General features: G+C 60.3%; 584 protein-coding genes, 4 tRNA genes, 1 rRNA gene and 7 pseudogenes (1 of these 596 cut by a window edge). 270 read left to right on the top strand and 326 right to left on the bottom strand.

Annotated features, from left to right (window positions below):
• Nucleotides 1–223 precede the first annotated feature (223 nt).
• The 3 genes from rrf (at nt 224) to CAF80_RS09565 (ending at nt 3,793) form a co-directional block, all read left to right on the top strand.
• Nucleotides 224–339: ribosomal RNA gene (rrf, locus tag CAF80_RS09575) — 5S ribosomal RNA — on the top strand.
• Between the two features lie 214 nt (nt 340–553).
• A complete protein-coding gene (locus CAF80_RS09570) occupies nt 554–2,098 on the top strand; it encodes a class I SAM-dependent methyltransferase (RefSeq protein ID WP_074690700.1) in 1,545 nt (514 codons plus the stop codon).
• A 162-nt stretch (nt 2,099–2,260) separates the two neighbouring features.
• Nucleotides 2,261–3,793, top strand: coding sequence for a sensor domain-containing diguanylate cyclase (locus CAF80_RS09565; RefSeq protein WP_085667248.1), 1,533 nt, complete (start codon nt 2,261–2,263; stop codon nt 3,791–3,793).
• Here the strand turns inward: CAF80_RS09565 and CAF80_RS09560 are convergent.
• Both CAF80_RS09560 and CAF80_RS09555 read right to left on the bottom strand, forming a co-directional pair.
• Nucleotides 3,772–4,896 carry an alkene reductase gene (locus tag CAF80_RS09560; RefSeq protein ID WP_085667247.1) on the bottom strand — a complete coding sequence of 375 codons (1,125 nt, stop codon included), beginning with the start codon at nt 4,894–4,896 and terminating at the stop codon, nt 3,772–3,774. The two genes, CAF80_RS09565 and CAF80_RS09560, sit on opposite strands and share 22 nt — an antisense overlap.
• Before the next feature lie 118 nt (nt 4,897–5,014).
• Complete coding sequence (locus tag CAF80_RS09555) at nt 5,015–5,692, bottom strand: type 1 glutamine amidotransferase domain-containing protein (protein ID WP_085667246.1); 678 nt, start codon at nt 5,690–5,692, stop codon at nt 5,015–5,017.
• Nucleotides 5,693–5,902: 210 nt separating this feature from the next.
• Here CAF80_RS09555 and CAF80_RS09550 point away from each other — a divergent pair, with 210 nt between their 5' ends.
• Nucleotides 5,903–6,487: a TetR/AcrR family transcriptional regulator gene (locus CAF80_RS09550; RefSeq protein WP_039770995.1), complete on the top strand. Its 585-nt coding sequence runs from the start codon at nt 5,903–5,905 to the stop codon at nt 6,485–6,487.
• Nucleotides 6,488–6,632: 145 nt separating this feature from the next.
• Nucleotides 6,633–8,759 carry a TonB-dependent siderophore receptor gene (locus CAF80_RS09545; protein WP_085667245.1) on the top strand — a complete coding sequence of 709 codons (2,127 nt, stop codon included), beginning with the start codon at nt 6,633–6,635 and terminating at the stop codon, nt 8,757–8,759.
• 52 nt (nt 8,760–8,811) lie between these two features.
• Here CAF80_RS09545 and CAF80_RS09540 read toward each other — a convergent pair whose 3' ends face one another.
• The 4 genes from CAF80_RS09540 to CAF80_RS09525 form a co-directional block, all read right to left on the bottom strand.
• The gene (locus CAF80_RS09540) at nt 8,812–9,768 is read right to left on the bottom strand and encodes a 2-hydroxyacid dehydrogenase (RefSeq protein WP_011333660.1); all 957 of its coding nucleotides are present in this window, start codon (nt 9,766–9,768) and stop codon (nt 8,812–8,814) included.
• 32 nt (nt 9,769–9,800) lie between these two features.
• On the bottom strand, nt 9,801–10,565 hold the full coding sequence (locus CAF80_RS09535) for an SDR family oxidoreductase (RefSeq protein WP_039771000.1): 765 nt from the start codon (nt 10,563–10,565) through the stop codon (nt 9,801–9,803).
• A gap of 39 nt (nt 10,566–10,604) precedes the next feature.
• Complete coding sequence (locus CAF80_RS09530) at nt 10,605–11,297, bottom strand: fumarylacetoacetate hydrolase family protein (protein WP_039771001.1); 693 nt, start codon at nt 11,295–11,297, stop codon at nt 10,605–10,607.
• A gap of 99 nt (nt 11,298–11,396) precedes the next feature.
• Entirely contained in the window at nt 11,397–12,746 is a 1,350-nt protein-coding gene (locus tag CAF80_RS09525; RefSeq protein WP_064595597.1) for an MFS transporter, read from the bottom strand.
• 586 nt (nt 12,747–13,332) lie between these two features.
• On the opposite strand from CAF80_RS09525, the gene CAF80_RS09520 reads away from it, so the two are divergent.
• Nucleotides 13,333–14,265 carry an AraC family transcriptional regulator gene (locus CAF80_RS09520; RefSeq protein ID WP_085667244.1) on the top strand — a complete coding sequence of 311 codons (933 nt, stop codon included), beginning with the start codon at nt 13,333–13,335 and terminating at the stop codon, nt 14,263–14,265.
• A 4-nt stretch (nt 14,266–14,269) separates the two neighbouring features.
• Here CAF80_RS09520 and CAF80_RS09515 read toward each other — a convergent pair whose 3' ends face one another.
• Complete coding sequence (locus CAF80_RS09515; protein WP_085667243.1) at nt 14,270–15,208, bottom strand: AraC family transcriptional regulator; 939 nt, start codon at nt 15,206–15,208, stop codon at nt 14,270–14,272.
• Nucleotides 15,209–15,229: 21 nt separating this feature from the next.
• Entirely contained in the window at nt 15,230–16,063 is an 834-nt protein-coding gene (locus tag CAF80_RS09510; protein ID WP_085667242.1) for an oxidoreductase, read from the bottom strand.
• A gap of 212 nt (nt 16,064–16,275) precedes the next feature.
• Between CAF80_RS09510 and CAF80_RS09505 the strand changes: the two genes are divergently transcribed.
• Nucleotides 16,276–17,244 carry an alpha/beta hydrolase gene (locus CAF80_RS09505; RefSeq protein WP_085667263.1) on the top strand — a complete coding sequence of 323 codons (969 nt, stop codon included), beginning with the start codon at nt 16,276–16,278 and terminating at the stop codon, nt 17,242–17,244.
• Between the two features lie 11 nt (nt 17,245–17,255).
• On the opposite strand, the gene CAF80_RS09500 is transcribed toward CAF80_RS09505, so the two are convergent.
• Nucleotides 17,256–18,134, bottom strand: coding sequence for a LysR substrate-binding domain-containing protein (locus CAF80_RS09500; RefSeq protein WP_039771013.1), 879 nt, complete (start codon nt 18,132–18,134; stop codon nt 17,256–17,258).
• Between the two features lie 104 nt (nt 18,135–18,238).
• Here CAF80_RS09500 and CAF80_RS09495 point away from each other — a divergent pair, with 104 nt between their 5' ends.
• From CAF80_RS09495 to CAF80_RS09480, 4 genes are all read left to right on the top strand, one after another.
• On the top strand, nt 18,239–18,664 hold the full coding sequence (locus CAF80_RS09495; RefSeq protein WP_039771195.1) for a VOC family protein: 426 nt from the start codon (nt 18,239–18,241) through the stop codon (nt 18,662–18,664).
• Between the two features lie 113 nt (nt 18,665–18,777).
• Nucleotides 18,778–20,037 carry a cation:dicarboxylate symporter family transporter gene (locus CAF80_RS09490; RefSeq protein WP_039771015.1) on the top strand — a complete coding sequence of 420 codons (1,260 nt, stop codon included), beginning with the start codon at nt 18,778–18,780 and terminating at the stop codon, nt 20,035–20,037.
• 109 nt (nt 20,038–20,146) lie between these two features.
• Complete coding sequence (locus CAF80_RS09485; protein ID WP_085667241.1) at nt 20,147–21,250, top strand: alkene reductase; 1,104 nt, start codon at nt 20,147–20,149, stop codon at nt 21,248–21,250.
• A gap of 73 nt (nt 21,251–21,323) precedes the next feature.
• Nucleotides 21,324–21,704 (top strand): nuclear transport factor 2 family protein, encoded by a 381-nt coding sequence (locus tag CAF80_RS09480; protein ID WP_011333671.1) that lies wholly within the window; start codon nt 21,324–21,326, stop codon nt 21,702–21,704.
• A 40-nt stretch (nt 21,705–21,744) separates the two neighbouring features.
• On the opposite strand, the gene CAF80_RS09475 is transcribed toward CAF80_RS09480, so the two are convergent.
• Nucleotides 21,745–23,604: an ABC transporter ATP-binding protein gene (locus CAF80_RS09475; RefSeq protein WP_074690712.1), complete on the bottom strand. Its 1,860-nt coding sequence runs from the start codon at nt 23,602–23,604 to the stop codon at nt 21,745–21,747.
• A 164-nt stretch (nt 23,605–23,768) separates the two neighbouring features.
• On the opposite strand from CAF80_RS09475, the gene hchA reads away from it, so the two are divergent.
• The 3 genes from hchA (at nt 23,769) to CAF80_RS09460 (ending at nt 28,367) form a co-directional block, all read left to right on the top strand.
• Nucleotides 23,769–24,647, top strand: a complete 879-nt coding sequence (hchA, locus tag CAF80_RS09470) for a glyoxalase III HchA (RefSeq protein WP_074690713.1) — start codon at nt 23,769–23,771, stop codon at nt 24,645–24,647.
• Nucleotides 24,644–25,363, top strand: a complete 720-nt coding sequence (locus tag CAF80_RS09465; RefSeq protein ID WP_039771025.1) for a PA1136 family autoinducer-binding transcriptional regulator — start codon at nt 24,644–24,646, stop codon at nt 25,361–25,363. The genes hchA and CAF80_RS09465 overlap by 4 nt, the downstream gene beginning before the upstream one ends.
• Nucleotides 25,364–25,484: 121 nt before the next feature.
• Nucleotides 25,485–28,367, top strand: a complete 2,883-nt coding sequence (locus CAF80_RS09460) for a winged helix-turn-helix domain-containing protein (protein WP_074690714.1) — start codon at nt 25,485–25,487, stop codon at nt 28,365–28,367.
• Here CAF80_RS09460 and CAF80_RS09455 read toward each other — a convergent pair.
• The 3 genes from CAF80_RS09455 to CAF80_RS09445 all read right to left on the bottom strand — a co-directional run bounded on the left by CAF80_RS09455 (nt 28,354) and on the right by CAF80_RS09445 (nt 31,379).
• Nucleotides 28,354–28,968 (bottom strand): response regulator transcription factor, encoded by a 615-nt coding sequence (locus tag CAF80_RS09455; RefSeq protein ID WP_064595622.1) that lies wholly within the window; start codon nt 28,966–28,968, stop codon nt 28,354–28,356. The genes CAF80_RS09460 and CAF80_RS09455 overlap by 14 nt on opposite strands.
• 78 nt (nt 28,969–29,046) lie before the next feature.
• A complete protein-coding gene (locus CAF80_RS09450) occupies nt 29,047–29,418 on the bottom strand; it encodes a response regulator (RefSeq protein ID WP_039771030.1) in 372 nt (123 codons plus the stop codon).
• Nucleotides 29,418–31,379, bottom strand: a complete 1,962-nt coding sequence (locus tag CAF80_RS09445; RefSeq protein ID WP_254778439.1) for a PAS domain-containing sensor histidine kinase — start codon at nt 31,377–31,379, stop codon at nt 29,418–29,420. Before CAF80_RS09445 ends, CAF80_RS09450 begins: the two co-directional genes overlap by 1 nt.
• Before the next feature lie 338 nt (nt 31,380–31,717).
• Here CAF80_RS09445 and CAF80_RS09440 point away from each other — a divergent pair, with 338 nt between their 5' ends.
• Nucleotides 31,718–32,683: a quinone oxidoreductase gene (locus CAF80_RS09440; RefSeq protein WP_074690958.1), complete on the top strand. Its 966-nt coding sequence runs from the start codon at nt 31,718–31,720 to the stop codon at nt 32,681–32,683.
• Here CAF80_RS09440 and CAF80_RS09435 read toward each other — a convergent pair.
• Entirely contained in the window at nt 32,670–33,899 is a 1,230-nt protein-coding gene (locus CAF80_RS09435) for an MFS transporter (protein WP_074690716.1), read from the bottom strand. The genes CAF80_RS09440 and CAF80_RS09435 overlap by 14 nt on opposite strands.
• Before the next feature lie 216 nt (nt 33,900–34,115).
• On the opposite strand from CAF80_RS09435, the gene CAF80_RS09430 reads away from it, so the two are divergent.
• The 4 genes from CAF80_RS09430 to CAF80_RS09415 all read left to right on the top strand — a co-directional run bounded on the left by CAF80_RS09430 (nt 34,116) and on the right by CAF80_RS09415 (nt 37,927).
• Complete coding sequence (locus CAF80_RS09430) at nt 34,116–35,462, top strand: epoxide hydrolase family protein (RefSeq protein ID WP_074690717.1); 1,347 nt, start codon at nt 34,116–34,118, stop codon at nt 35,460–35,462.
• Nucleotides 35,463–35,548: 86 nt separating this feature from the next.
• Nucleotides 35,549–36,592: an alpha/beta fold hydrolase gene (locus tag CAF80_RS09425; protein WP_074690718.1), complete on the top strand. Its 1,044-nt coding sequence runs from the start codon at nt 35,549–35,551 to the stop codon at nt 36,590–36,592.
• Nucleotides 36,593–36,616: 24 nt separating this feature from the next.
• Entirely contained in the window at nt 36,617–37,126 is a 510-nt protein-coding gene (locus tag CAF80_RS09420) for a cytochrome P460 family protein (RefSeq protein WP_074690959.1), read from the top strand.
• Between the two features lie 24 nt (nt 37,127–37,150).
• The gene (locus CAF80_RS09415; protein ID WP_074690719.1) at nt 37,151–37,927 is read left to right on the top strand and encodes an alpha/beta fold hydrolase; all 777 of its coding nucleotides are present in this window, start codon (nt 37,151–37,153) and stop codon (nt 37,925–37,927) included.
• Nucleotides 37,928–37,973: 46 nt separating this feature from the next.
• On the opposite strand, the gene CAF80_RS09410 is transcribed toward CAF80_RS09415, so the two are convergent.
• A complete protein-coding gene (locus CAF80_RS09410; RefSeq protein WP_074690720.1) occupies nt 37,974–39,188 on the bottom strand; it encodes a CynX/NimT family MFS transporter in 1,215 nt (404 codons plus the stop codon).
• 133 nt (nt 39,189–39,321) lie between these two features.
• Between CAF80_RS09410 and CAF80_RS09405 the strand changes: the two genes are divergently transcribed.
• From CAF80_RS09405 to CAF80_RS09395, 3 genes are all read left to right on the top strand, one after another.
• Nucleotides 39,322–40,137 (top strand): helix-turn-helix transcriptional regulator, encoded by an 816-nt coding sequence (locus CAF80_RS09405; RefSeq protein ID WP_039771046.1) that lies wholly within the window; start codon nt 39,322–39,324, stop codon nt 40,135–40,137.
• A gap of 134 nt (nt 40,138–40,271) precedes the next feature.
• Entirely contained in the window at nt 40,272–41,021 is a 750-nt protein-coding gene (locus tag CAF80_RS09400; protein ID WP_064595644.1) for a creatininase family protein, read from the top strand.
• A gap of 65 nt (nt 41,022–41,086) precedes the next feature.
• Nucleotides 41,087–42,505, top strand: coding sequence for an aldehyde dehydrogenase family protein (locus tag CAF80_RS09395; RefSeq protein WP_085667240.1), 1,419 nt, complete (start codon nt 41,087–41,089; stop codon nt 42,503–42,505).
• Nucleotides 42,506–42,571: 66 nt separating this feature from the next.
• Here the strand turns inward: CAF80_RS09395 and CAF80_RS09390 are convergent, their stop codons facing one another.
• The 3 genes from CAF80_RS09390 to CAF80_RS09380 form a co-directional block, all read right to left on the bottom strand.
• Entirely contained in the window at nt 42,572–44,005 is a 1,434-nt protein-coding gene (locus CAF80_RS09390) for a catalase (RefSeq protein WP_074690722.1), read from the bottom strand.
• A gap of 136 nt (nt 44,006–44,141) precedes the next feature.
• Nucleotides 44,142–44,558: an organic hydroperoxide resistance protein gene (locus CAF80_RS09385; RefSeq protein ID WP_074690723.1), complete on the bottom strand. Its 417-nt coding sequence runs from the start codon at nt 44,556–44,558 to the stop codon at nt 44,142–44,144.
• Between the two features lie 40 nt (nt 44,559–44,598).
• The gene (locus CAF80_RS09380) at nt 44,599–45,003 is read right to left on the bottom strand and encodes a hypothetical protein (RefSeq protein WP_074690724.1); all 405 of its coding nucleotides are present in this window, start codon (nt 45,001–45,003) and stop codon (nt 44,599–44,601) included.
• An 812-nt stretch (nt 45,004–45,815) separates the two neighbouring features.
• Here CAF80_RS09380 and CAF80_RS09375 point away from each other — a divergent pair.
• From CAF80_RS09375 to CAF80_RS09350, 6 genes are read left to right on the top strand one after another with little or no spacing between them, the layout of a single operon-like run.
• Nucleotides 45,816–54,824 carry a non-ribosomal peptide synthetase gene (locus CAF80_RS09375; RefSeq protein WP_085667239.1) on the top strand — a complete coding sequence of 3,003 codons (9,009 nt, stop codon included), beginning with the start codon at nt 45,816–45,818 and terminating at the stop codon, nt 54,822–54,824.
• Nucleotides 54,821–58,933, top strand: a complete 4,113-nt coding sequence (locus CAF80_RS09370) for a non-ribosomal peptide synthetase (RefSeq protein ID WP_085667238.1) — start codon at nt 54,821–54,823, stop codon at nt 58,931–58,933. Before CAF80_RS09375 ends, CAF80_RS09370 begins: the two co-directional genes overlap by 4 nt.
• Complete coding sequence (locus tag CAF80_RS09365; protein ID WP_371916407.1) at nt 58,933–68,028, top strand: amino acid adenylation domain-containing protein; 9,096 nt, start codon at nt 58,933–58,935, stop codon at nt 68,026–68,028. The genes CAF80_RS09370 and CAF80_RS09365 overlap by 1 nt, the downstream gene beginning before the upstream one ends.
• Complete coding sequence (locus tag CAF80_RS09360; protein ID WP_081353136.1) at nt 68,025–68,708, top strand: hypothetical protein; 684 nt, start codon at nt 68,025–68,027, stop codon at nt 68,706–68,708. Before CAF80_RS09365 ends, CAF80_RS09360 begins: the two co-directional genes overlap by 4 nt.
• A complete protein-coding gene (locus tag CAF80_RS09355; protein WP_074690728.1) occupies nt 68,701–68,907 on the top strand; it encodes an MbtH family NRPS accessory protein in 207 nt (68 codons plus the stop codon). Before CAF80_RS09360 ends, CAF80_RS09355 begins: the two co-directional genes overlap by 8 nt.
• A 15-nt stretch (nt 68,908–68,922) precedes the next feature.
• Nucleotides 68,923–69,792 carry a TauD/TfdA family dioxygenase gene (locus tag CAF80_RS09350; protein WP_039771066.1) on the top strand — a complete coding sequence of 290 codons (870 nt, stop codon included), beginning with the start codon at nt 68,923–68,925 and terminating at the stop codon, nt 69,790–69,792.
• A gap of 43 nt (nt 69,793–69,835) precedes the next feature.
• Here CAF80_RS09350 and CAF80_RS09345 read toward each other — a convergent pair whose 3' ends face one another.
• From CAF80_RS09345 to CAF80_RS09325, 5 genes are all read right to left on the bottom strand, one after another.
• Nucleotides 69,836–70,525, bottom strand: coding sequence for a hypothetical protein (locus CAF80_RS09345; protein WP_074690729.1), 690 nt, complete (start codon nt 70,523–70,525; stop codon nt 69,836–69,838).
• Complete coding sequence (locus CAF80_RS09340; RefSeq protein ID WP_074690730.1) at nt 70,494–71,534, bottom strand: GSCFA domain-containing protein; 1,041 nt, start codon at nt 71,532–71,534, stop codon at nt 70,494–70,496. The genes CAF80_RS09345 and CAF80_RS09340 overlap by 32 nt, the downstream gene beginning before the upstream one ends.
• A 37-nt stretch (nt 71,535–71,571) precedes the next feature.
• Nucleotides 71,572–72,087 carry a GNAT family N-acetyltransferase gene (locus CAF80_RS09335; RefSeq protein WP_039771072.1) on the bottom strand — a complete coding sequence of 172 codons (516 nt, stop codon included), beginning with the start codon at nt 72,085–72,087 and terminating at the stop codon, nt 71,572–71,574.
• Nucleotides 72,088–72,253: 166 nt separating this feature from the next.
• Entirely contained in the window at nt 72,254–72,667 is a 414-nt protein-coding gene (locus CAF80_RS09330) for a cupin domain-containing protein (protein WP_074690731.1), read from the bottom strand.
• Between the two features lie 30 nt (nt 72,668–72,697).
• Entirely contained in the window at nt 72,698–73,453 is a 756-nt protein-coding gene (locus CAF80_RS09325) for an SDR family oxidoreductase (RefSeq protein WP_074690732.1), read from the bottom strand.
• A gap of 251 nt (nt 73,454–73,704) precedes the next feature.
• Between CAF80_RS09325 and CAF80_RS09320 the strand changes: the two genes are divergently transcribed.
• Nucleotides 73,705–75,273, top strand: a complete 1,569-nt coding sequence (locus CAF80_RS09320) for a winged helix-turn-helix domain-containing protein (RefSeq protein WP_074690733.1) — start codon at nt 73,705–73,707, stop codon at nt 75,271–75,273.
• 16 nt (nt 75,274–75,289) lie between these two features.
• On the opposite strand, the gene CAF80_RS09315 is transcribed toward CAF80_RS09320, so the two are convergent.
• The 4 genes from CAF80_RS09315 to CAF80_RS09300 all read right to left on the bottom strand — a co-directional run bounded on the left by CAF80_RS09315 (nt 75,290) and on the right by CAF80_RS09300 (nt 79,244).
• Nucleotides 75,290–75,712 (bottom strand): phage infection protein, encoded by a 423-nt coding sequence (locus tag CAF80_RS09315; RefSeq protein WP_371916409.1) that lies wholly within the window; start codon nt 75,710–75,712, stop codon nt 75,290–75,292.
• 292 nt (nt 75,713–76,004) lie between these two features.
• A complete protein-coding gene (locus tag CAF80_RS09310; RefSeq protein WP_074690735.1) occupies nt 76,005–76,259 on the bottom strand; it encodes a transmembrane sensor/regulator PpyR in 255 nt (84 codons plus the stop codon).
• A gap of 225 nt (nt 76,260–76,484) precedes the next feature.
• Nucleotides 76,485–77,123 carry a response regulator transcription factor gene (locus CAF80_RS09305; RefSeq protein WP_074690961.1) on the bottom strand — a complete coding sequence of 213 codons (639 nt, stop codon included), beginning with the start codon at nt 77,121–77,123 and terminating at the stop codon, nt 76,485–76,487.
• Nucleotides 77,124–77,276: 153 nt separating this feature from the next.
• Nucleotides 77,277–79,244, bottom strand: a complete 1,968-nt coding sequence (locus tag CAF80_RS09300; RefSeq protein ID WP_074690736.1) for an alkyl/aryl-sulfatase — start codon at nt 79,242–79,244, stop codon at nt 77,277–77,279.
• Nucleotides 79,245–79,349: 105 nt separating this feature from the next.
• Here CAF80_RS09300 and CAF80_RS09295 point away from each other — a divergent pair, with 105 nt between their 5' ends.
• From CAF80_RS09295 to CAF80_RS28530, 4 genes are all read left to right on the top strand, one after another.
• Nucleotides 79,350–80,273, top strand: coding sequence for a LysR family transcriptional regulator (locus tag CAF80_RS09295; RefSeq protein WP_074690737.1), 924 nt, complete (start codon nt 79,350–79,352; stop codon nt 80,271–80,273).
• Nucleotides 80,274–80,553: 280 nt separating this feature from the next.
• Nucleotides 80,554–81,717 carry an N-methyl-L-tryptophan oxidase gene (solA, locus tag CAF80_RS09290; protein ID WP_170844936.1) on the top strand — a complete coding sequence of 388 codons (1,164 nt, stop codon included), beginning with the start codon at nt 80,554–80,556 and terminating at the stop codon, nt 81,715–81,717.
• Between the two features lie 182 nt (nt 81,718–81,899).
• A complete protein-coding gene (locus tag CAF80_RS28535) occupies nt 81,900–82,340 on the top strand; it encodes a hypothetical protein (protein WP_074690738.1) in 441 nt (146 codons plus the stop codon).
• The gene (locus tag CAF80_RS28530) at nt 82,324–82,719 is read left to right on the top strand and encodes a TIR domain-containing protein (protein ID WP_139184878.1); all 396 of its coding nucleotides are present in this window, start codon (nt 82,324–82,326) and stop codon (nt 82,717–82,719) included. The genes CAF80_RS28535 and CAF80_RS28530 overlap by 17 nt, the downstream gene beginning before the upstream one ends.
• Before the next feature lie 247 nt (nt 82,720–82,966).
• Here the strand turns inward: CAF80_RS28530 and CAF80_RS09285 are convergent, their stop codons facing one another.
• From CAF80_RS09285 to CAF80_RS09270, 4 genes and pseudogenes are all read right to left on the bottom strand, one after another.
• A complete protein-coding gene (locus CAF80_RS09285; RefSeq protein WP_074690740.1) occupies nt 82,967–84,421 on the bottom strand; it encodes an ATP-dependent endonuclease in 1,455 nt (484 codons plus the stop codon).
• 203 nt (nt 84,422–84,624) lie between these two features.
• Nucleotides 84,625–85,131 (bottom strand): DUF3916 domain-containing protein, encoded by a 507-nt coding sequence (locus CAF80_RS09280; protein WP_256574569.1) that lies wholly within the window; start codon nt 85,129–85,131, stop codon nt 84,625–84,627.
• Between the two features lie 125 nt (nt 85,132–85,256).
• A pseudogene (locus CAF80_RS09275) lies at nt 85,257–85,706 on the bottom strand (GNAT family acetyltransferase); the annotation flags it as partial.
• Between the two features lie 168 nt (nt 85,707–85,874).
• A complete protein-coding gene (locus tag CAF80_RS09270) occupies nt 85,875–86,237 on the bottom strand; it encodes a DUF6124 family protein (RefSeq protein WP_074690741.1) in 363 nt (120 codons plus the stop codon).
• Between the two features lie 570 nt (nt 86,238–86,807).
• Here CAF80_RS09270 and CAF80_RS09265 point away from each other — a divergent pair.
• Together CAF80_RS09265 and gabP are read left to right on the top strand one after the other, a co-directional pair.
• Nucleotides 86,808–88,022, top strand: a complete 1,215-nt coding sequence (locus CAF80_RS09265) for an aldose 1-epimerase family protein (RefSeq protein ID WP_074690742.1) — start codon at nt 86,808–86,810, stop codon at nt 88,020–88,022.
• A gap of 438 nt (nt 88,023–88,460) precedes the next feature.
• Complete coding sequence (gabP, locus tag CAF80_RS09260) at nt 88,461–89,867, top strand: GABA permease (protein ID WP_074690743.1); 1,407 nt, start codon at nt 88,461–88,463, stop codon at nt 89,865–89,867.
• 58 nt (nt 89,868–89,925) lie between these two features.
• Here the strand turns inward: gabP and CAF80_RS09255 are convergent, their stop codons facing one another.
• Genes CAF80_RS09255 through msrA (CAF80_RS09245) form a run of 3 tightly spaced genes read right to left on the bottom strand, consistent with a single transcriptional unit; the run spans nt 89,926 to nt 91,523 of the window.
• The gene (locus CAF80_RS09255) at nt 89,926–90,552 is read right to left on the bottom strand and encodes a DUF4157 domain-containing protein (protein ID WP_254778444.1); all 627 of its coding nucleotides are present in this window, start codon (nt 90,550–90,552) and stop codon (nt 89,926–89,928) included.
• Nucleotides 90,553–90,599: 47 nt separating this feature from the next.
• Nucleotides 90,600–91,001, bottom strand: coding sequence for a hypothetical protein (locus CAF80_RS09250; protein WP_039771092.1), 402 nt, complete (start codon nt 90,999–91,001; stop codon nt 90,600–90,602).
• Between the two features lie 15 nt (nt 91,002–91,016).
• Entirely contained in the window at nt 91,017–91,523 is a 507-nt protein-coding gene (msrA, locus tag CAF80_RS09245; protein WP_011333723.1) for a peptide-methionine (S)-S-oxide reductase MsrA, read from the bottom strand.
• An 88-nt stretch (nt 91,524–91,611) separates the two neighbouring features.
• On the opposite strand from msrA (CAF80_RS09245), the gene CAF80_RS28860 reads away from it, so the two are divergent.
• Nucleotides 91,612–91,938 (top strand): hypothetical protein, encoded by a 327-nt coding sequence (locus tag CAF80_RS28860; RefSeq protein WP_170928276.1) that lies wholly within the window; start codon nt 91,612–91,614, stop codon nt 91,936–91,938.
• Nucleotides 91,939–91,945: 7 nt separating this feature from the next.
• Here the strand turns inward: CAF80_RS28860 and CAF80_RS09240 are convergent, their stop codons facing one another.
• Both CAF80_RS09240 and CAF80_RS09235 read right to left on the bottom strand, forming a co-directional pair.
• Nucleotides 91,946–92,482: a hypothetical protein gene (locus CAF80_RS09240; RefSeq protein WP_039771094.1), complete on the bottom strand. Its 537-nt coding sequence runs from the start codon at nt 92,480–92,482 to the stop codon at nt 91,946–91,948.
• Between the two features lie 138 nt (nt 92,483–92,620).
• A complete protein-coding gene (locus tag CAF80_RS09235; protein WP_064595722.1) occupies nt 92,621–94,222 on the bottom strand; it encodes a sensor domain-containing diguanylate cyclase in 1,602 nt (533 codons plus the stop codon).
• A gap of 219 nt (nt 94,223–94,441) precedes the next feature.
• Here CAF80_RS09235 and ycaC point away from each other — a divergent pair, with 219 nt between their 5' ends.
• Nucleotides 94,442–95,074 (top strand): isochorismate family cysteine hydrolase YcaC, encoded by a 633-nt coding sequence (ycaC, locus tag CAF80_RS09230; RefSeq protein WP_007958138.1) that lies wholly within the window; start codon nt 94,442–94,444, stop codon nt 95,072–95,074.
• Between the two features lie 89 nt (nt 95,075–95,163).
• On the opposite strand, the gene CAF80_RS09225 is transcribed toward ycaC, so the two are convergent.
• Nucleotides 95,164–96,153: a zinc-dependent alcohol dehydrogenase family protein gene (locus tag CAF80_RS09225; RefSeq protein ID WP_085667236.1), complete on the bottom strand. Its 990-nt coding sequence runs from the start codon at nt 96,151–96,153 to the stop codon at nt 95,164–95,166.
• Nucleotides 96,154–96,279: 126 nt separating this feature from the next.
• Between CAF80_RS09225 and CAF80_RS09220 the strand changes: the two genes are divergently transcribed.
• From CAF80_RS09220 to CAF80_RS09210, 3 genes are all read left to right on the top strand, one after another.
• A complete protein-coding gene (locus CAF80_RS09220; RefSeq protein ID WP_085667235.1) occupies nt 96,280–97,161 on the top strand; it encodes a LysR family transcriptional regulator in 882 nt (293 codons plus the stop codon).
• 107 nt (nt 97,162–97,268) lie between these two features.
• Nucleotides 97,269–97,343, top strand: a tRNA-Arg gene (locus CAF80_RS09215).
• Between the two features lie 24 nt (nt 97,344–97,367).
• Nucleotides 97,368–99,644, top strand: coding sequence for a hypothetical protein (locus tag CAF80_RS09210; RefSeq protein WP_085667234.1), 2,277 nt, complete (start codon nt 97,368–97,370; stop codon nt 99,642–99,644).
• A gap of 77 nt (nt 99,645–99,721) precedes the next feature.
• Here CAF80_RS09210 and CAF80_RS09205 read toward each other — a convergent pair whose 3' ends face one another.
• The 4 genes from CAF80_RS09205 to xylA form a co-directional block, all read right to left on the bottom strand.
• Nucleotides 99,722–100,858, bottom strand: a complete 1,137-nt coding sequence (locus CAF80_RS09205; protein ID WP_085667233.1) for a sugar ABC transporter permease — start codon at nt 100,856–100,858, stop codon at nt 99,722–99,724.
• Nucleotides 100,859–102,415 (bottom strand): D-xylose ABC transporter ATP-binding protein, encoded by a 1,557-nt coding sequence (xylG, locus tag CAF80_RS09200; protein ID WP_085667232.1) that lies wholly within the window; start codon nt 102,413–102,415, stop codon nt 100,859–100,861. It abuts the gene before it with no gap.
• 79 nt (nt 102,416–102,494) lie between these two features.
• Nucleotides 102,495–103,496 carry a D-xylose ABC transporter substrate-binding protein gene (gene xylF / locus CAF80_RS09195; protein WP_085667231.1) on the bottom strand — a complete coding sequence of 334 codons (1,002 nt, stop codon included), beginning with the start codon at nt 103,494–103,496 and terminating at the stop codon, nt 102,495–102,497.
• Nucleotides 103,497–103,638: 142 nt separating this feature from the next.
• Nucleotides 103,639–104,955 carry a xylose isomerase gene (gene xylA, locus CAF80_RS09190; RefSeq protein WP_085667230.1) on the bottom strand — a complete coding sequence of 439 codons (1,317 nt, stop codon included), beginning with the start codon at nt 104,953–104,955 and terminating at the stop codon, nt 103,639–103,641.
• Between the two features lie 202 nt (nt 104,956–105,157).
• On the opposite strand from xylA, the gene CAF80_RS09185 reads away from it, so the two are divergent.
• Entirely contained in the window at nt 105,158–106,333 is a 1,176-nt protein-coding gene (locus tag CAF80_RS09185; RefSeq protein ID WP_085667229.1) for a XylR family transcriptional regulator, read from the top strand.
• An 8-nt stretch (nt 106,334–106,341) separates the two neighbouring features.
• Here the strand turns inward: CAF80_RS09185 and CAF80_RS09180 are convergent, their stop codons facing one another.
• The 5 genes from CAF80_RS09180 to CAF80_RS09160 form a co-directional block, all read right to left on the bottom strand.
• Nucleotides 106,342–107,604, bottom strand: a complete 1,263-nt coding sequence (locus CAF80_RS09180; protein ID WP_085667228.1) for an FAD-binding oxidoreductase — start codon at nt 107,602–107,604, stop codon at nt 106,342–106,344.
• The gene (locus CAF80_RS09175; protein ID WP_085667227.1) at nt 107,594–109,186 is read right to left on the bottom strand and encodes an aldehyde dehydrogenase (NADP(+)); all 1,593 of its coding nucleotides are present in this window, start codon (nt 109,184–109,186) and stop codon (nt 107,594–107,596) included. Before CAF80_RS09175 ends, CAF80_RS09180 begins: the two co-directional genes overlap by 11 nt.
• Before the next feature lie 80 nt (nt 109,187–109,266).
• Nucleotides 109,267–110,214, bottom strand: a complete 948-nt coding sequence (locus CAF80_RS09170; protein WP_085667226.1) for a dihydrodipicolinate synthase family protein — start codon at nt 110,212–110,214, stop codon at nt 109,267–109,269.
• Between the two features lie 54 nt (nt 110,215–110,268).
• Nucleotides 110,269–111,195, bottom strand: coding sequence for a 4-hydroxyproline epimerase (locus CAF80_RS09165; RefSeq protein ID WP_085667225.1), 927 nt, complete (start codon nt 111,193–111,195; stop codon nt 110,269–110,271).
• A gap of 22 nt (nt 111,196–111,217) precedes the next feature.
• The gene (locus tag CAF80_RS09160; RefSeq protein WP_085667224.1) at nt 111,218–112,849 is read right to left on the bottom strand and encodes an APC family permease; all 1,632 of its coding nucleotides are present in this window, start codon (nt 112,847–112,849) and stop codon (nt 111,218–111,220) included.
• 223 nt (nt 112,850–113,072) lie between these two features.
• Here CAF80_RS09160 and CAF80_RS09155 point away from each other — a divergent pair, with 223 nt between their 5' ends.
• Both CAF80_RS09155 and CAF80_RS09150 read left to right on the top strand, forming a co-directional pair.
• The gene (locus CAF80_RS09155) at nt 113,073–113,840 is read left to right on the top strand and encodes an AraC family transcriptional regulator (protein ID WP_085667223.1); all 768 of its coding nucleotides are present in this window, start codon (nt 113,073–113,075) and stop codon (nt 113,838–113,840) included.
• Nucleotides 113,841–113,907: 67 nt separating this feature from the next.
• Nucleotides 113,908–114,180: a hypothetical protein gene (locus tag CAF80_RS09150; protein WP_039771120.1), complete on the top strand. Its 273-nt coding sequence runs from the start codon at nt 113,908–113,910 to the stop codon at nt 114,178–114,180.
• A 56-nt stretch (nt 114,181–114,236) separates the two neighbouring features.
• On the opposite strand, the gene CAF80_RS09145 is transcribed toward CAF80_RS09150, so the two are convergent.
• Nucleotides 114,237–114,665, bottom strand: coding sequence for a hypothetical protein (locus tag CAF80_RS09145; RefSeq protein WP_039771122.1), 429 nt, complete (start codon nt 114,663–114,665; stop codon nt 114,237–114,239).
• 143 nt (nt 114,666–114,808) lie between these two features.
• Between CAF80_RS09145 and CAF80_RS09140 the strand changes: the two genes are divergently transcribed.
• Nucleotides 114,809–116,935, top strand: a complete 2,127-nt coding sequence (locus tag CAF80_RS09140; RefSeq protein ID WP_085667222.1) for a TonB-dependent receptor domain-containing protein — start codon at nt 114,809–114,811, stop codon at nt 116,933–116,935.
• A 42-nt stretch (nt 116,936–116,977) separates the two neighbouring features.
• Complete coding sequence (locus CAF80_RS09135) at nt 116,978–117,505, top strand: hypothetical protein (RefSeq protein ID WP_085667221.1); 528 nt, start codon at nt 116,978–116,980, stop codon at nt 117,503–117,505.
• A 40-nt stretch (nt 117,506–117,545) separates the two neighbouring features.
• On the opposite strand, the gene CAF80_RS09130 is transcribed toward CAF80_RS09135, so the two are convergent.
• The 12 genes from CAF80_RS09130 to CAF80_RS09075 form a co-directional block, all read right to left on the bottom strand.
• On the bottom strand, nt 117,546–118,301 hold the full coding sequence (locus CAF80_RS09130; protein WP_039771128.1) for an ABC transporter ATP-binding protein: 756 nt from the start codon (nt 118,299–118,301) through the stop codon (nt 117,546–117,548).
• A complete protein-coding gene (locus tag CAF80_RS09125) occupies nt 118,295–119,356 on the bottom strand; it encodes an iron ABC transporter permease (protein WP_085667220.1) in 1,062 nt (353 codons plus the stop codon). Before CAF80_RS09125 ends, CAF80_RS09130 begins: the two co-directional genes overlap by 7 nt.
• Complete coding sequence (locus CAF80_RS09120; protein ID WP_085667219.1) at nt 119,353–120,540, bottom strand: ABC transporter substrate-binding protein; 1,188 nt, start codon at nt 120,538–120,540, stop codon at nt 119,353–119,355. Before CAF80_RS09120 ends, CAF80_RS09125 begins: the two co-directional genes overlap by 4 nt.
• A gap of 64 nt (nt 120,541–120,604) precedes the next feature.
• Entirely contained in the window at nt 120,605–123,019 is a 2,415-nt protein-coding gene (locus CAF80_RS09115; RefSeq protein WP_085667218.1) for a TonB-dependent receptor, read from the bottom strand.
• 93 nt (nt 123,020–123,112) lie between these two features.
• Nucleotides 123,113–124,090 carry a FecR domain-containing protein gene (locus tag CAF80_RS09110; RefSeq protein WP_085667217.1) on the bottom strand — a complete coding sequence of 326 codons (978 nt, stop codon included), beginning with the start codon at nt 124,088–124,090 and terminating at the stop codon, nt 123,113–123,115.
• Nucleotides 124,091–124,606 (bottom strand): sigma-70 family RNA polymerase sigma factor, encoded by a 516-nt coding sequence (locus CAF80_RS09105; protein WP_039771138.1) that lies wholly within the window; start codon nt 124,604–124,606, stop codon nt 124,091–124,093.
• A gap of 82 nt (nt 124,607–124,688) precedes the next feature.
• Nucleotides 124,689–125,873: an aminotransferase class V-fold PLP-dependent enzyme gene (locus CAF80_RS09100; protein ID WP_085667216.1), complete on the bottom strand. Its 1,185-nt coding sequence runs from the start codon at nt 125,871–125,873 to the stop codon at nt 124,689–124,691.
• A gap of 14 nt (nt 125,874–125,887) precedes the next feature.
• Nucleotides 125,888–127,132, bottom strand: a complete 1,245-nt coding sequence (locus CAF80_RS09095) for an MFS transporter (RefSeq protein WP_074690762.1) — start codon at nt 127,130–127,132, stop codon at nt 125,888–125,890.
• 13 nt (nt 127,133–127,145) lie between these two features.
• Complete coding sequence (locus CAF80_RS09090) at nt 127,146–128,999, bottom strand: IucA/IucC family siderophore biosynthesis protein (RefSeq protein ID WP_074690763.1); 1,854 nt, start codon at nt 128,997–128,999, stop codon at nt 127,146–127,148.
• A gap of 45 nt (nt 129,000–129,044) precedes the next feature.
• Nucleotides 129,045–130,193, bottom strand: a complete 1,149-nt coding sequence (locus CAF80_RS09085; protein ID WP_085667215.1) for an NAD/NADP-dependent octopine/nopaline dehydrogenase family protein — start codon at nt 130,191–130,193, stop codon at nt 129,045–129,047.
• Between the two features lie 28 nt (nt 130,194–130,221).
• The gene (locus tag CAF80_RS09080; protein ID WP_039771145.1) at nt 130,222–131,265 is read right to left on the bottom strand and encodes a PLP-dependent cysteine synthase family protein; all 1,044 of its coding nucleotides are present in this window, start codon (nt 131,263–131,265) and stop codon (nt 130,222–130,224) included.
• Nucleotides 131,266–131,279: 14 nt separating this feature from the next.
• A complete protein-coding gene (locus tag CAF80_RS09075) occupies nt 131,280–132,674 on the bottom strand; it encodes a Y4yA family PLP-dependent enzyme (protein ID WP_085667214.1) in 1,395 nt (464 codons plus the stop codon).
• Nucleotides 132,675–133,262: 588 nt separating this feature from the next.
• Here CAF80_RS09075 and CAF80_RS09070 point away from each other — a divergent pair.
• From CAF80_RS09070 to CAF80_RS08940, 27 genes are all read left to right on the top strand, one after another.
• Complete coding sequence (locus tag CAF80_RS09070) at nt 133,263–134,150, top strand: CoA ester lyase (protein WP_052266598.1); 888 nt, start codon at nt 133,263–133,265, stop codon at nt 134,148–134,150.
• A 15-nt stretch (nt 134,151–134,165) separates the two neighbouring features.
• Nucleotides 134,166–134,567 (top strand): ParB N-terminal domain-containing protein, encoded by a 402-nt coding sequence (locus CAF80_RS09065; RefSeq protein ID WP_085667213.1) that lies wholly within the window; start codon nt 134,166–134,168, stop codon nt 134,565–134,567.
• A 160-nt stretch (nt 134,568–134,727) separates the two neighbouring features.
• The gene (locus CAF80_RS09060; RefSeq protein WP_074690767.1) at nt 134,728–136,932 is read left to right on the top strand and encodes a TonB-dependent siderophore receptor; all 2,205 of its coding nucleotides are present in this window, start codon (nt 134,728–134,730) and stop codon (nt 136,930–136,932) included.
• Nucleotides 136,933–137,022: 90 nt separating this feature from the next.
• On the top strand, nt 137,023–137,394 hold the full coding sequence (locus CAF80_RS09055; RefSeq protein ID WP_074690768.1) for a fe2+ zn2+ uptake regulation protein: 372 nt from the start codon (nt 137,023–137,025) through the stop codon (nt 137,392–137,394).
• Between the two features lie 206 nt (nt 137,395–137,600).
• Nucleotides 137,601–138,557 carry an AraC family transcriptional regulator gene (locus CAF80_RS09050; RefSeq protein ID WP_085667212.1) on the top strand — a complete coding sequence of 319 codons (957 nt, stop codon included), beginning with the start codon at nt 137,601–137,603 and terminating at the stop codon, nt 138,555–138,557.
• A gap of 141 nt (nt 138,558–138,698) precedes the next feature.
• Entirely contained in the window at nt 138,699–140,054 is a 1,356-nt protein-coding gene (benA, locus tag CAF80_RS09045; RefSeq protein WP_085667211.1) for a benzoate 1,2-dioxygenase large subunit, read from the top strand.
• Nucleotides 140,054–140,542, top strand: coding sequence for a benzoate 1,2-dioxygenase small subunit (benB, locus tag CAF80_RS09040; RefSeq protein WP_011333747.1), 489 nt, complete (start codon nt 140,054–140,056; stop codon nt 140,540–140,542). The genes benA and benB overlap by 1 nt, the downstream gene beginning before the upstream one ends.
• 46 nt (nt 140,543–140,588) lie before the next feature.
• Nucleotides 140,589–141,596, top strand: a complete 1,008-nt coding sequence (gene benC, locus CAF80_RS09035; protein WP_039771159.1) for a benzoate 1,2-dioxygenase electron transfer component BenC — start codon at nt 140,589–140,591, stop codon at nt 141,594–141,596.
• Nucleotides 141,597–141,623: 27 nt separating this feature from the next.
• A complete protein-coding gene (locus tag CAF80_RS09030) occupies nt 141,624–142,385 on the top strand; it encodes a 1,6-dihydroxycyclohexa-2,4-diene-1-carboxylate dehydrogenase (RefSeq protein WP_085667210.1) in 762 nt (253 codons plus the stop codon).
• Nucleotides 142,386–142,407: 22 nt separating this feature from the next.
• Nucleotides 142,408–143,529, top strand: a complete 1,122-nt coding sequence (locus tag CAF80_RS09025) for a muconate cycloisomerase family protein (RefSeq protein WP_085667209.1) — start codon at nt 142,408–142,410, stop codon at nt 143,527–143,529.
• Between the two features lie 18 nt (nt 143,530–143,547).
• Nucleotides 143,548–143,838: a muconolactone Delta-isomerase gene (gene catC, locus CAF80_RS09020; protein WP_039771165.1), complete on the top strand. Its 291-nt coding sequence runs from the start codon at nt 143,548–143,550 to the stop codon at nt 143,836–143,838.
• Between the two features lie 41 nt (nt 143,839–143,879).
• Nucleotides 143,880–144,794, top strand: a complete 915-nt coding sequence (gene catA / locus CAF80_RS09015; protein WP_085667208.1) for a catechol 1,2-dioxygenase — start codon at nt 143,880–143,882, stop codon at nt 144,792–144,794.
• A 321-nt stretch (nt 144,795–145,115) separates the two neighbouring features.
• Nucleotides 145,116–145,631 carry an Hcp family type VI secretion system effector gene (locus CAF80_RS09010; protein WP_007949952.1) on the top strand — a complete coding sequence of 172 codons (516 nt, stop codon included), beginning with the start codon at nt 145,116–145,118 and terminating at the stop codon, nt 145,629–145,631.
• 124 nt (nt 145,632–145,755) lie between these two features.
• Nucleotides 145,756–148,662: a type VI secretion system tip protein VgrG gene (locus CAF80_RS09005; protein ID WP_085667207.1), complete on the top strand. Its 2,907-nt coding sequence runs from the start codon at nt 145,756–145,758 to the stop codon at nt 148,660–148,662.
• Nucleotides 148,659–153,380 carry an RHS repeat-associated core domain-containing protein gene (locus CAF80_RS09000; RefSeq protein ID WP_085667206.1) on the top strand — a complete coding sequence of 1,574 codons (4,722 nt, stop codon included), beginning with the start codon at nt 148,659–148,661 and terminating at the stop codon, nt 153,378–153,380. Before CAF80_RS09005 ends, CAF80_RS09000 begins: the two co-directional genes overlap by 4 nt.
• An 8-nt stretch (nt 153,381–153,388) precedes the next feature.
• Nucleotides 153,389–153,829, top strand: a complete 441-nt coding sequence (locus CAF80_RS08995) for a hypothetical protein (protein WP_074690776.1) — start codon at nt 153,389–153,391, stop codon at nt 153,827–153,829.
• Between the two features lie 86 nt (nt 153,830–153,915).
• Nucleotides 153,916–154,179 carry a PAAR domain-containing protein gene (locus tag CAF80_RS08990; protein WP_039771176.1) on the top strand — a complete coding sequence of 88 codons (264 nt, stop codon included), beginning with the start codon at nt 153,916–153,918 and terminating at the stop codon, nt 154,177–154,179.
• 183 nt (nt 154,180–154,362) lie between these two features.
• Nucleotides 154,363–155,415: an isopenicillin N synthase family oxygenase gene (locus CAF80_RS08985; protein ID WP_085667205.1), complete on the top strand. Its 1,053-nt coding sequence runs from the start codon at nt 154,363–154,365 to the stop codon at nt 155,413–155,415.
• 27 nt (nt 155,416–155,442) lie between these two features.
• Nucleotides 155,443–156,252, top strand: coding sequence for a MetQ/NlpA family ABC transporter substrate-binding protein (locus tag CAF80_RS08980; RefSeq protein ID WP_074690779.1), 810 nt, complete (start codon nt 155,443–155,445; stop codon nt 156,250–156,252).
• Nucleotides 156,249–157,049 carry a methionine ABC transporter ATP-binding protein gene (locus CAF80_RS08975; protein ID WP_085667204.1) on the top strand — a complete coding sequence of 267 codons (801 nt, stop codon included), beginning with the start codon at nt 156,249–156,251 and terminating at the stop codon, nt 157,047–157,049. The genes CAF80_RS08980 and CAF80_RS08975 overlap by 4 nt, the downstream gene beginning before the upstream one ends.
• On the top strand, nt 157,046–157,717 hold the full coding sequence (locus CAF80_RS08970; protein WP_074690781.1) for a methionine ABC transporter permease: 672 nt from the start codon (nt 157,046–157,048) through the stop codon (nt 157,715–157,717). Before CAF80_RS08975 ends, CAF80_RS08970 begins: the two co-directional genes overlap by 4 nt.
• An 8-nt stretch (nt 157,718–157,725) precedes the next feature.
• A complete protein-coding gene (locus tag CAF80_RS08965; RefSeq protein ID WP_085667203.1) occupies nt 157,726–159,282 on the top strand; it encodes a sugar ABC transporter ATP-binding protein in 1,557 nt (518 codons plus the stop codon).
• Nucleotides 159,275–160,300: an ABC transporter permease gene (locus CAF80_RS08960; RefSeq protein WP_085667202.1), complete on the top strand. Its 1,026-nt coding sequence runs from the start codon at nt 159,275–159,277 to the stop codon at nt 160,298–160,300. Before CAF80_RS08965 ends, CAF80_RS08960 begins: the two co-directional genes overlap by 8 nt.
• A 31-nt stretch (nt 160,301–160,331) precedes the next feature.
• Nucleotides 160,332–161,387, top strand: coding sequence for a substrate-binding domain-containing protein (locus CAF80_RS08955; RefSeq protein WP_074690784.1), 1,056 nt, complete (start codon nt 160,332–160,334; stop codon nt 161,385–161,387).
• Between the two features lie 9 nt (nt 161,388–161,396).
• Complete coding sequence (locus CAF80_RS08950) at nt 161,397–162,062, top strand: sulfite oxidase-like oxidoreductase (RefSeq protein WP_085667201.1); 666 nt, start codon at nt 161,397–161,399, stop codon at nt 162,060–162,062.
• A gap of 387 nt (nt 162,063–162,449) precedes the next feature.
• A complete protein-coding gene (locus tag CAF80_RS08945) occupies nt 162,450–164,837 on the top strand; it encodes a TonB-dependent siderophore receptor (RefSeq protein ID WP_085667200.1) in 2,388 nt (795 codons plus the stop codon).
• Nucleotides 164,838–164,879: 42 nt separating this feature from the next.
• Nucleotides 164,880–166,307, top strand: coding sequence for an APC family permease (locus tag CAF80_RS08940; RefSeq protein ID WP_256578124.1), 1,428 nt, complete (start codon nt 164,880–164,882; stop codon nt 166,305–166,307).
• On the opposite strand, the gene CAF80_RS08935 is transcribed toward CAF80_RS08940, so the two are convergent.
• Nucleotides 166,241–166,702 carry a DUF3574 domain-containing protein gene (locus CAF80_RS08935; protein WP_085667199.1) on the bottom strand — a complete coding sequence of 154 codons (462 nt, stop codon included), beginning with the start codon at nt 166,700–166,702 and terminating at the stop codon, nt 166,241–166,243. The genes CAF80_RS08940 and CAF80_RS08935 overlap by 67 nt on opposite strands.
• A gap of 390 nt (nt 166,703–167,092) precedes the next feature.
• Between CAF80_RS08935 and CAF80_RS29065 the strand changes: the two genes are divergently transcribed.
• Nucleotides 167,093–167,602: a hypothetical protein gene (locus tag CAF80_RS29065; protein ID WP_085667198.1), complete on the top strand. Its 510-nt coding sequence runs from the start codon at nt 167,093–167,095 to the stop codon at nt 167,600–167,602.
• A 69-nt stretch (nt 167,603–167,671) separates the two neighbouring features.
• Here the strand turns inward: CAF80_RS29065 and CAF80_RS08925 are convergent, their stop codons facing one another.
• From CAF80_RS08925 to CAF80_RS08915, 4 genes are all read right to left on the bottom strand, one after another.
• Complete coding sequence (locus CAF80_RS08925) at nt 167,672–168,262, bottom strand: helix-turn-helix domain-containing protein (protein ID WP_165369529.1); 591 nt, start codon at nt 168,260–168,262, stop codon at nt 167,672–167,674.
• Nucleotides 168,263–168,315: 53 nt separating this feature from the next.
• Nucleotides 168,316–168,477, bottom strand: coding sequence for a hypothetical protein (locus tag CAF80_RS28850; protein WP_170928274.1), 162 nt, complete (start codon nt 168,475–168,477; stop codon nt 168,316–168,318).
• A 145-nt stretch (nt 168,478–168,622) separates the two neighbouring features.
• Nucleotides 168,623–169,654 (bottom strand): NAD(P)-dependent alcohol dehydrogenase, encoded by a 1,032-nt coding sequence (locus tag CAF80_RS08920; RefSeq protein ID WP_085667197.1) that lies wholly within the window; start codon nt 169,652–169,654, stop codon nt 168,623–168,625.
• A 51-nt stretch (nt 169,655–169,705) separates the two neighbouring features.
• Nucleotides 169,706–169,951 carry a hypothetical protein gene (locus tag CAF80_RS08915; protein WP_039773074.1) on the bottom strand — a complete coding sequence of 82 codons (246 nt, stop codon included), beginning with the start codon at nt 169,949–169,951 and terminating at the stop codon, nt 169,706–169,708.
• Nucleotides 169,952–170,114: 163 nt separating this feature from the next.
• Here CAF80_RS08915 and CAF80_RS08910 point away from each other — a divergent pair, with 163 nt between their 5' ends.
• From CAF80_RS08910 to CAF80_RS08900, 3 genes are all read left to right on the top strand, one after another.
• Nucleotides 170,115–170,762, top strand: coding sequence for a hypothetical protein (locus CAF80_RS08910; protein ID WP_039773075.1), 648 nt, complete (start codon nt 170,115–170,117; stop codon nt 170,760–170,762).
• 86 nt (nt 170,763–170,848) lie between these two features.
• Nucleotides 170,849–171,190, top strand: a complete 342-nt coding sequence (locus CAF80_RS08905; protein WP_039773076.1) for a hypothetical protein — start codon at nt 170,849–170,851, stop codon at nt 171,188–171,190.
• A gap of 153 nt (nt 171,191–171,343) precedes the next feature.
• Nucleotides 171,344–171,736, top strand: coding sequence for a DUF1801 domain-containing protein (locus CAF80_RS08900; protein WP_085611866.1), 393 nt, complete (start codon nt 171,344–171,346; stop codon nt 171,734–171,736).
• Between the two features lie 51 nt (nt 171,737–171,787).
• On the opposite strand, the gene CAF80_RS08895 is transcribed toward CAF80_RS08900, so the two are convergent.
• Together CAF80_RS08895 and CAF80_RS08890 are read right to left on the bottom strand one after the other, a co-directional pair.
• Nucleotides 171,788–171,862: transfer RNA gene (locus tag CAF80_RS08895), tRNA-Gln, on the bottom strand.
• Between the two features lie 229 nt (nt 171,863–172,091).
• The gene (locus tag CAF80_RS08890; protein ID WP_039773079.1) at nt 172,092–172,298 is read right to left on the bottom strand and encodes a hypothetical protein; all 207 of its coding nucleotides are present in this window, start codon (nt 172,296–172,298) and stop codon (nt 172,092–172,094) included.
• 153 nt (nt 172,299–172,451) lie between these two features.
• Between CAF80_RS08890 and CAF80_RS08885 the strand changes: the two genes are divergently transcribed.
• Nucleotides 172,452–173,369 carry a LysR substrate-binding domain-containing protein gene (locus tag CAF80_RS08885; RefSeq protein WP_039773187.1) on the top strand — a complete coding sequence of 306 codons (918 nt, stop codon included), beginning with the start codon at nt 172,452–172,454 and terminating at the stop codon, nt 173,367–173,369.
• 37 nt (nt 173,370–173,406) lie between these two features.
• Here the strand turns inward: CAF80_RS08885 and leuD are convergent, their stop codons facing one another.
• From leuD to CAF80_RS08870, 3 genes are all read right to left on the bottom strand, one after another.
• Nucleotides 173,407–174,015, bottom strand: a complete 609-nt coding sequence (leuD, locus tag CAF80_RS08880; RefSeq protein ID WP_039773080.1) for a 3-isopropylmalate dehydratase small subunit — start codon at nt 174,013–174,015, stop codon at nt 173,407–173,409.
• A gap of 3 nt (nt 174,016–174,018) precedes the next feature.
• Nucleotides 174,019–175,440, bottom strand: a complete 1,422-nt coding sequence (gene leuC, locus CAF80_RS08875) for a 3-isopropylmalate dehydratase large subunit (RefSeq protein WP_085667196.1) — start codon at nt 175,438–175,440, stop codon at nt 174,019–174,021.
• 122 nt (nt 175,441–175,562) lie between these two features.
• Complete coding sequence (locus tag CAF80_RS08870) at nt 175,563–175,979, bottom strand: RidA family protein (RefSeq protein ID WP_074690794.1); 417 nt, start codon at nt 175,977–175,979, stop codon at nt 175,563–175,565.
• A gap of 134 nt (nt 175,980–176,113) precedes the next feature.
• On the opposite strand from CAF80_RS08870, the gene CAF80_RS08865 reads away from it, so the two are divergent.
• Both CAF80_RS08865 and CAF80_RS08860 read left to right on the top strand, forming a co-directional pair.
• On the top strand, nt 176,114–177,061 hold the full coding sequence (locus tag CAF80_RS08865) for a LysR family transcriptional regulator (RefSeq protein ID WP_085667195.1): 948 nt from the start codon (nt 176,114–176,116) through the stop codon (nt 177,059–177,061).
• A gap of 69 nt (nt 177,062–177,130) precedes the next feature.
• On the top strand, nt 177,131–178,291 hold the full coding sequence (locus CAF80_RS08860; RefSeq protein ID WP_074690795.1) for a radical SAM protein: 1,161 nt from the start codon (nt 177,131–177,133) through the stop codon (nt 178,289–178,291).
• On the opposite strand, the gene CAF80_RS08855 is transcribed toward CAF80_RS08860, so the two are convergent.
• Nucleotides 178,273–179,160, bottom strand: a complete 888-nt coding sequence (locus tag CAF80_RS08855) for a LysR substrate-binding domain-containing protein (protein ID WP_039773090.1) — start codon at nt 179,158–179,160, stop codon at nt 178,273–178,275. The two genes, CAF80_RS08860 and CAF80_RS08855, sit on opposite strands and share 19 nt — an antisense overlap.
• Nucleotides 179,161–179,297: 137 nt before the next feature.
• On the opposite strand from CAF80_RS08855, the gene CAF80_RS08850 reads away from it, so the two are divergent.
• The 4 genes from CAF80_RS08850 to CAF80_RS08835 are packed head-to-tail and all read left to right on the top strand — an operon-like array spanning nt 179,298 to nt 183,533.
• Nucleotides 179,298–180,350 carry an agmatine/peptidylarginine deiminase gene (locus tag CAF80_RS08850; RefSeq protein ID WP_085667194.1) on the top strand — a complete coding sequence of 351 codons (1,053 nt, stop codon included), beginning with the start codon at nt 179,298–179,300 and terminating at the stop codon, nt 180,348–180,350.
• A 3-nt stretch (nt 180,351–180,353) separates the two neighbouring features.
• Nucleotides 180,354–181,262: an N-carbamoylputrescine amidase gene (gene aguB / locus CAF80_RS08845; protein WP_085667193.1), complete on the top strand. Its 909-nt coding sequence runs from the start codon at nt 180,354–180,356 to the stop codon at nt 181,260–181,262.
• Nucleotide 181,263: 1 nt separating this feature from the next.
• Nucleotides 181,264–182,367 (top strand): extracellular solute-binding protein, encoded by a 1,104-nt coding sequence (locus tag CAF80_RS08840; protein WP_039773096.1) that lies wholly within the window; start codon nt 181,264–181,266, stop codon nt 182,365–182,367.
• A 47-nt stretch (nt 182,368–182,414) separates the two neighbouring features.
• Nucleotides 182,415–183,533 carry an agmatine/peptidylarginine deiminase gene (locus CAF80_RS08835; protein ID WP_039773098.1) on the top strand — a complete coding sequence of 373 codons (1,119 nt, stop codon included), beginning with the start codon at nt 182,415–182,417 and terminating at the stop codon, nt 183,531–183,533.
• A gap of 3 nt (nt 183,534–183,536) precedes the next feature.
• Here CAF80_RS08835 and CAF80_RS08830 read toward each other — a convergent pair whose 3' ends face one another.
• From CAF80_RS08830 to CAF80_RS08820, 3 genes are read right to left on the bottom strand one after another with little or no spacing between them, the layout of a single operon-like run.
• The gene (locus CAF80_RS08830; RefSeq protein WP_039773100.1) at nt 183,537–183,932 is read right to left on the bottom strand and encodes a RidA family protein; all 396 of its coding nucleotides are present in this window, start codon (nt 183,930–183,932) and stop codon (nt 183,537–183,539) included.
• 24 nt (nt 183,933–183,956) lie between these two features.
• Nucleotides 183,957–184,451, bottom strand: coding sequence for a PaaI family thioesterase (locus tag CAF80_RS08825; RefSeq protein ID WP_085667192.1), 495 nt, complete (start codon nt 184,449–184,451; stop codon nt 183,957–183,959).
• 55 nt (nt 184,452–184,506) lie between these two features.
• Nucleotides 184,507–184,761, bottom strand: a complete 255-nt coding sequence (locus CAF80_RS08820) for a DUF4880 domain-containing protein (RefSeq protein WP_085667191.1) — start codon at nt 184,759–184,761, stop codon at nt 184,507–184,509.
• Between the two features lie 224 nt (nt 184,762–184,985).
• Between CAF80_RS08820 and CAF80_RS08815 the strand changes: the two genes are divergently transcribed.
• Nucleotides 184,986–186,896, top strand: a complete 1,911-nt coding sequence (locus tag CAF80_RS08815; RefSeq protein ID WP_085667190.1) for a tyrosine-protein phosphatase — start codon at nt 184,986–184,988, stop codon at nt 186,894–186,896.
• A gap of 29 nt (nt 186,897–186,925) precedes the next feature.
• On the opposite strand, the gene CAF80_RS08810 is transcribed toward CAF80_RS08815, so the two are convergent.
• Both CAF80_RS08810 and CAF80_RS08805 read right to left on the bottom strand, forming a co-directional pair.
• Nucleotides 186,926–187,894, bottom strand: a complete 969-nt coding sequence (locus tag CAF80_RS08810; RefSeq protein ID WP_085667189.1) for an AraC family transcriptional regulator — start codon at nt 187,892–187,894, stop codon at nt 186,926–186,928.
• 124 nt (nt 187,895–188,018) lie between these two features.
• Nucleotides 188,019–189,695: an MFS transporter gene (locus CAF80_RS08805; RefSeq protein WP_085667188.1), complete on the bottom strand. Its 1,677-nt coding sequence runs from the start codon at nt 189,693–189,695 to the stop codon at nt 188,019–188,021.
• Nucleotides 189,696–190,618: 923 nt separating this feature from the next.
• Here CAF80_RS08805 and CAF80_RS08800 point away from each other — a divergent pair.
• Both CAF80_RS08800 and CAF80_RS28520 read left to right on the top strand, forming a co-directional pair.
• A complete protein-coding gene (locus tag CAF80_RS08800; protein WP_039773112.1) occupies nt 190,619–190,849 on the top strand; it encodes a hypothetical protein in 231 nt (76 codons plus the stop codon).
• 559 nt (nt 190,850–191,408) lie between these two features.
• Complete coding sequence (locus tag CAF80_RS28520) at nt 191,409–191,633, top strand: hypothetical protein (RefSeq protein ID WP_139831664.1); 225 nt, start codon at nt 191,409–191,411, stop codon at nt 191,631–191,633.
• Between the two features lie 78 nt (nt 191,634–191,711).
• Here CAF80_RS28520 and CAF80_RS08795 read toward each other — a convergent pair whose 3' ends face one another.
• A complete protein-coding gene (locus CAF80_RS08795; RefSeq protein WP_085667187.1) occupies nt 191,712–192,095 on the bottom strand; it encodes a DUF6124 family protein in 384 nt (127 codons plus the stop codon).
• 457 nt (nt 192,096–192,552) lie between these two features.
• Here CAF80_RS08795 and CAF80_RS08790 point away from each other — a divergent pair, with 457 nt between their 5' ends.
• From CAF80_RS08790 to CAF80_RS08775, 4 genes are all read left to right on the top strand, one after another.
• On the top strand, nt 192,553–192,984 hold the full coding sequence (locus tag CAF80_RS08790) for a DNA methylase (RefSeq protein WP_085667186.1): 432 nt from the start codon (nt 192,553–192,555) through the stop codon (nt 192,982–192,984).
• Entirely contained in the window at nt 192,981–193,712 is a 732-nt protein-coding gene (locus CAF80_RS08785; RefSeq protein ID WP_085667185.1) for a DUF72 domain-containing protein, read from the top strand. The genes CAF80_RS08790 and CAF80_RS08785 overlap by 4 nt, the downstream gene beginning before the upstream one ends.
• A 101-nt stretch (nt 193,713–193,813) precedes the next feature.
• Nucleotides 193,814–194,194 (top strand): RidA family protein, encoded by a 381-nt coding sequence (locus tag CAF80_RS08780; RefSeq protein WP_039773120.1) that lies wholly within the window; start codon nt 193,814–193,816, stop codon nt 194,192–194,194.
• Nucleotides 194,195–194,567: 373 nt separating this feature from the next.
• Nucleotides 194,568–196,556, top strand: a complete 1,989-nt coding sequence (locus tag CAF80_RS08775; RefSeq protein WP_085667184.1) for a U32 family peptidase — start codon at nt 194,568–194,570, stop codon at nt 196,554–196,556.
• Between the two features lie 74 nt (nt 196,557–196,630).
• Here the strand turns inward: CAF80_RS08775 and CAF80_RS08770 are convergent, their stop codons facing one another.
• Nucleotides 196,631–197,941, bottom strand: a complete 1,311-nt coding sequence (locus CAF80_RS08770; protein ID WP_085649078.1) for an MFS transporter — start codon at nt 197,939–197,941, stop codon at nt 196,631–196,633.
• A 490-nt stretch (nt 197,942–198,431) separates the two neighbouring features.
• Between CAF80_RS08770 and CAF80_RS08765 the strand changes: the two genes are divergently transcribed.
• Nucleotides 198,432–199,457 (top strand): GlxA family transcriptional regulator, encoded by a 1,026-nt coding sequence (locus CAF80_RS08765; RefSeq protein WP_085667262.1) that lies wholly within the window; start codon nt 198,432–198,434, stop codon nt 199,455–199,457.
• A 21-nt stretch (nt 199,458–199,478) separates the two neighbouring features.
• Here the strand turns inward: CAF80_RS08765 and CAF80_RS08760 are convergent, their stop codons facing one another.
• Both CAF80_RS08760 and CAF80_RS08755 read right to left on the bottom strand, forming a co-directional pair.
• Nucleotides 199,479–200,543, bottom strand: a complete 1,065-nt coding sequence (locus CAF80_RS08760; RefSeq protein ID WP_085667183.1) for an alpha/beta fold hydrolase — start codon at nt 200,541–200,543, stop codon at nt 199,479–199,481.
• A gap of 210 nt (nt 200,544–200,753) precedes the next feature.
• The gene (locus CAF80_RS08755; RefSeq protein WP_041475233.1) at nt 200,754–200,948 is read right to left on the bottom strand and encodes a PLDc N-terminal domain-containing protein; all 195 of its coding nucleotides are present in this window, start codon (nt 200,946–200,948) and stop codon (nt 200,754–200,756) included.
• 167 nt (nt 200,949–201,115) lie between these two features.
• On the opposite strand from CAF80_RS08755, the gene CAF80_RS08750 reads away from it, so the two are divergent.
• From CAF80_RS08750 to CAF80_RS08735, 4 genes are all read left to right on the top strand, one after another.
• Complete coding sequence (locus CAF80_RS08750) at nt 201,116–201,952, top strand: AraC family transcriptional regulator (protein WP_085667182.1); 837 nt, start codon at nt 201,116–201,118, stop codon at nt 201,950–201,952.
• A 52-nt stretch (nt 201,953–202,004) separates the two neighbouring features.
• The gene (locus CAF80_RS08745; RefSeq protein ID WP_074690811.1) at nt 202,005–202,601 is read left to right on the top strand and encodes a LysE family translocator; all 597 of its coding nucleotides are present in this window, start codon (nt 202,005–202,007) and stop codon (nt 202,599–202,601) included.
• 108 nt (nt 202,602–202,709) lie between these two features.
• Nucleotides 202,710–203,417 carry a class I SAM-dependent methyltransferase gene (locus CAF80_RS08740; RefSeq protein ID WP_074690812.1) on the top strand — a complete coding sequence of 236 codons (708 nt, stop codon included), beginning with the start codon at nt 202,710–202,712 and terminating at the stop codon, nt 203,415–203,417.
• Between the two features lie 116 nt (nt 203,418–203,533).
• A complete protein-coding gene (locus CAF80_RS08735) occupies nt 203,534–204,229 on the top strand; it encodes a tRNA (adenine(22)-N(1))-methyltransferase TrmK (RefSeq protein ID WP_074690813.1) in 696 nt (231 codons plus the stop codon).
• Nucleotides 204,230–204,237: 8 nt separating this feature from the next.
• On the opposite strand, the gene CAF80_RS08730 is transcribed toward CAF80_RS08735, so the two are convergent.
• Nucleotides 204,238–205,134 (bottom strand): AraC family transcriptional regulator, encoded by an 897-nt coding sequence (locus CAF80_RS08730; RefSeq protein ID WP_074690814.1) that lies wholly within the window; start codon nt 205,132–205,134, stop codon nt 204,238–204,240.
• A 138-nt stretch (nt 205,135–205,272) separates the two neighbouring features.
• On the opposite strand from CAF80_RS08730, the gene CAF80_RS08725 reads away from it, so the two are divergent.
• The 5 genes from CAF80_RS08725 (at nt 205,273) to CAF80_RS08705 (ending at nt 208,218) form a co-directional block, all read left to right on the top strand.
• On the top strand, nt 205,273–206,016 hold the full coding sequence (locus CAF80_RS08725; protein WP_039773129.1) for an SDR family NAD(P)-dependent oxidoreductase: 744 nt from the start codon (nt 205,273–205,275) through the stop codon (nt 206,014–206,016).
• A 15-nt stretch (nt 206,017–206,031) separates the two neighbouring features.
• Nucleotides 206,032–206,433 carry a VOC family protein gene (locus tag CAF80_RS08720; RefSeq protein WP_039773131.1) on the top strand — a complete coding sequence of 134 codons (402 nt, stop codon included), beginning with the start codon at nt 206,032–206,034 and terminating at the stop codon, nt 206,431–206,433.
• Nucleotides 206,430–207,407 (top strand): trans-acting enoyl reductase family protein, encoded by a 978-nt coding sequence (locus CAF80_RS08715; RefSeq protein ID WP_085667181.1) that lies wholly within the window; start codon nt 206,430–206,432, stop codon nt 207,405–207,407. Before CAF80_RS08720 ends, CAF80_RS08715 begins: the two co-directional genes overlap by 4 nt.
• A 67-nt stretch (nt 207,408–207,474) precedes the next feature.
• Nucleotides 207,475–207,939: a nuclear transport factor 2 family protein gene (locus CAF80_RS08710; RefSeq protein WP_039773134.1), complete on the top strand. Its 465-nt coding sequence runs from the start codon at nt 207,475–207,477 to the stop codon at nt 207,937–207,939.
• Nucleotides 207,940–208,053: 114 nt separating this feature from the next.
• Nucleotides 208,054–208,218, top strand: coding sequence for a DUF2986 domain-containing protein (locus tag CAF80_RS08705; protein WP_074690817.1), 165 nt, complete (start codon nt 208,054–208,056; stop codon nt 208,216–208,218).
• 28 nt (nt 208,219–208,246) lie between these two features.
• Here CAF80_RS08705 and CAF80_RS08700 read toward each other — a convergent pair whose 3' ends face one another.
• Nucleotides 208,247–210,631 carry a DUF3772 domain-containing protein gene (locus CAF80_RS08700; RefSeq protein ID WP_085667180.1) on the bottom strand — a complete coding sequence of 795 codons (2,385 nt, stop codon included), beginning with the start codon at nt 210,629–210,631 and terminating at the stop codon, nt 208,247–208,249.
• Nucleotides 210,632–210,789: 158 nt separating this feature from the next.
• Here CAF80_RS08700 and CAF80_RS08695 point away from each other — a divergent pair, with 158 nt between their 5' ends.
• The 4 genes from CAF80_RS08695 to CAF80_RS08680 all read left to right on the top strand — a co-directional run bounded on the left by CAF80_RS08695 (nt 210,790) and on the right by CAF80_RS08680 (nt 216,898).
• Nucleotides 210,790–211,131: a hypothetical protein gene (locus CAF80_RS08695; RefSeq protein WP_039773137.1), complete on the top strand. Its 342-nt coding sequence runs from the start codon at nt 210,790–210,792 to the stop codon at nt 211,129–211,131.
• 99 nt (nt 211,132–211,230) lie between these two features.
• Complete coding sequence (locus CAF80_RS08690) at nt 211,231–212,487, top strand: TolC family protein (RefSeq protein WP_085667179.1); 1,257 nt, start codon at nt 211,231–211,233, stop codon at nt 212,485–212,487.
• Nucleotides 212,484–213,731 (top strand): efflux RND transporter periplasmic adaptor subunit, encoded by a 1,248-nt coding sequence (locus CAF80_RS08685; protein WP_085667178.1) that lies wholly within the window; start codon nt 212,484–212,486, stop codon nt 213,729–213,731. Before CAF80_RS08690 ends, CAF80_RS08685 begins: the two co-directional genes overlap by 4 nt.
• Nucleotides 213,728–216,898, top strand: coding sequence for an efflux RND transporter permease subunit (locus tag CAF80_RS08680; RefSeq protein ID WP_085667177.1), 3,171 nt, complete (start codon nt 213,728–213,730; stop codon nt 216,896–216,898). The genes CAF80_RS08685 and CAF80_RS08680 overlap by 4 nt, the downstream gene beginning before the upstream one ends.
• Before the next feature lie 62 nt (nt 216,899–216,960).
• Here CAF80_RS08680 and arsH read toward each other — a convergent pair whose 3' ends face one another.
• The 6 genes from arsH to CAF80_RS08650 form a co-directional block, all read right to left on the bottom strand.
• Nucleotides 216,961–217,650 carry an arsenical resistance protein ArsH gene (arsH, locus tag CAF80_RS08675; protein WP_085667176.1) on the bottom strand — a complete coding sequence of 230 codons (690 nt, stop codon included), beginning with the start codon at nt 217,648–217,650 and terminating at the stop codon, nt 216,961–216,963.
• 11 nt (nt 217,651–217,661) lie between these two features.
• Nucleotides 217,662–218,132, bottom strand: coding sequence for an arsenate reductase ArsC (locus CAF80_RS08670; protein ID WP_085667175.1), 471 nt, complete (start codon nt 218,130–218,132; stop codon nt 217,662–217,664).
• Between the two features lie 9 nt (nt 218,133–218,141).
• Complete coding sequence (locus tag CAF80_RS08665; protein WP_085667174.1) at nt 218,142–218,489, bottom strand: metalloregulator ArsR/SmtB family transcription factor; 348 nt, start codon at nt 218,487–218,489, stop codon at nt 218,142–218,144.
• 117 nt (nt 218,490–218,606) lie between these two features.
• A complete protein-coding gene (locus CAF80_RS08660) occupies nt 218,607–219,227 on the bottom strand; it encodes a LysE family translocator (protein WP_064595875.1) in 621 nt (206 codons plus the stop codon).
• Nucleotides 219,228–219,270: 43 nt separating this feature from the next.
• Nucleotides 219,271–219,738, bottom strand: coding sequence for a metallophosphoesterase family protein (locus tag CAF80_RS08655; RefSeq protein ID WP_074690822.1), 468 nt, complete (start codon nt 219,736–219,738; stop codon nt 219,271–219,273).
• A gap of 197 nt (nt 219,739–219,935) precedes the next feature.
• Entirely contained in the window at nt 219,936–220,457 is a 522-nt protein-coding gene (locus CAF80_RS08650) for an AraC family transcriptional regulator (protein ID WP_371916408.1), read from the bottom strand.
• Between the two features lie 85 nt (nt 220,458–220,542).
• Here CAF80_RS08650 and CAF80_RS08645 point away from each other — a divergent pair, with 85 nt between their 5' ends.
• On the top strand, nt 220,543–221,004 hold the full coding sequence (locus tag CAF80_RS08645) for a Rid family hydrolase (RefSeq protein ID WP_074690968.1): 462 nt from the start codon (nt 220,543–220,545) through the stop codon (nt 221,002–221,004).
• Here CAF80_RS08645 and CAF80_RS08640 read toward each other — a convergent pair.
• The 6 genes from CAF80_RS08640 to CAF80_RS08615 form a co-directional block, all read right to left on the bottom strand.
• Nucleotides 221,001–222,008 carry a LysR family transcriptional regulator gene (locus CAF80_RS08640; protein ID WP_039773153.1) on the bottom strand — a complete coding sequence of 336 codons (1,008 nt, stop codon included), beginning with the start codon at nt 222,006–222,008 and terminating at the stop codon, nt 221,001–221,003. The genes CAF80_RS08645 and CAF80_RS08640 overlap by 4 nt on opposite strands.
• A 311-nt stretch (nt 222,009–222,319) precedes the next feature.
• Nucleotides 222,320–222,682: a DUF6124 family protein gene (locus tag CAF80_RS08635; RefSeq protein ID WP_074690824.1), complete on the bottom strand. Its 363-nt coding sequence runs from the start codon at nt 222,680–222,682 to the stop codon at nt 222,320–222,322.
• Nucleotides 222,683–223,124: 442 nt separating this feature from the next.
• Nucleotides 223,125–224,042: an AraC family transcriptional regulator gene (locus tag CAF80_RS08630; RefSeq protein WP_074690825.1), complete on the bottom strand. Its 918-nt coding sequence runs from the start codon at nt 224,040–224,042 to the stop codon at nt 223,125–223,127.
• Nucleotides 224,043–224,123: 81 nt separating this feature from the next.
• Nucleotides 224,124–224,381, bottom strand: a complete 258-nt coding sequence (locus tag CAF80_RS08625; RefSeq protein ID WP_074690826.1) for an Atu4866 domain-containing protein — start codon at nt 224,379–224,381, stop codon at nt 224,124–224,126.
• A gap of 19 nt (nt 224,382–224,400) precedes the next feature.
• Nucleotides 224,401–224,775: a hypothetical protein gene (locus CAF80_RS08620; protein ID WP_074690827.1), complete on the bottom strand. Its 375-nt coding sequence runs from the start codon at nt 224,773–224,775 to the stop codon at nt 224,401–224,403.
• Nucleotides 224,776–224,952: 177 nt separating this feature from the next.
• The gene (locus CAF80_RS08615) at nt 224,953–225,717 is read right to left on the bottom strand and encodes an SDR family NAD(P)-dependent oxidoreductase (RefSeq protein ID WP_039773162.1); all 765 of its coding nucleotides are present in this window, start codon (nt 225,715–225,717) and stop codon (nt 224,953–224,955) included.
• A gap of 285 nt (nt 225,718–226,002) precedes the next feature.
• Here CAF80_RS08615 and CAF80_RS08610 point away from each other — a divergent pair, with 285 nt between their 5' ends.
• Both CAF80_RS08610 and CAF80_RS08605 read left to right on the top strand, forming a co-directional pair.
• Nucleotides 226,003–226,947, top strand: a complete 945-nt coding sequence (locus tag CAF80_RS08610) for an AraC family transcriptional regulator (RefSeq protein WP_074690828.1) — start codon at nt 226,003–226,005, stop codon at nt 226,945–226,947.
• A gap of 180 nt (nt 226,948–227,127) precedes the next feature.
• Nucleotides 227,128–227,862 carry an SDR family oxidoreductase gene (locus CAF80_RS08605; RefSeq protein ID WP_074690829.1) on the top strand — a complete coding sequence of 245 codons (735 nt, stop codon included), beginning with the start codon at nt 227,128–227,130 and terminating at the stop codon, nt 227,860–227,862.
• A 69-nt stretch (nt 227,863–227,931) separates the two neighbouring features.
• Here the strand turns inward: CAF80_RS08605 and CAF80_RS08600 are convergent, their stop codons facing one another.
• Nucleotides 227,932–228,849, bottom strand: coding sequence for a helix-turn-helix domain-containing GNAT family N-acetyltransferase (locus tag CAF80_RS08600; protein WP_074690830.1), 918 nt, complete (start codon nt 228,847–228,849; stop codon nt 227,932–227,934).
• Nucleotides 228,850–229,100: 251 nt separating this feature from the next.
• Here CAF80_RS08600 and CAF80_RS08595 point away from each other — a divergent pair, with 251 nt between their 5' ends.
• Nucleotides 229,101–229,547 carry an anti-virulence regulator CigR family protein gene (locus CAF80_RS08595; protein WP_064595936.1) on the top strand — a complete coding sequence of 149 codons (447 nt, stop codon included), beginning with the start codon at nt 229,101–229,103 and terminating at the stop codon, nt 229,545–229,547.
• A gap of 79 nt (nt 229,548–229,626) precedes the next feature.
• On the opposite strand, the gene CAF80_RS08590 is transcribed toward CAF80_RS08595, so the two are convergent.
• The 11 genes from CAF80_RS08590 to CAF80_RS08535 form a co-directional block, all read right to left on the bottom strand.
• Nucleotides 229,627–229,887: a hypothetical protein gene (locus tag CAF80_RS08590; protein ID WP_085655332.1), complete on the bottom strand. Its 261-nt coding sequence runs from the start codon at nt 229,885–229,887 to the stop codon at nt 229,627–229,629.
• A gap of 138 nt (nt 229,888–230,025) precedes the next feature.
• On the bottom strand, nt 230,026–231,078 hold the full coding sequence (locus CAF80_RS08585; RefSeq protein ID WP_085667173.1) for an FAD-binding oxidoreductase: 1,053 nt from the start codon (nt 231,076–231,078) through the stop codon (nt 230,026–230,028).
• Nucleotides 231,079–231,195: 117 nt separating this feature from the next.
• Complete coding sequence (locus CAF80_RS08580; protein ID WP_085667172.1) at nt 231,196–231,954, bottom strand: sulfite exporter TauE/SafE family protein; 759 nt, start codon at nt 231,952–231,954, stop codon at nt 231,196–231,198.
• Between the two features lie 250 nt (nt 231,955–232,204).
• Nucleotides 232,205–233,395, bottom strand: a complete 1,191-nt coding sequence (locus CAF80_RS08575) for an MFS transporter (protein ID WP_256578123.1) — start codon at nt 233,393–233,395, stop codon at nt 232,205–232,207.
• 138 nt (nt 233,396–233,533) lie between these two features.
• Entirely contained in the window at nt 233,534–233,893 is a 360-nt protein-coding gene (locus CAF80_RS08570; RefSeq protein WP_039773174.1) for a hypothetical protein, read from the bottom strand.
• Between the two features lie 550 nt (nt 233,894–234,443).
• Entirely contained in the window at nt 234,444–235,076 is a 633-nt protein-coding gene (gene yfcF, locus CAF80_RS08560; RefSeq protein ID WP_074690835.1) for a glutathione transferase, read from the bottom strand.
• A 134-nt stretch (nt 235,077–235,210) separates the two neighbouring features.
• Entirely contained in the window at nt 235,211–236,140 is a 930-nt protein-coding gene (locus CAF80_RS08555) for a LysR family transcriptional regulator (protein ID WP_085667170.1), read from the bottom strand.
• Between the two features lie 36 nt (nt 236,141–236,176).
• Entirely contained in the window at nt 236,177–237,151 is a 975-nt protein-coding gene (locus CAF80_RS08550; protein WP_085667169.1) for a quinone oxidoreductase, read from the bottom strand.
• Nucleotides 237,152–237,457: 306 nt separating this feature from the next.
• Nucleotides 237,458–237,817 carry a DUF6124 family protein gene (locus CAF80_RS08545; RefSeq protein WP_039773181.1) on the bottom strand — a complete coding sequence of 120 codons (360 nt, stop codon included), beginning with the start codon at nt 237,815–237,817 and terminating at the stop codon, nt 237,458–237,460.
• Nucleotides 237,818–238,172: 355 nt separating this feature from the next.
• Entirely contained in the window at nt 238,173–238,529 is a 357-nt protein-coding gene (locus CAF80_RS08540) for a hypothetical protein (protein ID WP_085667168.1), read from the bottom strand.
• Between the two features lie 222 nt (nt 238,530–238,751).
• A complete protein-coding gene (locus CAF80_RS08535) occupies nt 238,752–238,970 on the bottom strand; it encodes a hypothetical protein (protein ID WP_011333849.1) in 219 nt (72 codons plus the stop codon).
• A gap of 379 nt (nt 238,971–239,349) precedes the next feature.
• Here CAF80_RS08535 and CAF80_RS08530 point away from each other — a divergent pair, with 379 nt between their 5' ends.
• Both CAF80_RS08530 and CAF80_RS08525 read left to right on the top strand, forming a co-directional pair.
• Nucleotides 239,350–241,437, top strand: a complete 2,088-nt coding sequence (locus tag CAF80_RS08530; RefSeq protein WP_085667261.1) for an ATP-dependent endonuclease — start codon at nt 239,350–239,352, stop codon at nt 241,435–241,437.
• Entirely contained in the window at nt 241,422–243,338 is a 1,917-nt protein-coding gene (locus CAF80_RS08525) for a UvrD-helicase domain-containing protein (protein ID WP_085667167.1), read from the top strand. The genes CAF80_RS08530 and CAF80_RS08525 overlap by 16 nt, the downstream gene beginning before the upstream one ends.
• 129 nt (nt 243,339–243,467) lie before the next feature.
• On the opposite strand, the gene phnE is transcribed toward CAF80_RS08525, so the two are convergent.
• The 5 genes from phnE to CAF80_RS08500 all read right to left on the bottom strand — a co-directional run bounded on the left by phnE (nt 243,468) and on the right by CAF80_RS08500 (nt 247,647).
• On the bottom strand, nt 243,468–244,235 hold the full coding sequence (phnE, locus tag CAF80_RS08520; protein WP_085667166.1) for a phosphonate ABC transporter, permease protein PhnE: 768 nt from the start codon (nt 244,233–244,235) through the stop codon (nt 243,468–243,470).
• Nucleotides 244,232–245,059 carry an ABC transporter permease gene (locus CAF80_RS08515; RefSeq protein ID WP_085667165.1) on the bottom strand — a complete coding sequence of 276 codons (828 nt, stop codon included), beginning with the start codon at nt 245,057–245,059 and terminating at the stop codon, nt 244,232–244,234. The genes phnE and CAF80_RS08515 overlap by 4 nt, the downstream gene beginning before the upstream one ends.
• Complete coding sequence (locus tag CAF80_RS08510) at nt 245,053–245,850, bottom strand: phosphonate ABC transporter ATP-binding protein (RefSeq protein ID WP_085667164.1); 798 nt, start codon at nt 245,848–245,850, stop codon at nt 245,053–245,055. Before CAF80_RS08510 ends, CAF80_RS08515 begins: the two co-directional genes overlap by 7 nt.
• Nucleotides 245,847–246,698, bottom strand: coding sequence for a putative selenate ABC transporter substrate-binding protein (locus tag CAF80_RS08505; protein WP_085667163.1), 852 nt, complete (start codon nt 246,696–246,698; stop codon nt 245,847–245,849). The genes CAF80_RS08510 and CAF80_RS08505 overlap by 4 nt, the downstream gene beginning before the upstream one ends.
• A 109-nt stretch (nt 246,699–246,807) precedes the next feature.
• Nucleotides 246,808–247,647: a type 1 glutamine amidotransferase domain-containing protein gene (locus CAF80_RS08500; protein WP_085667162.1), complete on the bottom strand. Its 840-nt coding sequence runs from the start codon at nt 247,645–247,647 to the stop codon at nt 246,808–246,810.
• 101 nt (nt 247,648–247,748) lie between these two features.
• On the opposite strand from CAF80_RS08500, the gene CAF80_RS08495 reads away from it, so the two are divergent.
• The gene (locus CAF80_RS08495) at nt 247,749–248,675 is read left to right on the top strand and encodes a LysR family transcriptional regulator (protein WP_085667161.1); all 927 of its coding nucleotides are present in this window, start codon (nt 247,749–247,751) and stop codon (nt 248,673–248,675) included.
• A 6-nt stretch (nt 248,676–248,681) separates the two neighbouring features.
• Here CAF80_RS08495 and CAF80_RS08490 read toward each other — a convergent pair whose 3' ends face one another.
• Both CAF80_RS08490 and CAF80_RS08485 read right to left on the bottom strand, forming a co-directional pair.
• A complete protein-coding gene (locus CAF80_RS08490; protein WP_085667160.1) occupies nt 248,682–249,674 on the bottom strand; it encodes a zinc-binding dehydrogenase in 993 nt (330 codons plus the stop codon).
• 116 nt (nt 249,675–249,790) lie between these two features.
• Nucleotides 249,791–250,687 carry a LysR family transcriptional regulator gene (locus tag CAF80_RS08485; protein WP_085667159.1) on the bottom strand — a complete coding sequence of 299 codons (897 nt, stop codon included), beginning with the start codon at nt 250,685–250,687 and terminating at the stop codon, nt 249,791–249,793.
• Nucleotides 250,688–250,851: 164 nt separating this feature from the next.
• On the opposite strand from CAF80_RS08485, the gene CAF80_RS08480 reads away from it, so the two are divergent.
• Nucleotides 250,852–251,601 (top strand): SDR family NAD(P)-dependent oxidoreductase, encoded by a 750-nt coding sequence (locus tag CAF80_RS08480; RefSeq protein WP_011333861.1) that lies wholly within the window; start codon nt 250,852–250,854, stop codon nt 251,599–251,601.
• Nucleotides 251,602–251,607: 6 nt separating this feature from the next.
• On the opposite strand, the gene CAF80_RS08475 is transcribed toward CAF80_RS08480, so the two are convergent.
• Entirely contained in the window at nt 251,608–252,279 is a 672-nt protein-coding gene (locus CAF80_RS08475; protein ID WP_039772131.1) for a paraquat-inducible protein A, read from the bottom strand.
• Nucleotides 252,276–252,872 (bottom strand): paraquat-inducible protein A, encoded by a 597-nt coding sequence (locus CAF80_RS08470; RefSeq protein WP_085667158.1) that lies wholly within the window; start codon nt 252,870–252,872, stop codon nt 252,276–252,278. Before CAF80_RS08470 ends, CAF80_RS08475 begins: the two co-directional genes overlap by 4 nt.
• Nucleotides 252,873–253,030: 158 nt before the next feature.
• Here CAF80_RS08470 and CAF80_RS29055 point away from each other — a divergent pair.
• A pseudogene (locus CAF80_RS29055) lies at nt 253,031–253,222 on the top strand (hypothetical protein); the annotation flags it as partial.
• Between the two features lie 155 nt (nt 253,223–253,377).
• Here the strand turns inward: CAF80_RS29055 and gstA are convergent.
• Entirely contained in the window at nt 253,378–253,992 is a 615-nt protein-coding gene (gstA, locus tag CAF80_RS08460; RefSeq protein WP_085667156.1) for a glutathione transferase GstA, read from the bottom strand.
• A 108-nt stretch (nt 253,993–254,100) separates the two neighbouring features.
• Between gstA and CAF80_RS08455 the strand changes: the two genes are divergently transcribed.
• Together CAF80_RS08455 and CAF80_RS08450 are read left to right on the top strand one after the other, a co-directional pair.
• Nucleotides 254,101–255,003: a transcriptional regulator GcvA gene (locus CAF80_RS08455; RefSeq protein WP_085646398.1), complete on the top strand. Its 903-nt coding sequence runs from the start codon at nt 254,101–254,103 to the stop codon at nt 255,001–255,003.
• Nucleotides 255,004–255,126: 123 nt separating this feature from the next.
• The gene (locus CAF80_RS08450) at nt 255,127–255,552 is read left to right on the top strand and encodes a cupin domain-containing protein (protein WP_085646399.1); all 426 of its coding nucleotides are present in this window, start codon (nt 255,127–255,129) and stop codon (nt 255,550–255,552) included.
• A gap of 93 nt (nt 255,553–255,645) precedes the next feature.
• Here the strand turns inward: CAF80_RS08450 and CAF80_RS08445 are convergent, their stop codons facing one another.
• Together CAF80_RS08445 and CAF80_RS08440 are read right to left on the bottom strand one after the other, a co-directional pair.
• Nucleotides 255,646–256,050 carry a response regulator transcription factor gene (locus CAF80_RS08445; protein WP_085667155.1) on the bottom strand — a complete coding sequence of 135 codons (405 nt, stop codon included), beginning with the start codon at nt 256,048–256,050 and terminating at the stop codon, nt 255,646–255,648.
• On the bottom strand, nt 256,047–257,039 hold the full coding sequence (locus CAF80_RS08440; protein ID WP_074690853.1) for a response regulator: 993 nt from the start codon (nt 257,037–257,039) through the stop codon (nt 256,047–256,049). The genes CAF80_RS08445 and CAF80_RS08440 overlap by 4 nt, the downstream gene beginning before the upstream one ends.
• A gap of 261 nt (nt 257,040–257,300) precedes the next feature.
• Between CAF80_RS08440 and CAF80_RS08435 the strand changes: the two genes are divergently transcribed.
• Nucleotides 257,301–262,442, top strand: coding sequence for an ATP-binding sensor histidine kinase (locus tag CAF80_RS08435; RefSeq protein ID WP_256578121.1), 5,142 nt, complete (start codon nt 257,301–257,303; stop codon nt 262,440–262,442).
• Nucleotides 262,443–262,499: 57 nt separating this feature from the next.
• On the opposite strand, the gene CAF80_RS08430 is transcribed toward CAF80_RS08435, so the two are convergent.
• From CAF80_RS08430 to CAF80_RS08410, 5 genes are all read right to left on the bottom strand, one after another.
• On the bottom strand, nt 262,500–262,979 hold the full coding sequence (locus CAF80_RS08430; RefSeq protein WP_039772141.1) for a helix-turn-helix domain-containing protein: 480 nt from the start codon (nt 262,977–262,979) through the stop codon (nt 262,500–262,502).
• 111 nt (nt 262,980–263,090) lie between these two features.
• Nucleotides 263,091–264,203, bottom strand: a complete 1,113-nt coding sequence (locus tag CAF80_RS08425) for an alkene reductase (protein ID WP_074690854.1) — start codon at nt 264,201–264,203, stop codon at nt 263,091–263,093.
• A gap of 148 nt (nt 264,204–264,351) precedes the next feature.
• The gene (locus tag CAF80_RS08420) at nt 264,352–266,589 is read right to left on the bottom strand and encodes a molybdopterin cofactor-binding domain-containing protein (protein ID WP_074690855.1); all 2,238 of its coding nucleotides are present in this window, start codon (nt 266,587–266,589) and stop codon (nt 264,352–264,354) included.
• A complete protein-coding gene (locus CAF80_RS08415; RefSeq protein ID WP_074690856.1) occupies nt 266,586–267,059 on the bottom strand; it encodes a (2Fe-2S)-binding protein in 474 nt (157 codons plus the stop codon). The genes CAF80_RS08420 and CAF80_RS08415 overlap by 4 nt, the downstream gene beginning before the upstream one ends.
• Nucleotides 267,056–268,315, bottom strand: a complete 1,260-nt coding sequence (locus CAF80_RS08410; protein ID WP_074690857.1) for a cytochrome c — start codon at nt 268,313–268,315, stop codon at nt 267,056–267,058. The genes CAF80_RS08415 and CAF80_RS08410 overlap by 4 nt, the downstream gene beginning before the upstream one ends.
• 308 nt (nt 268,316–268,623) lie before the next feature.
• Between CAF80_RS08410 and CAF80_RS08405 the strand changes: the two genes are divergently transcribed.
• The gene (locus CAF80_RS08405) at nt 268,624–269,823 is read left to right on the top strand and encodes an MFS transporter (protein WP_074690858.1); all 1,200 of its coding nucleotides are present in this window, start codon (nt 268,624–268,626) and stop codon (nt 269,821–269,823) included.
• A 100-nt stretch (nt 269,824–269,923) separates the two neighbouring features.
• Entirely contained in the window at nt 269,924–270,841 is a 918-nt protein-coding gene (locus CAF80_RS08400; protein ID WP_085667154.1) for a LysR family transcriptional regulator, read from the top strand.
• Nucleotides 270,842–270,959: 118 nt separating this feature from the next.
• Here the strand turns inward: CAF80_RS08400 and CAF80_RS08395 are convergent, their stop codons facing one another.
• From CAF80_RS08395 to CAF80_RS08385, 3 genes are all read right to left on the bottom strand, one after another.
• Entirely contained in the window at nt 270,960–272,162 is a 1,203-nt protein-coding gene (locus CAF80_RS08395; protein WP_085667153.1) for an NAD(P)/FAD-dependent oxidoreductase, read from the bottom strand.
• Between the two features lie 223 nt (nt 272,163–272,385).
• Nucleotides 272,386–272,760, bottom strand: coding sequence for a response regulator transcription factor (locus CAF80_RS08390; RefSeq protein WP_039772152.1), 375 nt, complete (start codon nt 272,758–272,760; stop codon nt 272,386–272,388).
• 147 nt (nt 272,761–272,907) lie between these two features.
• Nucleotides 272,908–273,927, bottom strand: coding sequence for a GlxA family transcriptional regulator (locus tag CAF80_RS08385; RefSeq protein ID WP_039772153.1), 1,020 nt, complete (start codon nt 273,925–273,927; stop codon nt 272,908–272,910).
• A 275-nt stretch (nt 273,928–274,202) separates the two neighbouring features.
• On the opposite strand from CAF80_RS08385, the gene CAF80_RS08380 reads away from it, so the two are divergent.
• Nucleotides 274,203–275,162 (top strand): MBL fold metallo-hydrolase, encoded by a 960-nt coding sequence (locus CAF80_RS08380; protein ID WP_085667152.1) that lies wholly within the window; start codon nt 274,203–274,205, stop codon nt 275,160–275,162.
• A 129-nt stretch (nt 275,163–275,291) separates the two neighbouring features.
• Here the strand turns inward: CAF80_RS08380 and CAF80_RS08375 are convergent, their stop codons facing one another.
• The 5 genes from CAF80_RS08375 to CAF80_RS08355 all read right to left on the bottom strand — a co-directional run bounded on the left by CAF80_RS08375 (nt 275,292) and on the right by CAF80_RS08355 (nt 279,198).
• On the bottom strand, nt 275,292–275,666 hold the full coding sequence (locus tag CAF80_RS08375) for a response regulator (protein WP_064596040.1): 375 nt from the start codon (nt 275,664–275,666) through the stop codon (nt 275,292–275,294).
• A 127-nt stretch (nt 275,667–275,793) separates the two neighbouring features.
• The gene (locus CAF80_RS08370) at nt 275,794–276,318 is read right to left on the bottom strand and encodes a hypothetical protein (RefSeq protein ID WP_085667151.1); all 525 of its coding nucleotides are present in this window, start codon (nt 276,316–276,318) and stop codon (nt 275,794–275,796) included.
• A gap of 15 nt (nt 276,319–276,333) precedes the next feature.
• Complete coding sequence (locus CAF80_RS08365) at nt 276,334–276,633, bottom strand: hypothetical protein (RefSeq protein WP_305955797.1); 300 nt, start codon at nt 276,631–276,633, stop codon at nt 276,334–276,336.
• A 116-nt stretch (nt 276,634–276,749) separates the two neighbouring features.
• A complete protein-coding gene (locus CAF80_RS08360; protein WP_074690861.1) occupies nt 276,750–278,204 on the bottom strand; it encodes a sensor histidine kinase in 1,455 nt (484 codons plus the stop codon).
• 346 nt (nt 278,205–278,550) lie between these two features.
• Nucleotides 278,551–279,198, bottom strand: coding sequence for a response regulator transcription factor (locus tag CAF80_RS08355; protein WP_074690862.1), 648 nt, complete (start codon nt 279,196–279,198; stop codon nt 278,551–278,553).
• 401 nt (nt 279,199–279,599) lie between these two features.
• Between CAF80_RS08355 and CAF80_RS08350 the strand changes: the two genes are divergently transcribed.
• Complete coding sequence (locus CAF80_RS08350) at nt 279,600–280,574, top strand: LysR family transcriptional regulator (RefSeq protein ID WP_074690970.1); 975 nt, start codon at nt 279,600–279,602, stop codon at nt 280,572–280,574.
• 111 nt (nt 280,575–280,685) lie between these two features.
• Here CAF80_RS08350 and CAF80_RS08345 read toward each other — a convergent pair whose 3' ends face one another.
• Nucleotides 280,686–281,504 carry an alpha/beta fold hydrolase gene (locus tag CAF80_RS08345; RefSeq protein WP_217634498.1) on the bottom strand — a complete coding sequence of 273 codons (819 nt, stop codon included), beginning with the start codon at nt 281,502–281,504 and terminating at the stop codon, nt 280,686–280,688.
• Nucleotides 281,505–281,849: 345 nt separating this feature from the next.
• The gene (locus CAF80_RS08340; RefSeq protein WP_074690864.1) at nt 281,850–284,024 is read right to left on the bottom strand and encodes a TonB-dependent siderophore receptor; all 2,175 of its coding nucleotides are present in this window, start codon (nt 284,022–284,024) and stop codon (nt 281,850–281,852) included.
• A gap of 403 nt (nt 284,025–284,427) precedes the next feature.
• On the opposite strand from CAF80_RS08340, the gene CAF80_RS08335 reads away from it, so the two are divergent.
• Complete coding sequence (locus tag CAF80_RS08335) at nt 284,428–284,868, top strand: hypothetical protein (protein ID WP_064596053.1); 441 nt, start codon at nt 284,428–284,430, stop codon at nt 284,866–284,868.
• A 122-nt stretch (nt 284,869–284,990) separates the two neighbouring features.
• Here CAF80_RS08335 and CAF80_RS08330 read toward each other — a convergent pair whose 3' ends face one another.
• The gene (locus CAF80_RS08330; RefSeq protein ID WP_039772166.1) at nt 284,991–285,410 is read right to left on the bottom strand and encodes an organic hydroperoxide resistance protein; all 420 of its coding nucleotides are present in this window, start codon (nt 285,408–285,410) and stop codon (nt 284,991–284,993) included.
• A gap of 263 nt (nt 285,411–285,673) precedes the next feature.
• Between CAF80_RS08330 and CAF80_RS08325 the strand changes: the two genes are divergently transcribed.
• The 3 genes and pseudogenes from CAF80_RS08325 to CAF80_RS08315 all read left to right on the top strand — a co-directional run bounded on the left by CAF80_RS08325 (nt 285,674) and on the right by CAF80_RS08315 (nt 288,295).
• The gene (locus tag CAF80_RS08325) at nt 285,674–287,464 is read left to right on the top strand and encodes a thiamine pyrophosphate-requiring protein (protein ID WP_074690865.1); all 1,791 of its coding nucleotides are present in this window, start codon (nt 285,674–285,676) and stop codon (nt 287,462–287,464) included.
• Between the two features lie 18 nt (nt 287,465–287,482).
• Nucleotides 287,483–288,004 (top strand): annotated as a pseudogene (locus CAF80_RS08320) (cytochrome ubiquinol oxidase subunit I).
• Between the two features lie 36 nt (nt 288,005–288,040).
• Complete coding sequence (locus tag CAF80_RS08315) at nt 288,041–288,295, top strand: hypothetical protein (RefSeq protein ID WP_074690866.1); 255 nt, start codon at nt 288,041–288,043, stop codon at nt 288,293–288,295.
• Nucleotides 288,296–288,541: 246 nt separating this feature from the next.
• Here CAF80_RS08315 and CAF80_RS28845 read toward each other — a convergent pair whose 3' ends face one another.
• The 5 genes from CAF80_RS28845 to CAF80_RS08295 all read right to left on the bottom strand — a co-directional run bounded on the left by CAF80_RS28845 (nt 288,542) and on the right by CAF80_RS08295 (nt 293,945).
• The gene (locus tag CAF80_RS28845) at nt 288,542–288,703 is read right to left on the bottom strand and encodes a hypothetical protein (RefSeq protein ID WP_170928273.1); all 162 of its coding nucleotides are present in this window, start codon (nt 288,701–288,703) and stop codon (nt 288,542–288,544) included.
• A 157-nt stretch (nt 288,704–288,860) separates the two neighbouring features.
• On the bottom strand, nt 288,861–290,213 hold the full coding sequence (locus CAF80_RS08310) for a cytochrome c (RefSeq protein ID WP_085667150.1): 1,353 nt from the start codon (nt 290,211–290,213) through the stop codon (nt 288,861–288,863).
• A gap of 17 nt (nt 290,214–290,230) precedes the next feature.
• Nucleotides 290,231–292,480, bottom strand: a complete 2,250-nt coding sequence (locus tag CAF80_RS08305; RefSeq protein WP_085667149.1) for a molybdopterin cofactor-binding domain-containing protein — start codon at nt 292,478–292,480, stop codon at nt 290,231–290,233.
• Nucleotides 292,480–292,935 (bottom strand): (2Fe-2S)-binding protein, encoded by a 456-nt coding sequence (locus CAF80_RS08300; RefSeq protein WP_085611777.1) that lies wholly within the window; start codon nt 292,933–292,935, stop codon nt 292,480–292,482. Before CAF80_RS08300 ends, CAF80_RS08305 begins: the two co-directional genes overlap by 1 nt.
• A gap of 77 nt (nt 292,936–293,012) precedes the next feature.
• Complete coding sequence (locus CAF80_RS08295) at nt 293,013–293,945, bottom strand: AraC family transcriptional regulator (protein WP_085667148.1); 933 nt, start codon at nt 293,943–293,945, stop codon at nt 293,013–293,015.
• Nucleotides 293,946–294,174: 229 nt separating this feature from the next.
• On the opposite strand from CAF80_RS08295, the gene CAF80_RS08290 reads away from it, so the two are divergent.
• Nucleotides 294,175–295,383, top strand: a complete 1,209-nt coding sequence (locus CAF80_RS08290) for an MFS transporter (RefSeq protein WP_085667147.1) — start codon at nt 294,175–294,177, stop codon at nt 295,381–295,383.
• A 193-nt stretch (nt 295,384–295,576) separates the two neighbouring features.
• Here the strand turns inward: CAF80_RS08290 and CAF80_RS08285 are convergent, their stop codons facing one another.
• The 4 genes from CAF80_RS08285 to CAF80_RS08270 all read right to left on the bottom strand — a co-directional run bounded on the left by CAF80_RS08285 (nt 295,577) and on the right by CAF80_RS08270 (nt 299,523).
• Nucleotides 295,577–296,575, bottom strand: coding sequence for an NADP-dependent oxidoreductase (locus CAF80_RS08285; protein ID WP_085667146.1), 999 nt, complete (start codon nt 296,573–296,575; stop codon nt 295,577–295,579).
• A gap of 67 nt (nt 296,576–296,642) precedes the next feature.
• A complete protein-coding gene (locus CAF80_RS08280; RefSeq protein WP_085667145.1) occupies nt 296,643–297,512 on the bottom strand; it encodes an alpha/beta fold hydrolase in 870 nt (289 codons plus the stop codon).
• 82 nt (nt 297,513–297,594) lie between these two features.
• The gene (locus CAF80_RS08275) at nt 297,595–298,383 is read right to left on the bottom strand and encodes an SDR family oxidoreductase (RefSeq protein ID WP_085667144.1); all 789 of its coding nucleotides are present in this window, start codon (nt 298,381–298,383) and stop codon (nt 297,595–297,597) included.
• Nucleotides 298,384–298,422: 39 nt separating this feature from the next.
• On the bottom strand, nt 298,423–299,523 hold the full coding sequence (locus CAF80_RS08270; protein WP_074690872.1) for an alkene reductase: 1,101 nt from the start codon (nt 299,521–299,523) through the stop codon (nt 298,423–298,425).
• 148 nt (nt 299,524–299,671) lie between these two features.
• Between CAF80_RS08270 and CAF80_RS08265 the strand changes: the two genes are divergently transcribed.
• Nucleotides 299,672–300,268, top strand: a complete 597-nt coding sequence (locus CAF80_RS08265) for a TetR/AcrR family transcriptional regulator (RefSeq protein ID WP_170844938.1) — start codon at nt 299,672–299,674, stop codon at nt 300,266–300,268.
• Between the two features lie 126 nt (nt 300,269–300,394).
• Nucleotides 300,395–301,015, top strand: a complete 621-nt coding sequence (locus tag CAF80_RS08260; protein ID WP_085667143.1) for a TetR/AcrR family transcriptional regulator — start codon at nt 300,395–300,397, stop codon at nt 301,013–301,015.
• Nucleotides 301,016–301,040: 25 nt separating this feature from the next.
• On the opposite strand, the gene CAF80_RS08255 is transcribed toward CAF80_RS08260, so the two are convergent.
• On the bottom strand, nt 301,041–302,501 hold the full coding sequence (locus CAF80_RS08255; protein ID WP_085667142.1) for an efflux transporter outer membrane subunit: 1,461 nt from the start codon (nt 302,499–302,501) through the stop codon (nt 301,041–301,043).
• 190 nt (nt 302,502–302,691) lie between these two features.
• On the opposite strand from CAF80_RS08255, the gene CAF80_RS08250 reads away from it, so the two are divergent.
• Together CAF80_RS08250 and CAF80_RS08245 are read left to right on the top strand one after the other, a co-directional pair.
• Nucleotides 302,692–303,801: an efflux RND transporter periplasmic adaptor subunit gene (locus CAF80_RS08250; protein WP_085667141.1), complete on the top strand. Its 1,110-nt coding sequence runs from the start codon at nt 302,692–302,694 to the stop codon at nt 303,799–303,801.
• Nucleotides 303,798–306,887, top strand: coding sequence for an efflux RND transporter permease subunit (locus CAF80_RS08245; protein WP_085667140.1), 3,090 nt, complete (start codon nt 303,798–303,800; stop codon nt 306,885–306,887). The genes CAF80_RS08250 and CAF80_RS08245 overlap by 4 nt, the downstream gene beginning before the upstream one ends.
• 127 nt (nt 306,888–307,014) lie before the next feature.
• Here the strand turns inward: CAF80_RS08245 and CAF80_RS08240 are convergent, their stop codons facing one another.
• The 4 genes from CAF80_RS08240 to CAF80_RS08225 form a co-directional block, all read right to left on the bottom strand.
• Entirely contained in the window at nt 307,015–307,482 is a 468-nt protein-coding gene (locus CAF80_RS08240; RefSeq protein ID WP_039772200.1) for a hypothetical protein, read from the bottom strand.
• Between the two features lie 107 nt (nt 307,483–307,589).
• Entirely contained in the window at nt 307,590–308,591 is a 1,002-nt protein-coding gene (locus tag CAF80_RS08235; RefSeq protein ID WP_085667139.1) for an NAD(P)H-quinone oxidoreductase, read from the bottom strand.
• Nucleotides 308,592–308,924, bottom strand: coding sequence for a carboxymuconolactone decarboxylase family protein (locus CAF80_RS08230; protein WP_074690879.1), 333 nt, complete (start codon nt 308,922–308,924; stop codon nt 308,592–308,594).
• 11 nt (nt 308,925–308,935) lie between these two features.
• Complete coding sequence (locus CAF80_RS08225; protein WP_085667138.1) at nt 308,936–310,372, bottom strand: NAD-dependent succinate-semialdehyde dehydrogenase; 1,437 nt, start codon at nt 310,370–310,372, stop codon at nt 308,936–308,938.
• A 238-nt stretch (nt 310,373–310,610) separates the two neighbouring features.
• Here CAF80_RS08225 and CAF80_RS08220 point away from each other — a divergent pair, with 238 nt between their 5' ends.
• Nucleotides 310,611–311,537 carry a LysR family transcriptional regulator gene (locus CAF80_RS08220; protein WP_085667137.1) on the top strand — a complete coding sequence of 309 codons (927 nt, stop codon included), beginning with the start codon at nt 310,611–310,613 and terminating at the stop codon, nt 311,535–311,537.
• Nucleotides 311,538–311,613: 76 nt separating this feature from the next.
• Here the strand turns inward: CAF80_RS08220 and CAF80_RS08215 are convergent, their stop codons facing one another.
• Nucleotides 311,614–311,865 carry a DUF2790 domain-containing protein gene (locus tag CAF80_RS08215; protein WP_074690881.1) on the bottom strand — a complete coding sequence of 84 codons (252 nt, stop codon included), beginning with the start codon at nt 311,863–311,865 and terminating at the stop codon, nt 311,614–311,616.
• A 374-nt stretch (nt 311,866–312,239) separates the two neighbouring features.
• A tRNA-Ser gene (locus CAF80_RS08210) sits at nt 312,240–312,327 on the bottom strand.
• 122 nt (nt 312,328–312,449) lie between these two features.
• Here CAF80_RS08210 and CAF80_RS08205 point away from each other — a divergent pair.
• Entirely contained in the window at nt 312,450–313,121 is a 672-nt protein-coding gene (locus CAF80_RS08205; RefSeq protein ID WP_007955123.1) for a Bax inhibitor-1/YccA family protein, read from the top strand.
• 72 nt (nt 313,122–313,193) lie between these two features.
• Here the strand turns inward: CAF80_RS08205 and CAF80_RS08200 are convergent, their stop codons facing one another.
• Both CAF80_RS08200 and CAF80_RS08195 read right to left on the bottom strand, forming a co-directional pair.
• The gene (locus CAF80_RS08200; RefSeq protein ID WP_074690882.1) at nt 313,194–313,520 is read right to left on the bottom strand and encodes a YceK/YidQ family lipoprotein; all 327 of its coding nucleotides are present in this window, start codon (nt 313,518–313,520) and stop codon (nt 313,194–313,196) included.
• 40 nt (nt 313,521–313,560) lie between these two features.
• On the bottom strand, nt 313,561–313,998 hold the full coding sequence (locus CAF80_RS08195; protein WP_064381847.1) for an Lrp/AsnC family transcriptional regulator: 438 nt from the start codon (nt 313,996–313,998) through the stop codon (nt 313,561–313,563).
• Between the two features lie 139 nt (nt 313,999–314,137).
• On the opposite strand from CAF80_RS08195, the gene CAF80_RS08190 reads away from it, so the two are divergent.
• Nucleotides 314,138–315,031: a DMT family transporter gene (locus CAF80_RS08190; protein WP_085667136.1), complete on the top strand. Its 894-nt coding sequence runs from the start codon at nt 314,138–314,140 to the stop codon at nt 315,029–315,031.
• Nucleotide 315,032: 1 nt separating this feature from the next.
• Here the strand turns inward: CAF80_RS08190 and CAF80_RS08185 are convergent, their stop codons facing one another.
• The 3 genes from CAF80_RS08185 to CAF80_RS08175 all read right to left on the bottom strand — a co-directional run bounded on the left by CAF80_RS08185 (nt 315,033) and on the right by CAF80_RS08175 (nt 319,711).
• Nucleotides 315,033–316,925 carry an acyltransferase family protein gene (locus CAF80_RS08185; RefSeq protein WP_085667135.1) on the bottom strand — a complete coding sequence of 631 codons (1,893 nt, stop codon included), beginning with the start codon at nt 316,923–316,925 and terminating at the stop codon, nt 315,033–315,035.
• Nucleotides 316,926–316,998: 73 nt separating this feature from the next.
• A complete protein-coding gene (locus CAF80_RS08180; protein ID WP_170928280.1) occupies nt 316,999–318,039 on the bottom strand; it encodes an FUSC family protein in 1,041 nt (346 codons plus the stop codon).
• Between the two features lie 46 nt (nt 318,040–318,085).
• Nucleotides 318,086–319,711: an NADP-dependent glyceraldehyde-3-phosphate dehydrogenase gene (locus CAF80_RS08175; protein WP_085667133.1), complete on the bottom strand. Its 1,626-nt coding sequence runs from the start codon at nt 319,709–319,711 to the stop codon at nt 318,086–318,088.
• 353 nt (nt 319,712–320,064) lie between these two features.
• Between CAF80_RS08175 and CAF80_RS08170 the strand changes: the two genes are divergently transcribed.
• From CAF80_RS08170 to CAF80_RS08110, 13 genes are all read left to right on the top strand, one after another.
• The gene (locus CAF80_RS08170; protein WP_039772345.1) at nt 320,065–320,418 is read left to right on the top strand and encodes a cytochrome c5 family protein; all 354 of its coding nucleotides are present in this window, start codon (nt 320,065–320,067) and stop codon (nt 320,416–320,418) included.
• Nucleotides 320,419–320,494: 76 nt separating this feature from the next.
• Nucleotides 320,495–321,823 carry a D-arabinono-1,4-lactone oxidase gene (locus tag CAF80_RS08165; RefSeq protein WP_170928279.1) on the top strand — a complete coding sequence of 443 codons (1,329 nt, stop codon included), beginning with the start codon at nt 320,495–320,497 and terminating at the stop codon, nt 321,821–321,823.
• 74 nt (nt 321,824–321,897) lie between these two features.
• Nucleotides 321,898–323,106 (top strand): DSD1 family PLP-dependent enzyme, encoded by a 1,209-nt coding sequence (locus CAF80_RS08160; RefSeq protein ID WP_170928278.1) that lies wholly within the window; start codon nt 321,898–321,900, stop codon nt 323,104–323,106.
• Between the two features lie 289 nt (nt 323,107–323,395).
• Nucleotides 323,396–324,007, top strand: a complete 612-nt coding sequence (locus CAF80_RS08155; protein ID WP_080770658.1) for a transposase — start codon at nt 323,396–323,398, stop codon at nt 324,005–324,007.
• Between the two features lie 71 nt (nt 324,008–324,078).
• Complete coding sequence (locus CAF80_RS08150; RefSeq protein ID WP_085667130.1) at nt 324,079–325,674, top strand: ShlB/FhaC/HecB family hemolysin secretion/activation protein; 1,596 nt, start codon at nt 324,079–324,081, stop codon at nt 325,672–325,674.
• A 14-nt stretch (nt 325,675–325,688) separates the two neighbouring features.
• Nucleotides 325,689–327,488 carry a DUF2341 domain-containing protein gene (locus CAF80_RS08145; RefSeq protein WP_085667129.1) on the top strand — a complete coding sequence of 600 codons (1,800 nt, stop codon included), beginning with the start codon at nt 325,689–325,691 and terminating at the stop codon, nt 327,486–327,488.
• Nucleotides 327,489–327,499: 11 nt separating this feature from the next.
• Nucleotides 327,500–327,925, top strand: coding sequence for a biopolymer transporter ExbD (locus CAF80_RS08140; protein WP_007955109.1), 426 nt, complete (start codon nt 327,500–327,502; stop codon nt 327,923–327,925).
• 3 nt (nt 327,926–327,928) lie between these two features.
• Nucleotides 327,929–328,633 carry an energy transducer TonB gene (locus CAF80_RS08135; RefSeq protein ID WP_085667128.1) on the top strand — a complete coding sequence of 235 codons (705 nt, stop codon included), beginning with the start codon at nt 327,929–327,931 and terminating at the stop codon, nt 328,631–328,633.
• Between the two features lie 39 nt (nt 328,634–328,672).
• Nucleotides 328,673–330,370 carry a putative porin gene (locus CAF80_RS08130; protein ID WP_039772353.1) on the top strand — a complete coding sequence of 566 codons (1,698 nt, stop codon included), beginning with the start codon at nt 328,673–328,675 and terminating at the stop codon, nt 330,368–330,370.
• Between the two features lie 16 nt (nt 330,371–330,386).
• Nucleotides 330,387–331,016, top strand: coding sequence for a DNA repair protein (locus tag CAF80_RS08125; RefSeq protein WP_085667127.1), 630 nt, complete (start codon nt 330,387–330,389; stop codon nt 331,014–331,016).
• Between the two features lie 29 nt (nt 331,017–331,045).
• Nucleotides 331,046–331,513: a YbjN domain-containing protein gene (locus CAF80_RS08120; protein WP_039772356.1), complete on the top strand. Its 468-nt coding sequence runs from the start codon at nt 331,046–331,048 to the stop codon at nt 331,511–331,513.
• Nucleotides 331,510–332,457 (top strand): peptidylprolyl isomerase, encoded by a 948-nt coding sequence (locus CAF80_RS08115; protein ID WP_085667126.1) that lies wholly within the window; start codon nt 331,510–331,512, stop codon nt 332,455–332,457. Before CAF80_RS08120 ends, CAF80_RS08115 begins: the two co-directional genes overlap by 4 nt.
• 39 nt (nt 332,458–332,496) lie before the next feature.
• Nucleotides 332,497–333,474: a LysR family transcriptional regulator gene (locus CAF80_RS08110; protein WP_085667125.1), complete on the top strand. Its 978-nt coding sequence runs from the start codon at nt 332,497–332,499 to the stop codon at nt 333,472–333,474.
• A 147-nt stretch (nt 333,475–333,621) separates the two neighbouring features.
• Here CAF80_RS08110 and CAF80_RS08105 read toward each other — a convergent pair whose 3' ends face one another.
• Nucleotides 333,622–333,993: a DUF6124 family protein gene (locus CAF80_RS08105; protein ID WP_039772362.1), complete on the bottom strand. Its 372-nt coding sequence runs from the start codon at nt 333,991–333,993 to the stop codon at nt 333,622–333,624.
• Between the two features lie 410 nt (nt 333,994–334,403).
• Here CAF80_RS08105 and CAF80_RS08100 point away from each other — a divergent pair, with 410 nt between their 5' ends.
• The gene (locus CAF80_RS08100; RefSeq protein WP_074690896.1) at nt 334,404–334,913 is read left to right on the top strand and encodes a GNAT family N-acetyltransferase; all 510 of its coding nucleotides are present in this window, start codon (nt 334,404–334,406) and stop codon (nt 334,911–334,913) included.
• A gap of 116 nt (nt 334,914–335,029) precedes the next feature.
• Nucleotides 335,030–335,521, top strand: a complete 492-nt coding sequence (locus CAF80_RS08095) for a hypothetical protein (protein WP_074690897.1) — start codon at nt 335,030–335,032, stop codon at nt 335,519–335,521.
• Nucleotides 335,522–335,653: 132 nt separating this feature from the next.
• On the opposite strand, the gene CAF80_RS08090 is transcribed toward CAF80_RS08095, so the two are convergent.
• Together CAF80_RS08090 and ccoN are read right to left on the bottom strand one after the other, a co-directional pair.
• Complete coding sequence (locus CAF80_RS08090; protein WP_074690898.1) at nt 335,654–335,875, bottom strand: hypothetical protein; 222 nt, start codon at nt 335,873–335,875, stop codon at nt 335,654–335,656.
• A gap of 15 nt (nt 335,876–335,890) precedes the next feature.
• Nucleotides 335,891–337,318 (bottom strand): cytochrome-c oxidase, cbb3-type subunit I, encoded by a 1,428-nt coding sequence (ccoN, locus tag CAF80_RS08085; RefSeq protein ID WP_085667259.1) that lies wholly within the window; start codon nt 337,316–337,318, stop codon nt 335,891–335,893.
• 352 nt (nt 337,319–337,670) lie between these two features.
• Between ccoN and CAF80_RS08075 the strand changes: the two genes are divergently transcribed.
• From CAF80_RS08075 to CAF80_RS08060, 4 genes are all read left to right on the top strand, one after another.
• Nucleotides 337,671–339,344, top strand: a complete 1,674-nt coding sequence (locus tag CAF80_RS08075; RefSeq protein WP_085667124.1) for a nitrite/sulfite reductase — start codon at nt 337,671–337,673, stop codon at nt 339,342–339,344.
• On the top strand, nt 339,341–339,820 hold the full coding sequence (locus tag CAF80_RS08070) for a DUF934 domain-containing protein (protein ID WP_085667123.1): 480 nt from the start codon (nt 339,341–339,343) through the stop codon (nt 339,818–339,820). Before CAF80_RS08075 ends, CAF80_RS08070 begins: the two co-directional genes overlap by 4 nt.
• Before the next feature lie 129 nt (nt 339,821–339,949).
• A complete protein-coding gene (locus CAF80_RS08065; protein WP_064381826.1) occupies nt 339,950–340,924 on the top strand; it encodes a hypothetical protein in 975 nt (324 codons plus the stop codon).
• Between the two features lie 156 nt (nt 340,925–341,080).
• Nucleotides 341,081–341,752 (top strand): DUF3313 domain-containing protein, encoded by a 672-nt coding sequence (locus tag CAF80_RS08060; RefSeq protein ID WP_085667122.1) that lies wholly within the window; start codon nt 341,081–341,083, stop codon nt 341,750–341,752.
• Nucleotides 341,753–341,801: 49 nt separating this feature from the next.
• Here CAF80_RS08060 and CAF80_RS08055 read toward each other — a convergent pair whose 3' ends face one another.
• From CAF80_RS08055 to CAF80_RS08045, 3 genes are all read right to left on the bottom strand, one after another.
• Entirely contained in the window at nt 341,802–342,797 is a 996-nt protein-coding gene (locus CAF80_RS08055; protein ID WP_085667121.1) for a DUF3829 domain-containing protein, read from the bottom strand.
• Nucleotides 342,794–344,434: a J domain-containing protein gene (locus CAF80_RS08050; protein WP_085667120.1), complete on the bottom strand. Its 1,641-nt coding sequence runs from the start codon at nt 344,432–344,434 to the stop codon at nt 342,794–342,796. The genes CAF80_RS08055 and CAF80_RS08050 overlap by 4 nt, the downstream gene beginning before the upstream one ends.
• Before the next feature lie 149 nt (nt 344,435–344,583).
• A complete protein-coding gene (locus CAF80_RS08045) occupies nt 344,584–345,009 on the bottom strand; it encodes a YciI family protein (RefSeq protein WP_074690904.1) in 426 nt (141 codons plus the stop codon).
• A 270-nt stretch (nt 345,010–345,279) separates the two neighbouring features.
• Here CAF80_RS08045 and tpx point away from each other — a divergent pair, with 270 nt between their 5' ends.
• The 7 genes from tpx (at nt 345,280) to CAF80_RS08010 (ending at nt 358,375) form a co-directional block, all read left to right on the top strand.
• Nucleotides 345,280–345,780, top strand: coding sequence for a thiol peroxidase (gene tpx / locus CAF80_RS08040; protein ID WP_074690905.1), 501 nt, complete (start codon nt 345,280–345,282; stop codon nt 345,778–345,780).
• 175 nt (nt 345,781–345,955) lie between these two features.
• On the top strand, nt 345,956–347,263 hold the full coding sequence (locus tag CAF80_RS08035; protein ID WP_039772384.1) for an MdtA/MuxA family multidrug efflux RND transporter periplasmic adaptor subunit: 1,308 nt from the start codon (nt 345,956–345,958) through the stop codon (nt 347,261–347,263).
• Nucleotides 347,260–350,352 (top strand): MdtB/MuxB family multidrug efflux RND transporter permease subunit, encoded by a 3,093-nt coding sequence (locus CAF80_RS08030; protein ID WP_085667119.1) that lies wholly within the window; start codon nt 347,260–347,262, stop codon nt 350,350–350,352. The genes CAF80_RS08035 and CAF80_RS08030 overlap by 4 nt, the downstream gene beginning before the upstream one ends.
• Before the next feature lie 112 nt (nt 350,353–350,464).
• The gene (locus CAF80_RS08025; RefSeq protein ID WP_085667118.1) at nt 350,465–353,572 is read left to right on the top strand and encodes an efflux RND transporter permease subunit; all 3,108 of its coding nucleotides are present in this window, start codon (nt 350,465–350,467) and stop codon (nt 353,570–353,572) included.
• On the top strand, nt 353,569–355,038 hold the full coding sequence (locus CAF80_RS08020; RefSeq protein WP_085667117.1) for an efflux transporter outer membrane subunit: 1,470 nt from the start codon (nt 353,569–353,571) through the stop codon (nt 355,036–355,038). Before CAF80_RS08025 ends, CAF80_RS08020 begins: the two co-directional genes overlap by 4 nt.
• A 423-nt stretch (nt 355,039–355,461) precedes the next feature.
• On the top strand, nt 355,462–357,543 hold the full coding sequence (locus CAF80_RS08015; protein ID WP_039772391.1) for a bifunctional diguanylate cyclase/phosphodiesterase: 2,082 nt from the start codon (nt 355,462–355,464) through the stop codon (nt 357,541–357,543).
• 85 nt (nt 357,544–357,628) lie between these two features.
• Nucleotides 357,629–358,375, top strand: a complete 747-nt coding sequence (locus CAF80_RS08010; protein ID WP_039772394.1) for an SDR family oxidoreductase — start codon at nt 357,629–357,631, stop codon at nt 358,373–358,375.
• A gap of 144 nt (nt 358,376–358,519) precedes the next feature.
• Here the strand turns inward: CAF80_RS08010 and mapR are convergent, their stop codons facing one another.
• From mapR to CAF80_RS07995, 3 genes are all read right to left on the bottom strand, one after another.
• Nucleotides 358,520–359,929 (bottom strand): GntR family transcriptional regulator MpaR, encoded by a 1,410-nt coding sequence (gene mapR / locus CAF80_RS08005; protein WP_085667116.1) that lies wholly within the window; start codon nt 359,927–359,929, stop codon nt 358,520–358,522.
• A gap of 221 nt (nt 359,930–360,150) precedes the next feature.
• A complete protein-coding gene (ccoG, locus tag CAF80_RS08000; RefSeq protein WP_085667115.1) occupies nt 360,151–361,581 on the bottom strand; it encodes a cytochrome c oxidase accessory protein CcoG in 1,431 nt (476 codons plus the stop codon).
• A gap of 195 nt (nt 361,582–361,776) precedes the next feature.
• Nucleotides 361,777–362,025, bottom strand: a complete 249-nt coding sequence (locus CAF80_RS07995; RefSeq protein ID WP_085667114.1) for a DUF3203 family protein — start codon at nt 362,023–362,025, stop codon at nt 361,777–361,779.
• A gap of 123 nt (nt 362,026–362,148) precedes the next feature.
• On the opposite strand from CAF80_RS07995, the gene CAF80_RS07990 reads away from it, so the two are divergent.
• On the top strand, nt 362,149–362,685 hold the full coding sequence (locus tag CAF80_RS07990) for an MgtC/SapB family protein (protein WP_039768121.1): 537 nt from the start codon (nt 362,149–362,151) through the stop codon (nt 362,683–362,685).
• On the opposite strand, the gene CAF80_RS28840 is transcribed toward CAF80_RS07990, so the two are convergent.
• Nucleotides 362,686–362,844 carry a hypothetical protein gene (locus CAF80_RS28840; RefSeq protein WP_165369575.1) on the bottom strand — a complete coding sequence of 53 codons (159 nt, stop codon included), beginning with the start codon at nt 362,842–362,844 and terminating at the stop codon, nt 362,686–362,688.
• Nucleotides 362,845–363,060: 216 nt separating this feature from the next.
• Here CAF80_RS28840 and CAF80_RS07985 point away from each other — a divergent pair, with 216 nt between their 5' ends.
• The 3 genes from CAF80_RS07985 (at nt 363,061) to glgB (ending at nt 370,808) form a co-directional block, all read left to right on the top strand.
• On the top strand, nt 363,061–365,058 hold the full coding sequence (locus CAF80_RS07985) for an alpha-1,4-glucan--maltose-1-phosphate maltosyltransferase (RefSeq protein WP_085667113.1): 1,998 nt from the start codon (nt 363,061–363,063) through the stop codon (nt 365,056–365,058).
• Nucleotides 365,059–365,223: 165 nt separating this feature from the next.
• Nucleotides 365,224–368,565 carry a maltose alpha-D-glucosyltransferase gene (treS, locus tag CAF80_RS07980; RefSeq protein WP_064596283.1) on the top strand — a complete coding sequence of 1,114 codons (3,342 nt, stop codon included), beginning with the start codon at nt 365,224–365,226 and terminating at the stop codon, nt 368,563–368,565.
• A gap of 2 nt (nt 368,566–368,567) precedes the next feature.
• Nucleotides 368,568–370,808, top strand: coding sequence for a 1,4-alpha-glucan branching protein GlgB (glgB, locus tag CAF80_RS07975; RefSeq protein ID WP_085667112.1), 2,241 nt, complete (start codon nt 368,568–368,570; stop codon nt 370,806–370,808).
• Nucleotides 370,809–370,942: 134 nt separating this feature from the next.
• On the opposite strand, the gene CAF80_RS07970 is transcribed toward glgB, so the two are convergent.
• The 19 genes and pseudogenes from CAF80_RS07970 to CAF80_RS29200 form a co-directional block, all read right to left on the bottom strand.
• A complete protein-coding gene (locus CAF80_RS07970; RefSeq protein WP_085667111.1) occupies nt 370,943–372,013 on the bottom strand; it encodes an autotransporter outer membrane beta-barrel domain-containing protein in 1,071 nt (356 codons plus the stop codon).
• A gap of 390 nt (nt 372,014–372,403) precedes the next feature.
• A complete protein-coding gene (locus CAF80_RS07965) occupies nt 372,404–373,201 on the bottom strand; it encodes an endonuclease/exonuclease/phosphatase family protein (protein WP_085667258.1) in 798 nt (265 codons plus the stop codon).
• A 91-nt stretch (nt 373,202–373,292) separates the two neighbouring features.
• A complete protein-coding gene (locus CAF80_RS07960) occupies nt 373,293–374,054 on the bottom strand; it encodes a PIG-L deacetylase family protein (protein ID WP_039768126.1) in 762 nt (253 codons plus the stop codon).
• A gap of 183 nt (nt 374,055–374,237) precedes the next feature.
• Complete coding sequence (locus CAF80_RS07955; protein ID WP_074690916.1) at nt 374,238–374,897, bottom strand: glycosyltransferase family 2 protein; 660 nt, start codon at nt 374,895–374,897, stop codon at nt 374,238–374,240.
• Entirely contained in the window at nt 374,894–375,493 is a 600-nt protein-coding gene (locus CAF80_RS07950; RefSeq protein ID WP_085667110.1) for a class I SAM-dependent methyltransferase, read from the bottom strand. The genes CAF80_RS07955 and CAF80_RS07950 overlap by 4 nt, the downstream gene beginning before the upstream one ends.
• Nucleotides 375,490–376,248, bottom strand: a complete 759-nt coding sequence (locus CAF80_RS07945; RefSeq protein WP_064596297.1) for a PIG-L deacetylase family protein — start codon at nt 376,246–376,248, stop codon at nt 375,490–375,492. Before CAF80_RS07945 ends, CAF80_RS07950 begins: the two co-directional genes overlap by 4 nt.
• A complete protein-coding gene (locus CAF80_RS07940; protein WP_085667109.1) occupies nt 376,245–377,243 on the bottom strand; it encodes an acyl-CoA dehydrogenase family protein in 999 nt (332 codons plus the stop codon). The genes CAF80_RS07945 and CAF80_RS07940 overlap by 4 nt, the downstream gene beginning before the upstream one ends.
• A gap of 1 nt (nt 377,244) precedes the next feature.
• On the bottom strand, nt 377,245–379,404 hold the full coding sequence (glgX, locus tag CAF80_RS07935; RefSeq protein ID WP_039768131.1) for a glycogen debranching protein GlgX: 2,160 nt from the start codon (nt 379,402–379,404) through the stop codon (nt 377,245–377,247).
• A 107-nt stretch (nt 379,405–379,511) separates the two neighbouring features.
• Nucleotides 379,512–379,844: a DUF2934 domain-containing protein gene (locus CAF80_RS07930; protein WP_085667108.1), complete on the bottom strand. Its 333-nt coding sequence runs from the start codon at nt 379,842–379,844 to the stop codon at nt 379,512–379,514.
• Nucleotides 379,845–379,873: 29 nt separating this feature from the next.
• On the bottom strand, nt 379,874–382,651 hold the full coding sequence (locus CAF80_RS07925; RefSeq protein ID WP_085667107.1) for a malto-oligosyltrehalose synthase: 2,778 nt from the start codon (nt 382,649–382,651) through the stop codon (nt 379,874–379,876).
• Nucleotides 382,648–384,726, bottom strand: a complete 2,079-nt coding sequence (malQ, locus tag CAF80_RS07920; RefSeq protein WP_085667106.1) for a 4-alpha-glucanotransferase — start codon at nt 384,724–384,726, stop codon at nt 382,648–382,650. The genes CAF80_RS07925 and malQ overlap by 4 nt, the downstream gene beginning before the upstream one ends.
• Entirely contained in the window at nt 384,723–386,525 is a 1,803-nt protein-coding gene (treZ, locus tag CAF80_RS07915; RefSeq protein ID WP_039768135.1) for a malto-oligosyltrehalose trehalohydrolase, read from the bottom strand. Before treZ ends, malQ begins: the two co-directional genes overlap by 4 nt.
• An 18-nt stretch (nt 386,526–386,543) precedes the next feature.
• On the bottom strand, nt 386,544–388,130 hold the full coding sequence (gene glgA, locus CAF80_RS07910) for a glycogen synthase GlgA (RefSeq protein ID WP_039768136.1): 1,587 nt from the start codon (nt 388,128–388,130) through the stop codon (nt 386,544–386,546).
• 529 nt (nt 388,131–388,659) lie between these two features.
• Nucleotides 388,660–389,613 carry a D-2-hydroxyacid dehydrogenase family protein gene (locus CAF80_RS07905; RefSeq protein WP_074690925.1) on the bottom strand — a complete coding sequence of 318 codons (954 nt, stop codon included), beginning with the start codon at nt 389,611–389,613 and terminating at the stop codon, nt 388,660–388,662.
• 13 nt (nt 389,614–389,626) lie between these two features.
• On the bottom strand, nt 389,627–390,652 hold the full coding sequence (locus CAF80_RS07900) for an alpha/beta fold hydrolase (protein ID WP_085611706.1): 1,026 nt from the start codon (nt 390,650–390,652) through the stop codon (nt 389,627–389,629).
• Nucleotides 390,653–390,737: 85 nt separating this feature from the next.
• Entirely contained in the window at nt 390,738–391,172 is a 435-nt protein-coding gene (locus CAF80_RS07895) for a YqaA family protein (protein WP_085667105.1), read from the bottom strand.
• Entirely contained in the window at nt 391,172–391,618 is a 447-nt protein-coding gene (locus CAF80_RS07890) for a DUF411 domain-containing protein (RefSeq protein ID WP_007957572.1), read from the bottom strand. The genes CAF80_RS07895 and CAF80_RS07890 overlap by 1 nt, the downstream gene beginning before the upstream one ends.
• Before the next feature lie 164 nt (nt 391,619–391,782).
• Nucleotides 391,783–392,310: pseudogene (locus tag CAF80_RS29205) on the bottom strand (methyl-accepting chemotaxis protein); the annotation flags it as partial.
• Between the two features lie 333 nt (nt 392,311–392,643).
• Nucleotides 392,644–393,774: pseudogene (locus tag CAF80_RS29200) on the bottom strand (cache and HAMP domain-containing protein); the annotation flags it as partial.
• A 382-nt stretch (nt 393,775–394,156) separates the two neighbouring features.
• On the opposite strand from CAF80_RS29200, the gene CAF80_RS07880 reads away from it, so the two are divergent.
• Nucleotides 394,157–394,690: a hypothetical protein gene (locus CAF80_RS07880; protein WP_039768142.1), complete on the top strand. Its 534-nt coding sequence runs from the start codon at nt 394,157–394,159 to the stop codon at nt 394,688–394,690.
• Nucleotides 394,691–394,730: 40 nt separating this feature from the next.
• Here CAF80_RS07880 and CAF80_RS07875 read toward each other — a convergent pair whose 3' ends face one another.
• Genes CAF80_RS07875 through CAF80_RS07855 form a run of 5 tightly spaced genes read right to left on the bottom strand, consistent with a single transcriptional unit; the run spans nt 394,731 to nt 401,762 of the window.
• A complete protein-coding gene (locus CAF80_RS07875; RefSeq protein ID WP_085667103.1) occupies nt 394,731–395,648 on the bottom strand; it encodes a GNAT family N-acetyltransferase in 918 nt (305 codons plus the stop codon).
• Complete coding sequence (locus CAF80_RS07870; protein WP_039768144.1) at nt 395,648–396,937, bottom strand: phenylacetate--CoA ligase family protein; 1,290 nt, start codon at nt 396,935–396,937, stop codon at nt 395,648–395,650. The genes CAF80_RS07875 and CAF80_RS07870 overlap by 1 nt, the downstream gene beginning before the upstream one ends.
• Nucleotides 396,921–399,371 carry an aldehyde dehydrogenase family protein gene (locus CAF80_RS07865; RefSeq protein ID WP_085667102.1) on the bottom strand — a complete coding sequence of 817 codons (2,451 nt, stop codon included), beginning with the start codon at nt 399,369–399,371 and terminating at the stop codon, nt 396,921–396,923. The genes CAF80_RS07870 and CAF80_RS07865 overlap by 17 nt, the downstream gene beginning before the upstream one ends.
• A 1-nt stretch (nt 399,372) precedes the next feature.
• Nucleotides 399,373–400,503: an acyl-protein synthase gene (locus CAF80_RS07860; RefSeq protein WP_085667101.1), complete on the bottom strand. Its 1,131-nt coding sequence runs from the start codon at nt 400,501–400,503 to the stop codon at nt 399,373–399,375.
• Nucleotides 400,503–401,762, bottom strand: coding sequence for an MFS transporter (locus tag CAF80_RS07855; protein ID WP_085667100.1), 1,260 nt, complete (start codon nt 401,760–401,762; stop codon nt 400,503–400,505). Before CAF80_RS07855 ends, CAF80_RS07860 begins: the two co-directional genes overlap by 1 nt.
• A gap of 61 nt (nt 401,763–401,823) precedes the next feature.
• On the opposite strand from CAF80_RS07855, the gene CAF80_RS28835 reads away from it, so the two are divergent.
• Complete coding sequence (locus CAF80_RS28835; RefSeq protein WP_170928272.1) at nt 401,824–402,186, top strand: hypothetical protein; 363 nt, start codon at nt 401,824–401,826, stop codon at nt 402,184–402,186.
• A gap of 136 nt (nt 402,187–402,322) precedes the next feature.
• Nucleotides 402,323–402,511 (top strand): hypothetical protein, encoded by a 189-nt coding sequence (locus tag CAF80_RS07850; protein WP_039768149.1) that lies wholly within the window; start codon nt 402,323–402,325, stop codon nt 402,509–402,511.
• Nucleotides 402,512–402,529: 18 nt separating this feature from the next.
• On the opposite strand, the gene CAF80_RS07845 is transcribed toward CAF80_RS07850, so the two are convergent.
• Nucleotides 402,530–402,907 (bottom strand): fe2+ zn2+ uptake regulation protein, encoded by a 378-nt coding sequence (locus tag CAF80_RS07845; protein ID WP_074690934.1) that lies wholly within the window; start codon nt 402,905–402,907, stop codon nt 402,530–402,532.
• Nucleotides 402,908–403,201: 294 nt separating this feature from the next.
• Between CAF80_RS07845 and CAF80_RS07840 the strand changes: the two genes are divergently transcribed.
• Nucleotides 403,202–405,538, top strand: a complete 2,337-nt coding sequence (locus CAF80_RS07840; protein WP_085667099.1) for an acylase — start codon at nt 403,202–403,204, stop codon at nt 405,536–405,538.
• Nucleotides 405,539–405,600: 62 nt separating this feature from the next.
• Here CAF80_RS07840 and CAF80_RS07835 read toward each other — a convergent pair whose 3' ends face one another.
• The gene (locus CAF80_RS07835) at nt 405,601–406,602 is read right to left on the bottom strand and encodes a FecR family protein (RefSeq protein ID WP_039768155.1); all 1,002 of its coding nucleotides are present in this window, start codon (nt 406,600–406,602) and stop codon (nt 405,601–405,603) included.
• Nucleotides 406,603–406,756: 154 nt separating this feature from the next.
• Between CAF80_RS07835 and CAF80_RS07830 the strand changes: the two genes are divergently transcribed.
• Nucleotides 406,757–407,026, top strand: coding sequence for a PepSY domain-containing protein (locus CAF80_RS07830; protein WP_039768157.1), 270 nt, complete (start codon nt 406,757–406,759; stop codon nt 407,024–407,026).
• A gap of 48 nt (nt 407,027–407,074) precedes the next feature.
• On the opposite strand, the gene CAF80_RS07825 is transcribed toward CAF80_RS07830, so the two are convergent.
• On the bottom strand, nt 407,075–411,862 hold the full coding sequence (locus CAF80_RS07825; protein ID WP_085667098.1) for a dermonecrotic toxin domain-containing protein: 4,788 nt from the start codon (nt 411,860–411,862) through the stop codon (nt 407,075–407,077).
• Between the two features lie 207 nt (nt 411,863–412,069).
• On the opposite strand from CAF80_RS07825, the gene CAF80_RS07820 reads away from it, so the two are divergent.
• Nucleotides 412,070–413,101, top strand: a complete 1,032-nt coding sequence (locus CAF80_RS07820) for an Ldh family oxidoreductase (RefSeq protein WP_039768160.1) — start codon at nt 412,070–412,072, stop codon at nt 413,099–413,101.
• A gap of 56 nt (nt 413,102–413,157) precedes the next feature.
• On the opposite strand, the gene CAF80_RS07815 is transcribed toward CAF80_RS07820, so the two are convergent.
• The gene (locus tag CAF80_RS07815; RefSeq protein ID WP_007957537.1) at nt 413,158–413,475 is read right to left on the bottom strand and encodes a YqjD family protein; all 318 of its coding nucleotides are present in this window, start codon (nt 413,473–413,475) and stop codon (nt 413,158–413,160) included.
• A 153-nt stretch (nt 413,476–413,628) separates the two neighbouring features.
• On the opposite strand from CAF80_RS07815, the gene CAF80_RS07810 reads away from it, so the two are divergent.
• A complete protein-coding gene (locus CAF80_RS07810; protein ID WP_007957535.1) occupies nt 413,629–413,883 on the top strand; it encodes a hypothetical protein in 255 nt (84 codons plus the stop codon).
• On the opposite strand, the gene CAF80_RS07805 is transcribed toward CAF80_RS07810, so the two are convergent.
• On the bottom strand, nt 413,884–414,798 hold the full coding sequence (locus tag CAF80_RS07805; protein ID WP_039768161.1) for a LysR family transcriptional regulator: 915 nt from the start codon (nt 414,796–414,798) through the stop codon (nt 413,884–413,886).
• An 84-nt stretch (nt 414,799–414,882) separates the two neighbouring features.
• Between CAF80_RS07805 and CAF80_RS07800 the strand changes: the two genes are divergently transcribed.
• Entirely contained in the window at nt 414,883–415,806 is a 924-nt protein-coding gene (locus tag CAF80_RS07800; protein WP_085667097.1) for a carbon-nitrogen hydrolase family protein, read from the top strand.
• 142 nt (nt 415,807–415,948) lie between these two features.
• Here CAF80_RS07800 and CAF80_RS07795 read toward each other — a convergent pair whose 3' ends face one another.
• From CAF80_RS07795 to CAF80_RS07785, 3 genes are all read right to left on the bottom strand, one after another.
• A complete protein-coding gene (locus CAF80_RS07795; protein ID WP_039768163.1) occupies nt 415,949–416,422 on the bottom strand; it encodes an LEA type 2 family protein in 474 nt (157 codons plus the stop codon).
• A gap of 70 nt (nt 416,423–416,492) precedes the next feature.
• Nucleotides 416,493–417,959 (bottom strand): nucleobase:cation symporter-2 family protein, encoded by a 1,467-nt coding sequence (locus tag CAF80_RS07790; RefSeq protein WP_085667096.1) that lies wholly within the window; start codon nt 417,957–417,959, stop codon nt 416,493–416,495.
• 142 nt (nt 417,960–418,101) lie between these two features.
• Nucleotides 418,102–419,001 carry a LysR family transcriptional regulator gene (locus tag CAF80_RS07785; protein WP_085667095.1) on the bottom strand — a complete coding sequence of 300 codons (900 nt, stop codon included), beginning with the start codon at nt 418,999–419,001 and terminating at the stop codon, nt 418,102–418,104.
• 99 nt (nt 419,002–419,100) lie between these two features.
• Here CAF80_RS07785 and CAF80_RS07780 point away from each other — a divergent pair, with 99 nt between their 5' ends.
• The 7 genes from CAF80_RS07780 (at nt 419,101) to CAF80_RS07750 (ending at nt 424,714) form a co-directional block, all read left to right on the top strand.
• On the top strand, nt 419,101–420,192 hold the full coding sequence (locus CAF80_RS07780) for a polyamine ABC transporter substrate-binding protein (protein WP_085667257.1): 1,092 nt from the start codon (nt 419,101–419,103) through the stop codon (nt 420,190–420,192).
• Between the two features lie 26 nt (nt 420,193–420,218).
• Nucleotides 420,219–421,178, top strand: a complete 960-nt coding sequence (gene speB, locus CAF80_RS07775; RefSeq protein ID WP_085667094.1) for an agmatinase — start codon at nt 420,219–420,221, stop codon at nt 421,176–421,178.
• A gap of 89 nt (nt 421,179–421,267) precedes the next feature.
• Nucleotides 421,268–421,984, top strand: coding sequence for a YafY family protein (locus CAF80_RS07770; RefSeq protein WP_085667093.1), 717 nt, complete (start codon nt 421,268–421,270; stop codon nt 421,982–421,984).
• A gap of 51 nt (nt 421,985–422,035) precedes the next feature.
• On the top strand, nt 422,036–422,377 hold the full coding sequence (locus CAF80_RS07765; RefSeq protein ID WP_007957516.1) for a nuclear transport factor 2 family protein: 342 nt from the start codon (nt 422,036–422,038) through the stop codon (nt 422,375–422,377).
• Nucleotides 422,378–422,399: 22 nt separating this feature from the next.
• The gene (gene zapE / locus CAF80_RS07760; protein ID WP_085667092.1) at nt 422,400–423,518 is read left to right on the top strand and encodes a cell division protein ZapE; all 1,119 of its coding nucleotides are present in this window, start codon (nt 422,400–422,402) and stop codon (nt 423,516–423,518) included.
• Between the two features lie 18 nt (nt 423,519–423,536).
• The gene (locus CAF80_RS07755) at nt 423,537–424,118 is read left to right on the top strand and encodes a DinB family protein (protein ID WP_085667091.1); all 582 of its coding nucleotides are present in this window, start codon (nt 423,537–423,539) and stop codon (nt 424,116–424,118) included.
• A 98-nt stretch (nt 424,119–424,216) separates the two neighbouring features.
• Nucleotides 424,217–424,714 (top strand): GNAT family N-acetyltransferase, encoded by a 498-nt coding sequence (locus CAF80_RS07750; protein WP_039768172.1) that lies wholly within the window; start codon nt 424,217–424,219, stop codon nt 424,712–424,714.
• 83 nt (nt 424,715–424,797) lie between these two features.
• On the opposite strand, the gene CAF80_RS07745 is transcribed toward CAF80_RS07750, so the two are convergent.
• From CAF80_RS07745 to CAF80_RS07735, 3 genes are all read right to left on the bottom strand, one after another.
• Complete coding sequence (locus CAF80_RS07745; RefSeq protein WP_085667090.1) at nt 424,798–425,004, bottom strand: hypothetical protein; 207 nt, start codon at nt 425,002–425,004, stop codon at nt 424,798–424,800.
• Nucleotides 425,005–425,234: 230 nt separating this feature from the next.
• Nucleotides 425,235–426,986 carry a phosphoethanolamine transferase CptA gene (locus CAF80_RS07740; protein ID WP_085667089.1) on the bottom strand — a complete coding sequence of 584 codons (1,752 nt, stop codon included), beginning with the start codon at nt 426,984–426,986 and terminating at the stop codon, nt 425,235–425,237.
• Nucleotides 426,987–427,196: 210 nt separating this feature from the next.
• Nucleotides 427,197–427,379 carry a DUF6026 family protein gene (locus CAF80_RS07735; RefSeq protein ID WP_007957508.1) on the bottom strand — a complete coding sequence of 61 codons (183 nt, stop codon included), beginning with the start codon at nt 427,377–427,379 and terminating at the stop codon, nt 427,197–427,199.
• Nucleotides 427,380–427,652: 273 nt separating this feature from the next.
• Here CAF80_RS07735 and gnd point away from each other — a divergent pair, with 273 nt between their 5' ends.
• Genes gnd through CAF80_RS07720 form a run of 3 tightly spaced genes read left to right on the top strand, consistent with a single transcriptional unit; the run spans nt 427,653 to nt 430,959 of the window.
• Nucleotides 427,653–428,633, top strand: a complete 981-nt coding sequence (gene gnd, locus CAF80_RS07730) for a phosphogluconate dehydrogenase (NAD(+)-dependent, decarboxylating) (protein WP_039768174.1) — start codon at nt 427,653–427,655, stop codon at nt 428,631–428,633.
• The gene (gene zwf / locus CAF80_RS07725; protein WP_085667088.1) at nt 428,630–430,153 is read left to right on the top strand and encodes a glucose-6-phosphate dehydrogenase; all 1,524 of its coding nucleotides are present in this window, start codon (nt 428,630–428,632) and stop codon (nt 430,151–430,153) included. Before gnd ends, zwf begins: the two co-directional genes overlap by 4 nt.
• A complete protein-coding gene (locus CAF80_RS07720; RefSeq protein WP_074690947.1) occupies nt 430,150–430,959 on the top strand; it encodes a Cof-type HAD-IIB family hydrolase in 810 nt (269 codons plus the stop codon). The genes zwf and CAF80_RS07720 overlap by 4 nt, the downstream gene beginning before the upstream one ends.
• 45 nt (nt 430,960–431,004) lie before the next feature.
• Here CAF80_RS07720 and nhaB read toward each other — a convergent pair whose 3' ends face one another.
• From nhaB to CAF80_RS07705, 3 genes are all read right to left on the bottom strand, one after another.
• A complete protein-coding gene (gene nhaB, locus CAF80_RS07715; RefSeq protein WP_074690948.1) occupies nt 431,005–432,507 on the bottom strand; it encodes a sodium/proton antiporter NhaB in 1,503 nt (500 codons plus the stop codon).
• Between the two features lie 74 nt (nt 432,508–432,581).
• Nucleotides 432,582–433,871, bottom strand: coding sequence for a hypothetical protein (locus tag CAF80_RS07710; RefSeq protein ID WP_085667087.1), 1,290 nt, complete (start codon nt 433,869–433,871; stop codon nt 432,582–432,584).
• Nucleotides 433,872–434,156: 285 nt separating this feature from the next.
• A complete protein-coding gene (locus CAF80_RS07705) occupies nt 434,157–434,423 on the bottom strand; it encodes a hypothetical protein (RefSeq protein ID WP_039768183.1) in 267 nt (88 codons plus the stop codon).
• Between the two features lie 346 nt (nt 434,424–434,769).
• Between CAF80_RS07705 and CAF80_RS07700 the strand changes: the two genes are divergently transcribed.
• The gene (locus CAF80_RS07700) at nt 434,770–436,095 is read left to right on the top strand and encodes a sigma-54 dependent transcriptional regulator (RefSeq protein WP_039768186.1); all 1,326 of its coding nucleotides are present in this window, start codon (nt 434,770–434,772) and stop codon (nt 436,093–436,095) included.
• A gap of 80 nt (nt 436,096–436,175) precedes the next feature.
• On the opposite strand, the gene CAF80_RS07695 is transcribed toward CAF80_RS07700, so the two are convergent.
• The 9 genes from CAF80_RS07695 to CAF80_RS07655 all read right to left on the bottom strand — a co-directional run bounded on the left by CAF80_RS07695 (nt 436,176) and on the right by CAF80_RS07655 (nt 444,311).
• Nucleotides 436,176–437,480 (bottom strand): transporter, encoded by a 1,305-nt coding sequence (locus CAF80_RS07695; protein WP_085603928.1) that lies wholly within the window; start codon nt 437,478–437,480, stop codon nt 436,176–436,178.
• Nucleotides 437,481–437,525: 45 nt separating this feature from the next.
• Nucleotides 437,526–438,272 (bottom strand): hypothetical protein, encoded by a 747-nt coding sequence (locus CAF80_RS07690; RefSeq protein ID WP_085667086.1) that lies wholly within the window; start codon nt 438,270–438,272, stop codon nt 437,526–437,528.
• A 43-nt stretch (nt 438,273–438,315) separates the two neighbouring features.
• Nucleotides 438,316–438,996 (bottom strand): C39 family peptidase, encoded by a 681-nt coding sequence (locus tag CAF80_RS07685; RefSeq protein ID WP_039768191.1) that lies wholly within the window; start codon nt 438,994–438,996, stop codon nt 438,316–438,318.
• Between the two features lie 63 nt (nt 438,997–439,059).
• Nucleotides 439,060–440,058, bottom strand: coding sequence for a heme utilization protein (locus tag CAF80_RS07680; RefSeq protein WP_085667085.1), 999 nt, complete (start codon nt 440,056–440,058; stop codon nt 439,060–439,062).
• Nucleotides 440,059–440,128: 70 nt separating this feature from the next.
• Complete coding sequence (locus CAF80_RS07675) at nt 440,129–440,701, bottom strand: adhesin (protein ID WP_085667084.1); 573 nt, start codon at nt 440,699–440,701, stop codon at nt 440,129–440,131.
• A gap of 1 nt (nt 440,702) precedes the next feature.
• Nucleotides 440,703–441,152 carry a hypothetical protein gene (locus tag CAF80_RS07670; RefSeq protein ID WP_039768195.1) on the bottom strand — a complete coding sequence of 150 codons (450 nt, stop codon included), beginning with the start codon at nt 441,150–441,152 and terminating at the stop codon, nt 440,703–440,705.
• Nucleotides 441,153–441,509: 357 nt separating this feature from the next.
• Nucleotides 441,510–442,034 carry an AAA family ATPase gene (locus tag CAF80_RS07665; RefSeq protein ID WP_039768196.1) on the bottom strand — a complete coding sequence of 175 codons (525 nt, stop codon included), beginning with the start codon at nt 442,032–442,034 and terminating at the stop codon, nt 441,510–441,512.
• Nucleotides 442,031–442,594 (bottom strand): nicotinamide riboside transporter PnuC, encoded by a 564-nt coding sequence (gene pnuC, locus CAF80_RS07660; RefSeq protein ID WP_007957471.1) that lies wholly within the window; start codon nt 442,592–442,594, stop codon nt 442,031–442,033. The genes CAF80_RS07665 and pnuC overlap by 4 nt, the downstream gene beginning before the upstream one ends.
• A gap of 82 nt (nt 442,595–442,676) precedes the next feature.
• A complete protein-coding gene (locus tag CAF80_RS07655) occupies nt 442,677–444,311 on the bottom strand; it encodes a methyl-accepting chemotaxis protein (protein ID WP_039768198.1) in 1,635 nt (544 codons plus the stop codon).
• 303 nt (nt 444,312–444,614) lie between these two features.
• On the opposite strand from CAF80_RS07655, the gene CAF80_RS07650 reads away from it, so the two are divergent.
• Both CAF80_RS07650 and CAF80_RS07645 read left to right on the top strand, forming a co-directional pair.
• Nucleotides 444,615–445,445, top strand: coding sequence for an undecaprenyl-diphosphate phosphatase (locus tag CAF80_RS07650; RefSeq protein WP_085667083.1), 831 nt, complete (start codon nt 444,615–444,617; stop codon nt 445,443–445,445).
• Nucleotides 445,442–445,870: a DUF1294 domain-containing protein gene (locus tag CAF80_RS07645; RefSeq protein ID WP_039768201.1), complete on the top strand. Its 429-nt coding sequence runs from the start codon at nt 445,442–445,444 to the stop codon at nt 445,868–445,870. The genes CAF80_RS07650 and CAF80_RS07645 overlap by 4 nt, the downstream gene beginning before the upstream one ends.
• On the opposite strand, the gene CAF80_RS07640 is transcribed toward CAF80_RS07645, so the two are convergent.
• Nucleotides 445,867–446,226: an MmcQ/YjbR family DNA-binding protein gene (locus CAF80_RS07640; RefSeq protein WP_039768203.1), complete on the bottom strand. Its 360-nt coding sequence runs from the start codon at nt 446,224–446,226 to the stop codon at nt 445,867–445,869. The genes CAF80_RS07645 and CAF80_RS07640 overlap by 4 nt on opposite strands.
• Nucleotides 446,223–447,131, bottom strand: a complete 909-nt coding sequence (locus CAF80_RS07635) for a LysR substrate-binding domain-containing protein (protein WP_064596388.1) — start codon at nt 447,129–447,131, stop codon at nt 446,223–446,225. The genes CAF80_RS07640 and CAF80_RS07635 overlap by 4 nt, the downstream gene beginning before the upstream one ends.
• Before the next feature lie 127 nt (nt 447,132–447,258).
• On the opposite strand from CAF80_RS07635, the gene CAF80_RS07630 reads away from it, so the two are divergent.
• Together CAF80_RS07630 and CAF80_RS07625 are read left to right on the top strand one after the other, a co-directional pair.
• Nucleotides 447,259–447,870 (top strand): FMN-dependent NADH-azoreductase, encoded by a 612-nt coding sequence (locus CAF80_RS07630; RefSeq protein ID WP_085667082.1) that lies wholly within the window; start codon nt 447,259–447,261, stop codon nt 447,868–447,870.
• A 227-nt stretch (nt 447,871–448,097) separates the two neighbouring features.
• A complete protein-coding gene (locus CAF80_RS07625) occupies nt 448,098–449,135 on the top strand; it encodes a dienelactone hydrolase (RefSeq protein ID WP_085667081.1) in 1,038 nt (345 codons plus the stop codon).
• Between the two features lie 4 nt (nt 449,136–449,139).
• Here the strand turns inward: CAF80_RS07625 and CAF80_RS07620 are convergent, their stop codons facing one another.
• Nucleotides 449,140–450,327, bottom strand: a complete 1,188-nt coding sequence (locus CAF80_RS07620; RefSeq protein WP_039768208.1) for an MFS transporter — start codon at nt 450,325–450,327, stop codon at nt 449,140–449,142.
• Between the two features lie 534 nt (nt 450,328–450,861).
• Between CAF80_RS07620 and CAF80_RS07615 the strand changes: the two genes are divergently transcribed.
• Both CAF80_RS07615 and CAF80_RS07610 read left to right on the top strand, forming a co-directional pair.
• Nucleotides 450,862–451,833, top strand: a complete 972-nt coding sequence (locus CAF80_RS07615; RefSeq protein ID WP_052266545.1) for a zeta toxin family protein — start codon at nt 450,862–450,864, stop codon at nt 451,831–451,833.
• A gap of 217 nt (nt 451,834–452,050) precedes the next feature.
• Nucleotides 452,051–453,276, top strand: a protein-coding gene (locus tag CAF80_RS07610) for an IS3 family transposase (RefSeq protein WP_371916406.1) whose coding sequence is annotated in 2 segments (ribosomal slippage) — nt 452,051–452,402 and nt 452,402–453,276 — 1,227 coding nt in all. Because the reading frame shifts where the segments join, the coding sequence is not laid out codon by codon here.
• Between the two features lie 36 nt (nt 453,277–453,312).
• Here CAF80_RS07610 and CAF80_RS07605 read toward each other — a convergent pair.
• Complete coding sequence (locus CAF80_RS07605) at nt 453,313–454,899, bottom strand: ABC-F family ATPase (protein ID WP_039768209.1); 1,587 nt, start codon at nt 454,897–454,899, stop codon at nt 453,313–453,315.
• Nucleotides 454,900–455,290: 391 nt separating this feature from the next.
• Here CAF80_RS07605 and lpxO point away from each other — a divergent pair, with 391 nt between their 5' ends.
• On the top strand, nt 455,291–456,190 hold the full coding sequence (lpxO, locus tag CAF80_RS07600) for a lipid A hydroxylase LpxO (RefSeq protein WP_039768931.1): 900 nt from the start codon (nt 455,291–455,293) through the stop codon (nt 456,188–456,190).
• Between the two features lie 41 nt (nt 456,191–456,231).
• On the opposite strand, the gene CAF80_RS07595 is transcribed toward lpxO, so the two are convergent.
• Nucleotides 456,232–457,092: a Ku protein gene (locus CAF80_RS07595; RefSeq protein ID WP_039768210.1), complete on the bottom strand. Its 861-nt coding sequence runs from the start codon at nt 457,090–457,092 to the stop codon at nt 456,232–456,234.
• Nucleotides 457,093–457,283: 191 nt separating this feature from the next.
• Between CAF80_RS07595 and CAF80_RS07590 the strand changes: the two genes are divergently transcribed.
• Nucleotides 457,284–457,625: a hypothetical protein gene (locus CAF80_RS07590; RefSeq protein WP_039768211.1), complete on the top strand. Its 342-nt coding sequence runs from the start codon at nt 457,284–457,286 to the stop codon at nt 457,623–457,625.
• A gap of 50 nt (nt 457,626–457,675) precedes the next feature.
• Nucleotides 457,676–458,821 carry a PQQ-dependent sugar dehydrogenase gene (locus CAF80_RS07585; RefSeq protein WP_074690673.1) on the top strand — a complete coding sequence of 382 codons (1,146 nt, stop codon included), beginning with the start codon at nt 457,676–457,678 and terminating at the stop codon, nt 458,819–458,821.
• A 5-nt stretch (nt 458,822–458,826) separates the two neighbouring features.
• On the opposite strand, the gene CAF80_RS07580 is transcribed toward CAF80_RS07585, so the two are convergent.
• Nucleotides 458,827–459,930, bottom strand: a complete 1,104-nt coding sequence (locus tag CAF80_RS07580) for a GNAT family N-acetyltransferase/peptidase C39 family protein (RefSeq protein WP_039768214.1) — start codon at nt 459,928–459,930, stop codon at nt 458,827–458,829.
• Nucleotides 459,931–460,022: 92 nt separating this feature from the next.
• On the opposite strand from CAF80_RS07580, the gene CAF80_RS07575 reads away from it, so the two are divergent.
• Nucleotides 460,023–461,597 (top strand): RimK family protein, encoded by a 1,575-nt coding sequence (locus CAF80_RS07575; RefSeq protein ID WP_074690672.1) that lies wholly within the window; start codon nt 460,023–460,025, stop codon nt 461,595–461,597.
• Between the two features lie 7 nt (nt 461,598–461,604).
• Entirely contained in the window at nt 461,605–462,528 is a 924-nt protein-coding gene (locus CAF80_RS07570) for a magnesium transporter CorA family protein (RefSeq protein WP_039768216.1), read from the top strand.
• On the opposite strand, the gene CAF80_RS07565 is transcribed toward CAF80_RS07570, so the two are convergent.
• The 3 genes from CAF80_RS07565 to eco form a co-directional block, all read right to left on the bottom strand.
• Nucleotides 462,509–462,847 (bottom strand): DUF2834 domain-containing protein, encoded by a 339-nt coding sequence (locus CAF80_RS07565; protein WP_074690698.1) that lies wholly within the window; start codon nt 462,845–462,847, stop codon nt 462,509–462,511. The genes CAF80_RS07570 and CAF80_RS07565 overlap by 20 nt on opposite strands.
• A gap of 83 nt (nt 462,848–462,930) precedes the next feature.
• On the bottom strand, nt 462,931–463,236 hold the full coding sequence (locus tag CAF80_RS07560; RefSeq protein WP_039768220.1) for an NIPSNAP family protein: 306 nt from the start codon (nt 463,234–463,236) through the stop codon (nt 462,931–462,933).
• Nucleotides 463,237–463,256: 20 nt separating this feature from the next.
• Nucleotides 463,257–463,742 carry a serine protease inhibitor ecotin gene (gene eco, locus CAF80_RS07555; RefSeq protein ID WP_039768221.1) on the bottom strand — a complete coding sequence of 162 codons (486 nt, stop codon included), beginning with the start codon at nt 463,740–463,742 and terminating at the stop codon, nt 463,257–463,259.
• A 372-nt stretch (nt 463,743–464,114) separates the two neighbouring features.
• On the opposite strand from eco, the gene CAF80_RS07550 reads away from it, so the two are divergent.
• Nucleotides 464,115–464,384 carry a DUF1652 domain-containing protein gene (locus CAF80_RS07550; protein ID WP_039768222.1) on the top strand — a complete coding sequence of 90 codons (270 nt, stop codon included), beginning with the start codon at nt 464,115–464,117 and terminating at the stop codon, nt 464,382–464,384.
• Here CAF80_RS07550 and CAF80_RS07545 read toward each other — a convergent pair.
• Entirely contained in the window at nt 464,381–464,779 is a 399-nt protein-coding gene (locus tag CAF80_RS07545; RefSeq protein WP_074690671.1) for a hypothetical protein, read from the bottom strand. The genes CAF80_RS07550 and CAF80_RS07545 overlap by 4 nt on opposite strands.
• A gap of 90 nt (nt 464,780–464,869) precedes the next feature.
• On the bottom strand, nt 464,870–465,130 hold the full coding sequence (locus CAF80_RS07540; protein ID WP_011334038.1) for a DUF2790 domain-containing protein: 261 nt from the start codon (nt 465,128–465,130) through the stop codon (nt 464,870–464,872).
• Between the two features lie 492 nt (nt 465,131–465,622).
• On the opposite strand from CAF80_RS07540, the gene CAF80_RS07530 reads away from it, so the two are divergent.
• Nucleotides 465,623–465,919: a hypothetical protein gene (locus CAF80_RS07530; RefSeq protein WP_025109577.1), complete on the top strand. Its 297-nt coding sequence runs from the start codon at nt 465,623–465,625 to the stop codon at nt 465,917–465,919.
• Between the two features lie 187 nt (nt 465,920–466,106).
• On the opposite strand, the gene CAF80_RS07525 is transcribed toward CAF80_RS07530, so the two are convergent.
• From CAF80_RS07525 to CAF80_RS07510, 4 genes are read right to left on the bottom strand one after another with little or no spacing between them, the layout of a single operon-like run.
• Entirely contained in the window at nt 466,107–467,921 is a 1,815-nt protein-coding gene (locus tag CAF80_RS07525) for a DUF2235 domain-containing protein (RefSeq protein ID WP_074690669.1), read from the bottom strand.
• The gene (locus CAF80_RS07520; RefSeq protein WP_085667080.1) at nt 467,918–468,397 is read right to left on the bottom strand and encodes a DUF3304 domain-containing protein; all 480 of its coding nucleotides are present in this window, start codon (nt 468,395–468,397) and stop codon (nt 467,918–467,920) included. The genes CAF80_RS07525 and CAF80_RS07520 overlap by 4 nt, the downstream gene beginning before the upstream one ends.
• 55 nt (nt 468,398–468,452) lie before the next feature.
• On the bottom strand, nt 468,453–469,346 hold the full coding sequence (locus tag CAF80_RS07515) for a DUF4123 domain-containing protein (protein ID WP_134333781.1): 894 nt from the start codon (nt 469,344–469,346) through the stop codon (nt 468,453–468,455).
• On the bottom strand, nt 469,292–471,385 hold the full coding sequence (locus CAF80_RS07510; RefSeq protein ID WP_085667078.1) for a type VI secretion system tip protein VgrG: 2,094 nt from the start codon (nt 471,383–471,385) through the stop codon (nt 469,292–469,294). Before CAF80_RS07510 ends, CAF80_RS07515 begins: the two co-directional genes overlap by 55 nt.
• Nucleotides 471,386–471,747: 362 nt before the next feature.
• Between CAF80_RS07510 and CAF80_RS07505 the strand changes: the two genes are divergently transcribed.
• Nucleotides 471,748–473,049 carry an OprD family porin gene (locus CAF80_RS07505; RefSeq protein ID WP_085667077.1) on the top strand — a complete coding sequence of 434 codons (1,302 nt, stop codon included), beginning with the start codon at nt 471,748–471,750 and terminating at the stop codon, nt 473,047–473,049.
• Nucleotides 473,050–473,123: 74 nt separating this feature from the next.
• On the opposite strand, the gene CAF80_RS07500 is transcribed toward CAF80_RS07505, so the two are convergent.
• From CAF80_RS07500 to CAF80_RS07445, 12 genes are all read right to left on the bottom strand, one after another.
• Nucleotides 473,124–473,744, bottom strand: a complete 621-nt coding sequence (locus CAF80_RS07500; protein WP_039768240.1) for a lipoprotein — start codon at nt 473,742–473,744, stop codon at nt 473,124–473,126.
• A gap of 44 nt (nt 473,745–473,788) precedes the next feature.
• Complete coding sequence (locus CAF80_RS07495) at nt 473,789–474,727, bottom strand: carbohydrate kinase (RefSeq protein WP_085667076.1); 939 nt, start codon at nt 474,725–474,727, stop codon at nt 473,789–473,791.
• Nucleotides 474,728–474,740: 13 nt separating this feature from the next.
• On the bottom strand, nt 474,741–476,237 hold the full coding sequence (gene xylB, locus CAF80_RS07490; RefSeq protein WP_085667075.1) for a xylulokinase: 1,497 nt from the start codon (nt 476,235–476,237) through the stop codon (nt 474,741–474,743).
• A gap of 123 nt (nt 476,238–476,360) precedes the next feature.
• Complete coding sequence (locus tag CAF80_RS07485; RefSeq protein WP_085667074.1) at nt 476,361–477,836, bottom strand: mannitol dehydrogenase family protein; 1,476 nt, start codon at nt 477,834–477,836, stop codon at nt 476,361–476,363.
• A 16-nt stretch (nt 477,837–477,852) separates the two neighbouring features.
• Nucleotides 477,853–478,956 carry an ABC transporter ATP-binding protein gene (locus CAF80_RS07480; protein WP_085667073.1) on the bottom strand — a complete coding sequence of 368 codons (1,104 nt, stop codon included), beginning with the start codon at nt 478,954–478,956 and terminating at the stop codon, nt 477,853–477,855.
• 23 nt (nt 478,957–478,979) lie between these two features.
• Nucleotides 478,980–479,810 (bottom strand): carbohydrate ABC transporter permease, encoded by an 831-nt coding sequence (locus CAF80_RS07475; protein WP_007957423.1) that lies wholly within the window; start codon nt 479,808–479,810, stop codon nt 478,980–478,982.
• Nucleotides 479,811–479,818: 8 nt separating this feature from the next.
• Entirely contained in the window at nt 479,819–480,745 is a 927-nt protein-coding gene (locus CAF80_RS07470; RefSeq protein ID WP_039768250.1) for a carbohydrate ABC transporter permease, read from the bottom strand.
• Between the two features lie 145 nt (nt 480,746–480,890).
• Entirely contained in the window at nt 480,891–482,201 is a 1,311-nt protein-coding gene (locus CAF80_RS07465) for a sugar ABC transporter substrate-binding protein (protein WP_085667072.1), read from the bottom strand.
• Between the two features lie 226 nt (nt 482,202–482,427).
• Nucleotides 482,428–483,333 (bottom strand): AraC family transcriptional regulator, encoded by a 906-nt coding sequence (locus CAF80_RS07460; protein ID WP_039768255.1) that lies wholly within the window; start codon nt 483,331–483,333, stop codon nt 482,428–482,430.
• A gap of 99 nt (nt 483,334–483,432) precedes the next feature.
• Entirely contained in the window at nt 483,433–484,296 is an 864-nt protein-coding gene (locus CAF80_RS07455; RefSeq protein ID WP_085667071.1) for a phospholipase, read from the bottom strand.
• A gap of 146 nt (nt 484,297–484,442) precedes the next feature.
• Complete coding sequence (locus tag CAF80_RS07450) at nt 484,443–485,732, bottom strand: glycosyltransferase (RefSeq protein WP_085667070.1); 1,290 nt, start codon at nt 485,730–485,732, stop codon at nt 484,443–484,445.
• 166 nt (nt 485,733–485,898) lie between these two features.
• A complete protein-coding gene (locus tag CAF80_RS07445; protein WP_039768263.1) occupies nt 485,899–486,264 on the bottom strand; it encodes a response regulator in 366 nt (121 codons plus the stop codon).
• A 264-nt stretch (nt 486,265–486,528) separates the two neighbouring features.
• On the opposite strand from CAF80_RS07445, the gene CAF80_RS07440 reads away from it, so the two are divergent.
• The 5 genes from CAF80_RS07440 to CAF80_RS07420 are packed head-to-tail and all read left to right on the top strand — an operon-like array spanning nt 486,529 to nt 493,073.
• Nucleotides 486,529–490,020 (top strand): response regulator, encoded by a 3,492-nt coding sequence (locus CAF80_RS07440; protein WP_085667069.1) that lies wholly within the window; start codon nt 486,529–486,531, stop codon nt 490,018–490,020.
• Complete coding sequence (locus CAF80_RS07435; RefSeq protein ID WP_074690657.1) at nt 490,020–490,853, top strand: protein-glutamate O-methyltransferase CheR; 834 nt, start codon at nt 490,020–490,022, stop codon at nt 490,851–490,853. Before CAF80_RS07440 ends, CAF80_RS07435 begins: the two co-directional genes overlap by 1 nt.
• Complete coding sequence (locus CAF80_RS07430; protein ID WP_039768269.1) at nt 490,850–491,443, top strand: chemotaxis protein CheB; 594 nt, start codon at nt 490,850–490,852, stop codon at nt 491,441–491,443. The genes CAF80_RS07435 and CAF80_RS07430 overlap by 4 nt, the downstream gene beginning before the upstream one ends.
• Nucleotides 491,437–492,651 carry a hybrid sensor histidine kinase/response regulator gene (locus CAF80_RS07425; RefSeq protein ID WP_039768271.1) on the top strand — a complete coding sequence of 405 codons (1,215 nt, stop codon included), beginning with the start codon at nt 491,437–491,439 and terminating at the stop codon, nt 492,649–492,651. The genes CAF80_RS07430 and CAF80_RS07425 overlap by 7 nt, the downstream gene beginning before the upstream one ends.
• 44 nt (nt 492,652–492,695) lie before the next feature.
• Nucleotides 492,696–493,073: a response regulator gene (locus tag CAF80_RS07420; protein ID WP_007954537.1), complete on the top strand. Its 378-nt coding sequence runs from the start codon at nt 492,696–492,698 to the stop codon at nt 493,071–493,073.
• A 13-nt stretch (nt 493,074–493,086) separates the two neighbouring features.
• Here the strand turns inward: CAF80_RS07420 and CAF80_RS07415 are convergent, their stop codons facing one another.
• The 3 genes from CAF80_RS07415 to CAF80_RS07405 form a co-directional block, all read right to left on the bottom strand.
• On the bottom strand, nt 493,087–494,757 hold the full coding sequence (locus CAF80_RS07415; RefSeq protein WP_039768273.1) for an ATP-binding protein: 1,671 nt from the start codon (nt 494,755–494,757) through the stop codon (nt 493,087–493,089).
• A complete protein-coding gene (locus CAF80_RS07410; protein ID WP_039768275.1) occupies nt 494,754–496,256 on the bottom strand; it encodes an ATPase domain-containing protein in 1,503 nt (500 codons plus the stop codon). The genes CAF80_RS07415 and CAF80_RS07410 overlap by 4 nt, the downstream gene beginning before the upstream one ends.
• A gap of 129 nt (nt 496,257–496,385) precedes the next feature.
• Nucleotides 496,386–497,441, bottom strand: coding sequence for a tetratricopeptide repeat protein (locus CAF80_RS07405; protein WP_039768276.1), 1,056 nt, complete (start codon nt 497,439–497,441; stop codon nt 496,386–496,388).
• A gap of 192 nt (nt 497,442–497,633) precedes the next feature.
• On the opposite strand from CAF80_RS07405, the gene CAF80_RS07400 reads away from it, so the two are divergent.
• Genes CAF80_RS07400 through CAF80_RS07390 form a run of 3 tightly spaced genes read left to right on the top strand, consistent with a single transcriptional unit; the run spans nt 497,634 to nt 500,944 of the window.
• On the top strand, nt 497,634–499,769 hold the full coding sequence (locus tag CAF80_RS07400; RefSeq protein WP_074690655.1) for an FUSC family protein: 2,136 nt from the start codon (nt 497,634–497,636) through the stop codon (nt 499,767–499,769).
• Nucleotides 499,759–499,959, top strand: a complete 201-nt coding sequence (locus CAF80_RS07395; protein ID WP_039768281.1) for a DUF1656 domain-containing protein — start codon at nt 499,759–499,761, stop codon at nt 499,957–499,959. The genes CAF80_RS07400 and CAF80_RS07395 overlap by 11 nt, the downstream gene beginning before the upstream one ends.
• Before the next feature lie 4 nt (nt 499,960–499,963).
• Nucleotides 499,964–500,944 carry an HlyD family secretion protein gene (locus CAF80_RS07390; protein WP_074690654.1) on the top strand — a complete coding sequence of 327 codons (981 nt, stop codon included), beginning with the start codon at nt 499,964–499,966 and terminating at the stop codon, nt 500,942–500,944.
• A 59-nt stretch (nt 500,945–501,003) separates the two neighbouring features.
• Here the strand turns inward: CAF80_RS07390 and CAF80_RS07385 are convergent, their stop codons facing one another.
• From CAF80_RS07385 to mexE, 3 genes are read right to left on the bottom strand one after another with little or no spacing between them, the layout of a single operon-like run.
• A complete protein-coding gene (locus CAF80_RS07385) occupies nt 501,004–502,425 on the bottom strand; it encodes an efflux transporter outer membrane subunit (RefSeq protein WP_085667068.1) in 1,422 nt (473 codons plus the stop codon).
• On the bottom strand, nt 502,422–505,613 hold the full coding sequence (locus CAF80_RS07380) for an efflux RND transporter permease subunit (RefSeq protein WP_074690653.1): 3,192 nt from the start codon (nt 505,611–505,613) through the stop codon (nt 502,422–502,424). The genes CAF80_RS07385 and CAF80_RS07380 overlap by 4 nt, the downstream gene beginning before the upstream one ends.
• A 15-nt stretch (nt 505,614–505,628) precedes the next feature.
• On the bottom strand, nt 505,629–506,882 hold the full coding sequence (mexE, locus tag CAF80_RS07375; RefSeq protein WP_085667067.1) for a multidrug efflux RND transporter periplasmic adaptor subunit MexE: 1,254 nt from the start codon (nt 506,880–506,882) through the stop codon (nt 505,629–505,631).
• 430 nt (nt 506,883–507,312) lie between these two features.
• Here mexE and gcvA point away from each other — a divergent pair, with 430 nt between their 5' ends.
• The 3 genes from gcvA (at nt 507,313) to CAF80_RS07360 (ending at nt 509,914) form a co-directional block, all read left to right on the top strand.
• Complete coding sequence (gene gcvA, locus CAF80_RS07370) at nt 507,313–508,218, top strand: transcriptional regulator GcvA (RefSeq protein ID WP_074690651.1); 906 nt, start codon at nt 507,313–507,315, stop codon at nt 508,216–508,218.
• Nucleotides 508,219–508,294: 76 nt separating this feature from the next.
• Nucleotides 508,295–509,122, top strand: coding sequence for an EamA family transporter (locus tag CAF80_RS07365; protein WP_039768292.1), 828 nt, complete (start codon nt 508,295–508,297; stop codon nt 509,120–509,122).
• 30 nt (nt 509,123–509,152) lie between these two features.
• The gene (locus CAF80_RS07360; RefSeq protein WP_074690650.1) at nt 509,153–509,914 is read left to right on the top strand and encodes an SDR family oxidoreductase; all 762 of its coding nucleotides are present in this window, start codon (nt 509,153–509,155) and stop codon (nt 509,912–509,914) included.
• Between the two features lie 37 nt (nt 509,915–509,951).
• On the opposite strand, the gene CAF80_RS07355 is transcribed toward CAF80_RS07360, so the two are convergent.
• Nucleotides 509,952–510,920 carry an AraC family transcriptional regulator gene (locus CAF80_RS07355; protein ID WP_074690649.1) on the bottom strand — a complete coding sequence of 323 codons (969 nt, stop codon included), beginning with the start codon at nt 510,918–510,920 and terminating at the stop codon, nt 509,952–509,954.
• Between the two features lie 101 nt (nt 510,921–511,021).
• On the opposite strand from CAF80_RS07355, the gene CAF80_RS07350 reads away from it, so the two are divergent.
• Nucleotides 511,022–512,272: an MFS transporter gene (locus CAF80_RS07350; RefSeq protein ID WP_074690648.1), complete on the top strand. Its 1,251-nt coding sequence runs from the start codon at nt 511,022–511,024 to the stop codon at nt 512,270–512,272.
• Nucleotides 512,273–512,405: 133 nt separating this feature from the next.
• Here CAF80_RS07350 and CAF80_RS07345 read toward each other — a convergent pair whose 3' ends face one another.
• Nucleotides 512,406–513,320, bottom strand: coding sequence for a LysR family transcriptional regulator (locus CAF80_RS07345; protein ID WP_074690647.1), 915 nt, complete (start codon nt 513,318–513,320; stop codon nt 512,406–512,408).
• Nucleotides 513,321–513,590: 270 nt separating this feature from the next.
• Here CAF80_RS07345 and CAF80_RS07340 point away from each other — a divergent pair, with 270 nt between their 5' ends.
• The 4 genes from CAF80_RS07340 to pgm all read left to right on the top strand — a co-directional run bounded on the left by CAF80_RS07340 (nt 513,591) and on the right by pgm (nt 519,814).
• Nucleotides 513,591–514,613: a zinc-dependent alcohol dehydrogenase family protein gene (locus tag CAF80_RS07340; RefSeq protein ID WP_039768299.1), complete on the top strand. Its 1,023-nt coding sequence runs from the start codon at nt 513,591–513,593 to the stop codon at nt 514,611–514,613.
• A gap of 546 nt (nt 514,614–515,159) precedes the next feature.
• Nucleotides 515,160–516,611: a hypothetical protein gene (locus tag CAF80_RS07335; RefSeq protein ID WP_039768300.1), complete on the top strand. Its 1,452-nt coding sequence runs from the start codon at nt 515,160–515,162 to the stop codon at nt 516,609–516,611.
• 49 nt (nt 516,612–516,660) lie between these two features.
• The gene (locus CAF80_RS07330) at nt 516,661–518,091 is read left to right on the top strand and encodes a PLP-dependent aminotransferase family protein (RefSeq protein WP_074690646.1); all 1,431 of its coding nucleotides are present in this window, start codon (nt 516,661–516,663) and stop codon (nt 518,089–518,091) included.
• Nucleotides 518,092–518,167: 76 nt separating this feature from the next.
• Nucleotides 518,168–519,814, top strand: coding sequence for a phosphoglucomutase (alpha-D-glucose-1,6-bisphosphate-dependent) (gene pgm / locus CAF80_RS07325; protein WP_074690645.1), 1,647 nt, complete (start codon nt 518,168–518,170; stop codon nt 519,812–519,814).
• A 61-nt stretch (nt 519,815–519,875) separates the two neighbouring features.
• Here pgm and CAF80_RS07320 read toward each other — a convergent pair whose 3' ends face one another.
• Nucleotides 519,876–520,571 (bottom strand): pirin family protein, encoded by a 696-nt coding sequence (locus CAF80_RS07320; protein ID WP_085667066.1) that lies wholly within the window; start codon nt 520,569–520,571, stop codon nt 519,876–519,878.
• 278 nt (nt 520,572–520,849) lie between these two features.
• Between CAF80_RS07320 and CAF80_RS07315 the strand changes: the two genes are divergently transcribed.
• Complete coding sequence (locus CAF80_RS07315; RefSeq protein WP_085667065.1) at nt 520,850–523,324, top strand: UvrD-helicase domain-containing protein; 2,475 nt, start codon at nt 520,850–520,852, stop codon at nt 523,322–523,324.
• 57 nt (nt 523,325–523,381) lie between these two features.
• Here CAF80_RS07315 and CAF80_RS07310 read toward each other — a convergent pair whose 3' ends face one another.
• The gene (locus tag CAF80_RS07310; protein ID WP_039768310.1) at nt 523,382–523,654 is read right to left on the bottom strand and encodes a DUF1652 domain-containing protein; all 273 of its coding nucleotides are present in this window, start codon (nt 523,652–523,654) and stop codon (nt 523,382–523,384) included.
• Nucleotides 523,655–523,917: 263 nt separating this feature from the next.
• Between CAF80_RS07310 and CAF80_RS07305 the strand changes: the two genes are divergently transcribed.
• The 13 genes from CAF80_RS07305 to CAF80_RS07245 all read left to right on the top strand — a co-directional run bounded on the left by CAF80_RS07305 (nt 523,918) and on the right by CAF80_RS07245 (nt 544,868).
• A complete protein-coding gene (locus tag CAF80_RS07305) occupies nt 523,918–524,733 on the top strand; it encodes an AraC family transcriptional regulator (RefSeq protein WP_085667064.1) in 816 nt (271 codons plus the stop codon).
• Nucleotides 524,734–524,784: 51 nt separating this feature from the next.
• Nucleotides 524,785–526,191 carry an FAD-binding oxidoreductase gene (locus CAF80_RS07300; protein WP_039768312.1) on the top strand — a complete coding sequence of 469 codons (1,407 nt, stop codon included), beginning with the start codon at nt 524,785–524,787 and terminating at the stop codon, nt 526,189–526,191.
• Nucleotides 526,192–526,220: 29 nt separating this feature from the next.
• Complete coding sequence (locus CAF80_RS07295; protein ID WP_039768313.1) at nt 526,221–526,565, top strand: cupin domain-containing protein; 345 nt, start codon at nt 526,221–526,223, stop codon at nt 526,563–526,565.
• 56 nt (nt 526,566–526,621) lie between these two features.
• Nucleotides 526,622–527,707, top strand: a complete 1,086-nt coding sequence (locus tag CAF80_RS07290) for a polyamine ABC transporter substrate-binding protein (protein ID WP_039768314.1) — start codon at nt 526,622–526,624, stop codon at nt 527,705–527,707.
• Between the two features lie 388 nt (nt 527,708–528,095).
• Nucleotides 528,096–529,562: a serralysin family metalloprotease gene (locus tag CAF80_RS07285; RefSeq protein ID WP_085667063.1), complete on the top strand. Its 1,467-nt coding sequence runs from the start codon at nt 528,096–528,098 to the stop codon at nt 529,560–529,562.
• A 93-nt stretch (nt 529,563–529,655) separates the two neighbouring features.
• On the top strand, nt 529,656–530,078 hold the full coding sequence (locus CAF80_RS07280) for an AprI/Inh family metalloprotease inhibitor (protein ID WP_170928271.1): 423 nt from the start codon (nt 529,656–529,658) through the stop codon (nt 530,076–530,078).
• A gap of 158 nt (nt 530,079–530,236) precedes the next feature.
• Entirely contained in the window at nt 530,237–532,024 is a 1,788-nt protein-coding gene (locus tag CAF80_RS07275) for a type I secretion system permease/ATPase (protein WP_039768317.1), read from the top strand.
• Nucleotides 532,021–533,370, top strand: coding sequence for an HlyD family type I secretion periplasmic adaptor subunit (locus CAF80_RS07270; protein WP_085667061.1), 1,350 nt, complete (start codon nt 532,021–532,023; stop codon nt 533,368–533,370). Before CAF80_RS07275 ends, CAF80_RS07270 begins: the two co-directional genes overlap by 4 nt.
• Nucleotides 533,371–533,372: 2 nt before the next feature.
• Nucleotides 533,373–534,734: a TolC family outer membrane protein gene (locus tag CAF80_RS07265; RefSeq protein ID WP_085667060.1), complete on the top strand. Its 1,362-nt coding sequence runs from the start codon at nt 533,373–533,375 to the stop codon at nt 534,732–534,734.
• 265 nt (nt 534,735–534,999) lie between these two features.
• Nucleotides 535,000–537,951: an autotransporter serine protease gene (locus CAF80_RS07260; protein WP_085667059.1), complete on the top strand. Its 2,952-nt coding sequence runs from the start codon at nt 535,000–535,002 to the stop codon at nt 537,949–537,951.
• Between the two features lie 130 nt (nt 537,952–538,081).
• The gene (locus CAF80_RS07255; RefSeq protein ID WP_085667058.1) at nt 538,082–541,168 is read left to right on the top strand and encodes an autotransporter serine protease; all 3,087 of its coding nucleotides are present in this window, start codon (nt 538,082–538,084) and stop codon (nt 541,166–541,168) included.
• 57 nt (nt 541,169–541,225) lie between these two features.
• Complete coding sequence (locus tag CAF80_RS07250; protein ID WP_085667057.1) at nt 541,226–542,914, top strand: polyurethanase; 1,689 nt, start codon at nt 541,226–541,228, stop codon at nt 542,912–542,914.
• 100 nt (nt 542,915–543,014) lie between these two features.
• On the top strand, nt 543,015–544,868 hold the full coding sequence (locus tag CAF80_RS07245) for a polyurethanase (RefSeq protein ID WP_085667056.1): 1,854 nt from the start codon (nt 543,015–543,017) through the stop codon (nt 544,866–544,868).
• An 85-nt stretch (nt 544,869–544,953) separates the two neighbouring features.
• On the opposite strand, the gene CAF80_RS07240 is transcribed toward CAF80_RS07245, so the two are convergent.
• The 16 genes from CAF80_RS07240 to tssB all read right to left on the bottom strand — a co-directional run bounded on the left by CAF80_RS07240 (nt 544,954) and on the right by tssB (nt 563,583).
• Nucleotides 544,954–545,571, bottom strand: coding sequence for a DUF6708 domain-containing protein (locus tag CAF80_RS07240; protein ID WP_254778429.1), 618 nt, complete (start codon nt 545,569–545,571; stop codon nt 544,954–544,956).
• Nucleotides 545,572–545,797: 226 nt separating this feature from the next.
• The gene (locus CAF80_RS07235; protein ID WP_134333768.1) at nt 545,798–546,841 is read right to left on the bottom strand and encodes a DUF6708 domain-containing protein; all 1,044 of its coding nucleotides are present in this window, start codon (nt 546,839–546,841) and stop codon (nt 545,798–545,800) included.
• Complete coding sequence (locus CAF80_RS07230) at nt 546,841–547,305, bottom strand: DUF6708 domain-containing protein (protein WP_074690632.1); 465 nt, start codon at nt 547,303–547,305, stop codon at nt 546,841–546,843. The genes CAF80_RS07235 and CAF80_RS07230 overlap by 1 nt, the downstream gene beginning before the upstream one ends.
• Nucleotides 547,306–547,663: 358 nt before the next feature.
• Nucleotides 547,664–550,930, bottom strand: coding sequence for a T6SS effector BTH_I2691 family protein (locus CAF80_RS07225; RefSeq protein ID WP_074690631.1), 3,267 nt, complete (start codon nt 550,928–550,930; stop codon nt 547,664–547,666).
• On the bottom strand, nt 550,927–551,865 hold the full coding sequence (locus tag CAF80_RS07220) for a hypothetical protein (RefSeq protein ID WP_081353132.1): 939 nt from the start codon (nt 551,863–551,865) through the stop codon (nt 550,927–550,929). The genes CAF80_RS07225 and CAF80_RS07220 overlap by 4 nt, the downstream gene beginning before the upstream one ends.
• A complete protein-coding gene (locus CAF80_RS07215) occupies nt 551,862–553,892 on the bottom strand; it encodes a type VI secretion system Vgr family protein (RefSeq protein WP_074690630.1) in 2,031 nt (676 codons plus the stop codon). Before CAF80_RS07215 ends, CAF80_RS07220 begins: the two co-directional genes overlap by 4 nt.
• Before the next feature lie 27 nt (nt 553,893–553,919).
• Nucleotides 553,920–554,177, bottom strand: coding sequence for a PAAR domain-containing protein (locus tag CAF80_RS07210; RefSeq protein ID WP_074690629.1), 258 nt, complete (start codon nt 554,175–554,177; stop codon nt 553,920–553,922).
• 67 nt (nt 554,178–554,244) lie between these two features.
• Nucleotides 554,245–554,757 carry an Hcp family type VI secretion system effector gene (locus tag CAF80_RS07205; RefSeq protein ID WP_039768332.1) on the bottom strand — a complete coding sequence of 171 codons (513 nt, stop codon included), beginning with the start codon at nt 554,755–554,757 and terminating at the stop codon, nt 554,245–554,247.
• 106 nt (nt 554,758–554,863) lie between these two features.
• Nucleotides 554,864–555,559: a type IVB secretion system protein IcmH/DotU gene (gene icmH / locus CAF80_RS07200; protein ID WP_085667256.1), complete on the bottom strand. Its 696-nt coding sequence runs from the start codon at nt 555,557–555,559 to the stop codon at nt 554,864–554,866.
• 109 nt (nt 555,560–555,668) lie between these two features.
• On the bottom strand, nt 555,669–557,015 hold the full coding sequence (gene tssK, locus CAF80_RS07195; RefSeq protein WP_074690627.1) for a type VI secretion system baseplate subunit TssK: 1,347 nt from the start codon (nt 557,013–557,015) through the stop codon (nt 555,669–555,671).
• 37 nt (nt 557,016–557,052) lie between these two features.
• Nucleotides 557,053–558,402, bottom strand: coding sequence for a type VI secretion system lipoprotein TssJ (tssJ, locus tag CAF80_RS07190; RefSeq protein WP_074690626.1), 1,350 nt, complete (start codon nt 558,400–558,402; stop codon nt 557,053–557,055).
• Nucleotides 558,399–559,418, bottom strand: coding sequence for a type VI secretion system baseplate subunit TssG (gene tssG, locus CAF80_RS07185; protein WP_085667055.1), 1,020 nt, complete (start codon nt 559,416–559,418; stop codon nt 558,399–558,401). The genes tssJ and tssG overlap by 4 nt, the downstream gene beginning before the upstream one ends.
• Nucleotides 559,382–561,148 (bottom strand): type VI secretion system baseplate subunit TssF, encoded by a 1,767-nt coding sequence (tssF, locus tag CAF80_RS07180; RefSeq protein ID WP_039768337.1) that lies wholly within the window; start codon nt 561,146–561,148, stop codon nt 559,382–559,384. The genes tssG and tssF (CAF80_RS07180) overlap by 37 nt, the downstream gene beginning before the upstream one ends.
• A 7-nt stretch (nt 561,149–561,155) precedes the next feature.
• Entirely contained in the window at nt 561,156–561,569 is a 414-nt protein-coding gene (tssE, locus tag CAF80_RS07175; RefSeq protein ID WP_039768339.1) for a type VI secretion system baseplate subunit TssE, read from the bottom strand.
• Entirely contained in the window at nt 561,570–563,042 is a 1,473-nt protein-coding gene (gene tssC / locus CAF80_RS07170) for a type VI secretion system contractile sheath large subunit (protein ID WP_074690622.1), read from the bottom strand.
• A 37-nt stretch (nt 563,043–563,079) separates the two neighbouring features.
• Entirely contained in the window at nt 563,080–563,583 is a 504-nt protein-coding gene (tssB, locus tag CAF80_RS07165; protein WP_074690621.1) for a type VI secretion system contractile sheath small subunit, read from the bottom strand.
• Between the two features lie 460 nt (nt 563,584–564,043).
• Here tssB and CAF80_RS07160 point away from each other — a divergent pair, with 460 nt between their 5' ends.
• The 3 genes from CAF80_RS07160 to tssM (CAF80_RS07150) are packed head-to-tail and all read left to right on the top strand — an operon-like array spanning nt 564,044 to nt 569,655.
• Complete coding sequence (locus tag CAF80_RS07160) at nt 564,044–564,577, top strand: type VI secretion system-associated protein TagO (RefSeq protein WP_235375881.1); 534 nt, start codon at nt 564,044–564,046, stop codon at nt 564,575–564,577.
• Nucleotides 564,565–566,001 (top strand): type VI secretion system protein TssA, encoded by a 1,437-nt coding sequence (gene tssA, locus CAF80_RS07155; protein ID WP_074690619.1) that lies wholly within the window; start codon nt 564,565–564,567, stop codon nt 565,999–566,001. The genes CAF80_RS07160 and tssA overlap by 13 nt, the downstream gene beginning before the upstream one ends.
• Before the next feature lie 9 nt (nt 566,002–566,010).
• Nucleotides 566,011–569,655, top strand: coding sequence for a type VI secretion system membrane subunit TssM (tssM, locus tag CAF80_RS07150; protein WP_085667054.1), 3,645 nt, complete (start codon nt 566,011–566,013; stop codon nt 569,653–569,655).
• A 298-nt stretch (nt 569,656–569,953) separates the two neighbouring features.
• On the opposite strand, the gene CAF80_RS07145 is transcribed toward tssM (CAF80_RS07150), so the two are convergent.
• From CAF80_RS07145 to tssF (CAF80_RS07115), 7 genes are all read right to left on the bottom strand, one after another.
• On the bottom strand, nt 569,954–572,536 hold the full coding sequence (locus CAF80_RS07145; RefSeq protein WP_085667053.1) for an AAA family ATPase: 2,583 nt from the start codon (nt 572,534–572,536) through the stop codon (nt 569,954–569,956).
• Between the two features lie 68 nt (nt 572,537–572,604).
• Nucleotides 572,605–572,868, bottom strand: a complete 264-nt coding sequence (locus CAF80_RS07140; RefSeq protein WP_074692353.1) for a PAAR domain-containing protein — start codon at nt 572,866–572,868, stop codon at nt 572,605–572,607.
• Between the two features lie 40 nt (nt 572,869–572,908).
• Entirely contained in the window at nt 572,909–573,211 is a 303-nt protein-coding gene (locus CAF80_RS07135) for a hypothetical protein (protein WP_134333767.1), read from the bottom strand.
• 58 nt (nt 573,212–573,269) lie between these two features.
• Nucleotides 573,270–577,838, bottom strand: a complete 4,569-nt coding sequence (locus tag CAF80_RS07130; protein WP_074692348.1) for an RHS repeat-associated core domain-containing protein — start codon at nt 577,836–577,838, stop codon at nt 573,270–573,272.
• The gene (locus CAF80_RS07125; protein WP_074692345.1) at nt 577,835–580,615 is read right to left on the bottom strand and encodes a type VI secretion system Vgr family protein; all 2,781 of its coding nucleotides are present in this window, start codon (nt 580,613–580,615) and stop codon (nt 577,835–577,837) included. Before CAF80_RS07125 ends, CAF80_RS07130 begins: the two co-directional genes overlap by 4 nt.
• 191 nt (nt 580,616–580,806) lie before the next feature.
• Nucleotides 580,807–581,604: a type IVB secretion system protein IcmH/DotU gene (gene icmH / locus CAF80_RS07120; protein ID WP_081353144.1), complete on the bottom strand. Its 798-nt coding sequence runs from the start codon at nt 581,602–581,604 to the stop codon at nt 580,807–580,809.
• A gap of 14 nt (nt 581,605–581,618) precedes the next feature.
• Nucleotides 581,619–583,385 (bottom strand): type VI secretion system baseplate subunit TssF, encoded by a 1,767-nt coding sequence (gene tssF / locus CAF80_RS07115; protein ID WP_074692342.1) that lies wholly within the window; start codon nt 583,383–583,385, stop codon nt 581,619–581,621.
• A gap of 311 nt (nt 583,386–583,696) precedes the next feature.
• On the opposite strand from tssF (CAF80_RS07115), the gene tssM (CAF80_RS07110) reads away from it, so the two are divergent.
• On the top strand, nt 583,697–587,395 hold the full coding sequence (gene tssM, locus CAF80_RS07110; RefSeq protein ID WP_085667052.1) for a type VI secretion system membrane subunit TssM: 3,699 nt from the start codon (nt 583,697–583,699) through the stop codon (nt 587,393–587,395).
• Nucleotides 587,396–587,507: 112 nt separating this feature from the next.
• Entirely contained in the window at nt 587,508–587,882 is a 375-nt protein-coding gene (locus CAF80_RS07105) for a hypothetical protein (RefSeq protein ID WP_074690617.1), read from the top strand.
• A 58-nt stretch (nt 587,883–587,940) separates the two neighbouring features.
• Here the strand turns inward: CAF80_RS07105 and CAF80_RS07100 are convergent, their stop codons facing one another.
• Nucleotides 587,941–588,165, bottom strand: a complete 225-nt coding sequence (locus CAF80_RS07100; protein ID WP_074690616.1) for a YgdI/YgdR family lipoprotein — start codon at nt 588,163–588,165, stop codon at nt 587,941–587,943.
• Between the two features lie 198 nt (nt 588,166–588,363).
• Here CAF80_RS07100 and CAF80_RS07095 point away from each other — a divergent pair, with 198 nt between their 5' ends.
• From CAF80_RS07095 to CAF80_RS07075, 5 genes are all read left to right on the top strand, one after another.
• Complete coding sequence (locus CAF80_RS07095; RefSeq protein WP_074690694.1) at nt 588,364–590,016, top strand: VRR-NUC domain-containing protein; 1,653 nt, start codon at nt 588,364–588,366, stop codon at nt 590,014–590,016.
• A complete protein-coding gene (locus tag CAF80_RS07090) occupies nt 590,013–592,298 on the top strand; it encodes an ATP-dependent DNA helicase (RefSeq protein WP_074690615.1) in 2,286 nt (761 codons plus the stop codon). The genes CAF80_RS07095 and CAF80_RS07090 overlap by 4 nt, the downstream gene beginning before the upstream one ends.
• A 165-nt stretch (nt 592,299–592,463) precedes the next feature.
• Nucleotides 592,464–593,372, top strand: a complete 909-nt coding sequence (locus CAF80_RS07085; RefSeq protein ID WP_039768351.1) for a zeta toxin family protein — start codon at nt 592,464–592,466, stop codon at nt 593,370–593,372.
• A gap of 98 nt (nt 593,373–593,470) precedes the next feature.
• Entirely contained in the window at nt 593,471–595,411 is a 1,941-nt protein-coding gene (locus CAF80_RS07080; protein ID WP_085667051.1) for a PAS domain-containing sensor histidine kinase, read from the top strand.
• Between the two features lie 54 nt (nt 595,412–595,465).
• A complete protein-coding gene (locus CAF80_RS07075) occupies nt 595,466–596,002 on the top strand; it encodes a hypothetical protein (RefSeq protein ID WP_074690613.1) in 537 nt (178 codons plus the stop codon).
• Nucleotides 596,003–596,013: 11 nt separating this feature from the next.
• Here CAF80_RS07075 and CAF80_RS07070 read toward each other — a convergent pair whose 3' ends face one another.
• From CAF80_RS07070 to CAF80_RS07055, 4 genes are all read right to left on the bottom strand, one after another.
• On the bottom strand, nt 596,014–597,390 hold the full coding sequence (locus CAF80_RS07070) for a sodium:proton antiporter (protein ID WP_085667050.1): 1,377 nt from the start codon (nt 597,388–597,390) through the stop codon (nt 596,014–596,016).
• A 48-nt stretch (nt 597,391–597,438) separates the two neighbouring features.
• The gene (locus CAF80_RS07065) at nt 597,439–598,050 is read right to left on the bottom strand and encodes a Yip1 family protein (RefSeq protein WP_074690611.1); all 612 of its coding nucleotides are present in this window, start codon (nt 598,048–598,050) and stop codon (nt 597,439–597,441) included.
• Between the two features lie 90 nt (nt 598,051–598,140).
• A complete protein-coding gene (locus tag CAF80_RS07060; RefSeq protein ID WP_039768357.1) occupies nt 598,141–598,998 on the bottom strand; it encodes an SDR family oxidoreductase in 858 nt (285 codons plus the stop codon).
• 95 nt (nt 598,999–599,093) lie between these two features.
• Complete coding sequence (locus CAF80_RS07055) at nt 599,094–600,242, bottom strand: MalY/PatB family protein (RefSeq protein WP_039768358.1); 1,149 nt, start codon at nt 600,240–600,242, stop codon at nt 599,094–599,096.
• A 233-nt stretch (nt 600,243–600,475) separates the two neighbouring features.
• On the opposite strand from CAF80_RS07055, the gene fdnG reads away from it, so the two are divergent.
• From fdnG to fdhE, 4 genes are read left to right on the top strand one after another with little or no spacing between them, the layout of a single operon-like run.
• A complete protein-coding gene (gene fdnG, locus CAF80_RS07045) occupies nt 600,476–603,541 on the top strand; it encodes a formate dehydrogenase-N subunit alpha (protein ID WP_139831663.1) in 3,066 nt (1,021 codons plus the stop codon).
• 14 nt (nt 603,542–603,555) lie between these two features.
• Nucleotides 603,556–604,491 (top strand): formate dehydrogenase subunit beta, encoded by a 936-nt coding sequence (gene fdxH, locus CAF80_RS07040; protein WP_085667048.1) that lies wholly within the window; start codon nt 603,556–603,558, stop codon nt 604,489–604,491.
• Nucleotides 604,488–605,141 carry a formate dehydrogenase subunit gamma gene (locus tag CAF80_RS07035; RefSeq protein WP_039768364.1) on the top strand — a complete coding sequence of 218 codons (654 nt, stop codon included), beginning with the start codon at nt 604,488–604,490 and terminating at the stop codon, nt 605,139–605,141. Before fdxH ends, CAF80_RS07035 begins: the two co-directional genes overlap by 4 nt.
• A gap of 3 nt (nt 605,142–605,144) precedes the next feature.
• The gene (gene fdhE / locus CAF80_RS07030) at nt 605,145–606,071 is read left to right on the top strand and encodes a formate dehydrogenase accessory protein FdhE (RefSeq protein WP_085667047.1); all 927 of its coding nucleotides are present in this window, start codon (nt 605,145–605,147) and stop codon (nt 606,069–606,071) included.
• A gap of 3 nt (nt 606,072–606,074) precedes the next feature.
• Here fdhE and CAF80_RS07025 read toward each other — a convergent pair whose 3' ends face one another.
• Entirely contained in the window at nt 606,075–607,406 is a 1,332-nt protein-coding gene (locus CAF80_RS07025; RefSeq protein WP_085667046.1) for an ATP-binding protein, read from the bottom strand.
• Nucleotides 607,403–608,128 (bottom strand): response regulator, encoded by a 726-nt coding sequence (locus CAF80_RS07020; protein WP_074690605.1) that lies wholly within the window; start codon nt 608,126–608,128, stop codon nt 607,403–607,405. The genes CAF80_RS07025 and CAF80_RS07020 overlap by 4 nt, the downstream gene beginning before the upstream one ends.
• A 149-nt stretch (nt 608,129–608,277) precedes the next feature.
• On the opposite strand from CAF80_RS07020, the gene CAF80_RS07015 reads away from it, so the two are divergent.
• From CAF80_RS07015 to CAF80_RS06995, 5 genes are all read left to right on the top strand, one after another.
• Nucleotides 608,278–608,589: a hypothetical protein gene (locus tag CAF80_RS07015; protein WP_074690604.1), complete on the top strand. Its 312-nt coding sequence runs from the start codon at nt 608,278–608,280 to the stop codon at nt 608,587–608,589.
• Between the two features lie 17 nt (nt 608,590–608,606).
• Nucleotides 608,607–609,287, top strand: coding sequence for a DUF3313 domain-containing protein (locus CAF80_RS07010; RefSeq protein ID WP_085667045.1), 681 nt, complete (start codon nt 608,607–608,609; stop codon nt 609,285–609,287).
• A gap of 51 nt (nt 609,288–609,338) precedes the next feature.
• The gene (selA, locus tag CAF80_RS07005) at nt 609,339–610,745 is read left to right on the top strand and encodes an L-seryl-tRNA(Sec) selenium transferase (protein WP_085667044.1); all 1,407 of its coding nucleotides are present in this window, start codon (nt 609,339–609,341) and stop codon (nt 610,743–610,745) included.
• The gene (gene selB, locus CAF80_RS07000; RefSeq protein ID WP_085667043.1) at nt 610,742–612,652 is read left to right on the top strand and encodes a selenocysteine-specific translation elongation factor; all 1,911 of its coding nucleotides are present in this window, start codon (nt 610,742–610,744) and stop codon (nt 612,650–612,652) included. Before selA ends, selB begins: the two co-directional genes overlap by 4 nt.
• A 6-nt stretch (nt 612,653–612,658) precedes the next feature.
• Nucleotides 612,659–612,754: transfer RNA gene (locus tag CAF80_RS06995), tRNA-Sec, on the top strand.
• A 9-nt stretch (nt 612,755–612,763) separates the two neighbouring features.
• Here CAF80_RS06995 and CAF80_RS06990 read toward each other — a convergent pair.
• On the bottom strand, nt 612,764–614,047 hold the full coding sequence (locus CAF80_RS06990; RefSeq protein WP_256578106.1) for an OprD family porin: 1,284 nt from the start codon (nt 614,045–614,047) through the stop codon (nt 612,764–612,766).
• Nucleotides 614,048–614,146: 99 nt separating this feature from the next.
• Complete coding sequence (locus CAF80_RS06985; protein WP_085667041.1) at nt 614,147–616,768, bottom strand: EAL domain-containing protein; 2,622 nt, start codon at nt 616,766–616,768, stop codon at nt 614,147–614,149.
• A 178-nt stretch (nt 616,769–616,946) separates the two neighbouring features.
• Between CAF80_RS06985 and CAF80_RS06980 the strand changes: the two genes are divergently transcribed.
• A complete protein-coding gene (locus CAF80_RS06980; protein ID WP_085667040.1) occupies nt 616,947–619,142 on the top strand; it encodes an OsmC domain/YcaO domain-containing protein in 2,196 nt (731 codons plus the stop codon).
• A gap of 67 nt (nt 619,143–619,209) precedes the next feature.
• On the opposite strand, the gene CAF80_RS06975 is transcribed toward CAF80_RS06980, so the two are convergent.
• Both CAF80_RS06975 and CAF80_RS06970 read right to left on the bottom strand, forming a co-directional pair.
• Nucleotides 619,210–620,508 carry a carbohydrate porin gene (locus tag CAF80_RS06975; protein WP_041475272.1) on the bottom strand — a complete coding sequence of 433 codons (1,299 nt, stop codon included), beginning with the start codon at nt 620,506–620,508 and terminating at the stop codon, nt 619,210–619,212.
• Nucleotides 620,509–620,592: 84 nt separating this feature from the next.
• The gene (locus CAF80_RS06970; protein WP_074690597.1) at nt 620,593–622,998 is read right to left on the bottom strand and encodes a glucose/quinate/shikimate family membrane-bound PQQ-dependent dehydrogenase; all 2,406 of its coding nucleotides are present in this window, start codon (nt 622,996–622,998) and stop codon (nt 620,593–620,595) included.
• Between the two features lie 284 nt (nt 622,999–623,282).
• Between CAF80_RS06970 and CAF80_RS06960 the strand changes: the two genes are divergently transcribed.
• Nucleotides 623,283–624,254 carry a LysR family transcriptional regulator gene (locus CAF80_RS06960; RefSeq protein ID WP_170844928.1) on the top strand — a complete coding sequence of 324 codons (972 nt, stop codon included), beginning with the start codon at nt 623,283–623,285 and terminating at the stop codon, nt 624,252–624,254.
• A gap of 72 nt (nt 624,255–624,326) precedes the next feature.
• Here CAF80_RS06960 and CAF80_RS06955 read toward each other — a convergent pair whose 3' ends face one another.
• From CAF80_RS06955 to CAF80_RS06945, 3 genes are all read right to left on the bottom strand, one after another.
• The gene (locus CAF80_RS06955; protein WP_092163879.1) at nt 624,327–625,478 is read right to left on the bottom strand and encodes an L-dopachrome tautomerase-related protein; all 1,152 of its coding nucleotides are present in this window, start codon (nt 625,476–625,478) and stop codon (nt 624,327–624,329) included.
• A gap of 212 nt (nt 625,479–625,690) precedes the next feature.
• The gene (locus tag CAF80_RS06950) at nt 625,691–626,455 is read right to left on the bottom strand and encodes an SDR family oxidoreductase (RefSeq protein WP_011334128.1); all 765 of its coding nucleotides are present in this window, start codon (nt 626,453–626,455) and stop codon (nt 625,691–625,693) included.
• A 23-nt stretch (nt 626,456–626,478) separates the two neighbouring features.
• Nucleotides 626,479–627,276, bottom strand: a complete 798-nt coding sequence (locus CAF80_RS06945) for an SDR family oxidoreductase (protein WP_039768382.1) — start codon at nt 627,274–627,276, stop codon at nt 626,479–626,481.
• Nucleotides 627,277–627,381: 105 nt separating this feature from the next.
• On the opposite strand from CAF80_RS06945, the gene CAF80_RS06940 reads away from it, so the two are divergent.
• Nucleotides 627,382–628,359: a GlxA family transcriptional regulator gene (locus CAF80_RS06940; protein ID WP_074690595.1), complete on the top strand. Its 978-nt coding sequence runs from the start codon at nt 627,382–627,384 to the stop codon at nt 628,357–628,359.
• A 20-nt stretch (nt 628,360–628,379) separates the two neighbouring features.
• On the opposite strand, the gene CAF80_RS06935 is transcribed toward CAF80_RS06940, so the two are convergent.
• The 4 genes from CAF80_RS06935 to CAF80_RS06920 form a co-directional block, all read right to left on the bottom strand.
• On the bottom strand, nt 628,380–629,402 hold the full coding sequence (locus CAF80_RS06935; RefSeq protein WP_011334131.1) for a transketolase family protein: 1,023 nt from the start codon (nt 629,400–629,402) through the stop codon (nt 628,380–628,382).
• Entirely contained in the window at nt 629,399–630,247 is an 849-nt protein-coding gene (locus CAF80_RS06930; RefSeq protein WP_011334132.1) for a transketolase, read from the bottom strand. The genes CAF80_RS06935 and CAF80_RS06930 overlap by 4 nt, the downstream gene beginning before the upstream one ends.
• Nucleotides 630,248–630,265: 18 nt before the next feature.
• Nucleotides 630,266–631,564, bottom strand: a complete 1,299-nt coding sequence (locus CAF80_RS06925) for an MFS transporter (RefSeq protein ID WP_039768386.1) — start codon at nt 631,562–631,564, stop codon at nt 630,266–630,268.
• A 97-nt stretch (nt 631,565–631,661) separates the two neighbouring features.
• Nucleotides 631,662–632,411 (bottom strand): SDR family NAD(P)-dependent oxidoreductase, encoded by a 750-nt coding sequence (locus CAF80_RS06920; RefSeq protein ID WP_085667039.1) that lies wholly within the window; start codon nt 632,409–632,411, stop codon nt 631,662–631,664.
• A 198-nt stretch (nt 632,412–632,609) separates the two neighbouring features.
• On the opposite strand from CAF80_RS06920, the gene CAF80_RS06915 reads away from it, so the two are divergent.
• Nucleotides 632,610–633,524, top strand: a complete 915-nt coding sequence (locus CAF80_RS06915; RefSeq protein ID WP_011334135.1) for a LysR substrate-binding domain-containing protein — start codon at nt 632,610–632,612, stop codon at nt 633,522–633,524.
• On the opposite strand, the gene CAF80_RS06910 is transcribed toward CAF80_RS06915, so the two are convergent.
• Nucleotides 633,518–634,318, bottom strand: coding sequence for a DUF1206 domain-containing protein (locus tag CAF80_RS06910; RefSeq protein ID WP_085667038.1), 801 nt, complete (start codon nt 634,316–634,318; stop codon nt 633,518–633,520). The two genes, CAF80_RS06915 and CAF80_RS06910, sit on opposite strands and share 7 nt — an antisense overlap.
• Nucleotides 634,319–634,600: 282 nt before the next feature.
• Between CAF80_RS06910 and CAF80_RS06905 the strand changes: the two genes are divergently transcribed.
• A complete protein-coding gene (locus CAF80_RS06905; protein ID WP_011334137.1) occupies nt 634,601–634,831 on the top strand; it encodes a hypothetical protein in 231 nt (76 codons plus the stop codon).
• A gap of 93 nt (nt 634,832–634,924) precedes the next feature.
• Nucleotides 634,925–635,776 (top strand): LysR family transcriptional regulator, encoded by an 852-nt coding sequence (locus CAF80_RS06900; RefSeq protein WP_085667255.1) that lies wholly within the window; start codon nt 634,925–634,927, stop codon nt 635,774–635,776.
• A gap of 6 nt (nt 635,777–635,782) precedes the next feature.
• Here the strand turns inward: CAF80_RS06900 and CAF80_RS06895 are convergent, their stop codons facing one another.
• The gene (locus CAF80_RS06895; RefSeq protein ID WP_085667037.1) at nt 635,783–637,237 is read right to left on the bottom strand and encodes an MFS transporter; all 1,455 of its coding nucleotides are present in this window, start codon (nt 637,235–637,237) and stop codon (nt 635,783–635,785) included.
• 229 nt (nt 637,238–637,466) lie between these two features.
• Here CAF80_RS06895 and CAF80_RS06890 point away from each other — a divergent pair, with 229 nt between their 5' ends.
• On the top strand, nt 637,467–638,225 hold the full coding sequence (locus CAF80_RS06890) for an SDR family NAD(P)-dependent oxidoreductase (protein WP_039768390.1): 759 nt from the start codon (nt 637,467–637,469) through the stop codon (nt 638,223–638,225).
• A 60-nt stretch (nt 638,226–638,285) separates the two neighbouring features.
• Here the strand turns inward: CAF80_RS06890 and CAF80_RS06885 are convergent, their stop codons facing one another.
• Complete coding sequence (locus tag CAF80_RS06885) at nt 638,286–639,200, bottom strand: LysR family transcriptional regulator (protein WP_085667036.1); 915 nt, start codon at nt 639,198–639,200, stop codon at nt 638,286–638,288.
• A gap of 214 nt (nt 639,201–639,414) precedes the next feature.
• On the opposite strand from CAF80_RS06885, the gene CAF80_RS06880 reads away from it, so the two are divergent.
• The 3 genes from CAF80_RS06880 to CAF80_RS06870 all read left to right on the top strand — a co-directional run bounded on the left by CAF80_RS06880 (nt 639,415) and on the right by CAF80_RS06870 (nt 642,089).
• Nucleotides 639,415–640,755 carry a nucleobase:cation symporter-2 family protein gene (locus tag CAF80_RS06880; protein ID WP_074690591.1) on the top strand — a complete coding sequence of 447 codons (1,341 nt, stop codon included), beginning with the start codon at nt 639,415–639,417 and terminating at the stop codon, nt 640,753–640,755.
• 30 nt (nt 640,756–640,785) lie between these two features.
• A complete protein-coding gene (locus tag CAF80_RS06875) occupies nt 640,786–641,295 on the top strand; it encodes a nucleoside deaminase (protein ID WP_039768393.1) in 510 nt (169 codons plus the stop codon).
• 134 nt (nt 641,296–641,429) lie between these two features.
• Nucleotides 641,430–642,089, top strand: coding sequence for a carbonic anhydrase (locus tag CAF80_RS06870; protein ID WP_011334144.1), 660 nt, complete (start codon nt 641,430–641,432; stop codon nt 642,087–642,089).
• A gap of 124 nt (nt 642,090–642,213) precedes the next feature.
• Here CAF80_RS06870 and CAF80_RS06865 read toward each other — a convergent pair whose 3' ends face one another.
• Nucleotides 642,214–643,437, bottom strand: a complete 1,224-nt coding sequence (locus tag CAF80_RS06865; RefSeq protein WP_074690590.1) for a zinc-dependent alcohol dehydrogenase — start codon at nt 643,435–643,437, stop codon at nt 642,214–642,216.
• A gap of 278 nt (nt 643,438–643,715) precedes the next feature.
• Between CAF80_RS06865 and CAF80_RS28510 the strand changes: the two genes are divergently transcribed.
• Complete coding sequence (locus CAF80_RS28510; RefSeq protein ID WP_139184871.1) at nt 643,716–644,192, top strand: hypothetical protein; 477 nt, start codon at nt 643,716–643,718, stop codon at nt 644,190–644,192.
• A 42-nt stretch (nt 644,193–644,234) separates the two neighbouring features.
• Here CAF80_RS28510 and CAF80_RS06860 read toward each other — a convergent pair whose 3' ends face one another.
• On the bottom strand, nt 644,235–644,750 hold the full coding sequence (locus CAF80_RS06860; RefSeq protein WP_039768470.1) for a cupin domain-containing protein: 516 nt from the start codon (nt 644,748–644,750) through the stop codon (nt 644,235–644,237).
• Between the two features lie 513 nt (nt 644,751–645,263).
• Nucleotides 645,264–645,977: a winged helix-turn-helix domain-containing protein gene (locus CAF80_RS06855; RefSeq protein ID WP_011334147.1), complete on the bottom strand. Its 714-nt coding sequence runs from the start codon at nt 645,975–645,977 to the stop codon at nt 645,264–645,266.
• 220 nt (nt 645,978–646,197) lie between these two features.
• On the opposite strand from CAF80_RS06855, the gene CAF80_RS06850 reads away from it, so the two are divergent.
• The 5 genes from CAF80_RS06850 (at nt 646,198) to CAF80_RS06830 (ending at nt 650,536) form a co-directional block, all read left to right on the top strand.
• Nucleotides 646,198–647,031 carry a phytanoyl-CoA dioxygenase family protein gene (locus CAF80_RS06850; RefSeq protein ID WP_085667035.1) on the top strand — a complete coding sequence of 278 codons (834 nt, stop codon included), beginning with the start codon at nt 646,198–646,200 and terminating at the stop codon, nt 647,029–647,031.
• A gap of 13 nt (nt 647,032–647,044) precedes the next feature.
• Nucleotides 647,045–647,461 (top strand): RidA family protein, encoded by a 417-nt coding sequence (locus CAF80_RS06845; RefSeq protein WP_074690588.1) that lies wholly within the window; start codon nt 647,045–647,047, stop codon nt 647,459–647,461.
• 90 nt (nt 647,462–647,551) lie between these two features.
• Nucleotides 647,552–648,214 (top strand): TetR/AcrR family transcriptional regulator, encoded by a 663-nt coding sequence (locus CAF80_RS06840; RefSeq protein WP_011334150.1) that lies wholly within the window; start codon nt 647,552–647,554, stop codon nt 648,212–648,214.
• Between the two features lie 181 nt (nt 648,215–648,395).
• Nucleotides 648,396–649,880 (top strand): FAD-dependent oxidoreductase, encoded by a 1,485-nt coding sequence (locus CAF80_RS06835; protein ID WP_085667034.1) that lies wholly within the window; start codon nt 648,396–648,398, stop codon nt 649,878–649,880.
• Complete coding sequence (locus CAF80_RS06830; protein WP_085667033.1) at nt 649,880–650,536, top strand: c-type cytochrome; 657 nt, start codon at nt 649,880–649,882, stop codon at nt 650,534–650,536. Before CAF80_RS06835 ends, CAF80_RS06830 begins: the two co-directional genes overlap by 1 nt.
• Nucleotides 650,537–650,626: 90 nt before the next feature.
• On the opposite strand, the gene CAF80_RS06825 is transcribed toward CAF80_RS06830, so the two are convergent.
• The 12 genes from CAF80_RS06825 to CAF80_RS06770 form a co-directional block, all read right to left on the bottom strand.
• Nucleotides 650,627–651,289 carry a hypothetical protein gene (locus tag CAF80_RS06825; protein WP_011334153.1) on the bottom strand — a complete coding sequence of 221 codons (663 nt, stop codon included), beginning with the start codon at nt 651,287–651,289 and terminating at the stop codon, nt 650,627–650,629.
• Nucleotides 651,290–651,328: 39 nt separating this feature from the next.
• Nucleotides 651,329–651,985 (bottom strand): c-type cytochrome, encoded by a 657-nt coding sequence (locus CAF80_RS06820; RefSeq protein WP_085667032.1) that lies wholly within the window; start codon nt 651,983–651,985, stop codon nt 651,329–651,331.
• 9 nt (nt 651,986–651,994) lie between these two features.
• Nucleotides 651,995–653,467: an FAD-dependent oxidoreductase gene (locus CAF80_RS06815; RefSeq protein ID WP_085667031.1), complete on the bottom strand. Its 1,473-nt coding sequence runs from the start codon at nt 653,465–653,467 to the stop codon at nt 651,995–651,997.
• Between the two features lie 191 nt (nt 653,468–653,658).
• Nucleotides 653,659–655,026 carry an FAD-binding oxidoreductase gene (locus CAF80_RS06810; RefSeq protein ID WP_085667030.1) on the bottom strand — a complete coding sequence of 456 codons (1,368 nt, stop codon included), beginning with the start codon at nt 655,024–655,026 and terminating at the stop codon, nt 653,659–653,661.
• An 11-nt stretch (nt 655,027–655,037) separates the two neighbouring features.
• Nucleotides 655,038–656,276: a thiolase family protein gene (locus CAF80_RS06805; RefSeq protein WP_011334157.1), complete on the bottom strand. Its 1,239-nt coding sequence runs from the start codon at nt 656,274–656,276 to the stop codon at nt 655,038–655,040.
• A 13-nt stretch (nt 656,277–656,289) separates the two neighbouring features.
• On the bottom strand, nt 656,290–657,849 hold the full coding sequence (locus tag CAF80_RS06800; protein WP_039768480.1) for an AMP-binding protein: 1,560 nt from the start codon (nt 657,847–657,849) through the stop codon (nt 656,290–656,292).
• Nucleotides 657,850–657,859: 10 nt separating this feature from the next.
• Nucleotides 657,860–658,993, bottom strand: a complete 1,134-nt coding sequence (locus CAF80_RS06795; RefSeq protein WP_011334159.1) for a trans-acting enoyl reductase family protein — start codon at nt 658,991–658,993, stop codon at nt 657,860–657,862.
• A 56-nt stretch (nt 658,994–659,049) separates the two neighbouring features.
• The gene (locus tag CAF80_RS06790) at nt 659,050–660,333 is read right to left on the bottom strand and encodes an acyl-CoA dehydrogenase family protein (RefSeq protein ID WP_011334160.1); all 1,284 of its coding nucleotides are present in this window, start codon (nt 660,331–660,333) and stop codon (nt 659,050–659,052) included.
• 244 nt (nt 660,334–660,577) lie between these two features.
• Nucleotides 660,578–661,522 carry a YCF48-related protein gene (locus tag CAF80_RS06785; RefSeq protein ID WP_085667029.1) on the bottom strand — a complete coding sequence of 315 codons (945 nt, stop codon included), beginning with the start codon at nt 661,520–661,522 and terminating at the stop codon, nt 660,578–660,580.
• 10 nt (nt 661,523–661,532) lie between these two features.
• A complete protein-coding gene (locus CAF80_RS06780; protein ID WP_085667028.1) occupies nt 661,533–663,935 on the bottom strand; it encodes an RND family transporter in 2,403 nt (800 codons plus the stop codon).
• An 8-nt stretch (nt 663,936–663,943) separates the two neighbouring features.
• Nucleotides 663,944–665,590, bottom strand: coding sequence for a DUF1302 domain-containing protein (locus CAF80_RS06775; protein ID WP_039768483.1), 1,647 nt, complete (start codon nt 665,588–665,590; stop codon nt 663,944–663,946).
• 21 nt (nt 665,591–665,611) lie between these two features.
• The gene (locus CAF80_RS06770) at nt 665,612–667,036 is read right to left on the bottom strand and encodes a DUF1329 domain-containing protein (RefSeq protein WP_085667027.1); all 1,425 of its coding nucleotides are present in this window, start codon (nt 667,034–667,036) and stop codon (nt 665,612–665,614) included.
• Between the two features lie 403 nt (nt 667,037–667,439).
• On the opposite strand from CAF80_RS06770, the gene CAF80_RS06765 reads away from it, so the two are divergent.
• A complete protein-coding gene (locus CAF80_RS06765) occupies nt 667,440–668,021 on the top strand; it encodes a TetR/AcrR family transcriptional regulator (RefSeq protein WP_011334165.1) in 582 nt (193 codons plus the stop codon).
• Nucleotides 668,022–668,026: 5 nt separating this feature from the next.
• On the opposite strand, the gene CAF80_RS06760 is transcribed toward CAF80_RS06765, so the two are convergent.
• The gene (locus tag CAF80_RS06760) at nt 668,027–668,809 is read right to left on the bottom strand and encodes an SDR family NAD(P)-dependent oxidoreductase (RefSeq protein WP_011334166.1); all 783 of its coding nucleotides are present in this window, start codon (nt 668,807–668,809) and stop codon (nt 668,027–668,029) included.
• 130 nt (nt 668,810–668,939) lie between these two features.
• A complete protein-coding gene (locus CAF80_RS06755) occupies nt 668,940–671,051 on the bottom strand; it encodes a 3-hydroxyacyl-CoA dehydrogenase NAD-binding domain-containing protein (protein WP_074690579.1) in 2,112 nt (703 codons plus the stop codon).
• Between the two features lie 531 nt (nt 671,052–671,582).
• On the opposite strand from CAF80_RS06755, the gene CAF80_RS06745 reads away from it, so the two are divergent.
• Nucleotides 671,583–672,146, top strand: a complete 564-nt coding sequence (locus CAF80_RS06745; protein WP_011334168.1) for a TetR/AcrR family transcriptional regulator — start codon at nt 671,583–671,585, stop codon at nt 672,144–672,146.
• Between the two features lie 95 nt (nt 672,147–672,241).
• Here the strand turns inward: CAF80_RS06745 and CAF80_RS06740 are convergent, their stop codons facing one another.
• The 3 genes from CAF80_RS06740 to CAF80_RS06730 are packed head-to-tail and all read right to left on the bottom strand — an operon-like array spanning nt 672,242 to nt 677,971.
• A complete protein-coding gene (locus CAF80_RS06740; protein WP_074690578.1) occupies nt 672,242–673,651 on the bottom strand; it encodes an efflux transporter outer membrane subunit in 1,410 nt (469 codons plus the stop codon).
• A gap of 3 nt (nt 673,652–673,654) precedes the next feature.
• The gene (locus CAF80_RS06735) at nt 673,655–676,786 is read right to left on the bottom strand and encodes an efflux RND transporter permease subunit (RefSeq protein ID WP_011334170.1); all 3,132 of its coding nucleotides are present in this window, start codon (nt 676,784–676,786) and stop codon (nt 673,655–673,657) included.
• A 27-nt stretch (nt 676,787–676,813) separates the two neighbouring features.
• Complete coding sequence (locus tag CAF80_RS06730) at nt 676,814–677,971, bottom strand: MexC family multidrug efflux RND transporter periplasmic adaptor subunit (RefSeq protein ID WP_039768489.1); 1,158 nt, start codon at nt 677,969–677,971, stop codon at nt 676,814–676,816.
• Between the two features lie 119 nt (nt 677,972–678,090).
• Here CAF80_RS06730 and CAF80_RS06725 point away from each other — a divergent pair, with 119 nt between their 5' ends.
• Nucleotides 678,091–678,687, top strand: a complete 597-nt coding sequence (locus CAF80_RS06725; protein ID WP_074690577.1) for a TetR/AcrR family transcriptional regulator — start codon at nt 678,091–678,093, stop codon at nt 678,685–678,687.
• A 3-nt stretch (nt 678,688–678,690) separates the two neighbouring features.
• On the opposite strand, the gene CAF80_RS28830 is transcribed toward CAF80_RS06725, so the two are convergent.
• A complete protein-coding gene (locus CAF80_RS28830) occupies nt 678,691–678,837 on the bottom strand; it encodes a hypothetical protein (protein ID WP_164872147.1) in 147 nt (48 codons plus the stop codon).
• A gap of 169 nt (nt 678,838–679,006) precedes the next feature.
• Between CAF80_RS28830 and CAF80_RS06720 the strand changes: the two genes are divergently transcribed.
• The 3 genes from CAF80_RS06720 to CAF80_RS29050 all read left to right on the top strand — a co-directional run bounded on the left by CAF80_RS06720 (nt 679,007) and on the right by CAF80_RS29050 (nt 681,808).
• A complete protein-coding gene (locus CAF80_RS06720) occupies nt 679,007–680,005 on the top strand; it encodes an AraC family transcriptional regulator (protein WP_074690576.1) in 999 nt (332 codons plus the stop codon).
• A gap of 6 nt (nt 680,006–680,011) precedes the next feature.
• Entirely contained in the window at nt 680,012–681,064 is a 1,053-nt protein-coding gene (locus CAF80_RS06715) for an AraC family transcriptional regulator (RefSeq protein WP_074690575.1), read from the top strand.
• Nucleotides 681,065–681,340: 276 nt separating this feature from the next.
• A complete protein-coding gene (locus CAF80_RS29050; protein ID WP_235375889.1) occupies nt 681,341–681,808 on the top strand; it encodes a hypothetical protein in 468 nt (155 codons plus the stop codon).
• Between the two features lie 391 nt (nt 681,809–682,199).
• Here the strand turns inward: CAF80_RS29050 and CAF80_RS06705 are convergent, their stop codons facing one another.
• From CAF80_RS06705 to CAF80_RS06660, 9 genes and pseudogenes are all read right to left on the bottom strand, one after another.
• Complete coding sequence (locus CAF80_RS06705) at nt 682,200–682,568, bottom strand: hypothetical protein (RefSeq protein WP_074690574.1); 369 nt, start codon at nt 682,566–682,568, stop codon at nt 682,200–682,202.
• A 164-nt stretch (nt 682,569–682,732) separates the two neighbouring features.
• The gene (locus CAF80_RS06700) at nt 682,733–683,266 is read right to left on the bottom strand and encodes a hypothetical protein (protein ID WP_139184870.1); all 534 of its coding nucleotides are present in this window, start codon (nt 683,264–683,266) and stop codon (nt 682,733–682,735) included.
• A 295-nt stretch (nt 683,267–683,561) separates the two neighbouring features.
• The gene (locus CAF80_RS06695) at nt 683,562–687,110 is read right to left on the bottom strand and encodes a hypothetical protein (RefSeq protein ID WP_256578104.1); all 3,549 of its coding nucleotides are present in this window, start codon (nt 687,108–687,110) and stop codon (nt 683,562–683,564) included.
• 307 nt (nt 687,111–687,417) lie between these two features.
• A pseudogene (locus CAF80_RS29045) lies at nt 687,418–688,440 on the bottom strand (plasmid replication region).
• Nucleotides 688,441–688,709: 269 nt separating this feature from the next.
• Complete coding sequence (msrA, locus tag CAF80_RS06680; protein WP_085667026.1) at nt 688,710–689,177, bottom strand: peptide-methionine (S)-S-oxide reductase MsrA; 468 nt, start codon at nt 689,175–689,177, stop codon at nt 688,710–688,712.
• Nucleotides 689,170–690,096 carry a homocysteine S-methyltransferase family protein gene (locus CAF80_RS06675; RefSeq protein WP_039768500.1) on the bottom strand — a complete coding sequence of 309 codons (927 nt, stop codon included), beginning with the start codon at nt 690,094–690,096 and terminating at the stop codon, nt 689,170–689,172. The genes msrA (CAF80_RS06680) and CAF80_RS06675 overlap by 8 nt, the downstream gene beginning before the upstream one ends.
• On the bottom strand, nt 690,093–691,070 hold the full coding sequence (locus CAF80_RS06670) for a glycine betaine ABC transporter substrate-binding protein (protein ID WP_305955798.1): 978 nt from the start codon (nt 691,068–691,070) through the stop codon (nt 690,093–690,095). The genes CAF80_RS06675 and CAF80_RS06670 overlap by 4 nt, the downstream gene beginning before the upstream one ends.
• An 87-nt stretch (nt 691,071–691,157) precedes the next feature.
• Nucleotides 691,158–693,218, bottom strand: a complete 2,061-nt coding sequence (locus tag CAF80_RS06665; protein WP_085667254.1) for an ATP-binding cassette domain-containing protein — start codon at nt 693,216–693,218, stop codon at nt 691,158–691,160.
• A 388-nt stretch (nt 693,219–693,606) separates the two neighbouring features.
• A pseudogene (locus CAF80_RS06660) lies at nt 693,607–694,537 on the bottom strand (LysR family transcriptional regulator).
• Nucleotides 694,538–694,682: 145 nt separating this feature from the next.
• Here CAF80_RS06660 and CAF80_RS06655 point away from each other — a divergent pair.
• The 3 genes from CAF80_RS06655 to CAF80_RS06645 all read left to right on the top strand — a co-directional run bounded on the left by CAF80_RS06655 (nt 694,683) and on the right by CAF80_RS06645 (nt 698,174).
• Nucleotides 694,683–695,729, top strand: a complete 1,047-nt coding sequence (locus CAF80_RS06655) for an SDR family oxidoreductase (RefSeq protein ID WP_085667025.1) — start codon at nt 694,683–694,685, stop codon at nt 695,727–695,729.
• A 58-nt stretch (nt 695,730–695,787) separates the two neighbouring features.
• The gene (locus CAF80_RS06650; RefSeq protein WP_085667024.1) at nt 695,788–697,098 is read left to right on the top strand and encodes an NTP/NDP exchange transporter; all 1,311 of its coding nucleotides are present in this window, start codon (nt 695,788–695,790) and stop codon (nt 697,096–697,098) included.
• Between the two features lie 173 nt (nt 697,099–697,271).
• Nucleotides 697,272–698,174 (top strand): bestrophin family protein, encoded by a 903-nt coding sequence (locus CAF80_RS06645; protein WP_039768508.1) that lies wholly within the window; start codon nt 697,272–697,274, stop codon nt 698,172–698,174.
• A 106-nt stretch (nt 698,175–698,280) separates the two neighbouring features.
• Here CAF80_RS06645 and CAF80_RS06640 read toward each other — a convergent pair whose 3' ends face one another.
• On the bottom strand, nt 698,281–699,081 hold the full coding sequence (locus CAF80_RS06640) for an alpha/beta fold hydrolase (protein WP_085667023.1): 801 nt from the start codon (nt 699,079–699,081) through the stop codon (nt 698,281–698,283).
• A 229-nt stretch (nt 699,082–699,310) separates the two neighbouring features.
• Between CAF80_RS06640 and CAF80_RS06635 the strand changes: the two genes are divergently transcribed.
• Nucleotides 699,311–700,201 carry an alpha/beta fold hydrolase gene (locus tag CAF80_RS06635; protein ID WP_239065509.1) on the top strand — a complete coding sequence of 297 codons (891 nt, stop codon included), beginning with the start codon at nt 699,311–699,313 and terminating at the stop codon, nt 700,199–700,201.
• 65 nt (nt 700,202–700,266) lie between these two features.
• Here the strand turns inward: CAF80_RS06635 and CAF80_RS06630 are convergent, their stop codons facing one another.
• The 3 genes from CAF80_RS06630 to CAF80_RS06620 all read right to left on the bottom strand — a co-directional run.
• Nucleotides 700,267–700,770 carry a ferritin-like domain-containing protein gene (locus CAF80_RS06630; RefSeq protein WP_039768511.1) on the bottom strand — a complete coding sequence of 168 codons (504 nt, stop codon included), beginning with the start codon at nt 700,768–700,770 and terminating at the stop codon, nt 700,267–700,269.
• Between the two features lie 151 nt (nt 700,771–700,921).
• A complete protein-coding gene (locus tag CAF80_RS06625; protein ID WP_085667022.1) occupies nt 700,922–701,851 on the bottom strand; it encodes a ZIP family metal transporter in 930 nt (309 codons plus the stop codon).
• A gap of 61 nt (nt 701,852–701,912) precedes the next feature.
• A protein-coding gene (locus CAF80_RS06620; protein ID WP_064596678.1) for a manganese catalase family protein crosses the window boundary here: on the bottom strand, nt 701,913–702,703 show its 3' portion. Its footprint extends 94 nt past the window's final position; 791 of the gene's 885 nt are visible here — the last part of the coding sequence; the start codon falls outside the window, past its right edge — the gene reads right to left on this strand; the stop codon is at nt 701,913–701,915.

Below are 702,703 nucleotides of genomic sequence, written 5' to 3'. Positions count from 1 at the left end.
GTTGGGTGTGTAAGCGCTGTGAGGCGTTGAGCTAACCAATACTAATTGCCCGTGAGGCTTGACCATATAACACCCAAGCAATCTGTAGACTCGAAAGAGCATCAGATTGCGGTGTGTGAAGACGCAATGAACCGAAAGTTCGACGTTCACAAAACACCGACAGCTGTCACATACCCAATTTGCTGAAGCGAGGCCATCCGGTCACGAGTCAGTACCCGAATTTCTTGACGACCATAGAGCGTTGGAACCACCTGATCCCATCCCGAACTCAGAAGTGAAACGATGCATCGCCGATGGTAGTGTGGGGTTTCCCCATGTGAGAGTAGGTCATCGTCAAGATTAAATTCCGAAACCCCAATTGCGAAAGCAGTTGGGGTTTTGTTTTGCCTGCAGGAAAAGGCTCGGCCATTTCTCGATTTAGATTCTTGAGGAGGCGACGCTGCAGGTGTTTATCCAGTAGGGCGTTTGCCTGATCACTTTCCTCTTGTGATACGCCATGGCTACCCCGTATAAGAGCGACTTTCACTTCCGATATAAGAAAAAGGGTGCACGCATGAGCAATGCCTGGAACGAGGGATATTTCACGGACGAAGGCTACACCTACAGTTATAGCCGGGAAATCAATCCGGTTTTCCAGCGTTATTGTCTGCTGTTGCGCGGATTCGCCACGCTGGAGAGTAGCGACGGCTACCACTGTGAGCTTGGTTTTGGTCAGGGTGTTTCGATCAACATCCATGCGGCGGGTAATCCGGGCTCTTATGTCGGCACCGACTTTCACCCAGGTCAGGCGTCCCATGCCATTGCTCTGGCCAGCGACTGGGGCAGCGATGCGCGACTGTATGACGACAGCTTCGAGCAGTTGCTGGCCCGTCATGATTTGCCTCAGTTCGACAGTATCAGCCTGCATGGCATCTGGACCTGGGTCAGCCGCGATAACCACAAGTTGATCGTTGAATTCGCCCGTCGTCATCTCAATCCTGGTGGTCTGCTGTACGTCAGCTACAACTGCTTCCCGGGCTGGTCGCCCCAGGCACCCTTGCGCCAACTGTTCAGCCTGCACGACCGTTTCGCCAGTCAGGCCTCTGCACGTCCTGATCAACGTATCGACGCTGCGCTGCAGTTTTCAGAAGCGCTGCTGGCTGCAAATCCCAAATATGCCAACTCGGCGCCAGGGTTGGACGCCAAGCTGCAGAGCATCAAGGGCCAGGATCGCCAGTACGTCGCCCATGAGTATTTCAACCGCGATTGGAACTGCATGTATTTCACCGACGTGGTTGATGCCCTGGCGCCCGCCAAACTCGATTACGCCACGACAGCCGTGCCGCTGGACTCCGTCGATCCGCTCAACCTGACCGCCGAAGGCATGGACTTTCTGGAAGGCATTGAGCACCCGGTCATGCGTGAGCAGGCGCGCGACTATTTTGTGAACCAGAGTTTCCGCCGGGATCTTTATGTGCGCGGCGCCAACAGACTATCTGCTACCGAGCACCGCGAGCGTATGCTCAGCACGCGCTTCGTCCTGTTGCAGGCAGCCGACAGCGTGCCGGCCAACGTCACCGGTCCGGCAGGCGCAGCTACGCTGCAGGCAGAGATTTACGGCCCGGTACTCGCAGCACTGGCGGATGACGCCTATGTGCCGAAGACCTTGCGGCATTTGCTGGATCTTTTGCCCTCGCTGGCCTATGGCGATGTGGAACAGGCCCTCAACGTGTTGATCGGCATGGGGGCCGTGGCGCCCTGTCAGAGCGAAGCAGCCGAAAAACTGGTGCAGGCCCGCTGCAATACCCTCAACCTGCAGCTTTGCAAGCGTTCGTTGTATGGCCACAAGATACAGACCCTGGCGAGTCCGGTGACCGGAGGTGGGGTGACGGTCAGTCGCTTCCAGCAGTTGTTCCTGATATCGATCAAACAAGGCAAAAAACACCCGGCTGAATGGGCACAACTGGCATGGGGCATCATCGGCGGCCAGGGCGAAGGTCTCCTCAAGGACGGCAAGGCCCTGACCACCGCGGAAGAAAACCTTGCCGAATTGACCGCGCAGGCTCAAGCGTTTGCCGAGAGTACGCTGGTGATTCTCAAGGCTTTGAAAATCGTCTAGTCGAGAGAGGGACGGCAGGATGCCCTCGCGTCGCCTGCCGTCGACCGGACACTTCGGATTCTTGCGCAAAACCAGAACAGCACCGCGGCGGACGCGCGGTCGATGTAATGCCCCGATCAAATAATAGCGGTGACGGAAACCGGACTTTCCATAGGTACTGAAGTGAAGCGTGATACTCACCTTGTAATGCTCTTGCTGTTGGTAATCGGCTGTTCCCTGGCGTCGCTGACCATCTGGAAGATACTGGGCTCTCGGGATCGAGCACTGGATGAAGTCAATGTCCACGGGTTGAACCTGACGCAGGCACTTGCGACGTATTCCGAAGGCATTGTCCGGCAGAGCTCGCTGCTTCTGCTCGGACTCGTCGAACGTCTGGAAACCGAAGGCAGTGGCCCAGCGCAAATCGAACGGCTCAAGACTTTGATCAACCGGCAGCGACCGCTGATGCCGCAGCTCAGTGGCATCACTATCTACGACAACAAAGGTCACTGGTTGATGTCATCCAACCGACCGATTCCTGTCGGTGCCAACAGCAGTGACCGTGCCTACTTCATTCATCACCGTGACGATCCATCTCGCGAACCCTTCATCGGCCCGCCCATCCGCAGTCGCTCGAATCAGGAGTGGGTGATCACGATCAGCCGGCGTTTCAATGACGATCGCGGAGAGTTTGCCGGTGTGGTGTCGGTCACCCTGGGGGTGGAAAACTTTCTGCGTCTGTTCGGCCAGCTCGATATTGGGCAGGAGGGCGCCATTGGCTTGTCCTACACCGATGGCACGCTGCTGGTCCGTTACCCTTTCCGTGAACAGGACATGGGGCGCAACTTCTCCAATTCGCCGATCTATGCGAAGTACCTGGTGGACAAATCGGTTGGCACTGCATCCTTCACGTCCAGTCTCGACGGCGTGGAACGGCTCTATGCCTTTCGCAAGAGTGAAACGCTGCCGCTGATCACTACGGTTGCGCTCGGTAAGCGCGAAGCCCTGGCGGCGTGGCGGTTTGAAGCGTTGTTGTCGATCGGTGTGGTTACCACATTGCTGGGGCTCACCGGCGTCATTGGCTGGTTCCTGATCCTGGATATTCGTCGCCGGACGCAGGTAGAAGGAGAGTTGCGCGATACCCAACAACAGTTGCTCGGCACGAACCGGCAACTTGAACTGTTGGCAATGAAGGATGCGCTGACAGGCCTGGCCAATCGGCGATGTTTCGATCAGACCCTGGCGATGGAAGCGCGCCGGGCGAAGCGTGACGCAACTTCGTTGGCGTTGCTGATGATTGATCTCGACTATTTCAAACTGTTCAACGACGCCGAAGGGCACATTGCCGGCGACGCTTGTCTGCAGCAGGTGGCCAAGGTGCTTGAGACCTGCGTGCGCAGGCCATCGGACCTGGTGGCGCGTTACGGAGGGGAAGAAATGGCGGTGATCATGCCCGATACCGACAGTGACGGCGCAGCGGTCGTGGCGCAAATGATTCTGAAACGATTGGCGCAAGAGCCTATCGCTCACCGGACCAGTCCATTCGGCCGAGTGAGTGTGAGTATCGGCATCGCGGCCGCCACCGGGTCGCAACTGGACACGGTACAAGGCCTGATCGCTGCGGCAGATCAGGCGCTGTATCAAGCCAAAGGGGCGGGCCGCAATCAGCTCGCCAACAGTGTCGCCAGCGAAAGCTACTCTCCGTACACCGGGTAATCCACATAGCCTTCGGCATGGCCGCCATACACCGTGGCCGGGTTCAGCGAGTTCAGCGGCCAGCCATTGGCGATCCGCGCGGGCAGATCCGGGTTGGCCATGAACGGGCGACCGAAAGCCACGAGGTCCGCCAGTCCGGATTCAAGCAACCGCGCACCGCTTTCGGCGTTGTAGCGGCCCGCGTAGATGATCGCGCCGCTGAAGGTGTCGCGTACCGCTCGACGGAAGGTTTCCGGCATCACTGGCGCGTTGTCCCAGTCGGCTTCGGCGATGGACAGGTAGGCAATGCCGACGTCCTGCAGCACCTTGATCGCTTCGATGTAGGTGGTGTGCGGGTCATCCTCGACCATGCCCAGATAAGTCCGCGCTTCATCGGTGGTGGAGAACAGCGGCGCGAAGCGCACGCCGACCTTTTCCTTGCCGATGCATTCGGCGACGCCGCCCACCACTTCGCGCAGAAAGCGCAGACGGTTATGCAGCGAACCGCCGTATTGATCGGTGCGCAGATTGCTGTGGGCTGAGATGAACTGGTTCACCAGATAACCATTGGCACAATGCAGTTCGATACCGTCGAAACCGGCGTCCATGGCATTGCGCGCCGCCTGGATGTAGAGCTGAACCAGTTCCTGGACTTCCTCGGTGGTCAGTGCGCGCGGTGTGGATGGCGGAACCAGAGCGCCCACACCGGGCGCGGTTTCGATGAACACACTGACCCGGTCGGTGGCGATGGCGGAGGCCGACACCGGGGCGTCACCATTGGGTTGCAGGGCAGTATGGGAGACGCGACCGACATGCCATAGCTGCGCGAAAATCACGCCGTCACTGGCGTGGACAGCCTCGGTGACCTTGCGCCACCCGGCGATTTGTTCGGGAGTATGAATGCCTGGAGTCCAGGCGTAACCCTGGCCACGGGGTTCGATCTGGGTGCCTTCAGTCACCAGCAAACCGGCACCGGCACGTTGCTGGTAATACTTGGCCATCAATTCATTGGCGACATTGCCCGGTTGAGTGCTGCGCTGACGAGTCAGGGGTGGCAGGACGATGCGGTTTTTCAGGGTGTGGCGGCCCAAGGTGACGGGTGTAAAGAAACAGCTGTGGTTCATGGAAATACCTTGTTCATGGCCTAATTAGACCAGTCGACTATTCTAGTGACGAAAAAAGAACACCGTGCAACGCACACACGGTGTCCGGATCAGTTGTTCGAGGATGTAGCGGAAAGCTTCAGCCCAGCAGCTTCAGCAGTTTTTCGGCGACAGCTGCCGAGCTGGCAGGATTCTGGCCGGTCACCAGTTTTCCATCAGTCACTACATGAACCTGCCAGTCGGCAACTTTGGAATAGCGACCGCCAAGACGCTGGAACTCGTCTTCGATCAGGAACGGCACTACGTCCGTCAAACCGACGGCTGCTTCTTCGGAATTGCTGAAACCGGTCACTTCGCGATGCTGGATCAGCGGTTTACCGTCCGTATCGACCACATGACGCAGTACCCCCGGCGCATGGCAGACGAAGCCATGGGGCTTGTTGCTGCGCGCGAAGGCTTCGATCAGGGCAATCGAATGCTTGTCTTCTGCCAAGTCCCAGAGCGGGCCATGGCCACCTGGATAAAACACCGCATCGAAATCTTCGGCGCGGACGTCGGCCAGGCGACCGGTGTTCGCCAGTGCCTGCTGCGCGGTGGGGTCCTGGCGGAAACGGTCGGTTTCAGCCGTCTGAGCATCGGGCTCGTCGCTCTTCGGATCCAGCGGTGGCTGACCGCCGGCGGGCGAAACCAGGGTGACGTCGGCGCCGGCGTCCTTGAAGGCGTAGTAGGGGGCGGCGAACTCTTCGAGCCAGAAGCCGGTTTTCTTGCCGGTGTTGCCGAGTTGATCGTGGGAAGTCAAAACCATCAAGATTTTCATAGAGCACCCTGGGTTGGTCTGGCAGCGTTCATGAGCAAGGGATTCGCACAGGATCGGCACCGGGAAAAAGTTTGTCGGGGCGCAGCATAGTTTCCAATTAGACCAGTCGTCTAGTAATTTTTTTCTCTGAAGCTTTTTCATGGGCAGGTGTGGCAAACTCGCGTTCCTTTGAGATAAACGACTGGTCTATTGCCTGGTAATTCGTGCCCCATGAAACCGACCTACGACGACACCCGCCAACATTTGCTCGACACCGGCCACCGGATGATGGCCGAGAAAGGCTTCACCAGTGTCGGCCTGAACGAGATCCTGCAGACCGCCGGCGTGCCCAAGGGTTCGTTCTATCACTACTTCAAATCCAAGGAACTGTACGGCCAGGCCTTGCTCGAGGATTACTTCGTCGACTATCTGGCGGACATGGAGCGACGCTTGACGCTGCCCGGCCTGAGCGCCCATGAGCGGCTGATGGATTACTGGCAGGGCTGGCAGGATCGCTGCACTCTGGAAGGCCATGGCGACGAATGCTTGGTGGTGAAACTCAGTGCCGAGGTGGCTGACCTTTCCGAAACCATGCGCCTGACCTTGCGTGATGGTGCAGAGCGAGTGGTGGCGCGCATCAGCGAGTGCATCGAACAGGGCCAGGTCGAAAAAAGCTTGCCTGAGGGCGATGCTCGGCAACTGGCTGAAACCCTGTATCAGCTTTGGCTGGGGGCCAGTCTGCTGAACAAACTGCAACGCACGGGGCAATCGTTGGGTACGTCGATGGCGACCACGAAGCGCCTTCTGAGCGTGTGAGAAAGCAGTAGACGCAAGCGGTCGAGAGTCAGCCGCACAAACGAATGGGAATGCCTATCAATTGCGCGGCGGGTGGTATACCATCCGCCGCGTTTTGCTGGCAGTTATCCCCTTCGTTCTGGCCTATCTGTAAGGTTCTCCCCCCATGCGTCGAACTCTGCTGTCCATCTGTGTGTTGCAAACGTTGTCTCCCTTTGCGTGGGCCGAGCCATCCGATTCAACGGCGTCAGTGCTGGAGCTGGAGGCAACCGATGTGGTCGGTACCGCGGATTACGAAAGGGCAGACAGCCCGGTACACGGATATCGCGCGACCCGTTCGGCCAGCGCCACCCGAACCGATACCTCGATCCATGAAACCCCGCAGTCGATCAGCGTCGTCACCAAAGATGCGGTCGAAGACATCGGCGCCACTCGGCTGCAGGATGCACTGGATTATGCGGGCGGAGTAGGGCGAGCCAACAATTTCGGCGGCCAGGGACTGACCACGTTCACCGTGCGCGGATTTACCACCGGCGAGTTCTACCGTAATGGTTTCCCGATCAACCGCGGCTATCCGAACATGCCGGATGCCAACACCATCGAGCGTCTGGAAGTCCTGCGCGGGCCGGCGACCATGCTCTACGGTCGTGGCGATCCGGGCGGTACTTTCAATGTCGTATCCAAACAACCGTTGCCCGAGCGCACGGTCACACTCGGCAGCCAGTTGAATGACCAAGGCATGCGGCGGGGTACGCTGGATGCTTCCGGCCCGCTTGATGAAGAGGGGCGTCTGGCCTATCGCCTGAACGTGGTGGGCGAGGGCGGCGATACCTTCCGCGATCACGTCGAAACCGAACGCTACGGCGTGACCCCGGTACTGACCTGGCAAGCCAGCGATGACACCCGAGTGATCTTCGAGGGCGACTTCATGCGCAACAACCATCCGCTGGACCGGGGTGCGACGCGTTATCCCCGGCAGATCGGCACCGCCTCCCGCGACACCTTCTTCGGTGAACCGGACGCCGGCAAGTTGCACAACGACAACAACATGGCGCAATTGCGCTTCGAGCATGTGCTCAATGAAGACTGGACGCTTGGCGGTGGCTTCCAGTGGCTCGACGGAACCTTGCAGGGCAATGCCATTGAAGCCAACGGCATTGCCGCCGACGGCCGGACCCTGGGACGAAATTTCAACTACCGCAAGCTGGAGTGGACGGACAAGGACACCCAACTCAACCTGACCGGTCACTTCTCCACCGGCGGCCTGCAGCACACATTGCTGACCGGTATCGAATACGAAGATTACGACTACCAGTCGATCATCCAGCGCTCCAGCGGCGCGGTGAGTGCCTATCCGATCGATATCTTCAATCCGGTGTATGGGCAGCCCCGTCCGGCACTGACGCGCACCCCGACCCACGACAAGGAAAATCTCAAGACCTACGCCGCGTTCGTACAGGATCAGGTGGCCCTGACCGATCGGCTGAAAGTCCTGGCCGGCGCACGTTTCGAACGCTTCGAACACGACTACGAAACCTACGTGCCCGGCGGCAAAAACTGGCAGGCCAGCGACAATGCCGTCACGCCCCGCGTCGGTGTGACCTACGACCTGACCGACACCCTCGCGGTCTACGCGGACACCGCGCGTTCATTCAAGCCCAATACCGGCGCGAGCCGACAGGGCGGGGGTTTTGAACCGGAGAAAGGCAAGTCCTGGGAGATGGGCATCAAATGGGAAGCGCTGGATCATCAGTTGAGCGTTGACGCGGCGATCTATCAGATTGAAAAGCGCAATGTCCTGACCACTGACCCGGTGGACTCGACTTTCAGCGTGGCTGCCGGGGAAGTGCGCAGCCGAGGGTTTGACCTCAATGTCGCCGGCAACCTGACCCCCGAGTGGCGTGTCATCGGGGGGTACGCCTACGTCGATGCCGAGGTGACCAAGGACAACGTGATCCGCTCCGGCACGCGACTGATGAACATCCCGAAAAACAGCTTCAGCCTGCTCAATGTCTATGAGTTCCAGGACGGTGCCCTCAGTGGTCTGGGTCTGGGAACAGGCCTCAAATATGTCGATGAGCGCGCCGGTCAAACGGCGAACACCGCGTTTTCGATGGGGAGCTACACCGTTGTCGACCTGCTCAGCTACTACAAGGTCAATGACAAGTTACGTCTCAATCTCGACCTGAAGAACCTGTTTGACCGGGACTACGACGAGGGTGCATTCGGTAACGTCTACGCCTATCCGGGGGCACCAAGAACGGTGCAGGTCGGTATTTCTTACACGTTGTAGTCGGGGTCTGGAATCTGTCAGCGGGGGCTGCGGCCCCCGATGACTGTGAGGCTCAGCCGGTCACACATCCTTGCGGAGTCTTTCCGGCAAAACTGTCCACCAGGCTCGCCACAACCATCTCGCCCATGCGGGTGCGGGTCTGCAGGGTCGCGCTGGCGCGGTGTGGTTGCAGCACCACCTGTTCCTGGGCAAACAAGGCTTCAGGTACATTGGGCTCATCGACGAAAACATCCAGCGCCGCACCCGCGATCTCACCGGCCGTCAGGGCCGCCACCAGATCGGTTTCGTTGACCAGTTTGCCGCGCGCCACGTTGATCAGGTAGCCGCCCTTGCCCAGGGCCTGCAACACGGAGGCATCGATGATGGCCTCGGCCTTGTCGGCCGCCGCCGCGAGAATCAGGGCATCACTGTCGCGGGCCAGTTGCTTGAGGTCGGCGATGAAGGTATGGCTGACATCGCTCATCGGTTGCAGGTCGGTGTAACTGATCGGACAGCCAAACGCGGCTGCCCGGGTGGCGACCGCTCGGCCGACCCGGCCCATGCCCACGATGCCGATCCGCATGCCGGACACTTGCCGCGCCAAAGGCAGCGGTGCCAGTGGCGTCGGGCTTTGCGGCCACTGGCCCGAGCGAACGTAACGGTCACTGGTACACAGCCCACGACACACGGCGATCAGCAAACCGATGGCCAGGTCGGCCACGTCTTCGGTCAGTGCGCCGATGGTCGCCGTCACGCGAATTCCGCGATCCCGGGCGTAGGCCAGATCAACCGCATCGGTGCCGACACCGTTGACCGCCACCACTTCCAGTTTGGGCAGTTGCGCCATCAGCGCCTGGCTGATGCCCGTGTGGCCACCGGTGATCACGCCGCGAATGTTGGCGCCGTGTTCCTGCAAATACGCCGCTTTGTCGGCCTGCTCGAAATAACGCCTGATTGTGAACAGTTCGCCGAGACGGGCATTGATTTGCGGAATCAGGATCGGGCTGAGCTGCAAGACTTCTGGCTTCATGTAAACCTCACTTACGCAATAAAAAAGCCGGCTCAACCACGGCCGGCAAACGGCATGGCAGTCGCCATGACGGTCATGTTCAGGACGTTGGCCGACAGGGGCAGACCGGCGATGTAGCGCACGGCGTCGGCGACATGCTTGACGTCGACCATCGGCTCCACGGCGATGCTGCCGTTGGCCTGGCGCACGCCTTTGGTCATGCGCACCGACATTTCGGTCAAGGCATTGCCGATATCGATCTGACTGCAGGCGATATTGAATTCCCGACCATCCAGCGCCAGGGACTTGGTCAGCCCCAGCACCGCGTGTTTGCTGGCGGTGTACGCGCTGCTGAAAGGACGCGGGGTGTGGGCCGAAATCGAACCGTTATTGATGATGCGGCCACCCTGTGGCTGCTGCCGGCGCATGAGCCCGAACGCGCCACGGGCACAGAGAAATACACCGTTGAGGTTGGTGTCGATCACGTTTCGCCACTGCTCGAACGTCAGCTCATCCAGCGGCACGGCGGGGGCGTTGACCCCGGCGTTGTTGAAGACCACGTCCAGGCGTCCGTAGACTTCGGCAATGGTTGCAAACAGCTGATCGACACTGGCGGGGTCGCGTACATCGGTAGGCACCGCCATCGCTTCGCGGCCTTCGCCGGCCGCCAGATCGACCAACGCCTGCAAGGGTTCGGGCCGGCGTCCGGCCAGCACCAGGGTGTATCCGTCGGCCAGCAGGCCCAGGGCTACGGAACGGCCGATCCCGCTGCCGGCGCCGGTCACCAGGGCCACTTTCAAGGATTGAGTGTCAGACATCTTGTTGTTCTCCTTTTTTCCAATCACTTAAGGACAGACTCAAGGCCGTGGGCCGACGCGCATTTCGAGTTGGCCGATGCCGTCGATCCCGGCGCTGATGACGTCGCCGGGTTGCAAGACATCGACGCCGGCGGGGCTGCCGGTCATGATCAGGTCACCGGCCTTGAGTGTTACGGATTGCGAGATGCGGCTGATGACTTCACTCACCGACCAGATCTGGCTGTCGAGACGATCGCGCTGGCGTTCTTCACCGTTCACGCTCAACCATAATTCCCCTTCGAGCCGACCGGTCCGAGTGACCGGCACAATGGCGGTCATCGGTGCGGCGCCGTCAAACACCTTGGCACCTTCCCATGGCAAACCGTCGCGCTTGGCCAGGCGCTGTACGTCACGACGGGTCAGATCCAGGCCGGCGGCGTAGCCCCAGACATAGGCCAGCGCCTGGCTCTCGGGGATCTGCGCGCCGCCTTCGCCGATGGCCACGACCAGCTCGATTTCATGGGCGAACTCTTCGGTCAGCGACGGGAAGATCACTTCGCCGGCAGCGTCGACGACACTGCTGGCCGGTTTCATGAAGAACACCGGTGGCTGGCGCGGCTGGCCCAGGGTGTCCGGCCACGGGTAGTTGCGGCCGACGCAAAAGACGCGTCCGACGGGAAAGCGTTGCTCGCTGCCGACAATTGGCAAGGTCACTGGCAGATCCGGGGTAAAGACGTATTCGGTCATGTTCATCCTGCTGGAAGTCCTGTGTGAGAGTGCAGCGTACGGCGGCAATCGCTGGCGAAGTTGGACGAAAGCCGCCTCCAATTGGAGAAAACAGTTGTTCTGGCTTCAGCGCGTTTTCAACTCGATGCGGTACAGGCGACCGAGCAGCAATGAGTAGGAGAGGGTGCCGATCAGCGCCACGGCGCCAATGAACCAGAACGCCCAGGCGAACGAGCCGGTGGCGTGGACGATGGCGCCAATCACGATCGGGGTGACGATCCCGCCAATGTTGGCGGCCAGGCTGGTGATCCCGCCGGTCAGCCCGATCAGTTCCTTGGGCGCCACCTCCGACACCGCCGCCCACGAGGACGACGCGATGCCCTGAGCGAAAAAGGCAATGGTCAGCACGGCGATGCAGATGACGTTCGAGTCGGTGAAGTTCACCAGCACGATCGACATGCCCAGCATCGACCCGACTACCAGCGGCAATTTCCGGGCGAAAGACATTGAATAACCACGACGGATCAACAAGTCGGAGACGATGCCGGCGAGCAGGATGCCGACCGTTGCGCCCACAAAGGGCATCACGGCAAAGATCCCGGCCTTGATCGTGGTCAGATGGCGTTCTTCAATCAGATAGGTCGGGAACCAAGTGAGGAAGAAGTACAGCGCCGAGGTGCTGGCGAACTTGCCGATGCAAATGGCCCAGACCTGACGGTAACTGAACAGCTCGGCGATCTGCCGCCAGTTGAAACGAGTACGTTCCTGGCTGCTCTTGACCAGCCCGCCGCCGGCCTCGATGTATTTCAACTCTTCTTTGCTGACCTTCTTGCAGTTCAGCGGATCGCGATACAGATACAGCCACAGCACACCAAAGACGATGCCAAGCGCGCCGGTGCTGTAGAAGACATGGCGCCAGTCAAAGGTTGTGGCCAGCCACAGCAGGGCGCCGGTAAACAGTGCCGTGCCCAGGTACTGCCCGCAGACGTAAATACTGCTGGCAAGGCCCCGTTCCCGCGCCGGGAACCACACGGTCACCGCACGGCTGTTGGCCGGAAATGCCGGCGCTTCCATCGCCCCGACGGCCAGACGCAAGCCGAACAGCGAAGCGAATCCCGTGGCGAAGCCTTGAAACACCGTGACGGTCGACCAACTGATCAGTGAAACCCCATAGGTGAAGCGTGAGCCGAAGCGGTCGGCGATAAATCCGGCTGGCACCAGAGCGAGTGCGTAGGTCCAGGCAAAGGCAGAGAAGATCAGCCCCATTTCAATCTTGTCCAGGCCCAGGTCCTTGGCCATGAACGGGGCGGCGATCGAGATGTTCACCCGGTCGATGTAATTGATGATCGTCGCAATCAGCAGCAGCGAGAGCATGAACCAGCGTCGCCGCGTCGGCAGTCGTCGGGATGAAACGGCGTCCCTGTCGGCGGCAATCAAAGGGGGCGCGGTGGTTTGAGAGGTGTGCGAATTCGACATGAGTGGACCTCGTTATTGTTAGAAGTGTCGAGTTGTTTGCGGACAGCCGACGCCGTTGCCCTCTGTCCGGGGGCAAGGCAATCGCAGTTGAAACCAATGGCACAAACGGCCAGGGTCAGACGTTCAGGGACGTCTCCCGGCTGGCATCGTCGGTAAAGGCTGGGGAGGAGCGGCGGGGAGCAATAGCGGATTCATGACGTGCGCACCTTCTGTTGTTTTTGAAAGAGGTTGGGCGTGAGAAATACAGTGGTCGTACAACCTCTCGAAATCAATCAAGGTGTTAGAACATTTTTTCCGGAGAAGGGTGCGTCGGATAAAACTGTCCAAAAAAATCCACACCGTGAATTTTCCAGATGCTCGCTGGTTTACTTTCTATCTGATTGTTTTTAAACGTAAAAAATAATGACTTTGCAGTCGCTATTTTTGGACAGTGATCATTAGCGGCGGCGGTGTAGAAAAAACACTGACCTAGTTGTCATCGTATGACTGCTTGAAGGGGCGGCGACGAACCTTCAAGATGAGCCACGCCGATTACTCGGCAACGCCAGGAAAACCTGCCCGAGTACCTGTCGAGGATTTTCAAGAAATGACGTCACAATGTCGTGTGCCCACCTACGTCATGCAGCAACGCAGCGAGATGATGGATTTCTATATTCGTGACAAAAAAGGTCGCCGCGCCGAGACCAGCCCGCATCGACACGAATACTTCCAGATCCAGATCAACCTCGGCGGCGACACGGTGCAGCACATTGGCAACGCGGTTCGTCCGTTTCCGCGTAACGCACTGGCATTCATCCTGCCGCACCGCGTGCACGTGATCCCGCATCCGGCGGACAGCAATTTCATGGTGATCAACTTTTCCCAGACCTTTCTGTTGCCGCATTTGCAGTGCGACCCGATGGATCTGGAGGAGGTATCGATTCTCCTGGCGCCCGAACTGTCGCCGTTCCGCTTTCAGGAACATCTGGATTTCATTCTGGGGAATGAGGATTTCAACGAGGTCTGTGGCCTGATCGAACAGATGCGCAGCCTGGACGAGAATCGTCAGTTCGGTACACGCGAAGTGCTCAAGGGATTGCTGCTGCAACTGGTGGGCAAGGTGTGCGTCCTGTATGCCGAACCGCTCAAGCGCCTGGCGGAAGAAAACGCAGCACAGGCCAGTCGACGGGATGCACTGAGCCGGATGTTCGAGTATCTGCGCAAGAACATTGCCGACCCCGATCTCAATCTGATCAAGGTCGCGGCGGCGACCTATCTGTCACCGACCTATCTCACGCACTGGCTGCGCAAGGAAATCGGCAAGACCTTCACCGAGCTGGTACTGGAGCGCAGAATGCACGCGGCACGCAATTACCTGCTCAATGGAACCCGGCCAGTGGGCGAGGTGGCGAGGCTGTGTGGTTTTGCGGATGAAGCTTATTTCTCCCGACGTTTTCGCCAGATCCACGGCCAGCCACCTGGACAGTTTCGCCGTCGGCAACTGGACCCCGACACCCCGCAGTCACCTGTGGAGGCCTGATCGGCTAATGCGACGAAACATAATCCGAGGACGACGTCGGCGCAGGCAACGCGTACGTTGCCTTCATCCACTCGATCTCCGCTTGCGGCGTTCGGCCGAAGAAGCGTTTGAACTCGCGACTGAACTGCGAAGCGCTTTCATAGCCGACACTGAACGCCGCCGCTGACGCAGTCATGGCGTGGCGCAACATCAAAAGTCGCGCCTGATGCAGACGTGTCGACTTCAGGTATTGCATGGGCGAGGCGTCCGTCACGCTGCGAAAATGCAGGTGAAAACTGGGCACGCTCATGCTCGCTTCGCGGGCCAGTTGCTCGACGTCAAGACGCTCCTGATAGCTGCTGTGGATCTTGCGGATCGCCCGCGTCACCTTGCCGAAGTGGCCCTGTCGATTGAGTGCGGCGCGCATCGAGCCGCCTTGTTCGCCGGTCAGGATGCGGTAGTAGATTTCCCGCAACAGCGACGGCCCCAATATCTGAGCCTCACCCGGAACGCTCATGGCTTCGAGAAAGCGCAGTGTCGATAGGCGCAGGCGGTCGTCCATCGGCGAGGCGAACATGCCCTTGGGTGGCGCATCACTCGGGCCGTGAACCTCATCCACTTGCTGCATCAACTCGCTGGCCACCTGGAAATCGAGCTGCATGTAGATCGCGAGCATTGGCTCGTCTTCAGAGGCATCGGTCTCCATGGTGAAGGGGATCGGAACCGATACCACCAGGTAATGCTGGGCGTCATAGACGTAGACGTCATCGCCCAGATACCCGCGTTTGCGGCCCTGACAGAGAATCACGATGCCGGGGTCGTACAGCACCGGCGTGCGGGTCAGTGGTCGGTTCGAGCGCAGGAAGCGCACGCCCTCCAACGCACTGAGGTTATAGCCCTCGACCGGAGCCAGCGTCTCCATGAGCTGCACCATGCGCGACGTGCCTGGGTCGGCCTGTTTCATCGGATTCTCTCTGTGGGCCGTTCAATGGTCGGTGGAACGGCTCAGCGCTTCCCATTGATCGATCTCGCTGGCGGCGCGTTTCAGCTTGTCGCGCACCAGGTTCAATGCATCGCTGCCCAGCAACAGATGCGCTGGCGGAGCAGGGCTGGCGATGATCTGCAACATCGCCTGCGCCGCTTTGCGCGGATCGCCGAGCTGCTTGCCGCTCTTGTCTTCGCGGGCCTTGCGCACCGGATCGAAGCTGGCGTCATAGTCGGCGATGCTGCGCGGTGTGCGCTGCATCGAGCGACCGGCCCAGTCGGTCCGAAATGAACCTGGTGCGACGGCGGTCACGAAGATATTGAATGGCGCCAGCTCCTTGCTCAGGGTATCGGAGATGCCTTCGAGCGCAAACTTGCTGCCGCAGTAGTACGCGATACCCGGCATGGTGATTGTGCCGCCCATCGACGTGATATTGAGAATATGACCCGCCCGCCGCTGGCGAAAGAACGGCACAAACGCCTTGGTCACCGCGACCGCGCCGAACACATTCACGTCGAACTGGCGGCGCATGTCCTCCAGCGGCGACTCTTCGAAAATGCCTTCGTGGCCGTAGCCGGCGTTGTTGACCAGCACATCGACCGGACCGTGGGTCGCTTCCACGGTCGCCACGACGCCTTCGATGCGGTCGAAGTCCGTGACATCCAGCAGCACGCCGTACGCGTTGCCGCTGGACAGCGCCTGAAAGGCTTGCAGGTCGGCTTCGTTGCGCACGGTGCCGATGACGCGGTGGCCGGCAGCCAGCGCTTCCTTGGCCAGCGCGTGGCCGAAGCCGCTGCTGACGCCGGTGATGAAGAGGGTTCTGGTGGTGGTCATGACGGGCTCCCGTTAATGCTGTTTCAGCTCATGGTATCCATCGAAGAAACACTCACCTATGTCGGTTTGTCTTTGATCATTGCCTATTCCTATCAACGGGGCGACAAACGGCCAAAGAGTTTTTTGCGTTGCTCCGGGCATTCAGGCAGCAACAGATCCAATGTGCTGATATTTTTCCATTCTGCGCAACGCTCGCGAATAAAGAGGACGAAATGAAGAAATCAATGGACTGGCCCGCAGACGCTAACGAGTTGGAGCAATTGCGCGCGTTCAACCGCAAGCTTGCCCGGCTGCCGCGCTTTCGCATCCGCAATCGCATCACGCCACGGGCGATTCAGTTGCTGTTGCGGCTAAGCCAATTGGGCGGCGCAAGAAAGTTGCTCAAGCACGGGCTCGAGGCTGAACGAAAAGTGGTGGGTGTCGACGGCGCATCAGTGCCGGTGCGGATTATTCGGCCAAAGACAAAGGCCAAAGGCGTGGTGCTGGATTTTCATGGTGGCGGCTGGGTCATCGGCAACGCGCAGATGAACGACCCCCTCAACGTTGCCATGGTGAAAGCCTGCGACGTAGCAGTGATCTCGGTCGACTATCGGCTTGTGGTCTCGACTCCGATCGAGGGCACCATGCAGGACTGCCTCACGGCGGCCCGCTGGCTGCTGAGCGATGACTGCCGCGAGTTTGCGAACCTGCCCGTCATCGTCGTGGGCGAGTCGGCAGGCGGCCACCTCGCCGCCGCGACCCTGCTGCAACTCAAACAGTGGCCGGACCTGCTCGAACGGGTGAGCGGGGCGCTGCTGTATTACGGCGTCTACGACCTTACCGGAACCCCCAGCGTACGCAGCGCCGGGCCCGATACCTTGCTGCTGGACGGGCCGGGGATGGTTGAAGCGCTGCAAATGCTCACTCCGGGATTGAACGAGGAAGAACGCCGGCAGGCGCCGTTGTCACCGCTGTACGGTGACTTCACCGGTTTTCCGCCAGCGTTGATGTTCGCTGCGGAACTGGATCCGCTCAGGGATGACACGCTTGAGTTGGCTGAACGTTGGGGCAGAGCGGCGGAAGTGGAGGTGCACCTGTTGCCGGAAACCGCACATGGTGTGATTCATTTTCCGCTGGGGTTGGCGGGGAGGGTGCTCGGGTATAGTCGTGCGTGGGTTGCGGGGCGGCTTGTTGAGGGGTGAGCCATCGACCCTCACTCAGCCGCCACCTTGAATTGCTCGAGAATAAGTTCAGCCAAAGTCCGTACAGGTTCGGTGAAACTTCGCCGAGGCCTGTGCACCAGTCCGATATCACGATGGAAAGTATGCTGGCCCAGATCGAGCGCCCGCACCCCTGACGGCCATTGCTGATGGGTGGCCGTCTGCGGCACGAGCGCGACCCCTACGCCATTCTCCACCAGCCTGATGATGGCCTCCAGCTCATCCAGCTCAGAGACTTCACGCAAAGTGAAATGCATCTGTCGCAGGAAACGATCGACCTGCCTGCCGCCGAATGAAGAGCGGTCATACCGAATGAACGGCAGGCTTGAGAGCAGTTCGATCCAGTCTTCTCCCGGTACGTCCTTGGGCACGATCAGACGGTAGGGTTCAAGCGCCAGTGTGGTCCAGCGCAGATCGCTTTGAAGCGAGAAGGGCGGCCGAATGATCGCCGCCATGTCGATTTCGCCAGTATCCACCAGGTTCACCAGCTCCATGGAAAGACCGGGCACGACACGCGTTCGGCATTCCGGGCACTGCTGGTGAAACCTGGCGAGTGCGTCCGGGAGAAACGATCGCTGGACTGAGGCGATTGCGCCGACGTTGACCAGAATGCGGGTGGAAAGACCAACGGTGGTCGATCCCAGGTTGTCGTAAAGACGAAGCAGCTCCTGCGCCTGAAGCAGGACTTGCTGGCCCATCCTGTTGAGGTGGGCCGAGCGTCCTTTTCTGTCGAATATTTCAAAGCCAAGTTCGGCTTCCAGACGTTGAATCTGGGCGCTCACCGCTGCCTGGGTGAGGCCGATCCGGTTGCCGGCCGCAGCGAAAGTGCCTTCCCGGGCGACGGCAATAAGGGTCTTGAGTTCTTTGATCATTCACAAATATTAGTTGTGTTTCTGAGAAATATATATTGATTTTTTTGCTGTCAGTGTCGCCCTACGATGTGCTCATCAACCACAAAAAACGTATCGGAGTCCTGATGAGCCTTTCACCCTTTCACCTCGCCATCCCCGTTTACAACCTGGCCGCAGCCCGCACTTTTTACGGTGAAGTCTTCGGCCTGGAAGAGGGGCGTTCCAGCAACCAGTGGGTCGACTTCAACTTTTACGGGCACCAACTGGTGATTCACGAGCACCCGAAAACCGCGTCTCAGGAAAGCGTTCACAGCAACCCGGTCGACGGGCACGACGTTCCTGTTCCTCACTTCGGCATCATCCTGGGATGGGAAGAGTGGGAAGCGCTGGCAGAGCGCCTCAAGTCTTTCGGTACCGAATTTGTGATCAAACCTTACATTCGATTCAAAGGACAGGTTGGCGAGCAAGCCACCATGTTCCTGTTCGACCCTTGCGGCAATGCCCTCGAATTCAAGGCCTTCAAGGATATGAGTCAGCTCTTCGCCAAGTAAGAAACGCAATGGCACAACGGCGTTGTGCCATTTGATCTCAAGTGAGCTGGAAGCTCATGACTCTAGCAACTGCCGATTGATGCAGTCCTTTCATTCCAACAAGAAGGCTAGACATGAAACGTATTCCCCTGGTGTGGCAAATCGTTGCCGGGCTGTTGCTTGGCGTGCTCGTTGGTTGGTACTTCAATACCCATCCGCAGTATCAGTCGTGGGTCAGCACGGAGATCCTGAAACCGCTTGGCGATATCTTCATCAAGATGATGAAGATGGTGGTCGTGCCCATCGTGTTCTGTTGCATGATCCTGGGTATCGCCGGAGGCGGGGATAACAAGTCGTTCGGCCGGATGGGCATCAAGTCGCTGGGCTATTTCTTTGCGATCACCGGCCTGGCCATCGTGATCGGCCTGTGTTTCGCGAACCTCTTCGAACCCGGTACGGGCACCGATATTTCGGGCATCGCACACGGTGCTGCCGCCATCACGATGGAGCCTTCGAAGGGCGCGCTCGTGATTGTGCAAAACATCGTTCCGGATAACGTTCTTGTGGCGATGTCCGAGGCGAAGTTGCTTTCTGTGCTGTTCTTCGCGGTGTTGTTCGGTGTCGCGCTCAACGCATTGCCCAGGGAGAAAAGTGCACCTGTGGTTGCGCTGGTCCAAGGCATTTCAGATGCGATGTTCAGGATCGTCTCGATCGTCATGGCCTATGCCCCGATAGGGGTGTTCGGCATGATCGGTGCGACCGTCGCTACCTTCGGTTTTGCCTCGTTGTTGCCCCTGCTCAAGTTGATTGGTGTGGTTTATCTGGCGCTGATCGTCTTCGCATTGGTAGTGCTCGGAGGAATCAGTTACCTGATCGGCGAGAACATCTTCAAGTTGATCAGGTATTTCCGCGACGAGTTGATTCTTGCGTTCTCCAGTGCTGCCTCTGCAGCGGTCATGCCGCAGTTGATGAGCAAGCTGGAGAACTACGGCGTACCACGGCGCATTGTCAGTTTTGTGGTGCCAGTGGGGTACGCGTTCAACCTCGATGGCGCGTCGATCTTCCTCGGCGTGGCGACAATTTTCATCGCCCAGCTTTATGGAATCGATCTGTCGCTTTCTCAGGAAATCCTGCTGGTGGTGACCATGGTGCTGACCTCCAAAGGTGCTGCCGGGGTGCCTGGATTCGCCATCGTCATCCTGTCGGCCACGTTGGCGTCTGCCGGTCTCCCGCTGGAGGGCGTGGCACTGATCGCCGGTATCTTCAGGATTATCGACAGCGGCACCACCACCCTGAATGTGTTGGGCAATGCGATTGCGCCCCTGGTGATCGCCAAGTGGGAGAGGGTGACTCTTGAGCCTTCGCGTACCCGCCCGGACGTACAAAAGGCCTGACGATCATAAGGAGCGCTGGCGGCGCTGCACGAGTAAACGCCTGCTGATGTACAGGCGATTTTTTTCATCAAGTTACTAGACGACCGGTCTGATATTGAAGGTATGCAACATGATTGATAACAGTCGCAACACGGATCTTTTTTCTCCCATGCAAATGGGCGCCCTGCAATTGGCCAACCGGATTGTCATGGCGCCCGTGACCCGCAGCCGGATGGCTGAAGACGGCGTTCCGAACGAGTTGCACGCTACTTACTACGCACAGCGCGCGAGTGCCGGCTTGATCATTGCCGAAGCGACAAACATTTCGGCGCAGGGGCGTGGCTACGCCATGACGCCGGGGATCTGGTCGGACGCGCAGGTGGCGGGCTGGAGAAAAGTCACGGACGCCGTCCATGCCGCAGGTGGCAGGATTGTCAGCCAGTTGTGGCACGTGGGGCGTTTTTCCAGCGTCGAGTTGCAGCCCGACCGCGCCGCTCCCGTTGCGCCGTCGGCGATCAAGGCAGAAGGCAGCACCTACACCGAGAACGGCTTTGTCGAAGTGTCGATGCCCCGAGCGCTGGAGACATCGGAGATTCCCGGCATCATCGAGCAATACAAGCGCGCCGCTGAAAATGCCAGGCGTGCCGGTTTCGATGGCGTGGAGGTTCATTCGGCGAACAGCTATCTGCTCGACCAGTTTCTGCGTGACTCGACCAATCAGCGCACTGACCGGTATGGCGGCACCATTGAGAACCGCGCCCGACTGACGCTTGAAGTCACTGAAGCGGTGATTTCGATCTGGGGCAGTGACCGCGTCGGCATTCGTCTTTCGCCGGTCACGCCCGATGCCGGAAACACACCTCCCGACAGCAATGTCATGGCGACCTACGGTTATCTGATTCAGCAGCTCAACCGACTCAATCTGGCCTATCTGCACTTCGTCGAAGGCGCCACCGCGACCTCGCGTACGGTTCCTGATGGCGTTGATCTGGATGCATTGAGCGCGCAGTTCGAAGGCCCCTTCATCGGCAATAACAACTACGACCTCGAGATGGCACTGGAGCGCCGGGCGCAGGGCCGGATTGACGCGGTGGCGTTCGGGCGCCTGTTCATTTCCAACCCCGACCTCGTGGAGCGCCTGCGTCGGGGCACCGAACTGACCATCGCGCCACGCGAGAGCTACTACGGCGGCGGCGCCAAGGGCTACACCGACTGGCCAGCGGCTGACCATTGATTTGTGCGCCCTGCACCGGATCGGCGCAGGGCGGCTTGATTGAAAGAACATTCACAGCAAACAGGAGTTCATCATGAGCCATCCAACTTACGTGCAGGAATACAACGCAATCGTCGAAGTGCTAAGCCAGTACAACGAAGGTGGAGCAAAGGCTGACAGCGCCTTGATGAAGCCCGCGTTCAATGCGCAGGCGACCATGTTCGGGGTTGACGACGGCAAGCTCGTCGGCGGCGCGATCCAGAATCTGTATGACGTCATCGACAGCGCGTTTCGTCCATCCCCCGAAGCCGAAGCCGCCATCGTCCGCATCGACATCGTCGGCACGGCCGCGAGTGCCCGGGTCGATACCGACAACGTGTCGGGGTTCCGTTTCACCGACTTCTTCAACCTGCTGAAGGTAGACGGCAAGTGGACGATCGTCAGCAAGATCTACCACACCCACCCGAGCGTCTGAGCCTTCGTAGTCTGCCCCGGCAGCACCGGGGCAGCGCTGCTCACGCCTGATCCATCGCCTCGGTCAGCCCCTGATCCTCACCCAGAAACCCGCCACTCTGATGCTGCCAAAGCCGCGCATAGGTGCCGTTCTTGGCCAGCAGTTCGGTGTGGGTGCCTTGCTCGATGATGCGCCCTTCATCCATGACAATCAGTCGATCCATCGCCGCAATCGTCGACAGTCGATGCGCAATCGCGATCACGGTTTTACCCTGCATCATTTCATCGAGGCTTTCCTGGATGGCGACTTCGACTTCCGAGTCCAGGGCGCTTGTCGCTTCGTCCAGTAGAAGGATCGGCGCGTTTTTGAGCATCACCCGGGCAATGGCAATGCGTTGGCGCTGGCCACCGGAAAGCTTGATGCCGCGCTCGCCCACCAGCGTGTCATAGCCGGTGTGGCCCTGACGGTCGCTGAGCTGGTTGATGAAGCCGTCGGCTTGGGCATTGGCCGCCGCGCGCTGGATCTGTTCGTCGGTGGCGTCCGGTCGGCCGTAGGCGATGTTGTCGCGAATCGAGCGGTGCAGCAGGGAGGTGTCCTGAGTGACCATGCCGATCGCGCTGCGCAGGCTGTCCTGCGTCACCTTTGCGATGTTTTGACCGTCGATGCGAATCTCGCCGCGATCGACGTCATAGAAGCGCAGCAGCAGGTTGATCAGCGTGGATTTACCGGCACCGGAACGTCCCACCAGACCGATCTTCTCGCCCGGCTGGATACTCAGGCTCAAGCCGTCGAGCACCTGGCGTTCGCCGTTGTAGTTGAAGCTGACGTTGTCGAATTCCACGGCGCCGCCGGAAGGCACCAGCACGCCGGCGTCCGGCGCGTCCTGCACCTTGGGGCCTCGGGTCAGGGTGTCCATGCCGTCCTGCACCGTGCCAATGTTCTCGAACAGCGACGTCATCTGCCACATGATCCAGTGCGACATGCCGTTGATGCGCAGCGCCATGGCCGTGATCGCCGCCACGGCCCCGGTGCCGACTTCGCCCTGATGCCACAGCCACAAGGCGTAGCCGCCGGCGCCCATGATCAGCCCGACCACCAGCGCCTGATTGACGATCTCGAACTGGCTGACCAGACGCATCTGACGGAAGCCGGTCTGTTTGAAATCCTCCATCGCCGCCCGTGCAAAGTGCGCTTCACGTTTGGAGTGGGAGAACAGTTTGACGGTGGTGATGTTGGTGTAGGCGTCCGACACCCGCCCCGTCATTGATGATCGCGCGTGGGCCTGTTCCTGGCCGACCTGGCCCAGACGGGGCACGAAGTACAGCATCGCCAGCCCGAACAGCGCGACCCAGGCAATGAACGGCAGCATGAGTTTCAGGGCGAAACCGCCGGCCAGGGCGATGATCGCAATGAAATAGACGCCAATGCCCGGTGCGATCTCGATGACGGTGAACAGCACTTCGCGCACGGCCAGTGCGGTCTGCATCACCTTGGTCGTGACCCGGCCGGAAAACTCGTCGGAAAAGAATGAAAGGCTCTGCCGCAGCATCAGCCGATGAAAATCCCAGCGCAGGCGCAACGGCAAATTGATCGCCAAGACCTGATGCTGAACCATGGTGCGCAGCGCCACCAGCCCGACACTGGTCAGCAGCACGAGGCCGATGCCCCACAGCACGCGGCTCTCCTGGCCGTTCACATCGCCGCCAGCCTGCCAGGCCGAAAGCAGGTCCACGACCTGACCCAGAAAGGAAAACAACCAGGCCTCGTAGATCGACACACCGGCACTGAGCAGCGCCAGCGCGAGGATATAACCGCGAGCGCCACGGGTGCAGGCCCACAGGAACCGCGCCAGACCGACCGGCGGTGGCGGCGCTTCGTCGGGCGGGAAGGGGTCGAGCCGTTGTTCAAACAGGCGAAGCATTGGGGGTCTCCGAATTCATCAGTTGCGGGGATTCTGCCACTTATCGATCACATTGAGGGGCTGCAGGTTCAGTGCATGATCTTTTGAGGGAAAACCCTCATTGTTGTAACGCTGACGCCTTACTAGCATGAACTCCGACGTTGACCCACTCGATGGAGAGCACCATGGCTACCACGCAGACTGACGACAAGCGCCCAACCCCCGATCCGGCTGAGGACAACGCGTTTTTCCCCTCGCCGTATTCCCTCAGCCAGTTCACTTCGCCCAAATCCGATCTCAGTGATGCCGAGTACCCCAACCGTTACAAGGGCGGGCGCTGGAAGGTCCTGATGATCGGCGCGGACGAGCGCTATCTATTGACCGACAACGGCACCATGTTTTCCACGGGCAATCACCCGGTTGAAACCCTGCTGCCGATGTATCACCTGGACAAGGCCGGTTTCGGCTTCGACGTCGCGACGCTGTCGGGCAATCCGGTCAAGTTCGAATTCTGGGCCATGCCCTCCGAAGACGCCGAAGTGAAGGGCTTCTATGAGCAATATCGTGATCAGTTCAAGCGTCCGCTCAAGCTGTCCCAAGTGATCGAAGAAGCGCTGGGCGAGGACTCGGATTACATCGGCGTGTTCATTCCCGGCGGCCACGGTGCGCTGATCGGCCTGCCGGAAAGCGAGGACGTGAAGAAAGTCCTGCAATGGGCCGTCGCCAAGGACAAATTCGTCATTACTCTGTGCCACGGCCCGGCGGCGCTGCTGGCGGCCGGCCTCGGTGAAACAAAAGATTCATGCATCTTCAATGGCTACCGGATTTGCGCCTTTCCCGATGTCCTGGACGCGACAACCCCCGACATCGGTTACATGCCCGGCCACCTGACCTGGAAGTTCGGCGAGCAGTTGCAGGCGCTCGGTGTGGAAATCACTAACCAGGACATTTCCGGGGCCACGCTTCAGGATCGCAAACTGCTGACCGGTGACAGTCCGCTGGCGGGCAACGCGCTGGGCAAACTGGCGGCGGCCGCGCTCCTCAAAGAGGTCACGTCGGGGTGAGCTCCGGACCTGCCGAGGCACTCTTGCGCGCCGCCCTCGACATCGAGGCGGCGCCCACGCTAGTGGCGATCCAGAAGGCCGTTCGCGGTTTCGCCGGGGCCTATGGTTACGATCGATTCGTCCTGTTCTCCGCCACCTCGGCGTCGGAGGACGTGGTCGAGCGCATTTACTGGGTGGAGGGCGACTGGTTTGGTGATGGCACTGGCGTCGACGCCGAAACCTACGTTCAGCGCTGCCCAGTAACTCGCCACCTGTTGGACGCCCGCGAATCGTTCTTCTGGAGCAAGGTGCAGGAGGAGAGCGGCGAACTTTATCGGCTGGTTCGCGTGCCCAGTGGCCCGGGCGTGCATGGATTGCAGATTCCGGTCTTCGGCCCGCAAGGGCTTGAAGGCGCCATGAGCCTGGGAGGCGAACAGATCGATGCCTCGGCGCGGGTTCGTCTGGCGTTGGGCATGCTCGCCACGGTGGCGTTTCACTCGGCACGACGCTTGCTCGAAGCGCCGCTGGACGAGACAGCCGGGAAACTCTCGACCCGTGAGCGCGAAGTGCTGGCGTGGGTCGCCGCCGGTCGGCGACAGGCCGACATTGCTGCCACGCTCGGCTTGTCCGGCCGTACAGTGGAAAATCACCTGCGTTCGGCCCGTCGGCATCTCGGCGTGGCCACCACCGCTCAGGCCATCAAAATTGCCATTCGCAAAGGGGAAATAAAGGGGTGAGGTTCTCTCTCTGCCGGTGCCGTGCTTGAACGACCATGCAAAACTCCTATCATGCAAAGGGCCTGCGCCGGCTGTCTGTAACCGGCGCCGCCCCCTACGTTTTTTAGAGAGATCGATCCTCGTGGAGTCTTTTCCGGACGCATTGCACGAATCCCTCACGACCCAATTCATTTTCGGTCCGTTCTGTGTCGTTCCAGGCAAACGGCTGCTGACCCGCAACGGGGTGGCGGTCGAGATCGGCGGGCGGGCGCTGGATCTGCTAATCGCCTTGCTCGAGCAACCGGGGCGCGTGCTGTCCAAATACGACCTGATCGACAAGGTTTGGCCCGACAGCGTGGTGGCCGAAGGCAGCCTGCGTTTTCACATGACCGGCCTGCGGCGGATTCTCGGGGATGGCGAGGAACAGGCGCGTTACATCGCGACCCAGGTCGGCGTGGGTTATGCCTTCGTCGCGCCGCTGGAAAGAAAACAGACCGCTGTTCAACCGGCGCCCATCGCGCCCCGAGCCACTGATGGCGTTTGCAGTCTGCCGCCACGGGCAAAATTGATCGGCCGCGAGACCGATCTGCAACTGGTCATCGACCACATGCAGCAACCGAGGCTGTTTACCATCGTCGGCCCCGGCGGCGTCGGCAAGACCAGCCTGGCCATCGAAGTGGCGCACCGCATCGCCGCCCAGGGTTATGAGCGCGTCAGTTTCGTCGATTTGGCGCAAGTGGAAGACTGCGCGCTGGTGCCGTCGGCGCTGGCCCGATCGCTGGACATCCCGGTGCAGGCGGAAGACCCGATGTTTGTACTGCTCGCGCATTTGCGTGAGCAGCGGCTGATGCTGGTGATCGACAACTGCGAACACCTTATCGACGCGGTGTCGACGCTCCTGGAGCAGATCAGCGACACCGCGCCGCAGGTCGGGGTTCTGGCCACCAGTCGCGAGCCGCTGCGGGTGCGTGGCGAATACGTGCACTGGCTCAATCCGCTGGAGTTTCCCCGTGAGCCGCAACACCTCTCGGTTGCGGAGTTGCTGGCATTTCCGGCCATCAAGCTGTTTGTCGAACGCGCGTCGTCGAGCAATGCCGCGCTGTTGCTGGAAGCGGGCGGAGGGCAAATGATTGCGGACATTTGCCAGCGGCTGGAGGGCATGGCGCTGCCGATCGAACTGGCGGCGATGCGGGTCGCGAGCCACGGATTGAAGGCCACCCACGCGCTGCTCGGCGAGCGTTTTTCGCTGGGCTGGTCGGGGCGCAGAACTGCCGTGCCACGGCATCAGACCCTGCGCGCCATGCTCGACTGGAGCTATGACCTGCTGTCGCAGCAAGAGCGCCTGGCGCTGGAGCGGTTTTCGGTCTTCGTCGGGCCGTTCTCCCAGGAAGCCGCCGCTCAGGTGGTGGCCGAGTCGCAACACGAAAGCGCCACGGCGGCGGCGATCCTTGATGATCTGGTGTGCAAGGGGCTGGTCACGGTCGATCACAGCGACTCGACGGATTCGTATCGCTTGCTCGAGATGACGCGTGCCTACGCCCGGGAAAAACTGGCGGCGCGGGGAGAAGCCGAGGTCAATGCGCTGGCGTTCCGGCACGCGGCGTTTTACATGGATCTGCTCGGCCATCTGGGGACTGCGCCCGACGAAATTTTCCGCCACTCGGCGCGTCTGGCCAGCCAGTTGGGCAACGTTCGCGGTGCGCTGGAATGGAGCTTCGGGCCCCACGGTGATCCGGGACTGGCGTTGCCGCTGGCGGCTGCGAGCGCGCCGTTGTTCCTGCATTTTTCCTTGCTGGTCGAGTGCCGCACCTGGTGCTCCCGGGCGGTGGAACTGCTGGAACTGGGGTACTACGGCACGCCCACCGAAATGGAACTGCAAGCCGCGCTCGGTCTGGTCCTGATGTTCACCCGAGGCAACAGTGAAGCCGCCGAAAAAGCCTTGCTCCGAGCCCAAGACATTGCCGTCGCGCTGAACGACTACGGATCTCAGCTGAGGTTGCTGGGCCGCTTGCAGATATTCTACGAGCGCATCGGTGATTTCCCGTCGTCGCTGGCCTGGGCGGAGCAGGCCGCGGTGGTCGGCAACATCCTCAACGAGCCCGCCGCCATCGCGATTGCCGCATCGCTGACCGGCATCTCCCATCATCTGCTCGGCAATCAGCGTCTGGCCCGCCAGGAACTGGAAAGCTCGCTGCGCAACAGCTTGCCATCCCATCCCAGCAACACGATTTACTACGGCTTCGATCACCGCAATCGCACGGGCCTGGCGCTGGCGCGGTCACTCTGGCTGCAGGGCTATCCCGATCAGGCCCGGCGCTTGGCCGAGCAGATCGAGGCCGAAGCATTCGCGCTGCAGCATCCGGTCACTTACTGCATCGCCATGGTCTGGATCTTGTGCATCTATATCTGGACCGGTGATCTGGCGAAGGCCACCGCGAGCCTCGAGCGGTTCAGCGCCATCGCCGAAACCAACGCACTCGGCCCTTACATTGCCGCCTGCCACGGGTTGCGCGCGGCGATCGCCATCCGCGCCGAGGAACCCGGCGAAGCAGTTGCCATGCTGGAGGAAAGTCTGGCGCGGTTGCGGGGCATGCGTTACGAACTGCTCACGACCTCATTCGAAATCGCACTGGCCGAAGGCCTGATGCTGGTGGGTCAACACCCAAAGGCACTGACCCTGGTCGACAGCACCATCGATCACTGCCGCCGAAGCGGTGATGCCTTTGCGCTGCCGGAATTACTGCGAATCAAGGCCGGTATTCTTAAGGTTATCCAGGCCGATGATGAGCAGGCCATATTGGCGGTTCTTGAGGATTCCATTGCGCTGAGCCGCGAGCAGGGCGCGTGGGCGTGGGAGTTGCGGTCATCGATGGATCTGGCCCGTTTCTGGCTTGAACAGGGTCAGCCGGATCAGGCCCGGACGTTGCTCGGCGCCTGTCGCGAGCGGGCTTCGGAAGGCTTCGACAGCCTTGATCTGCGTCGGCTGGAAAGCTTCTGGCAGAGCCTGCCCGCTACTCCGGCGTAATCAGGGCGGCCATTTTCACCAGGTCCGCCAGCGAACGGGCCTTCATCTTGCGCATCACCTTGCCGCGATGGGCCTTGACGGTGATTTCGCTGATGTTGAGATCGGCGGCAATCAGCTTGTTCAGCCGTCCGCTGACCACCGAGGCCATGATTTCCTGCTCGCGCGGCGTCAGGGTCTTGTAGGCCTCGAGCAGTGCGCGCAGATTCTTTTCCCCCTCAAGCGCCACGCGACTGCTTTGCAGCGCATCGGCCATGGCGCTGAGGATCACCTCGTCGTTGAACGGTTTGGTCAGAAACTCCACCGCGCCGGCCTTCAGGGCCCGCACCGTGCGCGGAATATCGCCGTAGCCGGTGATGAAGATGATCGGCATGTTGTGGCGCTCATCGGCCAGGGCGGTCTGCAGATCCAGGCCGTTCAGGTCGGGCAGGTTGATGTCCAGCACCAGACAACTGGGCACCAGCGCCCGGGGCGCGTCGAGAAAGTCCTGCGCGGACTCGAACAGCCGTGGCTGCCATCCGGCGAAGCGGATCATCAGCTCCAGCGACTCGCGCACGGAAATGTCGTCATCGACAACGAATACGACGGGCGTGACATCACTCATCGGTAATGCTCCACGGGAAGGGGCGATTGCGTTGTTCGCGTTCAACATGTCGATTCCTTGTTCTGTTCGGCTTCACGCTCAATCGAGGGGCAGGGCGGCGCTCAGGGCCTTGAGCAATTGGGCTTCGCTGAACGGTTTGAACAGGCACTCCACGGCGCCACTGTTCAGCAGCTTCGCCTGTTCGCTGGCGTCGCCGTGCGCGGTGATGAAAATCACCGGAATGCGATAGTCACGCCGAAGCAGCTCCCGTTGCAGATCAGGTCCCGACATGCCGGGCATGGCAACGTCGAGAATCAGGCAATGGGTCAGGTCCAGATAGGGCGATGCCAGAAACGCCTGCGCCGAGGCAAACGCCTGGACGGCGAAGCCGAACTCCTTGATCAGGTCAGGCAGTGATTCACGAACCGATTCGTCGTCATCGACCACCGATACGAGCAAATGCGTACCCATCAATCATTCTCCACGGTGCGATCGGCGAGGTCGCGGTTATCGGTTTGCGGCAAGTCCGTCGAATGCGGGATGGCAAAGGTAAACGTCGTACCCGGGCCGTCGTTGGCGCTGGCCCACAGCTTCCCATCGTGGCGCTCGATGATCGAGCGACTGATGGACAGACCGACGCCCATGCCCGAGCTTTTGGTGGTGTAGAAAGCGTTGAAAATGCGTTCGATGTCCTGTGGATCGACGCCGTTGCCGCTGTCCTTCACCGCCAGGTAAACGCTCTCGTCCGAGCCCAGACCGGTGCTGACGATCAATTGTCGGGGCCGGTCGTGGATCGCGCTCATGGCCTCGGCGGCATTCATGATCAGGTTGAGGATCACCTGTTGAAGCTGAACCCGGTCGCCCCTGACCAGCGGCAGCGCTTCGGCAAATTGCGGATGCAGCACCACGCCGTTGCGTTGCAGCTCGCCCAGCAGCATGGCGATGACTTCCCGTGCCGCGTCATTCAGATTGACGTTTTCAAGGGTGATGCTTTTCTTCGAGAACAGCGCCCGCAGTCGATTGATCACATCGGCCGCGCGGTTGCCGTCGCGAATGGTGCGGCGCGCGGTTTCCCTGGCGCCATCGACATTCGGCGGGTCGGCGCCGAGCATGCGCAGGCAGGTGCTGGCGTTAGTGATGATGCCGGCCAGCGGTTGATTGACCTCGTGGGCAATCGACGCCGTGACCGCGCCAAGGCTGGCGACCCTGGCCAGGTGCGTCAGTTCCGAGCGCGCCTTGCTCAAGACCTCTTCGGCGAGCCGGCGCTGGGTGATGTCCTGCAGGGCGGCGATGTATTCGAAGCCATCGGGCGCATGGGCGATCGAGTGCGCCACCAGCCGCACGTATTTCACCGTGCCGTCGGGCATCAGCAGCCGGTGCTCGTGTTCGAAGTCGCGCCCCTTGCGGCGTTGGCGCTTGATCATTTCCCGATGGCTGGAGATGTCGTCCGGATGCACGCGGCGATAGATCGCCTCGAAGCCGGGCGGCGTGTCCGGGTCCAGTTCAAGGATGCGGTAGACCTCGTCCGACCAGGTGATCTCGTCGGTGCTCACCCGCCAGGAAAACGTACCGGTGGCGCTCAGGCGTTGGGCCTTGGCCAGAAAGACTTCCGCCCGTTTGCGGTCTTCGATATCGGTGTTCTCGCCGTACCAGCGCACGATCCGCCCCGTGTCATCACGCTGGGGCACGGCGCGGATCAGGAACCAGCGGTAAACGCCGTCGAAGCGTCTCAGTCGGGCCTCGTATTCACCGGCGTTGCCCGATTGCAGAATCCCTTGCCAATAAACCGCCAGGCCCGGTGCGTCGTCGGGGTGGATGGACGCCGTCCAGCCGTCACCGCAGGCTTGTTCGACGGACATGCCGGTGTAGTCGCACCAGCGCTGATTGACGAAGCCGACGTTGCCTTCCGGCGAGGCGCTCCAGACAAAACCGGGAACGGCGTCGATGATCCCGCGCAGACGTTCTTCCGACGCGCTGACTTCGGCCAGGGCACTGGCGATCAAGGCCTTGTCCCGCCGGCGCTCATCGATATCGACCTGCAGCACGCACCAGCGGGTGATGGTGCCTGCACTGTCTCTGATCGGCAGGCCGCGCACATGGAACCAGCGATAGACACCGTCGGCGCGGCGAATCCGGTGCTCGTTTTCATAGGGCGTGCCGGTACTGACCGAGTGCATCCAGGCAGCGATGACCGAGGGCAGGTCGTCCGGGTGCACGGTCTCGCTGGCCTGCCAGTTTTTCAGTTCATGCAGCGGGGCGCCGATGTACTCCATGATTTGCCGGTTCACCTGTTCCAGCTCACCGGACGGCGTCATGAAGGCGACCATGGCCGGGATGCTGTCGATGATCGAGTCGATCCCCGGCGCCGGCATGACCGCGTCACCCGCGCGGCCTGGACCGTCCTCGATGACGCGCTCCTGCTCGTTCGTCATACCGATTCTCATTGTGTGCAGTCACCGTTGAACAAAGATGCGCCTTCGGATGGCACTCGCCCATCATACTTTGGTGTCGCCCGTGGCGAATATCGGCCGACATTGCACACTGCGATGGGCATCACAGTGGCGCTTTTGTAAGCCACTGTATCTACCGCCCCTCTAGCCATACAAGCATGCACAGCGCCGGGTTGGCGAAACCGCCGGGATACATCCGCCGCGCAGCCTTGGCCCTGGTTTCAACGTCCTTCGACGTTGAGTGAAAGCAACGTGACGTCCGCGCTCCTGCCACCCGAAAGGCAGCAGGACCGGTCGTCCCGATGACAGGGCAGAACATGATGAAAGCAGTGGTTATCCAGGCCTTTGGCGGGCCCGAAGTGTTGACGGTGCAGGACATTCAACTGGCAGAACCGGGGCCCGGGCAAGTCCTGGTCAAGGTCATGGCGGCGGGTATCAATTTCATGGACACCGGTGCCCGACGCGGGCTCGGCGCTGCCTGGGAACTGCCGCTGACGCTGGGTGCAGAAGGCGCCGGCGTCGTCCTGGCCAGCGGCCCGCAGGTGACGGAGTTCGCTGTCGGTGACCGCGTGGCCTGGCATTACGTGCCGGGCAGCTACGCCGAACAGGTGATCGCCCCGGTCAGCCAGTTGGTGCCGTTGCCCGATGAGATCGACTTCGCCACCGCCGCCAGCCTGATGATGCAGGGCCTGACCGCCAGCAATCTGGTGGACAAGGTGCACGCGATCCAGCCGGGCGACGTAGCCTTGGTGCATGCGGCGGCGGGGGGCGTGGGGCTGATGCTGACCCAGTTGATCAAGCTGCTGGGCGGCAAGGTCATAGGCCGGGTTTCTCATGCCGACAAGGTCGAGGCGGTGCTCGCGGCGGGGGCGGACTATGTGGTGATCGGGCGAGCGCAAAACATTGCCGCCCAGGTCATGCGCCTGACCGACGGGCAGCGGGTGAATGTGGTGTACGACGGCACCGGCGCGGAAGGGTTCGCCGATTCGCTGGAGATGCTGGATTATTTCGGCACCCTGGCCTTGTACGGACCGTTCATGAACCCGATCCCGCCGATCGATATCTTCAGCATGCCGCGCAGCATCAAGCTGACGTATCCCTCGGTCATGCACTACGTGCGCAACCGCGAGGTGCTGCTGGAAAAATCCCGGCAACTGTTCGCGTGGGTCAGTGCCGGCAAACTGAAAGCCGTGATCGGCAAGCGTTATTCACTGGATGATGCGCAACAGGCCCATCGCGATATCGAGTCGCGCAACACGACGGGCAAGCTGATCATCGTCCCTTGACGCCACGCCAGATCAGCAGGGCCGCCAACACCTGGCTACCGGCGAAAAACGTGAACAGGTGTTGTGCGGTCCATCCGGCATCCAGCAGAAACCCGGCGACCACCGGCGAAATGATCGCCCCCAGACGCCCCGTCGCCAGCACCACTCCGACGCCGGTCGTGCGGACCGACGTGCAGAACGCTTGAGGGGCCAGCACATACAGAGCCGCGACTGCACCATTGAGCATCAGCCCCAGCGTGACCGCCACGAGTGTCGCCAGACCGGGGACGCGAGTGGCCGGCAGCATCAATGGCAGCAGGGCGGCGTTGAGCAGCAGAAAACCCGACAGCAAACGTCGGCAGCCGTAACGATTGGCCGCCAGTCCCAGCAGCAGGGCGCCGAGCATGCCACCCAGCGCCAACAGCATCCCGATCCGGGCGCCTTGTTGGTCGGTAAAGCCATTGTCGACCAACAGGGCCGGCGTCCAGCTCATCACGAAGTAAAAGCAGAACATCAACAGAAAGAGTGCCAGTGCCAGCGATAGAGTCTGTTGCCATTGACCGGGCGAAAACGGCCGGCTGACGTCGTCAGGCGACAGTGGAGGAATAGGCGCGCGGTGTTCAAGTGCCAGAAATGACGGCGATTCTCGCAGCCAGAAGACACCGACCAATGCCGCCGCCAGCGTGATGCAACCCCCGGCCAGAAAGACATACCGCCAGCCCATCAAATCATTCAATACATGGGCCAGCACACCGCCCAGACTGGCGCCCATCGCAAAGGCGAGGGATTGCAGTGCGATCGCCAGATTGCGTCGCTGCGGACCGGCGTGTTCGAACGTCAGCACGTTCGCCCCCACCAGCACTGCCCCCGTGCCGATGCCGGTCAGCAAACGCAGGAACATCAACACGTGATGATCCGGGCTCCAGAACGACAGCAACATGCTCAGGCCGCTGAGCAGCAGGCCGGCGAGCAACAAAGGCCTGCGCCCGAAGCGGTCGGCCCTGGGCGCGGCCAGCAGCGAACCGAGCGCCATCCCGACCAGACTTGCGCTCAACAACAGGCCCAGTTGCGCGCCGCTCAACGCCCACTCCGCCGCAACCCGGCTGGCGGTGAAGGCCATGGCCATCACGTCGAGTCCGTCGATCACGTTGAACAGCATGCACAGCCCGATCACCCACCACGGAGAAGTGGTCGATGGCGTACTGCTCAGGCGTTCGAGCGCTGTTTCCCCACGCATCCGCAATCCTTGTTCAGGTCTGTCATTCAATTGGGCCGTTTCCCCGCCGCATTCTGCCCGTTAACCGCTGCTGAGTTCGAGCGCGTTTTTGCGCGCCGGGCCAGCGCGTCATACCAAGGTATCGACCGACACCATCGTGTAATCGCCCCGGTGCCAGCGCAGTGGTCTGATCCGATTGGCGATGCCTTTCGAATAATGACTACAAGGAGATCCATCATGGTTGCGGTTTCGTCCGGTCTTACCTGGCGCCATTGCCTGGCGTCATCCATCAGGGGCGGCGCGCTCGGCGTTGCCGTACTCGCTGGCAGCAGCGGCGTCTGGGCCGCGACCCCGGCAGCGGATCCGGCGCAAGCCATTCGCCCGTACACCATCCATGTGGACGAAGCGAAATTGAGCGACCTGCGCAAACGCATCGCCGACACTCGCTGGCCGGATAAGGAAACGGTCGGCGACGTGTCCCAGGGAGTGCAACTGGCGCAGGTCCAGGCGTTGGTGAAGTATTGGGGCGACGGCTATGACTGGCGCAAGGCTGAAGCGAAGCTCAACGCCTTGCCGGAGTTTGTGACCACCATCGACGGCGTCGACATCCAGTTCATCCACGTGCGTTCGCGCAATCCCAATGCGATGCCGCTGATCCTCACCCACGGCTGGCCGGGTTCGCAGTTCGAATTTCTCAAGACCATCGGCCCGCTGACCGATCCCGTGGCCTATGGCGGCAAGGTCGAGGACTCGTTCGATGTGGTGATCCCGTCGATTCCCGGCCATGGTTTTTCCGGCAAACCGACCGAGCTCGGCTGGGGGCCTGACCGGGTGGCGAAGGCCTGGGATGTGTTGATGAAACGTCTGGGCTACAGCCATTACGTGTCCCAGGGCGGCGATCACGGCTCGGTGATTTCCGATGCGCTGGGTCGCCTGGCGCCGCCCGGTTTGCTGGGTATCCACCTGAACATGCCGGCCACCGTGCCGCCGGAACTGGTCAAGCCGATCAACAGCGGCGATCCGGCCCCGGCAGGGCTGACCGCGCCGGAGGTGACGGCCTTCAATTCGCTCAGCCAGTTCTTCGGTCGCAACGCCGCCTACGGCGCAATGATGGTGACCCGACCGCAGACCATCGGTTATCTGCTGGCCGATTCGCCTGCCGGCACGGCAGCGTGGATGTATGAAAAATTCGCCGCGTGGACCGATAGCGACGGTCAGCCCGAGAAAGTCCTGAGCCGCGATGAAATGCTCGATGACATCAGCCTCTACTGGCTGACCGACAGCGGGGCGTCGTCCTCCCGTTTCTACTGGGAGAACAACAACAATAACTTCAGCGCCGCCGCGCAGAAGACTGCCGACATCAAGGTGCCGGTGGCGATCACCGTGTTCCCACACGAAATCTACCGCGCGCCGAAAGTCTGGTCGCAGCGCGCCTATCCGTCGCTGGCCTACTTCAGCGAAGTCAGCAAGGGCGGTCACTTCGCGGCATGGGAGCAACCGCAACTGTTCAGCGAAGAACTGCGCGAAGCCTTCCGGCCACTGCGCGCGGCTGCGCAGAAAACCGCTGCGCAGGCAGCCCGCTGACCCTTCAATCCGCAAGCCCTTCAACCCTAAGCCCTTGACCACAAAGCCCGGAACCGCCGCCCGGCGGTTCACGAGGGAGACTCGGCATGACTGACTTTAACGCTGTAACCCCATCCCGGCGCGTGCTCGCCGGTTCGATCCTGGCGCTTGCGCTGGGCATCGCTTCGGCATACGCCAGCGCCGCCGGAGTGCCCGCCGGCAAGATTGACGCCATTACCGCCGGCACGAATGTTTCGTTCGGCGCGCTGAAACACGTCAAGGCCGGACTGCTGGACGTTTCCTACGCCGAAGTCGGTCCGGCCGACGGTCCGGTGGTCATCCTGCTGCACGGCTGGCCCTACGATATTCACAGCTACACCGACGTGGCGCCGGCACTGGCGCAGAAAGGCTATCGGGTGCTGATTCCCTACGCGCGCGGCTATGGCGACACGCGTTTCCTGTCCGCCAAAACCGTGCGCAACGGCCAGCCGGCGGCGCTGGCCAAAGATCTGATCGACTTCATGGACGCCCTGAAGATCAAACAGGCCGTGCTTGGCGGCTATGACTGGGGCGCGCGCACCGCCGACATCGTCGCCGCGCTCTGGCCCGAGCGGGTGAAGGCGTTGGTGGCGGTGAGCGGTTACCTGATCGGCAGCCAGGAAGCGGGCAAGACGCCGCTGCCGCCGGCGGCGGAGTTGCAGTGGTGGTATCAGTTTTACTTTGCGACCGAACGCGGTCGTCTGGGCTACGAAAAGAACACCCACGACTTCGCCAAACTGATCTGGCAGCTGGCCTCGCCGAAGTGGAACTTCGACGACGCGACTTACGAGCGCAGCGCCGCCGCGTTGCAGAACCCGGATCACGTCGCCGTGTCGATCTTCAACTACCGCTGGCGCCTGGGGCTGATCAAAGGGGAAGCGCAATACGATCCGCTGGAGAAAAAACTGGCGGCATTCCCCTCGATCAGCGTGCCGACCATCACCCTCGAAGGCGACGCCAATGGTGCGCCGCACCCACCGGCCGAGGCCTACGCCAAACGCTTTACCGGCAAGTACGAGTACCGGCTGATCAGCGGCGGCATCGGCCACAACCTGCCGCAGGAAGCGCCGCAAGCGTTCGCCCAGGCGGTGATCGATGCCGATCATCTCTGATTGCCGGCCGAAGGGGATCCGACCATGAAATTCAACCATTGGGCCGTGCTGCCAGCGGCCATTGCGCTCGCGGCACTGGCGGCCACCGGTGTCGCGTTGGGCGAGGCCGATGACGGCGATGCCTCGCCGATCTACGGCGTGAAGCTGCCGAAAAACTATCGGCAGTGGACGCTGATTGCCCCGGCCCAGGAAGCCGCGCCGCTGGATGAACTGCGTGCGGTGCTGGGCAATGACCGGGCGATCAAGGCTTACCAGAGCGCGACGTTGCCGTTTCCCGACGGCACGGTGCTGGTGAAGCTGGCGTGGAAACACGTGCAGTCGCCGGAATTCGAACCGGCCTCGATTCCAGGGGCGGCCACCACCGTTCAGGTGATGGTCAAGGACTCGCGCAAATACGCCTCGACCGGTGGCTGGGGATTCGGCCGTTTCATCAACGGCAAACCCGCCGACGAAGCCCAGCACCAGACCTGCTTTGCCTGCCATCAGGCGCGGGTGCAGAACCACGATTTTGTCTTCACCCGATACGCCCCCTGAATCCGTCATACGAGGAACATCCAGATGAAAAAAACACTGATTGCACTGAGCATCGCTGCGGGCCTGTGCCTGGGCGCCAATGCCTTCGCCCAAACCGCCAAACCCACGGTCGTGCTGGTGCACGGCGCATTTGCCGACGCGTCGAGCTGGAACGGCGTGGCGAAGATTCTCGAGAAGGACGGCTACACGGTGATCGCCGCCGCCAATCCGCTGCGCGGCGTCAAGAGCGATGGCGCAGCGGTATCGGCGTTGCTCAGCAGCATCCAGTCGCCGGTGGTGCTGGTCGGTCATTCCTATGGCGGCAACGTCATCAGTGATGCGGCCAACGATCATGCCAATATCAAAGCGCTGGTCTACGTCAGCGCGTTTGCCCCAGAGGCCGGTGAAACCGTTGCCGGGCTGGCCGGCAAGTTTCCCGGCAGCACCCTCGGACCAACGCTGGCACCACCCGTTGCGCTGGCCGACGGCGGCAAGGACCTGTACATCCAGCAGAGCAAGTTCCACGATCAATTCGCCGCCGACGTCCCGGCTGCACAAGCGGCGCTGATGGCGGCTACTCAACGTCCGGTCACCGAAGCGGCGCTGAACGAGCAGGCCGGAACACCTGCCTGGAAGCACATTCCGTCGTGGTACATCTACGGCGACAAGGACAAGAACATCCCGCCCCAGGCGATGGCGTTCATGGCCAAGCGTGCAGATGCCAAGGCCGTTGAGGTGGTGAAGGGCGCCTCGCACGTGGTGATGGTGTCGAATCCGGCACCGGTGGCGCGGCTGATTGAAAAAGCCGCGGCCGCCAACTGAAACCCTGCGACGTGCCGAGGCGCGTCGCAGGTCTGTCACCCCCCGCTCAGGCAACGGACACCTGCGGCGAAGTTGCCGGTGCCAGTCTGAGCAGGGGCGTGATGCCGAGCATCAACAGCAGTACCGCGAACAGCAAGGTGTACGCCGGGCCATAGTGTCCGGCGTATTCGCGCAGGGCACCGAACAGCAACGGCCCGAGCGCGGCGATCAGGTAACCGATGAACAACATGAACACCGTCCACAATCCGGCCTGTTCGCTGGTGCGGGCGTGATCCAGCGGCAAGGTCATGGCCACGGTGAAGCCCATGCCCAGGCCGATGGCCGCGAGCACCACATACAGCATCGGCCAGTACGCCGGCAGGAACGCCATCCCGCCCACCCCGAGCAGGGCCAGCAACGCCGACAACCCGAGCAAACCGCGCCGGTCGTGGGCCTTGCCCGGAATCAGCCCCGCACCCACGCTGGCCACAGCGAACACTGCAGTAAAAATGCCCAGCAGGACGCCCGGGGAAACACTCGATGTGGCCGCTTCCACCGAGGCGGGCGCCATCCAGGCGAAGAGGGCGTAGACCACGAATTGCCCGGCACCGAAATTCAACGCGATCAGCCAGGCCTGCGGATTGCCCCAGGGCAGGCGTTTGCTCGGGCTCGATGGCGATTTCACGGTGGGCGCCGGTGTCGCAAAACGCCGTGCCATCCACACCCAACTGGCGATGGCGGTGAGGCACAGCACGCTCCAGACTCCGGCGCTGACTCGCCAGTCTTGCGCCAGCTCGGCAATCGGTGCGCTGAGCACCGCCGCGAGGGTCGCGCCCAGACTCAAGCCGCCGGCATAGATGCCCATGAACAGCGCCGGGCGTTGCGCAAAGTGAGTCTTGATCCACGCGCCGGTCATCGCGCCGGCAACCGCAATGCCGATGCTGGCGAAGAACGTACTGCCGAGCAGGAAGAATGCATTCGGCGAGATCGCCCGCAACAAGGTCGAGGCGCCCAACAACGTCAGGGCGACAACCACACTGCGATCGATCCCGAAGCGCCGGGCCAGGCTCGGAACCACCAGCGCGAACACGCCCATGCAGACGTCGGGAATCGAGGTCAGCAGCGCGGCCTGGGTGTAGCTCAACTGGAAGTGCTGCTGGATCAACAGCAGAATCGGCCCCACCGAAATGATCGGCGGCCGCAGGGCGATGGACAGGATCAGCAGGCCGATCACCGCCGTGACGCTCTGCTGGTGGCCGGAGAGATTGCGGGTGATTGCCATGGGAAAGGCCTCATTGATGAACAATGAGCGCAAGGCTAACAATGGACCGGCCATGGCAAATGCCAGGGTTTGTCGCCAAAGTGACAATCGCCGCTTTAACACGATCAAGGTCTGTTTTCAGGAGACTCCAGCGATGAAGCAGGAGGTGCGCAAGATCATCGCCCAGCGTGATTCCGCGCCGCGCAGCGAACGTTATCCCGATTATCAGGACGTGCCGCGAGTGATGACCGTGCTGGTGCGTGATCAGGCCACCGGCGAATACAACGAGCCGCACGTGCATCGGCACGGGCAGTTGCTGTATGCCTCGAACGGCGTGATGCGGGTGGCCACCGAGCGCGGCTTGTGGATCCTGCCGCCGAAACGGGCGCTGTGGATTCCGCCCGGAATGATCCACGACCAGTTGATGCTGAGCGCGGTCAAGATGCGCTCGATCTACATCGAGCCGCAAGCCTGCGCAGAGCTGGGCCATCACTGCAAAGTACTGGAGATCCCCGGACTGCTGCGCGAGTTGATTCTGGCCCTGGCCGAGCAACCGATCGAATACCCGCAGGAGGGCCGTAACGCACACATCGTGGCCCTGATACTCAGTGAGTTGCAGGCGGCGCGGACGTTGCCGATCGAAGTGCCGTGGCCGCTCGACCGGCGTCTGGTCACTGTGTGCGAGGCGATTCTGCAAGACCCCGGTCAAGACCATTCGATCGGTTACTGGGCTGACCGGGTCGGCGCCAGTTCGCGCACGCTGATACGCCTGTTCGTCAATGAAACCGGTCTGAATTTCCGCCACTGGCTGCAGCAGGTACGGCTGGCGACCGCTATCGATCGGCTCGACAAGGGGCAATCCGTCGGGGTGATTGCCCGGGATCTGGGCTACGCCAGCCAGAGTGCCTTCAGTGCGATGTTCAGGCGAGTGATGGGCGAATCGCCTCGTGAATTTCTCGTTCGCGATTAGCGCGTTTCGGCGATTCCGATACCTTCGTATTCTGTCGTCGAAGGGAGGCGGGTGGTATCAATGACACTGCTGTTGCAGGTGCACTGAACACCCAGCCTCGTTCCGCGAGGAACCTTCGAAGAGTGAGAATCCTGATGCTTTTATACCTATCGACCTGGTCCGAAATCGCCCAATTCCTCGAACGCAGCCGCACCATCGTCATCCCGATCGGTTCCAACGAACAGCACGGGCCGACCGGCCTGCTGGGCACCGACTGGATGTGCCCGGAAATCATCGCCCATGAAGCGCAGAAAAACGCCGATATCCTGATTGCCCCGACCTTCAACATCGGCATGGCGCAACATCACCTCGGCTTCCCCGGCACCATCTCGCTCAGGCCCTCGACGTTCATCGCCGCCATCGCCGACTGGACCCGTTCGCTGGCCGCCCATGGCTTTGAAAAGATCTTTTTCCTCAATGGCCACGGCGGCAACATCGCGTCAATCGAAGCGGCGTTTTCGGAGCTGTACGCCGAAGCGAGTTTCGCCCGACGCAAGGCCGGGTTTGCCCTGAAGCTTTGCAACTGGTGGGACCTGGAAGGGGTCAACGAGTTGGCGCGCGAGCAGTTCCCGACCGGCCACGGCATTCACGCTACCCCTTCGGAAATCGCCGTGACCCAATGGGCCTACCCCGATTCCATCAAGTCGGCCGATTATTCGCCGCAGATCGCCAACTGGGGCCCGATCCGTGAAGCGGCGGATTTCCGCGCCCGTCACCCGGACGGCCGCATGGGTTCGGACCCGGCCCAGGCTTCGCCGGAAAAGGGTCGGCAGTTGGTGGAAATGGCCGCTCGCGGTCTGGTGCAGGAGGTGCAGGCCTTCAGCCGCGAGTCATTACCCGACTGAACCGTCGTCCTGATCAACGCCCGGATGTTCCGGGCGTTGCTGTTTCAACCCTTGGGAAAATCGCCATGTGGACTATCAAGCACAGCTACATCGATGGTGCGTTCGTGCCCGTTCAGGGCCGCGAAACGATCGAATGCATCAACCCGGCGACGGAGTCCGTCATCGGAACGGTCACCCTGGCCAATCGCGAGGATGCCAGGCAAGCCATCGCCGCCGCCCAGCGTGCGCAAGTCACGATGGGCCGCACCTCGAAAGCCGAGCGCATCGACATGCTCAAGCGCCTGCAGGCGGCGGTGCTGGAGAGCACCGAAGAGATACGCGACACCGCTATCGAGGAATACGGCGCACCGTTGGCCCGTGCGCAATGGGTCAGCCAGTACGCCTCGCAATCCTTCGCCAACGCGGCGCAGATTCTCGAAAACTACGAGCTGGTGCGGCCTGTGGGCCGGGCAATGGTCGTGATGGAACCGGTTGGGGTATCGGCATTGTTCGCGCCCTGGAACAGCACCGCCGGTACGGTGTGCAGCAAACTGGCGGCGGCGATTGCCGGCGGCTGCGCCTCGGTCATCAAGCCGAGCGAACTCAGCCCGTTGCAGACCCAGGTGCTCGCGCTCGCCTTGCATCGTGCGGAACTGCCCAACGGGGTGATCAATATTGTCTCGGGCCGTGGCGGCGAAGTGGGCGACGAGATCAGCACCAGCCCGCACATCGCGAAGATTTCGTTCACCGGTTCCACCGCCACCGGAAAACTCATTGCCCGCGCGGGTATCGAGACCATGAAGCGGGTGAGCCTGTCGCTCACCGGCAAGTCGGCGTCCATTGTGCTCGACGACGCGGATCTCGAGGCGGCCATCCCCATGGCCCTGAATGCCGCCTTCATGAACAACGGTCAGGCCTGTGTCGCCGGCACGCGGCTGTTGGTGCCGCGCGCGCTCCTGCCGCAGGTGATCGAACGGGTAAGAGGCTTGGTCGACGCCATAGTGGTCGGTAATCCCCATGATCCGGCGACGGCCATCGGCCCGTTGGTCAACCAGGCGCAGTTTGATCGCGTGCAGGGTTTTATCCGGCGCGGGCTGGAGCAGGGCGCGCGATTGATCGTCGGCGGGGAGGGCCGGCCTTCCGGGCTGAGCCAGGGCTATTTCGTCAAGCCCACGGTGTTTGCCGACGTCAGCAACGACATGGATATTGCCCGGGAAGAGATCTTCGGCCCGGTGCTGTCGATCATCGCTTATGACGATGAAGAACACGCCATTCGCATCGCCAATGCCAGCGTCTACGGTTTGCAGGCCTATGTGTTTACCCGCGAGGCGGAACGGGGTCGACGCATCGCTGCGCGTCTGGAGGCCGGTTCGGTGTTGATCAACCGGATCGCACCGGAGCTGCTCGCGCCGTTTGGCGGGGTCAAGCAGTCGGGGATCGGCAGGGAATTTGGCGTGTCCGGGCTGGAGGCGTTTCTTGAAGCGAAAAGCATCGTAGAGGACTGACCACGGCAGCAGGGCAAACAGGATCAATCCTGCTTGTCCTGCTTGCCTTGCTTACGCCATTGCGGATCAGCCCAGTGCTTCGATGGCCTGTGCAACACCCGCACCGTATGCCGGATCGGCCTGGGTGCAGTTATCGATGTGGCGTTGCCGGGTCTGGGCGCTGGCGCCATGGATCGAGCGCGCGGTGTTCTCGAACAAGACCTGTTGCTGGGCGGGGGACATGGCCCGGAACAGTGCGCCCGGTTGCGAGAAGTAGTCGTCGTCCTCGCGGTGATTCCAGTGCCCGGCGCTGCCTTTGAGGGCCAGCGGCGGTTCGCTGAAATCCGGTTGCTCGGCCCACTCGCCATAGCTGTTGGGCTCGTAGCCGATTGTGCTTCCCGCGTTCGCATCGGTGCGCATCTGGCCGTCCCGGTGATAGCTGTTGACCCGGCAGCGCGGCGCGTTCACCGGGATCTGATGATGGTTGACGCCGACGCGATAGCGCTGGGCATCGCCATAGGAGAACAGCCGGGCCTGAAGCATTTTGTCCGGTGAGAAGCTGATGCCGGGCACCACGTTGGCCGGGTTGAAGGCCGCCTGTTCGACGTCGGCGAAGTAGTTGTCCGGGTTGCGGTTGAGCTCGAGCACGCCGACTTCGATCAACGGGTAATCCGCGTGGGGCCAGACTTTGGTCAGGTCGAACGGGTTGATTGGGTAGGTCTCGGCGTCCAGCTCCGGCATCACTTGTACGTAGAGCTTCCATTGCGGGAAGTGGCCTTCCTCGATGGCGTTGTACAGGTCGCGCTGGGCGCTTTCGCGGTCATCGCCGATCAGTGTCGCGGCTTGTTGATCGGTCAGGTTCTCGATGCCTTGTTGAGTCTTCCAGGTGAACTTCACCCAGAAACGTTCGTTCGCCGGGCTGATGAAACTGAAGGTGTGGCTGCCGAAACCGTGCATGTGGCGGTAGGTGCGCGGCAGGCCACGATCGCTCATGACAATCGTGACCTGATGCAGCGCTTCCGGCAGTAAGGTCCAGAAATCCCAGTTGTTGCGCGCGCTGCGCATGTTGGTGCGCGGGTCGCGTTTGACCGCATGGTTGAGGTCGGGGAATTTCAACGGGTCGCGCAGAAAGAACACCGGCGTGTTGTTGCCCACCAGATCCCAGTTGCCTTGTTCGGTGTAGAACTTGATGGCGAATCCACGGATATCGCGCTCGGCATCCGCCGCGCCACGTTCACCGGCCACGGTCGAGAAACGGACGAACACATCGGTGGTCTTGCCCACGCTGGAAAACAGCCTGGCCTTGGTGAAGCGGCTGATGTCATGGGTGACGGTGAAGGTGCCGAACGCACCGGAACCCTTGGCGTGCATGCGCCGCTCCGGAATGACCTCCCGATCGAAGTGCGCCAGTTTTTCCAGCAACCATACGTCCTGCAACAGCATCGGGCCCCTGGGGCCGGCGGTCTGTACGTTGTTGTTATCAACCACGGGCGCGCCCGCGGCAGTCGTCAGCTTGTTCATGCGCAACTCCTGGCTTTTGTCGGTTTCCCGCCATCACATCAAAAGCCTTGGGCGCGATCTATTGCACCTTGGTGTCGCCGGATAGTACGAAGGTGTGGTTGGAAGATTGGGCGTTTTGCTGTCGGCAAAAGACGGATCAGGCGAGGGTGATGCTGACCTTGATGTTGTTGCGCGTGGCCTTGGAGTAGGGGCAGTTCTGGTGCGCTGCGTCGATCAGCTGGAGCGCCACTTGCGGTTCGATATCCGGCAGTGACACAGCCAGTTGAGCCTTAAGGAAAAAACCTTGTTCCCCGTGGACCAGGTCGATTTGAGCATCCACCCCGGCCATGGCCGGAAAAACGATCTTGCGCGCATTGCAGGCGTGGCGCAGTGAGCCGAGGAAACAGGCCGACCAGCACACGGCGAACAATTGCTCGGGGTTGGTTCCGGAGCCGGGCGCACCCGGGGGCGACAGCTTGAGATCCAGTCGGCCATCGTCACTGCGTCCTGTGCCCTCGCGGCCGCCTGTGGTGCAGGTATGTGCGGAGTAGAGGGTTTTTTCGATATCGATCATGGGCATTCCCTGAAAAGCATTTCACAGCGTGGAGGGCGGTTCATGTGGCCCGCGTGGGTTCATGACATTCCCGTGCAGATGCACCCGCCAGCGCGTCGGCCGTGGCCACGGCATCAGCGCCGCGATGGCCAAGATTGTCGAGCAGGGTCGAGCGGGCGATTTCGATCAGCCAGGCGCGAAACGGAAAGCTCGGGTCATGGGCGGCCTGTTCCTGGTAGAGCGCCCTGAAGGCTTGCTGGACGAGGCTGCCGGTGTCTTCGCGACGGATCCGCCCAGCCTGCACCTGACCTTCGTAGAAGGCGATGAGCAACGGTGTCACCGTCGCGAACAGCTGTTGCGCCTCACCCCGGCCATGCCGGACGGCGCCCGCGACCAAGGCATACAATTCGTCGTTGCCGAGCCGGTCTGACTCGCACAGGCAAGTGTTGCGATAACCTTCAGCCATGGTCGAATCCCTCGCAAAACCATCGTTCGACTGAGCGCGGCTGCCGGAAAGATTTGCAGGTGGCCCGGCGTTCAGCGGTGAGATTCAAGCCTGCCTTCACAGCCGAATGACTGCCAGTTATGCGTTGTTAGCGCTTGTTAGCGCCCGGCTATCGAGGTAGGTCGCGCGGTGACTTTTTCGCTGGCCACTCAAGACGCTGCAGCGGTTTTCGATGCCCTTGGCCTGCAGGAAACGGCGGTACGGTGTACGAGCATTTTTGACATCCCTGTCCCTTTGCCATCGTCACAACCATGTAGGAAACGTCCGATATTTATTTAGCAAATTTCCTACATTTTGTTTGCCTCCCTAACAAAAAACGTGGTTATTATCCGCCGGCGCTTCGGGTCACAAACCCGGCGCCAGAAGATTGCCGTGTGTCTACAGACCCGGCAGTCGCAGCCGATCGGGACCACCCTGGCGCTGTCATCCCCGCGCAGGTTGTTCCTCGTCGTTGACCCTCAAATGGAAGTCGAGGTTTCAATTGGTCACGCGGTTTGCAATCGTCGATGCAATGAACGGGGCGACGTCTGTCGCCAATGATCCGGCCCACTTTCCAGTTGCCTGCGCCGACCGCGCGGCGGCGTTTTTCTCCAGCCTGTCTCCCCCCGAATTTCTCCGTGTGCCCGCGTTCAACGCGAGTCTGCACGCGCGCGCCGCGCCATCCTCCTGAATTCGAATGACCGTGCCGGCATCTGATGCCGGGGCCTGACTGGCGGGGCATTTTTGTCCCGGCCTGATCACAAAAATAAAGTAGTCATGGACGGTAGCCTCCGATGCTCGATAACACTTCCTTGCGTGGGACGAATCCCGCGCAGCCCGACGTTTGCTCCTTGAAACCGTTCGATGCAGACCTGTGCGTGCACGGCCTGTTTGAAGCGCAGGTGCGGCGCAACCCCGAGGCCATCGCCGTACGCTGGCAGCAGGAGGCGCTCAGTTATCGTGAACTGAACACCCGCGCCAACCGGTTGGCCCATCACCTGCGCAAGCTCGGGGTCGGGCCGGACGTGCCGGTCGGACTGTGTCTGGAGCGTTCGCTGGAGATGTTGGTCGGCGTACTCGCGGTGCTCAAGGCCGGCGGCGCCTATGTGCCGCTGGACCCGGCGTATCCGCAGGCGCGGCTGGCGCACATGCTGGCCGACAGCGCACCGCCGGTGGTACTGACCCACGGCCACGCGCGCGATGTTTTGCGGGCGGCGCTCCAACAGTCGGCGACCACCCCGACGCTGCTGGATCTGGCCGACGCCAGTGATTGGGCTTCGCTCCCGGCAGACAACCCCGATCCTCACACGATCGGCCTGACACCCCGGCACCTGGCTTACGTGATCTACACCTCCGGCTCCACCGGCACCCCGAAAGGCGTGATGGTCGAGCACCGCGGACTGGTTGCGGTGAGCGCTGACTGGGCGCAACTCTATGAGTTGGGCGAGCCGATCAAACACCTGCAAATGGCCGGTTTTTCCTTCGACGTGTTCAGCGCCGACCTGATCCGTGCGCTGGGTTTTGGCGGCACGCTGGTGCTCTGCCCACGGGACACTCTGATGGATCCGCCGGCTCTGTATCGGCTGATGCGCGAGTCGCAGATTGGCTTTGCCGACTTCGTGCCGGCGCTGCTCAATCCACTGTTGGCGTGGGTCGAAGAGACCGGCCACGACCTGTCGTTCCTGCGCACCGTGGTCTGCGGCTCCGACATCTGGACCGCCCACAGCGCGCGGCAATTGCGCAGGCTGTGCGGTGATCGCGTGCAGATCGTCCAGGCCTACGGCGTGACTGAAGCGAGCATCGACAGCACCTGTTTCGAGCTCACCGAAAACAGCCAGATCGACCCAGTGCTGCCCATCGGCCGGGCACTGCCCAACACCCGGATTTACCTGCTCGACGTTGACGGCGCACCGGTTGCCGAGGGTGTCGCGGGCGAGCTGTACATCGGTGGCGTCGGCGTGGCGCGCGGTTATTTGAACCTGCCGCAACTGACCGCCGAGCGTTTCATCGACAGCCCGTTCGTGGCGGGCGAGCGTCTGTATCGCACCGGCGATCTGGCGCGTTACCGGGCCGACGGCCAACTGGAATTCCTCGGCCGCAACGATTCCCAGGCCAAATTGCGCGGCCTGCGTCTGGAACTGGGGGAAATCGAAACCCGGTTGGCGGACATTCCGGGCGTGCGCGAATGCGTGGTGTTGCTGCGCCAGGACAGTCCCGGTGAACCGCGATTGGTCGCCTACTACTGCGAAAAACCAGACTCAACGCTGAGCCCGCGCTCACTGCGCGAACAACTGCAAATCAGCCTGCCGGACTACATGGTGCCAACCGCCTTCGTGCGTCTCGATGCACTGCCGCTGACCGCCAACGGCAAGGTCGATCGGCCAAATCTGCCGGCGCCGGACGTTGAGGCGTTCGATCAGCAGGAGTACCAGGCACCACAAGGCCCGCTGGAAACCGCGCTCGCCGCAATCTGGGCCGACGTGCTCGGCGTCGAGCGGGTGGGGCGTCAGGATCAGTTCTTCGCCCTCGGTGGTCACTCGCTGCTGGTGATGCGCGTGCTGGCGCAGGTTCGTCATGCGCTGGGGCTGGAAGTGGCGCCTTCGACGCTGTTTGCCGCACCGGTTCTGGCGGCGTTCGCCGAACGGCTGCAAGCCAGTCAGGCCGCGGCTCGCCCGGCCATCACAGCCCTTGAACGCACGGGCGCGCAAACGTTGTCGTCTGCTCAGCAGCGCCTGTGGTTTCTGGCACAGATGGAGGGGGGCAATGCGGCGTATCACATGCCGCTGAACCTGCGTTTGCGCGGTTCGCTGAACGTGCCGGCACTGGAACGCAGCTTCAATCAACTGGTGGCGCGCCATGCGGCGTTACGCACGACGTTCATCGCCGTTGAAGGGGAAGGGCGGCAATGGGTTGCGCCGCCTGCGCACAGTGTCCGGCTGACGGTGACTGACGTGCAGGGGCTCGATGCGCAAGAACGCCTGAGCCGCTTGATCGACGAGGAAGGCGCCAGACCCTTCGACCTGAGCCGGGGCCCGCTGATGCGGGTCAGCCTGCTGCGGCTGGCGGCGGATGACCATGTGTTGCTGCTGACCCAGCATCACATCATTTCTGACGGCTGGTCGATGGGTGTGCTCACCCGCGAGCTCGGTCAGCTGTACGCAGCGGCGTTGCAGGATCGCGACGATCCGCTGCCGCCCTTGCCGGTGCAGTACGTGGATTACGCGGTGTGGCAAAAGCAATGGCTGTCCGGCGACGTGCTGGAGCAGCAAAGCCGCTACTGGCGCGAAACCCTCAGCGGCGCGCCGGTGCTGCTGGAGTTGCCGACCGATCACAAGCGCCCGCCCGTGCAGGATTACCTCGGCGGCTTTGTTCCGCTGGTCTTCGATGCCGCCCTGACCGCACGCCTGAAAGCATTGGGCATGCAGCAAGGCACCACGCTGTTCATGAATCTGCTGGCCGGTTTTTCGCTGCTGCTGTTGCGCCTGTCGGGGCAGGGCGATGTGGTGATCGGCGTACCATCGGCCAACCGTCCGCAGCAGGAACTGGAAGGGCTGATCGGTTTCTTCGTCAACACCCTCGCGCTGCGCATGACCCAATCGGGTACGCCGTCGGTGGCGCAATGGCTGCAACAGGCACGGCGAGTGGCGCTGGAGGCTCAGGAACATCAGGATCTGCCGTTCGAGCAAGTGGTGGAATTGCTCAACCCGCCGCGCAGTCTGGCCCACAGTCCGCTGTTCCAGGTGCTGTTTGCCTGGGAACAGGATCAGGATTCCGACCTGCTGCTGACCGGGCTCGACGTTACGCCGGTCGAGAGCAGCCATCACGTGGCCAAGTTCGATCTGCAACTGGCGCTCCATGAGCGCGACGGGCAGATCGTCGGCGGTCTGGAATATGCCTCGGGCCTGTTCGAGCGCGGCACCGTCGAGCAGTTCGGCGAGTATCTGCGCCGGGTGCTGACGCAGATGGTCGAGGACAGCGAGCAGTCGCTGGCCGCGATCAAGCTGCTGAACGCCGAGCAGCACCAGCAAATCGTTCATGACTGGAACCGCACCGCGTGGGATACCGTGTCGTTGCCCGGTTGCGTGGCGCGTTTTGAAACCCTTGCCCGGCAGGCGCCCGACGCCGTGGCGCTGCTCGCCGACCGTGAGCAAATGAGTTACGGCGAACTGAATCGCGCGGCCAACCGCCTAGCGCATTACCTGATCGAACAAGGTGTCGGCCCCGAACATCGCGTCGGCCTGTGCCTGGAACGCTCGCCGCACATGGTCATCGGCCTGCTGGCGATCCTCAAGGCCGGTGCGGCGTACGTGCCGTTTGACCCGGCTTACCCGAGCGAGCGTCTGGCATTCATGTTCAGCGATGCGGCGCCGACCCTGCTGCTGACCCAGTCGAGCCTGATGACCGGGCTGCCGGCCAACGAGGCGAAAGTCTGCTGCCTGGACACAGACGCAGCGCAATGGGCACAACACCCGACGGATGATCCGCAAGTCACGGTGAGCCCGGAAAACCTCGGCTACGTGCTCTACACCTCCGGCTCCACCGGACGCCCGAAAGGCGTGGCCCACAGCCGTCGTGCGCTGGACAACCTGATTGGCTGGCAGCTCGATCAAGCCACGGCACCGCAGCGCGTCCTGCAATTCGCCTCGCTGAACTTCGACGTCTCCTTCCAGGAAATCTGCAGCACGCTGTGTCAGGGCGGCAGCCTGTTGCTGATGACCGAAGACAGCCGCAAGGACCTCGCCGCGCTGCGCCCGACTCTGGTGGCCGAAGGCGTGCAGCGGGCGTTCCTGCCGTTCGCCGTGTTGCAGCAACTCGCCGGCCTGACCGAGGCCGATGCACCGATGCCGCTTGGTGGGTGCGAAATCATCACCGCCGGTGAAGCCCTGCAAATCAACGACGAGCTGCGCGGTTTTGTCCGTGGGCTCGGTGGCGCGCAGTTGCACAACCAGTACGGGCCGACCGAAACCCATGTGGTCAGCCAGTTCAGCCTTGACTGCAACGAGGCCGAGTTCTGGCCGGACGCGCCGCCCATTGGCCGTCCCATCGCCAACGCGCGGCTGTACGTGCTGGACGAGCACTTGAATCCGGTCCCGGTCGGTGTGGCGGGCGAGTTGTACATCGCTGGCGCCTGCCTGGCCCGAGGGTATCTGAACCGTCCGGACCTGACCGCCGAACGTTTCCTGCCGGATCCGTTCAGCGCCGAGCCGGGCGCACGGATGTACCGCAGCGGCGACCTCGCGAAATTCCAGGCCGATGGCAACGTGCAGTACCTGGGACGCATCGACCAACAGGTGAAATTGCGCGGCTTCCGCATCGAACTCGGCGAGATCGACAGCCTGTTGCATCAACAACCCGGTGTGCAGGAAGCCGCCGTGTTGCTGCGCGAAGACGTGGTCGGGGACAAGCGTCTGGTGGCCTATGTGGTCGGCACCGCGACCCCTGAATGCCTGCGTGCCGAACTGCAACGCCAGTTGCCCGAACACATGATCCCGAGTGCCTGGGTTCGCCTGTCGCAATTGCCGCTGACCCGCAACGGCAAGCTCGACCGCCAGGCGCTGCCGGCACCGGAACGCAGCGCCGGGGCGACCTACGAGGCGCCGCGCAATGACACCGAACGGCAAATGGCCGAGATCTGGGCCGAAGTGCTCAAGTGCGAGCGGGTCGGGATCCACGACAACTTCTTCGACCTCGGCGGCCACTCGCTGCTGGCGACGCGGATGATCTACGCGATCAACCAGCGCATGGGCGCGCAACTGTCCCTGAGCAGTCTGTTCCAGACCCCGGTGTTGCTGGATCTGGCGGCGCAGGTGTCGCGTGAAGAGCAAAGCGTTGAACCGGCATTCCTCCAGATCGAGCCGGATCGCAGTAATCGGCATGAACCATTCCCTCTGACCGATATCCAGCAAGCCTACTGGTTCGGTCGTGAGGCCACGGTCAGCCTCGGCGGCGTCAGTGCCCACGGTTACGAAGAACTGCGCATTCCCGAGTTCGACGCCGAGCGTTTCGAACAAGCCTTGAACCGCATGATCCTGCGCCACGACATGCTGCGCGTGGTGTTCCTCAGCGACGGCACGCAACAGGTGCTGGCGCAGGTGCCGACCTATCGCATGCCGCGCAGCGATCTGCGCGGGTTGCCCGCCGATGTGGCGCAGCGCACGCTGGAAGCGACCCGCGAACGTCAGTCCCATCAGGTGCTGGACGCCAGTCGCTGGCCGCTGTTCGAGTTCAGCCTGTCGTTACTCGATGACGGCATCACCCATTTGCACATCAGCCTCGACGCGCTGATCGTCGACGCCGCGAGCACGCAGATTCTCGCCCGCGAACTCATGGCGTTCTACGTCGATCCGAACCTGGAGCTGGCGGAACCGGGCCTGACCTTCCGCGACTATGTGCTGGCCGAACAGCAGCTGCGTAATGGCCGCCGCTACGAGCAGGCGCTGGGCTACTGGCGTGAGCGGGTGACCACGTTGGCCCCGGCGCCGGACCTGCCGCTGGTACGCCAGCCGGAAAGCATCGCCAACCCGCACTTCACCCGCCGCGACCGCGACATGTCGGCGGCGCAGTGGACGCAGCTCAAAGCCGTGGCCAAACAGTTTGCCGTGACGCCATCGGTGATGCTGCTGACCGCGTTCAGCGAAGTGCTGGCGCTGTGGAGCCGCACCCCACGTTTCACCCTGAGCCTGCCGCTGTTCAACCGCATGCCGCTGCACAGCGATGTCGACGAAATCATTGGCGACTTCACCTCGCTGGTGCTGCTGGAAGTCGGTATCGACGGTTCGCAGAGCTTCACCGACAAGGCCCGCGCGGTGCAGGCGCAACTGTGGCGCGACATCGACCATTCGGTGGTCAGCGGCGTGCGGGTACTGCGCGAATTGTCCCAGGCCCGGGGCGTGCAGCAGACGGCGATGCCGATCGTGTTCAACAGCACGCTCTCGGAAGCGGCGCCGGAACTGGCCGAATTCAACCTCGCCGACGCGTTGAACGCGCGGCACATGCACAGCATCACCCAGACCCCGCAAGTGTGGCTCGACCACACGTTGCTGGAGCTGGAAGGGCGGCTGCTGTTCAACTGGGACAGCATCGACGAACTGTTCCCGCAAGGCATGATCGAGCAGATGTTCGTCGCCTATAACACCCTGCTCGACAGCCTTTGCGAGCCGGCAGCCTGGGGCGCGAATACGCCACAACTGCTGCCGCAGGCACGCTTGCCGGCACCGGTCGACCGTCAGCAAACGCTGCCATTGATGCACGAACTGTTCGAACGTCAGGCCCGCGCCACACCGGATGCCCTGGCGGTGATCGGTACGCGGCAACTGACGTACGCCCAGCTTCGCTTTGAGGCCCGGCAACTCGGCGCCCGACTGCAAGCGCAGGGTGTCCTGCCGAACCGCTTGGTGGCGGTGGTGATGGAGCGCGGTTGGGAGCAAGTGGTCGCAACGCTGGCGATTCTGTATGCCGGCGGCGCTTACCTGCCGATCGAACCGACTCAGCCGGCGGAACGGCTGCGGCATATTCTGGAACGGGCGGAGGCGAGTCTGGCCCTGACCCAACCGGCGCTGCTCGACAAAATCGAATGGCCGGCGCAGGTGACGGCCATCGCGGTGGCCGATGAAATCTCGAACGATGAACTGCCACTGCAACCGGTGCAGGTGAACGAAAGCGACCTCGCCTACGTGATCTACACCTCCGGCTCCACCGGTCAGCCGAAAGGCGTGGTGATCGACCATCGCGGCGCGGTCAACACCTTGCTCGACATCAACCGGCGCTTTGCCGTCGGCCCGACTGACCGCGTATTGGCGATCTCGTCGCTGAGCTTCGACCTGTCGGTCTATGACTTCTTCGGCACCCTCGCCGTGGGCGCGGCGGTGGTCATCCTCGAACCGCAACTGTCACTCGATCCGGTGCACTGGCTGGCGTTGATCGAACGTCATCGGGTCAGCCTGTGGAACTCGGTGCCGGCGCTGCTCGGCATGCTGGTCGAGTACGTAGAGGGCGAGGGCGGCACGTTGCCCGCCAGCCTGCGGGTGGCGATGCTGTCCGGTGACTGGATTCCCCTTACCTTGCCCGCGCGGGCCTGGGCTTTGCAGCCGGAGTTGCAGTTGATCAGCCTGGGCGGCGCCACCGAAGCGTCGATCTGGTCGATCTATTATCCGGTGAAGCACGTCGACCCGACTTGGCGCAGCATCCCCTACGGCAAGGCCCTCGATCATCAGCGTTTCTACGTGCTGGACGAAGCATTGCAGGTTCGCCCAACTTGGGTCGCGGGTCAGCTGTACATCGGCGGCATCGGTCTGGCCAAAGGTTACTGGCGCGATGAAAAACTCAGCGCGGGCAGTTTCTTCGATCATCCACTGACCGGCGAACGGCTGTATCGCACGGGCGACCTGGGACGCTTGCTGCCGGACGGCAACATCGAATTCCTCGGTCGCGAAGACAATCAGGTCAAGGTCCAGGGCTATCGCATCGAGCTGGGCGAGATCGAAGCCGCGCTCAATCGCCATCCCGGCGTGCAGAGCGCGGTGGTGCGGATTCTCGGCAGCACGCTGGGCGAGAAGCGTCTGGCGGGTTACGTGCTCAAGGCCGATCCGGCGTTGCAGGCCAGCGATTTCAGCGCGTACCTGAGCGACAAGCTGCCGGCCTACATGATTCCGCCGTCGTTCACCTTTGTTGAAGCCTGGCCGTTGTCGTCCAACGGCAAGGTCGACAAGAAACGCCTGCCGGAACCGGAGCAGATCGAGGAACAAGGGCCGGCGCTCGAAGTCGAGGGCCCGCAGGAGCAACGGCTGGTGGAAATCGTGCAGGACGTGCTCAAGCGCGATTCCATTGCCGCCAACGCCAATCTGCTGAACCTCGGCGCAACGTCGATCGATATCGTCAGGATCAGCAACGCCTTGTCCGGCGCCTTGCAGTTCCGCCCGCACGTGGCGCAATTGCTGGCCCAACCGACGCTGCTGCATCTGCTTGGCATGTACCGCCAGAACCGGGCGCGGCAGGATCTGCTCGGCAACGTGCAGCAGGCCTCGGAGCCCGTGCAGGACATCATCGAAGATCCCCAGCAGCGGGCGCAGTTCAAGGCCGAACAGCGTGGACGCCGCGACTTCGCTCAAGCCTTGCCGGCAGTGGCACTGGATCTGCCGCAAGACCCGGCCTTCGCCCGGCGTTTGAGCGATTACCGCTCGGTGCGTCAATACGATCTTCAACCGATCGCCACCCAGGCCTTTGCCCATGTGTTGGCGGCACTGGCCCAGGGGCAACTCGACGGCGAGGTGAAATACCAGTTCCCGTCGGCGGGCGGGCTGTACCCGATTCAGGCGTACCTCTACGTCAAGCCGGATCGCGTGCTTGGCGTGCCCGGTGGCGCGTATTACTACGATCCCCGCCAGCATCGTCTGCTGGCGCTCCAGAGCGGAGCGCTCGACCCGGACACCTACGACTATTTCGTCAACCGTCCGGTGTATGAGAACGCCGCGTTCTCGCTGTTTTTCATCGCCGACATGGCGGCGATTCGCCCGCTGTATGGCGAGCGCAGCCGCGACTTCTGCCACATCGAAAGCGGCGCCATGGCCCAGTTGCTGAGCATGACTGCCGTCGAGCACGGTCTGGGCCTTTGCGGTATCGGCTCGGTCGAGGAGCAGCAACTGACGACGCTGTTCGATCTCGGGCCGAGCCATGAATTGATCTACTCGATGATCGGCGGCCTGCGCACGGCCGATGAACAACACCGCGCGCCAGTCGAGGTGTTTGCCAGCGAGCCTGTGACCGCCAGCCTGGACGATGAAGACATGGAGGAGTTCGAAGTATGAATGCCGATCAATTGCTGGCGTTGTTCGCTCGCCATGGTGTGGTGCTCGAAGTGGACGGTGACAGGCTGCGCTGCAAGGCGCCGCGCGGTTTTCTCACCGAAGAACTGACCCTGGCGCTCAAACGTCACAAACAGGAACTGATCGCCTTGCTCGGCGGGCACGATGACGCGGCGATTCCCCGCCGATCCGGCACGCACACGTCCTGGCCGTTGTCCTTCTCGCAGCGGCAACTGTGGTTTCTCGATCAACTGGAACCCGGCAACCCGTTCTACAACGTGCCGACGGCGGTAACGCTGAAAGGGCAGTTGGACGTCGCGCAGCTGGAGCGGGCGCTCAACCAACTGGTGGCCCGCCACGAAATCCTGCGCACGACGTTTCGCAGCGTCGACGGCGAACCGCGTCAGGTGGTGCATCCGTCGATGCCGCTGTCGTTGTCGGTGACGGATCTGCGCCAATTGCCTGCCGAAGAGCGCGAGCAGCACGTGCGATCCGCCGTCGAGCAGGACGCCCGGGCGCCATTCGATCTGGCCAGCGGGCCGTTGCTGCGGGCGTCGTTACTGCGCGTGGCCGACGATGAATACCTGTGGCTGTACAGCGTGCATCACATCATCGCCGACGGCTGGTCGATGGGCGTGATCCTGCACGAAGTCGCCACGCTGTACGGCGATTATCTGCGTGGTGAAACCCCGACGCTTGCGCCGTTGCCGGTGCAATACGCCGACTACGCCTGCTGGCAGCAACAGCGAGTGGGCGGCGCCGCGCTGGACGCACAGCTCGATTACTGGCGGCGCACCCTGGACGACGCGCCGCTGGTATCGACGTTGCCCGCCGACCGGCCGCGCCCGTTGGTGCAGCGCTATGTCGGGGCCACGTTCAGTTCCTCCGTCGATGGCGGCACCTTGCGCGAACTCACGGCGCTGGCCCGGCAGACTCAGGGCACGCTGTTCAACGTGCTGCTGGGCGCATTGGCGGTGCTGCTGTGGCGCCACAGCGGTCAGCAGGATCTGTGCATCGGCACACCGTTCGCCAACCGCAATCGCCCGGAAGTCGAGCCGCTGATCGGCCATTTCGTCAACACGCTGGTGCTGCGTCAGCGCCTGAATCCACAGCAGACCTTCGCCGAACTGCTGCGCGAGGTGCGTGGCCAGATGCTCGACGTCCACGCCCATCAGGACGTGCCGTTCGACCGCGTGGTCGAAGCCGTCAACCCGCCGCGCGATCCCGGTCATTCGCCGTTGTTCCAGGTGATGCTGGTGTTGCAGAACACACCGGGCAACGCGGTGCAGATGCCCGGCCTGGAACTCGCGCCGTACGGCACCAGCAGCGCCACGGCCAAGTTCGATCTGGCGTTCGAATGGGTCGAGCGGGCAGGGCGGCTGGACTTGCTGGTGGAATACAACACCGACCTCTACGACATCGCGACCATCCAACGCCTGAGCGGGCACTACCGACATCTGCTCGAACAGATCGCCGCCGACGCCAAGCAACCGATCAATGCCTTGCCATTGATGAACGAAGCGGAGCGTCAGCAGGTGCTGGTGGACTTCAACCGCGCCGCGCCACTCACGCAAACGGCGCCCTGCGTGCATCAACTGGTTGAAGCGCAGGCCGCGAGCAACCCTCAGGCCTGCGCAGTGGTCTTCGAGGGCGAATCCCTGAGCTACGCCGAACTCAATGCCCGGGCCAATCGGCTGGCGCGGCACTTGCGCACCTTGGGCGTCGGCCCTGATGTGCGCGTGGCGGTGTGCATCGAGCGTTCGCTGGAGTTGCCGGTGGCGCTGCTGGCGGTGCTCAAGGCCGGTGGCGCTTACGTGCCGCTGGATCCGGATTATCCGTTGGGTCGTCTGAGTCATATGCTCGGCGACAGCACGCCGGCGGTGCTGCTGACCCTTGGTTCGGCGCACGGGATTTTGCGCCAAGCCGTGCAAGGCTCGACCTGGGAAGCGCCGATCCTCGACCTCGAACAAGATGCCGCGAGCTGGGCGTCGTTGCCGGCGGACAATCTTGATCCGCGCCATGTCGGCGTCACCCCGGACCATCTCGCCTACGTGATCTACACCTCCGGCACCACCGGGTTGCCCAAGGGCGCGATGGTCGCCCACCGTGGCTTGAGCAATCTGCTGCTGTGGTGTTTGCAGGTCTGCGGCGAAGCAGGGGCGATGCTGCACAAGATCCCGTTCGGTTTCGATGCTTCGGCCTGGGAGACCTTCTGGCCGTTGGCAACCGGCGGGCGATTGGTTATTGCGCGACCCGGCGGGCATTACGAACCAGCCTATCTGGCGCGCGAGGTGCGCGAACGGAAGGTCACGGCGCTGGTGTTCGTGCCGGCGATGTTGCAGCTGTTTCTGGAAGTCGACGAGGTCAGCCAGTGTGTGTCGCTGACCGATGTGTTCAGCGGCGGCGGTGAACTGCCGCCAGCCCTGGCGCGGCGCTTTCAGGAACGTCTGCCCCATGCGCGGCTGCACAACGTCTACGGTCCGACCGAAACCACGGTGATCAATAGCATCTGGACCCTGGAGCCCGGCGCCGAGGTGCCGGCCCGGCAACTGCCGATCGGCCGGCCGATTGCCAACAACCGCTTTTATGTTCTTGATGACCGCGACCAGCCGGTGCCGGTGGGCGTGACCGGGCATCTGCACATTGGCGGCGTTGGCGTGGCCCGGGGTTATCTGGGGCTGGCGCAGCTCAGTGCCGAGCGCTTTATCGACAATCCTTTCGTCGTGGGGGATCGGCTCTATCGCAGCGGCGATCTGGCGCGTTATCGCCCGGACGGTCAGCTGGAATTTCTGGGTCGCAACGACTTTCAGGTCAAGTTGCGCGGCGTGCGCCTGGAGCTGGGCGAGATCGAAGCCCGGCTCGAAGCGTTTCCCGGCATCCGCAGCGCCGTGGTGCTGATGGTCGGCGAAGCGGCGCAGGACCAGCGACTGGTGGCCTGCTGCGTGGTGGCCGAGACCGTGGACGAAGCAGCGGTGCACGTCCATCTGGCGACGATACTGCCCAGAGCGGTGATCCCCGGCAGCTATCTGTGGCTCGACGCGCTGCCGCTGACCGCCAATGGCAAAGTCGATCGCGCCGCGCTGACGGCAATGGCGGATGAAGAGATGGTCAACCGTCAGGTCAACCTGAGCAGCCCGCGCGATCACATCGAACTGGCGCTGTACCAGATCTGGAAAAGCCTGTTGCTGGCGCCGCAGATCGGCATTCGTGACAACTTCTTCAACGTCGGCGGCACCTCGATCGCCGCGATCAAGATGGCTCATGAAATCAGCCAGCAGTTCGCGGTCGAAGTGCCGGTGCGCGTGGTGCTCAGCTACCCGACCATCGAGGCGCTGGGCGGCTGGCTGCGGGTCGGGGCCAACCCGGCGTTGGCCCAGAGCAACCTGATCGAATTCCGTCGCGGCAGCGGCCAGCACAACGTGGTGTGCATTCACCCGGCGGGCGGTACGGCGTTCTGTTACCTGTCGCTGGCCAAGGTGCTGCCGGATGAAACCGGCGTGTACGGGGTGCAATCGCCGGGACTGAATCCGGGGGAGAGCACCGAGCCGACGGTCGAAGCGATGGCAGAGGCTTACTTGCGCCAGATCGAACCGCTGACGGAGCAACCGCTGATCCTCACCGGGCTGTCGTTCGGCGGCCTGGTGGCCTATGAAATGGCGCGGCGGTTGACGGCGGCGGGGCATCGTCAGGTGACGGTGGTGCTGCTCGACACCCAGGGCAGTGACGACCCCGGTTTCCGCGAGCAGATCGGCACCGTGGACATGGCCGAGTTTCGCGACAAACTGGTGCGTTTCAACGGCATGTACCCCGGCATCGAAGACGCGCAGGTCGAGCGCTACTTCAACATCTACAACCATAACCGCCTGGCCATGGCCGCCTATGAGTGCGCGCCGCGCGCCGGCCGCGTGGTGCTGATCCAGGCGCGGGAAGATTTCAGCCGCCATCAGTTGCATGAACTGCGCGGCTTCTGGCGTCGCCGCGCGAGCAGCGGTTATCTGGCGAAACTGGTCAGCGGCGGGCACTGGGACATGCTTGAAAGCGCGGAAATCCACCGGGTCTCGCAAATCATCCGTCAGGAGCTGCAACGCTTCGACGCGCAGGAGGCGAAATGATGAGTGCGTCCAAAGACATGCCGTTGCTAGTGCGTTTCGCCGAGCAAGTGCGGCGTAATCCGCAAGCGCCGGCGGTGATTGATCAGTCGGTCACGCTGACTTACGCGGAACTGGCCAGCGCGAGCGAACGTATCGCCCGAGGATTGCTGGCGCGCGGTGTCGAACCCGGCCAGTCGCTGGCGTTGTGCATGCCGCGTTGCTGGCAATGGTTGGCGGCGATTCTCGGCGCCCTGAAAGTCGGCGCGGTGGTGGTGCCGCTGGATCGCGCCAGCCCACGCAAACGCCGGGAACTGATGCTGGCGGATGCGGCGTGTGTCGGCCTGATTACCCTGGACGAAGAACCGCTGTGGTCGCCGTCACTGTGGCAAACCAGCGTCGAGGCCTTGCTCGATCAGCCGGACGCTCCGCCGCAAACACTGGCCGAAGACTTTGCCGAGGTGATGTTCCTGTTCTACACCTCGGGCACCACCGGCACGCCAAAAGCGGTCGAGGTTGGCGAACGCGGCCTGCTGCGGCTGGCGCACAGCGACGGCTATATCGAGATCCGCCCGACGGACCGGTTTGCCTGCCTGTCCAACCCTGCGTTCGATGCGTGCAGTTTCGAACTGTGGGCGCCGCTGCTCAACGGCGGCTGCTGCGTGATGATCGCCGACGAGGACGTGCTGGATGCGCGTCGACTGGCCGAGGTGCTGGAGCGCACCCAGGTCGACAATCTGTTCATGACCGTGTCGCTGTTCAACACGTTGATTGCCGAGTGGCCGTCGTGCTTTTCCAGCATGCGTCAGGTACTGATCGGCGGTGAGCAGATCAGCGCTGCCGCCGTGCGCGGCTGGTATCGGGCCAATCCTGAGAGCCGTTGCCGGATCTTCAACGTCTACGGCCCCACCGAATGCACCACGTTTGCCCTGTGCTGGCCGATCAGCCGCGATTTTGCCGGTGACTCGGCGCCCATTGGCCGACCGTTGCCGGATACCGGCGTGCAGGTGCTGGATGAGCAGCAACGCCCGGTGCCGGCGGGCGAGGTCGGCGAGCTGTATTTGAGTGGCAGCGGTGTCGCCCGTGGCTACCGCAACCGGCGCGAAGAAACTGCTCGCCAGTTCGTCCGTTTGCCCGACCTCGACGGTGGCGCGCAGGTGCATTACCGCACCGGCGATCTGGTGCGGCGCAATGCCGAGGGCTTGATCGAGTACCTGGGGCGGGTCGACCGGCAGGTGAAGATTCGCGGCTTCCGGATCGAACCGGGGGAGGTGGAGCAACGGATCCTGGAGCATCCGGGCGTGGCGCAGGTGTACGTCTGCACCCGGCGTCAGGCGGCTGAAGATCATCAGTTGCTGGCGTTCATCGTGCCGCGCGGGGATCTGGACTATCAGGAATTCGAAAACCATCTGCGGGCACAACTGGCGCCGTATATGCGGCCGCATCAGCTGTTCCTGCTGGAGCGCCTGCCGCTGACGGCCAATGGCAAGATCGATCGTGATGGCTTGCTGGCCCAAGGGTTGAGTCCGTGGCATCCAGTCCTGGCGGCTACGGATAACGAAAACGCTTCACCGGCCCTGGACTGGTTGCTGAGTCAGGCCCGCTCGCTGCTCGGCCAACCGGCTCTGAGCGCGCAGGACGACTGGCTGGGCAGTGGCGGCGATTCGCTCAAGGCGCTGCGCCTGCGTTCGGCGATCCGTGTCCGCTGGCAGCGCGAGATCGCCATCGATACGTTGCTCAACGAGCCTTTCTCGTCATTGGCCGCACAACTGAGCGGTGAAACGAACGGCGAGTCGATTTACCCACCCGCGCCTCCGATCAGCAGCGCCAAACGCCTGCCGGCCACCGCCGAACAGCGCCGGCTGTGGCTGTTGCAACAACGCTCGCCGACCTCGACCGCCTACAGCGTGCCGCTGATTCTGCATCTGGCGGCAGGTGTAGAAATTGCGGCACTGGCCGAGGCTTTGGGGCGTCTGGTGCAGCGTCATGCGGGGTTGCGCACGGCATTCGCGGCGGGTGCCGACGGACTGGATCAGGTAATCGCCGAGCAGGGCTCGACCTGCCGCACCTTCGCGGTCGGGCATTTCACCGAGAACAACTGGCAGGCCTTCGCCGAGCTGGTGTTCGCCGCGCCGTTCGATCTGACCACCCCGAAGCTGTTTCAGGCCTGGCTGTTGCCGTTCGCCGATGGCAGCTGCCGGCTGTTGCTGAACCTGCATCACATCATCGTCGATGGCTGGTCGGTGAACCTGTTGTTCGATGACCTGACGCAGCTTTACGCTGATGCCCTGCAAGGCCGCGATAGTCTGCAACCGGCCGCACGACTGACGACGCTGGAGTTTGGCCAGTGGCAGCGCCAGTGGAGCGTCGATCCGCATTATCGCGACCAGCGCCGCGCCCTCGCCGAATTGCATCGCCGTCAGGAAGAACCGTCGCCTGCATTGATGCCAATGCGCGAAATCAGCCCCGACGCCCGGTTGCACCGGGAACCCTTGGGCACCCTGCGCAGCGCCGCCCTCGAGCGCTTTTGCACCCAACAACGGCTGACCCGTTTCGAAGTGCTGTTCAGCGTCTTCGCTTGGAGCCTGTACGCCCTGACCGGGTGCGAGCGGCCACGGATCGCCAGCCCGGTGGCCAACCGGCCACTGGCGGAGTTCGAAGACACCGTCGGCATGTTTGCCAACACCGTGCTGATCCCCACCGCCGTTGAAAACGCATTGCCCCTGAGCGAGCAGTTACGCAAACAGACCGCCACCGTGCGTGAAGTGCTGGCGTTGCAGGACGTGGCGCTGGCGGATCTGGTGGAAGACCTGCGGCTGTCGTCGAGCCCCTCGTTGTTCGACTTCATGTTCGTGCTGGAAAACACTGACTACGCCGCACTGGCCGACTCGAACCTGCACGCCACGCTGGCATTCAACGAGCAGTTACATGCCAAGTGCCCGTTGACGTTGTTGATGGTGGGCAGCGGTTCGCAACTGGAATGCTGGTGGGAATATCAGTGCAGCTATTTCGATGCCGAACAGATGCAGGCAGTGAACGCGCTGTTCCGCCGGGGTCTGGATCTGTTGCTGGAAAACCCGGCGGCCAACTTCAACGATTTGCTCGGCCCGTATCGACGCAGCCTGCCACCCGCCAGCGAAGGTCCGCAGATTGCGCTGCCGTTCAACACACTGGCGGACGGGTTCGAGCATCAAGTGCTTTGCATGCCGGAGGCGGTCGCGCTGGTTCAAGGCCAGCAGCGCCTCAACTACAGCGAGCTGAATGCGCTGGCCGATGCTCTGGCGGCAAACCTGATCGAGCGCCATCCGTTGCCGGCCGGGAACGCGCCGTTGCATGTCGTGCTGTTCCTCGATGCCTCGGTGGAGCACATTGTCGCCTTGCTGGCGCTGGCCAAACTCAACCTGACCGCCGTGCCGCTGGACCCTGCTTACCCGGTGGCGATCCAGCGTCAGGTGCTGGAGCAGGCGCAGCCGCTTTGTGTGCTGTTCAGCGACGCGACCAAGGCTGCACTGGATGACCTGAACGCCGGACGATTCGCCACCCATCGGGTTGATCTGCGCGCCGATGCCGGAACATTCAAGCGTCCACGCCACGCCGGCGAACGGCCGCTGTACACGCTGTTCACCTCCGGATCGACCGGCACACCGAAAGGCGTGCAAGTGTCGGAACGCACCCTGTGCAACCTGCTGCAATGGCAGCGCACCGAGGGGCAGTTGCCGGCGAAAGCGGTAACGCTGCAGTTCTCGATGCTGTCGTTCGATGTGTCGTTCCAGGAGATTTTCAGCACCCTGTGCGGCGGCGGTTGTTATCACCTGATCACGCCGCGCTGGCGTCAGGATGCCGAGGCGTTGCTGGATTACATGGTCGAGGCGCGAATCGAGCGCCTGTTTCTGCCTTACGTGGCCTTGCAGCATCTGGCGCAAACCGCCATGACTCGGGGCATTTACCCGTCGGCGTTGCGCGAGGTGATCACGGCCGGCGAGCAATTGCTCTGCACCGATGCGCTGCGCAACTGGTTCGACGGCATGCCGCACGCCTCGCTGTTCAACCACTATGGCCCGACCGAAACCCACGTGGTCAGCGCCTTGCGCCTGCCGCCCGTGGCGCGGGACTGGCCATTGCGCGCGCCGATCGGCCATGCCGTCGGCAATGCGCGGTTGCTGCTGGTGGATGAGCACGACCGCCCGGTGCCGATCGGCAGTCGCGGCTATCTGTTGGTGGCCGGGCCGATGGTTGCCCGCTGTTATCTGGCCGATCCTGCCCTGAACGCCGCACGGTTTGTCGAGCTGGCAGACGGCTGTTTGTACTACCGCACCGGCGATCTGGCGTGGGCCGATGCCCGGGGCTGCCTGCATTACCTGGGGCGTGACGATCAGCAGATCAAACTCAGCGGCCATCGTCTGGAACTGGGGCAGATCGAGGCGGCGCTGATGCAGATGCCGGAAGTGGTCAACGCGGTGGTCGCGGTGCAGGCCGATCCGCCACGGCTGATTGCCTGGCTGCAACTCGATGGTCAACCTGCGACATCCGGCGAGCTGGATCGTCAGGTTGCACGGTGGCTGCCGGCCCATGTGCGAATCGATGAATACCGGCGGATCGACCTCTGGCCACGCACCCCCAGCGGCAAGATCGACCGTAAGGCCTTGCCGAATCTGGGCGAGGCGATGGAGCGGCGCAGCACGCCACAACCGGTTGTTCAACTGAGTGCACTGGAACGGCAACTCAGCGAGTTGTTCCAGGCTGTGATCGGCCGTGACATCGAGCCGGAACAGACCTTCTTCGAGGCCGGCGCCACCAGCCTCGGCCTCATGCGTTTGCATGGCCGTTACGCCGAAGAACTGCCGCACAAGGTGACGATGGCCGATCTGTTCGAACACGTCACGGTGCGGCGTCTGGCTGCGCACCTGTCGACGGCGCCGGTGGCAGCGGCGGAGCGTATACGGCAGACCGATGCAGGCCATCAGCCGATGGCGATCATCGGCATGGCGGTCAATGTGGCCGGGGCGCAGAATCTGTCCGAATTCTGGGCCATGGTGCAAGGCAATGAGCTGGGCATCGAGCACTTTGCTGCCGAAGAAGGCCTGGTCGGTGCCCGCAGCCAACTGGCGGGCATGCTCGATTTCGATCCCGAGTACTTCGGCATCAGCCGTCAGGAAGCACGGCTGATGGACCCGCAACAGCGGCATCTGCTGATGGCCTGCGTGCAGGCCCTGCAACACGCGGCCATCGTCCCGTCGGCGGATGGTCCGCGCATCGGTCTGATCGCCAGTTGCGGCGAAACCACGTACTTCCAGCAGATGCTGCGCGAAACCGCCGACGACGATCTGCCGGACGGTTTTCAACTGGCGCTGCACCACGACAAGGATTTTCTGGCGACCAAAGCCGCGTATCACCTGGACCTCAACGGCCCGGCCCTGAGCGTGCAGGCTGCGTGTGGCAGTTCGCTGATCGCCGTGCACCTGGCCAGTTCGATGCTGCGCCAGGGCGACAGCGACGTGATGCTCGCGGCCGGGGTGCTGATCGATCCGACCCTGACCGAGGGCTATCGGCATCGCTCGCAGCACATCTTTTCCGCCGACGGTCTGTGCCGTCCATTCAGCGATGACGCCAGCGGCACCCTCGGCGCCAGTGGCTACGGCGTGGTGGTGCTCAAACCGCTGGCCAAGGCGCGGGCCGATGGTGACCGGATCTATGCGTTGGTCGAAGGCTCGGCGTTGAACAACGATGGCCGGGCCAAGATGAGTTACACCGCGCCGTCGGTGGCGGGGCAGAGCGCGGTCATCCGCGATGCCTTGAACCGGGCCGGATTGACCGGTGCCGACATCGGCTACATCGAGGCCCACGGCACCGGCACCTTGCTGGGCGATCCGATCGAAGTCGCGGCGTTGACCAAGGCTTTCGGCGATGCGCCGGTCGGTCATTGCGCGCTGGCCTCGGTGAAAAGCCAGATCGGTCATTTGGGCGCGGCGGCGGGGGTGGTCGGGCTGATTCGCGCCAGTCTCGCGGTGTTCCATGGCGTGCTGCCGCCGAACCTTGGTTTTGGCCGGATTAACCCGCAGATCGACCTGGAACATTCGCCGTTCTATGTGCCGACCACGTCTCGGCCATGGCCGCAAGGGCGGCGGCGACTGGCCGGTGTCAGCAGTTTCGGGATTGGCGGGACCAACGCGCATGTCATCGTTGGTGCTGCGCCCACGGCGCAGGAAGGGCGGGAGGAAACGTCACCGTTGCTGATGATTTCGGCTCACAGCCGGGCGGAGTTGCTGCGCGATATCGCGGTGATTCGTGAATACCTGCATGCGAACCCGGAACAGCAGACTGCGTTGCTGCGGCACTTGCAGTCAGGTCGCCGGCAGTTGCGCTGGCGCTTCGCAATGGTTTGTGGGACGGGTGAGGCCATTCCATTGCAGCCGACAGCGATCAAGGAAATCACGCTCTCAAGCGCGCAGGTGATCGCCCGTGATCAATCGCCGCAGGAGCTGCTGGACGCCTGGTACGAAGGCGCGAATATCCAGTGGCCGCAGCGCTCGGCACCGCCGCCCTGGGATTTGCCGCCGTCATCGTTCGATCTTCAGTCGTATCGTTTCCAGACGCCTGTAGCTGCTGAACCTGAAGCGCCAGCCCTGGCGCGGCAACCGCTGGCGGACTGGTTCCACCAGCGCCAGTGGGTGCGCACCCGGCGATTGAGCGCGACAGCCACGACCCGATCCCGTGAGGTGCTGATCCTGTGTAGCCATGACGCGCCCGAATCGACCTTGCTGGCGAGCCTGAACACTGTCTATCGGCGCGTGATTCAAGTGCGCACCGGCAATGGCTTCAAGCGCTTGAGCGCGGACCGTTTCGAGCTTGATCCGCTGGACATCGAAGCCCTGAACCGCGTGCTCGCCGAGGTCGCAGAACCTGAACTCGGCGAACTCGACTGGCTGCATGCCTTGCCGCTGGCGGTGTCGGGCGCGGTCAACGAGCAATCGCTGGATCTGGCGCAGTGGGCCTGTCTGGACACGGTCAGTGCGCTGATGCAGGTCTGGGGGCAAACACCGCGCACGACACGGCTGCGGTTGTGGTTGATGTCATGGCAGGCATGCCCGGTGGACGGCGAGGTTCAGCGCCCCGAACTGGCAGCGCTGGCCGGCATCACTGAAGTGGTGCCGCAGGAATACCCGGTGCGTTGCCACTGGCTGGACTGGCCTTCGTCACGCCTCGAAACGCAGGCCGGCGAGTTGGCAGCGTTGCTTGCCGATCCGGTTTCATTGCCTCGGCGAATGGCGGTGCGCGATGGTTACCTGTGGCAGCCACGCTTGCTGCCTCAGCCATTGACCGGCCCAGCAACGACATCAGGGCTTCTGCCGGAAGACGGCACGTTTCTCGTGCTGGGCGGCAGCGGCGGCATCGGCCGGACCTTGTGCGAACACCTGCTGCAGGCGCCTGCACGCCGAGTGGTGCTGCTCTCGCGTCAGGGGCAACTGCCTGCGTCTCTGACGGCTTACGCTTCGCGGATCGACTGCATCAAAGCGGACATCGCCGACCTGCCGCGCTGGCCGCAGGTACTCGATCAACTGGCCGTTCGTTACGGTCGTCTGAGCGGGGTGATTCATGCGGCGGGCGTCGGTGCGGGCAGTCTGATTCGCCTCCGCAATGCCCGACAAATGGCCGAGGCCATGGCCGCCAAGACTCGCGGCATGCTGGCGGTCGAGGCGTTGATCGAACACCTGACACCGGGTTTTGTCCTGTATTGCTCGTCAATGTCGGCACTGTTCGGCGGCGCGGGGCATCTGGACTACGCGGCGGCCAGCGGGGTACTTGACGGCTTCACTCACTATTGCCCGAACCCCGCCGACACTTGCTTGCGACTGGGGATCAACTGGGACATCTGGCGCGACATCGGCATGGCCACCACCAGCAACGGTGGAGACGCCGCGCATCTGGAGCATCTGACGGTTGGCCTGTCGGCGGAAGAGGGCTGTCGGGTGTTCGATCTGGCGATGGCGACGCAGTTGCCTCAGTTGCTGATCTCCACCACCGGCATCGACACGGCGCGGCGGTTTTATCCGGTTCGCCACGGTGCCGTGGCCGCAGCGGTCGAGGCGCCGAAGGGCGTGGATCTGTCGGCGCGCCTGCGTGAGTGCCTGTGCAAGTGGCTCGGTGTGGCCGAGCTGGAAGATGACGATTCGTTGTACGACCTGGGCGCGGATTCGCTGACGCTGCTCGACCTGATCGACGAGCTGCAAGCGGCCACGGGTGAGGTATTCCAGCTGTCGCAATTCAGCCACAAGGTCAGCCTGAGCGAGGTGCTGGGGCTGGTCTCGACCGCCACGGTTGAAGAGGCGCCCCCTGCTGCACCGCACGGCTGGCACGACGCGGTGCGGATCGATCAGTGGCATGCCGGTGCCGGCCGTGATTGGCTGTACCTGATCCACCCGGTGGGTGGCGATGTTCAGGCCTATCGGGAACTGGTCTCGGCGCTGCCGGCGGAGCTGGGCGTTTGCGTGATCGCCGACCCGGCGCTGCGCCTGCCGCAGTTGCCGAACATCAGCGTGGAGGAGCGTGCACGCTGGTATCTGGCGGCGATCAAGGTCCATCTTCCGCACGGCTGCACCTGGCGTCTGGCCGGTTGGTCGTTCGGCGCATGGGTGGCGCAGGCGCTGTGTCAACAGGCCCAGGTCGACGGCTTCAGGCAGCCATTGTTGTACCTGATCGACCCACCCGCGCCGGATGCCGGGGCGCAACTGGCCGGCATCGACGAGCAGACCATCGAGCAGGTGTTCCAGCGCGAGTTCGCCCAGCGCTGGCCGGAGGTCGAAGGGCAGGGCATGGCCGAGGAACGTCAGGCGTATCTGCAACGGCTGACCGTGTGCTGCCGCAATAACATGGCCAGCATGGTCGTCTTCCGACCGCCAGAGCTGGCGACCACAGCGGTGCGGTTGTTCATCGCCGGGCACGCCAATCCTTACGGGCTGGGCAATGCCTGGAATCCGGATGACCTGCAACGCAACTGGCAGGCCTTGCTGCCGCAGTTGCGCAGTTGGCAAACCCTCGACACCGATCACTACGGCATCGTCGCGGGCCGCTGGGCGCGGTTGATGGCCGAAGTCATCGGTACGGATGAGCCGGCGCCATGAATGAACCGATCTCGATGCCGCAATGGTGGCTGGCCTTGACCAAGGTGTTGTGCGAAGCCGAGCCGAACGCGGCCTTGCGCTTGAGGCAACTGCAGGGTCAGGTGCCGTTTCAGCTGTTTCATCGCTGGCAGGCCGACGTGGTCATGCCGATGCTCGGCGAAGCCTTGCCGGAACACCGGCAGGCGCTGCTCGCGTTGCAAAGCCTGCATCAGCGGGCGGCGCTCGGCGTGCTCGGGCGTCAGGGCGAATGGCGGGCCACGCTCAAACCGGTGTTGCTGGCGCTGTATCGCAAGGCCTACGCCTATAACGCGGCGTATGCCAAGGCTCACGCCAGTGCGCTGGCCTACGGCCTCGCACCGGCCAACATCGCCATGATTGCCGAGCACTTCGGCGATGCCGAGGCGTTCGCCGAGTACTACGCGCAACTCAATACCGAGGCGGCCGCCACCGCGTTTGCCCAGGCTCATGCCAGCGCCAATGCCGAGGTGTCGGCCCGGGCTTTCGCGGACGACGATGCAGACACCTGCGCTCAGGTCTGCGGGGCGTCCGTGCGGGTTTACGTCGGGGCCTGCGCTTCGAGCGACGAACAGCGGCAGGCCGCACTCAACCATCTCGCCGCCGGGCTCGACCGGAGTCTGGCCACGCTGCAATCCCGTTCAACAGGAGAACGACATGAATGACGCACACCTGCAATTCGATGTGGTGATCAACGCTCAGGGCCAGTATTCCCTGTGGCCGGCGGGCAAGCCGATGGCCAGCGGCTGGAGCGAGGCGGGGATGCGCGGCGAACGCCAAATCTGTCTGGATTACATCAACGAACACTGGATCGACATGCGCCCGCGTTCGCTGCGCGAGCAGTCATCAGCGTCGTTCCAATAAAAAGGGTGAGGGAACATGGATCAGTTGGCACTCAAGGCAATCGAGCGCATCGCCGCCGAACGGCGCGCGCCGTATCAACACATCACGGTCGAGCGGATCACGCCGATCATCGGCGCCGAGATCGGCGGCGTCGATCTTTCGCAGCCGCTGAGCGACGAGCAGCTCGCGGAAATCCGCCGGGCCTTTCTGGAGAATCACGTGGTGGTGTTCCGCGATCAGCACCTGACGGTGGACGAACACAAGGCGTTTGGCCGGCTGTTCGGTGAGCTGCGGGCGCTGCCGGTGGAGGACATCGACGGCGATGACCCGGAGCTGGTGGTGATCCGCGCCAATGCGCAATCGCGCTATGTGGCCGGCGAAACCTGGCACACCGACGGCACCGCCGATCTGGCGCCGTCCATGGGCTCGATGCTGTACGTCAAGGAAACCCCGGCCATCGGCACCGGCGGCGACACGCTGTTCGCCAACATGCACCTGGCGCTGGAAATGCTGTCGCCGACGATGCAGCAGTTTCTCGGCGAATTGACCGCGATCCATGACGGTGCGATTCCGTGGAAGGGCTATGAGGCGCCGGCCAACCTGCCGAAAACCGAGCACCCGGTGGTGGTTCGCCACCCGGAAACCGGGCGTAAAACACTGTTCGTCAATTCCGGGTTCACCTCGCACATCGTCCAGTTGTCTGGCGGCGAAAGTCAGGTGCTGTTGAACATGCTGTTCGATCTGGTGGCCCGTGAGCCGGTCCTCAGCTGCCGCGTGCGTTGGGCGCCGAACAGTCTGGTGTTCTGGGACAACCGCTGCACCCAACACCATGCGGTCTGGGATTATTTCCCGCACTCGCGGTATGGCGAGCGGGTGACGATTCTGGGGACGCAGCCAAAGGCTTGAGTCTAAAAAAACGGTGGGAGCGGGGGCCGTTCCCACCGCTCATTTACAGACCTTGTTTGAGCAGTTGCTCGACGATCAGCTCGCCAAACGCCAGATTCCCGTGCAACGGGTCATCCACTTCGCAGTACGCCGGAAGCTGAAAACCCTGCTCATCGTTCGCCGCCGCGCGCACGTCGATCAGCTCGATGCCGAGCCCTTGCAGGCGCTCGATCAGCAGCGCCTGCGCGGCCATGAACACCCGCGGATCGGACAACTCTGGCACCCGCTGCGGCGGCAGCACGGCGAACACCTTGAGGTTCATCGCCCGGGCCTGTTCATAGAACGCCAGCGCAGGTTTGGACAAGGTGTCGACGATGGATTCGAACAGGGGACCTGCGAGAAAACCTTCGTCGAATTCGCCGTCCGGTGTCTGGTAGCACGTCCAGTTCGGCGCGGTGGCGAGGTAGTGCAGGCTCAGGCCGAGGGTGCTGACCAGCGGCACCCCGACCTTCGCCAGCTGCGGCACTTCGAAAGGCGCCAGGGCCTGGCGATACAGACGTTCCATCTCGGCGTCCCGAAACAGCACGTCATGGCGGGTCAGGCTGAAAAAATCCACCGCGAAATCCCTGCCGGTGCCCAGCGGGCCGCCGCTGAACGGCAACTCGCGGGCCTGCGCGGCTTTGCCGATGACCCCGGCATGGGAGTCGCCCAGCAGCAGAAACCTAGGCGTAGTAATCGAGCACGGCGTCTTCACAGACAAGCTCCTCGCTGGACACGCAGGTGGAGGGCACGCTGACCGGCGTCTGCACCGGTTGAACCGCATCGAGCCCGGCAAAAAACTGCTGCATGACAAACGCCACGCCTTCGGGCGTGACCTCGCGCTGGTTGGGCTGGTAGAACGCGCCCTTGAACGGTGTGCCGGTGATGATTTCGTAAGAAGGGAAATAGTCGACGTCGTGCAGGTCTTCGCACAGCTGCCCGGCGACGGCGCGCAGCACCGATTTGGAATAGGTGGTGGCGCTCAGCACATGTTCGCCCGTGGCCGTCGCCGTCAGGGGCACCGGTGACACGGTGAGCAGCAGGCGCAGCTGCGGGTTGATCGAACGCATCAATTCCAGCGCCCGCACCATGTCGCCATAGGTGTCCATGAAGCCGAAATTGCAGAAACGGTGCAGCTGCGGATCGAAAGTGCCACGCACGGTGCCGGGGCACACGGGATACACCAGACCCGTCTGACGGTTCTGCCAGGCTTCAGTCAGACCGAGGGTGAACACGAACACTTTGGCTCGGCGCAGGGCGCTGCGAATGGCGTCGAGGGTGGCTTCGCGCGAGGTGAACAGCGCGTCCTCGCTGGCAAAGCCGTCGGGCTCCACGGCGGGGCGGAATGGGTCGAAGAAACGCCCGTCATGGGCCCAGGTTTCGTCGGGTGGCAGGCTCACGCCCAAGGCCCATTCGAGCCATTGGCACAGCATCGCCGGGGTGTACAGATTGCCGGTGCGGAACGAGAACACCCCGTAGTTGTGGGCCTTCCAGTCGGCTGCGGGCAGTTCGGCCGGGGCCGGTTCCGCATCCAGCCAGTTCATGCCGCGTTCGCCCAGCGCCCGGCCGATGTGCTGGGCGAAACACGAGCCGGCGGTGACGATGGCGTCCTTGTTGCCGATCTCGAACTGCGGCGTCCACAGTTGATCGATGTTCAGCGCGGGCTTGTCAGCCACGGCGGTGCGCCAGAAAGCGCGGGGTGGCAGGCATTGATAAGGATTCACGACGAGGGCCTCCTTGGCGGTCGCTGATAAAACGGGGTCAACTGATTTGATAGCGGTAGATCAGGTCGTCAAACCACCGATCTCCAATCTGATAGGCCTGCGGCACGCGGCGCTCGAATACAAAACCGCATTTCTCCAAAACCTTGCAGGACGCGATATTACCGTCGGTCACGGTCGACTCCAATGAGTCCAGGCCGATGGCGGCGGCATAGTCGATGATCGCCTGCCGCGACTCGGTGCCAAAGCCTTTGCCCTGATGCTCGGGCAACAGCAGGCAACCCACCTCGGCATGCCCTGGCGACAGGATACGAAAACCGGTCACGCCCAGTTCCTGCCCGCTGGCCCTGTCGGTCACCACCAGACACAACCAGTGATCCGACTGCGGCCCCCAGGCCGGAAGCCGATGCTCGAAGCCTTTGCGTACCTGTTCTTCGGCAATTTCACCGAACACGTACTGCATGGTCTGCGGCTCGGAATGCAGCCTGAGGAACAGCGGCCAGTCGGATTCGACCATCGTGCGCAGGTCCAGGCGTTGCGTGGCGAGTTCGAGCATCCGCTGCTCCTTGCAAGGGCGGAAAGGGAAGACGGTTTTTTACTGGGTGTGGGGCGAAAGATCAATGTTTTGATCGGCCATGTTTTGCAACGCCGACCTTGAACGCGCCCCTTAGCGGTGCTCTCCGGCAGCCGCGCTGCCGGAGGTGGTTTGGCGTATGGATCGGTTACGGCTTGACCGGTTTGACCAGGTCGGTCTCGTTGCTGTCGAGCACGAACACTGCCAGCAGACGTGACGGTTCGGTGGTGCTGGCATTGGCGCTCACCGCGTGGAAGTCGCCCGGTTGTTCGACGAAGTTTTCCCCGGCCTTGTAGACCTTCTCCGGCCCGTCGCCTACCTTGCTGCGCACGGCGCCCTCAAGCACCGTGGCGTAGATGAACGCGGACTTCGGATGAAAGTGCGCCGGCGAAGAACCACCGGGTGCGTATTCCACCAGCACGCCCTTCATGGATTTTCCCGGAACGTTCGGCAGGGCGCGGTCGAACACCACGGTGACCTTGCCTGCCTGCGGCTCGGCGGCCGAGACGGATGAGATTGAAAGGGCCGCAAACGTGGCGGCCAGCAGGATTCGGCTGAACATGGCAATACTCCTTGAAATAGGTGGGGTGTTTCAGTGCTGGGTCGATTTCGCCAGCCAGTCTTCAAAGCGCGTCGGGCCCAGGCGCGGGTTGCTGCTGCCGGGGGTGAGCGACTGGTCGTCGAGCTCGCCGCCAAAGTAGCGGGCGTGGACGTCCGGGATCACTTTGCGGGTGTCGTGGGTGGCGCGGAAAAAACGCCGGACCAACTCGTCGAGCGGCATGGCTTCGGGACCGGCGATTTCCTGTGTGCCGTTGATCGGCGCTGCCAGTGCCACATCCGTCAGCGCAGCAGCGACGTCGTCAGAAGCCATGGGCTGGATCAGCGCCGGCGACAGGCGCACTTCCTCGCCGACGGTGGCGGACTGGGCAATGCCGCCGACAAATTCGAAGAACTGCGTGGCCCGCAGCAGGGTGTACGGAATGCTCGAGGCCTTGATCAGGTTTTCCTGCGCGACCTTGGCACGGAAGTAGCCGTTGGCAGGCGAGCGCTCACTGGCGACGATCGACAGCGCCACGTGATGGCGAACCCCGGCGGCGGCTTCGGCGGCGAGCAGGTTACGGGTGGAGGTTTCGAAAAAGTCGAGTACGGCCTGGTCTTCCCACGAAGGGGCGTTGGACACATCGACCACCACCTGGGCGCCGTCCATCGCTTCGGCCAGGCCTTCGCGGGTGATGCTGTTGACGCCGGTATTAGGGGAGGCGGCGCGGGCATCGTGGCCGCGTTCGCGCAGATTGTTCACAAGTTTCGATCCGATGAGGCCGGTGCCTCCGATTACGACTATCTTCATGGCATCTCTCCACTTGCCGACCGCAACCGTTGCTGTCGATGTGGGTTGAGCATGCTTGCGGCGCTCGGGCAAATCCTTGTGATGACCTTGGATTTGCCTTGGTTTTTTGTCCAGACAGGCCAATCCGTCGGCAGATGCGTAGACCAATGCCCAGACCGGTGCGACGGCCCAGGGTCTGCCGTATCATTGGGCGCACGACAATCGCCCGCTCGGACACGGAGTCGGGGGCGCCAGACCAGAGAACAGCCACCGTGCAATTTGTGTTTGAAGACTACCTGCTCGACCAGCAGCGCCGGGAACTGACCTGGCGCGGGCAAGTCGTGACTGTCGGGCCGCAGGTCTTTGACTTGTTGCTGTTACTGGTCAGCAACCGTGAGCGGGTGGTGAGCAAGGACGAACTATTGAGCGTCGTGTGGAGTGGCCGAATCGTTTCCGAATCAACCATCACCAGCCACATCAACGCCGTGCGCAAGGCCATCGGCGACACCGGTGAGCAGCAGCGCATGGTGCGTACGGTGCCGCGCAAGGGCTATCGCTTCGTCGGCGAAATCACCTTGAGCGACAGCCCCGTCAATGCGCCCGAAGCGCCTGCGATACCCGAAGTGGCCACGACACTTGTCCTGCCGGAAAAGCCGTCGATCACCGTCCTGCCGTTCCAGAATCTCAGCGGCGACCCCGCGCAGGACTACTTCGCCGACGGCATCGTCGAAGACATCATCACCGCGCTGTCGCGCCTGCGTTGGCTGTTCGTCATCGCCCGCAACTCCAGCTTCACCTACAAGGGCAGGGCGGTCGACGCGCGGGGCGTGGGACAGGAACTGGGTGTGCGTTACGTGCTGGAAGGCAGCGTGCGCAAGTGCGGCAACAAGATCCGCATCACCGGCCAGTTGATTGATGCGTGCAGCGGCACGCATCTGTGGGCCGAGCGCTTCGAAGGCCTGCTCGACGATATTTTCGAACTCCAGGATCAGGTGGCCGAAAGCGTTGTGGGCGCCATCGCGCCGCAGCTCGAGCGCGCGGAAATCGAGCGGGCCAAACGCAAGCCCACCGACAGCCTCGATGCCTACGATTACTACCTGCGGGGCACGGCCAAGCTGCACATCGGCACTCAAGAGGCGATCGAGCAGTCACTGGCGCTGTTCTACCGGGCAATCGAACTGGATCCGGAATTTGCCTCGGCGTATGGCATGGCTGCGTGGTGCCACTTCTGGCGCAAGCTCAACGGCTGGATGACCGACCGGCCCCGGGAAATCGCCGAAGGTGCGCGGCTGGCGCGCATGGGTGTGGAACTGGGGCGCGATGACGCCGTGGCGCTGACCCGTTGCGGTCATGCCCTGGCCCATCTGACCGGGGATGTCGACTGCGGCATCGCCCTGCTTGATCGAGCTCGATTGCTCAACCCCAATCTGGCGCCGGCCTGGTATCTGGGTGGCATCCTGCGCGCCTTGGGTGGCGAAACCGAAGCCGCCATTGCCAACCTTGAACATGCCGTACGCCTGAGCCCGCTGGATCCGGAAATGTTCCGCATGCAGGTCGGGATGGCGCTGGCGCACTTCTTCGCCGGTCGCTTCGAATGTTCGGTTTCCTGGGCCGAGAAAGCGCAGGGAAACCTGCCCAGTCTGCTGGTAGCGGCGGCCCTGATCGCCGCCAGCCACGCGCTCAATGAACGAGCCGACAAAGCCGGGCAGGCCATGGAACGGGTGCGTCAGCTGGACCCGACGTTGCGGGTGTCCAGCCTGCGCGCGTGGTTGCCCATTCAACGACCTGAAGACATTGCCCGGTTTGCCGAAGGTTTGCGGTTGGCGGGGTTGCCGGAGTAAGGGCTCAGCCGGCCAATCAATCCATCGAAAAATGCATTTGCATGTTCATCGCGGCATCGTACTGATTGCTGGCTACCCGGCGTTCGATCAGGCGATCTGAGCCTCCTTCGGCTACCCGGCGTTCGATCAGGCGATCTGAGCCTCCTTCGGCTACCCGGCGTTCGATCAGGCGATCTGAGCCTCCTTCGGCTACCCGGCGTTCGATCAGGCGATCTGAGCCTCCTTCGGCTACCCGGCGTTCGATCAGGCGATCTGAGCCTCCTTCGGCTACCCGGCGTTCGATCAGGCGATCTGAGCCTCCTTCGGCTACCCGGCGTTCGATCAGGCGATCTGAGCCTCCTTCGGCTACCCGGCGTTCGAGCAGGCGATCTGAGCCGCCTTCGGCCACCCGGCGTTCGATCAGGCGATCCGAACCGCCCTCGGCAACACGACGCTCCATCAGCCGATCCGCCCCCCCTTCAGCAATCTGGGTCGGCGCCTTTCTGGCCCGGTGCTGTTGCACTGATGAAGTTTCTGAATCCGGAGCACTGGTTTCCTGCCTGTTCGCCACCGGCATATCGGGCAGGCAACTTGCGCCGAATGCATGAGTGGCAACTATCCAGGTGGCTGAAACAATGGCGACGGGTAATACCAATCCAATAGTTTTCATCATGATCATCCTGAGTCGTAGTGGGATTTCGTTAATGAACTTCCGGTTGCAACCAGACAGGTCTGAACTCAATCGAATACTTCTAATGGGAAACTCCATGTTCCTGTGCTGCCAGGCGAATACGGTTGTACGCAATCAAGCGCATGACGTAGCCCAGCTTGATCGCGGTCGGCCCGAGGATCGTCATCCCGTGCGCGCCGACCAGCGTGGGCAAGTTCAAGTGAGCGTCAAACACATAAGCCAGGAAAATCCCCACCATCAACATGCCCAGGCCACCGGCCAGCAACACGTGGGACAACTTCAGCACGCGGTACGAGTCTTCAAAAAAGTCATACATGTTGATCAGTCATCCCTGAGTCAATGAGTGGATCGACAAGTGTCGGCGCGCGAGGAAACCACGAAGTCAATAACTTTGCCGGCCGTCGCATTTGATGGAGGGATTTTACTGTTGGCGGTAGGGATCAACCATGTTGCATAAGTTTGGTTTTATCCTGCCAGCGTATGGAGAAGTCATACCAACGTATATAAACAACTCTATGCGCGCCGCATAAGGGCGATACATCTAATGGTTAATGCCCAGACTTTCGGCCATTCGAACCAGATCGGCAAACGACTGCGCGCGCATCTTGCGCATGGCCTGGCTGCGGTGAATCTTCACGGTGATCTCGCTCAGGCCGATGGCACTGGCGATCTGCTTGTTTATCAGACCCGAGACGGCCAGCGCCATCACCGCTTGCTCTCTGACCGTGAGTGTCCCATGGCGTGTGCGCAATTCATTTTGGCGGCGTTCGCACTCGCGGCGTGACCTGTCCCGCGTATGCGCGGCGACCACGGCGTCGATCATTGCCTGCTCGCGAAACGGTTTTTCCAGGAAATCGACGGCACCGGCTTTCATGGCGCGAACGGTCATGGCGATGTCGCCGTACCCGGTCATGAAAATGATCGGCAGATGGATGTTGGCGTCGGCGAGCGCCTGCTGAAAGACCAGCCCGCTGGTGCCTTGCAATCGCACATCGAGCACCAGGCAACTGGGCAGGTCAGGTCGCTGGTATTGCATGAAGTCGGCGACCGATCCGAACAGCTCGACGCGCAGGCCGATGGAGCGCAGCAGGCTGCCAAGCGCCTCACGTAGAGGAGCGTCATCATCAATGATGAAAACGATGGATTCGGGGTTTCGCTCGGGTGCAAGTTCTACGTCCATACGCTGGATGGCTTCGCGGCGATCGGGTTGCGCAGGATGCTGAACAATCCAATGGAAAGCTTTGACCGAGCCTCCGGTTTTCATTGGATTTTGCTTGGGTAAGCGTCCAGAGGCCATCGACCGGGAGTTTGATCAATCGATGGCCTCGGTGGGTCAGTTTCCTGCCCGGGCGACTATCGCAAAATTCCCCGACGCCTTTTCCAGCAGCCCCAGGAATCTCACGAGATCGACCTTGCTGCCATCCACCTTCAGATCATCGGAGGTGAACGCTTCCTTCAGTCCGGCAGCGCCGCCCAGCAGCTGGACGAACAGGTCCTTGGTGACGGTCAGCGTTGCGTTGGCGTTCGCCGCGGTCGGGCCTTTTCGGTAGTGCAGCACGGCGTTCTCGATCCACAGCACGAACGATTCATTCGTATCGGTCAGCACCAGATTGAACGTCCAGTGCTTGCCATCCGCCGCCGGCCCGTCGAGGCTCGCAGCCATGGCTTCGAGGAAACGTTCGGTGGGCGTCTGCTTCATCAGCTCGATCAGGTCGGAGCGTTTGACGCCCTTGGCCGGCGGGCCGTTGCGCAGCTCCATGGCCGCCGTCAGGTAACTGTTGCGCCAGGTTGCCGATTCCGCCTGATAGCCCATCTGTTCGTACGCGCGGGCCAGCAGTTCCTTGGCCGCCGTGTCGTCGGGTTTGGCCAGCACGGCCTGATCCAGCAGCTCGGCGACCCAGCGGTATTCGCCCTTGTCATAGGCCACGCGGGCGGCTTCGATCACTTTGGCATTGCCTCCCATCAATTCGACGTAGCGCTTTGCCGATTCCTTTGGCACCAGCGGATTCAAGTGGGCGGGGTTGCCGTCGTAGGCGCCCAGGTACATCTGGTAGATCGCTTTTACGTTGTGGCGCAGGTCGCCGTAATAGCCACGGGTGCCGAAGTACGATGCCAGCGAATCCGGCAGCTGGATCTTGTCGGCGATCTCGTTGGGGATGTAGCCGGCGTTCATCAGGCGCACGGTCTGGTCGTGCAGGTATTTGTAGACGTCGCGGTGCTTGGTGATGAATTCGCGGATCCGTTCGTTGCCCCAGATCGGCCAGTTGTGCTGACCGAAATAGACCTCGGTGTCGCCCAGTTCGTCGAGGGCGATTTGCATGTAGTCGGACCAGCGCAGCGCATCGCGGACCTTGGCGCCACGGATCGGCAGCAGGTTGTGCATGGTCTGCGTCAGCAGCTCCGCACCGCCGTATGCCTTGAGCGCGGGGATCGAAAAGGTCAGCTCGGCCGGGGCTTCCGCGCCGGGCATGTTGTGGAACACGAAGCTGACGCCGTCGAGCACCAGCGGCTGGATCGGCTGGTCGATGATCTGCGTCGGCGGCAGGATGCCCATGCTGCCGTAAGCGACGTTCTTGCCCAGCCCGGTGTCGACAATGCCGGTGGCGCCCGGCGTCAGGTTCTTGCCGAACTGATACATCGAACGCCGCGCCATCGCCGGCCCCGCCAGGATGTTTTCACTGGTGGCTTCCTCCATGAAACCGGCGGGCGCGACGATGGGAATGTTGCGCTGGGCCACTTCGCTGCTCGAGGTGATGCCCAGCACACCGCCGAAATGGTCGGCATGGTCGTGGGTGAAAATGATCGCGGTGACGGGCTTGTTGCCCAGATGCTCGCGCGCAAATGCCAACGCCGCTGCGGCAGATTCCCGGGAGGTCAGCGGGTCGACCACGATCCAGCCGGTCTGCCCGTCGATCAGTGTCATGTTGGCGATGTCGAAACCGCGCAACTGGTAAATCCCGTCGCGAACCTTGAACAGACCGATCTGTGCGTTGAGCATCGCGTGCCGCCACAGGCTCGGGTTGACAGTGGCCGGCGCCTGGCCTTCGACGAAGCGGTACGCATCGAAATCGATCAGGACATTGCCGTCAGCGCCGAGGATCTTGCCGGTGGGCCGGGCGATGAAACCGCGCTGGGCATCTTCCATGTCCCGGTTGTCGCTGAGATCCAGGCCCTTGATCGACGCCTGGATCAGCGCGGCCGTGGCGGGCGTGGCGTCGCCGGCTGCGATGCTGGGCTTGTTGTCGCAGCCGGCGAGGGACACCAGCGTCAGGGCGAGGATCGTGTAAAGGGTCGGTTTCATTCTTGTTGTTCTCCGAGGGGCGAATGCGCTCCAGCCTAGGGGCAGGGCAGCGATGTATCCAATGCATTGTTTACATCCGGATAATGCGTCGCTAGCATCGCGTGAATGGACCTTAAACGACTGTCACACCTTCTCGCACTGGCCGATGAACGCCATTTCGGCCGCGCGGCCGAGCGCGTGCACCTCAGCCAGCCGGCCCTGAGCCGCAGCATTCAGGCGCTGGAGAGCGAAACCGGGCAGCGCCTGTTCGATCGCGACACCGGCGACGTCCGCCCGACACCGGCGGGAGAGTTTCTGATCGAGCGGGCGCGGCGGCTGTTGTTCGATGCCCGTTCGCTGGAGCGGGACATGGCGCTCTACAGCGATCGCCAACTGGGCAGCCTCGCCTTCGGCGTCGGCCCGTTCCCGGCGGCCATGTTGATGCATCAAGTAGTGCCGCGACTGCGCCTGGATCACCCGGCGGTCACCCTGCGCGTGGAAGTGAACAACTGGCAGATTCTCGAAGCGCGACTGCGCGCTGAGGCGATCGAATTCTTTGTTGCTGATATCCGCAACTTCACGGCGGTATCCGACCTGCTGATCCGTTCGCTGGGCCAAGTCTCGGCAGGCTTTTTCGTACGACCGGAGCACCCGCTGGCCGGACGCCAGGTGTCGATGGGCGAACTGGAAGGCTACGGCATCGCCACAACGCGCCTGCCGGAAGTGGTGAAGCTCGAGACCGCCCGAACCCTCGGCATCTCCACCCGCCAGGCACTGCCCATCGTGCTGGAGTGTGATGACGTGGCGTTGCTCAAGACCGTGGCCGGCTCGACTGACACCATCCTCGGCGTTATCCATGGCGCCGTAGCTGAAGACATTCGGGTGGGGCGTTTGATCGAGCTTCATGTTGTCGACAGGCCGGGATTTCATTCTGAAATCGGGGTGGTGAGTTTGCAGGGTAGAAGCTTGTCGCCGACGGCGTTGTGTGTGATTGAGGCTGTGGTTGGCGAGATGCAATCCGTTCACGTCGAACAATCCCCACGTTTTTAGAGACGCGTCCTACAGCCCCGATTTTCCTGCTTCGTTAACGTCGTGCAGCCCCTTGCGAGGGGCTGTCGATGCATGGACGAAAGGACAATCAGTGGCTGGTCAAAAGGACATTCCCCGGGTTCCCAACCTCAAATTTCGCTTGATTACAGTTAGTACCGACAGACAACCTGATTGAATTAGCCCGGCTCCCGCATTTTTGCCTGGGCGCGGCGCTCAACGGATTGTTTTCCATCGCCTGATCCGCTTCACTGTGGCTCTTTTGTCTGAGCGGAAATCAATCATGGAACGATGCGAAGCACTGGTCATCGGCCTCGGCGCCATGGGCGCGGCCACGGTGTATCAACTGGCGAAGGCCGGGGTCAACGTGGTCGGCATCGACCGCCACCATCCGCCGCACACGTTCGGCTCCAGCCATGGCGACACCCGCATCACCCGGCTGTCCGTAGGCGAGGGCGCGCAGTACGTGCCCATCGTGCGCAACTCCCACCGCATCTGGCGCGAACTGGAAGCGCTGTCGGGCGAGTCGCTGTTCGAACAGTCCGGCCTGCTGGTGCTGACCTCCAGCCCCGACTTCGATCCCGGCGACGAAACCGACTTCACCCTGCGCACCATCGCCCTGGCACAGACCTACGGCATCGAACACGAAGTCCTCGACGCCGCCCAGATCCGCCAGCGCTTCCCGCAGTTTGCCCAGGTGCGCGACGACGCCATTGGCTACTTCGAGCCCGAAGGCGGTTTTGTACGGCCCGAACGCTGCATCGACGTGCAACTCAGATTGGCCGAACAACACGGCGCCACGCTGTACAAGGGCGAGACCGTGACCCACATCAGCTCGGACGAACAGGGCGTCACCGTCACCACCGACCAGCGCACCGTGCGAGCGGAAAAACTGGTGGTCACCGCCGGCAACTGGGCGGGCGGCTTGCTCGGCGCACCGTTCGACAGACTGCTCAGCGTCTATCGGCAAAAACTGTTCTGGTTCGAAACCGAGCCCGACGCGGAACTGGTCGGCCACTCACCCACGTTCATCTTCACTCACGGCCCGGACGACGATTTCTATGGCTTCCCCGCATTGCCGGGGGAGGGCAGTTTGAAGGTGGCGACGGCGCAGTATCACAGCGCATCCACGCCTGAAACTCTGGATCGCACAGTCTCGGCCGAGGAAGAACGCGAGATGTACGAACAGCAGGTGAAGGGGCGGATTGCCGGGCTGACGGATCGGGTGGTGAAGTCAGCGGTTTGCGCCTACACCGTTACGCCGGATCGGCATTTCATCATTGATGAGCATCCACGGTTGCAGCACACGTTGGTGGTGTCTGCGTGCTCCGGGCATGGGTTCAAACACTCGGCGGCGCTGGGGGAGGCGTTTGCGCAGTGGTGTTTGCGGGGGGAGAGTGAGCTGGATCTTTCGTTGTTTTCGGTGGGGCGGTTTGGGTGGGAGTGACGGTGCTTGCGAGTGAATGCTATCGGCCAAAAGCAGACAGTTGTGCACTTTTTCGGTGAATTCAAGGTTATTCGAGTTTGCCTCTTTCTTGATTGCTTGGCATATGCGTTTCTGCAATCATAAATCGCTATCCTTCGTTAGTCGCGATTACCATTTCGCCGAAAAATATCAAGGCTTGTATAATGGAAAGAAATGAGTACAAAAAATGCCATGAAGACGAACTTGATTGGTCATCAATTGAGCAGCTTCATGAAGCAACTCTACAAATAAGTAATCAATGCTTTGAATATAAAAAACTTTGTGTTGGTGTAATTGGAATTGTTATCGCGGCGTTGCTTAAATTCGGAACCCCGACAAGCTGGAGTTCGATTTCGCATATATGCGCCGCAATAAGCTTTGGTTTTTGGTTGTGCGATGCTAATGCGTACTACTATCAGAGGGCGAACAGACAGAAAATAAACAAACTTGTCGATCAAATAAGAACCCGAAACTCAAACAAGCAAGAGCATGTTTCAAAGCTTGAAAACTCTTGGGGGAGCGCATTTTTTAATCGATCAATGAGTCTGTACTTCTATGCATTGATACTTAGTTTTGGGGGCGTTATTTATGAAAAAATCTCATGATTTATGCTCGAATAAAAACAGCAAAATATTTGTCAGCTACACGACCCGGGACTCGATCATAAATAAAGAGTCCTTGGCATCATTGCTGAGCATCATTTCTACACTAGGTAAACCTTTTATTGACCTTATCCATAATGACTCCCCAATGAAACAGGCTCGCGTAAAATCCGAATTACAGAACTCAAGCCTATTACTGCTACTGGAAACGGCATCTGTTGAACAATCCCAATGGGTTCAATGGGAGATTAAAATGGCCAAAAGCTGCGGAATTCCAGTGAAATCAATAAAGATTCGTAACGTTATGCCCACTGAACAACAGTTGATAGTGGCGCTAAATGGCTTGAAATGGGGCACGCAGCCGGTCAGACGTGATCGCTAACGGCCAAGAGCGGACGACCGTTTACGGGAGAATTCTAGGTAGAATAAGATCACCTTCAATAGCGTTTGTTGGTGAGAACCAGTTGTTGAAAGCGAAAAAAAAGGGGCTGATTTAATTCTGAAGAATAAATCATCCCCTTTTTTTGAACAATGTCGACGTTGAAGCTGCCATGGACGATTCCAAGTTGCTTGGGATCATCTAAAAAGGGTGTGGGATTTGTGGGCCCCACTTTATCGCAAATTAGGTTTCACAAGTTTACGTGGCGCTCAATGCTCTCTATTAAAGTATCAAACTCATCGCTGATTCTTAAAATATACTGTTCAATTGCATTTGTTCTGATAACACTCTCTTCGGTTTCTGCTTCTGCAGCTAAACATTGTGCGAATTTGTGGTGGTCCGTGATACTGTTTTTCTCAAGCACCCAGTTCACGTCCAGGCCATATTTCTTCTTTAGAAAGTTTTGAATGTCAGGGTGCTGAAATACTTCTACTTCTGGAGGGCGGCTACCAGGAAATGAGTACAAACTTTCTTGAGGAGCGCTGCCAACATCAGCATCTCTTACGGCAATGGCTTTTTTGCCGGTTTTTTGAAGAACGCGAACGGCTTCGCGTACAGCGTCTTTATCTCCTATGTCGTGAATCGCAACGGTTTTTAATAATTCCTTCCGTTTTAATCTGATGACTTCTGTTAACAAAACTTTAGCAAAAATATCTTCGACGCAAATATCGAGTTGACGGACATGTCCCGATGAAAGAATAGACCTCACCTGATTGGATGAGATTCGATCGATTATTTCCACTCCGTTTTCGTCTCTAAGAATCAATTTCCTTGCTTCAGATGGTAGAGCTCCAATAATAACGCTAGAGTGTGTAGATAGGATAATTTGATGGTGGCGCCTGTTGCATACATCTATAAGATACTTCGCAAATTCGTACTGAGCACTTTCGTGCAATGATGTTTCAGGCTCTTCAAGAATAAACAAGCTTTGCTCTGGCGATGTCTCTAATGCATCTACCGTGTAAAGTATGCGACCTTCCCCAAAGCCCATATTGTTTTCAGAGTAAGAATATCCCAGCCTTGATGCGATCCCGACTTCAAGCTCTTTTCCTTTGTGAGAAATTCCTTGAAAGTTAACATCGTCATATTTGTGGCCTATGATTTTAGCCATTTTTTTTATGATGTCTTCTTCTATCTCTCTTTTATCGGTGAACAGTAATCGCGCGCCCCCGTAAATGCTTAGGTCTCGTCTTTCAACCTTTGGGATGTAAACGGTAAATCCTACATAATAACAGTGTCGCTCCGGTTGTCTTTTATATCCTGACCACGCAGATTTGGCGCGGGCAACAGAAACTTCCTGTGGTTTTTTATGATCGTCTGTTTCATAGAAGTAAGTTACTTTTGCGTCATCAGATATTGGCTTTGGGTCAGCTGGTGAAACCGGAAAGAAATCCTTGATGTATTGCCTTTTGTAATCGGTTGCGGTGGAAGGCTTCTTATATGCACAAATAGCAAGTTGCCCCAAAGTGCTTTTGCCTGCTCCATTGAGTCCTGAAATTACAGTAATCGGATAATCAAGGTTGAGTTCGAGCGATGAAATTCCCCTGAATCCTTCTATAACGACTTTCCTCAAACTAGATCCGAAGTTTGAATACCGGTTTTTTTCAATGTATTTAGATTGAATCTTTTTGGCGAAATCAGCCATCTGAAATCCTTTCTGGGTAGAACCCGTATGGTTGGTCGGCAGTGCTGTTCGGAAGCTACTATTTTGCCATTAGCTTGTCTACTACCCGTCCCAATCACCCGAATCAGGCCTAGCGAACAAAAGGGGACCGAACCTAAGAACAAAAGGGGACTGATTTATTTTTCTGAAGCAAAGCAGTCCCCGTTGTCGGATCGAGCCATTAGTCAGGCACGCTCCCCGATACACCACCACTGAACGTCAACTTCATCATCGTCCTGGGTTACATCATGTCCATGCTCAATGAATTGCTCGGGCAAATCCAAGGCTAGCCTATCGCTCAAGTGTATCGGGGCAAGCGAGTTCTGCTGCCCCAGAAAACTCAAGTAGTACTCACGATCATAGAACACAGTCACTTCACTCTGGTGTAACCAGGGCCAAGTCAATAAGCAGGCGACGCGGTAGTAGCCTTGGCTGCGATCCGCCGCGCGTGAAAGGTGGGCTGCTGCTTCGAGCAACTGCTGAACACAGAAGGCCTGCACTTCGATACGTGCTTGCGGACCTTGAACGAGGGTGTTGATTACCGGGATTTTCCAGTTTGAGTAGCGCTCGTGCTCATCGAAGCGAGGATGGAACTCACCGTTGAAACTCGCGGCCCAGTATTCCAATGCACGGAGATGGCGGGGGATGTTTCGGAGTTTTTTGTTACTGAGGCGCAATCTTCGCAAGGGCATGTCCTTATGGGGTGTGATGAAACTAACGGCTAGAAAAAATGGGGACGAGAAAAATGGCCACTGCTCACACCTGCGTCAGCGTCATTCTCTCCCGGCACTTAAGTCAAGGCGACTTGACCGGGCGTTTACCGAAAAAAGGGCTTCTCTTCAGGAACCACTATATTCGACTCGATCTTCTTCCCCATGCTGATGCGAGGTTCGGTCGAGTAGCCCAGAGACTCATAAAACGCTTTGACACTTTCATTTGAGCTGACGATTTGCAGATTGATTTTCATGCAGCCTCGCGCCGTCAAAGCCCCCTCTGCATGACGGACCAGACTCATCCCTATGCCTTTTCTGCGGTACGACGGGTGCACCGCCACCGAGTACAACCATCCACGATGGCCGTCGTATCCGGCGAGAACGGTGCCAACAACTTCATTTCCTGACAGGGCAACAAAGAAAAGGCCATCCGCTGCGGCCAGTTTTTTGTCGATAGCGAGGCTGGGAGTGTTGTGCGCGGTTTCGTAGCCGAAAACGGTTTGCCAGAGTTCCACGACGCAACGGCGATGGTGTTCATTTGAGTAGTCGGCAATAGCGTCCATGTTGTAGCCCTCACATTGAAGGGGCTGACGCTAGCGCCTTGGCGTAGGTAATGTCCACTGTCTCTTTTTGGCCAATAGCTGCCATTTACCATGGCAGCTATTGGCAACGCTCACTCCCTCTGTCGATGCGTGCTATCCGGACGTTAAGAGGGTAGGGGTTTAGCTCTTAACCTCAACATGATCCAACGCCTGGTTCACCGCCAACTCACTCAACATCACCAACTGCGCAATCCCGATCGCAGTCTTGCGATGGGCCGGCTCCAGCGTCGCAGCGAAGTTGTTGAGCATCTCGCTGGCCGAGCCCAATGATTCGCTGGCGTTGGCCAGGAGTGATTCGGTGTTGTAGGCCGGGTTGGCCATGTACATGGGGTCGTGTTTGTGATGGCTGCCCATGATCCGTTGCTGCGGTGTGAGGTAGTGATCGAGCGCGCGTTCGGCCGCTTCGTTGAGCGTTCGGGAGTCGGGAAATTTGTACGGGGAAACCGGATCGGTTTCCGGTGGGTTCGGTGTTGGTTTGAACATAGATGAATCTCCAGCACTTATTAAATGGGAGTCATCCACTCTCGCTACCAAACGAGGGGTGGCGACCATACGCAGGTTGGTAGACCGGAGCACTGGAACCGGCGCTTCCGAAGAAGCCCTGAGCATGGCCACCATAAATCCAGTCGCATGAATGCAACTGCATAGGTGACGCAATGCGTCAGCGCTGCGGGCTACCAAACCCGATCACTGTTTTTCAGTGACCCGGAAACGATAAAACCCGCACCCCAGACGCACAAGCCGGCGGATTCTGGCGTAGTCGTAGGCAATGACGCAAGACGCTGTAGCCGTGGGGAAGTAATGCCGGGCGTTTCTAAACACCATTCAAAAAACGCTTAAACACGTTGCCCTCGCCATGTCGAAATCAGACCCCATGCCGCTCCTGAATGAAAGCGGATTCCAGTCTGCGGGATAACGCAATCACATCGATTTCAATTTTCCAGTCCGTACCCATTCTTTCTCGGCACCTACCAGCGCGCATCACTTTTTAAGCTTGATGAATCGTTTCAGCAGGTTTATAAAAACGACACAACTCCAAGAAAGGCTGCTCCCATGACCCCGCTCAAACTCGTTGTTGCCCTCAGCGCACTGTCCGCTGCCTCCCATGCCATGGCCTGGGATTACGTTCTGCTCGACACCGACAAAGCTGCTCAAAACTGGCAGATCACCAGCCAGCAACTCGGCGTGAAAACCGACAAACCCTTCAGCGTCAGCCTGCGCACCTTGCATGGTGGTCGGCAGGAGGGCGTCAGCATTGTCGACATCGATAACGGCACGATGAAACTCTCGGTGGTGCCGACGCGGGGAATGAATGTCTTGCAGGCCTCGGTCGGCGACGTGCGCATGGGCTGGGATTCGCCGGTCAAGGAAGTGGTCAATCCGTCCTTCATCGAACTCAATGGTCGCGGTGGTCTGGGCTGGCTCGAAGGTTTCAATGAGCTGGTGACCCGCTGCGGATACGAATGGGTCGGTCACCCCGGCGTCGACAACGGCGAACTGCTGACCCTGCACGGCCGGGCCGCCAACATTCCTGCGAACAAAGTCACTCTGCACATCGATGAAACGCCACCGTACGCCATTACCCTGCGCGGTGAGCTGAAAGAGCAGGCGTTCAAGAAAGTCGACTTCTCCGTCGCCACCGAACTGGTCACCGAACCCGGCAGCGTAGTGTTCGCGCTTAACGACACTCTGACCAACAACGGTGACTATCCGAAGGAATACCAGGCGCTGTACCACAGCAACTTCAGCACCCCGTTTCTGGAGCAGGGCGCTCGTTTCGCCGCGCCTGTGAAACAAGTGTCGCCGTTCAACGACAAAGCCAAGGGCGATTTGCCCGAATGGCAAACCTACCGCGCACCGACCAAGGACTACGACGAAACTGTTTACAACGTCGTGCCGTATGCCGATGCCAAGGGCGATACGTTGACCGTGTTGCATAACAAGGCCGGCAGCCTGGGCGTTTCGGTTGGCTTCAATACGCAGACGTTGCCGGTGTTTTCCCTGTGGAAGAACACCGATACCCAACGCCAGGGTTATGTCACCGGGCTGGAGCCGGGGACGAGTTTTTCCTACAACCGCCGTTATCAGCGGCCACTGAACCTGGTACCGACAATCGGGCCGAAGGAACACAAAAACTTCCGCATCAGCTACAGCTTGTTGGCGGATAAGGCGGCCGTGGACAAGGCCTTGAAGCAGGTGAGCGACATTCAGGCCGGGCGGGAGACCGAGGTGCGGCAGACACCGTTGGTTGATCTGACCAAGAGCTGAAGCCGGCGGTCGCTCAACTGTTCAGCGACATCGGCTTGTGAAAAAGGGGACGTGAAAAAGGGGACTGATCTATTTTTCCTAAATAAATCAGTCCCCTTTTTTAGTCCCCTTTTTTAGTCATTTTTCCTAAATAAATCAGTCCCCTTTTTTACCCTTTTTTACCTTTTTTAATTTTGTGAAGGCGCTCTCGAACGGGCCCGAACGCTATTCACCATGTCGAAATCAGACACCGTCGTGCCGCTCCCAGGCTATTTGCGATCAACGCCGGGCACGTAAGGTGACGCATCATTTCATCGCCCTGCGTCGTCGTCCGACCGATTTGTAACGCTGCAGCGCTTGAGGTGCGCCGCTCTGGAGCAGGGCAAGAGGAAGAAATGATGATCGCCTGACACGTCGTCAGTACGCCCAAACGTCGATCACCAGAGAACAACAAAAACAATGAATAGCCTGAACTCGAAGGACTCGAACGGTCAGTTGGCGCAGGGCTTCAAGCCGCGTCATGTCACCATGCTTTCCATTGCCGGCATCATCGGTGCGGGGCTGTTTGTCGGCTCCGGCCACGCCATTGCCGCCGCCGGCCCGGCCGTCTTGCTCGCTTATCTCTTCTCCGGTCTGCTGGTCGTGCTGGTCATGCGCATGCTCGGTGAAATGGCCGTGGCCCACCCGGACACGGGATCGTTTTCCACCTATGCCGATCAGGCCATCGGCCGCTGGGCGGGGTTCACCATTGGTTGGTTGTATTGGTGGTTCTGGGTGCTGGTCATTCCGATCGAAGCGCTGGCCGCCGGGCATGTCTTGAATCAGTGGTTTCCTCAGGTCGATGCGTGGTTGTTTGCGTTGCTGTCGATCATTTTGCTGGTGGTGACCAACCTGTTCAGCGTGTCCAAGTACGGTGAGTTCGAGTTCTGGTTTGCGATGGCCAAAGTGGTGGCGATCATCGGGTTCATCGGGCTGGGTTTCGCGGTGTTGATGGGCTGGATTCCGGAGCGTGAGGCCAGCGGGTTGAGCCGGTTGATGGAAGAGCATGGCGGGTTTGCGCCCAATGGCTTGTCGGCGGTGGTCGGGGCGTTCATCACCATCATGTTCAGTTTTATCGGAACCGAAGCGGTGACCATCGCGGCCGCCGAATCGAGCAACCCGGCGCAGAACATCGCCAAGGCCACGCGCTCGGTGATCTGGCGCATCGGCGTGTTTTATCTGCTGTCGATTTTCGTGGTGATTTCCGTGGTGCCGTGGAACGATCCGCTGCTGGCGTCCGTCGGTTCTTACCAGCGCGCGCTGGAGTTGATGAACGTTCCCAACGCCAAATTCCTGGTCGATGTGGTCGTGCTGATCGCAGTGGCCAGTTGCATGAATTCCTCGATCTACATTTCTTCGCGGATGCTGTTCTCGCTGGGTCGTCGTGGCGATGCTCCGCAACCGCTGAAAGTGACCTCCGCGGCGGGCGTGCCGAGGTCGGCGGTGATCGCCAGCACCGTGATCGGTGCCGGGGTGACGCTGTTCAGCTATTTCATGCCGGCCGGATTGTTCCAGTTTCTGCTCGCGAGTTCCGGTGCGATTGCGTTGCTGGTTTATCTGGTGATCGCGGTTTCGCAATTGCGCATGCGCCGGATGCTGCGTCGGCAGAACGTCGAGCTGACGTTTCGCATGTGGCTGTTTCCATGGCTGACGTGGCTGGTGATCGCGTTCATCTGCGCCGCGCTGGCGGTGATGATGGTCACGCCCGAGCATCGTCTGGAAGTGACGTCGACCATCGGCCTGGCGCTGGCGATTTCCTTTATCGGTCTGGTGACCACGCGCCAGCATGGACAGGCGAGGGTGGCGGTTTCAGCGGGCAAGGCCTAGGTGTTTCTGGTGCTTGAACGGTGGGGCTGGCCCCGGCATGGACGCAGGGGATGTCCGATCACCGGGCTTCGGCTCGCAGCCAACGTCTGACTTCGCCCTGTATCGCATACGCCGGTGCCTCGACCGCATTGAAATCCTGCGTGTAGCGCTGCGCAAACCCGTCGACTCCCCATTCCTGAAACTGCTGCACGTGCTTCAGTTCGTGGGCCCAGAGCGCGAAGTTGTGTTCTGCGGTTTCAGCATCGCGGAACAGGATGATGTCGATCAGCGTCACCGCGCCGACATCCGGGTTTTGCAGGATGGCCGTGGCGGCGTTGTATTGGCCGCCGTTGGTGACTTTGTAGTGCACGGCATCGAGGACGCCGGGGTCATACCAGCGCAACAGTTGCTCCCGGATGTGCGGGGGAATCGGTTTGATCTCGGTGCTGGCGGCTTCGGCGCGGGCCTGGGTCAATCCCATCGCCAGAGCGGGTGCCGCGATCAGGAACAGGTCTTCAGACAGACGCCCCGGGTCCGGCAGGCAAATGCAGCTGTCGAGACACACTTGTTTTTCGCCGGCGGGGCAGGTGTCAGCCTGGGCTGGTGCTGCAAGCGTCAAGCAAAGGACCAAGCACAAAAAGGGGGACGCGCCGAAGGCCCCTCGGTGTACGACCCTTTCATTTTGCGTCGCCCCATACATAGGCATTCCATCTACGGGTGGTCAGGTGGCAGATCCGGAGTACTGGTGTTTCTTTACGGTTTTGGCACTCGTGTCATTGCTTCCAAAAGCTGCCCATCAAAATATTCGGTGTCATCACGCTCATCAGCGTCCATGCGCCGTTTCGCCTCAATGAGCATCTGCTCGAAAGCAATATCCTGATTCAGAAAAGTCGCGACCATCAGGTCACTCAACTGCTCGATGGGTGTGTCCCAGGCCTCTCTGCAGCGCTGCGTGAGCCCTGTCGGGGCATCTCCTGACCAAGGGCCTAAAAGTTTTGCGACGGTCAGCTTCGAGGTCATCGGGTCTTGCTCATAAAGAGATATGAAGGGGGGCATTTCCAAGGCTAGATCAAGCTGAGGGGTTGTTGGTGCTCGCACCTCAGGTACGACGAAGAAAGGGATCAGGCACAACGCGACCAATACCGCGTTGCGCACCGACCCCGCTGGACCTCAACCGCGTTTCGGCAGCTTCCAGTTCGGGCGAATGAAGTGGCAGGTGTAGCCATTCGGAATGCGCTCGAGGTAATCCTGATGCTCCGGTTCCGCTTCCCAGAACGGGCCCGCCGGTTCGATTTCGGTGACCACCCGGCCTGGCCACAGGCCTGATGCGTCGACGTCGGCAGCGGTGTCTTCGGCGATATCGCGTTGCTGCTCGTTCAGGTAGTAGATCGCCGAACGATAGCTCGGACCGAGGTCGTTGCCCTGACGGTTGGGTGTGCTGGGGTCGTGGATCTGGAAGAAGAACTCGAGGATCTGCCGATAGCTGATCACGGCGGGGTCGAAGACGATTTCGATGGCTTCGGCGTGGTTGCCATGATTGCGGTAAGTGGCGTTCGGCACATCGCCGCCGGTGTAACCGACCCGCGTCTGCAGCACGCCGGGGTAGCGGCGCAACAGATCCTGCATGCCCCAGAAGCAGCCGCCGGCGAGAATCGCAGTTTCGGTTTGAGTGGTCATGGCATGTCCTTCCTCTCGAATGGGTCGCAGATGTTCCTTGATATGAGGGAGTGTGGGCCGATTCCAAGGTTGAGCCGGTAAATAAATCATGAAGCGCGGGCTTTCGGAATTCTCCTGCTTTTGCTTCACGTCACTGTCTTTGGAGCGCCCGGCGCGGGGCACGCCAATATTGAAGCGAAAAAAAACCGCCAATCAGGCGGTTTTTTCAAAGCGGGATTCAGGTTCTGCCACCGGCGAGCCAACCATCAGGCTCCATTTCTTTGCCACACGTTGCGGCTACTTTCAAAAAGTGCCGCTGACTAGCGGAAACCCTGATGGGCAAACCGGGCTCTTCGGCACGAAGTCTGGAAGCAAGCGCTGGTTGAGCTTTTGGCTTCTTGTGTTTCATGGACACCTCTCGTGTCTGGTTGCTTGAGTCGATCTTATGGGGGGGCCAGTGGAAAGACAAGGCGGTCAGTCGTGTCAAAATAAAATCCAAGCGTTTGGTAGTAGGAGATAGCACCTGAGTCAGGTTCTTGAACTTCAATTTCGGTACATCCCAGCTTTCGGGCATAGAACTCTGTTGTCAGTAGTGCCATTGGTGCGATCCAGCCTCGCAGGGTATGGGCCTTGCAGGTGTGACCCTGCAAAAGAACGATTTTTATGCAGATTGTGCTTTTTCGTGGCGTTGCATAGCACAAACCGCACAGCTCATCTTCGTACCAGAAAGCCAAGTCCAGACCTTTTGCATCTTTTGTTTTCCACTCAAGTACATCATCCCATGGGTACCCAATGGGCCCGCTCCACTGATGATATGCGTTGATTGCCAAGGGCGTGATCGGGTCGATCCTGAGCAACTGAGCATTAATCCCGGCTGCCAGAGCTCCTGGATCCATGGAAAGTGTTTCATGCGCAAGTTTGCGGGCTTCTGATTTGAGCGTTTGGTTTCGGAGTTCGGTACCTTTGCCTTTTCTTCGCATCGTCTGTGTTCTGTCCGGATCAGGCAGCAGACGGTATCGAAGGCGAGGGCGCCCACGTAATCAGGCGTGAGGGACGGCTGATGTAGGACGCTGCTTATGTACTTGAAGGACGCTGGAATTGGCGGGTGGTAGTTGCTCTCAGCGATCGGTACGCGGCATGGCCGCAATCGGCTGTATTTGCCGGGATGCCTGCGCCGAACACCAGCGATTCCGCCCTTGCTGCTTGGCCTGATAGAGGCAAGTGTCCGCCGACTTGAGCAAAGTAGCCGGGGTCACCGCATCGTCAACCGGATGACGCGTGGTGATTCCCGCACTCGCAGTGACATACCCCAGTGGATGCCCCGCATGTTCAAGCTCCAGCGAGCGAATGGTCTGCAAAATATCTTCAGCCACCTGAATCGCCCCGGCGTTGTCGGTGTTGGGCAACAGCACGGTGAATTCCTCGCCGCCGTAGCGCACGGCCAGATCCGAGGGGCGTTTGACCGCTTTGCGGATGCCGTCGCCGACCGCGATCAGGCAGTCATCGCCGGCGGCATGACCGTACTGGTCGTTGTAGCGCTTGAAGTAGTCGACATCGAGCATGATCAATGACAGCGGCGAACCCTGACGCCGGGCCAGGCGAATCTCGTCCGTCAGCGCCGCGTCCAGGCGTCGGCGATTGCCGAGGCCTGTGAGGCTGTCGGTCAGCGCCATGTCGCGCATGGTCTTGTGCGCGGAACGGATCTCCCGTTCCATCGCCATCCGCTGACGCAACTGGCTCAGAACGATGAGCCCGAAACAGGCCAGGACCAGAATCAGGAACACCAGCACGAATCCGTTTTTCAGCAGGTCCTGGCGCCACGGCGCGATGATGGAGTCACGGGACAAACCGGCCTCGACCACCAGCGGATAGGTGGTCAGCGCGCGATAGCCATAAAGGCGTTCGGTGTCGTCGACCACCGCCCTGATCTGGACAATGCCCTGGTTGGCATTGGGCAGGTAGGTCTTGAAGATCTCGCTGTTCGCCAGGCTTTTGCCGACCACGGAGGCAATGAACGGCCGGCGCACGAGGATCGTGCCGTCGCGCATCGCCAGCACCAGCGCGCCTTTATCATCGATGCGGAAGTCACCGTAATAGTCGACGAAATAACTGACCTTGACCGTCCCCAGCAGCACACCGGCGAACGAGCCGTCGGGGTTGTTCAAACGCCGCGAGATCGGAATGATCAGGTCATGGGTGGAACGGCTTTCCACCACCTGACCGATGCGCACGTGCCGGTCTTCATGGGTGCGGTGGTACTGGAAATAATCGCGGTCGGCGTTGTTGGCGGTTTCGGGCGTGACCTCCTTGTCGGTCACGATCCACTGGCCGTCCGGGCCGTAGATGAACAGGCCATGCAACTGCGGCATGATTTTCGATTGCTGGATGAGCAGCTTGTGAATCCGCGCCACATCGAGGTTCTGCAACCCATCGCCTTCGACCCGCTCGGCCAGCCCTGCAGTCAGCACATCGACCTGGCGGATGGTGTCCTCGGCGTGTTGCGCCGTGGCGCGGGCGAGGTTGGTCACCGAATCGCGCGCGGAGGCAAACACCGAACGGTAATCGCGCCACGTCCTCCAGCTCTCGACGGTCAGAAAAGCCACGACCACCATCAGCATGAAACTGACGGTCAGGCGAAAGGTCGAGCCGGCCTTCACGCCTTGACGAGGCGCGCGCGGTGTTTCATCTGGGGTGGGCGCTTGCGTGTTGCGTCCGGGCATCAACATTCCCTGGCTGTCGTTGTGAGCGAGTGAACAGTATGACAAGGATCGGGGGGAAGGTCGGGCTGGCTGTGTGATCTGCTCGGCAGTTTGAGCGAATTGTCCGTTTTGAGTTGACGGTGAAACGCTTTTCAGACGATTTATCGCTTTCAGGCGAGTCAGTAATCTGTGCCCATCTTGAACGCAAACGCACTTCCACAACTAAAAAGGGATTCACACATGAGCACTCCAACCTACAACCGCCTGAACAAAGACGACGCCGTAGTTCTGCTGGTCGACCACCAGACCGGTCTGATTTCTCTGGTTCAGGACTTCTCGCCAAACGAGTTCAAGAACAACGTGCTGGCGCTGGCCGATCTGGCCAAGTTCTTCGAATTGCCGACCATCCTCACCACCAGTTTCGAACAAGGCCCGAACGGCCCGCTGGTGCCGGAACTCAAGGAAATGTTCCCGGACGCGCCATACATCGCCCGTCCAGGCCAGATCAACGCCTGGGACAACGAAGACTTCGTCAAGGCGATCAAGGCCACCGGCCGCAAGCAGATCATCATTGCCGGTGTCGTGACCGATGTGTGCGTAGCGTTCCCGACCCTGTCGGCGCTGGCGGAAGGATTTGACGTGTTCGTGGTGACCGACGCCTCCGGCACCTTCAACACCACCGTGCAGCAAGCGGCGTGGAACCGCATGACCCAGGCCGGTGCACAGATGATGAACTGGTTCTCGGTAGCCTGCGAACTGCACCGCGACTGGCGCAACGACATCGAAGGCCTGGGCAACCTGCTGTCCCAGCGCATTCCGAACTACCGCAACTTGATGAACGGCTATGCCGCACTGACGGCGCATCAGAAATAACCGGATGCCGGATAGACGAAAGCCTGCTTTGAAAAAAAGCAGGCTTTCGTCGTTTCTACTGCAAACAGAAGAGCAGGGGACTCGTCACCTCAAACAGTGACGACAATCTTCCCGACCTGTTGATTGGCCTCAAGAAAGCGATGCGCTTCCTGAATGTCATCCAGACCAAATGTCCTGGCAATGATCGGTTTCAGCGCACCTGACGCCAGCCCGTCGCCGATGAAAGTCTTGGCGCGTGCCAGGGTGGCCGGGTCGGAGACGACCTCCGAGTAGAGGTAACCCTTGAGGGTCAGGCATTTGCCCAGCACGGTGAACAGCGGGAACGGCGTCGGCTCAGGGCTCAATGCGCCGTACTCCAGCAGGATGCCGCCGCGCGCCATGCTTTGGGTCAGCGGTTCGAACGACGGGCCGCCCACCGGATCAAACACCACCCGCGCGCCTTTGCCGTCGGTCAACGCCATGACGGCTGCAACCATGTCTTCTTCGTCGCTGACGATCACGTGCGCAGCGCCGGCGTCCAGCAGGGCCTGTTTCTTGGCGCGGGTGCGGGTGACGGCAATCGAGGTGGCGCCGACCATTTTCGCGATCTGGAAGGCTGCCAGGCCGACGCTGCTGGAGGCGGCGGTGACGATCACGAAATCGTTCTTTTGCAATCTGGCCTGTTCGACCAGCGCACCCCACGCGGTGACGTATTGCATCCAGGACGCCGCCGCTTGTTCAAACGACAGGTTTTGCGGGTGTTTGACGCTGAGGAGGGCGGGCACGTTGGCCAGTTCGCCGTAAGTGCCCCAGCGCGCGATGTCCAGCGGCGGAATCAGGCTGACGGCATCACCGATGTTGAATTCGCTGACGTTGGCGCCGACCGCGACCACCACACCCGCGGCTTCGTAGCCGAGACGGCTGGGGAACTCCGCTTCCTGCAGATAGGCGTGGTTGCGGAACATCACTTCGGCGCGATTCAGACCAAAGGCTTTGACCTCGATCTGCACTTCGTCCACTGCGGGCGCCGGGACGTCGACGTTTTCCAGTTTCAGGACGCTCGCGTCACCGTATTCATGAATCCTGACAATGCGTGCCATCTGTACTTCCTCGGTTATCGATGAAATTGCACTGGCGTAGGCCGGTGCCATGGACGCCAATTTAGGCTTTGGCCTGCTCCGGATAAAGGCCTAGGATGGCGCAACACTAGAAACAATGAGTTTCCAATGGATCGCCTCACACTCATGGCCACTTTCGTCAAAGCGGTGGAGCTGGGTTCCTTCAGCGCGGTGGCGGACGAACTCAACCTGTCCCCGCAAATGGTCGGCAAGCAAGTGAAAATGCTCGAGCAGCATCTGGGCGTTTCGCTGCTCAACCGCACCACCCGCAAGCAGAGCCTCACGGATTTCGGCCGCACGTTCTATCAGCGGGCGAAGCTGATTCTGGCCGACATGGACGCCGCTGAAGAAATGGCCGCCGTGACCCGGGGCGTGCCCAGTGGCCGGTTGCGGATCAATGCGCCCGTCACGTTCGGCGTCAGTTCGCTGTCGCCGAAGCTGCTTGAGTACATGGTTCGTTATCCGCAAGTGTCGGTGGACCTGACGCTGTCGAATGAACTGGTCGATCTGGTGGACGGCGGATACGACGCGGTGTTCCGCATCGGCGAACTCGCCGACTGTGGCCTGAAGGCACTGCCCCTGATGCCCTATCAAATGGTGCTGTGCGCAGCGCCGTCCTACCTTGCACGCCGCCCACCCATCACCACGCCTTGGGATCTTCAGGAACATGAATGCCTGGCGTTCGCCTATTCCGACGGCCGCTCACACCTGCGATTCGAAGGTCCGGAAGGCTGTATCGACGTGCCGATTAAAAGCCGATTGACGATTAATCAGGGCGATCCGTTACTGTCCGGGTCGGTTGCGGGGCTGGGGGTGGTGATGTTGCCGCTGGAGCTGGTCAAGGATGCGCTGAGGAGCGGGACGCTGGTGAGTCTGCTGCCGCAGTACAAGGTGCCGGTTTCGCCGATGAATCTGTTGTATGCGCCGGATCCGAGGCTGACGCCGAAGTTGAGGAGTTTTATTGATTTTGTGCGTGCAACGTTTGGATAAGAGCTGCATTGAGTGATGAAGGCTTAACGATCAGAGATTTGTCGCAACAAAATCCCTGAATCCGAGCTTCACATACTTTCGCGACTCATCGACAATGCGCGCTCTGTTCCGGGGTAGTTCAGCGGTAGAACACTCGGCTCCTAACCGGGTGGGCGCTGGTTCGAATCCAGCCCCCGGACCCACTACATAGTAGGTCACAAGGAAGTATGTCCAGGCCTGAGGATGAATCGGGTGCGCTCGGCGGAACAAACGCCGGTTATGCGCACTTTCAACTGTCTCGCGCGCTCACTGCACGCGACAACGACGCCAGTCCGAAAGCACTTGCCCGGATCGAACGCTGGCAAAAGGTTCTCGAAAACCTGATGCATGGCCGTGCACTGTATGGCTCGCGAACACCGTTTACCGACCTGCCAGAATGGATCACGCTGGAAGTGGCCACTGGCGGCTTTGCAACGGGTAACCTTCTGGCCGGTGGCGAGTTGACCGCTCATGAGCGCCTGTTGGCGTCATCGATTCCCGGCATTCGAGCGGGTTACGAACGGCTCGATTTGAATAGGTGGCATCTTTCAGACGAAGGCATCAGAACGCTGCAAGAGCGATTGACGAACGAAGACTATCGGATCGATGTACCGGAAGAGGCCGCGTTGCTGACAGTGGCCTGGTTTCTGGGGCAGCAACGCGTCGAAGAAGCCAGGACGTTGATCGAGCAGATCGCGCCTTTCTTCGAACGAGTGCGTTTCTTTCCCGCGGCAGCCAACGAGCGCCCGCTCTCGATGGCTGAAGTTGAAGTTTTCAATGCTGGCCAAATCAGCCTGCGCCTGTCCGTTCTCTCACCCCAGCCTCGTCTTGCCGTTCAAAAGCATGTTGTTGAACGCAGGTTGCCTCTCTACGACGCGGCGGTCTCGCTATTCCTGCTGACGTACAACGATGGTTGGCCTTGCCGGCATTACCCTGAAGGGTGGTTCGAGCGTGCTTCGGTGCTTGGTAAAGAGTTTGATAACGCCACTGAAGCTGATCCCCGTCGTACGGATAATTCCAGTGATCGAGTGACGGAGTTGCTGGCATTGCTCAAGCAATGCTCTATCGATCCTGCATCGCTAACGGGGCGCCAGGTTGGGCGAATTCGCAGAATCGTCGATGACTTTGTAGCCAAGCATGGACACCCTGAGTCCGAAGATCATTCCAGCAAGCGCGCACAGCAGCGTCATCACGTATCAGCTTCGGCACATCATCTGATTGCCAAGGCTGCTTCCGTGCGACTGGCGAGATATCCAGTCTCGGAAGGCATCTCTGATTTCGCGCCATTATTGACGCCGATCACCGACGAAGAGGCTAAGGCTTACTCATTGAAGGTGGGAGAGACCATTCCTCCTTCGATTCGTCGACGCCTCGAACGTTGCCGAAAGGGAACGGTTGCAGAGTTGATTGAACATAGGGTCATTACATCCGCAGATACAGTGGCGAAAGTGCTCCCGGCGATGACGGCGCAAATCTGTAGCGCCGGATATCGAGACGTAGCATTGCGGGCATTGTCTGTCGCTACCTATCGTGCGTTCAGGCGTCGACGCTCTCTATTGTTGCTGAACATGCAGCGTCAGGTGAGAGTCGATGATTTGCCTTGGGTGAAAGCCCTGGAAACCGAATACGAGGCGGGTGCTCTTGCGGTTGAAGGTGCCAGGCAGGCTTTGGTCGAAGCGTCCGCGTTGACCCTTACCGCATTTCCTCAGGCCATTCTGCCCAACAAGTTGCTTCAGGAATTTTCTTCGCTTGCCGAATCGGCCAAGCTAGATCTTCCCTTCGTAGAGGAAATCGCGGCTGATATTTTCATGGGCGCTTTCTCCGGCAAGTTCGTAAAGGCTGCCAAGCGTTCAGTCCGGTTGATGGACGGGTCTCTTTACGCACGCTATTACGATATCGATATGGATGAGTTGGCTGCACTACCCAAGCAGCGGGATTCACGAAACAACAGTGGTGTGCTGGCTGGTTTGTGCGCGCGGCGGGCGAATGCCGACATCGGTAGATGGAGTCCAGCGAACAACGGCACGATCATCGAACAGCAACAAATATTGACCACGCAAAATCTGGCAATCCTGTTTGATGATCTGGACCTGAAGACGCTGTTACATGATCGTTTGGGCTCAATGGCCGAAGCATGTTTCAAATGGATATGCAGTCGGCAGCAGATGCAGATCAAGCTCTACCACGCACGTCTGGTCATGTTGAAGAACACAGCGTATGCGTGGCGCCAGATGATGTTTTACCTGTCGATGCTGGATCAGTCTCGATTGGAGAGTGTGCTTGGAAACATTGAAGTGCACTTTGCCGCTCAACCCAGTGCATTTCAGGGGCGATTTCTTCCCGCCATGATCGGGTTGCGCATGGCGGTATGTGGATGTCGGTTGACTTTGGCTCACCAAGAGCGGGAGGGTTGTAAGGTTTTTCTCGGGTGGACCACTGAACGGCACTGGCTGATGCCTTCCTAGATATCAGAAAGCTCCAGGCGTAACGAAAAGCCTGCCTTCAAAAGCAGGCTTTTTGCATTCTCAGAGATGCCTTCATTTCAACGCCGCCCAGTCCGCGTACTCACATCCACCCAGACAGCCAACACCAGAATGCTGCCCTTGACGATCATCTGCCAGTAGCTGTCGACGTCGAGCATGGACATGCCGTTGTCCAGGCTGGTGATGACCAGCGCACCGAGGAGGGCGCCGTAGACTGTGCCGGAACCGCCGCGCATCGAGGTGCCGCCGATGAAGCAGGCGGCGATGGCGTCGAGTTCGCCCATGCTGCCGGCCGAGGGCGAGCCGGCGGCCAGGCGCGCGGTGTTGACCACGCCGGCGAGGGCGCACATCACGCCCATGATCCCGAAGATCCACAGCTTCACGGCCTGCACATTGATACCGGACAGGCGCGTCGCTTCCATGTTGCTGCCCACGGAATAGACGCGTCGGCCGAACACGGTCTGGCTGGTCACGTAACTGAAGCCGCCCAGCAGGATCAGCAGAAGTAGGACCGGCACGGGAATGCCGTCATAGCTGTTGAGGGTCTGGACGAAACCGGCCAGCACCGCGCCGATCAGCAACACGCGTGCCACGTCTCGCACCAATGAATGTGCTGCCAGACCGTGAAGGGCGCGATTGCGCCGTTGTTTCCAGGTCAGGAACAACGTCAGTGCGAACAGCAGGACGCCCAGACCCGCGCCGACCGTATGGGGTAGATAACCTTGGCCAATGTAAACGAGTTCCGGCGACACCGGCGCAATGGTCGTGCCGCCGGTGATCCCCAGCAAAATCCCCCGAAAAGCCAGCATGCCCCCCAGCCCCACGATGAACGACGGAATGCGCAGGTAGGCCGCCATGTAGCCGTTGGCGAGGCCGATCAGCAGTCCGCACACCACCACAAGGCTGAGATTCGCCAGCAGCGGTATGTGATAGACAACATCGAGAATGGCTGCCACGCCTCCGAGCAGGCCCAGCAATGAGCCGACGGACAGATCGATCTCGCCGCTGATGATCACCAGCACCATGCCGCAGGCGAGGATCCCGGTAATCGACATCTGGCGCAGCAGGTTGGAGAGGTTGCGCGGCGTCAGAAATCCGCCCTCGGTCTGCCAGCTGAAGAACAGCCAGATCAACGCCACGGCAAACACCAGTGCGAGCATCTTGTAGCGGGTGAAGAGTTGTTTGACCTGATTCATTTACGCGGATTTCCGATCTTTATTGTTATGGCTGTCAGGCTGGCTGAGTGCGGCGGCGAGCACTTGTTCCTGGGTGAGTTCATGGTTGATGAAGTCACCCCGCAGTTGGCCTTCGCCGATGACCAGGACGCGGTCGGAAACGCCGAGCACTTCGGCCAGCTCCGAAGACACCATGATGATCGACACGCCTTCGGCGGCCAGCATCCCCATCAATTTGTAGATCTCGTACTTTGCGCCGACGTCCACCCCTCGGGTCGGCTCGTCAAGGATTAGCACCCGGGGCCGGGTCAGCAGCATCTTCGCCAACACGGCTTTCTGTTGATTGCCCCCGGACAGGCTGGTGATCGGCAGGAACGGGCTCGCGGTCTTGAGGTGCAGGCGCGAAATTTCCCGATCGATGCTGCCCAGTTCGGCTTCGGCGTCGATGCGGGTCAGTTTCGAGAAACTGTCCAGCACGGCCAGGGTGATGTTCTGGCCGACACCCAGGTCGGGAATGATGCCCTGACGCTTGCGGTCTTCGGGCACCAGGCACACGCCGGCGCGGATTGATTTGAGCGGCGTGCGGGTGTCTATGGGTTTGCCGTCCAGCCAGACTTCGCCTTCGTGGCGACCGGGGTAGGCGCCGAACAGCGCGGTCACAAGCTCCGTGCGACCTGCACCGACCAGCCCGGCGATGCCGAGGATTTCCCCGCGTTTGAGGCTGAAGGACACGTCGTCGACCCGTTTGCGTTTGGGGTTGTCGACGTCGTAGCAGGTGATGTGGCGCGCCTCGAAAATCACCTCGCCGATGTCGTGGGGTTCGGTGGGGTAGAGGTTGCTCATTTCCCGGCCGACCATCTGGGTGATGATCTGTGGAATATCCATGTTTTCCATGGCGGTCGTAGCGATGTGTTGACCGTCGCGGATCACCGAAATGGTGTCACACACGGCGGCCACTTCATCGAGCTTGTGGGAGATGTAGACGCAGGCGACGCCCTTGGCTTTGAGGTCGCGGATGATGTCCAGCAACACCTCGATTTCCGAACGGGTCAGGGCCGACGAAGGTTCATCGAGGATCAGCAGGCGCGCCTGTTTGTTCAGGGCCTTGGCGATTTCCACCAGTTGCTGATAACCGCCACCGTACTGCGAAACCGGCAGCGAAACGTTCATGTCCGGCACTTTCAGTTCACGCATCAGAGCTTCGGCGCGGTGGATCATCGCCGGGTAATTCATCCGCCCACCCGGCAGCGTCAGCTCATGGCCCATGAAAATGTTTTCGGCCACCGAGAGGTCGGGAACCAGCGTCAGTTCCTGGTGAATGATGACGATGCCGGCGGCTTCCGTTTCGCTGATCGACTGAGCCTTGAGCGGCTGACCGTCCCAGAGGATTTCACCGTCCCAGGTGCCATGGGGATAAACCGCAGACAGGATTTTCATCAGCGTGGACTTGCCGGCGCCATTCTCGCCGCACAGCCCGACGCATTCCCCCGGCCGGACCTTGAGGTCGATGCCATTGAGCGCTTTGACACCGCCGAAGGTTTTGACGATGCCGTTCATTTGCAGCAGGTAGTCGGACATGGCAGAGGCTCATAAGCGGCAGATACGGGACTGAACCCGCAGGAGCAGAACGCCTGCGGGGGGCATCACTCAGTGAGTGTCACTGTCCGGCGATCTGCGCCTTGGTGTAGAAGCCGTCCTGTTCCAGCAGGTCGATGTTGTCCTTGGTCAACGGGGTCGGGGTTAGCAGGATGGTGTCGACTTTTTTGCTGCCGTTGTCGTACTGCGAGCCGTAGGCGGGTTTCTCATTGCGCGCCAGTTGCACCGAGAGTTTGGCGGCTTCGGAGGCAATCAGTTTCAGCGGCTTGTACACCGTCATGGTTTGCGTGCCGGCAATCACCCGCTTGACTGCTGCCAGGTCCGCGTCCTGTCCGGAGATCGGTACTTTGCCGGCCAGTTGCTGAGCGGCCAGGGCCTGAATGGCGCCGCCGGCCGTGGCGTCGTTGGAGGCGACGATGCCGTCGATTTTGTTGTCGTTGCGAGTCAAGGCGTTCTCAACAATGCTCAGCGCCTCGGTAGGGTTCCATTCCTTCACCCACTGCTGGCCGACGATCTTGATATCGCCCTTGTCGATGGCCGGTTGCAGCACCTTCATCTGACCTTCGCGCAACACTTTCGCGTTGTTGTCGGTGGGCGCGCCACCCAGCAGGAAGTAATTGCCCTTGGGCGCTGCATGCAGCACGCCGCTGGCCTGCATCTCGCCGACCTTTTCGTTATCGAAGGAAATGTAGGCGTCGATATCGGCGTTGAGTATCAGACGGTCATAGGACACGACCTTGATTCCGGCTTTCTTGGCCTCGGCCACGGCATTGGTCAGCACGGTGGCGTTGAACGGCACGATGACGATGACATCGACACCACGGGAAATCAGGTTTTCGATTTGCGAAATCTGCTTCTGCTCGTTGGCATCGGCCGACTGCACGAAGACCTTGGCATCCATTTTTTCCGCCGCTGCAACGAAGTAATCCCGGTCACGGGACCAGCGTTCCAGCCGCAGATCATCAATGGAGAAACCGATTTTCGGATGGGCAGCATCGGCCATCACCGGTAACGACAACAGCGCCAGGGCGCTGGCCAGCAGTGTGCGTTTTACGTTCTTCATGGTGGTGCGTCCTTTTATTTTTGTTTGAAAGACACGGCCTGACGATGAATATCGGGCTGGTGGAACTGTAGAGAATCAGCAGGCGAAACGGACTACAGATTTGTCGCGCAAATGTCACAGCGCCTGCAGTCCTCATTGGCGATCAGCGATAGATAAACCGGTTGACGACGTTTTCGAGCATTTCCTGCCGACCGCTGACGGCCTGCGGGTTCAGTTCGTTGGCGAAGGCGTGCTCGGCCAGGGATTGGAGATTGAACTCACCCGCCAGCACCGACTGGCCGAAGGGCTGCTGCCAGCCGGCATAGCGTTGGTCCTTGAGCCGTTGCAGCTGGTCGTTCTGGACCATGGCGGCGGCCCGCTCGAGCGACAGGGCGAGGACGTCCATGGCCCCGACGTGACCGTGAAACAGATCGACTTCGTCGAGGCTCTGGCGGCGCACCTTGGAGTCGAAGTTGAACCCGCCATTGCCGAAGCCGCCGGCCTTGAGGATTTCATAAGTGACGAGGGTCATTTCCTCGACGCTGTTGGGGAATTGATCGGTGTCCCAACCGTTTTGCGGATCGCCCCGGTTGGCGTCGATGCTGCCGAAAATCCCCAGCGAGACGGCCGTCGCCACCTCGTGATGGAAACTATGACCGGCCAGGGTCGCGTGGTTGGCTTCGATGTTGACCTTGATTTCCTTTTCCAGACCGAACTGCTGGAGAAAACCGAACACCGTGGCGCTGTCGTAATCGTATTGGTGTTTGGTTGGCTCCTGCGGTTTGGGTTCGATCAGCAGGTCGCCTTTGAAGCCGATCTTGTATTTGTGCTCGACCACCATGCGCATGAAGCGGCCCAGTTGTTCGCGCTCGCGTTTCAAGTCGGTATTGAGCAGGGTTTCGTAGCCTTCGCGACCGCCCCACAACACATAGTTGGAGCCTTTGAGGCGTTGAGTCGCGTTCATGGCGCTGAAAACCTGGGCCGCGGCGCAGGCGAACACTTCAGGATCCGGGTTGCTGGCGGCGCCGGCGGCAAAGCGCGGATTGCTGAAGCAGTTGGCGGTGCCCCACAGCAGCTTGATTCCGCTTTCTTCCTGATGGCGTTCCAGGTGATCGATCATTTGGGCGAAGTGGTTGCGGTACTCCTTCAGCGAATTGCCTTCGGGGGCGACATCCGTGTCGTGAAAGCAGTAGTAGTCGATACCCAGCTTGGAGAAAAATTCGAACGCGGCCTGCGCCTTGCCAATGGCCAGTTCCATCGGGTCACCGGCGTGTTGCCACGGGCGCTTGAACGTCCCGGCGCCGAACACGTCGGAGCCCGGCCAGACAAAGGTGTGCCAATAACAGGCGGCCATGCGCAGGTGTTCGCGCATGGGCTTGCCGAGGATGATTTTGTCGGCGTCGTAATGACGGAAGGCAAGGGGAGAATCGCTGGCAGGACCTTCGTAGCGAATCCGCTCGACATCGGGGAAGTACGGCATTGGCAATGTCCTTGTTGTTCTTGGTTGTTGTTCTCGGTTGTTGTTCTTGGGGCGTGTCCCGATACTAGCAACGGCCCTGTGCCTGCCGATTACGAAAATCACCAACACGCAGTGCGATTTTGCGTATTGAGATTCGCCCTATGCGCGCCTAGTCTGTGCAGACCGCCTCTACGGCAAGGGGCCCGGAACAAGCCTGAAAACAATGAAAACCGTACCGCCTGTTCACCGCATCGCCCTGTTGTTCAACGGGAGCAAGATCTATGACCGCGGCATCATCAGCGGCATCGGCAACTACCTGAGCAGCACGCGCGCGTCCTGGGATCTGTTTCTGGAAGAGGATTTTCTCTGCCGCTTGAAGGGCATCGAGCGCTGGCAGGGCGACGGCATCATTGCCGACTTCGACGACCCGTTGATCGGCGAGGCGCTGGCCGATATCAAGCTGCCCGTGGTGGCGGTGGGTGGTTCTTATCAGGATGAGCGGGCTTATCCGAAAGGAATCCCGTACGTCGCCACCGACAACAACGCGCTGATCACACTGGCTTACGAACACCTGATCGAGGCCGGGCTGCAACGGTTCGCCTGCTTCAGCCTGCCCGAAGCGCAGGCCAATCGTTGGGCTCAGGAGCGCGAAAAGGCTTTTCTTCGATTGATGCAGCGTGACGGCTTGCACGCCGAGGTCTATCGCGGCATGGGCACCAGTGCACCGCTGTGGGACAGCGCCGTCGAACAGTTGATCGCCTGGCTGCAAAGCCTGCCCAAGCCGATTGGCATCATCGCGGTCAGTGACGCCCGCGCCCGGCAGTTGCTGCAAGCCTGCCTGACCGCCGGCATCGCCGTGCCGGAGCAGGTGGCGCTGATCGGCATCGACAATGACCCGCTGACCCGCAGCCTGACCCGGGTTCCCCTGAGTTCGGTGATCCAGGGCACCGAAACCATGGGCCGCACCGCCGCGCAACTGCTGCACCAGATGCTCCACGGCAAACCGTCAACGGGCGCGCATGTCCTGATCCCGCCTGAAGCGATCAACGTCCAGGTGTCGAGCTTGCATCAACCTTTGGGCAACCCCTACGTGATGCAGGCGCTGCTGTTCATCCGCCAATATGCCTGCCAGGGCATCAAGACCGCGCAAGTGGCGGCTTATGTCGGCGTGTCGCGTTCCTCGCTGGAGTCGCATTTTCGTGCGGTGCGTGGTTGCAGCGTGCATGACGAGATTCTGCGTTTCAAACTGGCGGCGGCCACCCGCGGGCTGGAAAAAACCGACACGCCGATTGCGGACGTTGCCCGCGCGTGCGGTTTCAAATCCGCGCAGTACCTGCACACGGTGTTCCGCCGAGAGTTCGGGTGTACGCCCCGTGAATATCAGCAGGGCGCCAGATAGACGGTCACTCAAAAGCGATCCAGCCGATAGGGCTCGCGCACCGGCAGAATGCGCGCCGTGTCCTGCGCCGATGGTGAAACCATCTCTTCAACCATCTCCGCCGTCACCGCCGCCTGCGTCAGCCCCAGATGCTGATGCCCGAACGCAAGCAACACCCTCCCGTCACACACCCGATCGATCACCGGCAGCGAGTCCGGCAGCGACGGCCGAAACCCCATCCACGGTGTGGCTGCTTCGACACTCAACTCATCACGAAACAAGCCCTTGCTCAACCGATGCAACTGCCAGGCGCGGGCCATGGTGGGTGGGGCTTCGAGGCCGGCGAATTCGACGGTGCCGGCCAGGCGCAGCCCGTCGGACATCGGGGTCATGATGAATTTGCGCTCCAGCGAGGTGACGGGGAAGGGCAGCCGGTTGTGTTCGTGAGGCAGCATCAGGTGATAGCCGCGTTCGGTGTCCAGCGGGACTTTTTTGCCAGTCAGTGCAGCGGTGAGTTTTGCCGAGTGGGCGCCACAGGCGATCAGTACCTGGCGAGCGGACAGGGCGCCGGTTCCGGTCATCAGATTGACGCCATGCTCGTGCAGTTTTCCGCCCTGAACCGCCTGCTTCACAAACTGCACGCCGCTGGCTTTCGCCGCTTCCACCAACTCACGCACGACGCGGTAGGGGTCGATGAAATGCCCGGTGTTCGGGAAAAACAGTCCGCCCTGAATCCGTTCGCTGAGTTGCGGCGCGGTCCCGCGTACCGCTCCGGCCTGCCACCAATCGACTGGCACTTGTTGCTGTTGCATGCGTCGCTGCAGTGCTTCGAGTGCCGGGCGTGAGTCGGGTCGTTCGAACACCAGCAGCGAGCCTTCCATCTTCAGCAGCTCGGGACGCTGGATGTCATTGAGCAAGCGGTGCCAGGCGTCGAGCGAGCTTTCATTGAGTGCCCGCAATCCGGCAACGGTGCGCTGGAACGGCGCCGAGCGCAGGTTCAGCAACAGCCGCGTAAACCAGGGCAGGGCGCGGGGCAGGTATTTCCAGTCCAGGCGCAGCGGCCCCATCGGGTCCATGAGCATGGCCGGCAGACGTTTGAGGATCGAGCTGTCGGCAATCGGAAACACCTGCTCGGTCGCCAGATGCCCGGCGTTGCCGAACGAGGCGCCGTGGCCCGGTTCCTGCGGATCGATCACCACCACCCGCAAACCCTGACGGGCCAGGCGCATGGCGCTGGCGACGCCAATGATGCCGGCGCCGACCACGGCGATGTCGTGCGGGTTATTCGGCATTTTTCGCGGTTTCCCTTTGGCCATCGAGCAAGCGACGCAGCGACAGTGGATTGGCGTGTTTGAGCGCGATGGGCAACAGGCTGTCGGGAAAATCCTGATAGCAGACCGGGCGCAGAAAACGCAGGATCGCCGCCGTGCCCACTGAGGTGGTGCGCGAATCGGAGGTCGCCGGGAACGGCCCGCCATGCACCATCGCATCGCAGACTTCAACGCCGGTCGGCCAGCCGTTGACCAGCAGGCGTCCGGCCTTGCGCTCCAGGGTCGGCAGCAAGGCGCGGGCCTGTTGCAGATCCTCGTCATCCAAGTGCAGCGTGGCGGTCAACTGGCCTTCCAGCTGTTCGAGCACCTGACGGATTTCAGCGTCGCTGGCGCATTGCACGATCAAGGACGCGGCGCCGAAGGCTTCGGCCTGCAACGAATGATCGGCGAGGAAGTCGGCGGCATCGGTGATGAACACATGAGCCTGGCCCTGATTCGGTTCCGTCGCGCGCTGGCCGACAGCGGCAATACGCGCCCGGGCATTTTCCGCGAGGGCATTCACGCTGGACTCATAGGCATTGAAAATCCCCGGCGTCAGCATGGTCTGCGCGGGGCTGCGCTGGATCAGTTCGGTGGTGGCGCCAATGAAGGCGTCCAACGCCGGCCCCTTGTGGGCGATGACCAGACCGGGATTGGTGCAGAACTGACCGGCGCCCAGCGTCAGCGAAGCCACAAACCCTTGGGCCAACGCCTCGGCGCGATTCTGCAGCGCTGCCGCAAACAGCAACACCGGGTTGATCGAACTCATTTCCGCATACACCGGAATCGGCTCGGGCCGGGCTTGTGCCGCTTTGATCAGCGCGAGCCCGCCACTGCGCGAACCGGTGAAGCCGACAGCCTTGATCCGTGGATCGCTGACCAGCGCAATGCCGACTTCGCGGCCGGAGCCGTACAACAACGAGAACACACCTTCCGGCAAATCACAGGCCTTCACCGCCCGCGCCACTGCACGTCCGACCAACTCGCTAGTGCCGGGATGCGCGCCGTGGGCCTTGACGATCACCGGGCAACCGGCGGCCAGGGCCGAAGCGGTATCGCCACCGGCCACCGAGAACGCCAGTGGAAAGTTGCTCGCGCCAAACACGGCCACCGGTCCCAGTGGGATCTGGCGCTGACGCAGATCCGAACGCGGCATTGGCTGGCGCTGCGGTTGCGCGCTGTCGACTCGCACATCCAGCCATTCACCGGCCCGTACGGTGCGGGCAAACAAGCGCAGTTGCTGGCAGGTGCGGCCCCGTTCACCCAGTAGGCGCGGGCGCGGCAGGCCGGTTTCGGCCAGGGCGCGGTCGATCAGTTCATCACCGAGCGCTTCGATTTCGCAGGCGATGGTTTCAATGAATTCGGCCCGTGCCTCGAGCGATGTCTCGCGATAACGGTCGAGCGCCGCCCAGGCCAGTGCGCAGGCCTGCTCGACATGTTCGGCAGAACCACCGGCGTAGGCCGGCTCCAATGGGGTGTTGGTGGCGGGGTTGATCCCGTGGATGAAGTCGCGGTCGCCGGTGAGGGTTTGCTGACCGATCAGCAGTTGGCCCGTCAGAGTCATGGCGCATTCCTTATCAATAAAACAGGTCACGAATAAGGCCCGCCGCCGTGGGTGGCGGCGGGCTGGAGCGCAGCGGCAGGTCAGGCGAAGTTCTGCTGCGCCGACCAGTTTTCGTACCAGTGACGGAACAGCGCGTACTGGGCTTCCGCGTAACGGCGTTGCGAGTCGCTCAAGGCATCGGTTTCGTTGAAATGCAGGGTGTATTCCTTGTCGCCGTTGAGCACCATCAAGTGTTTGTAATACAGCACCAGATCCGTGCCTTCGTCGAAGGACGACAGCACCGCCAGCGCCGATTCCAGCTCCCGGGCCTGACGTCGGGCCTTGGCGTCACCCTTGGCGGCCTGCTTGCTCAGGGCCACCAGTTGCAGCACTTCGCGGGGCAGGGCGTTGCCGATGCCGGTGATGGCGCCGGTGGCGTTGCAGTTGACGAAACCGTGCACGACCTGGGTGTCGACACCGACCATCAAGGTCACGTCATCATCCTTGGAGGTGATGTTTTCAGCGGCGTAGCGCAGATCGGCGCCACCGCCGAATTCCTTGAAACCGATCAGGTTCGGGTATTCACGGCGCAGCTCGAAGAACAGATCGGCGCGGGTGGCGAAGCCGTAGTAAGGGCTGTTGTAGATCACCGCCGGCAGGTTCGGCGCGGCTTGCAGAATCGCCGCGAAGTGGGCTTTTTGCGCCGCCGCCGAAGCGCCACGGGACAGCACCCGAGGAATCACCATCAAGCCCCGCGCGCCGACTTTCGCCGCATGGGCCGCGTGGGACACCGCTTCACGGGTGTTGACCGCGCCGGTGCCGACGATGGTCGGAATCCCGGCGGCCACCAGCCGCGCCACGCCTTCCTGACGCTCGGCTTCGGTGAGCAGCGGCCAGTCACCCATCGAGCCACAGTACACGACCGCGCTCATGCCGATGTCGGTCAGTTCGCGACCCTTGGCCACCAAGGCATCGAAGTCCGGTTTGCGCGCGGCGGTGCACGGGGTCATCAGGGCGGGCATGCAACCGGTGAAGATGTTGTCGCTCATTATTGTTCTCCTTGGAACGGTCATTCAGAGGGGTTTGAAGTGCAGCGCAGCGGCTCAGATGCCCCACGCGAACGGATCGGTTTCGTCGATCAGCAACGTGCTGTCGGCGGTCATGTGGGCGCGGCCGCTGATGTAGGGGCGGATGCGTTCGCCTTCCCATTCGAAGCGGCCTTCGAACTGGCTGCCGGTGATGCTCGCCTGCACCCAGCGCTCGCCGGGGGCGAGTTTTTCGTCGGCGGCCAGGCAAGCGAGTTTGGCGCTGGTGCCGGTGCCGCAAGGGGAGCGGTCGTAGGCTTTGCCGGGGCACATGACGAAGTTGCGGCTGTCGGCCTCGGCGTCATCGGCGAACAGTTCGATGTGGTCGATGAGCGCGCCGTCCTCGCCATGGATGCCTTGGTCTTCGAGGGCCTTGAGCATTTTCCAGGTGAGGTCGGTCAGGGTGTCGACGTTGTCCATCGTCAGCGTCTGGCCGTGCTCGGAGACCAGGAAAAACCAGTTGCCGCCGTAGGCCACGTCGCCGAGGAAACGACCGTATCCCGGCACTTCCACCGCCACCTGCTTGCGTGAGCGATAGGCGGGCACGTTGCCGAGCGTCACGGCGCCGTCTTCATGCAGCGTGGCGCTGACCGGGCCGACCGGCGTGTCGATCTTGTGCACCCCCGGTGCGATCAGCCCCAGATGTTGCAGCGATGCAACGAGGCCGATGGTGCCGTGGCCGCACATGCCGAGGTAACCGGCGTTGTTGAAGAAGATCACGCCGCAGGTAGCGTCCGGCGACACCGGCTCGCAATACAGCGCGCCCACCAGCACATCGTTGCCACGCGGTTCCAGCAGGCAGGCGCGGCGCCATTGGTCGTGCTGGTTGCGCAGGGCGTCGCGCTTCTCGGCCATGGTGCGGCCGGGCAGATCGGGAAAACCTTTCATCACCAGACGCGTGGGTTCGCCGCCGGTGTGGGAATCAATGACGTGTACTCGTTTCATGGACAGGTCCCGTTGAGTGATTTCAGTAAGCGCCGGCAGCGCGAGGATTGGCGGCGGAGGCGGGGGACGGCGAAGCGACTTCGCTTTCATCCTCTTCCGATTCCAGACGCAGCAGGTGTGCCGGTACGCCGGTGGCGGCGCCCCAGTAATAGATGCCCATCGCACAGGCCGCGACGACCAGGGTGTCGAACGGATGGGTGAGGACGCCCAGACCACCAAAGGTGCCGAGTTTCGACAGGACGATGGTCACCGCGTAGAAGGCGATCAGCCACGCCGACGAGCGCACTTGGCGGGACAGGCTGAGGTGGGCGGTCGGCACGAAGCGGCCGCAGAGCAGGTAGACGACGAACATCAGAATTTGCAGGCCGAGCAGCCAGGACACGGTGTTCCAGCCCGACCAGTAAACGATCAGCGCAGCGATGATGAACGACACCGGCCCCAGCACGCCCATGCACTTGACCCGGAACGGGCGCGGCATGTCGGGGGCATTGCGACGCAGCGCGGCGACGGTCACCGGAGCCACTGCGTAACTCAGCACCAGCGCGGCGGACACCACGTTGATCAGTGCTTCCCACGATGGGAACGGCAGAGTCCAGAACACCGACAGGGCGAAGGTCAGCCACAACGCCGGACGCGGGATGCCGGACTTCGCGTCGATGTGAGTGAAGACCTTGAAGAAGGTGCCGGTCTGCGCCCAGCCGTAGATCACCCGAGGGGTGGCGTTCATGTAGATGTTGCCGCAGCCGCTGGGGGAGATCACCGCGTCCGCGACGACCAGATACGCCAGCCAGCCCACGCCCAGTGCCAGGGCGATGTCGCGATACGGCAGGGCGAACTCCTTGGAAACCCCGGCCCAGCCATTGGCGAGGAGTTCGGTCGGGATGCCGCCGAGGAAGGCCGTTTGCAGCAATACGTAGATCGCGGTGGAAAGCAGCACCGACAGGATCAGCGCAATCGGGATGGTGCGTTGCGGGTTCTTCACTTCGCTGGCCACCGAAATGATCGGGGTCAGTCCCAGATAGGCGAAGATCACACCGCCGGCGGAGACGGCCATCTCGATACCCGAGAGTCCGAATGGGGCGAAGCCCTGAACCTGAAAGTTTTCCGGTTTGAAGAAGGTGAACAGCACGCCGATCACCAGCAGCGGTACGATGAACTTGAACACGCTGACCAGATTGTTGGCCTTGGCGAAGGTCTTCACGCTGCGGTAGTTGAGCAGGAAGAACACGCACAGCAGGCCGAACTGCACCAGCCAGCCGAGCAGGGTCGGGTCACCGCTGCCGGCCTTGGTCAGGCTCGGAAACCAGGCTGCCGCGTATTGGCGCGAAGCGACCACCTCGATCGCCACCAGACTGGAAAACGCGATCAGCGTAATAAAACCCATCAGGTAACCGAGCAGCGGCCCGTGGCTGTAAACCGGGTAGCGCACCACACCGCCAGCGCGGGGCAATGCCGCGCCCAGTTCGCAGTAGACGATGCCCAGCAGCAACACGGCGAACCCGCCCAGCAACCAGGAAAAAATTCCCGCCGGCCCGGCAATCGCCGACACGTGACTGGCCGCGAACAACCAGCCGGAACCGAAGATCGCCCCCAGCCCGATAAAGGTGAGGTCGATCAATGAAAGTTGTTTTTTGAACTTGCCTTGGCCTGACATGGCATCGCCTTCTTGTGAGTTATTGGATAGGCAGGTGTGAGTCACTGGAACGGCTAAACAGTGAACTCATCGGGCGTCGGGCGATTGATGTTTTGCGCAGCTGCGGATGACGAAATCGGCACAGTTGCGAAGAAAGACAGCGGCGCTCGACACGCCGCAAACGTTGCTGCAATCTGCACGCGAACGCCTCAGCCCGATCCACTCACCGGGGAAAACCGTCACCATGCAGAACGCATTTGCGATCCTGAGCCAGGGCGATGAGCACAATCGTCCCCACACCCTCGAAGCGCTGTTGGCGGGGGTGGCACCGCTGTTGCCGATGCTGGACGTGATTCCGAACGCGGCGATTTTCATCAAGGATGTGCAGGCGCGTTACGTCCTGGCCAATCGCACGCTGGTGCAGCGCTGTGGGCTGAAAGACCTGAAACCGCTGCTCGGCAAAACCAGTGCGCAGGTGTTTCCGGCGCAACTGGGGCCGGGTTATACCGAGCAGGATCGGCGGGTGCTGGAAGAAGGCTTCGTGCTGGAGGATCAGCTGGAACTGCACCTGTACGGCAGTCGCGAACCGGGCTGGTGCCTGACGCACAAGCGTCCGCTGTACAACCGCGACGGCGAGATCATCGGCCTCGCGGGGATTTCGGTGGACCTGCAATCGGCCAGCGAAACCCACCCGGCGTTTCAGCGCCTGGCGGCGGTCGACGAACACATCCGCGCGCATTTCAATCGTCGGGTGACGCTGGGTGAGCTGACCCGGATCGCCGGCATTTCGGTGGCGCAACTGGAGCGCTACTGCAAACGGGTCTTTCACCTTACGCCGAGGCAGATGATTCAGAAAGTGCGGCTGGAACATGCCCATCGCCTGTTGCACACCGAGCTGCCGATCACCGAGGTGGCGCTGCAATGCGGCTACACCGATCACAGCGCCTTCACCCGGCAGTTCAAGGCCTCGACCGGGTTCACCCCGCGTCAGTACCGGCAGGCGACAGAGTAATGAGCGGTTTGCGAGTCATCGCGGCTAGACTGAACAGGTCAGCCCCACTTGCTGCAGGTGAAACGAGATGAGCGAATTCTGGGTACGCCGATGCTCGTATGGCCTGTGCGCGATCCTGCTGACGCTGACGGCGTCCTGTTCGAGCAATGCTCACTATGCGACCACCGGTGATCGCTGCTATGCCAAAGCGGTGCCGACATCAGGGGAGGGTGGTCTCGCGTGGGGAGCGACCCTGGGTATCGCGCAAAAAAAATCCATGAATAACTGCGTGCGCTATGCCGGACGTTCGGGCGGAACGCCCAACACCTGTCAGGTGGTGTTGGCCAAGTGCAAGAATTGACGGGGGACCCAGTCGCCACCTCAAAGGCCGGTGGCGCTGTTGTCTTCAGACCAGCACTACCGCGCGCGTTTCAACGACTGCGAAAGGGCCTGCCTGGCGATCAGCGAGGCAACGTCCTTGGCACCGTAGCAGCGGAATTTGACACTGTAGGCGTCTGTGTCGAGACGGACGATCTTTGTCACGAAACCGCCTTCGACGGTGACCTTGCGGATCGCCGGCATTGGTATCTCGACATCCAGTGTCCCGTCCTGAACCATGCGGTTCATGGCATTGGCATTCAAGTAAACGGCGTTTTCGGTGACGGTGACTCTGCCGCCCACCCACAATCCGCCATAGTGATTTCTGAATCCCTCGAGCACCCCGGCCAGTACGCCGACATTGCCGCTCCCCACGACCTCGTAGAATTCGCCCACATCGTCGTAGTTCAGTTCAGCATCGGTCACCAGAAAGTTGACCATCTTCGACTTCAGAACTTCTTCGGCCATCCCTGCATCTCCTTGTTCAAATCACAGCCCGGCATTTCAGCCGCCTGTTTACCTGACAAAAAACAAAATCGCCATGTGTTTCCTTCGTTCTTTCCTGCGTCGCAGTTGTCACTGTCCGTTCCCGCCTGTCTGGAGTTCACCCGATGCCTTCGCTGAAAACCCTGCCCGCTGCCTTGCTGGGGCTGGCCCTTGTCTGTCCGGTCAAGGCGCAATCCCAGGGGCTGGAACTGGGGCAAGTGCTGATCGGGGCCGAGGATCAGAGCGGTGACGATCTGTCGGTGGAAGAGGCGAAGGCTCGTCTGGCCCAGGTGCCGGGTGGCAGCAACGTGGTCGATATGCGCCAGCCATTGCAGGGCCGGGTCGCGAGCAATCAGGACGTGCTGGCGTATCAGCCCGGTGTCTATGCCCAGTCGGCGGGCAACGAAGGAACGAAAATCTCAATCCGTGGCTCTGGCATCAACCGTGCCCCCGGCGCCCACGCCTCGGGGCTGTACACGATGCTCGACGGTCTGCCGCTGACCGGCCCCGGCGGCACGCCTTATGAACTGCTGGAGCCGCTGTGGCTGGATCATGTGGAAGTGCTGCGCGGCGCCAACGGTTTTGATCGCGGTGCGCTGGCCCTCGGTGGCGCCGTCGATTACGTCAGCCACACGGGCTATAACGCGCCACTGCTGAATGTGCGCTATGTCATGGGCAGCCACGGTTATTCCCAGCGGCAAGTCAGCTCGGGCCAGGTGCTGGGTGACTTCGATTACTACCTGTCGATGACCGACGCGCATTCCGACGGTTATCAGGATCACACCGCCAGCAAGAGCCAGGGCGTGATCGCCAACTTCGGTTATCGCTTCAATCCGAATCTGGAAACCCGCTTCTACATTCGTCACCGCGAGACCGACAACGACCTCGCCGGCCGGGTGACCAAACACTCCATCGAGCACGATCCACGCGCGGCCAACCCGGCCTACGTGACGCGCAACGACAGCCGCGATCAGCCCGGCAGCACCTTCATCGGCAACAAGACCACGTACTACATCGATGACGATTCGAGCATCCAGACCGGTCTGGTTTATCACGATTACCCGATGGACCTGCGCGAAGGCCCCAATCGCCTGAAAGTGGCGTACACCGATGTCAGCGGCACGTTTGACTACAAGCGCCGCGACACGCTCTGGGGGATGGAGAGCAACAGCACCGTGGGCCTGCGAGTGACCAAACACCTGCCCAACGACGGGGCCAGCGAGCTGGTGCGGATTCCTGTCGGCAACACCGCCGGCTATGCGCCGGGCACTCACATGCGCAACTTTACGTATCAGGGTTCGGATTCTGTCCTGCACGTGGGCAACGACCTGGAAATCGCCGATGACCTGTGGCTGACCACCGGCCTCGCCGCGATCTACACCCGTCGCGAAAGCGCGGTGACCTACCCTGAGGGTGGCGGCAAGACCAGCCTCGGTGACTGGGATTACGCGCCACGTCTGGGTCTGCGCTATCAGCTGACGCCGGACTTGCAACTGTTCGGCAACCTGAGCCGCTCGGTCGAAGCGCCGCATCCGTGGTCGCTGACCTACAGCTCCAACGTACGCTTCCCGACCGGCAGCGGCGCCGCCACCGGCGCCCAGCGCGACCCGGTCAAGCTGCAGAATCAGACCGCGACCACCCTGGAACTCGGCGGCCGTGGCGACAGTGCGCTCGGTGAATGGAGCCTGGCCTGGTACTACGCTCAGGTGCGCCACGAATTGCTCTCGGTATTGCCGGACGCCAACGCGACCACGCCTTACGAACTCAACGCCAGCCCGACCGTGCACCAAGGTATTGAAGCCAGCCTGAACAGCAACCTGTGGTCAGCAAACGATGGCGGCAAGTTGAGCCTGCGTCAGGCCTACACCTTCAGCGATTTCCACTACCGCGACGACGACCGCTTCGGTGATAACCGCTTGCCGGGCCTGCCGATGCATTACTACCAGGGCGAACTGCGCTACGACTTCCCGCAGGGTTTCTTCGCGGCGGTCAACACGCAACTGGTCTCGAAAACCGCAGTGGATTACGCCAACAGCTATTACGCCGATCCTTACGCCACCTTCGGTGCGACCCTCGGTTACAACGCACCGAAAGGCGACTGGCAGACCTGGCTGGACATGCGCAACCTGACCGACAAGCACTACGCCGCTACAGTTACGCCGGGCTATGACGATAAAGGTCTGGACGCCGCACGCTCCACGCCTGGTGAGGGCATGGCGATGTATGTCGGGGTGTCGTGGAGTTTGCTCTGAGGGGCAGGCAGTTCCCTATTCAAACGTCTCAAGGACTGGTTGATGGTCGGTAAATACAAGTTTGGTTGGTGTGCACTGTTGGCCGGGTCGTTTGCGCTCAGTGGTTGCACGTCACTGTTCATGGGCAAACAGTACGAGTTTCCCCGCCCGGATGAGCCTTCTGCGACCGTTCGCCTTAAATATGATCGTGGCACAACGCTGGACGCGATGACGTTCAACGAAAAAAGTTGTTATGCCGGCTTTACGCCGCTTTCCTATAACGGCGACTTCATCGAGTCCAAAGTCGCCGTCGGTAAAGAACTGGTGCTGACTTACCGCGATGTAGTGGGCGGTACTCAGTGCCAGATACCTTTTTCCTTCACGCCTCAGGAAGGCGCTGTCTACACCATAAAGACCGGTTTCTGGAGCGAGACCAAGCCCGGCATCATTCCGGTGTTCAAGTACGACCAGTATCACTGCGGGATCGGTGTAGTGAAAAAGGTCGGCGATCAGGAAAGTGTCCAGTCCATCCAACAATTGCGTATCAAGACCGGTTTCGCCTGCCTGAAATTTCTACCCGTCACGAAATAGCTCTCGGCATCCCTGCGTTTGCGGTTTGACGGTGCAACCCTCAAACAATGTCATCGATCAGAATATGGTGCTGCCCGCGACTGCATTGCTCGATCCGCGCCTCGACCTTGTAGACCGCGCGCAGCATCGGCTCGGTGATGACTTCATGGCTGGGTCCGCTGCCATGGGCCGTGCCACCCGCGATGACCAGCACCTGATCGGCAAAGCGCAGCGCCTGATTCAGGTCGTGGATGGCGATGAAGACGATCACTTCGCGACGGCGCGCGAGGGCTTTCATGAAGTTCAACACCTGAACCTGCCGGTGCATGTCGAGTGCGCTGGTGGGTTCGTCCATCAGCAGGATTTCCGGTTCGCGCACCAGCGTCTGGGCGATTGACACCAATTGCTGCTGGCCGCCGCTCAGCTCACCGAGGTTGCGAAACGACAGTTCGGTGATCCCGAGCGCTTCGAGAATCTCGTCCACCAGTTTCAGTTCATCATCGTGAACCGCCCAGTTGGGCGTCAGTTGCTTGCGCGCCAGCAGCACCGATTCGTACACCGTGAGCCGGGCGCTGGCGTTCAGGCCCTGGGGCATGTAGCTGATGCCTTGAGTGCCTTTTTTCGAGCCTTCCAGAATCACTTCGCCCGGCCCGTCGATCAGCCCGGCCATGCGCTTGAACAGCGTCGATTTGCCTGCCGCGTTGGGGCCGACGACGGCCACGACCTGGCCACCGGTAAACGTCGCGGTGCTGACACCGGAAATGATCTCGCGCTGCCCGTAGCGGGCGCCGAGGTTGTCGAGCCGGATCTTCACCATGAGTTTTTCTTACCGTTGAGAATCAGAGAAATGAAGAACGGCACACCGATCAGCGATGTGACCACGCCAATGGGGAATATCGCTCCCGGGATCAGGGTCTTGCTGACCACCGAACTGGCGGACAGGATCAGCGCACCGGTCAGCAACGAGGCCGGCAAGAAAAAACGCTGATCCTCGCCGATCAGCATCCGCGCGATGTGCGGCCCAACCAGCCCGATGAAGCCGATCGTGCCAACGAACGCCACCGGAAACGACGCGAGCAGACTGACCATGATCAGCGTCTGAAAGCGCAGGCTGCGCACGTTGATGCCGAAACTCGCAGCCTTGTCGTCGCCCAGGCGCAGGGCCGTCATCGCCCACGCACGTTTGGCGAAGATCGGCAGGGTGATGAGGATCACCACGCAGATCACCCCGAGTTTCGGCCACGTGGCCTTGGTCAGGCTGCCCATGGTCCAGAACACCACGGCTGCCACGGCTTGTTCGGTGGCGAAAAACTGCACCAGCGCCAGTAACGCATTGAAGGTAAACACCAGGGCGATGCCGAGCAGCACGATGGTTTCGGCGGTCACGCCACGACGCATGCTCATGAAGTGAATCAACAGCGCCGAGAGCATCGCCATGATGAACGCGTTGAGCGGCACCATGTATTGCGCCGCCAGCGGAAACAGCGCCACGCCGAAGGCCAGCCCCAGCGCCGCGCCGAAACCGGCCGCCGCCGAGATACCGAGGGTGAACGGGCTGGCGAGCGGGTTGTTGAGGATGGTCTGCATCTGCGCCCCGGCGAGCGAAAGCGCCGCGCCGACAGCGACCGCCATCAACGCCACCGGCAGGCGGATGTCCCACATGACCACCCGCACTTGTGCCGATGCGGTTTCCGGCGAGATCAAAGCACCGAGCACTTCGCTGAGGCTGTAACGGGCCGGGCCCAGTGCCAGATCGAGCAACACGCTGAAGATCAGCAGCACGGCCAGCCCCAACAGAATCAGCCGTTTACGCAGCACCAGCCGCCGGTAGGTGACGCTCTGCACAATCGGTGCTTCGCCCAGCGAACTCATGGCTTGACCTCGGTTTTTTGCAGGCTGACGAAATAGCCCGGTTCATACGGCACCGGCAGGAAGCGCTCGTGCATCTCGCGAAATGCCGCATCGGGATCAAGATCAGCGAACAGTTCCGGGTGGAACCATTTGGCCAATTGCTGAATGGCCACGAACTGGTAAGGGCTGTTGTAAAACTGGTGCCAGATCGCATGAAACGCCTGAGTGTTTTGCGCCTTGATGCCGGCGTAGGCCGGGCGCTGGGTGTACCAGGCCAGTTTGCGCCGGGCTTCGGTCAGGTCTGCGCCCGGGCCGACGCCGACCCAATGGCCGCCCGGTGCAAAGGCTTCCCAGTCGGCGCTGGTAACCACCACATGGTCGGGATTGGCGACGATCACTTGCTCAGGGTTCAGTTGCCCAAAGGTGCTCGGAATGATCCGACGGGCGATGTTATTGCCACCGGCCATGTCGACGAACAGACCAAAGTTCTCGTTGCCGAAACTCAGGCAGCAATCATCGGTATAGCCACCGATGCGCTCGATGAACACGTTGGGACGGGCAGGATGGTATTTCTCGATCACGTCGGTGACGCGGTGGATCTGCTGGTTACGAAAATCGATGAAGGCTTCGGCGCGCTCTTCCTTGCCGAACAACTTGCCGAACAGACGCATGGTCGGCTCGGTGTTCTGCATGGGGTTGTTGCGAAAGTCGACGTACACCACCGGGATGCCCAGGGCATCGAGTTTCTCGATGTAGCGGGCATCCTCGGTTGCGTGCTGCGCTTCGATGTTGAGGATGATCACGTCAGGCTTCTGCGAGATCGCCTGCTCGATGTCGAAGGTGCCGCTCTCGAAACCGCCGAAGGTCGGGATTTTCGCGATGTCGGGGAATTTGCGCAGGTAGGCGTTATAGGTGTCCGGGTCGGACTGGATCAAATCCTTGCGCCAGCCGACGATGCGTTCGATAGGGTTCTGCGTATCCAGCGCGGCCACCAGATACAGCTGGCGACCTTCACCCAGAATGACCCGGCGCACCGGCAGGTGAACCTTGACCGTGCGGCCCTGCAAGTCAGTCACGGTGCCCAGTGCCGGATCCGCTTCGCCAGCCTGTACGCGGCTTGGCATCAAGGAAGAAATCGACAAACCCAGCAGCCCGGCGATCAGCAGGGCGGCGAAGGTCTGGCGGCGGCGAAAAACATTAACCATGGTGTATGCCTTTGCAAAAGCCGGATCGGACCACGACGCCAGGCGCCGCTCCGGACCGGACGTTTCAGAAATCGACAGTGGCCGAGAGCAACAAGGTCCGAGGCGCGCCCTGGGAGAACGCGCCGTAGGAGGCGACGCCCGACCAGTATTCACGGTCAAACACGTTCTGCACGGTGGCCCGCAAAGTGGTCGGCCGTTCGGCGATGCGGGTGGCGTAGCGCGCGCCGACATCGAAGCGGGTCCAGGCGTCCAGTTGTTGGGTGTTGGCCTGATTGACGTACTGGGTGCCGGTGTAGATCGCGCCGCTGGTCAATGTCAGGCCTTCGACTTGCGGCACGTCCCATTCGGCCCAGAGGTTGGCTTGCACTTCGGGAACCCCGACCGGTTTGTTGCCACGGTTGGCAGCGACACCGGTTCGGGTCAGTTCGCCGTCGAGCAGCGTCACGCCCCCGATCAGGCGTGTGCCTGTTGCAATCTCGCCCGCCATGTTCAGTTCGACGCCCCGGTTGCGCTGTTCGCCATTGACCGAGAACACCCCGGATGCCAGTTCACCGCTGGGCTTTTCAAGCTGGAACAGGGCGATGGTGGACATGAAACGGCCGTAGTCGAGCTTGACCCCGACTTCCTGCTGGCGCGACACATAAGGGGAAAAGATCTCGCCCGCGTTGGCAGCGGCAGACGGCGCGATGTCACCCTTGCCCAGGCCTTCGACGTAGTTGTAGTAGAGCGAGACGTGGTCCCAGGGCTTGGCGACGATCCCGAACAGCGGCGTGGATTTGCTTTTGTCGTAGGACGTGGTGATTGAGCCTGCCGTGTTGTAGTTATCCGACTTGATGTTCTGCTGGCGCACGCCGAGCGTGACCTGGAGGTGTTCATCGAGCACCGACAGGGTGTCGGCGAGGGCCACGCCCGACAGCTCGCTTTCGGAAACCTTCGGGGTATCCGGCTTGGCGATCGCGGGTTTCGGGCGATCGAGCGGGTGATAGATGTTCGACAGGATCGCCGGGCCGGAAATAATCCCCCGGGACAAGTTATCGCGGTAGCGGGTGACTTGTAGCGCCGTGCTATGACTGATCGGCCCGGTGTCGAACCGCAGCCGCGCACCGGCATCGACGGTGTAGCGCTGGACTTCGAATTTGTAATAGCCGGGGATCGACGAGGTGTCGCCCGCTTCATTGATGATGGTCGGCGTCTGGTCGGACATGCGCGCGACATCCGATCGGCCACCGCCGGCGTGGGCGAACACGGTCAGGTTGTCGTTGAGGTCGTATTCGCCGCCGAGCAACGCCGATTTGTCGCGGGTTTCCGACCAGCCCCATTCCTGGCTGACGCTGGTGCGGCCGTTGGCTGCGGACGGAATCTCCACGCCGGAGGCAATCAGGAAGGGGCGGGATGCGGCGTCGAAACTCTCTTTCTGATTGATCAGGTCCAGGGTGGTGCGCAGGCGTTCGCCCTGGTAGTCGAGGGACATCGCGCCGATACCGACCTCTCGGGATTGCTTGTCGATAGCCGTATCGCCTTGCTGGACGCTGCCATTGATCCGCACGCCGAAGCGGCGTTCTTCACCGAAGCGTCGGCTGACATCGAGGTGGCCGCCGAGCTGGGTATTCAAGGCGTAACTGGTGGTGAAACGAGTCAGGTCTTCGTCCAGTGAACGCTTGGGTACCACGTTGATCACGCCGCCGACACCGCTGTTGGGCGACATGCCGTAGAGCAGGGCGCCGGGGCCTTTGACCAGTTCGATCCGTTCGGCGTACTCGGTGAACACCCGGTAGTTGGAGGCCACGCCGTACACGCCGTCGAACGCCAATTCACCGAGGTTGCCTTCGCCGACCGGAAAACCACGGATGAAGAACGAGTCGACAATCCCCCCTGTCTGCCCTGTGGAACGCACCGATGAGTCGCGCTCCAGCAAGTCGCCGACGGTGACAGCCTGCTGGTCCTTGATCAGTGTCGAGGTGTAGCTGCTGACACTGAACGGAGCATCCATCGCATCGCGGTTGCCCAGAATGCCAAGGCGTCCGCCGCGGGCGACCTGACCGCCCGCAAGCACCGGCGGCAAGCTGTCGGTGCGCGTGTCGATGCCTTCGACCGTGGTGTCCGACAACGTGACCCGGCGTACTACCAGCGTCCAGGTCCCGTCGCTGCGAGCGACCATCTCCAGGCCACTGCCTTCGAGCAGTCGAGACACCGCTTCCTGCACCGAGTAGCTGCCGGACAATCCAGGGCTGACGAGGCCTTCGGTGATCGACGGCTGAAACGACAAGGCGATACCGGCGTCCACGGCAAAGCTCGAGAGGGTCACGCCAAGCGGGCCGGGCCCGATGTTGTAGGCTCGCACAGTGACCACGTCCAGCTGCACCGGCCTGGCTGCCTCGGCGAGCGCGCTGCTGGCCAGGCCCAGCACAACGCTGAGCAACACGCCGCGCATAACGGGCTTTAGCAGACGATCCGCAAGCAAGGGTCGTGCAACGAGCATGAAGGGATGACCCTATGGACGAGGTGGAATGGTTGTTCCTTTCATAGCCAGCCGAGATCAAAAAAAGTATCACCCGTGCGGTGATTTTTTTGCTCAGGCGGGTGAGAGCGTCACCCAGTAACCACTCAAGTGCCCGGAGACGCGCACGGGATAGGTCTGCGCCAGCATGTTCAGCGAGCGTTGGGTATCACTGATGGGAAAGGCCCCGGAAATGCGCAGGTCGGCAATGGCTGGATCGCACCGCACAATGCCTCGGCGATAGCGCGCCAGTTCGACAACAAAATCCGCCAGCCGCATCTTGTCCGCCATCAGCATGCCCTCGGTCCAGGCGCCAACGTTGCGGTCGGTCGGGTTCAGCGAGCCAAAGGCCTGTGATGAAAAGTCGGTACGTTGCCCGGCGTTGACGATGATCGGCGCGCTCTGTGGGCTGTCGGCCAGCTCGACTTGCACAGCGCCTTCGAGCACTGCGAGTTGGGTGCGCGGCTGCCATTCACGAACGGTGAAGCGCGTGCCCAGCGCCTGCATCCGGCCCTGACGGGTGCTGACCAGAAAAGGTCGAGGCTGCGCGGCGTTGTCCGGCGCAGTCTGCACCAGGATTTCGCCTTCGCGTAAATGGATCAGCCGCTGCCGGGTGTCGAACAGAACGTCGATGGCCGTGTCGGTGTTCAGGGTGATTTGCGAGCCGTCGGCCAGGGTCAGTTCGCGACGCTGCCCGACGGCGGTGTGGTAATCGGCGGACCATTGCTGCGACTGCGCCAGTTTCCAGCTGCCCCAACCGGCGGGTATCGCCGCCAGCAGCAAGGCCAGTTTGCCCAGCGCTGCGCGGCGTTCCGGGTTACTCGGGCGATCCAGCGCCGACATCGCCAGCGACGGCGGCAGGCCGCCGAACTTGCTTTGCAGCAACTGCGCGCGGGCCCACGCCCGGTTGCGCTCGGGGCTGCTGACTTTCCAGTACTCCCACTCCGCACGCTCGGTTTCGCTGAGGTCGTTTTCGCTCAGACGCATCAGCCACTCGGCGGCTTCTTCGAGTATTTTCGGATCGAGCGGCGGTTCACTGCGGCGCGTAAGCATTCATTCCACCAGCATCAGGCACTGCACGAAAGCCTGTTTCATGTAGCGCTTGACGGTGATCAGCGAGACGTCCAGCTGCTCGGCGATGTCGGCGTATTTCAAGCCGCCGATCTGCGACAGCAGGAACGCGCGTTTGACCAGCGGCGGCAAGGTGTCGAGCATCGCGTCGATTTCGTGCAGGGTTTCCAGCACCACGAAGCGCAGTTCGGGGGAGGGCACTTCCGGTGCGGGCAAATGCGCGAGGGCATCAAGGTAGGCGCGTTCCAGTGCCTTGCGCTGATACCAGTTGATGAGGATGCCCTTCGCCACGCAACTCAGGTAGGCCCGGGGTTGCTCGATGGTCGTGACTTGGGAGGCGAGGATCCGGGTGAAGGTATCCTGCGCCAGATCCGCCGCATCCATGGCGTTACCCAGTTTTTTCTTCAGCGTGGCGTACAGCCAGCCGTGATGGCCGCTGTACAGCGCTTCGATCACGCGCAGATGGTTGTCGTTGTTCGCGGGAAGGGTTTCGCTCATGGCTGAGTGTTTTGCAATTGAGAAGTATTCCCAATGCTAGTTTACAAAGAGCCTGCGACGCAAGCGCGATTCGTATCCGTTTTCAGGCGCGTGGCATTCTCATCAACGCGTCCGCCATGGCATCGATTTCCGCCTCGGTGTTGTAGGCGTGCAGTGATGCCCGGCTGACTTCCAGCAGGTCCCGCTGCTGCATGTCGAGCAGCGTCGAGCGGAAAGTCGAGGTGGTGACATTGACGCGTTTTTCCTGCTGCGCCAGCCATGTCTGGACTTGCGCCGCGCTGGTGCCCTGGCAGGTGAAGGTGACGATGCCTGACTTGACCGCCCCTCGATCCTGCGGCGTCACCCCGGGCAGGTCGGTCAGGCGATTGCGCAAGTGTGCCGACAATCGTTGAATGCGCTGCCACATCGGTTCGATGCCTTGCGCCAGGGCGTAACGGGCCGCCGCCCCCATGCCCAGTTTCGCGGCAACGTTGCATTCCCAGTTTTCAAATCGTCGGGCGTCGCCTCGGATCTTGAAGGTGTCCGGGGTCAGCAATGAGGCCGCGTGCAGGTCGAGAAACGTCGGTTCGAGGTTTTCGCACAAGGTTTTTTCGACGTAGAGAAACCCCATGCCCCGAGGGCCACGAAGGTATTTGCGGCTGGTGGCCGCCAGCATATGACAGCCGATTTTCTGCACATCGATCGGCATCTGCCCGACGCCCTGACAGGCATCCAGCAGAAACAGAACCCCGGCCGAGCGGGCGAGGGCGCCGATCTGCTCGATCGGCTGCACCGGGCCGCCGTTGGTGGCGATCACCGGCAGCGACACCAGGGCAACCCGGTCATCGCCGAGCATGTCCCGCAGCGCCGGCAATGACACCTGTCCCTGTTCATCGTTGGGAATGACCCTGATCTCGATGCCGCGCTGCTGCTTGAGTTGCAGATAGGGAATGTAGTTGCCGGCGTATTCGGTAGTCGACGTCAGCACCACATCACCAGGCCGCAGCGGCAATGAATAGAAGGCCATGTCCCAGGCGCGGGTGGCGTTTTCGATCACCGCGATTTCATCGGGACGCGCGTTGATCAGTTGGCCGATGGCGTCGTAGACATCCTCCACTTCCCGGGCCTGTTGCCCGGCGGCTTCGTAACCGCCGATCCGGGTTTCAAGTTGCAAGTGACGGGTCACCGCTTCGATGACTGGATTGGGCATCAGCGCCGCGCCGGCATTGTTGAAGTGAATCAGTTGCTCGACACCAGGGGTGTCGGCGCGCAGTTGTTCAATGTTCAACGAAAACTCCTTGGTCAGTCGCCCGGCGGCATCTGGCTCGGTTGCATGACCATCGGCCGGTAGCGCAAGGCAACGATGGGCATCAGCGCGAGCATGTAGGCGAGGCAGACAAACAGGTAGGTGTACTGCAAACCATAGACCTGGCTGAGCAGACCACCGGCCGAGATCCCGGCAATGGACGCGAATTGCGCAGTGCTTTGGGCAATGCCCAGCACGTAGCCCTGGCGCGAACTGTCGGCGGTTTTGGAAATCAGGGCCATCAGCACCGGCGTGGTGGCCCCCAGCAATACGCCCCAGATGAAATAGGCACCGACGAACACGATCGGGTTGCGCGTGTAGCCGGCAAGGGCCGTCAGCGCAATACAGCCGAGGACGACATAAGTGATGCGTTGCAGGGTGTCCTGCTGGGTACGGTGCTCGAAGTAACGCGACCACGCGGTTGCCGACAGAATGAAACCCAATGCCAGCAAGCCATAGCACAGCCCGACCACCGAGTTGCTGACCTCGAACACCGAGCTGACGTACAGCGAGAACGACGTCTGCGGCAGCATCCGCGCCAGCAGCAGGATGCCCATGACACCCAGCAGCGACAGCAGGGGCGTGCCTTGCCAGACGCTGGTGTTATGGCTGGCAGGAGCCGCTTTATCAGCGACCGGCGCTTTCTTCACTGGCGGTACATCCGGCAACGTCACGGCTGCGACCACGGTGCAGATGGCGCATAACACAGCGGCGATCATGTTGATCCAGAAGAATGTCGCGTAATCGAGGATCAGTCCGCCGACCACTGCGCCGAGCAACGAGCCGACGTTGGTGGAGATCTGCAGGATCGCGAACAGCCGTGCCCGCCGCGAAGGTGCTTCAATGCTCACGCCGTACGCCTGGGCCGGGGCGATGTAGCCGGCGAAGGCGCCTTGCAGGAAGCGCAGGATCAGGATCACCCAGATGTCACTGCACAGGGCCAGCCCAAGCTGGGTCAATGACAGGCCGGCGAGGGCGCGGATCATCATCAACTTGTGGCCGTAGCGGTCGCCGATACGGCCCCAGAATGCACTGGTCAGAATAATGCCCAGCATCGGCCCGACGTACACGGCGATGCTGGCGAAGCTGAAAAGCGAGTCTGAGGAGGTCAGCCCGCGCAGGTGGACAGGCCAGAACGGCCCGCTCATTTCCATCGCGCCCATCGAAATGAGCTGGATCGCGAACAGAAGATAAATCAGGACTCTTACGCGCGAACCCGCGATGGCACCTGCTTGGGTCATGAGTCAGCCTCGGTTATTGAACGACATTGAGCGGGTTGGTCAGCGTGTGCTGAATCCGGTAGTTGGAATACTGCATCATGTGCATGCGCAGCAACGAACGGGTCGGCCATGGATCATTGAGGAAGGCCTTGCGTTCGACTTCCCATAGATCCGGCGCAACACGCTCGCGCACCGCTGCGAACGCCTGCTCGGTTTCTTCACGCAGAATGCCCCACATCCGGTTGTTGTCCAGCGCGTACTCCTTGGTCAGCCACAGGGCCATTTCATGCAGGTGCGTGAGGAAGGCTGCGTCGAGCACGAACATGCGCACCGGCTCGATATCGCCCTCGAACACCGTTGGCAGAATGCCCGGCTGCACATGCGGTTGCAGGGTGTAGCCGCGTCCCTCCAATAATGGCGCGTAGGTCCTGCCATCGCCGAAATCGCGGATCAGCAGACTACGTGCTTTGCCATCCGGGGAAAACAGCACCATCGTGTTCTGCTGGTGCGCTTCGAGCCCGATCCCGTACATCAGGTAGATCGCCACTACCGGATGAGTGACCACTTTGGCGTACTGACGGAACCAGTCTTCCACCTGAGCGGCATTGGCCCGAACGCCGTCGCGCTCGATCAGCTCGGTGAACAGTGGTCGACCGTTGCCCGGCAAGCGAGTGAACAGAGAAGCCACGGTGATCGGCAGACAATCGTCGTTACGCTCGAACGCTTGCTGGCTGGCACGGAACACCACCGACAGATGCCGGCCGGGATGGTCGTCCTGAGTGATCGCGTGCTTGTAACGCAAGCCGATCTCCTCCGGGAAGATTTCCAGGCGTTGCTCGAAACCGTTTTCGACCTCGAGGATCTTCGTGATGACGGTGCTGATGCGTGGCCCCATGTGAATCGACTTGGCTTGCAGGCTGCGCAGCTCGCTGGTCATCCACACGGCAATCGGCAACTTGATCAGCGGCGCGCTCTCCTTGAGCACCGGCATCATCGTGCGGTAGGACATGGTCGGCAGGGTCTGGATGTCCGGACCGTCGGTGATGAGAATGCCTTCTGCAATTTCCGCCGCAAAGTTTTTCAGCACGTAAGCCTGCAAATGCCATGAGTGAATCGGTAGCGGCAACCACTGGGATTCGTCCAGGCCCTTGTCGTTGAGCGACGCCTTCCATTGCGCCCATTGCGTTGGGAAGTTACTGGCGAACCAGCTGTGGTAATCGCTGACGTGAGGCATGCTTTCGCTTTTCGCCATGTCGGCCCGCAGCGCGGCAATGCGCAGCGGCACCTGGGCGTTGAACTCCGGTGACAGTTGCTCGACTTCCTCATCGCTGAGGCCCGGTCGCGCTTTCCAGGTCGGATAGTAGGGGTGACCTTCCAGCGAGCCCCACTGGTCGAGAAGGATCGCGGCGTCCTTGGTGCTTGCGTGCTGGCGCAGGTAATCGGTCAGGCTGTCGAGGCCCTGTTCCCGGGCGGCGGCGGCCAGTCGAGCGTTCCATTGCTGGCGATGCTGACGCGCGTGGGCGTCGTTCATCAGGCTGTTTTCCATGTCCGACTTGAGCCCGGCGATGCCTTCATCAGTGGGTTCGAAATCGAAGCTGTCGCGCAGCACATCCAGCAGGTCATGATGGGTGTAGATCACCTGGCGTACGCCTTCATCGGTCATCAGGATCACGTCGCCGTCATTGACTACGGTATCGGCCGGGCCCTTGGCGATGTTGGAAAAGAACACATGGGCACGACCGTCTTTCAGCGCGTACGTGGCCTCATTACCGGCCTCAGAGAAGCGCAAGCCCGCGCGATCCAGAATGTTTTCGGCAAACAGGCAACGGATCATCCGTCGCAGGGCGTTCTTGCGGGAGTAGGCGATGAGTGTCTTGAAGTCATCCATATCAGCTATCTGCTCGTCGAGAAGTTAATGAAAAGTTGAACCCGCTCACGCGGTGCGCGGCCATTGGCTGGGGAAGTAGTCGAGCGCCGAGTCGCGCAGGCCCTGCATGTAGGAAACGCTCCATTGCAGGACTTCTTCGATGTAGGGGACTTTCAGTTCGAAGCGCCGGGCCATTTCCACCAGCAGCACGAGGCCGTAGGCAACGTCTTCGTTGAAGGCGCGGCTTTCGCGCTCGATCACGTAGCCGGCGCGGTTGTCGTCGGCCGGAATCATTGGCGCGAGGATGTCGTTGTAGGCCTGGTTGGTGCGCAGGATCGACAGCATGCTGCTCTGATCGCGGATCTGCTCGCCATAGGCCTCGATGATTTCCTGCTTGAGGGATTTGACCGATGACAGGTCGATGCCCATGCGCTGGCTGATCGCGCTGCACAGTTCCTGACTTTCCTGATCCATGCGCTCCAGAAAATAGGCGCCCAGCTCGGGGCATTCGGTCCACCAGCACATTCGTTGCGGGAAGATCTTGCGATGCCATTGGCCGTAAGGACCGATCAAACCGTAGATCACCGAGCTGTGCATGATCGGGTTGCCTGGTGTCAGGGTGATTTCCAGGTAGTGGTCGAGCATCGTCACGCAGGGGCCATAAAGCGTGGTGAGGATTTTTTCCAGGTGCTGCCGTGATTGCGCTGATTCGCGGTCGTGCAGCGCGACATACAACTGGCTCTTGCCGCCGCCCATCTTGACCGACACCCCAGGCTTCAGATCGAACGCGGTGTGCGGCACATCCTTCATGCCCCAGATCACCACATTGGAGCGTTCGCCCAGCGAAGCTTCCGCCAGCCAGTCAAAACCGCAGAAACCCGGGATCGCGCCGACATAAACCGGTTTGCTCGAACTCAAATGCGGCGCGATGGCTTGCAAGGCTTGCGGCCGTGCGTGAGCCGGCACCGTGATGATCACGATGTCGGCGTCGGCAACCACGACGCCGGCGTCGGTGCTGACCCGGTCCGGTCGCGCGCTCAGCGTCGAGCCGTCCGGCATCAGCGCCTGCATCGGCTGGTTGGCGAGGTGCCGGTCGACCACCTCTTGATTATTGGTGAGTATCGAAACCTGAACATTGGGCAACTGTTTAAACAGGATGGCATTCAGATGCCCGGTCCTGCCTGCGCCGCATATGGCGACTTTCAGCGGTTTCATACAGAGACTTTCCTGTGTGGGAGACGCGTCAGGCGACGCTCAATTGCAGGGGAGTGGCGTCGGATTCCAGCCAGCGGGTCTTGCCCAGCCAGCGGTCCAGTTGCGGGGCGACGTCCGGGTCCAGCAGGTCGCGTTCTTCCAGCCATTTGTCATCGAACACGGTGTGCAGGTACTTCTCGCCGCCATCGGCAATCGGCACCACAACGTTGCCGGTCAGCGTGCCTTTGTGAATCAGTTCCAGCGCCTTGAAGATCGCTCCGCCGGTCGAACCGCCGACCAGCAGGGCCAGATTGCGTGCGATGTAGCGGGCGGTTTCGAAGGCCTGAGAATCGGTGACCTGCAAGCCCAGGTCGATGCAGCTGTAGTCGAGCACCAGGCCAACGGTGTCGCCGGCCGGGGTGCCGGTCCCCGACTGGTAGTACGGATAGCCGGGATGGCCGAAGACGATGGAACCGGCCGGTTCGACGGCGACGGTAACGATGTCCGGGTTGTGCAGTTTCAGGCCACGGGCAATGCCGGTCATCGAGCCGCCGGTGCCGACGCAACCGACGTAGGCGCCAATGTGGCCACCGGCCTGGGCGATGGTTTCACGGACGAAGTCGCTGTAGCCGCCGGCATTGGCCGCGTTGTCGGACTGGTTCATGAACACCGCGCCGGGGATCTGCGAGGCGAGTTCGGCGGCCAACCGTTGACGCTCGACCACGGCCACTTCGTCTTCCCGGTACGTGCCGGCGACGAAGCGGATCTCGGCGCCCAGTGCCTTCATCACCGCGATCTTGTCCTGCGCCGCATGGTGATCGACCACCGCAATGAAATGCAGGTCGAACTCCACGGCTGCCATTGCCAGGCCGATGCCGGTATTGCCGGAGGACGATTCCACGACCACGCCACCGGGTTTCAACTTTCCGGACTTGAGCGCCGCCAAGACCATGTTGCGCGCCATACGGTCTTTAATGCTGCCGCCGGGGTTGTTCTTCTCTATCTTGAGCAAAAGTCGAGCGTTGGTATCCGGAACATCAATGCCCAACATTGGTGTATTGCCAATAAGATCCGAAACTTTATTCAGTATCATCTGGACGTCTTCCCTTAATAGTCAGGTGTGAATGCGTAGTTACCTTCCGTACAACAAGTCGCCGTCAGTCGCCGTGGCAACGGGTGGCGATGAAATTCGTTTTCCAGCAAGTCCATCTGATAACCGGCGGTATTGGCGTAGATCAATAAATCGCCGGTTTGCGGTGTTGTTTCGAAGTTGATCAATCGATGAGTAATCACGTCATCATCCAGGCAACTATGTCCGGCGATGTAGGCTTGCATCGGAACTTGTCTCGATTCTTTCGAAGTGATCAGGATTGGATCGACAAGGTATTCAGATGAAAACCAGGTTTCGCACGCGCTGAAACTGCTGCCTTCGGCGAATATCACAACTTTGTTGTCGGCCAATTGTTTGGTGCGCGTTACGCGAAAGACGGTGATCGCCGCTTGATCCACCAGACTTCGGCCGGGCTCCAGTGCCAGTTTTATATTCTGACTCTTCAAGTAACTGGCAATGGTTTTTTCCGGGGAATGCTCCGACGTCAGGAATAAGTCCAACCACTGGCAAGCCGTCAGACCGCTGCCATAAGGGTAATAAGAGTGGGGTACTCGACGGTTCTGATAATGACCAGGGTTGTTGTCGTTCTGCAAAAAACTGTCGTACTGCCGTGGGTCGACATAGCGCATCGGCAGGCCACCACCGATGTCAATCATGACCGGGTCGAGGCCCATTTCCCTGGCGGCATCGAAGAACCCGGTCACTTCACGGAAGGCCTGTGCCCGGGTTTCGTAGCCGTATCCGCCGAGGTGGAAATGGAAACCTTCGAAGTGCAACGACTCCCGATGTTCCGTCAGCCATTGCAGGCACTGAAACACGTCATCGGCGCCCATTCCGAAGCGGCTCGACGAGCAATTTGTTGGCCTGTAACGCAGCAGGACCCGGGCTTTGGCCGGTGGCGGCGAGGTGTCGAGCAACGCTGTTAGCTCGCTGAATTCCTCTCGGGAATCCACACAAATCAGCGAACCGCCTTGCACCAGCGCTTGATGAAACGCGTTGGTTTTGGCCGGCCCGGTTGCGCACAAATTTTCCGCTTCGGTCCCGGCGCGCAGTGCAGCTTGCAACTCAAACAGGCTCGATACGTCAGTGCCGATACCCGAAGACGCCGCCGCAGCGAGCAGGCACTGGGACTTGTTGGCTTTGGCGCCGTAGAAAATTTCATGGTCAATGTTGTGCTTCTTCAGCACCGATTGCAGCGCCTGGACGTTGGCCTCAAAGGCATGTGGCCACACCAGATTCAGCGGCGATCCGTGTTGTTTAACAAGCTCAACAAGTTTTCCTGGTGAATGTTGAAGAAAGTTTTCGATAACAGGATCAAGTAACGGTTTCAGCACTTTTGTGTAATGAGCTTCAGTTGTGTGTTTAACGGGCGGCGCAATTAATTCAGGCATAGGAAACCTCTGGCGTAAATAATCGCCATATGTATGTTGCGTGTTCTTGCTGCTCGTCAGATACGAATGTTTAAAAAGGTGGAGGCGGATGACAGATCCGCTCTGGAATTAAACAAGGGGCATGTTCTTTCATAAAATTTTCACAAATCTGTTTCATGAGAACCCCACTCCTTAAGGCTCAGACAGGCAAGGAGAAGGCCAATAAAATATGGCCTTGTCGCTTTTGAAGTGCCATTGCCTGACATGTAAATGACATCATTGCGCCGAACTTTCGGTGAACAAAATCGCAGGTCTTGATTTGAGTCTCGACCCTGTCAGCGGCTCGAACAATATTGCGAACGGGAACGATTATCAAGTAAGGTTTTCAAATATTTTTGAATGAACACACACAACAGGGGAGTGCGAAGCCGTTTGTTCGCCTGCTCAAGTAAGCGCTCGCGTATTGATTAAAAATTCTCTTAACGCCTTGTTATTCAAGGTGTTGACGATTGATTCAATGCGCCTGAAATCAACCCGGTTTTTCCCCTGTAACAGGTGTTCGAATTTTTTTTGAAAACCCACGACTGAAGCACGCTCAGGAGAGTCCCGATGACTGTTCGTCACAGCACCAACGCTACGCTTCCCATCAGCTACCTGTTCGTTCCCGGCAACCGCCCGGAGCGTTTTTCCAAAGCGGTCGACGCCGGGCCGGACGCGATCATTCTCGACCTCGAAGATGCCGTTCATCCGAACAGCAAAGCCGTGGCCCGGGCGTCGATCTGGGCCTGGCAACAGAGCACGCCTGAAACCGCCTGCCGGCGTTACATCCGGCTGAACAGCGTCGGCAGTTCGCTGTTTCGCCAGGACATGACGTGGCTGGGCGATATGCGCTACCCCGAGCGCTGCGCGGGGATTTTCCTGCCCAAGGCCGAATGCCCGGAGAGCCTGTCCCATGTCGTCGGGCGACTGCTGGAATGGAACCCCGAGCTGCAGATCGTCGCCATCATCGAGACCGCCAAGGGCTTGCATCAGGTCGAGGCGATTGCGGCGATTCCCGGGTTGGCGCGGCTGGCATTCGGTTCGCTGGATTTTTCCCTGGACATCGATTGCAGCCAGATTCCCGAAGCGTTTCTGTTCGCCCGCAATCGCATCGTGCTGGCTTCGCGGGTGGCCGGGTTACCGGCGCCGATCGATGGCGTGACCCCGGCCATCAGCGACATGGCGGTGGTCGAGCGCGACTCGCGTTACGCCCGGTCACTGGGGTTCGGCGCCAAGCTGTGTATCCATCCTTCGCAAATCACTACGGTGCAGAAAGCCTTCCTGCCCAACGCCCGCCAACTGGCGTGGGCGGATCGGGTCCTGAACGCGGTGGCCGGGGGCAGTCACGCGGTGCAGGTCGACGGCGAAATGGTCGATCTGCCGCTCATCGAACAGGCCCAGCGCCTGCGGGACATGGCCAGCCAGTACGCGCTGGTCGCCAACGCGGATGCCTGCTGAAACCGGGGGTGAAGCATGGGACATGGTTACCAGATTGCCTTGCGTGCGCTGTGCGACGTGCGGCAATCCGAGCAGGTCGATCCGCTCAACGTGCAACGTCTGCGCGAGGCGATCATCCAGGCCGGGCATTGGCTGGAACCGATCATCGTCGAGCGTTCCCGGGGCATCGTGATGGACGGCAACCACCGGTTCAACGCAGCGCGGGCACTGGGATTGAAACGGGTGCCGTGCATCCAGCTCGACTACGCCGACCCACGTGTCTGCGTGCGCCACTGGCAAACCGGACAAGTGTTCGAAGTGGCGCAGATTTTCACCACCATCGAGCGTGGCGAATTGTTCCCGTACAAGACCACCCGCCACGCGTTCGACCCCGCGCTGCCGTTGGTCTCCATCCCGCTGCACTGCCTGTATGACTGATCGGCGTCGGAGGGTGGGTTTCACTGCCCCATCCTCCGGCGTTTTCCCCTGCGGGCGATCCGCGCAAAAAAATATTCGGCCACGCTGATACTTTTTCGATTGTCGACTGGCAAATAGGAGTCATTACCATTTTCAGCCATTCGAGAAGGACCCAATCGTCATGTCTGTTGCACGCCGACCCTGCAGTGAACGCGCCCTCACACTGGCCATTCGCACCGCGATGCTGAGTTCTATCCTGGCCGCAGGAAGCGCCACTGCCTGGGCAGCCGACCCCAAGCAACCCGAGCAACAGGACGCCGCCGCCACCGAAGGGCTGACGCTGGACACCACCAACGTCAACGCCCGTTACAACGGCGCAACCGCATTGCCGGAAGTTCTCGCCGGAGGGCAGGTCGCCCGAGGCGCAAGGCTGGGGATGATGGGCAACAAAGACGTGATGGACACACCGTTCAGCGTGACCAGCTACACCGCCAAAACCCTCGCGGATCTGCAAACGGTCACCGTGGCTGATGCACTGGAACGCGACCCATCGGTGCGCTCGACCGGGCAGACCGGCGGGATCGTCGATTCGTTTTTCATCCGGGGATTTGCGATAGGCGAGGGCAACCTCGGCGAGCTGGCCTATGACGGTGTGTACGGCGTTGCGCCCAACTATCGCGTATTCACCGAATACGCCGAGCGCGTCGAAGTGCTCAAGGGGCCGGGCGCGCTGATGTACGGGATTTCGCCCAACAGTGGCGTTGGCGGCGTGATCAACATCGTACCCAAACGGCCGCTGGCCGAAGACCTGACCCGCTTCACCGGCAGTTACGCGTCGGACTCGCAAGTGGGCGGGCACCTGGACATCAGTCGGCGTTTCGGTGACGAAAACCAGTTCGGCGTACGTTTCAATGGCAGCCTCCAGGGCGGCGACACTGCGGTGGATGATCAGGAGAGGGACCTCAACATCGGTGCAATCGCCCTCGACTACCAGGGCGAGCGCTTGCGTCTGAACCTGGATTTCATCAGCCAGAAAGAGAGCTTCGAGGCGGCGTCGCGCCCGTTCACCATCGCACCGGGCGTCGAGATTCCATCGGCGCCGAACGGCCGCACCAACCTGCCGCAGGACTGGGGCTGGTCGGACACCAAGGAGCAGTCGGCCTTGCTCGGCGGCGAGTATGACCTCAACGATAATCTGACGGTATTCGCCCACGCCGGCGGTGGCCGCTCCGACGTCAAGCGCATGTCCGACCAGGTGCCGCGAATCCTCAACGACGCCGGCGACACCAGCAACATCCCCGGCTATTACAAATTCAACGTCGACCGTTCGACGGCCGACGTGGGCATGCGTGCGCTGTTCGCCACCGGCCCGGTCACCCACACGACCACGGTCATGGCGACCCGTTATCAGGATGAGTTGTCCCGGGGCATCAACAACGGCACGGAAATCCGCTCGAACATCTACCACCCGGTGGACGTGCCCAAGCAGTACATCAACTCGCCGAAAGTGCTGCGCATTTCCGAATCGGAACTGTCCGGCATCGCGTTGACCGACACCCTGGGCTTTCTCGATGACCGGATCCAGTTGACCCTCGGCGTGCGCCGTCAGGACATCGAATCGCGTAACTACAATGCTTCGGGTGCGGTCAGCTCCCGTTACGACGACAACGCGACGACGCCGTTGGCAGGCGTGGTGGTCAAACCGTGGGAAGACGTTTCGCTGTACTACAACTACGTCGAAGGCCTGAGCAAAGGTGATATCGCTCCGGGCACGGCGGCGAACTCCGGTGAAACCTTCGCACCCTACAAATCCAGGCAGCACGAAATCGGCGTCAAGTACGAACACGGCACGTTCATGACCACTCTGGCGCTGTTCCAGATCGAGAAGCCGAGCGGCGAAATCGGCGCCGGCAACGTGTTCTCGGTGCAGGCCGAACAACGCAACCGTGGTGTCGAGCTGAGCATGTTCGGTGAAGTGGCGCCGGGCACCCGCCTGATGGGCGGCGTGACCTTGCTCGATGGCGAACTGACGGATTCGGCCACCGCCGCCAACCGTGGCAACAAACCGGTGGGCGTGCCGGATGTCCAGGCCAACCTCTGGGCCGAGTGGGACACACCGTGGGTCGAAGGTTTCACTCTGACCGGCGGCGCGATCTACACCGACAGCCAATACGTCAATCAGGCCAACACCCAGGAACTGCCTTCCTGGACCCGCATCGACGCCGGCGCTCGCTACGCCACCAAGATCGAAGGTCGGCCAACGACATTCCGCGCCACGGTGCAGAACGTGTTTGATCGCGAGTACTGGTCGGGTGTGGCATCCTATGGCGCTTTCTCCCCGGGCTATCCACGCACGTTGCAGTTGTCGGCGACCGTCGACTTCTGATCCGGGGGCGCACTGTCGGGTGCGCCTTCTTATATATAGAGCTACGCACAGCGGTTGATCACAGAGCCTTCAAGGAAAAGGAGTATTCGAATGTTAACCAGCCCGGCATCGACTTCCTCTGGTACGCCATTGCCGATCCCGAAAGTCCAGCGAGCCTTCGATTTCGAGCGCAGTACCAACGAGCATATCCGTGAGCTGCTGCATTATTACGGGCTGCGCACCAGCCTGATCCGGATCAAGGTGATCGATGCCTTGCTGGTTGCCACACGGGAAGGACGCGCCGTTGGCGGGCGCGGGGTGCATGGGTATCTGCAGGCATTTGTCAGCGGCATTCAGTTCATCAGCGTCAGGGAAGTGCTCAAGCGTTTGTGCGAGGAGGGCGTCATCGTGTTTCAGCCCGACAAAAGCTACCGTTTCACCGGCGAGGCCTATGCGATGCTGGAACAGCATGCCGATCGCTGAGTGATCGGGTGTGCCGGCCAGATCAAACCACCTGTTCGCAGGTGGTTTTTTCGTTGGGGGCCGTCAATTCTGATTCGCTGAAAGCGTTCGATCAGCGGACAGCCAAACCTTCGTCCAATTGCCCGATCCGGCACGCCGGCGTACTGTGACCGGTGATGGCGTAAACCGTGACCATCACCATAACGACAAGATCGAGTACCTTGCCCATGGACAGCCGCCTGCTGAGCGACCGCAGCAGCGTGTTTCGCCACGCTGACCCGTATGCCGTCTCCGACTATGTGAACCAGCACGTCGGCCAGCATTTCATCGGCCTGTCCAAAACCACCCACCCGCAAGCCAGCCTCAACCACCGCAAACTCGCCGACCTCGATCTGTGCCGCATCAGCTATGGCGGCAGCGTTCGCGTCACTTCACTTGCACTGGAAACGGTCTATCACCTGCAAGTCCTGCTGCAAGGCAACTGCCTGTGGCGCGGGCACAAGCGCGAGCATCATCTGGTGCCGGGCGAATTGCTGCTGATCAACCCGGACGATCCGGTGGACCTGACTTATTCCGACGATTGCGAGAAGTTCATCCTCAAGGTGCCGGTCAGCGTGCTGGAATCGGTGTGCGACGAACAGCGCTGGCTGCATCCTGCCCGCGGCATCCGGTTTCTGCGCAATCATTACCGGCTCGACGAACTGGAAGGCTTTACCAATCTGCTGGGCATGATCTGCCAGGAAGCTGAAGCCAGCGACCCGTTGCTGCGGGTGCAGGAGCATTATGCGCAGATCGTCGGTAGCAAACTGATCTCGCTGATGAACACCAACGTCAGCCGTGAATGCCTGAGTTCGCCGAGCGTCAGTTTCGAGCGGATCCTCGACTATATAGAGCGCAACCTGAAGCTGGATCTGCCCGCCGAACACCTGGCGGCCCAGGCAAACATGAGCTCGCGCTCCCTGTACGCGCTGTTCGAACGCCAGCTCGGCGTGACCCCGATGCAGTACATCCGCCAGCGCAAGCTGGAACGCATTCATGCCTGCCTCAATGATCCGAGCTGCCCGGTGCGCAACCTCACCGAACTGGCGCTCGACTACGGCTTCCTGCACCTCGGGCGTTTCTCCGAAAGCTACCGCCAGCAGTTCGGCGAATTGCCGTCCGTGACCTTCAAGCGCCGCCACTGAAGTCCCGCCTCGAAACAATCTGAAGCACCTGCTGCGCCGTCCTGCACAAAACGGATAGCGCTCTGCAGGATTCGGATATTGCCGCCCGCGTTGCCTCCCTAATCTGACCTGGCCTGAACAATAACAATGGAGGCCCCGGCCATGTCCCTGGGAATCGACTATCTCAATGCCATGCTTGAAGAGGACCCCGAAAAGGGGGCCTACCGCTGCAAGCGGGAGATGTTCACCGATCCGCGGCTGTTCGAACTGGAGATGGCGCACATCTTCGAAGGCAACTGGATCTACCTCGCCCACGAAAGCCAGATCCCCAACGCCAACGATTTTCTGACTACCACCATGGGTCGCCAGCCCGTGTTCATCGCCCGCAACAAGGCCGGTGAACTCAATGCCTTTCTCAATGCGTGCAGCCATCGCGGCGCGATGCTTTGCCGGCACAAGTCCGGCAACCGTTCCAGCTATACCTGCCCGTTCCACGGCTGGACGTTCAACAACAGCGGCAAACTGCTCAAGGTCAAGGATCCGAGCGAAGCCGGCTACCCCGAAGGCTTCAACTGCGAAGGCTCCCACGACCTCACCAAAGTCGCGCGTTTCGAGTCCTATCGCGGCTTTCTGTTCGGCAGCCTGAATGCCGATGTGAAAACCCTCGTCGAGCATCTGGGCGAGTCGGCCAAGATCATCGACATGATCGTCGATCAGTCCCCTGAAGGTCTGGAAGTGCTGCGCGGTTCCAGCTCCTACATCTATGAAGGCAACTGGAAACTCACCGCCGAAAATGGTGCCGACGGCTATCACGTCAGCTCCGTGCACTGGAACTACGCCGCTACCCAGAACCAGCGTCAGCAGCGTGACGCCGGTGAAGAAATCAAGACCATGAGCGCCGGCAGTTGGGCGAAGAAGGGCGGCGGTTTCTACTCGTTCGACCACGGCCATCTGCTGCTCTGGACCCGCTGGGCCAACCCCGAGGATCGTCCGGCCTACGAGCGTCGTGATGAACTGGCCCGGGACTTCGGCCAGGCCCGCGCCGACTGGATGATCGAGAACTCGCGCAACCTGTGCCTGTACCCCAACGTGTACCTGATGGATCAGTTCAGCTCGCAGATCCGCATCGCCCGGCCGATCTCCGTCGACAAGACCGAGATCACCATCTATTGCATCGCGCCCAAGGGCGAGAGCGCGGAGGCCCGGGCCAAGCGTATCCGCCAGTACGAAGACTTCTTCAACGTCAGCGGCATGGCCACCCCGGATGATCTCGAAGAATTCCGCTCGTGCCAGACCGGTTACGGCGCCGGACGCGGCTGGAACGACATGTCCCGTGGCGCGACCCATTGGGTCGAAGGCGCGGACGCGGCGGCCGAGGAAATCGACCTCAAGCCCTTGCTGTCCGGCATGCGCACCGAGGACGAAGGCCTGTTCGTGCTGCAACACAAGTACTGGCAGGAAACCATGCTCAAGGCCGCCGCCAGCGATAAAAACCTGATCCCTGTGGAGGCTGTGTGATGAGCAACCTCTACGACACCGTGCGCGACTTCCTCTACCGCGAAGCACGCTACCTCGACGACGGCCAATGGGATCAGTGGCTGGAACTCTACGCCGCCGACGCCAGTTTCTGGATGCCGGCCTGGGACGACCACGACACCCTGACCGAAGACCCGCAAAGCGAAATCTCGTTGATCTGGTATGGCAACCGTGGCGGCCTCGAAGACCGGGTGTTCCGGATCAAGACCGAGCGCTCCAGCGCGACCATCCCCGACACTCGCACCTCGCACAACCTCAGCAACATCGAGATCGTCGAGCAGGGCGAAGGGCAATGTCAGGTGCGCTTCAACTGGCACACCCTGAGCTTTCGCTATCAGGTCACCGACAGTTATTTCGGCACCAGCTTCTACACCCTCGACCTGCGCGGCGAACAGCCGCTGATCAAGGCCAAGAAAGTCGTGCTGAAGAACGATTACGTCCGTCAGGTCATCGACATCTACCACATCTGATCGAGACGGCGGCGAGCCGGGCTCGACGCTGTGAGCGAGGTGCACCATGAGTTTCCAGATCGCACTGAATTTCGAAGACGGGGTCACCCGTTTCATCGAGGCCTCGGGCCACGAAACCGTTGCCGACGCGGCGTATCGCCAAGGCATCAACATCCCGCTGGACTGCCGCGACGGCGCCTGCGGCACCTGCAAATGTTTCGCCGAGGCCGGGCGTTACGCCATGGGCGACAACTTCATCGAAGACGCCCTGAGTGAAGACGAACTGGCCCAGGGTTACGTCCTGACCTGCCAGATGCGCGCCGAAAGCGATTGCGTGGTGCGGGTGCCGGTGGGCTCGCAGGTGTGCAAGACCGAACAGGCGAGTTATCAGGCGGCGATCAGCGATGTCCGGCAGCTCTCCGAAAGCACCATCGCGCTGTCGCTCAAGGGCGAATCCCTGAGCAAACTGGCGTTCCTGCCCGGTCAGTACGTCAACCTGCAAGTGCCGGGCAGCGAGCAATCCCGCGCCTATTCCTTCAGCTCGTTGCAGAAGAACGGCGAGGTCAGTTTCCTGATCCGCAATGTCCCCGGCGGCCTGATGAGCAGCTTCCTCACCGGGCTGGCCAAGGCCGGCGACAGCCTGAATCTGGCCGGGCCGCTGGGCAGTTTTTACCTGCGCGAGATCAAGCGGCCGTTGTTGCTGTTGGCGGGCGGCACCGGGCTGGCGCCTTTCACGGCGATGCTGGAGAAGATCGCCGAGCAGGGCAGCGAGCATCCAGTTCACCTGATCTACGGCGTGACCAACGATTTCGATCTGGTGGAACTCGACCGCCTCGAAGCCTTCGCCGCGCGCATCCCGAATTTCAGCTTCGGCGCCTGCGTGGCCAATCCGCAGAGTCAGCACCCGCTCAAGGGTTATGTCACCCAGCACATCGAGCCGCGACACCTCAACGAAGGCGATGTCGACGTGTACCTGTGCGGTCCGCCGCCGATGGTCGAGGCCGTCAGCCAGTACATCCGCGAGCAGGGCATCACGCCGGCGAACTTCTACTACGAGAAATTCGCGGCGGCCTGAGTCTTCTTTTTGAATTGCGAGGTTGTCATGAACAACAGATTCGCCAACAAGGTCGCGCTGGTCACCGGCGCGGCGCAGGGCATCGGTCGCCGGGTGTGCGAGCGCTTGCTGGAGGAGGGCGCGCAGGTGATTGCTGTCGACCGCTCCGAACTGGTTCACGAACTGCAAGGCGAGGGCGTGCTGTCGCTGACCGCCGACCTCGAGCAATACGCCGATTGTGCGCGGGTGATGAGGGCATCCGTCGATGCGTTCGGGCGCCTGGATGTGCTGGTCAACAACGTCGGCGGCACCATCTGGGCCAAGCCGTTCGAGCACTACGAAGTCGAGCAGATCGAGGCCGAAGTGCGCCGCTCGCTGTTCCCGACGCTGTGGTGCTGCCACGCCGCATTGCCGCACATGCTCAAGCAGGGGCGTGGCGCGATCGTCAATGTGTCGTCGATTGCGACCCGCAGCCTGAACCGCGTTCCATATGGCGCGGCGAAGGGCGGGATCAACGCACTGACCGCCTGCCTGGCCTTCGAAAATGCCGAGCGCGGGATTCGGGTCAACGCCACCGCGCCCGGCGGCACCGAAGCGCCGCCCCGGCGCATCCCGCGTAACGCCGCCGAACAGTCCGCGCAGGAGCAGGCCTGGTATCAGGAAATCGTCGCGCAAACCCTCGATAGCAGCCTGATGAAACGTTACGGAACCATTGACGAACAGGTCGGTGCGATTCTGTTTCTCGCCTCGGACGACGCCTCCTACATCACCGGTGTGACCCTGCCGGTCGGTGGCGGTGACCTCGGTTGATCACGCTTGAATGGACACTGAAATGAACCGGATCCTGATTGAAAACCTGTCGGCGGTCATCGTCGACCTGCCGACCATCCGCCCGCACAAACTGGCGATGCACACGATGCAGAACCAGACGCTGGTGATCCTGCGCCTGCGTTGCAGTGACGGTATCGAAGGCATCGGCGAAGCCACCACCATTGGCGGTCTGGCCTACGGCTACGAAAGCCCGGAAAGCATCAAGGCCAACCTCGACGCGCACCTGGCGCCGGCGCTGATCGGCATGGACGCGGACAACATCAACGCCGCGATGCAGAAACTCGACAAGATCGCCAAGGGCAACACCTTCGCCAAGTCCGGCATCGAGAGCGCCTTGCTCGATGCCCAAGGCAAACGTCTCGGTCTGCCCGTGAGCGAACTGCTTGGCGGCCGGGTTCGCGACAGCCTCGAAGTGGCGTGGACCCTGGCCAGCGGCGACACCGCCCGTGACATCGCCGAAGCCGAACAAATGCTGGAAGCGCGGCGACACCGGATCTTCAAACTGAAAATCGGCGCCAACCCGCTGGAGCAGGATCTGAAGCACGTGGTGGCGATCAAAAAAGCCCTGGGTGAGCGCGCCAGTGTGCGGGTCGACGTCAACCAGTACTGGGACGAATCCCAGGCGATTCGTGGCTGTCAGGTGCTCGGCGACAACGGCATCGACCTGATCGAGCAGCCGATCTCGCGGGTCAATCGTTCCGGGCAGATTCGCCTGAACCAGCGCAGCCCGGCGCCGATCATGGCCGACGAATCCATTGAAAGCGTCGAGGATGCGTTCAGCCTCGCCGCCGACGGCGCCGCCAGCGTCTTCGCCCTGAAGATCGCCAAGAACGGCGGCCCGCGCGCCGTGTTGCGCACCGCGCAAATCGCCGAAGCCGCCGGCATCGCTTTGTACGGCGGCACCATGCTCGAAGGCTCCGTCGGCACGCTGGCCTCGGCCCATGCGTTCCTCACGCTCAGGCAGTTGACCTGGGACACCGAGCTGTTCGGCCCGCTGTTGCTGACCGAAGACATCGTCACCGAGCGCCTGCAGTACCGCGACTTTCACCTGCACATTCCACGCACCCCGGGCCTGGGCCTGACGCTGGATGAAGAGCGTCTGGCGCGTTTTCGCCGGCACTGATTCCCTAAGGAGAACGCCATGCTGTTCCACGTAAAAATGACCGTGAAATTGCCCGCCGACATGGACCCGGCCGTTGCCACAAAGCTCAAGGCCGACGAAAAGGAACTCGCCCAGCGCCTGCAACGCGAAGGCCAGTGGCGCCATCTCTGGCGCATCGCCGGGCACTACGCCAATTACAGCGTGTTCGACGTGCCCAGCGTCGAAGCGCTGCACGACACCCTGATGCTGTTGCCGCTGTTTCCCTACATGGACATCGAGATCGACGGCCTCTGCCGCCACCCCTCGTCGATCCACACCGACGACCGCTGAGCCCGGACCCGACCCCACAACAACAAGATGAGGTGAACACCATGACCGTGAAGATTGCCCACACTGCCGAACTGCAAAAATTCTTCGAAGAAGCCGCCGGTTTCGCCAACGATGGCGGCAGCTCGCGTCTGAAAACCATCGTCCTGCGAGTGTTGCAGGACACCGCCCGGATCATCGAAGACGTTGAGATCAGCGAAGACGAATTCTGGAAAGCCGTCGATTACCTCAACCGCCTGGGCGGCCGCTCGGAAGCCGGGTTGCTGGTGGCCGGTCTCGGCCTCGAACATTTCCTCGACCTGCTGCAGGACGCCAAGGATGCGCAGATCGGCTTGACCGGCGGCACGCCGCGCACCATCGAAGGCCCGTTGTACGTGGCCGGCGCGCCGCTGTACGAAGGTGAATGCCGGATGGACGACGGCAGCGAGGAGGGCGTCGCCACGCTGATGTTGCTCGAAGGCCAGGTGTTCGATCCGCAGGGCCAGCCGCTGGTCGGCGCCACGGTCGACCTGTGGCACGCCAACACCAAAGGTACTTACTCGTTCTTCGACCAGAGCCAGTCCGAATACAACCTGCGCCGGCGGATCATCACCGATGCTGAAGGCCGCTATCGCGCCCGCAGCATCGTGCCCTCCGGTTATGGCTGCGACCCGCAAGGCCCGACCCAGGAATGCCTCGACCTGCTCGGCCGCCACGGCCAGCGCCCGGCTCATATTCACTTCTTCATTTCTGCACCGGGGCATCGGCACCTTACGACGCAGATCAATCTGTCCGGGGACAAGTATCTGTGGGATGACTTTGCGTATGCGACCCGTGAAGGGTTGGTCGGGGAGGTCGAATTTCTGGAGGATGCAGCGGGACGTCGAGCCGAATTGAAGTTCGACTTTCAGTTGCAGCAGGCGCCGGATGCGGCGGCGCAGCAGCGCAGTCAACGACCACGGGCGTTGCAGGAGTACTGATTCCGCAGTTCTGTTCGCATTGGCGGAACTGCGCAAAAAGTTGCGCAGTAATCCGTAATAAAATCACGGTGAAAATAGCTGGAGGCCTCGCAGATCAAGGCCTCCAGCCAAGTGCGCAAGAAGTTGCACAGCATTGCGCAACTTCTTGCGCACTTTTTCCCTGTTTCCTACAGCCAAAATCGAACGAATCTCACGTAAACGTCGTAAGTCTTTGATGGGTAAAAGCCCTGATACGGCTGGCACGACTTTTGATAACTCCTTGGCCACCCGGGCAGGCAATCACGCCGTCCGGTCCTGTCTTTTGAGCAAGGAGCACACCCCATGGCAACACCAGCGTACATGTCGGTTACCGGCGAAAAACAAGGCCTGATCACTGCCGGCGCCTTCACCGCCGACTCCGTTGGCAACACCTATCAGGAAGGCCACGAAGACCAGGTCATGGTTCAGGCTTTCACCCACGACGTGATTATCCCGCGTGACCCGCAATCCGGTCAGCCAACCGGTCAGCGCGTGCACAAGCCAGTTGTGATCACCAAGGTCTACGACAAGGCTTCGCCTCTGCTGCAAGCGGCTCTGACTTCCGGCGAGCGCATGAGCGAAATCGTTATCCAGTGGTACCGCACTTCGGCGCAAGGCACCCAAGAGCACTACTACACCACCAAACTGGAAGACGCGATCATCGTCGCCATCAACAACAAGATGCACAACTGCCAGGATCCAGGCAACGCGCACTTCACCCACCTGGAAGAAGTGCAGTTCACCTACCGCAAAATCACCTGGACCCACGAAGTCTCCGGTACTTCGGGTTCCGATGACTGGCGTGCTCCAGTCGTTTAATCGCGGCTGATGGTTGTACCGTCTCGGCCAGCGCTGCTGGCCGAGATCATGAGTTTTTAAAGATTTTTTCCGCCAGATCCTTAGCGATCTGACGGCGTCGCAGCACTGTGCGAGGGACAAGGGAATGTTCTCACCGGCCAACCAGCCCCATTTCAATCTGACCATCGATGGCGCGGACAGCGATTTTCAGGTGCTGTCGTTCACCGGTCGAGAAGCCCTCAACACGCCCTTCGAATTCGAGCTGGAACTGGTCAGCGAAAAGGCCTCGATCAACCTCGAAAGCCTGCTGCACAAACTGGCGTTTCTTCAACTGTCGCCGAGCGGCACCGGGATCCACGGGCTGATCTACAGCATCGCCCAGGGCGAGGCGGGCAAGCGCCTGACCCGCTACAAAATCTCGTTGCGACCGCAGCTTTCGTACCTGGCGCACCGCTTCAACCAGCGCATCTTCCAGCAGATGACGGTGCAGCAGATCATCAGTCAGGTGCTGGAAGAGCACGGCATTCTGGCCAGCGATTACCACTTCCAGTTGAGTGCGGTGTATCCCGAGCGGATCTACTGCACGCAGTACGACGAATCGGACCTGCATTTCGTCCAGCGCCTGTGCGAAGAAGAGGGTATTCACTACCACTTCCAGCACACGTCCAGCGGCCACAAACTGACCTTCGGCGATGACCAGACGGTGTTCCCGAAACTGGCGCCGGTGGCCTATCAGCAGGACTCCGGGCTGGTGGCGGACCAACCGGTGGTCAAGCGTTTCGGCCTGCGCCTGGCCACCCGCACCAGCCGTACCACGCGCCGCGATTACGACTTCGTCAAACCGAAGATCGAGCTGGAAAGCGACGCCAAGAGCAGCGCCCAGCCGGACCTGGAAGACTACGATTACCCAGGCCGTTTCGTGGATCGCGAGCGTGGCAAGCACCTGGCCAACCGCAACCTCGAACGCCACCGCAGCGACTATCGCCTGGCCGAGGGCAACAGTGATCAGCCGATTCTGGTCACCGGGCATTTTCTGGCCCTGACCGACCACGCCAATCCGACGTGGAACGACCTGTGGCTGCTCACCGAAATCTTCCACGAAGGCAAGCAGCCGCAAGTGCTGGAAGAGTCGGTGACCAGCGACACCACGGACAACAAAGACGATTTCCATCAGGGTTATCGCAACCGCTTCAACGCGATCCCGTGGGACGTGCCGTACCGTCCGCCGCTGGACCACCCGAAACCCAAAGTCCTCGGTTCGCAAAGCGCCGTGGTCACCGGTCCCGAAGGCGAAGAAATTTTCTGCGACCAGTACGGCCGGGTGAAGGTGCAGTTCTTCTGGGACCGCGAAGGCCAGCACGACGACAAGACCACCTGCTGGATGCGCGTGGCCTCCAGTTGGGCCGCCGAAACCTTTGGTTCGATCAACATTCCGCGGGTCGGCATGGAAGTGTTGATCACCTTCCTCGAAGGCGATCCCGACCAGCCGCTGATCACCGGTTGCCTGTACCACGGCGCCAACCTGCCGCCCTACAAGTTGCCGGACTTCAAGACCCTGGCCACGGTCAAGAGCAAGGAATACAAGGGCAGCCGCGCCAACGAACTGCGCATCGACGACACCACCAGCGAGATCAGCATCGCGCTGCGCAGCGATCACGGCGCGAGCGCGATCAACCTTGGTTACCTGACCCACCCGCGCCCAAGCGGCGGTCAGCCTCGGGGTGAAGGTTTTGAGTTAAGAACCGACCGCCACGGCGCCGTGCGTGCCGGAGCCGGTCTGCTGATCACCACCGAACCGCGTCCGAACGAATCGAAACACCACAAGGACCTGCCGGAAACCGCCGAGCGCCTGGCCACCGCCAGCGACCAACAGGACGGTTTCGCCACACAAGCCAAAGAGCTTCAGGCCCAGGAAGCGGGCGATCAGGACGACGTGGCCAAGGCCTTGCACGCGCAGCATCAAGGCGTACTCGGCAGTGGCCCGGCGAACCTCACCGCCAACGAATTTCCCGAGTTCACCGAGCCGCATCTGGTACTCGCCAGTCCCGCCGGCATCGCCCTGACCACCCCGCGCTCCAGCCACATAGCCACCGGCGAACACCTGGCGCTGAGCAGTACCGGGCACACCAGTTTTTCCATCGGCAAACGCCTGCTGGCCAGCGCCAGCCGTGGCATGCGTCTGTTCGTGCAAAGCATGGGTTGGCGTCTGGTCGCAGCGTCCGGCGACATCGACGTCAAGGCGCTCAAGGACAGCATCAACCTGCTGGCCAAACTCAACATCACCGCCAACGCCGACCGCATCACCATCACCGCCAAGACCGAACTGGTGATCCAGGGTGGCGGCAGCGCCACGACCTACAACGCCGGCGGCATCACCCACGCCACCAGCGGCCCGTACACCGCCCACGCGGCGAACTTCGCCTACACCGGGGCGAAATCCCTGGCCGGTGTGTTCCCGGAACCACCGAAACCGGGCAAGGGCAATCTGGAGCTGTTCAACCAGTACGCCGGGCGTCAGGGCATCAAGGACGGCGACTACGAAGTCATCGATGCGCTGGGCAAAAGCATCAAGGGCAAGCTCGACGCGAAGGGGTTCGCCAGCGTTGCCGGCGCCGCACCAGGCCCGGCGCGGGTGCTGTTCGGCCAGGATCCGGCGGACACCTGGAGCGAAGGCAGTTACATCGGCAAACCGGAATGGCCGTTGAATCCGCCGGGGGCCGAAGACATTCCGAGCCAGGTGCAGGCCATGGTGGCGCAGGTGCTGCCAAGCAAGAACTGGGACATGTTGGAGAAGGGCAAGGACATGGCGAAAACAGGGATGGGCGCCGTGCAGACCGCGCAAGGTGCGATGCAAACGGCGCAGCAGGTGAAAGGCGTGATGCAGGGCGGAGGGGCCGGGCTGCCGAAACTGGCGAGTGCGGCAATGCCGAGTGCGTCGGGGATTCTCGGGGCGGCGAGCAAGGCGGGCAAGTTGCCGAGTCTGCCAACGCCGACACTTCCAAAACCTTCTTTGAAAACTCCGGAATTGCTGGCGGGTGAGGTGCTGTCATGACAACTGGGGGCGGTGGTGCGAAACAGCGTGAGCCGCAAGTCGCGGTGGTGCCACTCAACACGATCGATATTCAGGATGTTGGACGCGGCGCTGCCAAATTCGATGCCTGGTTGCAGTCTATCAGCGGCGGTGTCGTCACACTCGATCGGGTCAAGAACGTCGCGGGTGCTCTTCCTGTCGTGGGCAACATCATGGCGTTGGTTGATGCCCTTGGAGACATCGTCACCCTGGCCAAAAGCAAACAGCGTCAGGTGCTGGATTGGGTCAGCCTGGGTATCAACCTGATTGGTGTATTGCCTGCGCCACCGACCATGGCTTCTGCGCGCATGACACTACGCCCGACCCTGGGGTTGGTGCGTCAGGAGCTGCGTAACAGCGCCAAGATGCTGCTGGGGGACTCTCTGATTGAAGTGTTGATCGGGCATCTGAACGCGACCATCGTCGGCACCATCGATGACTTCGTCAAACAGGCACAACCCAAACTGGCGGGCATTCTCGACGACGCTGGAAAACTGGGTCAAAGCGTGGTGAACGAGATCGCCAAGGGCCTGGAAAAGGTGGTCAACGGCAAGCTCGATGCGAAGGGAGACCTCAATGCGGCCGGTTCGAAAATCACGGCGGCGCGCGGTCAGTTGTTGCATGACCCCAAGGCGGCTATCAGCAACATTTTCGGTGCCGCTTTCAGTGCCTACAAAGCTGCAGGCAAAGGCGTTGCCAACAGTGCCGCCAAGAACTTGCTGCCGGAGAAAGCCAAGGCTCTGGTACTGAGCAACACATCGATGCTTCGCACGCTGGGGGTGGAGCTGCAATCCCAGATGAAAAAGCTTGGTGACCCAGGCGTTCAGCATTCCATCGGCTGGCTGTTGCAGATGTTGGCGGGCTCTGTAGTAACTTGGCGCAAACGTCGCTCTCATGGTCAGGCCGCCAGTGTCAAACCGGGGGCCACGAGCAAGGCAGAACAACGCGCCGGCAAAGGCCAACTGGAGTTGCAGCAAAGCCAGGCTCGAGCCCGTTCTGATGCCAGTGATTGCAAGAATCGCGTCCCGACAGGCACGAAAAGAAACATCAGCTTTGCACGCGGCACGGAAACCATCACCCACACGGATTTCCGTTTGCCGGGCCCGTTTCCCGTCGTCTGGAACCGTACTTATTACTCGAATCTGGAGGCCTACGACAAAGGCAGCCTGGGTGCTCGCTGGATCAACGAGTTCACCACTCGTTTCGATTATGTGGATGACGGGTTGGTCTTTCATGCGGCCGATGGCCGAAGTCATGAGTTTGCGTTGCCCAAAGTCGGCGAAGCCCATCATGACCCGATTGAAAACCTGACTCTGATTCGCTCAGGTGAAAATCAATTGCTGCTGTGCCGCGGCGTCGAGCGAAAGGAGACCTACGTGCGTCGTGGGGCACGCTTTCTGCTCGCCGGCATCGAGCTGCGTAGCGGTGCCGGAATCATGCTGCACTATGAGCACATGCATGGTGATGAGCCGGTGCTCTCTGACCTGCTCACCTATCAGGGGGACGTTACAAAGGTTCATCTACAACTCGGAACACTGATCGATGACCACGGACGTCTGACAGGTTTGTGGGAGATCGCCGATGGCATTCCTCAGCGCCAACTGTGTGCCTATCACTATGATGCGTTGGGCGATCTGGTTCAGGCACGGGATGAAAACGGTTATGCCTGGAATTATGAATTCCGCAGCCATCTGATCACGCGATACACCGACCGGACCGGGCGGGGCATGAATTTGCAATGGCAGGGGGACGGCTCCGATGCCAAAGCGATTCGTGAATGGGCGGATGATGGAAGCTTCGATACTCGACTTGAGTGGGACGAAAACATTCGTCTGACCTACGTCACTGACGCTCACGGCAATGAGACCTGGCACTACTACGACATTCTTGGCTACACGTACCGTATCCGTCATCCGGATGAGCGTTCGGAATGGTTGTTCCGCGATGAGGCCAAAAATGTCGTGCGACATGTCCACACCGATGGAAGCGTTGATCGGTTCAGCTACGACGAGCGTGGCAATCTTCTCGAACACATCCGTGCCGATAACACCGTAGTGCATTACGCATACGATGATCTGGACCAACTGATCAAGGTTAGTGATGCAGAGGGCGGACAGTGGACCAGAGCTTATGACGACAGCGGCAATCTTGTGGAAGCTGTCGATCCTCTGGGTAACAAGACGGAGTACACCTACACATCTGCCGGCTATCCGGAGACCGTCAAGGATGCTAACGGAGCAGAGAAGAAATTCGAATACAACGATGCCGGTCAGTTGACCGGGTACACCGATTGTTCCGGCAAAACCAGTACCTGGGAGTACAACGGCCTGGGTCAGTTGATTTGCTTTACCGATGCGGCAGGGCAAAGCACCGAGTATGAGTACGTGGCAGGTCAACTGGTGTTGATCAGGCATCCGGACAAGTCTGAGGAGCGTTTCAGTCGCGATGCCGAAGGGCGACTGTTGGCCCATGTCGACGGCCTGAACCGCTGCACCACCTGGAACTACAGCGCCGCCGGCCTTATCGCCGAGCGAGTGGATGCGGCTGAGCAAACGTTGCGCTATCGCTGGGACCGTCTCGGTCGTTTGACCGCTTTGGAGAACGAAAATGAGCGTAGCGCCCATTTTCACTACGATCCGATGGGGCGGTTATTGGAGGAAACAGGTTTCGACGGCCATATTACGCGCTACCAGTACGACACTGAATCAGGTCGTTTGAGCAGCAAGCTTGATGGCGAGCGGCGAGTGGCTTTCCAATTCGACCTGATGGGCCGTCTGATAGAGCGCCGTGCGAGTCTGGGCGAACAGGTACAAAGTGAAACATTTGCCTACGATGGCAACGGCAATATGACACTGGCTGAAAATGATCACAGTCGCTTGCAGTGGTTCCACGATCCGGCGGGCAACCTGCTGCGTGAACATCAGCATTATCTGAGTCTGGAGCAGCCTCGGATCGCAGTCTGGCAACATGAATACGATGCCCTGAATCAGCGAGTAGCGACTGTGCGTCCGGATGGCCAAAGAGTCAGTTGGATGACCTACGGCAGCGGGCACTTGCTGGGATTGAAAGTGGATGACCACGAGTTGCTGGCCTGGGAGCGTGATGATCTGCATCGCGAAATCGCCCGTCATCAGGGCAACCATTTATTGCAGACGCAGAAGTGGGACCCGGCTGGGCAGTTGCAGGAGCAATTGTTGGGTCGCAGCGATGACAAGCGCACGTTGCTCAAGCGTGAATATCAATATGATCCTGCGGGCCAACTGATCCTTCTCAACGACACGCGACGCGGGCCGCTGACGTATCAGTACGATCCGGTGGGGCGCCTGATCAAGGCGGCGAGTCGACAGGGTGTGGAAACTTTCGCCTTTGATCCTGCCGGTAACTTGCTTGATGAGCCGGTTGAACAGATGCGCCGACCTCTGGATCAGGACCCGATGCGTAGCAAGCGGGTGGACAACCTGCTGCGCGAGTACTCGGGTACCCACTATGAATACGATGATCGAGGCAATCTGATACAGCGCTGGCACAACGGCAGTATCGCCAGAATGCGCTGGGATTTGTTCGACCGTTTGGTTCACTTTGATGATGCCCGACTGGAAGTCGAGTATGCCTACGATGTATTGGGACGCCGCCTTTACAAGAACTCGACTGCGCATTTCAAGCGGCGGCCTGAAGCCGGATCACAGTGGAACGACAATGAGTTTGTCCGCAAGCAGCGAGAGTCGGGTTGTGGTTTCACATTGTATGGCTGGGACGGCGATACGCTGGCCTGGGAGAGCAGTCCGGCTCTGCTGGATGGTGATCCCGGACGCACGGTGCATTACATCTATGAGCCGGGTACTTACATTCCGGTTGCGCAAGCTTTGCGACACCAGCCAATCATTCTGATGGGGCAGCCTGACTTCAGCGGCGAGTATCAATTGGAGGACGACCCGCTGTGGAATCACGTACCTGTGGCACTGCCAATCGACGTGTTGAGTTGGTATCAATGCGACCGAATGGGGACGCCTCTGGAGTTGACCGACCAGAATGGCGAAATAGCCTGGAGCGCTCAGTACAAGGCATGGGGGAGCGTGTCTGAGCAGCGTTCGCCATTGGCGCAGCAACAGGGTATTGGCAACCCGATTCGCTTCCAGGGGCAATATCACGATCATGAAACGGGGCTGCATTACAATCGTTATCGTTATTACGATCCGTTGATTGGACGCTTCATCAGCAAAGATCCCATCGGTTATGACGGTGGGTTGAACCTCTTTGTATATGCGCCGAGTCCACTGGGCTGGATTGACCCGCTAGGCTTGGCAAGATGTCCGTGTGCCGATCTGAAGAAAGGCAACCCTGAAGGAACCGGGCCATTCAGAGGTGGATCTTACGGAGGCACCACGGCCTCGGGGATCGAGTCGCATCACATGCCGGCAGACAGCACCAGTCCGATTAAGAGAAGCCAGGGGCCAGCAATACAAATGGAGCCCTATGACCATAGCCAAACAATGAGTCACGGCCACCAGGGTAATCCCGGAAAAGCCTATCGAGCTCAGGTTCAGTCAAAAATCGAAGTGGGAGACATGAGAGGTGCAATGGCGATGGAGATCAGAGATGTGCGCCGTGTAGCCACTCAGGTCGGACAACCCAGAAAGTACAATGAAGCAATGCAAGAAATGCTGGCGTATGCCAAGTGCCGTAAATTTCTGGATAAGTGAGAGAAACCATGAATGATCAAGCGTTCAAAGTGTGGCGAGATAAACTGGTTTCATTGGATCGCTACGAGAACCCGGAAGATGCTCGTGAGTTCTCGGCGCTCGTGAGCAGTGTCCGCGACGAACTCGATGCAAAAACCATTGATGTACTACTGTCGACCTTTTGCGATGAAGACGACTACGGTGTGCAAGAGCGCGTGGTGGGTGTTCTTGATCATGCTGAAGCGGGCGTTTTTGCTGAAAGGCTTGCGGTGAACTTCTCAACGTTGCAAAGACAGGCAAGTGGCAAGGAATGGCCTCTTATTCTGATCGGTCGTGTCGTGAACTCGGACAACGCAGAGAAGATCAAGGCGATTGTCGCGGCTGCGAAGAAGTCCCCGGATCTTGACGCCTTTATTCGAAGTGATGAGTTCCTGGATGAGTATCCCGAGATCGAAAGCTACTTCCCCTGATACGACTCAAGGCCCGCCGTTTTCACGTTTGATGGATTCCTCGGCCCCATTTGGCATGCCAGAAGTCAGGTCAAAGGAGTGACAACATGAAAGACGCAATCCGCCTCGGCGACTCCACCACCCACGGTGGCAAGGTCCTCGAAGCCTTCTCCCGGACTGACCTTAACGGCAAGCCGATTGCCGGGCTCGGTCACAAGGTCAGTTGCCCATTGTGCAAGGGGATTTTCCCGATTGCCGAGGGCAGCAGCACCTACACCGTCGATGGGGTGCCCATTGCGCTCGACGGTATGAAAACTGCGTGTGGGGCGGCGCTTATTGCCAGCGGCCCGAAGGGCGCGGTGGTCAGCTGAGCCCTGTAGTAAGACAGACCTAAGCTAATGCAAAAAAGGTATTTGTTCGGTGTTTTTAATATCGTTTAGTTTTGTTTCATAGACGAATCAAAAGCATCAAACCGATAGACCTCCCGATTGCCATGACGGCACACGCTGAATCGATCACGGACTCTTCAGGTTTGATTCACACGGGAGTGAATCATGCCGCACACCTCTGACATCACCGCATTACCTATCCTCGACCTGTCCCTGCTCGACGGCACGCCGTCGCAACGCCAGGCCTTTCTCGATGACTTGCGTCATGCCGCCTGCGATGTGGGTTTTTTCTACCTGACCGGCCATGGCATCGACGCCGGCCTGCTCGAGCAAGTGCAGGACTACGCACGCCAGTTCTTCGCCTTGCCCGACAGCGAGAAAAACGCCGTCGGCATGATCAATTCGCCGCACTTTCGCGGCTACAACCGCGCCGCTTCCGAGATCACCCGTGGCCAGCCCGATCAGCGTGAGCAATTCGATCTGGGCGCCGAGCGTGAGGTCTTGCCGTTGAACGCCGACAGTCCGATGTGGGCGCGGCTGCAAGGGCCGAATCAATGGCCCGAGGCGTTGCCGCAACTCAAGCCGCTGTTGCTCGACTGGCAGCAGGCGATGACCCAAATGTCGCTGCGCCTGCTGCGCGCATTCGCCCAGTCACTGTCGTTGCCGGAAGACGCCTTCGACCGGTTGTACGGCGACAAACCCAACGAACACATCAAGTTGATGCGCTATCCGGGGCAAGCCTCGACGGCGAGCAATCAGGGCGTCGGTGCGCACAAGGATTCGGGTTTTCTCAGCTTCTTGCTGCAAGACCGGCAGGCCGGGCTGCAAGTGGAGATCGAAGAGGGGCGCTGGATCGATGCGCTGCCTCGGGACAATACGCTGGTCGTGAACATCGGCGAGCTGCTGGAGTTGGCCACCAACGGTTACCTGCGTGCCACGGTGCATCGGGTGGTGTCGCCGCCAGTTGGCAGCGAGCGCTTGTCCATCGCGTTTTTCCTCGGCGCGCAACTGGATGCGGTGGTGCCGCTGTATCCGTTGCCGACGGCGCTGTTGCGTGAGGCGCGCGGCCCGGCGAGTGATCCGCTCAATCCGCTGTTCCGCGATGTCGGCTGGAATTATCTGAAGGGTCGACTGCGCTCCCATCCCGATGTCGCGCAGCGCTTCTACGCCGATGCGTCGAATACCCAGACACCGCTTCGCAAGACCGCCAACGCCTGATCCATCATTCGCAGAAGGACTCTTTCCATGTTGAAAAAAGCAGGCTTGACCCTGGCCGTCCTCGGCGCGCTGGTGACTTCGTTCAGCGCTCGAGCGCTGGAGCCATTGCGGGTTGCCGCCGACCCGGTGCCCCACGCGCAGATTCTGGCGTACATCCAGAAACTCGATCCGCAGCTCAACCTCAAGGTGATCGAAATCCCGCAGGGCGTGAACTCCAACGAGTTGCTGGTGCACGGCGATGTGGACGCCAACTACTTCCAGCATCTGCCGTACCTGCAATCCCAGGAAAAGGCTCTCGGCGAAAAACTCGCGGTGGCCGCCACGGTGCACATCGAACCGCTGGGCATCTATTCCCATCGCCACAAAACCTTCGCCCAGGTGCCGGACAAAGGCACGGTCGCCGTGCCCAACAATGTCACCAACCTGAGCCGCGCGCTGTACCTGTTGCAGGACAACGGCCTGATCAAGCTCAAGCCTGGCTTCAATGACCCGGCGGCCGATCAGGCGACACCGAAGGACATCGCCGAAAATCCGAAACAGCTGAAGATCCTCGAAATCGAATCGCCGCAACTGCCCCGCGCACTGGACGACGTCGACCTGGCGGTGATCAACGGCAACTACGCGCTGGAAGCCGGGCTGGTGCCGGCCAGGGATGCGCTGGGGCTGGAGAAGGCCGAGCACAACCCGTACGCCAATATTCTGGTGACCACGCCGAAACTGGAAAACGATCCACGCATTCAGCAACTGGCCAAGGACCTGACCTCGCCGCAAGTCGCCAAGTACATCGCCGAGAACTTCAAGGGCTCGGTGATCCCGGTGGCGGATGCCAAGCCATGATCGTCGTCGAGCAGTTGAGCAAGACCTATCCGTCAGCGTCGAGCCCGGCGCTGGATCAGGTGTCGCTGAGCATTCCCGATGGCGCGATCTACGGGATTCTCGGGCGCAGCGGCGCGGGTAAATCAACGTTGCTGCGTTGCCTCAATCTGCTCGAACGCCCGGATGCCGGGCGGATTCTGCTGGACGGCGAAGACCTCACGGCGCTGTCCGACCGTGAGTTGCGCCGCCAGCGTCAGCGCATCGGCATGATCTTTCAGGGCTTCAACCTGCTGCATTCGCGCAACGTGTTCGACAACGTCGCGGTGCCGCTGGAAATCGCCAAGGTTGCCAAGCCACAGCGTTATGAACGGGTTCGGGAACTGCTGGAGCTGGTGGGCCTGAGCGACAAGGCCGAAGCCTTTCCGTCGCAACTGTCCGGTGGGCAGAAGCAGCGGGTCGGGATCGCCCGGGCCTTGGCGGCGCGGCCGGCGTATCTGCTGTCGGACGAAGCCACCAGCGCCCTCGACCCGGAAACCACCGCGTCGATTCTGGAGCTGTTGCGCGACATCAACCGCCAGCTCGGTTTGACCATCGTCCTGATCACCCACGAGCTGGATGTGGTCAAGTCGATCTGCGATCACGCCGCGTCCATGGCCAACGGGAAACTGGTGGAGGCGGGGCCAGTCGCTCGATTGCTCGCCGATCCGCAGTCCGCCCTCGGCGCCTCACTGCGCCCCAGTTGCGGCTTGCCGCTGGGGCATGACGCGCCCGGTTTGAGCTTTCTGCGGCAATACGGCGTACGGGCGGCCCACTCATGAACCGCGTGATCGACTGGAATGAAATCCTGCAACTGGTGCTCAACGCTACCGGCGAAACCCTGTACATGGTGCTGCTCGCCGGGTTGTTCACGTTACTGATCGGTTTGCCGCTGGGGGTGTTGCTGTTCATCAGTCGCCGTCAGGGTCTTTATCCGTTGCCGAGGCTCAATCAGGCCTTGGGCGCGGTGATCAACCTCGGTCGTTCGCTGCCGTTCGTGGTGATGCTGATTGCCCTGATCCCGCTGACCCGGCTGGTGGTCGGCACTACGTTGGGCAGCACTGCCGCCGTGGTGCCGATCACCATCGGCGCCTTTCCGTTTTTTGCGCGGATCGTCGAGAACGCTTTGGACGAAGTCGAAAAGGGCCGGATCGAAGCGATCCTCGCCATGGGCGGTGACATCCGCCACGTGATTTTCAAAGTGCTGTTGCCCGAAGCGCTGCCGGCCTTGCTGGCGGGCATCACCCTGACGCTGGTGATGCTGATCGGTTTTTCTTCCATGGCCGGGGTGATCGGGGGCGGTGGACTGGGCGATCTGGCGATCCGCTACGGCTATCAACGATTCAACAATGAAGTGATGGTCGCCACCGTCGTGGTGTTGGTCATCCTCGTCCAGGGTGTGCAAAGCCTGGGCGATCGACTGGTGCGTTCACTGGCTCATCGACGTTAAGGAATTTTATGAGTGCGCCTGTCGCCGTGGTCTCCGAGCCACTGATTCGTGTACGTGAACTGAGCAAGACCTTTGGCTCGAACCGGGCGCTGGACCGGGTCAGCCTGGATATTTTTCCCGCTGAAGTGGTGGCGCTGCTCGGCGCCAACGGTGCGGGCAAGTCGACGCTGGTAAAGATCCTCGCCGGCAGTCAGGCCCACGATGGCGGCGAGATCCGGATCGATGGCCAACCCCGGCATTTCAGTTCGCCGCTGTCGGCGCGCCGCTTCGGCATCGTCGCGGTTCATCAGCAGATCAACGAGGGCATCGCGCCCGGATTGAGCGTGGCGGAAAACCTGCTGCTCGATGAACTGTGCCGCCCCGACGCTGACTTCTGGCTCAACCGCAAACGCCTGCTGGAACGCGCCGCGAGTATCGCTGCGGGGCTCGGTCTGGTGCTGCCGCTGGAGCAACCGATCGAACACCTCGGCCAGGCCGAGCGGCAACTGGTGGTGCTGGCCCGCGCCTTTGCCCTGCAACCGCGCCTGCTGATTCTCGACGAGCCGACAGCGGCCCTGTCGGATGCCGAAGCGCAGCGCCTGTTCGGGCTGATCGACACCTTGCGCAGCCGTGGCGTGGCGATTCTGTACATCTCTCATCGGCTGTCCGATCTGCAACGGGTGGCCGACCGCGCCGTGGTATTGCGCGACGGGCAACTGGCCGGTGAGTTCAGTGCCCGGCAATTGCCAGAGGCACTGGAAGCGATGCTTGGTCAGGCGCTGGAGGCTCACGTCTACACACCGCGAGCGGCGGGGCGCGAAGTGCTGAAACTGCGCGGCGTGACAGTCCTGCCGCGCACCCGTGCCTTTGATTTGTCCTTGCACGGAAACGAAGTGGTGGTGCTGACCGGATTGCTCGGCGCCGGCAAAAGCGAGATCGCCGAAGTGCTGTTCGGGCTGCGCAAAACATTGTCCGGTTCTCTGCAACTGGACGGCATCGATTGGCAACCGGGCTCGCCCCGCCAGGCGATCCAGAGTGGCGTGTTCTTCGCCGCCGAGGATCGCGTGAGCCAATCGCTGGTGGCGGACTTTTCATTGCGCCGAACCCTGACCTTGCCGTTCCTCGAACGCTTCACCCGTGGCGGTTTCATCCGCAACCGTGCCGAAGCGGCGGCGGTGGAGGCGCAAGTCGCAGCGCTGGGAATCAAGACCGCCGGCATCGATGTGCCGATGAGTGCGTTGTCCGGCGGCAATCAGCAAAAAGTCGTGCTCGGCCGCTGGTTGCTTGGCGAGGGCAGAGTGTTGATTCTCGACGAGCCGTTTCAGGGCGTCGATGTGCGTGCCCGGCGCGAGATCGGCCAGTTGTTGCGCGACAGCGCCGCTGGCCGCGCCACGCTGGTGATCTGCTCGGACGTCGATGAAGCGCTGGAGATCGCCGACCGGATTCTGCTGGTGCGCGATCACGCGGTGGTGGCCGAGTACCCGCGTGCCGGGCTGGATCGCGCCACCCTGGTCGCCGCGCTGGCTGGCAACGATCCGCAAAATTCTATTGTTCACGCCGCGCCAAGGAGTAGAGCGAGTGCCTGATTCGAGTTCCCTGTTGTCATCCGCCCTGGCGCCGTCCGAGCGCTTCGTGCAAGCGCTGATCCGCTATGGCCTGCTGTGGGTGCTGGCGTTGATCGTGGTGTTTTTCAGTGTCGCGGAACCGGCGTTCCTGCGCGTTGGCAACCTGTTCAGCATTCTGCAGTCGGTGTCGATTGTCGCGCTGCTGGCCTTGGGCGTGACGCTGACCATGGCCGTGGGCGGGCTGGATTTGTCGATCGGCGCGGTGGCGGCCATGAGCCTGATGATCGCCAGTTACGTGATGGTGGTGCTCGGCTGGGGTGCGGTGCCGGCGGTGCTGATCAGCCTGGCCGGTGGCGCACTGGTCGGGCTGCTCAACGGCTGGCTGATCGTGAAGATGCGCGTGCCGGACATTCTCGCGACGCTCGGCAGCATGTTCCTGGTGATCGGCGTGCAACTGATTCCCACGGGTGGTCGTTCGATTGCGGTGGGCATGACCCTGCCCAATGGTGACGAAGCAGAAGGTTCGTTCAGTGCGGTGTTTCTGGCGCTGGGTCGCGGACGGCTGTGGGACATCGTGCCGATTCCGGTGTTGATCACGGCGGTGGTTGCGGTGGCGGTGTGGCTGTTTCTCGAGCGCACGCGCATCGGCCGGTTGTTCTATGCGATTGGCGGCAACGAGCAGGCGGCGCGTCTGGCTGGTGCGCCGGTGCAGCGCTTCAAGTTGCTGGCTTATGTGCTCTCGGCGCTGCTGGCCTCGCTGGGCGGTTTGTTGCTGGCGGCGCGATTGGGGCGCGGTGATGTCAGCTCCGGCAACGGTCTGGTGCTCGATGCACTGGGCGCTGCGCTGATCGGTTTTGCCGTGCTCGGGGCGAAGAAGCCCAACGCGTTCGGCACGCTGGTCGGCGCGTTGCTGGTGGCTTCGTTGCTCAACGGCCTGACCATGCTCAACGCGCCGTATTACGCGCAGGATTTCGTCAAGGGACTGGTGCTGGTGCTGGCCCTGATGTTCACCTTCGGCCTCGCGCATCGGGCGCGCTGAGCCGGTTCATTGATGCTTCAAGGAAAGATCCATGCACGGTTCAATCAAGCAGTTCGCACGTCATTGCCTCGCCGGGGCGTTGCTCTCGGCACTGGCCTTCAATGCGCAGGCCAAGGCCTTGCCCGGCGCACCGGCGCCGTTCGATAAAGGTCAGGTACAGATCGCGCTGGTGGGCTATCTGTTCTCCGGGGATTTCCCTGAAGCCTATCTGCGCGGGGTGGAGAAACAGACCGAAGCGCTGGGCGCCAACCTGCGGGTGTTTGACGCGCGGCAGCAGGCGGCGAGCCAGGGCGAGATGATCGATCAGGCCGCCGATCTCGGTGTCGACGGGATCATCGTGCAACTGGGGCTGGCGGAAACCCTCAAAGGGCCGATTGAGCGGGCGCTGGCCAAAGGCATCAAGGTCGTCGCATTCGACGTCGACCTGAACACGCCGCAAGTGACTCAGGTCGAGCAGGATCACCACGCACTGGCGCGGCTGGCACTCGATCAAGCGCTCAAGGACAACGGCACCCGCTTCGACGCCGGGTATGTCTACATCAGCGGCTTCACGCCGATGGAGCGCCGCGACGAGATCTGGAGCCAGGTCAAGGCGAGCAATCCGGGGATCATCGAGAAGGCGCGCTTCGGCACGCTCAATCCGCCGATTGCCAACTCGGTGGCGGATCAGGCCAGCGCCGTGTTGCGGGCCAATCCGGGGATCAGTGTGATCTTCGCGCCGTTCGACGAATTCGCCAAAGGCGCGAAGATCGCCGTCGATGAGGCGGGGCTGAGCCGCAAGGTGAAGATCTACAGCGCCGATATTTCCACTGCCGACATCCAGATCATGAAAGAACCGGACAGCGCCTGGGCCGCCACCGCTGCGGTCAATCCGCAAGTGGCCGGGGCGATCAGCGTGCGCAGTCTGGCGATGCTGATTGCCGGGGAAAATCCGGGGCATAAGGTGCTGGTGCCGCCGACTCTCATTACCCGTCAGCAACTGCTGGATCTGGACGTGAAAAACGTGCGCGACCTTGGGCAGAAACTGCCGGCCTTCGGTGACACCGCCAACGTCGCGCGGTCGCCGTGGATTCCCGTGGCGAACTGAGGAGCCGACATGCACGACAAGGCTGCGCGTCTGCGCAAGAGCCGTTCGCCGAAAGCCGATGTGGCGTTGGGCGAACGGCTGCCACCGGGGCAGGTGCTGACCGAGCGTTTCCCGATCCTGCACGAAGGCGAGGTGCCGGCCTATGACCTGGCGACGTGGTCGCTGCGCCTGTTCGGCACTTTGGCCAACCCGGTCGAGCTGACCTACGCCGATCTGCAAGCGCTGCCGCAACGCTCGTTGCAATGCGACATTCATTGCGTGACACGCTGGTCGAAGTTCGACACCCGCTGGAGCGGCGTGCACCTGCAAGACCTGTTGCAGGCCCTGGACATTCGGCCGACATCGTCCTTCGTCATGGCCCACGCCGATCACGGTTACCAGACCAACCTGCATCTCGATGACCTGCTGCACCCGGACAGCCTGCTGGCCACCCATTACGACGGTCAGCCGCTGACCGCGCAACACGGTTGGCCACTGCGGCTGGTGGTGGCGGGGCGGTATTTCTGGAAAAGCGCGAAATGGCTGCGCGGGCTCGAGTTCACCGATCAGGAACAACCGGGCTTCTGGGAGCGCAACGGCTTTCATTTGCACGCCGATCCGTTCATTGAGCAGCGCTTCAGCGGCGACGCGCTGGACATTGCCGAAGATGCCTGGCGGGAAAAGGACTTCGACTGACGGCCTCTAACTTCGCACCGAAAAAACACAGATTAATAACGCTCTCTACAACAACGTGGAGTGCGTTTTCGTGCGTGATTAGTTGTTGGTTAGTTGGGTGTTCATGTTGTTGCGCAAACACAAGTGTTGCTCAGGCAACACTCCGTTCGTCGGGCATAACCTAAGCGTTATTGGTTCTTTTGCGGCGTGCGACCGCTCGTCTAGCATCGGTAAACAGGGGGTTCTACTAACTTTGGGGTTCTTGCGCTCTAACAGCCGATAGTTGTTCAACACACCTGGCTGCCTTTCTGAATATCAAAACTACAGCAGAAATTGCCGTGCGCTGATTGCCGACACTTCATGATTCGGCAGCGGCCGGTTATTAACTGCGATTCAAGGAGCTGTCGCATGATTCACCGTTCGCGTTCATTACTCGCCATCGCTGTTGTCAGTGCAATCTGGCAACTTCCTGCGCAAGCTGAAGAGACTTCCGCGCGCGTCGACGATGACACCCGGCTGGGCACCGTGCTGGTCACCGGGACCCGGGGCACCGCTCGCACGGTGCTGGATTCGCCGGTGCCGGTGGATGTGCTGACCGCCGAGGACCTGAAGACCGCCGGCGCCAGTGGCGGCGAGCTGGGCCAGGCGTTGCAGACGCTGTTGCCGTCGTTCAGTTTTCCGCGCCAGTCCAACTCCGGCGGCGCCGACCATGTGCGTGCCGCGCAGCTGCGTGGGATGAGCCCGGATCAGGTGCTGGTGTTGGTCAACGGCAAGCGCCGCCACACGTCGGCAGTGGTCAATGACTCGTCGAAAATCGGTCGCGGCACGGCGCCGGTGGACTTCAACTCGATCCCGATCAGCGCGATCAAACGCATCGAAGTACTTCGCGACGGTGCCGGTGCGCAGTATGGCTCCGACGCGATTGCCGGGGTGATCAACATCATCCTCGACGACGCCCCCGAAGGCGGCGAAGTCTCCACCAGCTACGGCGCCTACCACACCCATCAGGACGCGATCGGCAAAACCACCACCGACGGCCAGAACAGCGTGACCACCGCCAAGATCGGTACGCGGCTGGGCGAGGAGGGCGGCTTCATTCGCGGCGGTACCGAGTACAAGGATCGCAACCCGACCAACCGCGCCGGCTACGACGGCTTCGCCGACACCCCGGGCCAGCGCAACTATGTGATGGGTGACGGCGTGGCGCGGGACGTCAACGCCTGGTTCAACGGCGAATTGCCGCTGGCCGGCGGCAAGGCCTACAGCTTCGGCACCTACAACGAACGTCACACCACCGGCGCCGAGTTCTATCGCTACCCGTCCGAGCAGCCGCAGTTCTACCCCAACGGCTACCTGCCGCAATCGCTGGGTGACAACACCGACATCTCCGCCACCGCCGGTTACAAGGGCCTGATCGGCGACGACTGGGATTTCGACAGCAGCGTCACCCACGGTCGCAACCGCTTCGAATCGGCAACCCGTCGCACCCTCAACTTCAGCCTCGGCGCGGACTCGCCGACCCGCTTCGACACCGGCGATTACGAGTTGCGCCAGACCACCACCAACCTGGATTTCAGCCGTGAATTGCGCCTCGGCGGCCGCTCGTTCGTGCTGGCGGTGGGCGGTGAATATCGCTACGAAAACTACCTGACCTTTGCTGGAGATGAAGCCTCTTACATCGGTTCGGGGGCCGATGGCGCCAACGGCCTGCGCCCGAGTGAAGAGTCGGATCTGGACCGCAACGTGTTCGGCACCTACGCCGAATTGTCCGGTGATCTCACCGACCGTTTCTTCGTCGATGCCGCCACGCGCTGGGAACATTATGACGACGCCGGCAGCAAACTCACCGGCAAGCTCAGCGGTCGCTACAAACTGACCGATCAATGGGCGTTGCGCGGTGCGGTGTCGAATAACTTCCGCGCGCCGTCGCTGGCCCAGAGCGGTTTCCAGAACACCACCAGCAACTTCGGCGACGGCGGCACGCTCACCGACATCCGCGTGCTGTCGGTCAACGACCCGATTGCCCGTGCCCTGGGCGCGGAAAAACTCGATCCGGAAACCTCGAAGAACTTCAGCCTCGGCCTGACGTTCCAGTTGAACGAGCGCTTCGACGCGTCGCTCGACGTGTTCCGTATCGACGTCAAGGACCGCATCACCCTGTCCCAGCGAATCGGCAGCGACGCGCTGGAAAGCTACATCAATGACAACTTCGGCGTGGCAGGCGTGCACGACGTCAACTTCTTCACCAACGCCGCTGACACCAGCACCGACGGCGCCGAACTGGTGCTCAACTACCATCAGCCGTTCTACGACGGGCAACTGGGCCTGACCACCGCGTACACCTACAACCACACCAAGGTCACCAGCACCAAGGGCACGCCGTCGCAACTGACCGCCTTAGGGATCGGCAACGACGCGCTGGTCGGGGTCGAAGAACGCAACACCCTGACCGACGCCGCGCCCAAGGATCGCTTCGTGTTTTCCGCCAACTGGACCAGCGAACACTGGGGCCTGCTCGGGCGTCTGACCCGTCAGGGCGAAACCACTCGGGTGTTCGATTTCGGCGACTCGCAGCCTGAGCAAACCTACGGCGCGGTATGGCAACTGGACGCCGAGGTGACCTACAAATTCACCCCGAAATTCAGCATCGCCCTGGGTGGCAACAACCTGACCGACAACTACCCGGAACGCTCGGGTTCGGCCATCAACTACGGCGGCAACCTGCCGTACGACGTGCTCTCGCCGATCGGCACCAACGGCGCTTATTACTACGCCACCGCCACTTACGGCTTCTGAGTCTTTTCCGCCATGGATGGCGGATCATCAGCGGGAACCTTCATGACTCAAACCAATGGCCCCAAGCGGCACCTGCCGGTGTTCCAGGCATTGCTGATCACGCTGGGCATGGTCATCACCACCGATATTCTCAAAACCGCGCCGACCGTTGCCTTGAACGTCGGGCCGGAACATTTCTATTGGGTCTGGGTGCTCGGCGGATTGGCGTCGATGGCCGGGGCCTTGTGCTTTGCCGAGATGGCCACCGCGTTCCCGCATCCGGGCGGTGACTATCATTTCCTGCGCACCGCTTACGGCGAGCGCATGGGTTTCCTGTTTGCCTGGTCGCGATTCTCGGTGATGCACACCGGGTGGATCGCGTTGTCGGCGTTCATGTTTGCCGACTACTTCAATGCGGTCGTGCCGTTGGGGCATTACGGATCGGGAGTGTTTGCCGGTGCGATCATTGCCGCGTTGGTGCTGTTGAATCTGACGGGCAAGCACATTGGTTTCATGACTCAGACTGTGTTGGTCGGGCTGCTTGCTCTCGGGTTTCTGAGCATCGCCAGCGCCGGGGTCTGGCTGGCGTGGCAAGGGATCGAACCCGCGCTGCCCAGCGATCCGGTGGTGCCCGAACACACTGGCGCGGCAGGGTTTTCTGCGGCGATGATCTTCGTGTTTCTGGCCTTCGGCGGTTGGAGTGATGCGGCGACATTGTCTGCCGAAGTGCGCGACGGTCGACGCGGCATTTTCATTGCCATGCTCGGTGCGCTGACGGTGCTGATGGCGATCTATCTGGCGCTGAACTGGGCGTTTGTCCAAGGGCTGGGATTCGAAGGTCTGGCCGCGAGCAACGCGCCGGCGGTGGAACTGTTGAACCGCGCCTTCGGTGCTCCGGGCGTATTGCTGATTCTGTTGATGGTCGGCATCGCGGCCATCGCCACCATCAACTCGACCTTGATGGTCGGCGCCCGCACCACCTACGCCGCCGCCCGTGATGTGCCGCAACTGCGCCGTTTCGGCGAATGGGACGAACGCGACGGCGTGCCGCGCAAGGCGTTGCTGGCCGAGGGGGCGGTGGCGTTGTTGCTGGTGCTGTTTGGCAGTTTTACCCAGAGCGGTTTCAACACCATGGTTGAGTATCTGACGCCGGTGTATTGGTTGTTTCTGAGTCTGAGCAGCCTGGCGTTGATTATTCTGCGCAGGCGCTTTCCTGAGGTGCCCCGGCCGGTGAGGGTGCCGCTTTATCCGGTTTTGCCGCTGTTGTTTTTCGGGTTGTGCGTTTACATGCTGTATTCCAGCGTGACAGTGGTGGGGTTGGGGGCGTTTCTGGGGATCGGGGTGTTGGTGGTTGGCGCGTTGTTGCTGGCCGGGTTGAGCCGCCTGGTGTCGACACCTCGGCAGGCTCTGCAAAAGACCTCGGATCAGAAGGACACCACCGCCGGCTGCGACAACCGCAGCACCGACAAATCCCCCGTAATCCGCTTGTAAGCCAAACGAATCGCCTCAATGTCACTCTCACGTTTCGCGCTGCTCTCGTGCAGGATCACAATCACCTTGGTCGCCAGCCGCTCGGGTACTTTCGCGTCATGGTCTTTCCACTGCCCATACGCATCCAACACGCTGAACCCGTCCGGGAACCGCGTCGTCACTTCCTGATCGAGAAACTCGCGCCAGCGCGCCGGGCTCACCACACCTTCCTTGCCTTCCAGCGGCCCCACCGAGAAATACAACTCGGTGCGCACCCACTGCGCCTGCGCCGGCCGCGTGGCATCGCCCTGCAGGGTCGAACTGGCGGGATCTTTGGTATGCACGGAAACCGGAGGAGGGCTGGCACACCCGGCGACCGCCAGGAACAGTGCTGCCAGTAGTAAACGTTGCGGCATGGAACTTCCTTATTGTTAAGAACTGTCCCGAATTATAGAGGGGACGGTTAATAGCAATAAAAGATTAAAAAATGGATCGCTACTGAACTAATGGAATAAGCAAACACAGTGAAAATAATGCCCGCTGGTTAGAACGATTATTTCTTTAAGTTATTTGCTTGGCGTTGGATCGCATATCTATTGCATTCAAAAACCTGCTCCCGCATTTGCCGGATCTGTCATGGCGTCTACTCTGCTGCTGCAACGGTTCAAGTCGCACGGAACGCTGCACTTGAAGCGTTTGAACAGCAGTTTTTGCTGCTCGATGGACAGCTTGTTGCGGATTTCCCAATCCTTAGAATCCGCTCCATCAACTTCTCATCCAGTTCTTAATCCTCAGGGAGCTACACCATGATGAACGCCATGCAGATGCAAATGCCGATGAACGCCAACATGCCGATGATGCCGAGGACGGGCATGCCGATGATGATGGCGACCATGAGCTGCGACATGATGGACGACGGCATGATGTGCAAGATGATGCCGGCCGCTGGCATGGACATGGCCATGTTCAAGAACAGCGCGCAAATGATGCAGATGATGATGGACTGCGGCATGCCGATGATGATGCATTGCGGCAACATGAGCATGATGTGCATGTCGCCGGCGGCCATGGCCATGCCGATGATGAACATGATGATGCCGATGCCGATGATGGGCATGCCGATGCCATCGATGAAGTGCGTGATGGAATGCACCATGATGGCCGACTGCATGATGTGCAAAATCATGCCGATGCCGGGCATGAACATGGACATGATGAAAAACTGCTGCGCCCTGATGATGAAAATGATGAACGACTGCAGCATGCCGATGATGATGAGCTGCAACGGCATGCCGATGATGTGCTGCACCTGCTGATTTCCGCCAGTGCATGAAAAAGCCCGACCGGGGAATTCCCGGTCGGGCTTTTTCATGTCTGTCTGTTTGTCAGTCCAGGCGTTCGGGGTAGGTCACCACCAGGTACGCCACCGCTTCACTGTCGGCAGGGTTGCGATAACGATGGGGCTGGTCGGCGTAGAACAGGATCGAGTCGCCTGTCGACAGCAGATAACGCTCGTCGTTGACGCTGATCTCCAGCACGCCCTGAGCCACCACCAGGTTTTCCTGCACGCCCGGGCCGTGGCCCTCGGATTGATCCTCGCCCAGCGGGCTCAGGCGCAGTTCATAGAATTCCGACTGGCGCGCCACATCAAATGGGAATAGCGCACGGCTGACAAAGGCACCGCTGGCGCTGACCAGCCGCTTGCTCTGGCTCGCCGACAACACGGCCACGCCTTCAAACGCGCGATGTTCGAGAAACGCCGCCACCGACACCTTCAAACCCTTGGCGATTTTGCATAGCACCTTGATCGACGGCACGCTGCGCCCGGATTCGATCTGCGCCAGCATCGCCCGGCTCACGCCGCACTGGCGGGCGAGGGCATCGAGCGACAGATGCCGCTTGCCGCGCAGGCGTTGCAGGTTCTGCGCGACGCGTTCACAGATCGGGTCTTCTTCCAGGGATTCGAGGTTGTTCAGGTCCAGCACAGGTTCATCGGCGCTCGCCAGAAAGCGCGAGGGTTCACGCGCGTTCACGCTTGACGCGTCTCGCTGGAACGAGCGGCCTGCACCCACTGCCAAGCCTGATAACCGGCATTGCGCGCATACATTTCCCACATCAGCCGGGCCTGTTGCTGGGCGTGGCGGCGTTTGCGGTAGACGGCGAAGTCGATCAGGTTGTCGGTCGGTTTCATGGCGCACTTCACTGTGTTCAATGACGGGATGAGGTGAGAGTACGCCGAGATTTTTATAACGATAAATACTGATTGTTTATTTATTAATTCAATTGGGTTCTATATGAAATGATTGGCGCGCCGACGCAACCGGCGCGCCAATCCTTCATTTGCTGGCGTTCAACACAATCCGGTACCGCGCCTTGCCGCTGCGCAGATGATCAACAGCCTCATTGACCTTGCTCATCGGAAATTCCTCGACCTGCGGCAGGATCTGATGCCGCGCGCAGAACTCCAGCATGGTCGCCGCCGTGGCGGGCGAGCCGACCGGAGAGGCTGACAGGGATTTCTGTTGAGGGATGAGGTTGAACACGTGAACCGGAATCGCGTCGGGCACGATGCCGACGAAGTGCAGCCGGCCCTTGCCGCGCAGGGTGGCAAGCATCGCCGTCCAGTCGAGGTTGGCGTTGGCGGTGATCAGCAGAAAATCGAGGGTGCCGGCAATCGCTTTCAGCGCGTCGCTGTCGGTGGAGGCGACGACCTTGTGGGCGCCGAGGCGCTTGGCTTCGTCCTGTTTGCTCAGGGAAGAGGTGAACGCGGTAACGTCGCATCCCCAGGCATTGAGAAAACGCAGCGCCAGGTGCCCGAGGCCGCCGATGCCCACCACGCCGACCCGGTCGGTCGGCTTGATGTCGAATTCCACCAGCGGATTGAAGACCGTGGAGCCGGCGCAGAACAGCGGGCCGGCGAGGGCCGGGTCGAGGTTGTCCGGAAGCTTCAGCGCCCAGGCCCAGTGAGTGCGCAGTCGATCGGCGAAACCGCCATGGCTGCCGATGATCGTCGGTTTGGCGGTGGCACAAAGGTGATGGGAACCGCCGATGCAGGACGAGCAATGCATGCAACTGCCCTTGTACCAGCCGATCCCCACGCGCTGACCGACCTCCAGACCACGTACCTGCGGGCCTGTGCGCACGATGCGGCCGACCACTTCATGGCCGGGAATGAACGGGTATTGGCTGATGCCCCAGTCGTTGTCGATCAGTGACTGGTCGGAGTGGCAGACGCCGCAATATTCCACGGCGACTTCGACTTCCTCATCCCCCAGCGGGCCAGGGTCGTAACTGAAGCGCTCCAGCGGCGCGCCGGCCGAGGTGGCGGCCCAGCCGGTGAATGTCGTGGGTTCGGTGTTATTGCTCATGAGACACCTCCAGATCTGGCGCTGCGGGCGCAGCCTGAAGAGTCTAGCGTGTCATCGAGCGGGCGCTAGCCAGGTGTTAAGCACGCGCCGGTCGAGTTCTTCCCAGTCCGCCATGCCCAAAACGCGCGTGGTGTTCAGGCCGCGCAAATAGCCGCGCAGCTGATAGGCGACGGCCCGCACTGATTCGGAGTCGGCAACGTTCTGGCCCAGGACCGTTTCGTATTCGACAAGGTATTCCGCCACGCGGTCGCGGAATTCGGGCACGACCGCATCGCGGATCAGATCAAAGGTTCGCACGGGTAATCCTCATCTGTTTTCGTTGTGATTGAGTGTGCCGCAGTCTGCACGCCGCGCAACTATTGGTTCAAGTAATAGTGACCATCAAGAAACGCAAGTTCTGCTTTGGCACCGATGGGCGGAAAATCGCCTCCATCGAACACACCGCTGAAGGAATTGCGCGATGAAGACTTTGAACCGACTGGCTGTAGTCGCCCTGCTGATGGGCGGGGTGGCCGCTACCGTAGCCCCGGCTTATGCAGACGACGCCAAGTCGTGCCATTTTCTGCCCGTCGCCGCCAGCAGCGCCGCGTTGCAGCACTCGCAAACCGTCGGTGTGCTGTACAGCGAAAACACCCTGGACAACCTGCAATACCTCGAGCGTTACCACGACGTGGCGGTGAACGGAGCCAGGAATGCGCTCGATGCGCGGATCCGTGACGCCTTCGTCGACAGCTCCGACCCGGAGCTGGCCATCGACTGGCTGATGAGTTCGCTGCAACAACAGTTTCTCTCGGTGACCGTCTACGACAGCCTTGATGCGCTGGTACAGGCTCATCCGGACGTGGTGGTGATGCTCGACACCCACAACCGTCTGCTGACCCAACGCAACAGCCAGGTCGAAGCGCGGTTCGCCGCACGCTTCTATAACGCCAACCTGCAATACATCGGCAAGGCCGAGGGCGCGGTGGAGAAGCAACTGCCGTCGGTGTGGGTACACAACAAGGCAGCGCCCGAAATCGCTGCAGGGATCGAACAGCAACGCGATCTGCAACTGAGTGCCTTGAAGCAGTTCGATGACTCGCTCAAAGCCCTGGTGAGTGCAGGCTGAACACCCAAATCAAAAACGGCAACGGCAGTGCCCGTGACACTGAACGTTGCCGAAGAACCGAACCGTTTATTTTCAGGATTTTATCCATGCGTACCTTTTTTATCCCTGCCATGGCTTCTGCCACTTTGCTGCTGACCGCTTGCGCCTCTGCGCCGAACGATCCGACGCTGACCTTGCAGACGCACAAGACGCCCGCCCAGTACGCCGAATGCGTGGTGCCGAAACTGCAGGGCAGTGCGCTGAATCCGACCGTGTCGCAGACCCAGCGCAGCTACCGGATCGTGGTGGCAAGCAAAGTCGCAGCGGACAACGTGCTGGAGGCCTACAAGGCACAGGACGGTGGGAAGGTGTTTTTGTATGAGCGCCACTTGCTGGCGTCGAGTTTCATGCCGTCGAGTTTTGAACGGGCTGCTCAGGAGTGCCTGTAACGCCTGACGGTTAACGCTTTTGACGATGCTCCTTTGGTTGGCCGCAACCAACCAATTCCTTTGCCCCGCACCTTGCGGGGCTTTTTTTGCCCGGCGTTTGGCGCAGCCGGCGCTACGCTGGATAGCGGAAAAGGTTTTCGGGAGTACAAGGATATGAAGAAGGACAGCAGCGGCGCGGCGACCGAGAATCCCTCTGTGCTGATCGACGCAAGAATCAAGGAACTGAACGACTGGCGCGGCCAGAAGCTGGCCGAGATCCGCGCGATCATTCATGAAGCGGACCCGGAGGTCGTCGAAGAGTGGAAGTGGCGCGGCGTTCCGGTCTGGTCGCACAACGGCATCATCTGCACCGGGGAAACCTACAAGGCCGTGGTGAAAATGACCTTCGCCAAAGGCGCGGCGCTGGAGGATCCGTCAGGACTGTTCAACGCCAGCCTGGAGGGCAATACCCGGCGGGCGATTGATATTCACGAAGACGACAAAATAGATGCAAAAGCTCTGAAAACGCTGGTGCGTTCGGCGATTACGTTGAATTCAAAGAAGTGATTTGCCGTTGAGGCAGAGGTGAAACGGAGGAGGGTGAAACGAGGAAGAAAATGGCAGGGGCGGCTGGATTCGAACCAACGCATGGCAGGATCAAAACCTGCTGCCTTACCGCTTGGCGACGCCCCTGTAGCTATTGGTTTCAGTCCCGGGAGGACCTCTGCAACAGTGGGCGGCACTTTACCAGCGCTCTTGCGATCTGTGAACCCCTGAAACCAATAAATTTCAGGGAAAACAGCTACTTATTTCCCGGACGGTATCGCCGGTCAGGTTTTTCGGGCTTTTCAGCGATTGCCAAGAAAACCGGCGCGACCGCTGTAGCCCGAAAACCTGGCAAAGACCTGCCTCGATGAACCGATCAGTTGCCGTCTGCAACCTTGCGTTCGATTTCGTCGACCTTGCGTTGCAACTCCTCAGCGTCCTGCTCCTTGGTGCGGGTCGACGAGGGCGTGATGACCTCATCCACGCCGCGGGTCTTGTCGTCCGGGTCCTCAAGATCGCGTTTCACCACATCGACCGGTTTGCCGGACGTATCCGTGGCTGGGGCTTTGCTGTCGTTGTTCATGGCACTGACCTCCGTTGGGTTAAACGTTGGATGCAGCGCCATGGAGCGAGTTCGAGTTTTTTGATGGCATTCAGGTCGGCGGCACAAACCAGCAATGAAAGCCTCGGTGGTATTCTGCGCAAACTGCATGCTATCAGCGGAAATATATTGTCCATGAACACGAATCGTGACCAATTTCCCTTGCCCGAAGACCTTAAGGTGTTCCTCACCGTCATCCGCAAGAACAGCTTTGCCAGCGCCGCCGACGAGTTGGGCTTCTCACCGGCCTACGTCAGCAAGCGCATCTCGGTGCTGGAAACCACGCTGGCGACCAAGCTGTTGCACCGCACCACCCGGCGCATCGCGCTGACCGACGATGGCGAGCGGGTGCGGATCTGGGCGGAGAAACTGCTGGGGGATTTCGATCAGTTTCTCGGCGAGATTTCCCAGGCCCGGCACCAGCCGGCGGGGTCGCTGCACATTTGCAGCAGCTTCGGTTTCGGCCGCAATCATGTGGCGCCGGCGATCAGCCAGTTGTCCCGCGCGTGCCCGAAACTCGACATTCGGCTCGACGTGTTCGACCGGGTGGTCGATCTGGTGGGCGAGGGCTTCGACCTGGAAATCCTCGTCGGCGATGATCTGCCGGGCCAGCATCTGGCGCGCAAACTGGTGAGCAACCGGCGCGTGCTGTGCGCCACGCCGGAATACCTCGAACGCCGGGGCACGCCGCAATCCCTTGAAGATCTGAAAGACCACGATTGTCTGGTGCTCAAGGAGCGTAACAACGCGTTCGGCATCTGGACCCTGAGCAAGGACGGCCAGGAAGAAACGGTGCGAGTGAATGGTCCGTTGTCCTCCAACAGTGGCGAGATCGTGCTGGAGTGGGCCTTGAGCGGCGGCGGGATTCTGTTGCGCTCGATGTGGGACGTCAAACCGATGCTCGAGCAGGGCAGGCTGGTGCAGGTGCTGGACGGCTACACCCAGAGCGCCAACGTCTGGGCGGTCTATCCGACCCGGCTCAGCGAGTCGGCGAAATTGCGGGTGTGCGTGGAGTTTCTGGAAGAGTACTTCCGCGATTTGTCCGTGGAATGAAAACGGGCGGTTCAGTGAACCGCCCGTTTTTTTGCCATCAAGCCAGCCAGGGATTGTCCGCCAGATGCCGTGCCTCAAAGGCGCGGATCTGCTCGGTGCGTTGCAGCGTGGTGCCGATGGCGTCCAGTCCCAGCAGCAGCGATTGTTTGCGCAACTGATCGATCTCGAAGCCGATCAGCGTGCCGTCCGCCAGCTCGATGGTTTGCTGTGCCAGGTTCACGCTGATTCGCGCGGTTTCCGGGACGCTGATCGCCTCGGCCACGCGCTTGAACTGCGCGTCGCCCAGCTGAATCGCCAGCACGCCATTGCGCTGGCAGTTGTCGTAGAAAATCCCGGCGAACGTGGTGCCGATCAAGGCCCGGATGCCGACTTGCTTCAAGCCCCACACCGCATGCTCGCGGCTGGAGCCGCAGCCGAAGTTGGGGCCGGTCACCAGAAACGCCGCGTCCTGCCAAGCCGGTTGGTTGAGCACGAATTCAGGGTTGGGTTCGCCTGAAGCGAGAAAGCGCAGATCGAAGAACAGCCCGCGATCCAGCCCCTGACGATCGATGCCCTTGAGAAACTGCTTGGGCATGATCACGTCGGTGTCGATGTTGGATGCAAGAAACGGCGCTGCGCTGCCGCTGACGGTGTCGAAAGGTTGCATGGTTCAAGCCTCCAGCGCGACGGTACGCACGTCAGTCAAATGGCCGCTGATGGCGGCGGCGGCGACCATCGCCGGGCTCATCAGGTGGGTGCGCGCACCGGCGCCCTGACGGCCTTCGAAGTTGCGATTGGTGCTCGACGCACAGCGATCACCCGGCGCGAGCACGTCGTCGTTCATCGCCAGACACATCGAGCAGCCCGATTGCCGCCACTCGAAACCGGCGTCGAGAAAAATCTGCGCCAGGCCTTCGTCCTCGGCCTGATTGCGCACCAGGGTTGAGCCGGGAACGATCATCGCCCGCACGTGGGCCGCCACACGCTTGCCGCGCACCACCCGGGCGACCTCACGCAAATCTTCGATCCGCGCATTGGTGCAGGAACCGATGAAGGCATGGCTGATCGTCACTTCGTTCAGCGGCATGCCGGGTGTCAGGCCCATGTAATCGAGGGCGCGCTGCAGTCCTTGACGCAGGATTGGATCGGGCTGGGCGGCCGGGTCCGGCACGTGCCCTTTGATCGGTGAGGCCTGATCGGGGCTGGTGCCCCAGGTCACCATCGGCTCCAGCGCGGCAACATCGAGGATGACTTCGCGATCAAACACCGCGCCCTCGTCGCTGTGCAGGGTTTTCCAGCGCTCGACGGCCTGCTCCCAGACCTTGCCCTTGGGCGCACGCGGCTTGTGTTGCAGGTAGGCGAACACCTTGTCGTCCGGTGCCATGAACGCACCCCGGGCGCCGGCCTCGACGGCCATGTTGCAGATAGTCATGCGCGCCTCGACGCTGAGGGCGCTGATGGCCGGGCCGGTGAATTCGATGGCGTAACCGGTGGCACCAGACGCACCGATCTTCTCGATCAGCGCCATGATGACGTCCTTGGACGTAACACCTGCGCCCAGCTCACCGTTGACCGTCACCCGCAGGGTTTGCAGGCGTTTGTAGACCAAAGTCTGCGTCGCCAGCAGGTGTTCGATTTCCGAAGTGCCGATACCGAAACCGAAGGCGCCCAGTGCGCCGTAAGTGGTGGTGTGGCTGTCACCGGCCGCGACCACCATGCCCGGCAAAATGAAGCCTTGTTCCGGCGCCACGACGTGTTCGATGCCCTGGCGCTTGTCCAGCACATCGAACAGCTCGATGCCGAAGTCGCGGCAGTTTTCTTCGAAGTACGACACCTGGCGCGCACCCCCGGCGTCGGGCATGGTCGCGATGCGTTTCGGTGCGGTGGGGTTCACATGATCGACCACCGCCAGCGTCGCCGCAGGCCGCCACACCGTGCGCCCGGCCTCGCGCAGGCCGCTGAAGGCTTGCGGGCTGGTGTATTCGTTGGCGACCTGGCGGTCGATGTAAAGCAGCACGTGGCCCTGATCGTCGAGGGTGCAGACGGTGTGACTGTCGATGTGCTTCTGGTACAGCGTTCTCGGGCTGGGCATGGCTTGCGCTCTTTTCTGTCCGGGGCAAAAACAACATGAGGACAGAATATTGATCGCGGAAACGGCATCAAGAGCGCTTCAGTGAAGCCGTTGAACACGGATTGTGAGCAATTGCCGCAAGCCTACGCCCGTGTCTCCTCCGGCAACCTGGCAATCACCTTGATCTCGAACTGAAACCCATACAGCCACGTCACGCCGACCGCCGTAATGGTCGGATGCGGCGCCTCGCCCCAGAACTCGGGCACCACTTCCCAGATGGTTTCGAAGGTCGATTGCGGGTCGACCATGAATACCGTCACGTCCACCACGTCATCGAAACTGCCGCCGGCCGCGCCGAGGATCGCATTGAGATTGGTGAAGGCCAGTCGCACCTGTTGTTGCAGATCCGGCTCCGGCGAGCCGTCCTCAAGGCTGCCGACCTGGCCTGAGACAAACAGAAAACCGTTGGAACGAACCGCCGGGGAATAACGGTTGCGCTCGTAAAGCGCATGGCGTCCGGGCGGGAAAACCACGTCGCGTTTTGGCTGAACATTAGTCATGGGGAGTCTCCTTCAATGAGTTGAAAACCTGCGATGGAGAAACTTTAGGGACTTGCCTCGGCGTGATAAACGCGCAACCTTGGCGTTCACTGTTTGCAAATCCCAAACAATCGAGCCGCTAACAGAGGTGGTGTATGGACCGTTTTGACGCGATGCAAGCCTTCGCCCGGGTGGTGGAGGCGGGGAGTTTCACCAAAGCCGCCGAGACGTTGCACATGAGCAAGACCACCGTGACCCAGCTCGTCCAGCAACTGGAGGCGCGGCTGCGAGTGAAGTTGCTCAATCGCACCACGCGCAAGGTCAACGCCACGGCGGACGGCGCGGCCTATTACGAGCGGGTGATCAAGTTGCTGGCGGACATGGACGACGCCGAGACCAGCCTTCCCGGCGCCGCAGCCCAGCCCAAGGGGCGCTTGCGGATCGATGTGCCCAGCCCTTTGGCCAATCTGATTCTGGTGCCGGCGCTGCCCGAGTTCTGCGTGCGTTACCCGGAGATCCAGATCGACATGGGCGTCAGCGACCGGATCGTCGACATCATCGATGAAAACGTCGATTGCGTTATCCGTGGCGGCGAGCTGCGGGATCAGTCGCTGATGGCCCGGAAGGTGGCGGATCTTCAACTTGGCGTGTACGCCGCGCCGAGTTACCTGGCCCGCGCCGGCACCCCGATGCATCCCCGGGAGCTGGAAGACAGCCATCATCGGGTGGTCGGTTTCCTTTGGGCGCGCACTGGCAGGCCAGTGCCTTATACCTTGCGCAATGCCACGGAGAACCTGCTGATCAAGGGCCGGCATGTTCTGGCAGTCGATGATGGCAACGCCTATCTGGCCGCAGGCCTTGCCGGTCTGGGTGTGCTCTGGCTGCCGCGCTACATGTCGGCGGTGCACGAGGCCCGCGGTGAGTTGGTGGCGCTGTTCGAGGGTTGGGCGCTTGAACCGATGCCGCTGTACGTTGCGTACCCGCCGAACCGGCATATCAGCCAAAAGCTGCGGGTATTTATCGATTGGATCGTGGAATTGATGGCCACGCATGCCAATGGCGCGGAACTTGCTGGCGGCGCTCTCGGACTGTCAAAAAAATAGCGAATAACGGCAATCACAAAAGTCGACAGTCTGGATGCACCGCTATTCACCCCAGGAGCGTCACTCGCAATGAATATGTACATCGATATTGTCGGCGCGTGCAATTTGAGCTGCCCTTCGTGTCCGATGGGTAACTCGGAAAACGTCAACTTCAAGAAAGCCATGCAAGTTGACATGTTCAGGAAGATCGTCGAGAAGGCCCGCAGCGAAGGGGTCGAGGCGATTTTTCTGTATAACTGGACCGAGCCGTTGATCCACCCGCGAATCGGCGAGTTTGTCGAAATCATCAACGCGGCCGGTCTGCGCAGCGGTATCAGTTCCAACCTGAATCTGGCGAAAAACATGGAGACGGCGATGCTCGCCAATCCATGGTTCTTCCGTATCTCGCTGTCCGGGTTTTATCAGCAGACGTACGAACAGGGACACGTGGGCGGCGATATTGAAGTCGTCAAGGCCAACATGATCAAACTGCATGAGCTCAAGCAGCAACATGGCTTGAACACGCGGATCGAGGTCTATTACCACCGCTACCTGGACAACATGGAAGAAGAAGGGCTGATGCGCGAATTCAGCCAGAGCCTGGGCTTCCAGTTCTCGACCGGCTATTCAGTGATGATGCCGCTGGAGAAGACGCTGGCGCTGATCGAGCGCGACCCGTCGGTGACCGATACTGATCGCGAGACCCTGCAGCGACTCGCGCTGCCACCCTACGACGATCTGGTCAATCTGGTCCGCCAGTACCCTCAGCAGGCCTGCACGCTCAAGGATGACTGGCTGGTGCTCGACTGCAATGGCAACACCATCCTGTGTTGTTCGATTTTCAATCAGACCGAATATCAGGTCGGCAAATACCTGGACATGCCGCTGGCGCAACTGACCGAACGCAAGTCCACCCAGTCGAACTGCATCGACATGTGCAATCGCTGCGCGAACAACGGATTGCACATCTACTCGGCACACTCCAATCGGGGACCGCTGGAAAGTCACGCCGTCAACCGGATCATCGATTTCCAGCGGCGCACTATCATGGGGGCGCCGGTCGAGAGCGACAAGCTTGGGCGCAATGGCGAAGTCAGTGCCGAGAACTTCGACGAAGCGCAATACCTGCATATGAATCAGGACGTCAGGAATGCGATTTCCACGGGTGCGTTCACCAGCGGTTATCAGCATTACGTACTGTTCGGTCGACTGGAAGGCCGGCTCGGCGCAGGTCATTTCACGGCGGTCTGAACCTGCGGATCGGGTTCTGCCAGCTGAGTTGTCAGCCATTGACTGAAGCATCGCGCCATCGGGTCGTTCTCGCTGTCGCGGTGCGTCAGCATCGCCCAGTTCGGGCCGCGAATGGTTTGCTCCACCAGTGGCTGCAACAGCCCGTTTTGTTGCGCCTGCCGGCTGAGCAGCTGACTGACCAGCGCAATCCCCAGACCTGAACACGCCGCATCCAGCAGCAAGCCGGGATCAGAGAAATTCAAACCTTGATCCTGCTGGCCGACATCGATTCCCGACTCCACCGCCCAATGGCTCCAGTCCATTTCCCGCTCGCCGTGCAGCGTGGTCCGCTGCGCGCTCGGCACGCTTAACAAGCTCGGATGACACGCGGGGTAGAGGCGGTCGGCATGCAGCACCTTGAAGCTGCATTCAGCCTGCGAACTGATGTCGTCGCGCACCGCCAGATCGATGGTCTGGGTCGCCATGTCCGGCACTTCATCGGTGCTGAAAATCCACAGATCCACCTTCGGATGCTGACGGCGGAAATCCCCCAGCCGTGGCAGCAACCAGTGCCGGGCAAACGCCGGCGTGGTGTTGAGCACCAGTTGATTGGGTTTCTGGTACTGCCCCAGCCGCCGGATGCCCACCGACAGTTGCTGCAGCATGGCCTGGGTGGTGCTGAGCAGATCGTGGCCGGCGTCGGTCAGGCTGACACTGCGCCCGCTGCGGAAAAACAGCGGCTGTTCCAGGTACGCCTCAAGGCTGCGGATCTGCTGGCTGATGGCCGATTGCGTGAGGCTCAGTTCCTCGGCGGCCTTGTGAAAACTGCCCAGCCTTGCGGCGGCTTCGAAGCCGCGCAACGAGCTGAGGGGTGGCCAGTGTTTCAGCATGATCGATAAGTTCCTCTAATCAGTTTTCCGCAAAATCCATCGTTTGTTTGCCCTTCAGGCCGCCATTAGCATGCACGTCAACGCCGCCAAGGCTGTTTTCATTGAACACAATGGCTTAACTCAAAGGGCTTTTTACCATGCAGCAGAACAAAAACAACAACAGCGGTTGGATGATGCCGGCAGAGTGGGTGACGCATGCGGCGACCTGGATGGTCTGGCCCCACAATCAGGCCCTGTGGGAGTCGGGCTGGGGCGTGACCTTGCCGTTGGTGCAGGAAGATTTCGCCCGCGTCGCCAACGCCATCGCCCGGTTCGAACCGGTGAAAATGGTCGTCGATCCGTCGGCCATCGCCCGTGCCAAAGCCTTGTGCGGGCCGAACATCGAACTGATTCCGCTGGCGGTCAACGACAGCTGGTGCCGCGACTCCGGCCCGAGCTTCGTCGTTCATGCGGAGCAAGGTCTGGCCGGGGTGAGCTGGCGTTTCAACGCGTGGGGCGGCAAGTCGGCCCATGATCTGGACGAAAGCCTGGCCCGCCGCGTGCTCAATCACTTGGGCGGCGAGTGCTTCGGCACGGCGCTGAGTAACGAGGGCGGCGCGATTCACGTGGACGGCGAGGGCACGTTGATCACCACCGAATCGGTGCTGCTCAACCCCAACCGCAATCCCGGCGTGAGCAAGGCCGAGATGGAGGAGATCTTCAGCCGCCTGCTCGGCGTGAAGAAAACCATCTGGCTGCCGGGCGATCCGGATTACGTCACCGGCGACATGACCGACGGCCACGTCGATGGCGTCTGCGCCTTCGCCCGTCCCGGCGTGTTGCTGGTGGACGCGACGCACGATCGCAGCTCGGTGTATGCCGAAGTCGTGCGGGAAAACCGTCGCGCACTGGAACTGGCCACCGACACCCGGGGCCGCAAGTTCGAACTGATCGAACTGTATGAAGCCACCGATGCAGTGGACACCGAAGCCGAAGTGTTCTGCGCCTCGTACACCAACTTTTACATCGCCAACGGCGCGATCATCATGCCGGCGTACGGCATCGAGGCCGACCATGTCGCGGCAGAAACCTTGGCCAAGGCATTCCCGGGGCGCGAAGTGGTGCCGGTGCAGATCAATCACCTGGCCCATGGCGGCGGCGGTGTGCACTGCATCACCCAGCAACAGCCAGCCTGGCCGGTGGAGGGTTGATCGATGACGTTGCTGAAAGTCGCCACTACCCAGATGCCGTGCACCTGGGACCTGAAAAGCAACCTCGATCGCGCCGAGCAGTTGGTGCGTGAAGCGGCCGCGCAGGGCGCCCAGGTGATCCTGTTGCAGGAGCTGTTCGCCACGCCGTATTTCTGCATCGAACAGAGCCACCACCATATGGCGCTGGCCGAGGAGTACCGCGACAGTCAGGTGCTGTCGCGCTTCGCCGCGCTGGCCCGTGAACTGGGCGTGGTGCTGCCGCTGAGCTGGTACGAGAAGGCCGGCAACGCCTACTTCAACTCCCTGAGCGTGGCCGATGCCGACGGACGCCTGTTGGGCGTGTACCGCAAGACCCACATCCCCAACGCCATCGGCTATCAAGAGAAGGAATATTTCAGCCCCGGCGACACCGGTTTCAAAGTCTGGGACACCGCGTTCGGTCGCCTCGGCGTCGGCATCTGCTGGGATCAGTGGTTCCCGGAAACCGCCCGCTGCCTGGCGTTGATGGGCGCTGAAGTGCTGCTGTTTCCGACCGCCATCGGCTCGGAACCGGGCTGCGCGGATCTGGATTCGCGGGACCACTGGCAGATGACCATGCGTGGCCACGCCGCTGCCAACCTGCTGCCGGTGATCGCTTCCAACCGGGTTGGCCGCGAAGTGGCGGGCACTGATGCGGCGCTGCAAATGAATTTCTACGGCTCGTCGTTCATCTGCAACCACAAGGGAAAAATGCTCGCCGAAGCCGATCGCGCCAGCACCGGCGTATTGGTGCAAAGCCTGGATCTGGCAGCCATGCGTGAAGATCGCCTGAGCTGGGGCATCTACCGCGACCGCCGCCCGGAAATGTACGGCGCCTTGTTGAGCCAGGACGGCCGTCACCTTAACGCCCGCTGGAATCCTCAAGGAGTCTGATATGCCTACTTCACACAAGTGGTTACTGGGCGCTCTGGGCCTGGCGCTGGCCGGTTTGATGCCTGCTGTACACGCCGAAGACAAGACCCTGCGGCTGTACAACTGGGCGGATTATTTCGCTGAAGGCACCTTGAGCAAATTCACCGCCGAAACCGGGATCAAGGTGATCTACGACGTGATGGACGGCAGCGAAACCCTGGAAGCCAAAATGCTCTCCGGCGGCAGCGGCTACGATCTGATCTTCCCCGGCGACACCGTGGCCGAACGCCTGATGCGCGCCGGCAGCCTGTTGCCGCTGGATCCTTCGAAGATCACCGCGATGAACGATATCGAACCGGGCCTGCAAAAGCTGCGCAGTCATTACGAGCATTCGAACAAGGCCACGGTGCCGTACACCTGGGGCACCATCGGTCTGACCTACAACGCCGAGCAGATCAAGCAACGCATGGCCGACGCCCCGGTCAACAGCCTCGACATGCTGTTCAAACCGGAACTGGCCGCGAAGTTTGCCGATTGCGGGATTTCGATGATCGACTCGCCGGATGAAGTACTGGCCGTGGTGCTCAACTATCTGGGCCGCGACCCGCGCAGCGCCAAGCCTGCGGATCTGGCAGCGGCCAGTGACTTGCTGATGAAGCTGCGGCCGTACATCCGCAAGTTCCAGTCGCAACCGGTGACCGATCTGGTCAACGGCAACCTGTGCCTGTCCCTCGGCTACAGCGGCGACATGACCCAGGCCCAGCGCACCTCGGACAGCGCCGGCAAGCAGACGCGCTTCCAGTACCGCGTGCCGCGCGAGGGCACCACGGTGTGGATGGACACCATGGCCATTCCGGTGGATGCCAAACATCCGGAATACGCCTACGAATTCATCAACTTCGTGATGCGTCCGGAGAACATGGCTGCGATCAGCAATTTCACCGGTTACCCGACCTCCAACGCCAAGGCCCGGCCGAACGTGGATGAGGCCATGCGCAACAACCCGGACATCTACCTCGACGAAGCGACCTATGCTCGTCTGATAACGGGCAAGGATATTCCCCAGGCCGACATGCGCGCCCGCATGCGCACTTGGACCAAATTCAAGACCGCCACTGCACAGTGATTTTTCCGGGCTGCCTTGGTGGCCCCTTACCCATCAGGAACGTACACATGCCGACTCGTCGCGAGTTCATCAAACAGGTTTCAGTCGCCGCCGGCGCAGGCGCTGCTGTCATGGGCCTTGGCCTGTCACCGGCGCGTTTGCTGGCGGCCAGCGAAGGTCGCTGGTTCATGCCCGACGAGGGCGACAAACACGAACGCACCTACATGGCCTTCGGCGCGCAGGACGCGATCTGGGAAGACTTCACCGAAGACGTCCAGGAAGCCCTCGGCCGGATCGCCCGCGCTATTGCCCGCTACGAACCGCTGACCATCTACTGCCGCAGCGGAGAACGCAGCTTGGCCGAAGAGATTTGCGGCACCTCCAATATCACCTACCAGATCGCCAACCTCGACGACATCTGGATGCGTGACATCAGCGCCAACTTCGTCATCGACGACAAGAATGGCCTGGGCGCGGTGGACTTCAACTTCAGCGGCTGGGGCAACAAGCAACAGCATTCGAAAGACGCGAAGATCGCCAAGCGCGTGGCGGCCGATGCGCAGGCGACCTACCAGCGCAGCGAACTGGTGGGCGAGGGCGGCGGCATCGAAGTCGACGGCGAAGGCACCGCGATCATGACCGAAAGCTGCTGGGTCAACGAAAACCGCAACCCCGGCTGGAGCAAGGCTGACGTCGAGGCGGAACTGAAAGCACGCCTCGGTCTGCGCAAGATCATCTGGCTGCCGGGCATCAAGGGCAAGGACATCACCGACGCCCACGTCGATTTCTACGCGCGCTTCGTCACGCCCGGCGTGGTGATCGCCAACCTCGACACCGACCCGCGCTCCTACGACAACAAGGTCACCCTGGCGCACCTGGAAATCCTGAAAAAGGCCACCGACGCCGACGGTCGCCCGTTGCAGATCCACACCGTTTCGCCACCGCTGAAACCGCGCAAGACCAAATTCAACAAAGACAACGACGATTTCGCCGCCGGTTACATCAACTATTTCGTGATCAACGGCGCGGTGATCGCCCCGGAGTTTGGCGACAAGGACGCCGACAAAAAGGCCTTCGACCTGCTGAAAAAACTCTACCCGAACCGCGACGTGGTGCAGATCAACATCGACGCCATTGCGGCCGGCGGTGGCGGGATTCACTGCGTGACCAGTCACCAGCCGGCGTGAGGCTCAGCTTCTGCGCACCGCCACGCATTTGATTTCCACCAGCAGCCCCGGATGGGCCAGCTCGCTGACACCGATGCAGGTCCAGGCGCAGAAACCTTTGGGGAACACGCGGTTTTTCACTTCACGAAACACCGGCATGTGCTGGCTCATGTCGACGTGATAGGTGGTCATCTCCACCACATCGTTGAACGTGCAGCCACCGGCCTTCAGCACTTCGTCGAGGTTTTCCCAGGCGCGGATGAATTGCTGCTCGGGGTCTTCGATGACTTGCAAATCAGCGGTGCGGCCCACCTGACCAGCGCAATAAAGCGTGTCGCCGACCAGAACCGCCGGGGCGTAACCGGCGCGTTCGACGATGGTTTTCATGGATTCGGGGATGATGATTTTGCGATCGGGCATGGTGTTTTCCTTCAATGACGGATTTCAGCGACCGTGCGCGGCCGCTGCCAACTGCTCGGTATCCACCCGCACGAATACCGAATCACCCACCGCCGTCAGCACTTCCCCGGCGTAGACCTCGCAGATCACCCGGGTCTTGCGCCCGACTTCACCTTCGACTTTTGCCTTCAATGTCAGCGGCACGCCCATTGGCGTTGGTTTGATGAACTTGATGCCGAGGTTGCCGGTGACGCAGTTGATGCGTGGCAGGGTCTCGGGTTCGCGTTGCTCGGTCCGATAGTGGTAGGCCATCGCCGTCCAGTTGGAATGGCAGTCCACCAGCATGGCGATCAGGCCGCCGTAGACCAGTTCCGGCCAGCCGCAGTATTTGGCCTCGGGCACATGCTCGGCCATGACGTGCACGCCGTCTTCGTGCCAGAAACTTTTGATGTGCAGCCCGTGGGGGTTACGGCTGCCGCAGCCGAAGCAGACGCCCTCGGGGGCGGCGGTGTCTTGCAGGGAAATGTCGGGGGTGGCCATGCCGGGATCATCCTTAAACTGTAAGCCGAACCCCGCGGATTCTAACCCCGAATGCTCACCGTGAGGATTGCTCCTTCGCGGCGGGCCGGGGAGGATCGGTCAGCAGTTTTTTGCGAGTCGTCGAGTGGTTCGGCAATTGCTCACTGATGTCCCAGATTTCCAGCATTTTCGCGTATTCGAAGGCGTGGCGCGGGCTTTGCTGAATCCACTGCTGGAACGCGTGGCGTTCGTCAGGTGTGCAATCGTCCTCCTGCAGGCGCAGGCACCAGTGCGCTGCCTGGTTCAGGATTTCTTCATCTGCGTCGTTCATTGACGGTTTCCACGATGGCCGGAGAGGGCATTCTACGTTCGCCCTTGCAAAAAAAACGTCAAAACGTGTCGAAGATTTACACGGTCAGTGCAGGTAAAACGGACAGAAAACGCGGCAAACGGACAGATCGCGCCGCTATTTCTGGCCCTCGCGCAATTGTCATATTCGGTCACATTTCAATGCAGATAGTGGGCAGCCCAACCTGTTTCCAGTGAGGCTGCCCCGTGTTTCAACGTCTTGTGTGTTCGCTGTCCGTGCTGAGTCTGTCCATTGCTGCCGCCCAGGCCGCCGATCTCGATACCTCGCGTCTGGCGGGCATCGACAATTTTCGGGATATCGCAGGCACCACCACCGCCTATTCCACGGCCCATGACGGCACAATGCGCGCCGGTGTGTTCTACCGCTCCAATGCCCTGACGCCGACGGCGGCGGACCTGGCGACCCTCAACGGTCTGGGGATCAAGTCGGTGTACGACCTGCGCACGCCCAGCGAAATTGCCAGCACGCCGGACACGATGCCAAGCGGTGCGACCTACCAGAACATCGACATCATCGGCAGCACCACCTCCGGCGCGAACATCACCACCGTGTCGTTCAAAAGCGCAGCCGATGCGATTGCGATGATGCAGGAGACCAACCGCGCGTTCGTCAGCGATGCCGGCATGCGTGGTCAGTTCGGTGCGCTGTTCAATGAACTGGCCGGTGTCGACGGCGCCGCGTTGTTCCATTGCACCGCCGGCAAGGACCGCACCGGCTGGACCGCTGCCGTTCTGTTGAGCATCGCCGGCGTGGATAACGCCACGATCATGAGCAATTACCTGGCGACCAACGACTACACCGCCGAACGGGTCGCCAAGACCCTGGCGATGATGCCGCCGAGCATGGCCGCGATCTACGCGCCGCTGCTGGGTGTCGAGGCGAGTTATCTGCAAGCGGGCCTCGATCAGGTGGCCGCGCAGTACGGCAGCATGGACAACTACCTCAAGCAGGGGCTGGGTCTGTCCCAGGAAACCATCTATGTGCTGCGCGGCAAAATGGTCGAGTACAACAGCCTGCCGGGTCAGGCCGGGCTTATCGGCAACGCTGCCGCCGGTGCGCAACTGTTGCGGGAGTTGCAGAACAGTAAACTCTCGGGCACCTACAGCGCCTACAACTACTACCTGCAATCGGCCATCGACGCCGGCACCCTCGGCGGTGTCGAGTCCACGGTCGGCGGTCAGGTGCACGCCGATGCTGCGAGTTACCTGCTGCGTCAGAACGCAATGATCGAGCAGGCCGCCGCGCCGTTCGCCAGCGGCACCGACCTCAAGGTCGGCCAGTACCGGTTGTGGAGCACCGCGCTCGCCGGTTACCTGGGCACCGACGGTTCGGCCCATGCGCAAAGCAGCAACGAACACAGTCAGGGCCTGATGGTTGGCGTCACTCAGCGCTTCTCCGAACAATTCAGCGCTCGCGGCGGCATCGGTTACAGCAAAGGCTCGGTGGGCGGCGCAGGTGGGGAGGCTGACACCGATTTCACCTTCCTCGACCTTGGTGCCCGTTATGGTTTCACCAGTCTGGAACGTGGCCTGTTTGTCGATGCCAACATCAGCGCCGGTTATGTCGACTACGACAGCAAACGCGACCTCGGCGGCGGCCTCGGCTCGGCGAAGGGCGACACCCACGGTAATCTCAGCGGCGCGACGCTGGCGCTGGGTTATCGCATGCCGCTGAACACTGTGATTCTGGAGCCGAGCCTCGGCGTGCGGGTCAGCCGTCTGGACCTGTCGGGCTTTCAGGAGAAGGGCAGCGAATTGGCCCTTAATGTCGATGACATTCAGGAAACCCGCCGCAGCGCCGTGGCCAATCTCGACGTCTCGTTCGCCCCGATGTCGATGGGCGCGTGGCAACTGGTGCCGGGCGTGCGGGTCGGTTACGAGCATGTGCTGGGCGATCATCAGGTCGACAGCGAAGGGCACCTGCTGGGGCTGGATATCGAGCAGCGCGCGGCGTTCGACAATCGCGATCAGTTCAGCGGCGGCGTCAACCTGATGGCCAACCTCGGTGCCCTGAGTCTGGGTGCAGAAGTCGGTGCCAGCGGTGGCGGCGACAGCCACGGTTTCAGCGGCGCGCTCAAGGCCAGTTATCAGTTCTGATCAACTGAAGGTGAAGAAAAAGGATTGCCTCAGCGCAATCCTTTTCGCACCTCGGCCGGGCTCACGCCGTAGGCATTCTGGAAATACTGGCTGAACCGGCCGACATTGCTGAAGCCCAATCGCAGCGCCACCTCAGTCACCGACGGCGAAACGCCCTGACGCAACGTTTCGTAAGCGCGCTCCAGCCGCACCTGCCGCTGATACCCGACAATCGACACCCCGGCAAACCGTCGAAACCCTTCCTGCAATGCGCGCAGGCTGACGTTGGCCAGCCGCGCCAGATCCGTGCCACTGACCTGAATCTCGGGATGCGCCTGAATGTAATCGATCGCCTGCCGCACATGCCTGGGCGCAATCAATGCCTCTGGACGGCGCAAGGCCTCGCTGAAGTTGTGTGGCCAGGCCTCCAATACCGCGTCCACCAGCATCTCCCGCAGCCGTGACGGCATCAGCGAGCCAGCGTTCAACAGCAGATCGAATTCCGCACCGGTGGCCAGATCGATCAGCGCGCGAATGCCCTGAAACGCCGGGCTGTTCAGATCCACCCTCGGCTCGAAATGCAGCTTGTGCACGATCGGTTTGCCCAGCAGGGTCGACAGCCGTTCGGTGAGCGCCGCACGGCTGATCGACACGCCGTGCTGGGCATGATTGTCGATAAAACGCATCGAACGCAGGTCAGCCTTGTCGATGGCCAGCCCCACATCGCACAGCCCCACGGATTCATGGTTGAACACGATTTTGCCGGCGGTGGGAATGACGAAGGTGATTTCATCGAACGGCTCGGGGAAGGCGACGGTGAAATCGCCCCGGTAATGCATGCGCCGGAAACTCACGTCTTCGTACCGCCCGTAAACGCCGCCAATGATGATGTCTTTGGGCGGCGGTGGTGTGTCGCCATAACGGTTGCCGAACATTCGCGAGAACAGGGCGCCGAAGTCGTCACTGGCCATGTTGTCGGATCGCAGGATGAGGGTCTGGCGTGTCGGGCTTGAGTACACCGGGAGGGTCACCTTGGTGGTCGGGGCATCGGGGCGCGACGACGTTACCAAGGGAGAATGACGCCGATGTGACAACGTTCGATGCTGTGCGTGAACGCCACGCACAGCATCGAGCGAAGCGGGGTCAGGTGTGATGGATGTCCCGATCCTTGGTTTCAGGCATGAAGAAGATCCCGAGAATCGCCGTCATCACCGCAATCACGATCGGGTACCACAAGCCGTAGTAGATATCCCCGGTGGCCGCGACCATCGCGAACGCCACGGTCGGCAGGAACCCGCCGAACCAGCCGTTGCCGATGTGGTACGGCAGCGACATCGACGTGTAGCGGATGCGCGCCGGGAACAGCTCCACCAGCCATGCCGCAATCGGGCCGTAAACCATAGTCACGTAGATCACCAGAACGGTCAGCAGGAGCAGCACCATCGGGTAATTGGTCTTGGCCGGATCGGCTTTTTCCGGGTAACCGGCTTCTTTCAGCGCGGCGCCGAGGCTGGCGGTGAAGGCGTCGTTACGGGTCTTGAAGTCAGCGGCTGGCAGGGTGGTGCCTTCGAAGCTTTCGATGACCTTGTCGCCGATACGCACCTGAGCCACGGTGCCCGGTTCCGCCACCACGTTTTCGTACGGGATCGCCCGTTTGGCCAGGATGGTTTTCGCCAGATCGCAGGAACTGGTGAATCTGGCCTTGCCCACCGGATCGAACTGGAACGCGCACTGATCGGGGTCGGCGATCACCTTGACCGGGTTCTTCTCCTGGGCCACGAACACGTCGGGGTTACCGTACTGGGTCAGCGCATGGAAGATCGGGAAGTAGGTCACCGCCGCCAGAATGCACCCGGCCATGATGATGCCCTTGCGCCCGATGCGGTCGGACAGGCTGCCGAAAATCACGAAGAACGGCGTACCGATCAGCAGTGAACCGGCGATCAGCAGGTTCGCGGTCTGCGGGTCGATCTTCAGGGTTTGCAGCAGGAAAAACAGCGCGTAGAACTGCCCGGTGTACCAGACCACCGCTTGCCCGGCGGTGCCGCCGAGCAGGGCCATGATCACGATTTTCAGGTTGTCCCAACGGGCGAAGGACTCGGTCAGCGGGGCTTTCGACGACTTGCCTTCTTCCTTCATTTTCTTGAACACCGGCGACTCGTTCAGTTGCAGCCGGATGTACACCGAGACCGCCAGCAGCAGGATCGACAACAGGAACGGAATCCGCCAGCCCCAGGCCTCGAACGCTTCGGTGCCCAGCGCGGTACGGCAGGCGAGGATCACCAGCAACGACATAAACAGGCCCAGGGTCGCGGTGGTCTGAATCCATGACGTGAAATAACCGCGTTTGCCCTTCGGCGCATGCTCGGCCACATACGTTGCCGCACCGCCGTACTCGCCGCCCAGCGCCAGGCCTTGCAGCAAGCGCAGGGTAATCAGAATGATCGGCGCCGCGACCCCGATGGTCGCGTAACCGGGCAGGAACCCCACAATCGCCGTCGACACACCCATGATCACAATGGTGATCAGAAACGTGTGCTTGCGCCCGATCATGTCGCCCAGCCGCCCGAACACAATCGCCCCGAACGGCCGCACCGCAAAGCCTGCGGCGAAGGCGAGCAGGGCGAAGATGAACGCCGTGGTCTCGTTCACCCCGGCAAAGAAGTGCTTGGCGATGATCGCCGCCAGGGAGCCGTAGAGGTAGAAGTCGTACCACTCGAACACCGTGCCGAGCGACGACGCAAAGATGACCTTGCGCTCCTCTCGGGTAACGCTGTGGTGCGGGGCACTGCCTGTGGACATGCTGTCGAGTACTGCCATGGGTGTTCTCCGTCGTGCTTGTTTTTGTAGGCCGGAGCACTTCATCAACGTCGCGTACCCAAGGCCTGTGGCGGATGCCGGTTCAGGTATTTCGTGGAGCGTGCACAGAATCACCGCCCCGCGCGGGAGGGCGGGGTTTCATTGAGCATAATTGGGATTGGGGGGATATCCAGTTGGGGGCTGGGTGAGGGCAGTGACGGAGATCGGATAGTTAATTCGAGGGGACTCAGGGTATGGAAAAAGAAGTAAAAATGATAAGTGAAATACCAAATGAATATAAAAAACTGATATTTCTGACAGTGTTTTTTTCGAGCCGCAAACGGAAGTATATGGCGGGCCTGGATTGTTAATGGCTAAGGATTGGCAGGGGAGCGAGTGAGTGTTTCTCCTTTGGTCATTGGATGTTGACTTTGTTTTTCAAGGACAAGGATATGAAAAATTCTAAGCTGCTTGGCTGCACGGCGCTTCTCTCGTTGGTTTTAACTGGTCAAAGTGTTTTTGCTGAAGATTCCGGCTGTGAGGAAGCATGGGGTAAAAGTAAAGCCAATAACACTTGTAAATTCGAGTCCAAGGACATTACGCGGAGTGGTGAGTCCTGCATACTGTGTTAAATCAAGTGGTACTCAGAGCATTGTTTACAATACTCGTTTGCACAACTCTCCCGGTGGTGGTGGGCCAAGTAATCCTCCCGCTGCAGTAATTCCACTTAATAGTGTGCGTGATTTGAATAATTGTAATGGTGTTCTGAAGGCGGGCTCATGCTAGAAAGTCAAAAATTGAGAGGGTCGTGGACTCAAAAAGGGACGCGTTTATTTGATTGCCCCTGTTGATGTTGATTTGTAGAGATTGAAAATAAATCTGTCCCCTTTGAAATTCCCTTTGAAATTCCTTTGAAATTAAATTAGCTAGTTGGAGTATGCCTAATGACTGATATCGAATCCGGCGTGGAGATGATAGGCGATATGCCAGAGCAATTTGAAGCTTTGGAGGATAACGTGCACTATAGAGTTGAATTGAAAGGCGGATTGATTTGCGAAGGTGTGATTACTGCTTATTGGGATGGACAGGTTTGGTCGGCGACTATTCAATCGATTAAAGAAGGGCATCGCACTTTTCGACCTGAGGATGTTGTATCAATAACAAGTCTTGAGTGAACGACCAAAAGAATCTGAGGGGCAGATTTATTTAATCGTCCCCTTTTGACGTTAAGCACTTGTCTCTGGCTGTCCTCTCTCTCTGAATTCAATGCGTCTTCCGGTGATCTTTTCGATCTCGTCGACGAATTTCATGTTGCCAGTGAGCTGGCCGCGCTGCAGCGCACCCCTGATGAGTTGCAATTCATTGGTGGGTGTAGCCATTCCAACAAACGACTTATAGCGCTCACGCCGGGTGGCATCGTCAGGTCCTAACGCCAGGATGCAAGGATCTTTAACCAGCCAGGTGCTTTCTGAAAGTCGTTCAGTTTAGAGCGGGGCGACGCTGAAGCAGGCAGGATGTTCCAGAGGATGTATCCGGCTGAACTGAGGAGATGAACTAATGAGTTGGCGTCTAGTGTTTTTATAGCTGTTCAGAATTTAGGTTGTTCTAAATAAATATTAAAGACTGTCATTTCTATCAGGTGCGGTGGCGGATGTTTGTGTTGATACTTTTGGTGGGTTGGGTCGGGAAGTAATCTATCCCCTTTTTATTTATTTGTTGAATGGAGTTTTTAACATGGCTGAAGTGCTTAGTTTTAAATATTTAAATGTTCCTTTGGGCGTTTCGACGGAGCAGGTCGCCGAGAGGGCTCGGCGACGTTTTGGCGTGTCTACATTAGACGTAGTTAGGAACGGCGGAGAAGGAGAAGTTGAGGTTCGCTATATTCCTGCGACAAGCAGGATGCAGAAGGACGTTTCGCTTCTCACTCCTTTATCTACACTTGAGTGGGAGAATAATTAATAAGTCAAAAGGGGCAGATTTATTTAATCGTCCCCTTTTGATTTGTGTGGTAGCGAAGATAAGTTTCGGCGGTGCGGTTTACTCCGTCGGCACGACATTATCCAACACCTGATTCACCGCCAATTCCGCCAGCATCACGATCTGTGCGATGCCTTGTGCGGTTTTGCGGTGGGGGCCTTCGAGGGCGTCGACGAGGTTGTTGAGCATGACGTTGGCCGAGCCCAGGGTTTCGCAGGCGTCGGCGAGCAGGGATTCGGTGTTGCTGGCCGGGTTGGCCTGGTAGAGGCGGTTGGGAACGTAGGGCGTGGCCATGATGTAGGGGGCGGGCGGGCCGAGGTAGTAGTTGAGGGCGCGTTCGGCGGCTTCGTTGAATTTTTTGGAGTCAGGGCATTCGTAGGGGGATGTTGGATTGGTGATGCTGGCCGGGTCGGTGACCGGGGGATTCGGAGTTATTTTGAACATTGGCTCTAACCTCTCTAAGGAGTGAGGCTGCAACCATCTCGCTGCTAAACGAATTAGGGTGGCAGCTGCGCGCAGGTTAGCAGACCGATGAGCCAAGCAATCGGCGCACCCGAAGGTGCCCTGCGCACAGCCACCATCAAGCTCAGAAATACCTGAATTGATAGAGACTTGTACGGCTTGACTCGACGGGCTGCTAAACCCGATCACTGCAAATCAGTGACCCGATCCAAGTTACCGGCCGACCCCAAGGCGCACAAGCCGGCGGATTCTGGCGTAGCGGTAGGCTCTGGCGCAAGGATTTGTAGGCATTCGGAAGCATTCCGACATGTCTTTAAACGGCGCGATCCAAACCTGTTTATCGATCCTTGCCCAACGAGGAGAAACCTGACGCTTTACGCCCCAAAACCATTCGTCGCCAGCCTCGCACTCATCACGCCGCCCCTCGCTCAAAAGCTGCATGACCAAAACCATCAACGCCCAAGACTTGCACATCGACCTGCATCCGCTGAACGAATCAGCGCTGTTCAAATGGCTGCTCGCCAGTTTCCTGATGGGCAAACGAATCCAGGCCGAGATTGCCGCCGAAGCCTATCGAGTGATCGTTGAACAGCACCAGCGCGACACCCCGCGCAAACTCGCCCACTGCACTCACCGCGAACTGGTGCGGATGCTCGGCCAGGCGCATTACGTGCGCTACGACGAAACCACCGCCGAACGCTTGCTGGCCTTGGTCGCCAGACTGAATGACGAATATGCCGGGCGGGTAATGAACATGGTCGAGGCGAGCGCCGACCGCCAGGACTTCGAAAAGCGTTTGCAAGCCTTCGACGGCATCGGCCCGAAAACCGTGGAAATCTTTATGCGCGAAGCGGGCAAGGTGCTGTTTTGAGTGTGCCGTCGATCTTCATCGGTTGCGCCGGCTGGAGCCTGCCCCGGCAGCACTGGCCGGCCTTTCCGGAGCAGGGCACTCATCTGCAACGTTATGCCGCGCTGCTCAATGGCGTGGAAATCAACAGCTCCTTCTACCGTCCGCACAAACGCCAAACCTACGCCCGATGGGCCGAGTCGGTGGCGGACGGGTTTCGCTTCTGCGTGAAGATGCCGAAGTCCATCAGCCATGAGCGACGTCTGTGGGACTGCGAACATGAGCTCGACGCCTTTCTCGAGCAGTGCTCGGGACTGGGTGATCGCCTGGGTTGCCTGCTGCTGCAGTTGCCACCGTCGCTGGTGTTTGACGAAGCGGTTGCCGAGGCGTTTTTTATCGGCTTGCGCCAGCGCTATTCCGGGGCCGTGGTGCTGGAGCCGCGCCACGAATCCTGGGCCGCCGCCGAACTGCTGTTGATGGCGTATCGCATCGCGCAAGCGGTGGTCGATCCCTCGCGGATCAGCACCGATGCGGCTCCGCACGGCTGGCCCAACGTGCGTTATTGGCGGCTGCACGGTTCGCCGCGCATTTATTACAGCCCCTATGGCTCGGCGTATCTGAAAACGCTCGCCGGTGATTTGCGGGTGGCGGCTGTCGATGGCGTCGACACCTGGTGCATCCTCGACAACACCGCCAGCGGCGCGGCAATCGGCAATGCGCTGGAGCTGCGGCGGATACTGGCGCACGGCTGACACTCGATGTCTGGTCTTCCAACCGGCGAGCGTGTCTGTAAACTGGCCGCCCGAAACGGCGCCCGATGGCGCCGTCCTCACTGCCAGCGAAGGACTTTCCCATGGCCAACCAAGACATCACCTACACCCCGGACCCGGATGCAGACTCGATCTCTTCGGACGTGACCGAATTCAACGGCATCCTGATGTCGACCCAGATTCCGACCCGTTCCGACGGCAGCCTGGAACTGGGCGACGTCACCGCGCAGAGCGAATGCACGTTGCAGGCGCTGAAAGTGGCGCTGGAAAAGGCCGGCAGCTCGATGGATCGCGTGCTGCACCTGACCATCTACCTGACCGACATGGCTGATCGCGCTGCGTTCAACGAGGTGTACAAGCGCTACTTCGCCAAGCCATGGCCGGTGCGCGCGGCGGTTGGCGTGGCGGCGCTGGCGGTTGAGGGGATGAAGGTGGAAGTGACTGCGATGGCTGCCAAGGCTTGACCCCGTAATGATCGTTCCCACGTCGAGGCGTCGAACCGTCCGCGTGGGAATGCCTCAAGGGACGCTCCGCGTTCCAGCTCTGGAAGGGACGCGGAGCGTCCCGGGCTGCATTCCCACGCAGAGCGTGGGAACGATCTGTGACGCCGGGCGTGGGAATGCCTCAACGGACGCTCCGCGTTCGGCTCTGGAAGGGACGCGGAGCGTCCCGGGCTGCATTCCCACGCAGAGCGTGGGAACGATCAGTGACGGACTGCGTGGGAGCGATCTGATCGTGACGGGTTGAAAACAGCCACCCGGCAGCACAGGCGTGCCGGCCACGCGTTTCGCGGCTACAATGCGCGCCTCGACCGTGACAGCCTGACTAAAAAAACATATGTCCTTGCCCAAACATCACCTGGAACTGCTCAGCCCCGCCCGTGACGTGGCCATCGCCCGCGAGGCCATCCTGCATGGCGCCGACGCGGTGTACATCGGCGGCCCGAGCTTCGGTGCGCGCCACAACGCGTGCAACGAGGTGAGCGAAATCGCCGAACTGGTGGAATTTGCCCGTCGCTATCACGCGCGCATCTTCACCACCATCAACACCATCCTGCACGACAACGAACTGGAACCGGCGCGCAAGCTGATCCATCAGTTGTACGACGCCGGCGTCGATGCGCTGATCGTCCAGGACCTGGGCGTGATGGAGCTGGACATTCCACCCATCGAGCTGCACGCCAGCACCCAGACCGACATCCGCACCCTTGAGCGGGCCAAGTTCCTCGATCAGGCCGGTTTCTCGCAACTGGTACTGGCCCGTGAACTGAACCTCAAGGAAATTCGCGCAATCGCCGATGAAACCGATGCCGCCATCGAGTTCTTCATTCACGGCGCGTTGTGCGTGGCGTTTTCCGGTCAGTGCAACATTTCCCACGCGCAGACCGGGCGCAGTGCCAACCGTGGCGACTGCTCCCAGGCCTGCCGTCTGCCGTACACCCTGAAAGACGAAAAGGGTGGCGTGATCGCCTACGAAAAACACCTGCTGTCGATGAAGGACAACAACCAGAGCGCCAACATCCGCGCGCTGGTCGAGGCCGGTGTGCGTTCGTTCAAGATCGAAGGTCGCTACAAGGACATGGGCTATGTGAAGAACATCACCGCCTATTACCGCCAGCGCCTCGACGACGTGCTCAACGATCGTCCGGACCTGGCCCGCGCCTCCAGCGGCCGCACCGCGCATTTCTTCATGCCGGACCCGGAAAAGACCTTCCACCGTGGCAGCACCGACTACTTCGTCAGCGAACGCAAGATCGACATCGGCGCGTTCGATTCGCCGACCTTCACCGGTCTGGCGGTGGGCGTGGTCGAGAAAGTCGGCAAGCGTGACATGCAGGTCATCACCCACGAGCCGCTGTCCAACGGCGACGGTCTCAACGTGCTGGTCAAGCGCGAAGTGGTGGGTTTCCGCGCCAACATCGCCGAAGCCAAGGGCGAGTTCGAGGAAGAAGGCGAGAAGCGCTACCGCTACCGCGTCGAGCCGAACGAAATGCCGGAAGGCCTGTACAAGCTGCGCCCGAACCACCCGCTGAACCGCAACCTCGACCACAACTGGCAGCAGGCCTTGCTCAAGACTTCTGCCGAGCGTCGGATCGGCGTGAGCTGGCTGGCGAAGCTGCGTGAAGAGCGTCTGGAACTGACCGTGACCAGCGAAGAGGGCATCAGCGCCAGCGTCGCGCTGGAAGGCCCGTTCGGCGTCGCCAACAAACCGGAACAGGCGCTGGACACCTTGCATGACCTGCTCGGCCAGCTCGGCACCACCGAGTACCACGCGACCTCGATCAAACTCGATGCGCCGCAAGCGTTCTTCGTCCCGAACTCGCAGCTCAAGTCGTTGCGCCGTGAAGTGATCGAAGCGCTGACCGCCGCCCGTGTTGCCGCCCACCCGCGCGGCTCGCGCAAGGCCGAGACCACGCCACCGCCGGTGTATCCGGAGGCGCATCTGTCGTTCCTGGCCAACGTCTACAACCAGAAGGCTCGCGACTTCTACCACCGTCACGGCGTGAAGCTGATCGACGCGGCGTACGAGGCCCACGAAGAAGCGGGCGAAGTGCCGGTGATGATCACCAAGCACTGCCTGCGGTTCTCCTTCAACCTGTGCCCGAAACAGGCCAAAGGCGTGACCGGTGTGAAGACCAAGGTCGCGCCGATGCAGCTGATTCACGGCGATGAAGTGCTGACCCTGAAGTTCGACTGCAAGCCGTGCGAAATGCACGTGATCGGCAAGATGAAGGGCCACATCCTGAATCTGCCGCAGCCGGGCAGTGTGGTGGGGCATATCAGCCCTGAGGATCTGATGAAAACGATCCCGCGCGCGCCGCACTGATTCAGAGGCTGCTGTGTGATAAATAAAAAAAACCGGTGACGAAAGTCACCGGTTTTTTTATGCCTGCCAGAAACTCAACTGGCTTCGTAGCGCGATCCTGTCTGCGGCGCCGCTTCGCCGCTCAACGCATCGACCATCGGCGGATGGTCCTGTGCCGCCTGACGCAGATCCTCGGTCACCCGCAGCTCTGCACCGGTCGGCGAGAAGGTCGCTGCCGCCGCAAACGGCGCCGGATTGGCCGGCACCGGACGCTTGCCGCGACGCCAGAAGAAGAACGTCACCATGCTCAGGTTGACCAGCGCGAAGGCCCAGAACAGGCCGGTTTCGCCATGGGCGTTCATCGCCGGCGAGATCAGTAGCGGGCTCATCGCTGAGCCCAGCGAATTAATCAGCAACATGCCCTGAATCATCGGCACCAGGGTTTCAACCGGTGCACGGTCGGCAGCGTGGCTGACGGCCACCGGGTACAGCGCGAACACGCCGCCGCCCAGCAGGAACAGCATCGCCGCAAGCATGGCCGAGGACAGCGGCACCAGCACAATCACCAGCGACAGCACCGTGCACGCGGCGCACAGCACGGTCAGCACTTGCAGGCGATCCTTGCGGTCGGACCAGCGCCCAACCGGGTATTGCAGCAGCATTGCGCCGAGGATCGTCCAGGCCATCATGCTGCCGACTTCGCCGACGTTCAGGCCGATGCGTTGCAGGTACAGCGGCAGCAGGGTGTAGATTGCCGCGATGGTCACGCCGGAGCCGAAGCACCCGACCAGCCCGGTGGGCGATACGCCGAGCAGCGCCCGTGGCTTGAGCGGTTCGACCTGTTCCAGCAGCGGCGAAACGCGCGGCAGGATCACGATCGGCAGCACCGACAAGGTCGCGAGCATGCCGGCGACCATGAACGGCGCCGTGTCGCCCAGCCCGGTGATTTTCCCCAAAAACGCCTGACCCAGCACGCCGGCGCCGTAGAGGACGATCATGTACAGCGCGAGCAGGCGGCCGCGAATTTTCGCGTCACCGGCCAGCAGCAGCCAGCTCTCGATCACCAGAAACACACCGACCGTGGCCCAGCCGTTGATCAGTCGCAGCACGACCCAGCCCCAGGTGTCATAAAACAACCCTTGCAGCAGGATGGTCGCGGCGATCAGCGAGGCGAAGCTGCTGTAGGCGCGGATGTGGCCGATGCGCAGGATCAACCGGTCGTTGAAGATCGCGCCCAGCGTCAGGCCGATGAAATAGGCCGAGGACACGATGCCGATCATCGTCGCCGATTCGCCGGCCGCGCCCAGACGCAGGGTGGTCAAAGAAGACAGAAAGCCGTTGCCCAGGGCAACAATGAATAGCCCGAGCAGGGGCGCCAGCGCCATGGCCAGCAAACGCGGTGTCATAAAAACCTCAAGTGATCGAACAGCGGAACGTGCGCCTCTGCGCATGCGAGTGCCAAGCCGAAGTGTGTTGAAGACAAACGACCGCCGAACGGGCAGGACGATTGAGCCAGGCGCGCTTCGTGGAAGTGGCCGGCTGTTCAAACCTGAGGGTTGTCATGGCTGCGGGCAGGCGCCGTTCGGGCGACTGCAAGAGGAGGCGCGATTTTAAGCCTTGTGCAGCGTTTGCCAAGGTGCCGGGCCTGCGACGTTGGGACGCAGGCCGGCGGGGATTGGGTGACTGATCGTTCCCACGCTCCGCGTGGGAATGCAGCCCGGGACGCTCCGCGTCCCTCCCAACGCCGGACGCAGAGCGTCCATGGAGGCATTCCCACGCAGAGCGTGGGAACGATCAAGGTCAACGGCGTGGGAACGATTTCTGGATGGGTGCTTGCGTCGTTCGCGAGTAATTTGCTGCGGCGCCGGTTAGCATGGCGCTACAACAATGAAACCGATGGACCCCACCTTGATCGAACGACGCCAATTCAGCGGTGGCATGAAGGGCAAGAACCTTCGCTACCTGAACGAGCCCGCCAGTGGGCCGGGACGTATGACCCGCACCGGGTTCGTGCTGCTGGAGCATTTTTCCCTGCCGGCCTTCACCCAGGCGCTGGACACCCTGGTCACCGCCAATCTGCTGCGCCCCGGTCTGTTTTACACGTGCACCTTTGGCTTGAGCGACGGTGAAGTGATCAGCGACCTGGGGCTGGTGATCCGCCCGGACGCGCGCCTGGAAACCAGCGTGTTGCAGGAACTGGATCTGCTGGTGATCTGCGGCGGTTACCGTACGGAATTGAAGGCGAGCGACGAGTTCATCAACCTGCTGAAAATGGCCGCCGAGGCTGGCGTGATACTGGCCGGGTTGTGGAACGGCGCGTGGTTCCTGGGTCGGGCAGGGGTGCTGGAAGGTTATCGCTGTGCGATTCACCCGGAGCATCGGCCGGCGCTGGCGGAAATTTCCAAGGCGACTCAGGTCAGCAGCGAACCCTATGTGATCGACCGCGACCGGTTGACCGCGTCCAGTCCCTCCGGCGCGTTCCACATGGCGCTGGACTGGATCAAGGGCCTGCACGACAAGGCGCTGGTCGAAGGCATCGAAGACATTCTGGCGTTCGAGGAATCGCGTTACCGGCGGATCAAACCGACCGAGAACCTCTGCGTCAGCGCGCCACTGCGTGAAGTGGTGAAACTGATGGACGCCAACCTCGAAGAGCCGCTGGAACTGGAGCAACTGGCTGTGTATGCCGGGCGTTCCCGGCGTCAACTGGAGCGGCTGTTCAAGGAGCAACTGGGCACCACGCCGCAGCGTTATTACATGGAACTGCGCATCACCGAGGCTCGGCGGCTGCTGCAACACACCGAGCTGTCGCAGGTGGACGTGCTGGTTGCCTGCGGATTCGTGTCACCGAGCCACTTCAGCAAGTGCTACAGCGCCTATTTCGGTTATCGCCCGTCCAAAGAAAAACGGCTCGTCAAATGACGAGCCGTTTGGCGTGCCGCTTCAGAGGTGATCGGCGTCGATGATCGCCTGAGCGAAGGCTTTCGGGTCTTCCTGCGGCAGGTTGTGACCGATGCCACCGTTGATCAGGCGGAACTGGTATTTGCCGGTGAAGCGTTTGGCGTAATCCTCGGGCGCCGGGTGCGGGGCGCCGTTGGCATCGCCTTCGAGGGTGATGGTCGGCACGCTGATCGACGGCGCGGTGGCGAGTTTCTGTTCCAGTGCCTCGTACTGGCTTTCACCCTGCACCAGGCCCAGGCGCCAGCGGTAGTTGAACACGGTGATGGCGACGTGATCCGGGTTCTGCAACGCCTTGGCACTGCGGTCGAAAGTGGCGTCGTCGAAGGCCCATTTCGGTGACGCCAGTTGCCAGATCAGCTTGGCGAAATCATGGGTGTTCTTGGTGTAACCCGCCTCACCACGGTCTGTGGCGAAGTAGAACTGATACCACCATTGCAGCTCGGCCTTGGGTGGCAGCGGATTCTTGCCGGCGGCCTGATTGCCGATCAGGTAACCGCTGACCGACACCAGTGCCTTGACCCGCTCCGGCCACAGCGCCGAAACGATGTCCGCCGAACGCGCGCCCCAGTCGTAGCCGCCGAGCACGGCTTGCTTGATCTTCAGGGCGTCCATGAAATCGATCACGTCACTGGCCAGCGCCGCCGGTTGACCGTTGCGCACGGTCTTGTCGGACAGGAAGTGCGTGTCGCCATAACCCCGCGCATACGGCATCAACACCCGATAACCCTTGGCCGCCAGCAGCGGCGCGACGTCGTCGTAGCTGTGAATGTCATACGGCCAGCCGTGCAGCAGAATCACCACCGGGCCATTGGCCGGGCCGGTTTCGGCGTAGGCCACGTCCAGCAGGCCAGCCTTCACGTGTTTCAGCGGGCCGAAGGGCAGATCGGCCTTGACGCTGGCGGCTGCGGTCTTGACCGGCTCCGGTGCTGAAGTTTGCGCTTGAGCGAAGGCGCCGAACTGCAACAGCGCGGTGGCGAGAATCGACAGGCCCAGCAGGCGGCGACGGTTTTTCCCGGTGGTGACGGTGGCGTGTGGTGCGTGCTTCATGGCAAGTCTCCTTATGATCGGCGAGGGCCGGGTTCTGGCTGAACCCTTCGAATCTGGAGCCCATTAAAGACTGGCCACGTATCTGCGCTGTTTCCGTTTTCATCAGCTGATGCGCGGGCATGTATCCGGGAGGCGTTCGTACACACTGCGATACAAACCAGCGGCCAACAAAAAGCCCCGAATGTTCGGGGCTCTTGCTTGTCTTGGGCTTCAGGCCTGAGTGACGTGCTTGGGCCCGGCCAGCGCCCAGGCGATCAGCCCGAACAGCGGCACAAACACGATCAATACGATCCAGACGCCTTTGTTGCTGGCTTTCCCCTCACTCTTGCGCACCCGGTTGATCGCCCACAATTCGATGAGCAAAAGCACGACGGCCAGTACGATCCACGTGGTTTCAATTTGCATGAGCTACCTCCTGATGGTCTTTGACTTAGGCGGGCCGTGACACTCAGGGTTCATTAAATTTGCTGAATGGCCTGCCTGGCTCACGTGCACAAATGTTCTAAACCCATCGGCAAAGTCGCGGTAACGTAGACGTCCTTGACGAACAACCACTGCCTTCGGAGCCTTGCTTGGACAAACGCAACTGGATCGACTTGTCTCAGGATGCCGACACCGGGATCGAGTCGATTCGTGCCCATTTTCAGGGGCATGCCTACGATCCACACTGGCATGACAGCTTTCTGGTGGGCGTCACCGAGCAGGGCGTGCAGCAGTTTCATTGCCGGCGCGTGCGCCATCTGAGTACGCCGGGCAAGATTTTCATGCTGGAACCGGGTGAGATCCACGACGGGCATGCGCCGACGGAGGAGGGTTTCACCTATTCCATGCTTTACCTCGACCCGCACTGGCTGGAGCGTGAATTGCGCGTGCTGTTCGAGCATGCGCCGGACAACAGCCAGCTCGGGTTCACCGATACCCTGAGCCAGGATTCGCGCCTGTCCACGGCCATCAATCAGGCCTTCAACGCCTTGCATCAAGGCGACTTGCGCATCGTGCGCCAGACCGCCATCGACACCTTGCTCGGTGCGCTGACGTCCCACCTCGACTGGCGCAAGCGCCAGCCGTTCGATCCGCGCCTGCCACGGGTGGCCCAGGTGGCGCGGGACTATCTGCATGCGCATGCCTTCGAAGACATCGGGCTGGACGACCTGGCCCAGGCCTGCGGGGTCGATCGCTTTCGTCTGACCCGTGCGTTCAAGGCCGCTTTCGGGCTGGCGCCGCATGCCTATCTGATCCAACTGCGCCTGGCCCGCGCCCGACAGTTGCTGGCGCGCGGCGAAACACCCGCCACCGTCGCCAGCGCCCTCGGTTTCGCCGATCAAAGCCATCTCGGGCGCTGGTTTCGCCGTGCCTATCACCTGACGCCGGCGGCCTACCGCAAGCGCTGCTCAAACCTTCCAGACTGACCCCCCGCGCAACCGCGACCATGGCCTCCTGTTTTGATTCGGGAGTCCTGTCATGGAATCGTTGCTGCCCTTTCTGCTGTTTTCCTTCGTCGCCTCGATCACCCCGGGGCCGACCAATATTCTGGTGATGAGCCACAGCTCACGGCGCGGCATGACGGCCACACTGCCAATCATCTTCGGTGCGTGTGTGTCGGCGGCGCTGGTGGTGTTGGTGGTCGGACTCGGCGTGGGGGAAACCTTGCTGCGCTATCCCCGTGTCCAGCAGGCGATGGCCTGGGCCGGGGTGTTGTGGCTGAGCTGGCTGGCGTGGCAGATCTTTCGCAGCACGCCGCCGTCGCTGGACTCGGCAACAGCGGCTGATGACGGCTTCAACGTGTTCGGCGCCGCCGGCCTGCAATTGATCAATCCCAAGGTGTGGATGATGGCCGTGGCGGTGGTGAGCGTATTTGCTGGTGGCAGCGAGGACACCGCCCGGATGGCGATGTTGTCGCTGGCGTTTCTGCTGGTCAGTCTGCCGTGCATGACGGCGTGGGCGCTGTTGGGCGTGGGCAGCGCGCGGTTCTTTGGCTCGCCCCGGGCATTGCGGCGCATGAATGCCGTGCTGGCGGTTTTGTTGTTGCTGTCGGCTTGGTTGGCGGTGTTGGTCTAGGAGTCGGTGGTTTCCGCATTCCCAACAGGAATGCACCGCATAAAATCAATGAATTTCTATTATCGATTCTCGTGACGTAGGGTGCTTCAAGGACACGGAGAAACGACCTTGAACGCTTCCTCTACTGAAAAATTCGACACCTCCCGCGCCAATGAATATGGCAAGCAGAGCCGCATTGCGCTGGCGGGCTATGACGCTTGCCATGACCTTGCCGCGTGCATGCTGGCGGCCAGCTTGGGTAATGCCGGTTCGCCGCGGATTCTGGCGGTGGGCGCAGGCGGGACAGCTCAGGAAATCATCGCGATGGGGGCTCTGGAGCCAGGCTGGCGATTCATGGCGGTTGACCCTTCCGAGCCGATGCTGGCGGTGGCGACCGAGCAGTTGCGGTTGCATGACTTGCTGGCGCGAACGGATCTGCATCTGGGGCCGGTCGATGATTTGCCTGCCGATGAGTCATACGACGCCGCCACGGTGATCGGGGTTCTGCATCATCTGGAAGGCGATGAGGCCAAGCGAGTGCTTCTGCAATCCATTCGGGCACGTTTAAAACCGGGTGCTCCGCTGATCGTGGCCGGCAATCACTACGCCTATGCGAGCCAACCGTTGCTACTGGAAGCGTGGGGACAACGCTGGCGCCAGAACGGGGCCAGCGCCGATGAGGTAAAGGCCAAACTGGGGAAAATTCTTCAGGGCGCTGATCCTCCGCATTCCGAGGCGGCGGTTCAAAAGCTCTTGCATGAGGCCGGATTCGGCGAGGTCACCCGGTTTTTCAGCAGCCTGTTCTGGGGCGCGTGGTTGACGCGTCGAGTGCGTTGATCCGGGGGCGAGCGACGAATCCGACCACACGCATTTGAAATCCCCGCCGTTGCCCCCCAGAATCGCGCCCCGATCCGGCCACCAGTGCCGGGCGTTCAGAGTGAAAGGGGTTGCGGTTGAACGAACAGACATTGTCCATGCGCCTGGAGCGGGTGGCGGCGCACGTGCCCGCCGGTGCGCGGCTGGCTGATATCGGCTCGGATCACGGCTACCTGCCGGTGGCCCTGATGCGCCGTGGCGCGATCGCGGCGGCGGTGGCGGGCGAGATGGCCGAGACGCCGTTCCGTTCGGCGCAACGCACCGTGCGCGAAAACGATCTTGAGCAGCAGATCACCGTGCGCCTGGCCAATGGTTTGATAGCCGTCGAACCGGCAGACGGGGTCACGGCAATTACTGTGTGCGGCATGGGCGGCGAGACCATCCGCGACATCCTCGAAGCCGGCAAGGCGCGCCTGAGCGGCCGCGAACGTCTGATCCTGCAACCCAACGGCGGCGAGCAACCGCTGCGCCAATGGCTGATGGACAACGACTACCGCATCCTCGTTGAAGAAGTCCTGCGGGAGAACCGTTTCGACTACGAGATCATCGTTGCCGAGCGCGACGGGCCGGTGAGCTACACCGCCGAGGAACTGTACTTCGGCCCGCTTCAGTTACAGGCGCGCAGTCCGGCGTTTGTCAGCAAATGGCAGCACCGCCTGCGCCACAAACAGCAGACCCTGACTCACTTCGGTCGGGCGCGGCATGCGGTATCCGAGGAGAAAATGCAGGATCTGGCGCGGCAGGTGCGGTGGATTACTGACGTGTTGGCGTGAAGGGCTGATCAGTGATGCGCGCTGCTTCGCGTCTCTGCGAGTATCCGCACCGCGTCACGCGAGGGCGGCAAGCCGAACACCCGTGCGTAATCGCGGCTGAACTGCGTAGCACTTTCGTAACCGACTTCGAACGCCGCGCGGGTGACGCTTCTGGCATTGGCCACCATCAGCTTGCGGGCCTGTAGCAGGCGAACGCGCTTCTGGTATTGCAACGGACTCAGCGCCGTGACGGCTTTGAAATGCCGATGAAAGGCTGACACGCTCATCGACGCGAGTTGCGCCAATGCGTCCACGCGAATCGGTTCGGCAAAGTCCTGGCGAATGTGCTGAATGGCCAGATTGACGCGAGCCATGGCGCTGTCGGGGGCCGCAATGTCGCGCAGCATCCAGCCGTGGGGGCCTTGCAGGACTCGATACAGAATCTCCCGTTCGTAGACGGGCGCGAGGGCCGCGATCTCCTCCGGCCTCCCCATCAGGCGCAACATGCGCACCCAGGCATCCATCAACTCAGGCGTGACAGCGGCCACCGAGAAACCGCTGTCCTGTTCGTGCTGCCCGAGCGGTTTGGGCAAGTCGGCCAACAGGGTCGTCAGCACCACCGGATCCAGTGTCAGACTGATCGCCAGGTAGGGCTCGCCGTCCGCAGAGGGGTGAACCTGGCCCACCGCCGGCAGATCGATGGACATCACGAAATAGGTCGCCGGGTCGTAATGAAGCGTACGATCGGCGATGGTCATGCATTTGCTGCCCTGCAGAATCAGGTTGATCATCGGTTCGTAAACGGCGGCCAGCATGTGCTCGGGGATTTCACCCTGAACCATGGCAACGCGCGGGATACCCGTCTCCGTGCGGCGGTTTTCGGCGTGTTGCGCCAGGGCGCGAAGTTCTGTCAGTTGATTATTCATGCCAGGCATCTGAACCCACGCGATCACTCCCACGCAAGCAAAAAGCAGAAACAGGCAGGTTTCGAAGAGGAACGGCTGCGCTCGCCTCGAAGCCGATGACTACTGTGGCCACTCACCACAGAGACATTGGAGCAGCGCATGAGCGTTATCGTGATTACCGGTGGCAGCCGTGGCATCGGCGCCAGTACTGCCGAACACTGTGCCCGTCTCGGGATGGGCGTCATCCTGACCTACAAGAGCAATGCCGATGCAGCCGCCGCTGTCGTGCAGCGGATTCAGTCGTCGGGCGGCAAAGCCGTCGCGCTTGAACTGGACGTTGCGGATGTCAGTCAATTCGACCGTTTCCGTGATGCCGTGCGACATAACCTCGACAGTATTTGGGGCGCGGCTACGCTGGCGGGACTGGTCAACAACGCGGGCCACGGGTTGTTCAATCCGCTTGAAGCGGTCACCGAGGCGCAGTTCGACGGCTTGCTGAGCGTTCATCTCAAGGGCCCGTTTTTCCTCACGCAAACCTTGTTGCCGCTGATGGGCGAGGGCGCCAGCATCGTCAACCTGACCAGCGCGACCACCCGAGTGGCTACCGCCGGAGTTGCGCCGTATGCCGCGTTCAAGGGCGGGCTGGAAGTGCTGACCCGTTACATGGCCAAGGAATTCGCGGATCGGCGCATACGGGCCAACGCTGTTTCGCCGGGAGCGATCCGTACCGAGTTGGGCGGTGGTCTGAACGACGAGTTCGAGGCATTGCTCGCCTCGCAAACGGCTCTGGGCCGGGTTGGCGAACCGCAGGATGTCGCGCGTGTCATCGCCATGTTGCTGTCCGAAGAGGGCAGCTGGATCAACGCCCAATCCATTGAAGTCGCGGGCGGCTATTTCATTTGAAGGCGAGGTAACTCCATGCTTGATCACATCTTTCTGTCAGTCAGCGACATTGAACGCTCCATTGATTTCTACACCGCCGCACTGACCCCGCTGGGCATCACCGCAAGGCTTGATTACGACGGCAAGGACGGCCCGCCGGGGCATCCGGACCTAAAAGGTTTCGGTGCCCATGGCCGGATGTTTTTCTGGTTGCGCGCAGGCGTAGTGGAGGGAGGGGCGGTGCATGTCGGGTTTGTCGCCAACAGCGAGGCCGAGGTTGATGCAGCTTACGCGGCGGCGATCAACAGTGGTGCTGTCGATAAAGGCGCTCCGGGCGCACGCCTGCATTACGACCCCGATTACTACGCCGCCAACGTCCTCGATCCGGACGGTTACAGCCTCGAATTCGTCTTCAAAAAATGGCAGCACGGCGAATGAGCACACTGATGATCTACGGCGCGACCGGGTACACCGGACGCATGGCGGTCGAACATGCCAAGGCACTGGGCCTGGACCTGGTCATCGCTGGGCGCACGGCCGAAAAGCTCGAGTCGCTTGCAGCACAACTGGATGTGCCTTTTCGGGTGTTCAAGCCCAATGAACTGACAGCTCAATCATTGGAGGGCATCGCGGTACTGCTGAATTTCGCGGGGCCGTTCGTCCAGACGGCGGACGCCTTGATGCAGGCGTGCATCCAGGCAGGTGTCGACTATCTGGACATCACGGCGGAGATCAATGTCTACCGGCGCGTCGAGCAGTTGGGTGCTCAAGCCGCCCGTGCAAACGTGATGTTGCTGCCCGGCGTCGGCTGGGATGTGGTGCCGACCGATTGTCTGGCGATGCATGTCGCTCGGCGAGTGTCGCAACCGCGTTCATTGAGAATCGCCTTGCAGGTCACGGGTTCGATGTCGCGCGGGTCGGCCCTGAGCGTCGGCGAAATCATTGGCGCAGGCCTGCTGGCGCGGGTCGATGGACAACTGGTCGCAACGCCCGATGCGCAACCCCGTCACTTCGATTTTGGTGACGGACCGGTGCTCTGTGCGCCGCTGTCGTTTGGTGATCTGGTGACCGGCTGGCATTCCACCGGCATTCCCGATATCGCCATGTTCGTGCACATCAGCGGTGACGCGTTTCCGGAGGGTGATCTGTCACAACTGCCCGAAGCGCCGAGCGTCGAACAGCGCGAAACTCATCGCGCCCGAGCGGTGGCTGAAATCAGCGGCGCCGACGGCAGTGTTGCGCGCTCGGTGATCGAGACCGTCAACGGCTATACCTACACGCCGCTCGCGGCTGTCGAAGCTGCACGTCGCGTACTGAGCGGGGAGCGACGGCCGGGATTTGAAACGCCGGCCCGGTTGCTCGGCATCGGGTTCGCCGAAAGCATTGCAGGCACAACCGTTACTGATTTCTGAAACGCGAGTCCGCTTCGGCCTCGCGCCTGGCGAAATCCTCAAGCTCACTTCACCTAAGGCCTCAAACATGTCATCCACACAGTTGCAGGACACCGCAGACAAACTTGCGGTGGTTGAAACGCTGTACCGGTTTGCCGCCGGAATCGATCTGCGCGACGAAGTATTGCTGGCTTCGGCGTTTACCGAAGATGCGATTTCCGACTTCCGGCCTGCCGCTGCAAAGGCCGGGTTCGAATACCCTGTTCTGCAGGGGCGCCAGACCATCGTGGCGGCGCTTTCAGGTTCACTAGCCGGTATCGACACCACGCACTCCGTCAACAATCCGCGAGTCAGCATCGCTGGCGATCAGGCGCAGGTAGATGCACTCGTGGAAGCCCAGCACGTGCCGCAAAATGATCATTCACGCCATTACCTGATGAAAAACCGTTACGACGTAAAACTGGTGCGGGCAGGCGACGCCTGGCTGATTCAAAGCGTCACGGTTGACAACGTCTGGCGCACGGGCGACCTCGGGGTGCTCTCCGGCGTTTAACCGGATTTGCGAGCCGGTTATCGTGAAGGCTTGATTGAGCGTGAGGTTTCGCCTGCCTCTGCGTCGGCTGATTCAGCTGTTATCATTCAAGCCTTTACAGCCGGGTAGATGAACATGAACCGCCAGAAAAAACTGCAGCAACTCTTCAAGGAAAAATCCAGAAAGGCCAACGCCAAACTGGCACCCAAGAGCAACAAACCGAAGTACATCAGCAAGGCGGATCGTTTGAAACTGGCGGCCGAGGCCACTCCCGAGGCAGTCGACGCGCCTGAGTCCTGATCAGGCAAGTAAAGCGCAGCGCTTCCCCTCAGCCAGCCGGCTGTGCAGGTTTGGCCAGCTCAATCCCCGCCGCCCCCAGCCGCTTGAGAATCTCGAACAGCAAATCACTCTTGGTCGTCCCGACAATCCTCGGGCTCGCCACATACCCGGTCACCGTCAACGTAATCCCGTCCGGCGTCAGCTTGCTGAAGCGCACGAACGGGGCCGGTTTTTCGAGGATGGTTTCGTGTTCCTTGTAGGTGTCGAACAGCAGGTTCTGCACCTGTTCGGGGTCGATATCCAGCGGGAACATCAGCTCCAGCGTCGCCACGCCCTGGGCGCTGCCGCCGAGGGTGACGTTGCGCAGGTTCTGCGAGATCAGTTGCGAGTTGGGCACGATCACGATCGAGCGGTCGCTGAGCTGGATCTCGGTGGCGCGCACGTTGATCCGGCGGATGTCGCCCTCGACGCCGCTGATGCTGATCAGGTCGCCGACCTTGACCGGGCGCTCGGTGAGCAGGATCAGCCCGGAGACGAAGTTCTTCACGATCTCCTGCAAACCGAAGCCGATGCCCACCGACAGGGCGCTGACGATCCACGCCAGGTTGGTCCATTGCACCCCCAGCGATGACAACGTCAGCAGAATCACCACCGCATAACCGATGTTGGAAAACAGCGTGCTGAGCGAGGCGCACATGCCCGGGTCCATGTCGGTCTTGGGCAGGAACTCGTTGTCGAGCCAGCGGCGCAGTGCGCGGATCAGGTAGATGCCGATCAGCAGCGCCAGCATTGCGTTGAGCAAATGGCCGGGGACGATGTTCAGCTTGCGCAGGCCGGCGCCGCCGAGGATCGTGCCGATGTTGGTCGCCAGTTGGCCGAGTGTGGTGCCGATCCCGCCGACGAACAGGGTGATGACCGCCAGCAGCAACAGCGCGGCTCGACCGAAACCGGCCAGCAGCGTTGAGGCCTGCTCAAGGCGTCGGTCACCGACCCCCAGCAGCTGTTTCAGCGCCTTGCCGCTGGAATGGCGGGGGGAGAAGAAGTATTCGCAGCTGTCGCTGAGCAATTGCATCAGCAGGTAAAACCCGGAAAACACGATAAACGCCCACACCAGTTCATAGGTGATGAACCGCGCCAGCGACACGTAACCCGTGAGCAGGGCGCCGAACGACAGCACCATCGCCAGGGTGGCAACGGTGTAAACCACCCCGGCGAAGGTGTTGCCCGCCACTTGGGTGTCACCGGCTGCGGCCAGTGTTTTGCGCACCCTGCCGACGCGCATCAGCAGCGTGGTGACGATGCCCAGCACCGCCAGCGCAATGATGCCTCTGCCTGCGAGCACAATCTGACTGCTCATGCCGGCGGCATTGCTGACTTGCACCGCCGTCACCAGCACCAGCAGCGTCGCGGCGAGGATCCGTGCGTAGGGATGCAGCGCGAGCGCCACCGGGTCAGCCACCGCCGGCAGTCGCCAGGACGGGTGCTCGGTCGAGAGCAACGCGCGGCTGAGCCCTGTGATCAGCACGCAGGCATAAACCACTTTCCCGAACTCATCGGAAAATGTCGCCAGCATCGGCGGCAACGGCACGTGACGGGTGCAGGCGTAATAGAGCAGTTGCAGGGCGATGGCGGTGGTCGCGAGAGTCGCCAGCGCCGAGGCGAACGCCAGCGAACTGCGGCGCAGTCGACCCTCCGGCATGCGGTGAATGCACACCCACGCCAGCCAGCGGTCGGCCAGTCGCCGCCCTAGCGTCCAGACGACGAAGGCCAGCACCACCAGCAGGGCGGTGTAAAGTCGCTGACCCGGTTGCCAGGCTTCGGCGCCGGTCTGTTGCACCTGTTCGAAGAAAGTGCGCAGACGCTGGCGATCATCCGCCGACGGATTGACAAGGGGAGCCCAGAAGCCAGGATTCAGAATGCTGTGGGTGCTGAGCGTCAATTCGCTTTCGAGCAATGTGCGGCGGATACCGGCGATCTGGGTGATCAGCTCCGTAGCGTTTTGCTTGAGGCTGGCGAGGTTCTTCAACGCCGTATCGACTTTGGTTTTCTGCTCGATCAACGTCGCCCGTTGCGCGGCGATATCGGCTTGTTCGGCAGCGACCGCTTCGGCCGGCGCGGCACCGAGCACGCCCAGTTGCACGGTCAGTTGCGCCTGCTGCGGTAACAGCGATGCCGACAGCCGATCGATGTCCAGAATGAACGTCTGCACCCGGTCCTGCGGGCCTTCGAGTTGGTTGTAATTGTTGGCAGACGAAATCTGCTGCTTGAGGCCGTCGAGGCGTAGTTGCAAGGATTGCAGATCGCTTTGCGTGACGCCGGGGAGCGGGGCGCCGACATCGGGCGTGCCGGGCAGGTCGGCGGCCGACACCATCGAGACACCCGGACAGAGCAGCGTCAGGGTGATGAACATCAATGACTTCAATGCATTACGCATGGGACTGGGCGATTCCGGTTGATCACACAAACATTGAGGTTAGGTGATGGAGCGCCTACTGCATCATTTTCTGCTGCTAATCCTGGCTTAATGCGTGTCCGGTGAGATCGCCGGGCAGCCGATTGTAGGCGCCCGTTTTCACGACTAGACTCCCGGCCATGAAACGCTATCTGCGGTTTTGTCTCGTTTTCCTGATCAGCCTGGCGCTTCCCCTCAGCGGGATGGCGGGCGTGCAGGCACCGACAGAACCGTGCCCGATGCAAACGATGGGCATGGCGATGATGGACGGCATGAACATGGATTGCTGCCAGGACATGAAGAGTCCTGCCGACCATGGCTCCCCCTGCAAACCCGGCCAGGAGTGCAAGACCGGCGGCCTGCTGCAAGTCGCGATCCTCAAGCCGCCCGTTACCGTGTTCAGTCCTGTCACGCATTCGTTCTTCAGTGATTCCCTGCCGCTAGCGGCCCCGTCCGGGGTCTGGCGACCGCCCCGCACCTGATTCCTGTCTCCCCTTGAAGCTCATTTCGCCCAGGCGGAGTGATTTGGCTGTGCGCGTGTTTTACGCCGCGCGCAGTGGACGATCACAGGAATCGTAAACATGACATTCAAGTGCAATTGCACGGGTTGGCCTCTGGTGGCCGGGCTTGCGGCAAGCGTGCTCGCGTGGCCGGGTTTCGCCGCCGCGCTGACGCTCGATGAAGCGCTGCGGCTGGCCGAAAACAATGCGCCGTCGCTGACCGCACAAGATCAGAAAATCCAGGCCGCCAGCAGCGCGGCCATTCCGGCGGGCGAGTTGCCCGATCCCAAGCTGGTGCTCGGTCTGCAGAACTACCCCGTGGGCGGCCCGGATCGCTGGAGCGTCGATCAGGATTTTATGACCATGCAGATGGTCGGTTACCGGCAGGAAATGCCCAACGCAGACAAGCGCAAGGCGCGCATCGAAGTTGCCGACGCAGTCATCGAGCGCGCGGCGGCCGAGCGCCGTGTCGAGCGTTTGAAGGTGCGTGAGGCGACGGCGCTGGCGTGGATCAGAGGCTATTCGGTCGAGCGCAAAGAAGCGTTGTTCCAGGAATTGTTCAAGGAAAACCGTCTGCTGAGTGAGACCGTCCGGGCGCAGATTGCCGGTGGTCGCGCACAACCTGCCGACGCAGTGACGCCGAAACAGGAAGCGGCCCGACTCGCCGAGCAACAGGACAACCTGACCCTCGAACGCACCCAGGCTCGAGCCGCGCTCAAACGCTGGATCGGCACCGCCGCCAACGACAAGCCCGAAGGCGGTTTGCCCGTGTGGCCGGTCGATGCCCCGACCTTCAATCATCAACTGCAACACCACCCCGAACTGGCGGCGTTCGCCCCCATGACCCGCGAAGCCCAGGCCAGGGTGCAAGAGGCGGTGTCCGAGAAGAAGTCCGACTGGAGCTGGGAAGTGGATTACCAGCATCGGGGGCGGGAGTTTGGCGACATGGTCAGCGTGCAGTTTTCCTGGGATCTGCCGCTGTTTCCCGAGACGCGCCAGAACCCGAAAATCGCCGCCAGACAGGCCGAAGTCAGCCAGTTGCAAGCCGAGCGCGAAGCACTGTCCCGCGAGCACACCGAGCAGCTTGAAAACCAGTTGGCCGACTACCAGCGCCTCGATCGGGCCGTGCGCCGCACCGAGGACAGCCTGGTGCCGCTGGCCAGAGAGAAAGTCGATCTGAGCCTGGCCAGTTATCGCGCCGGCCAGGGCGATTTGAACGCGGTGGTCAACGCCCGCCGCGAACTCATCGAGGCCCGCCTCAAACAGATCGACATGGAAGAACAACTCGCGCTGACCGCTGCGCGTCTGCATTTCGCTTATGGGGAGACCAGCCTGTGAACCTTAAACAATGGAACGGCGTGTGGCTGGCCGGCCTCGCGCTGGCGGTGGGTGTGGGTGGCGGTTACGGATTGGCCTACCAGCGAATGAACGGAGCAGCGGCTTCAGCCCCGGCGCCGAGCACTGAGCCCAAGGCCTTGTACTGGTACGACCCGATGTACCCGCAGCAGAAGTTCGACAAACCGGGCAAGTCACCCTTTATGGACATGCAACTGGTGCCGCGATACGCCAGCGGTGGGGAGGGCAGTGCGTCCGTCAGCATCGATCCGGGGCTGAGTCAGAACCTCGGTGTGCGTGTGGCGCCGGTCAGTCGCGGTGCCTTCACCTCGAGCTTCGATGTGAGCGGTGTGCTGGCGTTCAACGAGCGCGATGTCGCGGTGATTCAGGCGCGCACCAACGGGTTTGTCGAGCGGGTCTACGCCCGAGCGCCGGGGGACGTGCTCACGGCTGGCGCGGCGTTGGCTGACATTCTCGTGCCGGAATGGACGGCGGCCCAGAGCGAGTTTCTGGCGCTCAGGCGTAGCGGCGATGCCGACCTGATCGCCGCGGCACGCCAGCGCTTGCGGCTGACCGGGATGCCGTCGAGCCTGATTGCTCAAGTGGAGCGCAGCGGCAAGGTGCAGTCCGAACTGACGGTCACCAGCCCTTTGGGCGGCGTGCTGCAAGCACTCGATGTGCGGGCGGGTATGGCCGTGGCGACAGGTGAAACCCTGGCGCGGGTCAACGGGCTGAGCAGTGTCTGGCTCGCGGTGGCGGTGCCGGAATCGCAGACCGGTTCGGTTGCCGTGGGGCAGGCCGTCGAAGTGCGCCTGCCGGCCTTTCCCGGTGTTGTGTTCAACGGAGCGGTCAGCGCGATTCTGCCGGACACCAACCCGGACAGCCGCACCCTGCGCGTGCGGGTCGAGCTGGCCAATGCCGATGGCCGCTTGCGGCCGGGGATGACCGCACAAGTGCGGCTGAAACGTTCGACCGGGCAGAGTCAATTGTGGGTGCCGAGTGAAGCCGTGATCCGCACCGGCAAGCGCGCCTTGGTCATGCTCGCCGAAGACGCGGGGCACTATCGTCCGGTGGAGGTGCGCCTCGGTCAGGAAAGCGCGGGCAGAACGGTGATCCTCGACGGCCTGGCAGAAGGGCAGAGCGTCGTGACATCCGGCCAGTTCCTGCTCGATTCCGAGGCCAGTCTCAAGGGCATCATCGCCGAGCCGCTCGAAACGAGCGGGAACGTTTCGGGGAGCCAGCCATGATCGCCGCGCTGATTCGCTGGTCCGTCGCCAATCGTTTTCTGGTGCTGCTGGCGACGCTGTTCGTCACGGGCTGGGGCGTGTGGTCGGTGCAGAGCACGCCGATTGACGCGCTGCCGGATCTGTCCGATGTGCAGGTGATCATCCGCACGCCGTACCCCGGACAGGCGCCACAGATTGTCGAGAACCAGGTGACCTATCCGCTGACCACCACCATGCTCTCGGTGCCGGGGGCGAAAACCGTGCGCGGTTATTCGTTCTTCGGTGACAGCTTCGTGTACGTGCTGTTCGAGGACGGCACAGATCAGTACTGGGCGCGCTCGCGGGTGCTGGAGTACCTGAGCCAGATCCAGAGTCGCCTGCCGGCCAGCGCCAAACCGGCACTGGGTCCGGATGCCACCGGGGTGGGCTGGATCTATCAGTACGCGCTGGTGGATCGCAGCGGCGGGCATGATCTGGCGCAGCTTCGGGCGTTGCAGGACTGGTTCCTCAAGTTCGAGCTCAAGACCCTGCCCAACGTCGCCGAGGTCGCCACCGTCGGCGGCATGGTCAAGCAGTATCAGGTACAGCCCGATCCGGTGCGGCTGGCCAGCCTCCGCATCACCCTGGCGCAGGTGCGCGAAGCCATCGGCAAGGCCAATCAGGAAACCGGTGGAGCCGTGCTGGAAATGGCCGAAACCGAATTCATCGTGCGCGCTTCCGGCTACCTCAAGACGCTTGATGATTTTCGGGCGATCCCGTTAAAACTCGGTGCTGGCGGGGTGCCGGTGACTCTGGGTGATGTCGCAACGGTTCAGACCGGGCCGGACATGCGCCGGGGCATCACCGAACTGGATGGCCAAGGCGAAACCGTTGGCGGCGTGGTGATCCTGCGCAGCGGCAAGAACGCCCGCGAGACCATCGCGGCGGTCAAGGCCAAACTCGATGACATGAAAAGCAGCCTGCCGCCCGGCGTGGAGATCGTCACCACCTACGATCGCAGCAAGCTGATTGATCGCGCCGTGGAAAACCTCAGCCACAAACTGCTCGAAGAGTTCATCGTCGTTGCGCTGGTGTGCGGGATCTTCCTCTGGCATTTGCGCTCTTCGCTGGTGGCGATTATCTCGCTGCCGGTGGGCGTGTTGATCGCTTTTCTCGTGATGCGTTATCAGGGGTTGAACGCCAACATCATGTCGCTAGGCGGGATTGCTATCGCCATTGGTGCGATGGTGGATGCGGCGGTGGTGATGATCGAGAACGCCCACAAGAAAATCGAGGCGTGGCACGCGGCCAATCCGGGGCAGGCGCTCAAGGGCGAGCGCCATTGGCAGGTGATGACCGACGCGGCGGCGGAGGTGGGGCCGGCGCTGTTTTTCTGTTTGCTGATCATCACGCTGTCGTTCATTCCGGTGTTTACCTTGCAGGCCCAGGAAGGGCGGCTGTTCGGCCCGCTGGCGTTCACCAAGACCTACGCCATGGCGGCGGCAGCGGGATTGTCGGTGACGCTGGTGCCGGTGCTGATGGGCTACTGGATTCGCGGACGGATTCCGGATGAACGCCACAACCCGCTCAACCGCTGGCTGATCCGGATTTATCAGCCGGCGCTGGACGTGGTGCTGCGCCGGCCGAAATTCACGTTGCTGGTGGCGCTGTTGGTGTTTGTCAGCGCTGCCTGGCCGATTTCGCGGCTCGGTGGCGAATTCCTCCCGCCGCTGGACGAGGGTGATCTGCTGTATATGCCTTCGGCCTTGCCGGGTTTGTCGGCGCAAAAAGCCGCGCAACTGTTGCAGCAGACCGATCGGCTGATCAAGTCAGTGCCCGAGGTCGAGCATGTATTCGGCAAGGCTGGTCGTGCGGAAACCGCTACCGACCCGGCACCGCTGGAGATGTTCGAGACCACTATCCAATTCAAGCCCCACGATCAATGGCGTCCGGGCATGACCCCGGAAAAACTCGTGGAAGAACTGGATCGCGTGGTGCGAGTGCCGGGCCTGACCAACATCTGGATTCCACCTATCCGCAATCGCATCGACATGCTCGCCACCGGGATCAAAAGCCCCATCGGCGTGAAGGTCGCCAGCAACGATCTGGCCCAGATCGACGCCGCGACCCAGACTATCGAGCGTGTAGCCAAAGGTGTGCCCGGCGTCAGTTCGGCACTGGCCGAGCGGTTGACCGGTGGCCGCTACATCGACGTGGATATCGACCGCAACGCCGCCGGCCGCTACGGGCTGAACATCAGCGATGTGCAATCCATCGTCGCCGGTGCCATTGGCGGGGAAAACGTCGGGGAAACCATCGAGGGGCTGGCGCGGTTTCCGATCAACATCCGTTATCCACGAGAGTGGCGTGATTCGCCCGGCGCGCTGGAGCAATTGCCGATCTACACGCCTTCCGGTAGCCAGATCACCCTTGGCATGCTGGCGAAGATCAAGGTCACGGACGGCCCACCGATGCTCAAGAGCGAGAATGCCCGACCGTCCGGTTGGGTGTACATCGACGTGCGCGGGCGGGACATCGCTTCGGTGGTGGCCGATCTGCGTCGTGCCGTCAGTGAGCAGGTGAAATTGCAGCCCGGCATGAGCCTGAGCTATTCGGGGCAGTTCGAGTTTCTGGAGCGGGCCAATGCGCGGCTGAAACTGGTGGTGCCGGCGACGCTGCTGATTATCTTCGTGCTGCTTTACCTGACGTTCGCTCGCTTCGACGAAGCGCTGCTGATCATGGCCACATTGCCGTTCGCATTGAGCGGCGGTGCGTGGTTCCTTTATCTGCTGGGCTACAACCTGTCGGTCGCCACCGGGGTCGGCTTCATTGCGCTGGCCGGGGTTTCGGCCGAGTTCGGCGTGATCATGCTGCTTTACCTGAAGAGCGCCTGGGCCGAGCGCGAAGAACTCGGCGATCACTCCGAACGCGGGTTGATCGCGGCGATTCGCGAAGGCGCCGTGCAACGTGTGCGTCCCAAGGCGATGACCGTGGCCGTGATCATCGCCGGTCTGTTGCCGATTCTGCTCGGCAGCGGTGCCGGCAGCGAAGTCATGAGCCGCATCGCCGCGCCCATGGTTGGCGGCATGGTCACGGCGCCGTTGTTGTCGCTGTTTGTCATTCCGGCGGCGTATCGCCTGATGCGCCGTCGGCAGTTGCCCGTTGAAAACAAGGCACCCGAAAGCGATGGTGCTTCCATCCAGCCGTAACCCGGCGACGAAAAAAACCGGTGCGAACGTTCGCACCGGTTTTTAATTGTGGGGGTTGGTCATCAGATCGACCGCTGATTGACCCGCTGCATCAATTCCTCCGCCGATTCCTTGCGCTCGGAATAACGATCCACCAGGTCCGGTCGGTCACGCAGCAACAGCGTGAATTTCACCAGTTCTTCCATCACGTCCACCACCCGGTCGTACAGCGCCGAGGGTTTCATGCGATTACCTTCGTCGAATTCTAGATAGGCCTTGGGCACCGACGACTGATTGGGGATGGTGAACATGCGCATCCAGCGGCCCAGCACGCGCAGTTGATTGACCACGTTGAACGACTGCGAGCCGCCGCAGACCTGCATCACCGCCAGGGTCTTGCCCTGGGTCGGACGGACCGCGCCGAGGGCCAGCGGCACCCAGTCGATCTGCGCCTTGAACACCGCCGACATGGCGCCGTGGCGTTCCGGTGAACACCAGACCTGGCCTTCGGACCATTGCATCAGTTCGAGCAGTTCCTGGACTTTCGGGTGATCGCCCGGTGCGTCGTCCGGCAGCGGCAGACCCGAAGGGTTGAAGATTCGCGTCTCGGCACCGAAGTGCTCCAGCAGGCGGGCGGCTTCTTCGACCAGCAAGCGGCTGAAGGAGCGCGGGCGGGCCGAGCCGTACAGCAACAGGATGCGCGGCTTGTGCGCGTCTTCGTCACGCGTGGTTGTTTGAACCAGTGAAGGATCGAGGTTGGGCAGGTCGGTCATGTCGGCTCCGGTTACAGCGTGCTGATGCGGTCGAGCTCGTGCTTGAGGGCATCACGGTCAAGTTGGGCGAAGGGCAGGGCGAGGAAGGCTCGGCAACGGGTTTCGATTCGGGCGAGAGTGGCGCGGAAAGCGGCGTCGATGGTGCCTTCATCACCGCGCACATCCGACGGATCCTCCAGCCCCCAATGGGCTTTCAGGGCCGGGCCGAAATACACCGGGCAGGCTTCACCGGCGGCCTTGTCGCACACGGTGATGACGATGTCCGGCGGGTTGTCTTCGAAGGCCTCGTTGCCCTTGCTGCTCAACCCGGCGATGGAAATGCCGGCTGCCTGCAACGTGGTCAGGCTGCGCGGCAGCACCTGGCCCTTGGGGAAACTGCCGGCGCTGACTGCTTCGAAACCGGCCGGCGCCAGATGGTTGAACATCGCCTCCGACAGAATGCTGCGGCAGCTGTTGGCGGTGCACATGAATAGAACTCGCATTTTCGATCCTCAGCAGCAGGCAGACGTATTGAGCGGGCGATCGCCCATGGCCGCCAGTCGTGCGCTGTTTTCTTCCAGCCAGACGGTGTTGGCGGCGAGCGTGGTTTCAAGCAGCGTGCGAATCCATGCCGGCAGATCAGGGTTGAGCCGGTAATAAACCCACTGACCCTGACGACGATCCAGCAACAGACCGCAGGTGCGCAGTTGCGCGAGATGGCGGGAGATTTTCGGCTGACTGTCGTCCAGCGCGCAGACCAGTTCGCAGACACACAGCTCACCTTCACGGGTGATCAGCAGTGTGGCGCGGGCGCGGGTTTCGTCGGCGAGGCATTTGAAAACGGAGGCGGGGGTGAGCATGACGAGGTCTTCGGTACATATGGTTGTTCGAATATACGGATATCCATATGTGCTGGGCAAGTCTTGAGTTTGATGAAGTGGCAGCTCTCGACCGAAGGTGTGTTTAGCGCAGGCGCCTCAACGCTTGCTGAACGCCAACCGCGCAGCAAACAACACGAAAATCATCCCGGTGGTGCGATCCATCCAGCGAATCACCTTTTCCCGCCGCAGAAAACCGGACAGTGGCTGCGTCGCACCAATCAACACCAGCGACCAGATCAGCCCGAGCACCACATGAATGCTCACCAGCCCGAATGTCCACGGCACCAGCGGCTGACCTTGCGGAATGAACTGCGGCAGAAACGACACGTAGAAAATCCCGATCTTCGGATTCAGCACGTTCCCCAGCATGCCCTTGAAAAACCAGTTCGCCCCCGGCTTGCCGTCGGCTTCGGCCGGTGCCAGCGAGCGGCGAGGGCGCAGCAGCATGTTCAACCCCAGCCACGCCAGATACGCCGCGCCGCAATACTTCAACAGGTTGTAGGCCAGCTCCGACACCGCAATCAACGCCCCCAACCCAAACGCCACCGCCGCGCCCCACAACAGACAACCGGCATTGATCCCCAACGCCGCACGCAACGCCTGCTGCTTGCCTTCGACGGTGGCGGTGCGCAGCACCAGCGCGGTGTCGAGACCGGGCGTCAGGGTCAACAGCGTGGCGGCGAGGGTGAAGGCGAGGAGGTTGTCGGCGATGGACATGGCGCGTTGGTCTCCGGTACTGGATGCGGGAACGGTAGCGGTTTCAGGCGGGGGGATCCAGCAGGGAAATCAGGCGCGGTTCGATGCGGTCGGGTTGTATCTCGAGGATCGCCAGCGTCACCGGCAATTTGAAACGCCGAGGGCCGGCGCTGCCGGGGTTGACGTAGAGACGGTCACCGCGCCATTCGATGCGGGGCTTGTGGGAGTGGCCGGTGATGATGAGCTTGATGCCCGGATCGAGATCAGCGGGGACATCGGCGATGTCGTGAACGAGGAGGGTTGGCCAACCGTTGAGGGTGAAGGTCAGGAGGTCGGGGAGGTTTTCGGCCCATTGGCTGTTGAGGTCGTTGTTGCCGCGCACGGCGTGGACCGGGGCGATCTTGGCCAGTTGGGTGAGGATGTCCGGGTTGCCGATGTCGCCGGCGTGGATGATCTGGTCACAGCCCTGGAGCGCGGCGAGGGCTTCGGGGCGGAGGAGGTTGTGGGTGTCGGAGATCAGGGCGGTTTTCATGTGGGTTTTCCGAGGATATTTCGGGTGGAAGTGGCTGCTTTCGGCCAATAGCAGACGTTCGCCCTCGACCGTTAACGGCCATTAGCGCGCGATGATCGTGTTGTTTATCGTAATGCGGCCGAGGCGCCATTCACATGCGTCGCATCCTAGGGTTAAACCTCCAGGTAAGTCTTAACTCCGCTATCCAGCTCATCAAATCACAGCGCAGGCGATTGATTGTTCTGTTTCCAAGCCCGCGGAGTTACACCTTCGGTTCGCACGAATGTGCGACAGAAGTGAGACTGGTCAGAGAAGCCACACTCCAGTGCAATGTCCGCAATTAGCAATCTCGACGTCTGAAGTAACTGCTTGCCCCTCAGAATCCGCTGCTCTCGCATCCATTCTTTGGGTGAGACGAGAGTGGTTCTTTTAAACTGACGGGTGAAATGGCTGCGCGATAGCGCACAGGCCTGTGCGATAGCTGCTACTGAAATATCTGCGTCCAGGTTATCGAGCATTAACTGCTCCGCGCGTTGAATCTGCCAAGGTTTCAATTGCCCAGTCTGTTTAGTCAAATCCTTAAGTGAGGACGCGCATGTTTCGTTTTTCATCCTGATTCCTTTTTCCCAGTAGCCGGTTGATAAGCTCAATCCAGCGGTCAGTCGATGGAAAAAATTTAACGGAATGCGTGTCGCAATAGGGGCGCATTTTTGCGCTGCTGGAGGCGCAAAAATGCGCATTTTCAATAGTGTTTCCGGTGCTAGCCTTTGCCTCCCGACAACTCGAATCGACATCATTCGACTCGTCATCTTCAAGGAGAAAGCAATGGCTGCTTCACAACCGCACGGCAAAAACACCGCTTACTGGGGAGTCTCATGGGAGGAGGGCTACGGCTATCCCCAGGCCAGAAAAGTTGGAAACGAGATCTATATCTCGGGTCAGTTCAACCACGATGAGGAGGGTAACCTGGTTGCTCCCGCGCCTTTGAATAGCGAGGGGAAGCCCAGCGATTTCTCGTCGATAGGAGAGCAGATGCGCGCCTCTTACGACAACATCGCCAAGTTGCTCGCGCTCTATGGAGCGACCCTTAATGATGTCGTCGAAGAAACGCTCTACGTATTGGATATGGACGCGGCCTTCGCCGTGGTAGGTGATGTGCGCAAAGCCGCATATCGCACTGAGCGGCCCCAGTGCGCGAGCAATATAATCGGTGTATCCAGGTTGGCTCAACGTTCACAGCTGATTGAAATTGTCTGCAAGGCTGTCATCGGATCTAGCGCCGACTAAGAGACGCTCCCGGTTTCGCCCTGCGCAACCGGGAGATCCAGTTGCCCTTCGATCAAAGGCTTTTGATGCGCTACGGCTGCTGCACAAAAAGTCATGAATGCTTTTACTCTCCATGACTTTCGAATGTCCTGATGCGTAAGCAGCCAGAGCTCATCCTGTAGTTCGCGCACAACTGGGCCGACGCGTCTTAACCCAGGCGTAATGTCTCCCAGCATGCACGGAAGAAACCCATAACCAAGGCCTGCCGCAATGGCGACGCTCGCCGCCGCGACTGAGTCGGTACGATAAGAAATACAGTCGGCGCTGACTCTGTTCTCGACGTAGCTCTTAGCCTTCAGTCCACATAATCCTGCGGAATAGGACACCCACGGTTGGCCTTCTGCGAACGGGATAGCAGTCGCTTGTTTTATGCTGCCATAAGGCGCCCATGCGATCGAAGCGAGCTTGCGCCCGACGAGACTTTCGGCAGGTTTTTTCGTCGCTCTCACCGCCACGTCAGATTCATCGCGAGCGAGACTTAACGTCTCGTTGCCAACCAGAACCTCGATGGCAATGCCTTCATTAAGCGCTTTGAAGTCGGCGATGATCGGCGTGAGGAAATACAGAAGCAGGGAGTCGCTAGTAGTGATCCGAAGCTTTCCCTGTGGCCCTTGACCTGCGCGAGAAACCCGACGTGTAACGCTGACGATATCAAGCTCGACGCGTTCGGCGAGCGCCCTTAACTCAATGCCCTCGGGCGTCAGCATGTACCCAGAACGGCGGTGGTCAAATAAAACGACCCCAAGTGTCTTTTCCACTTGAGCCACACGACGCGATACGGTGGATACATTGATTCCCAAGCTTTTTGCAGTCGTGGCTCTGTTGCCGCATTCGCTTAGCGTTTTGATGATTCGCAAATCGTCCCAAGAAAGCCGACTTGCAGCCTCGCTTAAACTCTGGGTGGCGCCGGTTGGTAAGGGCGGATTGATTGAAGCTTTTTTTGATGTTGGTTTCACGCCAAGCATCCCAAACTAAGGTTGCCCATCATACGAAATGGCTGGAGGCGAACCAAGGAGTCAAGTGCACAAGCGGACTCGGCTCGAGCAACCGGCCCGGATGTTCCGGTTAGATCGGGTGGCGTCAGTCGTTCTGGGCGAGTATTAGGCCTTTACCATCTTCCCCTGACCAACTTCGTCGTGCAGCTTTAAGCACTTCATTCTAATCAGTCGAATGTCCGCTTTTGGCCGAAAGCTGCCATTCCCCATGGCAGCTTCGACCAACGCTTATTCCCTCTTTCGCTCCGAACTAGCCGGTCGTCACCAAAGAGGGCAAACGTTTAGCTCTTCACCTCAACATGATCCAACGCCTGATTCACCGCCAACTCGCTCAACATCACCAGCTGCGCAATCCCGATCGCAGTCTTGCGATGGGCAGGCTCTAGCGTCGCAGCAAAGTTGTTAAGCATTTCGCTCGCGGAACCCAGTGATTCGCTGGCGTTGGCCAGCAGGGATTCGGTGTCGTAGGCCGGATTGGCCAGGTACATGGGGTCGTGTTTGTGGTGGCTGCCCATGACTCGTTGCTGCGGGGTGAGGTAGTGATCGAGGGCGCGTTCGGCGGCTTCGTTGAGGGTTCGGGAGTCGGGGAATTTGTAGGGGGAGACTGGATCGGTTTCCGGGGGATTCGGTGTTGGTTTGATCATGGTGAAACTCCTAATTATTGAAAAGGAGCCTTCACCCTCGCTACCAAACGAAGGGTGGCGGCCAATACGCGGGTTGGTAGACCGGTAACTAGGAACCCGGCGCACTCGAAAGTGCCCTGCGCATGGCCACCATCAAGTGCAGTCCTGGGGAGGTCTGCGAATGGCGCGCTATGCGACTAGTTAACTCGGGCTACCAAACCCCATCACTGTTTTTCAGTGACCCGGAAACGATAAAACCCGCGTCCCAGACGCACAAGCCGGCGGATTCTGGCGTAGTCGTAGGCAATGACGCAAGGCGTTGTAGCCTTGAGGAAGTAACGCTGAGTGTCTTTAAACAGCGAAGGCCGAAACCCTTAAACAACCTCCGATGGCTCCTTCAATAACCTTCGTATTGGATCTTTCCCCGGCGCTCTGCTGCCCTGAACCGGCTCCGGCCAGGCCATCACGCAGGATGCCGAACCCGGCTGGCATCTCTGGAGGGCGGGCACCCGAACTGGCGACTGTATTCCCGACTGAATTGCGACGGGCTTTCGTAGCCCACTCGATAACAGGCGCTCGCCACATCCAGCCCTTCGCCGAGCAACAGGCGGCGGGCTTCCTGCAGGCGCAGTTGTTTCTGATACTGCAGCGGGCTCATGGCCGTCACCGCCTTGAAGCGATGATGCAATGTGGAGTTGCCCAAGTTGGCGACCCGGGCGAGTTCTTCGATGCGCAAGGGTTGGGTGTAGTGGTTGTTCAACCAGTCGATTGCCCGTGTTACTCGCCGTGTTTGCGAGTCGCCGAGGGCAAGCTCATACAGACGACGGCCATGCACACCCCGCAGGAGGCGGTAATACAACTCGCGAAGGGCGAGCGGTGCCAGCATGCCGATGTCTTTCGGTGTTTCCAGCAGCCGGACCAGCCGCAGCATTGTTTCCAGCAGGGGCACATCGACTTTCTCGAGGAAAAGACCAAGCTCCGGCTCGTCCGGGACGCCTGCCGGCGGAGCATCGGCGATGATCTGAGCGATTTCCGTGGGCTCGAAATCAAACCGGATACACAGATAGGGCGCCTCCGGGCTGGCCATCAGCACGCGACCGGACACCGGAAGGGTGACCGAAACCACCAGGTAGCTGAGGGGGTCGTACAGGTAGTGGTCGTCACTCAGGCCGATTTCCTTTTGCCCTTGCACGATCAGGCAAAGTGCCGGTTTGTGCACGGTATGGATCAGCTCCGAAGGTGAATCGAAACGGATGACATGCAGGGGAGCTATGGCGGTCTCATAGATCCCGGGTGTGGTAAAGCGTTGCGTCAGCAGGCGAACCAGTTCGTCACGGTAGACGGCTGTGTTTTGAAGGATGAAAGCATCGCTCTGTTCCATTTCAAGGCTCTCACAAGTGTTCATGAGCGTCTGCCTGAAGCTTTTCAGGCAGACGATATTCACCCGACATCATCAAAGTACTCATTGCCGATAGAGGATCATTCCGGCGTGATACAGCACGTCGTCATGAAAGTGGCCATCAGCGGTGAAGCCGGTGTCGTCCCAGTACTGGATGTAATCACCGACCAGTTCGTAGCGGCCCTGATAGGCGCTCTTGTTTTTACCACGGGCCTCGTCGTAACGACCAGTCGTCAGAAGCTCATGACGGATGAATCCATCCGCGGTGACCCACATGCCTGCGTAACGATGGTCGTGAGTGGTTTTTTTGGCATCTTTCATCACTTCTCTCCTCGGATGTTCAGACTGAGCCGATACGGCCCAAAGCCGTGCAATCAGAGCCGTTTTCGGCAACGCGAAAACCCGGAGTGCGATCACTGCCACCTTCAGTTACGCGCATGCCGGGCGTGCGGTCCGAACCATCAGCGGCAACGCGGAACCCTGGAGTGCGATCACTGCCGCCTTCAGTGACGCGCATGCCGGGGGTGCGGTCCGAACCATCTGCGGCAACGCGGAACCCCGGAGTGCGATCACTGCCACCTTCACTCACGCGCATGCCGGGAGTTCGATCAGCACCGTCAGCGGCCAGGTACAGGCTGGTCGAGGAAAGGTTGATTGCGCAGGCCACCATCGCGCCGATCACCAGTGAAAGGGAAAGCCGTTTTGCATTTTTCATTGTTCAGTCCTCATTGACGTTGTTCATCTGAGCGGCCTGCCGTGGCCTGTGTGTGCATCCGTTGCGTGGTTTCAGATTACGTAGCCGAGCGCAGCGGTGTTAGGACGAAACTGCCGCAGATTTGCCTGATCCTCTCGGGTTGGTCGGGCATGTCCTGCGGCGCGTTTGTGCTGCGGCTCAGCCGGCCGTGACCGTCATGCCGCCGTCGGCCATGACCACCGAACCGACCATGAAGCTGGCCCGATCCGAGGCGATGAACGCGACCACTTCGGCGATTTCTTCCGGTTGGGCGGCGCGGCCGATCGGCGCCGCTTCGCCATGTTGGGCGAGAAAGGCAGGGCCATCGTCGACCACATTGTTGAGGATATTGGTCACCACATCGCCGACACCGACAGCATTGACGCGGATGCCATGGCCAATGACTTCAAGCGCCAGGGTGCGCGTCAGTTGGGCCAGCGCGCCCTTGGAGGCGGTGTAGGCGGCAATGGTGGGGAAGGCGAAATAGGAGGCGTAGGACGCGATGTTGACGATCGATCCGGACTTGTTGGGCATCATCGCTTTGACCGCCTCCCGGCTATGCAAAAAGGCCGCCGTGGCGTTGACCGCCTGAATGCGTTCCCAGTCTTCGCGGGTCATGTCGATGACCAGTTTGTTGATGATGATGCCGGCGTTGTTGACCAGAATGTCCAGCCGTCCGAATTGCTCGACGGCCAGGGCGACCGCGCGTTCGGCTGCCCCGTCCTGAGTGATGTCGGCCACCAGGGGGATCAGGCCGGGGCGGGCCAGTGCTTCCACCTCAGGGTTTATATCTTCAGCAATGACCTGGGCGCCGCGGGCATGCAGCAGTAGTGCGATGGCCTTGCCGATGCCACTGGCCGCGCCAGTGACCAGTGCGACTTTACCGGCTACTTCGTTTGGGGTGCTGTTCTTGAAGTCGGTCATGATGTTCTCCAGCGTTTTTGATCGAGTAGGGATAAGCCGTGTTGGCGCCGGCGAGGCGCTGTCATCGGCGACGGGCCTACTGTCTCGCAGCGAGGCAAAGTCGGCTTTCGTGAGATTGCCCACGCTGTCGGGGTTTTGCGCTGAATGTCAGTGAGGGAGGTTCGGTGCTCGATTCAACCCACGGCAAAAGCCCGATATCATCGAGCCGGTCTGCTGACGCGGCGTGCGGGCAAGCATCGGAGACCTGTCTGGCTTCGCACAGCCGAATCTGAAAAGGACGAGTTCATGGCAAATACCGGGCGTACCTCCCAGGACGCGTTGTCGACATCCTCTCGAGACTTGCGCATCAACGGCGAGTCGATGGGTGAGTTCCTGCCAGGTGAACCCCAGGCGTTACCCTCGCGTCCGGAAATCACGGACGTGGTGATTCAGCTGTTTACCCATCGCAGCGTTACTGAGCCGATTCTCGTGCCTGCAGTGGTGGAACCGCTGCTCGTTCTGGTTCTGGCCGGGGCGGCGACGGTAGAGGAGCGCGCATTGGGGGGCGAGTGGGAAGCTGCCGAGGTCAGTGCCGGCGATTTTTTCCTCACCAGTTCCGATGAGCCGTATGAAATGCGCTGGCAGACGCACGGAGGCGATACCTTCGAAGTCATGCATCTTTATCTGGGGCTGCCCTTGATCGAGCAAGCGTCTCGAGAGCTGTCGGGCCAGCACGCCGGGCCTGTGCGTTTGCGCGATGTTTCAGGGGCACGGGACGGGCGCGTCGCGTTTGTCATGGAGCAGTTGCGCACGGAACTGCTCCTGGAACGCTCGCCCAGCGCGCTTTTCGCCCGCTCTCTGGCGCAGGCGCTGGCCGTGCATCTGGTGCGCAGCTATCTTGCTGAAAGCCAGCCCGGGCGTCGGGTCAACGCCTTGCAAGCCTACAAGTTGCGCAAAGTCACGGACGCCATGCGCGCGCATCTGAGCGCTGAATTCAGCCTGGCAACATTGGCAAGCCTTGCCGAGCTGAGCGAATACCACTTCAGCCGCCTGTTCAAGCGGGCGACGGGGCTTTCGCCATCGCAGTACTTCATCCGCTTGCGCATGGTTCGTGCACGGCACCTGCTACTGGAAACCCGCCTTAGCATCATTGACGTCGGGCTGGAGGTCGGCTACTCGAGCCCCAGCCACTTCTCGCAGGTCTTTCGACGTGAAGTGGGCGTAACGCCCAGCGAGTTCCGTGGGGCCTGAGCGGCGCTTCATCACAAATTTGCAAGCGATGCACACAGACACGAATAGGCAAAAGTGGCGCAGGTTTCGGCACGCGTCGACGAGGCCCGTGCCCTTAATCTTTTCGACGTACCCCGCAGCAACGAACGCGTCTTCAGCGGTCGGTGCTGAACCTCAAAGCAGACAGCAGGAGCTACGGATATGTCGAACATTCAAAACAAAGTCGTCCTGATTACCGGTGCAAGCAGTGGTATCGGCGAAGCGGCCGCCAGGCTGATCGCCGCCAAAGGCGCGCATGTGGTCCTCGGTGCCCGCCGTACCGAGCGTCTGGACAAACTGGTCAGCGAGATCCGCGCCGAAGGTGGCTCGGCAAGTGCCTGCGCACTGGACGTTACGGATCTGCAATCGATGCACGCCTTCGTGGCGTTCGCCAAGACGCAACATGGCAAGGTCGACGTGATCATCAACAACGCGGGCGTGATGCCGTTGTCTCCGCTGGCCTCGTTGAAGGTCAACGAATGGAACCAGATGCTCGATGTCAACGTTCGCGGCGTACTGCACGGTATTGCCGCCGTCCTGCCGGACATGCAGGCGCAGGGTTTCGGTCAGGTCATCAATATCTCGTCGATTGGTGGCCTCGCGGTTTCTCCGACCGCTGCGGTGTACTGCGCGACCAAATTCGCAGTCAGGGCTATCTCGGATGGTCTGCGTCAGGAAACGGACAAGATCCGCGTCACCGTGGTGTGCCCGGGTGTGGTCGAGTCCGAATTGGCGGATACGATTTCCGATGAGGTGGCCCGCGAGGAAATGAAAGCCTTCCGCCGTGTGGCGCTCAATGCAGACGCCATTGCGCGAGCGCTCGCCTATGCCATCGAACAGCCCGACGATGTCGATGTGAGTGAGATCGTGGTTCGTCCGACCGCCAGTCCGCACTGAGCCGTTCCGGGCGCAATCACACGTGGTTTGTGCCCCGTTCCGCCTGGCTATAAAGACTGGGCATAGACCTCACAAAGCAATCGCCCACGTCTGACTGACCAAATCCTTGCCAAAGCTGTGAATCGGCTCTTCCTCGACAAGCTCAAATCCTGCCCGCTGGTATAACCGGCGGGCATCCACCAGATTGCTGGTGGTCCACAGAATCATCTTTTTGTAGCCGACATCCCGGGCAAAACGCAGGCATTCCTCGATCAGCCGATTGCCGATCCCCAATCCCCGCGCACTGGCATCCACGTAGAGCATGCGCAGTTTCGCGGTGGTTTCGTCGTGGCGGATGACGAACACCGAACCCACCACCTTGCCGTCCTTCTCCGCGATCCAGCAGCGCTCGCCGGTTGGGTCGAATTCGCGCAGGTATTTGGCGACGACCTCTGCCACCAGCGCTTCGAACTCTGAATTCCAGCCGTATTCACGGCTGTAGATCGCGGTTTGCTGATGCACCACCAGACCCATGTCACCGGGCTGCGGATCGCGCAGCAGATAGGTCGTTGGCTGACCACCCTCGAGCAGCGTCTGGATCTGCTTCATCGATGCGATCAGTTGCAGTTGCTGCGGTTCGGACAGGCGTTCGAGCAGGGTGATGACTTCTTGCCGCGAGGCTTGCTCCAGCGGCGCGAGGATTTCGCGGCCGAGGTCGGTGATGTGCAGTTGACTGGCGCGGGCGTCGGTGGCGGAGGGGACTTTCTGGATCAGGCCTCTTTTGTCGAAACCGCTGATGAGGCGACTCATGTAGCCTGCGTCGAGGCCCAGCATCTGGCGCAGGTCGGTGCTGGTCAGATCGCCCTGGGACGCAAGTTCGTAGAGGATGCGCAGCTCGGTCAGCGAGTAGTCGCTTTGCAGCAAGTGTTCCTGCAACACGCCGATCTGATGGGTGTAGAAACGGTTGAACTGCCGGACGATGTCGGCGCGGTCGGTGATCGTGGACATGGCGTGATGCTCATATGTTTGCTTTAGGCAACTATATAGTTGCCTTAGGCAAGCAAGTCAAATGAATGATTTCACGATCCCGAACGCAAAGTCAGCCGGAACGAACGCTCAGTCGTGTCCATTCGTATGTTTCTGAGGCTCACGGTTTCCAGATGCGTCGCCGCGTGACCGCGATGACAGGGCCATCTCTCCATGCCTGTAAAAAAAACTGACTAGAATCCAAACACACCCATTCATTCAAGGAACGACCCATGTCCGGTTTACGCACGTTGATTGCGACCACGACCTGTATTGCGCTGCTGTGCAGTTCGGTGACCGCGCTGGCCGATCCTGGCAACGGAAAGGGGCAGGGCAAAGGCAACCCGCATAACAGCCAGGATCATGGCAATCAGGGGAAAAAAGGCGGGGGCGGTTATCAGGGGCATGGCCCGAGTATCGATCGCGGCGGGGTGATCGGGATTGTGGACGGCTATCGTGGCTACTGGACCCCGGGCCCGGCGTTGCCGCCCGGCATTCAGAAAAACCTGGCGCGGGGCAAACCGCTGCCGCCCGGTATTGCGAAGAAGCTCGATGGTCGACTGGTCGGCAGGCTGCCGCACTACGACGGCTACGAATGGCAGCAGGTCGGTACCGATCTGATCCTGGTGGCGCTGGCTACAGGGCTGATTTATGAAGTACTGAATGGCGCCTTTGATTGAAAAATAGATCTGTCCCCATATGAAAAAGCCCGGCGGATAAGGCCGGGCTTTCGTCGGGTACTGCGGTAAAACCGAGCATTCAGGCGTTACGACTTTCGATCAGACGGTCAGAACCACCTTCGGCAACTGCATCACTGAACAGCGGATCGGTTTCGGTCGCGGCAACGGCGTCACTGAACAGCGGATCAGTTTCGGTCGCAGCTACGGCATCGCTGAACAGTGGGTCGGTTTGAGTCGCAGCGGCAACAGCATCGCTGAACAGTGGATCGGTTTCAGTCGCCGCAAAAGCATTCAGGGCGAAGAGCGAAAAGGCGATGCCGAGGATTGTCTGGCGTTTCATGGTTCTGTACTCCGTGTGCAGTGGGTTGGTATGGAGCAGATCCTACGCTTTCGATTTGATATGAGAACTTCATTGAATTAATGGTTGTTATTGATGCGGTCAATGGGAGTGCTCGGCCCGGCCACCGCGGGCTTGTTCTTACGTCTTGAAAAAACGGTCAGGCCGGCATGGCGCCAGGGCAGGTGAAATCTGATCGTCGATCAGCTCGTCACTGACCAGGCGGCCTGCGACTGCCGCGAGTGTGACGCCAGGGTGCATCGTACAAACGTACATTGCGCCGATCCCGGGCAGATAACCGATGATGGGCACGCCGTCCGCAGGCATGGGCCTGAGCCCGATACACGCCAATTCTGGCTCAATGGAAATGATACCCGCCAACTCGTTGCGGATGGCCGCCGCGGTTCGTTGCGCTATGGCTTGCGGGCGGTTCTCCAGGGAGTTGTCCAGATAGTCTTCCGCCGCCAGCAAGATCCCTTGCGAATCCTGTCTGACTTCCATCTCAGGACTGGAGATCAGGGTATTCACCCGATCGGGTTGCATCCTGTAGCGGATGAAAACAGCGGGCGAGGCCTCGATCGGAAGGGACAGGTTCAGAGTTTCAGTCAGTTGCCTGATGGCCGTTCCTGCGGCCAATACGACCACGTCAGCTTCGATGGCACCGGTTGCGGTTTCGACGCCAGTCACCGTTGCATCGCGGAGGGTAAAACCCTGCACTTGGGTATGCACCAGTACCATCGCTCCAAGAGCCTGAGCACCGGCGATCAACGCATGGGTGGCTTGCACGGCGTCCAATGCGCCTTCCTGTGGATTGTAAAAGGCTTGTCGAGGGGGATTTTTGAGGTTCGGCTCAAGGTCGAGAATTTGTGCTTGAGTGAGCAGGTTGGCTGACGCTTCCAGGTCTGTGCCGGGCGGATAACTCAGGGCGCCCGTCCAATGAATCTTCAGGTCCGGCAGTTCCGCTTCGAGCCGGTGATACTCCTGGATTGCCGCAGCGCGCAGTTGCGCAATGGGATCGGGCCCACTTTGCGACGTGTTGATCCACGCAAACGAGCGCCCGGTCACGCCACTCGCGACCTCACCGGCCTCGATCACAGTGACCTGCGCACCTTTGCAAGCCAGGTGATAAGCGACGGACGCACCCACGATGCCGGCACCGATGACAATCACACGCCTTGCACTCTCTGTTTTCAAATCAACCTCCAGGTTGTCGATTCGCAATGGTATGAAGCCTATTTCATCCGTCCAGCATTCGGATCAATCGGTTGCCGTGCCTGCGTTCAAATAACCCCGGCCCGGCCTGAACTTCGTTCAGGCCATGTATCCCCCGACTCCATCCCACAACAACTTCAACGCCGTGACCACCAGCAAGCCATAACAGGCGCGGTACATCTGACGCTGGTCCAGTCTGGCGTGCAGCCGCCAGCCCAGCCAGACGCCGCAGGGTACAGCGAGCAAGCTGACGAGCATCAGTGTCAGCACGTTGCCGGTAGGTTTGGCCAGCAGCAGCCATGGCACTGCCTTGAGGAGATTGCCCACGGTGAAAAACAGGCTGGTCGTTCCGGCATACATCTGCTTGCTCAGCCCCAGCGGCAGCAGATAGATCGCCAGTGGCGGCCCGCCGGAATGCGCCACCATCGTCGTAATACCCGAAGTAATGCCGGCAGCCACGGCTTTGGGTGAGGAGCGCGGCCGCACTCGCACTTCTCCGCCCGCCTTGAACCACAAACCGACAAACAACAGCGTGATCGCCGCCATGACGATGGCGATGGCGCGGTGGTCCAGCACCCGGAAAAGCAAATAGCCGGCGCCGATGCCGACGATCAAACCTGGTACCAACAACTTCAGGTCGGGTTTTGACCAGGTGGAAGGCTTCCAGTAGCGCAGGCTGAACAGATCCATGGCGACGAACAATGGCGCCAGCACCCCGCCAGCCGTGATCGGGTCCATCACCAGCGACAACAGCGGAATCCCGACAATCGCAAAGCCGCCGCCGAACGCGCCCTTCATGAAGCAGATCAGGAACACGCCGGCGAAGGTGACGAGGAGGGTGGTGAAGGTCAGATCCACGGCGTGTGCTCACTTCATTTCGGGCGGGGAGTGGCCTTAATTTCGCTCACGGTCTGCAGGATGAACAGTTACAGTTTCGAGGCCGATCCACGGACCAGTTGCCAACTGGATCGAATGTGGGCCTTGGGCAAAGTTCGGTTTGGGGAGATAGGGGCATATGCGGCTTGAAGACATCCTGACCGAAGACCTTTACGTGGTGTTCTGCGGAATCAATCCGGGTTTATTGGCGGCAGCGGGTATCCGGCATCCATCACTTTGCAACCGAAACCATGATCGACTCCAGTCCGGGATGGTTATTTTTATAAAAAAGTTCGGAGTCTGCCGCATCTTCAAGGAAAAACCAGATGGACTTCGAAAGTGCTGCATGAAACAAGACAAACAGGAAAATTGCGCAGTAAACCAATAGCAAACCATGGGTGCCGAACTGCATCATCGTTGTTCCCATCATCATATAAGAGGCCGAATTTGCGAGTTGGCCGACAATAAGTGTGGCGGCCATTAATCTGATACGAACTCCAGACGGCACCGAGACAGTTCTCTTATCCATCCCAATCAGTGAAAGCGAGGCACTGGAAGCTCCTGCAATAAAGAGGCATGGAGCCAGTTGCCAGACTTCGACAGAGAGAGCCGCTGTGACGAGGGAGGCGGTTAATAAAGTCCAGAGTCCAATATATTTGTTTCGCTGGTTGTGTCTTCTGGCAACAAACGGGCTCAAAAATAACAGGCCACCGATTGCGCCTCCCGCAAATATGGCGTTGAACAGGCCGACACTGCTTTCAGCGAGATTATGGGTGTGAATTTGAATTGGAACCAGCATGGGTACTGTGGCAGTAACAGCCAGGCTCAACATGAAACCAGCAACAGTCAGGAATCTTTCAGGTGGAAGAATTAATTTAAGTCTAATTCCCAAAAACATTTCCCGAACTCGTTGTGCCGGCGATTTTATCTGTGTCGAGTCGGATTTGACGCTGTGCGGCAATACGAACGCTAACCCCATTGCGAACACACCCACAATGGCTGCAAAGAGAAGTGAGGCTTGTGGGGAAGACAATCCAATGACAACGCCCGCCAGGAGCGGGCCAATAACGCGACTTATGGTTACGATGATGCGCCGGATGCGAAAGGCATGTTCTATTCGAACTTTTTCTACGGTTTCAGCTGGATAAACACCGAAAAGAGATTGAACGACGCCGAAAGCCGCGACCGCAAGGATGTCAATTATCAGCAGAGCCTCTATCGAATACGAAGCGGAAACAGACACGTAGCGCAGGATGCCGGTCAACGCAATGGCGATACAACCCGCTCTTAGAGCGGTGCTGCGTCGCATGACTTCGACGCGGGACGCCAAAAACAGTATGGAAATGACGGCGGCAAGGGCCAGCCCCGTTTCATAGGTTGCCAGCTCCAACAAGTTTCCACGCTGAACGATAATAAGGGGCACGGTTGCATTCCAACAGCCGAGATATATCCATATTAAAGCTTCAAGGCAAAGATACTTTCTAAATATGCTCAAGCCATATGTCCTTTAATTGCACGAGATCTGCAAGGGTTATCCATCTTGCAGATCTCATGCGTCAGGCTAACCTGCTACGAAGTGCTTGACGTTAAAACTTTCCGCACTAACGCCAAATTTCGAAAACAAGTGTCCATGCATCTGGTTCTTGTAGATGTCTCGGTTTTTGTCGAAGTATTCGCGGTCATACCACCTCACTCCGAAAAACATAGTCAGTCCTTTGACGACAGTCATCATTTGCCAGTCATAAAGAACCGATTCCAGCGGGCGTGCAGCCAGCTTTTTATCAGATTCTTTGACGGCGATGATACACCGGTCAAGTTCATCCTTGCTGGAAAAGACAACCTCGCAGTTGGTTAATGCAACAACAGGCTTGTCAATTTCACGCTCTCCACTAATGACCACTTCGCATTTCTGAGATTCCATTCTATCTCTCCAATTTGTCGTTGGTTGCGCATGTATTAATATGCTTGCGACTTGGCAAAAGGCAATGCGATCCCTGTGTAGAGTTTCCAGCCATGACTGCATGCCGATATCGTACAAAGCGGATGAACAGTATTAGACAGTATTCTCCTTGTCAAATGAATGGTGGGGTAAATGGCTGAGGAAAATATTTTATACTTATGATTAATAGTTATATCCAAGTGAAAGAAAGCCTTGTTGTAACAAACTGATCAGAATGTGGGGGGGCGTGCATTGGTATTTAAATATCAATCCTGCAGACCAGAATTTCGGTATTGGCAAGCTATGGTTGTGCAAAGCGAACTTCATCTGGCGTTCAGCGCAATCATGTAAGCGCTGAACATGTCCGCCATCCCCTCGGCGCGGGCGGTGATTTCCGCGTCGGTGCGCGGGCTGAGTGAGAAATCCTTCCCGAACTGAGCGTGGCGAGAAAAGGGGACAGAAAAGGGGACGCAAGAGAAAAGGGGACGGATTTATTTTCTGAAAAGTAAATCTGTCCCCATTTTTAGTACCGCTAAATTCGAGGTCGTTCCAGCTTAATCCACTCTTGTACCGTCGGGCGCTGCCATTGGCGTTGAGCGTAATCCTCCAGTTGAGCCGGCACCGTGTCCCCGTTGAGTATCAATCGGTTCAGCATCAAGGCGAGATCAACGTCGGCGATCGACCATTCACCAAAAAGGTAATCCGGATTGTCGGTCAGCAGCCATTGAGCGACCTCAACCAACTTTTGCCTGGCAGCCTCAGCCGACGCTGACAACGGTCCGTATTTCTGTCCATAGAACACGACAAGGGTAGAGCGCTCCTGTCGGATCGGGAGCAGATCACTGCGTAGCCACGCTTGAACTTGTCTCGCCGCAGCGCGTTTTTGTGGGTTCTGGGGGTAAACAGGTGTCTGGGGGAACACATCTTCCAGGTATTCGGTGATCGCCGATGACTCCGACAACGCAAAGTCGCCATGCACGAGGGTGGGGACTCTCTGAGTCAGCGAAAGACGGGCGTAATCGCTGGCTTGATTCTCCAGTTTGTCCAGATCCAAGGTGCTTATTTCGAATTCGATTCCCTTTTCTCGAAGGGCCACAAAGCACGACATTGCGTAGGGACTGGTGAATTGAGCATCGACGTAAAGGCGCAGGCTTGAGTCATTCATAGCGTCATCTCCATATGCAGAATGGCCACGCTAAAAGATTGAGCGCTTTAAATAAAATTCATGTTTTTTATGGGGGCATTCCCATCAGGAATGGGCAAAAAGGGCCGACACGATTTCCCATCACGGTTTGCAAATCAGCGGGCAAGCGTCACCCAAGGCGCACCTTCAGCAAACGCCCCCTCGATCCAGTCCTTGAACGCCGTAGTCGTCGCCGTGTTGAACCGCGCCGAAGGCCGCACCAGATAAACCCCCGTGTCCGCATCCAGTTGCCACTCGGGCAGCACCCGCACCAGACGCCCCTCGCGCAGGTCTTTGGTCATCAGCCAGTCGCCGCCGGCCAAAATCCCCACGCCCATGCGCGCGGCACACAGCTGCGCTTCGTTGTCGTTGCTGACCAGTCGGCTGCGGATTTTCAGAGTGTGTTTCTCGTCGCCTCGGGTCAGTCGCCATTCGGGATACGAATGCAACCCGGTAAACCCCAGGCAATGATGATTGGCAAGATCCGCCGGCGTTTTCGGCTCGCCGTGCTGTTGAAGGTAGGAGGGCGCGGCACACAGGATTCGGCGGTGATCGCAGAGCTTCTTCGCCACCAGCCGATTGTCCGCCAGCTCGCCGATGCGGATCGCCGCGTCGAAACCCTCGGCGACGATATCGACGAAGCGCTCGGCATATTCAACCTCCAACGCCACGTTCGGATGGGCCAGCGCAAACGCCGAAACGATATCGCCCAGCCACAGCCGACCCATGGCGGCCGGCAGGGCGATGCGCAAACGCCCGCGAACTTCGGCGGCACCCTCGCGCGCATCCTGCTCCGCTTCGGCGATCAGGCTGACCGCATGCCCGAACCGCGCCACCAGCCGTTGCCCCTCATCGGTGAAACGCAATTGCCGGGTGGTGCGCTCGATCAGCCGCACCCCCAGCCGCGACTCCAGCGCGCTGAGCCGTTTCGACAGCACCGAGGGATGGCGCTGCAACGTCCGGCCCGCCGCCGCAAACGAGCCGTGCTCGGCCAGGGCCAGCAGGGTGGCGACTTCATCGGCCTGACGGCTATCGAACAGATCCATGCAACGACAACCCTCGTGGATGACCCGAAAAAAGACTCAAGGCACCAGCACAACCGCCCCCGGCAAACCGCCCCGGTGCAGATCGGCATGGGCCCGGGCGGCGTCCGCCAGCGGATAACGACGCCCGACATTGGGCTGGATGATACCGGCGTCAATCGCTTGCAACACGTCCTTTGCACGCTGCTGGTATTCCTCCGGCGTGGCGGTGTGGGCGGCGAGGGACGGTCGGGTCAGGAACAGCGAACCCTTGGCATTCAAGGTGCTGATCTCGACCGGCGCCGGCGCCCCCGACGCCATGCCGAACGACACCAGCAACCCGCGCGGGCGCAGGCAATTCAATGACGCCTCGAAAGACACCCGGCCAATCGGGTCGTACACCACATCCACTTTCTTGCCCCGGGTGAGGTCGACCACCGCGTCGGCCAGCGTCGCCGCATCGAACACCAACATCTCATCACAACCCGCCAACCGGGCCCGCTCGACACTCTCGGCGCTGGACACCACACCAATCACCAACGCCCCCAAATGCTTCGCCCACGGCACCATGATCTGCCCCAACGCACCGGCCGCGCCGTAGATCAGCACCGTCGAACCCGGCCCGACCGGGTAAGTGGACTTGAGCAAATACTGCGCGGTAATGCCCTTGAACAGCACTGCCGCCGCGTCCTCGAAACTCAGGCTGTCGGGGATCTTCACCAGCCGATTGGCCGGGTAGAGGCGGCCGCTGGCATAGGCGCCGATAGGGCCCGTGGCATAAGCGACCCGGTCGCCGACGGCCACGTTCGTCACATCGGCCCCCACCGCCACAACCCGCCCGGCGCCTTCAAGCCCCAACCCGGAAGGCAACGCCAACGGCGCAGCACCGGAACGTTGGCTCAAGTCGAGCGGGTTGACGCCAATGGCGAACTGCTCAAGCCAGACCTCGCCGGGGCCGGGTGTTTGCGCGGTGGATTGCTCCAGCTGAATGACTTGAGGCTCGCCAGTTTGGTGGATGACGGCGGTGGTGACCATGTTGAACGCTCCCTTACGTTGATCGTGGGGAGAGTCTAAAGGCCTGCTCAGGGAGCACTAGTTGGGTTGATTGCAGTTCATATGTGCATTTAATGCAGCAATTGGATCAAGGCCTCGTGGTTCGAATTCAACGCCCTTTACTGAAACGCAAACAGCCCGGGCCGACGCCTTCGTCGTTGACGAGGGTGTCGGCCCGGGCTGTTTTGCATTCCATAACCTCTTGAGCCTCACTTTTTCCTGCAACGGGAGACTCAATTAGTCGCGCTGTAGAAGCCGCCGCGAACGGCTCCTACAGCCATCGCCGGGTTACGCGACCTCGACGTGATCCAGCGCCTGATTCACCGCCAGCTCGGCAATCATCACGATCTGCGTAATACCGATCGCCGTCTTGCGATGCGACGGATCGAGCGTGGCCGCGAAATTACTCAGCATCTCACTCGCCGCACCGAGGTTTTCGCTGGCGTTGGCCAGCAGGCATTCAGTGTTGAATTTCGGATTGGCCAGGTACATCCGCTCGGGCTCGTTCAAGGACGACATGATCCCGGCGGCGGGGAAGAGGTAGTGATCCAGCGCGCGCTCGGCGGCGTCGTGGAGTTTTTTGGAGTTTGGGGATTCGTAGGGGGAGGTTGGGTCGGTTTCGGGTGGGTTGGGTGTTGGTTTGATCATGGTGAAACTCCTACATCGTCAAATGGGAGCCGACACTCTCGCTACCAAACGATGGGTGGCGGCCATGCTCAGGTTGGTAGACCGGGACGTAGGAACCGGCGCGCCCGAGGACGCCCTGTGCATGACCACCATGACGCGGAGCCTTTCAGACACTGCACATCATGATGCTTATGCAACCTACGATAATCCGGGGCTACCAAACCCCATCACTATTTTTCAGTGACCGGGAAACGATAAGACCCGCGTCGTAGACGCACAAGCCGGCGGATTCTGGCGTAGTCGTAGGCAATGACGCAAGGCGTTGTAGCCTTGGGGAAGTTACGGCGAGTTGCTTTAAACGGAGATGTTTAAGAGCTCAAAGCCTGGAAGAAATCTCCTTCCAGATGTAGCCATAGTTGTACTGCAGCCAGCGAACCAACGCCTTATCGAACTGCCTGCGAAACCAACTGTTCTCCCTCGCTGCCAGCCTTTCCTCGATCATTACCCTGAGCGAGTCTGGATCAAAGCCAGTCCATACCGGAGGCACAGCAGCCACAAGGTTGGTGAAGCACACCGGCGCGACCTCTGAATAAAGGATTTCGTAGAGCACGTCAGGATCGATGCCTCTGACCTCCGCCGCTATGTAATCGTATTCGACCGGCAAATCGTTGAAAGGCCAGGAGAGTGCGGCTCTGATGTCGGTCAGCTGCGGCTCAGTCAGAAGATGTCCCAAAACCAGAACTCCTTTAGTTCACCACTCAGTGGATGGGGACAAGGGACGGGGATATTTCTTGAAAGATAGTACTGGGCTTTATTGGCAGAAAGGGAACGGCGGGATTTTTAGGATTTCGGAAAAAGCGGGATCTATGCGAGCCATCCGCGGTGGGCGAGAGCGCTTGGCGTGGAACCAAGCGCTCAGGGTAGGGCGGGGCACTTACGGCTCCACCCTGATGTTTCAATTTTTGCTGGCGTTCAGCTTGCGCAGTTCTTCGTAGGTCGCCGACTGGACGAACCAGAAGCCGGAAATGATGCACCAGCACAGGGTGCCGGCCACGAAGATACCCAGCGCCGGCAAGAACCCACTGGTGAAAATCGCGACGATAGCGACCAGCCAGATGAATGCCAGAGAGAGATAGAGGACGGTGTTGTTGACGCTGATGACGAAGTCTTTCACGAGGGCATATTCCTTGCGGGATGTAGAAAAATTCCCCCTCTCCGGGGGGAGCGAACGCATGCTATCACATTGCCTTCATGGGGCAAGAGAAGGGGCTCTCATAACTGGCCAGTACAAAATTTCCTGATTCGCTCGTCCAGCGTGTATTGCGTATGCATTTTGATGGCATTGAGCTATACCTCAATGACTACATTGTCTAGGGAGCGATGAATGACGAGCGAGTTTGAAAAAAAATGACAAGACTTTGGATCAACTGTGATGAGTTTTAGGTAACAAAGGATGTTGAAAATGTAAAAAAGAAAAAGCCTTCAGGTATTTAACGGGGTTCTCGTTTTTTTCATAAGGTTAAGAATTCTATTTAATGGTGGTGGTGCGCACAATGAAAGTGTCAAAAGTTGAAATTTTAAACTATCGGCTTCTACGGAATTTTTCGTTGGAACTGGAGAGTGAACTTTCGCTGGTAATAGGGAAAAACAACTCGGGGAAGACGTCTCTATTGTCAGCATTTGAGAAGTTTGTCGTTGAGAGTACTAAAATTTCCATTGATGATTTTAATATAAATCTAAGGGAAAGGCTTCGCGAGCTAGTGTCAGGAGAAAAGCCAATTCCCACAGAGGAAGAGTATGTTTCTATCGGTATGCACTTAAGGATGGTAATAAAATATAATGAACAGGATGATCTGGGTCAGGTTTCGGAACTTATCATGAGTCTTGATCCGGAAGATAATTTAATTAATTTGGGATTTGAGTATAAGTTATCTCACTCTCAACTTGTTTCTTTCTGTAGTGCGTATCAGGAAGATAAAGATAATTATGATAACGATGCGCTGCTTTATATCTCGGAGAAACACGGAAAATATTTTGGTGGTGTTGTTCGTAAAAGCTACCTCAGTGGCGACTTTTCTAAATATACGGATTTGTCAAAAGAGAAAATTTCGCTTGAAGAAGTGTTGTCATTTAGATCGATTAGCGCGAAGAGAAGTGTGACAAATAAGGATAACGACAAAACGCTCTCGGTGCAAACCGCTAAAATTTATAAAAGAACGGATGAAACTGAAGAGCAGAAAGAAACTGTAAATTTGTTCAAGAAGAAGTTGAGGAGTACTGATAAGGATTTGAGTGCGGTCTACCAGAGTATGTTTGCTAAGCTTCTCGGTAGCGTGGAGAGGTTTGGTGGTATTTCTCACGCGGAAACTTCGTTGACTATTTCGTCAACTTTACAGCACAGGGAATTGCTTGAGGGTAATACTACTGTCCTTTATCGACATGAAAATCACGATTTGCCTGAGCATTTTAATGGTTTAGGCTATATGAATTTGATCAGCATGATTTTCGAGATTGATTTGCTGATGACGTCCTTTAGGCGAGCACTGAATCAAAGGCCTGCCGCCATAAATATACTATTCATTGAGGAGCCAGAAGCTCATACCCATCCTCAAATGCAATACGTATTTATTAAAAATATCAAGGCGCTTTTGGCGGAAGGAATAAAGCGAGAGGATGGAGTAAACGTAAATCTTCAGACTGTGATAAGTACGCATTCTTCGCATATTGTCGCTGAATGTGATTTTGACGACATAAAATACATGAAGAAATCTGGCGGGGAAGTGCTTTGTAAAAGTCTGAAAAGCCTGAAGGATGATTACTTTAAAGCGCATGATGAGGAAGGAGCTGGGCATTTTCGATTTCTAAAGCAATATTTGACCTTGCATCGCGCGGAATTGTTTTTCGCGGATAAGGTTATTTTGGTGGAGGGAGATACAGAAAAAATATTGCTTCCCGCTATGATGAAAAAACTAGATCAAGAGTATCCCATTGAAGGCGTCGCTCCTTTGTTGTCGCAGAATATTTCCCTCGTCGAAGTCGGTGCTCACTCTCAGATATTTGAAAAATTTCTCCGTCTTGTCGGGATAAAAACACTCATTCTTACTGATATTGATACCGGGAAAACTACCGTGGAGTCCGACGGAAAGAGTGTGGAAAAAAGAGTAACTAAAAAATGCCCGCCGCTCGATCCGGGAACTGATCATACCTCTAACAATGCACTTTGCTTTTTCTATGGGAAGAAAAGGGAAGATATTAAGTTTTTCCTCGATTTGGAAAAGGATAATAAAATATTGTCTTATTTGGAGGGGTGGACACCTAACAAGCAGGGAGATTTGTTTGTCGGATTTCAGACTGAAGAGGAGGGCTATCGTGGGAGAAGTTTTGAAGATGCATTTTTTAGTATTAATAAAAAATTCTTAGGTAATGACTCCGCTAGGTTTCCTTCGCTCGTTGCGAAGCATTTTGAACTGTATGTGAATGGAACTTATACTCCTTATGAGTTTGCAGAGAAGGCTGTAGATAAAAAAGCTGGTTTAGCTATTGATATTCTATTAAATAGCGTTCCATCTAAAGGTTCAGAATTTTCAAACTGGAAGACGCCTGCATATATCCAGGAGGGATTAGAATGGCTGCGCAATTGATGGAGAATAAATACAGTGAGGAGACAGATGAAATTCTTGCAGCTACTAGGGAAGGTAAAAATTTCCTACTAAGTGGCGGCGCTGGAAGTGGTAAGACCTTTTCACTGGTTGAAACGATTTCTGGTCTTATCGAACAGAAACCTCTTGCCGAAATTGCTTGCATTACTTATACAAATGCTGCTGCGCAAGAGGTCGAGCACAGGGCCAGTCATGAAAATCTTTCTGTTTCAACTATTCACGATTTCCTATGGTCGAGTATCAAACATTTTCAAGTAGAGCTAAAAGAAACACTGATTTTTCTGATTAATGATGATGGCCAAAAATTATTTAAAGTGACTTTGGATAATGGGGAGCCTGACAGGGTTGAGTCTATCGATGGGGATGTTGAATATAAAGAGTATGTAAAGCTGAGAAAAGGGGTTGTTTCTCATGATCAAATTCCTGTATTGGCTCATGCAATGTTTTCAAAATATCCAAAGCTATGCAGGATAATAAATGATAAGTTTAAATTTATTTTGGTTGATGAATATCAGGATACCAGCCCCCTTGTTGTGGAAATACTGCTTGAGCACCTTGCGTGTACAGATAGACGCAACACCGTAGGTTTTTTTGGGGATGCAATGCAATCGATTTATGATAAAGGTATCGGAGATCTTGACGCCTACAAAGGTACTGGCAAAACCAGAGTTACGGAAATTATAAAAAAGCAAAATAGAAGGAATCCCGTTTCAGTAATAAGTCTGGCGAATGAGTTTCGAACTGATGGGCTTGTCCAAGAACCTTCTAATGATCACGCTGCTCCAAATATGGAAGATGGCAAGCCAATAATTGGCACCGCAAGGTTTTTTCACTCAAAAAAATCCAATGTTGAAGTTGTAAGAGACTATTTACGGTGGGACGATTCGCCTTTGCTTACAAAGGAGTTGAACCTTACTCATAACTTGATTGCCACAAAGGCTGGTTTTCCTGGGCTGATGAGGGTTTATGACGGGGACAAAATTTTAGAATATGTGGATAGACTAAGGTCCCTCATTAAAGTTACTGTCCCAAAATACTGTCCAGAAGGTAAGACCTTGGAGGAGGTAATTGCAGATTTGGAAAAAGGTAAGGTCGGAAATGAGCTGAAGAAAGTGCGTCCGACGGATGGTCAGGTTGAATATTTTGATAAATATTCTGAATCTTTCCGTTTGGCATTGTCGCAACAGTTTCTCGATTTGACTTCAATATACATTGACAAAGATATGCTTATTGATGATCAGAAAGCAGATCAAAGCATGCTCGGTGGAGGAGGGACGACTCGGGACAGTTTGATTAAGCATGTTCATAGAATTCAGACGCTAATTAAGCTTTACCAAGAAGATAGCTTTAATGAATTTATGAGGGCAACGGATCTAAAAATAGTCTCTCAGAAAGACAAATTTAACCTTCGAGAGGAAATTAGGAATTTAGCTAGTTTGGAAGGTAAAACAATCGGAGAGGTTATAGAGCAAGCGCATAGAAAAGGTTTGGTTAGAAAAGATGATCGGCTGGAGAATTTTATAAAGCAAAGGTTTTATGTCTATGCGCAAGTTTGTGATCTGGATTTTTCAGAGTTTCAAAGTCTATATAGATATATAGATGGCAAGACGCCTTTTTCGACCCAGCACAAAACCAAAGGGCGCGAGTTTGATAATGTACTGGTAGTTATGGATAATGGAAGGTGGAATAACTATAACTTCGAAGCGTTCTTCACTGGCGATGGTAAGGATACCGTTATAGCGCGCACTAGTAAAATTGTATATGTGTGCTGTACTCGTGCTAAGAAGAATCTTGCTTTTTTTTATCCGGAGCCATCAAATGCCGTTATAGAAAAGGCGCAAAAGTTATTCGGTGAGAATAATGTGATTGATTTGGATAAATAAAAATAGTTCGTCAGATTGGAGTGCTCGATTTAGTGGGTAAGCAGTATAAAATTGCTAAAAGGCCGAAGTTCTTAGAGCAACGGCCTATATTTCTGACAACCCCCGATAGAGGTATTTGATTGCAACGACTTACGCCTTAACCCACCGCCCCCGACTCCAAGCACTCAACCAATCCACCCCCCACACAAGCACCAACATCGCCAAAATCACCGTCCCCGCCTGAGCCTCCTGAAACAAACTCAAGCTCACATACAACATCTGCCCCAGCCCCCCAGCCCCGACAAACCCCAGCACGCTGGCCATCCGAATATTGTTCTCCCACCGATACAAACAGTACGCCAGCAACTGCGGCGCCAGGTTCGGCAGCGTGCCGTAGCAGAACGCCAAAACCGGACTCCCCCCCTGCAACCGAATCGCATCCGCCGGTTCCGGCGGCGTGTTCTCCAGCGCCTCAGCAAACAACCGTCCCAACACGCCCGTGGTGTGCAGAGCCAGTGCCAGTGTCCCGGCATTCGGCCCAAGCCCAGCCGCCAGCACCATCAACGCAGCCCACACCAATTCAGGAATCGCGCGCAGTGCATTGAGCACCAGACGCGCGGCACTCTGAAAAAACCAGCCAAATCGGCCGGCGGCGGGAAGGGCCAATAACAGGCCCAGCACAGCGGCGAGCAGGGTGCCGAGGGCCGACATCGCGAGGGTTTCCATCGACCCGCGCAGGATGGCTGTCAGGTAGTCAGCGCTAAGGTCCGGGCTGAGAAATCGCGCCACATACAAGCCCATCTGTTTCACGCTGGTAGCGCTGCCGAGTTCTTCAAGATCAAGGCCGAGGTAGGCAAATGAGGCAATGACGGCCGCGAAAATGGCGAGAATCAGCACCAAATTGATCAGGCGTTTCATACCAGCCTCCAGCGCAGCAGGCGGCTGAGTTGGTCGGCGCCGAGGACGAGGAGGAGGAAGGTGAGGAGCATGCTGGCGACTTCGCCGCCGGCGAACATGCGGATCGACAGGTCGATCTGTTGGCCGAGGCCGCCGGCGCCGACGAAGCCCATGACCACCGAGGCGCGGATGGCGCATTCCCAGCGGTAGACGGTGTAGGAGAGCAGTTCCGCCGCGACGTTGGGCAGTACGCCGTAGGCGAAACTGGCGAGGCGGCCGCTGCCGGCCTGGAGCAGGGCGTGGGCCGGGCGTTGGTCGGTGGATTCGTAGATTTCGGCGTAGACCTTGCCGAGCATGCCGCTGTAGGTGATGGCGATGGCCAGCACTCCCGCCGCCGGGCCGAGGCCGACGGCGCGCACGAACAGCAGCGCCCAGACGATTTCCGGCACGCTGCGCAGGAAGATCAGCAGCCCGCGCACCGGCCAGCGCAGCAGGCGACCCAACAGGCTCGGGCGGCCGCTGCGGGAGGCGGCGGTCAGCGACAGGGCGCGGCTGGCGAGCAGGCTGGCCGGCACCGCCAATAGCAGGGCCAGGGCCATGCCGGCGGTGGCGATGGCCAGGGTTTGCAGGGTGGCTTTGAGCAGTAATTGCAGAAACTCGCGGTCATGGGCCGGAGGCCAGAACATCGACACGAAGCGGCCCATTTCACTCTGGCTGTCGGCGTGAAACAGCACGCCCAGATCCAGCTCGCTGAGCTGAATGCCGGGCCACAGCAAGGCAATCGCCAGCCCGGTCAGCAGCAACCGGGGCAGCGCGGCGGGATCGCGGGTGTCGGCGCTCAGCATCGCGGAATCTGCACAATCAGCGGGGTGACGGCGGGCGCCGGGGATTGCAGTTGTTCGTTGGCGTAGAGGGTGTCGAGCATGTCGCGGCTGACTTGCGCGGACGGGCAGTCGAACAGGATTTGCCCTTCGCGCAAACCGATGATGCGCGGGAAGTGCGCCAGCGCCAGTTCCACCGCGTGCAGGCTCGCCACCAGCGTGACGTTGTGCTCGCGAGCATGGCGCGACAGGATCGACAGCGTGTGCCCGGCCAGCACCGGGTCCATCGCCGAGACCGGCTCATCCGCCAGCAACACCTCCGGCGCCTGATACAGAACGCGAGCGATGCCGACCCGCTGCAATTGCCCGCCGGACAGTTGTTGGCATTGGCTGAAGAGTTTGTCGGCCAGATCCAGTTTTGCCAGGGCGGCGCGGGCGCCGGGCACGTCGAGCGGATGCAGCAGATTGATCAGGCTTTTGCCCAGGCTCCATTGGCCGAGTTTGCCGGCCAGCACCGCCGTCACCACCCGTTGCCGGGGCGGCAGCGGCGGCGCCTGATGCACCAGACCGATGCGCGCACGCAGGCGTTGCCGTTGGCGGGCGGACAAATGCCAAGCGCGCTCGCCCAGCACTTCGATGTCGCCGCTGCTGGGCCGAATGGCGGTTGCCAGCAGGTCCAGCAGGCTGGATTTGCCGGCGCCGGACGGGCCGATGATCGCCACCTGCTCGCCGGCCTCGATCTGTAAATCGACGCCGCGCAAGGCCTCCACGCCATTGGTGTGGTGCAGAAAAGCCTGTTTGAGGCGCAGCGTCATTTCAGCAAGTCGGCGGCGCGGGCGGCTTCCTCGATGCCTTTGTAATTGTCCGGGCTGGTTTCGATGAAGCGGCTGGCGGCTTGCAGGTCGAGGATTTTCTTGTGCTCGGGGTTGGCCGGATCGAGGTCGAGGAAGGCTTTTTTGATCTTCGCCGCCAGCGCCGGGTCGAGGGTGCCGCGCACGGTCCAGTTGTAATCGAAGTAGGCCGGGGTGGTGGCGAAGACCTTGACCTTGTTGGTGTCGACCTTGCCGGTGTCCACCAGTTTCTGCCAGACGCTGGCGTTCAGCACACCGGCGTCGACCTTGCCGGCCTGCACCCAGGCGACGGTGGCGTCGTGGGCGCCGGAGTAGCCGACGCGGCTGAAATAGCTTTCCGGTTTGATGCCGTCCTTGAGCATGAAATAGCGCGGCATCAGGCTGCCGGAGGTGGATGACACGGAGCCAAAGGCGAAGGTCTTGCCCTTGAGGTCGGCGAGGCTTTTGACGTTCGGGTCGGCAGTGATGAATTTGCTGGTGAACTGCGCGTCTTGCTCACGTTGCACCAGCGGAATGGCGTTGCCGGTTTTCAGCCGCGCCTGAACGAAGGTGAAACCGCCGAGCCACGCCAGATCGAGGCGGTCAGTAGCCAGCGCTTCAACCACCGCCGGGTAATCCGCCACGGGGACGAACTGCACGTCCATGCCCAATTGCTGTTGCAGGTACTTGCCCAGCGGCTCGAACTTGCGCAGCAGCTCGGTCGGGGCTTCATCGGGAATCGCGCTGACCTTCAACACCTCCGCGGCTTGCGCCAGCACGGCGGACAGGGACAGGGCCAGACCAGCGGTCAGTGCCAGGGTTCGCTTGAGCATGGAATTCTCCGTTTCGTGGGCATCAAGGTCGATGCGCCCGTCGATGGGCAATCATCGTCGGGTGCAACGTCAGGTTAGACGAAACGGTGAAAGTGCGAGGGCGCCGAGATCACTTCAAGCGGTCAACGAGGGTCTTGCCCACGGCCAGGGCCGACGCCGGGTTCTGTCCGGTGACCAGTTCGCGATCAACCACCACATGGCTGGCCCACGGCGCCGTGTTACTGCTGAAAACGCCGCCAGCCTTTTCCAGTGCCGTCTGCGGATAGAACTTCATCGCGCCGCCGTTCAACAGGCCTTTGGCGATTTCTTCTTCCTGATTGCTGATGACCGTGAATGTGTAGCCGGCGTAGGTCCAGTTGTTTGCCGTCGTGGTTTCGCCGGTTTCCAGTTGGCGGGTGAATGCGGTCGGATCCGTCAGGGTCGACAGCAGTGCAATCGGGCCGTGGCACACCAGCGCTGTGGTTTTGCCTGTTTGATGGAAGTTGTTCAGCAGTTTGCCCAGCGCCTGGCTGTGCAGCAGATCCTGCATCGGTGCGTGGCCACCCGGAATGTAGACGGCATCGAAATGCTCGTAACCGACTTGCTCGACCCGCGACAGGCTGATGACCGGCGATTCACCGGGCGAGGTGATCTTCAGTTGTTCCAGCAGCGCCTTGTGGGTCTGCAAGGCTGCCACGTCATTGTTGAAATACATCTTGTCGTCGGAGGAACGATCCAGCGTCGGCGCCTTGCCGGTCGGGGTGGCGAAGGTCACGGTGTGGCCGGCATCGAGCAGCAGCTTGACCGGTTGCATCAGTTCGTTGAGGTAGAAACCGGTGCTGAAGACCTTACCGTCCTTCAAATCGAGATGGTCGGAGTCCGACAGCACCACCAGCACATTGGCCGCCTGGGCGTTCAACGCGGCAACGGAGAGAGACAGGGCGAAAGCAAGACGTGTAACTGAGCGCATGGCGATTCCTGAACGTGGAAGAAAGTGCGGCTCACTGTATTGATGCTCATCGCGGCGATAAACTCGCGCCACAGCAAAGCATTTGTTCTCTGGAGATCAAGATGAGTCGCCGATTCGATTATCTGGCCGACGTCGAAGTGTTTGTCACGGTGGTGGAAAAGGGGTCGCTGAGCGCCGGTGCAGTGTTTCTCGCAACCACGCCGTCGGTGGTCAGCCGGGCGATTTCGCGGCTGGAGGCGCGCCTGGGTGTGCAGTTGCTGCGGCGCACCACGCGCCGCCTGAGTCTGACCGATGCCGGTGTGTTGTATCTGGAGCAATCCCGGGTGGCATTCGGCCTGATCGACGACGCCGAGCGCACGATTCAGGGACAGGACGGCGAACTCAGCGGCCGCGTGCGCCTCAGCGTGCCGACCACTTACGGCCACTATCGTTTGCCGGCCATGCTCGCCCGTTTCACCCGGCAGCATCCGCAAGTGCGCGTTGAGTTGAGCATCAGCAATCGCAACGTCGATCTGGTGGCCGAAGGCTTCGACCTGGCTATTCGGCTGGGCGCGTTGCCGGACAGCGGGCTGATCGGTCGCAAGCTGGAAGACGCGGGTTTATGTGTGGTGGCCGCGCCGGATTATTTGCGACGGGCCGGAACACCGCAGCGCGTCGACGATTTGCAGCGGCATGCGTGCCTGCCGTTCGTGATGCCCAGCACCGGGCGCGTCGGGCCGTGGCTGTTCCGTGAGCAGGGCGAAGACCGCGAATGGCTGCCCAGCGCCAATATTCAGGTGTCCGACGATGTGCTGGGGATTGTGTCGCTGGCGGAGCAGGGGCTGGGCATCTGCCAGACCTATGACTTCATTGTCCGCGAACGGATCGAGAGCGGGCGACTGGTGCGCCTGCTTGAACAGTCGGGCGGGCGCTCCCGACCGTTCTCGGTGATCTACCCGCCGCACCGGCAGCTGTCGGCTTCGGCGCGGGCGCTGATTGATTGTTTGACCCGGGAGGTCAGTCAAGGCGCTGGGGAAGGCCTCGACTGACGCGATTCAAACGACGGGCAGACGCGTCACCCATTTCCCGCCACCCGCGCCGTTCTTCAGGGCGCGCAAGGCCTGGGGCAATTCATTGAAGTTGAACATCTGCAGCGCCGGGCCGATCAGGCTGCCGTCGAGCAGGGCTTGCAGCAGGTGCTCGCCGTTGCGGCGCAAGGTCTGGCGATCGTGCAGGCTGGCGTGGACGTGGAAGCTGTTCAATGCCACTTCATGCAGCGAAATCGCGGTGGTGAACGCCGGCAGCGGCGCGCTTTCCTGACGATCCTGAATGCACACCAGATGGCCGTTGTAGCCCAGCAGGTCGGCCATTTTCGCCGCGTGAGCGCCGCTGACCGTGTCGAATACGGCGTGCAAACGACGTTCGCCGAGGCTGGCTGCGAGTGCGGTTTGCCAGTCCGGTTCGCGGTAATCGAATACGCCGACTGCGCCCAGGGCCTTGAGCTTTGCATGATGCGCGCCGGAGGCGGTCGCCCAGACACGCCATCCGCGTTGTACCGCCAGTTGCACCAGCAGCAGGCCGACCGCGCCGCCGGCGCCGATCACCAGCACATCGGTCGCGCCATTCGCGGGGACTTTTTCCACGGCTTGCCACGCGGTCAGTCCGGGGCAGGGCAGTGACGCCGCCGCGGCATCATCGAGCGCGGCGGGCACCGACAGCACGGTGGCGGCGTCCAGCAGGCAATACTCGGCGAAGCTGCCATCGCTCGCCAGTGATTGGTGATACGCCACGCGACTGCCCGGTTGCAGTGTCACGCCGGCGCCGGCTGCGACCACCACGCCCATGCCGTCGACACCCGGCACACGGCCGGTGCTCCAGGCAGGATGGCCCCACTCGATGATCTTCCAGTCCACCGGGTTCAAGGCGATGGCGCGGTTGGCCACCAGCACTTGCCCGGGGCCGGGTTGCCCGAGGGGTTTGCGGGTCAGTGTCAGGCCATCCAGCCCTTGGCCGGACGTCCAGGCCCAGGCAGCGTAATCGGTTTGCATTGTGCGGTTTCCCATGACTGTCAATGGCCGCCAGTATCGGTGGCAACGGGCATGAGAAGAACCGGCCCTGGGTCAAAGGTGTTTTGCGTAAAAGTCAGCAATGCTCGCGCAGCACTTCAATCGACCTGCGCAAACCGCTCCACCAGCCAATCAATGAACACCCGCACCCGGTTGCTCAAATGCCGGTTCGGCGGATACAGCACATGAAACGGATAGGCCGGCGGACGCCAGTCCTCGAGGATCGGCACCAGTTCGCCGCGCTCGATGGCGGTCCTGACCGTGTAGCTGAAGGTGTGGATGATCCCCAGCCCGGCGAGCCCGGCCGCCAGGTGCGCGTTGCTCTCGTTGACGCTGATCAGGCCTTTGCCTTCGATCTGATGGCGTTCGCCGTTGCGCTGGAAGTTCGACGGCAGGATGCGCCCGGTGGAGGCCGAGCGGTAGGCGATCAGCTGATGGCTGGCCAGTTCGAGCGGGTGGGTCGGGGTGCCGTGGCGTTGCAGATAGTCGGGCGTGGCGCAGGTGGTCCAGGACACTTCGCCGAGGCGGCGTACGGCCAGGGTTTGTTCGGTCAGCGGGCCGCCGCGAATCACGCAGTCCACCCGTTCACTGATCAGGTCCACCGGGCGGTCGCTGACGCCCAGATCGACCTGGATGTCCGGGTAGCGTTCGAAGAACTTCGGCAGTTCGGGGATCACCAGCATCGTCGCGGTCGAGCCGCCGATGTCCACGCGGATCTTGCCGCGCGGCAGCCCCTGGGCCTGGCTGAAGCCTTGATCGATGTCGTCCAGTTGATGCAGCAGTTGTTGTGTCAACTGGTAATAAGAGGCGCCGTCGGCCGTCACGGTGAGGCGGCGGGTGGTGCGTTGCAGCAGGCGTACGCCGAGGTGGTTTTCCAGTTGGCCGATCAGTTTGCTGACCGTGGTTTTCGGCAGGTTCAGCGAGTCGGCGGCTTTGGTGAAAGAACCGCTTTCCACGACGCGGGCGAAGGTGCGGATCGCCATTAACTGATTCATCGATTCGGACTCGGTGGGGTAGATGCGGTTGAGTATTGTGCATGTATGTGCACAAACAAAACCGATTTTGCTGATTTTTCAATTCAATCGATCGGCCTAAAGTCGCTTCCAACGGCTCACCTACGACCCGTCACTTACCTCGAAACGGTTACTGGAGATTCATCATGAGCAACAGACTTGAAGGCAAAATCGCACTGATCACTGGCGGCACCACCGGCATCGGCCTGGCCTCGGCGCAGGAATTCGTCGCCCAGGGCGCCACCGTATTCATCACCGGCCGCCGTCAGGCCGAACTGGACAAAGCGGTCGCCGCCATCGGCCCACGGGCCATCGGCATCCAGGGCGATGTGGCGAAGCTGGAGGATCTGGATCGCATCTACAGCGAGATTTCCGCCAAGGCCGGGCACCTCGACATCCTGTTCGCCAACGCCGGGGGCGGGGACATGCTGCCACTGGGCTCGATCACTGAAGAGCACTTCGACCGGATTTTCGACGCCAACGTGAAGGGCACGCTGTTTACCGTGCAGAAGGCCTTGCCGCTGCTGCGCGATGGCGCCTCGATTTTGCTGACCTCGTCGACCACTTCGGTGCAGGGCACGGAGAACTTCAGCGTCTACAGCGCAAGCAAAGCGGCGGTGCGCAACTTCGCCCGCTCATGGTTGCTGGACCTGAAACCACGGCGCATCCGCGTCAACGCCATCAGCCCTGGCCCGGTGCGTACGCCAGGTCTGGCAGGGCTGGTGCCGGCAGAACACACCCAGGGGCTGTTCGATCAACTGGCGTCGATCGTGCCGATCGGGCGTCTGGGCGAGCCGAGCGAGATTGCCAAGGCTGCGCTGTTCCTGGCCTCGGATGACAGCAGCTTCGTCAACGGCATCGAGTTGTTCGTTGACGGTGGCACCGCGCAGATCTGATCTGACTCAAACCGCTTGATGCCCCGGCACTTGTTCAGTCGAGTGCCGGGGTTTTTCCGTTTCTTCGTCCGGCGCGTTATCCCAGATCAGGCGCGGGTCGAAACTCATGGCCGAGAGCATGGTGAACACGACCACCAGGCCGAAAAACAGAATCCCTACGCGCGGCTCGATATCCCCCAGCGCCTGGAATTTCACCAGCGCCGCCACCAGCGCAACCACCAGCACATCGAGCATCGACCAATAGCCGATCAGCTCGACGAAGCGGTACAGCTTCGAACGCTCCTTGCGCGCCCAATGGCTGTCCCGTTGCACGGTGACCAGCAGCAAGGTCAGCGCCACGAATTTCACCCCCGGTACGGCGATGCTGGCGACGAAGATGATCACGGCGATGTCCCAGGCGCCGTGTTCCCAGAACTCCAGCACGCCGCTCATGATGGTGCTGTCGGCGCCGCTGCCGAGCAGGGTGGTGTTCATCACCGGCAGCAGATTGGCCGGCACGTAAAACGCCAGCGCGGCGAACATGTAGGCCCAGGTGCGGGTCAGCGAGTTGGTCTTGCGCCGGTGCAGCGGCGCGTCGCAGCGCGGGCATTGGTGCGGTTCGCCGGTCATGTCGCAGGCCAGTCCGCAGCTGTGGCACAGGCAGAGGTTGAGTTCGGTTGCCGTCGGTGGTCGTTTCATAGGATGTCCCACAATTCACGCACGTCGCGCCCGGCGATGCGGATCAGCAACAGGCTGAGCACGGCCAGGGCAAACAGGCCGATGCCGGGAATGACGTCGAGCATGCCCGCCAGTTTGAACACCGCCACCATCGCGCCGAGCAGGCAGACTTCGAGCATGCTCCACGGCCGCAGCGTTTCCAGCCAGCGCATGCACAGCTTGAACCCCGGTGAACGGCGCGAGGCGAGGGCGAAGCTCAAGACCCAGATCAACAGCACCAGTTGAAAGGCCGGGGCGATGATGATCGAGATCGCCGCGACCATCGCCATGAAGGTGATCGGTCCCTGACTCAGGGCCAGCACTGAATCCCAGAGGGTCGCGCTGTTTTTCAGGCCCTTCATGCTGATGCTCATCACCGGGTAGAAATTGGCGAACAGCCACAGCATCGCCGCGGTGAAGCTCAGGGCCAGCCGTTGCTCCACGCTCAGGTTGTTGTAGCGCTGGAGCACGGCGCCGCAACGCACGCAGAGGGTCTTCTGGTGTCTGGCCAGCACGACTTTTTCGTACACGCAGTCGCAATGCTCGCAGATGATCAGTTGATCGGTGCTGGCCATGGGGCGCTCGACGGGAGGAGGGCTTGAACCCTCTTCACTATAGAAGCGCTGGGGCATTCGGCAACCGGGGTGCCATTCGTCCAGCAGGGGGCACTAACCCGCACGCGCTTGTTTCACACGTTCAGGTACCCCTATCCCGCAGCAGAACGGAGAACCCCATGGATATTGATGAAAATGCACCCGGTAACCAGTCACAGCAGGCTGTGACCCGCACGACCGACAACGAAACCGGCCATGATCCCCGCAAGGATGAGTCGCCAGTCCCCTTGCCTCCGGACGATGAAGCGCCCCTGGAAGAAGACATGAGCGATGTGGCGGCCAACAATTCGGTGGGTTCTGAGCATCCGCAGGACGGCAACGGTTCGGGAAGCGCCGACGCCAACCCGCAGAGCACCGCCAGGGATGATGAAGACAGAGAGGCGCGGGGCCTGCCGGCAAGTGATCCGGAGTCGGGCGCCTGACTGCGCGCCGGCCCATTTGAGGGCATTCAGCGCAATCGGTCGCGTCAGAGCACCGGTTGCGTGGCTTCCTCTGCCGCGATGGCCGCCCGCACACTGGGTCGCTCGGCGATGCGCGATATGTAGCTCGCCAGCGCTGGCCAGTCTTCGATGGCGATACTGAATGTCGGCAACCACTTCAGCACCGTGAACAGATAGGCATCCGCTACGCCGAAGGCCTGCATCAGAAACGGCTGGGTGGCGAGGAGGCGGTTCAGGTAATCCAGACGTTTGAACAGTTTGTATTTGAAGAACGTTTTGGTGGTTTCCGGGATTTCGCTGCTGAACAACGGCGCGCTGCCGCCATGAATTTCCGAGCTGATGAAGTTCAGGTACTCCTGCAAACGCGAGCGCTCCCAGCTGCCATTGGCCGGGGCCAGCGCATGACCGGGCACGAGGTCGGCGAGGTACTGCAGAATCGCCGGCCCTTCGGTCAGCACTTCACCGTTGTCCAGCATCAGCGCGGCCACGTAGCCCTTCGGGTTGATCTGGCGAAAGTCTCGGCCGTCGGCGGTTTGCTTGGTCTGGTTGTTGACCCGGATCAGCTCGAACGGCAGTTCCAGCTCGCGCAATACGATGTGCGGCGACAGCGAACAGGTCATGGGGGCGAAGTACAGTTTCATGGGATCTCCTTGCTGGTGGAGGCTCAGAATCCGCCATCGCCGCTCGACTTCGCAAAGGACAAATCCGGTGCTAGCGTATGACAAAATCTCATGGACTGAAGAGGTCATATGCTGCCCCGACTGCCATCGCTCAATGGATTGCGCGCCTTCGAATGTGCCGCCCGGCACATGAGCTTCACCCGCGCCGCTGAAGAACTGAACGTCACGCAAACTGCGATCAGCCATCAGATCCGTCGCCTCGAGGATGAACTCGGCGTGCGTCTGTTCATGCGCTTGAAAGACGGTTTGGCATTGACCGAGGAGGGCAATGCTTACTTGCCCGGCATCCGCTCGGCGTTTCTTGAATTGCGCTACTCGACTGAAAAGCTGCTGGAATCGAGCAACAACAGCGTCCTGACCATCAGCACCCTGGTGTCGGTGGCGTCCAAATGGCTGTTGCCGCGTCTGCCGTCGTTTCGCGAAGCGCATCCGGACATTGATGTGCGGATCAGCGCCTCCACCGAGTGGGTGGACTTTCGCAAGGGCGGCATCGATGCGGCGATCCGCTACGGCGACGGGAATTGGCCGGGGCTGCGGGCCGACTGGTTGATGTCCGACGAGATCTTTCCGGTGTGCAGCCCGCGCTTGCTGACCGGCGACAAGCCGTTGAATACACCGGTGGACCTGGCCCATCACCCTTTGCTGCAAGTCAGCGGCGTGACCGCCAATGACTGGAACGACTGGCTGCATGCGGCAGGCCAGCCACCGCTGACGGCGAAGGGTCCGCGATTGACCTTCGACCTGGCGATGATGGCGGTGCAGGCGGCGATTGACGGGCAGGGCGTGTGCATCGGTCGCTCGACCTATGTCGATGATGATCTGCGCGCGGGCAGGCTGGTGGCGCCGTTTGATCTGCGCTTGAAATCCGCTTCCGGCTTCTACCTCGTCACGCCCCACGATCAGGCCGAATCGAAAAAGATCGTGGCGTTCAGAGGCTGGCTATCGCAGGTGCTGGCCAAACCCTTTGTATAAGCGTGTATCCATCGCGCCGCCGTACACAAACGGGTAACAAACCCCGTCATCAGGACACATCCTGCGTACATGCCTCGCCCAAAGTAGTGGCCAACACATCACTACTTCCAAGAGGACAACACCATGCGCCGCACACTTCTGATGACCGCTGCCGCCGTACTCGTTTCGCTGACCGGCCTCGCCCACGCGGCTGAAACCCCATCTGCCGCCCCGGCGAAGAACTGGCAACAAGGCCTGAGCCGTACCGATCTGGTCCGTCAGGATCTGGGTGCGGCGGATCGCGAGGTGATCCAGGCTCGCGTCGATTTCGAACCGGGCGTCACCTCGCCCAACCACGCGCATCCGGGTGTGGAGGTGGCTTACGTGATCAGCGGCACCTTCGAATACCGACTGGAAGGCCAGGCACCGGTGACGCTCAAGGCGGGTGATTCACTGTTCATCCCGGCGGGTGTGGCGCATATCGCCAGGAACGTCGGCAACGAGAAGGGCTCGGAACTGGCGACTTACATCGTCAAGAAGGGCGAACCGCTGCTGATTCTCAAGCAATAACGAACAGCGCCGACAAAAAAAGGCCTGCCGATGTGGCAGGCCTTCTTGCGTCTGGCGTGCAGGCAAAGTCGTGGGTCGCGGCGAACGTCAGTTTCAACTGTCGTTTTCGAGTGCCGACTCCACGGCCCTGAGCAGCACATCACCGGAGAACGGCTTGCCCAGGCAGGCGAAGGCATTGTAGCGACGGGTCTCGGCCAGGGCGGCGTCGTCCCAATGGGCGGACATGCAAATGACCGGGAATTTCCTGTCTCGGGACGCCAGCGCCTGCATCACCTCGATCCCTGACAAACCGTGCATTTTCAGGTCCAGCAACAGGCACGCAATGTCCTCGAAATGTTCCTGCGCCAGGAAATCCGCGCCACCGCTGTATAACCGCGCGTGGTAACCAGCGGAGCGCAGCAGGTTGGCGAGGCTTTTACGTACGGACGCATCGTCGTCGACGATGCAGACGATAACCGCGCTGACAGCGAGCGCGGGCGTGTCGGTGTCCTGACTCATGAAGGGTTCTGCACGCCGGACGGTGGCGGCGTGCTGATCAGGCCATACAGCTCGACGAGCCCGACGAGCGAGCGCGTCTGCATTTTCACCATGATGTGTTTGCGATGAACCTTGGCCGTCACTTCACTGGTGCCCAGCCTGTTGGCGATGTGCTTGTTGGACAGACCCGCGACGATCAACGGCAATACTTCACGCTCCCGTGGCGTCAGCAGGGCGGCTCGCTGGCGCACGCTCTGGACCCGCTGCCACTGCTGGAAATCAACCGCTGCGCGCTGGCGGGTCGCTTGCAGGATGGCCAGCAACTGGTCGTCGTCGAACGGCTTGGTCAGAAACTCGACGGCGCCCGCTTTCATCGCTTGTACCGACATCGGGATGGTGCCGTAACCGGTCATGAAAATGACCGGCCATGGATGTCCTCGCTCGCCGAGCGTCGACTGCAGCTGCAGACCGGTCGCCTCCGGCAGGCTGACATCGAGCAACAGGCAGGCCGGCCCGGCCTCGAGGTCAGCGCCAAGCAGCTCTTCTGCCGAATTGAAGATCCGGTGGGGCACGCCTTCGGCCCGCAGCAGGCGGCTGAGTGACGTGCGCACGGAAGCCTCGTCGTCCACGATGAACACCGGCACGCTGTCCGGATCAATCGCAGGCTGAACCTCTGTTGCAGGGACGCTCGCGGCGACCGGGTGAAACGGGGGCAGGGAAGGGGCACTGTCTTTCAATAATCGGTAACCTCGGCGCGGGACCGTCTGGATGATCTCATTCTCTCCAAATAACTTGCGCAGCGATGAGATCTGCACTTGAAGATTGTTTTCCTCGACGACGGTATCGGGCCAGACCTGGGTGAGCAATTCATCTTTGCTGACGATCCGGCCATCGGCCTGCATCAACACCGACAGCAGTTCGAACGCCCGTCCTCCCACGCGCAGCGGCCGCCCGTCAAGAAAGGCTTCACGCCGCTCCAGGGAAATAGTCGCTTGGCCGAGTCGGATCATACGGTTCTCTGCGTGGTGTCGAGGGAGAGGCACAGGGCGCCGGTTCATCAGGACGACACGCTAGGCGACGACCTCGCACAATGCAATTATCCCGAGGGATAAGGCCGGTGGTTTTTCAATCTCTGCAACCGGTCGGGACAGGCGCTCGACGGCCATGATGGTGCCGGATGCGGACATGGGCATCACGACGAAACCTCTGCGCCAGAGCCTTGCGTATACTCCTGCGCCAGGCCTGAAACAAATAATGAGCGGTGACAGCGAATGCCCGGCAGACTTTCCTCCTCTCCAGCCCTCTGCAACCCGGATGTCGTGCCGGATGACGCCTGGCTGGAGGGCTGTGCATTCGAGCTGCTGCGCCGGGAAAACGACCTGACCTGGTTCACCATCCACGATCCTCGGTCGGACTTCCGCTGGCTGGCCGCCCGCGCACCGATCCAGCGTCCTGACGTGGGCAAGCGTCTGGAACGGGACTTTCATCTGCGCCCGGATTCAGCCTGGGCCATCCGGCCGGTCGCCTTCATCCGTTCGGCAGAAGGGCCGTTGCTGGTCTATCCCGAGACGGGCGTGGCCCTGTCTGATCTGCTCGGTCAGTCCCGCCTGCCGCCGGGCCGCTTGCTTGCCATCGCGGTCGCGGCGGCCCATGCGCTGGTCAATGCCGGGAAGGCCGGCGCACGGCAGTCCAATCTGTTGCCCTGGCACTTGCGGGTGGGCGCCGATGATTCGGTGAGCCTTCTGGGTTATCACACCGACGAGCAGGCGGGCGCCGTCGCCGAGCTTCCTGCGCTGGAGCACTGGCCCTACCTGGCCCCCGAGCAGGTTCGGCGCGATGGCGCCGGTTTCGATGAGCGCAGCAATGTCTACGCGCTGTCGAGCATTCTTTATCACGCCTTGACCGGCCAGCCGCCCCTGACGGCGCGTGACCCGTCGCACTGGCGGCATGTGCATGCCGCGGTCCAGCCGACATCGCCGGCCGTGCATGTCGCCGACCTGCCGGAAGGCCTCTGTCGCGTGTTGCTCAAAGGCCTGGCCAAGGAGCCGGGCGCTCGCTATCAGAGCATGGAGTCGATGGCCACTGACCTTGTCTGGTGCCGTCAGCAATGGCTGGAGCATGGCCATGTGAAGGCTTTCAGGCTGGGCACCTTCGATGCACTGCCATCCGTTGCTGACGACCCGGTACTGTTTGGTCGGGAGGCGGAGCGCGCACAACTGCTCGAACAGATCAGCCAGGTGCGCAGCGACGGTATCGCCCGAGTGCTGTGGGTGGGCGGTACACCGGGAGCGGGCAAGTCAACCCTGATCCATCAGGGCGTGCGGCCGTTGGTTCCCGGCTATTGGGCCAGCGGCAAGATCAACCTGTTGCAGCAGGAAATCCCCAATGCGCCGCTGGCGGAAATCTTTCGTTCGCTGATGACTCAGTTGCTGGGCAAACCCGCACTGGAACTGCAAACCCTCGGCGCGCAACTGATTGAACGGCTCAAGGGGCGCGGCAGGATCCTGGTGGATCTGGCACCCGAGGCCGAACTGGTGATCGGTGCCACGCCGGAACTGCCCAACATGCCCGCCCGGCACGCGCTTGAGCGGGTCAATCGCACGCTGCTCGATGCGCTGGACGTGTTTGCTCAGCCCGGGCGGCCGCTGGTGCTTTTCGTGGATGACGTGCAGTGGGCGGACGATTCGACGCTTGCGTTTCTGCGCGCTTTCTTCGCCCGGCCACCGCGGCATCTGGTACTGATCCTGGCGTACCGGGACAGCGGGTCGAAGGCCTTTGCGCGGGAGGACGCCCTACTCGACGTGCTGCGCGGCGAACAGGCATTGCCCGGTATTCACATCACGCTGGGCGCCTTGTCGGTGTCCGCCGTCGCGCAACTGCTGGCCGCAGAACTGGACACCGATCCCGCCAGCATTGAAGTGCTCGCCCAGGTCGTGCATTTGAAAACGGCCGGCAATCCGCTGTTCGTCAGTCAGGTGTTGCGGGCGCTGATCGATGAGCGTCTGGTGCGTTTCGACGCGGCGGCGGATCGCTGGGTCTGGAACCAGAGCGATGTGGACAGCTATCGCTATGCCGACAACGTCGCGGAGTTGATGGTGCAGCGACTGGACCGGCTGACATTGACCGAACGAGACGTCCTGCGCACGGCGGGTTACATCGGCGGTCGCTGTGACGAGTCGCTGCTGGGCCGGTTGTTGCCGTTTGATTCGGTGCAACTGGCGCGCGATGTACAAAGTCTGGTCGAGGGGGGATTACTGCTGCGCGCCGGCGCGCAACTGGTGTTCGGCCACGACCGGGTGCTCGAGGCGGCCTGTCAGCTGCCTTCGCCGGTGGGGCGTGGCAGCGAGCATGCGCGCATCGCCGCTGCCATGCTGAACCTGTGGGGCGAACAGGCCCATGAGCGCGTGTTCGAGATTGCCGGTCAGATTCAGCGTGTCGACGATGCTGCACTGATGGAGCCGCACCGCGCCGCGTTTATTGATGTCCTGGTCGAGGCTGCCGAGCGCGCGAGGGATTCGGCCGCCGTGCAACTGGCGGCGGATTATCTGCAGACGGCCGAACGCCTGCTCGGTCAGAGCGGCTGGTCCCACCTTTATCCGCAAGCGTTCGCCAGCACGTGGCTGGCTGCCGAGTGCGCGATGCTGCTGGCGGATCTGGCGGGGGCCCGGGGACGTCTCGATGATTGCCTGAGCCACGCGCTCACGGACGCTGATCGCGCGAAAACCTATCGCTTGCGTGCCACGTTGCGCACGCTGCACTCCGACTATGAAGGGGCGATCACCGAGGCTTTGACCGGCCTGGCGCTGCTGGGCATCACCCTGCAACGCAAACCTCCCGAGGACCATCTGACCCGGGCCTTTGCGCAGGTGCGCGACCTGATCGGCACGCGAGCGATCGCCGATCTGGTTCATTTGCCCAAGGCTGAGGATGCGCAGATCGAGGCGGCCATGGAGCTGCTCGGCACATTGATTCCTTCGTTCTTCGTCGATGACGATCTCCGCTTGCTGCACCTGGCGAAAATGGTCGAACTCACCCTCGAGCACGGCACTACGCCAAGCAGTGGCTACGGATTTGCGTGGTTTGGCGTGATGATCGCCGAGCGTTTCGGCGAATACGTGGACGGACTGGCATTTGCGCAAGTCGCCCTGAAACTGACTGACCTGCATGGCTATGAGGCCGGCCGCACAGGCACCCTGGTGGCGCTCGATCAGGTCAGCCCGTGGACCCGGCCGATGGCGTATGCCCGGCAGACAGCGCTCGCGGCGTTCGAGTGCGGTCAGGCCGGGGGTGACCTGGGCATGTCCTGCTATGCCTGCAATCACATTGTTTCCGACCTGCTGTTCATGGGCGAACCCTTGCAAAAGGTGCTGGACGAACTGGAGCACGGTCTGGCCTGGGTGAGGCAGTTCAATTACGTCGATATCGAACGCATTCTGCTGGCGCAACAGGCGTTCGCCATCGACCTGCGTGACGGTCGCCCCGTGCGGGCACTGTCTGAACTGGAGGGCGTGGAACACGACCGTTTCGGCCCCATCGATCGAGCCTGCGTTTCGCAGTCGACGTTGTTCCTGTCGTGGCTGTATTCCGGCATGTCGGCCTTTTATGCAGGCGATGCGCTGTATGCCTGGCGGCGTTTCGAAGACGCCGCGACGGTGGCCTGGTCCATTCCTGCGCATATCAATCTTGCCGATTACCATCTCTTTCGTAGCCTCGCACTGGCCAGTGCGCAAGTGCCGGGTGACGTTGAGCGAAAGCCGCAAGTGCTTGAGCAGCAACGCCAGCGCTTTCTTGCATGGGCCGCGCTCAATCCGGCGACGTTCCGCAACAAACTGCTGTTGATCGAGGGCGTGATCGCGCGCTTGCGCGGTCAGGACCTGATTGCCATCCGTTGCTTCGATCAATCGCAGATCGCAGCGGCGGGCGCCGGTTTCGTTCACGAACAGGCACTGGCGCACGAGCAACTGGCTGACGTCTGCATGTCCAATGAGCTGGTCTCGGGGGCTCATCACCACCTGCGTTTTGCCCGGGATTGCTACGACCTCTGGGGGGCGAGCGCCAAGGCGCGGCAACTGGAAAACCGCCATCCGTTTCTGCGCACGGAACCCGCTTCGCAACCTTCACAACCGATCAACCGGGGCCGGCTGGACCTGGAGGCGGGTATCGAGGCCGCGCGGGCACTTTCCCAGGAGGTCTTGCTGGATCGGCTGGTCGAGACCTTGATGAACCACCTGATGGTTCAGGCCGGGGCTGACCAAGGTGTGCTGATGATGGTCGCTGAAGGCGAACTGCGCCTGGCGGCCGCCGCGTCGATGGAAGCCGGCAATCTGCTGATTGCGCTGGACAGCGATCAGGCGCTTGAAGCGCTGGCGCCTGCGTCGGTGCTCAATGCAACGATGCGCACCCGTGCACCCCTGGTGCTCGACGATGTGCGGGTCGATTGCCCGGAAGCCTATGGCGCCGATCTGCGTCGACGGCAGACCCGCTCGATGTTGTGCCTGCCGCTGCTCAGACAAGGCACGTTGATCGGTCTGGTCTATCTGGAAAACAGCCTGGTGCCCGGCCTGTTCGGTGCCGAACGGCTGACCATGCTGGAAATTCTTGCCTCCCAGGCAGCGGTGTCGCTGGAGACCGCCCGGCTGTATGCGCAATTGGTGGAAGACAACCGCCTGCGGGCGCAGATGGAAGCGGATCTGCGCAGCTCCCGTGCCGAACTGGCGCGCAACTCGCACCTCAAGGTCATGGGCGAACTTTCAGCCTCCATCGCCCACGAGATCAGTCAGCCGCTGCTTGGCATTCAGTCCAATGCCTCGGCCAGCCTGCGCTGGCTCAAGCGTGAAAAGCCCGATCTGGACGAGGCGATTCAGGGCCTGGAAGACATCCGCTCGGACAGCACGCGGGCCGCCGACATTGTCCAGGCCTTGCGCGCACTGGCCAGGCAGGCGCCGCTCAAGCGCTTGCCGGTGCAAATCGACGAGTTGGTGAGTGGTGTCGTTCAACTGACGGCGACCGAACTGGCCAACCGCAACGTCGCCCTGCACACCCGACTCGAAGCGCAATGTCAGGTGTGGGGCGACTCGGTGCAGATCCAGCAGGTGGTGTACAACCTGATCAACAATGCGATGGAGGCGATCGCCGGCGCCGGGGTGCCGGATGGGCGCATCGTCATCAGCTCCACCGTCAGGGACGGCCATGTGCGGGTGACGTTCCAGGACAACGGGCCAGGGATTGGCGTGCCTCAGCGCGAGCAGGTATTCGATGCCTTTTACACCACCAAGGGCAGCGGCATGGGAATGGGCCTGGCCATCTGCAGATCGGTGATCGGCGCACATGGCGGGACATTGCTGATCGAGGACAGCGAGCAGGGTGCCCGACTCAGTTTCGACCTGCCGCTGGAACCGGCTGGCGCGGGATAAAAAAAGGCCGCATCAGCGGCCAAAGGGGAGGAGCGGGTAACGTCAGGTTCGATCAGGTCAAGCGTGCGAGGGGTGGGCGTGCCCAGCGTTGTGCACGCTCCAGAGTGCAGCGTCGAGTTCGATGGCAGGCAACTGAAGCGCGATGGGCGCGCGGTTGGCGACGAAGGCGCGACGCCACTCTCGGGGCGGCATGCCTTCGAGGCGGTTGAAGGTGCGGGTGAAGTGCGAATGGTCCGAAAACCCGCATTCGTAGACGACTTCGGTGATCGGCATCGAAGTGATCAGCAGGCTTTTGGCTTTCTCGATCTTCATCCTCAGCCACCACTCCTGCGGTGAGTACCCGGTGTTCTTTTTGAACGCACGGGAAAAATGACTGCGCGAAAGATTGCAGAGGCCGGCGATCTCGCTGATGCGCGCGCTGCGGCTCAGGTCCCTGAGCATCAGTTCCTTGGCGCGACGTTCCTGCCAACTGGTCAACGATCCCAGCGGGCGCATCAGGGGGCGTGGATGGTCGGAAATCAGCGATTGCGGGCTCATGTTTGCTCTCCTTATCGTTGTGCAAAGTCTCTGCGTCGACGCCCTTTAAAGTCCTTAAACAATCCTGAAGAGTTATTAAATTCCCTCGGTCAGCGCCCTGCGGTCAGCGGGTCAGGCGTGGGTCGGGTAGTCAACGTAACCACGCTGATCGCCGCCAAAGAACGTGCTCGGGTCCGGTGCGTTGAGCGTCAGGCCTTCGCGGATTCGCCGAGGCAGATCGGGGTTGGCCAGAAACGGTCGGCCGAACGCGATGATGTCGGCGCGTCCGTCGGCCAGGGCCTGTTCCGCCGACTCGGGGTCGTAGCCGCCGGCGATCATCAGCACGCCATCCCAGGCATCACGCAACTGGCCGATGATCGCGTCCCAGCGCGGGTCGAAATTCTCGTCCTTGACGGTGCCGACCACGGCCGGCTCGACCAGATGCAGGTAGGCCAGTTTCCAGCGGTTCAACGAGCGCACGATGTAGCCGAACGTGGCTTGCGGGGTTTCATCGCCCATGCCCATGAAGCGCCCCATCGGTGTCAGGCGCACGCCGACACGGTCGGCACCGACTTCGTCGACCACGGCCGCCACCACTTCCAGTAACAGGCGCGCACGGTTTTCCAGGGTGCCGCCATAACCGTCGGTGCGCTGGTTGCTGTTGCTGTTGATGAACTGGTCCAGCAGATAGCCGTTGCCAGCGTGAATTTCCACGCCATCCATCCCGGCGTTCAGCGCATTGCGGGCGGCGCGGCGGTAGTCGCTGATGATGTCGGCGATTTCCGAAACCTGCAGTGCGCGCGGCACCGGCACGTCACCCCAGACACCGTTGCCCTCGGCATCGACGATGAAGGTCTTGCCCGGTACGGGCAATGCACTCGGCGCCACCGGCAGCGCGTTGTCCGGTTGAAAGCTTGGGTGCGATACGCGGCCCACATGCCACAGCTGCATGAAGATCAACCCGCCGGCCTCGTGTACCTGGCGGCTGACTTCGCGCCAGGCTTGCACCTGTTCGTCGTTGTAGATGCCAGGCGTCCACGCATAACCCTGGCCCTGACGGGAAATCTGCGTCGCCTCGGTAATGATCAGCGCGGCACTCGCCCGCTGGCGGTAGTACTCGGCGTTCATGGATGTCGGGATGTCGCCCGGTTGCCCGGCACGGGAGCGAGTCAACGGCGCCATCGCCACCCGATGGGGAAGTGTGTAGGGGCCGAGGGCGATGGGACGGAACAGTTGTTGTGTCATGGGGTTCTCCAGTCTTCGAAAAGGATCGGCAGGGCGGTGTCGGACATTGGGTCCGACACCGGATGGCCCTACGTTAAGCGGCTGTCCGGTGCTTGATAATCCACACGCGACGCCACGCTGCATTGCGTGAAATGCAACGTGGCGCGGTTCAGGCAGGCTGCTGCGAGCGGGTCAGGGGCAGGTTCAGCCAGCGCCGTCCGGTGGCATTCGCCACGGCGTTGCCGATGGCAGCCGCCATGGGGCCCTGGACGATTTCGGCGGCCCCCAGAAACGGTTGCCCCGGCTGGTCGAGCAGGTGAACGTCGACCTTTTTGGGGAGTTGCGAGAAACGCAGGATCGGGTAGCCGCTCCAGTCGTAGCTGCGGATGCCGCCGGCGTCATAGGCGACCTTTTCATACAGCGTCCAGCTGGTGGACTGCACGATCCCGCCCTCGACCTGGTTGCGCAGGCCATCGGGACTGACGATCTGTCCCACGTCGACCGCCGTGACGACGTGATCGATCTGCACTTCGCCGGTCTGCGGATGCACCCGCAGACGCACGGCAATGGCGCAGTAACCCATGATGTTTTTGTAGCGCGCGAACGCAAAGCCAAGGCCTGCGCCGGGTTCACTGCTTTTTTGCAGCCAGCCGACGGCATCGCGAACCTTTTCCACAACAGCCCGTGCCCGAGGATCGGTCAGGTGTGCCAGGCGCAGGGCAACCGGATCGACTGCGGCCTTGGTGGCCAGCTCGTCGATACAGGCTTCGATGGCGAAGACGTTGATGTGCGCCCCCAGCGAGCGCATGGCTGAAGTGCGAAACGGCATTTCAGTGATGAAGTTCATGTCGATCCGCGAGGAGGCCACGGCGTACAGCGGCACCGCGTTGCGATCGCCATCGCCCTCAGGCTGGGCGATCGGCACCGAGGGTGCGGAAGTGAACGGCCGGGCCAGCAGGCGTGCAGGCAGCAAGCGCCCGGCGTTGACGATGCGTTCGTTGTGCGGCGTGGTCCACAGCTCATAGTTCCAGTCCTGCAGCCGACCCTGTGGGTCAAGGTTGGCTTGCACCTCGGTGACCATCGCCGAGCTGTACGGCTCCCAGAGGTTTTCCTGCTCGCGCATCCATTGCACCCGCACCGGCGTGCCCGGTACGCGCATGGCAATCAACGCCGCGTCGGCCGCGGCATCGTCTGCGCCGTTATGGCCGTAACAGCCGGAACCTTCGGTGTGGATGCAGCGCACGCGCTCGGGCGGCAAACGCAACATCTCGGCGATCCCCGCGCGCAGCGGATACACGCCCTGAGTGTGGGTCCAGACGGTGAGGGTGCCGTCCTTGAACCAGGCCACGGCGCAGGACGGACCGATCGAACCGTGCATCAGGTATTGCTTGGTCACCCGGGCGCGATATTCGTTGTCGGTCGCGCCTTGTGGCGTGCCTTCATGGCTGATCGGATAACGACGCGAGGGCAGGCGCTCAAGCAGCGCATGGATGTCCCGCGATTCGGGAATCGCCTGTCCGCCGCTCCAGCGCGCCGAGGCGTATCCATGACGCATGGCTTTGATCGCTTGCCATTCGTCCCGCGCTACCACGGCCAGATAATTGCCGTCGCGAATCACCTGCACCACCCCGGACAGCGTCTTGATCGATTCAATATCGATGGCTTCCAGCGTGCAGCCGGGACGCGGCGGGCGGATGACCCGGGCGTGAAGCATGCCCGGCAGGCGAATGTCCTGCACGAACGCGGCGCCGCCGCTGACTTTGCCCGGAATGTCCAGGCGTGGCAGCGAATGGCCGATGAGCTTGAACGACGCCGGCGGCATCGAGGGTGACTCGGACGTTGCATAGCGGTGCAGATCGACCTGCTGCACGGCGTCGGCGTAAGACATGTGTTGCCCGGTCGGGCCGAGAATGCTGCCGTCGCGAGTCGTCAGCAGCGCCGGCGCAACGTTCCAGCTGCGTCCGGCCGATTCCAGCAGCATCTCGCGCACTTGTGCCGCCGCGTTGAACAGCGCGGTGCCGCTGTCAAAAATCGTGTGGCTGCCGGCGGTGTAGCCTTCGTTCGGCGTGAGTGCGGTGTCGGCGGTGAGCAGGTTGATCGCGGTCGGGGAGACCTCCAGCCGTTCAGCGGCAATTTGCAGTAACGCGGTTTTGACCCCGGTGCCCAGTTCGACCTTGCCGGTGTAGACGGTGATGCCGTCGTGGCCGACGCGGATCCACGCATCGAGCCAGGGGTTGGTGCGCAGGCTGCCGGGCAGGTCCGGCGCCAAGACGACCGTGCCGAGGGTATCGACTTCGGTGTCAGCCAGGGCGCGGCGCGAGACCGGCACCAAAGCAAACGCCACCAGCAGCGCGCCCCCGCGCAGGAACGCACGGCGACTGTGATCGACCTCATTGATCGTGGTCATTGCGCACTCCCGTTTTGCCGGGCGACAACGCTGATCGCCTCAATGATGCGCAAGTGCGTGCCGCAGCGGCACAGGTTTCCTGCCATGTGCTCGCGAATGGTCTGTTCGTCGGGATGCGGATTGCTTTCCAGCAGTGCCTGCGCACGCATCAACATGCCGGCGATGCAGTAACCGCATTGAGCGGCCTGCTTGTCGATGAATGCTTGCTGCAGAGTGCCGGGGCGTTCGGCCGTGCCCAGGCTCTCGACCGTCCGCACCTTTTTGCCCTCAAGACCCGCGCAGGGTGTCAGGCAGGAAAACACCGGTTGGTCATCGACGATGACGGTGCAGGCGCCGCATTGGCCCAGGCCACACCCGTACTTGGCGCCGTTCAGGCCCAGGTGATTGCGCAGCGCATAGAGCAGCGGCATGTCCGGTTCCAGCTCGAGAGCCCGGGAAGATCCGTTGACGTTGAGGGTGATCTGAGTCATTTCGTCTCCTGACGTAGCGCTTGGAGGGTGGCAGGGAGGTCGGTCCACAGTTGATCGGGGCTGGCCTGATGGCGCAGGTAGACGGCCAGGGCGTTGAGTTGGGTGTTATCGAGACTGGCGGCGAACGAGGGCATCACCGGTCCCGGTTGGCCGGGTTCTGCCGGGATGCCTTCGAGTACGGTTTTCACAAAGTTGCGCGGGCTGGCGGACTGCAGCGCCGAGGTGCGATCCAGTGCCGGGCGTCCGTCGATGTCACGCATCGGCGCGCCTTGGGCATGGCAGCCGGCGCAGGCACTGGCGAACAGCAGCGCGCCAGAGGATCGATCCGCAGGTTCAGCGCTGGCGCTCGGAATTTCGTTGATCGCGGTTTTCGCCGGCAGACTCAGCAGGTATTCGGCAATCGCCTGGGCATCTTCTGTGGGCAAGCGCGCCAGACCGAGACTGACCGGGCGCATCGGGCCCGCCGCCGTGCCGTGTCCGTCGACCACTTCGGCCCGCAGGTAACTCACCAATTGTTCGCTGCTCCACGGGTTTGCCCGGTGCGCCATGCCCAGCAGTGACGGCGCGTCCCAGCCATCCACGCTGCCGCCGGCCAGGTTTTCGCCGGATTTCTCGGCGCCGATCAGGTTCAACGGCGAATGACAGCCCGCGCAGTGACCGGGCCCCTCGACCAGGTAACGCCCGCGATTCCACCCCTGCGATTGCTCCGCCAGCGGCGTCAGCGGCTTCCCATGCAGGAACAGCAGGTTCCAGAACGACACCAGAGGCCGGATGTTCATCGGGAAGTTCATGCGGTTCTGTTGTGGCGGCGAGCTCACGGCCGGGCCGCTCATCAGGTACGCATAGGCGTCGGCGATGTCGTCCTGGCTCATGCGCCGGTAATGAACGTAGGGGAAGGCCGGGTACAGGAAGTGGCCGTCGCGGGAGATCCCTTCACGCATCGCCCGCTCAAAGGCCGGCAACGACCATTGGCCGATGCCGGTCTGTGGATCCGGGGTGATGTTGGTGCTGTAGAGGGTGCCGAACGGCGTCACCAGCGGCAGTCCGCCGGCCAGGTATTGGCCGCCGGGCCGCGTATGACACACCGCACAGTCGCCCGCCTCGACGACGCGCGCGCCGCGTTGCAGTTGTGCGGAATCGAAGGTTTGCGGGCGTTCGACCGGCGCAATTGCCGGCCGCCACATCAGCGCCAGGGCCGCGATCGCACCGATCGACGCGAGGGCTGCCGCGCTGACCCACAGCGCTCTGGATTTCATGAAATGGCCGTTCATGAGCGGTTGCCCAAGAGGCACGCGGTGGGCGTGAGGGACGGATTCGGCATCTTCGACAACTCCTTGAACGACCGGGGAAGGGCGCCGATGTAAAGCCCTGCGCCAGGTGCCCAAGGGTAGAGAAGGTGCAAACGTCCGAGTATTGCCAGACCGCGCAATAGCACGTTGCGCCAAGTGCAACGCCGAGGGTCGTTGCATTTGGCGCATCACTCAATTGCCTTTGGGATGGATACTCGAAGGCCTGCGCGACCCTTAGCCTTGGCGTCACTTTCCCAACTCATCGAGGTGTCATCATGCTCACGGGCAATCCGGCAGCGGCGGCCAAGGCCGAACCATCCGCTTCTCTTTCCGGCCTGATGGTCGCGTTCCTGGCATTCTGCTGCGGCGCGGTCGTGGCCAACCTTTATTACGCTCAGCCGATCGTCGAACTGATCGCGCCGCAGATCGGCCTGTCCAGCGCCAATGCCAGTCTGATCGTTTCACTCACGCAGTTCGGTTATGCGCTGGGCCTGCTGTTGCTGGTGCCGCTGGCCGACCTGATGGAAAACCGTCGGCTGGTGGTCGGGTTTACCCTCGCGGCGAGCGTGACGCTGTTGTGCGCCGGCCTGACGCATTCGCCGTCGATGTTCCTTGTCCTGTCGTTGCTGATCGGCCTGACTTCGGTGGCGGTGCAGATCCTCGTGCCGTTGGCCGCGCATCTGGCGCCCGAGGCGACCCGTGGCCGGGTGGTGGGCAACATCATGAGTGGCCTGTTGCTGGGCATTCTGCTGTCGCGGCCACTGTCGAGTCTGCTGGTGGAAGTGTTCGGCTGGCGCGGGGTGTTTTTCAGCGCAGCGGCACTGATGGCCGTCATCGCCCTGATCACGGCGATTGCCTTGCCGCGCCGCGTTCCGAGCCATCAGGCGACGTACGTGGCGCTGATCGGCTCGGTGTTTGCGCTGGCCCGTCGGCACGCGGTTCTGCGTCAGCGTTCGCTGTATCAGGGTTTGCTGTTTGCCAGCTTCAGCCTGTTCTGGACCCTCGCACCGATTGAGCTGATGCGGCACCACGGTTTCAGTCAGGCACAGGTGGCGATATTTGCCCTGGTCGGCGCTGTCGGCGCGGTCGCAGCGCCGATTGCCGGGCGCCTGGCCGATGCCGGGCACGGTCGGCGCGGGACGCTCGTGGCACTGATGCTCGCGCCGGCCTCGTTGCTGATCGCCGCGCTGCCGGGCAGCAGCTATGTCTGGCTGGTGGTTTGCGCGGTGCTGCTGGATTTCGCCGTGCAACTGAACATGGTGCTGGGTCAGCGCGAGGTGTACGCCATCGACCCGCACAGCCGGGCCCGGCTGAATGCCGTGTACATGACCAGCATCTTCGTCGGCGGCGCGCTGGGATCGTTGGTCGCCAGTCCGCTCTACGAGCATTTTGGCTGGAACCTGTCCGCCGTGACCGTGGCGTTGCTGCCGGCGCTGGCCCTGGCGCTGTTCCTGAGCCGCAAGGCCGATGCCTGAACCGCAGGCACCGCTGAGTCCGATGAAGCACGGTCCTACAAGACGATTGGCGAACGGTGATGCACAATCATCACCGTTTCCTTTCGATCGGGCTCCACTTATGGACAAGTTGCTGGCACTGAAGATGTTCGTTGAAACCGTCCGTTGCGGTGGTTATTCCTCGGCGGCGCGCAAACTCGGCATCTCCACTTCTTCGGTGACACGCCAGGTGGCGGGGCTGGAAAACGAGTTGGGCGCCAGCCTGCTCAACCGCACGACACGCAACACCAGCGTGACGGTCGCCGGCCAAACCTATTTCGAGAAAGCGCTGGCCATTCTCGATGCCATCGACGAGGCCGACGCGGTGGTTGCCGACCGGGGCAGCGAGGCGCAGGGACGCCTGCGCATCAGCGTGCCGGTGGAGTTCGGCCGACAGATCATTGCACCGCAACTGGGGGTATTGCTCGACCGCCATCCGGGGCTTGAAATCAGCGTGTCGTTGAGCGATCAGGTCAGCGATCTGCTGAGCGAGCAGATCGATGTCTCGGTGCGCCTGGGATCATCGGTGGTCAGTGACGATATCGTCAGCAAGCGGGTGGGGGGCTTCCAGCGCTGGGTGGTGGCGAGTCCGGATTACCTGAGCGGTCACGCTATGCCGGCGCATCCACGAGACTTGCTCGAGCATCAATGCCTGCGCTTCGACTACGCGGGTTCGCACCAGCACTGGACGTTCCAGGGCGACGAGGAAACCATCCAGCTCAATGTCCATGGCCGCCTGCAAAGCAACAACGCCGATATCCTGCGCGAAGCAGCGGTGGCGGGGCGCGGGGTGGCCCTGCTGGCCGACTGGCTGGTGCGCGCCGACGTCGAGGCCGGTCGGTTGACGCGGCTGCTGGAGGGTTATGAAGTCAACCCCGGTAATGCGAGCTGCTGCATCAATGCGTTGTATCTACCCAATCACCGGGGCTCCAGTCGTATTAATGTGTTCATCGACTTTCTGGAAGACATTCTGGTGGCGGATCCATCGCGTCAACGCTAGAGAGCCGTTTATTGCCGCCCGACGCTTTGTGAGTTCTGCATAAAAAAGCGCCCGCCAAAAAAACCGTGGCGGGCGCCTGGGAATGCGCAGCGATAGGGAAGTGTGAACCGTCGGGTGATCAGGCCACCGGAATCAATGGGTCGGCAGCGGCCAGTGCGGTTGCGCGATCGGCGGCCGGCGGGTAGATCCACACGGTGTTGATCTGGGTCTTGAGGTCTTTGGCCTCTTGCCCGACCAGTTTCAATTGACGGTCCCAGCCTTCGGTGAACACCGCGCCCCAGGCCCCGAGGTCAAGGCAGGTCACGTACTTGGGCTGGCGGTAGGTGACCGGTGCGACACCGATCAGGTCAGCGGCCACATTGTTGCCGGCATAACGGCCCAGGCTGATTGCATGCTGGCAGGACATCGCGGCGTAGTTTCCGAGGTCATCCGTGGCGGCATAAGCGACGTCGCCGGCAGCGAAGACATCCACGTGCCCCAGCACTTTCAGGTGACCGTCGACGTGCAGGCGACCTTGCGGATCACGGCTGCCCGGAATCTGTTCGGTGAGCGGGCTGGCGCGGAAGCCAACGGTCCAGACGACGGTGCTGGACTCGATCCGTTTGCCGTCGGCCAGGGTCACGCCGCCGGCATCGACCGAGGCCACCGAGGCGTCGACTATCCATTCAATGCCCAACTCTCGGGACGCTTCCACAATGGAGGGCCGAATACCGTCACCCAGCGTCGCGGCGATTTGCGGCGCGCGATCCACCACGATGACCCTGATCGGCGCATCGTCACCCAGTGCGGCACGCAGGCGGGCCGGCATTTCGGTGGCGGTTTCGATCCCGGTAAAACCACCACCGGCGACCACCACGGTATTACGCGCAGCGCTCGACGGCTGGTCCTTCAACGACTTGATATGGGCTTCGAGGCGTGCTGCTTCTTCGATCTGATCGACATCGAAGGCGTGTTCGATCATGCCTTTGAGCGGTGGCCGGATTACTCGGCTGCCGGCAGCCAATACCAGTCGGTCATAGTTCAGCGTGCCTTGTGTGCCGAAGGCATCGCTGTAGGTCACTTGCTTGCTGGCGGTGTCGATGTTGTCGGCGATGCCTTTGACGAATTTCACGCCCACGGCATCGAACAGTTCACCCAGCGGCGCTTTCATGTTGTGGACATCCGGCTCGTAGAAGCGCGGACGGATGCGCAGTTCTGCCTGGGGTGCGAGGACGGTGATCTGCACGTCATTACGATCATGCTGGTCCAGCAGACGTGCGGCGCTCAGGGCGCTCCAGACTCCACCAAACCCTGCGCCTATCACTAAAATGTGCTGTTTCATCGGATGACTCCTGTGGAAATTCTGGTCGTTGAACGGATTGTCCGTTCATGCGTGACCGTCTGCCGCACTGCACGAAGCAGGTGGTTGTGAACAACCGCAGAGCCGGTTCGATTCGCTGGGGAAGATGCTATCGGGGAAGGTGCGGCGCGACACTTCTACATAGGGTCAGTGCCGACATGCTTAGGTATGGGTTGGGGTATACACAGGTATAGAAAGAGGGCAGTCAAACGGCGCGATTGAATGCGCTTTCGATGCAGGTGATGAGTTCGCCGCACGGGAAGGGTTTAGGGAAATAGGCGAGGGGCTCGGGGAATGCTGCGTTGACCCGTGGCGGACGCCCCTGGTAACCCGTGATGAAAATGATCGGGATGCGCACGCCTCGGGCGCACAGCTCATCGTACATCTCGATGCCGGACAGACCGGGCATCTGGATGTCCGAGATGATGCAGCCGGGGCGGTGCGGCGCCTTCATCGCCAGAAAAGCCTCCGCGTTCGGGTACAACTGCACGGTGTAGCCGTGAGAGCGCAACAGGCTGTCCAGCGCCATGCGCACGGACTCATCATCATCGACAACCGATACAACAGCGGTGTGGGACATTGCTTTACCAGGGCTGATCTCGGGTAGCCCGTCGAGGACGCCCGCATTGCCGCACGATACGCCGCTCGGTTCGGCGGCGTACTTATACGTGTGTATAGCGACAGTATTTGAACGTCTGCGAGCCCGGCGCCATTGCGCTGTTTGGCGTCAGCGCGAGAACCGGCTGCGGTATTCCCGGGGCGAGACCGAGAGGTGACGGTAGAAGGTGTCGCGCATGCGTTCCTCGTCGCCGAACCCGCACAACTGCGCGATCTGGTCGATGTTGCGCTGAGAGTCTTCGAGCATTCGTCGCGCCGCTTCCAGGCGAAACAGCTCGAGTGCCTTGGCCGGCGTGCGGCCGATCTTGCGTTTGTAGACCCGCGCGAAATTGCGCGGGCTCATCTGCGCCTGTCGGGCCAGCGATTCGACGCTCAATTGCGGGTCGCCGAGGTTTTCGCTGATCCACAGGTGCAATTCTTCGAAGCAGCCTCTGTCGTCGATCTGCGCTTGCAGCAACTGGCTGAACTGCGCCTGACCGCCAGGGCGTTTGAGAAAAACCACCAGCTCCCGCGCCACCTTCAACGCCACGGCGCGGCCGCAATCGGCCTCGACCAGCGCCAGCGCCATGTCGATCCCGGTGGTGACCCCGGCGGAAGTCCAGACGTTGCCTTGCTGGATGTAGATCGCATCAAGGTCGACATCGACACTCGGAAAACCACCCTTGAGCATGTCGCACATGCCCCAGTGCGTGGTTGCGCGCAAGCCTTCCAGCAGCCCGGCCTGGGCCAGCAGAAAGGTGCCGCTGCACACCGAGGCGGTGCGTCTGGCCTTGGCCGATGCCGCGCGCAGCCAGTCGACCAACGCAACGTTGTCGAGCATGGCCTGACGGATGTTCGGCGCACCGGGCACGATCAGCGTATCGATGGTTGTCTCGTCAAAGGTGCGCAGGGCCAAGGTGTTGACCGACAGCCCTTCGGCGGTGGCGATCAATCCGCCTTCCAGGCTGGCGGTGTGCAACGCGTAGCCAGGCAAGCCGCGTTCGGCCATCGCCTTGGACGCAGCCCAGAACACGGTTTGTGCGCCGGTCAGGTCCAGCAAGCCCATCTGCGGATACGCCAGGAACACCAGCATGCGCGGTTGCGCGAGCAAGCAGGTGAGAGGGTCGGGTTGGTGAAAAATAGAGTTCATGACTGCTCAGGGACCTGATGATCGCCCGCTTTTCGGCGATCCGGTGCGCCGTAGTGTCGGTGTTTGCGGGCAGGAGCGCGAATATACATTGGTATGGGCCACAGCCACCTCAACAGCGGCGTTACTCGGTCGATGTGGTTCAAGCCCTATACCCGCGTATGGTGTTGGACGTCGTGGTCGCGATGCACACTCGATTTCAAGGCGCGCCATTCAGCGCTTGCGCCAGCAAGGGCATTCGTCCGGGAAATTTTGACTCAGCCAAGAGGAAAGCGACCATGTCAACGTATCTGAATCACTCCAATCAAACCAACGCAACCGATGACCGGCAGGCGTCCGTCACCCGCCAGCCATTCGCTCCGGCGCGGGAGCTGGTGCCATCGCGCTACGCACTGCAGGTCGGCGACATCGACGTGGTGGTGATCAGCGACGGCGTGCTGCCGCTGCCGACCTCGACCATGTCCACAAATGCCGACCCGCAGGCTCGCGCCGCCTGGTTCAAGGACATGTTCCTGGGGCCTGATGCGTTCGACTGGGCACTCAACGTGCTGGTGGTGCGCAGCGGCGAGCAGATCATACTGGTCGACGCCGGACTGGGCGGGCAGTTTCCCGGTTTCCCTCGGGCCGGCCAGCTGCCGAAACGGCTGGAAGCGGCCGGAATCGATCTGGCAGCCGTGACCGACATCGTGATCACCCACATGCACATGGATCATGTCGGCGGTCTTCTGGTGGATGAAGTGAAGAGCCGGCTGCGTCCGGACGTGCGTATCCACGTCTCGGCGAAAGAGGTCGAGTTCTGGGAGACGCCGGACTTCACCCAGACCGTCATGCCGGCGCCGGTGCCTGACGTTCTGCGCGCGACGGCCAATCAGTTCATCAACGATTACCGCCGCCAGGTGCGCACCTTCGAGGATGAATACGAAGTGGCGCCGGGGGTGGTGGTGAAACTCACCGGCGGGCATACGCCGGGGCACAGCATTGTCTACGTCAACTCGGGCGGCGAACGCCTGACCTTTGCTGGCGACGCCCTGTTTCCGGTGGCCTTCGAGCATCCGGAATGGCACAACGGTTTCGAGCATGATCCTGAAGAGTCGGTGCGTGTCCGCGTACGCCTGATGCGTGAGGCGGCGGCGAGTGGCGAGTGGTTTGTCGCCACCCACCTGCCGTTCCCGTCGGTGGGCCGCGTGGCGGTCGATGGCGATGCGTTCCGCTGGATTGCAGCGTTCTGGGATTACTGATCGGCTGTCGGCGGCCTGGCTGCATTCGGCCGGGCTCGATAAAAATCAGGCCCCGTAAGTGATGAACTTGCGGGGCCTTTTTTTACTTTGAAGTTTGTTGGTTGGGCAGCGGCGGCTCTGCCCAAGTGTTCAACGGCGGCGCATCAGCGCCTGCTCGATGCAGGCCAGCAGAGCCTCGGTATGGAACGGTTTGGAGAAATAACCTTCCGGCGTCTTCACCCGGGCACTGAACTCGGGGGGCAGGCCCGGTTTGCCAGTGATGAAAATTGTCGGAATGTGGATCTTCCTGACCGCCAGTGCCTCGTACATTTCGACCCCGCACATGCCGGGCATCTGAATGTCCGAGATCAGACACCCGGTCTGCTCTGGCGCGCTCGATTCAAGAAATGCAAAAGCGCTGTTGAATGTCTTGACCGTATAACCGCAAGACCGCAACAAACTGTCCATTGAAACCAGAACAAGTTCGTCATCATCGACAACTGAAACAATAGCTGAGTTGAACATGGGAAACCTTGCGTTCTTTGCGGGTGTCTGTCGCGCCCGCCATACTTGCAAGATACGCTTTCAAAAATTGTGGAATAGTATACGTGGGTATGTTTGGTTGGTTTTTTTTGTTAGTTGCGAAAGTTAATCAATGTTCAGCAAATAAATGGTTGTTGATTAACGAAAGAAAGTAACTGTTATATCGAGTGCAGGCTTCAAAGAGTTGTCGGCTGGCGTAGTCGTTGTTGGCAATTGCGCTGGCGCGACAGTCGCGGAACAAGGCATCGGCGGCCCGTAGTCGGCGCAGGGCGCGGTCAATGCCTTTAAGGCAGTCGGCAAAGCATAAAGGTTCGGGAGCCTCATTGAGGTGGTAGAGCGCGTCGCGCTGGGCATGGCCGCCCAGGTCGGTGATGCCGGTGACGAGAAAGTCGGCGTAACGGGTATTGGCATTCAACAGCCTGCGAAACAGCGTCTGCACCGGTAAAAAGCTGACAGCGTGCAGTGTCTGCTGGCTGTGCCTGAGCCGCGCCAGAATGCTCAGCGTCGCGCTCAGGGTCTGCGTCAATGCGTCGATGATCTCCACGCGCTCAGCGGTGGACAACGATGTGTGCGTGCCATAGCGGGTGACGCAGGGCGGGTGACTGACCAGGTACAGTGTGTGCGGTGCGTTCATGACCACCGTCTCCGGCTAGCGCTCGTGCGCGATTGAATGTTGTGATTGCAGCAGTGGACTCCATTGTTCTCGCAACGCCTGGCTGATGGACGCCGAGCCCGGAACGATCAACGTATTGATCGGCTCGTCGCCGAGCTCATCCAGCCGCCGGGTTTGAACCACCAGGCCTTCGCCGGTCTGCACCGGCCCGCCTTGCAGGCTCGCGGTGTGCAAGGCATAACCGGGCAAACCGAGTTGCGCCAGTCCGCACGTCGCCGCCCAGAAAACGGTCTGCGCACCGGTCAGATCCAGCAGGCCCATTTGCGGGTATGCCACGAAAACGACGGTTCGTTCGTGTACCGGGGTTTCGGGGTCTGCGCCGGGGTTTGTACGTTGGATAGACAATGCGGGTCTCCATATCGCCACCGGGCGACATCAGGGGTGGATGGTTGTCATTGATCGTATTCGAGCGCAGCCAATGGAATCGCAAACACAAACTGCGTGCCGACGCCCTCGGTACTGTTGACCCAGATGCGGCCGCCGTGGAATTCAATGATCGAACGGCAAATCGAGAGGCCCATTCCCAGGCCGGTGGGCTTGGTGGTGAAGAATGGGTCGAACAGCGAAGGCAGGATGTCCTCGGCAATGCCAACGCCGGAGTCGGCGATTTCAAGCACAGCCTCGTTGTGCTGGATCGAGGTGGTGATCCGCAGCGTCCGGGCGCGGTCAAGCACATTGGCCATGGCCTGGCAGGCGTTGATGATCAGATTGATGATGACTTGCTGCAGTTGTACCCGGTCACCTTTGATCCGCGCACCGTGAGTGCCCAGTTGGGCGTGCGGGCGAACCTCATGGAAGCTGATGTCATGTTGCATCAGCGTCAGCGAGTCACTGACGATCTCGTCGAACACTTCGACATTGCGCTGCACCTCGCTGTGTCGCGATAACGCTCGAATACAGGCGATGACATCGGAGACCCTGACCGAGTTTTGAATGATCCGGTCCAGCGAACGGCGGGCTTCTTCCAGGTTGGGTTCGGGCCGGTTGATCCAGCGTTTGCAGGATTCACCGCTGGTGATGACCGCTGCCAGCGGCTGATTGATTTCGTGGGCGATGGAGGCCGCCAGTTCGCCCATGGAAGTCAGGCGCGTGACGTGGGCGAGGGTGGCTTGCGAGTGAAACAACGCCTCTTCCGACTGTTTGCTGGCGGTGACGTCCATCAGCGCCCCGGCGTATTGCGTCCGCCCGTGATGTCTGGGCAACGGGCTGGCGATCATCTGCACGTGCTTGATCCGACCATCCGGCATGAGCAGCCGATGCTCGACTTCGACCAGCTCCTGCCGGCGCGCAAACTGCTCCAGCACCTGATCGATAACCGGCAGGTCGTCGGGATGAGTGCGTGACTTGACCAGCGCCAGTGTCGGGGTGACGTCCGGCGAATACTCGAAAATACGCGACGACTCTTGCGACCATGACACGCTGACTTTTTTATCGATGATGAAACCGATACTGCCGGTGTGGGTAAGTTTCTGTGCGCCCAGAAAGAACGCTTCCTTGCGCCGCAGCGTTTCAGTGGCGCGTTTGCTGCGCAACGCGAGCAGGGAAATAGTCGTCAGCGCGATCAGGCACCTGACGAATCCGGCGATGCTGCGGTGATCGCGATAACCTTCATCGACCAGAAAGTCGGCCGTCAGCAGTGTGAGGCAACCCAACGCGACGGCAAGAAATACCGGTACCGGGAAGATGTTCGCTGACATGAATACCAGCGTGATGTAGAACAACGTCGGCGCAACGTCCAGATCAAGGTACGCATTGGTGATATAGATCATGCTGCCGACCGCTATGGCGCAAAGCCAGGCGAAGGCGTCTGAACAAAGAAGTTGTGCGCGACGTTTGATGATAGACATTTATTCTTCCAGATTTTTGCTATCGGACGGCAGGGCGTGTTCTTTCGATGAAGCAGGCAAACGCTATGAAAGGCGTATTGATGAAGAGGTTAAAAAGTCTGAAGTTGTTTTTCAGGCATGACGGTTGTTGGCGACTGTCTGTCATTCACCAATCGTTGTATTGAGTAATGGTTATTTGAATAAAGATCTTATTCGAAGACTTCTACGCTGGCACTGCTGCATTGGGTCATTTGCAGTATGACTGCGTATGAAGCGGATATACCCAAGTGTTAGTTGTTCGGAACTTGAGTGTTGATGGTGCCTGCCAGCCACGGCGGCTTGAACCATACCGTATCGTTTCATTCGGTCACCGATGTGCAGGCAGCGCCGCGATGACTTCGGCCATGCGCACGAGGTCGGCAAATGAGCGCGCGCCCATTTTGCGCATGGCCTGGCCCCGGTGGATCTTCACAGTGATTTCACTGAGGCCGATTTCCCCGGCGATCTGCTTGTTCATCAAGCCTGAGGCCGCCAGCGCCATGACCGTCTGCTCCCGGGGTGTCAACGTCCCATGACGGGCGCGCAGCTCATCGGCATGCCGCCCTGACTCGCGACGCTGCTTGTCCCGCGAGTGTGCGGCGCAGACGGCATCGATCAGGTCCTGCTCGCGAAACGGTTTGGTCAGGAAGTCCACCGCGCCGGCTTTCATCGCGCGCACGGTCATGGCGATATCGCCGTGTCCGGTGATGAACACGATTGGCACATTGATTCCGGCGGTGGCCAGTTCATTCTGGAAATCCAGCCCGCTGCTGCCTTGCAGGCGCACGTCGAGTACCAGGCAACTCAGCGTGTCCGGACGTTGATACGTCATGAACTCGGCGACCGATCCGAATAGCTCCACCCGCAGACCAATGGAGCGCAACAGGCTGTCGAGGGATTCGCGCAACGCGGCATCGTCGTCGACGATGAATACCACCGGCTCGCTGGGGTTGTTGCTGATGGGATTGTTGTTCATTGCTCTTTTCCCAAAAGGTTGTGACGTTGTGGCGAATCCCTCGGCCCGGCGGCCGGTGTTTGCTCGTGCGGGTTGATGCCCGACCAGAGACACGGTCCGCTGGCGATAGCGCCGTGCGACACGTTGCGCAGGTGCGGGCGTGAGTAGATAGACGGTTAAGCATCGTAGTGGCGCAGCACGCCGTCAGCTAGGACAAAAAACCCGAAAAAACGGCCATTGCACCGGTCTTTGTGCGGCCCGATGCAGCTATCGGTTTCAAACGGTTCATACACAAGTATCAAAACACTCACCTAACGCATGATCCCGCTGTCCCCAAGTACCACAGACGTCCGGCAGCCGCGCCCTTAACCTTTAACAGCTCTCCGTCGATCTCAATGGCTGCGTGCCGGGTGGTGAACTTCATGAACAGAAATGAACTCCGTCGTGTCGACATCAATCTGCTGGTGGTCTTCGAGACGCTGATGCATGAGCGCAACGTCAGCCGGGTCGGCGAGAAGCTGTTTCTCGGTCAACCGACCATCAGTGCCGCGTTGGGGCGTTTGCGTGTGCTTTTTGACGATCCGTTGTTCGTTCGTGCGGGGAGGGTGATGGAGCCGACAAGGCGGGCCGAGGAAATTTTCGCCAACCTGACGCCGGCGCTGGATGGCGTTGCCGTGGCGTTGAGCCGTTGCCAGCCCTTCGACCCAGCTACCAGCGAGGTGACCTTTCAGGTCGGCCTGTCCGACGATGTCGAATACGCGCTGCTCCCGCGACTGCTGCGCCAACTGCGTAGCGAGGCGCCGAATATTGCCTTGGTGGTGCTGCGCGTCGATCAGCAGCAGATGTCGCAGCGGCTGTTCAATGGCGAGATTTCTCTGGGCATCAGCCCTACGCTCGATCTGCCGGCCAACGCTCGACGCAAGAGTCTACGGTCGAGCCGGCCAATGCTCCTGCGCTCGGATACCCGCCCGGGCCTGCTGGCGCTCGATGAGTTCTGCGAGCGCCCGCATGCCATCGTGTCGTCCATGGGCAAGGCCAGGGATGACACCGACCACGCGCTGGACCTGCTCGGGCGTCGGCGCAAAGTGGTGCTGGCGGTGCCGCAGTTCAGTGCCTTGCCAAGGTTGTTGGCGCAGAGCGACATGCTGGTCATCGTCCCGGATTACGTGGCCAGGGCCATGGCCTCGGTTGAGGGTGTCAGGGCTGAACCGGCCCCTCTGTTGCTGCCATCGCGGGAGCTTTCCATGGTCTGGCGTGCCGCTGCGCACAACGATTGCGCTCAGCGTTGGCTGCGTTCGCGCTGCCAGGCGTTTTTCGGTACGCCGATTGAATTGCAGGTAGTGCCAAAATTACGCCCGGCGTTGCCCGTCGATCAGGCGTTGATGATGGCCCGGTAGATAACTGCAACGGCTGTGTGATTCGCCCAATAAAAAAAGCTCCGACTCGATCGGAGCTTTTCTTTTCAGGGGGCTGTACGTGGCTTGTCGTGAGGGCGCGGCCCCGGAACCTCATGCATTGATAAACGCCAGCAGGTCCGCGTTGATGGTGTCGCCGTGGGTGGTGCACATGCCATGGGGCTGGCCGGGGTAGGTTTTCAGCGTACCGTGCTTGAGCAATTTGATTGAGAGGTGAGCCGAATTGGTGATCGGCACGATCTGGTCATCTTCACCGTGCAGCACCAGGGTCGGCACATCGATGTTTTTCAGGTCATCGGTGAAGTCGGTTTCGGAGAACGCGCTGATGCAGTCGTATTGCGCCTTGATCCCGCCGTTCATGCCCTGACGCCACCAGTTTTCGACGATCGCTTCAGACACTTTCGCACCTGGGCGATTGAAGCCGTAAAACGGGCCGCTCGGGAAGTCACGATAAAACTGGCTGCGATTCTGCGCGAGTGCTTTGCGCAACCCGTCAAACACCTCCATCGGCAGGCCGCCGGGATTTTTTGCGGTGCGCAGCATGATCGGCGGCACGGCGCCGATCAGCACGGCCTTGGCCACCCGGCCGCGACCATGCCGCGCCACGTAGCGCGCCACTTCACCGCCGCCGGTGGAGTGGCCGATGTGCACGGCGTTGCGGATGTTCAGGTGCGCCATCAACTCGGCAACGTCGGCGGCGTAGGTGTCCATTTCGTTGCCCGTGGCGGTCTGCGAAGAGCGACCATGGCCACGTCGATCATGGGCGATGACGCGAAAGCCCTTGTTGAGGAAGAACAGCATTTGCGCATCCCAGTCATCACCGGAAAGGGGCCAGCCGTGATGGAAAACGATCGGCTGGCCGTGGCCCCAGTCCTTGTAGAAAATCTGCGTGCCATCCCTGACGGTGAGCATTCCCGAGCCACTGCCGTTGCCGGCGCTTTTGCTGACCCCTGACGCGGATGCTGGTGTCTGCTGTGTCGCCAGCGCCGGCAATGCCACCGCCAGGGTTGCGGCCATGGCGCCCGTCGTGATCAAGCCACGACGGGTGGTTCCGTTTTTCTCGTCAGTCATTTTGAACACCCATTGAGTTAAAGAAGTTGCACAGGCGGCGCAAGGCTGCAGCCCTGGCCGAAGGTAATCTTTGGGCAAAGGGGTACGACTGACCACCAGACATGGGTTTTTGAAATTAACGCTTTGGTATGCAGGGCGTGGCGGGAGGAGTGCTGCGGGGTTGGCGCGTCCCTGCGCCTGGACAACTCAGAAGGTGTACTTGGCCGTCAGCATCATGTTGCGCGGCGTGCCATAGCTGTCGCCGCCGTAGCTGACGGAGTTGGCGATGGTGGAGTAGTACTTGCGGTCGAAGATGTTGTTGGCGTTGAGTTGCAGATCGAGGTTTTCATTGACCCGGTAGCCGGCCATCAGGTCGGTCACGGCGTACGCGCCTTGCTTGAGGCGGTAGTTGCCGCCATCGAGCAGTTCGATGTCGTTGTACATGCGGCTCTGCCAGGAGATGTTGCCGCCCACACGCAGTTTTTCCAGCGGGCCCTGGAAGTTGTAGCGGGTGGTCAGTTTGAACAGGTGCTCCGGGGTGTCGGTGTCGAACTGCTTGTTGACGTTCTGCGGGTTCGCCTCGTCCTTGATGGTGTGCGTACGGGCGTAGGTGTAGCCGCCGCCGATCTGCCAGTTGTCGGTGAGCGCGCCTTGCAGCTCGAGGTCGATACCCTGGCTGCGGATCTCGCCGGAGGCTTCATAGCAGGACGACTGCGGGCAGTTCGGGACGAACACTTGCACCGCGCGGTTTTCCTGATCGACGCGGAACACGGCGAGGCTGGCGTTCAGCGCGCCGCCCAGGTATTCGCCCTTGATGCCGACCTCGTAGTTCTTGCCCACGATCGGCTTGACCGGGTTACCGGAGGTGCCCTTGTTGCTCTGCGGGGTGAAGATGTCGCTGTAGCTGGCGTACACCGAATGATGGTCGTCCAGCTCGTAGATCAGGCCGGCATAGCGGGTGACGTTGCGGGTGACTTTGTAGTCGCCGTCGCCATCGCGGTTGTCGTAGTCGTACCAGTCCAGACGTCCGCCGAGGATCAGCTTCAGCGGGTCGGCCAGGCTCAGGCGAGTCGTCAGGTACACGCCGTCCTGAGTGGTGACTTCACGCGTGTTGTTGGTGTGGACGAAGTCCGGTTTGCCGGCGTTGATCGGCCAGTTGGTGTCGTAGGGCGAGTAGTTGTGAGTGGTCAGGTCGTAGATGCGTTTGCTGGCGCCGACCACCAGTTCATGGCTGCGCCCGAAGGCTTCGAACGGACCGCTGAAGAAGGCGTCGAGACCTGCCTGGTTTTCATCGGCCTTGGACTGGTAAACCGTGCGGGCCAGAGTGTCGTTGACCCAGCGCGACTGGTACGAGCCGGAGAACAGCGCGTTCTGCTCGGAATAGTTGGCGTTGACCTGCAGTTTCCAGTCGTTGGCCAGTTGCTGGCGGATCTCGGCGAATACGGTGTTGATCTCTTGATCTTTGTCTTCCCAGGAGGTGCCGGGGTTATACGAGCGCGGCAGATCAAGGTGATGGCCGTCGAGGCCGATCATTGATGAACCCCAGAAGTAGTTGGTCCTGTCCTTCTGGTGCGAGAAGCCGAGGGTCAGGGTGGTGTCGTCGCTCAGATCCGCTTCGGTGACGGCGTAGAACAGGCCGTGTTGTTCGTCCACGTCATCGATGAAACTGTTGGCGTCGCGATAGGAAGTGACCACCCGGCCGCGCAGGGTGCCGCTGTCGTTGAGCGGGCTGGAAGCATCGAGCTCGCCGCGATAGTTGTCCCAGGTCCCGGCGGCGCCGGTCAGGGTCACGCGCTGCTCGGCCAATGGCCGTTTGCGCACCAGGTTAATCGCCGCCGAAGGGTTGCCGGCACCGGTGACCAGACCGGTCGCGCCTCGAACGACTTCAACCCGATCGAACATCGCCAGATTCGGCTGGGATCCGACGTTCACGCCGTTGTAGCCGCTCGGAATGCCGTCGTACATCAGGTTGTCGATGTCGAAACCCCGGGCTTTGTAGGCCTGTCGGCCTGGGCCGCTGGAGTAGTCGAGGAACAGCCCTGGCGTGGCGTTGACCACGTCGTTGATGCTGGTCATCGCCTGATCGTCCATGCGCTGGCGGGTGATCACGGTGACGGCTTGCGGTGTTTCGCGCAGGGTCAACGGCAGTTTGGTGGCGGTGGCCATGGTGCCGGTGGTGTAGGACTCGGAGCCTTCGGTGGTGCTGCCCAGCTGTGTCGATGTGATGGCGGTCGCGCCGAGCTCGAGGGTGGCGGGCGGGGCGGTGTCCTGCGCCTCGCGGGTTTCATCGGCCAGCGCCGGGGCCATGACGGCCATGCAGATGGCCATGGACAGGAGGTTGCGTGACGGGTTGAAACGATGCGGCGAGGCTGGGCGCGACATTGAGGCTTCCTGATTTTAAATAGCAAACAAAGAGCAGTTGAGAATCATTGCCAATAATTGTGTCAGGGTTTTTTACAGCAACAAAGCGCTTCGTGAAAAAAATGTGAAACAGCGCAGGAGGAGAGGGAGAGGGCAAACGCGATCAAGGAACCGCTCAAGCGCGTCACTTGCAGCGCAGGAGCCGGTTACACCGTTGGTCAGCTTGCCATGCAAACCAACAGGTTGGTGTCTACTTTTGTGGCCGGGTCAGCCAAATGACAGGAGACATTCTGAAGTCATTAAGCGCTTTCGAGCTGACCCCGTGACGTTGATTTCAGGATGGATCTTGAATGAGGCGCGGAGCATCGCCCAGGCGATGCGTAACGGAGAACCCGCGCCTTTGAGCTCGTTAAGGAGAACGCAGATGGCAATCAGCCGAGTCACCGAAACAACCGATAAAACAGCGCTGGTCCAAGCCGAGGTGTACCGCTGGTACAACCTCTTTTTCCCGTGGTCGCGCGGTGTGGCTTCCCAGTCGGAAGACGCGATCAAGCCTTTGTACGATGCCCTGGCGAATGATTTCCGGGTGGTGCTCACGGACGGTCAGATCATGGACCGCGAGAACTACTGGGAACGTCTTTGGGGCCTGCACGGCAAACGTGCCGGAAGCCCCGAGTCGCACATCATCAATCTCTCGATCACGCCGCTTCCCGGTGACTTCTTCCTGACGGTTTTCGACCTGGTCAAGAACGGGATCACCAAGAAGAAAGTCGACTCGGCGCTCATGCGCCTCGACCCGGATTCGCCATCGGGTATTTCGTGGATTTACGTCCACGAAAGCGAGCACGAGACATCGTTCGCGTAAATCCTTCAATGACCGTTCGCGACTCTGGTTGTTTGAACCGGAGGATCGGCATTGCTCAACCCTGTAAAAAAAACCGCCCGAAGCCGTGCATCGGGCGGTTTGCAGGATCAAACAGGGCTGATTCAGATCAGCCGCAGGGTGACGTCGATGTTGCCGCGAGTGGCCTTTGAGTAAGGACAGGTCTGATGCGCAGCGTCCACCAGCGCCTGAGCGACCGAAGGCTCCAGCCCCGGCAGGCTGACATTCAAGCGCGCCTGAAGAAAGAATGCGTCGCCGGCCTTGCCCAGATCGATTTCGGTTTCGACCGCCACATCCGCCGGAAGCCTGATCTTCTGTGCCGCGGCTGCCTTGCCCATGGCGCCGATGAAGCAGGCCGACCAACCGGCTGCCAACAGTTGTTCCGGATTGGTGCCGCTGCCATTCGAGCCCGGTGGCGAAAGCTTGATGTCCAGGTTGCCGTCCGAACTGCGCGATGCGCCATCGCGCCCGCCAGTGGTGCGGGTCTTGCCGGTGTACAGCACGGTGTCGAGTTGATTGATCATGGAAATACCTGCCTGAGTGATGGTTGATGTCGGACAGCGAAGGTTCCGATGGCCCACACTTTTGCATTGGCGTGTACCCGGGATGTGTCATGCAGCGATGTTTTTGTATCGCTCTGTAGCCTGTATCGGCGTGGAAGGGGGCAAGGGCGCAACTAATCGAAACTTCGCCGTCCGCCGGGCTGTCCAGACCTTTACATCTCCCGAGCGTGTCGTGGATGTCGGCGCACCGGGATGTCATACGCAATGAAAAGATGAGGTCGGACATGACGGTGACAGTGGGTGATTTTCTGGTCGAACGCCTGAGCCAATGGGGTGTGACGCGCATTTTTGGTTATCCGGGCGACGGTATCAACGGCGTCTTCGGTGCGTTGAGCCGGGCAGGTGGCAAGATCGAATTCGTCCAAGCGCGTCACGAGGAAATGGCGGCGTTCATGGCGTCCGCCCATGCCAAATTCACCGGTGAACTGGGTGTGTGCATCGCGACATCCGGCCCCGGCGCCTCGCACCTGATCACCGGACTCTACGACGCTCGCCTGGACCACATGCCGGTGCTGGCGATTGTCGGGCAGCAGGCGCGCACGGCACTGGGCAGCCATTATCAGCAGGAGCTGGATCTGGTCTCGATGTTCAAGGATGTGGCCGGCGCATTCGTGCAGCAGGCTTCGGCACCATCGCAGGTCCGGCACCTGCTGGATCGCGCGGTACGCACGGCGGTCGGCGAACGCCGGGTGACGGCGCTGATATTGCCGAACGACCTGCAGGACATCGAATACAAGGCCCCCGCCCGGGCCCATGGCACTGCGCATTCCGGGATCGGTTACAGCAAGCCGAAGGTGCTGCCTTACGACGCTGATCTGCAACGTGCCGCCGACGTGCTGAATGCAGGGGAGAAGGTTGCGATTCTGGTGGGGGCCGGAGCGCTGCACGCCAGCGAGCAAGTGTTTGCGATTGCCGAGAAACTGGGCGCCGGTGTGGCAAAGGCGCTGCTCGGCAAAGCTGTATTACCGGACGAATTGCCCTGGGTCACGGGTTGTATCGGTCTGCTCGGGACCGAACCGAGCTACAAACTGATGACGGAGTGCGACACCCTGCTGATGATCGGATCGGGGTTTCCCTATGCCGAATTCCTGCCGAAGGAGGGGCAGGCGCGCGGGGTCCAGATCGATTTGCAGCCCGACATGCTCAGTCTGCGCTACCCGATGGAAGTCAATCTGGTCGGCGACGCGGCCGAGACCCTCGCGGCACTGGCACCGTTGCTCGAACACAAGCCGCTGCGCAAGTGGCGTAAAAAGGTCGAAGGCTGGCGGGCGAGCTGGGATAAAACCCTCGAGAAGCGCGCGATGGCCAAGGCCGATCCGGTTAACCCGCAACGGGTGGTGTACGAGTTGTCACCGCGTCTGCCCGAGCAGGCCATCATCACCAGCGACTCCGGTTCTTGCGCCAACTGGTTCGCCCGTGACCTGAAAATCCGCAAGGGCATGAAGTGCTCGCTCTCAGGTGGCCTGGCCTCGATGGGCGCCGCTGTGCCATACGCGATTGCGGCGAAGTTTGCTTTCCCGCAACGGCCAGTGATCGCCCTGGTCGGCGATGGCGCCATGCAGATGAACAACATGGCCGAACTGATAACGGTCGCCAAATACTGGCGGCAGTGGGACAGCCCGAAGTGGATCTGCGCCGTGTTCAACAACGAGGATTTGAATCAGGTCACCTGGGAACAGCGCGTGATGGAGGGCGATCCGAAATTCGTTGCCTCGCAGAGTATTCCGGATGTGCCTTACCACCTGTTCGCCATTTCCATCGGTCTCAAAGGCATTTTTGTCGATCGGGAAGAAGACGTCGCCGCTGCCTGGGAAAAGGCATTGGCCTCGGAGGTGCCGGTCGTCATCGAATTCAAGACCGACCCGAACGTGCCGCCGTTGCCTCCGCATATCAAGCTGGAACAAGCGAAGAAATTCGCCACCACCTTGCTCAAGGGCGACCCCGACGAAGCGGGTGTCATCGTGCAAACGGCTAAACAGGTACTGGGGGCAGTGTTGCCCGGCAAGCCCAAGTAGCGAGGTCGGCTTCTGTTGATGGACACCCTCGAATCCGCGCTCCTGGCCGCACGTATCCAGTTCGCCATTACCATCGGTTTTCATATCGTGCTGGCGGCATTCACCATCGGACTGGCGAATTTCCTGATGGTGCTCGAGGCGTTGTGGCTCAGGAGTGGACGCCAGCTCTACCTGGACATCTAGCGCTACTGGCTGAAGGTGTTTGCCTTGACCGTAGCGGTAGGCACGGCGTCCGGGCTGATTCTGGAATACCAGTTTGGTCTTAACTGGTCACGTCTTTCGGTTCGGGCTGGAGATAATCTCGGGCCGTTGATGTTCCATGAAGTGCTCGCGGCGTTTTTTCTTGAAGCCGGGTTCCTTGGCCTACAACACTTACGGCTTCAGGATTTTCAGCGGCAAGATTCATGTACCGCCGCAGCGCTGAGGCCGGTAACCAGCGCCCCGACACGCCTTTTACGATTTACTTACGGCAATTACCCCGCTGATCCGGAATACGCAAAGCAGAGTGAACTCGCTGTGGGTGAGCCCTTCCGAACATGAAGAGGAACTCCATTTCCATCGCCAGAGGATTTCGCCATGCGAGCAATGACCTGCCACGACATTCACGATGTGAAGGCTGAGGGTGTCCCAACAGTCATGCACGAGGCGCCGGACACTATCAGTTACGCCAGTGCAACCTTGAGAAGAATGCTTGTCTGTCTGGGGCTTTGTTCGGTCTTCCTGTTGCAGGGATGCTTCGAAGGTTCGAATGACGCTCCGAACAAGGATGGCGACAAAAGCAAGGCGTCGTTGCAAATACAAAAAGACAAGGTTCCCGAGCAGAGCAAGTGAGACTGATGATGAAACGGTGTCGACTTTGACGCTGTGCGCGCAGTGATACGTGAGCGCTCTTATATGTCCTACCCCTGACTTCAGCTGGATGCAAGTGGGAGAGGACTTGCAGGTGGCGTTAGTCCAGAGTGAAACAGATAGAGCTGACTGGCGGTTGATCTCGTATTCACCCCTGGCCGTTTTAACCGGGTGCAGCGCAGGGGGGAGCCGAAAGCCCGGACCTTGCCGGGCGGGTGATGGACGTATTCAGCGCGAATCGGCGTTTCGCGTACGTTGCGTTGCAGATGCTTCGCGGCGTCTGCGAAGCCACGTGACGACAGCATGTACCGGGTGGAGGACGGCGACGAGAACGCCAAGCAGCATGATGGTGAAGATGATGATCAGCGGGATGCTTTTATGCGAGAACATGGTGGGTAACTCCTGTAGTCACTATGTCGGAACCCGCAGACTAGACGTTTGGAACGATGTTTTAGATGAATGTATGTTCATTCGACGAGGTGTGAAATGTGCTACGGCGCAAGGGCGTTTCCACACGCAAGTCGATGGTTCTCGTCGGGTTGTCCTCTTAACGCATCTGCAGGATGATCGGACTGCTGCTGGCCGGATCGGTGTGCTCACGTAGCTTGCCCACCGTCTGCGCATCAACGGCGCTGCCGTGATTGCCCCAGGTGCTGCGCATGAAGGTCAGCACCTCGGCGATCTGCTGATCCGACAGCTGCTCACGGAAGGCCGGCATGCGATAGGCATCCGGCACGCCGGCCGCCACCACTCGTTGCGATCCATTCAGAGTGATGTTGATTGCCGAGGCACTTTCCTTGGCCAATGCCGAGGTGGCGCCCGCCAGCGGCGGCATCCACTGCGATTGACCCTTGCCGTCCAGACCGTGGCACGAAGCGCAGCGCGTCACGTAGGTATGCGCACCGGGCGAGTCCAGACGTTGCGCTGCCGAAACCGCTTGATACTGCCAGGGTGCGCCATCCCGTTCGCGATCCCCCGGTAGCGACTTCAGGTAGTGGGCTATCGCGGTCAGATCGTCGTCGCTCATGAACTGCGTGGAGTTGTTGAACGCCTCGGTCATCGAGCCGTAGACCACCGCGTGTTGGTTGCGACCGGTCTTGAGGAACTGCACGATCTGCGGCTCGCTCCAGCGGCCCAGGCCGGTGTTGTGATCATCACGCAGGCTCGGTGCGTACCAGCCATCGAGCAGGGCGCCGGCGAGGTATGGTTTGCCGGACTCATCCAGTGCCTTCTCGTTGAACGCCAGGCTGCGCGGCGTGTGGCAACTGCCACAGTGCCCGGCGCCCTGCACGAGATAAGCGCCGCGGTTCCACAGCTCATCCTGCGACGGTTTGGTCACATAAGGTTCGGCGTCGACAAACACACCGTTCCACAGCGCAATTGGCCAACGCAGGTTCAGCGGAAACGGAATCGCACTGGGGATGTTCGCCTGTTTGACCGGCGCCACGCCTTTCATGAAGAACGCATACAGCGCTCGCACGTCGTCATCACTGAGCTTGGCGTAGGACGGGTAGGGCATGGCCGGGTATAAACGGCGACTGTCGGGCGCCACGCCATGGCGCACGGCACGATCAAAGTCCGCCAGACTGTAGTGGCCGATGCCGGTTTCCGTGTCCGGGGTGATGTTGGTCGCATGGATCGCGCCCAGCGGCGTGGCCATTTCCAGGCCGCCGGCGAATGGCGCGCCACCCGGCACGCTGTGACAGGCCACGCAATCGCTCAACCTGGCGACGTATTCGCCACGGGCGACCAGCGCCGGGTCGATGTCGGCCACGGCGATCTGATGGTTTTCCAGACGCGAGACAGGCTCGCGGGTGACATACCAGGCCAGCAGGCCTGCCGCGACCAGGCACGGCACCGCCAGCCAGCCAGCGGTTCTTGCGAATCGGCTGTTGTTCATAAACGCTCCGGCGCTGATCAGGTGAAAGTGTGTCGGCTCATGGGCAGGCTGCGCACCCGCTGACCGGTCAGCGCTGCCACCGCATTGGCGACGGCAGGCGCGACCGCAGGCAACGGCGGTTCACCGATGCCACCCATTTTTTCCCCGCTCTCGACCACACGCACATGGACCCGTGCCATCCGCGCAGGCGGCAGGATCGGATACAAGTCGTAGTTGCGCGCCCGGGGTTTGCCATCGATCCACACGGCTTCTTCCACCAGTGTTTGCGACAGACCCAGCGCCACGGCGCCGTTGACCTGAGCCTCGACAATCGCCGGGTTGACGATGCTGCCCGGATCAATCGCCTGCCAGATGTCATGCACCTTGACCTGGCCGTTCTCGATGGACACCTCGGCGATCACCGCCGTCTCCGTACCGAACGGCGAAGCCATGGCCACCCCGCGCGCACGCCGGCTGCCATCCTCGGCGGTAAACGGCCCACGCTTCCAGCCGCCCGACAGTTCACCCACGGCTTGCAGCAGTGTGGTCAGCCGTTGGTTGCCGCGCAGCAAATGCAGGCGCAGGTCGAACGGGTCCTTGCCGCCCTTGTCGGCCAGTTCATCGAGGAACGATTCATAGAAGAAGTCGTTGAGGGAATTGCCCACCGAACGCCAATAGCCGAGCATCGCCGGACCTTTGACGTAGATCTGCGCGATGCGCTTGTTGGGGATCGCATAGGACTTGCCCGATAAGCCCTCGAGCGCCGTCGGGTCGAGCTTTTCACCCTGCTTGCCGGCGAGGGCCTCGGTCGGGCCTTCGGTGGCACTGATCGCTTCGATTGCCAGCGGCCAGCCGTCGTTGTCCAGCGCGGCACGGAAATTCACGGCGGCAACCGGTCGGAGCACGTCACGCAGGAACTCTTCTTCGCGACTCCAGATCAATTTAACCGGGCGTCCAACCGCTTTGGCCAGCGCGATGGCCTGAGGGTAAGGGCTGGCCGAGTCGTAGAGGAAATGCCGACCGAAGAACCCGCCCAACAGCGGCGAATGCAAGGTGATGCGCGACGGATCCAGCCCGGTGCGTTTGGCGATGTCGGCGCGGAACATGTCCGGCGCCTGATTCGGCAACCAGACTTCCAGCGAACCGTCCGGATTGAATCGGGCAAGGGCTGAAGGCGGTTCCAGTTGGCCGTGGTTCAGGTATTGGTTGTGGTAAGTGGCGTCGATCCTGGTCTTGGCGTCCTTGAGAATCGAAGCCACATCGCCTTCGTGTTCATCATCTTTGGCGGGGCTTTTATCTTCAGCGAGGCGCTTGAACCACGCGTCGCTGGAAAAGTCGGCGGGCATCGGCCGCACTTGGCTGTCGGCCGTCGGCTCTTGCCAGTCGACCTGGATCGCCTCGACGGCACGTTTGGCGTGCCACCAGCGCTCGGCGACCACCGCCACGGCCCCCGGCAGACGATGCACGGAATGCACGCCTTTCATCGCCTTGACCTGATCTTCGTTGCGCAGGTTGCCCACGGTCATCCCCAGGCGCGGGGCATGTTGAACGGCGGCATGCAGCATGTCGTCGACCTTCAGGTCGATGCTGTACAGCGCCTTGCCCGTGGACTTGTCGTAGGCATCGAGGCGCTTCACCGGTTTGCCGATCCAGCGGAACTGACTCGGATCGCGCAGCTTCACAGAGGCCGGATCGGGAACCGGCAAATCCATTGCGCGCTCGGCCAGTTCACCGTAGGCCAGCGAACGGCCCGATTTGGCGTGCACCACTTTGCCAGGCTCGGTGCTCAGCTCGCTCACCGGCACGCCCAGTTGCTGCGCGCCCGCCTGCAGCAGCATGGCGCGGGCAAGGGCACCGAGGCGGCGCATGACCGGGTAACTCATGCGCACCGACATACTGCCGCCGGTGATGCGCATGCCGTTCTCCATGACTACGTAGGCCTCGCCGGGCGGGGCGGCTTCGACCAGGAAGGTCGCCGGGTCGGCATCCAGTTCTTCACCGACAATCTGCGCCATCGCAGTGAATGTGCCTTGTCCGCCTTCCATGAACGGGCAGAGCAGACGCACGCGGTTATCCGGACGGATCTCGAGAAACGCCGGGACCTGCGTGCCGCGCTCGGCCGTCGTCGCCGCTGCAGCTTGCACCCGTGTCGCACCGAGTGGGAGACCGAAACCGAGCACCAGTGCGCCGACGGCGGTACCGGTCAGAAAGCGTCTGCGCGACACATTGATCGGTTCCTGCAGATCCAGGACTGAAGCGTGTTGTGAAGGATCGATACGAACGTTCATCACGCGTCCCCCTTGCCGGCAAGTTCATGCACGGCGGCATGGATGGCGTTGTACGTACCGCAGCGGCACAGATTGACCATCGCCGCCTCGATCTGCGCATCACTCGGTTTGGGGTTCTGCTTGAGCAGCGCGGTGGCAGCCATCACCTGCCCGGACTGGCAGTACCCGCACTGGGCGACCTGCAGATCGACCCAGGTCGAGACGACTCGTTTGCCCACGTCATCGGTTTCGATGGCTTCAATGGTGGTGACCTCGCGGCCAACCACACCCGCCACCGGCGTGACGCACGAGCGCACGACGTTGCCGTCCACCAGCACCGAGCAGGCGCCGCATTGCGCCAGACCGCAGCCGTACTTGGTGCCGGTCATGCCCAGATCATCGCGGATCACCCACAGCAAGGGCGTATCGGCGTCGGCATCGACCTGGTAGGTCTTCTGGTTGATTCGTAGTTCCATGATTCACCCGCTGATCATCGGTTGACGTGCATTGTTATGAGCGGTGACACGCGGCGCGGCGCATCACCGGTTTTCGTTCAATTCGCGACTGTGCCGAGGGCTTCTGCCTCGAATGGCTGCCCGCGCAAAAGGGCCATGTCGCGGCTCGGTGCGGTGCCGAACAGCCGGCCATATTCGCGGCTGAACTGCGAAGGACTTTCATAGCCGACTGCAAACGCCGCCCGCGACACGTCGAGGCGCTCGATCAACATCAGTCGGCGCGCTTCGTTGAGCCGCAGCCATTTCTGGTACTGCAGCGGACTCATGCCGGTGAGCTGGCGGAAATGATGGTGAAAGGTCGGCGTGCTCATCTGCACCCGCGCGGCCAGATCGTCGATGCGCAGGGCATCGGTGTAGTTGACCTTGAGCCAGTCAATGGCCTTGGCGATGCGATAGCCCTGACCGTCGACGGCAGTGATCTGCCGCAACCGTGGGCCTTGGTCGGTGTGCAGCAGCCGATAGTGGATTTCTCGCAGAATCAGCGGCGCCAGGACCGGGATCGCCTCGGGTTCATCGAGCAATGCCAGCAGGCGATCGAGCGCGTCCTCCAACGCTGACGACAGGCTGCCAATCGCAGCGCCCGTACCCGTTGATGGCTGGCGTTTCGAGGGCAAGCCGCTCTTGGTAATGACCTCGGCAAGCATGCTGACATCCAGTTTCAATACGAGGCCGACGCAGGGCTGTCCGGGACTGGCGAGCATCACTTCGGAGTTCGCGGGCAGGTCCAGCGACGTGACCAGAAACCGCGACGGGTCATAGCTGTAGCCCTCACCACCGACCCACAAGCGCTTTTCGCCGCGACCCACGAGAATCAGGCTGGGTTCGATCATGCACACAACGGGGGGCGCCGGCTGGTCGCGACGAAACAGCGACAGCCCGGGTATCGACGTGGCGAAGTCACCCGGTGCGTTCACACGCGGGTCGATGTGCCGTGCCAAAGGTGATTCCTGGGGCAGAGGGGTCGGGATCATGTGGGCTCACTCCTTTGACCGGACTCTAATGCGCGCGCGAGACGTTTCCTATCCATCACCCTGCATCGCCAGAGGATCAGGCAAGCATTCAAGAGGAATGCACTAGGGAAGCACCGGATTGACCGGGAGAATGTGTCTATCTGTTACAGGGGCAGTGCCCGGACGGGCGACAAACTGCTTGCCCCTGCGCATCACCCCCCTACGTTTTTTCGCACCACAGGTAGTTTTCATGACGTTACCTTCTACAAAACCTTCTAAAAGAACGGGCGGCTGGAGCGCCGTGCTGGCCATGTCGTTGGCCGCATTCGCCCTGGTCGCTTCAGAGTTCATGCCCGTCAGCCTGCTGACGCCGATTGCGGCAGACCTGCACATCACCGAGGGCCAGGCCGGGCAGGGGATTTCCGTGTCCGGTGCCTTTGCCTTGATCACCAGTTTGTTGATCGCCTCGGTCGCCGCTCGCATCGAACGCAAGCAGCTTCTGCTGGGCCTGACCCTGCTTATGATCGTCTCCGGAACGGTCGTCGCGCTCGCCCCGGGCTACCCGTCCTTCATGTTCGGACGTGCGCTGATCGGGATTGCGATCGGTGGTTTCTGGTCGTTGTCGGCGGCGACTGCCATGCGCCTGGTGAAGCCTGAACAGGTTTCCCGTGCGCTGGCCATCGTCAATGGCGGCAACGCTTTGGCCACGGTCATCGCCGCTCCGGCGGGCAGCTTCCTGGGCTCGTTGATCGGCTGGCGCGGCGCATTCTTCTGTGTGGTTCCGGTCGCGGTGCTTGCCGCCGTGTGGCTGCTGATCAGCCTGCCGTCCTTCAAGGCCGAACGCCAGGCAGGTAGCGGCAACGTTCTGCGTCTGATGAAGCAATTGCCAGTGGCCTTGGGCATGGTCGCCGTCAGCGTCTTTTTCATGGGCCAGTTCATGCTGTTCACCTACCTGCGACCATTTCTTGAGGGCGTGACGGGCGTCGGTGTCTCAACCTTGTCGCTCATGCTGCTGGGGCTGGGACTGGCCGGGTTTATCGGCACCTTTCTGATCGAACGGTTTATGGGGCGCGGCCTCTACCGCACGCTGACCGCCATTCCGCTGATCATGGCGGTGATTGCGCTGGCGTTGATCAGCTTCGGCAAATCGCCGGTGCTGACCGCCGTGTTGCTCGGACTCTGGGGGCTGGTCGCCACGGCCGCACCGGTCGGCTGGTGGACATGGCTGGCGCAGACGCTCCCGGATGATGCTGAAGCGGGAGGCGGCTTGCTGGTAGCCATCGTCCAGCTGGCGATCGCCGGCGGCGCAATCATTGGCGGTCTGGCCTTTGATTTGAGCGGCTACAAAGCCACCTTCGAGCTTAGCGCCGCTGTCCTGGTCGCCGCTTCCGTGCTGGCCTGGCTGGCCGGGCGCAATGCCACGCAAGTTCATCTTGTCGAGTCGAGCGCGACAGCCTGACGAGATCACATGCAACCCGTTTCGCCCTATGGCTCAAGCATCAAACTGCGCCAAACGATAACGGGCGGTTGAACCTGCACATCATCCGGTTGAAGCACTTGCTGCTCCTCTGGCGAAGTCACTTCGGCTGAGGGCCGCTCCAGCAGTAAAGGCTGTGCAGTGTCTACGTTCGATTCAGAAACAGGCGGCGTGGTCATTTGAGCGCGACAACGACCTTGCCCTTGGCGCGTCCCCGCTCAACGTACTTCAATGCCTCGGCCGTTGATTCAAAGGGGAAGGCGCGATCAACCACAGTTTTGATGATCCCGTCCTCAACGAGCGCGGTGATGCGTTGCAGTTGAGCGCCATTGGCCCGCATGAACACAAACGCATAGCTGACGTCCTGCTTGCGCGCTTTGCGACGAATGCCAAGGCTCAGCAGGCGCATGACTTGCTGCAATGGCCAGGACAACCCTTGTTCCCTCGCGAACTGCACAGTGGGTGGGCCCGAGATGGAAATGAGTTGACCACCGGGTTTCAGGACCTTGAGTGACTTCTCCAGCACGTCGGCGCCGAGGCTGTTCAGCACCACGTCGTAGTCTTGCAGCACTTTTTCGAAGTCCTGCTGTGTGTAGTCGATCACCAGATCGGCCCCCAGCGCCTTGACCCATTCGACATTGGCGGTGCTGGTGGTTGTGGCGACAAACGCACCGAGGTGTTTGGCAAGCTGAATGGCAATGGTGCCGACGCCGCCTGAGCCTGCGTGAATCAGTACTTTCTGGCCCTTTTGCAGCCGGGCGGTTTCAACCAGTACTTGCCAGGCAGTCAGTGCAACAAGGGGCAAGGACGCGGCTTGTACCATGTCGGTATTGCCAGGTTTCAGGGCAACCGCGTTTTCGTTCACGGCGATCAATTGGGCGAACGTCCCGATCCGCGCTTCGGGCGGGCGAGCATATACCGCGTCTCCCGGTTTGAAGCGTGTCACCTTCGAACCGACTTCAATCACGACTCCCGCCAGGTCATTGCCCAGGATCAACGGCAAGGCGTAGGGCAGGATCAGTTTGAACTCGCCTTTGCTGATCTTCGAATCCAGCACGTTGACGCTGCTCGCATGAACCTCGATCAAGACGTCGTGGGCACCGACTGCGGGGGCGGGCGCTTCGCCAATGCGTCCGGGGTTCTTGCCATAGCCATCAATCAGAAATGCTTTCATCGTGGTGCGGCTCTTGCTGGTTGTACGGAGGGTAGTCGGTGGGGTGCGGTGTTGCTGCGTGACGTGATCAAGCATCGAGAAACGCCTGCGCCTTGGCCACAAAGTCGGCGTGATGCTGGAAAATCCCGCCGTGCCCGGCATCCTCATAAATCACCAACTGTGCGTCGGGGATAAGCCTGGCCAGTTCAAACGAGTTAACGCTGGGCACCATGATGTCGTTGTCGCCGTTGACGACCAGCGTCGGTGTGCGCAAGCGTCCAAGCGCTTGCCGCGGTTGTTTGCCCCACGCCGTGATGGCTTTCAATTGCCGCAGGAAGGCGCGTGGTGTCGGGCCCTTGTCGCGATTGTTCTTGCGTGCCTTGAGGCGCCCTAAATACTGCGAGGCAGACTGTCGCCCATTGGCCGACGAGGTGAAGAAAAGGTAGAACTTGGGATCGCGCAGGGTCAGCAAGCCTTTGAGGATCAATGGCCATGACACTGTGCCGACCTTGTCGATGCCGGTGCCGCCCGCCGGTCCAGTACCGGTCAGAATCAACCGGCGTACCAAGTCAGGCGCCTTGAGGGCAATGTCCTGAGCGACGAAACCTCCGAGGGAAAATCCGAGCACATCCACGGTTTTCAGCCCCAGCGCCCTGATCAGTTGGATGGCATCGTCGGCCATTTCACCCACCGTCAGTGGCGCGGTACCACCCGAGTTGCCGATACCGCGATAGTCGGTGGTGATGACGCGTCTGGTTTGCGCCAAGCCATCGATGATCGCGGGGTCGAAGTTGTCCAGCACCGCGCCCCAATGATTGAACAGCACGAGGGGCACGCCGGTTGCGGGCCCGGTGTCGCGGTAGGCGTAGGGAATGCCGTTGACCGTGATCGACTGGTTCGCCGCGTCGATGAACGACGTCGGCGAACCCGAGTGTGAATTTGTCTGCATTGAACTCATTGTCACTCCGGCAAGCCGGCAGGATTCGATGCAATGCCATGTGCCTGCATCGAATCTGCCGCGAATGCTCGCTGGCAAAAAATCACTGTGGCGTCTGGTAGCGCTGGGCGACCGCAGACTGGCGAATTTGCCCCAGCAGGCCCTGGCGTGCGCTCTGCAGGTCATCCCAGCGCTCGGCTTCGTGCAGCGGCGGGATGGTTACAGGTTCGCGACGATCGAAACCGACCAGTGCGGCATCCACCAGATCACCCACTTCCATGATTTCGCTCAGGGTGTTGATGTCGACGCCGGAGCGATCCCAGATTTCCGTGCGAGTGGCGGCGGGCAGCACGGCTTGCACATAGACACCTTGCGGCGACAGTTCCAGGCTCAGTCCCTGGGACAGGAACAGCACGAAGGCCTTGGTCGCACCGTAGACGCTCATGCCGAACTCCGGCGCCAGGCCCACCACCGAACCGATGTTGATGATTGCGCCGTCGCCGGCCTTGGCCAGGCGTGGGGCGATGGCGCTGGCGAGCCGCACCAGCGCCGTGGTGTTGAGGGCAACCAGTTGCGCAACGCTGTCGGTGCTTTGATCGACGAAGTGGCCGGACAGCGCAGCGCCGGCGTTGTTGACGAGGATGCCGATACGGGCGTCGTCGCGCAGGCGGCTTTCAACGGTGGTCAGATCGGCGAGTTGGGTCAGGTCTGCCGGGATGACATCGACGGCGACGTCGTGCTCGCTGCGCAAGCGCGCTGCCAGTGTGTCCAGGCGAGCCTGATCGCGGGCGACCAGTACCAGATCGTGACCACGTTTGGCGAAGCGTTCGGCATAGACGGCACCAATGCCGGTGGAGGCGCCGGTGATGAGAACAGTAGGGCGAGTGCTCATGGGGTATCTCTCTTTCAGGAGGTGAGAAACGGAACGCGCTCAGCTTGCGCTGACGCTTGATTCAGCCAGCGTCGGATAGTCGATGTAGCCCGCCGCGCCGCCACCGTAGAGGGTGGCGGGATTGAACGCGGACAGCGGCGCGCCCTGCTTCAGGCGCTCCACCAGATCCGGGTTGCCAATGAACGGGCGACCGAAGGCGATCAGGTCGGCCTGGTCTTCGGCGAGCCGCGCGTTCGCCAGGTCGAGGTCATAGCCGTTGTTGGCGATATAGGTGTTTTTGAAGCGCTGGCGCAGGGCGCCACAATCGAAAGGCGCCACGTCGCGCGGGCCGCCGGTCGCGCCTTCGACCACGTGCAGGTAAACCACACCGAGGGCGTCGAGTTGCTCGACGACGTAATTGAATTGCGCCTGCGGATCGCTGCTGGATACGCCGTTGGCTGGCGACACTGGAGACAGACGCACACCGGTGCGATCCGCGCCGATCTCATTGACGACCGCCGCCGTCACTTCGAGCAACAGACGCGCACGATTTTCAATCGAACCGCCGTAAGCGTCGGTGCGCAGATTGGCGTTGTCCTTGAGGAATTGATCCAGCAAGTAGCCGTTTGCACCGTGAATCTCCACGCCATCGAACCCGGCCGCGACCGCGTTGGCCGCGGCCTGGCGGAAATCGGAGACGATCCCCGGCAGTTCGTCGAGTTCCAGCGCGCGGGGTTCGGAAACGTCTTCAAAACGGTTGTTGACGAACACTTTGGTCGCGGCACGCAGCGCAGACGGGGCCACCGGTGCGGCGCCGTTTTCTTGCAGGTCAACGTGTGAAACGCGGCCGACATGCCACAGCTGCAGGAAGATTTTTCCGCCCTTGGCGTGAACCGCATCGGTGACCGTGCGCCAACCGTCTATCTGCGCCTGTGTGTAGATCCCGGGGGTGTCCTGATAACCCTGACCCTGTCGGGAAATCTGCGTCGCTTCGCTGATCAGCAAACCGGCGCTGGCGCGCTGGCTGTAATAGATCGCCGCGAATTCGCTCGGGACAAAGCCCTGGCCCGCGCGGTTGCGTGTCAGCGGCGCGAGAACAGCGCGGTTCGACAGCGTGAGACTGCCTAGCGTGTAAGGGGAGAAAAGAGTCTGTTTGGTCATCTGATGAATCTTCCGTGCCCGTGAATGGAGATCGGTGGGTGTGAAATTAGGATGATGATCGAAATCTAAACTGTCAACGGTTTTGATTATGGACGACATCTATGTATCATCGGACGCAGGAATTCCCGCTAAACACGAGGTATTGCACGTGAGAGTGACCAAGGCCCAGGCGCAGGCCAATCGAGAACACATCGTTGAGACGGCCTCAGAGCTGTTCCGTGAGCGTGGCTTTGACGGCGTCGGTGTGGCGGATCTCATGGCGGCTGCCGGTTTCACCCATGGAGGCTTTTACAAGCACTTCGGCTCGAAGGCTGATCTGATGGCCGAAGCCTCGGCCTGCAGTCTTGGCAAATCGTTGACCGGCGCCCAGGCGCTCGATGTTCCCGGTTTCATCGACGTCTACGTGAACAGAGAACATCGCGACGGACGCGGCAGCGGTTGCACGATGGCCGCACTGTGTGGCGACGCGGCGCGTCAGTCGGACGATGTGAAAGCCACGTTTGCCGAAGGCATTGAACGCACCCTGCAAACTCTGGGGGAAAAATATCCGACAGGGCCGGATGCCGCGGAGGGCGAGGGGAGGAAGAAAATGATCGACTTGCTGTCGCGTGCGGTCGGCGCGATTGTCTTGTCACGCGCTTGCCCGGATGATTCGGCATTGGCGGATGAAATTCTTGAGGTTTGCCGCGCTGAAATGTTTGCTTCATTACCGGTGCTGCCGGTCGATGAAGTGGAAACGCCGTAGAAGGGCCGATCCGCGCTGTTCGATGACTTGAGCGTCAGCGCGTTTTCAGCCAGTCGGATTTTCGTGAAATATGTACGCTATTGGTCACGATTTGTAAGACCTCGACAGGGTGAGTAAGCTACGCCCATGAATCAGCCATCCATATCTTCGCCCGGCCCACGTGGTCCAGTCGATCACGACATTCGTGATCAGATCGTCGCGGCAGCCAATGAACATTTCAGCCAATACGGCTATGGCAAAACCACGGTTTCCGATCTGGCCAGGGCCATCGGTTTTTCCAAGGCGTACATCTATAAATTCTTTGATTCCAAGCAGGCGATCGGCGAAGCGATCTGCTCAAATTGTCTGGGGCAAATGGTTGCAGCGGTCGAACAGGCTGTTAACGCAGAGGCGATTTCGCCGACCGAGCGTTTACGCCGGCTGGTGAAGACCGTGATTGCCACGGGTGTGGACCTGTTCTTCAATGATCGCAAGCTTTACGACATCGCGGCATTCTCGGCAGCGGAGCGCTGGCCCAGTGCGCAGATGTATGAAGACCAGATCAAGCGCTTTATCTTCGACATCGTGCGTGAAGGGCGGGAGCTCGGAGAGTTCGAGCGCAAGACCCCGCTGGACGAGACCGTCGAGGCGATTCATCTGGCCCTGCGTCCCTTCGTCAACCCGTTGCTGCTGCAGCACAATCTCGATTTTATCGAGGTAGCGCCCACGCTGACCTCCAACCTCATTCTGCGTAGCCTGATGCCCTGACCTGAAAGCGATCTGGTGGTGCTGCTCAGCGTGCCGCTACAGGTTGTGATTCAGTGGGTTGCCAACCCCCGCCCAGCGACTTGAATACCGCCACCGCCGCGCGGGCCGATTCCGTCCGCGCCTGCGCTCTGGCGTCGGAGGCCTGCAGCAATGTTTCGTCGGCGTGCAGGACATCGATCAGGCTGGCGGTGCCTTTTTCATAGGCGGTGAACGAGGACTGGCGTGCTTGAGTCAGCGCCGCTTCGCCGCCAGTCAGGGTCGTGGTCTGGGTTTGCCGATTCACCAGTGAGGACAGCGCGTTCTCTACATCTTCGGTGGCGCGCAGTACCGACTGGCGATAGGCCGCCAATGCTTCAGATTCCTGACCTTTGGCCTGATCGATCCGGGCGTTGATGCGTCCGAAGTCAAATAGCCGCCAGCGCAAACCCAACACACCGGCAGATTGGCTTGCGCCGCCGGTGAAAAGATTGCCGCCGGATACGGCTGTCGCGCTGCCGAGCAAGGCGCTGAGGGAAAATTTCGGGTAGTACTCGGCAATCGCTTCACCGATACGCGCGTTGGAGGCCGCAAGACGGCGTTCGGCCACGATCAGATCCGGTCTGCGCCGCAGCAGATCTGCCGGTGTGCCCAGTGCAGTCAGCGACGGCACATCGGGAATCTCGCCCTCACGTGCCAGTTGCGTGCGGTGAGTGCCGGGAGGCGTGCCGAGCAGCACGTCCATCGCATTCATGGCTGCCTCCAGACCGCTTTGCAGTACCGGAACGGTCGCCTGGACTTGCGACAACTCACCCTCGGCCTGGCGCACCTGATACTCCGCGGCCAGACCCTTGCCGTAAAGTAACCGGACCTTTTCCAGCAACGCACGCCGGGCATCGACTTGCCGGTTGGCGATGTCCAGCCGCGCCTGTAATCCGCGCAGGGTGATGTAGATATCGGCCGTTTGCGCAGCGATCGCCAGCCTCGTCGCCGTGAAACCGGCTGCTGAGGCCTGATACTCAGCCAGTGCCGCCTCACGCCCACGGCGCAGTCCGCCAAAGATATCGACTTCCCAGCCCGCCTCGAAGTTGACCTCGTAGGCATTGCCATAGCGGTCATAGCCGGGTGTTGAATTCAACACCCGGCCCAGAGGTGTCTCGACGGACTGATAAGCGCGTGCCGCCTGTGCGTTGATGTTCGCCGAGGGCAGCAATGCTGCATTTGCGGCGCCCAGTCCGGCCTTGGCCTGGGTGACGCGCGCTGATGCCTGTGCCAGGTCCAGATTCTGCTGCAAGGCCTGGTCGATGAGGTCGGTCAGCAGCGGATCATTGAAGCTTTCCCACCAGGCGGCAAGGCTGTCCGGTGTCGATCCGGATCGTGGTTCGACAGCAGACTGCCCCAGGTAATGATCTGAAAGCGGGGCGTCCGGACGATGGTAATCCGGACCCGCCGCACAACCTGCCATGAGGCTGGCGGTAACTAAAAGAGCAATCGGGCGCAGGGGAGGCATCGGCGTTCCTTAACGAGATTTTCGTGACCATATTACGTAATGGTCACAATGTGTCAATTAAGGCTTGAAAAGGCAATCACGGCATAAATGATAAAACCGGAGCGTCGAATACCTCATACAATGTGACTGTTGACGATGTTGGTCACAAGGATGAGAATATGATGATCATCCTATTTCAGTAAGAGAACCTATGCGCCGGCTCCGAACGTTCCCCATTGCCGCATGCCTGTTGCCGCTCGCCCTGGCGGCGTGCGGTGATTCCTCATCCGTTGCAGACCCGCGCACACAGGCGCCTCTGGTCAGGTTCACCGCCGTTCAGGCTGCGGCTGACGGTTCTCGCACCTTCACGGGAGTGGTGACTGCGCGCATTCAGGGCGACCTGGGGTTTCGCGTTTCGGGCAAGGTGCTCGAGCGTCTGGTTGACACGGGGCAGAGCGTCAAACGCGGTCAGCCGCTGATGCGGCTCGACCCCATCGACTTGGGGTTGCAGGCACGCGCGCAGCAGGAGTCGGTCATCGCCGCACGGGCCCGCGCCAGGCAGACAGCCGATGACGAAGCCCGCTATCGCACTCTGGTCAGCGCCGGCGCCATTTCCGCATCGGCCTACGATCAGATCAAAGCCGCCGCAGATACCGCCAAGGCCCAACTCAGCGCCGCTGAAGCGCAAGCGGACGTTGCCCGCAACGCTTCCGGTTATGCGGTGCTGGTTGCCGATGCCGACGGCGTTGTGGTGGAAACACTCGCCGAACCCGGACAAGTCGTCAGCCCTGGACAACCGGTGGTTCGACTGGCGCGGGCAGGGCAGCGCGAGGCCATCGTGCACTTGCCCGAGACCTTGCGCCCCGCAGCAGGATCCACTGCGCAAGCCACGCTCTATGGCGACGCCTCGGGTGCTGTTACCGCGAAACTGAGGTTGCTTTCGGATTCGGCGGACCGCACGACGCGTACGTTCGAGGCGCGCTACGTACTGGAAGGCGCGCTGGCCAATGCGCCGATAGGTTCGACAGTCACACTCAGAATCGCCGAGGGTTCGCCACCTGCCGCATCGTTGCAAGTGCCTGTCGCCGCGCTTTACGACGCGGGTCAAGGTCCTGGCGTGTGGGTCATCGACGGCACACCGCCAACCGTGACCTGGCGAGCGGTTCGGGTGCTGGGGTTGAGCGACGATTCGGCCCGAGTCGCTGGCGATCTCCGGGTCGGCGAACAGATTGTGGCGCTGGGCGCTCACCTGTTGCGCGAAGGTGAAGCAGTAAGAATGCCCGTGCCTGATGCGGCGACCGTTGCCGGGAGTCGTCCATGAGCGAGGGCCGATTCAACCTTTCTGCCATCGCCGTTCGCGAGCGTTCGATCACGGTCTTTCTGATTTTCCTGATCGCCGTTGCCGGCACCCTGGCGTTCTTCCAGCTGGGGCGTGCCGAAGATCCTCCGTTTACGGTCAAGCAGTTGACCGTCATCACGGCGTGGCCGGGGGCGACCGCACAGGAGATGCAGGATCAGGTCGCGGAGCCACTGGAAAAACGCCTGCAAGAACTCAAATGGTACGACCGCTCGGAAACCTATACGCGGCCAGGGCTCGCTTTCACGATGGTCTCGTTGCTCGATAGCACGCCGCCCTCGCAAGTGCAGGAAGAGTTCTATCAGGCGCGTAAAAAACTCGACGATGAAGCGATCAAGTTGCCGGCGGGCGTCATCGGGCCGATGGTCAACGACGAGTATTCGGACGTGACCTTTGCGCTGTTCGCCCTGAAAGCCAAGGGCGAGCCGCAGCGTCTGCTGGTCCGCGATGCGGAGTCCATGCGCCAGCGCCTGTTGCATGTGCCGGGTGTGAAGAAGGTCAACATCATCGGCGAACAAGCCGAACGGATATTTGTTTCTTTCTCGCATGACCGGTTGGCGACTCTGGGCTTGTCGCCGCAGGACATCTTCGCCGCGCTGAACAGTCAGAACGCACTGACCCCGGCCGGATCAATCGACACCAGCGGGCCACAGGTTTTTCTACGTCTCGATGGTGCGTTCGACAAGCTGCAAAAAATCCGCGACACCCCTGTGATCGTGCAGGGGCGGACACTCAAGTTGTCTGATGTGGCGACGGTCGAACGCGGTTACGAAGACCCGGCCACCTTCCTGGTGCGCAATAACGGCGAAGAGGCGCTGTTGCTCGGTGTGGTGATGCGTGAGGGCTGGAACGGTCTTGATCTGGGCAAGGCGCTGGATGCCGAGACCGTCAGGATCAATGAGGAAATGCCCTTGGGCATGAGCCTCTCCAAGGTCACCGACCAGGCGGTGAATATCGACTCCGCCGTTGGCGAGTTCATGGTCAAGTTCTTTGTCGCGCTGCTGGTGGTCATGCTTGTCTGCTTTCTGAGCATGGGCTGGCGTGTCGGCGTGGTGGTCGCCGCTGCGGTGCCGTTGACCCTGGCGATCGTGTTTGTGGTGATGGCGGCCACCGGCAAGAATTTCGACCGTATTACCCTCGGGTCATTGATCCTGGCGCTTGGTTTGCTGGTCGACGATGCGATCATTGCCATTGAGATGATGGTGGTGAAAATGGAGGAGGGCTACGATCGCATCAAGGCGTCTGCCTATGCCTGGAGCCACACGGCGGCGCCGATGCTGTCCGGAACCCTGGTGACGGCGATCGGTTTTTTGCCCAACGGTTTCGCTCAGTCCACGGCCGGCGAATACACCAGCAACATGTTCTGGATTGTGGGCATCGCTCTCATCGCTTCGTGGGTCGTGGCGGTGGCGTTTACTCCTTATCTGGGCGTGAAACTGTTGCCGGACATCAAGGCAGTCGAGGGTGGACATGCGGCGATCTACAACACGCCGCGATACAACCGCTTCCGTCGGGTTCTGACCCGGGTCATTGCGCGCAAATGGCTGGTCGCGGGCATGGTTATTGTGCTGTTCTTCGTGGCGGCGGCGGGCATGGGCCTGGTGAAGAAACAGTTCTTCCCGACCTCTGACCGTCCCGAAGTCATGATCGAGGTGCAAATGCCCTACGGCACTTCCATCGAGCAGACCAGCGCCACGGCAGCCAAGGTCGAAGCCTGGCTGCGCCAGCAGGATGAGGCGAAAATCGTCACGGCCTATATCGGTCAGGGGGCGCCGCGTTTCTTCCTGGCGATGGCGCCGGAACTGCCCGATCCGTCGTTCGCCAAGATCGTGGTGCTGACCGACAGTCAGGAAGCACGGGAAACCCTCAAGTTGCGTTTTCGTGACGCGGTGGCTCAAGGGCTCGCCCCGGAAGCGCGTCTCAGGGCAACGCAAATCGTGTTTGGTCCTTACTCGCCGTTTCCGGTGGCCTACCGGGTGATGGGGCCTGATCCGGCCAAGTTGCGGGTGATCGCCGAGCAGGTGCGGGGCGTGATGCAGGACAGCCCGATGATGAGAACCGTGAACACTGATTGGGGCCCGCTGACGCCGTCGTTGCATTTCAATTTGGATCAGGACCGTCTGCAGGCTGTGGGGCTGACATCGACTGCGGTTGCGCAGCAGTTGCAGTTCCTGCTCAGCGGAGTACCGATCACGGCGGTGCGTGAGGATATTCGTTCAGTGCAGGTCATGGGGCGGGCAGCGGGCGATATCCGGCTCGATCCACAGCAAATCGAAGGCTTCACCCTGGTCGGTGCGTCGGGGCAGCGGGTCCCGTTGTCGCAGATAGGCGAGGTCGATGTGCGCATGGAGGATCCGATCCTGCGCCGGCGTGATCGCACTCCGACCATCACCGTGCGCGGCGACATTGCCGAAGACTTGCAGCCACCGGACGTTTCCAGTGCGCTGCTGAAGCAACTGCAGCCGATCATCGAGAAACTGCCTTCCGGTTACCGGATCGAGCAGGCGGGTGCGATCGAAGAGTCCGGCAAGGCCGGCAAGGCGATCCTGCCGTTGTTGCCGATCATGATCGCCATGACCCTGGTCATCATCATTGTGCAGGTCCGTTCGATCTCGGCGATGATCATGGTGTTCCTGACCTCGCCGTTAGGCTTGATTGGCGTGGTGCCGACACTGCTGATCTTCAATCAGCCGTTTGGCATCAATGCGCTGGTCGGGTTGATTGCACTGTCGGGGATCCTGATGCGCAATACGCTGATTTTGATCGGTCAGATCCATCACAACGCGCAAGAAGGGCTGGATCCGTTTCACGCTGTCGTCGAAGCCACGGTGCAACGTGCGCGACCGGTACTGTTGACGGCCCTGGCGGCGATCCTGGCGTTCATTCCCCTGACACACTCGGTGTTCTGGGGGACGCTGGCCTATACCCTGATTGGCGGTACGCTCGTCGGCACCGTCATGACGTTGGTGTTCCTGCCCGCGATGTACTCGATCTGGTTCAAGATCGGTCCCGACGCCAGGGCGCGGGCTGCAATAGTCAAACCGATGTAGCGATAAATGCAGGAAATCGAGGCCCGTTCTGGCGGACCTCTTTGTCCGCGCACGTGAACAGCCTGGCGCTATTGGCTCGTCATTTCCAAACCCCGGAAACGTCCGCGTGAGCCCTTGGTGCCAGAGCTTATGAAATCGTGTACCAGTGGAAATGGATGTACTCGTCTTCATACTCCGCGAACAGTGAAACGATGAAATCCGTCTTCATTGAGTACATCAACAACGCTCCGACAAAACCTGTCGGCTCATGCAGCGGTTGCTTGAGCGGAGCAATCAAATCAATCGTCCGATCCACAATCATCTGATTGAAAACAGCTTCCGGGATTTTCTCAAACTTGGCGTCGGATACGTGTTGCGGGAAACGGCTGTCACTTTCAGGTCGCCAATCCAGGTACTCCGCCTGGAGCCAGAATTTCAGTCCGTCTTCACCATGCCGTTTGGGTGCGCGAGTTATTCTGATGGTCTCCTGCGACTCAGAATATCGAAAGGCGTCGTTTGGATAGGTGACGTAGTAGAGACCGCGACATTCACTTCGTGCAGCACTACAAATCTGCTGGTCACTCGATAGTTGATCGAAATCGCTTCTGTCGAACATGTAAATACCTGCGGTTTACTTCGTGCAATTGGGCTGGAGCGCGCGATGTTAGCAAAATAGTCTTGCCGATTTTTCCAGGAGGCGTCTTCACCCCGTTTTGGCCAGACTCAAAGCAAGTCTTCAGGCTGCATCGTCAAAATGATTTTCCCGACGTTCTCGGAAGACTCCATTCGGCGGTGAGCATCGGCAGCCCGTGATAACGCAAACGTGCTATCGACGACAGGCTCAAGGCTTCCGGCCCCCTCAAAGCGATCAAGCCAGTGCTCGCGGAAGCGCTTGATCATGTCGTGCTTCTCCGGCTGCGTACGCGACTTCATCACCGTACCGATGATTTGCAAATGGCGGTAAAGAATGTCCTCCAGCGCTACGGTCACGTTGCCGCCTGCGCCGAGGATGCCCACTTGCACCAGGCGACCGCCCTTTGCAAGGGACGCAATGTTGCGTGCGAAGTAGGGCGCCCCGATAAAGTCGATGATGACATCGACGCCGCGCCCCTGGGTTTTGGCGGCGATTACGTCAGCGAAATCCTGCGTCTTGTAGTCGATCGCCACGTCAGCGCCCAAATGCTCGACACGCGCCAACTTGCTGCCGTCGGTCGTCGCATACACCGTGGCACCCGTAGCGTACGCCAGCTGCACCGCGGCCGACCCGACGCCGCCGGCGGCCGCATGAATCAACACTGAATCGCCGGCCTTGAGCCGAGCCAGATGCATCATCGCTTCATGGGCCGTGACGAAGACCTCGGGAATGGCTGCCGCGTGTACATAGTCAAGCTGCGCCGGGATGTGCATGGCCATGCGGTAATCGATGCGTGCCAGTTCGGCGTAGGCACCGCCACCGACCACGCCCATGATTCGATCTCCTGCTTCGAACCCCGTCACCGCGCTACCTTTCCCGATCACTTCGCCGGCGATTTCCAGACCGATGATCATTGAGTCGCCGAAATTAGGACGGCCGTACCCACCGGTCCGGTGAGTCAGGTCCGCACGATTCACCCCGGCGGCATAGACACGTACCAGAAGGTCGTCAGGACGGACTTCAGGGCTGGCAACTTCTACGAGTTCGAGGACGTCTGGCGCACCAAACGCTCTGATGTCGATGGCTTTCATTCAGTTGTTCTCCGTTGCGCTGAACGTGGCGTTGGCGATCGCCGATGCGGTGATCGCGCCGGGGAAACCCACGTAAAAAGCCAGGTGGGTGATCGCTGCCGCCAGTTCGTCTTGGGTTACACCGTTGCCAGCCGCGCGGCGTAAGTGGGCAGGCAACTCTTCCGAATGACCACCGGCAATCAACGCCGCTACGGTGATCAGGCTACGGTCGCGCGGGGACAGCGCCGGATCGCTCCAGATTTGCGGATATAGTGTCGAGTCCACGAATTGCGCCAGCTTTGGCGTGAACGCGCGCGCGGCTTCGCGAGGACTGTTGAAATTGATCCTGGACATGGGCGAGCTCCTTAAACCTGGCTGATGAATTTGTGGGTGAGATAGTGCTCGATACCTTCAATGCCACCTTCGGAGCCGTGACCGCTCTCTTTCATTCCGCCGAAGGGGAGCTCGGTAGCGACGATGCGGTATTGGTTGATCCCGATCATCCCGGCCTCCAATCCGTCCGCGACGTCAATGGCCGTGCGAGCGCTGGTGGTGAACGCATAGGCAGAGAGGCCGTAGGGCAGGCGGTTGGCTTCTTTCAAACCATCTGCCAGTTCATCGAACGGCATCAGCACGGCGATAGGGCCGAAAGGCTCTTCGTGCATCACGCGGGCATCCATCGGCACATCCGCCAGAACCGTGGGTGGGAAGAAGTAGCCTTCGCCTGACAAGGCTTCACCACCGACCAATACCCGTGCACCTTTTTCGACGGCGTCGGCGACCAGTTCTTCCATCTTTGCCAATTGCCTTGGGTTGGCCAACGGTCCGACCTGGGTGTCAGGATGCAAGCCGTCGCCGATCCGCAGGGCCTGGGTCGCAGCGACAAAGTGATCAACGAAGGCTTGATAGGCACCACGCTGGATCAAAAACCGAGTGGATGAAATGCACACTTGCCCGGTCCCGCGAAACCGATTGGCGACACCTTCGATGGCGGCTTTTTCAATGTCGGCATCTTCGAATACCAGAACCGGTCCGTGTCCACCCAGTTCGAGGGTGATGGGCTTCACGCCTTCAGCCGCTCGTGCGGAGAGCAGGCGCCCGATGGGCACCGAACCGGTGAACGTCACTTTGCGAATGATCGGCGAGGCGATCAGATGGCTGGACACTTGATCCGGTACGCCAAAGACCACTTGCAGCACACCCTTGGGCAATCCTGCATCATCGAGTGCACGCGCAAGGGCCAGCGCTGTGGAGGGGCTTTCTTCACCTGGCTTGAGAATGACGCTGCAACCCGCGGCCAGCGCTGCCGCGAGTTTGCGTGCCGGGGTGATGGCCGGGAAATTCCAGGGCGTGAATGCGGCCACCGGGCCGATGGCCTGGCGTTTGACCAGTTGCAGCACGCCTGGTCGATTGGCCGGGACCACACGGCCGTCGATGCGCCGGGCACTTTCGGCGAACCATTCGAAATACTCCGCCGCGCGGGTCACTTCATCCAGGCTTTCACCCAGCGGTTTGCCTTCCTCCAGGGTCATCTGCGCAGCAATCTGCGGTGCACGTTCGAGGATCAGGTCGGCGGCACGTTTGAGAATTTTTGCGCGTTTGTCGGGCACGGTCTGGCGCCATTGCTCGAAGCTCAGGCGAGTCACTGCCAGGGCGTGATCAAGGTCGTCTGCGGTGGAGAGTGGGACGCGTCCGATTTCCCGGCCGGTTGCCGGGTTAACAACGGCGGCAGTCTCGCGCCCTTCGGCGTTGAGCCATTCACCACCGATGAAAAGATAAAGCGGATCGTAGGAAGTCTTCATGATGTGGCCTTCAGTTGGTTGTGAGATTCGTATGAAGCTCGGTGCCTGATTGGCTGTGCTGCAAAGCCAGATCAGGAAGCTTGTGCAACCAAGTCTATGGAAGGAGGGCCCGTTGATTTAGTCGGGCCCAAGGGAATCATTGTTGTCCGCAGAGGTAATATCGGGCTGCGGGCCGACCGTGTAGCATCCTGAAAAAAGCGGTATCACGGGTGAGCGCCAGATCCACAGGAAGGTCGCGATGGATAAGCTTTCGAACATGTCGGTGTACATAAAGGTTGTCGAGATGGGCAGTTTCACGGCCGTGGCCAATCATCTGGACTCCACGGTCGGTAACGTATCGCGTGCTGTATCTGCGCTTGAAAACGCGCTCGACGCACGACTGTTGCAGCGCTCGACGCGGCGCCTGTCGGTCACCGATGCGGGGCGACGGTTCTATGAGCGCTGCACGAAAATTCTGGCTGATCTGGAGAGTGCCGAAGCCGAAGCCAGCAATGCGGCGCTGGAGCCTCGGGGAACACTGCGGGTGCATTGCGTCCCCGGGCTGGCTCGGCATCTGGTCACGCGGGCCGTGCTGGATTACCGCCAGCAATTCCCGGATGTGTCCGTGGATTTACTGCTTTCACAACGCATGCCTAACCTGTTGGAAGACCAACTGGATGTCTCGATTCTGATCGCCCGAGCGCTACCCGATTCCGCATACGTCAGCCAAAAGATCGGTGTCAGCCATTGTGTTCTGGTGGCGTCGCCAGACTACCTGGCCCGGCATGCGCCTCTTGAGACGCCTGAAGATCTGCGTGATCACCAGTGTTTGCTGCTGGGTACGGTGGACTATGCGCGGGATGAGTGGCAGCTCAAAAGCAAGGCGGGGGACGCGACATTTATCCCGACAGGGCCGAGTTTCAGCGTCAACGATATGGATGCGATGGCGCTTGCCATTCGAGAGGGTGCCGGGATTGGCTTGCTGGCCGGTTTCACGGCCATCGACGATCTGCGCTCCGGCAAGCTGGTGCGGGTTTTGCCTGACTACCATACCTACGAGCGTAACGTGTATGCCGTCTATACCTCGCGACAGTTCGTCGATGCAAAAATCACGCGTTTCATCGAAACGTTGAAAGATCAGGTTGGCAGTCAGCTGGCAGCCACGGCCAAAGCACTTATCGGTTGAAACGCTGCGGGGCAGAAAGGTATTTGCGCCTCGATGAAGCAACTTCCCGAGGCGCAATGATCGGCGAACAGGTTACTTAGCCCTGGCTGCACCGGCCCATGACTTTATAGGCCAGTACGTGTTGTTTGCCTTGCGAATCCTGGTAGGTCATGTGTGTCGGTACGACTGCACAAATATCCGGCACCGGGTCTTCAGAGATGACCTTGGCGACATCAAGGTGGGTGCCGTAGCCATATTGCTCGACCTGTTGATTCTTGGCAGTACCGTCCTGTGCCGCTACCACAGAGCTGAAGCCCAAGAGTGCGACGATGATCATTGCAGTTTTCATGATGAGATTCCCTGAAGTAAATGTGATCTTGCTGGCAGGACGAACTTTAGGCTCGAGGGATTTGTGGAAACAGGAGCGAATCAGGGAAAGACTTTTCTACATTCCGAACACAATTGTCAGGTTTCGGACGTCAGAACGCTTGATTTCGGGACTGTCGGCTTTTGACTGAAAACCGCATGTTGAAGACAGCTGCCTCCCTCAGTTGCGAGGTGGAGGAACTAAATTTTTTTGGGGGCGCGCGCAGCCGTGTCGGAAGAGCAGGGGGGCGGAAATGACCGAAAAGATGCGCAAACCCTCCTGAGGGAGAGGAGTAAAATTTCCGGATGCCAGAAACGACAAAGCCCTGAATAATCAGGGCTTTGTCGTATCAAATATGGCGGAGGCGATGGGATTCGAACTCATGGACCTGTTACAGTCGACGGTTTTCAAGACCGTTGCCTTAAACCACTCGGCCACACCTCCGTTGCGTTGCGGGCGCCATAATACCTGAATGAAACACACTGTCAAACTCTGTGCATGGCTTGTTACAGAGCGTCTGTTATGATCTTTGCGACTGAACGTTTCAAACCAACAGGAGTGTCGCCATGCGCGAACAGGATTACGCAGTTCACAACAGCGTGCAGGCTGAGCAGCTAGAGGTTAGCCGCGTCCTGCGCAACACTTACGGTCTACTGGCGCTCACCCTCGCATTCAGCGGTGTGATGGCGTTCGTGGCCCAGCAGATGCGGGTCGGCTACCCGAATATTTTCGTGGTGCTGATCGGTTTCTACGGGCTGTTCTTCCTCACCAACAAGCTTCGTGATTCCGCCTGGGGCCTGGTGTCGGCATTTGCCCTGACCGGTTTCATGGGTTTCCTGCTCGGCCCGATCCTCAATCGTTACCTGGGCATGCAGGGCGGCGCTGAAGTGGTCAGCTCCGCGTTCGCGATGACTGCGCTGGTGTTCGGTGGTCTGTCGGCCTACGTGCTGATCACCCGCAAGGACATGAGCTTCCTCGGTGGCTTCATCACCGCCGGTTTCTTCGTCCTGCTGGGCGCAACGCTGGCGAGCATGTTCTTTCAGATCAGCGGCCTGCAACTGGCGATCAGCGCAGGTTTCGTGCTGTTCTCGTCGGTCTGCATCCTGTTCCAGACCAGCGCCATCATCCACGGCGGCGAGCGCAACTACATCATGGCGACCATCAGCCTGTATGTATCGATCTACAACCTGTTCGTCAGCCTGTTGCAGATCTTCGGCATCATGAGCCGCGACGACTGATCGCTGCACCGCTATAAACAGAAAACCCGCGAAAGCGGGTTTTTTGTTGCCTGCGAAAAAGAGAGCGGGCGATCAATTGATCACGATGCTGCCATCGGCCTGTTGCTTGTAAATCGTGTAGGGCAGCAGCAACGTATCGAGCACTCCCGACACGGCCGCATCGACCATCAAACCCGGCGTCGCGTTCTTGTAGTTGAACGCATCAACGTCATCCGGCTTTTCGGCGTGCAGCATGCAGAAATCGTACGTCACGCCGCTGTAGATGCGCGGTACAGCGCCGCAGTAGGATTTTTTAGTCTTCAACTGGTCGGTGGAAGACTTATCGCTGAACGCCACGGTCTGCACCGTCCCGCACCCGGCCAGCATCAACATCGCCAGCATCAATGCCTGAATTTTCATACCGCCAATCCTTCGCCGGAAAAAACACAATCTACGCCGCTCACGCCATCGGCGGCAACCGACGTTTCACCGGGGTCTTCTTGACGATCGCGGTATTGGTTTCCGCCAGCGTGTTCAACCGATCAAGCAGGGTGTCCAGCTGCTCCATCGAGCGCACATGCAGGCGCGCGATAAAACAGTCTTCTCCGGTGACCTTGTCACATTCGGTGAACTCGGGAATCGACAGGATCTGCCGCTCGACCTCCTGCAACTGCCCCGGCAATGGCCGCACCCGGACAATCGCCTGCAACTGATAACCGAAGCACTTCGGGTCAATCTCTACGGTGTAACCCTTAAGCACACCGCGCTCCTCCAGACGCCGCAGGCGCTCGGCCACGCTGGGCGAGGACAACCCGCTGATTTGCGCCAGCGCCTTGAGCGAGCGCCGCGAATCCTCCATCAAGGCCCCGATCAGGATCTGGTCGATATCGTCGGTCATACAAAAAACTCCCGCATTAGGCGAATGACGCAAACCACCCTTGATAAAAAAGGCAGAAATCGAGTTTAGCCTGCTTTTTGCGCTGGAGAAGCCCCGGTCGCGCTTGGCATACTTTTGCCACACATTAAGGAGATTGATGATGGACAAAACAATCCGTCGCGGCTCATTCGAAATGACCGCCGCCATGCTGATATCCGGGACAATCGGCTGGTTCGTGCTGGTGTCGGGGCAACCGGTGCTGGACGTGGTGTTCTGGCGCTGCGTATTCGGTGCCGGGACCTTGCTGCTGATCTGCGCCGCATTCGGCTTTCTGCGCCCAGGCATCCTGACCCGCACCACCTTCCTGCTGGCGGTGCTCAGCGGTGTTGCGATTGTGGGCAACTGGGTGCTGCTGTTCGCCTCCTATTCCCGGGCCTCGATTGCCATCGGCACGGCGGTGTACAACGTCCAGCCGTTCATGCTGGTGGGTTTGGCGGCATTGTTTCTGGGCGAGAAGATCACCCTTCAGAAGCTGTTCTGGCTGGCGATTTCATTTATGGGAATGCTGGCCATTGTCAGTGCCCATGGGGGGCAGGGCGAGGGTGGCAATGATTACCTGATGGGGATCGCGCTGGCATTGGGGGCGGCGTTTCTGTACGCCATCGCCGCATTGATCATCAAGCGCCTGACCGGCACGCCGCCGCACCTGATTGCGCTGATCCAGGTCTGCACCGGGGTGTTGCTGCTCGCGCCGTTCGCGCATTTTTCAGCGATGCCCGAGGCCCCGAGTGCCTGGGCCAGCCTGGTGACGCTGGGCATTGTCCACACCGGTCTGATGTACGTGCTGCTTTATGGCGCGATCCAAAAACTGCCAACCGCATTGACCGGCGCGCTGTCGTTCATCTACCCGATCGCGGCGATTTTCGTCGACTGGTTTGCCTTTGGCCATCAACTGCAAACCCTGCAATGGATCGGCGTGGCAGCCATTCTGCTGGCCGCGGCCGGCATGCAACAGGGGTGGGGTTTGAAATCACGCCGTCTGGCGGCCCAGTGAGTCAGATCTCCTTGATTGCCGATTTGAACAATCCTTTCAGTTGTTGATTGCCGGCATCGACCAGATGGTTGTCGTCGAAATAAAGTGGCACACCTTGCTTTGACCCCATGCAGTTACCGTCCGGACAAAGCAGCGGGGTCGGGTCCAGCACCTGTGCATTGCACCGTTTCGCCACAGTTTCAATGGCATCGTTGGCGATTCGGTTGCGTTGCTCGTAATCCTGCAACGGGATGGAAATATCGGCTGTATCACCAAAGATGCGTTGATGCAGATTCAGGCCTTTATAGACGCTGAACGGCATCTCCGGGATTGGTTTGACGATGTAAACCGGATGTTTTTCGGCGATGGCGCACACGGTCTTCGCGTATTCATCAACGTAGACCTCACTGAAAGACTTTTGCTGCTGGTCGGGAAAACGAATCCGATAGCTGTTGTTACGACTCGGGTCGGCATACAGCGCCGCTCTGCTGAACAGCACCACTGGAATTCCCGTGTATGAATTCTTCAATATTTGCAGTTTTTCGTGATTGAACGCCTGACATTGACGCTCGAGTGTTTTGTCGTGCATCTGGAAGTTCTGCAATGTCGGACAACCGCCCAGGGACCACGACAAAGCTGCTTGCGGATTATCCATCTGCACAGCGGCGGCGGTCGATTGCGCATGACTGTCGCCAAACAGAATGACTGACACCTCGCCGTTACCCAGTTTGCAATCAGCGGCGCCGTACGCATTCGGATTACATTCCTGGGTATAGAGTTTGCTGGTGTACTCGGGCTGCCCGAGATCGACAAAGGCAAAGCGAAGTGTCGGGTGTTCCTTGACCAGCGACGCCGTCGCGGCGGACACGACAACCATTGCGATCACCCACGATGCAAACCTGAAGAGCGTACCGCGTACCGACGTCATCGGCTTGACCCTGGATTCCACCAGGTAATACGACCCGGCACCCAGAACAAATGACAACGACACTGCGCCCCAGACGTGTGGCCAGCTATTGAGCAGGCCACAAGTGTAGAGAAGAACCACCAGTGGCCAGTGCCACAGATAAACCGAGTAGGAAATGGTGCCGGTGAATTGCAGTGGCTTGAACGTGCTGAAAACCGATCGGGTATTACCGTAGATCACCAGTACCGTGCCCAGAACCGGCAAGAGTGCCAGGTAACCCGGCCAAAGGTCCTGTTCCGAAAAACACAACACACTACCCAAGATGGCCAGCAGCCCCACTCCTTCAGCGATAGAGCCGTTGCGATTGCTCAGTTGCAAGGGAAAGAGAAACACCAGGCCGCCGGCAATCAATTCCCAAGCGCGGGTCGGCAGCATGTAGAAGGCGAATACCGGATCTGTGTGCGTCACGACAGCTGACGCGGCAAACGACAAGGCGGCCAGCATCAACAAGCTGTAGCGGGTTTTTTGCGGCCCCAGATATCTGTGCAGGCCCATCAACAGCAAGGGATACAGCATGTAGAACTGCCATTCGACTGACAGCGACCAGGTGTGCAGCAACCAGTTTTCGTGCAACGGCGCGTCGAAGTAGCTGCCACCCTTGGCGAACATGAAGTTGGAACTGAACAACAGGCTGCTTTTGATCGTTCTGATGACGTCGCGAAAGTCATCCAGCGGCAGAAAGACGAAACCGAACAGCAGCAGGGCAATACACACCACCAACAACGCCGGGATAATGCGCCGGGCTCTCGAGGCATAAAACCCCAGTATCGAAAAACGCTGCTGTTCCAGCCCCGTGAAGATGATACCGGTCATCAGGAAGCCGGAAATGACGAAGAACACGTCTACGCCCGCAAATCCGCCGCCGAATCCCTGAATAGCGAAGTGATAGAGCACCACCGATAGCACGGCGAGCGCCCGCAGGGCATTGATATTCGTCCTGAATTGCATTGAGGCATCCATCCACGTCCGTTGTGGGGGCGCATTGTAGAGAGGATGTCGAGTTTGTTACATCGGAAAAGTCTCAGATATTCCAGCGCGGCGCAGTCTTCGCCAGACGCTGGCGCATCTCGCCGATGTTGGCCGCCAGTTGCCGGGTCAACAAACGGTAGCCGTCCAGCGGGCTGTAGACAGGCGTATCGAGGCTGGCGTCCGGCAACTCCACCGGGCGCCCCAGCCTCTGGGCCGCACCGGATTTCAACGCTCGGGCCATGCCGATCAATTGCACGCGAATGTGCCGGTGTTCGGCCTTGAGCGCCGCTTGCAGGTGCGTCATGGCGTCGGGGTCGTTGGCGTCCGGGCGGATGTTGCCGAGGATTTCCAGAGTGCTGATGCACATGCGCAGGTTGCGCTGGATCGCGTCCAGTTCGGTCATCGACACTTTGACTTCCTTGGATACCGACGGCATCAGCGAACGCAGTTGCACCATCACCGCATTCAGTCGGTTCATCAACTTCAAGTGTTCGTCGGCGGTCACCGGTTGGCCGCCGATGATCCGTCCGTACACCGTGGCGCAATCGCGCAGCGCATCGGCCAGGTTGTAGCGCCACGAGTACACCGCGTACAGCGGCAGGGCGAAGGAAAAGGCCAGGGCCAGGGCGATGCCGATCAGGATATCGACCCCGCGCCACAGCCCGTCAGTGATCGGGTTGTCGCCATGCCCGGCGACGATGAATACGGTGATGGCCGAGAGCAGGGCGGTGTAGCCGCCCTTGCCGATGGCGTGATACGAGAAGAATCCGCACACCACCGCCATCGCAAAATAGGTCAGCCACGGCATTCCCAGCCACGCCTGCTGCGCCACTATCAGCAAACCGACGCCGGCACCGATCAAGGTGCCAATGGCGCGTTCGGCGGCTTTCTTGCCGATGTTGCCGTGGTGCTGCAAGCCGCCGATCACCACCAGCATGGTCACCGACGCCCACTCGCCGTGGGGCAGGTTGATGCCGGTGGTCAGCAGGATCGTCGCCAGCAATCCCAGCGCGACCCGCACCGCGTGAATCGTTCGTGCATGGCGATAACGTCGATACGGGTCGAGCAACGGCCGCAGGATCCGCCGCAACAGCGGCGGCCAACGGTGGGGGCTGAAAGTGCTCAGCGCTGATTCCTCCTCAGAAGATGTAGTCGGTGGCGATGAAGTTCGAATCGCGCCCGCGAATGATTTCGCTGATCAGATCCTTGTTGGGTTCCTGGAACTTGGTCGCCACCAGCGTACGGATCGAAAACACCCGCAGCGCATCGTGTACCGACAGCGTGCCCTCGGCGGAGTTCTTGCGCCCGTTGAACGGGTAAGTGTCCGGGCCGCGCTGGCACTGGGCGTTGAGGTTGATCCGCCCGACCTGGTTGGCGAAGGTATCGACCAGGCGGCCGACGGCGACCGGATTGGTGCCGAAGATGCTCAATTGCTGGCCGAAGTCCGACTCCAGCACATAGTCGATCACGGTATCGAGGTGACGGTACGGCACAATCGGCACGACCGGGCCGAACTGCTCTTCCTGATACACGCGCATCTGCGGCGTCACCGGGTACAGCACCGCCGGGTAGAAGAACGAAGCCCGCGCTTCGCCGCCATTCGGGTTGACTACCTGGGCGCCTTTGCTCTGCGCGTCGGCCACCAGCCCGTGCAGATAATCGACCTTGCCCGACTCCGGCAGCGGCGTCAGCGAAACCCCGCTATCCCACGGCATGCCTGGTTTGAGGCTGGCCAGTTTGGCGTTGAATTTCTCGATGAAGCTGTCGACCACATCTTCATGCACGAACAGAATCTTCAGCGCGGTGCAGCGCTGGCCGTTGAACGACAGGGAACCTGTGACCGCTTCGCTGACCGCGTTGTCCAGATCCACCTCGGGCAGGACGATACCGGGGTTCTTCGCATCCAGCCCCAGCGCGGCACGCAAACGGTGTGGTTTCGGGTGCAGTTTTTTCAGGTCGCTGGCGGCCTTGTTGGTGCCGATGAAGGCGAAGATGTCGATCTTGCCGCTGGCCATCAGCGCACTGACGGTCTCGCGGCCGCTGCCGTAGATCACGTTGATCACGCCGGTCGGGAAACTGTCGCGGAAAGCTTCAAGCAAAGGACGGATCAGCAGCACGCCGAGCTTGGCCGGTTTGAACACCACGGTGTTGCCCATGATCAGCGCCGGGATCAGCGTGGTGAACGTCTCGTTCAGCGGATAGTTGTAAGGGCCCATGCACAGCGCCACGCCGAGCGGGACGCGGCGGATCTGGCCGAGGGTATCCTGCTCCAGCTCAAAACGGCTTGACCGGCGGTCGAGTTCTTTCAGCGCATTGATGGTGTCGACGATGTAGTCGCAGGTGCGGTCGAACTCTTTTTCCGAGTCCTTGAGGTTCTTGCCGATTTCCCACATCAGCAGTTTCACCACGGCGTCGCGCTGCTGGCGCATGCGCCCGAGGAAAGCTTCGACGTGCTGGATGCGCTCGGCCACGCGCATGGTCGGCCACAGGCCCTGGCCCCGGTCGTAGGCGCGGACGGCGGCGTCGAGGGCGGTGAGAGCGGTGTCGGCGTCCAGCAGCGGCGTGCTGCCGAGGATCACTTGTTCGTCGCCGTTGTCGCCGTGCAGATAGACCGGGCTGCGCACGGTGGCGAGCGGGCCGTCCCAGCGGCGCAACTGGCCATCGACCAGGTATTCGCGTTGCTCGACCTGACCGACGAGGCGGTATTTTTCCGGGATGTCGCTGACAGAAGGGAACAGGTTGCCAAGGATGTTTGCTGTGGTCATGTCGCTACCCCGTGTTGATGTCCGCATGCAGATCAAAAAGTCTCAACAGGTTATACGCCTGAATGCGCGGAAATTTAAACCCGCAAATGTCACGCGAATGTCACGCGAAACCGCACAGCAGAGCGGGCATCCACACATGATCGTTCCCACGCTCTGCGTGGAAATGCCTCAAGGGACGCTCCGCGTTCCAAGCGAACGCAGAGCGTCCAGGGCTGCATTCCCACGCGGAGCCTGGGAACGATCGTCTTCAGGTAATGGGCTGGCCCCGTTTGCCCCCCTCAATGTCCCGCAATGCCCTCAACCCGCCGACCCGCCTGCCTTAAGGTGTGACCACAACAATAAGCGAGGCCGTTATGCGGGCAATCCGACTCACATTATTACTGGCGTTGGCCATGACGCTGCCTGGCTGCGGCGAAGACCCCAAACCCCCGGCCAGCACCAACAACACCATTCCCAAAGACCCGGCGCTGGCGCAGATCTACGCCAACAGCTGCCAGCTCTGCCACGCCAACCCCGCCGCGAATGCGCCGCTGACCGGTGACCGCAAGGCCTGGGAACCGCGCATCCAGCAGGGCGCCGACACGCTGCTCGACCATGCCATCAATGGCTACAACGGCATGCCGCCGATGGGCCAGTGCGTCGAGTGCTCGGAAGACCAATTCCTTCAGTTGATCGGTTTCATGGCCGATCAGCCGCTTCCACAATAAGGACCCTGGCATGCCGATAGATCTGACACGCCGGCAGTTGTTGCAACGGGCAAGCATCGTCGGGGCGTTCAGCGCGCTGGCCTGCAATCCGGCGCTGGGCCAGTTGATGCGCGCACCTCGGCTGATTCCCTGGCGCAACTGGTCGGGCGGGCAGAGTTGCCTGCCGGCGGCGCGAGTGGCACCGAAGAATCTGGATGAACTGACCGCAGTGATTCAGCAGGCGCCGGGCAAGATTCGCCCGGTCGGTTCGGCGCATTCCTTCAGCGCGCTGGTACCCACCGACGGCACGTTGCTGTCCTTGAGCTACTTCAACGGTCTGCTCGACCACGACCCGAAAACCCTGCAAGCCGAATTCGCCGCCGGCACCCCGATGTCACGCATGGGCACGCCGCTCAAGGATGTCGGCCAGGCGCTGCAAAACATGGCCGACATCGATTACCAGACACTCGCCGGGGCGATTTCCACCTCCACCCACGGCACCGGCAAAACCTTCCAGTCCTACTCGGCCCACGTCTGCGGGATGCAACTGGTGACCGCCAACGGCGAGGTGCTGGATTGCGATAGCCAGCGTCATCCCGACGTGTTCAACGCCGCGCGGGTATCCCTCGGCGCGTTGGGCGTGGCGACCAAAATCCGCCTGCAAAACCGCCCGGCCTATCGTCTGCGGGAAACCCAGTGGATCGCCAAAACCGAAGAACTGCTCGAAGACCTGGACAAGAACACAAGCGAAAACCAGCACTGGGAAATGCTCGTTGTCACCCATTCCGACTACGCCTTGTCGATCGCCCTCAACGAAACCACCGACCCGCCCACGCCGCCGATCCCGCCCGAAGAGGAGGGCGGCAACGAGTTCGTGACCCTGATCGAGAAGATCGACAAGTACGGCAGCGATTTCCCGAACCTGCGCAGTTCGCTGCTCAACAGCCTGCGACATCTGGCGAGTTTCGATGACCGGGTCGGCGACTCGTTCGACATCTACGCCAACGTGCGCACTGTGCGCTTCAACGAAATGGAATATTCGGTGCCCGCCGAACACGGCCCGGCCTGCCTGCGCGAGATTCTCAAGCTGATCCGCGACAAGGACCTGCGCACCTGGTTTCCCATCGAGTATCGCTACGTGAAGGCCGACGACATTCCGCTGAGCATGTTCGAAGGTCGCGACAGCTGTTCGATCTCGGTCCACCAGCATTACCAGATGGACCACCACAACTTCTTCGCCGCCGTCGAGCCGATCTTCTGGAAGTACAACGGCCGCCCGCACTGGGGCAAGTTGCACACGCTGAATGCCCGCACGCTGCAAACGCTCTATCCGCGCTGGCAGGAATTCATTCAGGTACGCGAGGCGCTGGACCCGAGCGGCAAGTTTCTCAACGGGCATCTGTCGTCGATTCTGGGGGTGAGCTGATGGCGGTCAATCGACGTAATTTCGTGCTCGGTACGTTGGGTGTCGGTGCCCTGCTTGTGGGCGTGGGGGCGTGGCTGCGGCCGGGGGATCGCGGCGGGCCTTACAGCGACTATTTCCGAGCGCTGAACAACGAACTCAAGACCAAAGGCCCGATGCGCCCGGTGTTGCTGATCGATCTGGATCGCCTCGATCACAACATCGACGTGGTGATGCGCTCGGTCAAACGCGCGGGCAAGCAGTTGCGGCTGGTGGAGAAGTCGCTGCCGTCGCCGGGACTGCTCAGCTACATCGGCCAACGGGCGGGGACGCAACGACTGATGTCGTTTCATCAGCCGCTTCTCAATCACGATGCGGTGACGTTCCCGCAGTCCGACATCCTGCTCGGCAAGCCGTTGCCGGTGCGTTCTGCCGAGCTGTTCTATCAAACCCACAAAGGTCCGTTCGACCCGACGAAGCAACTGCAATGGCTGATCGACAACCCCGAACGCTTGCAGCAATACCTCGCGCTGGCCCAGGGATTGGGCACGCGGATGCGGATCAATATCGAGCTCGACGTCGGCCTGCACCGGGGCGGCGTCAGTGACGTGAACGTGCTCGGGCAGATGCTCGCGCTGATCGCCGCCTACCCGCAGCATCTGGAGTTCGCCGGGTTCATGGGCTACGACCCGTTCGTGGGTATGGGCGTGCCGGGGATTCTCGGTTCGCCCGAGGAACTGTTCGCCAAGGTGATGGTGATTTATCAGCGCTGCGTCGACTTCACCCGGCAGCAATATCCGGCGCTGTGGCATGACGGCTTGTGCCTGAACACTGCTGGCAGCCCGAGTTATCGCATGCATGAAAACGAAAGCCTGAGCAGTGAGGTGTCGGTTGGGACAGCGATGCTCAAGCCGACGCATTACGATCTGCCGTCGCTGGTTGAACATGAGCCCGCCACGTACATCTCCACCCCGGTGCTGAAAAGCACGGGGCCGGTGAACATCCCGGCGCTGGATGACAAGTCGAGGCTGTTTTCGTGGTGGGACACCAACCAGCGGCAGACCTTTTTCATCTACGGCGGCAACTGGATGGCCGAGTTCGAATCACCGCCCGGATTGCAGAGCAATGGCGTTTATGGGCGTAGCTCGAATCAGGAGATGGTCAATGGTTCGAATGCCGTTGGCCTGACGGTGGAGGATCAAGTCTTTCTGCGGCCGACCCAGACCGAGGCGGTGTTATTGCAATTCGGCGACTTGCTGGCGGTGCGTGGCGGTAAGATCGTCGACATCTGGCCGGTCTACACCTGACTCAAAACCACCACAAATCCCCCCTGTGGGAGCGAGCTTGCTCCGGGCGGCGTTCCGACGAAGGCGTCCTTTCAGTCAGCATCTATTTGACTGGCACACCGCATTCGCGAGCAGGCTCGCTCCCACAGGGTTTTGTGTTGTCTGCCAAATCCCGATCAATTTCTGTAATGAAGCTTTTATGACAAAAGTTCGGTAGCACATCGCCAGTCCGGTCATGCCTATGTAACGCGCTTGAGGGGCCCTTTTGGGCGCTTTTTACAAGCCGAGGCGGGACGCCGGGAGTGAGGCAATGGGGACTATGGAACGCTACTCGAAAGTGGGCATGCAGGAACTCGATCAACGCCTGTCGAAGATCGTCGAAGCCGCGCGCAAGAAGCCGGTTTCGGTGTATCGCTACGGCGCGCCGTGGGTCTGGATCGTGTCGCAGGATGACTGGCAGGGCGCCTTGAAAGAGGTCTCCAGCTACATTCCGCCGGGTCATTCGCTGGTGCTGCTGCGCCCGCAGATCGACGATTTGCTCGATGCCCACCGCGATCTCCTGCACGAACTCAATGCCCGGCCAGGCATGCTGATCGCCCCGCAGACGGTCATGCACATTCTGCTGCTGCAACTGCTGTATTCGGTGCCCAGCGAGCAGCAGCTCTACGAACAGCTCAATTACAACCTGCTGTTTCGCTGGTTCGTCGGCCTTGGCCTGAACCAGAAAGTCTGGAGCTTCAACGTCCTCAGTCGCGACATCGCCACGCTGCTCAACGAGCCGCGTGCGGTGCAGCTCATCCAGAAAATCATCGGTGAAGTGTTCTGCGGCGCGCTGCTGCAAATGCCCGAGTTCTCCTTGAACTTCGCGCTGCTGCACACCTGGCTGGGCAAGCACGCCGCGGTCCCGCACGTCAGCAATTAACAACGCCAGTCATTGACGCACACGCAAGGCGCAAAAGCGCCAACAGGTCATCGCGAAATTCAGGGGGTAGTGTGGAGCAGATTTTCACGTCACGGCTGGCGCTGTGGAGCTGGCTGCTGGTGACGGCCGGCGCGCAGCCGGCGTTCGCCGATGAGGCCGAAAACGCAGCGGCGCAGCGTCTGGTGGACGTCAACGAATACTTCGTGCGCGGCAACACCGTGCTCGATGCGCGGGCGATCGAAGAAGCGGTGTACCCCTTCCTCGGCCCGCAAAAAGCCTTGAGCGACATCGAAGGCGCGCGGGACGCCCTGCAGAAGGCCTATCAGGAACGCGGCTATCAATCGGTGTTCGTCGAGTTGCCGGAGCAGGCGGTGGCCGACGGCATCGTCTACCTGCAAGTCAGCGAAACCAAGGTCGGCCGGGTGCGGGTGGTCGGCGCCAAACACTATTCGCCGCTGGATATCCGCGACAACGTCCCGGCGCTGAAGGAAGGCGAGGTGCCGGACTTCGCCAAGGTCCAAGGCGAACTGGCGCAACTCAACAAGACCCCGGGCCGGCAGGTGATGCCGCTGGTGCGCGAAGGTCAGCGTCCCGGCACCATGGACGTGGACCTGCAGGTCGAAGACCAGAACCCGTGGACCGCCAGTGTGGGGCTGAACAACGACTACAGCGCCGACACCGAAAAGCTGCGGACCGTCACCAGCCTCGGCTACAACAACCTTTGGCAGTTGGGACACAGCGTCAACCTGACGTTCTTCACCGCGCCGCAGGAAACCGATAACGCCAAGGTCTGGTCCGGCTCCTACACCGCGCCGCTGACCGAGCGCTGGAGCGTGCAATTCTCCGGTTACCAGTCCGACAGCAACGTCGCCACCATCGGTGGCAGCAACGTGCTCGGCAAGGGCCATTCCTATGGCGTAGCGGCGATCTACACGATCCCGTCCAGCGGCAACTGGTCGAACTCGCTGTCGGCCGGCATCGACTTCAAGGACTTCGACGAACGCCTGACCCTGTCCGGCGAGAGCGACAAGGTGCCGCTGAAATACGCGCCGTTCACCTTCGCCTACAACGGCTATCGCTACACAGAAAAGAGCCAGCTCGGCCTCGGCCTGAGCCTGGTCGCCGCCACCCGCAGCATCTTCGGCTACGGCAGCTCCGACGAAGACTTCGACTACAAACGCTACCGCGCCAACCCGAGCTTCGCCGTGCTCAAAGGCGATACCAACTTCACCTGGACCTTCGACAGCGACTGGCAGAGCGCAAGCAAAGCCGCGTTCCAGCTGGCGTCCGGGCCGCTGGTTTCCAACGAACAATTCTCCGCCGGCGGCGCTACATCGGTACGCGGCTATCTGGCCGCTGAACGCACCGCCGATGACGGCTTCCTGATCAGCGAAGAGCTGCGCACACCGTCGCTGGCCAAGTACGTCGGCGGCTGGATGCAGGACTGGCGCTTCTACGCCTTCGCCGAGGGCGCGCAACTCTACCTGCGCGACGAACTGCCGGATCAGGACGCCAATTACGCCCTGGCCAGCGTCGGCCTCGGCACCCGCGCCAGCCTGAGCAAATGGCTGTCCGGCAGCCTCGACTGGGGCTATCCGCTACTCGAAGGGCCGAACACCTCGAAACAGGAATCGCGCCTGCACTTCAACCTTCAGGCCACTTTCTAACAGGAGCACTTTTCATGCAGCGCCTTTTCCTTTCGTTGTTGATCTGCCTGGGCTTCGTGCTCCCGGCCACGGCTCAGGCCTGGTGGCAGGACGACTGGCATTACCGCAAACAGATCGCCGTCGACACCACGCCGCAAGGTGCCGCGATCAATCAGGCCCTCGGCCGCACCGCGCTGCTGGTGCGCCTGCACACCGGCAACTTCACCTTCGACGGCGTTAAAGAGGACGGCTCGGACCTGCGCTTCGTCGCCGCCGATGACAAGACCGTGCTCAACCACCAGATCGAAAGCTTCGACGCGCTGATGGGCATGGCGCTGATCTGGGTCGACGTGCCGAATGTCGAGGGCGGTCAGCGTCAGGACATCTGGATGTACTACGGCAACCAGAAGGCTCCGGCCACCGGCAACGGCCAACTGACGTTCGATCCGAATTACACCGCGCTCTATCACTTCGACGGCGCCACTGGCACCCCGGCCAAAGACACCACCGCTTACGGCAACACCGCGCAGAGCGCGACTGGCGCCGCGATTGACGGCGTAGTAGGGCGGGCCTTGCAGTTCAGCGGTCAGCCGTTGCTGTTGCCAGCCAGTCCGTCGTTGCAGCACAACGCCGGCAGCGCGTTCACCTTCAGTGCCTGGTTGCGTCTGGATCAGGCCAATGGCGAGCAACTGATTCTGGCCCGCCGTGAAGGCGCCAACAGCCTGCTGGTCGGTGTGAATCAGGGTGTGCCGTTCGTGGAAATCGACGGCCAGCGCGCCGTCGCTACGCAGCCACTGAATCCGGGCCAATGGCAGCACGTCGCACTGACCGCCGAAGGCGCGAAAGTGACGCTCTACATCAACGGTCGTGAAAGTGCTGCACTGGCCCAGGCGATGCCGGCGTTCAACTCGGTCATGGCCATTGGTGCTGATCTTTCCCCGAGCGCGTTCCAGCCGTTCGTGGGCGCCATCGATGAACTGCGCCTGTCGAAAATCGCCCGTCCGGCACCGTTGCTGCTGGCCGATGCAACGTCCCAAGGCGCCGAGTCGAAACTGGTCGCCTATGGCGTCGATGAAGAACAGTCCGGCTTCGGTTTCGGCAGCCTCGGCTTCCTGCTCAACGCCGTACCGGTGGACGCCTGGGTGATCATCGCGGTGCTGGTACTGATGATGTTCCAGTCGTGGATCATCATGCTGCGCAAGAACCGCACTCTCAGCCGCGTCACCGCCGCCAACGAAGACTTCCGCGTGCAATTCGCCAAGGTCGGCACGCGTCTGGAAATGTTCGCCGACGACACCCAACTCGCTCAGCGTCTGCAGCACTCGCCGCTGTGGCGCCTGTACCTGGTGGCGGTGAAAGAGATCCGCACCCGCCGCGAGCAGGGCGCCGATACCTCGTCGGTTTCCGCCGCAACCATCGAAGCCATCCGCTGCTCGATGGACGGCGTGCGCACCCGTGAAAACCAGCAACTGAGCTCGAAGCTCTCGACCCTGTCCAACGCCATCGCCGGCGGCCCGTACATCGGTCTGCTCGGCACCGTGCTGGGGATCATGGTGGTGTTCCTCGGCACGGCGATGGCCGGCGACGTCAACATCAACGCCATCGCGCCGGGCATGGCGGCAGCCTTGCTCGCCACGGCCATGGGCCTGTTCGTCGCGATTCCGGCGCTGTTTGGCTACAACCGCCTGATCACCCGCAACAAGGAAGTCAGCGCTGACATGCGCGTGTTCGTCGACGAGTTCATCACCCGTCTGGCGGAGATGCACGGCGAAGGCCAGTCCAGTGAAGCGGCGCATCAGCGCGGTCATCACGCCAACCACTCCGTACCGGCCTGAGGAGCACAGACATGGCGTCCGTAAATGCCTCCCACGACGATGACGAAGATGCCGCAGTGGACAGCATCAACATCACGCCCCTGGTGGACGTGCTGATGGTGGTGCTGGTGATGTTCATCCTCACCGCCACCGCGCAGGTCTCCGGGATCCAGATCAACCTGCCCAAGGCCAGCGCCGCGGTGTCGTTGTCCGAAGCCAAGACCAAGGCGATTTCGGTCAACGACGGCGGCCAGGTGTTCCTCGACGCCTACCCGGTGACCTTGCCGGAGCTGGAAGAACGCCTGCGCATCGAGAAAGCGCAGAACCCGGACTTCCCGGTGATCGTGCGCGGCGACGCCACGGTGCAATACCAGAAGGTCATCGAAGTGCTGGACCTGTTGCGCCGGCTCGAACTGTCCCAGGTCGGTCTCGTTACCGGCAAACCGACGCAGGGCTGAGTGATGACTGCACAACTGCCAATCGAGCCTTTGCCGGTGAAGAAGTCGCCACTGCGTTACGTGAAGTGGGGCGCCGGGCTGCTGCTGGGCGCCGTCGCGGCGTTCCTGCTGTGGCAGTGGGCCAACGACATGAGCGGCATCCGCCGGGAAGCGCCGAAGGTGCCGACGATCATTCCGTTGCCGCCACCGCCACCACCGCCGCCGGAAAAACCGCCGGAGCCGGAAACCCCGGTGGAAGAAAAAATCGTCGAGCCCGAGCCAACGCCCGAACCGCAAGAGGTCAAGCCCGAGGAAGAGGCACCGCCATCGCCGGCGGACGACCTGGCCAACCCGATGCAAATGGACGGCGACGCCCAGAGCGGCAGCGACGCCTTCAACATCGGCGCGGGCAAGGGCGGCGGCATGGCCGGTTCCGGCGGTGGGCGACTGGGCAACGGCACCTACAGCCAGTTCCTCGCGTTCACCTTCCAGAAGCTGCTGCGCGAGAACCCCGACCTGCGCAACCTGGCGTTTTCGCTGCAGGCCGATGTGTGGCTGAGCAGCGTCGGCGAGATCACCCGGGTCGAGCTCATCAAGTCCAGCGGCAACTCCGAGATTGACAGTCAGGTGCTGGCCGCCTTGCGTAACGCGCCCCACCTGAGCGAACGGCCACCGGCCTCCATCACCTTGCCTGTGCGCATGTCCCTGCAAGGGCGGCGTCCGGGTTAACCGAATTCATAAAGCTGTATGAAAAGGAGTTGTGTGCAGATGATTTCCAACGTGAATCGATTGTCCCTGGCGGTCGGCATGGTCATCGCGACCCTGGTCGGTCAGGCCGCGGCAGCGCCTGCGCCCTCGGAGAACGCCACGATCAATCTGATCCGCTTGCTGGTCGAGCAGGGCATTCTGAAACAGGACAAGGCCGACGCACTGATCGCCCAGGCCCAGAACGAAGCGGCCCAGGCCAAGCAGGCTGCGGCGTCCACCGCTGTGGCCGCCGGGCCGGTCGCCGCACCGGGCGATGTGCGGGTGCAATACGTGCCGGCCGCAGTGCGCGACCAGATCCGCGATCAGGTCAAGGCTGAGGTCATGGCCACCGCCAAACAGGAAAACTGGGCTGCGCCCAATACGTTCCCGGACTGGGCGTCGCGCATCAGCTTCGACGGCGACATCCGTCTGCGTGACGAATCGCGCTATTACTCGGGCAGCAACAGCAACGAAATCGTCGACTTCGCCAAGCTCAACAACAACGGCCCGTACGACGTGAACCCCAACAGCAGCACCGCATTGCCCCCGTTGCTCAACACCCGCGAAGACCGCGAAAACCTGTTCCGCCTGCGCGCCCGACTGGGCATGAAAGCGGAGATTTCGCCGCAATGGACCGCCGGCATCCGCATCGGCACCGGCTCGGACAACAATCCGGTGTCGACCACCCAGAACCTCGGCGGTGGCTTCTCGAAAAAGGACATCTGGCTCGATCAGGGTTACCTGACCTGGAAGCCGTCGGATGAACTGACCCTGACCGGTGGCCGTTTCGCCAACCCGTTCATGTCCACCGACATGCTGTACTCCAACGACCTGAACTTCGACGGCGTGGCGGCGATTTTCGACCACAAGCTCAGCCGCGACTGGGGCGTATTCGGCACCGTCGGCGCGTTCCCGGTGGACTACACCAACGACACCACCACCAGCAACGGCTTCGACAAGGAAGAAAGCGACAACAAATGGCTGTACGGCGCGCAGATCGGCGCCAAATGGGCGATCAACAGCAACAACCGCCTGAAAGGTGCATTGGCTTACTACCGCTTCGACGACATCGAAGGCCAGCGCTCCAGCCCTTGCGAACCGTGGGCCGGCGCACCGGGCTGCGACAGCGACGGCACCCGCGCGGCGTTCATGCAGAAGGGCAACAGCGTGTTCCTGCTGCGTGACATCACGCCGAACCCGCTCAACCCGAGCACTACGCCGCAGCCTCAATTCGTTGGTCTGGCGTCCGAATTCAACCTGCTGGACCTCAACGTGGTGTGGGACGCCGACCTGCCGGAAGACTTCAAACTGCGCAGCCAGGGCAACTACATCCACAACCTCGGTTACGACGAAGGCGACATGCGCAAGCGCTCGGCCGGGCAACTGGTCAACAACCTCGACAGCAACGGCAACATCGAAAGCGGCGCCAATGCGTGGATGGTCCAGTTCACCCTCGGCAACGCACTGGAGCTGAAGAAGCAGGGCGACTGGAACCTGTTCGCCGGCTACAAGTACATCCAGCCGGATGCCTTGCCGGACGGCTTCAACGATTCGTCGTTCCACCTCGGCGGCACCAACGCCAAGGGCTACTTCCTGGGCGGCAATTACGGTCTGGCGAAGAACGTCTACGCCACCGGCCGCTGGCTGAGTTCGGAGGCGGTGTATGGCGCGCCGTTCGACATCGACGTCATGCAGCTTGAGATCAACACGCGCTTCTAAGCGCCGGGAGAGGGATATGAAAATCCGCTTTTTATGGCTTGGGCTCGGGATGTTGATCGCCACCGGGGCGAGCGCCGAAGGCATGGAAGAACGCCTGCGCACCCAGTTGCGCAGCACCACCCAGCAGTTGCAAGCCCTGCAAAGCCAACAGGCCCAGGCCAGCGCCGCGCAACTGGCGGCGCAGAACGAAGCCAAGGCTGCGCAGGCACAAATCAAGCAATTGACCGCCGAACTGGCCAAGGCCAAAGGCCTCGCCGAGCAACTGGCCGGGCAGCAGCAAGCCTTGCACAGCCAGGCCCAGGCGCAAGTCGCGGCCAGCAACGAGCAGACCGGCAAGTTCAAGAAAGCCTATGACGAGTTGTTGGTCATGGCCCGTGCCAAAGAGGCAGAACGGTCTAAGCTTCAAGCGCAATTGACTGAACGTGACACACAAGTGCAGCAATGTTCGGTCAAGAATCAGCAGATGTACGGCGTGGCCAAGCAGATTCTCACCGCCTACGAAAACATCGATGTGGCCGAGGTGATGAAAATCCGCCAGCCCTTCGCCGGCAGTGCCCGGGTCAAGTTCGAAGAACTGGCTCAGGGCTTCGGCGATGAACTGTACAAGACTCAATTCGATGCGCCGCAAGCTGCGATCGCGCACTGATTAAAAGACTCATGGACAAGGAAGAAGTAATGACTCAATTGATCTCCCACGTATCCCCGCAATCCCTGACCGACGTGCTGCAAGCTGCCGGTTACCGCGTCAACCAGACCGAACAGAACGGCATCGTCCAGTTGCTCAGCGCCAGCCAGGGCATCGGTTACGCCGTGCGTTTCGGCAACCCGGCGGTGGCGGAGCAGGGCAGCTACGTCGACTTCACCTTCAGCTGCGCCTTGCGCGTGCAGGGCGAGTTGCCGGCCGGTGTGGCCGAGCAGTGGAACGCGACGCGCCGGTTTGCCCGGTTGTCGTTGCAGGGCGAGTTTCTGGTGATGGAAATGGACGTGGTGGTGGCTGCTGGCGTCAGCGGCGATTACCTGCGCGGCAACCTGGAATTGTGGGATCGCCTGTTGCAGGAGTTCATCGTGTACCTGCGTGATTTCACCCAGAACGCTGCTGCCGCCCAGGCGCCAAAAGTTGAGCAAGAGGAAGTCGCGCTGTGACAAAACCTGCCATGGTAATCAGCGCCGCTGCGGTGGCGCTGTTGGTGGTCGCCGTGGCGCTGGTGGTGCGGCCGGGTAATGACCCGGTCGCCGCCCAGCAACCGGCGCCGGTCATTACGGCGAACAGTGGGCCTGCGGTGGCACGTTTGGGCAATCAGCAGGTCTCGCCGGAGGAATTGCAGGCGCTGCTGGCGGCCGTCCCGCCGCAGACTCGTGAGCAACTGCGTGGCAATCGTGAGGCGCTGGAGCGCTGGATTCGTTCACGCCTGGCCGAGAAAGCCGTGCTGGAACAGGCTGATGCCCAGGGCTGGGCGCAGCGCCCGGACGTGGTTCGGCAAACCCGTGCAGCCACCGAACAGATCGTGTTCCGCGACTATTTGCAGTCGGTGAGCCAAGTGCCGGCGGATTACCCGAGCGCTGCTGAATTGCAGCAGGCATATGACGCGGGCAAGGCCAACTGGCAGACGCCGGCGCTGTATCGGGTCAGCCAGATTTTCCTCGGGGTGAATGAGCCGCAGAATCTTGAGGCCGTACGCAAGCAGGCGGCGGAGTTGAGCAAGAAAGCCCAGGCAACTTCGGCGGACTTTGCAGCGCTGGCCAAGGAGTTTTCCCAGGATCGCCTCACCGCTGAACGTGGTGGAGATACCGGCCTGCAACCCTTGCAGCAACTGGTGCCGGAAGTGCGCGGTGCGGTGGCGCGACTCAAGGTTGGCGCGGTCTCCGATCCCGTGCAAAGCAGTGCCGGCTTCCACGTGATCAAACTCACCGAACAACAACCGGCCCGCATCGCGACCCTCGATGAACTGCGCGACCAACTGACCCAGGCCTTGCGGGCTCAGCGTCAGGAGCAGATTGCCCAGGCTTATCTGGACGGCATGCTCAACACCGCGACACTGAGCATTGACGGGGCCGAGCTCAATAAGGTGCTGGAGACCAAACCCTAAGCGCGGCACACCAAAACAAAGATCGACAGGGAGTCATCGATGTCATTCACCGAACCCGCAGCACGACAGAGCAGCGCCGATTTCCGCTGGCCCCGGGACAAGGACGAACCCTGGCTGGCGCAGGCCGCGACCCTCGACGGCGACGTCGCCCAATACTTTCTGGTCAGCGCCCGTTGCGGCTGCTTCATGCAGGCCGCCCGCAGCCTCAACGTGCGCTCGACCCTGCTGCGCAAGCAACTGGCGCAACTCGAACAGCAACTGCAATGCGCACTGTTCAGCTTTCAGGGCAGCGCCCTCAGCCTGACCCGCGAAGGCCTGCAATTGCAGGCGCAACTGATCGCTTTGGCCCACGAACGCAAGCTGCCGGTGATTGAGCAGCCCTTGATCAGGCTGGCCGTCGCCGAATCGATCCTGCATGACATCCTCGGCCGCGACCTCATCGCACTGCTGCGCCGCAACGCCAGCGTGCGCCTCGAAATCATCGCCCTCGACAGCGAACTGGCCCTGCGCGCCGTCAGCGCCGACATCGTGCTGTGGCTCGCCCACGGCGACACCCCGCATCCTGGCCCGACCTTCACCATCAGCGAACCGCAACGCCTCGCGCAACTGGAATATCAGCCGCACATTGCCAAGCGTTACTCCCGCGTGACCGCGCGCCCGGAAAGCCCGGATGACCTCGCCGATTTCATGCTGGTGCAATGGCAGCACGATCGGCAGATCGGCAGCTTTCGGCCGTGGAATGAACTGGTCGAACAGCGGTTGGCCGGGGTGGTGCAGATGCAGTCGTATGAGCTGATGCTGGAGATGATTCGTTGCAGCGCGTGTATTGGTTTGCTGCCGATGTACATGAGCCGGTTTGATCGCGGATTGGTGGCGCTGCCGGGGTTGTTTGACGAGGCGATGCGGTTGCAGGCGTGGTTGGCGATTAATTCCGCATCGCAGGATGTGGCTGAAGTACAGACGTTGGTTGAGTTGATTCAGCGGACGTTCAATGAGCGGCAGGAGTGGTTTGAGTAGGCGGACTTAGATCGTTCCCACGTCGAGGCGTCGAACCGTCCGCGTGGGAATGCCTCAAGGGACGCTCCGCGTTCCAGCTCCGGAAGGGACGCGGAGCGTCCCGGGCTGCATTCCCACGCAGAGCGTGGGAACGATCAGGCGATCAGGTTACAGCGGCGCCTCGGCCTTCAACTCCAGATTATCCAGTGCCCGATTTACCGCCAGTTCACCCAGCATGATCAGTTGCGCAATGCCCAGCAGCACGTGTCGATGCGAACCGTCCACCAGCCCGGCGAAGTCGGTGGCCATGGTTTTGGCCGAGGTCAGGGTTTCGCAGGCGTCGGCCAGCAGTTCTTCGCTGTCGATGCCGGGGGCGATGAGGTAGCGGGTGTTGGGTTTGAGCAGCGGTTTTCTGGGGAGCAGGGGATTGAAGTAGTGATCGAGGGCGCGTTCGGCGGCTTCGTGGAAGGTCTTTGAATCGAGGGATTCGTAGGGCGAGGTAGTATCGGTTTCGGGTGGATTTGGCGTTGGTTTGATCATGGTAGTACTCCCTGATTGATGGAGCTGCCACGGTTCGCTGCGAAACGAATGGAGGTGGCAGCTGTACGCGGGTTCGCAGACCGGGAATCAAGGAACCCGGCATACCCGAAGGTATCCCGCGCACAACCGCCATTACGCGACCAGCAAAGAATGCTGAACGGAAACGACGCTCTGGGCGCCTTGATTGATCCGGGCTGCGAAACCCGATCGCTGATTCATCAGCGACCCGGAAACGATAGAGCCCGCCCTCAAGGCGCACAAGCCGGCGGATTCTGGCGGATGCGTAGGCAATGGCGCAAGCCGTTGTGGCTTGCCGGACGTTTCGGTCAACGGCTTTAAACAGTCGTGGCGAATCCGTGAAGAAGCGGTTTACAGTGACCGGCCACGCACTGATCCAGGAGGGATCTTTCATGCCTGAGCACAACCCCGCCATTCACCTTGAGCGCTACAACGAATCCCACGTCGAGGGCATCACCGCGCTCTATAACGACCCGGCCGTGACCCGGCAGGTGTTGCAGATGCCGTTTCAGACCACCGAGGTCTGGCGCAAACGCCTGGCGCCGGACAACGAGCGGGTGGTGCAACTGGTAGCGCTGCATCAGGGGGTGGTGATCGGCAATCTGGGGCTGGAGCAGTATTCACGAATTCGCCGCAGCCATGCGGGCAGTGTCGGCATGGCCGTTGCGGTGGCGTGGCAGGGCAAGGGCGTGGGTTCGAAGCTGCTGGCAGCGGCGCTGGACATCGCCGACAACTGGATGAACCTGCACCGGGTCGAGCTTTCGGTGTACGCCGACAACGAGGCGGCCATCGGCCTCTATCGCAAGTTCGGCTTCGAAAATGAGGGCCTGTTCCGCGATTACGCCGTGCGTGATGGGCAATGGGTCGACACCTTGAGCATGGCGCGTCTGCGCAAACGCTGACCTTCTGTCCGTCAATGGTCGATGGGGCGACCGTGCAGGCAAATGACTTGCACGGCCGTCATCGGCATCTGCCATGCTCGGAGTCCGCAGCACTGCTTCCTCAAAGGAACACCGCAATGGACGACGTACAGCAACTGGGCGAAATGCTTCGCCACTATGCCGACAGCGAAGCGCACAAGAAGCAACTGTTCGAGACGCAATCGGCGACCTGGGCCACCCGGATCACCGAGTTGTTCGGGCGGATCCAGCAATGGCTGGAACCGGTGCAGGCGCCGGGGTTGCTGGAGGTGAGTCGCGAGGCTTATGTGGCGTTCGGGCCGAGCACACCGGTTGAGACCTCAACCTTCAAGACTGAAAAACTGAGCATCGTGATTGCCGGCAAACCGGTCGAGTTTGTGCCGGACGTGATGGGCAGCGGCGGGCAGATTTCGCTGGCGGTGATGGGGTTGACGGCGGCGCGGTATGGGAGTGTTTCGTTGGTGGGACTGCCGGGCGGGGAGTGGCAGTGGCGCAAGACCAATGGGTTGAAGGATCCGGATACCTTTGCCTTCGACGCGAATTTCCTCGCGCAGCAATTGCAAAGCCTCATCCCCCGCGACCGAGGTTGACACACATGATCGTTCCCACGCTCTGCGTGGGAATGCAGCCCGGGACGCTCCGCGTCCCTTCCGGAGCTGGAACGCGGAGCGTCCCTTGAGGCATTCCCACGCAGAGGGTGGGAACGATCAGTAAGGGGTGGCTCACATTTCGAGGTTGATCCAGCCCGGTTTGGCTATCTCCGGCGCCACCGCTTTCACGGTTTTACCGGTGGCCATCTCAACCCGCCGCGCCACCTCCGGATCATCCGCAAACGGCGTCAGACTCGCCTCATCCAGACTTTCGGCCGTCTCGTGTCGCAAGCAGTACTCAACCGCCAGCCACAGAAACACCACGCCCAACACATTCAATAAAACATCGAACATGACCAGCTCCCTTGATCAGGCGATCTGCGCTTCACGATGGGCAATCGCAACATCCGCCACTCGCACCGTGCGCCACACGTTGTAGGCCATCAGCAACATGCCGCTGAGGAAGAACACCCCGCCGGCAAACCGTACGACAAACCCCGGATGGCTGGCCTGCAGCGCTTCTACGAACGAATAAGTCAGCGTGCCGTCCTCGTTGATCGCCCGCCACATCAGGCCCTGCGTGATGCCGTTGACCCACATCGAAGCGATGTACAACACCGTGCCGATGGTCGCCAGCCAGAAGTGCAGATTGATCAGCGGCGTGCTGTGCATGCGCTCGCGGCCAAAGACCTTGGGCACCATGTGATACGTCGCGCCGAAGGTGATCATCGCCACCCAGCCCAGTGCCCCCGCGTGGACGTGGCCGATGGTCCAGTCGGTGTAGTGGGAGAGGGCGTTGACGGTCTTGATCGCCATCATCGGCCCTTCGAACGTCGACATGCCGTAGAACGCCAGCGATAGAACGAGGAAACGCAGGATCGGGTCGGTGCGCAATTTATGCCACGCGCCGGAGAGGGTCATCATCCCGTTGATCATGCCGCCCCAGCTCGGTGCCAACAGGATCAACGACATCGCCATGCCCAGCGACTGCGCCCAGTCCGGCAGCGCGGTGTAATGCAAATGGTGCGGGCCGGCCCAGATGTACAGGGTGATCAGTGCCCAGAAGTGCACGATCGACAACCGGTACGAATACACCGGCCGATTCACTTGCTTGGGCACGAAGTAATACATCATCCCGAGGAACCCGGTGGTCAGGAAGAAACCCACCGCGTTGTGGCCGTACCACCACTGCACCATGGCGTCGGTGGCGCCGGAATACACCGGATAGGACTTGAACCAGTCCACCGGGATCGACAGGTGATTGACCACGTGCAGCATGGCGATCACCAGAATGAACGCGCCGAAAAACCAGTTGCCGACATAGATGTGTTTGGTCTTGCGCTGCACCACGGTGGTGAAAAACACCACGGCGTACGCGACCCAGACCACGGCCATCCACACCGCGCCGGAGAATTCGATCTCGGCGTATTCCTTGGTGGTGGTGTAGCCCAGCGGCAGGGTGACCAGCATGATCACGATCACCGATTGCCAACCCCAGAAGGTGAAGGCGGCGAGTTTGTCCGAGTACAGCCGCACCTGGCAGGTGCGCTGCACGGCGTAATAACTGGCGGCGAATTGCGCGCTGCCGGCGAAACCGAAAATCACCAGGCTCGTGTGCAAGGGTCGCAAGCGGCCAAAGGTGGTCCACGGCAGGTCCAGATTCATCTCCGGCCATACCAGTTGCGAGGCGATCCATACCCCCATCGCCATGCCCACGACACCCCAGAAAACAGTCGCGATGACGAATTGGCGGACGACCTTGTAGTTATAAGCCTGTCCGATTGTTGCTGTGCTCATGGTCAGTTCATCCACGGTTGCAAAGTCTTGCCAGGCCACCCGGTCTGGCACGAACTGCACTGTAGAAACCCCACCGGAAACAAAACAGGCTCAGGAATTGATCATTTATGCGGATCAGATCCAGGCGCTGCCTGCGGCCATCTGCCGCGTCCTGATACGGTTTTTATGCGTTCAGGTGAATCTGTTGTGCACTGCGCCGCTCGTCCATAGTCGTAAAAAATCCTGTGGGAGCGGGCTTGCTCGCGAATGCGGAGTGTCAGCCAACAAGTAAGTTGCCTGACACTCCGCATTCGCGAGCAAGCCCGCTCCCACAGTTCTTGACCGCGATCAAAACTGATGAGGTGGCAGTTGCATGTATCAATACGATGATTACGACCGGGCGCTGGTGTTCGAGCGCGTTGCGCAATTTCGCGATCAGGTCGAGCGCTTCATGGCCGGAGAGTTGAGCGAAGAAGAGTTCCTGCCGCTGCGCCTGCAAAACGGCCTGTACATGCAAAAGCACGCGTACATGCTGCGGGTGGCCATTCCTTACGGCACGCTGAGCGCCGAACAGATGCGCACACTGGCAAGCATCGCCCGGGACTACGACCGTGGTTACGGCCACTTCACCACCCGGCAGAACATGCAGTTCAACTGGATCGAACTGCACGAAGTGCCGGACATCCTCGAGCGCTTGGCGCAGGTCCACATGCATGCGATCCAGACCTCGGGCAATTGCGTGCGCAACATCACCACCGAAGCCTTCGCCGGGGTCGCGGCGGACGAACTGATCGACCCGCGTCCGCTGGCGGAAATCCTGCGGCAATGGTCGACGATCAACCCGGAATTCCTGTTCCTGCCGCGCAAGTTCAAGATCGCCATCTGCTCGGCGAAGCAGGATCGCGCGGCGATCATGATGCACGACATCGGTCTCTACCTTTACCCCGGTCGTGACGGCCAGATGCTGCTGCGAGTGATCGTCGGCGGCGGGTTGGGGCGCACGCCGATTCTCGGTCTGCAAATTCGCGATGGCCTGCCGTGGCAACACTTGCTGTCCTACGTCGAGGCGGTGCTGCGGGTTTACAACCGCCACGGCCGACGCGACAACAAGTACAAGGCGCGGATCAAGATTCTGGTCAAGGCGCTGGGCATCAAGGCGTTCGCCAAGGAAGTCGAAGAGGAATGGCAACACCTCAAGGACGGCCCGGCGCAATTGACCGAGGATGAATACCAGCGAGTCGCCAGTGCCTTCGTGCCGCCGAGCTATCGCACGCTGGCGGACACCGATCTGGATTACGGCACGCACCTGGCCGACAACCCGGCGTTCGCCCGTTGGGTCGCGCGCAACGTGCAGCCGCACAAAGTGCCGGGCTACACCAGCGTGGTGCTGTCGACCAAACCGGGCCTGGCCTCGCCGCCGGGGGACGTCACCGATGCGCAGATGCTGGCCGTGGCCGACTGGTCGAAGCGTTTCGGTTTCGGCGAAATCCGCATCGCCCACGAACAGAATATCGTCCTGCCGGATGTGCCCAAGTCCAATCTGTACACGCTGTGGCAATTGGCGAAAGAGCAGGGGCTGGGCGTCGCCAACGTCGGCCTGCTGACCGACATCATCGCCTGCCCCGGCGGTGATTTCTGTGCGCTGGCCAATGCCAAGTCCATCCCGATTGCCCAGGCGATTCAGGCGCGGTTCGACAACCTCGATTACCTGCACGACCTCGGTGACATCAGCCTGAACATCTCCGGCTGCATGAACGCCTGCGGCCATCACCATATCGGCAACATCGGGATTCTCGGCGTCGATAAAAACGGCAGCGAGTGGTATCAGATCACCCTTGGCGGCGCCCAAGGCAAGAACAGCGCACTGGGCAAGGTCATCGGCCCCTCGTTCAGCGCCGCCGAAGTGCCGCAGGTGATCGAGCGGATCATCGGCACCTTCGTCCGTTATCGCGAGGCTGAAGAACTGTTCGTCGATACCGTGGCGCGCATCGGCCTGGAGCCGTTCAAGGAGCGGGTCTACCCGAAAGCGCTGGAGGTACCGGCATGAATAATCTGCTGCGGATGGAGGCGAGTGGGGCGCGGATCGTGCTCGATGATCCATGGACGCTGATCCGCTCGCCAGAAACGAATGACAGCACTGAAATGCTGATTCTGCCGCTGGCCCACTGGCTCGAATCGCCCTCGACCCATGCGGTCTGGCTCGGCCCGGACGACGGCGTCGAAAGCCTGCTGCCATGGCTGACCTCGCTGCCCCTGATCGCCCTCGATTTCCCGAACTTTCGCGACGGCCGCGCCTACAGCCAGGCCTATCTGCTGCGCAGCCGTTTCGGCTGGAAAGGCGAGTTGCGCGCCATCGGCGATGTGCTGCGCGACCAGCTCAGCCACATGCGCCAGTGCGGTTTCGACAGCTTCGCCGTGCGCGAGGACAAATCCGCCGAGGATGCGCTCAAGGGCCTGGCCGGGATGAGCGTGTTGTACGGGCGCTCGGTGATCGAGCCGCGACCGTTGTTCCGGCGCAGGTGATGCAGGGGAAACCCTTAGAACCCTGATGAATCGGGGATTTTTCCTTGGGTCGATGGTGGCCTTTTGGTAGAGTCCCCGTCGCCAGCGGGTTTTCGGCTGGACGACGGAACGAAGAAGGGAGTCTGATCAGTGAGTCCGGGCAAAAAAATTCTGGGCATCACCGCGTTGCTGCTGATGGTGACGCTGTGGGCCGGTTACATCTATGTGTTCAACGAAAACCGTGGCGGCCAGCTCGGCGGCGTCGGCGAAAGCACCGCCTGGTGCGGCACGCCGCCGAACACCGAAGCGGCGCTGCTGGGCAAGGATCAACTGACCCTGCGCATCACCAACAACCTGCGCGGCGAGTTCATGCTCAGCGGCGCAGTGGTGGTCTCCGAACGCACCTTCAACCGCTATGACCTGGGCCGCAACGAACTGCGTCTGCGCCTGGAACCGTTGCAGTGGTCGTTCGGCGTCACGCCGATCTTCCTCGAACAGGTGAAAGTCCTGCCCCTGAGCCGCAACCTCGCCTCGACCGACAAGAGCGCCTTCGCCGAACTCGAATCGCGGCCGATCAGCGTCCAGGGCCGGGTCACCGAGTTTCCTTTCGACACCTATCGCTACGGCTACAAGCCAGTCCTGTATTACCTCAAGGGCAGCGAGCGCATCGACCTGCGCTTCAAGAACATCACCACGCTGATGGAGATGTCCAACACCTTCACGCCGATCCAGAAGTACAACCGCGCCGACTACATCAACGAGAAAAACTCGATGATCCGCGACGAGGACTACAAGGCCTACGGCCCCCACGAATGCGCGTTCAGCGTCGAGCGCAAAGGCTCGTTCAAGGTCGTGGTGCTGTTGATGCTGCTGGTGCTGTGCCTGCCGTTGCTGCTGGTGTTCTACCGCGATGAGCCGGGGATCGACTTCCTTGCCACGCTGGTGGGGATCGGCGTGGTACGCACGGTGCTGGTGGGGCCGGTGCAGGATTTCCAGCTGTACAACATTGATTTTCTGTTTGGCGCGGCGATTTTGCTGGTGGGCACGGTGTCGCTGATCAAGGCGATGCGGGCCAACAGCCGGCGGGAGATGGCGTTGCGCAGTGGGGAGACTTCGAGCTGGTAGAAGAAAGCCTTGAGCGCCTGTGATGGTCCGGACCTTTCAAAGGTCCGGACCCGACGTTGCGCAATGTTGGGGTTTCTGATCGCAAACGGCGCGAATTTAGCTATACCTGTAACTCCCCCGACGCAATAAATTCGGCCTTCCGACAGGAGTTACAGCATGAAGCTAGCCGTAATGATGAGCACCCTGTGCATTGCCACGCTGGGCGTGGTGGGCTGCTCCAGCAAAACCGTCGCACCCGACGAGTACTCAGGCTTCCTCAAGGACTACAGCCAGCTGAGGGAGGCCAAATCCCCGTCGGGGGCTGAAGTGATGCGCTGGATTGACCCGAAAATCGATATCAGCAAATTCACCAGCTTCTACGTCGAACCGACCCAGCTCTATCCCAAACCGCAACCCACCGTGAAGATTCCGCAGCAGACCCTCAACGGCATCACCAGCTACTACGATCAGGCGCTCAAGCGTGAACTGGGCAAATCCCTGCCGCTGGCCTCGGGCCCTGGGCCGGGTGTGATTGTGGTACGTGCGGCGATCACCGCCGTGAGCAGCAAGACCGAAGGCCTGCATGCTTATGAGGTGATTCCGGTGGCGTTGGTGGCGGCAGCGGTCAGTACCGCCAGCGGCATTCGCGATCAGGAAACCACGTTGGCGACCGAAGCGGTGTTCCTCGATGGCGGCACCAACAAGGTGGCGGCGCAGGTGGTGCGCAAAGGCACCGGCAAACCGCTGGAAAACGATTCGCAGGTGATGAAGGCCGATGACGTGAAAAGCGTGATCGATGGCTGGGCGGCGGATCTGCATCAGTCCTACCTCAAGCTCAAGGCCAAGTAAGACCGGCACGCCGGGTCGCCTCTGAGGACGATCCGGCGTGTGCACTACGTCAGAAGCTGGCGCGGGCCAGGCGGTTGTAATGGCTGAGCAAGCCGTCGTAACGGCGGGTCACGGCGTAGTAGTCCTCGCTCAAACGTTCGGGCTTAGCGTGGTTGTGCCAGTCTGCTTGCAGGGTGTTCAACGCCTCGAGATAGTCTTGCCCCGGCTCGCCGATGCGCAGCCACAGATCCCGTGCGGCATCGGTCTTGTTCTGGAATCCACCCGTGCGCGGTGCGAGCCAGGGTTCGCGACGGTTCCACGCCTGTTGCAACTTCGCGGTGGTGTCGGCCAGCAATTTTTGGGTCAGAGTGCGATTTTTCATCGCTTCGTCGAGCACGTCGACGGTCTCCCGCGCTTGAATCATGTACGCCAGCAAGTCCCAGTGAATGTCCCTGCCCAGACGAGCCTCGATCAGCTTGAGCTGTTCGGGACGCTGCGCAGCGTCGAGCGGCAGCAGGCTTTGCCGCAGAGCCGTCGAGGCGTCGATGTACTCCTGTGAAACGCGCTCGATCGCAGCCAGTTCTCCAGGGGAGGGCTGTTGCGACCCGGAGGTGAAACTCGCCTCCCGGTAAAACCGCGTGGGTGCAATGGTGGTCGTAACGTGACTCAGCGCCCGGACGTACTCGTTCGCCTGTCGCGCCAGTTCAGGCTGCCACGCCAGAAGATCGAGTTTTTCCGTGAGGCCCTGACCGCAGACATCGCGCTGAATGTCCCGCACATTGAACGCGTCGCTGTCGTCGAAATCCTTGAGGCTCTTCAACCAGCGTTGGTCGCGGGGTAAGGGCGGTTGAGGGTTCTTGTAACGGTCGTAGGCCACTCGCCATTGCACGTCGATCCGGTTGACGCAGGCGATCACCGGGCTCAGGGCATTGGCTTGAGCGGTGAGCGGCGCATCGCGCCCGTCCAGCCAGAGATCGAGCTGGAGGAAAGGCCGGATCGCGCCCGTCAGCCCCATGATCACCAGCGCGAAGAAGATCCCGACGCAAAACATCACTCTGGTGGTCATGGGCGCGCCTCCTTGCCGTACCACTGCTCAACGGTGGCCGGTGCGCTGCATTCGGCGGTGGTGGCCGGCAAGCGGCTGCACAGGCGTTCGGTCCAGGGTTGCAGACCCTGATTGCGATTGACCGTGCCTTGGCTGGCGACCACTTTGAACACGCCGAGCACGAGGGCCAGCACCAGAATTCCGAGGATCGTCACGCCGACTTTCACGGCAGGTCGGCTTTCTTCCCAGGACACCCGCGGCCTGGACTGCCAGCGGCGCACCAGTCCGAAGGTCGCCAGGGTCGCGGCGTACACCCCGCCGGCAATCGGGCCGAAAAACCAGCCGAGCCCGGCCACCATCAATGCGCCGGGCACCAGGTCGCGCAGCACGCCGAACGGCGGCGAGTCTTTGAAAACTCCGGGGCAAAGAGCGGCGCTGAGCCGGTCATCCAGCCGCCATACGCGATGAGCAACGTTGTGCACCAGCCAATTGAGCCCGGCCACGATCACGCCAAACACCACGGTCGAGATCATGACGATATTGATCAGTCCACTGAGGCGCACACCCAACGGAATGTAATGGGTGAACGCGCCAATCAGGCAGGCCAGCACCACGCCCACGTAGGTCGGCCAGTCATTGAAGCTCAGTTCCCAGCTTTGCCAAAAAAACGCCGTGCCGCCGGGCATCTGCGCGCAGACCTTGGGGTGATTGGCGTACAGCTCCGAACTCAACTTGCGGCATTGCGCCCAGTCGTCCTCGCGCAGGCGTCGGGCCAGTGCGCGACGGGCGCTGAACGAGCCGGTGCCCAGCAGCAGGCGGGCGGCGCGGTGTTCGGGGGTGACAGCGGGCTCCGTGGCCAGTTGTTGCTGGTGAGCCAGGAAAAGCGGCGCATTCTGGCGAGCCAGCAGGCGTTGCCATTCGCCGTCAGGGCAGGGATTTCCCGTGCAGCCGTGCCAGCCTTGATTGTTGCGCACCCGTTCGAAAATCTCGGGAGACCAGACCGGGGCATCCAGCAGTAAATGGCTGAGCATCCGGTTGAACCATTCCTGTTGCAGTGCAATCGCGAGCCAGTTGTGCTCCCCGCAACGCTCGTAGGCCTGGAGGAAACCTTCAACGTCTTCGCGTTCAAGGGCATCGTGCATCGGTTGCACAATGCGCGCGCGTTGTCGATCCAGCAACAGGTCTATCGATATGTGGTCGAGTTCGAGGCGTTGCCAGGCGCTGAACCAGAAGAAAGTCGGGATGGCCCAGTCCACCAGCGTCTGCGAAGTCTCGGGGTGTTCAATGCAATGATGCAGCACCGTGTCTTCGAAGATGTGCGCGCAGCCCTCTTCGCGGGTGATGGCAAGGCGACGGTTCAGCTCTTCGATGCCGAGCCCGTCCAGCGGGCGGATCGCCAGTTTCAGGGCATCGACCTCGACCACGGTAAGACCGCTCAGGTCCCAGGACTCTTGAATGTCCTGATTCTGCTCCTCATCCTGCTCTTCGTACCGCTGCCATGCCTTGTAGGCCAGCGCCTGCTCATAGGCTTCGCGCAGCCGCTGGAAACCCTCGGGGTCGTCGTCGGGGCGGGTCTGTTTGAGCAGGACGGCATATTGGCGTTTGATCGTGCGCACATCGGCGTCGGCCGACAGGCCAAGGACGGTCCAGCAACTCATTGCGATGACAACTCCATAAAAACTGCGACGCGATCCAGTGGTGGCATTGTGATGTTGCGCACCCTACCTGTTTCGCGCCGAAAAGTCCTCGTGTCTCGCTCAGTCGTCACCGGCCTTACGGAAAATGCTGACGTGCTCGATTCGGGGCTTCAGTGTTTTTTGGCTTGCTCGCGTATGCGTTCTTCCTGCTCGCGCAGTTCCGGGGTGAACTCGGCGCCGAAATCTTCCGCGCTGAACACCTGGCGAATCTCGATTTCCGATTCAGTGCCCGGCATGGGGTTCGGGCAACGCTTGACCCACTCGATGGCTTCCTCTTTGGACTTGACGTCCCAGATCCAGTAACCGGCGATCAGCTCTTTGGTCTCGGCAAACGGGCCGTCGATCACGCTGCGGTTTTCACCGCTGAAGCGCACACGGGCGCCTTTGCTGCTGGGGTGAAGGCCGTCGGCAGAAACCAGAATGCCGGCCTTGGCCAGTTCCTCGTTGTAGTTGCCCATGTCCGTCAACAATTGCTCGCTGGGCATCACGCCGGCTTCGGAGTCGTGGCTGGCTTTGACAATGATCATGAAGCGCATGGTGTTTCTCCGCAGGTAAGTGAGGGATTCATGGCTTAGTCGAACGGCCGGGGTCTGAATCGACAGGTCGTTAAAGAAAAGACGCAGACTTGCGTTTTAACAAGCATCACCCTCTTTGAGAGCGGGGATGTGGGGCTACTGGAGAATGTGTATCCAGTTTTGCGTGCCAGCACATGACAATTTCAGTCCAGGCATAGGTCGTCGGACAATTTCGTGGTTAACTTCTGCCTCTTGCATGCTTTCCCAACAACGTTAAGAAGGACTCCGTTCATGGCTCAAGTCACGCTCAAAGGCAACCCGGTTCAAGTCAACGGCCAACTGCCACAAGCCGGTTCCAAGGCGCCAGCCTTTTCCCTGGTAGCCGGCAATCTGTCCGACGTCACCCTGAAAGACTTCGCCGGCAAGCGCAAAGTGCTGAACATCTTCCCAAGCGTCGACACCCCGACCTGCGCCACCTCCGTGCGCAAGTTCAACGCTCAGGCCAACGACATCAGCAACACTGTTGTGCTGTGCATCTCGGCTGACCTGCCGTTCGCCCAGGCTCGTTTTTGCGGCGCCGAAGGCCTGGAAAACGTACAAAACCTGTCGACCCTGCGCGGCACCGAGTTCCTCGAGAACTACGGCGTGGCCATCGCTGACGGCCCGCTGAAAGGCCTGACCGCCCGTGCGGTGGTTGTTCTGGACGAAAACGACAACGTCCTGCACAGCGAACTGGTCAAGGAAATTGCCGAAGAGCCTGACTACGAAGCGGCGCTGTCCGTTCTCAAGTAAGCGCTTTTACAATTGTTAACGGCCTGGCTCTGTCCAGGCCGTTTTCATTTGTGTATCAGTGTTTTGCCTCACACCTTGAAACGTAAGTGGAAGGTAAATTGCCGGTAAAGCTGCTTTGCTAAATCCCCACCAGTGCTTATCGTTCAGCCTCCCGTAAAAGAAGCCCACGCGCCCAATGGTTAATCACTCCATGCAATCGTCTTCCCGAAACTCCCGTCGCTGGCTGCTGAGCCTGCTTGTCCTGCTGGTCATTGCCGGTCTGTGCTGGAAATTCTGGCCCGCCGGTTCGACCCACAAGGAGGGCGGCGAGAAGGCGCAGGCCGGCCACACTGGCCGTTCGGGGATGATGCGTCCGGGCTTCGGCGGGGCGGGTGGGCCGATTCCGGTACGCGTGGCGCCGGCGGTCACCGGGGACTTCCCGCTGTACTACAAGGCCCTCGGTACGGTGACGGCGCTCAACACCATCAATGTGCGCAGCCGGGTCGGTGGCGAACTGGTGAAGATTTATTTCGAGGAAGGGCAAATGGTCAAGGCCGGTGACCTGCTGGCGGAGATCGACCCGCGTCCGTACCAGAACGCCTTGCTCCAGGCGGAAGGCACCTTGCTGCAGAATCAGGCGCAGTTGAAGAACGCCCAGGTCGATGTCGAGCGCTATCGCGGCCTGTACAAGGAAGACAGCATCGCCAAGCAGACGCTGGACACCGCCGAAGCGCTGGTCGGCCAATACCTCGGCACCGTGAAAACCAATCAGGCGGCGGTCAACGACGCCAAGCTCAATCTCGAATTCACCAAGATCCGCGCACCGATTGCCGGTCGCGTCGGCCTGCGTCAGCTCGACGTCGGCAACCTCGTGGCGGCCAACGACACGACCTCCCTGGCGGTGATCACCCAGACCCAACCGATCAGCGTCGCCTTCACCCTGCCGGAAAACAGCCTGGAAACCGTGCTCGCCCGCTACCGCAGCGGCGCCAAACTGCCGGCGGAGGCCTGGGATCGTGGCGACACCAAACTGCAAGCCACCGGTGTGCTGCAAAGCCTCGACAACCAGATCGACGTGACCACCGGTACCCTGAAATTCAAGGCGCGCTACGAGAACCGCGATCAGTCGCTGTTCCCCAACCAGTTCGTCAACGTTCACCTGCTGGCCGACACCTTGAAAGGTGTGGTGCTGGCGCCGTCCGCCGCCATCCAGTTCGGCACCAACGGCACCTTCGTTTACGCGCTGGACGGCGACAAGAAAGTCACCATCCGCCAATTGAAGATCGGTGCCAGCGACGGCGAAAACACGGTGGTCACCGAAGGTCTTGCCGCCGGCGACCGGGTGGTGCTGGAAGGCACCGACCGTCTGAAGGAAGGCAGCGAAGTGGAAGTGGTCAACGACAGCAAGGATGTGCCGACCACCCCGACCGAGCACCTGCAAGGCAAGTCCGCCGCCACTGCGCCTGACGCCACCGTCACCGACAAGGCCAAGAAGGGCGCATGAACATTTCGCGTCTGTTCATCCTCCGCCCGGTCGCCACCACGCTGAGCATGCTGGCCATCGTGCTGGCCGGTCTGATCGCCTATCGCCTGCTGCCGGTTTCGGCCTTGCCGCAGGTCGATTACCCGACCATCCGGGTCATGACTTTGTATCCGGGCGCCAGCCCGGACGTCATGACCAGTGCCGTCACCGCGCCGCTGGAGCGTCAGTTCGGGCAGATGCCGGGCCTCACGCAAATGGCCTCGACCAGTTCCGGCGGCGCGTCGGTGCTGACCCTGCGGTTCAGCCTCGACATCAACATGGACGTCGCCGAACAGCAGGTGCAGGCCGCGATCAACGCCGCGACCAACCTGTTGCCGACCGACTTGCCCGCGCCGCCGGTGTACAACAAGGTCAACCCGGCGGACACCCCGGTGCTGACCCTGGCCATCACCTCGAAAACCATGTTGCTGCCCAAACTCAATGATCTGGTCGATACGCGCATGGCGCAGAAGATCGCCCAGATCAGCGGCGTCGGTATGGTCAGCATTGCCGGCGGTCAGCGTCAGGCGGTGCGGATCAAGGTCAACCCGGAGGCCCTCGCGGCCAACGGCCTGAACCTGTCGGACGTGCGCACGCTGATCAGTGCGTCCAACGTCAACCAGCCCAAGGGCAACTTCGACGGCCCGACCCGGGTGTCGATGCTCGACGCCAACGACCAGCTGACGTCGCCCAAGGATTACGCCAACCTGATCCTGGCCTACGCCAACGGTGCGCCGCTGCGGCTCAAGGATGTCGCGCAGATTGTCGACGGCGCCGAGAACGAGCGTCTGGCGGCATGGGCCAACCAGAATCAGGCCGTTCTGCTGAACATCCAGCGTCAACCGGGCGCCAACGTGATCGAAGTAGTCGACCGGATCAAGGCACTGCTGCCGAGCATCACCGACAACCTGCCGGCCGGTCTCGACGTAGTCGTGCTGACCGACCGCACCCAGACCATCCGTGCCTCGGTCACCGACGTGCAACATGAACTGCTGATCGCCATCGCGCTGGTGGTGATGGTGACGTTCCTGTTCCTGCGGCGCGCCAGTGCCACGATCATTCCGTCGGTGGCCGTGCCGCTGTCGCTGATCGGTACGTTCGGCGTGATGTACCTCGCCGGCTTCTCGGTCAACAACCTGACGCTGATGGCACTGACCATCGCCACCGGTTTCGTGGTCGACGATGCGATCGTGATGCTGGAAAACATCGCGCGTTTCATCGAGGAGGGCGACAGTCCGATGCAGGCTGCGCTCAAGGGCGCGAAGCAGATCGGTTTCACCCTGATTTCCCTGACCCTGTCGCTGATCGCGGTACTGATTCCGCTGCTGTTCATGGCCGACGTCGTGGGGCGGTTGTTCCGCGAATTCGCCATCACCCTGGCGGTAGCGATCCTGATTTCCCTGGTGGTCTCGCTGACCCTGACGCCGATGATGTGCGCGCGTCTGCTCAAGCGTGAGCCGGAAGCACATGAGCAGGGCCGTTTCTACCGCGCCAGTGGTGCGTTCATCGACTGGATGATCGCCGCTTACGGCCGCAAGTTGCAGTGGGTGCTCAAGCACCAGCCGCTGACCCTGCTGGTGGCCATCGGCACGCTGGCCCTGACCGTGTTCCTTTATATGGTGGTGCCCAAGGGCTTCTTTCCTGTGCAGGACACCGGGGTGATCCAGGGTATTTCCGAAGCACCGCAGTCGATTTCCTTCGCAGCGATGGGCGAGCGTCAGCAGGCGCTGGCCAAGGTGATTCTGGAAGATCCGGCGGTAGAAAGCCTGTCGTCCTACATTGGGGTCGACGGTGACAACGCCACGCTCAACAGCGGTCGGTTGCTGATCAACCTCAAGCCCCACGGCCAGCGTGATCTGACGGCGACCGAAGTGATTGCCCGCCTGCAACCGCAGTTGGACAAGCTTGTCGGCATCCGTCTGTTCATGCAGCCGGTGCAGGACCTGACCATCGAAGACCGCGTCAGCCGTACTCAGTATCAGTTCAGCATGTCGTCGCCGGATTCCGAATTGCTCAGTCTGTGGAGCGGCCGTCTGGTCGAGGCTCTGGCCCAGCGCCCGGAACTGACCGACGTCGCCAGCGACTTGCAGGACAAGGGTTTGCAGGTGTTCCTGGTCATCGACCGCGACGCCGCTTCACGGCTGGGTGTGTCGGTCTCGAATATCACCGACGCGCTGTACGACGCGTTCGGCCAGCGGCAGATCTCGACCATCTACACCCAGGCCAGCCAGTACCGCGTGGTGCTGCAGGCTCAGGCCGGAGAGAAGATTGGCCCGCAGGCGCTGGATCAGATTCACGTCAAGACCACCGATGGCGGGCAGGTGCGGTTGTCGAGTCTGGCCCACGTCGAAGAGCGGCAGGCGCAACTGGCGATTACCCACATCGGCCAGTTCCCGGCGGTGATGATGTCGTTCAACCTCGCACCCGGCGTGGCGCTGGGGCATGCGGTGGACATCATCGAGCAGGTGCAGAAGGACATCGGCATGCCGATCGGCGTGCAGACCCAGTTCCAGGGCGCGGCTGAAGCGTTCCAGGCGTCGCTGTCGAGCACCTTGCTGCTGATTCTGGCGGCGGTGGTGACCATGTACATCGTGCTCGGCGTGCTTTACGAGAGCTACATTCACCCGATCACCATTCTGTCGACCTTGCCGTCGGCGGCGGTGGGGGCGTTGCTGGCGTTGCTGCTCAGCGGCAATGATCTGGGGATGATCGCGATCATCGGCATCATCCTGCTGATCGGTATCGTGAAGAAGAACGCGATCATGATGATCGACTTCGCCCTCGACGCCGAACGCACTCAGGGCATGGCGCCGGAGCAGGCGATTTATCAGGCGGCGCTGTTGCGCTTCCGGCCGATTGTGATGACGACGCTGGCGGCGCTGTTCGGCGCAGTGCCGCTGATGCTGGCCACCGGTTCCGGTGCTGAATTGCGTCAACCGCTGGGTCTGGTGATGGTCGGCGGGTTGCTGGTGAGTCAGGTGCTGACCTTATTCACGACGCCCGTGATTTACCTGGCTTTTGATCGGTTGGGACGGCGTTGGGCGAAGTCCGGCACAGGAGAGGTTGCGTGAAGGGCGACGTGAATACAGCTGCAAGCGTCAAGCTTCGAGCTGCAAGAGAAAAGCGGACTCGGAACAGGTTTTTAGCTTGCGGCTTGCAGCTTGCCGCTAGTGGTTGCCACCTATGAATCTTTCGGGTCCTTTCATCAAGCGCCCCGTGGCAACCATGCTGCTTTCATTGGCGATCATGCTGCTGGGCGGTGTGAGCTTCGGCCTGCTGCCGGTGTCGCCGCTGCCGCAAATGGACTTCCCGGTGATCGTGGTGCAGGCCAGCCTGCCCGGCGCCAGTCCGGAGGTCATGGCGTCCACCGTGGCCACGCCGCTGGAGCGCTCGTTCGGCGCCATCGCCGGCGTCAACACCATGAGCAGCCGTTCCAGCCAGGGCTCGACCCGGGTGATTCTGCAATTCGACCTCGACCGCGACATCAACGGCGCGGCGCGCGAAGTGCAGGCGGCGATCAACGCCTCGCGCAACCTGCTGCCGAGCGGGATGCGCAGCATGCCGACCTACAAGAAGGTCAACCCGTCGCAGGCACCGATCATGGTGCTGTCGCTGACCTCGGACGTGCTGGAAAAAGGCCAGCTCTATGACCTGGCGTCGACCATCCTGTCCCAGAGTCTGTCCCAGGTGCAGGGCGTCGGTGAAGTGCAGATCGGCGGCAGCTCTTTGCCGGCGGTGCGCATCGAACTCGAGCCCCAGGCACTGAACCAGTACGGCGTGGCGCTGGACGATGTGCGCAAGACCATCGCCGAAGCGAACGTGCGTCGGCCCAAGGGCTCGGTCGAAGACGACCAGCGCCTGTGGCAGATCCAGGCCAACGACCAGTTGGAGAAAGCCAAGGATTACGAATCGCTGATCATCCACTACAACGGCGGCGCGGCCCTGCGTCTGAAAGACGTGGCCAAGGTCAGCGACGGCGTGGAAGACCGCTACAACAGCGGTTTCTTCAACGACGACGCGGCTGTGTTGCTGGTGATCAACCGCCAGGCCGGCGCCAACATCATCGAGACGGTCAACGAGATCAAGGCGCAGTTGCCGGCGTTGCAGGCGGTGCTGCCGGCCAGCGTCAAACTGAACCTGGCGATGGATCGCTCGCCGGTGATCAAGGCCACCCTGCACGAAGCGGAAATGACCCTGCTGATCGCCGTGGCGCTGGTGATTCTGGTGGTGTTCCTGTTTCTCGGCAATTTCCGTGCGTCCCTGATTCCGACGTTGGCGGTGCCGGTGTCGCTGGTCGGCACCTTTGCGGTGATGTACCTCTACGGCTTCTCGCTGAACAACCTGTCGCTGATGGCGCTGATTCTCGCCACCGGGCTGGTGGTGGACGACGCCATCGTGGTGCTGGAGAACATTTCCCGGCACATCGACGAAGGCGTCAAACCGATGAAGGCCGCGTACCTCGGGGCCAAGGAAGTCGGGTTTACCTTGCTGTCGATGAACGTCTCGCTGGTGGCGGTGTTCCTGTCGATCCTGTTCATGGGCGGGATCATCGAAAGCCTGTTCCGCGAGTTCTCCATCACCCTGGCCGCGGCCATCGTGGTGTCGCTGGTGGTTTCTTTGACGCTGACCCCGATGCTATGCGCCCGCTGGCTCAAACCCCATACGCCGGGCGAGGAAAACCGCCTGCAACGCTGGAGCCGCCGCACCAACGACTGGATGGTCGGCAAATACGCCACCAGCCTCGATTGGGTGTTGCGTCATCGGCGCCTGACCTTGCTGAGCCTGATCATCACCGTCGGGGTGAACGTCGCCCTCTATGTGGTGGTGCCGAAAACCTTCATGCCGCAGCAGGACACCGGCCAGTTGATCGGTTTCGTGCGCGGTGACGACGGTCTGTCGTTCAGTGTGATGCAGCCGAAAATGGAGACCTTCCGCCGCGCCGTGCTCAAGGACGACGCGGTAGAAAGCGTGGCCGGGTTCATCGGTGGCACCAACGGCACCAACAACGCCTTCATGCTGGTACGCCTGAAACCGATCAAGGAGCGCAATATCTCGGCGCAGAAGGTCATTGAGCGTCTGCGCAAGGAAATGCCCAAGGTGGCCGGCGCTCAACTGATGCTGATGGCCGACCAGGACCTGCAGTTCGGCGGCGGTCGCGAGCAGACCACTTCGCAGTACAGCTACATTCTGCAAAGCGGTGATCTGGGCGAGTTGCGCGAGTGGTACCCGAAAGTGGTCACCGCGTTGCGGGCCTTGCCCGAGCTGACCGCCATCGATGCCCGCGAAGGCGCGGGTGCGCAGCAGGTGACATTGATCGTCGACCGCGATCAGGCCAAGCGCCTGGGCGTGGACATGGAAATGGTCACGGCGGTGCTCAATAACGCCTACAGCCAGCGGCAGATTTCCACGATCTACGACAGCCTTAACCAGTATCAGGTGGTGATGGAGGTCAATCCGAAATACGCTCAGGACCCGGTGACGCTCAAGCAGGTCCAGGTGATCACCGCCGACGGTGCGCGGATTCCGCTGTCGACCTTCGCTCACTATGAAAACAGCCTGGAAGACGACCGGGTCAGCCACGAAGGCCAGTTTGCTTCCGAGAGCATTTCCTTTGACATGGCCGAAGGCGTGACGGTGGAGCAGGGCAGTGCCGCCATCGAACGGGCGATTGCCAAACTTGGCCTGCCGGAAGACGTGATCGTGAAAATGGCCGGCACCGCCGATGCCTTCGCCGCTACCCAGAAGAGCCAGCCGTTCATGATCCTCGGTGCGCTGCTGGCGGTGTATCTGGTGCTGGGCGTGCTGTATGAAAGCTACATTCACCCGCTGACGATCCTGTCGACGCTGCCATCGGCCGGGGTCGGCGCGCTGCTGTCGATCTATGTGCTGGGCGGCGAGTTCAGCCTGATCTCGCTGCTCGGGCTGTTCCTGCTGATCGGCGTGGTGAAGAAGAACGCGATCCTGATGATCGACCTGGCGCTGCAACTGGAGCGTCACCAAGGCATGGCGCCGCTGGAGTCGATCCGCAGCGCCTGTCTGCAGCGCTTGCGGCCGATCCTGATGACCACGCTGGCGGCGATCCTCGGCGCCTTGCCGTTGCTGCTGAGCCGGGCCGAAGGCGCGGAAATGCGCCAGCCGCTGGGCCTGACCATCATCGGCGGGCTGATTTTCAGCCAGGTGCTGACCCTTTACACCACGCCTGTGGTTTACCTCTATCTCGACAAGTTGCGCCATCGTTTCAACAAATGGCGTGGCGTGCGCACCGATGCCGCTCTGGAAACTCCGCTATGACTGACCGTTCGCTTATCAATCTGGCCACTGTCCGCGGCTCGCGCCTGCTGAGCCTGTCTCTGTGCGTGGCGATGCTCAGTGCTTGCGCCGTCGGCCCGGACTACCAGCGCCCGCAGACCGCCGAAATCGCCCAGTACAAGGAAGCCGAAGGCTGGCGTCAGGCCAACCCGAGAGATTCCCTGGCACGCGGCGCGTGGTGGGAGCTGTATGGCGACCGTCAGCTCAACGAGCTGATCGAGAAACTCAACAGCTCCAACCAGACCGTCGCCCAGTCCGAGGCCCAGTACCGTCAGGCCCAGGCGTTGGTGCGCAGTGCGCGCGGCGCGTTTTATCCGAGTATTGATCTGAGTGCCGGCAAGACCCGTTCCAGTCAGGGTACCGGTAGCAGCAGTTCAAGCCTGAGCAGTTCCTCCAGCGGTATTCGTGACACTTACAGTGCGCAACTGGGCGTGAGTTGGGAAGCCGATGTCTGGGGCAAATTGCGCCGTGGCCTGGAAGCCAATGAGGCCAGCGCTCAGGCGAGCTATGCCGATCTGGCGGCGATGCGTTTGAGCCAGCAATCCGAGCTGGTGCAGAACTACCTGCAATTGCGGGTGATCGATCAGCAGAAGCGCTTGCTCGAATCGACAGTGGCCGCTTACGAGCGCTCGCTGAAAATGACCATGAACCAGTACAACGCCGGGGTTTCCGGGCGGGACGCGGTGGCGCAGGCGCAGACCCAGCTGAAAACCACTCAGGGTGATCTGGTGGACCTGATCTGGCAACGGGCGCAGTTCGAAAACGCCATCGCGGTACTGACCGGCCAGCCCCCCGCCGAATTCAATATTGCCGAGGCCCAGGACATTCCCAAGCTGCCGCAGATTCCGCTGAGCCTGCCGTCGCAGTTGCTTGAGCGCCGTCCGGACATCGCCTCGGCGGAGCGCTCGGTGATCGCCGCCAACGCCAACATCGGCGTGGCCAAGGCCGCGTATTACCCCGACTTCAGCCTGAGCATGAGCGGTGGTTACAGCAGCAGTACCTCGCAGAACCTGATCAGCCTGCCGAACCGCTTCTGGTCGGTCGGGCCGAAAATGACTTTGCCGCTGTTCGACGGCGGCATCCGTTCGGCCGAAGTCGACCGCACCGAAGCGGTGTACGACCAGACCGTGGCCAAATACCGCCAGACCGTGCTCGACGGTTTCCGCGAGGTGGAAAACTATCTGGTGCAATTGAAGGTGTACGAAGACGAAGCGGTCGTGCGCCAGGAAGCCCTCGATGCGGCACGGGATTCGTTGCGTCTGACGGAAAACCAGTACAAGGCCGGGGTGATTGCTTATCTCGATGTGGTGACGGTGCAGGCCACGGCGTTGAGTAATGAACGCACTGTCCTGAATATCCTGCAGAGCCGTTTGATTGCCAGTGTGCAGTTGATCGCGGCGCTGGGCGGTGGCTGGGACGGGGAGCTGGAAACCACTGATAACCGCTGACGTGAAGTCATGATCGTTCCCACGCTCCGCGTGGGAATGCAGCCCGGGACGCTCCGCGTCCCTTCCAGAGCCGAACGCGGAGCGTCCGTTGAGGCATTCCCACGCAGAGCGTTGATCGTTCCCACGCTCCGCGTGGGAATGCAGCCCGGGACGCTCCGCGTTCCTTCCATGGCAGGACGCAGAGCGTCCGTTGAGGCATTCCCACGCAGAGCGTGGGAACGATCTGTCGCTTTAACGGGAACGATCTGTTCTGTGCCCTGGCGACCGGGCTAGAGCCTTGTCAGACGATCAAACAAGCGTTTCATCGGGTTGATGGCCATTTGATTACTTTGTCAGTGCGTTCTTCTGCGCAATCAGTACAATCGGCGCATTTGGCCCCGCGGAGAACGGACGCAGTACGGCGGGGTGGTCACGAGAATTCCCATGCTCATCGGTAGCTACTCCTTCACGCTGGTTTTCATTTCGCTGTGTGTGGCGATCCTCGCTTCCTACACCGCGCTCGATCTCACCGGGCGCATTGCCACTGCCAAGGGCCGCGCCGTGCATTTATGGACGGCCGGCGGAGCGTTTGCCATGGGCATCGGCGTCTGGTCGATGCACTTCATTGGCATGCTGGCGTTCAAGCTGCCGATCAGCCTCGGTTACGACATTTCGATCACGGCGCTTTCATTGCTGATCGCCGTGCTGTCCTGCGGTTTCGCGCTGTGGCTGGTCAGTCAGCCGAAACTGCCGGCCTGGCAACTGGCCTTTGGCGCGTTGATCATGGGCGCCGGCATCAGCGCCATGCATTACACCGGCATGGCCGCGATGCGCATGCAGCCGGGCATCGACTACGATCCGACACTGTTCGGCGCCTCGTTGTTGATCGCTGTCGGCGCTTCGGCGGCAGCGCTGTGGATCGCCTTTCGCCTGCGTCAGCATTCGCCTTACGTGCGGCTGTTTCGGGCCGGGGCGGCGATTGTCATGGGCGTGGCGATTGTCGGCATGCACTACACCGGCATGGCGGCGGCGCGGTTTCCCGAGGGCAGTTTCTGCGGCGCGGCACTCAGCGGTCTGAACGGCAACGGCCTCGACAATCTGGTGCTGATCACCACGCTGGCGGTGCTGGCCATTGCGCTGCTGACCTCGATTCTCGACGCCCGCCTCGAAGCCCGCACCGCTGATCTGGCCCATTCGTTGACCGTGGCCAACCGTGAGCTCACCCAACTGGCGTTGCACGACACCCTGACCGGCCTGCCCAACCGCATGCTGCTGGATGACCGGATCAATCAGGCGATGAAAAAGGTCAACGAGCAGGGCGGCTGTTTTGCGCTGATGTTCATCGATCTGGACGGCTTCAAACCGGTCAACGACGCTTTCGGTCACCACATGGGCGATCAGTTGCTGCGCGAAGTGGCGGTGCGTCTGCGCGAAGATTTGCGCAGCCTCGACACGCTGGCGCGGATCGGTGGCGATGAGTTTGTCCTGCTGGTGCGCCTGACCGAACCCAACGATGCACTGGGTCTGGCGGCGCGTCAGGTCGGCTTGATCGCCCGGTCGTTCCGGGTCGCCGAGCATGAGTTGCAGATTTCCGCCAGCGTCGGCATTGCCCTGTACCCCGGCAACGGGGAGAGCGCTCAGGAACTGCTGATGAACGCTGACGCCGCGATGTACCACGCCAAGGGCGGCGGCAAGAACGGTTACAGCTTCTTCGACGTTTCGATGAACAGCAACGCGCGCAAGCAACTGCAATTGCTGCAGGACTTGCGGGCGGCGCTGGAGCATGGCGAGTTCAGCCTGCATTACCAACCCAAATTTCATGCGGCCGACGGTCGTCCGGTCGGTGCCGAAGCCTTGTTGCGCTGGGAACATCCGACCCAGGGCATGCTGATGCCGGACAAGTTCATCGATCTGGCGGAGAAGACCGGGCTGATCATTCCGATTGGCGAGTGGGTGCTCAATGAGGCCTGCCGGCAGATGCGCGAGTGGTACGTGCTGGGCTACACCGACTGGCGGATTGCGGTGAACCTGTCGGCGTTGCAGTTCTGCCATGCAGGGCTGGTAAGCAGCGTGGCCAAGGCCCTGGCCACCCACCATTTACCGGCCAACAGCCTGACCCTGGAAATCACCGAAACCACCGCCATGAGTGACGCCGATGCGAGCATGACGGTGTTGCAGGAACTGTCCGACATGGGCGTCGACCTGTCCATCGACGACTTCGGCACCGGTTATTCGAGCCTGATGTACCTCAAGCGTCTGCCGGCCAACGAGCTGAAGATCGATCGCGGTTTCGTCCGTGACCTGGAACACGACAGCGATGACGCGGCCATCGTCTCGGCGATCGTCGCCCTCGGTCAGGCGCTGGGGCTGCGCATCGTGGCTGAAGGCGTGGAAACCGATTCGCAGCAGGATTTCCTGACGCAACTGGGCTGCGATTCGCTGCAGGGTTATCTGCTCGGTCACCCGATGCCGGCGGATCGCTTCCTGCAGGACATCGTGCGCGGCAAACAATTGGCGGTGAGCTGAGCCGCTAATCGCAGGTCATGCAAAACCCTGCAATGACGGTTATTCTTGCCCCGACTGTTACGTGTGCATCGGGGGAAAGGCCAGCATGGATAAAGTCATTGTGATCACCGGCGGTGGTCGTGGAATCGGCGCCGCCACCGCGCTGTTGGCTGCCGAGCAAGGCTATCGGATCTGCATCAATTACCAGACCGACGAACAGGCCGCTCACCACGTGCTGGACCAGGTGCGTGAGCGCGGCGCCACAGCCATCGCCGTGCGTGCCGACGTCAGTATCGAAGACGAAGTGATTGCGCTGTTTCACCGGGTCGACACCGAACTGGGCCGCGTCACCGCCCTGGTCAACAACGCCGGCACCGTGGGGCAAAAATCCCGGGTCGACGAAATGTCCGAATTCCGCATTCTCAAAATCATGAAAACCAATGTGCTGGCGCCGATCCTCTGCGCCAAGCACGCGATCCTGCGCATGTCGCCCAAACACGGCGGGCAGGGTGGCAGCATCGTCAACGTCTCCTCGGTCGCCGCGCGGCTGGGCTCGCCGAATGAATATGTCGATTACGCGGCGTCCAAAGGCGCGCTGGATACGTTCACCATCGGTCTGTCCAAGGAAGTGGCGGGCGAGGGGATTCGGGTGAATGCGGTGCGTCCGGGTTACATCTATACCGACTTCCACGCCTTGAGCGGCGACCCGGATCGGGTCAGCAAGCTGGAGTCGGCGATTCCGATGGCCCGGGGCGGGCGGCCGGATGAAGTGGCGGAGGCGATTGTCTGGTTGCTGTCGGACAAGGCTTCGTATGCCACGGGGACTTTCGTCGATCTCGGCGGCGGCCGTTAATGATCGTTCCCACGCTCCGCGTGGGAATGCAGCCCAGGACGCTCCGCGTCCCCTCCAGAGCTGGAACGCGGAGCGTCCCTTGAGGCATTCCCACGCGGACGGTTCGACGCCTCGACGTGGGAACGATCAACGATCAGCGGCCACTCAGAACGACCGCACAATCCGCCCCAACGTCTCCATCGCCTTCTCCGCATCCTCGGTCCACGGGCTGCCGTAGTTCAGTCGAATGCAATTTCTGAAGCGCTGGGTCGGCGAAAAGATCGGCCCCGGCGCAATGCTGATGCCCTGCGCCAACGCCATCTGAAACAACTTCAACGAATCCATCTGCGGTGGCAGTTCCAGCCACAGAAAATAACCGCCGGCGGGTTGGCTCACGCGTGTCTGCGCCGGGAAGTAGCGGGCGATGGCCGCGAGCATGGCGCTTTGCTGTTCTTCCAGGGCGTAGCGCAGTTTGCGCAGGTGACGGTCGTAGCCGCCGTGTTGCAGGTAGTCGGCGATGGCCGCTTGTGCCGGCATCGAGGCGCACAGCGAGGTCATCAGTTTCAGTCGTTCGATTTTCTGTGCGTAGCGGCCGGCGGCGACCCAGCCGATTCGGTAGCCGGGGGCCAGGCTCTTGGCGAACGAGCCGCAGTGCATCACCAGCCCTTCGGTGTCGAAGGCTTTGGCGGGTTTCGGCGCCTGCTGGCCGTAATAGAGTTCGGCGTAGACGTCGTCTTCGATCAGCGGCACCTGATGCTGTTTCAGCAGTTCCACCAGTTCCTGTTTCTTGGCCTCGGGCATGGTCGCGCCCATCGGGTTCTGGAAACTGGTCATGCACCAGCAGGCCTTGATCGGGTGCCGTTCCAGTGTCTGGGCAAGCACGCCGAGGTCGATGCCGTCGCGCGGGTGCACAGGGATTTCCACGGCTTTGAGCTTCAGGCGTTCGAGTACTTGCAGGCTGGCGTAGAACGCCGGGGCTTCGATGGCCACCAGATCACCGGGTTCGGTCACGGCTTGCAGGCACAGGTTCAGTGCTTCGAGGGCGCCGTTGGTGATCAGCAGTTCTTCCATCGGCAGCATCAGGCCGCCCACCATGTAGCGCAGGGCGATCTGCCGGCGCAGTTGCGGATTGCCCGGCGACATGTCGGTGACCACCATGCGCGGGTCCATCTCTCGGGCGGCGCTGGCCAGCGAGCGGGACAGGCGTTGCAGCGGGAACAGGGTCGGGCTGGGGAACGCCGAGCCGAACGGCACGGTGCTTGGGTCCTTGATCGATTCCAGTACCGAGAACACCAGTTCGCTGACGTCGACCTTGGTGGACTCGTTGACTTGGCTGCTGATCACCGGCTCCGAGAACGGGCTCGGGGCGTAGGTGTTGACGAAGTAGCCGGAACGCGGGCGGGCACGAATCAGGCCGCGACGTTCCAGCAGGTAATAGGCCTGGAACACCGTGGACGGGCTGACCCCGTAAGTCTGGCTCGCGTAGCGCACCGACGGCACCCGCTGACCGGGGCCGAGGACGCCGGAGCGGATCAGTTCAGCGATGTCGTCGGCGAATTTTTCGTAGCGTTTCATCGGGGGCCTTGGTGCTGGTTGAATGTGTAGAGTGTCAGGGAAAAGCCCCCTCACCCTAGCCCTCTCCCGGAGGGAGAGGGGACTGAACGAGTTGTTTGTTCGAGTTACGCCGACTTGAAAGTCCGGAGTCGAACTCGGGTTTGCAAGCAACTGAGATCTGCTCCCTTTCCCCCTCGCCCCCTCGGGGGAGAGGGCTGGGGTGAGGGGGCGATTCTAAGGGATCAGCGATTCATCGGCGCAACAAACCGGCTCTTCGCCACGCTATAAATCCCCGGCTCATCACTGTCGGCAATCTTGAAACTCAAGGTCTGTGAGCTGCTGGCCGGGCGTTCGGAGGTCATCGCCACCGACACCGGCACATCGACGATCTCGCCCGGCGCCAGGCTCAGTTCGGTCTTGCCTTGCAGCTCGAAGCCTTCACCGTCCACCAGCGTCAGGTTGTAGTCCTGCCGCTGCTGGGTTTTGTTGATGACCTTGAGGGTGTAGATGTTTTCGATCTGGCCCTGAGCGTTTTCACGGAACAGGCCACGGTCCTTGGTCACGTCCAGCGAGACCATTGGTCGTTCCACCAACGCCAGGGCGAGGGCGCCGATCATCACCACCAGCACCGCGACGTAGCCGATCAGCCTTGGACGCAGCAGATGCGTCTTGCCACCCTGCAACTCGCGCTCGGAGGTATAGCGAATCAGGCCACGGGCGTAATTCATCTTGTCCATGATCGAGTCGCAGGCATCGATGCACGCCGCGCAACCGATGCATTCCATTTGCAGGCCGTCGCGGATGTCGATGCCGGTCGGGCAGACCTGCACGCACAACTGGCAGTCGATGCAATCGCCGAGGCCGGCTTCGGCCGGTTTCACCTCGCGCTTGCGCGGGCCCCGGTTTTCGCCACGGGCGGCGTCGTAGGAAATGGTCAGGGTGTCCTTGTCGAACATCACGCTCTGGAATCGCGCATACGGGCACATGTGCATGCACACCGCTTCACGCAGCCAGCCGGCATTGATGTAGGTGGCAGCGGTAAAGAACAGCACCCAGAACAGACTGACGCCGCCGATCTGCAGGGTCAGCAGTTCTTCGGCCAGCGGCCGGATCGGGGTGAAGTAGCCGACGAAGGTCAGACCGGTCAGCACACTGATCGCCAGCCACAGCGTGTGCTTGGCCGCACGCCGCGCCAGTTTGTTCAAGCTCCAGGGCGCCGCCTGCAACTTGATCCGCTGGTTGCGCTCGCCTTCGGTGATCTTCTCGCACCACATGAAGATCCACGTCCACGAACTCTGCGGGCAGGTGTAGCCACACCAGACCCGGCCGGCGAACACGGTAATCGCGAACAGGCCGAACGCGGCGATGATCAGCAGCGCCGACAGCAGAATGAAATCCTGCGGCCAGAAGGTCGCGCCAAAGATGTGGAATTTGCTTTCGGAAAGGTCCCAAAGCACCGCCTGACGTCCGCCCCAGTTCAGCCATACCGTGCCGAAAAACAACAGAAACAGAAACCCCGCGCCGCTCATGCGCAAGGTGCGGAACAGGCCGGTGAAGCTGCGGGTGAAGATCTGGTTGTCGCTGGTGGCGTGTTTCGCCTTCATTGGGCGCGCCGGGACTTTTTTTATCCGGGGAGATACTTCTACGGTTCGGACGGGGATTCGTTCGCTCATGGTCGTTCGCTCATCAGCCTCCATCAGGCCAGGGAACTATGAGCGGCGATCTGTTTGCATAACAGACTCAGGTATTTCAATAAAAAGCGTATCAGATGGGCTGTTCTGCCACGCCTGCGACAACTTGAAGCAGCCCGCAGGCCAAAGCGCAGAGGCCTATCCCAGAGCTCTGCGCCGGTTGTTGATCGAGGTCAGTCAAATCACCGAATCACTGTCGTCGGCCTTCAGGTGTTTGCGCCCATCCCGGGCGCCTGCGACGGTCAATGCGTCCGCTTCGGCTTCGGTGACGTAGATGCGCCGTCCTTCCACCTCGACGAACGACATGGCTTTTTCGCTATCTGTCTTTACTTCCAGCGTGTCGCAGATCCGGATTTCCTCACCATTCTCAACGGTGAAAAAACAGACTTTCGATTCCGGATTGCTTTCATCGATACGAAGGGGCATGGGGTTGTCCTTTTTTCACGGGAGTCTGAGACGTTAGGGTGCGCGGTTCTGCAGATCGTTCTACGCAACCGATTAATGGTCGGCGCTGTCCATCCTTTATCAACTCATTACAAGGACTGGACGATGAACGCCTGGTGGCATGAAGTGTGGGAAACCCTGCAAGCGGAATTCGCCGATATCGGCGATGCGTCGCAGCTGACCCGGATCACCGTGCGCCTTTTGATGGCGGCCATATTGGGCGGGATTCTCGGGTTTGAGCGCGAGCACAAGGGCAAGGCCGCCGGGGTGCGAACGCACATGCTGGTAGCCCTTGGCGCCGCGTTGTTCGTGCTGGTGCCGCAGTTGTCCGGTTCCCAGGCCGATGCCATGAGCCGGGTGGTGCAAGGGGTAATTGCCGGGATCGGTTTTCTCGGCGCCGGCACCATCCTCAAGAACCACGAAGGCGACGAAGGTCACGTCAAGGGCCTGACCACCGCCGCCGGCCTGTGGATGACCGCCGCCATCGGCGTCGCGGCCGGATTGGGCCGTGAAGCGACGGCGGTGCTCAGTACGTTGCTCGCGTTGGGGATCTTCAGTGTCATGCCGCGGATCGTCAGGGTCTTCGAAAAGGATCACATCGAGAAGGACCGCATCGAGAAAGACCACAACGACCTACGCTGATCAGACGATTACCGGCGGCATGGTCGTCGGCGGTTCTTCCTTGGGCGGTGGCGTGGTGCCAGGCGGCTCCTGTTCAGGGATCGGTTGCGGTTCGGTTTCGGGCAGGGTCGGTTTGTCGATGTTCGGATCGGGTGTTTCAGCGGGAATTGGAATAGTCATCGGGTGAACCTCCGTGTGGCACTTGGCGTGGGACGTGCTTAAGTGGATTGACCACTTCACTGCGAAATCGATCCGATTTTGTAGCGCGGCAAATCCCTGTGAACTTTTCCCGGCGACGGCCGCTCGGAACCTGAGAGAGTTCATCTGGGCCCAGGCCCGACCGTGACCGCCAAACAGGCAAACGAGCGTCCTTGGGGCGTTAAGGAGAGATGCTCAATGACTGCTGAAAAACCTTCCGAACAGAGCTACAACCCGCACATGCCGCTGTCGCAGGCCTTGCTGTTGCCGCGCATCGTCATTGAAAACACCATGCCGACCCTCGACGGCGGGCAGTTTGCCGTCAAGGCGATCGCAGGTCGGGAGATCGTGGTCACCAGCAAGGTGTTCGCCGACGGTCACGACAAACTGGCGGTGCGCATCCGCTGGCGCGAAGAGGGTGACGAGACCTGGCAGACCGAAGTCATGAGCGATCAGGGCAACAATGGCTGGCGCGGTGTGTTTCAGCCGCAGCGCATGGGCCGTTATCTGTTCCTGATCGAAGCCTGGATCGACCAGTTCGCCAGTTTTCAGTACGAACTGGAGAAAAAGCACACCGCTGGCGTCCCGGTCAGCCTCGAGCTGCAAGAGGGACGCACCATGGTGCAGCAGGCCGGCGAGCGCAGCGAAGGTCAGCTCAGCGAACAACTGGCCGCTCTGCACCACGAATTGTCCGGCCTGCTCGAAACCGAGCAGGTCGCGTTGTTTCTGCACTCGCGCAGTGCGCAACTGATGGCCGAGGCCGATCACCGCGCCTACCTGAGCCTCAGTGCGGAATTCCCGGTGGACGTCGAGCGCGAATTGGCGGAATTCGCCAGTTGGTACGAACTGTTTCCCCGCTCGATCACCGACGATCCCGCCCGCCACGGCACCTTCAATGACGTGCACTCTCGCCTGCCGATGATTCAGGACATGGGTTTTGACGTGTTGTACTTCACGCCGATCCACCCGATTGGCCGCAGCCATCGCAAGGGGCGCAACAATTCTCTGAGCGCCGGCCCGGACGATCCCGGCAGCCCGTATGCGATCGGCAGCGAGGAGGGCGGCCACGAAGCGATTCACTCGCAACTCGGCACCCGTGAGGACTTCCGTCGGCTGGTGGCCGCTGCCGCTGACCACGGTCTGGAAATCGCTCTCGACTTCGCGATCCAGTGTTCTCAGGATCACCCGTGGCTCAAGCAGCATCCGGGCTGGTTCAACTGGCGACCGGACGGCACGATCAAATACGCGGAGAACCCGCCGAAGAAATACCAGGACATCGTCAACGTCGACTTCTACGCACCGGAAGCGATTCCGAGCCTGTGGGTCGAGCTGCGCGACATCGTGGTCGGCTGGGTGCAGGAGGGCGTGAAGATCTTTCGCGTCGATAACCCGCACACCAAACCGTTGCCGTTCTGGCAATGGCTGATCGCCGATGTCCGCACGCTGTACCCGGAAGTGATCTTCCTCGCCGAGGCTTTCACCACCCCGGCGATGATGGCGCGGCTGGGCAAGGTCGGGTACACCCAGAGCTACACCTATTTCACCTGGCGCAACACCAAGGCCGAACTGGCGACCTACTTCACCGAACTCAATGAATCACCGTGGCGCGAATGCTACCGGCCGAATTTCTTCGTTAACACCCCGGACATCAACCCGGCGTTCCTGCATGAATCGGGACGTCCCGGATTTCTCATCCGCGCGGCGCTGGCGACCATGGGTTCGGGCCTGTGGGGCATGTACTCGGGGTTTGAACTGTGCGAATCGGCGCCGGTGCCGGGCAAGGAGGAATACCTCGATTCCGAGAAGTACGAGATCCGCGTCCGCGACTTCAACCAGCCCGGCAACATCATTGCCGAGATCGCCCAGCTCAACCGCATCCGCCGCCAGAACCCGGCGCTGCACAGCCATCTGGGCCTGAAGATCTACAACGCCTGGAACGACAACATTCTGTATTTCGGCAAGCGCAGTGCAGACGGCAGCAACTTCATTCTGGTCGCCGTCAGCCTCGATCCACATAACGTGCAGGAGGCGAATTTCGAGCTGCCGCTGTGGGAAATGGGCCTGCCGGACGATGCCACCACCCACGGCGAAGACCTGATGAACGGCCATCGCTGGGACTGGCACGGCAAGTACCAGTTCATGCGGATCGACCCGGCATATCAGCCGTTTGGAATCTGGCGCATCACTTCTTCCTGATCGACTTGATCGGTTCCTGATCGTTCCCACGCTCCGCGTGGGAATGCATACCGGGACGCTCCGCGTCCCAAAGCGGACGCAGAGCGTCCATGGCGGCATTCCCACGCGGAGCGTGGGAACGATCAGAAGCAGCTTCGGCTTCAATGAATTCAACAGGAGTTTCACATGGCGAAGAAACCCAAGGCAGCCACCTTTATCAAGGATCCGCTCTGGTACAAGGATGCGGTCATCTATCAAGTTCACGTCAAATCCTTTTTCGATTCGAATAACGACGGAATCGGCGACTTTCCCGGCCTGATCGCCAAACTCGATTACATCGCCGATCTTGGCGTCAACACCATCTGGCTGTTGCCGTTCTACCCCTCGCCACGCCGCGACGACGGTTACGACATCGCCGAATATCGGGGCGTCCACAGCGATTACGGGACGATGGCCGACGCCAAACGGTTCATTGCCGAAGCACACAAGCGTGGCCTGCGGGTGATCACCGAGCTGGTCATCAACCACACCTCCGATCAGCACCCGTGGTTTCAGCGGGCGCGCAAGGCCAAGCCCGGCTCGGCGGCGCGGGACTTCTACGTGTGGTCGGATGACGACCAGAAATACGACGGCACCCGGATCATTTTCCTCGACACCGAAAAGTCCAACTGGACCTGGGATCCGGTGGCGGGCCAATACTTCTGGCACCGCTTCTATTCGCACCAGCCGGACCTGAATTTCGATAACCCGCAAGTCATGAAAGCGGTGCTGTCGGTCATGCGCTACTGGCTGGACATGGGCATCGACGGCCTGCGCTTGGATGCCATTCCGTACCTTATCGAGCGCGACGGCACCAACAACGAAAACCTTCCGGAAACCCACGACGTTCTCAAGCAGATCCGCGCCGAGATTGACGCCAACTACCCTGATCGCATGCTGCTGGCCGAAGCCAACCAATGGCCCGAAGACACCCAGCTGTATTTTGGTGATACCGACGCCGAGGGCGTGAATGGCGACGAATGCCACATGGCGTTTCACTTTCCGCTGATGCCGCGCATGTACATGGCGCTGGCCCAGGAAGATCGCTTCCCGATCACCGACATCCTGCGCCAGACCCCGGAGATCCCGGCCAACTGCCAATGGGCGATCTTCCTGCGCAACCACGATGAACTGACGCTGGAGATGGTCACCGACAAGGAACGCGACTATCTGTGGAATTACTACGCGGCCGACCGTCGCGCACGGATCAACCTCGGCATCCGCCGGCGTCTGGCGCCGTTGATGGAACGTGACCGCCGCCGCATCGAACTGCTCAACAGCCTGCTGCTGTCGATGCCCGGCACGCCGACCCTGTATTACGGCGATGAGATCGGCATGGGCGACAACATCTACCTCGGCGACCGCGACGGCGTGCGTACGCCGATGCAATGGTCGATCGACCGCAACGGCGGCTTCTCTCGCGCCGACCCGGCCAGTCTGGTGTTGCCGCCGATCATGGACCCGCAATACGGCTATCAGTCGGTCAACGTCGAAACCCAGGCCGGCGATCCGCATTCGCTGCTGAACTGGACCCGACGCCTGCTGACCGTGCGCAAGCAATCCAAGGCGTTCGGTCGTGGCACCTTGAAGATGTTGTCGCCGGCCAACCGTCGCGTTCTGGCCTACACCCGCGAATACACCGGGCCGGACGGCAAGCACGAAATCATTCTGTGCGTAGCCAACGTGTCACGCAGTGCACAAGCGGTGGAACTCGACCTGTCGGCTTACGTCGGCATGGTGCCGGTGGAAATGCTCGGTGGTAACGCGTTCCCGCCCATCGGCCAGTTGAGTTTCCTGCTGACCCTGCCGCCCTACGGTTTCTACTGGTTCGGTCTGGCGGCGGAAAACCAGATGCCGAGCTGGCACGTGGAACCTGCGCAGAGCCTGCCGGACTTCACCACGCTGGTGCTGAAAAAGCGCATGGAGGAACTGCTCGAAGCACCGTCCCGGGCCACCCTCGAACAGGCGATCCTGCCGAGCTGGCTGCAGAACCGCCGCTGGTTTGCCGGCAAGGACGCGGCCATCGAACAGGTGAAACTGGCCTACGGCGTGCGCTTCGGCGATGCGCAGCATCCGGTGTTGTTCAGCGAAATCGAAGTGCAGAGCGGCGGGCAAACCAGCCGGTATCAACTGCCGTTCGGCTTCATTGCCGAAGATCAGGTCGGGCCGGCGTTGCCGCAACAACTGGCCTTGGCCCGTGTGCGCCGGGTTCGCCAGGTCGGGCTGATCACCGATGCTTTCAGTCTTGAAGCATTTGTTCGCGCGGTGCTGCAAGGCATGCAGGGCGGTACGGTGCTGGAATCCAGTGATGGCGAGATCCGTTTCGAGGCAACGCCGCAACTGGAAAAACTCGGCCTCGGTGCGGAATCCGAAGTGCGCTATCTGTCCGCCGAGCAATCCAACAGCTCGGTGGTGATCGGCAACAGTCTGGTGCTCAAGCTGATCCGCAAAGTCGCTTCCGGCGTACACCCGGAACTGGAGATGAGCGCTTACCTGACCGCGGCCGGATTTGCCAATATCTCACCGCTGCTGGGTTCGGTGATTCGCCGCGGCGCCGATGGTGAAGACAATCTATTGATGATTGCACAGGGCTATCTGAGCAATCAGGGCGACGCCTGGGAATGGACGCAGAACAACCTCGAACGGGCGCTGCGCGATGAACTGGCCGACGCTGTTTCCGAACAGGCGCAACACTACAACGCCCTCGGTGAGCTGAAGGATTTCGCCGGCATGCTCGGCCAGCGTCTGGGGGAAATGCATCAGGTATTGGCAGCGCCGAGCGACAACAAGGACTTCGCGCCGCAAGTCAGTTCGGCCAAGGATGCCCAGGCGACCGGCAAGGATGTCGCGGCGCAGGTCGAACATGCCCTGAAGCTCCTGAAGCAACATCAGGGCGAACTGGACGCGGCGGATCAGAAGCTGGTCGCTCGTTTGCTCGACAACAAGAAAACCATCCTTGCCCACGTGCAGGAACTGGCCAAGCAATCCGCCGGCGGTCTGCGGATCCGCGTCCACGGCGATCTGCATTTGGGGCAGGTGCTGGTAATCAAGGGCGATGCCTATCTGATCGACTTCGAAGGTGAGCCGGCGCGGCCACTGGCCGAACGCCGAGGCAAGCACAGTCCGTACAAGGACGTCAGCGGAGTGCTGCGCTCCTTCGACTATGCCGCGGCCATGGCGCTGAATGTGCACAACGTCGACAACAGCCCCGAGGCCGAAGCCGCGCGTCGGCGGGTCACGGAGCGTTACCTGCGTGAAGCCCGGGAAGCCTTTCTCCAGGCATATCGTCAGGCAGCAGCTAGTCTTGATCATGCCTGGCAAGATCCTGAAGGTGCCGACGCCGCACTGGCGTTGTTCGGTCTGGAGAAAGCGGCCTACGAAGTGGCCTATGAAGCCGAAAATCGCCCCACCTGGCTGCCCGTGCCGCTGCACGGTCTGTATGGGTTATTGACGGGGCTCAAACCCTTTTCCGATCTTGGTGGAGAGTAGTCATGAGTTTCTCGAACAGGGAACAGGGTCACGCTAAAGAAAGATTGCTGCCCACTGCAAAAGACATTGATGCCTTGGTGCGCGCAGAACACCACGACCCGTTTTCCATTCTTGGCCCCCACGGCGATGGCGCCGGCGGGCAGTTTATCCGGGCGTATCTGCCCGGCGCGTTGAGTGTTTCTGTCGTCGATAAAAACAGTGGCGAAGAACTCGGTCCGCTGGAGGCTACCGAAACGCCGGGGCTGTTCGTCGGGCATTTCGAGGGCGCACGGCCGTACCTGTTGCGCACCCGCTGGGCCGGTGGCGAGCAGGTCGCGGAAGATCCCTACAGCTTTGGCCAATTGCTCGGTGAAATGGACTTGTATCTGTTCGCCGAGGGCAATCACCGCGACCTCAGCAGTTGCCTCGGCGCGCAGTTGAAAACCGTCGATGGCGTCGACGGTGTACGTTTCGCCGTGTGGGCGCCGAATGCCCGGCGGGTGTCGGTGGTCGGCGACTTCAACGTCTGGGATGGCCGACGGCATCCGATGCGCCTGCGGCATCCTTCTGGCGTGTGGGAATTGTTCATTCCGCGCCTGCAGGCGGGGGAACTGTACAAGTACGAAATCCTCGGCGCTCACGGCATTCTGCCGCTGAAGGCCGACCCGATGGCACTGGCCACCAGCCTGCCGCCGGACACTGCGTCAAAAGTCGCCGCGCCGTTGCAGATCGACTGGCAGGATCAGGACTGGATGAGCAGCCGCCACGAGCGCCAGCAGCACAGCGCGCCGCTGTCGATCTATGAATTGCACGCCGGATCCTGGCAGTGCGAACTCGATGATCTCGGCGAAGTGGCGCGCCAATACACCTGGCCAGAACTGGCCGAACGACTGATTCCCTACGTGAAGGAACTGGGTTTCACCCACATCGAATTGATGCCGATCATGGAGCACCCGTTCGGCGGTTCGTGGGGCTATCAGTTGCTGTCGCAGTTCGCTCCGAGTGCGCGATACGGCACGCCCGAGCAGTTCGGCGATTTCGTCAATGCCTGCCATCAGGCCGGCATCGGTGTGATTCTCGACTGGGTGCCGGCGCATTTCCCCACCGATACCCACGGTCTGGCGCAGTTCGATGGCACGGCGTTGTATGAGTACGGCAACCCGCAAGAAGGTTTTCATCAGGACTGGGACACGCTGATCTACAACCTGGGCCGCACCGAAGTGCACGGCTACATGCTGGCGTCGGCGCTGCACTGGTTGAAGCATTTCCACGTTGATGGGCTGCGGGTCGATGCGGTGGCGTCGATGCTCTATCGCGATTATTCGCGCAAGGCCGGCGAGTGGGTGCCCAATCGTCATGGCGGTCGCGAGAACCTGGAAGCCATCGACTTCCTGCGGCACTTGAACGACGTGGTGGCACTGGAAGCACCGGGCGCGCTGGTGATCGCCGAGGAGTCCACGGCGTGGCCGGGCGTCAGCCAGAGCACCCAACAGGGCGGTCTCGGTTTTGCCTACAAATGGAACATGGGCTGGATGCACGACTCGCTGCACTACATTCAGCAGGATCCGGTGTACCGCGCCCATCACCACAATGAGTTGAGTTTTGGTCTGGTCTACGCCTGGTCCGAGCGGTTCATCCTGCCGATTTCCCACGACGAAGTGGTGCACGGCAAGCATTCGCTGATCGACAAGATGCCCGGCGATCGCTGGCAGAAGTTCGCCAATCTGCGCGCGTACCTGAGTTTCATGTGGACCCATCCGGGCAAGAAGCTGTTGTTCATGGGTTGCGAGTTCGGCCAGTGGCGCGAGTGGAATCATGATCAGCAGCTGGACTGGTATCTGCTGCAATATTCGGAACACAAAGGCGTGCAGAAACTGGTCAGCGACCTCAATCGGTTGTACCGCGAAGAGCCGGCGCTGCACGAGCAGGACGATGCGCCGCAAGGCTTTCAGTGGTTGATCGGCGACGATGCGATCAACAGCGTTTACGCATGGCTGCGCTGGAGCAAGGACGGCACGCCGGTGCTGGTGGTGGCCAACTTCACCCCGGTGCCGCGCCAGTCTTACCGGGTCGGTGTGCCGTTTGCCGGACGCTGGAAGGAATTGCTCAACAGTGATGCCGACACCTACGCCGGTTCCAACTATGGCAATGGTGGCGGGGCGTTCACCGAAGAGGTGGCCAGTCACGGCCAGGCGTTGTCGCTGGAGCTGAATTTGCCGCCGCTGGCGGTGTTGATCCTCAAGCCTGAAGGCCCAAGCGCGTAACGGACGAGATCGTTCCCACGCTCCGCGTGGGAATGCCTCTAGGGACGCTCCGCGTTCCAGCTCTGGAAGGGACGCGGAGCGTCCCGGGCTGCATTCCCACGCAGAGCGTGGGAACGATCATCTGAGGCCCGTCTTTACCAGCGCATCCGGATTCCCAGGCTGCCAATCAACCCGTTCAAGTCGTTGTCGTCCACGTCGCTGCTGTAATCGGCGCTGACGTACAGGCTCACCGTCGGCGTCATTCTCGCCACCAGCCCCAGGCCGACTTCCACCGTCGAGGACTTGCGGCTGCTGCTGATCTTGTCCACCTGATCCAGCGTCACCGTGTTGCCGGTATACACCGTGTGCCACAAGTTCGTGCGCACGTAGGGCTCGACGGGCAAACCGTTCAGGTCATAGCTACCTTTCAAACGCGCACCGACCCGACCGCTCCACGATGAAATGTCGCTGGAAGACGCATTGCCCGAGCCCGCATAGGGCGTGTCGAGGGTGATGCGCTGATTGATCAATTGCGCCTGCGGTTCAACGACCCAGTTTTCCCCCAGACCGATCGGGAATCCGCCTTCCACCGAAAGCGTCATCGCGCTGCCTTCGGTGGCCAAGCGTGCGCCTTGCTCGTTACGGCTGAAACCGCTGACTCGGCCGCCACTGGCCGACAGATCGACGTGCCAGCCTTGCGGGCCAATCAGGCTGTAGTAAGCGCCCAGGCTTTGGCCTTGAAGGTTGAGGGTGTCGGTGGTCGGGTCGACGAGGGCGCGGCTGGTGATCAGGCCGTTGCCATTGCCCCTGATCTGATTCACACCGCCGATCAGGCCGACTTGCTGGGTGTGGCCGCTGCTGCTTTTCAAGGTCAGCACGGCGGGGCCCTTGAAGTCACCGGTGCCGGGTATGGCGAAGCCCGGGCTGAGGACGTCGGTTTGCGCCTGACGGGGCGTCGGATCGTAAAGCTGCTCCCAGGCCGAGGGGGCGAGGTCTTCGGTAATCAGCTTTGTACCGCGCAGGTCCGGCTGTGGGCTGAGCCGTTGCGGGCCCGGAGTCACGACCGTGGCGGGGAGGGTCATGACGGGAATGTCCTGGCGATACCAGGGCGTCGCCTCGTCCGCCACAGGACCCGCCTGCGCCTCCATGGACGAGCACAGCAAGATAGAACTTGAAACAGTGCAGAACGTGACTTTGATCTCTTGTGAGGTGAGTGAGGTTTTCATGGAGTTCTACCTTGCTAGCGCATGTGGTATCTCGCCTTGGCGTCTCTCCTACCCCGAACGAGGGGCGACCGAATGGAGCGTGGCGAACCCGTGGCCGCCCGTTTTGACGAGTAACCTGGGGTTCGCCCCGAGTAGTATTTCCGGGGGTAGTAAGGTAGAGCTAAGAAGACCCCAGCCCTTGCGTCAAGAAATTGGACGATGAGCGGTCGGGTCAAAACGGGTGATGCAAGTTTTTGTTTTTCCGCACTTATCTAAGTTCTTGTTTGTAGAGCTAATCGCTGTGGAAGCCGCGAGGCAGAGACTTTTTGCAACCGACAGTCGGTCTGCGAAACCGGGCCTGGCGACCAATTTCGCATCGTTGCGTATGTAAGGACAGCTGTCAGTATCGCGCTATAAATGCACTTCAACCGCCAGCGGCAAATGATCCGAAAGATGCGTCCACGGTTTGTTGCCGAGGATCTGCGGATCGTGGCTGCTGGCATTGCGCAGGTAGATCCGATCCAGTCGCAGCAACGGGAAACGCGCGGGATAAGTCTTGGCCGGGCGGCCGTGATGGCGTTCGAAGGCTTCGTGCAGGTAGTCTCGGCGGGCGAGGGCAACGTTACCCTGCAACTGCCAGTCATTGAAGTCGCCGGCGATGATCACTGGCGCATCGTCGGGCAGGGATTCGAGCAACTGACAAAGCAGCTGCAACTGCAATTGCCGATGGCTTTCGAGCAGGCTCAGGTGTACGCAGATGGCATGCACTTCGGCATGCCCCGGCACATCCAGTACGCAGTGCAACAGCCCGCGCCGTTCCGGGCCGGTGATCGAGACGTCGAGGTTGCGATATTCGCGGATCGGGTATTTCGACAACAGGGCGTTGCCGTGATGGCCATCGGGATAGACCGCATTGCGGCCGTAGGCAAAATCGCTCCACATGCTGTCGGCGAGGAATTCGTACTGCGAAGTTTGCGGCCATTCGTGGTAGCGGCTGGAATGCCGCTCGTGTTCGCCCACCACTTCCTGCAGAAACACCAGATCGGCCGAGGTGCTGCGCACCGCTTCACGCAGTTCCGGAAGGATGAAACGTCGATTGAGCGCGGTGAAACCCTTGTGCGTGTTGACCGTCAGCACCCGCAGGCGATGGATGGAGGACGGGGTGGAAATCTGCGCGTCGACGACATGACGCTTGGGATCGCTGGACACGTTCACTCCTCTGAATCATGACTGCCTGTTCATGCGACTGATCCGGGCGCGGGCAGTTCACTTTGACTGGCTGCCCGCGCCCGATGGACAGTCAATCGACGAAGACGATCTCGTAGGGCAGGCGCATACGCTCCAGAATTGACTTGGGCAGCAGCGGCGCGATACCGATCGCCGGTTCGCCATTGAGCTGGCTGGCGTAGGCGTGGGTGGCGTGGCTCTTGCGCGCAACGGTCCAGGTGTCGAGGCGCAGCTTGCGTGCGCGATGCCACGGAATCTGTCCCTGATCGCGTTCCGGCCAGTGCCAGGCCCAGACCGGGACATCATGGTAGGTTGCGCCGGCCAGTTGTGCAGCCTTCGCACTGGCCCGACCGACCACTTCATGATCAGCGGTGCCATCTTCGCACCAGGTGCTGAAGACCACATCACCGGGGCGCAGGTAGCGGGCGATGAATTCGGTCAATTGAGATTCCTGATCGTGCAGGGCGTTGTCAGTGAAACCACCGCGCACCCATTTCAGGCTGTGCATCGGCAAACCGAGGCGGCGCAGGGCTTCGACGCTTTCCTGCGGACGGAACACGCTCAGGCGTTTTTCCGACCACTGGCGCGAGCCCGGATGACTGGCGCTGCCATCGGTGATCGACAGCAGTTGCAAGGGATGACCGAGGCTGGAAAGCAGTTGCAGCAAACCGCCGCAGGTCACCACTTCATCACCGGGGTGCGGGGCGATGACCACGGCACGGGCGCCGGGTGGCACCAAGGTGTGGGTATTGATGACGGGAATGTTGTCGAGCTGCGGGGCGCTGTTCCAGATCTGCGCCGGCAGGCCGTTTTCGCTGAGGGATAACGGTTTCATGAGTGATACGTCCTTGTTGTGTCACGCCCTCAGTCGTCCGCGCCGTGATGCTGCCAGGCGTGTACGACCCGTGAAGGCTGGTGGATAGCCCTGCAGCGCTCCGAACCCTGGATTGCTGCGCAGCAGAGTATTGCTCAAGACGGGCGGTTCGTCGCGTCACAGATCAATCTGATCCGCTTTTTTTTATTCAGTCTGTGCCAACTGTCGCAGATAGTCGCCAAAACCGCCGCGTGCGCGACTGTCCAGACGGGCGCTGGTAATGACCTGTGGCCGATGACTCCAGGCGATGCTGGCCCCTGAACGTTCGAGCTGACGCACCAGCTGCACGTCTTCATCGCAGGACAACGGCTCGAAGCCGCCGGCGCGGACGTAGGCTTGTGCGCTGACACCCAGATTGGCGCCATGGATGTGCCGGTGTCCTTCGCAGGCCTGGTAATGACCGTGATAGCGAATCTGCGCGGCTTCATCGAAGGTGTCATGCCAGCGCTCGACCGTCACCGTGCCGCACACGGCATCGGTGCCCAATCCCAGTTGTTCCACGAGCCAGTCTTCGGCGACGCGGCTGTCGGCGTCGGTGCAGGAAATCCAGCGAGCACCCCGATCAAGCAGCTGTTGCGCACCGATGGCCCGGGCCTGGCCGACATTGCGTGCCTCGATGCTCAGCGCCCGCACAGGGTACTGGCTGACGATCTGCGCCGAACGGTCGGTGCAACTATCGAGCACTACCAGGATCTCCACCGGTTCACCTGCCAGCATCGGATGCCCGGCGGCGCGCAGGGCGGCCTGCAGGCATTCATCGACCCACTCTTCTTCGTTGTGTGCCGGGATCAGGATGCCAATCATCGCAACCCCTCCAGCGCGGCCACCGAACGCGGTTCGCGACTCCAGACTTCCAGCAGGAAATCTGCCTCCTGATGCAGGACCAGTCGTGGCATGTGCAGCTGTTCGTGAATCAGGTCATGGACCTGGCGAGCATTGAGCGGGCAGCCATCGATGGGCGGGCGCCAGTGACAGGCCAGCAATTGACCGTCTGCCGTCAACGAATCGCTGATGCGACGGATGACCTCTGTCAGATCCTGTCGATCAAGGTAGTAGCCGATTTCGCTGAATACGATCAGGTCGAATTTTTCCTCAGGCCAGTCGCCCGGCAAGCGACCTTGACGCACCTCGGCGTGGTCGAACAGGCTCAACCGGGTACGTGCCAGATTGGCTGCGGCGGCGCTGGTGTCGCAGCACAACAGCCGATCGCAGCGCTCGGCCAGCGCGGCACTCAGTTCGCCGTTGGCGCAACCCGGTTCGAAGATCGCACGGTAATGCGGGCGGGGCAGGGCCGCAAGGGTGACAAGGCGTTTGCGCTGCTCGTACCAGCGCTGGCGAAATCCCCAGGGGTCGTTATTGCCGGCGAACAGGCCTTCGAAGTAGCGATCCTCGACGCTCATAGAAAGACCACCTCGAACGGTTGCAGCAAACGGTCGATGACATAGGGCGCGAGCACCGGTGCCAGGCCTGCGTCGGGATCGCCTTCCAGCTGACTTGCGAACGCATGCACTGCGTGACGCTTGCGCGCGACCTGCGCCGGGTTCAGCAGAATCTTGCGCGCCCGCTCCCAGGGCACGATGGCGTCTTCCGGCGTCGCCCAGTGCCAGGTCCAGACCGGCAGCTCGTGGCAAATCGCACCCACGCGGTACGCTGCTTCGACGCTGGCGCGGCCGACGGCCTCATGGTCGCTGTGGCCGTCTTCGCGCCAGGTGGTGAAGATCACGTCGTCGGGTTGCAGGTAGCGGGTCAAGTAGTCACACAGCATCGACTCGCGCGCGGCGACCTGAGTGTCGGGGAATCCGCCGCGCAGCCATTGCACCTGATGCATGGGCAGGCCAAGGCGACGCAGGGCCTCGGCGGACTCCTGCGGGCGCACCACGCTCAGGCGCTCCACCGGCCAGCGCTCCGAGCCCGGATGGCTGGCGCTGCCGTCGGTGACCGAAATCAGTTGCAGGGTGCGGCCCGCCGCTGCGAGCTGTTGCAACAGCCCGCCGCAACCGAGCACTTCATCATCCGGGTGCGGCGCGATCACCACGGCCCGGGATCCCGGCGGAACCAGGTCGAGAATGTCGATGCTCTCCACCGCTGCCAGATGACGCGAGCCCTGCCACTCATGCAAAGAGGTTCCTTCACCGATGATCGGATTGCGCTTCATAGGGCCCAACCCTCGCGCGGTTGCTGCGCAGCCAGTTGGCCCAGTACTGCCAGATCCCGTTCGGCATGGCTCTGGCGCAGATACACCGGCAGGTCGGCCGCCAGGCGGGCAAAGTGTGGATCCTTGCAGAACGGCCCGGCGCCAAGTGCCCGGCCAGTCTCGCGCATGACCTGTTCAGCGGCGTCCTCGACCACGGCACGTACACGCCGGGCCAACAACTCGGCGTCGGCTCCGGGATTGCTGTCGATGTCCAGGGCACTGACACGCAGCACCTGTGCGGCGCCGTGCAGCGCGTTGTCGACGGCGCCGAGACTGGCCAGTGCGTGCGGTTCTTCACGCCGCGCACAGTGCTGGCGCAAGCGTTCGCCGATCGCCCTCGCGGCGCCGTACCAGCACGCGGCGATCCCGATCCCGCCATGCCAGAAACCCGGACGTTGCAGGTAGTCGCCAGGATCGCCGATCGCCTGGGCCTCGACCTCATCGAACAGCACCTCGACGCTGCCGGTGGCGGCCATGCCGACCGCTTGCCAGCCTTGATCGGTGACGGTCACGCCCGGTTGGTCGAGGGCCACGGCTACCAATTGCTGACGATCGTCCTCATCCCACGCCGTCAGCAGGGCATGATTGAGCACCGCCGCCCCGGAGCACCAGGCCTTGCGTCCATTCAACCGCACCATTTGCCCGGAACGGCTGACCCGAACCCGCGCCTGCGGTGGTTCGGCTGCCCACATGCCCCACGTGCTGCCGGGCGTCGGCGAGCCACCGAGTTGTTCGATGATTGCCAACGCATCGGTATGGCCTTCGTAGAGTTTGCACAGCCCCAGATCGTGCCCACCGACCTCGGACAGCCGTTGCCAGCGCTCCAGCGTACGACCGCTGCCGGGTAACGGCAGGCGATCGAGGCCGGCCTCGACCAGTTGCCGCAGACACAGGCCGAGGGCGGCAGTGTCACGGTAGTCCGGCGCGTGCCGTGAGAGATAGACGGGCAAGTCCATGTCAGTCCTCTTCTTCGCGTTGCAGTTCAAACAGCAGCAGCGAGCGTCCGGTGACCGAGTACTCGTGACCGAACTCAAAACGCTCCTGGCCACGGATCGATGGCTGGTTGGTATCGATCATGCACGTCCAGAAACTGCCTTCAGGCACTTCCGGCAAGGTGAAGTTGACGATGTCGTGATGGGCGTTGACCACCAGCAGCAACGTGGCGTCGCCACCCTTGCGGCGGATCCCGGTTTCCTGGGCGCGACCGTCAAGCAACATGCCCATGCAGCGATTCTGCGCGTCATGCCAGTGTTCGGTGGTCATTTCCGTGGCGTCCGGCGCAAGCCAGGTCACGTCCTTGACGCCGATGTCCTCGTTGTATTCGCCGACCAGGAACCGCCCGCGTCGCAGGATCGGATACGCCAGGCGCAACTTGATCAGGCGTTTGACGAATTTCAGCAGCGCTTTGCCGTCCTCGCTCAGGTCCCAGTTGACCCAGCCGATCTCGCTGTCCTGGCAATAAGCATTGTTGTTGCCGTCCTGGGTACGAGCGAATTCGTCACCGGCCACCAGCATCGGCGTGCCTTGGGACAGCAGCAGGGTGGCGAAGAAATTGCGCATCTGCCGGTGGCGCAGTGCATTGATTTCCGGATCGTCGGTAGGGCCTTCGACGCCGTGGTTCCAGGACAGGTTGTTGTTGCTGCCGTCCTGATTGTTTTCGTCGTTGGCCTCGTTGTGCTTGTCGTTGTACGACACCAGATCATTGAGGGTGAAGCCGTCGTGGGCGGTGACGAAATTCACCGACGAATAAGGCCGGCGACCGCGCTGGTTGAACATTTCCCCGGAGGCGGTCATGCGGCTGGCGAAGTCGGCGAGTTGGCCGTCGTCGCCTTTCCAGAAGGCACGCACGGTGTCGCGGAACTTGTCGTTCCACTCGACCCAGCCCGGCGGGAAATTGCCGACCTGATAACCGCCGGGGCCACAGTCCCAGGGCTCGGCGATCATTTTCACCTGACGCAGCACCGGATCCTGGCGGCAGGCCACGAGGAAACTGTGGCGTTCGTCGAAACCGTCGTGATAGCGACCGAGGATGGTCGCCAGGTCGAAGCGGAAGCCGTCGACGTGCATTTCACTGGCCCAGTAGCGCAGCGAGTCGGTGACCATTTGCAGCACGCACGGATGGCTCAGATCCAGGGTGTTGCCGGTGCCGGAATCGTTGATGTAGAAGCGCTTGTCGTCCGGCATCAAACGGTAGTACGAGGCGTTGTCGATCCCGCGCATCGACAGGGTCGGGCCTTGCTCGTTGCCTTCGGCGGTGTGGTTGTAGACCACGTCGAGAATCACTTCGAGATTGGCGTCGTGCAGGTGCGCGACCATTTCCTTGAACTCGGCAATCTTGCCGCTGGCCAGATAGCGCGGATCCGGGGCGAAGAACGCGATGCTGTTGTAGCCCCAGTAATTGGTCATGCCCTTGTGCAGCAAGTGCTGGTCATTGACGAAGGCATGGATCGGCAACAGTTCGACGGTCGACACCCCGAGTTTGCGGATGTGCTCCAGCACATCGTCGACCATCAACCCGGCAAACGTGCCGCGCACATTCTCCGGCACCGAAGGGTGGCGCATGCTGATACCGCGCACGTGGGTCTCGTAAATGATGGTCTTGTCCCACGGCACGCTGACGCGCTGGTCGTGGCCCCAGGTGTGGGCCGGGTCGATGACCTTGCACTTGGGGACGAAGGGCGCGCTGTCGCGTTCGTCGAAACTGAGGTCGGCGTCCGGGTGGCCGATGGTGTAGCCGAACAGCGCTTCGGACCATTTCAACTCGCCCACCAATTGCTTGGCATAGGGGTCGATCAGCAACTTGTTGTGGTTGAAGCGGTGGCCGTTGGCCGGATCATAGGGGCCGTAGACCCGGTAGCCGTAAATCAGTCCCGGATGCGCATCGGGCAGATAGCCGTGGTAGATCTCGTCGGTGTATTCCGGCAGCTCGATGCGTTCGAGCTCAACTTCGCCGGCATCGTCGAAAATGCACAGCTCGACCCGGGTGGCGTTGGCGGAAAACAGCGCAAAATTCACCCCCAGACCATCCCAGGTCGCGCCGAGCGGGAAGGGCAGGCCTTCACGGATGCGCGAGGGTTCGGCGTGCGCGGCGGGCTCGGCTTTCTTTGGACGGGTCATAGGTGCTCCTGCAAAAAATCGGGGGGTAGGTGTTTTTCGAGGACGAGTAAGCCCTCGGTGGCGAGCGAACTCGCCACACGGTTATTCAAATCAATGATAGGGGGGCGTCAGACCGCAGGCGGCTTGCGCGGCGTGCGGGGCTTTTTCTCGGTGGCTTTTTCGCCCGGGGGAATCACTTTCGCGGCACTGGCAGGCTTGGCCTTGGCCGTCGTGGCCTTGGGTTTGGCAGCGGGTGCCTTGCCATCGACTGCTTTGCTGGTGGCGGTCTTGCCGGCGGTTTTACTGCCGGCAGCCTTGGGCGATTTTTTCGGTGCCAGCGCCTCGGCTTCGGCGAGCTTGCGCGCCATCTCCCAGTGGCGGGCTTCCTGGCCCTCGGGTTTTCCTTCGGATTCCCAGATCTGATAGGCGAATTCGCGGATGCGTTTATCGTCGGTACTCATCGCAATGCTCCTGAACTGAACTCATGCTGCTAGACGTGTTGGATAAGCAGATTGACCGGGAAATCCCCCAGCGCGGCGCTGACCTGCAGCTCCCTGTTTTTTGTGACTGCGGTGCTCGAAAAAAGTCCCTTCGGATTTTCGTCAGAGGCGTCGAACGGTAAAACCACCCTTGTATCGCCCCAGCGCAGCGCGTCAACCATCGGCACAGCACTGTTTTCCAGCAATGTTGCGCAACGGATCGGCACGATCACGATGATCCGTCGCTCCCCATGCTCGCGGGCAAACGCGAGCACGTTGTGCGCCTGGCTGCCCAGCACCTCGAGGGCCTGGTACGAACCCTGGCGAAACAACTCGGTGTGGTCGGCGCGCAGGCGCAGCACCTCGGCGATCAAAGCTTGCTTGATTCGCCCGTCGCGCCAGTTCACCAACAGTTCCTGGACCGGCCCCGGTGCCTCCAGCGCCTGTTGCCTGGCGACGTAGTCCACTGGCCGGCGGTTGTCCGGGTCGACCATGCTGAAGTCCCAGAACTCGTTGCCTTGATACAAGTCCGGCACTCCCGGCACCGTCATGCGCAGCAAGGTTTGCGCCAGACCGTTGAGGGCGCCGGCGGCGGCGATGCTGTTGACGGTCTTGGCCAGCGCTCCGCGCAGCAGTTCGCCTTCAGGAGCCAGCAGCAGTTGTTCGGTGAGCGCCTGGGCTGCGTTTTCGTAAGCCTCGTTCGGCGCGCTCCAGCTGCTTTGCAGCTTGGCTTCGCGCAGGGCTTTCTGCTGCCACTGCCAGACACGTTTGGCGTAATCGGCGAAGCCCGCCTGATCGTCGTCACGCAACTCCAGCGGCCAACTGCCGAGCAGCGCCTGATAGAGGATCAGTTCGTCCGCAGACGACGGCAGCTGATCGTCATGGCGCAGCGGACGTGCGAGGGCGCGCCACAGCTCGATCTGTTCGGCGTACCAGTGACTGCGCTCGCTGAGTACGGCCAGCCGCGCGCGGGTGTCTTCGCCACGTTTGTGGTCGTGGGTGGCGGTAGCCAGCAGGTTGTCGGGAAAGCTCTCCAGGCGTTGCAGGTTCACCGCGTGAAAGTCGCTGACCGGCGCACTGAACTGCTCGGTGTTGTAGCCGACGTCATTGCGCGACAGCAGCACCGCCGAGCGATACAGCGCAGTGTCTTCCACCGCTTTGGCGGCGGCCGGCGAAGTGAGCTGCTGAAAGCGCACGCAGGCATGGCGCAGGATTTTGCGCGAGCGCCCACGGGGTTTGCGCCGCCACGGCTGGCCACCGAGCCAACCGGCTACGGAGTCCAGCACCGGCCAATCGGCTTCGCTCAATGTCTGCCGTGCACCGTCCATGGCCTGCTGGAAAAACACCTCGTCCCGGGCCGAGCGGCCCATCGGGGTGATGTAGGTGCGATAGACCGGGAAGTGCACGATCAGCGCCTGCAGCACCCGCCGGATCGAGCCGAGCGTGAGGTCGCGGGTCATCAGGTCGTCGCGTGCCACTTGCAGCAGGGCCTGGGCGACGCTTTCGCAATCGCTGGCCAGCGAGCCGTTGAGGATCTGCTGGCGCGCCAGTTGGGCTTCTTCGATGAACGCGGCGGGGCGCTCGGTACGGCGTTGCCACAAGTCACCGAGCACATGTTCGCCGTCCGGGTCGTGTTGCAGCAGCGACAGCTGGTTCATGAACTCGTAACCGGTGCTGCCATCCACGGCCCAGTCGGTGGGCAGGGTCTCGCCGTCGCCGAGAATCTTCTCGACGTAGATCGGCAAGTGCCGGCCCGGTGCCAGATGGTCGAGGCGGCGGCGCAGTTTGCGGCAGTAACCGCGCGGGTCGGCGAGACCGTCGATGTGGTCGATGCGCAGGCCGTCGATCAGGCCCTCGCCGATCAACTGGAAAATCTTGCCGTGGGTGGCCTCGAACACTGCCGGACGCTCGACCCGCAAACCGCCGAGTTCGTTGATGTCGAAGAAGCGCCGCCAGTTGATGTCATCCGCGGCTGTGCGCCAGCTCGCCAGGCGATAGCTTTGCCGCTCCAGCAATTGATGCAGGCGCTGAAAACCTTCTTCGGTCTTCGAATCGTAGTGCGTCAGGTTGCGCTCAATTGCTTGTCGAACGTCGGGGTCGCTGGCCAGTTGCTGAAGTTCTTCCTTGAGCGGGAGGGCCAGCGAGCGGGCGTCGGTCTGATAACTGAGCGCGCTGAAGCGGTCGGCGAGGGCTTTGAGCGCTTCGTTCGAGGTGTCATCGGCTTTGAGCAGTTCGCCGTAATCGCCGGGGCAGATCGGGAAGTGATGCTCGTAATGCTCGACGTGGAAGGTGCCGCTCTCGGCGCTGAACACCAGCGGCAGGGTCGCGTCCTGCAACGCGACGCCATAGTCACTGCCGAGAAACGGCAACAGCAACTGGCCTTCCATCAATGGGTCGGGCGAGTGCCACTGAATGTCGAAGAACTCGCCGTAGGGGCTGAGCCGTCCCCATTCGAGCAGGTCTAGCCACCACGGGTTGTCCCCGCCACCGACTGCCATGTGATTGGAGACGATGTCGAGGATCAGCCCCATACCGTGCTCGCGCAGGCTGGCGACCAGACGACGCAAGGCTGGCTCGCCGCCAAGTTCCGGATTGACCCGGGTCGGGTCGACCACGTCGTAACCATGCATGGAGCCGGCGCGCGCGGCCAGCAGCGGCGAGGCATAAATGTGGCTGATGCCGAGTCGGGCGAAATACGGCACCAGCGGTACCGCCTGATCGAGGGTAAAACCGCGATGAAATTGCAGGCGGACCGTGGCGCGCAGTGTCGGGATAGGCAATGCACTCATTGGTCACGCTCGGCTGCCTGAAGGCGGGCACACGCCAATAGTTCCAGGCGTCTTGCGGCGTCGACACCGTCGAGCAGCGTCTCACTGGTGGCCGGCAAGCGGCGTGACCAGTTCGGGTGGGTGTCGATGGTGCCGGGCAGGTTGGCCTGTTCGTCGAGCCCCAGCGCATCTTCCAGCGGCAGCAATACCAGCGGCGCGCGGGTGTGGCCGAGGAAACGCACAGCGGCGTCGACCACCTGATCGGCCTCGTGGGATTCCTCGCGAAAGTTCTGCGGGTCCTGGCTCAAGGCACTGCGCAGGCCTTCTCGCTCGCGTTCGCGATAACGGCGCCAATCGATTTCGCCGTTGGCATCGACCAGCCCGAGCCGCGCGTTCCAGTCGATGTCGCGGCCATGCCACCAGCCGTTGAGCGTCGGCAGATCGTGGGTGCTGGTAGTGGCCAGTGCGTTGTCCGGCCAGTCGAGGATCGGTTTGAAATGGGTGTTGTCCTGTTCGAACAGCAGCACGCGCATGCCGAGCATGGCGCGGGCGATCAGTTTCTCCCGCAGGCCGTCGGGCACGGTGCCGAGGTCTTCACCGAGCACGATCGCTTGATGACGATGGGATTCGAGGGTCAGCAGACGCAGCAAGTCGTCCACCGGGTAATACAGGTACGCACCGTCTGCCGGGGCGGAACCGTTGGGGATGACCCATAACCGTTGCAGGCCCATGACATGGTCGATGCGCAGCCCGCCGGCGTGGGCGAAGTTGGCGCGCAGCATCTCGATAAACGCGCGAAAACCGTTGCGCACCAGGCCTTCCGGGGAAAACGCGGAAATACCCCAGCCCTGTCCGGAGCGATTGAGGATGTCCGGTGGCGCGCCGACGGTCAGCGAGGCGAGCAGTTCGTCCTGAAAACTCCAGGCCTGGCTGCCGGCGCCGTCGGCACCCACCGCCAGGTCGGCGATCAGGCCGATGCCCATGCCGGCGCTGCGGGCGGCGGTCTGGGCACGTTCCAGGCAGCGGTGAATCAACCATTGGCAGAACGCGAAGTAACTGATGCGCTCGGCGTATTCCTCGGCAAACGCGCCGAGCGCTGCGCCGCGCGGGTCGTGCCAGTGTTCCGGCCATTCGCGCCAGTCGAGGCTCTCGCCACGGGCGGCGCGCATTTCCTGGATGGCTTCGAAGCGGCAGTGGTTTTCCAGCGCTTCACCGCCGGCATCGCGGAAACTCGAGAAGTCGGCATGTAGCGGGTGTTCGCCGTTGATGAAACCGTCGTACAAGGCTTGCAGGAGTTTCAATTTGGCTTCGGCCGCTTTCGGCCAGTCGACCAGTTTCAGGTCTTCCAGTTGCTTGAACTGGTCGGTCAGGCCGGCGGCGTCAATCGCATCACGCAGCGCACGCTCGCCGAGTATGGCCCCCGGTGCGGCATACAGCGGATTGAGAAACAGCCGACTGGACGGCGAGTAAGGGCTGTAGCGCCCGGTGTCGGCGCTGAACATCGCGTGCAACGGGCTGATCGCCAGTGCATCGGCACCCCGTTCGCCGGCCACCCGGGCCAGTTCTTCCAGGGCCTGGGTGTCGCCGAAACCGCCATCGCCAGGGCGACGCAAACCATAAAGCTGCACGCTCAGGCCCCACGCGCGCGGGATCGGACTGTCCACCGCGTCGCCCACGCTGAAGCAGCGTTCCGGCGCCACGGCCAGGGTGAATTGCTGATCGGCGATGTGCACTTGCTGATAGCCGACCGGAATCTCTCCGGGCAGTATCGACTCCGCATCAAGCCGCAGGCTCAAGCGCGAGCCATCCTCAAGATGAATCTCACAAGGGGTTTCTGGTTCGAAATAGCGGGCCAGATCCACGCCCACGCCGACATCGGCAGTGAGCAATGGCGGCAGTTGGCGATTTTCCTGTACCTGTTGCAGTTCAAGCAGGCTGGCGTCGATTTCCTGGGCGGTGCTGGCGGGGTGGCCGAGACCGATCAGCACATTGCGAAGCACGGCCGGGGCGACTTTTTGGGCTCGCCCGTTGGCGTCGATCCAGTCGACGGCAAGGCCGGCTCGGCTGGCGAGAATTTCCAGTTGCGCATCGCTCATAGGCGCTCTCCATCCAGGGGGGGCAAAGGGGTTGCGGCCGTGAGGCTGACGAGCGCGCAATACGGGGGCAGAAGGCCCTTATCGGACATCTCGGCAGCGGGAGGCTGTTGAAACAGCCACACCGCGCCGGTCCGTGGAGGGTTGACCACCGCCGTCCCGCTGAGGTTCAGGTCGATTCGCAACTCACTGCCATCGCCCAGTCGCCAGCGTGCGCTGACCGCACCACGGCCTAACATCTGCGCGCCAAGGGCCTGGGTGCCGGACAGGTTCGGGATGATGTAACGGTGACGCAATTGCAGCAGGTGACGATAGAGCTCATTCGTTGCCTGCTGGCGAGGTGTGCCATTACCGGACCGCGTTGGCCGCGAGGCGTGGAAGGTCGATTCGGCGTTGGGGTCGGGTATCCGTTCGCGCTTATGCGGGTCGGTGAACGCACTGAATGCAGCGAACTCGTTGCGACGGCCTTCTCGTACCTGTTTCGCCAGTTCGCCGTGGTGGCTGGTGAAGAACAGAAACGGTTGCTCGGCGGCATATTCATCGCCCATGAACATCAGCGGAATCATCGGCGACAGCAACAGCAGCACCGTCGCCGCCTCAAGCGCGCGCGGATCGGCCAACTGATGCAGGCGCTCGCCGAAGGCACGGTTGCCGATCTGGTCATGGTTTTGCAGGAACAGTACGAAGGCAGTGGACGGCAGATGCTCGCTGGGCTCGCCCCGTGGTTCGCCGTGGCGGGTGATATGCCCCTGAAACACGAAGCCCTGGCTCAGGCAGCGGGCCAGTTGTTCGGTCGGTTGCAGAGCGTAGTCGGCGTAGTAGGCATCGGTTTCGCCCGTCAACAACACATGCAAAGCGTTATGGCCGTCGTCATTCCATTGGGCGTCGTAATTTTCTTCCAGCAGGCTCGATTGGTTGAGTTCGTTCTCGACGGTCAACCATACATGACGGGCAGGGTCGACCTGCTGGCGGACACGCTGCGCCAGTTCGGGCAGGAAGTCCTGACTTTCTATTGCATGAACGGCATCCAGGCGCAAACCGTCGAAACGGTATTCCAGCAGCCACATCAGTGCGTTTTCGACGAAGAAGTCCCGCACTTCGCGACGGCGAAAGTCGATGGCCGCGCCCCACGGGGTGTGTTTGTCTTCGCGGAAAAAGCCCTTGGCGTAGCGATGCAGGTAGTTGCCGTCCGGACCGAAATGGTTGTAGACCACGTCGAGAATCACCGCCAGACCGTGGCCATGGGCGCTGTCGATCAGATGCTTGAGTTGTTCCGGAGTGCCATAGGAGGCTTGTGGCGCAAAATGCAGTACGCCGTCATACCCCCAGTTGCGATAGCCGGGGAATTGTGCGATCGGCATCAGTTCGATAGCGGTGATGCCCAGGGCGGCCAGTCGGGCCAGATCCTTTTCGACCTCATCGAATCCGCCTAGCGCACCCACATGCAACTCGTAGATCACCGCTTCATTCCACGGCCGACCTCGCCACGTTACGTGTTGCCATGGATAGGCGTGGGGATCGACCACCACGCTGTGACGGTCGATATCACCGTCCTGCGCCCTGGAGGCCGGGTCGGGCACCTCCAGTTCGCCGTCGATGTTGAAACGGTAGCGGCTGCCGGCAGGGCAGCGGGTCTTGATGACAAACCAGCCATCGCCCTGGGGCAGCATGGGCAGCGACTGGCCGTTGCCCAGCTCGACGCTGACGTAAAACGCATCCGGCGCCCACAGCGCAAATTGTGTGTGGTCGGCATCCAGCATGATCGCGCCGTGGGGCCAGCTTTCAGGTGTCCGTGACGGCATTGTTGTAAAGCTCCCTGGTTATTTGTGGTGCGTTTTTCCCAGCGACTTGGCCACCAGTTGTTCGTAGAGTTCGGCGTAGGGTTCGACCGCCTTGCACCAGTTGAATGGCGCGGCCATTGCCCGGCAGCGCATGGCGTTGAGCAGTTCGGGAAAGGCAAATACCTTGAACGCGCGGCTCAGGGCTTCGCGGTAGCTGTCCGCGGTCGATTCGTTGAACAGGAAACCGGTGACACCGTTTTCGATGGTGTCGGCCAGCCCGCCAGTGTTGCGCGCCACTGGCAGCGAACCGAAACGCTGGGCGTACATCTGACTCAGACCGCACGGCTCATAACGCGACGGCATCAGCAGGAAATCGCTGCCGGCGAACATCCGCCGGGCGTCGGTTTCGTTGAAGCCGATGCGCACGCCGATCTGGCCGGGGAAGCGCAGCGCCAGTTCGCGCATGGCTTGTTCTTCTTCCGGCTCGCCACGGCCGATGATTGCGATCTGGCCACCGTTCTGCACGATGTATTCCGACACCGCCTCGGTCAGGTCGAGGCCTTTTTGATAGACCAGCCGCGAGACCACGGCAAACAGCGGGCCTTCCGATTGTTCCAGGCCAAACAGTTCGCGAACGTGGGCGGCGTTGACCGCTTTGCCTTCCCAGTCGCCGATGGCGAACGGTGCGAACAGGTGCGGGTCGGTGGCGGCGTCCCAGCTTTCATCGATGCCGTTGGGGATGCCGCTGAGCAAACCTTGCTGGGTCTTGGCGGCGAGAAAACCGTCGAGACCGCAGCCGAAATCCGGTGTAGTGATTTCCTGCGCGTAGGTAGCGCTGACCGTGGTGATATGGCTCGAATAGGCCATGCCGGCCTTGAGGAACGACATCTTGCCGTAGAACTCCATGCCTTCCTGTTGCAGGGCATGGGCCGGAATCCCGAGTTCCGGGCACGAGCCCAGGCTGGTCACGCCTTGATAAGCGAGGTTGTGAATGGTGAACAGGGTCGGCGTGCGTTGCCCGCGCCAGTGCATATAGGCAGGCGCGAGACCGGCCGGCCAGTCGTGGGCGTGCACCAGATCCGGGCACCAGTGGATCTGCGCGAGGTTGGCGGCGATATCGGCAGCGGCCAGACCCAGACGAGCGAAGCGAATGTGGTTGTCCGGCCAGTCGCGACCATTGTTGGCGCCATACGGGCCACCGTCACGGGCGTAGAGTTCAGGGCAGATCAAGACATAAATGACCAGACCGTCGGGCATGTCCATGCGCCCGATCTTGCAAGGTGGCAGCGCGGCGTGGCCACCCAGTTCACCGATGATGTGAATCGGATTTTCGCTGTTCATGACCTGCGGGTAACCCGGGATCAATACCCGCACGTCATGCAGATGTGCCATCGCGCGGGGCAGGGCGGCAGAAACGTCTCCCAGACCGCCGGTTTTCACCAGATCGGCGATTTCCGAGGTCACGAACAACACTTTTTTCTTGTTGGGGTTCTGACTGGCTATCGGCGTCAGTGTCTTGGTGATCGGGACGCTGATCGATCGGCTGCCGGGAACGCTTAAAGTGCTCGATTCACCCATCGGCTGATGAGCCCGTTCTCCCTGAATTTCCAATGCCGCACTGATCATATGAATCTCCCGTCTTTTTGATCTGATTCTTGTCTTGAACATGCGATGTCCATGGCCAGGTCCTGTGGCCGGGCGCAAACACGCCACGCATGAGTGAGCAAATCGCTACCCAACACGTGCAAGCAGAATGGGTGAGGGGGCCATTGCAAGACTTGAACCAGTCGCTTTGGCCCTGCCTATCAGATGACCCGCCGCGATCTGCAAAAGTTTCGACGAATTTTTGACTTTGTGACTGGCCGGTTTTACCCCGCGAAAACCAGTCTAGGCCAGATCCTAGAGCGGGCCAGGGCGATTGGATGAATTGTTCGACAATCTGTTGCAGGCTCACGAAATCCGTGGCTTCGGGAGGGGAGGCGCCCCGACGAAGTGCATGTCTGGTGGGGTCGATGGTGCAAAGTGGTGACCGGCCGGTCACGATTTCGGGCGCCGGGAAAGTGCGGGCGCACTGTTGCGGTGCGGACAGTTGTGTTGGCGGGCAGACAGTGGGTGCTGCTTCGCGGGCAGGGATTGCCCGCGAAGACGAGATGACTCAGTTGAGCAGGCGGATAGGTTCCCCGGCTGACCACCCTTGAATGTCTTCGATCATCTGCGAAAAGAACAACTCATAGTTCTGGCGGCTGACGTAGCCGACATGAGGCGTGGCCAGCACATTGTCGAGGGTGCGAAACGGGTGCAGTGCCGGCAGCGGTTCCTGATCGAACACGTCAAGGGCCGCACCGCCGATACGCTGTTTCTGCAAGGCCTTGATCAGCGCCGCTTCGTCGACAATCGGCCCGCGCGCCGTGTTGACCAGCAGGGCGGTCGGCTTCATCCAGTCCAGCGCCTGGGCATCGACCAGGCCCCGGCTGCGATCGCTGAGCACCAGGTGCACCGACAGCACGTCAGCCTGTTCGAACAATTGCTGCTTGCTGACATAGGTGACGCCAGCCTGTTCGGCGCGTTCGGCGGTGAGGTTTTCGCTCCAGGCGATGACGCGCATGCCGAACGCCTGACCGAACTGCGCCACCCGCTGGCCGATGCTGCCGAGCCCGAGGATGCCCAGGGTCTTGCCGTGCAGGTCGCCGCCCAGACCTTGCTGCCACTGGCCGGCGCGCAGGGCGTTGGCCTCGTTCAGCAGATTGCGGCTGGCGGCCATGATCAGCACCCAGGTCAGTTCCGGCGCTGCGTGTTTGTAGCTGTCGGTGCCGCAGACCTTGATCCCGAGGCGGGCCGCGGCCGGCATATCCAGCGCCGCGTTACGCATGCCGCCGGTGACCAGCAGCTTCAGGTTCGGCAAGCGTTTGAGCAGGTCTTCGTCGAAGCGTGTGCGTTCGCGCATCACGCAGATCACTTCGAACCGGCCCAGACGTTCGGCCAGCGTGGCGTTGTCCGCCGGGTACTCATGGACGAAGGTGACTTCGCCGAGACTGTCGAGCACCGACCAGTCGACTACGCCCCGCGCGACGTCCTGCCAGTCATCGATCACCGCAATCTGCACCGCCATCAGCGTTACCTCTTCAACGAACGGGATTGGTTTTGTCCAGCCAGCCCAGCAGCGCCTCGTGGAACTTCGCCGGCTCTTCCATCTGCGGGGCGTGGCCCATGCCGGGGAATTCCACCAGCGTGGACTGAGGAATCAGTTTCGCCACCTGCTTGCCAAGCACCTCGTAGTGACCGATTTTCGCCTTCACTTCGGGCGGCGCGATGTCCTTGCCGATGGCGGTGGTGTCGGAGGTGCCGATCAGCAGCAGGGTCGGCATCTTCAGGTCCTTGAACTCGTAGTACACCGGCTGGGTGAAGATCATGTCGTAGATCAGCGCCGAGTTCCATGCGACCTGAGTCTTGCCCGGACCGTTGCTCAGGCCGGCGAGCATGTCCACCCAGCGGTCGAATTCGGGTTTCCAGCGGCCGTCGTAATAGGTCGTGCGTTCATAGTCGCGAATGCCCTGGGCGGTGACTTTCAGTTCGCGCTGATACCACTGATCGACGCTGCGGTAAGGCACGCCAAGGGCTTTCCAGTCTTCCAGGCCGATCGGGTTGACCAGCGCCAGTTGCTCGACCTGATCCGGGTATTGCAGCGCGTAACGGGTGGCGAGCATGCCGCCGGTGGAGTGGCCGAGCAGGGTGGCCTTCTGGATGCCCAGCGCCTTGAGCAATTGCTGGGTGTTGGCCGCCAGTTGCTGGAAGGTGTACTGATAATGATCGGGTTTGCTGGAGGTGCAGAAACCGATCTGATCCGGGGCGACCACCCGGTAACCGGCTTCGCTCAGGGCCTTGATCGAACTGTCCCAGGTCGCGCCGCAGAAATTCTTGCCGTGCATCAGCACCACGGTGCGCCCATTGGCCTTGCCGTGGGCGGCAACGTCCATGTAACCCATCTGCAGCGACTTGCCCTGAGACTGAAAGGCAAAGTGCTTGAGGGTGTAGGGATACTCGAAACCCTGCAATTGCGGGCCGTATTGCGGGCCTTCGGCGTGAGCGAGCAGGGGCAGGGCGGCGGTCAGCAGCAGGCCGGGCAGCCAGCGGGTCAGCGATACGGACATAGGACAACTCCACAAGAAATCGGCCGATGCTGGAACGGCCGGATTAGGGCGACGTTAAACACAGGCAATCCCCGGGCCGGATCGTTCAACCGAGCCAGCCGAGGGTGAGCATCGCCAGCACCCCGTAGCGGGCGCCTTTGGCGAGGGTGACGATCAACAGAAATCGCCCGAGGGGTTCGCGCATGACGCCGGCGATCAGCGTCAGCGGATCGCCAATGACCGGGAGCCAACTGAGCAGCAACGACCAGTGACCGTAACGCTGATAGTGAACGCGGGCTCGCTCCATATGCCTGGGGCTGACCGGAAACCAGCGCCGGTCCTGAAAGCGTTCCAGCCCGCGCCCCAGCCACCAGTTCACCAGTGAACCGAGGACATTGCCCAGCGTCGCCACGGCCAGCAGCCCCCAAAGCCAGTAACGATCGCTGACCAGCAGCCCGACCAGCACGGCTTCCGATTGCAGCGGCAACAGCGTCGCCGCACCGAACGCCGCCAGGAACAGCCCGAGATAACCCGCCGTCATCAATGGGCCGGGTAATCCGCCACCACCACATCGGCGCCGTCTTTCTTCAGGCCGATCACTTGATAGGCATCGCTCATGCCGTCCATTTCCATGCCCGGCGAGCCCATCGGCATGCCCGGTGCGGCAACGCCCAGCAGGTCGTCACGCTTGCTCAGGGCCAGCACCTGTTCCGCCGGTACATGACCCTCGACGAATTTGCCGTTGATGATGGCGGTGTGACAGGACGCCAGACGTGGCGGTACGCCGTGTTGCTGCTTGAAGCTGCTCATGTCGCTTTCGACGTGGTCTTCGACCTTGAAGCCATTGGCTTCCAGATGGCTGATCCACTTTTTGCAGCAGCCACAGTTGGCGTCGCGGTGGACTTCGATCGGGATAAGGTCGGCGGCTTGCGCCAAGGAGGAGATGAACAGGGCGCTCAGGGCGGCCAGACGCAGATGGTTTCGCATGGAGGGCTCTCGGCTCAGAGGAGGAACGGTCAAAAAAGGAAGGCATTTTGACCGGTTTTTCCTGCCAGGCATCAACGGAGTGTTTCCAAGTGATACAAGGCAGGCCTGCCAACATGATCGTAGATCAAAGCTGACAGGCCACTGAGCGCAAGATGACAAAACGGTCAGCGAACCTTGAAGCGCCCCATGATCGCACTGACCCGGCTGTTGGCTTCCAGCAACTGGCGGGTGTTGAGTTCGCTGGCCTGACCGCTTTCCACCAGCTCATCAACCATGTGGCGGATCTGCACCATGCTGCGGTTGATCTCTTCGGTGACCGCGCTTTGCTGTTCGGCGGCGGTGGCGATCTGGGTGCTGAGGCTGTTGATGTGGCTGACGGAGCCGGCCATCTCGTCGAGGCCACTGTTGACTCGCGCCGTGGCATCGGCGGCCGACTGGCAGCTGGCCTGGGTGTTTTCCATGGCGCTGACCGACGAGCTCACGCCCTGGGTCAGACGGGTCAACATTTCGTTGATTTCGGAGGTGCTGGCCTGGGTGCGGGCGGCGAGGGCTCGTACTTCGTCCGCTACCACGGCAAAACCGCGACCCTGTTCACCGGCGCGGGCCGCTTCAATCGCAGCGTTGAGCGCCAGCAGGTTGGTCTGGCCGGCAATGGCGCCGATCACGCCGAGGATTTCAGTGATGCGCTGGGCGTCCTGCTGCATGCTTTCGACCTTGTGGGTGGCGCTGGCCACTTCGTCGATCAACGCCACCACGCTGCTTGACGCTTCGCCAACCACCACGCGCGAGCGATCGGCGTTTTCATTGGCGCGTTGGGTGAACGCGGCGGTTTCGGCAGCATTTTGCGCGACGCTTTCGGCGGTCGAACTCATTTCGTTGATCGCGGTAACCGTCTGATCGGTTTCCGAAGCGTGGCGCAGCAGAATCTGGCTGGTGTGCGCCGAGGTGCGTTGCAGGTTGTCGAGGCTCGAGGCCATGGCGCCGGTGGCCTGGGTGACTTCGCCGATCATGTTCTGCAGGTAGGCGATGAAGGTATTGACCGAGTGCCCGATGGCACCGAGTTCATCTTCAGCGCGGATGGTGATGCGCCGGGTCAGGTCGGCATCGCCGCTGGACAGCGAATCGATGTTGGCTTTCAGCGCTTTCATGCGCGAAACCAGTTGGCGAATCGCGTAGACCTGCAGCAGCACCAGCAGGATCACCAACGGTATCTGCAACAGGCTCAGGCTGCTGAGCACGTCATCACGCTGGGCGGTGAGCATTTTGGTCGGCAGCGCGGTGGCGAGAAACCATGGGGTGCCTTCGATCGGACGCATGAAGAACGTGCTGGCTTCACCGTTGTTGTCGAATTCGACGCGCTGCGCTTGCTCGCGGTTTTGCAGCCCGGCCTTGACCTGGCTGGCGAAGGTCGAGCCACCGGCCAGTTCGCTGATGTTCTTCAGCACGATCGGGCCACTGATGCGCGAGCTGTTGCTGATGATCTTGCCGTCGGCCTCGACGATCAGCATTTCGGCGTTGAGGTCTTTTTCCTTGCGCGCCACCAGATCGTTGAAGAAGCCCAATGTCACGTCGATGGTCGAGACGCCCCAGGCGCTGCCGTTTTTCTGGATGGCCATGGCGCAGTTGGTGCGCGGTTCGGCGCTGGCGTCATCTTTATAGGCAGCGGCCCACGCGCATTGGCCGCGCGGGGTCTGCATGCCGCCCTTGTACCAGCTCTGGTCGTAATAGTTGGGCGCCGCGTCGCTGTTCCAGAAGGTGTTTACCGCCAGTTTGCCGGAGGCATCACGGTGCCAGAACGTACTGAACTTGTTGCGTCCGGCCTCACGCTGGCCGGGCAACGGCCAGATGCCGCCGCCGAATACTTTGAGCTCGCCGTATTGATCCACCAGCCCCGGCAACACGGTGTCGATGGCTGCGCTGTCGAGCAGCGGGATGGTCTGGGTGATGCTGCGCTGTTGCGCCTGGACCTTGTTCAGTTCGCCCTGGATCTGCTCGGCCACTTCAGCAATGCGATTGAGCACCACCTGTTCTTCGGTATGGCGCAGCTTGGGCGCGACCAGCTGGCTGATGCCAACCACGGTCAGCACCGACAACAACAGAATGAACAGAACCAGAAACAGCGTGTAGCGAGCCTGAATGGTGCGGAATGCGGGCATGGAAACCGGTCCTTGAGCAGGGATTCTTATTGTGGGGAGGGGAAAAACAGCGCGGGTTTCATAACGTATCGTCGCGACGTCGGGAAGCTTTAGGTACTTGCGTCCTAAAAGATGCAATCCCGACCGATGGAACGTATCCGGCCTGATACACGAGAACTAACTGTCCCGAACATTAGAGCGATAAACCCACTTTCATCACATTGTCATGAACGCTCTGGTCCCGTATTTCCGGGGCTGTTGTCGGTTTGTATCGTGAATGTACGAAAATTGTAAAAAAGTGCAGAAAGGAGTTGGTGCCATTAGTTTGCCGGCCGATACTCCGGGCAACTCAAAAGTCGTCCAACAAGGAATTTTTCATGTTTTCCTCGCAAGGAGCCTGCTCATGACTATCGGCTATACCGGTGCCTGGCAACCCAAGGCGGGTTTGCTGGTTCGAGACACAGGAAGCTCGAGCAAACCGGTTTCCCAAAGCGTGAAGGTCAAGCAGATGCTGGCTATGGTCGGCAACGATCCCAACGCAATCAGCATCGCCGAGATGGACAAGCAGGGGCTGCACAAGAACATCAAGGGTTTCGATCCCACCAATGTTTCGGCCAAACAATTGGGCAGCCTCAGTGCAATGCTGCGCAGCCGTGGCCTGATTTCCGAAGTCACGTCCATTACTCTGCTCAACGCCGGCGACAAGTTTGATCGCTTCGGCATTCAGAAGGATCCGGACGCCAAGTTCAATGCGCTGGAGTACTTCGCAACGCAACTGGATACCATCCAGAACAACAATCTCAAGGGCAACAAGTACGCCAATACGTTGATCCCCGAGTACAAGAAAGCCATTTATGTGCTGCAGAACCTGCAGACTTATGGTCAGGGTGGGGAGCGCAAGCCTCCTACCGACAAGGGTGTCAGCGCCAAGGCGTGATCACGCAGGCCCGCCCGGTTAACGGAGCGGGCCTCGTCGTTCATGGCACATTGAGTTCCCGACGCCGCATGTCTGCCTGCAGACGTTGCATCCGCGGACAGTGCAAGGTCAGCGTTCCTGGCTGGAACCCGCGATGAAACAGCGCCAGCCATCCCGAGCCTTTTTCATCGGGCGCCAGCCCGGTGAAGGTGAAGTCCATGGTCGACAACTGGCGCCAGGCACTGTCGAAACCCTGCGCGAGTCTGAGCCTGATCGAAATCAGCCAATGGTCCGGCAACTGCTGCAGTTGCTTGAGCAATCCGTCGTCAAGCGATTCCAATAAGCCGTCATAGCGCCCCCAGCGCTGATCCAGTTGTATGGGGTCGCCGACCCAGGGTGATGGGTTGTCCCGTGTCCCGAACTTGTCGACCATCTGCTGCATGAACTCGCGACAGCCATCCGGCCATGCGAGTCTTGGCAACGGTCGCTGGTATCCGTCGATCTGGAGATAGCCGAGCACCAACGACTCCGGCACCGGTTCGCCAAAGGGCGAAGGGGCATGATCGGGTAGCAGCCCGGTGTTGTGAAACCCCAGACGGGCGGCCATCCGTTGCGTGTAGGGATGATGGGTCATCTGCTTGATCGTCACGCCGTGGCATCCGAGCGCCTGGGCATGAATCAGCAATTGCCGGCTCAGTCGGGTGGCAACTTTCTGGCCACGACTCTGTGGATCCACCACGCTCAATGCGAGTTCGGCGATGCGCGACTCCTTGTCGCGAATCAATGCCGCGTGCCCCAGAATTTTCCCCTCCGACACCGCAACCAATGAATGCCAGCGACCGCCGACATGGTTCTGCGTGATCATGCGCGGCAGGTAAACATGGGGCTGAGCGTATTGGTTGGCGTAGACCTTTCTGAAAAGTTGGCTGACGGCACGGGCGTCGCTGTTACGGTAACTGCGCAGGATCAGGGTTTCCATCAACGGTCCTCCCGGTGCAGATTGTCGTATACCCGCAGATCGACTACACGCTGCTGTTTACCTGACCGTGGATGGCGTGACAGTGACTGAATCGTGCAGCGCCGGATCTGCAATTCGAGCAAATGCCCGGTGCTCAATTCTTCGATCAATGGATAGGCTTCGATCAACGCACGGTGCAGTAACCGGTCTGCCTGCTCACCCGTCGCAGACAGGGCATCCGGTACCCAGCTCAGGCGCAGAATATCCCTTGTGCCTTCCTGTTCGATCACCAGTTGCCAGTCTTCACTGCCGGTAATCCGCTGTACGGTTTGGCCGATGGCCTGAGGCAGGAGGGTCAGTACGCCGACACGAACCCGCTGACTGTCGGCACAGCGTCCCATCAACGCGAATTTGCGCCGGGGAACATTACCGGGCTCTCGCCAACAGGCACGATCGCCGACCGGATATCGAATCAAGGGCATCAAGCGACGGGTCATGTTGGTCACCACCAGTCGTCCCACCCGGTTGCACCCGTCAATCACCTCTCCGGTTTCTTCGTCGAGAATCTCCAGCACGCTATGGTTGTCAGCCGCATGATGTTCGCCCAACGCGCAGTCACGTTGACTGGCGCCGATGAAACCGGCGTCGACACTGGCATAGCCCAGAGACGCAATGCGCGCACCGGGAAAGACACGGCCCAATCGTCGCAGCTGTGCCGGGAACAGGCTTTCCCCGGCGTAGAGCAGGGTGGTCACGCCCTCGAGTACCCGCCCGTGCTGCTCAAGCCAGGCCGCAAAGGTCAGCAAATGGGCGGGCAGTCCGGCCAGCACATTGATTCGGTGCCGAACGACGGCATCGGCGAGGATGGCCGAGTCGACATGACCGGTGAACGGAAATTCGACGATATCCGTTTCCACATGCGCCAGCGCATCGTGGGTGAAGATGAAACTGGCGTAGAGGTCGCCAGCGAAAAACAGGTTGGCGATGCGGTCGCCCGCGTTCAACTGGCCGCTGAGACTGCGACCGAAATCCGTCACCAGTGTTTGCCATTCCTGGCGCCGGAAAATCGAGAATTTGCCGGCGCTGGTGGTTCCCCCCGTCTTGAATACCAGTGCGTTTTCCAGAGAACCGGTCAGTGCAGGCCAGTGGTCGAGATCCTCGCTGCCCTCCCAGTAGGCAGCGGGATCGATCACCGGCAATTCAGCCAGCGAAGTGACGTGCTCGGGCACATCAGCGAAGTGGCCTGCGTAAAAGCTTGAATGGCGACGGGCAAACGCCACGAGCTCGTTCAACTCAATCCTTGTGTTCATGTTGCATTCCTTGCAAGTCAGTGGGCGGGACCACGCTGCGGTTGTCGATCACCTGCGGCGTCTTTCCGCTGTGTTTGTTTCGGGCGAACTGATCGATCGCACAGCGTTCTGCGTCCACCGTCAGCAGTCCCGTGCGGATGAGGGTCGCCAGCGTCGGGTAATCCAGCAGGCGGTCATGAACTTCGCGGGCGGGCAGCGAACTGCGAAACCGCATCCGCTCCAGCCCGTCGGGTGCGTGCTCCAGGACCAGCTGGAACTCGACCTGCAGATGCCGAGCCAGTGTTTCCAGACAGATGAAGTCCGTGCCGATGCGCAGCAGCCGGCCGTGACGTTGCAGCAGCTCGAAGCGTGGAGCCGGCAGCCCGCATGGACACCGGCCGGGTATCCAGCGGCCGCTGTCGCCAAGGTCGTATCGCTGAACGTCCTGGCCTTGTCGTTCTATCGAGGTGAACACCAGACGGCCGATTTCATCGCCATTCACCGGCTGATCGGCTTCAAATGCGACGATTTCCAGGTGTTGAATATCGCTCATCAGATGGAATACGCCATCAGACGTTGCCGGGCAGGCATGGCCGAGCGGCCCTGCGTCGACGCTGCCGTAAATGGCCGAACGGATAAGCCTGACGCCGCAGCTGTGCATTAATGCACGGCTCTGTTCACCGGGATGTTCACCGCCGAGAAAGACCTTTTCGATGCCGCCGTAGGCACGCAATCGGGCTTGTTCGTTGATAAACAGACGGTGGAGGGTGCTAGGCATGCCGACCAGCGTGGTGACACGTTGATCGATGATCATCCGGGCGATTTCGCGGTAATCATCATCGGCGGGCGCGCCCATCGGCAGATGAGTGACACCCAGTAGCTCCAGCACTTTGGAAAAGCTGAAGAAGCCGCCATACAGCCCGCCACTGAAGAACAGGTTCATCACGCGGTCGTGGGCCGGGTCGAGGCCTGCGGCAAACAGCCCGTCGGCGGCGGCACGCATTTGCCGATCAAAATCGCGGTAACTGAAACCCGACAACACCGGAACGCCGCTGCTGCCCCCGGAGCGGAAGTACAGGCGGGCCGCCGGATTGATCGGGCGGGTGACAAACGTTTCCTTGTTCATGATCGGGCGACCTGCGATGCACGGCGGCGCCGGTAGCGGATCAAGCGTGGCACAGGTAGACAGCATCGTAACCGGCAGGCTGACCGACACCCGTCGACTCAGGCGCTGCAAGGCATAGACACCGTCGTGGGGTTCGCCTTCGTAACCTTCGTGAATCGATACCGCGGGGGCGATTCGCGTGACGCCCGCCGAAATCAACGTTTGCGTCAATTCTGCCGTCTCGTGTTCGGTGCAGATCAGGGCGCAGCTTTGCAGCGCGTTTCGCCAGGGCAACAGCGTACGGGTGATTTGTGCGCGGGGCAGCGGTTTGAGCAGCACAGTGCGAAACAGCGGCGAGGGACCGAGTTGGCGGTCATGCGTCCAGATCACCCGCCAGCCTGGTGCCTCCCAGACGTGACCGGTGGTGCCGACAAAGCTGTGAGCCAGTTGCGCCATCGCCTTCACTGTGGTGATTTGCGAAGCCTCCTGAATTGAAGGCGTCAGGGTCGGCCATTGGTGTGCCCGACGGTCGAACGCCTCTGCCAGAGCATCGCCGATACTGCGCAGATCAGCCTCGTCATCGCTGTCCACCAGCAGCCATTGCGGGCTGGAGCAGGCCTGTTGATCGAGACGACAGACTTCGTCTGCCAGCGCATCCAGCGCCTCTGGCGACGCGCTCTGAGGCGTCAGGTAAACAAAGCTGATCCGATGACCCCAGTCGATCCAGCGGCATCCTGCCGGGAGTTGTTGACGGATGGCTTGCAGGGCCGCTTCCCCGCCCCAGGCGGAGACGCCGTTGGCCCATTGGCACAGTTGGCCGATTTGCGCAGTCGTTGCCGGGATGACCGCGACGTGGCCGGCTATTTGACCGGTAGCGTCGCACTGCGCCAATGCATGCAGCAATCGGGCTGTCAGTCCTTCGTCACTGCTGCTGGGACGTAGCCAATTGACGTTGCCGGCCAGCAGGCTTTCGATCACGGCGCAGAACGCCAGCAGGGGCGCATTGCCTGGCGTGATGTGAACCACCAGGCCCAGCGGGCTCCAGCGTTCGAAGCGTGATTGGCGGTAGTCGATGCGGCGCAAGGTATCCGGTTGCTCACCCAGCTCGCGTGTCAGCTTGCGGTTCAACGCCTCAGGCTGGCAGAACTGGATCAGGGACTGCCGGTGGTCGGGATCGAGGTGCCGATTGAAATCCGGATCTTGCAGTCGTGTGGCGAAAGCGGCCACCGCATCGATGACTGTCGCACGCCGGAGTGCCGTACCCAGGCGCTGTGGCAGGTCCAGGTTCAGTTGATCCAGTGCATCGGCGAGCCGGCAGTCGGCATGCAGCTGTCCGTTGATCAGGTACATGTCAGTGCCTCCCCAGCAATTCGGAAGCGGCCATGGCGCAGCTTCTGCCGGCCGTGGTCGCGGCGCGGCCGTGCAATTCGAACCAGTCTGCAGACAGACCACAGCCACAATTGGCGCCCGGATGCAGGGTGGCGAGATCGCTCATGACTACCGCATGGGCCGGACTCGATGAAATGTAAGGCGAAACGAAACTCAGCAAGCCCTGACGGCCATACGGCAGAACCGTGAAATCGGATGGATTGCGCACGAAGACCTTCGAATAGACGGGAACATGGAAATGATGATGAGCACATTCAAGGTAAGGCACCGGATGCTCGACCGCGCCGTAACCGTCGCGGCAGCGGGTGACTTGGAGCCCCAGTTGTCGGTGCATGCGCTCGTACAGTTGTTGACGGGGAATTTCCTGCGCGGCATGGGTTTTCCAGCCACCCCCGAAGAGCGCCAACGAGTCCGGTGCCAGTTGCAGTTCGCGAACGCCGGTGGCTCGCATGCGTTCAAGGGTCTGCCAGAGAAAGGCGGGAAAGCCGAGAATCCGCACCGGCAGTCCTTCTTCGGCGAATGATTGCAGCGCTGCAATAACGCCGAAACTGTCGAACTCATGGCCGCTGCCGGTATGGCGCAGGGCGTAGGTCACCCGGTTGACGGGCGCGAACCGGCACAGGAACTGGTCGGTAAAGGAGGTTCCCAGGCTGATCGTGCCCTCGGGCTCGTAGCTCAAGAGCAAGTAGTTGCACGGGGTTTGCGGGTTGTTCCAGCCATAATGGTGAAAGATGCGTTCGACCATGTACTGGGCGGCGCTCAGGCTGCGTTCGTCGTAACGCATGCGGCTTTTCTGCCCGCTGGTGCCTGAGGAGGTCAGCTCCAGCGCGTGGGTACCGGTGGGGCTGAGCAATGGGTGCTGCTTGAAAAAGCTGGCGAAAATCGGCGGTAGACGCGACCAGTCGTCGAGTCTGTCCAGATCGTCCACGGTCAGCCCGTTGGCGTTCAGCCAGCGTTCGTAGCCCGGGGTATGCAGGCTGTGGAAACGGCTGATCTCGGTCATGGCCTGGTCGAACAGCCCGTCTGGCACGGAATCCGGGCAATAGGGTTGCGTCAACGCGCAGAGCTTGTCGCTGTGGGGGAAATGGAACATCAGACGTCCTTATCGTTATGGTGAACGGTCGGCCTTGCCGCAACAGGCAAAAACCGGTTGAGCAGGGGCAGGCACAGCAGGCCGCCGACCGCGGCCCACAGCGCAAAGAAATCGAGGCGAAGGCCGCCGCCGATGGCGGCAATCAACGATCCACCGGCACCCATTACGGCAATCGAAATCATGCCGATCGCGGCCGAGACCAGTCCTTTGCTGTCATCGCTGCAAAACAGCGCCAGCCGATACAGGGCTGCGTTGCTCATGCCCAGCCCTACGGCGTACAGCGCGAGGCCGGCAATCAGTGCGGTGAGGGAGAGACCGGTCATGGCAACGGCCACCAGGGTCAGCAGCCCCAGGCAGTACGGCCACAGTGCCAGGCGAATCAATTGCGGCAATTCACGTGTGGGCAGCAACCGGTCGAGAATCAGATTGCCGAGAATGACGGCTGAAAAGACCGGTATCTGCCACAGGGCATATTCCCGCGTTGTCAGCCCCAGTGACTGGATCAGCAACAGCGGTGCAAGACCGATCCAGGCGATCAGCGGCAGGCTCATCAGGCCAAGTGCAACGCAGGTCCCGAGAAAGTTTTTGTTGCACGCCAACGCAAGGTATCGAACACCGATCTGGCGAAGGGAAAAGGCCATGGGCGGTTGCTGAGTGCCATCACGACGGACCACGCCGATGGTTTCGGGCATGCAGACGTACAGTCCGGTCCATGCAAGTACCGCAACCGTGGCCAGGCCGATAAACAGTTCGCGCCAGCTGAGCCATTCCAGCAACAGGCTGCCCAGCAGGGGACCGATCAGCGGCGAAAGCAGCGCCACATTGCCGAGCAGCGCCATCAGGCGTACGGCATCAGCTTCGCAGAATACTTCTGAAAGCGCGGGATAGCTGACAGCCACCACAAAGCCCAGTCCCATGCCTTGCAGCAGCCGTAACGCGTTGAACGTTTCAATGCCGGGCGCGAGCACTGTCGCTGCGCACATTGCGCTGAACAGTGCGCAACCTGCCAGCAACAACCGGCGTCGACCGAACCGGTCGGACAGAGGCCCGATCAGCCACTGCAGGCATGCACCGCCGATCAGGTAAAGATTGAACGCGTTGGGGATATGACGGGCATCGGCTTCAAGATCCCGAGTGACGGTCAGCATCGCCGGCATGACCATGTCGCTGGCCATGTAGGTCAGCCATTCGAACAGCATGATGGCGAGGCAGAACCCGAGCGCTTGCCGGGGCGAGAGATTGATGAGAGTCCTTTGCATACGCTTCCACGAGATTCGAGAGAGAGCGCAAAGGGTAGAGGCGGGGTCAGACTGTTCCTACATGAATGCTGTGACGCTCTATGACGGGGGGTTGCGTGATGTTGCACAAGTCGGGATGCCTACTCGCAAGGGCGAATTGCCTGACAAGATAATGAATAGAGTCTTAAGAAAAATGCCCACATTCCTGTGGGCATTTCGGCTGACATTAAATCAGTTGTTGCATTTGAGTGAAGGGACGCTGGCATCCTTCCCGCGAATTGAATCAACGATGGTAATAGTAGCCCGGACCTTGCGGCGCATAGTGGCGATGATCGCCATGCCAGCCGCCGTGGGGAAAGATGATGCAGCCGCTCAGGGTAAGCAGTGCAAGGACAGGAATCAGCCAGGTGATTCGACGCAGCATTTCAAGGATCCTCATGGTTAATGCCGTTTGAAGCCAAAGCTCTTCATCGGCTGTAACATGAGACCCCGTTTACAGCGGCGCATCCCCGTCAAACGGTATGCGCATGGCATCAACCCCGATACAAACCCGATACATTCCAACGGTTCAGGAACCTGTAATGACCCAGAAGCAACGCTTGAAATATTCGATTCTGATCGCCCTCGCCGTACTGCTGATCATGCTCGGCCTGTCCTGGCTGCAAAACGCCGGCAAGCTCAGCGAGCAAACATTTCAGTACATCGCCATCGGTGTGGCGGTGGTGGTTGTGGTAATCAACGGCGTGATGCGCCGCAAGGTCAAGCCCTGACAGCGTCTGCCGCGTGCTTCAATCGTGGTTGAGCACGGCGGCAGCCTGGGGATGGAGGCTGTAGCTCTTGTCGTCGTTGAACGTGATCACGCCTTCGGCGCACAGGCGCTTGAGCACTTCACGTACGCTGAGAAAGGACAAGGGAATGTCCAGATCCAGCAACTGGCTGTGAACACCACGCACACCAAGACGACGGTCGTCCTCGGCGGCGACCAGCAGGGTGTCGATGACTTTGAGGCGAATCAGGCTGGTGCGCAGGCCGAAGCTTTTAAGCAGCATACGGATGCGTTCATTGCCGTGACGCTCGACCCGTTGCCCGAATACGTCGGCGTGTGAACCCATGTGCGCTCCTTGTGGGGTCTGGCTACCTTCCGATGGTAGGGGTGGGTTGTACATGCGATTACTCCTTTCAGAGCCTGATCAGGAAAGGTTTTTCGTGCTCTCTCTAAACAAGACGTTTCAGCTCGACAAATCATGAAGCGGAAAATGTAGAAAATTTGTCGTGGTTTTGTCTTTTCCCCGTGATTGCGGCACGAAACGGGTGTGTGACCGACTAAATTTTTTTCCCGCGGCTTCGTTTTCTGGACAGGCTCATTGCGCGTGACGCGTGGGTGATTTCAGAGCGAGCCGGGCCCGACGTGTTCACGGTGGCGGGCGGTTCGCTCTACAGCATTTCGATCAGGAGCGAGCGTGACTATTTCCAGGCATTTCACCGGACTGACCCTTGCCGGCCTCTTTCTCGGGCTGAGTCTGCCGGCACAGGCGTTCAGTCCTTCCGGCCAGACCGGCGCGGATATCCGTCGCACCGGTTTTGGCGTACCGCACATCCGTGCGGAAAACGAACGCGGTCTCGGGTTCGGTATCGGTTACGCCTATGCGCAGGACAATCTGTGCCTGCTGGCCAACGAGATCGTCACGGTCAACGGCGAGCGTTCGCGCTACTTCGGGCCGGAACAATTGACGGTCGAAGAGCGCGAGAACCGTGTCAGCGACGTCTTTTTCCAATGGCTCAATACGCCGCAGGCAGTCAGTGCCTTCTGGCAAGCGCAGCCGGTCGAAGTGCGTGATCTGGTGGAAGGTTACGCCGCCGGTTACAACCGATATCTGGCCGAGCGCCGTCAGCAGGGTCTGCCGCAACAGTGCCAGGGTGAATGGGTGCGCGATATCGCTGCCGAAGATCTGGTGAAGCTGACCCGTCGTCTGTTGGTCGAGGGCGGTGTCGGCCAGTTCGCCGAAGCCCTGGCGGGTGCTACTCCGCCGCAGGCCACTGCGAAGATTGAAAACGATGCGCGGGCCTATCAACTGGCGGACACGCGCCTGCAACGCTTCGCACTGGACCGTGGCAGCAACGCGGTGGCGGTGGGCAGCGAGCGTTCGTTCAATGGCCGCGGCATGCTGCTGGCCAACCCGCATTTCCCGTGGGTCGGTGGCATGCGCTTCTATCAGATGCACCTGACCATTCCGGGCAAACTGGATGTGATGGGCGCAGCGCTGCCGGGTCTGCCAATGATCAATATCGGTTTCAACCAGCATCTGGCCTGGACCCACACTGTCGACTCGTCCAAGCACTTCACCCTGTATCGCCTGCAACTCGATCCGAAGGATCCGACCCGTTACCTGCTCGACGGCCAGTCCCTGCCGATGAACAAGCAGACGGTCACCGTGCAGGTCAAACAGGCTGACGGCCAGGTGGTGCCGGTTGCTCGTGACGTCTACAGCTCACAGTTCGGCCCGATCGTGCAGTGGCCCGGCAAGCTCGACTGGGACAACCAGTACGCCTATAGCCTGCGCGATGCGAACCTCGACAACGACCGGGTGCTGAAACAGTGGTACGCCATGAACCGCGCCGGCAATCTCAAGGATCTGCAGGATTCGGTGCACACCATTCAGGGCATCCCGTGGGTCAACACCCTGGCCGTGGACGACAAGGGCCAGACGCTGTACATGAACCTGTCGGTGGTGCCGAACGTCAGTGCCGACAAACTGGCCAGGTGCAGCGACCCGCGCGCCGGTCTGAAAATGATCGTGCTCGACGGTTCCAACAGCGCCTGCACCTGGGACATCGACCCGCAAGCCGCGCAGAAGGGCATTTACGCTTCCAGCCAATTGCCGCAGCTGTTGCGCAAGGACTTCGTTCAGCATTCCAACGATTCGGCCTGGCTGGCCAACCCGGCACAACCGCTGACCGGCTTCTCGCCGCTGATCAGCCAGGACGGCCAGCCACTGGGCCTGCGTTCGCGTTTTGCGCTTGATCGTCTGGCGACCCTGAGTAAAAAAGGCCCGGTGTCGGTGCAGGATCTGCAACACATGGTGATGGACGATCAGGTGTTTCTGGCGACTCAGGTCGTACCGGATCTGTTGAAATTCTGCGCTTCTCAGTCTGAAGCGGCGCTGAAATCGGTGTGCAGCAGCCTGAAAGCGTGGGACGGCCGGGCGAATCTGGAGTCGGGCGTCGGGCTGGTGCATTTCCAGAGCATCATGCAAGCGATGCAGGAGTCGCCGCAGGCCTGGCGCGTGGCGTTCGATCCGAAGGATGCGCAGCGCACCCCGCGTGGATTGGCCGTTGAAAAGCCCGAAGTGGCCAAAGCATTGCGCGAGGCGATGCTGGCGTCGGCCGAAACTGCCGCCAAAATGGGCCTGACCGAGAAAACCCGTTGGGGCGATGTGCAGGTGGTCAGCAGTGGTGGCCAGCAAACGCCGATTCACGGTGGTCCCGGCACGCTGGGCATCTACAACGCCATCCAGAGCGTGCCTCGTGAAGACGGCAAGCTGGAAGTGGTCAGCGGGACCAGTTATCTGCAAGTCGTAACGTTCGACGATAAAGGTCCGCATGCCCAGGGCTTGCTGGCGTTTTCGTTGTCCAGCGATCCGGCGTCGAAGTATTCCCGGGATCAGACCGAGGCTTTCTCGAAGAAGCAGTGGAGCGTGTTGCCTTTCACCGAACAGCAGATCAAGGCCGATCCGCAGTATCAGGTGCAGACCGTGCGCGATGATCTGGAAAAGGCGGGGAAAGTCGCAGCGCAGTAATCAGCGGTTTAATCCGTCGACAGTCGCAAAGGCAGAAGGCCGCTCCCTCACGGGAACGGCCTTCAGTTTTTTGGCGGTTGCTGGGGGATCGGGTTGATCACCGGGTTGCCGTCCTTGTTGCGGGTCAGGAACACCGGCAACACTTTCGGCAAAGAACTGGCGAAGCTGTTCAGCTCCTTGATGTTGTAAATGCCGCCGACGCGGATCGAACCGGTGGCGTTGTCGGCCAGCATCAAGGGTTTGTCCAGATACCGGTTGATTTGCGGTAACGCTTCGTTCAGCGACAGGTTGTCGAGCACCAGTTTGCCGCTGCGCCAGGCCAGCGAGTTGTCATTGGCATAGGTCTGGCTGATTTGCGGGATGTCGTCGCCGTGTCTGTAGCGTGCCTGCATCGAGGGGCCCAGACGCAAGCCGTCACCGCCCAGACGGGAATTGCCGGTGACCAGCACAGAGCCCTCGATCAGGTTGACTTTCACCTGATCCTCATACATCCAGACATTGAAGCGGGTGCCGGTGACGCGAATCCTGCCTTCGGCGGCCCTGACGATGAACGGGTGGTTCAGGTCGTGGCTGACTTCGAAAAACGCCTCGCCTTTCTTCAGGGTAACGTGACGCTCGTCCTTGTAATTGCTGAAGGTCAGCTCGGTGTTGAGGTTCAGCTCGACCTGGCTGCCGTCCTCCAGGGTGACATGGCGGACATTGTCGGTGGCCGCGAAATGCTGATAGCTGTCAGGCAGCCAGCCGAGGTTCCATCCGGTCCAGGCCGCCAGCGGCAAAGCCAGTGCACAGACAGAAGCCGCCACGGCGTACTGGCGCCACGATCTGACCGGTTGGCGAATCGGCAAGACCGGTGCAGTTTCCGGACGCGGCAGGTGCTCGGCGACGTCCCATATCTCCAGCATCGCCTCATACTCGAACGCGTGAAGCGGGTGTGCATTGCGCCATTGCTCGAACGCCTGGCGCTCTTCGTTGGTGCAATCGACGGCGTGCAGGCGCATGCACCAATGCGCGGCGGCATCGGTGATCGCATCGTAATCGGCTTCCGAGAGAGTGTTCTGGGTCATTGACTCGTCCTGATTTCCCGCATTCTAACCTTGAGGGGAAGGTGCCGAGAACAAGCGTCATGTCATTTACCCATCAAACGTGGAACTTTTTAACGCCAGGATCCCCCAAAAACCAGGACATCCCATTAACACTATCCACAAATGGAGTGAAAAAATGATCAAAAGAACCTTGGCTGCTTTCGTCGCTACCGCCAGTCTCCTGAGTGCCGGCGCGGCGCTGGCCGACCGCCCGGGCGCAGGATGGATCACCATCGAAAAGGCCATCGAAACCGTAAAAACCAAGGCCGGATATGTCGAGGTCTACGAAATCGAGGCCGACAACGACGGCTATTGGAAAGGGGAAGGGCGCAAGGCTGATGGCGCGGTGTACGAATTCCGTATCGATGGCGCATCGGGCAACGTCCTGCGCGATCAGAAGGACTGATCCCGAACGCAGTTGCGCAGGTGTTGAACCTGCGCATTTTTCCAGATTCTACGGGGCCGGCACGGGATCCAGCTGACGCCCGACTTCACAAATCAGGCGGGCTATCGAATCGGCGTTACGCAGGATGACAGCGATACGGGCGTCCGGAGACTGCTGGTCGAGAAATGCATCACGCGCCTGCCGAAGATTCTGCGTACCGGTCAACCGCAGGATTTCCGTGTGGATCAGTTCCATGCCGGGCACTTTGTCGACATCGACCCAAGTCTTTAGAACGGTGTTCCATTGCGCGAACAATTGTGAGCGGGGCGTGCTGAGCGACAAGGCTGAACGCTGCTCGGAGTCAAGTTCGTTGTACAGCTTCTTACCCTCGGTCGTAATCGTTGATATCAACTCTATGAACGGTTCCCGCGCCCTGAGGGTAGCGATATCCAGCGCCTTGCTGAATTGATGGGAAAACTCGTGTATCAACGTCGACGCCTGCGCATGGCCATCTACATCGAACTGCTCAAGCATGAAGAGTTTGTAATGATCCAGCTGCTGTTGGAAAAAGTGCTCGGTGAAATGCACGCGTTTTTCTGTATCGCCTTCCAGTACAAATGCGATGACGTCATGCAGCAATTTGTTCGAGCCGACAACGAACCGGTCGGTATTGAGTAACTCATCGGCTGGGTCCACCAGCGCATTGCAGATGGGCACAATCGCCTCGCTGATCCTTGTGAGAATTGCGGGTGTGATCTTTGGCACATTGAAGAAGTCCTTCAGGAAGCTGTTCACCCGCGAATGGATGGCGCCGTTGGCGAGCGGGACCAGGTTATGCAGACAATAGAAGGCGTAGCGTCGGGCCAGGTCGATTGCATTCACCAGCGCCCGGGCTTTCAGAGGAAACCTGACTCGGATTTCATCCATTCCCTGCGCCTCGATATTCAGCATGATGCGGCGCAGGTTCGCGAGGCTATTGCGTTCGATCATTCTGCCGAACGCCTGGCCGTAGTGGACGATCTGGTCATCAGCGATTCGCACCATGCGAGGGCCGGTCTTCTGGAACAGCGGCCCCTTGGCCCCAGCGTTTGCCAAACGCCAGGCGTTACCGTTTTTGACGACCTGATAAACCTTGCCATCAACCGCAGCAAAATCGCGGTTGCGCGATACCTGCAGGTAAGTGCCCTGGTTCGGGCTGAGCTTCAGATCCTTGAGTGCGATGTCTGTCACCTCGAACGATTGCAACGATGTGCGTCCGGGCGAAGTCAGATCGATGTCGGCCAGGCCTGATACGACGGTTTCTTTTACCTGTCCTGCTACCGTTGTGGTTTCGCCCGATATTTGCGGAAGCAGACCCACTTGCACCATTTGTGCTGCGCCCTGGACAAATGATTTGAGTGCCCGTTTCCAACGGTGATTCTGCAGGGCCTCGGCGGAATCCTTGAACGCGTCATAGGCTTTCCAGAGAATGGGAATGAAGCCAAGTTTGCCCGGCAATACACCGCTGAGCCGTCTGATCTGCTGGCTGAACAGGGTCTTCGCCGTCTCCCAATCGAACGCCGAGTCCGTTTTTTTCTGGGCGTTCAAATGCTGTTCCAGAAGCATGAGGTTGTCGTTGTAGAAGTGTTCCAGCAGATTCCCTTCAATTGCCTTGATGGCGAGCTTCATCTCGCTGGTTTGACCCATGGAAGACGCCAGCAGGTTGCGAAATATCGCGCGCTCGCTGTCAGGCAGTCGCCGCAGCAGCAGGTTTTGTAGCAGCCCCGGCATGTTGAGGGCTGCAATCAGTTTTTTTTCGTCTTCGAACTCCTGGAAGATCTGCTCGGCATACGGCGCATAGAGCACCAGGGGACCCTTGTGCCCGCCGCCTGGAGTAAAAACGTATATCCCCTGCACGGATACGGCGGTGGCTCCGGCAGTCTTGATCAGCGCCAGCGGGCAAGCGATGGCATGTGCGTCTTGCACCGCTGCTCGGGCAAGGGCATCGGGCATGTCCAGTACCTGCTGAATCAGACCAAAGGCACTGCCTGACAGATGTTGCTGCAGTTTTGCTGCGTGGGCGTGTTGCAGCAGCTGCCAAGGCAACTGACGGAAAAAACGTTGCTTGCGTTTATGGCTTCCGGGGTCGCTCGCCGACAACGCGCTGACCACTTTGCGGGCATAGGTGGTGGGTATCTCCAGTGACAGCAGCATTTGCGTCACGGCGCTGTGGTCCAGTGTGGTGGGCAAGGTGGTGGCGTTTTTCGAGGTGATACTGAAACGGGTGCCTTGGGCGACGTTGATGTGATTCAGGGCAAATTCGACCAGTGATCGCGCGGGGCCGGCCAATGCCAGGCTGGGGGTGATTTCAATCTCATGCGGGTCCAGACGACTGTCTGGAAACCGGCTGTCGAGCATCGATTTCAGTGTCTGCTCGACATGACTGACCAGTGAGGGTATGCCGGACAGGTAATCCTCGTCGTCAGTGACGCTTCGATACCACTGTTCCAGTATCTCCACATGCCGTTTTTGCTCCTGGACCGGGGCCATCCCCAGCCAGGCGGGAAGTGTCTGCTGAGTGGCAATCGCCCGGGCGTGCGCGCTGGCCAAGGACAGATTGTCGGCCAGGCAAACATCACGCAGTTTTTCCAGCGCCTTGTCACGGCGTTTGGTGTCCTTGACCCGTTCACGCACTTGTTGGCAGCGATCCAGATAGTGGCCGATGGTGGACTGCATGCACTCCTGCAACACATTGCCATGGATATATTGAAATGGGCCAAGGCTGTACCGTTGATGAGGCAGGTATTGCGAAGGCACGATGTTTTCCAGCAGTAAGAGGCGTTGGTCGCCGTCGTTCAGGCGCCGTTTCAATACCTGCCGGGCAATGGCTACGGTATCGAAAACTTCCAGCCCGAGGGCGGGCGTCCACAACACGGCGCGGCCCGAGTGCTGTTCATCGAGCCCGCCCCGCTCGGTGATGAAGACGCAATGGGCCAAGGGCACCGGCGTCGGATGGGCGGAACACTCGAGCGTCAACGTGTAGGCATCCGGGCGGAAGCCATTGAGGGCGGAGCGCTGTGCACGACTCGGCTGATCGGCATTGATGACATTGCTGACTATGGCCTGCATCGAGGCATTCAGGGACCCATTGAGCAATCTGAGTCGGGCCTCGCCGTTGACCCCCAGAAACCATGCCTGTGCCAGATCCGGTTTCAGGCGCTCGAGCCAGTAGCGCTGGATCGCCAGATTCGCCATCGGTTGAGCCCTCAGTTGCTTGAGGATGGGCGCAGCCACCGAATCGAATGTCTTGATCGCTGCAAGCGCCTTGTCCGCCAGCACCATGGAAGGTTGCTGGTTGCCGGAGATCACCGGGTGCGTGCTCCACCGTCCCCCTGTATCGATTTTCTGCAACTGAGCGTGGATCATCGAGCGGATGTCCAGGCTCTTGTCGAACAGCGCATGCAGGTTCACGGCCCCGTCGCTGTGGCGAAAGACTTGCAGCGCATATTCGATGTTCTGCCGTTGTTTGGTGATGATTGACTCGAACAGAATTCTGAAAATGTCACCGACAAGCCGCTCGCCGGACACCTGCGGTTGTCCGAAGCCGAGAAAACGATTGCGTTCTTCCAGGCTCAGCAGCCCATAGAGTTCGTCTTCGTGGCCCTTGGCGAGGAATTTTGCCTTCAGCGTATCCTTGAGGTCCCTGTAATCCTTGAGCAATTGCAACCCTTGAGCGGGCGTGTAGAGGAAGGCATGAGGCTCACTGATCATCAGTGAGCCCGCCAGTTCTACAAAATTGGCTTCGCGCTCCCAGAAACGTACGTTTTCCACGACTGGAAAGTGAACGGCCTGAGTGACCGGTCGAATCAATTGCTGCAGCGTGTTGAATTGACCGGCATCGATGACACCGCTTTCGCGCCTGGACATCCATTCGTTATGTGCCTGATCTCCCAGCGCCTGGCCAAAGAGGGTACGTCGCGACATTCCGAGAGCGGATGGCGCATCCCAATAACGCTCCAGGTGCCGGAACAACAGCGCAGGCAGTTTGTTTGCGGCCTGTTTCACAGCGTTTTCCCACTGTGCCTGATCACCGGTCGCCGGGGTCCTGCCCGGATTGGAAAAGCGCGGTGGTTGCGCGGTTGGCCAGTTCTGGTGGCGGTAATAGGTCAGTACCGCATCACTCAGACTCATGAAGTCGAACCAATGACCGTCGCTCATGCGTTGTCTTTCGTCACGGTCTCCAGCGGTTCGATCGAAGCTGACCTGGGTGCGGCTTTGCGACAGTGACCTGAAATGAGGCTTGAGCAGCTCATCCAGCACCGCATCCAGAAGCTGTCTGAGTGTCGGAAGTTTTTTCAGCTCTTCGCACATCATTTCGGCGTTCAGCAGCAGGCACTGTTGAAAGTCCGCCGATTGCTCGGCGAAGGCATCGCCTTTGAGGTTGGTGAACGTTATTGAAATACGCTTCGCATCCTGCAACCGCTGGCGCAGTGGCAGGGCCAGAAATGGCAGCAGTCTGTCTTGCTCATCGACGTCGTTGAGCCGTTGTTCGAGCCGCTCTTTCAAATCGGTACGGTTGGGGAACTTCTGGATGCCCGCCTGTGGGGTATAGAGGATCAGCCCCTTGTCGTCCGGCGTTTCACCGATGACAAACGCGCCAGCCAACGGCAACGGCTGCACTTCGGCAGCGTGAAGCAGAAGACGCTCTATCACCATCGGCGGGTCTTGCTGGCGGCGCAGGGCGTCGGACGTCAGCCTGGCATGGGCGAGCCATCGGAAATCCTTTTCACTCAAGCCATGGGCCTTGCCCAGTTTGGGCCACAGACCCGGTGAGTCAAAGGTTTCGGGGAATAACAACGGTGGAGTGGGGGCTGACATCTCGAGTCTCGATAAGGGCGTTTGCACGCGTGGATTGATCGAAACCCGAGGCTAAAAAAATCGTGTCTGGTGCCGGTGGTAAATACATATCGCGCCCGGGTCGATGCGCATGCCAGGGTTGACAGGTTGTCGGCTGCATGTGGTTAATCGCCGTTGCGGGTTGTCCGTTCGCTGTTGTTCCCTCCAATAATTACTCTGGAGCTTCAGATGTCTGCGCCACACGATCATTCGCTCTCGTCCACGGTGTCCCTGGACGAGCTGACTCAACTGCTGGAAAAGATTTTCACCCGTCACGGCACCTCGGCCGAAGTCGCCAGAACGCTGGCCGCCAATTGCGCCAACGCCGAGCGGGACGGTGCGCACAGTCACGGCGTATTCCGGATCCCCGGTTATGTCTCGACGCTCAACAGCGGCTGGGTCAACGGCCAGGCTGTACCGAAAGTCGAGGACGTGGCTTCAGGGTTCGTCAGCGTCGATGCCGGCAACGGTTTTGCCCAGCCTGCGCTGTCGGCGGCACGTGCGCTGCTGGTGGAAAAGGCCCGCAGTGCCGGGATCGCGGTGTTGGCGATCCGTAATTCCCATCACTTCGCCGCGCTGTGGCCGGACGTCGAGCCTTTCGCCGATGAAGGTCTGGTGGCGTTGAGCGTGGTCAACAGCATGACCTGCGTGGTACCCCACGGTGCCGACCGGCCATTGTTCGGCACCAACCCGATCGCCTTCGCCGCACCCCGGGCTGACGGTGCACCGATCGTGTTCGACCTGGCCACCAGCGCCATCGCCCATGGCGACGTGCAGATCGCAGCGCGCAAAGGCGAGAAACTGCCGGCGGGCATGGGGGTCGACAGCCTAGGCCAGCCGACCTGCGACCCAAAGGCGATTCTGGAAGGCGGTGCATTGCTGCCGTTTGGCGGACACAAAGGCTCGGCGCTGTCGATGATGGTCGAGCTGCTGGCCGCCGCGCTGACCGGTGGCAATTTCTCGTTCGAGTTCGACTGGAAGAACCATCCCGGCGCCAAGACCCCGTGGACCGGTCAGTTGCTGATCGTGATAGATCCAAGCAAGACCGCTGGGCAAAGCTTTGCCGAACGCAGTCAGGAACTGGTGCGGCAGATGCACGGGGTAGGGCTCAAGCGTTTGCCGGGGGATCGGCGGCATTTGCAGCGGGCTAAGTCACTGGCCAAAGGGATCGAACTGGATCAACAGACCCTGTCGCAGCTGCGTGAACTGGCCGGCGAATGAGTTTGTGCCTGGCATGAAAAAGGCGAGCCCGAGGGGCTCGCCTTTTTTGTTCGCGCTCAGCGGCGACCGAGCAACAATCCGACTACCAGGCCGAACCCGGCGGAAATCGCCACGGTCTGCCACGGGTGCCCGCCGATGTAGCTCTCGGTGGCGTCCACCGCCGGTTTGGTGCGGTCACGCACGCTGGTGACCGAATCCAGCGCCTGCTGCAATTTCTGGGCGATTTGCCCGCGCAGGGTCTCCGCTTCCTCGCCGACCAGGGATGCACTGCTCTTGAGCAGTTTTTCCGACTCTTCGATCAGCGCCTGAAGTTCGCTGAAGGCCTGGTCCTTGATTTGGTCTTCGGCGGCTTGAACGGCGGTTTTCCGGGCCATTGGGTGACTCCTTGCAGGTGAATGGACAGTGAACAATGGAGTGTGGCGCGCCTTGAAAAGTTGCAGGGATTTTCCATCCGGAACAAAAACCAGCGTCAGAGGTTTCCGTCCAGCGTGTAAGATGTCGCCATTTCATGCAGCAGGTAATTCCCGATGAGTTTCAATCTGGCCGACAAATCCCTCGCAGAGCGCGCCGCGCTGGAAGATGAGAAATCCCGACTGTTCGAACTCTGGCAGAACAATCTGGGCAAAGCCAAGGGCGAAGCCGCGCGGTTGTTCGGCGAGCGCTCCAAGCGCAAGGGCAAATGGGCCGAGTTCGTGCGCGCCGAACTGGACGGCATGTCGCCGCCGGAATTCGCCAACATGGTGCGCAGTGAAGTCAATCGCCTGATGGCGGCCAACAAGTAATCACTCGGCCCTGAAACTGGCGCCTATCGCTTCGCGCACCGTCAGCACCACCGGATCGATCTGGGTGCTGGTGCGCCAGCCCAGTTCGATCGGGTAGCGCGGCAGCGCCAGCGGGCAGGGCAGCAGCACCAGCCCGCTCAGTGAGGCAATGGCCTGCGCGGCGTGGGTCGGAATGGTCGCCACCGCCTCGCTGCCCTTGAGCAGATGCGGCAACGCCGCGAAATGCGTGGTCGAGGCGCAGACCCGGCGAGTCCGGCCCAGCGCCGCCAGCCCTTCATCGGTGATCCCGATAAAACCGCCCGACGACACCAGAAGGTGCTCGCGGGTGACGAATTCTTCCAGATCGATCTGCTGCTGGCCCGGCGCCAGACTCGCCGGATCCACCAGACACGCGTAACCCCCTTCACCCAACACCTGACGGCTGAGCAGCCGCTCGGCAAATCCGCCGGCGGTGATCGCCAGATCGATGCTGCGCTCCATCAGCGCCCGGGCGACGATCTGGCTGTGGGTCTGGCGGAAAATCAGGCGCAGTTTCGGTGCGCGGCGGGCGATTTCCTCGATCAGGCGCCGGCCGTAAGCGATTTCGAAATCGTCCGAAAGGCCCACAGTGACCGAGCGTCCTTCGTAATGATTGGCGGTCGGGTCGACCATGGCCAGGCTTTGCCGGCATTTATTCAGGGCATCGCTGACCACCGGTTTCAACTGGTTGGCCTTGAGCGTGGGCGCCAGTCCCCGGCCAGTACGCACGAACAATTGATCGCCATACACCTCGCGCAGCCGGCGCAAGGCCGCGCTGACCGCCGATTGGGTTACGCCCAGACGCAACGCCGCGCGGCTGGCACTGGATTCTTCATGCAGGGCTTCAAAGACTTTCAGCAGGTTGAGGTCGACGGTTGCGATATTCATCTGGTTCATATCATTCAGCAGTGGATCGGTCTTTATTCATGATCCCGTGGCGCCGGAGAATGAGCAACACTTGAACTTCACGGAGTGACCGTCATGCCCAAATCAATCGTTGCCGCCCTGCAGATCGGCGCCTTGCCCGGTGGCAAGGCTGAAACCCTGGAACAGATCCTGAGCTGGGAAACCGCGATCATCGAGTCCGGCGCCGCGCTGGTGGTGATGCCCGAAGCTTTGCTCGGCGGTTACCCGAAAGGCGAGGGCTTCGGCACGCAATTGGGATATCGCTTGCCGGAAGGCCGTGAGGCCTACGCCCGTTACTTCGCCAACGCTATCGACGTGCCCGGTGCGGAAACCGAAGCGCTGGCCGGGCTGTCGGCACGTACCGGGGCCAACCTGGTGATCGGCGTGATCGAGCGGGCCGGCAGCACCTTGCATTGCACCGCGCTGTATTTCGACCCGCAGGCGGGTCTTGTGGCCAAACACCGCAAACTGATGCCCACCGGCACCGAACGGCTGATCTGGGGCAAGGGCGACGGTTCGACGCTGCCGGTGCTCGACACTCAGGTCGGCAAGCTCGGCGCCGTGATCTGCTGGGAAAACATGATGCCGCTGATGCGCACGGCGATGTACGCCAAGGGCATCGAGGTCTGGTGTGCGCCGACCGTGGACGAACGCGAGATGTGGCAGGTCAGCATGCGCCACATCGCCCACGAAGGGCGCTGTTTTGTGGTCAGCGCCTGTCAGGTACAGGCCTCGCCGAATGAGTTGGGCGTGGAAGTTGCCAACTGGCCGGGGGATAGACCGCTGATCGCCGGCGGCAGCGTGATCGTCGGGCCGATGGGCGACGTGCTGGCCGGGCCGTTGCGCGGCGAGGCCGGCTTGCTCACCGCCGAGATCGACACCGTAGACCTGGTGCGCGCCCGCTACGACTACGACGTGGTCGGCCACTATGCGCGGCCGGATGTGTTCGAGTTGAGCGTCGATGAGCGGGCGAAACCGGGTGTGCGTTTCACCGCATGATCTGACTGTCAATACAAAAACTGTGGGAGCTGGCTTGCCAGCGATGGGGCCGTATCAGTCACCGTCACCGTGGCTGACACTCCGCTATCGCTGGCAAGCCAGCTCCCATAAGGATTTGTGAACAGTTTGAAAGTTATGAAACCTACCAGGTGGCAGCACTGGCCCTGGGCAGACTGAGCTTGCCGGTATCGACAAAGCGCATCGTGCCAAACAGCCCGCCCGCCAGTTTGCCGCGCAGCACATAGGGCAGGTTGTCGAGGGTTTGGGTCTGGCTCAGGCCGAGGGTCTGGCGCAGCACCGAGAACGCGGAAATGCTCACCGGGACGCTGACGATGGTTTCGGAGAACCGTGGGATCGAGCCGGTCTGATCGCTCACACCCGACGCCAGCGAATGGCCGTTGACCTCCAGATCCAGCGCGATGCCGTTGTAGTCGATGGGCGTTTCGTTGGGGTTCTGCACCCGCAGCTTGATCGCGAAGCGTACTTCCAGATCCTGGCTCGGCAGCGGTTCGAGGCCGACCACGTTGATGTTCACCGGGTCGCGGTTGGGGAACAGCGCACAGGCGCTGAGGGAGAGCAGAAGCAGGGACAGGATGACGGCTTGGAGGCGGCGCATTGATGCTCTCTCATTGAAAAAGGGCTGAACCGTTGCCGGTATCAGCCCTTTTTTCATCGAGCGGACAGGATCAGCGGTTCAATTGTGCGACAGCGGCCGGCGCGGCGGGTTCAGCTTTGGCCGGCAGGTCGGGATTTTCCATGACCTGAAGGATAGAGGCTTCCGGGTCGAAGTCATCTTCTTCCAGTTCGATGAATTCTTCCGGCAGGAAGATATTCAGCACGATCGCACACAGCGCGCCAACGGTGATCGGCGACTCGAAAATATTGCGCAGCGCCTGCGGCAGTTCACGCAGCACTTCCGGCACGGCGGCGATTCCCAGGCCCATGCCGACGGAAATCGCCACGATCAGCATGTTGCGCCGATGCAGGCCGGCCTCGGCGAGGATCTTGATCCCGGCCACCGCCACAGTGCCGAACATCACCAGCTCTGCGCCGCCGAGCACCGGTTTCGGCATCAGTTGCAGCACCGCGCCGATCATCGGGAACAGTCCCAGCAGCACCAACAGCCCGGCAATGAAGAACGCCACGTAGCGGCTGGCCACACCAGTCAGCTGAATCACGCCGTTGTTCTGGGCGAAGGTCACCATCGGCATGCTGTTGAACACCGCCGCCATGGCCGAGTTGAGGCCGTCGGCGAGCAGGCCGGACTTGATCCGGCGGATGTACAGCGGGCCTTTGACCGGCTGCCGGGAAATCATCGAGTTGGCGGTCAGGTCGCCGGCCGCTTCCAGCGGCGACACCAGGAAAATCACCGCCACCGGCACGAACGCCACCCAATCAAAGTTGAAACCGTACTTGAACGGCACCGGTACGCTCACCACTGGCACTTCGGGCAGGTTGGCGAAGTCCACGGTGCCCATCAACCACGCCACCACGTAGCCGAGGGTCAGGCCGATGACGATTGCGCCCAACCGCAGGAACGGCACGTCGACCCGGTTCAACACCACGATGGTGCCCAGCACCAGCGCCGCCAGGAACACATGGCTCGCCGCGCCCAGATCCGCCGCGCCGAAGCCGCCGGCAATGTCGGTCATCGCCACTTTGATCAGCGACAGGCCCATCAGGGTGATGATGGTGCCGGTCACCACCGGGGTGATCAGCATGCGCAATTTGCCGATGAACTGGCTCAGCACCACTTCGATGAACGCCGCGAAGAAGCACACGCCGAAGATCGTCGACAGGATTTCATCGGTGCCACCGCCCCGGGCCTTGACCATGAAGCCGGCGCTGAGAATCACGCTGATAAAGGAAAAACTGGTGCCTTGCAGGCACAGCAGCCCCGAACCGACCGGGCCGAAGCGCTTGGCCTGAACGAAGGTGCCGAGGCCCGAGACGAACAGCGCCATGCTGATCAGGTACGGGATTTCGCTTTGCAGGCCGAGGGCGCCGCCCATGATCAGGGTCGGGGTGATGATGCCGACGAAGCTGGCCAGTACGTGTTGCAGGGCGGCAAACACCGTTGCGGTGAAGTGCGGACGGTCGTTGAGGCCGTAGATCAGATCGTTGTTGCGCGGGGCTTTTTCAGAGACGGTCATGGTGGTTTGCGTGCCGCAATGCGGGGCCGGGTCGGAAAATGGGTGCGCAGGATGCCGTAAGCGAGGGGCGAGGGCAACGCATGATCGTTCCCACGCTCTGCGTGGGAATGCAGCCGGGGACGCTCCGCGTTCCAAAAAATGCTCAGGTTCGACCAAAGGCGCAGAGCAGATCCTGCTCAAAGGCTTTCTGTGCATCTCCCGGTACTTGCGCCCGATGGCGGGCCAGATGGAACGCCACGTCAAAGCTCAACTCGCCTTCGCGCACTGGCCGCAACAGGCCCTTGTCCTGCCATTGGCGGGCGTAATGGTCGGGCAGATAACCGACGTGCTTGCCGGACAGAATGAAGGCGAGGGTACCTTCGACCTGCTCCGAGCGCGCCGAGCAGACCTTGCCCTGAAACGGCTCGTCACTGCGCAGAAACCGGTAGGGGTGATCGACCCGGTCGCAGGTCTGCAACGCCGCATCATCGGGCGCATCGTCGGTAAACAGCGGGTGGCCGGGCGCGCAATACAGATGCTCGGTTTCGCTGAACAGCTCGCGGTAGTCGAACGCGCTCTGCACCTGGGAGAAGTAACCGATGGCCAGGTCCAGCCGCTGTTGCAGCAGCAGACGCTCCATTTCGCCGGGCATGGCGCTGATCAGCTCGATTCGCACCGATTCGTCCCGCTCGCGAAAGCGCCGGATCGCATCCGCCACCCGTTGCAGCACCGACTGATCGACCGCTTCCGACAGACCCAAGCGCACTTCACCGATTAAGCGCCCGGCGACGCCGTTGGATTGATGGCGGAAGGTTTCGATCGAATCGAACAGCGCCCGCGCGGCAATCAACAGTTGCTCGCCCTTGGGCGTCAGGCTGAAACCGCCCTTGCCCCGGTTGCACACCCGATAGCCGAGACGCGTCTCAAGCTTGGCCATTTGCTGGCTGATGCTCGACTGGCTCAGCCCCAGTTCACCCTGGGCTGCGCTGAAACCATTGGATTCGACTACGCCGAGAAACAGCCGCAGAAGCTGAAGATCGACATCGTGGAGCTGACCGAGCATCACATTACTCCTGGATAAAGTCAGGTTAACAAGCTTGATATTTTTCGAATGTATCCGGCGGCGCATCCTGCCACCACTTCCTTCGGTCAGGTGTTCGTCATGGCTCCCGTCTTCAAGCTGTGTTTGCCCGCGTTGTTGCTTACCGTCTCCATCGCCGCCCAGGCCGAAGAGAAAACCCTCAATCTCTACAGCTGGGCCGATTACGTGGCGCCTGACACCTTGCAGCGCTTCGAAAAGGAAACCGGCATTCACGTGCGCTACGACACCTTTGATACCTCCGAGGTGCTGGAAACCAAACTGCTCACCGGCGGCAGCGGCTACGACGTGGTGGTGCCTTCGTCCAGCGTGCTGGCCCGTGGTTTGGCCGCCGGCGCGCTGAAGGAAATCCCCCGCGACAGGCTCAAGGGCTACGCCAATCTCGATCCGGATCTGCTGGAAAAACTGTCAGCGGTCGATCCCGGCAATCGCTACGGCGTGCCTTACACCTGGGGCACGCTGGGGCTGGGCATGAACGTCGAAGCCGTCAAACAGCGGCTGCCGGATGTGCCACTCAACAGCCTCGATCTGCTGTTCAAGCCTGAATACGCCAGCAAACTCAAGGATTGCGGGATCGCGATTCTCGATTCGCCGCAGGAAGTGATCGGTCTGGCGCTGCACTATCTCGGGAAAGATCCCTACAGCACCGACAAGAAAGATCTGGTCGCCGCCGAAGCCTTGTTGCAGCAGTTGCAGCCCTCGGTGCTGTACGTCGCCACCGGGCGGCAGATCAATGATCTGGCCAACGGCAGCGTCTGCCTGGCGCTGACCTACAACGGTGACGCGAGCATGGCCGCCGATCAGGCGCGCAAGGCCAACAAGCCGTTTGAAGTGGCTTACCGGATCCCCAAGGAAGGCACGCTGGTGTGGCAGGACAACCTCGCCATCCCCAAAGACGCGCCGCACCCGGAAGCTGCTCGCACCTTCATTGAGTTCATGTTGCGCCCGGAATCCGTGGCGGCGCTGACCAATACGCTGTTCTTTGCCACCGCCAACCAGGCCGCCACGCCGCTGGTGGATGAAGCGGTGCGCAACGATCCGGACATTTACCCGAAATCCGAAGTGCGCGAGCGGCTGTACGCCGACCACAGCATGAGCCTCAAGGACATGCGCCAGCGCACACGCCTGTGGACCACTTTCCGTAGCCGCCAATAGCCTTTCATAACAACAGGAGCACACCGATGGACGTGCCAGTGCAAAACGATCAGGCCCTGACCCGTGACAGCCTCTACGGCACCGCTGCCGAAAATACCTACGCCGGGATTACCAGTTTCATGCGCCGGCGCTACAGCCGCGACCTGCGCGGCGTGGACGTGGCGGTCAGCGGTGTGCCGTTCGACACCGCCACCAGCAACCGTCCCGGCGCACGTTTCGGGCCGCGCGGGATTCGCGCGGCGTCCACCGGGATTGCCTGGGAACGGCACTGGCCGTGGGCGTTCGACCCGTTCGATCATCTGGCGGTGATCGATTACGGCGATTGCGACTTCGATTACGGCTCGCCGCACACCATCCCGGAAAGCATCGAGGCCCACGCCGAGCACATTCTCAGCTCCGGCAGCGCGATGCTCACCTTCGGCGGCGATCACTTCATCAGCTATCCGCTGCTCAAGGCCCATGCGCGCAAGCACGGCACGTTGTCGCTGATCCACTTCGATGCGCACAGCGACACCTGGCCGGATGAGGCGGGCAAGCGGGTCGATCACGGCACCATGTTCTGGCACGCGGCGCGAGAAGGGCTGGTGGATCCGGCGCGTTCGGTGCAGATCGGCTTGCGCACCACCAATGACGATCATCAGGGCTTTCAGGTGCTGGACGCGCGGCAAGTGCATCGCCGTGGTTGCGAAGCCATTGTCGAAGCGATTCGCGCGCGGGTCGGCGATCACCCGGTGTACCTGACGTTCGACATCGATTGCCTGGATCCGGCCTTCGCACCGGGCACCGGTACGCCGGTCTGCGGCGGCTTGAGCACGGTGCAGGCGCTGGAGATCCTTGGCGGTCTGCGCGGGATCAATCTGGTCGGGATGGATGTTGTGGAAGTCGCCCCGGCTTATGACCACGCGGACGTGACGTCGCTGGCGGCGGCGACCCTGGCCATGGAGATGCTTTGCCTGTACGCGGCCCGGCACAAAGTCGACGCGTGATCCCCTCCGAGCCTGGTGAAAGCTCCTGACAATTTCTGACACCAGGCTCTGCTAAGCTCCGGCAAATTTTCTGCCCAGAGCCTCAAACCGTGTCGCGAACCACACGTCTGTTGACCCTGCTGCAAGTGCTGCGTGGCAAGAAGCGCCCGGTCACCGCAGCAACGCTGGCGTCCGAACTGGGAATCTCCGAACGCACCCTCTATCGCGATATCGCCGAACTGACCGCCCTCGGCGCGCCGATCCATGGCGAGGCGGGCATCGGGTATGTGCTGCGCAGCGGTCTGTTTCTGCCGCCGCTGATGCTCAACGCCGACGAGACCGAAGCCATCGTGCTGGGCCTGCGTTATGTCGATCAGCGCGGCGACGAGGTGCTGAGCAAAGCGGCTGCGGATGCACTGGCGAAAATCGCTGCGGTGCTGGACCCGCAGGCCCAGGAAGCGCTGCGCAATCCGACTGTCATGCCCGGGCCGCCGGGTTACGGTTTTCCGCAAAACGCCGTGCCGTTGAACGTGTTCCGCCACGCCATCCGCGATCAGGCCAAGCTGCACATCGATTACGCCGATGCGCAGCAGGTGCAGAGCCAGCGGTTGATCTGGCCGCTGGCGCTGGGTTTTCTCAACGAGGTGCGGATCATCGTCGCGTGGTGCGAATTGCGCGGCGCCTATCGTACGTTTCGCACCGACCGGATTGCCGCCGCCAGCCTGCAGGGCGAGCGCTATCCGGGGCGGCGCAGCGAGCTGTTGCGCACTTGGCAGCGGCTGATGCAACTGGACGAAAACGGCCGCTTCACTCCTGACAGGAATTGACGCAGGGCTGTTCTAGGATGGCGACAGAACCCGAAAAAAGGAGCTGCACTCATGTTCCATCCCACCTCGATACTCGCCCCGGCCATCGTTGAGTACATCAATGCTGCCAATGCTCGCGATACCTCCCGGGTCGGCAGTTTTTTTGCCGAGGATGCCCACGTGTTCGATGAAGGCCATCATCAGGTCGGCCCGCAGGCCATCGCCAATTGGATGCAGGACACCGCCCAGCGCTATCAGCCGCGGGTCGAAGTGCTCGGCGTCCAGCAGCGCACCGGCAAAGTGCTGGTGCAAGGGCTGATCTCCGGAACGTTTCCCGGCAGCCCGCTGGAGCTGCGCTACACGTTCCGCCTTAACGAACAGGGCAAAATCGCTCGGCTGGATATTTCCCTGTAGCCGTCGTGGCATACTGCCGCGCATGACTTTCGACTCCCCTCTGAGCGCTTGGCAATACGCCGTCGACCACAAGGGCTTCATCCAGGATGAAGCCCAGGAACACGCGGTCTGGGCCTTGCAAAAATGCCATGAAGCCCTGCACGCCGGTGCCCGTTCGGTCACCGGCGTTTACCTGTGGGGCCCGGTCGGGCGCGGCAAGACCTGGCTGATGGACCAGTTTCATCAGAGCCTGCGGGGGCCGGCGCGGCGGCAGCACTTTCACCACTTCATGGGCTGGGTGCACCAGCGCTCCTTTCAGTTGACCGGGATCGCCGATCCGTTGCGAGCCCTGGCCCGTGAGCTGGCGGCTGAAGTGCGAGTGCTGTGTTTCGACGAGCTGTTCGTCAATGACATCGGCGACGCGATCATTCTCGGGCGCTTGTTTCAAGTGATGTTCGATGAGGGCGTGGTGGTGGTCTGCACTTCCAACCTGCCACCGGATCAGCTGTATGCCGACGGCTTCAACCGCGACCGCTTTTTGCCGGCGATCACCGCGATCAAGCAGCACATGCAAGTGGTCGCGGTGAATGGCGCCGAAGATCATCGATTGCATCCCGGTGCCATCGAGCAGCGTTACTGGGTCACTCAGCCGGAGCAGGCTAGCGCGCTAAGCCAGGTGTTCGACGCCTTGGCGGCCGGGCAAACCGTCAGTGGCGAACCGGTGCCGGTCGGTTACCGTGCCTTGAACGTGGTGCAGGCCAGCGATTCGGTGCTGTGGTGCCGTTACGCCGATCTGTGCGAGCAACCGTTCGCCGCCATGGATTTCATCGCGCTGTGTGACACCTACCGGGCTATCCTGTTGAGCGAGGTGCCGAACCTCAGCGCGAAAAAGCGCGAGGGGCGGATCGCCCGTGGCACCGAGGACGGCGCGGAACGGGTGGTGGCCGGCGATCGCGAATTGCCGCAATTGTCGGTGCACGACGACGGCGTGCGCCGCTTCATCGCGCTGGTCGACGAGTGCTACGACCGCAAGGTGCCGCTGTACATCGAGGCCGAAGTGCCGATGGACGCGCTGTACACCGAGGGCTATCTGGAATTCCCGTTCCGCCGGACCCTCAGCCGCTTGCAGGAGATGCAGTTGCAACGCTTCGCCGAGACCTGAAAACACGGAGGGCGCGACATGACTCAGCCACTGTCCCATCATTTGCTGACCATGGCTTATCAGAATGCCTGGGCCAATCATCGACTGGCCAAGGCCTGGAGCCAGCTCGACGGCACGGAGCTGGCGGCGCCACGGGTCAGTTTCTTCCCGAGCATCCGCCTGACCCTCAACCACATCCTCACCTGCGACTGGTTTTACGTCGACGCGCTGGAGCGGGAGTTGCGCGGTGACGAACCGCATCCCGATTGCTACGTGTTCTTCAACGCTGACGAACCCTTCACCGAGTCACAGGCCTTGCGCCGGGAACAGGCCCATGTCGACCGCAGGCTGATCGCCTACTGCGAGCAACTGCGCGATGCCGATCTGGGGCGCATTGTCACCATCGCCCGCGACACGCCACAGCACGACAGCCGTCTGCGGATGATCTCGCACCTGTTCGAACATCAGATCCACCATCGCGGCCAGGTTCACGCCATGCTTAGCGGCACTTCGGTGAAGCCGCCGCAACTGGACGAGTTTTTCTGTGCCGGCGAGTCCGGTTTGCGAGCCGAGGATTTTGCCGAGCTGGGTTGGACCGAAGAGCTTATCTGGGGGCACTGAAAACGTCGGGTTGTCGCCGGGACCTGCCTCGCGCTAAGGTCGCCGAGCCTATCAGTGCGTATCAAACGCGCCGGGGCCCCGTGCGATCGAGGAAGGAAATGGATTCCGCAGAAATTCTTGTGCTTCAAGCCAGTTACACCAATCCGGTGCATGCCGAAGCCATCGGTGTCGTACTCAATCATTACGCCGAGGACCCGATGGGCGGCGGCCATCCGATTGCCCCTGAACTGTTGCAGCAACTGCCCGCCGAACTGGCCAAACGGCCCCACGCGTTCAGCGTCCTGGCCTTTGTCGGTGGCGAGCCGGCGGGGCTGGTGAACTGCTTTGAAGGGTTTTCCACGTTTGCCTGCAAACCGCTGGTCAATGTGCACGACGTGTCAGTGGTGACCAAGTTTCGCGGTCTGGGGCTGAGTCAGAAAATGCTGCGCAAGGTCGAGGACATCGCCCGTCAGCGTGGTTGCTGCAAGATCACTCTGGAGGTACTCGAAGGTAACGCCATAGCGCAAAATTCCTATGCCAAATTCGGCTTCGCGCCAGGCATGTTCGACCCGAATCACGGGCGCATGCTGTTCTGGATCAAGGATTTGCAGGCGTAAAAAAAAGGCGCCCGGAAAGGGCGCCCAACTGTCATCTGCGAAGCCAGAGCGAGCCATCGCAGGTCCATCGGTAAAGCGTTCGCTCAAGGGCGATAGGACTCGGTGACCTGGGCGGTCTGGTCGTCCGGAACCTTGAGTTCATTGGTCTTCGCCTCAGCCTGCGGGCTCTGTGCGGAATGAACCGGGAAGTTTGCCCAGTAATGTCTCATGCGCTCGGCGCCGCCTTCGGCGAATGCGCTGGCGGATGCCAGGGTGAGTAGACCGGCAAGGATTGCAGTCGTGGTTTTCATGGTGCCTCCTACGAAAAATGTCGGAGCCGTTCATCCATGAATCAGGGCCTCGAGGGGCAGTGTCCGTCGAGGGCATTAACAAGAGGTTAACGCTCGTTCAGTCTAGGTTTTACAGGGTATTTCCACGGCGTATCGGACGAACGCTGCACGCGTGAATGACGCGTGCAGGTTGCAAGGGAAGGGGCAGTACGATTGTAAATGTTGAAAAGGGCCGGTTGCGGCCCTTTCTGTTACTCCTGCAGCACCACTTCCGTAGTGGTGGCCGCGGGTTTTTTCGGCTTCATCAGGCTGAAGTCGATCAGGGCCCGCTGTTCGCGTTCGTAAGGGTTGCCGATCAAAAGCGGACGCGGCTTGAAGCTGTCGCTGACCAGACTTTTGGTGCGATCCAGCTCATCGAAACTCAAACCGGCCAGATCCGCCCAGGTGTGGATCAAGTGCGAGCTGCTGTAAGGGCGGCTCAGATCCCCGGCAAAGCTCCAGTCGTGGGTTTCACGCCATTTTGGCGACGCCCAGGCCATGAACGGAATGGTGTACATCGGCGCCGTCGGCTTGTTTTCGTTGCGACCCAGCGTGCTGTGGCCCACCGAGTCGAACACGTCTTCACCGTGGTCGGAGAGGTAGAGCAGGAAGCCGTTCGGATCGGATTTGGCGTAATCCTTGATCAGGCTCGAGACCACGAAATCGTTGTACAGCACGGCATTGTCGTAGCTGTTGTAGGTCGGCACCTGATCGTCACGCACACCGGCCGGAACGCCGTTGCGATCCTGGAACTTGTCGAAGCTCGGCGGATAACGGTACTGGTAGCTCATGTGCGTACCGAGCAGATGCACGACGATCAACTTGCGCGGCGCCGCGTCGGCCAGGGCCTTGTTGAACGGCTCGATCACGTCGCCATCGTACTGCGCAGCGTTCTGGTTGCGGTTGTTGTTCAGGTACACCTGCTCGTCGGCTTGTTCAGAGAACGTCGTGAGCATGGTGTTGCGCTTGGTCATGGTCTGCTGGTTGGTGATCCAGAAGGTCTTGTAGCCAGCCTGTTTCATCATGCTGACCAGCGACGGCGTGGACAGGTACAGGTCCGGGTTTTCTTCGTCGGCGAAGGTCAGCACCTGTTGCAGTGCCTCGATGGTGTACGGGCGCGGGGTGATGACGTTGTCGAAAACTGTCAGCTGATCCTTGAGCTTGTCCAGTTCCGGTGTGGTTTTGCGCGGGTAACCGTAGAGGCTCATGCGCTGGCGGTTGGTGGATTCGCCGATCACCAGCACCAGGGTCGCCGGCTGATTGGCGCCCGAGTCCTTGAGGTTTTTCAGCGGCGGGATCTTGCTCGCGCTGTGCAGCATGCCCTGCATGTCGGCCAGGGTTTCCTGATAGCGGTGATAAGCCACGGCCATCTGCCACGGCACGGCCGGCTCGATACGGGTTTCGAATTTCTCGAAGCCTTGCTCGAAGCTGCCGGTGCGCATTGTCTGCTTGACCAGCGGATAACCGATCACGGCCACCAGAATCGCCATGGCGGCGACGAATGCCCGGCCACGGGGCAGGTACACCGGACGCAGGCGGGTCCACAGGAAATACGCGAACGCGGTGTGCGCGAGGAACGCCGGGACCATCCACCAGGCAAAGTACTGGGTCATGTACTCGCCAGCTTCGGACACGTTCGACTCGAACATGATGAAGATCACGCTCTGGGAGAATTCCTGCTGGTAGATGAAGAAATAACCCAGGCTGGCCATCGAGCAGGCCCACAACACCACGCCGATCAGCGCGGCGAGCAGGCGGGTGCGTTTGGGGAACAGCAGCATCGGCGCGAGCCACACGGCGCTCATCACGAAGGCCTGGCGGAACCCGGTGAACCCTGAGGTGCCCGTCAGCTGGATCAGCAGTTGGGTGATACCGGAGAAGTACCAGAAGAACACGAACAACCAGATGAAACCGGCCCAGTCGAAACCTGTCGCAGTCGTATTGCTGCGTTTGAACACCGCCATTCAGCACTCCAGCTCAGTCGTTACATCCACCACCGGGCGTTTCATGCAAAGGGCGCATGAGCCCGACGAACGGAGGCCATGCGCACAGACGCACGGCCAGAATGCGCGGGAGTATCAACAAGCGAATGTGAAAACTTTGTTAGTTGCCGAAAAGGGCAGGAGGTGCAGCATGTCGGGAACAGCAATGGCTGCTCCCGAAGCGGGCGGGGATCAGGCGTGGGGCGAGCGCTGTACGCGTGGCAAGGGCTGCGGCTCGGCGCCTTGGGTCAGCAGGCGCAATTGCGCGAGTTCCTGCTTGAGCTGGTCGCGTTCATCTTTCAACTGACGCAATTCATCACGACGGATGGTGACGTACAGGGTTTGTGGCGGCATTGCTGTGTGTACTGTGCCCATTGCTCACCTCGCAAATGGCGTGTCTCAACTGTAGTTCAGCCCCGAATTCGGTTGCTGACATACTATCGGCGCCGATTTTGATTTCTTTCGCTCGTGAATGGAACTTTTTTATTTTTCATGGTCGTTGTGTCTTCGGCACGTTTCCCGACGTTATCAGTCTGGATCGGGCACAATGCCCGGAAACTTCACACCGACGCTCTGGACTAAGCTCCATGATTCACGTTGGGCTATAACCTTTGACACACTTTTATTTGTAGTAAGGAGCATCAGCACATGCAACTCGGGATTATTGGACTGGGCCGCATGGGCGGCAATATTGCGCGACGTCTGATGCTCAACGGTCACACCACCGTTGTTTACGACCGCAATACCGCCTTTGTCGACACCCTGGCCGCCGAGGGCTCTACCGGCGTCGCCGATCTGCCTGCACTGGTCGCAGGCCTGGCCAAGCCGCGTGCGGTGTGGGTCATGCTGCCGGCCGGCGCACCGACTGAAGACACCATCGAAACCCTGAGCACGCTGCTCGAGGCGGGCGACACCATTATCGATGGCGGCAACACCAACTATAAGGATGACATCCGCCGGGCCAAAACCCTGGCCGAGAAGGGCCTGCACTACATCGACGTCGGCACCTCCGGCGGCGTCTGGGGCCTGGAGCGCGGCTACTGCATGATGATCGGCGGCGATGCCGAGACCGTTAAGCGTCTGGATCCGCTGTTCGCCGCGCTGGCGCCGGGCATGGGCGACATCCCGCGCACCAGGGACCGCAAGTCCGATGACCACCGCGCCGAGCACGGCTACATCCACGCCGGTCCCGCCGGTGCCGGTCACTTCGTGAAGATGATCCACAACGGGATCGAGTACGGGATGATGGCGGCCTTCGCCGAAGGCTTCGACATCCTCAAGACCAAGTCCAGCGAGCTACTGCCGGAAGATCAGCGTTTCGACCTGAACGTGGCTGACATTGCCGAAGTCTGGCGTCGTGGCAGCGTGGTGTCGTCGTGGCTGCTCGACCTGACCGCCGATGCCCTGGCGGTCGACCCGAAACTCGACGGTTTCTCCGGCTCCGTGGCTGACAGCGGCGAAGGTCAGTGGACCATCGAAGCGGCCATGGAACAAAAGGTGCCGGTACCGGTGCTGTCCAACTCGCTGTTCTCGCGCTACCGCTCGCGCGGCCAGGGCACTTTCGGCGACAAGATTCTTTCGGCCCAGCGCTTCGGCTTCGGCGGCCATGTGGAGACTGCGAAGAAATGACCCATACGATCCGCAGGAAATCCAAGGCAGAACCCGCGCCACCGACCACGCTGTTTCTGTTCGGCGCCCACGGTGATCTGGTCAAGCGCCTGCTCATGCCGGCGCTGTACAACCTGAGTCGCGACGGCCTGCTGGATGATGGCCTGCGGATCGTCGGCGTTGACCACAACGCCATTACCGATGAAGCCTTCGCGCAGAAGCTCGAGGACTTCATCCGCACCGAAGTGGCAGCCAAGGTCGGCAAGGGCGATCAGATGCTTGATCCGGCCTTGTGGGCCAAACTCGCCAAAGGCATCAGCTACGTCCAGGGCGATTTCCTGGACGACAGCACTTATTCAGCCCTGGCGGCGAAAATCGCCGACAGCGGCACTGGCAATGCGGTGTTCTACCTGGCCACCGCGCCACGTTTCTTCAGCGAAGTGGTGCGCCGTCTCGGCAGCGCCGGATTGCTCGAAGAAACCCCGGAAGCCTTCAGAAGGGTGGTGATCGAAAAACCGTTCGGCTCCGACCTGCAAACCGCCGAGGCGTTGAACGCCTGCCTGCTCAAGGTCATGTCGGAAAAGCAGATCTACCGAATCGATCACTATCTGGGCAAGGAAACCGTGCAGAACATTCTGGTCAGCCGGTTCTCCAACAGCCTGTTCGAAGCGTTCTGGAACAACCACTACATCGACCACGTGCAAATCACCGCCGCCGAAACCGTCGGCGTCGAAACCCGTGGCAGTTTTTATGAACACACCGGCGCCCTTCGGGACATGGTGCCCAACCACCTGTTCCAGTTGCTGGCCATGGTCGCGATGGAGCCGCCGGCCGCGTTCGGCGCCGATGCGGTGCGGGGCGAGAAGGCCAAGGTGGTCGGCGCGATCCGCCCCTGGACCCTCGAAGAAGCTCGGGAAAACTCGGTACGCGGCCAATACAGCGCCGGTGAAGTCGCTGGCAAACCGGTGGCCGGTTACCGCGATGAAAACAATGTCTCCCCCGAAAGCACCACGGAAACCTACGTGGCGCTGAAAGTGATGATCGACAACTGGCGCTGGGTCGGCGTGCCGTTCTACCTGCGCACCGGCAAGCGCATGAGCGTGCGCGACACCGAGATCGTCATCTGCTTCAAACCGGCGCCGTATGCGCAGTTCCGCGATACCGAGGTCGACGAATTGCAACCGACCTACTTGCGTATCCAGATCCAGCCCAACGAAGGCATGTGGTTCGACCTGCTGGCCAAACGTCCGGGGCCGGCGCTGAACATGGCCAACATCGAGCTGGGCTTCGCCTACAAGGACTTCTTCGAAATGCAGCCGTCCACCGGCTACGAAACCCTGATCTACGACTGCCTGACCGGTGACCAGACGCTGTTCCAGCGCGCTGACAACATCGAGAACGGCTGGCGCGCGGTGCAGCCGTTCCTTGATGCCTGGCAACAGGACGCCAGTGTACAAACCTATGCCGCCGGCGAAGACGGGCCGAAAGCCGCCGATGATCTGCTGACTCGCGATGGTCGCGTCTGGCATGGTCTCGGATGAGCGAGCCGATCCGTTTTCTGTTGAGTGACATGGACGGCACGCTGTTGCTGCCCGATCACAGCCTGAGTCAGCGCACGATTGACGCGGTTCGTTCGCTGCGCGAAGCGGGCGTGCTGTTCAGTCTCGCCACGGGGCGGCCGCCCAAAGCCATGCTGCATCAAATCGAAGCCCTGGGCGTCGATCTGCCGACCGCTGCGTTCAACGGCGGCACGATCGTCAACCCGGATGGCAGCATTCTGGTCGCGCATTACCTGCCGGCCACGGCCGCGCTGACGGCGCTGGCGCTGTTTGCCGATCAGCCGGATGTCGAAATCTGGGTGTTCAGCGGTGGCGACTGGCTGCTCAAGGATCCGCACGGGCCGATGGTGCCGCGCGAGCAGCACGGGCTGGGTTATCCGCCGGTGGTGGTGGAGAGTTTCGAGCCGTATCTGGAGCGCATCGACAAGATCGTGGCCACCAGCAACAACACCGAACTGCTGATCGAGCTGGAGGCGCGTTTGCTGCCGAAGGTCGAGGGCCTCGCGCAGGTGTCGCGCTCGCAACCGGTGTACCTGGACGTGACGGCAGTCGAGGCGAACAAGGGCTCGGCGCTGGTCACGCTGGCTGAACACCTCGGTGTGCCGCTGGCGCAGACGGCTGCGATTGGCGATGGCGGCAATGATCCGGCAATGTTCCATGTTGCCGGTCTGTCGATCGCCATGGGCCAGGCCGAGGACGCGGTGAAGCGTCAGGCCGATGTGGTGACCGGGCCGAACACCGAGGATGGCGTGGCGCAAGCCATCGAGAAGTACATCTTGCCGCGCTGATTTACGTAAAAAAAAACGGGAGCCCCAGGGCTCCCGTTGTTGTTTCTACAGCCAGTAACTCACGGCGTACCAGCCCAGCAATCCCATCACCACGGTGTAAGGCAACGCCATCCACACCATCCGCCCGTACGACAACCGCACCAGCGGCGCAATCGCCGACGTCAGCAGGAACAGAAATGCCGCCTGACCATTGGGTGTCGCCACGCTCGGCAGGTTGGTGCCGGTGTTGATCGCAATCGCCAGCGTCTCGAAATGTTCGCGGCTCATGTGTCCGGACAGGAACGCCTGCTTCACTTCGGTGATGTAGATCGTGGCGACGAACACGTTGTCACTGATCGCCGACAGCAATCCGTTGGCGATGAACAGCATCCCCGGTTGCTGCTCGGCCGGCAGTGCCAGCACCCACTGGATCAGCGGCGCGAACAGTTGCTGGTCGTGAATCACCGCCACCACGGCGAAGAACACCACCAGCAGCGCGGTGAACGGCATGGCGTCCTTGAATGCGCTGCCCAGACGGTGCTCGTCGGTGATGCCGGTGAAGGCGGTAATCAGCACGATCACCATCAGGCCGATCAAGCCGACTTCCGCAATATGGAACGCCAGCCCGGCAATCAGGATCAGCGCAGCGCAGCCTTGCACCAGCAGGGCGGCGCATTGGCGTGGCGTACGTTCGGCGTTGTCTTCGGCGGCGTAGTTGGCGAGCACGGCGCGTACGTTGTCCGGCAGCAACGTGCCGTAGCCGAACCAGCGCAGTTTCTCCAGCAACAGGCAGGTCACCAGTCCTGCGACCAGCACCGGCAGCGACACCGGCGCGACCTTCTGGAAAAACTCGGCGAAGTGCCAACCCATTTCGTGGCCGATCAACAGATTCTGCGGTTCACCGACCAACGTGCAGACGCCGCCCAGTGCGGTGCCGACAGCACCGTGCATCAACAGGCTGCGCAGGAAAGCGCGAAACTGTTCCAGATCCTCATGATGCAACTGGTGCAGATGCTGGTCATCGCTGAATTCGCTGTCCTGGCGCGGGTCGTTGCCAGAGGCCACCCGGTGATAAACCGAATAGAAGCCCACGGCGGCGCTGATGATCACTGCGGTCACGGTCAGTGCGTCGAGAAACGCCGAGAGAAACGCCGACAGAAAGCAGAACATCAAGGCCAGCAGCGCCTTCGAACGCACGCCCAGCAAAAGACGTGAGAACAGGAACAGCAGCAGGTCTTTCATGAAGTAGATGCCGGCGACCATGAACATCAGCAGCAGAATCACCGGGAAATTGTGCTGCAGCTCTTCGTACAGCGCCTGGGGCGTGGTCATCTTCAGCAGCAGCGCTTCGATCAACAGCAAGCCGCCGGGCATCAGCGGGTAGCACTTGAGCGCCATGGCCAGGGTGAAAATGAACTCGATCACCAGCAACCAGCCGGCGGCGACGGGACCTGCGGCCCACAGCACCAGCGCATTGAGCAGCAGAAACCCGACGATGCACGCCTTGTACCAGCGGGGTGAATGCCCGAGAAAGTTGTGCGCGAACGCCTGGGCCATCGAACCGGACATTGGTTGCTCCTTGTATTAAGAAGCGCGCAAGTTGCCGTAAGCGATGGGCAAGATCAAGTGCAGTTGGATTCGCATCAGTGATTCAGATACCGCGCCACCATTGCACGGTAGTTGCCATCCAGCGAATAGCCGCCCACCAGAATTCCTCCGTCAGGCTGTATCGCCACTGAAGTGGCGGTATCGAGGCTGCGCCCCAGTCGCGTGCGCAACCAGCCATTACCGGAACCGAAGCTTCGGTCAAGGCAGCCGTTGGCCAGATAGCGGGCGACAATAAAGTCGGCTTCAACGCCGCCGATGGTTGCGCCGACCGCGATGATGCGACCGTCCGGCATCGCCTGCGCTGCGCTCCACTGGCAGCCGCTGGGCCCGATCTCCAGCAGATGCGGTTGACCTCTGTTGCAGTGCAGATCGGGTCTGCCGTTGCCATGGACAGATTGCGCCATGCATCGGATCGGATCGCGGCTGCTGCCAAAACAATGCAAATGCTCCGCCGATTCGATGACCTGATTGACCAGTGCACTGTGCCCCTGGACTTTGAAGGCCATGAAGCCGTCTACCGCAAAACGTTCATCGAGCCTGCCGTCCGGCAGGTAGCGGGCGAGCAGACCTTCTTGAGGAAAGTCGATGGAGCCGGCCACCACGATTCTTCCGTCTCCTTGCAGCAGCACGCTGCCGAGCCAGGTATTGAGCAGCAAGTGGCGAACCATGACGAAACCGCGACCGTTGAAGGAGGGGTCGAGGCTGCCATCGGGTGTGAGGCGGATCAGCATGCCGACGTGATCGGCCAGCTCGAAGTGATGGTTGGCGATCAGCAGAATATGCCCGTCCGGTTGCACCGCAAAATCACAGGCTTCGGCGCCCGGAACGCCCGGCGGCAACCAAGCGTCGCGGGTGCCCATGGACAGGTCGCCGGGCAAGCGAACGATTTGTCGGCCGTTGTCGCCGAAGTCCGGGTCAGGCCGGCCTTGGGCGTCGAACAGAGCCAGGGCGGGAAGGGTGCAGTGTTCCGATTCATAGTGCAGGCCTGCCAGCAGAATCCGCCCGTCGGGCAAGACCTGAACTTTGCTGCCCGTCGCTTCGAATCCGCTGGCGAACCGTCCGATCACGCTGCCTTGATTGCCGAAGCCAAGGTCCGCCGATCCGTCCCCGAGCAAGCGGGCCAGACCGAAGCAGTTGCCCTGAGCCGTGCCGACTTTGGCGGCGACCAGAATCCGGCCTTGCGCATCAAGTGCCACGCTCTGGGTCAGGCTGGACGTACTGCCGGCGAAGTAAACCTGCGCCACACCGTTACTGGAAAAGGTCTTGTCGAGTTGTCCGGCGTTTTTCGCTGGCGTCGGCAACGCGATGGCGGTCTGGGTTGACATGCATGCTTCTCCTTGCGAGTCGACCGATTTCCGGGAGGCGGAACGGGTAACTGCATGAGCGAGACATTCAATCCTTGAATACGCGCAAGTACAACTGACAGAACTAACAGGTGGAGAGTCGCACTGTGCCAGAACAGTGTCTTTTTGAACCAGTCGCAAGCCTGCCAAGTATTCAGGCGCGAAAGTATTGAGGAAAGTTGTACAAAAAGACTGAAGTTGGAAAAAGATTCGCAACTAACAGAAGAGGGCGGATGACTTGAGCGTCATCCGCATTACCCGCAACTATCAGTGTGGCATCGACCAGGACTGCAATGCATAGCCTTCTTCGCTCAGTTCGGCGCGGGCCTGCTGCAGCAGGTGTTCAAGTTGCGCCGGATCAGAGTAGGCACTGCTTGGGATCTGGGTACGACCGATGTGGGAGTTGGTGCGGTCGATCACGGTGAGGCAAAGTTCGCCATTGCCATCTTGTGGGGCCCAGGCGACGCATTGAAACGGTTCAAATGCGCGGTTGGCAATCAAAAGAGCTTCGTTGATACGGAGCGGGGCGGTCATGGGGTCTTCTCTCTTTAAGTGCCCAATCAAGTGATGTGCCGTCGGTTGGGCTTACCGTTCGGCGAGTTACTTGTACTGATGCACGCAACCCGTTGGCAGGTCACACCGGATTTGAAGAAATTTCGAATTTCTTTCATACCCCCAATATTCCGACCTGTTTTTGAAAGCCTGGCGAAAGAATCAAGTCGATAGCTAACTAATAAAGCGGTTTCTTATAACTGCTTCACTTGTACACCTATAAGCAATCGATACAAGGCCCCGTCAAATTCTTGCTAATGTAACAGTCAGGTTTGCCAAATGACTGTTTTTACGATCATTTCCTAAAATTTGGCGCCAAGGAACAGTCATGAACGAAGCGCCTGCTTTACGACGTTTACTGGTCGTCGACCCGTGCGACGACTGTCACCGATTGTTGCCGGGTTTGCGTGCCGTGGGTTGGGACGTCGACAGTTGCAGCCTGGAGAATGCCGCCGACCGAAGCTGCGATGTCGGTCTGTTGCGTTTACAGCCTTTCCACCTGGAACGTCCCGAAGCCGTCAAAGAGCTGATCAGTCGCAGTGGCACCGAATGGATCGCCGTGCTGAATCAGGAGGTGCTGCGTTTGCAGAACGTTGGCGACTTCGTCTGCGAATGGTTTTTCGATTTCCATACCTTGCCGTTCGACGTCTCCCGGGTGCAGGTCACCCTCGGTCGTGCGTTCGGCATGGCGCGCCTGCGTGGCCAGGGCACGATTCACGTCGATCAGCCGGAGCACGAGCTGCTGGGCGACAGCAAACCGATCCGCGAGCTGCGCAAACTGCTGAGTAAACTGGCCCCCACCGAGTCGCCAGTGCTTATTCGCGGAGAAAGCGGGACCGGTAAAGAACTCGTCGCCCGGACCCTGCACCGGCAGTCGCAACGTCACAGCAAACCGTTTGTGGCGATCAACTGCGGGGCAATTCCCGAACATTTGATCCAGTCCGAGCTGTTCGGCCACGAGAAAGGCGCGTTCACCGGCGCCCATCAGCGCAAGGTCGGACGTATCGAAGCAGCCAACGGCGGCACCTTGTTTCTCGATGAAATCGGCGATCTGCCACTGGAACTGCAAGCCAATCTGTTGCGCTTTCTTCAGGAGAAACACATTGAACGGGTCGGCGGCAGTCAACCGATCCCGGTTGATGTGCGGGTGTTGGCGGCGACACACGTCGATCTCGAAGCCGCCATCGAGAAGAAGCGCTTTCGTGAGGATTTGTACTACCGGCTCAATGTGCTGCAAGTAGTGACCGCGCCGTTACGCGAGCGCCACGGCGACCTGTCGATGCTGGCCAACCATTTTTCCCATTTCTACAGCCACGAAACCGGCCGTCGTCCGCGCAGTTTCAGCGAAGACGCGCTGATCGCCATGGGCAAGCACGACTGGCCGGGCAATGTCCGCGAGCTGGCCAACCGCGTACGCCGCGGTCTGGTACTGGCCGAAGGACGGCAGATCGAGGCCCGTGACCTGGGGCTGATCAGCCAACAGTCGATCGCTGCACCGATGGGCACGCTTGAAGACTACAAGACCCGCGCCGAACGCCAGGCGTTGTGCGACGTATTGAACCGGCACAGTGACAATCTCAGTGTGGCGGCCAAAGTGCTGGGGGTTTCCCGGCCGACCTTCTACCGTTTGCTGCACAAGCACCAGATCCGCTAGGGCGCGGTGCTTCCCGGCCAGGGAAGCTGAAAAGACCCGCTGCGACTTGCATCGCAGCGGGTCTTTTTATGGTATTGCGGTTAGAAGTAGTACGGGAATTTCAGGCTGAAGGAGAAGTCCGGGGCATCGTCCGTCATGCCGATGGACAGGTTGGGCACGATGGTCAGGTTGTCGGTGGCCGCAATGGTCATGCCGACGTTGAAGTAACCGGCGTTGGCGTCGCTGGACACCACCGATTCCCAATCCCCGCCATCCTGTTTCAGCTTGCTCTTGCGTTGCACCAGGTCGGATACGGAGAACGACATACTCATCTTCTCGTTCAGTGCGAAGGCAACACCCGCGCCGATCTGGAAGCTGTCGCCGATGCGGACCTTGCCCGGGTTTTTCTGGTTGACGGTCGAACTGATGTCGTCGAACGATTCCTCGAAGTTATGGGTGTAGGACAGGCTGCCGAACAGCACGGCCGGGTCAAACGTCTTGACCAGCGAGATACCCGGTGTGATCGACCAGACGCCGTTGCCGGTGGGCAGGGTGTCAGGCACGAACAGGTTCGAGTTGGCATCGGTCTGGCGCAGCTTGATCCCGAACGGATCCTTGCCCGTAGGCGCCTTGACCCGCAAGGAAACCACAGCGTCCGGGGTATTGACCGACTCGTCCAGGAACTTGTACGCAATGCCGAAGTTGACGTCGCCGATGGTCGGGTCGCGGCTGACGTCCTGTTCGGTGGTTACGTTGGAGGCGCCTCCGTTGCCGCCGCCCGACTGATAGGTCGATTCACGGTAGACCACCGGCACGTTCAGGTCGAACTGCCAGCGATTGTCGAAGTTGTAGCGCCCCGTCAGGTCCAGCGTCCAGGTATCGGCCTTGATCCGGTCGAGGTTGATGTTGCCCAGAAAAATCGAGTCCAGGGCTAGGAAGCCGTTGAGGATCAGCTGGCGGGTGTCATAGCGTGAATAGGTCACGCCGGTTTCAAAGCTGAACTTGCCGCCGCCGAAGAAACCGCTGGCTTCGTCGTACAGGTTGGACACGCTCTGTGCCGGTTGCGAATCGTCGGCCAGCGACTGGCCATAGGATGCACCGCTGCCCCCGGCGGCGCCCCCCGACGCTGCTGCAGCCCCGGTGCCGGTGGCGACCCGGTTGCCTTTCATGTCCGAAGGCGATTTGGCCAGGCGTTTTGGGGGTGGGGAGGCGGGCTGTTCTTCAACCTGGCGGACCCGTTGTTCGAGTACCGCCAGGGCTTTTTGTTGTACTTCGTATCGTTGCTTAAGCTCCAGAAGTTCCTGTTTCAGGGCTTCTACATCGGCGTCGGGTGCAGCTTGCAACATTGCCGCGGGTAGAAGAGTACTCAAACATACAGCAGCACGCAGTGATACTGATCGATACATGAATAAGCCGTCCCTTTAAGCCCAATGATCGAGACTCAGCGTAGTTCAATATCCGATGTTGCGTAGTGCCCTGAGTTGAGTCAGGTTGCAGTCCAGTGCGCCGGCAGTCATGCCGTTATTGTTCAGGACAACGTTGAGTTGTGTCAGGTTGTTGACTACGTTTGCGTTACCGAGCAAACGGGTGTTTTGCAGCAGTCCGCCCTGGGCGACCTGTTGCAAGGCTGTCCCCTGATTGCCGGAGGCCTGAATGGCCATTTGAACACCGCCCCCTGTAGCCGAAACCGCGACACTGCCGGCACCGTTGCTGCCGGAAATGGTCTGGCCGGCCATCAAGGCCTGGCCTTGTGCAGGCATCAGTGCAGGTGCCTGGCTGGCTTCTTTGACGTTGATCGCAACGTTGTTGTAGGCGGAGTTGCCGTCGCCAGCGGCGCGCACACTCTGCGTCACGCCCTGGCTGGAATTGAGTGCCGCGCCACCCACGACCGAGCCAGTCCCCAGTTCCGGGGTACTGCCATTGCCGTGTTCCTTGATGGTCGAGACGTAGAATTCAGGTTTAACCGAAGCGGCCTGCAATTGCATGGTGGCCGAGGCCCCGATCAGATCTCCACTGGCATTGCGCCAGGTACTGCTCATGACGACGCCGAAGCTGATGATCCGGCCCGGCATGACATAGCGACCGCGCAGCTCTGCGAGCTCCTGGTCCTTGATTTCGATGGGTTTGAATCCTGCATTGGCATAGCCTGACACGCTCGCTGCCAGGCAGGCGGCGGCCAGCCAGTATGAGGTTTTCATCTGCTGCTCCCGGGACATCCAGCCCCACTCTTGTAATCGGCGATTAAAAGAAGTCGCTCTGTATGAACCCGAAGTCCATCAATTCAGCATCTTTGACCGGGTTGAAAGCATCCAGCGTGTTTTTGGCTGTCAGCGGTACCGGAGGACTGCGCAATGCATTGGTCTTGTCGTATCCGGGGCCGACGATGGCAAAGACAATACCGTTCCAACCTTTGACAAAGTCATCATGGGAGTAGCGTTTGTGTCCTAAAACCGGGTCTCCGATGTAAACCCAATCCTTGTCCGCCCGCTGCATCACCACGAAATGCTTGTAGCCGCGAATTTCCATCAGTACCACCACCGGGATCGTGACTGCGTCGAGCTTTTCCGGTGGAATCTTGTAGCCCCTGGCGCGCATGCCGATGCTTTCTATGTAGCGCTTCATGTCGAGCATGGAGAAACCTTGAGTACGAACAAGGTCCTGGTCAGCGTTGACCAGCATGCCTTTGATGATGTGCTCCTCATCGACGTCGAGCCAATAAGCCTGGCGCAATACCGTTGCCAGTGCGGCGGCGCCGCAGCTGAAGTCGGTTTTCTGTTCGACGATGTCGGCAAACTTGCGCTCACGAATGCTTTGCACGTTCTTGTAGACGAGCGTGCCGCCAGGCAGGGCAGCGACGGGCATCTGACCGGCCTGAGTCAGGCCACAGACACAAAGCAGAGCGAAGAGAGCAGTTTTACGCATGATCGATACGCCTTTGCGGACTGAGGAAAAGCCCCGTTTCCGGGGCTTTCGTTTCGATCGCGATTACATGCAGGCTTTGCAACCTGCGGCGATGGACAGCGAGTTGCTTTGTTGGTTGCCCACACCCGCCGAGACGTTGGCTCCGCCGTTGCCGGAGAAGTTGTTCATCGAGTTGGTCATGTTGGCATTGTTCACGACAGGTGCTTTCCAGCCATCTTTGGTCAGCACTTGCTGAGTGGTGACGCCAGCGAGGCCAAAGGTACCCACGGCTTCGAACTTGGCTTTCTGGTCATCGTTGCCGCCGTGGCCGCCGCCACGATTGCCATAACCACCGTGGTGGTCATCGTCTTCGATGGTCGCAGTGCCTTTGGCCTTGAACACGCCAGCGGCTGCGAAGGTACCGGTAAGGGTGTCTTTTTTGTAGGTCTGCACGCCTTTGTTGTCGACGACCAGGCCAGTGGAGGACTGGTTGGCAGCAGCAGCGGCAGTGGCTACACGACCACCCGATACGGCGATTGCCAGGTTGTTTTTCTGTTGGTTGAAGTTGCCGGCAGTCACGTTAATACCGATGTTGCCGGAACCATTGTTGCCTGCATTGTTAAGCGTGGCGTTATTGAAGGTGGACGAGTTTTTCACATAGTTGTTGTTGTTGACTTGAGTGGCACTCGAGGCAGCAACAGCGGTGCCGAAGATGAAGCTTTCGTCGGCGGTGGCCAGGGCGGCGGCGTTGTCTTGTTGGTTGCCGTCACCGGCTGCAACGTTGGCGCCCATGTTGCCGTTGGAGCCATTGAGCGAGTCACTGGCGTTGGCATTGTTGACGGTGCTCTGGTTTTTCACCACGTTGCCATCGCTGTTTTGTGCATCGAGCACTGCAGCGCCGGCGCCGGCGGTGATTTGCAGCAGTTGTTCCAGGGTTGGGCCTTTCGGACCATGGTTGCCATGACCGTTGCCGTGCCCGTTACCATGACCGCGATCATCGTCGCGACCGCCTGCCTGTGCTGCGATTGCCATCACTGCTGCAAGTGCGAAAACCAGTGGTTTGAGGGCCATTGTAGGTTTCATGGTGTTTCTCCGTGCTTATTAGTTGGTTAAGTGTTGGTACTTTCTAATTGCACTGCTTTTGTTGTTTGGGTCAGTCAGCGACCCGGATGCTCAGGGTGTTAGCCATTCGGTTCCCCACCCCGGCACTCTGGTTCACCTGGATTACCCCTCGGCTGCCGGTGAAGGCCTGATCACTTGTCGTGACCTGGCGACTGCCGGGTGAGGTGCCAGTTGCTCCTGAGCTCGGTAACAACGCCACGTTCTGTTGGGAAAGGGCGCTATCGTCAACGGCCTGCGGGCCAGCACTGATGCTGACGCGCGTGACGTTGGCCATCTGGTTGTTGGCCCCGGCGCCCTGGTTCACGCCCAGGATCCCGTTGCCATTGGTGAAAGAATTGCCGCCGATGTTGGCGCTCGCGTTGATCGAGCGGTCGGCGGGAGTGTCGATTTTCTGCTGCACGCTGGTCCTGGCGTGGGACTCGGTGCCAATGGCAATCGCCTTGACGTTGGCCTGCTGCATCTGATCGCCAGCGGCCTGGTTGACGTTGAAGTTGCCGCGGTACTGAGCACCGGAGTCTTGAATGTTCGCGTTGTTCACAGCGCTGGGATCGGCCATCACGCTGGAGCAGCCGAGCAGGGCAAGCAGGAGCAGGGAACGATTCATGTCACTGGCCTCCAGCCATGCGGGTCAACGGAGCGAGACCGGAACTCATCGCGCGGTTTACGGTATTGGAAATCGAGCTGCCGGCACCGCCGCCATGACCGCCTCTCATGCCGGGCAGGCCGTTCTGGTTGGTCAGGTTGTTCATGCCGGGCAGGTTCGAGCTGGGGGTGTTGATGTTGCCGCGGATGGAAGAGCCGCTGGCTACACGGGCAAAGTCACCATCACTGAGTTCGGTATTGCTGAGTGTCGAATTGATGCGGGCAGACGGGTTGGCATTGACGGTGGTGGGATAGGGGTCTTTGCCACCGCTGCGACCGATCGGGATCGGCTGGACATCACGATTGAGCACGATCACGCCATTGCCTTCGGCCTGAACGTTGAAACTGAGAAAGGGGCTGGCGGCTGATCCGATCAGCAGAAGGCAGGTAAAGGCTTTTTTGATATTTCCCACGGCGGCAATTCCTTCTTCAGTGGGCTGAGCCTGTTCAGCGTTGTGAAGGAGAGAGCGAAAGCTGTGCCGCTTTTGAAATGTCTTTGAATTTCAATGCATTGAGCGAATTTAGCCCATGCCTGACACAACAGCTGTTTCATCGATGAAACAGATCACTGGCCGCGTAACCTGCAAAAGTCATCGCAAAGCTCTGGACCAAGGGTTTGCGCGCAGGTGTTTCAGCGGCGTAACAAGTCGGATGACAAAGGGATGAAGGGCCTTGAGACGGGCACTTTGCACCTGAAGGAGTGTTTCAGGAACGGACACTTTTCCCCCAAACCAGGGGGATACAGCGGGTCAAACGCCCCGCAAATCGGGTCAGTCCGCGAGCAGGGTGCGCACCGCGTCGAAGGCCTGCTGCTGGCGTTCGGCCCAGTCGCCCTTGATGATCTGCAAGGGTTGGCGATGGTTTTCCAGCCACGTCCGGGTCGCCTGATAGAACGCGAGTCGTTCGCTCAAGTCGGGCTGGCAGCGCTGACCGTCGTCCGTCCATTCGATCTGCTCCGGGGACAGGAGCAGGTGCAGGTCGTAATGACGGGCCAGCAACTCGGTTTCCAGCCAGGGCGGGCACTCGCCGAATAACGTCCGGCTCCACAGCATGTTGCTCAGCAAATGCGTGTCGAGAATCAACAGGCGCGGCTGCTGCGCGCGTGCTGCGTCTTCCCACTGCAACTGGCCGCGCGCGATTTCCGGGATGTCGGCGAGGCAGGTATCGCGTGCGTTCTGCTCGATGAACCAGCGCACATATTCGTCCACCCGCAAACCGCCGAACTGCTGTTGAATTCCGGCGGCCAGCCAGCTCTTGCCCGTGGACTCGGGACCGGTCAGAACAATCACTTTCATCGTTGTAACGCCGGATCGGCACGCCATTCGCGCCAGCCTTGCACCGCGATCAGGGTGAACAGGGCATACAGCGCCGCCGTGAGGTACAGCCCTTTATAGAGGAAGAGGCCAACGAAGATCACATCCAGCACGAACCACAGTGCCCAGCATTGCAGGCGTTTGTGGGCCATCCAGAACTGCGCGACCAGGCTGAAGCCGGTCAGCGCGGCGTCGAGCCACGGTTGTGCAGCGTCGGTCCAGTGGGCCATGGCCGCGCCCAGCAGCAGACTGCCCACCGCACCGATGGCCAGGCCCTGCGCAATCGAGCGATTGTCGAGCCGGCTGACTTCGCGCCCGTCATGCATCGTCCCGGCCCGTGTCCATTGCCACCAGCCATAGATTTGCAGCCCGGCATAAACCACCTGCAGCAGCATGTCCGAATACAGCTTCACCTCGAAGAACACCCAGGTGTAGAGCGACACCATGACCAGCCCGATCGGCCAGCACCACGGATTCTGTTTGACCGTGAGCCACACGGCGATCACGCCGAGGGCGGCCGCAAACAGTTCAAGCCCGGACATGCAGGTTCCTTGGGGGGAATAAAAGAGGGGGCGGATTGTACCGAAAAACAGGTGGGAAACGAGTTCCCACCTGTTGCAGGGATCAGACGCGGAACTGGCGCAGCAGCCCGTTCAGTTGTTCGCTGAGCTGGCCGAGTTTCACACTCGCCACGCTCGACTGCTCGGCCGCCAGTGCCGTGCTGTGAGACAAACCCGCCGCCTGGGTAACGTTCTGGTTGATGTCTTCGACCACGTGTGCCTGTTGCAGCGTTGCGCTGGCAATCGAGGCGTTCAGACCATTGAGATTGCGCAGGGCCTGGCCGATGGCATTCAGACTCGCACTGGCCAGGCCGGCCTGTTCGATGGTCAGTTGCGAAGCCTTGCTGCTGTCGCCGATCACCTTCACCGCGGCTTCGGAGTGGTTTTGCAGGCGTTCGATCATCGTCTGGATTTCCGCCGTGGACTTCTGCGTGCGCTGCGCCAGCAAACGCACTTCGTCGGCCACCACCGCAAAACCGCGACCCTGTTCGCCGGCCCGAGCCGCTTCAATGGCGGCGTTGAGGGCGAGCAGGTTGGTCTGCTCGGCGATCGAGCGGATCACCTCCAGCACGCTGCCGATCTGTGTGCTTTCAGTCGCCAGCGTGCGGATGACTTCCACCGCTTGATCGATGGTGCCGGAGAGCTTGTCGATCTGTTGCAGGCTGCCGTCGATGTTGATCTGGCCCTGCTGGGCCTGGGCTTCGGCGTCACGCATTTCGCTGGCGGCGTGTTCGGCGTTCTTCGCCACGTCCTGCACGCCGTAGGTCACTTCGTTGACGGCAGTGGCAACCAGCTCCATCTGCTGCGACTGCTGCTGGCTGCGTTGCTGGGCCTGCGCAGCATCGTTGCCCAGCTCGCTGGACGATTGGCCCAATGCACTGGCGGACAGCTGCAATTCACCGATCACCCGACGCAGCTTGGCGGTAAAGGCGTTGAAGTGCTGGGCCAACTGAGTGACTTCGTCCTGGCCGTGGGTGTCGAGGCTGCGGGTCAGATCGCTTTCGCCGCTGGCGATGTTGGCCATGGCGTTCACGGTTTCCTGTAAAGGACGGACGATGCTGCGGGCAATCAGGATCACCAGCAGCGCCATGATCACCGCGATGACCAGTCCGACCACGGATGCCTTGATCAGCTGAGCCTGGAACTCGGCCTGCACGTCATCGACGTACACGCCCGAACCAATGACCCAGCCCCATGGCTCGAACAATTTCACGTACGAGGTCTTGGCCACCGGTTCGCTGGCGCCGGGCTTGGGCCAGCGATAGTTGACCATGCCGGCGCCCTTGGCCTTGGCGATGGCGACCATTTCATTGAACACCGCAAAGCCGTCCGGGTCGCGGATCGCCGAAAGGTTCTGGCCTTCGAGCTTGGGATTGGTCGGGTGCATGACCATCACGGGCGTGAGGTCGTTGATCCAGAAATAGTCATTCTGGTCATAGCGCAGGCCACGGATCGCGGTCAGCGCCTGTTTCTGTGCCACATCGCGGGTCAGGGTTCCTGCGGTTTCGAGGCCCTGGTAGTACGTCAGCAAACCGCTGGCGGTCTGCACCACATGCTGGGTTTTCTGGGCCTTGGCGTGGTAGAGGTCATCATGGATCTGCTTGAGCATCAACACGCCCAACGTCAACAGCATGACCACGGCCACAATCAAGATGAGCCACAAGCGTCGGCTGATCGACACACTGCGCAAGCTGTTCATAACGCTGTCACTCCGGATTCTTTTTCTTGTAATAAACCACCGCCAGCATCCAACCACGTTTCGGTGACCGGGCATACGCGACCCAAGTCGTAGAACGCGGCAGCGCTATTACGGCTTGTCTGTTAGGATTTCGGCCCCGCGCGTGAAAACCTGAATCGAAATTGATTTTTCACGGAATTTTGACTGTTTCGTGTGGATCCTGTGCACGCGGAATCGGTACAGCTTTAACCAGCTACGCTGAACGCAGTGAACGTAAAAAATACTATCGGGGCATGCCTCTGTGCATCGCTCTCTGGGGGATTGATGGATCTTTGGACGGCCTTGCAGGCACTGATTCTAGGAGTTGTAGAGGGGCTGACGGAGTTTTTGCCCATTTCCAGTACCGGACACCAGATCATTGTTGCCGACTTGCTCGATTTCGGAGGCGAGCGGGCCATGGCGTTCAACATCATCATCCAGCTTGGTGCGATTCTCGCGGTGGTCTGGGAATTCCGACGCAAGATTCTCGACGTGGTCATTGGCCTGCCGACCCAGCCAAGTGCGCGGCGTTTCACCGCCAACCTGCTGATCGCCTTCCTGCCCGCCGTGGTGCTGGGAGTGGTCTTCGCCGACTTGATTCACCACTACCTGTTCAATCCGATCACCGTGGCTGCCGCGCTGGTGGTGGGCGGCATCGTGATGTTGTGGGCCGAGCAGCGTCAGCATGAAGTGCACGCCGAAACGGTCGACGAGATTCGCTGGACGGATGCGCTGAAGATCGGCTTCGCCCAGTGCCTGGCGATGATTCCCGGCACTTCGCGCTCCGGCTCGACCATCATCGGCGGCCTGTTGTTTGGCCTGTCGCGCAAGACCGCCACCGAGTTCTCGTTCTTCCTGGCGATGCCGACCATGGTCGGTGCGGCGGTGTATTCGGGCTACAAGTATCGCGACCTGTTCGTACCGGCGGACTTCCCGGTATTCGCCATCGGTTTCGTCACCGCGTTCATCTTCGCCATGATCGCGGTGCGCGGCCTGCTCAAGTTCATCGGCAGCCACAGCTACGCGGCGTTTGCCTGGTACCGGATCGTCTTCGGTCTGGTGATTCTGGCGACCTGGCAGTTCGGCTGGGTCGACTGGACGGCCGCCCAGCCATGAGTGATTCCCGCGCACGCCGCCCGGATCGCGGTCCTTCCGGTGGCAATATTCAGCATCTGAAATTGAAGCTGGTGGTGCTGCTGATCGTCTGCGCGTTGCCACTGTTCGGCTCATTGTCGATGTGGCTGCGCGGGATTTCCCTGGTACCGCTGACGGCCTACGGGCTGGTCAGCGTGCTGGCGTTTTTCCTGTACTGGGCGGACAAGCGCAAGGCCCGCGCCGACGCCTGGCGCACACCGGAAAACATCCTGCACGCGGTGGAACTGGCCGGTGGCTGGCCGGGCGCGTTGATCGCCCAGCAGGTCTTCCGGCACAAGACGCGCAAGGTGTCGTTTCAGGTGTTGTTCTGGATGATTGTGGCTTTGCATCAGGTGTTCTGGATCGATCAGTTGTTTCTCGGTTCGAACCTCCTGGCGTTGTTCTAAAGCAGCAGCCCGACCTGCAAGCGCTTGGGCAGCTTGCTGACCACCAGTTGGTGGGAACGCTGCAGCAAGCCTTGCAGTTCCTCGGCGCCCAGCGGGTAGGGCGGGTGCATGATGATCCATTGCGCCCGGGCAAGGTACGGCGCCGGGTGAATGCCCGGCCGGTCGCAATGACCGAGAAACAGGTCCTTGTCGACCTTGAACGCCAGCGAATCACCGCGCAGCCCCTGCAAGGCGAACATCTTGTTGCCGGCAATCGAAAACACTCGCACGCCACCCCATTTGTAGTCTTCCCTGGCACCGGGCAGGGCCAGGCAGAAGTCCGCGACATCCTGTTCGCTCATCTTTCCTTGTTTCATAACAGCCGTTCTCCACAGGCATTGAACGATTCGACCAGATGATCGATCCACGCGCGCACCGCCGGCATCACCCCGCGCCGATGCGGATACACCGCTTGCAACCAGCCGCCGGGCAGTGACCAATCCGGCAACAACTGCACCAGCGTGCCGTTGTTCAGTTCCGTTTCGCAATACATCATCGGCAGCAGGGTGAAACCCTGGCCGGCCAGCACACAGGCCTTGCGCACGATGAAATCGTCGATGCCAAGCCGGGCTTCCAGCGCCAGATCGCAACTCTTGCCGTGCTGATCGAGCAGGCGCACATGCACCATGCGATCGGCCTCCAGGGCGCCCAGCACCGGCAGGTTCTTCAGGTCCTGCGGATGATTGATTTCCACGCCCTGCATAAAGGAAGGGCTTGCGACCACCACCATCTGCGCCTGACGCAGGCGGCGGGTCACCAGCATCGGTTCTTCATCGCCGTGTTCGCGCACGCGCAGGGCCACGTCGATGCCTTCGGTGATCAGGTCGACCCGTCGATTGATCAGGGTGACTTCCAGCTGCACCTGAGGGTATTTGCCAAGGAAATTGCTGATCACCACCGGGAGCATTTCATGGGCCAGCCCCGTGGGACTGGAAACCCGCAAGCGTCCGCGAGGCTCGCTGGACATGCTGGCCACTGTTTCGTCGGCCATTTCCGCTTCCAGCAGCATGGCCTGACAGTGACGCAAATAGCGTTCGCCGACCGCCGTCAGCTTCAGTTGGCGAGTGGTGCGCTGCAGCAAACGTGCACCGAGGCGTTCTTCCAGCTCGGCGATGCGCCGCGAGAGCCGTGACTTGGGAATGCCGAGCAAGCGGCCGGCGGCGGCGAAACCGCCTGCCTCGACCACTTTGGCGAAATAGTAGAGATCGTTGAGGTCTTGCATGGAGAAACCCGACTGTTCTATCAGTGGGACAAACTATCGCATTGTTGCCGTCTAATCAGCTATTGGTTTCGTCGGTAGGATTGTCTCCATTCCGTCGCCACCGGCGATTCATTCCAGGAGATTCCACATGAAACTGCTGCACATCGATTCGAGCATTCTGGGCGACAACTCCGCTTCCCGTCAGCTGAGCAGTCAAGTCACTAAAGCCTGGCAAGCCGCCGAGCCAAGCGCTGTCGTGACCTACCGCGATCTGGCCGCTGACGCCATCAGCCACTTCTCGTCGACCACCCTGGTGGCTGCTGGCACCACCGCTGAACTGCGCAACGCCGCACAACAGCACGAAGCCGAACTGAGCGCCACCACCCTGGCCGAATTCATCGCCGCTGACGCCATCGTCGTCGCTGCCCCGATGTACAACTTCACCGTGCCGACCCAGCTCAAAGCCTGGATCGACCGCATCGCCGTCGCCGGCCAGACCTTCCGTTACACCGAAGCCGGCCCTGAAGGCCTGTGCGGTGGCAAGAAAGTCGTGATCGTCTCCACCACTGGCGGCATCCACGCCGGTCAAGCTTCGGGCGTGGCGCACGAAGACTACCTGAAACTGGTCTTTGGCTTCCTTGGCATCACCGACATCGAAGTTGTGCGTGCTGAAGGCCTGGCCTACGGCGAAGAAGTGCGCAACAACGCCATGAGCGCTGCTCAGGCGAAGATCAGCGAGCAACTGTTCGCCGCCGCGTAAGGCTTGCGTAAAGAACAGCTCCTGTTCAGGCAAATCCCCAAAAACTCTGTATTCTGGTTCCGCAAGGGCCAGATATGGAGTTTTTTGTTTCTGACTGTTACATAATCTGGCCCGGGTTATGCAGTCTGATGATCAACGTCTGAGTGCAACGCCGCGCCGGAGTACCGAATTTCGGGCGTCGAACACAACGGATCTTTCGATTGAGTAACAACAGGGTGGGGCATCCCATGATGCGTCTTTGTGCAGCGTTACTGATTTGCCTGCTTGGCAGCCTGAATTCAGTGCACGCTGCGCCCGGGCAGCACCCGCGCTGGAGCGTCGGTTATCACGAGATGACGTTCCTCGACCCGCTCGACCTGCAACCGATGCGCGCCATCGCGTTCTATCCCTCCAGCGACCGCGAACACCTGAGCCTGCTCGAAGGCTATTCGGTCGAGGCCGGCGAAGACACCAAAGTTGCCATTGGCCGTTTCCCCATGCTGATGCTCTCTCACGGCAACACCGGCACGCCGCTGGCGCTGCACGACCTGGCTACGTCACTGGCACGCAAGGGGTTCGTGGTGGTGGCGGTGATTCACCCTGGCGACAATTCCAAGGATCACAGCCGCCTCGGCACGATGAGCAATCTCTACGGCCGGCCGATCCAGATTTCCGAAGCCATTACCGCCACGCTGGGCGACCGCATGCTCGCGCCGTACGTGAACGCCGAGCAGGTTGGCGTGATCGGCTATTCGGCGGGCGGCGAAACGGCGTTGATTCTGTCCGGCGCGCAGCCGGATCTGGATCGCCTGCGCCGTTACTGCCAGGAGCGCCCGGACGACCGCGACGCCTGCAACACTCAGGGTGAGTTGATTGTCGACCGCGACGATCTGCAACCGGTGGCCGATCCGCGCGTGCACGCGTTGCTGCTGATGGCGCCGCTGAGTCTCAAGTTTGGTCGTCACACCCTGGCCGGTGTGCACGTGCCGGTGCTGCTCTACAGCGGTGACGGCGACAAACTGGTGGCCTTCGACAAAAACGCCGCTGCTCTGGCGCGCAAACTGCCAACGGCACCGGATTTCAAATTGCTGGCCGGGGCAGGGCACTTCGTGTTCATGGCGCCATGCAATGAAGAGCAGATTCGTGCGATGCCCGCCTTGTGCACCGATGCCGATGGCGTGGATCGCGAAGACATCCACCGCAACCTGATTTCCGAGGCCGGGCGGTTCTTCTCCCATGCCTTGGGCCGGCCGACCCGCGCGGGGATGCAGACGGCGGATCAGTGAGCGTTCACGCCATGGCCCGGCGCTTGAGCAGCAAGGTCAACGCCAGTCCGGTCACGGACAGCACGGCCGCACTGAAGAAAATCCACGAATAGCCCAGGTTCAACGCCACTGCGCCCATCAACGGCCCGGCAATCGCCAGCGCCAGATCGAAAAACACCGCATAGGCACTCAGCCCGGCGCCGCGACTGGAGTTGGGCACCTGCTTGATCGCCTCGACGCCCAGCGCGGGGTATACCAGTGACAGGCCGAACCCGGCCAGACCGGCGCCGACCAAGGCATACGCGGTCGAGGGCGCCAGCCACAGCATGACCAGGCCAACAGTTTCGATGGTCATGCAGGCAATCGCCGAAGTGAACCCGCCAAAACGGCCGATGGCGGAAATGAAGAGCAGCCGCGAAAGGATGAAACACACACCGAACACCGTCAGGCAATACGCAGCGCCGCTCCAGCCGCGATTGAGGTAATACAGGGTGATGAAAGTGGTCAGCGTGCCATAGCCAATCGACGCCAGGCTCAGACTGGCGCCGAACGGCGCAATCCGTCCGAACACCGCCCAGAACGGCAGGCGTTCACCGCGCACCACAGGCACTGAAGGCTTATTGCGGATCAGCAGCAAGGCGCCGGCCGCGAGTAGCGACAACGCAATGCCAAGGCTCTCGAAACCATAATCGGCGACCATTACTACGCCCAACGGCGCGCCGATGGCAATCGCACCGTAGGACGCGATGCCGTTCCACGAAATCGAGCGCGCGGTGTGTTCGGCACCGACCTGGCCCATGCACCAACTGATGGTGCCGACGCCGATCAAGCCCTGGGCAATCCCCAGCAACAGGCGACCGACAATCAGGATCGACAGGCTCAACAGCGGCAAGCTCTGCAACAGCGTCGAAACCAGCGTCAGCACACCGCTGAGCACTATCCCCGACAAGCCATACACAATCGCCCGCTTGGTGCCGACGGTGTCCGACATCCGTCCGGCCATGGGCCGGCTGAGCAGGGTGGCCAAGTATTGCGAGCCGATCACAAGCCCTGCGATCACGGCGCTGAAACCCAGCTGTTCATGCACGTAGCCGGGCAGTACCGCTATCGGCAGGCCGATGCAGAGGAAGGCAATAAAGGTATAGAAAACGATGGAGACGATCTGCAGGGTGATCGCCAGGGAGCTTTGCGGTGGCTGTTGCTGCGCAGACATGAGGACTCGTTCGCGGGCGGCGGTGGGAGAGTCCGCATCATGGCGTGGCGCCGAGATAAAAGAAAGCAGGCTAACTATTCATCTTCAATGATCGTACATCACGCTGAACAGGTTGGTGTCGTGGGAATCCGAAGGATCGGGCCGACTACGGACACCTTGCATACTTGAGCCGGGTAGTTCTTTCAGTAGGGGCAGCATGACTGGTTTATAGGAAACAGGGTGTTTATAGAAATGAAAACCTTAAATCAAGCATAGGGCGGTTCGTTGAATAAGCGCGGATATTTCTTGTTATATAAGTAGTGTATTAGTGTCTGCCCAGTAGTCCATCACTGCTTGTTTTGTAGGATGTCGCCCTGAACGTTTATCGATTTTTTTCTGAAATATATTGTTGTGCTTTCTGGATTGATTCATTTTATTTAATGGTTTTAGCTTTGGTTGTCTTTTGAATTGGCTTGGCGATTGTCAATAGTAGTTGTCGATTTTCAGTGCGGATTTTTAAAAGGACTTATTTCAATTGAGAAGGAACTTAATAATATGACTGGCAAATTTTCCTATACGCAACAGGACGTAAAAAACGCTTTTCTTGGACTGCAAAAGAAGTTATTCGACGAAAGAGTGGCAGTTTCAGATGAGGAATCTTCGCCAAAAATGCTTGTGGTTGCCGGCATAGAGGGTGCAGGCAAAACACATCTGCTCAATGAGTTGCTCGACACTTGTCGCTATTCAAATTATGTCCCGCTGTACGAGCCACATTTCCGGACCCTTCATCCGCAATACCAAGAGATCGTGAAAAATGGCGTGGGCTTTGCCTACAATAAGACCGATCAGTTTGTCAGGGATTTGGGGGGCATGATTTTTGAGAAAGCGCTGCGAGAGAAGTACAGCATTATAATGGAGGTTGGCCTTGAAACTTACGAGTTTGCAGAATTTCAAAAGGGGGAACACGCCAGCCGCTATCAATATGAGGTTCATGTCATCGCTTGTAAAAAGGATTTTGCGCATGTGTCGACCATTTCACGAGCGCTGGACAGCGCAAAGAACAACAAACTGGAGCGTTTCGTTTCTCTACGAGACCTGGACGCGGGAATGGCGAATGCCAAAGCTGTTTTGACGGCGTTCGAGGAAGCCTGCTCCAAGGTGAAGGGGTCGGAGATAGCCTTGTACGAACGTAGTTTCGGTACTGACAAAAATAGCAAGATGATATGCCGTAGTCTTTGTGTAGATACCGGGGAACTGGTGCCTCAAGCAGTCGTCATTGGTGGTGTTTCATTACCCGCTGCGTCGAACAAAGTGAGTATCGAATATAAGGGCGGTGCTGCGGTAGCCAGTGTTTACAAAGCGTTTGCCGACATTGCAGACGGTGCGATATTTTATCGATTTGGTCGGGAGAAGATGGTGTTTGAATGTCACTCAATCCTGTCGGGTGCTCTGGAAGTTGATCATAAGTTTGCAGAGCCTGCGGTGAATGGTCTTTATTCTTATATCCTTAAGTATGCCATTCGTTAATGTGAGTGGATGTTGATTGTGGTTTGGATGATGCAATCATTCTCCAAATGCATCGTACAAAACTACTGGAATGTCCAAGCTTTGCCGGGAAGAAAGTGATGACTTCCCGGTGAACAGTGAAACAAAAAAGCCCTGTCACAAAGACAGGGCTTTTTTGTAGTAGTTGTCTCGTCCTGAATAAGGTTTACACCTTCTGGCTTCTTATCAGGAGGGTGCAATGGATTCGGGCGCAAAACGCAGTCAACGCGATTACACGCTGACTTTTAAATTGTCGGTTGTCGACCAAGTCGAAAAAGGCGAGTTGAGTTATAAAGAGGCTCAACGGCGCTACGGAATTCAGGGTCGGTCGACGGTGTTGGTTTGGTTACGCAAGCATGGTCGGCAAGACTGGAGCCAAGGCGCCTCCATTCGTTCCCAAAGGAACCGACCGATGGACGAGCCCACTTTGCCCTTAACTCCCGAGCAGAGAATCAAAGAGCTTGAGGAGCAGTTGGCGCTGGCGAATCAGAAAGCCAAGTTTTTTGAAGACGTGGTGGACGTACTGAAGAACGACTACGGCGTTTCTGTCGTAAAAAAGCGGCCCGGCAAGTCGTTGCGCAGACCCAAACCCTGAGTGTCAGCAGGGCTTGCCAGTTTATGGGGATCAGTCGCCAAGCCTTTTACAAACGTAATCGCGTCTATCGGGCTCGTATCGAGCAAGATCAGAAACTCATCCAGTTTGTGCAGACAATCCGAGTACGCCAACCCTGCATTGGCGCCCGCAAATTGCACTCGTTGATGCACGCGGAGCGTGAGAAACAGGAGCTGCATGTCGGCCGCGATCGGTTATTGGCGGTCTTGCGTGATTACCGCCAACTGGTCCGCAGGAAGCGGGCTTATCACAAAACGACCGACAGTCATCATCACTTCCGCTGCCATCCCAATCTGCTCAAACCAGGCCCGTCGCAAGTTGTCGCTACCGGTCCGGAACAGGTCTGGGTGGCCGATATTACTTATCTGTCCACCAAGCGTGACGATCCGGTCTATTTGAGTCTGGTGACGGATGCCTTCTCGAGAAAAATAGTCGGCTATCACGTGCATGGCAGCTTACATGCCGACTCGGTGGCTCAAGCCTTGCGCATGGCTTTGAAGACGCGTCGAACATGCCAGAAACTGGTTCATCACTCGGATCGAGGTGTGCAGTACTGCTCGGCGCTTTATCAAAAGCTCCATGCCAAGCATGGCATTACGTGCTCAATGACTGATGGCTACGACTGCTACCAAAACGCCTTGGCAGAGCGGGTCAACGGCATCTTGAAGACAGAGCTCTTGCTCCACCGGCCGACAGACTTGGCGCAAGCGGAGCAAATGGTGCGGGAGGCGATCCTGATCTACAACCAGGAGCGCCCTCACCTGTCCTTAAAATACAAAACGCCCGATGCAGTGCATCGGGCGTTAGGATGAGACAGGTGTAAACCTATTTCAGGACTAGACAAGTTTTCAGAACACCACGCCTTGGCTGCGCAGGTAGTCGTCGTAGGTGCCGCTGAAGTCGGTCACGCCGTTCGGGCTCAGCTCGATGATGCGGGTGGCCAGGGACGATACGAACTCACGGTCGTGGCTGACGAAAATCAACGTGCCCGGGTAGTTTTCCAGCGCCAGGTTCAGCGCCTCGATCGATTCCATGTCCAGGTGGTTGGTCGGTTCGTCCATCACCAGCACGTTCGGCTTTTGCAGGATCAGCTTGCCGAACAGCATGCGGCCTTGCTCACCACCGGAAATCACTTTCACCGACTTGAGGATTTCGTCGTTGGAGAACAGCATGCGACCCAGGGTGCCACGGATCACTTGCTCGCCCTGAGTCCACTGACCCATCCAGTCGAACAGGCTGACGTCGTCTTCGAAATCGTGGGCGTGGTCCTGAGCGTAGTAGCCCAGCTCCGCGCTTTCGGTCCACTTCACCGAACCTGCGTCCGGGGTCAGTTCGCCCATCAGCGTGCGCAGCAGGGTGGTCTTGCCGATACCGTTCGGGCCGATGATCGCCACGCGCTCGCCGGCTTCAACTGTGAAGCTGAAGTTCTTGAACAGGGTCTTGCCGTCGAAGCCCTTGGACATCTGCTCGATGGTCACAGCCTGGCGGTGCAGCTTCTTGGTCTGTTCGAAACGGATGAACGGGCTCACGCGGCTCGATGGCTTGACCTCGGCCAGCTGGATCTTGTCGATCTGCTTGGCGCGGGAAGTGGCCTGCTTGGCTTTCGAGGCGTTGGCCGAGAAGCGGCTGACGAACGTTTGCAGTTCGGCGATCTGGGCTTTCTTCTTGGCGTTGTCCGACAGCAGTTGCTCGCGGGACTGGGTCGCCGCGGTCATGTACTCGTCGTAGTTGCCCGGGAACAGACGCAGCTCGCCGTAGTCCAGGTCGGCCATGTGGGTGCAGACGCTGTTCAGGAAGTGACGGTCGTGGGAAATGATGATCATGGTGCTGTTACGCGCCGTCAAAATCGTTTCCAGCCAGCGGATGGTGTTGATGTCCAGGTGGTTGGTCGGTTCGTCGAGCAGCAGCACTTCCGGATCGGAGAACAGTGCCTGAGCCAACAGAACACGCAGCTTCCAGCCCGGCGCGACTTCGGTCATCGGGCCGAAGTGCTGTTCCAGCGGAATGCCCAGACCCAGCAGCAGTTCACCGGCGCGAGATTCGGCGGTGTAGCCGTCCATCTCGGCGAACTCGGTTTCCAGCTCGGCCACGGCCATGCCGTCTTCTTCGCTCATTTCCGGCAGCGAGTAGATGCGATCGCGCTCGGCCTTGACCTTCCACAGCTCTTCGTGACCCATGATCACCGTGTCGATCACGGTGAATTCTTCGTAGGCGAACTGATCCTGGCGCAATTTACCCAAGCGTACATTCGGCTCCAGCATGACCTGGCCGCCGGATGGCTCGAGGTCGCCGCCGAGGATCTTCATGAAGGTTGACTTGCCGCAACCGTTGGCGCCGATCAGGCCGTAGCGGTTGCCGCCATTGAATTTGACCGAAACGTTTTCAAACAGCGGCTTGGCGCCGAACTGCATGGTGATGTTAGCTGTAGAAATCAAAGGTTTTTCCTGCGAAGCGTGCTGAGTAGCGAGGGCGCAGCCGGAGCGCTTGGCCCGAGTCGAAGTGCGCTGAGGCGGGGCAATCCCGTCATCAACCAAGGGGGGCGCGTAAAGTTTGGCGGCGATTGTACTGGTCTGGCTCTTTAAACGATAGGGCGGTGACATTCCGATTGCCGTTTGGCGCAATCGCGAGACAGTTTTTCACAGATGAAGGTTCACTATTGGTTACAAACTGTGGCTAAAATGCCATCCATTCACCCAATGCCTTGTCCGGCATGGGCTCAAGGATGCGCCACCGGGACGTTTTTTTGATTTCAGACCACTGCCACAGACCTTGGGCCACAGCCCGAAAGGCGCGCAGTTTGTTCACTTCTGACGTGTGACGATTTCCGTGAAACTCATCATTGCCGCTGTATATGTCATTTCCATTGCGTACGTTCACCTGCGCGGTCGCGTACGCCACAAACTCGGTCGTCAACTGAGCGATCACTCTTCGTTCCTGGCACCGATCAACTGCTTCCTTTATCTGTTCTCGAAAAAGCCCAACACGCCTTACCTTGATCCAAAGGACTTTCCCGATCTGACTCCGTTGCAGACCCACTGGGAAGAAATCCGTGAAGAAGGTCGTAACCTGCTGCGCGCCGGCGAAATCAAACGTTCCAACCAGTACGACGACGTCGGTTTCAACTCGTTCTTCAAGACCGGCTGGAAGCGTTTCTACCTGAAGTGGTACGGCGACAGCCACCCGTCGGCGCTGCAACTGTGCCCGCGCACCACCGAACTGGTGCAGAGCATCGGCTCGATCAAGGCTGCGATGTTCGCCGAGCTGCCGCCGGGCTCGAAACTGGTGCGTCACCGCGACCCGTACGCCGGTTCCTACCGTTATCACCTGGGCCTGGAAACGCCGAACGACGCCGGTTGCTACATCAACGTCGATGGCGAGAACTATCACTGGCGCGATGGCGAAGCGGTGATGTTCGACGAGACGTTCATTCATTACGCGGAAAACACCACCGACCAGAACCGCATCATCCTGTTCTGTGACATCGAGCGCCCGATGAAGTATCGCTGGGCGGCGGCGTTCAACCGCTGGTTCAGCCGCACCGTGATGTCGGCGGCCGGTGCGCCGAACGATGCGGGTGACCGCACCGGTGGCATCAACCGGTTATTTACCAAAATCTACAAGATTCGCCTGCGCGGAAAAGAGCTCAAAAAGCGCAATCGCAAACTCTACTACATGGAAAAGTGGGCGATCTTCGGCGGTCTGCTGGCGATCTTCATCTTGATCTGACGAATCGGGCGACTGTTAAAGACAGTCGCCCGATTTCATTTTCATGAGGCCTTTTTGGTTTTCTTCGCCGCTGTTGTCTTGCTGGCGGTCTTCTTCGCCGGTTTGGCCGGAGCTTTTCCGCCCAAGCTGCGCTTGAGCAGTTCGGTCAGGTCGATAACATCTGCGGTTTTGCGCTCTTCTTCTGCAGAGACGGTCTCAACGTCTTCGATCTTGCCTTCATGGGCCTTTTTGTCCACCAGCGCCATGATCTTGTCTTCGAACTCGTCGTTGTAATCCTCGGGCGTCCAGTCCGCTGTCATGTCTTCCACCAGCCGTTTGGCCATGTCCAGTTCGCCTTTGGCCAGTTGCGGCTTGGTCACTTCGCTGCCCAGCTCAAGTTCGTCCAGGCTGCGCACTTCCTGCGGCCAGCGCAACTTCACCAGCACCAGCGCCGACTCCAGAGGCATAAGCGCCGCCAGGTATTGACGCGTATGTAAAACCACTCGGGCGAGGGCGACCTTCCGGGTTTTGCTCAGGGTTTCACGCAGCAAGGCGTAGACTTTGCCGCCGCGCTTGTCCGGAGCCAGGTAATAGGGCGTGTCGATGTTCTGCAGCGGGATCTGTTCACTGTCGACAAAGGCGAAGATATCGATGGTCTGGGTCGAAACCGGGTGTGCCGAGCGGATCTCTTCTTCGCTGAGCACCACATAGCGGCCTTTTTCGAACTGAACACCTTTGACGATGTGCTCTTTGGTGACTTCCTTGCCAGTGACCTTGTTGACCCGTTTATAGCCGACCGGGTCCATGCTGCGGCTGTCGAGCCAGTCGAAGTCGACGCCTTGGGATGACGTCGCCGAGACCAGCGCCACGGGGATGTGGACCAGACCGAAACTGATTGCGCCTTTCCAGATTGCCCGAGCCATGTGCTGTTCTCCGAGTGATGTTCGGGTGACCCGTGGCCCGGCGTAAAAGTTTCCGTTGTTTGCTGGGTGCCGCTAAACGTCAGGTCAAGCCGTGTTACATCTTGTTTAGCGGTGACGGGTTAACAAATGCGAACCCACGGCGTAGCGTGGACTCGAAGGCTCTAGTCCCTGCGCACCGAAAGAGGCCGTTCATGAACCGTTTCCTGCTTGGCATTGCGTTGCTCGCCCTCAGTGGCGGGCTGGTTCACGCCGATGGCGCAATAAGCCATACATCGCTGTTGCTGGCACAAAGTCCGACCGGCAACAGCAACAACCCCTACAACAGCCCGATCCGCCGGGCGAACCCCAACAGCATGCAGGGCACCCAGCCCAGCACTCCGCCCGTTCGCGGGCCGAACACCGTTCCCGTGCCGCGTCCACCGACCCTGGAAAATCGCGGTATCGGCAATGGCCAGCCGCTGCGCTCCGTGCCGAGCACGCCACCCACCTTCATCCCCAACCCTCCAGCCCGTGACAGCGGGAGCAACCGTTGAATGGCAGAACCGCTTCTGTCAGCCCTTCAAACGAACAAAAGGAATCGTGCATGTTGCGTAAAACCCTTCTGGCCGGCCTGTGTGCCAGTGCACTGATCACCGCCCCGGCGTTCGCCGCCGCTCCCAAAGAACTGCAAAGCGAGCAGGGCACCCTTGAAGTCACGACCATTACCCAGGGCCTCGAGCACCCATGGGCTCTGGCCTTCCTTCCTGATCGCCAGGGCATGCTGGTGACCGAACGCCCCGGCAATCTGCGCGTAGTGGATGCCGACGGCAAGCTTTCTGCGCCGATCACCGGTGTGCCGGACGTCTGGGCCAAGGGGCAGGGCGGATTGCTCGACGTGGTGCTGTCACCGGATTTCAAACAGGATCGCCTCGTGTACCTGTCTTACGCCGAGGGCGGCGGTGCAGGTGACAAGGCCGGAACGGCGGTCGGGCGCGGGCGCCTGTCGGATGACTTGAAAACCCTGAAGGACTTCAATGTGATCTTCCGCCAGGAGCCGAAACTGTCGGTCGGCAATCACTTCGGCTCGCGGCTGGTGTTCGACCGGGACGGTTATCTGTTCATCACCCTGGGCGAAAACAACGATCGCCCGACCGCGCAGGACCTGGACAAGTTGCAAGGCAAGGTCGTGAGGATCTACCCCGACGGCAAGGTGCCGGACGACAATCCCTTTGTCGGCCAGTCCGGCGTGCGCCCGGAGATCTGGTCCTACGGCCACCGCAATCCTCAGGGCGCCGCACTCAATCCATGGACCGGAACGGTGTGGGAAAACGAACACGGCCCACGCGGTGGCGACGAGGTGAACATCATCGAACGCGGCAAGAACTACGGCTGGCCGCTGGCGACCCACGGCATCAACTACTCCATGCAACCGATCCCAGAAGCCAAGGGCAAGACCGCCGAAGGCACGGTCGGGCCGCACCATGTCTGGGAAAAATCCCCGGGCGTCACCGGCATGGCCTTCTACGACGCCGATCGCTTCAAACCCTGGCAGCACAACGTGTTCATCGGTGCGCTGGTAACGCAGGAACTGATCCGCTTGCAGTTCGACGGCGACAAGGTGGTGCATGAAGAGCGCTTGCTCGGCGAATTGAAACAGCGGATCCGTGATGTGCGCCAAGGGCCGGATGGTTACCTGTATGTGCTGACGGATGAGTCCGACGGTTCGCTTTACAAGGTCGGACTCAAATGAACCCTTCACGCGGGTGAGCGAGCGTAAAGCACCACCGCCGCCCGCAATTTTCCACGACCGAAGCGGCACATTTTCTCGAACTCCCCATGGCTGACCGGCACGTGCTGGCAGTCCATGGGCTGGCGATGCTGGCTGTGATCGACATCCGGGTCGTGCAGGTAGACGAAGTCTTCGTCGCAGTCGGTGACGATCACCCAGTGCGGCGACTTGGAACGGGTTAGCCGATAGCTGCTGATCAGCACCAAGGGCTGGCCACCGTTGGCCAGCAACGTGGGTAAATCCAGCGCTACGCCGCTGACTTGATCGACATCGGTGTCGTTCAGTTGTGCCATGAACTCGTCATGCACCAGGCGCATGACGTCTTTTTTATGCGCGTCACGGACTCCGTCGAGAAACAGCGGCCCGCTCATGCTCAGTTGCAAACGCACTTTAAAACCCCGGCGCCACGCTGCCAGTGCCAGACCCTGTGGGCTGCAACCGCCATGACCAGCCGTCATGAACACCGTGGTTGCCTCACGCCACAACTGCAATTCCTCGCGCCGCTCAAGCAAACGTTCGGCCTGCAACGCACCCATGGCCATCATTAAGCAGGCCGGGCCGCAAGTGAAGTCGGTGGTTTGTCGGTAATAGGGGACCTTGATGTTGCGTGAGTCGCGGTGCTGGAGAATGCGTTTCTCCAGGCGCAGCGCGTCGGCGTGATCCTCGTAGTAGTCATGGATCAGCGCAAAGTGCCGGTAACCGTTGCGCTCGTACAGGGCGATGGCGGCCGGATTGTCGGTGCGCACTTCCAGACGCAGGTAGGCGCAGTCGTGCTCGAGCGCGCACGCCTCGATCCGTTGCAGCAGTTGCTTGCCCAGACCACCGCCGCGCGCCTCGGGGGCAATCGCAATGGAATACAGACGGGCCAGCGAGGTGCCGCGATGAAACAACACCAGCGCATAACCGGCCAGTTGACCCTCGCGTTCGGCCACCCACAATTGCCCGTGGGCCCGGGTGATCATCCATTGGAAACTGCGGCGGGTGAGCCGGTCCGTGGTGAAACAGTGCATCTCCAGCGCGAGCAACGCTGGCAAATCCTCAATGACCGCCAGCCGAAAAACAGCATTCATATGACCACCGTAAAAGTTGCGTAACGAAACGGGACTTTCGAAAAACTTCGTGCTTAATAGAAAAGGTCTTGTTCTCCAACGGATCAATTTCTATGTCAGCGGTACAGGGTCATTGGCGCGAAGTATCCAGTCAAAGTTTGCCATCGGCAACTTATTTAAAACCGCAGATCAGAACTTCCAGTCAAGTGTTGATCATCGTCGAACGCAAGGAAGACTGGGCCTCGTACTTCCCCAGCGAAGACATCCTGACGGCCCAGGAATACCTTGAACAGCCACCCGACAGCGAGCCGGGAAAACGCGTACAGGTGATCAATCTGTGCCGCAGCTACAAGTACCTGGGCCACGGCTACTACTGCTCGCTGCTGGCTGAAGCCCGAGGGCACAAGGTGATTCCGTCGGTACGCACCATCAGCGAGCTGACCCGAAAATCTCTTTATGGCCTGGCACTGGATGACCTGGATAAAACCCTGGAAAAAGCCCTCAGCCATCATCTCTACAGCGACACTGAAGGTTTTACGCTGACACTTTATTTCGGCAGAACCCATATCGAGCCGTTGCAGGATCTGGCCCGGCAATTGTTTGAAGTATTTCCGTGTCCGATTCTGTTAGTTGAGTTTCGTCGAACTAACGGCTGGCACATCGAAGGAATAAAGTCTGGCGCCTTGCACAAGTTGCGCGACGATCAGGAAGATCAGTTCGCCAATGCGCTGGACGGCTTCAGCCGCAAGATCTGGCGTGTACCGCGTTCGCCGCAAGTAGCGCGATATGACCTGGCGATCCTGCATGATCCGCAGGAAGCCTTGCCACCGTCCAATGCCCGCGCACTGGAAAACTTTGTGCGGGTCGGCAAGGGCATGGGCATCGATGTCGAGCTGATCGAGCGCAAGGATTACGCAAGGCTGGCCGAGTACGACGGCCTGCTGATCCGCGAGACCACCAGCGTCGACAACCACACTTATCGCTTCGCCAAAAAAGCCGAAAGTGAAGGGCTGGTGGTGATGGACGACCCGACGTCGATCCTGCGCTGCACCAACAAGGTCTACCTCACCGACTTGCTCAACAGCCATCAACTGGGCATGCCGGCTACGGAAATTCTCTACAAGGAGCGCCCCGAAGACTTCGAGCGGGTCGGCGAACGCCTCGGTTTTCCGCTGGTGCTGAAGATCCCTGATGGTTGTTTCTCCCGTGGCGTGATCAAGGTCGAGAGCCAGCAGGCCTTGCTGGAAGCCACCGCCGAGCTGTTCGAACACTCGGTGTTGTTGCTGGCTCAGGAGTTTTTCTACACCGAGTACGACTGGCGCATCGGCGTGCTCAACCGTAAACCGATCTTTGCCTGCCAGTACTTCATGTCCAAGGGTCATTGGCAGATCTACAACCACAAGGCCAAGGGCCAGGATGTCAACGGCGAATGCCGCACGCTGGCCATCCACGAAGCGCCGCGCGCGGTGGTGGAACTGGCGGTGAAGACCGCCAACCTGATCGGCGATGGCTTGTATGGCGTCGATTTGAAACAGGCCGGCGACAAGGTGGTGGTGATCGAGGTCAACGACAACCCGAACCTCGACGCCGGCATCGAAGACGCCTACCTGCAGGACGACCTGTATTCGCTGGTACTGGAAGAGTTCGTGCGGCGTCTTGAGCTGAAACGCCGCGGTCAGGCCTGGTGACCGGCCGATGATCAACAGTTTTGCACTCAATCACGGCGGTTTGCAGCGGGTCGAGCGGCTGGACGCCGAGGTGATGCTGTTCAGCGACCCGGACGCTGCCGAGCGCGACTTGCTGCACTGTCACTTCAAACTCGATGAACACGCGCTGGCCTCGGCGCTTGATCCGGACGAGGTGTCGCGGATCGAGTTTCACCCCGACCACTTGTTTCTGATCTGGAAACGCCCGGAAAACTATTCCGGCGGTGGCAGCCTGGCTTTTGAGGTTTCGTCCTGCGGCTTGCTGTTCTCGCCGGGCCAGTTGCTGGTGATCGCTACGGACGACACGCCGCTGCACGGTGTCGGTACACGTCAGCCACTGAACACGCCGCTGGATGTGTTGTTGGACTTGCTGTTCAACAACATCCATCACTACCTCGGGCATCTGAAGGTGATCAAACTGGTCGCCCGGGAGTTGCAGCAAAAATTCAACGCCTCGATGCAAAACCAGCATCTGGTGCAGATGTTCAACCTCAGCGAAAGCCTGATCTATTACATCAACGCCCTGCACAGCAACGGCGCGGTGCTGACGCGGCTGCGCAATCACGCGGAAAAACAGCATTTCGGCAGCGAATCGATCGGCCTGATCGACGACCTGATCATCGAAAACAATCAGTGCTACAAGCAGGCGGAAATCTATTCGACGGTGTTCTCCGGGCTGATCGACGCCCGGGGCAACCTGATGAACAACAGCATGAATAACCTGCTGCGCAAACTGACGCTGATCAACGTGGTGTTCCTGCCGCTCAACCTGATTGCCAGCATTGGCGGCATGTCGGAATTCAGCATGATGACCGCCGGCACACCGTGGTGGGTGTCGTACCCGTTGTTTCTGGCAGCGATGCTGTTGGGGGCCGGCGGGATGCTGTTCGGGCTCAGGCGTCTGGCGAAATGACCGGTGCCGAACGCTTGCGATCCTGCAGGCCCCGGACCACCAGGTACAACAACGGCCCGACCGAAACAAATACCGCCGTCAGCAACAGATACGGCACCACCGACCAGCCCGACTGCCCGCGCTTGCGCGCATCCTTGAACATCCAGATGCCGGCCAGCGTTGCCAGCAGATAAAGATCGATCACCACTTGCGCGGTGTCCGGCCGTGACATCAGGCTGATGCCGAAGTCGATCAGCGACTGTTCGGCCTGAAGCATCACGGAGACGGTATAGCCGCCAAAGGCGATCAAAGCGGTGAGGGGCAGGGCGATGGACATCAGGTATTCCTTCCTTGGGCAGATGAGTCGGAATTTCAAGTTGCGCAGCTATCAGCCGTTGGCAGTTGCCAACGGCGTTGAAGCGTTCAGGGCAGCAGTGGGCGTAGAAAGCTGCGCTCGTAGCTGATGATGAACTTCTTTTCGACCAGATCGGCCACCAGCGCCGTGCTTTCGGGGTCGGTCAGTGCGATGTGGCGATAGCTTTCGTAATCCGCCAGCGACGGGAAACTGAACAGGCAATACGCGATATTGCTCGCGCCTTCCGAGGGCAGGAAGTAACCATGATGCGTTCCTCCCAGCCGTTCGACGATGCCGAGCCAGGTCTTGGCGTAGGCTTCGAATGCGTCCAACTGATAGGGATCAATCACGTATCTGACGTGGCAGGTAATCAAGGCTGCGGCTCCTTTGCAGATTATTCAGGTATTGCCACGCCAATCTTGTCCGAGGCCGACCAGATGCGGAAACGCACTTCGACGTCCTGCGGTGCGTAAATCACGATCGGCAGCTTGCTGTTGTAGCGCACAGTGAAACCGTCACCGATCACCGGCACGAACGCTCGCTTTTTCTGGGTGCCGGGTGGGCAGGCCATCAGCGTGCTCATCGGGCCACTGACTTTTTCCAGGCGGTAGAACGGATAACCCCAGCCTTCGAGGTTTTTCTCTTCGAGGGTGCCGCCCAGACGCTGGCGGTTGCAATCGACTTCGAGGGTTTTGCCGGCGAGGATTTCGACTTTGAAGTTTTCTTCCTGGGCTTGCTGCGGCAGGTGGATGACCTGGCGCGTGAAGCCCGCTTCGGCCTTCGGATAAGGCGCGGTGTCTTCAAGTTTGGCGGCGTGGGTGAGGGTGGACAGGCTGGCGAGCATCAGGCCGGCCGTCGCGCGGACGGTGAAATTTCCCATTGAAGCCTCCTGGCGGGTGTACGTTGGTTGACGGGCATTCTCACTGCCAAGGGCGATGAATGCAAACCGCCAGCCGCATGCAAATTGCAGTGTCTGCACGAGCGGATCTTGCATTTTGCAACTGGCCAGTTGCCTGCCTTTTCGCCAAACCATTGATTTGCAAGGAGGTGAATGCAACCTGATGAAAGGCACGTTTTATGCGTTGATTTGGTGCAGCGCACCGAGTTCGGGCGCCTACACTCCAATGGGCATTTCGCAGTACAGCCGCTTGTCGCAACCCAAGGAATTCAGCGGGGACACACCCGTGGGAAGCGTGACGACGGTCGACGTGAATACTTGATTGGCAGTCTCACAGTAAGGAGAGGTTTCGCCATGTTTCTGTCTGCCTTGGAACTCCGCAACATCATAGAAAGCAGCTTTCTACCGAAACGCTGCCAATGCACGCTGTCCCCGGATCTGTCGATGACCGTCAAGGTGTATGGCGATCACCAGACCGATCAGGTTGAGCTGCAGGTGAGTGGCATCGATGCCAGTCATTTGAACAGCTGTCGCGAAATCAACGGCCTGATCGCCGGGTTGCGCTCGGATCTTGCGCAACAAACGGCAACCCATCATTCAGTGCCGCGATCCCGAGTTGTCTAACCGACTGTTTCACCCAGTTCGACCGTCACGCGCCGGGCCTGCAAGAAGCCAAGGCCCAGCGCGAACTCGACCAGCACCGCGAGCAGAATCCCGGGGCCGGCGTGGCCGTTGAGCCATTCAGCAAACCCCAGCACCGCCAGGCCGAAACAGCCGACGATCAAGCCGTTGCTCAGCGCATTGCGTGCGATCGAGACCGGCGCGTTGCGCACCAGATAAAACATCACCCCCAACGCCGCAAACAGCACCGCGCTGCGCCGTGCGACGAATCCGGCGGCTTCCGAATACTCGATGCTCCAGATCGCCAGCAACATCTGTGGTGCCAGACCCCACGCCAAGGAAAGCAGAAAACACAGGGAGAAGGTGAGGGTCGAGAGCGTGCGGAACGACAACTGCATGGCGAATCCTTGCGGCAGTGAGGAGGGCCCCGAGCATACTCTTCGAGCCCCGTGCTCGCCTACCGCAAAGCCGCAAATCAGAGCTTTCTGTCAGTTCTGGAAGCTGCACGCGTCAGATAATTTCCGGTAACTGATTTCTTCCGGTTTACCGGTGTTGTCGAGGTATTTCATGTCGGCGGTGATGACCTTGCACTCCTGCGTCTGCGGCTCGGTCAGGGAAACCACTTTGGCGACATGCAGCGGCATGCCGTATTCATAGGGAACAGCCTTGGAAGTGTCATTAGCCTGGGCCAGCCCGGCAAACGCGGTGCAGGCGAGGGCGGTGGTGAGCAGGAACGGACGAATGTTCATGATGGACTCCGGTGCGACGGAAATGGAGTTCGGCAGATTGCGAGCCAAACCTGCCGCACTCGGCGTCAGCCAAGGGCTGAGGGTGTGCGGTTCAGTAGAGTTTTTGACCGCGGCGTTAAGCGATGGTTAACCGGGCTGAACGCCGGCTGTCTGGGCGGGGATTGTTTCGCGGGGGAGTCTCGGCGGATTCCTACAAGGGTGGATGCCTTGTCTGCTTTCGGGGGCTGGAGTGGGGCGGTTATGGTTTGGCGTCGCTGCAAAATCAGCGGCTTAGGTTTGGTCACCTAAAATAACAGCCCTCACAAGTGTGCCATTATTCGCTCCGTGGACATCTATGTCCTCGAAGTGCATTGCAGTGGCGGCTGTGTGCAGGGTCGCCTTCGGGCGTGCTGAGTTGGGTTGTTCTCGGTTGACCAAGCCTGCGCACAGTCCGCCTCCCCATCGTTTGGTCACGGTGTCGGCGGTTACTTACAACCTAATCGAGTAATTCCAATGCCAATCCTGAAATTAAGCTCCGCCCGCTATCTCCCGCTCAACAGCGGCGTCACCGACAGCGCACCGCTGGTCATCGACACCCAAGCCAACCCGAAAGACCTCTTCGAAGCCGCCGTGCAACGCATCCGCGCCGCAGCCGATCTGCTCGAAACCCTGCACTGCCTGTGCTTCAAACACGCCGATGTCCAGGACATTCCCCACATCACCCATGCGCTGTACCTGCTGACGCAGGATGGCAGTGATTTGCTGCAGGTTGCGCAGCAGAAAATGTTGAACTGGCAGGCGCCGGTTTGATGGTTTGAAAAGCGGCCTGGTATTCACGGGCAGAAGCATTATCTGCCCGTGATGCTGTTGGAGGCTTTCGATGAGCTAAAGGCGAGGCTCTTCATCCGGGACTGGATCATTTATGAAATCAAAGATATCCAAACTAGTCTGTCAGGGGGCAATTTGAGCCTAACCTTAGACTATCCTTACTTCGACTCTAAGCGCCTGACGATTGCGTCGATGGCTTACGTATCGTTTGCTCCATGTAGTCTGGCGACATTCCTTTAGTCTTTGTCAAATCAGGAATATCGAACTCTCGAACCAGGAAATATTTTATTGTGCTCGGGGATTGCGTCATATTGTTTATCATGAATCTATCACTCAGATAGAGCTCCAGAAGATCTTCGATGTCGAAGCTGAGGCCCTTTGGTTGCGGGGCAAACCATTCATCCAATAATGCCTTTTCTGATTTCGAAGCAAGTCCGATGCGAAGACGTTTGGCTTCTCTATCAACTTCCTCAAGCCAACCAAGCTCAGCGCGAAGACTTTCTTTGCTCTCACGTGTCTGTTTTAGAGACGTATCACGCTTTTTGGCTTGAGCTTCGGTTTCGCTACCCATTCCCAACATGCGCTTGAAAGATCCATTTTCACCAAAAACCGGTCGCTCCAAACGCTCTTCTTCCTCGGAATAAGCACGGTGTTGCTCACTGTACAACTCCCACAGTCCGCGAAGTCTTTGAATATAAAGACGACGATGGGCGAGAAAGGCATCGGCAGAAACTTTTTTATTGCCAGCCTTGGAAATGTATCGATTACTCGCCTCAATGGCGCTTGTGCCATTAATGTGGTCGTGTAACTCGAAGAAACTGGACACGTATCTATCTTTTTCCTGGAGCTTTGCCATCGAAGGGAAGGGAACTCCGGCACTGTAGGCTGCGCGGTACATATCGTGCAGAGCTGCCATGTGTAGTTCGCGACTGTGAGGGGTACTGTCTTTTTTTAGTCCTCCCCCTACATCAAAACTTGTTCCTGGAACCAAGCGCTCTTCCCAGCGCGGGGTGAGTGATCCAGTGCCAATCAGTCGAGCACGCCTGTTATCCCTGCATTCATGAGCAGCAACTAGATGAAGGGCTGATTTTACAGGGCCCGGCAGACACTCTCCGTCATCGACTTTATTGGAGATTGGCAGCAAAAAATCAAGAACGACAGATGCTTCCATGCTTCTATCGACCGCATCGAACAAACCCGCGAAGATAACTTCAAGTTTTGCGCCTTTGTAGGTAGTAGTACCAGGATCGCACGCTTCGAATATCTTATGAGCAAAGGCTCGCGCCAGTGTTGCGCCATAATCGAATCCGAATATCGACACAGATATTTTCTTGATCGAAATCGGATTTGCCTTTTTCACATCTTCAACGAGTTTTTCGAATCGATTTGTTGCGGCTTCTAATCGAGTATCCACACCAGTTTTGAGTAAGCTAAAAACAACTTCGTCGTCACGGACCGGCGAGATACCTTCGACTGACGCTTTTGCTGCTGCTGTGGCAATCGTGGAAATAATATTCTTCGGTCTTATATTGTTCGTGAGGTTTTCCCACCAGTTTTTTCCCGTCAAAAGGTCCTTGCCAACATCGACAGCCGCTTCTGTAGCGTTATCCTTAGGCAGCTTTGAGACATCATCCTTGACTTTACTCACTGCGCCATTGAGGTCGGCGGAACTGGTAGTTGCGTTTGTTCCTAAAGTAGCGTCGAAAGATGTAGCGAGCCCGGATATGTAGAATTTATGATACTGGTTGGCTGGGTCGGAGGGCGCAGCCGTCTTTTCATGAGGATAGGCAAGAAAAAGCCGTCCAATATTCGTAACTCGGTCCTCTCTTAAGTCATTCTCGAGATTTCGACTGACGCCGTCAAAAAAAAATCCTACGTGAAGAGTTCCTTCACAGGGCAATACCGAACTCTTCTTACCCACCGTGTCCGTGTTTGAACGCGCGCTGATAGCTTGTGCATCAGACAATTTTTTTGGTGTGCTCATGGATGACTTCCTGGTCCGTCAGATGGAGGGTTTGCTGAGTTTTCCGGAGCGTACCTCGTATCCAGGGTCGTGGCAGACCACAAAAGCTCAATCTTGTTTTCGGGGAGAAAATAGACGTGCAATGTATCGTCTCCGGCTTTACGTTTTGGCAGGGGCAACAGAGCCTCATGTCTCTCTATTTTCATGCCCTGGTCCTCCTGAGCTTTTGACATGCTCAGGATCCAAACTAATTTGGCATTTTCTCCGGATATGTCCCAGCAGCAGGTGACGCCTCCGTTTCCACCCCAGTTATCATTTACCCAGTAGCTACCGACAGGTCTGTCCATATAGTTATGAGACGTCAACGCCGCGCCGGGCATTCGGTTTTGGCTATAAATGAAAAATGCTAAAAAAGGGACAGCAATAATAAGGATGCCGATAGCTAAGGCTCGGTTCTTCCATCTGCGTTGATTCAAATTATTCAGGCTTAACGACATTGAAAATTTCCAAGGCTCTTTTTCACCAATCGGCTTTCTACGGAAAATTGTTGACTCATTCAGACAACTCCCTCATCACAACCCCAAGCGGCAACTTCTCCCCAACAGCCCGCTCTTTGGCTTTTCCCCACATCGGCCAATTCGCCGGGAACTCGGGGTCCATCAATTGCAGGCTGGCAAACAGGCTGACGTCTTCCGGGTCCGACAAGCCTTCTGCGCGACCTGCGTCCAGCGCCTGCTTGACCTGGTTCAACCGGTCGCCATGGCAGCTACTGGTGAATACCTCTGGCGCGTCTTTTTCCAGTTCGGTGGTCAGGTTGTAGGGCAGGGGATCGACCTCCATGTCCTTCCATAACTTTGCGTCCAGGAAAATCGGCTGGTACTTGCCCGGCTTTTCCAGGTTAAGCCCTTTGAAGCATTGCCACTCATCATCCGCCGCTGGCACCCACCACTCCTGCAACGGGCCGAAAAGCCAGGCATGCCAGGACAGATCGTCGCGGGCGTGGAGCATCGGCAGTACTTCAGGGGCGTAGCTGCGGATCATCAGGACTTCGCCGGCTTCATTTTTTGCCAGCAAGGCATCGCTCAGGTGCGCCGCGAGTTTGTCGGCAGGGCAGTCGGTGCGGATCCAGCTGGCCATGGCGGTGCAGCCGGTGAAGTATTCGTGGGCGAGAAAGGCCTGGAATTCCATGTCGCTGACGTCCACGAGCCATGGGCCGTAGTTGCGCAATTCGGCGAATTCCGATTGAAGCATCAAGGGGCGGCGTGACGGATCGGATTTGAGGAATTGCTGTCGAGCCGGCTCGGAGAGCAGGCCCGCTTCAACGATTGCGAATCTCGACTGTGCGTTTTTATGCGCCTCTACCCAGGCTTTCGCTGCGTCGTCCTTCGTCATCAATTGGCTCCCGATTGCAGGGCCAGTTTTTCCCGCATGGCTTTCTTCAGGCACTCAACGCAGATGCCTTTCGGCGCCTTCAGCTTCGGCACTACGGCCAGCGATTCAGCCTCGATCTTTTGATTCAGCCGGGTTTGCATCAAGCGTCCGGCCTTGTCGAGGGCGGCCAAGCCAGGGATGAAAGGCACAAGGATCTGAATGCCTGAGCCCACACCCGGCGCACCACCGGTGTTGGCCTTCACTTCCGCGCCGCTGATGGTCACACCACCCGCATCGACCTTGATGAAACTGCCGCCAGCCTTCGCCGTCAGTTCCATCCCGCCTTCGATCACGACTTTTTCGCCAGCGTGGTAGTGAATCTCCGTGCCCGCTTCCACGAACTGACCGGTGCCAACTTTCACATGCTGGGTCACGCCGACAGTCAGGTGATCGTTGGCGCGCATTTCGCTCTTGCGATCCAGGTGGGTGATGCGGTGTTCCTCGACCTTGAATTCACTTAAAACATTGGCTTCAACGGTGTCATGCCGTTCATTGCCAACCCGAATCTTTTGATCGTGTTCAATGTTCTCGTCCCAGTCGCGCTGGGCGTGGATGTAGATCTGTTCCGCGCCTTTCTTGTCTTCGATGCGGAATTCGTTGTAGCCCTTGCCGCCCGGTGAACTCAGGGTTTTGAAGGTGCTGCGGGTCTTGTTCGCCGGCAAGTCGTAGGGGACGACGTTTTCCTTGTGGTACAGGCAGCCGGTCACCAATGGCTGGTCGGGGTCGCCTTCAAGGAATGTCACCAGCACTTCCATGCCGATGCGTGGGATGGCGATGCCGCCGTACGCTGCGCCGGCCCAGCCGCTGGCGACGCGCAGCCAGCAGGTGGTTTTGTCGTCGGCCTGGCCTTCGCGGTCCCAGTGGAATTGCACTTTCACGCGGCCGTACTGGTCGCAGTGGATTTCTTCGCCGGCGGGGCCGGTGACGATGGCGGTCTGGCTGCCGAGGACTTTTGGTTTCGGGTGTTCGAGGGCAGGGCGGTAGTGGGCGTCCCACGGGGTGGCCACGAAGCTGTTGCGGTAGCCCTGGTGGAAATCGCTCTTGTTGTCGGTGACGTCGCTGGTGACGTTTTCGCCCAGCACTTGCGGCTGTTTGCCTTCGTGGAAGACTTCCAGCAGCAGCCACAAATCGTTCCATTCGGCGCGCGGGTGTTCGGCCAGGGTCATGAAGTGGCCGCTGGTCAGGGTCGGTTCGTCACCTTTGCCTTCGGCGAGTTTGTAGTCGCTGCGATGGCGTTCCAGCGCGCGGGTCGAGAGGAACTTGCCGCGCTCGCGCGTGGTGAAGCGGCCGGGGTAGTCGTAGTCTTCCAGGTCCGGCATGAACTCGGATTTAGCGGCGCCTTCGGGCAGGATCTTCGGTTTTTCGAAATCGTAGTCGCGGCGGCTGACGCGGCTGGTGCGGGTTTCCAGGCGCAGGTTGAAGCGCTTGATCACCGGTTTGTCGGCGGTCATGCCGGAGTCTTGCTGGTAGTTGACCGGTTTCAGTTTGCGGAACACGGTCTGGTCATCGCCGAACACCAGTTTGTGGCCGCTGCTGCTGTGCTGGAAGTGAAAGTGAATGCCTTCCTCTTCGCACAGGCGCTGGATGAAATGCAGGTCGGATTCGTCGTACTGCACGCAGTAGTCGCGTTCCGGGTATTCGGCGCCGAGCTGGAAGCTGTAGGCGTTGGCCAGGATGCCGCGATCTTCCAGAACCTGGGCAATGATCTTCGGCACGGTGAGGTTCTGGAAAATCTGCTGGTCATGGTTGTGCCGCAGGTAGGCCAGTTGCGGCACCAGGCTCAGGCTGTAGCGGGTCAGGGTCTTGCCGGAATCGCCTTGCTCGATGCGATACACCAGACCATGAATCTTGCCCTCGCCAGTGGCGCCGAAGGTCAGGCAGCCAGGCTTGTGCAGGAGTTCTTCAAGGTTGAGGTCGGGACGGGCGCTGACCAGTTCGAGGTCGAAACGGAACGGCTCGTTGAGGGCTTCGCGACCGGTGAAGCTTAGGACCTGCAGGTCGGCGGAAGCGCCTTCGAGCGTGAGGGTAATGTGGGTAGCATTGGCGTCCAGCATGCCTTGTTTTCCGTCCTTTGGATTAGCGTGGGCGGATGGTGCAGGATTAAACCGCCTCGTTCAAGGCGCAAATGCCGTAGAGGCAGTGGTCAGAACCCATAGGGAAAACCCTTAGGCCTACGGTTTGGCCCAGTAAAACAGGCACTTGCGGGCGAACCAATCTGTCGCGAATGCTGAATACCGAGTCCGGGAACAACCAGTCAGTTTCAGACTAAAGTCGCCTGTAGCACGTCAAAGCCATCTGCCATCATTGCCGTTCACCCCCGCGTGTTCACTGCCTCCCGGTTCTTCACTGGTCCGGGACGGGAGCTATTTCTGGTTGTTTGCGCCTCTGCGCAATCGTTGTTCTGTTGGAGTTTTCAATGCGTCCCCCATTTCCCCTCATCACCCCGCGCCAGTCGCTTGGCTTCGGAGCCTTTGTGCTGTGCGCCGGTTTTACCGCGCAGGTCCAGGCCGGCGGTTTTTTCGAAGACACCACGGCGAAGATCGAGTCGCGCACGGTGTACTTCAACCGCGATTTCCGTGACGGGCACACCTCCAGTGATCAGGGCGCGTCCAAGCGCGAAGAGTCGGCGCAGGGTTTCATTCTCAATCTGCAATCGGGCTACACCGAAGGCACCGTCGGTTTTGGTATAGATGCGCTGGGCATGGCGGGTTTCCAGCTCGATTCCAGCCCGGACCGCAGCAACAGCGGCCTGTTGCCGTCCAGCGGCGGCGACCCGCGCGGTTCGAAAGGTCAGTACGCGAAGATGGGCCTGACCGCCAAGGTCAAAGTCTCGGATACGGTGCTGAAATACGGCGCGCTGCTGCCGGATCTGCCGCTGCTCAAGTACAACGACGGTCGCCTGCTGCCGACGATGTTCAACGGTGCGATGCTGACTTCCAAAGAGGTGAAGGACCTGACCTTCATGGCCGCGCGTCTGGACAAGTACACCGCGCGGGATTCGACCGATTCGCAAGACATCCGCGTGCACTGCAAGAACAAGCGCTATGCCTGCAACACCACCGCCGATCATTTCGACATGTACGGCTTCGACTACAAGATCAACGATCGCCTGACCGCGCAGTACCACTACGCCGAGCTGGAAGACATCTATCGCCAGCACTTCGTGGGTCTGTTGGCCAATCAGCCGCTGGGTGACGGTGTGCTGAAAGCCGATCTGCGTTTGCTGAAAAGCGCCGACAGCGGCGATGCGAAAGCGGGCTCAATCGACAACCGCGCGTTGAGCGGCATGCTGTCTTACGGCATCAGCGGTCACACCTTCAGCGCTGGCTGGCAGCGTATGAACGGTGACAACTCGATGCCGTATCTGGATGGCAGCAACCCGTATCTGGTGAACTACGTGCAGGTCAACGACTTCGCCGCCGCCCAGGAACGTTCCTGGCAGTTGCGTTACGACTATGACTTCAAGGCGATCGGCATCAACGGCTTGAGTTTCCTGACCCGCTACGTGAACGGCGATCACATCAAGGTCCCCGGCACCGATCAGGAAGGCAAAGAGTGGGAACGCGACAGCGAGCTGAAGTACGTGATTCAGACCGGGACGTTCAAGGATGTCAGCCTGCGTTTGCGTAATGCGACTTACCGCACCAACTACGAGAAGTTCGCCCGGGATGTGGATGAGACCCGGTTGATTGTGAGTTACAACTTTTCGGTGTTGTAACCCACAGGTCGGCGGTGTTTGAACTGACGCCATCGCGGGCTTGCCCACGATGGCGTCCTAAAGGGCACCGAAGGTCAGAGCCAATGCCAGAACCGGCTCCAGAACCCGCGATTCAGATCATCCTTGCACGCCGCGTATTGCTGACCGTACATGTCCGAGCGGTTCTGCACCTTGCGCGCCACCGGCGGCAGCCACGCCTTGCTGGCGTAAGTCTTCTGCCGGAAACCGCCCCAGCCCTCGTGGTAGTTGAGGTACTGGTTGTAGGCGTCGTACTTGTACACGCCGTTGATCGAGGTGGTCTTGTCCATGTACCAGCCGACGAAGTCGATGGCGTCGTCGAAGTCTTCGCGATCGGCGCCGTAGCGACCGGTGCTTTTCTGGTAGTCGGACCAGACTTCATCCTTGGCCTGTGCATAGCCGGAGGCCGTCGAAACCCGGCCCCACGGGATCACCCACAACAGGTATTTGCGCGGCGTCTTGGCGTCATAGCGGTAGCCGGACTCCTGATACATGATCGCGAACGGCACCTGGATCGGTACACCCCAGCGCTTTTGCGTGACTTGCGCCGCGTCGTACCAATCACTCTTTTCGCGGAAAATCTCGCAGAGGTTTTCCGGTGAACGCGGTGGCGATGTTCCGCAACCGGTCAACAGTGCCGCCAATACCAAGAGTCCAACCGTGCGCCCCGAATTCAAAAGCCGTCATCCCGTCGTGCAAAAAAGGGCGCCAGTCTACGCGGTCAGGTCAACTGGTGGCGATAAGGCAAATCCGGACCTGTTTTACTGCATGTAAGGGCGGCGGCCTGTACGGCAAACCTGAGCATGCCGTCGATCTGTTCGCGGCTCAGGTGCTGCACGCCTTCCACCGAATCCAGCTCGTGCTCCGTCAGCCAGGTGATCAACGCGGCCTGGAAGGTATCGCCAGCGCCGACGGTGTCGGCAATCTTCACCGAGCTTGCCGGCACCGACCATGAGCCGTGAGCGCGGCTGAAGACTGTTGCACCTTCACCGCCACGGGTCAGAAACACCACTTGGCAGCGATGCTGCAACCAGCCTTCGATGACGCGCGCCGGATCTTGCTCGGGGTACAGCAGGCTCAAGTCTTCGTCGCTGACTTTGATCAAGTCCGCCAACGGCACCAGCGTAGCGATTCGTTCGCGCCAAAGGTCGATGTTCGGCTCGGGGTTGAGGCGCACGTTCGGGTCGAGGCTGATCAGGCGTTTACCGCTTTCGCGTTGCACCAGCGCAAGCAAGGTATCGGCAACCGGTTGCACCACCAGCGAGAACGAACCGAAGTGCAGGCCGCGCACTTGCGGGCCCAGCGTCGGCAGGTGCGCCTGACTCAACTGCCGGTCGGCGCAACCTTCGCCACGGAAGCTGTAGTGCGGCGAGCCGTTGGCACCCACCGCGACCATCGCCAGGGTGGTCGGCGCAGCGAAATCCACCAGATAGTCCGGGCGTACGCCTTCATCCTGCAGCACTTGCTGCAAGCGTCGTCCGAGGTAGTCGGTGGACAGCCCGCCGAACAGCGCCGAATCAACGCCCAGCCGGCGCAAACCCACCGCCACGTTGAACGGCGAGCCACCGGCAATCGCCTTGAAATTGACTTTCGATGCCTGTCCGCCGGCATCGTCTTCGCTGAAGAAATCGAACAGTGCTTCGCCACACACCAGGTACATAGTTGTTTGCTCTTTATAAGGTTGCGACATGCAGTCGATAGCGTTCATAGGCCTGCTGGAAGGCCGCGACATTCGCGGCAACCGGCAGGGTTTCACTGTTCAGATCGAGCTTCACGCAGCGCTGGCACAGATCGGCCAGGGTGTCTTCGTGGCCGTTCGACCACGATTTGCACCACGCCGCCTGAATCGCCGCGCCGAGGGCTGCGGCTTCGCTCTGCTCGGTGCAGATCACCGGGGTGTTCATGATGTCGGCGACGATCTGCCGCCACACCGCGCTTTTCGAGCCGCCGCCGATCAGGCAAATGCTGCGGCTTTGTAAACCATTCTGGCGCAACAGATCCAGTCCATAACGCAGGCCGAAGGTGGTGCCTTCGACGGCGGCGCGGCACAGATTGGCTTGCGTCAGGTTATCGATCGTCAGGCCATGCAGGCTGCCGGTCGCATGGGGCAGGGGAGGCACGCGTTCGCCGTTGAGGAATGGCAGCATGCTCACGCCCTCGGCACCGATCGGGGCCTGGGCCACCAAGGCGTTGAAGGCATCGAGATCGAGGTTGAACAGTTCGCGGATTGCGCCGGTGGCGTTGGTCAGGTTCATGGTGCAGATCAACGGCAGCCAGCCGCCGCTCGAGGAACAGAAGGTCGCGACCGACGCGTCCGGGCTGACCTTCGGTGCCTCGGCGTAGGCGTACACCGTGCCGGAAGAACCGAGGCTCATGGTGATCGCCCCCGGCTGAATATTGCCGGTGCCGATGGCGCCCATCATGTTGTCGCCGCCACCGCTGGACACCACCGCGTTGGGGTTGATGCCCAGCTGTTCGGCAATGGCGGGAAGGATCGTGCCGACCGCTTGATGAGCGTCGATCAGTTCCGGCAGCGCGGATTGCAAGCGACCGCTGGCGTCGATGTCGCGCAGCAGCTGCAAATCCCAGTGGCGGGTGCGCACATTGAAATAGCCGGTGCCGGATGCATCGCCGTATTCGCTGCACGCACGGCCGGTGAGCCAGAAATTCAGGTAATCGTGGGGCAACAGGATTCGCGCGATGCGGGCGAACACATCCGGATGCTGTTCCTTGGTCCACAGCAGTTTGGAGACGGTGTAGCCCGGCGCGATGACCACGCCAAGGCGTTCCAGCGAGCCTTGTTCACCGCCCAGGTGAGTCAGCAGGCGGTCGTTTTCAGGCGTGGTTTCGGTGTCGCACCAGAGCTTGGCCGGGCGCAGGACCTGGCCTTGATCGTCGAGCAGCACCAGGCCGTGTTGCTGGCCGGAAACGCCGATGCCCTGGATTGACTGGCCGTCGACATTCGCCGCCAGTAAAGCGCGGCGGGTGGCGAGGGCGAAGGCTTCCAGCCATTGCGCGGTGTCTTGCTCGCGACGGCCGTTGGCGCCGCTGATCATCGTGTGGGCAGCGGCGCCCTGGCCGAGAACCTGACCGCTGACAGCGTCGAGGATAATGGCTTTGGTGCCTTGGGTGCCGCAGTCGATGCCGAGGAAGAGTTGCTGGGTTGTCATATGCTCTCCACAAAGATCGTTCCCATGCTCCGCGTGGGAATGCCTCAATGGACGCTCTGCGTCCGCTGTTGAATGGGACGCGGAGCGTCCCGGGCTGCATTCCCACGCAGAGCGTGGGAACGATCAGGCGACGAGAATTTTTTCCAGAGTTCGTGTCACGCCTTCTTCACGCAAGCTATTCAGGCACCACTCGAACGCCGCAACAAACTCTGGCGAACGCGGTATCGCCACCCCGAAAATCTCCTCAACCCCCAATAACCGCTCAGTGATCAAAGCATCCTCTGCCACCAACCCCTGACAGAACGCCGCCCGAGGATCCGGAATCGAGTAAGTGTCGCCATTCTCATCCACACCCTTCAGATAAAGCGCCCAGGCCGCCACCACCAACGCCGCACGCTTGGTCTCACGCCCATCGGCAATCAACCGATTGATCGTTGGAATAGTGAACTTGGGAAACTTCGACGAACCATCCGAGCAAACCCGCTCCAGCTGATCAGCAATCGCCTGATTGGAAAACCGCGCCACCAGCGTGTTCTTGTACTCGGTCAGGTCGATGCCCGGCACCGGCGCCAGTTGCGGGGTTACGTCCAGGTCCATGTAGGCGCGCATGTAGCGCACGAACAGCGGGTCGTTCATGGTCTCGTGAACGAAGCGGTAACCCTTCAAAAAGCCCAGATAGGTCAGCGCCAGATGGCTGCCGTTGAGCAGTTTGATCTTCATCTCTTCGTAGGGTGAAACGTCGTCGGTGAACTGCACGCCGACCTTTTCCCAGGCCGGGCGGCCGTTGACGAACTTGTCCTCCAGCACCCATTGCACGAAGGGTTCGCAGACTACCGGCCAGGCGTCATCGACAGCGTGTTTGTCCGCCAGTTGCAGGCGATGCGCGGTGCTGGTCATCGGCGTGATGCGGTCGACCATGGCGTTGGGGAAACTGACGTTGGCGTCGATCCAGTCGTGCAGGTCCGGATCGAGCAGCGCGGCGAAGGCCAGCAGCGCCTTGCGGGTCACCGCGCCGTTGTGCGGCAGGTTATCGCACGACATCACCGTGAACGCCGGAATGCCCGCCCCACGGCGCTTGGCCAGCGCCGCACAGAGGAAACCGAACACGGTTTTCGGCTGTTGCGGGTTCGTCAGATCGTGCTGAATCTGCGGCAGGTGCGCCATGAATTCGCCGTTGCTGTCGTCGATGCAATAACCGCCTTCGGTGATGGTCAGCGAGACGATGCGGATCTGCGGATCGGCGAGTTTGTCGATCAGCGCCTGGGCGCTGTCCTCGGCCAGCAGCATGTCGCGGATCGCACCGATGACGCGGACTTCGGTGTCGTCGCTGTCGCCCAGTTCGAACAGGGTGAACAGGTAGTCCTGTTCCTTGAGGTCATCGCGGGCACGGCGGTCCTCGGCGCGCAGGCCGACGCCGCAAATTGCCCAGTCCAGCGCTTCGCCGGTGTTCATCAGCGCGTCGGTGTAATACGCCTGATGCGCGCGATGGAAGCCGCCGACGCCAATGTGAGCGATGCCCTGGCGGGTTTCGCTCAGGCTGTAGGCCGGAAGCTTCACTTCGGCGGCCAGGCGGTTGAGGTTTTGCTTGTTCAGTTTCATCGGGTCAGTCTCGAAATCAGGCGGCAGCGCGCAACGGGCGGGTCAGCGCCACGCCGTCGGCATTGAACAGATGACAGTGGGAGGCGTCCAGGTGCAGGTTCAGTTGTTCGCCGTAACGGCTCGCCAGATCACCGCGCACGCGCATGGTCAGGGCTTCGCCGGCGTTGGTCTTGACGTGGCAGAAGGTGTCGCTGCCCAGCCGCTCGCTGACGTCGGCGGTGACTTGCAGGGTGCAGTCGCCCGCTTGCGCCAGTTCCAGATGTTCCGGGCGAATACCCAGGGTCACGGCGCTGCCGACGCTCAGGTTCGACGCGTTGAACGGCAGGGTGATGCGGGTGCCGGCGTCCAGCGAGACTTCGCAGCTTGCGCCATCGATCCGCACAATCTGGCCCTTGAGGAAGCCCATTTTCGGCGTGCCGAGGAAACCGGCGACGAACAGGTTGGCGGGGTTGTGATAAAGCTCCAGCGGCGAGCCGACCTGCTCGATCTTGCCGCCATTGAGCACCACGACCTTGTCGGCCATGGTCATGGCCTCGACCTGATCGTGGGTCACGTAGATCATCGTGGCTTTCAAATCTTTGTGCAGGCGCAGCAGTTCCAGGCGCATCTGCACCCGCAGGGCGGCGTCGAGGTTGGACAGAGGCTCGTCGAACAGGAAGATTTTCGGGTTGCGCACGATCGCCCGGCCGATGGCCACGCGCTGACGCTGGCCGCCGGAGAGCTGTTTCGGCTTGCGTTCCAGCATCGGCCCCAGTTCGAGGATGCGCGCCGCTTCGCCGACTTTCTTCTCGACTTCGGCTTTCGGCACGCCGGCCAGGTCGAGGGCGAACGACATGTTCTTTTTCACGGTCATGTGCGGGTACAGCGCGTAGGTCTGAAACACCATCGCCAGATCGCGCTTGGCCGGGCTGACTTCGGTGATGTCGCGCCCATCCAGTTCGATGGTGCCGCCACTGACTTCTTCAAGGCCGGCGATCAGGCGCAGCAGGGTGGATTTGCCGCAGCCCGACGGGCCGACGAACACCACGAATTCCTTGTCGTTCACCTCAAGGTCGATGCCCTTGATGATGGAAAAACCTTCGAAGCCTTTTTGCAGATTCTTGATTTTCAGGTTGGCCATGGTGGCGCTCCTCATGCGAATTCTTATTTCACGGCACCGAACGACAGGCCGCGCACCAGTTGTTTCTGGCTGATCCAGCCGAAGATCAGGATCGGCGCGCAAGCCAGGGTCGAGACGGCCGACAACTTGGCCCAGAACAAGCCTTCGGGGCTTGAGTAGGAGGCGATCAGCGCGGTCAGTGGCGCGGCTTTGGACGAGGTCAGGTTCAGCGACCAGAACGCCTCGTTCCAGCACAGGATCAGCGACAGCAGCACCGTCGAGGCGAGGCCGCCCTTGGCGATCGGCAGCAGCACGCGGAGCATTTCCTGAGCCAGGGTGGCACCGTCGAGGCGGGCGGCTTCGAGGATGTCTTTGGGGATGTCCTTGAAGTAGGTGTAAACCATCCAGACCACGATCGGCAGGTTGATCAGCGTGTAGATCACGATCAGCGCGATGCGCGTGTCGAGCAGGCCGAAACTCTTGGCCAGCAGGTAGATCGGCATCAGCACGCCCACCGGCGGCAGCATCTTGGTGGAGAGCATCCACAGCAGCGTGCCCTTGGTGCGCTGGGTTTCGTAGAACGCCATCGAGTAGGCCGCCGGCACCGCGATCAGCAGGCAAAGAGCCGTGGCGCTGAAGGAAATCACCACCGAGTTCCAGGCAAAACTGAAGTAATCGCTGCGCTCGTTGATGTGCAGGTAATTCTCCAGCGTCGGCGTGAAGATGAACTGCGGCGGTGTGGCGAAGGCATCGATTTCGGTTTTGAAACTGGTCAGCACCATCCAGAAGATCGGGAAGAAAATGATGATCGCGATGGCCCAGGCCAGCGTGCCGAGCAGCAGGCTTTGCAGCCGGCGGGATTGTTGAAGAGTCATGGCAGGCCTCAGGCTTTGTCAGTCAGGTTTTTGCCGATCATCCGCACCAGAATGATCGCGGCGATGTTGGCGATGACCACGGCGATCAGGCCGCCGGCCGAGGCCATGCCGACGTCGAACTGCACCAGCGCCTGGTTGTAGATCAGGTAGGCGAGGTTGGTCGAGGCGTAGCCCGGGCCGCCGTTGGTGGTGGTGAAGATTTCGGCGAACACTGATAGCAGAAAGATGGTTTCAATCATCACGACTACCGCAATCGGCCGCGCCAGGTGCGGCAAAGTCAGGTGCCAGAAGATCGCGATCGGGCCGGCACCATCGAGGCGGGCGGCTTCTTTCTGTTCCTGGTCGAGGGACTGCATGGCGGTCATCAGGATCAGGATCGCGAAGGGTAGCCATTGCCACGAGACAATGATGATGATCGACAGCAGCGGGTAGTGAGCCAGCCAGTCCACCGGTTGCGCGCCGAACAGTTTCCAGATGTAGGCGAGGATCCCGGACACCGGATGGAAAATCAGGTTCTTCCAGATCAGCGCACCGACGGTGGGCATGATGAAGAACGGCGAAATCAGCATCACCCGCACGATGCCGCGACCGAAGAATTCGCTGGCCTCCAGCAGCGCACTGATCAACACGCCGAACACCACGCTGATCAGCAGCACGCTGCCTACCAGCAGCAACGTGTTGGTGGCGCCGGGCATGAAGCCGGAGTCGGTCAGGAAGTAGGTGAAGTTTTCCAGCCCGACGAACTCGTTGGTGCCCGGGTCGAGCAGGTTGTAGCGGATCATCGAGAAATAGACGGTCATGCCCAGCGGCACGATCATCCACAGCAGCAACAGGGCCACCGAAGGGCTGACCAGAAACCAGCCGGGATTGGCCACGCGGCTTTTGCGCCGGGGCTGCGACAGGTCGATGTGGGCTTTGGCAGTTGAAGTATTCATGGTGATCACAACCGTTTTAAAAGGCAGACTCGATCCACTGTGGGAGCGAGCCTGCTCGCGATGAGGGTGGCCCATCCGCCACATTTATTGAGACCGGATTACCGCTATCGCGAGCAGGCTCGCTCCCACATGGAAATGCGCAGGATTACTTCGGATAACCCGCGCGCTTCATCTCGCGTTCGGTGGTTTGCTGCGCGGCGGTCAGTACCTGGTCGACCGTGGTCTGGCCGATCAGCGCGGCGGAGAACAGCTTGCCGACCTGGGTGCCTACACCCTGGAATTCAGGAATGGTTACCAGCTGGATGCCGATGTAAGGCACAGGTTTGAGGGTCGGTTTGCTCGGGTCGGCCGCTTTCAGCGATTCCAGCGTGACCTTGGCAAACGGCGCGGCGCTCATGTAAGCGTCACTGTAGGTCGAGGCACGGGTGCCCGGCGGAACGTTGGCGATGCCGTCGGTCTTGGCGACCAGTGCGCCGTACTCTTTTGAGGTGGCCCAGGCGCTGAATTCTTTGGCGGCGTCTTTGGCCTTGGAACTGGTCGGAATCGCCAGTGCCCACGAGTACAGCCACGCCGAGCCTTTGTCGGTGACCTGATGCGGCGCGTAGGTAAAGCCGACGTGATCGGCGACCTTGCTTTGAGTCTTGTCGGTAACGAACGAACCGGCGACGCTGGCATCGACCCACATTGCGCACTTGCCGCTGTTGAACAGGGCGAGGTTTTCGTTGAAACCGTTGCTGGAGGCGCCCGGTGGGCCGGATTTCTTCATGGTGTCGACGTAGAAGTTCAGCGCGTTCTTCCACTCCGGACCGCTGAATTCGGGTTTCCACTGCTCATCGAACCAGCGTGCGCCGTAGGCGTTGGCGACGGTGGTGATCAACGCGATGTTTTCACCCCAGCCAGCCTTACCGCGCAGGCAGATGCCGTACTGTTCCTTGTCCTTGTGGGTGAGTTTTTCGGCGAAGCCGGCGATCTGTTCCCAGGTCGGACGCTCGGGCATGGTCAGGCCGGCGTCCTTGAACAGGTCGGTGCGGTAGTAGGTGATGGAGCTTTCGGCATAGAACGGCAGGGCGTACAGCGAACCCTTCACCGACAGGCCTTCGCGCACCGACGGAAATACATCGTCGAGGGCGTAGCTGGCCGGCAGATCCTTCATCGGTTCGAGCCAGCCTTTTGCACCCCAGAGTGCGGCTTCGTACATGCCGATGGTCAACACGTCGAACTGACCGCCCTGAGTGGCAATGTCGGTGGTCAGGCGCTGACGCAGGACGTTTTCTTCCAGCACCACCCAATTGAGCTTGATGTCCGGATGCTCGGTCTCGAAGGTTTTCGAGAGCTTTTGCATGCGGATCATGTCGCTGTTATTGACGGTGGCGATGGTCAGGGTCTGGGCGCCAAGGCTGACGCTGCTGAGGGTCATGCAGGTGAGGGCCAGCAGAGCTTTTGCAGTGGGTTGCATCGTGCACTCCTTTTCTGCACCCGGCGGGGGCAGAAGGACAGTTATTGTTTTTGTGTTCTTCCAGCGGGGGAAGAATGTGCACTGATTACAGCCTTCTGACGCAGGGCTGACAAATCATCCCTAGCACTTGAATCGATACTTTTTTGCACTCGGGATTGGCGCGGCAAACGCAGGGAAGGGCGTTTCAGAAGGACGGCCGGCATGAATCCGTACAGGTTTTCCGGCGTCAGCCGTGGTTTTGCTCGGTCAGGCGTTGCACCACCAACCGCCGATAATGCGAAGGCGTCATGCCTTTGAGCTGCTGAAAACGCCGATTGAAATTGGAAATATTGTTGAAGCCCGACTCGAAACACACCTCGGTCACCGGTTTGTCGCCGTCCGCCAGCAGTTCGCAGGATTTGCTGATACGCAGGCGATTGACGAATTCGATGAAGTTGCGCCCGGTGGCCTGCTTGAACACCCGACTGAAATAGGTCGGCTTCATGCCCAGGTGCTCGGCGACTTCCTCCAGCGGCAACTCGCGGGCGTAGTGGGCGAAGATGTAATCCACTGCGCGGTTGGTGCGGTCGATGTTGTGCTCGTCGGCCAGTTGCGGGGTGGTCGCGCCGGACAGCAACTGGTAGTCGTCGCAGGCCGCCAACAATTCCATCAGGATGAAAAAATGCCCGAGGCGGGTGATGCCGTTTGAATCGGCGATGCGTTGCATCAGGGTCATGGCTTGGCGAATGGTGTGCGGGGAACGGAATTCGATGCCGTACTGCGCACGCTCGAGCAGCGGCGCCAGGGTCTTGAGTTCGGCGAATACCTGATGGCCGCTTTCAAACAGCTCATCGGTGAAGTTGACCAGCATGTCGCGTTTCTCGACCACTTCGTCTTCGGCCACCTGGCTGATCCAGTTGTGCGGCAGATTGGGGCCGGTCAGGAACAGCGTCTGCGGGTAGAAATTGCCGATGTAGTCGCCGATGAACACCTTGCCCGAACTGGCGACGATCAGGTGCAGCTCGTATTCCTTGTGAAAGTGCCAGCGCACCAGCGGGCAGGGGAAACCATGCTGGCGATAGATGATGGACAACCCGTTGTGGTCATCCATGAGCTCGTAGGAGGGATCGGTCACGCGAGCGGTTCGGGTCATGGCTGAGTGCTTTTCTTGTTATCGCCTGAGGATCATGCCTCGTTTTCCGTGCTTAGCACCAGTGTGCGGCTTCGACAGCGCTTTGAATCACTGGTGTGATTAGATTTTTCTGCGGGCTTTTGCAAGGTTGGCCGTTCGGCAGAATGAAACGATCCGACTATTTTTTATGAAGTCGAAATTAATGATGCTGCATCGCTGCGCCCATTCAGTTTTGTCCGGATCAAACCAGTTATCCAGCTCATCAAGGATGCGTAGGGGGCCGATAATGCCATAACAGGTCGCGCTTAGTGACCAAGGCCTCCCACCGGGTGGAGCTTTCATGACACTTTTAATGTATTGATAAAGATCATCGACGCTGACCATTTCTTTATTGAGCCACGAGTGCGGGATCCTGTCGCAGAAATACCTGCGATCGAGTTGGTGGTGATAGGGGGCTGCCACTAATAATCGTTGCAAAGGACTCGCGGCTTTTAGCTCGTGCAATGCAAGATGCCTGTTTTCTACAGGAATTATTCGATCGCCAAGTTTTTTGAGCAGGGTGTCGTTGAACAGCTGGTAATCAAATTCGTCTGAACCTTTGTTGAGTTCATGAAAGTCCAGAATAATAAATTCATCTCGACTTCTTTCAAGAAACGATTCGATCTCGATTACCAGATCACCTAAATGGCGTGAAGACAGATATCCGCTGTGCTGGAACTGGAATTTCTTCATGTCGTCCGCTTTGGCGTAGTACCCCAGACGGAGGTCAAGTGCCCGGGCGCCGCGGTTGAGTTGGGCATAGATCGGCACATCCTGACAAGCTAGCCAGGTTTCAGCCAGAGGCACTGCATAAGATGCTTCACGGTCACAGCCGGCATTGTGAGCACCCGGCAAAGTCATCTCCGTAAGAGACAGGTCATCGATCGCCGGCGTGGCAGCCATCCAATTGTGAAGCTCAAAGTTATTATCCAAAAAATTATTCATCTATACATGCCTGCAAGTTTTTAATGGCGCCGACTTTGAAAGGTGATGGCGCTTGCAGGATGTTTATATTGTTTGGGGGTTTAAGTGGCCACTCATTATTTAATTCAGGTTGTTGGTTGTTGTTTGTGCTTGTTTCGGAGGTGTGCTTACTTGTTCAGGTTCTTCGCCTCGATCCATTGCGCCATGTATTGCGTGCTCTTGTGAGCGTGGTGTCGCAACATGCCGCCCGTAAAGTTGCTGAGTCTCAGTTTTGCAATATTCTTGCGACATTCCTGCAGTTTATTGATCAGCGCCTGGCCATGGACCGCTTGCTGATAAATGTCCTTGAGCAGGGTATTGCCCTGAGACTGGGCAACTTGCCAACGGACTTCGTCGCGATAAAGTTGTACCGCGGCATTCGCCAGGTCCTGCGCCGTGCGGCAGACCGCGCCAGGCCACGGCTGATCGGTGTGCATGCCTTCCGCGCCAATAGGGGTAGTGACGCTGGGGGTACCGCAGAGCATGGCGTCGATCAGTTTTCCCTTGATGCCCGCACCGAAACGCAGAGGGGCCAGGCAAATACGCGCATCGGACATGACCTGCAACGCATCCTCTGCCCAGTTCATGATGTGAAAACCCTGCGCAACATTGTGCAACGCCGCTGCCTTGGGTGGCGTGTAGGCGCCATAAACATGCAGTTGGGCTTTTGGCAGTTGTTCGCGAATCAACGGCCAGACGGTCGATTTCATCCACAAGACCGCATCCCAGTTCGGCGCATGACGGAAATTGCCGATACTGAGGAAGTGCGCACGCTCTTCGAAGGGTTTCGCAGGGGTGCTGGGCGCTTCGACCATCAAGGGACACCAGTGCAACAGCTCGCGCGGCAGTTTGAACTGCTGCACCAGCAACTCGATTTCCACCTGCGAGATCATCAGGTTCAGGTCGCAGCGATACAGCGCGGCAATCTCGCGTTTTGCCAGATCGGTGTCAGCCATCAGCTCGAACTCTTCGGCCAGCGCCGGCGCAAACAACTGATTGAAGTCGTTGGCATCATCGCTGTGCTTGAGCCGGTCCTTCAATCGCTGGTGCCGGGCATGCCGCAGGCTTTGCAGATCCGAGGTTTCCAGCACACGCAAGGCATCGGGGCAGTGTTTCTCTACGCGCCAGCCGAATTGTTCTTCAATCATGAATTGATCGAAGAGCACGATATCCGGCGCCAGCTCGCTGATGAATGTGTCGAAACTGCTGCTGTTCAGCTCGATCGGGACCGTATGGATTCCCAGCTCGCCCAAATCGGCCGGATGTTCGCCAACACCGGCAGGGCTGGCAAAGGTGATTTGCCAACCCTGGCGCAGGAACGTTTCGAGAATTTGCATCACATGCCCGCTTGCCGCAGAGGAACGAGGTTCCGGCCAGACATAACCAATGACGAGGACTTTGGTTGCGGGCTGACTCATGAGAAACGGTTCCTGGAACGAAGTGACGGAAAAAAAGGCGCGCGGATTAGACCATAACCCAGGCGTCGGGTGATCCGTTTTTATCGGGTTTGCATCGGACGAGGGCGAGGGAGAAGGCGATCGACAGGGCGTGTGAAAGCTTCATTCAGACATTGAAGTCTCGTGCTCAGGATTGCCCGAGAACGGCTTTGACCTTGTCTCGCAGTTGATCAATGGAAAATGGCTTGCCGATCACATGCATGTCCATCGGTACTTCAATGGTCTCGGCATAACCGCTGGCAAACAGAATCGGCAGTGTGGGGCGAATATTGCGGGCTTCGGTGGCCAGTTGACGGCCATCCATGATCGGCAAGCCGACGTCGGTCATCATCAGGTCGATGTGCTGATTCGTATCCTTGAGGATTTCCAGCGCCTGCTCGCTGCCATCTGCCTCCAGAACCTTGAACTCCAGCTCCTCCAGCACATCGACGATCAGCATGCGCACGATGGCATCGTCTTCTACTACAAGGATGGTGGACACAGGGCTGGACATAATGGCGGCTCTCAAGAATGGGGGACGGGGCGCCGGTCGATCAAAAATGCCGGGCTCTTGCATGAGTAAGTGGCGCATAGCCACAAGTTCCCGACTGCATATAAAAAAAGGATAGGCGCAAACGGGCGGGCAAGGATAACTGTTGGGCCGCGATTCGGCGTAGGCAAATGTAGGAAAACAGTACTAAAGCTGTGAGAAAAATGGATCCATGGTGCCGTTTTGGGGCAAACTCCCTGGTTTTCAACAGTTCGACAAGGCTGCCACATGTCCTCTCCGTCTTCGGTTGATGAGCAACGGTTTCGCAAACTCCTGACCCGCAACGTCAGTTTGCCGTTGGGCGTCGGCGTCATCAGTGCCGTGTTCTTCATTTCATTGATCACCTATTTGTTGTCCGTGATTCAGTGGGTGGAGCACACCGACCGGGTGATCAATAACGCCAACGAAGCGGTGAAACTCACCGTGGATCTGGAAACCGGCATGCGCGGGTATCTGCTCAGCGGCGACGAGCACTTCCTCGACCCGTACGAGACGGCCAAGCCCCGGATTGCCGTGGCACTCAACACGTTGCTTGAGCTGACTGCCGACAACCCGGCGCAAACCGATCGCCTGCGTCGACTTCAGGCGCTGCAAACCGAGTGGGCGACGTATGCGCAATCGATGATCGATCTGCAACGGGCCAGTGGCGATTACAAGTCGGCGGTCAAAGCGGGGAAGGGCAAGCGCCTGACCGATGAAATACGTAAACAGTTCGAAGATGTGATTGAAACCGAGCAGTTGCTGCGCGCCTCGCGCAACGAGGACGTGCGCCGCACCACGGTCTGGAGCATCAGCCTTTATCTGCTGTTCGTGGCCGGCATCAGCGGTCTGTTGGCCTATGTCGGTCGACGCGATCTGCTCAACCTTTCGCAAAGTTATGGTGCGACCCTCGCGGCGCAAGAGGCCAGCGCCCTTCGTCTGGAACAACAAGCGTGGCTGCGCAACGGTCAGACTCAGCTGGCAGAGCAGGTGCTGGGGCAACTGACGCTGAATCTGCTGGGGCGCAATATCCTGCAATTCTGCGCCCAGTACCTCGGCACCGCCGTGGCCGCGTTGTATGTGCGCGAGGAACATGGCGGCCTCAAACGCGTGGCGACTTACGGATTCTCCCGCGAACAGGAACAGCAGAATCAATTGATCTACAGCGATGAAGGCCTTGTCGGACAGGTCGCACAGCAGGCTCGGCTGCTTCGTCTCGATTCAGTGCCGTCCGACTACTTCAAGGTCAGTTCCGGTCTGGGCGAAGGCCTGCCGCACAGCGTGCTGGTGGTACCTACCAGTGATGACGAGCGGGTCAACGGCGTAATCGAGCTCGGTTTCCTGCGTCCGCTCACCGACCGTGATGTGGCGCTGCTGGAACTGATCGCCGGCAATATCGGCACCTCCATCGAAGCCGCGCGCTATCGCCAGCGCTTGCAGGAAGTGCTGGCTGAAACCCAGCAACTCAATGAAGAGTTGCAGGTGCAGCAGGAAGAGCTGAAAACCGCCAACGAAGAGTTGGAGGAGCAATCGCGGATTCTCAAGGAATCCCAGGCGCATCTGGAAACCCAGCAAGTCGAGCTGGAACAGACCAACGAGCAACTGGCCGAACAGGCCCAGACCCTGGCCGAGCAGCGCGACGCCATGGACCAGAAGAACACCGAGCTCAATCTGGCCCAGGTGCAGCTCGAAGAGCGCGCCGAAGAGTTGCAGCGCTCGAGCAAGTACAAATCCGAATTCCTGGCCAACATGTCCCACGAGCTGCGCACGCCGCTGAACAGTTCGCTGATCCTGGCCAAGCTGCTGGCGGAAAACCCGCAGGACAACCTCAGCGCCGAGCAGGTCAAGTTCGCCGAGTCGATCTACTCTGCCGGCAACGATCTGCTCAACCTGATCAACGACATTCTCGACATTTCCAAGGTGGAAGCCGGCAAACTCGAAGTGGTGCCGGAAAACACCAGCGTCGCGCGCCTGGCCGACGGCCTGCGCAGCGTCTTCGAACCATTGGCGGCGGACAAGAAACTGACGTTCACCGTCGAGTTGCAGCCTGATGCGCCGATCACTCTGTTTACCGATCGCCAGCGTCTGGAGCAGGTGATCAAGAACCTGCTGTCCAACGCCGTGAAATTCACCGAACAGGGCACGGTCAGCCTGACCATCGCCGGCCAGCCGGACGATCGCATTGCTTTCATCGTGCGCGACTCGGGGATCGGGATTGCGCAGGATCAACAGGAAAGCATTTTCGAAGCCTTCCGCCAGGCCGACGGCACCACCAACCGCAAATATGGCGGCACCGGGTTGGGGCTGTCGATTTCCCGGGATCTGGCGACGTTGCTGGGCGGTTCAATCAGCGTCAGCAGCGCGCCGGGGCAGGGCAGTGCCTTCACCCTGGTGTTGCCGCAACAATACCGCGAGCCGGGCGACGCGCCGGTCGCGCCGCTGACGTTCAGCCCGCCCGCTGCCGCTCCGGTCATTGCATCCGCCGTGACGGTTTCGCCGCTGGCCTCTGTCGACATTCCGCGCTTCAACGATGACCGCAATAAAGCGCCGTTCGATACCCGCTGCATTCTGGTGGTGGAAGACGAACCGAATTTCGCCCACATCCTCTATGACCTGGCCCATGAACTGGGCTACCAGTGCCTGGTCGCGCACGGGGCGGATGAAGGTTATGACCTGGCGCAAGAGTTCGTGCCGGACGCGATCCTGCTGGACATGCGCCTGCCGGACCATTCGGGCCTGACCGTTCTTCAGCGTCTGAAGGAAAACGCTCAGACCCGGCACATCCCCGTGCACGTAATTTCCGTGGAAGACCGCGTCGAAGCGGCCATGCACATGGGCGCCATCGGTTACGCGGTCAAGCCGACCACTCGCGAAGAGCTCAAGGACGTGTTCGCCCGTCTCGAAGCCAAGCTCACGCAGAAGGTCAAACGTGTGCTGCTGGTGGAGGACGACGATCTGCAGCGGGAAAGCATTGCCCGCCTGATCGGCGACGACGACATCGAAATCACCGCTGTAGGCCTGGCGCAGGACGCGCTGGATTTGTTGCGCACGACGATTTTCGATTGCATGGTCATCGATCTGAAGCTGCCGGACATGCTTGGCAACGATCTGCTCAAGCGCATGTCCACCGAGGACATCTGCTCGTTCCCGCCGGTCATTGTCTACACAGGGCGCAATCTGACCCGCGACGAAGAAGCCGAACTGCGCAAGTACTCGCGTTCGATCATCATCAAGGGCGCACGGTCGCCTGAACGTCTGCTGGATGAGGTCACACTCTTTCTGCACAAAGTCGAATCGCAGTTGTCCCATGAACGGCAGAAGATGCTCAAGACCGCCCGCAGCCGCGATAAGGTCTTCGAAGGACGCAAGGTGCTGCTGGTGGACGACGATGTACGTAACATTTTCGCCCTGACCAGTGCGCTGGAAACCAAGGGTGCAGTCGTGGTGATTGGCCGAAACGGTCGCGAAGCGATTGAAAAACTGAATGAAGTCGAGGACATCGACCTGGTGCTGATGGACGTGATGATGCCGGAAATGGATGGTTTTGAAGCCACCATGGAAATCCGCAAGGATCCGCGCTGGCGCAAGCTGCCGATCATCGCGGTGACGGCCAAGGCCATGAAGGACGATCAGGAGCGCTGCCTGCAGGCGGGTGCCAATGATTACCTGGCCAAGCCCATTGACCTGGATCGCCTGTTCTCGCTGATTCGCGTGTGGTTACCCAAGATGGAACGCATTTAGTGGAACGTAGTAATTCCGTTGAGCGGAACAGTGAAATCGAACTGCGGTTGCTGATCGAGGCGATTTATCTCAAGTACAGCTACGATTTTCGCGATTACTCCGGCGCCTCGATCAAGCGCCGTGTGCAACATGCGTTGAACCAGTTCGAGTGCGCGACCATCTCGGCCTTGCAGGAGAAAGTCCTGCATGACCCGACGGCGTTCATGCAGTTGCTGCAATTGCTGACGATCCCGGTCAGCGAGATGTTCCGCGATCCATCGCACTTCCTGGCGATCCGTCAGGAGGTGGTGCCGCTGCTCAAGACCTATCCGTCGATCAAGATCTGGATCGCCGGTTGCAGTACCGGTGAGGAGGTCTACTCGATGGCGATCCTGCTGCGCGAAGAAGGCCTGCTTGATCGTACGATCATCTACGCCACCGACATCAACCCGCGTTCGCTGGACAAGGCCAAGCAGGGGATCTTTTCGATGGAGAACGTGCGAGCCTATACGGCCAACTATCAGCAGGCCGGCGGTCAGCGCTCTTTCGCCGACTACTACACTGCGGCGTACGGCTACGCGATTTTCGACAAGAGCCTGTGTGAAAACGTGACGTTCGCCGATCACAGCTTGGCGACCGATAGTGTATTCTCCGAAACTCAATTAATTTCGTGTCGTAACGTGTTGATTTACTTCAATAAAAAACTTCAGGATCGAGCGTTCGGGTTGTTCCATGAGTCGTTGTGCCATCGTGGTTTTCTGGTGTTGGGCAGCAAGGAAACTCTGGATTTCTCCGGCTACTCCAACCAGTTCGAACCGCTGGTGAAACAAGAACGGATCTACCGCAAATCATGAACAGTGCAGCGGATTTGCCTCGGGTCGAGGCGATTGTGGTCGGGGCTTCCGCCGGTGGCGTCGAGGCCTTGCTGACCATGCTTGGCTCGCTGCGGGCCGGGTTCGGTCTGCCGATCATCATCGTGCTGCATTTGCCGGAAGAGCGCCGCAGCCAGCTCGCCGAGGTGTTCGCCCGGCGGCTGGCGCTGCCGGTAGCAGAAGCCATCGATAAACAGGACATCACGCCCGGCACCGTGTACTTCGCGACGCCGGGTTATCACCTGTCGGTGGAACAGGACCTCAGTCTGTCGCTGAGCCTTGAAGACCGCTTGCACCATTCGCGGCCTTCGATCGATTTCCTGTTCGAGTCCGCCGCTGATGCCTATGGGCCGGCGCTGGCCGCAGTGCTGCTGACCGGCGCGAACCACGATGGCGCGCGAGGCCTGGCGCAAGTCAAACGCCTGGGCGGGCTGACCATCGTGCAGGACCCCGACGAGGCGCAGGTCGCCACCATGCCTCGCGCGGCACTGAAAACGCATCAACCGGATTACATCCTTCCCATACACGGCATCGGCCGTCTGCTTGTCGAGCTGGAACGAATCGCATGCTGAGTAATATCCAGGCAAAACTGCTGATCGTCGACGATCTGCCCGAGAACCTGCTGGCCCTCGAAGCGCTGATCAAACGCGAAGACCGCACCGTCTACAAAGCGCTGTCGGCGGACGAAGCGCTGTCGCTGCTGCTGCAACACGAGTTCGCCATGGCCATCCTCGACGTGCAGATGCCCGGCATGAACGGCTTCGAACTGGCCGAATTGATGCGCGGTACCGAGAAAACCAAAAACATTCCAATCATCTTCGTCAGCGCCGCTGGCCGCGAACTCAATTACGCGTTCAAGGGCTACGAAAGCGGGGCGGTGGACTTCCTGCACAAGCCGCTGGACATCCATGCGGTAAAAAGCAAGGTGAATGTCTTTGTCGATCTGTACCGCCAGAGCAAGGCGATGAAGCAACAGGTCGAAGCGCTGGAGCAGAGCCGTCGCGAACAGGAAGCGCTGTTGCAGCAACTGCAAAGCACCCAGGGCGAACTGGAGCAGGCGGTACGCATGCGTGACGATTTCATGTCGATCGTCGCCCACGAAGTGCGCACGCCCCTTAACGGCCTTATCCTCGAAACCCAACTGCGCAAGATGCACTTGGCCCGGGACAACGCTGCCGCGTTCACCCTCGACAAAATGCACGCGATGGTTGACCGCGACGAGCGCCAGATCAAAAGCCTGATCCGGCTGATCGAGGACATGCTCGACGTCTCGCGGATCCGCACCGGCAAGCTGTCGATTCGCCCGAGTCGCTTCGATCTCGCGCAGTTGGTGAGCAACTTGCTGCAAAACTTTGCGCAACAGATCGAGGCGGCGGAAACCACCGTTTCCTTCGAAGCGGAGAGTCCGGTCGAAGGCTGCTGGGATGAGTTTCGCATCGAACAGGTGATTTCCAACCTGCTGACCAATGCCTTGCGTTATGGCGGTAGAAGCCCGATTCAGGTGCGCGTCTATCGCCAGGGCAACCAGGCACGTGTCGAGGTCCAGGATCACGGCATCGGCATCAGCGAGGAAAATCAGAAACGTATTTTTCAACAGTTCGAACGCGTCTCCGCCAAGACGGTGGTGGCCGGCCTCGGACTGGGTCTGTTCATCTCCGAACAGATCGTCGCCGCCCATGGCGGCTTCATCGTCGTCGAAAGCAAGATCAACGAGGGCGCCCTGTTTCGCGTTTGTCTGCCGCTCCAGGAAAACGGCGAAACAAACGCAACCTCTGAGTGACCGCACGGTCGTATCAGCAGCTATTGACCGAACAAAGGCTTCCCATGAGCGTAGATGCACAAGATGTAGTACTCGTCGTCGAGGACGAACCGGTGATCCTGATGGTGCTGACAGACTATCTGTCAGGGCAGGGCTATCGCGTATTGCAGGCCGAGAACGGCGAGCAGGCGTTCGAGATTCTGGCGAGCAAGCCGCATCTGGACATGTTGATTACTGATTTTCGTTTGCCGGGAGGCATCTCGGGCGTGCAGATCGCCGAACCCGCCGTCAAATTGCGCCCTGATCTGAAGGTGATCTTCATCAGCGGCTATCCGCAGGAAATCCGCGAGACCGGCAGCCCCATCACCCGCCGGGCGCCGATCCTGGAAAAGCCGTTCGATCTGGATGTATTGCAGGAGAAGATTCAGGAACTGCTGGCCTGAGGCGTGAACCGCCTCAGCTCTTGATCATCTCCCGCACCTTCGCCGTCAGCAGATCGAAGGTGAACGGCTTGGTGATCATCTGCATCCCGGAATCAAGGAACCCGCCGCGCACAGCGGCGTGTTCAGCGTAACCGGTAATGAACAGAACCTTCAGGTCGGGCCGGTATTGCCGGCCGATTTCCGCCAGTTGCCGGCCGTTCATGCCCGGCAGGCCGACGTCGCTGATCAGCAGATCGATACGCTGCTCCGAATCCAGAATCGGCACGGCACTGTCGGCATCGCTGGCCTCGACAAATCCATAACCCAGTTCGCTCAACACTGCACTGACCAGCACCCGCACGGCCGGATCGTCTTCGACGATCAATACGGTTTCGCCTTCCACGGCGTCGGGCGCCTGCTCCGTGTGCGTTGGCGCGTGAGACAACGATTCGCCCTGGAAGCGCGGCAGATAAAGTCTGACGGTGGTGCCCTCGTCGATTTTGCTGTCGATCGAGACGTGGCCACCGGATTGCTTGCTGAAACCGTAGATCATCGACAGACCCAAGCCGGTGCCCTGGCCGATCGGCTTGGTGGTGAAAAATGGGTCGAATGCGCGATTGATCACGCTCTCGGGCATGCCGCAACCATTGTCGGTCACGCTCAATAGGACGTAATCGCCGGGCTTCAGGTTGCTGTAAGCGGCGGTGAAATCGCTTCCCAGCACCTGATTGCTCGTCTCGACTACCAGATTGCCGCCGTCGGGCATCGCGTCGCGGGCATTGATAACCAGGTTGAGCAGGGCGCTTTCCAGTTGATTGGGGTCGGCCTCGGCTACCCACAATTGTTCGTGCAGGCGCATGTCCAGTTGAATGCTTTCGTTGAGGCTGCGTTGCAGCAGTTCGCCCATCGATTGCACCAGATCGTTCATCTTCACCGCTTTTGAGTCCAGTGACTGGCGACGGGAAAATGCCAATAGACGGTGAGTCAGGCCGGCGGCGCGGTTGGCGGAGGTCACGCCGAGGTCGATGAGACTGTCGAGATCCTCCGTGCGGCCACGCGCCAGTCGACGGCGAATCAATTCGAGGCTGCCGATGATGCCGGTCAGCATGTTATTGAAGTCGTGGGCGATACCGCCGGTCAATTGACCGACCGCTTCCATTTTCTGCGACTGACGTAGCGCTTCCTCGTTGTGCCGCAGTTGCGCCGTGCGTTCCTCGACTTGTTGCTCGAGGGTTTCCAGGGTCGATTGCAGGCGTCGTTCGCTATTGCTCAGATCGATCAGGCGATCACGGGCCTCGTATTGTCGTCGTCGACCGCGCAGGGCGGTGGAGATCAGGCTGACCAGCGTCACCGGATGGAAGGGGCGTTCAAGAAACGTCACGTTACCCAGTAACTTGCTGAGCTGCGAAGAGGGGCCCTGTCCGGATCCGCCGTGATGGGTCAACAACACAATCGGCAGATCTGACCAGGCAGGTTGTTGCTCCAGATAAAACAGCAGGGATTCCAGTTCCGGGCCATGCAGAGCCTCGACGGCGATCAACAGCAGCCCGGCGCCGGGTTCCAATTCGTTGCACAGGGTGGCCAGATCGGGAGTGATCAGGCCACCGTATCCGGCCTCGTTGAGGATCATCAGAGCAACCTGGCTGTCGCGACCCTGGGGTGCAAGTATCAGCGCCCGTTCCGACAGCGGCACGGTGACGGTCACAAGTTTTCATCCTTAAGCAGCGGGTTACTCGCGCCGAGGTAGGTGGGTACGCCACGCAGCACGCCCTGGAAAGCTTCCAACGGCTCACCGATGGTCATGCCTTGTTTGGAAATGCGATATTCGCGGATGGTCGATTCGTGGCTGCCGGTGCGTTTCTTGATGATCGAAACTGCGCGACGTACCTTGCCGAGGGCTTCGAAATAGCGCAGCAAAATCACAGTGTCGGCGAGATAAGTGATGTCGACCGGGGCCTGCATGTCGCCGACCAGACCGTGTTGAGCGACGGTCATGAACGTCGCGGCGCCCTTGCGGTTCAGGTACAGCAGCAATTCGTGCATGTGCAGTACCAGCGCGTTCTCTTCCGGCATCGCGGCCTGATAGCCGTTGATGCTGTCGATCACCACGGTCTTGATGTCACCTTCATCGACGCAGCGTCGCACCCGGTGAGAGAACTCGCCGGGGGACAATTCGGCGGCGTCCACTTGTTCGATCAGCAGATTGCCGGTGGCCTGCAAAGCCTTGAGGTCAATGCCGATGTTGTTCATGCGCTCGAACAGCAAGCCCAGCTCTTCATCGAAAATGAACAGCGCAGCCTTTTCACCACGCGCCACGGCCGCTGCCGCGAAAATCATGGTGATCAACGATTTGCCGGTGCCCGCCGGGCCCAGAATCAGTGTGCTGGAGCCGGTCTCGATACCGCCACCCAGCAAAGCGTCCATTTCCTTGATACCGCTGGACAGCTGCAGGCGTGGGTAATCGCCGCGATGCTCCGCCGCCACCAGACGCGGGAAGACGTGCACGCCATCGCCCATGATGGTGAAGTCATGGAAGCCGCCACGGTACTTCTGGCCTCGGTACTTGATAACCCGCACGCGACGGCGCTCGGCGCCATAGTTGGGGGTCAATTCTTCGAGGCGAATCACGCCGTGAGCGACACTGTGAACGGTTTTGTCCAGGGATTCGGTGGTCAGGTCATCCAGCAGCAATACCGTGGCGTCGTAACGCACGAAATAGTGCTTGATCGCCAGAATCTGCCGACGGTAGCGCAGGGAGCTTTGCGCCAGCAGGCGGATTTCCGAGAGGCTGTCGAGCACCACACGGGTGGGTTTGAAGCGCTCGACCACTTCGAAAATCTGTTTGGTCGCCTCGCCCAGTTCAAGATCAGAGGAATAGAGCAGGCTTTGATGATGCTCGGCGTTAAGCAGGCTTTCCGGGGGCGTCAGCTCGAAAATCTCGATATTTTCGTTCAGTTCCCAACCGTGGGACGCTGCGCCCTGGCGCAACTCTCGCTCGGTTTCGGACAGCGTGATGTACAACGAACGTTCGCCGGCTCGGGCGCCGGCCAGCAAGAAATGCAACGCGACTGTGGTTTTACCGGTTCCAGGCTCGCCCTCCAGCAAGAAAACGTGACTGCGGGACAAACCACCGGCCAGGATATCGTCCAACCCTTCGATGCCGGTGGCGGCTTTTGCACTGATCAACGCGTTCGATGTAGACAAAAAATGCCCTCTCATGACTAGGGGAAACGAGGCAGCGGGCGCCGGACGCCGTTTTGGCACTGCCTGATTACTTGACCTTTTGCCGTGACGACGGTTCCGATTTTCTTGCGGGATGTGTGGAGAAGGCCGCTAGAGGCCTTGCTGCAACGAGGGATCATCGGGGTTCATCTGCTCGAGCTGAGCCAACAGGATCTGCACGTTCTGCAACTGACCGCTTTCTTTCCAATAGTTGATCAGAAGCACCCGCGCCTTGCGATCGGCGGGGTGACGCTGGACGATTTCCTGCAACTGCTTTTGTGCCGCTTCCAGTTCTTCGGCGCTGTGCAAGGTGGTGGCGAGGTCGTAGCGGTAATCCTTGTTGTCGGGCTCGAGTTCCACGGCTTTGGACAAACCGAGCAGGGCGTACTCGCGTTGGTCGTGGTGCAGCAACCAGAGGCCCAGGGCATGTTGCAGATAAGCCGAGTCGGGCTGGGCCTTCAGTTGTCGGGCGAGCAGTTGTCGGGCAGCGTCGCTCTGGCCCTGACGGTCGAGCACTTCGATCTGCATCACCAGCGCCGGCAGGTTGCCGGGGTCGAGGCGCAGGGTTTGTTCCAGCGCTTGCTGTGCCTGTTTCAATTCAGCGTTGTGCAGATAAAGGCGCGCCAGTTGAGCGTAATTGGCAGCGCTTTCCGGCTGGGCCCTCAGCGCCTGCTCCCACACGTCGATGCCTTGCTGGAGCGGGGCGAAATACAGGCCCAGTTGATCCGGAGACAAGCCGAGCAGGGCGTTGATTGCGGCGAAGCGTACGGTTTGATCTTCATCGTCGAGCAACGGGCCCAACAGCAAACTGCGCTGACCGCCAGGCACCAGGCCCGTCACGCTTTTGATTGCGGCCAGTCGAACGTCCGGCGATTCGTTTTGCAGATCGGCATCCGCCAGTTTCAGGGCCTGGGGGCTCGGGTAGTTGGGCAGCTCGGCGTGCAGCCAGACACGCCGTTTGACTGAAAGATCCGGGCGCCCCAGTTGCTGGTACAGCATCCGCGCAGCCCCCGGTTGACCGGCACGAGCAGCGGCCAGCGCTTCGCTGTAACCGTGTTTGATCGCCTCCGGCACAACCGGCGCAGTGCTGCGCAAAGACAGCCAGGCGACGATCAGGACCAGCGCAAGGCCGAGGCTGATGAGCAAATAGCGGCGAGACTGAGGCATGCGAATTTCCGAAACTTTCGTTTTGCAGCGGAGGTCGCAAGCTTCTGTCAGCTCGCGCCGTGAGTCAAACCCTCTGCCCGATATGGCCTGCTACAGGCGTTGAATCGACCTACAGCTTGTGTCGACCCTGTTTGCCGTCATCCTCTCCATGCAGTGTCTACGCTTGCAGAAGTTGTTTCTACGAGGCCATCCATGCAGTCCCTGCTCATTTATTTCAAGGCAGTCATCCACCCCAGCCAGGCAGTACTGCTGTTTGGTTTGCGCACCATTGTCGCCGGATTGCTGACCTTGTACCTGGCGTTTCTGTTCGATCTCGACCAGCCGAAATGGTCGATCATGGCCGTAGTGATCATCAGCCAGCCACTGGCCGGGATGGCGCTGGCACGCAGCTTCGGGCAAATCATCGGGACAACCCTTGGCGCGGTGGTGGCAGTGCTGCTGATGGCTATCTTTCCCCAGGCGCCGTTGCCGTTCATCACGACCCTGGCGCTTTGGCTGGCCCTGTGCACTGCCGGCGGCACGTTATTGCGCTATACAAGTTCCCAGGCGTTCGTGCTTAGCGGGTACACCGCCGTGGTGGTGGCGCTGCTGGCGATTCCGGATCAGGACGGCACCTTTCTGCTGGCGGTGACCCGGGTCACCGAAACCTTGCTGGCGGTGGCGTGCGTATGCGTGGTCAGCCTGTTGACGGCGCGGCCCGAAGCGGTATCACGCAACTATTTCGCGAAGGTTGATCAGGTGATCAAGCTCGCCGCCACCCATGCCGCCGCTGTGCTTCGCACCGAAGAAAGCGAAGCGGACTTTCAGCGCCGGCAAATGCAGCTGCTGGGGGAAATCAGCGCCCTCGAAGGTCTGCGCCGGCACTTGTATTTCGATGCTCCACGCCTGCGCAGCGCCAACAATCTGGTGTTGTTGCTGGGCAATCAACTGATGCTGCTGACCTCACGCCTGACCGCGCTGCGTCACCAGCGGGAGCTGCTCACTGAGCGATGGGAGGGCGACCTGCCGCTGGAAATCCAGCAATTGCGTGCAGAAGAACTGGCACTGCTCGACCAGCTCGCACTGCAAGGGCGCTCATTGCCGGCCGAGGCGCGGCACCAGTTCGTCGCGCTGCAACAGCAGTTCGAAGGGCTCGCCTACAGGGCCGAACAATTGACGGAAGACATGAGTGCAACCCTGCGCTCGCTGGCGTGGGCATTGCGCTGGGAACAGGCGCGGCTGTTGCAGCAACTGGAGCAGATTCTCGAACTGAGCGATGCGATACAGGAAGGGCGGGAGGCCAGTTGCATGTTCCGTGGCCAGTCCAGCCCCTTGCACCTGGATTTCACCCTCGCGACGATGAACGCCATCCGCGCCTTCAGCGCATTGTTGGTGGCCGGACTGATCTGGATCGAAACCGCGTGGGACGGCGCGCGGGGCGGGATGATTCTGGTGGGGATTCTGTGTTCGTTGATGGCGACGTTTCCGCGCCCGTTGATCGCCGCGCAGAGTTACGCCCGAGGGCTGGGACTGGCCTTGGTGGTGTCGGCGTTCTATCAATTCATGCTGGTCCCGGCGATCAGTGATTTCGAAATGCTGGCCTTGCTGCTCGCGCCTCTGCTGTATGTGATCGCGGTCGGACTGGCCAACCCGGCCACCACCGGTATCGGCATGGGCCTGGGGCTGTCGAGTTTCCTGATGCTCGGGCCGCAGAACGTCGGCACCGGGCAGAACACCGCCATTCAATGGTTCGAATTTGCCGGAGCCTACGTGAGTGCGGCGATGCTGGCTCTGATTGTTTATGCCTGGATTTTCCCGTTCCGCCCGGCTCTGCGCATCCGGCGCTTTTACAACGAAGCGCGGGAGCAGGTCTACCAACTGACCAAGAGCCCGGCCACCGATGAACAGCAATTCGCCTTCGAAAGCCGAATGGTTGATCGCCTGACCTCGATGCTGGGCGTGTTGCCGGCCGCCAACGAACGGGACATGCAGCGCCTGTATGAAATCAGCCTCGCCTGTGTAGCGCTGGGCGTGGCCATGCACCAGCTCAGGCAACAGGCGCAAAACAATGCTCTGCTTACGGACGATTTGCATAGGCAGCTGTCGACGGCATTGCGTCAGACCGGCCGTTTCGTCGCCGGCCGACCGGATGTACGCCTGACACCTTTACTGGCTACGCTGCATGCGCTCGGCGATGAGCTGGATGCCTTGCATGTCGCCACCCATGAGCACTTGTGGTCGGTATTTCGCATGCGCGTGGCCCTGTTGATCGTGGTGTCGTTTCTGGAACGACATGGCGAGCATTTGCAGCCCGACCGATCTGAAGGAGAGCCCATCCTTGCCCATTGATTTCGAGATCGGCGGCGTTTACCTGCCGCCAATCGCTCAGGCCTTGTTGCTGGCCATACCGGTTTTTCTGCTGCTCGACTGGGGTTTGCGCCGGCTCGGCGTCCTGCGTTTTGTCTGGCATGAGGCGCTGTTCGAAGGCGCCCTTTATGCCTGTGTGTGCGCCGCACTGATTCTGCTGATGGGAGCCTGAAACCTTGAAGACGTTGCTCACTCGATTGACGACATTGGCGGTGGTGCTGCTGGCCATCGTGCTCGGCTGGTTTGCCTGGGAACATTACACCCGGGCCCCGTGGACTCGGGATGCGCGGGTGAGGGCGGATGTGGTGACACTCTCGGCGGATGTTTCGGGCCGCATCGTCACACTGGCGGTGCAGGACAACCAGCATGTCGACAAGGGCCAGTTGTTGCTGGAGATCGACCCGGCTCGTTACAGCCTCGCGGTCGAGCATGCGAAACGCTCGGTGGAGGTCTCCAAGGCCACGCTCGGGCAGTCGCAAGCAGCCATCGTCGCCAGCGAAGCGTTGCTCAAACAACGCCAGAGTGAAGAGCGCCGGCGACGTACGCTCAAGCAAGGGTTCGCGATTTCCGGGGAAGAGTGGGAGAAGTCCAGTACCGACGTGGCCGTGGCCCAGGCCGATCTGTTGCGCAATCAGGCCAATCTCGGTCTCGCCGAAGCCAACGTGCAACTGGCGATTGCTGCATTGACCCAGGCCGAACTGGATCTGCAACGTACCCGAGTCGAAGCGCCGGTCAGCGGTTATGTCACTAATCTGCTGACCCGTCAGGGGGATTACGCGGTGGCCGGTAGCGCCCTGCTGGCACTGGTGGACAGCGGCTCCTTTTATGTCAGCGGCTATTTCGAGGAAACCAAACTGCCACGGATCGAGGAGGGCGACCGGGTGCGGATCGAATTGATGAGCGGGGAGAAATTCGGCGGCACCGTGCAAAGCATCGCCTTCGCCATTGCTGATCGGGAAAACGCGCCGGGCAGCCGATTGCTGGCCAACATCAACCCCAGCTACACCTGGGTGAAACTGGCGCAACGGGTGCCGGTGCGGATCGGCATCGACCCTGATTACGCAGGCAAGGATCGACTCAGAGCCGGTACCACCGCGACGGTCACGGTGCTGGAAAATCATGAAAAACAGAGACAAAAAAGCCCCGCGACCGAATGATACGCGGGGCAAAAAATTTGGTTGGTTGCGGCCAACCAAAGGAGCTCTTTAAAAAACGATTACTTGCTGGCCACCGTTTCTGGCTGCCAACCGCCACCGAGCGCCTTGTAGATCGCGACGATGCCGCGATACAGATCCACTTCGGCCTGGGCCTGGCTGTCCTCGGCGTTCAAGCGTTCACGCTGGGCGTCGAGCAGCACCAGGAAATCGGTGGTGCCTTCGCGGTAGCGGATTTCGGCGAGGTCGGCAGCCTTGCGGCTCGATTCGCTCTGACGGATCAGCGAAATCAGACGTTGCTGACGTTTGCCGTAATCACTGAAGGCATTTTCCGACTCTTCCAGCGCGAGCAATACTTGCTGTTCGTAGGTCGCCAGTGCGCCTTCCGCATCGGCATCGGCGCCGCGCAAACGGGCTCGCACGCTGCCAAGGTCGAACGCCGCCCAGGTGATGCTCGGGCCCAGTGCCCAGGCGTTGGCCGCCGAGGAACCGATCTGCGAACCACGCCCGGCCGTCCAGCCGAGGAAACCGCTGAGACTGACCCGTGGGAACAGGTCGGCCTTGGCTACACCGATACGCGCCGTGGCCGAAGCCAGTCTGCGCTCGGCGCTGAGGATGTCCGGACGACGCTGCAGCAGTTCGCCCGGATCACCGATCGGCAAGGCCTTCGCAATCGCCGGCAGGTCTTTCGGACTCAGGTCGACGGTCAGCTTGTCCGGACGCTCACCCAGCAGGGTGGCGATGCGGTTTTTCTGCCGAGCCTGTTCTGCCTGCAGCTGCGGCACGCTGGCTTCGACCGACGCCAGACGCGCATCGGCCCGTTCAACATCGAGCTGATCGCCAACGCCGGCGTCACGCAGGCTGATGGTGATCTTGCGCGACTCCTGCTGGTTGTTCAGGTTCGCCAGCGCGATCTTTTCCCGCAGTTGAGCACCGCGCAGTTGACCGTAAGCGTCCACCAGTTCGGCAATCATGGTGACTTGCAGTTGGTAAAGATCGGCTTCGGCCGCTTGCTGGTTGGCGTCGCTGGCTTCCAGATTGCGCTGGATACGTCCGAACAGGTCCAGTTCCCAGGCCATGTCCAGGCCCAGGTCATAGCGTTCACTGTTGACCCGATTGGTGGTCTGGCCCGGGATCTGACCTTTGGCCAGATCGCTGCTGGCGCGGCTGGTGATGGTCGGCATTGCATCGTTGCTGGCGTCGTCGCGGATCGCCCGGGCGGCTTTCCAGCGGGCGAACGCCACGCGCAGTTCACGGTTGCCTTGCAGTGATTGAGTCACCAACTGGTTGAGAGTCGGATCGTCGAACTGCTGCCACCAGATGCCTTCGAATTTCGAACGGTCGAAGTTCTTCTGGCCGGCGGCGCCGTCGGTGGCGGACGTGATGTTCGCCGCCTCCGTCGTCGGGGTCTTGTAGTCAGGGCCGACGGCGCAGGCACTCAGGGCCAGCACCAGCAGGCTCGGCAGGAAGACTTTCAGACTCATGGGTGCGCCTCCAGTGGCTTTTGAAGATTTTGCGCCTTGGTCGCTTTGCGAGCTTCGCTGCGCTCCACGAAGTTGCGGATCAGCACATAGAACACGGGGGTCAGCAGCAGACCGAAGAAGGTCACACCGAGCATCCCGGAGAACACCGCCACGCCCATGGCATGACGCATCTCGGCACCGGCACCGCTGGAGAAAACCAGTGGCACCACACCCATGATGAACGCGAACGAGGTCATCAGGATCGGCCGCAGACGCAGACGGCAGGCTTCCAGTACGGCGGCCAGCGGATCGAGGCCTTCTTCCTGCTTATCCTTGGCGAACTCGACGATCAGAATCGCGTTCTTACAGGCAAGTCCCACCAGTACGATCAAGCCGATCTGGGTGAAGATGTTGTTGTCGCCGCCAGAGATGATCACACCGGTGATGGCCGACAGCAGGGTCATCGGTACGATCAGGATCACCGCCAGTGGCAGGCTCCAGCTTTCGTATTGCGCCGCGAGCACCAGGAACGCCAGCAATACGCAGAGCGGGAACACGAACAGCGCGGTGTTGCCGGACAGAATCTGCTGGTAGGTCAGGTCGGTCCACTCGTAGGTCATGCCGTTCGGAAGTTCATCCTTGAGCAGTTTCTCGATGGCTTTTTCGGCCTGGCCGGAGCTGTAGCCCGGGGCTGCGGCACCGTTGATTTCAGCGGTGATGAAGCCGTTGTAGTGCATCACGCGATCCGGGCCCGAGGTGTCGCTGACCTTGATGAAGGTCGCCAGCGGGATCATCTCGCCTTTGTTGTTGCGTACTTTCAGCTGGCCGATCTGGTCGGATTCGAGGCGGAACTGCTGCTCTGCCTGAACGTTGACCTGATAGGTACGACCGAAGCGGTTGAAGTCGTTGGCATACAGCGAACCCAGGTAGATCTGCAGGGTGTCGAAGATGTCGCTGACGGCCACGCCGTGGGTCTTGGCTTTTTCCCGGTCGATGGCGGCATCGACCTGCGGCACGTTCACGGTGTAGCTGGTGAACAGGTTGGCCAGTTCCGGAACGTTATGGCTCTTGGCAATAATATTCATGGTTTCCTTGTACAGCTCTTCGTAACCCAGGTTGCCCCGGTCTTCGATTTGCAGGCGGAAACCACCAATGGTGCCCAGACCTTGTACCGGCGGTGGCGGGAAGATCGCCATGTAGGCTTCCTGAATTCCCGCGTACTGGCCGTTCAAGGCACCGGCAATCGCACCGGCGGACATGCTCGGGTCTTTACGCTCGTCGAACGGTTTCAGGGTCACGAACACGATGCCGGCGTTCGGGCTGTTGGTGAAGCCGTTGATCGACAGGCCCGGGAACGCTACGGCGCTTTCCACGCCTGGCTGTTTCAGTGCCAGGTCGGACATGCGCTTGATCACGTCTTCAGTGCGGTCCAGGCTCGCGGCGTCCGGCAGTTGCGCGAAGGCCACCAGGTATTGCTTGTCCTGGCCCGGTACGAAACCGGTCGGGGTGCTGGAGAAACCGAAGAAGGTCAGCACCATCAGGCCTGCGTACAGGAAGAGGGCGATGCCGCTGCCACGGATGACCCGGCGCACGGTACCGACGTAACCGTGACTGGCGCGGTCGAAGAAACGGTTGAACGGACGGAACAGCCAGCCACCGAAGATCTTGTCCAGCACTCGCGAGAAACGGTCTTTCGGCGCGTCGTGGCCCTTGAGCAACACGGCGGCCAGTGCTGGCGACAGCGTCAGCGAGTTGAACGCCGAGATCACCGTAGAGATCGCGATGGTCAAAGCAAACTGCTTGTAGAACTGACCGGTCAGGCCCGAGATGAACGCGGCGGGTACGAACACCGCGCACAGCACCAGCGCCGTGGCAATGATCGGGCCGGTCACTTCACCCATGGCCTTTTTGGTCGCATCGAAGGGGTTGAGCCCCAGTTCAATGTTCCGCTCGACGTTCTCAACCACCACGATGGCGTCGTCCACCACGATACCGATCGCCAGTACCAGGCCGAACAGCGACAGGGCGTTGAGCGAGAAGCCGAACAGGTGCATCACCGCAAACGTACCGATCAACGATACCGGCACCGCCACCAACGGAATGATCGAGGCGCGCCAGGTCTGCAGGAACAGGATCACCACCAGAACCACGAGAATCAGTGCTTCGAAGAGGGTGTGAACCACCGCCTCGATGGAGCCGCGCACGAAGATCGTCGGGTCATAGACGATGCTGTAGTCCATGCCTTGCGGGAAGCTTTTCTTCAGCTCTTCCATCTTGCCGCGAACTTCGTTCGAGATTTCGATGGCGTTGGAGCCCGGACGCTGGAAGATCGGGATCGCTACGGCTGGCTGGTTGTTCAGCAACGAACGCAGGGCGTACTGACTGGAGCCCAGTTCGACGCGAGCGATGTCCTTCAGGCGAGTGATTTCACCGTTGTCGCCGGCGCGAATAACGATGTTCTCGAACTCTTCCTCGGAGACCAGACGGCCCTGAGTGTTGATCGACAGCTGGAAGCTTTGCGCAGTCGGGGCAGGGGGCGCGCCCAGTTGACCGGCGGCCACCTGACGGTTCTGTTCGCGAATGGCGGTCACCACATCAGTCGCGGTCAGATTGCGCGAAGCGGTCTTGTTCGGGTCGAGCCATACACGCAGCGAGTAGTCGCCCATACCGAACAACTGCACGTCACCGACACCACCGAGGCGAGCGAGCTCATCCTTGATGTTGAGAATCGCGTAGTTGGACAGGTACAGCATGTCGTAGCGTTTGTCCGGCGAGGTCAAGTGCACAACCATGGTCAGGTCGGGCGAAGCCTTGTCGACGGTGATACCGATGCGCGTCACTTCTTCCGGAAGCTTCGGCTCGGTCCGGGTCACGCGGTTCTGCACCTGCACCTGCGCGTTGTCCAGGTCAGTGCCCAGGGCGAAGGTGATGGTCAGGGTGATTTTGCCGTCAGCGGTGGATTGCGAGGACATGTACAGCATGTTCTCGACGCCGGTGATGGCTTGCTCCAGTGGAGCCGCCACGGTTTCACCGATGACTTTTGGGTTGGCGCCCGGGAAGTTGGCACGCACCACCACGGTCGGTGGCACGACTTCCGGGTATTCGCTGATCGGCAATTGGAACAGCGAAATCGCACCGGCGATCAGGATCAACAGCGACAGCACCGCTGCGAAGATCGGCCGTGAAATGAAGAATTGGGAAAAATTCATCGGAGTTGTCGTCCCTTAACCGCGTGGGGTCGCAGCAGCCAGTTTCACAACCGAACCCGGCGCGCCTTTGGCTGGTGCGACTTTGGGCGGGTTGCTGGCTTCCAGCGCTTGTCGTTGTTGAGCGAGAGCGGCAATGGTTTGCTCGCTGGCCATCGGGATCACTTCAGGCGTAACCGGCGAGCCAGGACGAACCCGTTGCAGACCCTTGACGATGATCGTGTCGTCCTTGTTCAGGCCGCTGCGCACGATACGCAGGCCTTCGATCTTCGGACCGAGCTCGACGGCGCGGTAGACGGTCTTGTTGTCGCCATCCATCACCAGCACGAACTTCTTGCCGAGGTCGGTACCGACCGCTTCATCGTTGATCAGCATGGCGTTGTAGGTGCCGCTGCCGACCAGTTTCAGGCGTGCATACAGGCCCGGGGTGTAAGTGCCGTCGCTGTTGTCGAACACGGCGCGACCACGGATGGTGCCGGTTTTCGGGTTGACCTGGTTGTCGACGAAGTTCATTTGGCCCAGGTGCGGGTTGCCGTCTTCATTGGACAGGCCCATGTACACCGGGGTAGTGGCGCCGCGCTGACCCTGACGGGCGAGCTGGGTGTATTTGAGGAACACACGTTCGTCCGCGTCAAAGTAGGCGTAGACCTTGTCAGTGGAAACCACGCTGGTCAGCGGAGTGGTGTCGGCGGTCACCAGGTTGCCCGCGGTGATTTCGGCACGACTGACGCGGCCGCTGATTGGCGCGGTGACGCGGGTGAAGCTCAGGTTGAGTTTGGCCAGATCCAGTTGCGCTTGCAGCGCGCCGACAGCGGCTCGGGCTTCTTGTGCAGCGCTGGTACGCGAGTCGGCCAATTCGGCGGAGATGGCGTTGCTGGCACGCAGGCGTTCGCCACGGCCGGCTTCGTTTTCGCTGCGTGTGGCATTGGCACGGGCCTGGGCAACCAGCGCTTCGAGGCGGCGGACCTCAGCCTGGAACGGACGCGGGTCGATCTGGAACAGCAGGTCGCCTTTCTTGACCAGAGCACCTTCGGTGAAGGCGACTTCGTCGATCTGGCCGGAGACCCGCGGACGGATTTCAACGGTTTCCGGCGCTTCGAGGCGCCCGGTGAATTCGTCCCACTCGTTGACCGGTTGTTCCAGCACCTTGGCCACGCTGACCTTGGCAGCAGGCATGGCCGCCGCGGTTTCCGGAGTCTTGCCGCAGGCGCTCATCACCAGCACGGCCAACAGAGCCAACGGGAAGCGCAAATGTTTGAGTGATTGTTCCATGGATGCATCCGCCAATGTATTGAAGATGGGCGGATGATGCTCGGCGGGTCGATAGCAAAACGAATCGAATGACACGAAGGTAACTATCATTCGGAATGATATAAGCCCGAGAGAAGCCCTCTAGCATGCGCCTTTCGTTAGGGGGCTATCAATTGGCCTGATGACAATTCTGTGTTGCGCGATCGGCAACTGTCGCAGGCGAAATTGCTGGGTGAGGATTATGCGGCGATTAAATGCTGCGCTGAAGTTACCGAGCTTCGACATCCTTGCGGAGCATATGGCGCTTGTTTACAAAGACCTCGCCTGGCTGCTGGAGCATTACGCCAACATCAAGAGTCCTGTTACCCGGAACAGGCAACCCACAACATTTCGCTCTAACATGACCTGATACTCATACCTCGATGTTTTGCCAATCCCGGACCCTTTGTTTATGAGAGATCTGCCCCCGGCCGCAACCTTGCGTGCTTTCGAAGTATCCACCCGGCACCCGACGTTCACCGCCGCCGCGCAGGAATTGCATGTGACCCAGAGCGCGGTCAGCCATCAGCTTCGGCATCTGGAAGAACTTTGGGGCTTGCAGCTGTTTGAACGGGGCAAGTCGTTACGCCTTACGCCTGCGGGCGCTACCCTGGCGCCGATTGTGCGTGAGTTCTTCATGAGCCTTGAGGCGACGCTGGCCGATCTGCGTGAGCAAAAGGGCAGGGTCCGGCTCAGCGTCAGCACAACCTATTCCTTTGCGTTGAAATGGTTGCTGCCACGCTTGCCGAGCCTGGCCCGCCAGCACCCGGAACTGTTGGTGTCGCTGGACACCACGGACAAGGTCATCCATTTCGCCAGCAGCGAAGCCAATGTCGCGATCCGCTTGGGCAAGGGCAACTATCCCGGTCTGTATTCACAGTTTTTGTTCGGTGAGCAGGTTTTCCCTGTGGCCAGTCCCGAACTGCTGCAACGCGTCGGAGTGCCGGGCAGTCCCGCCGATTTGTTGCAGTTGCCGCTGCTGGCACGTGACGGCGCTGAACTGGCACCGAAATGGGAAGCGTGGTTCCAGTCCGTCGGGCTGGCATTTTTGCCGCTACGGGAAAGCGTCAGGTTTGGCGATACCAATATGACGGTGGAGGCGGCTTTGCTCGGCCATGGCATTGCCCTGGTACGCAGCGGGCATGTCGAGAAGGAAATCGGCGATGGCCGTCTGGTGCGGCTGTTCGATGTGCCGTTTCAGTCACCGCTCGCCTACTACTTCGTTTGCCCCAAGGGCGTTGAGACGCAGCCGCACATTGAGAGTTTTCGCGAATGGCTGCTCGGTGAGGCGCTCAAAGTGCAAGGCGGGCAGGTTTGAAGGCATGAATAATCACTCATGGAGCAATGAGGAGTCTTCTCTGTAATCCGACCGTTCGGGCTGCCTAAAATGGCCAATGCCTACTCATCTCGTCCTCCTTGTCCTGTTCGCCGCGCTGCTGCACGCCGGCTGGAATGCATTGCTGCGCGGCGGTGCCGATCGGCTCTGGTCGATGACGGTGATGTGCGTTGCAATTGCCATAGTCTGTGCAGTTGCCGCGATGTTCATGGTGGCGCCTGCGCCTCAGAGCTGGGGGTATGCGCTGCTGTCGGCATTGCTGCACGTTGGCTACAACCTGTTTCTGGTGCGCAGTTACCGGGTCGGCGATCTGGGACAGATTTATCCGATTTCGCGCGGCTCATCGCCCGCGTTGATCACGCTGGGCGCCGCATTGTTTGCCGGCGAAACCATCACCCCCGGCGAATTGCTCGGCATTGCTCTGGTGTCTGGCGGGATCATTTCGCTGGCCTTCCGGGGACGCAGCCTGTCGGTGCCCAGCCTGCCTTACGCATTGGGAACCGGCTGCTTTATCGCGGCTTATAGCGTGGTCGACGGCATTGGCGCGCGGCTGTCCGGCGCGCCGCTGGCCTACACGGTGTGGATGAGTGCCTTGTGGGGCGTGCTGATGCCGGTGGTCTACATCGTTCTGCGCGATGCCCGCAGCCTGTTTTCGATTCGGCCCGGAATGTTCGCTGCGGCAATGGGCGGGCTGGTCTCTCTGCTTGCCTATGCAATCGTTATCTACGCGATGAACGAAGCCCCGCTGGGCGCGGTGTCAGCCTTGCGCGAAACCAGCGTGCTGTTCGCGGCGTTGCTTGGTTACTTGTTCCTCGGTGAAACCCTTACCGTCCGCCGGATGCTGGCCTGTGTGGTGATCGCCTGCGGCGCGATCATCATCGGCTGACTCGGCATCATCTGCTAAGGAGTAGTTTTCATGGTCAACGTCTCGCAGGCTCCGCTGATTCTGATCACAGGTGGCAGTCGGGGAGTGGGCGCCGCCACCGCCCGACTCGCTGCTGCTCAAGGCTACGATGTCGCGATCAGTTACGTTGCCAATGAGTCCGCCGCGCTGGCAGTGGCGGCGGATGTCGAAGCGCTGGGTCGCAAGGCGTTGGCGATGCGCGCCGACAGCGCCGACCCCGAGCAGGTCGCGAGTCTTTTTACCGCGATCGACCGCGGGTTCGGGCGCATCGATGTCCTGGTCAATAACGCTGGCGTGCTGGCGCAACAGTCACGCCTGGAGGACCTGGGCTTCGCGCGCATGCAACGCATCTTTGCGGTCAATGCTCTCGGGCCGATCCTGTGCGCCCAACAGGCCGTGAAGCGCATGTCCCTGCGGCACGGCGGTGCGGGCGGCGTGGTGATCAATGTGTCGTCGGCCTCGGCCCGTCTGGGCAGTCCGAATGAATATGTCGACTACGCAGCATCGAAAGGCGCGCTGGAAACGTTCACCATCGGGTTCGCCAAAGAGGTGGCCCGTGAGGGCATTCGCGTCAACTGTATCCGCCCGGGGCACATCTATACCGACATGCACGCCAGCGGCGGCGAGCCGGGGCGGGTCGATCGGGTCAAGGACTCGATCCCGATGGGCCGGGGCGGGCAGCCGGAGGAAGTGGCGCGGGCCATTTTGTGGCTGGCTGGTGCAGAAGCATCATTTGTTACCGGTACATTCCTCGACGTAACCGGCGGCAAATGACTCAGAGGCGAGGATCATTGACTCCGTGCGCTGGACTTCAAGTAGTCGCGGACTGCCTCGCCTTGCGACTCAAACCCGGTGTCCTGCCCGTAATGCGCTTGAATGCACGACTGAACGCAGCCTGGGATGTATAACCCAAACGCTGCGCCACCTCTTCGATCGGCAGCCTTTCGAGCGTCAGCCACTGGCTTGCAAGCCGCATTCGCAGTTCGGTCACGTAGCGCAGCGGAGTCATGCCAATCGTGACCTGGAAGCGCTCCGCGAATACCGAACGTGAGGTATTACAGTGCTCTGCCAACTGCGCAACGGTCCAGTCGCGGCCCGGTTGTTGATGAAGCGCAAGCAGTGCACCGGCCAAGCGTGGATCACGCAAGGCGGCGATAAGACCCGAAGCATTGCCGCAGGCACACTCGACCCAGCCGCGAACGACCATGGCGGCCACCACGTCGGCCAACCGTGCGAGGATGCCGGCAAAGCCCACGCGGGCGGCGCTGACCTCGCGCTCCATGGTGGTCAGGATCGGTACCAGCCCGGGATAACGCTGGCCACCGGCATCAATCAGCATCAGGCCCGGCATCAGCCGGCCAAGGCCATGGATACTGCCCAGCTCAAACTCCATGCAACCACTGAACAAAACAGTGCTCGGCGTTGGGCTGGCATCGGCTCCGGTATCCACCGCGCTGACGGTGTCACCCAAGGTTTCGCCGTCTAGACCGTCGATGTCTTGGACAGGCGCGTCCGGATGGGAAAACAGTTGATGGGCCGCGCCATGGGAGATGAACACGGCGTTGCCGGCAGACAGCGCGTACCTGTTGCCGTCCTCCATTCGCAATTGCGCATTGCCGATGGCCATGAAGTGGAACCAGGCGTGCCCAGGTTTTTCCGCGAAGCTCAATCCGAACGTTGGACCCGCCTGGATACGCCGGTATTCAACGCCACGCAGGCGCATGCCGCGCAACAGCTCGTTGATGAGGTCCGAGGAAAGAGCAAATTGGTCTGCAGGCATCGTTCAGGTGTTTTGATCAAAAAATAGAGACTTTGGATCATAGATCATCCAGTTTTCGGCGCCTAGACTCGGCTCGCAATGAACATTGGGAGATCCGTGCAATGACTGACTGTGTATGTAACGCCGTATCCGACCGCCATTGCGGCGTCGGCGCGGATGTAGAGCCTGCGACGCCCGCGTGGATGGCCGTCTTCTCGTTGGCAATGGGTGTGTTCGGGTTACTCACCGCTGAGTACCTTCCGGCGAGTTTGTTGACGCTGATGGCTACCGACCTGGGAGTGTCCGAAGCGCTGGCTGGCCAGGCGGTGACGGTGACAGCCGTGGTGGCGCTGTTCGCTGGCTTGTTGGTGCCAGGCCTGACCCGCGGCATCGACCGACGTTGGGTGTTACTGGGCTTTTCCACGTTGATGGTCGCCTCGAATCTGTTGGTCGCCGTTTCCTCCAGCTTCGCGGTGCTGTTGTTGATGCGCATCTTGCTGGGTATTGCCCTTGGCGGGTTCTGGAGCATGGCGGCAGCGGTAGCGATGCGCCTGGTGCCGAGTGCCTTGTTGCCTCGGGCGCTTTCGATCATTTTCAGCGGCATAGCCATTGGGACGGTAGTTGCAGTGCCGCTGGGCAGTTATCTGGGCGGGTTATATGGCTGGCGCAGCGCGTTCTTTGCAGCGGCGGCGGTAGGCATGGTGACCCTGGCTTTCCAGTCGCTCACTCTGCCGCGCCTCGCGCCGCGCCGGCCGGCAAGACTGCGCACCGTTTTCGAGGTGTTGCAGCGTCCGGGCATCGCCATGGGCATGTTCGGTTGTGTACTGGTGCACAGCGGGCACTTCGCGATGTTCACTTATGTTCGGCCATTCCTTGAAGGGACTACCGGCATCGGCCCGCAAGGGCTGTCGCTGATGCTGCTGGGGTTCGGTGTGGCGAACTTCGTCGGCACGTTGTTAGCCGGGAAGCTGCTGGAGCGCTACCCGCTGGCCACTCTGGTGTTGATGCCCGCGCTGGTCGGCGTCGCAGCACTGGCGTTGGTGCTGTTGCCGGCGACGGTGCCGGGGCAGGCGGTATTGCTGGCGATCTGGGGGCTGGCCTTTGGTGGTGTGCCGGTGGCGTGGTCGAACTGGGTCGCCAACGCGGTACCTGATCAGGCGGAAAGCGCTGGAGGCATGGTGGTGGCGTCTGTGCAGTCGGCCATCGCAACAGGCGCCGCCGCTGGCGGTGCGGTATTCAGCCTCGGTGGGAGCGCAGGCGTATTCGTCGCAGCGGCCGCGCTGATGCTACTGGCCGCGCTGCTGATTGCTCTGCGGGTCCGCGTGCCTTCTGTACATGGCGTTCGCCAGGCCAAACCCGCGTTGCACCTTTGATCCGGCTTGCACGCTACAGCCTTGGGTACCGGTAGCGGGTGGGCTGTAATCGCGAAGTGCACTGGAAGTGACTGGATTTCCAGGATCCATGAAAAGCCAGAAATGATCAGATGAACAGCCCGCCCGGCGAAACCTAGAGACTGTCAGGGTCGCCGAAGAACATCTGAATCCGCGATCGCAACCACCGCTCACCCGGATCGTTATCCTGCGACCCGCGCCAGGCCATGTGCAGCTCGAACGTGCGTGTCGGCAGCGGTGGGTCTTCGGCGCGCAGGCCGCCAGCGGCTGTCAGGGCTTCCGCCGTGTAATCGGGGACGGTCGCTACGATGTCGGTGCCCGCCAGCAGCGTACCCAGTCCATTGAACTGCGGCACCGCCAGGACCACATGCCGTTTACGTTCGAGTTTTTCCAGTTCTTCATCGACGAAACCACTGAGGTCGCCGGCAAACGACACCAGCGCATGCGGTCGGGCGCAGTAATCGTCGAGGCTCAATGGGCCCGGGACAGTATCGGCGCGCAGCAATTTAGGGGCGCTACGGCGCAGAACCTTGCGCTTGGCGTTAGCCGGCAAATCGGTGGTGTAGCTGACGCCGATGGAGATTTCGCCGGAGGCGAGCAGGCCGGGCATCAGGATGTAGTTGACGCGACGCACCACCAGCACAATGCCGGGCGCCTCGGCGCGCAGGCGCTTGAGCAGCATCGGCAGCAATGCGAATTCGACATCGTCCGACAGGCCGATGCGAAATACCGAAGTGCTGGTGGCCGGGTCGAATTCCGCTGCACGGCTGACGGCGGTGGAAATCGAGTCCAGGGCCGGGGAGAGCAGGGCGAAGATTTCCACCGCGCGGGCGGAAGGTTCCATGCTGCGTCCGGTGCGCACGAACAAGGGATCGTCGAACAGGCCGCGCAGGCGCGATAGCGCCGCGCTGATCGCCGGCTGTCCGAGGAACAGCTTTTCCGCCGCACGGGTCACGCTGCGCTCATGCATCAGCGTTTCGAACACGATCAACAGGTTGAGGTCGACACGACGCAGGTCATTACGATTCATCTGGAGTCCTGGCAGAGTCATCAAGCTTGACGAGAGCGACCATATGAGAACAATGGCCGGCATGAATCTTACGGGGAAAGGCTGGTACTCTGCACCGGGTAATTCAGCTTTACTGAGAAGGCGGCAGCAGTTTTTTCATGGATATTTTCAATGCTGGCCATGCTGCGGAATCAATGACAGGCATGTCGACTATTAATAGCCACTGATAGTCTTGGCTGGAAAGCCCAGATAGAGTTCATGGCATTAGAGGTTACTTTGACGAGGTTTGCGATGTCCCGCACGATCCGTTTTCACAAGTTTGGTCCGGCCGAGGTGCTCAAATGCGAAGAGCATGCGGCTGCTCAGCCAGGTCCTGGCGAAGTGCAGGTGCGTGTCGAGGCGATCGGCATCAGCTGGTATGACACGCTCTGGCGTCAGAATCTGGCGTCGTCCCAGGCGCGTCTGCCTTCGGGCCTCGGTCATGAAATGGCCGGCGTGGTCACAGCGATCGGCGACGGTGTCGAAGATCTGGCGGTGGGCGACAAGGTGGCCAGCTTCCCGGCCGAGAGCCCCAACGATTACCCGGTCTACGGCGAACTGATCGTTCTGCCGCGCACCGCGCTGACCCGGTATCCGGACGTGCTCAGCCCGGTTGAAGCCAGCGTGCATTACACGCCGTTGTTGATTGCCTATTTTGGTTACGTTGATCTGGCACGGGTCAAACCCGGGCAGTTCGCCCTGGTGACCGACGCCAGCCACTGTGCCGGTCCATCCTTTGTCCAGTTGGGCAAGGCGCTGGGTGTGCGGGTGATTGCTGCCACCAAAACGGCGGAGGAACGTGAGTATCTGCTGTCTCTCGGTGCCGAAAAAGTAATCGTCACCGAAGAAGAAGACCTGTTGATGCGAATCAACAAGATCACCGACAACCGCGGCGTCGATGTGGTGTTCGATGGTCTCGGCGGGCCACAGATGTCGCTGCTCGGTGATGTACTGGCACCCCGTGGCAGCCTGGTGCTGTACGGCTTGCAGGGTGGCAACCAGACGCCGTTCCCGGCCTGTGCGGCGTTCCAGAAGAACATTCAGTTCTTCGTGCACTGCATCGGCAACTTCACCGGCAAGCCGGAGCTGGGCATCATCCAGGATCACGTCGCCTTGCAGCGTGCCTTGCGTGATATCAACCAACTCACCGCTGACCGTGTACTGCTTCCGCTCAAGACCCGGGTTTTCCCGTTCAACGAGTTTGTCGAAGCTCACCGCTACATGGATGAATGTCCGTGCCGCGAGCGGGTTGCCCTGCAAATCGAAACTGCCTGACCTTTCCAATCAGAGTCCGTGGCCCCACGGACTCTTGTGCGTTTTATCCTTCAGACATCAAGAACCCCTGGGTCAGACACCTGGGGACGTTCAGCAACTGAACTGGTTTTTGCTCTTGATCTGTATCTTCTAATTGCCCTCCAGACCCTGATAATTGAATGACTACTTTCATCTCAAGGAATGAGCTATGTCTGTGCATTCTATTTGTCCCATGCAGTATCGATCAGCTGTTTATCATCGCACTTCAAACTTCTGTTTAAAGTTTGTAGGGGATCCATGTAATCCCTTCTTTATTTCTTGTGCTCATTATGTGCAGGGTCTTGTAAGAAGTTTCCTAGGAAAACTAAAGCTTACCGAGAGCCCTGCAATGACGGGGCCTGAGCTCGCATTGGTCATGATGACTAAATGCCACGCGCATAACTGTTTCAAATAACTACAAAAACTTAAGTGTTAGCATTTCAGCGTCTATTAATTAATGAAGCGTGATTGCGCGCTCGCCCCGCGTGGGTGCGTGATATAAAACCTTTGATACCGGGTGAAGTACTGATGAGCACGATCCATGATCAGGCAATGAATTATGTCTACCAGCAAGTATTGCAGAGACTGCTGAGTTTCTTTTCCCGTGCCGAACGAACGGCATTGCAGCTATTGATCCAGCGCATTGCGGTTGCTGCCGGGGGCATGGAGCGTATCGGTGAATTCAAGGTATTGGTGACTCAATCCGGCACACGCGACTGTTGCTACAGCCTGGCCTTGTTACGTGCAGCGCAACTGAGCATTGCCGGCCGAGCACCTGCCACATTCCAGTTGAGGGTCGCGACGCTGCGTTGCAATGGCGTACCGGCTTCGGCATTGCACAACATGCATCGCAGCTTCAGCGCGCTGTTCCTGCACGACGATCCAAGGGTCGAGCTTTTGATGGTGGATCATCGCGAGATCCTGCCGTTCAACCATCTGGCACCTGTCTGCGACGAGGGGCGCGAGGCCGGCAGACTCAACCTGCTGATGATAGGGCATCGCCGTGGATGGGATGAAGATCTGACACTCTGGGACGACCTGTTTCTGACCACTGCCGAATTCTACGGTCAGGTCGCCCGCTGGAATAACGGTGTCGACGCCTTGATCAGTAGCGACAACGCGCGCCGTCAGGAGCAATTTATCGACGGTCTGGACCGCGCAGTGCGCAAGGCCGGCCTTGGCGGACTGGCGCGAAAGGGAGGTGGGTTCGATGAATTGTTCGGATTGCTCGATAGCGTCGGTGGCGATTGCTTTCGCGAAGTCTATTCCCAGGATGATCGGGTACCCTGGCGGCCGCTTGGCGAATTCGAAGCCTGTCGTCGAACCGGCTATATCGGCATCGACGATATGGTCGTCGGCAAAATGGAGGAACGCTGGCCCTTGCTCAGCGATTTCCTCGGGTTTCAGGCCGATGACCTGATGCTTGAAGCCCGCACCGGTGAATGCACCGACCCCTTGGTGGGCGCCTACCTGAAGGGGTTGCAAGCCAGTTATATCGAAGGGCGCGACTACGAAGCCGGTGTATCGGACTATCTGCAGCAATACCTGGCGGCGATGCGCCGCAGGAACACACCCGAACAGATTTGCGAACGTTTCATTGCCACATTCTGCAATCTGTCCGATCCCGTCGGACAGCGGGCGCTGGCAGCGGCGGCGTTGCAAAAGAATTTCGGCCTCAACGAGCCGCAGCTGGTTTGCCTGTTGTTCGCGCCGTTCATCAATGCCGGCGCCGGCCTTGAACGCTTCCTGCGAACCTGCCATCCCGGCATGCTGGTCGCCATGCCGGATCTGCACCGTGCCATGCAAGGCCTGCACGCGCCAGAGCAGGTCTTGCAATGGATGACCGATGTCAGCGGCATGCCTTTGCGCCTGATCTGCCGGTTGTATGCAATGGATGCAGTCCGGATGGGCGATCACGCCAAGACGCATGAGCTGCCCGAGCACGAGGTCACTGCGAGTGACCGATCGGCGGAAGGTTGAGTGCGAATTTGCTGCTCCGTCACGCGGATGTGTCTGCGGGCATCTGGACATGAGTGAGTCGCAAGCGTCCGATTTTGCCTATCAGGCGGTGTATCGCTACCTGACGCAACTGATCAGCGAACCGAGCAATCAGGGACCTGTTCGACTGCCATCGTTAAGGCAACTGGCCGAGCGTTTGAACGTATCGATCTCGACCATTCAGTACGCCTACGCACTGTTGGAGAAAGAAGGCCGGGTCTATTCCGTGGCCAAATCAGGTTACTTTGCGCAGGCGACATCCACGATCATGCCGCCCGGTCGCGGCAGTGATTTGCTGGAAACGGTCTACGTCAACGCCAGATGCGCCGGCATGCACGTACTGAGTGCCGATGAGCCGGCCTTGGTCCAGCCCCTGGATCGCCCCTTGCTGACGATTGAGCGAGAACTGTTGCGCCAGTATCCCCAGCACTTGCAAGCGCCTGCCCAGCCGTGCGGAGAGCTGGAACTGCGCACATTGCTGGCGGCTCGCTACACCTCATCGGCGAAGCATTGCTGGCACGCCGAGGATGTATACATCGGTGCCGATCTGAGAGGAGTGCTGGAGATCCTGATCGCAGTGCTCCAATTGCGCCACGCAACCGTAGTCGTCGAGTCGCCTTGTGACTGGATGATCCTGCGCCTGCTTGAGTCTGCCGAAGTCCGGGTCATCGAACTCCCGATTCAACCAGACGGGGCGCTCGATCTGCATACACTGCAGAGGCTGCTCGAAACCGAGCGGGTACGGCTGATCCTGCTGTCCTCGAAATTGAACATGCCCCACGGGAGCCGTATACCTCAGGACAGTCGCCAGGCCGTCGCGCAGTTGCTCGCGAATCATGGCACCTGGGTTCTGGAGAATGATTGTCATGGCGAGTTGCTGGACAAAGATGACGGTGAGCCACTGCGCGAACTGGTGGATCCCGACCGGCTGCTGGTCTTTTCCATGTTCGAAAAAATCATCGGGGTTGAAGCGCCCTACGGGTTTGTCCTGTCGCGACAATGGCGCGCCGATTTGCAGCGTCACTTCCTGTTGCGTTCGTTTCGCCTGTCACCGATCCGGCAGAAGGCCATTGCCCGACTCTATGGGAGCGGGCGGGTCGAACAGCACTTGCCGATACTCAGGCGCATACTCAGGGAGCGTCGGACCCGATGGGTCGAGCTGATAAGAGAGCGCCTGGGCGACGTTCTGCAGCTCGTCGAACCCCAGGGCGGCGCGACGATCTGGCTGCATTCAGCGCATCCGGTCGCGATGGATTCAGTGTTTCAACGGCTGCTCAGACAGCATGTACTGATCGCGCCGGGGGAGTTGTTCAGTCTTCAGGGCCTGCATGCACAGCACTTGCGTCTAAGCGTGACAAGCAGCATGGAACACGAGTTGTTAAGACTTGTCGGACTGCTTGGGGATGCGTTGCGACTGGCTCCGCGGACAGATGCGCGAAAACACCCGGCTTGTACGCAATAGACCCCATCGCGCTCCGGAGCAACTGCCAGTAAACTCCGTTGTAATTTCCTGAACCACTCTATTTCAGAGGTTTTGCATGACACTCAGTCCTTTTGCGGGCAAACCGGCACCGGCAGAATTGTTGGTCGACATCCCGCGACTGGTTACGGCGTATTACACCGGTCAACCCGACGCCTCGGTTTCCACCCAGCGTGTGGCGTTCGGCACCTCAGGGCACCGGGGCAGTTCCTTTGATTTGAGTTTCAACGAGTGGCACGTGCTGGCCATCAGCCAGGCGATCTGCCTGTACCGCGAAGCCCAGGGCATCACCGGCCCGCTGTTTGTCGGTATCGACACGCATGCGCTGTCGACTCCGGCCGGGGCCAGCGCCCTGGAAGTACTGGCGGCCAATGGCGTGACCGTGATGATCGCCGAAGGGGATGAGTACACCCCGACCCCGGCGGTTTCTCACGCCATTCTCTGCTACAACCGTGGTCGCACCACGGGTCTTGCCGACGGCATCGTCATCACGCCGTCGCACAACCCGCCTCAGAGCGGCGGTTACAAGTACAACCCAACCAACGGTGGCCCGGCCGACACCCACATCACCAAGTGGATCGAAGCCAAGGCCAACGAACTGCTGGCCAACAAACTGGCCGGCGTCAAACGCATCAGCTACGAGCAAGCGCTCAAGGCCGGCACCACCCACCGTCACGACTACGTCAACACCTACGTCGCCGACCTGATCAACGTCATCGACTTCGATGCCATTCGCGGCGCCAAACTGCGCCTGGGCGTCGATCCGCTGGGCGGAGCAGGGGTGCGCTACTGGTCGGCGATTGCCGAGCACTATCGTCTGGACCTGGACGTGGTGAACAAGGAAGTCGATTCGACGTTCCGTTTCATGACCGTCGACTGGGACGGGCAGATCCGCATGGACCCATCGTCCAGCCATGCCATGCAAGGCCTGATCGGTCTGAAGGAGCGCTTTGACGTGGCCTTCGCCTGCGACCCGGATCACGACCGTCACGGCATCGTCACACCGTCCGGCGGCTTGTTGGCACCGAACAACTACCTGGCGGTGTCGATTGACTACCTGTTCCAGAACCGTCCGCAATGGCGTGCCGACGCAGCCGTGGGTAAAACCGTGGTCAGCAGCGGTCTGATCGATCGCGTGACCAAGCGTCTGGGCCGTCGTCTGTACGAAGTGCCGGTCGGCTTCAAATGGTTCGCCGATGGCCTGTTCGACGGCTCGCTGGGTTTTGGCGGCGAAGAAAGCGCCGGCGCCTCGTTCCTGCGCAAGGACGGCGGTGTATGGAGCACCGACAAGGACGGTCTGATCCCAGCCCTGTTGGCCGCTGAAATGACTGCCCGTACCGGCCGCGACCCAAGCCAGGCCTACCGTGCATTGACCGACGAACTGGGCGAGCCGTTCTCCGTGCGTGTCGACGCCAAGGCCAACCCGGAGCAGAAAGCCCTGCTGAGCAAACTGTCGCCGGAACAGGTCACCTCGACCGAGCTGGCGGGCGAGAAGATCCAGAGCATTCTCAGCAAGGCTCCAGGCAACGATCAGGCCATTGGCGGTCTGAAAGTGATGACCGAAAACGGCTGGTTCGCTGCGCGTCCGTCGGGCACCGAAGACATCTACAAGATCTACGCCGAAAGCTTCATCGGCGACGACCACCTCAAGCAGCTGGTGGCTGAAGCGCAAACTCTGGTAGACGGTGCGATCAGCACTAATTAAAGCCAGACCATGGAAAAGGGCGACCCTGAGGTCGCCCTTTTTTGTGCCCGTGATTCGCCGTTCAGGCCAGATCCACCAATACGATCTCGCTGTCTTCCAGCGCCGTGACGGTCAACACCTGTTCATCGGCCACCGCCACACCGTCGCGAGCTTGTGCGCGCAAGCCGTTGACTTCAATGACACCCTTGGCCGGAACCAGATACGCACGACGTCCGGCATCGAGGCGATATTCAGCGGTTTCCCCGGCCTTGATATTGGCCGCCACCAAACGCGCGTCGGCGCGGATGCGCAGGCTTTGATCGTCACCGTCCTTGCCGCTGGCGAGAGTCACGAAACCTTCGCGGTCGCCTTTCGGGAACGGTTTGGCGCCCCATGACGGCGGTGCGCCGGTTTCGGTCGGCAGAATCCAGATCTGGAAAATCCTGGTGTCCGTGGCTTCCAGGTTGTATTCGCTGTGGGCGATCCCGGTGCCGGCGCTCATCACTTGCACGTCGCCAGCCTCGGTGCGGCCCTTGTTGCCCAGGTTGTCCTGGTGGGTGATCGCGCCTTCACGCACGTAAGTGATGATTTCCATGTCGCGGTGCGGGTGAGTAGGGAAGCCTGTGCCAGCGGCAATGATGTCGTCGTTCCATACACGCAGGTTGCCCCAGTTCATGCGTTGCGGATCGTAGTACTCGGCGAACGAAAAATGGTGATGGGCATCCAACCAGCCGTGATGGGCGCCGCCCAGCGAGCTGAAAGGTCTGAGTTCAAGCATGATCGTCTCCTCAAAAGGTTCGTCATGGGGCGTGATGCCTGAGCCACGAAGCGAGACCGGTGATTGATGGCAGCCATCATCTATCAGTCAATCATCGAGAAAAAGCGTAAAAAGTGCGGCATTCCAATCGAATCAGTTGATATTTAAAAAGCTCGAAACCGTCTCATCTCACCTTCAATTGATCACCTAAACCAATGACCTGTAAGCATTTCGCTAGAACAAAAAAGCAAATGCAGACACCATAGCCCTCAACAGTCTCACATCCGGAGTCCGTCAGCGTGGCGCAACACACCCCCGATCTTCCTCCCGAACTTCGTCCCCTGGCCGAGATGCCCTGGTTCAAACGCCTGGCGGCGCGTTTCCTTGGCCACGGTCTGACGCAGCTGCGTGCTCAGCACCGTGCCTCGTGGCTGCACGGCCAGGCTGACGGTTTTCGCAGCGGGCATACCGCCGGCGTGGATTACGGGTACAAGGAAGGCAAGGCTGACGGGCTGGAAGAGGGCCGCCAGGTCTTGTTGATCCGCGACAGTCGCAATACCGAGCATCGGCCACCCGGTATCGACAACCACCTGTTCGACGACTGGCGCCTGCCGCTCAGCGCAGAGCTGAAGAAGCGCATGAAAGCCGACGTCGCGCGCCTGTTACCGGCCCATGCACAGCCAAGCGTTGCGCAATGGAAGATGATTTTCAGCGATACCCCGTCAACCTCGGTGATTGCCGGCGCCGGAGCCGGCAAGTCGACCACGCTGGTGCTGCGGATCCTGCTGCTGACTCACTACCTGGGATTTGAGCTGGATTCGATGACCGTGGTGACCTTCACCCGCGAGTCGCGCAAGGATTTCATCAGCAAACTGATCGAACTGTTCGCATTGTGGGATCGTTCACTCAGTCAGAAAGACGCGCGGGATCTGGTGCGCACCTTCCACTCGCGGATCTTGCCGATGGTTCGTAGCCTGCCGGGGTTCGAGCGCTTGCAGGCATTCGAAAACCTCAGCCACCGCGCGCAGGGTGCAGATGAAGACGTCGACAGCAATCCGTTCGATCTGCGCATCAACGACGCGCAGCGCCAGCAGCTCAACGCCTGTTACCACCGTCTCTACAAAGAAGATCCGCGCTTTGCGCAACTGATCCAGCCGCTGTCCCGGCACGCCTTGCAGCTCAAGGAGCTGGAACGCGATCACCCGGACGTGCAAAAGCGCGTGGCTGTAACGGAGCTGGCGGCTCGCCGCGATGAAGAGCTGTGCGACATGATCGAGGACATGTGGCTCCGCGCCGGTGCCTGGCCGATCAAGGGCATCGAACCGAGCCGCCAGACATTCGAAATCAATGGCGCATCGTTCCATTGCCACGGCTACATTCCGAGCCTGGATGCCTGGGTCGTGTTGGGTTTCGACCCACGGGAAAGCCCGCAGGTCTGCCGTCCCAACGCCAAACTGACGGTGCGTGCAGAGTGGGCAGTCAAGCGCACCCTGTTTCAAGCTTTCTGTCGTAAGCCATTGATTTGGCTAGATAGTTACGAGTCGTCAAAGCGTTTATTGGCCACGCTGGCGGGTGATGTCAGCGCCGGTCCGGGCTTCGACTACAAGGTAAAGGGTGAGCTCGCTTCCGCGCCGTTACTCGATTGTTTTGTCGCTGCTGCAGGCTTTATCGAGAACCTGGGCCTGGATGTGCCGGACGCCGTTGGCCGCATGAGTTTCGCCAAGGACGATCCGGACCGGTTTTTCTTCGAAGCTTTAAGCCTGTTCTGGCGAGCGCTTGAGGACCATTTGCTTGATCAGAAGCCGCCGGTGATGACCTACAACCGGATGTTCGCGCTGTTCAGCGAGCATTCGCCGGAAAACTTCAAGCTGCTCAGTGATGAGCTGCTGCGGCCGATGTCGCACCTGATGATTGATGAGTTTCAGGACGTTTCACCGCAGATCGTGTCGTGGATCCGCGCGAGCCTCTCGGAAATCCGCAGTCGTGGCCCGGCCATGCACGTCGGACGAGGTGCGCAGCGATCGTCGCTGCTTTGCGTGGGCGATGACTGGCAATCGATCTACGGTTGGCGCGGCAGCTCGCCGAGTTACTTCATGGAGTTCAACAAGGAATTCCCGTCGCCGAGCACGACGCGGGTGATGCTCAGCGACAACTATCGCAGCCATCAGCACATCATCGACGCGGCAGAACACATCGTCCGGGCAGCGCCGGCGATCCCGGGCAAGAAGGCCAAGGCCAGCGGCGAGGAGAGGCCGTTGCAGCCAGTCAACGTGCTGGAGCGCGACGATCAGGCACTCGGCCAGCGCCTGGCGGAACACTATCGAAAGGGCGATTCAATCCTGATGCTCTATCGAAAAAGCAGCGATAAGTTATTGATTGAGAAGCATATTCAGTCTGTAGTTAATGTGGATTCGAGCTTGCCGTACGAGTCCCGTCGACTGAAACAACTGACCTATCACAGCGCCAAAGGTCTGCAGGCCGACGCGGTTTTTCTGCTGGGCGATTGCCAGCACTTGACCAGTTCACCGTACAAGAATCAGGTGTACCGCATGGCCGGACTGGGCAAGGCTGGCGACAGCGAGCCGTACGACAGCGCGCAAAAAGACGAAATCCTGCGCCTGGCCTATGTTGGCATCACCCGCGCAGTCAGCCATTGCTACTGGTACGTCGAGCCGCAGGACACTCAGGCGGTCAACATGCCTCGGGCCTCGGACCGGGTCGCCAAAGGTAAACCGTTCTTCGTCGATCATCGGCCTGAAAAGAAAACGGCCTGAATCCAGCGCCCATGAAAAAGCCCGCACACGGCGGGCTTTTTGTTTTAAATCAAATAGTTACGCATAACTCTTGAGAGATTCTGGAGGAGTGAAAGCCTCCAATTCGTCCTCGACGGCTTCGATTATTCGCTCCACATCCGCCGCATTCATCACCGTGGCACAGGGAATGCCGGCGATCGCGATCAGGGTTTCGCCACTGGCCCGATCGAACAGGCGAGCGACCAGACTGCCTGGCGCATCCATAGTGGCCTCGAAACCCATGGGATGAAAATGCCAGCGCATGAGCTGGCAGGCATTGGGAAACGTGACTTTGCTTGACCCTTTGTTCATGTGTTGCCCGCCTTCTTCATCGAGCGCTTCCGTTTGCTCATGTTAGGTGGGAAGAGCCTTCATTGGCTCAACCGGTGACTGCCTTTAAAAGTAGCATCTGAATGTGAAATTCCTGTGAGAATTTTCAGTTCATTTAGCGATTGCGAGGATTCTTTTGATGTAAGTCACGATACAACCCAATCGTCGCCAAAATGCCATCACCACCGGTTGTTGAAGCAGCGCCGGAAGTTGGGCAAGCTCGGTTCTTTTTCCAAGAGTCCCTTATGCACGCCGATGATGACGGCCCGGAACAGACCAGGGCCACGGCCGAAACGGTCATGCGCTATCACCTGTGCTGGAAACACCGGGACCTGGATGGCGTGATGGCGCTGTATCACCCGGACATCCAGTACAACGATTTTTTCCAGAACCGCGTGCTCGGCCTCGAAGAACTGCGTGAGTACGTCCGGGTCAGCATGCCACGCGAATCCGACGAAGCGCTGGAGCATTGCGACCGCATCCGCATCGACGGCAACACCGCATTCATTCAATACGAAGTGACGTTGCGCGGTGGTAACGGGCTGGTGTCGTTTCGCTCCAGTGAAGCGATCACGGTCAAGGACGGGCGGATCTGGCGGGTCAACGAATATGCATCGCTGGTGCGCGAACAGGCTGAAAGTCCGACGACAACCCGCCAGCGTCCGGCGGTGAGTCGCTTGGGCCTGTCGCCGCGCCAGTTGAGCTTCATGGCCGATGACTTGCAGCAGTATTTCCAGCGCCAGCAACCGTATCTCGATCCGGAGCTCGACCTGCAACGGGTGGCGAAGGAGTGCGGATACAGCCGCAATCAGATTTCGTACCTGCTGAACCAAGTGCTGGGGCAAAGCTTCTACCGCTACGTCAATCAGGCGCGTCTGCAACATCTATTGCAGTCGCTGGACAGCGCCACGCCGCCGCTGCGCATCGACGAACTGGCGTTTGCCGCCGGGTTCAATTCACTGTCGGCTTTCTATAGCTGCTTTCGCCAGCACACCGGGCAATCGCCGAAAGCTTATGCGAAGCAAATTTCTTTGCGGACACGCGCGCAAGACAATCCCTGAGTTCAGCCACTAGGATCGACGCCATCGAAACCTGGATTGGCGGAGTCTTGCATGCCGGCGTGGCGCACTATCAGTTTGTGGATGGACCAACTCGACGAGCCGCTGACCGCGCGCCCGTCGCTTGCGCAGGACCTGGATGTCGACGTGGCGATCATCGGCGCCGGTTACACCGGGCTGTGGACGGCGTACTACCTGAAACAACAGGCGCCGAGCCTGAACATCGCCATCATCGAAGCGCAAACCGCCGGGTTCGGCGCGTCCGGTCGCAACGGCGGCTGGTTGATGGGCAATCTGCTGGGCGAGGATCGCCTGCTGGCAGGGTTGTCGCCACAACAACGCCGCGCTTCATTCGACCTGTTGCACAGCATTCCCGATGAAGTAGAAGTCGTCCTCGAGCGCGAAGGCATCGACTGCGACTACCGTAAGGGCGGAGTGCTGTATTGCGCCGCGCGCTATCCAGAGCAGGAAGCCAATCTTCGCGAATACCTGAAAAAACTCCACGCTCAGGGCCTGACCGACGACGATTACCGCTGGCTCAGCCCCGAACAACTGGTGCAGCAGCTGCGCATCGCTAAACCTTACGGCGCCATCTTCGCCCCGCATGTGGCGACCATTCACCCGGCGAAACTGGTGCGCGGCCTGGCGCGAACCGTCGAAGGCCTGGGAGTGACGATCTACGAAAACAGCCCGGTGACCCATTGGCAGGCCGGCAGCCTGCGTACCGACAAGGCCAGTGTGCGCAGCCGCTGGATCGTCCCGGCCATCGAAGGTTATTCCGTCACACTGCCACCGCTGGGCCGTTATCAATTACCGGTGCAAAGCCTGATCGTCGCCACCGAGCCGTTGCCCGCTGCGACCTGGGATGAAATCGGCCTCAGTCGTGGCCAGGCTTTCAGCGAGTTCAGCCGCCAGGTCACTTACGGCCAGCGCAGCGCCGACAACCGACTGATCTTCGGCGCCCGCGGCGGTTATCAGTTCGCCGGCCAACTGCGGCATAACTTCGACCTGACCCGCGATGAAGTCGAACTGCGGCGCTACCTGTTCGGCGAGCTGTTTCCGCAACTGAAAAACGTACAGATCACCCACGCCTGGGGCGGCAACCTCGGCATGTCCCGGCATTTCAAACCGCACATGCTGTGTGACCGGGCCAACGGCATCGCGCTGTCCGGCGGCTATGGCGGGGAGGGTGTCGGCGCTTCCAATCTGGGCGGGCGCACGCTTGCGGATCTGATTCTCGAGCGCGACACCGAGCTGACGCATCAGCCGTGGGTGCTGCCCGACGGCGGGATCCACGCGCTGCGGGCATGGGAGCCGGAACCGTGCCGCTGGCTCGGCTACAACGCGATCATCAAAAGCTTCGTCCACGAAGACCAGACCCTGGCCAACCCAGCGACTGCGCCCTGGCGGCGCAAGCTTGCCAGTCAGGTAGCCGGGTTCATGGAAGGTTTCATGCACTGAACGTTGTTTACTACCAGACAGGTAACGCCATGAGCATCACCCAATTCAAGAACACCGCCACGTTGCAACTGGAAGATTCAAACCCGGTGGCCGTGCCGCTCGGCACGCCGGTGGCGATTGCCTCGACCACCAGCGTCGAGCGCGACGACGGCGTCGAAACCGGCGTCTGGGAATGCACACCCGGGCGCTGGCGGCGGCAGATCACCGCCCAGGAGTTCTGCCATTTCATTTCCGGTCGCTGCACGTTCACCCCGGACGACGGCGGCGAAACCCTGCACATACAAGGTGGCGACGCACTGATGTTGCCGGCCAATACGCTCGGGATCTGGGACATCCAGGAAACCGTGCGCAAGACCTATGTCCTGATTTTCTGACGTTTTGATCCTTTTGATTGCCTGCCAACAACAATAGCCAATACAGGAATCGATCCATGATCCGAAAGACCCTCACGCTCGCTCCTTTGATGCTCGCCGTTTCCCTTGCTCAGGCCGCGGATACGGTCAAGGTTTACAACTGGTCCGACTACATCGCGCCGGACACCGCCAAGAACTTCGAAAAGGCCAGCGGCATCGGCGTCACCTATGACGTCTACGACAGCAACGAAACCCTCGACGGCAAGTTGATGACCGGTAAATCCGGTTACGACGTGGTGTTTCCGTCCAACCACTTCATGGCGCGGCAGATCGAGGGCGGGGCGCTGAAGAAGCTCGACAAGAGCCAGTTGCCCAACTGGAAGAACCTCAACCCGGTGTTGCTCAAGGCTTTGCAGACCAACGATCCGGGCAACGAACACGGCTTTCCGTACCTGTGGGGCAGCACCGGCATCGGCTACAACATCGCCAAGGTCAAGGCTGTGCTGGGGGATAACGCGCCGGTGAACTCCTGGGACCTGATCTTCAAGCCCGAATACATGGAAAAGCTGCAGAAATGCGGCGTGGCGATCCTCGATAACGGCCCGGAACTGTTGCCGGCAGCGCTCAATTACCTGGGGCTGCCGCACCACAGCAAGAATCCCGAGGACTACAAGAAAGCTGAAGCGCTGCTGATGAAAGTGCGGCCGTACGTCAGCTATTTCCACTCCTCGAAGTACACCAGCGACCTGGCCAATGGCGACATTTGCGTGGCTGTCGGTTTCTCCGGCGACATCCTGCAAGCGGAAAACCGCGCCAAAGAGGCGAAGAACGGCATCGACATCGGCTACGAAATTCCCAAGGAAGGTGCCGCCATCTGGTTCGACATGGTCGCCATGCCCGCCGACGCACCGGACGAGAAGGCCGGCTATGCGTTCATGAACTACCTGCTGCAGCCCGACGTGATGGCCGGTATCAGCAATTACGTTCACTACGCCAATGGCAACGAACAGGCCGACAGCCTGATCGACCCGGCGATCAAGAACGACACCAAGGTTTATCCGAGCCCGGAAATGATGGGCAAGCTGTTCGCACTGGAAGCGATGCCGCTGAACATCGACCGGATTCGGACTCGGGTGTGGAACAAGATTCGGACCGGCAGCTGAAGGAAAAAAGGCGAGGGCGGCACAGCCCTCGCCTGACTATTTTCTGTTGAATCTACTTGATATCAATACACTGGCATTGCATCGGTAAAGTGCAGCAAAGTGAGACGCTGCTAACAAAAAACAACTTACCGATATTTAATATTTAAATAAGAAATCGTCAGACAATTAGGCGACATCACCACACTTTCAAACTTCTTTCGGCGGCACGTGCTTTGTTTACGGGAGTTTCCCGGAACAGTTCAATTTGATCTCGAAAAAATGCTAGACGACAGATTTCAAATTGTGTCAGGTTTCTTACGCCTTCATTGGGCGAGTGATAGGACAATCTCGCCAGGGGTTGTCGCTATCGGACAAAAACTGTTCCATTGCTAAACAAGGAAGTGTGTTTATGTCGAAAGTAAAAGCTAACGCTATTGATACCGCCGAACAGGCTTTCCAGCTGGGCGCGGCGCCGCAACCTCTGGCAGCGACCAGCACGGCGTATAACCAGATCAATAGCTTCAGCCACCAGTACGATCGTGGCGGCAACCTCACGGTCAATGGCAAACCCTCCTTTTCCGTCGACCAGGCCGCAACCCAGTTGCTGCGCGACGGCGCTGCCTACCAGGACAAGGATGGCAGCGGCAAAATCGAACTCACCTACACGTTCCTGACCTCTGCATCGTCCAGCACGATGAACAAGCACGGGATCAGCGGGTTCAGTCAGTTCAGTGCACAACAACAAGCCCAGGCCAAGCTCGCCATGCAATCCTGGGCTGACGTGGCCAACGTGACCTTCACCGAGAAAGCCTCGGGCGGTGACGGCCACATGACCTTCGGCAACTACAGCGGCGGCCAGGATGGCGCTGCAGCGTTCGCTTATCTGCCGGGCACCGGCGCCGGTTACGACGGCACGTCGTGGTACCTGATCAACAGTGGCTACACGCAAAACAAAAACCCGGATCTGAACAACTACGGTCGTCAGACCCTGACTCACGAAATCGGCCACACCCTTGGCCTGGCGCACCCGGGCGACTACAACGCCGGCAACGGCAACCCTACCTACAATGACGCGACCTACGGGCAAGACACCCGCGGCTACAGCGTCATGAGCTACTGGAGCGAAAGCAACACCAGCCAGAACTTCAGCAAGGGCGGGGTGGAAGCCTATTCCTCCGGCCCGCTGATGGATGACATCGCAGCGATCCAGAAGCTCTACGGCGCCAACCTGACCACCCGTACCGGTGACACCACCTATGGCTTTAACTCCAACGCCGGTCGCGATTTCCTCAGCGCCTCGTCGTCGGCCGACAAGCTGGTGTTCTCGGTGTGGGATGCGGGCGGCAAGGACACCTTCGACTTCTCGGGTTTCACCCAGAACCAGAAGATCAACCTCAATGAAGCCTCGTTCTCCGACGTTGGCGGCCTGGTGGGCAACGTGTCCATCGCCAAGGGCGTCACCATCGAGAACGCGATCGGCGGTTCGGGCAACGACCTGTTGATCGGCAACAGCGCGGCCAACGAGCTCAAGGGCGGTGCCGGCAACGACATCATCTGGGGCGCCGGCGGTGCCGACAAGCTGTGGGGCGGCGCGGGTTCGGACACCTTTGTGTTCGCAGCCAGCTCCGACTCCAAGCCGGGTGCGATCGATCAGATCCTCGATTTCGTCAGCGGTCTGGACAAAATTGACCTGACCGGCATCACCAAAGGCGCAGGCCTGCACTTCGTCAGCGCCTTCACCGGTGCGGCGGGTGATGCGGTTCTGACGTCCTCGGGCGGCAACAGCCTGCTGTCGGTGGACTTCTCCGGGCACGGCGTGGCTGATTTCCAGGTCAGCACCGTTGGCCAGGCAGCCACCAGCGACATCGTGGCGTGATGTAACACGGGAAAGCGGCGCTTGATGCGCCGTTTTCTTCGCTTGCTTCGTCTCGCTACGTGCGCAAGGCTACACGCCGGAGTGAAATTTCCTATGATTCGAAACTCTTTTTCCCGCATGGCAGTCGCCTGTTTCATGCCGATGCTGATGATGATTTCTGGAGAAACAACCATGGCAAGCAGCCTTAGACTCGAAGACCCATCGGTATTCGCCGGGCATTGGCAGGCGACGCTGACCGCCGCCCATGACGCCCCCGAAGCGCAGGTACTGCAAGACAAACCTTCCAACACCTGCCAGATCGACCTTGAGCCAAACCAGACACTTGGCCACGGCGCCGACTGCCTGAGTGCCTGGCTGCAGGAAAATGCCATCGGCTGGTTTCCCGATCCGGACGGTCTGTCCATCACCGGAAAGGAAGGCTCCAGAATCCAGTTCTTCAGCCGACAACATGACGGACTTTATTCCAGTACTTTGAAGTCGGGCCTGATCGTGACGCTCAAGCGTGTCGTGCAATAACGCAACGAATATAAAGAAGTACCCGGCAGTTATAAGACTTGGAAAAAGTTGTTGTGAAAATGTAAGCGGGTACTTGCAAGTCATCTCTCGCAGGTAAGCGAAATAACAATTGAGCGCTCGTCTCTATTTGGCGGGTTCAATCATTTCAGGAAGAATCAATGAAGATGGCGAAGGCCCCAGCCACCGCTCCCTTATTCAAGGCCTTGGGTGACTATAAAAGCATTCTGATCAGCGTCGGGTGTTTTACCGCATTGATAAACGTGCTGATGCTGGTGCCCTCCATTTATATGCTCCAGGTCTACGACCGGGTGCTGTCTTCGCAGAACGAAACCACCCTGGCGATGCTGTCGCTGATGGTCGTCGGTTTCTTCGCGTTTATCGGCCTGCTGGAAGTGGTGCGCAGCTTTATCGTGATCCGCATCGGCAGCCAACTCGAGCGCCGTTTCAATCTGCGGGTCTATCAGGCAGCGTTCGAACGCAACCTGTTCAAGGGCGAGGGCAACGCCGGGCAGTCCCTTGGCGATCTGACCCACATTCGCCAATTCGTCACCGGGCCTGCGCTGTTCGCGTTTTTCGATGCGCCGTGGTTCCCGGTGTACCTGTTCGTGATCTACCTGTTCAACGTCTGGCTCGGCGTACTCGCCACCGCTGGCGCGCTGCTGTTGATCGCGCTGGCTTGCCTGAACGAATACATGACCAAGAAGCCGCTGGGCGAAGCCGCCGGTTATTCGCAGAAATCCAGCCAGTTGGCCACCAGCCACCTTCACAACGCTGAGACCATTCAAGCCATGGGCATGCTCGGTGCCTTGCGCAAGCGCTGGTTCCAGGTGCATTCGCGCTTCCTCGGTCTGCAAAATCAGGCCAGCGACACTGGCGCGGTGATCAGCTCGCTGAGCAAGACCCTGCGTCTGTGCCTGCAATCGCTGGTGCTGGGCCTCGGCGCACTGCTGGTGATCAAAGGTGACATGACCGCCGGGATGATGATCGCCGGCTCCATCCTGATGGGCCGGGTCCTGAGCCCGATCGACCAGTTGATTGCCGTGTGGAAGCAGTGGAGCGGGGCGAAGCTGGCTTACCGCCGCCTCGATGCGCTGCTGCAAGCCTTCCCGCCGAGCGATGACGCCATGGCGCTGCCGGCGCCGAAAGGCCAGATCACCTTCGAACAAGTCAGCGCCGGTCCTCCGGGTCAGCGCGCCGCGACCCTGCACATGGTCAATTTCAACCTGGCGGCCGGTGAAGTATTGGGTGTGCTGGGTGCCTCCGGTTCCGGCAAATCGACCCTCGCGCGTGTGCTGGTCGGCGTATGGCCGGCGCTCGGTGGCACGGTGCGTCTGGACGGTGCCGACATCCACCGTTGGAACCGCGATCAGCTCGGCCCGTACATCGGCTATCTGCCGCAGGACATCGAGCTGTTCAGCGGCAGCATCGCCGAAAACATTGCCCGCTTCAGCGAAGCCGATCCGCAAAAGGTCGTGGCCGCTGCGCAACAGGCCGGCGTGCACGAACTGATCCTGCGCATGCCGCAAGGCTACGACACGCAATTGGGCGAGGACGGCAGCGGTTTGTCCGGCGGCCAGAAACAGCGTGTGGCACTGGCCCGTGCGCTGTACGGCAACCCGAGCCTGGTAGTGCTGGATGAGCCGAATTCCAACCTCGACACCGTCGGCGAAGCCGCGTTGTCCAGCGCGATCGTGCAGCTCAAGGCCCAGGGCACCACCGTGGTACTGGTCACCCACCGTTCTTCGGTACTGGCACAGGCCGACAAGCTGCTGGTACTCAACGACGGCCGTCTGCAGGCCTTCGGCCCGAGCCATGATGTGCTCAAGGCACTGTCCGCAAACCAGCCCGGCAACCAGTCACAACAAAATGAAAAACCTGCGCAAGCACCGGCCGGACTCAGCATGAGCCGCCAGTATCAGCCGACGACAAGGAATTCGGGTGTATGAGCAGCGCGAGCATGAACACGCAAAACGAAGCGACGATGGAACACGACTACATCACCGAGCGCCCGGAACGCGACGCCAGGTTTTTCGCCCGCATGGGCTGGATTCTGGCACTGGTCGGTGCCGGCAGTTTCTTCACCTGGGCGGCATTGGCGCCGCTGGATCAAGGCATTCCGGTGCAGGGCACCGTGGTGGTGTCGGGCAAGCGCAAGGCCGTGCAGTCGATGAGCAGCGGCGTGGTCAGCCGGATTCTGGTGCGTGAAGGCGAAATCGTGAAGCAGGGCCAGCCACTGTTCCGACTCGACCAGACTCAGGTCGCCGCCGACGTGCAGTCACTTCAGGCGCAATACCGCATGGCCTGCGCCAGCCTGGCGCGCTGGCAGGCCGAGCGTGACAACCTCAAGCAAGTGACGTTTCCGGCAGAGCTGAGCGACAACGCCGATCCGCGCCTGGCGCTGGTGCTGGAAGGCCAGCGGCAATTGTTCAGCAGCCGTCGCGAAGCGTTTGCCCGCGAACAGGCCGCCCTGCGCGCGAGCATCGAGGGCGCCACCGCGCAGTTGGCGGGCATGCGCCGCGCCCGAACTGACCTCAACGCGCAAGCCGATTCGCTGCAACAGCAGTTGAGCAACCTGCAACCGCTGGCCGACAACGGCTACATCCCGCGTAACCGCTTGATGGAATACCAGCGTCAGCTGTCGCAGGTGCAGCAGCAACTGGCCGAGAACACCGGTGAAAGCGGCCGGGTGGAGCAGGGCATTCTTGAATCCCGGCTGAAACTGCAACAGCACGGCGAGGAATACCAGAAGGAAGTCCGCACTCAGCTGGCCGACGCGCAACTGAAAAGCGTCACCCTGTCCGAGCAACTGACCTCCGCCGGTTTCGACCTGCAACACAGCGAAATCCTCGCCACCGCCGATGGCGTGGCCGTCAACCTCGGCGTGCACACCGAAGGCGCTGTGGTGCGTCAGGGCGAAACCCTGCTGGAAATCGTCCCGCAAGGCACGCGCCTGGAAGTCGAAGGGCACCTGCCGATCAACCTGATCGACAAGGTCGGCACGCACCTGCCGGTCGACATCCTGTTCACCGCGTTCAACCAGAGCAAGACACCACGGGTGCCCGGCGAAGTCAGCCTGATTTCCGCCGACCAGATGGTCGACGAGAAAACCGGCGTGCCTTACTACGTGTTGCGCAGCAGCGTCAGCGATCAGGCCATGGAAAAACTCAACGGCCTGGTGATCAAGCCCGGCATGCCGGCGGAAATGTTCGTGCGCACTGGCGAACGTTCACTCCTCAACTACCTGTTCAAGCCGCTGCTCGACCGCGCCGGTTCCGCGTTGACCGAAGAATAAGGATGTTCGGCTGTATGAATAAGCTTTCCATGCTGGCGGCAGCGTTCGCGCTGCTCGCGGGCAACAGTGCAGTAGCGGCCATGGGGCCGTTCGAGATCTACGAACAGGCGTTGCGCAATGACCCGGTGTTCCTCGGTGCGATCAAGGAGCGCGATGCAGGCCTCGAAAACCGCGCCATCGGCCGCGCCGGGCTGTTGCCGAAACTGGGTTACAACTACAACAAGGGCCGTAACTCGTCGAAAGCCACCTCCCTCGACGAACGTGCGCGCAACCGCACCGATGACCGCAACTACAGCAGCTACGGCTCAAGCCTGACCCTGCAACAACCGTTGCTCGACTACGAAGCCTACGCGGCGTATCGCAAGGGCGTGGCCCAGTCGCTGTTTGCCGACGAGAACTTTCGCGGAAAGAGCCAGGAACTGCTGGTTCGGGTACTGGATAACTACACCAAGGCTTTGTTTGCCCAGGATCAGATCGACATCGCGCTGGCCAAGAAGAAGGCGTACGAGCAGCAGTTCCAGCAGAACGAGCACATGTTCCGCCAAGGCGAGGGCACTCGCACCGATATCCTCGAGGCCGAGTCGCGTTATGAACTGGCGACCGCCGAGGAAATCGAGGCCCGCAACGAGCAGGACGCCGCGCTACGGGAACTGGGCGCATTGGTGGGGGTGCCGGCGGTGGACATCAGCGATCTGGCGCCGCTGGATCAGAACTTCCAGACGTTCGCCTTGATGCCGGCCAACTACGACACCTGGCATGAACTGGCAATCAGCAACAACCCGAACCTGGCGTCCCAGCGTCAGGCGGTGGAAGTGGCGCGCTACGAAGTCGAGCGCAACCGTGCCGGGCATCTGCCGAAAGTCAGCGCCTATGCCACGATGCGCCAGAACGAATCGGAAAGCGGCAACACCTACAACCAGCGTTACGAAACCAACACCATCGGTTTCGAAGTCAGCGTGCCGTTGTACGCAGGTGGTGGCGTGTCGGCCTCGACCCGCCAGGCCAGCCGCACCATGGAACAGGCCGAATACGAACTGGACGGCAAAACCCGCGAGACCCTGATCGAACTGCGTCGTCAGTTCAGCGCCTGCCTGTCCGGAGTGAACAAGCTGCGCGCCTATCAAAAGGCCCTGGCCTCGGCCGAAGCGCTGGTGGTATCGACCAAACAAAGCATTCTCGGTGGCGAGCGCACCAATCTCGATGCGCTGAACGCCGAGCAACAACTATTTACCACCCGCCGTGATCTGGCTCAGGCGCGCTATGACTACCTCATGGCCTGGACCAAATTGCATTACTACGCGGGCACCTTGAGCGAGCAGGACCTGGCGCGGGTGGATGAGGCGTTTGGTGTGGCTCGGCGTTGATGTGCATGGCTTCAGACCGGCCCTCACCCTAATCCTCTCCCAGAGGGAGAGGGGACTGATCGGGGGATATTTTGGAGGTACACCGACCTGATCGGGCGTCACCGAATCCAGCATCGACCCGGTTTTTTCAGGTCGATGTATGACGCAAGACACCTCGGTCAGCTCCCTCTCCTTGGGGAGAGGGCTGGGCGGGCGGCGTTCCGATGAGGGAATGGGCAACACCGCAGAATCAACCTGCATAAAACAATAAAAGTGAGTGGTGAACATGGACGTATGCATCAAGCCGATCACGGTCGGCACCCTGCTGCTTGTGATGTCTGCAACCCAGGCTCAGGCCCAATACCTCGAAGCCGGCAAACCCGGCGATCCGGCCAGTTGGCGCAGCGCCGAATTCCTGCGCGACTGGGGACTGGAACGGATGCAGGCCGATCAGGCTTACGCCGCCGGCATCACCGGCAAGGGCGTGAAAATCGGTGCGCTGGATTCGGGTTTCGACGCCGCCCATCCCGAGTTCGCCAGTGATCGCTATCACCCGGTGCTGGCCAGCGGCAGCTACGTCGACGGCTCGCTGTTCAGCGTCAACGGCACCCTCAACCCGAACAACGATTCCCACGGCACTCATGTGGTCGGCACCATGGGCGCGTCCCGCGATGGCACCGGCATGCACGGCGTGGCGTACAACGCGCAGATCTACGTCGGCAACACCAACAAGAACGACAGTTTCCTGTTCGGCCCCAACCCCGATCCCCGCTACTTCAAGGCAGTGTACGACGCCCTGGCCGATGCCGGTGTGCGAGCGATCAACAACAGCTGGGGCAGCCAACCGCCGGATGTCAGCTATCGAACCCTTGCGGATCTGCACGCCGCTTACGCTCAGCACTGGAACAAGGGCACGTGGATTGACGCAGCGGCGGACGTTTCCCGTCGTGGCGTAATCAACGTGTTCAGCGCCGGCAACAGCGGCTACCCGAATGCCAGCGTGCGCTCGGCGCTGCCGTACTTTCAGCCGGACCTGGAAGGGCATTGGCTGGCGGTGTCCGGGCTGGATCAAAGCAATCAGCAAAAGTACAACCAGTGTGGCATCGCCAAATACTGGTGCATCACCACACCGGGCGCGAAGATCGACAGCACCATTCCCGACGGCGGTTATGCGATCAAGTCCGGCACTTCGATGGCCGCGCCGCACGCCACCGGCGCACTGGCGCTGGTGATGGAGCGCTATCCGTACATGAACAACCGGCAGGCTCTCGAAGTGTTGCTGACCACCGCCACCCAGCTCGACGGTTCGGTGACCGATGCGCCGACCGAACGGGTCGGCTGGGGCGTGGCCAACCTGTACCGGGCGATGCGCGGGCCGGGGCAATTGCTCGGGGCGTTCGACGCCCATCTGGCGGCCGGGCAGAGCGATGTCTGGAGCAATGACATCAGCGACAAGGCGCTGATCCAGCGCCAGAGCGAAGACCTCGCCGAACACAGCGCCTGGCAACAGACCCTGCAAAGCAAGGGCTGGCAGAACGGCGTGCCGGCCGGTGCCAGCCAACAGGATCAGACCGATTACGCCGTGGGCATGGCCCGTGACGCAGCAGCTTCCGCTCGGGTTTACCAAGGCAGTCTGATCAAGTCCGGCGACGGGCGACTGATTCTGACCGGTGACAACACTTATCGTGGGCCGACCACGGTCAATGGTGGTCTGCTGACAGTGAACGGCTCGCTGACCTCGGCCGTGACTGTCAATGACGGCGGCACTCTTGGCGGTTCCGGGCGAATCGGCGCGCTGACCGCCAACAGCGGCGGCCGGGTGGCACCGGGCAATTCGATCGGTACGTTGAACGTCGCCGGTGACGTGGCCTTCGCGCCGGGTTCGACCTACGCCGTGGAGTTGTCTCCCACCAGCAGCGACCGCATCGTCGCCGGCGGCATCGCCTCCATCAACGGCGCCACCGTGAGCCTGTCGCTGGAAAACAGCCCGACACTGCTCAGTACCAGCGAAGCCAGAAGCCTGCTCGGCCAGCAGTACAACATTCTGCAAGCGGCGGGCGGCATTCAGGGTCGGTTCGGTGCGGTGCTGCCGGATTATCTGTTCATCGGTGGCAGCCTGGCCTACAGCGACAACGGCATCGGCTTGAATGTCGAGCGCAACGCGACATCGTTCGCCAGCGTCGGCCAGACACCGAATCAGCGCTCCGTGGCCACTGCCGTCGAAGGTCTGGGCGCGGGCAATTCCGTTTACGAAAGCCTGCTGTTGTCGGCCACCGGCAGTGACGCGCAACAAGCCTTTCAACAGTTGAGCGGTGAAATCTACCCGGCCCTCGGTTCGGTGCTGATCAACGACAGCCGCCAACTGCGCGACGCCATCGGCGAGCGCCTGCATGACGCCCAAACCACGCAAAGCAATGGCTGGATCAAGGCCCTCGGCGCCTGGGGTACGACCGACTCGCGACACGACACCGCCGGTTACAGCACCTCCATCGGTGGGCTACTGGCAGGTGTCGACGGCGCGCTCGACGAGCAGACCCGCATCGGTCTGGTCACCGGTTACAGCGACAGCTCGCTGAGCATGGGCTCGGGCACCCATTCCTCGGCCAAGGTCGACAGCTATCACCTCGGCGCCTACGCCGGTCACGACATCGGCGCCTGGCGCCTGAGCACCGGCGCCGCCTACAGCTGGCATCGCGCCGATGTGAAGCGCGACTTGCAGTACGGCAACGTCAGCGCCAAGCAAAAAGCCAAGGTCGATGCCGCCACCACTCAGGTGTTCGGCGAAGCGGCCTATCGGCTGAACCTGCAAGCGCTGGCCCTGGAGCCGTTTGCCAACCTGGCTTACGTGCACCTCGACACCGACGGCTTCACCGAGAAGGGCGACGCCGCCGCGCTGAAAAGCAACGGCGACCAGCGCGACGCGGTGTTGAGCACCCTCGGCGTGCGGGCGATCAAGACCTTCGACCTGCCGTCCGCGCAGAAACTGCAAGTGAGCGGTCATCTGGGCTGGCAGCACAGCCTGACCGACATCGACTCCGAACAGCATGTGCGCTTCGCCAGCGGCAGCGCGCCGTACACCGTTGAAAGCTCGCCACTGGTGCGTGACGCCGCCCTGGTCGGCGTGCAGGCCAGCCTGGCGCTGACCCGCGACGTACGGGTCAACCTCGATTACACCGGACAACTGGCCAGCCGCGAGAAGCAGCACGGCGTAGGCCTGAGTCTGAACTGGCAATTCTGACTCACCGAGAGATGATCGTTCCCACGCAGACGGTTCGACGCCTCGACGTGGGAACGATCAACGGGGAAGGCGTGGGAACGATCACTTCAATAGACGGATTTTTCGCAACATCACTAAGGAAGGTCGCTGGATGAAAAACAACAACACCCCCGCGCAATCGGGTGGCTGCTTTCGCCTGAAAACCCTCAATTTCGCCTTGCTCTGCGCAATGACCACCTGGGGCAACGCAAACGCGGCGCCCTATGTGGAAAACGGTCGGGCAGGGGATCCAGGCAGTTGGCGCAGCGCCGAATTCCAGGCCGACTGGGGCCTGGGCGCCATCGGTGCGGATCACGCCTACGCCGCCGGCTATACAGGCAAAGGCGTGAAACTGGGGATCTTCGACCAACCGGTCTACGCCGCGCACCCGGAGTTCTCCGGCAGCAACAAGGTCATCACCCTGGTGACCTCGGGGATCCGCGAATACACCGACCCGTACATCCCGGTCAAAGCCGGGGACGCGTTTCGTTATGACGGTTCGCCCTCGGTCGGTTCCGACGGCAAGCTCGGCGCCCACGGCACCCACGTCGGCGGTATCGCCGCCGGCAGCCGTGACGGCGGGCCGATGCACGGTGTGGCGTTTGGCGCGCAAATCATCAGCGCCGACAACGGCGACCCGGGCCCGGAAGACGGCATCGTGCGCGGCAACGACGGTGCGGTGTACAAGGCCGGCTGGGATGCGCTGATCGCCAGCGGCGCGCGGATCATCAACAACAGCTGGGGGATCGGCATCACCGACCGTTTTGACCTCGGCGGCCGCGACCCGGCGTACCCGCACTTCACCGTCAACGACGCGCAACTGCAGTTCAACGAGATCCGCACATTGCTGGGCACCAAACCCGGCGGCGCCTACGACGGCGCAATCGCCGCCGCACGCAGCGGGATCGTGACGATTTTCGCAGCGGGCAACGACTACAACCTGAACAACCCGGACGCCATCGCCGGCCTCGGTTACTTCGTGCCGGACATCGCGCCGAACTGGATCACTGTCGCCGCATTGCAGAGGAACCCGGATCAGACCAGCGCCAATCCGTACATCATGAGTACGTTTTCTTCGCGCTGCGGCTACACCGCCAGTTTCTGCGTCTCGGCACCGGGCACGCAGATCTACAGTTCGATCATCGAAGGCACCAACGCCGACAACCTGACCACCGGCTACAAGAACTACAACGGCACCTCGATGGCCGCGCCGCACGTGGCCGGCTCCATGGCGGTGCTGATGGAGCGCTTCCCGTACATGACCGGCGACCAGGTCGCCAGCGTGTTGCGCACCACGGCCACCGACCTCGGCGCACCGGGCATCGACGCCCTGTACGGCTGGGGCATGATCAACCTGCGCAAGGGCATCGACGGCCCGGCGATGTTCGTCACCGAGCAGGACATTCCCGAAGAATTCCGCATTCAGGGCGCCTACGGTTCCGGTCAGTTCGTGGCCGATCTGCCGGGCATCGGCGCGATCATTGATGCGGGCAAACCCACCGAGCGCGTGTGCAACGACATCACCTGCGGCCTCGACACCTGGCGCAACAACATCTCAGGCCACGGCGGTCTGACCAAGCAAGGCATCGGCACTCTGGTGCTGACCGGCAACAACACCTACAGCGGCCCGACTCTGGTCAATCAGGGGCGACTGGCAATCAATGGCTCGCTGCAATCGGCGGTCACGGTCAATGACGGCGGCATCCTCGGCGGTAACGGTCGGATCGCTGCGCTGACCGCCAACAGTGGCGGCACGGTGGCGCCGGGCAATTCCATCGGCACCTTGAACGTGGCGGGTGACGTGACCTTCGCACCGGGTTCGACCTATGCGGTGGAAGTGTCCCCGACCAGCAGCGACCGCATCGTCGCCGGTGGCAAAGCGCTGATCGAAGGCGCAACCGTGACCATGTCGCTGGAAAACAGCCCGACGCTGCTGACCACCGGCGAAGTGAAAAGCCTGCTCGGCACCCGGTTCAACATCTTGCAGGCAGCGGGCGGCATTGAAGGGCAGTTCGGCCAGGTGTTGCCCGACTACGCGTTCCTCGGCGGCACCCTGGCCTACTCGGCGAGCGGTGTGCAACTGGACGTCGGCCGTAACGGCGCCTCGTTCGCCAGCGTCGGCCTGACCCCGAACCAGCGCGCGGTCGGCGCTGCTGCCGAACGCCTCGGCGCCGGCAATGCGTTGTTCGAAACCCTGTTGCTGTCGCCGTCGGCGGCCGCTGCGCAGGATGCCTTCCAGCAACTGTCCGGGGAGATTCACCCGGCCATCGGCACACTGCTGATCAACGACAGCCGCTACCTGCGCGATGCCGTGGGCGAACGTCTGCGCGAACGTGATCTGTTCGATGCCGGCGCGCCGACCGATGACCGCAGCAACGCCTGGCTCAAAGTGCTGGGTGCCTGGGGCAAGAGCGATGGCGGGTCGAAATACGCCGATTCCACCAGCTCCATCGGCGGCCTGCTGGCCGGGGTCGATGGCTTGATCGCTGAAGATACTCGTCTGGGTTTCGTTACCGGCTATAGCGACAGCTCGTTGAGCATGGGCGAGGGCACACATTCGTCCGCCTCGGTCGACAGCTATCACCTGGGCGCATATCTGGGGCATCAGATCGATGCGCTGCGTCTGACCGCCGGTGCGGCCTACAGCTGGCATCGCATCGACGTCAAACGCGACCTGCAATTCGGTGGCGTCAGCGGCAAACAGAAAACCAAGCGCGATGCGACCACCGCGCAACTGTTCACCGAAGCGGCCTACGACCTGGGCCTGCAACCGATGAACCTGGAGCCGTTCGCCAATCTGGCCTACGTGCACCTCAACAGCGACAGCTTCACCGAGAAGGGGGATGCCGCCGCACTGAAGGGCGGCGAAGACAACCGCGATGTGGTGCTGTCGACCCTCGGTGTGCGGGCCAAACGCACGTTTGCCCTGTCGGAGAAATACCAGCTGGAACTGGGCGCAAGCCTGGGCTGGCAGCACAACCTGAGCAGCGTGGATGCTGACAGTCACCTGGCGTTCGCCAATGGCAACAGCGCGTTCAGCGTGCAAAGTGTGTCGATGGATCGAGATGCAGCGGTAGTCGGCGTGCGCGCCGGTCTGGCGCTCAATCGCGATGTCCGGGTCAACCTGGACTACAACGGGCTGATCGGCTCCAACGAAAAGGACCACGGCGTGGGCCTGACGCTGGACTGGCAGTTCTAAGGGGTAACGGCAGTTCTTTCGAGAACTGCCGTTTTTTAAAGGAAGAGAGAGCACAACATGGGACTGTTCGATTACAAAAATGCCGACGGCAAAGCGCTGTACAGCGATGCCATCGCCCTGACGCTGTATGCCTACACGCCGACCGGGCAGGCCTTGCCCGGCACCGGTTGGAAGCCGATCGGGGCCACGGCGCTGGGCTATCAGGGCAAGGTCGGGGCGCAGGGCACGTTCTTCGGCGAGAAGGACGGCTTCACCAGCGCCGAAGCCGAAGTGCTCGGCAAGTACGACGCCGCCGGCAAGCTGATCGGCATCGGCGTGGCCTTCCGGGGCACCGGTGGATTGGGTTACAGCGATACCTTCGGCGACATGAAAAACAACCTGCTGGCCGCCATCGGCCCGTCGGATTACGCCACCCAGTACGCGAAGAACGCCTTCGACAACCTGCTCAAATCGGTGGCCGCTTTCGCCGGCGCCCACGGCATTGCGGCCAAGGACGTGTTGATCAGCGGCCACAGCCTCGGCGGTCTCGGAGTCAACAGCGTGGCGGAGTTGAGCGCGAGCAACTGGGGCGGGTTCTTCAAGGACGCCAACTACATTTCGTTCGCCTCGCCGACTCAGAGCAGCACCGGCAATAACGTGCTGAATATCGGCTACGAAAACGACCCGGTGTTCCGCGTGCTCGACGGCACCACGTTCAGTACCGCATCGATGGGCAAGCACGACAAGCCACACGATTCGACCACCGACAACATCGTCAACTTCAACGACAACTACGCGTCCACCGCGCAGAACCTGGTGCCGTTCAGCATCGCCAATCCGCTGAACTGGTCGGCCCACAGCTCGCTGGGGTATGCCGACGGCCTGAATCGGGTGATCGCGTCGAAGTTCTACGGCCTGACTCACAAGGACTCGACGATCATCGTCTCCAACCTTGAGCAAGCGTCGCGGGGCAAGACCTGGGTCGAGGATCTGGGCCGCAGCGGCGAACCGCACACCGGCAGCACGTTCATCATCGGCACCGACAGCGGTGACTGGCTCAAGGGCGGAGCGGGCAACGACTTCCTCGAAGGCCTGGGCGGCGATGACCGTTTCCGTGATGATGGCGGTTTCAACATCCTGCTCGGTGGCCAGGGCCACAATACCTTCGAGCTGCAAAAGCCGTTGCAGAACTTCAGCTTCGCCAACGACGGCGACGGCACGCTGTACGTGCGTGACGCCTACGGCGGCATCAGCATGACCCGTGACATCGGCGCGCTCGTGAGCAAGGAGTCGGGTTCGTGGTGGGGCAGCAAGGAAATCACCTGGACCGTCACCGCCAAAGGCCTGGCCAACGGTGCCGAACTGACCCAGTACAACCATTCGCTCAGCGGCGGCGCCATGGGCGATACCCTCAAAGCCACCGCCGACGGCGACTGGCTGTTCGGCCTGGGCGGCAACGATCACCTGCAAAGCGACAAGGCCCACGTGACCTTCGTCGGCGGCGCCGGCAATGACGTGATGAGCGCGGTGGGTGGCAACAACACCTTCCTGTTCAGCGGTGCCTTCGGCTTCGACGCAATCAATGGCTACCAGGGCAGCGACAAACTGGTGTTCATGGGCGTCGAAGGCGCGGGGCAGGGCTACGACTACAAGCAACACGCGTCGCAGTCCGGAAGCGATACCGTGCTGAAGATTGGCGACTTTGCCGTGACGCTGGTCGGGGTCGGTGTGGCTAACCTGTCGGATTCGAGTTTCGTCTTCGCCTGACAAACGAAAGTTGTACTGAAATGCTCCGGGGCGTCTCGGGAGGGGCGTTCTGGTTGTGAGCTATCTCTGAACAATTCCAACAAAGAGAGAGGCAACAGCAATGGGTGTGTATGACTACAAGAATTTCGGTACGGCGGAATCCAAGGCGCTGTTCAGCGACGCCATGGCCATTACGCTGTATTCCTACCACAACCTCGATAACGGCTTTGCCGTCGGTTATCAGCACAACGGCTTCGGCCTCGGTTTGCCGGCCACGCTGGTGACCGCGCTGATCGGCGGCACGGATTCCCAGGGGGTGATCCCCGGTATTCCGTGGAATCCCGATTCGGAAAAAGCCGCACTCGACGCGGTGAAAAAAGCCGGCTGGACCCCGATCACCGCCTCGCAACTGGGGTACGAGGGCAAAACCGACGCGCGCGGCACCTTCTTCGGTGAAAAGGCCGGTTACACCAGCGCCCAGGTGGAAATCCTCGGCAAATACGACGCTCAGGGCCATCTGACGGAAATCGGCATCGCTTTTCGCGGCACCAGCGGCCCACGGGAAATCCTGATCGGCGACTCCATCGGCGACGTGATCAACGACTTGCTCGCCGCGTTCGGGCCCAAGGATTACGCCAAAAACTACGTCGGTGAAGCCTTCGGCAACCTGATGACCGATGTGGTGGCGTTCGCCAAAGCCAACGGTTTGACCGGCAAGGACGTGCTGGTCAGCGGCCACAGCCTGGGCGGGCTGGCGGTCAACAGCATGGCGGACTTGAGCACCAGCAAATGGGGCGGGTTCTTCCAGGATTCCAACTACATCGCCTACGCCTCGCCGACCCAGAGCAGCACCGACAAGGTGCTCAACGTCGGCTACGAAAACGATCCGGTGTTCCGCGCCCTCGACGGCTCGACCTTCACCGGCGCCTCGCTCGGCGTGCACGACGCGCCCAAGGAGTCGGCGACCGACAACATCGTCAGCTTCAACGACCACTACGCCTCGGCGGCGTGGAACGTGCTGCCGTTCTCGATCGTCAACATTCCGACCTGGATCTCGCACCTGCCGACCGCCTATGGCGACGGCATGAACCGGGTGATCGAGTCGAAGTTCTACGACCTGACCAGCAAGGACTCGACGATCATCGTCGCCAACCTGTCGGATCCGGCGCGGGCCAACACCTGGGTGCAAGACCTGAACCGCAACGCCGAAACCCACAAGGGCAGCACGTTCATCATCGGCAGCGACGGCAACGACCTGATCCAGGGCGGCAGCGGCAACGATTACCTGGAGGGCCGCGCCGGCAACGACACGTTCCGCGACGGCGGCGGCTACAACATCCTGCTCGGCGGGTCGGGCAACAACACCCTGGAGTTGCAGACGTCGGTCAATACCTTCGACTTCGCCAACGACGGCGCCGGCAACCTGTACATCCGCGATGCCAACGGCGGAATCAGCATCACCCGCGACATCGGCAGCATCGTCACCAAGGAGCCGGGCTTCCTCTGGGGCCTGTTCAAGGACGACGTGACCCACAGTGTCACGGCGACCGGCTTGAAGGTCGGCAACAACGTCACTCAATACGAATCAAGCGTGAAGGGCACCGGCGGCGCCGACACCCTCAAGGCCAAGGCCAGCGGAGACTGGCTGTTCGGCCTGGACGGCAACGACCACCTGATCGGCGGGGCGGGCAACGACGTGTTCGTCGGCGGTGCCGGCAATGATCTGCTGGAGTCGGGCGGCGGCGCGGATACCTTCCTGTTCAGCGGCGCGTTCGGCCAGGATCGCGTGGTGGGTTACACCGCCAACGACAAGCTGGTGTTCCTCGGCGTGCAGGGCGTATTGCCGGGCGACGACTTCCGCGCCCATGCCACGGCGGTGGGACAGGACACGGTGCTGAAATTCGGTGCTGATTCGGTGACGCTGGTCGGGGTTGCGTTGAACAGCCTCAGTGCCGACGGGATCGTGATCGCCTGACCACGAGTGTGGAGAGGGGGCATGCTCCCTCTCCAGATTCTTGATCCATAAATGCCCGCGAGGGCGCTTACCGCGCCAAATATCATCAAGGGGCCGTCCTGGATTCATGGTCGATACCGGCGGGCCACTCCACCTTGGGCGCCAGGCGCCGCGCGAGGTTGAAACTCACGTCCTCGTTGTTCCAGTCGCGGGGTGGGCGGGGGAAGGTGGGCAGGGCTTGCGGGCCTAGCTGCATGAACAGTTGGGCCATGGCCCAGTACATTTCGCCCTGCATGGTGCCGTGGGCGAAATGGAAGCGCTCAAGTACCTGACATGTGCCGGGTTTCACCACGGCGATGCTGACCGATTCGATCAGCCCGCCAGTGCCCATGGGGCCATATACGCTGCTCACCTCGGCGCGCAGATCATCCCAGTCGTAAACCTCCGTACGTACGCCCCATGCAGTTCGGCTAAGGGGGCGTAGCCCGTCGTGGTGGAAGCGATAGACGTAGACTTTACGGCGCAGGCGGTTGAAGCGGATGGGTTCGTCGCGGGGAGATTCTACGTCCATCCGCCAAGCATAAATGCCGAACCAGAGAGCCGTTATGGATAACAAAAGACTGCTAAGAGTGAATGCAAAAAAATGGGAAGTCTGTATTTCGAATGGAAAAGTAAACCAGCTCACGATGGAAAATGGGGATGAGACAATCATGATGATTGCCAACCAAGAGCCAATCCCCCGCGTTCTAACGGTAGAGCGCGGCAGGTCCAAGTAAACAGAGTCCAGATGATTGGGAGGATTGGGCAGCACTGGAGGATGAGGATCGGTACCGGGGGGCTGATCCGGCATCGGCAAGTCGCGCTTCCAGCCCGGCGCTGGTGGATCGAGTAACGGAGCTGTGAATATCATCGGGGTAATTCCAGTTTGGTCTGGGCGCAAATCACCATGCTTAGTTACCTGCTTCTTCAATATTTCTAGGAAACTTTGGCTCGTAACACAGCAATAGGGAAACCCAATGCGCACAGGCATGAACAACTATCAGCGGTACAAGAAGACTGTAGATGATTACGAAAAACCACAATTTTGGGGCTTTTACAAAGTGGCTGTCCAGCCGCCATACGGCCATGAATGAACGCCAAGGCCAAGGGAATTTGCCAATGAGCTTCTTGGGTTTGGGTGCGGCTTCCGGGCCATACTCCATATATCGCCGGATATACTCCCAGAACGCCAGCAGCTCAGATGCATTACGAGTTGGTTTGCCCACAAAGGTGATTTCGAAGTCGTCCTTGAGGTTGCCATGGATATCACGGACGGAATGACTTTCCTTGTCCCATCCCAGCACGACAAATCCGCCGGTGCCATTCAGCTCAGACATTTTTGGATCAATGCAAACCTCGGCGGTGCCCCAGTCCAGTGCCACAATCCCTCCTAGATGATTAGGGCGAAGCAGATAGATTTTTCGGGTGATGCGGTTGAAACGGACGATAAGGCGACGGGCGGTGAAAACCTCAAGTCGCAAGTAGCGAAATGCGTATTTTACGTAAAAATAAAGAGCTGTTAAGGGTATGAGCGGAATGCCCCCCAATAAGATGTAGTCAAACGCAACCAATGGAATTTGGTCGCCTTTATATCCCGCCAAAATGTCTCTGAAAGCATAATGGATTGTCATGCCTAGCAGCCAAAGTAATATTGCGCCACATCCTCCGATCATTAAAGTAATGAGTCCTCGCTTCTCATCGTTTGGAGTACGGACGTCTATATAGGTTGAGTTGTAACTATATAGTGAATCGTTACTTGTTATTTCTTTTGAAACTGTCCGACTTGTACGAATGGATGATAATTTTTCATTTTGGCGAATTTTTGCATCAGCTTGTCTTGCCAATATTTCGTAATCAGTCGTTGTACGTCCGTCGTATATGAGCCATTCAAAAAAATACATAAAAGGTCTCTTGTCGGCATAGCGATTGGAGATCAACGGGAAGGCAAAAGCCATTACGGCGCCGTCCGCGATTGCAGATCAATGTCTGCGGGCCATTGCACTTTCGGGGCGAGGCGGCGGGCGAGATTGAAGCGCACCTCTTCGTTGTTCCAGTCGCGCGGTGGTCTGGGGAAAGTGGGCAGGGCTTGCGGGCCCTGCTGCATGAACAGTTGGGCCATGGCCCAGTACATTTCGCCCTGCATGGTGCCGTGGGCGAAATGGAAGCGCTCGCGCACCTGACAGGTGCCGGGCTTTACCACGGCGATGCTGACCGATTCGATCAGCCCGCCAGTGCCCATGGGGCCATATACGCTGCTCACCTCGGCGCGCAGATCATTCCAGTCGTAGACCTCCGTACGCACGCCCCAGGCAGTTCGGCTGAATGGGCGTAAGCCATCGTGATGGTACCGATAGACATAGACTCTGCGGCGCAAGCGGTTGAAGCGGATGGGTTCGTCGAGGGGGGCTTGCACAGTCATTCGCCAAGCATAGATACCTAACCAAAAACCGGAGATAGAGCTCAGGAGCATACCTAAGCTCGGAACTAAAGGCAGAAAACTGGCCGTTGCCAAGATATACGCACCTCCAATGAGTAGTGAAAGAATGGCGAGAAGGATTAAGACCACTGCAACGCATGCGCAAAGGCCTCGCATCCTGTATGCCGAGCGCGGCAACTCCAAGTAAACGGAATCCAGATAATTGGGTGGATGGGGTAGCACTGGCGGATAAGGATCGGTACTTGGGGGCAGATCCGGCATCGGCAAATCGCGTTTCCAGCCTGGGGCGGGGGGATCGAGTAAAGGTTTGGTGAAAAACATCAGGTGAACCCTGGAGAGATCAAAGGTTGGAGAACGTTGTAAGAGTCAGTGCTGCATAGCCTTCGGTGACGGTGCGATCTGGCCAGTAGGTCAACGACAGGATTGCCCCTTCGACTCGTTGGCGACGTTCCACAGACTTGAATACGAGGGCGCCCGAAATGTCCAAGACCTGTAGGGCGCTGTTGTTGGGTGACATGGCGCTGCGAGTTTTGACGGTCGGCGTGCCGGCCTCCGCCTGATAATGCATTTTTTGGGCGGGTTCGGCCGTGCCGTTGGCTGTCGATGGTGGGGGAGGAGCAATCAGGTTGCCGCTCGCGGCTACTTCGCCGATACCCTCAGTGTATGGATTGTCGCCCTCGCGCAGGAGGCGCAGGGTCCATTGATAATTCGAATGTTCCGGATGAAAGCAGGGTAATACCAAGCGATATTCCAGCCTCTCTTCCTGAGCGAGGGTACCTGCGCCGCCGGTCGAACCACCCCGATGGTGGCTCTGGCCGGCGATCAAACGCAGACGAAAGCGAACATTGGCTTCGACGCCAAAAGTTGCTGCGTTGAGTTCGGCGATGGCAATCGAAGCGTGTTCGGGCTGATTCCAGTGAATCTTTGGCGTTTCGTCGGCGTAACCGAAGATGCAGCGCCTGGCCCATGTTTCCAGTGGTGTGGATTCCTGCCGTTGAGCCCACTTTTGTAAGGAGAACGCTACGATGCCTAGGACTATCGCAACGCCTAACGGCCCCATAAGAGCGAGAGATGTCGTTGACGCGGCAAAGATGCCTGCGCCAGCTGTTAGTGCAAACAAAACTGCCGAAAATGCATATCCTCCTGCTGCTGACTTATCTCCTTGCTTCCAAGTTCGACTAGCCGCCATCCCCGCCTGCGTCGCATCAAACAACCCGGTCACAGCCCCGATCACGGCTCCCGTTCTGGTAAGTATCTGGCCGGCGCGAAATGTAGCCTTGGCGGAGGCTGCCACCGGAGCAGGCAGGCCTGCCACCTGCTGAATTCTCCCCGCGCCTGCTTCAAGGGCAATCCCTATGACTTCCATGCCGGCGGCCAGTACCCCCAGCGTCGCGCCATACAGAGCCAATCTGGCTTCGGGGGCCTTATCGCCCAGGGCTCGCTCGGCTTCTTCAAAGTTCTTCTTCATGGAGTCGTTGAGCAAATAAAACCCGCCCATCGCCAACAACAGCTGGCCGCTACTGGCAACTCCCCGCAACCCAGTGAACCCTGCGCGCACCCAGTTGGCAGCCCCCCCGGCGGACACCTTGAGCCCGCGTAGCGTCGCCCTGGCCTTCGGGTCCAGGCTGCCCACGCCTACCGTAACTTCCTGCAGCAGATGCTGGGCGCTGGCTCCCGCGCGGCCGATACCTTGTTCGGTATTGCGCATCAGGTCGCGCCGTAGGTTGTCGGCTTCGCCCTCCACCCAAACCGAGACGGTTATCAATTGATTGGCCACCTTGGGATCCAGCACAGCCAAGCTGAGAAGCCCTGTCCTGATCAGCGGGACGACCCTCCGTTGTACCTTCTGGAACTTGTGGTTCACCTTGTCCACGTTGACCTTTGCGCTTTTTTCGCCCCGGCGGATGGCTTCGGAAGCCCGACTCTGCGCCTTGCGCAAGTGCTCGGATTGCAGGGCGTAGTACTCGCTGATCTTCATTTGGATCTTGAGTTCGGTGAGGTGAACCCGGTTGTACAACAGCTGGCTTGCGCTATTGAGTCGAGAAACTACACGCCCGACACCCGGCCCCAGTCTGGGTTGGAGTCGGACGCTGGCGGCGTTGAGTGCGCCGAGGAGTTGGGCCATGGCGGTCTGGATATGCGGCTGAACATAACGGTTGAACTCATCGCTGGTCAGGGCCTTGGTTACTGCCGAGTAGAGCTTTTCGCTATCGTTCCAGTCGGTCTCCCCGGTCACGCTGAAACTCGGTAGCAAGCCCGCCAGCAGCGATTCGTCCCGCCTCAATATCGCGCGATAGACCGGGCTTTGCGGATTTTTCAGCCACTCAAGCCAAAGCTTGGCTGTAGGATCTTTATCCGAAAGAGGCGTTTTTTCATCGGCGCTCTGCTGGTTGATGAGCGGTGCTTCACTGATGCCGCCGCGCAGACACATCGTCATGGTCAGGCTGTAGGCCACACCTGACGTGAAATCAGCTCCGTCATAGTCATGCTCTTCGATGCGCTTGAACGGCGCGCTGTGGCACAGCTCCGCGTACTGCCTGCCGCACCAATCGATATAGTGTTGGTAGTTTGCCAATTCGCGCTGATAGTCTTTTTCAAACGAGGCGCGATCCGCTTCGCTGTAGCGTTTTTCCAGTGAGGCGGTGTATTTCCGTACTTTTTCTTTTATAACGCGCTGGCGTTCCACCTCGGGATCGCCAAAGGTCGGTGCAGCATCCCCTGTCATGGGTGCAAATGAAGCGGTCTGTTGTTCGGCCCAGATCGGGTGCATTTCGCGAATGGCCAGAAGCAGGTCTGACGTTTGGCGTTTGTAAGCCCTCATAGGGTCTTCAATGTACCGCTGACGAGCTTCAATCCAGCCGTTACGCAAGTAGTTGTACTGTTGAATCAGGCCCACCGTGTCATCCAGCACCAGAGCCAGCACACCTCGCTGCAACCCTTGCTGGTCGATCGTTTGGCGCAGGTAATTTTTCAGTGCTCCCACCCGTGTTACTCGGCTGTGAAAGCCATGCACCTTATCCAGGTCTCCGACAGCCTGGTGACGCTGATATTCATGCACTTGCTGATCGACGCAAGGTTCCGTCGCCGTCATCAGCAACGCGTCCTCTATGCGGTCGGGGGTGTCCCGAGCAGTTCGCAGGTCAAGTTTTCGGAAGCGTCCCGCAGCAGCGCTATTTTTGTAGGCATCGAGAACGCTACCAGGCCAGGGGTCACTGGCAAAGGCCAGCCATGCATGGGTGTATTTACGGATATCGATATTAAGAAAGGACGCTGGAGCGTCGTGGCCTGCTGAGGTACAGGCATCGCATAAAGGGGTCTCATTGGCGGCGGGGGGCGCGTCGGGATTGAACTGACGTAGATAACCATCAGGTGTCACTTGATAGGCATGCCACGTCTGCTGATCGAGTAATACGTACAAATAGCCGGCGCGTAATGTACGCAGGCCCATACGAGAGTTGGACATCGCACCGGTGTCTTCGCTAGCGCGCGGAACCAGAGCTTTTCGCAGCGGAAGGATTGGTAATCCTTGGCGGGTGCAGGCGTTGCATTGATCCAAAGGAAGGCATGTTTCCAATACTGCATTTTCAAGCTGGGAACTCAAGGTCATTGATGTGCTCCTGCAAACGTCAAATCCGACACGATCCTTTGCCAGGACTGGTCATTTAATTCGGAAAAAAGCTTTCCGAGCGAGGTGCCATTCTCGATTGCCAGCTTTATTGATGTGCCTATGTATGCGTGTGTATGAAGGCTCGAATGCAGAATCAGACGGTGTAGTGCCAAGGTCACAATGTCGTGCTGGTTTTTCAGCCCCAACTGGCGGGCGTCATTTATCTGTTTATAAGCCCTAGCAGCAGCTTGAGGAGGTAGCAAAGTATGGCCTTGCCAGCGAGCGGGGGCGTAAGTAAGGGGAAGGCTGACAGCGCGACGCCACGCGCCGAGCAGTGAGGACACCAGTGCTGCATCCTGTTGTACTGCGCTAGTGAATGGCGAGAAGACAACGCTCGTGTCTGCCTGGCCAATCAAGCAACTACTGGCACCACTGCTTGTTGGAAAGAGCCACTGATGGATGGGCCACCAGCCTCCTGTCTCTCCATGTTTGAACGTGGCGACCAGTAACTCCAGGCGCAACGGTTCATACACCGGAAAGAATTGTTTCCCTGCGGAGGTCGGCAAATGACCGAGTTCTATCAGGTGATTGCTGACCGTCGCGGCTGTTGCGGTACTACTGAGCCAGCCACATACATAGCGTCTCGAGCGACGTTCATCTTCTTTGGCCCGCAGCACCGACAACGACAGCAAATAATCTGAAGGTTCGGCGCCAGCCGTGGCTAGGGTCACCAGCACCGGACATGCTTGCGGTGTGTGGGCCAAATCTGGGCGGCGCAGTCTAGTTACTGCATCGCTGCCTAATGATTGGCACAGAGTGTCGATATGCAATGGGTCGTCTTCGGCGCAGTCCGCCAATGGATCAAGCAACAGATACAACGACGCATTGGCGGCGTGCTGCTCCTTTGCGAAGGCCTGGACAATAGCTGGAGTCATTTTGTTTTCTCCACGCAAGTGTGTCCCGCATCGGGTTCCAGTTGCAGAGAAAAAGGTTGCCCGCCGCCCGACGCCGTCGCAGAGACTGGGCCTTGGATCGTGATGACCAAGCCATCGAGGTGAATGCCTTGAGCATCGAGAGTGATGCTGCCCCCTGGGCTTTGAAAGACGATTTTTTCACTGCTCTGCAAGCTATAAACGGTAGTGGTGCACTCGAAACCCTGACCTGCCGCAACGCTATGCTGTCCCTTGATCGTGTGCTCGCTATGACCGCCCACTTCGATTTTGTGGTTGGCGGTTGTGGATTCGTATCTGTCATTGCCAACGCCATCCCACCGGTCGCGCCCAATGAAGACCTTATAGTCGCGACCGACGTCAAGACTGCGATTCTGGCCTATGGCGTGAGTTTGATCATTGCCGATCGAAACATGCTCGTCGTTACCAATCTCTTTATTACGGTCATTGCCGACGAAGATCCCGTTGTTGTTTTTGATATGAACGTTCTTGTCTTTTTCCGCATGGATAAAGACTTCCTGCTGCCCCAACTCATCCTCAAAACGCAGCTCATTGAACCCCGAGCCCTTATGAGTGCGGCTTTTGATAGTCATCCGCGTTTTGTGTTTGGGCAGCTCATACGGCGGCAGATTGGTCTGCCGGTACGCTCGCCCGGTGGCAATCGGCTGGTCCGGATCACCGTCGAGATAACTGATGATCAGTTCCTGGCCCACACGGGGGATCGCCATCGCGCCCCAGGTCGCGCCTGCCCAACCTTGCGCCACACGAATCCAGCACGAACTCTGATCGTTGTTTTTATCCGCACGGTCCCACGGAAACTGCACCTTGACCCGGCCCCATTCATCGCAATAAATCTCCTCACCGGGAGGCCCAACCACCGTGGCAATCTGCGGGCCGTCGATGCAGGGCTTGTCGCGTAGCGGCGCTTTCCAGTCCGAGGTCCAGCGGATGGCGCTGGCCTTCATTTCATAGGACGTGCCAAGGCCACTGCCAAATGATTCTTCCTGCAGGCTGGTGTGCTGCTTGCCCTCGTGCTGGATGGCGATGGTTCGCCAGCGATCGTTGAAATCGTCGCGGGGATGCTCGTTGAGGTCGAAGGCCAATCCCGGTTGCAGGCGAGCATCGTCGCCTTCCACATGGGCCAGTTTGGCGTCATTGCGCAGGGCGGCCAGCCGGGTTTTGGTAAAGGGTTTGCCAGCGATGTCGCGCTTGTAGCGGCCGGGATAATCGTAGCGTTCGTAGTCCTTGTGCTGGTTGTTCAGATCCTGATCGCCCGTCGCGGTGTGCTGCTGGTTGTAGCGCGGGTGGGTGAAGGTGTAGTCGCGCTGCACCTGCACGGCGGTGCGCACTTGCTCGGTGTAGTGGAAGCGATTCAACGCCGGTTCCGAGGCGTCTCCCCCGGCCATCGGCTGGTAGATCACCGGACAATCGGTGTGGGTGCCGATGGTGCCGAGGCCGCCGACGCGGTCGGTGAGGACCAGGGTGTGGCCGTCGGCGCGGTGTTCGAAGGTGTAAAGCAGGCCTTCTTCGGCAGCGAGGCGGGCGATGAAGTCGAGGTCGGTTTCACCGGCCTGTACGCAGTATTCGCGGGGTTGGTGCTCGAAACAGATTTCGCTGCGGATGTCGGTCAGTTTTTGTTCGGTAAGGACGCGGGTGATGATGTCGGGCACGGTCTGGCCCTGGAAGATGCGCCAGTTGGAACGCAGGTCGAAACGCTTCAGGGTCGGCTCGACCACGGCGGTATAGCGGGTGCGGCGAAAGCCGGTGTCGCCCTGGGTGAACAGGCTGACCAGGCCGTGGACGTAACGCACAGGTGTTTCGCCACGCCAGATCGTGAATAGCCCCGCCAGGTCGAGCACCCGATTGAAGTCGATGGCGGCGTTATGGCTGGCCAGTTCCAGTTCAAGCTTGAAGGGTTGGGACAGACCTTCTTGAAGGGTGAACGAGACCACTTCGAAGGGATCGCCCTTCAAGGGCTCAAAGGTGAAACGCAGGTCGCTTTGGCGGGGCATGGGGCCTCCCTGTCGAGTGTGTGAATGTCAGTCGATCAACCAACTGCTATCACCGTTTTCCAGTTCGCCATCGTGGTCGGTGGTGTCGCCGACACGGGCTACAGGTTGTCCGTTGATGGTCATGGAGGGCGCGCCGCTGGTAATCACGGCACCGCAACCGAGGTTGTCACCGACGCGGGCGACGGCGCGGCCGTTGACTTTGAAAGTCGGCGATCCACTGTCCACGGTGGTAGAGCCACACAAGGGGCAATCATGGTCGTGTCCGACCAGAACGACGGCAGGCATAGAGCCTCCTTAGCATCGAGTCAGTGAGCATTCCGCCGTCTTCACGGCGGAACGTGCCCGTTGGCGGTTAAGCCGGTTTACGCCAGTCATCCGACGCTTCGGTACCGGCCACCACATGGCTCCAGCTGACTTTGCGATAAGCCAGGCTGGTCTTGATCAGTTGGGTGTAGTTGGCGTTGCCGCTGTCCTGGGCGTGGGGCAGCACGGTGTCGATCTCGACGACGGTGGCGTCTTCCAGTTTGGTGGTGAAGAAGTGCTCCTGTTTGCCGTCCCCAGAGGTGCGGAACCACTTGACCTCGACGGTCGGCAGCATTTCGCCGGTGGCCAGCGCCTGGTAGAGCATGGGCGAGGCTTTGCTCAGGGCGCTGGTGAAGATCAGCGGCTTGTGCACGCGCTGGCCGGCGGGCTGACCGCTTTGCGGGTCGGTAGGCGTGGTGATCTGATGATCGATTGCCTGGGCGAGGATTTCATCCTCGTGGCCTTCGACATAAACGTTGCCCACCGAATCAGCGGTGAACGCGCCCTTGGTGATATGGCCCTGGTTTTGGCCGTGGATGCTGATGTAAGCGGGTGTTGGCATGACAAGCTCCTTGTCGCGATCAAATGAACGACCCATGAGGTCGTGGGTTTTGGCCAAAAAAGGCCATGGCTTTGCAGGCACTCGGGATGAGCACGCTGAAAATCGGTTACAGGTTGAGGATCCGCTCCAGAGAGGCGAGCACTTCCTGAGTGATGCTGTTCAGGCGCATGGAGTAGATCGTGTAGGCGCAGATCAGTACGACAGCGGCCAGCGCCCACGGCGTCCACAGCGGCCAGGCGCGTTTGATCCGGTAGTTGCGCGGGGCGACGTTTTTCAGCGGATCGGTCAGGCGTTTGGGTGTCTCGCCGCGCAATGGGCGCAACAGGCCGTGCAACTGGTCGATGATCTTCTGTATTTCGTCATCGCCCTTGCTATGGACGCCGTATTTGCCCTTGAGGCCGGAGATCAGGCACTGGTACATGAACTCCAGAACATGCTGATACCGGGCCGCCTCGGGGATCATGTTGTTCATGACGGTGAAGAACCGCTCACCACCTCGGGTTTCCCCATGGAATTGGCTGAGCAGTGAGCGTTCACTCCAACTGGAGAGCTTGCCCCAGGAGGTGGCCATGACTACCTCGTCCAGCAACAGGCACAGGCACAGGCTGTAGGAGTAGGCCTTGAGCATGCCGGCGTCGTAGTCGAGCTGGCTGACTTCTTCCATGATCGTGGTGATCTGGTTACTGACGCTTTTGTACAGCGCGGTCACATCATCGTGGTGGTCCAGACGGCGCAGGCGGATGACCAGGCCGATCAGGGGCGTGGCGGCATCGCAGAGCGGGTTCCAGGCCAGGCCTCGCATGTCGAACTCTGGATCAGCCAAATGGGTTGAGTTGCTAACCGTGATCGTTTCGCCATCAAAGTTGATGGCGCCGGAGACTTCCTCGTGAAGCCATGCATCTGGTGTTGGCTTAGTCATCTTTCTCACTCCTGATCGCCCAGAACTGCAATTCCAGCTCCGGGAATTCACCGGCAATGTGGAAACCAAACCCGCTGCCGCTGCTCAGGCCTTGCCACGCAGGGTGATGACGGTCGAGTTCGAAGTAGCTGAAGCCGGCATGGAACGGCAGGTGCCGTGGCGCCACCGGCAACGGCAGCAGCGGAATGCCCGGCAGTTGCAGGCTGACCAGCTGTTCCAAACCTTCGGTAGAGCTGATCTTGATCTGCTTGGGCAGTTGCTGACGCAGCGTCTCCGCGGGCAGTTCGGCCCGCACGGCGAGGATGAATTCGGCGTTGTCCAGCAGGCGTTTGTCGTTCAAGGCAGCGGTGCGCACGCCGTATTGCTGCACGACAATCGGCAGCGACACCGCCCGCGGTTGCAGCACGGTGCCCAAGGCGCGGCGCAGGGTGTGCTCCAGGAGCTCGAAGGATTCGCGCAGATTGTCGTGCTGGTAGGGCGGGTATTCCTGGGGCAGATGGCCTTCGTCGGTAAAGGTCACCAGTTCGCCGCAGGCCTGGGCCAGTGCGATGTACAGCCGCTCCGGGTGAACCTGGCGTTGGCGGGCCAGGTGCTGAAACAGCGGGAACAAGCGGTTGAGGGTTTGCAGCAGGTTGAAATCGGTGACATCCGCCACGCCCGACTGCCCCGGCGAGCCGATGCGCTGGGCCAGATTCTTGGCGCGCTCGCGCATCAGTCCGGCCACTTCACCCAGGTAGCGGTGCAGCGCCGGCACGGCCTGCAAGGAGAGGCTGGTGGGGTAGAAGTGCTCGTCCATCACCAGGCTGCCATCCGGGCGCTTGTCTTTGATCCTGCCGATGGCGATGCCGGTGAAGGCGCTGCGGTCACTGCGTTCGAGCATCAGTTGAAAATTGGGCACGGCCACGTCCATGCCGACTTGATCGCCGTCATCGCTGTGAGTGTCACGGACTTCTTCGCGGCGGGCGATGTAGCGACTGTTACCGTACTGGTCGGGCCAGCGCACTTCGGGGGCGCCGCTGGAGCGCAGCGGCAGGGCCAGATAGACGATCTGGTTCACTGCGCTGCTGTCGGCGATCTCCAGAGGAGGAGGCGACGCCAGGTCGTGGGGAATATCGAAGACACTGCCGTCTGGCATGATTCCACACGCCTTGGTAAGAGAGACCTTGCCGAAACTCAGATATTCGCTGTTCAACTCCAGCTCGCTGAAGCCATAGAGAGCGTCGTTCAGGCTATGCATGCGCTGATGCACGGCAGCTTCGGCGGCGCGAGCCTGTTGCTGGAAGTGCTGGGGTTTGACGAACAAACCTTCATGCCAGATGACGGGATTGCGTGAACTCATCGGTGATTACTCGGGGCAAAAGCGGCTGAAAAGGGCGTCATCGGGTTTCTCCTTTGAGGCTGACCTGGGTGGCGTCCAACTGCACCAGCACGGCGTACTGCCGGCCTTTTGGCTCGACCCGCAGGCGCTGTTTCCACTGGCCGACTTCGTCGTTGTGGTAGTTGGCGATTACCGCGATAAACCGGGTGTCTTCATCCAGGGGGCGCAGGTCGACGAACTTGAATTGGCCGGGTTGGAGCAGATAGTCGTCGGCGCGGATGTAGGTGCTGCCCAGGGTCTTTTTCAGGTCCTCGGTCAGGGCCTGGGGACTGGCGTTGACCAACAGTGAGTCATCGGTCAGTTGCAAAACCTTGAAGGTGATCGGCGTCGCGACGTGCTGCAGCGTCGGGTCGCCCCAGGGCGTGGTCAGGCTGACACCCTGGGCGTCATATTCACCCAGCAGCGCGTCCTCGAGAGGCGACATCGGTACCTCGGGTTCGGGGTCAACAGTCAGCGGCGACTGGGCGGGCATGCTTTCGTAAAGGTGGCTGAGCAGGGTCTGCACTTTGTCGGTCAGTGCCTGCGGGCTGCTCGCCTGAACGTTGAGGGTGTAGGGCGCGCGGCTCGCATCATCATCCGGTGCGGTGCCGGTGCTGATCAGGCGTGGATTGACGTGGTCGCTGGCATGCAGGCTCAGGGAGTAGAGGCTGGGCTGATCGCCGGGGCCGCCGACCGGGATCGAAGGATCCCGGATCACTTGGCCGACTTTGTCGAGCATGGTGCACCCGCCGAGAGTCAGGCAGGCGAGCAACAAGACTCCCAGGCGCAAGTTGCTGAGTGGCGTGCCAGGGCGTTTTGGAGTCAATGGGTGAACTTCAGGCGGCTGCCTTGAGGGCGGCGCTGCTTGCAGTGCTCGCAACGGATCACCTTGCTCTGCAAAGTCCACAGATTGGCAAAGGCGCTCGAAGTCCGGGCAAGTGACAGGTCGCGGGCAGGGCAGGGGAAGACTCGGTCGTTCCTCCAGGTGCCAGGCTTGCAGGCCTTGCGACTGGCCGGTAAACAGCTCATCGAGCGAACGCTGGCCTGGAGCGTACTCACCCAGCTGCACCGCGACCCGATACGCGCCAATCTGCAGCAGGTCGCCATCGTTGAGGCTCACTGCCACATTACGGGCCAGCGGCAAATCATGACCATTGGCATAGGTGCTGCCACTGCGATCGATCACGCAGAAACGTCCTTCGACGACCCGGATTTCGCAATGGTTCGGGTGGACGCTGTTTAGGCGATCCACCAGGCACCAGTCCGCCGAGGCACTGCCGATGTTGCCACCCCGCAAACCAAACCGATGACTGGGCAGATACCCATGCAGCAATTGCGCAGGATTATTGATAACCAGGCTCAGTTTCATGCGCGCCCCCGAATCCGTACCACGGCGCGATGGCGGTGCTGATGCTCGATAAAGCTGGTCCAGCCCAAGTGGGTGCCGCTGTCGCGTTGCAGGTTGAACGGCGGTACATCCTCTTCGCGCAACCCGAGCTCCAGGTCATAGGCAGTGACGTCGCGCAGCAAAAAATCCATCAACTGACGCAGTCGCCCGAACTGCTCTCCACTGGGCAAAAACTGCCGGAAGCGCGCCTGGGTCAGGTTGGGAATCACCAGAGTGAACTTGCTGGCGCGGGTCTTGCTGCGATCACCCACTACAAAATCGCTACCCAACGTGCCATTGGCCCTGCCCAGCGTCATGCGCTGACATTGTGGAAAGCTCACCGAGCGCACCTCGAATTCACGGATGTGCACGCCGTGCAGATCAAAGCAATGCTCGACAATTCCGGACACCATCGAGGGCGAGCGACTGCGACTGGCGATCAACCCGGCAAAGCTCAACAGACGACCCCATGGCAGCGGCGTGGCGCCGCGCAGGTCGTTATCGTTCAAGCCGATCAGTGAAAACACATAACGCGAAAAACGATCGCTGGCCTCGGCCTGAAAGCGGATGTAGTAGCGGTATTTACGCCAACTGTGGTGCAGCAGGGTCAGCAAGCGATGATTGAAAAAGTCCATGAACGCCGGGCGAATACCGCGTTCCTGGGCTTGCTCGTAGGCCAGACGATCCAGGTAATAACCGGGCAGCGGCGAGTCGGTGCCGTGCAGGCCAAAGAAGCTCGTCTGCAGGCGATAACGCGCTTCTGCGCGATCCTCTTCCAGACGTGCTGCCACGACCACATCGGAAGCCGGAAATCCCAACCCCGCGTGGCTTTGCAGCCGCACACGCCGCCGCGCCGCCGCACTCAATGGCTGTGCTTCCAGGTCATCGCCATGCAAGGCGTGCAGATGCTCCAGCAGACGGTGAAACGAATAGTTCCGCGCGTCGGCCAACAGCACGTCGGCTAGATCACGGGCTGTCTGCCGGTCAACAGTGGCCATTCATAACGCTCGTTGTTAGTGGTATTGATCACTTCCAGGCGATGGAAGGAATTGATGCTTGCGTACAGGGCGAAGAAGTGCGAAAGCACGCTGGCAAACAGGTACAACTCGCCCTCGCAGAGAAAGGCGTTCTGGTCCAGTTTCAGTTGGGTCTGCAGGCCACGCACCGGCTGGCCTTTCATCAGCCAGTCGATGGGGGTGGTCACCGCCTCGTGGATGCCATTGAGGCGTTTGCGGGTGGCGCGGGCCTGTTGCAGATCGTGCAACGCAGCGAAGTCATAGGCGCGGATTACCGCCTTGAGCGGCTCGGCCGAGAGCAGCGACAGGTAGTTCAGCGACAGGTTGGAAATCAGCGTCCAGTGCAGGCTGCTGTCCAGTACTGGTCGGTAGCTGCGCGTCGGTGCGATCAGGTTGGTGTAAGTGGCAAACGATGGCGTGACTTCAGTTGATCGCGACACATCCCCCACGCCAAGCAACTGCGGCAGGTCGCGATTGGTGCAGGTCAGCTCGATGGACGCCGTTTCATGCTCGCCGATATACAGGCTCTCATCGCCACGCACGAAGGCGATGCGATGGCGCAGGCCTTCGCGGCCGTGGGACTCTTCGATATGTGTGCGGAAGTACAAGGCCGTGCGGCCGCGCGCATGTTCGATCTCATGCTGAAACGATTCGAACGGGGTAAACGTGCGCAGCGGATCGCCCTTGCGCTCCTTGTCGGCGGCGTCCCAGCCGGCGACGTTGTCGACGCTGAAAATCTCGTAAGCCTCGGGCTGACTGCCGCTGGGGCTGATGCGCCGCTCCTGGCTGCGTCCGTCCAGGGAGACTGGATTGGCATCGTGGCGGAACAGGTTCACCGCCGGTGCGCAGTACAAGTGCAGGTCGCTGGTACGCAGGCGGATGTCCGGTGGCATGGGCCGGGTGAACTGAAACTCGAAGCGCAGGGTGGGGGCGCTGACATCCGGCCAGACGTGAGCCAAGTCGGTCAGGCTGAAAAAGTGGAAGCGCTGCGGGAATACAAAATATTCCTGCAGGATGCGATAGCCATCGAATACGTTGCGCGGGTAGGGCAGCAGTGCCTCTTCGGCGGTGAAACCGGGGAAGCCAATATCCTTGGCCGACAGGCGATAGCGTTGGCCATTGATGTGCAGCGTGACGCTGTCCAGGTAATGGGCAAGCCATAGGTACAAGGTCAACGCAGTGGCGCTATCGCCGCCCAGATGAAATTCCAGCTGGTTACAGGCCATGCTGGTGAGCGGTTGCTCCGTCAACACCTTGAGATCGATACGCATCACCGAGGCCTCACGACTGTGGGCATCGCTGACCTCCTGCAAGGCGAGCGGGTACAGATTGACGTCGGTGCACGTGCGAAACTGGCAGGAGATGCCATCCACCGGTTTGGCGAACAACGGCGTGCCCTTGGGAATCACCTGGCACTGGCTGATCGCATCGGGCAAGGGTGTAAAGCGAATGATGGTCGCACTGGGCAGAGGCCGCAGGTAGTTGGGCCAGAGCATCTGCAATAGCGGATGGGTCAGCTCCGGCAAATCGTCATCGATCTTCATCCCCAGCTTGGCGGTGAGGAACGCGAAGCCCTCCAACAGCCGCTCCACGTCCGGGTCGCCGGCCTGATCGCCGAGAAACTGCGCGAGTTGCGGATTGTCTTCGGCGAACTCGCGCCCGAGTTCGCGCAGGTAGCGCAGCTCCTCGGCAAAGCGTTGTTTCAGGTCCATTGCTTCCTCATCTCACGCGGGTGTAGCCGTCGCGGCCATGCATGGCCACTTCGATCTGCACCTGTTCTTCCTTGTGGCTGACCCGCACCTGGCAATCCAGGCGAAAGTTCAGTTCCAACGGCAAGTCCGGGTCGGGTTGATAACGCACGCCCGTTACCTTGATACGTGGTTCAAATGCCTCCACCGAGCGCCGGATGTCGGTGCTGATGGCGACCACCAGATCACTGCTGGCCTGGGTGACCCCATTGAAGTCGCGCAGGCCCAGTTCAGGGCTGCTTTGCGAGCAGCCCTGGCGAGAGTTGAGCACCTGTTCCAAGTGGTGTTTTATCGCCTCGACACGCTGGCGGGCCTGTTCATCCGCGCTGCCCGGGCGGTAGCGCGGTGCGTCGGGCTCGAGACGTTCAAACAGGCTGCCGCCCACTTATTGCGTATCCAGTCGACCGACCAGCGAGATCTCGAAGTTGGCGCCCATGTACTTGAAGTGTGGTCTTACCGACAGCGACACTTGGTACCAGCCCGGATTCCCGGCCACGTCCTGAACTTCAATTTTCGCGGCACGCAAGGGGCGACGGCTGCGTACGTCACTCGAAGGGTTTTCCTGGTCGGCGATGTACTGCTTGAGCCACATGTTCAGCTCGCGTTCCAGGTCCTGGCGTTCTTTCCAACTGCCGATCTGCTCGCGTTGCAGCACCTTGATGTAGTGGGCCAGGCGATTGACGATAAACAGGTACGGCAACTGGGTGCCGAGCTTGTAGTTCGTCTGGGCTTCCTGGCCTTCGCGGGTCTTGGGGAAGCTCTTGGGCTTTTGCACCGAGTTGGCGGAAAAGAACGCCGCATTGTCGCTGTCCTTACGCATGGTCAGCGGAATGAACCCGGCTTCGGCCAGTTCAAATTCCTTGCGGTCGGAAATCAGTACTTCGGTGGGGATCTTGGCCTGTAATTGGCCGAGAGATTCGTACAGATGCACGGGCAGATCATCCACCGCGCCGCCGGATTGCGGACCGATGATGTTCGGGCACCAGCGGTAGCGGGCGAAGCTGTCGGTAATCCGCGAAGCCATGAGGAACGCAGTGTTACCCCACAGGTAATTGTCGTGGTCACCGTCGACGGTTTCGTCATAGCCGAAGCTGCGAGTGGTGTTGTCGTCGGTGCTGTACGGCGTGCGCAGCAGGAAACGTGGCAGGGTCAGGGCCAGATGACGAGCATCTTCGGATTCACGCAGGCTGCGCCATTTGGTGTGGCGTGGGCCGTCGAAAATGTCGCTGATTTCCTTGAGGTCGGGCAGCCCCTGGAAACCTTCCAGATTGAACAACTCTGGGCCTGCCGCCGAGACGAACGGCGCATGGGACATGGCGCCGATGGAAGCCACGTAACTGAGCAATTTGATGTCTGACGAACCAGGGCCAAAGGTGTAGTTGCCGACGATGGCACCAACGGGCTCACCACCAAACTGGCCGTAGCCGGCGGTATAGACGTGCTTGTACAAGCCGCTGCGGGTGATGTCACCGGCGTTGTCGAAGTCGTCCAGCAGCTCTTCTTTGGTGACATGCAGCATTTCCAGCTTGATGTTCTCGCGAAAATCCGTGCGATCCACCAGCAGCTTCAGCCCACGCCACGACGACTCCAGTTGTTGGAACTGCGGCTGATGCAGAATCACGTCCATCTGCTTGCTCAGGGCATGATCAATCTCGGCGATCATCTGGTCGACCCGATGCTTGTTGACCGGCTGTTGATGATCGCCGCTTTGCAGGATCTCGCTGATGAACGCAGCCACGCCTTGGCGAGCTACCGCGTAGCCTTCCTGAGACGGGCGCATGGTGGTGTTGGCCAGCAGTTGATCAAGCAACGACGGCTGTTCGTCAGCCACCAACACTTGGGTGGCGGCGCTTTCCATAGACATCGGGAGTACTCCGTTGAGAAGGGCGTTCAAGTCAGTCGTTGGGCGCGTCGAGCACCAGGTCCAGTTCACTGGCCAGGCGTTGGCGGGCGGTTGCATCGGTCAGCAGGTTTTGCAGGTGTTTGCGAAAGGCCGGAACGTTGCCCATCGGACCTTTGAGTGCAACGAGGGCTTCGCGAAGTTCCAGCAACTTGTTCAATTCGGGAATTTGTCGGGCGACGGCGTCAGGGCCGAAGTCATGAATATTTTTAAATTGAAGCCGTACGTTCAAATCGGTGTCGCAGTCTTTGCTTAAAACGGACGGAACCGCCATGTCCAGGGCAACTTCGGCTTTGGTCAGAACTTCATTAAACGTATCTTTATCGATGCGTACAGCTTGCCGATCTTCCAGGGCAGTAAGTTCGCCGTGGCCTTTGAAGTCACCGGTGATCAGCAACTTCAGCGGCAACTCAACTTCGGCCTGTTGATCGCCCGTGGCCGGGACGTACTTGATGTTGATGCGCTCTTTGGGCGCGACAGAGCCGTGATTTTTCGACATGGGAAGAATCCTTTTCATAAGGTCGGCGTATTAGAAACAGTTGTTGCAACGTTTGTCTTGTAGGACGTTGTGGACGCGATTCGTGGGCTTTTAATGTAGGAAATAATACCTTGCGGATCGTTACTGGTTTTCCTACAACTTCCACGGATACATCTGAAGGGCGTGTCTTTTTGTTGGGACTTTTGCAAGGCACTGTTTGTTTTCTACTTGCTTATTCATTGAGTTCTGGTGAGGCTCTGTAAGTTAATTTGTTGAACTTTCAAATAAGTCATGTTGATTTTAAAGATGCTGAGAACATCGGATTCTGATTTCGACGAGACATACTCAGGAGGCGTTGATGCACGGGCAAGGATGGAAATGGGGGCTTTGTCTGACGGTCGTGGCCGTAATGGATGTGCAGGCGGCAACACAAGACTGCCCCTCAATTGTCTCGCCCTTGAAGCGCCTGGAGTGTTTTGATTTGGCCGCTGGCACGCCCATCCATCACGCGCCAGCGGCGCCACGCGCCGTTGGGCAGGTACTGCCGATTATCGACCTGGTGCAACGCAACGAAGTCAAGCGTCCACCCGAGGATCAGCGTTTTCTGCTGTCGTCGTTTCCAGAGCCGGACGATGAGCGGCAACAACGGCTGGTGATCTCCGCCCCGGCCCTGGGCGCGTTGCCACCTCGACCTCACCTGGTTATCAGTTGCGAATCGAAAATTTCCCGCCTGCAACTGGTACTGGATGAGCCAGCCAAACCCAACAAAATTCGCATCCAGCTGTTCAAGGACGACCGACCGGTTTCCGAGGCCTATCGGTGGCAAGTGCTGGACGATGCCGGGTTGGTGGTGGATGCGGGACGAGGGCTGCAGGCCATTGCCTTGTTACGCAACATGGGCGGCGGCCAGCGCCTGCGACTGGAGAGTGACTACCTGCGGCTGAACGGGCTGGTGTTCGACGCTGAAGGGCTGGGCGAACTGATAGAGCAGGAGCGCAAGGTATGTCGCTGGTGATCGACGTTCCGGCGGATACCGTCAAGCGACTGCTGACCCCCATCGACCCAGAACAACTCGCCGGCCATTTCGATGTGGAGGACGAAACCTATCAGGCCATCGATCAGGAAATGGTCAAGCTCGGCGGCCTGCGCGAAAGCGACATCGATTGGCCGTATATCGACGAAGCGTCCCGCGAATACCTGGCCACCCAGTGCAAGCACTGGCGCATCCTCGGTCATCTGCAAGTAGTGTGGCTGCGGACCCGGCAATGGGCGCGCTGGGCGGATGCGTTGGGCTTGGTGGCCGGTATGGTCGACCTGTATTGGGACAATGCCTATCCCAAGCCCGGCCCGACGGGCTATCTGAACAAGCGTAAGCAGGTGCAGCGCCTGTTGGAGAACCTGGTGCAGGTGTTGCCGTCCCTGGATCGCAGTAGCTTTACCCCGGCTTGCCAGGCGGCTGCGGAATTGGCCATGGCTACCCTGCAAAGATGCGTGGAAACCGCCAGGTTCGATCCCGCCCCGTTGGAGGCGTTGCAACGCCAGTTGAGCAAATACAGTGAGCCGGTCGTTGCCGCTGAACCGTCCCATGCAGTCACCTCCAGCGGCGTTCTGGATTCAGCATTTTTCACCAGCCCCAAGCCGCAGGCGCCAGGCAACGAGCGTGAACAGCGCCGCGCCGTGTTGAGCATGGCCGAGCAGATCAATCAACAAGATCCCTACGACCCCACCGGCTATCAATTACGGCGCTTCGGCCTGTGGTCGCATTTGCGCACCGCGCCCCCCATCACCCGCGATCGTCGAACCGAATTGACCGCCGTGCCCAAGGACATAGTCGACGGTTACCAGGACGCGCTGAACCACAATACGCTCGACCCGAACCTGCTGCCGCGTCTCGAGAAAAGCGTCTGCGCCTCACCGTACTGGTTGCGCGGCAGCTACTTGGCCGCCCAAGTCGCCTCGCGCCTGGCGATGGAAGAAGTGGCCGCTGCCATTCGCCAGACCTGCGAACGTTTCGTCTGCCGCCTGCCGGCCCTGCTGGAGTTGTGTTTCAGCGATGGCACACCGTTCGTGGACGCACAAACCCAAGCATGGATCACCGCCGCCGATGAGGCGCAAACCACCGGCAGCCCGGTGCAGGAATACGCCGGCCTGCGCGACGAACTGACCACCCAACTCAACACCGAAGGCGTCGAAGTGGTGCTGCTGCGCTTGCAGGACCTGCACGCCTCTCATGACGCCCCGCGCCAGCGCAGCTACGCCACGGTGATTGCTGCCGACCTGCTGGCATCGCGTGGCCTGTCGTGGCTGGCGGACGACCTGTACGCCAGCGTTGCGCGGTTGATGCGCGATACCACGGCGCAGGGGTGGGAGCCGGAGTTGTACCGGAAAGTGGCGCAACCCATCGACGACAGTCATTTGATTAAAGCGGTTAAGGAGTAGGAGCGATTTATGGGGATGTTCTGGGGATACGTCAAACGTTGGGGCCTGCCGGTACTGCGTCAGTTCAACCAGGCATTGCCGATACTGGTGCTGCTGGGCGTGGTGTTTTTATTGATCGCTATCTGGTGGCTGGGCCCGCAGTGGGCCTGGCGTGAACATCGGCCGCTGAGCGAGTTGGCGATGCGCGTCTCGGCCAGCGTTGTGGTGCTGGTGGTGCCGCTGCTGATCTGGGCATGGCGGGTGCGTAGTCGTTATCACCGGCTGCAGCTTGAACGCCAGCACGAGGCCGCGGTGCAGGCCGACCCGTGCCTGCCTTACATCGAGGCGCAGGAGCGAGCACTGGACCGCAGCCTGGGCAACTTGCTCAACAACATGGAACGCCGCCGTTCGCTCTATCAATTGCCATGGTATCTGGTGTTGGGCGAGGAAAATGCCGGCAAGACCAGCCTGATCACACGCTCCAATCAGAGCTTTGCCTTGTCCCATGTGACCAGGGCCGGGGTCAGGGCGCACCAGGAAGAACAACTGGCCTATCCAGTGGATTGGTGGATCGGTGACGAGGCGGTGTTGATTGACCCGCCGGGTGAATTCCTCAGTCATCCGGAGCCAGCGGCTGATAGCGTCGAGCAGCAAGGCGCGATCCAAGGCAAGGTCAAACCGGTATTGCCCGCTGGCACTCACCCACGTCTATGGCGGCACCTGATCGACTGGCTGGCGCGCAACCGCAGCCGTCGCGCATTGAACGGCGTGGTGTTGGTGATCGATGTGCAGGCCTTGTTGGCGCAACGTCCCGAACAACGCAAGGCCCACGCCAACCTGCTGCGCACCCGGCTGTTTGAGCTGACGCGGCAATTGGGTACGCGCTTGCCGGTGTACGTGACGCTGAGCAAGTTCGACCTGCTGGAAGGCTTCGAAGAGTTCTTCGCCCGGTTGTCGCATAGTGGGCGCGAAGACCTGCTGGGTTTCACCTTCAGTCTGGACGCGGTGGATGATTTCGATGCCTGGCTGACGGAACTGACCCGCCATTACCAGATCTTTGTCACCTACCTGAGTGAACAGATCTTCGACAGTGTCAAGGAGTCGCGTGGGCTGACCGAGCGCGATCGACTGCAGGGCCTGTTGCGTCAGATGGCGGGCCTGCGCCCGGCACTGTCGGGTTTCCTGAGCGAGATGCTCGGCAGTGATCGTTTCACCACCCCTGCGCTGGTGCGCGGGCTGTATTTCTCCCCGGTATTTCAGCAGGGCACCTTGACCAATGCCTTCGTCAAAGAGGCAGGGCAAGCGTATCAACTGCCGCCACCGCCCCCCGAGGTCAAGCCTGCTGGTGGCACTGCGATCTACTTTGCCCAGCAGCTTTTCCAGCGAGTGATTTACCCGGAAGCAGGTCTGGCGGGTGACAACATCAAGGTGGCCCGTAACAAGCGACGACTGCTGATCGCTGGCTTCAGCGTCGCGTCCTTGGGCGTTTTGGTGGTGATCGGAACCTGGCAGTTTTACTTCAACATCAACCGCGACAAGGCTGCGAGCGTCCTGGCCAAGAGTCAGGAGTTCAGTGAGCGGGACATCGACACCAAGGTCGACACGACCGGGCGCAATCTGCTGGTGCCGCTGGATCAGATTCGCGATGCGGTGCTGGTGTACGGTGACTATCGCGAGGCATGGCCGCTGCTGGCGGATATGGGGTTGTATCAGGGGAGGGCGATTGGTCCGACGGTGGATGAGGCCTATCTGAATCTACTGTCCAAGCGCTTTCTGCCGGCGATTGCCAGCGGTGTGCTGGATGCCATCAATGCCGCGCCCGCCGGTAGTAATCAGCAACTGGCGGCCTTGCGCGTTTACCGCATGCTTGAAGAACGGCAAAACCGCCGCCCGGCCATCGTCAAGGAGTGGGTCGCCAAACAGTGGCAGAGGGCCTATCCCGGGCAGGGCCAGTTGCAGGCCGACTTGATGAGACACTTGGGCTACGCCCTGAAATACGCCGACGCCGATTTGCCGCACTACCGTGAGCGCATTGCCCAAGTGCAACAACAGTTGCGCCAGTTGCCTATGGCTGAACGGGTCTACATGAACCTGAAACAGGATGCCCAAGAGCGTTTGCACCGCCCATTGGACCTGCGCGCCGAGGTCGGTCCGGCGTTCGACATCGTCTACAGTCCATTGAACACCGATCAAGAGGGTGGCGGCTTGATGCTGGCACCGCTGCTCACGGCCAAGGGCTTCAGGGACTACTTTGAGCCTGGCACCGAGGGCATCATCGAGCTGGCAATGATCGACCAGTGGGTGCTCGGCGAGCGGCAACGCCTGGACTATTCCGACGAAGACCGCAAAGTACTGACCCAGCGGGTCCGCGCGTTATACAGCGCCGATTATGTCGACAGCTGGCGACGTGCGCTGAATCAGTTCGCGATCACCGACTTCGACGACCTCAGTCACGGCGTGGCCGTGCTGGAGCAGGTCACTGGCCCGGCCGCCCCTCTGCGGCGTTTGCTGGAAACCTTGCGCGACAATAGCGTGATTTACCCGTCGGCGCCCTTGGTCGAAGGGCAGGCACCACTGACGTTGGACAAGGTGTCGGACGGCCAGCAACAAGCTGCGGGTATCCGGCGCGCGTTTTCCAGCCTGACGGAACTGACCACCACGCGCGGCGAGCAGCCGTCCTATTACGAAGAAACGCTACGTTCCGTCAGCGCCGTCTACGACTACGCCAAAGCCGTGCACGACAATCCCGACCCCGGCAAAGCGGCGTTGAAAACCGTGCTCAATCGTTTTTCCCTCGGCGGTGCCGATCCGATTGCCAACCTGCAACGTGTCGCCGTCGGCCTGCCTGAACCACTCAACCAGCAAATCAAAAAGCTAGCCGACCAGACCTCGCAGGTCATGGTGATTGCCGCCTTACGCGAACTGGAAAAACGCTGGGACAGTGATATCTACAGCTTCTACCGCGAACGGCTGGCGAGCCGCTACCCGTTCAAGGCCAGCGGCGAGGACGCCTCGCTGGAAGACTTCGAAGCCTTCTTCAGCCCGCAGGGGCGTCTGCAGCAGTTCCACGATCAATACCTGAACGTGTTCCTCAAGGACAACCTCGATGCTCTGTACTCCGAAAACCTTGGCGGCTACCTGGTACGCAGCGACGTGCTGGAACAGCTCAAGAAGGTCGAGCGCATCCGCGACACTTTCTTCAACCACCGCGGCCACCTGGCCGTGCAACTCACCATCGAACCCCTGGCCCTGAGCGCGACCCGTCTGAGCAGCATGCTCAGCGTCGACGGCCAACTGATCCCTTACCAGCACGGCGCGCCGCAACGCACGGGGCTGGTGTGGCCCAACAGTCTGGGCAACACCAATGGCAGCCAACTGACGCTGGTGCACAGCAGCGGCAACACCGCCAGCCTTAGCTATCGCGGGCCGTGGTCGTTGTTCCGGCTGCTCAGCCGTGGGCATCTTAATGGCAGGACCGACACCAGCGTGGACCTGACCTTTGCCGTCGCCGATGGGTTGATGCGTTATCGCATTGGGGCAGAGAAGGCCAATAACCCGGTTACCCAGCGCAGTTTTGAAGGGTTTGTGTTGCCGAGGACGTTGTTGGAGGAACATCGATCAAACAAAACCATAAACAGGGTTGAGGCGCGCGCGATAACAGCATCCAGCGATTAAAGCAAATGAATCAGTGATGCCGGCGACAGATAACCACAAGTGAATCAGGAAGGTTTAGGCGCAACATCAGTTTACGGACCAGCCGGAGAAGCCAGGTACGTCATACGTTGTCCAGTTGCAACTCAGAATCAACTCCGAACTACCTTGACCCCCGGTAGTGGTGTCGGCGAATCCCCCCTACTTCGCGTAAGCCAGGCGAGAGTAGGGGGCTGATGTGGGGAACTGAGTTGCGGTAGGTTAGTATCACCACGATCTTCGAGCGCTATTTAGTCAGATTGTCCCAAAGTTGCGTCGAGTTCTAAGCCGCAACCAACCGTGCCCTTCGTTCGTTCAGCTCTTTGCGCCACTTTGCAAGGCTCTCAATATCAACCTTAAGCACATCCGCTTCAGGGATGATGACCGGGGCCTCACCGGATTGACTGTGCTCAAAGCAGCTGTACCGCGTCATAAGGTCATCAATCAACTTGCACTCGGCAGGCAGGATTCCATGCAACTGCGCTAGACGTCCTTCCGTCGTCACGCTGCGCCGATGCCTCAAAACCACCTTGTTCAGAAGGTCTTCTTCGACAGAGCGTTCAATGAGTTTGCGGAAGTCGCTGCAAATGCCCTGTGCCAGACCACGGTACGCTGCGGCACCTCCAGCTTCGCCTGCCTTGTGGGCGTCATTCAGGCGAGTCAGCAGGATGTTATTCGCCTTCTTGGTGCTGTTGTTCCACACCTCTTGATCCGCTGGTTGGCCCGATGTTCCGGCATAGGATTCAATGCACATGGGCCGATAGTGGGCTTTCTGCCAAGCCTCGCCTTCTTTCTTGGATACGTCGTCCATGGCGCCATACAACGAAAGGCGGTGGGTGAATATCAGCACCTGGCGTTGCTTCGCCAACTGGACCAGCCGGCAGGCTACATGCCACTCAAAGTCGTGGTCGAGTGAGGAAATGGGATCGTCGAAGATAAACGGTGATGATCCGGGTTTGTCGGCAACGTCCGCAAGGAAAGCGGCTAGCGAGATGATGCGGCGCTCACCTTCGCTAAGCACGGTCTCAGGCGTACCTTGAGCATTTTTCACGCCCTTCAGCCGCAGTTGATGCAGAACCTTTGCACTTTTGGTCCGGGTCTTGATTAACTCAACCTGAATTCTTGAGGCACCGAGTGCCTGCAGCTCTCGATTGAATCGGCCCACGTACGCTTCCGTTACAACTTTCTCGGCCACATCGGTCGCCTTCAGCGAGATGCTTCGGGAGTTCGCCAATGCCTTCCAGCCGTCATAAGCCTTGACCTTCGCAAGTCGATCGACCTCAGCACGAACGGCGGCTGATTGTTGTACTACCCATTTCTTTGTTTCGAGTTCCAGCTTCTCGCTGGTGGCTTTGACTCTGTCGAACTCGAGGGCGTCTGCATCGAGCTGGATCGCTGAGGCTTCAAGCTGGTCCCGGTAGGTCCCAAGGATACGAATATGTTCTTTTGTGTCATCGACAGGTGCCGCGTCCTCAACCAATTCAAAGCTGATGAGCGCGGTCCGGGCGGCGGCGGCCTTGTTCCAAAAGGCAAGGAGATACTCTTCCCACTTTACGTCGGTCAACCCGGCCGCTTCGCATTGCGTTTGCACTTGCTGCTCGGTAGGACTGACCGGAAGTTCATCCAGTGCAGCTGTGTGCTGTGCCTCTGCCTGCTTTGCGTCCCGCTCCAGTTGTCCTTGAACAAACTTTTCAAAGTCGAGAAGACGAAGTTGAGCGTCTGGCTGGAGTTCTTGGTGGCATAGCACGCAACGTGCATCTTCAGTCACAGGGAACGGTTGCGCAGGGTAGGGGGTTGCAGAGTATTTTCGTGCAGCTTCCCACAGTGCGCGCCAGGTCTCTGAACCGACCCCCTCAATTACGGCAGATTTGACCTGGGCGGCTTCATTGGCAATTTTTCTTTTGGCGTCCGCAGCCTCTCTTAACGTTCGGACGGCATTTAGATTGTCGGCACCGTAGGCGTTCGAGGCCTTCGATAGCCCGTTAATAATCTGTTCGACCTGCGTCTTCGTTCTGCGCTTCTGCTTCGACAACGTGTCCGGGTCATCTGCTTTGAGGCGCTCTACGAGGGCGTTGAGGCTTTGCGTGTGCTGGTCAGTCCACTCCAGCAGCTTGTCGAGATCGCCGGCTTTGCGAAGGGTGTGAAGTGCTGCATAGGTCTGTGCCAGTTGGGTCTGTTGATAGATCGCTGGTATTGCAGGTAAGGCACTGGTGAGCTTCGCTTGCTCGGCCTGAAGCAATTCCTTGATCTTGTCAGTCGCTACAGCAAGCTTTTCAAACAAACCTACTACCGGCGGTGTATAGGACGCCGCGCTTTCGCCGCGTAGGTAGTGGCCTGCTTCATCGCTATCAAAGATGTCTATCTGCCGCAGCGCATCTATCGGGGGAGAGCCCACCCGCCATTCGGGAGAGTGGCTCAGGGCATTGTGGCTGTAGCTGATCTGGCACTTGCTCTCGGCGGGAAAATCCTGAAATACGTTGGACTTCAGATCAAGGGCGCGTGGTTTGCCCGAGACCTTCTTCAGGATGCGGGTGTAACTCGATTTTCCTGAACCGTTGTGGCCGTAGATGACGGTTAGGTTGCCATCACCAAAATCCAGGGGCTTGCGAGGGCCCAGACTTTCGATGCCGGTTACCCCATCTATGCGCGCCAGTCGAACCTCGCTGAGATCTTGCGGGTCGTGCATAAGTTCGTCAAAGGGCCGATGGTGGGTGACAGCCTGTCCACCTGCTGTTTTCACATGAGACGCCAGGGCTGCAATATCGTCCTGAGTGAGAAGGCCGTTTTTGAGCAGCCTGTCTGCAGCTTCCTGAAGCCAATCCTGTTGCTTGAGCAACCAGGCTCGAATATCTCCATGTATGTCCATGTGTGCTTCCTTGTTATTGTGATTATTGGTGAAAAGCTAGCAGAGTGTCATTGCTGGATTCGTGGCTGTCAGCGGTGAACGGAGCCGCGGGAGCCGCTGGCGATCAGGGTGGCGCCGCAGGTGGTCTTCATGCCATCCAAGGCCACGGGAATGCCGTTGACGGAATAGGTACTGCTGCCTTCGGCAATCGGGAAGGGGCCTTTACATAAGGGGCACAGCACCATGTGGCCTTTGCCGGCCATGGGTTTGCCGTTGAGGTTGGTGTGTGGGATGGATTCGGTGACAACGCCGCCGTGGTCGGTGGTGTCCCCCAATCGAACGATTGCTTTCATATGAATGCATCTCTTCGTGTGACGGTAGCTGAAGGGGTCATCACGTCTTCTTGTTTGAGCGGATATCTGAAAGTGCTTTTTCGAGGACCTTCATGTCTGGTGGGTTTTTTTGAGCGCCCTTGGAGTCTAGCCATGAGGATACTTTGCGTTTGAGTAATTCCATTCCATCTTCTGTGAAATCATTACGATAGTAGCTGCGGCCAAGTAACTCTCCATTTGAATCTTGCCTGTCATTGTTTAAAAGTTTATTTTTATAAAAAAACATTCGCAGTGCGGTTAGCGTCCTTCTTGCAATAATCTGCTTTTCGACGTCTGGAATACTTTGGCCGTCTTGGTCGTCCATTTGATATCTCGAGACCACTGAGTTTATGTCTGACCAGACCAGATAGTTTTTTTCCATGCTATGGAATTCTCTTGATTATGGATGGCCCATTTATGGGGACTAGTTGTTTTGTCTTTCTGTCTCTGTCTCTTACTCTTATGTATGTCCCCCCGGAGTCAATTATTCTGTTTTCCTTGTCTATTTGACTTTGTTTTAGCGCCGTTGGGCTGGTTACTTCATATGTTTGCGCTCGGCCATTATCAATGACGACCGTGTCAATTCTTCGCCTCTCTTCGGTAATCGGGTCCTTTACTGAATTTCCATGTGAGTCTCGCAAATAGCATTCGCACTGAATGGTTGCATGTGGATGTTTTTCCCTGATTTGGTTATTAAATGCTTGATGTCTTCTGTCACCATCCACCGCATTTTTTATACGGGCTAATCCATATGGATCAACCCAGTCCACCGGATTGGGGGCATAGGTATAGACATTCAGCCCACCCGCAAACCCAATCGGGTCCTTGCCGATAAACCGCCCCACCAGCGGATCATAGTACCGATAGCGGTTGTAGTGCAGTCCGGTTTCCACATCGAAGTACTGCCCCTGAAAGCGCAGCGGATTGCGGATATCCGCGCGCTTGGCAGTCTCGCTGCGCTGTTCCTTGGCTAAACCCCACGCTTTGTAGATCCCGGCCCAGGCGATATCGCCGTGCTCGTCGGTCAGCTCCATCGGCGTGCCGAGGTGGTCGCACTGATACCAGGCCACTGCGCTGAAGCTCACAGGCTTGGGTTTGTGCTGCCACAGCGGATCGCGGTCGATGTCGTAAGCACCCTCATAGACCGGCTCGGCCACTAGTTGGATGCTGCGTTGTTCAACGGCCTGCGCCACCGGCACAAAACTGCTCGGTTCAAAAAAGTAGTGGGTCAGGCGTTCGCTCTTGTCATTGTTGCGGCTTTCAAAAGCCAGTACATCACCATCCCAGCCATAGAGGGTGTAGCCGCATCCGTACTGCTCATCGAGCTTGGCGCGCTCCAGCTTGTTCCACATCGGCCCGGCTTCGCGACGGTCGTGGTACTTGGCTTTGGACAGTTTTAACAGGCGCCGACCCAGCGCGTCGTAGGCGAAGTTGACGGTCAATCGGTCATCTTCGTAGCCGATCAGGCGGTCGTACAGATCCCAGGTGAAGTGGGATTTTTTGCCATTGTGCAGCCGTTCTTTAAGGTTGCCGCGTTCGTCGTAGCTGTAGTGGGTGCCGACGTAATCGCGAAGCAGGTTGTCCAGCAGCTTAGGAGGGCCGTATTGATTGGGACGACGCGGCGCCTGCGGGTCCAGCAGATTGCTGGCCGGATCGAAGGCGAAGGTCTCTTCGCCGCTGATGGTTTGGGCCGCGAGCAGTCGGCCGAGTGGATCATAGCGGTAGCTCAGTGCACCGCGCCGGGTGTCGTCGATGAGCGTCAGCTGACCGGCAGCGTCGTGCCGGTAGTTACGCACCACCAAACGTTGGGAGTCGCCGCGTTTACCCAGTGCCTGTTCCAACAGCTGGCCGTTGGGTGTCCAGACTTGGCGCTGTTGCAGACCGTTGCCCTGATTACGGGCGATTTCACGGTGCAGGTTGTCGCGTTGGTAGCTGAGCAGCTCGGTGTCGTCGACCTTTAGCGCCAATAGATGGCCGCTGCCATAGGTCAACCAACTGACCCGATGCCCATCCGGGCGAGTAGTGGCGGTGCGCTGGTTGAGGGCATCGTATTCATGCTTCCACACCGCCACATGCGGTTCCTGCAGGTAGCGCAGGTATTGGTGCTCGCGGGTGTTGTTGCCCGCGCGATCATAGAACCATTGCAATTTGCAGGCAGCATTCTCGGCCAGCAGCAGATTGCCGTTGCCGTCATAGGCGAAGGTCTCGGTCTGCCATTCCAGGCCCTCCTTGTGCCCGGCATGGCGGGCGATCAGGCGGCCGAGTGGGTCGTATTCGAACTCGGTGACGCGGTCGCCATCGAGGCGGCGGGTCGGTTGATTGCTACCGTGGTCGTAGAGGTAGTGGGTGGTCTGCTGGTCGAAGCCAGTTTCCTTAAGCAAACGTCCGGCCGGGTCGTACTTGAAGCTGGCGCTGCTGTTGTTTTCGTTACGCAGTTCCAGCAGTTGGCCGAGGCGGTCCCAGCGGTAGTCGAGGGTTGTGCCGTTGGCGTCCTGACGCTGTTGGATCAAGCCGGCTTCGTTATAGTGCCAGGTGGTGCGCTGGCGCAGGGCGTCGGTGTGGGTGAGCAGGCGGCTCTCGGCGTCGCGTTCGAAGAGTTCTTCGGTTTTGTCCGGGTGGATAAGTCGCACCAGCTGCCCGGCGCGGTACTCGTAGGTGGTGACATTGCCTTCGGCATCGGTGAAGCGGCTGAGCTGGCCGAGTGCATCGTAGTCCCAGTGGCTGACCTTGCCGGAGCAGTCGGTGTAGCGGATCAGCTGCCCGTCGGCGTTGTAGGCGAGTTGCTTGCTGCCGCCGTTGGCATCGGTAGTGACCACGGGCAGGTTGTCGCTGTTGTAGGCGTACTGGGTGGTGTTCTCCAGCGGATCGATGGTTTCGATGATGTTGCCGCGTTGATCGTAGTCGTACTTCCACAAGCCGCCTTCGGCGTCGCGGGTTTTGAAGCGTTGATCCTGATCGTCGTAGGCGTGATGAACACTGCTGCCGTCGGGGCGGGTGTGCTGGAGCAGGTTGCCACGGTCGTCGTAGGCATAGCTGTCGGCACTGCCGTCGGTATGGATATGGCGGACAACATTCTTGGCATCGTCTCGGTAGAACCACTCTTCATTACCGTCGGGATAGATAACGCGGTAGGTGTAGCCGAGGATGTCGTAGTAGTACCAAGTCTCCTGACCCAAGGAGTCGGTCACGTAGGTCAGACGGATGTTCTCGTCCCACTCCAGTCGGGTGTCGTAGGTGCCGTCGTCGGCCCATTCGCGTATGGCCTTGGCGTCGGCGCCTTTGCCTTGCCATTGTAGATTGATACCCCGCCCAGTGCGGTCGGTGTATCGGGTGATCAGGCGATGCCTATATTCGTAGTTCCACTGCGCAGCGTGTTCGTCACGTGCAGCGATCAGGTCGCTATGCTCGTCGTAGTCATAGCCCGCCAGTTGGCGCTGGGGCCGGCCTTCGTGCATCAACCACAAGGCAGTGATGCATCCATTTTCGTCGAGTTCGCTATGGATATGGTGGTGTGCGGTGTCGTCCTGATAGGTGACCAGATCCGAAAGCACGGCTCGGCCTGCGTGTTGGTGCTCGTAGTGCAGGGCGATGCGGGCGCCACCACGCAAGGTGATGCCACTGAGCACATAGCGATCACCTTGCTTTTGAAACGTCTCCTGGCTGTCGTGACCGCGCACGACCACCAGCGTATTGGCCGTGGTGCGAATCAGCAGCATCCCTTCGATCGGGTCGTAGTGGTGCTTGCTGATCTCGAGATCAGGGTAACGCTGGCTGCGCCCGTCGTAACCGTGGTAGATCAGGCCATCTGCGTGTTGGTCAATGCGAATCGAGAACGGCGTGATCCAGCGTGCCCCAAAGCTTCCCTGATCAAACGCTGACAGGCTTGAGCGATAGGTGCGTGTCCACTCGATCGGGAAGGGGCCGGGCAGCGAGAAATCGGTGTGTTCCAGTGTTTCACTGCCAGTAGCGAAACTGATGCTGCGGCCAGTGCCTGAAGGGACGCTGAGACTACAGTTTTTACAGCCATTGGGATCATTGGCAGCTTTGCGCTCAGTTGAGCGGGTGACCTGTGCACCTTGGCCATGAGTGGCTTGTGCGCGATTGTTCTGGTGGCTGGAGGAATTGGTCGAGTGAGCGCCGCGACGTTTGCGGGCGGCTAATGCACTGACCAACTCCATGACCAGATTGCCGATACTGCCGATTTTTTTCGGATCCCCTAACCCCTGAACTTTCTGCGCCACCGCCAACCCGATCCTGTCGGCGGCACTGGCAACGGTGAGCAGCTTCTGGCAAACGGATTTGGACAGCAGCCTGTCGTCGATGATGAACTGGGCGGCAATGCCGACCACCGGGCCAAAGAAGAAGGAGCCAACCTTGGCTTTCTTGGCCAGCGCCTGCTGCCCTTGCTCGCTGGCAATGTTCCTGAGCATGCGGGCAAAGGCGGCACAGGCTTTTCTGATTTCTGCGGCGATTTTGGTGAGCAACTCGCTGAGACGCACCTGTATGGCGTTGGCAAAGTCTTCAAGTGCACCACGGGTTTTGTCATTGAGGTTCTCTTCCAATGCACTAAGCATGGCAGCAGATATGGCTGGCAGGCCGTTGCGGCGGATGGTTGAGAGCGTGGTGCGCACGGCGAGCCTTGCCGGCCCGACTCCTGGAAAGGAGACCAGACCAACGACGTTGATGCCAAAGCTGACCCATGTAAGGAAGTCGTTCTGGTCACCATCAATCAGGGTGAGCAGGTCGCCGATGGCGTCAATGGCGGCGAAGACGGTGCCCACACCTGGAATCACCGAGCCTGCGGTCTGTACGGCATTCCACCCCACGGCGTCATTGGTGAGTTTACGCAGCCACTGATCGAGCTTTTCCTTGCCCGCGTCGATGTCGTGTTTTGAGGTGGTATTGAGCGGGCCAGTGGCTGATTGGGGCGGACGCGGTGTCGCTGCGGTCATTTTGTTTTCTCCGAGAGCTTGCGTGGCAATCCGAGCATCTCGGCGTTCTTCACGAGTGTCTGAGGTAACTGGGAGGCAAAGGTGGCCGCCACGTTTGGCATTGGCACAGTCTTTTTCAGTAGATCTGTGGCAAGGCTCGCTGGCGTTTGCTGGGTGGCGTTGAGCACACTGTCCAGCAGGGCTTGCGCTTGTGCCGGCAGTGGTTTGGAGGCTTCAGTGGCACCTGCTTCTATCTGTTCATGCGGACCGGGGAAGCCGGGATCGGTCCAGACATCCACCGGGTCTTTGCTGAAAAGCACTTTCGCCGGGCCTGGCGCGACACCGGCCACGGCTGCAAAGCCATTGCCATCCAGCGTCCCTTTGATGACCTTGCCCAAGGCATCCTCCACTTGGTATTCACCTCCCTTGAAAGTGATCCCGTTGGCATACTGTTGAAGCAGTTCCAAGTTCCCTTTCCCCGCCTTCGGCTCCTCCGGAAACGCCGCCGCCTGGCTCTTCGCCCCCTCGTAAAAAAAGTCCGTGGCATGCGCCGTGTACAACCCACTGGTGGCATGGGTAATCCCACCTGCGTTGTAAGTGGTGCTACTCCCCGCCGCCTGAATCACGATCTCTTCCTTGGCACTCAAGGTGATGCGCTCAGCCGTCACGGTGACCTTGAGCTTGGCCAGCAGGTGGATGTTGTCTTTCAGTGCCCGGATGTCTATATCCCCGGAGGCCGCCACCAGCCGCCAGCCCAGGCTTTGCACAAAGGTGCGCATGCCACGACTGGCGCTGATCAACAGGCGTTTGCCGATGGCCAGGCTGGTGTGGCCGCCGCTGCTCAGGGCGAGGTGTTCGCCGCTGGCGATGTGGGTGGATTGCGGGGTGCTGCTGGCGATTCCGGCCGGACTGTGCAGTACCAGGTGCGGTTCGGCCAGTTCGGGGTATTGGTTGGCGCCGGGGTTGCCGCCGCTGCCACGGATGGCGCTGTGTTGGGCCTTGAGTGCGTCGGCCACTTCATCCTGATCGCCGCTTTCCTGGGCCAGGTGGTCGCGGGCTTCGCTAGCGAAGGTGGCGTGGTGTTGGCGGGCGGTGTCGAGTTGTTCGGCGGTTTCCGGCAGGTCGGTGTGGTGCTCGGCGGCGCGCGGGCGCAGTTGGGTGGTGAGTAATAGGCCGCCGCCGGCGCGCAATACGCCGTGGGCGTCGGTGCGCAGTTCAAAGCCTTCGCCGCGTGGCACGCCGCCGCCAGGGCGCGGGTGGGTGAGGTAGCCGAGGGTGAGGGCGCTGGCTTGGTGGTCGCTCATCAGCGCGGCGCTGATCTGCCCGGTGGTGTCGTCCAGGCGCAGTTCGTTGTGGCGTTCGCCGTGCAATTCCTTGCTGCGGATTGGGCTGAGGGCCTTGAACTCCGGCAGTTTGTACGGCGAGCGGTTGATGGCGTGGTAGCTGCGGCCAATGATCAGGGGCTGGTCGGGATCGCCTTGCACGAAGCCCACCAGCACTTCCTGACCGACCCGGGGCAGGGCGACGTGGCCCCAGCCGGCGCCGGCCCAGTTGTGGGTGACGCGCACCCAGCAGGAACTGCGGTCGTCGTCCTGGCCTTGGCGGTCCCAGGGAAATTGCAGGCGCACGCGACCGTGTTCGTCGCAGTAGATTTCTTCACCGGGCGGGCCGACGATGGTGGCGATCTGCGGCCCTTCGATGCAGGGTTTGGGGCGCGGTGGTGCTTGCCATTCCACCGTGTCGGGAATCAGTGTGGCGGTGAAGCTGTAATGGGTGCCCACCTGGCTGTCGGAAGCTTCTTCTTCCAGTGCGGTGTGCTGGCGGCCGATGTGGTGGATGGCGACGGCGCGCCAGCCGATGTTGAGGTCTTCACGCGGGTGGCCGACCAGGTCAAACGCCAGCCCCGGCACCAGGCGCGCATCGTCACCCGTGACTTCGGCAGTACGTGCATCACCGCGCAGGCCTTGCAAGCGGGTGAGGGTGAAGGGCTTGCCGGCGTCATCGTGCTTGTAGCGGCCGGGGTAGTCGTAGCGTTCGTAGTCGGGGCTTTGATGCTCCAGCTGGCGCGCCTGTTCACGCTGTTCGAGGTTGTAGCGCGGGTGGGTGAAGGTGTAGTCGCGCTGGGTCTGTTGCGCGCTGCGCACCTGCTCTCGGTAGGTGAAGCTGTGTAGCGCCGGTTGCGCCTGGGCGCCACCGGCGTTGGCCTCGTACACCACCGGTTCGCCGGGCAGCACGCCAAAACTGGCGATATGGTCGGCCTGGATAAGCTGATGCCCGCCCTCGCTGTGTTGGAAGATCGACAGCACGCCTTCTTCGGCGGCCAGGCGCTGGTAGAAGTCCCAATCCAGCTCGCCAGCCTGCACGCAGTACTCACGGGACAGGTGGGTTTCGGTCAGATGCTGGGTGCAGTTGCCCCAACGGCGCTCGGTGCACAGCTGTTCGAGGATCTGCGGCACGCTGCGTTGCTGGAAGATGCGCCAGTCCGATTGCAAGCGGGCGCGGGCCAGCTGCGGTTCGATCATGGCGCGGTAGACGGTGCGGCGAAAGCCGGTTTTGCCCTGCTCGAAGCGGCTGATCAGGCCATGCACATGGCGCACTGGCTGCTCGCCTTGCCAGATCGTCAGGGTGGCGGGTTGATCCAGCAGTTGCGCGAAGTTGGCATTGGCCGAAGTGCTGACCAGGTCTACGGTCAGGCAATACAGTTCGCAAAGACCTTCGGTCAGTTCAAACGAGACGATATCGAAGTTGATATCGGCAGTTGAACTGAAGGTAAAGCGCACATCGCGCGGATGAGGCATGGCAACTCCTGCTGGCGATCCATGTGGCAGGTTTAAAGATTTGGAAACTTTAAAGAGGCATTATCTGGATGTCGCCTTCATGCTTTCTTTATATGTTGTGGGAAGTTTCCGTTTGTTGTTGGCAGGACTGGTCTTTGCCGGACTGCTAATGTCTTGGGGATTACAGATAACGGCGATGCGACGCACGCAGTTCAACGCAACAAGATGCTTTCCAGCGATTGCATAACTTGCTGGGTCATGGTGTTCAGGCGTATTGCAAAGAACCCATAAGCGCCCAGGCAGATCGCACCGGCCGCCGCCCACGGTGTCCACCACGGCCATTGCCGGTTCATCTGGTAGTGGCGCGGCGCAACGTTGTCCAGCGGGCGGGTCAGCTGCGAAGGCACTGGGTCGTGCAGCGCCCCCATCATGGCTTGCAATCGGCTGATCAGTTGCTGCAAGACCTGGTCGCCCTGGGGCTGCACGCCGTACTGGCCTTTGAAACCCAGGCACAAGCACAGGTACATGAGCAGCAGCACGTCGCGGTACTGCTCTGGGGTTTCCTGCAGGCGAGCGAGCAGGGTGAAGAAAGTCTCGCCGCCCCAGGTTTCCTGGTGGAAGGTGCTCAGCAGTGACTTGGCCTGCCATATCGAGCCTGCGCCCCACGGGGTGGCCAATACCGCCTCATCGACAAACACGCACAGCACGTAGGAGAACACCCGCAGCTCGGCCTCGCTGTAACCGTGCTGGCGCAGTTCTTCCAGCATCACCTTGATCTGGTTGGTGAGGTGCCCTTGCAGTTGTGCCACCGGCGGGTAGGTGTCGGTCCGGCGCAGGCGAATTACCAGCCCGAACAGCGGCATGGCCACGTCCACCAATGGGTTGAGGCTGTGCCCGCGCAGCTGGAACTCCAGCGGGTCGTGGAGACAAAACAGCTCACCGTCGGGCCGGCCGTCGCGGGCGTCGCCATGGGTGCTGAAAAAGGTGGTGGCGGGGTTCAGGGTCGGCATGGCGGTCTCCGGCGTTAAATGATCGGTTGCTGACCGGTGCGCATCGGCCAGGTAAAGGCGGTGCCGTCGGCGGTGTTGATGATTTCCAACTGGTGGAAGGCGTTGGTGCTGGCGTACAGCGCCATGAAGTGCGAGAGCACGCTGCCAAACAGATGCAGGTCGCCAGCGTTGCTGAAGGCAGTGGGGTCGATGGTCAGGGTGGTGCAACTGCCGCGTACGGGCACGCCCCTGATTAACCAGTCGACCGGTGCGGTGCTGACCCGGCGAATGCCTTCCAGGCGGCGTTGGGTGGCGCGGTGGCGGGGCAGGTCGTGGGCTGCGATAAAGTCATAGACCTGCAACACCGCCTTGAGCGCCGCTGGCGATGACAGTGACAGGTTATTCAAGGCCAGGTTCGAGATCAGCGCCCATTGCACCTGGCCGTCGAGCATCGGCGGGTAGGCGCGGCTCGGGCGGGTGAGGTTGCGGTAGGTGGCGAATGAGGGCGTGGTCTGGGTGGTGAGGCTGAGCTCGCCTATCTGCAATTGCCGGGGCAGGTCGCCGTTGCTGCAGGTCAGTTCGACGTTGAGCACTTCACGCTCGCCCAGGTACGGGCGCTGGTCGGCATGGATCAGGCGCAGGCTGTGTTTGGCGCGGTCCTTGAGCAGCTCCGGTTCAATGGTGTGGCTGAAATAGCGCGCCGTGCGCTGGCCGACCGGTTCGACCTGATGTCGCAGCGATTCATACGGAGCGAAGTCGACACGGTAGTTATCTGCCGGGGTTTGCGGTTTGCGCCGCCGGGCGCTGACCCGGTCGATGCTGAAAATCTCATAGGCTTGGTGGTGCGGGCCGCGCGGTTGCACTTGCACGTGCAGCTCCTCGCCGTCCAGCTGGATCGGTTCGGCGGGGTGTTCAAACAAGTTGATGGCGGGAGTGCAGTACAGGCACAGCGTCTCGGGGTTGACCTGCACAGTGGCCGGCAGCGGGGTAGAAAAGTGCAGCTCCAGGCGAATCTGCCCGGCTGTTGCCTGTGGCCAAAGGCGGCGCAGGCCGCTGACGCTGAAGCCGTGAAAACGCTGGGGGAAGTAGAAGTATTCCTGGAGCAGGCGATAGCCCTCCAGTTGCTGGCCCAAGGTGGGCAGCAGGGCGTCGTGGGGCTCGAAGCCGGGAAAGCCCAGGGCGTGTGGCGGCAGGGCCAGGCGCTGGTCGTCGAGGCACAACACCATTTTGTGCAGGTGCTGGGCCAGCCACTGGTAGAGCGTCAATGCATTCAGATCGCCGCCGCCGAGGTGGAAGTCCAGGCGGTCGCCGTTGATCTCGCTCAATGGCTGGTCCGACAAGGCTTGCAGCTCGATGCTCAACACCGACTTTTGCACGCTGTGGGAGACGCTGGCGGCACTCACCTGCAACGGGTAAAGGGTCACGTCGGTACAGGTGCGGAAGGTGTAACTGACGCCGTCTACCGGTTGAGAAAACAGCTGCGTGCCCTTGGCAATCACCTGGGGGCCGCTGAGGGCGTGCGCTACGGGCTCAAAGCGCACCTGGGTCAGGCTGGGCAACGGGCGTAGGTAGTTGGGGTAGACCTGCTGCAGCAGCTGGTGAGTGATCTGTGGCAGGTCATCTTCGATCTTCAGGGCCAGCTTGGCGGTCAGGAATGCGAAGCCTTCCAGCAGGTGCGCAGCGCCCGGATCTGACGCCTGGTCACCCAGGAACGGTGCCAGTCGCGGGTCGTCTTCAGCGAACTCACGCCCCAACTCTCGCAAGTAACGGAGTTCTTCTGAAAAGCGGTCTTTTAGCGACATGGATCAAGCCTGTTTAATGAGTTTAAAGTTGTGCGGGTTATTTGTGGGAAAGTTCTGTAGGTAAGTTGTAGGCTCGTGCTGTTAGATGAGGTTTAAAGATATTTGCAGATGTTTCGGTTGGTGGACTTGCTGCGTCAAGGTAATTAAAAGTTCAGGTGTAAGTTTTTGTTTCTTTCGTGTTGTGCATTGAAAGTGGGTTGTTTGCACTGCTACTGTTTGCCCGAAATCAAGAATGAAGCCATTCAAATAAAAGTTTTCGCACACGGGCGGGGACGATTTTTATCTTGGAAAAAGTTCAGGGGCGAACAGTAATGAACAAGAGGCTGGGCACGTTGGCGCGCGGGTTTTATGCCCTTCAGCGCCATGGGGCGCTGATCGCCATCGCCGCTGGGGTGTTGGCCATTGCGCTGGCGCTGGGGTGGCTGTGGTGGTTGGGGCCAACCTGGACCTGGCGCGACGAGCAACCGCTGGCATCCTGGCCGCTGCGCCTGGCGATCAGCGTGGGGCTGGTGGTGCTGCCGCTGTTGGCGTGGACCTGGCTAGTGCACCGTCGGCAGCGCCGTTTGCAGTGGGAACGTGAGCAACAGGCACAACGGGTGCAAGACCCTTGCCTGGTCTACCTGCAAGCCCAGGAACGGTCATTGGAAAACAACCTGGCGCGGGTTCGGGACAACCATCAGGGCCGCAGCCTGCACCAGATCCCCTGGTACTTGGTGCTGGGGGAGGAGAACGCCGGCAAGTCCAGCTTTATCAGCCGCTCCAGCCAGAGTTTCGCCCTGACCCGCACTGCGCGCAGTGGTGCTGCGCAGGCCGCTTCTGATCCAGACCTGGCGTTCGATATCGACTGGTGGATCGGCGATGAGGCGGTGCTGATCGACCCGCCCGGCGAGTTCATCAGCCAGCCCGAGCGGCAGCCGCCACCGACGCCAGCTCCAGCCGCGCCCACTGAGGATGCTGCGGCGGACACTGACGCGATCGCCGAACCCGCAGTCGCCCAGGTCGAACAACCCAGCGGGCTGCCCGCCGGCGCCGAGAAACGCCTGTGGCACCACCTGATCGACTGGCTGGCACGCAGTCGCAGCCGCCGTCCGCTCAACGGCGTGGTGCTGTTGGTGGACATGGTCAGCCTGTTCGAGCGTCCGCCCAACGAGCGCCGCAACCTAGCCTATCTGCTGCGCGCCCGTCTGAACGAGCTGGGTCATGAGCTGGGTACGCGGCTGCCGTTGTATGTGGTGCTGAGCAAGTTCGATTTGCTCGACGGCTTTGAAGCGTTGTTCGCCAAGCTTCCGGCGTCGGCGCGCGAAGAGGTGCAGGGCTTCACCTTCAGTCTTGATGCAGTTGAGGATTTTGATGCCTGGCTGGGTGAGTTGACGGCCGCGTATGACCGCTTCGTCGATGTGTTGAACATGAAGGTCATGCGGGCCATGGGGGATCCCCAGCCAGCCGAGGTACGTGAGCAGTTGTTCTGCCTGATGCGTCAACTCAGTGGTTCGCGGGAGATTCTGCTGCGCTTTCTCGGCGATGTGCTGGGCAGTGATCGCTACACCACGCCGGCGCTGGTGCGTGGGGTGTACCTGTCGTCGGTGTACCAGCGTGGCGTTGTGTCCAACCTGTTTGTCGAGGCGTCGGCGCGGGCCTATGGGTTCCCCGCGCCGGTCAGCTCGGTCAAGCCGCAGGGGCATTCGGTGGTGTACTTCGCCCAGCACCTGTTGCAGCAGGTGGTCTACCCGGAGGCCGGGTTGGCCGGGGACAATTTCAAGGTGGCGCGGCGCAAGCGTCGCCTGCTGCTCAGCGGTTCGGTATTGGCCGGGATTTCCAGCGCGTTGCTGGTGGGCGGTTGGTGGTACTACTACGGTATCAACCGCGACAAGGCTGATCAGGTCCTGGCCCAGAGCCAGGCCTTCAGCAGCAAGGCCAGCGACCTGCAGGCCGACCCCACCGGGCTGAACTTGCTGGTGCCGCTGGATGAAATTCGTGATGCGGTCACGGTGTATGGCGACTATCGAGCCACCTGGCCGCAATTGGCCGACATGGGCTTGTACCAAGGGCAGCTCATCGGGCCGATGGTCGATCAGGCTTACCTGAGCCTGTTGTCCCGGCGTTTCCTGCCGGCGATTGCCGAAGGCGCCGTCGAGGTCATCCACCGCGCCGAACCGGGCAGCGATGAACAGCTTGCCGCCCTGCGCGTGTACCGCATGATTGAGGATCGCGACAATCGTCGCCCGGAGATCGTTGCGCAATGGATGGCCCAGCAATGGCAACAGGCCTATCCGGGGCAGGGCCAACGTCAGGCGGCGTTGATGCGCCACCTGACTTACGCGCTGACCTATGCCGATGTTGAACTGCCCGAGCACGGTGCACTGATCGCACAAACCCAACAGCAATTGCGCAAACTGCCGATGGCGCAACGGGTGTACATGACCCTGCGGCAACAGGCGCAGGAGCGCCTGCATGGCGAACTGGACTTGCGCAACGAGATTGGCCCGGCCTTCGACGTGGTCTACCGCCCCCTGAACGAACGCGACAGCGGTGCGGCACTGGACGAAAACCTGGCGTTGCCGCCCCTGCTGACCGCGCGGGGCTTTCGGGATTATTTTGAGCCCAACAGCCAGAACGTCACTGAGCTGGCGCTGATCGATCAATGGGTGTTGGGCGAGCGCCGTAGCCTGGATTATTCCGAAGCCGACCGGCAGGTGCTAATCGAACGGCTGAGGGCCTTGTACAGCGCCGACTATGTCGACAGTTGGCGCCGCGCTTTGAATCAGTTCGCCGTCACCGACTTCACCGACCCGGCCCAAACCCTTGAAGTGCTGGGCCAGGTCACCGGCCCGGCTGCGCCCCTGCGCCGTTTGCTGGAAACTGTGCGTGACAACACCCTGATTTATCCGCCTGCCACCGGCAAGGACGAGGCGGCGCCCGGCGATGAGCCCGGCCGCACTCAGGCGCTGGGTATTCACCGCGCATTCGCCGGCCTGTCCGGGTTGCTCAATGCCGAGCAGGACAAGCCGTCCTACTACGAAGAAACCCTGCGCGCGGTCAATGCCGTCTACGACTATGTCAAAGGCGTGCAGGATCAGCCAAGCCCTGGCAAGGCGGCGCTGGGCGTGGTGCTTACCCGGTTTTCCAAGTCCGATCCTGACCCGATCCGTAACTTGCAACGCATCGCTTCGGGTCTGCCCGAGCCACTGAACCGACACGTCAACCAATTGGCTGTACAGAGCTCTCAGATGCTGACCATTAGCGCGCTGCGCGAGTTGGAAAAACGCTGGGACAGTGAGATTTACAGCTTCTACCGTGACCGCCTGGCTGGACGCTATCCGTTCAAGGCCAGTGGCGAGGACGCTTCGCTGGAGGACTTCGTCGCTTTCTTCGGGCCGAAAGGGCGCCTGCAACAGTTCCAGGACCAGTATCTGAACGTGTTCCTCAAGGACAATCTGGACAGCCTGTCCGCCGGAGACCAGGGCGGCCACTGGGTGCGCCAAGAGGTGTTGGAGCAACTTGAAAAGGCTGAGCGCATCCGCGAGACATTCTTCAGTCCAGACGGCCACCTGGCCGTGCAACTCACCATCGAACCCCTGGCCCTGAGCGCGACCCGTCTGAGCAGCATGCTCAGCGTCGACGGCCAACTGATCCCTTACCAGCACGGCGCGCCGCAACGCACGGGGTTGGTGTGGCCCAACAGTCTGGGCAACACCAATGGCAGCCAACTGACGCTGGTGCACAGCAGCGGCAACACCGCCAGCCTGAGCTATCGCGGGCCGTGGTCGTTGTTCCGGCTGCTCAGCCGTGGGCATCTTAATGGCAGGACCGACACCAGCGTGGACCTGACCTTTGCCGTCGCCGATGGCTTGATGCGCTATCGGATTGGGGCGGAGAAGGCCAACAACCCGGTTACCCAACGCAGTTTTGAAGGGTTTGTTTTGCCGAGGACGTTGTTGGAGGAGCGTCGATCAAACAAAACCATAAACAGGGTTGAGGGTGTCGCCTCAACGGAGACGGGCAGGAAGTGACTCACCAACCATTCCCTGACTCCAATCCCTGCACCAACAGGAAATGCGGCCTAAAGCCATGACGTCGACGTTCGTCATTCAAGGGCTGCCAACGAGTACAGGAGATTCACACGTGAAAGGTTTCAAGGGGTATATCGGTATCGCGGGACTGGCGCTGCTGTCGGCCAATGCCTGGGCCGATCTGCCTCACAGCTCGATTCTGAGTCGCTATGGCGTGACACCCGATCAACTGCCAGAGCCGGCCAAAAGCGAAGACGCCAAACCCGTCGAAGAAAAAAACCGCTTTCATATCCAGCCCGAACAACCGTTCGTGACCGTTCGCATCGGCGAAGACCATGAGCCGGAAATGACCGGAAATCTGAGCATCGACCGCATGGCGCAACAGGAGCGTCAGCGCTGCCAGCGCTTGCAGGAAGAACTGGTTCGCCGTGGCGAGCGTCCCTTCAGTTGCGACGGCTCCCTCCCGGGCATGGCGTTACCACGCTGATGAATACAAAAAAGGCTGCGATCCCATAAGGTCGCAGCCTTTTTTGATGTTTTATCCGTCAGTCTTCTTTGCGCACCGTGGCCACTTCGTCGGCACGCACGCGGACTTTGGCGCCGGAAATATCCTTGAACTCGTAGAAGCCATCCTCGGTTTTGGTATCGGGCATGTCTTCGGTCAGGTACTGGGTGCCGTTCTGCAGGGTGACCACCGTTGGCGTCGAGCAACCGGCCAGCGTCAACAGCACAGCTACTGCCAGCGGGATACCCAAGGTTTTGATTTTCATAGGACGGCTTCCTCATTCATTTCGACCATTGTCGGTCCTCTAACGCGGTTGGTGCCGTGACACCCGGAAAAGTTCGATGGCCAAGTGAAAAAAACCGCTTTGCCGATGCCACTGATCTTTTTCCGTTTGCGCCCGCTGGGGCAGACTGGTATCTGTACGCATAACCAGTACTCGCTTGCCATGGCCCCCGAATCTACCGTGACTGCCAATCCCCTCGACGATCCGTTCTATTACCTCAACAACTTCCGCCAGGTGCTTGATTGGCTTGAGCTTCGCTATGCCGATGTCATGAGCGAAACGGAACATGCCTTCATTCGCGAGTTCAAGGCGCTGCCGCGTCCGTCCCAGGGCCTGCTGGTGCGTATGGTGATGCGCAAGGGTGTACATTTCCGGGCCAGCAAGCTGAATTATCCGGAAATCGGCGACATCGCCGAGGCGGCGCAACCGCTGCTGGAGCATGGCTGGCTCCATGAACAGGCGCCGTTGTCGATGGCGGAACTGTTCGAGGTGTTGCTCAAGGCCGAGATCCTGCAAGCCTTCGGCCCGGCCATCGACCAGCCCCGAGGCAAGAAAGTCGACTGGTTGCCGCAGCTGCACGAACAATTCCCCGAGCCCCGCAGTTTCGTGCAATGGTGCCCGGCGCTGGCGGATCGGCTGTTCAGCCTGACGCTGATGGACCTGTGCGACCGTTTTCGCCTGATGTTCTTCGGCAATCTCTATCAGGACTGGTCGGAATTCGTGCTCGCCGACCTCGGCATCTTCACTTATGAAAAAGTCGAGTTCAGCGCCGATTCCCGGGGTTTGCGCAGCCGTGCCGACGTCGATGCCTGCCTGTTTCTGCATGACTGTCAGCTGTATTTCGAAGCCGGCGAGCCGCTGGAGCCGATCGTCGAACAAGTCGCGGCGCTGCATTTCGATAACCCGTGGCTGCAACGCCGACGCGGCAAGCTGTTGTTCCAGATCGGCCAATACTGCGAGCGCCTCGGCGAATTCGCCCTGGCGCTGAAGATCTATCGCGACTGCGCCTATCCCGGCGCGCGATTGCGGATGATCCGCGTGCTGGAGCGCAGCGCCGAATATGCGTTGGCTCTCGAACTGGCGGTCATTGCCGAGCAGGCGCCGGAAACCGCTACCGAACAGCAGGGCCTGCAACGGGTGTTGCCGCGTTTGCGACGCAAGCTCGGCGGGCCACCGATCAAACGCACGGCGCCTAGCCTGGTGGAGCGGCTGGATCTGCACCTGCCGCGTATCGATCCGGCATTGTCGGTGGAATATCACGTCCAAGCGCACTTGCACGACGAAACGGGCCCGGTGCATTACGTGGAAAACAGCCTGATCAACTCACTGTTCGGCCTGCTGTGCTGGCCGGCGATCTTCGCGCCGCTGCCGGGCGCGTTCTTTCACCCGTTCCAGCGCGGGCCGGTGGATCTGCTCAACGAGGACTTCCAGTTCCGTCGCGCCGAGCTGTTTCAGGCCTGTCTGGCCGAGCTCGACGATGGCCGTTATGCAGACACCATCCGCGCGCGGTTCACCACCAAATGGGGTGTGCAGTCGCCGTTCGTGTTCTGGGGCGCGCTCAATGAAGAACTGCTGGAGCAAGCTTTGGCTTGTCTGCCGGCCGAACACCTCAAGCACTGGTTCAGCCGTCTGCTGCTGGACATCAAGGCCAATCGCGCCGGCATGCCCGACCTGATCCAGTTCTGGCCGCAGCACAGGACCTACCGGATGATCGAAGTCAAAGGCCCGGGCGATCGGCTGCAAGACAATCAATTGCGCTGGCTGGAGTTCTGCCACACGCACCGGATGCCGGTCGCCGTGTGTTACGTGCAATGGGCGGAGCAGGGCGCTTGAGCTACAGCATCGCCGTGCGGGCATTGTGCGAATTCACCGCGAAAACCGGTGACCTCGACTTGCGCTTCACCCCGTCACCGACCGCGCTGGAGGGGATTGCCGGGCATCGCACCGTGGCGTCCCGGCGCAACGACGCCTACCAGAGCGAAGTGGCGCTGGAGGGCGCATTCGGGCCATTGAAGGTCAAGGGCAGGGCGGACGGCTACGACCCGACGCAGAACTGCCTGGAAGAGGTCAAAACCTACCGTGGCGACCTGGGCAAGCAACCGGCCAATCACCGTTCGTTGCATTGGGCCCAGGCGAAGATTTACGGCTGGTTGATGTGCTGCCGATTGCAGCTTGAGCAGATCAATCTGGCGCTGGTGTATTTCGACATCGTCACGGAAAAGGAAACCTGCCTGGTCGAGGCGTTCAGCGCTGATGCGCTGCGACAGTTCTTCGAACAGCAGTGCGGTTTGTTCCTCGCGTGGGCCGAACAGGAAATGGCCCACCGCGAAGCGCGCAACCGGGCGGCGCAGCAGCTGGGTTTTCCCCATGCCACGTTTCGCCCCGGCCAGCGTCACCTCGCCGAATCGGTGTTCAAAGCCGTCAGCACCGGGCGCTGCCTGATGGCCCAGGCCCCGACCGGGATCGGCAAGACCCTCGGCACCCTGTTTCCGATGCTCAAGGCATTGGCGCCGCAACAACTGGACAAGGTCTACTTCCTCACTGCCAAGACACCCGGACGCAAACTGGCGCTGGATGCGGCGCAAGTGCTGTTCGAGCACAGCGAAACCTTGCCCCTGCGGGTGCTGGAAATGGTCGCCCGGGACAAGGCCTGCGAACACCCGGACAAGGCCTGTCACGGTGAATCCTGCCCGTTGGCCCAGGGCTTTTACGACCGTTTACCCGCCGCCCGTGAGGCTGCCAGCCAATTGCGCCTGCTGGATCAGGCCGCACTGCGGGACGTCGCGGCGCGGCACGGGGTGTGTCCGTATTACCTGAGCCAGGAAATGGCCCGCTGGGCCGACGTGGTGGTGGCGGACTACAACTATTACTTCGATTTCAGCGCGCTGCTGTTCGGTCTCGCGCAGTTCAATCAATGGAACATTGCGGTGTTGGTGGACGAGTCGCACAACCTGGTCGAGCGCGGGCGGCAGATGTACAGCGCCACTCTCGATCAGGCGACACTGGGCAGCGTGCGCAAAACCGCGCCCGAGGTCCTGAAAAAGTCTTTGCAACGGGTCAATCGTGAATGGAACGCGCTGCACAATGACCAGTTCGCGCCGTATCAGGCCTACGACAAGGCGCCGGAAAAACTGTTGCAGGCGCTCTCATCCTGCACGGCGAGCATCGGCGACTACCTCAACGATCACCCGCAAGGGCTCGACAGCGGACTGCAGAACTTCTACTTCGAAATGCTGCAATTCGGCCGGGTGGCGGAACTGTTCGACGCGCATTATCTGTTCGACATCAGCAAACGCGATCTCGAACGCAAACGCCCGTTATCACAACTGTGCCTGCGCAACGTGGTGCCGGCGGCGTTCATCGGCCCGCGCCTGACGGCGGCGCGCAGCAGCGTGCTGTTTTCCGCCACCCTCAGCCCGCGCCACTATTACGCGGATTTGCTCGGCACCCCGGCCGACACGGTCTGGATCGACGTCGAGTCGCCGTTCAGCGCCGAACAATTGCAGGTGCAGATCGTCAGCCGGATTTCCACGCGTTTCACGCACCGGCAAGCATCGCTGGAACCGATTGTCGAGCTGATCGCCCGCCAGTTCAGTGAACGTCCGGGCAACTACCTGGCGTTCTTCAGCAGCTTCGATTACCTGCAACAGGTCGCGCAGTTGCTCGCCGAGCGGCACCCACACATCACCCGCTGGCAGCAATCCCGAGGCATGACCGAAGGCGCGCGGCAGGACTTTCTCGATCAATTCACCGCCGACAGCCAGGGCGTCGGTTTTGCCGTGCTCGGCGGCGCCTTCGGTGAGGGCATCGATCTGCCCGGCGCGCGGCTGATCGGCGCGTTCATCGCCACCCTCGGGCTGGCACAGCTCAATCCGGTCAATGAACAGATGAAGCGCCGTATGGCAGCGATCTTCGGTGCGGGCTACGACTACACCTATCTTTTCCCAGGCGTGCAGAAAGTGGTGCAGGCTGCCGGGCGGGTGATCCGTACCCAGCAGGATCGCGGCGTGGTGATGCTGATCGATGATCGTTTTGCCGAAAGCCGAATCAAGCAATTATTGCCGTTCTGGTGGTCGTTGAGCAGTGAGAATCCGGTTGGCGATGTTGCGGGATAACGTCAGTGCGACTTGAGGGGATTTTACTTGGACTTGTAGGACATATTTCCTTATAAAACAGCGACATATCTTGTGAAAAACCCCCTTTGATAAATCGCGAACTTCAGTCTTTATTCAGTAAGCCGGATCTCGGTCTCTCGCGATATTTGATAAGGAAATCAATATATGTCCGCTACCCACACTTATACGTATACCTCCGAGCAGGTCACTTCAGCCTTCAATGACATCAGCACAACCCTGTTCGCCGGAATCACTGCACAGCTCACACCCACTATCCTGGTGACAGCCGGAGTGCAAAGCTCGGGGAAAACCTACCTGCTGGAAAAACAACTGCTTCCTTCCGGCCTCTATAAAAATTACGTCCGTCTGTATCTGCCGGAGTATCGGGAGAAGCATCCGCAATACCAGGAGATGATCAAGCTGGGCACGTTGCACGCCTACGAACATACGAATGACTTCATTCGTGATTTGAGCAGGAAAATCTTTGAACGGGCTTTTGAGCAAAAGCTCAACATCATTTTCGAATGCGCGTTCGACAGTATCGAGTTTGCGACTCTGCCTGACTACATGGCCAACGCCGGTTACAGGCTTGAGGTTCACATCGTGGCCTGCAACTATCCGTTCGCATTTATTTCCGGCGTCCAGAGAGGGTTCAAAAGCCTGGAGAAAGGCGAGCTCGAACGTTTTGTCCGACCTTCGGAACTGAAATCCAGTTTTGGAAATGCCCACGCAGTGATCTACGCGCTCGACGCTGCGGCCAAAAGAGTCGGCGGCTCACAGGTGTTCCTTTACGAACGAGGTTTTGGGGCCATGAGGGAGCGTGTCGTGCGTGCGCACAGCTTGTATGCTCGAGATATGCAGAACAAGCTCTCCGTTACCTCAACATCCACGCCGTTCAGCTACAGCGCCTATGAGCGCATCATCGGCAAATCGCTCAACAGCGACAGCGAACGTCACGAGGTGATCAAGGAGAGTCATCTCGCCCTGCACAAGGCTGCGCAGTATGCAATGCAGGTACCGGACTTTCTTTTCGATGCACTTTATGCCCGGATCGCCAAATATGTTCAACGTTGAGCGAGCCGAGGTTCGGACATGAGGTGCTATTGCGCCTTTCCATTCCGCTGGTTTGCCGCATACTCGGGTTATTGAAGATCTGTTTCGAGCCAAGCCTGATGAGCGATAACAAGAAGTCCGCTGCAATCGAAGACATGCGTTTTCGTTTGCTGATCGATGCGGTGGTCGATTACGCGATCTACATGATCGACCCCGAAGGCATCATCACCAGCTGGAACTCCGGCGCCAAACGCTTCAAGGGTTACGAAGAAGCCGAGATCCTTGGCGAGCACTTTTCAAGGTTCTACACCGACGAAGATCGCGCCAACGGTATGCCGCAGCGGGCGCTGGACACGGCGATCCGCGAAGGCCGGTTCGAGGGTGAGGGCTGGCGGGTACGCAAGGATGGCACGCATTTCTGGTGCCACGTGGTGATCGATCCAATTTTCAGCCCGAGCGGGCAACTGCTCGGGTTTGCCAAGATCACCCGCGACCTGACCGACCGCAAGATGGCCGAAGAAACCCTCAAGCAGAGCGAACAGCAGTTTCGCCTGCTGGTTCAGGGCGTCAGCGACTACGCGATCTACATGCTCAGCCCGGACGGCCGCGTGTCCAACTGGAACCCTGGTGCGCAGCGGATCAAGGGCTACAGGCCGGAAGAGGTCATCGGCCAGCACTTTTCGATGTTCTACACCCCTGAAGATCGTGAGATCGGCGAACCCCAGCGCGCTCTGGAAACCGCTGCGCGCGAGGGCCGTTTCGAGAGCAAGAGCTGGCGTCTGCGCAAGGACGGTACACGGTTTCTGGCGCATGTGGTGGTCGATGCGATCCGTGGCGAGACCGGCACCTTGCTGGGTTTCGCCAAGATCACCAGGGACGTGACCGAAGCCACCGAGGCGCAACAGGCACTGGAGAAAACCCGTGAAGCGCTGTTCCAGGCGCAGAAAATGCAGGCCATCGGTCAGTTGAGCGGAGGTATCGCCCACGACTTCAACAACTTGCTGACGGTGATCCTCGGCAACCTGGAAATCGTGCGCAAACGTATGGGCGACGACCCGAAAGTCAGCCGCCTGCTGGAAAACGCCACGCAGGGAGCATTGCGCGGCGTATCGCTGACCCAACGCATGCTGGCCTTTGCCCGGCGGCAGGAGCTCAAGACCGAACCGATCGATATCCCGAAACTGGTGCAGGACATCACCGGGTTGTTGCGCAGCTCACTCGGGCCCGGGATCCGCATCGAAACGCAGTTTCCCGAAGACCTGCAAGCGGTGCTGGCCGACAGCAATCAGCTCGAACTGGCGGTGCTCAACCTCGCCACCAACGCCCGCGACGCCATGCCCGAGGGCGGCAGCGTCACCATCAGCGCGGAACCTGAAGTGGTCATCGAACAAAACGATTCGACGCTCGCGGCCGGGCGTTATGTCTGTCTGCGGGTGACCGATACCGGGGAAGGCATGGACGCTGATACGCTGGCGTCGGCAACCGATCCGTTTTTCACCACCAAGGGTTTGGGCAAGGGCACCGGCCTGGGATTGTCGATGGTCCATGGCTTCATCGAACAACTGGGCGGCCGGTTCATTCTGAAAAGTATCAAGGGGCAGGGCACCACTGCTGAGCTCTGGTTACCGGTCGCCATCGACGGAGTCGCGACCCAATCGTCCGGCACGATGGTGTCCACCGTTACAGTGCCGCGCCTCAGCGTGCTGGTGGTGGATGATGACAGTCTGGTGCGTACCAGCACCGTCCTGCTGCTGGAAGACCTTGGCCATCGGGTGATCAGCGCCGCCTCTGGTACCCACGCGCTCGAGCTGTTTGACCAGGGAGAGGTCATCGACCTGATGATCACCGACATGGCCATGCCGCATATGAGCGGCGCGCAACTGGCTCATGCCGTGCGTTTGCTCAAGCCGGATCTGCCGATCATTCTCGCCACAGGCTTTGCCGAACGCCTCGAAGGCTTCGCAGCGGGGTTGCCACGGCTGTCGAAACCGTTCAATCAGATGAATCTTGTAACGATTATTGCCCAGACGATGAAACGAACCGGGACTGAATCCGGCTGAACTTGTCCGCGACGGGGCGGCTCCAAACGCTTTGCCTTTCGGAGCGTTCGTACCGTGCCTCGCATACTGACCCAACCGACCGCCGAAGAAACCCAGACCGAACACAACGCGAAGATGTTCGGTTCGCCCAAGGAGCGACTGGATTTCTACCGTCGGGAAATCCAGTACGAAACCAGCATCCTGGCCAACCGCACCGACGCGTACCTGGCGGCACAATCGTTTCTGGTGATTGCCTTTGCGTCCTGCATGGCCAACCTCAACCCGGAATGGGGCAAGCTGTTCACCCTGGTGGTGCCGCCGTTTCTGGCGTTACTCGGACTGCTCAGTTCGCTCAACGCCTGGCCGGGGATTCGCGCCGCCTACGACATCATTGATCATTGGCACTTCAAGCAGAGTGAACTGCTGCGCAGCGAACCGCTGATGGGCCTGGCTTATGACGAATCGCCGTTATTCAGCGAAATGGAGTCGAGCCACAAGGGGTATCGCAAGTCATTGCTGTTTTCCATTCGTACGCCGTGGATTTTCGCCACATTCTGGATGTTGCTCGGCAGCTATGCCTTCTATATTCAGGTGACTAATCCGGGAGGATAAATGACACCCCGCTATCGAGCCCGGTCATCATGGCCGGGCTTTTTTCGCCCGTTTCTGTTCTTGCGCCGCTCATAGCTGGCGAGGATCGGCTGGGTGCTGACGCCGTGCAGCAGAATGCTCAGCGCCACCACCGACAAGGTCAGGTCGGTACACAGCGTGCCCACGCTGTCGCCCAGCCCATGGTTCAGCGCATAGAAGAGATAGTACAGACTGCCGATGCCGCGAATGCCGAACCAGCCGATCAATAACCGTTGGCGCCTGGCCAACAGCGATCCCCACGGCATCAACGCTACGCAGGCCGGGCGGATGACACAGAACAGCACACCGCCGACCAGCAGCGCCCGCCAATCCCAGTGACTGACCAGCACTACCCCCAGAAGCGTGACCAGAAACACCTCCATCGCCCGTTCCACCAAACCGCCGAACGCGAGCATGTCGCCCATCATGATCCCGGCCGCCACCTGACTGTCTTCCAGCCGCTCGGTATCGCCGTGCACCGCCTGCTGCGGCTCGACGTTCTGATGACCGACAATCGGTTGCACCATATGCTCGGCGGGTGGTTGGTGGGCGCCGGTGGATTTGACTTCCTCCTGTCGCAAGCCGAGGCCGGCGGCGAATACCGACAGAAAGCCGTAGCCACCAATGGATTCAGCCACGACGTACGCCAGCGCAATCAACGCCAGGGCCAGATAGTCGTTCGGGCTCAGGGTGCTGTCATCGTTGCGGATACGCAGCGAGAGGGTCAGTCGACCAATGCCACGGCCCATCCAGTAGCCGCAAAGCAACCCGGCCGGGACCGCCCACAAAAGGCTGCGCAGTACCCAGTCGGGCCACTCGGCGGCAAACCCTTCACCGTGCAGCAGCAACAGCCCGAGGATCACGAAGGGAAATGCAACGCCGTCGTTGAGCCCGGCCTCGCCGGACAGGCCGAAACGCACGCTGTCGACGTCCCGCGCATCGTTAACCTGCACCAGCGCCGCGAGCACCGGGTCGGTCGGAGCCAGAATCGCGCCGATCAACAGCGAAGGGCCCCAATTCAGGTTCAGGCCAAAATGCAGCAACAGGCAGACGCCAATGATCGTCAGCACCATCACCGGACCTGCCAGACCGAATGCAATCCGCCAGCGTTTGTCGCGCAATGGCAAACGTAACTTCAAACCGCAGACGAACAGGGAAAACAGCACCGCGACTTCGGTCAGGTGCTCCATCCACAAAGAGGCTTCGTCCAGCGGCAGTTTCAGCAGATCGAGCCCGGACGGCCCGATGCCAACCCCCAGCAGCAAACAGACAGCGGAAGTCGTCACCGGCATCCAGCGAAGATAGGACGACGTCAGCGCCAGGGTCAGCAGCACGGCACCGAGCACCGCCACCCAGATGATGAAGCTCATGACGCGCGGCCCGTAAGGTCAGTTCGATGCCGCCCCGACATAACCGGCCTAACCCGCAGTCGTGCGCAGGTATTCCGGCGTCAGCACGTTGAACCACAGCAGGATCATCGACACCAACAACGTCACCAGCACCAGCAGCGCGACACCCCAGACACTGGCCGAATACAGCAAACCCTGTTCCTTGCGCTCGTGCATGAAAGTCGGCAGGCCGACGAACAGCAGAAACGTCGAATAGATCGACGCTGCGCCGAGCACCAGCACCGCCAGCCAGCGGCTGGGATACAGGCCGGCGAGACCGGCGATGAAAAACGGGGTTACGGTGTATGCCGCGAAACCGATGCACTGGTTGAGCGTCGGCCGCGCATCGAAGGTGCGCGACATCCAGCGGATGAAACCGCCGATGATCGCCACGCCGACGACAATAGTGATGTAGAGCAAGATGCTCAGCTGCAACGCACTGGCACTGCTGAGCCTCACGGATTCACCGACTGCCAGGCTCCAGCCGACATAGGTGGTGCCGATGAACAGGCACACCGCCGGGACAAGGGCCAGCAATAGCAGATGGGTCAGGTAATGACGCGGGTGGGCCTCTTCTTCGCGACGGATGTCGGTCCAGGCGAAGTTCGGCTGGGTGAAGAGTTTGATAATAGGCGCAGACATGACGACCTCCTGATCTCTTGCAACCCGAACGGGCCATGAAGGTATGGAGAGGTCGCCGTGTCCAGCGGTTCACTTTTTCTGGCAAGCGGCTCAGAGCATCGGTTTGCCGCCGGTCACGCCATAGCGCTGGCCGGTGATGTAGCTGGCTTCATCAGACGCCAGCAGTACGTAGATCGGCGCGACCTCCACTGGCTGGCCGGGACGCCCGAGTGGGGTTTGCTCGCCAAAATGCTGCACTTCCTCATCGGGCATGGTCGAGACGATCAGCGGCGTCCAGATCGGCCCCGGTGCCACGCAATTCACGCGGATTTCCCTCGGGCCGAGCATTTGCGCCAGACCACCGGTGAAATTGGCGATGGCGCCTTTGGTGGTGGCGTAGGCGAGCAGGGTGGGCTTGGGCATGTCCGAGTTGATCGAACTGGTGTTGATGATGGAGGAGCCAGGTCCCATGTGTTTGATGGCGGCCTGACACAGGCGGAAGATCGCGGTGATGTTGACGTCGAAGGTCATCACCCATTCATCGTCAGGAATCTCCTCGAAGGTTTCATGGGTCATCTGGAAGGCCGCGTTGTTGACCAGCACGTCGATTCGGCCGAAGCGCTCGACGGTTTGATCCACCAACGCCTGGCATTGGGCTTTCTGGGCAATGTCACCAGGCAGCAACAGGCACTGGCGGCCGGCCTGTTCGACCCAGCGCGCGGTTTCCTTGGCGTCTTCGTGTTCATTTAAATAGGCGACTGCTACATCGGCACCTTCGCGGGCAAAGGCGATCGCCACCGCCCGACCGATGCCACTGTCGGCACCGGTGATCAAGGCAATCTTGCCGGCCAGCCGACCGGAGCCGGTGTAGCTCTGTTCGCCGCAATCAGGATACGGCTCCATTTTGCGCTGCGAACCGGGAACCGGTTGCGCCTGTTTCGGGAACGGGGGTTTTGGATAGTCGGTCATCGTCAATCTCCGGGTCTCATGGCAAGTAGGCCGGTTGACCCGGCCCGTTTGCGCTGAGTTCGATCGGATTGACGCTTGGGTTTGCCCTGACGTGATTACCGGGACTTGAGGGCTCGCTCCATCCGGGCAATGCCTTCTTCCAGCATCGAACGCGGGCAACCGAAGTTCAGGCGCACGAATTGCTGGCTGTGGTCGCCAAAGTCCAGACCCGGGCTGAGGCCGACACGAGCGTGGTCCAGGAAGAACTTCTGCGGGTCGTCCAGATCCAGCGCCGAGCAATCGAGCCAGGCCAGATACGTGCCTTGCGGCACATTGAGGGTCACGCCGGGCAAGCGGCTGCGCACCGCGTCCACCAGCCAGTCACGGTTGGCTTGCAGGTACTGCTTCAGCGCCTCAAGCCACGGACCGGCTTCGCTGTAGGCCACGCGGGTGGCTTCCATGCCCAGCGGGTTGACGCTGTCGACCATGCCGCAGCGGGCGTGGTTGACGCGCTCGCGCAGGGCCGCGTCCTGGATGATCATGAACGAAGTCTTGAGGCCGGCGATGTTGTAGGCCTTGCTCGCCGACATCAGGGTGATGGTGCGGCGGGATATTTCCGGGCTCAGGGACGCAGTCGGAATGTGCACGCGGCCGTCGTAGCACAGCTCGGCGTGGATTTCGTCGGAGATGATCCAGGCGTCCTGCGCCACGCAGATGTCCGCCACGGCTTGCAGTTCTTCACGGCCAAAGACCTTGCCGATCGGGTTGTGCGGGTTGCTCAGGAGCAGGGCGCCGCCACCTTTCAGGGATTCACGCAGTGCGTCCAGCGGGGTGGCGTAGCTGCCGTCGGCCTGGGCGTTGAATTCCAGTTCGACCTTGTTCAGGCCCCAATGACCCGGTGCATGGCGCAGCGGCGGATAATTCGGGGTTTGCACCACGACATTCTGCTGCGGTTGCACCAGCGCCTTGAGCGCCATGTTGAAACCCGACTCCACACCCGGCAGGAAGATCAGCTCCTGCGGTTTGACCCGCCAGGCGAACTTGTTCCAGAGGTCGGCGACGATGGCCTGGCGCAGATTGTCCTGGGCCACGCTGTAGCCCACCAATGGGTGCAGCAGGCGTTGGTGCAGCGCCTCAATGACCACCGGCGGGGCGGCGAAATCCATGTCAGCGACCCACATCGGCAACACGTCGGCCGGGTAGCGGCTCCACTTGGTGCTGCCGGTGTCGTGGCGGTCGAATACCTGATCAAAATCGAAAGTCATGCGCGGTCTCTGAAGCGGAGATGGGTCGTGCCCGCCATGATAAGCCCATGCCCTTGAAGGAGCACACAAAACCTGTGGGAGGTGATGCTCCGACAAACGGCCGACGGTCGGTTTTCACACAGGCGGCAGAGGCTTTGTCTACAGTGAAAAAGTCGGCACTCGTGTGCCGCAACCGTGATTGTCCAGAACAAACCCGGCACCAGTACCGGGTTCCACCTGATCAGGAGTGCACGATGGATCTCAGCCGTCGTCAGTTCTTCAAGGTCGCCGGTATCGGCCTTGCAGGCTCTAGCCTGGGCGCGTTGGGCATGGCCCCGACGCAGGCCTTCGCCGAGCAGGTGCGCCACTTCAAGCTTGCCCACACCCATGAAACCCGCAACACCTGCCCGTATTGCTCGGTCGGTTGCGGCTTGATCATGTACAGCCAGGGCGATGCCGCGAAGAACGTTGCGCAAAACATCATTCATATCGAGGGCGACGCCGACCACCCGGTCAACCGCGGCACTTTGTGCCCGAAAGGCGCCGGTCTGCTGGACTTCATTCACAGCCCCGGCCGTTTGCAGTACCCGCAGGTGCGCAAGCCCGGCAGCAGCGAATGGACCCGGATTACCTGGGACGAAGCCCTCGACCGCGTCGCCGACCTGATGAAGGCCGACCGCGACGCCAATTTCGTCGAGCAGAACGCCCAGGGCCAGACGGTCAATCGCTGGCTGACCACCGGATTCCTCGCGGCATCGGCGGCGTCCAACGAAGCAGGCTACATCACTCACAAAGTGGTGCGCAGTCTCGGCATGCTGGGGTTCGATAACCAGGCGCGTGTCTGACACGGCCCGACGGTGGCAAGTCTTGCCCCGACGTACGGCCGTGGAGCCATGACCAACACCTGGACCGATATCGCCAATGCGAATCTGATCCTGGTGATGGGCGGCAACGCAGCAGAAGCCCATCCTTGCGGCTTCAAATGGGTGACCGAAGCCAAGGCGCACAACGCCGCGCGGCTGATTGTGGTCGATCCGAGGTTTACCCGGACCGCGTCTGTGGCCGATTACTACGCGCCGATCCGCACCGGCAGCGACATCGCGTTCATGGGCGGGCTGATCAATTACCTGCTGACCGAGGACAAGATCCAGCACGAATACGTGCGCAACTACACCGACGTATCGTTCATCGTCAGAGCTGGATTCGGCTTCGAGGACGGGCTCTTCACCGGTTACGACGCGGCCAAACGCAGCTACACCGACAAATCCACCTGGGGTTACGAGCTGGGGGATGACGGCTTCGTCAAAGTCGACCCGACCCTGCAGGACCCGCGCTGCGTCTATCAACTGATGAAGCAGCATTACAGCCGCTACAACATCGACCTGGCGAGCCAGATCTGCGGCATGCCGGTCGATGCGATGAAAAAGATCTGGGAGGAAATCGCCACTTGCTCGGCGCCGGGCAAGACCATGACCATTCTCTATGCGCTGGGCTGGACCCAGCACTCGATCGGCTCGCAGATCATCCGCAGCGCAGCGATGGTGCAACTGTTGCTGGGCAACGTCGGCATGCCGGGCGGCGGGGTCAACGCCTTGCGCGGGCACTCGAACATTCAGGGCCTGACCGACCTTGGTCTGCTGTCCAACGCGCTGCCGGGTTACCTGACCTTGCCGACCGACGCCGAGCAGGATTACGCGGCCTACATCCATAAACGCACCCAGGTTCCATTGCGGCCGGGGCAATTGTCCTACTGGCAGAACTACAGCAAGTTCCACGTCAGCCTGATGAAAGCCTGGTATGGCGCCAATGCCACCGCCGAGAACCAGTGGGCCTACCACTACTTGCCGAAACTCGACATCCCCAACTACGACATCCTCAAGGTGTTCGATCTGATGGGGCAGGGCAAGGTCAACGGCTACATGTGCCAGGGCTTCAACCCGATTGCCGCGTTGCCGGACAAGAACCGGGTGATGGCGGCGCTGGCCAAACTGAAATGGCTGGTAGTGATGGACCCGCTGGCCACCGAAACCTCGCAGTTCTGGGAACATGTCGGGCCATTCAACGATGTGAAGAGCGCCGATATCCAGACCGAAGTGATCCGCCTGCCAACGACGTGTTTTGCCGAAGAGGACGGCTCGCTGGTCAACAGCAGTCGCTGGCTGCAATGGCACTGGAAAGGTGCCGACGGCCCGGGCGAGGCGCGCACCGACGTGCAGATCATGAGCGCGCTGTTCCTGCGCCTGCGAGAGCGTTATCAGGCCGAGGGCGGCAAATTCGCCGATCCGCTGTTGAAGCTGTCGTGGCCGTACAAGATCGCCGAAGAACCCTCGCCGGAAGAGATCGCCAAAGAGATCAACGGCTACGCCACCACCGATTTCACCGACGCCACCGGCGCGGCGATCAAGGGCAATTCGCAACTGGCCGGGTTCGCCCAGCTCAAGGATGACGGCAGCACTGCGTCCGGCTGCTGGATTTTCTGCGGCAGCTGGACCGAAGCCGGCAACCAGATGGCCCGCCGCGACAACAACGACCCATACGGCATGCATCAGCATCAAGGCTGGGCGTGGGCCTGGCCGGCCAACCGGCGGATTCTGTACAACCGGGCCTCGGCAGATGTCGCAGGCAAACCGTGGGATCCGAAAAAACGCCTGGTCTGGTGGAACGGCAAAGCCTGGAGCGGCACCGATGTTCCGGACTACAAGGCCGACGTGCCGCCGGAAGCCGGGATGAACCCGTTCATCATGAACCCCGAAGGCGTGGCGCGGTTCTTCGCCGTCGACAAGATGAACGAAGGGCCATTCCCCGAGCACTACGAGCCGTTCGAAACGCCGATCGGCATCAACCCGCTGCACCCGGACAACAAGAAAGCCACCAGCAACCCGGCGGCACGGATCTTCGATTCGGTGTGGGACAGCCTCGGCGTGGCCAAGGATTACCCGTACGCCGCCACCAGCTACCGGCTGACCGAGCATTTCCACTTCTGGAGCAAGCACTGCAAGTTGAACGCGATTGCTCAACCCGAGCAGTTCGTGGAAATCGGCGAAGTGCTGGCAAAAGAGAAGGGCATCGCCGCTGGCGATCGGGTTCGCGTGAGCAGCAAGCGCGGGTTCATTGAAGCGGTGGCGGTGGTGACCAAAAGGATCCGGCCGTTGCAGGTCAACAACCAGGTGGTGCACCAGATCGGCATTCCGCTGCACTGGGGTTTCACCGGCCTGACGCGCCACGGTTACCTGACCAACACCCTGGTGCCGTTTCTCGGCGATGGCAATACACAGACCCCGGAATCCAAGTCATTCCTGGTCAACGTGGAGAAGCTCTGATGGAGAATCTTTAGATGGCCAGCCAAGACATCATTGCCCGCTCGGCCACCACGACCCCGGCGCCTTCGATACGCGGCCAGGAACAGGTGGCCAAGCTGATCGACACCACCAAGTGCATTGGCTGCAAGGCCTGCCAGGTCGCATGCTCGGAATGGAACGAGCTGCGCGACGAGGTGGGCCACAACCACGGCACCTACGACAATCCGCAGGACTTGAGCGCCGATTCATGGACGCTGATGCGCTTCACCGAGCACGAAACCGACGCCGGCAACCTCGAATGGCTGATCCGCAAGGACGGCTGCATGCACTGCGCCGAACCCGGATGCCTGGCGGCGTGCCCCAGCCCTGGCGCGATCATCAAGCACGCCAACGGCATCGTCGATTTCGATCAGGACCACTGCATCGGCTGCGGTTATTGCATCACCGGCTGCCCGTTCAACATCCCGCGCATTTCGCAGAAGGACCACAAGGCCTACAAATGCACGCTGTGTTCGGACCGGGTGGCGGTGGGTCTGGAACCGGCCTGCGTAAAAACCTGCCCGACCGGAGCCATCGTGTTCGGCACCAAGGACGACATGAAAACCCATGCCGCCGAACGCATCGTCGACCTGAAAAGCCGTGGCTTCGACAACGCCGGCCTGTATGACCCGCAAGGCGTCGGCGGCACCCACGTCATGTACGTGCTGCACCACGCCGACACCCCGAAAATCTACGCCGGCCTGCCGGACAACCCCGAGATCAGTCCGCTGGTGGGCTTGTGGAAAGGCATCAGCAAGCCGTTGGGTCTGCTGGCGATGGGCGCGGCGGTGCTGGCCGGGTTCTTCCATTACGTGCGGATCGGCCCGAACCGGGTCGAGGAAGATGAACATCCCGAACCGCCCGACACCTCGGTGCACGTCGTCGATCCGGCGGTGCACACCTTCGACCCACGCGGGGAGGGCCGGCCATGAGCAACAAGACGATCCTGCGCTACACCGCCAACCAGCGCACCAACCACTGGCTGGTGGCGATTCTGTTCTTCATGGCCGGCCTGTCGGGGTTGGCACTGTTCCATCCGTCGATGTTCTGGCTGACCAATCTGTTCGGCGGCGGGCCGTGGACGCGAATCCTGCACCCTTTCATGGGCGTGCTGATGTTTGTGTTCTTCCTGGGGCTGGTGTTTCGCTTCTGGCGCTCGAACTTTTTCATCGACAACGACTGGAAATGGCTGCGGCGCATCGACCGGGTGCTGGTCAACGACGAAGAGACCGTGCCGGCGGTGGGCAAATATAACGCCGGGCAAAAGCTGCTGTTCTGGACTTTACTGCTGTGCATGCTCGGATTGCTGTTCACGGGGCTGGTGATCTGGCGCGCGTATTTCAGTCATTACTTCGGCATCACCACGATCCGCTGGGCGATGTTGCTGCACGCACTGGCGGGGTTTGTGCTGATCCTGAGCATCATCGTTCACATCTATGCCGGGATCTGGATCAAGGGCTCGGTGGACGCAATGATGCACGGCTGGGTCAGCCGCGCCTGGGCCAGGAAACACCATGCACTCTGGTATCGCGAGGTGGAGAGCAAAGATCCGCCAGAGCGACCGGTCACAAAAAAGGGCTGACAGTTGCCAACCATCCTCGAACCCGGAGAAATCGAAGCGGCGGCCAGTTCGCCGCCGTTTCTGCACCTGCCGCCGCACAACCTGTTCACGCTGCGGGCCCAGCGTCTGGAACGTTTGGCCGAAGGGCATCCGCTGGCCGATTACCTGCGCTTGATTGCCGGTTTGTGCCGGGTCCAGCAGCAAATCCTCGATGATCCGCCCTCGACCGCGCCGCTTGATGAACAGCGGCTGGAAGTCTGCCGGCAACACGGCATGCCACCGTTCGCCGCCGACACCCTGATTCGCGAGGACACCTGGCAGCTGTATCTCGAGGCCTTGCTCCAGCGTTATGTCGCCCCTGAGCAACCGGCGGTGGGCGAGGCCGTGACCACGCTGCGCATCGCCAGCCCCGGCCAGTGGCGCGCCTGGGCCGTGGCGTTGGTCAGCGGCCAGTATTCGCTGGTGCCGGCGGCGCTGGTGCCGTTTCTCGGGGCGGCGCTGCAAGCGGCGTGGAGTCACTGGCTGCTCAGCGCTCCGAACCTGCAACTGACGCCCGGCGACAGCCTCAGCCAGTGCCCGGCCTGTGGCTCGCCGGCCATGGCCGGGGTGATCCGCCATCGCGGCAAGCACAACGGCCTGCGGTATCTGGTGTGTTCGCTATGCGCCTGCGAATGGCATGTGGTGCGGGTCAAGTGCGTGTATTGCGAGCAGAGCAAAGGGCTTGAATACCTGAGCCTCGAGGATGATCGCCACGCCGCCAATCAGGCGCCGCTGCGCGCCGAAGTCTGTCCGGGCTGCAACAGCTACCTGAAGTTGCTGTATCTGGAAAACGACGGGGAGGGCGAGGCGCTGTCGGCAGATCTGGGCAGTCTGCTGCTCGACATGCGCCTGGCTCAGGACGGCTATCAGCGCCTGGCGCCTAATCTGTTGCTGGCGCCCGGCGACGAATAGGCCTCAGCGGTGCGGCAACTCAACGCGTGCGCGCAAGCCGCCGCTGCGGCGGTTACGCAAACTGAGTTCGCCACCCTGTTCACGAATGATTCCCCGTGCCGCCGAAAGACCGAGCCCGACCCCGCCGGTGTCGCGGTTGCGCGAGGTCTCGAGACGGAAGAACGGATCGAACACCCGCTCCAGCGCGTCCTCGGGAATTCCCGGCCCCTCGTCAATGACCTCGATGCGAATCGACGTGTCATCGCAGCTCAGCGCCACACTGGGTCGCTGTCCGTATTTCACCGCGTTATCCAGCAGATTGACGATGACCCGCTTGATACCCAGCGGCCGGCCGTCGTACACCACATGCGCCGGGCCGGTGAAACCGATGTCGAGGTGCTGATCGCGGTAGTCATCGACGATGGTTTGCAGCAACTCCGACAGATCGAACGCGGTGGATTGCTCCAGGTGGGTGTCTTCCCGGAAGAACGCCAGAGCGGCGTTGATCATCGATTGCATTTCCTCGATGTCGCGGATCAGTTTGCCCTGATGGTCGAGGTCTTCCATGAACTCGCTGCGCAGGCGCATTCGGGTCAGCGGGGCGCGCAAGTCGTGGGAGATGGCCGCCAGCATGTGGGTGCGCTCGCCGATGAAATGCTGGATCTGCGCCTGCATCGTATTGAACGCGACGATGGCCTGACGGATCTCGTGCGGGCCTTCGAGGTGGATCGGCGGCGCTTTCAGGTCCCCGCCGAAACGCCGCGCCGCATGGGCAAAGCGCTGTAACGGCTGGGCCAGTTGTCGTGTGGCCAGCCAGGCGACCAGCAGCGTGGCGACCAGCCCCAGGGCAACGATCACGGCAATCCGCACGTTCAGGCTCAAGCCCCAACTGCGCTCCGGCGGCGTGAACGACAGCCAGCTGTCATCGGCCAGCCGCACCAGTGCCATGTAATGCGCGCGAGGGCTGCCGGCGGGCCAGTCGTCGGGGTTGAACACGTCGATCTGCCGGTCATCGCCGAGCAACTGCCGCAGCGCCGGCACTTTTCCGGCCTCGACCTGTTCGCCGTCCCCCGGCAGACCGAAGTCGGCTCGACGGGGTTTCCACACCACTTCAAGCATCGGGCTGCTGGCGGCACTGGCCAGTTGCGGGCGCAAGGTCGCCGGCGCTGCCTCGATCACTCGGGTGGTGGCGGCAATCTGTTCCAGCAGCCCGGTGCGCTCGATCGGCGGCCGAGCCCAGATCCCCGCGACCTGAACGAACAGCGCATTGAGCAGCAGCGACGCGAGCATGGCCGCGACGATTGTCAGGGCAATCCGCCGGCTGAGGGTGTCGCGCCGCAGCATCCGGCCGATCATGAGCGGCTGACCTTGGCAGTGAACATGTAGCCGCCGTTACGAACCGTGCGGATCAGGTCCGGACGTTTGCTGTCCGGTTCGATCTTGCGTCGCAGCCGACTGATCTGCACGTCGATGCTGCGGTCATAGGCGTCGTGGCCCTGACCGTGGGTCAGGTCGATCAGTTGTTCGCGGGTCAGGATGCGTTGCGGATGTTCGAGCAATACCAGCAGCAGGTCGAATTCGCCGGCGGACATCGGAATCATCACGCCCTCCGGCGAGCGCAGTTCACGGCAGGTGATGTCCAGATGCCAACCGGCGAAGGCCATGACCGGCCGTGAAGGCTCGGCGCCGGACGGCGTGCTCTCACCGACCCGCCGTTGCAGGGCGCGCACCCGGGCCAGCAGTTCCTGCGGGGCGAAGGGTTTGGTCAGGTAGTCGTCGGCGCCCAGTTCCAGGCCGACAATGCGGTCGCTCAGCTCGGCCATGGCCGTGAGCATGATGATCGGGATGCCCATCTGCGCCCGGACCTTCTGGCACAGGCTCAGGCCACCCTCGCCGGGCAGCATCAGGTCGAGGATGATCGTGTCCGGTCGCGCCTGCGCAATGGCCGCCCACATGGCCTCGCCATGGGCGGCGACATCGACCTGATAACCGTGCTGAACGAAGAATTTCTTCAGCAAGGACAGAATTTCCCCGTCGTCATCGACGATCAGCAATCTGCTCACGTTTGCGCAATCCATGAACCCAAAAGAAGCGCATCTAAAACCATTTCGATGCGCCGGTCATATATTTCAATCCTGCAACATTCCTTCAGCGCAGACATCAGCCGGACATCGTGGGGCAAACATCCGCAGGCACTCTGCAGGCCTTTCAACCAAGGGGGCTCAACATGAAGGACATGAACAGCGGCTACATCACCCGGGACCATGGCGCCGTGCGCCCGTTGATCCTGACCCAGCGCACCACCGCACCGGGCCCGGACACGCCGATCCTGTTTCAGGAGACGTGTCTGGGGCTGGCCAACGATCAGAGTCAGTTGATCCTGCGCCGCTATTTCGAACGGTTCAGCCCGACCGAGGCCCATTGGGTCGAATACCTCCACTCGATTCCCACCGCCGAATTCATCCAATGGATCATGACCCACGGCCAGTTGCGCATCGAGTGCTCCGACAACACCCCGCACAGCCACGTCCACGCGTGAACAAGGAAACACCATCGATGACTAGCCATCGCTCACTGGCCGTGTTGTTTGCCGCCACCCTCAGCCTGTCGGCGTGCAGCAGCAAGAAGCTTCCGGCGGAGCCGCAGGCCGGGTTTCTACGGGATTACAGCGTGCTCAAGGAAGGGCAGACCGCTTCGGGGAAAACAATATTGAGCTGGATCAGCCCGACATTGGCGAGAGGCCGTTATAGCCAGGTTTACCTGGCGCCGAGCCAGTTCTATCCACGGCTCGAGCCTTCTCAGCGCATTCCCCAAAGCACCTTGTCGGGCGTGACCCATTACTACGACGCAGCCCTCAGGCTGGAGCTGGGCAAGGTGTTGCCGCTGGCGTCGAAACCCGGCCCGGACACGCTGATCGTCAAACCGGCCATCACCCAGGTCTCCGCCAATACTCAGGGTCTGCGCTTTTATGAATGGCTGCCGGTGACACTGGTCGCGGCCGGGGTTAGCAGCGCCACCGGCATTCGTGACCGGGACAGTGAAATCGCCACGGAAGTGTCCTTCGAGGACGGTTCGACCGGGGAGGTTGTGGCTGAAGTGGTGCGCAAGGGCAAGGGCGTGCCGCTGGAGAACGACAAACAGGTCATGACGCCCGATAACGTGAAAGCCGTCCTCGATGGCTGGGCTACGGACTTGAGTCAAACCTATGTGCCGGTTCAAAGGGCAGCGCTGCGCTAGCAGCAGGGTGGTCTAACATCATCAGGCGTATTTCGATTTCGGGAGTGCCTGATGTCCGTAAGTGTTGCCCTGCGGTTACCGTCGATTGACAGTCTGTTGCGCCACCCGGCGTGCCAGCCATTGGCCGAGCGTTACGGGCGTGAGGCCTTGTTGACGGGGTTTCGCCAATTACTGGATGACTTGCGCGAAGCGGTGGTGGCGGGGCAACTGACCGCCGTCGAAATCAGCTCTGAAGCGCTGGCCGGAAGGGTCGCCGAACGTCTGGCGCTGAAGCAGCGCAGCCAGGTGCGCCGTGTGTTCAACCTGACAGGCACGGTGCTGCATACCAACCTCGGCCGGGCCTTGTTGCCCGAAGAAGCCATTGAAGCGGTGCAACTGGCGGCGCGCTATCCCTTGAATCTGGAATTCGACCTGGCCAGCGGCAAGCGCGGTGACCGCGACGATCTGATCGAAGGCCTGATCCGCGAGCTGACCGGCGCCGAAGCCGTGACCGTGGTCAACAACAATGCCGCCGCCGTGCTGCTGACGCTCAACAGCCTCGGCGCGCGCAAGGAAGGCATCATTTCCCGGGGCGAGCTGATCGAGATCGGCGGCGCGTTCCGCATCCCCGACATCATGAGCCGCGCCGGCGTGCGCCTGCACGAGGTCGGCACCACCAATCGCACCCATGCCCGCGACTACGAAGCGGCAATCAGCCCACGCAGCGGCCTGATCATGCGCGTGCACGCGAGCAACTACAGCATCGAAGGCTTCACCGCCCGGGTGCCGACTTCCGAACTGGCGGCATTGGCCCATCGGCATGACCTGCCGTTGCTGGAAGATCTTGGCAGCGGCAGTCTGCTGGACCTGACCCGCTGGGGTTTGCCGGCGGAACCGACGGTGCGACAGGCGCTGCTCGATGGCGCTGACATCGTCACTTTCAGCGGCGATAAACTGCTCGGCGGGCCCCAGGCGGGGGTGATCGTCGGGCGCAAGGACTTGATCGCGAAGATCAAGAAGAACCCGCTGAAACGCGCATTGCGGGTCGACAAACTGACGCTGGCGGCACTGGAAGCGGTGCTCGGACTCTATCGCGACCCGGATCGTCTGGCCGAGCGCTTGCCGAGCCTGCGCCTGCTGACCCGACCGCAAGCTGACATTCTGGCCCAGGCCGAACGCCTGCAACCGGCCTTGTCCGAACGGCTGGGCGAGGTCTGGACCGTCACGGCGGAGCCCGCACTGGGCATGATCGGCAGCGGCAGCCAACCGGTGGCGCGCCTGCCAAGCGCAGCGCTGTGCCTGCGCCCACAGGTATCGAAACGCCTGCGCGGACGTTGCCTGCTGAATCTGGAAGCCGCGCTGCGTGCCTTACCGATCCCGGTGCTCGGGCGCATCGATGACGACGCGTTGTGGCTGGATCTGCGGCAACTCGACGATGAACCGGCGTGGCAGGCGCAACTCGGGCAGTTGCAAACGTGATCGTCGGCACGGCGGGGCACATCGACCACGGCAAAACGTCACTGCTCCAGGCACTGACCGGGCAAACCGGCGACCGCCGCCCGCAGGAACGCGAGCGCGGGATGACCATCGACCTCGGTTATCTGTACGCCGAACTGGGGCCCGGCGCCGGGCTGACCGGTTTCATCGACGTGCCGGGCCACGAGAAATTCACCCACAACATGCTCGCCGGCGCGCAAGGCATCGATCTGGTGTTGCTGGTGGTGGCGGCGGATGACGGGGTGATGCCGCAGACCCGCGAGCATCTGGCGATTGTCGAGCTGCTGGGCATTCCACGGGCGCTGGTGGCGATCACCAAGTGTGATCGGGTCGAGGCGGGCAGGGTGGAAGAGGTTCACCGACAAGTCGAAAGCCTGCTGGCGACCGGCCCCTATGCCGAAGCACCGTTGCTGACGGTTTCCAGCGTGACGGGCGAGGGCGTCGACGCGCTGCGCGAGGCGTTGCTGGAGATAGACGCAGAGGAGCGCAGTCGCGAAGGCGGTTTTCGCCTGGCCATCGACCGGGCGTTCAGTGTCGCCGGCGCCGGTATTGTGGTGACGGGGACGGCGCTTTCGGGCTTGGTCGCCGTGGGTGACAAACTCAGCCTCGGCCCGGCGGGCAAAACCGTGCGGGTCAGAGGTCTGCACGCGCAGAATCAGACTGCCGAACAAGCCTTCGCCGGCCAGCGCGTGGCCCTGAACATCAGCGCGGATCGCCTGGAACTCGGGCAGATCCATCGCGGCCAATGGTTGCTCGCCGAATGGCTGCACGCGCCGACCCAGCGGCTGGATATCGAATTCCAGTTGTTGCCGGGCGAGCGGGTTTTCGAGCATTTCCAGCCGGTGCACCTGCATCTCGGCACGCAGGACGTGATCGCCCGGGTCGCCTTGCTGGAGGGTTCGAGCCTGGCGCCCGGCGAGCGCATGTTTGCGCAAGTGCTGACGAACGTCCCGGTGCACGGCGTCTACGGTGATCCGCTGATCCTGCGTGATGCCAGCGCCCAGCGAACCCTTGGCGGCGGGCGCGTCCTTGATCCTTTCGCCCCGGCCCGCCAGCGGCGCAGCCCGGAACGGCTGGCACAACTGCGGGCACTGGCGATCAGCTCCGAGCTGGAACAGGCCTTGCCGACGTTACTGGAATACAGCGCAAGCGGCCTCGACCCGCAACGCCTGGAGCGACAGTTCAACCGTCCGCGTGACGGCTGGACGCTGCCGGACAATGTCCGCCTGATCGAAACCCGTCAGGGCCCGGTGCTGTTCAATGCGCAGCGCTGGGGCATGCTCAAGTTCAGGCTGCTGGAGCAGCTGGCGCGCTTTCATGAGCTGGAGCCCGATCAGATGGGCCCGGACCGCGACCGTCTGCGGCGTTTCAGCAGTTTGAGCCTCGAACGCGCGACCTTCATCAGCCTGCTGGAAGAGTTGCTCGGCGCCGGCTCGCTGGTCGCCAGCGGCCCGTGGCTGCATTTGCCCGACCATCAGGTGCGCCTGAGCGCCGACGACGAAACCCTGTGGCAGGCGTTGCAGCCGTTGTTCGAACAGGCTGGTTTCGATCCGCCGTGGGTACGTGACGTGGCGAAAGTCGTCGGTCTGGAAGACGCGATCGTGCGTTTGCTGCTGCGCAAACTGGCGCGCCTTGGCGTGATGCATCAAGTGGTGCGCGACCTGTTTGTCACCGACATCACGCTGCGGCAAATGGTGGCGGTGCTGCTGCGCCTGGCCGAAGAAAATCCGCAGATCGAAGTCACGGCCTTCCGCGATGCGCTAGGCTTGGGACGCAAGCGCAGTATTCAGATCCTTGAATACTTCGATCGGCTGGGCCTGACCCGGCGCGTCGGCGAAGGCCGGCAAATCCGCACCGACAGTGCGCTGGCCAACCCCGGCGCCGACTGAGTTCAAGGAAGGCAATCGCGCCCGGTGGCGCGGCCGGGCTTCAAACCCGGTTGGGGACGGCATCCGTTCCCGGGCAGGTTCGACTCCGGCTGCCTTCCGCCATTTCTCCCCTCAAAACCCCAGTGGGTACTGGATCACCACGTAGATCCGGTCAATGTCGTCGCCCGCCTGAGCGCTGTTGGCCCGGTGCGAAACGTGGGACAGCTGCACCGACAGATCCTTGGCCGCGCCGGATTGGACGATGTAACGCAGATCGATGTCGCGTTCCCAGTGTTTGCCGCCGTCCCCTTGCTGAGGCTGATATTCACCGGAATCCGCGTCGAACGGGTTATAGGCGCCGCCCTTGGGCGCGTGAGTGCCGTCGATGTGGCTGCCGGCGACGTAGCGGGTCATGAAGTTCAGCCCGGGAATGCCGAAGGCGCCAAGATCCAGGTCGTAGCGCGCTTGCCAGGAGCGCTCGTGGGCGCCGTTGAAGTCGGCGTATTTGATCGAGTTGGCCAGGTAGATCGAGTCGCCGCCGACGAAATCGAACGGCGTGTCGCCATTGATGCGTTGCCAGCCGAGCATCACCGCGTGGGCGCCGAAGGTGTATTTGCCCGATAGGCTGAACGCCGTGTTGTCGATGTCGCCGGCTAATGCCTGCCCGGTGTCGCGGGTGTGGTAGACGTTGGCGTCAAGCAACAGACCGGACTGTTTGAAATGCAGGTTGGCGTAGTACTGGCGCCAGGTGTCGCTCAGATCGGACGCATACAGCGCGCCGCCCACCGGGCTGTCGCTGAACAGCTCGGTGCCGACAAAACTGATGCTTTCGCCTTGGGTGCTGGCGCCATAGCCCTGGAAGTCGCCTTTGCCGGAAGAGCTGTCCTGGTTCTTGAACGCCGTGAAGCGCCCGGCCACAACGCGTGCGTTTTCGATTTCGTGGCTATCGAGTAGCAACCCCGTGGCGTATTCCGGTTGCAGGCGTTTGTCCGAGGTGTCGAACACCGGCGTTTCCACGGTCATTTCACCGAAGGCGAGGGTGGTTTTCGAAGTCTTCAACTTCAGCGCACCACCGGCGCTGGAGTATTCGCTTTCGCTGCGGCCATCACTGTCCACCGGTAATAATCCTGTGCCGGAGTGCCCCTTGCCGCCATCGAGTTTCAGCCCATAAAAGGCGTGGGCATCGAGACCAACCCCGACGGTTCCTTCAGTGAAACCGGATGCGAAAGTGCCGATAAACCCTTGAGCCCATTCCTGTTTGTAGTTTTTTCCAGCGGGCGAGGGCGAGCGGTAATCGTTGCTCAGAAAGAAGTTGCGGCTGATCACCTCGGTCTTGGCGTCGTCGAGAAAACCGCTGGCAAATGCCGAGTCGGCCATTGCGCAATACAACAGTGCCAGGGCGAAACGCGGTTGCATGAAACCTTTCATGTGTCAGTGACCGGCCGTGAGGGAAGTTGCCGGATACTGAAGCAAACATTGGTGCTGCGATTGAGCGGATGTGCTGAGTCAGCGTCCTCAGGTCACCCGGCCTTTTCGTTGCCTGGAAGGATCGACAGCGGCGGCTCTTGATGCCTGCAGAAGACTGGCGAAGGCCGCCTTGTCGATCGGGCGACTCATGTAATAACCCTGGACTTCGTTGCATTGATCCTTGCCCAGGATGTCCAGTTGTTCCTCGGTTTCGACGCCTTCTGCGGTCACGGTCAGCCCCATCGCTTTACCCAGTCCGATGATGGCCTGCACCACCGCACGATCATTGGCGCCGGTGCTGATGGACGCGATGAAGCGTTTGTCGATCTTGATGCCGTCGAACGGGTAGGCACGCAGGTAGCCAAGGGAGGAATAACCGGTGCCGAAGTCGTCCATGTTCAGCCGCACGCCCAGTTCCTTGAGCGCGTTCATGGTGGTCAACGCGCCGTCCGTGTCGTTGAGCATCACGTTCTCGGTGATTTCCAGCTCCAGCCGGCTGGCCGGGAAGCGAGTGCCGACCAGCACTTCACGTACATCTTCGACCACATCGCTGATCGCAAACTGCGCAGGTGACAGGTTCACCGACAGGAGAATGTCCGCCGGCCACGTAAGCGCCGTTTCACAAGCCTCACGCAGGACCCAGCGACCCAGGGGAACAATCAGGTCGGTCTGTTCGGCCAGCGGAATGAATAAATCCGGTCCGAGCAACCCTTTTACCGGATGCTGCCAGCGCACCAGAGCCTCGACCGAAACGATTGCCTTGCCATCGACCTTGTATCGGGGTTGATAGTGCAGCACGAACTCGTTGTTCTTCAGGGCCCTGCGCAGGTCGTCCTCCATCTGCCGGCGGGTCTGGATCTGGTCGCTCATGTGCGCTTCGAAATAGCACCAGGTGTTCTTGCCTTCGGATTTGGCCTGGTACAGCGCAATGTCCGCGCAACGGATCAGCTCACTGGCGACGTACCCGTGACGCCGGCTCAGGGCGATTCCGACACTGGCGCCGATGTGCAACGGTTGCTGTTCGAAGTGGATGGGCTGATGCAGACTGCCGATCAGACGTGTGCAGAACCTGTCGATTTCCTGATGCGTGTCCATGCCGCAGAGCACAACGACGAACTCGTCACCGCCCAGACGGGCGACGATATCGTGGTCGCGCGTGCATTCGCGCAGACGGCCGGCAACCTCTTGCAACACCGCATCGCCGGCCGGGTGCCCGAGGGAATCGTTGATCGGTTTGAAATTGTCCAGGTCAATCATCAACAGCGACACCGGCGGAGCGTGTTCCTTGAGCAGCAGAGCGTCGTCCAGATAGCGCGACAGTTTGTTGCGGTTGGGCAGACCCGTCAGCGCGTCATGCAAGGACAGGTGCTGGATCTGCGCATGGGCGGCTACCTCATCGGTGATGTCGCTGGCCGTGCCGCGATAGCCGACCACTGCCGTACTTTCCACGATCGGCCTGGCCGAGAGACGGCAGTGGCGCTGTTGCCCCTTGCGGTCGCGATAGGTGCAGCGCAGGTCGCTGGCATTGCTCTCCTCATCCAGTTTTTTCAGCCACAGATCCAGCGGAGTGGTGTCGCACGCCAGCAAGTGCCCGATGTGTTTCCCGATCCACTGCGCCTGCGGATAGCCGGTGACCGCGCTGAACCGGGTCGACAGATAGGTGATGGACAACGCTTCATCCACCTCCCAGATCCAGTCGGACGCCGCTTCGGCCACCGCCCGAAAGCGCTCCTCGCTGGCTTCCAGTGCGCGGTTGGACGCCAGCAGTGCCTGATTCGACGCCTGCATCGCTTCAAAACTGTCGTCGACGTACCGCGAGGAACGTAACGCATGGCGAAAGAACCAGACCGTCAGGGCCATCAGCACGAGCAAAGCGGGGCCGAGCGTTGGCAGCAACGACCAAAGCAGATGCTGGCCCGGCCGTTCCAGATCCGCAACGAGGCTGTATCCGGTGCTGTCCAGCGGGACGCGAGGCTGGCCCGGGTCGATGGTGCCGTCCGGTGCCAGCGTCAGATTGTTCAGGCCGTACCCGCTGCCGATCTTGCGCAGCTTGGTGGGCGTCAACTTGTCGACGAATACCAGTACCGAGGTCTTCTGTGGCTCGTCTACCGGACGCTCATCGTTGGGAATGATCGCCGCCGCGGTGACCAGCGCCGGCCAGTCTTCGAACAGTGAATAAGTACTGACGGGCCTGGTCAGGTCGGGCTGACTCTGCACTTGCTCCACCAGGCTGTTCGCCGAAAGCTGAAGGAACTGGGGCAGTTGTGCATCGAGCAATTGCCCGCGAACGACGGCGTATTTGGTGCGTTCCCGATCCAGCACGAACAGACCGTCATAGCCGTCGCTGGTAAACAGGGTCTTGCCCATGTTCTGCTCGGTGTACGCCCAGTTCGTGTCGACCGTGCCGCTCAAACGTTCATAGGCTGTTGTCCAGTAGGCGTAACTGGTGATGTAGTTCTTGGAAGCGGTAATCCGGTTTTCCAGCGCCCGGCCGGAATAGAACCGGACGTCATTGACGTCATCCTCATCCAGTTGAGTGGCAATGCCGAGCAACGCAGCGGTCGCCGCCATCACCCCGACAATGAACAGCGCGCCCACCGCAATGGCCAGACGCCGGGTGACAGAGCCCTGCAGGGTGGGTAACGGCGTCGCACGGCTGGAAATGTCCATTTGCTCGTCCTTGATCCGGTATCTGTTCAATCTAGAACATCTTCGGCTTCGAGATGTTCAGAAGTTGTGCCAAGCGTGTCGAACCGCTCAGGCCCCGTTGCGCAAAAGCACAAGACTTCACGCTCAAAAGCCGGATAATGGCGGCCAATTTGTTTAGCCCGCTATTCTGGTAACCCGCATGGAAATCAAGGTCAATTTTCTCGACAACCTCCGACTCGAAGCCAGGTTCGATGACTTCACGGTGGTGGCCGACCAACCGATCCGTTACAAGGGCGATGGCTCTGCACCGGGTCCGTTCGACTATTTCCTGGCGTCGTCGGCCTTGTGCGCGGCTTACTTCGTAAAGTTGTACTGCAGCACCCGCAACATCCCGACCGAAAACATTCGTCTGTCGCAGAACAACATTGTCGACCCGGAAAACCGCTACAACCAGATCTTCAAGATCCAGGTCGAGCTGCCGGCAGACATCTCGGAGAAGGATCGCCAGGGCATCCTGCGCTCGATTGACCGTTGCACGGTGAAGAAGGTGGTGCAGGCCGGGCCGGAGTTCGTGATCGAGGAAGTCGAGAACCTCGACGCGGATGCCCAGGCCCTGCTGATGCCGGCGTCCACCTCAGGCGCGGGCACCTGCATTGCCGGCAAGGACCTGCCGCTGGAACAGACCATCGCCAATATGTCGGGGATTCTCGCGGACCTGGGCATGAAGATCGAAATCGCTTCGTGGCGCAACATCGTGCCCAACGTCTGGTCGCTGCACATCCGCGATGCGCAGTCGCCGATGTGCTTCACCAACGGCAAGGGCGCGACCAAAGAGAGCGCGCTGGCCTCGGCGCTGGGCGAGTTCATCGAGCGGCTGAACTGCAACTTCTTCTACAACGATCAGTTCTGGGGCGAAGAGATCGCCAATGCCGAGTTCGTGCATTACCCGGACGAGCGCTGGTTCAAGCCTGGCGCCAAAGATGAGTTGCCTGCAGAAATCCTCGACGAATACTGCCTGGGCATCTACAACCGTGACGGCGAACTGCGCGGCTCACACCTGTACGACACCAACTCCGGCAACACCCAGCGCGGCATCTGCTCGCTGCCGTTCGTGCGTCAGTCCGACGGTGAAGTGGTGTATTTCCCGTCCAACCTGATCGAGAACCTGTTTCTCAGCAACGGCATGAGCGCCGGCAACACCCTGGCCGAAGCGCAGGTGCAGTGCCTGTCGGAAATCTTCGAGCGGGCGGTCAAACGCGAAATCCTCGAAGGCGAAATGGCCCTGCCGGATGTACCGCAAGAGGTGCTGGCGAAATACCCGGGCATCCTCGCCGGGATCCAGGCGCTGGAAGAGCAGGGCTTCCCGGTGCTGGTCAAGGACGCGTCGCTGGGCGGTGAATTCCCGGTGATGTGCGTGACGCTGATGAACCCGCGCACCGGCGGCGTGTTCGCCTCGTTCGGCGCGCACCCGAGCTTCGAAGTGGCGCTGGAACGCAGCCTTACCGAGTTGCTGCAGGGCCGCAGCTTCGAAGGCCTCAACGATCTGCCACAGCCGACCTTCTCGGGCCAGGCCGTGACCGAGCCGAACAACTTTGTGGAGCACTTCATCGATTCCAGCGGCGTGGTGTCGTGGCGCTTCTTCAGCGCCAAGGCCGACTTCGAATTCGTCGAGTGGGACTTCTCCGGCAATGGCGAAAACTCCAACGCCGAAGAGGCCGCAACGCTGTTCGGCGTCCTCGAAGACATGGGCAAGGAAGTCTACATGGCGGTCTACGAGCACATCGGCGCCAAGGCGTGCCGCATTCTGGTGCCGGACTATTCGGAGATCTATCCGGTAGAAGACCTGATCTGGGACAACACCAACAAAGCGCTGCAATTCCGTGCGGACATTCTCAACCTGCACAACCTGAGCAAAGTCGGCCTGCGCAACCTGGTCAAAGGCCTGGAACACAGCGAGCTGGACGATTACACCGACATCACCACGCTGATCGGCATCGAGTTCGACGACAACACGCCATGGGGCAAGTTGACCATTCTCGAACTGCGCCTGCTGATCTACCTCGCCTTGCAGAAGTACGAGCAGGCCAAGGATCTGGTCGAAGCCTTCCTGCAATACAACGACAACACCGTCGAGCGCGGCTTGTTCTATCAAGCGGTCAACGTCGTGCTGGAAATGGAGCTGGACGAGGATCTGCAGCTGGAAGACTACGAAGCCAACTTCCGCCGCATGTTCGGCGACGAGCGCATGGACGCGGCGATCGGCTCGGTCAATGGCAGCGTGCGCTTCTACGGTTTGACGCCGACCAGCATGAAACTGGAGGGGCTGGATCGGCATCTGCGCCTGATCGAGAGCTACAAGAAACTGCATGCAGCGCGGGCCAACTTCGCGGGTTGATTCGGTTGGCGGCACGTACAAAAAAAGCACCTTCGGGTGCTTTTTTTGTGGTCGGCAGATGATGGTGTCAGAGCGCGGCTTTCACCTGCAATCCAAACACCAACGCATTGTCGATGTCCTGGCCGGAGAACGCGCCTGGCTCAATGATGTATTGCACATTCGGGCGCAGCGTCAGCCAAGGCGTGGCCTGATAGCCGTAACCGAGTTCGATCAATTGTTCGGCGCTGTCCAGATTGGGGAACGCGGCGCCATTGGCCATGGCGGTGTCCTGCAGCACATCGCGGCTGCGCGGGTTCGGCACTGCGCGGCCGTAGCCCAGCGCCACGGTGTCACGCGGGCGGCCTTCGAAAGGCTTGTACAGAACCAGACCGGTGCCGTACCACTTGCTGAACGGCGAAGCTGCTTCGCTGGCCGCCGAGTATTGGCCGAAAGCGTGCAGGCTGCGACCTTCGGAGACATCCGAAGCCCACACGGCCTGGTCGATCAGGACGTAATGGCCGCCGCGCCCGGACACTTCCTTGTCACTGCCGATGCGTTTGACGTCGGAGCTGTCGTAGTAATACCCGAGCTTGTACTCGCCGGGCAGTTTGCCGGCCTGCTTGTAGACCAGCTCGATCGGCACCACGGTGCCGGTGGTGTGTTTCGGGCCCAAGTGCCAGGCACGGCTGGAATTGCCGTTACTTTCCGGATCGACATTGAACGCGGCCACGCGCAGTTGCCAGGCCGGGGAGAGGTCGTATTTCACCCGCACACCCAGGTGGGCGTTGGGGTAGTTGGTCCAGCCACTGCCACCGGACATGTTCAGCGGATGGCCGCAGAAACCGGCGTTCATGAAGTTGCAGAGAATGCCGCTGTCGAGGCCGCCGAGGTCGTTGCCCATGGCCATGTAGCCGAGTTTGACGTTCAGTGCCGGGGTGAACAGGCTGCGCTCGTAGCTCAGCTCGGTCAGGCGGGTGTAGAGGCCGCCGTAGTTTTCCTGGATCGGCAGACGGTTGCCGACCAGATCTTCGGAGGCACTGTTGCCGCGTCGATCGTTGATGGTCAGCTGAATCTTGCCGGCGTTATCGACGCCGTACAGTTTGCTCAGGTCGAACTGCGCACCGAGCTTGATGTTCTGCGAGTAACGCGCCGAGCGATGCAGGCCGCCGTCGGCGTTGTAGGCGGTTTCGCCGGTGTAATCACCGGTGAACTTGATGCCGTCTTCGTCGAACTGGTGGCGCAGGCCGCCCCAGTCGCCGGTCAGGGTGCTGCGGGTAAATACGTTCGAATCGGTATCGGCAAGGGCGGGCAGGGCAGCGCCGCAGGTGAGACCGAACAGCATGCCGGTGAAAACCCCGGCGTGAGAAAAGCGAACAGCCAATGACATTGCGCAAATCCAGAGCGAAGGACATGAAACAACGCGGCACCCGAAGGTGCCGCGCACAAGTGAAACGAAGGCGAACGCGACGGTTTACGGCAGGGCGTAAGCCATCACGTAGTCACCGCGATCAGTCGACTGGCGAGCGCCACCGGCGGTGATGACCACGTATTGCTTGCCGGTTTTCGGCGACACATAGGTCATCGGGCCACCCTGACTGCCGACCGGCAGACGCGCTTTCCAGATTTCTTCACCATTGGCGCTGTTGAAGGCGCGCAGGTAGAAGTCCTGGGTGCCGGCGATGAAGATCAGGCCGCCCTGGGTCGACAGCGTGCCGCCGAGGGTTGGCAGACCGATCTTGATCGGCAGGTGCATGCGGATGCCCAAGGGACCGGTGTCTTCAACGGTGCCGACCGGCACTTGCCAGGCGACTTTCTGGGTTTTCATGTCGATGGCGGTCAGCGTACCGAACGGCGGGGCCTGGCACGGAATGCCGGCGACCGACAGGAAGCGGTTTTTGTTCACGGCGTAAGGCGTGCCCTTGAGCGGCACGGCACCCATGCCGGTGTTCAGCGCTTCGCCACCGGAAGAGGCCTGAGCCTTGTTCTGCGACGGGATCATCTGAATCCACAGGCCCAGACGCATGTCGTTGACGAAGATGAAACCGTGCACCGGGTCAGTGGAAATGCTGCCCCAGTTCATGCCGCCCAGCGAACCCGGGAAACTCAGGGATTTGTCAGTGCCCGGCGCGGTGTACAAGCCGTCGTAACGCATCGACTTGAAATCGATCCGGCACAGCAGCTGGTCGTACGGGGTGGCGCCCCACATGTCCGATTCAGTCAAGTGCTGGGCACCGATTTGCGGCATGCCCACGGATTTCGGCTGGGTCGGCGAGTACGGCTCGTTGGGGATATTGGCGGCCTTGACCGGCACTTCCTTTACGTCGGTCAACGGTTTGCCAGTGGCGCGGTCGAGCACGTAAATCTGCCCGGCCTTGGTGCCGATGACCACCGCCGGCACGGTTTTACCGTCCTTGGTGAAGTCGATGAGGCTTGGCTGCATCGGCAGATCGAAGTCCCAGAGGTCGTTGTGCACAGTCTGGAATACCCACTTTTCTTCGCCGCTGTTGGCGTCCAGCGCCAGGACGGAGGCACCGTAGGTGTGATCGAGTTTGCTGCGCTCGACACCATAGATGTCAGTGGAAGAACTGCCCATCGGCAGGAATACGGTGTTGGTCGCCGGGTCGTAGGACATCGGGGCCCAGCTGTTCGGCGTGCTGCGAACATAGGTTTTGCCATCGGCCGGTGCCTGTTTATCCTGCGGGTTGCCCGGGTCGAACGCCCAGCGCATGGCACCGGTCATGACGTCGAAACCACGGATCACGCCGCCCGGCATGTCGGTTTGCACGTTGTCGGCCACACGACCGCCAACCACCACGGTGGTGCCGGCCATCAGCGGCGCCGAGGACAGTTGATAGTAGCTGTCCGGCACATCACCCAGACCGGCCTTCAGATCCACTTGGCCGTTGTTGCCGAAACCCCGGCAGAACTCGCCGGTGTCGGCATCGACTGCGATCAGGCGGGCGTCGATGGTGTTGGTGAGCAAGCGACGCGTGCAGTTGGCGACCGGAGCGGTCGGGGTTTCGCTCACTGGCGAGCTGGCCGGTTTGGCGATGGCGGTGCTGGCGTCGAAATACGCCATTCCTCGGCAACGCTGCCAGACTTTGGACTGAGCGTTGATCGCGTTTTTCCAGAGTTCTTTACCGGTGTCGGCATCCAGTGCGATCAGGTTGTTGTGCGGGGTGCAGATGAAGACTTTATTGCCGATCTGCAGCGGGGTCAGCTGGTCTTCGGCGCCGTTGCCATCGCTCTCGGCGATGTCGCCGGTGTGGTAGGTCCACGCCACTTTCAACTTGTCGACGTTGCTGCGGTTGATCTGGTCCAGCGCGGCGAAGCGGCTGCCGCCTTCGGTATTGCCGTAGTGGGCCCAGTCTTTCTGCGCTTTTTCCGGCTCGACCGGCGTCAGGCCCGGACCGGTGCCGGTAGGGGCGACGGTCGGGTGCGCGACGAACATGTTGCCGGCAGCCACGGCCAGTCCAACGGCCAGAACAGCCGCAACGCCGTAAGCACCGCGACCTGCAACGTCGCCATTGGCGCGTTTGAGCAGCGGATAGACCAGCGCGACCACCAGACCCACCGCGCTGAACATGAACAGGCGCGAGAACACCGGCCAGAACACCAGCCCTGCATCGATCACGGCCCAGATGGCGGTCCCAACCAGAAACGCCGCGAACAGCCAGGCACCGGCAGGCTTGCGCCGCGCGATCAGCAGACCGGAAACGGCCATCACCAGACCACCCACCAGGAAGTACCAGGAGCCTCCCAGGCTGACCAATTTCACACCGCCAGCGGCCAGTGCCAGGCCGAGCAGGGCGATGATCACGCCCAGCCCGACCAGAATGAATGTTGATATGCCCGAGAGGCGTTGACTCTGCTTCACGTTGAATGTCCCGTTGAAATGAGGCGTGCATTATATAGTTAGGTAACTACCTAGTTAAATCACTAAATCAGCATGAAGTGTAGTTTGCTGCTCAGCGAAGCGTCGGATCGGGGGACGGTTTGCGCCTGTAAGGCTGCAAGCGATATTGAAATGCGGTTGAAAGTCGCTTTTCTGTCAGGGGAAGTGGGATTTGTGACAGACATGGTTCGCGCAGTGATCACGCCGGTGCCTGGGCTGATTAGACTAATGGCTAACAGCGCCGGCGCCTGAGCGACGGCTGGGCAATGATCATTTTTCCCATTACGCTGAAAAACTTCGTCCGCACCCTACAGAATTTCGTGATCGTGAAGAAAATAGTCCGCGTAGATGACCTTCAGGTATTCGTCACCACGGCTGCGGCCGGCAGTTTCTCCGCCGCCGCCCGATTGCTCGACATTTCTCCAGCCTTGGCCAGCGGAGCGGTTCAGCGTCTTGAAGGCAGTCTTGGAGCACGGTTGTTCGTTCGCTCGACCCGGCGCTTGAGATTATCGGACGATGGCGAACGCTACCTTTCCCATGCCCGGCAGGCACTCGAAGCGCTCGAAAATGGCGAGATCGCACTAAGTGAAGGTCGCGATGAAATCGCTGGCACGATTCGCTTGTCCATACCGTCGGATATCGGCCGAAACGTGCTGTTGCGATGGCTCGACGAGTTTCAGCAACTGCATCCGAAGGTGCTGTTGCAGTTACGGGTCAGCGATCAGATTGCCGACCTGGTCGGCGAACAACTGGATGCCGGTATCCGTTATGGTTTGCTGGCCGATTCCAGCCTCGTCTCTCTGGCCCTGGCGCCGTCGAACAGAAGAACGGTCTGCGCCTCGCCGGACTATCTGGCCCGCCACGGCCAGCCAGCCACACCTGAAGAATTGGGCAACCATAACTGCCTTCGGTTTGTGATGGGCGAGCAGACCTACGAACGCTGGAGCTTTCATTCGGCGGACGGTGTCAGGACCGTTCAGGTGACGGGCGACCGGGTCAGTGATGATGCCGATATCGTCCGGCGCTGGGCGGTTGCCGGTTTCGGAATCGTCTACAGGTCGAAAATCGATGTGCTGGATGACTTGCGCAGCGGTCGACTGGTGGAGCTTTTCCCGGCAGACGTCGGGCAGCCGGCACCGCTCCAACTCGTCTGCCCCCATCGCACCTCGCTCACACCTGCCGTGCAGGCATTGAGGGCTTTCCTGGCGCAACGCTTCGAACGTTACGTAGCTCATTGAGAACCTGACGAGGCTGCAGGTGCCGCGTCAGGTTCAGGCCTTTGAGCCATACCTCATTGCTCTGACGTTTCTTTAGTACGTCGCTGCAGGCCTGGCGCCGATCTTGACGCGCATCAGGCTGTACGGTTTGACGCGTTTGTCCTGTCCGTCATTAAAACCTGCCGAGCGATGCAGCTGGTTGGCGGTGAAATACAAATAGCCGTCCGGGCCGATCGACAACGTATCGGGCCAAAGCACTCGTGAGTCTTCGACCAGCGTCTGCCAGCGACCGTCCGGCAGGCGTTTGCGAATCGCGTTGTGCTCGTAGTCACCGGCGTACACGGCACCGTCGGCATCGGCTTCAAGACCGTCGGAAGCACCTTTTTCACCGAGGTCGACGACGGCTTTTTCCAGTTCGGCATCGCTCACACCCGGATCACGCAACAGGGCAGTCGGCACGGCGTACAGATGCCTGCTCGATAACGGGCAGAAGTAAAGCGTCTTGCCATCACTGGACAGGGCAATACCGTCAGACGCCACCGTCAACAGGCCGGTTTTGCCTTGAGCATCGCGCGTCACCAGTGCGGGCTTGCCTTCAACCTTCGGGATAAAGGACGGGTCGGCCGAGGTGGATTGGGCACCAGTCAGTTTGCGGCTTGCCTGGCCACTCGCCAGATCGACCACGATGATGCCGCCAGGGCCGCTGACCGAAGAGTCGGTAATGTAGGCGGTCCCTTCCTTGCCTGTACGGAAGTCAAAGCGCACGTCATTGACATAGGTGGTCGGCAGGATGACGTCGTCAGGGAACACAATCGTTTTTGTGATTTTGTCGGAGGCCAGGTCGATCGCCACCAGCTTGGCTCCGCCCGCCTGAGGCGCGGAAAACTTCGGTGCGGCCGTGTCGAGCACCCAGACGCGGCCTTTGCCGTCGGCAACCACACTTTGCACGCTGATGAATCCCTTGGCCGGGTTCCGCGGATCCGCGACATTGGTTTTCAGATCAGGGTAGGGCACAAGCTGACCGTTGGAAATTTCCGCAACGGTGTAGGGCACGTCATCGCCCCAGCGGGGGAAGTTCACGAAGATACGGCCGGTTTCGGTCACCGTCACGCCTGTCGGCATGGCCCCGTTGAACGCGTAAACACGTTCGATGGCGGCGCCTTTGCCCGTATCACTTTGCGCTACGACCACGCCGCTTACGGATACCGCAAAGGCCAGGCCTGCGATTTTAAATAATCTGTTCATGTTCAAGTCCTTGAGCGCCAGTGATATGAGGAGCCTTCAAGCACGAGTCGCGATAAATCAGTGAGCGCGAGAAGGCAGTGACAGGCTATGCACGAAGACCTTCTCCAGACAGAAGCAGATCGCAGGAAGACTTTCCGCATTTTGCGGAAAATACAAAACGGCCAGCCTTCCATCAGGGAGGGCTGGCAGCCTTGACGACAGATGGCTTCAACTCAGGCGACCGGAATCGGGTTCTCCTCCAGTGCCTGGTTGAACTGATTGATCAGCGCATGCTCATTAATGCCTTGGTTGGCTCGCAACGGGACGACCCGATCCACCAACACTTCCGTGGTCGCCGTTTCGAGTTTTTCCAGGGTTTCCCGAATGAATTCGTCGAGCGGCATGGCGCGTTCATCGCCGCTTTTGTGAATCAGGTCGGTGTCGACCCATGGCGGCGCGATCTCCAGCACTTTTACGCGGGTGTCGCGCAGGGTGAAGCGTTGCGACAGCGAGTAGGAGTGAATGGCCGCCTTCGTCGCCGAGTACAACGCTGTCGCAGCCAGTGGCAGATAGGCCAGCACGGAGCTGTTGTTGATGATGAAGGCTTCGGGTTGACGCTTGAGGTGCTCGACGAATGCGGCGCTGACACGCACCGGGCCGAGCAGGTTGGTTTGCAAAAGACTCACCGCCTGTTCGTCGTCGTAATCACCCGAGGCTGGATTATCGAACGGCATGATCCCGGCGTTATTGATGATCACGTTCAGCGAGGGGTGGCGGCGTATGACTTCCTGGGCGACATCCTTGATTTGCTGCGGGTCATTGATGTCCAGCTGGACCGTGTCGATACCGGGATTGGCCCGGGCGATCTCATCCAGCAGGGCCTGTCGACGGCCCGCGATGATGACCTGATTGCCGCGCTGGTGAAATGCCTCGGCCAAAGCGCGGCCAATGCCGGAGGTGCCGCCGGTGATGAAGATCGTGTTAGCGCTGAGTTTCATGATTCATATCCTTTTGATAGCGATCAGTTGGCGTTGTAGCGCGGTGCGAGCCGGTTGCTCGAGAGCTCGGAGAACAAGGCCTGGCGGCTGGCTTCGTAACGCTCGTAACCTTGCAGGTCGTGCATCGAGGGGATGGAGATCAGCACGCCGTTGTCGAAATCCTGCAGGGCGCCGGCAACCAGGTCCTGGGCCGACATCACGATGCCCGGATCCAGATGTTCGACAGGCAATCCACCGATTTGCCAGAAGTCCGTCGCGGTTGCGCCGGGCAGGACGGCCTGAATCCGGATGCCTTTATCCGAGAGTTCCTTGTGCAGGGACTGGGTGAACGCGGTGACGTAGGCCTTACTGCCGCCGTACACGCCGTTGAGCAACTCCGGCGCCAGGCTGACGATCGAGGAAATATTGATCACGGCGCCTCGTTCGCGGGCGACAAAACCTGGAATCGCGGCGTAGGTCAGGCGGGTGAGGGCGGTGACGTTCAGCGTGATCATCTCGGCCATTCGCTCTACATCACTCTCCAGCAGGCCGGTATGGGTGCCGATGCCGGCATTGTTGACCAGCAAAGTGATGCTGGCGTCCTCACGCAACTTGCGTTCTACCTTGGCGAGGTCCTCGGGGCGGCCAAGATCGGCCTGCAACACTTCGATGTTCTGCCGGGTTTCGCTGGTCAGGCGGCTGGCCAGTGCGTTCAGACGTTCGCGGTTGCGCGCCACCAGCACCAGGTCGTAACCCCGGCGGGCAAGGTGTTCGGCGTAAATCGAGCCGATGCCGGTGGACGCGCCGGTGATGAGTGCAGTGCCTTTGTATTGTTGCGACATGATCAAGCTCCGTGGGTTGGGTGTGGAGCCATGATGAAGGAGGTGGTGGATGTCTTAAACGACGTATATGGTAGTGTTTAAAGACATTCAAAAAGGAGTTCAGTCATGCATCGCGTCGGCTATCTGATTACCGAAGGTTTTCAGGTGATGTCCCTGGCAACCCAGGCTGTATTCGAGTTCGCCAACATCGTTGCGGGGGAAGAGATCTACAAGGTCCAGAACTTCTCGATCGGTGGTGGGACCGTGCGTTCTTCGTTGGGCATGTACATCGACACGCTCCCTCTGGGCGCCCCGGGATTGGCCGACACGTGGATGATTACCGGTACGCTGACCCCGTTGAATCCACCAGATGAAGAAGTGTTGGCCAGTGTGCGCGCCTTCGTCGATGGAGCCCGACGCACAGCAGGTCTGTGCACCGGCTCGTTCGTTCTGGCGCAGGCTGGGGTTCTGGACGATCGAAGGGCGACCACCCACTGGGCCTATGCGAACAAGCTCCGTGAGCTGCATCCAAAAATCGAGGTCGAGGAAGACCGGATCTTCATCGTCGACGGTCCCGTCTGGACGTCGGCAGGCATGACAGCCGCGCTGGACATGGCGCTGGGCATGGTGGAAAAGGATCTGGGCACCGACATGGCCAGGTCGGTGGCGCACAAACTGGTCATGCATCAACGGCGTTCGGGTGGGCAATCCCAGCATTCGGAACTGCTTACGCTTGCTCCAAAGTCGGACCGTATTCAAAGTGCGCTGGAGTATGCGCGCACGCACCTGGACCGCCCGCTCAGCGTGGAGGAACTTGCCGACGTCGTGCACTTGAGCCCAAGACAATTCACCCGGGTGTTTACTGCCGAGACAGGCCAGTCACCGGCCAAGGCTGTTGAAAGCCTGCGTCTGGAGGCCGCTCGCGTGATGATCGAGCAAAGTCGTCACAGTCTGGACCGCGTGGCGAAGGAAACGGGGTTTCGAGACCGTCGCCACATGCGCGAAGTATTCATGCGAGGGTTTGGCGTTCCGCCGCAGGCGGTTCGAAGGGATGCCAGGCGGATCGGCCAGGAGAATCCATCTGATCGGGCCGCTCATCCGTAAGCGCCCCGATCAGCCAGCAATCAAAGCCAGGACTTGATTTGCGCGCAGACGGCGTCGGTGGAAATGCCATAGCGATCATGCAGTGTCGGCAGTGCGCCGGCGTCGAGGAACGCGTCAGGCAACGCGATCTGCCTGAACGTCGGCGTCACTCCGTTGCGCAGCAGTACCCCGGCAACCGCTTCACCCAGTCCGCCAATAATCGAGCTGTTTTCTGCGGTAACCACCAGCCGGCCAGACTTGCGGGCCTCGGCGAGAATGGTCTGTTCATCCAGCGGTTTGATCGTCGGCACATGCAGCACCGCAACATCGACGCCATCGGTCTGCAGCGCCTTGGCGGCCTCCAATGCGCGCATGGTCATCAATCCGGTCGAGATGATCAGGACATCGTTGCCGGTGCGCAGGGTCTTGGCCTTGCCGATCTCGAATTGATAGCCGTACTCATCCAGTACCAGCGGCACGTTGCCGCGCAGCAGCCGCATGTAGACCGGCCCCTGATGCGCGGCAATGGCGGGCACGGCCTGTTCGATTTCCAAGGCATCACAAGGGTCGACGATCATCAGGTTGGGCATCGCCCGAAAGATCGCCAGGTCATCGGTGGCCTGGTGGCTGGGGCCGTAACCGGTGGTGAGGCCGGGCAATCCGCAAACGATTTTGACGTTGAGGTTTTCCTCGGCAATGGCCATGCAGATGAAGTCATAGGCGCGACGCGAGGCGAACACCGCATACGTGGTCGCGAACGGCACGAATCCTTCGCGGGCCATGCCTGCGGCCGCACTCATGAGCAACTGTTCGGCCATGCCCATCTGATAGAAACGATCCGGGTGGGCCTTGGCGAAAATGTGCAGGTCGGTGTACTTGGACAGGTCAGCGGAGAGGCCGACGATGTCCGGACGCTGATCCGCCAGTGCAGCCAATGCATGGCCAAAAGGTGCTGAGCGGGTGGCTTGGCCTTCAGAGGCAATCGAGGCAATCATCGCCGAGGTGGTCAGGCGCTTCTTGATCGGTTCGCCAGTCGAGGTCGGTGTGTTGGCGGCGTTGCTCATTGGTTTTTTCCTTCTTCAAGCGTGGTCAGTGCCAGATCCCATTCGTGTTCGTCCACACGGATGAAATGGGTCTTTTCGCGGTTTTCGAGGAAGGGCACACCTTTGCCCATGGTGGTGTCGCAGATGATCACCCGTGGCTGAGTGCCGGGGTGGTGGCGGGCGGCATCGAAGGCTTCGACCAGTGCGTCCAGGTCGTTGCCGTCGACGCGCTGGGTGAACCAGCCAAACGCTTTCCAGCGATCCACGATGGGTTCGAACGACAGGATCTCGCTGGAATGGCCGTCCGCTTGCTGATTGTTGACGTCGACGATGGCGATCAGGTTGTCGAGCTTCCAGTGCGAGGCCGACATCACGGCTTCCCAGGTCGAGCCTTCGTTCAGCTCGCCGTCCGACAGCAGGTTGTAGACGAACGATGTCGAGCCCTTGCGCTTGAGGCCCAGGCAGGCGCCGACCGCGATGCCCAGCCCCTGACCCAGCGAGCCACCGGTGATTTCCATGCCCGGCGTGTAGGCGGCCATGCCCGACATCGGCAATCGGCTGTCATCCGAGCCGTAGGTTTCAAGCTCATCGAGCGGGATGATCTCGGCTTCGATCAGCGCCGCGTACAGCGCAATCGCATAGTGACCGATCGACAGATAGAAACGATCACGCGGCTCCCACGCCGGGTCTTCGGGACGATAACTCAGCGCATGGAAGTAGGCGACCGCGAGCAGGTCCGCCGCACCGAGGGCCTGGCCGACATAGCCCTGGCCTTGCACCTGGCCCATGCGCAAGGCATGGCGGCGGATGTTGTGGGCGCGCTCGGCCAGCGTCTGGGGTGTTGTGAATGAAAGGTTGGCAGTCATGGTGAATTCTCCTGTGAATCAACGATTGACCAAGGCAGCGGGAATGCGCAGGACCAGCGAGGCGCCGACCAGCAGCACGCCGGTGATCAGATACATGCCGATAGCGCTGGAGCCAGTGAGGGTGGTTATCCAGCCAATCAGGTAGGGCGAGCAGAAGCCGGCAAGGTTGGCGAAGCTGTTGACGGCGGCGATGCCTGCCGCAGCGGAGACACCACCAAGCAGCGTGGTGGGGAGCATCCAGAACAGCGAGGTCGCGGACAGGATGCCGGAAGCCGCCAGGCACAGACTGAGAATGGACAGCATCACATTGCCTCCCATCAGCGCCGCGAGGGTCAGGCCGATGGCCCCGGCGATCATCGGCACGATCAGGTGCCAGCGGCGTTCGCGATGTTTGTCGCCACTGCGTCCGACCAGCAACATGGCGGCGATGGCACAGAGGTACGGCAGGCTGGTCAGCAAGCCGATTTTCATCGGATCGGAGACCCCGGCATTACGCACAAGGGTCGGCAGCCAGAAGGTAATTGCGTACTGTCCCATCACCACACAGAAATAGATCCCCGCGAGCAGCCAGAGGCGACGGTCACGAATGAATTCGCCCACGGACGCATGCGTCACTTTCTGCTGGTCATCCTCCGCCAGCTCACGGGTGATCAGGGCTTTTTCGTCGTCGTTGAGCCAACTGGCCTGATGCACGCCATCCTTGAGATAGCTGAGCACCAACAGTCCGACAACCACCGTAGGCACAGCCTCCAGCACAAACATCCATTGCCAGCCGGCCCAGCCGTGCATACCGGCGAAGTGGTTCATGATCCAGCCGGAGAGCGGGCCGCCGACCATGCCCGACAGCGGGATAGCGATGAACCACAACACCGTCATGCGCGCACGCCGGTAGGACGGAAACCAGTAGGTGAGGTACAGCAGCAGCCCCGGCGCCAGGCCGGCTTCGGCAATGCCCAGCAGAAAGCGCAGGGCGTAGAACTGCCAGGCGGTTTCGACGAAGGCGAAGAGGGCGGAGACAATGCCCCAGGTGATCATGATGCGCGCGATCCAGACTCGCGCGCCGACCTTGTGCAGGATGATGTTGCTGGGCACTTCGCAGAGAAAGTAGCCGATGAAGAACATGCCCGCGCCCAGCCCGTAGACTGTTTCGCTGAGCGCCAGATCGTTCATCATTTGCAGTTTGGCAAAGCCGACGTTGACGCGATCGAGGTAGGCGCACAGGTAGCACAGCATCAGGAACGGCATCAGGCGCCAGGCGGTTTTACGGTAGGCGTTGGAACGCACCGCCGAAACGGCTTCGAGCGACAGGGTAGTCATGATGGTCTGATCTCTTGTTTTTATTGACCGCCGGGCAAGTCTGCCCGGCCGTATCATCGATCCAGAACCGCACGGGCCGCGAGGCCCGCCACGTGTGTCAGTGAATCAGCATGCCGCCGTTCACATCCAGGGTGATGCCAGTCAGATAGGAGGACAAGTCGCTGGCCAGGAACAGCGCCGCATTGGCCACATCCTGCGCCTCGCCCAGGCGACCCAACGGAATGCCGTCGATGATCGCGTGGCGGCGCTCGTCCTGCATCAGGCCGCCAGTAATGTCGGTGTGAATCAGGCCGGGGGCGATGGAGTTGACGCGCACGTTGTCCGGCCCCAGCTCACGCGCCATGGCCTTGGCCAGGCCCAGCACACCGGCCTTGGCGGCGCTGTAATGAGGCCCGCCAAAAATGCCGCCGCCGCGCTGCGCGGAAACCGAAGACATGCACACAATGCTGCCGCTGGCTTGCTGGCGCATGAGCGGAATTACCGCCTGGGACATCTGCAACGTACCGCGCAGGCTCACGTCCAGCACCTTGTCGTAATCACCGGGGCGGATATCGAGGGTCTTGAGGGGTTGGGTGATGCCGGCATTGTTGACCAGTATGTCGATCCGGCCGAAGTGTTCGATGATGGTGGCGACAGCCTGCTGCACCTGGGACTCGTCGGCGACGTTGGCAGCCAGGCCGAGATGACCCTCGCCCAAAGAGGCAGCGGCATCGCGGGCAGCGGATGCGTCCAGATCCAGAATCACCACCCGGGCGCCATGTTGAGCGAAGGTCGTAGCTGTCGCGCGGCCGATACCACGTGCGGAGGCAGCACCTGTGATGATCGCGACTTTGCCTTGAAGAAGCATGGGAGAAAACCTCTGATTGTTGTTATTGAGTCGGTCCGTGCAGAACCGATGACTCAGCTTGTCTCCCGCAACGACCCTGAGCAATAACGCAAACTTCACTGGATGCTGAAAAAAATTCAGCACTCGCCAACATGCGGTTGCGGTGTTTGAATAGTCGAACGCCCGGCCTCAGCCACTTGCAGCGGAACAACCCACATCATGAGTTCATCTGGCGAAGCACCGCCAATCCTGCCACCCCTGAAAGCCATTCAGGCCTTTGAGCAAACTGCGCGCTTTGGCAACGTCGCGCGTGCGGCCGAAGTGTTGGACCTGACGCCCTCGGCAGTCAGTCACCAACTGGCCAAACTCGAGGCGATGATCGGGCGGCAGTTGTTCCTCAGAACGGCCAGGGGAGTGACGTTGACGCCCGTGGGCGAGCAATACCTGTCCGAGATATCCGGCATCCTGCACAGCCTGGCGGTGGCAACAGAGCGCGCGACCAGTGATGTCAGCCTCGACTGTCTGCGATTGCATTCATCACCCAGCTTCGGCCTGTTGTGGCTGATGCCGCGCCTGGAACAGTTTCGCGAGAGCCATCCCGACATTCAGCTCAATCTCTCATGCTCCTATGAATCGCTGCACTTCAGTCGGGACAAGATCGACGTGGACATCCGCCACGGCATGCCGAACTGGCCAAGTTTCGAAGTGCGTACGCTGCGCAACGAAAAAATCGCAGTTCTCGCATCACCCAAGCTTCTGGAAAAACGTCCCATCCGCGCGGTCGCCGACTTGCTGGACTGCAACCTGATCCTGTCGGAAGCGACGCTGATCAAGTGGCCGCAACTGTTTGCTCAACACGGGCTGTCGCGCCCTGAAAGCCCCTACACCTTGAGCTTTGACCGCTCCTACATGACCCTCGAGGCCGCCAGCCACGGGCTTGGATTTGCATTGGAAAGCACGCTGCTGGCGCAGGACTACCTGGCGCGCGGCGAGTTGGTCGAAGTCATTCCCGGGTTGAGCGCCCCGATCACCGCACACCACCTGGTTTTTCCGAAGGCGCATGCGGGGTTTCCACGGGTGAGGCGTTTTCTGGAATGGATGCAGCGTGAGTTGGGGCATGACTTCAGTTACTGAAGCACATCCATATTGATCTTGCGCCAACACGCTTCCGAGAAACTGTAAACCGAGAAGGCAATCAGCCCCAGGGCCATTACCATCAAAAGAAGCCATCCCGCGGGCAGATTCTGCAGCGCGTCCAGCGCTTCCTTCATGCCAGGCGGGTCCATGGCTTGATAAGCGGAACCGCTGACGGCCAGCAGCAAAGCAATCTCCATAAACACGACGCCGCGTGCGATCAGACCGAAGCGAGACACCGGACGGACATAGCGCATGACCTCTTCGTCGGCCTCAAAATACTTCTCGAACGAGGCCTTCCATCCCTTGATGATGTGAGCAACGCCAACCCCCAGCGGAATGAGCGCAATCAGGTACAACAATAGATTCGAGTGTTCCCAAGACAAAAGATGCGCCAGCCAGTCTTTGGTCTGCTCTGCGGAATGGCTCGAACGGCGGCTACCGCTCACAAGCAGTCCCAATGCAAAAAACGCCAGAGCACCGTTGACCAGACCTCCTGCAAACAGGCCTGCACGAATCACCAGCCCTTTGAGCTGCGTGCCGTGATGATCGACATCGCGTATCGCTTGCAGGACACGCCAGGCTGCAAACGCAAGCAGACCCGCCACCACAAGGCCCACCAGAAAATAGCCGAACGGCTGGCTCAGCAAGGCTTCCAGACTCTTGTGACTGTCCTTGGGTTTTGTCGAATCATGGGCTGCCAATAGCGCGAATATGCCGATGATCAAATAAAGCACTCCGCGAGCGGCGTATCCGCCCCGAGCGAGTATGACGAGACTGCGTTGCGCGGACATTGGATAGATTTCCGAGGTGTATTAAGAGAGCAGACCCTTGTTGCTGAAAGGGGTTCTGTTACAAATCGGAGTCCGGACGTTTACCCGGAGTGCGATGGATGAAGGGGACGAGCTGCCGTTGCGAGCCGGACGATCCTGACCCATCATTCAGATTCATATTGATGCCGTGGTGAAAATGGACAAGCAACTGGCTGGTTACTCGATTGTATTGACCATCATCTGGGTTTCAGCGGTTATCGCGGTCATGTACTGGATGTCTAATTGAACGTATTGGGTGGCGATGTGGAAGGCGTGGTGTTGGGCGACAAGATTCAGCGAGAAGCGGACCGGCTGCTGGCGCAGATTGTCCGGGCAGACTCGATGATCATTGCTGTCAAGGCAGGGGCGCGGGCGGATGGTTTCGTGCTGGGACTGGAAACCGGCGGGGCTTTGCGTGCCGGCGATGCCGAGAGGCTGTACATCATTTTCGAAGCCGCGCTGGTGGAGCGCTTGAAGTCATTGTCGCGAGGCTGATCAGATCAGCTGATTGAATCGATATTCATGAACAGCCATCTACTTGAACTATAAGCTGATCACTCAATGTTCATTTTTGTACGGGGCGAGGGCATGGACTGGAGTGACATGCGGATCTTCCTGGCGATTGCCCGCAACGGCTCGCTGGGCGGAGCCGCCAGGGAGTTGGGGGTCAGTCACCCAACGGTCGGACGGCGCTTGCAGGTGCTTGAACAAACCAGTGGGCAAGCCTTTTTCCTGCGGACCGCTCAAGGGCTGGTGCTCACGGACAGTGGCGAGAGGATTCTCGGTCTGGCGCAGGACATGGAACACAGCGCGTTGGCCATCGAGCGGCGTCTGGCGGGGCATGGTGATCAGCCTGAAGGCCTGTTGCGGATATCCTCAGCCGACTGGTTCGCCTGTCATGTTTTGTCGCCGGTTCTCAGCGAACTGGTGCACCGCTACCCGTTGATCGTTCCCGAAGTCATCGCCGGGCATCGACTGTTCGACCTTGCCCGCCGGGATGCCGACATCGCTTTCCGGATCGTGCCTTTCACCGAACCCGACATAGTGCACCGCAAGCTGACAACTCTGTCGTACGGCCTATACGCGGCTTTGCATGCCCCGGCGCCGCAGCCGGACGGCGAGGGGCTTGGCCTGATCCTGATGAACATCGCCCAGGCCCATTACCCGGACGTGCAATGGCTGCAGCAACGCTATCCGCTGGCCCGCACCGTGTTCACCAGCAGCAGCCGTACGGTTCAGGCACAGATGTGCGCGAAGGGGCTGGGTGTTGCGGTGTTGCCCCGCGTCCTAGGCGACTCCGTGCCGGGACTGCGACTGCTGGATGAGCACGAGCCACCGCCAGGGCGGGACATCTGGATGGGGTATCACCAGGACATGCGCCAGATGGACCGGCTGCGCGCACTGGCTGACCTTGCCTCCAGCATGATCGGTGCGGGGTAGCGCGCCTCAGGTCGGGCGTACAGCCGAGGCTTGCGCTACCGTCGCTGGCTCGCGCGCTAACGTCAGGCTTATCGCTGCCCCTACGGCCAGGCAAACGGCGATGCACAGAACAGCGATCGTGAACGCATGAGTGATGCTGACCGCCGTCGCCGGTTCTCCGAGCAAGGTATAAAACACACCGCCAATCAGTGCGACGCTCAGCGATGTGCTGATCTGCAGCGTTGCGCTGGTAATGCCTGCGATCATCCCGGCATACGCCGGCGCTACCCGGCCCGTGACCATGCGCATCAACGTCGGCAGGCCCAGCCCCTGTCCCAGACCGATCAGGAACAGGATGACCGTCAAGGAAGTGAAGGGCGGGGCGAGGGTAGTCGGTGTCACTGACACGAGCCAGCCCAGCCATAGTAACCCGACCACTTCCAGCCCCATGCCTAGCGGATTCACGTAGCCCCCGAGGACGCGCCTGAGGAGCGGAACCGACAGGGGACCGAGCAGAAATCCCGCGCCAAACGGCAGAAAGATCAGGCCGGCATGCAGTGCGCTCATATGCAATGCGCTTTGCATGTACATCGAAAACATCAGAAAAAACACACCGATTGAATAGAAGCAAAGCGCGACCAGAAGCGCTCGCCCCAGGCCCGGTGCATTCAGTACGGCCGGGGCGAGGATGGGAGTTCCTCCGGCCCGGTGCAAACAGCTCTCGTAGCGCCAGAACACTACCGCCAGCACGGGGCTGGCGGCCAGCGACAGCCATGCCCACCACGGCCATCCTGCCTCGCGGCCTTCAATCAAAGGCACGACCAAAGTGGTCAAGGTCAGCATCGACAACGCGGTGCCCACCAGATCCAGCTTGCTCGCGTGCTGCGCACGGGTTTCTTTGAGCACACGGATGCCAAACGCAATCACCAGCAACGCGATCGGCAGGTTGACCAGGAAGATCGCGCGCCATCCCATGCCCAACACGTCGACCTCAATCAAAAAGCCGCCCAGTGCCTGACCGATCACAGACGCCAGTCCAAATACGGCCCCGTAAATGCTCAATGCCAATGGTCTTTCCGACACTGGGAAAATCGCCTGCACCGATGCAAGTGCCTGAGGGGCCATGACGGCGGCGGTCACACCCTGCAAGGCGCGTCCGAGGATGAGGATCCACGGCGAAACCGCCAGGCCGCACATCAGCGACGCGGCGGCGAAACCCAACAGGCCAAGGAAAAACATCCGCCCGCGGCCGTACAGATCGCCGAGTCGTCCGCCGGTAATCAGCGTCACGGCATAGAGCGTTGCATAGGAGGAAATCACCAACTGCTCGGCAGAGGAGGCTGTCCCCAGATCCTCTTGTATCGAGGGGAGGGCGACGTTGACGATAAAAAAATCCAGGGGCGGCAGAAACGCTCCGACGAGCAATATGGCAAACATCAACCAGCGCCGGGGTTCGGGCACTTCCATTTCGATTCGAGACATGACAGGCATCCTGTAGGAAAACTCAGGTTTGACGACGACTGAAGGGCAAGGCTTCGCGCCTGCCCGGGTCAGGTCGCCGGGTCCCAATTTAGGGAATCGCTCCTGCGTTTTCGCCTTACAAAACTGCACGGCCAACGTTCATTCCTGTCAGTGCCGCGCCGCTTCGATGACGCTCACCATGGGCAGGTCGTTTCAGACATTCCCTTCATCAACGACCGAGGAGTCAGACATGTCAGGTAAATTCAGTGATCAGGTTGCCGTCGTGACCGGCGGTTCCACAGGGATCGGGTTTTCCATCGCGCAAGCCTTGATCGCCGAGGGCGCCGAACGCGTTTACATCACTGGACGGGCAGCGGACAGGCTGGAGGCGGCAGTTGCCAGACTCGGCGACAAAGCTGTCGCGGTGGTTTCCGATGTCTCGCGTCAGGCTGATCTCGACGCGCTCAAAGCGACAATCCAAACGCGCGACGATCGGCTGGACGCAGTGTTCGCAAATGCCGGGATCTGTGAGAAAAATCCGCTCGGAGTGACCAGCGAGGCTGCTTACTACGCCATGTTCGACGTGAACGTGAAAGGCGTTTTCTTCAGCGTTCAAACGCTTCTTCCGTTGATGAAAGACGCTTCGTCCATCGTCTTGACTGCCTCAATCTGCTCCAGCAACGGCATGGAAGGATTGAGTCTGTACAACGCGTCGAAGGCGGCGGTCCGATCGTTTGCACGCACGTGGGCCAATGAGCTCAAGGACCGCAAAATCCGCGCAAACGTGTTGAGCCCTGGCTTCACCCGCACACCGCTGATGGACAACGGGCTGAAAATGAGCGAGAGCGACATCGCCGCGCTGCGCCAGCACGTCGAGCAAATCACGCCTCTGGGCTATATGGCACAACCAGAAGAAATAGCCAGCGCGGCACTGTTTCTCGCCTCGGACGACGCCAGATACGTGAACGGCGTGGAGCTGATGGTCGATGGTGGTTTATCGCAAATCTGAAGGAGGGGATTGGTAAAGCTTCGGGCAGGCGTAAGGCGACTTGTTCCATCTGCATTGACCTCAAAGCGTGGTGGTCTGCCCGTTGCGATCCAGTTCATACACCTTGTTGCCCTGCAACTTCTCCTTCAGCCATCGCTCCGCCTTACCCAGCGGCCGCTGCCGCGCCCAGAGCAAATCCACACCAATCTGCCAGTCCGTATGCGGATACGCCGAGAGCTGCAGTTCCACCAGCTCACCCTTGGCCAGTTCACGCTGAATGAGCTGGCGGGGCAGGGTGGCCCAGCCGAGTCCGGCGCGGACCATTTCCAATAACGCCAGATAACTTTCCGCCTGCCACAGCTGGGTCGAACGCAGGTATTCGCTGCTCGGCAGTTTGCTCGCGTGGGCGCTGAAGGCCAGGCGGCGATGGACGTGCAGATCCTCGAACGTGACGTTATCGAGTTGCGCCAATGGGTGCCGGGGATGGCAGACGTGCAGCATGATCAGTTTGCCCAGCTGCTGGAACGCCAGCTCCTTGGGGTAGCCGGGCTGTGAGAACGCCACACCGAGCACCGCTTCGCCGCTGCTGACCAGTTCACTGACGTCGCCATGGACCGGATGACGAATGATCAGGTCGACAAAGGGGAAGGCTGCTTCGAAGGCTTTGAGCACCGGCATGATCGCGCCGTACGGCGTTTCAATGGCCAGTGTCAGGCTGGGCTCTACGTTTTCCGACAGACAATCGGCGTGGGCTTCGAAGGTCATGCAGCGTTCAAGCACGGCTTCGGCCTGCACCAGCAATTTGTGGCCGCTGGCGGTGAGGGCAGGGCTGCGGTTGCTGCGGTCGAACAGGTCGACGCCAAGGTCGGTTTCGAGGTTGGCAATCGCTGCGCTGATGGTCGATTGGGTCTTGCCCAGTTTGCGCCCGGCGGCGGAAAACGATCCGCTTTTGACCACTTGGACGAACATCAACAGTTGATCGAGTGAGAAGCGCAAGCATTGAACTCCCGGTTCGAAAATGAAGGTTTGGAGCGGCTAACGGATGCCAGATCCGTGCCATCGGAAAAAGCGATGGTTGCTAATTTGTTTCATCGCAATAAACGTTCAAATATGGCCCCGCTTCAAACGATCTCCGGGGCGGATGCACCTTTCAAACGCCTTGGGCATGCCCGCAATCTCAACAGATGCCGCACCTTCAGGAGCGTGTGAAATGACCACACAACGCATTCATCCGGTGGACGAGGTTTTGCCACTGCGCCAGTTGTTCACGTTTGGCTTGCAGCATGTTCTGGTGATGTACGCGGGAGCGGTGGCGGTGCCGCTGATTCTTGGCAGCGAGATGGGGCTGACCTCGGCGCAAGTCGTGTTGCTGATCAACGCCAACCTGTTGACCTCTGGTGTGGCGACGCTGATTCAAACCCTCGGTTTCTGGAAGTTCGGCGCCCGCCTGCCGCTGATTCAGGGCTGCTCGTTCATTGCCTTGGCGCCGATGATCATGATCGGCAGGGAGTTCGGTCTCAGCCAGATTTTCGGTGCGGTGATCGCGGCGGGTTTTATCACCGTTGCGCTGGCACCGGTGTTCAGCCGCTTGCTGCGGTTTTTTCCGCCGGTGGTGATTGGCAGTCTGATCACCATTATCGGCATCTCGCTGATGCCGGCAGCGGCGATCTGGCTGGGCGGTGGCAATCCCGATTCGGCAGATTTTGGCAATCCCGCCAACCTGTTGCTGGGTTTGGCCACGGTCAGTGTGACCCTGGTGATCTACGCCAGATTCAAGGGCTTCATCGGCAACCTCAGCGTACTGATTGGCCTGTTTGTCGGCAGCCTGATCGCAGCGGTTTGCGGCATGACTCACTTCAATCGGGTCAGCGAAGCGGCGTGGTTTGAGCTAAGTGCGCCGATGGCATTCGGCGCGCCGGAATTCGCGCCGGTGCCGATTCTGATCATGACCCTGGCGATGCTGGTCATCATGGCCGAGACCACCGGCAACTGTCTGGCGATCGGCAAATTGACCGGCAAACCGACCACGCAACAGACCCTCGGCAACGCATTCCGCGCCGATGGCTTGTCGACCATGCTCGGTGGCTTGTTCAACAGCTTTCCTTACAACGCCTTTACTCAGAACACCGGCTTGATTGCGCTCTCCAACGTTAAAAGCCGCTTCGTTGTGGCCGCTGCCGGGGCAATCATGGTGCTGATGGGCCTGTTCCCGAAACTCGGCGCGTTGATCGCCGCAGTGCCGACGCCGGTGCTCGGTGGCTGCGCGATTGTGATGTTCGGCATGACCACGGTGGCGGGGATTCAGGAACTGTCACGGGTGCAATTCGAGGGCACGCGCAACGGCATTATCGTCGCCGTGTCAGTGAGTGTCGGGGTGCTGCCGATGTCCTTTCCGACGCTGTTCGAACACGTCGGCCCGACCCTGAAACTGGTGCTCGACAGCGGGATTTTCCTCGGAGCGATCACCGCCATCGTCCTCAACGTTCTGCTCAACGATGAAAAAAAATCGACCGAAACCATCGGCGCTACATCGGCTGAACTGGCCGACTGACTTTTGTATTCCACTGCCCAGGAGTTACCCATGAATCAATTTGCTCAACTCATCCCGGCCGGCGTCAGCGCGCTTGATCTGACGTTACTGCGCCAGACCATTGCCTTGTCCGAGGCATCGAAGCAACGCGGTCGCCATCCGTTCGCGGCATTGGTGGCCGACCGCAACGGCAAGGTGATTGTCGAAGCGGGGAACAACTCGATGCCCCCGGAAGGTGATCCAACGCAGCACGCCGAGTTGGTGGCAGCGGCGGCAGCGGCAAAACTGCTGTCGCCGCAGGAATTGGAACTGTGCACGCTGTACACCAGCGCCGAGCCATGCTGCATGTGCGCCGGCGCGGTGTATTGGACGGGGATCGGGCGTGTGGTCTATGCCTTGTCGGAGCATGCCTTGCTGGGGTTGACGGGGGACCATCCGGAAAATCCGACGTTCTCGCTGCCGTGCCGCGAGGTGTTCGCCAAGGGGCAGCGCAAGGTCAGCGTCTTGGGGCCGATGCTGGAGGGAGAGGCGGCTGAACCGCACAGGGGGTTTTGGTCCTAACAGGTTTTGAAACGAAGCTTGAGCGGTGTGAGGTCGCGCACTCGCCTGCAACGTCTGCGATAATCACGACCCAGTGAGGCGCGAAGGCATCGAGTGCTCGTCTCAGCATCCGCAATCAGGCTTTGGAGGACTTTATGCGTGACATTATTGATGGCTTTCTGCGGTTTCAGCGCGAGGTGTATCCACAACGTGTCGAGCTTTTCAGGCAGCTCGCGACAGAGCAAAACCCAAAGGCGCTGTTTGTCACGTGCTCGGATAGTCGTGTAGTGCCTGAACTGCTCACACAGCGTGAGCCGGGTGAGCTGTTCGTGATCCGCAACGCCGGCAACATTGTGCCATCGTATGGCCCTGAACCCGGTGGTGTTTCGGCCACCGTCGAATATGCGGTTGCAGTGCTCGGCGTACGGGACATTGTGATCTGCGGCCACTCGGATTGCGGAGCGATGGGCGCGATTTCACGCTGCACGTGTCTGGATCATCTTCCGGCAGTTGCCAACTGGCTTCGTCACTCGGACGCCGCGAAAGCGATCAACGCGGCGCATGAGTTCGATACGCCACGCGACAAGCTCGATGGCCTCGTTCGTGAAAACGTGATCGCACAACTGGCAAACCTGCGGACTCATCCATCGGTGGCGCTTGCGCTTGAGCAAGGACGTTTGAATTTGCATGGCTGGGTCTATGACATCGAGGCGGGTTGCATCGATGCGCTGGATGGAGCCACTCGACGCTTTGTTCCACTTTCCGATTCACCGACCACCGTTGCCGTCGCTGCGCGCAACGGTGGTCAGATATAACGGCGACAAACAGGTCGGGACGGGGAAAATTTCGTCCCGGCCGATCGGTCCCTGGCCCGAATCAAAGACCCACCGATGACTCACAATCTTTTGATATTTCACGTCCTTTCTTTTATTCACACATTTACGTGGCCAACGCCGTGGTGTTGACATCGTGTTCCGGTAGAGCCACATCGCTATCGCCCGGCGTCAGAATGACCTTGCGGCAATCCTCTTCCTTTTTATCAAAAATTTTATAGCCCTCCGGAGCCTGTTCCAGCGACATACGATGGCTGATGATGACCTCCGGTGAGAGGCGGCCTGCCTCGATGTGATGGAGCAACGCCGGCAGGAAGCGATGCACGTGGGTTTGACCCATTTTGAAAGTCAGACCCTTATCAAACGCGTCCCCGAAAAGGAATCCATGTATGAATCCAGAATAGACTCCAGGGACACTCACAATGCCACCACGTCTGACAGCTGCAATACACTGGCGCAGAGCTTTGCCGCTACTTCCCTCGAGCTTGAGTGTCGCTAGAACCGTTTCCGTCGTACTGCCTTTTGCTTCAAACCCGACCGCGTCCACGACGCCGTCGACTCCCCGCATTCCTTTGGTTTGCCGAATGATCGTATCTGCAGGGTCGTCGTCTTCATCGAAGTTGATGGGAATTACGCCGTATGTTTTCTGCGCGTAAGCCAAGCGGTAAGGATGGTGATCGACCATGAAAATCTGGTCGGCCCCGAGCATTCTCGCGCAGGCTGCACTTAATAAACCGACAGGGCCCGCACCATAAATGGCGATGCTGGAGCCGTTGCCAATCCCCGCGTTCGTTACAGCCTGATACGCAGTCGGGAGGATGTCGGAGAGGAAAAGAACTTTCTCATCCGGCAGTGTCCCTGGCACTTTGAACGGCCCGGTGTTGGCTTTCGGTACACGCACATATTCGGCCTGCCCGCCAGGCACTCCGCCGTACATATGGCTGAATCCGAACAGCGCGGCTCCCGGGGGTATCGCCTTTTTATTCAAGATCGCTCCACGCCCGGTATTTGTAGTTTCGCAGGCCGCGAACAGATCCATTGCGCAGAAGAAACAGCTGCCGCAGGCAATGACGAAGGGAATGACAACCCGGTCGCCCGGCTGCACGGCGGTGACCGCTGAACCTGCCTCCTCGACGATCCCCATGAACTCATGACCGAAAATATCGCCATGCTCGACGGTTGGAATCTTTCCTCGATAAAGGTGAAGGTCAGATCCGCAAATCGCGGTTGCCGTCACTCGAAGAATGATGTCATCGCTGTCCTGGATGACTGGATCCGCAACGTTGTCGACTTTGACGCTGTGCGCGCCGTGATACGTAAGTGCTCTCATGGCGTCCTACCTCTGACTTTCACTGAATGTAAGTGGGAGAGGGCACACAGAGAGCGTAAGTTCATAATGAAAGGCGGGGGAAGTGACTGGCGGTGGTGGGCGCGTGCCTCCTCACAATGAAGAGCGCCATATAACCCTGTCTTGCCTCTCCGTCGTGATCCGCAATTAATCGAAACTTCGCCGTCTGCCGGGCGATCCAGACCTTTACATCTACCGTGCGTGCCGTTGATGCCGGCGCCTGGATGTCATACGCAATGAAAAGATGAGGTTAAACATGGATGATCGCCCTGGTGGGCGATGGCGCGATGCAGATGAACAACATGGCCGAACTGACGCAATATGCCAAACGGCTGACATCGCCGTGGGTCGGTTTCCCGGCTGCGTCGATTCTTTGCGGACTGCTGGCGGGTTTTGCTGTTGGGTTTCGTAGCCGTTTACATTGCCTGCCGTTGTTCGCGGCGTTGAGTGTCTTTGTCCTCGCGTTCGGCCTGGTGCTTGCGGTGTTGTACACGTTGATCATTCCCACCGACCTGACCCTGAAACGGCCGCATCCAGCCCAAAGAGCCAAACGACGGTTTGGTTTCAACCTGCATATCACCAGGGAGTCAGGGCGTCCTGGCGTCAAAGGTGAACCGAGGAAGTTCCGGTCAGAAACACCATTTAACATAATATACATTACACGTAACAAAGTATTACGGAGCCAGCCCGGTTGCGCACGCCATTTCGATCTCCAGCATCGCTTTCAAACGACCTGATCTTTGTTGGCTGTAGATCCCTCTATTTAAAATGTGCCGCTCTCAATCCTCGGCACGCGTCAGCTTTTCAATCAGCGCTCGATGCTGCGGATACCGCGCTGTGAGTTTCTGCCGGTTCCCCATTTCCATATCCGCGAAATCGAATCCTGGTGAAACCGCTTCGCTGATCAAACCAAATCCGTTCGAACCATTCAGCAATCTGGAGGCTTTCCAGATTCCGCCCGGTACGTGCAATTGCAAATGTTGTCCGGCTAGAACATCGCTGCCCATCACCAACGTCTGCAGTGAACCGTCTTCAAGGATCAAGCTGTACTCAATGGCATCGCCCAGATGGAAATAATGCAGGATGTCCGAATGGTTGAAATGAAACTGGCCGACCGGTGAATCTTCGGTCAGCAGGTAGTAAATCGACGTCATCAGAAAGCGTGAGCCGCTCGTGGTTTCAAGCATGTCCCGGTGATCAGCCTGGTATGTCCTGCGGAAATAGCCGCCCTCAACATGAGGTTCAAGGTCCAGTGATGCAATCAGGTTCGACGCACTGATCTGACTCGGATTCATGGCCTGCTCCATTGATTTTCAATACATTCTGTAATAACTCGACTAAACGGTCATTTAGTCGAGTTAGTTTCTATTAAAGCTGAGGCATGCTTCCTCTCTGCCTAAAACATAACTATCCGTGTACATCATTAATGCTTAACTTTCCCGTTGCGCATGAGCTTTCAATGATCGCTTACGCTCCTCAGTCCGGATTAGAACTGCGTTTTCAGGCATAACTTTCACGGCATTAAGTAACTCGACCGTGGGGCGAGTACAGATGAAGATCAAGCTTCCATTCGCGGCTGCTCACGCCCGTTTTTCCGGGAAGATTAGCGCGGGGGCTCGGGATTCCCAGTCTGCCCCTAACATATAGAGCGGCCCTCCTGCATTTTATACATCCGCGTTTCTATTTCGTGTGAATTTTTTTACCGTGCACGAGAACGTCGCGGTATCACTGGCAGTCAGTGTGATATTTTTTAATAAGTATGTTTTAACTGGCTCTCCTGTTATCAGCACGTCCTTTTTCATACTTATCTATGCCTCCCAAGCAAACGGATTAAAAAGGTAGCCCCTGCCCCAGATCGTCTTGATGAGCTCTGGATTTCGAGGGTTGTCATTGAGCTTTCCGCGCAATTTACTGATGTGAACATCGACGCTGCGGTTGATCCCGTCGAAAGGAATACCGCGGATACGGTTGAGGATTTCGTCGCGAGAAAAAAGTGTGCCCGCCGCACTGGCCAGCAAGGACAGTAGTTCGAACTCCATGGTTGTCAGATCGATTCTCTGATCGGCCAGGCTCACTACCCGGCCACTGCGATCGATCGACAGCTGACCGAATTCGAGGATGTCGAGCGCTGTCGGTTGCTTCGTGGGGATATGGCGTCGCAGTAAAGCGCGCAACCGAGCCAGGAATACCGATGGTTTGACAGGTTTGACTACATAGTCGTCGGCACCGGATTCCAGGCCGAGAACCTGATCCCTGTCATCTCCCTTGGCAGTCAAGATGATGATGGGGATATCGAAACCATCACGAATCCGACGGCACAGGTGCAGTCCGTTCTGATCTGGCAGCAGGAGCTCAAGTACGACGATTTGTGGCTTGAGTTCAGCGATGGCCGCCAATGCCTGGTCACCCCGGCGAACCACTTGCACCGCAAAACCATGCCGGGCCAGGAATTTAGTGATGAGTTTCGCCAGCCTCTGATCGTCCTCAACTAGCAGTGTTTTAACGAGACCTGGGTTTTCCATAAAAGCTCAGCATTAGGACCTTGATTAAGTGTGTGCAGCCTCAGACCCACGGTGCGGTTGAGCGACCGATCATCAGCGAGTGATCACCGGGGCCCCGCCGCAGAGCATCTGCTTAGGCCTCCATTGATGATAACATTATTAAGATAACGACTGTTGTGTTTAATCTTATCGCCTGCTAGCATCGAAATCGCCAAGTGGCATTTTCGAGGAGAAAGCTCTCATGCAACTCTCTGTGCGAAAGGCGTTCCTGGAAGACGGGGCCGTCCTGATCAAAGGTTTTCTGAGCAAAGATCAATTGGCCGAGTGCCGTGCAGCCTACGACTGGGCTGTTGAGAATCATGGCCCTCATGCGACTCGAATGTTCGACGGAACGGAGCAACAGTCGCACGTCGACAACGCCAATCCCGTTGCAAAGGCCCGTCTCGAAGAACTGGTGGCTTCCCTACCCTTTGGCGAGCTATTTGCCGAGCTCTGGGGTTCGGAGAATGTGTGGTACTTCGCCGAAGAAGTGTTTCTCAAAGCAGGTGGACGCGGTTCTCGCACGCTTTGGCATCAGGACACGTCTTATCTGCCTTGGGCCGGAAACCACTGGGCGAATGCCTGGATCAGCTTTGAATCAGTGCCGAAGAAAAACGCTTTGGAAGTCGTTCGAGGTTCGCACAAAGGACCACGCTACGACGGCACCACGTTTCGCGATCCGAATGATCCGACTCAACCGCTGCATGGCGGCGATGCATTGCCACGCCTGCCGGACATCGAGGCTTTGCGGCAAAACGATCCTGAGGCATTCGAGATCATTTCGTGGGCCACCGAGCCTGGCGATATCCTCCTGCTGCATCCGGGTTCGCTGCATGGCGGCGCTCCGGTGGATGAAGCCTTCCCGGACCGTCACACCTTCGTTTTCCGTTTCTTTGGCGACGACGCCACCTTCCATCCCTTGCCAGAACACAGCGCCGGCGGTTATCCGCAGCAAGGCGTGCTGTTCACTGAAGAGCTGTCGACGCTGAAAGCGGGAGACGCCTTCCGCCACCCAACATTCCGCCAATTAATATAAGAGGAGCACCGCCATGAGCACTCAAGACCTGCAGCGTCAGTCCTTCAACCCTGGTCACACCCAGGCGATCTACGACAACTTCCACTTTTCCCAGGCCACACGCGTCGGCAACATGATCTGGGTGTCCGGCCAGGTCGGTATCGACGAGGCCATGGTTCCAGCCGAGGGTATCCAGGCTCAATCCCATCTGGCGTTTCAATCCTTGCGGACCATTCTCGAAGCTGCGGGCGCAAGCCTGGTCGACGTGGTCGAGCTGATGACGTTTCATACTGATCTGCAGGCCGAAGTGCACGCCTTTGGACAAGTAAAGGACGAATATTTCCCTGAACGTTATCCAGCCTGGACCGCTGTCGGCATTTCCCAACTGGCAATGCCGGGCTTGCGCGTGGAAGTCCGGGCCGTCGCGGTGATTGGCAGCGGTCGAATCTGAACGATTGCATGATCGCGACGTGCCAAGCCAAAATGGCGTTCGCAGCCACTGTCGACTCAACGCCTTCAACCAACGGAATCACTTTCTCTCATGCATGATGCTCAAGCGCCTTCCACGGATAGTCAGCACTCCATTGACAGTGATTCCGCGCCCGCTCCACGTCGCGGTCGTCCAGTAGGTAATCGTCTGGAAAAACGTGGTGAACTGTTGACCGCAGCCATCGAAGTCATTGCCCAGGAAGGTTATGCCGGGACGTCTCTGCGCAAGGTCGCCAGTCATGCCGGGTGCACCACGGGGGCCGTGACCTATTACTTTGCCAACAAAGAAGAAATGATCACGGCGGCGGCGCAGAGTCTGTTCGACGAGTTCGACCATTTGCTGGATGCCGGTCAGGAAAAAGTCGATGTCAGGGCAATGATCGAGCAGTGGTTGAACCTGACTCAAGCCAACGACTCGGCGCGCTGGCTGGCCTTGTTTCAAATGCTTGCCCACGCCCGGCACGAACCGGTATTTGCCGACGTGATCCAGAAACGTTATTCGCGCTTCCGCGAGGATCTCGCCAGCATTCTGCGCAAGGGACAAAGCCAAGGCATCATCCGCAAGGACATTGCTGCCGATCTGCTTGCCGATCAGCTCAGCGCGCTGAGTGACGGCTGGATGATGATGCTGCCAATCGAGCCAGAGCGATTTGAAGCCAAACGCAGCAAGGCCTTGATGGATGCGGTCATCACGCTGATCAGCCCCGCTCGCTAAACCCTGCCCTCCAGCATCAACAAGGTTCGCTTCATTTGCGCAGCGAACCCTGCTTGGTCACGCCCGCGTTACGCTCATACCCACGGTTAACCGACATCGCGCCGATTTCACTTTGCTGAATTCCTGATCCGTCATATATTCACATAACATCTGTGATTATAAATAGAAAACGGAGGTGAAGATGAGTGCGGATCTCGATCAACTGTCGACGCAATCACGACAGCGACGGTTGTTATTGCAAGCGATCGGAGGCGCAGCCCTCGCCGGAGGGCTGGGTGTCACCGGGCGTGCGATGGCGCAAATCGAACCTGTAGATACCTCGATACTGGATGTGGTGATCATTGGCGCAGGGCTTTCCGGGCTAACCTCCGCCAGAGACCTCCAGGCCGCTGGCTGCGAGTCTTTTGCCGTGCTTGAAGCCCGCGACCGCGTCGGTGGTCGCACGCTGAACCATGATCTGGGCAATGGCGTGATCTCCGAAGCCGGTGGCCAATGGATCGGCCCGGGGCAAACGTCGATCGCCGACTTGGCCAGACAGCTCGATGTCGCCACCTTCCCCACCTACTACAAGGGCAAGGCGGTGTATCTGATGGACGAGGTCAACATCCAGGAAGATCTCAGCGACGGGCCGAATTCCAATACAGAAGTCGTCGCAAAACTGAACAAGCTCGCCGAAGGCGTCCCCAGCAAAGCGCCGTGGAAAGCCAAGGGCGCGGCTGAGCTGGACAAACTTTCGATCGGCCAGTGGCTGGCCGGTCAAGGCATCAGCAACGTCGACAAGATCGGCTTCAACATGTCCGTGAGCCTCACCTTCGGTACCACGCCGGCCGGCATGGGACTCCTGCATTACCTGGCGATGATCAACTCGTCGGACTGCCGCCTTGAAAAGCTCGAAGGGGTCCAGGGCGGTGCGCAGGAATCTCGCCTGGCTGGCGGCTCGCAAATTCTCAGTTTGAAGATGGCTCAGGCGCTGGGAGATAAAGTCCGGTTGGCGTGCCCGGTGCGCAAGATTGTCGGTTGGGATCGTGATGTCGTCGAGTTGCACACCGATCAGGGCATCATCCGCACGCGGCAGGTAATTGCTGCGCTGAGCCCGGCGTTGTGCAATCAGATCCTCTTCGATCCGCCCCTGCCGTCCGGGCGTGCCGAGCTGCAGCGGCATTGGCCGGCCCATGCACCGATGCGCAAGACCGTGCACGTCTATGAGCGCCCGTTCTGGCGCGACCAAGGCCTCAACGGGCAGATTGTGCCAGTGGAAGGTCCGCTGATCTGGGCCTTTGACAACTCCCCGGCGGACGGCAGCCTGGGTGTGCTCAGCGGCTTCGTCAGGACCGGCCAATTACCCCATGACCCGAAAACGGCGCAGGACACCCTGTCGGCGATTTACGCCAGCGCCATGGGCGAACAAGCCCTGCACCCGATTCAGTTTCATGATCTGGACTGGGGCAAGATCGACCCGTGGAGTTTGAGTTGTATTTCCCCTATGCCCCCCGGTTTTTGGACGCAATGGGGCGAGTACCTGACGCCGGCGGTCGGTCGCCTGATCTGGTCGGGTACCGAGACTGCGGAAATCTGGGCCGGGGCAATGGACGGTGCGGTCCGCGCCGGACATCGCGCGGCAATGGAAGCGCTGCAGGCGTTGCTTCAACCACGGAGGAGCGCCTGATGAAGCGGACTGTGGTGTTTGGAGTCATCACCGTGAGCGCGGCGTTGGCTGGATCTATAGCGATTTACGGGCCGGAACTGTGGGCGGGCTATCGTTTCATGCAGGCCGTGGATCAGCACGACGCTGCATATCAGGCCAACGGCGGTGCGTGGCCACAGTTGCAGGACACCTGCGCACTTTGCCATGGCGCCAACGGTCAACCCCGCGATGCTCAATACGCAGCGCTTGCAGGGCAGCCTGCGGCATACATCGAAAACCAGTTGCGCGCGTTTGCCGAAGGGCGTCGCCACAGTGCCCAGATGCAGCCGCTGGCGGCCAATCTGACCGACGAGCAGATCAAGCGCCTGGCCAGTTATTTTGCCGAACAGCGACCAGGCGTGACTGAAGTCCCGGCCAACGATGATGCGCTGGACCAGCGCGGTCAGCGTGTGGTCGCCGCCAATGGGTGTGCAGCCTGCCACGGTGAAAAACTCTCTGGCGGCCCCCAGGCTCCGCGTATCGCCGGACAAGGGCAGCTTTATCTGATCGATCAACTGAGCGCTTTCAAACGTGGCCAACGCATCGATCCGACGCAGGCCATGAATGCCATGGCGGGCACCCTGTCAGATGAGGACATCAAGGCCGTGGCGCAGTATCTGGCCAAGCTGAACCCTTGATCCTGCCCGGGCAAGGATGCCCACCGCCCTACCCTGCATTACGCAAAAAAGCCGCCAAAACGGCGGCTTCGAGCACTTCAACTATCCTCCTCAGCGCGTTTGCAGAACTGCCATTGCGCCCTTCGCGCGCTCCAGCGCGCAATACGCGTAATACAGGTGCACCAGCAGATAAGCCCAGGTCGTCAGTGCTAGCACGTAGAAGTTGAGCAGCACATTGCTGTCGTCGCCGGGGATCTTGTAGAAATCGTAGATGCACGCAATGGTCAGTGAGGCGAGCATGCCAATCATCACACCGATCGCGTGTAGCGACTCTCCGACATTTGCAAGGCGTACTGCGAAATACACCAGGTAGACCGAAAACATCACCCACATCAGCACGTAGAAATACGGCAGGAGCGTGACCAGAACCTTGGTCGAGATCAACGCGAGTGTGCCCAGCAGAGCGCCGGCAAACATCATGAGCTCCTTGCCCATCGAGGGCTTGTAGGCATGCGTTACCGCCATCAGCCCGAGCACCGTAATAATCGGAATCCCGAAGGCTCTGGAGAACGCGTCGCAGAAGTATGAAATCAGGTACGCATGCTCCGATCCTGTCAGGAAAAAGATCAGGAAGTTTGTCGCGGAAAAGGCAACCACAAACCACTCCAGAGCCAGTAGCAGGTTTCTCTTCTTCAGAAACCTGATGCCAAAGGTCAGACCATTGGCAAGCAGCAAGAAACAGGCAAGGCACAGCACAATATTTCTCGGTTCCATAACGATAGCCTCGGTACAGCTGACAGAAAATTTGATGGGTTAACGGGATTGAGGAACCAGTGCAGCCAGGTAAGCAGCAATCGCCTGGCGCTCCTGCGCTGACAGCGCCGCTGCAATGGCTTGCATCGCGCCACTTGGCTCAATGCGCTCGCTGCTGGCAAAAGCGTTGAGCTGGGCCAAAAGGTAGTCCTGACCTTGTGCAGCAAGGCGCGGGAAGGTGTCGTGGCCCATCAGTTGGGCACCATGACAGGCGGTGCAACCTCGGGTTTGCACCAGTTGTTTGCCCTGGTCCTTGAGCCCCTCGTCAGGGCTGCCAGCCGCATGAGCAACGACCGATTGCCGGGCGTAGAACTTCGCCAGCAGATCAACTTCATCCGGGCTCAGGGTCATCGCCAGCGGCCCCATGTTGGGAGCGAGCCGTTGCCCACTTGCAAAGTTGCGCAACTGGGCAGACAGGTACGCGGCGGGTTGCCCGGCCAGGCTCGGATACGTCGGGTTCAGCAAGTTACCGTGGCTGCCATGGCAACCGGTGCAGGCATCGGTCAGGTGTGGCCAGTTTCCGCGTTCGGCCTGATAGGCCTCCGTGGAGGTCGTGATGTAAGTCTGCAGCCGATACAGGTCGAGCAGATCACGGCCGAAAACCACCACCAGCACCGCGATGACCGCGATGACGCCAAGCGCTATGTTTTTTTTCATTGCCGCCTCCTATGCCCGACGTAACGCGTTGAGCACCTGCAAGGCGCTATGGCGTCCGGCGCGCACGGCGCCGTCCATGTAACCTGCCCAGATGTCAGCGGTTTCGGTGCCCGACCAGAACAGATTGCCGCACGGCGGACGCAGTGCCTCGCCATGTGTCGACCAGAAACCGGGAGGAATCGGCGACACGCACGTGATGGTCCACGGGTCGAAATGCGCCCAGTCGTGATCGTGGTAGGAAACCGGCTCAAGCGCTGCGTCCCCCAGGGCGCGTGCATAGATTTCGGTCTGCACACGCTTCGCGGCTTCGGGGTCGGTGGGGGCTGCGGCATTCAGAATGAATGCATTGATCACGCCGATTTCGCCGTTTGGCGGCGAGTTGTCGCAGGCCCAGATGACTGGCCCACCGACCTGAATGATGTGGCCGTTCAAGCCCTTGTCACGCCAGAAAGGCCGCGGGTAAACCATTGCGGTCTTGCGTGCCGGCGAGTGCGCTGGCCAGGCCCGCTGCAGGGCGGCGCGAGCTTCGGGCAGCGGTGGATCGAATTGCAGGCGTTGGCACAGCGCGGGATGAATCGCCATGATCACCCGGCGGGCGCGGATCTCGCCCTGATCCGTTTGCAGTCTGACGATGTCGCGGTTCCAGTCAGCAATTTTGCGCACTGGGCACGACAAGCGAACCCTGTCGCCCAACAATTGCGCCATTTTGCTGCTGAGAACCTGTGAACCGCCGACGATCCGCGTGCCTTGCGCGCTGTCCTTGATCGAATCGAGCCGCATGTATTCGCTGCCGGCCGAATTGATCATCGACAGAAAATGCAAGAAGCCCATCTTCGCCGGCGTGACACCGCAGGTCAGGAGGAAGCTGGCATTCCACCCTGCGCGATCTTCCGGCTTGATGTTTTGCTGAGCGAGCCAGTCGCCCGCCGAGAGCTTGTCCAGTTCGGCCACCCTGGGGGATTTCCATGGCGCACCGCACGGCACATCACGCGACAGCTCGCTGAGTTTTGCCGAGACGCTTTCGTCGGTACCGAAGGTGCCTTTCAAATCGACAGCGACACGTCCATCGCCCCCGAGGATCACGGTTTCCCCGTCATAGAAACTGGGAAAGGTGCCGACCTCAAGCTCACGGGCCAGATCCGCTACGGCGGTTTGTCCTGGACCGATCCACTGACCTCCGGCTTCGGAGATGTAGCCGGAGCCCAAGTCATGATTGAGGGTGCGGCCGCCGACACGATCACGCGCTTCAAGCACCAGCAGCGACTCACAGCCTGCCAGATGCAGATCACGGGCGGCGGTCAAACCAGCCAGGCCGGCACCGATGATCACCACATCAAATACATCGTCGGAACTGTCCTTTTGCAGCGCATCGGCGGCATTGGCCAGGCCAAGGTTCAAACCGATCGATCCTACGGCGGCGGTTGCACCGGCCAGTTTGAGTAATTGTCTTCGCTTCAGATCGGGAGGGGCGTCAGTACTCATGTTCGATGCCTCACATCACGTTATTGTTGGATTGAACGCCCGTGGCCGAGCGTGGGTGCGGCAGTAAAAAAGTGGTGACGAGAACGCAAACATTCGTTTGTCTTTCTGCAGGCGAACGCCTGCCGGCCCCAGGACTCCAAGGTCAGCTTCACCACGGAAAATCAGCGTATTGGTTCTATAAGCCTCAACCGTCAGGCATGAGGGTGCACAACTTTGCGGTTGGTGTATTCGTCCAGCAGATGTGCCCCCTCCAGCGCCACATTCACGGCGCACCACTGCAGCGGTTCGGGCAGGGTTTTCGGAGTTTTATGCCGCAGCGCGGCGAGCAGCGGATGCTCGATACCGCCGATCCTTTCTGCCAGCAGATGGCCGATCAGCGACTGCGAGGCGACACCGTGTCCGGAGCAACCCGCGGTGTAGAGAATGTTGTGGTGGGATCCGGTTTCGCCCACCACCGGCAACGCGTCGTAGGCCATGCTGACGTAACCACTCCAGCACGCTTGAATGCCGATACCGCGTAACGTCGGGAAACGCACGCCAAGGTTGTCTTGCAACGCTCGGTAGGTGACCTCATCGGGAATGTTCGGGGTTTTCGAGCCGTAGGCATAACCCAGCCGTTTGGTGGTCATCAGCAGCGTATTGCGTGCGGTCAGGCGATGGCTTTCCATCACCAGGTGCGGCGTGGTCAACCCTTCCCGCCCTGCCCAGCCCAGCGATGCCAACTGCTGTGGTGTCAATGGCTCGGTTTCGACCGCCGAAACCCGAAACGGTACGACTTTGTCGCGCAAAAGACCGAGCTGCGGCGTATAGGCATTGGTGGCCAGCACCACTATTGGCGCGCTCGCCCGCCCGCGTGGCGTCCGGCAGGTGATCGTCGGCCCGTCGGAGTACGACTCAAGCGTGGTGTTTTCATACAGCCTCACCCCCGCCTGGAGTGCAGCGCGGCGCAGGCCCATCACGTATTTGCCTGGGTCCAGGGTACCGCCGTGGCGTTGCAGACAGCCAAACAGAAAGGCCGGTGGAATCCCCCGCGCGCGCATTTGTGCCTGATCCAGAAACTCGGTTTGCGAACCCAATTCGTGGCCCACGGCCATGCTTTTGCGCAGCCTCTTTTCTTGCGACGGATGGATCCCCGCCCTGATGATGCCCGAGGCGTTGTAGTCGCAGTCGATCCCCAGTTCGCGCAACCGACCTTCGACGTAGGCGACCGCTTCGTCATAGAACCTGACGATATTTTGCGCTTTTTCCTTGCCGACACGTTTCAGGAACAACTCGAACTCAATGCCGATGCTCCCGCCCAGATAACCGGCATTCCGACCGCTGGCACCGAAACCGGCAAACTCCTGCTCGAGGATAATGACCTTCGCTCCCAGCGCCGTAAGCTCCAGGGCGGTGGACAGCCCGGCGAAACCGGCACCGATCACGATGACGTCCGCGCTTACATCGCCTTCGAGCTCTGGCTGCAGATCAACCGGACTTTCGACCCAGCCACCCAACCGACGGAAATGTCCGCCTGCAAAATGGCGTTCCAACTCTTGTGCTTGATAGGCCATGGACATGTGATGCGCTCCTATCGACTCAGGATGTGAATAGCGACTGCTGCTTCCTCGACACCTTGAAGACCGCCACCGTTTTCCTGGATGGCATGCCGCGCGCCGTGGACTTGACGCGGCCCGGCCTCCCCGCGCAATTGGGTGACCAACTCGTACAACTGCCCGATCCCCGTCGCGCCAAGTGGATGACCTTTGGATTCCAGGCCGCCGGAGGTATTGATCGGAAGACGGCCACCGAGAGTGAAATCGCCCCGTTCTGCACAAACCCCACCCTCTCCCAGCGGTGCAAGTCCGAGATTTTCCGACTGGATGATTTCCCCCATTGCCGAGGCGTCGTGTACCTCGGCCACGTGCATGTCCTGCGGGCCGAGGCCGGCGATTTCGTAGGCTTCACGCGCCGCCAACAGGCTGACGTGCTTGTGCGGCTCGTCGAGCCCGCGCAGGGTGAAGCTGCGGATCACGCTGGCGGCGATTCGCACACAACGTTTTGGATCGGCACCAATGCGTTTCAGTCCCGCCTCGGTGCAAAGGATCGCGGCGGCCGCACCGTCGGACAGCGGCGCGCACATGGGCAATGTGATCGGATAGGTAATTGGAGGCGCCGCCAGAACTTCTTCGATGCTGAAGGTCTTGCGAAATTGCGAATAGGGGTTGTGCACCGAGTGTTGATGGTTCTTGGCACACACCGCCGCAATCTGCCGTTGAGTGGTGCCATAGGTCTTCATATGCCAGCGACACATGGCAGCATAAATGGCCATGAATTTACTGTACGGACGATCAGATTCCGAGCCTGGCGGAACAATGATGCCCTCCCCCATTTTCACCAGCGTCGCGTAGTTCTCTTCGGCAGTGGAAACGTCCCAACCGGTTTCGAACAGGGCCAGTGCCCGCGACTTGTCCGGCACGTTCATTTTCTCCGCGCCCAACGCCAGGGCCACGTCGGTAGCCCCCGAGCGCAAGCTCTGCACTGCCAGATGAACCGCTGTACTGCCCGAGGCGCAGGCGTTTTCGACGTTGTACACCGGCACCCCTTCTAGGCCGATCTTGCTGCACAGCACCTGCCCGGGAATCGACAGTTGTCCTTGCAGATGACCGTTGGTGATGCCGGCGTAGAACACCGCACCGATATCAGCGCGCAAGGCGCCGGAGTCGGCGAGTGCGCCCTGCAAAGCTTCCAGCGCTAGATCCTGGAGACTGCGTTCCAGGTGGCGACCGAACTCGGTCATGGCAATGCCGGCGATGTAAATAGGTTCCATCAGATCGTTCCCCTCAGATACGCCGGTCAACGTTTTGCCAGTAATGGGCACGCAGATCTTTCTTCAGCACCTTGCCGACCGGGCTGCGCGGCAATGCATCAATGAAATCCACGGTTTTCGGCGACTTGACCGAGCCGAGCCGGCTCTTGCACAGCTCGATCAACTCCTCGGCGGTGACGGTAAGCCCGGCGCTCAACTCAACCACGGCTTTCACGCCCTCGCCCCATTGCTCATCCGGCACACCGATGACCGCGCAGTCCTGCACCGCAGGATGACTCCACAGCACTTGCTCGACTTCGCTGGGATAAACGTTGAATCCGCCGGAGATGATCATGTCTTTCTTGCGGTCGGTAATGTGCAGGTAGCCGTGCGCATCCACGTGGCCGATGTCGCCGGTGTGCAGCCAGCCATCAATGATGGTTTCTGCAGTTTTCTGCGGGTCCTTGTAGTACCCCTTCATTACCAGATCGCCGCGCACACAGATTTCGCCGGTTTGCCCCTGGCCGAGGATGTCCCCGGCGTCGCTGAGGATTTCCACGCGCACCAGCGGATTGGGCCGGCCCACCGAAGACAGACGCTCGTCCGATGCCAGGCGTCCACCGTGCAGATGCTCGGCGGGCGGCAGGTTGGAGATCGAGGCTGGGGCTTCAGTCTGGCCGTAACCACCGGCCATCACCGGCCCGAAGGTCTCGATGGCTTGCTTGAGTTTGTCCACCGACATCGGCGCCGCGCCGTACAGGAAATACTTCAGCGAACTGAAATCGACCTTCTGCGCCAGATCCGGCACATCCAGCAGTCGATAGATCACGGTCGGCGGCAAAAAGGTTTCGGTGACCTTGTACTTCGGGATCATTGCCAGCATCAGCGCCGGATCCGGTTTGGTAATGATCACCACCGTGCCGCCCCGCGAGGTGCACGGCAGCGACAGCGTGCCAGCGGTGTGGGTCATCGGCGCCGCCGCCAGGTTGACTGGCGGATGGTCATCCCCGTAAGGGAAATTGATCATGAAGTGTGCGCAGAACGTCTGGATGCTGCGATGAGTGTTCATCACCCCCTTCGGCAGCCCGGTGGTGCCGCCGGTTGGCGAGAGTGCCACGACATCGTCCAGTTGATACTCGACCTCCGGTGCCGTGACCGGCTGACCATCGATCCAGGACTTGAGCGACGGTGCCCCCGGCAGGTGCTCGTCGATACAGATCCACAGACGAATTTTCGGCAGGCCAGGACGCAACGCGTCGATGATCGGCGCGAACTCTTTCTGGAAAAACAGCACTTCGCAGTCGAACGCGTCGAGCACGTGACGGTTCTCTTCGGCGCTGTTGCGTGCACCAACAGGAATCCAGCAAAGGTTGGCGCGCCATAACCCCAAGGTGCAGGTCCACGCCACTGCATCATTGGCAGACCAGATGGCGCCCTTGGTGCCGCTGGGCAAACCGGCCGCCAACAGTGCGTTGGCGATCCGGCATGACAAGTTGCGGACTTCGGTAAAAGTGAACACCCGATCGTCCTGGATATACGCCGCGCCATGCGGATTGATCCGCCAGCCACGGTCAAAGAAATCAATAATCGCCATGTCAGTCACTTCACAGTTGAGTAACGGTTGCGCGGGCCAGACCACGTTGCTCGAGGAAGCCCAGCAGATAGCGATGACCGAAGGCTTTGGAGGCCGAAGCGAAACCTGTCTTGGCGGTGTCGTTATTCAACAGCTTGACCACGGCTGCAGCGTGCAAGGCGCCAGTGGCGATGTAAGGCGTGATGCCATGCACGGTTGCACGCACGGCCGTCAGTTGACCGCGACCGATAGCGAAGTCGACGGTGCGTTGCAAGGTGCTGCGTTCACGCGGTGGCATGCTTGGAGTGGTCGATTGAACGAGGCTCTGAATCACCGCGTCCTGCTGCTCCTTAGGCAAGTGCTTGTATTCCGCTTCCCACTTCTCACCCAGGCCGTGGACCATTTTCATTACCGGGTTGTCGTAGAAGCCGACACAGGACATGCAACTGCGGACACGGCCATCATCCTCAAAGAACACCGGTAATGAGGTGCCGCCCCAAGGCAGGCAAAACACCGCTTCCAGCAGATCGGGACAAACCACATTGAAGCTGGCGTTCGGTGCATAAGGCACGAGTTCCTTTTCCCACAGGTAGGCCCCGGGGTAGCGGACGCCTTCGAAGATGGTCGCCGTTGAACCGACGGTCACCCCGGCGGCACCGGTCCGTGGGCCACGAGTCAGTGTGGCGGTTTCCAGCGAATCGACGCCCGGAGTTTCCAGGGCCAGCTCGGCGGCGATTTCGGCGTAGGTGTACATATATGCCAGCGATGGCGACAGCAGCAGACCCGCCTGGCGATAAAGCTCGCCGAACTGATCGCGCAAGGCCCGAATGTGCGCCTGCTCTCCGGCCGGATCCAGATAATGGCAGCCAGCCTTCAAGGCCGCCTCAACGGCAGTCAGGCCAAAATTGATGAATGGGCCGACTGTGTTGCAAACCACGCGCGCGCCTTTGAATACCGAAACCAAAGCCTCGACCTCATGTGGGCACTCGATGATTTCGTAGGTCGCCGACTCCAGACCGACAACGCGTTGCGCCATCATTTCCTGAGCACGAGCAGCGTTACGAGCTACGGCGGTGAACGGGATGTGCTGGTCGATCAACCAATCCATGATCAGCATGCCGGTGTAACCACTGGCGCCGTAGACAACTACCGGATATTTGGCCATCGGGATTTACCTCATTTGTTGTTTTTGGATGAGTGATGTCGGGTGAATCTGCAGAGTCAGTTGTTCGCCCAGCCTTCGGCATACAGCTGCTGGGCAAGCAGCCCCAGTCGCATGGTCAGGACCCGGTTTTCGCCGTCCTCGATCAATGACGACTGGGTGTCGCGCAGCAGTTTTTCGATCGGGTATTCGCGGGTGGTGCCATTGCCGCCGAACAGGCGGAAAGCCTCTTGCACAACGGCCATTGCCTCTTCGGTCACCGTGACCTTGGCGGAGGCTGTGGCGTACGGGTGGGTTTGCGGCGACAGGCGCGCGAAGCTCAACGAACGTCGGGCAACCGCACGCGCTGCCTCGACCCGACGCAACATTTCGCCGAGGCGCAGACGGGTCATCTGGTGATCGATCAATGGATGACCGCCCTGGCGGCGCTCATGGCAGTACTGCAGCGCCATCTCGAAGGCGGCACGTGCGACACCGGTGAACACCTGACTCATGTGGGTGCCGGCGAAGGACCAGGAGGAGCTGACAGCACCGTAGTACTGGTCGCGCTCGGCAATAGCGAAGCGACGTGGCACTCGTACACTGTCGAAGTAGATTTCGCCTTGGGGCAAGGAACGCTGCCCGATCTTGTCCAGGGGCTTGCCTTTGGACACGCCTTTGAGGTCGAGGGGGATAATCAGCGCAATACCGTGCGGCCGGCCGTTCTCATCGTAGAAACCGTCGCCGTAATCAGCGCACATCAAGCCCAGTGCAACCTGTGCAATGGCTCCGTTGGAGACCCACGCGGAGCTTTGGCCATTGAGGATGACTTCATCGCCGACCACTTTAGCGGTCAGATTGCCGATATTGCCGAGCTTACCTGCCGGCCAGTCTCGCGCCATGTCGAAGATCTGGTTGTCGCTGCCACGATCAGGTTGAGTGGCCATCCAGCAGCCGATCCGGCCTTGGCAGAGTTCGACCAACTCGGCATTGCCAGCGGCGATGGCCATTTGCAGAGGGAAGTCGGCGCAACCCAGCGAGACAGCCAGGCCTGCATCGCCCCAGCCGAGTTCTTCGCCTATCAGAGATTCGATCCGCACTGCCATTTCCGGCGGTAACTGCGCCAACAGTGCCGGGTCAAGACCGAGCTTGGCGAATTCGCCGAACAACGAATAGTAAGGCGAGCCCGGGGCAACGACTTCTTCCGGGGTCATCCGGTCCAGCTCTCGACCCAGCGGGCGTAACACCTCTTTGGCGAAGCGGTGGACGGAGGCCTGTATTGCAGCCTCCTCTTCTGTCAGCGGTGTTTCGAATCCGGAGAGTCCGGCGGCTGGCAGGGTAAGTGTCGACTTGAGCGAGATCATCAGAGTACCTCCATCGAAATCGCAGGTCGCTGCGCTTTGCAGCGTTCTGCGTCTTGTTATTTGCAATCGACTCTAACAAGCAAAATTATTTAACGCAACAACTGTTATGTTTATTGTTGAAAACGTAAATGGCTGCTCTCCAGGCACGGAAAATCCGGCCGAAAATCAGCAGGGTTCTAGATGTTTTTTCGCGCTGAAATGCCGGAAAGCAGGCTGGCGCCTGTCTTCCGACACATCGATGGCATCAGCGTTGAGGGACGACGCCTCGCCGTGAAAACAGAATCGGTGAAGTGTCACTGTTGAGCAGGATCGCGGTGAGAGAAACACCGTCGCTGCTGGGTTGCTCGTGAAAACTGCTCCCACCGTCGTCACTGCGAACCATCAAACCGTCGAGTCCTACCGCAATCACTGCTCGCCCGGAAACATCTATGGCTGTGACTGAACTCTTGCTTTGCAACGGTACGCGCTGCCAGTTCGAACCGTCTGCAGAGCTGTGCAACAAGGTGCCGCGTTGCCCGCCCACCAGCAGTGAACCGTCGCCAAGCACGGCCCCTGTCCACAACGTGCCGCTGTAGCCCGTATCCAGATAGCGCCACTGTTTGCCCTGGTCATCGGAGCGCAATACCTGGCCGCGTTCCGCAGTTGCGTACAAATGCCCTGCTCCATCGGCAAACAGTCCCATCAGATTCAAGTCGGCACGACTCGCTCCGGGAGGCGCATCGATTTTTTGCTCGATCCAGGTCTTTCCGCCGTCATCGGTTGTCAGCACCAGCGACCACAGCCCTACCGCGACACCCTGGATCGGGTTGAAAAAGTGCACCGCAAACAATGGCCGATCTTCTGCACTGGACAAGCGTTGAACTTGCCAATTCTCACCTCCGTCCCTGGTGGCGAGAATTGCACCCCAGTGACCGACAGCCCAGCCCTGTCTGGCATCGACGAAGGACACACCGGTCAAAGGCGTGGACACCGGTACGGATGTCGCTTGACGGAAATGCTGGCCTCGGTCGTCCGACAGCAACACCACCCCGTGATCGCCGACGGCAACGGTCCGCTCCCCAGCCCAGGCAACACTCAACAGCGTGGCGGCACTGGCGTTGGCAGTTTTTGCTGCAGGTACGGTCGGCAAGGGCGAAGCCTGCGATAACGCCGATAACATTAGAACGAGTAAAGCAATCAGATTTCGCATCGGGATCTCCTCAATGCACCAGAGAGCCAATCAAGCGCACTGGACGACGCCGTGGGAACATTCGTTCAAGCCAGACGGCGAATGCAGGCAGAACTGTCATGGCCATGATCATGTTGACCAGGAACATGAAGGCCAGCAGCTTGCCCATGTCGGCCTGGAACTTAAGATCGGAAAACGCCCAGGTGGCGACGCCCACCGCCAAGGTGATGGCGGTAAAGATCGTAGCGACGCCTACCTCCAGCAACGCGTGCTCGACCGCTTTGGTAATTGGCTGCCCGAGAGCCTGGTGCAGTTGCAGACGGTTGTAGATATAAAAGGCGTAATCCACGCCGATGCCGACGGCCAGCACCATGACTGGCAAGGTGGCGATGGTCAGACCGATTTGCAGCTCTTTCATGAACCAGTAGCCGATGAAGGTGCCCAGTGTCAGCGGTAGGCAACAGACCAACACCGCGCGCCAGTCTCGATAGACGACAAACACCAACAGAGCGATCGCTGCATAGACATAAAGCATCATGGGCAGCTCGCTGCGTTCCACCTCTTCGTTGATCGCCGCAATCACGCCAGCGTTACCGGAAGCCAGGCGTATGCTCACGCCCGGCTGAATGAACTGAGAACGGAATGCCTTGGCGGCGGCAATCACGCGGTGAGTGGTCGTCGCTTTATGATCGGCTAGGAACAGATGCACCGCCGTCATGCTGCAATCGGGACGCATCATCCCTGGCACTCGAGCTACTTCGGCGGCCATCGACGAGTAGTTGGTCGGGTCGATGGGCACTGCGTTCATTTTCGGGTTGCCCTCGTTATAGCCCTCGTTAAACTGCCGCAGGCTGTTAGAGAACGAGGTGACCGACACCACACCTGGTACACCTTGCATAGCCCATACAAATCGATCCTGATACTGACCAAGGGCAACGTCTTCACAAGCGTTTGCGCCGGCGTCAGTTTGGGCTTCGAAGACCACACTGAGCCAATCCAGCCCGATGTCGTAATTGCCGGCAATGGATACCGCATCACGATTGAAGCGCGCATCCTCGCGCAGTTCAGGCGCCCCGGCCTGCAGGGAGCCAACCACCCGATCGTGGCTTTGCCAGGCCGCGGTGACAAATATCAGCACGGCCATACCCAGCACCCACCGGACGTTGTGCCATTCGGTCAATCGGGCAAAACCGCGTAACCAACGAGCCCGGCGCTGGCGAGAAATTTCCTCGGCAGCGGCGTAACCGGCATCTACCCGTAGCATTGATGCCACGATCGGCAGCATCACCAGGTTGGTGACGATCTTGAACGCCACCCCGAGCGAGGCAGTGATTGCCAGCTCCCGAACCATTGGAATCGGGATCAACAATAGCGTTACGAACGAAACAAATGCAGTGACTAACGCCAGCGTGCCGGGAATCAGCAAGCCGCTGAAACTGGCGCGTGCCGCTCCTTCCACCGACTTGCCGCAGGCGATCTCGCGAATGATGAAGTTGATTTGCTGTACGCCATGGGAGACCCCGATGGCAAACACCAGAAAGGGCACCAGCACTGCCAGCGGATCCAGTCCATAGCCGAGCAAACGCAAGGCGCCGAACTGCCAGATCAGTGACACCAGCGAGCAACCCACCGCCAGCAAGGTGAAACGAAGCGAATGGCAATACCAGTACACCGCAGCGGCCGTCAGCAGCAATGCCAATAGGCAGAACTCCAGCACCGCCGAGGCACCTACTGCAATGTCACCGATCTGCTTGGCGAAACCGATGATTTGGATCTCGAAGTCCTTATCCTCGAACTGATTGCGAATTTTCTCCTCAAGCACATGGTTGTAGGCCACATAGTCGAGGCGCTGGCCGTCAGCATCGAATTCGTTGAGATCGACAGTGATCATTGCGCTGCTTTGGTCGCGAGCGACCAGCGTTCCGATAAAGCCACCCTGCGCCGTCGAGTTGGCGATCATCGCCATGCTCGTTTCATCGAGACTTTCGGGCGTCACCGTACCCGGCACCAGCGGATCGGCACGAAAACCTTCTTCGGTGATTTCGTTGACGAACGCGTTAGGCGTCCACAACGAACGCACACTGCTGCGCGATACGTTCGGCAGGAAAATCAGCGCCTGAGTGACGTCATAAAGGCGCTTGAGCCCTGCCTGGCTCCAGATCGTCCCCTGACGAGCCTTTACCACCACGGTCAGCCGGTTCGCACCGAGCAAGTCGTTGCGATACGTCTCAAAGGTTGAGATGTACTCGTGGCCAATGGGTAGCTGCTTTTCGAATCCTGCTTCCATGCGTAACTGGACGGCAAACCAGGCCATGCCCGCTGTGAACACCGCCAAACTCAACAACGTCAGCAGGCGATGAGTGAACAACCACTGTTCGATGCGCGGCAATACACCGCGCACTTTGGTTTCCTTCATTTTCAGAGAACTATTCACGGCGTGCCTCATAGGGTTCGGGAGACCACAAGGCCGACGTAATCGCGATCACGCAGCAGTTGATCGTAAGGGGTCTTGCCGCCCATGAACTTGGCGTAGTTGGCCGAGATCTGCCAGCTCGCAGGATTGCGCACGAAGTTGAGGTACAGGTTCATACTGCTGGCATCCTCGGTGAACGTCGCCGACAGGTTGGGTGTGCGTCCCTTGATGGATTGCGAATAGAACACTCCCGGCGTCACCTGCCAGCCAGGGATCAGCGTGTTGTCATACGTCAGGCTGAAATCGAGGCTGATTCCGGAAGAGGTTTTGTTGCCCTTGGCGCTCGGCGGGATGGACGGATCCAGTTGCCAGGTATTGAGACCGGCGGCAATCGGTTCACCGGCGTACTCGTTATGCAGCCCCGGGTATTTCACGACCACGAGTTCGCTCAGCAGCGTACCGGTGCTGGCACCGGTGAGGTCGAGCAACGTCGGCGAGTTGGACGGGGTCATGCTGTAAATGCCGGTCAGGTGCCATTGCAGTTTCTTTTCATCCGTCCAGCACTTGCCACCGTTGCTGGCACAGGCGTCGATGACTGGATTAAGCGGCACCGCATCCTTTGGGCGATATGAAAGCTCCGTACCCAATGCCCAGTCGCCGACCGGCATGTTGGCACTGATGCCGTACATCATGCGGTCCTCCGGATACTTCCAGGTTTGCGCCAAAGCGAAGGTTTCCGGATCCAGTACCTGCATGCTCAACGACGGCAGTTTGTCGTGATAACGCATCACGTACAGGCCGAGGTTGAGATCGGTGTTGTCAGGCTGCCAGCGCAGCGACACCCCCCATTGGCCTCCATTGCGTGCGTCCTTTTCGTCGTAACCGTAAGCTCCCCTGCCCTCGCCCAGTGCATGGGTCGTGGACCAATAACTGCCCACGGGAGGCAGCTCGCTTTTGTTCCAGTTGAACTGCCAGTACGCCTCGATGTTGACGCCGGCACCAAGCCCTGACGCGAGGCTCAACATCGGCGCTGGCAACAGGGCTTCCTTGAGCTGGGTGCCGGGACGCGACAACGCCATGACATCGTAGGCGTTGGTATTGTTGATGCCGCCGGCAGCGAACAGGCTCTCGCCCCAGTTGATGACCTGATTACCCAGACGAGCACGAACACGCTGTTCACCGACATCGAAACTCTTGCTCACCCACAGGTCCAGCAGGCGCGCTTTGAACTCCAGATCGTCCCGGGCGCTGCTGGTGAGGCCGTCGCTCCCGACACCTTCAGGCCGGTTGGCCGATAGCGCACCGCTGGTGTCGGTCGCGGCAAAGTCGCGTATCCAACTCCCGCGTGCCATGAACGTGTAGTCCTCGGGAAATTTAAGCACCAGTTCATGGGTGCCTTTTATGTAGTTGGTGAACAGATCCCCCCGGTCGTAGTTCAAGTCGCCCTGGTCACCAATATTGGCGCTGGGAGCCAGACAACCGCTGGGAGGATTGTGACCGCCTGGACTGCTGGTGATGAGATTGCATCCGCGAGATTCGGTCCGTAACCCCATGCCCACAGCGAGAGTGGAATCGAATGAGCCTCGGATGTTTTCGGTTTCAAAAGTGAACGCCATGGCAAATGGGGTTGCACACGCGATGACAAGACCTGAGGTTTTACTGATTATTTTTTTCATGTCTGTTCCCGAAAGCCGCTGTTAGCGTTCGCTGGTGGCGCGCAGATTGTCTGAGGTGTAGAAGTCGCGTTTCAAACGAGGGTTGTTGGCGCTATCGGTGAGCCAGCGATGGTCGTTCTTGCCGGTACCAATGGAGGTCATGTCGTAGAGGTAGCGACCATCAACGAGGTTGTATTGCGCCTGGGCTTCCATATCGCAGGTGCCAGTCTCGTAGACCGGGATTGTGTAGCCTTCGCGGACTTTCCAGATTTGCCCTTGTTTGTCGTAGTCCACCGCCATCAGCGCGTTCCAACTGTCCTCATCGATGTAAAACAGACGTTTCGGAGCCTGATGACGCATGCCCTGGCGAACGGTTGCTTCAACCACCCAGACGCGGTGCAACTCATAGCGACGCGATTCGGGGGCGATGAAGTCGCGCTTGGCCACATCCTCAATCTTCGCCGAGTTGTCGTAGGCGCCGAACGAGTTGTAGGGCACAAGCATTTCCTGCTTGCCGACCAACTTCCAGTCGAAGCGATCCATCGGGCCAAAGAACACGTTGGACTCATCAATGGTGTACTGATTGTCCAGACCGATTTGCGGTGCGTCGTAGGAGTATGCCGGCATGCGACGTACCCGGCGCTGGCCCGGGAAGTAATAGAACGTAGTGGCTTGCTCGCCAGCTTTGGTCGTCACCACGCCGGCCTGCCCGGCAAGGGCTGCGGGGTCGGAGTAGCTGAAGTAGGTCGCAACTTCGAGTCGATCGAATGAAGAAAACAACGCACTGCCCTTCACGCCCCATGGTGTGTACATGAACCAGTCCGTGGAGGTTCGCAGCCAGTCTTCACTCCCTTTTCGCGGCGAAATTCCGGAAATGGTTTTCGACATATCGAAGCCGACGCCGCGATAACGCATTTTCATGTTCCACATAACCTCGGCACCCGAGGTTGGAAACGGAAATGGGATACCGGGGACGTAAGCCTCCTGCAGTGCCAGACCGTCGCCGTCGAGTTTCGCGAAACCGACATTCTTCTTCGTGTTTTCCGCGACGAAATCCGGTACGCCACAGCTGCGCCGTGTCGGATACACATCCATCCGGTACCCCGGAATCTTCTTGAACATTTCTACTTGGCCAGGGGAAAGCTTGCCGGTGTACTTCGCGACGTTGCCTGAGTCGATACTGAACAGCGGTTTGTCATCCTTGAACTTCCACTGCTGACCTCGCACCTGGCCGTGGCTCCAACCGCCACCTTGTGGTCCGGGTGGTATCCAGGCAGGAATGACACCATCGGCGCTGGCCGCCGCCTCACCTCCCAGCGGGGTCAGTTTTGTGCCGAGCAATGCAGGATCCTTATCTGCCGCCTGCGCCGTGCAGATGAAGGTTGATGCGACGAAGGCCGCGATCAAACATCTGCGTACGACGCCTTTAGAAACATTGTTATTGGGGCGCTCAATCACTGTGTTCATTGGAGGATCCTCGTGGGTCTTGATCGGCACCGTGGCCACTTTGACGGCAGTAACACGTTGCCTGCGCTAACCTAATCAACTGACTTGATCAATTGACCAAGTCGCTTGATCAAAGCAAGGCTGGTGCCAATGTCTGAAGCGCGGGAAATAGTCACGTTTAATCAATCGATTACAGAGACGCGGGATAGATTCGAGCCACGAGAGTTTCGTTAAACATTTCCGAGTGTTTCTTCGGTTCGCACCAAATCGGGAATTTGCGAAACAGTCGTTACCAATAATGGTGCGACAGTTTCAGACCACCGTTTCTTCCCTGACGCAAGGCGATTCGTTGCTGTAGCATCCGCAAGCGTCGACAGCGCCCTTACCGATAAAGGGCGCCAGGAATATTGGAGATTGCTGACCTATGGCCAGAATGGGCGCTGAATTACGCCGGCAGGATTTCGTCGAGGCAACGATCAAAGTGATTGCCGAGCACGGTGTCGCCAATGCAACGACCCGACGGATAGCGGCGGCGGCCGGTTGTCCGTTGGCATCGTTGCATTACGTGTTCCATACCAAGAACGACCTCTTCTATGCCGTCTATGAGTCACTGTTTAACCTGCCTCATCAAGCGTTGGAACACGTCCCTGCCGGGACAACTGCTGCTGATACGACTGCCGAAGTCCTGCGACAGTTGATCACTTGGTTCATCGATCATCCGGACGCGGCCAAGGCGCAGAGTGAGTTGTTTTTTTGGGCACTGCGCAATGACCCCGAAATGGCAAGCAAGATTTACTCAGTAGCCATTGAAGCGACTGAGCAGGCACTGGAGCGAGCTGTAGGCGCAGAGCTGGGGGAAAAGTTTTTAAAGGCCGCAAGTCGGCTTCTGGTCCAACTAGTTGACGGGTTGACTATCGCGTGGTCCGCCCATGGAGACCTGCATAGATTGAGGGCCGAAACCGAGACGGCTTGCGCCGCACTGGCCCTGCTGGTGGCCAGTCACTGAGCCGATCACATGCTGCTGACCAGATGGCCTCCATCCACGGTCAGTACGCTGCCAGTCATGAATGCACCGGCGTCACTCGCTAACAGCAAAAAGGGACCGGCCAGTTCGTGTAACTGACCCAGTCGACGCATGGGCACCCTATCGCGGATGTAGCTGTTGCCCTTGTCACCCTCAAAAAAAGCTTCGTTCATTTCAGTCTTGAAATAACCTGGCGCGATGGCGTTGACCCTGATGTTGTACCGCGCCAGCTCCAGCGCCAGTGACTTGGTCAGCTGAACCACCCCGGCTTTTGCAGCGCAGTAATGGCTGTAACCGGTGCTAACGCGCAGTCCGAGTATCGAGGCCACGTTGACGATGCTGCCCTTACGTCCGGCCTTTGCCAGCCTTTGTGCAGCAACCTGGGCGACACGCCAGACGCCATCCAGATTGGTTGAAAGCATCTCACGCCACTGCTCTTCACTGATTTCGAGTGGACGCTGGCCGTTACCGATACCTGCGTTGTTGAGTACCACGTCAACCACGCCAAAATGTGCTTCGGCCGCATCGAACGCCGCTTCGACACTGTTCCGGTCAGTCACATCGAGTTCGACGGACAGCGCTTGCCCGCAATCCCATTCAATGTCCTTTGCCACCTGTGCGAGTCTTTCGACGCGTCGTGCAGTCAGCACAACCCGGGCGCCGGCATGCCCAGCGACCCTTGCCAGGTGAGCTCCAATGCCGCTGGAGGCGCCGGTGATCAATACAGTTCGGCCGGCAAGCGAAAAATTCTGAATGAAATCTTGAGTCATCAACACACCTCGAAATGAATCGCGCTGGCGCGCTCTACGGGTAACAGGTCCCTTTCTCCGAAATCGGGCGAGCATGAGGCAGATGCGTGGTCGTCCTCATGACTCGCTCTCGTCCGGAGAAAGGGAATTTTCAGAATATTTCGATGCGAGATCTGCCGGCGGCTACCAGACGTTCCAGAAGCGCCGCTGGGCGAAACCACATCTCACCGTATTCGCCAAGCGCGCTGCGATAGTGATGGATGCGGCTGAGCACCGTTTCCAGGCCCAACTGCTCGGCGTAATGCATGGGGCCTCCGAGATGCGCGGGAAAGCCATAGCCGTTGATCCACACCAGATCGATGTCACTGGCACGCAGGGCAATACCTTCGTCCAGCAAGCGAATGCCTTCGTTGATCATTACAAACAGGCAGCGATCGTGAATTTCCAAATCTTCGATGTTGCGACGCGTAACGTTGTGTTCACGGGCAAGCTGCTCTGCCAGCATGATGACTTCCCGGTCTTCCCTTGGACTACGTCCCTCGTAGAGGTAAAAGCCACGTCCGGTCTTTTGCCCGTACCGTCCCAAGGCATACAGTTCCTCGGCAAGGCAGCAGTAGCTCTGGTCATGGGCGATGGCTTCACGCTTGGCGTCGCGCATTAGAAAGCTCACATCGATACCTGCCAGATCCAGCATGCTGAATACGCCCATATTCAAATCCAGACTGGTCAGCACTGCATCAACCTGGACCGGCGTCGCCCCCTCCAGTACCAGACGGTGAGCTTCGCGGGCATAGGGTTCGAGCATGCGATTACCGATGGAGCCGGCGCTGTTACCGGAGATGACCGGAAGTTTGCCGATACGTCTGGCGATGTCCATGACAGCGGTTACGACGTCCGGCGCTGTAGTCTGACAAAGCACAATTTCCACCAATCGCATGACGTTGGCCGGACTAAAGAAATGCATGCCAATGACATCCTGCGGACGAGAGACCATCTTCGCGAGCGCATCGATATCCAGCGACGACGTATTGGTCGCAAGAATGGCACCTGGCTTACACACGCTCTCCAGAGCGAGGAACACCTGATGCTTGCTCTCCATCTTTTCGCATACCGCCTCAATGATCAGGTCGGCATCTGAAAGGTCTGCGTAGTCGAGCGTGCCAAACAGCAGCTCCATCCGCTGCTGCATTTGTACGGCACTGAGTTTTCCGCGCTTGACGCTGAGCTGATAGTTTTCACGAACACGTTTGAGACCGCGATCAAGCGTGCGCCCATCAAGATCCATCAGCGCAACGGGAATACCGACATCGGCAAAGCTCATCGCGATGCCTCCACCCAAGGTGCCTGCACCGATCACGGCAACCTTGTTGATCTTGCGCGACGGATCAGCCGTATCGATCCGGGGCGTTCGCCGCGCGTCTTGTTCTGCGAAGAAAACATGCCGCAATGCTTTCGACTGACGTGATGCTTCAGCCTGCTTGAACAGCGTCAATTCCCGCACCAATCCCTCTTCCATCGGCAACAGGCAGGCGGCCTCCAGCGCAGAAAGCACCAACCTGGGCGCCAGTCGACTTTTCCAGCGCGGCTCATGCTCCACGCGATAACGCGCCAGGAAATCATCGGGCAAGTCCTCGGCGGGGTTTGGCCATGCTTCGGCTGGCCGCGCAGGAGCACAACATTCGATCAGCTCATTGGCATAAGCGCGCGCCTCTTCCAGCAACTGTTCGGTGCTGGAGGAGATACGGTCAAGAATGCCGAGCATTCGAGCACGCTCGGCATCGATCTGCTCACCTGAAAGAATGAGGTTCAAAGCCGATTCGGCGCCTATCAGCCTGGGCAAGCGTTGCGTACCGCCGGCGCCAGGCATCAGACCAAGATTGATTTCCGACAACCCTAGCCGTGCATCTGGCGCACCAATCCGGTATCCGCAGGCCAGGGCCAGCTCTAGCCCTCCTCCTAACGCAAACGTACTGATCGCCGCAATCAGTGGTTTATGAAGCGCGCTCAAGCGAGTCAGGATGCCAGGCAAGTCAGGTTCAGCGAAGCACGCTTCGGTCCCGAATTCTTTGATGTCGGTACCAGCACTGAACAGTCCCTGCACCCCATAGAGAATGACGGCACCCACCGCTATGTCCGTAGCGGCACGCTCACAGGCATCAATGAGGGCTGCACGTAGGGTCTGGTCGAGTGCGTTGACCGGCGCACGGTCAAGACCGATCAGCGCCAGGCCATCTACGACGCGGTAATGGATCAGGTCACACATGGAGTGTCCCTTACTGACGTATTCAGGGTGTTGAGAGGGCGTGATTGAAGATCGAATATCCGCGGCGTTTCAGAATTTCCGGAAAACATCACCGATGCTGGCAACGGGATAGGCTGGCTGCGACTGTGCTGTCGGGTTCCAGCTGACCGGGCTGAACACACCGTATGAGCCCACTGAGTAGAAGCTATGAATCGAGTAGATGGCGAGAGAGACGAGAGTCAGGGCCAGGCAGGAAAATAGAATCGGGCGCATCGCAAACCTCCGTCATCTGGCGGGAGCCAAATGCAGTGTCTTTTGTTATTGAGGGTTTCGATTCTGGATAACGACCGATGCAAAAGCTTGGCAGATCACGCCAGGTATTTTGCAGTTCATGACATGCAAATACCCCGAAATCCGTTCAGCTTTGTGAGCCGGGCGTTGAGCTTATTTCGTCTCAGATGAAGTAAGTTGCTCAAGTTCTGTGGTTTTCATTGCAGTAATGAGCTTTTCCTGCACAATTCCGAGGACTGAAATACGATTCGAGACCGACTGATGTCCCTGACTCCTCAAGACGAACGACTCATCAAGGCGCTTGCCCTGGCCATCGTTGATCGCCCCCGTGCGACGCTCAAGGAACTGGCTGAAGCGGCAGGCGTGAGCAAGGCTACGCTGCATCGCTTTTGCGGCACCCGCGACAACTTGGTGCAGATAATGGAAAGCCACGGTGAGACGGTGCTGAACCAGATCACCACCACAACCGACCTGCTGCACGGAGAGCCGGTGCAGGCGTTGCGCAGTTTGATCAATGAGCATTTGGCGCATCGTGAAATGCTGGTTTTCCTGCTCTTTCAGTACCGACCCGACACTTTTCCAGTCAACGGTGAGGGCGACCGTTGGCAATCTTATGCCGATGCCCTGGATGCTTTTTTTCTGCGCGGCCAGCAATTGGGCGCATTTCGCATCGATATCACAGCAGCCGTTTTCACAGAGTTGTTCCTGACCATGATCTTCGGAATGGTCGATGCCGAGCGCCGAGGGCGCGCGGCCAGCGCCAACTCGGCCAATGTGCTGGAACAGATGTTCCTGCACGGTGCCGCTAACGTAAAACCCCAATAATCCACACTCTGTCCTCCTGCAAAAAAGCCCCGTGACCTCTCGGTCTACGGGGCAAAGGGTTGGATGCGCCAACCCAAAGGAGCTCTTGCCAGGATTTATCTGACGTTTGTTTGTGATGACCATCCTCCACCCAGCGAACGGAACAGATCGACCAAGGCAATCTGGCGCTGAGTGCTGACTTCGATAAACGCCGTTTCGTTGACGAAACTGGTGCGCTGGGCATCGAGATAACGCAGGTGGCTGTCGATACCGCCTTCATAACGGGCCTTGGCCAGACTCAGGGTTTCAGTGCTGGTGTTGGCCAGTGCGCGGCGCGCGGCTTCCTCCCGGCGCAAGGTGTCGGTGGCGGCCAATGCATCGGCGACCTCGCGGAACGCCGTCTGAATCGTGCCTTCATAGGCCGCCACGGCTGAATCCTTGCGGGCTTCGGCCAGACTCAGCCTGGCACTGTTGCGACCGGCATCGAACAACGGCAGCGAAAGGTTCGGCACGAAACTCCAGGAGCGCGAGCCACCGTCGAACAGACCGGACATCTGCGCGCTGGAAGTACCAAAGCTGCCGGTCAGGCTGATACGCGGAAAGAACGCCGCCCGTGCCGCGCCGATGTCGGCATTGCGCGCTTGCAGTCGATGCTCGGCCGCAAGAATGTCCGGCCGGCGCTCGATCAGCGTCGAGGTGGTATCCGGGGCGATGTCCTGCACCAGCATCGGCTGCGTCGTCAGCCGCTCGGGAATCACTTTCCCTGCATCCTTTGTCCCCAGCAGCAAAACCAGCGCGTTGAACGCCTGCTGCTTCTCGCGCAGATTGCGTTCCTGCTCGGCCCGCGCCTGCTCCACCAGCCCCAGTGCTTCCTGATAATCCAGCGCAGTCGCCGTGCCGCTGGAGCGGCGCTGGCTGATCAGCGCGAACGAGTATTCGCGGCTGCTCAGGGTTTGTTGAGTCAAATCCAGACGACGCTGGGCGCCGTCATGAACAAGATAGGCCTGACTGACTTCGGCGATCAGCGCGATCTGCGCGGCGCGGGCGGCTTCTTCGGTAGCCAGATATTCCTGCAGCGCCGAGTCGCTGAGGCTTTTTACCCGGCCAAACAGATCCAGCTCGTATTCGGGCAGCGACAGGCCGACTTGATACTGGCTGGCCACCCCTGCCCGGCCGTCGCTGGCCAGGTCCGACGGCAAGCGCTGGCGATTGCCGGACGCGCTTGCATTCAGCCCGGGAACCCGATCAGCCCGCTGAATTCGGTACTGCGCCCGAGCCTGCTCGATGTCCAGAAGGGTCTGGCGCAATGAGCGATTGTTATCCAGCGCAACCTCCACCAGACGGCGCAGATCGGGATCGACGATGAACGCCTGCCACGCCAATTGGTTGATCGGAGCGCCTTGTTTCAGCGACTCGCCCGCCCAGTTGTCCGCGACCGGTGCAACGGGCCGCTCATAGGTCGGCGCCAACGAGCAACCGGCCAGCAGCATGGCGATCACCAGCGTAGAAAATCCTGAAATACGCATGTGTCACTCCTGAGTCAAAGCGGGTTGTTCAATGGGCGCAGGTTTACTGCGCAGCATCGACAGCACCCAGACAAAACAGATCGGTACAAACAACACCCCCAGCAGCGTCGCGCTGAGCATGCCGCCGATCACCCCGGTACCGATCGCCCGCTGACTTGCGGCACCTGCCCCGGTCGCCAGTGCCAGCGGCACTACGCCGAGAATGAACGCCATAGACGTCATCACGATTGGCCGGAAGCGCAGCCGTGCGGCCTCGATCGCGGCGTCGCGCAGGCTGTAACCTTTCTCCCAAAGCTCCTTGGCGAACTCGACGATCAGAATCGCGTTTTTCGCCGCCAGACCGATGATGGTGATCAAACCGACCTTGAAGTACACGTCGTTGGGCATGCCGGCGACCATCACCGCGAGCACCGCACCGATGGCGCCGATCGGCACGATCAGCATTACGGTCAGCGGAATCGCCCAGCTCTCGTACAGCGCCACCAGCAGCAGGAACACCACCAGAATGGCCAGCGCGAACAGCTGCGTGGCCTGACCGCTGGAGACCTTCTCCTGATAGGACAGACCGGTCCACTCGTAGCTGAAGCCGGCCGGCAATTGCGCAGCGATACGCTCCATTTCCGCCATGGCTTCACCGGTGCTGTAGCCCGGCCCCGCATCACCGACGATGCGCACCGACGGATAACCGTTGTAGCGCACCACCTGCACCGGACCTTCCTCCCAATGCGTGGTGACGAAAGCACTGAGCGGCACCAGATCACCCGCGGTGTTGTGTACATAAAGCTTGAGCACGCTTTCCGGAGTCATCCGGTCGCCCTGCTCGGCCTGCACCACCACGCGCTGCTGGCGGCCGGCGTTGGTGAAGTCGTTGATCACCTCCGAACCGAACGCGGCAGACAACGCACTGCTGATTGATTCAAAACTCACCCCCAGGGTGCGTGCCTTGTCACGGTCGATCACCACGCGCAATTGCGGCGACTCGGCCAGGCCTTCCATCATGGCGTAGAGGATTTTCGGGTTGCCGTTGGCCTGACCGAGCACCTGGTCACGGGCAGCGAGCAATGCTTCGCGGCCCAGACCGGCACGATCCTGCAGGCGCAAGGCGAAACCACCGGAGTTGCCCAGCCCGTCAATCGGTGGCGGTGGCACGGCCATCACCGCACCGTCGTTGGTCACGGCAAATTGCTCGTTCAGCGCATTGACTTCCGCCATGGCCGATTGATCTTCGCCACGCTCCGACCAGTCCTTGAACACCGGGAATGCCAGCGCTGCGTTATCGCCCATCCCGGAAAAGCTGAAGCCGGACACCAGGAACGTCGACTGAACCCCGTCGCGGGTAGCCAGGTAGCGCTCCAGTTGTTCGCCGGTCGCTTCGGTACGGGTGCGAGTCGCGCCCGGTGGCAACTGGACGTCGACGATCATGTAGCCCTGATCCTCCACCGGCACGAAGGATTCCGGCAGGCGCAGGTAGAAGAAGCCGAGCATGGCGATAATGCCCAAATACACCAACATCATCCGGCCGGCGCGCGCCACCAGCCCGTTGTTCAGCACCGAATAGCGATCGGTGAGCTTGGCGAAGCCACGGTTGAAAGCGCCGAAGAAGCCACGCTTTTCATGGTGCCCTTGTGGAATCGGCTTGAGCAGCGTGGCGCATAGCGCCGGGGTGAACGTCAGGGCAAGGAAACCGGAGAACAGAATCGACACCGCCAGCGATACCGAGAACTGCTGGTAGATCACACCGACCGAGCCGGACATGAACGCCAGCGGCATGAACACCGCCGATAACACCAGGGTGATACCGATGATCGCGCCCGATACCTGCCCCATGGCTTTCACCGTGGCATCAACCGGCGACAAGCCCTCCTCGGCCATGATCCGCTCGACGTTCTCCACCACAACAATTGCGTCGTCCACCAGAATGCCGATCGCGAGCACCATGCCGAACATGGTCATCATGTTCACCGAGAAGCCCATCAGGTACATCATCATCAGCGTGCCCAACAGACACACTGGAACCACGATCGACGGAATCAGGGTGTAGCGGATGTTCTGGAGGAACAGGAACATCACCAGAAATACCAGGACCATCGCTTCGATCAGGGTATGAATCACCTTCTCGATCGCGACATCAACGAAACGCGAGGTGTCGTAAGGAACGGAATATTCCACGTCATCCGGGAAGTACGCCGACAGTTCGGCCAGGCGCTGCTTGACTGCGGTTGCGGTCTGGATTGCGTTGGCGCCGGGCGACAACTGGATCGCCGCTGCCACGGCAGGTCTGCCATTGAGACGCGAGTTGAAGTTGTAACTTTCCTGACCGATTTCCACGCGGGCGACGTCGCCCAGTTTGACCGTGGAACCGTCCTCGTTGGCACGCAGGACAATGCGTGAGAATTCTTCCGGATTGTCCAGCGTACCTTTCACCGCCAGGGTGGCGGTCAGTTCCTGCTGGCTGCTGGTCGGCGTACTGCCGAAGCTGCCGGCCGGCACTTGTACGTTCTGGCCGCGGATGGCCGCGCTGACGTCGTCGATGGACAGCCCGTAGCCCACCAGTTTCTGTGGGTCGAGCCAGACGCGCATCGCCGCTTCGGAGGAGAAGAACTGCAGCTTGCCGACACCCGGAACCCGGCGCAGCTCGTTGTTGATATTGCGCGCGGCGTAGTCGCCCAGTGCGGTGGTGTCGCTGTGCTGGGTACCCTCCTTATAGTTCAGCGCATAGATCAGCAAGAACCCGGCACTGGTCTGCTCCACTTCCAGACCTTGGGTGAGCACGGCTTGCGGCATCCGCGCTTCAGCTTTTTTCAGACGGTTTTGCACGTCAACCTGAGCGAGCTGCGGGTCGGTGCCCGGCTGGAACGTCACTGCGATCTCGGCGATACCGTTGGAGTTGTTGGTCGACTCGAAATACAGCAAGTTCTTGGCACCGTTGAGCGACTCTTCGATCACGCTGGTGACCGAGTCCACCAGCACCTTCGCGGAGGCGCCGGGATAGGTTGCCGTCACCTTGATCTGCGGCGGCGCGACGTTGGGGTATTGCGCCACCGGCAGCATCGGAATGACCAGCAGACCGGCCAGAGAGATGAACAACGCCACCACCCAGGCGAAGTTCGGGCGTTTGATGAAAAACTGAGACATCGGAATATCCTCGCGGCGACGGCGCCCTTACTGTTTCGACTCAGGCGTCAGCGCCTGGGCTTGAGGCTGAGCAGGCGCGACCTTGGCGCCTGCCTGCAGGCCACTCAGGCCGCTGACAATCACCTGATCGCCAGCCTTCAGGCCTTCACTGATCTGCCAGCGCGAACCCTGCATGGAACCGGTCACCACAGTGCGCGCTTCGGCGCGGCCGTCGGCGCCGACCACCATGACTTGCGCCCCGCCATCGCTGCCGCGCTGCACCGAGCGCTGTGGCACGAGAATGGCCTGATTGTCGGTGCCTTGAGGTGTGCGCACGCGCACGAACATGCCCGGCAGCAACACACCGTCACTGTTGGCGAACTTGCCACGCAACGACACCTGGCCGGTGCCACGGTCAACGGCGACATCGGTAAACATCAGGGCGCCCTGACGCTCGTAAGCAGTGCCGTCGACACGAATCGACAACGCCTTGTTGTCGTCGGCGGAGAGTTTGCCGCCCTTGAGTGATTCGCGCAGACGCAGCGCGTCAGCGGCCGATTGGGTGAAGTCGACATACACCGGATCCAGCTGCTGAATCCGCGCCATCAACGTTGCGTCACCCTGACCGACCAAGGCGCCTTCTGTGACCAGTGCGCGGCCGACACGCCCGGAAATCGGCGCGGTCACCGAGGCATAACCCAGGTTCAACCGGGCGCTTTGCAGATCAGCCTGGGCTGAACGCGTGGCCGCCTGAGCACTGCGCAAATCGGCCATGGCGCTGTCGTAGTCCTGCTGGCTGACCGCTTCGATCTTCACCAACGGTTCATAACGCTTGACCCGCGCCTGAGCCTCAAGGGCAACGGATTGCGCACGGGCCAGTTCACCCTCGGCGCGAGACAAGGCTGCTTTCAGCGGTGCCGGGTCGATCTGGAAAAGCAGGTCGCCGGCTTTGACATCAGCGCCCTCTTCAAAACGCTTCTGCATCACGATGCCCGGCACCCGCGCACGCACTTCCGCAACGCGCATCGGTTCCACCCGCCCCGGCAGCTCTGACGTCAGTGCCAGTGGCTCAGTCTTCACTGCAAGCACCTCTACCGGACGCGCCACTTCAGCCATATCCGCCTGTTCATTCGCTGGTCCACACCCGGCCAGCGCAATGGCAACTGCCAACGACCCCGCCATCCCTACTGCACGCAAATTGCCCATAACTCACCCGAGGCTTGATTGAATTTGGTGCGAATGCTACTTTTCAAATCCTAATGAGTCAATATTGTCTCATGTGAGAAATATATGAATCTTACATTACGGTCGCTTGAGGCTTGGTGATGAACCTGATTTTCCATGAAGAACACCTGCTCAAATCGTTGACCGTGGCGGTCGTCAACCGGCCGAGGGCAACCATGAAAGAGCTGGCGCAATTGGCAGGCGTGAGCAAGGCCACCCTGCACCGCTATTGCGGGACACGGGAAAACCTGGTGCAAAAACTGGAAGAACACGCCGAAGCAACGCTCAATTTGATTATCCGCCGTGCCGGTTTGCAGCATTTGCAGGCGCTGGACGCGTTACGTCGATTGATCCGCGAACACCTCGCCCATCGCGAGTTGTTGGCGTTTCTGATGGCACATTACCGCCCCGACTTTCTCGATTTCGAACGGGGCGACACACGCTGGCAGTTTTACCTGGAGGCGCTGGACGGATTTTTTCTGAGAGGCCAGCAACAAGGGTTGTTTCGCATCGACATCACCGCCGCGATTTTCACCGAGCTGTTCATCACTCTGGTGTATGGCCTGGTGGATGCCGAACAGCGCGGGCGAGCCGCCAACGCCGATTCGGCACGCACCCTTGAGCAAATGTTCCTGCATGGCGCGCTGGCTGGTAGTCAATTGCGCGAGGACGCCTGCTTGCCGGAAAAAATGCTCTAACGCTCAAAAATGGGTGAAGGCATCGCTGATGCTGGCGACCGGAGGGTGACTGGAATGATGGACAACGGTGTGGCCAGCTGGCCGGTGCTGCGAATACAGCGCACCCGAAACCAATGCGACCGCGAGCAAAGCAAACAGGAACCGACGCATCGAACACCTCCATCGTCCGGCCGCGGGCCGAACGCAGTTTTATTGTTATGGGTGCTTCGAGTCTGGCCCTCCGAGCGAGGTGAAAGCTTTGCAGATCGCGCCAGCGATTTTGCAAATCGTGCCAGTTCTTTCCGGCCAGCGGCGGCCGGTCATTCTGAGGGTTGAGCGGATGTCCACGGTTCGAGGTACTGCGCTGTTGGGGTTCAAGGCGTTTTGTGCCAGTCAGGGCATCGACCCGGCTTCGGCGCTGGCCGCGGTTGAGCTGCCTGAAGACCCTCTGGATGCTCGACTGTCCGGCGCGCAGTTCAATGCCTTGATTGACTTGTGCGCCCAGCGCTCGCACAACCCGCTATTCGGCGTGCAGTTCGGCTTGCGCCAGGGCACGCAAAGTCTCGGCACCCTGCTTTACGCCATGCGCAGTTCAGGCACGGTCGGCGAGGCGCTGAACCTGCTGACACGTTATTTCCATATCCATAGCGACGGCGCGCTCGTGCAGCTTGAGCGTCAGGCCGGTAACGCCCTGCTGCTATACGACGTCACGGATGGCACCTTTATTTCGGTCCGCCAGACCGTGGAACTGGCGATGGGTATCGCCAGTTGCCTGCTGCGCGAACTGCTCGGGCACGCCTGGCAACCAAAATCGCTGCTGTTGCGCCACAGTGCTCCGGCCAACCGCCTGGCCTATCGCGCCTTGCTCGGGGTAGCGCCGCGTTTCGACAGCCCGGTCAATGCCTGGGTGTTTGATGAGTCATTACTGACGACACCGCTGAGCACGACAGACGCCAGATACCAACAATTGGCCCGGCAACATATCGACGAACTGGCCCGCGTGACGCTGGAGGAATTGCCGTCTTACCTACAAAAAAGGCTGCGCAATGAACTGGCCCACGGCCCGGTCACGCTGCGCGACATGGCCGAGTACATGATGATCAGTCCACGCACCTTGCAGCGCTATCTTCGAGCGCAGGGCTCTGGATTTCAGGCGCTGCTGGACCAGACACGCCGGTCGATGGCCGCGCGCTACCTCTGCGATTCTTCGCTCAGCCTGACGCAAGTGGCGGGTCTGTTGGGTTACGCCGACCTGAGCGCGTTTTCCCGGGCATTCACGCGCTGGAACGGGGTCAGCCCGCAGCAGTGGAAACAACGCATGCAACACTTACCTCGGTAAATCGACATGGCTTGCAACCCGTTCATTCGCGCCATCAGCCTGACAGGTTTCGATCCATTTGCCCGGCGTCAGGGACTGGAGCCGAACCGGATGCTGCGCCAAGCGTGTCTGTCCGTAGCGTCACTGCAGCGCCCGGAAGACATCCTGTCCTTTCGCAATTACTGCCGCTTGTTGACGCTGTGCCGGCAGCGCTCGAACAACGCATTGTTCGGTTTGGAGTTCGGCCTCCATCAGGGAGTCGACGTCTTCGGTGACATGTTTTTCCTGATTCACAACACCCGTACCGTCGGCGACGCGCTGCGCGAACTGCGCGCCAATTTCGCCCTGTACAACGGCGCGGCGCATCTCTATCTGGAGGTGGCCGACGGCATCGCGTTACTGGGTTATCGAGCCGATGAGCAGGAGATCGACGGCCTCGCTCAGGCCGAAGAGCTGGCGTGCGGGGTCGGTCTGCGCCTGATGCAAACCCTGGCCAGTGCACCATGGCAACCCGAGACAATCATGCTCCGCCATGCGCCTTTGGCGGATGAAGGCCTCTATCGGCAGGCGCTAAACATCACGCCGACGTTTTCAGCCGCCCACACGGGATTGCTCTTCAATGCCAGTGTGCTCGCGCAGCCGCTGGATTGCGCCAGTGAAGCCTTGCATCAGCTCATCGCTGAACATTTGGCAGGTATTGAACGTCTGTCCACCGATGCCATGCCGGGATACGTCAGGCAATTGCTGCGCAATCTGTTGCCCAGCGGACGCGCGACGATCGACAGAGTGGCCGATTGCATGGCCGTCACCCCGAGATCCTTGCAGCGCCACCTGGCTGAGGAAAAGACCTCTTTTCAGCAGTTGCTGGACGAGACGCGCCAGCAATTGGCGCGCAAATACCTGCAGGTCCCGACGATCAGTCTGCCGCAGGTAGCGCACCTGCTGGGCTACGCCGATGTCAGTACATTCTCGCGGGCTTTTCATCGATGGTTTGGGGTGTCGGTGCTGGAGTGGTGCAGGCAATTCGGTGTGAACAGACAGCCCTTGCTGCTTCGAAATCGAGTGAAAGAGCGACCTTGAGCGTATTGAAACTGGAACTGTTTCGTATTGGAAGTCAGCACTTGTAGCAAGTTGATTGCAGTTAGGAGGAGTTATCGGCAAAAAATGGACGCTTGTGACAGGAAGCAATTGGACACGAGCCACCGTTGAGAATGTACCGCACCCGACCAACAGTCGCCCTTTCTCCTGGGAGAAGCTATCGGCCAATAGCGGCCTCCGGCAGCAACCGGCCAAAAGCAGACATCTACATTTGGAAAAATGTAGGCTCTACGAATTTCCAGAGAATCAAGGAATGGAATGAGCAACCTACTATCAATTGCAAGCCATAAATCGAAGTACAGCATCGGCTTCTATCCAACCTTTGCCGTTGACGGAGTACCTTTGGAGATTTGGCTGCCTAGGCAAAATCCAGATGCTGAGCTTCACCTTGTAGCGGCCCATTCAGGTTTATACAGCGATGAAGATACCTGGTTGATATGGGATCGGATTTATTCCACTGCGCCGGGATGGAAGACCTTGGTTCCTTTGCTTGTCTGCTCTGATGACTTGGACCTGACCTGTACCGTTATCGTCGCTGAGCAGTCCGCTGATGAGCATCAAGTCCAGTGGTGCCGATTTGGCTTGTTAAGGGATTTGATCACGCTGAAATCCCCTACTGTTGACTGGTACGACGCGATACCGAGCTTGATTTTTGAAAGGCTCCATTATCAGAGCGTACTGGATGAGTTCCGCAAACAAGAAAACATCAAAATGGACTGGGATTAGCTCCATAAGCTGTCTACCTGCGATTAATCTTACCGTTCGTTACGACAGCCTCAGGATAAAAGAAGAGACGTGCGAGCGACTGCTATCGACTTATTCTGTTGAAAAAGTCGGCCATGGTTTCCTCGGCAGAAAAGTAAGCGCGTGAGATTGAAATCTTTGCTTTGGGCAGAGGCGTCCGGATTACGATTTCACGTAAGAGCGTGCAAAAAAGGCGTTTTCACCGATCAACGATGAGACCGTTTCGGCAAAGCGACTTTTTCAACAGAATCGGCTAGAAGCTAGCCCTCGCAAAAGGCAGCAACCGGCCAGAAGCAGTCGTTCAAGGAGGCAGCTATTGACCCACAGCAGTAATCTGAACCGCATTGATCTGAAGCAATGCCTCCTGCCTATCCTAAAATCGTGATGGCAGTTCGTTTCCGGCCTGGGCATCCGAAAAGACCTCATCTGGATCTGCCTGACACCAATATCTGAAAAGTAGGCGAGGCTCGATATTTCCCAAATATTGATCCACGATGCTCTCGGGGCGCACGACCCATTTAGGTTCTGGCCATTGCTGGGCTAAAACACCTAATGGTTTGCCAGATGAATAAACAACCCAAGTGGCCTTGCCTCCACTGATAAGAGGTAGGTAGTCCATATCTTGTATCACTTCGATCAAGGTGCGCAGTGTTGCTGATTGATCGAGTGTGATCGATATTGCATGACTTTCCAGATCATCTCCCGCATGAACGCTATCTCGATCAATGGCAACTACCAACATGACTGCTCCTTTTAGTGGTGTGCTTTCACCAGATCGATCAGCGTAGAGACATCAGCGGCTAGCTGTCGAGTTCGCTTCTAGCCGAAACCTGCCGTACCAGGCTACCGCTTTCGGCCAAAAGCGGTCATTGATATCTACAAAAACGGAGACGATTCGCAGGCCCTTTAGGCAGTCGATATCATTCCGGCCAGGCCTAGGCAGAAATACCCGATCAAAAGGCAAGCTGCGGTCATGCCGCTCACCACAGTCGGAACCAAGAACACGAGCCAGACCTTTTGCGAGCGAGTACTGAAGTCTTGAAAAGCTTTCTCGAATTCGGAAATAACGCTCGCGTGTGGCCGTTTCGACAGAATCGCTTGGGTCGCTCGCATATGTTTGGCGCTCCAAAACATTTTTACGATTTCCCAGGTGATGAACAGGGTAAGGGAAAGCGTGATGGAAAGGCCGCACGCATTGAAAAGCCAAGTGGGTAATTTTCCAGACAAGGTCGACCAGAAGGCGAAGTAGCCGGCGTATCCCGCCACCATGATTAGGTTGGTATATGCATTGGCGTTGTTCATCAGTTTCTCATTGAGTTGGATGAACGCGCTGATCTGCTTCTCTACGATCTGTTCTTGCTTCATCTCAGCAACCTCTTTGACTAGACCATCCACCACGTGGTGTATATCGCGGCACCACCGCTCCCACTCGCTGTTCATTCTGAGCTCCCGATTTTCGGCCATCCGTGTTGTGCTCCACCGCTTGCTATACACACTGGGCGTCCAGCGAAACTTCCACAAGCGGCGAAACTAAGCCTTTACCTATAGAATTTCGCATGTATTTCGAAATACTAAATTTAAATCTGCCTACAACTTCTAGGAGCAGCAAAGTCAGTTTTTTGAATGCAAGTAAGCGGCCGCTATGGTCCATTGCTGCCTGTCGTGCAGGACCGCAGATTTTAAAAGCCTTCTTGATCGTACCCTAATAGACGCGTCTGAATAGAGCCGACGCTCTTTATTCAAAACTTTCTTCCTTATCTCGATCACGGATCTGTTCCTTCTCAATCCAAACGTCGAGGTCAGGAAGCACCCCATCAATCCATTGGCGCACTTCTGCATGTGGGCTTACTTGAAGCCTGAGCACCTGCGACCGGCGCTGAATCAATACATTGGCTAGAGACCCCATCCAGCTTCGCGGGTGCAAACGTGCCCAGTAGTCTCCGAGAAAGGCGTGTTTATCTGGAGCAGCCTCCAATAACTCCAAGAAAACTGGGTCAAAGTCATCACTTTCTTCGCCGTGTTTACGCTTGAACATTGGGATAGCTTGACCTAGCAGCGGATACCTTAACGTGGGATCCATGTTCGCCCACTGACGAAGGAGCGCCGGATCAATTTTCTCAACTGGAGTGTCAGAACTAAAATGCATATCAAATAGATTGGTTATTCCTGACGTCGCTCCGTGGAGTAGGAATGCATCCAACGCGATGAAGGTCTGAGTCTCGAACAATCCTTTGAGCACGTAGTTCAAATCGTAGGGAGAGGCTTGATACGACTCAATGGCCACACTCAGATGATTACATACGTCGCGCGCGGTATCTTCACCTTTAATGCCAGCGCAGCATATGCTCACTACTGTGTACATACCGTAATCGCGTAGTTGTCCGCTTTTGCTGAAATCGGTGCGGCATAGAAGATTTCGACCGGTCTCAATCAGTAGGTGATCCCATTGTTGACCACCTTCTCTATCTCGAAAGAAGTGCATATGTAATATATCGAGCGCGATTTCCACACCTTCTGGCAATTCCGCAATATCAAGAAGGAGCGCACTTAGCTCCTCAGGCGGCGAGTCACCGACAGCGCCATTCGCAATACTGTTGAAGTCCATCGCACGGAGTACGCCCTTGCCAATTGCCCGTCGCAACCGATTGATACCAGCTTTATCAATTCCTACGCGTGCCTGGAGATAGGGCAGACTTGGAGCAAGATCGGGATCGTCAATAGCGGACTCCAACACCGATGATGTGAATGTGGCATCCCGCTGATTTGCTTGGTAGATGAAACCACCTAGCACTGTTGCATTTCGCGTATTTGGAGCGATACGCGCAAATTCACCAACTAGTTCGTGCCACATTTGCGATAGATCAGTCGCCCCTTCCGCAAGACCTTCTCCACATTCAAAGGCGCGTTGCTGATTCGACGCAGGTATTAACTCAACGAGAAACTGCTTACGTGCCTCAGAGTCTTGCCCCAAAAAACTTCCTACCTCCTTCGCCATAAGCGAAGCCTTCCGCCATGGTTTCATTACATCGTCGTCATCTGGGTCGCCATCAATGATGTCCCAGCCGCTGTTGGCGCCACTGAGGACTATGGCGCGTGCCTGATTCAAAAGATCGGACGGTTTCAACCGTTGAATGATTGTCTCGAGCCTTCCCCTGACGTCAGGACGCATAGCCTTCCCTTCGAAACGAAGCGCAGCTCGAAAGCCAAGCCAACCTTCAATCCAAGATTTTTCTTTCGTTAGGGCTACAGCGGCGCTTTCAAGCGCCTCGTGGCAAGCATCGATGGCCCAAATTTCGCGAACTCTGCGTGCGAGGATTTTAGGAGCGTCGTCGATGGCAGGTGAAAGCTCAACTGCGAGCGCAATTGCTGCCGTATACCAATCCCAAGCATCCTTATTGATCTTCGGACTCCAGCCCCAGTCACGAGGACGGGCTCCGAACTCAAAGGTGCTCGATGAAGTGAATTGGCCTGTTTTTAGCAGGGCATCGAGAGCGATTGATGCACAACGGCGCTGCTCTAGATCGATTGACATCGCCAATTGCCGGACGGCGGCATATCGCTGTTCCGGCGATGCCTGTGTCCCTGATAAAAGCAAATGAAAAAGCTCGGCAAACATATTTTGCGCGGAATTACCCTTGTTACCTTCAGGCTCAATAGCTACGAAACGGGCAAGCAACATAGCGGCACGCTCGAAAAGTTGTGGATCGTAACCAAGCATCTTGATTAGGCGGGCCCACTGCCAGCGATCTGTAGAATTAGGTGCCAATACCAGTTCGCCTTTGGCGCTATTCAATTCCCGCTCAATTTTCGCGAGTACCGCATCAGGAGCGACAGGGGCAATGTTGGTTAAGATCTCGAGACCTTGCTTGCCCAACGAAAAAAGATCTCCAAGTGGGCCGTCTACGCAGAGCCAGCGAGCGACCGTTGACTGCGCTTCAGTGCTGTCGTGAAGGAAGCCTATTCTCCGTGAAAGTGACTTCTGCATCCGCGGCGTCAGAGTTTTGCAAAAACGATCGAATTCTTGCTGGGGTATTCTTTCCAGCGCGGATGTCGCTAAGGAGTTGGCGATCGCATGGGGTAGTATTGCGCGCCACCTGCCGCGCGACTGGGCGACTCCGCGACGACCTAACCTGACAAGCGCTGTAAACATGTCATTTGAAGTGACTAAGCGAATGCTTCCAATTTTTGCCAGCTCGCCGTCACTCGAAGTATCTTCACCGTTTAGCGAATAGAAAAGTGAGAGATCTTCCGCCGCAAACAGTAGGGATTGATCGTGTTCGTTACGTTGCTGGAAGATTCGCTCAAACAAATCGCGGCTCTTAAGCTTACCTAAGGTTTCTCCTTTTCTCAGTGTGTCGGCTATTGCCTGAGCAACACGAAAATTACCGTCGCTGAAATTCGCGATCGTGCTCCTGTCTATCTGCGAAATATTGGGGAAGGACTGTTTGAGCCATAGCGAAACCAAGTCGGTTGACGCTGATTGCAGACGGAATACTTCGGTCCGTTCAGGCTCATCATCACCGACATCGTATTCAATAGTCAGAAGACTCACGCTACTTGTGCTGTCAGAGCAGATACGTGCGAGTTCGCTATGTGTGGCTGGATTGCAATTATCTACCACGAGAATCGAGCGCTGGCCTCGCATAACGAGTAGACGCGCCATATCCCGAGCTGTTGGATCAGTCTCGACCGAATAATCCGTGTAAACCGCGAGGCTTGGGTCTAGTGGATCTACCCCAACTTGACTCTCAAAAAGGGCTTGTACCAATCGAGTCTTGCCGAGCCCAGACAAACCGACCAACCGAATACATTGTTTAGGAGCGTGTAATGCAACGCGAAGCTTAGCAATCCCTTCATCGATAGTTAGTTGTGGCCGTTCTGGAAAGCGTTCATCCGTTAGACACGCCTTATCGTCGAAAAGATATATGCCAGGTTCGGCGACAGTTGTCCCGACCCAATTTCCGATACTGCTCCATCCAGTTAAGTTCATGCCGATCCGTAAACGAACCCAAGCCACGATGCCTGGATACTCGTTTACCCAGGTGGCCAACCGGTCCCGATCGTAGAAGTCCGTGTGAAGCTTTCGGGCATCGGCCAGATCACGTAGTTGTTCACGGATCGCTTGGCGTCGATCCGCCAACGGCTTGTCGGCGACTGACCCTTGTGCGCTCACTATGATGTAGGAACCGGACGCAGCAGCAAGCTCGCCAATTACGTGCCGCAGTACGCCTTTTGGACGCATCTCGCTGCGAATCGCGCTGGCGGACATATTGGGCTTTTTCACCTGAAAACCAGTGAGCGCTCTTGGTACGAAGTCGGGTTTTACCATTGCATTAGGGCACTCAACCCGAACATCGAGTCCGCCGTCCGCGGCATCTTGATTACCACCAGCGGTCACGGACGAAAGTGGGCAGTCTTGCGCACGTAATTCTGACAACGCTAGACGCGCCACGAGAGTGCGCAAATCTCCGTCACTCAAGTTTGCGATGTCGGCCCCTGTAATTTCGAACATAGCTAGCAACGACGCCTTAGTTAAATCATTAGGCGATCATAGCTGAGTAAGGAGTATTTAGTTTGTTGCATGGTGCGGGCTAGCAATCGAATTGCTGCTTCATGCCCCAAATCAGGTAGTGCTGATGACTGCTAATGACTGCTAATGGCCGATTTCTGCAGATCACGAATGACCGCTTTTGGCCAATAGCGGTCGCTTTTGAGGGTTTTCTAATGGCCGCTAGCTGACACCTGCGGTTAGTCTTTAGGGTTGCTTGATGTCGGTTTTTTCTGACTCGCGGCTTGCGCTTGATCTCTGGCAGCTGGCGTATCTGAATCAACTGTTGTTCTAAAGTTTCTGCGCGGGCCAACTGCGCCGCCGCACGTTGCTCCGCTCGGCTGAGCTCGCTCTGGGCCGACTCCAACCTACGTCGCAAGTCGTCGCACCTGCGGTTGGCTACTTTTGATTGGCTTACTGCGGCTTTCCCCTCCTCCCGGGCCCGATCAACCTCGCGGTGAGCTCGATCCTCAACGCCACGCAAATAGTTCTCCTGTGTGATTCGCTCCTGCTCGGCCTTGAGTCGTAGCGAATGGAGTTCCTGTTGGAGAATTTGATTTTGCCCCTGGGCATCGTGCCGTTCACGCTTCAAGACATCACGCTGTTGCTGGAGCTCCTCAATCTGGGCCTGCCGCTACACCAACAGAAGGTCCAGGTCAGCCAAGCGAGATTCGGCCGCCTGACGCCCGGCAATTGCTTCTGAAGCCTGATGACGCCTTTTCGCCAGATCCTGATACGTTCTACCTTCAATTTCTGCGAGTCGCTCGCGTTCGGCGTCCAGCACTTGGCGCTGCTCCGCTAAACCCTGTTCGGCGACACCCTGCGCCATGTGGATCGCCTGCTGCCACACAGCGATAAACGCCTGCGACACCTCACTAGGTAACGCCGGCAAACGGTTCTCCCCGCTCAGACGTTCGGCTAAACGTGCCCATCAAATATCTAGGAGCCTACCGACTCTAGCCGGACTTCCCCTACTCAGTTCCAGGCGCACGCGCTCGACCCCATCTCGTCGAACTGAAATTTTAGTTGGTGATGCAGCGCCGTTGCCCATACTCATTCCATTCATCTACGTCCTACTGAACTCAGGCACCCTGCGTACAACATCTCTACGGCGCACCTGCGAGCGAACCAGGCTTTCTATTGCGAGGCGATTCTGGCTTTCTCGACGGTTACGCCATCTGGCTCCAAAGCGGCCGTCAAGCCGACAACCTGGTCGCCAGAATCGGCAAAGCTGAAACGGCACCTTTTCCGCAGATCGATCCGCGTCCCCGCGACCAGTACCTCGCCGAGCAATTGCAACGCCCCGGCCCAGACGGCAAAAGCGTTGCCTATGCATCAAATGGAACAGGCGCTACCACCATGCTTTTCAAGGTAGCGCTGATGTTCTTCATCTGCCTTTTGAAACTCACCCAGTGGCAGGATCACCGTAGCCACTGGCTTGCCCAGCTGGCCACTGGCATCCAGCTGCTGCCTGGCGACAAGTGCCAGTCGGGCCTGCTCGGCACTGTTGAAAAACAGCGCGGAACGGTATTTCGCCCCGACGTCCGCGCCCTGCCGGTCGACTGACGTTGGATCGTGCAGTGTCCAGAAGTGCTCGACGAGACGGCTGTAGGAAATGGGTCGGGGGTCGAAGTCGACTTGCACGACTTCGATCAGGGTGGCGTCGCCCAAGTCTGACCGCGCGAATCCGACGCGGGTGTCGAGCACACCCGGCAATGCCCGGAATGAGGCTTCCGCCCCCCAGAAGCAGCCGGCACCGAATGTCGCCTGCTCTGACAGAACGTCGCCTGAAAAATCACTCATGCGCGGCCTCCTCACCCTTTAGATAGTGCAGGTGCAAATGCAACTGGGCGATATGCTCCGGGCCGATTCCACAGCATCCGCCGACAATGCTGGCCCCTGCGGCAACCCATGATTTCGACCAGTCCAGGTAGGACTCGGGGCCCAGATCGCGCCGAATTTCCAACAAATCGCTATTGGCCTCGGCTTTGGCACTGACAGGGGGGAAAGCATTGGCATAAACCCCCAGTTCGACAGGATGATCCAGGTTTTCAATCACAGCGCGGGCCTCAATCAAGGCCGCGGCCATCACTTCCGGCTGGCTGCAATTGAAGAGCACCGCCTTGGCCCCCAGCTCAGCCGCCACGCGAACCGCATCAGCAACGGCCTCGTTTGAGCGTAATCGCGGTTCCCGGCCCTCTTCGTCCAACAACGTGAATGACACCCAGAGTGGCGCGGGATCCGTTCCGAGGGCTTCGACCACCGCCCGCACTTCAGCAATGGAGCTTTGCGTTTCGGCCAGCCACACATCGACGTGCGCCTGTAATCCGGCAATGAGTTCGCGGTGGATCGCTACTGAACGCTGATGATCGAACAGATCCGGCCGGTACGACCCCAACGCCGGCGGCAACGACCCGGCCACGGTGACCGCATCGGTACTTTCGCCGGCGGCCTGCCGCGCCAAGTGTCCGGCGCGCTCAGCCAGCGCTCTTCCCTGCTCGGCAAATCGCTCGTCGCCAATATGAAAAGGCACCACCGCATAGCTGTTGGTGGTGATGATCCGGGCGCCCGCTGTCACGAACGCCTGATGCGCCTGCAGTACATACTCGGGCGCTTCGATCAGCGCGAGGGCCGACCACTCCGGTTGACGGAACGGCGCGCCGATTCGCTTCAACTCCCGCCCCATGCCGCCATCGAGCACACGTACGTTCGCTCTGGTCATTGGGCTGAACTCACTTGCTGCGCTTGACCTGCAAACCACTGGTCAACAGTAGAAGGGTTGGCTTGAACCCAGGCTTTGGCGGCGACGTCTACTGGCTGTTTCTCCTTTTCGATCTTCTGGATCAGTCCGTTCAACTGTGCCGGGTCGATGGAGAAATTGTGCAGGAACTCGGCAATTTTCGGCGCGCGCTTTTGCAGTGCTGTGGAAGCCAGGACGTACACCTTGGCATCCGGGAAGGCGCAGGTGATGTGGCTCTTGTTCAGCCAGTCGGGATCGACGGTCGGGCTGATGAATTTCCAGCAGCCATCCGCCTTGTAAAGAGGATCTTCTTTTTTGTTGTCCTGGGCGTAGCCATCGAACGCGGGCTCTTCCAGGCGACGCAGATCATAGGCCGAGAAAATCCAGTCAGGGGTGTAGGCGTAGAACACCACGCCGCGTTGCGCCTTGTAAGCCGAGGCCAGTTTGGCGTAAGTCACCGAGGCTTCCGTCGACACGGATTCGAATTTATCGGCGAAGCCGTAATCCTTGGCCTTGATCTGGCCGATATAGGTCGACTCCCAGCCCGCCGGCCCCACCAGCAGTTCGGCCTTGCCGCCGCCCAAAGGCTCGAAGAGCTTGGCCACGTCCGGTTTTTTCAAGTCGTAGATCGATTTGACGCCGTACTTGTCTTGCAGATAACCGGGAATGTAGAAGCCTTGTTCGCCGGTATAAGGGTGAGCATTGGGCACCAGTGAGCGGGTGCCGCCGGTGACGTACTTGGCCCACGCCGCCGACTGATTGGGCAGCCAGATGTCCGTCAGCACATCCACAGACCCGTCGCCCTTGGCCGCCGCACTGAACAGCACCGGCACGTCCCCGGCGAGATACGACACATCACCGTCCAGACGACTTTTGATCACCTCACCCAAAATGTGTTGAATGGCGATGGCCCCCGTCCAGTTCTGCTCGCCAATGACAATTTTGTCCTTGGCCATCACGCTGGCCGGCACGATCAGGGAAGCCAGCACTGCAACCGCACTCAGGTTACGCAATAGATGTTTTGTCACGATAAGTCTCACAGTTCAGTTATGCAGATGGTCTTGCTTGCGCAAGCTCGATTGAATGATTCGATCGGGGATCAATGCACACAGCACGATCGCCACGCCGGCCAGCACGCCCTCGCCGCCCTTGATATTGCGCAACGCCGTCATGACGTCGTAACCCAACCCTCCAGCGCCGATCAGGGCAGCAACCACCACCATCGACAGGCTCATGACAATGGTCTGATTGATCCCCAGCAACAGGGATCGTCGCGCCAGCGGCAGTTGCACCTTCACCAGGGTTTGCCAGGGGGTTGCTCCATGGGCGATCGCCGCTTCCACGGCATCCTTCGGGACTTCCTGAATGCCCAGAGACGTCAGACGAATCATCGGTGCCAGGGCAAAAATCACCGTTGCAATGACCGCCGGGGTCTTGCCTACCGAAAAGAACGCCACAGCGGGAATCAGATAGACAAAGGTCGGCAGGGTCTGCATGACATCCAGCAAAGGCGTGAGCAGCCTGCGGGCAAATGGCCGCTTCGCCAGCAGAATGCCGGTGGGTACGCCGATGACCAGTGCGATCAGCACCGACGAACCAACCAGCGCCAGCGTGGCAATTGTCCGCTCCCAAAACCCGAACAGGCCGATATACAACAACGCAGCGCTGCTGGTGAGCGCCAGGGCCAAGCCCGCCGAGCGCCAGGCCAGCAATACCAGCGCCAGCGCGCAAACCGGCCAGGGCAGCCAACCGAGCAGGGATTCGATCCCTTCAATGACCGTGCGAACCGCAACGATCACGCCGACAAAAGCGCTCTCGAATGTCACCTGTGACCAACCAATAAAATCATCCAGGCTCTGTGCAGTCAGTAACAGCGCCTGGCGGCTGGCCGGGAACTGCAAGAACGCCTGGGTGGTATCGGGCGTCAACACGCGCCAGATCACCAATGCCTGACTGACCAGCAGCACCGCCAGCGGCAACGCCCAACTCGAAACGGCGCGCCGCACCGGTTGACGGCCCAGCGAATACGCGGTGAAACGACTGGCCGCCAGCACGGCCAATCCCACCACGACCGATATCCAGGATGCGCTCGCAATGCCTTGCACCGCAGTGGCCAGGGCTGCGAGTTCTGCGGCGAACCCGAGCCAGAACAACCCGCCTCGACCCCGCGCCGCCAGCGCTGCCGGCCCGAGCAACAGGGCTTGCCAGCCGCGCAAGCCCGGCTGAACCGGTTGCTCCTTCGGTGCCGTTTCGGGAACCTGACGTACCGCGCCACCGGCATCGTGCAATACCGGTGCGGCTGGAAGGCAATCGCGGAAAAAATCCGCGACCTCAGCATCGGCCGGCGTCTCGAGCAGCTGTTTCGGGGTGCCCGACTGCACCAGACGTCCCTGGCGCAATACCGCTATCCGGTCAGCGAGACGGACCGCTTCGGCAGGATCGTGGGTGACCAGCAACGTGGTGATCCCGCGCTCGCGTACCAAGGCCAAAAAGTGGCTTTGCAGGTCTCGCCGGATGGTCGGATCCAGTGCGCTGAAAGGCTCGTCCATCAGGAGAATATCCGGATCAGTCACCAATGCCCGCGCAAGTCCGACCCGTTGCTGCATACCGCCGGACAACTCGTGGGGATAATGCTCGCCCCATCCCTCCAGGCCCATCGCCTGTAACTGTCGGGTGGCCGCTGCGTGCCGGACGGCCTCGGATTCGCCGCGCAACTCCAGAGGCAGCGCAACGTTGTCCAGCACCGTGCGATGGGGCAAAAGACCAAAATGCTGGAACACCATGCCGATTCGCCGCGAGCGCAAATCCCGCAACGCTTTGTGGCTCAGGCCACTGATAGCCTGACCTTCAATCAAGACCTCACCGCTGGTGGGTTCGATCAAACGATTGATATGGCGAAGCAAGGTCGATTTGCCGCTGCCGGAGGTGCCCATCAGGCACAGCACTTCGCCGCGCCGAACCTTCAAGCTGACATGGTTGACAGCCGGCAATGGCGATCCGCCTTTGCGCAGATAAGCTTTAGTGACGCCTCGCAGTTCGAGGACAACATCGCCCTCCTCGGCGCTATCGTCGATGGGTGGGGCCAATCGTTCAGGCAAGTCGATCTGTACCGTTGCCAAAGAGGTTTGAATAAGTGTCACGAGGGCTCCGGGCAACAAACCGTTGACGGCCTGATGTGTGGCCGTACCAGGGTAGAAAAAATGGACAGGAGCCTCAGACAACGACCGCGAACGGGGTCGGCCTGAGGCAAAACGAACACCGCAAGCGAGGCGCTGCACGTTTCCTTTGCTAAAAGCTAAACGATCTTAAAAAGATTAAATAAATATCTTTTTGGAATGAGCTTAGGTCTTCCCATTGGCATCAAAGCAGCGACGCGCGCAGGTCTTGGCGTCACCGCCAGAAGCATGGAAATGGTACGGCCTTGGGTTGCTGCAGTGTTCGTTGGGGCTGATTGACCCTGAGCGGACACGCAGGTTGCTGTTGATGCAGGCCTTACGACACGGCGCTGAAGACGCTTGAGCTCTCTGCGAGTTGCCGCTCGGCCCGCAGAAAATCTACAAACGCCCTGAGCGGCGAAGGCATGTGACGGCGCCCGTGATAGTAAAGAAAAGGACCGTCGAAGGCCTGCCACCAGTCCTCGAGAATCGGCACCAGTCGACCATCGGATAGCGGCTCGCGCAGAAAATCCTCGAAGGTATACGATGCCCAGCCCGTTGATGGCCGATTGGATTTTCAAATCGTGCGATGACGTCAGCAATTGTCCTTGAGGCGGGATACGCACAACACGGCCGTCTCGGTGGAACTCAAACACGCCCACTTTTCCACTCTCGAAGCGATGCCCGAGCAGGTCATGGCCCGGCAGTTCTTCGGGCTGAGTAGGCGTCCCACGTTCAGCCAGATAGCGCGGGGCGGCCGCCGCAACGAAGCGCTGGCGACGTGGGCCGATGGGAACGGCGATCATGTCCCTGGCCAAGCTCTCTTCATAGCGCACGCCGGCGTCATACCCGCCAGCGTTGACGTCGACAAATGTATTGTCCATGACGACTTCGACGTTGCCCCCTGGATAAAGACGCAGAAAACGCGCCAGCAGGTCGGGCAACAAAAAGCGGGCCACCGGCACTGGCACATTGAGCTTCAGAGTGCCGACCGGACGCCGAGCGTCGTCGTCCAGATCGTTGAAAGCAGCGTCGATTTCTTGCAAGGCCGGGCGCAGGCGCTCGAGCAATCGCTCGCCGGCCGCCGTTGGCGTGACGCTGCGCGTAGTTCGATTGAGCAGGCGCAAGCCCAGGTCGCCTTCCAGCCGACGTATGCAATCGCTCAGCGACGAGGCGGACAAACCCCGCTTCTGCGCCGCAGCTCGAAATCCCCCTGCCTCGACCACCGCAGCAAATATCGACACATCGGTAAGGTTTGGTTTACGCATGGATTATTCCTCCGCAGGCGGTTGACTGTACGCCATGCCGTACGGGCCATCCACCAATGCCCGACTTATCCTCGCGCACTCGTACACCGATACTGCTCACTCGCCCCGCAAACCGGGAACCTACAACGCGAATGAGAATTCCCCGATGGTTCATTCACCCGTTACGCCGAGCATTACCGCAACCCAACGCATCCTCAAGGCCTTCCGGATGCTGTTCGCCATTTCCGCGCTGGCCAGCACACTGGCTGCGCAAGCCACTTCCCGAACAGAGCCGAAGCCGGACTGGTCAACCCAGGACATGCCCAGCCAGAATGGCCGCATCGTGCTGGTGACTGGAGGGACCAGCGGCATGGGCTATGAAGACGCGCTGGCCCTGACGCGAGCCGGTGCCGAGGTGATCATCGCCGCACGGAACGCCGAGCGCGGCCGCGAAGCGATCGCAAACATCAGGCAAGCCGTGCCCAAGGCGCGTGTGCAATTCGAAACGCTGGATCTTGCCAATCTGCAATCCGTGCGCGACCTCGCCAACCGTCTGCAAGGGCGTCTGCCAAGGCTCGACGTGCTCATCAACAACGCCGCCATCATGTCGCCGCCTGTTAGAGGCGTTTCGGCCGACGGCTACGAGATGCAGCTGGCGACCAACTACCTGGGGCATTTCGCCTTGACCGGCCTGCTGATGCCTCTGCTACGCAAAAGCGACGATGGTCGGGTAGTCAGTCTGTCGAGCATCGCCGCAGGGCGCGCCGTCCTGAACTTCGATGACCTGCAGGCTGAGCGCGCTTACGACCCGTTCACCACCTACAGCCAATCGAAACTGGCGGTACTCAAGTGGAGTATTGAGCTGCAGCAGCGCAGCGATGCCGCCGGTTGGGGCATACGCAGCATCGCCGCTCACCCCGGCGTTGCCGTGACCGAACTGATCGCCCGAGGGCCTGGCCTGGACAGTGAATTCGGCAAACAATGGGCTGTAGAGCGGGACATGTACCATTCCGCAGCGCAGGGCGCACTGCCCACGCTGTATGCGGCGACGGCGCCGGAGGCCGTCGGCGGAGCCTACTACGGGCCCACCGGTGATAACGAGAAGCGCGGGCCGCTGGGCTTCGCCAAGATGCCTCCGGCCGCTGCCGATCGCTCGAATTCCGACGCGCTGTGGCAACTTTCCGAGCGTCTGACCGGCGTGACCTACCGCTGATCAACCCGGCACGGGCAAGCCGCGTGCCATTGCCTCGACACTCCTACAGGAGCGCAACATGGATATGTCCCTTCTCGCCCAACGCACGGGCGCCATCATCAATGCCGAGGCTCACGAGCTGCGTCCCGCGCTCAATGGCTTTGTACTGTTCGTTTGCCTGTTCGCCGGCTATTTCATGCTTCGTCCGATCCGTGAATCGATGGGCATCACTGCCGGCGTCGAGAACCTGCAGTGGCTGTTCACCGCGACCTTCTTCGTCATGCTGGCGGCCGTTCCGCTGTTCGCCTGGCTCAGCGCACGCGTGCCGCGCCTGCATTTCGTAGACTGGGTGTACGGATTTTTCTGCGCCAACCTGCTGTTGTTCGCCGCCTTGTTCCTGGGCGAGGAAAGCCCGTGGCTGGCGCGAGTGTTTTACGTCTGGATATCGGTCTACAACCTGTTTGTGGTATCGGTCGCCTGGAGCCTGATGGCCGATGTATTCGACAGTGCCCAGGCCAAACGCCTGTTCGCTTTCATCGCGGCGGGCGCCAGCGTGGGTGGCCTGAGCGGCCCTGCTCTGAGCGCCTTGCTGATCGGTCCGCTGGGCGAGTCCGGCCTGATGCTGCTGGCCGCTGTTTTGCTGGGCGCTGCGATGTTGTTCAAGCGCCAGTTGATGCGCTGGCGTAATCGGGGTGGCGCAGGACGCCCAGGTGCAGCGCCGAGCGAAAGCCCCCGCAGGCCGTTGCCGGGCAATCCCTTCAGCGGGATGACGGCCATTTTGAAATCACCTTATCTGTTCGGCATCTGTGGCTTTGTGGTGCTGCTGGCCACGGTCACCACTTTCCTCTACTTCGAGCAGGCACGTGTTGTCGCCGACCACTTCCCGGACCGCGAGTCGCAGGTGCGCGTGTTCGGCATCATCGACTTTGTCGTGCAGGCGGGCGCCTTGCTCTGTCAGTTGTTCATCACTGGACGCGTCGCCCAAAAGCTAGGTGTCGGCGTGTTGCTGGCAATGGTCCCGCTGGTCATGTGCGCGGGGTTTGTCGGGCTGATCTTCGCGCCCGGCTTTGGCCTGATCGCCGCGCTGATGATCGTGCGCCGCATCGGTGAGTACGCCCTCGTTCGCCCAGGCCGGGAGATGCTGTTTGCCCCGCTCGATGCCGAAAGCAAGTACAAGGCAAAGAACGTCATCGACACCGTGGTCTACCGCGCCGGCGACGCCATCAGTGCTTGGGCGAAAAGCGCGCTGGACGCGCTCGGCCAAGGTGCAGGCATGGCAGCGCTGGTCGGCGCGTTGTGTGCACTGCTATGGGGGCTGCTGGGATGGCGGCTCGGCGAGCGGGCGGACCGACGATCCAGTGTGTCGGCAGCGCGGCAAACCCCCGCCTAGCGTTCAAGAGTCTTTGAGAGAGCGGACGAACAACTTTTTGCTCGGTCGCTCTGTCCGTTCCCTTCTGCATTCACAGATTGACTGACGGTTGGCTGCTTCACCAGGGAACTGCCGGTGCCAGGCATCGTCCGAGCTTAAGCGTTTAAGCAAACTGCTCGCCACGAGGTTTCCGTTTGAAAGCTGCCATCGTCAAAAAATACCGCCTGATCATCAAGACCCTGGGCTACGTGGGCTGGTCTCTGTTCTGGTTGCTGCTGTGGGACATCGCCGTCACCGTCGACTTCATGCTGTTCCTCAACGCCAAGCTGAACCTGCCGCTGATGCCGCTGACCTTGCTCGGTTCGGCGTTGATCGTATTGATCAGTTTTCGCAACAGCAGCGCCTACAACCGCTGGTGGGAAGCGCGGACGTTGTGGGGGGCGATGATCAACAACTCCCGCAGCTTCGCCCGGCAGGTGCTGACGCTGCTGGACGATGCCGGCGGCGAGGTGAATCCGGTCAAATCCACTCTGCTGCGCCGCCACGTCGCGTATGTGAACTGCCTCGCCGCGCATCTGCAAGGCCAGCCTTGTCCCGACGAGGTGCGGGCGTTTATTCCCGCCGAAGAGTTCGCCCGCAGTGGCACGACCAATAACTTTGCCAACGATATCCTCACCGGCTCCGCGACTTTGCTCGCCAAGGAATACAAGGCCGGGCATCTGGACAGTATTCGCCTGGCGCGGCTTGAGTCGACGCTGGTCGACCTGTCCAACAGTCAGGGCGGCATGGAGCGGATCGCCAATACCCCGCTGCCCTACCCTTACGTCTATTTTCCGCGGCTGTTTATTTCGCTGTTCTGCCTGATCGTACCGGTGGGACTGGTCGAATCCCTGGGCTGGTTCACGCCGCTGGCGTCGACCGTGGTGGGATTCATGCTGCTGGCCATCGAACGCATCGGCACCGATCTGCAAAGCCCGTTTCGCCACAGCGAACACCAGATTCAAATGGAAGCACTGTGCGAAACCATTGAAAAGAACTTGCAGTCGATGCAACGTGATTCGTTGGGTGATGTGCGCAGGCTTGAGGAGCACGCGTGAGACGCTGCTTCAGCATCAGCGTGTAGCGGGTCTCCCCTTTTCTTTATCAGGTACAGAGCGACTATTGATGAGACGAGCGTGTGCGCTCCAGGCCAGCCTTGGTGTTTCAGTTCGCGATCCTCGGTGCCTTCTCTTCATCGTCGTAATGGCGGCAAAGAAATTCGCGGACCAGGACGGCAGTTCGTCCAGCGCTGGTCACCACAAAGAAATGTCCCTCACCTTTCAGAAGGCGAAGTTCTGAACGTCCAATTGTGCGGCGCAGGACATGGCCGTTGTACGCCTGTATTAACGGATCGCGGTCGCCGGCAAGAATCAGCGTGCGTTGAAGCAGTCGGGACAAGCGAAGCAGGCTTGTCCATCCGATCAAGGCTGCGAGCTGGAAATAGTAGGTTCGCGGATTAACAGAGAGCATGCCCTTCATTACACCGAACCGCAGCAGCGTCTGAACTGAATGGCCGGATCGTTCTTGCTGGTGCGTTTTGGTGTTTTTGCTCTTGCGGACAAAATCCATAACGTCTGCAGGCTTCATCAACAGCAATGGGCCGGGAGAGGTCGCCGCGAGGATCAACCTGCGTACCCTGCTCGGGTAACGAAGAGCGAACTCCTGAGCCAATGCACCTCCCCAACTCACACCGAACACATCGACCTGGTCGATCCCCAATTGCTCAAGCATCCCGGCAATCACGTCGGCATGGCGTGGCAGGCGAAAGGGCCAACGGGGCATTTGCGACTTGCCGACTCCGGGCACGTCCAGCGTGATGGTCATGAAGTCGTCAAGTTCATTGCGCAGCGGATCGAAGGTACGAATCAAACCACCCAAACCATTGAGCAAAAGCAGCGGAGAGCCTTGACCGCAGATCGACACGTTCAACTGCAAGCCCTTCGTTGTCAGCCTGTGCGTTGTCATGATTTCTCCTTGCTGCACGTAATTGAGAGGCAGTGTAGGTGGGAGTTAGCAGGTGGTTCAGAGCAGCACTGCAGCGGCGTCCTTCATAAAAGCTTCGATGCTTTTTAGACCCGGCGCTATCACGAATGATCCAGCTGAGCGAGGCACGGAAAAGGAACCCTTACTCATGCGCGACGCCTAATTATTGACCCTGAATCAGCTGGTGGGGGTCATTGTTAATCGAAGAGCGGTGGACACCGCCAAGGACATTGAGATGTTCGATGGCTTTTCTCTCGATACCGTGAAACTTCCAGAGGCGACCCTCAGAGTCAGGCATGGTGGGAGCGGCTCGCCCGTTTTGTTACTCCATGGGCATCCTAGAACTCATGCGACCTGGCATCGCGTTGCTCCACTCCTGGCAAAAAAACATTACGTTGTCTGCCCAGACCTTAGAGGCTTTGGGCAGTCATCAAAGCCTGAGGATACACCCGATCATGCAGGTTCCTCGAAACGCGCCAAGGCACGGGATTGCATCGCCCTGATGCGCCATCTGGGTTATCAGCGGTTTGCCGTGATTGGTCATGATCGAGGTAGTTACACCGCCTTTCGCATGGCAATGGATCATCCCGAAGTCGTTACTCATCTCGGCATATTGGACGGCGTACCGATTCTGGAAGCTCTCGAACGCTGCAACGCTCAGTTCGCGACAAAATGGTGGCATTGGTTCTTCTTCGGTCAACCTGACATACCGGAACAGGCAATCCTGGCTGACCCTGATCGATGGTACGGCGGCACCGCCGAGGCGATGGGTGCAGACGCTTACAGGGACTATCAAGCAGCCATCCATGACCCGGCGACCGTTCATGGCATGGTCGAAGATTATCGAGCAGGCCTCGGAATCGACCGTACTCACGATGAAGTCGATCGCCGAGAGAGCCGCAAGGTTGAGTGCCCGACCATGATTTTATGGTCGCTACGTGATGATCTGGAACTTCTGTACGGCGATGTTTTAGCCGTGTGGGAACCATGGACAACACAACAAAATGGTCGTGGAGTTGACTGTGGGCATCACATGGCGGAGGAAGTGCCGGACGAGCTTGCGAGAGAAATAATCGAGTTCCTGGGTCAATGGCGAGACTGATTACCAATGAAAAAAGGTGACGATGTTGCCACCGTCACCAAAGGTCAGATCTCAATGCGCCCTGTTCATCCTTTCTTTTCCAGAGTCGCGGCTTGATTACCACCTTGCTCGGCAATCTTGCTCAGTTTCTCGTCGGCACCCTTTTCCTCAACGAGCGTGGCAGCCAATAGCGAGGCTGCGTCGTCAAGTTTTAGATGCTTAGCCATCGCTATCAAGGTGCCATAGGCGGCAATTTCGTAGTGCTCCACTTTTTGCGCTGCGCCAATCAACGCGGCATCGAGCACGGCGCCTTTGTCGATTTCTTCCAGCAGCTCCTTCGACTCTTCAACCAAGCCTTCCATGGCGACGCATTTCATGCGCTTGAGTTTTATCCCGGTCAGTTCCACGAGCTGATCAATGCGTTCAATCTGCCCATGGGTTTCTTCCAAGTGAGAGGTGAAGGCCTCCGCCAACAACGGGTTGGTCGCAGCCTTCGCCAGGCGTGGCAGTGCTTTGGTAATTTGCTTTTCCGCGCTGTAAACATCGGACAGCTCATGGATAAACAAATCTTCGACAGTTTTTCTCGCCATTTTCAAACTTCCTTTTGGTCGGTAAGGCGTCGCCGGGTGGGGCGTTCGCATGGAGTCAGCCTGCAAGTAAAACTGGCCTTGCATGGAAACTGACTCACCTCAAAGAAGTGGTGTTCAGAAAATCTTTGAAATGATGGATGGGAGGTAAAGGTCAACCCAAAGCCGTGTCGAGAAACATCATCACCCCGAAACCGAGCATCAACCCCAAGGTCGCAGGTGTCTCATGACCGTTGCGATGGGTCTCGGGAATGACCTCATGGGACACCACAAAAATCATCGCGCCCGCCGCCAGACCAAGCGCTATGGGATATCCCAATGCGAAGCTGCTCGAAATCCCCAAGCCGATGATCGCGCCAATGGGTTCCATCAACCCTGAGCCCACCGCAATAAGCGCAGCGCGAAGCGCTGAAATCCCGGTCACGCGTAACGCAAGCGCCACCGCCAGGCCTTCGGGAATGTCTTGAATGGCGATGGCAGTGGTTAGCGGCAATCCCACCTTCATATCGCCATTGGCAAAGCTCACTCCAATGGCCATCCCCTCCGGCAAGTTATGCAGCGTGATTGCCAGAACAAACAGCCATACGCGATTGATGCGCTGCGCCTCGGGCCCACGGCGACCGCTTTTCTCATGTTCGTGAGGAACGAATCGATCCAGACCGACCATCAGCGCTACCCCCAGTCCCAATCCTGCGACGACGACACAGGCTGCGAGCAACTGGTTACCGTACAGCGCCTGGGCGGCTTCGATGCCCGGAAGAATGAGCGAAAACGAACTGGCGGCCAGCATCATTCCGGCGGCGAAGCCGAGCATGATGTCCTGCGTTCTGGCGGCGATATCGCGTAACGCAATCGCTGCCACCGCACCTATGGCCGTGGCAGCGAAGCCTGACATGCCGCCGAGAAATGCAAAGTGCAGATTTTGTTTGTTGGCGCCGACGAAGGCGCCGTACCCGCTGATCAGCAAGCAAAGCGTCACGCCAATCAGAATTGACCAGAAGGCTAGCCCGCCCCATCCGGATTTTGAGAGTCGAACAAACCGTGAGCGAAGTGTTGCGCCAGATGAGGTCAACGGCTCGGACATCGCACCCTCCTGTTTTCTTGAGTTGGAAAAACCGCACGCCCTTCGGCGTGCGGTCGCGTCGTTAAGGTTGTGGTTCGCCTTGCACACCCGCCCCCAGGTCCGCACCCGTGATCGGATTGCTGTCTGGGTCGGACATCGTCCTGGCTTTCATGTCCATGAGCAACGCTTCATCCTCGGCGCTCAATTGCACAGTCGCGGTGCCCTCGCCTCCATCCACCGCCGGCGCTGGATTCTCTACGAACTCCCAGTCCTCCCCTTCGTTCCACGGCCCGCGGGTGCTGCCTTCGCCCTGAGACATGTTGAAGTAAACGTTGGTGAATTCAGGCATACCCGGCAGTTTGCCCTGAGGGAAATTAGGCTGGATGGCGTGCAGTGCTTTTTCGAAAGACAGTTGATGGGCGATTTCACGGGTCATCAAAAATCCGAGGGCTTCCTTTACACCCGGATCATCTGTGACATTCATCAAACGCTCGTAGACGATCTTCGCCCTGGCCTCAGCGGCGATATTGGAGCGCATGTCTGCAGTCGGTTCGCCGATGGTATCGACGTAAGCCGCCGACCAGGGAACGCCTGCCGAGTTGGTCAAGGGAGCACCGGCGCCGTACAACAAACTTGTGATGTGGGAATCGTTGCCGGCCCCGTTGATGGCGCGATACAACTCGCCCTCTTCCTCGACACCTTCGGCCATTTGCCCTTTGGCGCCCTTGTTCAACATCACGATAATCGACCCGACGATCTCAAGGTGGCTGAGCTCCTCGGTGGCAATATCCATAAGGAGATCCTTTCTGCCTGGATCATCTTCGGCCAACGCCTGTGTGAAATAGCGTGAAGCTGCAGCGAGTTCCCCTTGGG

Source organism: Pseudomonas sp. B34(2017) (genome assembly GCF_002112915.1).
Lineage (GTDB): Bacteria > Pseudomonadota > Gammaproteobacteria > Pseudomonadales > Pseudomonadaceae > Aquipseudomonas > Aquipseudomonas pharyngis.
This window is presented reverse-complemented; position numbering and strand designations above follow the sequence as displayed.

Coding starts and splice junctions, on each gene's coding strand:
- CAF80_RS08435 (WP_256578121.1), top strand. CDS start 257,301: ATGCCCGGCAGACTTTCCTCCTCTCCAGCCCTCTGCAACCCGGATGTC.
- CAF80_RS09105 (WP_039771138.1), bottom strand. CDS start 124,606: ATGAGCGAAACCCTTCCCGCGAACAACGACAACCATCTGCGCGTGATC.
- CAF80_RS09080 (WP_039771145.1), bottom strand. CDS start 131,265: ATGATACTGAATAAAGTTTCGGATCTTATTGGCAATACACCAATGTTG.
- CAF80_RS07265 (WP_085667060.1), top strand. CDS start 533,373: ATGTTCGGCTGTATGAATAAGCTTTCCATGCTGGCGGCAGCGTTCGCG.
- ccoN (WP_085667259.1), bottom strand. CDS start 337,318: ATGAGCACAGCAACAATCGGACAGGCTTATAACTACAAGGTCGTCCGC.
- CAF80_RS09415 (WP_074690719.1), top strand. CDS start 37,151: ATGAAAAAAACACTGATTGCACTGAGCATCGCTGCGGGCCTGTGCCTG.
- CAF80_RS09300 (WP_074690736.1), bottom strand. CDS start 79,244: ATGAAACCGACCCTTTACACGATCCTCGCCCTGACGCTGGTGTCCCTC.
- treZ (WP_039768135.1), bottom strand. CDS start 386,525: ATGCCGTCACGGACACCTGAAAGCTGGCCCCACGGCGCGATCATGCTG.
- gabP (WP_074690743.1), top strand. CDS start 88,461: ATGAATAGCCTGAACTCGAAGGACTCGAACGGTCAGTTGGCGCAGGGC.
- CAF80_RS08765 (WP_085667262.1), top strand. CDS start 198,432: ATGGACCCCACCTTGATCGAACGACGCCAATTCAGCGGTGGCATGAAG.
- CAF80_RS07305 (WP_085667064.1), top strand. CDS start 523,918: ATGCACGCCGATGATGACGGCCCGGAACAGACCAGGGCCACGGCCGAA.
- CAF80_RS07985 (WP_085667113.1), top strand. CDS start 363,061: ATGACTGCTGAAAAACCTTCCGAACAGAGCTACAACCCGCACATGCCG.
- CAF80_RS08995 (WP_074690776.1), top strand. CDS start 153,389: ATGAATGATCAAGCGTTCAAAGTGTGGCGAGATAAACTGGTTTCATTG.
- CAF80_RS09430 (WP_074690717.1), top strand. CDS start 34,116: ATGGTTGCGGTTTCGTCCGGTCTTACCTGGCGCCATTGCCTGGCGTCA.
- CAF80_RS08300 (WP_085611777.1), bottom strand. CDS start 292,935: ATGGAACTACGAATCAACCAGAAGACCTACCAGGTCGATGCCGACGCC.
- CAF80_RS07100 (WP_074690616.1), bottom strand. CDS start 588,165: ATGAAAATCAAAACCTTGGGTATCCCGCTGGCAGTAGCTGTGCTGTTG.
- CAF80_RS08015 (WP_039772391.1), top strand. CDS start 355,462: ATGCTCATCGGTAGCTACTCCTTCACGCTGGTTTTCATTTCGCTGTGT.
- CAF80_RS07755 (WP_085667091.1), top strand. CDS start 423,537: ATGACTCAGCCACTGTCCCATCATTTGCTGACCATGGCTTATCAGAAT.
- CAF80_RS07820 (WP_039768160.1), top strand. CDS start 412,070: ATGTCTGCGCCACACGATCATTCGCTCTCGTCCACGGTGTCCCTGGAC.
- CAF80_RS09450 (WP_039771030.1), bottom strand. CDS start 29,418: ATGGGTACGCATTTGCTCGTATCGGTGGTCGATGACGACGAATCGGTT.
- CAF80_RS09010 (WP_007949952.1), top strand. CDS start 145,116: ATGGCAACACCAGCGTACATGTCGGTTACCGGCGAAAAACAAGGCCTG.
- CAF80_RS08380 (WP_085667152.1), top strand. CDS start 274,203: ATGTCAACGTATCTGAATCACTCCAATCAAACCAACGCAACCGATGAC.
- CAF80_RS09435 (WP_074690716.1), bottom strand. CDS start 33,899: ATGCGTGGGGAAACAGCGCTCGAACGCCTGAGCAGTACGCCATCGACC.
- CAF80_RS08495 (WP_085667161.1), top strand. CDS start 247,749: ATGAGTCGCCGATTCGATTATCTGGCCGACGTCGAAGTGTTTGTCACG.
- CAF80_RS09160 (WP_085667224.1), bottom strand. CDS start 112,849: ATGTCAGGCCAAGGCAAGTTCAAAAAACAACTTTCATTGATCGACCTC.
- CAF80_RS07125 (WP_074692345.1), bottom strand. CDS start 580,615: ATGCCTCATCCGCGCGATGTGCGCTTTACCTTCAGTTCAACTGCCGAT.
- CAF80_RS08695 (WP_039773137.1), top strand. CDS start 210,790: ATGAAACGCTATCTGCGGTTTTGTCTCGTTTTCCTGATCAGCCTGGCG.
- CAF80_RS06865 (WP_074690590.1), bottom strand. CDS start 643,437: ATGAGAGCACTTACGTATCACGGCGCGCACAGCGTCAAAGTCGACAAC.
- xylG (WP_085667232.1), bottom strand. CDS start 102,415: ATGTCCGACTACCTGCTGCAAATGAACGGCATCGTCAAAACCTTCGGC.
- CAF80_RS08980 (WP_074690779.1), top strand. CDS start 155,443: ATGTTGAAAAAAGCAGGCTTGACCCTGGCCGTCCTCGGCGCGCTGGTG.
- CAF80_RS07025 (WP_085667046.1), bottom strand. CDS start 607,406: ATGATCGGCCGGATGCTGCGGCGCGACACCCTCAGCCGGCGGATTGCC.
- CAF80_RS07255 (WP_085667058.1), top strand. CDS start 538,082: ATGAAAAACAACAACACCCCCGCGCAATCGGGTGGCTGCTTTCGCCTG.
- CAF80_RS08155 (WP_080770658.1), top strand. CDS start 323,396: ATGGGGACTATGGAACGCTACTCGAAAGTGGGCATGCAGGAACTCGAT.
- CAF80_RS08120 (WP_039772356.1), top strand. CDS start 331,046: ATGACTCAATTGATCTCCCACGTATCCCCGCAATCCCTGACCGACGTG.
- CAF80_RS09145 (WP_039771122.1), bottom strand. CDS start 114,665: ATGGCCGAAGAAGTTCTGAAGTCGAAGATGGTCAACTTTCTGGTGACC.
- CAF80_RS09490 (WP_039771015.1), top strand. CDS start 18,778: ATGAAACGTATTCCCCTGGTGTGGCAAATCGTTGCCGGGCTGTTGCTT.
- CAF80_RS08705 (WP_074690817.1), top strand. CDS start 208,054: ATGAACCGCCAGAAAAAACTGCAGCAACTCTTCAAGGAAAAATCCAGA.
- CAF80_RS09180 (WP_085667228.1), bottom strand. CDS start 107,604: ATGCCGAATAACCCGCACGACATCGCCGTGGTCGGCGCCGGCATCATT.
- CAF80_RS08415 (WP_074690856.1), bottom strand. CDS start 267,059: ATGACTCAGATCACCCTCAACGTCAACGGATCTTCCCGGGCTCTCGAG.
- CAF80_RS06945 (WP_039768382.1), bottom strand. CDS start 627,276: ATGTCGCAACAATACAAAGGCACTGCACTCATCACCGGCGCGTCCACC.
- CAF80_RS06670 (WP_305955798.1), bottom strand. CDS start 691,070: ATGGCCAAGGACAAAATTGTCATTGGCGAGCAGAACTGGACGGGGGCC.
- CAF80_RS07585 (WP_074690673.1), top strand. CDS start 457,676: ATGTTGCGTAAAACCCTTCTGGCCGGCCTGTGTGCCAGTGCACTGATC.
- benC (WP_039771159.1), top strand. CDS start 140,589: ATGAGTTTCCAGATCGCACTGAATTTCGAAGACGGGGTCACCCGTTTC.
- CAF80_RS08100 (WP_074690896.1), top strand. CDS start 334,404: ATGCCTGAGCACAACCCCGCCATTCACCTTGAGCGCTACAACGAATCC.
- CAF80_RS07330 (WP_074690646.1), top strand. CDS start 516,661: ATGAGTGAGTCGCAAGCGTCCGATTTTGCCTATCAGGCGGTGTATCGC.
- CAF80_RS08050 (WP_085667120.1), bottom strand. CDS start 344,434: ATGAGTTGCTGGACCGTCCTTGGCCTGTCGGCCGACGCCGATGTGCGC.
- CAF80_RS08060 (WP_085667122.1), top strand. CDS start 341,081: ATGAAGCTAGCCGTAATGATGAGCACCCTGTGCATTGCCACGCTGGGC.
- CAF80_RS07405 (WP_039768276.1), bottom strand. CDS start 497,441: ATGCCTCAGTCTCGCCGCTATTTGCTCATCAGCCTCGGCCTTGCGCTG.
- CAF80_RS08935 (WP_085667199.1), bottom strand. CDS start 166,702: ATGCCGCAACGTTTACTACTGGCAGCACTGTTCCTGGCGGTCGCCGGG.
- CAF80_RS08940 (WP_256578124.1), top strand. CDS start 164,880: ATGACTCAAACCAATGGCCCCAAGCGGCACCTGCCGGTGTTCCAGGCA.
- CAF80_RS06785 (WP_085667029.1), bottom strand. CDS start 661,522: ATGCGAAATCTGATTGCTTTACTCGTTCTAATGTTATCGGCGTTATCG.
- CAF80_RS07720 (WP_074690947.1), top strand. CDS start 430,150: ATGAGCGAGCCGATCCGTTTTCTGTTGAGTGACATGGACGGCACGCTG.
- CAF80_RS07900 (WP_085611706.1), bottom strand. CDS start 390,652: ATGTCCGTATCGCTGACCCGCTGGCTGCCCGGCCTGCTGCTGACCGCC.
- CAF80_RS06820 (WP_085667032.1), bottom strand. CDS start 651,985: ATGAAAAAAAACATAGCGCTTGGCGTCATCGCGGTCATCGCGGTGCTG.
- CAF80_RS08260 (WP_085667143.1), top strand. CDS start 300,395: ATGAATCAGCCATCCATATCTTCGCCCGGCCCACGTGGTCCAGTCGAT.
- glgA (WP_039768136.1), bottom strand. CDS start 388,130: ATGATCAGTGCGGCATTGGAAATTCAGGGAGAACGGGCTCATCAGCCG.
- CAF80_RS28510 (WP_139184871.1), top strand. CDS start 643,716: ATGATCGCCCTGGTGGGCGATGGCGCGATGCAGATGAACAACATGGCC.
- CAF80_RS07520 (WP_085667080.1), bottom strand. CDS start 468,397: ATGTCGTTAAGCCTGAATAATTTGAATCAACGCAGATGGAAGAACCGA.
- CAF80_RS09000 (WP_085667206.1), top strand. CDS start 148,659: ATGACAACTGGGGGCGGTGGTGCGAAACAGCGTGAGCCGCAAGTCGCG.
- solA (WP_170844936.1), top strand. CDS start 80,554: ATGGAACGATGCGAAGCACTGGTCATCGGCCTCGGCGCCATGGGCGCG.
- CAF80_RS08715 (WP_085667181.1), top strand. CDS start 206,430: ATGAGCACACTGATGATCTACGGCGCGACCGGGTACACCGGACGCATG.
- CAF80_RS07790 (WP_085667096.1), bottom strand. CDS start 417,959: ATGACCGTCTCTGAAAAAGCCCCGCGCAACAACGATCTGATCTACGGC.
- selA (WP_085667044.1), top strand. CDS start 609,339: ATGTCCGTAAGTGTTGCCCTGCGGTTACCGTCGATTGACAGTCTGTTG.
- CAF80_RS08190 (WP_085667136.1), top strand. CDS start 314,138: ATGGACAAAACAATCCGTCGCGGCTCATTCGAAATGACCGCCGCCATG.
- CAF80_RS09030 (WP_085667210.1), top strand. CDS start 141,624: ATGAACAACAGATTCGCCAACAAGGTCGCGCTGGTCACCGGCGCGGCG.
- catC (WP_039771165.1), top strand. CDS start 143,548: ATGCTGTTCCACGTAAAAATGACCGTGAAATTGCCCGCCGACATGGAC.
- CAF80_RS08550 (WP_085667169.1), bottom strand. CDS start 237,151: ATGGTCACCACCGCCGTCATCCACCAAACTGGCGAGCCTCAAGTCATT.
- CAF80_RS07420 (WP_007954537.1), top strand. CDS start 492,696: ATGAGCGTAGATGCACAAGATGTAGTACTCGTCGTCGAGGACGAACCG.
- CAF80_RS07450 (WP_085667070.1), bottom strand. CDS start 485,732: ATGAGTCAGCCCGCAACCAAAGTCCTCGTCATTGGTTATGTCTGGCCG.
- CAF80_RS08430 (WP_039772141.1), bottom strand. CDS start 262,979: ATGAGCCCGCAATCGCTGATTTCCGACCATCCACGCCCCCTGATGCGC.
- CAF80_RS08345 (WP_217634498.1), bottom strand. CDS start 281,504: ATGCTCACCGTCAGGGATGGCACGCAGATTTTCTACAAGGACTGGGGC.
- CAF80_RS09495 (WP_039771195.1), top strand. CDS start 18,239: ATGAGCCTTTCACCCTTTCACCTCGCCATCCCCGTTTACAACCTGGCC.
- CAF80_RS07235 (WP_134333768.1), bottom strand. CDS start 546,841: ATGGCTTTTGCCTTCCCGTTGATCTCCAATCGCTATGCCGACAAGAGA.
- tssF (WP_039768337.1), bottom strand. CDS start 561,148: ATGGACCTGAAACAACGCTTTGCCGAGGAGCTGCGCTACCTGCGCGAA.
- CAF80_RS09185 (WP_085667229.1), top strand. CDS start 105,158: ATGAAAACCGTACCGCCTGTTCACCGCATCGCCCTGTTGTTCAACGGG.
- CAF80_RS08855 (WP_039773090.1), bottom strand. CDS start 179,160: ATGCTGAAACACTGGCCACCCCTCAGCTCGTTGCGCGGCTTCGAAGCC.
- CAF80_RS08455 (WP_085646398.1), top strand. CDS start 254,101: ATGCTGCCCCGACTGCCATCGCTCAATGGATTGCGCGCCTTCGAATGT.
- CAF80_RS08820 (WP_085667191.1), bottom strand. CDS start 184,761: ATGAACGACGCAGATGAAGAAATCCTGAACCAGGCAGCGCACTGGTGC.
- CAF80_RS06955 (WP_092163879.1), bottom strand. CDS start 625,478: ATGAACAGATTATTTAAAATCGCAGGCCTGGCCTTTGCGGTATCCGTA.
- CAF80_RS09515 (WP_085667243.1), bottom strand. CDS start 15,208: ATGAAACAGGCCGACCCAGGCACGTCGCGCATGGTGCAGCTCATGGAG.
- CAF80_RS08710 (WP_039773134.1), top strand. CDS start 207,475: ATGTCATCCACACAGTTGCAGGACACCGCAGACAAACTTGCGGTGGTT.
- CAF80_RS07750 (WP_039768172.1), top strand. CDS start 424,217: ATGGATTCCGCAGAAATTCTTGTGCTTCAAGCCAGTTACACCAATCCG.
- CAF80_RS07470 (WP_039768250.1), bottom strand. CDS start 480,745: ATGAATACTTCAACTGCCAAAGCCCACATCGACCTGTCGCAGCCCCGG.
- arsH (WP_085667176.1), bottom strand. CDS start 217,650: ATGACCGACCTGCCCAACCTCGATCCTTCACTGGTTCAAACAACCACG.
- CAF80_RS08795 (WP_085667187.1), bottom strand. CDS start 192,095: ATGTTCAAAATAACTCCGAATCCCCCGGTCACCGACCCGGCCAGCATC.
- CAF80_RS07740 (WP_085667089.1), bottom strand. CDS start 426,986: ATGGCGGTGTTCAAACGCAGCAATACGACTGCGACAGGTTTCGACTGG.
- CAF80_RS08335 (WP_064596053.1), top strand. CDS start 284,428: ATGGCAATCAGCCGAGTCACCGAAACAACCGATAAAACAGCGCTGGTC.
- CAF80_RS09210 (WP_085667234.1), top strand. CDS start 97,368: ATGTCCAGGCCTGAGGATGAATCGGGTGCGCTCGGCGGAACAAACGCC.
- CAF80_RS09455 (WP_064595622.1), bottom strand. CDS start 28,968: ATGAGTGATGTCACGCCCGTCGTATTCGTTGTCGATGACGACATTTCC.
- CAF80_RS08035 (WP_039772384.1), top strand. CDS start 345,956: ATGGTTAATCACTCCATGCAATCGTCTTCCCGAAACTCCCGTCGCTGG.
- CAF80_RS09070 (WP_052266598.1), top strand. CDS start 133,263: ATGACTGTTCGTCACAGCACCAACGCTACGCTTCCCATCAGCTACCTG.
- CAF80_RS09570 (WP_074690700.1), top strand. CDS start 554: ATGAGCAATGCCTGGAACGAGGGATATTTCACGGACGAAGGCTACACC.
- CAF80_RS09090 (WP_074690763.1), bottom strand. CDS start 128,999: ATGGATGACTTCAAGACACTCATCGCCTACTCCCGCAAGAACGCCCTG.
- ccoG (WP_085667115.1), bottom strand. CDS start 361,581: ATGAGCGAACGAATCCCCGTCCGAACCGTAGAAGTATCTCCCCGGATA.
- CAF80_RS28845 (WP_170928273.1), bottom strand. CDS start 288,703: ATGTTCTCGCATAAAAGCATCCCGCTGATCATCATCTTCACCATCATG.
- CAF80_RS07595 (WP_039768210.1), bottom strand. CDS start 457,092: ATGGCTCGGGCAATCTGGAAAGGCGCAATCAGTTTCGGTCTGGTCCAC.
- CAF80_RS09055 (WP_074690768.1), top strand. CDS start 137,023: ATGTTAACCAGCCCGGCATCGACTTCCTCTGGTACGCCATTGCCGATC.
- CAF80_RS09530 (WP_039771001.1), bottom strand. CDS start 11,297: ATGAACATGACCGAATACGTCTTTACCCCGGATCTGCCAGTGACCTTG.
- CAF80_RS07995 (WP_085667114.1), bottom strand. CDS start 362,025: ATGCCCCTTCGTATCGATGAAAGCAATCCGGAATCGAAAGTCTGTTTT.
- CAF80_RS09270 (WP_074690741.1), bottom strand. CDS start 86,237: ATGTTCAAACCAACACCGAACCCACCGGAAACCGATCCGGTTTCCCCG.
- aguB (WP_085667193.1), top strand. CDS start 180,354: ATGACGTTGCTGAAAGTCGCCACTACCCAGATGCCGTGCACCTGGGAC.
- CAF80_RS08660 (WP_064595875.1), bottom strand. CDS start 219,227: ATGTCCATCGCCGACAACCTCCTCGCCTTCACCCTCGCCGCCACGCTG.
- CAF80_RS08630 (WP_074690825.1), bottom strand. CDS start 224,042: ATGGAACAGAGCGATGCTTTCATCCTTCAAAACACAGCCGTCTACCGT.
- CAF80_RS08425 (WP_074690854.1), bottom strand. CDS start 264,203: ATGACACAACAACTGTTCCGTCCCATCGCCCTCGGCCCCTACACACTT.
- CAF80_RS08450 (WP_085646399.1), top strand. CDS start 255,127: ATGCGCCGCACACTTCTGATGACCGCTGCCGCCGTACTCGTTTCGCTG.
- CAF80_RS07625 (WP_085667081.1), top strand. CDS start 448,098: ATGATGCGTCTTTGTGCAGCGTTACTGATTTGCCTGCTTGGCAGCCTG.
- CAF80_RS07680 (WP_085667085.1), bottom strand. CDS start 440,058: ATGAAACCTACAATGGCCCTCAAACCACTGGTTTTCGCACTTGCAGCA.
- CAF80_RS09085 (WP_085667215.1), bottom strand. CDS start 130,193: ATGAAACCGCTGAAAGTCGCCATATGCGGCGCAGGCAGGACCGGGCAT.
- CAF80_RS06850 (WP_085667035.1), top strand. CDS start 646,198: ATGCAACTCTCTGTGCGAAAGGCGTTCCTGGAAGACGGGGCCGTCCTG.
- pnuC (WP_007957471.1), bottom strand. CDS start 442,594: ATGTCCGGGCTTGAACTGTTTGCGGCCGCCCTCGGCGTGATCGCCGTG.
- CAF80_RS07620 (WP_039768208.1), bottom strand. CDS start 450,327: ATGTCTGCGCAGCAACAGCCACCGCAAAGCTCCCTGGCGATCACCCTG.
- CAF80_RS07245 (WP_085667056.1), top strand. CDS start 543,015: ATGGGTGTGTATGACTACAAGAATTTCGGTACGGCGGAATCCAAGGCG.
- CAF80_RS07300 (WP_039768312.1), top strand. CDS start 524,785: ATGCCGGCGTGGCGCACTATCAGTTTGTGGATGGACCAACTCGACGAG.
- CAF80_RS07890 (WP_007957572.1), bottom strand. CDS start 391,618: ATGCGAAACCATCTGCGTCTGGCCGCCCTGAGCGCCCTGTTCATCTCC.
- CAF80_RS07210 (WP_074690629.1), bottom strand. CDS start 554,177: ATGCCTGCCGTCGTTCTGGTCGGACACGACCATGATTGCCCCTTGTGT.
- CAF80_RS09440 (WP_074690958.1), top strand. CDS start 31,718: ATGAAAGCAGTGGTTATCCAGGCCTTTGGCGGGCCCGAAGTGTTGACG.
- CAF80_RS07700 (WP_039768186.1), top strand. CDS start 434,770: ATGAACGAAGCGCCTGCTTTACGACGTTTACTGGTCGTCGACCCGTGC.
- CAF80_RS07065 (WP_074690611.1), bottom strand. CDS start 598,050: ATGTCTGCGCCTATTATCAAACTCTTCACCCAGCCGAACTTCGCCTGG.
- CAF80_RS07055 (WP_039768358.1), bottom strand. CDS start 600,242: ATGACTTTCGATTTTGATCAGGTATTCGACCGCCACGACACCGGCAGC.
- CAF80_RS08135 (WP_085667128.1), top strand. CDS start 327,929: ATGACTGCACAACTGCCAATCGAGCCTTTGCCGGTGAAGAAGTCGCCA.
- CAF80_RS08720 (WP_039773131.1), top strand. CDS start 206,032: ATGCTTGATCACATCTTTCTGTCAGTCAGCGACATTGAACGCTCCATT.
- xylA (WP_085667230.1), bottom strand. CDS start 104,955: ATGCCGTACTTCCCCGATGTCGAGCGGATTCGCTACGAAGGTCCTGCC.
- CAF80_RS08175 (WP_085667133.1), bottom strand. CDS start 319,711: ATGACCACAGCAAACATCCTTGGCAACCTGTTCCCTTCTGTCAGCGAC.
- CAF80_RS06860 (WP_039768470.1), bottom strand. CDS start 644,750: ATGAATCCGAGTCAGATCAGTGCGTCGAACCTGATTGCATCACTGGAC.
- CAF80_RS08760 (WP_085667183.1), bottom strand. CDS start 200,543: ATGAAGCACGCACCACACGCCACCGTCACCACCGGGAAAAACCGTCGC.
- CAF80_RS28830 (WP_164872147.1), bottom strand. CDS start 678,837: ATGCGTCGGTTCCTGTTTGCTTTGCTCGCGGTCGCATTGGTTTCGGGT.
- CAF80_RS08045 (WP_074690904.1), bottom strand. CDS start 345,009: ATGCGCTTCATGATCATTGTCAAAGCCAGCCACGACTCCGAAGCCGGC.
- CAF80_RS09425 (WP_074690718.1), top strand. CDS start 35,549: ATGACTGACTTTAACGCTGTAACCCCATCCCGGCGCGTGCTCGCCGGT.
- CAF80_RS06625 (WP_085667022.1), bottom strand. CDS start 701,851: ATGTCCGAGCCGTTGACCTCATCTGGCGCAACACTTCGCTCACGGTTT.
- CAF80_RS09310 (WP_074690735.1), bottom strand. CDS start 76,259: ATGTATGACTTTTTTGAAGACTCGTACCGCGTGCTGAAGTTGTCCCAC.
- CAF80_RS07400 (WP_074690655.1), top strand. CDS start 497,634: ATGCAGTCCCTGCTCATTTATTTCAAGGCAGTCATCCACCCCAGCCAG.
- CAF80_RS08950 (WP_085667201.1), top strand. CDS start 161,397: ATGCACGACAAGGCTGCGCGTCTGCGCAAGAGCCGTTCGCCGAAAGCC.
- CAF80_RS08835 (WP_039773098.1), top strand. CDS start 182,415: ATGCCGACTCGTCGCGAGTTCATCAAACAGGTTTCAGTCGCCGCCGGC.
- CAF80_RS06975 (WP_041475272.1), bottom strand. CDS start 620,508: ATGTCATTGGCTGTTCGCTTTTCTCACGCCGGGGTTTTCACCGGCATG.
- CAF80_RS07380 (WP_074690653.1), bottom strand. CDS start 505,613: ATGAATTTTTCCCAATTCTTCATTTCACGGCCGATCTTCGCAGCGGTG.
- CAF80_RS08510 (WP_085667164.1), bottom strand. CDS start 245,850: ATGACGCTGCGCCTCAAACAGGCTTTTCTGCACCACACCAATGGCGTG.
- CAF80_RS09370 (WP_085667238.1), top strand. CDS start 54,821: ATGAATGCCGATCAATTGCTGGCGTTGTTCGCTCGCCATGGTGTGGTG.
- CAF80_RS09540 (WP_011333660.1), bottom strand. CDS start 9,768: ATGAAGCCAGAAGTCTTGCAGCTCAGCCCGATCCTGATTCCGCAAATC.
- CAF80_RS07035 (WP_039768364.1), top strand. CDS start 604,488: ATGAGCAACAAGACGATCCTGCGCTACACCGCCAACCAGCGCACCAAC.
- CAF80_RS09560 (WP_085667247.1), bottom strand. CDS start 4,896: ATGAACCACAGCTGTTTCTTTACACCCGTCACCTTGGGCCGCCACACC.
- CAF80_RS09330 (WP_074690731.1), bottom strand. CDS start 72,667: ATGTTCAGCCGAATCCTGCTGGCCGCCACGTTTGCGGCCCTTTCAATC.
- CAF80_RS08485 (WP_085667159.1), bottom strand. CDS start 250,687: ATGAATCAGTTAATGGCGATCCGCACCTTCGCCCGCGTCGTGGAAAGC.
- CAF80_RS07135 (WP_134333767.1), bottom strand. CDS start 573,211: ATGGACGACCAAGACGGCCAAAGTATTCCAGACGTCGAAAAGCAGATT.
- CAF80_RS06855 (WP_011334147.1), bottom strand. CDS start 645,977: ATGGAAAACCCAGGTCTCGTTAAAACACTGCTAGTTGAGGACGATCAG.
- CAF80_RS08640 (WP_039773153.1), bottom strand. CDS start 222,008: ATGCTTGGCGTGAAACCAACATCAAAAAAAGCTTCAATCAATCCGCCC.
- CAF80_RS08360 (WP_074690861.1), bottom strand. CDS start 278,204: ATGTCTATCATCAAACGTCGCGCACAACTTCTTTGTTCAGACGCCTTC.
- CAF80_RS07540 (WP_011334038.1), bottom strand. CDS start 465,130: ATGAACATTCGTCCGTTCCTGCTCACCACCGCCCTCGCCTGCACCGCG.
- CAF80_RS08790 (WP_085667186.1), top strand. CDS start 192,553: ATGACCAAAACCATCAACGCCCAAGACTTGCACATCGACCTGCATCCG.
- CAF80_RS06980 (WP_085667040.1), top strand. CDS start 616,947: ATGGAAATCAAGGTCAATTTTCTCGACAACCTCCGACTCGAAGCCAGG.
- CAF80_RS07140 (WP_074692353.1), bottom strand. CDS start 572,868: ATGAAAGCAATCGTTCGATTGGGGGACACCACCGACCACGGCGGCGTT.
- CAF80_RS07675 (WP_085667084.1), bottom strand. CDS start 440,701: ATGAATCGTTCCCTGCTCCTGCTTGCCCTGCTCGGCTGCTCCAGCGTG.
- CAF80_RS07060 (WP_039768357.1), bottom strand. CDS start 598,998: ATGACCGACTATCCAAAACCCCCGTTCCCGAAACAGGCGCAACCGGTT.
- phnE (WP_085667166.1), bottom strand. CDS start 244,235: ATGAAACGCCTGATCAATTTGGTGCTGATTCTCGCCATTTTCGCGGCC.
- CAF80_RS07735 (WP_007957508.1), bottom strand. CDS start 427,379: ATGGGCACAGTACACACAGCAATGCCGCCACAAACCCTGTACGTCACC.
- CAF80_RS07505 (WP_085667077.1), top strand. CDS start 471,748: ATGCGTCCCCCATTTCCCCTCATCACCCCGCGCCAGTCGCTTGGCTTC.
- CAF80_RS06700 (WP_139184870.1), bottom strand. CDS start 683,266: ATGAACAGCGAGTGGGAGCGGTGGTGCCGCGATATACACCACGTGGTG.
- pgm (WP_074690645.1), top strand. CDS start 518,168: ATGACACTCAGTCCTTTTGCGGGCAAACCGGCACCGGCAGAATTGTTG.
- CAF80_RS09525 (WP_064595597.1), bottom strand. CDS start 12,746: ATGTCGAATTCGCACACCTCTCAAACCACCGCGCCCCCTTTGATTGCC.
- CAF80_RS09510 (WP_085667242.1), bottom strand. CDS start 16,063: ATGACCACCACCAGAACCCTCTTCATCACCGGCGTCAGCAGCGGCTTC.
- CAF80_RS08270 (WP_074690872.1), bottom strand. CDS start 299,523: ATGACCAAACAGACTCTTTTCTCCCCTTACACGCTAGGCAGTCTCACG.
- CAF80_RS08480 (WP_011333861.1), top strand. CDS start 250,852: ATGAGCAACAGACTTGAAGGCAAAATCGCACTGATCACTGGCGGCACC.
- CAF80_RS08145 (WP_085667129.1), top strand. CDS start 325,689: ATGCAGCGCCTTTTCCTTTCGTTGTTGATCTGCCTGGGCTTCGTGCTC.
- CAF80_RS07350 (WP_074690648.1), top strand. CDS start 511,022: ATGACTGACTGTGTATGTAACGCCGTATCCGACCGCCATTGCGGCGTC.
- CAF80_RS09385 (WP_074690723.1), bottom strand. CDS start 44,558: ATGATCGATATCGAAAAAACCCTCTACTCCGCACATACCTGCACCACA.
- CAF80_RS09235 (WP_064595722.1), bottom strand. CDS start 94,222: ATGCCCGGACGCAACACGCAAGCGCCCACCCCAGATGAAACACCGCGC.
- CAF80_RS07655 (WP_039768198.1), bottom strand. CDS start 444,311: ATGAACAGCTTGCGCAGTGTGTCGATCAGCCGACGCTTGTGGCTCATC.
- CAF80_RS08235 (WP_085667139.1), bottom strand. CDS start 308,591: ATGAAAGCCATCGACATCAGAGCGTTTGGTGCGCCAGACGTCCTCGAA.
- zapE (WP_085667092.1), top strand. CDS start 422,400: ATGACTTTCGACTCCCCTCTGAGCGCTTGGCAATACGCCGTCGACCAC.
- CAF80_RS08280 (WP_085667145.1), bottom strand. CDS start 297,512: ATGAGTTCAATGCAGACAAATTCACACTCGGGTTCGCCGACGTCGTTC.
- CAF80_RS07260 (WP_085667059.1), top strand. CDS start 535,000: ATGGACGTATGCATCAAGCCGATCACGGTCGGCACCCTGCTGCTTGTG.
- CAF80_RS08125 (WP_085667127.1), top strand. CDS start 330,387: ATGAAAATCCGCTTTTTATGGCTTGGGCTCGGGATGTTGATCGCCACC.
- CAF80_RS08945 (WP_085667200.1), top strand. CDS start 162,450: ATGATTCACCGTTCGCGTTCATTACTCGCCATCGCTGTTGTCAGTGCA.
- CAF80_RS08205 (WP_007955123.1), top strand. CDS start 312,450: ATGCGCGAACAGGATTACGCAGTTCACAACAGCGTGCAGGCTGAGCAG.
- CAF80_RS08605 (WP_074690829.1), top strand. CDS start 227,128: ATGTCGAACATTCAAAACAAAGTCGTCCTGATTACCGGTGCAAGCAGT.
- CAF80_RS28520 (WP_139831664.1), top strand. CDS start 191,409: ATGGCTGAAGTGCTTAGTTTTAAATATTTAAATGTTCCTTTGGGCGTT.
- CAF80_RS07685 (WP_039768191.1), bottom strand. CDS start 438,996: ATGCGTAAAACTGCTCTCTTCGCTCTGCTTTGTGTCTGTGGCCTGACT.
- CAF80_RS07955 (WP_074690916.1), bottom strand. CDS start 374,897: ATGATTGGCATCCTGATCCCGGCACACAACGAAGAAGAGTGGGTCGAT.
- CAF80_RS08070 (WP_085667123.1), top strand. CDS start 339,341: ATGAATAATCTGCTGCGGATGGAGGCGAGTGGGGCGCGGATCGTGCTC.
- CAF80_RS08295 (WP_085667148.1), bottom strand. CDS start 293,945: ATGATCCCGACCCCTCTGCCCCAGGAATCACCTTTGGCACGGCACATC.
- CAF80_RS08650 (WP_371916408.1), bottom strand. CDS start 220,457: ATGCGCATTTTTGCGCCTCCAGCAGCGCAAAAATGCGCCCCTATTGCG.
- CAF80_RS09395 (WP_085667240.1), top strand. CDS start 41,087: ATGTGGACTATCAAGCACAGCTACATCGATGGTGCGTTCGTGCCCGTT.
- CAF80_RS08840 (WP_039773096.1), top strand. CDS start 181,264: ATGCCTACTTCACACAAGTGGTTACTGGGCGCTCTGGGCCTGGCGCTG.
- CAF80_RS08885 (WP_039773187.1), top strand. CDS start 172,452: ATGAACACGAATCGTGACCAATTTCCCTTGCCCGAAGACCTTAAGGTG.
- CAF80_RS07630 (WP_085667082.1), top strand. CDS start 447,259: ATGAAACTGCTGCACATCGATTCGAGCATTCTGGGCGACAACTCCGCT.
- CAF80_RS08325 (WP_074690865.1), top strand. CDS start 285,674: ATGACGGTGACAGTGGGTGATTTTCTGGTCGAACGCCTGAGCCAATGG.
- CAF80_RS07230 (WP_074690632.1), bottom strand. CDS start 547,305: ATGACTGTGCAAGCCCCCCTCGACGAACCCATCCGCTTCAACCGCTTG.
- CAF80_RS07870 (WP_039768144.1), bottom strand. CDS start 396,937: ATGAACACAAGGATTGAGTTGAACGAGCTCGTGGCGTTTGCCCGTCGC.
- CAF80_RS06705 (WP_074690574.1), bottom strand. CDS start 682,568: ATGTTGGTAGTTGCCATTGATCGAGATAGCGTTCATGCGGGAGATGAT.
- CAF80_RS08395 (WP_085667153.1), bottom strand. CDS start 272,162: ATGAAACAGCACATTTTAGTGATAGGCGCAGGGTTTGGTGGAGTCTGG.
- CAF80_RS06935 (WP_011334131.1), bottom strand. CDS start 629,402: ATGAGCAACGCCGCCAACACACCGACCTCGACTGGCGAACCGATCAAG.
- CAF80_RS09110 (WP_085667217.1), bottom strand. CDS start 124,090: ATGCTTACGCGCCGCAGTGAACCGCCGCTCGATCCGAAAATACTCGAA.
- CAF80_RS08230 (WP_074690879.1), bottom strand. CDS start 308,924: ATGTCCAGGATCAATTTCAACAGTCCTCGCGAAGCCGCGCGCGCGTTC.
- CAF80_RS07525 (WP_074690669.1), bottom strand. CDS start 467,921: ATGAGCACACCAAAAAAATTGTCTGATGCACAAGCTATCAGCGCGCGT.
- CAF80_RS06795 (WP_011334159.1), bottom strand. CDS start 658,993: ATGGCCAAATATCCGGTAGTTGTCTACGGCGCCAGTGGTTACACCGGC.
- CAF80_RS08770 (WP_085649078.1), bottom strand. CDS start 197,941: ATGACACCGCGTTTGCTGGCCATGGCGCTGGCGCCCCTGCTCGGGCTA.
- CAF80_RS09475 (WP_074690712.1), bottom strand. CDS start 23,604: ATGCTTCGCCTGTTTGAACAACGGCTCGACCCCTTCCCGCCCGACGAA.
- CAF80_RS07480 (WP_085667073.1), bottom strand. CDS start 478,956: ATGGCCAACCTGAAAATCAAGAATCTGCAAAAAGGCTTCGAAGGTTTT.
- CAF80_RS09325 (WP_074690732.1), bottom strand. CDS start 73,453: ATGAAGATAGTCGTAATCGGAGGCACCGGCCTCATCGGATCGAAACTT.
- CAF80_RS08305 (WP_085667149.1), bottom strand. CDS start 292,480: ATGAACGTTCGTATCGATCCTTCACAACACGCTTCAGTCCTGGATCTG.
- CAF80_RS29050 (WP_235375889.1), top strand. CDS start 681,341: ATGAGCAACCTACTATCAATTGCAAGCCATAAATCGAAGTACAGCATC.
- CAF80_RS08095 (WP_074690897.1), top strand. CDS start 335,030: ATGGACGACGTACAGCAACTGGGCGAAATGCTTCGCCACTATGCCGAC.
- CAF80_RS08470 (WP_085667158.1), bottom strand. CDS start 252,872: ATGGCCAGCACCGATCAACTGATCATCTGCGAGCATTGCGACTGCGTG.
- CAF80_RS09295 (WP_074690737.1), top strand. CDS start 79,350: ATGGACCTTAAACGACTGTCACACCTTCTCGCACTGGCCGATGAACGC.
- CAF80_RS09520 (WP_085667244.1), top strand. CDS start 13,333: ATGACGTCACAATGTCGTGTGCCCACCTACGTCATGCAGCAACGCAGC.
- CAF80_RS08900 (WP_085611866.1), top strand. CDS start 171,344: ATGAAGAAGGACAGCAGCGGCGCGGCGACCGAGAATCCCTCTGTGCTG.
- CAF80_RS09220 (WP_085667235.1), top strand. CDS start 96,280: ATGGATCGCCTCACACTCATGGCCACTTTCGTCAAAGCGGTGGAGCTG.
- CAF80_RS08920 (WP_085667197.1), bottom strand. CDS start 169,654: ATGAGCAATAACACCGAACCCACGACATTCACCGGCTGGGCCGCCACC.
- CAF80_RS09550 (WP_039770995.1), top strand. CDS start 5,903: ATGAAACCGACCTACGACGACACCCGCCAACATTTGCTCGACACCGGC.
- icmH (WP_081353144.1), bottom strand. CDS start 581,604: ATGCCGACCCTGAACCCCGCCACCACCTTTTTCAGCACCCATGGCGAC.
- msrA (WP_011333723.1), bottom strand. CDS start 91,523: ATGACCACTCAAACCGAAACTGCGATTCTCGCCGGCGGCTGCTTCTGG.
- CAF80_RS06815 (WP_085667031.1), bottom strand. CDS start 653,467: ATGAGTACTGACGCCCCTCCCGATCTGAAGCGAAGACAATTACTCAAA.
- CAF80_RS07800 (WP_085667097.1), top strand. CDS start 414,883: ATGCCCAAATCAATCGTTGCCGCCCTGCAGATCGGCGCCTTGCCCGGT.
- CAF80_RS06810 (WP_085667030.1), bottom strand. CDS start 655,026: ATGTCCATGGCCTATCAAGCACAAGAGTTGGAACGCCATTTTGCAGGC.
- CAF80_RS07990 (WP_039768121.1), top strand. CDS start 362,149: ATGAACGCCTGGTGGCATGAAGTGTGGGAAACCCTGCAAGCGGAATTC.
- tssM (WP_085667052.1), top strand. CDS start 583,697: ATGAACAAGAGGCTGGGCACGTTGGCGCGCGGGTTTTATGCCCTTCAG.
- CAF80_RS08255 (WP_085667142.1), bottom strand. CDS start 302,501: ATGCCTCCCCTGCGCCCGATTGCTCTTTTAGTTACCGCCAGCCTCATG.
- CAF80_RS09505 (WP_085667263.1), top strand. CDS start 16,276: ATGAAGAAATCAATGGACTGGCCCGCAGACGCTAACGAGTTGGAGCAA.
- CAF80_RS28530 (WP_139184878.1), top strand. CDS start 82,324: ATGAAAAAATCTCATGATTTATGCTCGAATAAAAACAGCAAAATATTT.
- CAF80_RS08370 (WP_085667151.1), bottom strand. CDS start 276,318: ATGAACGCACCGCACACACTGTACCTGGTCAGTCACCCGCCCTGCGTC.
- CAF80_RS06655 (WP_085667025.1), top strand. CDS start 694,683: ATGGTTCATTCACCCGTTACGCCGAGCATTACCGCAACCCAACGCATC.
- CAF80_RS08525 (WP_085667167.1), top strand. CDS start 241,422: ATGGCTGCGCAATTGATGGAGAATAAATACAGTGAGGAGACAGATGAA.
- CAF80_RS08865 (WP_085667195.1), top strand. CDS start 176,114: ATGGACCGTTTTGACGCGATGCAAGCCTTCGCCCGGGTGGTGGAGGCG.
- CAF80_RS07385 (WP_085667068.1), bottom strand. CDS start 502,425: ATGAGTCTGAAAGTCTTCCTGCCGAGCCTGCTGGTGCTGGCCCTGAGT.
- CAF80_RS08350 (WP_074690970.1), top strand. CDS start 279,600: ATGAACAGAAATGAACTCCGTCGTGTCGACATCAATCTGCTGGTGGTC.
- glgX (WP_039768131.1), bottom strand. CDS start 379,404: ATGACCCGTCCAAAGAAAGCCGAGCCCGCCGCGCACGCCGAACCCTCG.
- CAF80_RS08665 (WP_085667174.1), bottom strand. CDS start 218,489: ATGCTCACCCCCGCCTCCGTTTTCAAATGCCTCGCCGACGAAACCCGC.
- CAF80_RS08775 (WP_085667184.1), top strand. CDS start 194,568: ATGTCCTTGCCCAAACATCACCTGGAACTGCTCAGCCCCGCCCGTGAC.
- CAF80_RS07445 (WP_039768263.1), bottom strand. CDS start 486,264: ATGTCCAGCCCTGTGTCCACCATCCTTGTAGTAGAAGACGATGCCATC.
- CAF80_RS07640 (WP_039768203.1), bottom strand. CDS start 446,226: ATGAAACAAGGAAAGATGAGCGAACAGGATGTCGCGGACTTCTGCCTG.
- CAF80_RS09500 (WP_039771013.1), bottom strand. CDS start 18,134: ATGATCAAAGAACTCAAGACCCTTATTGCCGTCGCCCGGGAAGGCACT.
- CAF80_RS09135 (WP_085667221.1), top strand. CDS start 116,978: ATGGTCGGTAAATACAAGTTTGGTTGGTGTGCACTGTTGGCCGGGTCG.
- CAF80_RS07825 (WP_085667098.1), bottom strand. CDS start 411,862: ATGTCAGCCCCCACTCCACCGTTGTTATTCCCCGAAACCTTTGACTCA.
- CAF80_RS07015 (WP_074690604.1), top strand. CDS start 608,278: ATGAAGGACATGAACAGCGGCTACATCACCCGGGACCATGGCGCCGTG.
- CAF80_RS07285 (WP_085667063.1), top strand. CDS start 528,096: ATGTCGAAAGTAAAAGCTAACGCTATTGATACCGCCGAACAGGCTTTC.
- CAF80_RS06775 (WP_039768483.1), bottom strand. CDS start 665,590: ATGAAAAAAATAATCAGTAAAACCTCAGGTCTTGTCATCGCGTGTGCA.
- ycaC (WP_007958138.1), top strand. CDS start 94,442: ATGAGCACTCCAACCTACAACCGCCTGAACAAAGACGACGCCGTAGTT.
- CAF80_RS07570 (WP_039768216.1), top strand. CDS start 461,605: ATGATCAACAGTTTTGCACTCAATCACGGCGGTTTGCAGCGGGTCGAG.
- CAF80_RS06920 (WP_085667039.1), bottom strand. CDS start 632,411: ATGCTTCTTCAAGGCAAAGTCGCGATCATCACAGGTGCTGCCTCCGCA.
- CAF80_RS28535 (WP_074690738.1), top strand. CDS start 81,900: ATGGAAAGAAATGAGTACAAAAAATGCCATGAAGACGAACTTGATTGG.
- CAF80_RS06830 (WP_085667033.1), top strand. CDS start 649,880: ATGAAGCGGACTGTGGTGTTTGGAGTCATCACCGTGAGCGCGGCGTTG.
- CAF80_RS08250 (WP_085667141.1), top strand. CDS start 302,692: ATGCGCCGGCTCCGAACGTTCCCCATTGCCGCATGCCTGTTGCCGCTC.
- CAF80_RS06650 (WP_085667024.1), top strand. CDS start 695,788: ATGGATATGTCCCTTCTCGCCCAACGCACGGGCGCCATCATCAATGCC.
- CAF80_RS09150 (WP_039771120.1), top strand. CDS start 113,908: ATGAGCGAATTCTGGGTACGCCGATGCTCGTATGGCCTGTGCGCGATC.
- CAF80_RS08340 (WP_074690864.1), bottom strand. CDS start 284,024: ATGTCGCGCCCAGCCTCGCCGCATCGTTTCAACCCGTCACGCAACCTC.
- CAF80_RS09265 (WP_074690742.1), top strand. CDS start 86,808: ATGACCCCGCTCAAACTCGTTGTTGCCCTCAGCGCACTGTCCGCTGCC.
- CAF80_RS06870 (WP_011334144.1), top strand. CDS start 641,430: ATGCGTGACATTATTGATGGCTTTCTGCGGTTTCAGCGCGAGGTGTAT.
- CAF80_RS07690 (WP_085667086.1), bottom strand. CDS start 438,272: ATGAAAACCTCATACTGGCTGGCCGCCGCCTGCCTGGCAGCGAGCGTG.
- CAF80_RS06800 (WP_039768480.1), bottom strand. CDS start 657,849: ATGGCGATTATTGATTTCTTTGACCGTGGCTGGCGGATCAATCCGCAT.
- mapR (WP_085667116.1), bottom strand. CDS start 359,929: ATGAAACGCTACGAAAAATTCGCCGACGACATCGCTGAACTGATCCGC.
- glgB (WP_085667112.1), top strand. CDS start 368,568: ATGAGTTTCTCGAACAGGGAACAGGGTCACGCTAAAGAAAGATTGCTG.
- gstA (WP_085667156.1), bottom strand. CDS start 253,992: ATGAAACTGTACTTCGCCCCCATGACCTGTTCGCTGTCGCCGCACATC.
- CAF80_RS07020 (WP_074690605.1), bottom strand. CDS start 608,128: ATGGATTGCGCAAACGTGAGCAGATTGCTGATCGTCGATGACGACGGG.
- CAF80_RS08075 (WP_085667124.1), top strand. CDS start 337,671: ATGTATCAATACGATGATTACGACCGGGCGCTGGTGTTCGAGCGCGTT.
- CAF80_RS08690 (WP_085667179.1), top strand. CDS start 211,231: ATGACATTCAAGTGCAATTGCACGGGTTGGCCTCTGGTGGCCGGGCTT.
- CAF80_RS08780 (WP_039773120.1), top strand. CDS start 193,814: ATGGCCAACCAAGACATCACCTACACCCCGGACCCGGATGCAGACTCG.
- CAF80_RS08985 (WP_085667205.1), top strand. CDS start 154,363: ATGCCGCACACCTCTGACATCACCGCATTACCTATCCTCGACCTGTCC.
- CAF80_RS07360 (WP_074690650.1), top strand. CDS start 509,153: ATGGTCAACGTCTCGCAGGCTCCGCTGATTCTGATCACAGGTGGCAGT.
- CAF80_RS07805 (WP_039768161.1), bottom strand. CDS start 414,798: ATGAACCAGATGAATATCGCAACCGTCGACCTCAACCTGCTGAAAGTC.
- CAF80_RS07865 (WP_085667102.1), bottom strand. CDS start 399,371: ATGTACCTGATCAACGGACAGCTGCATGCCGACTGCCGGCTCGCCGAT.
- CAF80_RS07645 (WP_039768201.1), top strand. CDS start 445,442: ATGAGTGATTCCCGCGCACGCCGCCCGGATCGCGGTCCTTCCGGTGGC.
- CAF80_RS07925 (WP_085667107.1), bottom strand. CDS start 382,651: ATGAGTGCATTGCCTATCCCGACACTGCGCGCCACGGTCCGCCTGCAA.
- CAF80_RS08440 (WP_074690853.1), bottom strand. CDS start 257,039: ATGATCCGACTCGGCCAAGCGACTATTTCCCTGGAGCGGCGTGAAGCC.
- CAF80_RS07615 (WP_052266545.1), top strand. CDS start 450,862: ATGACTGGCAAATTTTCCTATACGCAACAGGACGTAAAAAACGCTTTT.
- CAF80_RS07130 (WP_074692348.1), bottom strand. CDS start 577,838: ATGACCGCAGCGACACCGCGTCCGCCCCAATCAGCCACTGGCCCGCTC.
- CAF80_RS08700 (WP_085667180.1), bottom strand. CDS start 210,631: ATGCGTAATGCATTGAAGTCATTGATGTTCATCACCCTGACGCTGCTC.
- CAF80_RS09410 (WP_074690720.1), bottom strand. CDS start 39,188: ATGGCAATCACCCGCAATCTCTCCGGCCACCAGCAGAGCGTCACGGCG.
- benA (WP_085667211.1), top strand. CDS start 138,699: ATGTCCCTGGGAATCGACTATCTCAATGCCATGCTTGAAGAGGACCCC.
- CAF80_RS07510 (WP_085667078.1), bottom strand. CDS start 471,385: ATGCTGGACGCCAATGCTACCCACATTACCCTCACGCTCGAAGGCGCT.
- mexE (WP_085667067.1), bottom strand. CDS start 506,882: ATGGAACAATCACTCAAACATTTGCGCTTCCCGTTGGCTCTGTTGGCC.
- CAF80_RS08225 (WP_085667138.1), bottom strand. CDS start 310,372: ATGAAGACTTCCTACGATCCGCTTTATCTTTTCATCGGTGGTGAATGG.
- CAF80_RS08530 (WP_085667261.1), top strand. CDS start 239,350: ATGAAAGTGTCAAAAGTTGAAATTTTAAACTATCGGCTTCTACGGAAT.
- benB (WP_011333747.1), top strand. CDS start 140,054: ATGAGCAACCTCTACGACACCGTGCGCGACTTCCTCTACCGCGAAGCA.
- CAF80_RS07765 (WP_007957516.1), top strand. CDS start 422,036: ATGTTCCATCCCACCTCGATACTCGCCCCGGCCATCGTTGAGTACATC.
- catA (WP_085667208.1), top strand. CDS start 143,880: ATGACCGTGAAGATTGCCCACACTGCCGAACTGCAAAAATTCTTCGAA.
- CAF80_RS08745 (WP_074690811.1), top strand. CDS start 202,005: ATGGAATCGTTGCTGCCCTTTCTGCTGTTTTCCTTCGTCGCCTCGATC.
- tssF (WP_074692342.1), bottom strand. CDS start 583,385: ATGTCGCTAAAAGACCGCTTTTCAGAAGAACTCCGTTACTTGCGAGAG.
- CAF80_RS07850 (WP_039768149.1), top strand. CDS start 402,323: ATGACCCAGAAGCAACGCTTGAAATATTCGATTCTGATCGCCCTCGCC.
- CAF80_RS07355 (WP_074690649.1), bottom strand. CDS start 510,920: ATGCCTGCAGACCAATTTGCTCTTTCCTCGGACCTCATCAACGAGCTG.
- CAF80_RS07080 (WP_085667051.1), top strand. CDS start 593,471: ATGAGCGATAACAAGAAGTCCGCTGCAATCGAAGACATGCGTTTTCGT.
- CAF80_RS06890 (WP_039768390.1), top strand. CDS start 637,467: ATGTCAGGTAAATTCAGTGATCAGGTTGCCGTCGTGACCGGCGGTTCC.
- CAF80_RS09545 (WP_085667245.1), top strand. CDS start 6,633: ATGCGTCGAACTCTGCTGTCCATCTGTGTGTTGCAAACGTTGTCTCCC.
- CAF80_RS08725 (WP_039773129.1), top strand. CDS start 205,273: ATGAGCGTTATCGTGATTACCGGTGGCAGCCGTGGCATCGGCGCCAGT.
- CAF80_RS09240 (WP_039771094.1), bottom strand. CDS start 92,482: ATGCGAAGAAAAGGCAAAGGTACCGAACTCCGAAACCAAACGCTCAAA.
- CAF80_RS08800 (WP_039773112.1), top strand. CDS start 190,619: ATGACTGATATCGAATCCGGCGTGGAGATGATAGGCGATATGCCAGAG.
- CAF80_RS07220 (WP_081353132.1), bottom strand. CDS start 551,865: ATGACTCCAGCTATTGTCCAGGCCTTCGCAAAGGAGCAGCACGCCGCC.
- CAF80_RS08990 (WP_039771176.1), top strand. CDS start 153,916: ATGAAAGACGCAATCCGCCTCGGCGACTCCACCACCCACGGTGGCAAG.
- CAF80_RS09305 (WP_074690961.1), bottom strand. CDS start 77,123: ATGGACGTAGAACTTGCACCCGAGCGAAACCCCGAATCCATCGTTTTC.
- CAF80_RS09125 (WP_085667220.1), bottom strand. CDS start 119,356: ATGAGTTCGCTGGGCGAAGCACCGATTGTGCAGAGCGTCACCTACCGG.
- tssC (WP_074690622.1), bottom strand. CDS start 563,042: ATGGAAAGCGCCGCCACCCAAGTGTTGGTGGCTGACGAACAGCCGTCG.
- CAF80_RS06845 (WP_074690588.1), top strand. CDS start 647,045: ATGAGCACTCAAGACCTGCAGCGTCAGTCCTTCAACCCTGGTCACACC.
- CAF80_RS08130 (WP_039772353.1), top strand. CDS start 328,673: ATGATTTCCAACGTGAATCGATTGTCCCTGGCGGTCGGCATGGTCATC.
- CAF80_RS07745 (WP_085667090.1), bottom strand. CDS start 425,004: ATGAAAACCACGACTGCAATCCTTGCCGGTCTACTCACCCTGGCATCC.
- CAF80_RS08275 (WP_085667144.1), bottom strand. CDS start 298,383: ATGAGCACTCGCCCTACTGTTCTCATCACCGGCGCCTCCACCGGCATT.
- CAF80_RS07545 (WP_074690671.1), bottom strand. CDS start 464,779: ATGCAGTTGTCGTTCCGCACGCTCTCGACCCTCACCTTCTCCCTGTGT.
- tssG (WP_085667055.1), bottom strand. CDS start 559,418: ATGGCCACTGTTGACCGGCAGACAGCCCGTGATCTAGCCGACGTGCTG.
- CAF80_RS08185 (WP_085667135.1), bottom strand. CDS start 316,925: ATGCAATTCAGGACGAATATCAATGCCCTGCGGGCGCTCGCCGTGCTA.
- CAF80_RS09165 (WP_085667225.1), bottom strand. CDS start 111,195: ATGAAACGAGTACACGTCATTGATTCCCACACCGGCGGCGAACCCACG.
- CAF80_RS29065 (WP_085667198.1), top strand. CDS start 167,093: ATGATGAACGCCATGCAGATGCAAATGCCGATGAACGCCAACATGCCG.
- CAF80_RS08105 (WP_039772362.1), bottom strand. CDS start 333,993: ATGATCAAACCAACGCCAAATCCACCCGAAACCGATACTACCTCGCCC.
- CAF80_RS09335 (WP_039771072.1), bottom strand. CDS start 72,087: ATGCTCGAACTCGCCACGCAACGCCTGGACCTGCGCACGATGGTCGAA.
- CAF80_RS09205 (WP_085667233.1), bottom strand. CDS start 100,858: ATGAATCAGGTCAAACAACTCTTCACCCGCTACAAGATGCTCGCACTG.
- CAF80_RS07590 (WP_039768211.1), top strand. CDS start 457,284: ATGAACCGTTTCCTGCTTGGCATTGCGTTGCTCGCCCTCAGTGGCGGG.
- CAF80_RS08030 (WP_085667119.1), top strand. CDS start 347,260: ATGAACATTTCGCGTCTGTTCATCCTCCGCCCGGTCGCCACCACGCTG.
- CAF80_RS07250 (WP_085667057.1), top strand. CDS start 541,226: ATGGGACTGTTCGATTACAAAAATGCCGACGGCAAAGCGCTGTACAGC.
- CAF80_RS08730 (WP_074690814.1), bottom strand. CDS start 205,134: ATGAATAATCAACTGACAGAACTTCGCGCCCTGGCGCAACACGCCGAA.
- CAF80_RS08200 (WP_074690882.1), bottom strand. CDS start 313,520: ATGAAAATTCAGGCATTGATGCTGGCGATGTTGATGCTGGCCGGGTGC.
- CAF80_RS08600 (WP_074690830.1), bottom strand. CDS start 228,849: ATGTCCACGATCACCGACCGCGCCGACATCGTCCGGCAGTTCAACCGT.
- CAF80_RS09280 (WP_256574569.1), bottom strand. CDS start 85,131: ATGCCCTTGCGAAGATTGCGCCTCAGTAACAAAAAACTCCGAAACATC.
- CAF80_RS08555 (WP_085667170.1), bottom strand. CDS start 236,140: ATGGATCTGTTCGATAGCCGTCAGGCCGATGAAGTCGCCACCCTGCTG.
- CAF80_RS07085 (WP_039768351.1), top strand. CDS start 592,464: ATGTCCGCTACCCACACTTATACGTATACCTCCGAGCAGGTCACTTCA.
- CAF80_RS08860 (WP_074690795.1), top strand. CDS start 177,131: ATGAATATGTACATCGATATTGTCGGCGCGTGCAATTTGAGCTGCCCT.
- CAF80_RS07010 (WP_085667045.1), top strand. CDS start 608,607: ATGACTAGCCATCGCTCACTGGCCGTGTTGTTTGCCGCCACCCTCAGC.
- CAF80_RS08400 (WP_085667154.1), top strand. CDS start 269,924: ATGGACAAGTTGCTGGCACTGAAGATGTTCGTTGAAACCGTCCGTTGC.
- CAF80_RS09535 (WP_039771000.1), bottom strand. CDS start 10,565: ATGTCTGACACTCAATCCTTGAAAGTGGCCCTGGTGACCGGCGCCGGC.
- CAF80_RS07950 (WP_085667110.1), bottom strand. CDS start 375,493: ATGAGCGTCGAGGATCGCTACTTCGAAGGCCTGTTCGCCGGCAATAAC.
- CAF80_RS09480 (WP_011333671.1), top strand. CDS start 21,324: ATGAGCCATCCAACTTACGTGCAGGAATACAACGCAATCGTCGAAGTG.
- CAF80_RS08505 (WP_085667163.1), bottom strand. CDS start 246,698: ATGCTCAAGCGAACCCTGGCACTGACCGCTGGTCTGGCCCTGTCCCTG.
- CAF80_RS08965 (WP_085667203.1), top strand. CDS start 157,726: ATGAGTGCGCCTGTCGCCGTGGTCTCCGAGCCACTGATTCGTGTACGT.
- CAF80_RS07970 (WP_085667111.1), bottom strand. CDS start 372,013: ATGAAAACCTCACTCACCTCACAAGAGATCAAAGTCACGTTCTGCACT.
- CAF80_RS09075 (WP_085667214.1), bottom strand. CDS start 132,674: ATGCCTGAATTAATTGCGCCGCCCGTTAAACACACAACTGAAGCTCAT.
- CAF80_RS09005 (WP_085667207.1), top strand. CDS start 145,756: ATGTTCTCACCGGCCAACCAGCCCCATTTCAATCTGACCATCGATGGC.
- CAF80_RS09115 (WP_085667218.1), bottom strand. CDS start 123,019: ATGCTCGTTGCACGACCCTTGCTTGCGGATCGTCTGCTAAAGCCCGTT.
- CAF80_RS07455 (WP_085667071.1), bottom strand. CDS start 484,296: ATGAATAATTTTTTGGATAATAACTTTGAGCTTCACAATTGGATGGCT.
- CAF80_RS06760 (WP_011334166.1), bottom strand. CDS start 668,809: ATGACTCAAGATTTCATTCAGAATTTTTCGCTTGCCGGCCGAACTGTA.
- speB (WP_085667094.1), top strand. CDS start 420,219: ATGGACGTGCCAGTGCAAAACGATCAGGCCCTGACCCGTGACAGCCTC.
- CAF80_RS09405 (WP_039771046.1), top strand. CDS start 39,322: ATGAAGCAGGAGGTGCGCAAGATCATCGCCCAGCGTGATTCCGCGCCG.
- leuC (WP_085667196.1), bottom strand. CDS start 175,440: ATGCCCAGCCCGAGAACGCTGTACCAGAAGCACATCGACAGTCACACC.
- CAF80_RS07295 (WP_039768313.1), top strand. CDS start 526,221: ATGAGCATCACCCAATTCAAGAACACCGCCACGTTGCAACTGGAAGAT.
- CAF80_RS07815 (WP_007957537.1), bottom strand. CDS start 413,475: ATGGCCCGGAAAACCGCCGTTCAAGCCGCCGAAGACCAAATCAAGGAC.
- CAF80_RS08310 (WP_085667150.1), bottom strand. CDS start 290,213: ATGAACAACAGCCGATTCGCAAGAACCGCTGGCTGGCTGGCGGTGCCG.
- CAF80_RS07960 (WP_039768126.1), bottom strand. CDS start 374,054: ATGAAACCGTTATCCCTCAGCGAAAACGGCCTGCCGGCGCAGATCTGG.
- CAF80_RS28835 (WP_170928272.1), top strand. CDS start 401,824: ATGAATGCTGTGACGCTCTATGACGGGGGGTTGCGTGATGTTGCACAA.
- CAF80_RS07580 (WP_039768214.1), bottom strand. CDS start 459,930: ATGAATGCTGTTTTTCGGCTGGCGGTCATTGAGGATTTGCCAGCGTTG.
- CAF80_RS08170 (WP_039772345.1), top strand. CDS start 320,065: ATGCGGGCAATCCGACTCACATTATTACTGGCGTTGGCCATGACGCTG.
- CAF80_RS07830 (WP_039768157.1), top strand. CDS start 406,757: ATGATCAAAAGAACCTTGGCTGCTTTCGTCGCTACCGCCAGTCTCCTG.
- CAF80_RS07835 (WP_039768155.1), bottom strand. CDS start 406,602: ATGACCCAGAACACTCTCTCGGAAGCCGATTACGATGCGATCACCGAT.
- CAF80_RS06725 (WP_074690577.1), top strand. CDS start 678,091: ATGAACCTGATTTTCCATGAAGAACACCTGCTCAAATCGTTGACCGTG.
- CAF80_RS07860 (WP_085667101.1), bottom strand. CDS start 400,503: ATGTTCCATTTCCCCCACAGCGACAAGCTCTGCGCGTTGACGCAACCC.
- CAF80_RS08680 (WP_085667177.1), top strand. CDS start 213,728: ATGATCGCCGCGCTGATTCGCTGGTCCGTCGCCAATCGTTTTCTGGTG.
- CAF80_RS07225 (WP_074690631.1), bottom strand. CDS start 550,930: ATGACCTTGAGTTCCCAGCTTGAAAATGCAGTATTGGAAACATGCCTT.
- CAF80_RS09380 (WP_074690724.1), bottom strand. CDS start 45,003: ATGGCTGAAGGTTATCGCAACACTTGCCTGTGCGAGTCAGACCGGCTC.
- CAF80_RS07650 (WP_085667083.1), top strand. CDS start 444,615: ATGGATCTTTGGACGGCCTTGCAGGCACTGATTCTAGGAGTTGTAGAG.
- CAF80_RS06715 (WP_074690575.1), top strand. CDS start 680,012: ATGGCTTGCAACCCGTTCATTCGCGCCATCAGCCTGACAGGTTTCGAT.
- CAF80_RS09175 (WP_085667227.1), bottom strand. CDS start 109,186: ATGACTCTGACGGGCCAACTGCTGATCGGTCAGCAAACCCTCACCGGC.
- CAF80_RS07460 (WP_039768255.1), bottom strand. CDS start 483,333: ATGACCCGAACCGCTCGCGTGACCGATCCCTCCTACGAGCTCATGGAT.
- xylF (WP_085667231.1), bottom strand. CDS start 103,496: ATGAAGAACGTAAAACGCACACTGCTGGCCAGCGCCCTGGCGCTGTTG.
- CAF80_RS09155 (WP_085667223.1), top strand. CDS start 113,073: ATGCAGAACGCATTTGCGATCCTGAGCCAGGGCGATGAGCACAATCGT.
- CAF80_RS09360 (WP_081353136.1), top strand. CDS start 68,025: ATGAATGAACCGATCTCGATGCCGCAATGGTGGCTGGCCTTGACCAAG.
- tssB (WP_074690621.1), bottom strand. CDS start 563,583: ATGTCGAAAAATCACGGCTCTGTCGCGCCCAAAGAGCGCATCAACATC.
- CAF80_RS28860 (WP_170928276.1), top strand. CDS start 91,612: ATGAAGCGCGGGCTTTCGGAATTCTCCTGCTTTTGCTTCACGTCACTG.
- msrA (WP_085667026.1), bottom strand. CDS start 689,177: ATGAGTGATTTTTCAGGCGACGTTCTGTCAGAGCAGGCGACATTCGGT.
- CAF80_RS09315 (WP_371916409.1), bottom strand. CDS start 75,712: ATGGAGCGTCGTGTTGCCGAGGGCGGTTCGGATCGCCTGATCGAACGC.
- CAF80_RS07795 (WP_039768163.1), bottom strand. CDS start 416,422: ATGCGCCGCCTCCAAGCCGTCATCCTGTCCCTGCTTCTGCTCTCCCTC.
- CAF80_RS09375 (WP_085667239.1), top strand. CDS start 45,816: ATGCTCGATAACACTTCCTTGCGTGGGACGAATCCCGCGCAGCCCGAC.
- CAF80_RS09420 (WP_074690959.1), top strand. CDS start 36,617: ATGAAATTCAACCATTGGGCCGTGCTGCCAGCGGCCATTGCGCTCGCG.
- CAF80_RS07550 (WP_039768222.1), top strand. CDS start 464,115: ATGTTTCTGTCTGCCTTGGAACTCCGCAACATCATAGAAAGCAGCTTT.
- CAF80_RS06930 (WP_011334132.1), bottom strand. CDS start 630,247: ATGACTGCCAACCTTTCATTCACAACACCCCAGACGCTGGCCGAGCGC.
- CAF80_RS06630 (WP_039768511.1), bottom strand. CDS start 700,770: ATGGCGAGAAAAACTGTCGAAGATTTGTTTATCCATGAGCTGTCCGAT.
- CAF80_RS09065 (WP_085667213.1), top strand. CDS start 134,166: ATGGGACATGGTTACCAGATTGCCTTGCGTGCGCTGTGCGACGTGCGG.
- CAF80_RS07855 (WP_085667100.1), bottom strand. CDS start 401,762: ATGCAAAGGACTCTCATCAATCTCTCGCCCCGGCAAGCGCTCGGGTTC.
- CAF80_RS07695 (WP_085603928.1), bottom strand. CDS start 437,480: ATGTATCGATCAGTATCACTGCGTGCTGCTGTATGTTTGAGTACTCTT.
- CAF80_RS08635 (WP_074690824.1), bottom strand. CDS start 222,682: ATGATCAAACCAACACCGAATCCCCCGGAAACCGATCCAGTCTCCCCC.
- leuD (WP_039773080.1), bottom strand. CDS start 174,015: ATGCAACCTTTCGACACCGTCAGCGGCAGCGCAGCGCCGTTTCTTGCA.
- CAF80_RS07705 (WP_039768183.1), bottom strand. CDS start 434,423: ATGACCGCCCCGCTCCGTATCAACGAAGCTCTTTTGATTGCCAACCGC.
- CAF80_RS08110 (WP_085667125.1), top strand. CDS start 332,497: ATGTCATTCACCGAACCCGCAGCACGACAGAGCAGCGCCGATTTCCGC.
- CAF80_RS06770 (WP_085667027.1), bottom strand. CDS start 667,036: ATGAACACAGTGATTGAGCGCCCCAATAACAATGTTTCTAAAGGCGTC.
- CAF80_RS07275 (WP_039768317.1), top strand. CDS start 530,237: ATGAAGATGGCGAAGGCCCCAGCCACCGCTCCCTTATTCAAGGCCTTG.
- CAF80_RS08020 (WP_085667117.1), top strand. CDS start 353,569: ATGACTGACCGTTCGCTTATCAATCTGGCCACTGTCCGCGGCTCGCGC.
- CAF80_RS08830 (WP_039773100.1), bottom strand. CDS start 183,932: ATGCCCGATCGCAAAATCATCATCCCCGAATCCATGAAAACCATCGTC.
- CAF80_RS06960 (WP_170844928.1), top strand. CDS start 623,283: ATGATCATTTTTCCCATTACGCTGAAAAACTTCGTCCGCACCCTACAG.
- CAF80_RS07665 (WP_039768196.1), bottom strand. CDS start 442,034: ATGAAAGTGATTGTTCTGACCGGTCCCGAGTCCACGGGCAAGAGCTGG.
- CAF80_RS08290 (WP_085667147.1), top strand. CDS start 294,175: ATGACGTTACCTTCTACAAAACCTTCTAAAAGAACGGGCGGCTGGAGC.
- tpx (WP_074690905.1), top strand. CDS start 345,280: ATGGCTCAAGTCACGCTCAAAGGCAACCCGGTTCAAGTCAACGGCCAA.
- CAF80_RS08390 (WP_039772152.1), bottom strand. CDS start 272,760: ATGTCCCACACCGCTGTTGTATCGGTTGTCGATGATGATGAGTCCGTG.
- CAF80_RS06915 (WP_011334135.1), top strand. CDS start 632,610: ATGAGTTCATCTGGCGAAGCACCGCCAATCCTGCCACCCCTGAAAGCC.
- CAF80_RS07810 (WP_007957535.1), top strand. CDS start 413,629: ATGAGTTTCAATCTGGCCGACAAATCCCTCGCAGAGCGCGCCGCGCTG.
- CAF80_RS06740 (WP_074690578.1), bottom strand. CDS start 673,651: ATGCGTATTTCAGGATTTTCTACGCTGGTGATCGCCATGCTGCTGGCC.
- CAF80_RS09350 (WP_039771066.1), top strand. CDS start 68,923: ATGGATCAGTTGGCACTCAAGGCAATCGAGCGCATCGCCGCCGAACGG.
- CAF80_RS09025 (WP_085667209.1), top strand. CDS start 142,408: ATGAACCGGATCCTGATTGAAAACCTGTCGGCGGTCATCGTCGACCTG.
- CAF80_RS08655 (WP_074690822.1), bottom strand. CDS start 219,738: ATGAAAACCGCCCTGATCTCCGACACCCACAACCTCCTCCGCCCCGAA.
- CAF80_RS09050 (WP_085667212.1), top strand. CDS start 137,601: ATGGACAGCCGCCTGCTGAGCGACCGCAGCAGCGTGTTTCGCCACGCT.
- CAF80_RS09445 (WP_254778439.1), bottom strand. CDS start 31,379: ATGACGAACGAGCAGGAGCGCGTCATCGAGGACGGTCCAGGCCGCGCG.
- CAF80_RS06840 (WP_011334150.1), top strand. CDS start 647,552: ATGCATGATGCTCAAGCGCCTTCCACGGATAGTCAGCACTCCATTGAC.
- nhaB (WP_074690948.1), bottom strand. CDS start 432,507: ATGTCCGGTTCGATGGCCCAGGCGTTCGCGCACAACTTTCTCGGGCAT.
- CAF80_RS08315 (WP_074690866.1), top strand. CDS start 288,041: ATGCGAGCAATGACCTGCCACGACATTCACGATGTGAAGGCTGAGGGT.
- CAF80_RS07635 (WP_064596388.1), bottom strand. CDS start 447,131: ATGCAAGACCTCAACGATCTCTACTATTTCGCCAAAGTGGTCGAGGCA.
- CAF80_RS08475 (WP_039772131.1), bottom strand. CDS start 252,279: ATGAAACGACCACCGACGGCAACCGAACTCAACCTCTGCCTGTGCCAC.
- CAF80_RS06910 (WP_085667038.1), bottom strand. CDS start 634,318: ATGTCCGCGCAACGCAGTCTCGTCATACTCGCTCGGGGCGGATACGCC.
- CAF80_RS08570 (WP_039773174.1), bottom strand. CDS start 233,893: ATGGAATCTCAGAAATGCGAAGTGGTCATTAGTGGAGAGCGTGAAATT.
- CAF80_RS09355 (WP_074690728.1), top strand. CDS start 68,701: ATGAATGACGCACACCTGCAATTCGATGTGGTGATCAACGCTCAGGGC.
- CAF80_RS08805 (WP_085667188.1), bottom strand. CDS start 189,695: ATGGCAGTACTCGACAGCATGTCCACAGGCAGTGCCCCGCACCACAGC.
- CAF80_RS08890 (WP_039773079.1), bottom strand. CDS start 172,298: ATGAACAACGACAGCAAAGCCCCAGCCACGGATACGTCCGGCAAACCG.
- CAF80_RS07280 (WP_170928271.1), top strand. CDS start 529,656: ATGATTCGAAACTCTTTTTCCCGCATGGCAGTCGCCTGTTTCATGCCG.
- CAF80_RS06985 (WP_085667041.1), bottom strand. CDS start 616,768: ATGGACATTTCCAGCCGTGCGACGCCGTTACCCACCCTGCAGGGCTCT.
- xylB (WP_085667075.1), bottom strand. CDS start 476,237: ATGACAACCCAGCAACTCTTCCTCGGCATCGACTGCGGCACCCAAGGC.
- CAF80_RS09485 (WP_085667241.1), top strand. CDS start 20,147: ATGATTGATAACAGTCGCAACACGGATCTTTTTTCTCCCATGCAAATG.
- gcvA (WP_074690651.1), top strand. CDS start 507,313: ATGAGAGATCTGCCCCCGGCCGCAACCTTGCGTGCTTTCGAAGTATCC.
- CAF80_RS07310 (WP_039768310.1), bottom strand. CDS start 523,654: ATGAACAAAGGGTCAAGCAAAGTCACGTTTCCCAATGCCTGCCAGCTC.
- CAF80_RS08010 (WP_039772394.1), top strand. CDS start 357,629: ATGGATAAAGTCATTGTGATCACCGGCGGTGGTCGTGGAATCGGCGCC.
- CAF80_RS07205 (WP_039768332.1), bottom strand. CDS start 554,757: ATGCCAACACCCGCTTACATCAGCATCCACGGCCAAAACCAGGGCCAT.
- CAF80_RS07930 (WP_085667108.1), bottom strand. CDS start 379,844: ATGAGTACCGACGATAAACGCATCCGCGAATTCGCCTATCAGATCTGG.
- CAF80_RS08975 (WP_085667204.1), top strand. CDS start 156,249: ATGATCGTCGTCGAGCAGTTGAGCAAGACCTATCCGTCAGCGTCGAGC.
- CAF80_RS08645 (WP_074690968.1), top strand. CDS start 220,543: ATGGCTGCTTCACAACCGCACGGCAAAAACACCGCTTACTGGGGAGTC.
- CAF80_RS08755 (WP_041475233.1), bottom strand. CDS start 200,948: ATGCAAATTGAAACCACGTGGATCGTACTGGCCGTCGTGCTTTTGCTC.
- CAF80_RS09130 (WP_039771128.1), bottom strand. CDS start 118,301: ATGGTGAAGATCCGGCTCGACAACCTCGGCGCCCGCTACGGGCAGCGC.
- CAF80_RS06790 (WP_011334160.1), bottom strand. CDS start 660,333: ATGATCTCGCTCAAGTCGACACTTACCCTGCCAGCCGCCGGACTCTCC.
- eco (WP_039768221.1), bottom strand. CDS start 463,742: ATGGGAAATTTCACCGTCCGCGCGACGGCCGGCCTGATGCTCGCCAGC.
- CAF80_RS06880 (WP_074690591.1), top strand. CDS start 639,415: ATGACCACACAACGCATTCATCCGGTGGACGAGGTTTTGCCACTGCGC.
- CAF80_RS07945 (WP_064596297.1), bottom strand. CDS start 376,248: ATGAAGCGCAATCCGATCATCGGTGAAGGAACCTCTTTGCATGAGTGG.
- CAF80_RS08910 (WP_039773075.1), top strand. CDS start 170,115: ATGAAGACTTTGAACCGACTGGCTGTAGTCGCCCTGCTGATGGGCGGG.
- CAF80_RS07335 (WP_039768300.1), top strand. CDS start 515,160: ATGAGCACGATCCATGATCAGGCAATGAATTATGTCTACCAGCAAGTA.
- CAF80_RS08610 (WP_074690828.1), top strand. CDS start 226,003: ATGGCAAATACCGGGCGTACCTCCCAGGACGCGTTGTCGACATCCTCT.
- CAF80_RS09170 (WP_085667226.1), bottom strand. CDS start 110,214: ATGAGCGACAACATCTTCACCGGTTGCATGCCCGCCCTGATGACCCCG.
- CAF80_RS08025 (WP_085667118.1), top strand. CDS start 350,465: ATGAATCTTTCGGGTCCTTTCATCAAGCGCCCCGTGGCAACCATGCTG.
- CAF80_RS08490 (WP_085667160.1), bottom strand. CDS start 249,674: ATGCAAACCGATTACGCTGCCTGGGCCTGGACGTCCGGCCAAGGGCTG.
- CAF80_RS08330 (WP_039772166.1), bottom strand. CDS start 285,410: ATGATCAATCAACTCGACACCGTGCTGTACACCGGCAAGACCCGCACC.
- yfcF (WP_074690835.1), bottom strand. CDS start 235,076: ATGAATGACTCAAGCCTGCGCCTTTACGTCGATGCTCAATTCACCAGT.
- CAF80_RS09120 (WP_085667219.1), bottom strand. CDS start 120,540: ATGGTTAATGTTTTTCGCCGCCGCCAGACCTTCGCCGCCCTGCTGATC.
- CAF80_RS08825 (WP_085667192.1), bottom strand. CDS start 184,451: ATGGCCACCCCCGACATTTCCCTGCAAGACACCGCCGCCCCCGAGGGC.
- CAF80_RS07575 (WP_074690672.1), top strand. CDS start 460,023: ATGTCAGCGGTACAGGGTCATTGGCGCGAAGTATCCAGTCAAAGTTTG.
- CAF80_RS06950 (WP_011334128.1), bottom strand. CDS start 626,455: ATGAAACTCAGCGCTAACACGATCTTCATCACCGGCGGCACCTCCGGC.
- CAF80_RS08375 (WP_064596040.1), bottom strand. CDS start 275,666: ATGTTCAACTCAGCTATTGTTTCAGTTGTCGATGATGACGAACTTGTT.
- CAF80_RS08515 (WP_085667165.1), bottom strand. CDS start 245,059: ATGCTGAGCGCCGACACCCGCGATCCCGCCGCGCTGCCCCGGTTGCTG.
- CAF80_RS07710 (WP_085667087.1), bottom strand. CDS start 433,871: ATGTCAACCCAGACCGCCATCGCGTTGCCGACGCCAGCGAAAAACGCC.
- CAF80_RS08355 (WP_074690862.1), bottom strand. CDS start 279,198: ATGAACAACAATCCCATCAGCAACAACCCCAGCGAGCCGGTGGTATTC.
- CAF80_RS08285 (WP_085667146.1), bottom strand. CDS start 296,575: ATGAAAGCATTTCTGATTGATGGCTATGGCAAGAACCCCGGACGCATT.
- malQ (WP_085667106.1), bottom strand. CDS start 384,726: ATGAGCGATGCGCAACTGGAAATTCTCGCCAGCCGAGCCGGCCTTGCC.
- CAF80_RS06900 (WP_085667255.1), top strand. CDS start 634,925: ATGGACTGGAGTGACATGCGGATCTTCCTGGCGATTGCCCGCAACGGC.
- CAF80_RS07880 (WP_039768142.1), top strand. CDS start 394,157: ATGACTATCGGCTATACCGGTGCCTGGCAACCCAAGGCGGGTTTGCTG.
- CAF80_RS07785 (WP_085667095.1), bottom strand. CDS start 419,001: ATGCTCGGTCAGCTCCACGATGTCGATCTTCAGCTTCTGCGGCTGTTT.
- CAF80_RS07145 (WP_085667053.1), bottom strand. CDS start 572,536: ATGGACATACATGGAGATATTCGAGCCTGGTTGCTCAAGCAACAGGAT.
- CAF80_RS07270 (WP_085667061.1), top strand. CDS start 532,021: ATGAGCAGCGCGAGCATGAACACGCAAAACGAAGCGACGATGGAACAC.
- CAF80_RS07475 (WP_007957423.1), bottom strand. CDS start 479,810: ATGACTCTTCAACAATCCCGCCGGCTGCAAAGCCTGCTGCTCGGCACG.
- CAF80_RS07215 (WP_074690630.1), bottom strand. CDS start 553,892: ATGCCCCGCCAAAGCGACCTGCGTTTCACCTTTGAGCCCTTGAAGGGC.
- CAF80_RS07290 (WP_039768314.1), top strand. CDS start 526,622: ATGATCCGAAAGACCCTCACGCTCGCTCCTTTGATGCTCGCCGTTTCC.
- CAF80_RS28850 (WP_170928274.1), bottom strand. CDS start 168,477: ATGAAACCGACCGACAACCTGATCGACTTCGCCGTCTACCGCAAACGC.
- CAF80_RS09390 (WP_074690722.1), bottom strand. CDS start 44,005: ATGAACAAGCTGACGACTGCCGCGGGCGCGCCCGTGGTTGATAACAAC.
- CAF80_RS09225 (WP_085667236.1), bottom strand. CDS start 96,153: ATGGCACGCATTGTCAGGATTCATGAATACGGTGACGCGAGCGTCCTG.
- CAF80_RS06835 (WP_085667034.1), top strand. CDS start 648,396: ATGAGTGCGGATCTCGATCAACTGTCGACGCAATCACGACAGCGACGG.
- CAF80_RS06895 (WP_085667037.1), bottom strand. CDS start 637,237: ATGTCTCGAATCGAAATGGAAGTGCCCGAACCCCGGCGCTGGTTGATG.
- zwf (WP_085667088.1), top strand. CDS start 428,630: ATGACCCATACGATCCGCAGGAAATCCAAGGCAGAACCCGCGCCACCG.
- CAF80_RS06745 (WP_011334168.1), top strand. CDS start 671,583: ATGTCCCTGACTCCTCAAGACGAACGACTCATCAAGGCGCTTGCCCTG.
- CAF80_RS06755 (WP_074690579.1), bottom strand. CDS start 671,051: ATGTGTGACCTGATCCATTACCGCGTCGTAGATGGCCTGGCGCTGATC.
- CAF80_RS08405 (WP_074690858.1), top strand. CDS start 268,624: ATGCTCACGGGCAATCCGGCAGCGGCGGCCAAGGCCGAACCATCCGCT.
- CAF80_RS08240 (WP_039772200.1), bottom strand. CDS start 307,482: ATGTTCGACAGAAGCGATTTCGATCAACTATCGAGTGACCAGCAGATT.
- CAF80_RS09400 (WP_064595644.1), top strand. CDS start 40,272: ATGCTTTTATACCTATCGACCTGGTCCGAAATCGCCCAATTCCTCGAA.
- CAF80_RS06720 (WP_074690576.1), top strand. CDS start 679,007: ATGTCCACGGTTCGAGGTACTGCGCTGTTGGGGTTCAAGGCGTTTTGT.
- CAF80_RS08385 (WP_039772153.1), bottom strand. CDS start 273,927: ATGAACTCTATTTTTCACCAACCCGACCCTCTCACCTGCTTGCTCGCG.
- CAF80_RS09255 (WP_254778444.1), bottom strand. CDS start 90,552: ATGCCTATGTATGGGGCGACGCAAAATGAAAGGGTCGTACACCGAGGG.
- CAF80_RS08055 (WP_085667121.1), bottom strand. CDS start 342,797: ATGACCACCAGAGTGATGTTTTGCGTCGGGATCTTCTTCGCGCTGGTG.
- CAF80_RS07895 (WP_085667105.1), bottom strand. CDS start 391,172: ATGACGGCGGGTTATCTCGGGCTGTTCCTGGCGGCGTTCGGTGCGGCG.
- CAF80_RS06925 (WP_039768386.1), bottom strand. CDS start 631,564: ATGACTACCCTGTCGCTCGAAGCCGTTTCGGCGGTGCGTTCCAACGCC.
- CAF80_RS08220 (WP_085667137.1), top strand. CDS start 310,611: ATGGATAAGCTTTCGAACATGTCGGTGTACATAAAGGTTGTCGAGATG.
- CAF80_RS09285 (WP_074690740.1), bottom strand. CDS start 84,421: ATGGCTGATTTCGCCAAAAAGATTCAATCTAAATACATTGAAAAAAAC.
- CAF80_RS08625 (WP_074690826.1), bottom strand. CDS start 224,381: ATGAAAGATGCCAAAAAAACCACTCACGACCATCGTTACGCAGGCATG.
- CAF80_RS08955 (WP_074690784.1), top strand. CDS start 160,332: ATGCACGGTTCAATCAAGCAGTTCGCACGTCATTGCCTCGCCGGGGCG.
- CAF80_RS08140 (WP_007955109.1), top strand. CDS start 327,500: ATGGCGTCCGTAAATGCCTCCCACGACGATGACGAAGATGCCGCAGTG.
- icmH (WP_085667256.1), bottom strand. CDS start 555,559: ATGCGAGGCCTGGCCTGGAACCCGCTCTGCGATGCCGCCACGCCCCTG.
- CAF80_RS06640 (WP_085667023.1), bottom strand. CDS start 699,081: ATGACAACGCACAGGCTGACAACGAAGGGCTTGCAGTTGAACGTGTCG.
- gnd (WP_039768174.1), top strand. CDS start 427,653: ATGCAACTCGGGATTATTGGACTGGGCCGCATGGGCGGCAATATTGCG.
- CAF80_RS07530 (WP_025109577.1), top strand. CDS start 465,623: ATGCCAATCCTGAAATTAAGCTCCGCCCGCTATCTCCCGCTCAACAGC.
- CAF80_RS06940 (WP_074690595.1), top strand. CDS start 627,382: ATGCATCGCGTCGGCTATCTGATTACCGAAGGTTTTCAGGTGATGTCC.
- treS (WP_064596283.1), top strand. CDS start 365,224: ATGGCGAAGAAACCCAAGGCAGCCACCTTTATCAAGGATCCGCTCTGG.
- CAF80_RS09140 (WP_085667222.1), top strand. CDS start 114,809: ATGCCTTCGCTGAAAACCCTGCCCGCTGCCTTGCTGGGGCTGGCCCTT.
- tssA (WP_074690619.1), top strand. CDS start 564,565: ATGTCGCTGGTGATCGACGTTCCGGCGGATACCGTCAAGCGACTGCTG.
- CAF80_RS08870 (WP_074690794.1), bottom strand. CDS start 175,979: ATGACTAATGTTCAGCCAAAACGCGACGTGGTTTTCCCGCCCGGACGC.
- CAF80_RS07430 (WP_039768269.1), top strand. CDS start 490,850: ATGAACAGTGCAGCGGATTTGCCTCGGGTCGAGGCGATTGTGGTCGGG.
- CAF80_RS08445 (WP_085667155.1), bottom strand. CDS start 256,050: ATGAGTCAGGACACCGACACGCCCGCGCTCGCTGTCAGCGCGGTTATC.
- CAF80_RS06675 (WP_039768500.1), bottom strand. CDS start 690,096: ATGACCAGAGCGAACGTACGTGTGCTCGATGGCGGCATGGGGCGGGAG.
- CAF80_RS08215 (WP_074690881.1), bottom strand. CDS start 311,865: ATGAAAACTGCAATGATCATCGTCGCACTCTTGGGCTTCAGCTCTGTG.
- CAF80_RS08420 (WP_074690855.1), bottom strand. CDS start 266,589: ATGACCACGATCAATGAGGTCGATCACAGTCGCCGTGCGTTCCTGCGC.
- CAF80_RS07345 (WP_074690647.1), bottom strand. CDS start 513,320: ATGAATCGTAATGACCTGCGTCGTGTCGACCTCAACCTGTTGATCGTG.
- CAF80_RS08620 (WP_074690827.1), bottom strand. CDS start 224,775: ATGAAAAATGCAAAACGGCTTTCCCTTTCACTGGTGATCGGCGCGATG.
- CAF80_RS08090 (WP_074690898.1), bottom strand. CDS start 335,875: ATGTTCGATGTTTTATTGAATGTGTTGGGCGTGGTGTTTCTGTGGCTG.
- CAF80_RS08970 (WP_074690781.1), top strand. CDS start 157,046: ATGAACCGCGTGATCGACTGGAATGAAATCCTGCAACTGGTGCTCAAC.
- CAF80_RS09365 (WP_371916407.1), top strand. CDS start 58,933: ATGAGTGCGTCCAAAGACATGCCGTTGCTAGTGCGTTTCGCCGAGCAA.
- fdxH (WP_085667048.1), top strand. CDS start 603,556: ATGGCCAGCCAAGACATCATTGCCCGCTCGGCCACCACGACCCCGGCG.
- CAF80_RS06875 (WP_039768393.1), top strand. CDS start 640,786: ATGAATCAATTTGCTCAACTCATCCCGGCCGGCGTCAGCGCGCTTGAT.
- CAF80_RS07495 (WP_085667076.1), bottom strand. CDS start 474,727: ATGTACCTGGTGTGTGGCGAAGCACTGTTCGATTTCTTCAGCGAAGAC.
- CAF80_RS07365 (WP_039768292.1), top strand. CDS start 508,295: ATGCCTACTCATCTCGTCCTCCTTGTCCTGTTCGCCGCGCTGCTGCAC.
- CAF80_RS07780 (WP_085667257.1), top strand. CDS start 419,101: ATGGCTCCCGTCTTCAAGCTGTGTTTGCCCGCGTTGTTGCTTACCGTC.
- CAF80_RS07320 (WP_085667066.1), bottom strand. CDS start 520,571: ATGCTTGAACTCAGACCTTTCAGCTCGCTGGGCGGCGCCCATCACGGC.
- CAF80_RS08410 (WP_074690857.1), bottom strand. CDS start 268,315: ATGAAATCCAGAGCGCTGTGGGTCAGCGCGGCAGCCCTCGCGTCGATC.
- CAF80_RS08195 (WP_064381847.1), bottom strand. CDS start 313,998: ATGACCGACGATATCGACCAGATCCTGATCGGGGCCTTGATGGAGGAT.
- CAF80_RS07905 (WP_074690925.1), bottom strand. CDS start 389,613: ATGGCGGTGCAGATTGCGGTGATCGATGACTGGCAGGACGTCGCGCGG.
- CAF80_RS08595 (WP_064595936.1), top strand. CDS start 229,101: ATGTCCGGTTTACGCACGTTGATTGCGACCACGACCTGTATTGCGCTG.
- CAF80_RS08500 (WP_085667162.1), bottom strand. CDS start 247,647: ATGCGCTCAGTTACACGTCTTGCTTTCGCCCTGTCTCTCTCCGTTGCC.
- CAF80_RS07465 (WP_085667072.1), bottom strand. CDS start 482,201: ATGCAACCCACTGCAAAAGCTCTGCTGGCCCTCACCTGCATGACCCTC.
- CAF80_RS28840 (WP_165369575.1), bottom strand. CDS start 362,844: ATGACTATTCCAATTCCCGCTGAAACACCCGATCCGAACATCGACAAA.
- CAF80_RS06805 (WP_011334157.1), bottom strand. CDS start 656,276: ATGGAACCTATTTACATCGCCGGCATTGCCATGACCGAGTTCGGTCGC.
- CAF80_RS06730 (WP_039768489.1), bottom strand. CDS start 677,971: ATGGGCAATTTGCGTGCAGTAGGGATGGCGGGGTCGTTGGCAGTTGCC.
- CAF80_RS06735 (WP_011334170.1), bottom strand. CDS start 676,786: ATGTCTCAGTTTTTCATCAAACGCCCGAACTTCGCCTGGGTGGTGGCG.
- CAF80_RS08905 (WP_039773076.1), top strand. CDS start 170,849: ATGCGTACCTTTTTTATCCCTGCCATGGCTTCTGCCACTTTGCTGCTG.
- CAF80_RS09060 (WP_074690767.1), top strand. CDS start 134,728: ATGTCTGTTGCACGCCGACCCTGCAGTGAACGCGCCCTCACACTGGCC.
- CAF80_RS07485 (WP_085667074.1), bottom strand. CDS start 477,836: ATGAAACTGAACAAGCAAAACCTCAACCGCCTGGCCGCCGAAGTGAAG.
- CAF80_RS07845 (WP_074690934.1), bottom strand. CDS start 402,907: ATGTACAACCCACCCCTACCATCGGAAGGTAGCCAGACCCCACAAGGA.
- CAF80_RS08545 (WP_039773181.1), bottom strand. CDS start 237,817: ATGATCAAACCAACACCCAACCCACCCGAAACCGACCCAACCTCCCCC.
- CAF80_RS07340 (WP_039768299.1), top strand. CDS start 513,591: ATGTCCCGCACGATCCGTTTTCACAAGTTTGGTCCGGCCGAGGTGCTC.
- CAF80_RS08670 (WP_085667175.1), bottom strand. CDS start 218,132: ATGCGAGTTCTATTCATGTGCACCGCCAACAGCTGCCGCAGCATTCTG.
- CAF80_RS09095 (WP_074690762.1), bottom strand. CDS start 127,132: ATGACCCAAGCAGGTGCCATCGCGGGTTCGCGCGTAAGAGTCCTGATT.
- CAF80_RS06765 (WP_011334165.1), top strand. CDS start 667,440: ATGGCCAGAATGGGCGCTGAATTACGCCGGCAGGATTTCGTCGAGGCA.
- tssM (WP_085667054.1), top strand. CDS start 566,011: ATGGGGATGTTCTGGGGATACGTCAAACGTTGGGGCCTGCCGGTACTG.
- hchA (WP_074690713.1), top strand. CDS start 23,769: ATGGCTACCACGCAGACTGACGACAAGCGCCCAACCCCCGATCCGGCT.
- CAF80_RS07875 (WP_085667103.1), bottom strand. CDS start 395,648: ATGGAAACCCTGATCCTGCGCAGTTACCGTAACAGCGACGCCCGTGCC.
- CAF80_RS06990 (WP_256578106.1), bottom strand. CDS start 614,047: ATGCAACCGCGTTTCGCCCTGGCACTGTTGTATTGCGCAATGGCCGAC.
- CAF80_RS09555 (WP_085667246.1), bottom strand. CDS start 5,692: ATGAAAATCTTGATGGTTTTGACTTCCCACGATCAACTCGGCAACACC.
- CAF80_RS07070 (WP_085667050.1), bottom strand. CDS start 597,390: ATGAGCTTCATCATCTGGGTGGCGGTGCTCGGTGCCGTGCTGCTGACC.
- CAF80_RS08590 (WP_085655332.1), bottom strand. CDS start 229,887: ATGAAACGCCAGACAATCCTCGGCATCGCCTTTTCGCTCTTCGCCCTG.
- CAF80_RS08850 (WP_085667194.1), top strand. CDS start 179,298: ATGCAGCAGAACAAAAACAACAACAGCGGTTGGATGATGCCGGCAGAG.
- CAF80_RS07425 (WP_039768271.1), top strand. CDS start 491,437: ATGCTGAGTAATATCCAGGCAAAACTGCTGATCGTCGACGATCTGCCC.
- CAF80_RS08615 (WP_039773162.1), bottom strand. CDS start 225,717: ATGACCGACTTCAAGAACAGCACCCCAAACGAAGTAGCCGGTAAAGTC.
- CAF80_RS08245 (WP_085667140.1), top strand. CDS start 303,798: ATGAGCGAGGGCCGATTCAACCTTTCTGCCATCGCCGTTCGCGAGCGT.
- tssK (WP_074690627.1), bottom strand. CDS start 557,015: ATGAGTTCACGCAATCCCGTCATCTGGCATGAAGGTTTGTTCGTCAAA.
- tssJ (WP_074690626.1), bottom strand. CDS start 558,402: ATGAAACTGAGCCTGGTTATCAATAATCCTGCGCAATTGCTGCATGGG.
- CAF80_RS07940 (WP_085667109.1), bottom strand. CDS start 377,243: ATGGACTTGCCCGTCTATCTCTCACGGCACGCGCCGGACTACCGTGAC.
- CAF80_RS07440 (WP_085667069.1), top strand. CDS start 486,529: ATGTCCTCTCCGTCTTCGGTTGATGAGCAACGGTTTCGCAAACTCCTG.
- CAF80_RS06825 (WP_011334153.1), bottom strand. CDS start 651,289: ATGGAACCGAGAAATATTGTGCTGTGCCTTGCCTGTTTCTTGCTGCTT.